Source organism: Streptomyces sp. NBC_00028 (assembly GCF_045041065.1).
Classification (GTDB): domain Bacteria; phylum Actinomycetota; class Actinomycetes; order Streptomycetales; family Streptomycetaceae; genus Streptomyces.
Genome location: NZ_CP108293.1, coordinates 8,350,487 through 9,252,892 on the forward strand (window position 1 = coordinate 8,350,487; position 902,406 = coordinate 9,252,892).

General features: G+C 71.8%; 837 protein-coding genes, 1 tRNA gene, 17 pseudogenes and 3 riboswitches (2 of these 858 only partly in view). Of the genes and pseudogenes, 446 read left to right on the forward strand and 409 right to left on the reverse strand.

The features are described from left to right. A protein-coding gene (locus tag OG885_RS37670; protein WP_405739607.1) for a hypothetical protein crosses the window boundary here: on the forward strand, window positions 1–29 show its end. The gene continues 493 nt to the left of window position 1, outside the view; the window shows 29 of its 522 coding nt (coding positions 494–522); its start codon lies beyond the left edge, outside the window; it ends in the stop codon at window positions 27–29. Window positions 30–299: 270 nt separating this feature from the next. On the opposite strand, the gene OG885_RS37675 is transcribed toward OG885_RS37670, so the two are convergent. Together OG885_RS37675 and OG885_RS37680 are read right to left on the reverse strand one after the other, a co-directional pair. Continuing rightward, on the reverse strand, window positions 300–785 hold the full coding sequence (locus tag OG885_RS37675; RefSeq protein ID WP_405739609.1) for a hypothetical protein: 486 nt from the start codon (window positions 783–785) through the stop codon (window positions 300–302). 129 nt (window positions 786–914) lie between these two features. Continuing rightward, window positions 915–1,430, reverse strand: a complete 516-nt coding sequence (locus OG885_RS37680; RefSeq protein WP_405739611.1) for a DinB family protein — start codon at window positions 1,428–1,430, stop codon at window positions 915–917. A gap of 116 nt (window positions 1,431–1,546) precedes the next feature. On the opposite strand from OG885_RS37680, the pseudogene OG885_RS37685 reads away from it, so the two are divergent. Both OG885_RS37685 and OG885_RS37690 read left to right on the forward strand, forming a co-directional pair. After that, a pseudogene (locus OG885_RS37685) lies at window positions 1,547–1,833 on the forward strand (monooxygenase); the annotation flags it as partial. Between the two features lie 9 nt (window positions 1,834–1,842). Then, window positions 1,843–2,748 carry a Gfo/Idh/MocA family protein gene (locus tag OG885_RS37690; protein ID WP_405739614.1) on the forward strand — a complete coding sequence of 302 codons (906 nt, stop codon included), beginning with the start codon at window positions 1,843–1,845 and terminating at the stop codon, window positions 2,746–2,748. On the opposite strand, the gene lnt is transcribed toward OG885_RS37690, so the two are convergent. The 4 genes from lnt to OG885_RS37710 all read right to left on the reverse strand — a co-directional run bounded on the left by lnt (window position 2,672) and on the right by OG885_RS37710 (window position 6,717). Then, a complete protein-coding gene (gene lnt, locus OG885_RS37695; RefSeq protein ID WP_405739617.1) occupies window positions 2,672–4,240 on the reverse strand; it encodes an apolipoprotein N-acyltransferase in 1,569 nt (522 codons plus the stop codon). The genes OG885_RS37690 and lnt overlap by 77 nt on opposite strands. Before the next feature lie 72 nt (window positions 4,241–4,312). Continuing rightward, complete coding sequence (locus OG885_RS37700) at window positions 4,313–4,798, reverse strand: nuclear transport factor 2 family protein (RefSeq protein WP_405739620.1); 486 nt, start codon at window positions 4,796–4,798, stop codon at window positions 4,313–4,315. Between the two features lie 91 nt (window positions 4,799–4,889). Then, window positions 4,890–6,065, reverse strand: coding sequence for an FAD-dependent monooxygenase (locus OG885_RS37705; protein WP_405739623.1), 1,176 nt, complete (start codon window positions 6,063–6,065; stop codon window positions 4,890–4,892). Between the two features lie 82 nt (window positions 6,066–6,147). Beyond that, a complete protein-coding gene (locus tag OG885_RS37710) occupies window positions 6,148–6,717 on the reverse strand; it encodes a chloramphenicol phosphotransferase CPT family protein (RefSeq protein ID WP_405739626.1) in 570 nt (189 codons plus the stop codon). A gap of 59 nt (window positions 6,718–6,776) precedes the next feature. Between OG885_RS37710 and OG885_RS37715 the strand changes: the two genes are divergently transcribed. Continuing rightward, window positions 6,777–7,355, forward strand: a complete 579-nt coding sequence (locus OG885_RS37715; RefSeq protein ID WP_405739629.1) for a hypothetical protein — start codon at window positions 6,777–6,779, stop codon at window positions 7,353–7,355. Window positions 7,356–7,370: 15 nt separating this feature from the next. Here OG885_RS37715 and OG885_RS37720 read toward each other — a convergent pair whose 3' ends face one another. Together OG885_RS37720 and OG885_RS37725 are read right to left on the reverse strand one after the other, a co-directional pair. After that, the gene (locus OG885_RS37720) at window positions 7,371–7,550 is read right to left on the reverse strand and encodes a hypothetical protein (RefSeq protein ID WP_405739632.1); all 180 of its coding nucleotides are present in this window, start codon (window positions 7,548–7,550) and stop codon (window positions 7,371–7,373) included. A 138-nt stretch (window positions 7,551–7,688) separates the two neighbouring features. After that, window positions 7,689–8,564, reverse strand: coding sequence for an undecaprenyl-diphosphate phosphatase (locus tag OG885_RS37725; RefSeq protein WP_405739634.1), 876 nt, complete (start codon window positions 8,562–8,564; stop codon window positions 7,689–7,691). A 294-nt stretch (window positions 8,565–8,858) separates the two neighbouring features. On the opposite strand from OG885_RS37725, the gene OG885_RS37730 reads away from it, so the two are divergent. From OG885_RS37730 to OG885_RS37745, 4 genes are all read left to right on the forward strand, one after another. Next, window positions 8,859–10,046, forward strand: a complete 1,188-nt coding sequence (locus OG885_RS37730) for a Gfo/Idh/MocA family protein (RefSeq protein WP_405739637.1) — start codon at window positions 8,859–8,861, stop codon at window positions 10,044–10,046. Further along, window positions 10,043–10,969, forward strand: coding sequence for a PmoA family protein (locus tag OG885_RS37735; protein WP_405739640.1), 927 nt, complete (start codon window positions 10,043–10,045; stop codon window positions 10,967–10,969). The genes OG885_RS37730 and OG885_RS37735 overlap by 4 nt, the downstream gene beginning before the upstream one ends. A gap of 95 nt (window positions 10,970–11,064) precedes the next feature. Then, on the forward strand, window positions 11,065–11,670 hold the full coding sequence (locus OG885_RS37740; RefSeq protein ID WP_405743060.1) for a cupin domain-containing protein: 606 nt from the start codon (window positions 11,065–11,067) through the stop codon (window positions 11,668–11,670). A 642-nt stretch (window positions 11,671–12,312) separates the two neighbouring features. Beyond that, window positions 12,313–13,101, forward strand: a complete 789-nt coding sequence (locus OG885_RS37745) for an alpha/beta fold hydrolase (protein WP_405739643.1) — start codon at window positions 12,313–12,315, stop codon at window positions 13,099–13,101. A gap of 12 nt (window positions 13,102–13,113) precedes the next feature. On the opposite strand, the gene OG885_RS37750 is transcribed toward OG885_RS37745, so the two are convergent. Next, window positions 13,114–13,584 carry a winged helix-turn-helix transcriptional regulator gene (locus OG885_RS37750; protein WP_399960341.1) on the reverse strand — a complete coding sequence of 157 codons (471 nt, stop codon included), beginning with the start codon at window positions 13,582–13,584 and terminating at the stop codon, window positions 13,114–13,116. A 118-nt stretch (window positions 13,585–13,702) separates the two neighbouring features. Here OG885_RS37750 and OG885_RS37755 point away from each other — a divergent pair, with 118 nt between their 5' ends. Continuing rightward, a complete protein-coding gene (locus OG885_RS37755) occupies window positions 13,703–14,872 on the forward strand; it encodes a thiolase family protein (RefSeq protein WP_405739646.1) in 1,170 nt (389 codons plus the stop codon). 70 nt (window positions 14,873–14,942) lie between these two features. Here the strand turns inward: OG885_RS37755 and OG885_RS37760 are convergent, their stop codons facing one another. Continuing rightward, window positions 14,943–15,710, reverse strand: a complete 768-nt coding sequence (locus tag OG885_RS37760; protein WP_405739649.1) for a TVP38/TMEM64 family protein — start codon at window positions 15,708–15,710, stop codon at window positions 14,943–14,945. A 49-nt stretch (window positions 15,711–15,759) separates the two neighbouring features. Between OG885_RS37760 and OG885_RS37765 the strand changes: the two genes are divergently transcribed. The 3 genes from OG885_RS37765 (at window position 15,760) to OG885_RS37775 (ending at window position 18,870) form a co-directional block, all read left to right on the forward strand. After that, entirely contained in the window at window positions 15,760–16,482 is a 723-nt protein-coding gene (locus tag OG885_RS37765) for a DNA alkylation repair protein (protein WP_405739651.1), read from the forward strand. Between the two features lie 276 nt (window positions 16,483–16,758). Continuing rightward, window positions 16,759–17,928, forward strand: a complete 1,170-nt coding sequence (gene tuf, locus OG885_RS37770; RefSeq protein WP_405739654.1) for an elongation factor Tu — start codon at window positions 16,759–16,761, stop codon at window positions 17,926–17,928. Between the two features lie 96 nt (window positions 17,929–18,024). Then, the gene (locus OG885_RS37775; protein ID WP_405739657.1) at window positions 18,025–18,870 is read left to right on the forward strand and encodes a spermidine synthase; all 846 of its coding nucleotides are present in this window, start codon (window positions 18,025–18,027) and stop codon (window positions 18,868–18,870) included. Between the two features lie 133 nt (window positions 18,871–19,003). On the opposite strand, the gene OG885_RS37780 is transcribed toward OG885_RS37775, so the two are convergent. Then, window positions 19,004–20,071, reverse strand: coding sequence for a hypothetical protein (locus tag OG885_RS37780; protein WP_405739659.1), 1,068 nt, complete (start codon window positions 20,069–20,071; stop codon window positions 19,004–19,006). Window positions 20,072–20,151: 80 nt separating this feature from the next. Next, window positions 20,152–21,069, reverse strand: coding sequence for a hypothetical protein (locus OG885_RS37785; protein WP_405739661.1), 918 nt, complete (start codon window positions 21,067–21,069; stop codon window positions 20,152–20,154). An 86-nt stretch (window positions 21,070–21,155) separates the two neighbouring features. Here OG885_RS37785 and OG885_RS37790 point away from each other — a divergent pair, with 86 nt between their 5' ends. Beyond that, on the forward strand, window positions 21,156–21,593 hold the full coding sequence (locus OG885_RS37790; protein ID WP_405743062.1) for a DUF4442 domain-containing protein: 438 nt from the start codon (window positions 21,156–21,158) through the stop codon (window positions 21,591–21,593). A 12-nt stretch (window positions 21,594–21,605) separates the two neighbouring features. Here the strand turns inward: OG885_RS37790 and galU are convergent, their stop codons facing one another. After that, window positions 21,606–22,556 carry a UTP--glucose-1-phosphate uridylyltransferase GalU gene (gene galU / locus OG885_RS37795; protein ID WP_405739664.1) on the reverse strand — a complete coding sequence of 317 codons (951 nt, stop codon included), beginning with the start codon at window positions 22,554–22,556 and terminating at the stop codon, window positions 21,606–21,608. Between the two features lie 394 nt (window positions 22,557–22,950). Here galU and OG885_RS37800 point away from each other — a divergent pair, with 394 nt between their 5' ends. The 4 genes from OG885_RS37800 (at window position 22,951) to OG885_RS37815 (ending at window position 29,636) form a co-directional block, all read left to right on the forward strand. After that, window positions 22,951–24,741 carry an RICIN domain-containing protein gene (locus tag OG885_RS37800; RefSeq protein WP_405739666.1) on the forward strand — a complete coding sequence of 597 codons (1,791 nt, stop codon included), beginning with the start codon at window positions 22,951–22,953 and terminating at the stop codon, window positions 24,739–24,741. Between the two features lie 156 nt (window positions 24,742–24,897). Continuing rightward, the gene (locus OG885_RS37805; RefSeq protein ID WP_405739669.1) at window positions 24,898–27,366 is read left to right on the forward strand and encodes a beta-glucosidase; all 2,469 of its coding nucleotides are present in this window, start codon (window positions 24,898–24,900) and stop codon (window positions 27,364–27,366) included. After that, window positions 27,363–28,913: a carboxylesterase/lipase family protein gene (locus OG885_RS37810; protein ID WP_405739672.1), complete on the forward strand. Its 1,551-nt coding sequence runs from the start codon at window positions 27,363–27,365 to the stop codon at window positions 28,911–28,913. Before OG885_RS37805 ends, OG885_RS37810 begins: the two co-directional genes overlap by 4 nt. Before the next feature lie 78 nt (window positions 28,914–28,991). Further along, complete coding sequence (locus tag OG885_RS37815) at window positions 28,992–29,636, forward strand: DedA family protein (protein ID WP_405739675.1); 645 nt, start codon at window positions 28,992–28,994, stop codon at window positions 29,634–29,636. A 61-nt stretch (window positions 29,637–29,697) separates the two neighbouring features. On the opposite strand, the gene OG885_RS37820 is transcribed toward OG885_RS37815, so the two are convergent. Further along, window positions 29,698–30,225, reverse strand: coding sequence for a gamma carbonic anhydrase family protein (locus tag OG885_RS37820; RefSeq protein ID WP_405739677.1), 528 nt, complete (start codon window positions 30,223–30,225; stop codon window positions 29,698–29,700). A 114-nt stretch (window positions 30,226–30,339) separates the two neighbouring features. Here OG885_RS37820 and OG885_RS37825 point away from each other — a divergent pair, with 114 nt between their 5' ends. Beyond that, complete coding sequence (locus OG885_RS37825) at window positions 30,340–31,095, forward strand: acyltransferase (protein WP_405739680.1); 756 nt, start codon at window positions 30,340–30,342, stop codon at window positions 31,093–31,095. 9 nt (window positions 31,096–31,104) lie between these two features. On the opposite strand, the gene OG885_RS37830 is transcribed toward OG885_RS37825, so the two are convergent. Next, window positions 31,105–31,962 (reverse strand): EamA family transporter, encoded by an 858-nt coding sequence (locus tag OG885_RS37830; RefSeq protein ID WP_405739682.1) that lies wholly within the window; start codon window positions 31,960–31,962, stop codon window positions 31,105–31,107. Window positions 31,963–32,055: 93 nt separating this feature from the next. Here OG885_RS37830 and OG885_RS37835 point away from each other — a divergent pair, with 93 nt between their 5' ends. Then, a complete protein-coding gene (locus OG885_RS37835) occupies window positions 32,056–32,628 on the forward strand; it encodes a helix-turn-helix domain-containing protein (protein ID WP_399960372.1) in 573 nt (190 codons plus the stop codon). Between the two features lie 43 nt (window positions 32,629–32,671). Next, window positions 32,672–33,226 carry a YbaK/EbsC family protein gene (locus OG885_RS37840; protein WP_405739686.1) on the forward strand — a complete coding sequence of 185 codons (555 nt, stop codon included), beginning with the start codon at window positions 32,672–32,674 and terminating at the stop codon, window positions 33,224–33,226. Between the two features lie 2 nt (window positions 33,227–33,228). Here OG885_RS37840 and OG885_RS37845 read toward each other — a convergent pair whose 3' ends face one another. Then, the gene (locus OG885_RS37845; protein WP_405739689.1) at window positions 33,229–34,275 is read right to left on the reverse strand and encodes a cation diffusion facilitator family transporter; all 1,047 of its coding nucleotides are present in this window, start codon (window positions 34,273–34,275) and stop codon (window positions 33,229–33,231) included. 60 nt (window positions 34,276–34,335) lie between these two features. On the opposite strand from OG885_RS37845, the gene OG885_RS37850 reads away from it, so the two are divergent. Further along, the gene (locus OG885_RS37850; protein ID WP_405739692.1) at window positions 34,336–34,695 is read left to right on the forward strand and encodes an ArsR/SmtB family transcription factor; all 360 of its coding nucleotides are present in this window, start codon (window positions 34,336–34,338) and stop codon (window positions 34,693–34,695) included. Window positions 34,696–34,705: 10 nt separating this feature from the next. Here the strand turns inward: OG885_RS37850 and OG885_RS37855 are convergent, their stop codons facing one another. Beyond that, window positions 34,706–35,926 carry a 4-hydroxybenzoate 3-monooxygenase gene (locus OG885_RS37855; RefSeq protein WP_405739695.1) on the reverse strand — a complete coding sequence of 407 codons (1,221 nt, stop codon included), beginning with the start codon at window positions 35,924–35,926 and terminating at the stop codon, window positions 34,706–34,708. Between the two features lie 78 nt (window positions 35,927–36,004). On the opposite strand from OG885_RS37855, the gene amrS reads away from it, so the two are divergent. Together amrS and OG885_RS37865 are read left to right on the forward strand one after the other, a co-directional pair. Continuing rightward, window positions 36,005–37,039: an AmmeMemoRadiSam system radical SAM enzyme gene (gene amrS / locus OG885_RS37860; RefSeq protein WP_405739698.1), complete on the forward strand. Its 1,035-nt coding sequence runs from the start codon at window positions 36,005–36,007 to the stop codon at window positions 37,037–37,039. Continuing rightward, window positions 37,036–37,248: a radical SAM-modified peptide, FtsH ternary system-associated gene (locus OG885_RS37865; RefSeq protein ID WP_399960382.1), complete on the forward strand. Its 213-nt coding sequence runs from the start codon at window positions 37,036–37,038 to the stop codon at window positions 37,246–37,248. The genes amrS and OG885_RS37865 overlap by 4 nt, the downstream gene beginning before the upstream one ends. Before the next feature lies 1 nt (window position 37,249). On the opposite strand, the gene OG885_RS37870 is transcribed toward OG885_RS37865, so the two are convergent. The 14 genes from OG885_RS37870 to OG885_RS37935 all read right to left on the reverse strand — a co-directional run bounded on the left by OG885_RS37870 (window position 37,250) and on the right by OG885_RS37935 (window position 53,714). Beyond that, a complete protein-coding gene (locus OG885_RS37870; protein ID WP_405739701.1) occupies window positions 37,250–40,381 on the reverse strand; it encodes a hypothetical protein in 3,132 nt (1,043 codons plus the stop codon). A 76-nt stretch (window positions 40,382–40,457) separates the two neighbouring features. Beyond that, window positions 40,458–42,200, reverse strand: coding sequence for a hypothetical protein (locus OG885_RS37875; protein ID WP_405739704.1), 1,743 nt, complete (start codon window positions 42,198–42,200; stop codon window positions 40,458–40,460). After that, on the reverse strand, window positions 42,200–42,970 hold the full coding sequence (locus OG885_RS37880) for a hypothetical protein (protein ID WP_405739706.1): 771 nt from the start codon (window positions 42,968–42,970) through the stop codon (window positions 42,200–42,202). The genes OG885_RS37875 and OG885_RS37880 overlap by 1 nt, the downstream gene beginning before the upstream one ends. Next, the gene (locus OG885_RS37885; RefSeq protein WP_405739708.1) at window positions 42,967–43,248 is read right to left on the reverse strand and encodes a hypothetical protein; all 282 of its coding nucleotides are present in this window, start codon (window positions 43,246–43,248) and stop codon (window positions 42,967–42,969) included. The genes OG885_RS37880 and OG885_RS37885 overlap by 4 nt, the downstream gene beginning before the upstream one ends. A gap of 68 nt (window positions 43,249–43,316) precedes the next feature. After that, window positions 43,317–44,126 carry a hypothetical protein gene (locus OG885_RS37890; RefSeq protein ID WP_405739711.1) on the reverse strand — a complete coding sequence of 270 codons (810 nt, stop codon included), beginning with the start codon at window positions 44,124–44,126 and terminating at the stop codon, window positions 43,317–43,319. A gap of 53 nt (window positions 44,127–44,179) precedes the next feature. Further along, window positions 44,180–45,334, reverse strand: coding sequence for an AAA family ATPase (locus OG885_RS37895; RefSeq protein WP_405739714.1), 1,155 nt, complete (start codon window positions 45,332–45,334; stop codon window positions 44,180–44,182). Then, complete coding sequence (locus OG885_RS37900) at window positions 45,331–47,211, reverse strand: ATP-binding protein (protein WP_405739717.1); 1,881 nt, start codon at window positions 47,209–47,211, stop codon at window positions 45,331–45,333. Before OG885_RS37900 ends, OG885_RS37895 begins: the two co-directional genes overlap by 4 nt. Next, the gene (locus OG885_RS37905) at window positions 47,208–48,110 is read right to left on the reverse strand and encodes a hypothetical protein (RefSeq protein ID WP_405739720.1); all 903 of its coding nucleotides are present in this window, start codon (window positions 48,108–48,110) and stop codon (window positions 47,208–47,210) included. The genes OG885_RS37900 and OG885_RS37905 overlap by 4 nt, the downstream gene beginning before the upstream one ends. Beyond that, complete coding sequence (locus tag OG885_RS37910; protein WP_405739722.1) at window positions 48,058–49,134, reverse strand: JAB N-terminal domain-containing protein; 1,077 nt, start codon at window positions 49,132–49,134, stop codon at window positions 48,058–48,060. Before OG885_RS37910 ends, OG885_RS37905 begins: the two co-directional genes overlap by 53 nt. Further along, window positions 49,124–50,590, reverse strand: coding sequence for a ubiquitin-conjugating enzyme E2 (locus tag OG885_RS37915; RefSeq protein WP_405739725.1), 1,467 nt, complete (start codon window positions 50,588–50,590; stop codon window positions 49,124–49,126). Before OG885_RS37915 ends, OG885_RS37910 begins: the two co-directional genes overlap by 11 nt. Beyond that, on the reverse strand, window positions 50,587–51,678 hold the full coding sequence (locus OG885_RS37920) for a HesA/MoeB/ThiF family protein (protein WP_405739728.1): 1,092 nt from the start codon (window positions 51,676–51,678) through the stop codon (window positions 50,587–50,589). Before OG885_RS37920 ends, OG885_RS37915 begins: the two co-directional genes overlap by 4 nt. Beyond that, entirely contained in the window at window positions 51,675–52,424 is a 750-nt protein-coding gene (locus OG885_RS37925; protein WP_405739731.1) for a hypothetical protein, read from the reverse strand. Before OG885_RS37925 ends, OG885_RS37920 begins: the two co-directional genes overlap by 4 nt. Continuing rightward, on the reverse strand, window positions 52,421–52,642 hold the full coding sequence (locus OG885_RS37930) for a hypothetical protein (RefSeq protein WP_405739734.1): 222 nt from the start codon (window positions 52,640–52,642) through the stop codon (window positions 52,421–52,423). The genes OG885_RS37925 and OG885_RS37930 overlap by 4 nt, the downstream gene beginning before the upstream one ends. A gap of 196 nt (window positions 52,643–52,838) precedes the next feature. Beyond that, the gene (locus OG885_RS37935; protein ID WP_405739737.1) at window positions 52,839–53,714 is read right to left on the reverse strand and encodes an effector-associated domain EAD1-containing protein; all 876 of its coding nucleotides are present in this window, start codon (window positions 53,712–53,714) and stop codon (window positions 52,839–52,841) included. Between the two features lie 207 nt (window positions 53,715–53,921). On the opposite strand from OG885_RS37935, the gene OG885_RS37940 reads away from it, so the two are divergent. Genes OG885_RS37940 through OG885_RS37955 form a run of 4 tightly spaced genes read left to right on the forward strand, consistent with a single transcriptional unit; the run spans window position 53,922 to window position 59,791 of the window. After that, window positions 53,922–56,048 (forward strand): hypothetical protein, encoded by a 2,127-nt coding sequence (locus tag OG885_RS37940; protein WP_405739740.1) that lies wholly within the window; start codon window positions 53,922–53,924, stop codon window positions 56,046–56,048. After that, complete coding sequence (locus OG885_RS37945) at window positions 56,045–57,880, forward strand: hypothetical protein (RefSeq protein ID WP_405739743.1); 1,836 nt, start codon at window positions 56,045–56,047, stop codon at window positions 57,878–57,880. Before OG885_RS37940 ends, OG885_RS37945 begins: the two co-directional genes overlap by 4 nt. Window positions 57,881–57,890: 10 nt before the next feature. After that, entirely contained in the window at window positions 57,891–59,216 is a 1,326-nt protein-coding gene (locus tag OG885_RS37950; RefSeq protein WP_405739745.1) for a hypothetical protein, read from the forward strand. Then, the gene (locus OG885_RS37955) at window positions 59,213–59,791 is read left to right on the forward strand and encodes a hypothetical protein (protein ID WP_405739748.1); all 579 of its coding nucleotides are present in this window, start codon (window positions 59,213–59,215) and stop codon (window positions 59,789–59,791) included. The genes OG885_RS37950 and OG885_RS37955 overlap by 4 nt, the downstream gene beginning before the upstream one ends. Before the next feature lie 13 nt (window positions 59,792–59,804). Here OG885_RS37955 and OG885_RS37960 read toward each other — a convergent pair whose 3' ends face one another. Continuing rightward, window positions 59,805–60,212: a CoA-binding protein gene (locus OG885_RS37960; protein WP_405739751.1), complete on the reverse strand. Its 408-nt coding sequence runs from the start codon at window positions 60,210–60,212 to the stop codon at window positions 59,805–59,807. A gap of 193 nt (window positions 60,213–60,405) precedes the next feature. Between OG885_RS37960 and OG885_RS37965 the strand changes: the two genes are divergently transcribed. The 5 genes from OG885_RS37965 to OG885_RS37985 all read left to right on the forward strand — a co-directional run bounded on the left by OG885_RS37965 (window position 60,406) and on the right by OG885_RS37985 (window position 66,587). After that, on the forward strand, window positions 60,406–61,122 hold the full coding sequence (locus OG885_RS37965; protein WP_405739754.1) for a hypothetical protein: 717 nt from the start codon (window positions 60,406–60,408) through the stop codon (window positions 61,120–61,122). Beyond that, window positions 61,119–61,664 carry a SixA phosphatase family protein gene (locus tag OG885_RS37970; RefSeq protein ID WP_405739757.1) on the forward strand — a complete coding sequence of 182 codons (546 nt, stop codon included), beginning with the start codon at window positions 61,119–61,121 and terminating at the stop codon, window positions 61,662–61,664. Before OG885_RS37965 ends, OG885_RS37970 begins: the two co-directional genes overlap by 4 nt. Before the next feature lie 70 nt (window positions 61,665–61,734). Next, complete coding sequence (locus tag OG885_RS37975) at window positions 61,735–62,361, forward strand: YigZ family protein (protein ID WP_405739760.1); 627 nt, start codon at window positions 61,735–61,737, stop codon at window positions 62,359–62,361. A 51-nt stretch (window positions 62,362–62,412) separates the two neighbouring features. Beyond that, a complete protein-coding gene (locus OG885_RS37980; protein ID WP_405739763.1) occupies window positions 62,413–63,576 on the forward strand; it encodes an exonuclease SbcCD subunit D in 1,164 nt (387 codons plus the stop codon). Continuing rightward, entirely contained in the window at window positions 63,573–66,587 is a 3,015-nt protein-coding gene (locus tag OG885_RS37985) for an AAA family ATPase (protein ID WP_405739765.1), read from the forward strand. The genes OG885_RS37980 and OG885_RS37985 overlap by 4 nt, the downstream gene beginning before the upstream one ends. Here OG885_RS37985 and OG885_RS37990 read toward each other — a convergent pair. Then, complete coding sequence (locus OG885_RS37990) at window positions 66,555–67,001, reverse strand: Lrp/AsnC family transcriptional regulator (RefSeq protein ID WP_399960426.1); 447 nt, start codon at window positions 66,999–67,001, stop codon at window positions 66,555–66,557. The two genes, OG885_RS37985 and OG885_RS37990, sit on opposite strands and share 33 nt — an antisense overlap. Before the next feature lie 156 nt (window positions 67,002–67,157). Here OG885_RS37990 and OG885_RS37995 point away from each other — a divergent pair, with 156 nt between their 5' ends. From OG885_RS37995 to OG885_RS38005, 3 genes are all read left to right on the forward strand, one after another. Further along, a complete protein-coding gene (locus OG885_RS37995; RefSeq protein WP_405739768.1) occupies window positions 67,158–67,643 on the forward strand; it encodes a rhodanese-like domain-containing protein in 486 nt (161 codons plus the stop codon). 122 nt (window positions 67,644–67,765) lie between these two features. Next, entirely contained in the window at window positions 67,766–68,284 is a 519-nt protein-coding gene (locus tag OG885_RS38000; protein ID WP_399960430.1) for an immunity 21 family protein, read from the forward strand. 7 nt (window positions 68,285–68,291) lie between these two features. Beyond that, the gene (locus OG885_RS38005; protein ID WP_405739771.1) at window positions 68,292–68,441 is read left to right on the forward strand and encodes a hypothetical protein; all 150 of its coding nucleotides are present in this window, start codon (window positions 68,292–68,294) and stop codon (window positions 68,439–68,441) included. Here OG885_RS38005 and OG885_RS38010 read toward each other — a convergent pair. Both OG885_RS38010 and OG885_RS38015 read right to left on the reverse strand, forming a co-directional pair. Further along, window positions 68,397–70,082: a DUF885 domain-containing protein gene (locus tag OG885_RS38010; RefSeq protein ID WP_405739774.1), complete on the reverse strand. Its 1,686-nt coding sequence runs from the start codon at window positions 70,080–70,082 to the stop codon at window positions 68,397–68,399. The two genes, OG885_RS38005 and OG885_RS38010, sit on opposite strands and share 45 nt — an antisense overlap. A gap of 33 nt (window positions 70,083–70,115) precedes the next feature. Then, entirely contained in the window at window positions 70,116–70,607 is a 492-nt protein-coding gene (locus OG885_RS38015; protein WP_059198292.1) for an Lrp/AsnC family transcriptional regulator, read from the reverse strand. A 60-nt stretch (window positions 70,608–70,667) separates the two neighbouring features. Here OG885_RS38015 and OG885_RS38020 point away from each other — a divergent pair, with 60 nt between their 5' ends. Then, window positions 70,668–71,966: a trans-sulfuration enzyme family protein gene (locus OG885_RS38020; protein ID WP_405739777.1), complete on the forward strand. Its 1,299-nt coding sequence runs from the start codon at window positions 70,668–70,670 to the stop codon at window positions 71,964–71,966. Here OG885_RS38020 and OG885_RS38025 read toward each other — a convergent pair. The 5 genes from OG885_RS38025 to OG885_RS38045 form a co-directional block, all read right to left on the reverse strand. Then, a complete protein-coding gene (locus OG885_RS38025) occupies window positions 71,893–73,287 on the reverse strand; it encodes a GNAT family N-acetyltransferase (RefSeq protein ID WP_405739779.1) in 1,395 nt (464 codons plus the stop codon). The genes OG885_RS38020 and OG885_RS38025 overlap by 74 nt on opposite strands. Window positions 73,288–73,427: 140 nt before the next feature. Next, on the reverse strand, window positions 73,428–76,058 hold the full coding sequence (locus OG885_RS38030; RefSeq protein ID WP_405743064.1) for a DUF6493 family protein: 2,631 nt from the start codon (window positions 76,056–76,058) through the stop codon (window positions 73,428–73,430). An 8-nt stretch (window positions 76,059–76,066) separates the two neighbouring features. Continuing rightward, window positions 76,067–77,506, reverse strand: a complete 1,440-nt coding sequence (locus OG885_RS38035) for an SWIM zinc finger family protein (RefSeq protein WP_405739782.1) — start codon at window positions 77,504–77,506, stop codon at window positions 76,067–76,069. Window positions 77,507–77,645: 139 nt separating this feature from the next. Next, window positions 77,646–79,235 (reverse strand): alkaline phosphatase D family protein, encoded by a 1,590-nt coding sequence (locus tag OG885_RS38040; RefSeq protein WP_405739785.1) that lies wholly within the window; start codon window positions 79,233–79,235, stop codon window positions 77,646–77,648. Between the two features lie 150 nt (window positions 79,236–79,385). Then, window positions 79,386–80,918, reverse strand: a complete 1,533-nt coding sequence (locus OG885_RS38045) for a PLP-dependent aminotransferase family protein (RefSeq protein WP_405743066.1) — start codon at window positions 80,916–80,918, stop codon at window positions 79,386–79,388. A 132-nt stretch (window positions 80,919–81,050) separates the two neighbouring features. Between OG885_RS38045 and OG885_RS38050 the strand changes: the two are divergent. Continuing rightward, a pseudogene (locus OG885_RS38050) lies at window positions 81,051–81,884 on the forward strand (EamA family transporter); the annotation flags it as partial. A 69-nt stretch (window positions 81,885–81,953) separates the two neighbouring features. Here OG885_RS38050 and OG885_RS38055 read toward each other — a convergent pair. Beyond that, window positions 81,954–82,784: an alpha/beta fold hydrolase gene (locus tag OG885_RS38055; RefSeq protein ID WP_405739788.1), complete on the reverse strand. Its 831-nt coding sequence runs from the start codon at window positions 82,782–82,784 to the stop codon at window positions 81,954–81,956. 158 nt (window positions 82,785–82,942) lie between these two features. Here OG885_RS38055 and OG885_RS38060 point away from each other — a divergent pair, with 158 nt between their 5' ends. Both OG885_RS38060 and OG885_RS38065 read left to right on the forward strand, forming a co-directional pair. Beyond that, window positions 82,943–83,824 (forward strand): RNA polymerase sigma-70 factor, encoded by an 882-nt coding sequence (locus OG885_RS38060; protein ID WP_405739790.1) that lies wholly within the window; start codon window positions 82,943–82,945, stop codon window positions 83,822–83,824. Window positions 83,825–84,066: 242 nt separating this feature from the next. After that, window positions 84,067–84,828 carry a GntR family transcriptional regulator gene (locus OG885_RS38065; protein WP_405739793.1) on the forward strand — a complete coding sequence of 254 codons (762 nt, stop codon included), beginning with the start codon at window positions 84,067–84,069 and terminating at the stop codon, window positions 84,826–84,828. A gap of 64 nt (window positions 84,829–84,892) precedes the next feature. On the opposite strand, the gene OG885_RS38070 is transcribed toward OG885_RS38065, so the two are convergent. The 3 genes from OG885_RS38070 to OG885_RS38080 form a co-directional block, all read right to left on the reverse strand. Continuing rightward, window positions 84,893–86,050 carry an ROK family protein gene (locus tag OG885_RS38070; protein ID WP_405739795.1) on the reverse strand — a complete coding sequence of 386 codons (1,158 nt, stop codon included), beginning with the start codon at window positions 86,048–86,050 and terminating at the stop codon, window positions 84,893–84,895. Window positions 86,051–86,149: 99 nt separating this feature from the next. Further along, complete coding sequence (locus OG885_RS38075) at window positions 86,150–86,812, reverse strand: response regulator (protein WP_405739798.1); 663 nt, start codon at window positions 86,810–86,812, stop codon at window positions 86,150–86,152. A gap of 14 nt (window positions 86,813–86,826) precedes the next feature. Further along, window positions 86,827–87,996, reverse strand: a complete 1,170-nt coding sequence (locus OG885_RS38080; RefSeq protein ID WP_405739801.1) for a histidine kinase — start codon at window positions 87,994–87,996, stop codon at window positions 86,827–86,829. Between the two features lie 108 nt (window positions 87,997–88,104). Here OG885_RS38080 and OG885_RS38085 point away from each other — a divergent pair, with 108 nt between their 5' ends. Genes OG885_RS38085 through OG885_RS38095 form a run of 3 tightly spaced genes read left to right on the forward strand, consistent with a single transcriptional unit; the run spans window position 88,105 to window position 90,180 of the window. Next, a complete protein-coding gene (locus tag OG885_RS38085) occupies window positions 88,105–89,025 on the forward strand; it encodes an ABC transporter ATP-binding protein (RefSeq protein WP_405739803.1) in 921 nt (306 codons plus the stop codon). A 1-nt stretch (window position 89,026) separates the two neighbouring features. Further along, on the forward strand, window positions 89,027–89,752 hold the full coding sequence (locus OG885_RS38090; protein WP_405739806.1) for an ABC transporter permease: 726 nt from the start codon (window positions 89,027–89,029) through the stop codon (window positions 89,750–89,752). 41 nt (window positions 89,753–89,793) lie between these two features. Continuing rightward, window positions 89,794–90,180 (forward strand): hypothetical protein, encoded by a 387-nt coding sequence (locus OG885_RS38095; protein ID WP_405739808.1) that lies wholly within the window; start codon window positions 89,794–89,796, stop codon window positions 90,178–90,180. 4 nt (window positions 90,181–90,184) lie between these two features. Here OG885_RS38095 and mug read toward each other — a convergent pair whose 3' ends face one another. The 3 genes from mug to OG885_RS38110 form a co-directional block, all read right to left on the reverse strand. Further along, complete coding sequence (mug, locus tag OG885_RS38100; RefSeq protein ID WP_405743068.1) at window positions 90,185–90,733, reverse strand: G/U mismatch-specific DNA glycosylase; 549 nt, start codon at window positions 90,731–90,733, stop codon at window positions 90,185–90,187. After that, complete coding sequence (gene purB, locus OG885_RS38105; RefSeq protein ID WP_405739810.1) at window positions 90,730–92,172, reverse strand: adenylosuccinate lyase; 1,443 nt, start codon at window positions 92,170–92,172, stop codon at window positions 90,730–90,732. Before purB ends, mug begins: the two co-directional genes overlap by 4 nt. Window positions 92,173–92,305: 133 nt before the next feature. Further along, entirely contained in the window at window positions 92,306–92,512 is a 207-nt protein-coding gene (locus tag OG885_RS38110) for a hypothetical protein (protein ID WP_405739813.1), read from the reverse strand. Between the two features lie 7 nt (window positions 92,513–92,519). On the opposite strand from OG885_RS38110, the gene OG885_RS38115 reads away from it, so the two are divergent. After that, window positions 92,520–93,152 (forward strand): hypothetical protein, encoded by a 633-nt coding sequence (locus tag OG885_RS38115; RefSeq protein ID WP_405739816.1) that lies wholly within the window; start codon window positions 92,520–92,522, stop codon window positions 93,150–93,152. Between the two features lie 212 nt (window positions 93,153–93,364). Further along, window positions 93,365–93,862: a hypothetical protein gene (locus tag OG885_RS38120; RefSeq protein ID WP_405739819.1), complete on the forward strand. Its 498-nt coding sequence runs from the start codon at window positions 93,365–93,367 to the stop codon at window positions 93,860–93,862. 67 nt (window positions 93,863–93,929) lie between these two features. Here the strand turns inward: OG885_RS38120 and OG885_RS38125 are convergent, their stop codons facing one another. The 3 genes from OG885_RS38125 to OG885_RS38135 all read right to left on the reverse strand — a co-directional run bounded on the left by OG885_RS38125 (window position 93,930) and on the right by OG885_RS38135 (window position 95,569). Then, window positions 93,930–94,244, reverse strand: a complete 315-nt coding sequence (locus tag OG885_RS38125; RefSeq protein ID WP_405739822.1) for a hypothetical protein — start codon at window positions 94,242–94,244, stop codon at window positions 93,930–93,932. Between the two features lie 87 nt (window positions 94,245–94,331). Beyond that, window positions 94,332–94,538 (reverse strand): hypothetical protein, encoded by a 207-nt coding sequence (locus tag OG885_RS38130; RefSeq protein WP_405739824.1) that lies wholly within the window; start codon window positions 94,536–94,538, stop codon window positions 94,332–94,334. Window positions 94,539–94,630: 92 nt separating this feature from the next. Next, window positions 94,631–95,569 (reverse strand): hypothetical protein, encoded by a 939-nt coding sequence (locus OG885_RS38135; protein WP_405739827.1) that lies wholly within the window; start codon window positions 95,567–95,569, stop codon window positions 94,631–94,633. Between the two features lie 110 nt (window positions 95,570–95,679). Here OG885_RS38135 and OG885_RS38140 point away from each other — a divergent pair, with 110 nt between their 5' ends. Then, window positions 95,680–96,126, forward strand: a complete 447-nt coding sequence (locus OG885_RS38140) for a hypothetical protein (protein WP_405739829.1) — start codon at window positions 95,680–95,682, stop codon at window positions 96,124–96,126. Between the two features lie 253 nt (window positions 96,127–96,379). Beyond that, a complete protein-coding gene (locus tag OG885_RS38145; protein WP_405739831.1) occupies window positions 96,380–96,946 on the forward strand; it encodes a DUF4352 domain-containing protein in 567 nt (188 codons plus the stop codon). Between the two features lie 9 nt (window positions 96,947–96,955). On the opposite strand, the gene OG885_RS38150 is transcribed toward OG885_RS38145, so the two are convergent. Next, a complete protein-coding gene (locus OG885_RS38150) occupies window positions 96,956–97,807 on the reverse strand; it encodes a helix-turn-helix domain-containing protein (RefSeq protein ID WP_405739834.1) in 852 nt (283 codons plus the stop codon). A gap of 10 nt (window positions 97,808–97,817) precedes the next feature. Then, a pseudogene (locus OG885_RS38155) lies at window positions 97,818–98,566 on the reverse strand (DUF6879 family protein). A gap of 172 nt (window positions 98,567–98,738) precedes the next feature. On the opposite strand from OG885_RS38155, the gene OG885_RS38160 reads away from it, so the two are divergent. Genes OG885_RS38160 through OG885_RS38170 form a run of 3 tightly spaced genes read left to right on the forward strand, consistent with a single transcriptional unit; the run spans window position 98,739 to window position 99,573 of the window. Further along, window positions 98,739–98,957, forward strand: coding sequence for a hypothetical protein (locus OG885_RS38160; RefSeq protein ID WP_405739837.1), 219 nt, complete (start codon window positions 98,739–98,741; stop codon window positions 98,955–98,957). After that, window positions 98,954–99,364, forward strand: coding sequence for a DUF6415 family natural product biosynthesis protein (locus tag OG885_RS38165; RefSeq protein ID WP_405739840.1), 411 nt, complete (start codon window positions 98,954–98,956; stop codon window positions 99,362–99,364). The genes OG885_RS38160 and OG885_RS38165 overlap by 4 nt, the downstream gene beginning before the upstream one ends. Further along, complete coding sequence (locus OG885_RS38170) at window positions 99,361–99,573, forward strand: hypothetical protein (protein WP_405739843.1); 213 nt, start codon at window positions 99,361–99,363, stop codon at window positions 99,571–99,573. The genes OG885_RS38165 and OG885_RS38170 overlap by 4 nt, the downstream gene beginning before the upstream one ends. A gap of 498 nt (window positions 99,574–100,071) precedes the next feature. Here OG885_RS38170 and OG885_RS38175 read toward each other — a convergent pair whose 3' ends face one another. The 7 genes from OG885_RS38175 to OG885_RS38205 all read right to left on the reverse strand — a co-directional run bounded on the left by OG885_RS38175 (window position 100,072) and on the right by OG885_RS38205 (window position 108,246). After that, window positions 100,072–100,854 (reverse strand): SGNH/GDSL hydrolase family protein, encoded by a 783-nt coding sequence (locus OG885_RS38175; protein WP_405739845.1) that lies wholly within the window; start codon window positions 100,852–100,854, stop codon window positions 100,072–100,074. A 65-nt stretch (window positions 100,855–100,919) separates the two neighbouring features. Continuing rightward, window positions 100,920–101,933, reverse strand: a complete 1,014-nt coding sequence (locus tag OG885_RS38180) for a hemolysin family protein (RefSeq protein ID WP_405739848.1) — start codon at window positions 101,931–101,933, stop codon at window positions 100,920–100,922. Continuing rightward, complete coding sequence (locus OG885_RS38185) at window positions 101,930–103,261, reverse strand: hemolysin family protein (protein WP_405739851.1); 1,332 nt, start codon at window positions 103,259–103,261, stop codon at window positions 101,930–101,932. Before OG885_RS38185 ends, OG885_RS38180 begins: the two co-directional genes overlap by 4 nt. 98 nt (window positions 103,262–103,359) lie before the next feature. After that, window positions 103,360–103,785: a GNAT family N-acetyltransferase gene (locus tag OG885_RS38190; protein ID WP_405739854.1), complete on the reverse strand. Its 426-nt coding sequence runs from the start codon at window positions 103,783–103,785 to the stop codon at window positions 103,360–103,362. A gap of 65 nt (window positions 103,786–103,850) precedes the next feature. After that, window positions 103,851–104,708, reverse strand: coding sequence for an LLM class F420-dependent oxidoreductase (locus OG885_RS38195; RefSeq protein ID WP_405739857.1), 858 nt, complete (start codon window positions 104,706–104,708; stop codon window positions 103,851–103,853). Between the two features lie 81 nt (window positions 104,709–104,789). Further along, window positions 104,790–107,357: an ABC transporter permease gene (locus tag OG885_RS38200; RefSeq protein WP_405739860.1), complete on the reverse strand. Its 2,568-nt coding sequence runs from the start codon at window positions 107,355–107,357 to the stop codon at window positions 104,790–104,792. 4 nt (window positions 107,358–107,361) lie between these two features. Continuing rightward, window positions 107,362–108,246 carry an ABC transporter ATP-binding protein gene (locus OG885_RS38205; RefSeq protein ID WP_405739863.1) on the reverse strand — a complete coding sequence of 295 codons (885 nt, stop codon included), beginning with the start codon at window positions 108,244–108,246 and terminating at the stop codon, window positions 107,362–107,364. 190 nt (window positions 108,247–108,436) lie between these two features. Between OG885_RS38205 and OG885_RS38210 the strand changes: the two genes are divergently transcribed. Then, the gene (locus tag OG885_RS38210) at window positions 108,437–108,664 is read left to right on the forward strand and encodes an antitoxin (protein WP_109500398.1); all 228 of its coding nucleotides are present in this window, start codon (window positions 108,437–108,439) and stop codon (window positions 108,662–108,664) included. 43 nt (window positions 108,665–108,707) lie between these two features. Further along, the gene (locus tag OG885_RS38215) at window positions 108,708–109,046 is read left to right on the forward strand and encodes a fic family toxin-antitoxin system, toxin component (RefSeq protein ID WP_405743070.1); all 339 of its coding nucleotides are present in this window, start codon (window positions 108,708–108,710) and stop codon (window positions 109,044–109,046) included. 12 nt (window positions 109,047–109,058) lie between these two features. Here the strand turns inward: OG885_RS38215 and OG885_RS38220 are convergent, their stop codons facing one another. Together OG885_RS38220 and OG885_RS38225 are read right to left on the reverse strand one after the other, a co-directional pair. Continuing rightward, window positions 109,059–109,739, reverse strand: a complete 681-nt coding sequence (locus OG885_RS38220) for a class I SAM-dependent methyltransferase (RefSeq protein WP_405739866.1) — start codon at window positions 109,737–109,739, stop codon at window positions 109,059–109,061. A 73-nt stretch (window positions 109,740–109,812) separates the two neighbouring features. Beyond that, on the reverse strand, window positions 109,813–110,499 hold the full coding sequence (locus OG885_RS38225; protein ID WP_405739869.1) for an esterase/lipase family protein: 687 nt from the start codon (window positions 110,497–110,499) through the stop codon (window positions 109,813–109,815). Window positions 110,500–110,614: 115 nt separating this feature from the next. On the opposite strand from OG885_RS38225, the gene OG885_RS38230 reads away from it, so the two are divergent. After that, a complete protein-coding gene (locus tag OG885_RS38230) occupies window positions 110,615–112,930 on the forward strand; it encodes a LuxR C-terminal-related transcriptional regulator (protein WP_405739872.1) in 2,316 nt (771 codons plus the stop codon). Between the two features lie 54 nt (window positions 112,931–112,984). Here OG885_RS38230 and bioD read toward each other — a convergent pair whose 3' ends face one another. Genes bioD through bioB form a run of 3 tightly spaced genes read right to left on the reverse strand, consistent with a single transcriptional unit; the run spans window position 112,985 to window position 116,214 of the window. Further along, window positions 112,985–113,701, reverse strand: a complete 717-nt coding sequence (gene bioD / locus OG885_RS38235) for a dethiobiotin synthase (protein WP_405739874.1) — start codon at window positions 113,699–113,701, stop codon at window positions 112,985–112,987. Between the two features lies 1 nt (window position 113,702). Next, window positions 113,703–114,977 carry an adenosylmethionine--8-amino-7-oxononanoate transaminase gene (locus OG885_RS38240; RefSeq protein WP_405739877.1) on the reverse strand — a complete coding sequence of 425 codons (1,275 nt, stop codon included), beginning with the start codon at window positions 114,975–114,977 and terminating at the stop codon, window positions 113,703–113,705. Further along, window positions 114,970–116,214 carry a biotin synthase BioB gene (bioB, locus tag OG885_RS38245; protein WP_405739880.1) on the reverse strand — a complete coding sequence of 415 codons (1,245 nt, stop codon included), beginning with the start codon at window positions 116,212–116,214 and terminating at the stop codon, window positions 114,970–114,972. Before bioB ends, OG885_RS38240 begins: the two co-directional genes overlap by 8 nt. A gap of 147 nt (window positions 116,215–116,361) precedes the next feature. Here bioB and OG885_RS38250 point away from each other — a divergent pair, with 147 nt between their 5' ends. Beyond that, window positions 116,362–117,489 (forward strand): 8-amino-7-oxononanoate synthase, encoded by a 1,128-nt coding sequence (locus tag OG885_RS38250; RefSeq protein WP_405739883.1) that lies wholly within the window; start codon window positions 116,362–116,364, stop codon window positions 117,487–117,489. 35 nt (window positions 117,490–117,524) lie between these two features. Here OG885_RS38250 and OG885_RS38255 read toward each other — a convergent pair whose 3' ends face one another. Then, a complete protein-coding gene (locus OG885_RS38255; RefSeq protein ID WP_405739886.1) occupies window positions 117,525–117,746 on the reverse strand; it encodes a DUF397 domain-containing protein in 222 nt (73 codons plus the stop codon). Between the two features lie 9 nt (window positions 117,747–117,755). Continuing rightward, window positions 117,756–118,628 (reverse strand): helix-turn-helix domain-containing protein, encoded by an 873-nt coding sequence (locus OG885_RS38260; RefSeq protein ID WP_405739888.1) that lies wholly within the window; start codon window positions 118,626–118,628, stop codon window positions 117,756–117,758. A gap of 212 nt (window positions 118,629–118,840) precedes the next feature. On the opposite strand from OG885_RS38260, the gene OG885_RS38265 reads away from it, so the two are divergent. Then, the gene (locus OG885_RS38265) at window positions 118,841–119,299 is read left to right on the forward strand and encodes an ATP-binding protein (RefSeq protein WP_329341746.1); all 459 of its coding nucleotides are present in this window, start codon (window positions 118,841–118,843) and stop codon (window positions 119,297–119,299) included. On the opposite strand, the gene OG885_RS38270 is transcribed toward OG885_RS38265, so the two are convergent. Further along, a complete protein-coding gene (locus OG885_RS38270) occupies window positions 119,296–120,216 on the reverse strand; it encodes a LysR family transcriptional regulator (protein ID WP_405739891.1) in 921 nt (306 codons plus the stop codon). The two genes, OG885_RS38265 and OG885_RS38270, sit on opposite strands and share 4 nt — an antisense overlap. Before the next feature lie 88 nt (window positions 120,217–120,304). On the opposite strand from OG885_RS38270, the gene OG885_RS38275 reads away from it, so the two are divergent. Continuing rightward, complete coding sequence (locus OG885_RS38275) at window positions 120,305–120,928, forward strand: LysE family translocator (RefSeq protein WP_405739894.1); 624 nt, start codon at window positions 120,305–120,307, stop codon at window positions 120,926–120,928. Between the two features lie 75 nt (window positions 120,929–121,003). Here the strand turns inward: OG885_RS38275 and OG885_RS38280 are convergent, their stop codons facing one another. The 3 genes from OG885_RS38280 to OG885_RS38290 all read right to left on the reverse strand — a co-directional run bounded on the left by OG885_RS38280 (window position 121,004) and on the right by OG885_RS38290 (window position 122,989). Beyond that, window positions 121,004–121,477: a C40 family peptidase gene (locus tag OG885_RS38280; protein ID WP_405739897.1), complete on the reverse strand. Its 474-nt coding sequence runs from the start codon at window positions 121,475–121,477 to the stop codon at window positions 121,004–121,006. Window positions 121,478–121,480: 3 nt separating this feature from the next. After that, a riboswitch (cyclic di-AMP (ydaO/yuaA leader) is annotated at window positions 121,481–121,700 on the reverse strand. A 337-nt stretch (window positions 121,701–122,037) separates the two neighbouring features. Further along, window positions 122,038–122,346 (reverse strand): hypothetical protein, encoded by a 309-nt coding sequence (locus OG885_RS38285; protein WP_399960500.1) that lies wholly within the window; start codon window positions 122,344–122,346, stop codon window positions 122,038–122,040. Window positions 122,347–122,353: 7 nt separating this feature from the next. Continuing rightward, window positions 122,354–122,989, reverse strand: coding sequence for an ATP-dependent Clp protease proteolytic subunit (locus OG885_RS38290; protein ID WP_405739900.1), 636 nt, complete (start codon window positions 122,987–122,989; stop codon window positions 122,354–122,356). A 63-nt stretch (window positions 122,990–123,052) separates the two neighbouring features. Here OG885_RS38290 and OG885_RS38295 point away from each other — a divergent pair, with 63 nt between their 5' ends. Beyond that, window positions 123,053–123,340, forward strand: a complete 288-nt coding sequence (locus OG885_RS38295) for a type II toxin-antitoxin system Phd/YefM family antitoxin (protein WP_405739902.1) — start codon at window positions 123,053–123,055, stop codon at window positions 123,338–123,340. A gap of 117 nt (window positions 123,341–123,457) precedes the next feature. Here the strand turns inward: OG885_RS38295 and OG885_RS38300 are convergent, their stop codons facing one another. Next, window positions 123,458–124,471 carry an ABC transporter permease gene (locus tag OG885_RS38300; RefSeq protein WP_405739905.1) on the reverse strand — a complete coding sequence of 338 codons (1,014 nt, stop codon included), beginning with the start codon at window positions 124,469–124,471 and terminating at the stop codon, window positions 123,458–123,460. A 117-nt stretch (window positions 124,472–124,588) separates the two neighbouring features. On the opposite strand from OG885_RS38300, the gene OG885_RS38305 reads away from it, so the two are divergent. From OG885_RS38305 to OG885_RS38340, 8 genes are all read left to right on the forward strand, one after another. Beyond that, complete coding sequence (locus OG885_RS38305; protein ID WP_405739908.1) at window positions 124,589–125,251, forward strand: TetR/AcrR family transcriptional regulator; 663 nt, start codon at window positions 124,589–124,591, stop codon at window positions 125,249–125,251. Between the two features lie 111 nt (window positions 125,252–125,362). Beyond that, window positions 125,363–125,665 (forward strand): urease subunit gamma, encoded by a 303-nt coding sequence (locus OG885_RS38310; RefSeq protein WP_010355509.1) that lies wholly within the window; start codon window positions 125,363–125,365, stop codon window positions 125,663–125,665. Between the two features lie 12 nt (window positions 125,666–125,677). Continuing rightward, on the forward strand, window positions 125,678–125,989 hold the full coding sequence (locus OG885_RS38315; protein ID WP_399960509.1) for an urease subunit beta: 312 nt from the start codon (window positions 125,678–125,680) through the stop codon (window positions 125,987–125,989). After that, window positions 125,982–127,703, forward strand: coding sequence for an urease subunit alpha (locus OG885_RS38320; RefSeq protein ID WP_405739911.1), 1,722 nt, complete (start codon window positions 125,982–125,984; stop codon window positions 127,701–127,703). Before OG885_RS38315 ends, OG885_RS38320 begins: the two co-directional genes overlap by 8 nt. A gap of 15 nt (window positions 127,704–127,718) precedes the next feature. After that, window positions 127,719–128,393 carry an urease accessory protein UreF gene (locus OG885_RS38325; RefSeq protein ID WP_405739914.1) on the forward strand — a complete coding sequence of 225 codons (675 nt, stop codon included), beginning with the start codon at window positions 127,719–127,721 and terminating at the stop codon, window positions 128,391–128,393. A gap of 126 nt (window positions 128,394–128,519) precedes the next feature. Next, window positions 128,520–129,197, forward strand: coding sequence for an urease accessory protein UreG (gene ureG / locus OG885_RS38330; RefSeq protein WP_405739917.1), 678 nt, complete (start codon window positions 128,520–128,522; stop codon window positions 129,195–129,197). Then, window positions 129,194–129,949: an urease accessory protein UreD gene (locus tag OG885_RS38335; protein WP_405739920.1), complete on the forward strand. Its 756-nt coding sequence runs from the start codon at window positions 129,194–129,196 to the stop codon at window positions 129,947–129,949. Before ureG ends, OG885_RS38335 begins: the two co-directional genes overlap by 4 nt. 115 nt (window positions 129,950–130,064) lie before the next feature. Beyond that, window positions 130,065–131,666, forward strand: coding sequence for an alpha/beta hydrolase (locus OG885_RS38340; RefSeq protein WP_405739923.1), 1,602 nt, complete (start codon window positions 130,065–130,067; stop codon window positions 131,664–131,666). Window positions 131,667–131,703: 37 nt separating this feature from the next. Here OG885_RS38340 and OG885_RS38345 read toward each other — a convergent pair whose 3' ends face one another. Further along, entirely contained in the window at window positions 131,704–132,720 is a 1,017-nt protein-coding gene (locus OG885_RS38345; protein ID WP_405743072.1) for an NAD-dependent epimerase/dehydratase family protein, read from the reverse strand. An 84-nt stretch (window positions 132,721–132,804) separates the two neighbouring features. Next, the gene (locus OG885_RS38350; protein ID WP_405739926.1) at window positions 132,805–133,536 is read right to left on the reverse strand and encodes a lysophospholipid acyltransferase family protein; all 732 of its coding nucleotides are present in this window, start codon (window positions 133,534–133,536) and stop codon (window positions 132,805–132,807) included. Between the two features lie 287 nt (window positions 133,537–133,823). Here OG885_RS38350 and OG885_RS38355 point away from each other — a divergent pair, with 287 nt between their 5' ends. The 3 genes from OG885_RS38355 (at window position 133,824) to OG885_RS38365 (ending at window position 136,774) form a co-directional block, all read left to right on the forward strand. Beyond that, window positions 133,824–135,170: a TIR domain-containing protein gene (locus tag OG885_RS38355; RefSeq protein ID WP_405739928.1), complete on the forward strand. Its 1,347-nt coding sequence runs from the start codon at window positions 133,824–133,826 to the stop codon at window positions 135,168–135,170. A gap of 47 nt (window positions 135,171–135,217) precedes the next feature. After that, entirely contained in the window at window positions 135,218–136,369 is a 1,152-nt protein-coding gene (locus tag OG885_RS38360; RefSeq protein ID WP_405739931.1) for a TIR domain-containing protein, read from the forward strand. 75 nt (window positions 136,370–136,444) lie between these two features. Beyond that, complete coding sequence (locus OG885_RS38365) at window positions 136,445–136,774, forward strand: hypothetical protein (protein ID WP_405739933.1); 330 nt, start codon at window positions 136,445–136,447, stop codon at window positions 136,772–136,774. Window positions 136,775–136,832: 58 nt separating this feature from the next. Here the strand turns inward: OG885_RS38365 and rocD are convergent, their stop codons facing one another. From rocD to OG885_RS38380, 3 genes are all read right to left on the reverse strand, one after another. Continuing rightward, complete coding sequence (gene rocD / locus OG885_RS38370; RefSeq protein WP_405739936.1) at window positions 136,833–138,071, reverse strand: ornithine--oxo-acid transaminase; 1,239 nt, start codon at window positions 138,069–138,071, stop codon at window positions 136,833–136,835. Then, entirely contained in the window at window positions 138,068–138,892 is an 825-nt protein-coding gene (gene ddaH / locus OG885_RS38375) for a dimethylargininase (RefSeq protein ID WP_405739939.1), read from the reverse strand. Before ddaH ends, rocD begins: the two co-directional genes overlap by 4 nt. 154 nt (window positions 138,893–139,046) lie before the next feature. Continuing rightward, window positions 139,047–139,544 (reverse strand): Lrp/AsnC family transcriptional regulator, encoded by a 498-nt coding sequence (locus OG885_RS38380; RefSeq protein ID WP_405739941.1) that lies wholly within the window; start codon window positions 139,542–139,544, stop codon window positions 139,047–139,049. 87 nt (window positions 139,545–139,631) lie between these two features. Here OG885_RS38380 and OG885_RS38385 point away from each other — a divergent pair, with 87 nt between their 5' ends. From OG885_RS38385 to OG885_RS38400, 4 genes are read left to right on the forward strand one after another with little or no spacing between them, the layout of a single operon-like run. After that, window positions 139,632–140,402 carry a LytR/AlgR family response regulator transcription factor gene (locus OG885_RS38385; RefSeq protein ID WP_405739943.1) on the forward strand — a complete coding sequence of 257 codons (771 nt, stop codon included), beginning with the start codon at window positions 139,632–139,634 and terminating at the stop codon, window positions 140,400–140,402. 1 nt (window position 140,403) lies between these two features. Continuing rightward, complete coding sequence (locus OG885_RS38390) at window positions 140,404–140,766, forward strand: hypothetical protein (RefSeq protein ID WP_405739945.1); 363 nt, start codon at window positions 140,404–140,406, stop codon at window positions 140,764–140,766. 13 nt (window positions 140,767–140,779) lie between these two features. Next, window positions 140,780–142,492 carry a cation acetate symporter gene (locus tag OG885_RS38395; RefSeq protein ID WP_405739947.1) on the forward strand — a complete coding sequence of 571 codons (1,713 nt, stop codon included), beginning with the start codon at window positions 140,780–140,782 and terminating at the stop codon, window positions 142,490–142,492. Continuing rightward, a complete protein-coding gene (locus OG885_RS38400; protein ID WP_405739950.1) occupies window positions 142,489–143,670 on the forward strand; it encodes a sensor histidine kinase in 1,182 nt (393 codons plus the stop codon). The genes OG885_RS38395 and OG885_RS38400 overlap by 4 nt, the downstream gene beginning before the upstream one ends. Window positions 143,671–143,692: 22 nt before the next feature. On the opposite strand, the gene OG885_RS38405 is transcribed toward OG885_RS38400, so the two are convergent. From OG885_RS38405 to OG885_RS38435, 7 genes are all read right to left on the reverse strand, one after another. After that, window positions 143,693–143,863: a hypothetical protein gene (locus OG885_RS38405; RefSeq protein WP_399960536.1), complete on the reverse strand. Its 171-nt coding sequence runs from the start codon at window positions 143,861–143,863 to the stop codon at window positions 143,693–143,695. Window positions 143,864–143,885: 22 nt separating this feature from the next. Next, the gene (locus tag OG885_RS38410) at window positions 143,886–145,739 is read right to left on the reverse strand and encodes a protein kinase domain-containing protein (protein WP_405739954.1); all 1,854 of its coding nucleotides are present in this window, start codon (window positions 145,737–145,739) and stop codon (window positions 143,886–143,888) included. A 28-nt stretch (window positions 145,740–145,767) separates the two neighbouring features. Continuing rightward, window positions 145,768–147,147, reverse strand: a complete 1,380-nt coding sequence (locus OG885_RS38415) for a DUF6777 domain-containing protein (protein WP_405739956.1) — start codon at window positions 147,145–147,147, stop codon at window positions 145,768–145,770. Between the two features lie 67 nt (window positions 147,148–147,214). Next, the gene (locus OG885_RS38420; RefSeq protein WP_405739959.1) at window positions 147,215–148,165 is read right to left on the reverse strand and encodes a cytochrome c oxidase assembly protein; all 951 of its coding nucleotides are present in this window, start codon (window positions 148,163–148,165) and stop codon (window positions 147,215–147,217) included. A 174-nt stretch (window positions 148,166–148,339) separates the two neighbouring features. After that, entirely contained in the window at window positions 148,340–149,365 is a 1,026-nt protein-coding gene (locus tag OG885_RS38425) for a 6-phosphofructokinase (RefSeq protein WP_405739962.1), read from the reverse strand. Between the two features lie 202 nt (window positions 149,366–149,567). Beyond that, window positions 149,568–150,296: a type 1 glutamine amidotransferase gene (locus OG885_RS38430; protein WP_079309501.1), complete on the reverse strand. Its 729-nt coding sequence runs from the start codon at window positions 150,294–150,296 to the stop codon at window positions 149,568–149,570. 17 nt (window positions 150,297–150,313) lie between these two features. Next, window positions 150,314–151,552, reverse strand: coding sequence for a MurT ligase domain-containing protein (locus tag OG885_RS38435; protein ID WP_329341794.1), 1,239 nt, complete (start codon window positions 151,550–151,552; stop codon window positions 150,314–150,316). 105 nt (window positions 151,553–151,657) lie between these two features. Between OG885_RS38435 and def the strand changes: the two genes are divergently transcribed. After that, window positions 151,658–152,197, forward strand: a complete 540-nt coding sequence (def, locus tag OG885_RS38440) for a peptide deformylase (RefSeq protein WP_405739965.1) — start codon at window positions 151,658–151,660, stop codon at window positions 152,195–152,197. Window positions 152,198–152,283: 86 nt separating this feature from the next. Here the strand turns inward: def and OG885_RS38445 are convergent, their stop codons facing one another. Then, window positions 152,284–152,928, reverse strand: a complete 645-nt coding sequence (locus OG885_RS38445) for a TetR family transcriptional regulator (RefSeq protein ID WP_399960546.1) — start codon at window positions 152,926–152,928, stop codon at window positions 152,284–152,286. A gap of 171 nt (window positions 152,929–153,099) precedes the next feature. Here OG885_RS38445 and OG885_RS38450 point away from each other — a divergent pair, with 171 nt between their 5' ends. After that, window positions 153,100–154,329, forward strand: a complete 1,230-nt coding sequence (locus OG885_RS38450; protein WP_405739968.1) for an acyl-CoA dehydrogenase family protein — start codon at window positions 153,100–153,102, stop codon at window positions 154,327–154,329. On the opposite strand, the gene OG885_RS38455 is transcribed toward OG885_RS38450, so the two are convergent. The 8 genes from OG885_RS38455 to OG885_RS38490 all read right to left on the reverse strand — a co-directional run bounded on the left by OG885_RS38455 (window position 154,326) and on the right by OG885_RS38490 (window position 161,931). Beyond that, window positions 154,326–154,847 carry a cupin domain-containing protein gene (locus OG885_RS38455; protein ID WP_405739971.1) on the reverse strand — a complete coding sequence of 174 codons (522 nt, stop codon included), beginning with the start codon at window positions 154,845–154,847 and terminating at the stop codon, window positions 154,326–154,328. The two genes, OG885_RS38450 and OG885_RS38455, sit on opposite strands and share 4 nt — an antisense overlap. Continuing rightward, the gene (locus OG885_RS38460; protein WP_405739974.1) at window positions 154,844–156,058 is read right to left on the reverse strand and encodes a cytochrome P450; all 1,215 of its coding nucleotides are present in this window, start codon (window positions 156,056–156,058) and stop codon (window positions 154,844–154,846) included. Before OG885_RS38460 ends, OG885_RS38455 begins: the two co-directional genes overlap by 4 nt. Window positions 156,059–156,068: 10 nt before the next feature. Beyond that, a complete protein-coding gene (locus tag OG885_RS38465) occupies window positions 156,069–157,154 on the reverse strand; it encodes a type III polyketide synthase (RefSeq protein ID WP_405743074.1) in 1,086 nt (361 codons plus the stop codon). Between the two features lie 104 nt (window positions 157,155–157,258). Continuing rightward, window positions 157,259–157,495 carry a DUF6213 family protein gene (locus tag OG885_RS38470; RefSeq protein WP_126270496.1) on the reverse strand — a complete coding sequence of 79 codons (237 nt, stop codon included), beginning with the start codon at window positions 157,493–157,495 and terminating at the stop codon, window positions 157,259–157,261. 25 nt (window positions 157,496–157,520) lie between these two features. Then, entirely contained in the window at window positions 157,521–158,906 is a 1,386-nt protein-coding gene (locus OG885_RS38475) for an NADP-dependent succinic semialdehyde dehydrogenase (RefSeq protein ID WP_405739977.1), read from the reverse strand. Between the two features lie 68 nt (window positions 158,907–158,974). Further along, window positions 158,975–159,436, reverse strand: a complete 462-nt coding sequence (locus OG885_RS38480) for an NUDIX domain-containing protein (protein WP_405739980.1) — start codon at window positions 159,434–159,436, stop codon at window positions 158,975–158,977. Further along, a complete protein-coding gene (locus OG885_RS38485) occupies window positions 159,433–160,971 on the reverse strand; it encodes an ATP-dependent DNA ligase (protein WP_405739982.1) in 1,539 nt (512 codons plus the stop codon). The genes OG885_RS38480 and OG885_RS38485 overlap by 4 nt, the downstream gene beginning before the upstream one ends. A 30-nt stretch (window positions 160,972–161,001) precedes the next feature. Further along, complete coding sequence (locus OG885_RS38490) at window positions 161,002–161,931, reverse strand: NAD(P)/FAD-dependent oxidoreductase (protein WP_405739985.1); 930 nt, start codon at window positions 161,929–161,931, stop codon at window positions 161,002–161,004. Window positions 161,932–161,995: 64 nt separating this feature from the next. Between OG885_RS38490 and OG885_RS38495 the strand changes: the two genes are divergently transcribed. The 6 genes from OG885_RS38495 to OG885_RS38520 all read left to right on the forward strand — a co-directional run bounded on the left by OG885_RS38495 (window position 161,996) and on the right by OG885_RS38520 (window position 167,245). Then, a complete protein-coding gene (locus OG885_RS38495; protein ID WP_405739987.1) occupies window positions 161,996–162,589 on the forward strand; it encodes a helix-turn-helix domain-containing protein in 594 nt (197 codons plus the stop codon). A gap of 86 nt (window positions 162,590–162,675) precedes the next feature. Then, window positions 162,676–163,653, forward strand: coding sequence for an NADPH:quinone oxidoreductase family protein (locus OG885_RS38500; RefSeq protein ID WP_405739990.1), 978 nt, complete (start codon window positions 162,676–162,678; stop codon window positions 163,651–163,653). Next, a complete protein-coding gene (locus OG885_RS38505; protein WP_405739992.1) occupies window positions 163,650–164,834 on the forward strand; it encodes an acyl-CoA dehydrogenase family protein in 1,185 nt (394 codons plus the stop codon). The genes OG885_RS38500 and OG885_RS38505 overlap by 4 nt, the downstream gene beginning before the upstream one ends. After that, the gene (locus OG885_RS38510) at window positions 164,831–165,904 is read left to right on the forward strand and encodes an acyl-CoA dehydrogenase family protein (protein WP_405739995.1); all 1,074 of its coding nucleotides are present in this window, start codon (window positions 164,831–164,833) and stop codon (window positions 165,902–165,904) included. The genes OG885_RS38505 and OG885_RS38510 overlap by 4 nt, the downstream gene beginning before the upstream one ends. A gap of 172 nt (window positions 165,905–166,076) precedes the next feature. Further along, window positions 166,077–166,934 (forward strand): phosphatidylinositol-specific phospholipase C/glycerophosphodiester phosphodiesterase family protein, encoded by an 858-nt coding sequence (locus OG885_RS38515; RefSeq protein WP_405739998.1) that lies wholly within the window; start codon window positions 166,077–166,079, stop codon window positions 166,932–166,934. A gap of 116 nt (window positions 166,935–167,050) precedes the next feature. Further along, window positions 167,051–167,245 (forward strand): hypothetical protein, encoded by a 195-nt coding sequence (locus tag OG885_RS38520; RefSeq protein ID WP_405740001.1) that lies wholly within the window; start codon window positions 167,051–167,053, stop codon window positions 167,243–167,245. A 3-nt stretch (window positions 167,246–167,248) separates the two neighbouring features. Here the strand turns inward: OG885_RS38520 and OG885_RS38525 are convergent, their stop codons facing one another. Beyond that, a complete protein-coding gene (locus OG885_RS38525; protein ID WP_405740003.1) occupies window positions 167,249–168,490 on the reverse strand; it encodes a phosphodiester glycosidase family protein in 1,242 nt (413 codons plus the stop codon). Between the two features lie 75 nt (window positions 168,491–168,565). Then, complete coding sequence (locus OG885_RS38530) at window positions 168,566–168,928, reverse strand: DUF779 domain-containing protein (RefSeq protein WP_405740005.1); 363 nt, start codon at window positions 168,926–168,928, stop codon at window positions 168,566–168,568. 61 nt (window positions 168,929–168,989) lie between these two features. Between OG885_RS38530 and OG885_RS38535 the strand changes: the two genes are divergently transcribed. Then, window positions 168,990–169,445, forward strand: coding sequence for an SRPBCC domain-containing protein (locus tag OG885_RS38535; RefSeq protein WP_405740007.1), 456 nt, complete (start codon window positions 168,990–168,992; stop codon window positions 169,443–169,445). A gap of 3 nt (window positions 169,446–169,448) precedes the next feature. Here the strand turns inward: OG885_RS38535 and OG885_RS38540 are convergent, their stop codons facing one another. Next, window positions 169,449–170,765: a YhgE/Pip domain-containing protein gene (locus tag OG885_RS38540; protein ID WP_405740010.1), complete on the reverse strand. Its 1,317-nt coding sequence runs from the start codon at window positions 170,763–170,765 to the stop codon at window positions 169,449–169,451. 192 nt (window positions 170,766–170,957) lie between these two features. Further along, window positions 170,958–171,518: a rhodanese-like domain-containing protein gene (locus OG885_RS38545; RefSeq protein ID WP_405740013.1), complete on the reverse strand. Its 561-nt coding sequence runs from the start codon at window positions 171,516–171,518 to the stop codon at window positions 170,958–170,960. Window positions 171,519–171,591: 73 nt separating this feature from the next. Here OG885_RS38545 and OG885_RS38550 point away from each other — a divergent pair, with 73 nt between their 5' ends. Beyond that, entirely contained in the window at window positions 171,592–171,870 is a 279-nt protein-coding gene (locus OG885_RS38550) for a metal-sensitive transcriptional regulator (RefSeq protein ID WP_399960577.1), read from the forward strand. A 2-nt stretch (window positions 171,871–171,872) separates the two neighbouring features. On the opposite strand, the gene OG885_RS38555 is transcribed toward OG885_RS38550, so the two are convergent. The 3 genes from OG885_RS38555 to OG885_RS38565 are packed head-to-tail and all read right to left on the reverse strand — an operon-like array spanning window position 171,873 to window position 174,389. Continuing rightward, window positions 171,873–172,616 carry a sulfite exporter TauE/SafE family protein gene (locus OG885_RS38555; RefSeq protein ID WP_405740017.1) on the reverse strand — a complete coding sequence of 248 codons (744 nt, stop codon included), beginning with the start codon at window positions 172,614–172,616 and terminating at the stop codon, window positions 171,873–171,875. Next, entirely contained in the window at window positions 172,613–172,996 is a 384-nt protein-coding gene (locus OG885_RS38560) for a rhodanese-like domain-containing protein (RefSeq protein WP_405740020.1), read from the reverse strand. The genes OG885_RS38555 and OG885_RS38560 overlap by 4 nt, the downstream gene beginning before the upstream one ends. Window positions 172,997–173,018: 22 nt before the next feature. After that, window positions 173,019–174,389: a rhodanese-like domain-containing protein gene (locus OG885_RS38565; RefSeq protein WP_405740022.1), complete on the reverse strand. Its 1,371-nt coding sequence runs from the start codon at window positions 174,387–174,389 to the stop codon at window positions 173,019–173,021. A gap of 199 nt (window positions 174,390–174,588) precedes the next feature. Here OG885_RS38565 and OG885_RS38570 point away from each other — a divergent pair, with 199 nt between their 5' ends. Beyond that, on the forward strand, window positions 174,589–175,377 hold the full coding sequence (locus OG885_RS38570; protein WP_405740025.1) for an SAM-dependent methyltransferase: 789 nt from the start codon (window positions 174,589–174,591) through the stop codon (window positions 175,375–175,377). A 155-nt stretch (window positions 175,378–175,532) separates the two neighbouring features. Then, on the forward strand, window positions 175,533–176,639 hold the full coding sequence (locus OG885_RS38575) for an NAD(P)/FAD-dependent oxidoreductase (RefSeq protein ID WP_405740028.1): 1,107 nt from the start codon (window positions 175,533–175,535) through the stop codon (window positions 176,637–176,639). On the opposite strand, the pseudogene OG885_RS38580 reads toward OG885_RS38575, so the two are convergent. Both OG885_RS38580 and OG885_RS38585 read right to left on the reverse strand, forming a co-directional pair. Continuing rightward, window positions 176,624–176,800: pseudogene (locus OG885_RS38580) on the reverse strand (succinyl-CoA--3-ketoacid-CoA transferase); the annotation flags it as partial. The gene OG885_RS38575 and the pseudogene OG885_RS38580 overlap by 16 nt on opposite strands. Beyond that, a pseudogene (locus tag OG885_RS38585) lies at window positions 176,787–176,969 on the reverse strand (CoA-transferase); the annotation flags it as partial. The pseudogenes OG885_RS38580 and OG885_RS38585, both read right to left, overlap by 14 nt. 117 nt (window positions 176,970–177,086) lie before the next feature. On the opposite strand from OG885_RS38585, the pseudogene OG885_RS38590 reads away from it, so the two are divergent. Then, window positions 177,087–177,320 (forward strand): annotated as a pseudogene (locus OG885_RS38590) (LysR family transcriptional regulator); the annotation flags it as partial. Here the strand turns inward: OG885_RS38590 and OG885_RS38595 are convergent. Both OG885_RS38595 and OG885_RS38600 read right to left on the reverse strand, forming a co-directional pair. Further along, window positions 177,317–178,567: an MFS transporter gene (locus OG885_RS38595; protein WP_405740031.1), complete on the reverse strand. Its 1,251-nt coding sequence runs from the start codon at window positions 178,565–178,567 to the stop codon at window positions 177,317–177,319. The pseudogene OG885_RS38590 and the gene OG885_RS38595 sit on opposite strands and share 4 nt — an antisense overlap. A 242-nt stretch (window positions 178,568–178,809) precedes the next feature. Continuing rightward, window positions 178,810–180,786: a nitrate- and nitrite sensing domain-containing protein gene (locus OG885_RS38600; RefSeq protein WP_405740034.1), complete on the reverse strand. Its 1,977-nt coding sequence runs from the start codon at window positions 180,784–180,786 to the stop codon at window positions 178,810–178,812. 403 nt (window positions 180,787–181,189) lie between these two features. On the opposite strand from OG885_RS38600, the gene OG885_RS38605 reads away from it, so the two are divergent. The 5 genes from OG885_RS38605 to OG885_RS38625 all read left to right on the forward strand — a co-directional run bounded on the left by OG885_RS38605 (window position 181,190) and on the right by OG885_RS38625 (window position 189,906). Continuing rightward, a complete protein-coding gene (locus OG885_RS38605) occupies window positions 181,190–182,782 on the forward strand; it encodes an MFS transporter (protein WP_405740036.1) in 1,593 nt (530 codons plus the stop codon). A gap of 213 nt (window positions 182,783–182,995) precedes the next feature. Further along, a complete protein-coding gene (locus tag OG885_RS38610; RefSeq protein ID WP_405740039.1) occupies window positions 182,996–183,970 on the forward strand; it encodes an Lrp/AsnC family transcriptional regulator in 975 nt (324 codons plus the stop codon). A gap of 93 nt (window positions 183,971–184,063) precedes the next feature. Continuing rightward, the gene (locus tag OG885_RS38615) at window positions 184,064–185,056 is read left to right on the forward strand and encodes a hypothetical protein (protein ID WP_405740042.1); all 993 of its coding nucleotides are present in this window, start codon (window positions 184,064–184,066) and stop codon (window positions 185,054–185,056) included. A gap of 72 nt (window positions 185,057–185,128) precedes the next feature. Further along, on the forward strand, window positions 185,129–186,967 hold the full coding sequence (locus OG885_RS38620; protein WP_405740045.1) for an HSP90 family protein: 1,839 nt from the start codon (window positions 185,129–185,131) through the stop codon (window positions 186,965–186,967). 2 nt (window positions 186,968–186,969) lie between these two features. Next, window positions 186,970–189,906: a hypothetical protein gene (locus OG885_RS38625; RefSeq protein ID WP_405740048.1), complete on the forward strand. Its 2,937-nt coding sequence runs from the start codon at window positions 186,970–186,972 to the stop codon at window positions 189,904–189,906. 125 nt (window positions 189,907–190,031) lie between these two features. Here the strand turns inward: OG885_RS38625 and OG885_RS38630 are convergent, their stop codons facing one another. The 8 genes from OG885_RS38630 to xylB form a co-directional block, all read right to left on the reverse strand. Next, window positions 190,032–190,742, reverse strand: a complete 711-nt coding sequence (locus OG885_RS38630) for a hypothetical protein (RefSeq protein WP_405740050.1) — start codon at window positions 190,740–190,742, stop codon at window positions 190,032–190,034. A 7-nt stretch (window positions 190,743–190,749) separates the two neighbouring features. Beyond that, the gene (locus tag OG885_RS38635; protein ID WP_405740053.1) at window positions 190,750–191,373 is read right to left on the reverse strand and encodes a sigma-70 family RNA polymerase sigma factor; all 624 of its coding nucleotides are present in this window, start codon (window positions 191,371–191,373) and stop codon (window positions 190,750–190,752) included. Next, window positions 191,370–191,564, reverse strand: coding sequence for a hypothetical protein (locus OG885_RS38640; RefSeq protein ID WP_399960624.1), 195 nt, complete (start codon window positions 191,562–191,564; stop codon window positions 191,370–191,372). The genes OG885_RS38635 and OG885_RS38640 overlap by 4 nt, the downstream gene beginning before the upstream one ends. 433 nt (window positions 191,565–191,997) lie before the next feature. Beyond that, window positions 191,998–193,521 (reverse strand): aldehyde dehydrogenase family protein, encoded by a 1,524-nt coding sequence (locus OG885_RS38645; protein WP_405740056.1) that lies wholly within the window; start codon window positions 193,519–193,521, stop codon window positions 191,998–192,000. Window positions 193,522–193,598: 77 nt separating this feature from the next. Beyond that, window positions 193,599–194,864, reverse strand: coding sequence for a GAF domain-containing protein (locus tag OG885_RS38650; protein WP_405743076.1), 1,266 nt, complete (start codon window positions 194,862–194,864; stop codon window positions 193,599–193,601). Window positions 194,865–194,956: 92 nt separating this feature from the next. After that, the gene (locus OG885_RS38655) at window positions 194,957–195,586 is read right to left on the reverse strand and encodes an N-acetylmuramoyl-L-alanine amidase (RefSeq protein ID WP_405740059.1); all 630 of its coding nucleotides are present in this window, start codon (window positions 195,584–195,586) and stop codon (window positions 194,957–194,959) included. A gap of 159 nt (window positions 195,587–195,745) precedes the next feature. Further along, a complete protein-coding gene (locus OG885_RS38660; protein ID WP_405740061.1) occupies window positions 195,746–196,954 on the reverse strand; it encodes an ROK family protein in 1,209 nt (402 codons plus the stop codon). A gap of 86 nt (window positions 196,955–197,040) precedes the next feature. Continuing rightward, window positions 197,041–198,492 carry a xylulokinase gene (xylB, locus tag OG885_RS38665; protein WP_405740064.1) on the reverse strand — a complete coding sequence of 484 codons (1,452 nt, stop codon included), beginning with the start codon at window positions 198,490–198,492 and terminating at the stop codon, window positions 197,041–197,043. A 139-nt stretch (window positions 198,493–198,631) separates the two neighbouring features. Between xylB and xylA the strand changes: the two genes are divergently transcribed. After that, complete coding sequence (gene xylA, locus OG885_RS38670) at window positions 198,632–199,798, forward strand: xylose isomerase (protein ID WP_399960636.1); 1,167 nt, start codon at window positions 198,632–198,634, stop codon at window positions 199,796–199,798. Window positions 199,799–200,261: 463 nt separating this feature from the next. Then, window positions 200,262–200,513 (forward strand): hypothetical protein, encoded by a 252-nt coding sequence (locus OG885_RS38675; RefSeq protein ID WP_405740067.1) that lies wholly within the window; start codon window positions 200,262–200,264, stop codon window positions 200,511–200,513. A 90-nt stretch (window positions 200,514–200,603) separates the two neighbouring features. Here OG885_RS38675 and OG885_RS38680 read toward each other — a convergent pair whose 3' ends face one another. Next, window positions 200,604–201,893, reverse strand: a complete 1,290-nt coding sequence (locus OG885_RS38680) for an SWF or SNF family helicase (RefSeq protein WP_405740070.1) — start codon at window positions 201,891–201,893, stop codon at window positions 200,604–200,606. Continuing rightward, window positions 201,890–204,763, reverse strand: a complete 2,874-nt coding sequence (locus OG885_RS38685) for an SNF2-related protein (protein WP_405740073.1) — start codon at window positions 204,761–204,763, stop codon at window positions 201,890–201,892. Before OG885_RS38685 ends, OG885_RS38680 begins: the two co-directional genes overlap by 4 nt. Before the next feature lie 247 nt (window positions 204,764–205,010). Here OG885_RS38685 and OG885_RS38690 point away from each other — a divergent pair, with 247 nt between their 5' ends. Next, entirely contained in the window at window positions 205,011–205,193 is a 183-nt protein-coding gene (locus OG885_RS38690) for a hypothetical protein (RefSeq protein WP_329341869.1), read from the forward strand. A 59-nt stretch (window positions 205,194–205,252) separates the two neighbouring features. Here the strand turns inward: OG885_RS38690 and OG885_RS38695 are convergent, their stop codons facing one another. From OG885_RS38695 to OG885_RS38705, 3 genes are all read right to left on the reverse strand, one after another. Next, window positions 205,253–206,668 (reverse strand): tannase/feruloyl esterase family alpha/beta hydrolase, encoded by a 1,416-nt coding sequence (locus OG885_RS38695; RefSeq protein ID WP_405740076.1) that lies wholly within the window; start codon window positions 206,666–206,668, stop codon window positions 205,253–205,255. Window positions 206,669–206,869: 201 nt separating this feature from the next. Further along, window positions 206,870–207,748 carry a hypothetical protein gene (locus OG885_RS38700; RefSeq protein WP_405740079.1) on the reverse strand — a complete coding sequence of 293 codons (879 nt, stop codon included), beginning with the start codon at window positions 207,746–207,748 and terminating at the stop codon, window positions 206,870–206,872. A 134-nt stretch (window positions 207,749–207,882) separates the two neighbouring features. Then, entirely contained in the window at window positions 207,883–208,179 is a 297-nt protein-coding gene (locus OG885_RS38705) for a hypothetical protein (RefSeq protein WP_405740081.1), read from the reverse strand. Between the two features lie 102 nt (window positions 208,180–208,281). Between OG885_RS38705 and OG885_RS38710 the strand changes: the two genes are divergently transcribed. Next, window positions 208,282–209,193 (forward strand): oxygenase MpaB family protein, encoded by a 912-nt coding sequence (locus OG885_RS38710; RefSeq protein ID WP_405740084.1) that lies wholly within the window; start codon window positions 208,282–208,284, stop codon window positions 209,191–209,193. Between the two features lie 81 nt (window positions 209,194–209,274). Here OG885_RS38710 and OG885_RS38715 read toward each other — a convergent pair whose 3' ends face one another. Continuing rightward, the gene (locus tag OG885_RS38715) at window positions 209,275–209,874 is read right to left on the reverse strand and encodes a class I SAM-dependent methyltransferase (protein ID WP_405740087.1); all 600 of its coding nucleotides are present in this window, start codon (window positions 209,872–209,874) and stop codon (window positions 209,275–209,277) included. 152 nt (window positions 209,875–210,026) lie between these two features. Here OG885_RS38715 and OG885_RS38720 point away from each other — a divergent pair, with 152 nt between their 5' ends. The 7 genes from OG885_RS38720 (at window position 210,027) to OG885_RS38750 (ending at window position 216,582) form a co-directional block, all read left to right on the forward strand. After that, the gene (locus OG885_RS38720; protein WP_405740090.1) at window positions 210,027–210,800 is read left to right on the forward strand and encodes an MHYT domain-containing protein; all 774 of its coding nucleotides are present in this window, start codon (window positions 210,027–210,029) and stop codon (window positions 210,798–210,800) included. Between the two features lie 44 nt (window positions 210,801–210,844). Continuing rightward, the gene (locus tag OG885_RS38725) at window positions 210,845–213,394 is read left to right on the forward strand and encodes a nitrate- and nitrite sensing domain-containing protein (RefSeq protein WP_405740093.1); all 2,550 of its coding nucleotides are present in this window, start codon (window positions 210,845–210,847) and stop codon (window positions 213,392–213,394) included. Beyond that, window positions 213,391–213,825 (forward strand): roadblock/LC7 domain-containing protein, encoded by a 435-nt coding sequence (locus OG885_RS38730; protein WP_399960654.1) that lies wholly within the window; start codon window positions 213,391–213,393, stop codon window positions 213,823–213,825. Before OG885_RS38725 ends, OG885_RS38730 begins: the two co-directional genes overlap by 4 nt. A 20-nt stretch (window positions 213,826–213,845) precedes the next feature. Continuing rightward, a complete protein-coding gene (locus tag OG885_RS38735) occupies window positions 213,846–214,259 on the forward strand; it encodes a DUF742 domain-containing protein (protein WP_405740096.1) in 414 nt (137 codons plus the stop codon). A 147-nt stretch (window positions 214,260–214,406) separates the two neighbouring features. Beyond that, a complete protein-coding gene (locus OG885_RS38740; protein WP_405740099.1) occupies window positions 214,407–215,012 on the forward strand; it encodes a GTP-binding protein in 606 nt (201 codons plus the stop codon). A gap of 136 nt (window positions 215,013–215,148) precedes the next feature. Further along, on the forward strand, window positions 215,149–215,562 hold the full coding sequence (locus tag OG885_RS38745; RefSeq protein WP_399960659.1) for a roadblock/LC7 domain-containing protein: 414 nt from the start codon (window positions 215,149–215,151) through the stop codon (window positions 215,560–215,562). A 126-nt stretch (window positions 215,563–215,688) separates the two neighbouring features. Then, the gene (locus tag OG885_RS38750) at window positions 215,689–216,582 is read left to right on the forward strand and encodes a DUF6397 family protein (RefSeq protein ID WP_405740102.1); all 894 of its coding nucleotides are present in this window, start codon (window positions 215,689–215,691) and stop codon (window positions 216,580–216,582) included. A 40-nt stretch (window positions 216,583–216,622) separates the two neighbouring features. Here the strand turns inward: OG885_RS38750 and OG885_RS38755 are convergent, their stop codons facing one another. Further along, window positions 216,623–217,492, reverse strand: a complete 870-nt coding sequence (locus OG885_RS38755) for an acyl-CoA thioesterase (protein WP_399960664.1) — start codon at window positions 217,490–217,492, stop codon at window positions 216,623–216,625. 19 nt (window positions 217,493–217,511) lie between these two features. Next, the gene (locus OG885_RS38760) at window positions 217,512–220,025 is read right to left on the reverse strand and encodes a DEAD/DEAH box helicase (RefSeq protein ID WP_405740105.1); all 2,514 of its coding nucleotides are present in this window, start codon (window positions 220,023–220,025) and stop codon (window positions 217,512–217,514) included. A gap of 145 nt (window positions 220,026–220,170) precedes the next feature. Here OG885_RS38760 and OG885_RS38765 point away from each other — a divergent pair, with 145 nt between their 5' ends. Next, window positions 220,171–220,965, forward strand: coding sequence for a metal-dependent hydrolase (locus OG885_RS38765; protein WP_399960668.1), 795 nt, complete (start codon window positions 220,171–220,173; stop codon window positions 220,963–220,965). A gap of 29 nt (window positions 220,966–220,994) precedes the next feature. Here the strand turns inward: OG885_RS38765 and OG885_RS38770 are convergent, their stop codons facing one another. From OG885_RS38770 to OG885_RS38785, 4 genes are all read right to left on the reverse strand, one after another. Beyond that, window positions 220,995–221,261: a type B 50S ribosomal protein L31 gene (locus OG885_RS38770; protein ID WP_405740108.1), complete on the reverse strand. Its 267-nt coding sequence runs from the start codon at window positions 221,259–221,261 to the stop codon at window positions 220,995–220,997. A gap of 15 nt (window positions 221,262–221,276) precedes the next feature. After that, window positions 221,277–221,738, reverse strand: coding sequence for a DUF5709 domain-containing protein (locus OG885_RS38775; protein ID WP_399960672.1), 462 nt, complete (start codon window positions 221,736–221,738; stop codon window positions 221,277–221,279). A 108-nt stretch (window positions 221,739–221,846) separates the two neighbouring features. Continuing rightward, window positions 221,847–222,548 (reverse strand): hypothetical protein, encoded by a 702-nt coding sequence (locus OG885_RS38780; RefSeq protein ID WP_405740111.1) that lies wholly within the window; start codon window positions 222,546–222,548, stop codon window positions 221,847–221,849. Further along, a complete protein-coding gene (locus tag OG885_RS38785; protein ID WP_405740114.1) occupies window positions 222,538–223,137 on the reverse strand; it encodes an RNA polymerase sigma factor in 600 nt (199 codons plus the stop codon). The genes OG885_RS38780 and OG885_RS38785 overlap by 11 nt, the downstream gene beginning before the upstream one ends. A 96-nt stretch (window positions 223,138–223,233) precedes the next feature. On the opposite strand from OG885_RS38785, the gene OG885_RS38790 reads away from it, so the two are divergent. Next, on the forward strand, window positions 223,234–223,746 hold the full coding sequence (locus tag OG885_RS38790; protein ID WP_405740116.1) for a hypothetical protein: 513 nt from the start codon (window positions 223,234–223,236) through the stop codon (window positions 223,744–223,746). 25 nt (window positions 223,747–223,771) lie between these two features. On the opposite strand, the gene OG885_RS38795 is transcribed toward OG885_RS38790, so the two are convergent. Together OG885_RS38795 and OG885_RS38800 are read right to left on the reverse strand one after the other, a co-directional pair. Beyond that, window positions 223,772–225,553 carry an ABC transporter ATP-binding protein gene (locus tag OG885_RS38795; protein ID WP_405740119.1) on the reverse strand — a complete coding sequence of 594 codons (1,782 nt, stop codon included), beginning with the start codon at window positions 225,551–225,553 and terminating at the stop codon, window positions 223,772–223,774. Further along, window positions 225,550–227,334 carry an ABC transporter transmembrane domain-containing protein gene (locus OG885_RS38800; RefSeq protein WP_405740121.1) on the reverse strand — a complete coding sequence of 595 codons (1,785 nt, stop codon included), beginning with the start codon at window positions 227,332–227,334 and terminating at the stop codon, window positions 225,550–225,552. Before OG885_RS38800 ends, OG885_RS38795 begins: the two co-directional genes overlap by 4 nt. A gap of 147 nt (window positions 227,335–227,481) precedes the next feature. On the opposite strand from OG885_RS38800, the gene OG885_RS38805 reads away from it, so the two are divergent. The 3 genes from OG885_RS38805 to OG885_RS38815 all read left to right on the forward strand — a co-directional run bounded on the left by OG885_RS38805 (window position 227,482) and on the right by OG885_RS38815 (window position 231,801). After that, the gene (locus OG885_RS38805; protein WP_405740124.1) at window positions 227,482–228,186 is read left to right on the forward strand and encodes a L,D-transpeptidase family protein; all 705 of its coding nucleotides are present in this window, start codon (window positions 227,482–227,484) and stop codon (window positions 228,184–228,186) included. Between the two features lie 495 nt (window positions 228,187–228,681). Further along, window positions 228,682–230,277, forward strand: a complete 1,596-nt coding sequence (locus OG885_RS38810) for a peptide-N4-asparagine amidase (RefSeq protein WP_405740127.1) — start codon at window positions 228,682–228,684, stop codon at window positions 230,275–230,277. A gap of 171 nt (window positions 230,278–230,448) precedes the next feature. Further along, entirely contained in the window at window positions 230,449–231,801 is a 1,353-nt protein-coding gene (locus tag OG885_RS38815) for a cation:dicarboxylate symporter family transporter (protein WP_405740130.1), read from the forward strand. Between the two features lie 53 nt (window positions 231,802–231,854). Here the strand turns inward: OG885_RS38815 and OG885_RS38820 are convergent, their stop codons facing one another. After that, complete coding sequence (locus tag OG885_RS38820) at window positions 231,855–232,313, reverse strand: MarR family winged helix-turn-helix transcriptional regulator (RefSeq protein ID WP_405740132.1); 459 nt, start codon at window positions 232,311–232,313, stop codon at window positions 231,855–231,857. A gap of 93 nt (window positions 232,314–232,406) precedes the next feature. On the opposite strand from OG885_RS38820, the gene OG885_RS38825 reads away from it, so the two are divergent. Further along, window positions 232,407–234,215: an ABC transporter ATP-binding protein gene (locus tag OG885_RS38825; protein ID WP_405740135.1), complete on the forward strand. Its 1,809-nt coding sequence runs from the start codon at window positions 232,407–232,409 to the stop codon at window positions 234,213–234,215. A gap of 43 nt (window positions 234,216–234,258) precedes the next feature. Then, window positions 234,259–235,101: an endolytic transglycosylase MltG gene (gene mltG, locus OG885_RS38830; protein WP_405740138.1), complete on the forward strand. Its 843-nt coding sequence runs from the start codon at window positions 234,259–234,261 to the stop codon at window positions 235,099–235,101. A gap of 12 nt (window positions 235,102–235,113) precedes the next feature. Here mltG and OG885_RS38835 read toward each other — a convergent pair whose 3' ends face one another. The 5 genes from OG885_RS38835 to OG885_RS38855 all read right to left on the reverse strand — a co-directional run bounded on the left by OG885_RS38835 (window position 235,114) and on the right by OG885_RS38855 (window position 239,058). Continuing rightward, a complete protein-coding gene (locus OG885_RS38835) occupies window positions 235,114–236,181 on the reverse strand; it encodes an NAD(P)-binding domain-containing protein (protein WP_405740141.1) in 1,068 nt (355 codons plus the stop codon). Window positions 236,182–236,220: 39 nt separating this feature from the next. Beyond that, window positions 236,221–237,240, reverse strand: coding sequence for an ABC transporter substrate-binding protein (locus OG885_RS38840; RefSeq protein ID WP_405740144.1), 1,020 nt, complete (start codon window positions 237,238–237,240; stop codon window positions 236,221–236,223). Window positions 237,241–237,272: 32 nt separating this feature from the next. Then, the gene (locus OG885_RS38845; RefSeq protein ID WP_405740147.1) at window positions 237,273–238,022 is read right to left on the reverse strand and encodes an ABC transporter ATP-binding protein; all 750 of its coding nucleotides are present in this window, start codon (window positions 238,020–238,022) and stop codon (window positions 237,273–237,275) included. Further along, entirely contained in the window at window positions 237,995–238,870 is an 876-nt protein-coding gene (locus tag OG885_RS38850) for an ABC transporter permease (RefSeq protein WP_405740150.1), read from the reverse strand. The genes OG885_RS38845 and OG885_RS38850 overlap by 28 nt, the downstream gene beginning before the upstream one ends. A 104-nt stretch (window positions 238,871–238,974) precedes the next feature. Next, a complete protein-coding gene (locus OG885_RS38855) occupies window positions 238,975–239,058 on the reverse strand; it encodes a putative leader peptide (RefSeq protein ID WP_349817350.1) in 84 nt (27 codons plus the stop codon). Window positions 239,059–239,180: 122 nt separating this feature from the next. Here OG885_RS38855 and OG885_RS38860 point away from each other — a divergent pair, with 122 nt between their 5' ends. The 3 genes from OG885_RS38860 to infA all read left to right on the forward strand — a co-directional run bounded on the left by OG885_RS38860 (window position 239,181) and on the right by infA (window position 240,821). Next, the gene (locus tag OG885_RS38860) at window positions 239,181–239,609 is read left to right on the forward strand and encodes a secondary thiamine-phosphate synthase enzyme YjbQ (protein ID WP_405740153.1); all 429 of its coding nucleotides are present in this window, start codon (window positions 239,181–239,183) and stop codon (window positions 239,607–239,609) included. A 199-nt stretch (window positions 239,610–239,808) separates the two neighbouring features. Further along, complete coding sequence (locus OG885_RS38865; protein WP_405740156.1) at window positions 239,809–240,600, forward strand: GNAT family N-acetyltransferase; 792 nt, start codon at window positions 239,809–239,811, stop codon at window positions 240,598–240,600. Beyond that, a complete protein-coding gene (infA, locus tag OG885_RS38870; RefSeq protein WP_405740158.1) occupies window positions 240,597–240,821 on the forward strand; it encodes a translation initiation factor IF-1 in 225 nt (74 codons plus the stop codon). Before OG885_RS38865 ends, infA begins: the two co-directional genes overlap by 4 nt. A gap of 73 nt (window positions 240,822–240,894) precedes the next feature. Here infA and OG885_RS38875 read toward each other — a convergent pair whose 3' ends face one another. Together OG885_RS38875 and OG885_RS38880 are read right to left on the reverse strand one after the other, a co-directional pair. Next, on the reverse strand, window positions 240,895–241,782 hold the full coding sequence (locus tag OG885_RS38875) for a S1 family peptidase (protein WP_405740161.1): 888 nt from the start codon (window positions 241,780–241,782) through the stop codon (window positions 240,895–240,897). 155 nt (window positions 241,783–241,937) lie between these two features. Beyond that, on the reverse strand, window positions 241,938–242,747 hold the full coding sequence (locus tag OG885_RS38880) for a DUF3152 domain-containing protein (protein ID WP_405740163.1): 810 nt from the start codon (window positions 242,745–242,747) through the stop codon (window positions 241,938–241,940). Window positions 242,748–242,845: 98 nt separating this feature from the next. Between OG885_RS38880 and OG885_RS38885 the strand changes: the two genes are divergently transcribed. The 3 genes from OG885_RS38885 to OG885_RS38895 are packed head-to-tail and all read left to right on the forward strand — an operon-like array spanning window position 242,846 to window position 245,576. After that, window positions 242,846–243,538, forward strand: coding sequence for a response regulator (locus OG885_RS38885; RefSeq protein WP_405740166.1), 693 nt, complete (start codon window positions 242,846–242,848; stop codon window positions 243,536–243,538). Beyond that, the gene (locus OG885_RS38890) at window positions 243,535–245,007 is read left to right on the forward strand and encodes a sensor histidine kinase (protein ID WP_405740169.1); all 1,473 of its coding nucleotides are present in this window, start codon (window positions 243,535–243,537) and stop codon (window positions 245,005–245,007) included. Before OG885_RS38885 ends, OG885_RS38890 begins: the two co-directional genes overlap by 4 nt. After that, window positions 245,004–245,576 carry a hypothetical protein gene (locus tag OG885_RS38895; protein WP_405740171.1) on the forward strand — a complete coding sequence of 191 codons (573 nt, stop codon included), beginning with the start codon at window positions 245,004–245,006 and terminating at the stop codon, window positions 245,574–245,576. Before OG885_RS38890 ends, OG885_RS38895 begins: the two co-directional genes overlap by 4 nt. Before the next feature lies 1 nt (window position 245,577). On the opposite strand, the gene OG885_RS38900 is transcribed toward OG885_RS38895, so the two are convergent. Next, complete coding sequence (locus OG885_RS38900; RefSeq protein WP_405740174.1) at window positions 245,578–246,960, reverse strand: alpha/beta hydrolase family protein; 1,383 nt, start codon at window positions 246,958–246,960, stop codon at window positions 245,578–245,580. Further along, entirely contained in the window at window positions 246,957–248,309 is a 1,353-nt protein-coding gene (locus OG885_RS38905) for an MFS transporter (RefSeq protein WP_405740177.1), read from the reverse strand. Before OG885_RS38905 ends, OG885_RS38900 begins: the two co-directional genes overlap by 4 nt. A 261-nt stretch (window positions 248,310–248,570) precedes the next feature. On the opposite strand from OG885_RS38905, the pseudogene OG885_RS38910 reads away from it, so the two are divergent. Next, window positions 248,571–248,693 (forward strand): annotated as a pseudogene (locus OG885_RS38910) (transcriptional regulator); the annotation flags it as partial. A gap of 91 nt (window positions 248,694–248,784) precedes the next feature. Continuing rightward, the gene (locus tag OG885_RS38915; protein WP_405740180.1) at window positions 248,785–248,907 is read left to right on the forward strand and encodes a hypothetical protein; all 123 of its coding nucleotides are present in this window, start codon (window positions 248,785–248,787) and stop codon (window positions 248,905–248,907) included. Here OG885_RS38915 and OG885_RS38920 read toward each other — a convergent pair. Then, window positions 248,904–249,362: a DUF6174 domain-containing protein gene (locus OG885_RS38920; RefSeq protein WP_405740182.1), complete on the reverse strand. Its 459-nt coding sequence runs from the start codon at window positions 249,360–249,362 to the stop codon at window positions 248,904–248,906. The two genes, OG885_RS38915 and OG885_RS38920, sit on opposite strands and share 4 nt — an antisense overlap. Before the next feature lie 153 nt (window positions 249,363–249,515). Between OG885_RS38920 and OG885_RS38925 the strand changes: the two genes are divergently transcribed. Together OG885_RS38925 and OG885_RS38930 are read left to right on the forward strand one after the other, a co-directional pair. Beyond that, window positions 249,516–250,721 carry a cysteine desulfurase-like protein gene (locus OG885_RS38925; RefSeq protein ID WP_405740185.1) on the forward strand — a complete coding sequence of 402 codons (1,206 nt, stop codon included), beginning with the start codon at window positions 249,516–249,518 and terminating at the stop codon, window positions 250,719–250,721. 107 nt (window positions 250,722–250,828) lie between these two features. Next, entirely contained in the window at window positions 250,829–251,071 is a 243-nt protein-coding gene (locus tag OG885_RS38930) for a barstar family protein (protein WP_405740188.1), read from the forward strand. On the opposite strand, the gene OG885_RS38935 is transcribed toward OG885_RS38930, so the two are convergent. Continuing rightward, window positions 251,004–252,170 carry a homoserine O-acetyltransferase gene (locus OG885_RS38935; protein ID WP_405743078.1) on the reverse strand — a complete coding sequence of 389 codons (1,167 nt, stop codon included), beginning with the start codon at window positions 252,168–252,170 and terminating at the stop codon, window positions 251,004–251,006. The two genes, OG885_RS38930 and OG885_RS38935, sit on opposite strands and share 68 nt — an antisense overlap. After that, on the reverse strand, window positions 252,167–253,552 hold the full coding sequence (locus OG885_RS38940) for a bifunctional o-acetylhomoserine/o-acetylserine sulfhydrylase (protein WP_405740191.1): 1,386 nt from the start codon (window positions 253,550–253,552) through the stop codon (window positions 252,167–252,169). The genes OG885_RS38935 and OG885_RS38940 overlap by 4 nt, the downstream gene beginning before the upstream one ends. Before the next feature lie 515 nt (window positions 253,553–254,067). Here OG885_RS38940 and OG885_RS38945 point away from each other — a divergent pair. From OG885_RS38945 to OG885_RS38965, 5 genes are all read left to right on the forward strand, one after another. After that, window positions 254,068–254,898 (forward strand): TauD/TfdA dioxygenase family protein, encoded by an 831-nt coding sequence (locus OG885_RS38945; protein ID WP_405740193.1) that lies wholly within the window; start codon window positions 254,068–254,070, stop codon window positions 254,896–254,898. After that, the gene (locus OG885_RS38950) at window positions 254,899–256,365 is read left to right on the forward strand and encodes an MFS transporter (RefSeq protein ID WP_405740196.1); all 1,467 of its coding nucleotides are present in this window, start codon (window positions 254,899–254,901) and stop codon (window positions 256,363–256,365) included. 55 nt (window positions 256,366–256,420) lie between these two features. After that, window positions 256,421–257,608 (forward strand): cytochrome P450, encoded by a 1,188-nt coding sequence (locus tag OG885_RS38955; RefSeq protein ID WP_405740199.1) that lies wholly within the window; start codon window positions 256,421–256,423, stop codon window positions 257,606–257,608. Between the two features lie 92 nt (window positions 257,609–257,700). Beyond that, a complete protein-coding gene (locus OG885_RS38960) occupies window positions 257,701–261,075 on the forward strand; it encodes a pyruvate carboxylase (RefSeq protein ID WP_405740201.1) in 3,375 nt (1,124 codons plus the stop codon). Window positions 261,076–261,259: 184 nt separating this feature from the next. Continuing rightward, complete coding sequence (locus OG885_RS38965; RefSeq protein ID WP_399960855.1) at window positions 261,260–262,735, forward strand: MFS transporter; 1,476 nt, start codon at window positions 261,260–261,262, stop codon at window positions 262,733–262,735. On the opposite strand, the gene OG885_RS38970 is transcribed toward OG885_RS38965, so the two are convergent. The 4 genes and pseudogenes from OG885_RS38970 to OG885_RS38985 all read right to left on the reverse strand — a co-directional run bounded on the left by OG885_RS38970 (window position 262,724) and on the right by OG885_RS38985 (window position 268,264). Further along, on the reverse strand, window positions 262,724–263,476 hold the full coding sequence (locus OG885_RS38970; protein ID WP_405743079.1) for a LuxR C-terminal-related transcriptional regulator: 753 nt from the start codon (window positions 263,474–263,476) through the stop codon (window positions 262,724–262,726). The genes OG885_RS38965 and OG885_RS38970 overlap by 12 nt on opposite strands. Window positions 263,477–263,675: 199 nt before the next feature. Then, window positions 263,676–264,426, reverse strand: a pseudogene (locus OG885_RS38975) (SDR family NAD(P)-dependent oxidoreductase). Between the two features lie 10 nt (window positions 264,427–264,436). After that, entirely contained in the window at window positions 264,437–267,352 is a 2,916-nt protein-coding gene (locus tag OG885_RS38980; protein ID WP_405743080.1) for a glycosyl hydrolase 115 family protein, read from the reverse strand. Window positions 267,353–267,865: 513 nt separating this feature from the next. Next, window positions 267,866–268,264 (reverse strand): DUF5997 family protein, encoded by a 399-nt coding sequence (locus OG885_RS38985; protein ID WP_405740204.1) that lies wholly within the window; start codon window positions 268,262–268,264, stop codon window positions 267,866–267,868. 67 nt (window positions 268,265–268,331) lie between these two features. Between OG885_RS38985 and OG885_RS38990 the strand changes: the two genes are divergently transcribed. After that, window positions 268,332–269,099 carry a LysR family substrate-binding domain-containing protein gene (locus OG885_RS38990; RefSeq protein WP_405740207.1) on the forward strand — a complete coding sequence of 256 codons (768 nt, stop codon included), beginning with the start codon at window positions 268,332–268,334 and terminating at the stop codon, window positions 269,097–269,099. A 2-nt stretch (window positions 269,100–269,101) separates the two neighbouring features. Here OG885_RS38990 and OG885_RS38995 read toward each other — a convergent pair whose 3' ends face one another. Next, window positions 269,102–271,906 (reverse strand): beta-L-arabinofuranosidase domain-containing protein, encoded by a 2,805-nt coding sequence (locus tag OG885_RS38995; RefSeq protein WP_405740210.1) that lies wholly within the window; start codon window positions 271,904–271,906, stop codon window positions 269,102–269,104. A 255-nt stretch (window positions 271,907–272,161) separates the two neighbouring features. Between OG885_RS38995 and OG885_RS39000 the strand changes: the two genes are divergently transcribed. The 4 genes from OG885_RS39000 (at window position 272,162) to OG885_RS39015 (ending at window position 277,716) form a co-directional block, all read left to right on the forward strand. Beyond that, window positions 272,162–272,941 carry an SDR family NAD(P)-dependent oxidoreductase gene (locus tag OG885_RS39000; RefSeq protein WP_405740213.1) on the forward strand — a complete coding sequence of 260 codons (780 nt, stop codon included), beginning with the start codon at window positions 272,162–272,164 and terminating at the stop codon, window positions 272,939–272,941. Between the two features lie 17 nt (window positions 272,942–272,958). Next, window positions 272,959–273,372, forward strand: coding sequence for a cytidine deaminase (locus tag OG885_RS39005; protein WP_405740216.1), 414 nt, complete (start codon window positions 272,959–272,961; stop codon window positions 273,370–273,372). A 182-nt stretch (window positions 273,373–273,554) separates the two neighbouring features. Next, on the forward strand, window positions 273,555–276,197 hold the full coding sequence (locus OG885_RS39010; protein WP_405740219.1) for an ATP-binding protein: 2,643 nt from the start codon (window positions 273,555–273,557) through the stop codon (window positions 276,195–276,197). 103 nt (window positions 276,198–276,300) lie between these two features. Beyond that, window positions 276,301–277,716: an FAD-binding oxidoreductase gene (locus OG885_RS39015; protein WP_405740222.1), complete on the forward strand. Its 1,416-nt coding sequence runs from the start codon at window positions 276,301–276,303 to the stop codon at window positions 277,714–277,716. A 23-nt stretch (window positions 277,717–277,739) separates the two neighbouring features. On the opposite strand, the gene OG885_RS39020 is transcribed toward OG885_RS39015, so the two are convergent. The 3 genes from OG885_RS39020 to OG885_RS39030 are packed head-to-tail and all read right to left on the reverse strand — an operon-like array spanning window position 277,740 to window position 282,077. After that, window positions 277,740–280,850 carry a carboxyl transferase domain-containing protein gene (locus OG885_RS39020; protein ID WP_405740224.1) on the reverse strand — a complete coding sequence of 1,037 codons (3,111 nt, stop codon included), beginning with the start codon at window positions 280,848–280,850 and terminating at the stop codon, window positions 277,740–277,742. A 40-nt stretch (window positions 280,851–280,890) separates the two neighbouring features. Further along, window positions 280,891–281,580 carry an HAD family hydrolase gene (locus OG885_RS39025; RefSeq protein ID WP_405740227.1) on the reverse strand — a complete coding sequence of 230 codons (690 nt, stop codon included), beginning with the start codon at window positions 281,578–281,580 and terminating at the stop codon, window positions 280,891–280,893. A gap of 20 nt (window positions 281,581–281,600) precedes the next feature. Continuing rightward, window positions 281,601–282,077: an Lrp/AsnC family transcriptional regulator gene (locus tag OG885_RS39030; protein ID WP_405740230.1), complete on the reverse strand. Its 477-nt coding sequence runs from the start codon at window positions 282,075–282,077 to the stop codon at window positions 281,601–281,603. Window positions 282,078–282,275: 198 nt separating this feature from the next. Between OG885_RS39030 and OG885_RS39035 the strand changes: the two genes are divergently transcribed. Further along, window positions 282,276–283,763, forward strand: coding sequence for an FUSC family protein (locus OG885_RS39035; RefSeq protein ID WP_405743082.1), 1,488 nt, complete (start codon window positions 282,276–282,278; stop codon window positions 283,761–283,763). A gap of 144 nt (window positions 283,764–283,907) precedes the next feature. Further along, window positions 283,908–284,957 (forward strand): lactonase family protein, encoded by a 1,050-nt coding sequence (locus tag OG885_RS39040; protein WP_405743084.1) that lies wholly within the window; start codon window positions 283,908–283,910, stop codon window positions 284,955–284,957. Window positions 284,958–285,078: 121 nt separating this feature from the next. Here OG885_RS39040 and OG885_RS39045 read toward each other — a convergent pair whose 3' ends face one another. The 4 genes from OG885_RS39045 to OG885_RS39060 form a co-directional block, all read right to left on the reverse strand. Further along, entirely contained in the window at window positions 285,079–285,999 is a 921-nt protein-coding gene (locus OG885_RS39045; RefSeq protein ID WP_405740233.1) for a sirohydrochlorin chelatase, read from the reverse strand. Window positions 286,000–286,118: 119 nt separating this feature from the next. Then, on the reverse strand, window positions 286,119–287,141 hold the full coding sequence (locus OG885_RS39050; protein WP_405743086.1) for an N-acetylglucosamine kinase: 1,023 nt from the start codon (window positions 287,139–287,141) through the stop codon (window positions 286,119–286,121). A 56-nt stretch (window positions 287,142–287,197) separates the two neighbouring features. Beyond that, the gene (locus OG885_RS39055; RefSeq protein ID WP_405740235.1) at window positions 287,198–287,875 is read right to left on the reverse strand and encodes a uracil-DNA glycosylase; all 678 of its coding nucleotides are present in this window, start codon (window positions 287,873–287,875) and stop codon (window positions 287,198–287,200) included. Window positions 287,876–287,948: 73 nt separating this feature from the next. Continuing rightward, a complete protein-coding gene (locus OG885_RS39060) occupies window positions 287,949–289,034 on the reverse strand; it encodes a WD40/YVTN/BNR-like repeat-containing protein (RefSeq protein ID WP_405740237.1) in 1,086 nt (361 codons plus the stop codon). 270 nt (window positions 289,035–289,304) lie between these two features. On the opposite strand from OG885_RS39060, the gene OG885_RS39065 reads away from it, so the two are divergent. After that, a complete protein-coding gene (locus tag OG885_RS39065) occupies window positions 289,305–289,889 on the forward strand; it encodes a hypothetical protein (RefSeq protein WP_405740240.1) in 585 nt (194 codons plus the stop codon). 104 nt (window positions 289,890–289,993) lie between these two features. On the opposite strand, the gene OG885_RS39070 is transcribed toward OG885_RS39065, so the two are convergent. Both OG885_RS39070 and OG885_RS39075 read right to left on the reverse strand, forming a co-directional pair. Then, complete coding sequence (locus OG885_RS39070) at window positions 289,994–292,003, reverse strand: HEAT repeat domain-containing protein (protein WP_405740243.1); 2,010 nt, start codon at window positions 292,001–292,003, stop codon at window positions 289,994–289,996. 202 nt (window positions 292,004–292,205) lie between these two features. Next, window positions 292,206–293,861, reverse strand: coding sequence for a DNA alkylation response protein (locus OG885_RS39075; RefSeq protein ID WP_405740245.1), 1,656 nt, complete (start codon window positions 293,859–293,861; stop codon window positions 292,206–292,208). Window positions 293,862–293,926: 65 nt separating this feature from the next. Between OG885_RS39075 and OG885_RS39080 the strand changes: the two genes are divergently transcribed. Continuing rightward, window positions 293,927–294,706 (forward strand): PaaX family transcriptional regulator C-terminal domain-containing protein, encoded by a 780-nt coding sequence (locus OG885_RS39080; RefSeq protein WP_405740248.1) that lies wholly within the window; start codon window positions 293,927–293,929, stop codon window positions 294,704–294,706. A gap of 89 nt (window positions 294,707–294,795) precedes the next feature. Here OG885_RS39080 and OG885_RS39085 read toward each other — a convergent pair whose 3' ends face one another. Further along, on the reverse strand, window positions 294,796–295,599 hold the full coding sequence (locus OG885_RS39085; RefSeq protein WP_405740251.1) for a pectate lyase: 804 nt from the start codon (window positions 295,597–295,599) through the stop codon (window positions 294,796–294,798). Between the two features lie 353 nt (window positions 295,600–295,952). Between OG885_RS39085 and OG885_RS39090 the strand changes: the two genes are divergently transcribed. Beyond that, complete coding sequence (locus OG885_RS39090; protein WP_405743088.1) at window positions 295,953–297,200, forward strand: PHB depolymerase family esterase; 1,248 nt, start codon at window positions 295,953–295,955, stop codon at window positions 297,198–297,200. Between the two features lie 342 nt (window positions 297,201–297,542). On the opposite strand, the gene OG885_RS39095 is transcribed toward OG885_RS39090, so the two are convergent. Further along, window positions 297,543–298,622: an NADH:flavin oxidoreductase/NADH oxidase gene (locus OG885_RS39095; protein ID WP_405740254.1), complete on the reverse strand. Its 1,080-nt coding sequence runs from the start codon at window positions 298,620–298,622 to the stop codon at window positions 297,543–297,545. Between the two features lie 129 nt (window positions 298,623–298,751). On the opposite strand from OG885_RS39095, the gene OG885_RS39100 reads away from it, so the two are divergent. Further along, window positions 298,752–299,099 (forward strand): ArsR/SmtB family transcription factor, encoded by a 348-nt coding sequence (locus OG885_RS39100; protein WP_405740257.1) that lies wholly within the window; start codon window positions 298,752–298,754, stop codon window positions 299,097–299,099. Here the strand turns inward: OG885_RS39100 and OG885_RS39105 are convergent. After that, window positions 299,025–300,395 carry a nucleobase:cation symporter-2 family protein gene (locus OG885_RS39105; protein WP_405740260.1) on the reverse strand — a complete coding sequence of 457 codons (1,371 nt, stop codon included), beginning with the start codon at window positions 300,393–300,395 and terminating at the stop codon, window positions 299,025–299,027. The genes OG885_RS39100 and OG885_RS39105 overlap by 75 nt on opposite strands. Before the next feature lie 105 nt (window positions 300,396–300,500). Beyond that, entirely contained in the window at window positions 300,501–301,844 is a 1,344-nt protein-coding gene (locus OG885_RS39110; protein ID WP_405740263.1) for an FAD-dependent oxidoreductase, read from the reverse strand. A 199-nt stretch (window positions 301,845–302,043) separates the two neighbouring features. Here OG885_RS39110 and OG885_RS39115 point away from each other — a divergent pair, with 199 nt between their 5' ends. After that, the gene (locus OG885_RS39115) at window positions 302,044–302,505 is read left to right on the forward strand and encodes a DUF6214 family protein (RefSeq protein ID WP_405740266.1); all 462 of its coding nucleotides are present in this window, start codon (window positions 302,044–302,046) and stop codon (window positions 302,503–302,505) included. A 26-nt stretch (window positions 302,506–302,531) separates the two neighbouring features. Here OG885_RS39115 and OG885_RS39120 read toward each other — a convergent pair whose 3' ends face one another. Next, on the reverse strand, window positions 302,532–303,170 hold the full coding sequence (locus OG885_RS39120) for a DUF305 domain-containing protein (protein ID WP_405740269.1): 639 nt from the start codon (window positions 303,168–303,170) through the stop codon (window positions 302,532–302,534). A gap of 191 nt (window positions 303,171–303,361) precedes the next feature. Here OG885_RS39120 and OG885_RS39125 point away from each other — a divergent pair, with 191 nt between their 5' ends. Continuing rightward, window positions 303,362–304,864, forward strand: a complete 1,503-nt coding sequence (locus OG885_RS39125) for an LVIVD repeat-containing protein (protein WP_405740272.1) — start codon at window positions 303,362–303,364, stop codon at window positions 304,862–304,864. Here OG885_RS39125 and OG885_RS39130 read toward each other — a convergent pair. From OG885_RS39130 to OG885_RS39150, 5 genes and pseudogenes are all read right to left on the reverse strand, one after another. Continuing rightward, window positions 304,852–305,541, reverse strand: a complete 690-nt coding sequence (locus OG885_RS39130) for a TetR/AcrR family transcriptional regulator (protein ID WP_405740274.1) — start codon at window positions 305,539–305,541, stop codon at window positions 304,852–304,854. The genes OG885_RS39125 and OG885_RS39130 overlap by 13 nt on opposite strands. A gap of 172 nt (window positions 305,542–305,713) precedes the next feature. Continuing rightward, the gene (locus tag OG885_RS39135; protein WP_405740277.1) at window positions 305,714–306,430 is read right to left on the reverse strand and encodes an HAD family hydrolase; all 717 of its coding nucleotides are present in this window, start codon (window positions 306,428–306,430) and stop codon (window positions 305,714–305,716) included. Window positions 306,431–306,557: 127 nt separating this feature from the next. Continuing rightward, on the reverse strand, window positions 306,558–307,229 hold the full coding sequence (locus OG885_RS39140) for a phosphatase PAP2 family protein (RefSeq protein ID WP_405740280.1): 672 nt from the start codon (window positions 307,227–307,229) through the stop codon (window positions 306,558–306,560). Between the two features lie 90 nt (window positions 307,230–307,319). Continuing rightward, window positions 307,320–308,283: pseudogene (locus OG885_RS39145) on the reverse strand (M56 family metallopeptidase). Window positions 308,284–308,376: 93 nt separating this feature from the next. Then, window positions 308,377–308,910, reverse strand: coding sequence for a DUF5134 domain-containing protein (locus OG885_RS39150; protein ID WP_405740283.1), 534 nt, complete (start codon window positions 308,908–308,910; stop codon window positions 308,377–308,379). Window positions 308,911–309,067: 157 nt separating this feature from the next. On the opposite strand from OG885_RS39150, the gene OG885_RS39155 reads away from it, so the two are divergent. The 3 genes from OG885_RS39155 to OG885_RS39165 are packed head-to-tail and all read left to right on the forward strand — an operon-like array spanning window position 309,068 to window position 313,841. After that, entirely contained in the window at window positions 309,068–310,687 is a 1,620-nt protein-coding gene (locus OG885_RS39155; protein ID WP_405740286.1) for an FUSC family protein, read from the forward strand. Further along, the gene (locus tag OG885_RS39160; protein ID WP_405740289.1) at window positions 310,684–311,223 is read left to right on the forward strand and encodes a MarR family winged helix-turn-helix transcriptional regulator; all 540 of its coding nucleotides are present in this window, start codon (window positions 310,684–310,686) and stop codon (window positions 311,221–311,223) included. The genes OG885_RS39155 and OG885_RS39160 overlap by 4 nt, the downstream gene beginning before the upstream one ends. Before the next feature lie 41 nt (window positions 311,224–311,264). Then, window positions 311,265–313,841: a cellulosome protein gene (locus OG885_RS39165; protein WP_405740292.1), complete on the forward strand. Its 2,577-nt coding sequence runs from the start codon at window positions 311,265–311,267 to the stop codon at window positions 313,839–313,841. 2 nt (window positions 313,842–313,843) lie between these two features. On the opposite strand, the gene OG885_RS39170 is transcribed toward OG885_RS39165, so the two are convergent. The 3 genes and pseudogenes from OG885_RS39170 to OG885_RS39180 all read right to left on the reverse strand — a co-directional run bounded on the left by OG885_RS39170 (window position 313,844) and on the right by OG885_RS39180 (window position 316,033). Continuing rightward, a complete protein-coding gene (locus OG885_RS39170) occupies window positions 313,844–314,896 on the reverse strand; it encodes an aldo/keto reductase (RefSeq protein ID WP_405740294.1) in 1,053 nt (350 codons plus the stop codon). Window positions 314,897–314,980: 84 nt separating this feature from the next. Continuing rightward, window positions 314,981–315,488: pseudogene (locus OG885_RS39175) on the reverse strand (VOC family protein); the annotation flags it as partial. Between the two features lie 152 nt (window positions 315,489–315,640). Further along, entirely contained in the window at window positions 315,641–316,033 is a 393-nt protein-coding gene (locus OG885_RS39180; RefSeq protein WP_405740297.1) for a VOC family protein, read from the reverse strand. Window positions 316,034–316,102: 69 nt separating this feature from the next. On the opposite strand from OG885_RS39180, the gene OG885_RS39185 reads away from it, so the two are divergent. Further along, on the forward strand, window positions 316,103–316,633 hold the full coding sequence (locus OG885_RS39185) for a GNAT family N-acetyltransferase (protein ID WP_405740300.1): 531 nt from the start codon (window positions 316,103–316,105) through the stop codon (window positions 316,631–316,633). A 3-nt stretch (window positions 316,634–316,636) separates the two neighbouring features. Here the strand turns inward: OG885_RS39185 and OG885_RS39190 are convergent, their stop codons facing one another. Continuing rightward, complete coding sequence (locus OG885_RS39190) at window positions 316,637–317,320, reverse strand: glycerophosphodiester phosphodiesterase (RefSeq protein ID WP_405740303.1); 684 nt, start codon at window positions 317,318–317,320, stop codon at window positions 316,637–316,639. Window positions 317,321–317,674: 354 nt separating this feature from the next. Here OG885_RS39190 and OG885_RS39195 point away from each other — a divergent pair, with 354 nt between their 5' ends. The 6 genes from OG885_RS39195 to OG885_RS39220 all read left to right on the forward strand — a co-directional run bounded on the left by OG885_RS39195 (window position 317,675) and on the right by OG885_RS39220 (window position 323,564). After that, entirely contained in the window at window positions 317,675–319,072 is a 1,398-nt protein-coding gene (locus OG885_RS39195; protein ID WP_405740306.1) for a DUF6421 family protein, read from the forward strand. A 50-nt stretch (window positions 319,073–319,122) separates the two neighbouring features. Then, the gene (locus tag OG885_RS39200; RefSeq protein WP_405740309.1) at window positions 319,123–319,872 is read left to right on the forward strand and encodes an SDR family NAD(P)-dependent oxidoreductase; all 750 of its coding nucleotides are present in this window, start codon (window positions 319,123–319,125) and stop codon (window positions 319,870–319,872) included. Next, window positions 319,869–320,939 (forward strand): threonine aldolase family protein, encoded by a 1,071-nt coding sequence (locus OG885_RS39205; protein WP_405740312.1) that lies wholly within the window; start codon window positions 319,869–319,871, stop codon window positions 320,937–320,939. The genes OG885_RS39200 and OG885_RS39205 overlap by 4 nt, the downstream gene beginning before the upstream one ends. Window positions 320,940–321,039: 100 nt before the next feature. Continuing rightward, complete coding sequence (locus OG885_RS39210; protein WP_405740314.1) at window positions 321,040–321,633, forward strand: transglutaminase family protein; 594 nt, start codon at window positions 321,040–321,042, stop codon at window positions 321,631–321,633. 8 nt (window positions 321,634–321,641) lie between these two features. Then, the gene (locus OG885_RS39215; RefSeq protein ID WP_405740317.1) at window positions 321,642–322,346 is read left to right on the forward strand and encodes a B3/4 domain-containing protein; all 705 of its coding nucleotides are present in this window, start codon (window positions 321,642–321,644) and stop codon (window positions 322,344–322,346) included. A 27-nt stretch (window positions 322,347–322,373) separates the two neighbouring features. Continuing rightward, window positions 322,374–323,564 carry a hypothetical protein gene (locus OG885_RS39220; RefSeq protein ID WP_405740320.1) on the forward strand — a complete coding sequence of 397 codons (1,191 nt, stop codon included), beginning with the start codon at window positions 322,374–322,376 and terminating at the stop codon, window positions 323,562–323,564. 18 nt (window positions 323,565–323,582) lie between these two features. Here the strand turns inward: OG885_RS39220 and OG885_RS39225 are convergent, their stop codons facing one another. From OG885_RS39225 to OG885_RS39235, 3 genes are all read right to left on the reverse strand, one after another. Continuing rightward, entirely contained in the window at window positions 323,583–324,608 is a 1,026-nt protein-coding gene (locus OG885_RS39225; protein ID WP_405740322.1) for a hypothetical protein, read from the reverse strand. Between the two features lie 93 nt (window positions 324,609–324,701). Continuing rightward, a complete protein-coding gene (locus tag OG885_RS39230; RefSeq protein WP_399960823.1) occupies window positions 324,702–325,430 on the reverse strand; it encodes a lysophospholipid acyltransferase family protein in 729 nt (242 codons plus the stop codon). A gap of 193 nt (window positions 325,431–325,623) precedes the next feature. Continuing rightward, window positions 325,624–326,037 carry a DUF4395 domain-containing protein gene (locus OG885_RS39235; RefSeq protein WP_405740325.1) on the reverse strand — a complete coding sequence of 138 codons (414 nt, stop codon included), beginning with the start codon at window positions 326,035–326,037 and terminating at the stop codon, window positions 325,624–325,626. A 76-nt stretch (window positions 326,038–326,113) separates the two neighbouring features. On the opposite strand from OG885_RS39235, the gene OG885_RS39240 reads away from it, so the two are divergent. The 4 genes from OG885_RS39240 (at window position 326,114) to OG885_RS39255 (ending at window position 329,267) form a co-directional block, all read left to right on the forward strand. Further along, window positions 326,114–326,527, forward strand: a complete 414-nt coding sequence (locus OG885_RS39240; RefSeq protein ID WP_405740328.1) for a TlpA family protein disulfide reductase — start codon at window positions 326,114–326,116, stop codon at window positions 326,525–326,527. Window positions 326,528–326,720: 193 nt separating this feature from the next. After that, window positions 326,721–327,230 (forward strand): flavin reductase family protein, encoded by a 510-nt coding sequence (locus OG885_RS39245; protein ID WP_405740331.1) that lies wholly within the window; start codon window positions 326,721–326,723, stop codon window positions 327,228–327,230. Window positions 327,231–327,464: 234 nt separating this feature from the next. Beyond that, entirely contained in the window at window positions 327,465–328,253 is a 789-nt protein-coding gene (locus OG885_RS39250; RefSeq protein ID WP_405740334.1) for an electron transfer flavoprotein subunit beta/FixA family protein, read from the forward strand. A gap of 51 nt (window positions 328,254–328,304) precedes the next feature. Beyond that, window positions 328,305–329,267, forward strand: a complete 963-nt coding sequence (locus OG885_RS39255; protein ID WP_405740337.1) for an electron transfer flavoprotein subunit alpha/FixB family protein — start codon at window positions 328,305–328,307, stop codon at window positions 329,265–329,267. Window positions 329,268–329,330: 63 nt separating this feature from the next. Here OG885_RS39255 and OG885_RS39260 read toward each other — a convergent pair whose 3' ends face one another. Next, window positions 329,331–330,224 carry an endonuclease/exonuclease/phosphatase family protein gene (locus OG885_RS39260; protein ID WP_405740340.1) on the reverse strand — a complete coding sequence of 298 codons (894 nt, stop codon included), beginning with the start codon at window positions 330,222–330,224 and terminating at the stop codon, window positions 329,331–329,333. Between the two features lie 191 nt (window positions 330,225–330,415). Here OG885_RS39260 and OG885_RS39265 point away from each other — a divergent pair, with 191 nt between their 5' ends. Both OG885_RS39265 and OG885_RS39270 read left to right on the forward strand, forming a co-directional pair. Continuing rightward, on the forward strand, window positions 330,416–331,705 hold the full coding sequence (locus OG885_RS39265; RefSeq protein ID WP_405740342.1) for a DUF6986 family protein: 1,290 nt from the start codon (window positions 330,416–330,418) through the stop codon (window positions 331,703–331,705). Window positions 331,706–331,784: 79 nt separating this feature from the next. Then, window positions 331,785–333,440 carry a protein kinase domain-containing protein gene (locus OG885_RS39270; RefSeq protein WP_405740345.1) on the forward strand — a complete coding sequence of 552 codons (1,656 nt, stop codon included), beginning with the start codon at window positions 331,785–331,787 and terminating at the stop codon, window positions 333,438–333,440. Here OG885_RS39270 and OG885_RS39275 read toward each other — a convergent pair. Together OG885_RS39275 and OG885_RS39280 are read right to left on the reverse strand one after the other, a co-directional pair. After that, a complete protein-coding gene (locus OG885_RS39275) occupies window positions 333,386–334,180 on the reverse strand; it encodes a hypothetical protein (protein WP_405740348.1) in 795 nt (264 codons plus the stop codon). The two genes, OG885_RS39270 and OG885_RS39275, sit on opposite strands and share 55 nt — an antisense overlap. Window positions 334,181–334,190: 10 nt before the next feature. After that, window positions 334,191–335,240, reverse strand: a complete 1,050-nt coding sequence (locus OG885_RS39280) for a LacI family DNA-binding transcriptional regulator (RefSeq protein ID WP_405740351.1) — start codon at window positions 335,238–335,240, stop codon at window positions 334,191–334,193. A 217-nt stretch (window positions 335,241–335,457) separates the two neighbouring features. On the opposite strand from OG885_RS39280, the gene OG885_RS39285 reads away from it, so the two are divergent. After that, the gene (locus tag OG885_RS39285) at window positions 335,458–336,405 is read left to right on the forward strand and encodes an ROK family protein (RefSeq protein WP_405740354.1); all 948 of its coding nucleotides are present in this window, start codon (window positions 335,458–335,460) and stop codon (window positions 336,403–336,405) included. Between the two features lie 70 nt (window positions 336,406–336,475). On the opposite strand, the gene OG885_RS39290 is transcribed toward OG885_RS39285, so the two are convergent. Further along, window positions 336,476–338,482, reverse strand: a complete 2,007-nt coding sequence (locus tag OG885_RS39290; protein ID WP_405740357.1) for an NPCBM/NEW2 domain-containing protein — start codon at window positions 338,480–338,482, stop codon at window positions 336,476–336,478. A 311-nt stretch (window positions 338,483–338,793) separates the two neighbouring features. Between OG885_RS39290 and OG885_RS39295 the strand changes: the two genes are divergently transcribed. After that, a complete protein-coding gene (locus OG885_RS39295) occupies window positions 338,794–338,985 on the forward strand; it encodes a hypothetical protein (protein ID WP_126270356.1) in 192 nt (63 codons plus the stop codon). Window positions 338,986–339,123: 138 nt separating this feature from the next. After that, window positions 339,124–340,167, forward strand: coding sequence for an NUDIX domain-containing protein (locus OG885_RS39300; RefSeq protein ID WP_405740360.1), 1,044 nt, complete (start codon window positions 339,124–339,126; stop codon window positions 340,165–340,167). Here OG885_RS39300 and OG885_RS39305 read toward each other — a convergent pair. Both OG885_RS39305 and OG885_RS39310 read right to left on the reverse strand, forming a co-directional pair. Next, the gene (locus OG885_RS39305) at window positions 340,164–341,192 is read right to left on the reverse strand and encodes a protein kinase family protein (protein ID WP_405740363.1); all 1,029 of its coding nucleotides are present in this window, start codon (window positions 341,190–341,192) and stop codon (window positions 340,164–340,166) included. The genes OG885_RS39300 and OG885_RS39305 overlap by 4 nt on opposite strands. Next, a complete protein-coding gene (locus tag OG885_RS39310; protein WP_405740366.1) occupies window positions 341,189–342,544 on the reverse strand; it encodes a dipeptidase in 1,356 nt (451 codons plus the stop codon). Before OG885_RS39310 ends, OG885_RS39305 begins: the two co-directional genes overlap by 4 nt. A gap of 132 nt (window positions 342,545–342,676) precedes the next feature. Here OG885_RS39310 and OG885_RS39315 point away from each other — a divergent pair, with 132 nt between their 5' ends. After that, window positions 342,677–343,951 carry a geranylgeranyl reductase family protein gene (locus tag OG885_RS39315; RefSeq protein WP_405740369.1) on the forward strand — a complete coding sequence of 425 codons (1,275 nt, stop codon included), beginning with the start codon at window positions 342,677–342,679 and terminating at the stop codon, window positions 343,949–343,951. A 664-nt stretch (window positions 343,952–344,615) separates the two neighbouring features. Here OG885_RS39315 and OG885_RS39320 read toward each other — a convergent pair. Continuing rightward, complete coding sequence (locus tag OG885_RS39320; RefSeq protein ID WP_405740372.1) at window positions 344,616–345,071, reverse strand: nitroreductase family deazaflavin-dependent oxidoreductase; 456 nt, start codon at window positions 345,069–345,071, stop codon at window positions 344,616–344,618. A 169-nt stretch (window positions 345,072–345,240) separates the two neighbouring features. On the opposite strand from OG885_RS39320, the gene OG885_RS39325 reads away from it, so the two are divergent. The 3 genes from OG885_RS39325 to OG885_RS39335 all read left to right on the forward strand — a co-directional run bounded on the left by OG885_RS39325 (window position 345,241) and on the right by OG885_RS39335 (window position 348,025). After that, a complete protein-coding gene (locus OG885_RS39325; RefSeq protein WP_405740375.1) occupies window positions 345,241–345,951 on the forward strand; it encodes a TetR/AcrR family transcriptional regulator in 711 nt (236 codons plus the stop codon). Between the two features lie 173 nt (window positions 345,952–346,124). Beyond that, window positions 346,125–347,363, forward strand: a complete 1,239-nt coding sequence (locus OG885_RS39330) for a sensor histidine kinase (protein WP_405740378.1) — start codon at window positions 346,125–346,127, stop codon at window positions 347,361–347,363. Next, the gene (locus tag OG885_RS39335; RefSeq protein WP_405740381.1) at window positions 347,360–348,025 is read left to right on the forward strand and encodes a response regulator; all 666 of its coding nucleotides are present in this window, start codon (window positions 347,360–347,362) and stop codon (window positions 348,023–348,025) included. Before OG885_RS39330 ends, OG885_RS39335 begins: the two co-directional genes overlap by 4 nt. On the opposite strand, the gene OG885_RS39340 is transcribed toward OG885_RS39335, so the two are convergent. Together OG885_RS39340 and OG885_RS39345 are read right to left on the reverse strand one after the other, a co-directional pair. Beyond that, a complete protein-coding gene (locus tag OG885_RS39340; RefSeq protein ID WP_405740384.1) occupies window positions 347,986–348,273 on the reverse strand; it encodes a DUF6332 family protein in 288 nt (95 codons plus the stop codon). The genes OG885_RS39335 and OG885_RS39340 overlap by 40 nt on opposite strands. Window positions 348,274–348,341: 68 nt before the next feature. After that, window positions 348,342–349,829: an MFS transporter gene (locus OG885_RS39345; protein WP_405740386.1), complete on the reverse strand. Its 1,488-nt coding sequence runs from the start codon at window positions 349,827–349,829 to the stop codon at window positions 348,342–348,344. An 85-nt stretch (window positions 349,830–349,914) separates the two neighbouring features. Here OG885_RS39345 and OG885_RS39350 point away from each other — a divergent pair, with 85 nt between their 5' ends. Continuing rightward, window positions 349,915–350,310 (forward strand): MarR family winged helix-turn-helix transcriptional regulator, encoded by a 396-nt coding sequence (locus tag OG885_RS39350; protein WP_405740388.1) that lies wholly within the window; start codon window positions 349,915–349,917, stop codon window positions 350,308–350,310. A 38-nt stretch (window positions 350,311–350,348) separates the two neighbouring features. Here the strand turns inward: OG885_RS39350 and OG885_RS39355 are convergent, their stop codons facing one another. Then, a complete protein-coding gene (locus OG885_RS39355) occupies window positions 350,349–351,083 on the reverse strand; it encodes a maleylpyruvate isomerase family mycothiol-dependent enzyme (RefSeq protein ID WP_405743089.1) in 735 nt (244 codons plus the stop codon). A gap of 54 nt (window positions 351,084–351,137) precedes the next feature. Between OG885_RS39355 and OG885_RS39360 the strand changes: the two genes are divergently transcribed. Both OG885_RS39360 and OG885_RS39365 read left to right on the forward strand, forming a co-directional pair. Continuing rightward, the gene (locus OG885_RS39360) at window positions 351,138–351,272 is read left to right on the forward strand and encodes a hypothetical protein (RefSeq protein WP_405740391.1); all 135 of its coding nucleotides are present in this window, start codon (window positions 351,138–351,140) and stop codon (window positions 351,270–351,272) included. 57 nt (window positions 351,273–351,329) lie between these two features. Beyond that, window positions 351,330–351,809: a hypothetical protein gene (locus OG885_RS39365; RefSeq protein WP_405740394.1), complete on the forward strand. Its 480-nt coding sequence runs from the start codon at window positions 351,330–351,332 to the stop codon at window positions 351,807–351,809. Between the two features lie 97 nt (window positions 351,810–351,906). Here OG885_RS39365 and OG885_RS39370 read toward each other — a convergent pair whose 3' ends face one another. Beyond that, a complete protein-coding gene (locus OG885_RS39370) occupies window positions 351,907–352,947 on the reverse strand; it encodes a zinc-binding dehydrogenase (RefSeq protein ID WP_405740397.1) in 1,041 nt (346 codons plus the stop codon). Between the two features lie 257 nt (window positions 352,948–353,204). Here OG885_RS39370 and OG885_RS39375 point away from each other — a divergent pair, with 257 nt between their 5' ends. After that, window positions 353,205–353,714, forward strand: a complete 510-nt coding sequence (locus OG885_RS39375) for a MarR family winged helix-turn-helix transcriptional regulator (protein WP_405740400.1) — start codon at window positions 353,205–353,207, stop codon at window positions 353,712–353,714. Window positions 353,715–353,759: 45 nt separating this feature from the next. Next, window positions 353,760–354,476, forward strand: a complete 717-nt coding sequence (locus tag OG885_RS39380; protein WP_405740403.1) for a response regulator transcription factor — start codon at window positions 353,760–353,762, stop codon at window positions 354,474–354,476. Between the two features lie 18 nt (window positions 354,477–354,494). On the opposite strand, the gene OG885_RS39385 is transcribed toward OG885_RS39380, so the two are convergent. Beyond that, entirely contained in the window at window positions 354,495–355,409 is a 915-nt protein-coding gene (locus OG885_RS39385) for an EamA family transporter (protein WP_405740406.1), read from the reverse strand. Between the two features lie 68 nt (window positions 355,410–355,477). Here OG885_RS39385 and OG885_RS39390 point away from each other — a divergent pair, with 68 nt between their 5' ends. The 7 genes from OG885_RS39390 (at window position 355,478) to OG885_RS39420 (ending at window position 362,096) form a co-directional block, all read left to right on the forward strand. After that, window positions 355,478–356,332: a LysR family transcriptional regulator gene (locus tag OG885_RS39390; protein ID WP_405740409.1), complete on the forward strand. Its 855-nt coding sequence runs from the start codon at window positions 355,478–355,480 to the stop codon at window positions 356,330–356,332. 117 nt (window positions 356,333–356,449) lie between these two features. Beyond that, the gene (locus OG885_RS39395) at window positions 356,450–357,100 is read left to right on the forward strand and encodes a GntR family transcriptional regulator (protein ID WP_405740411.1); all 651 of its coding nucleotides are present in this window, start codon (window positions 356,450–356,452) and stop codon (window positions 357,098–357,100) included. A gap of 51 nt (window positions 357,101–357,151) precedes the next feature. Next, complete coding sequence (locus OG885_RS39400; protein WP_405740414.1) at window positions 357,152–357,901, forward strand: PIG-L deacetylase family protein; 750 nt, start codon at window positions 357,152–357,154, stop codon at window positions 357,899–357,901. Continuing rightward, window positions 357,898–358,602: a 4-carboxy-4-hydroxy-2-oxoadipate aldolase/oxaloacetate decarboxylase gene (locus OG885_RS39405; RefSeq protein WP_405740417.1), complete on the forward strand. Its 705-nt coding sequence runs from the start codon at window positions 357,898–357,900 to the stop codon at window positions 358,600–358,602. Before OG885_RS39400 ends, OG885_RS39405 begins: the two co-directional genes overlap by 4 nt. After that, a complete protein-coding gene (locus OG885_RS39410) occupies window positions 358,599–359,693 on the forward strand; it encodes a 4-oxalomesaconate tautomerase (protein ID WP_405740420.1) in 1,095 nt (364 codons plus the stop codon). The genes OG885_RS39405 and OG885_RS39410 overlap by 4 nt, the downstream gene beginning before the upstream one ends. Next, entirely contained in the window at window positions 359,690–360,640 is a 951-nt protein-coding gene (locus OG885_RS39415; RefSeq protein WP_405740423.1) for a catechol 2,3-dioxygenase, read from the forward strand. Before OG885_RS39410 ends, OG885_RS39415 begins: the two co-directional genes overlap by 4 nt. A 124-nt stretch (window positions 360,641–360,764) precedes the next feature. After that, window positions 360,765–362,096, forward strand: coding sequence for an MFS transporter (locus tag OG885_RS39420; protein ID WP_405740426.1), 1,332 nt, complete (start codon window positions 360,765–360,767; stop codon window positions 362,094–362,096). Between the two features lie 218 nt (window positions 362,097–362,314). On the opposite strand, the pseudogene OG885_RS39425 reads toward OG885_RS39420, so the two are convergent. Next, window positions 362,315–362,791, reverse strand: a pseudogene (locus OG885_RS39425) (MBL fold metallo-hydrolase); the annotation flags it as partial. Window positions 362,792–362,815: 24 nt separating this feature from the next. Next, a complete protein-coding gene (locus OG885_RS39430) occupies window positions 362,816–363,226 on the reverse strand; it encodes a cupin domain-containing protein (protein ID WP_405740429.1) in 411 nt (136 codons plus the stop codon). A 233-nt stretch (window positions 363,227–363,459) separates the two neighbouring features. Here OG885_RS39430 and OG885_RS39435 point away from each other — a divergent pair, with 233 nt between their 5' ends. From OG885_RS39435 to OG885_RS39490, 12 genes are all read left to right on the forward strand, one after another. Then, entirely contained in the window at window positions 363,460–364,017 is a 558-nt protein-coding gene (locus OG885_RS39435; protein ID WP_405740432.1) for a carboxymuconolactone decarboxylase family protein, read from the forward strand. After that, window positions 364,014–365,501 carry a sugar ABC transporter ATP-binding protein gene (locus OG885_RS39440; RefSeq protein ID WP_405740435.1) on the forward strand — a complete coding sequence of 496 codons (1,488 nt, stop codon included), beginning with the start codon at window positions 364,014–364,016 and terminating at the stop codon, window positions 365,499–365,501. The genes OG885_RS39435 and OG885_RS39440 overlap by 4 nt, the downstream gene beginning before the upstream one ends. Beyond that, a complete protein-coding gene (locus OG885_RS39445) occupies window positions 365,498–366,505 on the forward strand; it encodes an ABC transporter permease (protein WP_405740438.1) in 1,008 nt (335 codons plus the stop codon). Before OG885_RS39440 ends, OG885_RS39445 begins: the two co-directional genes overlap by 4 nt. An 81-nt stretch (window positions 366,506–366,586) precedes the next feature. Continuing rightward, window positions 366,587–367,549 carry a sugar ABC transporter substrate-binding protein gene (locus tag OG885_RS39450; protein ID WP_405740441.1) on the forward strand — a complete coding sequence of 321 codons (963 nt, stop codon included), beginning with the start codon at window positions 366,587–366,589 and terminating at the stop codon, window positions 367,547–367,549. Between the two features lie 10 nt (window positions 367,550–367,559). Beyond that, entirely contained in the window at window positions 367,560–368,468 is a 909-nt protein-coding gene (locus OG885_RS39455) for a LysR family transcriptional regulator (RefSeq protein WP_405740444.1), read from the forward strand. Window positions 368,469–368,576: 108 nt separating this feature from the next. Then, complete coding sequence (locus OG885_RS39460) at window positions 368,577–369,488, forward strand: VOC family protein (protein WP_405740446.1); 912 nt, start codon at window positions 368,577–368,579, stop codon at window positions 369,486–369,488. 14 nt (window positions 369,489–369,502) lie between these two features. Then, window positions 369,503–370,951 (forward strand): NAD-dependent succinate-semialdehyde dehydrogenase, encoded by a 1,449-nt coding sequence (locus tag OG885_RS39465; RefSeq protein WP_405740449.1) that lies wholly within the window; start codon window positions 369,503–369,505, stop codon window positions 370,949–370,951. Beyond that, window positions 370,948–371,718, forward strand: a complete 771-nt coding sequence (locus OG885_RS39470) for a fumarylacetoacetate hydrolase family protein (protein WP_405740452.1) — start codon at window positions 370,948–370,950, stop codon at window positions 371,716–371,718. The genes OG885_RS39465 and OG885_RS39470 overlap by 4 nt, the downstream gene beginning before the upstream one ends. Then, window positions 371,715–372,086, forward strand: a complete 372-nt coding sequence (locus tag OG885_RS39475; RefSeq protein ID WP_405740455.1) for a VOC family protein — start codon at window positions 371,715–371,717, stop codon at window positions 372,084–372,086. The genes OG885_RS39470 and OG885_RS39475 overlap by 4 nt, the downstream gene beginning before the upstream one ends. Window positions 372,087–372,112: 26 nt before the next feature. Continuing rightward, complete coding sequence (locus tag OG885_RS39480) at window positions 372,113–372,898, forward strand: alpha/beta fold hydrolase (RefSeq protein WP_405740458.1); 786 nt, start codon at window positions 372,113–372,115, stop codon at window positions 372,896–372,898. After that, window positions 372,895–373,353 carry a heme-binding protein gene (locus OG885_RS39485; protein WP_405740461.1) on the forward strand — a complete coding sequence of 153 codons (459 nt, stop codon included), beginning with the start codon at window positions 372,895–372,897 and terminating at the stop codon, window positions 373,351–373,353. Before OG885_RS39480 ends, OG885_RS39485 begins: the two co-directional genes overlap by 4 nt. Before the next feature lie 4 nt (window positions 373,354–373,357). Further along, entirely contained in the window at window positions 373,358–374,335 is a 978-nt protein-coding gene (locus OG885_RS39490) for a methionine synthase II (cobalamin-independent)-like protein (protein WP_405740464.1), read from the forward strand. A 67-nt stretch (window positions 374,336–374,402) separates the two neighbouring features. Here OG885_RS39490 and OG885_RS39495 read toward each other — a convergent pair whose 3' ends face one another. Continuing rightward, window positions 374,403–374,690 carry a putative quinol monooxygenase gene (locus OG885_RS39495; protein WP_405740467.1) on the reverse strand — a complete coding sequence of 96 codons (288 nt, stop codon included), beginning with the start codon at window positions 374,688–374,690 and terminating at the stop codon, window positions 374,403–374,405. Between the two features lie 136 nt (window positions 374,691–374,826). Here OG885_RS39495 and OG885_RS39500 point away from each other — a divergent pair, with 136 nt between their 5' ends. From OG885_RS39500 to OG885_RS39520, 5 genes are all read left to right on the forward strand, one after another. Further along, on the forward strand, window positions 374,827–376,281 hold the full coding sequence (locus OG885_RS39500; protein WP_405740469.1) for an aldehyde dehydrogenase family protein: 1,455 nt from the start codon (window positions 374,827–374,829) through the stop codon (window positions 376,279–376,281). Continuing rightward, window positions 376,274–377,470, forward strand: a complete 1,197-nt coding sequence (gene lhgO / locus OG885_RS39505) for an L-2-hydroxyglutarate oxidase (protein ID WP_405740472.1) — start codon at window positions 376,274–376,276, stop codon at window positions 377,468–377,470. The genes OG885_RS39500 and lhgO overlap by 8 nt, the downstream gene beginning before the upstream one ends. Before the next feature lie 135 nt (window positions 377,471–377,605). After that, entirely contained in the window at window positions 377,606–378,466 is an 861-nt protein-coding gene (locus OG885_RS39510; RefSeq protein ID WP_405740475.1) for an amidohydrolase family protein, read from the forward strand. Between the two features lie 13 nt (window positions 378,467–378,479). Further along, complete coding sequence (locus OG885_RS39515) at window positions 378,480–380,192, forward strand: thiamine pyrophosphate-dependent enzyme (RefSeq protein WP_405740478.1); 1,713 nt, start codon at window positions 378,480–378,482, stop codon at window positions 380,190–380,192. A gap of 9 nt (window positions 380,193–380,201) precedes the next feature. Then, on the forward strand, window positions 380,202–381,245 hold the full coding sequence (locus OG885_RS39520) for an Ldh family oxidoreductase (protein ID WP_405740481.1): 1,044 nt from the start codon (window positions 380,202–380,204) through the stop codon (window positions 381,243–381,245). Between the two features lie 70 nt (window positions 381,246–381,315). Here OG885_RS39520 and OG885_RS39525 read toward each other — a convergent pair whose 3' ends face one another. Further along, window positions 381,316–381,909, reverse strand: a complete 594-nt coding sequence (locus OG885_RS39525; RefSeq protein WP_405740484.1) for a TetR/AcrR family transcriptional regulator — start codon at window positions 381,907–381,909, stop codon at window positions 381,316–381,318. Window positions 381,910–382,088: 179 nt separating this feature from the next. Between OG885_RS39525 and OG885_RS39530 the strand changes: the two genes are divergently transcribed. Continuing rightward, window positions 382,089–383,516: an MFS transporter gene (locus tag OG885_RS39530; RefSeq protein ID WP_405740487.1), complete on the forward strand. Its 1,428-nt coding sequence runs from the start codon at window positions 382,089–382,091 to the stop codon at window positions 383,514–383,516. 81 nt (window positions 383,517–383,597) lie between these two features. After that, window positions 383,598–383,671, forward strand: a tRNA-Pro gene (locus OG885_RS39535). A gap of 66 nt (window positions 383,672–383,737) precedes the next feature. On the opposite strand, the gene OG885_RS39540 is transcribed toward OG885_RS39535, so the two are convergent. The 3 genes from OG885_RS39540 to OG885_RS39550 form a co-directional block, all read right to left on the reverse strand. Further along, a complete protein-coding gene (locus OG885_RS39540; RefSeq protein ID WP_405740490.1) occupies window positions 383,738–384,496 on the reverse strand; it encodes an NPP1 family protein in 759 nt (252 codons plus the stop codon). A 15-nt stretch (window positions 384,497–384,511) separates the two neighbouring features. Beyond that, a complete protein-coding gene (locus tag OG885_RS39545; protein WP_405740493.1) occupies window positions 384,512–385,627 on the reverse strand; it encodes a glycoside hydrolase family 19 protein in 1,116 nt (371 codons plus the stop codon). Window positions 385,628–385,767: 140 nt separating this feature from the next. Next, window positions 385,768–386,055, reverse strand: a complete 288-nt coding sequence (locus OG885_RS39550; RefSeq protein WP_405740496.1) for a DUF1905 domain-containing protein — start codon at window positions 386,053–386,055, stop codon at window positions 385,768–385,770. A gap of 118 nt (window positions 386,056–386,173) precedes the next feature. Here OG885_RS39550 and OG885_RS39555 point away from each other — a divergent pair, with 118 nt between their 5' ends. The 11 genes and pseudogenes from OG885_RS39555 to OG885_RS39605 all read left to right on the forward strand — a co-directional run bounded on the left by OG885_RS39555 (window position 386,174) and on the right by OG885_RS39605 (window position 396,382). After that, a complete protein-coding gene (locus tag OG885_RS39555) occupies window positions 386,174–386,296 on the forward strand; it encodes a putative leader peptide (RefSeq protein ID WP_399963579.1) in 123 nt (40 codons plus the stop codon). 118 nt (window positions 386,297–386,414) lie between these two features. Then, window positions 386,415–387,320, forward strand: coding sequence for a glutathione S-transferase C-terminal domain-containing protein (locus OG885_RS39560; protein ID WP_405740499.1), 906 nt, complete (start codon window positions 386,415–386,417; stop codon window positions 387,318–387,320). A 39-nt stretch (window positions 387,321–387,359) separates the two neighbouring features. After that, window positions 387,360–387,468: riboswitch (SAM riboswitch) on the forward strand. 31 nt (window positions 387,469–387,499) lie between these two features. Continuing rightward, entirely contained in the window at window positions 387,500–387,649 is a 150-nt protein-coding gene (locus tag OG885_RS39565; RefSeq protein WP_159059550.1) for a hypothetical protein, read from the forward strand. Between the two features lie 164 nt (window positions 387,650–387,813). Beyond that, window positions 387,814–388,800, forward strand: a complete 987-nt coding sequence (locus tag OG885_RS39570; RefSeq protein WP_405740503.1) for an amino acid ABC transporter permease — start codon at window positions 387,814–387,816, stop codon at window positions 388,798–388,800. Continuing rightward, complete coding sequence (locus tag OG885_RS39575) at window positions 388,797–389,582, forward strand: amino acid ABC transporter ATP-binding protein (RefSeq protein ID WP_405740506.1); 786 nt, start codon at window positions 388,797–388,799, stop codon at window positions 389,580–389,582. The genes OG885_RS39570 and OG885_RS39575 overlap by 4 nt, the downstream gene beginning before the upstream one ends. A 50-nt stretch (window positions 389,583–389,632) precedes the next feature. Then, entirely contained in the window at window positions 389,633–390,655 is a 1,023-nt protein-coding gene (locus OG885_RS39580) for an ABC transporter substrate-binding protein (protein WP_405740509.1), read from the forward strand. A gap of 24 nt (window positions 390,656–390,679) precedes the next feature. Then, window positions 390,680–391,402, forward strand: a complete 723-nt coding sequence (locus tag OG885_RS39585; protein WP_405740512.1) for a GNAT family N-acetyltransferase — start codon at window positions 390,680–390,682, stop codon at window positions 391,400–391,402. Window positions 391,403–391,593: 191 nt separating this feature from the next. After that, on the forward strand, window positions 391,594–392,796 hold the full coding sequence (locus OG885_RS39590; protein WP_405740515.1) for an LLM class flavin-dependent oxidoreductase: 1,203 nt from the start codon (window positions 391,594–391,596) through the stop codon (window positions 392,794–392,796). Window positions 392,797–392,818: 22 nt separating this feature from the next. After that, window positions 392,819–394,192: an NtaA/DmoA family FMN-dependent monooxygenase gene (locus tag OG885_RS39595; protein WP_405740518.1), complete on the forward strand. Its 1,374-nt coding sequence runs from the start codon at window positions 392,819–392,821 to the stop codon at window positions 394,190–394,192. After that, on the forward strand, window positions 394,189–395,262 hold the full coding sequence (locus tag OG885_RS39600; RefSeq protein ID WP_405740521.1) for an LLM class flavin-dependent oxidoreductase: 1,074 nt from the start codon (window positions 394,189–394,191) through the stop codon (window positions 395,260–395,262). Before OG885_RS39595 ends, OG885_RS39600 begins: the two co-directional genes overlap by 4 nt. Then, a pseudogene (locus OG885_RS39605) lies at window positions 395,255–396,382 on the forward strand (LLM class flavin-dependent oxidoreductase). The gene OG885_RS39600 and the pseudogene OG885_RS39605 overlap by 8 nt, the downstream one beginning before the upstream one ends. Window positions 396,383–396,493: 111 nt before the next feature. Here OG885_RS39605 and OG885_RS39610 read toward each other — a convergent pair. The 6 genes from OG885_RS39610 to OG885_RS39635 form a co-directional block, all read right to left on the reverse strand. Further along, window positions 396,494–396,742, reverse strand: coding sequence for a hypothetical protein (locus OG885_RS39610; RefSeq protein WP_405740524.1), 249 nt, complete (start codon window positions 396,740–396,742; stop codon window positions 396,494–396,496). Beyond that, window positions 396,688–397,803 carry a phosphotransferase enzyme family protein gene (locus OG885_RS39615; protein ID WP_405740527.1) on the reverse strand — a complete coding sequence of 372 codons (1,116 nt, stop codon included), beginning with the start codon at window positions 397,801–397,803 and terminating at the stop codon, window positions 396,688–396,690. The genes OG885_RS39610 and OG885_RS39615 overlap by 55 nt, the downstream gene beginning before the upstream one ends. Beyond that, window positions 397,800–398,561: an ABC transporter ATP-binding protein gene (locus OG885_RS39620; RefSeq protein ID WP_405740530.1), complete on the reverse strand. Its 762-nt coding sequence runs from the start codon at window positions 398,559–398,561 to the stop codon at window positions 397,800–397,802. Before OG885_RS39620 ends, OG885_RS39615 begins: the two co-directional genes overlap by 4 nt. Continuing rightward, window positions 398,558–399,307: an ABC transporter permease gene (locus tag OG885_RS39625; protein ID WP_405740533.1), complete on the reverse strand. Its 750-nt coding sequence runs from the start codon at window positions 399,305–399,307 to the stop codon at window positions 398,558–398,560. The genes OG885_RS39620 and OG885_RS39625 overlap by 4 nt, the downstream gene beginning before the upstream one ends. 8 nt (window positions 399,308–399,315) lie before the next feature. Then, window positions 399,316–400,347: an ABC transporter substrate-binding protein gene (locus OG885_RS39630; protein WP_405740536.1), complete on the reverse strand. Its 1,032-nt coding sequence runs from the start codon at window positions 400,345–400,347 to the stop codon at window positions 399,316–399,318. Window positions 400,348–400,455: 108 nt separating this feature from the next. Then, window positions 400,456–401,376 (reverse strand): ABC transporter substrate-binding protein, encoded by a 921-nt coding sequence (locus OG885_RS39635; protein WP_405740539.1) that lies wholly within the window; start codon window positions 401,374–401,376, stop codon window positions 400,456–400,458. Window positions 401,377–401,746: 370 nt separating this feature from the next. Between OG885_RS39635 and OG885_RS39640 the strand changes: the two genes are divergently transcribed. After that, window positions 401,747–402,622, forward strand: coding sequence for a sulfurtransferase (locus tag OG885_RS39640; RefSeq protein WP_405740542.1), 876 nt, complete (start codon window positions 401,747–401,749; stop codon window positions 402,620–402,622). A gap of 111 nt (window positions 402,623–402,733) precedes the next feature. Here the strand turns inward: OG885_RS39640 and OG885_RS39645 are convergent, their stop codons facing one another. Continuing rightward, window positions 402,734–403,819 (reverse strand): M12 family metallopeptidase, encoded by a 1,086-nt coding sequence (locus OG885_RS39645; protein WP_405740545.1) that lies wholly within the window; start codon window positions 403,817–403,819, stop codon window positions 402,734–402,736. A gap of 94 nt (window positions 403,820–403,913) precedes the next feature. Here OG885_RS39645 and OG885_RS39650 point away from each other — a divergent pair, with 94 nt between their 5' ends. Beyond that, the gene (locus OG885_RS39650) at window positions 403,914–405,695 is read left to right on the forward strand and encodes a LuxR C-terminal-related transcriptional regulator (RefSeq protein WP_405740548.1); all 1,782 of its coding nucleotides are present in this window, start codon (window positions 403,914–403,916) and stop codon (window positions 405,693–405,695) included. Between the two features lie 92 nt (window positions 405,696–405,787). On the opposite strand, the gene OG885_RS39655 is transcribed toward OG885_RS39650, so the two are convergent. Beyond that, window positions 405,788–408,355 carry a CHAT domain-containing protein gene (locus OG885_RS39655; protein ID WP_405743091.1) on the reverse strand — a complete coding sequence of 856 codons (2,568 nt, stop codon included), beginning with the start codon at window positions 408,353–408,355 and terminating at the stop codon, window positions 405,788–405,790. 148 nt (window positions 408,356–408,503) lie between these two features. Between OG885_RS39655 and OG885_RS39660 the strand changes: the two genes are divergently transcribed. Genes OG885_RS39660 through OG885_RS39670 form a run of 3 tightly spaced genes read left to right on the forward strand, consistent with a single transcriptional unit; the run spans window position 408,504 to window position 411,051 of the window. Next, window positions 408,504–409,934, forward strand: a complete 1,431-nt coding sequence (locus OG885_RS39660; protein WP_405740551.1) for a S8/S53 family peptidase — start codon at window positions 408,504–408,506, stop codon at window positions 409,932–409,934. 59 nt (window positions 409,935–409,993) lie between these two features. Then, window positions 409,994–410,569 (forward strand): sigma-70 family RNA polymerase sigma factor, encoded by a 576-nt coding sequence (locus OG885_RS39665; RefSeq protein ID WP_329342133.1) that lies wholly within the window; start codon window positions 409,994–409,996, stop codon window positions 410,567–410,569. Window positions 410,570–410,577: 8 nt separating this feature from the next. Further along, window positions 410,578–411,051 carry a hypothetical protein gene (locus OG885_RS39670; protein ID WP_405740554.1) on the forward strand — a complete coding sequence of 158 codons (474 nt, stop codon included), beginning with the start codon at window positions 410,578–410,580 and terminating at the stop codon, window positions 411,049–411,051. A gap of 19 nt (window positions 411,052–411,070) precedes the next feature. Here OG885_RS39670 and OG885_RS39675 read toward each other — a convergent pair whose 3' ends face one another. Both OG885_RS39675 and OG885_RS39680 read right to left on the reverse strand, forming a co-directional pair. Continuing rightward, window positions 411,071–412,288, reverse strand: a complete 1,218-nt coding sequence (locus tag OG885_RS39675) for a cytochrome P450 (RefSeq protein ID WP_405740557.1) — start codon at window positions 412,286–412,288, stop codon at window positions 411,071–411,073. A gap of 58 nt (window positions 412,289–412,346) precedes the next feature. Continuing rightward, window positions 412,347–413,135 (reverse strand): N-formylglutamate amidohydrolase, encoded by a 789-nt coding sequence (locus tag OG885_RS39680; protein WP_405740560.1) that lies wholly within the window; start codon window positions 413,133–413,135, stop codon window positions 412,347–412,349. Window positions 413,136–413,182: 47 nt separating this feature from the next. Here OG885_RS39680 and OG885_RS39685 point away from each other — a divergent pair, with 47 nt between their 5' ends. After that, a complete protein-coding gene (locus tag OG885_RS39685) occupies window positions 413,183–413,524 on the forward strand; it encodes a DUF5713 family protein (RefSeq protein ID WP_405740563.1) in 342 nt (113 codons plus the stop codon). 59 nt (window positions 413,525–413,583) lie between these two features. Here the strand turns inward: OG885_RS39685 and OG885_RS39690 are convergent, their stop codons facing one another. Further along, a complete protein-coding gene (locus tag OG885_RS39690) occupies window positions 413,584–415,803 on the reverse strand; it encodes an NADP-dependent isocitrate dehydrogenase (protein ID WP_405740566.1) in 2,220 nt (739 codons plus the stop codon). Window positions 415,804–416,010: 207 nt separating this feature from the next. Here OG885_RS39690 and OG885_RS39695 point away from each other — a divergent pair, with 207 nt between their 5' ends. The 3 genes from OG885_RS39695 (at window position 416,011) to secD (ending at window position 419,215) form a co-directional block, all read left to right on the forward strand. Beyond that, a complete protein-coding gene (locus OG885_RS39695; protein ID WP_405740569.1) occupies window positions 416,011–417,546 on the forward strand; it encodes a M1 family metallopeptidase in 1,536 nt (511 codons plus the stop codon). 101 nt (window positions 417,547–417,647) lie between these two features. After that, the gene (locus tag OG885_RS39700; protein ID WP_405740572.1) at window positions 417,648–418,337 is read left to right on the forward strand and encodes a hypothetical protein; all 690 of its coding nucleotides are present in this window, start codon (window positions 417,648–417,650) and stop codon (window positions 418,335–418,337) included. Window positions 418,338–418,636: 299 nt separating this feature from the next. Beyond that, a complete protein-coding gene (gene secD / locus OG885_RS39705) occupies window positions 418,637–419,215 on the forward strand; it encodes a preprotein translocase subunit SecD (protein WP_405740574.1) in 579 nt (192 codons plus the stop codon). A gap of 10 nt (window positions 419,216–419,225) precedes the next feature. Here secD and OG885_RS39710 read toward each other — a convergent pair whose 3' ends face one another. The 3 genes from OG885_RS39710 to OG885_RS39720 form a co-directional block, all read right to left on the reverse strand. Then, the gene (locus OG885_RS39710; RefSeq protein WP_405743093.1) at window positions 419,226–420,281 is read right to left on the reverse strand and encodes a mechanosensitive ion channel family protein; all 1,056 of its coding nucleotides are present in this window, start codon (window positions 420,279–420,281) and stop codon (window positions 419,226–419,228) included. A 160-nt stretch (window positions 420,282–420,441) separates the two neighbouring features. Beyond that, the gene (locus tag OG885_RS39715) at window positions 420,442–421,959 is read right to left on the reverse strand and encodes an amino acid permease (RefSeq protein WP_405740577.1); all 1,518 of its coding nucleotides are present in this window, start codon (window positions 421,957–421,959) and stop codon (window positions 420,442–420,444) included. 31 nt (window positions 421,960–421,990) lie between these two features. Then, complete coding sequence (locus tag OG885_RS39720; RefSeq protein WP_405740580.1) at window positions 421,991–422,968, reverse strand: hypothetical protein; 978 nt, start codon at window positions 422,966–422,968, stop codon at window positions 421,991–421,993. A 276-nt stretch (window positions 422,969–423,244) separates the two neighbouring features. Between OG885_RS39720 and OG885_RS39725 the strand changes: the two genes are divergently transcribed. The 3 genes and pseudogenes from OG885_RS39725 to OG885_RS39735 form a co-directional block, all read left to right on the forward strand. Beyond that, window positions 423,245–424,672, forward strand: coding sequence for an FGGY family carbohydrate kinase (locus tag OG885_RS39725; protein ID WP_405740583.1), 1,428 nt, complete (start codon window positions 423,245–423,247; stop codon window positions 424,670–424,672). Next, entirely contained in the window at window positions 424,669–426,060 is a 1,392-nt protein-coding gene (locus OG885_RS39730; protein ID WP_405740586.1) for an FAD-dependent oxidoreductase, read from the forward strand. The genes OG885_RS39725 and OG885_RS39730 overlap by 4 nt, the downstream gene beginning before the upstream one ends. Then, window positions 426,057–426,959 (forward strand): annotated as a pseudogene (locus OG885_RS39735) (FAD-dependent oxidoreductase); the annotation flags it as partial. The gene OG885_RS39730 and the pseudogene OG885_RS39735, both read left to right, overlap by 4 nt. Window positions 426,960–426,977: 18 nt before the next feature. Here OG885_RS39735 and OG885_RS39740 read toward each other — a convergent pair. Together OG885_RS39740 and OG885_RS39745 are read right to left on the reverse strand one after the other, a co-directional pair. Then, window positions 426,978–427,436 carry a hypothetical protein gene (locus OG885_RS39740; protein WP_405740589.1) on the reverse strand — a complete coding sequence of 153 codons (459 nt, stop codon included), beginning with the start codon at window positions 427,434–427,436 and terminating at the stop codon, window positions 426,978–426,980. A 35-nt stretch (window positions 427,437–427,471) separates the two neighbouring features. Continuing rightward, window positions 427,472–428,503: a YbhN family protein gene (locus OG885_RS39745; protein ID WP_405740592.1), complete on the reverse strand. Its 1,032-nt coding sequence runs from the start codon at window positions 428,501–428,503 to the stop codon at window positions 427,472–427,474. A gap of 93 nt (window positions 428,504–428,596) precedes the next feature. On the opposite strand from OG885_RS39745, the gene OG885_RS39750 reads away from it, so the two are divergent. The 4 genes from OG885_RS39750 to OG885_RS39765 all read left to right on the forward strand — a co-directional run bounded on the left by OG885_RS39750 (window position 428,597) and on the right by OG885_RS39765 (window position 435,415). Next, window positions 428,597–430,522, forward strand: coding sequence for an ABC transporter ATP-binding protein (locus tag OG885_RS39750; RefSeq protein WP_405743095.1), 1,926 nt, complete (start codon window positions 428,597–428,599; stop codon window positions 430,520–430,522). Between the two features lie 103 nt (window positions 430,523–430,625). Continuing rightward, complete coding sequence (locus tag OG885_RS39755; RefSeq protein WP_405740595.1) at window positions 430,626–434,498, forward strand: glycoside hydrolase family 2 TIM barrel-domain containing protein; 3,873 nt, start codon at window positions 430,626–430,628, stop codon at window positions 434,496–434,498. A gap of 120 nt (window positions 434,499–434,618) precedes the next feature. Further along, window positions 434,619–435,038, forward strand: a complete 420-nt coding sequence (gene panD, locus OG885_RS39760) for an aspartate 1-decarboxylase (protein WP_329342152.1) — start codon at window positions 434,619–434,621, stop codon at window positions 435,036–435,038. Window positions 435,039–435,070: 32 nt separating this feature from the next. After that, complete coding sequence (locus tag OG885_RS39765; RefSeq protein WP_405740598.1) at window positions 435,071–435,415, forward strand: GNAT family N-acetyltransferase; 345 nt, start codon at window positions 435,071–435,073, stop codon at window positions 435,413–435,415. Window positions 435,416–435,841: 426 nt separating this feature from the next. Here the strand turns inward: OG885_RS39765 and gndA are convergent, their stop codons facing one another. The 3 genes from gndA to OG885_RS39780 all read right to left on the reverse strand — a co-directional run bounded on the left by gndA (window position 435,842) and on the right by OG885_RS39780 (window position 439,814). After that, window positions 435,842–437,281, reverse strand: coding sequence for an NADP-dependent phosphogluconate dehydrogenase (gene gndA, locus OG885_RS39770; protein ID WP_405740600.1), 1,440 nt, complete (start codon window positions 437,279–437,281; stop codon window positions 435,842–435,844). 113 nt (window positions 437,282–437,394) lie between these two features. Continuing rightward, on the reverse strand, window positions 437,395–439,230 hold the full coding sequence (locus OG885_RS39775; RefSeq protein WP_405743097.1) for a KGGVGR-motif variant AAA ATPase: 1,836 nt from the start codon (window positions 439,228–439,230) through the stop codon (window positions 437,395–437,397). After that, complete coding sequence (locus OG885_RS39780) at window positions 439,230–439,814, reverse strand: TIR domain-containing protein (protein ID WP_405740603.1); 585 nt, start codon at window positions 439,812–439,814, stop codon at window positions 439,230–439,232. The genes OG885_RS39775 and OG885_RS39780 overlap by 1 nt, the downstream gene beginning before the upstream one ends. A 157-nt stretch (window positions 439,815–439,971) precedes the next feature. Here OG885_RS39780 and OG885_RS39785 point away from each other — a divergent pair, with 157 nt between their 5' ends. Next, window positions 439,972–441,087: a transglycosylase family protein gene (locus OG885_RS39785; protein WP_405740606.1), complete on the forward strand. Its 1,116-nt coding sequence runs from the start codon at window positions 439,972–439,974 to the stop codon at window positions 441,085–441,087. A gap of 22 nt (window positions 441,088–441,109) precedes the next feature. Here OG885_RS39785 and OG885_RS39790 read toward each other — a convergent pair whose 3' ends face one another. Then, window positions 441,110–442,246, reverse strand: a complete 1,137-nt coding sequence (locus tag OG885_RS39790; protein ID WP_405740609.1) for a DMT family transporter — start codon at window positions 442,244–442,246, stop codon at window positions 441,110–441,112. 210 nt (window positions 442,247–442,456) lie between these two features. Here OG885_RS39790 and OG885_RS39795 point away from each other — a divergent pair, with 210 nt between their 5' ends. From OG885_RS39795 to OG885_RS39820, 6 genes are all read left to right on the forward strand, one after another. Beyond that, complete coding sequence (locus tag OG885_RS39795; protein WP_405740612.1) at window positions 442,457–443,212, forward strand: (2Fe-2S)-binding protein; 756 nt, start codon at window positions 442,457–442,459, stop codon at window positions 443,210–443,212. Between the two features lie 40 nt (window positions 443,213–443,252). Continuing rightward, the gene (glgA, locus tag OG885_RS39800; protein ID WP_405743099.1) at window positions 443,253–444,404 is read left to right on the forward strand and encodes a glycogen synthase; all 1,152 of its coding nucleotides are present in this window, start codon (window positions 443,253–443,255) and stop codon (window positions 444,402–444,404) included. Between the two features lie 53 nt (window positions 444,405–444,457). Beyond that, window positions 444,458–445,678 (forward strand): glucose-1-phosphate adenylyltransferase, encoded by a 1,221-nt coding sequence (glgC, locus tag OG885_RS39805; protein ID WP_405740615.1) that lies wholly within the window; start codon window positions 444,458–444,460, stop codon window positions 445,676–445,678. 148 nt (window positions 445,679–445,826) lie between these two features. Then, a complete protein-coding gene (locus OG885_RS39810) occupies window positions 445,827–447,146 on the forward strand; it encodes a wax ester/triacylglycerol synthase family O-acyltransferase (protein WP_405740617.1) in 1,320 nt (439 codons plus the stop codon). A 104-nt stretch (window positions 447,147–447,250) separates the two neighbouring features. Further along, window positions 447,251–448,756 carry an SDR family NAD(P)-dependent oxidoreductase gene (locus OG885_RS39815; protein ID WP_405740619.1) on the forward strand — a complete coding sequence of 502 codons (1,506 nt, stop codon included), beginning with the start codon at window positions 447,251–447,253 and terminating at the stop codon, window positions 448,754–448,756. A 76-nt stretch (window positions 448,757–448,832) separates the two neighbouring features. Next, window positions 448,833–449,063 (forward strand): hypothetical protein, encoded by a 231-nt coding sequence (locus tag OG885_RS39820; protein ID WP_405740622.1) that lies wholly within the window; start codon window positions 448,833–448,835, stop codon window positions 449,061–449,063. A 9-nt stretch (window positions 449,064–449,072) separates the two neighbouring features. On the opposite strand, the gene OG885_RS39825 is transcribed toward OG885_RS39820, so the two are convergent. Continuing rightward, window positions 449,073–449,876 carry an SDR family oxidoreductase gene (locus OG885_RS39825; protein WP_405740624.1) on the reverse strand — a complete coding sequence of 268 codons (804 nt, stop codon included), beginning with the start codon at window positions 449,874–449,876 and terminating at the stop codon, window positions 449,073–449,075. Window positions 449,877–449,901: 25 nt separating this feature from the next. Next, window positions 449,902–450,297 (reverse strand): hypothetical protein, encoded by a 396-nt coding sequence (locus tag OG885_RS39830; protein WP_405740627.1) that lies wholly within the window; start codon window positions 450,295–450,297, stop codon window positions 449,902–449,904. A 480-nt stretch (window positions 450,298–450,777) separates the two neighbouring features. Between OG885_RS39830 and OG885_RS39835 the strand changes: the two genes are divergently transcribed. Further along, a complete protein-coding gene (locus OG885_RS39835; protein WP_399963674.1) occupies window positions 450,778–450,951 on the forward strand; it encodes a hypothetical protein in 174 nt (57 codons plus the stop codon). Window positions 450,952–451,051: 100 nt separating this feature from the next. Beyond that, window positions 451,052–451,615 carry an SMI1/KNR4 family protein gene (locus tag OG885_RS39840; RefSeq protein ID WP_405740630.1) on the forward strand — a complete coding sequence of 188 codons (564 nt, stop codon included), beginning with the start codon at window positions 451,052–451,054 and terminating at the stop codon, window positions 451,613–451,615. A gap of 6 nt (window positions 451,616–451,621) precedes the next feature. Here the strand turns inward: OG885_RS39840 and OG885_RS39845 are convergent, their stop codons facing one another. Then, window positions 451,622–452,965, reverse strand: a complete 1,344-nt coding sequence (locus tag OG885_RS39845) for an amidase (RefSeq protein WP_405740633.1) — start codon at window positions 452,963–452,965, stop codon at window positions 451,622–451,624. Between the two features lie 259 nt (window positions 452,966–453,224). Here OG885_RS39845 and OG885_RS39850 point away from each other — a divergent pair, with 259 nt between their 5' ends. Continuing rightward, window positions 453,225–455,066 carry a family 20 glycosylhydrolase gene (locus OG885_RS39850; RefSeq protein ID WP_405740635.1) on the forward strand — a complete coding sequence of 614 codons (1,842 nt, stop codon included), beginning with the start codon at window positions 453,225–453,227 and terminating at the stop codon, window positions 455,064–455,066. A 12-nt stretch (window positions 455,067–455,078) separates the two neighbouring features. Then, window positions 455,079–456,623 carry an alpha-L-fucosidase gene (locus OG885_RS39855; RefSeq protein WP_405740638.1) on the forward strand — a complete coding sequence of 515 codons (1,545 nt, stop codon included), beginning with the start codon at window positions 455,079–455,081 and terminating at the stop codon, window positions 456,621–456,623. A gap of 19 nt (window positions 456,624–456,642) precedes the next feature. Here the strand turns inward: OG885_RS39855 and OG885_RS39860 are convergent, their stop codons facing one another. Then, the gene (locus tag OG885_RS39860) at window positions 456,643–457,653 is read right to left on the reverse strand and encodes a LacI family DNA-binding transcriptional regulator (protein ID WP_405743101.1); all 1,011 of its coding nucleotides are present in this window, start codon (window positions 457,651–457,653) and stop codon (window positions 456,643–456,645) included. Window positions 457,654–457,898: 245 nt separating this feature from the next. Here OG885_RS39860 and OG885_RS39865 point away from each other — a divergent pair, with 245 nt between their 5' ends. From OG885_RS39865 to OG885_RS39900, 8 genes are all read left to right on the forward strand, one after another. Then, the gene (locus OG885_RS39865; RefSeq protein WP_405740641.1) at window positions 457,899–459,188 is read left to right on the forward strand and encodes an ABC transporter substrate-binding protein; all 1,290 of its coding nucleotides are present in this window, start codon (window positions 457,899–457,901) and stop codon (window positions 459,186–459,188) included. 2 nt (window positions 459,189–459,190) lie between these two features. Further along, on the forward strand, window positions 459,191–460,102 hold the full coding sequence (locus OG885_RS39870) for a carbohydrate ABC transporter permease (RefSeq protein ID WP_405740644.1): 912 nt from the start codon (window positions 459,191–459,193) through the stop codon (window positions 460,100–460,102). Next, a complete protein-coding gene (locus OG885_RS39875; RefSeq protein WP_405740647.1) occupies window positions 460,099–460,929 on the forward strand; it encodes a carbohydrate ABC transporter permease in 831 nt (276 codons plus the stop codon). The genes OG885_RS39870 and OG885_RS39875 overlap by 4 nt, the downstream gene beginning before the upstream one ends. Before the next feature lie 33 nt (window positions 460,930–460,962). Then, window positions 460,963–462,219, forward strand: a complete 1,257-nt coding sequence (locus tag OG885_RS39880; protein ID WP_405740650.1) for a glycosyl hydrolase — start codon at window positions 460,963–460,965, stop codon at window positions 462,217–462,219. Further along, the gene (locus tag OG885_RS39885; protein WP_405740653.1) at window positions 462,216–464,198 is read left to right on the forward strand and encodes an endo-beta-N-acetylglucosaminidase; all 1,983 of its coding nucleotides are present in this window, start codon (window positions 462,216–462,218) and stop codon (window positions 464,196–464,198) included. Before OG885_RS39880 ends, OG885_RS39885 begins: the two co-directional genes overlap by 4 nt. Before the next feature lie 29 nt (window positions 464,199–464,227). Next, window positions 464,228–467,251: an alpha-mannosidase gene (locus OG885_RS39890; RefSeq protein ID WP_405740656.1), complete on the forward strand. Its 3,024-nt coding sequence runs from the start codon at window positions 464,228–464,230 to the stop codon at window positions 467,249–467,251. Further along, window positions 467,248–468,393: a winged helix DNA-binding domain-containing protein gene (locus OG885_RS39895; protein ID WP_405740659.1), complete on the forward strand. Its 1,146-nt coding sequence runs from the start codon at window positions 467,248–467,250 to the stop codon at window positions 468,391–468,393. Before OG885_RS39890 ends, OG885_RS39895 begins: the two co-directional genes overlap by 4 nt. 80 nt (window positions 468,394–468,473) lie before the next feature. Next, complete coding sequence (locus OG885_RS39900; RefSeq protein WP_405740662.1) at window positions 468,474–468,950, forward strand: hypothetical protein; 477 nt, start codon at window positions 468,474–468,476, stop codon at window positions 468,948–468,950. A 10-nt stretch (window positions 468,951–468,960) separates the two neighbouring features. Here OG885_RS39900 and OG885_RS39905 read toward each other — a convergent pair whose 3' ends face one another. Continuing rightward, window positions 468,961–469,662, reverse strand: a complete 702-nt coding sequence (locus OG885_RS39905; protein WP_405740665.1) for a FadR/GntR family transcriptional regulator — start codon at window positions 469,660–469,662, stop codon at window positions 468,961–468,963. A gap of 165 nt (window positions 469,663–469,827) precedes the next feature. Between OG885_RS39905 and OG885_RS39910 the strand changes: the two genes are divergently transcribed. Genes OG885_RS39910 through OG885_RS39945 form a run of 8 tightly spaced genes read left to right on the forward strand, consistent with a single transcriptional unit; the run spans window position 469,828 to window position 477,637 of the window. Beyond that, the gene (locus tag OG885_RS39910) at window positions 469,828–470,916 is read left to right on the forward strand and encodes a sugar ABC transporter substrate-binding protein (protein WP_405740668.1); all 1,089 of its coding nucleotides are present in this window, start codon (window positions 469,828–469,830) and stop codon (window positions 470,914–470,916) included. After that, on the forward strand, window positions 470,913–472,406 hold the full coding sequence (locus OG885_RS39915; protein WP_405740671.1) for a sugar ABC transporter ATP-binding protein: 1,494 nt from the start codon (window positions 470,913–470,915) through the stop codon (window positions 472,404–472,406). Before OG885_RS39910 ends, OG885_RS39915 begins: the two co-directional genes overlap by 4 nt. Beyond that, window positions 472,399–473,424 carry an ABC transporter permease gene (locus OG885_RS39920; protein WP_405740674.1) on the forward strand — a complete coding sequence of 342 codons (1,026 nt, stop codon included), beginning with the start codon at window positions 472,399–472,401 and terminating at the stop codon, window positions 473,422–473,424. Before OG885_RS39915 ends, OG885_RS39920 begins: the two co-directional genes overlap by 8 nt. A gap of 26 nt (window positions 473,425–473,450) precedes the next feature. Further along, on the forward strand, window positions 473,451–474,809 hold the full coding sequence (locus OG885_RS39925) for an L-fuconate dehydratase (protein WP_405740677.1): 1,359 nt from the start codon (window positions 473,451–473,453) through the stop codon (window positions 474,807–474,809). Next, window positions 474,806–475,561: an SDR family NAD(P)-dependent oxidoreductase gene (locus tag OG885_RS39930; RefSeq protein ID WP_405740680.1), complete on the forward strand. Its 756-nt coding sequence runs from the start codon at window positions 474,806–474,808 to the stop codon at window positions 475,559–475,561. Before OG885_RS39925 ends, OG885_RS39930 begins: the two co-directional genes overlap by 4 nt. Continuing rightward, window positions 475,558–476,508, forward strand: coding sequence for an aldo/keto reductase (locus tag OG885_RS39935; protein WP_405740683.1), 951 nt, complete (start codon window positions 475,558–475,560; stop codon window positions 476,506–476,508). The genes OG885_RS39930 and OG885_RS39935 overlap by 4 nt, the downstream gene beginning before the upstream one ends. Further along, complete coding sequence (locus OG885_RS39940) at window positions 476,505–476,819, forward strand: L-rhamnose mutarotase (RefSeq protein ID WP_405740686.1); 315 nt, start codon at window positions 476,505–476,507, stop codon at window positions 476,817–476,819. The genes OG885_RS39935 and OG885_RS39940 overlap by 4 nt, the downstream gene beginning before the upstream one ends. Further along, a complete protein-coding gene (locus OG885_RS39945) occupies window positions 476,816–477,637 on the forward strand; it encodes an amidohydrolase family protein (protein WP_405740689.1) in 822 nt (273 codons plus the stop codon). The genes OG885_RS39940 and OG885_RS39945 overlap by 4 nt, the downstream gene beginning before the upstream one ends. Here OG885_RS39945 and OG885_RS39950 read toward each other — a convergent pair. Continuing rightward, window positions 477,625–479,046, reverse strand: a complete 1,422-nt coding sequence (locus tag OG885_RS39950; RefSeq protein ID WP_405740692.1) for a lipase maturation factor family protein — start codon at window positions 479,044–479,046, stop codon at window positions 477,625–477,627. The two genes, OG885_RS39945 and OG885_RS39950, sit on opposite strands and share 13 nt — an antisense overlap. A 136-nt stretch (window positions 479,047–479,182) precedes the next feature. On the opposite strand from OG885_RS39950, the gene OG885_RS39955 reads away from it, so the two are divergent. From OG885_RS39955 to OG885_RS39965, 3 genes are read left to right on the forward strand one after another with little or no spacing between them, the layout of a single operon-like run. Further along, window positions 479,183–480,382, forward strand: a complete 1,200-nt coding sequence (locus OG885_RS39955) for a DUF6777 domain-containing protein (protein WP_405740694.1) — start codon at window positions 479,183–479,185, stop codon at window positions 480,380–480,382. A 56-nt stretch (window positions 480,383–480,438) separates the two neighbouring features. Continuing rightward, window positions 480,439–482,526: a SpoIIE family protein phosphatase gene (locus OG885_RS39960; protein WP_405740697.1), complete on the forward strand. Its 2,088-nt coding sequence runs from the start codon at window positions 480,439–480,441 to the stop codon at window positions 482,524–482,526. A 22-nt stretch (window positions 482,527–482,548) separates the two neighbouring features. Continuing rightward, window positions 482,549–483,412, forward strand: coding sequence for an Fpg/Nei family DNA glycosylase (locus OG885_RS39965; protein WP_405740700.1), 864 nt, complete (start codon window positions 482,549–482,551; stop codon window positions 483,410–483,412). Here OG885_RS39965 and OG885_RS39970 read toward each other — a convergent pair. The 4 genes from OG885_RS39970 to OG885_RS39985 form a co-directional block, all read right to left on the reverse strand. Next, on the reverse strand, window positions 483,405–484,268 hold the full coding sequence (locus OG885_RS39970) for a hypothetical protein (RefSeq protein WP_405740702.1): 864 nt from the start codon (window positions 484,266–484,268) through the stop codon (window positions 483,405–483,407). The genes OG885_RS39965 and OG885_RS39970 overlap by 8 nt on opposite strands. A 66-nt stretch (window positions 484,269–484,334) precedes the next feature. After that, on the reverse strand, window positions 484,335–484,985 hold the full coding sequence (locus OG885_RS39975; protein ID WP_405740705.1) for a zf-HC2 domain-containing protein: 651 nt from the start codon (window positions 484,983–484,985) through the stop codon (window positions 484,335–484,337). A 183-nt stretch (window positions 484,986–485,168) separates the two neighbouring features. Continuing rightward, window positions 485,169–485,684, reverse strand: a complete 516-nt coding sequence (locus tag OG885_RS39980; protein WP_405740707.1) for a hypothetical protein — start codon at window positions 485,682–485,684, stop codon at window positions 485,169–485,171. A gap of 149 nt (window positions 485,685–485,833) precedes the next feature. Then, window positions 485,834–486,379: a sigma-70 family RNA polymerase sigma factor gene (locus OG885_RS39985; RefSeq protein WP_399963732.1), complete on the reverse strand. Its 546-nt coding sequence runs from the start codon at window positions 486,377–486,379 to the stop codon at window positions 485,834–485,836. Window positions 486,380–486,603: 224 nt separating this feature from the next. Between OG885_RS39985 and OG885_RS39990 the strand changes: the two genes are divergently transcribed. Then, a complete protein-coding gene (locus OG885_RS39990) occupies window positions 486,604–487,764 on the forward strand; it encodes a CapA family protein (protein WP_405740710.1) in 1,161 nt (386 codons plus the stop codon). 69 nt (window positions 487,765–487,833) lie between these two features. Here OG885_RS39990 and OG885_RS39995 read toward each other — a convergent pair whose 3' ends face one another. Next, window positions 487,834–488,307, reverse strand: coding sequence for a MarR family winged helix-turn-helix transcriptional regulator (locus tag OG885_RS39995; RefSeq protein ID WP_405740713.1), 474 nt, complete (start codon window positions 488,305–488,307; stop codon window positions 487,834–487,836). Between the two features lie 72 nt (window positions 488,308–488,379). Between OG885_RS39995 and OG885_RS40000 the strand changes: the two genes are divergently transcribed. Both OG885_RS40000 and OG885_RS40005 read left to right on the forward strand, forming a co-directional pair. Then, the gene (locus OG885_RS40000; RefSeq protein WP_405740716.1) at window positions 488,380–489,198 is read left to right on the forward strand and encodes an alpha/beta fold hydrolase; all 819 of its coding nucleotides are present in this window, start codon (window positions 488,380–488,382) and stop codon (window positions 489,196–489,198) included. Between the two features lie 143 nt (window positions 489,199–489,341). Then, a complete protein-coding gene (locus OG885_RS40005) occupies window positions 489,342–491,081 on the forward strand; it encodes an NAD-binding protein (protein WP_405740719.1) in 1,740 nt (579 codons plus the stop codon). 18 nt (window positions 491,082–491,099) lie between these two features. Here the strand turns inward: OG885_RS40005 and OG885_RS40010 are convergent, their stop codons facing one another. Continuing rightward, window positions 491,100–491,561 (reverse strand): universal stress protein, encoded by a 462-nt coding sequence (locus OG885_RS40010; RefSeq protein ID WP_329342220.1) that lies wholly within the window; start codon window positions 491,559–491,561, stop codon window positions 491,100–491,102. An 89-nt stretch (window positions 491,562–491,650) separates the two neighbouring features. Between OG885_RS40010 and lysX the strand changes: the two genes are divergently transcribed. Further along, complete coding sequence (gene lysX, locus OG885_RS40015; protein WP_405740723.1) at window positions 491,651–494,914, forward strand: bifunctional lysylphosphatidylglycerol synthetase/lysine--tRNA ligase LysX; 3,264 nt, start codon at window positions 491,651–491,653, stop codon at window positions 494,912–494,914. Between the two features lie 89 nt (window positions 494,915–495,003). After that, window positions 495,004–495,852 carry a polysaccharide deacetylase family protein gene (locus tag OG885_RS40020; protein ID WP_405740726.1) on the forward strand — a complete coding sequence of 283 codons (849 nt, stop codon included), beginning with the start codon at window positions 495,004–495,006 and terminating at the stop codon, window positions 495,850–495,852. A gap of 32 nt (window positions 495,853–495,884) precedes the next feature. On the opposite strand, the gene OG885_RS40025 is transcribed toward OG885_RS40020, so the two are convergent. Continuing rightward, the gene (locus tag OG885_RS40025) at window positions 495,885–496,553 is read right to left on the reverse strand and encodes a class F sortase (RefSeq protein WP_399963752.1); all 669 of its coding nucleotides are present in this window, start codon (window positions 496,551–496,553) and stop codon (window positions 495,885–495,887) included. A 332-nt stretch (window positions 496,554–496,885) separates the two neighbouring features. Here OG885_RS40025 and OG885_RS40030 point away from each other — a divergent pair, with 332 nt between their 5' ends. After that, window positions 496,886–497,371, forward strand: coding sequence for a hypothetical protein (locus tag OG885_RS40030; RefSeq protein ID WP_405740729.1), 486 nt, complete (start codon window positions 496,886–496,888; stop codon window positions 497,369–497,371). Between the two features lie 99 nt (window positions 497,372–497,470). Here the strand turns inward: OG885_RS40030 and OG885_RS40035 are convergent, their stop codons facing one another. The 3 genes from OG885_RS40035 to OG885_RS40045 form a co-directional block, all read right to left on the reverse strand. After that, window positions 497,471–498,010 carry a hypothetical protein gene (locus OG885_RS40035; RefSeq protein ID WP_405740732.1) on the reverse strand — a complete coding sequence of 180 codons (540 nt, stop codon included), beginning with the start codon at window positions 498,008–498,010 and terminating at the stop codon, window positions 497,471–497,473. A 229-nt stretch (window positions 498,011–498,239) separates the two neighbouring features. Beyond that, window positions 498,240–499,004 (reverse strand): DUF4239 domain-containing protein, encoded by a 765-nt coding sequence (locus OG885_RS40040; protein ID WP_405740735.1) that lies wholly within the window; start codon window positions 499,002–499,004, stop codon window positions 498,240–498,242. 16 nt (window positions 499,005–499,020) lie between these two features. Beyond that, window positions 499,021–499,149, reverse strand: a complete 129-nt coding sequence (locus OG885_RS40045; RefSeq protein ID WP_405740738.1) for a hypothetical protein — start codon at window positions 499,147–499,149, stop codon at window positions 499,021–499,023. Window positions 499,150–499,849: 700 nt separating this feature from the next. Here OG885_RS40045 and OG885_RS40050 point away from each other — a divergent pair. The 4 genes from OG885_RS40050 to OG885_RS40065 all read left to right on the forward strand — a co-directional run bounded on the left by OG885_RS40050 (window position 499,850) and on the right by OG885_RS40065 (window position 504,551). Then, window positions 499,850–500,812: an SCO0930 family lipoprotein gene (locus OG885_RS40050; protein WP_405740741.1), complete on the forward strand. Its 963-nt coding sequence runs from the start codon at window positions 499,850–499,852 to the stop codon at window positions 500,810–500,812. 235 nt (window positions 500,813–501,047) lie between these two features. Further along, window positions 501,048–501,869 (forward strand): SAM-dependent methyltransferase, encoded by an 822-nt coding sequence (locus OG885_RS40055; RefSeq protein ID WP_405740744.1) that lies wholly within the window; start codon window positions 501,048–501,050, stop codon window positions 501,867–501,869. Then, complete coding sequence (locus tag OG885_RS40060) at window positions 501,866–504,001, forward strand: putative bifunctional diguanylate cyclase/phosphodiesterase (RefSeq protein ID WP_405740747.1); 2,136 nt, start codon at window positions 501,866–501,868, stop codon at window positions 503,999–504,001. The genes OG885_RS40055 and OG885_RS40060 overlap by 4 nt, the downstream gene beginning before the upstream one ends. 94 nt (window positions 504,002–504,095) lie before the next feature. Beyond that, window positions 504,096–504,551: an ester cyclase gene (locus tag OG885_RS40065; RefSeq protein ID WP_405740750.1), complete on the forward strand. Its 456-nt coding sequence runs from the start codon at window positions 504,096–504,098 to the stop codon at window positions 504,549–504,551. Window positions 504,552–504,558: 7 nt separating this feature from the next. Here the strand turns inward: OG885_RS40065 and OG885_RS40070 are convergent, their stop codons facing one another. After that, window positions 504,559–505,443: a LysR family transcriptional regulator gene (locus OG885_RS40070; protein WP_399963767.1), complete on the reverse strand. Its 885-nt coding sequence runs from the start codon at window positions 505,441–505,443 to the stop codon at window positions 504,559–504,561. A 120-nt stretch (window positions 505,444–505,563) separates the two neighbouring features. On the opposite strand from OG885_RS40070, the gene OG885_RS40075 reads away from it, so the two are divergent. The 6 genes from OG885_RS40075 to OG885_RS40100 all read left to right on the forward strand — a co-directional run bounded on the left by OG885_RS40075 (window position 505,564) and on the right by OG885_RS40100 (window position 511,849). After that, window positions 505,564–506,235, forward strand: a complete 672-nt coding sequence (locus OG885_RS40075; RefSeq protein WP_405740753.1) for a succinate dehydrogenase — start codon at window positions 505,564–505,566, stop codon at window positions 506,233–506,235. Window positions 506,236–506,237: 2 nt separating this feature from the next. Next, on the forward strand, window positions 506,238–508,187 hold the full coding sequence (locus OG885_RS40080) for a fumarate reductase/succinate dehydrogenase flavoprotein subunit (RefSeq protein ID WP_405740756.1): 1,950 nt from the start codon (window positions 506,238–506,240) through the stop codon (window positions 508,185–508,187). Beyond that, a complete protein-coding gene (locus OG885_RS40085; RefSeq protein WP_399963773.1) occupies window positions 508,184–508,933 on the forward strand; it encodes a succinate dehydrogenase/fumarate reductase iron-sulfur subunit in 750 nt (249 codons plus the stop codon). Before OG885_RS40080 ends, OG885_RS40085 begins: the two co-directional genes overlap by 4 nt. Window positions 508,934–509,032: 99 nt before the next feature. Further along, window positions 509,033–510,058, forward strand: coding sequence for a hypothetical protein (locus OG885_RS40090; RefSeq protein WP_405740759.1), 1,026 nt, complete (start codon window positions 509,033–509,035; stop codon window positions 510,056–510,058). Window positions 510,059–510,215: 157 nt separating this feature from the next. Beyond that, window positions 510,216–510,983: a GNAT family N-acetyltransferase gene (locus OG885_RS40095; RefSeq protein WP_405740762.1), complete on the forward strand. Its 768-nt coding sequence runs from the start codon at window positions 510,216–510,218 to the stop codon at window positions 510,981–510,983. Continuing rightward, entirely contained in the window at window positions 510,983–511,849 is an 867-nt protein-coding gene (locus OG885_RS40100) for a lysophospholipid acyltransferase family protein (protein ID WP_405740765.1), read from the forward strand. Before OG885_RS40095 ends, OG885_RS40100 begins: the two co-directional genes overlap by 1 nt. Before the next feature lie 22 nt (window positions 511,850–511,871). Here OG885_RS40100 and OG885_RS40105 read toward each other — a convergent pair whose 3' ends face one another. The 5 genes from OG885_RS40105 to OG885_RS40125 form a co-directional block, all read right to left on the reverse strand. Further along, a complete protein-coding gene (locus tag OG885_RS40105) occupies window positions 511,872–514,202 on the reverse strand; it encodes an ATP-binding cassette domain-containing protein (RefSeq protein ID WP_405740768.1) in 2,331 nt (776 codons plus the stop codon). 11 nt (window positions 514,203–514,213) lie between these two features. Continuing rightward, window positions 514,214–515,212 carry an LLM class flavin-dependent oxidoreductase gene (locus OG885_RS40110; RefSeq protein WP_405740771.1) on the reverse strand — a complete coding sequence of 333 codons (999 nt, stop codon included), beginning with the start codon at window positions 515,210–515,212 and terminating at the stop codon, window positions 514,214–514,216. A 49-nt stretch (window positions 515,213–515,261) separates the two neighbouring features. Then, window positions 515,262–516,434 carry a GTP-binding protein gene (locus tag OG885_RS40115; protein ID WP_405740774.1) on the reverse strand — a complete coding sequence of 391 codons (1,173 nt, stop codon included), beginning with the start codon at window positions 516,432–516,434 and terminating at the stop codon, window positions 515,262–515,264. Window positions 516,435–516,441: 7 nt separating this feature from the next. Next, on the reverse strand, window positions 516,442–516,612 hold the full coding sequence (rpmF, locus tag OG885_RS40120) for a 50S ribosomal protein L32 (RefSeq protein WP_405740777.1): 171 nt from the start codon (window positions 516,610–516,612) through the stop codon (window positions 516,442–516,444). 80 nt (window positions 516,613–516,692) lie between these two features. After that, the gene (locus OG885_RS40125; protein WP_405740780.1) at window positions 516,693–517,898 is read right to left on the reverse strand and encodes a right-handed parallel beta-helix repeat-containing protein; all 1,206 of its coding nucleotides are present in this window, start codon (window positions 517,896–517,898) and stop codon (window positions 516,693–516,695) included. 86 nt (window positions 517,899–517,984) lie between these two features. Here OG885_RS40125 and OG885_RS40130 point away from each other — a divergent pair, with 86 nt between their 5' ends. Next, the gene (locus tag OG885_RS40130) at window positions 517,985–518,476 is read left to right on the forward strand and encodes a hypothetical protein (RefSeq protein WP_405740782.1); all 492 of its coding nucleotides are present in this window, start codon (window positions 517,985–517,987) and stop codon (window positions 518,474–518,476) included. Between the two features lie 211 nt (window positions 518,477–518,687). Here the strand turns inward: OG885_RS40130 and OG885_RS40135 are convergent, their stop codons facing one another. The 5 genes from OG885_RS40135 to egtA are packed head-to-tail and all read right to left on the reverse strand — an operon-like array spanning window position 518,688 to window position 523,320. Next, entirely contained in the window at window positions 518,688–518,903 is a 216-nt protein-coding gene (locus OG885_RS40135; RefSeq protein ID WP_329342254.1) for a dodecin, read from the reverse strand. A 43-nt stretch (window positions 518,904–518,946) separates the two neighbouring features. After that, a complete protein-coding gene (gene egtD / locus OG885_RS40140) occupies window positions 518,947–519,909 on the reverse strand; it encodes an L-histidine N(alpha)-methyltransferase (RefSeq protein WP_405740785.1) in 963 nt (320 codons plus the stop codon). Then, a complete protein-coding gene (gene egtC, locus OG885_RS40145) occupies window positions 519,906–520,685 on the reverse strand; it encodes an ergothioneine biosynthesis protein EgtC (RefSeq protein ID WP_405740788.1) in 780 nt (259 codons plus the stop codon). Before egtC ends, egtD begins: the two co-directional genes overlap by 4 nt. Next, a complete protein-coding gene (gene egtB / locus OG885_RS40150) occupies window positions 520,685–521,995 on the reverse strand; it encodes an ergothioneine biosynthesis protein EgtB (protein WP_405740790.1) in 1,311 nt (436 codons plus the stop codon). Before egtB ends, egtC begins: the two co-directional genes overlap by 1 nt. Further along, window positions 521,992–523,320 carry an ergothioneine biosynthesis glutamate--cysteine ligase EgtA gene (egtA, locus tag OG885_RS40155; protein ID WP_405740793.1) on the reverse strand — a complete coding sequence of 443 codons (1,329 nt, stop codon included), beginning with the start codon at window positions 523,318–523,320 and terminating at the stop codon, window positions 521,992–521,994. Before egtA ends, egtB begins: the two co-directional genes overlap by 4 nt. 277 nt (window positions 523,321–523,597) lie before the next feature. On the opposite strand from egtA, the gene OG885_RS40160 reads away from it, so the two are divergent. After that, window positions 523,598–524,413 (forward strand): TIGR02452 family protein, encoded by an 816-nt coding sequence (locus OG885_RS40160; protein ID WP_405740795.1) that lies wholly within the window; start codon window positions 523,598–523,600, stop codon window positions 524,411–524,413. Here OG885_RS40160 and OG885_RS40165 read toward each other — a convergent pair. The 4 genes from OG885_RS40165 to OG885_RS40180 form a co-directional block, all read right to left on the reverse strand. Further along, on the reverse strand, window positions 524,398–524,844 hold the full coding sequence (locus OG885_RS40165; RefSeq protein WP_405740798.1) for a type II toxin-antitoxin system PemK/MazF family toxin: 447 nt from the start codon (window positions 524,842–524,844) through the stop codon (window positions 524,398–524,400). The genes OG885_RS40160 and OG885_RS40165 overlap by 16 nt on opposite strands. Before the next feature lie 37 nt (window positions 524,845–524,881). Beyond that, complete coding sequence (locus OG885_RS40170) at window positions 524,882–526,354, reverse strand: flotillin family protein (RefSeq protein WP_405740800.1); 1,473 nt, start codon at window positions 526,352–526,354, stop codon at window positions 524,882–524,884. A 133-nt stretch (window positions 526,355–526,487) separates the two neighbouring features. Then, on the reverse strand, window positions 526,488–526,706 hold the full coding sequence (locus tag OG885_RS40175; RefSeq protein WP_258314481.1) for a hypothetical protein: 219 nt from the start codon (window positions 526,704–526,706) through the stop codon (window positions 526,488–526,490). A gap of 26 nt (window positions 526,707–526,732) precedes the next feature. Continuing rightward, complete coding sequence (locus OG885_RS40180) at window positions 526,733–528,157, reverse strand: amidase (RefSeq protein ID WP_405740803.1); 1,425 nt, start codon at window positions 528,155–528,157, stop codon at window positions 526,733–526,735. A gap of 254 nt (window positions 528,158–528,411) precedes the next feature. On the opposite strand from OG885_RS40180, the gene OG885_RS40185 reads away from it, so the two are divergent. Then, complete coding sequence (locus tag OG885_RS40185; RefSeq protein WP_405740806.1) at window positions 528,412–529,773, forward strand: glycoside hydrolase family 43 protein; 1,362 nt, start codon at window positions 528,412–528,414, stop codon at window positions 529,771–529,773. Here the strand turns inward: OG885_RS40185 and OG885_RS40190 are convergent, their stop codons facing one another. Continuing rightward, window positions 529,774–530,700, reverse strand: a complete 927-nt coding sequence (locus OG885_RS40190; RefSeq protein ID WP_405740809.1) for an NADP-dependent oxidoreductase — start codon at window positions 530,698–530,700, stop codon at window positions 529,774–529,776. A 199-nt stretch (window positions 530,701–530,899) separates the two neighbouring features. Between OG885_RS40190 and OG885_RS40195 the strand changes: the two genes are divergently transcribed. After that, a complete protein-coding gene (locus OG885_RS40195) occupies window positions 530,900–531,643 on the forward strand; it encodes a class I SAM-dependent methyltransferase (RefSeq protein WP_405740812.1) in 744 nt (247 codons plus the stop codon). A 114-nt stretch (window positions 531,644–531,757) separates the two neighbouring features. Further along, window positions 531,758–532,018, forward strand: a pseudogene (locus OG885_RS40200) (acyl-CoA dehydrogenase family protein); the annotation flags it as partial. A gap of 82 nt (window positions 532,019–532,100) precedes the next feature. Here the strand turns inward: OG885_RS40200 and OG885_RS40205 are convergent. The 3 genes from OG885_RS40205 to OG885_RS40215 all read right to left on the reverse strand — a co-directional run bounded on the left by OG885_RS40205 (window position 532,101) and on the right by OG885_RS40215 (window position 533,994). Next, window positions 532,101–532,793, reverse strand: coding sequence for a hypothetical protein (locus OG885_RS40205; RefSeq protein WP_405740814.1), 693 nt, complete (start codon window positions 532,791–532,793; stop codon window positions 532,101–532,103). 89 nt (window positions 532,794–532,882) lie between these two features. Next, on the reverse strand, window positions 532,883–533,557 hold the full coding sequence (locus OG885_RS40210) for a DUF3105 domain-containing protein (RefSeq protein ID WP_405740816.1): 675 nt from the start codon (window positions 533,555–533,557) through the stop codon (window positions 532,883–532,885). 65 nt (window positions 533,558–533,622) lie between these two features. Then, on the reverse strand, window positions 533,623–533,994 hold the full coding sequence (locus OG885_RS40215; protein ID WP_405740819.1) for a hypothetical protein: 372 nt from the start codon (window positions 533,992–533,994) through the stop codon (window positions 533,623–533,625). 169 nt (window positions 533,995–534,163) lie between these two features. Here OG885_RS40215 and OG885_RS40220 point away from each other — a divergent pair, with 169 nt between their 5' ends. Continuing rightward, a complete protein-coding gene (locus OG885_RS40220) occupies window positions 534,164–534,961 on the forward strand; it encodes a TSUP family transporter (RefSeq protein WP_405740822.1) in 798 nt (265 codons plus the stop codon). Between the two features lie 33 nt (window positions 534,962–534,994). Here OG885_RS40220 and OG885_RS40225 read toward each other — a convergent pair whose 3' ends face one another. Continuing rightward, entirely contained in the window at window positions 534,995–535,654 is a 660-nt protein-coding gene (locus OG885_RS40225) for a DUF1326 domain-containing protein (protein WP_405740825.1), read from the reverse strand. A 144-nt stretch (window positions 535,655–535,798) separates the two neighbouring features. Next, a complete protein-coding gene (locus tag OG885_RS40230) occupies window positions 535,799–536,635 on the reverse strand; it encodes a DUF2182 domain-containing protein (protein WP_405740827.1) in 837 nt (278 codons plus the stop codon). A gap of 156 nt (window positions 536,636–536,791) precedes the next feature. Here OG885_RS40230 and OG885_RS40235 point away from each other — a divergent pair, with 156 nt between their 5' ends. Together OG885_RS40235 and OG885_RS40240 are read left to right on the forward strand one after the other, a co-directional pair. Beyond that, entirely contained in the window at window positions 536,792–537,598 is an 807-nt protein-coding gene (locus OG885_RS40235) for an SGNH/GDSL hydrolase family protein (RefSeq protein ID WP_405743103.1), read from the forward strand. A 4-nt stretch (window positions 537,599–537,602) separates the two neighbouring features. Beyond that, the gene (locus OG885_RS40240; RefSeq protein WP_329342283.1) at window positions 537,603–538,178 is read left to right on the forward strand and encodes a PadR family transcriptional regulator; all 576 of its coding nucleotides are present in this window, start codon (window positions 537,603–537,605) and stop codon (window positions 538,176–538,178) included. A 27-nt stretch (window positions 538,179–538,205) separates the two neighbouring features. Here OG885_RS40240 and OG885_RS40245 read toward each other — a convergent pair whose 3' ends face one another. From OG885_RS40245 to OG885_RS40260, 4 genes are all read right to left on the reverse strand, one after another. Further along, complete coding sequence (locus tag OG885_RS40245; RefSeq protein ID WP_405740831.1) at window positions 538,206–538,850, reverse strand: TetR/AcrR family transcriptional regulator; 645 nt, start codon at window positions 538,848–538,850, stop codon at window positions 538,206–538,208. 65 nt (window positions 538,851–538,915) lie between these two features. Beyond that, on the reverse strand, window positions 538,916–540,106 hold the full coding sequence (locus OG885_RS40250) for a CaiB/BaiF CoA transferase family protein (protein ID WP_405740834.1): 1,191 nt from the start codon (window positions 540,104–540,106) through the stop codon (window positions 538,916–538,918). A gap of 132 nt (window positions 540,107–540,238) precedes the next feature. Continuing rightward, window positions 540,239–540,505: a hypothetical protein gene (locus OG885_RS40255; protein WP_405740837.1), complete on the reverse strand. Its 267-nt coding sequence runs from the start codon at window positions 540,503–540,505 to the stop codon at window positions 540,239–540,241. A gap of 260 nt (window positions 540,506–540,765) precedes the next feature. Beyond that, window positions 540,766–541,593 carry an aldo/keto reductase gene (locus OG885_RS40260; RefSeq protein ID WP_405740839.1) on the reverse strand — a complete coding sequence of 276 codons (828 nt, stop codon included), beginning with the start codon at window positions 541,591–541,593 and terminating at the stop codon, window positions 540,766–540,768. A gap of 140 nt (window positions 541,594–541,733) precedes the next feature. Between OG885_RS40260 and OG885_RS40265 the strand changes: the two genes are divergently transcribed. Continuing rightward, window positions 541,734–542,087 carry a hypothetical protein gene (locus OG885_RS40265; protein WP_405740842.1) on the forward strand — a complete coding sequence of 118 codons (354 nt, stop codon included), beginning with the start codon at window positions 541,734–541,736 and terminating at the stop codon, window positions 542,085–542,087. 8 nt (window positions 542,088–542,095) lie between these two features. On the opposite strand, the gene OG885_RS40270 is transcribed toward OG885_RS40265, so the two are convergent. The 3 genes and pseudogenes from OG885_RS40270 to OG885_RS40280 all read right to left on the reverse strand — a co-directional run bounded on the left by OG885_RS40270 (window position 542,096) and on the right by OG885_RS40280 (window position 544,994). Continuing rightward, a complete protein-coding gene (locus tag OG885_RS40270) occupies window positions 542,096–543,004 on the reverse strand; it encodes a helix-turn-helix domain-containing protein (RefSeq protein WP_405743105.1) in 909 nt (302 codons plus the stop codon). A gap of 312 nt (window positions 543,005–543,316) precedes the next feature. Further along, window positions 543,317–543,907, reverse strand: a pseudogene (locus tag OG885_RS40275) (PucR family transcriptional regulator); the annotation flags it as partial. Between the two features lie 112 nt (window positions 543,908–544,019). Continuing rightward, window positions 544,020–544,994, reverse strand: coding sequence for an alpha/beta hydrolase (locus OG885_RS40280; protein ID WP_405740844.1), 975 nt, complete (start codon window positions 544,992–544,994; stop codon window positions 544,020–544,022). 238 nt (window positions 544,995–545,232) lie between these two features. Here OG885_RS40280 and OG885_RS40285 point away from each other — a divergent pair, with 238 nt between their 5' ends. After that, window positions 545,233–546,216, forward strand: a complete 984-nt coding sequence (locus tag OG885_RS40285; RefSeq protein WP_405740847.1) for a TerC family protein — start codon at window positions 545,233–545,235, stop codon at window positions 546,214–546,216. Window positions 546,217–546,249: 33 nt separating this feature from the next. Here the strand turns inward: OG885_RS40285 and OG885_RS40290 are convergent, their stop codons facing one another. Both OG885_RS40290 and OG885_RS40295 read right to left on the reverse strand, forming a co-directional pair. After that, entirely contained in the window at window positions 546,250–547,674 is a 1,425-nt protein-coding gene (locus OG885_RS40290) for an MFS transporter (protein ID WP_405740850.1), read from the reverse strand. After that, window positions 547,671–548,903: a M20 family metallopeptidase gene (locus tag OG885_RS40295; protein WP_405740852.1), complete on the reverse strand. Its 1,233-nt coding sequence runs from the start codon at window positions 548,901–548,903 to the stop codon at window positions 547,671–547,673. Before OG885_RS40295 ends, OG885_RS40290 begins: the two co-directional genes overlap by 4 nt. Window positions 548,904–549,015: 112 nt before the next feature. Between OG885_RS40295 and OG885_RS40300 the strand changes: the two genes are divergently transcribed. Both OG885_RS40300 and OG885_RS40305 read left to right on the forward strand, forming a co-directional pair. Continuing rightward, the gene (locus OG885_RS40300; RefSeq protein WP_405740854.1) at window positions 549,016–550,104 is read left to right on the forward strand and encodes an Lrp/AsnC family transcriptional regulator; all 1,089 of its coding nucleotides are present in this window, start codon (window positions 549,016–549,018) and stop codon (window positions 550,102–550,104) included. Window positions 550,105–550,195: 91 nt separating this feature from the next. Continuing rightward, on the forward strand, window positions 550,196–551,077 hold the full coding sequence (locus OG885_RS40305) for an LLM class F420-dependent oxidoreductase (RefSeq protein WP_405740857.1): 882 nt from the start codon (window positions 550,196–550,198) through the stop codon (window positions 551,075–551,077). Between the two features lie 44 nt (window positions 551,078–551,121). Here the strand turns inward: OG885_RS40305 and OG885_RS40310 are convergent, their stop codons facing one another. Next, entirely contained in the window at window positions 551,122–551,316 is a 195-nt protein-coding gene (locus OG885_RS40310) for a hypothetical protein (RefSeq protein WP_405740860.1), read from the reverse strand. Window positions 551,317–551,448: 132 nt separating this feature from the next. On the opposite strand from OG885_RS40310, the gene OG885_RS40315 reads away from it, so the two are divergent. Continuing rightward, complete coding sequence (locus OG885_RS40315; protein WP_405740862.1) at window positions 551,449–552,354, forward strand: LysR family transcriptional regulator; 906 nt, start codon at window positions 551,449–551,451, stop codon at window positions 552,352–552,354. A 67-nt stretch (window positions 552,355–552,421) separates the two neighbouring features. On the opposite strand, the gene OG885_RS40320 is transcribed toward OG885_RS40315, so the two are convergent. Beyond that, the gene (locus tag OG885_RS40320; protein WP_405740865.1) at window positions 552,422–552,985 is read right to left on the reverse strand and encodes an NAD(P)H-dependent oxidoreductase; all 564 of its coding nucleotides are present in this window, start codon (window positions 552,983–552,985) and stop codon (window positions 552,422–552,424) included. 101 nt (window positions 552,986–553,086) lie between these two features. On the opposite strand from OG885_RS40320, the gene OG885_RS40325 reads away from it, so the two are divergent. From OG885_RS40325 to OG885_RS40335, 3 genes are read left to right on the forward strand one after another with little or no spacing between them, the layout of a single operon-like run. Further along, complete coding sequence (locus OG885_RS40325) at window positions 553,087–553,767, forward strand: TetR/AcrR family transcriptional regulator (RefSeq protein WP_405740868.1); 681 nt, start codon at window positions 553,087–553,089, stop codon at window positions 553,765–553,767. 38 nt (window positions 553,768–553,805) lie between these two features. Beyond that, window positions 553,806–554,852 carry a LacI family DNA-binding transcriptional regulator gene (locus OG885_RS40330; protein ID WP_405740871.1) on the forward strand — a complete coding sequence of 349 codons (1,047 nt, stop codon included), beginning with the start codon at window positions 553,806–553,808 and terminating at the stop codon, window positions 554,850–554,852. Between the two features lie 32 nt (window positions 554,853–554,884). After that, a complete protein-coding gene (locus OG885_RS40335; RefSeq protein ID WP_405740874.1) occupies window positions 554,885–556,063 on the forward strand; it encodes a 4-hydroxybenzoate 3-monooxygenase in 1,179 nt (392 codons plus the stop codon). A gap of 25 nt (window positions 556,064–556,088) precedes the next feature. On the opposite strand, the gene trxA is transcribed toward OG885_RS40335, so the two are convergent. Continuing rightward, the gene (gene trxA, locus OG885_RS40340) at window positions 556,089–556,475 is read right to left on the reverse strand and encodes a thioredoxin (protein ID WP_405740877.1); all 387 of its coding nucleotides are present in this window, start codon (window positions 556,473–556,475) and stop codon (window positions 556,089–556,091) included. Between the two features lie 121 nt (window positions 556,476–556,596). Here trxA and OG885_RS40345 point away from each other — a divergent pair, with 121 nt between their 5' ends. Beyond that, window positions 556,597–558,021, forward strand: a complete 1,425-nt coding sequence (locus OG885_RS40345; protein WP_405740880.1) for a dihydrolipoyl dehydrogenase family protein — start codon at window positions 556,597–556,599, stop codon at window positions 558,019–558,021. A gap of 26 nt (window positions 558,022–558,047) precedes the next feature. Here OG885_RS40345 and OG885_RS40350 read toward each other — a convergent pair whose 3' ends face one another. Next, entirely contained in the window at window positions 558,048–558,695 is a 648-nt protein-coding gene (locus OG885_RS40350) for a peptide deformylase (RefSeq protein ID WP_405740883.1), read from the reverse strand. A gap of 134 nt (window positions 558,696–558,829) precedes the next feature. Here OG885_RS40350 and OG885_RS40355 point away from each other — a divergent pair, with 134 nt between their 5' ends. Next, on the forward strand, window positions 558,830–560,215 hold the full coding sequence (locus OG885_RS40355) for a PepSY-associated TM helix domain-containing protein (protein WP_405740886.1): 1,386 nt from the start codon (window positions 558,830–558,832) through the stop codon (window positions 560,213–560,215). 71 nt (window positions 560,216–560,286) lie between these two features. Here the strand turns inward: OG885_RS40355 and OG885_RS40360 are convergent, their stop codons facing one another. Genes OG885_RS40360 through OG885_RS40370 form a run of 3 tightly spaced genes read right to left on the reverse strand, consistent with a single transcriptional unit; the run spans window position 560,287 to window position 561,621 of the window. After that, a complete protein-coding gene (locus tag OG885_RS40360) occupies window positions 560,287–560,634 on the reverse strand; it encodes a tetratricopeptide repeat protein (RefSeq protein WP_405740889.1) in 348 nt (115 codons plus the stop codon). Window positions 560,635–560,683: 49 nt separating this feature from the next. Further along, window positions 560,684–561,133 carry a MarR family transcriptional regulator gene (locus OG885_RS40365; protein WP_405740892.1) on the reverse strand — a complete coding sequence of 150 codons (450 nt, stop codon included), beginning with the start codon at window positions 561,131–561,133 and terminating at the stop codon, window positions 560,684–560,686. After that, a complete protein-coding gene (locus tag OG885_RS40370) occupies window positions 561,130–561,621 on the reverse strand; it encodes a MarR family winged helix-turn-helix transcriptional regulator (RefSeq protein ID WP_405740895.1) in 492 nt (163 codons plus the stop codon). Before OG885_RS40370 ends, OG885_RS40365 begins: the two co-directional genes overlap by 4 nt. A 101-nt stretch (window positions 561,622–561,722) precedes the next feature. On the opposite strand from OG885_RS40370, the gene OG885_RS40375 reads away from it, so the two are divergent. The 3 genes from OG885_RS40375 to OG885_RS40385 all read left to right on the forward strand — a co-directional run bounded on the left by OG885_RS40375 (window position 561,723) and on the right by OG885_RS40385 (window position 565,452). Then, entirely contained in the window at window positions 561,723–562,688 is a 966-nt protein-coding gene (locus tag OG885_RS40375; protein WP_405740898.1) for a pirin family protein, read from the forward strand. Between the two features lie 113 nt (window positions 562,689–562,801). Continuing rightward, complete coding sequence (locus tag OG885_RS40380; RefSeq protein WP_405740901.1) at window positions 562,802–563,425, forward strand: LuxR C-terminal-related transcriptional regulator; 624 nt, start codon at window positions 562,802–562,804, stop codon at window positions 563,423–563,425. Between the two features lie 131 nt (window positions 563,426–563,556). Further along, a complete protein-coding gene (locus OG885_RS40385) occupies window positions 563,557–565,452 on the forward strand; it encodes a M6 family metalloprotease domain-containing protein (protein ID WP_405740903.1) in 1,896 nt (631 codons plus the stop codon). Window positions 565,453–565,466: 14 nt separating this feature from the next. On the opposite strand, the gene OG885_RS40390 is transcribed toward OG885_RS40385, so the two are convergent. Next, window positions 565,467–566,687 (reverse strand): cytochrome P450, encoded by a 1,221-nt coding sequence (locus OG885_RS40390; RefSeq protein WP_405740906.1) that lies wholly within the window; start codon window positions 566,685–566,687, stop codon window positions 565,467–565,469. Window positions 566,688–566,908: 221 nt separating this feature from the next. Here OG885_RS40390 and OG885_RS40395 point away from each other — a divergent pair, with 221 nt between their 5' ends. The 3 genes from OG885_RS40395 to OG885_RS40405 all read left to right on the forward strand — a co-directional run bounded on the left by OG885_RS40395 (window position 566,909) and on the right by OG885_RS40405 (window position 569,009). Then, complete coding sequence (locus OG885_RS40395; RefSeq protein ID WP_405740909.1) at window positions 566,909–567,586, forward strand: transcriptional regulator; 678 nt, start codon at window positions 566,909–566,911, stop codon at window positions 567,584–567,586. Further along, the gene (locus OG885_RS40400) at window positions 567,583–568,569 is read left to right on the forward strand and encodes a threo-3-hydroxy-L-aspartate ammonia-lyase (protein ID WP_405740911.1); all 987 of its coding nucleotides are present in this window, start codon (window positions 567,583–567,585) and stop codon (window positions 568,567–568,569) included. Before OG885_RS40395 ends, OG885_RS40400 begins: the two co-directional genes overlap by 4 nt. 74 nt (window positions 568,570–568,643) lie before the next feature. Next, window positions 568,644–569,009 (forward strand): cupin domain-containing protein, encoded by a 366-nt coding sequence (locus tag OG885_RS40405; protein ID WP_405740913.1) that lies wholly within the window; start codon window positions 568,644–568,646, stop codon window positions 569,007–569,009. A gap of 31 nt (window positions 569,010–569,040) precedes the next feature. Here the strand turns inward: OG885_RS40405 and OG885_RS40410 are convergent, their stop codons facing one another. The 4 genes from OG885_RS40410 to OG885_RS40425 form a co-directional block, all read right to left on the reverse strand. Beyond that, window positions 569,041–570,390: a vWA domain-containing protein gene (locus OG885_RS40410; RefSeq protein WP_405740916.1), complete on the reverse strand. Its 1,350-nt coding sequence runs from the start codon at window positions 570,388–570,390 to the stop codon at window positions 569,041–569,043. After that, the gene (locus OG885_RS40415) at window positions 570,387–571,244 is read right to left on the reverse strand and encodes an AAA family ATPase (protein WP_405743107.1); all 858 of its coding nucleotides are present in this window, start codon (window positions 571,242–571,244) and stop codon (window positions 570,387–570,389) included. Before OG885_RS40415 ends, OG885_RS40410 begins: the two co-directional genes overlap by 4 nt. A gap of 159 nt (window positions 571,245–571,403) precedes the next feature. Then, window positions 571,404–572,714 carry an FtsX-like permease family protein gene (locus tag OG885_RS40420; RefSeq protein WP_405740919.1) on the reverse strand — a complete coding sequence of 437 codons (1,311 nt, stop codon included), beginning with the start codon at window positions 572,712–572,714 and terminating at the stop codon, window positions 571,404–571,406. A 3-nt stretch (window positions 572,715–572,717) separates the two neighbouring features. After that, a complete protein-coding gene (locus OG885_RS40425; protein ID WP_405740922.1) occupies window positions 572,718–573,503 on the reverse strand; it encodes an ABC transporter ATP-binding protein in 786 nt (261 codons plus the stop codon). A gap of 177 nt (window positions 573,504–573,680) precedes the next feature. Between OG885_RS40425 and OG885_RS40430 the strand changes: the two genes are divergently transcribed. From OG885_RS40430 to OG885_RS40445, 4 genes are all read left to right on the forward strand, one after another. Then, window positions 573,681–574,361, forward strand: a complete 681-nt coding sequence (locus OG885_RS40430) for an ABC transporter permease (RefSeq protein ID WP_405740925.1) — start codon at window positions 573,681–573,683, stop codon at window positions 574,359–574,361. Further along, a complete protein-coding gene (locus OG885_RS40435) occupies window positions 574,358–575,029 on the forward strand; it encodes an ABC transporter permease (protein ID WP_405740928.1) in 672 nt (223 codons plus the stop codon). The genes OG885_RS40430 and OG885_RS40435 overlap by 4 nt, the downstream gene beginning before the upstream one ends. A gap of 248 nt (window positions 575,030–575,277) precedes the next feature. Continuing rightward, entirely contained in the window at window positions 575,278–576,213 is a 936-nt protein-coding gene (locus OG885_RS40440; protein WP_405743109.1) for an ABC transporter substrate-binding protein, read from the forward strand. Between the two features lie 30 nt (window positions 576,214–576,243). Beyond that, window positions 576,244–576,813, forward strand: coding sequence for a hypothetical protein (locus OG885_RS40445; RefSeq protein WP_405740930.1), 570 nt, complete (start codon window positions 576,244–576,246; stop codon window positions 576,811–576,813). Window positions 576,814–576,826: 13 nt separating this feature from the next. On the opposite strand, the gene OG885_RS40450 is transcribed toward OG885_RS40445, so the two are convergent. From OG885_RS40450 to OG885_RS40460, 3 genes are all read right to left on the reverse strand, one after another. After that, window positions 576,827–577,258, reverse strand: a complete 432-nt coding sequence (locus OG885_RS40450) for a DUF3224 domain-containing protein (RefSeq protein WP_405740933.1) — start codon at window positions 577,256–577,258, stop codon at window positions 576,827–576,829. A gap of 79 nt (window positions 577,259–577,337) precedes the next feature. Beyond that, a complete protein-coding gene (locus OG885_RS40455) occupies window positions 577,338–578,573 on the reverse strand; it encodes a glycosyltransferase (protein ID WP_405740936.1) in 1,236 nt (411 codons plus the stop codon). 156 nt (window positions 578,574–578,729) lie between these two features. Beyond that, entirely contained in the window at window positions 578,730–579,884 is a 1,155-nt protein-coding gene (locus tag OG885_RS40460; RefSeq protein ID WP_405740939.1) for a betaine/proline/choline family ABC transporter ATP-binding protein, read from the reverse strand. A gap of 249 nt (window positions 579,885–580,133) precedes the next feature. Between OG885_RS40460 and OG885_RS40465 the strand changes: the two genes are divergently transcribed. Beyond that, the gene (locus OG885_RS40465) at window positions 580,134–583,187 is read left to right on the forward strand and encodes a family 78 glycoside hydrolase catalytic domain (protein WP_405740942.1); all 3,054 of its coding nucleotides are present in this window, start codon (window positions 580,134–580,136) and stop codon (window positions 583,185–583,187) included. On the opposite strand, the gene OG885_RS40470 is transcribed toward OG885_RS40465, so the two are convergent. From OG885_RS40470 to rhaI, 6 genes are all read right to left on the reverse strand, one after another. Continuing rightward, entirely contained in the window at window positions 583,160–583,816 is a 657-nt protein-coding gene (locus OG885_RS40470; protein ID WP_405740945.1) for a lactate utilization protein C, read from the reverse strand. The genes OG885_RS40465 and OG885_RS40470 overlap by 28 nt on opposite strands. A 31-nt stretch (window positions 583,817–583,847) precedes the next feature. Continuing rightward, window positions 583,848–585,332, reverse strand: coding sequence for a LutB/LldF family L-lactate oxidation iron-sulfur protein (locus OG885_RS40475; protein ID WP_405740948.1), 1,485 nt, complete (start codon window positions 585,330–585,332; stop codon window positions 583,848–583,850). After that, on the reverse strand, window positions 585,329–586,084 hold the full coding sequence (locus tag OG885_RS40480; protein WP_405740951.1) for a (Fe-S)-binding protein: 756 nt from the start codon (window positions 586,082–586,084) through the stop codon (window positions 585,329–585,331). The genes OG885_RS40475 and OG885_RS40480 overlap by 4 nt, the downstream gene beginning before the upstream one ends. Window positions 586,085–586,155: 71 nt before the next feature. Further along, complete coding sequence (locus OG885_RS40485) at window positions 586,156–587,589, reverse strand: rhamnulokinase family protein (RefSeq protein ID WP_405743111.1); 1,434 nt, start codon at window positions 587,587–587,589, stop codon at window positions 586,156–586,158. 8 nt (window positions 587,590–587,597) lie between these two features. Beyond that, a complete protein-coding gene (locus OG885_RS40490) occupies window positions 587,598–589,637 on the reverse strand; it encodes a bifunctional aldolase/short-chain dehydrogenase (RefSeq protein WP_405740954.1) in 2,040 nt (679 codons plus the stop codon). A gap of 113 nt (window positions 589,638–589,750) precedes the next feature. Beyond that, on the reverse strand, window positions 589,751–590,911 hold the full coding sequence (rhaI, locus tag OG885_RS40495) for an L-rhamnose isomerase (RefSeq protein ID WP_405740957.1): 1,161 nt from the start codon (window positions 590,909–590,911) through the stop codon (window positions 589,751–589,753). A 272-nt stretch (window positions 590,912–591,183) separates the two neighbouring features. Here rhaI and OG885_RS40500 point away from each other — a divergent pair, with 272 nt between their 5' ends. From OG885_RS40500 to sigJ (OG885_RS40545), 10 genes are all read left to right on the forward strand, one after another. Beyond that, window positions 591,184–592,701, forward strand: a complete 1,518-nt coding sequence (locus OG885_RS40500) for a sugar ABC transporter ATP-binding protein (protein WP_405740960.1) — start codon at window positions 591,184–591,186, stop codon at window positions 592,699–592,701. Window positions 592,702–592,741: 40 nt separating this feature from the next. Beyond that, window positions 592,742–593,782, forward strand: a complete 1,041-nt coding sequence (locus tag OG885_RS40505; protein ID WP_405740963.1) for an ABC transporter permease — start codon at window positions 592,742–592,744, stop codon at window positions 593,780–593,782. Further along, window positions 593,775–594,767, forward strand: coding sequence for an ABC transporter permease (locus OG885_RS40510; RefSeq protein ID WP_405740966.1), 993 nt, complete (start codon window positions 593,775–593,777; stop codon window positions 594,765–594,767). Before OG885_RS40505 ends, OG885_RS40510 begins: the two co-directional genes overlap by 8 nt. A 99-nt stretch (window positions 594,768–594,866) precedes the next feature. Further along, window positions 594,867–595,946, forward strand: coding sequence for a rhamnose ABC transporter substrate-binding protein (rhaS, locus tag OG885_RS40515; protein ID WP_405740969.1), 1,080 nt, complete (start codon window positions 594,867–594,869; stop codon window positions 595,944–595,946). Window positions 595,947–595,990: 44 nt separating this feature from the next. Further along, complete coding sequence (locus OG885_RS40520) at window positions 595,991–596,311, forward strand: L-rhamnose mutarotase (protein ID WP_329342346.1); 321 nt, start codon at window positions 595,991–595,993, stop codon at window positions 596,309–596,311. A gap of 32 nt (window positions 596,312–596,343) precedes the next feature. Beyond that, window positions 596,344–597,768, forward strand: coding sequence for a BNR repeat-containing protein (locus tag OG885_RS40525; RefSeq protein WP_405740973.1), 1,425 nt, complete (start codon window positions 596,344–596,346; stop codon window positions 597,766–597,768). 79 nt (window positions 597,769–597,847) lie between these two features. Then, window positions 597,848–598,873, forward strand: a complete 1,026-nt coding sequence (locus tag OG885_RS40530; RefSeq protein WP_399965717.1) for a LacI family DNA-binding transcriptional regulator — start codon at window positions 597,848–597,850, stop codon at window positions 598,871–598,873. Window positions 598,874–598,974: 101 nt separating this feature from the next. Continuing rightward, window positions 598,975–600,276 (forward strand): alpha/beta fold hydrolase, encoded by a 1,302-nt coding sequence (locus OG885_RS40535; RefSeq protein ID WP_405740976.1) that lies wholly within the window; start codon window positions 598,975–598,977, stop codon window positions 600,274–600,276. Window positions 600,277–600,316: 40 nt separating this feature from the next. Then, on the forward strand, window positions 600,317–601,060 hold the full coding sequence (locus tag OG885_RS40540; protein ID WP_405740979.1) for a PIG-L deacetylase family protein: 744 nt from the start codon (window positions 600,317–600,319) through the stop codon (window positions 601,058–601,060). Next, window positions 601,057–601,974, forward strand: coding sequence for an RNA polymerase sigma factor SigJ (sigJ, locus tag OG885_RS40545; RefSeq protein WP_405740982.1), 918 nt, complete (start codon window positions 601,057–601,059; stop codon window positions 601,972–601,974). The genes OG885_RS40540 and sigJ (OG885_RS40545) overlap by 4 nt, the downstream gene beginning before the upstream one ends. A 1-nt stretch (window position 601,975) precedes the next feature. On the opposite strand, the gene OG885_RS40550 is transcribed toward sigJ (OG885_RS40545), so the two are convergent. Further along, a complete protein-coding gene (locus OG885_RS40550) occupies window positions 601,976–602,176 on the reverse strand; it encodes a DUF5999 family protein (RefSeq protein WP_399965721.1) in 201 nt (66 codons plus the stop codon). 140 nt (window positions 602,177–602,316) lie between these two features. On the opposite strand from OG885_RS40550, the gene OG885_RS40555 reads away from it, so the two are divergent. After that, entirely contained in the window at window positions 602,317–603,144 is an 828-nt protein-coding gene (locus OG885_RS40555) for a pentapeptide repeat-containing protein (RefSeq protein WP_405740985.1), read from the forward strand. Between the two features lie 388 nt (window positions 603,145–603,532). Here the strand turns inward: OG885_RS40555 and OG885_RS40560 are convergent, their stop codons facing one another. Further along, the gene (locus OG885_RS40560) at window positions 603,533–605,113 is read right to left on the reverse strand and encodes a cytochrome P450 (RefSeq protein WP_405740988.1); all 1,581 of its coding nucleotides are present in this window, start codon (window positions 605,111–605,113) and stop codon (window positions 603,533–603,535) included. A gap of 129 nt (window positions 605,114–605,242) precedes the next feature. Here OG885_RS40560 and OG885_RS40565 point away from each other — a divergent pair, with 129 nt between their 5' ends. Then, the gene (locus OG885_RS40565) at window positions 605,243–605,851 is read left to right on the forward strand and encodes a TetR/AcrR family transcriptional regulator (RefSeq protein WP_405740991.1); all 609 of its coding nucleotides are present in this window, start codon (window positions 605,243–605,245) and stop codon (window positions 605,849–605,851) included. A gap of 85 nt (window positions 605,852–605,936) precedes the next feature. Next, the gene (locus OG885_RS40570; protein WP_405740994.1) at window positions 605,937–606,674 is read left to right on the forward strand and encodes a DUF2470 domain-containing protein; all 738 of its coding nucleotides are present in this window, start codon (window positions 605,937–605,939) and stop codon (window positions 606,672–606,674) included. Here the strand turns inward: OG885_RS40570 and OG885_RS40575 are convergent. Then, window positions 606,642–607,853, reverse strand: a complete 1,212-nt coding sequence (locus tag OG885_RS40575; protein ID WP_405740997.1) for a lactonase family protein — start codon at window positions 607,851–607,853, stop codon at window positions 606,642–606,644. The genes OG885_RS40570 and OG885_RS40575 overlap by 33 nt on opposite strands. A gap of 164 nt (window positions 607,854–608,017) precedes the next feature. Continuing rightward, complete coding sequence (locus tag OG885_RS40580) at window positions 608,018–609,253, reverse strand: FUSC family protein (protein WP_405741000.1); 1,236 nt, start codon at window positions 609,251–609,253, stop codon at window positions 608,018–608,020. 117 nt (window positions 609,254–609,370) lie between these two features. On the opposite strand from OG885_RS40580, the gene OG885_RS40585 reads away from it, so the two are divergent. Continuing rightward, entirely contained in the window at window positions 609,371–609,955 is a 585-nt protein-coding gene (locus OG885_RS40585) for a TIGR03086 family metal-binding protein (RefSeq protein WP_405741003.1), read from the forward strand. A gap of 10 nt (window positions 609,956–609,965) precedes the next feature. On the opposite strand, the gene OG885_RS40590 is transcribed toward OG885_RS40585, so the two are convergent. Beyond that, a complete protein-coding gene (locus tag OG885_RS40590; protein ID WP_405741006.1) occupies window positions 609,966–610,547 on the reverse strand; it encodes a CGNR zinc finger domain-containing protein in 582 nt (193 codons plus the stop codon). Between the two features lie 108 nt (window positions 610,548–610,655). Between OG885_RS40590 and OG885_RS40595 the strand changes: the two are divergent. Further along, window positions 610,656–610,841 (forward strand): annotated as a pseudogene (locus tag OG885_RS40595) (alcohol dehydrogenase catalytic domain-containing protein); the annotation flags it as partial. Between the two features lie 38 nt (window positions 610,842–610,879). Further along, window positions 610,880–611,656: a zinc-binding alcohol dehydrogenase family protein gene (locus OG885_RS40600; protein WP_405741007.1), complete on the forward strand. Its 777-nt coding sequence runs from the start codon at window positions 610,880–610,882 to the stop codon at window positions 611,654–611,656. Between the two features lies 1 nt (window position 611,657). Here the strand turns inward: OG885_RS40600 and OG885_RS40605 are convergent, their stop codons facing one another. Beyond that, entirely contained in the window at window positions 611,658–612,152 is a 495-nt protein-coding gene (locus OG885_RS40605; RefSeq protein ID WP_405741010.1) for an FBP domain-containing protein, read from the reverse strand. 216 nt (window positions 612,153–612,368) lie between these two features. Between OG885_RS40605 and OG885_RS40610 the strand changes: the two genes are divergently transcribed. Continuing rightward, window positions 612,369–613,658, forward strand: coding sequence for an ROK family protein (locus tag OG885_RS40610; protein WP_405741013.1), 1,290 nt, complete (start codon window positions 612,369–612,371; stop codon window positions 613,656–613,658). A gap of 84 nt (window positions 613,659–613,742) precedes the next feature. Further along, entirely contained in the window at window positions 613,743–613,976 is a 234-nt protein-coding gene (locus tag OG885_RS40615) for a hypothetical protein (RefSeq protein WP_399965732.1), read from the forward strand. A gap of 28 nt (window positions 613,977–614,004) precedes the next feature. Here the strand turns inward: OG885_RS40615 and OG885_RS40620 are convergent, their stop codons facing one another. Continuing rightward, window positions 614,005–615,033 carry an SDR family oxidoreductase gene (locus tag OG885_RS40620; protein ID WP_405741016.1) on the reverse strand — a complete coding sequence of 343 codons (1,029 nt, stop codon included), beginning with the start codon at window positions 615,031–615,033 and terminating at the stop codon, window positions 614,005–614,007. 127 nt (window positions 615,034–615,160) lie between these two features. On the opposite strand from OG885_RS40620, the gene OG885_RS40625 reads away from it, so the two are divergent. Further along, window positions 615,161–615,442, forward strand: a complete 282-nt coding sequence (locus tag OG885_RS40625) for a helix-turn-helix domain-containing protein (RefSeq protein ID WP_405741019.1) — start codon at window positions 615,161–615,163, stop codon at window positions 615,440–615,442. After that, window positions 615,439–617,052, forward strand: coding sequence for a helix-turn-helix domain-containing protein (locus OG885_RS40630; RefSeq protein WP_405741021.1), 1,614 nt, complete (start codon window positions 615,439–615,441; stop codon window positions 617,050–617,052). Before OG885_RS40625 ends, OG885_RS40630 begins: the two co-directional genes overlap by 4 nt. Here OG885_RS40630 and OG885_RS40635 read toward each other — a convergent pair. The 3 genes from OG885_RS40635 to OG885_RS40645 all read right to left on the reverse strand — a co-directional run bounded on the left by OG885_RS40635 (window position 617,049) and on the right by OG885_RS40645 (window position 620,059). Next, on the reverse strand, window positions 617,049–618,008 hold the full coding sequence (locus tag OG885_RS40635; RefSeq protein WP_405741024.1) for an SDR family NAD(P)-dependent oxidoreductase: 960 nt from the start codon (window positions 618,006–618,008) through the stop codon (window positions 617,049–617,051). The two genes, OG885_RS40630 and OG885_RS40635, sit on opposite strands and share 4 nt — an antisense overlap. Before the next feature lie 295 nt (window positions 618,009–618,303). Further along, a complete protein-coding gene (locus OG885_RS40640) occupies window positions 618,304–618,978 on the reverse strand; it encodes an HAD family hydrolase (protein ID WP_405741027.1) in 675 nt (224 codons plus the stop codon). Window positions 618,979–619,018: 40 nt separating this feature from the next. Next, window positions 619,019–620,059, reverse strand: coding sequence for a PHP domain-containing protein (locus OG885_RS40645; RefSeq protein WP_405741030.1), 1,041 nt, complete (start codon window positions 620,057–620,059; stop codon window positions 619,019–619,021). Between the two features lie 141 nt (window positions 620,060–620,200). Between OG885_RS40645 and OG885_RS40650 the strand changes: the two genes are divergently transcribed. Beyond that, entirely contained in the window at window positions 620,201–620,437 is a 237-nt protein-coding gene (locus tag OG885_RS40650; RefSeq protein ID WP_383479859.1) for a hypothetical protein, read from the forward strand. 23 nt (window positions 620,438–620,460) lie between these two features. Here the strand turns inward: OG885_RS40650 and OG885_RS40655 are convergent, their stop codons facing one another. After that, entirely contained in the window at window positions 620,461–621,696 is a 1,236-nt protein-coding gene (locus OG885_RS40655; RefSeq protein WP_405741032.1) for a ricin-type beta-trefoil lectin domain protein, read from the reverse strand. Between the two features lie 166 nt (window positions 621,697–621,862). On the opposite strand from OG885_RS40655, the gene OG885_RS40660 reads away from it, so the two are divergent. Beyond that, entirely contained in the window at window positions 621,863–622,636 is a 774-nt protein-coding gene (locus OG885_RS40660) for a sulfite exporter TauE/SafE family protein (RefSeq protein WP_405741035.1), read from the forward strand. A 3-nt stretch (window positions 622,637–622,639) separates the two neighbouring features. Here OG885_RS40660 and OG885_RS40665 read toward each other — a convergent pair whose 3' ends face one another. Continuing rightward, window positions 622,640–623,188 carry a VanZ family protein gene (locus tag OG885_RS40665; RefSeq protein WP_405741038.1) on the reverse strand — a complete coding sequence of 183 codons (549 nt, stop codon included), beginning with the start codon at window positions 623,186–623,188 and terminating at the stop codon, window positions 622,640–622,642. 218 nt (window positions 623,189–623,406) lie between these two features. Between OG885_RS40665 and OG885_RS40670 the strand changes: the two genes are divergently transcribed. The 6 genes from OG885_RS40670 to OG885_RS40695 are packed head-to-tail and all read left to right on the forward strand — an operon-like array spanning window position 623,407 to window position 627,135. Continuing rightward, a complete protein-coding gene (locus OG885_RS40670; RefSeq protein WP_405741040.1) occupies window positions 623,407–623,589 on the forward strand; it encodes a hypothetical protein in 183 nt (60 codons plus the stop codon). Continuing rightward, window positions 623,586–624,038 (forward strand): monovalent cation/H+ antiporter complex subunit F, encoded by a 453-nt coding sequence (locus OG885_RS40675; protein WP_405741043.1) that lies wholly within the window; start codon window positions 623,586–623,588, stop codon window positions 624,036–624,038. The genes OG885_RS40670 and OG885_RS40675 overlap by 4 nt, the downstream gene beginning before the upstream one ends. Then, window positions 624,031–624,291 (forward strand): hydrogenase subunit MbhD domain-containing protein, encoded by a 261-nt coding sequence (locus OG885_RS40680; protein ID WP_405741046.1) that lies wholly within the window; start codon window positions 624,031–624,033, stop codon window positions 624,289–624,291. Before OG885_RS40675 ends, OG885_RS40680 begins: the two co-directional genes overlap by 8 nt. Further along, complete coding sequence (gene mbhE / locus OG885_RS40685) at window positions 624,288–625,028, forward strand: hydrogen gas-evolving membrane-bound hydrogenase subunit E (protein WP_405741049.1); 741 nt, start codon at window positions 624,288–624,290, stop codon at window positions 625,026–625,028. Before OG885_RS40680 ends, mbhE begins: the two co-directional genes overlap by 4 nt. Then, the gene (locus OG885_RS40690; RefSeq protein WP_405743113.1) at window positions 625,028–625,375 is read left to right on the forward strand and encodes a sodium:proton antiporter; all 348 of its coding nucleotides are present in this window, start codon (window positions 625,028–625,030) and stop codon (window positions 625,373–625,375) included. The genes mbhE and OG885_RS40690 overlap by 1 nt, the downstream gene beginning before the upstream one ends. Next, entirely contained in the window at window positions 625,375–627,135 is a 1,761-nt protein-coding gene (locus tag OG885_RS40695; protein ID WP_405741051.1) for a complex I subunit 5 family protein, read from the forward strand. Before OG885_RS40690 ends, OG885_RS40695 begins: the two co-directional genes overlap by 1 nt. Before the next feature lie 21 nt (window positions 627,136–627,156). Here the strand turns inward: OG885_RS40695 and OG885_RS40700 are convergent, their stop codons facing one another. After that, window positions 627,157–627,798 carry a DUF4230 domain-containing protein gene (locus OG885_RS40700; protein WP_405741054.1) on the reverse strand — a complete coding sequence of 214 codons (642 nt, stop codon included), beginning with the start codon at window positions 627,796–627,798 and terminating at the stop codon, window positions 627,157–627,159. Window positions 627,799–627,998: 200 nt separating this feature from the next. On the opposite strand from OG885_RS40700, the gene OG885_RS40705 reads away from it, so the two are divergent. After that, window positions 627,999–629,189: a cytochrome P450 gene (locus tag OG885_RS40705; RefSeq protein ID WP_405741057.1), complete on the forward strand. Its 1,191-nt coding sequence runs from the start codon at window positions 627,999–628,001 to the stop codon at window positions 629,187–629,189. Window positions 629,190–629,198: 9 nt separating this feature from the next. Here OG885_RS40705 and otr(A) read toward each other — a convergent pair whose 3' ends face one another. Then, window positions 629,199–631,055 (reverse strand): tetracycline resistance ribosomal protection protein Otr(A), encoded by a 1,857-nt coding sequence (gene otr(A) / locus OG885_RS40710; RefSeq protein WP_405741059.1) that lies wholly within the window; start codon window positions 631,053–631,055, stop codon window positions 629,199–629,201. 199 nt (window positions 631,056–631,254) lie between these two features. Here otr(A) and OG885_RS40715 point away from each other — a divergent pair, with 199 nt between their 5' ends. Then, on the forward strand, window positions 631,255–632,208 hold the full coding sequence (locus tag OG885_RS40715; RefSeq protein WP_405741061.1) for a ribose-phosphate diphosphokinase: 954 nt from the start codon (window positions 631,255–631,257) through the stop codon (window positions 632,206–632,208). A gap of 55 nt (window positions 632,209–632,263) precedes the next feature. After that, window positions 632,264–633,457 carry an elongation factor Tu gene (gene tuf / locus OG885_RS40720; RefSeq protein WP_405741064.1) on the forward strand — a complete coding sequence of 398 codons (1,194 nt, stop codon included), beginning with the start codon at window positions 632,264–632,266 and terminating at the stop codon, window positions 633,455–633,457. 6 nt (window positions 633,458–633,463) lie between these two features. On the opposite strand, the gene OG885_RS40725 is transcribed toward tuf (OG885_RS40720), so the two are convergent. Continuing rightward, window positions 633,464–633,844: an anti-sigma factor antagonist gene (locus OG885_RS40725; RefSeq protein ID WP_405741067.1), complete on the reverse strand. Its 381-nt coding sequence runs from the start codon at window positions 633,842–633,844 to the stop codon at window positions 633,464–633,466. Between the two features lie 207 nt (window positions 633,845–634,051). Beyond that, the gene (locus OG885_RS40730; protein WP_405741070.1) at window positions 634,052–634,489 is read right to left on the reverse strand and encodes a MarR family winged helix-turn-helix transcriptional regulator; all 438 of its coding nucleotides are present in this window, start codon (window positions 634,487–634,489) and stop codon (window positions 634,052–634,054) included. Between the two features lie 115 nt (window positions 634,490–634,604). On the opposite strand from OG885_RS40730, the gene OG885_RS40735 reads away from it, so the two are divergent. Next, window positions 634,605–636,059: an aldehyde dehydrogenase family protein gene (locus OG885_RS40735; RefSeq protein ID WP_405741073.1), complete on the forward strand. Its 1,455-nt coding sequence runs from the start codon at window positions 634,605–634,607 to the stop codon at window positions 636,057–636,059. A 40-nt stretch (window positions 636,060–636,099) separates the two neighbouring features. Next, complete coding sequence (locus OG885_RS40740) at window positions 636,100–637,206, forward strand: NAD(P)-dependent alcohol dehydrogenase (protein ID WP_405741076.1); 1,107 nt, start codon at window positions 636,100–636,102, stop codon at window positions 637,204–637,206. Between the two features lies 1 nt (window position 637,207). Here OG885_RS40740 and OG885_RS40745 read toward each other — a convergent pair whose 3' ends face one another. Continuing rightward, window positions 637,208–638,158 carry an NADP-dependent oxidoreductase gene (locus tag OG885_RS40745; RefSeq protein ID WP_405741079.1) on the reverse strand — a complete coding sequence of 317 codons (951 nt, stop codon included), beginning with the start codon at window positions 638,156–638,158 and terminating at the stop codon, window positions 637,208–637,210. Window positions 638,159–638,229: 71 nt separating this feature from the next. Between OG885_RS40745 and OG885_RS40750 the strand changes: the two genes are divergently transcribed. Together OG885_RS40750 and OG885_RS40755 are read left to right on the forward strand one after the other, a co-directional pair. Further along, the gene (locus OG885_RS40750; RefSeq protein WP_405741082.1) at window positions 638,230–639,186 is read left to right on the forward strand and encodes a GlxA family transcriptional regulator; all 957 of its coding nucleotides are present in this window, start codon (window positions 638,230–638,232) and stop codon (window positions 639,184–639,186) included. A 60-nt stretch (window positions 639,187–639,246) separates the two neighbouring features. Then, window positions 639,247–640,101, forward strand: a complete 855-nt coding sequence (locus OG885_RS40755) for a hypothetical protein (protein ID WP_405741085.1) — start codon at window positions 639,247–639,249, stop codon at window positions 640,099–640,101. 7 nt (window positions 640,102–640,108) lie between these two features. Here OG885_RS40755 and OG885_RS40760 read toward each other — a convergent pair whose 3' ends face one another. Further along, window positions 640,109–640,666 carry a TetR/AcrR family transcriptional regulator gene (locus OG885_RS40760; RefSeq protein WP_329342425.1) on the reverse strand — a complete coding sequence of 186 codons (558 nt, stop codon included), beginning with the start codon at window positions 640,664–640,666 and terminating at the stop codon, window positions 640,109–640,111. Next, the gene (locus OG885_RS40765) at window positions 640,663–641,025 is read right to left on the reverse strand and encodes a DUF1304 domain-containing protein (protein WP_405741088.1); all 363 of its coding nucleotides are present in this window, start codon (window positions 641,023–641,025) and stop codon (window positions 640,663–640,665) included. The genes OG885_RS40760 and OG885_RS40765 overlap by 4 nt, the downstream gene beginning before the upstream one ends. Before the next feature lie 117 nt (window positions 641,026–641,142). Here OG885_RS40765 and OG885_RS40770 point away from each other — a divergent pair, with 117 nt between their 5' ends. Further along, window positions 641,143–641,619: a GNAT family N-acetyltransferase gene (locus tag OG885_RS40770; RefSeq protein ID WP_405741091.1), complete on the forward strand. Its 477-nt coding sequence runs from the start codon at window positions 641,143–641,145 to the stop codon at window positions 641,617–641,619. On the opposite strand, the gene OG885_RS40775 is transcribed toward OG885_RS40770, so the two are convergent. Continuing rightward, window positions 641,597–643,159, reverse strand: a complete 1,563-nt coding sequence (locus tag OG885_RS40775; RefSeq protein WP_405741093.1) for a helix-turn-helix domain-containing protein — start codon at window positions 643,157–643,159, stop codon at window positions 641,597–641,599. The two genes, OG885_RS40770 and OG885_RS40775, sit on opposite strands and share 23 nt — an antisense overlap. Before the next feature lie 331 nt (window positions 643,160–643,490). On the opposite strand from OG885_RS40775, the gene OG885_RS40780 reads away from it, so the two are divergent. Genes OG885_RS40780 through OG885_RS40800 form a run of 5 tightly spaced genes read left to right on the forward strand, consistent with a single transcriptional unit; the run spans window position 643,491 to window position 647,848 of the window. Beyond that, the gene (locus OG885_RS40780; RefSeq protein WP_405741096.1) at window positions 643,491–645,224 is read left to right on the forward strand and encodes an ATP-binding protein; all 1,734 of its coding nucleotides are present in this window, start codon (window positions 643,491–643,493) and stop codon (window positions 645,222–645,224) included. Window positions 645,225–645,230: 6 nt separating this feature from the next. Continuing rightward, a complete protein-coding gene (locus tag OG885_RS40785) occupies window positions 645,231–645,650 on the forward strand; it encodes a roadblock/LC7 domain-containing protein (RefSeq protein WP_405741099.1) in 420 nt (139 codons plus the stop codon). Beyond that, the gene (locus tag OG885_RS40790) at window positions 645,647–646,018 is read left to right on the forward strand and encodes a DUF742 domain-containing protein (protein ID WP_329342434.1); all 372 of its coding nucleotides are present in this window, start codon (window positions 645,647–645,649) and stop codon (window positions 646,016–646,018) included. Before OG885_RS40785 ends, OG885_RS40790 begins: the two co-directional genes overlap by 4 nt. Beyond that, entirely contained in the window at window positions 645,999–646,601 is a 603-nt protein-coding gene (locus tag OG885_RS40795) for an ATP/GTP-binding protein (protein ID WP_329342435.1), read from the forward strand. The genes OG885_RS40790 and OG885_RS40795 overlap by 20 nt, the downstream gene beginning before the upstream one ends. After that, window positions 646,598–647,848, forward strand: coding sequence for a cytochrome P450 (locus tag OG885_RS40800; protein ID WP_405741103.1), 1,251 nt, complete (start codon window positions 646,598–646,600; stop codon window positions 647,846–647,848). Before OG885_RS40795 ends, OG885_RS40800 begins: the two co-directional genes overlap by 4 nt. Window positions 647,849–647,913: 65 nt before the next feature. On the opposite strand, the gene OG885_RS40805 is transcribed toward OG885_RS40800, so the two are convergent. From OG885_RS40805 to OG885_RS40815, 3 genes are all read right to left on the reverse strand, one after another. Then, window positions 647,914–649,620 (reverse strand): hypothetical protein, encoded by a 1,707-nt coding sequence (locus tag OG885_RS40805; protein WP_405741106.1) that lies wholly within the window; start codon window positions 649,618–649,620, stop codon window positions 647,914–647,916. 181 nt (window positions 649,621–649,801) lie between these two features. Then, entirely contained in the window at window positions 649,802–651,442 is a 1,641-nt protein-coding gene (locus OG885_RS40810; RefSeq protein ID WP_405741109.1) for an amidohydrolase, read from the reverse strand. Window positions 651,443–651,452: 10 nt separating this feature from the next. Next, window positions 651,453–652,955: an APC family permease gene (locus OG885_RS40815; protein ID WP_405741112.1), complete on the reverse strand. Its 1,503-nt coding sequence runs from the start codon at window positions 652,953–652,955 to the stop codon at window positions 651,453–651,455. Window positions 652,956–653,080: 125 nt separating this feature from the next. Here OG885_RS40815 and OG885_RS40820 point away from each other — a divergent pair, with 125 nt between their 5' ends. The 3 genes from OG885_RS40820 (at window position 653,081) to OG885_RS40830 (ending at window position 654,788) form a co-directional block, all read left to right on the forward strand. Continuing rightward, on the forward strand, window positions 653,081–653,812 hold the full coding sequence (locus OG885_RS40820; RefSeq protein WP_405741115.1) for a TetR/AcrR family transcriptional regulator: 732 nt from the start codon (window positions 653,081–653,083) through the stop codon (window positions 653,810–653,812). A gap of 39 nt (window positions 653,813–653,851) precedes the next feature. Then, window positions 653,852–654,316 (forward strand): pyridoxamine 5'-phosphate oxidase family protein, encoded by a 465-nt coding sequence (locus OG885_RS40825; RefSeq protein ID WP_405741118.1) that lies wholly within the window; start codon window positions 653,852–653,854, stop codon window positions 654,314–654,316. Between the two features lie 79 nt (window positions 654,317–654,395). Further along, window positions 654,396–654,788, forward strand: coding sequence for a VOC family protein (locus OG885_RS40830; protein ID WP_405741121.1), 393 nt, complete (start codon window positions 654,396–654,398; stop codon window positions 654,786–654,788). Window positions 654,789–654,870: 82 nt separating this feature from the next. On the opposite strand, the gene OG885_RS40835 is transcribed toward OG885_RS40830, so the two are convergent. Beyond that, on the reverse strand, window positions 654,871–655,179 hold the full coding sequence (locus OG885_RS40835) for a DUF4235 domain-containing protein (RefSeq protein WP_405741123.1): 309 nt from the start codon (window positions 655,177–655,179) through the stop codon (window positions 654,871–654,873). A 23-nt stretch (window positions 655,180–655,202) separates the two neighbouring features. Continuing rightward, window positions 655,203–656,231, reverse strand: a complete 1,029-nt coding sequence (locus tag OG885_RS40840) for a glutathione S-transferase family protein (RefSeq protein ID WP_405741125.1) — start codon at window positions 656,229–656,231, stop codon at window positions 655,203–655,205. A gap of 262 nt (window positions 656,232–656,493) precedes the next feature. Here OG885_RS40840 and OG885_RS40845 point away from each other — a divergent pair, with 262 nt between their 5' ends. Then, complete coding sequence (locus tag OG885_RS40845) at window positions 656,494–657,408, forward strand: cation diffusion facilitator family transporter (protein ID WP_405741128.1); 915 nt, start codon at window positions 656,494–656,496, stop codon at window positions 657,406–657,408. Window positions 657,409–657,499: 91 nt separating this feature from the next. On the opposite strand, the gene OG885_RS40850 is transcribed toward OG885_RS40845, so the two are convergent. After that, window positions 657,500–657,949, reverse strand: a complete 450-nt coding sequence (locus OG885_RS40850; protein ID WP_405741131.1) for a nitroreductase family deazaflavin-dependent oxidoreductase — start codon at window positions 657,947–657,949, stop codon at window positions 657,500–657,502. A 186-nt stretch (window positions 657,950–658,135) separates the two neighbouring features. Between OG885_RS40850 and OG885_RS40855 the strand changes: the two genes are divergently transcribed. After that, window positions 658,136–658,582 carry a nuclear transport factor 2 family protein gene (locus OG885_RS40855; protein WP_405741134.1) on the forward strand — a complete coding sequence of 149 codons (447 nt, stop codon included), beginning with the start codon at window positions 658,136–658,138 and terminating at the stop codon, window positions 658,580–658,582. A 105-nt stretch (window positions 658,583–658,687) separates the two neighbouring features. On the opposite strand, the gene OG885_RS40860 is transcribed toward OG885_RS40855, so the two are convergent. After that, on the reverse strand, window positions 658,688–659,311 hold the full coding sequence (locus OG885_RS40860; RefSeq protein WP_405741137.1) for a LysE family transporter: 624 nt from the start codon (window positions 659,309–659,311) through the stop codon (window positions 658,688–658,690). Window positions 659,312–660,212: 901 nt separating this feature from the next. On the opposite strand from OG885_RS40860, the gene OG885_RS40865 reads away from it, so the two are divergent. Then, the gene (locus OG885_RS40865) at window positions 660,213–661,427 is read left to right on the forward strand and encodes a cytochrome P450 (protein ID WP_405741139.1); all 1,215 of its coding nucleotides are present in this window, start codon (window positions 660,213–660,215) and stop codon (window positions 661,425–661,427) included. A 13-nt stretch (window positions 661,428–661,440) separates the two neighbouring features. Continuing rightward, window positions 661,441–661,629 (forward strand): ferredoxin, encoded by a 189-nt coding sequence (locus OG885_RS40870; RefSeq protein ID WP_399965782.1) that lies wholly within the window; start codon window positions 661,441–661,443, stop codon window positions 661,627–661,629. Window positions 661,630–661,846: 217 nt separating this feature from the next. Here the strand turns inward: OG885_RS40870 and OG885_RS40875 are convergent, their stop codons facing one another. Continuing rightward, window positions 661,847–662,404, reverse strand: a complete 558-nt coding sequence (locus tag OG885_RS40875; protein ID WP_405741142.1) for a TetR/AcrR family transcriptional regulator — start codon at window positions 662,402–662,404, stop codon at window positions 661,847–661,849. A gap of 118 nt (window positions 662,405–662,522) precedes the next feature. Here OG885_RS40875 and OG885_RS40880 point away from each other — a divergent pair, with 118 nt between their 5' ends. The 3 genes from OG885_RS40880 to OG885_RS40890 all read left to right on the forward strand — a co-directional run bounded on the left by OG885_RS40880 (window position 662,523) and on the right by OG885_RS40890 (window position 664,563). After that, a complete protein-coding gene (locus OG885_RS40880; RefSeq protein ID WP_405741145.1) occupies window positions 662,523–662,981 on the forward strand; it encodes a nuclear transport factor 2 family protein in 459 nt (152 codons plus the stop codon). A 27-nt stretch (window positions 662,982–663,008) separates the two neighbouring features. Beyond that, window positions 663,009–663,524: a flavoprotein gene (locus OG885_RS40885; protein ID WP_405741148.1), complete on the forward strand. Its 516-nt coding sequence runs from the start codon at window positions 663,009–663,011 to the stop codon at window positions 663,522–663,524. Between the two features lie 70 nt (window positions 663,525–663,594). Beyond that, window positions 663,595–664,563 carry an aldo/keto reductase gene (locus tag OG885_RS40890; RefSeq protein WP_405741151.1) on the forward strand — a complete coding sequence of 323 codons (969 nt, stop codon included), beginning with the start codon at window positions 663,595–663,597 and terminating at the stop codon, window positions 664,561–664,563. Window positions 664,564–664,572: 9 nt separating this feature from the next. On the opposite strand, the gene OG885_RS40895 is transcribed toward OG885_RS40890, so the two are convergent. Continuing rightward, a complete protein-coding gene (locus OG885_RS40895; protein WP_405741153.1) occupies window positions 664,573–665,370 on the reverse strand; it encodes a phytanoyl-CoA dioxygenase family protein in 798 nt (265 codons plus the stop codon). A gap of 63 nt (window positions 665,371–665,433) precedes the next feature. Between OG885_RS40895 and OG885_RS40900 the strand changes: the two genes are divergently transcribed. Both OG885_RS40900 and OG885_RS40905 read left to right on the forward strand, forming a co-directional pair. Further along, window positions 665,434–666,312, forward strand: a complete 879-nt coding sequence (locus tag OG885_RS40900) for a helix-turn-helix domain-containing protein (protein ID WP_405741156.1) — start codon at window positions 665,434–665,436, stop codon at window positions 666,310–666,312. Window positions 666,313–666,590: 278 nt separating this feature from the next. Next, entirely contained in the window at window positions 666,591–668,498 is a 1,908-nt protein-coding gene (locus OG885_RS40905; RefSeq protein ID WP_405741159.1) for a ricin-type beta-trefoil lectin domain protein, read from the forward strand. 15 nt (window positions 668,499–668,513) lie between these two features. On the opposite strand, the gene OG885_RS40910 is transcribed toward OG885_RS40905, so the two are convergent. The 3 genes from OG885_RS40910 to OG885_RS40920 form a co-directional block, all read right to left on the reverse strand. Continuing rightward, window positions 668,514–669,770, reverse strand: a complete 1,257-nt coding sequence (locus OG885_RS40910) for an arsenic transporter (RefSeq protein ID WP_405743115.1) — start codon at window positions 669,768–669,770, stop codon at window positions 668,514–668,516. A gap of 75 nt (window positions 669,771–669,845) precedes the next feature. Beyond that, window positions 669,846–670,514 carry a DUF4232 domain-containing protein gene (locus OG885_RS40915; protein WP_405741161.1) on the reverse strand — a complete coding sequence of 223 codons (669 nt, stop codon included), beginning with the start codon at window positions 670,512–670,514 and terminating at the stop codon, window positions 669,846–669,848. 78 nt (window positions 670,515–670,592) lie between these two features. Then, a complete protein-coding gene (locus tag OG885_RS40920; RefSeq protein WP_405741164.1) occupies window positions 670,593–671,945 on the reverse strand; it encodes a serine/threonine-protein kinase in 1,353 nt (450 codons plus the stop codon). 9 nt (window positions 671,946–671,954) lie between these two features. On the opposite strand from OG885_RS40920, the gene OG885_RS40925 reads away from it, so the two are divergent. Further along, on the forward strand, window positions 671,955–672,542 hold the full coding sequence (locus OG885_RS40925; protein WP_405741167.1) for an RNA polymerase sigma factor: 588 nt from the start codon (window positions 671,955–671,957) through the stop codon (window positions 672,540–672,542). 16 nt (window positions 672,543–672,558) lie between these two features. Here the strand turns inward: OG885_RS40925 and OG885_RS40930 are convergent, their stop codons facing one another. Next, on the reverse strand, window positions 672,559–674,940 hold the full coding sequence (locus OG885_RS40930; RefSeq protein ID WP_405741170.1) for a SpoIIE family protein phosphatase: 2,382 nt from the start codon (window positions 674,938–674,940) through the stop codon (window positions 672,559–672,561). 286 nt (window positions 674,941–675,226) lie between these two features. Between OG885_RS40930 and OG885_RS40935 the strand changes: the two genes are divergently transcribed. Continuing rightward, window positions 675,227–678,322 carry a glycoside hydrolase family 2 TIM barrel-domain containing protein gene (locus tag OG885_RS40935; protein WP_405741173.1) on the forward strand — a complete coding sequence of 1,032 codons (3,096 nt, stop codon included), beginning with the start codon at window positions 675,227–675,229 and terminating at the stop codon, window positions 678,320–678,322. A gap of 154 nt (window positions 678,323–678,476) precedes the next feature. Then, window positions 678,477–680,720 carry a glycoside hydrolase family 9 protein gene (locus tag OG885_RS40940; RefSeq protein WP_405741176.1) on the forward strand — a complete coding sequence of 748 codons (2,244 nt, stop codon included), beginning with the start codon at window positions 678,477–678,479 and terminating at the stop codon, window positions 680,718–680,720. Between the two features lie 107 nt (window positions 680,721–680,827). On the opposite strand, the gene sigJ (OG885_RS40945) is transcribed toward OG885_RS40940, so the two are convergent. From sigJ (OG885_RS40945) to OG885_RS40955, 3 genes are all read right to left on the reverse strand, one after another. Next, window positions 680,828–681,751 carry an RNA polymerase sigma factor SigJ gene (gene sigJ / locus OG885_RS40945; protein ID WP_405741179.1) on the reverse strand — a complete coding sequence of 308 codons (924 nt, stop codon included), beginning with the start codon at window positions 681,749–681,751 and terminating at the stop codon, window positions 680,828–680,830. Window positions 681,752–681,862: 111 nt separating this feature from the next. After that, window positions 681,863–682,585, reverse strand: a complete 723-nt coding sequence (locus OG885_RS40950; RefSeq protein WP_405741182.1) for a 2OG-Fe(II) oxygenase — start codon at window positions 682,583–682,585, stop codon at window positions 681,863–681,865. Between the two features lie 13 nt (window positions 682,586–682,598). Then, entirely contained in the window at window positions 682,599–683,102 is a 504-nt protein-coding gene (locus OG885_RS40955) for a methylated-DNA--[protein]-cysteine S-methyltransferase (RefSeq protein WP_405741184.1), read from the reverse strand. A gap of 137 nt (window positions 683,103–683,239) precedes the next feature. On the opposite strand from OG885_RS40955, the gene OG885_RS40960 reads away from it, so the two are divergent. The 3 genes from OG885_RS40960 to OG885_RS40970 all read left to right on the forward strand — a co-directional run bounded on the left by OG885_RS40960 (window position 683,240) and on the right by OG885_RS40970 (window position 685,971). Further along, window positions 683,240–683,485: a hypothetical protein gene (locus OG885_RS40960; protein ID WP_399966694.1), complete on the forward strand. Its 246-nt coding sequence runs from the start codon at window positions 683,240–683,242 to the stop codon at window positions 683,483–683,485. Window positions 683,486–683,488: 3 nt separating this feature from the next. Beyond that, window positions 683,489–683,866: a hypothetical protein gene (locus OG885_RS40965; RefSeq protein WP_007386606.1), complete on the forward strand. Its 378-nt coding sequence runs from the start codon at window positions 683,489–683,491 to the stop codon at window positions 683,864–683,866. A 488-nt stretch (window positions 683,867–684,354) separates the two neighbouring features. Continuing rightward, window positions 684,355–685,971, forward strand: coding sequence for an RICIN domain-containing protein (locus OG885_RS40970; RefSeq protein ID WP_405741188.1), 1,617 nt, complete (start codon window positions 684,355–684,357; stop codon window positions 685,969–685,971). Here OG885_RS40970 and OG885_RS40975 read toward each other — a convergent pair. The 4 genes from OG885_RS40975 to OG885_RS40990 form a co-directional block, all read right to left on the reverse strand. After that, window positions 685,946–686,941, reverse strand: a complete 996-nt coding sequence (locus OG885_RS40975; RefSeq protein WP_405741190.1) for a 2-hydroxyacid dehydrogenase — start codon at window positions 686,939–686,941, stop codon at window positions 685,946–685,948. The two genes, OG885_RS40970 and OG885_RS40975, sit on opposite strands and share 26 nt — an antisense overlap. Next, the gene (locus tag OG885_RS40980; protein WP_405741193.1) at window positions 686,938–688,107 is read right to left on the reverse strand and encodes a lactate 2-monooxygenase; all 1,170 of its coding nucleotides are present in this window, start codon (window positions 688,105–688,107) and stop codon (window positions 686,938–686,940) included. Before OG885_RS40980 ends, OG885_RS40975 begins: the two co-directional genes overlap by 4 nt. Before the next feature lie 106 nt (window positions 688,108–688,213). After that, the gene (locus OG885_RS40985; RefSeq protein ID WP_405741196.1) at window positions 688,214–689,797 is read right to left on the reverse strand and encodes a purine-cytosine permease family protein; all 1,584 of its coding nucleotides are present in this window, start codon (window positions 689,795–689,797) and stop codon (window positions 688,214–688,216) included. Between the two features lie 200 nt (window positions 689,798–689,997). Then, on the reverse strand, window positions 689,998–690,549 hold the full coding sequence (locus tag OG885_RS40990) for a hypothetical protein (RefSeq protein WP_405741199.1): 552 nt from the start codon (window positions 690,547–690,549) through the stop codon (window positions 689,998–690,000). 324 nt (window positions 690,550–690,873) lie between these two features. Here OG885_RS40990 and OG885_RS40995 point away from each other — a divergent pair, with 324 nt between their 5' ends. Then, the gene (locus OG885_RS40995) at window positions 690,874–691,296 is read left to right on the forward strand and encodes a protease inhibitor (protein WP_405741202.1); all 423 of its coding nucleotides are present in this window, start codon (window positions 690,874–690,876) and stop codon (window positions 691,294–691,296) included. Window positions 691,297–691,467: 171 nt separating this feature from the next. Here OG885_RS40995 and OG885_RS41000 read toward each other — a convergent pair whose 3' ends face one another. The 3 genes from OG885_RS41000 to OG885_RS41010 form a co-directional block, all read right to left on the reverse strand. Then, entirely contained in the window at window positions 691,468–691,650 is a 183-nt protein-coding gene (locus OG885_RS41000; RefSeq protein ID WP_405741205.1) for a hypothetical protein, read from the reverse strand. Window positions 691,651–691,664: 14 nt separating this feature from the next. Next, window positions 691,665–692,672 (reverse strand): Ppx/GppA family phosphatase, encoded by a 1,008-nt coding sequence (locus OG885_RS41005; protein WP_405741206.1) that lies wholly within the window; start codon window positions 692,670–692,672, stop codon window positions 691,665–691,667. Window positions 692,673–692,836: 164 nt separating this feature from the next. After that, the gene (locus tag OG885_RS41010) at window positions 692,837–694,342 is read right to left on the reverse strand and encodes an MFS transporter (protein WP_405741209.1); all 1,506 of its coding nucleotides are present in this window, start codon (window positions 694,340–694,342) and stop codon (window positions 692,837–692,839) included. Window positions 694,343–694,466: 124 nt separating this feature from the next. Here OG885_RS41010 and OG885_RS41015 point away from each other — a divergent pair, with 124 nt between their 5' ends. The 3 genes from OG885_RS41015 to OG885_RS41025 are packed head-to-tail and all read left to right on the forward strand — an operon-like array spanning window position 694,467 to window position 696,177. Beyond that, the gene (locus OG885_RS41015) at window positions 694,467–695,297 is read left to right on the forward strand and encodes an alpha/beta hydrolase (protein WP_405741212.1); all 831 of its coding nucleotides are present in this window, start codon (window positions 694,467–694,469) and stop codon (window positions 695,295–695,297) included. A 32-nt stretch (window positions 695,298–695,329) separates the two neighbouring features. Continuing rightward, complete coding sequence (locus OG885_RS41020) at window positions 695,330–695,662, forward strand: ArsR/SmtB family transcription factor (protein ID WP_405741215.1); 333 nt, start codon at window positions 695,330–695,332, stop codon at window positions 695,660–695,662. A 5-nt stretch (window positions 695,663–695,667) separates the two neighbouring features. Continuing rightward, window positions 695,668–696,177, forward strand: coding sequence for an SRPBCC family protein (locus tag OG885_RS41025; protein WP_405741218.1), 510 nt, complete (start codon window positions 695,668–695,670; stop codon window positions 696,175–696,177). A 7-nt stretch (window positions 696,178–696,184) separates the two neighbouring features. On the opposite strand, the gene OG885_RS41030 is transcribed toward OG885_RS41025, so the two are convergent. From OG885_RS41030 to OG885_RS41050, 5 genes are all read right to left on the reverse strand, one after another. Continuing rightward, on the reverse strand, window positions 696,185–699,001 hold the full coding sequence (locus OG885_RS41030; protein WP_405741221.1) for an NHLP bacteriocin export ABC transporter permease/ATPase subunit: 2,817 nt from the start codon (window positions 698,999–699,001) through the stop codon (window positions 696,185–696,187). A 1-nt stretch (window position 699,002) separates the two neighbouring features. Further along, window positions 699,003–701,225 (reverse strand): NHLP family bacteriocin export ABC transporter peptidase/permease/ATPase subunit, encoded by a 2,223-nt coding sequence (locus OG885_RS41035; protein WP_405741224.1) that lies wholly within the window; start codon window positions 701,223–701,225, stop codon window positions 699,003–699,005. Beyond that, entirely contained in the window at window positions 701,222–702,028 is an 807-nt protein-coding gene (locus OG885_RS41040; protein ID WP_405741227.1) for an HlyD family efflux transporter periplasmic adaptor subunit, read from the reverse strand. The genes OG885_RS41035 and OG885_RS41040 overlap by 4 nt, the downstream gene beginning before the upstream one ends. A 117-nt stretch (window positions 702,029–702,145) precedes the next feature. Beyond that, entirely contained in the window at window positions 702,146–702,361 is a 216-nt protein-coding gene (locus OG885_RS41045) for a hypothetical protein (RefSeq protein WP_046256964.1), read from the reverse strand. Between the two features lie 458 nt (window positions 702,362–702,819). Continuing rightward, window positions 702,820–703,233 carry a PaaI family thioesterase gene (locus tag OG885_RS41050; RefSeq protein WP_405741229.1) on the reverse strand — a complete coding sequence of 138 codons (414 nt, stop codon included), beginning with the start codon at window positions 703,231–703,233 and terminating at the stop codon, window positions 702,820–702,822. Window positions 703,234–703,432: 199 nt separating this feature from the next. Here OG885_RS41050 and OG885_RS41055 point away from each other — a divergent pair, with 199 nt between their 5' ends. Next, window positions 703,433–704,791 carry a S1 family peptidase gene (locus tag OG885_RS41055; protein WP_405741232.1) on the forward strand — a complete coding sequence of 453 codons (1,359 nt, stop codon included), beginning with the start codon at window positions 703,433–703,435 and terminating at the stop codon, window positions 704,789–704,791. A gap of 68 nt (window positions 704,792–704,859) precedes the next feature. Here OG885_RS41055 and OG885_RS41060 read toward each other — a convergent pair whose 3' ends face one another. Then, window positions 704,860–707,031: a PP2C family protein-serine/threonine phosphatase gene (locus OG885_RS41060; RefSeq protein ID WP_405741234.1), complete on the reverse strand. Its 2,172-nt coding sequence runs from the start codon at window positions 707,029–707,031 to the stop codon at window positions 704,860–704,862. Between the two features lie 1,383 nt (window positions 707,032–708,414). On the opposite strand from OG885_RS41060, the pseudogene OG885_RS41065 reads away from it, so the two are divergent. Then, window positions 708,415–708,975: pseudogene (locus OG885_RS41065) on the forward strand (LuxR C-terminal-related transcriptional regulator); the annotation flags it as partial. On the opposite strand, the gene OG885_RS41070 reads toward OG885_RS41065, so the two are convergent. From OG885_RS41070 to lanKC, 4 genes are all read right to left on the reverse strand, one after another. Then, a complete protein-coding gene (locus OG885_RS41070; protein WP_405743117.1) occupies window positions 708,898–710,745 on the reverse strand; it encodes an ATP-binding cassette domain-containing protein in 1,848 nt (615 codons plus the stop codon). The pseudogene OG885_RS41065 and the gene OG885_RS41070 sit on opposite strands and share 78 nt — an antisense overlap. Next, the gene (locus OG885_RS41075; protein WP_405741237.1) at window positions 710,745–712,448 is read right to left on the reverse strand and encodes an ABC transporter ATP-binding protein; all 1,704 of its coding nucleotides are present in this window, start codon (window positions 712,446–712,448) and stop codon (window positions 710,745–710,747) included. Before OG885_RS41075 ends, OG885_RS41070 begins: the two co-directional genes overlap by 1 nt. Window positions 712,449–712,534: 86 nt before the next feature. Continuing rightward, on the reverse strand, window positions 712,535–712,651 hold the full coding sequence (locus OG885_RS41080; protein WP_329342519.1) for a SapB/AmfS family lanthipeptide: 117 nt from the start codon (window positions 712,649–712,651) through the stop codon (window positions 712,535–712,537). A 61-nt stretch (window positions 712,652–712,712) separates the two neighbouring features. Then, a complete protein-coding gene (gene lanKC / locus OG885_RS41085; protein WP_405741239.1) occupies window positions 712,713–715,310 on the reverse strand; it encodes a class III lanthionine synthetase LanKC in 2,598 nt (865 codons plus the stop codon). 208 nt (window positions 715,311–715,518) lie between these two features. Here lanKC and OG885_RS41090 point away from each other — a divergent pair, with 208 nt between their 5' ends. From OG885_RS41090 to OG885_RS41105, 4 genes are all read left to right on the forward strand, one after another. Further along, window positions 715,519–717,963: a SpoIIE family protein phosphatase gene (locus tag OG885_RS41090; RefSeq protein WP_405741242.1), complete on the forward strand. Its 2,445-nt coding sequence runs from the start codon at window positions 715,519–715,521 to the stop codon at window positions 717,961–717,963. 140 nt (window positions 717,964–718,103) lie between these two features. Then, window positions 718,104–719,171, forward strand: coding sequence for a glucose-1-phosphate thymidylyltransferase (locus OG885_RS41095; protein ID WP_405741245.1), 1,068 nt, complete (start codon window positions 718,104–718,106; stop codon window positions 719,169–719,171). After that, window positions 719,168–720,142 (forward strand): dTDP-glucose 4,6-dehydratase, encoded by a 975-nt coding sequence (gene rfbB, locus OG885_RS41100; protein ID WP_405741248.1) that lies wholly within the window; start codon window positions 719,168–719,170, stop codon window positions 720,140–720,142. Before OG885_RS41095 ends, rfbB begins: the two co-directional genes overlap by 4 nt. 42 nt (window positions 720,143–720,184) lie before the next feature. Beyond that, entirely contained in the window at window positions 720,185–721,003 is an 819-nt protein-coding gene (locus OG885_RS41105; RefSeq protein WP_399966671.1) for a hypothetical protein, read from the forward strand. A 76-nt stretch (window positions 721,004–721,079) separates the two neighbouring features. On the opposite strand, the gene OG885_RS41110 is transcribed toward OG885_RS41105, so the two are convergent. Beyond that, entirely contained in the window at window positions 721,080–723,035 is a 1,956-nt protein-coding gene (locus OG885_RS41110; protein ID WP_405741252.1) for a glycosyltransferase family 2 protein, read from the reverse strand. A 158-nt stretch (window positions 723,036–723,193) separates the two neighbouring features. Between OG885_RS41110 and OG885_RS41115 the strand changes: the two genes are divergently transcribed. The 3 genes from OG885_RS41115 to OG885_RS41125 all read left to right on the forward strand — a co-directional run bounded on the left by OG885_RS41115 (window position 723,194) and on the right by OG885_RS41125 (window position 725,133). Further along, complete coding sequence (locus OG885_RS41115) at window positions 723,194–723,694, forward strand: metallophosphoesterase family protein (protein WP_405741255.1); 501 nt, start codon at window positions 723,194–723,196, stop codon at window positions 723,692–723,694. Between the two features lie 73 nt (window positions 723,695–723,767). Further along, window positions 723,768–724,142 carry a hypothetical protein gene (locus tag OG885_RS41120; RefSeq protein WP_405741258.1) on the forward strand — a complete coding sequence of 125 codons (375 nt, stop codon included), beginning with the start codon at window positions 723,768–723,770 and terminating at the stop codon, window positions 724,140–724,142. 70 nt (window positions 724,143–724,212) lie between these two features. Next, entirely contained in the window at window positions 724,213–725,133 is a 921-nt protein-coding gene (locus tag OG885_RS41125; protein WP_405741261.1) for an aminoglycoside phosphotransferase family protein, read from the forward strand. 20 nt (window positions 725,134–725,153) lie between these two features. On the opposite strand, the gene OG885_RS41130 is transcribed toward OG885_RS41125, so the two are convergent. The 7 genes from OG885_RS41130 to OG885_RS41160 form a co-directional block, all read right to left on the reverse strand. Then, window positions 725,154–725,753, reverse strand: a complete 600-nt coding sequence (locus OG885_RS41130; protein WP_405741264.1) for an SRPBCC family protein — start codon at window positions 725,751–725,753, stop codon at window positions 725,154–725,156. A gap of 11 nt (window positions 725,754–725,764) precedes the next feature. Continuing rightward, window positions 725,765–726,868 (reverse strand): XdhC family protein, encoded by a 1,104-nt coding sequence (locus OG885_RS41135; RefSeq protein WP_405741267.1) that lies wholly within the window; start codon window positions 726,866–726,868, stop codon window positions 725,765–725,767. Beyond that, window positions 726,861–727,871: a vWA domain-containing protein gene (locus tag OG885_RS41140; RefSeq protein ID WP_405741270.1), complete on the reverse strand. Its 1,011-nt coding sequence runs from the start codon at window positions 727,869–727,871 to the stop codon at window positions 726,861–726,863. Before OG885_RS41140 ends, OG885_RS41135 begins: the two co-directional genes overlap by 8 nt. A 155-nt stretch (window positions 727,872–728,026) precedes the next feature. Next, window positions 728,027–728,890, reverse strand: coding sequence for an AAA family ATPase (locus tag OG885_RS41145; protein ID WP_405741273.1), 864 nt, complete (start codon window positions 728,888–728,890; stop codon window positions 728,027–728,029). A gap of 57 nt (window positions 728,891–728,947) precedes the next feature. Further along, window positions 728,948–729,802 carry an FAD binding domain-containing protein gene (locus OG885_RS41150; RefSeq protein ID WP_405741275.1) on the reverse strand — a complete coding sequence of 285 codons (855 nt, stop codon included), beginning with the start codon at window positions 729,800–729,802 and terminating at the stop codon, window positions 728,948–728,950. Next, window positions 729,799–732,159: a xanthine dehydrogenase family protein molybdopterin-binding subunit gene (locus tag OG885_RS41155; RefSeq protein WP_405741278.1), complete on the reverse strand. Its 2,361-nt coding sequence runs from the start codon at window positions 732,157–732,159 to the stop codon at window positions 729,799–729,801. Before OG885_RS41155 ends, OG885_RS41150 begins: the two co-directional genes overlap by 4 nt. Then, on the reverse strand, window positions 732,156–732,629 hold the full coding sequence (locus OG885_RS41160; RefSeq protein ID WP_405741281.1) for a (2Fe-2S)-binding protein: 474 nt from the start codon (window positions 732,627–732,629) through the stop codon (window positions 732,156–732,158). The genes OG885_RS41155 and OG885_RS41160 overlap by 4 nt, the downstream gene beginning before the upstream one ends. 461 nt (window positions 732,630–733,090) lie before the next feature. On the opposite strand from OG885_RS41160, the gene OG885_RS41165 reads away from it, so the two are divergent. From OG885_RS41165 to OG885_RS41180, 4 genes are all read left to right on the forward strand, one after another. Beyond that, a complete protein-coding gene (locus tag OG885_RS41165; protein WP_405741284.1) occupies window positions 733,091–735,055 on the forward strand; it encodes a GTP-binding protein in 1,965 nt (654 codons plus the stop codon). A 119-nt stretch (window positions 735,056–735,174) separates the two neighbouring features. Continuing rightward, window positions 735,175–737,037 (forward strand): endoglycosylceramidase, encoded by a 1,863-nt coding sequence (locus tag OG885_RS41170; RefSeq protein ID WP_405741287.1) that lies wholly within the window; start codon window positions 735,175–735,177, stop codon window positions 737,035–737,037. A 61-nt stretch (window positions 737,038–737,098) separates the two neighbouring features. Continuing rightward, on the forward strand, window positions 737,099–737,887 hold the full coding sequence (locus tag OG885_RS41175) for a MerR family transcriptional regulator (RefSeq protein ID WP_405741290.1): 789 nt from the start codon (window positions 737,099–737,101) through the stop codon (window positions 737,885–737,887). Then, a complete protein-coding gene (locus OG885_RS41180) occupies window positions 737,884–739,077 on the forward strand; it encodes a glycosyltransferase (protein WP_405741293.1) in 1,194 nt (397 codons plus the stop codon). Before OG885_RS41175 ends, OG885_RS41180 begins: the two co-directional genes overlap by 4 nt. Before the next feature lie 3 nt (window positions 739,078–739,080). Here the strand turns inward: OG885_RS41180 and OG885_RS41185 are convergent, their stop codons facing one another. Beyond that, window positions 739,081–740,325 (reverse strand): YncE family protein, encoded by a 1,245-nt coding sequence (locus tag OG885_RS41185; protein ID WP_405741296.1) that lies wholly within the window; start codon window positions 740,323–740,325, stop codon window positions 739,081–739,083. A 188-nt stretch (window positions 740,326–740,513) separates the two neighbouring features. Here OG885_RS41185 and OG885_RS41190 point away from each other — a divergent pair, with 188 nt between their 5' ends. Next, complete coding sequence (locus tag OG885_RS41190) at window positions 740,514–741,167, forward strand: TetR/AcrR family transcriptional regulator (protein ID WP_405741298.1); 654 nt, start codon at window positions 740,514–740,516, stop codon at window positions 741,165–741,167. A gap of 67 nt (window positions 741,168–741,234) precedes the next feature. Here OG885_RS41190 and OG885_RS41195 read toward each other — a convergent pair whose 3' ends face one another. Then, window positions 741,235–742,464 (reverse strand): glycosyltransferase, encoded by a 1,230-nt coding sequence (locus tag OG885_RS41195; RefSeq protein ID WP_405743119.1) that lies wholly within the window; start codon window positions 742,462–742,464, stop codon window positions 741,235–741,237. A gap of 205 nt (window positions 742,465–742,669) precedes the next feature. On the opposite strand from OG885_RS41195, the gene OG885_RS41200 reads away from it, so the two are divergent. Next, the gene (locus OG885_RS41200) at window positions 742,670–744,634 is read left to right on the forward strand and encodes a ricin-type beta-trefoil lectin domain protein (protein ID WP_405741301.1); all 1,965 of its coding nucleotides are present in this window, start codon (window positions 742,670–742,672) and stop codon (window positions 744,632–744,634) included. Here OG885_RS41200 and OG885_RS41205 read toward each other — a convergent pair. Both OG885_RS41205 and ctaD read right to left on the reverse strand, forming a co-directional pair. After that, the gene (locus OG885_RS41205) at window positions 744,631–744,948 is read right to left on the reverse strand and encodes a hypothetical protein (RefSeq protein ID WP_405741304.1); all 318 of its coding nucleotides are present in this window, start codon (window positions 744,946–744,948) and stop codon (window positions 744,631–744,633) included. The genes OG885_RS41200 and OG885_RS41205 overlap by 4 nt on opposite strands. Further along, entirely contained in the window at window positions 744,945–746,546 is a 1,602-nt protein-coding gene (ctaD, locus tag OG885_RS41210) for a cytochrome c oxidase subunit I (protein WP_405741307.1), read from the reverse strand. The genes OG885_RS41205 and ctaD overlap by 4 nt, the downstream gene beginning before the upstream one ends. Before the next feature lie 106 nt (window positions 746,547–746,652). Between ctaD and OG885_RS41215 the strand changes: the two genes are divergently transcribed. Next, the gene (locus tag OG885_RS41215) at window positions 746,653–747,192 is read left to right on the forward strand and encodes an RNA polymerase sigma factor (RefSeq protein WP_405741310.1); all 540 of its coding nucleotides are present in this window, start codon (window positions 746,653–746,655) and stop codon (window positions 747,190–747,192) included. Then, window positions 747,185–748,072 (forward strand): CU044_5270 family protein, encoded by an 888-nt coding sequence (locus OG885_RS41220; RefSeq protein ID WP_405741313.1) that lies wholly within the window; start codon window positions 747,185–747,187, stop codon window positions 748,070–748,072. The genes OG885_RS41215 and OG885_RS41220 overlap by 8 nt, the downstream gene beginning before the upstream one ends. Window position 748,073: 1 nt before the next feature. Here OG885_RS41220 and OG885_RS41225 read toward each other — a convergent pair whose 3' ends face one another. After that, on the reverse strand, window positions 748,074–748,922 hold the full coding sequence (locus OG885_RS41225) for a bifunctional 5,10-methylenetetrahydrofolate dehydrogenase/5,10-methenyltetrahydrofolate cyclohydrolase (protein ID WP_405741316.1): 849 nt from the start codon (window positions 748,920–748,922) through the stop codon (window positions 748,074–748,076). A gap of 22 nt (window positions 748,923–748,944) precedes the next feature. After that, window positions 748,945–749,028: riboswitch (ZMP/ZTP riboswitch) on the reverse strand. Window positions 749,029–749,415: 387 nt separating this feature from the next. After that, entirely contained in the window at window positions 749,416–749,769 is a 354-nt protein-coding gene (locus OG885_RS41230) for a nuclear transport factor 2 family protein (protein ID WP_405741319.1), read from the reverse strand. A gap of 169 nt (window positions 749,770–749,938) precedes the next feature. Here OG885_RS41230 and OG885_RS41235 point away from each other — a divergent pair, with 169 nt between their 5' ends. Then, window positions 749,939–750,229 carry a hypothetical protein gene (locus OG885_RS41235; RefSeq protein ID WP_405741321.1) on the forward strand — a complete coding sequence of 97 codons (291 nt, stop codon included), beginning with the start codon at window positions 749,939–749,941 and terminating at the stop codon, window positions 750,227–750,229. A gap of 166 nt (window positions 750,230–750,395) precedes the next feature. Beyond that, window positions 750,396–751,856, forward strand: a complete 1,461-nt coding sequence (locus tag OG885_RS41240; protein ID WP_405741323.1) for an aldehyde dehydrogenase family protein — start codon at window positions 750,396–750,398, stop codon at window positions 751,854–751,856. On the opposite strand, the gene OG885_RS41245 is transcribed toward OG885_RS41240, so the two are convergent. The 9 genes from OG885_RS41245 to OG885_RS41285 form a co-directional block, all read right to left on the reverse strand. Next, entirely contained in the window at window positions 751,853–753,052 is a 1,200-nt protein-coding gene (locus OG885_RS41245; RefSeq protein ID WP_405741326.1) for a type III PLP-dependent enzyme, read from the reverse strand. The genes OG885_RS41240 and OG885_RS41245 overlap by 4 nt on opposite strands. Continuing rightward, window positions 753,049–754,749, reverse strand: a complete 1,701-nt coding sequence (locus OG885_RS41250; protein WP_405741328.1) for an IucA/IucC family protein — start codon at window positions 754,747–754,749, stop codon at window positions 753,049–753,051. The genes OG885_RS41245 and OG885_RS41250 overlap by 4 nt, the downstream gene beginning before the upstream one ends. Beyond that, window positions 754,749–755,942, reverse strand: a complete 1,194-nt coding sequence (locus OG885_RS41255; protein WP_405741331.1) for an MFS transporter — start codon at window positions 755,940–755,942, stop codon at window positions 754,749–754,751. Before OG885_RS41255 ends, OG885_RS41250 begins: the two co-directional genes overlap by 1 nt. Beyond that, window positions 755,939–757,591 carry an IucA/IucC family protein gene (locus tag OG885_RS41260; protein ID WP_405741334.1) on the reverse strand — a complete coding sequence of 551 codons (1,653 nt, stop codon included), beginning with the start codon at window positions 757,589–757,591 and terminating at the stop codon, window positions 755,939–755,941. The genes OG885_RS41255 and OG885_RS41260 overlap by 4 nt, the downstream gene beginning before the upstream one ends. Continuing rightward, the gene (locus OG885_RS41265) at window positions 757,588–758,766 is read right to left on the reverse strand and encodes an acetyl-CoA carboxylase biotin carboxylase subunit family protein (RefSeq protein WP_405741337.1); all 1,179 of its coding nucleotides are present in this window, start codon (window positions 758,764–758,766) and stop codon (window positions 757,588–757,590) included. The genes OG885_RS41260 and OG885_RS41265 overlap by 4 nt, the downstream gene beginning before the upstream one ends. Before the next feature lie 87 nt (window positions 758,767–758,853). Next, window positions 758,854–759,873, reverse strand: a complete 1,020-nt coding sequence (locus tag OG885_RS41270; RefSeq protein ID WP_405741340.1) for an ABC transporter substrate-binding protein — start codon at window positions 759,871–759,873, stop codon at window positions 758,854–758,856. Window positions 759,874–759,905: 32 nt separating this feature from the next. Beyond that, window positions 759,906–760,739 (reverse strand): ABC transporter ATP-binding protein, encoded by an 834-nt coding sequence (locus tag OG885_RS41275; protein WP_405741343.1) that lies wholly within the window; start codon window positions 760,737–760,739, stop codon window positions 759,906–759,908. Beyond that, window positions 760,736–761,743: a FecCD family ABC transporter permease gene (locus OG885_RS41280; protein WP_405741346.1), complete on the reverse strand. Its 1,008-nt coding sequence runs from the start codon at window positions 761,741–761,743 to the stop codon at window positions 760,736–760,738. The genes OG885_RS41275 and OG885_RS41280 overlap by 4 nt, the downstream gene beginning before the upstream one ends. Further along, window positions 761,740–762,768: a FecCD family ABC transporter permease gene (locus OG885_RS41285; RefSeq protein WP_405741349.1), complete on the reverse strand. Its 1,029-nt coding sequence runs from the start codon at window positions 762,766–762,768 to the stop codon at window positions 761,740–761,742. Before OG885_RS41285 ends, OG885_RS41280 begins: the two co-directional genes overlap by 4 nt. Window positions 762,769–762,908: 140 nt before the next feature. Here OG885_RS41285 and OG885_RS41290 point away from each other — a divergent pair, with 140 nt between their 5' ends. Beyond that, complete coding sequence (locus OG885_RS41290; RefSeq protein WP_405741352.1) at window positions 762,909–763,745, forward strand: (2Fe-2S)-binding protein; 837 nt, start codon at window positions 762,909–762,911, stop codon at window positions 763,743–763,745. A 49-nt stretch (window positions 763,746–763,794) separates the two neighbouring features. Further along, window positions 763,795–764,223 carry a GerW family sporulation protein gene (locus tag OG885_RS41295; protein WP_405741355.1) on the forward strand — a complete coding sequence of 143 codons (429 nt, stop codon included), beginning with the start codon at window positions 763,795–763,797 and terminating at the stop codon, window positions 764,221–764,223. A gap of 278 nt (window positions 764,224–764,501) precedes the next feature. Here OG885_RS41295 and OG885_RS41300 read toward each other — a convergent pair whose 3' ends face one another. Genes OG885_RS41300 through OG885_RS41315 form a run of 4 tightly spaced genes read right to left on the reverse strand, consistent with a single transcriptional unit; the run spans window position 764,502 to window position 769,885 of the window. After that, window positions 764,502–766,256, reverse strand: a complete 1,755-nt coding sequence (locus OG885_RS41300; protein ID WP_405741358.1) for an ABC transporter ATP-binding protein — start codon at window positions 766,254–766,256, stop codon at window positions 764,502–764,504. Window positions 766,257–766,284: 28 nt separating this feature from the next. Beyond that, a complete protein-coding gene (locus tag OG885_RS41305) occupies window positions 766,285–767,787 on the reverse strand; it encodes a TIGR00730 family Rossman fold protein (RefSeq protein ID WP_405741361.1) in 1,503 nt (500 codons plus the stop codon). Beyond that, entirely contained in the window at window positions 767,784–769,100 is a 1,317-nt protein-coding gene (locus tag OG885_RS41310; protein ID WP_405741364.1) for an FAD-binding protein, read from the reverse strand. The genes OG885_RS41305 and OG885_RS41310 overlap by 4 nt, the downstream gene beginning before the upstream one ends. Then, on the reverse strand, window positions 769,097–769,885 hold the full coding sequence (locus tag OG885_RS41315) for an isopentenyl transferase family protein (protein WP_405741367.1): 789 nt from the start codon (window positions 769,883–769,885) through the stop codon (window positions 769,097–769,099). Before OG885_RS41315 ends, OG885_RS41310 begins: the two co-directional genes overlap by 4 nt. Window positions 769,886–770,140: 255 nt before the next feature. On the opposite strand from OG885_RS41315, the gene OG885_RS41320 reads away from it, so the two are divergent. The 7 genes from OG885_RS41320 to OG885_RS41350 all read left to right on the forward strand — a co-directional run bounded on the left by OG885_RS41320 (window position 770,141) and on the right by OG885_RS41350 (window position 776,142). Beyond that, complete coding sequence (locus tag OG885_RS41320; protein WP_405741370.1) at window positions 770,141–770,722, forward strand: transketolase; 582 nt, start codon at window positions 770,141–770,143, stop codon at window positions 770,720–770,722. 92 nt (window positions 770,723–770,814) lie between these two features. Next, entirely contained in the window at window positions 770,815–771,900 is a 1,086-nt protein-coding gene (locus OG885_RS41325; protein WP_405741373.1) for an S-(hydroxymethyl)mycothiol dehydrogenase, read from the forward strand. Then, window positions 771,900–772,532 carry an MBL fold metallo-hydrolase gene (locus tag OG885_RS41330; protein WP_405741376.1) on the forward strand — a complete coding sequence of 211 codons (633 nt, stop codon included), beginning with the start codon at window positions 771,900–771,902 and terminating at the stop codon, window positions 772,530–772,532. The genes OG885_RS41325 and OG885_RS41330 overlap by 1 nt, the downstream gene beginning before the upstream one ends. Window positions 772,533–772,576: 44 nt before the next feature. Beyond that, window positions 772,577–772,951: a DUF4180 domain-containing protein gene (locus tag OG885_RS41335; RefSeq protein ID WP_405741378.1), complete on the forward strand. Its 375-nt coding sequence runs from the start codon at window positions 772,577–772,579 to the stop codon at window positions 772,949–772,951. A 92-nt stretch (window positions 772,952–773,043) separates the two neighbouring features. After that, entirely contained in the window at window positions 773,044–773,961 is a 918-nt protein-coding gene (locus OG885_RS41340; protein WP_405741381.1) for an SDR family oxidoreductase, read from the forward strand. A 28-nt stretch (window positions 773,962–773,989) separates the two neighbouring features. After that, a complete protein-coding gene (locus OG885_RS41345) occupies window positions 773,990–774,781 on the forward strand; it encodes an SDR family NAD(P)-dependent oxidoreductase (RefSeq protein WP_405741384.1) in 792 nt (263 codons plus the stop codon). Window positions 774,782–774,846: 65 nt separating this feature from the next. Then, complete coding sequence (locus OG885_RS41350; protein ID WP_405741387.1) at window positions 774,847–776,142, forward strand: MFS transporter; 1,296 nt, start codon at window positions 774,847–774,849, stop codon at window positions 776,140–776,142. Here the strand turns inward: OG885_RS41350 and OG885_RS41355 are convergent. Continuing rightward, window positions 776,114–777,508: a pyridoxal phosphate-dependent decarboxylase family protein gene (locus tag OG885_RS41355; protein WP_405741390.1), complete on the reverse strand. Its 1,395-nt coding sequence runs from the start codon at window positions 777,506–777,508 to the stop codon at window positions 776,114–776,116. The two genes, OG885_RS41350 and OG885_RS41355, sit on opposite strands and share 29 nt — an antisense overlap. 62 nt (window positions 777,509–777,570) lie before the next feature. Here OG885_RS41355 and OG885_RS41360 point away from each other — a divergent pair, with 62 nt between their 5' ends. Next, complete coding sequence (locus tag OG885_RS41360; protein WP_405741393.1) at window positions 777,571–779,025, forward strand: PLP-dependent aminotransferase family protein; 1,455 nt, start codon at window positions 777,571–777,573, stop codon at window positions 779,023–779,025. A 91-nt stretch (window positions 779,026–779,116) separates the two neighbouring features. After that, window positions 779,117–779,815 (forward strand): L,D-transpeptidase family protein, encoded by a 699-nt coding sequence (locus OG885_RS41365; protein ID WP_405741396.1) that lies wholly within the window; start codon window positions 779,117–779,119, stop codon window positions 779,813–779,815. Window positions 779,816–779,844: 29 nt separating this feature from the next. Here OG885_RS41365 and OG885_RS41370 read toward each other — a convergent pair whose 3' ends face one another. From OG885_RS41370 to OG885_RS41385, 4 genes are read right to left on the reverse strand one after another with little or no spacing between them, the layout of a single operon-like run. After that, a complete protein-coding gene (locus tag OG885_RS41370) occupies window positions 779,845–781,044 on the reverse strand; it encodes a Gfo/Idh/MocA family protein (RefSeq protein ID WP_405741398.1) in 1,200 nt (399 codons plus the stop codon). Between the two features lie 41 nt (window positions 781,045–781,085). Next, complete coding sequence (locus OG885_RS41375) at window positions 781,086–782,429, reverse strand: ABC transporter substrate-binding protein (RefSeq protein WP_405741401.1); 1,344 nt, start codon at window positions 782,427–782,429, stop codon at window positions 781,086–781,088. A gap of 10 nt (window positions 782,430–782,439) precedes the next feature. After that, window positions 782,440–783,366 (reverse strand): carbohydrate ABC transporter permease, encoded by a 927-nt coding sequence (locus OG885_RS41380; RefSeq protein WP_405741404.1) that lies wholly within the window; start codon window positions 783,364–783,366, stop codon window positions 782,440–782,442. Window positions 783,367–783,385: 19 nt separating this feature from the next. Beyond that, complete coding sequence (locus OG885_RS41385; protein ID WP_405741407.1) at window positions 783,386–784,351, reverse strand: carbohydrate ABC transporter permease; 966 nt, start codon at window positions 784,349–784,351, stop codon at window positions 783,386–783,388. A 168-nt stretch (window positions 784,352–784,519) separates the two neighbouring features. On the opposite strand from OG885_RS41385, the gene OG885_RS41390 reads away from it, so the two are divergent. Both OG885_RS41390 and OG885_RS41395 read left to right on the forward strand, forming a co-directional pair. Beyond that, window positions 784,520–785,683, forward strand: coding sequence for an ROK family protein (locus OG885_RS41390; RefSeq protein WP_405741410.1), 1,164 nt, complete (start codon window positions 784,520–784,522; stop codon window positions 785,681–785,683). 137 nt (window positions 785,684–785,820) lie between these two features. Beyond that, window positions 785,821–785,985 (forward strand): hypothetical protein, encoded by a 165-nt coding sequence (locus OG885_RS41395; protein WP_194082231.1) that lies wholly within the window; start codon window positions 785,821–785,823, stop codon window positions 785,983–785,985. A 104-nt stretch (window positions 785,986–786,089) separates the two neighbouring features. Here OG885_RS41395 and OG885_RS41400 read toward each other — a convergent pair whose 3' ends face one another. From OG885_RS41400 to OG885_RS41410, 3 genes are all read right to left on the reverse strand, one after another. Continuing rightward, window positions 786,090–787,469: a S1 family peptidase gene (locus OG885_RS41400; protein ID WP_405741413.1), complete on the reverse strand. Its 1,380-nt coding sequence runs from the start codon at window positions 787,467–787,469 to the stop codon at window positions 786,090–786,092. A 110-nt stretch (window positions 787,470–787,579) separates the two neighbouring features. Beyond that, window positions 787,580–788,401, reverse strand: coding sequence for an SAM-dependent methyltransferase (locus OG885_RS41405; protein WP_405741416.1), 822 nt, complete (start codon window positions 788,399–788,401; stop codon window positions 787,580–787,582). A 51-nt stretch (window positions 788,402–788,452) separates the two neighbouring features. Then, window positions 788,453–789,529, reverse strand: coding sequence for a hypothetical protein (locus OG885_RS41410; RefSeq protein ID WP_405741419.1), 1,077 nt, complete (start codon window positions 789,527–789,529; stop codon window positions 788,453–788,455). 123 nt (window positions 789,530–789,652) lie between these two features. On the opposite strand from OG885_RS41410, the gene OG885_RS41415 reads away from it, so the two are divergent. After that, window positions 789,653–790,039: a PPOX class F420-dependent oxidoreductase gene (locus tag OG885_RS41415; protein WP_405741422.1), complete on the forward strand. Its 387-nt coding sequence runs from the start codon at window positions 789,653–789,655 to the stop codon at window positions 790,037–790,039. A gap of 145 nt (window positions 790,040–790,184) precedes the next feature. Here the strand turns inward: OG885_RS41415 and OG885_RS41420 are convergent, their stop codons facing one another. Together OG885_RS41420 and OG885_RS41425 are read right to left on the reverse strand one after the other, a co-directional pair. Then, a complete protein-coding gene (locus OG885_RS41420) occupies window positions 790,185–790,598 on the reverse strand; it encodes a Zn-ribbon domain-containing OB-fold protein (protein ID WP_405743121.1) in 414 nt (137 codons plus the stop codon). Between the two features lie 162 nt (window positions 790,599–790,760). Next, on the reverse strand, window positions 790,761–791,516 hold the full coding sequence (locus tag OG885_RS41425; RefSeq protein WP_405741425.1) for a TetR family transcriptional regulator: 756 nt from the start codon (window positions 791,514–791,516) through the stop codon (window positions 790,761–790,763). Window positions 791,517–791,714: 198 nt separating this feature from the next. Between OG885_RS41425 and OG885_RS41430 the strand changes: the two genes are divergently transcribed. From OG885_RS41430 to OG885_RS41460, 7 genes are all read left to right on the forward strand, one after another. Beyond that, window positions 791,715–792,809, forward strand: coding sequence for a substrate-binding domain-containing protein (locus OG885_RS41430; RefSeq protein WP_405741428.1), 1,095 nt, complete (start codon window positions 791,715–791,717; stop codon window positions 792,807–792,809). Window positions 792,810–792,956: 147 nt separating this feature from the next. Further along, window positions 792,957–794,267 carry an ABC transporter substrate-binding protein gene (locus tag OG885_RS41435; RefSeq protein ID WP_405741431.1) on the forward strand — a complete coding sequence of 437 codons (1,311 nt, stop codon included), beginning with the start codon at window positions 792,957–792,959 and terminating at the stop codon, window positions 794,265–794,267. A 342-nt stretch (window positions 794,268–794,609) separates the two neighbouring features. After that, the gene (locus OG885_RS41440; RefSeq protein ID WP_405743123.1) at window positions 794,610–795,434 is read left to right on the forward strand and encodes a carbohydrate ABC transporter permease; all 825 of its coding nucleotides are present in this window, start codon (window positions 794,610–794,612) and stop codon (window positions 795,432–795,434) included. Then, window positions 795,431–796,303 (forward strand): carbohydrate ABC transporter permease, encoded by an 873-nt coding sequence (locus tag OG885_RS41445; RefSeq protein ID WP_405741434.1) that lies wholly within the window; start codon window positions 795,431–795,433, stop codon window positions 796,301–796,303. Before OG885_RS41440 ends, OG885_RS41445 begins: the two co-directional genes overlap by 4 nt. Beyond that, window positions 796,300–797,343 (forward strand): hydroxyacid dehydrogenase, encoded by a 1,044-nt coding sequence (locus OG885_RS41450; protein WP_405741437.1) that lies wholly within the window; start codon window positions 796,300–796,302, stop codon window positions 797,341–797,343. The genes OG885_RS41445 and OG885_RS41450 overlap by 4 nt, the downstream gene beginning before the upstream one ends. Window positions 797,344–797,368: 25 nt before the next feature. After that, window positions 797,369–798,814: an HAD-IA family hydrolase gene (locus OG885_RS41455; protein ID WP_405741440.1), complete on the forward strand. Its 1,446-nt coding sequence runs from the start codon at window positions 797,369–797,371 to the stop codon at window positions 798,812–798,814. 78 nt (window positions 798,815–798,892) lie between these two features. Beyond that, complete coding sequence (locus OG885_RS41460; RefSeq protein ID WP_405741443.1) at window positions 798,893–799,711, forward strand: hypothetical protein; 819 nt, start codon at window positions 798,893–798,895, stop codon at window positions 799,709–799,711. On the opposite strand, the gene OG885_RS41465 is transcribed toward OG885_RS41460, so the two are convergent. Then, a complete protein-coding gene (locus OG885_RS41465; protein WP_405741445.1) occupies window positions 799,698–802,127 on the reverse strand; it encodes a polysaccharide lyase 8 family protein in 2,430 nt (809 codons plus the stop codon). The two genes, OG885_RS41460 and OG885_RS41465, sit on opposite strands and share 14 nt — an antisense overlap. Window positions 802,128–802,276: 149 nt before the next feature. Here OG885_RS41465 and OG885_RS41470 point away from each other — a divergent pair, with 149 nt between their 5' ends. Then, window positions 802,277–802,930 carry a peptidoglycan-binding protein gene (locus OG885_RS41470; RefSeq protein ID WP_405741448.1) on the forward strand — a complete coding sequence of 218 codons (654 nt, stop codon included), beginning with the start codon at window positions 802,277–802,279 and terminating at the stop codon, window positions 802,928–802,930. A 249-nt stretch (window positions 802,931–803,179) separates the two neighbouring features. Here the strand turns inward: OG885_RS41470 and OG885_RS41475 are convergent, their stop codons facing one another. From OG885_RS41475 to OG885_RS41500, 6 genes are all read right to left on the reverse strand, one after another. Further along, a complete protein-coding gene (locus OG885_RS41475; RefSeq protein ID WP_405741451.1) occupies window positions 803,180–805,537 on the reverse strand; it encodes a SpoIIE family protein phosphatase in 2,358 nt (785 codons plus the stop codon). A 101-nt stretch (window positions 805,538–805,638) separates the two neighbouring features. After that, the gene (locus OG885_RS41480; RefSeq protein WP_399962103.1) at window positions 805,639–806,022 is read right to left on the reverse strand and encodes a hypothetical protein; all 384 of its coding nucleotides are present in this window, start codon (window positions 806,020–806,022) and stop codon (window positions 805,639–805,641) included. A 439-nt stretch (window positions 806,023–806,461) separates the two neighbouring features. Then, window positions 806,462–807,385 carry a MurR/RpiR family transcriptional regulator gene (locus OG885_RS41485; protein WP_405741454.1) on the reverse strand — a complete coding sequence of 308 codons (924 nt, stop codon included), beginning with the start codon at window positions 807,383–807,385 and terminating at the stop codon, window positions 806,462–806,464. 124 nt (window positions 807,386–807,509) lie between these two features. Continuing rightward, window positions 807,510–809,204, reverse strand: a complete 1,695-nt coding sequence (locus tag OG885_RS41490; protein ID WP_405741457.1) for a phospholipid carrier-dependent glycosyltransferase — start codon at window positions 809,202–809,204, stop codon at window positions 807,510–807,512. 93 nt (window positions 809,205–809,297) lie between these two features. After that, window positions 809,298–811,232 carry a phosphatase PAP2 family protein gene (locus tag OG885_RS41495; RefSeq protein ID WP_405741460.1) on the reverse strand — a complete coding sequence of 645 codons (1,935 nt, stop codon included), beginning with the start codon at window positions 811,230–811,232 and terminating at the stop codon, window positions 809,298–809,300. A gap of 168 nt (window positions 811,233–811,400) precedes the next feature. Next, window positions 811,401–812,309 carry a BadF/BadG/BcrA/BcrD ATPase family protein gene (locus OG885_RS41500; protein WP_405741463.1) on the reverse strand — a complete coding sequence of 303 codons (909 nt, stop codon included), beginning with the start codon at window positions 812,307–812,309 and terminating at the stop codon, window positions 811,401–811,403. 318 nt (window positions 812,310–812,627) lie between these two features. On the opposite strand from OG885_RS41500, the gene OG885_RS41505 reads away from it, so the two are divergent. From OG885_RS41505 to OG885_RS41530, 6 genes are all read left to right on the forward strand, one after another. After that, complete coding sequence (locus OG885_RS41505; RefSeq protein ID WP_405741466.1) at window positions 812,628–813,758, forward strand: ROK family transcriptional regulator; 1,131 nt, start codon at window positions 812,628–812,630, stop codon at window positions 813,756–813,758. 277 nt (window positions 813,759–814,035) lie between these two features. After that, a complete protein-coding gene (locus OG885_RS41510) occupies window positions 814,036–815,358 on the forward strand; it encodes an ABC transporter substrate-binding protein (protein WP_405741469.1) in 1,323 nt (440 codons plus the stop codon). Window positions 815,359–815,486: 128 nt separating this feature from the next. Next, window positions 815,487–816,407 carry a carbohydrate ABC transporter permease gene (locus tag OG885_RS41515; protein ID WP_405741472.1) on the forward strand — a complete coding sequence of 307 codons (921 nt, stop codon included), beginning with the start codon at window positions 815,487–815,489 and terminating at the stop codon, window positions 816,405–816,407. Then, entirely contained in the window at window positions 816,404–817,306 is a 903-nt protein-coding gene (locus OG885_RS41520; RefSeq protein WP_405741475.1) for a carbohydrate ABC transporter permease, read from the forward strand. Before OG885_RS41515 ends, OG885_RS41520 begins: the two co-directional genes overlap by 4 nt. A gap of 2 nt (window positions 817,307–817,308) precedes the next feature. Beyond that, window positions 817,309–819,030 carry a hypothetical protein gene (locus OG885_RS41525; RefSeq protein WP_405741478.1) on the forward strand — a complete coding sequence of 574 codons (1,722 nt, stop codon included), beginning with the start codon at window positions 817,309–817,311 and terminating at the stop codon, window positions 819,028–819,030. Between the two features lie 5 nt (window positions 819,031–819,035). After that, window positions 819,036–820,868: a hypothetical protein gene (locus OG885_RS41530; protein WP_405741481.1), complete on the forward strand. Its 1,833-nt coding sequence runs from the start codon at window positions 819,036–819,038 to the stop codon at window positions 820,866–820,868. Between the two features lie 3 nt (window positions 820,869–820,871). On the opposite strand, the gene OG885_RS41535 is transcribed toward OG885_RS41530, so the two are convergent. Beyond that, window positions 820,872–821,717 carry an NAD(P)H-binding protein gene (locus tag OG885_RS41535; protein WP_405741484.1) on the reverse strand — a complete coding sequence of 282 codons (846 nt, stop codon included), beginning with the start codon at window positions 821,715–821,717 and terminating at the stop codon, window positions 820,872–820,874. A gap of 103 nt (window positions 821,718–821,820) precedes the next feature. On the opposite strand from OG885_RS41535, the gene OG885_RS41540 reads away from it, so the two are divergent. After that, window positions 821,821–822,189, forward strand: coding sequence for a winged helix-turn-helix transcriptional regulator (locus OG885_RS41540; protein WP_405741487.1), 369 nt, complete (start codon window positions 821,821–821,823; stop codon window positions 822,187–822,189). A gap of 24 nt (window positions 822,190–822,213) precedes the next feature. Here the strand turns inward: OG885_RS41540 and OG885_RS41545 are convergent, their stop codons facing one another. Beyond that, the gene (locus OG885_RS41545; RefSeq protein ID WP_405741490.1) at window positions 822,214–822,885 is read right to left on the reverse strand and encodes a nucleoside/nucleotide kinase family protein; all 672 of its coding nucleotides are present in this window, start codon (window positions 822,883–822,885) and stop codon (window positions 822,214–822,216) included. Between the two features lie 80 nt (window positions 822,886–822,965). Here OG885_RS41545 and OG885_RS41550 point away from each other — a divergent pair, with 80 nt between their 5' ends. The 5 genes from OG885_RS41550 to OG885_RS41570 all read left to right on the forward strand — a co-directional run bounded on the left by OG885_RS41550 (window position 822,966) and on the right by OG885_RS41570 (window position 828,168). Beyond that, window positions 822,966–823,361 (forward strand): YybH family protein, encoded by a 396-nt coding sequence (locus OG885_RS41550; RefSeq protein ID WP_405741493.1) that lies wholly within the window; start codon window positions 822,966–822,968, stop codon window positions 823,359–823,361. A 166-nt stretch (window positions 823,362–823,527) separates the two neighbouring features. Beyond that, window positions 823,528–825,000: a hypothetical protein gene (locus OG885_RS41555; RefSeq protein ID WP_405741496.1), complete on the forward strand. Its 1,473-nt coding sequence runs from the start codon at window positions 823,528–823,530 to the stop codon at window positions 824,998–825,000. 37 nt (window positions 825,001–825,037) lie between these two features. Continuing rightward, a complete protein-coding gene (locus OG885_RS41560) occupies window positions 825,038–825,973 on the forward strand; it encodes a YbhN family protein (protein WP_405741499.1) in 936 nt (311 codons plus the stop codon). Window positions 825,974–826,049: 76 nt separating this feature from the next. Next, window positions 826,050–826,904, forward strand: a complete 855-nt coding sequence (prcB, locus tag OG885_RS41565; protein WP_405741502.1) for a proteasome subunit beta — start codon at window positions 826,050–826,052, stop codon at window positions 826,902–826,904. A gap of 124 nt (window positions 826,905–827,028) precedes the next feature. Then, window positions 827,029–828,168 carry a HoxN/HupN/NixA family nickel/cobalt transporter gene (locus OG885_RS41570; RefSeq protein WP_405741504.1) on the forward strand — a complete coding sequence of 380 codons (1,140 nt, stop codon included), beginning with the start codon at window positions 827,029–827,031 and terminating at the stop codon, window positions 828,166–828,168. Between the two features lie 6 nt (window positions 828,169–828,174). Here the strand turns inward: OG885_RS41570 and OG885_RS41575 are convergent, their stop codons facing one another. The 3 genes from OG885_RS41575 to sthA form a co-directional block, all read right to left on the reverse strand. Further along, a complete protein-coding gene (locus OG885_RS41575; RefSeq protein WP_405741507.1) occupies window positions 828,175–829,128 on the reverse strand; it encodes a hypothetical protein in 954 nt (317 codons plus the stop codon). Window positions 829,129–829,139: 11 nt separating this feature from the next. Then, a complete protein-coding gene (locus OG885_RS41580) occupies window positions 829,140–830,612 on the reverse strand; it encodes an APC family permease (protein ID WP_405741510.1) in 1,473 nt (490 codons plus the stop codon). A gap of 288 nt (window positions 830,613–830,900) precedes the next feature. Further along, entirely contained in the window at window positions 830,901–832,310 is a 1,410-nt protein-coding gene (sthA, locus tag OG885_RS41585; RefSeq protein ID WP_399962141.1) for a Si-specific NAD(P)(+) transhydrogenase, read from the reverse strand. Window positions 832,311–832,446: 136 nt separating this feature from the next. On the opposite strand from sthA, the gene OG885_RS41590 reads away from it, so the two are divergent. After that, window positions 832,447–833,583, forward strand: a complete 1,137-nt coding sequence (locus OG885_RS41590) for a sulfite oxidase (protein WP_405741513.1) — start codon at window positions 832,447–832,449, stop codon at window positions 833,581–833,583. A 36-nt stretch (window positions 833,584–833,619) separates the two neighbouring features. Here OG885_RS41590 and OG885_RS41595 read toward each other — a convergent pair whose 3' ends face one another. Next, window positions 833,620–833,826, reverse strand: a complete 207-nt coding sequence (locus tag OG885_RS41595; RefSeq protein WP_399962146.1) for a hypothetical protein — start codon at window positions 833,824–833,826, stop codon at window positions 833,620–833,622. 141 nt (window positions 833,827–833,967) lie between these two features. Between OG885_RS41595 and OG885_RS41600 the strand changes: the two genes are divergently transcribed. Beyond that, the gene (locus tag OG885_RS41600; protein ID WP_405741516.1) at window positions 833,968–836,217 is read left to right on the forward strand and encodes an MMPL family transporter; all 2,250 of its coding nucleotides are present in this window, start codon (window positions 833,968–833,970) and stop codon (window positions 836,215–836,217) included. On the opposite strand, the gene OG885_RS41605 is transcribed toward OG885_RS41600, so the two are convergent. Next, window positions 836,204–837,280: a PP2C family protein-serine/threonine phosphatase gene (locus tag OG885_RS41605; protein ID WP_405741519.1), complete on the reverse strand. Its 1,077-nt coding sequence runs from the start codon at window positions 837,278–837,280 to the stop codon at window positions 836,204–836,206. The genes OG885_RS41600 and OG885_RS41605 overlap by 14 nt on opposite strands. A 238-nt stretch (window positions 837,281–837,518) precedes the next feature. Between OG885_RS41605 and OG885_RS41610 the strand changes: the two genes are divergently transcribed. From OG885_RS41610 to OG885_RS41620, 3 genes are read left to right on the forward strand one after another with little or no spacing between them, the layout of a single operon-like run. After that, complete coding sequence (locus OG885_RS41610) at window positions 837,519–838,409, forward strand: GNAT family N-acetyltransferase (protein ID WP_405741522.1); 891 nt, start codon at window positions 837,519–837,521, stop codon at window positions 838,407–838,409. Window positions 838,410–838,442: 33 nt separating this feature from the next. Continuing rightward, window positions 838,443–838,769, forward strand: coding sequence for a hypothetical protein (locus OG885_RS41615; RefSeq protein WP_405741525.1), 327 nt, complete (start codon window positions 838,443–838,445; stop codon window positions 838,767–838,769). 49 nt (window positions 838,770–838,818) lie between these two features. Then, window positions 838,819–839,781 (forward strand): phosphotransferase enzyme family protein, encoded by a 963-nt coding sequence (locus OG885_RS41620; protein WP_405741528.1) that lies wholly within the window; start codon window positions 838,819–838,821, stop codon window positions 839,779–839,781. Window positions 839,782–839,799: 18 nt separating this feature from the next. Here OG885_RS41620 and OG885_RS41625 read toward each other — a convergent pair whose 3' ends face one another. Next, on the reverse strand, window positions 839,800–840,687 hold the full coding sequence (locus OG885_RS41625; protein WP_405741531.1) for a Gfo/Idh/MocA family protein: 888 nt from the start codon (window positions 840,685–840,687) through the stop codon (window positions 839,800–839,802). Between the two features lie 207 nt (window positions 840,688–840,894). Here OG885_RS41625 and OG885_RS41630 point away from each other — a divergent pair, with 207 nt between their 5' ends. Both OG885_RS41630 and OG885_RS41635 read left to right on the forward strand, forming a co-directional pair. Beyond that, on the forward strand, window positions 840,895–841,752 hold the full coding sequence (locus OG885_RS41630) for an aldo/keto reductase (protein WP_405741534.1): 858 nt from the start codon (window positions 840,895–840,897) through the stop codon (window positions 841,750–841,752). A gap of 95 nt (window positions 841,753–841,847) precedes the next feature. After that, complete coding sequence (locus tag OG885_RS41635) at window positions 841,848–843,620, forward strand: ABC transporter ATP-binding protein (protein ID WP_405741537.1); 1,773 nt, start codon at window positions 841,848–841,850, stop codon at window positions 843,618–843,620. A 147-nt stretch (window positions 843,621–843,767) separates the two neighbouring features. Here the strand turns inward: OG885_RS41635 and OG885_RS41640 are convergent, their stop codons facing one another. Beyond that, entirely contained in the window at window positions 843,768–844,112 is a 345-nt protein-coding gene (locus OG885_RS41640; RefSeq protein ID WP_405741539.1) for a hypothetical protein, read from the reverse strand. 236 nt (window positions 844,113–844,348) lie between these two features. On the opposite strand from OG885_RS41640, the gene OG885_RS41645 reads away from it, so the two are divergent. After that, window positions 844,349–844,537: a DUF5133 domain-containing protein gene (locus tag OG885_RS41645; protein WP_399962165.1), complete on the forward strand. Its 189-nt coding sequence runs from the start codon at window positions 844,349–844,351 to the stop codon at window positions 844,535–844,537. Window positions 844,538–844,544: 7 nt separating this feature from the next. Here the strand turns inward: OG885_RS41645 and OG885_RS41650 are convergent, their stop codons facing one another. Then, a complete protein-coding gene (locus OG885_RS41650) occupies window positions 844,545–845,513 on the reverse strand; it encodes a GlxA family transcriptional regulator (protein WP_405741542.1) in 969 nt (322 codons plus the stop codon). A 179-nt stretch (window positions 845,514–845,692) separates the two neighbouring features. Here OG885_RS41650 and OG885_RS41655 point away from each other — a divergent pair, with 179 nt between their 5' ends. Together OG885_RS41655 and OG885_RS41660 are read left to right on the forward strand one after the other, a co-directional pair. Then, window positions 845,693–846,148 (forward strand): hypothetical protein, encoded by a 456-nt coding sequence (locus OG885_RS41655; protein WP_405741545.1) that lies wholly within the window; start codon window positions 845,693–845,695, stop codon window positions 846,146–846,148. Between the two features lie 102 nt (window positions 846,149–846,250). Beyond that, a complete protein-coding gene (locus OG885_RS41660; RefSeq protein WP_329342688.1) occupies window positions 846,251–846,469 on the forward strand; it encodes a hypothetical protein in 219 nt (72 codons plus the stop codon). A gap of 3 nt (window positions 846,470–846,472) precedes the next feature. Here the strand turns inward: OG885_RS41660 and tgmB are convergent, their stop codons facing one another. The 3 genes from tgmB to OG885_RS41675 form a co-directional block, all read right to left on the reverse strand. Then, window positions 846,473–847,450: an ATP-grasp ribosomal peptide maturase gene (gene tgmB / locus OG885_RS41665; protein ID WP_405741548.1), complete on the reverse strand. Its 978-nt coding sequence runs from the start codon at window positions 847,448–847,450 to the stop codon at window positions 846,473–846,475. Between the two features lie 16 nt (window positions 847,451–847,466). After that, on the reverse strand, window positions 847,467–847,658 hold the full coding sequence (gene tgmA, locus OG885_RS41670) for a putative ATP-grasp-modified RiPP (protein WP_329342691.1): 192 nt from the start codon (window positions 847,656–847,658) through the stop codon (window positions 847,467–847,469). Between the two features lie 190 nt (window positions 847,659–847,848). Next, on the reverse strand, window positions 847,849–848,118 hold the full coding sequence (locus OG885_RS41675; protein WP_405743125.1) for a YkvA family protein: 270 nt from the start codon (window positions 848,116–848,118) through the stop codon (window positions 847,849–847,851). A gap of 293 nt (window positions 848,119–848,411) precedes the next feature. On the opposite strand from OG885_RS41675, the gene OG885_RS41680 reads away from it, so the two are divergent. Next, a complete protein-coding gene (locus OG885_RS41680) occupies window positions 848,412–849,461 on the forward strand; it encodes a hypothetical protein (RefSeq protein ID WP_405741551.1) in 1,050 nt (349 codons plus the stop codon). A 50-nt stretch (window positions 849,462–849,511) separates the two neighbouring features. After that, complete coding sequence (locus OG885_RS41685) at window positions 849,512–850,198, forward strand: maleylpyruvate isomerase N-terminal domain-containing protein (protein WP_405741554.1); 687 nt, start codon at window positions 849,512–849,514, stop codon at window positions 850,196–850,198. Here the strand turns inward: OG885_RS41685 and OG885_RS41690 are convergent. Then, entirely contained in the window at window positions 850,191–851,264 is a 1,074-nt protein-coding gene (locus OG885_RS41690) for a hypothetical protein (RefSeq protein WP_405741557.1), read from the reverse strand. The two genes, OG885_RS41685 and OG885_RS41690, sit on opposite strands and share 8 nt — an antisense overlap. Window positions 851,265–851,549: 285 nt before the next feature. Here OG885_RS41690 and OG885_RS41695 point away from each other — a divergent pair, with 285 nt between their 5' ends. After that, a complete protein-coding gene (locus OG885_RS41695; RefSeq protein WP_405741560.1) occupies window positions 851,550–852,215 on the forward strand; it encodes an SDR family NAD(P)-dependent oxidoreductase in 666 nt (221 codons plus the stop codon). Between the two features lie 8 nt (window positions 852,216–852,223). Here the strand turns inward: OG885_RS41695 and OG885_RS41700 are convergent, their stop codons facing one another. Further along, complete coding sequence (locus OG885_RS41700; RefSeq protein ID WP_405741562.1) at window positions 852,224–852,577, reverse strand: ArsR/SmtB family transcription factor; 354 nt, start codon at window positions 852,575–852,577, stop codon at window positions 852,224–852,226. A gap of 73 nt (window positions 852,578–852,650) precedes the next feature. Then, entirely contained in the window at window positions 852,651–855,038 is a 2,388-nt protein-coding gene (locus tag OG885_RS41705) for an ATP-binding cassette domain-containing protein (RefSeq protein WP_405741565.1), read from the reverse strand. A 181-nt stretch (window positions 855,039–855,219) separates the two neighbouring features. Between OG885_RS41705 and OG885_RS41710 the strand changes: the two genes are divergently transcribed. Both OG885_RS41710 and OG885_RS41715 read left to right on the forward strand, forming a co-directional pair. Then, window positions 855,220–855,582 carry a PadR family transcriptional regulator gene (locus OG885_RS41710; RefSeq protein WP_405743127.1) on the forward strand — a complete coding sequence of 121 codons (363 nt, stop codon included), beginning with the start codon at window positions 855,220–855,222 and terminating at the stop codon, window positions 855,580–855,582. Continuing rightward, window positions 855,579–856,580, forward strand: coding sequence for a hypothetical protein (locus tag OG885_RS41715; RefSeq protein WP_405741568.1), 1,002 nt, complete (start codon window positions 855,579–855,581; stop codon window positions 856,578–856,580). The genes OG885_RS41710 and OG885_RS41715 overlap by 4 nt, the downstream gene beginning before the upstream one ends. Before the next feature lie 18 nt (window positions 856,581–856,598). Here the strand turns inward: OG885_RS41715 and OG885_RS41720 are convergent, their stop codons facing one another. Next, window positions 856,599–857,102: a lamin tail domain-containing protein gene (locus OG885_RS41720; protein ID WP_405741571.1), complete on the reverse strand. Its 504-nt coding sequence runs from the start codon at window positions 857,100–857,102 to the stop codon at window positions 856,599–856,601. Window positions 857,103–857,197: 95 nt separating this feature from the next. Beyond that, window positions 857,198–858,163, reverse strand: a complete 966-nt coding sequence (locus OG885_RS41725; RefSeq protein WP_405741574.1) for a DUF1152 domain-containing protein — start codon at window positions 858,161–858,163, stop codon at window positions 857,198–857,200. Window positions 858,164–858,254: 91 nt separating this feature from the next. On the opposite strand from OG885_RS41725, the gene OG885_RS41730 reads away from it, so the two are divergent. Further along, window positions 858,255–858,887 carry a GNAT family N-acetyltransferase gene (locus tag OG885_RS41730; protein WP_405741577.1) on the forward strand — a complete coding sequence of 211 codons (633 nt, stop codon included), beginning with the start codon at window positions 858,255–858,257 and terminating at the stop codon, window positions 858,885–858,887. Between the two features lie 78 nt (window positions 858,888–858,965). Beyond that, window positions 858,966–859,967, forward strand: a complete 1,002-nt coding sequence (locus OG885_RS41735; RefSeq protein ID WP_405741580.1) for a zinc-dependent alcohol dehydrogenase family protein — start codon at window positions 858,966–858,968, stop codon at window positions 859,965–859,967. Between the two features lie 60 nt (window positions 859,968–860,027). On the opposite strand, the gene OG885_RS41740 is transcribed toward OG885_RS41735, so the two are convergent. After that, complete coding sequence (locus OG885_RS41740) at window positions 860,028–861,392, reverse strand: FAD-dependent oxidoreductase (RefSeq protein WP_405741583.1); 1,365 nt, start codon at window positions 861,390–861,392, stop codon at window positions 860,028–860,030. 213 nt (window positions 861,393–861,605) lie between these two features. Between OG885_RS41740 and OG885_RS41745 the strand changes: the two genes are divergently transcribed. Together OG885_RS41745 and OG885_RS41750 are read left to right on the forward strand one after the other, a co-directional pair. Next, the gene (locus OG885_RS41745; RefSeq protein ID WP_405741586.1) at window positions 861,606–862,259 is read left to right on the forward strand and encodes an RNA polymerase sigma factor; all 654 of its coding nucleotides are present in this window, start codon (window positions 861,606–861,608) and stop codon (window positions 862,257–862,259) included. Then, window positions 862,252–863,175, forward strand: coding sequence for a CU044_5270 family protein (locus tag OG885_RS41750; RefSeq protein ID WP_405741589.1), 924 nt, complete (start codon window positions 862,252–862,254; stop codon window positions 863,173–863,175). Before OG885_RS41745 ends, OG885_RS41750 begins: the two co-directional genes overlap by 8 nt. Before the next feature lie 18 nt (window positions 863,176–863,193). On the opposite strand, the gene OG885_RS41755 is transcribed toward OG885_RS41750, so the two are convergent. From OG885_RS41755 to OG885_RS41770, 4 genes are all read right to left on the reverse strand, one after another. After that, window positions 863,194–864,003, reverse strand: coding sequence for a chitosanase (locus tag OG885_RS41755; RefSeq protein ID WP_405741592.1), 810 nt, complete (start codon window positions 864,001–864,003; stop codon window positions 863,194–863,196). 130 nt (window positions 864,004–864,133) lie between these two features. After that, complete coding sequence (locus tag OG885_RS41760; RefSeq protein ID WP_405741595.1) at window positions 864,134–866,809, reverse strand: SpoIIE family protein phosphatase; 2,676 nt, start codon at window positions 866,807–866,809, stop codon at window positions 864,134–864,136. A 129-nt stretch (window positions 866,810–866,938) separates the two neighbouring features. Beyond that, the gene (locus OG885_RS41765) at window positions 866,939–869,437 is read right to left on the reverse strand and encodes a SpoIIE family protein phosphatase (RefSeq protein WP_405741598.1); all 2,499 of its coding nucleotides are present in this window, start codon (window positions 869,435–869,437) and stop codon (window positions 866,939–866,941) included. A 109-nt stretch (window positions 869,438–869,546) separates the two neighbouring features. Beyond that, window positions 869,547–870,653 carry a serine hydrolase domain-containing protein gene (locus OG885_RS41770; protein WP_405741601.1) on the reverse strand — a complete coding sequence of 369 codons (1,107 nt, stop codon included), beginning with the start codon at window positions 870,651–870,653 and terminating at the stop codon, window positions 869,547–869,549. Window positions 870,654–870,799: 146 nt separating this feature from the next. Here OG885_RS41770 and OG885_RS41775 point away from each other — a divergent pair, with 146 nt between their 5' ends. Then, window positions 870,800–872,029, forward strand: coding sequence for a PP2C family protein-serine/threonine phosphatase (locus tag OG885_RS41775; RefSeq protein ID WP_405741604.1), 1,230 nt, complete (start codon window positions 870,800–870,802; stop codon window positions 872,027–872,029). Window positions 872,030–872,138: 109 nt separating this feature from the next. Next, complete coding sequence (locus OG885_RS41780; protein ID WP_405741607.1) at window positions 872,139–873,305, forward strand: serine hydrolase domain-containing protein; 1,167 nt, start codon at window positions 872,139–872,141, stop codon at window positions 873,303–873,305. 388 nt (window positions 873,306–873,693) lie between these two features. On the opposite strand, the gene OG885_RS41785 is transcribed toward OG885_RS41780, so the two are convergent. Beyond that, on the reverse strand, window positions 873,694–874,497 hold the full coding sequence (locus OG885_RS41785; protein WP_405741610.1) for a class I SAM-dependent methyltransferase: 804 nt from the start codon (window positions 874,495–874,497) through the stop codon (window positions 873,694–873,696). 19 nt (window positions 874,498–874,516) lie between these two features. Beyond that, window positions 874,517–875,407: an EamA family transporter gene (locus OG885_RS41790; RefSeq protein WP_405741613.1), complete on the reverse strand. Its 891-nt coding sequence runs from the start codon at window positions 875,405–875,407 to the stop codon at window positions 874,517–874,519. Window positions 875,408–875,447: 40 nt separating this feature from the next. Between OG885_RS41790 and OG885_RS41795 the strand changes: the two genes are divergently transcribed. Next, window positions 875,448–875,969, forward strand: a complete 522-nt coding sequence (locus OG885_RS41795; RefSeq protein WP_405741615.1) for a MarR family winged helix-turn-helix transcriptional regulator — start codon at window positions 875,448–875,450, stop codon at window positions 875,967–875,969. A gap of 9 nt (window positions 875,970–875,978) precedes the next feature. On the opposite strand, the gene OG885_RS41800 is transcribed toward OG885_RS41795, so the two are convergent. The 4 genes from OG885_RS41800 to OG885_RS41815 form a co-directional block, all read right to left on the reverse strand. Further along, on the reverse strand, window positions 875,979–876,950 hold the full coding sequence (locus OG885_RS41800; protein WP_405741618.1) for an NAD(P)-dependent alcohol dehydrogenase: 972 nt from the start codon (window positions 876,948–876,950) through the stop codon (window positions 875,979–875,981). Window positions 876,951–877,069: 119 nt separating this feature from the next. Next, window positions 877,070–877,792, reverse strand: a complete 723-nt coding sequence (locus OG885_RS41805) for a DUF1775 domain-containing protein (RefSeq protein WP_405741621.1) — start codon at window positions 877,790–877,792, stop codon at window positions 877,070–877,072. A gap of 70 nt (window positions 877,793–877,862) precedes the next feature. Next, window positions 877,863–878,489, reverse strand: a complete 627-nt coding sequence (locus tag OG885_RS41810) for a hypothetical protein (protein WP_405741623.1) — start codon at window positions 878,487–878,489, stop codon at window positions 877,863–877,865. Window positions 878,490–878,552: 63 nt separating this feature from the next. Beyond that, window positions 878,553–879,185, reverse strand: coding sequence for a DUF6629 family protein (locus tag OG885_RS41815; RefSeq protein ID WP_405741626.1), 633 nt, complete (start codon window positions 879,183–879,185; stop codon window positions 878,553–878,555). A gap of 240 nt (window positions 879,186–879,425) precedes the next feature. Here OG885_RS41815 and OG885_RS41820 point away from each other — a divergent pair, with 240 nt between their 5' ends. Further along, window positions 879,426–881,252, forward strand: a complete 1,827-nt coding sequence (locus tag OG885_RS41820) for a serine/threonine-protein kinase (protein ID WP_405741629.1) — start codon at window positions 879,426–879,428, stop codon at window positions 881,250–881,252. A gap of 29 nt (window positions 881,253–881,281) precedes the next feature. On the opposite strand, the gene OG885_RS41825 is transcribed toward OG885_RS41820, so the two are convergent. Both OG885_RS41825 and OG885_RS41830 read right to left on the reverse strand, forming a co-directional pair. Further along, window positions 881,282–881,959, reverse strand: coding sequence for a response regulator (locus OG885_RS41825; protein WP_405741632.1), 678 nt, complete (start codon window positions 881,957–881,959; stop codon window positions 881,282–881,284). 579 nt (window positions 881,960–882,538) lie between these two features. Next, window positions 882,539–883,702, reverse strand: coding sequence for a sensor histidine kinase (locus OG885_RS41830; protein WP_405741635.1), 1,164 nt, complete (start codon window positions 883,700–883,702; stop codon window positions 882,539–882,541). 292 nt (window positions 883,703–883,994) lie between these two features. Between OG885_RS41830 and OG885_RS41835 the strand changes: the two genes are divergently transcribed. After that, window positions 883,995–884,576 (forward strand): heme-binding protein, encoded by a 582-nt coding sequence (locus OG885_RS41835; RefSeq protein WP_405741638.1) that lies wholly within the window; start codon window positions 883,995–883,997, stop codon window positions 884,574–884,576. A 17-nt stretch (window positions 884,577–884,593) separates the two neighbouring features. Here the strand turns inward: OG885_RS41835 and OG885_RS41840 are convergent, their stop codons facing one another. Further along, the gene (locus tag OG885_RS41840; RefSeq protein ID WP_405741641.1) at window positions 884,594–884,986 is read right to left on the reverse strand and encodes a hypothetical protein; all 393 of its coding nucleotides are present in this window, start codon (window positions 884,984–884,986) and stop codon (window positions 884,594–884,596) included. A gap of 156 nt (window positions 884,987–885,142) precedes the next feature. On the opposite strand from OG885_RS41840, the gene OG885_RS41845 reads away from it, so the two are divergent. The 8 genes from OG885_RS41845 to OG885_RS41880 all read left to right on the forward strand — a co-directional run bounded on the left by OG885_RS41845 (window position 885,143) and on the right by OG885_RS41880 (window position 891,301). Then, the gene (locus tag OG885_RS41845; protein ID WP_405741644.1) at window positions 885,143–885,373 is read left to right on the forward strand and encodes a hypothetical protein; all 231 of its coding nucleotides are present in this window, start codon (window positions 885,143–885,145) and stop codon (window positions 885,371–885,373) included. Then, window positions 885,351–885,938, forward strand: coding sequence for an RNA polymerase sigma factor (locus OG885_RS41850; RefSeq protein WP_405741647.1), 588 nt, complete (start codon window positions 885,351–885,353; stop codon window positions 885,936–885,938). The genes OG885_RS41845 and OG885_RS41850 overlap by 23 nt, the downstream gene beginning before the upstream one ends. Next, the gene (locus OG885_RS41855) at window positions 885,938–886,924 is read left to right on the forward strand and encodes a hypothetical protein (protein ID WP_405743129.1); all 987 of its coding nucleotides are present in this window, start codon (window positions 885,938–885,940) and stop codon (window positions 886,922–886,924) included. Before OG885_RS41850 ends, OG885_RS41855 begins: the two co-directional genes overlap by 1 nt. A 126-nt stretch (window positions 886,925–887,050) precedes the next feature. Continuing rightward, complete coding sequence (locus tag OG885_RS41860) at window positions 887,051–888,196, forward strand: MFS transporter (protein WP_405743130.1); 1,146 nt, start codon at window positions 887,051–887,053, stop codon at window positions 888,194–888,196. Between the two features lie 42 nt (window positions 888,197–888,238). Continuing rightward, entirely contained in the window at window positions 888,239–889,072 is an 834-nt protein-coding gene (locus tag OG885_RS41865; protein WP_405741650.1) for a metalloregulator ArsR/SmtB family transcription factor, read from the forward strand. A gap of 12 nt (window positions 889,073–889,084) precedes the next feature. Further along, window positions 889,085–889,684: a dihydrofolate reductase family protein gene (locus OG885_RS41870; protein WP_405741653.1), complete on the forward strand. Its 600-nt coding sequence runs from the start codon at window positions 889,085–889,087 to the stop codon at window positions 889,682–889,684. A 98-nt stretch (window positions 889,685–889,782) separates the two neighbouring features. Continuing rightward, on the forward strand, window positions 889,783–890,382 hold the full coding sequence (locus tag OG885_RS41875; protein ID WP_405741656.1) for a cysteine hydrolase family protein: 600 nt from the start codon (window positions 889,783–889,785) through the stop codon (window positions 890,380–890,382). A gap of 10 nt (window positions 890,383–890,392) precedes the next feature. Further along, window positions 890,393–891,301, forward strand: coding sequence for a GlxA family transcriptional regulator (locus OG885_RS41880; protein WP_405741659.1), 909 nt, complete (start codon window positions 890,393–890,395; stop codon window positions 891,299–891,301). Between the two features lie 13 nt (window positions 891,302–891,314). On the opposite strand, the gene OG885_RS41885 is transcribed toward OG885_RS41880, so the two are convergent. Then, window positions 891,315–893,027 (reverse strand): IlvD/Edd family dehydratase, encoded by a 1,713-nt coding sequence (locus OG885_RS41885; RefSeq protein WP_405741662.1) that lies wholly within the window; start codon window positions 893,025–893,027, stop codon window positions 891,315–891,317. 51 nt (window positions 893,028–893,078) lie between these two features. Here OG885_RS41885 and OG885_RS41890 point away from each other — a divergent pair, with 51 nt between their 5' ends. Genes OG885_RS41890 through OG885_RS41900 form a run of 3 tightly spaced genes read left to right on the forward strand, consistent with a single transcriptional unit; the run spans window position 893,079 to window position 895,801 of the window. After that, the gene (locus tag OG885_RS41890; RefSeq protein WP_405741665.1) at window positions 893,079–893,906 is read left to right on the forward strand and encodes an IclR family transcriptional regulator; all 828 of its coding nucleotides are present in this window, start codon (window positions 893,079–893,081) and stop codon (window positions 893,904–893,906) included. Between the two features lie 6 nt (window positions 893,907–893,912). After that, entirely contained in the window at window positions 893,913–894,773 is an 861-nt protein-coding gene (locus OG885_RS41895; RefSeq protein WP_405741668.1) for a fumarylacetoacetate hydrolase family protein, read from the forward strand. An 11-nt stretch (window positions 894,774–894,784) separates the two neighbouring features. After that, a complete protein-coding gene (locus OG885_RS41900; RefSeq protein ID WP_405741671.1) occupies window positions 894,785–895,801 on the forward strand; it encodes a zinc-binding dehydrogenase in 1,017 nt (338 codons plus the stop codon). Window positions 895,802–896,027: 226 nt separating this feature from the next. Here OG885_RS41900 and OG885_RS41905 read toward each other — a convergent pair whose 3' ends face one another. Together OG885_RS41905 and OG885_RS41910 are read right to left on the reverse strand one after the other, a co-directional pair. Then, complete coding sequence (locus OG885_RS41905; RefSeq protein WP_405741674.1) at window positions 896,028–896,375, reverse strand: hypothetical protein; 348 nt, start codon at window positions 896,373–896,375, stop codon at window positions 896,028–896,030. Beyond that, window positions 896,372–896,860 (reverse strand): hypothetical protein, encoded by a 489-nt coding sequence (locus OG885_RS41910; protein ID WP_405741677.1) that lies wholly within the window; start codon window positions 896,858–896,860, stop codon window positions 896,372–896,374. The genes OG885_RS41905 and OG885_RS41910 overlap by 4 nt, the downstream gene beginning before the upstream one ends. Between OG885_RS41910 and OG885_RS41915 the strand changes: the two genes are divergently transcribed. Beyond that, window positions 896,834–897,043, forward strand: a complete 210-nt coding sequence (locus tag OG885_RS41915; RefSeq protein WP_405741680.1) for a hypothetical protein — start codon at window positions 896,834–896,836, stop codon at window positions 897,041–897,043. The two genes, OG885_RS41910 and OG885_RS41915, sit on opposite strands and share 27 nt — an antisense overlap. A 348-nt stretch (window positions 897,044–897,391) precedes the next feature. Beyond that, window positions 897,392–898,144, forward strand: coding sequence for a carbonic anhydrase (locus OG885_RS41920; RefSeq protein WP_405741682.1), 753 nt, complete (start codon window positions 897,392–897,394; stop codon window positions 898,142–898,144). A gap of 216 nt (window positions 898,145–898,360) precedes the next feature. On the opposite strand, the gene OG885_RS41925 is transcribed toward OG885_RS41920, so the two are convergent. Then, the gene (locus OG885_RS41925; RefSeq protein ID WP_405743132.1) at window positions 898,361–899,596 is read right to left on the reverse strand and encodes a MalY/PatB family protein; all 1,236 of its coding nucleotides are present in this window, start codon (window positions 899,594–899,596) and stop codon (window positions 898,361–898,363) included. Window positions 899,597–899,791: 195 nt separating this feature from the next. On the opposite strand from OG885_RS41925, the gene OG885_RS41930 reads away from it, so the two are divergent. After that, window positions 899,792–901,501 carry a serine/threonine-protein kinase gene (locus tag OG885_RS41930; RefSeq protein ID WP_405741685.1) on the forward strand — a complete coding sequence of 570 codons (1,710 nt, stop codon included), beginning with the start codon at window positions 899,792–899,794 and terminating at the stop codon, window positions 901,499–901,501. A 168-nt stretch (window positions 901,502–901,669) separates the two neighbouring features. Then, complete coding sequence (locus OG885_RS41935) at window positions 901,670–902,305, forward strand: DUF6461 domain-containing protein (RefSeq protein WP_405741688.1); 636 nt, start codon at window positions 901,670–901,672, stop codon at window positions 902,303–902,305. A 34-nt stretch (window positions 902,306–902,339) separates the two neighbouring features. Here the strand turns inward: OG885_RS41935 and OG885_RS41940 are convergent, their stop codons facing one another. Then, a protein-coding gene (locus OG885_RS41940) for a maleylpyruvate isomerase family mycothiol-dependent enzyme (protein WP_405741691.1) crosses the window boundary here: on the reverse strand, window positions 902,340–902,406 show its 3' end. 410 nt of this gene lie beyond the right edge of the window; the window shows 67 of its 477 coding nt (coding positions 411–477); its start codon lies beyond the right edge, outside the window; the stop codon is at window positions 902,340–902,342.

Genomic DNA, 902,406 nt, shown 5'->3' on the forward strand with positions numbered 1-902,406 from the left:
GATGGGCACCGCCGAGACAGCGCCCGTGACGCCCGCCCGGGGACTCGGGCGCCGGCCGGGCTGACAGCCGTACGCCCATGAGCCACGCTCGCGGACTTGAGTGCCGGCCGGGCTAGGGCCTGTCCGGCGGATCATGCCGCAGACGCGGGGGCTGGCACGCCGGCCTGCGGCGTTGTCGTCGGTTGCCGACGCTCCGCGTCGCCGCCCTCCTCCGCCTTGCATTCCGACGCGCCAGCCCCCGCTCACCGGCGTCGATGAGGCGCCGCGGCTTTCCTGCGACTTGATCCGCCGGACAGGCCCTAACGGCCGTACGTCTGCTCGCAGATCCGCGCCTCCGGGCTGTCCTTCCGCCACCCGCCGTACTGCTTGCCGAGGCCGCACACATCCGGGTTCTTCGGCACGGCCGTCGCCACGTCGGGGATCTCGACGCGGGGGTGCTGCGGGTGCTGGGGGTGTCGGGCCTCGGGATGGGCCGGGTGCTCGGGGTGCGTGCGCGGGGCCTGCTGCCCCGGCGCCGGCTGCCGGGCGGCGGACGGCGGGGCCGCCCGGTGAGTGGCGGGCGCGTCGGGTTTCGCCTCGCGGGACGGGCCGATGAGCGCCAGGGCCTCCCGCGCCGGTGCCTGCACGATCTGCGGCTCGGCCTCGCCGTCCGGACGGGGCGCCGCCGGGAGGGACGGCGCCGCCGGTGGGCCGGGGGCGACTGGACGCTGGACCGTCACACAGCCGGAGAGGGCCGAGACAGCCACGGTCACCAGGAGCGTTGCGGTGGTCGTCGTTCGATGCACCTGCGCAACTCTGCTGGTTCACGCCGGGTTTGGGGCGGCGCACAAGCGGAGGTTGCCCCGCACGGGTGATCTCCGGCCCCGTACGGAGGGCGCGGCCCCGCCCTGGCTGACGAGGGGGCCGACCGGCCCTCAGTCGCCGGTCGCGCCGTCGATGCGCTCGCGGATCAGGTCGGCGTGGCCGTTGTGCCGGGCGTACTCCTCGATCATGTGGGTGTAGATCCAGCGCAGGTTGAACTGCTTGCCGCTGAACCTGCTGCGCCCCTTGGAGAGGTCGTCCAGGCCGAAGGCGGCGGCATTGCGCCGGGCGATCTCGATCTCGGCCCGCCAGGTGGTGTGGGCCTCCTCCCAGGTGTCGGCCTCGCTGAGCCGGAACTCGCCGTCCGGGTCCTCGTCGCTGTAGTAGATCGGCCCGGGATCGTCGGCCATCAGCACCTTGCGGAACCAGCCCCGCTCGCACTCCGCCAGATGCCGCACCAGCCCCATGAGGGACAGCGTGGACGGCTCCACCGAGGCGGTTCTGAGCTGGGCGTCGGTCAGCCTCTCGCACTTCAGGGCCAGGGTCTCCCGGTGGTAGTCGAGCCAGCCCTCCAGCATGGTGCGTTCGTCGGCGGTCTCGGACGGTTCACTGCGTTGCGTCGTCGTCATACGGGCATCGTCGCCCGAACGGCCCGGCGCGCGCACCCAGGATTCCGTCGGCCGGGTTCACGCACCCACCCTGCCGTCGAGCAACTCCCGCAGCCCTGCCCGCACTTCGTCCAGTCCACCAGGCGATCGAGGAGGCGGTCGTCCTGGCCCACCATGCCGACGACCTCGCCGCGTACACCGCCGCCCGACTGCCCCGTACGACGTCCATCGCCCGCCAGGCCGTCCGGATCGCCCGCCTCAGCATGGCGAGCGGACGCGTCCTGACCGCCGTACGCGATGTCTCGATCGCCGCGCTGTCCCTGACCGGACCGCCCTCTTCCTGCGCGGTTTCGACGGCATCGCCGACCGGCGGCCTCCGCGGCCGCCGTATGCTTCCGTCGTGTCAGGCGCGGGCAAGCGGTAGGGAGAGCCAGTGAAGGTCGGCTGCATCGGACTCGGCGACATCGCCCAGAAGGCCTACCTGCCGGTGCTCGGCGGCCTGCCCGGCGTCGAACTCCACCTCCAGACCCGTACGCCCGCCACCCTCGCCCGGGTCGCCGACGGCCTGCGCCTGCCGGAGACACAGCGGCACCGGGACCTCGACGCGCTGCTCGCCGCGGGACTGGACGCGGCGTTCGTGCACGCGCCCACGACCGTGCACCCCGAGATCGTGACGCGGTTGCTGGAGGCGGGCGTACCGACGTACGTCGACAAGCCGCTGGCGTACGAACTCGCCGAATCCGAGCGGCTGGTGGCGCTCGCGGAGGAGCGCGGGGTGTCGATGGCCGTCGGCTTCAACCGGCGTTTCGCGCCCGGGTACACGCAGTGCGCCGACCATCCGCGCGAGCTGATCCTCATGCAGAAGAACCGGATCGGGCTGCCCGAGGAACCGCGGTCGATGATCCTCGACGACTTCATCCACGTCGTCGACACCCTGCGCTTCCTCGCCCCCGGCCCGATCGACGACGTCACCGTGCGCGCCCGCGTCCGGGACGGGCTGCTGCACCACGTCGTGCTCCAGCTCTCCGGTGACGGCTACACCGCGCTCGGCGTGATGAACCGGCTCAGCGGCTCGGCCGAGGAGATCCTGGAGGTCTCCGGGCAGGACACCAAGCGGCAGGTCGTCAACCTCGCCGAGATCGTCGACCACAAGGGCCAGCCGACCGTGCGCCGGCGCGGCGACTGGGTGCCGGTGGCCCGGCAGCGCGGCATCGAACAGGCGGTCCTCGCCTTCCTCGACGCCGTGCGCGCGGGCAAGGTGCTCAGCGCCCGGGACGCGCTGGCGACCCATGAGCTGTGCGAGCGGGTGGTACGCGCGGTGCGGGAGCGGCCCGCCTGAGCCGTACGGACCGCAGCCCCTGGGCGACGCACCAGGCGGCCAGGATCAGCAGCGCCGCGTGCGTCGGCCAGTCGCCGAAGCGGACGTACGGGGTGACGCCGGTGGCCAGCGGGACGTCGTAGACCGCGGCCGTGCTCGCGTCGGTGGGCAGCCAGGAGCCCACCCGCTGTCCCTCCGGGCCGTACACCGCCGACACCCCGGTCAGCGTCGCGTGCACCATCGGGCGGCCCGTCTCGGCGGCGCGCAGGGCGGCCAGCGAGGCGTGCTGCTCCGGCGCCCAGCTGTCCTGGAACGACGAGGTCGACGACTGGGCAATCAGCACCTCGGCGCCGGACTCGGCGAGATGGCGGCTCATGTCGGGGAACGCGGACTCGAAGCAGACCATCGGGCCGATCTTCAGCCCGTGCCCGACGTCCATGACGACCTGCCCGCTGCCGCGCCGCCGGTCCTCGCCCGCGGCCTTGCCGACCGAGGTCGCCCAGCCGAGCAGGGAGCGGGCCGGGATGTACTCGCCGAACGGCACGAGCCGCATCTTGTCGTAGCGGTCGCCGGTGAGCCCGTCCGGGCCGACCAGCACCGAACTCTTGTAGATGCCGGGCTTGTCGGAGCGGCGGGCGTCCACGTTGACCAGGATGTCGGCGCCGGTCTCGCGGGAGAGCGTCGCGAGCCGTCCGGCCAGGTCGGGCCGGTCGCCGAGGTCGAAGCCGACGCTGCTCTCGCCCCACACGACCAGGTCGACGTCCTGACCGGCGAGTTCCCGGGTCAGCCGCTCCTCGCGGGCGAAGCGCTTGTCGCCGCTGCGAAGACCGTCGATCACGCCCGGCTGGACGACCGCGATCCGGACCCGTCCGGCGGCGTCGGGGCGCGGTGACCACATCCAGGCCGCGGAGGTGACGGCGACCGTGGCGACGAGGGCCGCGACGGCGGGCACGCGGGAGCGGGGGACGACGACCAGGACGGCGAACGCGACGTTCACCGCCACGATCAGGAAGCTGATCAGCCACACCCCGCCCACCGACGCCAGCCGCAGCGCCGGCTCCACCTGCCACTGACTGGAACCGAGCACCCCCCACGGCCCGCCGAGCCCCTGCCAGGACCGGACGAGCTCCACCAGCAGCCACCCGGACGGCAGCACGAGGAAGGCGCCGACGATCCGCCGGCCGGGGCCGGCGAGGAAGTGCCGGACCAGCCACCCCCAGGGCGCCCACAGCCCGCCGAGCAGGGCGGCGATGAGGAGCGTGAAGACATGGAGGCTCGGCAGCAGCCAGTGGTGCATCGCCAGCATGAATCCGAACCCGCCCGCCCAGCCGTCGTACGCCGCCCGCTTCCCGGTCGGCGCGGAGCGGGCCAGCAGCATCCAGGGGACCAGGGCGACGTAGGCGAACCACCACAGCGACGGGGCCGGGAAGGCGAGCACGGGAAGGGCACCGGCCAGGGCGGCGACCGCGGATCTCCGCCAGGGGGTGGTGAGCCAGTGGCCGAGCGTCTTCATGCGGCGCCTCCCTACCCCGTGCGTCCCTCCAGTGTGCTTGGTGCGGAGGCCCCGGGGACAGAGGGCATCGGCTCAGTTGATCACGGGCGCGGGCCGCGGGCCGGGAAGGCGCCGCCACTTCTCGTGCACCACCACCTCGCGCAGCCGCCAGCCGTCGTCCGTGCGCAGCAGCCCGAAGGCGTAGCGTCCACCGCACACGAAGTCGGGCGCCGAGGAGCCGTCACCGTCCGATGCCAGGCGCATCGGATTGACGTAGTCCGCCTGGACCCGGGCCGTGTCGCCCGTGTCGTGGTCCAGCACACCGAAGCTGATGCGCCGGTTGACGATCAGATGCTGGCGCATGGAGAAGAGGTTCAGACTCTCCGCGAGCCAGGCGGCGACCTGCCCTGCGTCCCCCTCGACCCCGCCGGCCGACCGGTAGTCCGCACGGCCGCCGGGGGCGAACAGTCGCCGGTACGCCCCCCAGTCCCCGTCGTCCACGGACACGGCGTAGTCGGTGATCAGTTCGTCGACGGCCAACCGGTCCATCACGGTGGCGAGCTCCACACGCTGCGTCATGGGCCGAGTGTTGGGCATGGGGCGGGCCGGGCCAAGAGGTGTGCGCGGACAATCGGGCGGCGCGGGGCGCCAGTTGGGCGCGCGGTCCTCCTCATGGAGCCGGATCTTCGAGGACGTCGACGCCCCAGGCGCTCGACGCCGACCAGAACCGGTGCTCCGCCGCGTGGGCCGCCATTCGGGCATTACGCGCGCGGGCCTGCGGACCGTCCGGCAGATGGAACTCCTCGCCCGCGCTCGCGGACCGGGCCTGCATCCCGGTGGCGTCCGCCAGCCGCCGCCGCACATACCGGTCCAGCGCTTCGGGTACGTCGTCCGAGGCCGCGTCGGTGAGGCAGTCGCCGAGCACGGACGCGTCGAGGATCGCCTGGGCCGCGCCCTGCGCCTGGAAGGGCACCATGGCATGGGCGCTGTCGCCCAGCAGGGTGACCCGGCCGAGGTGCCAACGGGCCAGCGGGGCGCGGGTGTAGATGCCCCAGCGGTACATCCGCCCCGCGCGGGCGAGGACTTGGACGACCCGGTCCTCCCATCCCTCGAACGCCCGCAGCGGTTCGCCGGGTTCCGCTTGCGCGGTCCACGACTCCTGCGCGGCCTTGGTCCCGAACACGGCCACGACATTGAGGAGTTCGCCCCGGCGCAGCCGGTAGTGGACGAAGTGCCGGCCCGGCCCGAGCCAGATCCCGGTGTCGGGGAGGTCCAGATCGGCGACCTCGGTGGCCGGAAGCAGTGCCCGGTAGGCGGCCGTCGCGGAGAACACCGCCTCGTCGGCGCCGAAGAGCCACTGCCGGGCGGCGGACCGGATGCCGTCGGCGGCCACCACCAGGTCCGCGGCGAGGCGTTCGCCGTCCGCGGTCGTCACCGTGGCCGACCTGTCGTCCTGGTCGACGCCCACGACCCGGGTCCCCAGCCGCACGGACTCCGACGGCACCGCGGCGGCCAGCGCCTGCTGGAGATCGGCCCGGTGGACCTGCAGATACGGCGCCCCGAACGCGTCCTCGACCTCGCGCCCGAGGGGATAGCGGCAGATCTCGCTCCCGTCGGACCAGGTACGGAAGCTGAGCCGCCCGGGCGGCGCGGACAGCGCGGCGACCGCGTCGAGCCGCCCCAGCCGGCGCAGTACCCGCGTGGCGTTGGGCGCGAGCTGGATCCCGGCACCGGCCTCGGTGTACCGCGGAGCCTGCTCGACCAGCGTCACCTCGACCCCGGCCCGGCGCAGCGCCAGCGCCGCCGCCAGCCCGCCGATGCCCGCGCCTATGACGATCGCTCGCATGGCACGACGGTAGCGAGGACGGCTCCGGTGCGGTGCGCGGCGTTTCGGGCACTCTGAGGTGTGGGGCCGCTGATCCGAGCTGTCAGCGGCCCGCGCGCAGCCGCTCGAACGCCGTCGGGGTCGGGCGGTGGGGCAGGAACTCCTTGATGCGCAGGGCGCATTCGCGCGGGGTGGCGCGGCTGGTGTCGCATTCGAGGTCGTAGATCCCGTGGGCGTGGACCTGTGCCAGCTGGCGGGCCGCGAGCCCGGCCGGCCGGTCGCCGCGCTCGCGCTCGCGGCGCTCCAGCTCCTCGGCAGGGCAGTGCACCCCGACGAGTACGACGTCCCCGGGGGCGAACAGCGACAGACAGTCGTCGAGGCGCCAACGGGCGCTCAGGACATGGTCGACGACGATGTTGTTGCCGGCCGCGGCCATGCCGGCGACCGCCCGGTGGTAGCCCTGCCAGGTGCGGTGCAGGACGGTCCCCAGCTGGTCCGGTGGCACGGGTGCGCCCGACCGCATCGCGTGGAACGCGTCCACCGGCAGATGGAAGTACGGCTCGTCGAGCATCCGCAGCAGTTCCGCCGCGATGCTCGACTTGCCCGAACTCGACGTGCCGTTCAGGAAGATCACGAGGCCCTGGCGCGGGGGGACGCTGTCGAGGTGGTCCATGGGCGGATCTTAGGAGGGAGCGGATCTCGGGAGGGGTGGGGGTGCGCGATCATCGTGCGATGACGTACGCCGCTTCCTTCCGCCACCAGTTCTGGTCCGAGGGCTTCTACGAGCTGGCCATCGAGGTCGGCTCGACGGAAGACGCCGCGCTTCAAGCCGTCCTGGACGCGGTGTGGACCGCGGCTCGGGTGGAGGGGTGTTACGGGCACGGGGGCCGGGAGCCGGAGGAGCAGGAGGCCGTGCCGTGCACGGTCGCCGCGCTGGAGGAGTTCGGGCAGCTGCTGGGGCGGGTCCGGCTGCCCACGGGAGAGCTGGTGGCGTTCGGGGCCACGGCGGTCAGGGGCGGCGACGACAGCAGTGACTGGCTGGACTTCGGCGTGCCGCTGTCGGCCTTGCGGCAGGCGGGCGTCGCGTTCGCGGAGGGGCCGTTCGAGCGGTCCGCCGCCGCGGACGACTGGCTGGCCGCCGTCGCGACGGACGCGTTTCGCGAGGCGCCCTTCAGCCTGGGACTGGTCGGCTGGAACGTCTCCGGCCTGGCCGAAGCCGCGATGCTGGGCGGTGGGCTGCCGGAGAAGCGAGGCATGGGTTACCTCCTGCCCCACGACGGCGTCCTGCACTACGGAGCCGTCAACGACTGAGCGCCGAAGCCCTGTTCAGGCCGCCTCGATCACGCTGCCGCGGATCGCGGCCGCCCACTCGACCACCAGCAGCTCGTACTCCTCGCGCTCCTGGGGTGACAGCGAGCCGCCCGCCCGCAGCCACAGCGCGCGGATCTGCTCGTTCACTTCGGCAGCAGACCGCACGGAACCAGAGGCCATGGAATCGGGGGACATGCCGACAAGCCTAGGGGCAAGCACTGACACTGCGCTACCGAACGGCTACGCACAACGTATGTGATTGGTCACGGAGTTCACTGGGCGAACATGTTGGATTTCGCCCCCGAGGCGCCCGGAGGTGTGCCCGGCTTTCCGTCAGCCCGCCGACTCCGCCGCGTGCGGGCTCAGCGCGCCCATCGACACGAGCACGATGATCACGATGCCGAGCGCGATGCGGTACCAGACGAACGGCATGAAGCTCTTGGTGGAGATGAACTTCATGAACCACGCGATGACCGCGTAACCGACGACGAACGCGATGATCGTCGCGAAGATCGTCGGCCCCCACTCGACATGGCCGCCCTCCAGCGCGTCCTTGGTCTCGAAGAGGCCGGACGCCAGCACCGCGGGGATGGCCAGGAGGAAGGAGTAGCGGGCCGCGGCCTCGCGCTTGTACCCCATGAACAGGCCGCCGCTGATGGTGGCGCCGGAGCGGGAGACGCCCGGGATGAGGGCGCAGGCCTGGCAGAGACCGAAGATCAGGCCGTCCCGCACGCCCAGGTCCTCGAGGGACTTGCGCTGCGTCGGCGCCCGGTGCTTGCCGCCGCTCTCGTCGCGGGCGGCCATGCGGTCGGCGATGCCGATGACGATGCCGACGACGATGAGCATGGTCGCGGTGATCCGCAGATCGCGGAAGGGGCCCTCGATCTGGTCCTTGAGCGTGATGCCGAGCAGGCCGATCGGGATCGACCCGACGATCACCAGCCAGCCCATCTGGGCGTCGTGGTCGCTGCGCAGCGCCTTGTTGGTCAGCGACCGGAACCAGGCCGAGATGATCCGCCCGATGTCCTTGCGGAAGTAGATCAGCACGGCGGCCTCGGTGCCGATCTGGGTGATCGCCGTGAAGGCCGCTCCCGGGTCCTCCCACTCCGCGAAGGCCGCGGTCAGTCGCAGATGCGCGCTGGAGGAGACGGGCAGGAACTCGGTGAGCCCCTGGACGAGTCCGAGGACGAGCGATTCAAACCAAGACATGGAGGTACGGAGTCCAAGCGCTGATCGTGGGAGGAGCGACGGGCACACCGAACCGTCGGGTCACGGTGATCGCGGGTGCGGAGGGAAGCCTAGCGTCCGGTGGTGACGGGCCCGGCACAGGGGCTTCGTGGGGCACCGGTGACCAGGGTGTGAGAAGAGCCCGTGAGCTGGGCTACGACCTGTTGACCGGTCATAGTCTCGCCGCTTAGGTTGCTGCGGAGAGAAAGCGCTTGCTGGCCGGGTGGCAGGCGTCGGCGCTGTCCGCCGTTCGTTCGAGGAGTGCTGATCACGCCCATGTCCCCCCTCACTCCCTTGGACGGTCGCCGTATCCGCGCGGCCGTCATCGGCACCGGCGCCATCGCGCGCGGCTCCCATCTGCCCGCGCTGGCCACGCTCGCCGACGAGGGCGAGACCGAGGTGGTCGCCGCGGTGGACATCGACGCCGCCGCCGTCGAGGCGTTCTGCGCGGCGGGCGGGGTCCCGCACGCCTACACCGACCTCGACCGCATGCTGCGCGAACAGCGGCCCGACCTGGTCACCATCTGCACCCCGCCCACCCTGCACCGCGACCAGAGCATCGCCGCGCTGCGCGCCGGGGCCTGGGTCTGGTGCGAGAAGCCACCGGTGCCGACGCTGGCCGACTACGCCGCGGTCGAGGCGGAGGAGGGCGCGGAGAGCGGCCCGTACTCCTCCATCGTCTTCCAGCACCGCTTCGGTTCCGGCACCCGGCATGTGCGCCGGCTGCTCGCCGAGGGGGCCCTCGGCCGGCCGCTGGTCGTCCACTGCCAGACCACCTGGTACCGCGACACCGCCTACTACTCCGTGCCCTGGCGGGGCCGCTGGGCGACCGAGGGCGGCGGCCCCGCCATGGGTCACGGCATCCACCAGATGGACCTCATGCTGGACCTCCTGGGCCCGTGGAGCGAGGTCCGCGCCATGGCCGGGCGGCTGGTGCACGACGTGGAGACCGAGGACGTCTCCACCGCCCTGGTCCGCTTCGAGAACGGCGCCATGGCGACGATCGTGAACAGCGTCCTGAGCCCCGACGAGGTCAGCCGCATCCGCATCGACTGCGAGCGCGCGACCGTCGAACTCACCCATCTGTACGGCCACTCCAACGCGAACTGGCACATCACCCCGGCCGCCGACGTGCCGGGCGACGAGGCCGACGCCTGGCGGGACTTCGGCGCGGACGTGCCCAGCTCGCACCTGGAGCAGCTGCGCGAACTCGTCGCGAGCATGCGGGCCGGCGAACGCCCGCGCGGCAGCGGAGCCGACGGACGCACCAGCCTCGAACTGGTCGCCGCGCTCTACAAGTCGGCGTTCACGGACGTCACCGTCAAGGCGGGCGAGATCGGCCCGGGCGACCCGTTCCACACGGCCATGCACGGCGACGCCCCCGGCTGGGCTCCGGCCGCCGAGGTGGCCGTATCCGCCGTATCCTCCGAAAACGTCGCGTCCGGTGAGGAGGTACCCGCATGAGCGCACTGCGCATCGTCCACGCGCACGGCGACCGGATCACCGTGGCCGACCCGGTCACCGGCGTCGAGCTGCTCGCGTACGTGTACCGGCCGGAGGCGGCGTGGGAGGCCCCCAAGCCGTACATCCACCCGCTGCGGACCCTGACCGGCGACGTCGTCACCGACTACCGGCCCAACGACCACCGCTGGCACAAGGGCCTGTCCCTGACCGCCTCGCATGTATCGGGTGCCAACCTGTGGGGCGGCAACTCCTATGTGCACGGCGAGGGGTACCTCGAACTCCCCGAGCGCGTCGGCTCCATGGCCCACGTCGGCTTCGACGAGGTCGCCGCGCACGACGACCGGGCCGTCATCGCCGAGCGCCTCACCTGGCACCCCTACAGCGGCGAGCTGTGGGCCGACGAGGTGCGCCGGATCGAGATCCACGACGTCGACCAGGAGTCCCGCTCCTGGGCACTGACCTGGACGAGCGCCATCACCAACCGGCGCGACGAGCCGCTGCGCCTCGGCAGCCCGACGACCGCCGGACGCGAACTCGCCGGGTACACCGGCCTGTTCTGGCGCGGTCCGCGCGCCTTCCGCGACGGCCGGATCACCGCCCCGGACGCCGAGGGCCCGGAACTGCTCGGCGCCCAGGCGCCCTGGCTGGCCTTCTCCGGCGAGCACGACGGCACGGACGGCCACGCCACCCTCGTCTTCGAGCACGCCCCCGAGAACGACCACCTCGGCACCCGGGGCGCCCACCCGGCCCACTGGTTCGTCCGCAACGACCCCTTCGCGGGCGTCGCCCCCTCCTGGGCCTTCTACGACGAGCTCGAACTCGCCCCGGGCGCCACCCTCACCCGCCGCTACCGCGTCGTCGTGGTCGACGGCGCCTGGCAGCGGGAGGAGATCGCCAAGTACCTGGACACCCACCCGTGGTGACCCCGTCGACGGGGCTCCCCGGCGGGGTCGCCGTCTCGCACCTGTGTGTGTACGACTGGCCCGCCGCCGACGGTCTGCACGGCGGAACTCCCCATATGCACCTGACCTGTTCGGAGGCGTACGTCGTCACCGGCGGCCGGGGTGCCGTGCAGACCCTCACGACGGCCGGGTACGAGGTCACGCCCCTCGTACCCGGCACGGTCGCCCGGTTCACGCCGGGCACCATCCATCGGCTGGTCAACGAGGGTGGGCTGCGGATCACCGTCCTGATGCAGAACAGCGGACTGCCGGAGGCGGGGGACGCGGTGCTGACCCTGCCGCCGGAGTATCTGACCGACCTGGAGACGTACGCCGCCGCGACCACGATCCCGGCGGACGCGCCCGAGGCGGAACGGGAGCGGATCGCCCGGGCCCGGCGCGACCTCGCCCTGGAGGGGTACCGGCTGCTGCGGGCGGCTCCCGAAGGGCTGGCCGACTTCCATCGGGCCGCCGCCGCACTCGTCCGGCCCCGGCTCGCCGAGTGGCGGGAACGCTGGAAGAACGGTGCGGCCGCTGCCGCCGCGGCCACGGGGGAGCAGCTGGACCGCCTCGAACGGGGCGACTTCTCTCATCTCGCCGACGCGGTCGTACGGTCGGAACAGCCGTCGGAGCACGGGAAGTTCGGGATGTGCGGGCGGCTGGACGTCTACCGGGGCGACTGACCCGGGCTGGGGGCTGTCTGGCAGGGTGGCCGACCCGGGCTGCGGACAGTCTTGCAGGGCGACTGACCTGGGCTGGGGGCTGTCTGGCAGGGTGGCCGTTCCGGGCTGCGGGCTGTCTTTGAGGGTGGCCGACCCGGGCTGCGGACAGTCTTGCAGGGCGACTGACCCGGGCCGCGGGCTGGCTTCCAGGGCCGCCGACCCGGGTCGCGGACAGTCTTCCAAGGCGACTGACCTGGGCCGCGGGCTGTCTGGCAGCGTGGCCGACCCGGGCCGCGGACAGTCTTCCAAGGCGACTGACCCGGGCTGGGGGCTGTCTGGCAGGGTCGCCGACCCGGGCCGAGGACTGTCTGGCACGGCGGCCGCCCCGGGCCGCGGACAGCCTTCCAGGGTGGCCGACCCGGGCCGCGGGCTGGCTTCGAGGGTCGCCGACCCGGGCCGAGGACTGTCTGGCACGGCGGCCGCCCCGGGCCGCGGACAGCCTTCCAGGGTGCCCGACCCGGGCCGCGGGCTGGCTTCCAGGCGGCCGATCCGGGCCGGGCTGGCTTCCAGGGCGGCCGACCCGGGCCGGGCTGGCTTCGAGGGTCGCTGACCCGGGCTTGCGGACGTCGCGACACCGGTGGCCCCCGCGCCTAGCCTGGAGGCATGGCCACGGTGCAGGTGGGTGGCGTCGAGGTCGCCTACGACCGCGTCGGCCAGGGACCGCCGCTGGTCCTTGTCCACGGCGCGGGATTCAACGCCCGGATGTGGCGGCCGCAGCTCTACGCGCTGGCCGACGCGTTCACGGTCGTGGCGTGGGACGAGCCGGGTGCCGGGCGCTCCTCCGACCTGCCGCCCGGCTTCACGCTCGCGGACTACGCCCACTGCCTCGCCGCCGTGATCGAGGACGTGGGGCTCGGCCCGGCCCGTGTCGCCGGCCTCTCCTGGGGCGGGACGGTCGTACTGGAGCTGTACCGCCACCACCCCGAGCTGGTCTCGGCCCTGCTGCTCGTCGACACCTACGCCGGGTGGAAGGGTTCCCTGCCGCCCGAGGAGGTGGCGGCCCGGGTCGAGGGCACGCGGCGGATGCTCGCGGCGCCGCGCGAGGAGTTCGATCCGACGCCGCCGGGTCTGTTCGCCGGGGAGCCGCCCGCCGGGTTCGTGCCGCTGCTCGACGCGATGGCGCGGGACGTGCGCCCGGAGACCATGGGGGCGCAGCTGCTGATGATGGCCGAGGCGGACGAGCGCGACCTGCTGCCCCGGATCGCCGTGCCGACCCTGCTGGTGTGGGGCGAGCTGGACGCACGGTCACCGCTGGACGTCGCCCGCGCCTTCGAGACGGCGATCCCGGACGCCGAGCTGGTGCTGCTTCCCGGCGCCGGACATGTCAGCAACCTGGAGGCGCCGGAACACTTCAACCAGGCCGTCCGCGCGTTCTGCCGGGCGCACCGCTGAGCCGGGGCGTCGCTACGCTGCCGTCGGCCCCGTCACGGTCCAGCCCGGGACCTGCGGGTGGGCGCTCAGGTCCTCGTGGCGCACGTCCGCGCCGCAGGCCCGGCAGGTGACGACGGGGAGCAGCTCGTTGCCGCAGGAGTGCTCGACGACCATGGGCCGGTCGTCGTCCTGGTGCAGATGCCGGTCGCCCCAGGCCATGAGGGTCATGAGGACCGGCTCCAGCTCCAGGCCCGCCCGTGTGGGCCGGTACTCGAAGCGCTGCGGTCGCTCGCTGTAGGCGCGCTTCGTCAGGATCCCGGCCTCGACGAGCCGGCGCAGCCGCGTGGCGAGGATGTCGCGCGGGGCGCCGATGTTGCGCACCAGCTGGTCGAAGCGGCCGTTGCCGAGGCAGACCTCGCGCAGGACGAGCAGGGAGTACTTCTCGCCGACGAGCGCCAGGGTGTCGGCGATGGAGCAGGGGCGCGGGTGTTTGGGGGCGGCCATGGGGCCGATTCTAGGGGGCTTCCAGGAATGGGTTTGATTTTCCAACTCACAGGGCTATGGTGAGTTTGGATTTCCTACTGACCGGTAATGCCCGTGTTCCAGGCTGGAGGCCACATCCATGCGTGACGCAGTGATCGTCGAAGCCGTACGCACCCCCATAGGCAAGGGCAAGCCGAACGGCTCCCTCGCGCACGTCCATCCCGTGGAGCTCCTCGCCCACACCCTGCGCACCCTCGTCGAGCGCTCCGGCGTCGATCCGGCGCTGATCGACGACGTCATCGGCGGCACCGTCGACCAGGTCGGCGAGCAGGCCATGAACACCACCCGCTACGCCGCCCTGTCGGCGGGCTTCCCGGAGACGGTCCCGGCGACCACCGTGGACCGCCAGTGCGGCTCCTCCCAGCAGGCCGTGCACTTCGCGGCGCAGGGCGTCATCGCGGGCGCGTACGACCTCGTCGTGGCCTGTGGCGTGGAGTCGATGAGCCGGGTGCCGATGTGGTCCAACGTGCCGCCCGGCAAGGACCCGTTCGGCCCCGGTGTCGCCGAGCGCTACCCCGAGGGCCTCGTCCCGCAGGGCATCAGCGCCGAGCTCATCGCGGCCAAGTGGTCGATCACCCGGGACCAGATGGACGCCTTCGCGGTGTCCTCGCACCACAAGGCGGCCGAGGCGTGGACCGCGGGTCTCTTCGACGCGGAGGTGGCTCCGCTGGACGGGGTGGGGCGGGACGAGTGCGTACGGCCGTCCAGTACCGCTGAGATCCTCGGCGGACTCAAGCCCGCGTACTACGACCCGGCCTTCACCGAGCGCTTCCCGCAGATCGAGTGGAACGTCACGGCGGGCAACGCGAGTCCGATCAACGACGGGGCCTCGGCCGTGCTGATCACGTCCAGTGAGACGGCTGCCCGTCTGGGGCTGCGGCCGTTGGCGCGGCTGCACAGTTTCGCCGTGACCGGGTCGGATCCGCTGCTGATGCTGACGGGGGTCATCCCGGCCACGGAGAAGGTACTGCGGAGGGCCTCACTGTCGCTCGCCGACATCGATCTGTTCGAGGTCAACGAGGCGTTCTCCAGTGTGGTGTTGGCTTGGCAGCAGGAGACGGGGGCGGACTTGGCCAAGGTCAACGTGCATGGGGGTGCCATCGCGATCGGGCATCCGTTGGGGGCGAGCGGTACGCGGCTTACGACGACGCTGGTGCATGCGATGCGGGAGCGGGGCGCTCGCTATGCGTTGCAGACCATGTGTGAGGCGGGGGGACTCGCCAACGCCATGGTGCTTGAGGCTGTTTGAGCGGCTGCGGGCTGGTCGCGCCCACGCGGCGGAGCCGCAAATTGATACAGTCCCGCGCCCCTCAGGTTGCTCAGCGCGCCCGGAGATGGTGGCGCTTGCGCCAGGCCACCGCTGCCCCGACCAATGCCGGAACCGCGATCGCCGCCATCGCGATCAGGAACGCCGGGGACGTCGGCGTCGACGCGCGCGCGCCTGCCACCACGTATGCCGCCGTGTTCGGGATCGAGCCGAGTGCCGTCGCCAGCAGGAAGGGGACGTAGCCCATGCGTGAGACGGCGGCGCAGTAGTTCGCGGCGGCGAACGGCACCCCGGGGAACAGGCGCACCGCCAGCATCGAGCGGAAGCCGTGCCGGCTCAGCTGACCGTCGGCGGCCTTCAGCCAGCGGCCCCGCAGCAGCGGACGCAGGGCGTCCTGGCCGAGGATCCGCCCCAGGGTGAAGGAGATGCCGGCCCCGAGCACCGTGCCCCCGAGGGCGGCACCCAGCCCCAGCTGGGTGCCGAAGAGGGCGCCCGCGGCCAGGTTGAGCAGGGGGCGCGGGACGAAGGCCACCGTGCACAGGCCGTACGCCGCCGCGAAGACCAGGGCCGCCGCGGCTCCGCCGAGCTGCGGTGGCCAGCCGTCCGCCAGCAGCCGCTGTGGCTCGAAGAGGAGCACGGTCGCGCCCGCGCCCACGAGCAGGGCGACGAGCAGGGACAGCCGTGACCAGGGCGAGAGCAGCGCTCTGGAGCAGCGGGCGGCGAGACCGACCGGCAGGGGTGCGGTGAGCGCGAGCTCCGTGGCGGCGGTCGGGGGACGGACCGTGGCGGTGCCCCCAGAGCGGGTGGTGGCATCGAGCATCCGGTGACACTAACCGACCGATGTGTGTGATCGCCGTATGGTTCGTCTCATGAGCGTCACAGGTGTGGGATCTCCCTCACTGCCGCGCAGCGCCCTCGCCGACACGGTGCTGGAGCGGCTCACGGCCACCTACGGCGCCGCGGCCGACCCCGCGCGTGCCGAGCCCATGCGCGCGTACATGAAGGACGTCGCCCCCTTCCTCGGCCTCACCACCCCCGTCCGCCGGGCCCTGTCCCGCACCGTCGTGGAGGGCGTGCCGCGCCCCGACGAGGCCGACTGCACGGCCATCGCGCTGCGCTGCTGGCGGCTGCCCGAGCGCGAGTACCAGTACTTCGCCGTCGACTATCTGCGCCGCCACGCGCGCGTGCTCTCGTCCGGCTTCCTGCCGGTGACCCGGCACCTGGTCTCCACCGTGCCCTGGTGGGACACCGTGGACCTGCTGGCCGCGCACGTCGTCGGCACCCTCGTCGCGGCCGACCCGGCGCTCAAGGCGGACATGGACGCCTGGATCGTGGACGACGACCTGTGGATCGCCCGCACCGCGCTGCTCCACCAGCTCCGCCACAAGGAACACACCGACACCGCACGCCTCTTCACCTACTGCCTGCACCAGTCCGGACACCCCGACTTCTTCATCCGCAAGGCGATCGGCTGGGCGCTGCGCGAGTACGCCAAGACCGACCCGGAGGCCGTACGGAGCTTCCTCGCGCGCGAGAAGGGACGCTTCGCGCCGCTGTCGGTGCGGGAGGCGCTCAAGAACATCGGGGCGTGAAGCTCCCCGCCCTGAAGACGTGAACCCCCCTGCCCTGAAAAATCGTTCGACGTCGGGCAAACCGTCGGCGATGATCGACACCATGTTCCGGCACGCCTTCGTCCTCGCAGCATCCGCGGTCGCGGATGCACCGAAGGCTGCCGTGCCCGTCTTCCTGACGGCCGTCGACGGCGCCCGAAGCTGACCCTCCCCGGATCGTCCGGCGGACCCCGCAGGGGGAGGGTCGGCAAGTCCTTGGGGTCCCCATCGCCACTTACGAGGCTTCGAGGTACAGCCATGCCCAAGACGGCATACGTGCGCACCAAACCGCATCTGAACATCGGCACCATGGGCCATGTCGACCACGGCAAGACCACCCTGACCGCCGCCATCACCAAGGTCCTCGCCGACCGCGGCGCCGGTGCCTTCGTCCCGTTCGACCGCATCGACCGGGCCCCGGAGGAGGCGGCGCGCGGCATCACCATCAACATCGCGCACGTCGAGTACGAGACCGACACCCGGCACTACGCGCACGTGGACATGCCGGGCCACGCCGACTACGTCAAGAACATGGTCACCGGGGCCGCGCAGCTCGACGGGGCGATCCTCGTCGTCTCCGCGCTCGACGGGATCATGCCGCAGACCGCCGAACACGTCCTGCTCGCCCGGCAGGTGGGCGTCGACCACATCGTCGTCGCCCTCAACAAGGCCGACGCGGGCGACGAGGAGCTCATCGACCTCGTCGAGCTGGAGGTCCGCGACCTGCTCACCTCGCACGGCTACGGCGGGGACGCGGTCCCCGTCGTACGGGTCTCGGGGCTTCGCGCGCTGGAGGGCGACCCGCGGTGGACGGCGTCCGTCGAGGCGCTGCTCGACGCGGTGGACACGTACGTGCCCATGCCGGAGCGGTACGTGGACGCGCCGTTCCTGCTGCCCGTGGAGAACGTGCTCACCATCACCGGCCGGGGGACGGTGGTCACCGGTGCGGTCGAGCGGGGGACGGTGAAGGTGGGGGACCGGGTCGAAGTGCTCGGGGCCTCCGTGGACACCGTGGTCACCGGCCTGGAGACCTTCGGCAAGCCCATGGAGGAGGCGCAGGCCGGGGACAACGTGGCGCTGCTGCTGCGGGGCGTTCCGCGGGACGCGGTGCGGCGGGGGCATGTGGTCGCGGCGCCGGGTTCCGTCGAGCCGCGACGACGGTTCACGGCTCAGGTGTATGTGCTGTCCTCGCGTGAGGGCGGGCGCACGACGCCGGTCGCGACGGGGTATCGGCCGCAGTTCTACATCCGGACCGCGGATGTGGTGGGCGACGTCGACCTTGGTGAGGTGGCGGTTGCTCGGCCTGGGGAGACGGTCACCATGACTGTCGAGCTGGGGAGGGATGTGCCGCTGGAGCCCGGGCTCGGGTTCGCCATTCGTGAGGGTGGTCGGACTGTTGGTGCGGGGACGGTGACAGCCGTTGCGTGAGGGTGGCTGCGATGTGTGGGGGACTGCGGGCCGTATGTTGCTGGTCGCGCAGTTCCCCGCGCCCCCAGGCCAAGAAGGCCCAGGCACAATGGACAAGTGACCGAAGCCATCCCCGTCGCCCGTGTCGTCGATCACGGGTTCGCCAAGCTCATGCCGGACGTCGACCGCGAACGGGCCTGGCTCCTCACCGTCGACGGGGCGCCTCAGTCGTATGTCGATCTGGACGAGCCGACGCACCTCGAGTTCGAGTACGCGCGTCGGCTCGGCCATGTCCTGGACATCCTGGCCGAGCCCGGACAGCCGCTGGACGTGCTGCATCTCGGTGGAGGTGCGCTGACCCTGCCCCGGTACGTCGCCGCCACCCGGCCCGGCTCCCGGCAGGACGTCGTCGAGGCCGACCGGGGCCTGCTGGAGCTGGTGGTCGAACATCTGCCGCTCGCCGACGGCGCCGGCATATCGCTGCACGCCGCCGACGCGCGTACGTGGCTGGAAGGGGCGCCCGCCGACTCCGCGGACGTGCTCGTGGCCGATGTCTTCGGGGGGTCGCGGGTGCCGGCGCATCTGACGTCTGCGGGGTATGTGCGCGAGGCGGGGCGGGTGCTGCGGGACGGGGGCGTCTATCTGGCCAACCTCGCCGATGCCGCGCCGTTCGCGTTCCTGCGGTCCCAACTGGCCACGCTGGGGACCGTGTTCCCGGAGCTCGCGCTGATCGCCGAGCCGGGTGTGCTGCGCGGGCGGCGGTTCGGGAACGCCGTGGTCGTCGCCGCCCGGCGCCCCCTCGACACCGCCGCGCTGGCCCGGCTCATGGCCGCGGACGCCTTTCCGGCCCGGGTGGAGCACGGGGACGCCCTGCGGGCGTTCACGGGCGCTGCGCGGCCGGTGCGGGACGAGGACGCGGTTCCGTCACCCGAGCCTCCTGACGGGGCGTTCGGCATCGGCTGAGTCCGTCCGAGGGGCCGTGCCGGTCGGGCGCCGGTAACCGTAGAGGCGCCGGGAGGCCGGTGCCACGCGGGCCCGGAAAGGGTCCGTGGAGTGGGCGACCGGCCTCGACCGGGGCGGGGACCGGAGGCGAGCGTCAGCCGGTGGGCTCGCCGTGCAGCCGGACCGTGCCGAGGATCTTCATGATGGTGGAGTCCGGGAGCTCGTCCTTGACCCCCGTGGCGCCGTACAGGCTGAACGCCACATAGTCGCCCGCGGAGTTCTTGAACCCGAACGTGACCGCCTTGCCGTCGGTCGCGCACTTGCCCTTGCGGGGCGTGTTCTTGGACCGGGCCCAGGCGACGCTGCCCTCGACGCCCGAGGTCGTCGTGAACTTCTCCGCCTTCTCGTCGAACGTGATGCTCTTCTTGTCCGGCTGCGTGTAACCGCCGTACACCCACCACGGGACCTGGTTGACCGCGACCTCGTCGGTGTCCTTGGCGCCGTTCGCGCCCTTGGTGCCCGCGGTGGCCAGGGCGGTGTCCTCGGTGTCACCGTTCTTGTCGTCGTCGGACGTGCACCACGACTCCTTGAGGTAGGCCGGGGCGGACATCGTGATGATGGGCTTGTCGCCGGCCTTGGCGTCGTCCTTCTCGAAGCCGATGAGCATGCCCGGCGTCTCGACCTTCCAGTCGGCCGGTACGTCGAAGGCGGTGCCCCACTTGGGGTTGATCACGACCTTCCAGCCGGGGATCGTCGCCTTCTCCGCCTCGCCGCCGCGCGGATTGTCGTCCGAGCCGGAGGCGGAGGCGCTCGGGTCGGTGTCCGTGGACTTGGAAGGGGCCGACGTACCGCCCTTGTCCTTGCCCGAGCCGCCGTCGGCCTCGTCGTCCTTGTCGCCGCCGAGAACCAGGAACCCGGTGACACCGGCGGCCACGACGACCGCGAGGGCCGCCACGATCGCGGTCACCTTCGTCCGGTTGCCCCCGCCGCTGCCCCCGCCCTGCGCCGGCTGCGGAACACCGGGCGCGTCCCACTGCGTGGGCGGCTGCGGCGGCTGCTGGGCATAGGGGTTCGGCTGCGGGTACCCGCCCTGTTGCGGGCCGGGCTGCTGGTAGCCGGGCTGCTGGTAGGGATTGGGTTGCTGGTACCCCGGCTGCTGGTACGGGTTGTTCGGGTCCTGCGGGTTCTGCTCGCCCCCGGGCGGCTGCTGTCCTGGCCACATGGGAGGCCACCTTAGTGGCGTCCGTGCATCGGTTCGGTCACCGCCCCTTGTCAGGGACGTAGCAAATGGAACGGGCCCGCTCAGGATTCCGTCGGCGTGAACACGCGCACCGTGCTCAGCACCTTCTCGACCGTGGTCTGCGGAACCTCGCCCTCCACGCCCCGGGCGCCGACGAACGACCAGGAGGCGAAGTCGCCCGCGGAGTTCGTGAACGCGAAGGTCGTCGCCTTGCCGTCCGAGTCGCACTTGCCCTGCCGTACCGCCCCGGAGGACCGCGAGGTGGCCACGCTGCCGGTCAGACCCGACGCGGTGGTGAAGGAGGTAACCGGGCCGGTGCTGACCTTCTTCCTGTCCGGCTGGGTGTACAGGCCGTAGACCCAGGCCGCCGAGTCCGCGCGGGCGATCTCCTCGGTGCTCTTCGCCCCGTTGTTCCCGCGCGAGCCCGCACTGGCCAGCGCGGTGTCCTCCGTACGACCGTCCTTGTCGTCGTCCGACGTGCACCACTGCTTCTTCAGCACGGCGGGCGCCTTCATGGCGACGAGCGGCGCGTCCTCGGGATCGTCGTCCTCCGCGACGTACGACACCCAGTCCGGGGACTCCAGCGCCCAGTTGGCCGGCACGTCGAACGCGACCCCCAGCCCCGGATTGACCACGACCTTCCAGCCGGCCACCGTCGGCTTCTGTCCGTCCGCGCCCCGCGGGTCGGCCGACGACGAGGGCGAGGGAGTGGCCGCGGTCGAGGTGGGCGTCGGGTCCGGAGCCGCCCCGTCGTCGCTGCCGCCACCGAGGAGCACGGCCCCGGTCACCGTCGCGGCGACCACGACGGCCGCGGCCACGGCGATCGCGAGGGTTCTCGTACGACGGTCCCGACCGCTCGGTGGGGGCGGCTGCGTGGCCGCCGTGTACGGGTTGGGCTGCTGGTATCCGGGCTGCCGATAGGGGTTCGCGTGCTGCTGCGGATCCGTGCCGTCCCCCGGCGAGCGCTCTCCTGGCCACATGGGGCGCAAGGATACGACGATCATCACACCGCTCTGGCCAGCAAACGCTACTCGTGGGTAACATGCCCGGCATGAGCGCAGACCAGATGTCCATCGGCGAGATGCTTGCCGCCACCGTGCCCATGGCCCGGACGCTGAACCTCGAGTTCCAGGAGACCTCGCCTGAGAAGGCCGTGGTCGGCCTGCCGGACCAGGGTGAGTTCCACAACCACGTGGGCGGGCCGCACGCCGGGGCGATGTTCACGCTCGGCGAGTCCGCCAGCGGCGCCATCGTGCTCGCCGCGTTCGGGGACCAGCTCTCGCGCGCCGTGCCGCTGGCTGTCAGCGCCGAGATCGCCTACAAGAAGCTGGCGATGGGTGCCGTGACGGCCACCGCGACCCTCGGGCGTCCCGCCGCCGACGTCGTCGCCGAGCTGGACGCGGGCAAGCGCCCCGAGTTCCCGGTGTCGATCGAGATCCGCCGCGGCGACGGAGCGGTGACCGGTGAGATGACCGTCCTGTGGACGCTGCGTCCCAACAGCTGAGCAAGGGGTCGATCACGCCGCGAGACGGCGTCGGCCGACCGCCCCGTTCGCCTCGGCCGTCGCCACGAACTCCTTGAGCCAGGCCAGGAATTCGGGGCCCAGGTCGGGGCGGTCGCAGGCCAGCCGGACCACCGTGCGCAGGTAGTCGGCCTTGTCGCCGGTGTCGTAGCGCAGTCCGTCGAAGACGACCCCGTGCACCGTGCCGTCCGCGGCGAGTTCCTGGAGGGCGTCGGTCAGCTGGATCTCGCCGCCGCGGCCGGGTGGGGTGCGCTCCAGGGTGTCGAAGACCGCGGGATCGAGGACGTAGCGCCCGATGACCGCGTAGGTGCTCGGCGCGTCCTGCCGTGACGGCTTCTCCACCAGGCCGGTGACCCGGACGACGCCGTCCTCGTCGGTGGGTTCGACGGCCGCGCAGCCGTAGAGGTGGATCTGCTCCGGGGGAACCTCCATCAGGGCGATGACCGTGCCGTCGTGGCGGTCGCGGACGTCGAGCATGCGGCTGAGCAGGGTCTCGCGCGGGTCGATGAGGTCGTCGCCGAGGAGCACGGCGAAGGGCTGGTCGCCGACGTGCCGGCGGGCGCACAGCACCGCGTGGCCGAGGCCGAGAGGCTCGCCCTGCCGGATGTGATGGATGTTCGCGAGGCGTGCGGGGTCGCGCACGGCGTCCAGGCGGACCGTGTCGCCCTTGGCGGTGAGCGCCTGCTCCAGCTCGAAGGCGTGGTCGAAGTGGTCCTCGATGGCCCGCTTGTGGCGGCCGGTGATCATCAGTACGTCGTCGAGACCGGCGGCGGCCGCCTCCTCGACGACGTACTGGATGGCCGGCTTGTCGACGACCGGCAGCATCTCCTTCGGTGTCGCCTTGGTGGCGGGCAGGAACCGGGTGCCGAGTCCGGCGGCCGGCACGACCGCCTTGCGCACGGCGCGGGCGGCGGGGGCGGGGGAGTGGAAGTGGGGGGCGATCATGCGGCTCATGCTGGCCGACGGGAATGAGAGCATCCCGGGAGAAGCCTGGGAGCGGCCTGTGGGTCGGGGCAGGGGCGCGTGTACGTCTGGCGTGGACCGTGCCGAGGTTGGAGATTTCGTGTGCCAACCGTCTTTGCCCGCACACAACTTGGCGTCCGGCTGGTCGTGATTTCGAATGCGGGTGCGGATACCGCCGGTAACTTATCTGAATTCACAGCGTTTTGAACTTCGGTCACTCGAACTTCTTGTTTCCTGTGATTCGTATGTGCGAAAGTGAGCGCCCCCTGGTGACCGCTCAGTAGCTGACGCGGCATAGGTATGCACCAATCACGCACCTGCTTTTCCGACGTATGCGTTTTCCCCGCGCGTCCGCGGCTCGGAAGGAAATGGTTCAGTGCAATCCCCGTACCCCCCACGACCCCCCTACCCGCCACGTCCGGGAGCGAGCCCCGGGGAGCCCGACCGTCAACTCGTCGCCCAACTGGGCGGTGCCGAGGGCGGTTCCCGTGCGACCGCCCTGCTGCTGGCCCGGCACTGGCGGGCCACTCATGACTACGCGGTCATCTGTCTGGCCTCCTCGTCCGGTTCGGCCGAGCTGGTGGCCGCCGCCGCGTTCCATCGAGTGTTCGGCCGCGCGAACGGCGGCGCCGTACGTCCTCAACTCCTGGCCGCCGTAAGGGAGACGGTGAAGGAGTGGGCCGCCGAGGACCGTATTTCCGCCGCGCTGCCGGAACTGGGCAAACCGACCGGAGGGCGTGGACTGCGTGCGGCGCGCGGTGTCACACCCGAAAGGCGGCAGCTCGCCGAGCGCGCTTTCCTGGCCCTTCCCGGGGCCTCCCAATGCCTGTTGTGGCACATGGAGGTCGAGGCCGAACCCATATCCGTACCGGCCGGTCTGCTGGGCGTCGACGTGGGCCGCGCCGCGGACGCCCTGCAACAGGCCCGTGAGCAATTCCGGCAGGGCTGTGTCCGTGCGCACCGGGAACTCGCGCCCTCCAAGGAATGCGGCTTCTACAACCGCCTCCTCGACGTCCCGATCCGTCGCGGCGGCCCCCTGCTGCCGGATGTCCAACGGCATCTGACGGAGTGCCGTTTCTGCCGGCACGCCGCCGAGCAGCTCAGCCATTTCGAGGGCGGCCTGGACATCCTGCTCGCCGAGACCGTGCTCGGCTGGGGCGCCCGGCGCTATCTCGACTCCCGCCCCGGCCGCGGTGGCACCCGGCAGACACCGGACGCCCGTCCGCGCGGCGGCCGGCACCGCCCCGCTCCGGCGCGTCGCCTCGCCGCGCCTCGGCGGAACGCGAAGGCCGTCGCCGTGGTCGGCCTGACGTCCCTGGCCCTGCTCGCGACCGTGCTCGTCGCCCGGGGCCGGTCCGGTGACAACGGTGTCCCCGACCCGGACGCCACCTGGGGCGCCCCCAGCGGCAACCGCACCAGCCCCTCGGTACGGCCCACCCCCGTCGGCTCCCCGTCGGCCGCCTCCGCGACCGACCCGGTGGAGGTCGGCCACGGCAGACTCCGCAGCGCCGCCGAGAACCTCTGCCTCGACCTGCACGGGGGCACGGCCGCCGACGGTGTCGCCGCGGTCCTCGCCGCCTGCTCGACGGCCCTGTCGCAGCAGTGGTCGTACGAGGGCGACGGCCTGCTGCGCAGCCTCGTCGACCCCGGGCTCTGCCTCGCGTCCGACCCCGACAAGCACTCGGTGGTCCTGGACGGCTGCCTGGTCCACGCCGGAGAGGTGCAGTACGACCTCACGGTCGGCGGCGAGATCCTGCTCCGCTGGCACCGGGGGCTCGCCCTCGCGCCCGGCGAGGGCCGGGACGTCGTGGTCGCCGACCGGGACGGCGCCGAGGACCAGCGATGGGTGCTCGAAACGGGCGACTCCGCGGCCACGGGGGAGCCGCGGAAGAAGAGCGGGCCGGAACAGAAGGGCGAGCCGGAGGAGAAGAAGAAGGGCGAGGGATCTCTCCCCGCGGTTCCTTCACCACGGGTCCCCGTCGAGCCCCCGAGCACGGCCTCGCCGCCCGGCGGTGATCCCGATCCCTACGAGACCCGCATGGCGCAGGTCGACCACCGGGAGGAACCGGAAGCCGAGGTGATCCCCCAGGTGCCGGTGGAGGTGCCGGCCGCGGTGTCCGAGAAGGCGGCGGCCGTCGTCACGTCCCTCGGATCCGTTCTTCGCTGAGCATGAGGGCCGCCCCATCGAGGGCGGCCCTTGTTCAGTTCATTGACACGAGTCACCTGCCGTCATAGTTTTCCCGCCGCATCCCAGGCGTTTCTGACCCCGCGTCAAGTCCGTTTTGTCGCACAGTGCGTTCAGATAGCGAAGGAGTGACGGCTCATGACCGACAGCGTCTCCGTCCCCCGGCGATCCGCCCTGCGTCTGCTGGGCGGGGCGATCGCCGTCGCCGCGGCGGCCACCAGCGGCTCCGCCGCCCCCGCCCACGCCCTGAGCAGACCCGGCCACGGCGCGGGACCCCGCGTCGAAGGCCTCCTCGCCCGCCTCACCCTTGACGAGAAGATCTCGCTCCTGCACGGCGCCACCGACCCCGCCTCCCTCGGCCAGGCGGGCTACGTCCCGGGCGTCGAACGCCTCGGCATCCCCCCGCTGCGCCTCGCCGACGGCCCCGCCGGCGTCCGCGTGACCCGGCACGCCACGGCCCTGCCCGCCCCCGTGATGCTGGCCTCCGCCTTCGACCCGGAACTGGCCCGCCGCTACGGCCGCGTCATCGGCCACGAGGGCCGCGCCCTCGGCCAGGACGTCCTGCTCTCCCCGATGGTCAACCTGATCCGCACCCCGTACGCGGGCCGCAACTTCGAGACCTTCAGCGAGGATCCGCTGCTCTCCGCCGACCTGGTCGCCGCCGAGATCGAGGGCATCCAGGCCGAGGGCCTCGTCGCCACCGTCAAGCACTTCGCGATGAACAACCAGGAGAAGGACCGCATGTCCGTCGACGTGCGGGTCGACGAACAGACCCTGCACGAGGTCGAACTGCGCGGCTTCGAGGCGGCCGTCGGCAGCGGCACCGGCGCCGTGATGGGCGCGTACAACAAGGTCAACGGCATCTACGCCTGCGAGAACCGGACGCTGCTCACCGACGTCCTGCGCGAACGCTGGGGCTTCGACGGCTGGGTGATGACCGACTGGTTCGCCGCCCACAGCACCCGAGAGGCCCTCGCCGCGGGCCTCGACATGGAGATGCCGGACGGCACGTACTTCGGTACGGCGCTGAAGAAGGCCGTCGAGAACCGCAGCGTGCCCGAGCATCACGTCGACCGGTCCGTGCGCCGCGTTCTCACGATCATGGACCGCTTCGGCCTCCTCGACGGCACGGCCCCGGCCCGCCCAGAACGCGACGCGAAGGCGGGCGCGGCCGTCGCCCGGGAGGTCGCCGAGGCGGGCGCGACCCTGCTCCGCAACGAACACTCCACCCTGCCGCTGGCCGCCGGCGCCATCGCCGTGATCGGCCCGACCGGCGCCCTGCCCTTCGTCAGCGGCGGCGGCAGCGCCCACGTCGTCCCCGACCACGCCGACAGCCCCCTCGACGCCATCAGGGCACGCGCGGCGCAGGTGACCTACGCCCTCGGCGAGGACCTCTACGGCAAGGCGATCCCCGCGTCCGCCTTCAGCCCCGCCCTCGCCGGCGAGGGCCGGCAGGTCGATGCCGGTGCGACATGGACGTACGACGGGACGCTCACCGTCACCGACACCGACGAGTGGACCTTCGTCCTCCACTTCACCGGCGCGCCCGCCTCCCGGCCCAAGGTGCTCCTCGACGGCGAGGACCTCTTCCCGGTGCTGCCCGGCTACGGCGAGTACTTCGCGGGCGGCCTCGTCTCCGCCGCGCCGGACGGACTGCTCGTGCGCCGCAGGACGCTCCCCCTGACCAAGGGCGCGCACACCTTGAAGATCACCGCGCAGGGCGGCGACACCGGACAGACCTTCCGGCTGCGCCGCATCACCGCGGCGACCCGGGCCGCGGACGTCGCCGAGGCGGTGGCGGCGGCCAAGGCCGCCCGCCAGGTCGTCCTGTTCGCCTACGAGGACGCCACCGAGGGCCAGGACCGCACCACGATCGCGCTCCCCGGCCACCAGGAGCGGCTCATCGAGGCCGTCACGGCGGCCAACCCGCGCACGACCGTCGTCCTCAACACCTCGTCCGCCACGTCGATGCCGTGGCTGGAGCGCACCGGAGCCGTGCTCCAGATGTACTACCCGGGCCAGGAGGGCGCGGCCGCCACCGCCGCCGTCCTGTTCGGCGACACCGACCCCGGCGGCCGGCTCACCCAGTCCTTCCCCACCGACGACGACCACCACCCGGTCGCCGGGGACCCACGCCGCTACCCGGGTGTGGACGGCGTCGAGGAGTACGCGGAGGGCGTCCACGTCGGCTACCGCTGGTACGCCGCCGAGGGCGTACGGCCGCTGTTCCCCTTCGGCCACGGCCTGTCGTACACGACCTTCGCCTACGAGGACCTGTCCGCCGAGCCCCAGGGCCACGGTCTCTCGGTGACCTTCACCGTCCGCAACACCGGTCGCCGGGCGGGCATCGCCGTGCCGCAGGTGTACGTGGGACCCTCGCCGCACCTCCGACTCGACCAGCCGGTACGGGTGTTGGGCGGCTATCGCCGGCTCGCTCTGCGGGCGGGGGAGCGCAGGCGGGTCACCGTGCGAGTCGCCCCGCGCACGCTGTCCTCCTGGGATCCGAAACGCCATGACTGGGTGCTCGGAACCGGGCGCCGGGACGTGTGGGTCGGGGCGTCGGCCGGGGATCTGCGGCTACGGACGCGGGCGGGGGTGGCGCGGTGAGGCGCCGGATCGCCGTCGCGCTGGCGGCACTTGTGGCCACCCTGGTGCTTCCCACGTCGGCCCGGGCCGCGTCGGGCGACCCCGTGGTGCGCACCGAGGCGGGCCTGGTGCGGGGCGAAGTCACCGCCGAGGGGCGGCAGTTCCTCGGCATCCCGTACGCCGAACCGCCGGTCGGGAAGCTCCGCTGGACCGCGCCACGACCGGTCCGGCCCTGGCAGGGCGTGCGCGAGACTCGGGACTTCGGCAACAAGTGTGCCCAGACGGCGAGTTGGGACCCCGGTTACGAGCAGCCCGCTCACACCGAGGACTGTCTCGACCTCAACGTGTATGTCCCCGAGGGCGCCGGGCGACGCGCGGTCCTGGTCTGGTTCCACGGCGGCGGGCTCACTGCCGGCGCCGGCCAGGACATCGTGCCGGACACCTTCGCACGGCAGACCGGTACCGTCGTCGTGACCGTCAACTACCGCCTGGGCGCCATGGGTTTCCTCGCTACGGCGGGTCTCGACGACGAGGCCCGCGACGGCGTCTCCGGCAACTTCGGCATGCTCGACCAGCAGGCCGCGCTGCGCTGGGTGCGCGCCAACGCCGGCCGCTTCGGCGGCGACCCCGGCCGGGTGACCATCGCCGGCGAGTCGGCGGGCGGCCGCTCGGTCTGCACCCAGCTCGCCTCACCCACGGCCAAGGGCCTGTTCCGGGCGGGCGTCATCGAGAGCGGCGCGTACGACGACTGCGCCGCCCGTCCGCACGAGACGGCCGTGACCGAGGGCGCCGACTTCGCGCGGAAGCTCGACTGTGACACCGTCGCCTGTCTGCGCGGCAAGTCCGCCGCCGACATCCTCGCCGCCCAGGGCGACTTCGACTGGGGGCCGGTCACCGGCGGACGTTTCCTGCCGCGGCAGCCGGCCGCCGCGCTGGCCCGGGGAGCCGCGGCCGGGGTGCCGGTGATGAACGGCGCGAACCGGGACGAGGGCCGGCTGTTCGCCTTCGCCCGCTTCGACCTCGGCGGCAACCCGCTCACGGCCGAGCAGTACCCGACCGTCATGCGGGAGGAGTTCGGCGAGGAGGCCCTCCGGAGCTATCCGCTTGCCGCCCAGCCGTCCCCGACCATCGGCTATGCCACGGCCCTCGGCGACACGCTCTTCGCCTGCCCGGCGCTCCGTCTCGACGGGGTGCTCGCCGGACGCGGACCGGTCTACGCGTACGAGTTCGCCGACCGCACGGGTCCGCCCTTCGCCTCGCTGCGCAACCTCGGGACGGACTTCGACTTCGGGGCGACCCATGTCAACGAGGTGCAGTACCTCTTCAAGCACTTCGGTCTGGAGTCCCCGCTCAACGCGGAGCAGCGGGCGCTGTCCCGGCAGATGATCCAGTACTGGGGGTCCTTCGTCCGGGGCGGAGCGCCCCGGGCGGACGGGCAGCCTGCCATGCCGTCCGGCACCGGGGAGGTGCTCTCGCTGCGGACCGCCTCCGCGGGCGGTAACGCCGTGAGCACGACCGTCCACAGCGCGCATCGGTGCAACCTCTGGGACTCGGCCGCCGTCTCCTAACGGGTAGGCTTCCGGCGCACGCCCACGCGGGCGTGCGCCGGGATCACACGGGATCACAGGACACGGGAGGAACCGGCGGTGCACGTCCAGGAATGGCTCGAGACCGTACCCGCGGTCAGCATCTATCTGCTGGTGGGCCTGGTCATCGGCCTGGAGAGCCTGGGTATCCCGCTGCCGGGCGAGATCATCCTCGTCTCCGCCGCGCTGCTCGCCTCCCAGCACGGTGACATCAACCCCTTCGTCCTCGGTGCCTGCGCCAGCGCGGGTGCCGTCATCGGTGACTCGATCGGCTATGCCATCGGGCGCAAGGGCGGGCGACCGTTGCTGGCGTGGCTGGGGAAGAAGTTCCCCCGGCACTTCAGCGAGGGGCACATCGCGACGGCCGAGCGGTCCTTCGAGAAGTGGGGCATGTGGGCCGTCTTCTTCGGCCGCTTCGTCGCGCTGCTGCGGATCTTCGCGGGGCCGCTCGCGGGTGTGCTGCACATGCCGTACTGGAAGTTCCTGATCGCCAACGTGCTGGGCGGGATCGTCTGGGCCGGGGGTACGACCGCGGTCATCTACTACGTGGGTGTCGTCGCGGAGGACTGGCTGAAGCGGTTCTCGTGGCTGGGGCTGGTGCTGGCCGTTCTTATCGGGCTGACCTCGATGTTGGTGGTGAAGAGGAAAGCCAAGAAGGCTCAGGTTGCTTCGAGTGAGGTTGAGACCGTAGGGGTTGCTGAGTGATTTTGGGCGCGGGTCTGCTGTGGCTGGTCGCGCAGTTCCCCGCGCCCCTGACGGCGTTGCCCTAGTCGTGGATTTTGTTGTGCGCCTTGGCCAGGTCCGCGTAGAGCGTGCCGTTTAGGGTTACGCCCTGGCGCTCTTCCTCGGTCAGTTCGCGCCTGATCTTCGCCGGGACCCCTGCGACCAAGGAACCCGGCGGCACCACCATTCCCTGCGGGACCAGTGCCTGGGCTGCCACCAGTGACCCCTCGCCGATCACCGCGCCGTTGAGGACCGTCGCGCCCATGCCGATCAGGCAGTCGTCGCCGACCGTCGCCCCGTGCACCACCGCGTTGTGGCCCACCGACACACGCTCGCCGATGGTCACCGGGAAGCCGGGGTCGGCGTGGAGGGTGCAGTTGTCCTGGATGTTGCTGTGGGCGCCCACGGAGATGGTCTCGACGTCGCCGCGGACGACCGCGCCGTACCAGACGCTCGCCCCCGCAGAGAGCGTCACGTCGCCGATCACCGTCGCGTTGGGGGCCACGAAGGCCTCCCCGTCGATCTTCGGTTCCCTGCCGCCGATACCCGTGATCAACGCCTTGTGCGTCATCGCCTCGCTCCTCCTGGCCGTCCTCGGTTCCTCCGCACCGTACGCCACCCGGTAGGGCGAAGATCACAAGCCCCCGACCTCATACGGGGGCCGTCCGCTCAGTACCGTGAGCGGGTGCTGAAGCGCAAGAACACGTTCTCATCCTGGCGGCGCCGTGTGGCGCAGCGCGCCGTCCATGCCGGCTGGGCCTGGGTGCAGCGCACGGGCTCCGTGACCGCCGACCAGCCGGGTCGCTTCTGCTTCGGCGCGATGGGAACGAGTACCAGACTCGCCTTCCCGCTCGGCACGGTCTTCGGAGAGCCCTGGATCCATCTCGGCTCCCACTGCATCGTCGGCGAACAGGTCACCCTGACGGCCGGACTCATGCCCGACCTGGACCTCGGCCCCGAGCCGATCCTGCGCATCGGGGACGGGGTGGTGCTGGGCCGGGGCAGCCATGTCATCGCCGACACGACCGTCACCATCGGCAGCGACTGCTACTTCGGGCCGTACGTGTATGTGACGTCGACGAACCATTCGTACGACGATCCGCACGAGCCCATCGGCAAGCAGTGGCCGCGCATGGAGCCGGTGGAGATCGGCCCCGGGTGCTGGATCGGGACCGGTGCCGTGATCCTGCCGGGGGCGCGGATCGGGCGGAACGTGGTCGTGGCCGCCGGTGCGGTGGTCCGGGGTGTCGTGCCCGACCATGCCGTGGTGGCGGGGGCGCCCGCGCGGGTCGTACGGCGATGGACTCCCGAGGAGGGGTGGCAGCCGCCGCTCCGGACTCCCGCGCCGGTGCCGATACCCGAGGGGATCACCCCGGAGCAGCTGAACGCGCTCGCGGAGCTGGACGAGGAGACCGTGGCGAAGCTCGCGGAGCTGGACTGAGCGGAGCGGTCAGCCGGTCGCCAGGAGCAGCGTGCCGACCAGGGCCAGGCCCGCGCCCGCCGCCTGGATCGCCCTCAGGCGTTCCCTGAGGAAGCCTCGGGCGGCCAACGCCGTCACGACCGGGTAGAGCGAGGCGAGTACGGCGGCGACCGTGACCGGGCCGATCCGGGCGGCCATCGCGTATGTGCCGTTCGCCGCGACATCCGCGAGGCCGACGAAGGCCAGGGCCGGGAGCGTGGACCAGTCGAAGCCGGTCGGGGGGAGGGCCGGGTTGCCCCTGCGCACGGAGGCGTACAGGGCAGCGCCGCCCACCGCGACGTTCGTCACCCGCTGGACGAAGAGCGCGAGGAACAGGCCGGTGACGGTCGTCGACGCCTCCGCGATCAGCGCGAACACCATGCCGAAGCCGAGCGCGGAGATCAGGGTGAGGACGACCGCCTCGCGCTGGACGGGGGCGCCTCGCAGTTGCGGGCCGCCCGCGAGGGCGACGCCGAGGACCGCGACCGCGATCCCCGCGAACTGGGTCGGGCCGGGACGCTCGCCGAGGAAGAGGCCGACCCCCACGGGGACCGCGACGCTGAGGGTGGCGAGCGGCGAGACGACGCCCATCGGGCCGAGCGCGAGCGCCTTGTAGAAGCAGATCATCGCGACCGGGCCGACGAGACCGGCGGCGAACGCGAACCAGAGGCGGGGGCCCGCCTCGCTCCAGCCGCCCAGGGCGACCACGATCGCGCCCAGCACGGCGGTCGCGATGCCCTGCGAGACGACGACCACCGTCAGCGCCGGGGTGCGACGGGTCAGCAGTCCGCCGCCGAAGTCGGCCAGGCCCCACAACAGGCTCGTGGCCAGGGCGAAGAGTGCTGTCACGGAGCGCCTCGCAGTACAGTTCGATGAACGATTCGGTGCACCCCACCGTAGTTCATCATCTTGCACACTGTCATACAAAATATTGGACGTGATGTGTCGGACCTCGACCTGCTGACCCAGTCCCTGGCGCGCAACGTCAAACGCTGGCGGACCGAGCGCGGCTTCACCCTGGACGTGCTCGCCGCGCGGGCCGGGGTCAGTCGCGGCATGCTCATCCAGATCGAGCAGGCCCGCACCAACCCGAGCATCGGCACGGTGGTGAAGATCGGCGACGCGCTCGGCGTCAGTGTCACCACCCTGCTCGACTACGAACAGGGCCCCAAGGTGCGGATCGTCCCACCCGAGCAGGTCGTGCGGCTCTGGCACACCGACGCGGGCAGTTACAGCCGGCTGCTTGCGGGCACGGAGGCGCCCGGACCGCTGGAGATGTGGGAGTGGCGGCTGATGCCCGGCGAGAGCAGTTCCTCCGACCCGCACCCGGTCGGCACCGTCGAGATCGGCCATGTCACCGCCGGGGAGCTGAGCCTCACGGTCGACGGCGCCGAGCACCGCGTCCCGGCCGGCTCCAGCGTCACCTTCGACGCCAACGCCGCCCACACCTACGGCAATCAGGGCACCGAACCGACGGTGTTCGTGCTGGCCATCTCGGTCCCGCCCGCGACCTGAGACACCCGGCGGGCCGCCGCCGCAGGGCTGTTAGCGTGCGGTCATGGACGCACCCATCGGACACTTCGAGCACGCCACGCCCGCCCCCGACTGCCTCGACGAACTCACCGCCCCCGTCGCGGACGCGGTACGCCGCTGGAGCGGCAGCGTCCCCGCCGAGCAGATCGTCTACGTCGACACCGACCCGGAGTGGGCCGACACCGCGGTCTTCGTGGAGCACTACGGGCAGGAGCTGCTGGAGCGTTCCGCGAACTGTGTCGTGGTGGCGGGCAGGCGCGGCGGTGAGTCCACGCTCGCCGCGTGCGTCGTGCTGTCCACCACCCGGGTCGACGTCAACGGTGTCGTACGCCGCCAACTCGGCGCCCGCAAGGCCTCGTTCGCCTCGATGGACACGGCGACGGGGGAGACGGGCATGGAGTACGGCGGCATCACCCCCGTCGGACTCCCCGCCGACTGGCCGCTGTTGGTGGACTCGGCCGTCGTCGACCTGCCCTACGTCCTGGTCGGCAGCGGGCGCCGGCGCGGCAAACTGCTCGTGCCGGGCAAGGCGTTCGCCGAGCTGCCGGGTGCCGTGGTGCTGGACGGGCTGGGGGTCTGAACTCAGACCGCCAGGTGATGGGCGAGGGTGAGATGCGGGTCGGTCTCGCCCGGGAGCGGCGCCGGGTCGGCGTGCACCAGGGCGGCGGTCAGGCGCGGTACGGCGTGCAGCAGCGCGTGTTCCGCGTCCACGGCGATGGCGTGCGCCTGCCGTACCGTCGCGTCCCCGTCCACCACCACCGCGACCTCGCCGCGCAGCCGGTGCCCGATCCAGCGCAGCCGCAACTCGCCCACCCCGCGCACCCCTTCGACCTCCAGCAGCGCCCGCTCGGCCCGGTCCACGAGGGCCGGGTCCACGGCGTCCATCACTCGCCGGAACACCTCGCGCGCCGCGTTCCGCAGGACCAGGGCGATGGCCGCCGTGATCGCCAACCCCACGAGCGGGTCGGCGAGTTGCCAGCCCAGCGCCGAGCCCCCGGCGCCCAGCAGCACCGCGAGTGACGTGAACCCGTCCGTGCGGGCGTGCAGTCCGTCCGCGACCAGCGCGGCCGAGCCGATGTCCCGGCCCACCCGGATGCGATAGCGGGCCACCCACTCGTTGCCCGCGAAGCCCACGAGCGCGGCGACGGCGACCGCCGGGACATGCTGCACGGGCCGCGGGTCGAGGAGCCGCTCGACAGCGGTCCACCCCGCGAAGGCCGCCGACGCCGCGATCGTCAGCACGATCGCGATGCCCGCGAGATCCTCGGCCCGCCCGTAGCCGTAGGTGAACCGACGGGTCGCCGCGCGCCTGCCCAGCACGAACGCGATCCCGAGCGGCACGGCGGTCAGCGCGTCCGCCGTGTTGTGCACGGTGTCCCCGAGCAGCGCGACCGATCCCGACACGGCCACCACCACGGCCTGCGCCGCCGCCGTCGCCCCGAGGACCACCAGCGACACCCACAGGGCCCGCATGCCGCGTGCCGAGGACTCCAGGGCCGGGTCGAGCTTGTCGGCGGTCTCGTGGGAGTGGGGGGTGAGGAGGTGCTTGAGACGGTGGCCGAGGGGGTGCTTCCGCGGATGGTGATGGGTGTGCTCATGCCCGTGTCCGTGGTGGTGCCGGTCGCTCACGTGAGGCCCCTTCCGGTGCGTGCGGTGGACGTGCGCCGCCCACACCGCCATTATGTGCGTATGAGCGCACGCATGCACCTATCACCTGCGCATCATGCGCACCCGCAGACCCCGGGCGACGAACAGTTCGCCCTCGCCGCCGAACTCCTCGCCCTCCTCGGCGACCGCACCCGCCTCACCCTGTTGCATGCCCTGACCGGTGGGGAGGCGGACGTCACGACCCTCACCGAGGTGTGCGGGGCGGCCCGGCCGGCGGTCAGTCAGCATCTGGCGCGGCTGCGGCTGGCGGGCCTTGTGACCACGCGGAAGGAAGGCCGACGGGTGATCTACGCCCTCCGGGACGGGCATCTGCGACGACTGGTCGACGAGGCGCTGAACGTGGCGGACCACCGGCTCAGCGACCGGCCCGTGCACGACTAGCGCCGGCCGCTCAGTACTCCGGGTCCTTGCCCAGGTACTGCTCGGCGAACGCGAGCGCCGCCGCGGGGGAGGAGAACAGGCGGCGCAGGCGGGCCTGGGTGGTGCCCGCGAGGTACGGGTCGCCGGACGACGTGCCGTGGTAGACCTCCGACAGCCACTGGGAGAACTCCTGGTAGTCCCAGACGCGGCCCAGACAGGCGGCCGCGTAGCCGGTCAGACCGGTGGAGTCGCCCTTGGTGAGCTGGGCGACCAGCGCGTCGCCGAGCAGGAAGGCGTCGTGCAGGGCGAGGTTCATGCCCTTCGCGGCGATGGGCGCGGTGAGATGGGCGGAGTCGCCGGCGAGGAAGAGACGGCCGAACACCATCGGTTCGACCACGTAGTTGTGCATGTCGAGGACGCGCTTCTCGATGAGGCGGCCCTCGGTGAGCGGTGGGGCGCCGTTCGCACCGAGGCGCAGCCGGAGCTCCGACCACACCCGGTCGTGCGACCAGTTGTCCGGGTCGTCGCCGGGCGGGCACTCCAGGTAGTAGCGGGTCACCTCGGGGCTGCGCGCCATGTGACCCGCGAAGCCGTTGGGGTGGATGCCGAAGACCACGCAGTCGTTGGACGGCGGCGCCTCCGCGAGCAGCGCCAGCCAGCCGACGCCGTAGTCGTGCCGGGAGACCAGCGCGCGGTCCGGGGTGAGCAGGGTGCGGGTCACGCCCCGCGCCCCGTCGGCGCCCACCACGAAGTCACAGGGGATCAGCCGGTCCTCGCCGAGCTCGTCGACGTACTCCACGACGGGGTGGTCCGAGTCCAGGTCGTGCAGCCGTATGTCCCGCACGCCGAAGCGTATGTCGCCGCCGCGTATGTCCGCGTACTCGTGCACCAGGTCCGTCACCAGCAACGGCTGCGGATACACCCAGTGGTGATGACCCGTCAATTCCGTGTACCCGAACCGGTACCGCTCACCGCCGAGCCGGAACTCGCACTCCGTGTGCCGCTGCGCCCGCTCCAACAGGTTCGCCGCGAGACCCCGCTGTTCGAGGCCGCGTACCGCCCACTCCTCCAACACCCCGGCGCGGGGCCGCTGTTCGATGAACGCGCGGGTCTCCGTCTCCAGGACCACGCAGTCGACGCCGACGGCCCGCAGGATATTGCCGACGGTGAGTCCGGCCGGCCCGGCGCCGATGACGACGACCGGCTTGCGGAGCGGGAGCGCACCGCTGGGGAGGGGGGAGACCTCGGTCATCCGAGCATTATGTCCGCGCCCTGCGGCGCCGGGGAACCGAGTACCGTGGAAATCCGGGTGACGGGGTGAGGTGGCGGGGTGGTCGCGTGGGTACCGGCGGACTTCTACCGGGCGGTCGACGGCGGCCTCCAGTGCACCCTGTGCCCGTTCCGCTGCCGGCTGCGCGACGGTGACACGGGCACCTGCAAGGTGCGCCGGCGGGACGGCGACCGGGTTCTGACGGCCACGTGGGGCACCACCGTCGAGCACTGGTCCGCCGTGGAGCGCAAGCCCTTCTACCACTTCCGGCCCGGTCTGCCGCTGCTGACCCTGGCCCCGCCCGGCTGCTCGTTCCGCTGCGACTACTGCGTCAACCACCGTGTCTCCCAGTACGGCAGGGACCCCGGCAGCCAGGTCTCCGCGCAGGACGCCGACGTCGAGAAGCTGGTCACGGCCGCCGCCGAGCGGGGCGGCGGCCTCGCCCTCTCCTACTCCGAACCCTCCCTCGCCGCCGAACTCACCCTCGAACTCGGTGCCCGAGCCCGCCCGTCGGGCGTGCCGCTGGTGTGGAAGAGCAACGGCTTCCTCACGCCCGAAGCGGTGGAGCGCGTCGCCCCGGTCCTCGCCGCCGTCAACATCGACGTCAAGGCCGCCGACGAGGAGGCGCACCGCCGGCTCACCGGGGCGCCGCTCGCGCCGGTCCTGGAGACACTGCGGCTGCTGAAGGCCGCCGGGGTGTGGGTCGAGGCGAGCACGCCGCTCATCCCCGGCACCAGCGCCGAGGACGAACAGCTCGTACGCATCGCGGAGTTCGTCGCCTCGCTCGGCCCGGACACGCCCTGGCACCTGCTGCGCTTCACCCCCACGTACCGGATGCGCGACCACCGCCCCACCTCGCCGGAGCGCCTCGCGGACGCGGCGCGCATCGGGCGGGCGGCCGGACTGCGGTACGTGTACGTGGAGCGGGCCCTCGGCGCCGAGGGCCGGGCCACCCGATGCCCGGGGTGCGGGGTCGAGGTGGTGACCCGGGGGGTATGGGGGCAGACGGAGAGCCTTTTGCGTGACGGGAGTTGCCCGGCCTGCGGGGAGCGGATCGCCGGGATCTGGACCGTGGACGAGAGGGGTGGGGCATGAGTGCCGAGTACCGCTTCGTGGAGGACCTGCCGGACCTGATCGACGCGTCCGAGTACGACGACCATCCCGACGGACGGCTCGTACGGCTGCGCATCAGCTGGGACGAGACGGGGGTCGAGGTGCTCGGCGACGCCTTCCGGCCGGACATGCTGGAGGCGTTGCTGGAGAAGATGGGGCCCGACGCGGTGGAGCAGATGCTCTGCGGCTGACTCAGAGCCGCCCGAGGATCTGCACGAGCACCCGCCGCAGGTCGTCCCCGTCCGGTTCCGGTGCCAGCACCCAGGTGTCCGGCCCGTCCGGCGGGACCGGGTGCCGCGGGTAGTGGACCCGGAGGGTGAGCGCGCCCGGCACGGGCAGCGGTGGCTCGTGGACGTGCGTGAACAGCAGGGTGCGGGGCTCGCCCGAGTCGACCGCGGCCAGCCCGCGCGCCGCGTCCCGGGCCTGGGCCGCCGCACGGGCCGGGTCGGCGGGCTCCGGCAGGACCGGCGTCCACAGACGGCGCAGATCCGACGCGGACGTCAGCCGGGCGGGCGCCGCGCGGCCGTCGAGGTGCACCAACGCCACCGCACGGTCGGCCGCCAGCAGCGCCGCCGCCAGCAGATGCGCGCACAGGCGCAGACAGCTGCCCACCTGCCCCTGCGCCGCGGCCCCCGTGTCCAGGACGAGTACCGCGTCCCGCTCGGTCCACGGCAGCCGCCCGCGCCGGGTGCGGTACAGCAGCGCGTCCTGCGCCCACAGAGCGTTCAACAGGGGCGCGGGCAAAGCCATTTGGCTCGGCACCAGCCGGTCGGGCGGCCCGTGCCGGGCCCACTGCGCGGGGGCGCCCGCCGTGGTGGGGCCGGGTACGTCGTCACCGAGGAGGGCGGGCAGGCGTGAGGGCAGGTCGGGGATCCGAGCGGCGGCCTCCGCGGCCGACGCCCACGGCCCCCGCGCGAGCCGCAACGGCAGCGCCGGGTCCTCCCGGACCGCGTCCGGACCCAACAGGGCCAGTAGCGGCAGGAGTTCGCGCTCGACCCGGTCCAGGGCGGCGGTCAGTTCGGAGGCCGAGACCGAGGGGCGCTCCGGCTGCTCGCCGCTGCCGCGCAGGCCCCACTCCAGCGTGGTGCGCAGCTCCTGGAGGGAGACACCCGGTGGTGGGACGTAGCGCGCGTCCCCCGGCAGCCGCGACGCCACCAGCGCGCCGAGCGCCGGATGCGCGGAGCGCGGCCAGCCCAGGTTCCGCAGGGCGCGGGCGGCCGGGCTCTGATGGACGAGCCGCCGTCCCGGGGGCGGTGCCGGACGCAGCAGCCCCGCGATGTCCGCGAGCGCGTCCAGCGGTACGGCCGCGTCGACCGCGGCGGCCATCGTGCCCAACTCGGCCAGGTAGGCGGGTGATTCGGGCAACGGCGGGCCGGGCTCCGTCGCCTCCGGCGCGGTCCGTACCTCCCACAGGAGGGTGCGGCCGCCGCTGTATGTCACGGCCAGTCGGCGGCCGTCGGAGGACCAGCGCACCGACCACACCGGGCCTCGCTCTGGCCCCTCGTCCAGGGTCATCGCCACCGTGCCCCGGGTCACGTCCCACACCTCGACCACCCTGGTGTCCGCACCGGGGCCCGGCGCGGCGAGCAGCGAGCCGTCCGGTGACCAGGCCAGCGCCGGTGCCCAGCCGCGCCCGCCCGGCACCCCGAACTCGCGCTGCACCCGCCAGGTCAGCGTCGACCACACCACCAACGGCCCCTGTCCGGCGGGGGGCGTCGCGGCCAGCCGGCTCCCGTCCGGCGACCAGGCGACGCGGGTGGCGAACGCGCCGGAGGGCAGGGGCAGTCGCCGGGCCCGCTCCCTGCGCGGCATGTGCCAGAGCATGACCGCGCCCAGGGTCCCAGCCGCGAGGACCGCCCCGTCCGGTGACCAGGTGGGGCGGCCCGTGCCCTGTGGGAGATGCAGACTCCCGCGCTGCTGCGCCGGGGCGCCGCGGGCGTCCAGGGTGTGCACGAACAGGTGCGTGGGCGCGGGCCCCGGCTCGGGCACGGCCAGCGTCGCCGTCCCTTCGCCGGGCGCCGGGCACCACGCGGGCCCCTGGCCGCCCTCCAGTACCGCCCGGACCTCCCCGCTGCCCAGGTCGACAACGGTCAGCCCCGCCTGACCCTCGCGGGACGCGCAGGCCAGCAACTCCCCGCTTCCCGGGGCGAGTTCCAGGTCATGGGCGCCGCCGGGCCCGGTGGCCACGGTCACGCTCCGGCGTCCGTCGTCCGGACCGGGCGCCTTCAGCGGGGCGAGCGAACCCGGCGTGGTCTCCAGTACCCAACGGCCGTCCCGCGAAGGGGCGATCGCCGGAGCCCACAGGGCGTCGCTCGCGTCGTACAGCAGCGTCTGTCCGGTGATCCGCGGTGCCCGGTCCCGCAGGGCCGGCAGCGTCCGTCCCACCGAGCGGCACATCGCCGCCGCCCAGCCGCGCAGCAGTACACCGACGCGGCGCTCCGCGCGGTACGGTGCCGCGTCCGGCAGCTCCCACAGCTCCGGGCCCGCCCCGGCGGTGAACAGCACTCGCCCGGTCGCCGACACGCTCAGGTCCCGCGGTGACGTGATCCGCGCGGGCAGCCGCGCGACCCGCTCCAGCGTCCGGTCGAGGACGAGCAGGGCCTCCTGGTCGGTGGCGGCCACGAGGAACCGTCCGGTCCGGCTGAAGCCCAGTCCCACGACGGCACCGGGAAGCGGCGCGTCGGCGAGGGTCCGGCCGGTGGCGCGGTCGACCAGGTGCAGCCCCGCCGCGTCGGCGAAGGCGAGCGCGTCGCGGTCCGGTGACCAGGCGAGGGCGGTGATGCCGGTGCGGCCCGTGCACGGGGCGAAGTCCATGCGGACCGGGGCGACGCTCCACAGTTGGAGCGCGGTGGCGGTGGCCAGGCAGAGCTGGCGGCCCTGGGGATCCCAGGCCAGGGCGACCACCGGGTCCACCGTCGGCAGCGGGGACGACACGAGGGTGCCTCGGTGGTGGACCAGCACGCCGTCTCCGGCGCAGGCCACCCACAGTCCGTCGGGCGACACCGTGAGCGTGTCCGCGCCGGCCGGCACCGGGAACCCGTCGTCGGCCGGCGCCCCGCTGTCCCCGTCGTACACCTCGACCCGCCCGGCCCGCAGCACGAACACCTCACCGCCGTCGGGCCCCCAGGCCACGGCCGCCGGCCGCCCCTCCCCGGGCGCCGACCACAGCACCCGCCCGGTGTCGTCACGACAGCTGAGGGCACGCTCGGTGAGATGCACGAACGCGGTGCCGTCCCGGGAGAGACCGGTACAGGGGTCGGTCCCGGTGAGCGCGAGCAGCCGCCGGGGGCCGGTTGGGGCGGCGGCCTCGGGGCGGGTCGTCACGGGCGTCCCGAAGAGTGCGCCGTACCCGCGCCGACGGTCGCGGGCGTGCTGCCTTCAGCCGCTGTGGCGCTCGCCATCACCGCTCCTCCCTCCCTTCCAGCGCCGCGCGTTCGAACAGCCGGGCCGCCTCCAGGGGGTCGCCCGCGGAGCGGAAGGCCTCGGCGGCGCCCTCGTGGTCGCCCGTGGCGCGCAGGCGTGCGGCACGTTCGAGCGCCTCGCCGGGGTTGTGGTGGGGTGTCGCGGTGGGCCCTTGCGGGGTGCCGCTCGCCGTGGCCAGCGCGTCCAGGGCGTCGAGGAGTTCGCGGCCCGCCTTGGACAGGCCGGTGGAGACCTCGACCGGGTCCGGTGGGGCCCACAGGGTCCACAGGGGCACCATCGGTGCGAGCGGGAAGCGGTGCCGGCCGCCGTGCCAGCAGACCACCGCCGAGGTGCCGTCGAGGCCGAAGAGGTGAGCGCGGGCCGCGGGCGGCAGCGGGGGCGTGAGCGTGTGCCCGGACTCCAGGAACAGGCTGCCGGGACCGATGCGGTGCAGGGGAACGCCGAAGGGGAGGTCGCGGGCCAGGCCCGCCGGTTCGAGGAGCAGATGGTGACCGGGTCCCGGCAGCAGGAACCCCGCCTCGCCGAGCGGACGTCCCGGCAAGTACCGGCGCAGGAGCGGGAGTTCGTCGTCGTGCAGCAGGACCGCGTCGACCGCGGTGTCCGCGTGGGCGTCGGACACGACCCGCACCCGCGTCGACGGCACCCGCGCGGCCTTTGGCAACGCGTAGGCGCCGGGCGGGGGTTCGGCCGCCACACCGACCAGCTCGGTCGGCACCGGCGAGGGCGCTCCCAGCGGCTCAAGGCGCAGCGGAGGCCACTCCTCGCGGTCGCCGACCAGCCACAACTCCCCTTCGGGTACCGGGGAGTACAGCAGGGAGTCGTCGAGGGGAGGGCACAGGCGTACGTCCAGCAGCAGCCGTTCGCAGCCGGTCACCGGACGGCACACCGCCGTCCGGGGCAGCGCCGACAGGGCCACCAGCAGGGCGTGCGGCATCGCGTCCGGCGCTGTCAACGAGAAGGCCGTCAGCTCGCGTTGGGGTACGTCCGTGCTGTCCCAGGGCCGTGCCCGTACGGCGAGCGACGACACCTCGACGCCGAAGGCCAGCGCCTGCCGGACGACGGACGACAGCAGCTGCGGTGCCGTCAGGACCAGCAGGGTGCGGTGGTCGGCCCGGGCGGGCGGGGTCAGGGGGAGCCGGGAGACCAGGTCCACCAGGTCGAGCGCGGGCCAGGACAGCACCTCGCTCAACTGGTCGGGCCCGCCGCCGGGTTGGCCCGCGAGCGCCCCGTGTCCGAGGACCGGCCGAGGTGTGCCGCCGTGCAGGGTCAGCAGCTCGGTGCCGACCGTCGGGCCGATCACACTGAGCAGCCAGACCGCCCCGCCGCCCGGCTCCCCGTGGCAGCTCCACTGCGCCGCCCCCGCCCGGTGCAGCGCCTCCAGCGCGCCGAGAACCCGGTGCGGGGAGGCGAAACGGGCGGCGACGCGCCAGTCCACGGTGGGGGAGGGGGTGTACGTGACCGGCGGCGCCGGTGTCGGAGGGTCCTCCTCCGGCGGGCGTGCGGGGCGCACGCTGAAGCGGACGCCGTGGTCGTGGGAGCCGCTCGCCTGGCGGGGCGGCCTTGGCGGGGGCTGGACCGGAGGAGGCTGCGGGGTCGGCGGCGGAGCTCCGCGCGGCGCCGGGCGCGCCACGATCGGGGTCGGCGGGGTGCCGGCGGAAGGGGGCGTCTCCGGCGTGATGCGGTTCAGGAGACGCCGCAGAGGGCTCTCGCTGCGTTCCATCAGCGCCCCTCCGCCCGGCCGACGCCCGTGCCCGGACCGGTTCCGAGGGGGCTTCCGACGCCTGTCCCGGCGCCCTTCCCGACGTCCGCCTCGACGGGCGGTCCGGACGCCTCGACGGGTGGCCCGGACGGCAGCCAGGCGGTGGAGCCGAGCCGCTCGCCGGCCCACTCCCGCCAGCGGTCCAGTACGTCTGCGCCGCCCTGGGCGTCGTAGGCCGCCCGGAACAGCCGTGCCCCCCAGTCGAAGCGCTCGATCCGGTCCGCGGCCTCGACGCCCCAGTCCAGCGTCAGCCGGCGCTCGGTGCGCGCGGCCAGGGACGGCAGGCGGGCCTCGATCCGCGGGAGGAGGGCGAGGAGCGGGCCGGCCGGGCCGCCGCCGAGGCGGTCGGCGAGGGCGCGGGCGAGTTCGAGGCGGAGCTGCTGGGGTCCGTTGCCGACGGTGTCGGCGGCGGCCAGGAGCCGGCGGGCGGAGGTGATGTCACCGGCCAGGAGCAGCTCCCAGGCCGCCTCCGGTCTGCGGCCCCGCTCCTGCCAGCAACGGGCGGCGAGTTCGGGGCGGCCGAGGAGCCGGTAGCAGCGGGCCGCCTGTTCCGGGTGGCCGGCCTGCCGGTAGGTGCGCGCCGCGTGCTCCAGGTCGCCGGCCCGTTGGTAGGCGTCGGCCGCCGACCACTGCCAGCCGAGGAGGTCGTAGCAGCGGGCGGCCTCGGCGTGCGCCTGGGCCTCGGAGTAGCAGCGCGCGGCCTTGAGCAGCAGCCGGATGCGCCGGCTCATGAGGTCTCCCGCTCACCCGGCTCCGGACCCTCGACGTCCTCCTCCTGCGTGCGCCTCGGGGTCTGCGGTGTCGGATCGTGCCGTTGCAGGGGCCGCTCCTCGAACGGCGAGATCTCCTCGACGTCCGGCCGGCGCGCCAGGACCTGCCCCAGCTCGGCGCTGATCCGGTCGTGCTCGGCGTCGTGCTCGGGGCCGGAACCGGCGCCGATGTCGTCCACCTGGAACAGTTCGACCTCTCCGGTGTCCGTGTTGAACCGGAACCGCACCCGCACCCGCATCGATCAGTTCTCCCTCCCGGATCAGTTCCGCACGCCGTCGGGGCCCCACCCCCGCGCGGGCCTCGAAGTCAGTTCTCCATCCCGTCGAAGTCGATCTCGAACTCGATGTCGATGCCGCCGTCGGACTCCTGCTCCCGGATGCCGGTGGCGCCGTGCTGTCGGGCGAAGTCGAGCAGCGCCCGCTGATAGGCCGTGGCCAGCACGCCGTTCACGGCCCGCAGTCCGTCCTGCCCGAGCCGGGTGATGCGTTCGCGGTTGCGGGTCTCCAGATCGGCGCGGACCCGCTCGCGTTCCTCCGCCAGCCGGGCCCGCGCGTCGTCGTCCGCCGCCCGCTGGAGCCGGGCCTCGGCCGCGGCGGCCGCGGTGGTCGACTCCCGGTCCGCCTGCGCCCTCAGCCGTCCCGCCAGCTCGCGCGCCCGGCGCACGGCGTCGGCCTCGGCGACCACCTGCGCCTCGCGCTCGGCCACTTCACGGGTACGCCCGGCGAAACCGTCGGCGTAGTAGCGCCCTTCACCGCTGCCGGTGGCCTGCTCGCGGACCGCGCCGCGCACGGTCTCGGCGGCGTGGCCCTCCACGGTGACCTGGTCCTCCAGACGGGCGGTCACCACCAGTTCGCCGGTGGTGGGGTCGTAGCGGACCTGACCGTCCGTCAAGGTGAGCACATGGCCGCCGCCTTCGGCTCGCCAGCCGTCGGCCGTGGCGAGCGTCCGCTCGAAGACCTGCCGGGTGGCCTGCCCCAGGGTGCCGCCGAACGGATGGCGCACCTCCAGCTCGCTGACCACGGAGTCGCTGGCGCTGGCATGGCGCTCCAGGGCCAGTTCCCACGCCTCGACGACTTCTCTGGTGGCCTCGACACGGACCCTGCGCGGATTGCACATAGAGCTGGTTCCCCCTGATTCCGCAGCCGGGCGCGGGCGCCCGTAGCCGTGCGTCAGCCCTGGTCCAGCAAGGCCAGAGTGTGGTCGATGATACTCGCGAGCTCCCTCTCGCCCTCCCTGTTGCCCGGAACAGCGCGCCTCAACTCCAGCCTCAGTGCATTGAGTTGACGCAGGACGCGCTCCACGGACGCGGGCGGTGACCCGGCCCCGACCTGACGGCCGAGGACCCGCGCGTCGGAGACCAGGCGTTGTACGGTCCGGGCGGGTTCGTCGGGGTCCTCGGCGAGACCGCCGGTGCGTCGGCGTACCGCCTCCTGTACCACCGGCGCGTGCGCCGGGTCGGACCAGAAGTGTTCCAGCGGCCACAGATCGGCGGGCTCGGCCCGCACACGCTCCTGCCGCAGCGCCGCCGCGGCCACCAGCCGGAGCCCGCGGATGATCCGCCGGTCGGACAGGGTCACGCCCTGGCCGAGGAGTTCACGGATCAGCTCCGCGTAGTCCGGGGTCACCGCGCTCAGATCGGCGTGTGCCAGTTGCCGGTGCAGCCGGTCCAGGGTGGCCGCGTCGATCCACGCGTGCTCGTCACCGGCGGACGCGGCGCGGCCGAGGGCGGACCCCTTCTCCAAGAGCTCGTCCAGCCGGTTGCCGGCCACCGGCGGGATCGTCAGGCGCAGCAGGAACCGGTCGGCGAAGGCGAGCAACGAAGGGTCCTGCGGCAGGGAGTTGGCGGCGCCGACGAGGGTGATGAGCGGGACGACCTCGACGCCCTGGCCGTTGTGGAAGACACGCTCGTTCATCACCGTCAGCAGGGTGTTGAGGATCGGACTGCCGCTCTGGAAGATCTCGTCGAGGAACGCGACATGCGCCTGGGGCAGCATGCCGTCGGTGCGGAACCGGTACTCGTGGCCGCTCTGGAAGGCGGGCACGTCCACCGGCCCGAACAGCTCGGCCGGTTCGGTGAACCGGGTCAGCAGCCGTACGAAAGGACGGCTGCCGAGCCCGGCCGCGAACCGGCTGACGAGGTCCGTCTTGCCGGTGCCCGGCGGCCCCAGCAGCAGCACGTGCTCGTGCGCCAGCACCGCGACCTCCAGGAGGTCCAGGGCGAGCCGCCGCCCCACGAAGTGCTGGTCGATGCTGCGGCCGAGCGCCTTCAGACGTCGTACGGCGTTGAGGTCGTCGCCACTCCAGGTGGCCGTCGCGGTGCTCATCGGCGCTCCGAGATCATTTCCAGGCGGCCCTGCTGGAGGCGCCCCACCAGCCAGCCCAGCCGGCGTGCGTCGGGTTCGATGCCGTGCATGTGTCTGCCGACGAACGCGTCCCGCATCAGGGAGCGCAGCTCGTCGCCGTTGCGGCCCGCGGTGGCCTCCGCGATCAGTTCGAGCACCTCGTCGTCCAGGGAGATGTGATAGCGGCCCGCGTGGTGGCGCAGGATGGCCCGGCGGGCGGTGACGTCGGGCAGCGAGATGGCGATGGAGCGGAACCGGCTCGGCCGCAACAGCGCCTTGTCGATGATGTCGATGCGGTTCGTCGTGCCGATCACCAGCATCGGCACCTCGGGCCGGAAACCGTCCATCTCGGTGAGGATCTGCGCGACCACGCTGTTGCCGGCCCGGCTGCCGCCGTCGGGACGGTTGCTGCGCTCCATCGTGATCGCGTCGATCTCGTCGAAGACGATGACGGAGGGGGCGCTGCGCCGCGCGGACGCGAAGATCTCCCGCACCTTGCGCTCGCTCTCACCGACGTACATGTCGGTGACCTCGGGCCCGGACACGACCTGGATGGTGGCGTTCATGCCGTTGGCGATGGCCTTGGCGAACAGTGTCTTACCGGTGCCGGGCGGGCCGTAGAAGATGATGCCGCGCGGGACGAGTTCGGAGCGCACCTCCTCCATGTCGTCGGGCAGGCTCTGCGCGCCGCTGATGATGGCGAGCGTCTGCCGGATCTCGTCCTTGACCTCGTCGTAGCCGCCGATGTCGCCCAGCGTGACGTTGGGCACCTCGAAGTGCGAGGACTGCTGCGCCTTGAACGTCAACAGCGTCTCGCGCAGGTCCTGTTGGGTGGCCCGCTTCGGCTGCGTCCGGTGCTTCTCGTGGGCGTACCGCATGGCCTGACGCAGGCGTACGGGGTTCATGCCGGCGACGTGCTTGTAGAACTCGCGCGGCTGGAACCCCTCGAAGGTCTCGGCCTCCTCCCGCGTCACCAGGGCGGCCCCCAGGAGCGTCTCCTCGGTCTCCGGGGTCTTCACCTTCGGCGGCAGACCGCTGAGGGTGACCCGGGCGCTGAACCGCTCGGCCAGCACGTCCGGCAGCGGCAGGGTGGGGTCGGCGAAGGCGAGGACCAGCTGGTCGGGGAAGGCGTAGAGCAGCTCGACCAGTTCGCGCGCCTCGGCGTGCCGGCCGATGTCGGCGCTGCCGGCCAGCAGGTCGAGATGGGTGAGGACGATGACATCGCCCTCCTTCAACTCCTCCAGCTGGGCGCGGAGTCGGGCGAGACGGCGCTGACGCGTGCTCAGCTGCGCGCCGTTCATGTCGGCGACGGGGTCGCCGGACCCACGGCCGCCGCCGCCCTCGTCGTCCGCCGAGTCGTCGTCGAGCCGGATGCCGCGGCACTCAGCGAGCGTGACCATCTCCTCCCACAGATGGGTGACGATCAGCTTCTCGCTGATGACGAGGACGGGCAGCCGGCTGCGCAGCAGGGAGGCGACGCGTTCGATGTGCGGGTAGTAGGCGAGCCGGACGGCCTGGGCGTCGGTGATGCGGTCCGGGTGGTCGGCCGGTTCGGCCTCGGGTGCCGCTTCCACACCGCCGGTGTTCTCGGCGGGGGGCTTGGTCAGTGAGGTCGCAGTGGGCGGGGCCGGGATCCCGGGTGGCGCGAACAGCGGTGTACCGGGGTGGATCTCGGACCGCAGGCGGATGTCGGCGGCGAAGTCCGACCAGGGCCGCTCCAGCAACTCCTCGTCCAGCGGGTCCAGCAGCCACACCTCGCAGGAGGCCAGCACCTCCCGCAGCGGGCGGTCGCCCGCCGTGCCGAGCAGGTCCATCCGGTCGCCGTGGTCCGCGGTGGCCAGGCGCAGTGCTCTCGTCATCGGTCCAGCACCTCGCGCAACGCCTCGAACTCCCGGACCCGGCCGTAGATTCGGTGCAGTTCCGTGCCCCTGCGGTAGCCGCTGAGCAGCGGGCGGCGGCGCAGCTCCTCGGGATGGCGGCGGGCCAGTACGGACAGGGGCTGCCACCAGTCGAGGGTGGCCCGCGCCCACTGACCGGGCGCGTCGTCGTCGAGCAGCCGGGCCGGCGTCTCCCGCGCCAACTTCCTAACGTCGTCGGTGAGTTGGCGGTAGTGGCCGCCGTAGTGCAGCAGCGCTGTCTCGTACACCTCGTACACGACTGTTCTCTCCCCCGGGGTGAAGCGGAACCGGCGCAGCAGTGCCGCGCGGTGACGGGCGGTGGCGGGCGAGGACGGCGGTGCGGCGAGGCCCGCCACCGCCGCGCGTCTGCCCTCGGTGTGGTCGAGGAACCGGTCGAGAAGCTGCCCGCAGCGCTCCTCCGTGCCCGGTGGCGGAGCGTCAAGGAGGGCGGTGAGCGGGGAGGCGCGCAGCAGTGCCGTGCGCAGCTCGGCGTCGACCGGCGTCGCCGACAGGGCCCGCCCGACCAGGCCATGACGGGCCATCAGATCACGGACGGTGCCCGAGCCGCCCACGCCTTCCGCCATCAGGCGGGCCGTCGGCGGGTCGTCCCGCAGGGCCAGTGCCGCCGCGACCATCAGCGGCTCCAGGCCCGTCGGCCCACGGTCACCGAGGGGCGGGTCGGACAGCTGCAGCCGGGCCGCGGTGACGCGGGCCAGGCGTTCGAGGAGGACGACCGGGTCGTCGTCGCTCTCGCGCGGCGCGGCGGAGGTGGTCGGAGGCGGCAACGGGCTGCCGCCGGGCGCCGGTTCAGTGATGGCCCAGTGAAGGATGCGTACTACGGTGGCTGTCAGGGTCGTCATCGAGGTTCCGGATCGGACAGGGTGCCATCCAGTCGTCGGAGGAGGCGTAACAGGTCAGTACCCGCCGCCGCGAGGTGAGGTTGATCAGGGCCGCCACCTGCCAGGGGCGGCGGAAGGTGTCCCGGTGCAGGTCGATGTCGGTGCGGGACAGACCGATGGTGCGCTCGGTCTGGAACAGATGGGTGTGGTACCAGCCGACGAGCTGACGGTCGCCGAGCGTGCGGCTCATCGCGCGGAACGAGTCGCCGGTGAACGTGAAGTGCATCAGCGAGGCCCCCGAGTGCTCGGCGGGCAGCACCTCGTCGACGATCACCGCGTGCAGGGCGGGGTCGTCGGCCCGGCGGAAGGCCCGGCCGACCAGGAATCCGCCCTCCTCGATCTCGGTCGACAGCTCCATCTCCATCAGGCTGCGCTGCACCCCGGTGCCGAGCAGCACGGTCACCGGCGCCCCGGTGTCGCTGAGCGTCACGCCGTATTCGGTCAGGTCGAGCAGCGGGATCTCGGGCTCGGCGGCCGGGCGGATGCCGAACGGCAGCCGGGTGGAGCGCGAGACGTCGATGTCGTCCGTGCCGTCCACCACCGGGGGCAGCCGCTGCGCCGACTCCCCGTCCTCGGGCGAGGGCAGCCCGGCGATCCGGAACGCCCACCGGGGCTCCTCGGGTGCGATCTCCCGGGCGAGCCGGGCGAGTACGGGGCCGACGAGAGAGTTGACGGAGTAGGGCTTCTGGTAGACCACGCGTCCCTCCATATGGATCGCGACATGGATGTACCCGAAGTCGGCGCGGAGATTGGTGAGGTGGAGATCCCCCTCAGGGGTGTCGGTCTCGGAGGGGGCGGAGGTCGCGGGGGTCTCGGGCTCGTAGGTGTCGGGGCCGGGGTCGTTGCGCAGCATCAGCACGAAGCGGGGGCGGCCCTTGAAGGGGGCCGTCTCCGCCGCGAACGCCGGTTTCAGCAGCGCGATCAGTGGTTCGGTGCGCACCAGTTGGCGCGCTTCGCCCTGGAAGAGCTCGATGTCAAGTGCCATCGGCCACCCCGTCCGTCCGCCGTATCCGCAGCGCGCCGACGCGCAGCGCGCCGTCGTCGGGGGGTGGGGCGGGCACCGGCGGCTTGCCCCCGATGGCCTCGATCATGGCCGCACCATCCTCCGTCTGAGCCCAATATGCCGCGATTGGGTTGAAACTGTCCGAGATCTCGTAATTACGATACCCAGCCATGTCCACGAGCATCTGGCACAGTTGGCCGAAGTCCAGGGCGGGGCGCCAGGAGTGCGCCAGCACCCCCAGGCACACGGCCCCCTCGGCCTCGGGGTACTGCGGATCGGGTCCCTTGATGTTGGGGTGGAAGATCGGGCTCAGCCAGAAGACGGCCGGGGCGACCAGCGGGAAGTCCGGGCCCAGCAGGATCAGCAGATTGTGCTTGTCCTGCACCTCCGGACGCGGCAGCGCGCTCGCGCTCTGCTGGTCCGGGAGGCGTAGGCCCGGCCCTTTGAAGCGGATCTCGTAGTCGGTGGGGAACTCCGGGTCGTCGGTGTCGACGATCTCGAAGTCCTCGTGCTGGTCCGCGTAGCGATGCATCTCCTCGCGCACCCGGATGATCGCCTGCATCCTCAACTCGGCGTGCCCGGCGGTCGCTTCGGGGTACACGTTGAGCGTGTCGCCCTCGCGCACGCCCGCGTCGTGCAGGGACTGCGCCGGGTCCAGGCGGCGGAAGCTGCCGTCCGACTGCTGATGGTCGACGACGGTCCGCGGGCGCCGCCCCATCCGGCCCTCGTAGTGCGCCAGCACGGCGGCGGCGATGTCCCGCACCGGGGTGATCGACGGCACGCCCGCCAGGTCGTAGGGCTGCTGGTCGGGTCCGTTGACCCGGAGCGCCTCCAGCAGATAGGGGCGGTGGTCGTACACCTCCTGGAGGATCTCCAGGTCCGCCGGGGCGCCCGCGGCGACCAACCCGCCGCGTACGTCCTCGATCTGACCCAGGGTCAGTTCCCGCGTCAGGGACATCGCGATCTGCCCCACCTGGGCCTCCTCGCCCTGGCTGACGAAGAACAGCTCGGCGCGGGTGTCGAGGCGGCGCACCTCCTCGATGAACGCCGCGTGGTGCGTGCTGCACACGAAGACCAGGGTCGGGTAGGTCTCCGGCTCCGTCGGCGGCGCGGGCGCCGGCGTCGGCCCGGAGGGCGGCGGGCTGTGCCGCTCGGCGCGGGGCGGCTGCGGCGGCTCGGTGACCGGCTCCAACGCCTCCACGGAGGCCCGGAACACGGCGTTGCCCGGGTACTCGTTGTGCGCGGCACGGGCCAGCAGCGCCTCGCCGTCCACCAGTACGCCCGCGTCGATCAGACGGCGCACCTCCGACCAGTAGAACCGGGGGGACAGTTCCGTGGACGGCAGGCGGGCCTCGCGGAACCCGATCGACCGCAGGACGATCTCGCCCTCCTGGGGGTTGATCACCCGCTCCAGCTCGTTGTACAGCTCGTCCCTCACAGGACACCCTCCGTCGTCGCGCGCCGTGCCTCGGTCAAGTCGCCCTGTATGCCGTGCCGTTCCTCCCCGGTGGCGGCCAACTCGACGTACCGCAGCCCCGATCCGTCGCGTCGGACCACGGGCAGTACTTCACGCGGCGCCACCCCCAGTGCGCTCAGCCGCGCCGAGGCGGGCGCGGACCGCAGCCGGGAGGTGACGGCGCGCACCGCCGCCCGCCGCCGCACCGGCCTGCTGAATCCTGCCCAGGCGAGCGGCTCTTCGTGCACGTCGATGTGGCCCAACAGGTCGCCCACCGTGGCCTCGTGGTCCAGCGGCAGCACCGGGACCGCCCCGGGCAGCCGCTCGTGCAGCGGGCACTCCGGGTCGGGACGCCCGCGCGGCGGGGTGCCGGACAGCGGCACGGCGAGCCCGGCGGCGTCGACCCGCAACGGCGTGTCCGGCACCGACAGCCCCAGCAGCAGTCGTACGGCGAAATCGGCGAGCCATGCGCCGACCAGCGCGGACACCGGAGCCGAGGCGCCCACCTCGGCGGCCGGATCGGGCGCGGCGCACGACCACGGGTCGTCCTGCACCGCACGCTCGGCCGGACCGAGACCACAGGCCCGGCAGCGCCCGCCCGGCGGGTACCAGGCGACCTCGCCGCCCCACGCGTGCGTGCCGCCGTCGAGCATGCCGGTCCCGGCGAGCGTGCACCGCCCGGCAAGTGAGATCCGGGCGGCCCGGCTGTCCAGCGCGCTCACCACCAGGTCGGCCTCGCGGAGTTCGGCCAGCCCGGCCCCGGAGACATGTGGCGCCTCACGGGCGTCCACGACGGTGCCGGGCGCGAGGTCCGCCAGCGCCCCGGCAAGCACCCGCGCCTTGGGCCGGCCCACGTCCGCCGCGCGGAACAAGGGGCAGCGGCTGAGGTTGCTCACCGCGACCGTGTCCGGATCGCACACCACAAGGCGGCCCAGACCCGCAAGGGCCAGCGTCTGGGCCACCGTGTTGCCGAGGGCGCCGGCGCCCGCGAGGACGACCGTCGCCTCGGCGAGCCGCCGCTGGTCCCAGCCGGGGATCAGCGCGTGCCGCGCGAACCGGTCGCCGGTCACCTGGGGTCCCGCAGGGAGTTGAGCATCAGACACGGCACCCCGGGATGCTGGGCCTTCCAGTCGTCGTAGCAGACCAGGCCGTGGTCCGGGTCGCGGTGCACTGCGCTCGCGCAGTTCGGCGCGTCCGGCGCGCAGGTGCAGTGGATGACCACCTCGTCCGGCCGGAAGGTGTGCCCGCACACCCAGCAGCGGTGCCGGGTCGGAGCCCCGTCGCCCGGCCCCGGGTGGAGCCGCAGCAGCGGGTGGTCCCGGTGCAGCCGCACGGTGTTCAGCTCCGGCGGGGGCGGATTCGCCTCGTCCACGCCCCGGTGGAACAGCTCGGCCGCGGCGGAGGAGTGGCCGCCCGCCTCGGGGTTCAGACAGTCGAGGCGTCGGCTGCGGTGCTTGAGGACGACGCCGGGGCCGGTCTCCGCGCGCTCGATGGAGATCTGTTCGCCCAGCCGGAAGGAGTGATGGCAGACCGGGCAGGTGGTCCCGGCCGAGCCCAGCTTGCGCAGCAGCTGCGAGGTGACGACGGTGACCTCCTCGCCGGGCTCGCCGTCCGGCTGGGGCACGTCCACCGCCTCGCGGCGCCCGCCCGCCTGCCCCAGCAGGAAGTCGTACGCCGCCGGGCTCGGTCCGCCCCCGGCCGCCTGCCGTGCCTCCGCCTCGGCCTGTTCCCGGGCCTGGCTGCGCCGCCGTCGCTCGGCCACGTTCACCCCGGCGGGCACATGCACACTCACGGTGCGGGGCCGCTGCTCGCTCATCGGGCGCCGCCCTTCTGGTCGTGCCGCCCGGCTGTCCGGCGTGGCCCGACGGCCCGCCCCAGCAGGAAGTCGTACGCCGCCGGGCTCGGTCCGCCCCCGGCCGCCTGCCGTGCCTCCGCCTCGGCCTGCTCCCGGGCCTGGCTGCGCCGCCGTCGCTCGGCCACGTTCACCCCGGCGGGCACATGCACACTCACGGTGCGGGGCCGCTGCTCGCTCATCGGGCGCCGCCCTTCTGGTCGTGCCGCCCGGCTGTCCGGCGTGGCCCGACGGCCTGCCGATCGGACGGCGGGCGTGGGCGCCGGGAGGGTCGATCGCTCTTCGGGCACAGCTCCCGGTTCCGCTGCTCGGTCCTCGCATGTCGCCCCGGACCACGCCGTCCGGCCGCCCGGTGCGACCCCCGCGCTCGCCCCCGCGTCATACCGCGTCGCTCTCCCGCACCCGCACCGCGCGCCGCAGGTCCGGTAGCCCGCGGACACCCAGCCCCACGCCCGCCCGGCCAAGCCGGAAGGCCTTCTCCCAGGACTCGCCGAGGGCCAGCGCCGCGTAGTAGTCCCGGCAGAACGCCAGCGCGTCCTCGTCGTTCAGCTTCGCCGGGGCGCCGATGACCTCGCCCACGAAAGGTCTGACGACGTCCAGATACCGGCCCAGGTGACAGGCGTTGAGGACGGCGACCGTCACTCCGCCCACCGCGTCGAGGACCGCGGCGAGCGCCTTCGCGCTCACCGGGGCGACGGAGCCGTCGTCCTCCTCCAGCAGCAGATCGCCGTCGGTGGAGCCGTGCCCACCGAAGTGCAGGACGTCCGGCTTGTGTTCGATGAGCGCCGGGATCAGATCCCGGCGCCGGGTCGCCGCCGACAGCCTGATGTCGAGGACGCGGCGCCGGCCCCGGCGGGCGGCCTCCTCGATGGTGCGGTACTCGTGCCGCAGCTGGAGTCTGGACGCCTCCCGGGGGCCCGCCAGCAGACACAGCACGGTCAGCCGGTCGTCCGGCGATCCGCCCGGCGTCCGAGGGTCCACCGACCGGCTCAGCACCTCGTTCGCCGGGTAGTCCCGGTGCGCCGCCCGGACGAGGTCCTCCAGCGTGAAGCTGAACGCCCCGTGCTCGATCGTCAGACAGATCCGGAACCAGTGGCCGAGTGGCGCCTGGGAGCCCCCGAAGGGCGGCAGCCGGGTCAGATCGGCACCCAGCCCCCGCAGCAGCAGTTCCGCGCTGAGTGGGTCGGCGTACAGCTCCGCCAGTACGCGCAGCACCCCGTCCCGCTGCAGCTGCCCCGCCGTCAGTGCCGCCATGCGCGCTCCCCCCAGCCTCAGGTGATCCGACTGTACCGGGCCGGCTCGTACCCCCGACTGGCCTTTCACCAACAGGAGTTGATCATCCGTCAGGAACTGGTGAACCCCGAGTGCACTCATTTCGGTGCTCTGCCTGAAGCACCGCTCGCGTGGGCAGCGTTCTGTGATAGTTGGTGTCCGGGAGGGCTACGGGGAGGAGACACGGGGGTGGCGGAGTTCCGGGGCCGAAGGCCCGGGTCGGGGGACGGGGTGGAGGCGGTCTTCAGCCTTGAGGAGGACATCGGGGAACAGGGGCGCCTGGAGCAGCCGCCCTTCCGGACACGGAGGTACCGCAGGCTGCCCGGCCGGCATCCGGTCATGATGCAGGAGGCCGTCGGGCCCGAGGCCGAGCAGCGCATGCGGCGGCACTTCGAACTCTTCGGCAGCCTCGCCGACTTCCACGGCCCGCAGCTGCCGCGCCAGCTCACCCACGTCCTCGCCTACGACGACTCCACCCGCCCGCACCGGCTGCTCCTCGACGGCCGCGGCGTCCCCCTCTCCGGCTTCGAGACCCCGGACGTGCTGCACGGACCGGGGCTGCGCAGCGTGGTGCGGGACCTCTTCGAAGCCGTCGCCGGGCTGCACGAACCCCGGCTGGTGCACGGCCGGATCAGCCCCGAGCACCTGTGGTGGGACCCGGCCGAGGGACTCCAGCTCGGCGGTCTCGACGGAGCCGTGTACGCTACCGAGCCGCTGCCCGACCGTCCGGCGACCGCGTGGGACGCGCCCGGATTCCGGCCCGGCCTCCCCGCCTCGGCCGACCAGGACGTGCTCAGCGCCGCCCTCGTCGCGTTCTGGATGGCCACCGGCGAGACCCTGCCGCGCGGCTCCTCCCGCGAACACATCCACGCCGTCCTCGACCAGGGCCACGAGGAATGGCTCCAGGAACTCCTGCGCGCCGCCTTCCCGTTGGGCTCCGCCGTCTCCCCGCCCGCCCGTGAACTGGCCCGGCGCCTCGCCGACGGCGCCCCGCCGAGCGGCCTGTTCGAGCGGCCCCTCGCGGAACAGGCCAAACGCCGCGAGACCCTCGCCCGCGAGGAGTTCCGCGCCCTGCGCGCCCGCCAGCGCACCGGCGCCGGCCGACTGCGGGCCAACGGCTACGCCCCGCCCGCCGTACGCGCCCCGGGCCGGTGGGGACGGCTGGGGCGACGGCTGCGGATCGTCACCGACCGGCCGCTGCCCACCCTCGGCCCCGTCGAGTGCCCCATGTGCCTGCGGGCCCTGAACTGGGACACGGCCGAGCGGGTCGTCCTCGACGCCTCCGGCGGCATGCTGCCCGAGGCCGACCTGCCCACCCACTCCGCCGCCGAGCGGGACGCCCAGCTCGCCCGCACCTATGTGGTCTGCCCCGGCAACGACGACGTGCCCCAGCACGAACTCCCGTACCGCTACCCACTGTTCGGCACCGAACCGGTCCGTATCGGGCTCGTCGGCGCCTCCAGCACCGGCAAGTCCCATCTGCTGGCCGCGATGATCGACCAGGCCCGCAAGTCCACCGTCATGGCCCGCTACGGCCTGCGCGTGGAAGCCCTGGACCCCCAGCGCTACCACCTCTACCTCAACGAGGTCGTCGCCCCCTTCATCGACGGCCGCGAGGAACTCCTCGCCACCGCCGACCGCCCCGAACTGCGCTACTCCACCGGCCTGGTCGTCACCGACGAGCACTCCGGCCGCTCGCACAGCGTCGTCTTCTTCGACGTGGCCGGCGGCCGGCTGGAACGCCCCGGCCGCGAGTCCGACTTCCTCAACCGGCTCAGCGCCCTGCTCTGCGTCGTCGACCCGACCCGCGTGTACGGCCTGACCTCCCAGGGCGGTACGACCGGACGCGACCCGGCGTTCGAGCACGTCCGCCAGCGACTGCGCCAGCAACAGGCCAACCCCGCCCTGCCGTTCCTGCCGGTCCCCTGCGCCCTCGTCGTCACCAAGAGCGACCTGCTGCGCTTCCGCGGCTACCGCGAGATCGACGGCTGGCTGCACGAGAAGCCGGACGCCGAAGGCGACCTGAGCAGCGTGGAGCGGGAGAGCGAGGACGTGTACGCCTTCCTCGGCGCCCGCGGCGGCGGCGACTGGCTGCAACTCGCCGGCGAGTGCCAGGGCTCCACCCTGCACCTCGCCTCCGCGACCGGGACCGGCCCCCGCGCCCAGGCCGACCAGGCCGCGGCCCGCCGCTTCGACGAGGCGCTGTTCCGCCAACACCGGGTACTGCGACCGTTGTTGGCGCTGCTCGCCATGAAGGGCGTCATGACGGGGCCGGCCGCCGACGCCCTGCTGCTCGGACGGGGGCCCGGCACATGAGCCTGCCCGCGCGCGGCGGCCCCCGCGCCGACATCACCGTCTACCAGTGGTCCGAGCGCTCCCTCACCGGCCGCGGCGACGTCGGCCCGGTCGCCACCTCCCTCGACCGCGAGGCCCTGCTGCGCTGGAACAGCCGGATCGAGCACATGGTGTGGGCCACCCAGGAGCACCCCGGCGACACCGCACCGGGCTTCGTCTACCTCCGGCACGACCACGAGGCCGCCGTCCTGCGCAAACTTCCGGTCCGCGACCCGCACGGCCGGGCCGGGTCCACCCTCACCTACGTCCTGACCGGCCCGGCCGCCGGCATCGACCTGCACCTCGCGCTCGCCGCCTGCCGCAGCGACTGGGACGACTGGCTGCCGCCGCCCGTCCGGCAGAGCGCCCTCCTCGACGGCCAGGCGGCCCGGGGGAGCGGCGCCGAGCGGCTGGAACGGGTCCCGCTGGACCTCGTACGGCAGTTGCTGATCGACGAGCAACACCTCCTCGGTGTCCTCGACACGGCGGCCGAGGAGGTGCCCGACGACCTGCTGGTGCGGCTCGTCGAGGCGGTCATGGACGAGCCCGGGGCGCCGCTCACGGTGGTCGGTTCACCGGTCGACGGCGAGGTCGTCGTGCACGCCCTGGCCGGGCTGCTGGGCCGGGTGGTGCTGGGCAGCTGGGGCTTCGCCACCCGGGAGGAGAACGACGGGGCGAAGGACCTGCCCCAGTTCGTCTTCGTACGCGGCGACGGCACCGGGACCCGGCACTCCGGCCGGCGCCGCGTCGACGTCAAGGCCGACCCCGGCCCGCCCGGCCCCTTGCGCGACCAGGCCGCACGCCTCGTCGCCTTCCAGCGGCGCCGCGGTGCCGACGCCCTCAGCCGGCTGCTGCCGGACCAGCCGATGGCCAGCGCCTCGAAGATCCGTGAGTGGGCGTCCGGACACCAGGTGGCGCCCGGGCTCATGACCGATGTGATGAGCCTGCTGGAGGCGGCCCCGACCGGTGACCTGTCGGACCGCGAGGACGCCTATCTGCGCAGCGCCACCGCGATCCCCCGGATACAGCTGGAACTCGACCGCGCCACCGAGGGGCAGCTGGCCCGGCTCATGGCCCTGTGGCGCCCCGACACGCTCGAACTCCAGCCCTACCGGCATCTGCGGGACGAGATCCACACCTGGGCGCTGCACCGCTGCTTCGACGGCGGTGGCCCGGACCTGCTGCGCGAACTCACCGTGGCGCCACCGGGCGGGCGGGTGGTGTTCCGGGTGATGGAGGAGCGGCTGGAGAGCGCCGCGCGCAGACACGCGAGCTTCGACGTGCTGCCCCTGCTGCGGATCGCCCTGCGGATCGGCGTCGCCGACAGCGTGCTGAACGACATGGTCCGGGTGCTCGTGGCCCGCTTCAGCATGACGTTCCTGCTGGGCGAGGTCGACCGGATCAGCAGGATCGCCCCCGCCCAGGCCCGCGTCCTGCTGGAGAGCTGCACCGGGCACCGCGGCGGCAAGGAGCGGCTCAACCCCTTCGACGCCCTGCGCCGCACCCAGTTCCACGCCGAGGCCGTGGACCGGATGGCGCCGCAGAACCCCTGGCAGGCGGTGCATCTGTACCGGCTGCTGCTGCTCTGCACCCTGGGGGCGCAACTGGGGCAGCGGGACGTACTGGAGGTGCTGGACGCGGCGGGGCGCAACCCGTCGCCCGCTCTGCTCCAGGCGCTTCTCGACAGCTGCCGGCGCGGGAAGGCGCAGGACACCGTCCAGAGCGTCGTCGTCCAGCAGTACTTCCAACAGCATCTGCCCGGCCGGCCGCACGACGGGGACCACGGCCCCGACCGCCGTGGTCCCCGGTACTGAGGGAGAGGTCTTGTCCAGCAGGAAACCCGACACCCACCAGCCCGCGCCCCCGGCGCCCGAACCCTCCGTGGCGCTGCGGGCCGCCGCCGACCGGCTGACCGAGCTGGCCGGCGAGTGCCCTGAGGAGAGCACCGGGCGCTCCGTCCTCACCTGGATCGCCGACGACGCCCGGGCCGGTGGCCGGGCCCTGTCCGGCGTCAACCTGCTGCACGCCTATCCGCCCGAGGTGCTGGTGCCGGACGAGGAGCCACGCAACAGCGGGCTGATCGCCGTCGTGTCCACCGCGCGGGACGTGTCCGTGTTCCTGCCGATCGTGCTGACGTGGCTCTCCCTGTGGTTCGCCTTCCAGGACTTCCAGGACTCGGCGAAGGGCACCAACTTCCTGAAGCTGTGGGCCTCCGGCTTCGGCGGCACCGCGGTCCTGCTCGTGGTGCTGCTCATCGGCGGCGTGGTCCTCGCCACGATGTGGCTGCAACGCCTGGAATGGGCCGCCGAGCACGAGGCGTCCCGCACCCGGCTGCGCACCCGGGTCGGCGGCGAGCTGACCCTCCTCACCATGGAGCTCTCCAAGCACGCGGTCCTGGAGGCCCAGGTCGTCCCGGCCGGCCAACTCGTCGGCATCGCACGGGACATCACCCGCAGCACGGCCGAACTCTCCCGCACCCTCTCCGACAGCGCCGACCGCATGGAGCGGATCTTCGCGCCAGGACCGGAGGGCACCTTCGTCACCGCCCTCGACCAATGGACGCGTTCCGCGGGTGAGTTGGGCGAGATGGGCCGCTCCCTGACCGTGCCGCACCAACTCCTGCGCGACTTCGCAAAGATGCGCGACGACCTGCGCGGCGACGAACAGGCCACCCGCGAGTCCCTCACCCGCCTCCTCGCCGAACTGCGCCGCGCGGCCGGCAGCTCCCAGGAGGCCAACCGGGTGCACGCCACCGTCGCCGACGAGGTCACCGAGACCACCCGCAGGGTCGGCGAGGCCATGGGCGTCCTCAACGACAACAGCGAGCGGATGTACGCCTACATGGACGCCCTGGAGCGGGTGCTCGCGCTGCTGCAGAACGGGGGCGGGGCCGGCGGGTACGGTTCCGGCCCGGGTCCGATGTCGAACTCCGGCGGCCCGTCCACGGGCCCCCACGGCGGTCCCTCCCACGGCCCCTACAACGGCAACGGGCATCCCGGCGGTGGCTCCCGCGGGCCCGCCGCCGCGGCGCCGCCCCCGCCGCCCCGCCCCGACACCGGAGGCTCCGACACCACGGGCCCCGACACCGGAGCCGCGACGCCGCCGCCCCGCCGGCCCGGTGACGACTGGTACAACGGGGAACAGCGGTGAGGCGACGCCCCCAGGGCGCCGGTATCGCCCCGCGCCATCTCGCGGGCTGGCTCTTCGCGGACCTGTTCCTGGTGCTCTTCCTGGTCGTGCTCGGCATGGTCGCCTCGGACGGCACCGGTGCGGCGGGCGCGAAGAAGTCCCCGAAGCCCTCGTCCTCGCCGTCGCCCTCCGCCTCGCCGTCCCCGTCACGCACGGCGAAGGGACCGACCGGCCTCGACCCGAAACGGCACACCATCGCCGTGTCCCTGTCCTCGGGCGCGACGGGACGCGCCTCCGGCAAGGGAAACCTCAACGCCGCCGACCGCAAGAAGATCGTCGCGGCCCTCGACAAGGAGATGCGCGCGAGCGGCGACGGGCGCCGGATCGGCATGGTCATCACCTTCGGCGTCGCCCCGCAGTCGATGCTCGGCGCGGCGACCGACCTCGCGGAGGACGTCAACGCCACCCTCAAGTCCCGCCGCCCCCAGGCCTTCTGCGGCGGAAACGTGGGCACGCGCCCGTTCTGGTCCGGGGGGTCGGCGGACCGGGTGGAGATAGAGCTGTACTACATCAACGCGTGCGAGGGCGGCCGATAGGACGCCCCGCGGCTCATCCCAGGCGCGGGATCTCGATAGCGGGGCAGCGGTCCATCACCATGTCGAGTCCCGCCGCCCGCGCACGGTCGTACGCCGCCTCGTCGATCACGTCGAGCTGGAACCAGACCGCCTTGGCACCCTTGGCGATCGCCTCGTCGACGACCGGGCCGGCGAGATCGCTGTTGACGAAGACATCGACCACGTCCACGTCGAAGGGGATGTCGGCGAGCGAGGCATAGCCCTGTTCGCCGTGCACGGTCTCCGCCTTCGGATGCACGGGCACGATCCGCTTGCCGTAGCGCTGGAGCACCTCGGCCACGCCGTACGCCGCACGCCGCCGGTTCGAGGACAGGCCGACCACCGCCCAGGTGTCGCCGCTCTCGGTGAGCATCTTGCGGACCGTCGCTTCGTCTCCGTACACCGTGGGTCTCCTGGAGGGTCTCCGGTTGCTGTGACGTCCCGCACAACAGCGCACCGCGCCCGCGGATTCCCCGGTACGACGTCCCGCGCGCACCCCTGACCCACCGGCCCACGCACCCCTGCGCACCCGCCACCCTGTCCGGAATCCGCGCCACCTGCCTGCGGACGGCCGCCGTCCCGCCTACGCTCACCCCGTGCTGCGCATCATCGACGCCCGAACCGGCGACCCGGTCGAGGCCGCCCCCGCCCGCCGTGGCCTGACCCGTGTCGAGGCGCATGTGCCGGGCCTCGACGACACCGCCCGGCGGGTGCTGCTCGTCGCCGACACCCTTGTACGCGCCCTCGAACTCGGCGGCACGCCGGTGTGGGCGCTGCTCGACAGCGCGGAGCACCGGCCCGAGGTACGGGCGGCCGCCGCGGCGCTCGGCGTGCGGCCCTTCGAGGACGGCCGGGAGGCGGGCAGAGGGCCCGGCGGGGCACAGGCCGTCCATGTGGTGGCGGAGGACAGCACCGCACCGGACACGGAGGGGATCCGGCTCTCCGTCGCCGCCGTCGACGGGCCGGCGCAGGGCGTCGACCCCGACGTACTGCGGCTCGCCCTGCTGTCGACGCGCCGGGACCTGACCGCACGGCTCGACGCGACCGCCCTCCAGGACGCCCACGACACCCTCGTACGGTGGCGCCGCGCCGTCGCCGCGTGGGCGCGCGAGCCGTCCCGGCCGGTCCCCGACGAGGTGCGCGCGGAACTGCGCGCGGCCTGGGAGGACGACCTCGACGTACCCGGCGTCCTCCGGGTCCTGAGGTCGGTCGAGACCTCCGGCCTCCCGGCCGGCGCCCGCTTCGAGACGTACGCCTACGCGGACCGGCTCCTCGGTCTCGAACTCACCCGCGATCTGGGAGCGCCCGCGTGATCGCGCGCGCCGGAGCGGGCCCGCTGCGCCGTCTGGTCGTGCTGCGGCACGCGAAGTCGGCCTGGCCCGAGGGCGTGCCGGACCATCGGCGGCCGCTCGCCCCGCGGGGCCGCCGGGACGCCCCGGCCGCGGGCCGCGCGCTCGCCGAGGCCGACTGCCTGCCCGACCTCGCCCTGTGCTCCACCGCCGTACGCGCCCGTCAGACCTGGGAGCTGGCCGCCGCCCAGTGGGGCACCCCGCCCCCGGTCCGCCATGACGCCCGGCTCTACGGCGCCGACGTGCCCGAACTCCTGGAGGTCGTGCGCGAGGTGCCCGCCGAGGTCGAGACGCTGCTGCTCGTCGGCCACAACCCCGGTCTGGAGGACCTCGTCCTCCAGCTCGCCGGCGACGGCCTCGACGACACCCTCGAGACGGTCCGGGTGAAGTTCCCGACGTCGGCGATCGCGGTGCTGGCCTGGCGTGGGGCGGCTTGGGAGGGACTGGCCCCGGGGACGGCGCTGCTGACGGCGGTGACGGTGCCGCGGGGGAAGAAGGCGCGGTGAGCAGGCGGCGCGACCGGTGAGCCACATCACCCGTGCGGGCGACCCGAGCCGATGCGCATAGGCTGGCCCGATGCAGGACGAGTACCGCACAGTCGCCCACGCGGGCGTGCACGAGACCGAGGTCAACCGCTCCCGCTTTCTGTGCGCCCTCGCCCCCGCGGCCACCGAGCAGGAAGCCCAGGACTTCGTCGCGGCCGTCCGCAAGGAGCACGCCGACGCCACGCACAACTGCTTCGCCTACGTCATCGGCGCCGACGGGGCGATCCAGAAGGCGAGCGACGACGGCGAACCGGGCGGCACCGCCGGTGTCCCCATGCTCCAGATGCTGCTGCGCCGCGACATGCGCTACGTCGTCGCCGTCGTCACCCGGTACTACGGCGGCGTCAAGCTCGGCGCCGGCGGTCTCATCCGCGCCTACGGAGGCGCGGTCGGCGAGGCCCTGGACGCCCTCGGCACGATCACCCGCCGCCGCTTCCGCCTCGCCACCGTCACGGTCGACCACCAGCGCGCGGGCAAGGTCCAGAACGACCTCCGCGCCACCGGCCGCGCGGTCCGCGACGTCCGCTACGGCGAGGCGGTCACCATCGAGATCGGCCTCCCGGACGCGGACGTCCCCGCCTTCGAGGCGTGGCTCGCGGACGCGACCGCCGGGACGGCAGGGTTCGAACTGGGTGGAGAGGCATACGGAGATGCCTGAAATGCAGGTGACCGCCCGTGTTGTCAGACCCGGCCGTTAGTCTCGGGGATCATGAGACTGTTGCACACTTCCGACTGGCATCTCGGCCGGGCGTTCCACCGGGTCAACATGCTCGGCGCGCAGGCCGAGTTCATCGGCCACCTGGTCGCGACCGTGCGTGAGCGCGGCGTGGACGCCGTGGCCGTGTCGGGAGACGTGTACGACCGCGCGGTGCCGCCGCTGGCCGCGGTCGAGCTGTTCGACGACGCCCTGCACCGGCTGGCCGACCTCGGTGTGCCGACGGTGATGATCTCCGGGAACCACGACTCGGCGCGCCGACTCGGGGTGGGCGCGGGGCTCATCGACCGCGCGGGCATCCATCTGCGGACCGAGCCGTCGGCGTGCGGCACCCCGGTGGTCCTCGAGGACGCGTTCGGTGACGTGGCCTTCTACGGCCTGCCCTACCTCGAACCCGCCCTGGTGAAGGACGAGTTCGGGGTGGACAAGCCCGGCCATGAGGCGGTGCTGGCCGCCGCCATGGACCGCGTCCGCGCCGACCTCGCCACCCGCGCGCGCGGCACCCGCTCGGTCGTCCTCGCCCACGCCTTCGTCACCGGCGGCGAGGCCAGCGACAGCGAACGGGACATCACCGTCGGCGGGGTCGCCGCCGTACCGGCCGGCGTCTTCGACGGCGTCGACTACGCTGCGCTGGGTCATCTGCACGGCTGCCAGACCCTCACCGACCGCGTCCGCTACTCCGGCTCGCCGCTGCCCTACTCCTTCTCCGAGGCCGACCACCGCAAGAGCATGTGGCTCGTCGACCTCGACGCCGAGGGCGCGGTGACCGCCGAGCGCGTCGACTGCCCCGTGCCGCGCGCGCTGGCCCGCGTGCGGGGGACGCTGGAGGAGCTGCTCGCCGACCCGGAGCTCACCCGGCACGAGGAGGCGTGGGTCGAGGCGACCCTCACCGACACCGTCCGCCCCGCCGACCCCATGGCCCGCCTCACCGAGCGCTTCCCGCACACCCTCAGCCTCGTCTTCGACCCCGAGCGCGCCCCGGACGACCCCGAGGTGTCCTACGCCAGGCGGCTCGCGGGGCGCAGCGACCAGGAGATCGCCGAGGACTTCGTCTCCCATGTGCGGGGCGCGGGACCCGACGAGGACGAACAGGGAGTTCTGCGGGAGGCGTTCGACGCGGTGCGGACGGACGACGTTGTGCGGGAGGTGGCGCGGTGAGGCTGCACCGTCTCGACATCACCGCGTTCGGACCGTTCGGCGGGTCGCAGAGTGTCGACTTCGACGAGCTGTCCGTCGCCGGGCTCTTCCTGCTCCACGGGCCGACGGGCGCGGGCAAGACCTCCGTCCTGGACGCCGTCTGCTACGCGCTGTACGGCTCCGTCCCCGGCGCCCGCCAGACCGGTCAGGGCCTCACCCTGCGCAGCGACCACGCCGCGCCCGGCACGCGCACGGAGGTCCGCCTCGAACTGACCGTCGCCGGACGCAGGTTGGAGATCACCCGCCAGCCGCCCTGGGAGCGCCCGAAGAAACGCGGCTCGGGCAGCACCCTCGACAAGGCCCAGAGCTGGCTGCGCGAGTACGACGCCCGGACCGGCGCCTGGAAGGACCTCAGCCGCTCCCACCAGGAGATCGGCGAGGAGATCACCCAACTCCTCGGTATGAGTCGCGAGCAGTTCTGCCAGGTCGTCCTGTTGCCGCAGGGCGACTTCGCCCGCTTCCTGCGCGCGGACGCCGAGGCGCGCGGCCGGCTGCTGGGCCGGCTCTTCGACACCCACCGCTTCGCCGAGGTCGAGAAGCGCCTGGCCGACCGCCGCCGGGCCACCGAGGCACAGGTCCGCGACGGGGACACCGAGCTGCTGGCCGACGCGCACCGCATGCAGCAGGCGGCGGGCGACGCGATGGCACTGCCGGACGCCGCACCGGGGGACCCGGGCCTCGCCGACGCCGTCATGAGCGCCGCCGCCGTCGCCCGCAGCACCGCCCGCGAGCAGCTCACCATCGCCCACAGCCGCCTCGCGTCCGCCGAGTCCGCGCAGGCGGCCGCAGAGCGCACGCTGGGCGACGTACGCGAAGTGGCCCGGCTGCAACAGCGGTTCGGCGAGGCGCGGCAGCGGGCCGCGCTGATGGAGGAGCGGTCCGACGGCTACCGGCAGGCACTGGCGCGCATGGAGCGCGCCCGCAAGGCCGAGGCCGTGGCGCCGGCGCTGGAGCTCAGGGAGGCCGCCGACGCCGAGCACGGCCGGGCGGCCGGAGCGCAGGCACGCACGCGTGCGCTGCTGCCGGACACCTTCGCCGACGCCGGCGCGGCCGGGCTCGCCTCCGCCGCCCGCCGGGCCGCCGAGGAGCTGGGCGGGCTGGAGTCGGCCAGGCGGGCCGAGCAGCGGCTGGCCGAACTGGTCGCGGAGCGGGCCGGCCTCGACCGGCAGGAGCGTGCCGACGACGACGTCCTGCGTGAGGCGGACGACTGGCTCGCCGGGTGGGACGCGACCCGCGGCGGGCTCCAGGCCCGTATCGACTCCGCCCAGGAGGCGGCGACCCGGGCCGAGCAGCTCGGGGTGCAGCGCGAGCCCGCTCAGCGGCGGCTGGGCGCTGCGCGGCTGCGGGACCAGCTGGCCGGTGACACCGACACGGCCGCCGAACAGGTCCGGCTCGCGCAGGTGGAGGCGCTGACGCTCAAGGCCCGCTGGCTGGAGGTCAAGGAGCAGCGGCTGAACGGCATCGCCGCCGAACTCGCCGCCCAGCTGACGGACGGCGCTCCCTGCGCGGTCTGCGGGGCGACCGAGCACCCGGCCCCCGCGCGCAAGGACGCCGGGCACGTCGGCCGGGAGGCGGAGGAACGGGCGCTGGCCGCCTACCAGCAGGCGGAGGAACGGCACAGCGAGCAGGAACAGCGCCTGGGCGTCGTACGCGAGGCACTCGCCGCCGCCACCGCGGAGGCCGGTGACGCCTCCACCGAGCAACTCGCCGAAGCAGCCGAGGAGTTGGAGCGCCTCTACGCCCAGGCCCGGCACGCCGCCTCCGACCTGCACCCCGCGCACGAGGAGCTGCGACGGGCCGGGCAGGAGCACGAGCGGCGTACCGCGGTGCGCCAGGAGGCCGCGGTGCGGGCCGCGTCCCGCGTCGGGCACCGGGACCGCCTGGACCGCGAACGGGGCGTGCTGGAGGAGGAGTTGGCGCAGGCGCGCGGCACCCTCGACAGTGTCGCCGCGCGCGCCGACCAGTTGGAGCGGCAGGTCAGGCTGCTCACCGACGCCGCCGACGCGGCCCGCGTCGCCGAGGACACCGCCCAGCGGCTCAAGGACGCCGACGCCCGGCTGGCCGACGCCGCGTTCCGGGCCGGCTTCGACACCCCGCAGGCCGCCGCGGAGGCGTTCCTCGACGACGCGGCCCATCGCGACCTGCAACGGCGGCTCGACGACTGGCAGTCGCAGGAGGCCGCCGTACGGGCCGTCCTCGCCGAGCCCGACACCGCGGCCGCCGCCCAGCAGCCGCCCGCCGACCTCGCCGCCGCCGAGCGGGCCGCCGCTCTGGCCGCCCAGCGGGTGCGCGACGCGGCCTCCGCGCGCGACGCCGCCGCCCGGCGCTGCACCGACCTCGACCGGCTCTCCGCGCGCGCGACCGTGTCCGTGCGCCGTCTCGCCCCGCTGCGCGAGGAGTACGACCGGGTGGCCCGCCTCGCCTCCCTGACCGCGGGCACCTCGGCGGACAACGAACGCAAGATGCGCCTGGAGTCCTACGTGCTGGCCGCGCGCCTGGAACAGGTGGCCGCCGCCGCGACCGTGCGACTGCTGCGGATGTCCTCCGGGCGGTACACCCTCGTCCACTCCGACGACCGGGCCGGACGTGGCCGCAGCGGGCTCGGGCTGCATGTCGTCGACGCCTGGACCGGCCGGGAGCGGGACACGGCCACGCTGTCGGGCGGTGAGACGTTCTTCGCCTCGCTGGCCCTCGCCCTCGGCCTCGCGGACGTCGTCACCGACGAGGCGGGCGGGGTGCGGCTCGACACGCTCTTCATCGACGAGGGCTTCGGCAGCCTCGACGACCAGACCCTCGACGAGGTCCTCGACGTGCTCGACTCACTGCGCGAACGGGACCGCAGTGTCGGCATCGTGAGCCATGTGGCCGATCTGCGGCGGCGTATCCACGCCCAGTTGGAGGTCGTGAAGGGCAGAGCCGGATCGACGCTGAAGGTGAGGTCAGCGGCCCAGCGGTCGGCGCGGCAGGGGTGAGGAGTAGACGACGCTCGTCGTCACCGCGCCCAGTGCGCCGATCTTGCCCGACACCTCCTCCAGGTGCCGCATCGACCGCGCGGCGACCTTGATGACGAAGCAGTCGTCGCCCGTGACATGGTGGGCCTCCAGGATCTCGGGCGTCGCCTCCAGCAGGTCGTGGAACGGCTTGTAGTTGCCGTTCGGATAGCGCAGCCGCACGAACGCCAGGATCGGCAGCCCCAGCCGGTCCGGGTCGACGACCGCCGCGTACCCCTGGATCACACCCGCCTCCTCCAGCCGGCGCACCCGTTCCGTGACCGCGCTCGGGGACATGGAGACGGCACGGGCGAGCTCGGCGAAGCTGGCCCGGCCCTCCCGCTGGAGGACATCGAGGATGCGCCAGTCGGTGGCGTCCGGGGAAAACTCGGTCATGCCGGAGGGATACCAGGGGAATCACCGGCGGATCAAGCGGAACGCCGGGGATCACCACTTCAACCGCGTGATCGACCGACGTAGATTTCTGGGTGTGGGGAGGGCGACGAGGCCCGACGAGAAGCCCCGCGAGCCGTGTCAGGGAAAGGCCATCGCATGAGCAGCGTCAGCACGAACACCGTCAACCCCGTCCTGCGCGTCGCCCCCGCGGCCCCGGCCGAGGCTGCCGCCTACTTCCGTGCGAGCCTCGTCTTCCACGCCGACGTCTCCGATGTCGCCGCCGCGCTCTCGGCCGGGGGCGACCCCGGTTTCGTCGTCCTGGACTCCCGCTCCACCGAAGCCTGGGACCAGGGCCACATCCCCGGCGCCGTCCACCTGCCGACCGCCCTCATCCCCGAGCAGGCCGAGCGGCTCCTCGACAAGTCCGTGCCGGTCGTGACGTACTGCTGGGGCCCCGGCTGCAACGGCGCCACCCGTTCGGCCCTCGCCCTCGCCGAACTCGGCTACCAGGTCAAGGAGATGCTCGGCGGCTTCGAGTACTGGGCGCGCGAGGGCTTCGAGTTCGAGACCTGGGAGGGCAAGGAGCGCCGTGACGCGGACCCGCTGACGGCGCCGGTGGACGCGGAGAACTGCGGCTGCTGAGCCGGGGCCGGGAACTCGCGGCGCCACGGTGACGCGGGGGACCGGCCGTCGCTGAATCACAGATTCCGGTCTTCCTGTGAACCGGCGACGCGCACTGTCATGTACCAGGTAGATTCCGCGCCATGGTGCGATACGCGGAGCCGGGCGTGGCGGAGTGGGTGGAGTCGGGCGGTGGGCCGCTCATAGCGGTCCCGGAGACCGTGCTCCCGTTCTGGGCGGGCGCCGACGGGGACGAGACCGCCTCGGACTACGACCGGGCCTGCGAGGTCGACGGACACGTCGGCCTGCTGCCGGTGGGTGACAGCGCGGCGTTGGTGTTCGGCGACGAGCCCGCCTCCACCACCTATCTGCCGGACCGCGGCCTCTTCGTGCGGTGGTCGGCGGCCGAGTCCGAGGAGCAGCTGCTCGCGGAGGTGCCGGCCGCGCTCGACGCCGCTGTGTGGGGACCGGAGGTCGCCTGGAACGTGCCGGGCCCGGTGCTGCTGTTCGACGCCGCCTGGCCCGGGACCGACTCCCTGCGCACGGACCACGTCTGGATCGCGCTCGACCCCGGCCGCTACGCGGTGCGCGCGGCACACGTCCGGTCCGGGCCGGAGACGTGGCTGGGACTCGTACAACTGAGGCCGTTGGCACACGGATAACGGCCCGGTGAGGCCGCTGGCACACGGACAGCGGTGCGGGGCCGATGGCGCCCGCCTCGTCGCGCGACCCGCGACGGACGAGGCGGGCTGGATCACCGAGCAGGTGTGGCTGTTACAGCTGCGCCAGCTCGTCGACCAGGTCGTCGAGGCCCAGTGAGCCCTGCGACAGCGCCGCCATGTGCCAGGCCTTCAGGTCGAACGCGTCGCCGTGCCGCTGCCGGGCCTTCTCCCGGCCCAGCAGCCAGGCCCGCTCGCCGAGCTTGTAGCCGATCGCCTGGCCGGGGATCGTCAGATAGCGGGTCAGCTCGCTCTCCACGAAGTCCGCCGGACGGCTGCTGTGCGCGCCGAAGAACTCCTGCGCCAGCTCCGGCGTCCAGACCTCGCCCGGGTGGAACGGCGAGTCGGCCGGGATCTCCAGCTCCAGGTGCATACCGATGTCCACGATCACCCGCGCCGCCCGCATCATCTGCGCGTCGAGGTACCCGAGCCGCTGTTCCGCGTCCGTGAGGAAGCCCAACTCGTCCATCAGACGCTCCGCGTACAGCGCCCAGCCCTCGGCGTTGGCGCTGACGATGCCGACCGTGGCCTGGTAGCGGGAGAGGCTGTCGGCGATGTGCGCCCACTGCGCCAGCTGGAGGTGATGGCCCGGGACACCCTCGTGGTACCACGTGGAGACCAGGTCGTAGGCCGGGAAGCTGGTCTGGCCCATCGTCGGCAGCCAGGTACGGCCCGGCCGGGAGAAGTCCTCCGACGGGGCCGTGTAGTACGGCGCCGCGGCACCGCCGGGCGGGGCGATGTGCGCCTCCACCCGCCGGACCCTCTCGGCCAGTTCGAAGTGCGTGCCGTCCAGCGACTCGATCGCCTGGTCCATCAGGCCCTGAAGCCACTCCCGGACCTCCTCGACACCCTCGATACGGGTGCCGTGCTCGTCGAGGTGCCTGAGCGCCACCCAGGGTGTCTCGGCGCCCGGCAGGATCTTCTCCGCCTCCTGCTTCATCTCGCCGAGCAGCCGGTGGAACTCGGACCAGCCGTACGCGTACGCCTCGTCCAGATCCAGGTCCGTGCCGTTGAAGTAGCGGGCCCAGCGCGCGTACCGCTCCCGGCCGACCGTGTTCGAGGCGCCCTCGATCGTCGGCGCGTACACGTCCCGCATCCAGTCCCGCAGCTCCACGACCGCCGCGGTCGCGCCGCGCGCGGCCTCGTCCAGCTCGGCGCGCAGCGCCTCGGGGCCGTCCGCCGCGAAGTCCTCGAACCAGCCGCGCCCCTCCCCGGTGTCCGCCCACTCGGTGAGCTGCTCGACGAAGGTGGCGGTCGGGCGCGGCGAGGCGTACAGCTTGCGCTCCAGGCCGAGCGCGAGGGACTCGCGATACCCGGCGAACGCGGCCGGAACGGCCCGCAGCCGCTCGGCGATCGCCGCCCAGTCCTCGTCGGTCTGGTTCGGTGTCACCGTGAACACCTCGCGCACCGAATGGGCGGCCGTCGCCATGTTGCCGACCGAGCGCAGTCCCTCGTCAGCGTCGTGCACGGCGAGTTCCGCGGTGAGCCGCTCGCGCAGCAGCCGGGCGCAGCGCCGCTCGATGTCACTGTCCGCGCCGGGCCGCCGCTCCGCCTCGTCGAGCCGGGCGAGCGTGTCCCGCTGGAGCCGGGCGAGCTTGTCCTGGCCCGCCGGTGAGGTGTCGGGCAGGCGGTTCGAACTCTCCTTCACGCCGAGGTAGGTGCCGGTGACCGGGTCGAGGGCGATGAGGGCGTCGACGTAGGCGTCGGCCACCTCACGGGGCAGGCTGTTGGTCTGTGACATGCGGTCCATCCTCGTACGAGGGGACGCCGCACGTCACCCGGATTGAGCCGAGGGCGTAGGCGGGAGCAGCGGCCCGCAGTCCCACTGCTGGAAGATCAACCGGGTCTCCACCCGGGCCACTTCGCGATGGGCCGTGAACTCGTCGAGCACCAGCCGCTGCAGATCCGTCATGTCCGCGACCGCGACATGGACGAGATAGTCGTCCGGTCCGGTCAGATGGAAGACGGTCCGTGACTCCGGCAGCGCCCTGATCCGCTCCACGAACGGCCCCACCAACTCCCGCCGATGCGGCCGCACCTGTACGGACAGCAGCGCTTCAAGCCCCCGCCCCAGCTTCGCCGGGTCCAGCCGCAGCTGATGGCCGAGGATCACGCCGGCCCGGCGCAGCCGGGTCACCCGGTCCAGACAGGTCGACGCCGCGACCCCCACCTGGGCGGCGAGATCGCGATAGGTGGTCCGGGCGTCGTTCTGCAACAACCGCAGAAGATGAAGGTCCACCGGATCCAGTACGACAGATTCGGCCATGGGCCGAACGTAACACGGCACTCTCCCCCTACGACCCGGTCGGTGTTCACCCTGTCCCGCATGGAGACGACGCCTGTGCCCACCAGAGCCCTGGCCACCGAGGCCGTCCACGCCGGCCGCGACGACCTCGCCCGGCAGGGACTGCACGCCCCGCCCATCGACCTGTCGACCACCTACCCCTCGTACGACAGCCGCGGTGAGGCCGCCCGTATCGACGCCTTCGCCGCCACCGGCGCCGACCCGGACGGCCCGCCCGTCTACGGCCGCCTCGGCAACCCGACCGTCGCCCGCTTCGAGACGGCCCTGGCCCGCCTGGAGGGCACCGAGGCCGCGGTCGCCTTCGCCAGCGGCATGGCCGCGCTGAGCGCGGTCCTGTTGGTACGGGGCTCGATGGGCCTGCGCCATGTGGTCGCCGTCCGCCCCCTGTACGGCTGTAGCGACCACCTCCTGACCGCCGGGCTCCTCGGCTCCGAGGTGACGTGGACGGACCCGGCCGGCATCACCGACGCGCTGCGCCCCGACACGGGCCTGGTCATGGTCGAGTCCCCGGCGAACCCGACGCTCGCCGAGGTGGACCTGCGCGCGGTGGCCCACGCCTGCGGCACGGTCCCGCTCCTCGCCGACAACACCTTCGCCACGCCCGTGCTCCAGCGCCCGGCCGAGCAGGGCGCACGGCTGGTGCTGCACAGCGCCACCAAATACCTCGGCGGCCACGGCGACGTGATGGCGGGCGTGGTGGCCTGTGACGAGGAGTTCGCCGGCCGGCTCCGCCAGGTCCGCTTCGCCACCGGAGGCGTCCTGCACCCCCTGGCCGGCTATCTCCTTCTGCGCGGCCTGTCGACGCTGCCGGTCCGCGTCCACGCGGCCTCCGCGACCGCCGCCGAACTGGCCCGCCGCCTCGCCGCCGACCCGCGCGTCGCCCGCGTCCACTACCCGCGCATCGGCGGCGCGATGATCGCCTTCGAGGTCCACGGCGACCCGCACGAGGTGATCGCCAACGTCCGCCTGATCACCCCGGCGGTGAGCCTCGGCAGCGTCGACACCCTGATCCAGCACCCGGCGTCCATCAGCCACCGCATAGTGAACGCGGACGACCGCCGGAACGCCGGGGTGAGCGAGGGCTTGCTGCGGATGTCGGTGGGCCTGGAGGACACAGAGGACCTGTGGGCGGATCTGAACAACGCCTTGGGCCTGATGCCGGTGAGGGGCGCGGGGCTGTATCAGTCTGCGGCTACCGCCGCGTGGGCGCGACCAGCCACAACGAACCCGCACCCGCCGTCCGGCACTAACCCATACGGCGCTCAGTCACACCCGAGCCCACCTGCTCCGCAACTCCCAGCGCAGCCAACCGCGCAGTGATCACCAGGGTTCCCTCCTCGATCTGATAGTCGAGGGGGAGCCCCAGATCCCGCATCGCCGCAACCATCCCCGTGTTGGACGCCTGGGTCACCGCGTACACACTCTCGCACCCGGCCTCACCGGCCATCCCCACCAGCCTGCGCAGCAACTCGCCCCCGATCCCACGCCGCTGCCACTCGTCCTCGACGAGCAGGGCGACCTCGGTCTCGTCCCCGTCCCACAGCAGATGCCCCAGCCCGACGAGCCTGCCCGACGTCGTCTGAACGGCCAGCGTCCGCCCGAACCGCGGACTGAGCAGATGGTTCAGATACCGGTCCGCGTCATTCACCGGCCCGTGATAGCGCAGCGACAGCGTCCGCGTGCTGCACCGCTCGTGCATCGCCTTCGCGGCCTCCAGATCCCCGATGTCCGCCCGGCGCACGGTGATGTCGTTGCCCTCGGGCAGCGTCAGCACGTCCTCGCTGTGCGGCACACGCGGCCCGAGGACCGTGTCCAGCTCCACCAGCGCCCGCGCCCGCGCGAACTCGGTCGGGGTGAACGGCAGATACGGCCGCTCCACGGTGATCACTCCGCCTTCCGGTGCCCGCAGTCGCATCACGGTGTCCTCCAGCACCCCCTCCACGGGCACGCTCTCCGGGCCGCGGCCCCCACCAGCAGGTGTGCCGGGGAGGGACCTGATGGTGCACCGGCCCAGCAACTGCCGCAGCGCCAGGGGAAGTTCCGCCGCGTCGAGCGCCGTACGGGTGGCGAGACCGAGCACCCGGGTCGGCGCGTCGACCAGGTCGTGGGCGTCGGCCCGCTCGATCCATGTACCGGCGCCGCCGGCCAGCGCGACGGCCCGGGTGATCTCGGTCGCCGACAGCTCACCGGGCGCCCGCAGCAGGAACTCGTCCACCGTGCCCTCGGTCAGCGGGTGCGTCTGGAGGCTGAGGATGTCGACCCGGTGGCCGGCGAGGGCCGTGCACAGCGCGGCCAGCGACCCCGGTTCGTCCTGCACCGTCGTCCGCATCCGCCACAGCACGCTCTCCCCGGTGTCGGCGGACGGCCCGGCCTGCGTCTCCGAGGAGGGCGGCCGGGCATCGGTATCGCTCACCGGCGGCGCGTGACCGTGGCGGCGTGCCCACCAGGTGTGGAACCCCGCCGTGGCGACCAGTACGACCGCCGACACCAGCAGCAGTTGCGGACCGTCGGGCCCGTGCCCGATCACATTCGCGACGGCGTCCGCCACCGCGACCGCCGTGAACAGCGCGGCCAGTTCGATGACGTCCCGGCGCCAGTGGTGGACCGGACGTCCGTGCTTCGCACGCGTCACATCAGACATTTCTCGACTCATGCAGCCACTGTGAAGGAACGGTGTTGCGTGATCACGAACGGTTTGTGACCGGGCGGTAAAGACTGGATCTGGGGTTTTTGTCTGTTTCTTTGCGGTCCCGTCACGACCGTCCGGTCACGACCGCCCTGTCACGCCGCGACCTCCTCGACCAACGCCCCCTGCAACCGCCGGGCCTGCGTCACCAGCCGCGACGATCCGCGCCGGGCCGCGGCCGTGGCCAGATGCGGAAGTTCACCCCGCGCCCCGGACCGCTCGGCGCACTCCGCGGCCACCGCCAGCAGCTCCCCGAGCCCCCGGCTCCTGGCGGCCTGTCCGTTCGGACCGCCGGTCGCGAGGTCGCCGAGCAGCAGCGGCAGGGTGTGGCGCAGCATCCCCCAGATCGTGGCGTTCGCCCCCGTCGCGGCCGCCGTGCGCAGCGAGTCGGCCAGCCGCAACGGCTTCACCGCCCCGTCCCGCGCCAACTGCCCGAGGTCCGAGCCCAGCAGCGCCGCATCGAGCTGGCCCCGTGCGGCGAGCACCAGCAGGGCGTCCACCGCGGCGAGCCGGTCCTCCTCGTGGCGGGCGCCGAGTCCGTACGCCACGCACAGATGGACGGCGTCGCCCGCCTCGCCGCCGGACTCGGCGAGCAGGGGCAGTACCGCAGCAGGGCCGCGGAGGTCGTCCACGGCGACCGTGGAGAGATCGCGGAGCATCCGGGCCGCGACGAGCTCACGTCGCTCGGGGAGCAGCGCGAGCCAGTGCGGACGTATCGAGTCGTCCCAGTGGTAGCAGTGCCAGCGTTCCCGGTAGACGCTCACCGGCTGCCCCAGGGGCCGGAACTCGCGCGGGAAGTCGTCCTGCAGTTCCTCAAGTGCCCCGCACTCGACCAGGACGCGCGAGTGGGTCGTACGACGCCAGTCCACCGGGAGCTGCGGGCCGCCGGCGGTAAGCCAATGGGCGAGCCGCGTGCCCTGGTCGGTACCGAGGGCCGCCGCACGCTCCGCCGCCGATGCCGCCGCCGCCCGGTCCCCGCGCCGCACGCGCAGCAGAGCCTGCGCGAAGTCCGCGTCCGAGGGCCGGGCGCCCAGCCGCCGGTAGCCGACGAGGCGCTCCACCAGCTCGTCGGGCTCCAGCAGGCCCGTGCTCCAGCTTGGCGTGGAGAGCAGGAACGGCAGTGGATCCGTACGTACCCGGAACGCCACCTCGGAGATCCGTGCCTGGTAGGCGCGGTCGAGGGCGCTGTGCACACAGGTCTGCCCGGTCGTCCCGTGCTGGACCGCGGCGTGGAGCGTCTCCGTCCGGACGTTGCCGAGCACCGCCGCGAGGACGAGTTGGAGGTGCGGGTAGTTGGTGAAGGACGTGTTGCCCCGGAAGTGTTCGGTCTCGGCGGTGGCCCACCACAGGCGCGCCACCACGGGGCCGAGTGCCTCGACCAGGGCGGCCCGGTTCGTGTGGGCGTGGCGCACCAGCCCGTCCAGGGTGCGCTCGAACGACGCCACGTCACCGCCGGAGGCCAGCAACGCGCCGACCTCCTCCGCGAGTTCGACCACCGACTCGGGCGCGGGCCTCAGTCGCACCGGATCCGGCACCGGCGGCAACGTCTCCTCGTACACCACCGGCTCCATGTCCGCCGGGACCATGCCCAGCGAAGCGACCGCCCGCATCCGGAGTGCTGGAATCAACTGCCCTGCCGCTTCGGTCAGTTCGGCCCGCGTCTCGGCGCCGGCCTTCTTGATGTGCCGCTCCAACAGCTTCAGCGCCCGCTCCTGAACATCCGAGTCCTCGTGCCCGAAGGCCTGCGCGGCGACGGGCAGCAGCTCGTCGGCCTTGGCTGCATCGCGTGCCATGACCTTGCCCAGCAGGACGAGTTGGGCCCGGACGAGCTTCTTCTCGGTGCGGAACAGCACCCCGCCCGACATCTCGGTCAGCTGACGCGCGGACAACTCGCCGTCCAGGGCGAGGCCGCCCAGCACCGACTGGGCGTGCGAGGCCACCACCGAGGGGGCGTCCGAGGCCAGGGCCAGCCACTCGGCGGTGCGTTCCCGTTCTTCCTCGCGGGTGAGGTCGAGGGCCTTGAGGAGCCGCAGAAACCCTCGGTGGTCGGCGACTGTCCCGCCCCGCAGAAGCCGGGACACACACGCGTGGACCGTTGCCCCGCGATCCAGCGCGCCCTCGGCGGTGAGCTGCGCCAATGCACCGGTCCAGCTGTTGGGTCCCTCCTCGGCAGGCCACTGAAGGGTGCCACCGATGTCGTCCGTCTCGAAGAGCGCGGCCGCGAGTTGAGGGAGATGCGGGTCCTTGCGGAGCCGGGCGAGCACCGTGTCCCCACGGTGCCAGACGCTGCCGATGTGGCGCGTCCACCCCTCCACATAGGCCTGCGTCGTCGGGACCTGGCAGGCCGAGAGTCGGACCAGGCCCGCCATCAGCTCGTACGGCACCCGCGCACTCGGCGGGCGCTGGGCGAGCCGGTGCACCACGTCGGCGAGCCAGTCGGTCTCGCGATCGGCCAGGACGTCGATCAGCACCGCTGGGGGCGCCTGCCACCACCGCATGTCGGCGGCGGCCAGCCAGTTCGCGACGGCGGCGGCGCCGGTCTGGCAGGCTGCCCCGGCCACCTGGAGCGCCGGATAGGCGCGCCGGGCCTGCACACCCCACCGATCCGCCCGCAGCTCTTTGCGCAGCTCCTTCAACTCGGGGAAGACCGCCCGCCGTTCGGCATCGGTCATCCCGTCGAGCAGGCCCGTCAGCTCACTCGTCCGCCCGGCCCGCACCGCGTCCATCAGCGCGTTCACCGCGCACCCCCGTCGACTCGCACCGTCTGCCGCGCCACCGCGGCAGTCCCGTTCCCGTCCACCGTGGCCGCCACCTCGACCGCGGCACCCCGCCGCACCATCCGCACCGCCAGCGCGTGCTTGCACGGCCCGCGTCCGCCCCGGTACTTCGCCCACCACAGACAACTGCACGTGAGCACCCCCGCTGTGTCCCGCACCCGGTGCACATGGCCGTCTTCTGCCGTCACCGTGCCCCCCGTGCCGTCCAGGGCGATCGCGCCCGCGGCCACCAGCGCCCGCGCCGAACGCAGCCGCGGGTTGTGCCGCTCGACGCGCTCGGCGTCGTACGGCAGCTCTCGGTGGAAGTAGGCCGCCTCCGCCGTGTCGTACCCGACGCGGCCCGAGGTGCCGAGGCGGACCAGTGCCGCGCGGACCCGCTCGGGCGTGAGGCCCGCCGCCGCGGCGAGGTCGGCCACCTCGACACGGGGCTCCCAGGCCAGGAGCACCGCGATCAGCTCCGCGTCCTCGGCGGCCTCGTCGGTGGAGAGCGCGTCCAGGACGCCGCCCTCACCGGAGAACCCGCGTGAGGCGTCGGGCGACAGCGTCAGGGTGAGCCGCATGCCCGGCAGGACGACCTCCCAGGCACTGGCCGTCGCGTCGGCGCCGGCCGCCACCGTGGGTCCGTACACCCGCAGCGCGGTCGCGTGCCGGAGCACCCGCTGGAGAGCGATCAACCGCTCCGGGCCGGGCAGACACACCGCGCCCGGTACCGCACGCGTCGTCGGACGCAGCGCGCCGCCCGCCGGCACCACCCAGCGCGGGCCGCCCCGTGATCCGCCGCGCGGCAGCGAGCGCAGGAACCGCACGGCCTCGGCGGCGGACAGCTCAGCCCGCAGATCGAAGCCCGCCGCGATCACCTGGGCCTCCGCGAAGCCCCGCAGCCAGCGGTCCGGGAGCGGCACCTTCTTCTCCACGACCGGACCGTCCAGGGTGGTCACGGCCAACTCCTCCGGCCCGACCCGCAGATGGAGCGGATCTTCCGCGCCGATCCGCGACAGGGCCTCGCGCAGGGGGTTGTTCACATCGACGTTCGTCGTGCCGTGCCCCACCTCGCCGCCGTCGAGGCCTGCCTCCAGGATGTCCAGGCGGGCGTACACCCCGCCGCAGCCCGAGAAGGACTCGAAGCGCAGCCGGTCGCCGTTGCCCGTCACCACCGGGTCGAGCGAGGCGCGCAGCTGCCGCTGGTAGTAGCGCGCCGCCGCCACGTCGGCCACCGCGAGCAGGCCTGCGGAAGCAACCTGAGGAGACGTCAGGAAGCCGGTGAAGAACCGCGGATGGTCCGTCGGACCCGAGGGCGTCGCACCCCGTGAAGTCTCCAGTCCCAGGCGCTGCGCACCCGCCGCGGACTCCAGCACGGAGGGTCGGTGATAGGCCACGGCCTGCAAGGATCGCGTCATGGAAAAACCGTAGAGGCGACCACTGACAATCGGCTCTGACCTGGGAAAACGCCCTGCGGAAGGGGGAGTTCACAGGCCGCGCACCGGGGGATGACGCCGGTACGCGGCCCGCCTTCGAGGGTACGGGAGCCGAGGAGGGTTACTGACCCACACGACCCGGCTGGAGCACCTGCGTGAACAGCACGGTGCCGTCCTGCTCACGCAGTCGGACCGTCAGTTCGCCGCTGTCGCCGTCGATGTCGACCTCGCCGAAGAACTGGTAGCCGCCGGCGGGGGAGACGTTCGAGGCGGTCGGCGCCTTCACGAACACCCGCTCCGGGCCGAAGGTGTTGTCGAGCGCGCTCGCCGGGAAGGCACCGGCGTTCAGCGGGCCCGAGACGAACTCCCAGAACGGCTCGAAGTCCGTGAACGCGGCCCGCGACGGCTGGTAGTGCTGCGCCGAGGTGTGGTGCACGTCCGCTGTCAGCCACACCGTGCCGGTGATCCGCCGGTGCTTGATGTACCGCAGCAGCTCGGCGATCTGGAGCTCACGCCCGAGCGGCGCGCCCGGATCACCCTGCGCCACCGCCTCGATGTTGGCCTTGCCCTCGGTGGTGTCCGGCACGACGAGCCCGAGCGGCATGTCGGAGGCGATCACCTTCCACACCGCCCGTGAGCGCGCCAACTCCCGCTTGAGCCACTCCAGCTGCTCACGCCCGAGGATGCCCTGCGGGTCGACGGTCTGGTCGTCGGCCGAGTTGGCGTTGCGGTACGTCCGCATGTCCAGCACGAAAACATCCAGCAGCGGACCCTGCCGCAGCACCCGGTACACCCGGCCGTCCCGCTTCCCCGTCGGGAGCGTGGAGATCGGGAAGTACTCGCCGAACGCCCGCCGGGCCCGCGCCGCGAGCACGTCGACGCTCTTCTCGGTGTAGCGGGCGTCGGTGGACGCGATCACCTCGCCCGGATACCAGTTGTTGCGCACCTCGTGGTCGTCCCACTGGATGATCGACGGCACCTGGGCGTTGAACCGCCGCAGGTTCTCGTCCAGCAGGTTGTAGCGGAAGTTCCCGCGGAACTCCGCCAGCGTCTCGGCGACCTTCGCCTTCTCCTCGGTGGTGACGTTCCGCCAGACACTGCCGTCGGGCAGCGTGGCCGTCGCCGAGATGGGGCCGTCGGCGTAGATGTTGTCACCGCTGCACAGGAAGAAGTCCGGGTCGAGCGCGGCCATGGCCTGGTAGATCGTGTAGCCGCCGAAGTCCGGGTTGATGCCCCAGCCCTGGCCCGCCAGGTCGCCGGACCACAGGAAGCGGACGCCGTCGCGGCGCCCGGCCGAGGCCGTACGGAAGGTGCCGGTGACCGGCTCGCCGGTGCGGCGCGGGTCGTCCGGGTCGGCGAGCAGCACGCGGTAGTGGATCTGCTCGCCGGCCGGGAGGCCGTGCAGCCGGGTGGTGCCGGTGAAGTCGGTCCCCGCGCCGAGCAGCGGGCCCTGCCAGCGGTGCGCGTTGCGGAACGACCCGGTGGCGGACGTCTCGACGATCATCCGCGCGGGACGGTCGGAGCGTACCCACACCAGCCCGGAGTGCGCGGTCACGTCTCCCGTCTGCACACCCCACCCCGCCTCGGGGCGTCCGGAGAGCGCGAACGCCGGTGCCGCGGCGCCGGCCGCGGCGGGCAGGGTCAGGGCCGCCGACGCGACCAGGGAGCCGCGCAGCACGCTGCGGCGGCCGGGAAACGGACGGTGGGACATGGATGCGCCTCCAGGGACGGGATCCGGCCAGTGTGCGATGCCATGACTACTGGTGCGCCGCAGCGCACACGGAAACCACAAGTGAACAACTGACCCCATTCGCACGGGAACCGGCGTTCGAGACAGAGCGCGCGCGTGGGCAGGCGCCGATCAGCGGGAGATCGCCTCGGCCATCAGGCGTAACCCTTCGCGGACGCGCGCGGGGGAGAGATGCGCGTACCCGAGCACCAGCCGCACCTCCGCCGAGTCGCGGGCACGCGCGTGCGCCGGAACTCCCTCGCCACCACCGGCTCCGTCATTGACGCCCGTACGCGCGTGCGCCGGAACTCCCCCGCCGCCACGGACTCCGTCATCGACGCCGACACGCGCGTGCGTGCACGCCGACAGCGGACGTACGGCCACCCCGGCCGCCGTCACGCGCGCGAGGAAGCGCTCCTCGGGCCCGTACCGCTCCGGCAGCGTGGCGATGACATGCAGCCCGGCGGCGATCCCGGACACCTCCGAGCCCGGGAAGTGCTCCTCCAGCGCGGCCACGAGGGCGTCGCGTCGCTCGCGGTAGGCGTGCTGGCAGCGGCGCAGCTGACGGTCGTAGTCGCCGCGCTCCACGAAGCGGGTGAAGGCCGCCTGGTCGAGGGTGGGATGACCGAGGTCCATGGTCCGCTTGCGCTCGATCACCTCGTCGGCGAGGGCCTCCGGCACGAGCAGCCAGCCGAGCCGCAGCCCCGGGGCGAGGGACTTGCTGACCGAGCCCGCGTACGCCACGCGTTCCGGGTCGAGACCCTGGAGCGCGCCGACGGGGGCGCGGTCGTAGCGGAAGTCGCCGTCGTAGTCGTCCTCCAGGAGGAATCCGTCCACCGAGCGTGCCCAGTCGAGGAGTTCGGCCCGGCGCCGCGCGGAGCAGGCGATGCCGGTGGGGTACTGGTGGGCGGGCGTCGTCACGACCGCGCGGACGCCCGACGCCCGCAGGGGTCCGAGGGCGAGCCCTTCGTCGTCCAGCGGGACCGGCACCGGGGTGACGCCCGCCGCAGCGTAGAGGCCGTCGTGCTGGGGGCTGCCGGGGTCCTCGACGCCGACCGTGCGCAACCCGCGCGCGTGGAGCGCGAAGCCGAGCAGTGTCGTCGCCTGGGCCACGCCGGAGACCACCACGATCCGCTCCGGATCGGCGACCACACCCCGGCGGCGCGCGAGGAGTTCGGCGAGCGCGGTCCGCAGCCGGGGCAGCCCGCGCGGGTCGGGATAGCCGAGCTCGTGGTGCGGCAGCTCCGCCAGCACGCCACGCTGCGCCGCCGCCCAGGCCGGCCGCGGGAACAGGGACAGGTCCGGGGTGCCGGGCACGAAGTCGGCCCGGGCACCGGGCGGCCGGGGCGCGAGGTCACGCGCGCGTGGCCGGGCCGCCCGTACGGCACCGCCCACCCAGGTCCCCGCGCCCCGGCCGCTGCGCAGATAACCCTCGGCCGTCAACTGCTCGTACGCCTCGGTGACCAGCCCCCGGGACACCCCGAGGTCCGCCGCCAGATCCCGGCTCGACGGCAACCGCGTGCCGGGCACCAGCCGCCCCGACCGCACCGCCTCCCGCAACGCCGTCTGCAAGGCCCGCCCACGCGCGCGGGCGGGCGCCGAAACCGCCGGAAGCAGCAGCTCCCAGGCGACCGAGCCGGCACCGCCGCCCGAAGCCGACGGCAGGCCTTGTCGTCCTCCTGGTGCCGACTCCGCAGCGCCCACCCCACCCGCCTCCCCGTCACTGCCGATTGGTCCCCGATCGTGCCACGGAAATGGACCTCAATCCGGGCCGCCCCACTGCCTAGCGTCACTCCCATGAACGCCACCACCCGCGGAACGCTGCTCGCAGGGTTCGCCTGTGTCCTCGTCGGAGCGTCCTTCACCGCCAACAGCAAGCTCGGCGACTACCCGTACGCGGGCGGTCAGTTCCTCCGCTACGGACTGGCCTGTCTGCTGCTCCTGCCTCTCGCCGGCCGCGGCGCCCCGGCCCGGCTGAGGGCGCTCGGGCCCCGCGCGTGGGGCCGCCTCGCGCTGCTCGCCGCCGTCGGCATGGTCGGCTTCAACCTGGCCGTCATCGCCGCCGAACGCACTGCCGAGCCCGCCGTTCCGGGCGTCTTCGTGGGCTGCGCGCCCGTCGTGGTGGCCGTCGTCGTCCCGGCGCTCGACGGTCGCCGGCCCCAACGCGTCGTGCTCCACGGGGCGTTGCTCGTCGCCCTGGGGGCCTTCACCGTCCAGGGCTGGGGACGCACGGACGCCACCGGTCTCGCCTTCTCCGTCGGTGCGCTCGCCGGTGAGGTCGGCTTCGCGGTCCTCGCCGTGCCCGTACTGCGCCCCCTGGGCCCACGGCTGCTGTCCGCGACGGTGTGCGGGGTCGCCGCGGCCGAGTCCCTGGCGGCGGGGCTCCTCCTGGACGGCACGGAGTGGCTGCGCCGGCCGGACGGCGCCGAGGCCACCGCGCTGCTGTGGCAGGCGGCGGTCGTCACCGTCGTCGGCTTCGTGTGCTGGTACATGGGGGTGCAGCGGATCGGCGCGGAGCGCGCCACGCTGTTTTCCGGCCTCATCCCGGTCGCCGCCGCCTGCACCGCCCCGCTCGTCGGCACAGGGGCCTACGGCACCGCCCAGGCCGTCGGCAGTGGCCTCGTGGGCGCCGGAGTCGCCCTCGGCTCGGGCGCGTTCCGCAGGAACCGGAGGGCCCCGGCGCCTGCTGTCCGGGAGGCCTCAGCGGCTGCCGTCGAGGATCACCCGCGCCACGAGCGCCGGGTCGTCGTTCATCGGGCAGTGCCCGCAACCGGGCAGCCGCACGAGGCGGGCCTTGGGAATGATCTGCTTGGCGCGGACCCCTTGGCGGCGCAGCAGGATCCGGTCCTTGCTGCCCCAGGCCACGGTGACCGGGATGCCGGGGACGTCGTCCACGAACTGGACGGAGCCGCCCGCGCGGAGGGTGTCGGCGAAGCCCTCCGCGTTCACCAGCGCGAGCGTCTCGGCGACGACGGCCTCGGGTGAACGGCGGCCCGGGCGGGCGTAGATGGTGCTCGTCAGCGCGGTCCGTCCGGCAGCCGACCGCGACAGCCGCTCCACGACGGGCAGCGGCATCCGCTGGGCGATCCCCCGCATCGCGAGCAGCACGGTGAAGGCGTACCGCCGCTCGGCCTCGGACCAGAAGCCCGCGGGAGACAGCGCGGTGACGGACCGTACGAGCTTCTCCCGGCCGAGTTCCAGGGCGAGCAGGCCCCCGAGCGAGTTGCCCGCCACATGCGGCCGGTCCAGTTCCAGCGCCTCACAGAGCGCGCCGAACACAGCGGTCGTGGAGGCCAGGTCGTACGAGAGTCCGTCGGGCAGCCCCGGGGACGCGCCGAAGCCGGGCAGGTCCACGGCGATCACGTCGCGCTCGGTCGCCAGGATGTCCACGACCGGGTCCCAGGCCTGTCGGTGGTGGCCTATGCCGTGCAGCAGCAGGAGCGGTTCGCCGCTGCCCACGCGCGCGTAGTCGACCGTCACCGATCGCGGGCCGTGCGGGGAAGGGACCTTGAACGAGACGGTGCCGGCCATGGGATGTGCTCCTCGTCTGGGACGCGTGGGGGTGTCGGACTCGCTGGCGGACGCTGCGTAGACAGCTTGTCAGCAATTACTACCGGCGGGTAGCCCCTCCGGGGCCGGACTGCCGAATCCGCCTGGACAGCGCGCGGCGGGTCGGCTGGGATGGAGCCGTGACCATCGACACCGTGACCGACGTCTTCGAAGAGCACCGCCCCGTACTGCTGGGAGTCGCCTACCGCATGCTCGGGCGGGTGGCCGACGCGGAGGACGTGGTCCAGGAGGCCTGGCTGCGCTGGTCCGGCGCCGACCGCGCGGACGTGCGCGAACCGCGCGGCTACCTCGTACGGATCACGACCCGCCTGGCCATCGACCGGCTCCGCCAGATCAAGGCGCGCAACGAGGCCTACGTCGGGCCGTGGCTGCCGGAGCCCTACGTCACCGACTTCGGGGACGTCGTCCCGGACACGGCGGAGCGAGCGGTGCTCGCCGACTCCGTCTCGCTCGCCGTCCTCGTCGTGATGGAGTCCCTCTCGCCCCTGGAGCGCGCGGTGTTCGTGCTCAGGGAGGCCTTCGGATACCCGTACGCGAACATCGCCGCCCTCCTCGACCGCGAGGAACCGGCGGTGCGTCAGCTCGCCGGGCGGGCGCGCAGGCACGTCGAGGAGCGACGGCCCCGCTACGAGGTCGACCCCGCCCAGCGCCGTGACTTCACCGAGCGTTTCCTCGCCGCCGCCGCGGAGGGCGACCTGGACGCGCTCATGTCGCTGCTGGCCCCGGACGTCCGCCTCGTCGGCGACAGCGGCGGCAAGTCGAAGGCGCCGGTGCGGATCATCGAGACCGCGGACAAGGTCGGCCGTTTCCTCATCGGCGCCGCGCGCAAGGGCGTTCCGGACATGTCCTTCCGGGCCCTGGAGCTCAACGGCGGTCCGGCGGTCGTGGTCCTGTCCGGCGACGAGGTCGTCACGGTCTTCCAGGTGGACGTCGCGGACGGCCGGATCCAGTCGGTCTACCTGCTGAGCAACCCCGACAAGCTGCAATCGCTTTCCGCCTAGCGGCGCACGGTTCCAAGCCCCCGTCCTGCGCGACGGGGGCTTTGCCGTCATGTCACGAACCACCACCCCGTACGAACGCCTCGTGAACGCTCCACGGCCCGCTCCCTGTGAGTGCCGCGAGGGATCGAGGATTGGTCTTGACCAAGGGTGGGGGCCGCCCTATGGTCGCAGAGAAGTGCAACAACCTTTAATAAACAAGGGCGCTAAAACGCCGCCGGATTACGGCGATTGCGGAGGACAGGGTGGGGACCACGCAGCTGGAATCGGTGCCGGAACCGAAGTACTGGCATCTCAAGACCGTGCTCAGTGAGGCACTGGACTCCGAGTTCTCCGTGGGCGAGATCCTGCCCAACGAGCGGGACCTCGCCGCCCGGTTCGGCGTCGCCCGTGCCACGCTCCGGCAGGCCCTGGAACAGCTCGAACTGGAAGGCCGCCTCCAGCGCCGCCGAGGAGTCGGTACGACGGTCGCGCCGCCGCGCGTGGGGGTCGCGGTCGGCACCGAGCAGCAGGCCTGGCCGGGCACGGCCACCGATGCCTGGCAGCCGGCCGACAGCACGCTGGAGGTCCCGCCGGCCGCCGTCGCCGCCGCGCTGGAATCCGGCCGTGACGACAGCGTGCACATCGTGCGCCGCTCCCGGATGACGCACGGTCAGCCCGTCGCCGCGGAGCTGCTCTACGTCCCGCAGTCGTCGGTGCCCGAGCTGTCCGCCATCGACACCCCGGCGGGGGCGGCACGCGCGCGTGCCGTACTGCGTGAGTTGCAGCGCCTGGAACTGGAGGGACAGGACAGCGCCGTCGAACTCGGCTCGGCCCGCGCGGACGACGCCAAGCAACTGGACCGCCTGCCGGGCGCCCCCGTCCTGGTCGTCACCACCCGCTTCTTCGCCGGTGGCCGCACCGCCGCGCTCTCCGTCGCCACCTACCGCGCCGACACCTGCCGGCTGACGTTCGGCGACTCCGGCGGCGTGGAGATCCACCAGGACCCGGAGCGCCGGGCGTCCTGATCGTCGTGGCATCACATGGCCTGGGCCCCGGAGCAGCTCCGGGGCCCAGGCCATGGCAGGGCCCTCAGCGCCGCGCCGTCACCGTGCCCTCCACCGCGAAGAGCTGCTCCTCCACATGGTCGAGGGCCAGCCGCAGCGCGCCCGTCGCCACCGCCGCCTCGCCGAGCAGCGACAGGGTGACCTTCGGAGGCCGCAGACAGTAACGCGCCAACTCCCGTCGCAGCGGCTCCAGTACGCCGTCGAGGCCGGCCGCCCAGCCGCCGATCACGACCAGTTCGGGGTCGAGGGCCAGGGCGAGGGCCGCCACGTCGTGGACGAGCCGCTGGATGAAGCGTTCGACGGCCGCGCGGGCCCGCTGGTCGCCCTCGCGGGCCTGTGCGAAGACCGCGGCGACGGCCTGCTCGTCGAGCGGATGCAGCGGCTCGTCCGTGGTGGACAGCAGCGTCTCCGGCGTCACCCCGCGGCCCAGCAGATGCAGCGCCCCGATCTCTCCGGCCGCCCCGCCGAACCCCCGGTGCAGCCGCCCGCCGATCAGCGATCCGGCGCCGGGGCTCAGCCCGGCCAGCACGAACACCATGTCGTCGGACTCGGTGGCCGCGCCCTTCCAGTGCTCGGCGACCGCCGCCGCGTTGGCATCGTTCTCCACCAGCACCGGGCACTTGAAGGACCGGCTCAGCCGCTCGCCGAGCCGCAGCCCCGTCCACTCGGGCAGCGCGGCGCACAACCGCACCGTGCCGTCCGCCTCCACGATCCCCGGCGAGGCCACCCCCACCGCCCGCAGCGAGTCCCGGGACACCCCCGCCCGGCGCAGCAGCTCCGCGACCGCCGTACGCAGCCGCTCCAGCCGCTCGTCGGCGGAGGCCGTCTCGGTCACGTCCTTCGCGACGGCGCCGAGCACCCGGCCGTCCAGGTCGGACAGGAGCGCGGCGACCCGGTGCGGCCCGATGTCGAGGCCGAGCAGATGACCGGCCTCGGCCCGGAACCGGAACCTTCGCGCGGGCCGCCCCTGCCGCCGTACGACGCTCTCGTCCGCCGCCTTCTCGACGACGTACCCCGCCTCGATCAGCCCCTCGACCACGCCCTCGACCGTCGGCCGGGACAGGCCCGTCACCCGGGTGATCTCGGTGAGGGTCGCGCAGTCCGTGGCACGCAGCGCGTGCAGCACCACCGCGGAGTTGATCCTTCGCAACAGCGAGGGATCCCCGCCGGTCAGCCGCCCCACGGTCCGTCCTCCCAGCTCGTGCGCATGTTGGCCGGATCGTACTCGTCAGGGCGGAGCCCGGCGAGTGCCGGGATCACAGAGATCGCTTGCCGGCCCCGATCAGCCCGGTGCCACGAACCCCGACTCGTACGCCGCGATCACCGCCTGCGTGCGATCCCGCGCGCCCAGTTTCGCCAGTACGGCGCTGACGTGCGACTTCACCGTCTCGGTGCCGACGACCAGCCGGACGGCGATCTCCGCGTTCGACAGCCCCCGCGCCATCAGCCGGAGCACCTCGGCCTCCCGCTCGGTCAGCTGCGCCCGCTCCATCGCCGCGCGGGCCGCACGATTGCCGCCTTCCTCGCCGTACTCGGCGGCGAGCTGCCGCACCGAAGCCGGGAACAGCAGCGACTCGCCCTCGGCGACCAGCCGTACCGCGTGCACGATCTCGGCCGGCCGGGCCCGCTTCAGCAGGAACCCGTCGGCCCCGGCCCGCAGTGCCTCGTAGACGTACTCGTCGTTCTCGAACGTCGTCACCACGAGGATCTTCGGCGGCTCGGCCACCGTCCGCAGCACCGCGCGCGTGGCCTCGATACCGTCCAGCAGCGGCATCCGCACGTCCATGGCCACCACGTCCGGCCGCAACTGCCGGACCAGCGGAATCACGGCCGCCCCGTCCGCGGCCTCCCCGACCACCTCGATGTCGGGCTGCGCCTCCAGCACGGCCCGCAGACCCGCGCGTACGAGGGGTTCGTCGTCGACGAGGAGAACGGTGACCGGCATCCGGCCAGCGTAGATCAGCGCAGCGGCAGCTCTGCGTGCACCTGCCAGTCACCCCGGTCGGGGCCGGTGTGTGCCCGGCCGCCCAGCAGCGCCGCGCGCTCGCGTATGCCCCGCAGCCCGCTGCCCCGGCCGGGCCCTGCTATGTCGGCGGTGAGCGGATTGCGGACCTCCAGGGCGAGCACCCCGTCGGCCACCGCGACCCGGACCCGGACGGGCACGGCTCCGGCGTGCCGCAGCACATTGGTCAGCGCCTCCTGGAGGATGCGGTAGCCCTCGCGGGAGACCGGCCCGGGGACGGTGTCGAGGGGGCCGGTCATGTCGACGTCGACCTTCGCGCCGGACGCCCGCGCGGACTCCAGCAGACGGTCGGCGTCGGTCAGCGTGGGCCGGGAGCTGACCGGGCGATCCGACTCGCGCAGGATGCCGAGCACGCGCTCCAGGTCCTCCAGGGCGGCCCGGCCGGTCTCCTCGATGGCGTCCAGGGCGCGGTTCGTGAACGCGGGATCGCCCGCCGCGCGCGCGGCGCCCGCCTGGACGACAGCGACGGTCAGGGCGTGACCGATGGAGTCGTGCAGCTCACGGGCGATACGGGTGCGCTCCAGGAGTTGTTCGGTGCGCTCCTCCATGGCCGCGAGCTGGTCGGCCGGGGAAGGCCCGAGGAGGCGGTGGGCGAGTGCGGTGACGAGCTGCCCGGAGCCGACCACGGTGGCCCCCAGGACGGCCAGCGCGGGGGCCACCAGCAGCACGTGCCACCAGTGGTGGCCGTCGAGCACGAGCAGCACGCCCTCGTCGGCGTCGCCGCCGAACGGGGACAGCGCCAAGTCCACGGACGCCAGCAGCAGTTGGAAGGTGAAGAGGGAGGTAGCGCAGCCGAGCAGCAGCCGCGCCTCCAGCCAGAGCACCACCCGCCCCCGGTCGCTCCAGGACGCGGACGGCGCGACGACGATGTCGTTGCTCTCGCTGTCGGGCCGGTGACCGGTCAGCAACAGCCTTGCCTGTAACCCCTCCACGGTGCGCATCGCGGGGACCAGACCGACGGGCGCGAGCACCGCGCCCGCCACCACCCAGGTCCACCATGCCTCCTCGATGAACAGCCACATGGACGGCCACACGACCGCGATGTACAGATGCAGCAGCCGTGTGTATGTCACCGCCCGTCCGAACGGGCGCAGCGAGCGGACCATTCGGTCATCGTGCCAGCCCCCACCGACAACAGGCCTCCCCCGCCCGGGGGAGACGATCTCCACCCGCGGGGGAGGCCCGGGAGCGGCTCCGGCGGCGAGGCTGACGCCATGACCAGCATCGAAGTCCAGGCCCTCACCAAGGAGTACGGCACCCGGCGAGCCGTGGACGACCTCACCTTCACCGTCCTCCCCGGCCGTGTCACCGGCTTCCTCGGCCCCAACGGCGCCGGGAAGTCCACCACCATGCGGCTGGTGCTCGGCCTCGACCGGCCGACCTCCGGCACCGCCACGGTCGGCGGCCGTGCCTACGCGACGCTCCAGGAGCCCCTGCGGCACGTGGGTGCCCTGCTCGACGCGCAGGCCGCCCACGGCTCTCGCACCGGACGCGACCATCTGCGCACCCTGGCCGCGAGCAACCGCATCGCGGACCGGCGGGTGGACGAGGTGCTGGAGGAGACCGGGCTCGCCGCGGTGGCCCGGCGCCGGGTGCGGACGTACTCCCTGGGCATGCGGCAGCGGCTCGGTATCGCGGCCGCCCTGCTCGGTGATCCCGAGGTGGTCATGCTCGACGAGCCCTCCAACGGCCTCGACCCCGAAGGCATCATCTGGATCCGCGCGTTGCTGCGCAGGCTCGCGGGGGAGGGGCGCACGGTCCTGGTCTCCAGCCACCTCATGAACGAGACCGCGTCCTTCGCCGACCACCTCGTGGTGCTGGGCCGCGGCAGGCTCCTCGCCGACACCCCGATGCGGGAGTTCATCCACGCACGCGTGCAGCCGAGCGTACGGATCCGCACCACGGACCCCGCCGCCCTCAGGACGGTCCTCGCCGAGCACGGGCACGACGCCGCCCAACACCACGACGGCCACTGGAGCGTGCGGCACGCTCGCGTGGACGACATCGGGCGTCTCGTCTCCGCGGCGGGCGTCCCGCTCCTCGAACTGGCCGCGGAGGAGGCCACCTTGGAGCAGGCGTATCTGGACCTCACCGCCACCGAGACCGAGTTCACCGCACAGCCCCAGGAGGCCTGAGATGCCGTTCGCACCCGTCCTGCACGCCGAGTGGCTGAAGATCCGCACCCTGCGTTCGCTGCTCGGGGCGCTGCTGGCGCTGTTCGCCGCGACCACGGCGTTCTCCGCGATCGCCGGGGTCTCCGAGACCTCCGACCCCGCGTTCGACCCGCTGTTCATGGCGTTGTCCGGCGTGATGCCCGGTCAGATCGCGGCCATCTCCTTCGGCGCGATGGCCGTGTCCTCGGAGTTCCACGGTGGCGGACTCCGGCTCTCGCTCGCCGCGGTGCCGCGGCGTGGTCGGTGGTTCGCGGCCAAGCTCACCGCCATCGCCGTACCGGCCCTGGTGGTGGGGCTGGTCACCGCCTTCGCGGCCCTCGCCGTCGCCCGCGCCGGCCTCGGAGACGCGGCGCGTGGGCTCAGCGCGGGGGAGCAGGCGCGCGGCGTCGTGGGCTGCGGGATCTACCTCGTGCTGATGGCGCTGTTCGCGGCGGGCCTCGCGGCGCTGCTGCGCAGTGGGGTGGGCGCGCTGTCCCTGCTGATCCCGTTCATCCTGGTCGTGTCCTTCGTGATCGGGGACGTGCCGGGCGGCCTCACCGACTTCCTGCCCGACCGGGCGGGACAGATCGTCCTGTACGAGACGCACGACGGACCGCTCGGGCCGTGGTCCGGCCTCGCGGTGACGGCAGTGTGGACCGCCGCGGCCGTTGCCGCGGGTGCCTGGAGCGTGCGGCGCAGGGACGCCTGACGGCACGCCAGTTGTCAGTGGTACCCGGTTTACTGGATCACATGGACATCGCGAAGGACCTCGCCCTGATCGACCAGTTGTGCGCCCGGGACTTCCCCGCGGCGCACGCTCCCTACCACGCCGCGTGGTTAGGGCCGGGGGACTGGCCGGACGCGCGCGACTGCTACGCCTACGAAGCGGCGCTCGTCGAGCGGTTGACGCAGCGATGGGGAGCGTCGGACCGCTGGGGGACCGTGACGTTGGTGGAGCGCATCGCCCGGGGTGAGGCCATACCCGAACCCTGGGCGATGCTCACCGCCCTGGCCATCGACGTGCGCACGTGGGTCGTGCCCGGCACCGGCCGTCGGCTCACCGTGGCGGTGGCCGACCGGGACGAGGAGAATCAGCCGCGGCTCTGGGCCGGCGTCACGGAGACCGCGCCGCCGTGACCCGTCAGCCCTCCTCGGCCGCCAGCCGCAGCCGCGCGAACTCCTCCGCCATGGTCGCCGCTGTCCAGTGCGCGTTCAGCCCGCTCGGATTCGGCAGCACCCACACGCGCGTGTCCCCGATCATCCGCTCCTGCGGACCCACCTGGGCCTTCTTGTCGTCGAACGCCGCCCGATACGCGGTCACCCCGACCACTGCCAGCCACCGCGGCCGCAACCGCGCCACCTTCAGCGCCAGTTGCCGCCCGCCCTCGCGGTACTCCTCCGCGCTCAGCTCGTCCGCCCGCGCGGTCGCCCGCGCCACGACATTGGTGATGCCGAGCCCGTAGCCCAGCAACTCCTGCTGCTCCGCAGGCTTCAGCAGACGAGGCGTGAAGCCCGACAGATGCAGCACCGGCCAGAAGCGGTTGCCCGGACGGGCGAAGTGATGGCCTGTCGCGGCGGTCATCAGACCGGGGTTGATCCCGCAGAACAGCACGCGGAGACCGTCCGCGACGACATCCGGTACCAGACGGTCGCGGGCGGCCTCCAACTCGGCGGCGGTGAAGCGCGTCAGAGGATGGCTCCGGGGGTGTAACCGGCGGCCTCCGGGTGCTGCTTCACGATCTCCTCGATCCGGCCGACGACCACACCGACCTGGTCGGCCGCGGCGCCCGTGAAGGACAGCTTGTCGGCCATCAGCGCGTCCAGCTGGGCCCGGTCGAGCGGGATGCGCTCGTCGGCGGCCAGCTTGTCGAGCAGCTCGTTGCGCTCGGCACCCTGCTCACGCATCGCGAGCGCGGAGGCCACGGCGTTCTCCTTGATGGCCTCGTGCGCGACCTCACGGCCCACGCCCGCGCGGACCGCGCCCATCAGCACCTTGGTGGTGGCGAGGAAGGGCAGGTAGCGGTCCAGCTCACGGGCCACGACCGCCGGGAAGGCACCGAACTCGTCGAGCACGGTCAGGAACGTCTCCAGCAGACCGTCCAGCGCGAAGAACGCGTCCGGCAGCGCGACCCGGCGCACCACCGAGCAGGACACGTCGCCCTCGTTCCACTGGTCCCCCGCCAGCTCGCCGGTCATCGACGCGTAGCCGCGCAGGATGACCATCAGGCCGTTGACGCGCTCGCAGGACCGGGTGTTCATCTTGTGCGGCATCGCCGAGGAGCCCACCTGGCCCGGCTTGAAGCCCTCGGTCACCAGCTCGTGCCCGGCCATCAGACGGATCGTCTTGGCGAGGGAGGACGGCGCCGCCGCCAGCTGCACCAGCGCGGTGACGACCTCGTAGTCCAGCGAGCGCGGGTAGACCTGGCCGACCGACGTGAACGCCTGCGAGAAGCCCAGGTGCCGCGCGATCCGGTTCTCCAGGTCGGCCAGCTTGGCCGCGTCGCCGCCGAGCAGGTCGAGCATGTCCTGCGCGGTGCCGACCGGGCCCTTGATGCCGCGCAGCGGGTAGCGGCCCAGCAGCTCCTCGACCCGGCCGTAGGCCACGAGCAGCTCGTCGGCGGCGGTCGCGAACCGCTTGCCCAGCGTCGTGGCCTGCGCGGCCACGTTGTGGGAGCGGCCGGCCATGACGAGCTCGGCGTACTCGCCGGACAGCTTGCCGAGCCGCGCCAGCACGGCCACCGTACGGTCGCGCACCAGCTCCAGGGAGAGCCGGATCTGGAGCTGCTCGACGTTCTCGGTGAGGTCGCGCGAGGTCATGCCCTTGTGGACGTGCTCATGCCCGGCGAGGTCGTTGAACTCCTCGATCCGCGCCTTCACATCGTGCCGGGTGACCTTCTCGCGCTCGGCGATGGAGGCCAGGTCGACGGTGTCGAGGACACGCTCGTAGTCGGCGATCGCCGCGTCCGGGACCTCGATGCCGAGGTCCTTCTGGGCCCGCAGCACGGCGAGCCAGAGCTGCCGCTCGAGCTTCACCTTCTGCTCGGGCGACCAGAGCGTGGCGAGCTCGGCGGAGGCGTAGCGTCCGGCGAGGACGTTCGGGATGCGGGGCTTGGCGGGAGCGGAAGTCACGTGTCCAGAGTTTACCCGGCGTCCATGGGGGCTCTGGCCCGTCCATGGAGGTGGGGCGCCGCTGGTCAGAGGCGCCCCGGATACCGTCCGTCGTCCGGTCTGTGAGACGAGTGTGAGACGGACGCTGCTGTCGTCAGGACTCGGCGTCCGTCTCGGCCTCGCCGGCCAGCACGATGCGCCGGACTTGCTGGCGGGTGTAGCCGGTCGCCTCGCTGATGTCCTTCTGCGGGACCTGATCGGCCGTCGCCTGCCTGATCGCTGCCGCCAACTCCTGCCGCAAAATCTCCGTCCGCTGCTCGGAGTCCCGGAACCGCTGCGCGGAGGCCGCCGAGCTGGCCATCAAGGTGATGAAGAAGGCCCGTAAGACGGCCATCACCCTGGTGTGGGTCACCGTCTCTCCGACCGCGGACAGCCTGCCGCGCGACGTCACCCGCAACACCTCCCACCGGGTGGCGTTCGCGGTCGGCGACCACGTGGCGAACGACGGCTTGCTCGGCTCGGGCAAGCACAAGGCCGGCGTCACCGCGACCACCCTGATCCCCGGCGAGGACGTCGGCACGGCCGTGACCGTCGGGTTCAGCGCCAAGCCGTTCGAGGTGGTGCGCGCCCACTACGTGGCCCGCGACCCAGACAAGGGCATCTACGAGGTGACACCGGTCGTCGAGAGGGCGATGACGGTGTACGAGGGCGGTGTCGAGATCCCCGTGACGGCTACGTTCACGCCCGTTGACGAGCTCGCAGACATCCTCGCCGTCCTCGGCGACGATCCCCGTGTCCGCGCCCAGGACGTCCTCTACCGCCTCCAGGACCGCAACGCCGTCCACTACGGCGACTGGACCTTCGGCGACCTCAAGAGCGCCCTGGAGCCGTATGGGGCGGCCCCGTACAAGTCCAACGGCATCCAGGTCGTCGCCCGCGACCGTCCAGGACGCCGTTCTGGAGCGCCTGCGGAGGACGAGGAGGACTTCGACGACGAGTAGGGAGGCGCCCGGGTCTCGGGGAGTTCTCCCTGACCGCCTCCCTGCTGTGCCTCCCTGTACATGACCTGCATAAATGGCCATTCAGGGAGGCCAGGGAGGACGGGGAGGCGCACCCCAGGGAAACGGGAAATGGGCACTTCAGCCTCCCCCGCTGTGCCTCCCTCCCCTGGGCTCCGCATGCGGGCACAGGCTGGCGGACGCACTCTGAAGCCATGGACAGCCGGACCCCGCCCGGCCCTCCGGACGGGCCGCTACAGCCCCAGGGCCACAACGACACAACTCGGCCCGCGCGCTCCTGGCGCAGCGTCCTCACTCATGCGGGCGCGGCACTCCTCGGTCTCCTCCTCGGGGTGCTGATCGGTCTCACGGGCAATCTCAACGCCGACAAGGCCGCGCCTTCGGCAGCGACCGGCACGGAGATGGCCATCGCTAGCGACCAGCCTTCAGCCGACAAGGTCCCATCGGACGGGATCCCCGGTGATGGCACGTACGTCGTCGGTAGCGACATCAAGCCCGGCACCTACCGCAGCGACGGCCCGCAAGGCGGTCAGACCACCAGCTGCTACTGGGCCCGGCTCTCCGGTACCTCCGGTGAGGCAAAGGACATCATCGCCAACGAAGGCACCAGCGGCCAGACGACCGTGACGATCGCCGCCACCGACAAGGCGTTCACAACCATGGGCTGCAAACCGTGGAAGAAGATCGGTTAGCGCTTCCGTTCCCTGCAAAGGCAGACCAGCGCACAAAGCCAGGCGCCGGGGGCGATGTGCGCGCAGCCTAACGTCCGGGCTTCCAATCGGTATCCAGAATTGCGGCATGCACGGCTGCCACGATCATCGTGATGGCGAGTACGCCGCCCATCCAGTTCTTCGGATTGCCGAGCAACGAGCCCAGGAATGCCGCGCCGTAGATGATGACCGCGTAGGCCGCAGGCACCAGCATGGTGACGACACGCTTCTTCGCCGCCACGAAGAACAGCGGCGGTGCGAGCAGGCCAGCGGACAGCACCACTACGAGGACCCAGATCACCTTGTGCTGCGTCGAGTTGTACATGTGGGCGCGGATGGGCGCGTTGACGTACGGGTTGCTCATGATCCCCCCTCGGATCAGCCAGAGCAGACAGTGTGACGCGCACCACAGGACGTCGGCAGCAACTTCGGGAAACTGCTCGACGCAGTCTCAGTGCTCCCACGTGTCCGGACCGCCGCCGCGCCACTCGATCCAGCCCGCGCCCGCGACGTCGAGCTCGTCGACACCTTGCAGGCCGGCCGTCTCCAGGAACGCCACCACGTCCCGCAGCCGGAACGCCCGGCCGAGGATGGTCCCGTCGACACGGACACGACGGCCGCCTTCTTCGTCGGGCGGGTACACGATCACAGCGGGCATGAGGCCAGAGTGACGCACGGCACCGACAGCGGGACCCCGGGACGGCCGCGCGCCACGATCACAAGCTCCGGTTGCAGCACCCGGCCCTGCCTCTACTGGCCGTGAGCGATCCCGATCGCCTCGTACAGGAACGCCTTCCGCTCCTCCTCCATCGTCCGCAGTCCCTCGCTCACGTCCACCGCGAAGTACTCCCCGAAGACGCGGACGACGGTCTCGACTGCCCCCATAGAGATCATCACAGCGGCCATCACCGTGGCCGCCTCCCCGACGAGACCTTCCCCGCCCGCCAAGTCCTTGGCCTTGCCGATCATCCACGGCCGGTTGTGCGCCGCCCCCGAAGTCAGCCTGTAGGGCGCCGGCAGCCAGACGGGCATGGCCTTGGCGACTCGCTCAGTGATGTTGATGTCCAAGGGCGCGGACTCGCTGCCAAAGCTGTAGCCGCCCAGCTTCCCCTTGGCGTTGTGCCGCTCCACCGCCTGACACCTCCGCAGGGCATTCTCGACGTAGGCCAGCATCTGGCCCGCTTCAGCCGGCTCATGCCCGTGTGCTTCGCCCTGCTTCTGTGCGTAGACGGCATCCGTCCTCCACATGCCGGCCACACGAGCCAGACGCCGGTTCAGGGGGATCGCAGGGTCGAGGAGGTACTCGGAGAAGACCACTCCCTCCATGGCCACGCGGCTGAGCGTCAGCGGCGACCAGACAGGGGGCGGCTGCATGAGGAGGTCGTGCTCCAGCGCCCGAACGTGGTCAAGCGCGTTGTCCTTCGTCAGCTCTGCAGTTTCCAGCAGCAGAGCATGCAGGTTGTGTCGCTCGCCGCGGAGCGGCTCACTGAGCTGATTGAGCTCAGCATTCTCCTTGCGGAACAGCGAGTCGGTGATCTGCGCGAAAGCTTCCGGGTCCACCACCCTCAGACATTCGTCAGCGAGTTCACGGAACCGCTTGAGGATTGCGGCGGCCGCCGTAGCGAGTTCCGGCGTGATCGGGACGGTGAAGAGGCGTACAGCCTCACCCTCGGGTATGACGTCGTTCATGTACGAAACGGTAGGCGTCCGCCTTGTGCCGCGTCGTGCCGATTTATGAGGTCCACACGGCGGAGCGGTGAGCCAAGGAGGTTGTCAGTGAGGCCACTTAGCCTGATGGGATGACCATCAGAGGCGCCCTCACTGTCGAACTGTCCGGACCGTACGAAGCTCGCACAGCACTCCTCGATGCCTTCGCCGCAGAGTCCATCGCTGCCCGGTACATCACCCCCCAAGCTGTGGGCCCTGACGAGGAAGGGAAAGGCTGGGTGCGCGCCGAGTTCCATGAGGGCACCGACAGTCCCAGCGCGGACTTCGGACAGGACTGTCTCAGCAGGTGCACGTCCATCGGCCAGCAGTTCGGCTACGTGCTGCGCAGCCACGGGGTCGTCATTGGCGGCGCAGCCCAGATGCGGCACATCGTCGATACCCGGACGGGGGAGCTCGTCATCAAGGGTTTCAACGTGGGCCCGGAGTTCCTGGCCATCATCTCGGAAGAGACGGGCATCCCCGTGAAGTACCTCGACGTGCGGGAGCCGCCGGGTATGTGGGATGTACCCGAGGCCTGACGTCGTCGAGGTAGAGCGCCCTACCCCGAGAACGAGGTGACCGCCTAGAACAGTGAGGCGCTAGGCGCCACCACGAGACGTGTGCCAAGAGCGTGCCATCTACCGGGTAAATCCGCATGTCAAGGCCAACACACCGCATCATCTGTGCGGTTGGAGGTCACTCTCTCGGGGTCACAGCACGGACACACCACTCACGCGCCGTCTTCACGCGGCGCATGATGCCCTCTCTGACCCGCACGACCCTGGGGGGACCATGCGCACCCGCACCACCACCACCGTCACGGCTGCCCTGCTGCTCGCCACCCTCGTCAGCTGCTCATCGGGCACCTCGAAGAAGCCGACCGTGGCCAAAGCCTCTGACACCGCGTCGGCCAGCAGCTCGCCGAGTCCGTCACCGTCGCCCAGCTCCAAGACGTACAAGCTCGGCGACACCGTCGACATCAGCTCCGAATACGACTTCTCAGCCGTCGTACTCGCCTTCAAGGACGACGGGATCTCCGGCGGCCCTGGTCTGCTGTCCGCTGGCCAGAAGTGGGCCGTGGCGGAGGTGAAGGTGTGCAACAAGGACACGGAGCCGTTCGGTGTGAGCCCGTTCGTGTGGACACTCGCCTATGAGGACGGGGCCCGCGTCGAGCCGACGCACATCAGCGGGAGTGAGTTGCCGCAGCCGCTGTACCCGCTGGAGGCGAAGGTGCGCGGTGGTGACTGCGTGCGGGGCAACGTCACTTTCCAGGTGCCGGAGCAGGGGCGGGCAAAGCGGGTGCTGTACAGCCCTGGGGACTTGGATGAGCCGGTGGAGTGGGCGGTCCCGAAGGCGTAGCCCGAGCCCTCAGCGCGGCCGCATGGTCCGCTGCACCCGGCTGATCACGTTCTGCGCGTCGGCCCCGTAGACCGCGGACTCCCCCAGGGTGTGCCACACCTTCGAGTAGGTGGCCACGCTGTCGGCGTCGTCCAGCCAGACCTCCGCATGCCAGTCCTCGGCGATCACGAGCCGGTCGTCGAGGATCCAGAATCCGTTCGCCGCCGGGATCTTCAGCGACGCCCCGAGCGGGACGACGCCCAACTCCACCGTGTCCATCCCGACCAGGCCCGCGAGCCGGTCGAGCTGCGAGGCGAGGACCGACGGCGAGCAGATCAGGGCATGGAGCGCCGCCTCCCACACCAGCGCGTGGAACGTGTGGCCGCCCTGATGCAGCCACTGCTGGCGCAGGATGCGGGTACGGACGGCTTCCTCGGTGTCCCTCACGGAGCCATAGAGGTCGGCGTAGCGCAGGAACATCGCGCGGGCGTAGTCGGCGGTCTGGAGCATGCCGGGGATGACGGACTCTTCCCAGGCGTAGATGGTGCGGGAGCGGTCGACCTCGAGGTTCCACACGTCCTGCACGGGGCGGTGGCCGGCGGCAAGCTGGCGACGCCAGGACCGGATGTGGGACTCGAACCCCTTCAGGCGGGCGTCGAGTTCGGCGAAGACGTCGGGCTGCCCGACAGCCTCGGCCCACGCCCGCAGGTCGTCCGAGGTGGCGGTCTGGCGGCCGTTCTCCAGCTTGTAGACCTTCGAGTGGGGCCAGCCGAGGCGGGCGGCGAGTCGGGGGCCGGTGAGCCGTCCTGCGGGCCCGGTCAGTCTCAGGTCGCGAAGGCGCGCGCCGAGGGCTTCCCGGGCCTGCTGGTAGTCCGTGCTCACCGGCGGCTCGTCAGGTCGTGCGCAGGCTGGCGGCGAACTCACCGCACGGGATGGCCCCGTGCGTGGCGATGTCCCGCAGTTGGCAGTAGCGCAGCACCTTCGCGGGCTCGGTGATGATCTCGACGTCGTGGAATACGTCCTCGTCGTCGAAGTTGAGGTGGGCGACGATCCGGCTGTCGAAGATCCAGAAGTCCTCGGCGGGCAGCAGACGCGCCTCGGCTTGGCTGCGGGGCAGGACGCGGATGTCCTCGCCGGCCGCGGTGTTGCGCGGGGAGTCGGCGAGGAGGAACAGCTGGCCTTCGGTGGACGGCTGGTCGACGATCCGGACGCGGCCGATGGTCTTCCCGGCGAGGACTTGGCGGCGGATGTTCTGGGACCAGTCGTCGTCTTAGTCCAGGGTGATGGCGCCTGTCTCGACGAACTCGGAGTACGTGGAGTCCTCGCGGTCCGAGGCGTAGCCGCGGCGGGTCTCCAGCCGCCAGGCAGTGTGCTCGAAGGTGTGGAAGAGCTGGCCGAACTCGTCGAGGTCGATGATGTCCGGCACGCGGTGCAGCTCCTTGGGGCCGTGGTTCACGAGCAGTTCGGCCGGGAGGACGACTGCCACGTCGTCGGGTCCGAGGTGTTTGAGGCGGGCGAGATCGTCGGGGTCGGTGACCGGCGGTCCCTGGACGATGATTTCGCCGGTTTCGGTGTCGGTGTGGAGTCTGGGCAGCCGCCGTTCTTGCTGTCCGTGCCGGTGAAGATGAGCCGTCGTGTCACGGTGCCTCCCTCGGTGCGGGACTCGTCGCCATCAGCATCGCCACAGCAGCCGTGTGGAACTACGGTCGCCGAGCGGCCGTTTGCGACCAAGCGAGAACATCTCAGCAGACGACGAGAACATTCGAGAACATTGCCTGGAGGCTGTCAACAGGCGCTCCCTACCGTCCCGTTCATGACCTCTGCACTCGAACTGCAAGACGCGGCCAGCGTCGACCCGTTCACGGCGGTGGAGTCCCTGCGCGCCGCGCTCGACCGTGCCGGCATCGTCTTTCCGTCGCTCGCCGTCGACCCTCAAGGCACCCCTCGGGTTCGCCTCGTCGAACTCGGCCGCGTCCGCCCGGACGTCGCCATGCGCCTGGCCGACGCCCTTCAACGGGGGCAGGCAGCATGAGCGGCACCAGGGGGAACGCGTCCGTCGCGTCAACAGCCGCGACCTGCCCGGAGGATCGGGATCCCCTGGACATCGACACGATGCGCGCGGCCGTGGACCGGCTCCTCGACCCCGACGCCGTACCCGAGACGCTCCCGCCGGACCCCGCCGAGATCGAGATCCTCACCCTCCAGCTGCGCGGACACCTCGAACTCCTCCTCCCCGAGGTCGAGGACACGGCGAAGCGCCTCCCGCGATCGAGCATCCCCCGGTACTGCGCCCTCGCGTGCGCCGGCGAGGCCCGCGAGAGACTCCGTACCGGACCGAGCTCTCGGTTCGGCGGCCCCACCGGGCACGCACGGCGCCTCGCCCGCACCCTCAACGCCCTGCTCGACCACTGGGAAGCCCTCACGGGGGGCGCGCCATGACCGCGCCCCCGCCCGTGTGCCGCCACTGCGACGAGCCGATCACCGACCCGGACGAGGCCATCTACATCGGACACGAGCCGGGCAACTCCGGCCCCGGCTGGGACATCTGGGCACACCGCGCGCAGGCCGATCTGCTCCGCCCCGACCCCGTCGCCATCCACGCGCTTGCCCGCGTCCTGATCGCACGAGCCCTGCGCTCCGATGCTTGATCTCCCGCCCGCCCTCTCAGCACCCCAGGCGTTACGAGAGGGCGGGCGGGTTCCGATGCGGCACCATCACCATCATGACGTTCACCGTGCACGACACCGTCCGCGCCCGGACCGCCGCCCTCCTCGCTGCTACGCCCCATCCCCTCACCGCCGCGTACATGGCCGACCACCTCGGAACCACTACGACCCAAGTTGGCCGAGCCCTGCGGCAGCTCGAAGCCGGGGGCCTGGCCATGCGGCAGAACGGACGCGGCGCGCTGCCCGGAGGGGGCGGAGCGCCAGACGTTTGGCGGACATCAACGTGATCGCGCCGGACCATCTGCAGGCAGCACACCAGCAGCACGCAGATGGCCCGTGATCTCGTGCGCGACCTCCCGCCTCACCACCGCGTACGCCTTCTCCAACGCCGCGAACTCACGCTCCCGACCCTCGGCCAACATCTTCGCCATCACCCGCCGCAAGAGCCACGTCACCACCGGCCGTCCCGACGACCTGCGACTACGCCCCGGGCCCGTCGTACGGCAGCAGATCGGGCCGCTTCGGCGGCAGCCCGTCCCCGGACGACCGGCCGGTGAGGCGCCGCCCGATCCAGGGCATCAGGTGCTGCCTGGCGAAGCGGGCGTCGGCGACCCGGCGGGCGGCCCACCCGGGCGGCAGGGTCGCCGGCAGCGGGGTACGCCACTCCGTGTCCTCGGGGTCGTAGCCGAGCGTCTGCCACACCGCCTCCGCGACCCGGCGGTGCCCCTCGGGCGTCAGATGCAGCCGGTCCACGTCCCACATGCGCGGGTCGCTCAGCGACGCCGCCCCGTACAGGTCGACGACCAGGGCGCCGTGCCGCTCGGCCAGCTCGTCGACGCAGTCGAACAGCTCCTCCATGCGCGGCCGGAACCGCTCCAGGACCGGCCCCTGGCGGCCGGGGCTGCGCATCAGGACCAGCTGCTTGCAGGACGGGGCGAGCCGCTCCACGGCCTCCGTGAGCAGATCCCGTACCCGGACCATGTCGCACTTGGGGCGCAGGGTGTCGTTGAGCCCGCCGACCAGCGTGATCACGTCCGGCTGCATGGCCGCCGCCACGTCGACCTGCTCGTCGACGATCTGCTTGATCAGCTTGCCGCGCACCGCGAGGTTCGCGTAGCGGAAACCGGGGGTGTGGGCGGCCATCCGGCCGGCCAGGACATCGGCCCAGCCGCGGTAGGAGCCGTCCGGCAGCAGGTCCGACATGCCCTCGGTGAAGGAGTCGCCGACCGCGACCAGGCTGGTGTGTGTGGGGTTCTTCTGCATGGCGGAGGAAATGGTATCCCGTGCACATACCCGACGGTCGGTCGCCCTGTGCGCGTACGAAGCACTCAGGCCCGCTGCCCGAACAGCCGCCGCAGCACGTCCTCCATCGTCACCAGCCCCGCCAGCCGACCGTCGTCCCCGACCGCCGCCGCCAGATGCGTACGGCCGCCCCGCATGGCCGTCAGCACGTCGTCCAGCGGTGTGCCCTCCCGCACGCGCGCGATGGGCCGCATGTCGCGCACCGGGAACGGCACGTCCCGCGGCGAGGCGTCCAAGGCGTCCTTGACGTGGAGATAGCCGACGATCCTGCGGGTCTCGTCGACCACCGGGAACCGCGAGAACCCGGACTCCGCCGACAGTCGCTCCAGCTCCTCCGGGGTGACGCCCACGCGCGCGTAGACGACGCGTTCGAGCGGGAGCACCACCTCGCCCACCGGACGGCGGCCCAGTTCCAGCGCGTCGTGCAGCCGCTCCCGGGTGCGGTCGTCGATCAGCCCCGCCTCGTCGGAGTCCTTCACCAGCCGGGCCAGCTCCGCGTTCGAGAAGGTCGCCGTGACCTCGTCCTTGGTCTCGACCCGCAGGAGCCGCAGCAGGCCGTTCGCGAAGGCGTTGACCGTGAAGATCACCGGGCGCAGCCCGCGGGACAGGGCGACGAGGGGCGGGCCGAGCAGGAGCGCGCTGCGCACCGGTTCCGCCAGCGCGATGTTCTTCGGCACCATCTCGCCGAGCAGCATGTGCAGATAGGTCGCCGCGGTCAGCGCGATCACGAAGGAGACCGCGTGCCCCGCGCCCTTCGGCACGCCCAGCGCGTGGAACACCGGCTCCAGCAGATGTGCGATCGCCGGCTCGGCGACGACACCGAGGACCAGGGTGCACAGGGTGATGCCGAGCTGGGCCGCCGCCATCAGCGCCGAGACGTGCCGCAGGCCCCACAGCACGCTCCTGGCGCGCCGGTCGCCGTCATCGGCGTACGGCTCGATCTGGCTGCGGCGCACGGAGATCAGGGCGAACTCTGCGCCCACGAAGAAGGCGTTGACCACGAGGGTCGCGAAGCCGATCAGCAGCTGGACGGCGGTCATGCCTCGGCCCCCTCGTCGGACACGTCCCGAGGTGCGTGCAGCAGCACCCGCGCGGCCCGGCGCCCCGAGGCGTCCACGACGTCCAGCCGCCACCCGGTGACCTCGACCGTGTCGCCGACGAGGGGGATGCGGCCGAGCTCGGTCGCCACGAGCCCCGCCAGCGTCTCGTACGGCCCCTCGGGCGCCCGCAGCCCCACGCGCGCGAGCTGGTCGACACGGGCCGAGCCGTCGGCCGAGTAGAGCGCGCGGCCCTCGTCGTCACTCCCGGCCGGGGCCAGGTCGGGAGTCTCGTGCGGGTCGTGCTCGTCGCGGACCTCGCCCACGACCTCCTCGACGATGTCCTCCAGCGTCGCCACCCCGGCCGTGCCGCCGTACTCGTCGATGACCACGGCCATCGTGCGCTTCCCGGACAGCCGGTCAAGGAGCCGGTCCACGGTGAGCGACTCCGGGACGAGCAGCGGCTCGCGCATCAGTTCGGAGACGGGCATCCGGGGCCGACGCTCGGCCGGGACCGTCAGGACGTCCTTGATGTGCGCGGTGCCCACGACCGAGTCGAGGCTGCCGCGGTAGACCGGGAAACGGGACAGGCCGGTCGCGCGCGTGGCGTTCGCGACGTCCTCGCAGGTCGCCTGCACATCAAGGGCGATGACCTGCACCCGCGGTGTCATGACGTTCTCCGCGGTGAGATCCGCGAGATTCAGGGTCCGGACGAAGAGTTCGGCGGTGTCGGCCTCCAGCGCGCCCTGCTTGGCGGAGTACCGGGCCAGCGCCGCCAGCTCCTGCGGTCCGCGCGCGGCGGCCAGCTCCTCGGTGGGCTCCACGCCGAGCCGGCGTACGACACGGTTCGCGGTGTTGTTGAGATGCGTGATGAAGGGCCGGAACGCGGCGCTGAACCAGCGCTGCGCGTTGCCCACCCGCCGGGCCACGGCCAGCGGCGAGGAGATCGCCCAGTTCTTCGGCACCAGCTCGCCGACGACCATCAGGAACACCGTCGACAGCGCCGTACCCAGCACCAGCGCGAGCGAGGAGGCCGTCGAGGCGGAGACCCCGAGCGACTCCAACGGGCCGGCGATGAGCTTGGCGATCGACGGCTCGGCGAGCATGCCGACGACCAGGTTGGTCACGGTGATGCCGAGCTGCGCCCCTGAGAGCTGGAAGGTCAGGTTCCGTACGGCCTTCAGGGCGCCCGGCGCGCCCCGCTCGCCGCGCTCCACGGCCCGCTCCAGGGCGCCGCGATCGACCGTGGTCAGCGAGAACTCCGCGGCCACGAAGGCACCGCAGGCCACGGAGAGCAGGATCGCCACGAGCAGCAGGAGCACTTCGGTCATCGGGTCACCTCCGTCCCATGATCGGACAGGGCGTGGCAGCCCACACCTTTCACGGGAGGCCGGGTGACCCACCCATGGCAAAGGAAAAGTAAAACCGCCTAAACCGTGAGGTGCTTCACCCAGCGCCGCCACTTCTCCTCGGGCTCGTATCCGGCCGCCCGCCAGGCCGCCTGCCCCGTCTCGTTGCGCACCAGCACCATCGCGTCCCCGCGACGCCCGCCGAGCGCCACGAACCGCTCCTCCGCGGCGGCCAGCAACGCCGAGCCGATGCCCTGGCGGCGGCGCTCCGGATGCACCGCGAGCCGGTACAGATGGCAGCGCCAGCCGTCGAAGCCCGCGATCACCGTGCCGACCAGCTCGCCATCCCGCTCGGCCAGGATCAGCGCCTCGGGATCGCGGGCGACGAGCCGCTCGACGCCGTCCCGGTCGTCGCTGATGCTCGTGCCCTCGGCGGCCGTCTTCCAGAAGGCCAGCACCCGGTCGAGGTCCTCGGGCCCGGCGGCCCTGATGTGCGGATCAGTCATACGGCGATCCCATCACGCACCCCACGACGAGACCCGGAATTCCAGCATCCGGACAGCGGCGGAGGTCACGTGCCGTCCAGCTCCGCGACGACCGGCGCGAACGCCTCCATGTGCGGCTCCAGCACGGTCAGATAGCTGAAGCCGTACGTCTCGCGCAGCGCGAGCACCTTCGCGGTGACCTCCGCCCGACTGCCGACCAACAGAATGGGCAGCTCCAGCGCCTGCTCCACGGTCAATGCCGGAACCCGGTCGACGAGGGGCCGTACGGCGGCCTCGGGATCGTCCGTGACGACCACCATCTGGATGAGCAGGTTCAGTTCCGCCGGTTCCGCGCGGTCCGCCGTCAGCTCCCGGTACCGGGCGAACCGCGTGTCGAACTCCGCGGGGGTCGTCGGCACCAGCTTGCCCTCCGTGCTCCCCGGGACCAGATACGCGCCCGTGAACGCGGCGATGTCCGCGTGCTCGGCGGTGAGCCGCAGCATCCGCTCGCCGTTGCCGCCGAGCAGCAGGGGCACCCGCGCGTCGAGGAGCCGCCCCAACTCCTCGACCGTGTGCCGGAGATGGTCCACGCGCGCGCGTGGCGACCCGAAGGGCAGACCCGCCCGGTCGTGCTCCGCCTGTACATACCCGGTGCCCAGGCCGAGTTCGAGACGTCCGTCCGTCAGCGCGTCCGTCGTCGCCACCTCGCGGGCGAGCAACGCCGGGTTCCAGAAACCCGCGTTGAGCACGAACGTGCCGAGCCGCGGCCGCTCCGTCGCCGCGCCCGCCGCCACCAGCGCCGGGAACGGCGCGGGCATGCCCAGATGGTCCGGGACGAGGAGCACGTCGTACCCGATCTCCTCGGCCCGGCGGCACTTGGCCCGCCACGCCCCGGCGGGCGCGGGGTCGATCAGGCTGACGCCGAAGCGGAACGGGCGCGGCATGAACTCTCCTCGAACGCCTACGACTTGAGGCAACGTCTACCACCTGGTGGGCGCCTGTGACGTGAGGTCACGCCGATTGCCTCACTCGTGCGCGATGGCCGCCAGCACGTTCATGCGCGAGGCGCGCAACGCGGGCAGCAGTGCCGCCACGATGCCGACGACCGCCGAGCCGATCACCACCGCGACGATCGTCGTCCATGGGATCGCGAGCGCGTTCATGCCCTGCAACTCCAGCACCTGCTGGACGCACACCCCCCACACCAGCCCGAGTGCCAGCCCCAGGACCGCGCCGAAGACGGCGATCACCACCGACTCCAGGCGGATCATCCGGCGCAGCTGGCGACGGGCGAGCCCGATCGCGCGCAGCAGGCCGATCTCCCGGGTGCGCTCCACCACCGACAGGGCAAGGGTGTTGACGACACCGAGCACCGCGATGACGATCGCGAGGCCGAGCAGCGCGTACACCAGGTAGAGCAGGACGGCGATCTGATCGTGGACCAGCTTCTTGTAGTCGGCCAGGTCACGGACCTGGACCTGGGGATAGGGGTCGAGGGACTTGTCCAGCCGGGCCCGCAACTGGTCGGCGTTGGTGCCGGAGGCGGCGTTGACGTAGAGCGCGGAGTCCTGGCCGCCCGGCACGTACTTCTCCGCCGTGGCGATGCCGAAGAACAGCCCGCCCTGCATGCCGAAGCCGTCGGAGCCGTCCTGGTCGGTGAGGGCGGCGACCTTCATCCGCGTGCGCTGCCCGCCCGGGAACTCCACGGGGATCGTGTCGCCGATCCGCACGTCGTGGTCCTTGGCGAAGTCCACGTCCATGCCGAGACTGCCGGGCGCCAGCGCCGCCGCCGAGTCCCCGTCCGCGTACGTGACACGGGCGACGTCGTCCACCTTGTCGTCGTAGCCCGCGGCGGTCGTCTCGACGCGCTTGCCGTCCGGCAGCCGTACCGCGAGCGGCGCGAATCGCTGCCGTACGACGAGTCCGACGCCCTCGGTGTCGCGCACGGCGTCCGTGACGGTCTGCGAGAACGGCACGAAGTTGCTGTTCTGGACGACGAAGTCGGCGCCCAGCGTCTTGTCGATCTGCTGGTCGAAGGACTTCGACATCGACGCGCTCGCCACCGACATGCCACCGACCAGCGCGAGGCCCACCATCAGGGCCGCCGCGGTGGCGCCCGTACGGCGGGGATTGCGCAGGGCGTTGCGCTGGCTCATCCGGCCGATCGAGCCGAAGAGGGCCGGGAAGGCGGCGCCCAGGACCCGGATCACCGGGCGGACCAGCAGCGGGCCCGCGATCACCGTCGCGATGAGCGTGAGGACGACGCCGAGGCCCAGCAGGGAGGCCGACGAGGACGTCTTGGTCGCCGTCGCACAGCCCACCAGTGCCGCCGCGCCGAGCGCGCCCACGATCGAGCCCACGACCGCCCGTGTCCTGAGCGGCTTGCCGATGCCCGCGATCTCGGCGTCCGCGAGCGCCGCCATCGGCGAGACACCCGCTGCCCGCCGCGCCGGCAGATACGCCGCCACGAAGGTGACGCCGACCCCGACGACGTACGCCGCCACGGGAGTTCCCCAACCGACCACCATCTCGGTGGTCTTGAGGTTCATCCCGAAGACACCCATCAGCTTGATGAGGCCGGCCGCGAGCCCGATGCCCGCCGCCAGGCCCAGCGTCGAGCCGACCAGGCCGAGCAGGATCGCCTCGGTCAGCACCGACCGGCGCACCTGCCGGCGGTCCGCGCCGAGCGCGCGGAGCAGGCCCAACTCCCGGGTGCGCTGGGCGATCAGCATGGAGAACGTGTTGACGATCAGGAACACGCCGACCAGTACCGCGATCCCGGCGAAGCCGAGCATCACGTACTTGATGACGTCCAGGAATCCGCCGAGGTCCTCCGAGGCGGACTTGGCCTGCTCGTCGGCGGTCTTCACGTCATAGGCGCCCGTGTCCAGCACCGCGGCGATCCGCTTCTTGAGCTGGGCGTCGTTCACCCCGGGGGCCGCGTCCACCGAGACGCTCGTCGCCTTGTCCGGCGAGCCGAGCAGCTGGTCCGGAGCGGTGGCCGGGTCGAGGAAGAGGAGGGCCGCGCCCGGGTTGGTGGTGGTGAAGGTCGCGATGCCGACGATCCGGACCTTGAACGTGCCCGGCTGGGCCAGCACGGTCAGGGTGTCACCGATCTTCACGTGCTTCTTGTCGGCGGTGTCCGCGTCAAGGAGGGCCTCGGCGGCGCCGCGCGGGGCATGGCCGGAGGTGAGCTTCAAGGGGCTGCGGTCGGTGACGTACCAGTCGGAGGCGATGGTGGGGGCGCCGGTGGTCGGGCCGACCGACTCGTTGTCACGGTCGACGACCGTGATGTTCTCGACGCTCACGTCCGGATGGGTCGAGGCGACGCCGTCGACCTTCGCGACCTGGGCCGCGAGGGAGCCGGGCAGGGTGCGGGCCTCGCCGGTCGGCACCTGGGAGTCGAGGTCGTCCTTCGGCTCCACCGTCACATCGGCGGAGGTGGAGGCGAAGAGCCGGTCGAAGGTGCGGGTCACCGTGTCGGAGAAGATCAGGCTGCCCGCGACGAACGCCACGGACAGGACGATGGCCAGCGCGGACAGCAACAGCCGTCCCTTGTGCGCGAGGAAGCTGCGGAGCGTCGCCTTCAGCACCGGTTCAGTCCTTGTCGGGGGAGACGTCGGGGGAGGCGTCCGAGGAGGCGTCCGAGGAGGTGTCTGAGGAGGTGTCTGAGGAGGCTTCGGCGGGAGCGCCGCTGTCGGCCTGGCCTCGGATCACATCGAATCGCTTCATCCGCTCCAGCACCGCCTCGGCCGTCGGCCGCTCCATCCGGTCGACGATCCGTCCGTCCCCGAGGAAGAGCACCAGGTCGGAGTGGGCGGCGGCGCCCGGGTCGTGGGTGACCATGACGACGGTCTGCCCGAGGTCGTCCACGGCGTCGCGCAGAAAGCCGAGCACCTCAAGACCGGCCCGCGAGTCGAGGTTGCCGGTCGGCTCGTCGGCGAAGATCAGCTCGGGCCGGGAGGCCAGCGCCCGCGCGCACGCCACCCGCTGCTGCTGACCGCCGGACAGCTGGGCGGGCCGGTGCTTGAGGCGGTCCCGCAGCCCGAGCGTGTCGATGACCTGGTCCAGCCACTTCTCGTCGGGCTTCTTGCCCGCGATGTCCATGGGCAGGGTGATGTTCTCGGCCGCGTTCAGTGTCGGGATCAGGTTGAACGACTGGAACATGAACCCGATCCGGTCCCGTCGCAGCCGCGTCAGCTCGCGCTCCTTCAGGCCCGTGATCTCGGTGTCGCCGAGCCAGACCTGACCGGCGGACACGTTGTCGAGCCCGGCCAGGCAGTGCATCAGGGTCGACTTCCCGGAGCCGGAGGGCCCCATGACCGCGGTGAAGCGACCGCGCGCGATCTCCACGTCCACCGAGTCGAGGGCCAGCACCGTGGTCTCGCCCGAGCCGTACGCCTTGGTCAGTCCGCGGGCGCGGGCCGCTACCCCGTCGGCCGACGCATGGCCGGGGGCGTGCTCCGCAGCAGATGTGGACAAGACTGCCTCCTCGCTCGGACGTACGGACTCCCGGCCGAGCGTAGTGTGACCCCGCCCACACCCGGTATCCCCCTGGAGTGCAGGGCCGTCTCCACCCCAGGTCGGGCCCCTGATACCGATGTAGGGGGCAATCTCCACCCGCGGGCGGACCCTCTTGCCGGTGCTAGCGGTCCGGCGCTAGCGTCGAGGTATGGCGAAGACCCAGCTGAACGTACGGGTGGACGAGGGCACCGCCCGCGCGGCTCGCGAACGCGCCCTGGCCCGCGGCATGAGCGTCAACCGCTACATCGAAGAGCTGGTCAGGCAGGATGCCGGGGAGGTCGGACAGACCTTCGTCGAGGCCGCCGCCGACTTCATGAAGCAGTACGAGAACGTGTTCGCCGAGGAGTTCGGCGCCGAGCGCGAGGGACGTCGCTGACCCCTTGAGCGACAACCTGAGAATCGACCTCGCCTGGCTCCTCATGCTCGCCGAACAGAAGACCCCGGGTGACCCGCAGGTCGTCGACTGGGGCGCCCTCGTCGCGGCCGTCGCGCGGCACGAGGCCGAGATATTCGACGTGCCCGTCTACGACAGCGCGCACGCCCGCGCCGCCGCCCTGCTCCAACTCCTGATCCATGTACCGGCGTTGGAGCGCTCCAACGCCCTGTACGCGTCCTCCGTCGCCTACGCCTACCTCGTCGCGAGCGGCCTCAAGGTCGTCACCTCGCCCGAGCAGGTCCGTGACCTGGCCCGGCTGGTCAAGAACGGGGACGCCTCGGTGCACGACATCGCGGAGGAACTGCGGCAGTGGAGCCAGTGAACGCCGGGCCGCTCACTCGGCCGGACGCCAGGCGGTGCCCAGCACACAGAACGACGCCGGCGTCCTCGGCCCCTTCTCCGGCATGAACACCCGCCGGTAGGGCCCGAGTTCGAACCCCGCCTCCCGCAGCGCGGCGACCGGCTCCCGGGACAGATGGCAGCCCCCGGCGAGCGGCGGCCACACCGTCCGGTCCAGCGCCCGCTGGGCGAACCGCATCGCCGGTCCGCCGCCCCGGCCGTGCTCGAAGAACCGCACCACGCCACCGGGCCGCAGCACCCGCCGTATCTCCGCGAGGGCCCGCGGCACATCGCGCACGCTGCACAGCACCAGCGAGACCACGGCCGCGTCGAAGGCCTCGCTCTTGACCGGCAGCGCCTCCGCGGCACCCGGCACCACGTCGACGGGCACCTCCGAGCGCAGGGCGGACTCGACCGCCAACTGCCGCAGCGCGCGCTCTGGTTCGATCGCCACGACCTCCGCGACGGCGGCCGGATAGTGGCCGAAGTTCAGTCCGTTGCCCGCGCCGATCTCGATCACCCGCCCGGACAGCCCGGACAGCAGCCGGTCACGCACCCCGGCCATGCCCCAGCGGGTCTCGGCGGTGACACTCGCGCGGGCGTAGTAACGGGCGAAACGCGGGTGGTGCACGGGATCGCTCGGCAACCTGCCCGAGCCGGCGGACCGTAGCGGCATGGCGACCTCCCGAAAGGACGGGCCCTACCGTGATTGTCCCCCGGTGCGCGATCCGTGCACCTCCCGCCGCGCCTTACGCGACGAAGTCGCGCACCTGCTGGTAGACGCCGTAGTCGTTGTTCATGTCGGTGTGGGAGACGCAGCCGACCTCGACATTGGTGGCGCCACTGAGGATCGCCGTGGTGTCCGGGGTGAGCGCGTCGTCGCAGTTCGACCAGTAACTGGCGTACGAGACGCTGCCCGGGGTCTCGTCGCCGGAGTTGAGCGAGGTCAGGAACGAACTGCCCGTGTACATCTCGGCACACGACGTGTACAGCCAGGAGCACCAGGAAGCGGTCGTCGTGCCGTGGTTGACGCCGGCCACCGACACGAAGTCGTCCACGTACGATGTCCCGCTCAGGTTCTTCAGGTAGTAGCGGGAGTTCAGCGCGCCCATGGAGTGCACGACCAGATCCACCTTCGAGGCGCCGGTCTGCGACAGCACGGTCTTCACGTAACTGGAGAGCTGGCTCGCGGTGGTGACGTTCGACTTGGACCAGTCGTACGAGAACGCGTACAGCTGCGAGGACGTGTAGCCGTCGGCCTTGAAGTCGGCGATCCAGTCGTCCCAACTGCTCGCGTCACTGCTCAAACCATGGACGAAGACGATCGGATTGTGGGTCGCGGCCTGAGCGGGGGCCGCGGACAGGGAGAGTGACACAAGGAGCGAGGTGACGACGGCCGAGACGGCCGCTGACATGCGGCGCATGCGGGGTTGCATGGTGCCTCCTGATACGGGTGGGGTTGTCAGGAGGGTGCGGCCGGGTCTACGCGCGCCGCATCGGTGAAATCGCCGGTCTTTACGTGTCAATTAACTCGCCAGTAACGTCGATGGCGTGGTGACTCCGGTGAACCCCCCGCCCCTTGCCCCCACTTCGCCACCGCCCCCCACGGACGCGTGGCAGGGCCTGGTCTCCGCCCTGCCCGAGGGCGTCCGCGTACGGCTCCTGCACGCCGTGCACGGCGATCCTCGCGCGGCGGCCGAGGCCGTACGGCTGCTCGACGACCGCCGCTCGACCGGCCTCGACCCCCTTCCCGCCGAACCCGCCGCACTGGCCCCGTCGCTGCTGCGCGCCCACCGCGCGGAGATCCGCGCCCTGCCCGACGACACCCGCCTCCTGCTGCTCCTGGCCGCGGCCGACCAGTACCCGGTCGCCACCCACGCCTTCCTGCGCGCGGTCGCCGCCGCCCGCCTCGACACCCGCCCCCTGGAAGCCGCCGAGACCGCCGGGCTCGCCCACGCGAGCGCCGACGGGGTCGTCTTCCGTGACGCCTGGACGAGGATCGCCGCCTACGAGACCGGCTCCCCGGCGGACCGGCGCGACGTCCACCGGCTGCTGGCCCGCGTGCTGCGCGCGGAGGGCGAGACCCCGCTGCGCTCCTGGCACCGCGGCGCGGGCGCCCTCGGCCCCAGTTCCCGACTGGCCGGGGAACTCGCCACGGCCGCCGCCAAGGCCCGTGACGAGGGCCGCCTCCCGCTGGCCCGCGCCCTCGCCGAACGCGCGGCGGCCCTCTGTCCCGACCGGGGCGGGCAAACGCTGCTGTTGACACGTGCCGCCGTGTACGCCTGGCAGTCGGGTGCGGGTGACCGCGCCCGCGCCCTGACCGCCCGCACCGAGGACGACGCGCTGACCGGCGTACTCGCCCTGCGCGCCGGCAACGCGGCGGAGGCGTTCGACGCCCTGCTGACCGCTGTGGTGCGGGAACCGGGGGAGGAGGGGGACGCGACGTCCGAGGCCGATGGCGCGGCTCCGGAAGCGGCCTCCGCGCCCGACGGCCGGAACGTTTCCGCAACACTGGACACACCGCGCCCCACCCTCACCACCCTCGACGTCCCCGACCCCGCCCTCCACCTCCTCGCCCGTGCCACCGAAGCCGCCATCTACACCGGTGACCTGCGGCGATGTCGGGAGGCCGACCGGGTGGCCCGCAGGCTCGGAATCGAGCCCCCCGGGACGCTCGGCGGGCTCGCGGCGGCCTTCGAGGGACGGTACGAGGACGCGCGTGACCTGCTCGGCGCGACGGCCGGCCGCTGCGGCCCCGGTGGCGACCCGACCCTCCTGATCCACGCCGGCATCGCCGCCCTCATGCTCGGCGACCACACCAGGGCCACCGCGGCGACCGTCCGCGCGGCCGCCTCCGCCCGGGTGCGCGGCGTGACGGTCGCCGCGGCGCAGGCGATGGAGTTCCGGGCCTACGCCGACTTCTGGACCGGGCGCCCGCGCGCCGGGGAGGCCGCCGCGGCCGACGCCCTCTGGCAGGCGTACGCCACCGGCCAGGACAACGGCGCCTGCCATCTCCAGGCGGCCCTGGCCATGTTCGCGGCGCTCACGGGCGACGCCGACGTGTGCCGGGAACGCGCGGCGACGGCCCGCTCGTACGCTCTCGCCCGCGGCCTCGGTCTGCCCGCCGCGCTCGCCCAGTGGGCGCTCGCCTATCTCGACCTGAGCAGCGGCCGGTTCGCCGCGGCGGCGGCCCGGCTGCGTGCCCTCGCCGGCTTCGGCCCCGGCCACGGCCACCGGGCCATCCGGCACCTGGCCACCCCGCACTACGTGGAGGCGGCCGTCCGCACCGACGACACCCGGGTCGCACGGGTCGCGCACGCCGACTACCACCGCTGGGCGAGCGCCGTCCGCAGCCCCGACGACCTTGCGCTGAGCGCCCGTTGCCGGGCCCTGCTGGCCCCGGGCGCCGAGGCCGTCGACCACTACCGCACCGCACTCGACCTGCACGCCCGAGGCACCCGCGACTTCGAACGGGCCCGCACCGAGCTGCTGTTCGGCAGCGCGCTGCGTCGGCTGCGGCACCGCACCGAGGCCCGCGACCGTCTCCACAGCGCCCTGGAAGCCTTCGAACACTTCGGCGCCCCGCACGGCGCCGCCCAGGCCCGGGCGGAACTCCGCGCCCTGGGCACCCCGGCGACTCCCGCCGCAACGGCCCCGGACGACCTGACCACCCGGCTCACCGCCCAGCAGCTCATGGTCGCCCGGATGGCCGCCGACGGCGCCACCAACCGAGAGATCGCCACCAGGCTGGCCCTCAGCCCCCGCACGATCGACCACCATCTGCGGGGTGTCTTCACCCGGTTGGGGATCCGCTCACGGATCGAACTGGTACGGCTGCTGGCTGAAGGGGAGGGGGCGGAGATGTGATGACGCAGGCCCCCGTCCTGATCGGCCACTCCATCGACGCGGACCGCATCCGACTCAGGCGGCTTCCCGGTCCCGGAACGCCTCCGCGTCCCATACCCCGTCCAGCCGCGGCGCCAGCCAACTCGGCGCCCCCGCACGGAAGTCGGCGGGGGCCAAGGCGCCCGCGCCCATCGGCAGCGCCCCCAGCAGCGGCGCTCCGGCGACCTCCGGCAGGTCGGCCACGTTGCACCGCATCGCCAGATCGGGGGCGTCGGGCCAGCCGCCGATGACGACGCCCGCCAACTCCAGGCCCCTGAAGCGCAGTTCACGGGCCGTCAGTTCCGTGGTGTTCAGCGTGCCGAGGCCGGCCGTGGCCACGACCAGAACCGGCGCGCCGAGGAGCCGCGCCGCGTCGGCCAGCGTCCCGCCCGCCTCGTCGAACCGTACGAGCAGGCCGCCCGCGCCCTCGACCAGCACCAGGTCGTGCTCGGTGGCCAGCTTGGCAGCCGCCTCGGCGATCTCCGGCGGGCGAACCGGGGCACGGCCCGCCCGGCGCGCTGCCGTCGCCGGCGCCAACGGGTCGGGGTAGCGGGCGAGTTCGGCCGTCGTGACCGGGCCCGCGAGGCGCGCGACCTCCTGGGCGTCGCCCGGCTCGTCCGGCCGTACGCCCGTCTGGGCCGCCTTGAGCACGGCCACCGAACGGCCCGCGGCGACCGCGGCGGCGGCGACCGCCGCGGTCGTGATCGTCTTGCCGACCTCCGTGCCGGTGCCCGTGATCACCAGTACAGACATCTCAACCCTCTCCCGCCGCCGCGCACACCGCACGCGCGATCCGTGCCACGTCCGCGTCACCCGTGACGTACGGCGGCATGGTGTAGACGAGGTCGCGGAACGGCCGCAGCCACACGCCCTCGCGCACCGCCGCCTCCGTGGCCGCCTTCATGTCCACCTCGTGATCCAGCTGGACCACGCCGATCGCCCCGAGGACGCGGACGTCCCGGACGCCCGGCAGCTCACGCGCCGGCGTCAGCCCCTCCGTCAGCCCCGCCTCGATCCGCTTGACCTCGGCCTGCCAGTCCTGGCCCAGCAGCAGCTCGATCGAGGCGCAGGCCACCGCGGCGGCGAGCGGGTTGCCCATGAACGTCGGGCCGTGCGCCAGCACCGGGACCTCGCCCCGCGAGATCCCGTCGGCCACGCGTGCCGTGCACAAGGTGGCCGCCATCGTCATATAGCCGCCGGTCAGCGCCTTGCCCACACACATCACGTCCGGCGTCACCGCCGCGTGCTCCGCCGCGAACAGGGCGCCGGTGCGACCGAAGCCGGTCGCGATCTCGTCGAACACCAGCAGCACGTCGTGCGCGTCGCACGCCTCGCGCAGCACCCGCAGATACGCGGGGGAGTGGAAGCGCATCCCGCCCGCGCCCTGCACCACCGGCTCCACGATCACCGCGGCCAGTTCGTCAGCGTGCCGCTCGATCAGCGCGCGCAGCTGGTCGGCGTACGACTCCTCGTACTCCGTCGGCGGGGCCTCCGCGAAGATCTGGCGCGGCAGTACGCCGGTCCACAGGTCGTGCATGCCGCCGTCGGGGTCGCACACCGACATCGGCTGCCAGGTGTCCCCGTGATAGCCGCCCCGCCAGGTCAGCAGCCGCTGCTTGCCCGGGCGGCCCAGCGAACGCCAGTACTGAAGACACATCTTCGCCGCGACCTCGACCGACACCGACCCGGAGTCGGCGAGGAAGACATGCTCCAGGCCCTCGGGCGACATGTCGACAAGGTGCTTCGCGAGGCGTACGGCGGGCTCGTGCGTGAGTCCGCCGAACATCACATGGCTCATCCGGCCGAGCTGCGTGGTGGCGGCCTCGTTGAGCACCGGGTGGTTGTAGCCGTGGATGGCCGACCACCAGGACGACATGCCGTCGACCAGCTCCCCGGCGCACGTGCGCAGGCGCACCCCGCTCGCCGACTCCACGACGAGCGGTTCCGCCCGGCCGGGCATCGGGCCGTACGGATGCCACACATGCCGCCGGTCGAGCTCCAGCAGCTCGGACACGGGCAGCTCAGGCATTGGGCGCGAGATCCGTTCCGGCCCCACGACGGCGTACGGCGACCAGGTCGGTGCGCGGCTCGTTGACCTCGGGCGCGGCGGCGGCCTCATGGGAACCGCACACGGAACCACAGCCGGTCCCGCACCCGGCACTCTCGTGCGACCCGCACCCGCCGACGCTCTCGTGCGACCCGCACCCGCCGGCGCTCTCGTGCGACCCGCACCCGCCTCCCGCAGCCGCGGCCGCCACGTCCGCCCGGTGCTGCGGCAGCGTGATCTCGCCCGCGCCCTCCACCTCGAAGCCGGCGTCCGCGATCATCTCCAGGTCGGCCCTGCCCGCCTGGCCCTCGGAGGTGAGGTAGTCGCCGAGGAAGATCGAGTTGGCGAGGTTCAGGGCGAGCGGCTGCATCGTGCGCAGATGGACCTCACGGCCGCCCGCGATCCGGACCTCGACGTCGGGGCAGACGAACCGGACCATCGCCAGGATGCGCAGACAGCGCTGCGGGGTGAGGTTCCACTCCTTGGCCAGCGGGGTGCCCTCGAAGGGGATCAGGAAGTTGACCGGAACCGAGTCCGGGTCCAGCTCGCGCAGCGAGAAGACCACGTCGATCAGGTCCTCGTCCGACTCGCCCATGCCCGCGATCAGACCCGAGCAGGCCGACAGACCCGCCGCGTGCGCCTTCTGCACGGTGTCGACGCGGTCGGCGTAGGTGTGCGTCGTCGTGATGTCCCCGTACGTCGCCTCGGACGTGTTGAGGTTGTGGTTGTAGGCGTCCGCGCCCGCCTCGCGCAGCCGCTCGGCCTGGCCGTCGGAGAGCAGACCCAGACAGGCGCAGACCTCGACGTTCTCGTTCTGGTCCTTGATCGCCTTGATGGTGCCCGCGACCCGGTCCACGTCCCGGTCCGTCGGACCGCGTCCGGAGGCCACCAGGCAGACCCGCTTCGCGCCACCGGCGAGACCCGCGGCGGCGGCCTTGGAGGCCTCGTCGGGCTTGAGCCAGGTGTACTTCAGGATCCCGGCCTCGGAGCCGAGCCGCTGCGAGCAGTAGGAGCAGTCCTCCGGGCACAAGCCGGACTTGAGGTTGACGAGGTAGTTCAGTTTCACCCGTCGGCCGAACCAGTGCCGGCGCACCTTTCCGGCCGCGGCCACCACGTCGAGCAGGTCGTCGTCGGAAGTGGCGAGGACGGCGAGCGCCTCCTCGCGGGTCGGCAGCTCGCGCCGAAGCCCCTTGTCCACCAGCGTGTTCAGCAGGTCCATGAAAGCTGATCCTGTCCTAAGGAGCCGTCTCCGGCCAAGGAGAGTTCGTACAACAGCGGCCATTCACTGTGTGGGTATTGCCACACAGTGGGAGGCTGCTTGTCCCACTAGTGTCTGTTCGCTGCCTACAAAACCCCCGGAGGACCCATGGCGTTCGGCTGGATCGACGAGCAGGCGCGGCTGCGCCGCCACGCCGGACTCGTACGGACCCTGCGCCCGCGCCCCGCCGACTCCCCGCTCCTGGACCTCGCGAGCAACGACTACCTGGGTCTGGCCCACCATCCCGACGTGGTGGAAGGCGCTGCGCGGGCCGCGCGGACCTGGGGCGGAGGGGCCACCGGCTCGCGGCTCGTCACCGGCACGACCGAGCTGCACACCGAGCTGGAACGCGAGCTGGCCGAATTCAGCGGTTCTGAAGCGGCTCTCGTCTTCTCCTCCGGCTACGCGGCCAATCTCGCCGCCGTCACCGCGCTCGCCCCGCACGGCTCGCTGATCGTCTCCGACGCCGGGAACCACGCGTCGCTGATCGACGGCTGCCGGCTGGCCCGCGGCACCACCCAGGTGGTCGGGCACGCCGATCCGGACGCCGTGCGCAAGGCGCTCCAGACGCATGACGGGCCGGCCGTCGTCGTCTCCGACACGGTGTTCTCCGTCGACGGCGACGCCGCTCCGCTGGCCGCGCTCGCCGGGGCATGCCGGGAGCACGGCGCGGGTCTGGTGGTCGACGACGCTCATGGCCTCGGCGTGCTCGGCGACGGCGGCCGGGGCGCTCCGCACGCGGCGGGGCTCGCGGGCGCCGACGACGTCGTCGTGACGGTCACGCTGTCCAAGTCGCTGGGCAGCCAGGGCGGCGCCGTCCTCGGCCCGGCCCGGGTGATCGACCACCTGGTCAACGCGGCCCGCACGTTCATCTTCGACACGGGCCTCGCCCCCGCGGCGGCCGGAGCCGCCCTGTCGGCGCTGCGCCTGCTGCGCCGCGAGCCGCAGCGGGCGGCCCGGGCGCGTGAGGTGGCCGCCGAACTGCACGCACGGCTGACCGCCGCGGGGCACGAGGCGGTACGTCCGGACGCCGCGGTGGTCTCCGTGCGCGCGCCGTCCCCGGAGGAGGCCGTGCAGTGGGCGGCCGACTGCCGTACGGCAGGCCTGTCCGTGGGCTGTTTCCGTCCTCCTTCCGTGCCCGACGGCATCTCACGGCTGCGGTTGACCGCCCGCGCGGACCTCTCCGAGGCGCAGATCGAACGCGCTGTACAGGTGATCGGTGAGACACGACCATGAGTCGGCGTGACACGGCCGTGTGCGGACAGAACTGATCAGAACGCGGCCGTGAATCCCGCCCAGCTCTCGGGGGAGAAGAGCAGCGCGGGTCCGGACGGGTCCTTCGAATCGCGTACGGCGACGAGTCCGGCCTGCGGGCCGGGCCCGGGCCGGGCGGTCTCCACACAGTTGTTGGCTCCCGTGCTGTAGCTGCTGCGCAGCCAGCGCACGTCGTGCAGATCGGTACTGGTAGGTACGTTCCGAGGCAGTGCAGACATGGTGCCTCCTTACGCGCCGTCACCTATCCCGGCGATGTAATCCAACGAGTCCTCGGGCGAAAGGGCGTGGATCTGAAGGGTGTTGAAGGCCTCGGTGTAGGCCCGGAGGTCTTCTTTCCGCTCCAGGTAGAGGCTACTCGTCAAGTGGTCGAGAACAACCACGTCCAGATCAGAAGTGCGCGAAAACGAGAAGATAACGAAAGGGCCGGTGATGCCGATGTGTGCTCCCGCGGCGAAGGGCAGCACCTGAAGCCTGACTTGGGGAAGCCGGGCCGCCTCGATGAGCCGCCGCAGCTGCCGGGCCATCACCTCGGGGCCGCCGACCTCCCGGCGCAGCACTCCCTCGTCGAGCACCGCGGCCAGCTCCAGCGGGGGGTCGGCCCGCAACACGTCCTGCCGGGCCAGCCGTACCTCGACCAGCGCGTCGAGCCGTTCGTCCCGCTCGTCGTCGAGTCCGCCGACCGCGGCCCGGGTGACCGCACGGGCGTACTCGGGCGTCTGCAGCAGCCCCGGCACGACGGAGATCTCGAGCGTACGCATCGCGCTCGCCTGCGACTCCAGGCTGATGAAGTCCCGGTACGTCGGCGGCAGCACCCCGCGATAGGCGTGCCACCAGTGATGGCGTCCTGCCCCGGCCTCGTCGGAGCCGGCCAACACGAGAAGCAACTCCCGCAGTTGGCTGTCGTGCACCTCGTAGGCGTCCAGGAGTAACCGCACATCGGCCGGTTTCACGCCGCTCGCGCCGGTCTCGATCCGGCTCACCTTGGACTGGTGCCAGCCCACCAGCCGGGCCGCCTCACCACTGGTGAGCCCCGCACCGGTGCGCAACGCACGCAGTTCGGCGCCCAGTTTCCGGCGGCGTACCGCGGGACCGTGCTGCATGGGCTACTCCTTACTCCTTCCGGGCCGCCCAAATACGGTCTTCCGTCGGAGAGTTCACCGCTTCGAGCGACAGATATATGCATATCTTGGTGGATCGGCACCGTGACCGGCCTGGTAATGGCAGTCTGGCGAAGAAGCACCAGTCCGGGACCGTACTCGAACCATCCGCTCCGTGTCGGACTGCGGTCCCGTGGGAAAGGGACGACGTCGCCATGGCAGACCATCTGGAAGCATCCGTCACTCTGCCGAGCGATCCCGCCTCGGTCTCCGCGGCCCGCGCCTATGTCCTGAGCACCCTGGCGGAATGGGGTCTGCCGGCGGACACGGAAGCGGCGGAGACGATCCGGCTGATCGTCTCCGAACTCGCCACCAACGCCGTACAGCACACTTTCGGGCAGTCACCCACCTTCACGGTGGACCTCCACCTCGACCGTGACGAACATCTGCGCATCGGGGTCACCGACAGCCACCCCCGCTTCCCGAAGCGGCTGCCGGCCGCCGTCCAACAGGACAACGGCCGCGGCATGGTGATCATCCGTTGGCTCACCGCGGAGTACGGCGGCAAGCTCAGAGTCCGCCCGACCCGCGAGGGCGGCAAGACCGTCTCCATCGAACTCCCGTGGACGGTACCGGCCGAGCCGGTATCGGCGGCGGGACAGCAGGAACCCTAGACACCACCTTGTCTCGCGCGGCCGAAGGCACCGCGCAGCAGTGCCCGGAACGCGTCCGCCGCGGGGGCCGGCCCGTCGGCCCGGTGGGCGACCGAGATCGTACGGCGCAGTTCTCCCGTCCCCAGCGGCCGCGTCCCCACCGGAGTGACCGCCGTCCGCGCCACCATCTCCGGGACCACCGCGATCCCGAGCCCCGCACTGACCAGCGCGCACACCAGCGCGTACACCGGCGTCGCCACCAGGACGGACGGCGTGGCCCCGGCCCGGGCGAGGAGCGCCTCCACGCCGCGCCGGGCGGGATGGTCAGGGGCCATGCTGATCAGCGGCTGCCCGGCGAGTGCGGCGAGAGGAAGCCGCGAGCTGTCGCTCGTGAGGACATGCCCCGGGGCGGTCACCAGCACCAGTTCCTCCACCAGGACCGGCTCCGCCCTGACGGACGCGGGGAGCTGCACCGGGTCCGCGGGTGCGTAGGAATGCGTCAGCGCCAGGTCCACGTCACCGGCGGCCACCGCCTCCACCCCGGCCGGCGGTTCGAGGTGGGCGACCGTCAGCTCCACGTCCGGATGCGCCCGGCGGAACGCGCTCAGCACGGACGGCAGCAGATGGATACCCGCGGTCTGGAAGGTGCCGAGCCGCAGCGTGCCGCCGGACAGCCCGGTCAGCCGGGCCAGTTCATGCCGGGCCTGCTCCAGTTCGTCCAGCACCCGGCGCGCCCGCGCCGCGAGCAGCTCACCGGCGCCCGTGAGCCGTGCGCCGCGATGATGCCGTACGAGAAGCGCCGTGCCGGCCTCCCGCTCCAGCTTGGCCAGTTGCTGGGAGAGCGCGGGGGTGGTGTACCCGAGGCGCTCGGCCGCCCGGGTGATCGAGCCGGCCTCGGCGACCGCGACCAGGGCGGCGAGGCGGTTCGGGTCGTACATACAGGCCCCCAGGCTAAAGGGATGCTTAAGGCAGACCCAGAATATTCGACATACCTGCTGAAGGCTCCGGCACGGCACGCTGGACGGCATGGACGGACAGCTCATCGCCTTCACCGGGGTCGCCGCCGGCATGGTCGCCATGCCCGGCGCCGACTTCACCGTCGTCGTACGCAATGCCCTCGTCTCCCGCCGGGCCGGTGTCGCGAGTGCTCTCGGCGTCGCGGGCGGGCTGCTGCTGCACACGGCGCTCGCGGTGGCCGGGGTCGCCGCGGTCCTGGCGGCCGTACCGGCGCTGTTCCGTGCGCTCCAACTGCTGGGCGGCGCCTATGTGCTCTACCTGGGCGTACGGACGCTGCGCTCACTGAGCCGTCCGTACAGTGCGGTCGAGGAGTCCGGGGGCGGCGGCGTGCGGCCGGTGCGGCAGGGGTTCGTCACCAATGCCCTGAACCCGAAGGCGCCCATCACCTTCCTGAGCCTGTTGCCGCAGTTCGTGCCGGCCGGCGAGCCCGCGCTGCCCCGGACGCTGCTGCTGGCGCTGATCGTGGTCGTGCTCGCCCTGGTGTGGTTCCCAGCGGTGGCGCTGCTGGTGGACCGGCTGGGCCGGTGGTTGCGGCGCCCGCGAGCCGCACGGCTTGTCGCGGGGGGTACCGGGGCCGCGCTGAGCGTGCTGGGCGTCGTGCTGCTGCTGGAACCGCTGGTGGCCCTCGGCTGAGAGCCCCGCGGGGGTGATGGCCGGTCAGGTGGCCGTCACCCCCACGGGAGAGTCACCGGTCCGCTCGGCGGGGGGCTACTTGACCCGGCCGTACCAGACGCTGCTCGACCAGATCTTCTCGAGCTTCACGACCTCCCCGCTCTTCGGGGAGTGCCAGATCTTTCCCTTCCCGGCGTAGATGCCGACGTGGTACACGTTCGACCCCGAGTGGAAGAACACGAGGTCTCCGGCCTTGCGGCTGCCGGAAGAGATGTGGCGGGTCTTGTTGTACTGCTGGGCCGCCGTGCGCGGCAGGCTCTTGCCCGCCTTCTTGTACGAGTACAGCGTGAGCCCTGAGCAGTCGAACCTGTGCGGTCCCGTGGCGCCCCACTTGTAGGGCGAGCCCTTCTTTGAGGCAGCCACCTGAAGTGCCTTCGTCGCCGGTGTCGCGGCCTCCGCGTCGGAGGCGATGCCCGGGACCACGATGGAGCCGCCCACTGCGGCGATGGTGAGGGCCGAGGCCGTACCGGCTCGGGCCATCAGCGACGGGACACGATTGAGCGCAGACATGCGCAACCCTTCGTCAGCCGCCTGTGAAGGATGACCTGTCGGATTCGGGCTGGCGAAGTTGCCCGGCCGCTTGTCGCGGCTTCACCCCAAGGGCTGCTCGGACCGGCCTCTCCGAAGAGAGCGACCTTCCCGGCGACCCGTCTTGCCTGGGTCCTCCACTCCTGCCGATCCACTCCTGTCGACCGGTCATCCGGGCGGCGGCAGGACTCGGCGTCCGCCCGGACCGCCCCGCCGCTGCGGCGGGGGCTTGTCGTCAGACAGGGATCTTCACGCACCCAATGCCGAAAAACCCAATGGAATCGGGGATTTGTGTTGTTACTCACCACTCACCCGTTCGGGTGGACACTCCTCTGTTCGAGCGACCGTCGAGGGGTCCGAGGAGCCCCGGACCAGCGACGGAACACCTCATTCCGGCCCTGGGCTACGCGCGTTGCGCAAGCCTGACGGGCCCGCAAAACTACTGCTGGCTACGCCATATGGGGGTACGTCTTTTGGTCCGTTTGAAGGCCGGTCCGGACGCCTCGTGTCGCGGCACCCGGCCCGGACCGGGTGCCGGTGCGTCAACTGTCGGAGTGCGGCGGCACCATGACCCGCGCCGTGCGTCGCTCACCGTCCAGGACGCGCAGCGCCCGGGTCAGGGTCGCCGCGTGCAGCTCGGCCTCGCCCCGCTGGTGCATCGTCGCCAGCGCGTCGCGCAGCTCGGCCGCCTTGGCGACCAACGCCTGGGCGGCCCGCAGCCCGCGGTAGGTGTCACCGGGGTGCGCGGGGTTGATCCGGCCCAGCAGATCGACCACGTCCAGATAACGGTCGATCAACTCGCCCTCGGCGCGGGTCAGCGCGGGCAGTGGAGGCAGTTCGGGCGGCAGCATCGCCCGCTCACCGGGCGTCGGACGAGGGGCGCGACGCCCGGCGGCCGGGGACGATCCGGTCCACCAGGCCGTATTCCAGGGCCTCTTGGGCGGTGAGGATCTTGTCCCGCTCGATGTCCTCGGTGACTTGCTCCCGCGTCCGCCCGGTGTGGCGTACGAGCATCTCCTCCAGCCGGTCGCGGACGCGCCCCAACTCCTCGGCCTGGATGGCCAGATCGCTGGCCTGCCCCGCCACCGGCTCGGACAGGGAGGGCTGGTGGAGCACCATCCGCGCACCCGGCAGCGCGGACCGCTTGCCCGGGGTCCCTGCCGCCAGCAGCACGGCCGCGGACGACCCGGCCTGTCCCAGGCAGATCGTCTCCACGTCGCAGGAGACGTACCGCATCGTGTCGTAGATCGCCGACATGGCACTGAAGGAGCCGCCGGGGGAGTTGATGTACAGCGAGATGTCCCGGTCGGGGTTCTGGTACTCGAGGTGCATGAGCTGCGCCATCACGTCGTTGGCCGAGGTGGCGTCGATCTGCGTGCCGAGGAAGACGATCCGCTCCTCCAGCAGCTTCGAGTACGGGTCCATCGTCTTGCTGCCGAAGCTCGTGCGCTCGGTGAACTCAGGCAGTACGTGGCGGGCTGTAGGTCGGGTCATGGGTCCCCCTCCTTCTGCGTCTGTAAAAAATGTACAGGACGTACGTGACGTTATGATGGGGGTATGGCCTACGAGATTCCGGTGACGCAAGCCAGGGCTGAGCTCGCCGACCTGATCAACCGAGTGGTGTACGGCGGTGAGCGCGTCGTCGTCACGCGGCACGGCAAGCCGTTGGTCGCCCTGGTCTCCGCCGCCGACCTCGAACGGCTGGAGGCGCTCCAGGACCTCCCCGAGCCCGCCGAGGAGCAGGTGATCAGCGCGGTGTCGACGGTGCGCGAGATCGCCTCGACGCCGCGTGAGCCACAGCGGTTCGGCATCGCGGCCCATCATCAAGGCACCGGCGCTTCGTAGGGCACCCGGCGCTTCGTAGGGCGAGGGGGCGGCGCAGGGCGAGGGGGCGGCGCAAAAGGACCGCACACCCCCGTCCGCTACAGCGGAGGTGCGCGGTCCGTTCCAGGGTGCCCCGGGTCAGCCGGTCGGAACCAACTCCCGTTCCACCGTGGGCGCGACGCTCTTCCTGCGCGTCCTGAGCGCGTTGCCCAGCAGCACGGCGCCCAGGCCCAGCGCGGCCCACCAGGTCAGGGTCAGGACGGGTCCGGCCGCCGCCGCGCCGTCGAAGTACGCCACCGACCGCAGCAGGGTCGCGCTCGCGCCCGGCGGCAGCCACTGGCCGATCACGCCGGCCGGCGCGGGGAGCATCTGAGGTGCCGAGGCGGCTCCCGAGAACGGGTTGCCGAGCAGCATGATCACGCCGGAGGCGATCCCGATCCCGGCGGTGCCCAGAAGGGCGGCGAGACCCGCGACGGCACCGCTCACGGCCAGCGCCGCCAGCCCGAACACCCCGGCCTCCGCCCACCAGTCGCCGGTCACCACACCGAGCCAGCTGTGCGCGATCCCGGCGGCGGCCGCGCCCACCAGGGCCGAGGCGCCCACCAGGCCGACCACGGCACGTGTCCCGCGCAGCCCGCTCAACGTCACCACCGCGCCCGCGGCGATCCCCGCCAGGGCCAGCGGCAGCACGCTCGCGTTCAGGGCCGCGCCCCGCGGGTCCTTCACGGGCGCCGCCACCACGTCGACCGTCCTGACCTGGGCGCCCTCGGCCGCCGCCGGTGCCGCCACGGCCTGCTGGAGCAGTTGCGCCACCACCGGGCTCGCGGCCGACGCGGTCAGCAGCTCGGGCCCCTCGGCGGTGACGACGACCGCCCCGTAGACGGTCCGGTCCTCGATCGCCTCCCGGGCGGCGGCCTCGTCCGCGTAGTGGTGGATCTCGAACGCGCCCTTGTGCGCGGCCAGTTGTTCCTCCACCTGGGCGGTGGCGGAGGCGGGGTCGGCCACCCCGAGCGGCAGGTCGCGCGGTGCGGTGCGGGCGGCGGGCCAGGCGAAGGCCCACAGGGCGAGCGCCGCGATCAACGGCACGAGGACGATGACCGCGATCAGTCGGCGGGGGCCGTCGGTGGGCGCCGTAGCGGAGGCGGTGGACATGGGGGTCCCTCCCGTACTGGACTCTCAAAGAGAATGATCGTTCGTTTTATTTCCTCCCCACGGTCTCGCCGACGGTCGACCTTGTCAAGAAGGAACGTTCGTTTTAGATTGGTGACCATGGCTCGTGTATCCCAAGAACACCTGGACGCCCGCCGTCGGCAGATCCTCGACGGCGCCGCGGTCTGCTTCGCGCGGGGCGGCTTCCACGCCACGTCGATGCAGGACGTGCTGAAGGAGGTCGATCTGTCGGCCGGGGCCGTGTACCGCTACTTCAGCGGCAAGGACGAGCTCATCGCCGCGATCGTCGAGGAGGTGCTCGGCCAGGTCCGTGACGGTTTCGAGGAGGCGGCCCACAGCAGCCCGCCCCCGCCGCCCGACCTCCTGGTGGCGTCCGTGCTCGGCCGCGTCCTCGCCACCAAGGAGTCGGTGACCGTGGACGGGCGGCCCGCGTTCCCGCGACTGGTCGTCCAGGTGTGGGCGGAGACCCTCCGCAACGACCAGCTCGCGGCCGTACTGCGGGACGGCTACGGCGCCGTGCGCGCGGCCTGGGGGCGGATCGTCGAGGCCTACCAGGACGCCGGGATGATGCGCTCGGACGTACCCCCGGACGACGTGGCCCGCACGATGATGGCCGCGGCGATGGGCTTCATCGCCCAGCAGGCGCTCTTCGGACCGGCCCCGAGCGACATCCTCCGGGACGGACTGCGGGCGTTGATGAGCGTGCGGGACGTACCGGATGGCGACCGCGGCGACACGACCGGTGGATCACAGCTCGGTTAACTTGCCTGAAACCCGGTCCAACTAGCCTTCCGGCACGCCACCAGGGACTTTGCCCGGCGGCTGAGGCAACCGGACCCCGCACGGTCCGGAGCGAGGACTGTGAGGTGGGACGTGCAACTGACCCCGCACGAGCAAGAGAGGCTGCTGATCCATGTGGCGGCCGACGTCGCCGAGAAGCGCCGGGCCCGCGGGCTCAAGCTGAACCACCCCGAGGCCGTCGCCCTCATCACGTCGCACATCCTCGAAGGCGCGCGTGACGGCCGTACGGTCGCCGAACTCATGGCCTCCGGACGCAAGCTGCTCACTCGCGACGACGTCATGGAGGGCATCCCCGAGATGATCCACGACGTCCAGGTCGAGGCCACCTTCCCGGACGGCACCAAGCTCGTCACCGTCCACGACCCGATCGTCTGACGGGGGGCCGCCGTGATTCCCGGAGAGATCCTCTTCGCCGAGGACCCGATCGTCTACAACGAGGGCCGTGAGGTCACCCGTCTGACCGTCCTCAACGCCGCCGACCGGCCCGTCCAGGTCGGCTCCCACTACCACTTCGCCGAGGCCAATCCCGGCCTGGACTTCGACCGCGCGGCAGCGCGCGGCAAGCGGCTGAACGTCGCCGCCGGCACCGCCGTGCGATTCGAGCCCGGCATTCCCGTCGACGTCGAACTCGTCCCGCTGGCCGGCGCCCGGATCGTGCCCGGACTGCGCGGGGAGACCGGAGGTGCCCTCGATGCCTGAGATCTCGCGTGCCGCGTACGCCGACCTGTTCGGCCCCACGACCGGTGACCGCATCCGGCTCGCCGACACCGACCTGATCGTCGAGATCGAGGAGGACCGTTCCGGCGGCCCCGGACTCGCCGGTGACGAGGCCGTGTTCGGCGGCGGCAAGGTGATCCGTGAGTCCATGGGCCAGGCACGCGCTACGCGCGCAGACGGCACCCCGGACACCGTCATCACCGGCGCGGTGATCATCGACCACTGGGGGATCGTCAAGGCCGACGTCGGTATCCGCGACGGCCGGATCACCGCCATCGGCAAGGCCGGCAACCCCGACACCATGGACGGCGTCCACCCCGACCTGGTCCTCGGTCCCGAGACCGAGATCATCGCGGGCAACGGACGCATCCTGACGGCCGGCGCGGTCGACGCGCACGTCCACTTCATCTGCCCGCAGATCGCCGACGAGGCGCTCGCCGCGGGCGTGACGACACTGGTCGGCGGCGGTACCGGTCCGGCCGAGGGCTCCAAGGCCACGACCGTGACGCCCGGTCCGTGGCACCTCGCCCGGATGCTGGAGGCGATGGAGCAGTACCCGCTCAACATCGGCTTCCTCGGCAAGGGCAACACCGTCTCGCACGAGGCGATGCTGTCCCAGATCCGGGGCGGGGCACTGGGGTTGAAGCTCCACGAGGACTGGGGCTCGACGCCCGCGGTCATCGACGCCTCGCTGACGGTGGCGGAGCAGACCGGCGTCCAGGTCGCCATCCACACCGACACGTTGAACGAGGCCGGGTTCGTCGGTGACACCCTCGCCGCGATCGCCGGACGCGGGATCCACGCGTACCACACCGAGGGCGCGGGCGGCGGACACGCGCCGGACATCATGACCGTGGTCTCCGAGCCGCACGTGCTGCCCAGCTCGACCAACCCGACCCGGCCCTTCACCGTCAACACCGCCGAGGAACACCTCGACATGCTGATGGTCTGCCACCACCTCAACCCGGCGGTGCCGGAGGACCTCGCCTTCGCCGAGTCCCGGATCCGGCCGACGACGATCGGCGCGGAGGACATCCTCCACGACCTCGGCGCGATCTCGATCATCTCCTCCGACGCCCAGGCCATGGGACGGGTCGGCGAGGTCATCATGCGGACCTGGCAGACCGCGCATGTGATGAAGCGGAAGCGGGGCGCGCTGCCGGGGGACGGCCGGGCCGACAACCAGCGGGTGCGGCGGTACGTCGCCAAGTACACGATCAACCCGGCGATCGCGCAGGGCCTCGCGCGGGAGGTCGGCTCGGTGGAGACCGGCAAGCTCGCCGACCTCGTGCTGTGGGAGCCCGCGTTCTTCGGCGTCAAGCCGCATCTCGTGGTCAAGGGCGGACAGATCGCCTACGCGCAGATGGGCGACGCCAACGCGTCGATCCCGACCCCGCAGCCCATCCTGCCGCGTCCGATGTACGGCGCGATCGGCCGGGCGCCGGCGAACAACTCGTTCAACTTCGTGGCACCGCTGGCGATCGAGGACGGACTGCCGGAGCGGCTCCAGTTGGGCAAGCGGTTCGTCGCCATCGACTCGACGCGCGGGGTGACCAAGGCGGACATGCGGGAGAACGACGCGCGTCCCCGGGTGCAGGTCGATCCCGACAGCTTCGCGGTGCACATCGACGGGGAGCTGGTCGAGGCGACTCCGGCGGCCGAACTACCGCTGGCCCAGCGTTACTTCCTGTTCTGATGGGGCGAGGTACCGATGTCTAGGGCAACACTTCTGGTCCTGGCCGACGGCCGCTTCCCCGCTGGGGGCCATGCGCACTCCGGCGGGGCGGAGGCGGCCGTCAAGTCCGGGCGGATCACCGGGGCGTCGAGCCTGGAGGAGTTCTGCCGGGGGCGGCTGCACACGGCGGGGCTGGTATCGGCTTCGCTGGCCGCGGCCGCCGTACTCGGTGTGAATCCGGTGGAGTTGGACGAGGCGGCGGATGCCCGAACGCCGTCGCCCGCGTTGCGGATCGCCGCGCGAAAGCTGGGGCGCCAGCTGATGCGGGCGGCGCGGGCGACCTGGCCCTCTGCGGAACTCGATGCGCTCGCACGGGAGTTCCCCAAGGGCGCCCACCAGCCAGTGGTGTTGGGGGTCACGGCCAGGGCGGCCGGGCTCGACGCCATCGACGCCGCGTACTGCGCGGCGTACGAGAGTGTGAGTGGCCCGGCTTCGGCGACGGTCCGGTTGTTGAGCCTTGATCCGTTCGACGCGACAGCGGTGTTGGCTCGGCTGGCGCCGGAGCTGGATCGCGTGGCGGACCAGGCGGTCGAAGCAGCCGGGAGGGTCGTAGATCACGGAGTCGACGCGCTGCCGTCAGCCTCGGCGCCGCTGCTGGAGATCGGCGCGGAACTGCACGCGGCGTGGCCAGTGAGGCTGTTCGCTTCATAGGAAGGCCCAGGTCACCGACCTTCTTTAGGGGCGCGGGGCTGCAATCGATTTGCGGCTCCGCCGCGTGGGCGCGCCCAGCCCCCACGCACCCGCACCCGACAACGAGAAACCCATCCGGAGCCGCACATGCACCTCGACCACGACCACAACGCCCCCTCCGCCATCAGCGCTGACGCCCGCCGACCCGACGGCTCCCGCAGAGCCCTCCGCATCGGCCTCGGCGGCCCCGTAGGCTCCGGCAAGACCGCCACCGTCGCCGCACTCTGCCGCGCCCTGCGCGACGAACTGTCCCTCGCCGTCGTCACCAACGACATCTACACCCGCGAGGACGCCGAGTTCCTGCTGCGCGAGGCCGTGCTACCGCCCGAGCGGATCACCGCCGTGGAGACGGGGGCCTGCCCGCACACCGCGATCCGGGACGACATCTCCGCCAACCTCGAAGCCGTCGAGGACCTGGAGGACGAGGTCGGTCCACTGGATCTCGTGCTCGTCGAGAGCGGCGGCGACAACCTCACCGCGACCTTCTCCAAAGGGCTCGTCGACGCCCAGATCTTCGTGATCGATGTCGCCGGTGGCGATGACATCCCGCGCAAGGGCGGTCCCGGCGTCACCACCGCGGACCTCCTCATCGTCAACAAGACCGACCTCGCCCCGTACGTCGGCTCCGACCTCGCGCGGATGGCCGCCGACGCCAAGGCGCAGCGGGCCGAACTGCCGGTCGTGTTCCAGTCGTTGCGGAGCGAGGCCGGAGTGGCCGACGTCGCCGCGTGGGTGCGGGCGCAGCTCGCCGCGTGGACGGCATGAGCGGCGGGGTCAAGGCGACCGCGCGGATCCTCGCCCGCGGCGACGGGCGCGGCGGCACCTCGCTCCCCGTGCTGGAGGGTGACGGCCCGCTGGCGCTGCGTCGGACGCGGGGGAGCGGTGCCGAGACGCGGGTCATGCTCGTCGGCGCGATGAGCGGGCCGCTCGGCGGCGACCACTTCACCGTCGAGGCTGAGGCGGCGGAGGGGGCCCGGCTGCACGTCGGGTCGGCCGCCGCCACCATCGCCCTGCCGGGCCAGACCAAGGCGGAGGCGCGGTACGACGTCCGGCTCACCGTCGCCGACGGTGCCGAACTGCGGTGGCTGCCGGAACAGTTGATCTCGGCGAACGGCAGTGAGCTGTACGTCTCGACACGCGTCGACATCGGTGCGTACGGTCGGCTCGTGCTGCGCGAGGAGCAGGTGCTGGGACGGGCCGCCGAGGAGCCGGGACGGCTGACCAGCCGGCTGGTGCTGCGGGTCGGCGGGCGTACCGTCCTCGACCAGGAGCTGGCCTGCGGGCCAGGAGCGCCGGGCGGGTGGGACGGTCCGGCCGTGCTGGCGGGACATCGTGCCGTAGGGCAACTCGTCGTCGTACGGCCGGAGTTCGCCGCGGAACCGGTGGTCGCTCGGGTGCTTGGCGACGGCGCCGTGGTCATGCCGCTCGCCGGACCCGCCGCGCTCGTGAGCGCCATGGCGCCGGACGCGCTGCGGCTGAGAAGGTTGCTGGACGAGGCCCTGGCCTCGCTCGGCTAGCGAACGGGCCTCTCCGTTTATCGGATTGGCAAAGAAGGGTCACCACCCCTGTTCTCAGGGAACCCACAGCCGAGAGGATCCCCGTACTCATCAATGACGTACGGGGAGGTCGCACTTGAAGCACCACAGACCGACAAGGCGGGCCACGGCGTTCGGCTCCGCCGGAGTGCTCGTCACGGCGACCCTGATAGCCGGGGCCGTGGCGGCGCCCACCGCGAACGCGAGCGCGGGCGCACGGCACGGCCAGGACCGTGAGGCCCGCGGCACCGCCATCGCCGCCGCCCGGGCCGAGAAGGCCGGCATCAACTGGCAGGACTGTCCCGCCGACTGGGGGCTGGAGAAGCCCATCCAGTGCGGCTGGGTCACCGTGCCGCTCGACTACGCCAAGCCCAACGGCAAGCAGATCAAGATCGCCGTCGACCGTATCGGCAACACCGGGACCCCCGCCGAGCGCCAGGGCGCGCTCGTCTACAACCCCGGCGGTCCGGGCGGCTCGGGCCTGCGCTTCCCGCGCCGTGTCACGACCAAGGCGCCGGTGTGGGTCAACACCTCGAAGGCGTACGACTTCGTGGGCTTCGACCCGCGGGGCGTGGGCCACTCCGCGCCCATCTCCTGCATCGACCCGCAGGAGTTCGTGAAGGCGCCCAAGATGGACCCAGTGCCGGACTCCGAGGCCGACAAGCTCGCCCAGCGCAAGCTGGCCCGCGAGTACGCCGAGGGCTGCTACAAGCGCAGCGGCGAGATGCTGCCGCACATGACCACGCCGAACAGCGCACGTGACCTGGACGTCATCCGGGCCGCGCTCGGCGAGAAGAAGCTCAACTTCCTCGGCGTCTCCTACGGCACCTACTTCGGCGCCGTCTACGGCACGCTCTTCCCGGGCCATGTCCGCCGGATGGTCGTCGACAGTGTCGTCAACCCGTCGCGGGAGAAGATCTGGTACGAGGCCAACCTCGACCAGGACGTCGCCTTCGAGAAGCGCTGGAACGACTGGCAGGACTGGGTCGCCGCCAACGACGCCGCCTTCCACCTCGGTACCACCCGCGCCGAAGTCCAGGCGAAGTACCTGGAGTTGAGGGCCACCGCGAAGAAGAACCCCATCGGTGGCGTGGTCGGTCCGGCCGAGCTGATCGGCTTCTTCCAGAGCGCCCCGTACTACGACTCCGCGTGGGTCTCCACGGCGACCGTGCTCAGCAAGTACTTCGCCGGTGACACCCAGGCGGTCGTCGACGCGGCAGCCCCCGACATGACCGACATCGCGGGCAACATCTCCTCGGAGAACGGCAACGCCGTCTACACGGCCGTCGAGTGCACCGACGCCAAGTGGCCCACCAGCTGGAAGAAGTGGGACCGGGACAACACCCGGCTCCACAAGGACTACCCCTTCCTGACCTGGGCCAACGCCTGGATGAACCTGCCGTGCGCGACCTGGCCGGTCAAGCAGCAGACCCCGGTGGACGTGAAGACGGGCAAGGGCCTGCCCGGTGTGCTGATCGTCCAGTCCGAGCGGGACGCCGCCACCCCGTACGAGGGCGCGGTCGAACTGCACAAGCGGTTCAAGGGCTCCCGTCTGATCACCGAGAAGGACGCGGGCTCGCACGGTGTGACCAGCCTGGTCAACCCGTGCATCAACGAGCGGGTGGACGCCTATCTGCTCAGCGGCAAGCTGGACGCCGCCGACGTGACGTGCGGTCCGCACGCCACGCCGAAGCCGTAACACCGAAGGGGCGGCCCGCAGTCGGGCCGCCCCTTCGTCATGCCGTCAGCCAGGCGTCCTCGGCCGCGTAGTCGAAGAGGTCGCCGTAGGCCTGGAGCATCTTCGGGTACGCCTCCCGCCAGTCCCGCCCGGCCAGTTGCGCCTCGATCGAGGCGATGGTCTCGGCCAGCCCTTCCGCGTACCGGACGACCGCCCGATACCCCAACTCCCTCTCGGCGGCGGACATGTCGCACACGACGGGCACGGGGACGGACCACGGAGTGTCCCCGACGGTGGGCGCGGGCGGCGGCCCGTCCACGAGCACGTCCTCCCGCCCCTCGACGCCCATCACGGCGTCGACGGCTCGCGCGATCTCCGCCACCGTGGGCGTGTCCGGGTCGACCGCGTTGAGGACACGGCTGCCCGGCCGGCCGGCGGCCAGCCGGATCAACTCGGCGATGTTGTGCACACTCGCGGGATGGAACCGGCTCTCCCCGCCGTACGCGAGGACCCGCCGGGTCCGCCCGTCGAGGTTGCGCTTGACGAAGTACAGCTCGCGCGGCGTCCGGCAGTACGCCCCATGCACGGCCCCGGCCCGCAACAGCGTCGTCGGCAACCGCTCACCGGCGGCCAGCAGTTCACGTTCGAGGACGACCTTGCGCGTGCTGTACGAGGTGTCGCCGGCCTGGACCGTACGCTGCCGCTCGGTCATCGGCACGGGGTACTCGGGAAATCCGTCCGGCTCTGCCTGCGTGTCGAAGTTCCGCCCCTTGTCGTCCTCGTACACCGACACACTGGAGATGACGACGGCGGACCCGATCCGATCGGCGAGGGAGACCAACTGCCGTGCGTGGCCGCCTCCGTAGGCGACCACGTCCACGACCACATCACAACCGTCCCCGACCGTACCGGCGAGCACGGCGTCGTCCTCCCGGTCGCCCCGCACGACCCGCACCCCCTCGGGCCAGCCGTCGTCACGGCCGCCACCCCGCGACAGGGCGGTGACCTCCCACCCGCCCCGCGCCAGCGCACCCACCGCCACCCGGCCGATCTGCCCGGCCGCCCCGATCACCACAGCACGTCGTGTCATACGGCGACGCTACGACGGCCGGGCCGACCCGCGTGAGGATCTCTGCCGAGAGCAGAGCCGGTGCCGGACTCACCCCAGCGGCATGCGCGGGAACCGCCGCTCCTTCTCCGCCTTGGCCTTGGCCTCGGCCTCCTGCGCCTTGGCGACGGCCGCGTACTCGTCGACGTACTCCTGCCCCGAGAGGTTGAGGATGGCGTAGATGATCTCGTCGGTGATGGCGCGCAGGATCGCCTTCTCGTTCTCCATGCCTTCGTAGCGGGAGAAGTCGAGGGGCTCGCCGAAGCGGATGACGACGGGGTGGATGTTGGGAATGACCTTCCCGGGCGGCTGCGCCTCGAAGGTGCCGATCATCGCGCAGGGAATGACGGGCACCCCGGCCTTCAGCGCCATCACCGCGACGCCGACCTTGCCCTTGTAGAGCCGCCCGTCGTGCGACCGCGTGCCCTCCGGATAGATCCCCAGCAGCTCGTCCTTGGCGAGCACCCCGAGCCCCTCACGGATCGCGGCCTGCCCCGCCTCCTTGCCGGTACGGTCGACGGGGATCTGCCCGGCGCTGCGGAAGAAGAACGCCGTGAGCCGACCCTTCACACCCGGCCCCGTGAAGTACTCCTTCTTCGCCAGGAACGTGATGCGCCGCTTGAGGATCGCCGGCATCAGGAAGTGGTCCGAGAAGGACAGATGATTCCCGGCGACGATGGCCGCACCAGTCGCCGGCACATGCTCAAGACCCTCGATCCGAGGCCGGAAGACCAGTCTCAACAGTGGTCCCAGCAACACGTACTTGAGCAGGTAGTAGAACAAGGGGACGCTCCTCACTCCGGCAATTCGGCTCAACCGCCGCGTTCCAGCAGGTCAACCGGCGTGACGTGGGGGTGCCAGTGTAAGTGCATGCGGGAGCGCGCGGAACGGGGCGCGGGTGGGGAAGGCCGCGGAAACAGCTTTGCGCTACTGGCTAGTAAGTATCAACCGGGTTGGAGATCCTGGCCGAATCGGCGTGGGTGGGAAGCCGTAGGAGCGATGACCTGACGGGATCTCAACCGGTGCTGCATCATGAGGCGTTGGGAAGCGGGTGTGGCAGGGAGCTGCTAATGGCGGTTCAACCGTTCGAGATTCTTCTGGAAGAAGTCCTCCGGCAGGACGACATCCGGGCGGGCATCGACCGACTGGCGGCAGGCAGGGTCACTGACAGAGAGGCTCTGGCACAGTCGCTGCGCTTCGACATGCTGGCGTCCGGCGGGATTCTGTCGGCGATCGTGGACGGTCGAGAGGTTCCGACGATCGATGCCGTCACATCCGTTCAGGATCTTGTGCGTCAGCTCATGGCGGTGCCCTACGGAGATTATCAACGCCTGATCCGACGTGAAGAGGAAGCATTTGCCGAGGCGCGCCGGATTCAACGGGATACGGACGAGTTTCATCGGCGAATGAAAATCGCCGAGTTCGATGAGAAGTATGGCGACCATGAAACAAAAAGGTCGGGGTGGGGGCGGTTCGCCGACGGAGTACTTCGACGGAAGTCACCTGGTGAGCTCCGGCGGCTGGAATATGCACGACAATTGGAGGAAGGGCAGCAATTCCGTCAGAAGGTGGCTGACGCGGCAACCCTTCGCAAGCGGGTGGAGATTGACCTCGTTCGACAGTTGGGCGGTCTGTCGCAGTTCAGCACCCGGCTCGAGACGTTGATGTCCCGGATCGGACCTTCCCTCCGGGATCAAGTGATTGTTCCGTACGTGCTGGACTGGCTTGAGAACACTGGGCCGCGCATGGTCGTGGACATGGCGGAGGACGGCGAGGAGAAGGAGACTGACATGGCGGAGCAGCATGCGGGGGAATCGATTCTCTCCGTCTCACGGCGGCCGCTGGCAGAAGTGGCCGGAGCGGCGCGGCCAGAGGACCGACACGGTGTCTTCCTGGTGCACGGCCGCGACGACGCGGCGGCCGGCGCACTGCGCGACCTGCTCCGGGCACTGGGGCTGAAGGTGATCGAGTGGGAGAACGCGGTGCGGGCTACCGGTGAGGCCTCCCCGTACGTCGGTGATGTGGTGCTCGCCGGCCTGCGTCTGGCTCAGGCTGTGGTCATCCTGGCGACCCCCGACGACTTGGTGCGCATCCGCCCTGACCTCGCTGGCAAGGACGAGGCGATGCACGAGATCAAGGAGTCGGGCCAGGCGAGGGCCAACGTCATCTACGAAGCGGGCATCGCCGACGCTCTCGCCCGCCGCAGGACCGTCCTCGTGGAGGTGGGGCGAGTGAAGTCCTTCTCGGATGTCGCGGGCCGGCTCGTCATCCGTCTCGACGGAACGGCCGCGTCACGGCACGAGCTCGCCAAACGGCTGAGCTACACCGGACTCGAGGTGGACCAGCGGGGGGACGACTGGCTCCGGGCCGGTGACTTCACCCGTGCCATCGGGATGGCTCGAAAGCATCTGCCATAGCCGTTTGACTCGTTGTCCCGAGCACCGGCGCGGTTCTGGAGGATCGTATGCACTTCCATGTGCTCATCGAAATGCGTGGTGCTGCTCGGCCCGAAGTCGAACTGGACCTCGACGAAGAGGGGTTGGAAAGCAGATTCGTGCGTCCGCGAAAGCGGGGGAAGGCTGTCGTGATCAATGGCAGAGTGGTAGAGAACGAGGACCTCGTGCGGATCAGAATTGGGCGAAGCGACCAGAAATCCGCCGAGATCCTGGAAGAGATCCAACTCGAGAACGCAGTGCGCCAGACCCCTGTCTTCGATCGGTCGCGGCTGTACCGCCAGGTCGTGGAGCGCTCGGTCGACGTGACGAACTCTTTCCTGCGGACGGCGCCACCGGCACCCGACCGGCGCACTGTCCTTCTGATCTCCGGAGAATGGGGGGCAGCGGCACGGGCCATGGGCGAGTTCTTGCGGGCGCTCGGCCTGGACGTCCGGGGCCGCTCCCACGCTCGGTTGTCGGGCCGCGAAGGACAACACCACGCCGATGTCCTCGACTCGGCCTTCGACGCCTGTCATGCGGTGGTCGTCCTCATGACGCCGGACGATGTCGCCACTCGCCATCCCGCCTTCGCCGGAGTCGAGGACGCCGAGGTCCAGCTCGCCACGCAGGCGTCGCCGAGCGTCCTCTTCCAGGCGGGTTATGCCTGGCATGCGGCCAGGGAGCGCACCCTGTTGGTGGAATTCGGCAGTGACCTGCGCTACCCCCGAGATCTGTCCGGGGTCGACCGGGTGTGCTTCGACGGTTCACCCGCGTCAAGGAACGAGGTGGCCCAAAGACTCAGAGCCATCCGTTCGGCGGTTCGGACCGAGGATCCGTTCTACCTGGAAGCCGGCGCCTTCCCGAGCGCCCCAGGCCCGGTCACCGGTGACGACCTCGGGCCGAGTCCCGCAGCGGAGCTGCTACGCAGAATCCCCCTGCGTTGGGTCCTGCTCGGGGCTCTGGCGGAAGGCAAGGGGGTGGACGTCAGCGCGATAGCCGCCCGCAGGGGAACGCCGCCGGAGGAAGTGCGCGCAGGCCTGTCACGGCTGATGACGGACGGCCTGGCCGCGCCGATGGAGAAGCACTCGAAGAGCCAGGCCGCGAACAACGGCGCCTGCCGACTCACCGGTCCTGGATTGGATCAGCTGCACTCCGAGATGTGGCGTCCGCAAGGCCGATGAGTGCCGGGCGACGCGGACCACGCCAGATACATCGCGGGGTGCTTGCGTGACTGGGCCTACCACCTTCAGGAGCGCATGCCTGTCGCACCTGACGAAGAGCTCGACGAGACCGACGAGTCCCGCTTTTTGATCACCGATGACCTACGGTCCGCGCAGGGGCTGCTTTCGCCGGAGCACAAGCTGTACCCGTTCGTCGACCGCTACTGCGCGAAGCCGTACTGGAAGGTCAGGGAACTGCCCGGACTGCTCGGACGCGTGAAGAACGCCCTGTGCGATTCCTATGGAATTGATCTCGACGACCCAGGACGAGGAGGTCGCGCCTCGCCGCTACGGGCGCCGACTCGTTCCGTGGTGTCGAGGAACATCCTCGAGGGACCGCAGGAGTCACACGGCCCGGAGCGTTGACCGCGCGGCATGGAACACACACGACGGCCGCCCCTTCTTGAGACGGCCGTCATGGGAGTCACGGTGCTTGCGTGAGCACCCTCTCCAACGCCCCCAACGCCCCCGCGAGTTCATCTCCCGTGATGGTCAGAGGCGGTGCCAGGCGGATCGTCGAGCCGTGGGTGTCCTTCGCCAGCACCCCTTCCCGCAGCAGCCGTTCGCCGATCTGCCGGCCCGTGCCGAAGGTGGGGTCGATGTCGACGCCCGCCCACAGGCCGCGGGAGCGGAAGCCGAGGACGCCCTTGCCGACGAGGGCGGTCAGGCCGTCCCGCAGCTGGGTGCCCAACTCTGCGGCGCGGTGCTGGAATTCGCCCGTTTCCAGGAGTTCCACCACCGCCGTGCCGACCGCCGCCGCGAGCGGGTTCCCACCGAACGTCGAGCCGTGCTCGCCGGGACGCAGGACGCCGAGGACGTCGCGGCGGGCCACCACCGCGGAGACCGGGACGATGCCGCCGCCCAGCGCCTTGCCGAGGAGCAGGACGTCCGGGACGACCGACTCGTGGTCCACGGCGAGCGTGCGGCCCGTGCGGCCGAGACCCGACTGGATCTCGTCGGCGATGAAGAGGCAGCCCTTGCGGCGGGTCACCTCACGGACGCCCGTGAGATAGCCGTCGTCGGGGATCACCACGCCCGCCTCGCCCTGGATCGGCTCCAGGAGCACCGCCGCCGTCGTCTCGTCGATCGCCGCTTCCAGCGCCGCGAGGTCGTTGTACGGCACGATCCGGAAGCCCGGGGTGAAGGGGCCGAAGCCCTGCCGTGCCGTCTCGTCCGTGGAGAACGACACGATCGTCGTCGTACGGCCGTGGAAGTTCTCCGCCGCGACCACGATCGTCGCCTGATCGGCGGGGACGCCCTTCACCTCGTACGCCCATTTGCGGGCCACCTTGATGCCGGACTCGACCGCCTCGGCGCCCGTGTTCATCGGCAGGACCATGTCCAGGCCGGTCAACTCGGCCAGGCGCTCGGCGAATTCGGCCAGCTTGTCGTTGTGGAAGGCGCGGGAGGTGAGGGTGAGGCGGTCGAGCTGGCGGTGGGCCGCCTCGATCAGTGCCGGATGGCGGTGGCCGAAGTTGAGGGCCGAGTAGCCGGCCAGCATGTCCAGGTAGCGGCGCCCCTCCACGTCCTCGACCCAGGCGCCCTCGGCGTGGGCGACGACCACCGGAAGGGGGTGGTAGTTGTGCGCCAGGACCGGTTCCTCGGCGCGGATCAGGTCGGCGGACGAGCGCGTGGTCACGGGTACTCGGGTGGGCGCTGTCATGAGCGGATCTCCTGAGTGCAGCACTTGATGCCGCCGCCTGCCTTGCGGAACTCGGACAGGTCGACGGGCACGGGGACATAGCCGCGGTCGGCGAGGGCGGAGGCCAGGGACTCGGCCTGGGGCGCGATGAAGACGTTGCGGCCGTCGGACACGGAGTTCAGACCGAAGGCCAGCGCGTCGTCCAGGGTGGCGAGCACCGCGTTCGGGTACAGGCGCGCCAGCACCTCCCGGCTGCCCGGCGAGAACGCCTCCGGGTAGTAGGAGATGTTGTTGCCGTCGGCGGAGTCGTCCAGGACGAACAGCGCCGTGTCCAGGTGGTAGAAGCGCGGGTCCACCAGCGTCAGGCTGATCACCGGGTGCCCGAAGAACTCCTGCACCTCGCGGTGCGCCTCCCGGGTGGTACGGAAACCGGTACCGGCCAGGACGTACCGGCCCGTCCAGACCAGGTCGCCCTCGCCCTCGCAGACCGACTCGGGGCGGTGGACGGCGAAGCCCGCCGTCTTGAACCACGTGTCGTACAACGAGGACTCGGGGCGCCGCTCGGGCGCGTGGAAGAGGGAGCCGAAGACGCGGCCGTCCACGACGACCGCCGAGTTCGCGGCGAACACCATGTCCGGGAGACCGGGGGCCGGCTCCACGGAGTCCACGGTGTGGCCATGGGCCCGGTAGGCGCCGATCAGCGCATGCCACTGCGCCCGGGCCAGGTCCGCGTCGACGCGGACGTCGGGTTGCATCCAGGGATTGATCGCGTACTGCACGCCGAAATGTCTGGGTTCGCAGACGAGGAATCGCCGTCGGCGCGGCACACGGGAGTCGGACACAGAGGGGTTCCTCCGCTTCCTGCGGTGTCGACTTGGGGTTGACACCAAGGTAGGAAGTGACGGTCGCGCCCGACAAGCAACGAGAATTGCGTGTCTGCGCAGGAATGCTGCGTCTTCAGCCATGTACGCGCAGGTTCACTGCGTACTCGGATGTTTATTCGGGCGATGCCGCGGGTGCGGGCTGTGTGGCGCCCGCCTCGGGGCTGTCCGGCAGCAGATGGGACAGCACCATCACGCTGATCGTCTTGCGGATGAACGGCTCCACCCGGATCCGCTCCAGCACCTCCTCGAAGTGCTCCACGTCCCGCGCCCGCACATGCAGCAACGCGTCCGCGCCGCCGGTCACCGTCATCGCCGCCGTGATCTCCGGATGGTTGCGCACCACCTCCGCGAGCCGCCGCGGCGGCGCCGCGCCCTCGCAGTACACCTCGACATACGCCTCCGTACGCCAGCCCAGCGCCGACGGCTCCACCGTGGCCGTGAACCCGGTGATCACCCCGGTCTCCCGTAGCCGGTCCACCCGTCGCTTGACCGCCGTGGACGACAGCCCCACGGCCGTGCCGATCTCGGCGAAGCTCGTCCTGGCGTTCGCCATCAGAGCGGTGATGATCTTCCGGTCGAGCTCGTCGAACGGTGCGGGCGCGCTGTGCATGTCGGCACTGTATCCAGCGGAAACCCAGCGGGAACGTCCATGCCTCGGCACGTGTGCAGACGTACGGATTACTCCTACACTCCGGGCATGCTGCGCGCCCTGGCTGTCGACGACGAACGCCCCTCGCTGGAGGAGCTGCTCTACCTCCTCAACGCCGACCCCCGGATCAGCAGCGCGGAGGGCGCAGGCGACGCGACCGAGGCGCTGCGCCGCATCAACCGCGCGCTGGAGTCGGGGCCGCACGGCCCGGAGGCGATCGACGTCGTCTTCCTCGACATCAACATGCCCGGCCTCGACGGCCTGGACCTGGCCCGGCTGCTCACCGGCTTCGCCAAACCCCCACTGGTCGTGTTCGTCACCGCCCACGAGGACTTCGCCGTCCAGGCCTTCGACCTCAAGGCCGTCGACTACGTCCTCAAGCCCGTCCGCAAGGAGCGCCTCGCCGAGGCCGTGCGCCGCGCCGCCGAACTCGTACGACGCCCCGCCGAACCCGGCGACCCCGCGCCCCGCATCCCCGTGCACGAACCCGACCCCGACCACATACCCGTCGAACTCGGCGGTGTGACCCGCTTCGTCTCCGTCGAGGACATCACCCACGTCGAGGCGCAAGGGGACTACGCCCGGCTGCACACCACCAAGGGCAGCCATCTCGTCCGCATCCCCGTGTCCACCCTGGAGGAGCGCTGGCGCTCCCGCGGCTTCGTCCGCATCCACCGCCGCCATCTGGTCGCCCTGCGCCACATCGGCGAACTCCGCCTCGACGCCGGGACGGTGAGCGTCCTGGTCGGCACCGAGGAACTCCAGGTCAGCCGGCGCCACACCCGCGAACTGCGCGACCTGCTGATGCGGAGGTCCTGACATGCCGCACCAGGACCCCGTCGAACGCCGCGTCGTCGTCACCGGACCGCCCCGCCGCACCCGCCGCGCCTCCGGCTACTACCGCCCCCGCACCGAGATCGACGAACAGACCACCCTCGGTGACACCTACGTCCGTTCCCTCATGCGCAGCCAACTCCGCGCCGGACTCACCGTGTTCGCCGTCCTCGGCCTCCTCATCGGCCCGCTCCCGCTGCTGTTCGCCGCGATGCCCGACGCCCGCCGCGTGGAATGGGCGGTCCTCGGCTTCGGCGTCTACGCCCCGCTGGTGCTGCTCGCCCGCTGGTACGTGCGGCGGGCGGAACGCAATGAGCGCGACTTCGTCCGCCTCGTAGAAGACCGCTGAGCCACCCGATCCGATGAACTCCGGTTACGCCGTCCCCGCCGTCGCCCTCGTCGTCGTCGCCACCGTCCTCGTCGGCGCCTTCGGCCTGCGCATCTCCCGTACGACATCCGACTTCTACGTCGCCTCCCGCACCGTGGGCCCCCGCCTGAACGCGGCGGCCATAAGCGGCGAGTACCTCTCCGCGGCCTCCTTCCTCGGCATCGCGGGCCTCGTCCTGGTGCAAGGCCCCGACATGCTCTGGTACCCGGTCGGCTACACCGCCGGGTACCTCGTCCTCCTGCTCTTCGTGGCCGCCCCGCTGCGCCGCTCCGGGGCGTACACGCTCCCGGACTTCGCCGAGGCCCGGCTCGCCTCCCAGGCGGTACGACGGCTCGCCGGGGCGTTCGTCGTCGGCGTCGGCTGGCTGTACCTGCTGCCCCAACTCCAGGGCGCCGGACTGACCTTGCAGGTCCTCACCGGGGCGCCGGACTCGCTCGGCGGCGTCATCGTCGCCGTCGTGGTCGTCGCGACCGTCGCCGCGGGCGGCATGCGCAGCATCACCTTCGTGCAGGCCTTCCAGTACTGGCTCAAGCTCACCGCCCTCCTCGTCCCCGCCCTCTTCCTGATCCTCGCCTGGCAGGGCGACGGCGCCCCCAGCCACGCCTTCGAGGAACCGGCCACCTTCCGCGAACAGCGCGTGGTCCGCGTCGACGAGGGCCTCGACCTGAAACTGGACCGCCCGCTGACGGTCACCGTCGACGGCACGGTGGACGGCCGCACCCACGAGGACACCCGGCTCCACCTCCGCGCCGGCACCCATCACATCGACGCCGGCACCCGCCTCACCTTCGCCGCGGGCGACCCCGTCCCCGAGGCCGACCGGCGCAGCGACGCCGGTCTGTCGCCCTCGCAGGCCGAGAGCCGCGGCGAACGCCCCCTGTACGCCACCTACGGACTGATCCTCGCGACCTTCCTCGGCACGATGGGCCTGCCGCACGTCGTCGTCCGCTTCTACACCAGCCCGCACGGCGTCGCCGCCCGCCGCACCACGGTCGCCGTCCTCGGTCTGATCGGCGCCTTCTATCTGCTGCCGCCCGTCTACGGCGCCCTCGGCCGCCTCTACGCCCCCGAACTCACCCTCACCTCAGACGCGGACGCCGCCGTCCTGCTGCTGCCCGACCGGGTGATCGGCGGCCTCGGCGGCGACCTGCTCGGCGCGCTGGTCGCCGGGGGCGCCTTCGCCGCGTTCCTCTCCACCGCCTCCGGGCTGACCATGGCCGTGGCGGGCGTGCTCACCCAGGACGTGCTTCCGTCGCGCGGCGTACGGCACTTCAGGCTGGGCACGGTCATCGCCATGGCCGTACCGCTGGCGGCGAGCGCCCTGGTCGGCGGGCTGCCGGTCGCCGACGCGGTCGGCCTCGCCTTCGCCGTGTCCGCGTCCTCCTTCTGCCCGCTGCTCGTCCTCGGCATCTGGTGGCGCCGGCTCACCCCGCCGGGCGCCGCCGCCGGGATGCTGGTGGGCGGCGGCTCCGCGCTGGTGGCGGTGGCGGCGACCATGGCAGGTTTCCCCGGGTCCGGCGCGCTGCACGCCGTGCTCGCCTGGCCGGCCCTCTGGTCGGTGCCGCTGGGGTTCCTCACCATGGTGCTGGTGTCCCTGGCGACCCCGGGCAGGGTCCCGGCCGGTACGGGGGCGATCCTGGCGCGGTTCCATCTGCCGGAGGAGCTGCGGGCGGAGGTGAAGGCGTGAGCGGATTCCTCGCCGGGCTCTGCGTGGCCATCCTCCCCCTCCTCGCCGCGGGCTTCTGGCTCGGCCGCCGTACCGCACGCCCCGAGAACCTCGGCGGCCTCGGCACGCCAGTCGAGCACGCCACCTTCGAGACCCTGCACACCGCGTCCCTCGCCGCGCCCCCGCTCCGCGCGGGTCTGACCGAGGAGACGGCCCGCAAGTCGGCCCGCAGACTACGGACGTTGCTCGGCACGGACGCCCTGTGCCTGACCGACCAGAAGCGGGTCCTCGTCTGGGACGGCGTCGGCGGCCATCACCGCGACGAGATCATGAAACGCCTCGCCGGCCCCCTGGAGACCGGCCGTGGCGAGGCCTTCCCACTGACCTGCGACGCCCTCGACTGCACGGTCAGCTGGGCCGTGGTCGCCCCGCTCACCGTCGACGACCGGGTCCACGGCGCCCTGGTGGCCTGCGCGCCCCGTGAGTCCGCCGTGCTCGTGCGGGCCGCCGGAGAGGTCGCCCGCTGGGTCTCCGTCCAGCTGGAACTGGCCGACCTCGACCAGTCCCGCACCCGGCTCATCGAGGCCGAGATCAAGGCCCTGCGCGCCCAGATCTCCCCGCACTTCATCTTCAACTCGCTCGCGGTGATCGCGTCGTTCGTCCGCACCGACCCCGAGCGCGCCCGCGAACTGCTCCTGGAGTTCGCCGACTTCACCCGCTACAGCTTCCGCCGACACGGCGACTTCACCACCCTCGCCGACGAACTCCACGCCATCGACCACTACTTGGCGCTCGTACGGGCCCGCTTCGGCGACCGCCTCTCCGTCACCCTGCAGATCGCCCCCGAGGTGCTGCCGGTCACCCTGCCCTTCCTGTGCCTCCAGCCGCTCGTCGAGAACGCCGTCAAGCACGGCCTGGAGGGCAAGCCGGACACCTGCCACATCCAGATCACGGCGCAGGACACGGGCGCCGAAGCCCTCGTCGTCATCGAGGACGACGGCGCGGGCATGGACCCCGCCGTGCTGCGCCGCATCCTCGCCGGCGAGGTCAGCCCGTCGGGCGGCATCGGGCTGTCCAACGTCGACGACCGGCTGCGCCAGGTGTACGGCGACGACTACGGCCTCGTCATCGAGACCGCCGTGGGCGCCGGCATGCGCATCACCGCCCGGCTGCCGAAATACCAGCCGGGCGTCCACTAGGGCCTGCCCTGGTACGACCGCCTCAGGTACTGCGCGTGACGACCATCCCGAGGGTGATCAGGCCCAGCACGACCCAGCCGAACCACAGCCAGCCGTTGCTGCCGAGCGCCACCGTGTAGGCGGTCACCACGACGAGTCCGCCGAGGGTGAGCACCCCCATCGTTCTGGTCGAGCCGTCCGTGGAACCGGGCATCGCAACACCCTCCTCGGGATCCTCATGATGCGTCATCCTCCATGGTGCCCCCGTTCTGCTTCCTGACGGTGCAGACGACGAAATGAGTTCCGGCCTTCCACGGGCCCTCGCTCGTCCAGGATCCCGCCCGGTACACCGACGGATCGAAGCCGTAGTCACCCGGCGCCACCTCCCGACCGCAGGCCAGGTCCGCCGCCTCGGCGCGCGCCTCGTCCAGCGTCACGTCCTCGCCCAGTCGGGTGAATCCGAGCACCTCCTCGTCGTGCGGCCCCGCGCAGGACACCAGCCGCGCGTCCCGGTTGGACCGCACGTCCAGACAGTCCCGCTTCTGCATCGAGGAGACGTCGAGGAACTTCGTCCCCGGCTCGCGATGCCCGCCGAGCGGCCCGTACACCGGCCCGTGCGCACCCACCACCAGACAGGCCGTGCGCCGTCCCGCGGCGGCGAAGCCCGTCGGCGTCGGTACGAGGGCCAGATCGCGCACATCGGCGAGCTTCCCGCGGATCTCCTGGGTCAGCTCCGCACAGCGCGCCGGCCCCTGCTCCAGCGCCTCGGCCGCGGACGCGGCGGGGACGAAGGCCATCACCTGCCCGTCCGGCGGACCACCGCACGCCGCGTCCAGGGCCACCCGGGGCGTACCCGTGAAGGGCGTCCCGCCCGGCCAGTCCACGGTCACACAGTCACCGTCCCGCAGCGCCTTGCCGAGCCCGATGTCCGTCCCGTACGGCGCGGCGTTCCCGCCACCCCCGCCTTCCCCGGGCGGCTGCTGCGCCACGGCGTACCAGACCCCGCCCCCGGCGAGCACCAGGCCCAGCAGCCCGGCGAGGGCGGAGTGCAGCGCCCGCGGACGGGTACGGCGCCGACTCCCGCCACCGTTGGTGACCAGCGGCCCGAGCCCCTCCGGCACGGGCTGCGGCACGGGCTGCGGCACCGGCGCCACCGGCCCCGGCTGCGCCCACTGCGGCTGCGAGCCCAGGTCGGTCCGGGTCCGCGCGTACGGGTCCGCCTGCGAGGCGACGATCCGCGACAGCGCCGCCTCCGCCTGCGCTGCCGAGATCCGCAGCCCCGGATCCTTGACCAGCATCGCCTCCAGTACGGGGGCCAGGGCTCCGGCGCGCACCGGTGACCGCGGCTCCTCCGTCACCACCGCGCTGATCTCCGCGAAGTGCGACTCGCGGGCGAAGGGACCGCAGCCCTCCACCGCGTGGTAGAGCGTGCACCCCAGCGAGAACAGGTCGGCGGCCGCGGTGGGCGACCCGCCGGTGGCCCGCTCCGGCGCCAGATAGCCCGCCGTACCGACCAGCACGGACGTCAGCGTGTAGCGCGTCTCCCCGGCGTCCGGCTGCACGGAGATGCCGTAGTCGGTGAGCAGGGCGCGCCCGTACGGCGCCCCGGTGCGGTCCGGCGCGAGCAGGATGTTCGCCGGCTTCACGTCCCGGTGCATGATCCCCCGCTCGTGCCCGGCGGTCAGCGCGTCGAGGACGGCGAGGCCGATCCGCGCGGATTCCGCGGGCGCCAGCGGGCCGCGCCGGGCGATCAGCTCACGCAGGTCGACGGCGCCGGGCACGTACTCCATGACGATCCAGGGGAGCCCGTCGTGCTCCAGCACGTCGTGCACGGTCACCACATGCGGATGACCGCGCAGTCCGGCCGCGTGCCGGGCCTCCGCACGGGCCCGGGCGACCCGGGCCTCCCGCTCGTGACCGGCCTCGGACGGGTCACGGAAGACGATCTCCTTGAGCGCGACCTCGCAGGCGAGTCTCTGGTCGTGGGCGAGCCACACATGGCCCATACCGCCGCTGCCCAGCTGGTGCAGCAGCAGATAGCGGCCGGCGATGACCCGGCCCACTCCCGATGTCGATGGTCCTGAAGGCATCCGGTGACTCCCGGGTTCTGCGGAGGCGCTACGTGGCGACGCTCGCGGTGGGCTCCTCTGGCGCGGACCCACTGCTGGGCGGGGGCGCGCCGGTCGTGGTCGCCGGTGGCGGTGCGCTGGTGGTCACCGGCGGCGGGGAGGGTGGCGGTGCGCTCGTCGTCAGCGGAGGCGAGCTGGTCACGGCAGGCGGCGCGCTCGTCACCGAGGTCGGCGAGGAGGGCGGTGGTGAGGTCGGGGGCGACGGCGAGGGCGAGGGCGACGTGGACGGGCCGGGCGGGGTGCCTACTGAGGCACTGGTGGGCGGCGGCGAGGTACCCGGCGTGGACGGTCCCGGCGTGGACGGTCCGGGCTTCGACGGTCCCGACGTCGACGGTCCGGGCTTGGACGGTCCGGACGCAGAGGGTGCCGAGGGCGGGGATGCCGAGGGCGGGGGAGAGGTGAGACCGCCCTCGGACGACGATCCCTCCGCCACGCTCACCGTCACGTACTGCCCGAACCGCAGCTCGGCCCCGGCCGGCGGATCGGTCGCGGTGACCCGTGCGCCGTCGGCGGGCGCCGACCCGGTGTCGTACCCGGTCGCGAGCCCCTTGTCGGCCAGCGCCTGACGCGCCTCGCCGAAGGTCTTCCCCGTCAGCCGGGGGACGGCCTGAGTCCTGCGGGTGTCGAAGGTGTCGTCCTTGGCGCCCGTCGTGCCGACCGGCCGGCTGATCCCGCGATCGGGGTCCGCCACGTCGACCAGGGCGATCTTCTCCAGTGGACGGGACGCGGGACGCACGGCCACGACCGAGGAACGGTCGTACCCCTTCCACTCCTTGTTCCCGTCCCCGAACTCGACCGAGATACGGTTCGTGTCACCCGCGAAGGGACGCAGTGGATTTCCACAGCTGCACTTCGCGGCCGGCTGCCCCTGCCGATCGACGAGAATCGCGATTCCGGCCTGCAACAGCGAGTCGTAGGGAACTGCCTTTCCCTTTTTGTAGTCGTGATTCTGCACGAGAGTGTCGTGACGCAGCAGAACAGGAGTGAGTCGATCCAGATATTCCGGTATCTCAGCGGTGGTGATTCCCAGGGCGCGTGCCCACGCCTGTGCTTTCTGGTCGTTCATGGGATCGGTGAGGAATTTCTCGAGCTTGTCGACATCGCAGATCGTCGGTTGCTTCGAACCCCCGTACAGACCAGGGGTGTCGCCCTGCTGAAGACTTCCCCGAACGGGCTGCGACGTCACCGGCTGATCCCGGCCCAGGTCACTGCCCTCGTCGAAGAACGGCGCGAGCGAGGGCACACCGGCCGCGACCGCCTTCACCGCCAGCAGGGGCGTGGCTCTGTCGCACCCACTCACCGCGAGAACGAGAACCAGCAGACACGCAGTCTTTGTCGCGAGCCTCTGCATAAATGCGCGAAATGTCATCACCGCTCCCCCTGGCGGTTCCCCCAACGCGCTTCATGCTACTGAACGACCGGCCCCAAAAAGCCTTTCAGCGCCCACGTGCGTTCAATGAGGCCAAATAGGCGTTGTATGCCTCGAGTTCCTTGTCGCCGTCCCGGTCGGCGGCCCGGTCCTTCCGCCTGGCCTGCCGCTGCTCCGAGCCGTACCACTGGAACAGCAGCGCCAGCAGCACCAGCACGGACGGGATCTCACTGAACGCCCAGGCGATACCGCCCGCGGCGTTCTGGTCGGAGAGCGCGTCGATACCGAGCGAGGCGGGCGGGTTCTTGAACGTCTCGACCATTGGGGTGGACGCCATCATCAACGCGATCCCGAAGAACGCGTGGAACGGCATGCCCGCGAACAGCTCCAGCATCCGCATCAGATAGCCGGGCCGCTGCGGCCCCGGGTCGACGCCGATGATCGGCCAGAAGAACACGACACCCACCGCGAGGAAGTGCACCATCATCGCGAGGTGACCGGTCCTCGACCCCATCAGGAAGTCGAAGATCGGCGTGAAGTAGAGCGCGTACAGGCTCGCGATGAACAGCGGGATGGTGAACGCCGGATGCGTGATGATCCGCATGTACCGGCTGTGCAGCAGCGCCAGCAGCAGCTCGCGCGGCCCCTTCCGCCCCCGGCCGGCGGCGGGCAGCACCCGCAGGGCCAGTGTCACCGGAGCGCCGAGCAGGATCAGGATCGGCGACAGCATGCTGATGACCATGTGCTGCACCATGTGCACGCTGAACATCACCATGCCGTAGTCGTTCAGCCTGGTGCACATCACGAGCATGATCGTCAGCACCCCGACGGCGAACGAGACGGTCCGCCCCGCCGACCAGGCGTCCCCACGCCGCCGCAGCCGCACGACCCCGTACGCGTACAGCCCCAGCCCCACCACACAGGCGACGAGGAAGAACGGATCGGCCGACCACTGAAGCCCCCGCCCCAGCGTGAACGGCGGCAGATCCATGGTCATGCCGTGCCCGCTGTGATCCATTGCGGCGGCTCCTGATTCGTGGGGGGTTGTGCGAAGTGTCCGCCTCACAGACTAGAACCGCCCCCGGCGCCTGATGACACCGGGGGCAGTCAACGCCCTAGGGGCGCGGGGAACTGCGCGACCAGCCACAACGAGCCCGCAGCCTGCAACCCTCCCGCAGGCCCACGGCGAAACTCAGAGAACGCACTCGGCCTCTTCGTACCGCTCAGCCGGCACCGTCTTCAACGTCTCCACGGCCTCAGCCAACGGCACCATCACGATGTCCGTCCCACGAAGAGCCGTCATGTGACCGAACTCGCCCCGGTGCACCGCCTCCACCGCATGCCACCCGAACCGGGTCGCGAGAACACGGTCGTACGCCGTAGGCGTCCCGCCCCGCTGCACATGCCCCAGGATCACCGGCCGCGCTTCCTTCCCCAGCCGCTGCTCCAGCTCGATGGACAACTGCCGCGCGATCCCGGCGAAGCGCTCATGCCCGTAGATGTCCTTGCCGCCCTCATCGAACGACATGGACCCCGGCGCCGGCTTCGCCCCCTCCGCCGCGACGACGATCGCGAACCGCTTGCCCGCCTGGAACCGCTCGCCGACCCGCCGCGCCAACTCCTCGATGTCGAAGGGCCGTTCCGGTACGACGATGGCGTGCGCGCCGGCCGCCATGCCGGAGTGCAGCGCGATCCAGCCGGTGTGCCGCCCCATGACCTCGACGACGAGCACGCGCTGATGCGACTCGGCGGTGGTCTTGAGCCGGTCCAGCGCCTCCGTGGCCACGCCCACGGCCGTGTCGAAGCCGAAGGTGACGTCCGTGACCGCGATGTCGTTGTCGATGGTCTTCGGCACGCCGACGATCGGCAGACCGGCGTCGGACATCAGCCGGGCCGCCTTCAGCGTGCCCTCGCCGCCGATCGGGATGATCGCGTCGAGGCCGAGCTCGGCGACATGGCCCTTGGCCCGCTCCACCCCGTCACGCAGATGGGAGGGCTGGACCCGGGAGGAGCCGAGGATAGTGCCGCCGCGGGCGAGGATGCCGCCCACCGCGTCGAGGTCGAGCTTGAGGTAGTCGCACTCCAGGAGGCCCTTCCAGCCGTCCCGGAAGCCGATGACCTCGTCGCCGTGGTCGGCGACGGCACGGTGCACGACGGACCGGATGACGGCGTTCAGGCCGGGGCAGTCGCCGCCGGACGTGAGGACACCTATGCGCATAGCCCGAAACAACCTTCTCAACGTGGGCCGGGGACCGGACCACGCTGTCCGGCTCGATCCCCGCCACCCTAGCGGCAGGAGGGGGCGGGGCCCTACCGTGCGTCCGCCTGCTGGACGACCCCGCTCAGGTGTGCGGACACATCGTCAGACGGGCTGGTAAAACGCGGCTGGAGCGCGGATGAACTCCCAGCTCAAGCAGGCTCTACGCCGGCTGCTGCGCCGCCGCGATGCGCTCGTTGCGAAGCGCCTCGTACCAGCGGTCGTCGGTCGGCGGCAGCGCGTTCACATCGAGCGCCAGCTTCAGCAGCAGGTCGGCGATGAGGGGGTTTCGCGCCAGGACGGGACCGTGCATGTACGTACCGAAGACGGTGTCGTTGTACGCGCCCTCCGTGCCGTCGCCCGTGCCGTTGCCGTTGCCCAGGCGGACGTTGGCGAGCGGGCGGGCGGTGGGGCCGAGGTGGGTGACGCCCTGGTGGTTCTCGAAGCCGGTCAGCGGGGGCAGCCCGAGGCGCGGGTCGATGTCGGCGAGGACGTCACCGACGCACCGCGCACCCTCACCGCGCACGGACACGACGTCGAGCAGCCCGAGACCGGGCTCACGCTGGCCGAGGTCGTTGATGAACTCATGCCCGAGGATCTGGTACCCGGCACACACCGAGAACACGATCGCGCCGTTCTCCACGGCCCGGTGCAGTCCGCCGTCCCGGCGCAGCCGCTCGGCCGCGAGCCGCTGCGGACGGTCCTCGCCGCCGCCGATGAGGTAGATGTCCCCGGAGGTCGGGATCGGCTGGTCGCTGCGCACGTCGAGCCGGGCCACGTCGAGGCCCCGCTGCCGCGCCCGGCGCTCCACGACCAGGACGTTGCCCTGGTCGCCGTAGGTGCTGAGCAGGTCGGGATAGATCCAGACGACCCGCAGCTGGTTGTCGCTCACAAAAGTCCCCTGAAGTGTCAGTTGCCGACGCGGCGGCGCAGGTCCTGGAAGGCGGTGTAGTTCGCGATGACCTCGATGCGGCCCGGCGGGCACAGCTGCACGGCCTGGTCGAGGTTCTCGCAGACCTGGAAGTGCTGGTTGGCGACCTCCAGGCGGACCGCGAGGTCGAGCTTGCGGTCGCCGACGACACAGATCGGGTGGCCGGTCAACCGCGTGTAGTCGACGTCCCACAGCCACGAGGTGTCGGTGCCGTCGGCGCCGCGCGCGTTCACGGAGAGGATCACCGGGGTGGGTGGCGGATCGATGAGACTAAACGTTTCGAGCCACCCGGCCGGGTTCTTGGCGAGCAGCAGCCGCAGATCCCGCTGCTGGAACTGCACCACGTCATACCGTCCGGCCACGGCCTGCACCTGGTACATGCGCTCCAGCGCGACCTGCGGCGGTACGCCGAACACGGCGGCGACGGCGGCCGAGGAGGCGGCGTTGGCCTTGTTGGCACGGCCCGGCAGCTGGAGATGAATGGGCCAGGCGGAACCGTGCGGGTCGAGGACGTGATCCCCGGACAGCGCCCAGCTCGGCGTCGGCCGACGGAACCCGCACTCCCCGCAGAACCAGTCGTCGCCCGGCCGCTGCATCACACCGCCGCAGGACGGGCAGGACCAGGCGTCGTCCTTCCACATCTGCCCGGCGGCGACCCAGACGACGTTGGGGGAGGAGGAGGCGGCCCAGACGACCAGCGGGTCGTCGGCGTTGGCGATGATGACGGCCTTGCTGCCCGCGAGCCCCTCACGCCAGTTCTCGGCGAGCATCCGGGTCTCGGCGGCCCGGTCGAGCTGGTCGCGGGAGAGGTTGAGCAGCGCGATGCACTTGGGGTCGGTGTCCCGGGCGACGCCGGCGAGGTACTTCTCGTCGACCTCGATCACGCCGTAGCGCGCCTCCGAGCTGCCGGCCAGCGCCGAGGTGATGCCCGCGGGCATGTTGGCGCCGAGCGCGTTGGAGACGACGGGACCGGCGGCGCGCAGCGCCTCCGCGATGAGCCGCGTGGTCGTGGTCTTGCCGTTGGTGGCCGACACCAGAACCACGTCCAGGTTCTGGGCGAGCCGGGCGAGGAGGTCGGGGTCGAGCTTGAGTGCCACCCGGCCGCCGATCACCGAACCGCTGCCGCGCCCTGCGGCGCGCGATGCCGCTGCGACCGCCTTACCGGCGGTCACGGCGATCTTGGCCCGCGGCGTGAGCGGGTCCGAGTTGCCTGCCATCAGTTCTCGATCCTCCTTGCGTACGCGCCGCGCCTGACGGCAACGTGGTGGTGGTCAGCCTATCGAGATCCATTCGCAGTCCCGAATCGCCGTACCCTTGCGGCCATGCGAAACAGCTCCATTCCGGGCACCCGCGGCCGTGTCCGGCCCCTCACGCTGCTCGGTGACCCCGTCCTGCACGCCCCGTGCGAGGACGTCACGGACTTCGGCCCGGAACTGGCGACGCTCGTGGAGGACTTGTTCGCGACGATGTACGCGGCCCAGGGCGTGGGCCTCGCCGCGAACCAGGTGGGGGAGTCGCTGCGGGTGTTCGTGTACGACTGCCCGGACGACGAGGACGTCCGGCACCTCGGCCATGTGGTGAACCCGAGGCTGGTGGAGGCCGACGGAGTGGTTCTGCGAGGCCCGGAGGGCTGCCTGTCCCTGCCGGGTCTGGAGGCGGGAACGGAGCGCTACGACCACGCGGTGGTGGAGGGTTTGACGATGACGGGCGAGCCGGTGACGGTGCATGGCACGGGGTGGTTCGCGAGGTGCTTGCAGCACGAGTGCGACCACGTGGAGGGCCGCGTCTATGTCGATCACCTCACGGGATGGCGTAAGCGACGGGTGTTGCGGCAGGCCGCCAAATCGCCGTGGGGGCGCTGAGTTCGCGCGACCGCGGGCCGTCTGTGGCTGGTCGCGCGCACGCGGCGGAGCCGCACATTGATACCGCCCCGCGCCCCTAGGGGGTTTCAGAACCCGGGGCCACCAACCTTGTCCCCCGCCGCAGCCAGCCGCCCCCACAACAGGTCGGTCAGACTCTGCACCAACTCCGCACGCGAACAAGGCCGTTCACCCAGCCACCAGTCACCGGCCGCATGCATCATCCCGACGATCCCATGCCCCCACACCCGAGCCAGCTGCTGCCCCCCGGGCCCCAGATCCAGCCGGTCCTCGATGACCTGGGCCAACTCCTCGCCCATCCGCCGCAGCAGCGGAGCGGAGTGCTTCCCGACGTCGAAGCCCTGGTCCCCGACCTGGCCTCCCTCCGCGGGATGCATCAGGAACCGGTACACCTGAGGCCGCGCCTCGATCGCCGCGAGGTAGGTGTCGAGCGTGGCCGCGACCCGCTCCCGCCGATCCGCGGGCGCGTCCAGCGCGGCCCGCAGAGAATCCAGCAGCGCATCGGTATGCCGCGTGGCCAACGCCGCGTAAAGTCCCCCCTTGTCACCGAAGTGACGGTAGAGGATCGGCTTGGTGATGCCCGCTTCCGCGGCGATCGCGTTCATGGAGGCGTGGGGTCCGTCACGCAGGACCACCCTGTCCGCGGCCTCCAGCAGCTCGCGCCGACGGCGGTCGGCGGACCGCTGCTGATCGGTCCGCTGCGTGGTGTCCATGAGCTCTCCCCACCCGTGCTGATTCGGTGACGCCTGCGCAAACTAACACCCACCATGCACCATGCATCGAACGGGCTGCCGAGGGTCATCGGGAGTTGACTTTTCCTACCGGTCGGTAACAGACTCGGGTTACCGCTAGTAACATGCATTTGCGCCGCCGCTGGAGGGGACATGGCCGAGTTCACCATGGAGCTCAACGACGAACAGAAGGAGGTCCAGGACTGGCTGCACGGCTTCGCGGCCGATGTGATCCGCCCCGCGGCCGCCGAATGGGACGAGCGTGAGGAGACTCCCTGGCCGGTCATCCAGGAGGCCGCCAAGGTCGGCATCTACTCGCTCGACTTCTACGCCCAGCAGTACTTCGACTCCACCGGTCTCGGCATCCCCATGGCGATGGAGGAGCTGTTCTGGGGCGACGCGGGCATCGCGCTGTCGATCGTCGGTACCGGCCTGGCCGCTGTCGGTGTCCTCGCCAACGGCACCGAGGAGCAGATCGGCACCTGGATCCCGCAGATGTACGGCGACGCCAACGACGTCAAGGTCGCGGCGTTCTGCTCCTCCGAGCCCGACGCCGGCTCCGACGTGGCCTCGATGCGCACCCGCGCGGTGTACGACGAGGCCAAGGACGAGTGGGTGCTGAACGGCACCAAGACCTGGGCGACGAACGGCGGCATCGCCAACGTCCATGTCGTCGTCGCGGTCGTCGACTCCGAGCTGGGCTCCAAGGGCCACGCGTCCTTCATCATCCCGCCGAACACGCCCGGCCTGTCCCAGGGCCAGAAGTTCAAGAAGCACGGCATCCGAGCCTCGCACACCGCCGAGGTCGTCCTGGAGAACGTGCGTGTCCCCGGCTCCTGCCTCCTCGGCGGCAAGGAGAAGCTCGACGAGCGCCTCGCCCGGGCCCGGGAGCGGGCGAAGGCGGGCGGCGGCGAGCGCGTGAAGAACGCGGCGATGGCCACGTTCGAGGCCTCCCGCCCGGCCGTCGGCGCGATGGCGGTCGGTACCGCCCGGGCCGCCTACGAGGTCGCCCTCGACTACGCCAAGACCCGCGAGCAGTTCGGCCGCCCGATCATCGACAACCAGGGCGTCGCCTTCCAGCTCGCCGACATGCGGACGTCCATCGACGCCGCCCGCCTCCTGGTCTGGCGCGCCTCGTGGATGGCGATCAACGGCAAGCAGTTCACCGCCGCCGAGGGCTCGATGTCGAAGCTCTTCGCCAGCGAGACGGCCAAGAAGGTCACCGCCCAGGCGGTTCAGATCCTCGGCGGCAACGGCTACACCAGGGAGTACCCGGTGGAGCGGATGCACCGCGACGCGGCGATCTACACGATCTTCGAAGGGACGAGCGAGATCCAGCGCCTGGTGATCGCCCGCACCCTCTCGGGGATGCCGATCCGCTAACGGTGCCGGAGCGGCGTGAGCTGCTCGATGTCGTACCGGGCCCGCAGCTCCTCGATGGCCGTGTGGTCCGGTGGGCCCCCGTCGCCCAGGATCTCGAGCAGCTCCTCGAAGTACCGCTCGTGGTCCGGCGGCGGACTCGCCTGGAAGAACATCTTCGCGGGGGAGTCCGTCGGGTTGGCGAACGCGTGCGGGCAGCCCGGGGGCACGACGATCACCGTGCCCGGTGTCGCCCGTACCGCCCGGTTGCCCGAACTCGACTCCCAGCGCTGCCAGTTGTCCGGCGTCCGTACCCGGGGCTCGAAGGCCAGCACGTCCAGTTCACCCTCAAGGACGTAGAACAACTCCTCGCTGCGGGTGTGCACATGGGCGCCCACGTCGAAGCCGGGCGGGACGATCACCTCGAAGGTGGACGCCATGCGCGAGTGCGTGCCGGTCACCTTGAAGGTGACGTGCTGGGCCGGGGTCTGGACGACCCGGCCGTGCCCCGGCGGGACCAGCAGCCCTTCCTGAGCCGTCACCACGTCACCGGGAGCGCCTCGGGACCGCGGATCAACGCACCCTTCCTGAAGGGCACTTGGTCCGCGGGGACCGCCAGCCTCAGGTCCGGCAGCCGGTCCAGGAGCGCGTCCACCAGCAGTTCCGACTCCAGCCTGGCCAGCATGCCGCCCGGGCAGTAGTGCGGGCCGAAGCCGAAGGAGACGTGCGGGTTGGGGCTGCGGGTGAAGTCGATCGTCTCCGGGAACGGGAAGACGTCCGGGTCGCGGTTGGCGGCCAGGTACGACACATAGACCGGGTCGCCGGCCCGGATGCGTACGCCTCTGATGCCCACGTCCTCCAGGGCGATCCGCGACAGGCCCACCGCGTTGCGGTGCGGGATGTAGCGCAGCAGCTCGTCGATGGCCTGGGGGCGGATCGACGGTTCCGTGCGCAGCCGGTCGGCCAGGTCCGGACGGGTCAGCAGCAGATAGAACATCTGGCCGCTGTTGTTCGTCACCGCCTCGCCGCCGATCTGGAGCAGGACGGCGAGCCCCACGGCCTCCTCCAGGGTCACCTCGTCCCGGCCGACCGCGGCGCCGAGCAGCGAGGTGACGTCCTCGCCCGTACTGCCCTCCCGCAGCCCGATGAGATCGCCGAAGTAGGCGCCCATCTCCTTCTTGGCCTTCTCGCTGACCTCCTTGCCGTGCGAGGACGACAGGATCAGCTGGGTCCAGGTGTGCATGACCTGCCGGTCGGCCGCCGGGACCCCCATCAGCTCGCAGATCACCGCGATGGGGAAGGGGCTCAGCACGGTGGCGGTGAGATCGGCGGGCGGACCGTCCTGGAGCAGCTCGTCGACCAGCTCGTCCAGCATCCGGCGGGACTTCTCCCGTACCCGCTCCACGCCCTTGGAGGTCAGCGCGGCGGCCACCGTGCGGCGCAGCCGGGTGTGGTCCGGCGGGTCCAGGAAGCCCACGGCACCCCGCTCCGGGATGAAGTGCGGGGCGAGCCGGGTGACCGGCTGGTCCATGACGGCCTCCCGGCCGAACCGGGGGTCGTTGGTCACCATCCGTACGTCGTCGTACCGGGTGACCAGCCAGGCCCAGCCCTCACCGTTGGGCAGCTGGATCCGGGTGACCGGGCCCTCGCGCATCAGCTCGGTGAGGACCGGGTCGAAGTCCGTCCCGCTCAGATCGAGGGCCGGCCAGTGCCGGATCGGGGGCAGGATCTCGGTGATCGTCTCTTCGCTCATCTCGGTCCGTTCAGTGCGTCTCGTCCGTGCGCTGCCAGCGGCCCAGGGTCATTTCCGCGGTGATGCCGGGCCCGAACCCGGCGAGCAGCCCGCGCGCCCGGTGGTGCGCCCCGCCCGCGTCGAACAGTCGTCGCAGCGCGTCCAGTACGACGGCGCTGGCGATGTTCCCGTACTCGGTGAGCGTGGCCCGGCTGAACCGGAAGGCGTGCGGGTCGACCTGGAGGAACTTGCTGAGGTCGTCGAGGATGCGGGGCCCGCCCGCGTGGACTATGTAGAAGTCCAGGTCGGCGGCGTCCCAGCCGTGCAGTCCCGCGAGGTCCTGGAGGGCCGGGGCGAGCGGCTCCATGGTGGCGGGCACCCGCTTGTCCAGCTGGAAGTGGAAGCCCGTGGCCCGGACGTCGTACATGATCCACTCCTCGGTCTTGGGGATCAGATACGAGCCGTTGCGCTCCAGCGCGATGCCCTCGCCGCCCCGGCCGCGCACCACGGCGGCCGCGATGCCGTCGCCGAACAGGCCGTTGGACAGCAGGTTCCCGATGCCCAGGTCGGTGGGCTGGTAGCACAGGGAGCAGAACTCGCAGGCCACGATGAGGGCGTTGGCGTCGGGGTAGGCGGTGCAGAAGTCGTGCGCCCGGTTGATCGCCGCGCCGCCGGCCGCACAGCCCAGCTGGGCTATGGGGATCTGCCGCGTGGTGCAGTCGAAGTCCATCTCGTTGATCAGCCAGGCGGTCAGCGACGGCATCATGAAACCCGTGCAGGAGACATAGATGATGACATCGATGTCGCGGGCCAGTACCTCGGCGTCGTCGAGTGCTCGCCGCACGACCGCGGGGACACGGGCCTTCGCCTCGGCCACATAGACCTTGTTGCGCTCCTCGAAGCCGGGGTGCTTCAGGGTCTCCTCGATGGGCTGCACGATGTGCCGGGTGCGGACCCCGGTGTTCTCGATCAAGCGGAGCGCCAGCGGCAGTTGGGGATGGTCCGCGTGGCGGGAGCGCGCCAGTTCGAGCGTCTCCTCCATCGTGATCACATGCTCTGGAACGGACACCGAGGGTCTGCACAAAGTCGCCATGAACCGTGCCTGCTTTCGCCTCAGAGGGTGGTCCAGTCCACGATCACCCGAGGGGCAGACGACTTCGCGCGGGGCTACTCCGTTTCAGGGACGGGTGGAGTTCCAAACAGGTCCTGGAACAACGGTCCTCAGGACGCGCCGCCGCTACTGTGCGCAATGCAGGCCACGTCGATGCGATCGGCGAGCTTGGCCAACTCGATGGTCAACGCGGCCACCGTGTCCTCGTCGAGGCCCTCCTCGCCCGCCTCGACAAGATGCAGCCACCGCCCCCCGACCGTGCGCAACAACTTGCTCACATCGGCCGCGGACACCTGCAGGGTGCCCCGGTCGTCGACGATCAGCGGCAGAGTCACTTCACGGTTCACACCGGGGATGGTAGCCGCGCGGACGTCACGCTCCGTGCCAAACCGTAGTGATGTTGCAGAACTCGCGGATTCCGTGCCCGGACAGCTCACGCCCGTACCCGGACCGCTTCACGCCGCCGAACGGGAACGCCGGATGGGACGCGGTCATCCCGTTGACATACACGGCACCGGCTTCGAGATCCCGTACGAAACGATCGACCTCGGCCTCGTCCCGCGTCCACACGTTCGAACTCAGTCCGAACGGTGAGTCGTTGGCGAGCAGCACCGCCTCGTCGAGGTCGCTCACGCGGTAGAGCGTGGCCACCGGGCCGAACGCCTCCTCGCGGTGGATACGCATCTCGCGGCTGATGTCGGTGAGGACGGTCGGCCGGTAGTACCAGCCGTCCCCGTCCGGCCGCTCGCCCCCGCAGAGCACCCGGGCACCGCTGCGCGTCGCGTCGTCGACGAGCTCCTCCAGGTCCGCGCGCCCCTGCTCGGTGGCGAGCGGGCCGACGTCCGTGGCCTCGTCCAGCGGGTCGCCGACCGTCAGCCGCTGCATGCCCCGCACGAACTTCTCGGCGAAGGCGTCGTACACGTCGGCGTGCACGATGAACCGCTTGGCGGCGATGCACGACTGCCCGTTGTTCTGCACCCGTGCCGTCACGGCGATCTCGGCCGCGCGGTCGATGTCCGCGGACGGCATCACGACGTACGGGTCGCTGCCGCCGAGTTCGAGGACCGTCTTCTTCACCATGTCGCCGCAGGTGGCGGCGACCGAGCGCCCGGCGGGCTCACTGCCCGTGAGCGTGGCCGCCTTGACGCGCTCGTCGCGCAGGATCTCCTCGACCGCGCCGGAGCCGATGAGCAGGGTCTGGAAGACGCCCTCCGGGTAGCCCGCCTGGTGGAACAGGTCCTCCAGGAACAGGGCTGTCTGGGGGACGTTCGAGGCGTGCTTGAGCAGTCCGACGTTGCCCGCCATCAGCGCGGGGGCGGCGAACCGGACGACCTGCCACAGGGGGAAGTTCCACGGCATCACGGCGAGCACCGGACCCAGGGGCCGGTAGCGCACCAGGGCCCGGGAGGCGCCGGAGTCCTTCACATCGGCGTCGGCGGGCTCCTCGTCGGCCAGCAGCGCCTCGGCGTGCTCGGCGTACCAGTGCATCGCCTTGGCGCACTTGGCGGCCTCGGCGCGGGCCTGCTTGACCGGCTTGCCCATCTCGGTCGTCATGACCTTGCCGATGTCCTGCTGGAGTCCGTCGAGCAGATCGGCCGCCCGGCTGAGCAGCTGGGCGCGTTCGGCGAACGGTGTCGTCCGGTAGGTGCGGAAGGTGGCCTCCGCGAGCTGGAGCCGGCGCTCGATCTCCTCGGCGCCCATGGCTTCGTACGTCTTGAGCGTCTCGCCGTTCGCCGGGTTCACCGTCGCGATGGGCATGACCGACCTCCTGGGGGAGCGGACCTGTGTTCTCGACCTTCCCGCGCGGCGGGCCCCGCCGCAACGTGTCAGGGCGAGTGCTCCGCCAGCCGGTCGAGAAACGTGGCCTGCGCCTTCACGATCACCTCGCGAGCACGCGCGAGGGAGAACCAGGCCACCCGGTCCAGCTCCGGGAACTCCTGCTCCCGCCCGGATCTCGGCGGCCACTCCATGCGGAACGTGCCCGGGACGACGCTCGCCGGATCGAGGTCGGCCTCGACCGCCCAGACGGTGACGAGCTTGCCGCCCGACTGCTTCACCTCGCCGAGGGGTACGGCGTCCCCGTCGGGCGGCGGCAGCCCCAGCTCCTCCTGGAACTCGCGCCGGGCGGCGTCCCAGGCCTGCTCCTCGTCGGGCTCGTACTCGCCCTTCGGCACGGTCCAGGCCCCGGCGTCACGGCGCGCGAAGAACGGGCCGCCCATGTGGCCGAGCAGCACCTCGACGCCGTCGCCGGTGTGCCGGAAGAGCAGCAGGCCCGCGCTGGTCCTCATGGGCTGACCTCGGGATGCGCGGCCAGCAGCGTTTCCACCGTGTCCGCCTCCTCCGGCCGCTTGTCCTCGCGATAGCGCACCACACGGGCGAAACGGAGGGTGACGCCGGCCGGGTAACGGGTGGAGCGCTGAAGACCGTCGTAGGCGATCTCGACGACGAGCTCGGGGCGTACGGTCACCACGTACCCGTCGGTTCCGGTGGCCAGCTCCTGGAGCCGCTCGGTCTGCCAGGCCAGCATCGCGTCGGTCATGCCCTTGAACGTCTTGCCGAGCATCGCGTACGAGCCGTCCTCCCGCCGTGCCCCCAGGTGCAGGTTGGAGAGCTTGCCGGTGCGGCGGCCGTGGCCCCACTCGGCGGCCAGGACGACCAGGTCGAGGGTGTGGACGGGCTTGACCTTCAACCAGGACGCGCCGCGCCGGCCCGCGCTGTAGGGGGCGTCGAGGGACTTCACCACCACGCCCTCGTGACCGCGCTCCAGCGTGTCGGCGAGGAAGGACTCCGCGGCGGTGACGTCCTCCGGGCCGGACACCAGCGTCCGGCGCACCCGCATCGGTTCGGGGACGAGGCGGGCCAGCTCCGCGTGCCGTTCGGCGAACGGGAGGTCGAGTAGGTCGTGGTCGTCGACGGACAGGGTGTCGAAGAAGACGGGGGAGACGGGGACCTGTTCGGCGGCCGTGGCCACGTCCACCCGCGAGCCGACCCGCCCCGCCGTCTCCTGGAACGAGCGGGGCCGCCCGGCGGCGTCGAAGGAGATGACCTCACCGTCGAGGATGAACCGCTCACCCTTCAACTGCTGTGCGGCGGCTGTCACTTCGGGCAGACGGTCGGTGATGTCGTCGAGGGTGCGGGTGTAGACGCGGACGGTGTCGCCGTCCCGGTGCACCTGGACGCGGATGCCGTCGAGCTTCTCCTCGACCGCGCACCCGCCCAGCTTCTCGACCGCCTCGGCGACCGAGGAGGCGCTGTGCGCCAGCATCGGCAGGACCGGGCGGCCGACGGTGAGCCGGAAACGGTCGAGGGCCTCGGGGCCGTCCGCGAGCAGCGCCTCGGCGACGGTCTGGAGGGAGCCGGCGAGCATGACCGCGCGGCGGACGTCGGCGGGTGGCGCCTCGGTGGCCTGGGCGAGACCCTCGGTGGCGACCGCGTCCAGGGCGCCCTGGCGTACCTCACCGCTGAGCAGGCCGAGCAGGAAGCGTTGTTCGGGCTCGGTGGCCGCGCCCATCAACTCACCTACGAGACGGGTCCGTTCGGCCTGGGACCCGGTGCCCGACACCATGCCCAGCTCGGTGAGCAGCGCATCCACCGCGGCGACGGTGAGGCTCGGCTCGGCTGCCGGGGGGACCGGACGACTCAGCACCTTCCAGCCCACCCCCAGCCGACCCTGGGGCAGCCGTCCCGCCAGATACGGGATGACGATCGGCACGTCGTCCGGTTCGGCCTCGCGGAACAGGTCGGCGAGCAGCGCGGTCTTCTTCGAGCGCGCCGAGGTCGCGGCGACCTGCTGGGACACCTGGGCCAGCCGGGCTAGAAGCATGCAGCCCATGGTGCACCGGAGGCGGTGGGTCTACACCTGGACGGCCTTGTCGAGATCGGTCATGAGCAGATCCCCGTTGATCGTGGCCCCGGCCCGGTAGCCGCCCCCCGCCGCGTTGATCACCTGTTCGCCGAAGCCCATCGCGTTGCCCACCGCCCACACGCCGGGAACGGTCGTCTGTCCGGTCGCGTCGACCACGGGGTACGCACCGAACGGAGTCTCGTTCAGCTCCGCGCCGAGCTGAGCCAGGAGGCCGTTCTGCGGGACGGCGCGGGGCGCGACGAACAGCACCTCGCGGGCGTGGACCGAGCCGTCGCCCAGACGTACTCCCGTCAGTCGGTCGTTCTCGATCCGCAGCCTCTCGACCTCACCCGGCACTACCTTCACGCCCGCCGCGGCGAGCCTGCGCAGGTCGTCGTCCGACAGGTCGGCCTCCGCGACTGTGTGCAGGAAGAGCGTCACGTCCTTCGACCACTGGGACACCATCAGTGCCTGGTGCACGCTCAGTGGGGTCGTGGCCAGGACGCCGAAGGCCTGGTCGCGGACCTCCCAGCCGTGGCAGTACGGGCAGTGCAGAACGTCCTTGCCGAAGCGCTCGGCTACGCCGGGGACGGCGGGGAGCTCGTCCTTGAGGCCGGTGGCGACGACCAGGCGGCGGGCCTGGAGCGTGCGACCGCTCTCCAGGGTCACGGCGAAGCCCTCGGCCAGCCCGACCACCCGGTCCCGGACCAGCTCGACGCCGTACCGGGCGATCTCCTCGCGGCCGATCGCCAGGAACTCGGCGGGCGGCATGCCGTCCCGGGTCAGAAAGCCCTGCATGTGTGCCGCGGGCGCGTTGCGGGGCTCGCCCGCGTCGACGACCAGGGTGCGGCGCCTGGCCCGGCCCAGGACGAGGGCCGCCGACAGGCCGGCCGCGCCGCCGCCGATCACGATCACTTCGTATGCGTGGGTGTCCGTCATGCCGCCACGGTCGCTCCGCCGGTGCGGGATTGACAAACGTCTTTGCTGATTCTGCAATACAGGCATGAGTACCGAAGAAAACGTCGAGGGTGTTCTCGCGGATGTGGGGCCCCGGCTGCGCCGGATCCGGAAGGAGCGCGAGGTGACCCTCGCCGGGCTGTCGGAGGCCACCGGCATCTCCGTCAGCACGCTGTCCCGGCTGGAGTCGGGGCTGCGCAAGCCCAGCCTGGAGTTGCTGCTGCCGATCGCGCAGGCCCATCAGGTGCCGCTGGACGAGCTGGTCGGGACGCCGCCGGTGGGGGATCCGCGGGTGCGGACCGCTCCGCTGGTGCGGCACGGGCGCACCTACTGGCCGCTGACCCGGCAGCCGGGCGGTCTCCAGGCCTACAAGGTGCTGGTGCCGCAGCGGAACGAGGAGCCCGAACCCCGTACCCATGAGGGCTACGAGTGGTTGTACGTGCTGGCGGGGCGGCTGCGGGTCGTGCTCGGAGATCACGACGTGGTGATGAGCGCCGGGGAGGCCGCCGAGTTCGACACCCGCGTGCCGCACTGGTTCGGGTCGACGGGGGAAGGCCCGGCGGAGTTCCTGAGTCTGTTCGGGCCGCAGGGGGAGCGGATGCATGTACGGGCGAAGCCGAAGCGGTCGGCGCAGTCGTGACGCACGCTACTGTTCCCTGATCGGCAAGCGACCGCTTAGTATGCGACTACCCCAGGTCGTACGACGTAGTCGCGTGGAGGCATCGCATGCAGGCATGGCAAGTGCACGAGAACGGTGAGCCGGGTGAGGTGATGCGGCTCGCGGACATCGAGACGCCCACGCCCGGCGACGGCCAGGTCCTGCTGAAGGTGCGTGCCGCGAACATCAACTTCCCGGACGTGCTGATGTGCCGCGGCCACTACCAGGTCAGGCCCCCGCTGCCCTTCACGCCGGGCGTGGAGATCTGCGGCGAGACCGAGGACGGGCGCCGGGTGCTCGCCAACCCCGCGCTGCCGTACGGCGGTTTCGCCGAGTACGCCGTCGTGGACGCCGCCGCTCTGCTGCCCGCGCCCGACTCGCTGGACGACGCCGAGGCCGCCGCGCTGCACATCGGCTACCAGACGGGATGGTTCGGTCTGCACCGGCGGGCCCACCTGGAGGCCGGGGAGACGCTGCTCGTCCACGCCGCCGCCGGTGGGGTCGGCAGCGCGGCCGTGCAGCTCGGAAAGGCCGCCGGCGCCAAGGTGATCGGTGTCGTCGGCGGGGCCGACAAGGCCGCCGTGGCCCGGGAGCTGGGCTGTGACGTCGTGATCGACCGGCGTGCCGAGGACGTCGTCGCCGCGGTCAAGGAGGCCACCGGCGGGCGGGGCGCCGACGTGATCTACGACCCGGTCGGCGGCGACGCCTACACCCAGTCCACCAAGGTCGTCGCCTTCGAGGGACGGATCGTGGTCGTCGGCTTCGCCAGCGGGACCATCCCCAGCCCCGGCCTCAACCACGCCCTGGTGAAGAACTACTCGATCCAGGGCCTGCACTGGGGCCTGTACAACACCAAGAACCCGAAGCTGGTCCGGCACTGCCACGAGCAGCTCACCGAACTCGCCGCCCGGGGTGCCATCAAGCCGCTGGTGAGCGAGCGGGTGTCGCTGGCGGAGGCCGCGGCCGCCGTGCAGCGCGTCGGTGACGGCGTGACCACCGGCCGGGTCGCCGTCGTCCCCGCCCTCAGCAAGGGAGCCACCGCATGATCGACGCAGCCGAACTCAAGCGCCGGGCGGCGGAGTTGCTGGCCGCCCATCCGCCCGCCACGACCGACCGCCTGGACTTCCTGCGGGCCCGCTTCGACGCCGGCCTGGCGTGGGTGCACTACCCCGAGGGCCTCGGCGGACTCGGCACCGCACGCTCCCTCCAGGCCGTCGTGGACGCCGAACTGGAGGCCGCGGGCGCCCCCGACAACGACCCCCGGCGCAACGGCATCGGCCTCGGCATGGCCGCGCCGACCATCCTCAAGTACGGCACGGACGAGCAGAAGCAGCGCTTTCTGCGGCCCCTGTGGACCGGTGAGGAGGTCTGGTGCCAGCTCTTCAGCGAGCCCGGCGCCGGCTCCGACCTGGCCGGGCTCGGCACCCGGGCCGTGCGCGAGGGTGACGGCGACTGGGTGGTGAACGGCCAGAAGGTGTGGACGTCCAGCGCGCACAACGCCCGCTGGGCCATCCTCATCGCCCGCACCGACCCGGACGTGCCCAAGCACGCGGGCATCACCTACTTCCTGTGCGACATGACCGACCCCGGTGTCGACGTCCGGCCGCTGCGCCAGATCACCGGCGAGGCCGAGTTCAACGAGGTCTTCCTCACCGACGTCCGCATCCCCGACTCCCGCCGCCTCGGCGCGATCGGCGACGGCTGGAAGGTCGCGCAGACCACGCTCAACAACGAACGCGTCGCCATCGGCGGCATGCGCCTGCCCCGCGAGGGCGGCATGATCGGGCCGGTCGCCAAGACCTGGCGCGAGCGCCCCGAGCTGCGCACCCACGACCTCCACCAGCGGCTGCTCACGCTCTGGGTCGACGCCGAGGTCGCCCGCCTCACCGGCGAACGCCTGCGCCAGCAGCTCGCGTTGGGCCAGCCGGGCCCCGAGGGCGCCGGCATGAAGCTCGCCTTCGCCCGCCTCAACCAGGAGATCAGCGGCCTGGAGGTCGAACTCCGCGGCGAGGAAGGCCTGTTGTACGACGACTGGACCATGCGCCGGCCCGAACTGGTGGACTTCGTCGGCCGGGACGCCGGCTACCGCTACCTCCGCTCCAAGGGCAACAGCATCGAGGGCGGGACCAGCGAGGTCCTGCTGAACATCGTCGCCGAGCGCGTTCTGGGCCTGCCGTCCGAGCCGCGCACCGACAAGGACGTCGCATGGAAGGACCTGGCCCGATGAGCGACCTGCTGTACTCGGAGGAGGAAGAGGCCCTGCGGTCCGCCGTACGGGATCTGCTCGCCGACCACTGCGACGCCCCCGGCGTCATCGCCCGCACCGAGTCGGACGCCCCGCACGACCTCGCCGCCTGGAAGGCGCTCACCGACGGCATGGGCCTCGCGGGCCTGCTGGTGCCGGAGGCGCAGGGCGGCCAGGGTGCCACGCACCGAGAAGCCGCAGTGGTCCTGGAGGAGTTGGGGCGTGCCGTGGCTCCGGTGCCCTACCTCACCAGCGCCGTCGTCGCCACCGAGGCCCTGCTGGAGGTCGGCCACGAGGGGCTGCTCGCCGAACTGGCGGCGGGCCGGAGGATCGGCGCCCTCACCGTCGCCCTGAACGTCGCCGCGGGCGGCGCCTACAAGGTCGTACGGCATGAAGGCGGGGCCCTGCACGGGGAGTTGACCGGCGTCGCGGACGCGGCGGTCGCCGATGTGCTGCTCGTACCGGCGGACGACGGCGGGCTGTACGCGGTGGACGCCGCCGACGCGACCGTCACCCCGCAGGTGTCCTTCGACCTCACCAGGCCGCTCGCCACCGTGACCCTGGACGGCGCCCCCGGACGGCTCCTCGGGGACGCCGAGCCCGCCGTGCGCCGCGCCTTGCGGGCCGGGGCCGGGCTGCTCGCCTCCGAGCAACTCGGTGTCGCGGACTGGGTGTTGACCGAGACCGTGCGCTACCTCAAGGAGCGCAAGCAGTTCAACCGGCCGGTCGGTGGCTTCCAGGCGCTCAAGCACCGGCTCGCCCAGGTGTGGCTGGAGGTCGTCAACCTCCGGGCCGCCGCCCGCAACGCCGCCGACGCGCTCACCACCGGGACGGACGCCAACGTCGCGGTCGCCGTAGCGCAGGCCTACGCGGCGCCGGTCGCGGTGCGCGCCGCCGAGGAGGCGCTCCAGCTGCACGCCGGTATCGGCATGACGTGGGAGCACCCGATCCACCTCTATCTGAAGCGGGCCAAGTCCGACTCGATCGCGTACGGCACCGCGGGCGTCCACCGCGCGGCGCTGGCCGAACTGGTGGACCTGCAAGCCCCCTGACGTTCACCGGACAAAGCCCGCCCCACCTGGGGCGGGCTTTTTCGTGTGCCCCGCGCGGGCCCGGTGAACGCACAGCGGCAGTCCGGCCAACTCCTGTCACGGGCATGCCTATCGACGGCCCCGCGACCGCATACTCGCCCATGTCTCGTACCGCCCCAAAGGGAGGCAGAGCATGGCCCTCACCACCCGTCGCAGAGCCCTCACCACCATCGGCGCCGCCCTCGCGGGCGCGGTCGCCCTGCCCGCCGCACCGGCGCTCGCGGGCGAACAGAAGCACCGGCCACGGCCGTTGTGGCGGGCCCACGCCCACAACGACTACGAGCATCCCCGGCCGCTGTCCGACGCCCTCGACCACCGCTTCGGCAGCGTCGAGGCGGACATCTTCCTCGTCGGCGACCAGCTCCTCATCGGCCACACCGTCGACGACCTCGACCCGACCCGCACCCTGGAGTCCCTCTACCTCGACCCGCTCACCGCCCGGGTGAAGGCCAACCACGGCTCGGTGTACCGCGGTTGGCGCAGACCGCTCCAACTGCTCGTCGACATCAAGACCGAGGGCTCGTCCACGTACCTGGAGCTGGACCGCCATCTGCGGCGGTACAGGCACCTGTTCACGACCTACGCCCACGGCCGGGTGTTCCCCGGGCCCGTCACCGCCGTCATCTCCGGTGACCGTGCCGCCCGTACGCCCATGGAGGCACAGACCGTACGACGCGCCTTCTACGACGGTCGCCTCACCGACCTCGGCAGCGCGGCCCCCGCCTCCTTCATCTTGCTGATCAGCGACAACTGGACGCTCAACTTCACCTGGCAGGGCGTCGGCGCCTTCCCCGACGCCGAGCGGCAGAGGCTGCACGGCATCGTCGACACCGCCCATGCGCGCGGCCAGCAGGTGCGCTTCTGGGCCACCCCCGACCTGGCCGGACCCGCCCGCGACGTGCTGTGGGGTGAACTCCTCGACGCAGGCGTCGACTACCTCAACACCGACGACCTGGCAGGCCTGGAGGCCTTCCTCGACGCCCGTCGCTAGGCCGGGAAACCACACGTTCGGCGGACAGGTCAGCCGCCCGGACGAACCCTCCGCTACGCCACACTTACGGCCGAACGCCGTGAACCGGACGGACGGCGTGGCGGAGGAGGTTGACGATGGCGATTTCCATCTCGGTGGTGCTGCTGCTTCTGGTCCTGGCGGTGATCTTCCTGCGCAACGGCGGGCTGAAGGTCTCCCACGCCCTGGTGTGCGTGCTGCTCGGGTTCTTTCTGGCCGGCACGAGCATCGCGCCCACCATCAGCAGCGGTCTGACGGCGACCGCCGACATCGTGAGCAGCCTCCGCCCCTGAGGCTCAGTTCGTCGAGAAGACCCCGATGCCGTTCGGGACGGGGCGTTCCGCGCCGCCCGTGGGGTGGTTGCGTACCGTCACGGCGGTCGCGCCGGGGGCACGGGCGACCAGCGTCGACGAGCCACCGCCGTCCAGGCTGAAGCCGTCGGCCGCGCCCAAGTCGCGCAGGGCGTCCGCCACTTCGGCGATCGTCAGACCGGTGCGGTAAGGCGCCGCCCCGTCCACCGCGAGCAGCAGCACCCGCCGGCCGCCGTCCGAGACGCCCACGGCGGTCCGCACCGCCGAGGTCGTCGCGTCCAGCCCGGGCAACGGCGCCCCGTCCGTCAGGACCGGATAGCCGCCGACGGCGAAGCGGTACGGAACCCGGCTCGCGGTCGCCACCAGCCGTTGCCGTACCCGTACGAGTGCGCCCACGGACAGTTTCCGCAACTGCTGCGCGCCGCCCTCCCGGCCGACGAGGACGGTCGTCCCGTCGGCGATGGGCCCGCTGCCCGGGGTGTCGGCCGTCGCCACCACCTTGCCCCGGCGGAGCGTCACCTCGTAGGTGTCCGTGCTGCACGGGGCGGCCCGGTCGGTGTCCGTGCCGCAGGTGGCGCGCAGCCGGGAGGCTCCGCCCCAGGCGCTGGTGTAGGCGCCGACCGAACCCACCGGCAGGGCGTACTGGTTGAGCCCGCCCAGCGGCAGCCGGTTCTCCCAGGTGCCGATGGTCCCGGTCAGGGTCAGGGCGTCGAGCCGGACCCGGCGGTCCACGCCCATGCCGAGCACGTCCCGGGTCGAGGTGCCGGGCGGCAGCGCGGGGCCGAACCGCTGGCCGTCCGGTACCGCCGCCTTGAGGGGGTGCCCGCTCGCGATCGCCGGCCCCACACTCGCCCCGGTCGCCTCGACGCCGGGGTGCTGGGTCTCGGTGATGTTGAAGAAGTCGCCGTTGACCCCGGCCACCGCGCCCTGGGTGTCGGCCAGTTGGGAGACCGGCGCCCGCGCGGCCACCGCACCGGGATACAGCAGGTCCAGGCGCACCTTCGGATCGCGCAGGTCGGCCCGGATCACATGGATGCGCGTCGGCCCCTTGGCCGCCTGGAGGTCGTACTCCTGGTACGTGACACCCGAAGCGACCGGCACGGCGGCGTCCTGCACGGCGCCGGCCGGTGCCGCCCCCGTCAGGGCCGCACCGGCCAGCGCGCCGAACGCCGTGAGAAGTGTCAGTACCCGTCTGCCCGCGCGGAACCCGGTTCGACGATGCGTCACAGTCCCCCCTGAGGTCCCGTCAACTGTGCCAGGGGCCAAGGGGGGTGCACCAGACGGCGAGGGCCGTACGGGGGACTACTGGGGGGCGACCAGGCGTGAGCGGATCAGGAAACGCACGCCCTCGGGCGCCTCAAGGGAGAAGCCGCTGCCGCGGCCCTCGACGACGTCCACGATGAGCCGGGTGTGGCTCCAGACCGCGTACTGGCTGCGGGACATCCAGAACGTCACCGGTTCCTCGACGCCCTCGACCTCCAGCTCCGCGAGCAGCACGTCCGAGCCGCCGGTGCGGAACTCGCCCTCGGGGTAGCACATCGGGGCGCTGCCGTCGCAGCAGCCGCCGGACTGGTGGAACATCAGCGGACCGTGCGCCTCGCGCAGCCGGCGCAGCAGGTCGGCGGCGGCGGGGGTGAGCTCGACGCGCGGAATCTCCTCATCCATACGCCCCAGCGCACCACAGGGGAGGTTGCGACAAGGTTGCAGCCGGGAGCAGGGTGGGTGGATGTACGCGACGCGGATGTCATGGCACATGAAGGCGCCCCGCGCGGCCGTCTACCGGATGCTCGTGGACGCCGACGCGCTCGCGCGATGGCGCGTGCCCGACGGGATGAGCAGCGAGGTCCACACCTTCGAGGCCCGCGAGGGAGGTGCGTTCCGGATCTCGCTCACCTATGACGTGCCGACCGGCACCGGCAAGTCCGGCTCGCACACCGACACGTACCACGGCAGGTTCCTCCGGCTGGTACCGGACGAACTGGTCGTCGAAGAGTTCGAGTTCGAGACCGGGGACCCCGGCCTGCGCGGCACGATGACCATGACGACCACGCTCACCGAGGTGGACGGCGGCACGGAGGTCGTCGTCCTGCACGAGGGGGTTCCCGACGCCGTGCCCGCCGACCAGAACGAGGAGGGCACGCGGATGGCGCTGGCCAACCTCGCCCGGCTGGTCGAGGGCTGAGCCTCACGCGGGCTGGGGCGTGAGGCGGCGGTGGCCCTTGCGGTCGTAGTAGAGGGTCATCGCGTAGCCGAACAGCAGTCCCACCGCGGTGCCGATCGCGATCATCAGCCAGGAGCGGCTCAGGCCCGCGTCGCCGCGGGCGTCGAAGTAGAGGATCGCGCGGACGCCGTCGCTGAGCTGGCGCATGGGCTCGAAATGGGACAGGAACCGGTAGAAGCCCGGGACCGCCTGGAGCGGGACGGTGGCGCCCGAGGACGGCAGGCCGAGGACGATGAACACGAACATGGACACCAGCTGGCCGATGCCGCCGAACGCCGCGTTGATGGCCTGCACACCGATGCCGACGGCCAGTGACGCGCAGTACGAGTAGATCCACAGCAGCGGCAGATGGGTCGCGTCCATGCCGAGGAGGGTGACGCAGGCCAGCATCACCAGGGAGACGGTGACGAGGGTGATGCCCGCGGTCATCGCCATCTTCAGCAGCAGCGTCTGGGTGCGGCTGATCGGCACGGTGGGCAGCCGGGTGTGCCAGGGGCCGATCTCGTTGTCGGCGTAGCCGAGCGAGGTGTCGACGCCGTTGCTGATGACGTTGGCGCCCATGAAGCCGGCCAGCACCAGCAGCAGCGTGTAGTAGAACGCGGTCAGGCCGAGCCCGCTGTGGTCGCCGAGGGGGTGGCCGACCTGGGGAGTGACGTTCACCGGGTCGGCGAGCAGCAGCTTGTCCGTCGCGGTGGCCCGCGGGGCGGCCTGGACGAGCTGCTCGCCGATGCTCTGCGAGGCCTGATGCGCCGCCTGGGTGCTGATCTGGCTGGCGAGGGACGAACCGAGGCTGCCCTTGCCGGGGTTGGTGAGCACGGTGATCGTCGGCCGTTCGGCGGCGCCGGTGGTGGTGAGCGCGGCGACCGAGTCGGTGAAGTCGGCCGGGATGACGAGGGCGCCGTAGACCTTGCCGGTGTCCAGCTCGTCCTGGGCCTCGGCCCGGCTCAGCCGCCGCCACTCGGCCTTGTCGCTGGACGTGTCCGCGAGGATCGACCGGGTGATCTGCGTGCCCAGGTTCTGCTCCTGGCCGGGCAGCGGCTTGCCGGTGTCGCCGTTGACCAGCGCGATCGGCAGATCCTTCAGGTCGCCCTGCGGGTTGACGATGCCGCCCATGTAGAGCAGCGAGAGCAGCAGGGCGAGGAGTCCGCTGAGGACGGTGGGGACCACCCAGAGCTTGGGGCGGCGCAGCAGGGTGGCGGCCCGGGCCAGAGGAGCGGCGGGGGCGGGCGAGGGGTCCGGGGGATCGGCCGGGGCGGGGGCCTGGGGGTCGGCGTCGGTCATGGCTCTCCGTCGGGTCGCGGCGACGCGGTGCCCTCCATAGGTACGCGACCACGGCCCCGCCCGCACCCACACCGCGCAGTACGGCGCCGGAATCACCCGTCGCACCCGGACCGCGCGGGACGGCGCCGGACCCACCCGTCGCACCCGGACCGCGGAGGACGGGGCCGGAATCGCCCCGTTCTCTCCGGCACGTCACCCGGCCAGGCGCAGCAGCGTCTCCTCGAAGGGGACCGCGTCCGCGCCCGGCCGGTTGTGCGGAAGCCTGGCCAGGAGCGTCGCCATGGCGCAGGTGTTGGTCACGGCGGAGAACACCAGCCCGGCGCCGACCAGGCCGGACAGCCGGTGTGCGGGCGGCCGGGCCAGCCCCGCGACGAAGCCCGCCACGACCAGCGCACCGGCGGTGAGCCGGACCTGGCGGTCCATCGGCCAGGGCGTACGGGCCCCGGCCGGGCGCTCGACCGGGTGGCCCGCGGCGGCCCAGCCGGCGGTGCCGCCGTCCAGGGAGAGCGCCTCGATGCCGAGGGTCCCGAGCCGGTCGCAGCCCTTGGCGGAGCGGGCCCCGGAGGCACAGACGATCAGCAGCGGCCCGCGTGTCGCGGCCGTCCGCAGCGCGCTCGCCGCCTCGTCGAGCCGGTCCAGCGGGATGTTGTGCGCGCCGGGGACATGGCCGCCGGCGAACTCGCCGGGCGTGCGCACGTCCACGACGGTGAACTCGGCGAGCCGGGCGGGGGCCACGGTGACGGGGGTGGTCATGGAACAGAACCCTTCGGTGAGGTGTTGCCCCCCACGGGTAGGATACCCGCGGGGGTATATACGAGGAGGAAACGTGCAGCTCGACATGGACGCCGACGAACTGAGGTCGGCGCTCAACCGGCTCCGCCGCGCTCAGGGCCAGCTGGGCGGGGTCATCCGCATGCTTGAGGAGGGGCGGGACTGCGAGGACGTCATCACCCAGCTCGCGGCGGTCTCCCGGGCCTTGGACCGGGCCGGGTTCTCGATCATCGCGACCGGCCTGGAGCAGTGCATGACCAGCGAGGACCCCGAGGTGCGGAACTCCGCGCAGATGCGGTCCCGGCTGGAGAAGCTCTTCCTCTCCCTGGCCTGAGGTCACCGCACCACGCCGACGCCCATGGCCAGCGCGATCGTCAGCAGTACGGTCCCGAAGGCCCGTTGGAGCGCCGCGGGGGACACCTTCGCGGCCAGCCGTCTGCCGTCCCACGCCCCGAGGACGGCGGTCGCCAGGAACGGCATGACCAGCGCCCAGTCCAGCTGGACCGCCGACTGGGCCCGGGCCGCGAGCGCCACCAGCGCGTTGGCGACGATGACCAGCAGACTGGTCCCCACCGCCGCGCGCATCGGCACCGCCAGCACGGTCACCAGCGCCGGCACGGCGAGAAAGCCGCCGCCGACCCCGAGGAACCCGGTCACCGCGCCGAGTGCGGCACCGGCGGTCGCGGCCCGGCCGGTCGACACCGTCGCGGCCTGCTGGGGCGTACGACGACGCAGCATGCGTACGGCGGCCAGGGCGGCCAGCGCCGCGAACATCAGCGTGAGCAGGGCCGCGGGCAGCCGCGCGGCGAGGACCCCGGCCACCGCGGCGGGCAGCAGACCGGCCGCCGCGAACAGCAGCCCGGCCCGCCAGCGCACCGCCCCCGCCCGGGCGTGCGCCACCAGAGCGGTGACCGACGTGACGATCACGATGACCAGGCTGCCCGTGGCCGCCGCGGCGGGGGTGAAACCGAGCAGGTAGATCAGCGCCGGTACGGTCAGGATGCTCCCGCCCGCGCCCAGCGCGCCGAGAGCGAGACCGACCAGGGCGCCGGCGAGCAGGGCCAGGACGAGGGCGGTCATATGACGGTTCCAGGGGTGCCTTCGCCGGGGAGTCCCGTGTCCTCGCCGGGGAGTCCCGTGCCTTCGACGGGCAGCCCCCGCGCTGCCCAGTCACGCATACCGCCGATCACGTCGACCGCCTCCACGCCGCGTGCGGCGAGCAGGGCGGCGGCCTGCCGGGAACGGTTGCCCGAGCGGCAGATCAGCACCAGGGGGCGGGCGGTGTCGGGGAGAGGCGCGGTCGCGATCCGCGACAGCGGCACATGGTGGGCGCCGGGGGCGTGACCGGCCCGGAACTCGTCCGTCTCGCGGACGTCGATCAGGGCGGCGGTGCGGTCGCGCAACAGCCGCTGCGCCTCGGTGACGGTGACACGGGGGGTGCCGGGGGAGTCGTACCTCATGCGTGTTTCCTGATCCCCGGCGTCAGGCGGTGGTACAGAGCGTGAGCCCCGCCTCGGCCGCCGCCGCGTAGCCGTCGTCCACCGCCACCACCTCGCGTCCGGCCGCGTCGAGCACGGACGCGGCGATGGCCGCGCGCATACCGCCCGCGCAGTGCACCCACACGGTGCCCTCGGGCACCTCGTGCAGACGGTGGTTGAGCTGGTGGACGGGGAGGTGGACGCTGCCCTCGATCCAGCCGGCGGCGGCGCGTTCGCCGTCCCGGCGGACGTCGACGATCACCATGTCCTCGCCGCGCGCGCGGGCGGCGGCCAGATCGGCGAACGTGGCCCGGCGGAAGGACGCGGGCGCGGTGCCGTCGGCGATCCAGTCGGCAGGAGTGCCGACGGCCGCGGTGGCCGGGCGGTCGATGCCGACACGGGTCAGTTCGCGCTGGGCGCGCGCCAGGTCCGCGGCGCTCTCCGCGAGCAGGGTCACCGGCTTGCCCCACGGGATCATCCAGGCGAGATAGGTAGCCAGCTGTCCGTCGACCTCGAAGTTGAACGCACCGGCCACATGCCCGGCGGCGAACGCCACCCGGCCGCGCAGGTCCACGACCCACTCTCCGGCCGCGAGCCGGCGGGCGATCTCCCCGGCGTCGGCGATGCCCGGTGCCGTCAGGTCCACGGGGGTCGGGCCACCGGAGTTGGCCGGGCCCATGTGGGCGTAGTAGGCGGGTATGTCGTCGAGCCCGGCCAGCAGCTCCTTCACGAAGGTGTCCACGTCCTGGAGGAGCCCCGGGTTGGACGTCTTCTCGCCGCCGATCGTGCTGTCCGCGCCGCCCGCGGCGGTGGAGGAGCAGAAGCTGCCGAAGCCGTGCGTGGGCAGGACGGTGACCTCGTCGGCGAGCTCCGCCGCGAGCCGGTGCACGGAGGCGTGCTGCGCCCGGGCCAGCCGCTCGGTCAGCCGGGGTTCGACCAGGTCGGGGCGGCCGACACCGCCGATCAGCAGCGACCCGCCGGTGAAGGCGGCCACCGCGCGCCCCGCCTCCGCGAGGACGTACGAGGTGTGGTGCGGGGTGTGTCCGGGCGTGGCCACCGCCCGCAGCGTCAGGTCCTCGCCGACCGGCTGCACGTCCCCGTCGCCGACCGGGACCCGGGTGTAGGCCACCTCCGCCCCGGCCGGCACCAGATAGCGGGCGCCGGTCAGCCGGGCCAGCTCCAGGCCGCCGGTGACGTAGTCGTTGTGCACATGGGTCTCGGCGACGGCAACGATCCGCACGCCGCGGAGCGCCGCCCGGGTGAGGACGCGGTCGATGTCACGGGGCGGGTCCACGGCCACCGCGGTCCGGGCGCCGCCCGCCAGATAGCTGCGGTTGCCCAGCCCTTCGGTCTCCAGGGTGTCGACAAAGAACACGAGGTTCCTCCTTCACGAAATTACCCCCGGGGGTATCTGTCTCCCAAGGTAACAGATACCCCCAGGGGTATTAACGCGGCGGTTCGGGGCCGCTGTCGTGACGGGCGTGGCCGGCCGGGCGAACTCCGGCTGCCCGCCCAGAAGTTGATGTGTGAAACTGTCGTCAGTCGATCACGCAGGTCATCAAGGGGAGTGGAACGTGACGCAGGACGGCATCGTCGGGGAGATCGACACCAGCAGGCCGCACCCCGCCCGGATCTACGACTATCTGCTGGGCGGCAAGGACCACTACGAGGTGGACGAGGAGGCGGGCGAGCGGCTCGTCGCCGTCGCGCCCGAGGCGCGGGTCAGCGTGCGGGCCAACCGGGACTTCCTGCGGCGGGCCGTCCGGCACGTCGTCGGCCAGGGCGTCCGGCAGATCCTCGACGTCGGCACCGGGCTGCCCACCTCGCCGAACGTGCACGAGATCGCCCACGAGGCGGCGGCCGACGTACGGGTGGCCTACGTCGACAACGACCCGATCGTGAAACGGCACGCCGACGCGCTGCTCAGCCGGACGGGGGAGACGAGCATCGTCCTCGCCGACCTGCGCGATCCGCGGAGCATCGTGGACCATCCCGAGGTGCGTCGGGTCATCGACTTCGACGAGCCGGTCGCCCTGCTGCTCGTCGCGATCCTGCACTTCGTGACCGACGCGGAGAAGCCGGGGGAGATCGTCTCCACCCTGCGTGACGCCCTCCCGGACGGGAGCTTCCTCGTCCTCTCGCACGCCACGGGCGACCTCTTCGAGCGCAGCGACGCACAGGCCGTCTACAAGAACGCGACGGCCAGCATGAACCTGCGCAGCCATGCCGAGGTCGAGCGCTACTTCGACGGCTTCGACCTCCTGGAACCCGGACTGACCCAGGTCCCGTTCTGGCGCCCCGACGGGCCGCTGCCGGCCGGCGCCGCCTCGATCGGCTTCTACGGGGGCGTCGGCCGGAAGTAGCGGAACGGAACGCGCGGCGCGCCGGACCTGCGTACGGGTCCGGCGCGCTTTGGTCTCGACTCTCTTCACGGGACTCGCACACGGCCCGCCCATTGCTTGAGGTTTCAAGTGTTACTGTCGCGCTCATTCCCCCCACCAGGCACAGGAGATCCGTTGTGCACGACGGCAACGTAGTGGTGATCGGCGGCGGTTACGCGGGTGTCCGCCTCGCGAAACGACTGGACGCGACGGCGCGGGTCACGCTCGTCGACCGCAAAGAGGTCTTCTTCCACCGCATCGCCTCGCTGCGGGCGGGAGTGCGCCCGGAGTGGACGGTGACCCCCTTCATCCCGTACGACCGCCTGCTCACGCACGGCCGGGTGGTCACCGGCAAGGCGGTCCGCATCGACACCGCCGGTCGCGAGGTCCGACTGGCCACGGGGGAACGCCTGCCGTACGACGTGCTGGTCATCGCCACCGGGGCCGACTACCCCGAACCCGCGCGGTTCGCCGGCGCCACCGCCGAGGAGGCCGCCAAGTCGTTCGGCGAGCACCAGCGCAAGGTCGCCACCGCCCAGCACGTCCTCGTCGTCGGCGGCGGCCCCTCGGGTGTCGAACTCGGCGCCGAGATACGCCTGGCCCGCCCCGACGCCCGGGTCACCCTCGCCCACTCCGGCCCCGAGCTGCTGCACTCCACGGGCAGCGCCCGCGCCGGACAGAAGGCCCGCGCCTGGCTGGAGGCGCACGACGTGGAGGTGCGCCTCGGCTCCTTCATGTCGCCCGGCAACGACTTCGGCACCTACCGCGACGCCCACGGCACCGTCATCGAGGCGGACACCTCCTTCTGGGCGACCGGCACCACGCCCAACACGCTGTGGCTGCGGCTGGCCGGGCACGGCGCCTGGCTGAACGGGACCGGGCACGTCAAGGTCGACACCATGCTCCAGGTCGAGGGGTACCCCGAGGTGTTCGCGGTCGGCGACGTCAACGACGTGGGCGAACTCAAGGTCACCCCTGCGGCCCTCGCCCAGGCCGAGGTCGCCGCCCACAACATCCGTGCCTACCTGCGCAGTTCGGGCCGACACGGCAAGAAGCCCCGCACCTACCGCGCGGTCCACCGCACCCCGCTCATCGTGCCCTTCGGCCCGGCCGACGGCGTGACCATGCTGCCGGTGCCGGGCGGCGAGAGCGCGGTCCTCGGCGGCCGTACCACCACCCTTGCCAAGGCGAAGACCCTCATGACCCCCTTCATGAGACGGCAGTTGGGCTACACCGCGGCGTGAAGGCCGGCCCGGGCGAGCGGCGCGTCCGTCCGCCCGGCGATGTCCTCGGCGCTCACGCCCGGCGCGCACTCCACGAGGACGAGCCCCTCGGGCGTGACGTCTAGGACGCCCAGGTCGGTGATGATCCGGTGCACACAGCGCTCGCCCGCCGGGGACATGCACCTCGTCGGGGCTCAACTCGCCCGGCTCCAGCAGCTCTTCGACCTCGGCGACGGTGATCCCGCCGACCATGGCCGCCAGCGGGTTGAAGTTCGCGGCGGCCTTGCGGAACACCAGGTTGCCGTGACGGTCGCCGCGCCAGGCTCGTACGAGGGCGAAGTCGGTGGTGATGCTCACCCCCCGGCGGACCAGGGCGGCCCCCTCGCGCCGCTTGGGGTGCCGAGGACGTCGTCCGCACCCCAACGCCCCCAGTTCGAGAACTGCCTGATCGCCGACGACCACCCCGCCTTCCAGCTGCTCCCGCACATGGTCGAGGGCACCCGCAGGATCGCGATGATCCAGGAACGCCTGGCCCGCAGGGCGGTCCGCTCCGCGGCGGTGCGCGTCCTGCCCTGTCCCTTCGAGGCGGTCCCGGTGGGCCAGGCGATGTGGTGGCACCCGGTGCACGCGCAGGACGCGGCGCACATCTGGCTCCGGCGCAAGGCCGAGGAGGTCGGAGAGACGCTGACCGCGACTCCCTAGGGGCGCGGGGAACTGCGCGACCAGCCACAACGGCCCGCAGCCGGACGGCGACCCATGAGCCCCACAGCGACACCGCCCGCGGCGACCCCCAACACCCCCACCGCCCCCGTCAGACTCCCCACCACGGCCTCCCCGCCCAACAGCACCAGCGGACAGACGAACTCCCCGCCGAAGAACGCCGCCATCCACAGCCCCGTCCCGCGCCCGCGGTCCTCGAAGCCCAGCCGGGACATCGCACTCGTCAGCAGGGCCGGCAGCAGCATGCCCGTGCCGACGCAGTTGATCACCGCCCCGACCACCAGCACCGGAGTGTTCCCCGCCACGGACATCACCCCGAAGCCGACCGCGCACACCGCCAGCGCCCCGGGCAGAAGTGGCTCGGGCGCACGCTTCAGCCGCGCGAAGGCCACCGCCCCACCCACCGTCGCGGCGCTGGCGACCGCGGTGGCCAGGCCGATCACACCGGAGTTCTCGACGCCGAGATCGTCGAGCAGGTACGACATCTCGACCGGCACGGTGTAGAAGACCATCGCCCCGAAGAAGGTGAGCGCGCAGATGCCGCCCAACTGCCGCCAGGGGAAAGGGCGTCGGTCGTCCTGGACGACGCTCACCGCCTCGCCGCCCGTCGAAGGCAGCGCCGAGGCCATCAGGGGCGCCAGCACCAGGCTCACCGCGTAGACCCAGAACGGCACCCGCCACCCCGCTGACCCGGCGGCCCCGCCGAGCACGAAGAAGACGGTGGCCGACGCGGAGGCGCACATGGTCTGCAGGGCGAGGTACTTCACCCGCCGCTGCCCGCTGTAGTAGTCGCCGATGAGCGTGGTGCAGCACGTCATGATCGCGGCCTCGGCGACCCCGACCAGCGCCCGGCTCGCGATGATCGCGCCGAGGGACTCCAGCCACAGCGGCGCCGTACCGAACACGGCGTACAGGACGGTCGCCACGATCAGCAGCCGTCTGCGGCCCAGCCGGTCCACGATCACCCCGGCGAACGGGGCGAGCAGCGCGAGCGCCAGCGCCGGGACGGTCAGCGCCAGCGGCACCAGCGCCTTCGCGCCGGGCACGGACGCGAAGTGGTCCTGCATCTTCGGCAGCACCGGGGCGATCAGCACCGCCCCCAGGATCGGCAGACAGCTGCCCGCCATGAGCAGCGTCACGCGCAGCAGATGGGCCGGGCCCGAGACGGCGACGGGCGACACGGCGGTGTCGTCCGCCACGGTGGGGGACGGGGGCAGGGGACCGGGCATGGCGACTCCGAGGGAGGGACGCGGGAGCGGGCATGCCGGGTGACGCGCCGACGGCGCACGGCATGCGGGTGGCGTCCGCACACGTACCGGCCGTGGTGGCCGGCCGCTGCCGGAACGGACAGCGGGGTGCGGGTAGCGACGACTATGGGCGGCCGGGCCCGCTCACCGCCATCCCTCCCGCGATCCGAATCCCGTATCCGGCGCATCCACCCCGTGGATGGGCCGGCGTGGTCGCGGCCGCCTCAGAAGGTGCTGTACGCGGGCGCCCCCTGGTCCGCCAGCGTGGTGTACGGCAGCATGACCAGCGCGATGGCGCCGTACTCCGCCCGGGCGGGGCGCAACTGGACGCGGATGCCGTGCCGTTCGGCGAGGCGGCCGACCACGAAGAGCCCCATGCGCTGGGAGATCGCCGCGTCCACGGTGGGCGGGTCGGCGAGCTTGCGGTTGAGGTCGGCGAAGTCCTGCGGGGTGAGGCCGACGCCCTCGTCGTGGATCTCCACCATGGCACGGCCGTCCGGGAGCTGGGCGGCGGTGACGCGTACCGGACTGCGTGGGGAGGAGAACGTGGTCGCGTTCTCCAGCAGTTCGGCCAGCAGATGCACGAGATCGCTCGCGGCGCGCGCGTGGACCAGGGTCTCCGGGATGCCGGAGAGCTGGATCCGCTCGTACTGCTCGACCTCGGACGCCGCGGCCCGCACCGTGTCGATCAGCGGCATCGGCTGGTCCCAGCGGTGCCGGGGCTCCTCCCCGGCGAGCACGAGCAGGTTCTCGCCGTTGCGGCGCATGCGCGTCGCCAGATGGTCCAGACGGAACAGGTTCTCCAGCTGTTCGGGGTCGGCCTCGTGCTTCTCCAGGTCGGTCAGCAGATGCAGCTGGCCCTCCACCAGCGCCTCGGACCGGCGCGAGAGGCTGGTGAAGATGGTGCTGATGTTGCCGCGCAACAGGGCCTGCTCGGCGGCGAGTTGGACGGCCTCGCGATGGACCTGGTCGAAGGCCCGGGCGACCTCGCCGATCTCGTCCCGGGTGGCGATGGGGATGGGGGCGACCCGGGTGTCCACCGGATGCGGGCGGGGCTGGGACAACTTGTCCACCAGCGCGGGCAGTTGCGTCTGGGCGATGTCCAGGGCGGCGCCGCGCAGCCGGCGCATGCTGCCGGTCATCGAGCGCGCGACCCAGGCGGCCAGTACGAAGGCCAGCACGACGGCGGCGACGACGACCGAGGAGTTGACGACCGCGTCGCGCCGGGCGTCGTCGGAGATCCCCTCGGCCTTGGTGAGCGCGGTGTCCGTCAGCTGCACCTCGACGCTGCGGTAGGCGTCGAAGGCGAGCGTCGAGGCGGTGAAGTAGGACTCCGCGGTGATGCCGTCGGCGGCCAGTCGCTCGGCGGTGGCGCCGGACGAGATCTCGTCGATCATCTCCGCCAGCGTCGGCGGGGCGACGAACGGCTTCCCGGCGTCCTCGGCCTGCTGCGCCGCCCGGGCCGTGAGCGACCGGCCCTTCTCCCGCGCGGAGGCCATGGCCCGGTCGAGCCGCTTCAGGTCCTCGGTGGTCCCGGCGCCGGCGAACTCCTGGAGCGCGACCTGCTGGAGGTAGGCGTAGGACCGGAACGTGGCCAGTTGTAGGGCCAGTTCACCGTCCTTGAGCCGGTCGCGGTCCTCGACCAGGATGCGCTGGCCGATCGCCCGGGTCAGCGACTCGGCGGCCTGGGTCAGCGACATGGCGTACAGGGTGCGGCCGAAGCTGGCCTGGTTGCTGCTGCCGAAGCCCAGTTCGTTCGAGAGCTCCATCAGGGGATGCTGGATCAGGTGGTACTTCTCCTCCGTCTGGACGCCGGGGAGCTTGTCCGTGAAGGCGTCCTCGCGCAGCTCCGTCAGCGCCTTCTCGCCGGTGCGGACCGCCGAGACCCGCTGGAGCAGACGGGCCGAGCGCGGCATGTTCGCCACGGCCGCGTCGAAGTCCTCGCGGTCCTGGTCGGTGATCGCCCGGGCCTTGGTGATCGCGGGGTCCGACCGCTTCCCCTGGAGCAGCGGGACCACCGACACGTCCCGTTCGTCGATGACGTCACTGGCGTACTTGTTGGCCGTCTGCACCAGTTGGGCGACCCGCACGGCGTCCTCGGCGTCCTGGAGCGTGTCCACGGAGCGCTTCACCCGGAAGGCCCCGAGGGACAGCGCGACGAGCACCGGGATGAGGAGGACGACGTACAGGCGCTTCGCCATGCGCCAGTTCCGCATGGACAACCGGGCCCGGCTTGCTGAGCTCACGTGCGTGAAGGCCTTTCGTGGTGGGGTCAGGCGAACCGGCGCAGGATCCGGTCCACAGGGGCTGTCGTCTCTGCCACGCCCCCTTCTACGACGGCGACGGCCGCAGGGTTCAGCGTCGGCGCAGCCACTCGGCGTCAGCGGCGGACCGGCTGCTGTCTGTCGTCCTGGGCGCGGTCGGCGGGAGGCTCGCGGCGAACCGGGTCTGACGTCGGGGATCCGCGCCTGAGGGGCACCTGATGTCGGATTTCCGGGGATCGGCGGCCGCTGGCTAGGTGGGCGCGGTGAGCGGCACCCAAGGTGGTCGCCGTCAGCCACCCCGCGCCCGGTAACCCCCGCGCGCCCTCAGGAAGAGTCCCTCGTGAACGCCACGACCACGGCACACGCACCGCAGGAACGACGGGCCGCCACGCTCGTCATGGCCTGCGTCGGTGTGTTCGTCGCCTATCTGCCGGTGACCACCGTCTCCGTCAGCCTGCCCGCCATCCAGCGGGCCCTCGACGCCTCCACCGCCCAGCTCTCCTGGGTCTCCGACGCGTTCGTCCTGCCCATGGCCGCGCTCATCCTGACCGCCGGGGTCTTCGGTGACGCCCACGGCCGCAAGAAGGTCTACCAGGCGGGCCTCGCCCTCAGCGGCCTCGGCGCCCTGGTCGCGCTGTGCGCACAGAACATCGAGCTCGTCTGGGCCGGACAGGCCCTGGCAGGCCTGGGCTCGGCGGCCCTGCTGCCCACCACCCTCGCCCTCATCAGCCACGCGGTGCCCGATCCGCGCGAACGTGGCAAGTTCATCGGCCTGTGGGCCACCGCGCTCACCGCAGCCCTCGCCATGGGCCCGCTCATCGCCGGTGTCGTCCTCGACCACTTCGGCTGGCGCTGGATCTATCTGCTGCCCGTACCGGCCTCGCTCCTCGCGGCCGTCTGCGCGGCCCGGCTGCTGACCGACTCCCGCGCACCGGGCTCGCGCCGACTGGACTGGCCGGGCCAGACCACCGCCGCACTGGCCATCACCGCCCTCGTCTACGGGATCATCGAAGGCGGCGCCACGTCCTTCACCGCCCCCAAGGTGATGGTCGCCCTGTCGACCGCCGCGGTCGGAGCCGTCGCCTTCGTCCTGGTGGAACGCTCCAGCGCCGACCCCATGCTCGACCTCTCCCTGTTCCGCAGCCCGGCCTTCACCGCCACCACGCTGATCGCCATGATCAGCTTCCTCGGCCTGATCGGGTTCTTCTTCGCCCTGAGCCTCTACTTCGGCATGGTCCAGCAGCTGTCCACCCTCGACGCGGCCTGGCGGCTGCTGACGGTCACGGTGGTCCCGCTCGCGCTCGGCGCCCCCGTCGGCCGCCTGGTCCACCGGGTCTCGCCGCGGCTCCTCATCCCCGGCGGCCTCCTCGTCACCTCCGCCGCCCTGCTCTCCCTCACCGACATCGACGTTCACACCTCCTTCGGATCACTGGCCTGGCGGCTGGCCCTGCTCGGCCTCGGACTGGCCTTCGTCATCACCCCGATGACCGCCACCGCGGTCAGCTCGGTGCCGTTCCACAAGGCGGGCATGGCCGCCGCCGGCAACAACGCCTTCCGCCAGGTCGGCGGCGCGCTCGGCCCCGCGATCCTCGGCGCGCTGCTGTCGGCCAAGGCCGTCGACGCCCTGCCCGGCCACCTCACCGACGCCGGCCTCACCGGAGCGACCGCACGGCAGGTCGTCGAGGTCGCCGACCACGACGGCATAGGCGCCGTCGCCGGAATGAACCTCGGCGCGGACACGCCCCGCGCCCTGGCCGCCCTGTCCGACGCCTTCCTCGACGGCCTCCAGCTCTGCCTCGCCGTCGCCGCGATCCTGACGCTGCTCGCAGCCGTCGTAGGAATGCTGCTGCTACGACGCCCAGGCCACACGACGACGACCAAGGTGGCCGGACACAGCCCGGAGACGGCCGAGACCCCGTCGCTGACGGGGTGACGGGCTAGTCCCCGAACCCGGGCGACGCCGTCTCGTTCGGCGGGATGGTGCCCGGCGTACCGGGCCGTGCGCGTCGAGCGGACGTCGGTTCGGTAGTGGTGCGGCATCCGTGGGGACGGGTACGGCGCGCCGCAGGGGCCCGGGATCGCGCAGGATGATCCCGGGCCCCGCGACCGGGTGGAAGCCCGCACCGCAACCGATCGGAAGGACGCCGTGGACGCTCAGCTTCCCGATGCACTCGACCTGAAGCTGATGCAGGCCCTGCAACTCGACGGGCGGGCGCCGTTCAGCCGGATCGGTGAGGTGCTCGGGGTGTCCGACCAGACCGTCGCCCGCCGCTTCCGACGGCTGCGTACCACCGCCGGGCTTCGGGTGATCGGCATGCTCGACGAGGGCCGGCTCGGCCGCACCGGCTGGATCGTCCGGCTGCGCTGCACACCCGACGCGGCTGAACAACTCGCGGGCGCCCTGGCCCGCCGCTCCGACACCACCTACATCGACCTCATCTCCGGCGGCACCGAGGTCCTGTGCGCGATGAAGCCGCGCAGTCGGCAGGAACGCGACGAACTCCTCTTCGGCCGCCTCCACCGCACCCCGCGCGTCACCTCCGTCAGCGCCCACTGTCTGCTCCACATGTTCTACGGCGGCCCGTTCGGCCTGCTCAACAAGGCCGGGGCGCTCACCACGGACGAGGAGGCGGCGCTGTGTCCGCCGCGTCCCGAGGCGGCCGAGTCCGCCGTACAACTCGACGCGGAGGACGAGGCGTTGGTGGTCCTGCTGCGGCGCGACGGACGCGCCGGCCTCAACGAACTCCAGGCCGCCACCGGCCAGTCGGAGTCCGTCGTCAAGCGCCGCGTGGAACGGCTGCGTTCCTCGGGCACCCTCTACTTCGACGTGCAGTACGACAGCGCCGCCCTCGGCCTCGGCACCGGCGCGATGCTCTGGCTGACCGTCGCCCCCTCCGCCCTCGCCGACGTCGGAGAGGCGCTCGCCGCGCACCGCGAGGTCGGCTTCGCCGCCGCGACCACCGGCCAGGCCAACCTGGTCGCCTCCGTCGTCACCCGCGACGGCGGCGAGCTCTACCGCTACCTCAGCGAACGCATCGGAGCCCTCAAGGGCGTCCAGACCGTCGAGACGACCCTGACGCTGCGCCGGGTCAAGGAGTTGACGTACGAACCGACCCGGTGACGTGCGGCGCGGGTGAAAACCCTGTGGAAGCGCTGTCGGTGGTGCCGTTTATGCTGCACCGAACGATCACGCGGGGCCAGGGGAGGGCGCGGCATGTTGGGCAGGCTGTTGGGCAGGGGCGCGGAGAGACCAGGGGCGGACACGCACGCCCTGCCCGCCCCGCGTCGGCGCAAGGGCGGGGTCTACGCGCTGCGCGCGCTGGGCGACACACGGGTGCTCGCGCTCGTGGAGGCGGCCGAGTCGGGTGACTGGGCGGCCGTCAAGACGGCCCTCGGCCCGTTCGACCTCGGCCGCGAGCAGTCGGTCCTGGGGCAACTGTCCGGGGTGGACGGCGTGGAGGAGTGGATCGTCCGGGCCGCCGACGAGGACAAGGCCGACAAGGAGCTTCGGGCGACCGCCCTGCTGATCTCGGGCGCGCGCCACATCTCCTGGGGCTGGGACGCCCGTACGTCCGCCCGGGCGGCGGACGTCACCCGCGAGCAGTGGCAGACGTTCTACGAGCGACTGCGCATCGCCGAGGAGCACCTCCTCGAAGCCGTCGAGCTGCGCCCCGACTGGGTCACTCCGTGGCGCCAACTGCTCACCTCCGGACGCGGCATGTCCCTCGACGACAACGTCCAGGAGGCCCGGCTCGCGGCGGGACTCCGCCGCGACCCGCTGGACGTGGACATCCACCTGGAATGGGTGTCGCACCTCCAGCCCCGCTGGGGCGGAGAGCCGGGCCAGGCCCTGGAGTTCGCCCAGAAGGCCTTCGCCGCCGCACCCGACGGGCACCGGCTCGGCTGTGCCGTCGCCATGGCACGCATCGAGGAGTGGGTGGAGTCCGACAACCGGGACTGCCTCCAGCACCCGCGGATCCGGACCGAGTTGAGAGAGGCAGCGGAGCGCAGCATCCTGCACCACGCGTATGAACGGCGCCTGGGCTGGCAGGGCGACTACAACATCTTCGCCATGGCCCTCGCGCTGGCGGGCAGCAGCACGGCTTCCAATGTCTTCCGCGAGCTGGAGGGCGTGTACACCGAGTGGCCCTGGGTCTTCATGTCGGACCCGCAGAAGGCGTACACACGCCTCCGCAAGGCCTTCTGAGCCGACGGCCCCACGGCCCACGGCCCGCGGCCGCCGTCCACCTCCGTCGTTCCCCTCACCCCGGACTGATCCATGCCCCTGCGTGACAACACCGCCGACCACGCCGCCACCGACCGCACCTTCCAGGTCGACCTGCGCGGCCTGGTGGACCTCCTCTCCCACCACCTCTACTCCAGCCCCCGCGTCTATCTGCGCGAACTCCTGCAGAACGCGGTCGACGCGCTCACCGCGCGGCACGCCGTCGAGCCCGGCGGCGACTTCGGCATCCGTCTGTACGCGGACGGCGCGACCGTACGCGTCGAGGACGACGGCGTCGGTCTCACCGAGGCCGACGTGCACACCTTCCTCGCCACGATCGGCCGCAGCAGCAAGCGCGCCGAGCAGGTCGCCGAGCAACGCGCGGACTTCATCGGCCAGTTCGGCATCGGCCTGCTCTCCTGCTTCCTGGTCGCCGACGAGATCCACGTCGTCAGCCGCTCAGCCCGCACCCCCGACGCCCCCGCCGTCGAATGGCGCGGACGCGGCGACGGCAGCTACACCGTCCGTACGCTGCCCGCCGCCGCCCGCCCCCGGCCGGGTACGACGGTCACGCTGACGCCGCGCGCCGACGCGGGCGAATGGACCCGCCCCGCCCAAGTGCACGCGCTGGCCCGCCACTTCGGCTCCCTGCTGCGGCACCCGGTGACGTTCGACGACGGCTCGGCGGGCGGGGGCGTGCCGGTGAACTCCGAGCCCGCGCCCTGGTCGCGCACGTACCCCACCCCGGGCGCCCGCTCCCGCGCGCTGGCCGCGTACGGCGAGGAGGTCTTCGGGTTCGCACCGCTGGACACCATCGAACTCGACCTGCCCGCCGTCGGTCTCAAGGGCATCGCCTGCGTGCTGCCCGAAGCGGTGCCCGCCGGGCGGCGTCATGGCCACCGGGTGCACGTCAAGGGCATGCTGCTGTCCGAGCAGGCCGAGGAGATCCTGCCCGAGTGGGCGTTCTTCGTGCGCTGTGTCGTCGACGCCGAGAGCCTGCGGCCCACCGCGTCCCGCGAGGCGCTCTACGAGGACGACACCCTCGCCGCCGTCCGCGACGCCCTCGCCGAGCGGCTGCGCGCCTGGATCGCCCGGGCCGCCGCCAGCGACCCCGAACTGCTGGGCCGCTTCCTCCAGGCCCACCACCTGGCCGTGAAGTCGCTCGCCGTGCACGACGACGAGATCCTGCGGATGCTGCTGCCCTGGCTGCCCTTCGAGACCACCGCAGGCCACTGCACCCTCGACGAGTTCGCCCGCACCCACCGCACCGTCCTCGTGACGTCCAGCGTCGAGGAGTTCCGCCAGGTCGCGGCCATCGCCTCCGCCGCCGGACTCGGTGTCGTCAACGGCGGCTACACCTACGACCGCCAACTGGTCCACCGGCTCCCCGAGATCAGGCCCGAGGTCACCGTCGCCGACCTCGACCCGGCGACCCTCACCGCCCACCTCGACCCCGTCGACCGGGAGACGGAACTCGCCGCCGCGGCCTATCTCGCCCAGGCCCGCGACGCCCTCGCGGTCTTCGACTGCGACGTCGCCCTGCGCACCTTCCAGCCCGCCTCCGCCCCCGCCCTGCTCGTCGACAGCCGCGAGGCCCGGCACGAACGCACCCGCTCCCAGCTCGCCCGCGAGCAGGAGGGCGGCCTGTGGGGCGACATCCTCGGCGCCCTGCGCCAGGAGGCACCCCGGGCCCAGCTGATCCTCAACCAGCTCAACCCGCTGGTCCGCACCGCCGTCACCATCGACGAGCCCGAACTGGCCCGCACCAGCGCCGAAGCCCTCTACGGCCAGGCCGCCATGCTGTCCCGGCGCCCGCTCAGGCCCGCCGAGTCGAGCCTCATCAACCGCTCCTTCCTCGACCTCCTCGCCCACGCCCTCCGCAAGGACAGCTGACGATGACGACACCTCACCCCCAGAGCACCGACGAGCTGTACCAGGCGCTCAAGGAGAACGACCGGCGCCCCTACGGCCGCACCCGCACCGTCACCGCAGAGGAACTCGTCGACGCCGCCGAGCAGTTCGCGGAGCCCGTCCCGCTCATCGACGCCCTCCTCGAACTCCACGAGGCGTACACCTACGGCTCCGAACCCCGCAAGTCCCCGGTCGTCTTCGCGCGCCTGCTCACCCTCTTCGACGAGCAGCCCGACGTCTTCGACGAGCGCCTGCGCCACCAGCTGTTCTGGCGGTTCAAATGGGTGGCCCACGCCCTGCGCCAGCTGCCCGAGATACCACTGGCCAGCCTGCGCCAGTGGCTGACGGAGATGCGCGACCGGTACGAGAAGGCCGACCTCGGCCTCCAGCCGTACTACGGACAGGCGTACCAACTCGCGGCGCACGTCGGCGAGGACACCGCCCTCGCCTACGACCTGTGGGCGGCCCGCACCCGCACCCGGCTCAGCGACTGCGAGGCCTGCGAGACCTGCCAGCGCGCCCGGCACCACCTCAGGGCGGGCGACGACGAGGGGGCCCTGCGCGTCTTCGAGCCGGTCCTCGCCGGCAAGGAGTCCTGCAAGGAGGAGCCCGCCCGCTCCGCCTCGTACGCGCTGCTTCCGTTGCTGCGCACCGGCGACATCGACCGGGCCCGCGATCTGCACCTCACCGGCTATCGCGCCTGCCGCCGCAACCCCTCGATGTCCGAAGAGGTCGGCCGGCACCTGGAGTTCTGCGCCCTCACCGGCAACGAGGCCCGCGGCCTCGAACTGCTCGCCGAGAACCGGAACCTCTTCGACGAGGTCGACTCCCCGCTGGACCAGCTCGGCTTCCTCACCGGCGTGGAGGTCCTGCTCCAGCGCGTCGAGGCCCTCGGCCACGGCGAGTTGCCCGCCGCCGGATACACGGGACGCACCTGGACCGTGGCCGCGCTGCGCGCCGAGGTGCAGGGCCGCGCCGACGACCTCGCCGCCCGCTTCGACGCCCGCAACGCCACCACGACCCACGCCGACCGCCGCAGGGCCCGCCTCGACCGGGCTCCGCTGCTGGAGAAGCTCGAACTGACCCTGCGTACGCGGGAGCTGGACGAGGTGGCCCAGTCCGCCCCGGTCGCGGCGCCCACCGCCCCCGTGGCGCCCGCCGTCCCCGAGTCGCTGCCCGAACTCATCCTCCGGGCGCGGGAGTTGGACGAGGTGGGACACCCGGACGCCCAGGCCTGCTGGGCCCGGCTGCGCACGCTCGTCGCCGCCCGCGACTACACCCATCCCGAGGACCCGGCCGTCGGCCCGCTCGTCCGACTGCGCGCGGACCTGCTGTCCGACGAGGCCAACCGGGCCGGCATCAAGGACCGGTTCGCCGACGCCGCCGCCCTCCACGAGGAGGCCGCGGGCCTGTACGACGACGCCGGTGAGCCGGCCGACGCCGCGGTCTCCCGTGCCTGCGCGCTGCTGGCCACCGCCGAGATCCCCCCGGAGGGCGAGGCCGCCGCCGAGGCGAGGACCACCGCGCTCACCGAGGCCCACGCCGCCATGGTCCGGCTGCACGAGGAGACGCCCGACCTCCCTCCGTACCAGGAGGCACGTCTCCTGCGGCTGCGGGCCACCGCGCTCGCCGTACGGTTGCAGACGTCCGGGGACGAGGAGCACATCGCGCCGGTCCTCGCCGAGGTGGACCTCCTGCACACGTTCGCGATCCGGCACGACCTCGCCGGACAGATCTCCGGCGCGCGGGTGCTGCGGGTCAGCACCCACGCCCTCTCCGGTGACCTGCCCACCGCGGTCGCCGAGATCGACGCCGTCCTGGACCGGCTGCGCACGGACGGCCCCGCCTGGCATCTGCCGCGCACGCTCGGGCTGCGCGGACGCCTCCAACTCGGCCTCCACGACGCGCAGTCGGCGTACACGGACCTCACCGAAGGGCTGCGGCTGGCCGCCGACTGGCCGGCCGACGTCGTCGACACCACCCGGATCCTCGGCGACCTGGCCGAGGCCTGTATGCACCTGGGCCGACCCGACGAGGCACTGCGGCATCTGACGCGCTCGGCGGAGGTGGACCTGCGGCGCGGCAACCGGATCGACGCGTTCTGCACCTACAGCAACGCGGCCCAGCTCAGCCTCGACCTCGGCCGCGTGGAGGACTGCATCGCCCTGCTCGACTCGCTGCTGGCCGAACCGGACGTCGCCGCCGGTGAGCTGGACGACCGGCTCGCCGCCCAGCTGCGGCTGACCCGCGCCCGCGCGCTGCACACGGGGGAGGACCTGAAGGCCGCCACCGCCGAGTTCGTCGCCCTCGCGGCCGAGTCGGCGGGCTGGGAGGACGACCCGGGCAGCCACGCCATGATCGCCGCGGAGACGGCCGTACTCCTGGGCGAGTCCGGCGAGTTCGAGCGGGCCCGCGAGGCCGCCGACCAGGCACTCGCCGCGCATGCCAAGGCGCCGCGCTTCGAGATGCTCAGCAACAGTCTGCGGGAACTCGCCCGGCTCCAGGCCCAGCAGCAGGGCCCCGACGGTCTGGCCGACGCCCGCGCCTTCCTCGCCGACGCCGGCCGGGTCGCCGACGAGGCCCGCGCCGCCGGGTTCGAGGCCCACGGCCGCTCCCTGGACCCGGCGCTGGCCTACGAGCACGGCCGGGTCAACGCCTACGCCGGCGAGTACGAGGACGCCCTGACCGCCCTCGACAAGGCGCTCGCCCTGCTCGGCGAGCCGGGACAGGGAGACGGCCACGTGGGCGAGTGGGCGGAGTGCGTCCGCCTCGCGGGCGCGGTGGAGGGCATCTACCTGGAACGCCCCGCCCCCGCCCTCACCCGCCTCGACGCGGCGATCGCCCGCCTGACCGCCCTGGGCCACACCGAGGAGACGGAGTCCCTGACCTCTCTGACGGCCCGCCTCCGCGACGAGGCGTGACACCGCGGTGCCGGGGCGAACGACTGCCCCGGCACCGGGCTCAAGGACAGCCGGCGGATCCGGCCCTCGGCAGCGTCACGAAGCGTCGCCGACTCGGCCGACTGCCGGGGACGTTGATCCTTCTCCTAACAGGTGACCAGGTCCGCCCAGTGGGCGGCGAGGGCGGGGATCGGCTGGGGCACCGGGCCGAGCGCCCCGGCGCAGGGCGTGCGCAGATCGTCGAGCGCGTCCTTGAGGGCGTCCTCGCACACCCTCGGCCCGGAGGCCGGCAGCCGGTAGCGGACGGCCGCGGCCGACACGGGCGGGGGCGCGGGCAGGGCGGCGTGATGGTCGACGGGCGTGTAGGTGTCCCAGCCCAGGATGTTGAGGCAGTGGATCTGTCCGGCCCAGTGGGTGGCGTCGCGCATCTCTCCCCGGCGCAGATGCAGCAGGTAGACGCACAGGGCCGCGGTGACACTGCCGGATCCGGCGGCGTAGTGCCACCAGAACTGCGCCCCCTCCTCCTCGTCGGCCAGGTAGAGCAGGCTGGCGAAGGTCAGGGCGCCGTCCGGAGCGCGGTCGTTCTCGAAGGCCAGGATGTGTCCGGACGCCTCACGGTGCTGGACGGTGCCGCGGCACAGCAGACGCAGATCGTGGGCGGCCTGCTCGGGCAGCGCGGCCGCAGGCGTGTGCGCGCAACCGGCCGGAACGGTGCTCAGGAACTGCACCCAGCGCAGCTCGTGCAACTGCCCGGCCAGCGTGCGCCGGGATCGTTCGAGGTCGGCGTCGGTGTACTCGCCCTCGAAGACGCGGGCACGGCGCAAGGCCTCATCGATGCTGCGCGGGGTGCGGTTCACAGGCCCCTCACTCCTTGTCTGCCTCGGGGGCGTCGTCGGTGCGGTACCCCATGGCCGACGCCATGCGGATCTTTGCCGTCCGATGGGTGGAGCGGACCGTGGCCTCGCTGATCCCCATGATCAGGGCGGTGTCCCTGGTGGTGAACGCGAGCGCGTCCCGCAGCACCAGGACATCGAACTGCCGCTCGCTCAGGCGTGCCATGTGGCGGTAGATGCCCAGCCCTTCCTCGAGTTCGGCGAACTCGTCACCGTGCTCGGCGTGGAAGGAGGTCCTGAACGACTCCAGCAGCGGTTCGGTGGCCGCCCTGATGGCACGGGCGAAGGCCAGGTTCTCGGTGAGGGCGGGGCTGCGGCCCTGCGCGTCCAACTCGCCGTGCACGCGTTGCTTGAACAGGGCCCAGGCGTACGCGCCGCGGTCGGCCATGACCCGCAGCCGGGGCCAGATGACGGCCAGGTAGAGGAACGTGGCGTCCACGAGTCGCCGAGCCGCGGCCGGGTCTCCGAGATGGATCCGGCTGTACTCCAGGAACGCCCGGTCGTACCGGGCCTGGAACGCCTCGAAGTCCGGTGGTACCCAGGGCATGTCGCAGTCGATGGCGGGTCCTGCGGGGTCGGGGTGAGGAATGCTCACCGGTGGCCTCCTTCGTCAAGGGCGGCCGCGGTGGGGGGTGTGGGGGAAACGGGCTGCTGTTCGGCCAGCACCAGGGCACCGAGCCGGACTCCGGCGCCGAGCAGGCGCCGCACTAAGAACCACACGTCGGGCGCGAATGAGCGCGCCGCGGCGGCGAGGGCCAGCACGAAGCCGGCGTCGACGTAGTTCACAGTGGCTGTCTTCCTTCGTTTCAGGCGGTGTTGTGACCGCACCGTCCCCCGTCGGGCGGGCAGGCACCTAGAGCACCGTTGCTCTGCGAAACAGATAAGCCTATGAGCACAGCGATTCGTGCAGGCCTCTCAGCACATCGTTCTAACGGAAGGTAACTTTCCGCACGCGGGGCGCGGACGGCGCTTTTCGCAGTCGCACAGCGCTACACTTCGCCACCCCGCGCGCCCCCTGGCGCCACCCTGACGAGCTGCTGGTTTCACAGAAACGGGAGGAAAAGGGTCAGGTTTGCGCGAACACGAAATTGCATGCTCAATTTCAACCTGTGGCGCAGATCACGTTTCGTCCGGTCGCTCGGCCACGAGCACAGCGGAAGGGCGCCCCACCGGTAACGGTCCCGGTGGGGCGCCCTTCTGTCGTGCCCTTCTGCTCCGCTCAGAAGAAGCCGAGCTTCCTGGGCGAGTAGCTCACCAGCAGGTTCTTGGTCTGCTGGTAGTGCTCCAGCATCATCTTGTGTGTCTCGCGGCCGATCCCGGACTGCTTGTAGCCGCCGAAGGCGGCATGCGCCGGGTAGGCGTGGTAGCAGTTGGTCCAGACGCGGCCCGCCTGGATCGCGCGGCCCGCGCGGTAGGCGGTGTTGATGTCCCGGGTCCACACGCCCGCCCCGAGGCCGTACAGCGTGTCGTTCGCGATCTTGATGGCGTCGTCGAAGTCGTCGAAGGACGCCACCGAGACGACCGGGCCGAAGATCTCCTCCTGGAAGATCCGCATCCGGTTGTCGCCCTCGAAGATCGTCGGCTGGACGTAGTAGCCGCCCTTCAACTCGCCGTCGTACTCGATGCGCTGGCCGCCCGTGAGGACCTTCGCCCCCTCCTGACGGCCGATGTCGAGGTAGGAGAGGATCTTCTCCAGCTGGTCGTTGGAGGCCTGCGCGCCGATCATCGTGTCGGTGTCGAGGGGGTGGCCGGGCTTGATGAGTTCGGTGCGGGCGACCGCGGCCTGAAGGAACTCGGCGTAGTTGCCCCGCTGGACGAGCGCACGGGACGGGCACGTGCACACCTCGCCCTGGTTGAGAGCGAACATGGTGAAGCCTTCGAGGGCCTTGTCGCGGAAGTCGTCGTCCCGCGCCCATACGTCGTCGAAGAAGATGTTGGGCGACTTGCCGCCGAGCTCCAGCGTGACCGGCTTGATGTTCTCCGAGGCGTACTGCATGATCAGCCGCCCCGTCGTGGTCTCACCGGTGAACGCCACCTTCGCCACCCGCGGACTGGACGCGAGCGGCTTGCCCGCCTCGACGCCGAATCCGTTGACGATGTTGACCACGCCCGGCGGCAGCAGATCCGAGATCAGGCTCATCCAGTAGTGGAGGGAGGCGGGCGTCTGCTCGGCCGGCTTGATGACGACCGCGTTGCCCGCGGCGAGCGCCGGGGCCAGCTTCCAGACCGCCATCAGGATCGGGAAGTTCCACGGGATGATCTGCGCGACCACGCCCAGCGGCTCGTGGAAGTGGTAGGCCACCGTGTCGTCGTCGACCTCGCCGAGCGAGCCCTCCTGCGCGCGGATCGCCCCCGCGAAGTACCGGAAGTGGTCGATGGCGAGCGGGATGTCGGCCGCCAGCGTCTCGCGCACCGGCTTGCCGTTCTCCCAGCTCTCCGCGACCGCCAGCGGTTCGAGATACGCCTCCATGCGGTCGGCGATCTTCAGCAGGATGTCGGACCGCTCGGTCACCGACGTACGGCCCCAGGCCGGAGCGGCCGCGTGCGCCGCGTCGAGCGCCCGCTCCACGTCCTCCGCCGTACCGCGCGCGACCTCGGTGAAGGGCTGCCCGTTCACCGGCGACGGGTTCTCGAAGTACTGCCCGCGGGCCGGCGGCACGTACTCGCCGCCGATGAAGTGGTCGTAGCGCGCCTGGTAGGAGACGATCGCGCCCTCGGTGCCGGGCGCCGCGTAACGGGTCATGCTGGTCTGCCTCCCTGCGAAGCGCTGCCCGCCGTTGGGCAGCTCTCGGCGCGAGGCTAGGGAAACGGACGTTGCAACTACGTTGCCACCGGCCGCCGCCAGCCGAGCTCCGACTCCAAGGCCGCGAGCCGGGCCCGCACCGCCGCCGTCGGCCGCGCCGCCGCCAGCGCCCGCCATACGTCGAAGTCGTCCTCGCCCCACGGCGTGTGCACCCAGTCCGCCAGCAGGTCGGGGTCGCGGCGGGCGATCAGCGCGGTACGGAGTCCGTCCGCGAGCCGCTGCCGCAGCCGCACCACGGCCGGCGCCTGCGAGGAGGGCAGCAGCGGTCCGGCGTACGCCGACACCGCCGCCGTCACCGCGCCGGTCTCCAGCCGCCGCTCCACCACGGCGACGTCCGACCCGACAGGCACCGTGAGCCGGTAGGGGCGCGAGGCCAGCAGCCCGGGACCCAGCACCCGGCGCAGCCGCGCCAGTTCGGCCCGGAGCGTTACCGGGGTCACCGACTCGTCCTCGTACAGCGCGCACAACAGCTCGTCGCCGGTCAGCCCCTCCGGATGGCGGGACAGCAGCACCACCAGCTCGCTGTGCCGACGGCTGAGCCGGATCCTGCGCCCGCCGACCAGCACCTGTGCCTCGTCACGGCCCAGTGCCGAGAGCTCGGGCACGCCGGTGGCGGGCGTCTCCGGCGCGAGCAGCGCCAGTTGGGACTCCGCCGCCCGTGCCACCGCCTGCACGAACCCCAGGCTGTGCGGATGCGCGAGCCCGTCCCCACCGGTGATGTCCACGGCGCCGAGCACCCGGCCCGTACGCGGATCGTGCACCGGAGCCGCCGCGCAGGTCCACGGCTGCACCTGCCGGATGAAGTGCTCCGCGGCGAACACCTGCACCGGCCGGTCCACGGCGACCGCCGTACCCGGCGCGTTCGTCCCGACCGCGGTCTCCGCCCAGCGCGCCCCCGGCACGAAGTTCATCCCGTCCGCCCGCCGCCGGGTCGACGCATGCCCCTCCACCCACAGCAGCCGTCCGTGCGCGTCGCACACCGCGAGCAGATGCTCGCCGTCCGCCGCGAAGGTGCCCAGCAGTTCACGGAAGAGCGGCATCACCCGCGCCAGCGGATGCTCGGCCCGGTACGCGCCGAGGTCGCCGTCCATGAGTTCCACGCTCGCCGTGCCGTCCGGACCGACCCCGGCCCGCGCGGAACGCCGCCACGAGTCCGCCACCACGGGGCGCACCGGCCGTGGCACGGTACCCCCCTCGGTGAACGTCTCATGCGCCCGGCGCAGCATGCGCGCCTGCTCGGCGGGGTCGGCCCCCGGCTCCAGGGCCACCCACGGATCGGTCAACTCGGCCTCCCCGGAAGGCGATGCGGCTGATGCCATCGTCACTCCCGGTACGCGCCCGGACAACCTTTTCGACCGCAGTCACCCGAACGACGTCACCGCGCGGCCCGTTCGACCCGTCTCAGATAGCCCGCCCAGTCCCAGTGCGGCCCCGGGTCGGTGTGGTCCGTGCCCGGAACCTCGTGGTGCCCGATGATGTGCGCCCGGTCGATCGGGATGCCGTGGCGAGTGCAGATGTCCGCCGTGAGCGACGCCGACTGCTCGTACAGGGCGTCGGTGAAGTACGCCGGCTGGTCCACCCACCCTTCGTGCTCGATGCCGATGCTGCGGGTGTTGTAGTCCCAGTTCCCCGCGTGCCAGGCGACATCGGCCTCACGGACGCACTGCGCGATGTTGCCGTCCCACGAGCGGACCATGTAGTGCGCGGAGACCTTCTTCGCGGGGCTCCGGAAGACGCCCAGCGTCTTGCGGTAACTGGTCTGTGTGACATGGATGATCACGAGATCGACGGGACGGGGCGCGGCGCGGTCCGCCGGCGTGTAGTTGGCGCGGGTCGCGGGCTGCCATTCGGCGGTGGCGTGGTCCACGGCGTGTGTCTCCGCGCCCGCGCGGGCGTCGGGGAGCAGTGCGTAGGGGACGGCCGCGAGGGCGGCGCCCTTGAGTACCCGGCGCCGGCTGAGCATGGAAGCGACGTGCCGCAGCTCCGTGACCGTTTCCCCCGACATACGCATCCCCTTGTCTCCCGACCGCTGTCATGGCGGTGTGCCTCGCGTGCATCACGGTACGGCGAGGGCGGGTCGGGCAGGAGGGCGCGGCGGGTATCGGTGGACGGCGCCGCAGCTGTGGACATCCCGGTCACCCACAGGGGTGAAGTGACCCTGCGATCAGGCCCGTTCGGCCACCGCGGCCGGGTCGTCGAGGACACCGCGGACCACCGAGTGCGCGGCACCCAGCAGCGGCCCCTCGGGCCCGAAGCGCGAGACGGACACCGGACAGGCGGGGCCCGCGGTACGCCGGTCCAGCTCGGCTTCCAGCGAGGGCAGCAGCCAGGGCGCGAGCCCGGACAGCGCGCCGCCGAGCACGACACTCTCGGGGTCCAGCAGGTTCACCGCCCCCGTCAGCGCCACGCCGAGCGCGGCCCCCGCCTCGCGCAGCGCACTGCGCACCCGCTCGTCCCCGTCGGCGGCCCGGCCGGCGAGGAGCCCGACACGGTCCTCGCCCGGCTCAAGACCCGCGGCCCGCAGCACCGCCTCCTCACCCGCGTACTGCTCCAGGCATCCGCGACCACCGCACGCGCACGGCGGACCCTCCGGCTGCACCGGCACATGCCCCAGCTCGCCCGCGAAGCCACGGGTCCCGCGCAGCAGCCCACCGGCGACGACGACCGCCGCGCCGATACCGATCTCCGCCGAGACGTGCAGAAAGTCGTGCGGAGTCTCGTCCCCGAGCCACAGTTCCGCGAGCGCCCCGAAGTTCGCCTCGTTGTCCACGGTCAACGGATAGGCCGAGGGCAGGAGGGCCCCGAGGTCCGTGTCGTGCCAGTCCAGGTTCGGGGCGCGGACGACGGTACGGGCGTCACGGGCCACCAGGCCCGGCACGGCCACCGCCAGCCCCGCCGGCCACAGCCCCTCGCCGTGTGCCTCGGTGACGACCTGGTCGATCAGTGTCGTGAGTTCTTCGATCACGGGCCCGGGACGCCGGCCGCGGTTCGCGCCGTGCCGCTCCGCTCGGGCGCGCACCCGGCCGCGCAGGTCGACCGCGCAGACCGCGAGGTGGTCGACGCCGACCTCGGCGCCGACCCCGGCCGGACCGTGCCCGCTGACGGCGAGGGCCGAACCCGGACGGCCCACCCGGCCCGGCCGCTCAGGCCCCAGCTCCTCCAGCAGGCCGGAGCGTATGAGCTCGTCGACGAGGGTCGACACGGCCGCCCTCGTCAGCCCGATCCGGGAGGCGACCGCGGCCCGGGACAGCGGCCCCTCGGCGCTGACCGCGTGCATGACCCGGGCCAGGTTGCGCCGGCGCATGCCCTGCTGGGTGTCGGGCAGCGCGCGCCCGGGGCCGGCCGGGTGGGTGTCGTGCAGCGGTGCGGTCATGCCTGCGTCAGTCCCTCAGTGCCTGTGGCCCGCAGTCGTCGGCCCTCGGTCATGGGTCATCGGTTCTCGGTCATCGGTGCGGGTGCTCAACGACCCCCCGTCGGCTGCTCCAGCAGCGGAGCCGCGTCGGAGAGTACCCCGGAGATCCTCGCCATCGTCGCCTCGTCCCGCTCCACGGCTTCCAGCACGGGACCGGCGGTCGTGTTCCAGCGCCGGGCGACCGCGGCCGGGTCCTCGCCGGTCAGCAGGCCGGCGGCCTGGGCGGCGGCGCCGAGCGCGACCAGCTCCTTGGCCTCCGGGATCTGGACGGGACGCCCCGACAGCCGTCGTACGGTCTCCTGCCAGGCCCGGCCCCGGGCGCCGCCGCCGATCAGCAGCAGCGGGGCGGAACGGTCCGCGTCCGCGTCCGCGTCCAGGACCAGGTCGAGCGCGCCGAGGAGGGCGTGGACGGCACCGTCGTAGGCGGCCTGGAGCAGCTGGCCACCGGTGGTGTCGTGGCGCAGGCCGTGCAGCAGGCCCGAGGCGTGCGGCAGGTTCGGGGTGCGTTCGCCGTCCAGGTACGGCAGGAGCGTGACGCCGGACGTGGGCTCCACGGCCTCGCGGTCCAGGCCGAGGAGGGCGGCGACGCGGTCGACGGCGAGGGTGCAGTTCAGGGTGCAGGCCAGCGGCAGCCAGTCGCCGTGCGCGTCGGCGAAGCCCGCCACCGTGCCGGTCGGGTCGGCGGGGCGTCGCTGGGACACCGCGTACACCGTGCCGGAGGTGCCGAGGCTCAGCACCGGGGTGCCGGGGCGCAGACCGAGGCCCAGCGCCGCGGCGGCGTTGTCACCGGTGCCGGGGGCGACCAGGGTGCCCTTGGAGAACGGCAGGTCGTGGCTGTCCCGCACGGTGCCCGCCACCTCGCCGGGGCGGACCACGCGCGGCAGGAGGGCCGGGTCCAGGCCCACGTGGGCGAGGATCTCGTCGTCGTACGACTCGGTCGCCGACGCCCACCAGCCGGTGCCGGAGACGTCACCGCGATCCGTCGTGCCCTGACCGGTGAGGCGCTCGGTGAGGTAGTCGTGGGGGAGTCGCACCGACTTCGTCGCGCGGATCGCGTCCGGCTCGTGCTCGGCCAGCCAGGCCCACTTCGTGACCGTGAAGGAGGCGCCCGGCACGCTGCCGGTGCGCTCCGCCCAGGCCTTCGGGCCGCCCAGCTCCTCGATCAGCCGCGCGGCCTGCGGCGCCGAGCGCACGTCGTTCCACAGCAGGGCCGGGCGCACCGGCTCGCCCCGCTCGTCCAGCGTGACCAGGCCGTGCTGCTGGCCGCCGATCGACACCGCCGCGGCCTCGTGCGCGGCGTCGCCGCACTGGCGCAGGGCCTCGCCCAGGGCGTCCCACCACTGACGCGGGTCGCTCTCGCGGCCGGCGCCGGTCGACACGGTGTGCGGCGCCTGACCGCTCGCGACCACCCGGCCGGTCGACGCGTCGACGACCAGGGCCTTGGTGGACTGCGTGGACGTGTCCACGCCGACGACGAGCGGACCCTCGGCAGCTGACATCGGGTTTCTCCCTCATGTGCGGCGTGTCTCCCTCTGGAGACATCTTGTCTCTTCCCTGAGACGCGTGTGCATACTAATTTGTAAACCGCCATGACGAAATAGTCGTGGAGGACAGTCGTCAGCGAGTAGGAGCCGCGGCATGAACTACCAGCCCACCCCCGAGGACAGGTTCACCTTCGGCCTGTGGACCGTCGGCTGGCAGGGAAGGGACCCGTTCGGCGACGCCACACGGCGGGCCCTCGACCCCGTCGAGACGGTGCAGCGCCTGGCCGAGCTCGGCGCCCACGGTGTGACCTTCCACGACGACGACCTGATCCCCTTCGGGTCCTCGGACAGCGAGCGCGAGGGGCACATCAAGCGCTTCCGGGAGGCCCTCGACGCCACCGGCATGAAGGTGCCGATGGCCACCACCAACCTCTTCACGCACCCGGTCTTCAAGGACGGCGGGTTCACCGCGAACGACCGTGACGTGCGTCGTTACGCGCTGCGCAAGGTCATCCGCAACATCGACCTGGCGGTCGAGCTCGGCGCCGAGACCTACGTCGCCTGGGGCGGCCGCGAGGGTGCCGAGTCCGGCGGCGCCAAGGACGTACGCGTCGCCCTGGACCGCATGAAGGAGGCCTTCGACCTCCTGGGCGAGTACGTGACCGAGCAGGGCTACAACCTGAAGTTCGCCATCGAGCCCAAGCCGAACGAGCCCCGCGGCGACATCCTGCTCCCGACCGTCGGCCACGCGCTGGCCTTCATCGAGCGCCTGGAGCGCCCGGAGCTGTACGGCGTCAACCCCGAGGTCGGCCACGAGCAGATGGCGGGGCTGAACTTCCCGCACGGCATCGCGCAGGCGCTGTGGGCGGGCAAGCTCTTCCACATCGACCTCAACGGCCAGTCCGGCATCAAGTACGACCAGGACCTCCGCTTCGGCGCGGGCGACCTGCGTGCCGCCTTCTGGCTGGTCGACCTGCTGGAGAGCGCCGGTTACGCGGGCCCGAAACACTTCGACTTCAAGCCGCCGCGCACCGAGGACCTCGACGGCGTGTGGGCGTCGGCCGCCGGCTGCATGCGCAACTACCTCATCCTCAAGGAGCGTGCGGCCGCCTTCCGTGCCGACCCCGCGGTCCAGGAGGCGCTGCGCGCCGCGCGTCTGGACGAGCTGGCGCAGCCCACGGCGGCGGACGGTCTGAAGGCGCTGCTCGCGGACCGTACGGCCTTCGAGGAGTTCGACGTGGAGGCGGCCGCCGCGCGCGGTATGGCCTTCGAGCAGCTCGACCAGCTCGCGATGGACCACCTGCTGGGCGCGCGCGGCTGACCCGTGCGCGTGCGCACGTAGTGGACGCACGTGCGCGTGGGCCCGTCGCGCCTCTTGTACGGCGGGTTTTGTCAGGCACGCGCGCGTGTCGGGGCGGCCGGCCTCCGTACGGAATGCTCCGGAATCATGCGGTCCATTGCATGAGTCCGTATCAACTTCCGTGCGGGGGTCGCGCCGTGCCCGCTTCACGGCGACTCTGGACGGTATGGCCATGCCGCCCGTACCGCCTCAGCCGCCCGGGCCGCCGGGTGGCACTCCGCCGCCCGGCGGCGGATTCGGACCGCCTCCCGAGGGCTTCGGTCCCGGCTCCGGCTCAGCAGGGGGCCATGGGTCGCCTGGTGGGTACGGTCCGCCTCCCGAGGGCAACGGCCCGCCCTCCCACGGGGGTTGGGAACCGCCTCCGCCTCCTCCGCCGCCTTCGGGCCCGCGACGCAACCCGCTGTATCTCCTGCTCGCCGTTCTCGTGGTCGGCGCGGCCGTAGCCGTCGTCGTCCTCATGGGGTCCGGCGGCGACGACTCACCCGGCGACAAGCCCAGCGCGAGCGCGAGCAGTTCGCCCCGCCCTTCCGCGAGTCTGCCGAGCGAACTGCCGACCAAGCTCCCCAGCGAGGTGCCGACACGGTTGCCTTCGCAGTTCCCGACCGATCTGCCGAGCGAGTTCCCGAGCGGTCTGGAGTCGCTCATCCCGTCCTTGGAGGCCGGTGAACTGCCGTGACGCGGACGTGATCGGATTCCCACGGGGGAGCCGCACGTAGGGCCACGGTGGATGCCTCACCGCTCTCGGGTAGCCCGCCCGTGCCGTCGGTCATCCCGACTCGGAACCGCCCGTAGGGGCTTCCTCCACGGCCGCCAACGCGGTCGCGGGGTCCTGGGCCGGGGCGCCCGCGGGCACCCAGCGTCCCCGTTCCTCGCGGTAGGGCCACCAACGGCCGTCGCGCCCGAGGCGCAGCTGGTTCCCGGTGCCGGTGACGGTCCAGCGGTCGCCCCGCGCGGTCAGCGACGGTCGTTCGTCCTCGTCCCACGCCGCGTCGAGCACGGCACGCGCGCGTGCGAGCTCCTCGCCCTCGACCGTGCGCTCCTCCTCCAGCACGGACAACGCGGCCACTCCGCCGTACCGCCACGCGCGCACGGCCGACGCGAGGCCCTCCCTGTCCCGTCCCGACCCCGCGGCCAGCCGCTCGGCCATGGCCGGGCCGGGGCCACCGAGAGCCAGCCGGACCGCGTCCTGTCCGACCGTCAATTCTTCCTCCCCGGCTCCCTGTTCGCCCAGCGCCTCGATCAGCAGGCGTTGCGCCTCCGCCGCGGTCCGGGCGGCCAGGAACTCCAGGGCGGCCGGGTCGACGTCGGACGGGGGTGGTGTCTCGGTGTCCAGGGACGGCGGTATGCCCGGCCCGTCGGGAAGCTCCGGCGGCTCCGGGAGCGGCGGCAGAATGTCCCCGGCGGCGAACGCCTCCGCCGCGTCCACACCCTCCCGAGGGTCAGCCGCCTCGACCGGCACAGGGGCGGCGGTGCGGGCCTGGAGGGCGTCCAGCAGGGCGCGTTCGGCGCGCCCCCGCATCAGGAGCAGGACAAACGGGTCCTGGTCCAGCAGCCGTGCCACCTGGTAGCAGAGCGCCGCCGTGTGCCCGCAGTGGTCCCAGGCACCGCAGTCGCACCGCGGCTCCAGATCGCCCAGCCCCGGCAGGAGTTCGACGCCCGCCGCCGCCGCGTCCTCGACCAGGTGCGGCGGCATCTCGCGGTCCAGGAGCGCCGCGATGTGCCCGGCACGCTCCACGGCCATCTCCAGGAAACGGTCCCACTGCTCGCCGGACAGCTCCTCCAGCAACACGTCCGCCCGGTGCGGGGTGCGGTCCCGGTCCTGGACGACGGCGGTGATCCTCCCCGGCCGCACCGACACCGCGCCGACGGCCCCCGCGCGCGCGAGCCTGCGGCCGGTCTTCACCTGCTGCGAGTCGAGCGCGGTGTCCTCCAGCGCCTTCAACCAGGCCTGCCCCCACCAGGTCTGCGCGAAGCCACGCCCCTGCGCGGGCGGGAACGCGGCGAAGGTCCGCTCCGTTGTCTCCTCGTAAGGCCCGGTCTCGTCGTACGTGCTCATCGCGCGCCCCCTCGCAGCTCGACCAGGTCGGCCAGTTCCGCGTCCGTCAGCTCGGTGAGCGCCGCCTCCCCGGTGCCGAGCACCGCGTCGGCCAACTCCCGTTTGCGGCTGAGCATGTCGGCGATGCGGTCCTCGATCGTGCCCTCGGCGATCAACCGGTGCACCTGTACGGGCCGGTCCTGGCCGATGCGGTACGCCCGGTCGGTGGCCTGCGCCTCGACGGCGGGGTTCCACCAGCGGTCGTAATGCACGACGTGCTCGGCCCGGGTCAGGTTCAGCCCGGTGCCCGCCGCCTTCAACGACAGCAGGAAGACCGGCACCTCACCGTCCTGGAAGCGCTGCACCATCGCCTCGCGCGCGGCGATCGGCGTACCGCCGTGCAGAAACTGCGAGGGCACCCCGCGCGCGGCCAGATGCCCCTCGATGAGGCGGGCCATCTGCACGTACTGGGTGAAGACCAGCACACCCGCGCCCTCGGCCAGGATCGTGTCGAGCAGCTCGTCGAGGAGCTCCAGCTTGCCGGAACGTCCGGCGATCGTCGGCCGGTCCTCCTTGAGGAACTGCGCGGGGTGATTGCAGATCTGCTTCAGGCCGGTGAGCAGCTTCACGATCAGCCCGCGACGCGCCATGGCGTCGGCGCCGGAGATCTCCGCGAGCGTCTCGCGCACCACCGCCTCGTACAGCCCCGCCTGTTCCGTGGTGAGGGAGACGGCACGGTCGGTCTCCGTCTTCGGCGGCAGCTCCGGGGCGATCCCCGGATCGGACTTGCGGCGACGCAGCAGGAAGGGCCGTACGAGCCGGGAGAGCCGCTCGGCGGCCGCCGGGTCCTGGCCGCCCTCGACGGGCTGCGCGTACCGGCTGCGGAAGGTGCCGAGACGCCCCAGGAGGCCCGGGGTCGTCCAGTCGAGAATGGCCCACAGCTCCGACAGGTTGTTCTCCACCGGGGTGCCGGTGAGCGCCACGCGCGCGCGTGCGTCGAGGGAACGCAGTTGCCGTGCCGTCGCCGAGTACGGGTTCTTCACGTGCTGGGCCTCGTCCGCCACGACCATGCCCCAGGACACCTCGGCCAGCCGGCCCGCGTCGAGCCGCATCGTGCCGTAGGTGGTGAGGACGAACTCCCCGTCGGCCAGGGCGCCCAGGTCGCGGCGCGGCCCGTGGAAGCGGCGCACGGGCGTACCCGGGGCGAACTTCTCGATCTCGCGCTGCCAGTTGCCCATCAGGGACGTCGGACACACCACGAGCGTGGGCCCGGCGGCCGAGGGCTCCGTCTGCCGGTGCAGATGCAGGGCGATGAGGGTGACGGTCTTGCCGAGTCCCATGTCGTCGGCGAGGCAGCAGCCCAGCCCCAGGGAGGTCATCCGGGCCAGCCAGTCGAGGCCGCGCCGCTGGTAGTCGCGCAGGGTCGCCGCGAGCCCCGCGGGTTGTCCGACGGGCTCCTGCGCCTCCGGGTCCGCGAGCCGCTCCCGCAGGCCCGCCAGCCACCCCGTGGGCTCCACGTCGACCCGGCGGCCGTCGACCTCCGTGGAACCGGTGAGGGCGGCGGCGAGCGCGTCGATCGGGGTGACCTTGCGGTCCTGCTGGGCGCGGGCCCGGTGCACTTCCCGCGGGTCGACGAGGACCCACTGGTCACGCAGTCGCACGACGGGGCGGTTGGCCTCGGCGAGCCGGTCCAGTTCCGCGCGGGTGAGCCGCTGATCGCCCAGCGCGAACGACCAGTTGAACGCCAGCAGCGCGTCGGCGGACAGGAACGACGGCCCGTCCGCGACGGTCCTTGTGGGACCGGACTCCTCGTCCGGCGGGCCGACCACCGCGCGGGCCGTCAGCTTGCGGGCCAGTGCCTTGGGCCAGTGCACGTCGACCCCGACGGCGCCGAGTGCCCGGGCTCCGTCCGTGAGGAGGTCGGTGATCTCGTCGTCGGCGAGTGCGACGGCGTCCGGCACGGTCGCCGACAGCAGGGGCGTCAGCGGGGGCCAGGCGCGTGCCGCGCGGCGCAGCGCGAGCAGGGCGTCCATCCGCGCGCGCGGGCCGAACGCCTGCTGGGCGCCGGCCCACACCGCGGACGTGTCCGCGACCAGGCCCGGTTCGCTCACGCTGTGCACCTGCGGTACGGCGCGGAAGGCAAGCCCCTCCTGGTCCTGCGCCGCCGCCTCAAGACCGGGCACCTCGATCCGCAGCGACAGCCGTACTCCGGCGTCGTGGCCCGCGGCGACATCGGCGGCCCAGGCGCGGTACTCGGGGACGCGCTGAGGCTCGCGTGCCGCGTAGGCGGGGCCTCCCGTCACGAGAGAGGCGGCGGGGGAGCGGGGCAGGGCGTCGGCCACCGCGTCCAGGAAGGCGCGCAGCAACCGCTCCGGATCGGGCAGGCGCAGGTCGGCGGCGCCGCCTGACGGCTCGTGATCGCCGAGAGGCGTGGCGTGTGCCTCGGGTGGCATCGCGGCGGCGAGTGCGCGCAGGCGCTCCACGTCCTCGGCGCGCAGCGGACCCGCCCGCCAGGCGTCGTGGTCGCCCTCGGACAGGCCCGGCAACAGCAGACCGCGGGCCGCCAGCTGGAGGGCGTGCACGGCGGCCGTGCCCCAGAACACGGCCGCCCGGTGACCGTCGGCCACGGCACGCGCACGCGTGAGCACGGGCAGCGCCGAAGGCACCGGCAACAACACGGCCGGCACGGTCACCGCCTCGACGCCCTCCTCGCCGGGCACGACGACGGTCAGGTCCGCCTCGGTCCCCGACGCGACGCCGGGAGGGGCATCGCCCTCGGGGTCCCAGAAGGCGACGCGGCCGGTGCGGGCCGGGTCGCCGGGCACGAACACGGCACAGCAGCGGGCCAGTCGGGAGATCTCGGACGGTGTGGCCGCGGGAATCCTCGGCACAGGAATGCGACACTCCTCAAGTTTGACTACTCGATGTGCGGTGGCCGAGAGTACAGGAACGTCCGGAAGAACCCGGCGTGACCCGGCTGTGAGCCGGGTCACTTCGACAGGAGGATGGGTATCCCCCGTCTCAGGGACGTGTAGGGGTCGCTCCTCAGGGACGTCTCAGGGTCGTGGTGCGGAACCGCGGGAGGCGCGGGCCCGTTTTCAGGACAGAGAGCGGCAGTGGCCGCGAAGGAGGCGACACATGTCGAAGAACGCGAAGATCGCCGTCGGTGGTGTGGCGGTCGGCATCATCCTGCTGTTCTGGCTGCCGTGGTGGGCCGCGCTCCTGATAGTCCTGGGAGTCCCGGCCGCCGCGTACCTCACGCTGGACCCCTCGCAGCGGCGCAGGCTGCGCCGTGTCACACGCAAGGAGCTCGGTCGCTGAGACCCGTGGGTCACCGGGCCGCCGCGGCCCGGTGACCCACGGGCTAGCGGGCTAGCGGGCTAGCGGGCCGCGGCGGCCCCGTGCGGCGCCCGGTCGTCCAGGGCGCAGGAGTCGACCACGTCGCCGCTCACGGGCCGGTCGATGACCTGGTCCGCGGGCGGCGGGGTGCCTCGCTCCACCCAGGCCACCAGCGCGTCGAAGGCCGTCCGGTAGCAGGGCAGGATCGGACGCAGCCGGTCCGGATAGGTGTCGTACAGCCCGTCGACGTGCGTGCCGCCCTGGACGGTGTAGTACCGGTGCAGGCGGCCCCGTCCCCTCGCGTCGATCATGCGGTCGTACACATCCGAGTCCGCCGCCTTGGGCAGCAGCGCGTCCAGATCACCGTGCAGCGTGATCAGCGGTCGTCCGACGCGGCCGGTCAGCGCGACCTCGGCCACCGCGCGACGGACCGACGCGGGACGTGACGCGTAGTCGTAGGCCGCGTCGGTGGCGCAGGGCGCCAGGATCTGCTCCGTGGTGGTCCCGGCGGTCGGGCCAGGGCACTCGGGGTCGTAGGCCGGGTCGAACTCCGCGCGGTAGATCTTCTGTGTGATGCCCCAGTAGGCCTTCTCGTGGTACGGCCACAGGAACTCGGAGCCCCGCGCGAAGCCCGCCGCGTACATGTCCTCGTCCGTCGCCGCGCCGGTCATCCGGGCAACGGCCGTGGGGAGCGAGGTGAGCAGGCTGGGACCGTCCTTCGTCCACAGGGCGCCTTCCCAGTCCACCCCGCCGTCGTACAGCTCCGGATGGTTCTCCAGCTGCCAGCGCGTCAGATAACCGCCGTTGGAGATCCCGGTCATGTACGTCCGCCGCGGCGCCTGCCCGTAGCGCTGGGCGACGACGCTCTTGGCCGCGCGCGTGAGCTGAGTGGTGCGCGCGTTCCACTCGGCGACCGCGTCGCCCGGGCGGGTGCCGTCGCGGTAGAAATCGGCACCGTTGTTGCCCTTGTCGGTCGCGGCATACGCGTAGCCCTGGGCGAGCACCCGGTCGGAGATCGCCGTGTCCGTCGCGTACTGTCTGCGCGTCCCCGGGGCGCCCGTGACGACCAGCCCGCCGTTCCAGTGGTCCGGCAGCCGGATCACGAACTGTGCGTCGTGCTGCCAGCCGTGGGTGGCGTTGGAGTGCGAGGAGTCCGGGAAGTAGCCGTCGATCTGCATCCCGGGCACCCCGGACGGCGTCCGTGTCGCCCGGGCCGTGAGGCCTGCCTGGTCGGCCAGGTCGGTGTACGGAGTGCCGGCCAGGCCGGTCGTGGTCAGGTCCGCGAGGCAGGCGCTCTGCTGGAAGGCGGCGCCCGGCACGCGGGTCCCCTCACGGCGCGTGCAGTCACCGGCCGTGATGTCCGTGGCCGCGGCGGGACCCGGCACGGCAAGGGCTGTCGTCAGAGCCGTCGTCACCAAGATGGTGGCGATGAGGGGAACACCTCGGGACACACGCATGAGCGGCCTCCAGGACGGGACGGGGAGTCGAGAGCTGCCCCATGGTGCGAGGGCGCCGCCGCGTCATCCATGGGTTGGGGCCACATGGAATGACCCCGCGGCATGGGTGTCCCGCGGTGAGCCGCTGTTCAGTTGATCAACCGCTCCGCGCTCGACGTGCGGAACGTCGAGAGGGAGGCCCGATGGGTGCTGCCGCCCCGCTCAGAGCGGCCGTACGGCCATCTTGTCGAGTGCCTCCAGCAGCCCCGGCAGTTCCGGGCCGCGGCCGACCGGGAGGACCTCGCCGGGTTCGTCGTCCAGCAGGACGAAGGCGATGTCGTCGGTCCTGGCCACCAGCGACCAGCCGGGGCCGTCCGCGCGCAGCGTGCGGGCGTCCCCGGGCGCGAACGACGACCGGACCCGGCCCAGCGGCGGCGGTGTGTCCACGTACCCGCGGGCCTCCGCGAGCACGCGCCGGATGCCCTGGTGGCCACCGTTGCCCTCGGCCTTCCGGACCGGCTCGGTGCCCTCCGCGGTCTCCGCCGTCTCCTCGGCGTCCCCGGCCTCCTCGGCGTCCTTGGCCGCCCCCGGCAGGGGGAACTCGGAGTCGTCGATCTGCTCCCGCCACAGCGACCACTGCACGGCGATCTCGTCCGCGCCCAGGCGCCGCTGAGCCGGCCCCCACGTGGAGGCGTCCGGCGGCGTCAGCGGCGGACGGTCGGCGACCTCCGGGCCGGGATCGTGCGGCGCCGGTACACCCGGCGCCGCGACGGCCACGGCGAGTGGCCAGCCCGGCAGGGCGGCGACGACCGTGTGCTCCTCAGGAGACAGGTCGTACTCCATGCCGCAGTCCCACGACGCGATGGCCACGGCGACCAGCGAGACGTCGTCGATGACGACCGTCCAACGGGAACCGTCGCCGTCCTGGCCGAGCACCAGGCCGTATCCGTCGGCGAGCGGCGCGAGACCGAGCGCCGCACAGGCCTCCGGATAGTCGTCGCCCAGCACGCTCGGAAACTTCGCCGGCGTCAGCAGCACCGCCGTGAGCACATAGAGCGCATCGTCCGCGGCGGCGACGGCGTCCTCGTCCGTCCCGGCCATCCCAGCCTCCCCATCGGTTCGTCCAACGGCGCGCACCCTAGTGCGAGCGGAAGCAGCTTGTCACGACTCCCATGCACCCCGGAGCTGCAGTTTTCCGACCGGACGGGGCGAATCGACCTCGGTTGCCCCGTCCTTCAGGCCGCCGGAAGCCCCAGCAGGGCACGCGCCACGGTCTGCGGCGACTCGTCGCGCTCCCGCGCCAGCGCGATGACGGCCCGGCAGGCCAGCTCGCTCACTCCGAACGACAAGGCCTCCGGTGAGACCCAGCCCGCGGCCTCGTCGATCTGGTCCTGATCGTCCTCCGCACAGGCCGACACATAGGCGGCCGCTGCCTCGAACAGATTGTGGCCGCGCCTGTCCCGGTCATGGTCGTTCTCGGAGCGCGCGGTGTTGACGAGCCCGGCGAACGACTTGCGCATCCTGCCCCACATGCTGACCACCTTCCCCCTGCGTGGTTGCCGCCTCGACCGATCGTTCATCTTCTGCTGCCCAACGTAGAGTTGGAGCTTCGACGGCAGAAGGGGGACGCTGCGGTGAAGCGGTTCGAGCGGCTCGAGCGGATACGGCGGATGGACCCGTACGAGGACGCCTCGGAGATCTACCGGCTCATGACCGCGTACGAGTTCCCCTGGGACTTCACCCGATCCCTGGAACTGGCCCTCTACCGCACCTACGCCGTCCCGAGCATCGGGCGGCTGCTCGCCGAGACGGCGGAGCTCACGGACCGGTCGCAGAAACGGTACGACGACACCTCGCTGCTCCTGGACGCCGTCGTCGAGCACGGCTTCGGCAGCGAAGAGGGCCGTACGGCGATCCGCCGCATCAACCAGATGCACCGCAGCTACGACATCACCAACGACGACATGCGCTACGTCCTGTGCACGTTCGTCGTGATGCCCAGACGGTGGATCGACGCCTACGCATGGCGTCGACTCTCGCGTCACGAGATCGTCGCCTCGGTCGTCCACTACCGCACCCTGGGGCGGCACATGGGCATCACGGACATCCCCGAGACCTACGAGGAGTTCGAGGCCTGCCTCGACGCCTACGAGGAGGCCCACTTCGGCTGGGACGAGGGCGCCCGGCGCGTCTCGGACGCCACGATCGACCTGATGGCGTCCTGGTACCCGAGCCCGCTGGCACCCCTGCTGAAGGCCTCGACGCGCGCGCTCCTCGACGAGTCGCTGCTGCGCGCCTTCCGCTACCCGGCGCCCGGCGCGGCGACCCGCACCCTCGTGCGAGGGGCGGTACGGCTGCGCGGCCGTGCGGTCCGGCTGCTCCCACCGCGCCGCGCACCGCACTTCGCCCGGCAGAACTGGGAGATCAAGGGCTACCCGGGCGGCTACCGGCTGGCGGACCTGGGCACCCGCCCCACCCCGGGCGCAGGAGGGTGCCCCGTACGGCACCTGGACAGATCGGCCGCGGACGGATCAGCCGTCGAGTGAGGCCAGGGTGTCGCGCGGCCAGGTGAGTCCGGCGCGGGAGGCGGCGCACGCAATGGGGGCGCCGGGCGAGCGTGAGGGTGGTCAGTCCTCGCGTACGGCCAGGGCCAGGAACCGGGCGTCCTCGTCGGTGTAAGACGTCATGCGCCACCCGGAACCGGCCAGGAGGGGCCGAAGGTTGGGCTCCGCGCGCAGGTCGTCCGGAGTGATCCGCCGGCCCTGCCGCGCCGCGAGCGCCGCCCTGCCGATCGGGTGGAACAGCGCCAGGACGCCGCCCGGCCGCACCACGCGCGCCAACTCCCGCAGATTCACCGCCGGATCGGGCAGGTGGGAGATCAACCCCGCCCCGAACACCGCGTCCAGGGCCCCGGAGCGCACCGGCAGCGCGGCCACGTCGGCGAGCAGCAGCTGCCCGTCCCGGTCCCGTCCCGCCCGTACGGCGGCCTGGAGCATGGCCGGGGTGAGATCGGCCCCGAGGACCGCTCCCGAGGGCCCCACGGCCGCGCGCAGGGGCGTCAGGGCGCGTCCGGTGCCGCAGCCGGCGTCGAGCACGCGGTCGCCCGCGCGCAGCCCGAGCTCGGCGACCGCGGCGGCGTAGGCGGGGCCGTCGTCGGGGAACCGGGTGTCCCAGTCGGCCGCCCGGGCGCCGAAGAACTCCTGGACATGTGTGTGGTCGTCGCTCATGTTCCGCATGATCTCTCACCGACAAGGGTGACGCTTCTGCGTGCACGTTCGAGCGGGACGCGATCGTTCAGGTGCATCGCTGCGTCATATTCCAACACCTTTCGAAATGCGCCCCCTTTGTGCTCCCGTGCCCCGACTAGCGTCCCGGGGCCATGGGACACCTGGACCACGCAGCCCTCGGCTGGCTGACCCCCGTGCTGTCGTACGTGATGGCCTGTATCGGCGCCGCACTCGGCCTGCGCTGCACCATGCGCGCGCTCGGCGCCACCGGACGCTCGCGCCGCAACTGGCTCATCACCGCCGCCTCGGCGCTCGGTACCGGCATCTGGACCATGCACTTCGTGGCCATGCTCGGCTTCAGCGTCAGCGGCACCGACATCCGCTACGACGTGCCGCTCACCATCGTGAGCCTGCTCGTCGCCATGATCGTCGTCTGTGCCGGCGTCTTCGCCGTCGGCTACAGCCGCGACCGGGGCCGCGCGCTCCTCCTCGGCGGGCTCACCACCGGACTCGGCGTCGCCAGCATGCACTACCTGGGCATGGCCGCCGTACGTCTGCACGGGCAGGTGCGCTACGACCCGATGCTCGTCGGACTCTCCGTGCTCATCGCCGTCGTGGCCGCGACAGCCGCGCTGTGGGCGGCGCTCAACATCAAGTCGCCCGTCGCCGTCACCATCGCCTCCCTGATCATGGGAGCCGCGGTGAGCAGCATGCACTACACCGGGATGTTCGCGGTGAGCGTGCGCGTCACGCCGTCCGACGCCGCACTGCCCGGGGCCACGGCGATGCAGTTCATCTTCCCGCTCGCCGTGGGCCTCGGGTCCTATCTGTTCCTGACCTCGGCCTTCGTCGCGCTGTCGCCCTCCACGGGCGAGCGCGAGGCATCCGCCTCGGCCCAGCGGGCGGTCGAGCGCGCCGCCCACTGAGGGCCCCTTTGGGCAAGCCGAACCACTCTCCGAGGCAGGAGGCCATGCGAACTCCCCGTAGGACCCCCACGACCGGCTCCGAGACACCGTCCGCCGCCCCGACCCGCGGCCGCCGCGCCCACGCCGGGCCACCGGCGGACGAGGGCCAGGACGAACCCGCGGGCGCCGTCCCCGACGACCCGCCCACACGCGCGGGAGGCTGGCGGATACGCCCGCGCACCGTACGCGCCAAGATCGTCTGCTTGTTGATGGTGCCGGTCGTCTCCCTGCTGGCCCTGTGGGCGTACGCCACCGTCAGCACCGCCCAGGACGTCTCCCGGCTGCGGCAGTTGCAGCGCGTCGACGCCGAGATCCGTACGCCCGTCGCGGCGGCCGTCGCCGCCCTCCAGGCCGAGCGCGCGGCCGCGGTCGGCTACGCCACCGAGCCGACCGGCAACCGCGGCAGCGACCTCAAGACCCTCGCGGAACGCACCGACAAGGCCGTGGCCGAGCTGCGGCTCGGCGAGGGCAACACCGTCGCCGACAGCGAGGAACTGCCCGCCGGAGTGGCCCAGCGCCTCGAGACCTTCGTCAGCGGCGCCGAGGATCTGCGCTCCCTCAGGACCGCGGTCCTCGACCGCCGGGCCGGCTGGGACGAGACCTACGGCCGCTACACGCGCACCATCACGAAGGCCTTCGCCGTCGGCGGCGCCCTCACCGGCATCCAGGACGCCCAACTCGGCTCCGACGCACGCGTGCTGCTGGAGTTCTCCCGCGCGGGCGAGGCCCTCGCCCAGGAGGACGTGGTGCTCTCCAGCGCCCGCCTCGCCGGACGTCTGGACGGACAGCGGCTGCGCCTGTTCACCGGCGCCGTCGACACCCGCCGCGCGCTCACCGAGTCCGCCGTCGCCGATCTGCGCGGCTCCGAACGCGCCGCCTGGCAGGACCTCGCCCACGGCGGCGACTACGGCGCCGTCGCCGCCGTCGAGGACAGGGTCCTCGCGAGCCGCGCCGGCACCTCGGCGATCGCCTCCGCGCCCGAGGCCATCTGGACCAAGGCACACGTGCGCGTGCAGGGCGGGATGCGGACCATCGAGGCGGACGCGGGACGCGGGGTCGCGGACCGGGCCGACCCGTTCACCCGGGGGCTGCTCACCCCGGCCGGCGCCGCCGTGCTGTTCGGCCTCGCCGCCGTCGCCGCCTCCCTGGTCATCTCCGTCCGCATCGGACGCGGGCTCGTCGTCGAGCTGGTGAGCCTGCGCAACAGCGCCCTGGAGATCGCCCGGCGCAAACTCCCCGAGGCCATGCGGAGACTGCGCGCCGGTGAGGAGATCGACGTCCGGGCGGAGGCGCCTTCGGGGCCGCCCGCCGAGGACGAGACGGGTCAGGTCGCCGAGGCGCTCGGCACCGTGCACCGCGCCGCGCTGCGGGCCGCCGTGGAGCGCGCCGAACTCGCCAGCGGAATCTCCGGGGTGTTCGTCAACCTCGCCCGGCGCAGCCAGGTGCTGGTCCACCGTCAACTCAGCCTCCTGGACAGCATGGAACGCCGCTCCGAGGACCCGGGCGAGCTGAGCGACCTCTTCCGCCTCGACCACCTCACCACCCGCATGCGGCGCCATGCCGAGAGCCTGATCATCCTCTCCGGGGCCGCACCCGGGCGCGCCTGGCGCATGCCCGTCTCCCTGACCAACGTGGTCCGCGCGGCCGTCTCCGAGGTCGAGGACTACGCGCGCGTGGAGGTACGGCAGCTCCCCGAGGCCTCCGTCGTGGGCGGTGCCGTCGCCGACCTCACCCACCTCCTCGCGGAGATCGTCGAGAACGCCGCACAGTTCTCACCCCCGCACACGCGCGTACGCGTCACCGGCGAACCCGTCGGCAACGGCTACGCGATCGAGGTCGAGGACCGCGGACTCGGCATGGGCAAGGAGACTCTCACCGAGGCCAACCGGCGCATCGAACAGTCCGAGGCGCTCGACCTCTTCGACAGCGACCGGCTCGGTCTGTTCGTGGTCAGCAGGCTCGCGGCCCGCCACGGCATCAAGGTGCATCTGCGCACCTCGCCCTACGGCGGCACCACCGCGGTCGTCCTGCTGCCCACCGCTCTGCTGCACAGCGGTGCGGAGGAACGTTCCCCTCGCCGGACCGCCGATCCCGAACGCGAGTACGCGCGCGTGCCCGGCGCCGTCCGCCTCCAGGAGTCCGTCCACGCGTCGGCCGACCGCCCCGCCCTGGTGGCGCCCGCGCCGGCCGTGGCGGAGAGCGCCGCGACGGCGAGGGCGGAGGTGGCGAGCGACACCCCGCCCCCTGGTGTGGCCACCCTGCGTCTGCACCGCCCCCCGGAGGACACCCCGGCTCCGGAGGCGGACACCTCGGACGACCTCCCGCGCCGGGTCCGGCAGGCGAACCTGGCTCCTCAGCTGCGTGCGCCGCGCACCGAGGAATCCGAGCCGCAACCCGGCCCCCGGGGCGAGGACCGGCGCACCCCCGAGCTCGTACGGGACCGTATGGCGGCCTACCGCGACGGCTGGACACGCGGCGGCGGCCGACAGCCCGGCCGCGGCGCCGCCCCGGAGCCCCGCGCGGCAAGAGACAGCAGCGAAGGAGACCCCGCATGATCCAGGACCCGGGCATGAGGGCCGCACAGCGGTCCGGCGAACTCGACTGGCTGCTGGACGACCTGGTGCTGCGCGTCAGCGAGGTACGGCACGCCGTGGTGCTGTCCAACGACGGTCTCGCCGTCGGCTCGTCGACCGACCTGCGCCGCGAGGACGCGGAACACCTCGCCGCGGTCGCCTCCGGCTTCCACAGTCTGGCCAAGGGCGCCGGGCGCCACTTCGGCGCGGGCGGGGTCCGGCAGACGATGGTCGAGATGGACGACGGCTTCCTGTTCGTCGCCGCCGCGGGCGACGGCTCCTGTCTCGCCCTCCTCACCGCGGTCACGGCCGACATCGGGCTCGTGGCCTACGAGATGGCCCGGCTGGTCAAGCGCGTGGGTGAGCACCTGTACACCGCGCCGCGGGTGGCCGCGAGGCCACCGGCCGGATGAGACGAGAAGGCGGTCCGCTCATGACGGAGGACATGACGGGCGCCCCGCGCGAGCAGGGCAGCCAGTGGTACGACGGCGAGGCCGGACCCCTCGTCCGCCCGTACGCCATGACGGGCGGCCGGACCAAGCCCGGCCCCACCGGGGTGCGTTTCGACCTCATCGCGCTCGTCACCCTGGACACGGCGGCGCCCGCGCCCGACGAGGACACCTCGCTGGGGCCGGAGCACCGGGCACTGATCGAACTGTGCCGCCTCGAGACCCAGTCGGTCGCCGAACTCGCCGCCGGCGCGGATCTGCCCTTGGGCGTGGTGCGCGTGCTGCTCGGCGACCTCCTGGAACTCGGCTGTGTCACCGTCAGCCGTCCCGTGCCCCCCGCACAGCTTCCTGACGAACGGATTCTGCGCGAGGTGATCGAGGGACTGCGAGCTCTGTAGATGAAACTTCGAAAGCTCATGCGCACGACTCGGTCACATCGGTCAAATAGCGGTCCAACCCCCCGAAGGGGTACCGCAGTTGTCATCATGCTGACTTCACGCACCTGCACCGCCGACCGTTGCCGGCACTCCCGAGAGAAGTGATCGATGGTCTCCGAGCACTCCGATGCCCAGGGCGGCGAGCCGACCGCGCTGGCGTTGAAGATACTGGTCGCCGGTGGGTTCGGCGTGGGCAAGACCACCCTGGTGGGCGCGGTCAGCGAGATCAGGCCGCTGCGGACCGAGGAACTGCTCAGCGAGGCCGGTCAGTTGGTGGACGACACGGACGGTGTGGACCAGAAGGTCACGACGACGGTCGCCATGGACTTCGGCCGCATCACCATCCGCTCCGGTCTCTCCCTCTATCTCTTCGGCACCCCCGGGCAGGACCGTTTCTGGTTCCTGTGGGACGAGCTTTCGCAGGGCGCCCTCGGCGCCGTCGTCCTCGCGGACACCCGGCGCCTTGAGGACTGCTTCCCCGCGGTCGACTACTTCGAGCACCGCCACATCCCGTTCGTGGTCGCCGTCAACTGCTTCTCGGGCGCCCGCACCTACGGCGCCCAGGACGTCTCGCGCGCCCTCGACCTGGACCGCGGGACGCCGGTGGTGCTGTGCGACGCCCGGGACCGCGACTCGGGGAAGGAGGTGCTGATCCGGCTCGTCGAGTACGCCGGGCGGATGCACACCGCCCGGCTCCTCGACTCGGTGGGCTGAACGCGGTCGAGTGACCGAAGGCCGCCGTTCCTTACCCGTGCTGCCCTGTCCTCCTTGCCCCCGGCACGGGTCGTCCGGAAGGGTGGCGAGAAGCTTCTCCGGCCAGGGGGAGACGTCACACGGGGAGACGGAAAACATGGCGCAGAACCAGGGACTCGGCTGGCTGCTGGACGATCTGACCGAGCGCGTCGACCACGTCCGGCACGCGTTGGTGCTGTCCAACGACGGCCTGGTCGCGGGGGCCAGCACGGGCCTGCGACGCGAGGACGCCGAGCACCTCGCGGCCGTCGCCTCCGGACTGCACAGCCTGGCCAAGGGTTCCGGCCGGCACTTCGGCGCGGGCAGAGTCCGTCAGACGATGGTCGAGTTCGACGACGCGGTGCTGTTCGTCACCGCCGCGGGCACCGGCAGCTGCCTGTGCGTGCTGAGCGGCGCGCAGGCCGACATCGGCCAGATCGCCTACGAGATGACTCTGCTCGTCAACCGGGTCGGCGAGCACCTCGGCGTGGATGTCCGCCAGCCCGAGCGCAGCCCGGCCGGAGACCTCTGACCTGCTGCTTTGTCGTACCCCGTGGAGTTATCCACAGGCTCGCACCGAGATTCGCCGGACCGGATACGGTTTTTGTCACGGCGAACGCACACAGCGTGAGCACCGACTCCACGGGGGAGTACGACCATGGCAGGCAACACCCTCACCAGGCCCCAGCAGCTCCCGTTCACTCCGGGCCGCGCGGCCCGCGAACTGGGCCTCAAGCGGAACGAGTTCGACCTGGCGGTCCATCTCGGCCATATCCGGACCGTCCCCGACGACGGCGGAGGGGGTCGTAGGGTCACCCGCTTGGAGACCGACCGGGTGCGTGCCGCGGACGGCTTCCCCGAAGCGCTCCTCAAACGCGTGCGGGCCGTCGGTACCACTGAGGGCGCGGAGGTCATGGACATCCCCGCCGGCCGGTTCACCCGACTCGCGCGCCTCGGTGTGGTGGCACCGGTGCGCTTCTACCTGAACAGGTATCGGGCCGTCGTCTGGCTCTATCTCGCCGAGGAACTCGAGCAGTTCGCCGCCGACGAGCAGAACACCGCGCTCCTGCACGCCCGTCGCATGCCCGAGGGAATGCGGGCACTGCTGGACGAGGGCGTGGACCTGCGTCCGCGCAACTGGCGTACCCGGCACCGGGAGTTCCTGCTGCGGTCGGCCGACGGCCCATGGGAGAGCGCCGGAGCCCTCGCCGCCTTCCTCGACCCCGTCGAGGTCGCGGAGCTCGTCCGCGACCCGTACGAGCGCTCCTACCTGAACCGCTTCCGGCCGATGCCGCCGCACCAGGGCACACCGGGCACGCCCGCGGCGCTGCTCACGCAGCGGATCATGACGGCCGACGACCCCGACGAGATCAGCCGGCTGCGACGGCAACTCACCCGGGCTCTGGAGGACGCCCGGATGGTGCGGCTCGCGCCTCGCCCCTCGGGGGAGCACCGGCCGACCGCGCCACTGTCACCACCCCCGCCCGACGAGCCCGCGCCCCAGGAGGCACCCCGAGGCCTCCTGGGCTGGCTGCGCCGCAGAAGCGCGTGACGCGGGCGCGCGAAGCGCGGAACCGCGGGTGCACCCGGCTCTACAGCGCCCGGAACAGCCCTTCCTGGACGACGGACACCAGAAGGTGCCCCTCCCGGTCGTAGATCCGCCCACGGGCCAGACCCCGCCCACCGGTCGCGATCGGGGACTCCTGGTCGTACAGGAACCACTCGTCCGCGCGGAACGGCCGGTGGAACCACATGGCGTGATCCAGCGAGGCGATGTCGAAGCTGCGCGGACCCCACAGGGGTTCGACCGGGATGCGTACGGCGTCCAGGAGCGTCATGTCGCTGGCGTACGTCAAAGCGCAGGTGTGCACGACAGGGTCGTCCCCGAGCGGCCCCACCGCGCGCATCCACACCGCACTGCGCGGCTCGGCGTCCTTGACCTCCTCGGGCGTCCAGCGCAGCCGGTCCACATAGCGGATGTCGAAGGGCTGACGACGCGCCATCCGCTCCAACTGCTCCGGCAGCGCCCCCAGATGCTCACGGATCTCCTCCGTGACCGTCGGCAGGGACTCGGGATCCGGTACCTCGCGCGCCGGCGGCAGCTGGTGGTCGAACGACCCTTGTTCAGGCTGGTGAAAGGAGGCGGTGAGATTGAAGATCGTGCGGCCCTGCTGGACGGCGGTGACCCGGCGGGTGGTGAACGACCGGCCGTCCCGCACCCGCTCGACCTGGTACACGATCGGCACGCCCGGCCGGCCGGGACGCAGGAAGTACGCGTGCAGCGAGTGCACCGGCCGGTCGCCCTCGGTGGTGCGGGCGGCGGCGACCAGCGCCTGCCCGGCGACCTGCCCGCCGAAGACCCGTTGCAGGGACTCGTGCGGGCTGCGGCCGCGGAAGATGTTGACCTCGATCTGCTCCAGGTCGAGGAGGTCGACCAGGCGCTCGGCCGGGTTCGTCGTCATGAGTGCGTTTCTCCTGTGCTCACAGCTGGCCGACGGCGGTGACACGGACGACCGCGCGGCCTTCGGCGTCGGAGGCCGTCAGGTCGACCTCCGCGCTGATGCCCCAGTCGTGGTCGTCGTTCGGGTCGTCGAAGATCTGCCGGACGCGCCACAGACGGTTCTCCGGTTCCTCCTCGATGATGAGCAGCTTGGGGCCGCGGGCGTCGGGGCCGGTGCCGAGGTCGTCGTACTCGTCCCAGTACTTGTCCATGGCCTCGCCCCACGCGTCGGCGTCCCAGCCGGCCTCGCCGTCCAGCTCGCCGAGCTCCTCGACCTGGTCCAGGGCGGCGAGCTCGACGCGGCGGAACATGGCGTTGCGCACCAGGACCCGGAAGGCACGCGTGTTGGTGGTGACCGGCTTGACCTCGTCGGCCCGCTCCTGTGCCTCCTCGGCGGTCATCTCCTCCGGGTTGGCGAGCTGCTCCCACTCGTCGAGCAGACTGGAGTCGACCTGGCGGACCATCTCGCCGAGCCACTCGATCAGGTCCTGGAGGTCCTCCGACTTGAGGTCGTCCGGGATGTTGTGGTCGAGGGTCTTGAAGGCACTGGCGAGGTAGCGCAGCACGATGCCCTCGGTCCGGGCGAGCTCGTAGTACGACACCAACTCCGTGAAGGACATCGCCCGTTCGTACATGTCACGGATGACGGACTTCGGCGAGAGCGGATGGTCGCCGACCCAGGGGTGGCTCTTGCGGTAGGTGTCGTACGCGTGGAAGAGCAGCTCCTCCAGCGGCTTCGGGTACGAGATGTCCTGGAGACGCTCCATGCGCTCCTCGTACTCGATGCCGTCGGCCTTCATCGCGGCGACGGCCTCGCCCTTCGCCTTGTTCAGCTGGGCGACGAGGATCTGGCGCGGGTCGTCCAGCGTGGACTCGACGACGGAGACCATGTCCAGGGCGTAGGACGGCGATTCGGGGTCGAGGAGTTCGAACGCGGCGAGCGCGAAGGTGGACAGCGGCTGGTTCAGCGCGAAGTCCTGCTGGAGATCGACCGTGAGGCGGACGATACGACCGCTGGCGTCCGGCTCGTCGAGCTTCTCGACGATGCCGCCGTCCAGCAGCGAGCGGTAGATGGCGATCGCCCGGCGGATGTGCTTGAGCTGCTGCTTGCGCGGCTCGTGGTTGTCCTCCAGCAGATGCCGCATCGCGTCGAAGGCGTTGCCCGGACGGGCGATCACCGACAGCAGCATCGTGTGCGTGACCCGGAAGCGGGACGTCAGCGGCTCCGGGTCGGAGGCGATGAGCTTGTCGAAGGTGTTCTCCGTCCAGGCGACGAAACCCTCCGGCGCCTTCTTGCGGACCACCTTGCGGCGCTTCTTCGGATCGTCGCCCGCCTTGGCGAGCGCCTTCTCGTTCTCGACGACATGCTCGGGCGCCTGCGCGACGACGAAGCCCGCCGTGTCGAACCCGGCCCGCCCGGCGCGGCCGGCGATCTGATGGAACTCGCGGTTGCGCAGGGTGCGGACACGGTTGCCGTCGTACTTGGTCAGAGCCGTGAACAGCACTGTACGGATGGGGACGTTGACACCCACGCCGAGCGTGTCGGTACCGCAGATGACCTTCAGCAGACCGGCCTGCGCGAGCTTCTCCACCAGGCGCCGGTACTTGGGCAGCATGCCGGCGTGATGGACCCCGATGCCGTGTCGTACGTAACGGGAGAGGTTGCGGCCGAACTTGGTGGTGAAGCGGAAGTTGCCGATGAGGTCGGCGATCTGCTCCTTCTCCTCCTTCGAGCACATGTTGATGCTCATCAGCGCCTGCGCCCGCTCCACCGCCTGCGCCTGCGTGAAGTGCACGATGTAGACCGGCGCCTGCCTGGTCTGGAGGAGCTCGGTGAGCGTCTCGGTGAGCGGGGTGAACCTGTACTCGTAGGAGAGCGGTACCGGGCGGGTCGCCGAGCGGACCACCGACGTCGGACGCCCGGTGCGCCGGGTGAGGTCCTGCTCGAACATCGAGACGTCGCCGAGCGTGGCCGACATCAGGATGAACTGCGCCTGCGGCAGCTCCAGGATCGGGATCTGCCAGGCCCAGCCGCGGTCGCCCTCCGCGTAGAAGTGGAACTCGTCCATGACCACCTGGCCGACGTCCGCCTGCTTGCCGTCGCGCAGCGCGATGGACGCGAGCACCTCGGCGGTGCAGCAGATGACGGGGGCGTCGGCGTTGACGGAGGCGTCGCCGGTGAGCATGCCGACGTTCTCGGTACCGAAGATCTTGCACAGCTCGAAGAACTTCTCCGAGACCAGTGCCTTGATCGGAGCCGTGTAGAAGGTGACCTCGTCCCGGGCGAGCGCGGCGAAGTGCGCGGCCGCCGCGATCATGCTCTTGCCGGAGCCGGTGGGCGTCGACACGATCACGTTCGCCCCGGAGACCACCTCGATCAGCGCCTCCTCCTGATGGGGGTAGAGCGTGAGCCCGCGCTCCTCGGCCCACGACTCGAAGGCTTCGTAGAGGGCGTCGGGGTCTGCGGTCTGCGGCAGTCGATCGATGAGGGTCACCCACCCATCTTGCCTGCCCTTGCCCACTACAGGGGAATCGGATGCGGGTACGAAGATCACGAGCAGTACGCTGTGTCGCCGACGAGGCGTCAGGGCATCCGGTCAACTGCGCAGCGGTACACGAGGAATGGGGCGGGCAACGCCGATGATGGGACCAGCACACTCACTGTCGGGGGCCGCGGCCTGGCTCGGGGTCGGAGCGGCGGCCGCCGCGGCGGGGCACGCGATGCCCTGGCCGGTCCTGCTGGCCGGCGCGCTGATCTGCGCGGGAGCCGCGCTCGCTCCCGACCTCGACCACAAGGCGGCCACCATCTCGCGCGCCTTCGGGCCCATCTCACGAGGGCTCTGCGAGATCGTCGACAAGCTCTCCTACGCCGTCTACAAGGCCACCAAGAAGCAGGGCGACCCGCGGCGCTCCGGCGGACACCGCACCCTGACCCACACCTGGCTGTGGGCCGTCCTGATCGGCGCGGGCGCCTCGGTCGCGGCGATCACCGGGGGCCGCTGGGCCGTCCTCGCGATCCTCTTCGTGCACATGGTGCTCGCCATCGAGGGCCTGCTGTGGCGGGCGACCCGCGGCTCCAGCGCCGACGTCCTGGTCTGGCTGCTGGCCGCGACCAGCGCGTGGATCATCGCCGGGGTCCTGGACAAGCCGGGCAACGGCTCGGACTGGCTCTTCACGGACCCGGGGCAGGAGTACCTGTGGCTGGGCCTGCCGATCGTGCTCGGCGCGCTGGTCCACGACATCGGGGACGCCCTGACCGTGTCGGGCTGCCCGATCCTGTGGCCGATCCCGGTGGGCCGCAAGCGCTGGTACCCGATCGGGCCGCCCAAGGCCATGCGGTTCCGGGCCGGCAGCTGGGTCGAGCTGAAGGTGCTGATGCCGGCGTTCATGCTGCTCGGCGGGGTGGGCTGCGCGGCGGCCCTGAACTTCATCTGAGGGCGGGGCCGCGTCGGCGGCCCCGGTGCTCAGCGTTCGGAGCCCGCCTCGGCTCCGCCCCCGTAGCGCCGCTCGAAGCGGGCGACCCGCCCTTCCGTGTCCACGGTCCGGGCCTGGCCGGTGTAGAACGGGTGGCTCTCGGAGGAGATCTCCACGTCCACCACGGGATAGGTCTCGCCGTCGTCCCACTCGATGGTCCGGTCGCTCGTGGCGGTCGACCGGGTCAGGAAGGCGTATCCGGCGGCCCGGTCGCGGAAGACGACCGAGTGGTAGTCGGGGTGCTTGTCCTGCTGCATCTGCGCTCCTCGGGGTCAGCCGGACAGGGCGTCCTCGTCGACGATGTGCATCGCGGCCTCCTCGGCGGAGGCGGCGGCGCCGTCGATGCCCACGTCCGTGGCGATCAAGGCGCTCTCCTCGTCCTCGTGGGCACCTTCGTCGGGTGCGACGAGACGGCCGGAGCGACGGGCGCCGACCTCGTTGTCCAGGAGTTCGCCGTCGGTGCCGTCACAGTCGCCGATGCCGTCGTCGTCGGGGGTGGCGAGATCGGGCAGTTCCTCGGCGAGCCGCTGGTCCAGACTCTCGCGCTCGGCCGCCGTCACACCGGTGTGCTCCACCGCCCATGGTCGGTCCGGAGGGGACCAGCCCCGGTCGAGAGGGTCGTCGACACCGTCGTTCTCCAGGGTGTCCTCCGCGTCGAGCAGCCCGGAGTCGTCCTGGATCTCGGATCCGTCAGGCTGGTAGACGTCGTCTCCCCATCCGTCGGCGCTGTTCACGGGTACCTCCAGGTGGTGGGGACGGGGCGCTCCCCGAGCCGGTGCCGTTATCCAGCCTTCCACCCCTTTTCGGGAGCGCGCAACGGCACGGACGCCTGGCTTCCGGTGTCACAAGTCCAACCGCGCCGACGACCACACGTGCCCCCCACCCGTGACCAGCTCCACCCGGTCCACGGAGTCGGCGGCCCCGTACGCGATCCAGGTGGCCCGGCCGGAGGAGGGGAGCCGCCAGTGGCCCGCGTCGCGGGTGGTGCCGTCCTTGAGGAGAAGCCGGCAGGTGTAGTGCGTGCCGGGCGGGCCGTCCGTGATGTCCATGACGAGCACGGGCTCGGTGCCGTAGCGGCTGGGCTCGACCGTGCCGACGGTCGCACCCGAACCGGTGACCAACAGCGCCCCGCGGTCGCTCACGGCCACCTGGGAGGCGGACGGCGATCCCGGATCGACGAGCACCGCACCGGCCGTCCCCAGGCAGATCCCGGCCGCGGCGGCAGCGGCGACCAGCAGCGGCGTCCGGTACGACCGCCGCCGCCTCGTGCGCCGCTCCGGGCGCGACGCGGTGCGCCCCTCCGGCGCGGGCAGCTCCAGCCGTTCGAGGACCCGCGCGTCGAACCCGGCGGGAGGCGCCACCGAGGGCGCGGCGGGCAGCACGGAGTCGACGCCCGCCGAGAGATCGTCGTACGTGGCGCGGCAGGCCGGGCAGGCGGTGAGGTGGCGCAGCAGCTCGGCCGGCTCCCCCGGGAGCGTGCCGAGGGCCAGGGCGAGCAGCTCGTCCTCGTCGGGGTGGACGTCGGGACCGGGCTCACGTGCCATCTCGGCCTCCCTCCTTCAGCGCCTCGCGCAGCCTGCGCAGGCCGGTGCGGATGCGGGTCTTGGCGGTGCCGAGCGGGATGCCCTCGTGCCGGCCCACCTCCGCCGCCGTACAGCCGCCGATCACGGCGAGGGCCACGGCGCGCGCCTGTTCCTCCGGCAGGGAGCGCAGCCGGGCGAGGGCACGCTCGCTCTCCAGGGCGACCAGGGCCAGCCGCTCCGTGTCGTCGGGCTCCTGTGCGTCGGCCCGCAAGGTGACGTCGATGAGCCGTTCGAGGGTCTCGGCCAGCACCGGCGTGGGCCGGCGGGCGCGGACGGCGTCGATGGCGGCGTTGCGTGTGATGGTCAGCAGCCAGGTGAGGGCCGAGGCGCGGCGGGGGTCGTAACTGCCCGCCGCCCGCCAGGCCCGCACGAACACCTCCTGGCTCACGTCCTCGGCGAGGCCCGGTTCGCGGGTCACCGACAGGGCGAGGCCGAACACGGCGTTCTGGAAGCGGCGGACGAAGGCGGTCGCGGCCTGCTCGTCGCCCAGCGCGAAGCCGGCGACGAGCGAGGCGTCGTCGACCCGGTCCGCGCGGGGAAACAGTTCCACGCTTCTGTATACGTCCGATCCGGGCGGAGGGATTGCGCTGCAATCCGTACGCCGACGCCGGCCGTACAACCTCCGTCGGAAGGAACGGAGACGATCATGAACCGAATCAGGATCACCCTGACCGGGGTCGCATGCGTGGCGGCACTGGGGCTGGCCGGTTGCGGCGGCGGTGGGTCGTACGGCGGCGGATCCGACAGCACGGCGTCCACCGCGACGGACACGTCCACCGTGAAGGTGAGCGACTCGCCGCTCGGCGGCATCCTCGTCGACGGCGGCGGCCGCACGCTCTACCTGTTCACCGCGGACGGCAAGAACACCAACTCCATGAAGTGCGACACCTCGTGCCTCAAGCTGTGGCCGCCGATGGAGGGCAAGCCGAAGGCCGGTTCCGGGGCCGATGCCGGTCTCATCGGGACCACGAAGGGCAGCAAGCCGCAGGCGACGTACGCGGGACACCCGCTCTACTACTACGCCAAGGACAAGGCGCCGGGTGACAGCAAGGGGCAGGGCATCGACGGGATCTGGTACGTGCTCGGCGCCGAGGGGAAGGCGAACAAGGCCTCCCTCCCCTCGGCGGACGACGATGGCACCGGCGGCTACGGCTACTGACCGCCCCACCGCGCGGTGCGCCCCGTCACCCGTGCCACGACCTCCACAGCGCCGCGTACGCCCCGTCCGCCGCGACCAGCTCGTCATGGCTGCCCAGCTCGCTGATGCGGCCGTTCTCGACGACGGCGATCACGTCCGCGTCATGGGCGGTGTGCAGCCGGTGGGCGATGGCGACGACGGTGCGGCCGTCGAGGACGCGGGCCAGGGACCGCTCCAGATGACGGGCCGCGCGCGGGTCGAGCAGGGACGTCGCCTCGTCCAGGACCAGCGTGTGCGGGTCGGCCAGCACCAGGCGGGCCAGCGCGATCTGCTGGGCCTGCGCCGGGGTGAGGGAGAACCCGCCCGAGCCGACCTCGGTGTCGAGGCCCTCGTCGAGCGCCCGCGCCCAGCCGTCCGCGTCGACCGCGCCCAGCGCCGCCCACAGTTCGGCGTCCTCGGCGCCGGTGCGGGCGAGGAGGAGGTTGTCGCGCAGGGAGCCCACGAAGACGTGGTGCTCCTGGTTGACCAGGGCGACGTGTGAGCGCACGCCCTCCGCCGTCATCCGGGACAGTTCCGCGCCGCCCAGGGTGATCCGGCCGTCCCGCGGCGCGTAGATGCCCGCGAGCAGCCGGCCAAGGGTCGACTTGCCCGCGCCGGACGGGCCGACCAGCGCCATCCGGGTGCCGGGGGCGACCTCCAGGGACACCTTGCGCAGCACGTCCACGCCCTCCAGGTAGCCGAAGTGCACCCCGTCCGCCCGCACCTGGCGTCCGTCGGGGGCCACGGCGGCGTCACCGGCGTCCGGTTCGACCTCGCGGACGCCGACGAGGCGGGCCAGCGACACCTGGGCGACCTGCAACTCGTCGTACCAGCGCAGGATCAGCCCGACCGGGTCGACGAGCATCTGCGCGATCAGCGCACCGGTCGTCAACTGGCCGACGTCGATCCAGCCGTGCAGCACCATCGCCCCGCCGACCATCAGGACCGAGCCGAGGATCATCACGTGGGTGATGTTGATGAACGGGAACAGCACCGACCGCAGCCAGAGCGTGTACCGCTCCCACGCCGTCCACTCCTTGATCCGCCGCTCCGACAGCTCGACGCGACGCTCCCCGAGCCGGTGCGCCTCGACGGTGCGTCCGGCGTCCACGGTCTCGGCGAGCGCGGCGGCGACGGCGGCGTACCCGGCGGCCTCCGACCGGTAGGCGGACGGCGCCCGCCTGAAGTACCAGCGGCAGCCGATCACCAGCAGCGGCAGGGCGAGCAGCACGGCCGCGGCCAGCGGCGGCGCGGTGACCACGAGCCCGCCGAGCAGCAGCGCCACCCACACCACGCCGATCGCCAGCTGCGGAACGGCCTCGCGCATGGCGTTGGCCAGCCGGTCGATGTCGGTGGTGATCCGGGACAGCAGGTCGCCGGTGCCGGCCCGCTCCAGGACGCCCGGCGGCAGACCGACCGAGCGCACGAGGAAGTCCTCGCGCAGATCGGCCAGCATCCGCTCGCCGAGCATCGCGCCGCGCAGCCGCACCTGCCGTACGAACATGGCCTGGACGGCGAGCGCGGCCACGAACAGCCCCGCGGTCAGCTCCAGATGAACCTCCCTGGCCCCTTCCGAGACCCGGTCCACGAGCCCGCCCAGCAGCCACGGCCCCACCATCGACGCCATCACCGACACCGTGTTGACGGCGACGAGGACGAGGAAGGCACGGCGGTGCCGGCGGAACAGTTCGGCCACGTAGGCACGTACGGTGGCGGGGCCCCCGACGGGCAGGGTGTTCGCCGTCGTCGGGGCCGCCGGGTCGTACGCCGGTGGCGCCACGCCGATCATGCTGTCTCCTCGATCTCTTCCAGCTCTTCGAGCTCTTCCCGTTCGTTCTCGGTCTCGCGGGTGACCACCGCGCGGTACCGGGGTTCCTTGTGCACGAGTTCGCGGTGCACGCCCACGGCCACGACCTCGCCCTCGTGGACCAGGACGACCCGGTCCGCGCGGTCCAGCAGCAGCGGCGAGGAGGTGAACACCACGGTGGTGCGGCCCGCCCGCAACTCCCGTACGCCCTCGGCGATCCGGGCCTCGGTGTGCGAGTCGACGGCCGAGGTCGGCTCGTCCAGGACGAGTACCTCCGGGTCGGTGAACAGCGACCGGGCCAGCGCGAGCCGCTGGCGCTGACCGCCCGACAGGGAGCGCCCGCGTTCGGTGATCCGGGCGTCCAGCGGGTCCTCGACGCCGAGCGAACCCTGCACCAGGGCGGCCAGGACGTCGTCGCACTGCGCGGCCGTCAGCGCCTCGCGGGGGTCGACATCGCCCGACGCGGGCACGTCGAGCAGTTCGCGCAGCGTGCCGGAGAGCAGGACCGGGTCCTTGTCCTGGACGAGGACGGCCGTGCGCGCGGCGGAGAGCGGCAGCTCGTCCAGCGGCACGCCGCCCAGCAGCACCGACGGGTCCTCCCCGGCCGAGGAGGGGTGGCCGCCCAGCCGGTCCGCCAGCAGCCCCGCCGCGTCCGGGTCGCCGCACACCACGGCGGTGAGCCGTCCCGTGGGCGCGAGCATTCCGGTCGCCGGGTCGTACAGGTCACCGGACGGCGCCTCAGCGGCCAGCGCGCCCTCGGCGGACGTGGTCCGCTCCAGCGACAGCACGCGCGCGGCCCGGCGGGCCGACGGACGGGAGAAGGAGTACGCCATGGCGATCTCCTCGAAGTGCCGCAGTGGATAGCTCATGATCATGACCGAGCTGTAGACGGTGACGAGTTCGCCGACGGTGATGCGGCCCTCGCGGGCCAGGCCGACACCGTGCCAGACGACCGCGATCAGCAGCAGCCCCGGCAGCAGCACCTGGATCGCGGAGATCAGGGCCCACATCCGGGCGCTGCGCACGGCGGCGTGCCGCACTTCCTGGGAGGCGTTGCGGTAGCGGTCGAGGAACAGTTCCTCGCCGCCGATCCCGCGCAGCACCCGCAGTCCGGCGACGGTGTCCGAGGCCAGCTCGGTGGCGCGGCCGGCCTTCTCGCGCTGGAAGTCGGCCCGCCGGGTCGCCCGGGGCAGCAGTGGCAGCACCGCGAGCGCCAGTACGGGCAGACCGACGGCCACGACCACACCGAGCGCGGGCTGGTAGACCAGCAGGCCCACGCAGACGAGCACGATGGTGAGCGCGGCGGCGGTGAACCGGGAGACGGCCTCCACGAACCAGCCGATCTTCTCGACGTCGCCGGTGGAGACGGCCACGACCTCACCGGCCGCCACCCGCCGGGTCAGTGCCGAGCCCAGCGTGGCCGCCTTGCGGGCGAGCAGCTGCTGGACGCGGGCGGCGGCCGTGATCCAGTTGGTGATGGCGGTGCGGTGCAGAAAGGTGTCGCCGAGCGCGATGGCGCCACCGGCCAGCGCCAGCAGCCCGCCCGCGAGGGCGAGCCGGGTACCGGAGCGGTCGACGACGGCCTGGACGGCGAGGCCCACACAGAACGGCAGCGCGGACACGGAGACGAAGTGCAGCAGTCCCCAGGACAGGGATCTGAGCTGGCCGCCCAGTTGATTCCGGAAGAGCCACCACAGGAATCGGGGACCGGAGCGCGCGTCCGGCACACCCGGGTCGGGATACGGAAGGTCTTGGATCTGCATGACGGATGACGTCCCAGTGGCTCGTGTCAGGGGGGTGGTTGGGCCCGCGGGCGGCGATAGCAAACCGTGAAAGGTTCGCGTCATTCCGTGGTCGGGGGCAACCGGTTTTCCGCGTGTCGGGGTGTGCCCCGGTGCGACCATGGCGCGGTGTCGATCGATGTGCGGTGTGCGGTGCTCTGCGGCTCCCTGATCCTGGCCCTGGCCGCCTGTGCGGGATCACCGGACGCCGGTCCACCGACGAAACCCCGGGCCGGCGCTGCGACCATCGCCCCGAGCGGCATCCCCGACGTCGGTGACCGCCTCCAGCGCCGCATTCCCGCCGACGCGCGCCAGGTCGTCGCGGTCTACGGCGTTGGCGAGGACTCGCCGGACTCCACGGTCGTGCTCTACACGAAGCGGGGCTCCGCATGGCACCGCGTCCGTGACTGGCCCGCGCACAACGGCAAGAAGGGCTGGACGACCGACCACCACGAGGGCGACAAGCGCAGCCCCGTGGGCGTGTTCACGCTCACCGACGCGGGCGGCGTCCTGAAGGACCCCGGTTCGCGACTCCCGTACACGCGGTCCGCCGCCTTCGCGGCCCCACGCTGGTGGGCGAAGTCGCACTGGCACGACTTCGACTACGTCATCGCCATCGACTACAACCGCGTCAGGGGCACGCCGCCGAACGACCCGACCCGCCCCGAGGGCGAGCACAAGGGCGGCGGGATCTGGCTGCACATGGACCACGGCAGCGGTACGTCGGCCTGCGTCAGCCTGTCCAAGTCCGCGATGGAGTACCTCCTGCGCACGCTCGACCCGGACCGGCACCCTGTGGTGGTGATGGGGGACAGGGCCGACCTGGCGGGCTAGGGTCTGTCCGGCGGATCATGCCGCAGACGCGGGGTCTGGCACGTCGGCCTGCGGCGTTGTCGTCGGTTGCCGACTCCCCCACTCTCGGCTTCGCTAGAGCGGGAGGGGCCCCCATCGCGTCGCCGCCCTCCTCCGCCTTGCAGTCCGACGCTCCCCCACGCTCGAACAACCTCGCGCGGGGGCACCCCCATCGCCCCCGCTCACCTGCGTCGATGAGGCGCCGCGGCTTTCCTGCGACTTGATCCGCCGGACAGGCCCTAGGTCGTGTCCGCAAAGTCCCGCCTGCCGGGAGCCGCCATGCACGCCCTCTCGCCGCACCGGGCACAAACCCACGTACAACCAGTACGCGGGTTCGTGCCCGGCACGCCGAGAGCACGCACCTGACGCCGCCCGGCCCGCCCTCCGGGCGGACGACGGGACTTTGCGGACACGACCTAGTACGCGCGGCGGAGGCGTCATTGCGCCGGGCGCCCGACTCGCCGTAGAACACCGGCCATGAAGAGACGGCTCATCATGTCCATGCTCGCCGGAGCGACCCTCCTCGCGGGCACCCTCCTGGGCACCGCGCCGGTCCAAGCCGCGGACGTACCCGCCGAGTTCGGCAGCGACTGGCACGACCCGGTCACCGCCGCGCCCCCCGTCGCCAAGCCTTCCGGCAGGTCCTGCCAAGTCACCCTCGCCGAAGCCCAGTTCCGCGACTTCACCCCGTACAAGGGGAGTTACACGCCGCCCGACGGCTGCGGCGACCGCTGGAGCAAGGTGGTCCTGCGGATGGACGGCAAGGTGAAGGGACGTCAGTACGACCGGCTCGGGTATCTGCGGGTCGGCGGGGTCGAGATCTTCCGTACGTCGACTCCGGAGCCGTCGCCCGACGGGATCGAGTGGGCGGTCGAGAAGGACGTCACGCGCTACAGCGACACCCTGCGCTCCGGGCAGGACGTCGAGATGCTCATCGGCAACGTCGTCGACAACACGTACACCGGTGTCATCGACGTCAAGGTCACGCTGACGTTCTACGCCGGCAGGCCGGACGCGGCGAACACCCCCGACCGGGTCCTGCCCCTCACCGACGGCACCGTCACCACCCCGCGCAACAGCGAACGCATCGTCGCCGAGGTGTACGCCACCGGCTCAGGCGGCGGTTGTGAGGAGTACTGGTATCTGACGGTGCCCGACGAGGCGCCGTACTCCTGCAAGGCGACGGGCGGCCCCTACCGTGAGGTGCAGATCAAGGTCGACGGCCAACTCGCCGGAATCGCCGCCCCGTTCCCGCACGTGTGGACCGGCGGCTGGTCCAACCCCTTCCTCTGGTACGTGATTCCGGGACCGCGCGCCTTCGACGTCAAGCCGATCGAATACGACCTGACCCCGTTCGCGGGTCTCCTCAACGACGGCGAACCGCACCGCGTACAGGTCGATGTCGTCGGCGTCCCCGAGGGACAGAGCGGCTGGAGCGCGCCCGTGAACGTCGCCGTGTGGCAGGACGCGAAGAGCGCCCACGTCACCGGGAAGCTCACCGCGCACACTGTCGGCGACCTCACCAACTCCTCGGTGTACACGCCCGGTTCGGAGCACCGGCTCGACACCGAGGGCGCCCATCGGCTCACCGTCGCCGGATACGTCGACACCTCGCACGGCCGCGTGAGCACCACCGTCCGCCGGTCGCTGGCGAACACCTCCACGCACCGCTGGACCGAGGGCGAGAACCTCGACGGTCTCCAAGCGACCTGGACGGACGCCGAGGCGGTCACCGTCGACGGACGCGGCCCGGCGCACACGACGCGCACGCAGCGGACGTACACGATGGACGGCACCACGACGATCGGCGCGGACGACCGGCTGCGGACCGTGCTGACGCTCGGGGACCGGGCCTCGGTCGCCACCGACGGACGCCTGCGGCACCGCCTCGACGACACCTACACCGGCGACGCCACCTGGACCCTCAACGTCCCGCGTGACCAGCGGCACGCGGTCGCCACCACGAGTGAGCGCTACCGGCTGTACGGCGTCTCAAAAGATTCGGGCGGCTGCTACGGCCGTTCCCTGACCACCGTTCAGGGGGTGCTCACCGAGGATCGCGCGGGCTGCTGACGGGAGTTGTGTGCGATGCGTCACTCACGGCGTGATTTACCCGGCTGAAACGCGGCGGTCTCGTGGGAGATCAACGGCGCGGTCAGAGTGATCGACACGGAAGCCGCTTTCCGTATCGCAGAAGTTCTCCCCAGGGCTTCTGCGCGCCACCGTCCCCCACAAGGAGTGCCCGTGCCGCCGTCCGTCCCGTCCCTGCCGCGACGCGTCGCACGCATACTGCGTACCTCTCTCTTCGCACAGGTCCTCTGTGCGCTGGTTCTTGGCATCGTTGTCGGAAAGCTCTGGCCCGGCTTCGCCGCGGACCTCCAGCCGCTCGGCGACGGCTTCACCCGGCTCATCAAGACGATCATCTCCCCGCTCGTGTTCTGCGTGGTCGTCGTCGGGATCGCCAAGGCCGGTGACCTCAAGGCGTTCGGTCGGATCGGGCTCAAGGCCCTGATCTGGTTCGAGGTGGCGAGCACGCTCGCGCTGATCATCGGCCTGCTCGCCGCCAACGTCGTCCAGCCCGGCTCCGGCATGCACGTCGACCCCTCGACGCTGGACGCCTCGGCGGTCGACGCGAAGACCGGCGGCGGCTCGCTGCCCTCGACGACCGAGTTCGTCGTCAACGCGATCCCGACCAGTTTCATCGGGGCCTTCGCCGAGAACGAGCTCCTCCAAGTGCTCATCCTGGCCTGCCTGGTGGGCGCCGCGCTGCTCCACCTCGGCCACACCAAGGTGCCCCAGGTACTGCCCGCCATCGAGCAGGCCCAGGAGATCATCTTCGCGGTCGTCGGCTTCATCATGCGGCTCGCCCCGATCGCGGTGTTCGGCGCGATGGCCGTCCTGATCGGCCAGTACGGGCTCGGCGTCATCGAGACCTACGCCAAGCTGATCGTCCTGTGCTACGTGGCCGCCGCGCTCTTCATCGCGCTCCTCGCCGTCGCCCTGCGCCTGGTCACCGGGCTCAGCCTCTGGAAGTTCCTGCGCTACATCCGCGCCGAGATGCTGCTCGCGCTCGGCACCGCGTCCACCGAGTCCGTCATGCCGCGTGTGATGCAGAAGCTGCGCAAGGCGGGCGCACGCGACGACGCCGTGGGCCTGGTGCTGCCGACCGGCTACTCCTTCAACCTCGACGGCGCCTCGCTCTATCTGTCCATCGGCACGCTCTTCATCGCCCAGGCGGTCGGCGTCGACCTCGGCCTGGGCCAGCAGATCACCGTGGTCCTGGTGCTGATGCTCACCAGCAAGGGCATGGCCGGCATCCCCGGCTCGGCCTTCCTCGCCCTGTCGGCGACCGCGTCCTCGCTGGGTGCGATCCCGGCCGGCGCGGTGGCGCTGCTGCTCGGCGTGGACCGGATCATGGACTCGATGCGCGTGGTGACGAACCTGCTCGGCAACTGCGTCGCCGTCTTCGCCGTGTCCCGGTGGGAAGGGGCGCTGGATCTGGAGAAGGCCAGGAAGGCGCTGGACGGCGAGATCGAGGACGCCACTGCTGAGATTCCCGCCCGGCAGACCAAGGAGACGGTGACCGAGGCCAGTTGACATCAGCCAACCGAAGAGGGCCGCGGCGACCAGCCGCGGCCCTCTTCATGCTGTCAGCAGCGCTTGCCCGGCTCGGGCGGGTCCCCGTCCACCAAGGTGTCCAGCAGGTCGCCCAGCACTCGCCGCTGCTCCTCCGTCAGCGGCGCCAGGATCTCCGCCGCCGCCGACCGCCGCGCCCCCCGCAGCTCGCGCAGCGCCTTGCGCCCGTCGTCCGTGAGCTCGATCCGGATGACCCGCCGGTTCGTTGGATCCGGCATGCGCCGCACCTTTCCGCCCGCCTCCAGACCGTCGACCAGCGTCGTCACCGCGCGCGGGACCACCTCAAGGCGCTCGGCGAGATCGGCCATGCGCGGCGGTGAGCCGTAGTGCGCGAGGGTGCGCAGCAAACGGGACTGGGCCGGGGTGACTCCCATACCGCTCTGCTCGATGTGCCGCTTCTGGATGCGATGCACACGCCGCGTGAAGCGGAGCAACTGCTCGGCGAGCAGACCGTCGGAATCGGGGGTCGTCATACGGGAACAATAACAGGACTATGTGCATTGTGAGTATAGGTAACTATGAGCTAAGGTCCGTGAATCCGCTTCGACCAGCCTCCGAAGGAGCCCATGCACCCCGACAACGCATCCAGATGGACGCCGCCCGCTGACTCCGACACCCCGGAGCAGCCCCGGCAGGTCCGCCGCATCCTGAAGCTCTTCCGCCCCTACCGCAGCCGTCTCGCCGTCGTCGGCCTGCTCGTCGGCGCCGCCTCGCTGGTCTCCGTCGCCACCCCCTTCATGCTGAAGGAGACGCTGGACGTCGCGATCCCCGAGGGCCGCACCGGACTGCTCAGCCTGCTGGCGCTCGGCATGATCCTCAGCGCGGTGCTGACCAGCGTCTTCGGCGTCCTGCAGACCCTGATCTCCACGACGGTCGGCCAGCGCGTCATGCACGACCTGCGCACCGCCGTCTACGACCGCCTCCAGCGCATGTCGCTGGCGTTCTTCACCCGCACCCGGACCGGCGAGGTCCAGTCCCGCATCGCCAACGACATCGGCGGCATGCAGGCCACCGTCACCTCCACCGCGACCTCCCTGGTCTCCAACGTCACCAGCGTCGTCGCCACGATCGTCGCGATGATCGCCCTCGACTGGCGCCTCACCGTCGTCTCGCTGCTCCTGCTCCCCGTCTTCGTGTGGATCAGCCGCCGGGTCGGCAACGAACGCAAGAAGATCACCACCCAGCGCCAGAAGCAGATGGCCGCGATGGCCGCCACGGTCACCGAGTCGCTCTCCGTCAGCGGCATCCTCCTGGGCCGCACGATGGGCCGCTCCGACTCGCTCACGCAGTCCTTCTCCGAGGAGTCCGAGCGCCTGGTCGACCTGGAAGTGAAGTCGAACATGGCGGGGCGCTGGCGCATGGCCGTCATCACGATCGTCATGGCGGCCATGCCCGCCGTCATCTACTGGACCGCCGGCCTCGCCCTCCAGATGGGCGGCCCGGACGTCTCGATCGGCACCATCGTCGCCTTCGTCTCGCTCCAGCAGGGCCTGTTCCGCCCGGCCGTCAGCCTGCTCGGCACCGGCGTCCAGATACAGGCCTCCCTCGCCCTCTTCCAGCGCATCTTCGAGTACCTCGACCTGCCGATAGACATCACCGAGCGGGAGGACCCCGTCCACCTGGACACCGTCAAGGGCGAGGTCCGGTTCGAGAACGTCGAGTTCCGGTACGACGAGAAGGGCGCCGCCACGCTCGACGGCGTCGACATCACCGTCCCGGCCGGCAGCAGCCTCGCGGTCGTCGGCCCGACCGGCGCCGGCAAGTCCACGCTGGGCCATCTCGTGCCGCGTCTGTACGACGTGACCGGCGGCCGGGTGACCCTCGACGGCGTCGACGTCCGCGACCTCGACTTCGACACGCTCGCGCGCGCGGTCGGCGTCGTCTCCCAGGAGACGTACCTCTTCCATGCCTCGGTCGCCGACAACCTGCGCTTCGCCAAGCCCGACGCCACCGACGGGGAACTGCACGCGGCGGCGAAGGCGGCCCAGATCCACGACCACATCGCGCACCTGCCCGACGGATACGACACCGTCGTCGGCGAGCGCGGTCACCGTTTCTCCGGCGGCGAGAAGCAGCGGCTGGCCATCGCCCGCACGATCCTGCGCGATCCGCCGGTCCTGATCCTCGACGAGGCGACCAGCGCGCTGGACAACCGCACCGAGCGGGCCGTCCAGGAAGCCATCGACGCGCTGTCCGCCAACCGCACCACGCTCACCATCGCGCACCGGCTGTCCACCGTCCGGGGTGCCGACCAGATCGTGGTCCTGGACTCCGGCCGCCCCGCCGAACGCGGCACCCACGAGGAACTGCTGGAACTGGACGGACGGTACGCCGCCCTCCTACGCCGGGATGCTCAACTGGAACCGACAAGCTGAAGATATGCCGGGTTTGTGACGATATGACCGTTACCGTGCCCGCATGTACCAGAACACTCCGCCACGGAGCACGATTCGACTGACGCGCCGGGGCCGACTCGCCCTCATCGCGACCGGGGCCGTCGTGGCCGGCACCGCCGTGGCGGTGCCGCTGCTGAGTCTGCAGAGCGACGAGGACGCCAAGCCCACCTCGCTGGTCATCCCGGAGGGCTGGCGCTCCAGCCAGGTGTACGACGCCGTCGACAAGGCCCTCGCCCGCCCGGCCGGCACCACCAGGAAGGCCCTGACCAAGGCCGGCCTGAAACTTCCGACCGACGCCGAGGGCAACCCCGAGGGCTGGCTCTTCCCGGCGACGTATCCGCTGGACGAGAAGTCCACGCCGGAGTCGCTGCTGTCGTTCATGGTCGACACCGCGAACAAGAAGTTCAACGGCGCGCCCATCGCCGCCGGCGCCCAGCGCAACGCGATGAACGTGTACCAGGCGGTGACCATCGCGAGCATCGTCCAGGCCGAGGCCGCCACCAAGGCCGACATGGGGAAGGTGGCCCGGGTCGTCTTCAACCGGCTGGAGCGCGGGATGCCGCTCCAGATGGACTCCACCATCAACTACGCGCTGAACCGCGCCACGCTGAAGACGTCCGACGCCGACACCCGGATCGACAGCCCCTACAACTCGTACCAGCGCATGGGGCTTCCCCCGACCCCGATCGACAACCCGGGCGAGGACGCGATGCGTGCCGCGATCACGCCGGCGCCGGGCGACTGGCTGTACTTCGTCACGGTCAAGCCGGGGGACACCCGCTTCACGGCCGACTACGAGGAACACCTGCGCAACGTGGCCGAGTTCAACGCCAACCAGAAGAAGAGCGCCCAGCCCACGAAGTGACGTCCGGGGGTGTCAGGCGGCGACCGGCTCCCCGGCCAGCAGCCGTCTGATGTCCCGCACGGCCGCCCGCCCCGCCCGGTTGGCGCCGATGGTGCTGGCCGAGGGGCCGTAGCCGACCAGGTGGATCCGAGGGTCGGCGACCGCGCGTGTGCCCTCGACGCGGATGCCGCCGCCGGGCTCACGCAGCTTCAACGGCGCCAGATGGTCGATGGAGGCCCGGAAGCCGGTCGCCCACAGGATGACGTCGGCGTCGACATGCCGTCCGTCGTTCCAGGCCACCCCCTCCGGGGTGATCCGGTCGAACATCGGCTGCCGGTCGAGGACGCCGTCGGCGAGGGCCTGACGGATCGCGTCGTTGAGCGGCAGTCCGGTCACCGAGACCACGCTCTTCGGCGGCAGCCCCTGGCGCACCCGCTCCTCGACCAGCGCCACGGCCTCCCGGCCGACGTCCTCGGTGAACGGGCCCTCGCGGAAGACGGGCGGCCGACGGGTCACCCAGGTGGTGCCGGCCGCGTACGGGGCGATCTCCATCAGGTGCTGGGTACCGGACGCGCCGCCGCCCACCACCACGACCCGCTGCCCCGCGAACTCCTCGGGTCCCGGGTACTGCGCGGTGTGCAACTGCCGCCCCCGGAAGGTCTCCTGCCCGGGATAGCGCGGCCAGAAGGGCCGGTCCCAGGTGCCGGTCGCGTTGATCAGCGCCCGGGTCGCCCAGCTCCCGGCCGAGGTCTCGACGAGCAGCCGCCCGCCCTCGCCCTCCCGGACCGTGTGCACATCCACGGGCCGCAGTACCCGCAGGCCGAAGGTCCGCTCGTAGGTGTCGAAGTACTCGGTGATCACCTCGGAGGACGGGCGCGCGGGGTCGGCGCCGGTCAGCTCCATCCCCGGCAGCGCGTGCATCCCGTGCACCTTGCCGTACGTCAGCGAGGGCCACCGGAACCGCCAGGCACCGCCCGGCCCGGGGGAGTGGTCCAGCACGACGAAGTCGCGCCCGGGCTCGAAACCGGTTCGGCGTAGGTGATAGGCGCTGGAGAGACCTGCCTGACCAGCGCCTATGACCACGACCTCAGTGTTGTTCACCTTTCTACCAACAGCCCCGGGGCCGTGGATCTTCCCTGCCTAGCCCTCGCCGCGCGCCGCCGTGGTGGACGGCGGCAGATCGCCGTTGAAGCGTGTGTCCACGAAGGCGCCGAAGTCGACCTTGTGCGGGATGAGCTTCAGCTCGGTGAAGGTGTCCGCGATCTCCTGCTCCGAGGCCACCAGCGGCTTGTCGACCGCGACCGAGATCCGGGTGGCGTTCGTCCGCCGTACCGAGGCCAGCGCGACCTCGTAGGGCAGCCCGGTGTCCTTCGCCCAGACCTCGGCCCACTCCTCCTGGTGGTCGTGCACCCAGGCCGTGGCCCGCCGCAGCCGCTCCAGATAGTCCTTGACGGCGGCGGCCTTCTCCTTGTCCCGGAGCGCGGAGGGCGCCGCCACCTGGAAGGTCAGCCCGTTGGTGATCCCGTCACCGGTGGTCAGGATCCGCCCCTGCTTCGCCTGGAGCACCTGCGAGGTGTACGGGTCCCAGACCGCCCACGCGTCGACCTTGCCGGAGGTGAACGCGGCGAGCGCGTCGGCCGGCTGAAGGTACTTGACCTTCACGTCGCTCAGGCTCAGCCCTGCCGCCTTCAGCGAGGCGACCAGCTGGTAGTTGGCGGACGAACCCTGCGCCACGGCAATGGACCTGCCCTTCAGCTGCGCGGGCTTCGTCAGCTTCGAGCCGTTCGGTACGAGGATCGCGTCGCCCTTGGACGTGCCGTGGAACGCCGACACGACCGTGATCTTCGAACCCGCGCCGGCGGCGAACACCGGCGGGGTGTTGCCGACCCCGCCGATGTCGACGGCCTTGGCGTTGACGGCTTCCAGCAGGGGCGGGCCGGAGGTGAACGTGGACCACTTGATCTTGTAGTCGAGGCCCTTGAGCTCGCCGGCGGCCCGCAGGATCGCCTCCGAACCGCCCTTCTGGTCACCGACGTTGAGGGTGAGGGAGCCCTCGCCGTCGGTGTCGGAGCCGGTGCCGGCGGTCGCGCTGCCGCCGCAGGCGGTGAGCAGGAGGGCGAGGGGAAGGAGCAGGGCGGCGGGGGCGAGGCGTCGTCGCATGACGGTTCCGTTCATGGGGTGGGGGCGGTGGTTCAGGCGGCTTCGGCGGCGGTGTCGACACCGAGCCGTTCCAGCAGGCCGGCGCGAAGCTCGGCGAAGCGCGGGTCGGTGATGTCGCGGGGACGGGCGAGATCGATGTGCTGCTCATGGGCGATGACCCCGTCGTCCATCACCAGGACGCGGTCGGCGAGCAGGACGGCCTCCTCGACGTCGTGCGTCACGAGCAGGACCGCGCAGCCGCGCCGCTGCCACAACTCGCCGACCAGACGCTGGGCCTTGATCCGGGTGAGGGCGTCGAGGGCACCGAACGGCTCGTCCAGCAGCAGGAGATCGGGCTCGCGGACCAACGCCCGCGCGAGGGAAGCCCGTTGGGCCTCGCCGCCGGAGAGGGTCTTGGGCCAGGCGTCCGCCCGATGGCCGAGCCCGACCTCCTCCAGTGCCTGGTCGGCGACACCCCGTCCGGGCTTGCCGGGCAGACCCAGTACGACGTTGCGCCACACCTTCTTCCACGGCATCAGCCGGGGCGCCTGGAACGCGACCGCCTTGCGGCGCGGCACCAGGACAGTGCCCTCGATGTCCCGGTCGAGTCCGGCGAGGATGCGCAGCAGGGTGGACTTGCCGCAGCCGCTGCGGCCGAGCAGCGCCACGAACTCGCCCTGCCGGACGTCGAGTCGCAGGTCGTCGATCACGGCGCGGCCGTCGAAGGAGCGGGTGAGCCTCGCCACGCGGACCGCCTGGGTGGTGCCTTGCGTGCTCACCGGCCGGTGAATGTCGGTCGCCATTGCAGCAGCAGCCTTTCGAGGGAGCGGACGACGAAGTCGGCCAGCAGGCCGAGGAAGGCGTAGACGATCAGGCAGACCACGATCACGTCGGTCCGCAGGAAGTCCCGTGCCTGCACCATGAGGAACCCGATCCCGGAGTCCGCGTTGACCTGCTCGGCGAAGACCAGCGCCAGCCAGGCGATGCCGAGGGAGTAGCGCAGGCCGGTCAGTGCGCCGGGGAGCGCGCCCGGCAGCACGACATGACGCACCAGGCCCCACCGGGACAGCCCCAACGACTCACCGGCCTCGATGAGTTGGGAGTCCACGCCACGAATACCGGCGTAGACGTTGAGGTAGAGCGGGAAGGTCACGCCGAGCGTGATGATGGCGATCTTCGGTGTCTCGCCGATGCCGAACCAGATGATGAACAGCGGGATCAGACCGACGAACGGCACGGTCCGCAGCATCTGGACGGGGGCGTCCACCAGATCCTCGCCGATCCTGAACAGGCCCGAGACCAGGGCGAGTCCGGTCCCGACGAGCGTGCCGAACAGCAGCCCCGCCGCGACGCGCTGGAGCGAGGTGCCCATGGCGGAGGCCAGCGAACCGTCGGCGATCAGATCGCTGCCGACCTGGGCGATACGGCCCGGCGAGGCCAGCACGTCGGAGGTCAGCACGCCGGTGGCGCTGAGGATCTGCCACAGCAGGAGCAGCACCACCGGTCCGGTCGTGCGGCGCAGCCAACGGGGCACGCGGGTGCGGCGGGAGGAGGTGGGGACGAGAGGTTCGAGGTCGAGCGCGGGCTTCTTGCCGGGTATACCGGAAATATCCGGCCCGGAAGCGCTGGGTGGGGCATGGCTGATGCTCATGGGTGCTCCGCGGAGGGGAAGAGCGGGATGCGCCGGGACGCCGCCGCGTCAGGGACGCGGAAGGGCAGGGGGCGGCGCGGGGGTGAGGAGAGCGGGTAAGGGCGTCAGCAGCCGCGGCGACACGCGGCGGAGGCCACCCGCAGCAGGTCGATGTGACCGCGCGTGGTGAGCAGGGCTGAACGCAACATGCGGCCGAACGTAGCCAGATGGCGTGGCCATGGTCAATGGTGTCTCGCGGAATGGACCCGCCGTATCGAAGCGCGGGCAGCGGGTCACCCGCGCGGCCCGCCGCATGGGCGAGGATGGACGCATGTCAGCTGCGTTCACCACCCGAGTTCTGAACATCTCCTCCGGATCGGCCGAGCGCGTCGTCGACCTCACCGGCGACTGCCAGGCCTTCCTGCGCGAGGCCGCCGACGGCCGCGACGGCCTCCTCAATGTCTTCGTCCCGCACGCCACCGCGGGCATCGCGATCATCGAGACGGGCGCCGGCAGCGACGACGACCTCCTCGCCGCCCTGCACACCCTCCTCCCCGCCGACGACCGCTGGCAGCACCGCCACGGCAGCCCCGGCCACGGCCGCGACCACGTCCTCCCGGCCTTCGTACCGCCGCACGCGACGCTGCCGGTCATCGACGGCAGGCTGGAACTGGGGACCTGGCAGTCGGTGTGCCTGGTCGACACGAACAAGGACAACCCGCGGCGCACGGTGCGCCTCACCTTCCTCGCGGGAGCGTGACGTGCGTTCGCGAAAAAGGCTTTGAGCGCGACGACGGCACGCTGCTAGGTTCGCGGTGGACCGTGAAGACGTCATCTGGAGGTGAGCCCCGTGAACACAGTTACCCGTGGGTGCTCCCTCGATCCGTCACGGTCCGGCGGCTGACGTTCGGTGTCGCCAGGAGCGCCTGAGATCGAGGCACTCCTGGAGGGAGACTCCGATGAACACACAACCTTCTGCACTTGGTTCGAGTGAGAACGCGGTGACGGTCACGCGCGTCGTGTACGGCGAGTGGCACGCACTCGACGACGACCTGGTGGTCGGTCGCGGACATGCCCATCACCGGCCCGACGGCCGCCTGTTCGTCAGTATCGACGCCTGGCACGGACCCGTCTTCGACCGTCTCGCCGAGGCGCTCCTGGCAGCCCTGCCGGCACCGGTGCACACCGTGGTCGACGAAGCCGACGTCGAACTGACGGCCGCCTGGCAGCGCGCCGGGTTCACCGTCCGGCGCCGCGAGTGGGAGTACGCCGTACCGACCGACCCGCGGGTCACCGGACTGGACGCCGTCCTGCCGCCACCCGGCGTGACGATCGTGCCCGCCGGTCAGGCGGACGAGGATCTGCTGCGGGCGGTGGACCGGGCGATCCGGGCCGAGGTCGAGGCGAGCGTCGGCTGGCAGTCCATGCCGGCGGAGGTGATCCCGTTCCCGGACGGGGACACCGTCGTCGACCCGTCGAAGTACGCGGTGGCCGCGACGCCGGAGCGCTACCTGGGGCTCATCCGGGTCGTGGTGCCGATCCGGCCGCGCATCGGACTGCTCGCGGTCCGGGCCGGCGAGCAGCGCCGCGGCATCGCCCGGGCGCTGCTGGCCCACGCGTTGGAGACACAGCACCTGGCCGGGCACGCCACGGCCTTCACCGAGGTCCAGGAGTCAAACCGGGCGGCCTCGGCGCTGTTCGAGGGCGTCGGCGCCCGGCGGCTGAGCAGCAACCTGGAGCTGGTGCGATGACGAAGCACAAGAACGTCATCGAGGTCGAGGGCCGGGTCGTGGATTGTCTGCGCAGCGCCATGTTCACCGTGGAGCTGGAGAACGGCCACCAGGTGCTCGCACACATCAGCGGGAAGATCCGCAAGCACTACATCAAGATCATGCTGGAGGACCGGGTGCTGGTGGAACTCCCGCCGTACGACCTGAACCGCGGCCGGATCGTGTTCCGCTACCGGAACTAGCGGCGCCCGGTACTCACCGCGCCGGCTGATCCCGGGCCCCGGTCACGGCATGTCCGTGGCCGGGGCGTTCGGTTCAGTAGACGGACAGCCCGTAGGCGTTCAGGGCCTCCTGGATCGGCTGGTAGTAGGTGGTCCCGCCCGAGGTGCAGTTGCCGGAGCCGCCGGAGAGGATGCCGATGACCTTGTCGCCGGCGTAGAGCGGGCCGCCGCTGTCGCCGGGCTCGGCGCAGATGTTCGTCTGGATCAGGCCGTAGACGACCTCACCGCTCCCGTAGTTGACGGTCGCGTTGAGGCCCGTGACCCGGCCGCAGTGGACGCCGGTGGTGGCTCCCCGGCGGCACACGCTCTGGCCGACGTACGCGGTCGTGGTGCGGGTGATGTCGACGGTGCCGATGGTGCCGGGGTGCGGCACGGCCGTGTTGGAGTAGCGGACGATGCCGAAGTCGTCGCTCGGGAAGCTGGTGGCGACGGTCGAGCCGATCGGTGTGGTCAGGGCGGCGCTGGTGTACCAGGTGGACGCGCCGTCGGTGCAGTGGCCCGCGGTGATGAAGTAGTAGGCGGTGCCGCTCTGCACGTTGACCCCGGCCGAGCAGCGCCACGCGGAGGTGTAGATGCCGTCACCGCCGGACACGAGCGTGCGCAGGTGGCCGTCGAGCCGGTCGAGGGTGGCGGCGCCGGTGAACCGGCCGGTGGCGGCGCGCAGTCTGGCCAGGTCCGCGTCCGAGACCGTGGCGTCCGCGAGCACCCGCAGCCCTCCGGTGTGCTCGTCCACCGCCCAGGTCGTCCCGGCGACGTCCAGGGACGCGACCGCCGAGGCCGCGCCGGTCACCGAAGCGGCGGACGGCTCGGCGACCGCCGTCGTCGTGGTGCCGGACGCTCCCAGGGCGGCCAGGACCAGCAGGCCCAGCGCCGAGGCGGACCAGCGTGAGCGTCTGAGGGTGGTACGGCGAGCTCTGGACACCGAAGTCTCCCCGGGGACGATGGGGCAGGGCGGGAACAGGTGGGCCGACGCCCCAGTCTGCCCGGGCTTGTCAGAGGGGGGTAGGTCGGCTTCGGCCGAAGGTGGGACGGCCCGGCGCTGCCGCCTGGTCCGCCGTGCACGCGACCACGGCCACGTCAGGGGACGGCGGGGCCGGTGATGAGCCGGCCCTCGGTGTCGTACGGCCAGACGTTGGGGACGCAGCCGTGCATACCCTTGATCTGCTGCATCATCGCCGGGGCCGGCTCGCCCTCGCCCGGGCAGGTGACATGGCCGTGGTGGAGGAAGTGGCCCACCTCGTGGTTGATGATCAGCGCGCGGTACGCGGTGACGTCCTTGGCGTAGACGGGGGTTGCCAGGACCCAGCGGTCCAGGTTGACCATGACGTCGTCGCCGGCCGAGCAGTTGTAGCGGCCGCCGGTGTCCAGGCCGCTTCGGCCGCAGACCGCGTCGACGGTCGCGGGCGTGGCGAGGCGGACGACGAAGTCGGCGGGGCCGTCGGCGACCCGCTGGAACGCCGAGTGCCCGTCGGCCGTCCAGCCGCGGGGGTCGCCGAGGATGCGGTCCACCGCCCGGGCGGTCTCCTCGGCGGACAGGTCGATGTTCGACTCGACCTCGACCCGATAGCGAAACGCCGTACCCTTGCCCGCCTTCGTGCTCCCGCCCGGTGCGGTGACATAGGTTCCGGGGCCCTTCCGGGGGAGGGTGGGCGACTTCGTGGGGCTCGGGGACGTCCGGGGGCCGGGCGTCTCGCTGGGAGTTCTGGTCGGCGTGGGGGACGGGCGCGAGGTCGCTTCCGTCAGCGCGCTGTTCGCCGACGTCCCCTTGTCGTCCGACGGCGGCCACGCCACCACCGTGCAGCCGACGGCCCCGAGGATGGTCAACGCGGCGAGGCCGACGGTCAGTTTGCTCCTGCTGCCCCGGGGTTCTCGTTTGTGCTTGGTCACGATCACTCACGTTGTGATCGCCATGTGATCGGACCTGGCCCGGCCGGTAACGAAAGGGTAACTCCCGTGCTGGTGTTGCCCCTGTGGATACTGAGCCCATGCCACGAGTGCTGCTGATCGAAGACGACCGTGCCGTCCGTGAGGGCGTCGCCCTCGCGCTGCGTCGCCAGAACCATGACGTCTCCGCCGCCGCGACGGGGGAGGAGGGACTGGCGCAACTGCGTTCGTTCCGGCCGGACATCGTGGTCCTCGACCTGATGCTGCCCGGCATGCCCGGGCTTGAGGTCTGCCGCGGCATCCGGGCCGTCGACCAGGCGCTGCCGGTCATCATGGCCACGGCCCGCGGCGACGAGGTCGACATCGTCATCGGCCTGGAGGCGGGAGCCGACGACTACGTCGTCAAACCCGTGACCGCCAGGGTCCTCGACGCCCGCATCCGTGCCGTCCTGCGCCGTGCCGGCGGCCCGCCCGTCGGCGAGGGGCTGCCGAAGATCGACACCTACGGTGAACTGACCGTCGACCGGGCCGGGTTGACCGTCAGCCTCGGCGGCGACCCGATCTCGCTCGCCCCCTCCGAACTGCGGCTGCTGCTCACCCTCTCCGCCTCGCCGGGCCAGGTGTTCAGCCGGCAGCAACTGCTGGAGGCGGTCTGGGAGCACGACTTCCACGGCGACGCCCGCCTGGTCGACGCCTGCGTCAAGCGGCTGCGCACGAAGATGGCCGAACCGCCCCGCGCCCCCCGGTACATCCACACCGTCCGCGGTTTCGGCTACCGTTTCGCGGCCCCGTGAAGCGCCGCAGGCTCCGCGGCCTGCGCGCCCGGCTCGTCGTCGCCTTCGGGCTCGTCGCCGGTGTCGCCGCCGCCACGACCGGCGCGCTGACCTTCCGGGAGGCCCGGATCGGGGTCCTCCAGCAGAGCCAGGACGCCGTGATCGGCCAGCTGCGGGCCCGGTTGAGCGAGCGGGCCCCCGAACTCCCGTACCCTCCGGGCGAGTCGACGCTCCGGCGGTTCGCCACGGACGTCGCGGCGGCCGACGCGTCCGGGAGCTGGCGGGTGCTGGTGACGTACCGGGAGCTGAGCGCCTCCTCCGTGCCCGGGGACACCTTCGCCGAGCTGACGCCCGCCGTCCGTACGGCTGTGGCGTCCAGCCGGGCCACCGTCTTCCAACGGGTGAGCGAAGGCGGCCGTACCTCCCTCGTCGTCGGCATGTCGGTCACCTTCGGTGAGCCGGACGTATCCCGGCTGGCCTCCGGCGTGCGGGTGTTCCTGGTCGTCCCGCAGACCACGGAACAGGCCTATGTCGACGCCCTGGTGACCGCCGTCGAGCGGGCCATGGTGCCGGCCCTGGCCCTCGCCGTGGTGCTCGCGCTGTTCGCCGCCCGCGGCGTGCTCGTGCCGGTGCGGGCGCTCCGGCACGCCACCCGGCGGATGGCCGAGGGCCGCCTCGACACCCGGCTCGACGTCAACGGCTCCGACGAACTCGCCGACCTCTCCCACGCGTTCAACGAGACGGCCGCCGCGCTGGAGACCTCGGTGGCGGAGCTGCGCGAGATGGAGGCGCGAGCTCGCCGCTTCGCCGCGGACGTCTCGCACGAGCTGCGCACCCCGCTCGCCGCGATGTCGGCCGTCACCGACGTGCTGGACGAGGACGCCGCCCGGCTGGACCCCGACACGGCCACCGCCGTCCGGCTGATCAGCGAGGAGACCGTCAAACTCGCCCGGCTCGTCGACGACTTGATGGAGATGTCCCGGTTCGACGCCGGGGCCGCGGTGCTGCATCTGGACGAGATCGACCTCGCCGAGTCCGTACGGCGCACGCTCGGCGCCCGGGGCTGGTCGGGCACGGTGAGCGCGGAGCTGCCGTCACCCGACGCGGCCCGCGGACGCGTGGACCCGCGCCGTCTCGACGTGGTCGTCGCCAACCTGGTCGGCAACGCGCTCAAACACGGCGGGGAGCCGGTGCGCGTACGCCTGGACGTGCTGCACGGCTCCGACGGACGCCGGGCCGTCATCGAGGTGTGCGACAGCGGTCCCGGCATCCCGGACGACGTCCTGCCGCATGTCTTCGAGCGGTTCTACAAGTCCGACACCGCCAGAAGCCGCTCCGAGGGCAGCGGCCTCGGCCTGGCGATCACCGCCGAGAACGTCCGCCTCCACGGCGGCACCGTCCGCGCGGCGAACCATCCGGCGGGCGGCGCCCTCTTCACCGTGGAACTCCCGTTGCGGCGGGACGAGTCGACCGAGGAGCACCCGTCATGAAGGCCCTCGCACTGGTCGCGCTGCCGGTGTTGCTCGCCCTCGCCTCCTGCGACATCCCCACGACCGGTGTGGTGGAGGCCGGCGGTCCGGCGAGCGGGATCGCGCCCGTCACGCCGGTCTACTTCGTCCACGACGGCACACTGGTCGCGGTCCCGCGCACGACCGCGATGCCCGGGAACGCCGGGGACGCGGTGCGGCTGCTGCTGCGGGGGCCGACGCCCGGGGAGCAGGGGAAGCGGCTGACCACCGCGATCCGGGTGCGACCGGCCCTGCCGTCGCCGTCCGACGCGCCGACGGAGAGGGTGACGCCTTCGCCCGGCGAACCGCTGTGGCAGACACCGACGGACGGGCCCACCGCCGAGGTGCGGGGCGACCGGATCACCCTCCGACTGCCCCCCGGCACCGGGCCGTTGAGCGGCATGGCGGCCCGGCAGCTGATCTGCACGGCCGCGGGCGCCCACCGGGTCACCGCTCCGTCCACCGCGCCGGTCACCGTCGCGGTGACCGACGGCAGTGGACGGAGGGCCGGTGGGACCGACGAGGGGTGCCCCGCCCTCGCCGCCGGTTGACCTACCGGCCGTCGGCCGGGTGCGCGAGGTCGTACGGGCGCGGGTAGGGCGCGGGGCGGTACGTCACATAGCGGGCCGGGGTGGTGGAATCGGCCTCTGTGGCGCGGGAGTTGAGGGAGGCGGCGTCCGTGGCGGGCCACTTGCCGGTGCCGATGCGGTCCTCCAGCGTGTGCAGGGCGCCGAGCTGCTCGGCCGGACTGAACGTGCAGTGCCCGGCATTGTCGACGTATGCCTGACGCAGCAGACGGGAGGACCCCGCGGCGGTGACCGCGCGCTTCAGGGCACTCTCCGTCTGGACCGGGACCAGGGCGTCGCCGATGGTGTGGATGTCCAGCTGCGGCTTGGTCAGCTTGCCGGTGAAGGCGCTCGTGCCGCTCATCCAGGCGACGGCGGACGGATCGGCGCCGATGCGCGGAGCCTTGTTGAGCGTGGCGAGGTCCTTGCGCAGGGACAGCCCCGCCTTCTTGTACAGCTCGGTGACCTCCTTGCGGACGGAGGACTGCCCGAGGAGCCTCGCGTAGTCCACGCCGGTGTTCCAGGACATGTTGCCGCCTGCCCGGGTCTCTGCCTCCAACCGCCAGCTGAACGCGGGGAGTTGGACCAGCCCCTTGAGGGCGGTGTACTGATTGGCCTCCTGGCCGGCCCAGTCGGTCTCGGCAGGCCGGCTCTGGGAGGGGTCGTTCCAGCCCGGGATGTTGTGCAGGGCGGCGGCCAGTGCGATGCGGGCCCGCCCCTCGGCCGTGCTCTGCGCCGAATCCACCGCTGCTGTCAGGGTGTTGGCGGCATCGGTGGCGGCCGTCCGGTCCGGGATGTCGACGAGGGGGATCGCGGAGTCGGGGGCGAGCAGCGTCTTGAGGGCGAAGACCGGGTCGAGGGTGTTGTTCCAGTTGGCGACGCCGCCGTGGACGAGGCCACACATCGACAGGGAGCCGTCGAAGTGCTGCGGCGCGCGCTCGGCGAGGGCGGTGGTGACGAGCCCGCCGTACGACTGCCCCCAGGCGATGGTGCGGCGTGCCGTCCCGAAGCGGTCCTTGAAGACGGAGAGGGTGGCGAGCTGGTCCGGCACCGCGTCCGTCACCGCCCAGCCGTTGCTCGCGTAGGACGAGCCGATCAGGGCGTAACCCCGTTGCAGCAGCAGGGACTTGGTGGCGTTGTCCGATGCGTTCTGGGCGGGGTTGGGGGCGCCCTGGGGGCGGTAGCCGTGGCTGAAGAGGAGGACGGTGCCGTTCCAGTCGGCGGGCACGTCCATCATGTAGGCGGCGCCCGAGGGCAGTTGGCCCTCGATGTGGCTGCTGTCCGCGGCGGTCGCCGTCGCCGGGGCGGGCAGCGCGGCGACGGCGAGCAGGACGGCCACGGCGCAGGTGGTGCGGGTGCCGTTCGTCATGCGGAGATCTCCTGCGTGTGGGGGACGTTGGGCTGTGCGGTGGGCTCGGTGAGGGTCGTGCGGTGGGTCTCGCGGACGAAGCACACGGTGATCGCGGTGATGGCGGCGCCGCCGCAGAGCAGCAGGGCGACCGGCGTGCTGCTGTCGCTGCCCGCGACCAGGCTGCCGGCGATCATGGGGGAGAAGCCGGCGCCGATGAGGGTGGCGCCCTGGTAGCCGAGCGAGGCGCCGGTGTAGCGGACCTTGGTGCCGAACATCTCGGTCAGCAGGGCGCCCAGCGGGCCGTACATCGTGGACTGGGCGATGCCGTGACCGAGGACCACGGCCAGGATCAGCAGCCCCGGCGACTTGGAGTCGACCAGTGCCATGACAGGGAAGGCGAGCGCCGCCGAGGTGACGGCGCCGGCGAGGACCACCGGGCGGCGGCCGACGCGGTCGGAGAGCGCGGAGGCGCACGGCAGCACCACGAGGGCGACACAGGCGGAGACGGTGAGGGCGTCCAGCACCTGCGGACGGGCGTACCCGATGCCGGTGGCGTACGCGATCATGTAGCTGGTCAGCAGCGACTGGGCGGTGAAGGCGCCGATGCCGACGCAGCAGGCCAGCAGCACGGGACGCGGGTTGCGCAGGACGTCGAGGATGGGCAGCCGCGACTCGGCGCTGTCCTTCTTCACCTCGGCGAACAGCGGGCTCTCCACCACCTTCAGCCGGACGAACATGCCGACGCCGAGCAGGACGACGCTCAGCAGGAACGGCAGCCGCCAGCCCCAGGCCGCGAACTCGTCCTTCGGGAGCGTCACGACGTACGCCACGACGGCCGTCGACAGCAGGGAACCGAACGGGGCTCCCATCTGCGTGAAGCTCGACCACAGCCCGCGGCGCCGTTCGCCCGCGTGCTCGACGACCATCAGGGTGGCGCCGCCCCACTCGCCACCGATCGCGATGCCCTGGATCACGCGCAGGGCGATCAGCAGCACCGGCGCCCACACGCCGATGGTCTCGTACGTGGGCAGCAGACCGATGAGGAAACTGGCGCCGCCCATCAGGCCCATGGTGAGCAGCAGCATCGACTTGCGGCCCAGCCGGTCGCCGAAGTGGCCGAAGAGGACGCCGCCGAGCGGTCGGGCGACATAACCGGCGGCGAAGGTGCCGAAGGCGGCGATCGTGCCCACGGCGGGATCGGCGCCCGGGAAGAACAGTTCGCCGAAGACGAGCGCGGCGACGGTTCCGTACACGAGGAAGTCGTAGAACTCCACGGCGGTGCCGAGCAGCCCGGAGAGGGCCACTCGGCGCAGCTGGCGAGTCCGTTCGGAGGCCGTGGGCGGTGCGGCGGCGGGGGACGAGGGCATCGCGGTCTCCCTTGGGGGCGTCGCTCATGAGAGGGGTCTCCCATGAGGGGGAAGGACACCGCGAAATTAGGCCCTCATCTGACTGCCGTCAATAAAGTGCACAACATTGAGTCGAGGTCTCCGACGGCCGGCACGGTGGCGCTCAGCTCGCCTGGCCGGTCGGCATCACCGTGACCTGCTGGACGTTCACCCGCGGCGGCAGCGAGGCGATGAAGCCGACGATCGCGGCCATGCCCTGCGGGACTTCGGGCCCAGTTCCGTGCGCGGATGCGGTACCCGCAGGACCGGCAGCCGGCCGACCTCGTCGGCGAACTCACCCTGAAGTGCCCGGAGTTCAGCGGCTGGTGGAACGACCCCCAGGTGCCGCACCGCACCCATGGCACCAAGCACTACCACCCCCATGAGCATCCGCTGAACGGCCCCGGCGACCTTCCCCGAGGAGCGGCTCAAGCTGACCTGGCTGGACGCGGCCTCCGTGTACGGCGGCACGTACCTCGTCGGCACCCGCTGGGCCCTCAGCGCCAGGGAACCGCTCCTGAAGGAGGCCCGCCCCAGGATCGGCGGCACCATCCAGCAGCTCACCGGCACGAGCGGCTAGGCCGGTTCGTACGCCTTGACGACGTACTGGGCCTCGTCGTCCAGGGCGTTGTCGTCCCAGTCCAGGTAGATCCGCTCGGGGTGCCCGTCGGTCGCGTACTCGGCCTCCGCGGTGTCCGCGTCGTCGCGCCGGGCCTGCGCCAGTTCGTCCAACAGGGTTCCCAGGGTGGGTACTTGGTCCGGCGTTCGGGTCACGAACCGGCGCGCGCTGTCGTCGAGGCCGACCGCCTCGGTGACCTTGCCGTCCCGGACCGTGATCCGGAAGGTGCCGATGAGGGACCGTTCCCCCTCGCTGGACGTGAGGGTGTAGGTGTACGACGCGGGCTCCTCCCACACCGGCTGCCCCTCGGCGGAGCTCGCGGTGTCCTCCGTGCCGCAGGCGCCCGCCGTGCAGATCAGTCCTGCGGCCAGCGCGGCCGCGGCGAGCAGCCGCGCAGGCGTGCGTACGACAGTCATGCCGATCCCTTCTTCCGCACGCCCCGGCGGGGCATGTCACTCCTGGGACGCCGGCCGGCCCTCGGACGTTCGGGCCACGGGCACGGGGCGATGTCGCCGTGGCGCGGGCGATGAGGTTGACTCGTGCACCGGCCACCCTCGAAGGAGCTGCACGTGACGTACGACATCGCCGCCCTCCGCTCCCGGTTCCCCGCCCTCGCGGCCAAAACGGCCCACTTCGACGGCCCCGGCGGCACCCAGACGCCCCGGCCCGTCATCGACGCCATCGCCGACGCCCTGGCCCACCCCCTGTCGAACCGGGGGCACGGCGTGCCGGGGGAGCGGAACGCCGAGGCGATCGTCACCGAGACCCGCGCGGCCCTCGCCGACCTGCTGGGCGCCGAGGCGTCCGGGATCGTCTTCGGCCGCAGCGCCACCCAGCTCACCTACGAGTTCTCCCGCACCCTCGCCAAGACCTGGTCACCCGGTGACGAGGTGGTCGTCACCCGCCTCGACCACGACGCCAACATCCGCCCGTGGACGCAGGCCGCCGAACGGGCCGGAGCCACCGTGCGCTGGGCCGACTTCGACCCCGCCACCGGTGAGCTGACCGTCGACGACATCCGCGCGGTACTGTCCGAACGGACCCGTCTGGTCGCCGTCACCGCCGCGTCCAACCTCATCGGCACCCGCCCCGACATCCCCGCGATCTCCCGACTGGCCCACGAGGCGGGCGCGTTGGCCTACGTCGACGGGGTCCACCACGCCGCGCACACCCTGCTCGACCTGGAACGGCTCGGCGCCGACTTCTACATCTGCTCCCCGTACAAGTTCCTCGGCCCGCACCACGGAGTCCTCGCCGCCCGCCCGCAGTTGCTGGAGACGCTGCACCCCGACAAGCTCGTGCCGTCCACCGACGCCGTCCCGGAACGCTTCGAACTGGGCACGCTGCCCTACGAGTTCCTCGCCGGGACCAGGGCGGCCGTCGACTTCCTCGCGGGCATGGACACCCGGGCGACCGGGACCCGGCGCCAGCGCCTGGAGGCGTCCTACGCGGGACTCGAAGCGCACGAGCACGCGCTGCGCACCCAGTTGGACAAGGGCCTCGCGGCGCTGGACGGGATCACGATCCACTCCCGCGCGGCGGACCGCACGCCCACCCTGCTGCTGACCTTCGCGGCCCACGGCACGGTGGACGCCTACCGCTTCCTCGCCGAGCGCGGAGTCCACGCCCCGTCCGGTTCCTTCTACGCGATCGAGGCCTCCCGCCGCCTCGGCCTCGGCGATACCGGCGGCCTGCGCATCGGCCTCGCGCCGTACAACGACGCTGAGGACGTCGACCGACTGCTGACGGGCCTGGCCGACTTCCTGGGGCGCTGAGGTCATGAGCGCCCCCTTCGCCGAGCACCGCCCGTCATGGGTCGTCTTCACCCGCCGCGACCACCGATGGGCGGCGGTCGAGACCTCCGCGCTACAGGCGCGAGGCAGTGTTCGCCGCCTTCGCCCGTGAGCTGTCCTGCCCGGGCTGCTTCGGTCACACCTGGGACGCGCTGGCCGACTGTCTGCACGATCGCCCGGCCGCCCGGCAGGCCAACCTGCGGCTCGACGCCGACGGCATGGACGTTCGTGTGTCCCGCGACGGGAATCGTCTGACGGCGACGCTCACCGGTGCGGAGTGGCCGGTCCCAGGAGTTCGGTCACCAGGGCCGCCACCTGTTCCGTCTCGATGAGGAAGCCGTCGTGGCCGTACGGCGACTCGATCAGGCGGTGTCGGTCCGCGCCGGCGATGGCCGTCGCCAACTCCGCCTGCTGGGACGGCGGATAGAGGCGGTCGGAGTCGACACCGGCCACGAGGGCAGGTGCGGTCACCCGGCTCAGGGCGCTGCGCAGGCCGCCGCGCCCCCGGCCGACGTCGTGGCTGTTCATGGCCTCGGACAGGACGACGTAGCTGCCCGCGTCGAAGCGGCGCGTCAGCTTCGTCGCGTGGTGGTCGAGGTAGGACTCGATCCGGTAGCGGCCGCCGTTCCACGGGTCCTCACCCTCCTGAGCCGCGCGGCCGAAGCGGACGGCGAGTTCCGGCTCGCTGCGGTAGGTGACATGGGCGAGCCGGCGGGCCAGGCCGAGTCCGGTGTGCGGGCCCCGTCCGGTGTCGTGGTAGTTGCCGCCGTGCCAGTACGGGTCCCCGCGGATGGCCTGGAGCTGGATGGTCGCCCAGGCGATCTGCTCCGCGCTCGCCGCGGCCGTCGTGGCGAGCAGCAGCAACGCCCGCGTCCGCTCCGGATACGTCACCGCCCACTCCAACGCCCGCATCCCGCCCATCGACCCGCCGACCACCAGCGCCCAACTGTCGATACCGAGCGCGTCGGCCAGGTCGGCCTCCACGGCGATCTGGTCGCGCTGGGTCAGGAACGGGAAGTCGCCGCCCCAGCGCCGCCCCGCCGGGGTGAGCGACGAGGGCCCGGTGCTGCCCTGGCAGCCGCCCAGGACGTTGGGCGCCACGACGAACCAACGGTCCGTGTCCAGGGCGCGCCCCGGCCCGATGAGCCCGTCCCACCACCCGGGGCTGGGGTGACCGGGCTCGGCCGGGCCGACGACATGACTGTCCCCGGTGAGCGCGTGCAGCACGAGCACCGCGTTGGACGCGTCCGGCGCCAGCCACCCCCAGGTCTCGAACGCCAGCCGCACGCCCGGCAGTTCACCCCCCGCCTCCAACGGCAGCGGCTGCTCCCGGGCGTACCACTGGCGACGGCCGGGCGGGTCCCCCTCCCGCCAGGCCCCGGAGGCCGACGGCGGGAGGGGAACCTCGGAGGGCGTCAGTACGGTGTTCAGGACCCGGCCTCGTTCGCGCCCTCGGCGACACCCTTCGCCGCGCGGAAGCCGGCCTCCAGGTCCGCCTTGAGGTCGGCGAGGTTCTCGATGCCGACCGACAGCCGTACCAGGCCAGGCGACGTGCCGGTCGCCGCCAACTGCTCCTCGTCCAGCTGGCTGTGCGTGGTGGAGGCGGGGTGGATGATCAGGCTGCGGACATCACCGATGTTCGCGAGGTGGCTGAACAGCTCGACCGCGTCCACGAACCGCTTGCCCGCCTCGACCCCGTCCCGCAGTTCGAACGCCAGCACCGCGCCCGCGCCGCGCGGCAGGTACGTCCGCCCCGCCTCGTACCAGCGGCTGGACGGCAGTCCCGCGTAGTGGACGGCGGCCACCTCGTCGCGCTGCTCCAGCCACTCGGCCAGGGCCTGGGCGTTGGCCGAGTGCCGTTCGATGCGCAGGCTCAGCGTCTCCACGCCCTGCAACAGCAGGAACGCCGAGTGCGGGGAGAGCGCCGGGCCGAGGTCGCGCAGCAGCTGGACGCGGAGCTTGATGGCGTACGCGCCCGGGCCGAGCGCGGGCCAGTACTGGAGCCCGTGGTAGCTCGGGTCGGGCTCGGTGAAGTCGGGGAACCGCTCGGCGTGCGCGCCGAAGTCGAAGGTGCCGCCGTCGACGACCACACCCGCGATCGTCGTGCCGTGCCCGCCGAGGAACTTGGTCGCCGAGTGCACGACAACGTCCGCGCCGTGCTCAAGCGGCCGCAGGAGATAGGGAGTCGGGACCGTGTTGTCCACGATCAGCGGCACCCCCGCCGCGTGCGCCACGTCCGCCACCGCGCGTACGTCGAGGACGTTGCCGCGCGGGTTGCCCAGCGTCTCCGCGAACAATGCCTTGGTGTTCGGCCGGATCGCCGCCCGCCACGCCTCGGCGTCGTCCGGGTCGTCGACGAAGGACACCTCGATGCCGAACTTGGGCAGCGTGTGCCGGAACAAATTGTAGGTACCGCCGTACAGGGAGGTGCTGGAGACGATGTGGTCGCCCGCGCTCGCCAGCGTCAGGATCGCGAGGGTCTCCGCAGCCTGCCCGGAGGAGAGCGCCACCGCCGCGACACCGCCCTCCAGCGCGGCGATCCGCTGCTCGAACACGTCCTGGGTGGGGTTGTGGATACGGGTGTAGATGTTGCCGGGCTCGGCCAGCGAGAACAGGTCGGCGGCGTGCTGGGTGTCGCGGAACACGAACGACGTCGTCTGGTAGATCGGCGTCGCGCGCGCCCCGGTCGTCGGGTCGGGCGCGGCACCGGCGTGGAGCTGCTTGGTCTCGAACGACCAGGCGGGGATGTCGATGCCCCCGGACGCTTCCTCGGGGGTGTGACCGGCGGTGACGGAGTCGATGGGCTGGCTCATGGTGCTGCTCCCTGTGCGGAGTGCGGAGGAGGGTAGGCGTGCGGGACCGCGCCCCGCACAAAGCAGGGGGCAGCGGTCAGCGCACAGCGATGAGAAAGAGAAACGTGCTGTTCAGAAGCCGGAGCGAGGCGTCAGCTGGCGGCGGAACAACCCGTGGTGGTGACACGCACGTAGTCGACGTGGCGGCGGGTCACGAGCACGGTCATGCCGCCAGATAACCACAGCACGCGCGATCCGCGCCAGCATGCAGACGACGTCTCACCCCGCGGGACGCGTGGTGGACGCACCTTCCGGCGTGTGCTTTGATCCGGGCCATGGAGACCACTGGCCAGGCACACACGGTGCTGCTCGACCCGTTCTGGGTGAGCCGCCGCGCCGACCAGTTCGACGAGGTCTGTCGCTGACCGCCGTTCACCGGTTCGCGACCAACTCCCCTTCCTCAGCGCTTTTCTGATCCGCCGTCAACCAGCCCTGTCATGGGGCCGGTTGCGCTGCGCACCCGCAGAGAGGACGTCATGACCACCACCGCCGTCACTCCCCTCACCGTCCACCGCGCCGGCCCCCGCTTCGGCGCCGAGATCACCGGCGTCGACCTGACCGCCCCCGTCGACGAGGCCACCGCCGCCGCGCTGCGGCAGGCCTTCCTGGACCACAAGGTGCTGGTCTTCCGGGGTCAGCACCTCACCCCCGACCAACACGTCGCCGCCGTAAGCCTGTTCGCGGAGCCCTTCGACCACCCGACCGCCGTCAAGGACCCGGCCCACCCGCTGGTCTACCCGTACGACGTGCGGCACACCGGCAAAGCCAGCACCTGGCACATCGGCGGACTGTGGCGCGACCCCGTCTTCGCCATCGAGTCCCTCACCTACGAGGTGGTCCCCGAACTCGGCGGCCACACCCTCTGGGCGGACCTCCAGGCGGCCTACGACGATCTGTCCGAGCCGTTCAAGGTGCTCCTGGAGTCGGTGAGCGCGGTCTACGACGGCAACGCGGAGAACTACGCGCAGGGCAGCAGGAAGACCGCGACCGGCACGATCACCGAGCACCCCGTCGTCCTCACGCACCCGGACACCGGCCGCAAGGGACTCTTCATCAGCACCTCGGCGACCCGGCTCACCGGCGTGACCCCGGCGGAGGGCAAGGTGCTGCTCGACCATCTGCTCCGGCACGCCTCCTCGCCCGACTACACCATCCGCTTCGGCTGGCGGCCCGGCGACTTCGTCCTCTGGGACAACCGCGCGACCTGGCACTACGCCGTGGACGACTACGGCGACGGCGCACGCGTCTACCGCAAGGTCATCGGCGTGGCGCCCGAGACGGGTCCGCTCCCGGAGCGGCGTTCCTGAATGCTTCCCGGCAAGGACCGAGCCGCCCGGCGGGTGCTGCTGGTGTGCATGGCCGCCGGTGCGACGACCCTGCTGGACCAGGCGGTGCTGAACATCGCCGTGCCCGGCATGCGGGAGTCGCTCGGGGCGGGGACGGCGGACGTCCAGTGGATCGTCGCCGGTTACTCGCTGGCCTTCGGGCTGGCCCTGATCCCCGGCGGCAGCCTCGGTGACCTGCACGGGCGCAAGCGGTTCTTCCTCGTCGGCGTGGCCGTCTTCCTCCTCGCGGGGGTGACGGCCGCGACCGGCGACGGACCGGGGACCCTGATCGCCGCCCGGCTGGTGCAGGGCGCCGCGGCCGGGCTGGTCAACTCCCAGGTGATCGGCACCCTTCAGGACGTCTTCCAGGGGCAGGACCGTGGTCGCGCGCTGGGCTGCTACGCGGTGACGGCCGGGGTGGCGTCGGCGCTCGGCCCGCCGCTCGGCGGTGCGCTCGTCGCCGCACTCGGCCCCGCCACCGGCTGGCGGTACTGCCTCCTGCTGAGCACCCCGTGCGCCCTCGTCACCCTGGCCCTGGCCGCCCGCTGGCTGCCCCCGCCCCGGCGCACCGCCCGCGACTCCCGCCTCGACGTCCTCGGCCTGACCCTGATCTGCGCGGGCACCCTCGCCCTGATGGTGCCGTTCATCCGCACCCCGGAGAGCGCGGGAGCTGCCCTGGGGTGGGCGGCGCTGGTCGCCACCCTCACCGCCGCCTTCACCGCACACCAGCGCCTCCGCATCCGCGGGGGCCGACGGCCACTGCTCCACCCGGCGCTGACCTCGTCCCGGCCGTACGTGCTGGGCACGGCCGTCGCCATGGCCCAGTTCGGCGCCTCGCTGTCGTCCTACCTCGTGCTCACCGTCTTCCTCCAGGACGGGCTCGGACTGTCCGCCCTGGTGACGGCGGCGGTCGCGCTGCCGTCGGCGATCGCCATGGGCGTCTCCTCCGGGCTCGCCTGGCGACTGGTCCGGCGGATCGGGCCGCGCACGGTGTCCGTCGGGCTCGCCCTCGGCATCTTCGCCACGCTCGCGGGGGCGGCGCTCGCGCTGCGGGCACCGGTCACGGCCCTGCCGCTCGCGTTCGCCGTCACCCAGGCGCTGGGCGGGGTCGCCGGGGGACTCACCGTCTCGCCGAACCAGACCCAGGTGCTCCAGCACGCGCCCGCCGAGGCAGCGGGCGTGGGCGGCGGCCTCCTGCAGATGGCCCAGCGCATCGCCGCCGCGGTGTGCCTGAGCGCGGTCTCGGCGGTCTACCTCCACATCGCGCCGGCGTCCCCGAGGACCGCGTACGCCCTGGCCTCCTGCGTCTGCGCGGGCCTGCTCGCCGTAGCCCTGGCCCTCTCGCTCCTGCGCCACCCCGGCACCCGGCCGACAGGGACGGCGTCGAGGCCCGTGGAACCGGTACCGGCGGTCGGGCCCGGCCCGGATGCGACGTGCGGGGAGAGATAGCTTTGACCTCCACCTCGACTGCCACCGCCCCAAGTCCCCCTGCCCTGGACGCCTCATGCCCCTCGCCGCCGCCCCCTTCCCCCTCGGTGCCGCCACCACCCTCGCCGAGCTCGCCGGCAACCCCCACCCCCGTCTCGCCCTGCTCCGCGCCCAGGAGCCCGTGTCCTGGCTGCCCGAACTGAACGGCTGGCTCGTGACCCGGCGGGATCTCGCCGTCGCCGTGATGCGGGACGCCGGGACCTTCACCGTCGACGACCCCCGCTTCTCCACCGCCCAGGTCGTCGGCCCGAGCATGCTGTCCCTCGACGGCCCCGAGCACGCCCGGCACCGCGAGCCCTTCGCCGCGCCCTTCAAACCGCGGCAGACGTACGACCGGTTCGCCGCGTTCATCGAGGAGGAGACCGACCGGCTCGTCACCGGCCTCGAACCGGCCGGCGCCGCCGAACTGCGCCGCGCCTTCGCCGGCCCCCTCGCGGTCGCCGTCGTCACCGAGGCGCTCGGTCTCTCCGGCGTCGGCACCGACACCGTCCTGGCCTGGTACGAGGCGATCGTGGCGTCGGTCTCCGACATCACCGCCGGACACCGGCCCAGCCCGCACGGCGCCGCCGCCTACGCCCAGCTGCGGGCGGCCGTCGACGCCACCGTCGCCGCGCACGGCACGTCCTCCCTGCTCGGCTCCGCCGCCGACCGGCTGCCCCTGCCCGAGGTCGCCTCCAACGCCGCGGTCCTGATGTTCGGCGGCATCGAGACCACCGAGGCGATGATCACCAACGCGCTGCTGCAGCTGCTCCGCCACCCCGACCAACTCGCCCTGGTCCAGGCCGAACCCGACCTCGTCGACGGCGCGATCGAGGAGTCCCTGCGCCTCGAACCCGGCGCCGCCGTCGTCGACCGCTACGCCACCCGCGACACCGACCTCGGCCCGGCCACGATCCGCCGCGGCGACCTCGTCACCGTCTCCCTCACCGGCGCCAACCGCGATCCGGCCGTCTTCCCCGACCCCGACCGCTTCGACGTGCGCCGCGAGAACGCCCGCCTCCAACTGGCCTTCGCCCACGGCCCCCACCACTGCATCGCCGCGCACCTCGCCCGCCTGGAGACCCGCATCGCCCTGCGGACCCTTCTCGCCCGGCTGCCGGACCTGCGTCTCGACGAGGAGCACCCGGCGGCGCCGTACGGTCTGGTCTTCCGGAAGCCGGCCACCCTCCACACCCGATGGGGGCGGAACGGGCAAACGGGCTAAATCTCCGTTTCCGAGTGACCTGCCTCTCATGGCACCCGGCGGCCATAGCCGCGACCATGGTGTCCGTCACCGGCAGGCCGAAGGGATCGGGAATGCTCCGCAAGGTACTGGTAGCCAACCGAGGCGAGATCGCGATTCGCGCCTTCCGCGCCGGCTATGAACTGGGCGCGAGGACCGTCGCGGTCTTCCCCCACGAGGACCGCAACTCACTGCACCGGCTCAAGGCCGACGAGGCGTACGAGATCGGCGAGCCGGGGCATCCGGTGCGGGCCTACCTCTCCGTCGAGGAGATCATCCGGGCCGCGCAGCAGGCCGGCGCCGACGCCGTCTACCCCGGCTACGGGTTCCTCTCCGAGAACCCCGAGCTGGCCCGTGCCTGCGAGGAAGCCGGGATCACCTTCGTCGGGCCGAGCGCGGACATCCTCGAACTCACCGGCAACAAGGCGAGGGCGGTGGCCGCCGCCCGCGCGGCCGGAGTGCCTGTTCTCGGTTCCTCCGAGCCCTCCAGCGACGTGGACGAGCTGGTGCGGGCCGCCGAGGACATCGGCTTCCCGGTGTTCGTGAAGGCCGTCGCCGGTGGCGGTGGACGAGGTATGCGGCGTGTCGAGGACCCGGCCACGCTGCGGGAGTCCATCGAGGCGGCGGCCCGTGAGGCGGCCTCCGCGTTCGGCGACCCGACCGTCTTCCTGGAGAAGGCCGTCGTCGACCCGCGCCACATCGAGGTGCAGATCCTCGCCGACGGCCAGGGCAACGTCATCCACCTCTTCGAGCGCGACTGTTCCGTCCAGCGTCGCCACCAGAAGGTCATCGAGCTGGCCCCGGCGCCCAACCTCGACCCCGAGCTGCGCGACCGGATCTGCGCGGACGCCGTGCGCTTCGCCCGCGAGATCGGCTACCGCAACGCCGGCACCGTCGAGTTCCTCCTCGACCCGGCCGGCAACCATGTCTTCATCGAGATGAACCCGCGCATCCAGGTCGAGCACACGGTCACCGAGGAGGTCACCGACGTCGACCTCGTCCAGTCCCAGCTCCGCATCGCCGCCGGTGAGTCCCTCGCAGACCTCGGGCTCTCCCAGGAGACGGTCACCCTGCACGGCGCCGCCCTCCAGTGCCGGATCACCACCGAGGACCCCGCCAACGGCTTCCGCCCGGACACCGGCCGCATCAGCGCCTACCGCTCGCCCGGCGGCTCCGGCATCCGTCTCGACGGCGGAACCACCCACGCCGGTACGGAGATCAGCGCCCACTTCGACTCGATGCTGGTCAAACTCACCTGCCGGGGCCGGGACTTCGGTACCGCGGTCAAGCGGGCCCGGCGCGCGGTCGCCGAGTTCCGCATCCGCGGCGTGGCCACCAACATCCCGTTCCTCCAAGCCGTGTTGGACGACGCGGACTTCCAGGCGGGCCGCGTCACCACGTCGTTCATCGAGCAGCGCCCGCACCTGCTCACCTCCCGCACCTCCGCGGACCGCGGCACCAAGCTGCTCACCTATCTCGCCGACGTCACGGTCAACAAGCCGCACGGCGAGCGCCCCCAGCTGATCGACCCGACGACCAAGCTGCCGCGGCACACGAGCGAGGTGCCGCCCGCCGGTTCGAAGCAGCAGCTCACCGAGCTCGGCCCGGAGGGCTTCGCCCGCCGGCTGCGCGAGTCCCCGACCATCGGCGTCACCGACACCACGTTCCGCGACGCCCACCAGTCCCTGCTCGCGACCCGCGTGCGCACCAAGGACCTCCTCGCCGTCGCCCCGGTCGTCGCCCGCACCCTGCCCGAACTCCTCTCCCTCGAGTGCTGGGGCGGCGCCACCTACGACGTCGCCCTGCGCTTCCTCGCCGAGGACCCGTGGGAGCGGCTCGCCGCCCTGCGCGAGGCCGTCCCCAACATCTGCCTCCAGATGCTGCTGCGCGGCCGCAACACCGTCGGCTACACCCCGTACCCGACCGAGGTGACCGACGCCTTCGTGCAGGAGGCCGCCGCCACCGGCATCGACATCTTCCGCATCTTCGACGCGCTCAACGACGTCGGCCAGATGCGGCCCGCCATCGAGGCCGTACGCGAGACCGGCACCGCGATCGCCGAGGTCGCCCTCTGCTACACCTCCGACCTGTCGAACCCGAACGAGCGGCTCTACACCCTCGACTACTACCTGCGGCTCGCCGAGCAGATCGTCGAGGCCGGCGCGCACATCCTGGCCGTCAAGGACATGGCCGGTCTGCTGCGGGCACCGGCCGCCGCCACCCTCGTATCGGCGCTGCGGCGGGAGTTCGACCTGCCGGTGCACCTCCACACCCACGACACCGCGGGCGGTCAGCTCGGCACCTACCTGGCCGCGATCCAGGCCGGCGCGGACGCCGTGGACGGGGCGGTGGCCTCCATGGCCGGTACGACGTCCCAGCCCTCGCTGTCGGCGATCGTCGCCGCCACCGACCACTCCGCCCGGCCCACCGGCCTCGACCTGCTCGCGGTCGGCGACCTGGAGCCGTACTGGGAGAGCGTCCGCCGGATCTACGCCCCCTTCGAGGCGGGCCTCGCCTCGCCGACCGGCCGGGTCTACGACCACGAGATCCCCGGCGGCCAGCTCTCCAACCTGCGCACCCAGGCCGTCGCCCTCGGTCTCGGCGACCGCTTCGAGGACATCGAGGCGATGTACGCCGCCGCCGACCGGATCCTCGGCCATCTGGTGAAGGTCACCCCGTCGTCCAAGGTGGTCGGCGACCTCGCCCTGCACCTGGTCGGCGCCGGGGTGTCGCCGGAGGAATTCGAGGCGACGCCCGAGCGGTTCGACATCCCCGACTCGGTCATCGGCTTTCTCCGCGGCGAGCTGGGCACCCCGCCCGGCGGCTGGCCGGAGCCGTTCCGCAGCCGGGCCCTGAAGGGCCGCGCCGCCGCCAAGCCCGCACCGCAGCTGACGGCCGAGGACCGCGACGGGCTGGAGAAGGACCGGCGTGCCACCCTCAACCGGCTCCTCTTCCCCGGCCCCACGCGGGAGTTCGAGACCCACCGCCAGACCTACGGCGACACCAGCGTCCTCGACAGCAAGGACTTCTTCTACGGCCTGCGCCCGGGCCAGGAGTACGCCGTCGACCTGGAGCCCGGCGTCCGGCTCCTGATGGGTCTGGAGGCCGTCGGTGAGGCCGACGAGCGCGGGATGCGGACCGTGATGTCCACGCTCAACGGCCAGTTGCGGCCCATCCAGGTCCGTGACGTGGCCGCCGCCTCCGACCTCCCCGTCACCGAGAAGGCCGACCGCTCCAACCCCGGCCATGTCGCGGCCCCGTTCGCCGGCGTGGTGACCCTCGCGGTCGCCGAGGGCGACGAGGTCACGGCCGGCGGCACGGTCGCCACCATCGAGGCGATGAAGATGGAGGCCGCGATCACCGCCCCGAAGGCGGGGAAGGTGTCCCGGCTCGCCATCAACAAGATCCAGCAGGTGGAGGGCGGCGATCTGCTGTTCGTGATCGGCTGAGCCGGTCGGGCGGATTTCCCGATCGAGTGGTGACGGGCGTCACACCGGCGTACGGTCGTCTAGTGGACGGCGCCGTTCACTGACCCGTGGTGACGGTGCCACTCCCGAGAGTGCGACGCCCATGACCAGCTCCCGTTCCGCCGCGAAGACGGCCACCCCCGGCACCGGGGGTGGCGGAAACGCCATGGCACTGCTGGTCATCGCCTCGTGTCAGCTGATGGTGGTCCTCGACATCACCATCGTGAACATCGCCCTGCCGGACATCCAGCGCTCGCTCGACTTCTCCACCACGAGCCTGTCCTGGGTGGTCAACGCCTACACGCTCACCTTCGGCGGGCTGCTGCTGCTCGGCGGACGCACCGGCGACATCCTCGGGCGGCGGCGGATGTTCATCGTGGGCGTGCTGCTCTTCGTGCTCGCGTCCCTGCTCGGCGGCCTCTCCCAGAACGAGGCCCAACTCCTCGCCGCCCGCGCCTTCCAGGGCGTCGGCGGCGCCATCGCCTCCCCGACCTCCCTCGCCCTGATCAGCACCACGTTCCGTGAAGGCCCCGAGCGCAACCGGGCGTTCGGGGTGTTCGCCGCGGTCTCGGCGGGTGGTGGCGCGATCGGACTGCTGGCCGGCGGCATCCTCGTCGAGTACCTCAACTGGCGCTGGGTGCTGTTCGTCAACGTCCCCATCGGACTGCTCATCGCGGCCGCCGCACCCCGCTGGATCAGGGAGTCCGAGCGCCATCCAGGGCACTTCGACATCGCCGGCGCCCTCACCTCCACCGTCGGCATGGTCCTGCTGGTGTACGGGTTCATCAGAGCCGCCCAGGAGGGCTGGCGGGACGCCTACACGCTGGGCTCGTTCGCCGCGGCGATCGTCGTCCTCACGGCGTTCGTCCTCATCGAGCGGCGCTCCCGGCAACCGATCACGCCGCTGCACATGTTCGCCGACCGCAACCGGGCGGGGACGTACGGCATCATGCTCTGCCTCGCGGCGGCGATCTTCGGGATGTTCTTCTTCCTCACGCTGTTCGTGCAGAACGTCCTGGACTTCAGCCCGTTGCAGGCCGGGTTCGCGTTCCTGCCGGTCAGCGCGGTCATCGCGGTCGGCGCCGGACTGGCCTCGCGGTTCCTGCCCGTCTACGGGCCGAAGCCCTTCATGGTGGTGGGCGCGATCCTCGCCGCGGCCGGCCTCGCCTGGCTGACGCTGACCGACATCCACTCCACCTACGCGGGCAGTGTCCTCGGCCCGATGCTGGTGTTCAGCCTCGGCATGGGCATGGAGTTCGTGTCGCTGACGCTGATGGCGCTCTCCGACGTGCCCGTGCAGGAGACCGGCGCGGCCTCCGGGCTGCTCAACGCCACCCAGCAGGTGGGCGGTTCGCTCGGCCTGTCCATCCTGGTCACGACGTTCGGCACGGCCAGCAGCAACGAGACCGAGAAGTTCTTCGCGCAGGCCACCCCGGCCGAGCAGCTCTTCTTCAAGCGCACGGGACAACTGCCCGGGAAATGGGCCGACCAGGTCCTCACCGCCGGTGTCTCGGCCGCGTTCATCGTCGCGGCGATCTTCACCGCGGTCGCCGCGCTGATCGCCGTACTCGCCATTCAGGTACGGCCGTCCGACCTGGAGCGACTCCAGGGCAACGGCGGCGGGACACCCTCACCGCAGTGAGACGGGCGCCGGCACCAGCCCCAACCGCTGGGCGCGCAGTACGGTGCCCAGCCGGTCGTGGGTGTCGAGCTTGCGGTAGATGTTCGCGACGTGCTTGTGCACCGTCCGCTCCGAGATACCGAGCCTGCGGGCCATGGCGGCGGCGGTCAGCGCGTCGGTGAGCAGGAGCAGCACGGTCGTCTCCCGCGGCGTCAGCCCTACCTCGGTCGTACCGGCGTCCGGCGAGGCGGTGCGCCGCAGGCGTTCCAGGAGCTGCCGCTGCTGCTCGATCCCGGCGAGCAGCGGCTGGAGCAGGCCCGCGACCCGCACCTCGTCCTCGGTGAAGTCCCGGCCCGAGCGGTAGACGAGACAACCGGTGACGGGCGCACCGGACCCCGGCAGCGGTATCCCCAGCACCTGGTCGACGTCCATGAGGTCGTCGAGCAGCCGGGCCGTCCGGCTCGCGCCCCACGCCCGCCCCGCGGCCGTCCGCGCCGTGACCGGTGTCCGGTCCGGCGCGGCGGCGTAGTGCCCCGCGAAGGGGTAGCCCGCGCGCAGCAGCCCCATCGCCTCGGCCCCGAGACCGCCGAACTCCGCGGCGACCTCGGAGGACAGGCCCAGCGTGCCGCCGTCCTCGCTCCAGTCGTCCAGCTTGTAGATCAGTGTCTCGCCGCCGCACAGCTCCGGCAGAGCGGCCGCGACCGACGGCCAGAGCAGGTCGGGATCGCGTTGGTGAAGTGCCGCCACGGCCACCGACAGCATGCGTTCATAGGCCCCGCCAAGCCCCTGTGCCACGTCCCGCTCCGCCCGCTCGCGTACGCAGTTGTACCCATACCTGCGTGTCACCTTGCTGTTCCAGAATGCAACAACTGGGGGAGAACAGGCCCGGAGGGGGTGCCTGGTTCTCTCCCTCTTCCGTGCGGGCCGCCGGAACGGGGGACCGGCGGCCCGCACGGCACTCTCAGCCGGGGTCGGGGCGCGCCGCGTCCGAGAGGGACTTGACGCCTCCGTGGGCAGTGAGGCCCCCGTCCACCGGAATGTCCGCGCCGGTGATGAAGGACGACTCGTCGGAGATCAGGAACAGCACGAGCGGGGCGATGTCGTCGACCGTTCCGCTGCGCCCGAGCGGCGTCTCCCGCAGGGTCGCCGCCCGGAAGGCGTCCGTGGCGGCGGTGGTCATCTGCATCTCGATGAAGCCGGGATGGATCGTGTTGACCCGGATGCCGCGCGGCCCGAACTCCGTCGCCGCGATCTTCGACAGCCCGCGCAGCGCCCACTTGCCGGCCGTGTAGGCGACCGGGTAGTAGCCGGTCAGGGCGGCGGACGAACCGACGTTGACGATGGAGGAGCCCGCCGCCATCAGCGGGGCGAGGTACTGGATGCCGAGCAGCGGCCCGGTGGTGTTGACCGCCTGCGCCCGCGCCATGTCCGCGGCCGTCACCTCCCCGCGCCCGCGCGCTGGATGATCCCCGCGTTGTTGACCAGGCCATGGACCTGCCCGTACAACTCCTTGATCTCGGCCGCCAGTTCGGCCCGGTCCGTCTCCTTGCTCACGTCGAGGCGACGGCAGCCCTCGCCCTCCGGACGTACGTCGGTGGCGACCACCTCGGCCCCGGCGGGGCCAGGGCGGCCGCCTCGGCGGCACCCTGACCACGGGCCGCGCCCGTGACGACGACGACCTTCCCGGCCAGCCGGGTCGTCCTCTCGCCCATGCCGGACAACCTACTGTCCTGGCACGTCAAGACCCGGCTCGTAGGACGGCTCGGGGTTGAACACCGGGTGATAGCTCTCGGGCGCGGCCAGGTAACTGACGGGCAGCCCGCCGGTGTCGACCACGATCTGGTCGACGGCGATCGCCGCGTCCACCATGAAGATCCGCAGCACATGCTCACCGGGCTCGGCGACGCTCACGGTCGTGGTCAGCCTCTCCACGCCGTCCTCGACGTTACGTGCCCACGCGTCCCCGCGGTTGCCGGTGGCGACGGCCTGCCCGGTGAGCACGACGGCCGGCTGGTCGTCCAGCGCCACGGCCACCCGCCGATACCCGCGCTCGTCGAGCGAGGGCAGCCGGAACACGGTCACGGGGAAGGCGCCGGTCGACGAGAACCGCACCCGGTACCTCAACTCCGGTGCCCGAGAGGCGAAGTCACCGGTGACCGAGGCCGCCGTCGACGGCACCGCCTCCACGGCTCCGGTACGACGCCCGAGACCCCGTACGACCCGCCAGCGGGCCCCGCCCCGTGCCACCCGCTGCTCGAAGTGCGCCGCGTCGATCGACACATATCCGCCCGCCTCGACGAACCCCCGGGCCCGCCGCCGCGCCCGCGCACCGTCGTTGACCACCCGCACCGGCACCTCGACGCTCCGTCCGCCGCCGGTGACGACGACCGAGGTGTCGAGCGTGCCCTCCGGCGCCCGCTCCCAGTCGACCTCGACCCACACCCGCGTCTGCTCGGTCAGCGATCCGCCCGAGGTGTTGAGCCGCAGCCACGAGGCACCCGGCTCCGCCGTCCAGTCCAGCGCCAGGAAGCCGGTGTTGAAGACGTCCACGAACCGCCGGTCACGGGAGTAGGCGGAGAAGAGCAGCGGCCGGGCCGCCCCCGTCTCGTTCCCCTCCGCCGCCACCCCGAGCCCCGACGTCTCCGTCCGGGTGACCCGGGTGACGGTCGGACGCCCCGGCGCCTTGGGGATCTGGGAGGGGTACGGGTTGATGTAGCCGTCCCATTTCCCGCCCGCCACCTGGGTGTTGTACCGCAGCGTGAGCGCCTGTTCGTCCGAGTGCGCGGCCAGGGCCAGGTCCGCGAAACGGTTCGCGCCGACCCCGCGCCCCTGCCGCACGGCGAGCGCGTTGCGGTCCGCCCAGTAGTACTTGAGGTTCATCAAGTACGCCCCGTGCACCGGGTATTCGACCAGCTCGTAGAAGGCATCCGCGCACTCCGCGGGCACCTCGGCCGCCACCGCCCGCACCCGCGCCAGCAACGCCTCGTACGCGGCCAGTCGCCGTCCCGCCTCGTCGCCGTGATGGATCACGGACAGGATGCCGGGCGCGATGAACTCGGGGCGCAGCTCCGCCGCGAGCCGGTAGTACTCGGTGCGGATCGCGGCGATCTCCCGGCCGTACCGGCGCCCGAACTGCCGCCCCTCCCAATCGGCGAGAAAGTCCTCCACCTCGTCCGGACCCCAACGGTCCACGTCCCAGGCCATGTCCATCGAGAAGGACAGCCCCGTCTCGATCGACTTCAGATCACCCACGTTGAAGATCCACATGCGATCCACGCCGTGTTCGTACACGCGGCGCAACTCCTGCCAGACCTTCGCCAGTTGGGTGGTGTCCAGCCACAGATAGCTCTTCGGGCGGCCCCAGTAGGACAGGTGGTAGTAGATGCCGTTGCCGCCGGAACGGGCGCGCTCGCTGTCGTTCGGCAGCTGGCGCATGTTGCCGTGGTTGTCGTCCGGCCAGATCAGCGTCACGTCGTCGGGGACCTGGACACCGGCGTTGTACAGCTCCAGGACTTCCTTGTACGGGATGAAGATCTGCGGCTCGACCACGGCCCCGACCTCTTCGGTGAGGATGCGGCGCTGGTCGGCGATGATGTCGTTCATCACGACGACCTTCTCGGGGATCGTCGTCGCGTACTTGGTCTCCAGCGCGCTGTCGTGCAGCCCGCGCATGCCCAGCGTCCAGCTGCTCTCGTAGGCGGCGTTCTGTCTCGCGCGGGCTCGCCAGTAGTCGGAGATCACGGCCGGGTTCACCGTGTAGTCGTACACCGGCAGGCTGCCGTCGGCGTTCGGGTGCTCGCCGGCCCACGGCTCCCACTCGTGGACGCCGTTGCGCAGCAGGGCCTCGGGGTGACTCGACCCGACGACCAGCCCGTATTCGTCGGCGAGTTCGGGGTTCTCGCGGTACTTGTTGAAGAAGTCGGAGTACGGATGCATCGCGGGCCACAGGTAGTTGGCCTTGAGGCGGAGCAGCAGCTCGAAGATCCGCTTGTACGTCTCCGGGCCGATGTTCTTGTCCGGCTCCTGGGTGCGGTGGGACCAAGTGGTCAGGTTCTGCTCGTCGTTGATGAAGACGCCGCGGTAGCGGACGGAGGGCTCACGGCGCAGGAACCGGCCCGCGGGGACCGTCACCGTGTCCCGGCGTTCCACCGGGACGTCGGCCCACCAGTACCAGGGTGAGACACCGATGCGCTCCGAGATGTCGTAGACGCCGTAGACGGTGCCTCGGCGGTCGCTTCCCGCGATCACCAGTGCGCGTTCCACGCCGGGCGCGGGGTGCTCGACGACCTGGGTCACGGAGGCTTCCCAGCGTCCGCGCACCTGTGCGACGTCGAGGCGTCCGTCGTCCACGAGCCGGTCGATGACGGGACTCGATCCGAGGGTGCCGACGAGGACGAGGCCGACTGCCCGGTCCGGCAGGGTGTGCAGCAGCTCCGGGCGGACCCCGCCGACCCGCTCGACGTCCGCCCGCAGATCGCCGGCCGCGCGGATCACGGCGGCGTCGTCGGCCGCGTCCACGAAGACGGCGACGGCGGTGCCCGCGTCGACCAGCGGGAAGTCGGGGCGGCCCCCGGACGCGGCCTGCGCGCTCGTGGGCAACAGCCCGGGGAGCAACGGGGCCGCTCCCACGGCGGCCATTCCCTTCAGGAACGACTTGCGCGACCAGGACGATGACTCGCGGTGCGGCACGAGATGCTGCCTTTCCGTTGGCATGGCATGGCATGGCCAGGCTAGAAAGCGCTTTCTCGCGCAGCGTAGGTCAGGGCTTCGGGGGGCGTCCAGAGTGGTGCAGCGGGGGAATGGAGGGGCGTGAGGGGTCAGGGCCGGGCGGTTGGCGGCCCCGCGCCGCTGTGGTGGCGCCGGAACGGGTGGATGCGCGTCGGTCAGCGGAGGGAGGCCGGTCGGCTGGACGATCAGCCGCAGCCCGGGCTGTCGAGGCCGATCACCAGGTCGAAGATGCCGTGCGGAATGCGGAGAGACGCCGGTGGACGCGAGCGTGGTCCCGGCGCGCAGGACGAGCAGCCCGGTCAGCGCACGCGGGCGAGCCCCGCCGGGCGGCTGGGTTCCTGCCCTGAAGCGACCGCCGGGCGGGCAGCCGGGGCGCAGCCCTGAAAGGGCCCCAGCGTCCGCAGGCGCCCCCGGCGCCCTCCGTCAGTCGCGGTCCGCGCGTGCCGCCTTCTCGGCGTGCAGCTTCTTGACGCGGGCGCCCTCCTTGCGGACCTCGGCCTGCGTGGCGCGCTCCTTGACCAGCCACTCGGGCTGCTCCTGCTTCAGCGTCTCGATCTGTTCCGTGGTGAGCGGCTCGGTGACACCGCCGCGCGCGAGGCCGGCGATGGACACGCCGAGCTTGGCCGCGACCACGGGGCGGGGGTGCGGGCCGTTGGCGCGCAGGTCCTGGAGCCACTGGGGCGGATCGGCCTGGAGTTCGGTGAGCTGGGCCCGCGAGACGACACCCTCACGGAACTCGGCGGGGGTGGCCTCGAGGTACACACCCAGCTTCTTCGCCGCGGTCGCGGGCTTCATCGTCTGGGTGCTCTGGTGCTGCGTCATGGGGTCAAGGGTATCGACTGGGTGAACCTTCGCCGACCACGGCGGGTAACCTGGCCAGGTGACAGGCGTGGACGAACCCCCGAAGACAGGCCCGGAAGAACCCCCGGCGTTCCGGCTCGCCTACGTCCCGGGAGCGACCCCCGCGAAGTGGGTGCGGATCTGGCACGAGCGGCTGGCGGACGTTCCGCTCACCCTCCTCCAGCTCTCCGGCGCGGAGGCGGTCGACGCGCTGCGGGACGGCTCCGCGGACGCCGGTCTCGTACGGCTGCCGGTCGACCGTACGTTCTTCAGCGCCATCCCCCTCTACACCGAGACCACGGTCGTCGTCGTCCCCAAGGACCACGTCATCGCCGCCGTGGAGCAGGTGACTCTCGACGATCTGGCCGACGAGACCGTGCTGCACCCCCTTGACGACGTCTTCGACTGGGAGCGGCCGCCGGGGGAGCCGGCCTTCGAGCGGCCCGCGACCACGGAGGACGCGATCGAGTTGGTCGCGGCCGGTATCGGGGTGCTCGTCGTCCCGCAGTCGCTGGCCCGGCTGCACCACCGCAAGGACCTCACCTACCGGCCGGTCACGGACGCCCCCGAGTCCTCCGTCGCCCTGTCGTGGCCGGAGGAGGCGACCACGGACCTGGTCGAGGACTTCATCGGCATCGTCCGTGGCCGCACGGTCAACAGCACGCGGGGCCGGGCCAAGGAGCAGGCCGAGGCGAAGCCGGCGAAGGCCAAGGCGCCCGCTCAGCCCAGGAAGCCGCAGCAGAAGCGGGCGGCCCCGGCGGGCGGACGGCGCAAGCCGCCCGCCGCCAAGCGGGGCAAGCCCAAGCGCAGGTCCTAGACCTAGGACACGTAGGTCGCCTGCCCCGCCGTGTTGATCACCGTCTGGCCGTTGGCCTGGGTGAGCAGCCCGGCGGACACCCACGCGTTCACGGTGGACGTCACCTTGGCCACCAGCGCGCTCTTGCTCGTGAAGGGTGCCCCCGCCCAGATCTCGTCGAGCAGCGTGGTGCCGTCGGACCTCGCCGGGTTGGCGACGCCCGAGTCGAGCTTCCCGAAGACGACCTTGGGCTCGGAACGCCGGAAGTAGGCGTGGGTCGCGGCCTCCGTTCCCTCCATGAAGGGCGCGAACTCGGTGCCGCTCAGGGTGTAGTGGAGGGGCGTGCCGCTCACCGGGGTGAGGGTGGGCAGCAGGTCGCCGGAGAGGGCGGCGTTGGCGTACAGCCCGAACGACAGGTAGCCGGTGGCCGAGTTGCGGGCGACCAGGTTGACGGGGCCGTAGAACAGGGTCTGCAACGACGGGTCGTCCAGGGCCTTTTCGACCCGCAGCCGGAAGGGGACGGTGACGTGGACGACATCACCCGCCGTCCAGGTCCGCGACACCGTGAAGTAGCTCCCGGCGGCCGGAGTCCCGCTCACCGCGGCGCCGTTGACGGTCACCTGGAACCCGGCCGTCGCCCATGACGGCACCCGCAGCTTCAGGGCGAAGGCCGCGCTGCTCCCGCCGAAGGTGAGGGTGGTGCCCTGCTCGCGCGGATAGGTGGTGGTCTGAGTGATCGTCACCCCCTTGGCGGCCCAGGTCAGTTGGGAGGGGCTGTAGAGGTTGACGTACAGCGCGCTGCCGTCGGCCGCCTTGAAGTACACCGAGTCCTGGTACTTGGTGGCACTCTCCATGCCCGTGCCCTCGCAGCAGGTGGTGCCCTGCTTGGGCGTGTAGTCCCGGACATGACCGGGCGTCAGCCCGATGAAGTACGTGACGAGCGGCTTCTCCGCGTCGGCCTTGTCCTGCTTGGAACCGAGGACCTGGTTGTAGAGGGCCCGCTCGTAGTAGTCCATGTACTTCGGGCTCTGCTCGTGGAAGAACAGGGTCCGGCTGAGCTTGAGCAGGTTGTACGCGCAGCACGTCTCGGCGTCGGTGTCGCTGATGGTGCCCGCGATCAGCCCGGACGCCTTCCAGAACTCGCCGGTGCTGGTGCCGCCGATGCCGTACATACGGTTCGGCACGACCATGCCCCAGAAGTTCTTCGCGGCGGTGAGGTAGCGCGTCTCACCCGTCGCGTCGTACAGCCGCAGCAGCCCCGTGAAGATCGGTATGTGCTGGTTGGCGTGCAGGCCGTTGAGGGTGTCCGTGTTCGCGGCGCAGGCGTCGATGAGCGAGTCGAGGTCGAACAGCTTGGCCAGTGCGAGGTGTTCGGCCTTCCCGGTGACGGCGTACAGGTCGACGATCGCCTCGACGATGCCGCCGAACTCCCCGCTGGAGAACAGGCCCCACATCCGCTGGAGGGTCGCCTCGGGCAGCACCGACAGCCGGGAGTGCATCCAGTCGCCCATGCCGGAGGCGAGGTCGAGGGCGCGGGCGTCGCCGGTGGCGGTGTACGCGTCCAGCAGACCGCGCAGGATCTTGTGCGCGGTGTAGTACGGCGCCCACACCTTGGTGTAGTCGCTCGCGGTCATCGACTCCAGGGTGATGAACTGCGTCTCCGGGTAGGCCGCCAGGAACCCGGGATGGCTCGGCCCGCCCCAGGTGCGGCGCAGGGTCGCGGTCAGACCGCGGCCGGACGCGTCGGAGAAGGTGCCGCCGCTCGTGGTCTGGAACCAGTACGAGGCGAGGTTGCCGAGTCCGGCCGTGGAGAGCTTGGCCTCGTTGGTCTGGAGTGAGGTGATCTCGGCCTGGGTCAGCGCCCGCGACCAGACGTTGAACTCGTCGAAGCCGCCCGCGTAGACAGGGTCGCCCGAGTAGTTCGAGCGGCCGAGCCAGTTGTTGGTGAGGGTGCCGAGCGTCGCCGGGTTGAGCGTCATCGCGGTGTTCGTGGCGACGGCGGTGCCGTTGACGTACAGCGTGCCGGTGCTGCCGGAGATCGTGACCGCGAGGTGGCTCCACTGGTTCAGCGGCAGCGCGGCCGTGCCGTTGAGGCCCTGTTCACCGCCGGCCCCGCTGGTGGTGATGGCGAACCGGGGCACACCGCTCGCGTTGCGGCCGGCCAGATACATGTACCGGGTGGTGTTGTTGCCGAAGTCGAAGATCCGCTGCCAGTTGGCGTCGTGCGTGGGCTTCACCCACACCGACAGCGTGATCGCGGAGGCCCCGCCGAGCACCGCGGCGGGCAGGTCGACGTACTGGTAGGAGCCGCGCACGTTCTCCAGCGCGCTGCCCCATTTCCCGGTGACGGACAGCATCTTGGGGTCGGTGCGCAGGGCGGCGCGCGCGTCGGTCAGCGCCCCCACGACGGTCGCGATCTTGTCGGCGAAGACCTGCTCACCGGTGCTCGCGTACGCCTGGGACAGCATGGTCAGGAAGTGGCCGGTGTAGTGCCCGCGCAGATTGCCGTTGGCCTCGCCGTCCAGTCCCTCCCAGCCGCCGGGCGCGACCGCGCCGCCGGTGGAGAGCCCGGCGTTGGCGCGGAAGACCTGGACGAGCCGGTTCACGTCGTAGCCGCGCGCATGGTCGAGCATCAACTGCCGTTTGTCGGCGAACACGCCCGCCTTCAGGGCCACTTCGTCGAGGGAGAAAGGCTGTACGGACCAGGCGGCGGGTGCGACGGAGGCCGCCGCGACGGCCCTCCCGCTCGCGGCGTACGAGATCGCGGGCGCGACCGCGGCGAACGCGGCGGCCTGGAAGAGGTGTCGTCTGGAGAGGGGCGGGGCCATGTGTGCTCCTCTGGTGCATCCTCGGGAGGGGAGTCCGAAGGGTTCGAAATAACGAACGCCATTCGAATGGTCGACCAGACGATAGGGAGGGGGCGCGTGAGCGTCAACGGGTCGGGAGCGCCCAGTTCCGGTCGGACGCGTCGCGACGGCGTGGTCGAACAGCCGAGGACGCGGTCGCCGAACGTGCCGAGCGCAACGTGACTGGGACGGGCCCTGGGTGACAGCGCGTCCGACGTCGCCTTCTAGGGTGCGGACATGACCACGCAGCCGTATCTCTCCGCACTGTTCTCCCTCGAAGACCGTGTCGCCCTCGTCACCGGTGGCAGCTCCGGCATCGGCCGGGCCGTCGCGGGAGCGCTCGCCCGGGCCGGAGCGAGCGTGGTGGTGGTAGCCCGCAAGGAAGCGGAACTGAGGTCCACCGTGGACGAGTTGAAGGGCGAAGGCTGCCGTGCCGCGTGGGTCAGCGCCGACCTCGGCACCCGCGACGGCGTGCGCGCGGCGGCCGAGGAGGCGGTGAAGGTCTTCGGGGAGCCGGACATCCTCGTCAACTCCGCCGGCGTCAACGTGCGGCCCCCCATGGGCGAGCTGGCCGAGGACGTGTGGGACACCACCATGGCCGTCAACCTGGAGGCACCCTTTCTGCTGGGGCAGCGGTTCGGCCCCGGCATGGCCGAGCGCGGCTTCGGGCGGATCATCCACATCACCTCCCAGCAGGCCCACCGTGCCTTCGTCCAGAGCGGCGCCTACGGCGTCTCCAAGGGCGGCCTGGAATCCCTCGCCCGTTCCCAGGCGGAGGCATGGTCGCCGTACGGCGTCACCTGCAACACGCTCGTGCCGGGCTTCGTGATGACCCCCCTCAACGCCCGCCTCGCGAACGACCCCGAGAAGGTCGCGGCGCTCGCCGCCCGCACGATGGTCGGACGCAACGGGCTGGCCGAGGACTTCGAAGGCGCCGCGGTCTTCCTCGCGAGCCACGCCTCCGCGTACGTCACCGGCCAGTCGATCTTCGTCGACGGCGGCCTCTCGGTGCACTAACAGAAATTGTGGAGAAGATGACCAGGCAGACCCGCCCCGTCGACCACGACCTCATCGAGGCCGCGGCGCACGTCGCCCGCACCCGTTGCCGGGGTGACAACCACACCATGGCCGCCGCCGCCCGCGCCCGGGACGGCCGGATCATCACCGCGGTCAACGCCTACCACTTCACCGGAGGACCCTGCGCCGAACTGGTCCTCATCGGCACGGCGGCCGCCCAGGGCGCCTACGAACTGGACACGATCGTCGCCGTGGGCGACCGCGACCGGGGCGTCGTCCCGCCGTGCGGCCGATGCCGGCAGGTCCTTCTCGACTACTTCCCTGCGATCGAGGTCATCGTCGGCACGGGCGACCACATCCGGACCGTCCCTGTCACAGACCTGCTGCCGGAGACCTACGTCTGGGCGGACCACCAGCTCGACGCGAAGTAGTGCGAGCAGGCCAGGACGGGAGGAAGGCGCGAAGCGGCCTTCAAGGGGCGCGGGGCTGTGTCGATGTGCGGCTCCGCCGCGTGGGCGCGACCAGCCACAACGGCGCCGCACCCGCCAATTCACGGCACCCGGCACCTCCCTGACCCGGCTCAACCAGCGGAGCGCCTGGCAGAATCGGCCCCGTGGATCGATGGATCCTCGAACGCGAGCGCGAGTTGACGCGACTGGCCGCGGCCGCCCGGGAGGCGGCAGCCGGTGCCGGTTCGGTGGCGCTCGTCTTCGGTGAGGCCGGCATCGGCAAGTCGAGCCTGGTGAAGGCCATGCCGGAGCGGCTGCCCGGCCAGGCCCGGATGCTCGTCGGCCAGTGCGACGACCTCGCCACCCGGCGTCCCCTCGGCCCGTTCCGCGACCTCGTCGGCAGCGTGGGCGCCGATCTCGCCCGCGCCGTCATGGAGGGCGGCGACCGCCATCGCGTCTACGAGGCCCTGCACGCCGAACTCGCCGGCACCCCGCACCCCGCGGTCCTGGTCGTCGAGGACGTCCACTGGGCCGACGAGGGCTCCCTGGACGCCCTGCGCTTCCTGGTCCGGCGGATGGAAGGGCTGCCCGCCCTGCTCGTCCTCACCTACCGCGACGACGAGTTGAGCCGCGAACACCCCCTGCGTCACCTCCTCGGCCAGGTCTCCCGCACATCCCGGGTGCACCGGCTGCCCCTCGCCCGGCTCTCCCTCGACGCGGTGCGCGCGCTGAGCGCCGCCCGCAGACTCGACGCCGCCCAGGTGTACGAGGTGACGTCCGGCAACCCCTTCTTCGTCGCCGAGATCGTGGCCGCCGGCGGCACCGGGGGAGTGCCCCCGACGGTCGTCGACGCCGTCATGGCCCGGCTGCGGGGCCTGGACCCGGCGACGGTGGACGCGCTGGAACAGCTCACGGTCGTACCCTCCGCAGTCGAACGTCCGCTGGTCGACGCCCTGTTCAAGGACGGCGTGGCCGTGCTGGCCGCGGCCGAGCAGCGCGGACTGCTCACCGTCGCGCCGGAACGGGTCGCGTTCCGGCACGAGCTGATCCGGCGGGCCGTCGTCGACTCGCTGCCCGCCGCCCGCCGCATCGACCTCAACCGCCGCGTCCTCGCCGCGCTCATCGCCCGGCCCGGCTCCGACGCCGCCCGCATCGTCCACCACGCCGACCAGGCCGGCGACCAGGACGCCATCGCCCGCTACGGCCCCGACGCCGCCAAGGACGCCGCCTGCGCCGGCGCCCACCGCGAGGCCGCCGCCCAACTCCGGCTCGTCCTGCGCGGGCGCCACCGCTACGGCCCGGCCGACCTCGCCGACCTGCTGGAACGCTACGCCGTGGAGAGCTACACCATCGCCGACTCGGCCGCCGCCGTCACCGCCCAGCGCGAGGCCGTCGCGCTGCGCCGCTCCCTCGGCGACACCCTCGGGCTCGGCGCCGACCTGCGCTGGCTGTCCCGCATCCACTGGTGGGCCGGCGACGCCGACCAGGCCCAGGACGCCGCCCGCGAGGCCGTCGCCGTCCTCGAACACGCCGGCGACGACCGGCTCCTCGCCCTCGCCGTCAGCAACACCGCCCAGCTGCGCATGCTCTCCGACCGCTACACCGAGGCCGTCGAACACGGCGAACGCGCCATCTCGCTGGCCCGCAAGGCCGACGACGCCGCGATCCTCTCCCACGCCCTGAACAACGTCGGTACGGCCCGCTGGCGCGGCGGCGACCCCGGCGGGCGGCGACAGCTGGAGGAAAGCCTGGAGGTGGCGCTCGCCGCGGGCGAGGTCGAACACGCCTGCCGCTCCTACGCCAACCTGATCTGGACCCTCCTCGACAACCTCCGGTACGACGAGGCCGACCTCTTCCTGCCCCCGGCGATGGACCTCGCCGACCGCGCCGAACACCTCGGCTTCCTCAACTACCTCCACGTCGAGCTGGCTGTACGGCGCCTGGCCGCCGCCGACTGGGAGGACGCCGAGAAGCACGCCGAGTACGGCATGCACGACTTCGTGCCCGCCCGCTGCCCCGCCCTCACCGTCCTCGCCCGGGTCCGGATCCGCTGCGGCCGGCCCGGCGCCGCCGAACTCCTCGCCGAGGCCCGCGAGATCGCCGTACGCACCAGGGAACTCCAGCGCACCGGGCCGGTCGCGGCGGCACTCGCCGAGGCGGCCTGGCTGCGCGGCGACCTCGCCGCCGTCACCGCCGCAGCGGGGCCCGTCCACGCCCAGGCCGACCGACTGCCCGGCGTCCCCTACCGCGCCGAGCTCGGCTACTGGCTCACCCGGGCCGGCCACACCGTCCGACTCGACGACTCGGAGCATCCGTACGCGCTCCAGGCCCGCGGCCTCTCGCACGAGGCCGCCACCCGCTGGCTGGAGGCGGGCTGCCCCTACGAACACGCCGTCGCCCTCGCGGAGAGCCCCGACCCCGCCGACAAACTCACCGCCCTCGCCACCCTCGACGCGCTCGGCGCCGAACCGCGCGCCCGGCTGCTCCGCACCGAACTGCGCGGGATCGGCGTACGGCACATCCCGCGCGGCCCGCTCGCCGCGACCCGGGAGAACCCGGCGGGCCTCACCCGGCGCCAGCTCCAGGTCATGCGGCTGCTCGCGGACGGACTGACCAACGCGGAGATCGCGGCGCGGCTCGTGGTGTCGGTGCGGACGGTCGACAACCACGTGCGGGCCGTCCTCGACAAGCTCGACGCCCCCACGCGCCGCCACGCGGCCGCCCGCGCGGCGCGGCTCGGACTGCTGGCGGAAGGGGAAGGAACGCTCCCGGAGGCCGAGGGGCCGCTTCCGCTCTCCGAAACGTAGGTATCCGGCGGCGCCGAGCTGGGTGACGCACACGGATGTCCGTTCGGTGGTGACGCGAGTAGAACGGGCGAATCGATCCGAATTTCACGAAACGGGGGATCGCATGTCCAGCTCCATCGCCCGCGCGGCGCGCAGTGAACTCACCGAATTCACCGGCGAGTTGATCGGCCCCGACGACGCCTCCTACGAGGAGGCCCGCAGCGTCTACAACGCGATGATCGACCGGCGCCCCGCCCTGATCGCCCGCTGCGCCGACGCGGACGCCGTCGCCCGCGTGATCGGCTTCGCCCGCGCCCACGACCTGCCGCTCGCCGTGCGGGGCGGCGGCCACCACGGCGCCGGCCTCGGCACCGTCGACGGCGGTGTGGTCGCCGACCTGTCACCGCTGAAGCACATCGAGGTCGACGCCGAGGCGCGCAACGTCCGGGTCGGCGGTGGCTGCGTCTGGGGCGAGGTCGACCGCGCCACCAACACCCACGGCCTCGCCACCCCCAGCGGCATCATCTCCACCACCGGCGTCGGCGGCATCACCACCGGCGGCGGCCTCGGTCACCTCACCCGCAGGTGCGGGCTGACCATCGACAACCTGCTGGAGGCCGAGGTCGTCCTCGCCGACGGGCGGAAGGTGGTCGCCAGCGGCTACGAGAACAGCGACCTGTTCTGGGCGATCCGGGGCGGCGGCGGCAACTTCGGTGTCGTCACCTCGTTCCTCTTCCGGCTGCACGAGATCAGCACGGTCGTCGCCGGACCCACCTTCTGGGCGGTGGAGGACAGCGCCGAAGTCCTCGCCGCCTACCGGGACTTCCTGCCGACCGCGCCCCGCGAACTCAATGGCTTCTTCCTGCACGGCACGGTCCCGCCCGCCCCGCCGTTCCCCGAGGAGATCCAGCTGCGCAAGACCGCCGGCATCGTCTGGTGCTACACCGGCGCCGACACCGAGGCCGCCGCCCGCGAGATGGCCCCGCTGCTCGACGCGCTGCCCGCGCCGCTGCTGCACGCCCCCATGGTGCTGCAACACCCCGAACTCCAGGCCATGTTCGACGGGCTCTACCCACCCGGCCACCAGTGGTACTGGCGCGCCGACTTCGTGGAGTCCATCCCCGACGACGCCGTCGCTCTGCACGCCAAGTTCGGGGCCGAGGTCCCCACGATGCAGTCGACCATGCACCTCTACCCGATCGACGGCGCCGCCCACGACGTCGGCCAGGACGAGACCCCCTGGGCCTATCGGCACGCCAACTGGGCGTCCGTGTACGCCGGTGTCGACCCCGACCCGGCCAACGCCGAGCTGATCAAACGCTGGACGGTCGACTACTTCGACGCCCTGCACCCGTACTCGGCGGGCGGCGCCTACGTGAACATGATGATGGACGAGGGTCAGGAGCGTGTCCGGTCCAGCTATCGCGGCAACTACGACCGGCTGGCCCGTATCAAGGCCGACCGCGACCCGGACAACGTCTTCCGCCTCAACCAGAACATCCAGCCGGCCGCGAAGCCGACGCACGAGTCGCGGCCGTAGTCCGCGCCTCACAGGGGGGGCGCTCACCAGGCGTCCACGTACGAACGGTGCCTCGGCTGCGGGGCGGGGCACCGTTCCAGGGCCGCCAGGATCCAGGCCCGCGACCCGGCCGGGTCGATCACCGCGTCGATCTCCAGCGCGGCCGCCGCGTTGACCGCCTTCCCGTGTTCGTACAACTCGGCGACCCGCGCCTCGAAGGCGCGCGCACGCTCGGCCGGGTCCGCGATCGACTCCAGCTCCCTGCGGTAGCCGAGCCGGACCGCGCCCTCCAGCCCCATCCCGCCGAACTCCCCGCTGGGCCAGGCGGCGGTGGCCAGCGGAGCACGGGTCGAACCGCCCATCATGGCCATCGCGCCGAGCCCGTACGCCTTGCGCAGCACCAGACTCACCAACGGCACCCGCAGGTTGGCGCCGATGACGAACAGCCGCGCGAAGTGCCGTACCGTGGCGGTCCGTTCGGCGTCCGGGCCGACCATGAAACCCGGGGTGTCGCACAGCGAGACGACCGGCAGCCCGAACGCGTCGCACAGCTGGAGGAATCGCGCGGTCTTGTCGGCCGCGTCCCGGTCGATCGCCCCGCCCAGATGCGCCGGACTGCTCGCGATCACCCCCAAAGGCCGCCCCTCGACGCGCGCCAGACAGGTCAGCACCCCCACCCCGAACTCCGCCCGCAGCTCCAGCACGGACCCGACGTCCGCCAGCCCGCGCACCACCGCCCGCATGTCGTACGCCCGCCGCCGGTTCTCCGGCACCGCGTGCCGCAGCAGCCGCTGGTCCGGCGCCTCCCAACTCCCTTGCGCGCCTTGGAAGTAGCCCAGGTACCGACGCGCGACCCGCACGGCCTCCGCCTCGTCGGCTACCGCGATGTCGACGACCCCGTTGGGCACCTGCACCGACAGCGGCCCGACCTCCTCCGGCCGGTACACCCCGAGCCCGCCGCCCTCGATCATCGCGGGCCCGCCCATCCCGATGCTCGCCTCGGGCGTGGCGATCACCACGTCACAGCATCCGAGCAGCGCCGCGTTCCCCGCGAAACACCGCCCCGAGGCGATGCCGACCAGCGGCACCAGACCGCTCAGCCGCCCCATCCGCTGGAAGGTCGTCACGTCCAGGCCCGCCACCGCGGTCGTGTCGGTGTCCCCGGGCCGGCCCCCGCCGCCCTCCGCGAACAGCACGACCGGCAGCCGCCGTTCCGCCGCGATCTCCAGCATCCGGTCGGTCTTGCGATGGTTCTGCAACCCCTGGGTCCCGGCCAGGACGGTGTAGTCGTACGACATCGCCACGCACGGTCCGCCGTTGACCCGCCCGGTGCCGCTGACCAGACCATCCGCCGGCGTCGACCGGATCAGGTCGTCCAGCGAGCGCCGCCGGCGCTGGGCGGCGATCGCGAGGGCGCCGAACTCGGTGAACGTGCCGTCGTCGCACAGGTCGTCGATGTTCTCGCGGGCCGTACGACGACCGAGCGCACGCCGTTTCGCGACCGCCTCGGGCCGGTTCTCGTCCAGCCCGAAGGCATGCCGGCGCCGGACCTCCGCCAGGTCCGCCCTGACGGAGTCCAAGTCGATGGCCTCGTCGGTGAGTTCCTCCGCCCCGCCGCCGTCGAACCCCTCCAGCTCGATCAGCGCCTGTCCTTCGCCGACCGACGCGCCCACCCGGGCATGCACGGCGCGCACGACACCCGCACCGGGCGCACGCACCACGTGCTCCATCTTCATCGCCTCGATCACCGCCAACTGCTGTCCCGCACGCACCGGTTCACCGGGGGAGACATCGACGGAGACGACGGTCCCGCTCATCGGGGCGGTGGCCGATCCATCGACCAAAGCGGCATCCGGGATCACGACGGAGTGTTCCCAGAAGCCCGGCCACGCCAGCACTTCCCGCAACAGCGGGATGCCGGTCCGCACCCCCTCGACGGCGAACTCGCCCAACGCCCGCCGCACCCGCGCACAGGCAGCCTCGACGCCCCCACCCGGCACATGCGCGACCACCTTCGCGAGCAACGGGTCGTACCGCGAACCGACCTCCACCCCCGCCCGCACCGCGGTGTCGACCCGCACCCCGGGCCCGGTCGGCACGTCGAACCGAGTGATCCGCCCCACCGACTCGGCGCTCACCCGCGCCTGCACGGCGAACCCGCGAGGCGGCGCGGGCGGCCCGGCGAGCCCCAGCCCGGCGAGCGTCTCCCCGGCCGCGAGCCGCAGTTGTACGGCGACCAGGTCGCACCCCGTCACCTCCTCGGTGACCGTGTGCTCCACCTGGAGGCGCGGGTTGGCCTCGATGAAGTGGAACCGGTCGGCCAGGACGAGGAACTCGAAGGTCACCAGGCTCGAACAGCGGGCGGCGGCCGCCATCCGCAGCGCGCTGTCGAGGATCTTCTCCCGTACCGCGTCCGGGAGTCCGGGCGCGGGCGCGATCTCGATCAGCTTCTGATGACGCCGTTGGACGCTGCAGTCCCGGTCCCACAGATGCGTGACGGCACCGGTCGCGTCCCCGGCCACCTGCACCTCGATGTGCCGGGCACCCTCCAGCAGCCGCTCCACGTACAACTCGCCGCGCCCGAAGCCCTGCACGGCCTCCGAACGGCACCGCTCCCACGCCTCGTCCAGCTCCTCGACCCGCCGCACCACTCGCAGACCACGTCCGCCGCCCCCGCCGACGGCCTTCACCATGACCGGCCCGTCCGCCAGGAAGGCCCGGGCCTCCTCAAGGCCGCCGTCGCTCGCCGGGAGGACCGGAACCCCTGTCCGGACGGCTAGTTCACGCGCCCGCACCTTGTCCCCGAAGACCTCCAGCACCTCGGGCGCGGTCCCGACGAAGACCACGCCCGCCTCGGCGCAGCGCCGGGCGAGGTCGGCGCTCTCGCTCAGGAACCCGTAACCGGGGTGCAGATAACGGCAGTCGGCCCGTACGGCAGCGTCGACCAGGGAGTCCGCGTCCAGGTAGTCGCCCAACGGCACGGCCTCGTCGGCCAGTCGGACATGAGCGTCGTCGCCCTCGACGTACACCGCGACCGTGCGCAGCCCGCACTCGGCCGCGGACCGCAGCACCCGTACCGCGATCTCCCCGCGGTTGGCGACCAGTACGGCACCCATGCGTGAGCCCTCCGGAGCGTCGGCGACCAGCCCCGTCATGCTGGTCGACGTCGGCGTCGAGGTCCAGGGTGCGCAGGTGTCAGGGGGCCGAGCGTGCCAGCCAGTCGTACGCGTCCCGTGCCGTGAACTCCTCCTGACCGCCGCGCAGCAGGAGCGAGGCGGTGGCGAACTCCGGGGCGTCGGCCTGCGCGGTGACGTACGGGATCGCGATGCAGCGCATGCCGGCCGCGTGCGCGGCGGCGGCGCCCGGGGCGGCGTCCTCCAGGACCACACAGTCGGCCGGAGTCGCGCCGAGCCGGCGGGCGGCCTCCAGGAAGACGTCCGGGGCGGGTTTGCCGCGCTCGACCTCGTCGGCGGAGACGACGGTGGGCAGGAAGGCGTCCAGACCGGTGCCGGCCAGGATCGCCTCGATGGCCTCCGGGGAGGACCCCGAGGCGACGGCCATCGGAACGTCCTCGGTCGCCAGCAGTTCCACGAACTTGCGCATCTCGGGGTACGCGCGCGTGGAGACACGCGCCAGCTCCAGGTAGCGGCGGTTCTTGGCCTCGAAGACCTCCTCCACGGAGGCCGCGAGACCGTACTCCCGCTTCCAGATCCCGACCGTCTCCAGGGTGCTGATCCCGACGTACCGCTCGTGGTCCGCCCAGGTGTAGTCGGGGACGCCGTACTGGGCGAGCACCTGACGGCCGGCCTCGTAGTAGTTCGGCTCGCTGTCCACGAGCGTTCCGTCGAGATCGAAGATGACCGAGGTGGGCCCCAGAGTGCTCATGTCGTCCAGGATGTCAAAGATCAGTTCCGGGCCGTGCGGCCGATCGACTCCACGAGCGGCAGGAGCCGGTGCGGCACGCGCTCGCGCAGCGCCACCTCGGTGCGGGTGCGGACCACGCCCGGCAGGCTGATCACCTTCTGGATCACGTCCTCCAGATGCGCGTTGTCCCGCGCCACCACCCGCGTGAGCAGATCACCGCCGCCCGCGATCGAGAAGGCCTCGACGATCTCCGGCACGGCCGCCAGCGCCTCGCCCACGTCGTCGAGGCGGCCCTGGGTGACCTCGATGTGCACGAACGCCAGCACCGGATGTCCGAGGGCGGCGGGGGAGAGCGACGGACCGGTGCCGGTGATCACGCCGTCCCGCTCCAGGCGGTCAAGGCGGGCCTGCAACGTGCCGCGGGCGACCCCGAGGATGCGGGCGTACTCGCGCACGCTCGTGCGCGGCTGCTCCAGCAGCAGCCGCAGGATGCGGGTGTCCAGCTCGTCCACGGCCATCGCGCAGCCGCCTTTCCACGGTGATGGTCCGTTGGCCCGCTGATGGACGGGGTGAGACCGTTTTGTCTGTGCCAATGGCTCAGCGTATTCGACGCCACTTGAGCCAGTCGCCACGGCGATGCTGCAATGAGCCTGTCGATGGCGCTGCGGACCCCGCGGCGCCTTTTGCATGTCGAGACACAGCAGGGGCGGTCGGTAGTGCTGAAGAGGGTGTTCGTGGCTCCGGACCCGGGGCGGACGCGGCTGCGGTTCGCGGCCCGGGCCGTCCTCGGTATCGGGCTCGGCGTGGTCGTGTGCGCGCTCGCCGGGCACTCCCTCGTCGGCGCCGTCACCGGCGGGCTCGCCGCGCTGCTCGCCCTGTTCACCGTCACCGACGCCACCGTGCGCGGACAGGCGGTCACCACCGCGCTGCTGCCCGCCGTGGGCCTGCCCGTGCTGGCCGCCGCGGCCGAACTGCACGACCACCCCGTCGCCCGCGACCTCACCTTCCTCGCCGTCATCGGCGCGGGCGTGTACGCACGCCGCTGGGGACCGCGCGGACACAGCCTCGGCGTGTTCGCGTTCATGACCTTCTTCGTGGCGCAGTTCCTGCACGCCACCACCGACCGGCTGCCCGAGCTCTACGCCGCCGTCCTGCTCTCCGTGGCCACCGCGGCGGCCGTGCGCTTCGGCCTGTGGTGCTACGAGCGCCGGCTGCCCCTGCCCGCCGTGCCCGCCCCGCCCGCCGGTACCGGCCTCGCCCGGGTGACCACCCGACAGGCCGTCCAGGCGACCGTCGGCGCGGGCTTCGCGCTCGTCGTGGGCCAGCTGGTGTCCGACGAGCGCTGGTACTGGGCCGTCGGCGCCACCTGGTGGGTCTTCGTCAACACCGCCTCGCGCGGCGAGACCCTGGTCCGCGGCTTCCGCCGTGTCCTCGGCACCGTCATCGGCATCGGCCTCGGACTGCTCGTCGCCGTACCGCTGGACGGCGCCGGGCTCCCCACGGCCGCGCTCCTCGCCGCCTGTGTCTTCGGGATCTTCTACACGGCCGCGGTCTCGTACACCTGGATGATGCTCTGCGTCACCGTCCTCGCCGAGCTGCTCTACGGCCTGCTCGGCGTCCTCACCCCCGACCTGCTCGCGCTGCGCCTGGCGGAGACCGGCATCGGGGCGCTCGGCGCGGCCCTCGCCGTGCTGTTCGTGCTGCCCGTGACCACCCACACCACCACCGACGCCTGGATCCAGCGCGCCCTGCGCTGTGTCCACGCCTGCACCGCCGAGGCCGCCGCCCGACTCGCCGGCACCCCGGACGCCGACCCGGCCCCGCGCGTGGCCGAACTGGAGCAGTTGCTGGCCAGGGTCCGGCTCTCCGTCGCCCCGCTGGTGCACCCGCTGAACCCGATGCTCGGCCGCAAGCGGCGCGCCCGCCGGGTGCTCGCCCTGCTCGACGACTGCGCCCGCGAGATCCGCGGCCTGGTCGCCGTCGCCGCCGACCCCGAGGCCTCGCACGACGCCCGCCTGGCCGCCGCGTGCTGGCGCGTGGAGACGGCGGTCGAGGCCCTCACCGGAGGAAAGCAGCCGACGGTTCCGGACCAGCCGTCCGCCGAGGAACCCGCCCTGGCCCATCTGCACGGCCTGGAGCGGGCACTCGCCGACCTGGCGGCCCCACTGCGGGCACCGTCCGGCTCGCCGCTGGTGGGGGCCTGACGACTCCACGGGACGTGAGCGACGTGGCCGCCGGACGGCTGTCGTCGTCCGTCGCGGGCGGATGAAATCCTCGTCGTACGGTCCTTATGGTCTAGACCGCTGCTACCGTCACCCCCAATGGCGCAGGACCGAGAGGGGACAGCGGTGGCAGACGGCGGCGGGTGGCAGCGGAGGGCCTTCATCGGGTCGTTCACGGCGGCCGGAGGCCCCGGCATCGTGACGGCGGCCGTGGCCCCGGACACCGGCGCGCTCACGCTCCTGAGCAGCCTCGACGGCCTGTCCGACCCCTCGTACCTGGCCCTGGCGCCGGACGGGGACACGCTCTACGCGGTCAGCGAGACCGCCGAGGGCACGGTGGCCGCCTACCGGGTCACCGGCGACCGGCCCGAGCCCGTCGGCCGCCCGGTGCGCGTCGGCGGCGGGCCCACCCACCTCGGCCTGTACGACGGCCACGTCCTGACCGCCGACTACGGCTCCGGCAGTGTCACCGCCGTCCCGCTCCGCCCCGACGGCGGCCTCGCGGGCCCCGCCTCCGGCGCACTGCGCCACACCGGCGCGGGCCCGCACACCCGGCGCCAGCAGGGCCCGCACGCCCACCAGGTGCAGGCCGACCCGAGCGGTCGGTGGGTCGTCAGCGTCGACCTCGGCACCGACTCCGTCCGCGTGTGCACGCTGACCGGCGGGACCCCGGTCCCGCACCGTGAGATCGCCCTGCGCCCCGGTTCCGGGCCGCGGCACCTCGCCTTCCACCCGGACGGCACCCACGCCTACGTCGTGAACGAACTCGCCCCGACCGTCACCGTCTGCCGCTGGGACGCCTCCGACGGCCTGCTGAAGCCGCTGACGGAGGTGCAGGTGCTGGCGGACGCCCCGGCCGGCGACGCCTACCCCTCCGGCATCGTCGTCTCGCCCGACGGCCGCTTCGTGTGGACCGCCACCCGCGGCGAGGACGTCCTGTCCACGTTCGCCGTCGACGGCGACGAGCTGCGCCTCCTCGCCACCGTGCCGTGCGGCGGCCACTGGCCGCGGGCCATCGCCGAGTCGGGTGGGTACCTGTACGTCGCCAACGAGCGCTCCGGCGACGTGACCTGGTTCGCCCTCGACGCGGAGACGGGGCTGCCGCGCCGGGGCGGCGGGGGCCCGGGCCCGGCTTCGGTCAAGGTCGCGGCGGCGTCCTGCGTGGTGTTCGGCTGACTCCCGAGCACGCCGCCGTATGCCGAAGGGCCCGCCTCCCGTACCGGGAGCGGGCCCTTCGGCGGTGCCTGCGGTCGCGCGTGCGGCGGTGCCTGCGGTCGTGCCTGAGGCGGTGCCTGCCTCAGCGCGTCGGAGCGCCCTGCGGCTGCTGCGGCGCGATGCCCAGCGCCGTCGTGTACTTCGCCAGCGCGAGCTTGCCGATCGCCGGGTAGGGGCCGAGCGCCTCGGCGGCGGAGCAGCCCGCCTCCTTGGCCGCCGCCTCGATCAGACCCGGGTCGATCTCCGGCCCTATCAGGTACGGCGCCAGGGCCAGGTTCTGCGAGCCCGAGCCGCGCAGCTGCTCGGCCACGGAGGAGATCGAGCCCTCCTGGTCGAGGGCGGCCGCCATCACCGGCACGGCGAGGCGCGCGGCCAGCAGCATGCCGGTGATCCCGGCCGCCTGCACGGCCTCGTCACCGCCCACGGAGGCCAGGATGATGCCGTCCGCGGCGGTCGCCACGGTGAACAGCCGGGCGCGGTCGGCGCGGGCCAGACCGGCCTCGGACAGCCGCACGTGCAGCGCCTCGGCGAGCAGCGGGTGCGGGCCGAGCACATCGGTGAGGTCGGCCGCGACACGGCTGTCCATCACGGCCTGGCGGACCACCCGCAGCAGCGCGCTGTCCGGACCGGCCAGCAGCGGCACGACGACGGCGACGGGGCCCTCGGGCTCCTTGACCTCGAGGCCCGCGGCCCTGGACTGCTCGTACCGGGCCGTGCGCTCCTCGCCGGCGTGCGCGAGCACGGACTGGAGCGTGGGGAACTCCACGTCGTCCCCGTCGAGGTAGCCGATCCGCGCGTCGAGGCCGGGGAGCTCGGAGCGGGCGATGCTCACGACCTCCTCGGCGAGGCTGCGCGTGGCAGCGCTGGGCGTTCCCGGCACGGCGAGAACAAGCGCGGGCGCGCCCTCGGGAGCCGCCAGCGGCTCGGGACGGCGGTGCCGTCCGGGCTGGCGGGGGCGCGGCATTCGTACTGGCAGGCCGGCGGGCCCAGTGGGGGAGCTCATGGCGCCGCATGTTACTGGCTTACTGGGCTTCCCTGTTCGGGGAGGGTGCAGGTGAGCGGTATCCGTCCGGTTTTGTCTGATGAGTTACGTAGGGATCGGACGCGGGCGCCGTGTCGGGATCAGTCGCCCGTTCCGGTCATCACGTGCACCATCGACGCATCACTCGGCAGAGTGAGCGCCCCGGTCGCCAGGTCGGTCGCGATCCGCACGGCCCCGTGCAACGGATCCCCGGCGGCCGCGACCCGGCGCGCGTGCGGCAGCCGTTTCGCCAACTCCTCCTCCAGGGGTACGAGGAGCGGGGCACCCATCCTGAACAGCCCGCCGGTGACGGCCACGTGGGGTTCTCCACCGGGCGGACAGACGGCCGCCGCCGACTCGGCCATGTGCCGGGCCGCCTCGCGCAGGATGCCGGCGGCCACCGGGTCGTCGTCCGCGCAGGCGGCGACCTGGGGCGCGAAGGCGGCGAGGACGGCGGGCCGGTCCGGGCGCGGATAGAGCCGGCCCGGCAGCCCGGCCACCGGACCGAACTCGCCCTCGGCGCGGGCCAGCAGCCCGGCGGAACCCCCGGGGCGCCCGTCGTACGCCCGCAGAGCCGCCTCCAGCCCCGCCCGGCCGATCCAGGCACCGCTGCCGCAGTCGCCGAGGAGATGCCCCCAGCCGTCGGCGCGACGCCAGCCGGTCAGATCCGTGCCGATGGCGATGAGCCCCGTACCGCCCGCGACCACGGCACCCGGCGTCGGCCCGAGGGCACCCACATAGGCGGTGACGGCGTCGGCGACGAGCGCGATCGGCCCGACCCCGAACTCCCGCCGCAGGGCGCCCGGGAGTTCGGCGCGCAGGGCGTCGCCGAGCGTGGTCAGCCCGGCGGCCCCGACGACGGCGGCACCGAGCCGCGTCACCTGTGTCTCGGCGGCCAACTCCCGGACCATCGGCACCAGTTGTTCCATCAGGTGCGCCGGGTCGATACCCCGCGCCCCCGTACGCACCGGCACGCGCGACTCCCGCAGCCCCAACGCGCCGCGCCACGCCGTGCCGACGGCGACGCGGAGACCGGAGCCGCCGGAGTCGACCGCGAGGATTCCAGGGTCGGCCGGGCCCGCGAGGCCTCTGTCGTCACCCCTCGGCTCGGCCGGGATCGGCAGGACCCCGTCACGATTCGCGCCGCTCTCAAGTCCCCCGTCGCCCGCGCCCGTTGCGGTCACGGCAGACGCCAGTCCACCGGTTGCCCTCCCTGTCGGACCAGCAGGTCGTTGGCCCGGCTGAACGGACGGGAGCCGAAGAAGCCGCGGTCCGCCGACATGGGGGAGGGATGGGCCGACTCCACGGAGGGCAGATCGCCGAGGAGCGGACGCAGATTGCGGGCGTCGCGGCCCCACAGGATCGACACCAGCGGCTTGCCGCGTGCGGCCAGCGCCCCTATCGCCTGCTCGGTGACCTCCTCCCAGCCCTTGCCGCGGTGCGCGGCCGGCTTGCGCGGGGCCGTGGTGAGCGCCCTGTTGAGCAGCAGCACGCCCTGCTGGGTCCACGGCGTCAGATCACCGTTGGAGGGCTGCGGCAGCCCCAGGTCGGTGTTGAGCTCGCGGTAGATGTTGATCAGGCTGCCGGGCAGCGGACGCACCTCCGGCGCGACCGAGAACGACAGGCCCACCGCGTGCCCGGGCGTCGGATAGGGGTCCTGGCCGACGATCAGGACGCGGACCTCGTCGAAGGGCTGCTGGAAGGCCCGTAGGACATTGGATCCGGCCGGGAGGTAGGTGCGTCCCGCGGCGATCTCCGTCCGCAGGAAGTCGCCCATCTCGGCGATCCGTCCGGCGACGGGTTCCAGGGCCTTCGCCCAGCCCGGTTCGACGATCTCATGCAAGGGTCGTGGTGCCACGGGCGTCACCCTACTGCCGTACGGGCAGCGGCGATCAACCGGTGGCCAAGGCCCGGTGGTCCCCCCTCGTGGCTCATCCCACCACCGCGGCCCGCACGCACAGCACGTCCGGCAGATGCGAGGCGAGCTGCTGCCAGCTGTCGCCGTCGTCGCCCGAGGCGAACACCTCGCCGTTGCGGTTGCCGAAGTACACCCCGGCCGGATCCGCGTCGTCGGTGCAGAGCGCGTCACGCAGCACCGTGCCGTAGTGGTCGCCCTGCGGCAGCCCCGCGGACAGCGGCTCCCAGCTCTTGCCCGCGTCCGTCGTACGGAAGACCCGGCAGCGGTGGTCGGCGGGGACACGGTCCGCGTCGGCGTTGATCGGGAACACGTACGCCGTGTCACCGCGGCGCGGGTGGGTGGCCATCGCGAAGCCGAAGGTGGACGGCAGCCCCTCGCCGATGTCGGTCCAGTGCGCTCCCGCGTCGTCACTGCGGTAGACGCCCCAGTGGTTCTGGAGATACAGCCGGTCCGGGGTCACCGGGTCCTGGGCGACCTTGTGCACGCACTGCCCGAACTCCGGGTCGGGATCGGGCAGGAACACCGCGGAGACACCGGAGTTGGAGGGTGCCCAGCTCGCGCCGCCGTCGGACGTCCTGAAGACCCCGGCCGTCGACACGGCGACCGTCACCGACTGTGGATCGCGCTTGTCCGTCACGACCGTGTGCAGCCCCTCGCCACCGCCGCCCGGGACCCACTTCGCCCGGGTCGGGTGCTCCCACAGCGGGCGGACCAGCGTGAACGTCTCCCCGCGGTCCTCGGAGCGGTACAGCGCCGCCGGTTCCGTGCCCGCGTAGACCACGTCCGGCTCCGCGGCCGCCGGATGCAGCTGCCACACGCGCTCCAGCGAAGCACCCGTGTCCTTAGGGAACTTGACGGCGGGCCGGGCCGGTTCGGTCCAGGTCCGGCCGAGGTCGTCGGAGTGGAACACCGACGGCCCCCAGTGCGCGCTGTCGCCGCCCGCCAGCAGGCGTGGCCGCTCACCCCGGGTGTCGATCGCGACCGAGTACACGGCCTGCGCGTTGAAATACGGACTCTCGTCGAACTCCCAGGCGCCACCCCGCCCACGCCCGATGAACAGGCCCTTGCGGGTCCCTACGGCGAGCAATACCTCGGTCATGCCGATCACCTCCGCGACGTCCTTGTCTCAGATATCGGCCAGTCTGCACCCAGCCACTGACAGTCACCCCTGGAAAAGGCTCCGCCGCAGGTCAGGGCGGTGATGGTAGCTCGTGTCGGCGATCCGCGGGCGGCTTTCGCGAAGACGGGCGGGGGCGGGGAGCCTTGTGCGACGGTCGAGCCGTGGGGACTCGCGTGAGCACCTCGGCGACGTCCCCCGTATGGAAGGGCGGCCCGGCATGTTCATGCGCTCATGAGGAGGAAGCCTTCGATGGCGTTCCGTAATTCGAAGGTGTGGTTGTGGCGCTGGCGGCGCAATCCGCTCAGGCGGCGCGCCGACAAGGTGGAGGCGTGGGTCGTCCTCGGCGCCTGGCTGCTCACCGTCCTCGCGGGGGTGTGCGCCGGTCTGGTGGCGAGCCGGTCCGTCGAGGGCACCCTCGCCCGGGAGCGCGTCGAGTGGCGGCAGGTCGAGGCACGGCTCGTGGCGAAGGCGCCCGGCACCTTCGCCGGGCAGACCGGGACCAGCAGCGGCGACCAGGTGTGGGCGGAGGTCCGCTGGGCTGCCCCCGACGGCTCCTCGCACACCGGCCAGGTCCGCGTCCGTCCGGGCAGCGCCGGCGGCACCCCGGTCTCCGTCTGGACCGACCGGGAGGGCCGTCTGGTCACCCGCCCCGCCACCCCCGCGCAGGCCCAGCTCCGCGCGGCCCTGATCGGTGCCCTGCTGGGCGTGAGCGCGGCGATCGTGCCGTTCGTCACCGGACGTATGCTGTGCGGCCGCCTGGAACGCCGACGGATCGACCAATGGGACGCGGAGTGGGCACGGTTCGGCCAGCAACGGGGACGGACGGCAGGCTGAGGGAGGGGGCGGGTGGCACATTCGGCCGCCCTGCGCCCCGCCCTCCCCGCTCTCTCCCCGCGGGGGCGCGAGGGCGTGAGGGCGTGAGGGCGTGAGGGCGCGATTCACCCCGCCCCGAGCGCCGACCGGCAGATCTCCAGCAACCGCTCGTCGGAGAAGACCGCCAGCGGTGCGTATCCCCCGCAGGGGGCCATGTACCGCTGGGGAGCGGCCAGCTCCGCCCGGAGCAGGTCGTGCAGTGGCGCCCCGGCGGGGCCCATGGCCGCGACGCACTCGGCGACGGGCCGCCGCAGCTCGGGCGTCCGCGCCCACGTGCTGCGCAGCAGCGGCAGCACCAGCTCGGATTCCGCTTCGCCGCCGATCCGCCACAGCGCGCACGCCGCCGGCGTCCGCACCCACGCGTGCGCTGCCTCGGCCTCTCGCCGCAGCCCGACCACCGCGGGCGCGGCCTCCGGTCCCAGGCGGGCCAGGACCTCGGTCGCACCCCGGTGCGCGACGATCTCCCCGTCAGGTGTCAGCAGCACGGGCAGTACGGCCGCGGCGTCCCCGGTCAGCGTCCAGAGCGCGTCCGCCGCATCGATGGCGTTCTCCCCGTCCAAGAGCCCCCGCACCACCGGGATCGCCTCGCGCGCCGCCCCGCCGAACGCCCCGAGCGTGCGCAGGGCCGCGCCGACGACGAGGGAGCGCAACCTGTGGTCCGGCAGATCGGTCAGCAACCGCAGGACCAGCGGCAGGCTCTCCGTGTCGTGCAGCTCGCCGAGCGCCGTGAGCAGCACCGTCGCACGGTTGTGGACGTCGGGGTCGTCGAGGGACAGGCCCGCGAGTCCGGCCCGCAGCGCGGGTGCGAGAGGCTGGGCGGCCGGTCCCAGATGGGCGACGACCTGCCCCAGGTCGTAGGGCGCGTCGGGGGCGGCGAGGAGCTGTTCCAGCACCGGCACCGCGCGTGGGTCCCCGCTCCTGGCCAGCGCTCTGAGCGGCTCGCCCAGCGTGGGCGGGCCGTGTTCCCAGTGCCGCACCCACAGCTCGGGGCGGGAGGTCACCAGGGCGTGCAGGTCGTCGGCGGCGGGTGCGGCCAGCTGGTAGAGGTCCTCCAGGACGGAGGTCGCGGCGTCGCGCAACTGGTCCTCTTCGGCGGCCAGGTGGGCGCCGATCAGGGCGACGGGCGTGCTGTAGTCGGCGCGCCAGTCGCGGAAGAGTCCGGCGGACATCCACATCGCGTTGCACCGGTCGGTCGGGTCCGGGCTCGTCAACTGCCCGTTCAGCAGGGCGATCCGGTCGGCCACCCGGCCGTCGAGCCCGGTGTGCAGGGTCCGCAGCAGCTGGGAGCCCTCCTCGTCCGAGGGGCGCAGCCGCCGCAACCGCCCGACCAGCGTGTTCGTGTCCGGACGATCGGGTTCGCACGCCGGGTCCGGGCGCTGTCCGGACCGCTCCCGGAGCAGTCCCACGACCGTGGGGACCAGGTCGGCGGGGAGCCGGTCGGGCGCGCTGCCCGCCAACTGGCCGAGCGCGGCCAGCCGTTGACCTGGGCCGTAGGGCGCCAGGCTGAGGGCGGTGAGGAGATCCACGACCTCGCGCGCGTGCCCGGGATGTCGACGGGCCAGGAAGCCGAGCCCCTCGGTCAGCGCGAGCAGGACCCGGTCGTCCCGCTCCACCGCGATCCGCTCGCGCAGCAGGCCCAGGACCCGCTCCGGTCGGTCCAGGAACCGCACGACGGCATTCGCGGCGGTCCTGCGCACTCCCCAGTCCGGGTCCGCGGCCAGCCGGGCGAAGACCTCCGCCCCGGACCGGACCGCCGCGTGCGCCATGGCGTACCCCGCGTCCACGCCCTCGGGCACCTCCCCGTCGCCGCCGATGCTGACCAGGAGCTCCACGATCTCGCCCCGGTCCCGCACCTCCTCGCGGGCGGCGAGCCTGAACAGGTAGGGAACGCAGGCGAGCGTCGAGTCGTACACGTCTCCCTGGTGGTGCACGGCGCCGTACATCCCGTCGAGCGCGATCTCCCGCTCGGCGGGGTCTGCGGAGGCCAGGCCCCGCAGTAGGCCGGGAACGTCCTGCGCGCTCCCGTACGCATGCCGCATCGAAGCCCAGTCGACCTCGTCGATCCCCGTGAACACGCTGCCCTCCCCAGGCGTAGTGCCAAGTGATCCCGAGTCTGCACCACGGCACTGACAACCAAGCGGAATCGCGGGGTGACGGTCTGTCGGCCAAACGACGTCGGCCACAGGACGACCTCCGACGGCCGGCTACAGGACGACCCCCGACGGCCGGCCGGAGGGCGACGTCCGACGGCCGGTTTCGCGGCGGCGCGGCCTCCGATCAGCCGCTCCCCGGCAACGCCCGCCCCAGGATCGCGCCCACGTCGGCCGAGTCCGGCAGCGTGCCGAAGGAGTACCCCCAGTCGCCGCCGAGCCGGGTCGCGCAGAACGCGTCGGCGACCGCGGACGGGGCGTGCCGGACCAGGAGGGAGGCCTGGAGGGTGAGGGCCATCTGCTCCACCAGGCGTCGCGCCCCGGCCTCGGAACCGCCGCTCAGCAGCCCCTTCAACCGGTTCACCGAGGCGTCCAGCCGCGCGTCCGCCCCCTGCGCCAGGGCCAGTTCGCCGAACAGGGCCTCCGCGGTCCCCGCCTCCCGCGTCAACGCCCGCAGCACGTCGAGGGCGTTGACGTTTCCCGAGCCCTCCCAGATCGAGAGCAGGGGCGCCTCGCGGTAGTGGCGGGGCATGCCCGAGTCCTCCACGTAGCCGTTGCCGCCGAGGCACTCCAGGGCCTCCGCGGTGAAGGCCGGGCCCCGCTTGGTGACCCAGTACTTGCCGACGGCGGTGGCGATCCGCCGGAACGCCTGCTCCCCGGCGTCCCCGCGCACGGCCCGGTCGGCCGCGCCCGCCAGCCGCAGGGTGAGGGTCGTGGCCGCCTCGGACTCCAGGGCGAGGTCGGCGAGCACGTTGCGCATCAGCGGCTGGTCGACCAGCCGGGCGCCGAACGCGCTGCGGTGCCCGGCGTGATGGCCCGCCTCGACGAGCGTCTTGCGCATCAGCGTGGCCGACATCATCACGCAGTCGAGCCGGGTGCAGTTGACCATCTCGATGATCGTCTTCACCCCCCGCCCCTCGGGCCCGACGAGCCAGGCCACGGTCCCGTCGAACTCCGGCTCGGAGGACGCGTTCGAGCGGTTGCCGAGCTTGTCCTTCAGCCGCTGGATGCGGAAGGTGTTGCGGCTGCCGTCGGGCAGGACGCGCGGCACCAGGAAGCAGGACAGCCCCTCCGGCGCCTGCGCCAGCACCAGGAACACGTCGCACATCGGCGCCGAGGTGAACCACTTGTGGCCCCGCAGCGTGTAGACGCCCGGCTCCGAGGTCGGCGCGGCCACCGTCGTGTTCGTGCGGACGTCGGAGCCGCCCTGCTTCTCGGTCATCCCCATGCCCGCCAGCAGACCGCGCTTCTCCGCGGGCACCCGCAGCCCCAGCTCGTACTCCCTGCTGGTCAGCAGGGGTTCGTAGACCTTCGCGAGGTCCGGCTGGTGACGCAGCGCGGGGACGGCGGCGTACGTCATCGAGGTCGGGCAGCCGTGCCCGGCGTCGGTGTGTCCCCACGCCAACCCGCCCGCCGTGCGCGCCACATGGGCCCCGGACCGGTCGTCCGCCCAGGGCGCTCCGGCCAGCCCCTCGGTGACCGCGGCCCGCATCAGATGGTGCCAGCTCGGATGGAACTCGACCTCGTCGACCCGGTGGCCGTACCGGTCGTGCGTGCGCAGCTCCGGCTCGTGCCGGTTGGCGAGCTCGGCCCACTCCTGCGCCTCCGCGCTGCCCGCGAGCCGGCCGATCCGCCGTACGTCGTCCTCGGCCCAGCCCGCGCCCTCCCGGCGCAGCCCCTCCAGCAGGGCCACGTCCTCGGACGCGTCGTAGGGGGCCAGGGGAGGGGGCTGGTTGGTGACGTCGTGCGTCGCGCTGCCCTCGTGCGTCGGTGAGAAGACCATACGGCGAGTGTTGCATTTTCACTGCGACTGTAGCAATGGTGCAATACGACCTACAGTACGTGACCATGCGGACGAACCCGGCCGACCGGCCCGACCAGCCCGATCGGCTCGATGCCTCCGGCCGGACGGGGCGGCCCGACGAGCTGGAACTGCGTCCGCTGTCCGCGCGCTCGGTCGTCCTGAGCCTGCTTCTGGGCGCGCATCCGCCCGAGCTGCCGGTGAAGGAGCTGGTGCGCCAGGTGGAGGCCTTCGGCGTAGGCGGGTCCACCGCGCGGGCCGCGCTCAGCCGCATGGTCGCCGCCGGGGACCTGCGCCGCACCGACACCGTCCACCGGCTGAGCGACCGACTCCTGGAACGTCAGCGCCGCCAGGACGACGCCGTGCATCCCCGCACGCGCGCGTGGGACGGCGATTGGGAGATGCTCGTGATCACGGCGACGGGCCGCGGCCCCGCCGAACGGGCCGATCTGCGCACCCGGCTGACCGCGCTGCGGCTGGCCGAACTCCGCGAGGGCGTCTGGCTGCGCCCCGCCAATCTGAGCCGCCCGCTGCCGGCCGACCTGGCCCAGGTGGGGGAGCGGTGCACGACCCGTCCTGACCGCCCCGCGGCCGAACTGGCCGCGCAGCTCTGGCCGTTGGGCGCCTGGGCCGCTAAGGGCCGGGCCCTTCTCGCCCACACCGCGCGCGTGGACGGCCCCGCCGACCGCTTCACCGCCTTCGCGGCGGTCGTACGCCATCTGCTCGCGGACCCGGTCCTGCCCACCGGCCTCCTGCCCGCCGACTGGCCGGGAACCGCCCTGCGTACCGCGTACGCCGACTACCGGCGTGAACTCGGAACGCGGTGAGCCGCACATGATGCGGCGGCCGTACGAAGCGCCGTGCGGGGACGCTTCGGACGGCCGCCTTCACCGTGGGGGGATACGGGCTGACGTGACTACTTGTACGTGATGTCCGAGGACGAGTACTTGCAGTACGTCCCGTCCGGACCCGAGCCGTTGGTGGTCGGCTCCTTGCCGCTGTTGTTGCCGATGTACTTCTGGCAGGGGACGATCTTCTTGCTGGAGTCGCCGACGATCGTGATGCCCTTGAGGGTCGCGCTGTCGCCGTAGTTGGTGTTGATGCCGACGAGCTTGTTGCCCGTGTAGGTCGCCTCGATGGTGTTGAGGTTGATCGTCCGCTTGTACTGCGTCGAGCAGTTGCCGCAGGAGCGGACGAACGTGCCGAAGTTCTTCACCGCGAAGTTGGAGATGTTGAGCGTCCCGGCGCCGTTGAACTGGAACACCTTGTCGCTGGCTTCCTTCGCGCCACCACCGGAGATGGTGTACACGTTCGACGACGAGGAGCCCCTGAACGTCGCCGCGTCCTCGCCGACGTCCTCCCACCAGACGTTCTGCAGCGTGCAGCTGCCCTCGCAGTGGATGCCGTCCGCGGCGGGCGCGCCGATGATGACGTTCTTCAGGACCGCGCCGGCGGCGAGCTTCAGGATCGGGCCCTGGTCCTCGTCCTGGCTGCCGCTGCCCAGGTCACCTGAGCCGTACAGGCGCTGCATCCCGTAGTCCTTGGTGCCGGACACGGAGATGGTGGAGGTGACCGCCTTGCTGCTGGTGGGGGTGGGCCAGGTGGCGGCGCTCGCGGTCGGCGTGTTGATTGCCATGATCATGCCAACCGAAAGGCCGAGTGCGGCCGTCGCGCCGGTCAGTGCGCGGCGGTGTGTGCGGGGAGGTGGAGAAGAAGTCATGTCCCGATTCCTTCTGTGTGCGGGGGGTTGGTCGTTGATCGCGTACGTGAACGATGTGTGCCATTACGAACGACACGTGCAGATCCATGCGGCTCTTCCCGGGGAGTGTCGTGCCGTTCGGTCACCCTGCTGAACGGAACGTAGAGGGTAAGCGCTTTCTGGTCAACGCTTCGCGCAGAAGGTTTCTATGGCGTGGGAGCGCTTCCATGGCAGCCATGTGCATGCCACCATTCCTGTTGCTCCCCTCAGCGATGCCCCCACGAGCCGCCATCACGAAGGGACCCACCGTGTCCGCCACTGTCGGCACCCTCGCGAGGAGACCGCTGCGCGCGGTCCTTGTCGCACTCCACGGAATGCTGGTGGCGTTACTCGCCGCCGCACTCCTCACCGCACCCCCGGCCGCCGCCGAGGAGGCCGCCCCGACCGCCACCCTCACCGAGATCACGAACTTCGGCGCCAACCCCAGCAACCTGCAGATGTACCTGTACGTCCCCGAGACCGTCACCGCCCGTCCGGCGGTCCTGGTGGCCGTCCACTACTGCACCGGCTCCGGCCCGGCGATGTACTCCGGCACCGAGTACGCCTCGCTCGCCGACCAGTACGGGTTCATCGTCGTGTACCCGTCCGTCACCCGCTCCAGCAAGTGCTTCGACGTCTCCTCGCCGCAGGCGCTCAAGCGCGGCGGCGGCAGTGACCCGGTCGGCATCAAGTCGATGGTCGACTGGACGGTCGACGCCTACGACGCCGACACCAGCCGTATCTTCGCCACCGGCATCTCCTCCGGCGCGATGATGACCAACGTCCTGCTCGGCGACTACCCGGACGTCTTCGCCGCGGGCGCCGCCTTCTCGGGCGTGCCGTTCGGCTGCTTCGCGACCACCGACGGCTCGGAGTGGAACAGCGCGTGCGCGCAGGGCACGATCACCCACACCGCCCAGGAGTGGGGCGACATCGCCCGCGCCGCCTACCCCGGGTACACCGGCTCCCGCCCGCGCATGCAGCTGTGGCACGGCACCGAGGACGACGTGCTGCGCTACCCCAACTTCGGGGAGGAGATCAAGCAGTGGACGAACGTCCAGGGGGTGAGCCAGACCCCGGCCGCCACCGACTCGCCCCAGTCGGGCTGGACCCGCACCCGCTACGGCGGTACCGGTGACCGCGCCCAGGTCGAGGCGATCAGCCTCCAGGGCGTCGGACACAACCTGTACGCCTGGGGGATGGCCGCCCGCGTGCTCACGTTCTTCGGCCTCGACAGCGGCGGCACCGTGCCCCAACCCCCGGCCGGGCCCTGCAAGGTGACCGTGACCACCAATGCCTGGAACACCGGCCTGACCGCCTCGGTGACCCTCACCAACACCGGCACGACCACGGTCAACGGCTGGCAGCTCGCCTTCACCCTGCCCGCCGGGCAGACCATCACCAACGGCTGGAACGCCATGTACGCGCCGAGTTCCGGCGCGGTGACGGCGACGAACGCCTCGTACAACGCGACGCTCGCGCCGAACGCGAGCGTCAGTATCGGTTACCAGGCGACGCACACCGGGAACAGCGCGGCACCGGGCGCCTTCAGTCTCAACGGGACCGCCTGCACGGTCGGTTGATGTGAATCAGTCCCAACGGAACCGCCTGCACCGTCGGTTGACCTGATCCGGCCGCAGGCGCCGTCAGTACGGCAGCAGTCGTCCCGACGGTGTCCTGCGGTCGATCGTCTCGTCCCGGCGCGGGGCGGGTCGGCGGATGACTCGGATACGGGTCTGACCCTTCATGACGCCCTCCTCATGCCTGATACCAACAGCCTCGCTGTCGCGGGCGCCTGGCACATCGTGCCTGGGGAGGCATTACCCCTGACCTGGGGGGAGCAACCGCCGGGGCCGCCCTGCTTCTACGGGAGGACCGGGACCTACTACTGAGGTACCAGTCCTCCGCGGGCGCTTCCCGTCGGCTCAGACCGACCGGTGGTACTGGTCCGGCACGTGCACGTCGCCGCCCAGCTCGCGCGCGGCCTGCCGCGCCCAGGACGGGTTGCGCAGCAGCTCACGGCCGAGGAGCACGGCGTCCGCCTCGCCGTTGACCAGGATCTTCTCGGCCTGCTCGGGCTCGGTGATCAGACCGACCGCGGCGACCGGCAGCTTGGTCTCGGCCTTGACCCGGGCCGCGAACGGCACCTGGTAGCCGGGGCCGATCGGCATCCGCACGCCGGAGGCGTTGCCGCCGGTGGAGACGTCCAGGAGGTCGATGCCGTGGGCCTGGAGATCGGCGGCGAACCGGACCGTGTCGTCCGGCGTCCAGCCGCCCTCCTCCAGCCAGTCGGTCGCCGAGATACGGAAGAACAGTGGCTTGTCCTGCGGCCACACCTCCCGTACGGCGTCCACGACTTCGAGCGCGAAGCGGGTGCGGTTCTCGTACGAGCCGCCGTAGGCGTCGGTGCGGTGGTTGGAGTGCGGGGAGAGGAAGTTGCCGATCAAGTAGCCGTGCGCGCCATGGATCTCGGCGATCTCGAAGCCGGCGGCGAGGGCGCGGCGGGCCGCGTCCGCGAACTGACCGACGACCTCCTGGATCTGAGCGAGTGTCAGTTCGGTCGGTGTCGGGTGCCGCTCGTCGAACGCCACCGGGCTCGGTCCGAGCGGCTGCCAGCCGCCGCCCTCGGCGCCGATCGGTGCGCCGCCCTTCCAGGGCCGCTCCGTCGAGGCCTTGCGCCCGGCGTGGGCGAGCTGGATGCCCGGGACCGTGCCCTGGCTCACCAGGAAGCGGGTGATCCGCCGGAAGGCCTCGACCTGGATGTCGTTCCAGATGCCGAGGTCGTACGGCGAGATCCGGCCCTCGGGGCTCACACCGGTGGCCTCGACGATGACCAGGCCCGTGCCGCCGGCCGCGCGCGCCGCGTAGTGCGCGAAGTGCCAGTCGTTGGGTGCCCCGGCCTCGGGGCCCTCGGGTGCCGCGGAGTACTGGCACATCGGCGGCATCCACACCCGGTTCGGGATCGTCAGGTCGCGCAGGGTGTAGGGCTCGAAGAGTGCGCTCACGGCGGGCTCCATTCGTCACGGGACCGGTGGTCGACTCGTACGATAGGCATCGTAGTACGGTAGATGTCAAACTACGAAGGGTTTCGTACAATGAGCGTCCCGAAGCCTTCCCGAAGAGGTGGAGCCGCCGTGACCTCGCCCGCTGTCAGCAGCCGCGACCTGCCGCATCCGGCCCGGGACGAGATCCGGCTGGAGTCGATTCTGCACGCGCTCTCCGACCCGATGCGCCTCGCGATCGTGCGTGAGCTCGCCACCGCCGGTGACGAGCTCACGTGTTCGCAGTTCGAGCTGCCCGTCACCAAGTCCACCACCACGCACCACTTCCGGGTGCTGCGCGAGGCGGGTGTGATCCGGCAGATCTACCGGGGCACGGCCAAGATGAACGGCCTGCGCCGGGATGACCTAGACGACCTCTTCCCGGGGCTGCTCGACGCCCTGCTCGGCGCCGCCGGGCGGCAGGCCGTCCGGCTCGGCTGAACCCGTCTTCGAGGGAAGGTGGTTGAAGAGCAGGTTCAGCACGATCGCCGTCAGGCAGCCCGCGCTGATGCCGCTGTTCATCACTGTCTGGAACCAGTCCGGGAACTTCTCGTACACCGTCGGCACCCCGACCGGCAGCATGCCCATGGCCACCGAGACGGCCACCACCGTGAGGTTGTTGTTGCCCTTGAAGTCGACGGTGGAGAGGGTCCTGAGGCCGCTCGCGGCCACCGTCCCGAACATCACCAGCCCCGCACCGCCGAGCACCGGCGCCGGTATCGCAGCGACCACCGCGCCCAGCTTGGGCAGCAGACCGAGCAGTACGAGGATGCCGCCCGCCGCGGCCACGACCCAGCGGCTGCGGACGCGGGTCATGCCGACGAGGCCGACGTTCTGGGCGTACGCCGTGTAGGGGAAGGTGTTGAAGACACCGCCGAGGACGGTCGACAGGCCGTCGGCGCGCAGGCCGTCCGCGAGGGTGCGCGGCTCGACCTTGCGGTCGGTCATCTCGCCGACCGCGATCAGGTCACCGGTCGTCTCGGTCATCGTCACCAGCGCCACCACCAGCATCGACGCGATCGCCGAGGCCTCGAAGGTGGGCGCCCCGAAGTGGAACGGCGTACTGATCCCGAGCCAGTCGGCGTCGCCGACACCGTCGAAGTCCGTGAACCCGAACGGAACGGCCACGGCGAGACCCACCACGATGCCGATCAGCACCGCGATCCGGCTCAGGAACGCGGGCGCGAACCGCTGCACACCCAGCACCACGAGGAGCACGAAGAGGGCCAGGCCCAGGTTCTTCGGCTCCCCGAAGTCCGCCGAACCGACCCCGCCCGCGGCCCAGTTGCCCGCGACGGGCAGCAGTGAGAGGCCGATGATCAGGATCACGGTGCCCGTGACGAGCGGTGGGAAGAAGCGCAGCAGTCTGCCGAAGACCGGCGCGAGCAGCATGATGGCGAGCCCCGCGACGATCACCGAGCCGTAGATCGCGGGGAGGCCGCCGCCGGTCGTGCCGATCAGCACCATCGGGGAGACGGCGGCGAACGTACAGCCCTGCATGATCGGCAGGCGCACGCCGAAGCGCCAGAAGCCGACACACTGGATCAGGGTGGCGATACCGCACACCAGGAGGTCGGCGGTGATCAGGTAGGCGAGATCCGCGGGCGACAGTTTCATCGCGCTGCCGACGATCAGGGGGACGGCCACGGCGCCGGCGTACATGGCGAGTACGTGTTGGAGGCCGAAGGCGAGGAGGTGGCGGATGGGTGGGACTTCGTCGACAGGGTGCGTGGTCATGGGTGGGACCGTAGGCTCCTTGAACAGATTGTTGATTTCTGGGGTGTTGCTGGTTCGTTTCCTGGTGCGGGTTGTGTGTGGTCGCTCGCGCAGTTCCCCGCGCCTCTAAAGGCCTTTGCCGCGTGCGGCGGTCAAAAGGGACTCCCAATCAGGGAGTTTCGCCACCGTCCGGCCCAGAGATGCGCCCAGTGCCGCCTCTGCCCGCTCGATCGACTGCCAGCCCGACCACTCGATCGGCTCTTGCCCCTCGGCCCGCAACGCCTCCAGCGGATCGCCCCGCCTCTCCTCTCGTACGACGATGTCGGCGTCCTCCAGCAATGACGTCACCGTCTCCTTCGCGCACGGCCTGTTCGTGCCGATGACTCCTGTCGGGCCCCGCTTGATCCAGCCGGCCACGTACTCGCCCGGCGCCACCGCGCCCTCGCGCAGGACGCGGCCGGCGAGATGGGGGACCGTGCCGGTGCGCGCGTCGAACGGCAGGCCCTCCAGGGGGATTCCGCGGTAACCCACCGAGCGCAGCACCAACTGGGCCTCGATCTCCTCGTACCGGCCCGTGCCGGTCACCCCGCCCTGGCCGTCCGGCACCGTCCGTTCGAAGCGCACCGCGCCCACGCGCCCCGCCTCGGCGAGGAGTTCGACCGGGCGGAGGAAGAAGCGCACATGGATGCGGCGCGGACTCCGCGTCGGTGGCGACTGGGCCCAACCCCGCAACACCTCCACGTTGCGGCGCTGGGCGGCGGCCAGGGCCGCGGGGTCCGCGTAGGCAGGGTCGAGCGCCAACTCCTGCGGATCCACGGCGACCTGCGCCTCCGGCAGGCCGCCCAGCTCACGCAGTTCCTTGGTGGTGAAGCGGGCCTGGGAGGGGCCGCGGCGGCCCACCATATGGACGTCCGTCACCCGGCTCGCGGCCAGTGCGGTGAGCGCCGGCTGGGGCATGTCCGTGGGGCTCAGCTCCGCGGCGCCGCGGGCCAGCATCCGTGCCACGTCGACCGCGACGTTCCCGACGCCGATCACCACCGCCGAGCGAGCGGCGCGGACGAAGCCGTCGTCGACGGCGTCCGGATGGGCGCTGTACCAGGACACGAACTGGGTGGCCGAGAAGCTGCCCGGCAGGTCCTCGCCGGGGATGCCGAGGTGCCGGTCGGTGGCGGCGCCCACGCAGTACACGACGGCGTGGTAGAGCTCCCGCAGCCGGGTGGTCGGCACTCCGTCGGTGCCGATCCGGACACCGCCGAGGAAGCGGACCCGCTCGTGCTCCAGGATGGTGCGGAGGTTGTGCTGGAGGGACTTGATCTTCTCGTGGTCGGGTGCCACGCCGTAGCGGACTAGCCCGTAGGGGCACGGCAGACGGTCCAGGACGTCGACGTACACCGAGGGGTCCAGCTGGACGAGGCTCTGGGCGGTGTAGCACCCGCTCGGCCCGGAGCCGACGACGGCGACACGAAGCACGGCGGTACTCCTTACCCGTGGGATCAGAGCAGATCGCTGATGTCTCCAGCATCGCACCGTCGCTGCTGCGCTGACAGGGTGCTGTACGGAGCGGGGGACGCGTGTCCGTTGGTATGGAAAGTGATCATGCGGTTACGTTGCGTGTGTGCTAGAAGCATCGTTTCTTAATCTTTCTGATCGTTGTCCGACGGACGGTGCGGTGTCCGTGTGGCCCGCGTGGGAAGTGCAGGAGGACGAGAACGCGACCTCGTGGTTCCACGTCCGGCTGGCGTTCACCGACGGCGCCCGGGTCGATCTGCTGGCCGTGGTGTCCGACGGATGCGCCTCCCTGGAGGACGTACGGGCCCAGCCGGCGCTCTCCCTCGACGACCTCGGGGTCCTCGCCGACTGGATCGAGGGCCCGCTCTTCGAGGCGTGCGGCCTCGGGCCGGTGCCGGAGCAGGGCGAGCCGGGCGTCTCGCGGCGGGCCCGGCCGGCGTGGCCGCGGGGTGTCGAGGGGCGGTGGCTCGTCGCGCAGGAATACCGCGCCGCACAGGAGGACGGGGTCGACCCGGTGCTCGCGGTGATGTGCGCGACCGGGCACAGCCGTCGCAAGTCGCTGAGGATGATCGCGCAGGCGCGTGACGCGGGATACCTGACGCCACGTCACGCGCGGCGCTGAGCAACGCCGTTACCGCGACGGGGGCGTCACAGCATGTCCCGCATCCGGGAGATCTCGCTCGTCTGCTGGGCGACCACGTCGTCGGCCATCTCCTCGACGCGGATGTTGTTGCCCTGCCCCTTCACGTCCGTGGCCATGGTGAGCGCACCTTCGTGATGCGTGATCATCAGGGTGAGGAAGAGCTGGTCGAAGGCCTTGCCCTTGGCCGCCTTGAGCTTCTTCATCTGGGCCTCGCTGGCCATGCCCGGCATCGCCGCGTGCTCGTGCGTCGCGTCCTTCGTGTCCTTGCCGTACGACGTCAGCCAGCTCTCCATCGCGTCGATCTCCGGCCCCTGGGCGGCCGCGATACGCTCGGCGAGCTTCTTGACCTTCGTGGACTCGGCGCGCTCCGGGGCGAGTTCCGTCATCTCCAGGGCCTGGGTGTGGTGCACGATCATCATCCGGGCGTACGAGACGTCCGCCGCGTTGGGTGAGTCGTCCTCGGCGCGCTGATCCGTGGCCTCCTCGGCGGACAGGGTGCGGTTCGCCTCGCCGGGGGCGCCGGGCGCGAGCACCGAAGGGCCGGTCGCCGCGGCCGACTTGGGGTCCGCGTCCGAGTCGCAGGCCCCGAGGCCGAGTGTCACCAGAACGGTCACCGTGGCGAGGGACGCGCGGCGGATGAGCACAACGACCTCCTGTGGCAGGCGTGGTGAGGGGCACCTCGTGAGTGCCGTGACTGTCCTAGCACGCTTCCGCGGATTACCGAGCAGAAAACTTCATTGCGGTTCTGTTGCCCCCTGTTGGTGTGTGCATGGTCAAGACCATACTTCGGTGGTGTGTGAACCGTTCCGAGGCGAACGGAACCAGGGAGGAAGCAGTGATCCTGAAAGATCCCCGAACCCGACACAGACGTCTGGGAGTTGTGGCCGCCGCGGCCGGACTCCTCGCCGCCCTGCTGACGGCCGTCCCGGCCGCGGCGACCCCCGACCCCGGGGACGGCACGGCGGCGTCCGGCACGGAGGTGTCCCGGAGCACCGAGGCCCAGGTGCGGGCCGCGATGGCCGACGGTGAGATACCCGGCCAGAACGAGGTCGTCCACTCCGACAACATCGAGCACCTGACCAACATCCCCAAGGACGCGCTGGCCGGCACCAATTCGGACCTCGCCTTCCAGGGCAGATACGCCTTCGCCGGCAACTACGACGGCTTCCGCATCCTCGACATCAGCAACCCGAAGGCGCCGAAGACGGTCGCCCAGGTGCTGTGCCCCGGCTCGCAGAACGACATCTCCGTCTCCGGCAACCTGCTCTTCCTCTCCACCGACTCCTCGCGCAGCGACAGCAGTTGCAACAGCACCACGCAGCCCGCGACCGAGAAGTCCTCCTGGGAGGGCATGAAGGTCTTCGACATCAGCGACAAGACCAACCCCAAGTACGTCGCCGCCGTCGAGACCGCCTGCGGCTCGCACACCCACACGCTGGTGCCCGAGCGCAAGAACGTCTACATCTACGTCTCCTCGTACTCGCCGAACGCCTCCTACCCCGACTGTCAGCCCCCGCACGACGGCATCTCCGTCATCAAGGTGCCGCGGAGCGCTCCCGAGAAGGCGGCGGTCGTCGGCTTCCCGGTGCTGTTCCCCGGTGAGGGGCCGGACGGCGGCGGCAACCCGGGCGGGCCCACCAACCCGGGCGTCTCCAAGACCACCGGCTGCCACGACATCACGGTCCTGCCCTCGAAGGACCTCGCCGCGGGCGCCTGCATGGGTGACGGCATCCTGTTCTCCATCGCGGACCCGGAGCACCCGAAGGTCATCGACCAGGTGCAGGACAACGTGAACTTCGCGTTCTGGCACTCGGCGACCTTCAACCAGAAGGCCAACAAGGTGGTCTTCACCGACGAGTTGGGCGGCGGCGGCGCCGCCACCTGCAACGCGACGGTCGGCGCCAACCGCGGTGCCGACGGTATCTACGACATCGTCGGCAAGGGCGACAAGCGTCAGCTCGTCTTCCGCAGCTACTTCAAGATCCCGCGCCACCAGGCCGACACCGAGAACTGCGTCGCCCACAACGGCTCGCTGATCCCGGTCAAGGGCAAGGACATCATGGTCCAGGCCTGGTACCAGGGCGGCGTCTCCGTCTGGGAGTTCACCGACTCCTCGAAGCCCAGGGAGATCGGCTACTTCGAGCGCGGCCCGCTGACCACCGACACGCTCACCGTCGGCGGTTCCTGGTCGGCGTACTACTACAACGGCTACATCTACTCGAACGACATCGCCAAGGGCTTCGACGTCCTGAAGCTGAGCGACCGGCGCACGGACCCCGCCAAGTGGGTCCGGCTGAAGGAGCTCAACACCCAGACGCAGCCCGACTACTTCGACTGATCGTCGCCGCCGTGGTCCGCCACGGCACCGGTCGCGAAGAAGCGTGACAGATCCGTGTCACCGGTCCCGTCGGACGCCTTCTCGGTGTCCGGCGGGACGCCCAACTCCCAGTCCAGCCGGTAGCGTTTGAACAGCTCGGCGCGGAGCACCGGCAGCGGCATCGGTACGCCCGGCACGAGGGCGGCGTAGACCGATCCCATCAACAGGGCGCGCAGCATGGGGTAGTCGGCGTCGGGGTCCGGTGAGCCGTGGCGTGCGACGGTGTCCCGCAGCAGTTCGGCAAGTCGCCGCTGTTCCGGGCACGGCATGAACCCTTCGGCCTGCAACAGCCCCGCCATGTGCTGGCGCATCAGGACGGGCCGGTCCCGGGCCAGGCCCAGGATCGCGTCGATGGCCCGCGCCATCCGCTCCCGGCCGTCCTCGGTGCGTGGCTCCCGCTCCAGCGCCTCCTCCAGTGTGCGGTGCATCAGCCGGTGTACCGCGGACTGCACCAGCTGGCGTTTTCCGGGGAAGTAGTACGACACCAGTCCACGTGCGGAACCGGCCCGGTCGGTGATGTCACCGAGGGTCGTCGCCTCGTATCCGTGCTCGCTGACCACCTCGACCGCCGCCTGAAGCAACCGCTCGCGGGATCGCCGCCGCAATTCTTCATTGACCGAGGCGCTGCGCGGGGACATGCTTGACTCCTGCGTTGACTGGCTGCCAGCCAACTATACTCAACGCGTCCGCACCGGCCGGTGAAACGGCTGGTCAGGGCTGCCGTCCGTCTCGGGCGACGCGGGGGATCGTCCGAGACGGACGGTTCTTCTCACCCCACTGGTGGCCTGAGGCTACTTACTGGCCCGTCGTTCAGCCGGCCGCTGGGCCCGCCCCGGCCCCGTCCACCAGATCCAGCACCGGCAGCAGCCCGTTCGGCCGCTCGCCTGCCGGCAGATGGTCCACGAAGTGCACCGCGCACCCCAGAGCCGCGGCCCCGCCGTCGGCCCGCCGGTCGTCGCCGACCATGAGCGTGCGGCGCGGGTCCGCCCCGAGATGGGCGCAGGCGGCGGCGAAGAGCCGGGGGTCCGGCTTCTGGACGCCGTGCTCGTACGACAGGACATACGCGTCGACGTACGGATCGAGCCCGTGCTCACGGAAGACCGGCCGCAGATCCCAGCCGATGTTGCTGACGACCCCGATGGCGATCCCGCGCTCGCGCAGCGCCCGCAGCACCTTTCCGGCGTCGGGGTAGGGCTGCCAGGCCGCCGGGGACATGTGCCGCTCGTAGAGCCGGTCGTGCAGCGCCGGATCCGGCAGCGTGACATGGCGCGACAGCCCGGTGTACGCGGCCCGGTGCAGCTCGGCGCTCTCGTCCCGCACCGCCCACACCCCGGCCAGGTCCTCGGGCAACCGCACCGGCGCCGCCCCGCCGGGCAACGCTCCAGCCATCTCCAGCGCCCGAGCCGTCCCGGCGACCTCCCCGTCGTCCAGCACGATCCCGGCCTCGGCGAGGCCGCCCCGCAGCCATGACTCGGTGGACTCGATACGGAAGAGGGTCCCGGAGAAGTCGAACAGCACGGCGATCATGCGGAGATCCTACGAGTCGACGTTCCCGAAGAGGCTCCGGTCGAGGTCTGCGGCGGACCGGCTGACGCGGCCTGCGGAGCCCCCGGTCCCGATGCCTTGATCTTGGGGCGGCCCATCCAGCGGTACGTCATGCCTCACGCCGTCGGTGGGCCAGCACCGCCACCGCCACCACCAGGGCGCCCAGCAGCCAGCCCCCGAGGACGTCCGAGGGCCAGTGGACGCCGAGCCAGACGCGGGTCAGGCCGACGCCGAGGACGGAGATGACACAGACGGTGAGGGCGGTGCGCCAGAGGGCGCGGCCGGCGCCGTGGTGGTGCAGGAGCCACAGGAGGAGGCCCAGAACGACCGTGGCCGTCAGGGCATGGCCCGAGGGGTAGGCCGCGTAGTGGGCCGTGTCGACCGGGTCACGCCAGACCGGTCGGGGGCGGTCCACCGCGGCCTTGAGGGACTGCTGGACGACCGTGCCCACCGCACACGTGACGGCCAGCCAGCCCGCGGTCCACCACGCCGACCGCCGCCACACCAGCCACACCACGACCACCGCGCACAGCAACCGCATCGTCCACGGGTCCCACACCCAGTCCGTGAGGATCCGGAAGGCGTGAGTCAGCCCGGGTTCGTCGACCGCCCACCGGTGGGTCGTGTCCGCGATGTCGCCGTCGAGGCTCATCAGCGGGTGCCAGCGGACCGCGACCAGAGTGATCAGCAGCACGGAGCAGACGGCGAGGACTCCGGCCGCGCGGACGGCGAGGCGCTGGTCCGGCGGGCTGGGCGGGGCGTCGACGGGCGGGGTGCGCATCCTTCGATCCTCGCCGACCGGTGGGGTCGGAGGCCAATCCCGGCGGGGAGCGCAGGCCGGGGGGAGGTGCGGCCCGGGGGTCCGGCCGGCTCAGCCGTCCCAGCCGAGCGCGCGCAACCCCGGTACGAACGCCACCAACAGCGGCACCATCGGCACCAGCGCCGCCGTGGCCGTCAGCCCCAGGCGCCGGGTGACCGGCAGGCGGTCCGGGGGAGTGAGGAGGCGGTGTACCCGCTGCGGGACATGGGCCTGCGGGGTCGGGGCGGGGCCGAACACACCCCGGTCCTCGTTGAGTTCCACCAGCGCGAGCGCCGTGGTCAGCCGTCCGAAGCGGCGGGAGGCCGTGTCGTCCGCGGCGAGTTCGACGAGCCGGTGCATCTCGGCGCGGAACGCGGCGAACACCGGCACCTGCGGAAACCCGCCCGCGAGCGCCGAGGAACAGTGCAGCAGCCAGTCGTGCCGGGCCTGCGCGTGCCCTTCCTCGTGAGCCAGCAGGGCATCCAGCTGCCGACCCTTCAGGCGCTGCAACGCGGCCGTGGTGACGACCAGTTGAGGGGCCGAACCGGGCAGCCACCAGGCGTCGGGGCGCTCGCCCTCAAGCACCACGAGACGTCCGGTGCTCCCCTCCTCGCCGGGCAACAGCGGGGCGCGTACCAGGAGTTCGGTCCTGCGCAGTCGACGCCGCGCCCGCGCCCGTACGACCTCCCGTATCAGCATCGCCGCGGTCCACACCCCGCCCAGCGCCAGGGTCACCGCGAGGGTCGCCGCCCAGACGCCACCGGCACCGAGCGCGTAGGCCTCCACCACCGAACGCGGCGCGGGCGCGAAGACATGACCGCGTACCGCCTGCCAGGCGGCCGCCGCGCTGAGCGTCATCGACAGGGCGCAGCACAGGAGTACGGCCGCCACCACGCTCCCCCAGAGGGGGTACCCCCAGCCACACCCACAACGCGACCACCGGTTCACGGTCCGGCCATCGGGCCCGGGCGAGCAGCCGGGGAGCGGCCACGGCGGCCAGGGCGCCGAGCAGCAACAGTGCCGCGGGGACCATCATGGGAGCACCCTATGAGCGGCGGACGGGCACCGGTACGGCATCCCGCACCAAGTGACGCAGGACACGGCGGGCACTTGGCGGGACGGAGAACACTCAGAGCGTCGCCAGCATCGCGACCATCGCGATCCCCATCGACAGCCGGCACGCCCGCGCCACCTCCGGCCGGTCGCCCCAGCACACCGCCCCGCCCCCCGCCGTGACCGGCACCAGACGGACGCCGGAGAGCAGCACATAGCCCGCGAAGTACAGCAGCAGCACGCCCGTCAGCACGGGGATCCCGGAGCCGCCGCCGTGGTGTGCGGGGGCCGCCGCCATCACGACCGCCATGTAGACCATCGCCGAGGCCCCCACCAGGTGATGCAGATGATGGGCGCTGGTCCGTGCCGCCCACAGGGCACGCAGGGCCGCCGCGCCGAACACGGCCGCGTATCCCGTCCAGGCCCAGGGCGGTGGGGTGAACACCGCGGCGGGGACGGCCATCGCGGCCATCCCGAAGCCCATGAGTGCCTCGCCGCCCGCCGCGCGGCGCTGTTCCTCGACGTCGCTGCGCATCCGCAGCAGGCAGTAGGCGCCGGTCGCCGCGCACAGCGCGACCAGCAGCCAGCCGGGCGAAGCCGGTCCGTGCACACGCGCCTCCCCGCTCGACGGTCGGACGGGGAGGGGATGCCCCGGCCACGCGGCGCGCACGCGAGCGCAAGGATGTACACGGGGAGCATTCGGGGGAGCACAGCAGGTCACCGACGGGCGGTGAATATCGTTTACAGGTAAAACACCTGCTAAGGTTATGGGTATGAACCGCATGAACCGCCTCCCTCTCGCCGGTGTGCTCCGTCTCGGGCGACCCTCGGACATCTGGTTCAAGCCCGCCCTGAGCGTGGTCGCCGCGGTCGCCCCGCCGAACCTCACCCTGCTCGCGCTCGGCCGCCTCGACCTGGCGATGTACACGATGGCCGGGTCCCTGTGCGCGCTGTACGCCCACAACCGCCCCTACGCCGCCCGGGCCCGCACCCTGGCCTGGGTCGTACTCGGCATGGTCGGCGGCCTCGCCGTCTCCCTGGTCACCGCCTCGCTCACCGGCAGCGCCGTCCTCCTGGTCGCCGTCGGCGCACTGCTGGCAGCCGTGCAGAAGGCGCTGTGCGACGCGACCCGCGTCGGCCCGCCCGGCAACGTGGTCCTCACCTTCATCACCTCGGCCTCCCTGTTCGCACCGCAGACCCTCGCCCAGGTCCCCGGCCACCTCGCCCTCGCGCTCGCGGCGGGCGCCTGGGCCTGGATCGTCGGCATGGCGCCGGGTCTGATCCGGCCGCACGGCCCGGAACGGCGGGCCACCGCACACGCCCTGAACGCCACGGCCGCATACGTCGAACAGGACGACCCCCGGAGCAGGGCCGCCGCGGCCGCCGCGATCCAGGCCGCCTGGCAGTCCCTGCTGTCCGCCGGCGCCCGCACCCCGGCCCGCCGCGCCCTGGACCGGCTCGTCGTCCGCGCCGAGGTCGCCCTCGCCGCCCCCGCCGACGCCGACCCGCGGCGACTGCGCGCCTGGGCCCGCGACCTGCGCGGCAACGGCCCCGTCCCGCACACCGAGGACCACGGCGAACTCCTCGGCGTCGACGCCGAACTCGCCGTCCCCGCAGCCCCGTTGTGGCGCAGGCTCGGACCGCTCACCCCGCTCGCCGTGCGCACCGCCACCGGCTGCGCCCTCGCCGGATACGCCTCCCTCGCGCTCGGCGTCGGCCGCCCGTACTGGGCCCTGGTCACCGCCGCCTCGCTCTACCAGGCCAACCTCACCCTCACCTGGAGCCGCGGCGTCCAGCGCGTCGTCGGCAACCTCGCCGGAGTGCTCCTCTTCGCCGCCGTGGTCCCGCTCGCCCACCTCGGCCCGGCCGCCCTCGTTCTGATCTGCCTCGCCTTCAACTTCGGCGCCGAGGCGCTCATCGGCCGCAACTACTGGCTCGGCAGCGTCTGCGTCACCCCGATGGCCCTGCTCATCACCGAGTTCGCCGGATTCCAGGAGCCCGGGCGACTGATCACCGAGCGGGTCATCGACACCCTCGTCGGCGCGCTGGTCGGCTTCGTCGCCGCGATCGCCGTCACCAACCGCCGCGCCGGCAACCGCATCGAACAGACGCTGACCTCCGTGGAGCGCACCCGCGAACACACCGCCCGCCTGCTCGCCGAACCGCACCCCGACCCGCGCGCCCTGGACTGCGCCCGCCGCGCCCTCGCCGCCCACCTCGTGGAGCTGCGCGCCGCTGTGGACGCCGCGTCCGGGGAGTGGTGGCAGCGGGCCCTGCCCCAGGAGCGGGTCGTGCGCGCCGAGCAGGCCGGACACCGTACGCTCGCGGCGACGGTACGGCACCAGGAGGTGCACCGGAGCGCGACGGCGGAGGGCATACGGCCATGACGGCACCGAACGGACGGCAGGCGGGCGCGAGCGGGGGCGACACCGTCTCCGCGGTCGTCCGGCAGTGGCAGGCCGTCCACCCCGGTCTCGACACCGGCCCGATGGAGATCATCGGCCGCGTCAACCGCTGCGCCGCCCTCCTCCAGCAGGCCGAGGACGCCCCGCTGCGCCGGGCCGGGCTCAGCCGAGCCGAGTTCGACCTGCTCGGCGCGCTGCGCCGCACCGGCCACGAGCTGACGCCGGGCGACCTGGCCCGGGAGACCTTCTCCTCGGGAGCCGCGGTCACCAAGCGCCTCAAGCAGCTGACCGAGCGCGGCCTCGTCGAACGCCGCGGGGACACCCGCGACCGCCGCGTCGCCCACCTCCGCCTGACGGACGCGGGCCGCGAGATCGTCGACGGCATCCTGCCCGAGCAGCTCGCCTACGAGACCGCCGTGCTGTCCGTCCTCGATCCGCTGCGGCAGGGTGAACTGGCGGGGCTGCTCGGCGAGTTGCTGGGCCAGCTGGAAGGGCGTCCGAGCGCGCTGCGGTCCTGAGTCATTGACGTGATCCACGCGATGTCCCTACCGTCGGTTCGATGCGCCGACAGACGTGCGGCATACCGAACGCGCTGAACGAAAGTGGGAACGCCGTGGCAGCCGAAACGCTCACCGTCGATCTCGGCACCGAGACGGGTCCCTTCCACGGCGGCGCCAGCGGAACGCTGTACGGCCTCTACGGCGACGGCGTCCCCAGCCGTGCGGTGGTCGAGGGCATGTACGTCCGCACGGTCGCGACCAAGGCCCAGGACGGCGTCCAGCACCCCGGCGCGGACGGCCTGGAGATCCTCCCCTCCTTCGTCGCGGCGGGCGGCCGGGACGTCTACCTCTACATGACCGACATCCTGCGCGGCTTCCCCTACGAATGGCCCGGCGCGACGGGCGAGGAACGGCTCGCGGGCTTCGTCGCCAGCGTCCGCAAGCAGGTCGAACAGGTCCTGACCATGGGTGAGTTGGCGACCCACGTCGTGTACGTGCCGTTCAACGAACCCGAGGGCAACATGTTCGGCGAGGGGGAGTGGAGCTACGACCGCACCTCCTGGCACACCGACCCCCGGCACTACTTCGCCGCCTGGCGGGACGTGTACCGCATGATCAAGGACCTGCACCCGGACGCCCGGATCGCCGGCCCCAACACCTGCGTCCTGTACCCCGAGGTCAAGGGATTCCTGCGGTTCGCCCGGGACAACGACGTCCTGCCCGACGTCATCACCTGGCACGAGCTGTCCTCACCCGCCGAGGTGCGCACCAACGTCGCCGTGTACCGGTCCTGGGAACGGGAGTTGGGCATCGGCCCGCTCCCCCTCAACCTCAACGAGTACGCGCACAACTACCACCTCTCCGTCCCCGGCCAGATGATCCAGTGGATCTCCGCGATCGAGGAGTCCAAGGTCGACGCCGACATGGCGTACTGGAACATCGCCGGCAACCTCAACGACTCGGTGGTGGAGGCCAACAAGGCCAACGGCCAGTGGTGGCTGTTCAACGCCTACGGCCGGTTGACGGGGAACACGGTCGCGGTCACCGCTCCCCACCCGAACGTCCAGTACACCCTCCAGGGCGTCGCCACGCTCGACCGGGACAAGCGGCAGGCGCGGGTCCTGTTCGGGGGTTCCGGGGGTGCCGCCGAGGTCGTCGTCGAGCACCTCGACCCGGAGACCTTCGGCACCACCGTCCACGTACGACTCCAGGAGATCCCCTGGACGGGCCAACTCGGCTCGTCGGGCGCCCCCTTGACGCTGCGGGAGGACGAACTGCCGGTAGTGGACGGCAGACTGGCCCTGCCTCTCACCGACCTGGACGCGATGTCCGCCTACCAGCTGATCCTGTCGCCCGCCGGCGCTCCCGTCTCGTCCCTGGCGGGTCCCCGACGGACGTACGAGGCCGAGGACGCCGCGTACACCGGGAGCGGATACGTGAAGAACGGTCCCGAGGGGTCCCCGACGGACGTCGACAGGTTCGCCACCTCCGGCGGCCATCACGTCGGCGGTCTGCGCACCGGCTCCGACCTCGTCCTCGCCTTCGACGTCGAGGTCCCGCGGGACGGGACGTACGACATCCGCGTGTACGCCAACTCCCACAACCAGGCCGACCTCGTACGCGAACACGGCCCCACCAACGTCTTCCTGCGCGTCGACGGCGAGGACCCGCGCGAACTGCTCCTGCCCCTCGGCTACAAGTGGGCCGTATGGGGCCACACCGACACCACCGTCCACCTCACCGCGGGACCGCACCGCATCACCCTCGCCGCCCAGGACCCCGAACTCGGCGCGACCCGCGGCGACGCGGTCGTCGACCGGATCGAACTCGCCCCGCGCGACACGGAATCCCTCGTGACCTACGACGCCGTGTACGCGGCCCTCGGCGACGGAGCACGCGTCCACGGCCCGTCGGCCCTGCTCCCGCGCGGCGGCACCGTCACCTTCTGGGTGCACGCGGAGCACGACGGAGAGGCCGCGGTGACCCTCACGGGGGAGGGCGAGGGCGTGCTGACGGTCAACGGCGAGGAGATCGACGCCGACCCGCACAGGGAGATCCCGCTCTTCCTCGCCGGAGGCGTCAACAAGGTGACGGTGACGGCGACTTCGGACCAGCTGGTCGTGGACCGGCTCAGCGTGGGACCGTCGCGGGGCCTGCTGCCGACCAGGACGTACCGGGCCGGGGACGGCGAACTGACCGGCACCGCGAGGGTGAGCGCCTTCTCGTACGCCACCGGCGGCAAGGCCGTCGACGGCGTGGGCCGCGGCCCCGGCAACGCGCTCACCCTGACGGTGACGGCGGACCGCCCCGGACGCCACGCCCTGACGATCCGCTACGCCAACGGCGAGCAGCCGGCCGGCACCCACTACAACCCCGACCCGGTCTGCCGCCACGCCGACCTCACCGTCAACGGCGACAGCACCCGGCGCGTGCTCTTCCCCACGACCTTCCACTTCAACAACTTCTGGCAGCTCGCCGTCCCCGTCACCCTCCAACAGGGCGCCAACACCGTCACGTTCACCGCCGACGAGCTCCCCGACTTCGACGGCACCACGAAGAACACCCACGGCCAGCGCTCCGCCCATGCCCCGGTCATCGACACGGTGACGGTGACACCACTGGCCGGACGGCCCTAGCGCTAGAGGACTTCCGTCGCCGTCCGCCGGTAGCCCGAGCGGCGGTCGTCGATGTCCTCCCAGCGGTCGCCGTAGATGTTCCGTACGACGGCCGGCTCCCGTACGAAGTCGTGTGGGAAGCCGAGTTCGACCGCGCTCACCTCGTCGAGGCGGGCGACCGCGTCGGCGTCGAGGCGGACCTCGGCACAGCCGAGGTTGTCGGCGAGCTGGTGCTCCTTGGTGGCCGCGATGATCGGCACGATGTTCCCGGGGCGCCCGAGGAGCCAGGCCAGGGCCACCTGGGCCGGGCTCCAGCCGCCCTGCTCGGCGATGTCCAGGACGGCGGTGATGACGTCCTCCTGCCGCGGGTTCGGTCGGTCGCCCCACGTGTCGAGCCGGCCCGTCTCGCCCCGCCGGTACTTACCGGTGAGTTTCCCGGCCGCGAGCGGCGCCCAAGCGAACACCGCCTGGCCGAACGCCCGCGCCTGCGGCAGGAGTTCGCGCTCCGGGGTTCGCTCCAGCAGGTTGTAGCGCAGCTGCGAACCGGCGAACGCGGTCCAACCCCGCAGCTCCGCGAGCGTGTTGGCCTGCGAGATCTCCCACGCGGGCCAGTCCGAGACCCCGACGTACAGCACCTTGCCGGTCCGTACGAGGTCGTCCAGCGCCCGCATCACCTCGTCGACCGGGGTGAAGTTGTCCCGCGCGTGCACCCACAGCACGTCCAGGCGGTCGGTGCGCAGCCGCTCCAGACTCGCCTCCACCGACTGCACGAGGTTCTTGCGGTGGTTGCCGGCCGCGTTGACGTCTCCGTCGCGGGTCCCGCACGTGTACTTGCTGGCCACGACGAACTCCTCGCGCCGCCCTTGGAGAAGCTCGCCGAGAATCCGCTCCGAGTGCCCGCCCGAGTAGATGTCCGCGGTGTCGAGGAAGTTGCCGCCCGCGTCGGCGTAGGCGTCCAGAAGCCGGGCGCTGGTGTCCTTGTCGGAGCCGTAGGCGGGTTCGCCGCCCATGACCATGGTGCCGAGAGCGAGTTCGCTCACGCGCAGACCGGTCTTGCCGAACAGTGTGTACCGCACGATCAGTTCCCCTCCGAGCAGGTCGTTGTGCGTCCGACGCTACGAGGTGGAGCGCGCTCCAGGGCAAGCCGTACCGCTCAGCCCCGAGGTGGGCTCCATGAGGACGGTGCCGCCCGCCTCGGTCGCGGTGGCGGCGGCGGTGGTGTCGACGTCCTCGACCGCGAAGTACGGCAGCCAGCGCGGCGGCACCTCGGGCGGGAACTTGTCGTCCATCGTGACCGTGCCGCCGAAGTCGGCGTCGTCGAGGCCCCACTGCGTGTAGCGCTCGGAGGCGTTGACGCTCCAGCCGAACACCGCGGTGTAGAACTCCATGGCCCGCTCCGGCTCCCGGCACAGCAGTTCCACCCAGCCCAGCGAACCGGGGGCGTTGATCAGTTCGCCGCGGCGGCGTCGAGGTCCGTCACCGCGAAGGTCACGAACCACGAGCACGGCCGCCCCTCCGCGCCGAGCGGCACCATCCCCGCAACCGGGAGATGGCCGTCTCCGTCCGCCAGCCGAAGAGTTCGCCGTAGAACCGCCCGCCCGCCTCCAGGTCCGGCGTTCCCACCGCGGCCCAGCAGGGCCCACCGGCCACCGGCTTGTCGAGCCTCATGCCGCCACGCCCCTTGTGCCGACGCGAGCACCCCTCTCGCACGCCAGCGCCACGCCCCTTCTGCCGACGCGAGCACCCCTCTCGCACGCTAGCCCCGGCCGCCGCCCCCTGCCATCCGGCGCATCAGCACGCCGCAGTGGCCGCGCCGGTCACTAGATACCCGGTCGGTAGCGGATCGGATGGTCCGCCGGTACCTCCACCAGCACGATCCGGGTCCCGTCCGGGTCGGTGAGCCACATCTCGATGAGGCCCCAGGGTTCCCGCACCGGTGGCCGCGCGATCTCGACGCCCTTCGCCAGCAGCTCCTCGTGTGCGGCCGTCACGTCCTCGACCTGCATCCACAGCCGCACCGCCGGGGACGGTGGCGTCTCGGAGCGGCCGGAGAGCTCCAGGAAGCCGCCGCCGAGGAAGTAGACGGTGCCGCGTTCCGGTCCTGTGCCGAACTCGCGGTAGACGGCGAGGCCGAGCTGTTCGCCGTAGAAGACACGGGATCGCTCGGGGTCGAGGGGGTGGATGAGGGTCCGGCCGCTCAGTACGTGCACCATGCGGCGGAGCCTAGTGCGGGCGTTAGGCTCGTCGGTGCCTGTGCCGTGCCCGAGAGTGGAGAGACGCCCATGACCGCTGGACTCACCTTCCGTGACGCCACCGACGCCGACGTGGACGCGCTGGTCGCGCTGATCGAGTCGGCGTACCGCGGGGACTCGAGCCGGGCCGGTTGGACCACCGAGGCGGACATCCTGGAGGGGCAGCGGACCGACCCGGACGGCGTGCTCCAGGTCATCAAGTCGCCCGACAGCCGCCTGCTCACCGTGGAGCGCGAGGGCGAGGTCGTCGCCTGCTGCCAGCTCGAACACCGCGGCGACCACGCCTACTTCGGGATGTTCGCGGTCAGCCCGCGGCTCCAGGGCGGCGGCCTCGGCAAGGTGATCATCGCGGAGGCGGAGCGGACGGCCCGGGAGACCTGGGGTGCCACGGAGATGCACATGACGGTGATCTCCGTACGCAACGACCTCATCGCCTGGTACGAGCGCCGCGGCTACCGCCGTACGGGCCGGATGACCCCGTTCCCGTACGGCGACGAGCGCTTCGGCGTCCCGCAGCGCGAGGACCTGCAGTTCGAGCTGCTGGTCAAGCCGCTCGGATAATCGTTACGCCGTGAAGCGGGCGGTGCGTTTGATCTCCGAGTAGTCGGTGGTCGCACCGTCCAGCTGGAGCGCCCGGACGAGCCGCAGATGGTCCTGTGTGTTCACCACCCAGCCGATGATCCTCAGGTCCGCCTTGCGGGCGTGCTCGACGATCTCCAGGGTGATCCGGCGGATGTTGAGGCAGACGGTCGCCGCCCCGGCCTCCACGGCGCGCTCCACGATGTCGGTGCCGTACCGGCTGCCGATCAGCGCGGTCCGCACGCCCGGCACCAGACGGGAGACCTCGGCGATCGCCTCGTCATGGAACGAGGACACCTCGACCCGGCCCACCAGGTCCCGCCTGAGCATGACCTCGGCCAGGGCCCGCGCTGCCGCGAGATCCTTGATCTCGGCCTGGAGCGGTGCTTGTACCGCCTCCAGGACCTCCTCGAAGACGGGGACGCGTTCGCCGCGGCCCGCGTCCAGGGTGCGCAGCTCGGCGAGGGTCTTCTCGGCGATCGGACCGGTCCCGTCGGTCGTGCGGTCCACGTCCGTGTCGTGCATGACGACGAGGGCCCCGTCCTTGCTGAGATGCAGGTCGAGTTCGATGGCGTCGAAGCCGACCTGCTGGGCGGCCACGAAGGAACGGAGGGTGTTCTCGGGTTCGAGACCCATGACTCCGCGATGACCGATGGTAAGGAAGTTCAAGGTTCAACTCGCTTCCGTCGACGGCGGCTCGGCTTCCGCAGCCTAATGGCCTCGGCCGGTGATGAACCCCTGCGTACACGGGGGATCGGGTGACACGAGGGGCGGACCTGGCCGGGACCGTTCTGGCTGGTCACCCTGGGGTGGGCGAGTCCTGCGGGCATTGACCGCCGACGCCGGCCGGAGACCCCCAAGAGGATCACGTATACCCACCGAGAGCGCCGTCATGGCATCCGACAGGAAAAAGTTCCGTGACCATGCGACTGCGCAGGATAATTTACGGAGCCCCCACTTGCTGGCAGGAACCTCATATGCCTACGGTGTCCTCACGCGAGGTTCTCCCGTGGAGGATGGGACATGACGGAAATTCTTGTGCAGGCGGCTACGGGGGAGCGGGTTGCTCCCGGGACCAGGGTGGTGGACCACCCTGCGTGGCCCGTGCTCAAGGGTGCCGTGGAACGGATCAGGCCCTGGCAGTCCAAGGACGGGTCGATCGACCTCACGGCTGAGGGTGCCCCGGACCGCGCCGCCGCCGAGGCCGCCGTACGCGAGGTCACAGGCGCCGTCGAGGAGCTGTCCCCGCTGCTCCCGCACGACCGCGCCTACCACGAGGCCCTGGTCAAGGACCTGAAGCGGTGGGCCGAGGGCGGCTTCGAGGTGCCGGACTTCCTGGACTCGCTGCTGGCCTTCCAGCCCGCCAAGGGGCGCGCGGACGGCCTCCAGCACCTGGTCGTCTTCCCGATGTACACGCAGAACGGCAACCCCGACCGCAACCTCGAGGCGGTCGTCCTGCGCATGGTGTGGCCGGACTGGCTGGCCGAGCTGGAGCGCACCCGCTACGACAACCCGCTGTTCTGCGGCATCAAGTTCGAGGACTTCACGGCCGGTTACGACACCAACTCCGCCGTGCTCTTCCCCGAGACGATCGCCGTGCGCGAGGCGCCGGAACGATTCTCCTGGGGTGGCATCTTCTGCGACCGCGAGGCCGCCCGCTTCCGTGCCGTCACCGACGCCGCCGTCGACATCCTGGGCCTCGACCTGCCCGAGGACATCGCCGCGATGGTCCACGACCAGAAGCGCTGCGAGGAGGCGTTCGTCCTGTGGGACATGGTCCACGACCGCACCCACAGCCATGGCGACCTGCCCTTCGACCCCTTCATGATCAAGCAGCGCCAGCCGTTCTGGATGTACGGCCTGGAGGAGCTGCGCTGCGACCTCACCGCCTTCAAGGAGGCCGTGAAGCTGGAGGCCGACGGCGTCCCGCAGGCCCGTGACGTGCAGTACGCCGTGCTGTTCGACCGTATGTTCCGCTTCCCGGTCACCGGCGAGCGGGTGCGCAACTACGACGGCCTCGGCGGCCAGCTGCTCTTCGCCTACCTGCACAAGCACGACGTCGTCCGCTGGACCGACAACAAGCTGCACATCGACTGGCAGCGCGCCCCGCAGGTCACCAACCAGCTGTGCGCCGAGATCGAGGACCTCTACCGGGCGGGCATCGACCGCCCCAAGCTCGTCCACTGGTTCGCCGCGTACGACCTGGTCGCGCAGTACCTCGCCCCGCACCCGGGATCCCGCTGGGCCAAGGGCCCGGACGCCCTGGACCTGACGCAGCCGCCGCGCAAGCTCGTCGATGACGTGCTTCCGGACGAGTTTCCGCTCAGCATGTTCTATGAGGCACTCTCCAAGAAGCTCAAGAACGTGATCGCGTCGACGCGCGGCATCACGGCGGAGAACGCCGAGCGAGTGGCCGCGTGAGCGACCACGGCACCGAGAACGCTGCGCGGCAAGCTCAGGAGGCGAAGAACATGGCGGGGAACGGAGCTCTCAGCGGTGCGGTGATCGCGGTGGCCGGCGCGGGTGGACCCGCCGGACGCGCGACCCTGCTGCGACTTGCCGAGGCCGGGGCGACCGTCGTCGGCGCCGACAACGACCCCGAGCGGCTCGCGGAGGCGGTGAGCGCGGCCCGGGACGCGGGCGGCGGCGCCACCGTCACCGGAGAGCCGGTCGACCTGCTCGACCTGGACTCCACGCGCGACTGGGCCCGCGGCATCGAGAAGGACTTCGGCCGGGTCGACGGCGTCGTCCATCTCGTCGGCGGCTGGCGCGGCAGCGAGACCTTCATCAAGACCAGCCTCGACGACTGGGACTTCCTGGAGCTGCTGCTCATCCGCACCGTGCAGCACACCTCCCTCGCCTTCTCCGAGGCGCTCCAGCGCAGCGACCGCGGCCGCTACGTCCTGATCAGCGCGGCCGGCGCGAGCAACCCCACCGCGGGCAACGCCGCGTACGCCGCCGCCAAGGCCGCCGCCGAGGCGTGGACGCTCGCCATGGCCGACTTCTTCCGCAAGGCGGGGGCCGGTGAGGAGCTCACCTCGGCGGCCACCATCCTGGTGGTGAAGGCGTTGGTGCACGACGCGATGCGCGCCGAGCGCCCCAACGCGAAGTTCGCGGGCTTCACGGACGTCAAGGACCTGGCCACGGCCATCGCCGAGGTCTGGGAGAAGCCCGCCGGAGAAGTGAACGGAAACCGTCTGTGGCTCACCGAGAAGCCGTGAACCCTCCGAAGACCGACGCCCGGCGTCACCACGACCCGGACAGCAGGGGCTTCGCGAGCGACAACTACGCCGGCGTCCACCCGGAGGTGCTCGCCGCCCTGGCTCTGGCCAACGGTGGGCACCAGGTCGCCTACGGCGAGGACGACTACACCGAGAACCTCCAGGCGATCATCCGCAGCCACTTCGGGCCCACGGCGGAGGCCTTCCCGGTCTTCAACGGCACCGGCGCCAACGTCGTGGCGCTCCAGGCGGTCACCGACCGCTGGGGCGCGGTGATCTGCGCCGAGAGCGCCCACATCAACGTCGACGAGGGCGGCGCGCCGGAGCGGATGGGCGGCCTGAAGCTGCTGACCGTCCCCACCCCCGACGGCAAGCTCACCCCCGAGCTGATCGACCGGCAGGCGTACGGCTGGGACGACGAGCACCGCGCGATGCCGCAGGTCGTCTCGATCACCCAGAGCACGGAGCTGGGCACCCTCTACACCCCGGACGAGATCCGCGCGATCTGCGACCACGCCCACGCCCACGGCATGAAGGTGCACCTCGACGGCTCCCGCATAGCCAATGCGGCCGCGTCCCTCGACGTCCCCATGCGGACGTTCACCAACGCGGTCGGCGTCGACATCCTCTCCCTCGGCGGGACGAAGAACGGCGCGCTGTTCGGCGAGGCGGTCGTGGTGATCAACCAGGACGCGGTCTCCCACATGAAGCATCTGCGCAAGCTGTCCATGCAGCTCGCGTCCAAGATGCGTTTCGTGTCGGTGCAGTTGGAGGCGCTGCTCGCCAAGGACCTGTGGCTGCGCAACGCCCGCCACTCCAACGAGATGGCCCAGCGCCTGGCCGAGGGCGTGCGCGCCGTGCACGGCGTCGAGATCCTCTACCCGGTCCAGGCCAACGGCGTCTTCGCCAAGCTCCCGCACGACGTGAGCCTGCGCCTCCAGAAGCGGTTCCGCTTCTACTTCTGGGACGAGAACGCGGGCGTTGTCCGCTGGATGTGCGCCTTCGACACGACCGAGGACGACGTGGACGCCTTCGTGGCGGCCCTCAAGGAGGAGATGGCGCACTAGGGCACCACCAGCACCAGGGCATCACCTATCGCTGCATAGTTATACGGTCATCTGGAAAAGAATTGACGGCCGGGTGATCGTATTCCTATGCTCTGCGGGCATGGAGCTGATCCAGAACACCCCTGACCTGTCCGCATATCTCGCCGCCGACGAAGTCATCGACCATGTCCACCCGCTCGTCCGGGACACGGCTGCCCGCCTCGCCCGGCAGGCCGAGGACTCGTATGCCTATGCACGGCTGGCCTTCGAGTTCGTGCGGGACACGATTCCCCACTCCGCCGACAGCGGGGACCCGCGCGTCGCCTGGCGGGCCTCCGATGTCCTGGAGCAGGGCACCGGCATCTGCTATGCCAAGTCCCACGCGCTCGCGGCGCTGCTGCGGGCCGAGGACATTCCGACGGCCTTGTGCTATCAGCGGCTGGCGCATGACGACGGCGGTGGGCATGCCGTGCACGGGCTGGTCGCGGTGCGGTTCAACGGGGCCTGGCATCGGCAGGATCCGCGCGGCAACAAGCCGGGCGTGGACGCGCAGTTCTCCCTAGAGAGCGAGCGACTGGCATGGGTGCCCGACCTCAGGTCCAATGAGGTGGACTATCCAGTCCTGTATGCTGAACCTCACCCGGCCGTCCTGAGCGCCCTCAAGGCCGCCCCCGACCGGCTCCATCTGTGGAAGACGCTCCCCACCGAACTCTGAGGCAGGCGATGACCTTCTCCCTCACCGTGTCCGACGAGGTCCGCGCCCTCGCGCCCGGCTTCACCCACGTCGCCGTCGAGGCGTACGACCTGCTCAACGGGCCGAGCACCGAGGCCAGTTCGGCGCTCCTCGACGACGCGGCCCGCCGGCTCGCCGTACGCCTGGACGGGCGCGCCCCGCACGAGGACCCGCACATGGCGGCATGGCGCGAGGTTTACACGGCGTTCGGGTCGAAGCCGTCGCGGACCCGTAACTCGGCGGAGGCGCTGGCGAAGAGGGCACTGGCGGACGGCGGTCTGCCCCGGATCAACCTGCTCGTCGACCTCTACAACGCCATCAGCGTCGCCCATCTCATCCCGGTCGGCGGCGAGGACATCGACCGCATCCAGGGCGGGATGCGGCTCGTGCGGGCGGGCGGTGACGAGGACTTCGTGACCGTCGCCGGCGGCGAGGAGGTCATCGAGCACCCCGACGCCGGCGAGGTGGTGTGGCGCGACGAGCTGGGGGTGACCTGCCGCCGCTGGAACTGGCGCCAGGGTCCGCGCACCCGGCTCACCGAGCAGACCGTCTCGGGCATCTTCCTCCTGGAGAGCCTCGCGCCGATGCCGGTCGCCGAGGTCGAGCGGGCCGGCGCCGAACTCGCCGAGCTGCTGGAGAAGTTCAGCCCGGGCGCCCGTATCGAGGTGCACGCGGCCGACCCGGTGCGCGGCTGAGCCGTCGCGGTCGTTAACCTCCCGGGTATGTATGACGGGGGAACAGAAGAGAACACCACCAGCACCGAAGAGCAGCCCGAGCGGCCCCTCGCCCGGCTGAGGAAGCACTGGCTGCTCACCTCGGCCGTGGCGCTGGCCCTGCTGACGACCGCCACGGCCGTGCCGATCGTCCTCGCCGACTCCGGCGACGACGCTCCCTGCCAGGAGATTCCCGCCTCGACCCGCGCCCTCGCGAAGGACCCGGCCGCCGCCACCCGCGCGCTCGACCCCGGCGACGACCTGTCCCGGTACGACGCCGTGCGCGCGCTGCTGATCCACGAGAACCCGTGCGGCGACGGGGGCGAGGTGCTCGGGCAGGTCGCCGACGCCGCCACCCGGGCCACGGCCGAGGGCAAGCCGCACACCCTCGCCCAGGCCCGTGCCGCGTACGCCGTGGTCGCCGCGTTCGACGACGATCCCGTGCCCGACGGGGCGGCACCCGGCGTGGCCCGCGTCCTCGCCGAGTACGTGGTGGACGCCAACCGCTTCCTGAGCCCCGACCGCGACGCGTACAGCCCGGCCGTGGACGCCGTGGGGGCCGCACCGGACGACACCGGCTGGACGTCCTACGGCCGCTTCCTGGCCCCGGACGAGGCGCACGCCGACTTCGAGCTCACCGACCCCTCGGGCGTACGGGCGGACCCGGAGTACCTGGTCGGCGAACTGGCCAGGGATCCGGAGGCGTTCGCGATCATCTACGACGCCGAACGCGCGTACTTCGCCCACTACCTCGAACGGCTCACCCGCGAGGGCGCCGACCCCGACTACCACCCCGGCAAGGAGAAGGACGGCAGCCCGAAGTCGACCACGACCTGGGCCGACATCGACCTGGAACACCTCACCGACCGCATCGGCAGCCTCATGAACCACCGGGCGCGGTACGTCAGGGACGGCACGATCCCCGACCTCGCGGCCTTCGACATGGCCGTACGGCAGCACACGCGCGGCGCCTACCGGGCGGCCCCACGGCAGGTGAGCAGCCGGCCGGTCATGGGGGACATCGCCGAGCGGCCGGTCTCCGGCCCCCTGAGCGGGGACCTGACGGACGGGCGGCACCAGCTGTTCACCGTCCTCGACGCCTGGGCGAAGGCGCGCAAGGTGCCGACGGAACGCGCGGCACAGCTACGGCAGTTGATCGACGACCGGTACGTCAGGGCGCTCTGGCTGACCTCGTACTGAATCGGAGGCGGCTCCGGTTCAGCCGCCGAGGCTCAGTTCCGTGCAGCCCCGCTGCCCGGCCTGGGCCTCGGCGAAGGCGGCGAGCAGCTTCCGCTTCTCGGTCTTCCCGACACCGGGGACGTCCTTGTCGGCGCTGAGGGCGTAGTTGGCGGCCTCGCCGTCACAACGGGCCGTCGCCGTACGGGCGTCGGGCTCGCGGCGCCGCTGCTCGGCGAGCAGACGGTTGCTCCAGTCGCCGTACCAGGCGGCGAACCACATGCGGGGTTCCCACTCGCCGGAGTCGGCGTCCCGCGCGTACAGATCGCAACGGCCCACCGGGCCCGCGTCGTTCATGAGCACCGCCACCCGCCACTGCGTGGTCTTGAGCCCTCCCGCCTTGAGCGCCCAGCCGCACGCGGTGTCGCCCGCGTCGGCGAGCGGCACCGTCCTGGGGTCCTCCTGCGGGTCCGTCGGCGCGGCGTCCCCGCCGGGCGCCCTGAGCGGTTCGGCGCCGCAACCGAGGCGGTCGGACGCGGAGTTGGTGAGCGCCACCGCCGTCTCGTAGGCGGCGGGCGTGCCGCGCAGGGCGTCCCGGCCGAGCCAGGTGCGGACCAGCAGCTTGCGTTGGCGGCCCTCGTCGTCCTTCCCCAACTCGGGGCAGGGGACGAGGAACTGCAGGGCGCCGTACTTGTCGACATAGCCGGGCAGCCCGTCGGCCATCGGCCCCACGCGGTCGAACCCGGACTCGGACAGGACCGTCATGAACTCCCGGTCCACGTCGTCCCGCCGGGTGTACGCCTCCGTCTCCAGCAGCCGGTCGTCGCGCACGTCGTCGCCGTCGAAGCCGACGGAGCAGCCGTAGTCGCCCAGTCCCTCGTGGGTCGCGGACGACGCGTCCTTGAAGTGGTCGCCGTCGCGCCCCAGTTCACGCACCGCGTCGACGGGCAGCGCCCCGTCGCAGGCCGTACGCAGCAGCCACCAGTCCTGCGCGTACGGGGTGGCGATCCAGCCGCCCACCCCCAGCACGACCGCGGCCGACACCGACACCTTGACCCAGCGCCGCATTCCTTGCCCCCGTTGCACGTCCACCCGTTTACGGGCGGGACCCTATCGGTCGGGCGGTGGAGGGAACGGCGCGGGTCCGTGAACCCCGAGTGCTCAGCGGGCCTCGGCGGCCTTGACCTCTTCCGGGGTGGGGGCCGTGCCGCCGAGGTGGGCCGGCATCCACCAGGTGTCGTCGGCGTCCTTGGGGCGGACCGGGTAGGCACGCTGGGCGGCCTCCAGCAACTCCTGGACGCGCTCGCGCAGTTGGCGGGTGATCGCGCCCGCGTACTTGTCCTTGGGCGCCTCGACCGGCTCGCCCACCCGGATCGTGATCGGGGTGTGGCTGCGCTTGAAGTTGCGCGGGTGGCCCTTGGTCCACAGCCGCTGCGTGCCCCACAGTGCCATCGGGACCAGCGGCACGCCCGCCTCCTGCGCCAGGCGCGCGGCACCCGACTTGAAGGACTTGAGCGTGAACGACTGCGAGATCGTGGCCTCCGGGAAGACGCCGACGATCTCACCGGAGCGCAGCGACTCCAGCGCGTGCTGGTAGGCCGCCTCACCCTGCTTGCGGTCCACGGGGATGTGCTTCATCCCGCGCATCAGCGGACCGGAGACCTTGTGCCGGAACACCGACTCCTTCGCCATGAAGCGCACGAGACGCTTCTGGGGGAGCGCCGCCAGCCCGTCGAAGATGAAGTCCAGGTAGCTGATGTGATTGCTCACCAGCACGGCGCCGCCAGAGCGGGGGATGTTCTCCGAACCCTTGCAGTCGATCTTCAGGTCCCACGCCTTGAACAGCGTGCGGGCGAGGCCGACGACGGGGCGGTAGACAAGCTCTGCCATGGACGGGGTGGGCCCTTCCTTCTCTGCCTGGGAAAGGGGGGTTCCCGGCGGGAAAGTTACGACACCGTAGGTTTACGGCATCTCGCAGATCGTGCCCCAAGAACGGGCGGGGGGCCAGCCCTGGTGCCCGCGAAGGGCGAGATCCTTGTCACGTCGGCTGCTTGATCCACCTCGGGCTTTTACGCCACCTTTACTACGCGCGTACGGTCACGCGCCGTACGAGCAGGTACATCTCGCACCCCAGGCAGTACCCGAACGCGGAGTTCAGGAAGGCGGCCGCGAGCGCGGCCCCGGTCGCCGCGAGTCCCAGCCAGGCCGGTCCGACGCCGTACCCGATCAGACCGACGACCGCGAAGGCCAGGCCCACCGCCTGCGCGAACCGCGGCGGTTCGGGCGCCTCGAACTCCGTCGGCGGACCGATGCGGGGCCGCACGGCCTTCCTGAACAGCCAGCCGTACGGCGAACGTCCCACGCCGCCCGCCGCGCCCAGCGCGAACGCCAGCGTCTGCCAGGCCAGCAGCCACACACTGCCGGTGATCAGCACGACCGCCAGTACTAGGGTCGTCACGGCCGCCCCGAAGCGCGGTCCCCTCACATCGATGTCCATGAATCAAGCATTCCGCACGGAATGCCGTGCGTGGAGTCGGGAATCTTTGCAGTCATGTGAACGCTGGAGCTGGGTGATGGCCGGACTTGTGGTGTGTGCGCTGGTGCTCGCCGCGGCGAGCGTCTACGGAGTGCTGCACAGGCAGCGGAGCGGGAGAGTGCGGGTGCGCGGGCGCGACGACGACAAGCGGCTCGGCGCCACCGAACTGGGCGTCGAGTTGGGGGAGCGGGCCACCCTCGTCCAGTTCTCCAGCGCCTTCTGCGCGCCCTGCCGGGCCACCCGCAGAGTCCTCGGTGAGGTGGTCGACCTGGTCCCCGGGGTCGCCCATGTCGAGATCGACGCCGAGGCCCACCTGGACCTCGTCCGCGAACTGGACATCCTCAAGACGCCGACCGTGCTGGTGCTCGACGCCGACGGCCGCGTGGTGCGGCGGGCCACCGGGCAGCCGCGCAAGGCGGATGTCATCGCGGCCCTCGGTGAGGCCGTGTGACGGTGAGGCAGCTCCCATATGCCGGGACGTACTTGACTGGGCGCACCACCTATCGTCAGCCTGACCGTATGCCTTCGGAACTCCTTCTCTTCGGGCGGGTCCATGTCGACCTGGCCCGCACCGCGAGCGCGCGCTGTCCGGGCTGTTGAGCAGCCACGGACCAGCTCGCCCCGCCTCGCAGAAGGACGATCCCATGACGGCCACGCCGGACCTCCACACCCCTCAGCTCGCCTCCCCCGATCTGCTGCGCTCCGTCTTCCGGCGGCACGCGGCAGGTGTCGCCGTGATCACCGCGCGTGGTGAGGGCGGCCCGGTCGGTTTCACCGCCACCTCGCTCACCTCGGTCTCCGCCGAGCCCCCGATGCTGTCCTTCGGTATCGGTACCGGTGCCTCCAGCTGGCCCGCGATCTCCCGGGCCGAGCATGTCGGCGTCCACATACTCGGCGAGCACCAGCAGGAGCTGGCCGCCACCTTCGCCCGCAGCGGCGCCGACCGTTTCGGGGCGCCCACCGGCTGGCGCGAGGGGCCCGAGGGTGTTCCCGTCCTCGACGACGTCCTGGCCTGGCTGGTGTGCCGCGTCGTCGCGCGCGTGCCCGCCGGCGACCACCGGATCGTCCTCGCCGAGGTGCTGCTCGGCGACCCCGCAGGACCCGGCCGTCCGCTCCTCTACCACCAGGGCACGTTCAGCGGTCTGCGCGACTGACGGCCCGTGCCGCACGCCGGGGTCTCCTGCTGCGGGACCGTCGAGTTCCGATTACGCTGCGTTGCGAAGGTCACAGTTCAAAGCGCTTGCTTAGCGGGAACGAACTGGGTGTACTGACGAGTAATATTTCGTTCGGAGCGCGGGCCGCCCCGATCGGGATCGGCCGCTTGGGGCGCCTATGCTGCCTGCAAGTAGGCAGCACAGAAATGTCGACGCAGCAGTAGGAGAGCCGGCGTGAGCTTGAGGATCGTTGTCACCGTTAAGTACGTGCCCGACGCCACTGGCGACCGGCACTTCGCCGATGACCTGACCGTCGACCGTGAGGACGTGGACGGTCTGCTCTCCGAGCTGGACGAGTACGCGGTCGAGCAGGCGCTGCAGATCTCGGAGAACTCCGACGACGACGTGGAGATCACCGTCCTGACGGTGGGCCCGGAGGACGCCAAGGACGCGCTGCGCAAGGCGCTGTCCATGGGCGCCGACAAGGCCATCCACGTCGAAGACGACGACCTGCACGGCACCGACGCGATCGGCACCTCGCTGGTGCTCGCGAAGGCGATCGAGAAGGCCGGCTACGACCTGGTGATCTCCGGTATGGCCTCCACCGACGGCACCGCGGGCATCGTCCCGGCGCTGGTCGCCGAGCGTCTCGGTGTCCCGCAGGTGACCCTGCTCTCCGAGGTCTCCGTCGAGGACGGCACCGTCAAGGGCCGCCGTGACGGCGACGCCGCGAGCGAGCAGCTGGAGGCGTCCCTGCCGGCCGTCGTGTCCGTCACCGACCAGTCGGGCGAGGCGCGTTACCCGTCCTTCAAGGGCATCATGGCGGCCAAGAAGAAGCCGGTTGAGTCCTGGGACCTGGAGGACCTGGAGATCGACGCCGAAGAGGTCGGTCTCGAGGGTGCCTGGACCAAGGTCGAGGACGCGGCGGCGCGTCCGGCGCGCACCGCCGGCACGATCGTCAAGGACGAGGGCGAGGGCGGCAAGCAGCTCGCCGAGTTCCTCGCGGGCCAGAAGTTCATCTGAGCCCGAGTTCGCCGACCGCCCCTCATCTGATCCAAGCAGGAGAGCATTCCCATGGCTGAAGTTCTCGTCTACGTCGACCACGTGGACGGTGCCGTCCGCAAGCCCACCCTGGAGCTGCTGACCCTGGCCCGTCGCATCGGCGAGCCGGTCGCCGTGGCGCTGGGCAACGGCGCCGCCGACACCGCCGCCGCCCTCGCCGAGCACGGCGCGGTCAAGGTCCTCACCCACGAGGCCGCCGAGTACGCCGACTACCTGGTCGTCCCCAAGGTCGACGCCCTCCAGGCCGCCGTCGAGGCCGTCTCCCCGGCCGCCGTACTCGTCCCGTCCTCCGCGGAGGGCAAGGAGATCGCCGCGCGTCTGGCGCTGCGCATCGGTTCCGGCATCATCACCGACGCCGTCGACCTGGAGGCCGGTGACGAGGGTCCGGTGGCCACCCAGTCGGTGTTCGCCGCCTCCTTCACCACCAAGTCCCGTGTCTCCAAGGGCACCCCGGTCATCACGGTCAAGCCGAACTCGGCCGCCGTGGAGGCCGCCCCGGCCGCCGGCAGCGTCGAGGCGCTGGCCGTGACCTTCTCCGCCGCCGCGACCGGCACCAAGGTCACCGCGCGCACCCCGCGTGAGTCGACCGGGCGCCCGGAGCTGACCGAGGCCGCGATCGTCGTCTCCGGCGGCCGTGGCGTCAACGGCGCCGAGAACTTCGCGATCATCGAGGCGCTCGCCGACTCCCTCGGTGCTGCTGTGGGTGCCTCCCGTGCCGCGGTGGACGCCGGCTGGTACCCGCACACCAACCAGGTCGGCCAGACCGGCAAGTCCGTCTCGCCGCAGCTGTACATCGCCTCCGGCATCTCCGGCGCGATCCAGCACCGCGCGGGCATGCAGACCTCGAAGACGATCGTGGCGATCAACAAGGACGCCGAGGCCCCGATCTTCGACCTCGTCGACTACGGCGTGGTCGGCGACCTCTTCGACGTCGTCCCCGCCCTCACCGAGGAGGTCAAGGCCCGCAAGGGCTGATCTCCGCAGGCGCCTGTACGAGGCCCTCGCGACCGCTTTCCCGGCGGTCGCGAGGGCCTCGTCTCATCCCAGGGTCAACGTCGCCTGGACCGGCAGATGGTCGCTGGGGAACTGCCCGTCGACGGCGAAGGTGTTGATCGAGGCCCGGTGGACCCGCACCCCCGGTGTGGCGAGGATCCAGTCGATGCGCTCGCCGTCGGGCGTCAGCGGCTCGTAGCCGTGGAACGTCCCGTACGCATCGCTGCGCTCGGCGGCGGCGTCCCAGGTGTCCACGAGTCCGGACTCGATCAGGTTGAGGTAGGCCTGGTTGTTGTGGGCCGCCGCGTTGAAGTCGCCGGTGACGACGACAGGTAAGGCGCGGTCGAACGTGGCGATGCCGTCGGCGATCTGCAGTGCGGCGCGCTCGCGCGCGTACTGGCTCACATGGTCGAGGTGGGTGTTGAGGACGTAGAACTCCCGTCCGTCGTCGGCGCGGTCGCGGAAGCGGACCCAGGTGGCGATCCGGGGGAGCGCGGCGCCCCAGGTGTTGGAGCCGATGGTCCGGGGAGTGTCGGAGAGCCAGTAGGTGTCGTGTTCGAGCGGGGCCAGGCGCCGGGTGTCGTAGAAGACCGCCGTGGACTCGTCGTGGCTGCCGCCCTCGCGGCCGGTGCCGATCCAGGCGTAGTGCGGGCCGAGGTCGGCGTGGATGTCCAGCAGCTGCTGGTAGAGGCCCTCCTGGGTGCCGATGAACGTGGGGGCCTCACGCCGCAGCAGGGCGCCCATCACCGGGCGGCGGACGGCCCAGCTGTTGGGTTCGACGGCACTGGCGAAGCGCAGGTTGAAGGTCATGGCGTCGAGCCGGCGGCCCACCGGACGGGCGGCGGAGGCGGGCATCGTGGCCATCAGGGGCAAGGTGAGCGCGGTGGCCACCAGGGTTCTCAGTCCCATGCGACGCGTCATCCTGTCGGTGTCCGGCATGTGAATCCCCTCCCGACGGATCAGGATGAAGGGGCGAACCGGTGTGCGAAAGGGGGCGTGGTGAGGCCGGGGTGCCGGAAGGGGCGCGGCGGCTCACGCTGTGGACGGGGTGTTGACCTGCGGGAAGATCGACGGATAACTTCGCTCTACGGATTGTTGATTCCGTAGTGCGGAAAACAGGAGGGTGTGGCATGGGTCAGCAGGAGCAGGTGGCGACAAGCCTCGCGGGTGCCGTCAGCGAGGAGATCAGCGCCTCCCTCGCGCCGGTCGACGCCGAGCTGGAGCGCCGCTACCCCGGTGACCCGGGCACTCGCCAGCCCGTCCACACCGTCTACGTTCCCGGCAACCTCTTCGCCGCCGACACCCTCCGCTCCTGGGGCGACCAGGCCCTCGCGGCCCTCGACGCGCACGCCCCGGACGCCGCGTCCTTCGCCGCCGTCCTCGGACTCGCCGACGACCTCGCCGAACCGGTCCACGCGCGCGTGCGCGCCAAGCTGGAGCGCGAGCCCGTCGAGGACCTCAGGGTCGACTTCGAGGACGGCTACAAGGGGGCCGACGAGGACCAGGACGCCGCCCGCGCGGCCCGTCTCGTCGCGGACGCGTACGAGAACGGCACGGCCGCCCCGTACATGGGCATCCGTATGAAGTGCATGGAGTCCCCGGTCCGCGACCGCGGCATCCGCACCCTCGACATCTTCCTGACCGGCCTGATGGAGGCCGGCGGCCTGCCCGACGGGCTGGTCCTGACGCTGCCCAAGGTGACCTATCCCGAGCAGGTCACCGCGATGGTCCGGCTCCTGGAGCAGTTCGAGAAGGCCCGGGGGCTGAACCCCGGCCGCATCGGCTTCGAGATCCAGATCGAGACCAGCCAGTCCATCCTCGCCGCCGACGGCACCGCCACCGTCGCCCGCATGATCGACGCCGCCGAGGGCCGCGCGACCGGTCTGCACTACGGCACCTTCGACTACAGCGCCTGCCTCGGCGTCTCCGCCGCCTACCAGGCCAGCGACCACCCGGCCGCCGACCACGCCAAGGCGATCATGCAGGTCGCCGCCGCGGGCACCGGCGTACGCGTCTCGGACGGCTCCACCAACGTCCTGCCGGTCGGCACCACCGAGAACGTCCACGAGGCCTGGAAGCTGCACTACGGCCTCACCCGCCGCGCCCTGGCCCGCGCCTACTACCAGGGCTGGGACATGCACCCCGGCCACCTCCCCACCCGGTACGCGGCCGTGTTCGCCTTCTACCGCGAGGGCTTCGAAGCGGCCGCCAAGCGCCTCGCCGCCTACGCCAACCACGTCGACGGCGCCGTCATGGACGAGCCCGCCACCGCCAAGGCCCTCGCCGGCTACCTCCTGCGCGGCCTGGACTGCGGCGCCCTCGACTCCGGCGAGGTCTCCCGCCTCACCGGACTGACCCTGGCGCGCCTCCAGTCGTACGCCGGCCCGCGCCGCGCGGACCTGACGGCCTCGGCGAAGTAGCAGCCGTAAAGGGTTGTCACAGCCGCCCCGTAGTCTGTACGGCACGCACAAGACGTGTCACAAGAACGGGGCGGCCGCGGTGTCTTCGGGGGACGACGGACGGACGGAGGGGACCGGCAGGCTGCTGGCCGGGCGCTATCGCGTCGTGGCGCAGCTCGGGCGCGGCGGCATGGGCATGGTCTGGCGCGCGGTGGACGAGGTCCTCGGCCGTGAGGTCGCCGTCAAGGAACTGCGCACCTACACCGACGCCGACGGGCCGGAACTGGCCGATCTGCGGCTGCGCATGCAGCGCGAGGCCCGCGCGGCGGCCCGGGTGCGCCACCCCGGCGTGATCGCCGTGCACGACGTGGCGGAGGTCGACGGCCGCCCCCTGATCGTCATGGAGCTGGTCGACGGACCGTCCCTGGACGACGTCCTGCGCGACCGCGGCACCCTCGGCTCCCACGAGGCCGCGGGCATCGGCGCCAAGGTCATGGACGCCCTCGCCGCCGCCCACCGCGCCGGCGTCCTGCACCGCGACGTGAAGCCCGGCAACATCCTGCTCGACCGGTCGGGCCGCGTGGTCCTCACCGACTTCGGCATCGCCACGATGGACGACCCGGGAGACGGCTCGGCCACCCACCTGACCCGCAGCGGCGAACTCGTCGGCTCCCTGGACTACTTGGCGCCCGAACGCGCACAGGGCGCCGATCCCGGCCCCGCCTCGGACGTCTGGGCCCTGGGCGCCACCCTGTACGCGGCGGTCGAGGGCTCCTCGCCCTTCCGGCGCACGTCGACCTTCTCCACGCTCACCGCCATCGTCTCCGAGCCTCTGCCCGAGCCCACGCGCGCGGGGGCGCTCGGTCCCGTCCTCCAGCGGCTCCTGGACAAGCGCCCCGAGGCGCGCCCGGAGGCGGAGGAGGCCCGGCAACTGCTCCAGGGCGTCGCGGATTCGGGGGCGGCCGACGCCGCCACGACACGGCTGCGGGGTACGGCGGTGGAGGCGCCGCCCGTGGTGACGGAGCACAGCGTGCCGTCGGTGCCGCCGGGGTTCGGGCCGCCGCCCGACCAGGGGACACCGGTCGTCACCGGTCCCATGGACGCCGCCCGCCCCGCCCGTCGTAGGCGCCCCGTCCTGCTCGTGGCCGCGGCCGTCGCCGTCCTGCTCGCGTCGGCCGGGGCGACGGTGGCCCTCCTGAACGACTCGCGCGACAAGGACACCGACGCGCGCCCCACGTCCTCCGTCACCGACGCCGAGGTCACGAGGGCGGCGAGCGGCCGTGGGGACGCCGTGCGCACGGACGAGCCCGAGCCCACCGAGAAGGGCGGCAAGCGGACACCGACGCCAACTCCGTCCGCGACGCGTACGGCGGAGAGCAAGCCCACCGCGCGGGCCACCAGCCCTGCCCCGACCAGGACTTCGGGCGGCACTCCCACGTCCGGCGACGACGGCCCCGGCGAGACGACCCCCGCCGCGTCCTGCGTCTCCGCGGGCGGCGGCAAGTACGACTGCCAGGTCTGGAGGACCACCGACTCCTACACCGCCTCCGGCGCCAAGGCCGGCGTCCTCAACGCGGGCACCAACTATTTCTACTGCCAGCAGAACCTGGGCCGCCGCGAGACCTACGGCGAGTGGACCAACGTCTGGTGGGCGAAGACGGACGACGACAGCGGCAACACCGGCGTCTTCGTCAGCGACGTCTACCTCAGGGGCGGCGACAACGACGAGCCGGTGCCGGGCCTGCCCGTCTGCTGATCCCCGGTGTACCGCTCCAGGCCGGAGTCGGTCACCCGCTTCTCGCTCCGGAAGAGCCGCGTGCCCTCCTGGCACAGCCGGCGGTCGGCGCGCGCCCGGGCGCAGAACTCCTCGGGCGTGACACCGAACAGTTCCCTCAACCGGGCCGACCCGACGAGGAGTTCGGTGAGCAGCGGTCGCTGGCCCGGATGGCCGCGGGGGGCGCCGGTGCCGTCGTGCAGCACGCCGTGCGTGTTGACGTACGCGTACGCGCCCGGCAGGGCGGTGCCGTCCGCGAGCTCGAACCGCACCTCGGTGGCGGGCAGCCAGGCCCGCCGGTAGTTCCCGGCCGCCAGATGCGCGCCCTCGCTGGCGTCGACGACCGCGAGTTGCTCGGCGTCGAGCCAGATGACGAACAACTCCCGTACCGTTCCCGGTGCTTCGACGGGGGAGGCGGACACATAGCCCAGGCGGCTGACATGGGCGGAGACGCCGATGTCGATGCCCGTGACGCGGGTGCGCACCATCGGGACCGGGGAGACGATCCCGTGTTCGGCCATCTTGTGCCGCAGTTGGGCCGGACTGGCGTTGGAGCCGACGGCGAGGACGGGGACACGGTCCTCGTGCACGAGGCGGTCGAGGGGCAACAGCCGGTCCCCGTCGAGGAGTCCGGAGTCCGGGGGCCACGCGCCCGGGTAGAGCAGCGGGTGATCGCGCGGCGCCTCGGCCAGCCCCAGCGCCTCCAACGTGCGGTCGTTCAAGGGCACTGCCTCAGTCCGTCGGCGGCAGCTCGCCCGAGCCGCGGGTGATCAGCCGGGTCGGCAGCTCGATCCGCTCCGGGGTGATCAGCGTGCCGTCCAACTGGCGGAACAGCCGCTCGGCGGCGGTACGGCCGAGGGCGGCGGCGTCCTGGGCGACGACGGTGACGCCCGGCTGGAGGAGATCGGCGAGCTCGATGTCGTCGAAGCCGACCAGGGCCACCCGGCGCGACTGTTCGGCGAGCACGCGGACCACGGTCACCGTCACCCGGTTGTTGCCCGCGAAGACCGCGGTCACCGGGTCGGGCCCGGACAGCATCCCCTCGGCGGCCCGGCGCACCCGCTCCGGGTCGGTGACCCCGAGGGACATCCACTTCTCCTCGACCTCTATCCCCGCGTCCTCCATGGCGGCCCGGTAGCCGCGCAGGCGCTCGGCGGCGGTGTGGATGCGGGGCATGTCGCCGATGAAGCCGATCCGGCGGTGTCCGTGCGCGATCAGGTGGGCGACACCGTCGCGGGCACCGCCGTAATTGTCGGACAGGACCACGTCGGCGTCGATCTGGCCGGCCGGCCGGTCCACGAACACCGTGGCCACGCCCGCCTTCAACTCCGGCTCCAGATAGCGGTGGTCGTCGCCGGCCGGGATCACCACCAGGCCGTCCACCCGGCGGGCGCACAGCGCCAGCACCAACTCCTGCTCACGGTCCGGGTCCTCGGCGCTGGAGCCGTTGATCAGCAGGGCGCCGTTGGCGCGGGCGACCTCCTCGACCGCGCGGCTCAGCGGGCCGTAGAACGGGTCCGCGAGATCTTCGAGGACCAGGCCGATGCTGGCGGTTCGGCCCTTGCGCAGCACGCGCGCGCTGTCGTTGCGCCGGAAGCCGAGCGCGTCGATGGCCTCCTGGACCCGGCGCTCGGTCTCCGGGGTGACGCCCGGCTCGCCGTTGACCACGCGGGACACCGTCTTGAGGCCCACTCCGGCGCGTGCTGCCACGTCCTTCATCGTCGGACGGTTGCCGTAACGCGTGGCGGCGATTCGGTCTGCGCGGCGGGTGGTCTCGGGCACGATACGGCGTCCTGTCCTGTCGTCCACGGGTTGTCCAGGGGCCATCCCCGGGGAGGGATGCGGCGTCCATGATTTTGTATGAGGATGTGGCGTCGAGCATAGAGCCTGGACAACGTTGTCAGATGCGGGGGACACTGTCCACCGCAATTGCCGTCTCCGTGCCCCCACTCCGGAACGGCCCGCTCTTTCTCATGGTTGACGGGGAGATCTGACACTGATGCACACCGACCTCGTGGCAGCGCTCGACATCGGCGGCACCAAGATCGCCGGCGCGCTGGTCGACGACCGCGGCCACATCCAGGTCCGCGCGCAGCGCGCCACGCCCGCCCGGGAGGACGGGGAGACCGTCATGCGGGCCGTCGAGGAGGTGCTCGGCGAACTCACCGTGTCGCCGCTGTGGGGACGCGCCTCGGCTCTCGGGATCGGCAGCGCGGGCCCCGTGGACGCCTCCGCCGGCACCGTGAGCCCGGTCAACGTGCCGGGCTGGCGCGACTATCCGCTGGTCCGGCGGGTCCGGGAGGCGACGGGCGGACTCCCGGTCGAGCTGATCGGCGACGGCGTGGCGATCACGGCGGCCGAGCACTGGCAGGGCGCCGCGCGCGGCCACGACAACGCGCTGTGCATGGTGGTGTCGACGGGCGTCGGCGGCGGCCTGGTCCTGGGCGGCCGACTGCACCCGGGCCCCACCGGGAACGCCGGACACATCGGCCACATCAGCGTGGACATGGACGGCGACCCGTGCGCGTGCGGCTCGCGCGGCTGTGTGGAGCGCATCGCGAGCGGCCCGAACATCGCCCGGCGGGCCTTCGAGAACGGCTGGCGGCCCGGACCGGACGGCGACACCTCCGCCGCCGCGGTGGCCGCCGCGGCGGGGGCCGGCGATCCGATCGCCGTGGCCTCCTTCGAGCGGGCCGCGCAGGCGCTGGCCGCCGGGATCGCCGCCACGGCCACCCTCGTCGAGATCGACATCGCGGTGATCGGCGGAGGCGTGGGCAAGGCAGGCGAGGTGCTCCTCACCCCGCTCCGCAAGGCCCTGACCGACTACGCCACCCTCTCCTTCGTCCAGCGCCTGGCCGTCGTACCGGCCCAGATGGGCACGGACGCGGGGCTGGTGGGGGCGGCCGCGGCGGCGCTCGCCAAGGGGGCGGACCGGGCGACGGTCTGACACAGTCGCGCAGGAACGTTCAGGCCGGCGGCCGGGCCCGCCGTTCGGCGCACCCGGCCGCCGGCGGACCTCAGCAGCTCAACCGGGCGTCCGCCCAGTCCGCGTGGTCCGAGTCGAGGCCGTCGCCGCCGTCGGTGACGACGAGCCGGACCACCTGGGCGCCGGTGACGTCCGCGGTGAGCGGCTGGGCCGGCATCGCGTTGGTGAGGACCCCGGTCGAGGCGACCTTGGTGCCGTCCGCCCAGATCTCGAAGGCGACCGTCCCGGCGGCACCCTTCTCGTCGTCGACGCCGACGTTCGCGCTGACCGTCTCGCACGTCTTGCCCGTGTAGTACTCGATGATGCTCTGGGCGTGCACACCGAGGCCCTTGGCGTACACCACGCCGCCGATGGTGATCGGATGTCCGTCGCCCGCGGCGTTCTCCCCATTGCTGGTGTCGCGCTCCACCGGCCCCCATCCGCTGAGGGCCGACAGCCACGGAAGGTCACTCAGCTCGGAGGTACCCGAGGGCGGCGGCACCACCACGGACACCGCCACGGTCAGGGCGGTGGTGACGCGGACACCGGCCGGTGAGCGGTAACTCGCCTTGAGCGTCAGGTCGTACGACCCCGCAGGCGTCCCGGCGGGTGCGGTCACCGTCCATCCGGTACGCAGGGAACGGCTCGTCGGCAGGACGGCCGCCGTGGTCGCCGAGGTGGCGCGCACCGACCAGCCCGCGGGGCCGGTGAGGGCGACGGAGACCTGCCGGGCCGGGGTGCGGCCCAGGTCGGTGACCGAGCTCGTCAGCGCGGCCTGGGTGCCGGCCTCGATCAACGGGCTGCCATCCAGACCGAGTTCCACGGCCGGCGGGTGCTTGGCCCACGCGGGGTCGGCGGAGACCCGTACGAGGACCGTGCCGTGCGCCGGGACGGTCGCCGCGATGGTGCCCGCGGTGTTGTAACTCCGGTGTTGCCACAGGTCGCGCAGCGTGTAGGCGTCGGCGGCGGGCAGGCCGACGGCCGCGGCGGTCGTGGCGACGCGCTGCGGGGTGCCGGACTCGTTGAACAGGGCCACCGCGCGGCTGCCGTCCCGCATCTGCTTGGCGATGACCCACCGGCCGCCCTCCGAGGAGACGACGGTGCCCTGCTTGCCGAGCGGGTCCTGGTCGACCGCGACGACCTCCTTGTTGCCGAGGATCTCGTAGGTGGCGTCGCTCGCGTTGCGCAGGTCGGAGCCGATGAGGAGAGGCGCGGCCATGATCGACCACAGGGAGAAGTGTGAGCGGTACTCGGTGTCCGTCATGCCGCCGTTGCCGACCTCCAGCATGTCCGGGTCGTTCCAGTGCCCGGGGCCGGCGTGCTCGGCGAGGGGGAGGTTCTGCCTCAGGATCGAGAGCATCGAGCCCCAGTTGTCGCTGATGTCGCCGGTCGTGCGCCACAGATGGCCCACGTCGGACGCCCACTCCCAGGGTTTGTTCTCACCCCACTCGCAGATGCTGTAGACGATGGGCCGGCCGGTCGCTCGCAGGGCGTCGCGCATGGTCGTGTAGCGCGTTCTGGCGTCCACGCCCTGGTTGTTGCAGTTGTCGTACTTGAGGTAATCCACGCCCCAGTCCGCGAACTGCTGGGCGTCGCTGTACTCATGGCCCAACGCACCGGGAAATCCCGCGGTGTTGCACGTCTTGGTGCCCGCGCTCGTGTAGATGCCGAACTTCAAGCCCTTGGAGTGGACGTAGTCCGCGACCGCCTTGATCCCGTTGGGGAAGCGGGCGGGGTCCGGTACGAGCTTGCCGTTCGCGTCCCGGTCGGGCAGGGCCCAGCAGTCGTCGAGGTTGACGTACTGGTATCCGACGTCCTTGAGGCCCTTGTCCACGAAGATGTCCGCGATCGACTTGACCATGGCCTCGTTGAACTCGGCACGGCAGTGCGTGGAGTTCCAGTTGTTGAAGCCCATGGGCGGGGTGAGGGCGAGACCGTCGTCCAGGGCGGGGGCGGCGGCCTGCGCCGGGGGCGCGGCGAGTCCTGCGGCGGCGAGCAGTGCGGCGGTGAGTGCTCCGACCACTCGGCCACGGGTTGTGCGGGTGTGAAGGTGACGCATCGTTACGTTCCTCCGTACCGGCGAAAGATGGGATGACTACATGTACGCGCCGCGGTGTGATCCCGGTAGACCGCCTGTCGCGCGGGGCGGCGGAAGCCCTGCGTTTTGAACACGGTCTACTTTGTGAAATGCGCTGGGACGTGGCCGGCCGCAGCGTCAGTTGCCGCTCCACGTCGGCCGACCTGAAGGCCATGGCGGACTCACGGGGCGACGTCGCCCGCGAGCTCGTGCTCCGCGCTCGTGCCGGAGCCGGCCGGGTGCCCGTGCGGAGCGGGGCGTGACCCCTGACCGGTTTCGCAGTTGAACCGGGCATGAAGAAGCGCACCATGGCTGCCATCGCCTCCCTGGCCACCGGTTTCGTCGTCGCCGCGATCACCCCGTCCCACGCCGTCGGCGACAATCTCACCGACCTCGACGTCGACAAGACCCTCAGCACCCTCGACCACACCATCGCCAGCGACAGCCTGGCCGTCGACAAGAACGCCCTCGGCCAGAACGACTGACGAGAGCTGGACCACGGTGCCGGCGCCCCTCGCCGCAGGGGGCGCCGGCACCGTCGTACGTGGGCCCTCAACTGGGGCTGGTTTCCGTGGCAGGGTGGAGCGGGCAAGCCTCAGGGGGCCAACAGAAGAGGGGGAACCGTGACCGTCGTTTGGATCAACGGCGCGTTCGGTGCGGGGAAGACCACCGCCGCACGGGAACTGATCGAACTGCTCCCGAACAGCACACTCTTCGACCCCGAGGTGATCGGCGGAGCGCTCGCGCACCTGCTCCCGCCCAAACACCTCGCCGAGGTCGGCGACCACCAGGACCTGCCGATCTGGCGCCGCCTCGTGATCGACACGGCGGCAGCCATGCTCGCCGAGCTCGGCGGGACCCTCGTGGTCCCCATGACCCTGCTGCGCCAGGAGTACCGCGACGAGATCTTCGGCGGCCTCGCGGCCCGCCGCATCAGCGTCCAGCATCTCCTCCTCGCCCCGGCGGAAACGATCCTGCGCGAGCGAATAGCCGGGCGGGACATCCCGCCCGACCTCCCGGACGGCGAGATACGCGTACGGCAGTGGTCGTACGACCACATCGAGCCGTACCGCACCGCCCTCGCCTCCTGGCTCACCGCCGACGCCCATCTGGTCGACACCAGCGCCCTCACCCCGTACGAGACGGCCGCCCGGATCGCCGAGGCGGTCGGATCCGGCACCGTGCCCGTCTGCGACATCGTGCAGACCCCCGAGCCGACCGCCGAGACCGTCGCCGCCGGCGTTCTCCTCTTCGACGAGCGGGACCGGGTGCTCCTCGTCGACCCCACCTACAAGGCCGGCTGGGAGTTTCCCGGCGGCGTCGTCGAACCCGGCGAGGCTCCCGCGCGCGCGGGCATGCGCGAGGTCGCCGAGGAGACCGGGATCGAGCTGGACGACGTACCACGTCTGCTGGTCGTCGACTGGGAACAACCCGCGCCACCCGGATACGGCGGTCTGCGCCTCCTCTTCGACGGCGGCCGGCTCGACTCGGCCGAGGCCGGACGGTTGCTGCTGCCGGGGCCCGAACTGCGCGCGTGGCGCTTCGCCGACGAGGAGGAGGCCGCCGACCTGCTGCCTCCCGTCCGCTACGAGCGGCTGCGCTGGGCGCTGCGGGCGCGGGAACGCGGGGCGGCGCTGTACCTGGAGGCCGGGATTCCGGTGGGTTAGGCGCTCGCCAGTCTCAGTTCGTCCGTCGGATACGGCGTCGTCCTGCTCTCCCGCTGGAACCGGCGGTCGAAGTCGCCCATGAGCGAGGCCACGCGCGCGTGGCGGACGAGGATGCTCGCGGCGGCCCGGGGGATGCCCCTGGGCCGCATGCCCTCGGCACACGCTTCGATGAACGACCGCCGGTCGTCGGGGCCGTAGCCGTGCAGCGCGACGGTGAGCCAGTTCACCAGGTAGCTCGCCGTGTAGGCGCGGTCGTAATGGCGATGCCGCGCGAAGAAGTCCCGCTCGTGCGGGGCCAGTTGGAAGCGGGCGGAGAGGGAGAGGCCGTAGTCGGCGAGGTAGAGCTGCCGGCCGTCGGTGAGGATGTTCTTGAAGTGGGCGTCGAAATGCAGGAGTTCGCGCGCGTGGAGGAAGTCGGTGACGGACCGCAGGCCCCGCTCCACCAGGGAGCAGGCGCGGTCGGCGTGGCTGGTGCGCACCTGCACGTCCAACCAGTCGTGCAGGGTGTACGGCACGTACTCCAGGAACAGCGCCAGGCTCGCGGACGCCGTCCGCAGCCCCTCGACGCGCTCACGCACACCCGGACCCCAGTACGCCACCGTCCGCTCCACGTCGGCCAGTTCGGCCGGAAGCGGCTGGGGCGAGTCGGGCAGCACCCGCCAGTGGTGCAGCAGCGGAAAGCCCGTGTACCGGCCGGACAGCACCCAGTCGGTCGTCATCGTGTGGACCGAGAGTTCACGCCACGCCCCGAAGCCCGGCCCGCCGATCGCTCCGATGCCGTAGTGGCAGTAGGTCGGCACGCCGAAGACGTTCGCCGTGGACCGCACATGGTCCGGGTGCCGCTCGATGTCGGTGAGCGGCACCCGTTTCACGAACACCGGTCGGCCGGCCGCCTCGACGAGCGTGGCCCGGCCGCCGATTCCGGTGCCCAGTGCCCGCCCCGACGCCACGAGCCCGGCGAGGTCGTGGTCGTCGAGACGAGCCAGGGATATACCGATGTCGGAATGTGCGGTCAGGCGGTTCACATCGCCGCGTAGTTGCGCAGGAACAGGGCCTCGGCCACCGACAGCCGCTCCAACTCCTCCGGGGAGACGCTCTCGTTGACCGCGTGGATCTGCGCCTCGGGCTCGCTCAGGCCGATCAGCAGGATCTCCGCGCCCGGGTAGAGGGCGGCGAGGGTGTTGCAGAGCGGGATGGAGCCGCCCTGACCCGCGTACTGCATCTCCTGACCCGGGTACGCCACCGACATCGCCTCGGCCATCGCCGTGTACGCCGGGCTCGTCGGGTCGGCGCTGAAGGGCTGGCCCTGACCGACCTGCTCGGTGCGCACCCGCGCCCCCCACGGCGTACGCGTCTCCAGGTGGGCCTGGAGCAGCTTCGTCGCCTCGGCGGCGTCCGTACCCGGCGGCACCCGCAGGCTCACCAGAGCCCGGGCGCCCGCCTGCACGGACGGGGTGGCGCCGACGACCGGCGGGCAGTCGATGCCGAGGACCGTCACGGCCGGACGCGCCCAGATACGGTCCGCGACCGTGCCGGAACCGATGAGCTCCACTCCGTCCAGCACCTTGGCGTCCTGCCGGAACTGCTCCTCGTCGTACTGAAGACCGTCCCACGCCGTCTCGGGGGCCAGCCCGTCGACCGTCGTCGAACCGTCCTCGGCGCGCAGCGAGTCCAGTACGCGGATCAGCGCGGCCAGCGCGTCGGGCGCCGCGCCGCCGAACTGGCCGGAGTGCAGGTTGCCCGCGAGGGTGTCGACCTGGACACGGACCAGGGTCATGCCGCGCAGGGTGGTCGTCACCGTCGGCAGGCCGACGCGGAAGTTGCCCGCGTCGCCGATCACGATGGTGTCGGCCTCAAGGAGCTCCGGGTGGGCCTCGGCGTAGCGCTCCAGACCGCCCGTGCCCATTTCCTCCGAGCCTTCGGCGATCACCTTGACGTGCACCGGCACACCGCCGTTCGCCTTCAGGGCGCGCAGCGCGAGCAGGTGCATGATCACGCCGCCCTTGCAGTCGGCGGCACCGCGCCCGTACCAGCGGCCGTCCCGCTCGGTGAGCTCGAACGGCGGAGTCGTCCAGGCGCTCTCGTCCAGCGGCGGCTGCACGTCGTAGTGCGCGTACAGCAGGACCGTTCTCGCGCCCTCGGGGCCGGGCAGGTAGCCGTACACCGACTGGGTGCCGTCCGGGGTGTCGAGCAGCGCCACGTCCTGGAAACCCTCGGCGGTGAGCGCGTCCGCGACCCAGCGGGCCGCGCCCTCGCTCTCGCTCCTGGGGAACTGGTCGAAGTCCGCCACCGACTTGAACGCCACCAGTTCGGTGAGCTCCGCCTTCGCCCGGGGCATCAGCGAGGCGACGGTCTCGGCGACCGGATTCGACGACATGGGCACGCTCCTTGTAGGTGCGACGTTGTACGTGTGGGTGGAGAGATCCTCCCACAGTGGCCTGCGGCGATGGCGGTCGTAGGATGCACAAGGCAGCAGCGGCAAGCGGCTTGATCGGAGCGGCAGACCATCGTGACCAGCGAGAACTCTTCGGCGGACGACGCGCAGCAGGTGTGGGACGTCGTCGTGGTGGGCGCGGGACCCGCGGGGGCCTCGGCCGCCTATGCGGCGGCTGTGGCCGGGCGGCGTGTGCTGTTGCTGGAGAAGGCGGAGCTGCCCCGCTACAAAACGTGCGGCGGCGGCATCATCGGCCCCTCGCGCGACGCCCTGCCACCGGGCTTCGAACTGCCCTTCAGGGACCGGGTGCACGCGGTGACGTTCTCGCACAACGGCCGCTTCACCCGCACCCGCCGCTCCAAGCAGATGCTGTTCGGGCTGATCAACCGGCCCGAGTTCGACCAGCAGCTCGTCGAGCACGCCCAGAAGGCGGGCGCCGAGCTGCGTACGGGCGTCACCGTCCAGCGCGTCGAGCAGCACGGCTCGGCGGTCCCGGACCGGCGCACGGTCGCCGTCGTCCTCCAGGGCGGCGAGACGGTGCTGGCGCACGCCGTGGTCGGCGCGGACGGCAGCGCCAGCCGCATAGGAGCACATGTCGGGGTGAAGCTCGACCAGGTCGATCTCGGCCTGGAGGCGGAGATCCCGGTGCCGGAGACGGTCGCGGAGGACTGGCAGGGGCGGGTGCTCATCGACTGGGGGCCCATGCCGGGCAGTTACGGCTGGGTGTTCCCCAAGGGCGACACGCTGACGGTCGGGGTCATCTCCGCGCGCGGTGAAGGCGCCGCCACCAAGCGGTACTTGGAGGACTTCATCGCCCGGCTCGGCCTCGCCGGCTTCGAACCGAGCATCTCCTCCGGGCACTTGACCCGCTGCCGCGCCGATGACTCGCCCCTGTCGCGGGGCCGGGTGCTGGTGTGCGGGGACGCGGCGGGGCTCCTTGAGCCGTGGACCCGCGAGGGGATCTCGTTCGCGCTGCGTTCGGGGCGGCTCGCGGGGGAGTGGGCGGTGCGGATCGCCGAGGCGCACGACGCCGTGGACACCCGGCGCCAGGCCCTGAACTACGCCTTCGCGATCAAGGCGGGGCTGGGCGTGGAGATGAGCGTCGGCAGGCGTCTGCTGCTGGCGTTCGAGCGTCGCCCGGGGCTGTTCCACGCCGCGCTGACCGGGTTCCGGCCGGCCTGGCGGGCGTTCATGGAGATCACCCGCGGGTCGACGTCGCTCGGGGAGATGGTGCGGGGGCGTCCGATGGCGCAACGGGCGCTGGCGGCGCTGGACCGGCGGATCGGTCTTCCGACACCGGCCGAGCCGACCGCGCCGACTGCTCCCGCCGACGGCGAGGCGGGCTCCTGACGTAGGGGCCGCCGGTGACGTACGGGGTTCGCCGGTGACGTACGGGGTCCGCCGGTGAGGTGCGGGCTCCGCCGGTGGGGTGGCGCCGCGCCGGTGAGTGAGGCGGGCGTCGGGTGGGGGGCGGCGGGCAGGCGTGGTGCCGGTGATTTCACGTGGCGTCGGTGGTGAGACGTGGTGTCGGCGGCAAAGGTCGTGCCAGCGGGGAAGCGGGACGTCGGCCTGTCGTGCGTGGCGTCGGCCGGGGAGTGCGCGGCGTCGGCGTGGGGTGCGCGGCGTCGGCCGGGGAGTGGCGGCGGTCGTGGTGTCTGGCGGCGGCCGTGGGAGCGGCGTAAGTGGCGGAGTGCGGTCCTGGCCGCCTGAGGGAGCTCGCCCGGTGGCTGGTGTTGAAGATGCCGGATGCCGGATGCCGCAGCCCGGCCGGTGGGTGACGCCGCCGCGGTGGGTGACGCCGCCGTGGCACTCGTCCCCGGCTTCTCGGCCTGTCGTAGTGCGGGGCGTCGGCTCGTTGTGGTGCGGCGGGCGTCGGCCCGTAGCGCGGGGGCGTCGGCCTGGCGTGCCGGACGTCCGCCTGTGTGGCGCGCAGGCGTCCGCCTGTGGTGCGTACGCGTCCGCCGTGGAGGGTGTCGGCACCGGCGGAGCGCGGTGGCGGTCGTGGTGAGCGGGGTCAGCTCGTGATCGTGATGCGGAAGACCGGGTGGTCGGGGGCGATGCGGCGCAGGTCGGCGTCGGGGGAGTCAGGGCCGACTCCGTCGAAGAAGACGCCGACCTCGGCCTTCCAGCGCTTGAGATAGGCGCGCAGCAGCGCGACCTTGTCGTCGTCGGCGACCTCGACGGCGGTGAACACGTCGACGTTCTTGCCAAGGTGCAGCTCTCCGCCGCCGGCGGCGCGCATGTTGTGCGTCCACTGGACGTGACCGCGCGGGGCGAGGAGGTAGTGCTGCCCGTCGACGGTCAGCAGGTTCACGGGTGTGGTCCGCCATTCGCCGCTCTTGCGGCCGCGGACGGCGAGCACCCGGGAGCCCCAGACGCTGAGGCCGCGGCGGGTCAGCCAGGCCACGAGGCGGTTGAAGACGTTGATGGTGAACCAGCCGGGCTTCTTGACGTGCGTGGACGCGGCCATGAGGTCCCCCAGGGGATTGTGTGGAGCGCTGCTCTCTTTTGTGAGCGGTGCTCTCGCTTCGCCTTCAGTCTGCACCGGATCGGTGCTCCAAAGCAAGAGCAGTGCTCTCGATTTATATCGGCGCTCTCGTTTGTGTGCACTGCTCTCCTTTCATGGGACACTGGCTCTCATGAGCCCCGCAGACGACAGCACCCCCCGCGGCGCCCGAGCGCGCGCCCGTATCGAAGTCACCGCGGCCATCAAGGACGAGGCGCGCAGACAGCTCGCGGTCGACGGCGCCGCCAAGCTCTCACTGCGCGCCGTGGCACGTGAGCTCGGCATGGTCTCCTCCGCGCTCTACCGCTACTTCCCCAGCCGTGACGACCTGCTCACCGCGCTCATCATCGACGCCTACAACTCCCTCGGCGAGAGCGCCGAAGCCGCGCACCACAAAGCCGCGGGCGCCGCGCCCGCACAGCGCTGGGTCGCGGTCTGCGAGGCGGTACGCGGCTGGGCTCTGGGGAATCCGCACGAGTACGCGCTGATCTACGGTTCCCCGGTGCCCGGATACAGCGCCCCTCAGGCGACGGTCCCGGCCGCCTCCCGGGTCGGGCTGCTCCTCATCGGCATCACCCGTGAGGCGTATCAGGGCCGCGGCCTCGCCAAGCCCCGACTGCCCGCCGAACTGCGCCCCGAGGCCGAGCGCATGACCGCCGACCTCGCCCCCGACCTCCCCCCGGAGACGGTCACCGCGCTCGTGGCGGCCTGGGCCCAGCTCTACGGGCTGATCGGGTTCGAGCTGTTCGGGCAGTTCAACCGGGTGGTCGAGGACCGGGCGACCTTCTTCCGGCACGCGGTGGGCGAACTCGCCCACGGGGTCGGGCTGGTGTACGGGGGATAGGGGACGCCCGGGCTCGATCGGTGCGGGCATCCGAGAGGGCGGGGCCCGGTGGACGTACTTCTCGGAGCGGGACGTGTACGTCGTGGTCAGGCCCCCGTACTTCCCGGGGAGTACCCGTGATGACCTCGCCCGGCTGACGCCCCGCGCGGCCGGTGGCGTCTAGCGTGGCGGACATGGACGAGCAGCGCGTGCGCGGAGGCGGTCCGCCGCTGTGGTGGTGGCACGGGCCGCCGTGGTGGAACCGGTGGGGCGACGAGGGCGGCGCCTCCCGGTTGCCCTGGCCCTCCACCGTGCTGATCACGGCCTTCGTGCTCGGTGGTTCCCGCTTCGCGGCGCAGGAGCAGGTGGCGGACCGGGCGCCGCTCGACACCTTCGCGCGCGTGCTTCTCGTCCTCGCGGCCGGGCTGCTGCTGTGGCGCCACCGGTACCCGGTGGTCGTCGTGTTCGGCACGGCGGCCGCCACGATGCTCTATCTCGGTGCCGGATATCCCTATGGGCCCGTCTTCGTGGCCGTCGCGGTGGCCTGCTTCAGCGCCGTCGTCGCCGGACACCGTACGGCCGCCTGGACCGCGCTCGGCGGGCTCTGGGTCGGACATCTGCTGGTGGCCCACTGGCTCTACCGGTGGCTGCCGCCGTCCGGGGACGCGGCCGCCTCCTGGGGGTCGCAGGGCGTGGTCGCGGCGTGGGCCGTCGCGATCGTGGCCGTGGCGGAGCTGGCCCGGACCCGGCGGGAGCAGTGGGCGCGGGAGCGGGCCGAGCGGGCCCAGGCGGCGCGACGGCGGGCCGACGAGGAGCGGCTGCGGATCGCCCGCGAACTGCACGACGTCCTCGCCCACAGCATCTCCGTGATCAATGTGCAGGCCGGCGTCGGCCTCGCCCTCCTGGACAGCGACCCCGAACAGGCCCGCACCGCGCTCACCACCATCAAGGCCGCCAGCAAGGAGGCGCTCGGCGAGGTCCGCCAGGTCCTCGACACCCTGCGCGCCCCCGGAGACGCGCCCCGCGCTCCCGCCCCCGGCCTCGGCCGCCTGCCCGAGCTGGTGGAGCAGGCCGCGCGCACCGGCCTGACCGTGGCGGTCGAGGGCGCGGCGCCCAGGCTGCCGCCCGGCACGGACCTCGCCGCGTTCCGCATCGTCCAGGAGGCCCTGACCAACGTCGTACGGCACTCGGGATCGCGGCACGCGCGGGTGCGCCTCGATTCCGGGGACGGTACGGCGCTGCGACTGCGCATCGACGACGACGGCCCCGCGACCGGCGCCGACGCGGGCGGCAGCGGCAACGGGCTGGCCGGAATGCGGGAGCGGGCCGCCGCACTGGGTGGCACGATCGAGGCGGGACCGCGGTCCGACGGGGGCTTCCGGGTGCTCGCCGTACTGCCGTTGCAGGTCAACCCCAAGGAGGACGACCGGTGATCCGCGTACTGCTCGCCGACGACCAGTCACTGGTACGGGCCGGATTCCGTGCGCTGCTCGACGCGCAGCCGGACATCGAGGTGGCCGGGGAGGCGTCCGACGGCGCGGAGGCGCTGCGCATGGTCCGCGAACTCCGCCCCGATGTCGTCCTGATGGACATCCGCATGCCGGTGCTCGACGGGCTCGCCGCGACCCGCGGTATCACCGGTGACGGTGAGCTGGCGGACGTGAAGGTGGTCATGCTGACGACCTTCGAACTCGACGAGTACGTCTTCGAGGCGATCCGGTCGGGCGCCTCCGGCTTTCTGGTCAAGGACACCGAGCCGGAGGAACTCCTGCGCGCCGTACGGGCGGTGGTCGAGGGCGACGCGTTGCTGTCGCCGGGTGTGACGCGCCGGTTGATCGCCGAGTTCGCGGCCCGTTCCAAGGAGCCGGCGGCCGAGGGCGCCCTCGCGGGGCTCACGGAACGCGAGCGTGAGGTGATGGCCCTGGTCGGCATCGGACTGTCCAACGAGGAGATCGCCCGCCGGCTGGTGGTCAGCCCGCTCACCGCGAAGACCCACGTCAGCCGCACGATGGTGAAGCTGGGCGCCCGTGACCGGGCCCAACTCGTGGTGCTGGCCTATGAGTCGGGGTTGGTGCGGCCGGGCTGGCTGGGCTGAGCGGCGTCCCGGCGGAAGCGGAGCAGCACGCTGATGACTCGGGCCGCGAACAGCACGGGGGCGATCCAGAGTCCGACGCGGATCAGCACCTTCTCCAGCGTGTCCGGCAGTTCGAAGAGCAACGCCGGTCCCGCGACCGCCCCGAACACGACGGCCGCCGCGAACGCCGCGCTGAACAGCGCGTATCCGATCTCGACGGTGATCGCGTCCCGCCTGGCCTGATCCGGTCGTCCCCCGTGTGTGGTCATACGACGAGTCTCACAGCCGGGTGCCCGGCGGAGCAAGCAGGCTCCGCCGGGCACCGGGAAGGACACGGTCAGTCGCGTACGACGACGCGCTCCGCCTCCTCCTGGGAGGTGGACTTGGCGACCACCACGGACGGCTGCCGGGGGCGGCGGACACGCAGACCGGTGAGGGAGATCAGCAGGCCCGCGACCGCGATGCCGGTGACGACGACGAGGCCGGGCAGATAGCCGTCGAGGACGGCCTGTTTCGAGGCGGCGGGGTCCTGCGGGGCGTTGGCGGTCATGACCGCGGTCACCACGGCCAGGAACAGCGCGCCGCCCACCTGCACGGAGGTGTTGAGCAGGCCCGACACCATGCCCTGCTCGTGTTCGCCGACTCCGTTGGTGGCCTGGACGTTGAGGGAGGGGAAGGTCAGGGCGAAGGCCGCGCCGACCAGGAGCATGGTCGGCAGGATCACCGCGGCGTAGGCGGGGTCGAGGTCGATGCGCAGGAAGAGCAGATAGCCGACGACCATCAGGGCGAAGCCGACCACGATCAGCCGGGGAGTGCCGACACGGTCGATGACGGTGCCCACCTTCGTCGCGGAGAGCGCCACGAGTGCGCCCGCGGGCAGGAAGGCCAGGGCGGTGTGCAGCGCCGACCAGCCGAGCAGTTGCTGCATGTACAGCGTGACCAGGAACTGGAAGCCGATGTAGCTGCCGAGGAACGTCAACGCGCCCAGCTGAGCCCGGACTTGGGGGCCGGAGCGCAGGACGCCGAGCCGGATGAGCGGACTCGGGCTGCGCCGTTCGACGGCCACGAACGCGGTGAGGAGGGCGGCGACCGCGAGGAAGGAAAGGACGGTCCGGGCGGAGCCCCAGCCGACTTCGGCCGCTTCCACGACGGTGAAGACCAGCAACAGCATCGAGGCGGTGCCGAGAACGGCGCCCGGGATGTCGTAGCCGCCGCTGTTCTTCTCGCGCGCGGTGCGCGGCAGCAGCTTCATGCCGACGACGAGGGCGATGAGCGCGACGGGTGCGGGCAGCAGCATCGTGTACCGCCAACTGGCCTCCGTCAGTAGGCCGGAGAAGACGAGGCCCATCGAGTAGCCGGTGGCGCCGCAGGTGGTGTAGATCGACAGGGCGCGGTTGCGCAGCGGGCCCTCGGCGAAGGTCGTGGTGATGATGGAGAGGCCGGCGGGTGCGGTGAACGCGGCGCTCAGGCCCTTGACGAAACGGCTGGCGATCAGCAGCGGCCCGGAGTCGACGAGTCCGCCGAGCAGGGAGGCGAGGGCGAAGACGGCGAGGGCGACCAGGAAGACCTGGCGGCGGCCCAACAGGTCGGCGGCGCGTCCGCCGAGCAGCAGCAGCCCGCCGTAGCCCAGGATGTAGCCGCTGACGATCCATTGCAGGGTCGAGGTGGACAGGCCGAGTTCGGCACCGATGGACGGCAGGGCGACGCCGACCATCGACACGTCCAGCGCGTCCAGGAACATCGCGGCGCAGAGCACCAGCAGGGTGCCCCACAGCCGGGGGGTCCAACGCCCGTCGGGCGTAGGGGTGGTGAGCGGAGAGGTCATGCCGGAGACACTACATGCGCATGCATCGAATGCAAGCGCATTTAATTACGGTGCAATAATTCTTGCTCTCTGCTACGGTGCGCCCATGGCGGCGAAGAAGGCCGAGCAGGCGCTCGCGGAGCAGTGGCGGGACATCCTGGCGCTGCATGCGCGCACCCAGTGCGAACTCGACCGCGCACTCCATCAACACGGCCTGTGCGCAAGCGACTTCGAGGTCCTCGATGTCCTCGCCGACGGGCGCGCGAAGGACAGCGCCTGCTTCTACCGCGTCCAGGAGATCTCCGACCGGGTCCATCTCAGCCAGAGCGCGCTGTCGCGGCTGATCGCCCGCCTGGAGAAGGACGGGCTCGTCGAGCGTGGCATGTGTGCCGAGGACCGGCGCGGCGTCCGGGTGGGCCTCACGGACAAGGGGCGCACGCTGCACGGCGAGGTGCTGCCGGTGCAGCGTGCGGTGTTGACGCGGATGTTGAACTCGGGCTGAGCCCAGGCTGGTTGAGGGCAGGCAGACCTGCGCCTGGCTCAGCCGATGGCGGACCGGTCGCGCCAGAGGTCGGCGAGCGAGCCGTCACCGCTCACGTTCGGGAACGGCACCCGGTTCCACAGCGACAGGTACAACTCCGCCGCGGGCCCGGCGATCTCACACTCCGCGTCCCCCGCCTCGCCCCGCTCGGCGACGGGCGGCTCCTGAGTCAGCCGTACGGTCCACACGGCGTCGTCCACATCCGTCGCCCGCACCCGCAGCACCCGGGGCTCCTCGCTGCGCACCCTGCTCTTGGGTCGGGCGTGGAAGCCGCGCAGCAGTTCGTCGACGCCGTCGGCGGCGAAGCGGGGGCTGAGCTCGCTGGGCGTACCGCCGCGGGCGCTCTGCGCGTCGAACCGGTGCACGGCCGTCTCGTGCGCCTGCCTGCGCGCCCAGAACGCGAGCGGGGACGGGGCGGGCAGGAAGTGCCAGCACCTCAGGTCGGCGGGCGCGGCGGTCAGGGTGCGCACGAGGTTCGCGTGCCCCTCCCGGAACCAGGTCACGAGGTCGGCGCCGTCGAGGTCGGGCTCGTCACCGGGCGGGCGGGGCGACGGGTACGCCTCGGCGACGAACGCGGTCGCCCAGCGGTGCACCGCGCCGGTGTGCCGTACGAGATCCCGCACCTGCCACTCCGGGCAGGTCGGCACCTTGGCGTCGCTGCCGGCCTCCTCCGCGGCGTCGGCGAGCAGGCGGCCCTCCCGGTCGAGGATCCGGATGAACTCGGCGGTGCCCAACGGGGCGTCGTCCGAGAGGGAGTCCGAGGGGGTGTCCGTGGAGATGTCCATGGGGTGAGTCTGCCGTATAGGTACGTCGACCAGCTCGGCCTCGTGCCGGGCGCCGTCTTCCCGGTCGGTGGCGATGGGGTGCCCTCCGCGGGCACGCCCCCGGAGAACGTTTCCACCGCGGCGCCGGCCATCGCCTGATCACGAGGGCTGGGCAACCCGCCGGCCTGTCCGAGGCGGCCAGTAGCCTCACGCGGTATGGGCATTGAGGTCGATGTAGTGGTGGGGCAACCGGTCGACGACGAGATGGAGAGGGTGCTCGGGCTGGCCGAGGCGGTCGGTGAGCCCGTCACGGTCACGTTCCTGTGGGAGGGGCGGGAGAAGGCGGAACGCGCGATGCTGGTGCCCGCGGCGACGCTGGCGCTCTGGGAGCACTGGGCGCCTGCCGCCTACCCGGGCAGTGACACGGGGGAGGAGCATCCCGCCGAGACCACGACGGAGGAGCCTGAACTGGCCCACCCGTTGGAATACGGCGCGTTCACGTTGTTCCGGCGCCGCGTGGGAGGACGTACGGCGGTTGCTCGCCAGGGAGTGGTGGTCGCCGAGCTGCTGGATCCCGAGGAGGCGTACTGGCTCAGGCAACAGGCCGACCGGGTCCGCCACGGCTTCATGGATCCGAGGCAACGGGCGGCGTTCGAGGAGTTCCTGGCCCGGCAGGAGGCTCTTGACGATCAGTGACGCCCTTCACCGCCACGGGACACGGAGGTGTGCACGGGCGTGACCGCCCGCCCGGTCGGCCGCTCGAAGGCCGGGGTCGGCGGGCGGTCGGCGCCGGTCATGCCGGGTCGTCGAAGGTGACCACGACCTTCTCGGCGGCGCCCGGGGTGAGGGCGAGTTCGAAGGCGTGGGCGACGTCGGTGAACGGGACGCGGTGGCTGATGAGGCGGGCGAAGCGTTCGTGGTGCTCGACGAGTTCGGGCGTCACCTCGAAGATCTCGGTGGGGTAGCCCTGCGAGGCGATCAGCGTGAGTTCGCTGCGCAGCATGCCGCCGAGGTCGATCGCGTCGGACCTCTTCTGTACAGCGACCATGACCAGCTTGGCGTGCCACTTCGCGTTGTCGACGACGGCCTGGAAGACGGCGGGGGCGCCGGCGGCGTCGATGTAGACGTCGGTGCCGGGGCGGGGCTGGCCGAGGGCGTTGGCGGCCTGGCCGTGGAGTGCGGTGAGATGCTCGGTGATGTCCTCGGTCGCCGAGTTGATGACGGCGTCGGCGCCGACGGCCAGCGCGGTCTCCAGCCGCTCGGGGAGGACATCGGCGACGACCACATGCTCGACGCCGCGCAGCTTCAGCCAGATCGTCGCGCCCAGCCCGATGGGCCCGGCACCGAAGACCACCACCTTGTCGGCGGGCTGGGCTTCCGAGCGGTTGACGCAGTGCCGGGCCACCGCCATCGGCTCGTTGAGGGAGGCGACCTCGAAGGGCACGGTGCCGGGGAAGACAGCGACGTTCTTGCCGGTCTCGACGCCCTCGATCAGCAGATACTCGCTCATCGCCCCGTGCGCGCCGCCGCAGCCGATGATGCCCGAGGGCACGCCCTGCGGATTGACGACGACCCGGTCACCGACCGCGACGTCGGTGACCTCGGCGCCCACCTCGATGATCTCGCCGGCCGGCTCGTGGCCCAGCGGGATGGCCCGCATGGACCCGTCGGCGCCGGCGGGCATGCCGCCCAGATGGAGGAAGAAGGTGTCGGTGCCGCAGATGCCGCAGGCGCGGATGCGTACGAGCGCGTCCTTGGGACCGGGTACAGGGCGCTCCACGTCCTGGACGTCGACCTTGTCCTTGGCGGTCAGGACGGACTTCATGGTGGCCATGGGCGGGGCTCGCTCTCTGGAGTGCCGGGACCTCTGGAAGTCCCGCGACGAATGTCACCGGGCCCGGCGGCGGACGGGGGAGTGTCCCGCCGCCGGCCCGGTGACCGCGCCGTACCCCGTCCCCACGGGCTGGGCGCGAAGGGCCGCATCCGCTCAATGCGACCCCGTTACTTGAGTTAGGCAAGCGTACATGTGTTACTTAAGTCAAGCAATCAAATGCGTTGCTTAAGTTAGGCAAGCACCTTTAGGCTGGGGTCATGACCGCAGAGCCGCCCGCCACGGCGCCCGTGCCCGCGTCCGCCACACTGACCGAGATCGAGCGCGTGCTGACCCGCGCCGCCTATCTGGTCGGCCGGTCCCGGCGGCACGAGCGGCTGATGGCGGTGGCCGGCCTGCGCCTCGACCGGGCGGCCGTGGCGATCCTGCGGCACATCGCCGAGAGCGAGCCGATGCGCCCCGGCGTGCTGGCCGTCCGGCTCTCCGTGGAGGCCTCCCATGTCACCCGCCAACTCCGGCAGTTGGAACGAGGAGGGTATGTGATCCGGGTCGCCGACCCCGACGACCGGCGCGCCCAGCGCGTCCAGATCACCGACGAGGGACTCGCCGCGGTCACCCGTATACGCGAGGTCGGCCGCCGCACGCTCGAAGTGGCCCTGGCCGACTGGTCCGACGACGACCTGCGCCGGCTGGCCGCGCTCTTCCACCGGCTCGTCGACGACTTCGTCGGCCATGCCGAGGTCCGTGTCGATCCCACGCACTCCGCCTGACCGCACCGGCGTCAAGGCATCCGCCCCCCCACGATTGGTCATGCCATGTACGCGGATCTCATGGAGAAACCGTCGCCGCACCGCGGCAGCGGACAGCATGTCCTGGTCGTCGCCGACGACCCCGGCGACACCGAACTGCTCACCACTACACTGGAGTTGGCCGGCTACCAGGTCGGCACCGCGGCCAGTGGCACCGAGGGCATGGTCCGCCTCACCCGGCAGCGGTTCGACCTAATCGTCCTGGACGCCGCGCTGCCGGACCTCAGACACCTCGCCCGGGGCCGCCGTATCGCCCCCGCCGACCGCCCTCCGCTCCTCTACCTCGCCTCCTGCGACTCCCTCCACCGTCTGCTGCCCGAACTCGGTCTGGGCGGGGAGGACTACGTCATCAAACCGGTGCGTGTCGCCGAGGTCCTGGCCAGGGCGCAGGTGCTGCTGCGCCGCCGGGTCCCTGGATCACGCGACGCCATGCGGGGCCACGGCGACCTGGTTCTGGACGACATCACGTGCCGTGCGCGCCGCGGGCCCCGGCCGCTCGACCTCACCCCCGCCGAGTACCGGCTGCTGCGTCACCTGCTCGCCAACGCGGGACGGGTGCTGTCGAAGGAGCAGATCAGCCGGCATGTGTGGGGGGAGTTCCGAGGGCACCAGGCGATCGAGAAGCTCGTCTCACGGCTGCGGCAGAAGGTGGACCTGGAGGAGCCCGCGCTGATCCACACCCGGCGGGGATTCGGTTACTGGCTGGGGAGTTGGTCCCTGTGAGGGGCGGTCACGCGGCCGTCACCCGGAGGGCCGCGCAGTCGGTCGCGCCGTGAGAATCCCGATCGCGTTCGCCCCGACCACCGCCGTGATGCCCGTCCACTCGGGCCACCCCAGCCCTTCCCCGAGGACCACCCACCCGACCACGGCCGCCAGGACCGGGTTGACGCTCATGAACAGGCCGAACACCGGCGCCGGCACCCGCCGCAGCGTGAACAGGTCGGCGAGGTAGGGGACCGCCGAGGACAGGAGACCGGCGGCCACCGCGCACCCCGCCGCCCCCAGGGTGGGCGGATGGCGCACGGCGACCACGATGCCGACCGACAGGAACATCAGGGCCGACACCGCCGCCGCGGCCGCCGGGCCCTGCGCGCCGGGCAGGCGGCCGCCGACGGTGCGGTTGAGCAGGATGTACGACGCCCAGCAGGCCGCGGCCAGCAGACCGAGCCCCATCCCGGGGTAGTCCGTGGAGGGCTGCGGTCGCATCAGCGTCACCACCCCCGCGGTCGCGAGCAGGGCGCAGAACGCGTCCACGCGCCGCCGGGTCGCCGCGAGGGCGATGCCCAGCGGGCCCAGGAACTCCAGGGTCACCGCCAGCCCCAGACCGACGCGGTCGACGGCCGTGTAGAGCGACAGGTTCATCGTCCCGAACACCACGGCCAGCAGCAGCACCGGCCACCACTGCCGCCAGGTGAACGACCGCAGCCTCGGCCTGCCGACCGTCAACAGCACGGCTGCGGCGACATATTGACGTACCGTCACCACCCCAATGGGGCCGATGACGGGGAAGGCGAGCGAGCCGATCGCGGCACCGACCTGGTTCGACAGACCGCTGCCGGCCATCGTGGCCACCCCGGCGACGGAGACACCCGAGCGCTCCCGGGCAGCGGCGGGCAGGGGAGGGGCTGCGGTGGGGCGGGCGGGGGCTCCTTGCATACGCCGATCGTGGGTGTTCGCATCGCTTGCGCAAAATGCATTCGCCGGGGCATCTATACGCTTCGGTCATGGATGTGGAGCTCCGGCAGCTGCGCTGTCTCGTCGCCATCGTCGACGAGGGCACCTTCACCGACGCCGCCCTCGCCCTCGGCGTCTCCCAGGCGGCCGTCTCCCGCACCCTGGCCTCCCTAGAACGAGCCCTGGGTGTACGGCTGTTGCGGCGCACCTCGCGCGCGGTCACCCCGACCGGGACCGGCGTACGGGTCGTCGCGCACGCCCGCCGGGTGCTCGCCGAGGTGGACGACCTGGTCCGTGACGCCACCTCGGGCCACGCCCAGCTGCGGATCGGCTACGCCTGGGCGGCGCTCGGCCGGCACACGCTCGACTTCCAGCGCCGCTGGGGGCGCGAGCGTCCGGAGACCGAGCTGCACCTGGTGCGCCTCAACTCGACGACCGCCGGCCTCGCGGAGGGTGCGTGCGATCTGGCCGTCGTACGCCGTGCCCTGGACGACCGGCGGTTCGAGTCGGCCATCGTCGGCCTCGAGCGGCGGCTGTGTGCGATGGCCGCCGATGATCCGCTGGCCCGGCGCAGGTCGGTGCGGATGGCGGACCTCGCGGGGCGGAGGCTCCTGGTGGACCGGCGTACCGGCACCACCACCCCGGACCTCTGGCCGCCCGAGGCCCGGCCGGCCACCGAGGAGACGCATGACGTCGACGACTGGCTGAACGTGATCTCCACCGGCCGGTGTGTCGGGATGACGGCCGAGTCCACCGCCAACCAGTACCCGAGGCCCGGCGTCGTCTACCGGCCGGTGCGCGACGGGGAGCCGATCGCCGTACGGCTCGCCTGGTGGCGGGACGATCCGCATCCGGCGACGCAGGCGGTGATGGAGCTGCTCACCGCGCTGTACCGCGAGGGCTGAACACGGCCGTGTCCGGGTATTCACGTGATCAATGCAAGCAATACGGCAGACAAAATTGTTGACAATCTTGTTTGGCTAGATTTAGGTTCGACAGGCACTCACTCAGGGAGGGCAACGATGCCGAAAGAAGCCCGTCCGAGCACCGGGGAGCAGGCCAAACAGCATGCGCTCGCGCAGCTGCGGCAGGCGATCCTGCACGGCGAGATGGCACCGGCACAGCGGCTGGTGGAGAACGAGCTCGCCGAGCAGTTCGGTGTGACACGGGCCAGCATCCGGGCCGCACTCATCGATCTGGAGGCCCAGGGCCTCGTCGAGCGGATCCGCAACCGGGGTTCCCGGGTGCGGGTGGTGACCGTGGAAGAAGCGGTCGCCATCACCGAGTGCCGGATGGTCCTCGAGGGGCTCTGCGCGGCCAAGGCCGCCGTCGCCGCCAGCGACGAGCAGCTCGCCGAGCTGACCGAGCTGGGCACGGCGATGACCAAGGCCGTGGCCGACGGCGAGCCGGTGACCTACTCCGAGCTCAACCAGGAGCTCCACGCCAAGGTCCGGGAGTTCTCCGGCCAGCAGACGGCGCTGGACCTGCTGGAGCGGCTCAACGCCCAACTGGTGCGCCACCGGTTCCAGTTGGCGCTGCGGCCCGGGCGTCCCCAGCACTCCCTGAACGAGCACCTGGCGATGATCGAGGCGATCAGGGCCAGGGACCCGCAGGCGGCCGAGGAGGCCGTCCGCGCCCACCTCACCAGCGTGATCGAGGCGCTGCGCGACTGATCGCGACGGACCGGGGCGGGCGCTCACCTGTTACCAAGGGAGATTGCAGCAATGACCCAGGCCAACGCGCCCGCCCCCCCACGCTCCACCCTCGTGGTCACCGCGCACGCCGGTGACTTCGTGTGGCGGGCCGGCGGGGCCATCGCCCTGGCGGCCTCGCGCGGCGAGAAGGTCACCATCGCCTGTCTGACCTTCGGTGAACGCGGCGAGTCCGCCAAGGCATGGCGCGAGGGGAAGAAACTCGAGGAGATCAAGGCGATACGCCGGGACGAGGCCGAGCGCGCCGCCGCCACCCTGGGCGCCGAGGTCCGCTTCTTCGACGCCGGCGACTACCCGCTGCTGGTCACCCCCGAGCTGACCGACCAGCTCGTGGAGGTGTACCGCGACACCCAGCCCGACGTCGTGCTCACCCACCCCGTCGAGGACCCGTACAACGGCGACCACCCCGCCGCCAACCGTATGGCCCTGGAGGCCCGGGTCCTCGCCCAGGCCATCGGCTACCCCGGCCCCGGCGAGATCATCGGCGCCCCGCCGGTGTTCTTCTTCGAACCGCACCAGCCCGAGATGAGCGGCTTCAAGCCCGAGGTCCTCCTCGACATCACCGAGGTGTGGGACACCAAGCGCAAGGCCATGGAGTGCCTCGGCGCCCAGCAGCACCTGTGGGACTACTACACCGACCTCGCCGTCCGCCGTGGCGTCCAGCTCAAGCGCAACGCAGGGCCGAACCTGGGCCTGGCCCACAAGACCATGGCCGAGGCGTACATGCGCCCCTACCCGCAGATCGCGAAGGAGCTGGCATGAGCGGCGTGATCGTCACCGACCCGCCCAAGGCGGAGCTGAAGGACGTCGACGCGCTGGCCGGCTACGGAGTGGCGACGGTGAGCGAGGCGATGGGGCGAACGGGCCTGCTGGGCCCGGCGATCCGCCCCGTGCAGCAGGGCGTACGGGTCGCGGGCACGGCGGTGACCGTGCTCAGCTGGCCCGGCGACAACCTCATGATCCACGCCGCAGTCGAGCAATGCGGCGAGGGCGACATCCTGGTCGTCACGACCACCTCCCCGTGCACGGACGGCCTGTTCGGCGAGCTGTTCGCGACCGCTCTTCAGCAGCGCGGCGTTCGTGGCGTCGTGATGAACACCGGCATCCGCGACACCCAGGAGCTGCGCGACATGGGCTTCGCCGCCTGGTCGCGTGCCGTCTCCTCGCAGGGCACCGTCAAGGCCACCGGCGGCTCGGTCAACGTACCGATCGCCGTCGACGGCCAGCTGATCCGCCCCGGCGACGCGATCCTCGCTGACGACGACGGTGTCGTGGTCGTCCCGCGCGAGCGCGTCCGCGAGACGGTCGAGAAGTCGGAGGCCCGCGAGGCCAAGGAGGCCGCCACCCGGGCCGCGTTCCTGGACGGCCAACTCGGCCTGGACCGCTACGGGTTGCGGGAGACGCTCAAGCGGCTCGGTGTGGAGTACCGGACGTACGAGGAGTACGAAGGGGAGCGGCCGTGACCTCCGTGCCCGAGGAGGTGCCCTGTCTGCTGATGCGCGGCGGCACCTCCAAGGGCGCCTACTTCCTGGCCGACGACCTCCCCGGCGACCCCGCCGTCCGTGACGAGCTGCTCCTGCGCATCATGGGCAGCCCCGACGAACGGCAGATCGACGGCCTCGGCGGGGCACACCCGCTCACCAGCAAGGTGGCGGTGGTGTCACCCTCGTCCGCACCGGACGTCGACGTCGACTACCTCTTCCTCCAAGTGGCCGTCGACCGCCCCGAGGTGAGCGACCGTCAGAACTGCGGGAACATCCTCGCCGGCGTCGGCCCGTTCGCCGTCGAACGCGGACTGGTCCCGGCGGGGGAGGAGCGCACCTCCGTCCGTATCCGCATGGTCAACTCCGGTGACCGCGCCACCGCCACCTTCCCCACACCGGGCGGCCGGGTCGACTACACCGGCGAGGCACGGATCTCCGGGGTGCCCGGCACGGCCGCCGCGGTGGTCATCGAATTCCCGCCGGGGGCGGGGGAGTTGCTGCCCACCGGCAACGCCCGTGACGTCATCGCCGGGGTCCCGGTCACCTGTGTGGACAACGGCATGCCCACCGTGCTGATCGCCGCCACCGAACTGAAGGTGACCGGGTACGAGACGCCCAAGGACCTGGAGGAGGATCTGACGCTCGCCGACCGGCTGCGGGAGATCCGCCTGGCGGCCGGACGGCTGATGGGACTCGGTGACGTGACGGACACGACCGTCCCCAAGCTCACCCTGCTCGCCCGGCCCCGCGAGGGCGGCGCGGTCTGCACCCGCACCTTCATACCCGTGCGCTGCCACACCTCGATCGGGGTGCTCGGCGCCGCCAGTGTGGCCGCCGGGCTGCGGATCGCCGGCGGGGTGGGCGCGGAGCTGGCGGCGCTTTCCGAGGAAAGTGACCGAATTCGCATAGAACATCCCACCGGATTCCTGGATATCGAAAGTAGCCTCGGCACCACCCCCGACGGCCTGCCCTCCGCCCGCCGCACCGCCGTGGTGCGCACGGCCCGCAAGATCTTCGACGGCACCGTCTTCCCCCGGGCCGCCGCACGACCCCAAGGAGGTCACCGATGACTCCGCCCCTCGGCGACATCGCGCACATCGGCCACGCCCAGCTGTTCACCCCCGACCTGGACGCCAGCGTCGCCTTCTTCACCGACTATCTGGGCCTCACGGTCAACGGCCAGGACGGTGACACGGTCTATCTGCGGACCTTCGACGACTACGAGCATCACAGCCTCGTCCTCACCGCCCGCGAGCAGCCCGGCCTCGGTCGGCTCGCCCTGCGCACCTCCAGCGAGGAGGCCCTCCACCGCCGTATCGAAGCCAACGAGGCGGCGGGCGGCACCGGGAAGTGGGTCGAGGACGAACCCGGCCTCGGGAAGCTCTACGTCACCACCGACCCGGACGGGCACGAACACGCCCTCTACTGGGAGAGCGAGCACTACCGCGCGCCCGAGGAGCTCAGGCCCGCGCTGAAGAACCAGCCGCAGGCCAAACCCAACCGAGGTGTGGGCGTGCGGCGCCTCGACCACATCAACTTCCTCGCCGCCGACGTCCTCGCAAACGCCGAGTTCCAGCAGAACGTCCTCGGCGCCCGGCCCACCGAGCAGATCCGGCTCGACAGCGGGAAGATCGCGGCGCGCTGGCTGACGTACACGAACAAGTCGTACGACGTCGTCTACACCTCGGACTGGACCGGCAGCGAGGGGCGGCTGCACCACATCGCCTTCGCGACCGACACCCGCGAGGACGTCCTGCGCGCGGCCGATCTCGCCATCGACAGCGGGGTGTTCATCGAGACCGGGCCGCACAAGCACGCCATCCAGCAGACGTTCTTCCTCTACGTCTACGAGCCGGGCGGCAACCGGATCGAGCTGTGCAACCCGCTCACCCGGCTGGTGCTCGCGCCCGACTGGCCGCTGATCACCTGGACCGAGGAGGAGCGGAAGAAGGGGCAGGCCTGGGGCCTGAAGACCATCGAGTCGTTCCACACGCACGGGACACCGCCGGTCGCCTGAGCTGGGCAAAAGGGCGTCCGCCAAGGGTCGCCAGCGATTGTCGATGAGATTGTTGACAAAAACGTTGACTCTTGGCGGGTCGCTCCTTAGCGTCTAGCGCACCAAGTACGAGAGGTAACCAACGATGTCTTCCTCCCCCTCCCTCGTCGCATCCGCTCGCGGCGCGAGACTGGCCAAGCTGGTCGTCGGACTGTGCTGGCTGGCCGTTCTCTTCGACGGCCTCGACATGTTCATCTACGGCTCCGTGCTGCCGCACCTGCTCGCCACCAAGACCTTCGGCCTCACCGCCGACCAGGCCGGCGACCTCGGCTCCTACGCCACCTTCGGCATGCTGGTCGGCGCGCTGACCGCGGGCACCGTGGCCGACCGGATCGGCCGCAAGAAGCTGATGGTCGTCTGCGTGACCCTCTTCTCGCTCGCCTCCGGCCTGTGCGCCGTCTCCGGCAGCGTCGAGGTCTTCGGCCTCGGCCGCACCCTCGCCGGCGTCGGCCTCGGCGGTCTGCTGCCCACCGCGATCAGCATGGTCTCGGACTACGCCCCGCGCGGCCGCGGCGCCATCATCATCGGCGTCCTGATGACCGCCCACCACGCGGGCGGCATCCTCTCCGCCTACGTCGCCAAGTGGCTCATCGACCCCGTCGGCTGGCGCGCGGCGTTCTGGGTCTGCGTGCTGCCGCTGCTGTTCGCGCCGGTGCTCGCCAAGTTCCTGCCCGAGTCGCTGAGCTTCCTGGTGGCCAAGGGCCGCACCGACGAAGCCGCGGCGCTGGCCGCGAAGTACGACGTCGAACTGCCCGCCGCGGCCGGCAAGAAGTCCGCGGCCGACCGCTGGGACGCGCTGGTCGGCCTCTTCCGCGGCGGCGAGTGGCTGCAGACCCTGCTGTACTGGTTCGCCTCCTTCGGCGGTCTGCTGCTGGTCTACGGCGTCGCCACCTGGCTGCCGACCCTGATGCGCACCGAGGGCTACGCGCTCGCCGACGCCCTGACCTTCGTGGTCGTCTTCAACATCGGCGGCATCGTGGGCATGCTGGTCGCCGGACGGGCCGCCGACAAGTTCGGTGCCCCGCGCATCTCGGCCCTGTGGTTCGCGCTGACCGCGGTGGGTGTCTTCCTGCTCGGCACGCACATGAACCAGACGCTGACCATGGTCGTCGTCTTCCTCACCGGCGTCTTCCTCAACAGCGCCCAGACGATGATCTACGCGACGGTCTCCATCCGCTCCAACCCTGCCAACCGCGCCACCGCCGTGGGCTGGACCTCCGGCATGGGCCGCTTCGGCGCCGTCTTCGGCCCGTGGCTCGGCGGCCAGCTCCTCGCGAGCGGCAACGGCGACTGGGGCTTCACCGCCTTCGCGATCACCGGCGTCTGGTCGATGTGCTTCATCGGCTTCGCCGCACTGCGCAGCGCCAAGCAGAGCACGCCGACAGGCAACGAGCAGGAACTGGTCGGCTCACACTGACCTGAGCCACCACAGGGGGAGCAGGCCGAAGCCGGCCACCGCGAAGTCAGGGGCGGTGGCCGGCTTCCTGCGTGAGGTCGGGCGCGGCGATCGATGGGTCCTGAGGAGGCTCCGGCGGCGGTCCGGAGTGCGGCTTCGGGGTCCGTGCCGGGCCACAGGTGAGTGAGCAACAGGCGTCCGGAACCGACCTGTTGGGCGTACTCGCCCAGGAGGCGCGCGGTGAGCAGATACGGCGCGTCGGTGTCCGGATCCTTGTCCACATGCGTCGCCTCCGACAGGAACAGATCCGCGCCCTTCGCCAGCCGGGGGATGCCGGGGCTCGGGCCGGTGTCACCGGTGTAGGCGAGCATGGCATCCGCGGTGGCCAGGCGGATGCCCGCGTGGGGCACGAAGTGCGGCAGCAGGCATGTCTCGGCCGTGAACGGGCCGAAGCGCAGGCCCTCACCCGGCCGTAACGCGCGGAGGTCGTACGCCGTCGCCGGCATGCCCGCCCGGTCGAGCGCGAGTACGGCGTCCAGCGCCCCGTGCGGGGCGTACACCGGCAGCGCAGGGGGCGGAACGTCACGCAACCCCCGTGCACGCGGCAGGGGGTTGAGATCGGCGCAGTGGTGCGGGTGCCCGTGGCTGGCTGACCAGCACGGCGTCGACGGCGTCGACTTGGATGTGCCGGAGCAGCCGGGGCATCGTCGCGTCACCGGGCCACAGCAGCCTGGTTGACGTCAGTCCTTGCCCATCTGGTCCTCGGCCGACAGGTGTTCCACCGTTCTGCCCGTCTCGGTGAACGTGCGGGTGACGTGGCCCGAGGAGTACACCCACAGGATGCGCAGCGGGGTGTTCCCGACGTTGCGGAACAGGTGGGGGATGGGCGAGGGGATGTACGTGGTGTCGAACTGCTCCAGCTTGGTCACCTCGCCGTCGACCCACACCTCCGCCTCGCCGTCGAGGATCGTCACGTGCTCGTCGCAGTTGTGCGAGTGCAGCGGCGCCCCGGAGCCGACCGGGTACACGCTCATGCCGCTGGTGATCAGGTTCTCCCCGCCCGCCGACGGCGTGGTGATCAGCGGTGTCGTCACCACGGCCCCGCCCCGGTCGAGCAAAGGTACCGACGCGGCCTTGATGATCGTGGTCATCCGGAGTTCCTCTCCACTGCACGGTGCTGTGTCGACCGACGTTAGGTCGCCCGCGCTCCGACCGGTGCCCTCTGGCGTGCACCTTTACCTTGCATTTCGGGAGGGGTGAGCTTCGCGAACCCGGCTGTACGGTCGGCTCGCATCGCACGGCTTTCGGATCCGTGCCGGAAACGCGCCGGAAAGAAAAGGCAGGTATCGGCCACATGAGGCTCCCCGTTCTCAGCCAAGAGGAAATGGACCAGCGGCAGCAGGAGCTGGCCGCGCGCATCGCCGGCCGCCGAGGTGCCGTCCGTGGGCCGTTCCGCGTCTGGCTGCACAGCCCGGAGATGTGCGAGCGGGCCGAGTCGCTCGGCGCGTTCGCCCGGTTCGACTGCAGCCTGCCCAAGCGTCTGCGTGAACTGACGCTGCTGATGGCCGCCCGCAACTGGGACGCCCAGTACTCCTGGAACGCGCACGTCCACCAGGCGATCGAGGCCGGTATCCCGGAGGCGGCGGTGAAGGCCATCGCCGAGAAGCGCGAGGCGGTCCTCGACAGCGAGGCCGACCAGGCCTTCTACCAGTTCTGCCGGGAGATCCTGGAGGAGCACTTCGTCAGCGACGAGACCTTCGCCCGGGCACTTGAGCACTTCGGTTCCAAGGGGCTGGTCGACGCCATCGGCGCGCTCGGCAACTTCACGATGCTCGGCATGTGTCTGAACACCTTCCAGGTGGACCTCCAGGCCGACAAGGAGCCCCCGTTCCCGGACGTCCGCGGCTACGGACGCGTGACCCCCGAGGGTGACCGGCCGTGACAGCGGTACTCCGGGTCCGGGGAGTCACCAAGAGCTTCGGCGGGGCCGCCGCCCTCAAAGGAGTCGACCTCGACCTGTACCCCGGTGAGATCCACGCCCTGATGGGCATGAACGGCGCCGGCAAGTCGACCCTGGTGCAGATCCTCTCCGGCGCCCACCCGGCCGACGGCGGCACGATCGAGGTCGGCGGCGAACGGCACTCCGCGCTCACCGTCCGCAAGGCGCGCAGGCTCGGCATCGCCTGCGTCCCACAGCGCCGCGAGCTGGCCATGGGGCTGACCGTCGCCGAGAACGTCCTCCTCGGCGACCTGCCCACCCGGGGCCGTACCGTCCACTGGAAGGCGGTGAAGGGCGCGGCCCGCACGGCCCTTTCCGGGCTCGGCATCGACATCGACGTGGAACGCGTCGCCGGCACCCTCACCGTCGCCGAGCAGACCATGGTCGAGGTGGCCCGCGAGGTCCGCCGCGGTGGACGCATCCTCATCCTCGACGAGCCGACCGCCTGTCTGAGCGCCAAGGACGCCGACCGGATACGGGAGTTGGTGCGGACGCTGCGGGACGACGGGGTCGCCGTCGTCTACATCTCGCACTACATCGACGAGGTCATGGCCGTCGCCGACCGGCTCACCGTGCTGCGCGACGGCGCGGTGGTGACCAGCGCGCCGGCCGCCGACATGGACCAGGCCTCGCTGGTGCGCAGCATGGTCGGGCGGGACGTCGTCTCGCAGCGCCCTGAGCGGCCCACGCCGAAGCCGGAGAGCGGGCTCACCGTCCGCGGGCTCAGCCACGGCCGGGCCGTCGAGGACTTCACCGTCGACGTCCGCAAGGGCGAGATCGTCGCCGTCCTCGGACCCGCGGGCGACGCCCAGTCCCGGCTGTTCGACCTGCTGTCGGGACGGCAGCGTCCCGACGCCGGTGAACTGCGGGTCGACGGGCGGGCCGTGCCCTTCGGGCGGGTGCCGGCCTCGCTGGCCAGCGGGCTGCGCTGTGTCACCGGCGACCGCCGCACCCTCGGCCTGGTCCAGGGCATGACGGTCGACGAGAACCTGATGCTGGCCGGTGACCGTTTCGCGAGACGCCGGCTTCACCGCCGTGGCGAACTCGCCCGCAGGGCCGCCCCGTTGCGGGGCAGCTACGGAGTGGTCGCCCTCACCGGCAACCCGCCCGTCGGCACCCTGTCCGGCGGCAACCAGCAGAAGGTGCTGCTCGGCAAGTGGCTGGAGACCGAGCCGGTCGCCTGCTTCCTGGAGGACCCCACCAACGGGGTCGACGTCGCGGCCATGGCCGACATCCACACCCTCGTCGACGAACTCGCCTCGCGCGGCGTCGCCGTACTGCTCGCCTCCTCCTCCGCCGAGGAGGTCATGCGCCTCGCCGACCGGGTCGTCGTCGTCAGCGCCGGACGCACCGTCGCCGAACACGACATCACCGCCATCACCCGCGACGAGCTCGTCGCCACCGCACTCGGAGGTCAGCCGAAGTGAGCCTCAAGACCCCCTCGGCCGCCCCGGACACCACGGTCGAACCCACCGCACCCCGCAGGTCCCCCCGGGCGTTGCTGCACATCCCGCACGGCGGACTCGTCCTCGTCCTCGTCCTGGTCGCCGTGTTCACCGCCGTCCAGGCCGACTCCTTCACCACCTCGCAGAACCTGCTCAACGTGCTCCGCCAGATCAGCGTGAACGCCGTCATCGCGGCCGGACTCACCCTGCTGATGACGTCCGGCGGCATGGACTTCTCCATGGGCAGCAACGCCGCCGTCACCCTGTCCGTCGCCGCCCAACTCCTGCACGACGGCTGGTCCACGCCCGCGGCCGTGGTGGTGAGCCTGCTCCTTGCGACCCTGATAGGCCTGGTCAACGGCCTTGTCGTGACCTTCACCCGGGTCGCGCCCTTCGTCGCCACCCTCGCCTCCGCCATGCTGCTCGACGGCGTCGCCCTGCTCGTCCTCGACGGCATGAGCGTCACCATCGGGGACAAGCTGACGTCCCTCGGCAACGACAAGCTGCTCGGCATCCCCTATCTGACGGTCGTGGCGGTCCTGGTGCTCGCCGGCGTCGGCGTGTCGATGCGGTTCACCACCTTCGGCCGTGACGCCTACGCCATGGGCGGCAACGAACACGTCGCCCGGCTCAGCGGCATCAACGTCCCCGGCCGCAAACTCGCGTTGTACGCCCTCGCCGGGGCACTCGCCGGTCTGGCCGGACTGATGCTGCTGTCGCGGCTGGGCGCCGCCGCCCCCAACACGGCAGGGCTGATGACCCAGTTGACGGCTGTCGCCGCGGTCGTCATCGGCGGCACGTCGCTCGCGGGCGGGCACGGCAGCATCGTCGGCACGGTGCTCGGCGTGGTGCTGCTGGGAGTTGTCGCCAACGCTCTCAATCTCCTTCAGGTCGACGGCAATTACCAGTACGTCGTGACCGGTGGCGTGCTGCTCGTGGCGGCCATCATCAACGAGTTCCAGCGCAAGTCCTCCCCGGGGCACTGAAGCCCCGGCGCTGCCTGAACTCCCTCTGATTTCCCCCCACGTGTTGCACCTTCTCTTCAACGTTGCAGGAAAGGCGTACCCATGATCCGCACTCCCCGCAGGCGCCGTGCCGCCGCGGTCTCCCTCCTCGGCGCCGCCGCGCTGATGCTCTCCGGCTGTGGCAGCGAGGACGACGCCTCGGGCGCTGCCGACGGGGCGGTCACCCTCGGCTTCGTCAACGGCGCCGCCACCCACTTCCACACCTGTCTGCTGAAGTCCGTGGAACAGACGGCCAAGGCCGAGGACGCCAAGCTCTACTCGGCCAACTCCAAGCAGGACGCCGGGACCGAGCTGTCCAACATCGAGGACATGATCTCCCGCAACGTGGACGCCCTCATCGTCCAGACCGTCAACGTCGATGCCCTCGAAGGTGACATAGCCAAGGCCAAGAGCGCCGGCATCCCGGTCTTCCTCACCTCCGTCGCCACCGACGACATGTCCGACGTCCTCGGGGTCGCCAAGGTCGACCTCAAGCAGGTCGGCGCGCTGGACGCCGGCTGGATCGAGAAGGACGCCGCCGGCAAGGACGTCAAGGTCGGGATCGTCGCCGGTGCGCCCGGTGCCGCGTCCGACCTGCTGGTGGGCGGCTTCAAGGGCGCTCTGCCGGACACAGCGAAGGTGGTCGCCAACCAGCCGGGCATGTTCAACCCGGCGAAGGCCCAGGACGTCGCCGAGAACATGATCCAGGCGCACCCGGACCTCGACTACGCCTTCGTCGCCAACGAGGAGATGGCCTTCGCGGTCCGCAAGGCCTTCGACGCGGCCGGCGCCAAGGACGTGAAGATCGTCAGCGTCAACGGCACCGAGGACGGCGTCGCCGCGGTGAAGAGCGGCGAGCTCTCCGCGACCGTCGCGAACTCGGCGATGACCATCGGGCAGACAGCGGTCAAGAACACGATCGCCCTGCTCAACAAGGACAAGACCGTTGACAAGATTGCCAACATTCCTCTTGTCTTGGTCACCAAGGACAACGTGGACGCAGCTCCGCAGTACTGCCCCAAGTAAGGAGCCATCCATGGACCGCCTGCTTCTCATGCACAGCTTCGTCACCGTGGCACAGGTGGGCAGCTTCAGCGGAGCCGCCAAGAAGCTGGGCTCCTCCGGCTCGCTGGTGTCCCGGCACGTCGCCGAGCTGGAACGGCAGGTGGGCGTCCGACTGGTCAACCGTACGGCCCGCTCGGTGAGCCTCACCGAGCCGGGCCAGCGGTACGCCGAGTTCGCCGCCCGCATCCTCGACGAGATCGAGGCCGAGGACGCGGGAATCGCGCAGTCGCACGACCGCGCCGAGGGAACGCTCAGCATCATCTGTCCGAAATGGATAGGCAGCCTGGATCTCGGCGATGCCATAGCGGCGTTCTCCGCCGCTTATCCCAAAATCCAGGTGCGTTTCGAACTCGGCGGTATGTCGGACCGGACGTACGACTTTCTGGACAGTGGATTCGACATCGCATTCCACACCCGGGATCTCCGGGATTCGAGCGTCCGTCTGAAGAAGATCTCGTCCCTGCCGTTCGTCCTGTGCGCCTCCGAGGCGTACATCGAGCGGCACGGGGCGCTCACCCACCCCAACGACCTCGCCGGCCACGACTGTCTGGTCCACGTCAACGACCCGGTCTGGCGCATCGGACACGGCCACGCGAGCACCCTGCACAAGATCCGCAACATCGCGTTCTCGTCCAACTCCTACATCGCCCTGCAGAAGGCCGCCGTCCACGGCCGCGGCATCGCCCTGCTGCCGCAGCGCCCGGCCTACGACGACCTCGTCTCCGGCGCCCTCCAGGTGCTGCTGCCGGAGCTGGCGGTCCCGGACCGCCCGCTGTACGCGATCTACGGCCCCGGGCAGGACACACCCCGCAAGGTCAGCGTCTTCCTGGACTTCCTCGCCGAGTGGTTCTCACAGAACCCCATTCCAGCCCTGAATTAACCCGGCGCCGACTGCAAGAAACGATTGCGCACCTCGTGCGGCTCGGCCCATTGAGGCTGCCCAGCGGCGAAATCTACGCTCACGAGGCGACCCGGAAACGAGGAATCCATGGGAATCCAGAGAATCGAATCGGTCACCTACAGCATCGACGACCTGGAGGAATGCGTCCGGTTCTACGACGATTTCGGGCTGTTCCTGGTGGAGCGGACCGACGACCACGCGGTGTTCGAGACGCTCACCGGACAGACCCTCCACCTCGACGCCTGGCCGAGCCCGCTGCTGCCGCCCCCGGTGGAGGACGGGCCGACCCTGCGCGAGGTCGTGTGGGGCGTCGACACCCAGGAGGAGCTGGACCGGATCGTCGCCGCGGCCGGCAAGGACCGCGAGGTCCGCGCGAGCGCCGACGGCGTCCACCACACCGTCGACGAGACGGGCTTCGGCGTCGGACTGACCTTGGCCCGCCCGAAACCGGCGCCGGTCACCCCGCGCCCCGCCAACGCCCTGGGCAGCGTCAACCGCTGGAACACGGCCCTGGAGCCGATCGAACGGGTCCGCCCGCTGCGGATGTGCCACGTGGCGCTCAACATCCCGAAGCCCGGCAAGGACGAGGCCGTCGCCTTCTACACCGACCGCCTCGGCTTCCGGCCCACGGACGTCGTCGAGCCCATGGGCGTCTTCATGCAGGCCCCCGGCGACGACGACCAGCACACCGCGCTGCTGTGCCACCGCCCCGACCGCGCCGGGATCAACCACATCGCCTACGAGGTGCCCGGCTTCGACGACGTGATCGAGGGCGGCAACTACATGATCGAGCACGGCTGGCGCGAGGCCCGCAGGCTCGGTCGGCACACCGTCGGCTCCAACGTCTTCCGCTTCCTGCACGCCCCGAGCGGGGGCCGCGTCGAGTACGCCGCCGACATGGACCGGGTCGACGACTCCTACGAGACCCGCGTCCACGCCACCACCCCGCCCCACCACATCTGGGCCCTGCGCACCAACCGCGACAACGAAGCCTCTTGAGAGGGCACCCACCCATGACGACCGACCACGGCTACCCCGCCGTCCGCATGTACATAGCGGGCGAGTGGTGCCAGGGCGGCACCGGACGTACCGCCCCGATCGTGAACCCGGCCACCGAGGAGGTCATCGGCGACGTACCCCTCGCCACCACCGCCGACCTGGACCGGGCACTTGCCGCCGCCGACGAGGGCTTCCGCGTCTGGCGGGCCACGCCGATCGCGCGGCGTACCGCGATCCTGCACGCCGCCGCCGACCTGATCGCCGAGCGCGCCCCCGAGATCGGCCGCGTCAGCACCCTGGAGCAGGGCAAGCCGCTCGCCGAGTCCACCGGCGAGGCCCGCCGCACCGCCGACACCCTGCGCTGGCACGCCGACGACGCCCGCCGCGCCTACGGCCGCATCATCCCGACCGAGCCCGGCACCATACTGACCGTACGGCGCGAGCCCATCGGCCCGGTCGCCGCCTTCGTACCGTGGAACTTCCCCGTCGGCGGCCCCAACCGCAAGATCTCCTCGGCCCTCTCCGCGGGCTGCTCGATCATCATCAAGGGCTCCGAGGAGACGCCCGCCACCGCCGCCGCGCTGGTCAAGTGCTACGAGGACGCGGGCCTGCCCGCCGGGGTCCTCAACCTCGTCTTCGGTGAGCCCGCCGAGGTCTCCGCGCACCTCATCGCCTCCCCCGTCACCCGGCTGATCGCCTTCACCGGCTCGGTCCCGGTCGGCAAGCTGCTGGCGGCCCAGGCAGGCCAGGTCATGAAGCCCTCCCTGATGGAGCTGGGCGGCCACGCCCCGGTGATCGTCTGCGCCGACGCCGACCCCGTGAAGGCCGCCCGCAAGGCCGCGCAGGCGAAGTTCGCCAACGCGGGCCAGGTGTGCACCTCGCCGAGCCGCTTCTACGTCCACGAGAGCCTCGTCGACGAGTTCACCGCCGAGTTCGTGCGGGCCGCCGAGGAGGTGACCGTGGGCGACGGACTGGCCGAGGGCACGAAGATGGGGCCGCTGGCCAACGAGCGCCGGCTGAAGGCGCTGGAGCGGCTCGTTACCGACGCCGTCGCGCGCGGCGCCAAGGTCCTCACCGGCGGCGCCGCCCCAGACCGCCCCGGCTACTTCTACGCGCCGACCGTCCTCACCGACGTGCCCGAGGACGCCGAGCTGCTGCACGAGGAACCGTTCGCACCGGTCGCCCCGATCGTCCCCTTCAGCGACCTGGACGAGGTGCTCGCCCGGGCGAACGCGCTGCCGTACGGCCTCGCCGCCTACGGCTTCACCCGCTCCGCCGCCACCGCCGAGAAGCTCTCCGCGGAGCTGGAGGCCGGCATCCTCTCGATCAACCACTGCGGCGGCTCCGTGCACGAGGCGCCGTCCGGCGGGGTCAAGGAGAGCGGCTACGGCCGAGAGGGCGGCCCGGAGGCCCTCGACGCCTACCTGGTCACCAAGCGCGTCTCCCACCTGCTGGTGCCATGAGGTACGCACGCCTCTCGATCGGCGGACGGCCGGTCTGGGGCCGGGTCGGGGAGACGGACGTCGAGCTGCTGTCCGGCTCCCCGCTGGAGGACGATCCCGACGTCATCGGCACGGTGTCACGGGCGGCGGCCGTCTGGCTGCCGCCGGTAGTCCCCGGCGTCTTCTACGCGGTCGGCATGAACTATCCCCGGCACATCGCGCACGCCAAGGTCGCCACCCCGGAACGCCCCGAGGTCGGCTACCGCGCCAACAGCGCGCTCACCGGGCACCTCTCGCCGATCGTCAAGCCGCGCGAGGTCGAGGGCCGTTTCGAGGCCGAGCCCGAACTCGTCGCCGTCATCGGCCGCACACTGCGTCACGCGACCTACGACGAGGCCCGCAAGTCCGTCTTCGGCTGGACCATCGGCAACGACATCAGCGCCCGCACCTGGCAGCACCAGGACCGCACCTTCTGGCGCAGCAAGAACAGCGACACGTTCAAGCCGATGGGCCCGTGGATCGAGACGGACGTCGACGCGCTCGCCCAGACGACGACTATGCGGGTCAACGGGGAGACGCGCGCGTCCTTCCCCACCGGTGACATGGTGTTCGACCCCTTCGACTACCTGGTCGAGATGACCAAGCACGTCACCGTCCATCCCGGCGACGTGCTCTGGATGGGCGCCGAGTCCACCTGCCAGCTGGAGCCGGGCGACACCGTGGACGTCGAGATCAGCGGCATCGGCGTGCTCTCCAACCCCGTACTCCTCGAAGGGAATCAGCAATGACCGCAGCACCTCGCTACATCCACCACGTCAACTTCCCCACCACCGACCCCGACCGCACCGCCGAGTGGTACGCGAAGGTCTTCGGGATGAAGCGGATCATGCCCAAGTCCAACACCCGCGTGGTGCTGATGACTCGGGGCAACTTCGACCTCCACTTCACGCCCGTCGAGGAGATGGAGCGCATGGCGCCCTATCACTTCGCCGTCGAGGTCGACGACTGGGACGAATTCCTGGAGCACCTCAAGGAGCTGGGCATCCGGCACACCCGCCCGATTCAGCGCCCCGAGAACCAGTCCAAGTTCTGCTACATCCACGACCCCGACCACACCATGATCGAGCTCGTCTACCACGCCAAGCGCCCCAACTAAGCCTGCGCACACGGGAGTTGACCCCCATGCCCATTGCCGACTCCGACGGCACCTCCATCTACTACGAGCGCCACGGCAGCGGTCCGGCGATCCTGTTCGTGCACGGCAGCGGCGGCCACCACGCCGCCTGGTGGCAGCAAGTGGCCGCACTGCGGGACGAGTTCACGGTCGTCACGATCGACCTGCGAGGCTTCGGCAAGTCCGACTCCTCCATGCCGGAGTTCGACGGCCAGGACTTCCCCGGCGATGTGGTCGCCGTCCTGGACCAGGAAGACCTCACCGACGCGATGCTGGTCGGCCAGTCCATCGGCTCCGTCGCCGCCCTGCGCGCCGGCCTCCTGCGCCCGGAGCGCGTCTCCTCGGTCGTCCTCGGCCACTCCCTGGGCGGCATCAGCCACCCCGAGCTGAAGGAGCTGGCCGCGGCGGACCGCGCCGAGGCGGTGAAGCTGCCCGTCATCGACCGGCTGCTCACCAAAGAGTTCCAGACCGGCCGCGCCGATCTCACCTTCCTCTTCCAGCAGATGGGCACCTTCAACGTCGCCCGGATGCAGGACCTGCGCAACCTCGACACCAACGGTCCCTCCCTGGAGGACATCCAGGCCTCCGGCGTCAAGGTCGCCTTCCTCGCCGGCGAGAAGGACGCGGTGCTCAGCGTCAAGACCGTCACCCGCGCCCATGAACTGCTGCCCGGTTCGCACCTGGAGATCGTCGAGGGCGCCCCGCACTCCATGTACTGGGAGACGCCGGGACCGTACAACAACGCGATCGCCCACCTGCGCCGCACCCTCACCGCACCGAAGGACTCCGCATGACCACCCTGACCCTGGACGCCGCCGAGAAGATCCTCGACGCCGCCCACCAGCGCGCCCAGGCGATCGGCAAGGCGGTGAGCGTGGCCGTGGTCGACGCGGGCGGCTTCCCCATTGCCATCCGCCGCCCCGACGGCGCCCGCCCCCTCACCCCCGACATCGCCCGCGCCAAGGCCTACACCGCGGCGATCATGCAGCGCCCCGGCACGATGCTGAAGAAGTGGCAGGAGAGCCAGCCCGTCTTCTTCTCCCAGCTCTCCCAACTCCCCGGCGCCGCGATGCCGATCATGGCCACCGAGGGCAGTGTCACCATCAAGAAGGACGGCGAGATCATCGGCGGCCTCGGTATCGCCGGCGGTACCGCGGCCGAGGACCAGCAGATCGCCGAGGACGTCCTCAAGTCCCTCGGCTACGAGCTGGAGTTCGCCGCGTGGGGCGTCGCGGGCGGAAGGAACTGACATCATGGCCGACACTTTCAACTACCGCATCGACCACCACGGCAGCCTCGTCCGGCCCGCCGACCTCGACGCGATCGGCGCCGACCAGGCGGTCCAGGACGCGGTGGTCTTCCAGCGCAAACTGCGTTCCACGGTCGTCACCGACGGCGACTTCCCACGAGAGGACTTCCGCAGCGCGGTCCTTGACGGGGTATCAGGCTTCCGCCGCACGGACGAGACCGACGCCGACGGTCTGACCCGCTGGGTGGCCGAGTCCCTCCCGAAGGCCAACGGCCCGCTGGTGGCGGACTGGGCGACCCGGCTCGGCGAACTGACGGTGATCGCCCCGAAGGTCTCGCTGCCGTCCCCGGCCTACCTGGCCGCCACCACCTTCCAGCCCGGCCTCGGCACAGGCTCCGCACGCGAGTTGGGGGAGGCGCTGGCCGAGATCATCGCGACGGAGATCGCACTGCTGGTCTCGAAGGGCGTACGCCTGATCCAGCTCAACAACCCGCTGCTGCTCGACGCCGATCCGGGGGCGCTGTCCTATGAGGACGCGCTGGCGGTCGACGCGCTCGCGGCCCGGCTCGACGAGCGCCCCGAGGGCGTACGCATCGGCGTCTGCCCCGGCTGGACGGCCCCGGCGGAAGTGGACCGGGCGCGCCTGGAGAAGCTGTACGCGGGCATCCCGGCCGACCGCTGGATCCTGCCCCTCCTGGAGGGCACCGAGGCCGAGCTGGACCTCATCAGGGCCCTGCCGGAGGACCGGGACGTCTGCCTGGGCGTGGTCGACGCGACGGTCCCCGACCTGGAGGACCTGGACACCGTACTGACCCGCATCGACGCGGTAGGCGAGTTGAAGGACCTGGAGGACGCGGCCCTGTCCCCGTCGAGGGGCTTCGCGGACGTGGCAAGCAGGCCGCTCCTCACGACAGAGGAACAGCGCAAGAAGCTGGTTCTGGTCGAGACACTGGCCCGGTACGTCTGGGGCAACGAGTTCTGAAAAGGGCCTTTAGGGGCGCGGGGAACTGCGCGATCAGCCACAGACAACCCGCGCCCCTGGACGAAAGCTAAAGCACTTCAGCAAAAGTCACCGAGCGATCGACAAGCAACGGCCAGACCGTCTCCACGATCAGCTCCTTGAAGTGGCTCGCCGCCTTGTGCGCCTCGAAGCCCGCCTGGTCGGCGTACTGCTCGTACAACACGAAACTTCCGGTCTCGCCCACCTCCGTGTGCACCTCGTACGCCAGGTTCGCGGGCTCGGCGCGGGTGTGCTCGCGCACCTTCAGCAACGCACCCCGCACAGTCGCCTCGTCGTCGGCGGCGCAGTGGTAACGGGCGATGACTGCGTAGGCCATCGGGTTCCTCCTCATGGATCGTCCGGCCCACCGATCCCACCATGAATGCCCTGATGAGCGGCTCGCACGGAGTGCAAGCAATGTCTGCCGCCCCGGAGCTGGTCCCATCACCGTCCCGTGAGGTGTCGTGAACGACATGCGTACTCTCGAAACCCTCTCGGGCGGGGAGTGGGTGACGACCGGCGAGTGGATCGACGTCCACGACCCGGCCGACGTCCGCACCCCGTTCGCCCGCGTCCCCGCCCTCTCCGCCAAGGACGTCACCCGCGCCTACGACCACGCCGAGCGCGCCTTCGCCCGCTGGAAGCGCACCAGCCCCTTCGAGCGGGCGCGGATCTTCACCGACGCGGCCCGCCTCATCCGGGAGCGCGTGGAGGAGATCGCCGCGGACGTCACCGCCGAGAACGGCAAGACCCTGGGCGAGGCGACGGGCGAGACCCTCAAGGCCGCCGACTTCCTGGAGTACTACGCCGGCCTCGCCCGCCAGGGCTACGGCACCCTGCTGCACGACGTACGCCCGAACCACCGTACGCACACCCAGCGCGAGCCCATCGGCGTGATCCTGGTGATCAGCCCGTGGAACGACCCGCTGATCACCCCGGCCCGCAAGCTCGCCCCGCTGCTCGCGGCCGGCAACGCGGCGGTGTTCAAGCCGGCCACCGAAACCCCGGTCTCCGGCCTGCACTTCGCCCGCGCCCTGCACGACGCGGGCCTGCCGCCCGGTGTCCTGAACGTCATCACGGGCCGCACCGCCGAGCTGGAGGAAGCGCTCCTCGACGACCCGCGGATCACCGGCATCACCTTCACCGGCTCCAACGCCGTGGGCAACCGCATCCGCCGCCGCCTCGCCGACCGCAACGTCCGCTTCCAGGGCGAACTCGGCGGCAAGAACGCCTCGGTGGTGCTCGCGGACGCCGATCTGCCGGCCGCCGCGAAGGCCGTCGTGGCCGCCTCCTTCGGCCAGGCCGGACAGCGCTGCACCGCCACCAGCCGGGTCGTCGTCGAGCGGCCGGTGTACGACGAATTCGCCCGCCTGCTGCTCGCCGAGGTCGAGGCGCTGACGGTCGGCCCGGGCAGCGACCCGGCGACGACGCTGTGCCCGCTGTCGAGCCCGAGGCAGCGCGACAGCGTCCTCGCCGACATCGACAAGGCGATCGCGGAAGGAGCGACGCTTTTCACGGGCGGCACGGCGGACATCGACCGTCCGCACGGCTGCTACGTCCGGCCGACCGTCCTGGCCGACGTCACCCCGGACATGGCGATCTGGCGCGAGGAGGTCTTCGGGCCCGTCCTCGCCCTGCGCGCGGTGGACGACTTCGGCGCCGCCGTCGACGCGGTCAACGACTCCGACTTCGGGCTCGCCGCGGCCGTGTTCACACGCGACCTGGGCAACGCGTACCGGTTCGCCGACGAGGCCGAGTGCGGTCAGGTCGCGGTCAACACGACCACCACCGGCTGGGACGTCCACCTTCCCTTCGGCGGCTTCCGCGACTCCGGTACGGCGTACAAGGAGCAGGGGGACGAGGTGCTGCGCTTCTCAACTCGCGTCAAGACGGTGGCCGTTCACTTCGGGGAGCCGTCGCGTGGCTGACGAGACCATCGGCATCGTCGGTGCAGGCATCGTCGGCCTCGCCACCGCCCGCGAGATCGCCCTGCGCCGCCCCGGCACCCGGGTCGTGGTGCTGGAGAAGGAACAGGAAGTCGCCGTCCACCAGACCGGCCACAACTCCGGCGTCGTGCACGCCGGCATCTACTACGCGCCGGGCAGCCTCAAGGCCGACCTGTGCGTACGGGGCGTGGCGATGCTCCGCGAGTACTGTCAGGAACGAGCGCTGCCGTACGAGGAGATCGGCAAGCTCGTCATGGCGGTCCGCGAGGACGAACTCGGCCGTATGGAGAACCTCTACGAGCGGGCGAAGAACAACCACGTGCCCGAGCTGCGCAAGGTCTCCAAGGACGAGATCAAGGAGATCGAGCCGAACGCCGGCGGTATCGCGGCCCTGCACTCGCCGCGCACCGCGATCACCGACTACAAGGCGATCGCCCGGGAGTTCGCCAGGGACATCGAGGACTCCGGCGGCGAGGTACGACTGGGCTTCCCCGTCACCTCGATCACCCAGGTCCCGGGCGGCATCGAGGTCGCCTCCGGCCAGGAACGCATCAAGGTCGACCGGCTGATCCTGTGCGCGGGCCTCCAGTCGGACGCGGTGGCGAAACTTGCCCAGGACAAGCAGGAACCGAAGATCATCCCGTTCCGCGGCGAGTACATGCTCCTCAAGCCGGACCGCACGCACCTCGTACGCGGCCTCGTCTACCCGGTCCCCGACCCGCGCTACCCCTTCCTCGGCGTGCACTTCACCCCACGCGTCGACGGCTCGGTCGAGGTCGGCCCGAACGCCGTCCTGGCCCTGGCCAAGGAGGGCTACACGCTCGGCAGCATCTCCCCGAAGGACCTCCTGGGCATAGCCGCCTACCCCGGCACCTGGCGGATGGCGGCCCAGCACTGGCGTACCGGCGTCAAGGAGTACCGCGGCGCCCTGTCCGCGGCGGCCTTCATGAAGGACGCGGGGCTCTACGTCCCCGGCGTCGGCGTAGGGGACGTCGTACGCGGCGGAGCGGGCGTACGGGCCCAGGCGCTGGACCGCGACGGCACCCTCGTCGACGACTTCCGTATCCACGGCGCCGGCCGGATCACCGCCGTACGCAACGCGCCCTCGCCCGCCGCGACCGCCTCGATGGCGATCGCGGAACACATCGCGGATGCAGTCTTCGCACACTGAAAGTGCCCTGCTGAGAGGGCACTTGGACGCAACAAGTGCTTGCGCTCCCAGGGGCTCCGCAAGGCCTCGGAACCCGCCTAGCGTTCCACCCGCACCACAGCGTCACCCCCTCCTTCGAAGAGAAAGAGTCGAACGATGTTCGTTGTCGACACACAGATCCACATCTGGCTGGAAGAGTCCGCGGACCGCCCCTGGGTGCCCGGCGCGCGGGAGCGCATCCGCCTCAACGGCCACCGCGAGGACCCCTTCTCCTACGAGGAGGCCCTGGAGCTGATGGACGAGGCCGGCGTCAACCGCGCGCTGATCCTGCCGCCGTCCTGGGAGGGCGACCGCATCGACTACGCCCTGGAGGCGTGCGAGGCGCACCCGGACCGTTTCGGCATCATGGCCCGCGTCCCGCAGAACAAGCCCGAAGAGGGCAAGGCGATGCTGAAGGACTTCGCGCAGAACCCGCACGTCAAGGGCACGCGGCTCACCTTCCACCGGCCGCAGGACCGCAACTGGATGATCGACGGCACCAACGACTGGTACTGGCCGATCGCCGAGGAGCTCGGCATCCCGACGATGGTCCACGCGCCCATCTGGAAGCGGGAGCTGGGCGAGATCGCCGCCAAGCACCCCGAGCTGAAGATCATCATCGACCACATGGGCATCATGGCCCGCTGTGTGGACGACGCGATCGGCTACTGGGTCGCGGAGACCGCCGACCTGGCCGCCCACCCCAACATCTACGTCAAGGTCTCGGCGCTGCCCGGCTACTCCACCCAGCCCTTCCCGAACAACAACATCCAGAAGTACGTGCGCGAGATGGTCGACAAGATGGGCCCGCAGCGCTGCTTCTACGGCACCGACATCACCCGCCTGCTCGGCCACGGCATCACCTACACCGACACGATCGAGCAGTTCACCAAGCACTGGGACTTCACGCCCGAGGAGCTTGAATGGATCATGGGCCGCGGTATCTCCGAGGTCCTGAACTGGCCGATCGAGGGCTGAGGAAACACGAGAGATGACCGACACCACCACATCCCCCGGCGCCGACGGCGGCGACGCTCTCGTCACCGCCTTCAACGCCGTCGGCGCCGACTACCTCTTCTGCTCCTCGGGGTCCGAATGGGCCCCGGTGTGGGAGTCCCTGGCCCGCCGCCACCGGGACGGGCTGCCCTGCCCCGAGTACCTCGACCTCACCCACGAGACGGTCGCGGTCGGCATGGCCACCGGCTACGGCCTGCTCAGGCGCCGCCCCCAGGGGGTGCTGCTGCATGCGGCACCCGGACTCCTCCAGGGCTCGATGGCGGTCCACGGGGCGCTGCTCGCCGGGGTCCCGATGGTGGTCAGCTCCTCGGAGTCGACCACGTACGGCGACGGCCCCGGTCAGGACCCAGGCGGCCAGTGGTACCGCAACCTGTCCATCGTGGGCGGCCCGCACTCCGTGGCCCAGCCGTTCACCAAGTGGTCCACCGAGGCGGCGAGCGTCCACACGCTGCCCACGATGGTCACCCGGGCTGCGGAACTGTCCTGGCGGGCCCCGGCGGGACCGGCGTACCTCAACATCCCGCTGGAGATCCTGCTGGAGGACTGGGACGGCCGCGAGGCCAAGCCCCTGGTCGCCCCCGGCTCCACGCACAGCTCCCCTGAAGAGGTCGACCCGGTCGCGCAGCTGATCAGGGAGGCGAGGAACCCGGTCGTCGTCACCGAGACGGCCGGCCGTGAGGCGGGCGGCTTCGAGGCCCTCGTCGCCTTCGCCGAGGCCTGGAACATCCCGGTCGTCGAGCCCGACTCGGCGGTCTGCGGCAACTTCCCGCGCACCCACCCGCTGCACGCCGGCAGCGACATCGGCCCCTGGATGGACGAGGCGGACCTCATCCTCCTGGTCAACTGCCGCGCCCCGTTCTACCCGCCGTCGCGCCGCCCCTCGAAGGCGACGATCGTGGTGATCGACGAGGTGCCGCAACGCCCGCACGTCGTCTACCAAGTCCTCTTCGCGGACCGCTACTTGGAGGGCAACGTCGCCAACACCCTGCGCCAGCTGACGAAGCGGGCGAAGGATCTGGACGAGAGCGCGGTGGCGGTCCGCCGGGCGGCGCAGGAGGAACGGCACACCGCCGAGCAGCGGGCGATCGCGGCGGCCGAGTTGAAGGCCGCCTCTCAAGCCGGGGGCATCGAACCCGTGTTGGTCGCGGCGACCCTGCGCAGACTCCTCGACGGCCAGGACGCGATCGTCGTCGACGAGACCATCACCCACAGCCGCGTGGTGAAGCGGCACGTCCGGACCGTCGACCCGGACTCGTACTTCTATGTCCAGGGCGGACTGGGTCAGGGCATCGCGGTGGCGCTGGGAGTCAAACTCGCCGCGCGCGAACGCCCGGTGGTCCTCACGATCGGCGACGGTGCCTTCACCTACAACCCGGTCATCCCGTCGTACGACGCGTCCAAGGCGTACGAACTTCCGCTGCTGATCGTGGTGTTCAACAACCGTGTCTACAAGTCGATGAATCTCAACCACCGTCGCTTCTACCCCGAGGGCGCCGCCGCCGACACGGGGGAGTGGCTCGGCACCGATCTGCACCGCCTGCCCCGACTGGCCGCGTTCGCAGAGCCGTTCGGCCTGCACACCGAGACCGTCGACACCCCGGACGCGCTCACCCCCGCGCTGGAGCGCGCCCTCAAGTCCGTGGCCGAGGGCACGACCGCGGTCGTCGACGTCCTCGTCACTCGCTAGGAGACCTTCATGTCCACCACCCCCCAGAAGGTGCTCGTCCCCGCCGATGAGCTGCGCACCTTCGCCGCCGCCCTCCTGGAGAAGGGCGGCCTGGGTCCCGAGCACGCCCGGACCACCGCCGACGTGTTCGTCTGGGCCGCCCGGCGCGGCGTCGACTCCCATGGCACCGCCCGCGTCCCGGCCTATCTGGACCTGCTCGCCAAGGGCGTCGCGAACGCCACCCCCGAGATCAGGGTCGAGTCGACCACGCCCGCCGCCGCGGTCCTGCACGCCGACCGCGCCCCGGGCCCGGTGGCCCTGAGCGCGGCGGCGGAAGAGGCGGTACGACGGGCCCGTACGACCGGCATCGCCACCGTGGGGGTACGCGAGACCGTCCACACCGGTGCCATCGGCTACTACGTCTCCAAGATCGCCGAACAGGGCCTGGTCGGCCTCGGCTTCGTGGCCGGGATGCCCAACATGGGCTACACGGGCGTCAAGGGCGCGGCGGTGGCCACGAGCCCGCTCGCCATCGCCGTACCGGCCCGGACCCACGCCCCGCTGGTCCTCGACATGGCCACCGCCACCATCGCCCTCGGCAAGATCCACCAGGCGAAGGCGAGCGGCACGCCGCTCCCGGAGGGCGCCGCCGCCACGGCGGACGGCACCCCGACGACCGACCCCGAGCTGGCCGTCATGCCCCTGCCGCTGGGCGGCGCGAAGGGCTCCGGCATGTCCCTCGCCTTCGAACTCCTCACCAGCGTCCTGGTCGGTGCCCCGATCTTCGCGTCCTTCCACTCGGACGACCCGAAGGGCCGCAAGCACCGCCAGAACGCGCTGCTGATCGCGATCGATCCGGTGGCTTTCGGTGGAGCGGAGTCCTTCACAGCGGCGGTCGACGAAACCCTGACCACGCTGAAGGGATTGCCGAGCGAGGACGGCGTGTACTACCCGGGAGAGCGCAGCGCAGCGGTCGCTGAGGAGCGGGGAGCGAAGGGCATCCCCGTGGCGCCGAAGGTGTGGAAGGACTTGACCGACCGAGCAGAACAACTCGGAGTGCCGATGCCCACCTAAGGGGCGCGGGGAACTGCGCGATCAGCCCCCACCAACCCGCACCCGCAAACGACGCGAAGGACCCGAGCTCTCAGGCGCCCGGGTCCATTCGCGTTTTTCGGACCCCGTCCAGGGCAATCCCCAACACCCGGTCCCTCTGACCGTCGTCCTCGAACGCCGTCGCCATGATCCCCGCAACCATCCGAAGCAGATCCCCGAACTCCATATCAGCCCGCACGACCCCCGCCTCCTGAGCCCGCTCGAACAACGGCCCCCCACCCGCGTACATCGACTCCCGGCACGCCACGAAGACCTCCGACTCACCGTCGAGAGCCTCCCGCACCGCCCGCTTGGTCACCATGTACCCCGCGAACCGGTCGAGCCAGACCGTCAGCGCCTCCCACGGCTCCCGGTCCGCCACCTCCACCGCCAGCCGGCACAGCGCGTTGACCTCGTCCGCGTAGACCGTCTCGAAGAGCTGGCGCCGGGTCGGGAAGTTCCGGTACAGCGTGCCGATGCCGACCCCCGCGCGCCGCGCGATGTCCTCCAGCGAGGCCTCGGCGCCATGCTCGGCGAACGCCTCCCGTGCGGCGGCCAGCAGCGCGTCGTAGTTGCGGGCGGCGTCCTTGCGGGTGGGGCGGCGCGCCGCGACGAGCTCGGTGACGGGGAAGGACTGGGTGGTCACGGACGCCTCCCGGAGGGTGAAGCGGAGGTATGCCTCCGATACGGGTTGAAGCGGAGGGTTGCCTCCGATAGAGTGGAGGCGTACCTCCACTTTAGCAGTCGAGGTGCCTCCTTCATCCTTCCCGCGACCGCTCCCAAGAGGCTCCGGCCGCACACCCCCGTGCTCGGAGAGGCTTCTCCATGCCCCGCAACTCCACCCGCCTCACCTTCGCGGTCCTCGCGACCGGTGCGGGCGTGTTCGCCATGCTCCAGTCGCTGATCGCGCCGGCCCTGCCGACCGTCCAGCACGCCCTGCACACCTCGCAGTCCACCGCGACCTGGGTGATGACGGCGTACCTGCTCTCCGCGTCGATCTTCACCCCGATCCTCGGCCGCGTCGGCGACCTGATCGGCAAGAAGCGCACCCTCGTCGCCGTCCTGGTGACCGTGGCGGTCGGCTGCCTGCTGGCCGCGCTGGCGCCGACCATCGGCGTCCTGATCGTGGCCCGGGTCGTCCAGGGCGTCGGCGGCGCCCTGTTCCCGCTCTCCTTCGGCATCATCCGGGACGAGTTCGCCCCGTCGCAGGTGAGCAGGAGCATCAGCAACCTGTCCGCCGTGATCGCCGCCGGCGGTGGCGTCGGCATCGTCGCCGCCGGACCCATCGTCTCCGCGCTCGACTACCGCTGGCTGTTCTGGATCCCGGTCGGCGTCGTCGCGGTCGCCACGCTGATCGCCGTACGGTATGTGCCCGAGTCGCCCAACAGGGCCGAAGGCAGCGTCAATTGGCTCGGCGCCGGGCTGCTGTCGGCCTGGCTGGTCGCGCTGCTGCTGCCGCTCAGCCAGGCCGCCGTCTGGGGATGGGGATCGGCGCGGGTGATCGGCCTGTTCGCCCTGGCCGTCGTCCTGTTCGCGCTGTGGCTGTACTCGGAGGCCCGTTCCCGCACGCCGCTGATCGATCTGCGGGTGATGCGCCTGCCCGCCGTGTGGACCACCAACACCGTGGCGCTGCTGTTCGGCGCGGGCATGTACGCGCTGTGGTCCTTCCTGCCGGGCTTCGTCCAGACGCCGACGGCCGCCGGGTACGGCTTCGGCGCGAGTGTCACGGCGGCCGGGCTGCTCATGCTGCCGATGCTGGTGGCGATGTTCCTCGCCGGTGTGGTCGGCGGCCGGCTGGAGCCGGTGCTCGGCGCGAAGGCGCTGCTGGTGACGGGCGCCGCGCTGGGTGCGGGGGCCGTCGGTCTCCTTGCCCTGTGGCACGACGAGCAGTGGCAGGTCGCTCTCGTCTCGGCTCTCTTCGGCCTCGGCGTCGGGCTCGCCTTCGCCTCCATGGCCAACCTGATCGTGGGCAGCGTCCCGGCCGACCAGACGGGCGCCGCGACCGGCATGAACGCCAACATCCGCACCATCGGCGGCTCCATCGGCGCCGCCGTCACCAGCGTCCTGGTGACCGGGCACCTCCAGCCCTCCGGACTGCCGTACGAGTCCGGATACACCCATGGCTTCACGCTGCTGGCGCTGCTGCTGCTCGGGGCGGCCCTGGCCGCGCTGCTCGTCCCCGTCGGGCGGGCCGTACGCAGGGTCACCGTGGACACCCCGGCCCGCCCGGAGGCCGTCTCCACCCGGGGCTGACGTCCCGCCAGTCGGATCGGCCGCGCGCGTGCGGTAGGGTTTACCTGCGCGTTCACACGGAACACCCGTGGCGATCGCGGCCGGGACGTGGCGCAGCTTGGTAGCGCACTTGACTGGGGGTCAAGGGGTCGCAGGTTCAAATCCTGTCGTCCCGACGGCAGAAGAGGGGCCCCGCGGGCGAAAGCCCGCGGGGCCCCTCTTCTCGTCTGCCGGTGCCTGTCTCAGGCGTTCGGGTCGAAGGGGATGCCGGAGGGCTTCGCGAGCCCGAGGGCGTACTGGAAGTCGCCGTCGTCGATCTTGATGGTGGCCGAGCCGAAGTCGGCGCTCAGGAGCTTGTCGCGATAGCCGGACGGGTAGCCGTTCCAGCCGACGAGGCGCGGGAAGAACCAGCCGCCGGTGGCGTTCTCGGGTGGTTCGTCGTTGGTGTTGGCGAAGCGGAAGCAGTGCGTGGACACACCGTCCTTGTGGTAGACGATCTTCGGATGTGTGCCGTCGAAGCGGACCGAGCCGCGGGCGGCCACCTGGTAGCCGCTGTGCTGGGACACGGACACGTACTGCACCTGGTCGCCGCTGATCCACACCACGACGTGCTCCCAGTCGTGCCGGTGCCCGATGGCCGCCGGGCCGAGGGTGGCCTGGTCCTTCTCGAAGTAGCTCGCGTACATCACCGCGCACCAGCCGTTGTTGCACTTCGCACGCGAGTAGGTGTTGGCGTTGGCGAGCTGGGCGTAGTCGTGGCAGTGGCCGTTGACGTCGCCGCCCAGTTTCAGACCGGGGTTGAGGGTGCCGTCGGCGCCGATCGCGGCGGTCGCGTAGCAGCCGTCGCCGTCGTAGTCGTAGGCCGGGGAGTAGGTCTGCTCCAGGCCGTCGGCGTTCTGCGGGAGCAGGGTCAGCACGTTGGCGTGGGCGGACGTGGGGACGGCGACGACGAGGGCCAGTGCGCCGAGGAGTGCCGAGGCGAACGATCTCAACTTGGGCATGACAGCGGCTCCTTGTCAGCAGTAGAGGTTGCCGCCCGGCGCGACGCCGAGGATCGAGGTGAACCGGTTGTAGGCGTCGACGCGGCTCTGCACCTGCGCCGGGTTCCTGCCGTCGCACTCCAGGGAGCCGTTGATGGAGCGGATCGTCTGGCCGAAACCGGCCTGGTTGACCATGGCGTTGTGCGGGGTCATGGTGCCGGGTCCCGTCTGGGTGTTCCAGTACCACAGGCCGGTGCGCCAGGCCACGGACGCGTCGTTCTGCACCAGCCAGGGGTTGCCCAGCAGATCCAGCCCCAACGCGTCCCCGGCCGCCTTGTAGTTGAAGTTCCAGCTGAGCTGGATGGGCCCGCGACCGTAGTAGGCGGCCTGGCCGGCCGGGCAGCCGTACGACTGGCTCCAGTCGCAGTAGTGGGGGTAGTTGGCGGTGTTCTGCTCGACGACGTACACCAGGCCGCCGGTCTCGTGGTTGACGTTGGCGAGGAAGGCGGCGGCCTCCTGCTTCTTCACCGTGTCACTGCCGGTGTTCGCGAAGCCGGGGTACGAGCTGAGGGCCGCGACGAGCCCGCTGTAGGTGTAGAACGAGTTCCGGCTCGGGAACATCTGGTTGAACTGCGCCTCGGAGACCACGAACCCGGACGGGGTGCCGCCACCGCCGCCCGCGGGCGCGTTCCACTTCTGGTTGGCCGTGCCGGCACAGGTCCAGATCTGCAGCCGGGTGCCGTTGGCGCTGTTGTTGTCGCGGACGTCCAGGCACTTGTTCGCGGCCGGGTTGACGATGTCACGCGCCGCGCTCACCACCCACTGCTGGTTGGCGCCGCCCGAGCAGTCCCACAGCTGGACCGCGGCCCCGTCGGCGGTGCTGCGCTCGACGACGTCCAGACACTTGCCGAGTGCCCGGAGCGTGCCGTCACCGGAGTTGGACCAGATCTGGGCGCCGGTTCCGTTGCAGTCGTAGAGCTGTACCGGAGTGCCGTTGGCGTTGCTCGCGCCCGCCACGTCGACGCACTTGCCGGCGAGCCCGGATATCGACCCACTGGCGGCGTGCGCCGGGGTCACGGTCAACAGGGCGGTGAGGACGGCCAACAGCGCGGCGAGGACCGGGAGTCTGCCGACGCGAAGGGAAAAGGGCATGGTGGGGACGCTCCTGAGGGGGGTGTCGTGGGGTGAGCGGGCGTCACACAGGGCGTTGCTGACCGGGAACCTAAAGGTATGGACCATTTCCGTCAAGGGGTGAAGTAAGCCTTGAGGGAAGGGAGTTGCCGACGTCGGCGTCAGAGCAGGACGGTCAGCCGGACGGTCACGTCGTCATCGGTCGTCAGGCTTCGCGGACTGCGCACGGCGGCCTTGAGCGGCAGCAGATAGCGGCCGTCCTTGGGGAAGAGCGACGTGGTGAACGTGATCCCGCCGATGCTCGCCTCGACCGGGATCACCCCCCAGCCGTACGAGGCCGCCGTCGCCACCTCACGGATGTCGGCGGACTCGTCGTCCGGTACGGGGACGAAGTAGTAGGGGGCCGGGCCGCGCCATTCGATCACCTGACCGGTGAAGACCAGTTCCATGAGGGGTGAGCGTACGGCGCCCGCCCCGGTCGGTGACCGGCCTGTGGACGCCCTCTTGACGTCCACCGCGACTCGATCGACACTCCAGATGGGAATCCTAGTGAACAGGTAGGGAAACATGAGGCGCCTTGAACCGGCCGTCGGCCGAGTGAGCCGTACGTCTCGGCCGTCGCCTCTTCTCACCTCCCGCCGGCACATCGACCTCCAGCGGGTCTGCAGCGCCATCCGCGCCCGCGGCTGACCCGGTCGCCGTTCCCTGTCGCGTCCGCCGTGCCGCCGGGCACGGGCACGCCCCCTCCTTCCGGCCCGACGTCGCTACCGCCGCGCGTACGTCCGCGCGCCCACACCCAGGGAGACCCATGTCCGTCACTCCGCTCGCCCCCGTCACGATCGCGCAGCCCCTCCCCGCCTTCCGGGGCCGCATCGGCCGGGACGCGCGCAGCGGGCACTACGCCGTGCCGCGCCGCTACCGGCTCCATCTGTCGACGTCATGTCCCGACGGCCTGCGCATCGCCGTCGTGCACAGCCTGCTCGGCCTCGCCGAAGCCTGTCCCGTGACCTTCCTGGACGCCGTCCCCGACTGTCCCGACGGCGGATACTCCGCGCTGCGCCCGCTGTACGAGGCGAGCGCCCACCACTACACCGGTGCCGCCTCCGGACCCGTCCTCAGCGACGACTGGTCGGGGCGCATCGTCAGCACCCATGCCCCGGACATCACCCGTGACCTGGCCGAGCGCAGCGAGTTGGGGGTCCGCCCGGCCGAAGGCTGGGGGAGCTTCGGCGGCGACCGGCCCGTGCTGTACCCGTGCGGCTCGGAGTCGGAGACCGAGGCCGTCGAGCGGCTCTGTGCCGACGGCATCGAGCGGGCCGCCCAGCTCGCCGGATCGGCCGGCGGCGACCCGGCCGCGCTCGACAAGCTGCTGGAGACCCTCGGCTCGCTGGAGCGCTGGCTCGTCGGACGCGAATACCTGATCCGCGATCAGATCACCGCGGCCGACGTCGAGTTGTGGGTCACCCTGGTGCAGCTCGACACCGTACACCGTCATCACCTGGACGCCTCCGCCGTCCAGCGGATCGCCGACCACCCCGAACTCTGGTCCTACGCACGCCGGTTGGCCGCCCACCCCGCCTTCGGCGCCCACCTCGACCTCGACGGCATCGCCCGCCGCCACCACGCCCGCTGTCGTGGCCTGGAAGCCGCCGGGTCGGCCGTACAGATCCTGGACTGGGCCGCGCACACCGCCCACGTGGTGGAACGGCGTTGACATCCGTTCGGGTGCATGTCTTAACTTACGCCCCAGAACGGTCATGAGTGTCAGCGACAAGCCCTGGCTTGCTGACCGGCAACCCTCGCTCCGCGGTGGGGTGCCCCAGGTGACGACCGGACCGACGACATATCGGTAAGCGCGAGGGCCCGACGGGCCGGAAGAACACGGTGACGGACATGTACGCAGCCCCCAGGACGGCCCCGCGCCGCTCCCACGGCTGCGTACTGCCGTACGTGGACCTCCTCGTCGCCGACCGGGCCGTCGATCTGCTCCGCGTGAACAGCGCACTGTGTACCGCACCGGGCCGCGCCCGCTGTCGGGGCTGACTCTCCACCTCCGCAGCCCCGCCCCGAAGACGAACACCGCCCTCGCGGTGTGCCGTTGTCCACCAAGCCCCGGTGCCCGTGCGTCCTCGTGTGTCACGCCCCTCAGGTCGTAGCACGCCTCGTTCGCCGTACCCGGGGAATCCGACTCCCGCCGGAGCCCCTCCATGAGCGAACCCCCAGGCGCCGCAGTGTCCCTCACCGAGGCACCGCCGACCGCCACTGACACACCGTCAAAGTCCTTTGCCGCCCAGCGCGTTCTGCCCCTGCGCCGCCCCGGCCGGTGGATCGCCACCGCCGTCGTCCTGGTCCTCGCGGCCCAGTTCGCGCACGGCCTGGTAACCAATCCGTTCTACCAGTGGGACCGGTTCGGCTACTGGTTCCTGCGGCCGACGATCCTCGACGGACTGCTCGTCACGCTCGAAGTCACCGCCTACAGCGCGGTGCTGGGTCTCCTCGGCGGCATCCTGCTCGCCCTGGCCCGGCTCTCCCGGAGTCCCGTCCTGCGGGCGGTCAGCTGGATCTACATCTGGACGTTCCGCTCCATCCCGCTGATCGTCATCCTGCTCTTCCTCTACAACTTCAGCGCCCTCTACCAGACGCTCAGCGTGGGTGTCCCCTTCGGACCGGCGTTCTTCAGCTTCGACGAGTCCCGGCTCGCCACCGACATCGTCGTCGCCGTCGTCGGCCTGAGCCTCAACCAGGCGGCGTACGCGGCCGAGGCGGTCCGCGGCGGCATCCTCTCCGTCGACCAGGGCCAGCACGAAGCCGCCGCCGCCCTCGGACTGCCCAAGGGCTACCAGTTCCGCAAGGTCGTCTTCCCGCAGGCGCTGCGCTCCATCACACCGAACTACGTCAACCAGCTGATCGACCTGGTCAAGGCCACCTCGCTGGTGTTCTACGTGTCGCTGCTCGACCTGTTCGGCGCCGCCCAGACCATGGGCGCCACCTACCCCGGCGACATCGTGCCGCTGCTGCTGGTCGTCACCGTCTGGTACCTGATCCTCACCACCGTCGTCTCCGTCGTCCAGTTCTATGTCGAGCGGTACTTCGCCCGGGGCGCCACCCGCGCCCTGCCGCCGACCCCGCTGCAGAAGCTGCGCACCTCGGTGAGCGACCTGCGCGCCCGTATCCGCAGGGAGGCCGCCGTATGACCACCGAGACCCTCCAGATCGTGCCCGCCGCCGTAGAGGTCCACGACGTGCACAAGTGGTACGGCACCCACCGGGTCCTGGACGGTGTCGACCTGACCGTCCGGGCCGGCGAGGTCACCGTCATCCTCGGCCCGTCCGGCTCCGGCAAGTCCACCCTGCTCCGGGTCGTCAACCACCTGGAGAAGCCCGAGATCGGGTACGTCAGCGTCAACGGCGAACTCATCGGCGTACGAAAGCAGGGCGAACACCTCAAGGAGCTGAGCGAGCGGGCGATCCTGGCCCAGCGCAGCAACATCGGGTTCGTCTTCCAGAACTTCAACCTCTTCCCGCATCTGACCGTGCTGGAGAACGTCGCCGCGGCCCCGGTGGCGACCGGGAAGCTGGACCGGGACGCGGCCCACCGGCTAGCCCGTGAACTCCTGGACCGGGTCGGCCTCGCCGACAAGGAATCCGCCTACCCGCGCCAGCTGTCCGGCGGACAGCAGCAGCGCGTCGCCATCGCCCGCGCCCTCGCGCTACGGCCCGGCGTCATCCTCTTCGACGAGCCCACCTCCGCCCTCGACCCGGAACTGGTGGGTGAAGTCCTGGCCGTCATCAAGGACTTGGCGAAGAGCGGCACCACCCTGGTGATCGTCACCCATGAGATCGGGTTCGCCCGCGAGATCGCCGACCGGGTCGTCTTCATCGACGGCGGAAAGATCGTCGAACAGGGCCCGCCGTCCGAAGTGCTGGACAAGCCGCAGCACGAACGGACCCGGGACTTCCTCAGCAAGGTCCTCTGAACTTCCTTTTCCTTTCCCTGCTTTCCCATCACAAACGACAAAGGACAGCCATGCGCACGCACCTCACCCGACGCAGCCTGATACGGGGCATCACCGCGGCCACCGCCGTCGCCACCCTCGCCACCGGGCTCGCCGCCTGCGGGGGCGACAGCGACGCCGCCACCCAGACCAACGACGCCGCCGGCACGGTGACCGTGGGTCGGCTGTCCAACGGCGCGGCCACCGAGACCGCCCTCAAGGTCGGCGAGGTGAAGTCCATCAGCGCCCTGCTGCCGGCCGACATCAAGAAGAGCGGCAAGCTGGTCATCGGCTCGGGCACCCTGCCCTCCGGCGCCCCGCCGCTCGGCTTCATCGGCAGCGACCAGAAGACGCTCACCGGCTCCGAGATCGACCTCGCCCGGCTGGTCTCCGCGGTGCTCGGCCTCAAGCCCGAGGTGCAGCGCTCCACTTGGGAGAACCTCTTCATCGGCCTCGACAGCGGCAAGGTCGACGTGGCGTTCTCCAACGTCACCGACACCGAGGAGCGCAAGCAGAAGTACGAGTTCGCCTCCTACCGCAAGGACGACCTCGCGTTCGAGGTGAAGAAGGACAACACCTGGAACTTCGACAACAACTACGAGAACCTCGCCGGCAAGACCGTCTCCGTCGGCAACGGCACCAACCAGGAGAAGATCCTCCTGGAGTGGAAGGCCAAGCTGGAGAAGGAGGGCAAGAAGCTCACGGTCAAGTACTTCCAGGAGACCAACAGCCTCTACCTGGCCCTGAACAGCGGCAAGATCGACGCCTACTTCGGCCCCAGCCCCAACCTCTCGTACCACACCACCCAGACCGCGAAGACGCCCCAGGCGACCCGTGTCGCGGGCCAGTTCTCGGGTGCGGGCGAGACCCTCCAGGGCCTGATCGCCGCGACCGCCAAGAAGGACAGCGGCCTCGCCAAGCCGCTCGCCGCCGCGATCAACCACTTGATCGACAACGGGCAGTACGAGAAGTGGCTCAAGGCCTGGAACCTCTCCGGCGAGGCCGTCGCCAAGTCCGAGGTCAACCCGCCCGGGCTGCCGCTCACCAACTCCTGATCACCCACTGAGAGAAAGGTCATCGTGGTCCACCAGACCGCCCTGGGCACCCGCCTGTTGGACAACCCCGTGTGGGCCGCGCTCGACGGCCCGCACGCCGGGTTCGCCGAACGGGTCGGCCGGGCGGCGCGCTACCCGGCGGACGTGTACGCGTTCGCCGCGCTCGCCGACCCGGCGGACCCGGCCGCCTGGGCCGACCTGCACGCTCTGCTCGGCCCGGGGGCGACCGCCAAGGTCAAGGGAGCCGAGACCGTGCCCGACGGGTGGGACGTCATCGGCGGTGGCCAGGGCGTCCAGCTCGTCGCCACCGGGCTGCTGCGGACCGAGCCCGCTCCGGAGGCCGTACGGCTCGGGGCGGGCGACGTCCCGGAGATCCTCGACCTGATCGCCCGCACCCGGCCGGGACCCTTCCTCGCCCGCACCGTTCACCTCGGCACCTACCTCGGCATCCGCCACCAAGGCCGGCTGATCGCCCTGGCCGGGGAGCGGCTCCACCTCCCCGGCTGGACCGAGATCAGCGCCGTCTGCACCGACCCCGCCCACCGGGGCCGGGGCCTCGGCACCCGGCTGGTGCGCGCGGTCGCCGCCGGGATCGTGGAGCGCGGCGAGACCCCGTTCCTGCACGCCGCCGCCCACAACTCCACCGCGATCCGGCTGTACGAGTCGCTCGGCTTCACCCTCCGCCGCCGATCGACCATCCTTCAAGTGCGCAGCCCAGGAACAGACGCCGGGGCGGAGGCGTTGTGAGGTGCGACGAGGCGCGCGCCGGCAGAACGGGAGGCAGGGACATGTGTATCCCTTACCTCCGCCTGCACATCGACCTCCAGCGCGTCGCCGGCGCGCTCTGTCGCCCCTGACCCGTTTGTTCTCCGCCGTGCCCTGAGTGCCGTGTGCCCGGGCCGGTGTTCTCGTACGGATCTCCAGGAAGGCACCCTCTCGTGTCCCCTTCTTCTGCCCTGCACCTGGCCGTCGCCCTCGACGGCACCGGCTGGCACCCGGCCTCCTGGCGCGAGCCGGTGGCCCGCCCCGGTGACCTGTTCAGCGCCCGCTACTGGGCCGACCTGGTCACCGAGGCCGAGCGCGGACTGCTCGACTTCGTGACCATCGAGGACGGACTCGGCCTGCAGTCCTCGGTCTTCGGCGGGCTCGACGGCCGCACCGACCAGGTCCGCGGCCGCCTGGACGCCGTACTGATCGCGTCCCGCGTCGCACCTCTGACCCGGCACATCGGCCTGGTGCCGACCGTGATCGCCACCCACACCGAGCCGTTCCACATCTCCAAGGCGATCGCCACCCTCGACTACGTCAGCACCGGCCGCGCCGGTCTGCGGGTGCAGATCTCGCCCCGCCCGGACGAGGCCGCGCACTTCGGGCGCCGCACCGTCCCGCAGCTGACCCTGGACGAACTCCAGAGCCCGGCCGGACAAGAACTCGTCAGCGAGTACTTCGACGAGGCCGCCGACTACGTCGAGGCCGTGCGCAGGCTCTGGGACAGCTGGGAGGACGACGCCGAGATCAGGGACGTCGCCACCGGCCGCTTCATCGACCGCGACAAGCTGCACTACATCGACTTCGAGGGCCGCCACTTCAGCGTCAAGGGCCCCTCCATCACCCCGCGCCCGCCGCAGGGCCAGCCCCTCGTCACCGCCCTCGCCCATCAGACCGTCCCGTACCGGCTGGTGGCCCGCCAGGCCGACGTCGGATACGTCACCCCGTTCGACACCGAGGGGGCCAGGGCGATCGTCGCCGAGATCCACGCCGAGCAGGAGACGGCGGGCCGCGCCGACCAGCCCGTCCATGTCTTCGGGGACCTGGTGGTCTTCCTCGACGACGACCCGGCGGCCGCACTCGCGCGCCGCGAGCGGCTCGACGCCGTGGCGGGGGAGCCGTACGAGAGCGACGCCCGCGTCTTCGCCGGAAGCCCCGCCCAACTCGCCGACCTGCTTCAGGAGTTCCAGTCGGCCGGACTCACCGGCTTCCGCCTCCGCCCCGCCGTCCTCGGCCACGACCTCCCGGCCATCACCCAGGGCCTGGTTCCCGAACTCCAGCGCCGCGGCGCCTTCCGCACCGCCTACGAAGCCGACACCCTGCGCGGTCTGCTGGGCCTCACCCGGCCCGCCAACCGCTACGCCGCCGCCTGAGACGGGAAGGAACCGCACAGCCATGACCAAGCCGCTGAAGCAGATCCATCTGGCCGCCCACTTCCCGGGCGTCAACAACACCACCGTGTGGAGCGACCCCGAGGCCGGCAGCCACATCGAGTTCAGCTCCTTCGCCCACTTCGCCCGCACGGCCGAACGGGCCAAGTTCGACTTCCTGTTCCTCGCCGAGGGCCTACGGCTCCGCGAACAGGGCGGGCACATATACGACTTGGACGTCGTCGGCCGTCCCGACACCTTCACGATCCTCGCCGCGCTTGCCGCCGTCACCGAACACCTCGGGCTGACCGGCACCATCAACTCCACCTTCAACGAGCCCTACGAGGTGGCCCGCCAGTTCGCCAGCCTCGACCACCTCTCCGGCGGCCGCTCCGCCTGGAACGTGGTCACCTCCTGGGACGCCTTCACCGGCGAGAACTTCCGCCGCGGCGGCTTCCTCCCGCAGGACGAGCGCTACTCACGGGCCAAGGAGTTCCTCGCCACGGCCGGCGAGCTCTTCGACTCCTGGCACGGTGACGAGATCCTGGCCGACCAGGAGACCGGTGTCTTCCTGCGCGACGCGAAGGCCGGAGCCTTCGTCCACACCGGGCAACACTTCGACATCCACGGCCAGTTCAACGTCCCGCGCTCCCCGCAGGGCCGTCCCGTGATCTTCCAGGCAGGTGACTCCGAGGAGGGCCGGGAGTTCGCCGCCTCGTCCGCCGACGCCATCTTCAGCCGGTACGCCGCCCTCAAGGAGGGCCAGGCCTTCTACACGGACGTCAAGAACCGCCTCGCAAAGTACGGCCGCGGCCACCGCGACCTGCTCATCCTGCCCGCCGCCACCTTCGCGCTCGGCGACACCGACGCCGAGGCCGAGGAGCTCGCGAGGGAGGTGCGCCGGCAGCAGGTCAGCGGGGCCACCGCCCTCAAGCACCTGGAGTTCGTCTGGAACCGGGACCTGTCCTCGTACGACCCGGAGGGCCCGCTCCCGGACATCGACCCGGATGTCAGCGACAACCACATCTCCAAGGGCCGCGCCCAGGTCCGTATGTACCGCGACCCGCTCGCCACCGCCCGCGAGTGGCGCGAACTGGCCGCCGCCAACAAGTGGTCCATCCGCGACCTGGTCATCAACACCGGAAACCGGCAGACCTTCGTCGGCTCCCCGGAGACGGTCGCCAGGACCATCAACGAGTACGTCCAGGCCGACGCGAGCGACGGCTTCATCCTCGTCCCGCACATCACCCCCACCGGCCTCGACGTCTTCGCCGACAAGGTCGTCCCGCTCCTCCAGGAACAGGGCGTCTTCCGCACCGAGTACGAGGGCACGACCCTGCGCGACCACCTTGGCCTCGCCCACCCGGACGAGGCACGCGGCGAACGGGCCGCGTCGTGAAGTTCCTGGCGATCACGCTGATCGTGCACCGACCGGACCCGGTCACCGGGGTGCTGAAGTCGACGCACGAGCGGTTCCGCGAGGTGCTCGACAACGCCGTTCTGGCCGAGGAACTGGGCTTCGACGGCTTCGGGGTGGGGGAGCGGCACGAGCGGCCGTTCCTCTCCTCCTCGCCGACCGTCGTCCTCGGTCACATCGCCGCCCTGACCCGCCGCATCCGCCTGTTCACCGCGGTCACCACCCTCAGCCTGCTCGACCCGGTCCGCGCGTACGAGGACTACGCCACCCTCGACCACCTCTCCGAGGGCCGCCTCGACCTGATCATCGGCAAGGGCAACGGCACGGCCCAGCGCGAGCTGTTCCACGTCACCCCAGAGGACCAGTGGGACCGCAACGCCGAGAGCTACGAGGTCTTCCGGCAGATCTGGCGGCAGGACAAGGTCACCGCCGACACCCGCTTCCGGCCGCCGCTCAAGGAGGCGGAGGTGTGGCCCAGGCCCTACCAGCGGCCGGTGCGGGTCTGGCACGGCAGCGCCACCAGCAAGGAGTCGGTCGACCTGGCCGCCCGCTACGGCGATCCGCTCTTCTCGGCCAACGTCACCAACCCCATAGAGCCCTATGCCGAGTTGATCCGCTACTACCGCGAGCGGTGGGAGTACTACGGGCACGATCCGGCGGACATAGCGGTGGGTGCCGGGACGGCCGGGCTCCTGGTGACCCGCACCTCCCAGGAGGCCCTCGACATCTACCGGCCGCTCTTCGAGGCCAACCTCGCGTTCTACGAGAAGGCGGGTCTCCCCGTGGTCTTCGAATCCCTGGAGGACTTCGTCGAGCGCAGTTCCGCCCTGATCGGCAGCCCCGAGCAGATCATCGACAAGGTGCACCGCTACCACGAGCAGTTCGGGCACACGGTCCTCCATCTGCACGCGGATGCCAGTGGATTGACGGACCGTCAGCACCGGGACTCGTTGGAGCTGTTCCAGGCGAGGGTCGCCCCGGTGCTGCGGCGTGACATCCCGGACCCGCCGTTCGCGTGGGAACCCGTACGGGAGGAGCCCGTCCATGCCTGACATCCCCCTCGGCGTCCTCGACCTGGTACCGATCTCCAGCGGCTCCACGGCGGCCGACGCCCTGCGCAACTCCATCGACCCAGCGCGCCGAGCAACTGGGCTACGCCCGCTACTGGTTCGCCGAGCACCACCTCAACCCCGGGGTGGCGGGCACCTCCCCGGCGGTCGTGCTCGCGCTGACGGCCGCCGCGACCTCCACGATCCGGCTCGGCTCCGGAGCCGTACAGCTCGGCCACCGCACCGCGCTGAACACCGTCGAGGAGTTCGGCCTGATCGACGCCCTGCACCCGGGCCGCCTCGACCTGGGCCTCGGCCGCTCCGGCGGACGCCCACCGGGACAGCCGGCCGTGGAGCCGCCGCCTCCGGGCCACGCCCCGAACGGCCTCGTCATACCGCCCCGCTTCTCCTTCGAACGCCTCCTGGGCTCGCCCCGCATAGCCCTCCAGCGCAAGCTGCTCCTGCTCCCGGGCGCCGAGTCGCAGGAGTACGCCGAACAGATCGACGACCTCCTCGCCCTGCTGGCCGGCACCTACCGCACCGACGACGGCGTGGAGGCGCACGTGGTGCCGGGCGAGGGCGCCGACGTCGAGGTGTGGATCCTCGGCAGCAGCGGCGGGACCAGCGCGGAGGTCGCGGGCGCGCGAGGCCTGCGCTTCGCCGCGAACTACCACGTCAGTCCGGCCACGGTCCTGGAGGCGGTGGACGGCTACCGGTCCTTCTTCCAGCCCTCCGACGTCCTCGACAAGCCGTACGTCAGCGTCTCCGCCGACGTCGTGGTCGCAGAGACGACGCCACCGCGCGCGAACTCGCCACCGGTTACGGCCCATGGGTGCGCAGCATCCGTACCGCGGAGGGCGCCATCGAGTTCCCGACCCCGGACGAGGCGCGCGCCCACCCCTGGACCGAGGCGGACCAGGAGCTGGTCCAGGACCGCCTCGACACCCAGTTCGTCGGCTCCCCGGCCACGGTCGCGGACCGCCTGGAACAGCTCCAGGAGGCCACGGACGCCGACGAGTTGCTCCTCACCACCATCACCCACGACCACGCGGACCGGATCCGCTCCTACGAGCTGCTCGCCGCCGAGTGGCGCAGACGAGGTCACTCGCTCCAGTCGAGCTGATCTTGTCGCGCAGTTCCCTGTGCCCCCGACAGCACGACACCTGGTCCGACCTTCAGGGGCGCGGGGAACTGCGCGAACGGCCACGACGCGCCCCCACGGGGCCGACGCCCGCTACTGAAACAGCAGGGCGGCGCCGCCCCAGCACGCCGCCAGGAACGCGGCGAGCAGCGCGGTCGCCAGCGCGTTGCGCCCCTTGGCCGTGGCGACCTGGGCCTCACCGGCGGCCCTGGAGCGACGCATCGCGCCGAGGAACGACGCACAGAACGCGGCACACAGCACCGCGGTGATCGGCAACAGCCAGAGCATCAGCCGGACGTACCGCTCCAGGTCCGGGACCGTGCTGCCCTCCGTCGCAAGCATGAGCGGATCGTAGACCGCAGCCGTCGCCCCGCGCGACCCCCGAACCACTCCGCGTGCCCGACGTAGTACTCGTACGCCAGCCGGGTGTTCTCCGCCGAGCGGGTCACCCCGTGGAAGTAGCCCAGTTCGGAGAGCGCGAACTCCGCGTGGACCAGCGGCAACAGTTCCGGCAGCGCCGCCGACTCGGCCGCGCTCAGCGGTCGTACGGACTGGTAACCGTCGAGGAGGGCCAGCGCGTCGCCCTCGCGCACGGGGAAACCGGGGCGGAGCCACTGGACGGCGTTGCGCTCGATCGCCGTCGCCAGATCGTGCACGGCGGTCGTGCGGTCACTCATGCCGACGTCGAGGACGGTCGCGACCTGCCCGGAGGTGTCCCACAGGAGGTTGGAGGCGTGCCAGTCGTTGTGCGTCCACAGGGGCGTGAGGTGGGGGAGATGCGGGGCCAGGTCCTCGTACAGCGGGATCAGCACGCGGGCGGTGTCCTCGCGCCAGGGGAAGTGCCTCAGCCCGTCGGCGACTTGGGGGCGTAGGGCGGTGTACTCCGCCAGGGCCGTCCACGGGTCGTCGGACGCGAACACCGTGAACGACGCGACCAGCGGGCGCACTTGACGCGGAGGGGCGTCGAAACCCTCCGCCGCCAGATGCAGCCGGGCCAGCGCCTCACCGGCCGCCCGGGCGTGGGTCGCCGAGCGGAACGGGGACCAGGACAGGGCGTCCCGGTACAGGTCGATGCCGTCACCGGCGGAGTGCACCTCGTATGTCCACTCGCCGCGCGCCGCGACGTCCAGCACCTCCACCACCGGCGCCCCCCGCTCCCGCAGATGACGCAGGAACGCGTGCTCCTCGGCCAGGGCTTCGAGGGTTCGTACGGTGACATGGTGCCGTTTCACGAACAGGCGCCGGCCGCCCCGCTCGACCACGGCCGCCGCCGACAGCGGGCGCGGGCTGCGCCACACCACCCGCGCCGGTCCGACGACCTGCGTCACCTCGGCTTCCGTGAGGGGCGGCCAGTCGGGTTCGGCGGGTTCGGTGCCGAGGCCGTGTGCCTTGAGCGAACTCACGCCGCACCCACCGTCCGTGTGCCCTTCAACGCCTCCAGGATCCGGCGTTCGGTCGCCGCGAACTCCGGCGCCGTGAAGTCGTCCGCGCCGCGCGGGCGGGCCAGCGGCACCTGGAAGCGCTCGACGACCGTGGCGGGGCGCGGCGACAGGACGTGCACGGTGTCGGCGAGCAGGACGGCCTCGCGGATGTCGTGCGTGACCAGGACGACCGTCCAGCGGTGGCGCTGCCACATGTCCGCGAGCCACAGCTGCATCTCGGTCCGGGTCAGCGAGTCCAGCGCGCCGAACGGCTCGTCCAGCAGCAGCACCGGCCGCTCCAGGACGACCGTGCGCAGCAGCGCGGCCCGCTGCCGCATCCCGCCGCTGAGCTGGGACGGATACGCCTTCTGGAAGCCGTCGAGCCCGAAGTCCGCAAACAGGGCGTCGGCCCGGGCCCGTGCCTCCTTTTTCCGCACGCCCTGTGCCTCAAGGCCGAGGGCCGTGTTGTCGAGCACGGTCCGCCAGGGGAACAGCAGGTCCTTCTGCGGCATGTAGGCGACCTTGCCGGACGCCACCCCGGCGGGCTCGCCCTCCACCAGCACCCGCCCGGACGTGGGCCGGTCCAGGCCGGAGACCAGATTGAACAGCGTGCTCTTGCCGCTGCCGCTCGGGCCGATCACGGCCGCGAACTCACCCGGTTCCACGGAGAGTTCGAGGTCCCGGAGCACCTCCAGATCACCGAAGGACCTGCCGACGCCCTCGATGCGCAGCGAGCTCATTTGCCCACCTTCCGTTCCCAGGGCAGCACCAGCCGCTGCAACAGATACGTGGCCCCGAACAGGGCGATGCTCAGCGCCGCCGTCACGCCCACCGCCGCGAACACCAGGTCCGTGCGGAACGCGCTCTTCTGCGCCTGCATATAGATCCCGAGGCCCGCCTCCGCGCCCGCGTACTCGGCGAAGACCGCGCCGACGACGGCGTAGGTGATGCTCACCCGCAGCCCGGCGAAGAAGTACGGCATCGCGCTCGGCACCCGGACCAGGCGGAACGTCCGCCACCGGCCCGCGCCCAGCGAGCGCAGCAGCCGCGTCGCCTCACGGTCGGTCGCCGCGAACCCGGCGGCCAGGTTGGCGGCCAGCGGGAAGAACGTCGTCAACGTCACCACCAGCATCTTCGGCAACAGCCCGAAGCCGAACCAGATGATGAGCAGGGGCGCGACCGCGACGATCGGGATCGTCTGCGAGGCGACCAGCAGCGGATACAGGCCGCGCCGCGCCGCCGCGGAGAAGTCCAGCAGCACGGCAACCAGCCAGGCCGCCGTGAAGGACAGCGCGAAACCGAGCAGGGTCTCCTGGAGGGTGGGCAGGGTCTGCGCCCACAGGTCCGCGCGGTTCGCCCAGCCCTGCTCCAGCACCCGTGCGGGAGACGGCAGGGTCGTCGGATCGACCCCGGCGGCACTCACGTACAGCTGCCAGCCGCCGACCACGACGGCCAGCACCAGCAGTGGCGGCCACAACGACCGCAACAGCGCCCTCACTTGGCGGCCGGGAGATAGTCGTTGGTGAAGAACTCGGACGCGTCCGGCGCCTTCGTCAGCTTCTTGCCGTCTCCGTCGACCAGCAGCCCCGCCTGGTACTCGAAGTCGGCGAACGCCTGCCAGCGCTCGGCGCTCTGCGTCCCGATCCCGCCGTCCGCCCCCTTGTAGTACTCCTTCGCCAGTAACCGCTCGCTCTTCTTCACCAGTTCGGTGTTGGTGAGCACGCTCTTGTTCTGGGCGATGAGGAGGTCGGCGGCCTGGTCGGGGTGGTCGGCCGCGTACCGGTAGCCCTTGTCGAGGGCGGCGAGGAACTTCTTCGCGACCGCCGGACTCTTCTTCAGGAACTGGTCGGAGGACGCGACGAGCGTCGAGTAGATCGCCGGGAAGCCGTAGTCGGACAGCTGGAAGTTCTTCAGCGGCTTGCCGCTCAGCTCCGCCTCCAGCCCCTCCCACGTCGGCATCGGCATCGCGAAGTCGGCCTTGTCGGCGTAGAGCGCCGCGTACGCCGAGGTGTTGAGGGTGACCTGCTTGAAGTCGCCCTCGCCGCCCGCGTTCTGGATGACCTTCTGGAGCAGCGGCTTCTCGTAGGGGGCGCCGAAACCGGCGTACGTCCTGCCGTCGAGGTCCTTGGGTGAGCTGATGTCGTCGCGGCCGGCGCGCACGGCGATGGTGACGTTCGTCTTCTGCGTGACCGCGTAGACGGAGGTGATGTCGGCGCCCGCGGCCCGCGCGGTCGTCACGCCCTCCTGGTAGGAGATGCCGAAGTCGGCCTTGTGGGCGGCGAGCAGTGTCTCGGGAGCGGTCGAACCGTAGGGCACGATCCTCAGGTCGATGCCGGCGTCCTTGAACCAGCCCTTGGCCTGGGCGACGTAGATGCCCGTGTGGTTGGTGTTGGGCGTCCAGTCCAGGGCGAGCGTGACGGTCGTGGTGCCGTCCTTGGCGGCGGCCGAGGAGTCGGCCTGGCATCCCGTGGTGACGGCGAGCAGGGAGGTCGCGGCGATCGCGGACAGCAGGGTGCGGCGGTGCATGGCGGGTCCTTCGTACGGAGGAGAGGCGAGCGGTGCGGGGCGGTCAGGCCCGACACAGCGCGCTCGCCACCCGCTTGAAGTCGACGGCGAGCCGCCGGGTCAGCAGCGTCACGCGGTCACGTCCAGCAGGCCGTTGGTGAAGGAGCGGTCCCAGTCGCGGTCGTGCGCGATCGCGCCGTTCTCCGCGAGCCAGTGGGCGTACGGGCCCATCCGGCTCTCGTCGATGACACCCCAACGGCCGTCCCGGTCCGTCCAGGTGGGCGCGATCAGTGCGAGCGAACGGGCGATGAGCGGACGCGGGAAGTAGGGGATCACGGCTTCCAGCAACTCCAGGGTGCCGTCCTGTTCCTGGGCGGCGGCTGCGTAGCCACGAGCCGTCACGGCCAGGAAGTCCCGCACCAGGGTGGGCTGTTCGGCGAGCAGCCGTTCGCTCGTACCGAGCAGGTAGCTGTGGTAGCGAGGTGCGCCGATCTCGTCCACCGGCCAGGTCAGCCGTCGCTCCTCGGGCAGGTCGCCGCGCAGGGCGTCCCAGGACCAGTAGTTGCCGAAGGTGGCGTCGGCCTCGCCCGCCTCGATGTCGTCCACGGTCAGTTCGCGGGCGCCCGCGTCGAGGAGGAGCACGGCGTCGGGGTCGCCGCCGTCGGCCGCGACCAGATGGCGGACCATGGCACGGCCGCGTGGGGTCGGGTTGAGGGCGAGCCGCCGGCCGGCGAGGTCGCGTGGGCGGGTGATGCCGGTGGAGGTGGTGGTCTGGATCGCCTCCAGGCCACGGTGGTTGACCGCGGCGACGGCGATCAGCGGCTGGCCGTGGGCGGCGCGGCGGGCCAGCAGCCGGTTCGGCGGGAAGATCCCGAAGTCGACCTCGCCCCGTGCCAGGTACTCCAGCGTGTCTCCGCGTCCCGGATCCTGGACGGCCAGTTCCACGTCGAGGCCCGCCTCGGCGAACCAGCCACGGGCACGGGACAGATACAGACCGGCTGAATTCGGCCAAGGATGGAAATAGTCCAGCATGACCCGGATGTGCGGCATGGGGGTACTCCGAAGGAGACGCGCGAAGGCGTGGTGAACGGTGAGGGAGGCGAGGGTGTGTCAGTGGCGACAACAGGAGCAGCGCACCGGGGTGGGGGACACCGGTCGCTTCGGCTCGACTGCTGTGAACACGTGTACTCCTACGCGGGACGCCTGGCTGGCGTGGTTGGTGCGGTCGGCGTCCCCATGGGGATCGCGTTCTCACGAACGGATCCCAGACGCCCTCTCAGCCCAGCCGGGTAGGGGCTCCCGCGTAGATGGCCGAAACCATAACGGCATGCCCGGGAGGCTGTGCAAGCGCGGTCCGGAATATGGGACGACCTTGCTCGACGAGTAAGACGCCCAGCTCACGGGCGTACCATCGGCCGCCATGACTTCCCTGCTGCCCGGCCCCCTGGTCGACGACACCTGGCTCGCCGCCCGCCTCGACGACCCGCGGGTGGTCGTCCTCGACGCCACCGCCCTGCTGCCCTCGCCCCGGCACGACGGCGACTACCGGTGTGCGAGCGGCCGGGCCGCCTGGGCCGAGCGGCACCTCCCGGGCTCCCGGCACGCCGACCTGACCGGCGACTTCTCCGACCACGACGCGCCCTACCACTTCGCCGTACCGTCCCCCGAGGCCCTGGCCGCCGCGCTCGCCCGGCTCGGCGTGGGGGAGGGGGACGCGGTCGTGGCGTACGACAACGGCGGGGGCATCTGGGCGGCCCGGCTGTGGTGGATGCTGCGGGCGATCTCCGTCCCCGCGGCCGTGCTCGACGGCGGGCTGGCGGCATGGGAGGCGGCCGGCCGGCCGCTCGCCTCCGGTGCGGAGCCGGTGCCGGTGCCCGCGGTCACGCCCGTGACCCCGGTACCGCGTCCCGGACTCTGGACCGACGTGGACGAGGTGGCCGCCGTCAGCCGCGGCGAACGTCCCGGTGTGCTCGTCTGCGCGCTGCCGACCGGCGGTTTCGACGGCACCGCCCCCACCCGCTACACCCGCCGGGGCCACATCCCGGCCAGCCGCAGCCTGCCGGGCCGTGAACTCCTCGATTCCGCGGGCCGGTTGCTGCCCGCGCCCGAACTCGCCGCCCGCGTCGGCGCGGTGCTCACCACCACCGACTCCCCGGTCGTCCTGTACTGCGGCGGCGGCATCTCGGCGGCCGGCGCGGCCCTCGCGCTCACCCTGCTGGGACGCGGGGACGTGTCGCTGTACGACGGTTCGCTGGAGGAGTGGTCGAAGGACCCGGCGCTGCCGCTGGAGCTGTGAACGCCGCCTGGCCGGCCGATCGTCTCCCTCCCCCGAAGGTGACGATCGACCGGCCATTCCCCCGGCGCCGGACAGTGGTCCAGCCTCGCCCGTGTGCGGCCGTACGTGCTGTCACCAGCACATGACCGCGGTTTCCCCCGAACCCCACGCGGAGTACAGGCGCACACGGACGAAGTAGCGGCGGCCCTTGACGAGACGGGCCCTGACGGTGGCGTTGTGCGGTGTTCCCCCGTCGTCCTGGCCGCCGAGATAGCGGGGTTCCCCGTCCCGCTCCTCGAAGACCACGACCACGGTGTCGCTGTCGCCGAAGGTGCCCACGCTGTACTCGCGGGTCTCCGGCGGCTCGACGGTGAAGTCCGCCTGTTCGCCCGGGCCGAGCCCGAGCGGCGCCGAGCGGAACGGCATCAGCACGGGCGGCAGTGTGGGACCGACCGACGGATACCAGCGCTGGACGTACTCCTTGTCGGAGGGTGAGAGCGTCCCGGGCGGGGTCAGACCCGCACGGAACTGCTCCGGCTCCAGGATCAGCCCCGCAGAGAACGGATACTCCATGATCGACTGGTGGTCCCAGGCGGAGCCGCTCACCTCGCTGGGGTCGAGCTTGCGCAGGATGTTGAAGAACGTCTTGTCCCGGGTCCAGAAGTTCGGCGGGCCTGCCAGCTCGGCATAGACGGCCTCGTCGTCCCAGTGGATCCCGGCGAACGGGTTCTGGTGCTCGTGGTGCATGCCGAGCGCGTGCCCGATCTCGTGCAGGGCCGTCCCGCGCTCCCCCGGCGCGGTCAGGTCCCACCCGAAGTTCATGGTGCGCTCGTGCAGGCCGACCCGGAGCGCGTCCTTGCCCACCGTCGACCAGGAGCCGTCACCGAGCTGGAACCCGATCCGCAGCTCCGCCTCGGAACGGTCGCCGACCTCGGTGAACGTGACCCCGATGCCGAGGTCCTGCCACTGGAGGAAGCACTCCCGTACGACGTCCCGCTGCTTCTCCGCGCCGACCCACGACACCCGGCGGGTCGCCCCGCTGCCGGGTATCGCGATCACCGAGGCGTCCGAGTCGCCGTCGAAGAAGTAGTAGTGCAGGACGGTGTTGTTGACCCACATCCGGCCCCCGCCGACCAGCGCGCTCAGCCGCTCGGCGGTCAACCCCGGTGTGAAGACGGGGGCCGACTGCTGCGCGAGGGAGCAGTAGCGGGAAGCCATGCGCCAAGAGTGCCGTCGGCCGTCCCCGGGCGCCTGAGTCGAGGGCTACTCAAGTCCCCGTGTATCAGGCCTGAGTACTCGCGCTCTTGTAGGTGTGACGACTTTCGAACGGGACGCGAAAACCCTGGAGCTGCCCTGGCCGTTCACCGGCCGGGAGGACGAACTCGAGCTGATCCGCCGCTCGTCGGCCGCAGGTCACCACGGCATCGTGGTCACCGGCCCGGCGGGCTGCGGCAAGACCCGGCTCGTGACGGAGGCCGTCCGCGGCACCGACTGCGCCAGGGTGGCCGGGACGCCCGAGACCCGGCACATCCCGTTCGCCGCGTTCGCCCATCTGCTGCCCGAGACGGTGAACCTGCACCGGGCGGTCCAACTGCTCTCCGCCGTCCGCCTGTTGCTGGTCGATGACGCCCAGCTGCTCGACGACGCCTCGGCCGCCCTCGTCCACCAGCTCGCCGTGCACGGCCGCACCCGGCTGCTGGTCGTCGCCACCGACGGCACCCCCGTCCCGGGCGCCGTCTCCCGGCTGTGGACCGGCGAGCTGCTGCCGCGGCTCGTCCTGGAACCGCTGCCCCACGAGGAGACGGCCCAGCTGGCCGCGGCAGGCGTCGGCGGCGGTCTGGAACCGCTCACCGTCAACCGGCTGCACCGGCTGTGCCGCGGCGATCTGCGACTGCTGCGCGAGCTGATCGGCGCGGTCCGCGAGAGCGGGCTGCTCACCCGGCTGCCCGGCTCGCAGGACCGGGCGTGGCGGGGCCCGATGCCGGTCACCACGACCGTGCGGGAACGGACGGCGCGGGTCCTGGAGTGCGCGGACCGCGAAACGCTCGAACTCCTCGCGTTCGCCGAGCCATTGCCGCACTCCATGGACGACCTCGACCTGCCCGCCCTCGAACGCCTCGAAGCCGACGGCCTGGTGCACGTCGACGACGACGGCGCCGTACGTCTCGCCCACCCCCTGCACGGCCCGGTGCTGCGGGCCGCGGCCGGCCGGCTGCGGGCCAGGCGGCTGGCCCACAGGCCGGAGCAGTGCACGGCGGCCCTCGCGGCGGAGGCCGCCGCCCTCGCGGACCGGATCGAGCGCGCCGACGTACGGGAGACGGACGCGCCCGTGGGGGAGTGGCTCGTCGCGCAGGGGCAGCCGGTCCCGGCGCGGTACGCGGCCGTACGGGCGCGGTTCGCCCGGCTGCGCGGAGAGCTGCGGGAGGCGGCGGCCTGGGCGAGGGAGGGACTGCGGGAGACGGCGGGCGACCCGGCCTGCCGTACCGAACTCGCCCTGGCGGCCACGCAGTCAGGAGAGACGACCGGCCTCGACGGGGAGACCGACGGACCGGTCACGGCATGGCTCGCGGCGGCGCGCGGCGACGTCGACACCGCTCTGGAAACCGTCACCGACGCCTACGACGCCGTACGCCTCGGGGCTCCCCACGCACGGCCGGGCACCGGCGTGTTCGCCCTGCACGCCGACGCGCTCGCCCGCAACGACGGGCCGGCGCTGGACCGGGCCGCCGAGGGGCTGGAGGAGCGCGGGTTCCTGCTGTTCGCCGCCGAGGCGCACGCGCAGGCCGTCCGCGCCCACCGCGACCCGCGCGCCGCCCGCACCTCACGCACCCGCGCCGTAGCCCTCGCCCGCCGCTGCCAAGGCGCCCGCACCCCGGCCCTGTCCGGACTGGTCCTCGGCGAACTCACCGCACGTCAGCGGCAGATCGTCACCCTCGCCGCCGCCGGCCTCAGCAACCGGCAGATCGCGGAGAAGCTGACGCTGTCCATCCGCACCGTCGGCAACCACCTCTACAGCGCGTACGCCCGCCTCGGCGCGAACGACCGCGGAGCGCTGCCGTGGCTGGTGGAACTGCCCGCCGCACAGCCGGCCTGAGCCGGCCCACCGACCGGCGGTCTGACCCCCGTAATCGGGGGAGGGGTCAGGCCGCCGCCCTCTTCAGGCCGCCGCCCTCGTCAGACACGCCCTCACGCCGCGCCGAACGCCGAGAACGCCCAGCCCGTCGCCTGGTGCGTCGCATCCCCCGGCAGTGCCGCCCGCGCGTCGCGCAGCGCCTCGGCCAGGGACAGACCGGTGCTCAGCGCCTGGTGCAGGGCGAGCATCAGCGGGACCACCGCCGCGTCGTTGACCGGCGCGGTGCATGCCACCACGCCCGCCGTGCCCAGCGGCAGCAGCGCGGTGACCAGGCCCAGCAGCTCGTCCGCGCCGACCGAGGCGAACCGGGCGGTGTCGCAGCAGGACAGGATGATCCGGTACGGGCTGCGGGCGAGGCGCTCGAAGTCGTGCACGACGATCGGCCCGTCGGCCATCCGCAGCGAGGAGAACAGCGGGCTGTCGGCGCGGAAGGTGCCGTGCGCGGCGATGTGCGCGAGCGCGGCCCCGTCGAGCTCCGTCAACACCCGTGGCACCCGTGCCTCGTCCTCCTCCAGGACGGTCGATCCGCCGTACCGGCCCGCCAGTTCGGACACCTCGGCGCCCTCGGTCGCCAACCCCGGCCCACGGACCAGCACATGGCGGCCACCGGGCGGCGGTTCGGTCTCGCGGGCCCGCAGCCAGCTGCTCGCCGACGGCGACACACTGAGCACCCGCTCCCGCAGCGACGGCAACAGCGCCCACGGCACCCGGTGCAGCCGGCCCGGCGGTACGACGACGACCGGCCCGGAGCCGAGGTGGGCCGCGGCCGGACCGAGCAGCAGCTTCTCCAGCCGCCGCCCCGCCGCCTCCACCACCGGCAGCCGCGCCTCCGCCCCGGGATGCGCCAGCCGGCGCAGCCCGGCCTGCACATGCTCCGCCTCGGTCTCCGCCTCGTGCAGCAGCCCGGCCTCGAACCGCCGCACCCGCCCCTGCCCGCACAGCAGCACCTGGACACGCCCGTCCAGCACGGCCAGTTCGACCAGGCGTACGTCGTCACCCAGCCGTTCCAGCAACCGGCTGGGGTCGAAGCGGATGCCGTCGCCGGGGTGGTCCCCGCGGATGTGCAGCGTGCGGGCCCGGATCTCCCGTTCCAGGCGCCGCTGTTCACGCTCGAGGACCGGCAGCGGGCGGGCCTCCCGGCGGGCCGCCTCCGCACGGGCCGCGATCTCCCGGAACGCCGTCAGATCGCTCAGCAGCGCCGGGTCGGCCGGCGGGCGGGTCGGCGGCGCGGACAGCGCGGTGGCCCGCCAGCGCTCGCTCCACACCAGCAGCCGGCGCGGGTTGCCGGAGTCCAGGCTCGCCCGCTGGGCCAACGCGGCCAGTTCCGCGCCCTGTTCGGTGGCCCGGGCCCTGAGCTCCGAGGCGCCGAGTGTCATCCGATGGTCGTCGAGGACGTCGAGGCCACGTCGGCAGGCCTCCAGGATGCCCCGCCCCGACCCGGCCGCCCGGGCCCGCAGCGCCTGCGCCGCCCAGCCCGTCATCCGCGCCAGCGGAGGACCGCTGTGCCGGCTGCGGGCGGCGATCGCCAGATGCCGTTCGGCATCCTCGGTCCAGCCCAGCCCCAGCGCGATCCGCCCCGCCAGCAGCGAGGCCTCAGGGGCGGCCGGCGCCCCGAACCCGGCCAGGCGCTCGGCGACCTCGGCCGCGTCGGCCACCAGCCGCCCCGAGCCGCGTCCGGCGGCCAGGCGCGCCTCGACCAGCACCAGCCGGGCATGCGTCTCCCACCAGGACCGCCGCTGCGCGGCGAACAGCCGCACCGCGAGCGCCGCCCGCGCGATCGCGGTGTGCGGATCGCCCGCCCGCCGGGCCGCCCGCGCCGCGGCCAGCAGCAGCTCCGCCTTCAGGGTGGACTGCCCGCCGATCCCGTCCAGCACGGCGATCGCCGCGTCCGCCTCCGCCAGCGCCTCAGGCGCCAGCCCGGCCGCCATCAGCACCTCACAGCGCCGGATGTACAGCATGAACGACGGCGTACCGAGCTTGGCGTAACGCTCCCCGGCCTCGTCGAACAGCCGCAGCGCCGCCGGGACGTCACCCGACCGGAACGCGGCGAGCCCCCGGCTCTCCACCCCGTCCGCCTTGTCGTGCTCCTGGCCCGTGGTGTCGAACAGCGTCTCGGCCGCCGCGAAGTCCGCCTCGGCCCGCTCCACCGCACCGACCGCCAGATGCACGGTCGCCCGCAGCGTCAGCGCCCGCGCCGTCCAGATCACGTCGTCCACCTGTCGCAGCACGGGAATCGCCCGGCGTACGTCCTCCAGCGCCTCCCGGTGCCGGCCGAGCACCCAGGAGGCGTAGGCCCGTCGGTACAGCACCCGGGCGCGGGTGTGGCCGCTGCTCACCGCGACCCCGCGCTCCAGCGCGTCCAGACCCTGCCGGGTGCGCCCCGCGGTCACGAGCGCCACACCGAGCGCGGCCAGCACATCGGCCTCGCGGTCGGCGGACTCGGCGCGCACGGCGAGGTCGCGGGCGCGGCGCAGATGGCGCAGCGCGATCTTCATGTCGCCCCAGTCGCGCTGCCAGATACCGATCACCTGGTGGGCGACGGAGGCATGCAGCGGTGAGGGGTCGGAGCCGATTACTTCCTCTGCCCTCGCCAACGCCTGTTTGGGGGCGGCGAACACCATGGGCAGCAGTTCGAGAACCGTGTCGCTTCCCGCCGTCACCCAACGGATGGTAGTGCTCCGGGTCGTACGGCACACAGGGGTGGCGCTGTATCAATCGGCGGACCCGAGACTCTGACTGACGACCACCGCTCAAGTGGGAGGACACGCCATGGCACCTCAGCGATTCCCGGAGCAGTTCGACCAGATCCAGCGATCGATGCCCGACGTCTCCCTCGCGATGGGACCGGACGACGCGGCCGAGTTCATCTACGAGAAGGGTGTGGTCCTCGCGCGGGACGGTGAGGAGGCGGCGCTCGTCGAGAACACCGTCCGCGACCACTTCACCGCGGCGACCGGTCTCAGCGGCGACCAGGTGCGCCGCGCGGGGCCGCAGACCAACCGCTCGGGCATCACCCGTATCCAGGTCGGCGACCCCGGCCACGGCGACCGCCGCGCCGACCGGGCCGTGGCGAACGCCCTGCGCGCCATGCGGGAACCGGAGGGACGCGCGGGACGCCGGCTGGTCAGCCGCAACCACGTGGTGTCCATCGCGGTCAACTCCTGCCCCGGCGATGAACCCGTACCCGCCCCGCTCACCGGCGGCACCAACCCGGCCCCCGCGGAGGCCGGTTACGACGCCGACACCGCGGTCGGCGTCCTCGTGATCGACAACGGTCTCACCCACGACCACACCCTGGTCCCGCTCCTGTCGCACGTCCAGGGCGACCTGCACGGCACCGAGACCGACGACCAGGGCAACCTGAAGATCTACGTCGGTCACGGCACGTTCATCGCGGGCATCGTCGCGTCCGTCGCGCCCAACACGAACATCACCGTGCGCAACACCCTCAACGACGCCGGCGCCATCCTCGAATCCGACTTCGGCGAGGCCCTGTTCGCCGCCGTCGACCGCGACGGCTGGCCCGACATCATCAGCCTCTCCGCCGGCACCTCCAACGGCCGCACCGACGGCCTGCTCGGCGTGGACGCCTTCATGCAGGAACTGCGGCAGCAGCGCACCCTGTTGGTGGCGGCGGCAGGCAACAACTCCAGCGCGACACCCTTCTGGCCCGCCGCCTACGCCTCCCTGCCCGACTACGCGAGCAGCGTCCTGTCGATCGGTGCCCTGCGCACCGACGGCGACCACGGCGCCTGCTTCAGCAACCACGGCTCCTGGGTCAACGCCTACGCCCCCGGCGAGCGCCTCACCAGCACCCTCACCGGCTTCGACGCACCCATTCCGTACGTCTACCAGCACTCCACCTACGACGCCTGCCGCTTCAACTTCACCTACCTCTGCACCTGCCAACACCCCCGTCATACCGGAGTGTTGAGCGACGACGGCACCTCCGCCAAGCCGGACCAGGTGATGTTCGACGGCTACGCCCACTGGAGCGGCACCTCCTTCGCCACCCCGGCCGCCGCCGCCCTGGTCGCCGCCCACATGACCGCCCACAAGGAGACCGACCCGCGCGCCGCTCGCCAGCAACTGCTGGCCGCCAACACCGAGTTCGCGGAAGTGCGCGGGGCGCACGTGCCGGCGCTCATACCGCCCACCTGGCGCCAGGGGACGGTCGTACAGCTCTCTCCTGGGGCATGAGGGCCGAACTCGCCCCCTCCACGGCGTACGATGACTTGCCGTACACGAGGGGTGGGGCCGTGGACCGAGCAGATGTCGGCGCGCTGGTCCAGTCCGCCGTCGACGGTGACGCGGCGGCCTGGAAGGCGCTCGTGGAAGGGCTGAGCCCACTGGTGTGGTCCGTCGTGCGCGCACACCGGCTGAGCGACGCCGACGCGCACGAGGTGTACCAGACCGTGTGGTTCCGCTTCGCCCAGCACCTCGGCCGGATCCGAGAACCGCAGAAGGCCGGATCGTGGCTCGCCAGCACCGCGCGGCACGAATGTCTGAAGGTGCTCAAGAGCTTAAGGCGACTGACACCCACCGACGATCCGCAACTGCTGGACCGCGTCAGCGAGGACCGTACGCCGGAGCAGTCCCTCCTCGACTCCGAGGAGGCGGCCGTACAGAGCGAACGCATCCGCCATCTGTGGCAGGAGTTCGAGGAACTCGGCGACCGGTGCAGGCAGTTGCTGCGCATCCTGATGGCCTCGCCGCCGCCCAGTTACCAGGAGGTGTCCGCCGCGCTGGGCATCGCCGTGGGCAGCATCGGCCCTCTTCGCCAGCGCTGTCTGCGCCGGCTGCGGGCCCGACTCGAAGCGCGGGGGGCGGTATGAGGGACGAGATGAACGACGACACGTTCGACGAGGACTACGCCGGCCTGGACGCCGACGCGGACCTGCTGGAGGAGGAACTCCGCAGGGCCGCCGGCATCCTCGACCCGGTGCCGGCCCAGCTGCGGCAGATCGCCGTGGAGGCCTACGCCCTGCACGACCTCGACTCCCGGATCGCCGAACTGACCTTCGACTCGGTGGTGGACGCCATCCCCGTCAGGGGAGCCACGGACGTACCGCGGATGCTGACCTTCCGCGCGGGAGAGGTCACCGTGGACGTGGAGGTCACCGGGGAGGGCCTGCTGGGGCAGGTGCTGCCGCCCCAGGAGGCGTTGATCGAGGTGCTCAGCGGGCCGCAGACCGGCACCCCGTTGACCACCGACGACATGGGGCGCTTCACCTACGGCCAACCCCCCGCCGGTCCTTTCGCGCTGCGGCTGCGGACCGGCAGGGAGGCGATCGTCACCGACTGGCTCACTGTCTGAGCCGGAAGCGTCCTCCGCGTCAGTCCCAGATGACGGGCAGGGACTGCGGCCCGCGGATCATCGTCTTCCGGCGCCAGACCACCTGGTCGGCCGGGACCGCGAGCCGCAGCCCCGGCAGCCGGTCGACCAGCGCGCCCACCATGAGCTCGATCTGGAGCCGCGCCAGCACCGCGCCCGTGCAGTAGTGCGGACCGTTGCCGAAGGACAGGTGCGGGTTGGGGTCCCGGTCGAGGTCGATGCGGTCCGGGTCGGGGAAGACGTCCGGATCGCGGTTGGCGGCCAGATAGGAGACGTACACCGGATCGCCCGCGAGGATCCGCTGCCCGCCCAGTTCGACGTCCTCCAGGGCGATCCGGGCGAGCCCGACCGCGGTGCGGTGCGGGACGTAGCGCATCAGCTCGTCCAGGGCGCTCGCGCGGTCCTCGGGCCGGTTCCGCAGCCGCTCCATCAGCTCGGGGCGGGTCAGCAACAGGTACAGCGTCTGACCGCAATTGTGGGTGACCGCCTCGCCGCCGATCTGCAGGGGTGCGGCCAGCCCGACCGCCTCCGCCTCGCTGATCTCACCCCGCCGCAGCGCCGCCCCGATCAGCGAGTACACGTCGTCGCCGTCGCTGTGGGCGCGGGCCCGGACGGTCTCCGCGATCCAGCCGAACATGCCCTTCTTGGCCTCGGCGGCGGCCTCGGCCCCGCCCTTCGTGGAGACGATCTGCGCCGCCCAGGCGTGCATCCGGGGCCGGTCGGCGGCGGGCACCCCCATGACCTCGCAGATCAGGGCCACCGGGAAGGGTTCGAGCACGCGCTCGACGAGATCGGCGGGCGGGCCGTCCCGCACGATCCCCGCCACCAGCGGGTCGAGGAGCTCCTGCGCGCGAGGGCGCAGCCGTTTCATCGCGCTCACCGTGAACGCGCTCGCCACGGCCTTGCGCAGCCGGTTGTGGTCGGGCTGGTCGGCCCACGCGGGGGAGCCCGGCCGCGGCGCGAAGTGCGGGGCGAGCCGGGTGACTTGGCGGTCCATTCCCGCGGTACGGCTGAACCGCGGATCGTTGGTGATCTGCCTGACGTCCTCGTAGCGGGTGGCCAGCCATGCCCACCCCTCCCCGAACGGCAGCCGGATCCGGGTCAGCGGCCCCTCCCGCATCAGCTCCGCCAGCACCGGGTCGAACTCCGTCCCGGCCAGGTCGTGGGCGGGCCAGTCCCGTACGGGAGGGCCGGTGAGCGTGGTGGTCTCCTCGGTCATGCCCTCCACCCTCGCCGCGTACGGGCCGGGTGTCGCGCGGGAGTGCTCCAGGCGGAGGTCAGCGGGACACGGCGTCGACGAGCGTCGCGAGCGCGGAGGCGAGCCGCCCCAGCCCCGCGTCGGCGGCCCCACCCGGCTCGCTCATGTAGGTGTCCCGCCGGATCTCCACCATCAGCGCGGTGACCCGGGGCTCCCGGCCGTAGAACTCCAACGGCACGTACGTCCCGCTGAACGGACTGTCCAGCCCGACCTCCCCGAACGCCTCACGCGCGGCGGCGACCAGCTCCGCCGGGGTGTGAAAGGAATCGGTGCCGAGACAGACAGCCGGCCGCGGCCCGTCGCCATGCATCTCATAGGGCAGCGCCGCACTGGGATACGAGTGCACATCGACGATCACGACCCGCCCCGCCGCGGCCAGCCGCTCGGCGACAGCCTCGCTCATGGCCCGCGCGTACGGCCGGAAGTACCGCGCGAGCAGCGGCTCGGGGTCGGTGTCCGCGGGCCGCAGCACCCCCCGGTGCGCGGTCCGCGTGTATACGGCGCCCATCCCGACGGCGAGCATCTCCTCCCGCTCGTCCGGAAACCGCTCCGGATCGACGACCAACCGCGACAGCCGATTGACGAACCGCCACGGCGTCACCCCCGACAGCCCGGCGGCCCGCGCGGCCAGCTCCGCGGTGTGCGCGTCGACCATGTGGTCCAGCTCCCGCTCCAGCGCGGCATCGCCCAGCACGATCCCCGCGCGCACCTCGTCCGGTATCTCCCGCGAGGAATGCGGCACATGCAGGATCACGGGCGACTCCACGGCCCCGGCCACCAGCTCGAAGGACGGTACGACGGAGGTCATGCGGCGGCTCCCGGGGCGTTGTCAGTGGGGTGGTGCACGATCACAGCATGACGATCAGCAACGAGCTCGTGGCCGCCCACCCGTTCCTCAAGGCGCTCTACGAGGACGACTACTACCCCGACCGGGTGCTGGACCGGGGTCGAGAGATCCTGCTGCGCCTGTGCGAGCGGATCGAGGCGGAGCGGCCGGCTGATCTCGCCGCGCTGTACGTGCTGACGCACGCGGCCACCGAGGAGTTCAACGACCTCGAGGCGGCCTTCGACGAGGCGGGCAGTGAGATCGAGACCGTCGCCCGGGAGGAGATAGGCGAGCAGTTCTGGTTCATCGCCCACGCCTACGGCTTCGCGGACGCGGACTCGGAGGAGCTGATCTCCGGCCGGAACTGGTGAAACGCGCCCGCCCCGGCCGGGCAACTGCCGACCGGGGCGGGGCGCCTACGGGGTGGGCGTCAGCTCAGGGACGCCAGGGCCTCGTTCCACGTGGTGGACGGGCGCATGACCGCGGCGGCCTTGGCCGGGTCGGGCTGGTAGTAGCCGCCGATGTCGGCCGGCTTGCCCTGGACGGCGTTCAGCTCGTCGACGATCTTCTGCTCGTTCGCGGCGAGGGTCTCGGCGAGCGGGGCGAAGGCCTTCGCCAGGTCGGCGTCCTCGGTCTGCGCGGCCAGCTCCTGCGCCCAGTACAGGGACAGGAAGAAGTGGCTGCCGCGGTTGTCGATGCCGCCGACGCGACGGGTCGGGGACTTGTCCTCGTTGAGGAAGGTCGCCGTGGCGCGGTCCAGGGTGTCGGCGAGGACCTTGGCCTTGGGGTTGTTCGTGGCCGTGGCGTACTGCTCCAGGGACGGGACCAGCGCGAAGAACTCGCCCAGCGAGTCCCAGCGCAGGTAGTCCTCCTTGACCAGCTGCTGGACGTGCTTCGGCGCGGAGCCGCCGGCGCCCGTCTCGAACAGGCCGCCGCCCGCCATCAGCGGGACGACCGACAGCATCTTGGCGCTGGTGCCCAGCTCCAGGATCGGGAAGAGGTCGGTGAGGTAGTCACGCAGCACGTTGCCGGTCACCGAGATGGTGTTCTCGCCGCGGCGGATGCGCTCCACCGACAGCTTGGTGGCCTCGACCGGAGCCAGGATGCGGATGTCCAGGCCCTCGGTGTCGTGCTCCGGCAGGTACGCGTTGACCTTGGCGATCAGGTTGGCGTCGTGCGCGCGGGTCTCGTCCAGCCAGAACACGGCCGGGTCGCCGGTGGCGCGGGCACGGGTGACGGCGAGCTTCACCCAGTCCTTGATCGGCGCGTCCTTGGTCTGGCAGGCGCGGAAGATGTCGCCCGCGGCGACCGGCTGCTCGATGAGGACGTTGCCGGCCTGGTCGACCAGACGGACCGTACCGGCCGTCGCGATCTCGAAGGTCTTGTCGTGGGAGCCGTACTCCTCGGCCTTCTGCGCCATCAGACCGACGTTCGGGACGGAGCCCATGGTCGACGGGTCGTAGGCGCCGTTGGCGCGGCAGTCGTCGACGACGACCTGGTAGACACCGGCGTACGAGGAGTCCGGGAGCACCGCGAGGGTGTCGGCCTCGGCGCCGTCCGGGCCCCACATGTGGCCGGAGGTGCGGATCATGGCCGGCATCGAGGCGTCGACGATGACGTCGGACGGCACGTGCAGGTTGGTGATGCCCTTGTCGGAGTCGACCATCGCCAGAGCCGGGCCCTCGGCGAGCTCGGCGTCGAAGGAGGCCTTGATCGCGTCACCCTCGGGAAGGGCGTCGAGGCCCTTGAGGATGCCGCCCAGACCGTCGTTCGGGGACAGGCCGGCGGCGGCGAGCGTGGCGCCGTACTGCTCGAAGGTCTTCGGGAAGAAGGCGCGGACCACGTGACCGAAGATGATCGGGTCGGAGACCTTCATCATCGTGGCCTTGAGGTGCACGGAGAACAGCACGCCCTGGGCCTTGGCCTCGGCGATCTGCGCGGTGAGGAACTCACGCAGCGCGGCCACGTGCAGCACGGACGCGTCGACGACCTCGCCCTCGAGGACCGGTACGGACTCGCGCAGGACCTTGGTCGTGCCGTCCTCGCCGACCAGCTCGATCTTCAGCGCGCCGGCCTCGGAGATCACGACGGACTTCTCGGTGGAGCGGAAGTCGTTCTGCCCCATGGTCGCGACGTTGGTCTTCGAGTCCGAGGACCAGGCGCCCATGCGGTGCGGGTGGGTCTTGGCGTAGTTCTTGACCGAGGCGGGGGCGCGACGGTCGGAGTTGCCCTCACGCAGGACCGGGTTGACCGCGGAGCCCTTGATCTTGTCGTAGCGGGCCTGGACGTCCCGCTCCTCGTCGGTCTTCGGGTCGTCGGGGTAGGCCGGCAGCGCGTAGCCCTGCGCCTGCAGCTCGGCGATGGCGGCCTTGAGCTGCGGGATCGACGCCGAGATGTTCGGCAGCTTGATGATGTTGGCCTCGGGCGTCTTCGCCAGCTCGCCCAGCTCGTGCAGGGCGTCCGGGATGCGCTGGTCCTCGGTCAGGTACTCCGGGAACACCGCGATGATGCGCCCGGCCAGCGAGATGTCCCGCGTCTCCACGGCGACCCCCGCCTGCGAGGCGTACGCCTGGACCACCGGCAGGAAGGAATACGTCGCCAGGGCCGGGGCCTCGTCAGTGTGCGTATAGATGATGGTCGAGTCAGTCACCGGGTGCTCCGCTCCACGTCTGCAACATTGCTCGACATCAAGATATCTCGTGATCGAGCCCGGCTCGACAGGGGTCCTCGCACACGCTCTCGGATTTTGTGTGCTCTCGCGTGCAACCCCAGCACCCGATCTTGGAGTGAAGGAGGGTGATCACACTCATCCGACGGCCGGAACCGACCACCCCGGCCGCCCGAGCGAAAGCGGACCATGAGATATCGCACCAGAGTGACGGCGCCCGCCGCCCTGATCGGTACGGCCGCGGCACTGACCATCGGGGGAGTCCCGGCGCAGGCCGCCGTCGCGAGCGGCGTCCCCGGCGCGGAGACCCTGGGGGACCCCGTATACCCGGACCTCGGCAACGACGGCTACCGCGTGTCGGCCTACCACCTGGATCTCGCCTACGACGCCACGACGAAGCTCGTCGACGCCACCGCCACCCTGCGGATCACCACCACCGAGGCCCTGACCCGCTTCTCCCTGGACGCGCTCGGCCTCGACATACGCACCGTGACCGTGGCCGGCAAGACGGCGGCCTTCGAGCAGGTCGGCGAGAAGCTGCGGATCACGCCCGCCCGCTGTCTGCCCGCCCGGCGCCGGGTCACCGTCACCGTGACGTACTCCGCCGACCCGCGCCGCACCCTCGCCCACACCGCCTGGGTGCCCACGCCGGACGGCTTCGCGGTCTGCCCCCAGCCGAACTCGGCGCACACCGTCTTCCCGTGCAACGACCACCCGGTGGACAAGGCGGACTTCACCTTCCGGATCACCGTCCCCACGGGTCTGAAGGGCGTCGCGAGCGGCTCCCTGACCGGCACCGAGGACCTCGGCGACGGGCGGACCGCGTACAGCTACCGCTCCCGTGAGCCGATAGCCACCGAGCTGGTCCAGATCACGGTCGGCGACTACGTCGTCAAGGACCGCCAGGGCCCGAACGGACTGCCCCTGCGTGATGTCGTCCCCACCGCCCGCGCCGCGGCCCTGGAGCCGGCCCTCGCGCTCACCCCGAACCTGGTGAGCTGGATCGAGCAGCGCCTCGGCGCCTATCCGTTCGAGACGTACGGCCTGCTGCCGTGCAACAACGACTCCTCGACGGCCTTCGACTTCACGGGCCTGGAGACCCAGACCCTGACCCTCTACAAGCCGAACTACCTGCTCCAGGCCGAGCCGAAGATCGGCTCGCACATGATGCACGAGCTGGTCCACTCCTACTTCGGCAACAGCGTCAGCCCCGCCACCTGGGCCGACCTGTGGATCAACGAGGGCCACGCCGACTTCTACGGGCTGCTCTACCGCTACGAGCGCGGCTGGGCCGACTCGATCGGCCTGACCACCATGGAAGCCCGGATGAAGGACACCTACGCCAAGGGCGACCAGTGGCGTCAGAGCTCCGGCCCGGTCGCCGCCCCGAACGAGGCCAACCTCTTCGACAACCAGCGCTACCTCGGCGGCGTCCTCGTCCTGTACGCGCTGCGCCAGCAGGTCGGCGAGACGGTCTTCGCCACCATCGAGCGCACCTTCCTGGACCGCTTCCGCAACTCCTCGGCGTCGACCGCCGACTACATCGCCGTCGCCTCCGAGATCTCCGGCGCGGACCAGTCCGGCTTCCTGCGGGACTGGCTCTACGGCACGAAGACCCCGCGCATGCCCGGCCACCCGGACTGGACGGTGACGCCGGTCAGTTCGTCTCTGCGCCGGCCGCAGAGCCGGCCGAGCGGCCACCACGACAACTCGGCCACGCTCTGAGGCGCGTATAGCACAAGGCGTCCCGGTTGGGTCGGATTCGTGTCAACTTAAGGGTCCCGGGGGCGAGTTGGTGCCACGATGAGGCATCGATCGGGGGACCCATGGAAGACGACACGACGGTCGGCCCGCCCGGACAGCCACCGGCCCCGCCCAGGGACCGCACGGTCCACGGGGCGGTCATCGGCGGCGCGTGCACCATCGTCGCCGCGCTGATCGGATACCTCGGCCTGCCCGCGGTGGCGACACCTCCGACGGCGAGCGTGCCGACGCGGACGGAGACGGTGACGACCCGGGTGACGGTCACGGCGACCGTCACCCGGGAACCGGACCGGAAGGGGGCGGCCACGACCCCCGCGGTGACCTCGGGCGGTGGGGAGCCGACCTCGCTCCCGTCCTCGGAGGGCTGGACGCCCGAGCTCAGCGACTCGCTGACGCTGGAGGCCACCTGGACCAACTTCGACCGGTTCCCGCCGGCCCAGGGGAGCGGGACCGACGTCCAGGTCGTCGGCTTCGTGGGCGGCGTCTACCTCAAGGCGTGGCAGGCGCACACCATGGCGGTGGTCCCGGCGGGCGCGGCCCCTCCCACACCGGTGGCCTGCGGCGACCTCGTCGACGCGAGCGATCCCGACACCAACCACCTCACGGTCTCGCCCGGCGACCGCGTCTGTCTGCGCACCGACCGCTCCCGCATCGTCCTGCTCACCCTCACATCGACCTCGCCCAGGGGCCGCGACACCAGCAGCGCGGCGGCGGACGTGGTCGTCTGGGCGGGCCCTGACACACCCGCCTGAGCGGCGGGGCGACGGAACGGGGGAATCGGATGACCATGGAGAGCGGTGGAGCATGGCGCGCACTCGTCGTGGGGTGCGCTGGTCGTGGCGCTCGGCGGCTGCGGCGGACCGGACGGGGCCGCCGGAACCGGTGTCGGCAGCAGTGCTTCGCCGACGTCCGCGTCCCCGGATCCGCCGGAGAAGGTCTACGTCGTGTTCAGCCCGGTGGATCCGCAGAACCCGCATGTGCTGGCGGAGACCGCCGCCCTGATGCGGCGGCGGGCGGTGGCGCGGGTCTGGCGGGGGCCGAGGTGCGGGTCATGGGGGAGGGATCGGACGCGACGATCACCGTCTCGGGCCGGGGGAGCCAGCAGGACGGGCTCAGGACGCTGGGCCGGACGGCACGGCTGGACTTCCGGCCCGTACTGGCCACCGAGGCGCTCGGGGAATCGGCCTGTCCGCGTGCCGATGAGACGGCCTCGCCGGAACAGCCGCTCACCGCCTGCGAGAAGAAGCAGGACGGCAGCCACTACACATACGCCCTCGACACCGTCGCGGTCCCCGGCACCGACGTGGCCGACGCGGAGGCGGTCGCCGACGAGCAGACAGGGCAGGGCTGGCTCGTACGGCTCCGGTTCACCGCCGCCGGAGCCAAGAAGTTCACCGACGTCACCGGACGGCTCGCCCAACAGCAGAGCCCCGCCAACCAGTTCGCGATCGTTCTCGACGGGACCGTGCTGTCCGCCCCGTCCGTCAGCCAGGCGATCACCGGCGGAGAGGCGGAGATCTACGGCTCCTTCACCGAGGCGTCGGCACGCGAACTCGCCGCAGACCTTCGCACCGGCGCCCTCCCGGCCCGGCTGTCGGAGCAGAGCGTCACCCGGCTGCCGCCGGGCTGAACACCACCCGCTACGGCGTCATGTCCACCGCGTCCCGCTGCTGCGGGATCACCACCGCGCCCTGCTGGAGGGAGACCGTGCGCGTCGGCGCCGGCACCCTGATGCCCTCCTGGCGGTAGCGCTTGTGGAGCTGCTTGATGAACTCGTGCTTGATCCGGAACTGGTCGCTGAACTCGCCGACCCCGAGGATCACGGTGAAGCCGATCCGGGAGTCGCCGAAGGTGTGGAAGCGCACCAGCGGTTCGTGCTCCGGGACGGCGCCCTCGATCCGCGTCATCACCTCGGTGACGACCTCGCAGGTGACCCGCTCGACGTGCTCCAGATCGCTGTCGTAGGCCACACCGACCTGGACCAGGATGGTCAACTGCTGCTCGGGGCGCATGAAGTTGGTCATGTTCGACTTGGCGAGCTCGCCGTTGGGGATCACGATCAGGTTGTTGGAGAGCGCGCGCACGGTCGTCTGACGCCAGTTGATGTCCTCGACGTAGCCCTCCTCGCCGCTGCTCAGCCGGATGTAGTCGCCGGGCTGGACGGTCTTGGAGGCGAGGATGTGGATGCCCGCGAAGAGGTTGGCGAGGGTGTCCTGGAGCGCGAGGGCGACCGCCAGACCGCCGACGCCGAGGGCGGTGAGCATCGGCGCTATGGAGATGCCCAGCGTCTGGAGCACCACCAGGAAGCCGATCGCGAGGACCAGCACGCGGGTGATGTTCACGAAGATCGTCGCCGAGCCCGCGACCCCGGAGCGGGACTGGGTGACCGTCCGCACCAGACCGGCCACCAGGCGGGCCGCCGCCACCGTGACCACGAAGATCATCAGCACGGTCAGCACCTGGTTGGTGTTGCGCTGGTACCCCGAGCGCAGCGGCAGGGCCGCCGCCGCGATGGCGACACCGCCCACCACCGCACCCCACGGCACCACCGTCCGCAGCGCGGCGACGATGACGTCGTCACCGGTCCACTTGGTGCGGTCGGCGTGCTTGCCCAGCCACTTGAGCAGCATGCGCAGCAGGAACGCCGCCAGCACGCCCGCGACCACGGGGATGCCGGCGACGACCAGGTCGTCCATGGTCAGATCCCGTTGAAATGCCGTCACGTCGCCACCTGTTCGAGTTGCTGCTGGATGTGCGCCCGCGCCGACCGCGCGGGTGCGGTGGTCGACGCGACCGCTCATCCTGCCGTATCCGGCGCAGGAGTTCGTACCCGGTCCGGGGCCGGACGGCGGGGTTTCAGACGATGCCCTCCGCCAGTTCGGCCTGTTCCTGGTCGGAGTAGGCGGCCGCCGTGGGCGTTCCGTACGAACGACGGGCGGCGTACCACCACACGGTGGCGAGGAGCAGTACGACGGCCAGCGCAACGGACGCGTAGTTCATCGTGTCGACCGTCACCGGCGACGACTGCGGCAGACAGAACAGCACCGTCACGAACGCCACCCACACCACGGCCGTCCAGCCGATCGGCTTGCTCCACCGGCCGAGGCTCCACGGACCCGGCTGGAAACGGTCCCCCGCGCGCAGCCGCAGCAGCACCGGGATGGCGTACGCCGGGGTGATGCCGATGACGTTGATGGCGGTCACCGCCCCGTACGCCGTCGCCGAGTACAGCGAGGGCAGCGCGAGCAGTCCCGCGACCACCACCGACAACCACACCGCGGCGACCGGCGTCTGGGTGCGGGCGCTGACCTTGCGCCAGAGCCCGGAGCCCGGCAGCGCCCCGTCCCTGCTGAACGCGAACACCATGCGGCTGGCGGCGGCCACCTCGGCGTTGCCGCAGAACAGCTGGGCGACGATCACCACGACGAGCAGCGCGCTCGCCCCGTCCGTGCCGAGGCCGTCGAGGAGGATCTGCGCGGGCGGCACCCCGGTGTCGGTGGCCCGGGTGGCGTCGTAGTCCTGGATGGCGAAGGTCAGTCCCGTCAGCAGCACGAAACCGGCGATCCAGGAGACCCAGATGGAGCGGACGATGCCGCGCGCCGCCGACACCGACGCGTTGGAGGTCTCCTCGGACAGATGCGCCGAGGCGTCGTAGCCGGAGAACGTGTACTGGGCGAGGAGAAGGCCGATCGCCGCCACGTACAAGGGACTTGACCAGCCGGTGTCGTTGACGAACTCGGTGAAGACGAACGACGGCGACTGGTGGTGGTCGGGGACGATCGCCAGGGCGCCGACGATCAGCGCCACGCCGGCCAGGTGCCACCAGACGCTGATGGAGTTGAGAAGGCTGACCAGACGGACGCCGAACAGGTTCAGCACGGCGTGCAGCAGCAGGATCACCACGAAGATCAGCATCGTCTTCTCCGGTGTCGGCTCGAAGCCCCACTGGAGGTTCATGAGCGCGCCGGTGAACAGGGCGGCGCCGTAGTCGATACCGGCGATCGCGCCCAGCAGCCCCAGCAGATTGAGCCAGCCGGTGTACCAGCCCCAGCGGCGGCCGCCGAGCCGGTCGGCCATGTAGTACAGGGCGCCCGAGGTCGGATAGGCGCTGGTGACCTCCGCCAGTGCGAGGCCCACGCACAGCACGAACAGGCCGACGCCCGCCCAGCCCCACAGCATCACCGCGGGGCCGCCCGCGCCGAGGCCGAAGCCGTACAGGGTCATGCAGCCGGACAGGATCGAGATCACCGAGAAGCTGATCGCGAAGTTGCCGAAGCCGCCCATTCGGCGGGCGAGGACGGGCCGGTAGCCGAGTTCCCGCAGGCGTTGTTCCTCGTCGTGCGGTTTCGACGGACCGTGGGTGGTACGGGACATGCGGAAACCTCCGGAAGGGCGGGATGGTGGGTCACGCGGGGCGGCAGCGCGCCCGGGCCTGGAGGAACACCTCCACGGCCTGGCCGCGTTCGCCGGTGTCGGGGATGCGGTACGCCCAGGGCAGGGGCGTCCAGTACGGGCCGAGCGCGTCGAACACCCGGGCCGCCTCCGGGAACCGGAGGGCGCCCCACAGGGCGTGCGCGAGGTGGTTGAGGTCCAGCGGGGTGCGCTCGGCGGCGAAGGTCTGCTCGAACCAGGCGTACAGCGTCCGCTGTGCCTCCCGGGTGGCGTCCTCGGCGACCCAGTGCAGATCGAGGGCGGCGTCCCGGCCGCCGGCGCGGCGGTACCGCTCGACCCGGACGTACAGCGGCAGGACATGGAGGGCGGAGCCGGGTGGCGCGGTGTCGGCCGCCCAGTGGGCATAGCCGACCGCCTCGGCGAGCCGGCCCGAGGTGCCGTGCTCGTACAGGAACTGGAGCATCCGGTGGTGCGCCTCGCGGTTGTACGGGTCGCGCTTGTCGGCCTCGGCCAGCAGCCCCCACGGCCCCGGCGGCAGCATCGGCCCGGGCGGGGCCACCCGGTGCTCCTCCCAGCGCCGCTCCCGGTCGAGCCGTGCCAGCGCCAGCAGACACACCCACGGGACGGGGTCCAAGGGCGCCGCCTGGGTCGCCGCGTGACTCGCCTGCCAGGCCTCCCGCCACAGGTCGAGGGTGCGGGAGTGCTGCTCGCGGTGGGCCCGTAACGCCCGCTCGACGGCGACCCTGGCGTGCATGACCGTGGCCGGGACGCTGTGCGGCTCCTCCGTCAGCCAGGCCCGCACCACGTCGGTGCCGGCGGCAGCGGCGGCGAGTACCTGGGTGCGCTGCGTCCACTGCCACCAGGCCGTCGTCTCCCCGAGCAGCCGGCGCATCGACATCCAGCGTCCGGTGCGTACCTCCTGGAGGGTGGCCCGCAGGGCGGCGTCATGGCCCGCGGGATCGTAGACGGGGCGTGCTCCTTCTCTGGCCATCAGCCGTCCGTCCCGGTCGGCGGGCGGGGCGGGACGGCAGGGTGGAGTAACAACAGCCCTCCTCAGGGCGGCGGTCGGGGAGCTCGTGCCGGTCGGCGGTCACTATAGAGGCGCAGGTTCCGCATCTCCTGCGGTTTCCCGATCTTTTCGAACTCCGTTGCGGGACACGGGTGTTGAGGGCGGCGGTGATTGAAGATTCACCGACGCCGGGGTCGCTTGACGTGACGTGGCGGGCGGCGGCAGGCTGGCGCCCAGTTGATCGCCGAGGAGGGCTCGATGACCGGTCCGGTGCTGGCCGTGGACCAGGGCACGTCCGGCACCAAGGCACTCGTCGTCTGCCCCCAACGCGGTGTCATCGGCGCCGGGTTCGCCGAGGTACGGCCGCGGCATCTGCCCGGAGGGCTGGTCGAGGTCGACCCCGAGGAGCTGTACACCTCCGTCGTCGAGGCAGGCCGCCGCGCCCTCGCCGAGGCAAGCGAACCGGTGGTGGCCCTCGGTCTGGCCAACCAGGGCGAGACCGTGCTCGCCTGGGACCCCGCCACCGGCCGCCCGCTCACCGACGCCCTCGTCTGGCAGGACCGCCGCGCCGAGAGCGTCTGCGAGGAACTCGCCCCGTACGCCGACGAGTTGCGCGAACTGACCGGCCTGCCCCTGGACCCGTACTTCGCCGCCCCCAAGATGGCCTGGATACGCTGCCACCTCACTCGCGAGGGCGTCGTCACCACCACCGACGCCTGGATCGTCCACCGCCTCACCGGTGCCTATGTCACCGACGCGGCGACCGCGAGCCGGACCCAGCTCCTCGACCTCGATCGCGCGCAGTGGTCACCCCGCGCCCTCGACCTGTACGGACTCGCCGACGAACGTCTGCCCAGGATCGTCGGCAACGCCCAACCAGTGGGCACGACAAAGGAGTTCGGCCAGGAGATCCCGGTCACCGGGCTGGCCGTCGACCAGCAGGCGGCCCTGCTCGCCCAGCGCGTCACCGAGCCCGGCGGCGCCAAGTGCACCTACGGCACCGGCGCGTTCCTGCTCGCCCACACGGGGGACACCCCCAGACGGGGCGGCTCGGGCCTGGTCAGCTGCATAGCCTGGAACCTCGCCGGCCGAACCAGCTACTGCCTCGACGGCCAGGTGTACACGGCCGCGTCCGCCGTCTCCTGGCTCACCGACCTCGGTGTGATCAAGGGCGCCGCGGACCTCGACGGGGTGGGCGGCTCCGTGCCCGACAGCGGTGGGGTGACCTTCGTCCCCGCGCTGGCCGGACTCGCCGCCCCCTGGTGGCGGGGCGACCTGCGTGGCTCGCTGACCGGGCTCGGCCTCGACACGACCGCCGGACATCTGGTCCGCGCGCTGTGCGAGGGGATCGCCGCGCAGGTCGCCGAGCTCGTGGACGCCCTGGAGTCCCCGTTGGAGACCCTGCGCGTCGACGGCGGCCTGACCCGCTCCGCCCTCCTCATGCAGACCCAGGCCGATCTGCTGCAACGCCCCGTCGAAGTCTCCGCCCTGCCCGACGCGACCGCCCTCGGCGTCGCCGCCCTGGCCAGCCTCGGCGCGGAGCCCGGAGGGACCCTCGGCACGGCCCTGCCGGACCGGAAGCCGGCCGCCCGCTACGAGCCGCGGATCTCCGCCGCCGAGGCCGCGGACCGCCGCGCCCGCTTCCGCGGCGACGTCACCGCCCTCCTCGCCCGGACCCCCGCATGACGGTCACCACGCACGGACCCCTGCCCAGCACGCCGTACGACGTGATCGTCATCGGCGCAGGAGTCGTCGGCGGGGCCATCGCCCGCGCGTTGGCCCACCATGCCCATCTGCGCACAGCCGTCGTCGAGGCGCAGGACGACGTCGGTCAGGGCAGCTCCAAGGCCAACACCGCCATCCTCCACACCGGCTTCGACGCCGCCCCCGGCTCCCTGGAGGCCCGGCTCGTCCGCGAGGGCTCCCGCCAACTCGCCGCGTACGCTGCCGAGTCGGGCATCCCCGTCGAACCGGTCGGCGCCCTCCTCGTCGCCTGGGACGAGGAGCAGCTCGCCGCACTGCCCCGCCTCGCGGAGAAGGCCGAGCGCAACGACTACAAGGAGACCCGCCTGCTGGAGGCGGCCGAACTGTACGAACGTGAGCCGCATCTCGGCCCCGGCGCGCTCGGCGCTCTCCTCGTCCCCGGCGAGAGCGTCATCTGCTCCTGGACGACGACCCTGGCCTACGCCACCCAGGCCGTCCGCAACGGCGTGGACCTGCACCTCAACTGCCGGGTGGAGAAGCTGAGCCACGGGCTGCTGTCGACCAACCGCGGTGCCCTGTACACCCGTTGGATCATCAACGCGGCGGGCCTCGACGCCGACACCCTCGACCGTGACCTCGGCCACCACGACTTCACCGTCACCCCGCGCCGCGGCCAGCTCATCGTCTTCGACAAGTTCGCCCGCCCCCTCGTCCGGCACATCCTGCTGCCCGTCCCGACCGCGCTCGGCAAGGGAGTCCTGGTCGCGCCCACCGTGTACGGCAACGTCCTGCTCGGCCCCACCGCCGAGGACCTCGACGACAAAGGGGCCACGCACTCGACCGCCGACGGCCTGGCGAGCCTGCGCGAGAAGGGCCGCCGCATCCTGCCCGAACTCCTCGACGAGGAGGTCACCGCCGTCTACGCGGGACTGCGCGCCGCCACCGAGCACGACGACTACCGCATCACGCCCCACCCCGAGCAGGCGTACCTCACGGTGGGTGGCATCCGCTCGACGGGGCTGACGGCGTCGCTCGCCATCGCCGAGTACGTCCTTGAGCAACTGGCCGCGAGCGGGCTGGAGTTGGGGCCGTCACGCGAGCTGGAGCCGATGCGCATGCCCAACCTGGGCGAGGCGTTCCCGCGCCCGTACCAACGCCCCGACCTCATCACCGCCGACCCGGAGTACGGCACCCTCGTCTGCCACTGTGAACGCGTCTCCCGCGGGGAGATCCGGGACGCCCTCGCCAGTACGGTGCCGCCGGGCAGCCTGGACGGACTGCGCCGCCGGACCAGGGCACGCGGGGGGCGCTGCCAGGGGTTCTACTGCGGGGCGGCGGTGCGACAGCTGTTCGAGGAGGCGCGCGGGTGACACGGCAGGTCGACGTGCTCGTCATCGGCGCGGGCCCCGCCGGGCTCACCGCCGCCGCCCGTCTCGCCGCCGCGGGGGACGGCCGGGTCGAGGTCCTCGACCGTGAGCAGCGGGCCGGGGGAGTGCCGCGGTACTGCGCCCACGGCGGCTTCGGCACCTGGCACCGCCCCCTGACCGGCCCCGCGTACGCCCGCCGGCTCCTCGCCGCCGCACTGGACGCCGGGGCGGTCGTACGGACCGGCGTGACCGCCCTCGACTGGGCGGGCCCCCTCGAACTGGACACCGTGGGCCCGGGCGGGCCGGAGGCGATCGCGGCCCGCGCGATCGTCCTGGCCACCGGCGCCCGCGAACGCCCCCGCACCGCCCGCCTGGTGCCGGGCACCCGCCCGGTCGGCGTGTACACCACCGGTGAACTCCAGCAGGCGGTGCATCTGTTCGGGCAGCGGATCGGTACGCGCGCGGTGATCGTGGGCGCGGAGCCCGTGTCGTACCGGGCCGCCGACACCGTACGGGTGGCGGGAGCCGAGGTCGTCGCCATGGTCACGGAGAGGGAGCGCGCGCAGGTGCACCCCGGCCGTGCCCAGGACGCCCGTCTGCGTCGCCGTGTCCCTCTGCTCACGGGTACCGCCGTCGCCGAACTCCTCGGCCATGGACGGCTGTCGGGCGTGCGCGTCCGGCGCCGGGACGGTCGTACGACCGAACTCGCCTGTGACACCGTCGTGTTCACCGGTGACTTCGTTCCCGAACAGGAGCTGATGCGGCGGGGTGGGCTGACGCTCGGCACCGGGACGCCGACGACGTCACGGCCCGGCGTGTTCGCCGTCGGAGGTCTGGCGCGCCCGGGGGAGAGCGCGGCCGCGGCCGCACGTGCGGGTGCGCGGGTCGCCGCCGCCGTCATGCGCCCTTGAACGACCCGGCTACTTCTGCCAGTCGGCCGGCAGTTCGGTGATCTCCAGCTCGGAGAAGACCAGGCTGAGGTCGTGCACCTGCGTCTCGATACGGACCGCGTGGAAGTCGATCCCCAGCTCGCCGGCCCACCGGCGTGTGGCGTCCGACTCGGGCAGCACCCGCGCCTTGTCCAGGTTGGCCCACTTCGTACCCCAGACCCAGCCGTCGAGGCCGTCCGCCGTCTCGTGGTCGATGAGACGGTCGTCCAGCGACTTCTGCCACAGCCAGGGGAAGAGGCCCGTCTCGCAGTGCGCCGCCACGCAGTACCGGAACAGATAGCGCAGATGAGCCGGTGGGATGCCCGTGCGCGGATCGGCCGTCATGTGGACGACGACCTCGTAGTCCCGCTGGTAGTCGGTGTAGCCGTGGTGCACGACAGCGTGATCCTCGATCTGGTCGAGCGCCTCGGCGAGAGCGGTGGTGTCCATAGGGCCGTTCTACCGCAGACGATCTTCAAGTGCCGTCAGATGACCTTCAGCCGCACCAGGGCCCCCAAGGTCAGCGCCCCGGGCAGCAGCGGCAGCCACACGGTGATGATCCGGTAGGCCAGCACCACCGCCGTCGCCACCGCCGCGGGGCCGCCCGCCGCCACCAGCGCCATGACGAGCGCCGCCTCCACCGAGCCGATCCCGCCCGGTGTCGGCACCAGTGCGACCGCGACGGTCGCCGCCAGATACGCCACCGCCATGTGCAGCGGCGGCACCGGCAGCCCCAACGCCTGCCCCACCGCGGCCAGCCCGGCCGCCTGGAGCGCGGGAAAGGCCAGGGACCCGCCCCACAGCGCCAGCGCGCGGGACGGCCGGGTGTGCACCTCGCGCAGCTCGCCGAGCGCGGTCCGCACGAACGCCGTCACGGCCGTACGCACCCGTCGTACGAGGACCAGCACACCGGCCGCCACGAGCAGCACCGCCCCCAGGGCGGGCAGCAGCGCGCCCACGGCCGCCTCGGGCAGGAGCGAACCGAGACTCAGCGCGTCGGGGAACGCGAGCAGCAGGACCGCCAGCAGGCCCAGCCTGCCCACCGACTCCGCCAGCAGATACAGCGCGAGGGCGGCCGAGGAGCGGGCGAGCGGAACCCCGCACACCGTCATGAACCGCAGATTGACCGCGCTCGCGCCGAGACCCGTCGGCAGCAGATGGTTCGCCGCGCCGGCCGCGAACTGCGTGGCCAGCAGCCGCCGCTTCGGCAGCCGCTCCACGACCGCGCCCTGCCGGGTACAGGCCGCGGCGACCCAGGTCAGACAGGTGGCGCAGACCGCGACCAGCAGCCATGGCCACTTGGCGGACTCCAGATGACCGAAGCCCTCGGCGAGCACCGAGCGGTGCCGCACGGCGACCACGGAGACGAGCAGCAGCGGCAGCAGACACAGGATCTGCCGGATCCTGCGGCCGGGGAGGGGGACGGACAGACGGCGGGGGCTCACGTCCAAAGAGGTTTTCCCCAGCGCGCCAACTGCGGGTTGCGCAGGGGCGGACGGGGCATGGCGTACGGTCATCGGATCCTTCGGGGAGGGGGACGTATGGGGAGTGATTGTTATCCGAACGTTGACCTCAACAACGCTTGAGGTCCTAGGTTCGCTCCCATGAGCATGGAAACCACAGCCTGGACACAGCTGCACAGCGTGATGAACGCGCAGACGGAGACCCGCCCCTTCGCCCGCGCCACGCTGCGCCGCATCGGCGCCTTCGCCCGCCCGCACCGCACGCGCATCGCCCAGTTCGTGGTGCTCGGGGTGGCCACCGCCCTGCTCGCCGTCGCCACCCCGGTGCTCGCCGGGCATGTGGTGGACGCGATCGTGACGGGCGACGACGAGGGCACGGTCGTACGGCTGGCCCTGCTCATCGCGCTGATCGCGGTCGCCGAAGCGGCGCTGGGCATCCTCGGACGACGGCTCTCGGCCACGCTCGGGGAGGGACTCATCCTCGATCTGCGGACGGCTGTGTTCGATCATGTGCAGCGCATGCCGGTCGCGTTCTTCACACGGACACGTACGGGAGCGCTGGTCTCCCGACTCAACAACGACGTCATCGGGGCGCAGCGGGCGTTCAGCAACACCCTCTCCGGCGTGGTCAGCAACTTCGTCACCCTGCTGCTGACGCTCGCCGTCATGCTCACCCTGTCCTGGCAGATCACCCTGCTCGCGCTCGCCCTGCTCCCGGTCTTCGTGATCCCGGCCCGCCGGATGGGCAGCCGGATGGCCCGGATGCAGCGGGAGGCGGCGGCCCTGAACGCGGCGATGGGCACCCGGATGACCGAGCGCTTCTCCGCGCCCGGCGCCACCCTGGTCAAGCTGTTCGGCCGCCCGGAGCAGGAGTCCGAGGAGTTCGCGGCCCGCGCCCGGCGGGTGGCCGACATCGGCGTCCGCACGGCCACCGCCCAGTCCGTCTTCATCACCGCCCTGACCCTGGTCTCCGCCCTGGCCCTCGCCCTCGTCTACGGTCTCGGCGGCTGGTTCGCCCTGCGCGGCACCCTGGAACCGGGCGCCGTCGTCTCCCTCGCCCTGCTCCTGACCCGGCTCTACGCCCCGCTCACCGCGCTCGCGGGCGCCCGCGTCGAGGTGATGAGCGCCCTGGTCAGCTTCGAGCGCGTCTTCGAGGTGCTCGACCTGAAGCCCCTCATCGAGGACAAGCGGGACGCCCGCGAGATCGGCGGCGGCCCGGTCGCGGTCGAGTTCGACGACGTCCGCTTCGGCTACCCGTCCGCCGACAAGGTCTCCCTGGCCTCCCTGGAGGAGGTCGCCTCCCTCGACACCCGGGGCGGCGAAGAGGTCCTCAAGGGCATCTCCTTCCGCGCCGAACCCGGTCAGACCGTCGCCCTCGTCGGCTCCTCCGGCGCCGGCAAGTCGACGATCGCGCAGCTGCTGCCGCGGCTGTACGACGTCGACGAGGGGGCCGTCCGGGTCGGGGACGAGGACCTCCGGGACCTCACCGCCCGCTCCCTGCGAGAGACGATCGGCATGGTCACCCAGGACGGCCACCTCTTCCACGACTCGGTCCGCGCCAACCTGCTGCTCGCCCGTCCCGCGGCGACCGAGGACGACCTGTGGGACGCCCTGCGCCGCTCCCGCCTGGACGATCTCGTACGGTCCCTGCCCGACGGCCTGGACACCGTGGTCGGCGAGCGCGGCTACCGTCTCTCCGGCGGCGAACGCCAACGGATGACCATCGCCCGGCTGTTGCTGGCCCGCCAGCGTGTCGTCATCCTCGACGAGGCCACCGCCCACCTCGACAACACCTCGGAGGCGGCGGTGCAGGAGGCGTTGACGGAGGCGCTGGAGGGCAGGACCGCGATCGTCATCGCCCACCGGCTCTCCACGATCCGCGCGGCCGACCAGATCCTGGTCGTCGAGGCCGGACAGATCGTCGAACGCGGCACCCACGACGAGCTGTTGGCGGCCGGCGGGCGCTACGCCGAACTGCACCGGACCCAGTTCGAGGAGCGGGATCCGGCCAAGGTCGGCCAGGACATCGATCAGAAGGACACAAAGCTCGACAACATCATTGCCTCCATCTGAGGCAGAACTTAGTGTGCGTTCGGTTTCCCAACATCACCGAACAAGATCTGACGCTCCCTCAAAGCCGCACGGTCACCCGGCCGTACCGAGGAAGGCAACGGTCATGTCGCACACTTCGGAGTCCCCCGCCCACCCCGCCTGGGCGCCCGTCAGCCGCCGCCGACTCCTGGAGGGTGGGGCCGCCCTCGTCGGCGCCCTCGCCCTCCCCGGACGGGCGGCCGGCCAGGCCCGCGCCGCCGCCGAGTCCCCCGAGTGGAACGGCCGCATCGACGTCTTCCGGCTCGGCACCGAGCCGCCCCACAGCACCCTGATGCCGTACGCCGACCTCCGCCAGGCGCTCAGGGCCGACCGCACCGACTCGCCGTACCGGCTCAGCCTGGACGGCAGGTGGAGGTTCGCCCACGCGGACCGCCCGGCCGACCGCGACCCCGACTTCTACGGCACGGACGTGGACGACAGCGACTGGGACACCATCCCGGTCCCGTCCGTCTGGCAGAAACACGGCTACGACCGCCCGATCTACGTCAACATCACCTACCCCTACTGGGGCCCCAACGGCCTGGGCGAGGAGCCGCAGCCGCCCGCCGCGCCGACCCGCTACAACCCCGTCGGCCAGTACCGAAGGACCTTCACCGTCCCCCGCGCCTGGTCCGGGCGACGCACCTTCCTGCACTTCGAGGGCGTGAAGTCGGCCCACTACGTGTGGATCAACGGCACGCTCGTCGGCTACCACGAGGACTCCTTCGCCCCCGCCGAGTACGACATCACCGACCACCTCAAGCCCGGCACCAACCAGATCGCCGTCGAGGTCTACCGCTACTCCGACGGCGACTGGCTGGAGGACCAGGACATGATCCGGCTGAGCGGCATCTTCCGCTCGGTCCACCTCTACTCCACCCCGGCCGTCCACCTGCGCGACTTCAAGCTCGACACCCCCCTCGGCGACGACCACACCTCCGCCGAGCTGGCGGTGACCGCGAGCGTCCGCGCCTACGCGGCGGGGCACGCCGGTGCGTACACCGTCGAGACGCAGCTGTACGACGCCCACGGCCACCCCGTCTGGGCCCGTCCGCTCCAGCAGACCGCCGACGTGACGACGACCGGCGAGGACACGACCGTACGGAGTGCGCGAGCCGTGCCCGAGCCACGCCTGTGGTCGGCGGAGCACCCGTACCTCTACACGGCCGTGCTGCGGCTGCGGGACCCGGCCGGGAAGGTGATCGAGACGCTGTCCCACCGGGTCGGCCTGCGCGAGTTCGCGCTCAATGACGGCCTGATGCGGATCAACGGCCGGCCGGTGACCTTCCGCGGCACCAACCGCCACGAGATGCACCCCGACCGCGGCACCGCCCTCACCCGCGCCGACATGGTCCAGGACATCAGGATCATCAAGCGGATGAACATGAACTCGGTCCGCACCTCGCACTACCCCAACAACCCGCAGTGGCTCGAACTCGCCGACGCGTACGGCCTCTACCTCGTCGACGAGACCAACCTCGAGACCCATGGCATCCGCGGCGAGTACCCCGGCAACCACACCGACTGGGCCGCCGCCTGCGTCGCCCGCGCCCAGAACATGGTCCACCGCGACAAGAACCACGCCTCGGTCGTCATCTGGTCCCTCGGCAACGAGGCGGGCGCGGGCAGCACGTTCGTCGCCATGCACGACTGGATCAAGTCCTACGACACCACCCGCGTCGTGCAGTACGAGGGCGACGACCGCCCGGGCGTCAGCGACATCCGCTCCGAGATGTACGAGAGCCCCGCCCGCGTCGAGGCACGCGCCAAGGACACGGCGGACACCCGGCCGTACGTCATGATCGAGTACTGCCACGCGATGGGGAACTCCAACGGCAACTTCAAGAAGTACTGGGACCTGGTCCGCAGCCACGACGTCCTCCAGGGCGGCTGGATCTGGGACTTCGTGGACCAGTCCCTGAACTGGCCGACGCCGCCGCGCCGCCGGTTCACCGAGGAGGGACCCGGCGCCCTGCGCGGCGAACTCATCGCCCCCGGCGGCTCGTTCGACCGCGAGAAGGGCGTCTTCGGCGGCACGGTCTTCGCCCGCGACGACCGCCTCGACCTCACCGGCTCCCTGACCCTGGAAGCCTGGATCACCCCGCACGTCCTCGGCTACCACCAGCCGATCATCGCCAAGGGCGACACCCAGTACGCCCTCAAACAGAGCGACGACAACCTGGAGTTCTTCATCCACGGCGGCGGACAGTGGGTCTCCGCCAGTTGGGCCCTGCCGAGCGACTGGACCGGCACCGAACACCACATCGCCGGCGTCTTCGACGCGGCGGCCGGCACCCTCACCCTCCATGTCGACGGCACGCCCCGGGCCACCCGCACCACCACCCGGCGGCCCGGCAGCAACACCGCGCCCCTCTCCCTCGCCACCGACGTCGACAACATCACCCGCGAGTTCAGCGGCACCATCCGCAGGGCGCGCGTGTACGACCGTGCCCTGAGCGCGGCCGAGCTGGCCTCCGACAGCAGAGACCCCGGCGACGAGGGCGTGCGGTTCTGGTTCGACGCGGCGAGCGTCGGCCGCACGGATCTCCGCCCCCGCGAGAAGACCTTCCTCGCCTACGGCGGCGACTGGGGCGACAACCCCAACGACGGCAACTTCGTCGCCGACGGCATCATCACGGCCGACCGCGGTCACACCGGCAAGGCGGCCGAGATCAAGCGGATCTACCAGGAGATCAACGCCACCGGCGACACGGACTCGGTGACCCTCACCAACGAGTTCCTCTTCACCAACCTCCGCGCGTTCGACGGAAGATGGACCCTGGTGGCCGACGGGGAACCAGTCCGGCGCGGCAGACTGACGCGTGACCAGCTGGACGTGGCCCCGCTGTCCAGCAAGAAGATCACCGTCCCCGTACGGCTGCCGAGCGACCCGGCGCCCGGCACGGAGTACTTCCTGGAACTGTCCTTCACCACCAAGGAACGCACGAAATGGGCCGAGCCCGGCTTCGAGCTGGCCAAGGTCCAACTCCCGCTTGACGCGGGCGCTCCCGCCGTCGCCCCGCGGCCACTGGACGACGTACCGGCCCTCTCGTACGACGACGGCTCCTCGCACGTCACCGTCACCGGCGAGGACTTCACCGTCACCGTCGACAAGGGCAGCGGCGTCATCACCTCCTACGTGGCGTCCGGCGTCCCGCTGATCGCCTCCGGCCCCGCCCCCAACTTCTGGCGGGCGCCCACCGACAACGACCACGGCAACGGCCAGCACACCCGCAACCAGACCTGGCGCGACGCGGGCGCCCGCCGCGAGGTCACCGACGTCACGGTGAGCGCGGTCCGCGACAGAGCCGTCGAGATCAAGGTCGCCGGCACGCTCCCGACGACCACGGAATCGACGTACACCACCACCTACACCGTCTTCGGCAACGGCGAGATCAAGGTCGACAACACCCTGCACCCGGGGGCGAGTTCACTGCCGTACATTCCCGAGGTCGGCACCCTCCTCTTCCTCCCCGGCCGCCTGGACCGCATCCACTACTACGGCCGGGGCCCCGAGGAGAACCACTGGGACCGCAACAACGGCACCGACGTCGGCCTGTACTCCGGCACGGTCGCCGACCAGTGGACCTCCTACATCCGCCCGCAGGAGAACGGCAACAAGACCGACGTCCGCTGGGCCGCCCTCACCGACCGCCACGGCAACGGCCTGCTGGTGAGCGGCGAACCCCTCCTGGAGATCAACGCCTCGCACCTCACCCCCGAGGATCTGTCCGTCGGCGCCCGCCACGACTACCAGCTCACCCCGCGCAAGGAGGTCGTCCTGCGGGTGAACCACCGGCAGATGGGCGTCGGCGGCGACAACAGCTGGGGCGCCCACACGCACGACGAGTACAAACTCTTCGCCGACCGCGACTACGCCTACACCTACCGGCTGCGCCCGATCACGGACGTGCCGTCGGCGACGAGGCTGTCCCGGAGGCCGACGTCGGCGGAGTGACTCCAACGTGAGCGGGGTCTCGGTGCACCGCCGGGACCCCGTGCGTACCCTGGAGGCGCCCGTGCACACAGAGCCCTTGACCTGGACCTCAGGCAGGGAGCCGACCACTCGGAGCCTTCGATGCTGCGCACCATGTTCAAGTCCAAGATCCACCGCGCCACCGTCACCCAGGCCGACCTGCACTACGTGGGATCGGTGACCATCGACGCGGACCTGCTCGACGCCGCCGACCTGCTGCCCGGTGAGCTGGTCCACATCGTGGACATCACCAATGGCGCCCGCCTGGAGACGTACGTCATCGAGGGCGAGCGGGGCTCCGGTGTGATCGGGATCAACGGGGCCGCCGCCCATCTCGTCCACCCCGATGATCTGGTGATCATCATCAGTTACGCTCAGGTGACCGACGCCGAGGCGCGGGCACTCGTACCCCGGGTCGTGCACGTGGACCGCGACAACCGTGTCGTGGCCCTGGGCGCGGACCCGTCGGAGCCGGTGCCGGGGTCGGACCAGGAGCGCAGCCCGCAGGCCGTACCGGCCTGAGTTCACAGACGGTCGAGACCAGGAGTGTGCCCGTGAGCGACATCGAGATCCGCGACGACCGGGCGGCCGGCCGCCTGGAGGCCGTCGGCGCCGGCGAAGTCGTCGGCCACATCGAGTACTTCGTCCTCGACTCGCCCGGGCCCGCCCTGGTCCCCGTCCACACGATCGTGGAACCGGCCCACGAGGGCAAGGGCATCGCGGGCTCCCTGGCCCGCGAGCTCTACACCATCGCCGCACGTGAGGGCATCGTCGTGGCCCCGCTCTGCCCCTACGTCGTCAAGTGGGCCGAACGCCACCCCGACGAGGCCCCGGCCGCCGACCCCGAGCTGCTGCGTGCGGCGAAGGAGTGGCTGGTGGCGCACCCGGGCCGGTTCTGACCCGGCCAAGCGGGTGACTGGCCCGACGCGCACCGGGTAGGCGGGGGAGAAGTCCAGAGCCGACGTTCACCACAGGCTGGAGGACACGATGACCAACCCCCCGACCCCCTACCCGGATCCGGTCCACCCGGACCCGGTCCATCCCGACCCGACCCCGGGCCCGATGCCGGAACCCCCACAGCCCCCGGCTCCGGCCCCGACGCCTCCGCAGCCCCCGGGCCCGGCTCCGACGCCTCCGCAGCCTCCGGGCCCGGCTCCTGTTCCCCCGGCCCCGGAGCCGGTCCCGAACCCAGAACCGGGACCTCCGCTCACCTGACATCGAGGCCGGGCTGACGTGCCTCTTTTTTGGGGGCGCGGGGAACTGCGCGACCAGCCCCCACGCCCCCGCACTCGCCCTACGACCGAACCGACCGCCCCACCAGGCGTCTAGGCGTCGATCTCCGACCGGTCTCCGCCCCACAGCGTGTGGAACGACCCGTCCCGGTCCACCCTCCGATACGTGTGCGCCCCGAAGAAGTCCCGCTGCCCCTGCGTGAGCGCCGCGGGCAGCCGCTCGGCCCGCAGCGCGTCGTAGTACGCGAGCGCCGCCGAGAAGCCCGGCGTGGGCACCCCCTGGCGCGTCGCCGCGACGATCACCTCACGCCAGTCGTCCTGCGCGTCGGCGATCTCCCGGGCGAACGTCTCGTCGGACAGCAGGCTCGGCAGATCGGCGCGGGCGTCGTACGCGGCGCGGATCCGGTCCAGGAACGCGGCCCGGATGATGCAGCCGCCGCGCCAGATCGCGGAGACGGCACCCAGGTCGATGTCCCAGTCGTACTCGTCGCGCGCGGCCGCGATCTCGTGGAAGCCCTGCGTGTACGAGACGATCTTGGAGGCGTACAGCGCCTGCTCGACCCGGTCGGCGAACGCGCCCGCCTCGGCCTCGCTCAGCGGCGTGGCCGAGGGCCCGGCGAGGCCTCGGGAGGCGTCTCGGAGGGCCGCGTGGCCGGACAGCGAGCGGGCGAAGACGGCCTCGGCGATGCCGGACACCGGGACACCGAGGTCGAGGGCGATCTGGACCGTCCACCGCCCCGTGCCCTTCTGCTCGGCCTGGTCCACGACCACGTCCACGAAGGGCTTGCCGGTGGCCGCGTCCACGTGCGACAGCACCTCGGCGGTGATCTCGATCAGATAGGAGTCGAGCCGGCCGGTGTTCCAGGTCCGGAAGATCTCCGCGATCTGCGCGGGCGAGTAGCCGGCGACATCGCGCAGCAGCTGGTAGGCCTCGCCGATCAGCTGCATGTCGGCGTACTCGATGCCGTTGTGCACCATCTTCACGAAGTGCCCGGCACCGTCGGCGCCGACGTGCGTCACACAGGGCGCGCCGTCCTTCGCCTTCGCGGAGATCTTCTCCAGCATCGGGCCGAGCGAGTCGTACGACTCCTTCGAACCGCCCGGCATGATGCTGGGGCCGTTGAGCGCGCCCTCCTCGCCGCCGGAGATGCCGGTGCCGACGAAGTGGATGCCCTGCTCGCGCAGTTCGCGCTCACGGCGCCGGGTGTCGGCGAAGTGCGCGTTGCCACCGTCGATGATCATGTCGCCGGGCTCCAGCAGCGGGGCGAACTCCTGGATCACCGCGTCGGTCGGGTCGCCGGCCTTCACCATGATGACGAGGCGCCGGGGGCGCTCCAGCGCGGCGACGAACTCCTTGGCGGTCTCGGCGGCGATGAAGTCGCCCTCGCTCCCGTGCTCCTCCACCAGGGCGTGGGTACGGGACGCCGTCCGGTTGTGCACCGCGACCGTATAGCCGTTGCGGGCGAAGTTGCGGGCGAGGTTACTGCCCATGACCGCGAGGCCCGTGACGCCGATCTGCGCTGTAGTGCTCATACCGTCTGCTCCCAAGGATCCGGTGGATCGGGTAGGTCGTTTCTCGGTGGTGCCGTTCGTGCTCGTCAGCAGCCTACGCAGATACGGTTCGCGGGCCCTGTTGCGTTCAGCACCTAGAACAGGGTGTCCGGCAGGACGACGGATGCGCTGCGGGGGAGCGGCGCGTCCTCGGGCAGATGGAGGATGGCCCGGGCCAGCTGCCGGACCTGCTCCACGTACGCCCTCGGCGTCAGGGCGTCGCGGAAGTCGACGTAGTTCCGTTCGGCCACGTGCGGCGGCGGGACGACGTCGCCGATCAGGACCGGGATCAACTGCTGGCGCTCCGCCCGCTGGGCGGCCAGGGCGTACTCCTGCAAGGTGTAGTCCGACCGCGCCCAGTCCGTGCTCACCACCGCCACCACAGCGTCGGCGCTGCTGAGACCGGCCTCCAGCCGGGAGGGCCAGTGGTCCCCCGGTTGCATCTCCCATTCGTCCACGAACACGTCGAGCCCGAGCCGCTTGAGGTTCTCCGCCAGCACCAGAGTCCAGTTCGAGTCGGCGTGGGCGTAGGACAGATAGACGTCGTAACGGCCGCTTCGGGAGGAGTGCGGGCGCAGGCTGGGGGAGTCCCGGCGAATACGGGCGGCGATGGCGCGGGCGGCCTGCGCCGGGGTGCCGTCCTCCAGGTTGAACACCTGCAGGGACTGGGCAAGACGCGGCAGTTCGCGGATGGCCGCCGACGAGGTGACCACGGGGAACGTGAGCCGTTCAGTCGTCGTGTGGACCGAGCGGCGCAGGAAGAGGGCGGTGTCGTGGTTCTGGAACAAGTCCTCGCCCGTCTCGTCCACGATCATGACGAGGTGACGGCACCTGTCCGCGAACTGTGCCCGATGCCGGGGGTTCTCGCCCGCGACCCAGCTCGTCACGCCGTTCTCCAGGAACAGCCGTTGCAGGGTCCGCGCCAGCGGCTCCTGCACCCTGGTGTGACTGATGAACACGTCGACCTCGAAGTCCTGCCGCGCCGCCTGCTCGGCCGTCTCCACATAGGAGTCACGGTTCTCGATGAGCAGGCCCACGTCCTCCAGCCGACGCGCCAGCAGCGCGGCGAGGCTCGCGATGCTGTACGTGACCTGCTCGGAGTTGCGGGGACTCTCGGTGAGCGCGGGCAGGAGCTCGCCGAAGGACCAGACGGGGAAGTAGGGGATCGTCACCCGCTGGAGCAGTTCCCCGGCGGAGCTGCCGCGCGGCGCCCAGTCCCGCAGCCGCGGCTCCATCATCTCGGCCAGCCTGCGCCGCCAGACCTCGCCCTGCTCGTACTCGGTCTGCGCGTCGAACCGGCTCAGCAGCGGCACGGTCAGCAGCCGGGGCCGGTCGTACGGCAGTCCGTCCCGCGCTTTCATGGCGCGGTCGACGATGTCCAGCACACCGTCCACGTTCTGCTGGTTGGCGGTGTAGGCGAAGACCAGCACGTCGGGGACCTGGGCGGTACAGATGCCGCCGGCGTCGGTGATGCCCGTGCGGCTGTCGACCAGGACGAGGTCGTAGTTGCTCATCCATTCGTCCCGCCAGGCCTCCAGCGTCGCGCCGAAGTCGTGCTCCTCGTACAGCTCCTCCCAGTCGACCTGCTGGAGGCGGGAGATGTACGTCTCGTCGCCCACCCCGCCGGCCGTGATCAGATCCAGGTGGGCACCCTCCGGGAGCCGGACCGGGGTGCGGTGCCGCAGGGCCGTCAGCTCGCCCGTGCCGGGTGTCGCACGGGCCTCCTCGATCATCTCCAGCAGACCCGCGTTCGCCGGCGAGGCCAGGTGCTCGTCGAAGTAGTACGACAGCCCCGGCGCCTCCAGGTCCCAGTCGACGCACAGCACGCGATAGCCCCAACGCGCCAGCACCACGGCCGTGTTGGCGAGCGCGAAACTACGGCCCACCCCACCCTTGTAGGAGTAGAACGTAATGATCTGTCCGGTTTCCATCACGCTCCAAAGCGTGGAAGTCGGCCGGGAGCCGGCGTGGCAGCGGGGGGTGGTCTGAGGGCCGGCCAGTCGGCGCACCAGTCCGGTACCTCGGCGAGGCGCGTGGCGATGAGCTGGGCGAGGCGCTGCACCTCCTGATGGAAGTACGGATACGCCTCGGATTCCTGGTACTTGGGATAGGGGACGTTGTAGTTCTTGAATTCCTGGTGCAGTTGGCGTCGGCGTACCGGCTCCGGAAAGCTGGTCCCGTCCGCGAACACCACCGGAAAGATCAGCCCCTCGGCCTGTGCCTGTTCCTCACGCTCCTCCATCGTGGCCCATTCCGCGGTGCACCACGGGGAGCGGAAATAGGGCGCGGACAGCACGGGAACGAGAAGTCGGCTCCGGCCCAGGGACGTGGCGAGCTGATCCGGCCAGGGCACACCGAAGCGTTCGTCCAGCTGCTGGTCGAGGAATATCTCGGCCTTCCCGGTCTCGTCCTCCAGGCAGCCTTTGAGTGCCGGGTAGAAGTGGTTCCGCACCCACGCGCTGACGTGCCCCGCGCTTCTGCTGTAACTGACGAACACGTCGAACTCGTAATCCACCGCCGCCCCGTTCACCCTCCAGCGCGCCCCGGGCACTGGTGCGAGGGAGTGTATCCGTCGTGCCGAGAGGCGGCTGATTGCCGTCTTGTCATGGCCTGTTCGGGGCGCTTACTTTTGGCCCTCCTGACGTATGCACGTATGTCGAGGGGGACGCTCCATGGCCGTACGCGGCCGGCACCGCCGGTATCAGCCGAACAGGATCAACCGCGCCTCGCTCACCGTCACGGCGGGCGGTGCCGGAATGGCGATCCCGCTCATCGGCGCCGGCACGGCACAGGCCGCCGACGTGGACACCTGGAACAAGGTCGCCGCGTGCGAGTCGACCAACAACTGGAGCATCAACACCGGCAACGGCTACTACGGCGGGCTGCAGTTCACCCAGTCCACCTGGGAGGCCTACGGCGGCACCCGGTACGCGCCGCGGGCCGATCTCGCCACCAAGGACCAGCAGATCGCCGTCGCCGAGAAGGTGCTGGACGGACAGGGCCCCGGAGCCTGGCCGGTGTGTTCGGTGCGGGCGGGGCTCACCCGGGGCGGGGACACCCCCGACATCCACCCGGCCGGGGGCACCAAGGCCGCCGTCCCGGACGTGCAGCCGCAGACCACGCCCCAGTCCAGGGCGGGCTCGGCCGAGATGTACACCGTGGTGCACGGCGACACCCTCTCCGGTATCGCCGAGCGCGAGGACGTCAAGGGCGGGTGGCGGGGTCTGTACGCCGCCAACCGGAAGGCCATCGGGGCCGATCCCGACCTCATCCTGCCGGGGCAGCGGCTGAGCCTGCGCGGCAAGGCGGCCACGGTCACGACGCAGACGTCCACGGCGCCGGCCAAGGAGAAGAAGGAGAAGCCGGCCGCCGAGGAGACCGGGCACTCGCTCGTCGCCCCGGTGGACGCGCCGACCGGCACGCCGTACCACAAGGCGGGTTCCTCCTGGTCGAAGGGCTATCACACGGGCGTCGACTTCGCCGTCCCCACGGGAACGACCGTGAAGGCGGTCGCCGCCGGGCGGGTGGTGGCCTCCGGGTGGGCCGGGTCGTTCGGCTACCAGGTGGTGATCCGGCACTCCGACGGGCGCTACACCCAGTACGCCCATCTCTCCGCGATCTCGGTGAAGAGCGGGCAGAGCGTCGGTGCCGGACAGCGGATCGGCCGCTCGGGGTCCACGGGCAACAGCACGGGCCCGCATCTGCACTTCGAGGTGCGGACGGGGCCCGGCTTCGGTACGGACGTCGACCCGGTCGCCTATCTCCGGGCCGGAGGGGTCAGGGTCTGACCTCGTGGTCAGGACCTGCCCCTCAGGATTTGACCCTCATGCGGTGCCGGTCGAGCACGGGCATCGGGATGTAGGAGGCGCCGTAGAGGGGGCCGACGTAGAAGATCGGCTGTTCCTCGGACTCGGCCGGGTCGGCGGGGTCCTCCAGGACCGCCGACTCGGCCACCGCGACCAGCGCCTCTTCGCGAGGCGTCGTCTGCCCGGGCAGGACCGCGAGCAGTTCCTCGGCCGAGGAGGGGACGCGTACCTGCACGTCCCCGACCCGCACCGGCTCCTCGGCCTGGGCCGGCAGCTGGACCGGCTCCGGCGTGGGCTCCGGCATGGACTCCGTGCGGGCGATCCGCTCCGACGTCAGCAGGATCAGGCCACCTGCCGCCACCACACCGCAGCTCAGGGCGAGCGCGGTGCCGGTCGTGCCGTAGCGGAAGGTCTCGCCGAACATCGTGATGCCGACGACGGCCGCCACCACCGGGTTCACGACGGTCAGCGTGGCCAGCGGGGCCGCGAGCCCGGCGCCGCGGTAGGAGGCCTGGGAGAGCAGCATGCCGGCCGTGGCCAGGACGCCGATCACCGCGAGGGAGGGCACGTCGCCCGCCGAGACGCCGCCGGTCCAGTCGACCGCGACGGTCTTGGTGAACACCGAGGACATGCCGAAGGCGATACCGGACGCGGTGGCGAGCAGGATGCTGCGCACCGCCGGGTGCCGGTGGGCCGCCCGGCCCGCGATCATCAGGGCGACGACCGCGACGCCGGTGACCGTGGCGACGGCCACCCGCTGGGCGGTGTCCAGGGACTGCGCGTCGGAGGCGCCGACCAGCGACAGCAGACCGGCGAGGCCCACGGTCGCCATGATCGCGCCGCGCCACGCGGTCGCCCCGGCCCTGCGGCCGACGAAGAGGGCGGCCATGGGGAGGGCGAACACGATGGTCAGGGCGCCCAGCGGCTGGACCAGGCTGAGAGGGCCGAAGGCCAGCGCCACCACGTGCAGCAGCCCGCCGAGGCCGTTCAGCGCGACCGCCGCCCACCAGCTCGGCCGACGGAACGGCGCGAACTGCTGCTCGGGGGAGGACACCGCGACCTGCTCCTGGACGATCGCCCCGCCCGCGTACGCGACGGCGGAGACGAGCGACAGGACGACGGACAACGCGAGGGCGCTCATCAGCAGCTCCTCTGCGTGAAGCAGGGGTGGTTACCCCGGCGCGGCGAACGGTCGGCTTCCATGTCCAACACGATGCCGTGAAAAGACATTCCCGTCGTCGTACCTGAGCAGGCAATGGGTCCTACTGCCGATGGAGTACTACGGAGGGTCAGTCCTCCCCAAGGTGGGTGACACTGCCCCGCGACCCCCTGATGGCCTCCCCTAGGGGCCTTGGTACTACTGCTCTTCGTGGACCTCGACGCCGATCTCGCCGCGCTCCGCCCGCTCGGCGGCTACTTCCTACTACGCACGGGTGCGCCGCCCCGTTCAACGCTGCCCACCCTCGCACGGGCGTACGACATCGAAAAGTCGGACGTTTACGAAGAATCCGTGACTTTTCGTGTCCGCAAAGTGGCCGACTCGCTCCGCGCCCCGGAGTTGCGGATCGCTGCCTCCATCGCCCAGCAGGGCCTCGCCGCCCGGCTCTGGTCGGCGGCCCTCGGCTGCGCCGTGCTGTACGGCCACGTCCCCGACCTCGACGCCCGGCTGCTGCGCTGGGACGCCGACGGCAGCGCCCCCGACGACCTGTGGCTGACCGAGGTGCGGGCGCTGCCCGGCGACGCGGGCACCCTCGCCGCGGCCGTACTGGAAGGACACCTGGAGCCGCTGGCGGCGGCGCTGCGGTCCCGGTACCGCCTCGCCCCCGGCCTGCTGCGTGGCAACGCCGCCTCCGCCCTCGCCGGAGCCGCCCGGCAGCTGTCGCTCTGGGCCCGCGCGCACGACCGCCCCGAGGCGGCCGCCCGCACCCGCTCCCTCACCGCGGACCTCCTCGCCCACCCCCTCCTCGCCGGCACCGGAACCCTCACCGGCACCGCCTTCCGGCGCCGCAGCTGCTGCCTCTACTACCGCGTCCCCGGCGGCGGCGTGTGCGGGGACTGCTGCTTCACCCGGCCCCCGCGGTCTTCCCCGCGCGCCGCATCTGGGTGACCATGAAGGGCAACCAGCCGTGGAGAACAGGGGGTTCCGGGTGCGAGTGGGACTGCTGACCCGGGAGTACCCGCCGGACGTGTACGGCGGCGCGGGCGTCCATGTCGAGTTCCTCGCCCGGGAGTTGGCCTCCCTGGTCGATGTCGAGGTGCACTGCTGGGGCGAGGGCCGCGGCGTGGGCGTGGTGCGCCACCGCCCCTGGCCCGTCCTCGACACCGCCAACGACGCGCTGCGCACCTTCTCCGTGGACCTCGCGATGACCGCCGGCCTCGAAGGCCGCGAACTCGTCCACTCCCACACCTGGTACGCCAACCTCGCCGGCCACCTCGGCAAGCTCCTGTACGGCATCCCGCATGTGATGACCGCCCACTCCCTGGAGCCGCTGCGCCCCTGGAAGGCCGAGCAACTCGGCGGCGGATACGCCCTGTCGAGCTGGGCCGAGCGCACCGCGATCGAGGCCGCCGACGCGGTGATCGCCGTGTCGGGAGCCATGCGCGAGGACATCCTCGCCTGCTACCCGGCCCTCGACCCGGCCCGGGTGCACATCGTGCACAACGGCATCGACACCGCTCTCTACCGTCCCGACCACGGCACCGACGCCCTCACCCGCGTCGGCCTCGACCCGGACCGCCCCTTCGTGCTCTTCGTCGGCCGCATCACCCGCCAGAAGGGCGTGCCTCATCTGCTGCGCGCGGTACGGGACATCGACCCCGCCGCCCAGGTCGTGCTGTGCGCCGGAGCGCCGGACACCCCGGAGATCGACCGGGAATTCCGGGAGCTGTACGAGGAGTTGAGCCGGGTCCGCGAGGGCGTGCACTGGATCCCGCAGATGCTGCCGCGCCCGGACGTGATCCAACTCCTCACCCACGCCGCCGTGTTCGTCTGCCCCTCGGTGTACGAGCCCCTCGGGATCGTCAACCTCGAAGCCATGGCGTGCGGAACTCCCGTCGTGGCCTCGAAGGTCGGCGGTATCCCGGAGGTCGTCGACGACGGCAAGACGGGTCTGCTCGTCCCGGTGGACGACGACTTCGAGCCCGCCCTGGCCCGCGCGCTGGACTCGGTCCTCGGCGACCCGGAGGGCGCCCGGCGGATGGGTGAGGCCGGGCGGGAGCGCGCGGTGGGGGAGTTCGGCTGGGACGCGGTCGCCCGCCGCACGGTGCGGCTCTACGAGGAGATCCTCAAACAGGCGTAGTGCGCCCCGGGCAGGGGCAGGCATGGGTCACAACCAGGGTGAGGGGAGCGACCATGCGTCGTGGCGGACCTTCGGTGCTCGGGATCGTACTGGCGGGCGGAGAGGGCAAGCGCCTGATGCCCCTGACCGGTGACCGCGCGAAACCCGCGGTCACCTTCGGCGGAACGTACCGCCTGGTGGACTTCGTGCTGTCCAACCTCGTCAACGCGGACATCCTGCGCATCTGCGTCCTCACGCAGTACAAGTCGCACTCGCTGGACCGCCACATCACCACGACGTGGCGGATGTCCAGCCTGCTCGGCAACTACGTCACCCCCGTCCCCGCCCAGCAGCGGCTCGGCCCCCGCTGGTACCTGGGCAGCGCCGACGCGATCCTGCAGTCCCTCAACCTCGTCTACGACGAACGGCCCGAGTACGTCGCGGTGTTCGGCGCCGACCACGTGTACCGCATGGACCCGCGCCAGATGCTCGCCCAGCACATCGAGGCCGGCGCGGGCGTGACCGTGGCCGGGATCCGCGTCCCGCGCTCCGAGTCCTCGCAGTTCGGGGTGATCACGCCCGGCTCGGACGGGCTCACGGTGGACCGCTTCCTGGAGAAGCCCGCCGACCCGCCCGGCCTCGCGGACGACCCGGAGTGCGTGTTCGCCTCCATGGGCAACTACATCTTCACCACCAAGGCGCTGATAGAGGCCCTCCAGCGGGACGCCGAGGACGAACGCTCCGTCCACGACATGGGCGGCTCGATCCTTCCCCAGCTCACCGAGCGCGGCGAGGCCCAGCTGTACGACTTCAGCGCCAACCACGTCCCCGGCGAGACCAACCGAGACCGCGGCTACTGGCGGGACGTCGGCACCCTGGACGCGTACTACGACGCCCACATGGACCTCATCGCCGAACGTCCCGCGTTCAACCTCTACAACCGGCAGTGGCCCATCTACACCCACTCGGGCCAACTGTCCCCGGCCCGCTTCAACGCGGGCGGCATCGCCAGCGAGTCCATCATCAGCGCGGGCTGCCTCATTCGGGGGCAGGTCACCCGGTCGGTGCTGTCGCCGGGGGTGGTCGTCGACCCGGGAGCGGTCGTGCAGGGGTCGGTGCTGCACGACAACGTCAAGATCGGGCGGGGTGCGGTGGTGCGGGGCGCGGTCCTGGACAAGAACGTGGAGGTACCACCCGGCGCCACGATAGGGGTGAATCCGGAGCGGGACGCCGAGCTCTACACCGTCTCCAAGGGCGGGGTGATCGGGCTCGGAAAGGGCCAGCGGGTGTCCTGAGACACACCAACGGCACCCCTGTGCCCCCTGGGGTGCGAACGACCGGACTTAATCTGCTGTTAACTGTGCGTAGCTTGATCGTACTTGACCGTAATCGCCAGAGGGCGATTGACTGCTTGCCCACCCGTCGTCGACGCGAGGCAAGCCATTGACTTCCGACCCGCTCGCCCCTCTCGACCTGGCGTTCTGGAACATCGAGTCCGCCGAGCACCCCATGCACCTGGGCGCCCTCGGCGTCTTCGAGGCGCACTCGCCCACCGCGGGCGCCCACGCGGCCGACCTGCTCGCCGCGCGGGCCGCCGCGGTGCCCGGCCTCAGGATGCGGATCCGGGACGTATGGCAGCCGCTGTCCTTCGGCGGGGCGACCCGCGAGCCCGCCCCCGACTTCGACCCCCTGGACCACGTCCGGCTGCACGCGCCGACCGCCGACTTCCACGCCGAGGCCGGCCGGCTCATGGAACGCCCGCTGGAGCGCGGCCGCCCGCCGTGGGAGGCGCACGTCCTGCCGGGGGAGGACGGCGTCTCCTTCGCCGTGCTCTTCAAGTTCCACCACGCCCTCGCCGACGGTCTGCGCGCCCTGACGCTCGCCGCGGCGATCCTGGACCCGATGGACCTGCCCGAGCGCAGGCCGCGCCGCGAGGAGCCGTCCCCGGGCTTCCTGCCGGACGTGCGCAAGCTGCCCGGGCTGGTCCGCGGCGCCGTCTCCGACGTGGGCCGGGCCCTCGACATCGGCGCCTCCGTCGCCCTGTCCGGCGTCGGGGTGCGTTCCTCGTCGGCTCTGACCGCCGAACCGAGCGGGACCCGCCGCACGGCGGGCGTGGTCATCGACCTCGACGACGTGCACCGCGTGCGCAAGGCCCAGGGCGGCACCGTCAACGACGTGCTCATCGCGGTCGTCGCGGGCGCCCTGCGCCGCTGGCTCGACGAGCGCGGCGACGGCAGCGACGGCGTCGCCCCCCGCGCCCTGATCCCCGTCTCCAAGCGCCGCCCGCGCACCGCGCACCCACAGGGCAACCGGCTCTCCGGGTACCTGATGAGGCTCCCGGTCGGCGACCCCGACCCCCTCGCCCGCCTCGACACGGTCCGCACCGCCATGGACCGCAACAAGGACGCCGGACCCAACCGCGGCGCCGGTGCCGTCGCCCTGCTCGCCGACCACGTCCCCCCACTCGGCCACCGGCTCGGCGGGCCCCTGGTCAGCCAGGCCGCCCGGCTCTGGTTCGACATCCTCGTCACCAGCGTCCCGCTGCCCAGCCTCGGCCTGAAGCTCGGCGGCAACCCGGTCACCCAGGTCTTCCCGCTCGCCCCGCTGGCCCGCGGCCAGTCCCTGGCGGTCGCCGTCTCGACGTACCGCGGCCACGTCCACTACGGCCTCGTCGCCGACGCGGAAGCAGTGCCCGACCTGGACGTCCTGGCCAGGGCCCTCACCGCGGAGGTGGAGACGCTCATCACCGCCTGTGAGGCTTGACCCCCTCCGTTTTTGGAGGACGGGCCCGGCGCTCCGTAGAATTCCCTGTTCGAAAGCGGACGCGGTCGGAGCGCCGCACGGGGCAGCAGGGAAACGGCAGCGCGATGACGGTGACAGAGGACGGCTCGGCGATCACGGACGAGGCCGTGGACGAGGTCGTGTACGGCCCCGGGATCGACCCGGAGCGGCTGGCCGTCTGCCTCGCCGTGCTCGACGAGCTCGACCAGCTGGAGGTCGACCACCCCGACGCGATCGCCGTGCGCCGGGCCACCGCCGGCGTCTACCGCACGGTCAAGCAGCGGCGCCGCCAGGAGCGCAGGGCCGCCAAGACCGCCCACGACAAGGCGGTCACCGAGGCCACCGCGACCGGTTCCGCCCAGCGCATCGACGACGAGACCGAGGGCATCCTCCCCTCGTCGGTCACCGAGGAGGGGAGGATCGCCGGGATACTCCAGCGCCCCCGCTCCTGCTACACCTGCAAGACCCGGTACGTGGAAGTCGACTACTTCTACCACCAGCTCTGTCCGGACTGCGCCCGGCTGAACCGCGACCGGCGCGACGCCCGCGCCGACCTCACCGGCAAGCGCGCCCTGCTCACCGGCGGCCGCGCCAAGATCGGCATGTACATCGCGCTCAGGCTGCTGCGCGACGGCGCCCACACCACCATCACCACGCGCTTCCCCAAGGACGCCATCCGCCGCTTCAAGGCCATGGACGACTCCGGGGACTGGATGCACCGCCTGGAGGTCGTCGGCATCGACCTGCGCGACCCGGCCCAGGCCGTCGCCCTCGCCGAGCAGGTCACCGAGGCAGGCCCGCTCGACATCCTGGTCAACAACGCGACCCAGACCGTACGCCGCCTGCCCTCCGCCTACGCCGCCCTGGTCGACGGCGAGAGCGCCCCGCTGCCCGCCGGGGAGCTGCCCGCCCACCACGTCATCGGCGCCTTCGGCTCCGGCGCCGTCGACGGCCTGGCCTCCCTGCCCGCCGGGATCTCCGGCATCGACGCCCAGCAGGTCGCCGACCTCGCCCTCGTCGCGGGCAACGCGAGCGTCGCCAAGCACCTCGACGGCACCGCCATCGACGCGGGCGGCCTCGTCCCCGATGTCGTCGACACCAACACCTGGGTGCAGACCATCGAGCAGATCTCCCCGGTCGAGCTGCTCGAGACCCAGCTGTGCAACTACACGGCGCCCTTCATCCTGATCAGCGCCCTGCGCCCGAGCATGGCCGAGGCCGCGAAGAAGGCCGCGAGCGGACGTGCCTACGTCGTGAACGTCTCCGCGATGGAGGGCGTCTTCGGCCGCGGCTACAAGGGCGCGGGACACCCCAACACCAACGCCGCCAAGGCCGCCATGAACATGGTGACGCGGACCAGCGGCCAGGAGATGTTCCAGACCGACGGCATCCTGATGACCTCCGTCGACACCGGCTGGATCACCGACGAACGCCCCCACTTCGACAAGCTGCGCCTCGCCGAGGAGGGCTTCCACGCCCCGCTCGACCTGGTCGACGGAGCGGCCCGGGTCTACGATCCGATTGTGCGCGGTGAACAGGGCGAGGACCTGTACGGCGTCTTCCTCAAGGACTACGCGCCCGGCAAGTGGTGACGCGCCGGCCGTGACGTGTGCCCCGGCGTTCGTAGGGGAACCCGGACCCTCCTGAGTACCGCGCCAGGAGTGAGTCATGGCCAGTCCGCACAACATCGATCCGCGCGCTCTCGGTGACCCGCGCAACCACTACCCCACCGACGAGCAGTTCTACGCGAGCGACCGCCCGGCGCATCCCGTCCTCCCCGAGGACCGGCCCCGCGGCGGCGCCCACGACCCCTACAAGCACCCGTGGACGTGGGGCACGATCGCGTTCGTCGCCTTCGTGGTGCTGATCGTCCTGATGGGGATCGCGCTCTTCCCGTAAGGGAAACCCTCAGGGCTGCGGCGGCGCGTACGACCGCAGCCGGTCATGGACGGCGTATCCGCCCGGCTGCGCCGCCCTGACCCGCGTTCCGCCGTCCACGAGCAGATCCGCACCGGTGATCCACTCGGCCGCGTCGGAGGCCAGCCACACGACGGCCCGCGCCACGTCCGCCGGTTCCCCGATCCGCCCGAGCGGCAGCCCCGCCGCGAGCTCCGCCTCGCCCGGCTCCCACACGAACCGGGCCATCTCGGTACGTACGAGACCGGGGGAGACGGAGTTGACGCGGACCCGCGGCGCCAGCTCCCCCGCGAGCTGCCGGGTGAGATGGAGCAGGGCCGCCTTGCTGGTGCCGTAGGCGCCGATGCGCGGCCCGACATGCGTGGCACCCTCCGTGCAGACGTTGATCACGGAGCCGCCGTGCTCCCGCATCCACGCCCGCCACGCGCAGCGCACCAGCCGCAGCGGTGCCTCGACGTTGACCGTGAACGCCTCGCGCCAGGCGTCCGGGTCGACGTCCATCAGCGGGCCGTACGGCTGGTTGGTCGCGGCGTTGTTGACGAGGACGTCGAGCCGCCCGAACGCGCGGAGGGTGAGCGCGGTGACCTCCGCGAGATGGGCGGGGTCGGCGACGCTGCCCGCCACTCCGATGCCGCCCAGCTCGGCGGCGGTCCGCCGGACGTCCGCGGCGTCCCGGGCCGTCACGCACACCAGCGCCCCGGCGTCCGCCAGCTGCCGGGCGACCTCGCGCCCGATCCCGCGCGTCCCGCCGGTGACGACGGCGGCCTTACCACTCAGCCCGTACGGCGACGTCATCGGCGTACCGTCTCATGACGGGCCGTCAGTCAACAGCCCCGAGACGTGAGTTCCGCGCCGCCAGCAGCTCCAGCACGGTCCGCCAGTCCTCCAGGACCCCCGCGTCGAAGGCGGCGGCCCGGCTCTCCTCCTGAGCGAGGCGCAGCCGCAGCAGGTCGTCGTCGCCGGCGGGGCCTTCGCGTCGTACGAGACGGTGGACGCGTTCGCCGAGCAGGGGTCGTACGGCTTCCGCCGCCCGCTCGTGGCGGTGGGCCTCGTCGCCCGGGCACAGGACCTGCCCGATGTCCTGCACGAGCCCCGCCACTTGGAGCTCCTTGTCGGCGGGGCGGCCGCGGCGCAGCAGCGCGGCGGTCCGCAGGCCGTGCGGGTCCCGGCAGGCGTACAGCAGATCCATCAGCTCCTCGACACTGCGCAGCTCCACGCGTAGTCCTCTCGCCGGACAGGCCGTTGCCGCCCGTCAGCAGACCATGGCCGCCTTGCGAACCGGCCAACGGGACCTGAACTGCGCGACCGGGACCGGATTTCCTCGGATTTCCGCGAAGGCGCGACCGGGCGTGTAGGCCGAACGGGTGAGCTTGCTGGCAGGGCATTTATGGACAAATGCCTTGTTAAGGGACCCAATGAACACGGGGGACTTGTGATAGTTACCCCTTGTTTTCAGCCCCATCGAGCGGGCCCCTGCTCATTTGGTTAATCTGTAGCGGACGGACAGCAGTACGGGGTCCTACCCACACCCACGGTCCGTCCTGGGGCAAACCGATCACCACGGTCTGTTCTCACCAGAGTTACCGGCGCCACCGCGTCCGAACTGTTCTCGACTCAGACCCGAGCGGGCGTCCGGTGCCAGGCCGCATCCTGGCTGGTACGCCCCGAGGGTGACCCGACACATAAGGAGTGCGCGGTGACACCGGAGAAGACGAATCGCGAGCAACGCCCCAAGGAACGCCAGGAGCAGGCCGGCCACAGGCCCGGACAGCTCGGCAGCCTCGACGTGTGGGCGCGGTCCGCCCCCATCCGCCTCGCGGGCTACGAGGACGACCTCGCCGAGCCCCACATCCTGCCCAGCGTGGACTGACGCCGACAGTCCCCTTCGCGATCGCCGACGGCATGGGCGTGCGAGACTCACGCCCATGCCGATGCACCCCGCAGAGCACATGACGCACCGGGCGCCGTAGGTGGCGCCGATACCGCCGCCCCTCTCCGAGGCCGAGGTCGCCGAGGCCGAACGGGAGCTGGGGGTCACCTTTCCCGCCGAGTACCGCGCATACCTGCTGGACGTGAGCGCCGGCGGCGCCGTGTCACGGCTGGCCCGGACGGAGCGCGGCTGGTGGTGGGAGAACAACGGCGCCACCTCGCGCGAGTCGCTCTCCTCCCCGTTTCCGCACCCCGGCTCCTACGCCGTCGAGGACGACGAGCTGGGCGAGCGTGAGCCGCGCGTCGAGGACTTCGCCGATCAGCGCGCCCACGCGGCTGCCTGGCAGGCATGGGACGAGGAGTGCGCGGCGTTCGAGGAGCGCAGGACGGCCGGTGCCGTCGTCGCCCAGGAACACGGCTGCGGCTTCGCCACTCTGCTGGCGCTGACCGGCCCGCTCGCCGGCACCCTGTGGTGGGATGGGCGGGCCACCTGCGGCCTGATCCTCCCGCTCTCCCTCGACCGGCTCCGGGGAACGCCGCCGATCACCTTCGCCGCATGGCTCGGCCGCAGCTCCTGGGACCTTCTGCCGCCCGGCTGGGGCTGACCGGCCTCAGTCCAGCGGTGCCGTTCGTTGCCACGGGTGCAGTTTCTCCAGTTGCTCCGCCGTCTCCAGCAGCAGGGCCTCCGAACCCGGGCGGCCGACCAGCTGTACGGCGGTGGGGGCGCCCGAGGGGAGGGTGCCGAAGGGGACGGACATCGCGGGCCAGCCGGTCAGGTTCCAGGGCGGGGTCATGGGCGAGTAGTTGGTGTTGGCCAGGACGTTGCGGAGCCAGCCGCGCTCGTGCCAGGGCGCCGAGGCGGGGGAGCGGCGGGCCAGCGCCGGGGTGAGCAGGACGTCGTACTCCTCGAAGAACGGCTCCAGGCGACGGCGGAGTTCCTCGCGGCTCCTGCCGGTGCCGGCCCGCTTCACGAAGCGGCGGCCCACCGCGGCGTGGACCCGGGTGCGCCGGGTCAGCAGGGCGGGGTCGAGACCCTGGGCGTCCTCGGACGTGCCGGCCGTCCAGTGGGCGAGCGAGGTGAAGCTCAGCGACATCGGGTACGCCGGGTCCGCGCGGCGCACCTGATGGCCGGCCTTCATCAGCACCTCGGCGGCGTCCCGGGCGGCGGTCTTGTAGGGCGCGGTGATCGCGATGCCGGCGATCGGGCTGCGCAGCGAGACGGCCACCTTGCGCATACCGGACTCGGGCGGCCGTACGAACTCCGCGTCGGCCAGGATGCCCAGCATCAGCCGCGCGTCCTCGACCGTGGTCGCCAGCGGACCGTTCTCGGACATGCCGAACCAGTCGCCGTCGCTGACGCCCGCCGGGACCACGCCGTGACCGGGCTTGATGGTGACGAGGCCGCAGTTGGCCGCCGGGATGCGCAGCGAGCCCATGCCGTCGTTGCCGAGGGCGATCGGGACGAGCCCCGCGGCGACCGCGGCCGCGCTGCCGCCGGAGGAGCCGCCCGCCGTGCGCGAGGTGTCCCAGGGGTTGCGGGCGGTGCCGTGGACGCCCTCGGTGGTGCCGAAGACGCACAGCTCGGGCACGTTCGTCAGGCCCACGACCACCGCCCCCGCGGCGCGCAGCCGGGCGACCGTCACATGGTCCTCCGCCGACGGCGTGTCCGGCGTGGCCGCCGAGCCGACGCGCTTGGACTCGCCGCGTACCGCGAGGTTGTCCTTGACGGCCACCGGCACCCCGGCGAGGGGCAGTTCGGCGAGGTCGGCACGGGCGCCCACCTCGTCGGCCTCGGCGAGCGCCGCCTCGGCCCGTACCGTCCGGAAGGCGCCGACGCGGCCGTCGAGCCGCTCGATCCTGGCGAGGTGCTCGGCCACCACCTCGCGGGGCGTCGCCCGCTTCTCCCGCACGGCGGCGGCGATCTCGGCGGCGGTCCGGCCGATCCAGCTGGTCACGGGTCTCTCCTCGTACTGGCGAGTATGTAGGGAGAACTGTGCCCCGGCTCGGTCGTGGAGTCGAGAGGGGGGGCCTGCCCGGGCACCCGCACGGACGCCTTCTTGGACAATCGCGCCGGTGTTGTTGGACTTTTCGCGAAGCGGCTTCTGGAGACGCGCAGGTCATCCGATCAATGAGCCAACTCGGCTGGTTTCCGGTCCCATTGACAGCTCCTGAGGGCCGTCCAATGATCAGCCATCCGATGAATTGGAGTGGCGTGTGAGTACGTTTCCCAGACGCCGGTTCGTGGGTGTCGTCGCGGCCCTGGCCCTGCTCCTGTCGCCCGTCCCCGCGGTCGCCGGGCAGCGGGCCGCCGAGCCGCCGCCGGTCACCGTCCCGGCCCTCACCGACTGGACCCCGGAGTCCGGCAGCTACGCCTTCGGGTCCGGCGCCCGGCTCGTCGCGGACACCCCCGCCGAGGCCCGGGTCGCCGGCACCCTCGCCGACGATCTGCGGGCGGCCGGTCATGGCAGCGTTCCGGTGGTCGGCGGCACGGCTCGCGGCGGGGACATCGTTGTCGACATCCAGCCGGCCAGGAAGTCGCTCGGCGCCGAGGGCTACGAACTCCGCGTCGGCAAGCGGCTGTCGGTGACCGGCGCGACCGAGACCGGCGCCTTCTACGGCACCCGTACCCTCCTGCAACTCCTCGCGCAGGGCGACCGGGTCCCCGCCGGGCGGACCGTCGACGTCCCGCGCTACAAGGAGCGGGGCGTCGGAGTCTGCGCCTGCTACATCCACATCTCCGTGCCCTGGCTGGAGAACCTCGTCCGCGAGATGGCGAACCACAAGCTCAACCAGCTGCTCCTGGAGCTGAAGGTGAAGAGCGACGCCCATCCCGAGGCCAACACCTGGGGCTACTACACCAAGGACGAGATACGCCGACTCGTCGCCCTCGGCGAGAAGTACCACGTCGAGATCATCCCGGAGATCAACTCCCCGGGGCACATGGACCCGTGGATCGAGAACCGCCCGGATCTCCAACTCACCGACTCCGACGGCGACAAGCAGCCCTCCCGGCTCGACATCACCCAACCGGCCGCCTTCGACTACTACACGAGCCTGATCGACGAGTACGCCGAGGTCTTCAAGGCCCCGGCCTGGCACATGGGCGCCGACGAGTACATGCTCGGCTCCGACTTCGCCAAGTACCCGCAGATCCTCAAGTACGCCCAGGACAGATACGGTTCCGGCGCCACTCCGCAGGACGCCTTCATCGACTTCGTCAACCGCGTCGGCGCCTACGCCGCCGCCAAGGGCAGGAAGCTGCGCATCTGGAACGACGGGCTCACCGGCGCCAACACCGTCCCGGTGACAGCGGGCACCATCGTCGAGCACTGGCTGAACGTGACGACGAAGCCCAGCCAACTCATCGCCCAGGGCTACCCGTTGATGAACGCCTCGTACTCGCTCTACCTCATCCGCGGCGGCTTCCACAGCGACACCGAGGGCCTGTACGACCAGAGTTGGGACCCGCGCAGCTTCGAGGGTGAGAAGCTGGCCTCCGCCCGGGGCGTCACCGGCGCGAAGATCAGCCTGTGGCCGGACAACGGACGCGGCGAGACCGAGAACGAGGTCGCCGTACGGCTCTGGTCGGCCCTGCGCCACATCGCCCAGGCCACCTGGGGCGACTCTCACCCCGACGCCACCTATGCCGGATTCACCGCGCGCGGCGCGGCCGTCGGGCACGCGCCCGGATGGCGGGACCTGACCTCGGTGCCGGTGCCGGACGGGTCGTACTCCTTCCAGGCCGACGGCGTCACGTTCGACGCGGACCTGGCGCGCACCGCGGACGGCTATGTCACCCTGCGCGGCCCGTTGGGCTGCCTCGCGGTGAGCGGCGGCAGGCTCACCCTCAACGTGCCGCTCCAGCCGGGCGTCCAGGCCACCTGGGACGGCTGCTCCGCCACGAACACCTTGCAGCGCTGGCAGTTGCAGCCGGCGGAGGGCGGATACCGCCTCGTCAACGTCATCACGCGGATGGCGCTGAGCGTGACGGCCGACGGCCGCATCGTGCAGTACCCGCCCGACCAGCACCCGCCCGCCGTATGGCAGTTGAGCTGAGGAGCCACAACCATGACCGTCTCCAGACGCACCTTCGTGGCCGGCTCGGTCTCCGCGCTCATCGCGACCGGTCTCACCACGACCTCCGCGCTCGGCTCACCGCTGCCTGCCGACCCCGCGTACCGCATCCCCGTCAGCCCCGACGACACCCCCGACGACGTCGTCCGCAAGGCCTCCCAAGTCCGGCCCACCGCACGGCAGATCGCCTGGCAGGCGCTGGAACGCACCGCCTTCCTGCACTTCGGCGTCAACACCTTCACCGGCCTGGAGTGGGGCACCGGGGACGAGGACCCGGATGTCTTCCAGCCCACCGGCCTGGACACCGACCAGTGGGCCAGGGCCCTGCGGGACGGCGGCTTCAGGCTCGCCATCCTCACCGTCAAGCACCACGACGGCTTCGTCCTCTACCCCTCCCGCTACACCGACCACTCCGTGGCGTCGAGCAGTTGGCGCGACGGACACGGCGACGTGCTGCGGTCGTTCGCCGACTCGATGCGCCGGTACGGCCTGAAGGTCGGCGTCTACATCTCGCCCGCCGACGAGAACCAGTACCTCGACGGCGTCTACGCCAACGGCAGCGCCCGCTCGACCCGCACCGTCCCCACCCTCGTCGCGGGCGACGACCGCACCCCGCCGCAGACCTACACACTGGACGCCACCGACTACGGCGCCCACATGCTCAACCAGCTCTACGAAGTCCTCACCGAGTACGGCCCGATCGACGAGGTGTGGTTCGACGGCGCCCAGGGACGCATCCCGTCGGACAAGGTGGAGAGCTACGACTGGGACAGCTGGTACACCCTGGTCCGCGCCCTCGCCCCGGACGCGGCCATCGCCGTCACCGGACCCGACCTGCGCTGGGTCGGCAACGAGAGCGGGCTCGCGCGCGAGGACGAGTGGAGCGTCGTCCCGGTCAAGGAGAACCAGTACGGGCGCACCGACTGGGCCCTGTCCTACGACACCCCCGACGAGGGCAGCCGCGCCGCCCTGGTCGCCGCCCAGCCGAAGACGGATTACCTCCAGTGGTGGCCCGCGGAGTGCGATGTGTCCATCCGGGACGGCTGGTTCTACCACGCCGATCAACAACCCAAGAGCGTCGACCAGTTGACCGACATCTACTTCGGGTCCGTCGGACGCAACGCGGTGCTGCTGCTCAACGTCCCGCCGGACACGGATGGCTTGCTGGCCGCCGCGGACGTGACGCGGTTGCGGGAGTTCCGGGAGCGCGTGGACCGGGAACTGCCCGAGGATCTGGCCCGTGGCGCCCGTACGGTCACCTCCCAGGGCACGGTGACCGTCGACCTCGGGGCGGTGCGCGCGGTGGACCGGGTCCGGCTGGCGGAGGACATCCGGCACGGTCAGCAGATCGAGGGCTTCGTGGTGGAGGCGCATCTCGACGGGGCCTGGCGGCAGGTGGTGACGGCCGGAACGGTCGGCGCGAGCCGGATTCTGCTGCTGCCGACGGCGGTTCGGGCACGGCGCTGGCGGCTGAGGGTCACCGCGGCCCGGAGCGCGGTGCACGTCGCGGAGTTCGGGCTGTACAAGTCGCAGGTCTGAGGAGGGACTTGGGCGGGCGTCAGGCACCCCGAGCCGCGCCCGTACTGCCCCGCTCGATCAGCCGCGGCACCGGCACCCGTACGGTCCGCGCCGGGCCGCCGTCCAGCAGGGCCGTCAGCTCCCTGGCCGCCGTACGCCCGAACTCGACGCTGTCCCGGGACAGGGCGGACAGCCATGGCCTGACCATGCGGCACAGCGCCGAGTCCTCCCAGGAGACCACCGACACGTCCCCGGGCACGGACCGGCCCAGCTCGGTCGCGGCGGCGGCACCGGCGACGGCCATCACGTCGTTGTCGTAGATCAGCGCGGTCGGCGGGTCGGCGGCCTCCAGGACCCGGCGGGTGACGGCGGCGCCCTCGGCGTCGGAGTAGTCGGTGGTCACCGACCGCACCCCGCTGAGGCCGCGCCGCTCGGCCTCGGCGCGCAGGGTGCGGATACGGCGTTCGGTGTGGGCGAGCCCCGGCAGGCCCGCGATGTGCACGATCCGGCGGTGGCCGAGGGCGTACAGCCCGTCCACCACCGAGGCCATCGCGCCCGCGTCGTCCGCCCACACCGTCGACAGACCGGGGTGGCGTTCGTCGGGCGCGCCGCCGATCACCACGGCGGGCAGGCCGAGTTCGTCGAGGACGTCGGGCCGTGGGTCGGCGGTGCGCGGGTCGACCACCAGCACTCCGTCCACCCGGTGCTCGGCCCACCAGCGCCGGTACACCGCGCACTCGTCGGCCACGTCCTCCACCACCTGGAAGAGCAGCCCGAGATGGCGCTCCGCGAGTACCTCCTGGATACCGGAGACGAGTTGGAGGAAGAAGGAGTCCACGCCCAAGGTGTCCGCCGGGCGGGCGAGCACGAAGCCGACCGTCGCCGCGCCCTCGCCCGACAGGGCACGCGCCGCCGTACTGGGCCGCCAGCCCAGTTCCTCGGCGACCTGCCGCACCCGGTCCCGGGTGTCCTCGGAGACGCCGGGCCGGCCGTTGAGGGCGAAGGAGACCGCGCTCTGGGAGACGCCCGCATGTCGCGCGATGTCCTTCATCGTGGGCCGTCGGGCCGGTGAGCGCTTGCCTGACACGTGCTTCCCCATTCCTGCGAAGATTCCGCGCCAGCATGCACTAATGCGGTTCAGCGCTCAAGTGGCTAAACCGCATTAGTCACTAATTCGATTAGCCCTGCGAGAGTTATTGACGGGCCCTCGGCGAGGCGTGCAGGGTCTGCGTCGTCGGCCAACCCGCCGCACCCGCCCCGCCGCACCCACCCGCCGCACAAGGAGGCCGTTTCGCCGTGCCTGTTTCCCGTAGAGCCCTGGTCGCCGCCGCCGTCTGTCTCGTCCTGCCGCTGAGCGCCTGCGGCTCCGGGGACGACGGCGGAGGCTCGACCGACGCCTCCGGCAAGGTCGAGGGCGACATCACCTTCCAGACCTGGAACCTCAGGGCCAACTTCAAGCCGTATTTCGAAGGCCTGATCGCCGACTTCGAGAAGAAGTACCCCGGGACCAAGGTCAAATGGATCGACCAGCCCGCCGAGGGCTACGCCGACAAGATCAGCGCCGACGCCGCCGGCGGCACCCTGCCCGACGTCGTCAACGTCTCCCCGGACCTCGTCGCCCCGCTCGCCAAGGCCGGTCTCGCGCTCGACCTCGACAAGGCGGCGGCGCAGTACAAGAAGGAGTACCTGGAAGGCGCCTGGGCCAGCCACCAGATACCTGGCATGACCGGCACCTACGCCTTCCCCTGGTACCTCAACACCGGGCCGCTGTTCTACAACAAGTCCCTGTTCAAGAAGGCCGGCCTCGACCCCGACCAGCCGCCGAGGACGTACGACGAACTCTTCACGGACGCCCTCCAGATCGCGAGGAACAGCGACGGCGAGGTCTCCACCCTCGCCAACGTCCCCACCATCGAGGACTTCGGCCGCTACGGCGTCGAGCTCATGAACCCGGCCGGCACCGCCTTCGCCTTCAACGACGCCAAGGGCGTCGAACTCCTCGCCAAGTACAAGGAGCTGTACGACGCCAAGGCCCTCGACCCGCAGGCGCTCACCGCCACCCCCGAGTCGTCCGGCAAGAAGTTCCTCACCGAGGCCGTCGCCATGAACCCGGGCAGCGCCCTCGACCTCGGCAACTTCAAGAAGCAGGCGCCGAACCTCTACAAGAACATCGGCATCACCGACCAGATCACCAGCACCGGCCACGCCAACATGTACGTGATGGGCGTCATGGTCAACGCGCAGAGCAAGAGGAAGCCCGCCGCGGTCGCCTTCGCGCACTACGTCACCGACGCCACGCACCAGATGTCCTTCGCCCGGCAGGTCGCCATCTTCCCCAGCACCGCCGGTTCCCTCGACGACCCGTACTTCACCAAGGAGGACGGGACGGACGAGACCCGGGTGCGGATCGCGGCCGCCAAGTCGCTGAAGACCGCGGTCAACTACACGCCGGTGCTGTTCAGCGAACAGATGAAGACGGCGCTGCGCAACGAGGTCGCCAAGGCGCTGCAGGGCAAGGAGAGCCCCAAGGAAGCCCTCGACAACGCTGTCAAGGCCTGCGACACGCTGCTCCAGCAGCAGGGTTAGCCATGCTGATGTCGTCGACCGGGCCCCGGACACGTCCGGTACGTGTCCGGCGCCACCTGCCCACCAGCCCCTGGGTGTTCGCCGCGCCCGGCCTGCTGATCATCGGCGCGTTCATCCTGTACCCGTTCGTGTCGACCCTGGTGAACGCCTTCACCGACCGCCGCACCCTGATCCCGGGCGAGTTCGTCGGACTCGCCAACTTCCGCGAGCTGCTGCACGACGACATGTTCTGGATCGGACTGCGCAACAGTGTGCTGTACGTCCTCGGAGTCGTCCCCGCCCTCGTGATCCTGCCGCTGCTGCTCGCGCTGCTCGTACAGAAGAACATCCCCGGCATCACCTTCTTCCGGTCCGCCTTCTACACCCCGGTCGTCGCCTCGATCGTCGTGGTCGGCCTGATCTGGGTATGGCTCCTCGACGAACGCGGCCTCATCAACGCCCTGTTGGAGGCCGTCGGGGTGGGCCGGGTCGGCTTCCTGAGCGACCAGTGGCTGCTCCTGATGAGCGCGATGGCCGTCACGGTCTGGAAGGGCCTCGGCTACTACATGATCATTTACCTGGCGGCGCTGGCGAACGTCCCGCGGGAACTGCACGAGGCGGCGGCCGTGGACGGAGCGGGTGCCGTACGGCGCTTCTTCGCCGTGACCGTGCCCGCCGTCCGCTCGACCATGGCACTGGTCGGGGCACTGTCCTCGGTCGCCGCCTTCAAGGTGTTCTCCGAGGTGTACCTGATGGCGGGCCCGAGCGGCGGCCCGGCGGGCGAGGACACCACCCTCGTGATGCTCGTCCAGCGCACCGGCACCGGACTGACCGGCCGCGTCGGCTACGCGTCCGCGATCTCCGTCGTCGTCTTCGTCGTCACCGTCGCACTGATGCTGCTCGTGCTGCGGGCCGACCGCAGGAGTGAGTCATGACCCGAGTACGCGCGGGGGAGTTGGCGCTCCGGTACGTGCTGCTGCTCGCCGTCCTCGCCCTGACCGTGGGCCCGTTCCTCTGGCAGCTGTCGACCTCCCTGAAGGGCCCCACCGAGGACATCTACAGCTCACCGCCGACCTTCCTGCCCCAACACCCCACCCTGCACAACTACGAACGCGTCGCGGACACCATCCCCGTCTGGGACTACGCGTTCAACTCCCTGAAGGTCGCCACCGCCAACGTCGTCACCAACTGCGTCGGCTCCGCCCTCGCCGGATACGCCCTGGCCCGGCTCCGCTACCGGGGCCGCCGGATCGCCACCCTCGCCTTCATCCTGGCGATGCTCGTGCCGGTGGAGGGCATCATCATCGCCCAGTTCACGACCATGCGGGAGCTCGGCCTCAACAACACCCTGATCGGCGTCGTCCTGCCGGGCTGCATCGGCGCCATGAACGTCCTGCTGATGCGCAACGCCTTCCTCAACCTGCCGTACGAGATCGAGGAGGCGGCCTACGTCGACGGCGCCAACGTCTGGCAGCGGTTCCTGCGGATCGCGGTCCCCTCGGTCAGGGGCACCCTCGCCGTCGTCGCGATCTTCGCCTTCATGGGCGCCTGGGACGACTTCCTGTGGCCGCTCATCGTGCTGAGCGACCCGTCCAGGTTCACGCTCACCATCGGCCTCAACTATCTGCACGGCACCTTCGCGGGCGACGAACGCCTCGTCGCCGCGGGCACGGTCATCGCCGTGGCCCCGCTGATCGCCCTCTTCGCCTGCCTCCAGCGGTACTTCTTCCGCGGGGTGGGGGAGGGCGCGGTCAAGGGCTGACCCGACCCCGGTACCTCCGTCACAAGGACACGCATGCCTGCTGCCGTGCGCTTCGGCGTCAACTACACCCCCAGCGAAGGGTGGTTCCACCACTGGCTCGACTTCGACCTCGACTCCGTCCGGGCCGACCTCGACTCGATCGCCGCCCTGGGCCTCGACCACATCCGGGTCTTCCCGCTGTGGCCGTACTTCCAGCCCAACCGCACCCTCATCCGCCCCGCCGCCGTGGACCAGCTCGTGCGGTTGACGGACGCCGCCGCCGAACGCGGCCTCGACGTCAACGTCGACGGTCTGCAAGGGCACTTGAGCAGCTTCGACTTCCTGCCGGCGTGGACCAGGACCTGGCACCGGCGCAACCTGTTCACCGACCCGGACGTCGTCGAGGGCCAGGCGACCTACCTGCGGACGCTCGCCGCGGCGCTGGCCGACCGGCCCAACTTCCTCGGCATGACCCTCGGCAACGAGGTCAACCAGTTCTCGGCGGGCCCCCACCCCGACCCCGACCGGGCCACGTCCGACCAGATCGACGCGTGGCTGACGCGTCTGCTGGCCGCGTGCGAGGAGGGCGCCCCCGGACGGCTGCATCTGCACGCCGAGTACGACGCCACCTGGTACCAGGACGACCAGCCCTTCACCCCGGCCCAGGCCGCCCGGCTCGGCGGGGTCACGGCCGTGCACTCCTGGGTGTTCAACGGCACCGCCCAGCGGCACGGCCGCCCCTCCGTGCCGACCGAGCACCACGCCGCCTACCTCGTCGAGCTGAGCAAGGCATGGGCCGCCGAGCCGCACCGCCCCGTCTGGCTCCAGGAGGTCGGCGCCCCCGCGCCCCTCGTCCCGCCCGAGCACGCCGCCGCCTTCACCGAGGCCACCGTCGCCAACGCCCTGGACTGCCCCGACCTGTGGGGCATCACCTGGTGGTGCTCCCACGACGTGTCCCGGGAGCTGGCCGACTTCCCCTCGCTCGAATACGGGCTCGGCCTGCTGACCAACGACCGCCGACCCAAGGACATCGCCCACGTGCTGGCGAAGGCGGCCCGCGCCCACACCTACGCCCCGGCCGCCCGCACCACCGCCCTCGTCGTCCCCGCGCACCCGTCGCGGCGCTCACAGTGCGCACCCGGCGGGCCCGTCTACGACGCCTTCTTCCGGCTGGTCGCCGACGGGGCCCGCCCCACCACCGTGCTCGACACGCACGCCGCCGACCCCGCCCACCTCACCGCGCGCGGCATCACCGAAGTCATCACGTCCGACCAGGTACTCCCCACCCCACAAGGAGGCACCCGCTCGTGAACCCCACCAGACGCACCGTGCTGATCGCAGGAGCCGCGGCGGCCCTGCTCAGAGCGCAGCCCGCGGGGGCCGCCCCCGAAGCGAAGGCCGCCGCCCTCCAGCCGTACGCCTCCTACTGGTACCCGGACTCCCTGCCCTCCGGCACCCCCGGCACCGGTATCACCTGGCGCAGCCTGAAGTCCTGGCGCGCTGCCGACGACCCCGACCTGGCCTTCAACGCGGCGTCCGTGCCGCTCGCCGCCCGCTTCACCCCCACCCCGGCGAACGGGACCGCCCGCGCCGGACAGGCCCGCATCCAGTCCCTGGTGTCCTTCGGGCCGACGTCGAGCAACCCCTCACAGGGCGCGCCGACAGCCGACTACTACGCCTTCGGGCACTGGGCCTACGTCGACGAACTCGTCTTCTGGGGCGGCTCCTCCGGTGAGGGCCTGATCCTGGCGCCCAACGCGCCGATCGTGGACGCCGCCCACCGGCACGGCGTGCCCGTCCTCGGCAACATCTTCCTGCCGCCGGTCGCCTACGGCGGGCAGTTGCGGTGGACACGGGATCTGGTGCAGAAGGACGCGGCCGGACGGTATCCGCTCGCCGCTCAACTCGTCGCGGTGGCCGAGTCGTACGGCTTCGACGGGTGGTTCGTGAACGCGGAGACCGGGGGTGGGGACAGCACCCTCGGGGCCGCCATGCTCGGCTTCCTACGGGAGCTGAAGTCCCTCGCCGCCGCCCGGGGGCAGCGGGTGACCTGGTACGACTCGATGACCGTGAACGGGTCGGTGAGCTGGCAGGGCGCCCTCAACAGCAGCAACCAGCCCTTCTTCGAGACCGCCGACGACATGTTCGTGGACTTCCGCTGGACGGCGAGCGGTCTCGCCTCCTCGGGTACGCGCGCCGATCAACTGGGGCGCAGCCGCTATGAGTTGTGGGTCGGTGTGGACGTGGAGGCGAACGGCTCGGACAAGTCCGTGAACTGGGACGCGATCGTGCCGAGCGGACGCGCCCACATCGCCTCGATCGGCCTGTACCGCCCCGAGTGGACCCGCAACCACCTGCCCGCGACCCGCACCCCCGAGGACTTCCACGCCGCCGACGACCGCTTCTGGAGCGGCCGTTCACTCGACCCGTCCCGGCCGGACGCCACGGACACCTGGCGGGCGCCGGCCGTGTCCGTCGCCGACCGGTCGACGGTGACGTCGCTTCCCTTCGCGAGCGTGTTCAACACCGGGCACGGGCTGCGCTGGTACGAGCAGGGCGCGGTCACCTCGGAAACGCCCTGGAACCACCTGGGCCTCCAGGACCGGCTGCCGTCGCGGCAGTGGGTGGTGCGCACGGAAGGGCAACGCCCCGCTGTCGGCTTCGACTTCGCGGACGCGTGGCGCGGCGGGAGCAGCGTGCTGGTGGACGGCGCCCTGGACGCGCCGACGGTGCTGGAGGTGTACGCCACACGCCTGCCGATCACCGCTGACACGGTCGTCGAGGTGACGCACCGGACGGACGCGGGCGCGGTCCGGATCGAGCTCGCGGTGGCCACCGGCGAGCCGAGCGCGTATGCCTATCTGCCCGTGGACTCGGGCGACACCTGGCAGACATCGACCGTACGACTCCGAGGCCTGACCGGGACCGTTCACGCGCTCGGGGTGCGGCTCACCGCGACCGACGGGCCCGTGACCTGGCGGCTGGGCGGCATCGCGGTCCGGGACACGGTCCTGAGCCCCGCTGCACCCACCGCGTTCCGCGTGACCGCCGCGTCCGGCGGCGACCTCCGCCTCGCCTGGAACCCTGCCCCCGGCGACGTACGCCACTACACCCTGCACCGCCTGCTCCCGGACGGCACCCGGCGCTTCCTCGGCGGCACCTGTCAGCAGGCCTACTTCCTCGGGGGCCTCCAGCCCGAACAGGGCGAGCGGGCCGCGCGGTTCGAACTGCGTGCCGTGGGGGAGCTGTACACGTCGTCGGCACCCGTCTCCGTCACCCACCCCTGGTAACCCACCCCCCTCAGCTTGGAGTACCCCGCATGCATGACGACCGCCGTCTGGTCGAGGCCCGGCTCAAGCGCGTCCTCGACGAGCGCATCCGCCCCGCCGTGTACCCCGAGTCCGTGCCGCTGGACGTGGCGGTGTGGCACGCCCCCGGTGAACCGGTGCCGGTCGCCGAGGGGCTGGCGTCCGAGCCCGAGCCGATCGAGGTCGGCGCCCGCTGGGGCGCCCCGTGGGGGACCAGTTGGTTCCGGGTCACCGGGACCGTCCCCGAGGCATGGGCCGGGAAGACCGTCGAGGCGCTCCTCGATCTCGGCTTCGACGAGAACATGCCCGGCTTCCAGTGCGAGGGCCTCGTCTACCGCCCCGACGGCACCCCGGTGAAGGGCCTCAACCCGCGCAACCAGTGGGTCAGGATCGGTGCGCCGGTCGAGGGCGGCGAGGAGGTGCGGCTGCACATCGAGGCCGCCTCCAACCCCGTCATCCTCGACTACCACCCCTTCCTGCCCACGCAGTTGGGCGACAAGGAGACCGCGGGCGACGAACCGCAGTACACGCTCACCCGCATGGACCTCGCCGTCTTCGACGAGACCGTCTGGCAGCTCGTCCTCGACCTGGAGGTGCTCGGCGAGCTGATGCACGAGCTGCCGGCGGACTCGGCGCGCCGCTGGGACCTCGTGCGGGCCGTGGACCGGGCCCTGGACGCCGTCGACCTCCAGGACGTGAACGGCAGCGCCGCCCAGGCGCGGGCACGCCTGGAGACCGTCCTGTCCGAGCCCGCCGCGCCCTCCGCGCACCGCATCAGCGCGGTCGGCCACGCGCACATCGACTCGGCGTGGCTGTGGCCGCTGCGCGAGACGGTGCGCAAGGTGGCCCGTACGACCTCCAACATGACCGCACTCCTGGAGGACGAGCCGGAGTTCGTCTTCGCCATGTCCCAGGCGCAGCAGTGGGCGTGGGTGAAGGAACACCGGCCCGAGGTGTGGGCGCGGGTGAAGAAGGCGGTGGCGGACGGCCGGTTCGTGCCGGCGGGCGGGATGTGGGTGGAGTCGGACACCAACATGCCTGGTTCGGAGGCCATGGCCCGGCAGTTCGTGCACGGCAAGCGGTTCTTCCTCGACGAGTTCGGCATCGAGAACGACGAGGCGTGGCTGCCCGACACCTTCGGTTTCGCGGCCGGGCTGCCGCAGATCATCAAGGCGGCGGGCTCCAAGTGGCTGCTGACCCAGAAGATCTCCTGGTCGCAGACGAACAAGTTCCCGCACCACACCTTCCGTTGGGAGGGCATCGACGGCACCCGGATCTTCACGCACTTCCCGCCCGTCGACACCTACAACTGCTCCATGAAGGGCAGCGAGATCGCCCACGCGGCCCGCAACTTCAAGGACAAGGGCGTCGCCCGGCACTCCCTCGCCCCGACCGGCTGGGGCGACGGAGGCGGCGGCACGACCCGGGAGATGATCGCCAAGGCGGCCCGTCTGCGCGACCTCGAAGGATCTGCGACCGTGGTGTGGGAGACGCCGACGGAGTTCTTCCAGAAGGCCGAGTCCGAGTACCCGGAACCGCCCGTGTGGGTGGGCGAGTTGTATCTCGAACTCCACCGCGCCACCCTCACCAGCCAGGCGAAGACCAAGCAGGGCAACCGCCGCAGCGAACATCTCCTGCGCGAGGCCGAACTGTGGGCGGCGACGGCGGCCGTCAGAACCGGATTCCCCTACCCCTACGAGGACTTGGACCGCATCTGGAAGACGGTCCTGCTCCACCAGTTCCACGACATCCTGCCCGGCTCGTCCATCGCGTGGGTGCACCGCGAGGCGCGGAGGACGTACGAGCGGGTCGCCGAGGAGCTGACCGGCATCATCGAGTCCGCACAGCGCGCCCTCGCGGGGGAGGGGGACCGGGAGCTGGTCTTCAACTCCGCCCCACACACCCGCGCCGCCGTCCCGGCGGGCGGCGCCGCCACACCGGTCGTCGAAGGCCGCACACGGATCACCGACCGCCCCTCCGGAGGGCACATCCTCGACAACGGCCTCCTGCGCGTGGAGATCGACGGCGACGGACTGGTGGTCTCGGCCCACGACATCGCGGCCGACCGCGAGACGATCGCGCCGGGCACGGCCGCCAACCTCCTCCAACTCCACCCCGACTTCCCGAACATGTGGGACGCCTGGGACGTGGACGAGTTCTACCGCAACACGGTCACCGACCTCACGGCGGCGGACGAGGTCGTCTCCGACGGCGAGAGCGGCGTGCGGATCGTCCGCACCTTCGGCTCCTCCCGCGTCACCCAACTGCTCTCCCTCGCACCGGGGGAGCGGCGGCTGCTGCTGGACACGGAGGTCGACTGGCACGAGACGGAGAAGTTCCTGAAGCTGGCGTTCCCGCTCGACGTGCACGCCGAACGGTACGCGTCGGAGACCCAGTTCGGGCACTTCCACCGGCCCACCCACACCAACACCAGCTGGGAGGCGGCCAAGTTCGAGGCCTGCAACCACCGCTTCGTCCACCTGGAGGAGCCCGGCTGGGGCGTCGCCGTCGCCAACGACTCGACGTACGGCCACGACGTGACCCGGACGGTGCGCACGGACGGCGACGGCGGTACCACGACCTCCGTCCGGGTCTCCCTGCTCCGTGCCCCGCGCTTCCCCGACCCCGAGACCGACCAGGGCGTCCACCGCTTCCGGCACGCGCTGATCCCCGGCGCGGGCATCGGCGACGCGGTCCGCGAGGGCTGGCGGATCAACCTCCCGGAACGCCGGACCACCGGTGCCGGCGAGGTGACCCCGCTGGTCACGGCCGACCAGGACGCGGTCGTGATCACGGCGGTGAAGCTGGCCGACGACGCCAGCGGCGACGTGATCGTACGGCTGCACGAGGCGCACGGCGGACGAGCCAGGGCCACCCTGACGGCCGGGTTCGAGGTGGCGGACGTGACGGCGACCGACCTCCTGGAGCGGCCACTGCCGGAAACGGTGACCCGGGACGGCAACCGCGTGCCGCTGCGCCTGCGTCCCTTCCAGCTCGTCACCCTGCGCCTGAGGAGGGCAGAATCCGGGGTGTGACGAGCACTTCGACGACGATCAGCGCGCGGGAACTCAACCGGGCCACACTCGCCCGTCAGCTGCTGCTGCGCCGGGAGCCACTGGGAGTCGCCGCCGCGGTCCGGCGCCTCCTCGCCCTCCAGGCGCAGCAGCCCGCGTCGCCGTATCTCGCGCTGTGGAACCGGCTCGACGGCTTCGACCCGGCCGAACTGGACGCGGCCTTCGCCGACCGCACGCTGGTGAAGGCGACCCTGCTGCGGATCACCCTGCACGCGGTCCACCGCGACGACTACGGCACGGTCCGGGAGGCGATGCAGCCGACGCTGCACGCCTCCCGGCTCGGCCACCGCTTCGCCGCCGCGGGTCTCACCCCGGCGGACGCGGCCGAACTGGAGCCGGGGTTCCTGGAGTTCGCGTCCCGGCCCCGGTCGAACGGCGACCTGGCGGGCTGGTTGGCGGAGCGGGTGGGCGCGGAGAAGAAGGAGGGGGCGTGGTGGGGACTGCGGTCGTACGCCCCGCTGGTGCACGTACCGACCGGCGGGCCCTGGTCCTTCGAGTACTCCCCGTCGTACGTCGCCGCACCCGAGGGCCGCTTCACCGGCGACCCCGGAGCGGCACTGCGCACCCTCGTCCTGCGCTACCTGGAAGGCTTCGGACCCGCGTCGGTGGCGGACATCGCCCAGTTCGCGATGGTCCAACGGGCTCGCGTCCGGGCCGTGTTGGGGACGCTCGGCGAGACGCTGGAGGTGTGGGCCGGCCCCGAGGGGAGGACGCTGTACGACGTCCGGGACGCCCCGCGCCCACCCGCCGACACCCCCGCCCCACCCCGCCTCCTCCCCATGTGGGACAGCGTTCTGCTGGCGTACGACGACCGCAGCCGGATGATCCCGCCCGACCACCGCAAGCTGGTGACCCGGGTCAACGGAGACGTCCTGCCGACGCTGCTGGTCGACGGGTACGTGGCCGGGGTGTGGCGCCCCGTGGAGGGCGGCATCGAGGCGACGGCCTTCCACGACCTCCCGGACGCGGCATGGGACGGGCTGGCGGAGGAGGCACGCGCACTGCTCGCCCTCCTGGCGGACCGGGACCCGCGGGTCTACAGCCGGTACGCCCACTGGTGGAGCAAGCTCCCCACGGGACAGACCCGGGTACTCCCTGACTGACCGCTCACGCCCCGCGTTGTCAGTGGCTGTCCGTAAGGTGGCATCGATCTTGCGGATGCGGCATCGGGAGACGGGGACACATGGGTGCCAGCGGTTGGGAGTACGTCGCCCCGTTCAAGGGGACCGTCGAGGAGTCACTGGAGGCGCTGCACGCGCAGGTCTTCCAGGACGAGTACGGCGACGACGACACGTACGAGAGCCTTGAGGAGCTCTGGGCGGACGAGGAGTTCATGGGCGAGGAGGGGACCCACTCGATCCTGGACATCGACCGCGTCGTCCACACGACCACCGCCCCCTCGGACCACGACGTCCGGGACTACGGCACCCTGCGCCCGCTCGCGCCCGAGCGCGTCAGACACCATTTCGGCACCGAGCACCCCACGCCCGACCGGTTCCGGGAGGTGCTGGCCCGGTCGTATGCGTCCATGGGACCCCGCTCCGGCCCCGGTGAGACGCTCCTCGACGAGTGCCGTATGCGGTGGACCGGCCTGTACGTCGTCCTGCACACCGGCGATGAGCCGACCCACCTGGGGATATTCGGCTTCTCGGGCGACTGAGCCGCTGTGGTCAGGCCTCGCTGATCTGCGATCGCAGCCACTGCTCCACCTCACCCACATGAGCCGCCGCCGCGGCCCGTGCCGCCTCCGGGTCATGGGCCACCAACGCCCGATGGATCGCGGCATGTTCCCGCCGCGTCCGCTCGAAGGCACCCTCTTCCTGGTAGCCGCGCCACACCCGGGCCCGGAAGGTGCGTGAGGACAGGCCCTCCAGGATCGCGGCCATGGTGTCGTTGCCGGCGGCCAGGGCGATCTCGCGGTGGAAGGCGAGGTCGTGGGCGAGGATCTCCTCGGGGTCGTCGGTGGCGTTCATCGCCGTGAGGTGCTTCTCCACCTCGGCCAGCTGGTCCGGGGTGATCCGGGCCGCCGCCAGCGCGGTCGCCGTCGACTCCAGGATGCGGCGCACCTCCAGCAGCTCCACCAGACGCGGGCCGCGGGACAGATCGGCGACCACGCCGAACGTCTCCAGCAGGTCACCGGCCTCCAACTGCGTCACGTAGATGCCCGAACCGTGCCGGGCCTCCAGCACCCCCAGCACCGTCAGCGCGCGGATCGCCTCCCGCATCGAGCTGCGCGAGATCCCCAGCTGCACGGCCAGATCCCGTTCCGTGGGCAGCCGCTGCCCGGGCTCCAGGCTGCCCTGGGCGATCATCGCCTTGATCTGCTCGATCGCCCGCTGGGTCACCGTGCCCTTCTGCGGGGTCTCCTCCACGCCACCACTCCTCCACTCGCCGTGCGCCGCAGTCTAACCACCGAGGTGGTCTGACCACTATGGCCCGAGCGCACGGAAAATCGGCTCCACAGGGTGTTGTGGAGGCGAAGTGGTCTGATAAATATGCGGGCATCTGCTCGATCACGCTCGACGAGGAGCTGAGAGATGGCCGGCTGGACAGTGCGGAACGGACGTCGTAACAGGGGCATATCGGTGTGGGCGGTGCGTACGACGGCTGCGGCCGCCTGCGCGGGGCTCGCGCTCACGGCATGCGGCAGCACCAAGGACACCGGCGGTTCCACCACCGCCGCGGGCGACGGGAACGGCAAGGTCGGGGTGGTCCTGCCCCTGCTCACCTCGCCGTTCTGGCAGTCGTACAACGACTATGTCCCGAAGATGGCGAAATCCGAGGGCGTCGACGCGCTCAAGACGGTCAACTCCAACAGCGATCCCTCCCAGCAGATCACCGACATCAACACCGAACTCAACCAGGGCGTCGAGGGCCTGGTCGTCGCCCCGCTGGACAGCGCCGCCATCGAAGCCGGCCTGGACCAGGCGGAACGCAAGGGCGTACCCGTGGTCGCCGTCGACGTGGCCCCCGACAAGGGCAAGGTCGCCATGGTCGTGCGCGCGAACAACGTCGCGTACGGCGAGAAGGCCTGCCAGTACCTCGGCAAGCAGATCCCCTCCGGCAAGGTCGTGCAGATCATGGGCGACCTCGCCTCGGTCAACGGCCGGGACCGTTCGGAGGCGTTCCGGGCCTGCGTGAAGAAGAACTTCCCGAAGCTGAAGGTGCTGGAGATCCCCGCCAAGTGGGAGTCCGACGCGGCCGCCTCGAAACTCGACACCCTGCTGAACTCCAACCCCGACATCAAGGGCATCTACATGCAGGCCGGCGGCGTCTATCTCGCGCCGACCCTCCAGACCCTGAAGTCCAAGGGCATGCTGAAGACCGCCGGACAGTCCGGGCACATCACCATCGTCTCCAACGACGGCATCCCGCAGGAGTACGAGGCCATCCGCAAGGGCGAGATCGACGCCACCGTCTCCCAGCCCGCGGACCTGTACGCCAAGTACGGCATGTACTACATCAAGGCGGCGATGAAGGGGGAGACCTTCAAGCCCGGCCCCACGGACCACGACTCGACGATCGTCAAGCTGCCCAGCGGCATCCTGGAGGACCAGCTCCCCGCGCCCCTGGTCACCAAGGACAACGTCGACGACCCCGACCTGTGGGGCAACACCGTCAAATGACCACGGCACTCGTAGAAGCCCAGAGCATCGTCAAGCGGTACGGCCCGACCACCGCCCTCGCCGACGGCCGCCTCACCGTGCTGCCGCGCGAGTCCCACGCCCTCGTCGGCCGCAACGGCGCCGGCAAGTCCACGCTGGTGAACATCCTCAGCGGCCTCCAGTCCCCGGACGAGGGAACGGTCCGCTTCGACGGCGAACCCGCCCCCGCGCTCGCCGACCGGGACGCCTGGCGGCGCAAGGTCGCCTGCGTCTACCAGAAGCCGACCGTCGTCCCCGAACTCACCGTCGCCGAGAACCTGTTCATCAACCGCCAGCCCCTGCACCGCGGATTCATCAGCTGGCGAAGACTCCGCCGCGACGCCGCCGAGCTCCTCGGCACCTGGGGCGTCCACGTCGACCCGGAGGCCCGCACCGCCGACCTCAAGGTCGAGGACCGCCAAATGGTGGAGATCGCCCGGGCCTTGAGCTTCGGCGCCCGCTTCATCGTCCTCGACGAACCGACCGCCCAGCTCGACAACCGGGAGATCGAACGCCTCTTCACCCGGATGCGGGCCCTCCAGGAGTCCGGCGTCACCTTCCTCTTCATCTCCCACCACCTCCAGGAGGTCTACGAGGTCTGCCAGACCGTCACCGTCCTGCGCGACGCCCGCTGGATCACCACGGCACCCGTGGCGGACCTGCCACGGGCCGCGCTGGTGGAGGCCATGGCGGGGGAGACGGTCGCCGAACACGCCGTACGAGGGCGCTCTGTCGATGCCGGGGCTCCCGTCCTGCTCGACGCACGCGGGCTCACCTCCGACGCCTACCGGGACATCGACCTGACCGTCCGCCGCGGCGAGGTCGTCGGGCTCGCCGGTATCAGCGGCAGCGGGAAGATCGAGCTCGCCGAGTCGTTCACGGGGCTGCACACACCGACGAGCGGCACCGCCCGACTCGACGGTACACAGCTGCCGTTCGGCGATGTACAGGCCGCCCTGAAGGCCGGCGTCGGCTGCGTGCCGCGCGACCGGCACGGACAGGGCCTCGTGTTCGGCATGAGTATCGGTGACAACGCCACCATGAGCGTCCTGGACCGGCTCGGCCGCTTCGGCTTCGTCGGCAGCGACCGCAGACGGGGCTTCGCCACCGAACTGATCGACCGCCTCGACATCCACACCGAAGGCCCCGACCAGCCCGTCTCCGACCTGTCCGGCGGCAACGCGCAGAAGGTCGTCATGGCCCGCGCCCTCGCCTCCGATCCCCGTCTCCTCGTCCTCATCAACCCCACCGCGGGCGTCGACGTGAAGTCCAAGGAGTCACTGCTCGCCCATGTGGACAGCGCCCGCGACGACGGCACCGCCGTACTCGTCGTCTCCGACGAACTCGACGACCTGCGCCGCTGCGACCGCGTCCTCGTCCTCTTCCACGGCCGCGTGGTCGCCGAGCACGCGGCCGGCTGGCGCGACCACGAGCTGATCGCCTCCATCGAAGGAGTGGACCACCATGGCTGACACCAAGGCTCCGCCGGTGAAGCAGCAGCGCGTGCCCGAGGCGGGGGCGGCTCGTGCGGTGCTGCTGCGCAGGGCGCGCGAACTGGCTCTCGTCCCCGCGCTGTTGCTGCTCCTCGTGCTCGGCGGCGTACTCAACGACTCCTTCCTCACCGAAGCCACCCTGGTCTCCATCCTGGCCTCGTCCGCCGCGCTCGCGATGGTCGTGCTCGCCGAGTCGCTGGTACTCATCACCGGCAAGTTCGACCTGTCACTGGAGTCGGTGGTCGGCATCGCTCCGGCGGTGGCGGCGCTCCTGGTGCTGCCCGCGGCACAGGCCGGCTGGGGCACGGAACTGCCCGCCGCGGTCGCCCTGCTGGCCATCCCCCTGGTGGGAGCGGTCATCGGGGCGTTCAACGGCATCCTCGTGGTGAAGGTGAAGCTCAACGCCTTCATCGTCACCCTGGCCATGCTGATCATCCTGCGGGGGTTGCTGGTCGGCGCCACCAAGGGCAAGACGCTGTTCGGCATGCCGGACGCGTTCTTCTCGCTCGCCACCACCACGTTCCTGCGGATCCCGATGTCGGTGTGGGTGGCCGCCGTGGCCTTCGCGGTGGCCGGGCTCGTCCTCAAGTACCACCGGATCGGCCGCGCGCTGTACGCGATCGGCGGCAACCTGGAGGCGGCCCGCGCGGCCGGTATCCGGGTCGACCGCGTCCGGCTCGGGGTGTACGTCGTCGCCGGGGTGCTCGCCTCGATCGGCGGCCTCATGTACACCGGCTACGTCGGTGCCATCGGCGCCAACCAGGGCCAGAACATGATCTTCACGGTGTTCGCCGCGGCCGTCATCGGAGGCATCAGCCTCGACGGCGGCCGGGGGACCATGTTCGGCGCCCTGACCGGCGTACTCCTGCTGGGTGTCGTCAAGACCATGCTCACCATGGCCCAGGTGCCGTCCTTCTGGATCGACGCCATCTACGGCGGAATCATCCTCCTCGCCCTCATGATCGCCCGCGTCACCACCGGCCGCGCCCAGGACTGACCCCGTCCCCTACTGAAAGGCCCTCCGTGTCACCGACCCCCGCCGGCGTCGCCCGCATCACCGCGGTCGACACCCACGACATCCGCTTCCCCACCTCGCGCGAGCTCGACGGCTCCGACGCGATGAACCCGGACCCCGACTACTCGGCCGCGTACGTCGTCCTGCGCACCGACGCCGGTGACGGACACGAGGGGCACGGCTTCAGCTTCACCATCGGGCGGGGCAACGAGGTCCAGGTGGCCGCCATCCACGCACTGCGGCACCACGTGGTCGGCCGGTCCGTCGAGGAGCTGTGCGCCGACCCCGCAACCCTGAACCGCGACCTGATCGGCGACAGCCAACTGCGCTGGCTCGGCCCGGAGAAGGGCGTGATGCACATGGCGATCGGCGCGGTCGTCAACGCCGTGTGGGACCTCGCCGCCAAGCGCGCCGACAAGCCCCTGTGGCGGCTGCTCGCCGACGCCGAGCCCGAATGGCTGGTCCGCCAGATCGACTTCCGGTACCTCACGGACGCGCTGACGCCGGACGAGGCACTCCAGATCCTGCGCCGGGGGAGGGCGGGCGCGGCGGAACGTATCAGCACGCTGTCGGAACGCGGCTACCCCGCCTACACCACCTCCCCGGGCTGGCTCGGCTACGACGACGCCAAACTCACCCGCCTCGCCACCGAGGCCGTCGCCGACGGCTTCCGGCAGATCAAGCTGAAGGTCGGCGCGGACCTGGACGACGACATACGGCGCTGCCGGGTCGCCCGCCACGTGGTCGGCCCCGACATCCGTGTCGCGATCGACGCCAACCAGCGCTGGGACGTCGACGAGGCGGTCCGCTGGACCAAGGCCCTCGCCGAGTTCGACCCGTACTGGATCGAGGAGCCCACCAGCCCCGACGACATCCTCGGCCACGCCGCGATCCGCGAGGCCGTCGCCCCGGTGAAGGTCGCCACCGGCGAGCACGTCCAGAACCGGGTCGTCTTCAAGCAGCTCCTCCAGGCCGGCGCCGTCGACGTCGTCCAGATCGACGCGGCCCGGGTCGGCGGCGTCCACGAGAACCTCGCGATCCTGCTGCTCGCCGCCAAGTTCGGTGTCCCGGTCTGCCCGCACGCGGGAGGTGTGGGGCTGTGCGAACTCGTCCAGCACCTGTCGATGTTCGACTACGTCGCGATCACCGGCACCACCGAGGACCGTGTCATCGAGTACGTCGATCATCTGCACGACCACTTCCTCGACCCGGTGGTGATCAGGGAAGGTCACTACACGGCACCCACCGCGCCGGGCTTCTCGGCCACCATGCGGCCCGAGTCGATCGCCCGCTACACGTTCCCGGACGGCGCCTTCTGGGCAGAAGATCTCGCCGACGCAGCGCACAAGAAGGGACACGCGGCATGACCGACTTCGAGGGCCTCAAGGCCCTGGTGACCGGCGGCGCCTCCGGCATCGGCCGGGCCACCGCGGAACTCCTGGCCGCCCGCGGCGCCCAGGTCGCCGTCCTCGACCTCGACCCGTCGTCCGTGACCGAGCCCCTGCTCGGACACAAGGCCGACGTCACCGACGACGCCTCCGTGCGCCAGGCGGTCGCCGCCGCCGTCGCCGAACTGGGCGGCCTCGACGTCCTGGTCAACAACGCGGGGATCGGCGCCCAGGGCACCGTCGAGGACAACGACGACGCCGAATGGCACCGCGTCCTGGACGTCAACGTCATCGGTATGGTCCGCACCGCCCGCGCCGCCCTCCCACACCTGCGCCGGTCGTCCCACGCGGCGATCGTCAACACCTGCTCCATCGCCGCCACCGCGGGCCTTCCCCAACGCGCCCTCTACAGCGCGACCAAGGGCGCGGTGTACTCGCTGACCCTCGCCATGGCCGCCGACCACGTCCGCGAGGGCATCCGCGTCAACTGCGTCAACCCCGGTACGGCGGACACCCCGTGGATCGGCCGCCTCCTGGACAAGGCCCCCGACCCCGCCGCCGAACGCGCCGCCCTGGAGGCCCGCCAGCCCACCGGCCGCCTTGTCTCGGCCGACGAGGTCGCGGGCGCCATCGCCTACTTGGCGAGCCCGCTCTCCGGCGCCACCACCGGCACCTCCCTCGCCGTGGACGGCGGCATGCAGGGCCTGCGACTGCGCCCGGCGGGCCAGTGAGCACGCCCCCCACGCCATCGGGGCTGGGCTTCGGAGCCGCCGTCATCGCCAACCTCTACACCGAGGTCCCCGAGCAGCAGGCGCACGAGGCGGTGTCCGCCGCCTGGGAGCGCGGCATCCGCTACTACGACACCGCGCCCCACTACGGCCTCGGCCTGTCCGAACGCCGCCTGGGCGCGGCCCTGCGCGAGCACCCGCGCGAGGAGTATCTGATCTCGACCAAGGTAGGCCGCCGCCTGGAGCCCTCGGCCGCCGGCGGTGACGACCTGGCCCACGGCTTCGCCGTCCCCGCCACGCACCGCCGCGTCTGGGACTTCACCGAGGACGGCGTACGACGCACCCTCGACGCCAGCCTCGAACGCCTCGGCCTCGACCGCGTCGACATGGTCTATCTGCACGACCCCGACGACCACGCCGAGCAGGCCTTCCGCGAGGGCTACCCGGCCCTGGAGAAGCTCCGGGCGGAGGGCGTCGTCGGCGCGATCGGCGCCGGGATGAACCAGGCCGGGATGCTCACCCGCTTCGTCCGTGACACGGACGTGGACGTGGTGCTGTGCGCCGGCCGCTACACCCTGCTCGACCAGAGCGCGGCCACCGAGCTGCTCCCCGCCGCCCTCGCCAAGGGCACCTCCGTCGTCGTCGGCGGCGCCTTCAACTCCGGGCTGCTCGCGGACCCGAAGCCCGGCGCGACGTACAACTACACCGAGGCGCCGACCGAGTTGCTGGACCGGGCCCTGCGCATGAAGGCGGTCGCCGAGCGGCACGGCATCGGCCTGCGCGCCGCCGCCCTGGCCTTCTGCGCCGCCCATCCGGCCGTCACGAGCGTCCTGGTGGGAGCCCGCTCGGCGACCGAGGTCCACGACAGCGCCGACCAGTTCGCGACGCCGGTACCGGAGGCCTTCTGGCAGGAGCTGCGGGAGACCGGCCTGCTGAAGGAGCCCGCATGAGGATCGCCCTGCACACCAAGGTGCGCGCGGATCGCGTCACGGAGTACGAGGCGGCCCACCGCGAGGTCCCGAAGGAGCTGACGGACGCCATCCGCGCCGCGGGCGCGAGCTCCTGGACGATCTGGCGCAGCGGCACCGATCTCTTCCACGTCCTGGAGTGCGAGGACTACGGACGGCTCCTCGCCGAGCTGGAGCGGCTGCCGGTCAACATCGCCTGGCAGGCGAGAATGGCCGAACTGCTGGACGTCGTCCACGACTACACGGCCGAAGGCGCGGACGCCGGCCTGCCCGTGGTCTGGGAACTGCCATGACCGTCGTCGACGCGCACCACCACCTGTGGGACCTGTCGGTGCGCGACCAGGACTGGATCGCCGAGGGCAGCCCGATCCGCCGGGACTTCACGGTCGACGACCTCGCCGCGGAGGCCCGGTCCGCCGGAGTCGACCGGACGGTGCTCGTGCAGACCGTCACCGTCGCCGAGGAGACCCCCGAGTTCCTCGCGCTCGCGGCGGAACACGACCTGATCGCAGGCGTCGTCGGCTGGACCGACCTCACGAGCCCTGCGGTGGCCGACGCACTGGCGGGACTGCGCGAACTCCCGGGCGGGCGCTTCCTCAAGGGTGTCCGGCACCAGGTCCAGGGCGAGCCCGACCCGGAGTGGCTGCTGCGGACCGACGTACAGCGGGGGCTCGCGGCGGTCGCGGAGGCGGGGCTGGTGTACGACCTGGTGGTCCTGCCGCATCAGCTGCCGGCCTGCGCGAAGGCGGCCGTACTCCTGCCGCAACTGACCTTCGTCCTGGACCACTTGGGCAAGCCGCCGATCGCCTCGGGTGACCTGGACGCCTGGGCCGCCGACCTCCGGGCCCTCGCGGCGCTGCCCAACACGGTCGCCAAGCTCTCGGGGCTGGTCACCGAGGCGGACCCCGGCTCCTGGACCGCCGACGACCTGCGCCCGTGCACGGAGACGGCGTTGGACGCCTTCGGCCCGGACCGGCTCATGTGGGGCTCGGACTGGCCGGTGTGCCGACTGGCGGCGACCTACGGTCAAGTGCTGGACGTCACCCGCCGGTTGGTAGGCACGGACCCCCGAATCCTCGGGGCGACCGCCACCCGGGTCTACGACCTCTGAGCCACCCCCGCCAGCCGCGTCGGCGGCAGATACTCGCGCACATACGTCCGCTCCCAGCACGCGCCCGTCTCCCGCAGTTCACGCCAGGTCGTGTACCGGTAGCGGAAGAGACGGGCACGGACGTAGCGCGGCGGGGCGTCCGGCGGGAACGGGGAGCGGCGGAGCAGTCTGAGGGTGTCGCGGTCGTTCTCCAGCAGCCGTTCCACGAACGTGCCGAACCACGACCCCGCGTACGCGGGCGACAGCGCCGCGAACCACATCAACCAGTCGAGCCGCAGATGGTACGGGGCGAACTGGCGCGGCCAGCGCCGGGGATCGCCGGGCTTGCCCTTGAACTCGTACTCCCGCCAGTCCGAGTCCTCGCGCGGCACGTCCTCGGCCGTGCCCTCGACGACGACCTCGTAGCGGATCCGGCTGACGCTGCCGAACGCGCCGTAGGAGTTGACCAGATGGAGCGGGTCGAAGGAGCGGTTCATGATCTGGCGGCGGGAGACCATGTTGGTCACCGGGTGGTAGCTGAGACAGACCAGCACCGCGGCGACGGCCAGGACGACGATCTCGTACCAGAGCGGGGCGTCGGGCGTCGACGGGGCGTCGTACGGGAACTCGACCGCCGACAGGGCCAGCACGACGGTGATCCAGTTCAGCCAGGAGAAGTTGCCCGACAGGACCAGCCACAGCTGGGTGACGATCATCAGTGCGGCGGCTGCCGTGGCGAGCGGCTGGGGAGTGAACAGCAGGATGGGCACGACGAGTTGGGTGAAGTGGTTCGCGGCCACCTCGACCCGGTGCAGCGGCCGGGGGAGATGGTGGAAGAACCAGCTCAGCGGGCCCGGCATCGGCTGGGTCTCGTGATGGTGGTCCAGACAGGTCAGCTTCCGCCAGCACGCGTCCCCGCGCATCTTGATCAGACCGGCCCCGAACTCCACCCGGAAGAGGATCCAGCGCAGCAGGAACAGCACCACGACCGGCGGGGCCACGTCGTCGTTGCCCAGGAAGACGGCCAGGAAGCCGACTTCGAGCAGCAGGGACTCCCAGCCGAACGCGTACCAGGTCTGGCCCACGTTGACGATCGACAGATACAGCAGCCAGGGCACCAGCCACAGCGCCATCCCCGCCGCCAGCGGCAGCCGGGAGTCGAGGCCCGCGAGCAGCGCCGCCGACACCGCGCAGCCCGCCCAGGCGCAGCCGGCGAAGAAGCGGTCGGAGTAGTGGAGATGGAACAGGCTGGGGGCGGCCTTGAAGGGCAGCCGTTCGACGTAGCGGGGGATGGGAAGCATGCCGCGCGAGCCGAGGAGGGCCTTGAACTGCAGGGCCGCCGTCAGGAAGGCCACGAGGTACACACCGGCCAGCGCCCGCTGGAAGACCAGTCGGCTGAGCCAGTAGTCGGGTGCGGTGAACCAGTTCACGGCCAGGTGCTCCTTCCTGCCATTGTCGCGCGAAAACCCCGTGTCACTCTCCGTCTACCACTCCTCCGCTTGCGTAACCCAAGTGAGTGAAGCAGACAATAGTGACGAATTACCCGTCATGAGGTGGGAGAGCACGGTGCGCACCGGAACCTTCGTCACTGTCTGCGCGCTCTCGGCGGCGCTGATCGTCGTCGGCTGCGCGGCATCCAATGACATCGCGAACGGCACGAGGGCGAGCGTGGAGGTCTTCCTCCAGCCCGTCGCGGCACAGGGGCCGGACCCCTTCACCGCGTCCACGGCGACCGCGACGGCCACGGCCGCACCCGTCACCCGAACGCAGCAACCGCACCAGTCCGGCGACCGCTCGATCTCGGGCGGCACGCCCGGCCTCTACGGCGGCACCGCGGGCACCGGCAGCTGTGACGTGAACCGGCAGATCGACCAGCTGACCGCCGACCCGGCCAAGGGGGGCGCCTTCGCCCAGGTCGCCGGCGTCCCGCGGGCCTCGGTCCCCGCCTACCTGCGCTCCCTCACCTCGGTCGTGCTGCGTGCCGACACCCGTGTCACCAACCACGGATACCGGGGCGGGCGGGCCACCGACTTCCCGTCCGTCCTTCAGGCCGGCACCGCCGTCCTCGTCGACGACCGGGGCGTCCCCCGCGTCCGCTGTGCCTGCGGCAACCCGCTGACGGCCGCGCCGCCGCAGCACGGCAACCCCGGGACGAAGGGGCGGGCGTGGTCCGGTTACGGGCACGACCAGGTGATCGTCGTGACCCCGGCGCCCCAGGTCATCACCCGCATCACGATCATCGACGTCGTCGACAACACCTGGATCGAGCGGCGCTGCGGACACGACGTACGCCACGACCACGTCGTACCCCGGCCGGAGCCGCTGATCCCGACGCCCGCCCCGACCGCCACGCCGACACCCACGCCCCGCCCGTCGGGGACCGGGTCCGGTGCCGGTGTGACGCCCGGCGAGAGCGAGAACTCCGCCTCTCCGTCGGACGGGCAGGGGCTGGCGACCGACTGCGCCACCCCGACCGTCACCGTCACCGCGGGCGTCCCCCTCCCCGCGACGCCCGGCACACAGAACCCGGCCTGCCCGGCCGAAACCGCCACCGCGTCGCCTCCGACGACCGCGCCGCAGACCCAGACCGCCCCCGGCACGCCCTCCACTGCACGGCCCACGGACACCGGGCAGGACATCGGCCCCGAGACAGTCCCGGACACCCCCGATCTGCCCGACGGCGGCGGGCTCGTCCCCGACAGCCCTGACGAGCCGGTCTCCACCGACAGCATCTTCGACAGCCCCACGGACGTCTTCGGAAGTTGATGCCCCCGGCGACCGCCCCAGTCGAAGAATCGGACAAATCCTGGCAAGGTGGCCCCATGGTTGATCGGGGAGCGAGCGCCCTGTCACTCCCGGACGACTGGCCCGCCCACCCGGACCCGATTCTGGCGCTCAACCGCATGGGCAGCTTCGACTGGGACCTGGACACCGGTCTGTTCCACATGGACGCCCAGGCCCACGAGGTCTTCGACCTGCGTCCCGACGAATACGACGGCCACCCGGAGACCCTCGCGATCCGGGTCCCGGCCCCGGAGGGCTACCGGCTCGACGCCCTGGTCTCCCAGGCCATGAAGGACGGCAGCGAGAACTACGGCACCTACTTCCGCATCCGCTGCCGCAACGGCTCCCTGCGCTGGACCCACACCCAGGGCTACATCCGCCGTGACGAGACCGGCCGCCCGCGCCGGATCGTCGGCATCGTCCGCGACGCCACCCAGGAGCTCGACGACCTCGCCGCCCGGCGCGAACAGGCCAGCCTGGACGCCGCCCGGCAGGAACAGACCAACGTCGTCCAGCTGACCACCGCCGCCCTCGCCTACGCCCGCTCGGTCGACGACGTCATCGACGTCCTCAAGGACACCCACGGCCTCACCCACCTCGGCGCCACCAGCCTGGTCATGGGCCTGGTCGAGGCGGGCCGCATCAGGCTGATCGCCGAGGGCCCCGTGGGCAGCTTCGTGCCCGGCACCGACGTCACCGGCATCGACGAGCAGTACCCGATGAGCGAGGTCGTCCGCACCCTGACCCCGCGCTTCATCGAGTCGCCGGAGGAGTTCGCCGAGCGCTACCCGCTCCTGTGGCCGCACATCACCGGCCTGAACATCACCGCGGCCGCCTATCTGCCGCTGATCGCCCAGGCCCGGCCCATCGGCGCCATGGGCCTGCTCTACAGCGACCGGGACGGCTTCTCACCCGAGGACCGCAACGTCCTCGTCGCCCTCGGCAGCAGCATCGCGCAGAGCCTCCAGCGCGCCATGTTCTACGAGCAGGAGAAGGACCTCGCATCCGGCCTCCAGCAGGCCATGCTGCCGCGCACCATCCCCAGCGTGCGCGGCGCCGACGTCGCCGTCCGCTACCGCGCCGGCTCCGCCGCGGGCTCCCTCGGCCGGGACATCGGCGGCGACTGGTACGACCTCATCCCGCTGCCCGGCGGCCGGGTCGGCGCGGTCATCGGCGACGTCCAGGGGCACGACACCCACGCCGCCGCCGTCATGGGCCAGCTGCGGATCGTGCTGCGCGCCTACGCCGCCGAGGGCCACACCCCGGCCACCGTCATGGCCCGTGCCTCCGTCTTCCTCCACGAACTCGACACCGACCGCTTCGCGACCTGCCTCTACGCCGAGGCCGACCTCGCCACCGGAGTCGTCCAGGTCGTCCGGGCCGGGCACATCGACCCCCTGGTGCGGCAGACCGACGGGAGCTGCCGCCGGGTCCCCGTCGAGGGCGGGCTGCCGCTCGGTCTGTCCGCCGAGTTCGGCAGCCTCGAATACCCCGTCGCCACCCTCGAACTCGACCCCGGCAACACCCTGCTGCTCTGCACCGACGGCCTGGTCGAACAGCCCGGCGCTGACCTCGACGACGGCATGCAGACCCTCACCGCGCTCATCGGCTCCGGCCCCGCCGATGTGCGCGACCTCGCCGACCAGCTCATCGACGTGGCCGAGGAACGCGGCGGGGACGACGACGTCGCCCTGCTCCTGCTGCGCCGCCGGGGCCTGGACGCCCCGCAGTCCGGCGGGCGGCTCCAGCAGCACGTCGCCCCGGGCGACCCGGAGGCGCTGGCCGAGGCCCGGCACATGATCCGCGCCGCCGTCCGGGCCTGGGGCTCGGGCGAGCGGGCCGACGAGATCGAGCTGGTCGCCGACGAGATGATCACCAACGCCCTGATGCACACCGAGGGCTCCGCCATCGTCACCCTCAGGGTCCTGGCCGGCCCCGAACGCCGACTGCGCGTCGAGGTCGAGGACTCCTCCAGCGCCCTGCCGCGCCGCCGGGAGGCGGGGGAGTCGGGGGTCTCCGGCCGCGGCCTGCTCCTCGTCGACCTGCTCACGGACGTGTGGGGCGTGGAGGCGCGGGGCGGCGGCAAGTGCGTGTGGTGCGAGTTCGTCGTCCCGGGACGCGCGTGACAGGGGATGGCACCCTGGACGTATGCCGGAACTCCCCGAGGTGGAAGCGCTCAAGGACTTCCTCACCGAACACCTGGTCGGCCATGAGATCGTCCGGGTGCTGCCCGTCGCGATCAGCGTCCTGAAGACGTACGACCCTCCGCTCGCCGCCCTCGAAGGCCGCGAGGTCACCGCCGTGCACCGGCACGGCAAGTTCCTCGACCTGGTCACGGACGGCGGCCCGCATCTCGTGACCCATCTGGCCCGCGCGGGCTGGCTGCACTGGAAGGACGAGCTGCCCAGCGGCATGCCCCGCCCCGGCAAGGGCCCCCTCGCCCTGCGCGTGGCCCTGGAGACCGGCGCCGGCTTCGACCTGACGGAGGCCGGTACGCAGAAACGACTCGCGGTGTACGTGGTCCAGGACCCCCAGGAGGTCGCGGGGGTGGCCCGCCTCGGCCCCGACCCGCTCGCGGACGACTTCGATCAGGCGCGCCTCGCCGCACTGCTTGCGGACGAACGCCGTCAGCTCAAGGGCGCCCTGCGCGACCAGAGCCTCATCGCCGGCGTCGGCAACGCCTACAGCGACGAGATCCTGCACGCGGCGAAGATGTCCCCCTTCAAACTCGCCGCGTCCCTCACCCCCGAGGAGACGACACGCCTCTACGCGGCCCTGCGCGACACCCTCACCGAGGCCGTCGAACGCTCGCGCGGAGTGGCGGCCGGGCGGCTCAAGGCGGAGAAGAAGAGCGGCCTGCGGGTCCACGGCCGCACCGGCGAGCCCTGCCCGGTCTGCGGAGACACCATCCGCGAGGTCTCCTTCAGCGACTCCTCGCTCCAGTACTGCCCGACCTGCCAGACGGGCGGCAAACCGCTGGCGGACCGCAGGATGTCGCGGCTGCTCAAGTAGGGATGCGGCGCTGAGCGACCGGCGCTCCCGTGAAGGCGTCCAGGAGGACCCGGTCGCCGAGTTCCCGCTTCAACTTCACCGTGACCTTCTGGAACAGAAGTTGAGCCGTGCAGTCGCCGTCGGTCGCCCCGAGGATCGACGCCGACAGCACCACGCTGCCGGCCGTCTCCCGCACCCGTACGCCGGCTCCGTCGTCGCAGGCGCCATGCCCCGCGAGGACCGTGACGGTCCGGCCGTCTCGGCCGACGGCGACGAGTTGCTGGAGTTCCATCAGGTCGTCCGTCGTGTTTTCGAGCGGTTCGATCGGCGAGCCGGGCAGGACCGACGGTTCCAGGGCGACCCGCTTGAGCGGGGTGTCGTACCCGTCCAGGGTGAACAGCCACGCCGGTACGGTGGCCGGCCCGCGGCTGGTGACGAGGGTGGTCTTGCCGAGCTTCACCGCGGTCACGGTCAGATGCGGTCCGTCGTTGCCGCCGCGGGCGACACTGTCGTACGCCTTCCGCGCGTCCATCAAGGGCAGGCTGAGCGAACTCCCGCTCTCCCACTCGACCTTGCCCTTCTTCGGTGAGACGGGAGGCAGTTCGGCGTCCAGGACGTAGTTCTCGGCGGCGTAGGCACTCTTGTCCCCGTCGTTCCGGAAGGCGTGCTCCGGGAGTTGGATCACGTCGGCCAGCGGGTAGTAGCCCGCGCGCCACACCTCCGCGGCCCGTGAACCGTCCCACGCGGCGGCCACCTCGCGGGCCCGGTCCTTCGGCGTGGTGGACCCGGCGCCGCCGGCCTTCTCACTGCCGCAGCCGACCGTGAACAGGGCAATGGGTATGAGAACGGCGACAGTTCGTGCGATGTGTGCCCGCATGTGTTCCCCCAGGACCGAAGGTGTCGCTCCTGAGACGCGGGAGGCGGGTCCCGCGTTCGACCGGGTTCAGGGGGACTTGAGCGTCACCAGGTGTTCGTTGTCCGAGGAGCGCACCTCGTAGCGGGCGATCTGGTCGGGGTGGAGTGACGAGGAGCCCTGCATGGTGAGTTCGCGGGCGTCGTGGCGGGGGACGTTCCAGGTGGTGACCGTCTCCTCGGAGCCGTCCGTGCCGATGATGACCAGGCGACAGGTGCGGGGACCCGCCCCGTCCTTCACCTTGAGCTCCAGCTGGCTGCCCGAGGTGTAGTCCTCGGCGGTGACCTGCGCCCAGACGCCGGACCGTGCGTCGGTCGCGTCGATCCGCAGGGTGCCCTCGCCGCCGCCCGCGAGGACCACGAGTCCGGGCCCCGCCACCGCGAAGGCGACGGTCGCCGCCACCGCGCAGAGAAAGCGCCGGCGCCCGGCCCGGTGCCGCGCCCCGACCTCGGAGAGCAGCCGGTCGAGCAGCCGGGGGCCCGGCTTGGTCATCGGGTGCACGAACTGCGGCGTGGAACGCCGGTACAGCAGCAGCTGCCGGGTGATCGGGCCGAATTCGGTGACATGCGCGGCGCACCTCGGGCATTCCATGAGGTGGTCCTCAAAACGGAACGCGTCCGCCTCGTCCAGCACGCCGAGCGCGTACGCGGCGACGTCGCGATGCCTCTCCTGGGACCTCATGGGGAATCCTCGTGCCGTTGGGTGCGGGTGGGGTTACTCCTTGCTCCCACCGGTACGCACCGGACCGCCGAATCACTCAAGCCCCACACAGAATCGCAACCAAGGGATTCGGAGCGGTCGGGCACGAGGATTGGTCCCGTTCGAAAAAAGTTCGGGACCAGGTCTCCGCGGGCCGGCGACGCGCTAGAAGAGGTGAATGGCCAGGTGCCCCAGTGGCAGGCCGAGTTGCCAGGCCGGGGTCCATACCTTGGGGCCCTCGTCCTCGCCGATCACCGGGCCGCCGCCCGGCACCGCGTTGAGGTCGGGGGCGAGGAGTTCGGTCTCCTGGAGCCAGCGCCAGGCCGCCTCCGCGAGGTCCAGGTCGGGTGCGGGCCCGCCGGCGTCGGCGGCTTCGGTGGTGAGCCGCGCCATACGCTCACGGACCCAGTCCTGCCAGGGCTGGTCGTACGCCGTCAGTGACAGCCAGGTCTCCAGCTGGGAGACGACCCGGATGCCGGACAGCTCCCCGTCGGTGTCGGACAGGAAGATGGTCAGCGCCAGGGCGTCGCGCCCGGCGCGGAACTCGAAGGACGTCGGCGGCATGAGATCGCCGGTCCGCAGCAGCTCGTCGGCGATGTACTCGGCGTACAACCAGGCCATGGGAACGGTGAGTTCACCGCCACCGGCGCCGTCCGTGCTCTCTTGACCTCTGTGCAGCATCCCTTCCTGCCTTCCTCCGGTGCGTGCGCGTCGCCCGTCGCCGGGCCTGGGGGCCTGGCGCCCACCCGGGAACACGGATGAAGACAGCCGATTACTCAACCATGGTCCTCAGCAAGGCGCTTTGCGAAGGCTTTGCTTCACCATGAGTTTCATCGCAGGTCGGCCGCATAACCGGGAAGGACCCGGCGCAGGGCGCGCAGCGCGTAGTACGCGCGGGACTTCACGGTACCGGGAGGGATGCCGAGGGTTTCCGCGGCTTCCGCCACACTCGCCCCCTGGAAGTACACGAGCACCAGGACTTCACGGTGCTCCGGAGTGAGTGTCTTCACAGCCTCGCGCACATCGAGGGTCGCGGCGGCCCGCTCGGCGTGGTCGGCGCACACCCGTGCGTTCTCCAGGATCGCGTCCCCGACCTCCGCCGGCCGCGCCTGCCGGGCCCGCCGCGCGTCGATCGCGAGGCGCCGACCCACGGTCAGCAGCCAGGGCCGTACGGAGTCGAAGTCGTCGGCGCGCAGCGCCTCGGGGTGCTGCCAGGCCCGTACGAGGGTCTCCTGGACGAGATCCTCCGCCCGCTGCCGGTCCCCGTCGCACAGCCGGAGGAGCAGCGCGAAGAGAGGCCGGCCGTGCTCCCGCTGCAGTGCGGCGAGCTCGTGCTCGGCGGTCGTCCCGTTCGTGAGCGTGATTCCGGCCGTCATGGCCGTATGGCATCGCAGGGCGTGGGCGAGGGACAGGGCGTGCGCGCGGATCTGCGGCGGGCGGTCGATCGCGTCGGCGAACGGTACGACGAACGGTTCGTTCCGCCTCGCTCATCGGGCGAATGCCCAAGCCCATCGGGCGAATGAAGGCGCCCGGACCGTTTGCGGGCGTGGTCATCTTCGTACCTATTCGTACGTAAATATGATCACAGTGGGGTGAACTGATGATTGCACGCAGTCGCCAAGTGGCCCTGGCCATGACCGCACTCCTGGCCGCGGGCGCCGCCTGTCAGGCCCAGGACCACGAGAAACCCGACCGACCCGCCCGCAGCGGCCACCCGGCCCCGGCCGCCGCCCGCGGGTTCACGCTCGTCGCCTCCGGCGACGTCCTCCCGCACAGTTCCATCATCGACCGCGCCCAGTTCGACGCGGGCGGCGCCGGCTACGACTTCCGCCCGATGCTCTCCGGGGTCCGACCGGTCGTCTCCCGCGCCGATCTGGCGCTGTGTCACATGGAGACCGTCTACGGGGCGAACGGCGACTACACCGGCTATCCCGCCTTCAAGTCCCCGCCCGAAGTCGCCCAGGGCCTCGCCGCCACCGGCTACGACGGCTGCTCCACCGCCTCCAACCACAGCCTCGACGACGGCGCCGACGGGATCCGCCGCACCCTCGACGCGCTCGACCGTGAGGGCGTACGGCACGCCGGCACCGCCCGCACCGAGGGCGAGGCGCGCACCGTCACGCTCCTGCGCGCGGGCGCCGCGAAGGTCGCCCACCTCTCCTACACCTACGACACCAACGGCTACCCGCTGCCCGCCGGTGAGCCGTGGGCCGTCAACCTCATCGACGAGAACAGGATCATCGGCGACGCCCGGGCCGCCCGGAAGGCGGGCGCCGACGTCGTCGTGGTCTCCGTGCACTGGGGCACGGAATGGCAGGACGCCCCCGACGACCGCCAGCTCGCCCTGGCCGGCTCGCTCACCGCCGCCCGCACCGGTGACCGCCCCGACATCGACCTGATCCTGGGCACCCACGCCCACATCCCGCAGGCGTACGAGAAGGTCAACGGCACCTGGGTGATCTACGGCATGGGCGACCAGGTCGCCGGAGAGATGTTCAACTACGAGGGCGCCCAGGACCCGCGCGGCAACCAGTCCACGATCGGCCGCTTCACCTTCGCCCCGCCCGCGAGACCCGGGGGCCGCTGGGAGGTGCGGAAGGCCGAGTTCGTTCCGCAGCTGTTCGACATCGACGCCGGACGGGTGGTGAACCTCAACCAGGCGATCGCGGAGGGCGCCGAGCTGGCCGGCGTACGCGACCGCATCCGGGACGTGGTGCTGAGCCGGGGTGCGGCGAAGGACGGTCTGGTCATGGGGAAGTAGGTCAGACCAGAGGTAGGTCGGACCAGAAGTAGGTCGGCCCCCGAGCGATGCCCTCGCCGATCCTCACCGTCAGTCGACGTCCACCTCGTCGAACGTCCGCAGCATCTCCTTGAGAACGCGTCGGCACGCCCGCAGCTCGGCGTCGGTCAGCTCCCCGCCGACCTGCCGGTTCAGGGCGTGTTCGCGCGCGAGGATCGCGTCGATCACCGCCTCGCCCCCGGTCGTGATCCGGATCAGCGAGGACCGCTGATGCGCGGGGTTCGGCGTGACCTCGACCCAGTCCCCGGCCGCCGCGTCGTTCACCATGCGCTGCACGAACTGCCGGGTCAGCGCCATGATCCGGGCCATCTGAGGCACGGTCATGGGCCCGTAGCGACGCAGCAGGACGAGGACGGAGCGCACGCCGACGGAGACTCCCTCCTCCTTCTCGGCCTGTTCGAGCTTGCGCAGTCCGCGCCGGTAGAGCGCGCCGATCAGGTCGAAGACCTCGGAGACGCGGTCGCCGAGTTCGTCGGGGGGCAGCGGGGCGTCGTTGTCGTTCACGAGGCAATCATGCACCCGCCCAACATGACAACCCAGTTGTCAAAGTCGCCAGAAGATGACACCTTGGTTGTCATGACAGTCACCTCGGAACTGAGCTACTTCCCGTCCACCGACGGCGACCTCGCCTACCGCGACACCGGCCGCGGCGAGCTCGTGGTCCTCCTCCACTCCGGCTACGTCGACCACCGGCTCTTCGAGGACCAGACACCGTCCCTCGTCGCCGCGGGGTACCGGGTGATCGCCCCGGACACCCGCGGTCACGGCTGGTCCGCCAACGCGAGCGAGTCCTTCCGCTGGGCCGACGACCTCGCCCTCCTGCTCCGGCACCTGGACGCCGGCCCGGCGGTCCTCGCCGGGGTGTCGATGGGCGGCGCCATCGCCGGGGACACCGCGATCGAATACCCGGAACTGGTCCGCGGGATCGTCCTGAGCGGGGCCTCGGTCAGCGACTTCCAGTACACCTACGACAAGACCCGCGAGATCGTCGCCGAGTCGGCCCGCACCCTGCACTCCGGCGACATCGAGGGCTGGCTCAAGGTGTTCCTGCGGGCCATGGCGGGCCCGTTCCGTACTGCCGACGACATCGAACCGGCCATCCTGGACCGGCTGCGTGAGATGGCCCTGCACACCATCGCCAAGCACACACCCGGCGAACACAACTGGCACGTCCCCATGGCCGACACCTGGCCGCGGGTGCCGAAAATCGACGTCCCGGTCCTCATGGTCAACGGCGCCCTCGACTCACCTGACCTGATCGCCGACGCGGAACTCTTCGCCCACACCGCCCGCAAGGGCCGCTCGGTCCTCGTGGAAGGCGCCGCGCACTTCCCCAACCTGGAGAAGCCCGAGGAGTTCAACACCCTCCTGCTGGACTTCCTCCGCGATCTGTAGGGCGCCGGGCGCCGCGGCCCGATCGCTCAACAGTCCAGCGGGGAAAGGGGATTGACGCCCCGTGCGCAGGGCTCGACCATGAGTGCCCTGTGGCGCCGCTGTCACCAGGGGGGTCGGTGTCACGCTGACGCACGGGGTGGGGCATGACCACGCAACGAAGCCGGCTCGTCCGCCGGTACCCGGTTCTCCAGCTCGTCTCCGTCGTCCTCGCCTTGACGGGGCTCGTGCTGGGGTACGCCGGATTCCACGAGTATCTGGAGAAAGACCCGGAGTTCGGGCACGGCTTCTTCGATCTGCTCTATTACTCCTGCCAGTTGTTCGTCCTCGACGCCGACCCCCTGAACGGGGCCGGGTCCCTGCCCTGGGCCCTGGAATGGGCCCGCTTCCTCGCGCCGCTCGCCACCCTCTCCGCCCTCGTCGAGGCGGTCCGGCTGCTGGGCGCCGACGAACTGCGCCGACTGCGGCTGGCCCGGCTGCGCGGTCACAGCGTGGTCTGCGGTGCCGGGAACACGGCGCAGATGCTCACGGCCCGGCTGCGCGAGGCGGGCCGGACCGTGGTGGCCGTGTCCGCCGTCGGGGCCGACGACGACGGAGTCCTGTCCGTGGTCGGCGATCCCAGCAGCCTTGAGGCGCTCCGGGCGGCGGGCGTGGCCCGCGCGAGCGCCGTCTACGCCTGCGCGGACGACAGCGGCGACAACGTCCTGATCGCCGCGACGGTCCGCGAACTGGCCCAGGACCCCGACCGCCCGCTGCACGTCCACGCCGCGATCGCCGACCAGGATCTGTGCTGTGCCCTCCAGGCTCGCCACCTCATGGGCGCGTCACGGGGACGGGTGCGCCTCGACTTCTTCAACGTGGACGTACTGGCGGCACGGCGACTCGCCGCGACGGAACGGATCGAGGAGCATGACGCGGCCACCCCGCCGCCGCACTGTCTGATCGTCGGCGTCTCTCCGTTCGCCCGTGCCCTGCTCGTCGAACTCGCCCGCCGCTGGCGGCTGCGCCCCGGCACGGACAAGCTGCCGATCACCTGGGCCGGCACCTCGGCCACGGCGGAACTGCGCCGCTTGACCGACCAGTACGGCTTCCTCTCGGAGGTCTGCCGGATCGAGCCGAAGGAGATCGAGGAGACCGGCCCGGCGGTCAACGCGCTGCTGTCCGCGATGGGTTCGCAGGCCCAGCGCGTCTACGTCGCCGGCCCCTCCGACGACACGTCCCTCTCCATAGCGCTGTCGGCCTTCGCGGCATGGCGCGTTCCGCCCGGCGGCCTCGTCCTCCAGTTGCGGGAGCACGGTCCCTTCGGAGTGTCCCTGGGCCACGACGACTCCGCCCTGCTGGACGACCTGGACGGGCGGCTGAGCACCTTCGGCGTCCTGGACGCAGCCTGCCGTCCCGAACTCCTCGGGGACGACCTGGTGGAACACCTCGCACGGGTCATGCACGAGCACTACGAACAGGCGGCGCGCAGCAACCGAGGGGAATCGGAACAGACCAACGCCTCGGTGGTTCCGTGGGACCGGCTGCCCCCCGGGAAACGGGAGGACAACCGGAAGGCGGTCGTGGCCATCGGCGAGAAACTGCGGGAGATCGACTGCGCGATCGCTCCCCGCGTGGACCCCGCGCCTCCCTTCGTGCTGGCGGACACCGAGGTCGAACGGCTCGCCCAAATGGAGCACAGGCGCTGGCTGCGGGCACACCGCGCGGAAGGCTACGTCTACGGTCCGGACCGCGATGACGACGCGAGGACCCACCCCGACATGAAGGACTGGGCCGAACTCACGGAGATCGCGCGCGAGAAGGACCGCGAGTCCGTACGCGCCCTGCCCGTCGTCCTCGCCACCGCCGGCTTCCAGATCATCCGTCTGGTTCCCGCAGGCTCATGACGTCGGTGGTGCGGCGGCTCACGGCACCACCGTCACCGGCCACCGCCCCGCCTTCACCAACCGCACCGCCACCGAGCCCACGATCCGGTGCCCGGCCTGCTCCGAGGCCCCCACCACCACCGCGTCCGCCTTGAGCTCGTCCGCCGCCTTCACCAGGCCGCCGTACGGGTCACCGCGGAAGGTGTGGAACTCCCAGCGCACGTCGAATATCCCCTTCGTGCGCTCGGTGGCCTCCCTGATCTGCGCGACCAGGTCCTCGGCGATCTCGTCGGTCGTCTCGGCGACCGGCGCGCCCATGGCGGCTCCCGCCGCCATCACCGGCTGCACATAGACGACGGCGAGGAGGGCGCGCTGACGGCGGGCCAGACCACCGGCATATGCCGCCGCTCTGAGGGAGGAGTCGGAGCCGTCCACTCCCACGACGATGACCTTCGGCCCGTCCGTGCCCCGCTCGAACTGGTGCGAGTGCTGTTCCGTCACGGCACGGAGGCTATCGGAAAGCCCAGGTCCCGCCGTGATGCGGGACCTCCCGACGGGCGAGGTCGGCGGGCAGTTCCTACAGTCGGAACATGAGTGCCACCGTCGAGGCCGCCCCGGCGAAGGACAGCAAGGGCCCGATACGACGGCCCGGCAGCGGCCTCCTCAGCCGGGTGCCCGAAGGCTTCGCCGCCTTCTTCGGCGCCCTCGGACTGCTCTGTCTGCTGCTGGCCTTCATCCCGCCGCTGCGCGGACCGCTGCGTCCCGTCGTGCGCTTCCTCGACGTGCTCATCGTCCCGGTCAGCGCCAACCTCGCCTACGCCGTCTTCCTCTTCCTCCTCGCCGGCGCGACAGCGGCCCGCAAACGGGTCGCCTGGTGGCTCGTGGTCGTCTACCTCGGCCTGCTGGTCCTCGTCGACGCGCTGGGCGTGGTGGTCGGCCTGTACGCCGACTCCATCCCGTCCCTGGTGGTGTGCAGCCTCGCCCTGGCCCTCCTCGTCGTCGCCCGCGGCGAGTTCTACGCCGACTCCCGACGCGGCGCGGTGCGCCGGGCCGTCGGCGTGCTGATCCTCGGCCTGTTCCTCGGCATCCTCGTGGGCTGGGGCCTGGTCGAGCTGTTCCCCGGCACGCTGCCGCGCGGCCAGCGGCTGCTCTGGGCGGCCAACCGGGTCTGCGGCGGCCTGGTCTCCGGCCGCTCCTTCGACGGCGCCCCACCGCGCGCCCTGTTCTTCCTGCTCGGCCTGTTCGGCGCCCTCGCGCTGCTCAACGCCGCCGCCACCCTCTTCCGCTCCCAGCGCATGGAAGCCGCCCTGCACGGCGACGAGGAGGCCCGTATCCGCGCCCTCCTCAAGGCCTACGGCGACCGCGACTCCCTCGGCTACTTCGCCACCCGACGCGACAAGGCCGTCGTCTTCTCCACCAGTGGCAAGGCCGCCGTCACCTACCGCGTCGAAGCCGGCGTCTGCCTCGCCAGCGGCGACCCCGTGGGCGACCGCGAGGCCTGGCCGCACGCCATCGCCGCCTGGCTCGACGCGGCCCGCCGGCACGGCTGGGCGCCCGCCGCGATGGGCGCCTCCGAGGACGGCGCCAAGGCCTTCGCCCGCGCCGGACTCGGCGCCCTCCAACTCGGCGACGAGGCGATCCTCAACGTCGCCGGCTTCGACCTCAACGGCCGCGACATGCGCGTCACCCGGCAGGCCGTGCACCGGGTGCGCCGCACCGGCGCCCACTGCCGCGTCCGGCGCCACTTGGCCCTCACCGACACCGAGATGGAAGAGGTCGTCGACAAGGCCGACGCCTGGCGCGACACCGAGACCGAACGCGGCTTCTCCATGGCCCTGGACCGCCTCGGCGACCCGGCCGACGGCGACTGCCTCCTCGTGGAGGCCCTCGGCGAGGACGGCAAGCTGCTCGCCCTGCTCTCCTTCGTGCCCTGGGGCGGCGACGGCGTCTCCCTGGACCTGATGCGCCGTGACCGCAGCGCCCCCAACGGCGTCATGGAGTTCATGGTCGCCGAACTCTGCGCGGTCGCACCGAAACTCGGCGTCCGCCGGATCTCCCTCAACTTCGCCGTCTTCCGCTCGGTCTTCGAGGAGGGCGCCCGCATCGGCGCCGGACCCGTGCTCCGCCTCTGGCGCCGACTGCTGCTGTTCTTCTCCAAGTGGTGGCAACTGGAGGCCCTCTACCGCTCCAACGCCAAGTACCGGCCCGAGTGGTACCCCCGCTTCATCTGCTACGGCGAGACCGGCGCCCTCGCCCGCATCGGCCTCGCCTCCGGGATCGCCGAGGGGTTCGTCTCCGTACCGTCGCTGCGCAAACTCTGGGGAAAGGGGCACCCGAAGGCCGGGCCGCGGCCGGCCACCACCGAAGGCCTGCCGTCGCTGTCGGTGCTCGGCCTCGCCGGAGGGGACGAGACCGCCGCCGAGCCGGATGCGGGCCTGCCCGAACAGGCCCGCATCCGGCACCGCACACTGGCCCGGCTCAGGGCCGAGGGCATCGACCCCTACCCGGTGGGAATCCCCGCCCGCACCCACGCCCTCGCCGACGTCCGAAGCGGCGAGGAGGTCACCGTCGCGGGCCGGATCATGCGCGTGCGCGACTTCGGCGGCATCGTCTTCGTCACCCTGCGCGACTGGTCAGGCGACCACCAACTGGCGCTCACCCATGACGGCGTGGACCGCTTCCGGGCGGACACCGACATCGGCGACCACATCACCGCCACCGGCACGGCCGGGCTCAGCGACAAGGGCGAACCCACCGTCTTCGTCACCTCCTGGCAGCTCGTCGGCAAGTGTCTGCGCCCCCTGCCCGACAAACGCCGCGGCCTCACCGACCCCGAAGCCAAGGTGCGCATGCGCTACCTCGACCTCGTCGCCAGCCCCGAGGCCCGCGACGTGGTCCGCGCCCGCTCCACCGCCGTACAGGCCCTGCGCCAGGGCCTTCTGGAGCGCGGCTACCTGGAGGTCGAGACCCCGATGCTCCACCAGATCCACGGCGGCGCCAACGCCCGCCCCTTCACCACCCACATCAACGCCTACGACCTCGACCTCTATCTGCGCATCGCCCCCGAGCTGTACCTCAAGCGACTGTGCGTCGGCGGCCTGGAGAAGGTCTTCGAGATGGGCCGCACCTTCCGCAACGAAGGCGTCTCCTACAAGCACAACCCCGAGTTCACGATGCTGGAGGCCTACCAGGCGTTCGCCGACTACGACGTGATGCTCGACCTCACCCGCGAGCTGATCCAGGGCGCCGCCACCGCCGCGTTCGGCACGCCCGTCGCCCGCAAGGACGGGCAGGAGTACGACATCTCGGGCGTCTGGCCGGTCAAGACCGTCCACGGCGCGATCTCCGAGGCGCTGGGGGAGGAGGTCTCCGCCGACACCGAACTCGCCCGGCTGCACCGGCTGTGCGACCGGGCCGGAGTGCCGTACACCCCCGACGACGGCCGCGGCGACGTCGTCCTCGAAATGTACGAACGCCTCGTCGAGGAGAAGACCCAGCCGCCCACCTTCTACAAGGACTTCCCGACCGACGTCTCCCCGCTCACCCGCCAGCACCGGGTCGACCCACGGCTCGCCGAACGCTGGGACCTCGTCGCCTTCGGCACCGAACTCGGCACCGCCTACTCCGAACTCACCGACCCCGTCGAACAGCGCCGCCGCCTCACCGCGCAGTCGCTGCTCGCCGCCGGGGGAGACCCGGAGGCCATGGAACTCGACGAGGACTTCCTCGACGCCCTCGAGTACGCCATGCCGCCCACCGGAGGCCTCGGCATCGGCGTCGACCGACTGGTCATGTTCCTCACCGGGCTGACGATCCGGGAAACCCTGCCCTTCCCGCTCGTACGCCGCCACTGACGGCCCGTCATAGGCCGGGCGGGTGCTTTCCTGCCGCCGCACCGGTGCTGTCCTGGTGCGTCGGCCGTCGAGCGGGCGACTGATGAGTCATGACGAAGGATCAGTTGCTCACCCGGCTGCTCACGCGACGCCGGGCCCTGCTCGCCGGCGCCGCCGCCGTCGGGGCCGCCGGCACCGCCGGGCTGTTCGCGGCACTCGGCGGCGAGGACCCGGTCAAGCCCCCGCTGCCCGCCGCGGGACCCCCGGCCCGCCGCCCCCTCAAACCCTCCGCCTACCGGCTCCAGCCCCTGACCGGATACGGCCCGCCCCGCGCCGCCCCCGGCCGGACCCCGGTGCGCCGCGAACCGCTGCTGCGCGTGAACGGGCGCGGCCGCACCATGGTGCTGACCTTCGACGACGGTCCGGACCCCCGCTACACCCCTGCCATCCTGGACACCCTCGCCGAGTACGACGTCCGCGCCATGTTCTTCGTGTGCGGCGAGATGGCCGTCGACAACAAGGACCTGCTGGCGCGCATGTCCGACGAGGGCCACATCGTCGGCAACCACACCTGGTCCCACCCGCTGCTGACCCGCCTCAGCCGCGGGCGCATCCGCTCCGAGATGGAACGCACCAGCGACGTCATCGAGGAGGCCTACGGCGAACGCCCCCAGTGGTTCCGCGCGCCCTACGGCGCCTGGAACCGCACCGCCTTCCAGCTCGGCTCCGAACTCGGCATGGAACCCCTCGCCTGGACCGTCGACACCCTCGACTGGACCACCCCGGGCGCCGGCACCATCGAACGGCGGGTGGAGAACGGCGCCGCCCCCGGCGTCGTGGTGCTCTCGCACGACGCCGGGGGCGACCGCTCCCAGAGTGTCCGGGCGCTGCGCGACTATCTGCCGCGGCTTCTCGACTCCGGATATCACATCACCGTCCCAAGACGGCATTACGTGTAAATGCCGGTCACCCCCGCCCGGTCGGGGTTCGCTCAGCGGACCTCGACCAGGCGGGCGAAGGCGACGACGTTCCCGGCGTAACCGCTCTGTTTCGAGAAACCGCCCCCGCAGGTGATGACCCGCAATTCCGGGGTGCCCTTGGAACCGTAGACACGGTCGCCCGGGAAGTTGTTCTTCTCGAAGACCTCGATGCCGTAGATCTCGAAGATCGCCGTTTTCCCGTCCTTACGGCTGACTTCGACGCGATTTCCCTTCTTCAGGGCGCCGAGTCCGTAGAACACCGCGGGCCCCATCTTGTTGTCCACATGGCCCACGACGACGGCCGTGCCCTTCTCGCCGGGCGAGACGGCACCGGTGAACCAGCCGGCCAGGTTCGGGTCCTCCGGCGGCGGCGCGCCCACCCAGCCCTCGGTGTCGAGGCCGACCGGCATGACCGGCGCGTCCACCTGGATCGCCGGAATCCGCACCCGCTCGGGCTCGGCGAACGACAGCGGCGCCGCCGACCCGGAGAAGGCGCCGGGCACACGGCTGTCCGCCGCAGCCGCCGTCGCCGGCTGCGGCGGACCCACGTCGAACTCTCCCGAACCATTCCGAATGAGAGCGAGGCCGGTCAGCAGAACAAGCGCTATCACGCCCCAAGGAGCGCGCCGTTTCCGCTGCTCCTCCTCTTCGGCCAGATCGGCCAGCTCGGACGCAGACATTCGACTTCCCCTCTCGACGCGGCCGTCGCCACGTCATTCGCGCATACGAGCACGCTAAGTGCCGGGCACGAAACCGGCGACGGGGCAAAGGCGAACGGGTGGCCGCCAGGCGTGGGGGTGCGCCATCCGAGTTGACGCTCACAGGAAATTTCTGACGGTCCGTGACCTGCGACTATTTGTGATTGTGCGCTTTTCGCCCGGCGTGTCCGCTCACCAGGACGGACCATCGCCGAAATGCGCCCGCGCGCACGGCATCTGAGGGTCTTTCTGGGAGGCGCTTTCTCGCCGATCCACCGGGGACCGTTCCCGGGGCGTCTTCCGCGGAGGATCACATGCGTACCACCCGTGCCCTGGCGGCCTCTGCCGCCGCGGTCGCCGCTCTGGGCCTCGCCGCCCCCGCCGCCGTCGCCGACGGCATGAACACCCCGTCCAACGTCACCGCCCTGCCGAGCGCCATCGCCCGCGGCGGGCAGCTGACCATCACCGTCAACAACTGCTCCACGCCCGCGACCGCGAGCTCCGACGCCTTCCAGACGGTCAACCTGACCTCGGCGGGCGGCAACCTGGCGAGCGGTACCGCCAGGGTCAGCAACAACGCCCGACAGGGAACGCACAGCATCACGGTCACCTGCGCGAACGGGGTCATGACGAACCCGAACGCCTTCACCGTCATCGGCGCCGTCCGCGGCGGTCTCGGCGGCAGCAACTCCACCGGGGCCACCCCGACCGACGTGGCCATCGGCGGTGGGCTCGTCGCCGCCGCGGTCATCGGTGGCGGGGTGTTCTGGATGCGCCGCAGATCCGAGAAGCGCATCTGATCGGCCTCCTCGGAGTATCCGTTCGCACGTGACAGGCCTTCGCCCCGGAACCTCTTCCAAGGTCCGGGGCGAAGGCCTGTGCGGTGGGGCGCGGCGGGGTCAGGCGCCGTCGTCTCCGGTGCGGCGCCGGGAGAAGTGGTACGCCGCCCCGACCGAGCCGGCGATGAGCGCCGCGCCCAGACCGATCTCCTTGAGGTCGAAACCGGCGAGACTGCCACCCTCACCGGCGTGCACCCCGCGGTCGGGGTACAGCGTCGGGTTGAGCGGGGTGGTCGGGGTGGTGCGGCCGGTGGCGATGGTCAGTTCCGTCGAGCCGCTCACACCGTTGCAGGAGAACGTCACCTTGTAGACCGCGCCCGGTTTGGCGTCCCAGTCGACCACCGCCGCCGCCGACGACCGGTTGCCCGGGATGGTGATCGTGTCGAACACCCCCGAGCTGACGGTCGCGGACCCGGTGCAGCCACCGCTGTCCCGGTCCAGTTGCAGGGTGACCTGGCCGCCCGCGGCGATCGTGGAGGGCATGACGCTGAAGCCGAACGGCGTGATGTTGCTTTCGACGGCCGCCACGGCGGCCGGAGCGGAGAAGGCGAGGGCGCCTACGCCCAGCAGTGCGGCCGAAGCTACGCGTATCGCGCGCATGGTGAGTCCTCCGGGTCCCCGAGGAGCAGCCGCGGACCTTTTCCGCGTTGTGCCGGAAATGCACCTCGATGATCGGAACGCTAGGAAGGTACGCACATGTGCGCGAACGCTGTCGGGCGAATGGGGCACGGTTGTGGGCCGCTCGGGGGACGCCGACGGCGTGGCGCCGGGTTGCGGCGGTGGCCCTGGTGGTGGCGTCCCCTCCGGATGCCCGGCAGATGAGGGCCTGTCAGCCCCTGATGCTCGGGAACAGGTTCAGGAACGGTTCCGCCGACGCCGTGATGCCCCGGCTGTAGGGCGCGTCGAAGTCCCAGATCAGGAAGAGCAGGAAGGCGATCAGGGCGGAGAACAGCCCCGCGAGGATCAGCTCACGTGGCGTTCTGCGGATCTGGAGGGCCAGGACCATGCCGATGGTGATCACGGCCCCGGCGATCAGCCCGAACCACACCACCCCCGGCATCGTCGCCCCCATCGCGTTGGTCCGGGAGGTGCGCGCCGCGTCGGCCGCGGCCACCTGGTCGACCAGCGGCTGGTAGGCCTGGGCCTCGAAGTCGTTCGCCGGCTCGTAGTCGGTGACGTCCTGACGGAGCTTCTCCATCAGTTGGGTGCCGCGCTCGGTGACCTCGCCCGTGTCGGCCATCGTCTGCCACTCGGTGTTCACGACGTGTCCGACATAGGCGTTGACATCCTGCCGAATACGGTCACGGGCGTCGGCCGGATAGACCCGGACGCGCTCCGAGACCTCGTGCAGGGCGACGGCCTCCGCCTGGACGTGGTCCTGGGCCGCGCTGCGCCCCTCCCACACCCCGGCGATGGCCAGGCCCAGGACGATGGCGTACACCACGCCGATCCACATCGTCATGTACTCGATGACGTCCGGGGTCTCGTCGGGGTCCTCGTCTTCGGACGCCGCGCCATGGCGGACGACGACGATGACGACCACCACGGCACAGGCGGCCAGCATCGCGAGGGTGAGAACAAGCCATTCCGGCAAGGGGTGCCTCCAGGGATCAGCGCGGACGCAGCGCCGCGACGGCGGCGATCGCGGGCACGGCGATGAGCAGGACGAAGGTGAGCGGCGAGGTGCCGTGGTGCGGGGACCGCCGGGAGACGGGCGCGTGGTACGCCGGATAGCTCACCGGAGACGGGGTCGCGGACGGGCGGGGGGTCGGCTTCGGTGGCGGCTCGGGCTTCGGCTTCGGGGGCGGGGTCGGGGTGGGCGTCGGTGTGGGGGTCGGACGCGGTGCGGGGGCCGCCGGCTGCGTGGCGGGGGGTGGTGGGGTCGGTTTCGGCGTGGGCTTCGGGGTGGGACTCGCCTTGGTCGGCGTCGGCGTCGGCGTCGGGGTGGGTTTCGGGGTGGGTGTGGGGGTGGGCGTAGGTGTGGGCGTGGGGCACGGCGGCGGCGGAGTCGGGGTGGGGCACCCCGGAGGAACGGGCCAGGTCAGGCCGCTTCCGGCGACCGCCACCGCGACCGTGCCGTCCGGACCGGTCGACGCGGAGGCGCAGGCGTCGGCCCGCGCGGTGCCTGCCGGTACGCCGACGCACAGCCATGCCAAGGCCAGGGCGGTCAACACCCGTATGGCAGGGGCGTATTGGGTCGGTTCGGGTCGATGCACGACGCAGATCATGAACCCAGAACGCGCTTCGGTGCGTCCTGGTGGCGGGGGATTGCCCCGAAGGAGTGAGCGGGCCGTTTCGGGGTTTGAGTTCACCCGTGTCACAGCTTCCGAAAATAAATCTGTGCCCTGGTTGAACACAACAGCCACTTCCGTCCGTACTCATGGCCGTGCGGCGGCGCATAGGGCGCTGCAACACCCGTACCAATATGGGGAGTTGACGATGAAGACCTCCTGGCGGAGTGCATCGCTCGTGGCGAGCGCTGCGGCGGTGCTGGCGCTGACGACGGCGTGCGGCCAGGAAGCAGCCCCGTCCGCGAGCAGTCAGAACGTGGGAGCGACCGCCGCGGCCGGCGACTACGGCAACGCGGGCGCGGGTGCCGGCGTCGGCTCCGGTTATGGCAACGGGACCGGCGCGAGCCCTTCGGCGAGCAGCCCCGGGGCGAAGGCTGCCTCCGCCGGCAAGCTGGCCGTCGTCACCAACCCCGAGCTCGGCAAGGTGCTGACGGACAACGCCGGCCTCACCCTCTACCGCTTCGACACGGACACGGCCGAGCCGCCGAAGTCCAACTGTGACGGCGACTGCGCCACGACCTGGCCCCCGGTGCCGGCCGACGACGCCACGGCCGGCGAGGGTATCGACAAGTCGCTGCTCGGCGAGGTCACCCGCACCGACGGCAGCAAGCAGCTGACGATCGGCGGCTGGCCGGCGTACCGCTACGCGAAGGACGTCAACGCGGGGGACGTCAACGGTCAGGGCGTGGGCGGCAAGTGGTACGCTCTCGCCCCCACCGGCAAGAAGGCCTCGCTCGCCTCGCTGCCCGGACTGTCCACCCGTGAGGACCCCAACCTCGGTGAGATCGTCGTCGACAAGAACGGCATGACGGTCTACCGCTTCCTGAAGGACACCGCCTGGCCCGACCCGATCTCGCGGTGCACCGGAGCCTGCCTGGAGAAGTGGCCGGCGGTCGGCCCCGTGGAGGCCAACGACACCAAGGGCGTCGTGAAGAAGGGCCTGATGAGCTTCACCCGGCCCGACGGGGTCAAGCAGCAGACCATCAACTGCTGGCCCATCTACACCTTCGCCCAGGACAAGGAGCCGGGCGACACCAACGGCCAGGGCGTCGGCGGCACGTGGTATGCCGTCGCACCCGACGGAAAGCCGATCGGCGCGCCGAAGAAGTAGGGGCCGCCCTCCCGGCCTCCCCCCTCCGAAGGTGACCCGTCCGCCCCCTGCGCACCGCGCGCAGGGGGCGGACCGGTTTGCCGTGATTCACCGCTTCTATGGCAAGGTCAACTCGGCACGTGCCGCAGGCAGTGACCGGGAACGGACGGTCAATTTCCGTTTCAGCTCGCTCCTTTGGCAGGCGATCAGTAGCCTCAGCTCGAACACCGGATCGCCTGAAGCCTTGGAGAGCTAGATGGAGCGTCCCGCCTGGGCCCCACGGAGCATCGACATCTCGGTGCCCAGTGTCTCGCGGATCTACGACTACTACCTGGGCGGTTCGCACAACTTCGAGGTCGACCGGGAAGCCGCTCGCAAGGCGATGGAGTTCATGCCGGGGCTGCCCAAGATCATGCAGGCGAACCGGGCGTTCATGCGCCGTGCGGTCCGCTTCGCCGTCGACCAGGGCATCTCCCAGTTCCTGGACATCGGTTCGGGCATCCCGACCTTCGGCAACGTCCACGAGGTCGCCCAGTCCGCCGACCCCGACGCCCGCGTCGTCTACGTCGACCACGACCCGGTGGCCGTCGCCCACAGCCAGGCCGTCCTTGCCGGGAACGAGGGGACGGGGGTCGTCGCCGCGGATCTGCGCAAGCCGCAGGAGATCGTCACGAGCGCCGAAGTACAGCAACTGATCGACCTGAAGCGGCCGGTGGCCCTGCTTCTCGTTGCCATACTGCACTTCGTGGAAGACGAGGACGACCCGTACGGGGCGGTGGCCGAACTGCGCGACGCGCTCGCGCCCGGCAGCCTGCTGGTGCTCACGCATGCCTCGTACGAGGGAATCCCGCTGTCGGCGGAGCGGGCCGGGGGTGCGGTGGACGTGTACAAGGACATCCGCAACCCGCTGATCATGCGCTCGCGCGACGAGATCGCGCGGTTCTTCGAGGGGTACGACATGGTGGAACCGGGACTGGTGCCGATGCCGCGCTGGCGGCCGGAGACGGAGACCTGGGACCCTGACGACGAGGATCCCTGGGCGTTCTCCGGGTTCGCCGGCGTGGGGCGCAGCGCGTGAGCGCCGAGCCGGACGGGCCGGAGGACAGACTGCGCCGGTTCGCGACGATCTGGAGCCGGGCGGTGTTCCCGGTGACCACGACGTCCTCGACCCGGCCCGAGTTCGAGGCACAACTCCTGCCGCTGGCCCGCCGGTTGAGCGAGGCGCTGCGGACCAGGACCTTCGACGCCGACGCGGGCAGGTCCGTCGGGGCCGCCCTCGTCACGGTGCACTGCACCGACCCGGAGGCGCTGAGCCGGACGCTGGACTGCGTCGACGCCTACCTGGTGCTGTACTGCGGCGGCGGCGGCGACCAGGAGGACCTGCGGGTGCGCGCCTCCCGGCTGCAGCACGCCATGGCCGCCGGGTTCGCGCAGGCCCTGCGGGAGCGGACGCTGGCCGAGCAGGAGGCGATCTCGGCGGCCGCCCTGAAGGCGCAGGGTGTGGTCGCACAGGCGCTGCACGCGAGCGAGGCCCGCTTCCGCGCGGTCTTCGAGGGCGCGGCCATAGGAATCGGCATGGCCGACCTGGAGGGCAACATCCTCCAGGTGAACGAAGCACTGCTGCGGATGTTCGGCATCACCGAGCAGAGGATGCTCGGCCGGAACGTGGCGGAGTGGACCCACCCCGAGGACGCGCCCCAGACCTGGACCCTCTACGACGAGCTGGTCCGCGGCGAGCGCGAGCACTACCACGTCGAGAAGGCGTTCTCCCGCCCCGACGGAACGGCCCTGTGGACCAACCTGACGGTCTCCCTGCTGCGCGACGCGGACGGCGCCCCGCAGTACCAGCTGGCGCTGATGGAGGACACCACCGAGCGCCGGCTGCTCAACCTCAGGCTGCGCTACGAGGCCACCCATGACGCGCTCACCGGCCTGCCCAACCGCACGTTCTTCTTCGAACGCCTGGAGAAGGCGCTCGGCGCGGGCGAGGGCCAGCGGTTCGGCCTGTGCTATCTCGACCTCGACGGCTTCAAGACCATCAACGACAGCCTCGGCCACGCGGCCGGCGACCGGCTGCTCGTCGAGGTGGCCGACCGGCTCCAGTCGTGCACGACCGCGCCCGGCGAGATGGTCGCCCGTCTGGGCGGTGACGAGTTCGTGGCGCTGACGACGGGGACCGACACCGAGCGCGAGGTCGACGAGCTGGCCTCCCGGATCATGCACGCGCTCATCGCCCCGATCAGCGTCGACGGCCGTGACCTGACCGTGCGCGGCAGCATCGGCATCGTCGAGGGCCCGGCGGGAGAGCGCAGCGCGGCGGAGGTGCTGCGCAGCGCCGACATCACGATGTACCGGGCCAAGGCCTCGGGCGGCAACCGCTTCGAGCTGGCGGACGCGGAGGCGGACGCCCGCGCCATCACCCGGCACGGCCTGACCACCGCCCTGCCGACCGCTCTGGAGCGGGGCGAGTTCTTCATCGAGTACCAGCCGCTGGTCCATCTCGGCGACGGCAGTGTCCGCGGTGCCGAGGCACTGGTCCGCTGGCTGCATCCGCAGCACGGCGTGCTCGGCCCCGACCGCTTCATCCCGCTCGCCGAGCACACGGGCCTGATCGTCCCGCTGGGCCGCTGGGTCCTGGAGCAGTCCGTCCGCCAGGCCCGCGACTGGCGGGAACGCCACACGGACGCCGGCCCCCTGCGCATCAACGTCAACCTGTCGCCCTGCCAGCTCACCCACCCCGGCCTGGTGCAGGACACGGTGGACATCCTGGAGCGCACCGGTGTCGACCCGGACGCGCTGTGCCTGGAGGTCACCGAGTCGGCGCTGATCGGCGCGGACGACGACCTCCTCAAGCCCCTGCGCCGGCTGGCGGAGATGGGCGTCGACATCGCCCTGGACGACTTCGGCACCGGCTACTCGAACCTGGCGAACCTGCGCCGCCTGCCGGTGAGCATCCTCAAGCTGGACCGCTCCTTCACCCAGAGCATGCAGCAGTTCCCGGCCGACCCCGTCGACCTCAAGATCGTCGAGGGCATCGTCTCCCTCGCCCACAGCCTGGACCTCGCGGTCACGGTCGAGGGCGTGGAGACCGGCGCCCAGGCCGAGCAGCTCCGCATACTGGGCTGCGACACGGCCCAGGGCTGGTACTACGCCCGCCCGGGCCCACCGGACCGACTGCACGAACTGGCGCTGGTGGACGCGACGGGGTGAGGGCCGCGCGCCGGCCGGAGCGGTGGCTGTCCGGTGCCCCCCTTCCTACGATCGAAGAGGGGCCACCGGCACCCTGAGCGGAGGGAGCGCGGACATGGACATCACCAACATGCGTCGGCTCTTCGAGGCCCACCGCGAGGCCGAGGCGGCGCGCGACATCGACTCGGTCCTGCAGACCTTCGCCGACGACTGCTTCCTGGAGACCCAGGCCCTGGGGCTGCGCAGTCAGGGACGGGCCGCGGTGCGGGCCGCGTACGAACAGCAGTACTTCATCGCCTTCCCGGACCTCTCCCCGCGGGACGAGGGCATCGCCTTCGGCGACGACACCATCGCCGTGTGGGGAACCCTGCGCGGCACCAGCCTGGGCGACTGGCTCGGTGTGCCGCCCGGCGGAGGTGCCTTCGAGGTGCCCTTCGCCAACGTCGTCCCCTTCAGCCAGGGCCTCATGGCCGGCGAGACGATCTACTTCGACCTGGCCACCCTGTGCGAACAGGCGGGGATCCCGCTGGACGCCGTACGAGAGGCCGCGGCGGAGCGCAGGGCGGGGTAGGGGGCCGTCACCTTTCGAGCAGCATCCGCTGCAACTCCCGGGCGGCTCGCGGCGGGGCCACGTCGCTGCGGTGGGCCAGGGCGATGGTGCGGTGCAGGCCGGGGCGGGTGAGGGGGGTGACCCGCAGGCCCCGTCCGGAACGTGCCGCCACCATCCGGGGGACGACGGCCACGCCCAGTCCCGCCCGCACGAACCCGAGCACCGCGTCCATCTCGCCGCCCTCGACCGCGAAGTCCGGCTCGAAGCCCTCCGCGCGGCAGGCGGCCACCGTCAGCTCGCGCAGGTCGTAGCCGTGCCGGAACATCACCAGGCGTTCGCCCTCCAGGTCGGCGACGCGTACGGTGCGGCGCCCGGCGCCCGGCTTGGGGGCCTCCGGGGACGACACCACCACCAGGTCCTCCCGCAGCAACTCCACCGTGGTCAGCGCCGGGGACGGGGTCGGGAGCGGGAGGACGACCAGCGCGAGGTCCAGGGCGCCGCGGGCCAGTTCACGGACCAGGTCGTGGGAGCCGCCCTCCTCGATGAGCAGGCGGATGCCGGGATAGCGGTCGTGGAAGGCGCGGAGCACGTCCGGGAGCAGCCCGGTGCACAGGCTCGGGGTCGCGCCCAGGCGGACCCGGCCGCTGCGCAGCTGGACCAGTTCCTGCACCTCGTGCCGGGCCGTGTCCGCGTCGGCCAGGATGCGGCGGGCCAGCGGGAGCAGGGCCTCGCCGGCGTCCGTGAGGGTGATGTTGCCCCGGGCCCGGAGGAACAGATCCGCCCCCAGCTCCCGCTCCAGCGCCTTGATCTGCTGCGAGAGCGACGGCTGGGCGACATGGACCAGGTCCGCGGCCCGGGTGAAGTGCCGGGTCTCGGCGACGGCCACGAAGTACTGGAGCTGCGTGAACTGCATCCTCGTACGATAGCCGCAGTCTATGGAATCAAGCTGTTCCATGTCTTGGACCGATCGGGCCCTTCGGGCCTAGCGTCTTGAGCCATGGCACTGGCAACGCGGACGGACCGACGACCGTCCATGGCACGCACCGTGTGGGACAGCTCCGTCGGCAAGAAGACCGTGATGGCGGTCAGCGGGCTGATCATGCTGCTGTACCTGGTCGTCCACATGATCGGCAACCTGAAGATCTTCTTCGGGGCGGGGGAGTTCAACCATTACGCGCACTGGCTGCGCACGGTGGGTGAGCCCTTCATGCACTACGAGTGGACGCTGTGGCTGATCCGCGTGGTGCTGGTGGTCGCGGTCGTCGCCCATGCCGCCTCGGCGTACCAGCTCAGCCGCCGCGACATCAAGGCTCGCCCCACCAAGTACGTGCACAAGAAGCCGCGGGCGAGCTACGCGACCCGCACCATGCGCTGGGGCGGCATCATCCTCGGCCTCTTCATCGTCTGGCACCTCCTCGACCTGACGACCGGCACCGTGCACACGGGCGGTTTCCAGGAGGGCCACCCGTACCAGAACGTGGTGGACACCTTCTCCACCTGGTACGGCAACGTCATCTACATCGTCGCGATGCTGGCTCTGGGCCTGCACGTCCGGCACGGCTTCTGGAGCGCGGCACAGACCCTCGGCGCCGGCAGCCGCACCCGCGACCGCGCCCTGAAGGCCACGGCGAACGTCCTCGCGCTGCTGCTCACGGCCGGCTTCATCGCCGTACCCGTGGGCGTCATGACCGGAGTGGTGAGCTGAACATGACCTCTTACGCGGAGTACGCGACCGGCGCGCCGGTCGTCGACACCAAGGCGCCCTCGGGGCCCGTCAACGAGCGCTGGGACACGCGCCGTTTCGAGGCCAAGCTGGTCAACCCGGCCAACCGGCGCAAGCACACCGTGATCGTGGTGGGAACGGGACTGGCGGGCGGCTCGGCCGGTGCCACGCTCGCCGAACAGGGCTATCGCGTCGTCCAGTTCTGCTACCAGGACTCCCCGCGCCGCGCCCACTCCATCGCCGCGCAGGGCGGCATCAACGCGGCCAAGAACTACCGCAACGACGGCGACTCCGTGCACCGGCTGTTCTACGACACCGTCAAGGGCGGCGACTTCCGGGCCCGCGAGTCCAACGTCCACCGGCTCGCGCAGATCTCCGTCGAGATCATCGACCAGTGCGTCGCCCAGGGCGTGCCGTTCGCCCGCGAGTACGGCGGGCTGCTCGACACCCGGTCGTTCGGCGGGGTGCAGGTCTCGCGGACCTTCTACGCCCGCGGCCAGACCGGTCAGCAGCTGCTGCTCGGTGCCTATCAGGCGCTCAGCCGGCAGATCGCCGCGGGGAACATCGAGATGCACCCGCGGACCGAGATGCTCGACCTGATCGTCGTCGACGGGCGGGCGCGCGGGATCGTGGCGCGGGACCTGATCACCGGGAAGATCGACACCTACTTCGCGGACGCCGTCGTCCTCGCCAGCGGCGGCTACGGCAACGTCTTCTACCTGTCGACCAACGCGATGAACTCCAACGCCACCGCCGTCTGGCGGGCCCACCGGCGCGGCGCGTACTTCGCCAACCCCTGCTTCACCCAGATCCACCCCACCTGCATCCCGCGCACCGGCGACCACCAGTCCAAGCTGACGCTGATGAGCGAGTCGCTGCGCAACGACGGCCGGATCTGGGTGCCGAAGGCCAAGGGCGACGACCGGCCGCCGAACAGGATCCCCGAGGACGAGCGCGACTACTACCTGGAGCGCATCTACCCGTCCTTCGGCAACCTCGTCCCCCGTGACATCGCCTCCCGCGCCGCGAAGAACGTCTGCGACGAGGGCAGGGGAGTCGGGCCTGGTGGGCAGGGTGTCTACCTCGACTTCGCCGACGCCATCCAGCGCATGGGACGCAAGGCCGTCGAGGCCAAGTACGGCAACCTCTTCGACATGTACGCGCGGATCACCGACGAGGACCCGTACACGGTCCCGATGCGGATCTACCCCGCCGTGCACTACACGATGGGCGGTCTGTGGGTCGACTACGACCTCCAGACCACCGTCCCCGGCCTGTTCGCGATCGGCGAGGCCAACTTCTCCGACCACGGGGCGAACCGGCTCGGCGCTTCCGCACTGATGCAGGGGCTCGCCGACGGCTACTTCGTCCTCCCCGCGACCATCAACGACTACCTCGCCCGCAACCCGCACCAGGACGAGGTGAGCGCCGAACACCCCGCCGTGCAGGAGGTGTTGGCCGAGACGGAGGACCGGCTCCACCTGCTCCTGTCCGTCGACGGCGACCGCACCCCCGACTCCTTCCACCGCGAAGTCGGCGAACTCATGTGGGAGTTCTGCGGCATGGCCCGCACCGACGCCGGACTGCGCAAGGCGCTCGAGCGCATCCCGCAGATCCGCGAGGAGTTCTGGCGCCGCATCAAGGTCCCCGGCACCGGCGAGGAGTTCAACCAGTCGCTGGAGAAGGCCAACCGGATCGTCGACTACCTGGAACTCGCCGAGCTGATGTGCCTCGACGCGCTGCACCGCGCCGAGTCCTGCGGCGGCCACTTCCGCGAGGAATCGCAGACCCCGGACGGCGAAGCGGCCCGCCGGGACGAGGAGTTCGCCTACGCGGCCGCCTGGGAGTTCACCGCCACCGGCGAGGCTCCCACCCTGCACAAGGAAGACCTGGTCTTCGAGTACGTCCACCCCACCCAGCGGAGCTACGCATGAAGCTCACCCTGCGCGTCTGGCGGCAGAAGAACGCCGACGCCGACGGCGCCATGTCCACGTACGAGGTGGACGGCATCTCCTCCGACATGTCCTTCCTGGAGATGCTCGACACCCTCAACGAGGAGCTCATCCTGCGCGGTGAGGACCCCGTGGCCTTCGACCACGACTGCCGCGAGGGCATCTGCGGCGCGTGCAGCCTGGTCATCAACGGCGACGCGCACGGACCCGAGCGCACCACCACCTGCCAGCTGCACATGCGGTCCTTCGAGGACGGCGACACGATCGACATCGAGCCGTGGCGGGCCTCGGCGTTCCCCGTGATCAAGGACCTGGTCGTGGACCGGTCGGCCTTCGACCGGATCATCCAGGCCGGCGGCTACATCACCGCCCCGACGGGCGCCGCGCCCGAGGCCCACGCGACGCCAGTGCCCAAGCCGGACGCCGACTTCGCCTTCGAGCACGCCGAGTGCATCGGCTGCGGGGCGTGCGTCGCCGCGTGTCCCAACGGAGCGGCGATGCTGTTCACCTCGGCCAAGGTCAACCACCTCAACGTCCTGCCGCAGGGCGCGCCCGAGCGCGAGACACGGGTGCTCGACATGGTGGCGCAGATGGACGAGGAGGGCTTCGGCGGCTGCACCCTCACCGGCGAGTGCGCCACGGCCTGCCCGAAGGGCATCCCCCTGGTGTCGATCACGGGCATGAACAAGGAGTGGCTGCGGGCCACGCGGAAGGCCGCCAAGAGGTAGACCGCACAACGACGTTCGCCGACAGAGCGCGGACGGGCGGGGCCGGGAGTGGTGCTCCCCGGCCCCGTCTCGCTTTTCCGGCCTCGATAGCCTGTGCGCATGATCTTCGGAAGTCAGACGCGGGAGCGGTTCCTCGGCGCCGTCGCCGGATTCGAGACCGCGGTGCGCGGCCAGGACCCGGACGGGGCCGAGCGCGCGTTCCAGGAGATGCACGCAAGCCTCGGCGAAGCGAGCCCGCACGAGATCGCGCAGGCCGCCCCGCGGCTCGCGGCGCTGCTGCCCGAGGTGCCGCCGGGACCCCGGGGCATCGTGGCGGTGATCGTCGGCGCCTGCGTGGAGCGCGGTGCGGGCCCCCGGCCCTGCGCACCGTACGTCTTCGTGGAACTGGCCGAAACCCTCGCCGAGGTGGGGGAGTTCTGCGAACGCTGGCAGGAGACCGGTGGCGGCGACCACCCGCACCCGGACGACAGCGACGCCCATCCGGTCCTCTTCGAGCGGGTGGGACCCGAAGCGGCCCTCGCCTGGCTGTCGTTGCCGCAGTTCGAGATGGCCTGCCTCGCCCTGCTCAACCACTCCCAGGTGCGCAGCGCGCTGGACGGCTCGCTGCGCGCCCGACTGGTGCGGGCGATCACGACGGTCGAGGAGACGACCGGGCACCAGTTCAAGTGCCTGAAGTACGCGCTGCTCGTCCTCGACGACGAACCGCTGGTCGTCCTGCACCGCCCCTCCGGCACCGGGTACCGGATGCGCATGGGCGGCATAGGGGACAACTTCCAGCTGCACACCCTCCTCGCGGACGTCCTGGTCGGCGGCGGCCATGTGCCGGGCCGGGCCCCGTCGCCGCAGGAGGCCGCCGTCTGCCGCGACGCACCCGGACAGGTGCACACCGTCGGCTCGTTCAACCTCATGACGCCCGGCGGGGAATGGGTGTGGAACGAGGGCACGCCCGCCGACATCCCCGTTGTCGACGGTGTACGCCTGCTCGTCCTTGACCCGCCCGCCTACGAGCGCAGCTGGCCCTCGGGCCGCTTCTTCCCGAACATGACCGGGGACCTCGTCCTGGAGCGCGTCCTCGACGAGGCGGAGACGCGCTACTGGCTGGGAGGTTGCGTCCCGGCCACGTGACGGCCACGGACCACGGCGTTCAACAACCCCACATCCCGGCTCCCGCCACCGGTCATGTACCGGCCAGACGGCATCGGAAGAACAGGTACGCGCAGGCCGTACCCGCCGGCCTGCTCTTCCCCCTCAGGCCGAACCGGCCCGCGACCTGGAGTGAGCCATGACCGCCGTATCCGCTCTGGACTCCCCGCCCCTCTCCGCCGCCCCCACCCGGTACACCGTCACCCTCGCCCGCGACGAGGCCGACGTCCGGGCCGCCCAGCGGCTGCGGCACGACGTCTTCGCCCGCGAGATGGGCGCCCTGCTGACCAGTCCCCAGCCGGGGTACGACGTCGACGCCTTCGACGCCTACTGCGACCATCTGCTCGTCACCGACACCCTGACCGGACAGGTCGTCGGCACCTACCGGCTGCTGCCGCCCGAGCGGGCCGCCGTCGCCGGACGGCTCTACTCGGAGGGCGAGTTCGACCTGACCCCGCTCGACGCCCTGCGCCCGGGCCTCGTCGAGGTCGGCCGCTCCTGTGTGCACCCCGACCACCGGGACGGCGCCGTCATCGGGCTCATCTGGGCCGGGATCGCCCGTTACATGATCGACCGGGGCCACGAGTGGCTGGCCGGCTGCTGCTCGATCCCGCTCGCCGACGGGGGCGCCGTCGCCTCCGCGACCTGGGACCGGGTGCGGGCCAGGCACCTGGCACCGGAGGAGTACCGCGTGCGGCCGCTGCTGCCGTGGGTCCCCGGTGAGACAGCCGCCGTACCGGGTGAGCTGCCCGCACTGCTGCGCGGCTACCTCCGCCTCGGTGCCTGGGTCTGTGGGGAGCCCGCCCACGACCCGGACTTCGGGGTCGCCGACCTGTATGTGCTGCTGTCGATGCGCCGGGTCAACCCGCGCTATCTGCGGCACTTCCTCTCCCTCGTACCGGCCTGATGAGCGGCTGGCTGCCCAGCGCGCCCTGCACTCCGGGGGCGTGCGTGGAGCCGACCGGGTCCGCGATCGCCGTACCGCGTGCCGTACTGCGGCTGGTGGCGGTCGTGGCCCTGGTGGGTGCCGGAGTCGTGCTCTCGCCGCTCGGCGGACGCATTCCCGCCGGTGCGGTGCGGCGGTGGTGCCGGTGGATCGTACGGGCCGCCGGGGTCCGGGTCCGGGTCACCGGCGCCGCCGCTCCCGTCGGCGGCACGCTGCTGGTCGCCAACCACATCTCCTGGCTGGACATCCCGCTGCTCGCGGCCGTGCGCCCGGCGCGGATGGTCGCCAAGGCCGAGATCCGGCGGTGGCCGGTGGCGGGGGCGCTGGCCGCCAGGGGCGGGGTGCTGTTCATCGACCGGGACCGGCTGCGGGCCCTGCCGGACACGGTCGCCCGTATCGCCGGGGCGCTGCGTGCGGGGCAGGCGGTCGTGGTCTTCCCCGAGGGCAGCACCTGGTGCGGACGTGCCCAGGGCCCCTTCCGCCGGGCCGCCTTCCAGGCCGCCCTCGACGCACGGGCCCCCGTCCAACCGGTGCGGCTGCGCTACCGGTCGGCGGGCGGTACGGCCACCACCGCGCCCGCCTTTGTCGGCGAGGACACGCTGCTCGCCTCGCTGTGGCGGGTGGTGTCGGCGCGGGGGCTGGTGGCGGAGGTGGAGGTACGGGACGCCATTCCGGCCGGGGTCCACCTCGACCGACGTTCGCTCGCCCGCGCCGCGCAGCCGGAGGCGTCCGGCCACCGACCGGGCTGGATCCACTCGACGGCGGTGGCCGTGGGGCGGCTGCCGGAAGATTCCCCCCGCGTCTCGGAGGAGGTCGGCGTGGCGTGACCGCCGGGTGTGCGCGGGGACTTCAGCCCAGGGCCCGCGCCAGATAGGCCGCGGTGGTGCTCCCGCTCGCGCGGGCCACCTCCGCCGGAGGCCCCGCCGCCACGATCCGGCCGCCCGCGTCACCGCCGCCCGGGCCCAGGTCGATCACCCAGTCCGCGCCCGCGACGACCGACATGTCGTGCTCCACGACGACGACCGTGTGCCCGGCGTCGACGAGGCCGTGCAACTGGCGCATCAGGACGTCGACGTCGGCCGGGTGCAGGCCCGTGGTCGGCTCGTCGAGCAGATAGAGGGTGTGGCCGCGGCGGCCGCGCTGGAGTTCGCTCGCCAGCTTGATGCGCTGTGCCTCGCCGCCGGAGAGTTCGGTGGCGGGCTGGCCGAGGCCCAGATAACCGAGGCCCACGTCGAGCAGCGTCCCCAGGCTGCGCGCCACGGCGGGCGTGGCCGCGAAGAACTCCGCCGCGGACTCCACCGTCAGGTCCAGCACCTGCGCGATGTTCCGCCCCCGGTACGTCACTTCCAGCGTCTCGGGGTTGTAGCGGGCCCCGCCGCAGTCCGGGCACGGGGCGTAGGTGCTCGGCAGGAACAGCAGCTCGACGCTGACGAACCCCTCGCCCTGACAGGTCTCGCAGCGCCCGCCGCTGACGTTGAACGAGAACCGCCCCACCCCGAAGCCGCGCCGACGGGCCTCCTCGGTGCCCGCGAACTCCTTGCGGACGACGTCGAACAGGCCGGTGTAGGTGGCGAGGTTGGAGCGCGGAGTGCGCCCGATGGGCCGCTGGTCGACCGAGACCAGCCGGCCCACGCCCGCGAGATCCTCGGTGATCTCACCGATGAGCGTGGACTTCCCGGAACCGGAGACGCCGGTCACGGCGGTGAGGACGCCGAGCGGGAACTCGGCCGAGACGGCCCGCAGGTTGTGCCGGGTGACCGGACCGACCTTCAACTGCCCGCTGGGGGCGCGCACTTCGCGTACGGGCGCGGGCGAGCGGTCGAAGAGGTACCGGGCCGTGGCCGACCCCTCGACCGAGGCCAGCTCCGCCACCGGGCCGCTGTGCAGCACCCGGCCGCCGTGCTCACCGGCGAGCGGACCCACCTCCACCAGCCAGTCCGCCCCCCGGACGACATCGAGATGGTGCTCCACCACGAACACGGAGTTGCCCGCGGCCTTCAGCCGCTCCAGGACGGCTCGCAGCGCCTCCGTGTCGGCCGGGTGCAGTCCGGCGGAGGGCTCGTCGAGGACGTAGACCACACCGAACAGACCCGAGCGCAACTGGGTGGCGAGGCGCAGGCGTTGCAACTCGCCCGCTGACAGGGTCGGGGTCGCGCGGTCCAGGCTGAGATAGCCGAGACCGAGTTCGAGGACGGGCGCGACACGGGACTTGAGGTCCTCGGTGAGGACGCGGGCGGTCTCGTCGACCGCGTCGAGATGCCCGGCCAGGTCGGCGAGCGGCAGGGCGGCCAGCTCGGCGATCGTGTGCCCCGCGAAGGTCACGGCCAGGGCCTCGGGGCGCAGCCGGCTGCCCCCGCAGCCCGGACAGGGCGCACTGCTGAGGAACCGCTCGGCCTTCGCGCGCAGGGTCGCGCTCTTGGAGTCCGAGAAGGTCTTCATGACATACCGGTGGGCGCTCATGTACGTGCCCTGGTAAGGCCGTTGGATGCGTTCGGCGTCCCGTACCGGGTGCACGGTGACGACCGGCTGCTCCTCGGTGAACAGGATCCACTGCCGCTGCTCGGCGGGGAGTTCACGCCAGGGCCGGTCCACGTCGTACCCGAGGGCGTCGAGGATGTCCCGCAGGTTCTTGCCCTGCCAGGCGCCCGGCCACGCGGCGATCGCGCCGTCACGGACGGACAGGGACGGGTCGGGTACGAGCAACTCCTCGCTGGTCCGGTGCACTTGGCCAAGACCGTGGCACTCCGGGCAGGCCCCGGCGGCCGTGTTGGGCGAGAAGGCGTCCGAATCGAGCCGCTCGGCCCCCGGCGGATAGTCGCCGGCCCGGGAGAACAGCATCCGCAGTGAGTTCGAGAGGTTCGTGACCGTACCGACCGAGGAGCGCGAGGTCGGCGCCGCCCGCCGCTGCTGGAGCGAGACGGCCGGCGGCAGTCCGGTGATCTCCCCGACCTTCGGCGCGCCGACCTGATGGATCAGCCGGCGCGCGTACGGTGCCACGGACTCGAAGTACCGCCGTTGGGCCTCCGCGTACACCGTCCCGAACGCCAGGGACGACTTCCCGGACCCCGACACCCCGGTGAACACGACCAGCACGTCCCGTGGGATGTCGACGTCCACACCTTGGAGGTTGTGCTCTCGGGCGCCTCGGACACGGACAAACGGGTCATGTGGGGTGTGCATGAGGGGGAACTCTAGTCGGAGACGATCGTGGCCAGCCGTCGGTAGGAGTCCAGCAGCGCGTCACGGTCGTAGGTGCTGGTGGTGACCAGGACCTCCTGGGCCTCGGTCTGCTTGAGCAGTGTCTCCAGCTCGTCGGCGACCTGCTCCTCGGTGCCGGCCAGGTGGCCGGTGAGGCCGGAATCGTAGAAGGTCCGTTCCCTGGGGGAGAGGGGGAGCGTCTGCACGCGGTCGGCCGGCGGCAGGGGCGGGAAGGTGCCGTGGGTGCGGGAGTGGGCCATCGACCAGGCCTCGGGGACCAGGATGCGGCGGGCCTCCTCGGGGGTGGCGGCCACCGCGATCGTGCCGGAGACGACGACGTACGGTTCGCTCGCCCAGGGGGAGGGCCGGAAGTGGGTGCGGTAGTCGTCGATGCCCCGCTGCATCCTCTCGCGGTTCCTGAGGTCGCCGATGACCATCGGCAGGCCCGCGCGAGCGGCGATGCCGGCACCCTCGCCCATCGCGAGGACGAAGGGCGGGACGGTCAGGCCCTCGGCGGGGCGGGCGTGCACCCCCGTGGGGGACGTACCGGCGAACCACCCCAGCAGCTCGTCGAGTTGGGCGGCGAAGTCGTCGGCGTCGTCCTTGTCTCGGCCCAGCGCCCTGCGGACACCGTCGGTGAAGCCGACCGAACGGCCCAGGCCCATGTCGATGCGGCCCGGGAAGAGGGACTCCAGGACGCCGAACTGCTCGGCCACGACCAGCGGCCGGTGGTTCGGCAGCATCACCCCGCCCGTGCCGACCCGGATGCGCCGCGTCGCCCCCGCCACGGCCGCCGCCAGCACCGTCGGCGCGGAACCGGCGACGCCGGGCACGCCATGGTGTTCCGAGACCCAGAACCGGTGATAGCCCAGCTCCTCCACCTGTCGCGCGAAACGCACGGTGTCGCGCAGCGCCGCCGCGTTCGAGTGCCCCTCCCGGGTGCGGGAGCGGTCGAGCACGGAGAAGCGGGTGGCGGCGATCACGGAACTCACACGGAGTGCAACGCCGGGCGCGGTCCCGTATTCCCGGCGTCACCCGGCGTCAGTGACCGGCCACGGCGTGTTCCTCCTGGTCGCAGGCGTCGTCGATGCCGTAGGTGTCCCAGGCCGGGAAGGGGTCCTCGGACGGGGCGCCCTCGCCCGGCGCCAGCAGACAGGCCGCGAGCGCCTCGCGCAGCCGCTCCCGCTCCAACCGCGTGCCGATGAAGACCAGTTCCTGCGCGTACGGCGCCTCGTCGTCCCGCGCGGCCGACGGCTCGAAGCGGGCCACCGAACCGGCCTGGGACCACAGGCCCGTCACCAGCGGGCGGGTGGCGAGGGTGAAGAAGCCCTTCGAACGCAGGACGCGGCCATAGGCACCGCTGTCCAGGCCGTCCGTCACGAACGTCCACAACCGGCCCGGGTGGAAGGGGAGTTCGGAACGGAAGACGGTGGAGGAGACGCCGTACTCCTCGGTCTCGGGAACATGGTCGCCGTTCAGCTCCCGCACCCAGCCCGGCGCCTGCTGCGCGCGGTCCAGGTCGAACAGGCCCGTGCCCAGGACCTGCCCGAGGGGTACGCGCGCGTGCCGGGCCTCGACGATCCGGGCGACCGGGTTGAGACGGCGCAGGGCCGCGCGGAGCCGGGCCGCGGCGTCCGTGTCGACCAGGTCGAGCTTGTTGAGGACCAGGACGTCCGCGAACTCGATCTGGTCCACGAGCAGATCGCTCACCGTGCGCTCGTCGTCCTCGAACGGGGCGAGGCCGCGCGCGGCGAGCTCGTCGCCGCTGTCCAGCTCGGTCAGGAAGTTGGCGGCGTCCACGACGGTGACCATGGTGTCGAGGAGGGCGACGTCCCCGAGGGTGGCGCCGTCGTCGCGGGCGAAGGAGAACGTGGCCGCCACCGGCAGCGGTTCCGAGATTCCCGAGCTCTCGATGAGGAGGTGGTCGAACCGGCCCTCGCGGGCCAGCCGGTCCACCTCGTCGAGCAGGTCGTCGCGCAGGGTGCAGCAGATGCAGCCGTTGGTCATCTCGACCAGGCGTTCCTCGGTCCGCGACAGCGCGGCCTCGCCGCCCCGCACCAGCGCGGCGTCGATGTTGACCTCGCTCATGTCGTTGACGATCACTGCGACCCGCAGGCCCTCGCGGTTGGCCAGCACATGGTTGAGCAGCGTGGTCTTGCCGGCCCCGAGGAACCCGGACAGGACGGTGACCGGCAGCCGGTCGTGCGGAGACATGAGGCGCTCAGCCCTCGGGACGCAGCAGGCCGCGCTCGTACGCCCGGACGAGGTTCTGCGGTACGAGGTGACGCACGCCGTCGATCGTGACGGGCACCAGCGACGGGGTGACCGCCTTCCACTGGGCGCGGCGGTGGCGGGTGTTGCTGCGGGACATCTTCCGCTTGGGGACAGCCATGACAGGGACCTCCTCGGTGGGACGGCGAGCACCGAGGACGCTACATGAAAATGGATCCCATTAACAATTGGGGGTGTGCGTCAGAAGCGGGCCCCGATGCTCGCTCCGGTGCGCGGCACCAGGAACGACGGTGCCGACGGGAGTGAACCGTCGGCGGCCCGCGCGCCCGTGAGCGGTGCGGGGTCCGTGCTCAGGACCGCCGCGGCGTTCCACGTGCCGCCCAGGTTCCAGGAGTTGCCGTCGGCGGCCGTCTTCGACCCGACCGCCGCCGCGCGGGCGTCGGCGACCGAGAGGTTCGCGGTGAGCGTGGCCGTCCCGCCCGAGACATCGGCGTCGAAGCCGGTGCCGGCGTTGGCCCACGTCGTGTCGCGGGTCAGCGACAGCGCCCCCGGATTGCCGTTGTCCGTGAACCCGTGCGCCGCGTTCTTGAAGGCCACGCTGCCCCGCACGGTGTGGCCCACCGCCGGGGCCGGGCTGCCGCCGCCCAGCTTGAAGCCGTTGCCGTCGCCCGCGAAGTCCGGGAAGTTCCAGCGGTTGTAGCCGTTGCCGTACGCGACCGTGTTCTCGATCGTGATCGGCGAGGTGAACTTCCAGGCGTCGAAGCCGTCGTCGACGTTGTTCCACAGCCGGGCCCCGCGCACCACGTTGCCCGTGCCGCTGCCCTCCTTCACCGCCAGCCCGTCGGCGCTCTCGCCGTTCTTGCGCGGATCACGGTTGCCGTAGCTGTCCAGGTTCAGGATCTGGTTGTCGGCGGACGCGCCCTGGAGCTGGAAGCCGGACTCGTAGTTGTCGTGGGTCCTCAGCCGGGAGAAGACGTTGCCGTTGCAGCCGTCGCAGTAGACCCCGTACGGGCCGTTGACGATCTCCAGGTCCGAGATCCGCCAGTACGACGCCTCCTGGTGGACCGCACCGCGCTCGGCCCGCGGGATGCTGCCCCCGACGGGCGTGTGGCTCGCGGGCAGCTGCTCGCCGTCGACCACCACACGCTCCCCCTGGTAGGCGCCCAGGGAGATGGGCTGGGACGCGGTGCCCGAACGGGTGATCGTGATGTTGTCGGTGAGGGCGTAGGTGCCGCCGCGCACGGCGATGGTGTCACCGGGGGCGGCCAGGTCCACCGCCTTCTGGATGGTCCGCAGCGGCTGGGTGAGCGTGCCCGCGGCGGAGTCGTTCCCGTCCGTGGCGACCACCAGTGTTCTCGGTGCGGCGGACGCCTCGCCCGCCAGCCCCAGTGCCGTCGCCGCCATCGCGCCCACGATCGCCGCCGTCCAGATCGACGCGTTCCGCATGGAACCCTCCCGCCTCCGCTGCCTGCCCTGCCGCGGAGAAGTGGCCGCACGGCGCCGGAAGGTTGCCGGGTCCTAAGGTGGGCCGTGTGACCGACAGCAGCGAGCGCCCCCTGGCCGTGTTCGACCTCGACAACACCCTCGCGGACACCGCCCACCGGCAGCACTTCCTGGAGCGCAAGCCGCGGGACTGGGACGGCTTCTTCGCCGCCGCCCCCGCGGACCCGCCCCTCCCGCAGGGCGTCGCGCTGGTCCTGGAGCACGCCGAGGAGTGCGAGGTCGTCTACCTCACCGGCCGGCCCGAGCGCTGTCGGAAGGACACGCTGGACTGGATCGCCGCCCAGGGACTGCCCGCGGGGCGGATCCACATGCGGCGCGACAACGACCGCAGGCCCGCCCGGCGCACCAAGCTGGAGATCCTGCGCCGCCTTGAGCGCACCCGGGAGATCAGGATGCTGGTGGACGACGACGAACTCGTCTGCGCGGACGCCGAACAGGCCGGTTTCACCGTGGTACGGGCGCGCTGGACCGCCCCCTCCACCACGCTGGAGAACGCGCAGGAGCGGGAGGGGCGGACCTAGGGCCTGTCCGGCGGATCAAGTCGCAGGAAAGCTGCGGCGCCTCATCGACGCAGGTGAGCGGGGTCTGGTGCGTTGGACTGCAAGGCGGAGGAGGGCGGCGACGCGGAGCGTCGGCAACCGACGACAACGCCGCAGGCCGGCGTGCCAGCCCCCGCGTCTGCGGCATGATCCGCCGGACAGGCCCTGGGGCCTGTCCTGCTGGGGCGGACGGTCAGTCCGACTCCTCCAGGCGGAAGCCGACCTTCAGGCCCACTTGCCAGTGCGCGACCTGACCGTTCTCGATCTGGCCCCGTACCTGGGTGACCTCGAACCAGTCGAGGTTGCGCAGGGTCTGGGAGGCGCGGCTGATGCCGTTGTTGATCGCCTGGTCGACGCCGTCGGGCGAGGTGCCGACGATCTCGGTCACCCGATAGGTGTGATTCGTCATGGATCCACCGTGCCCCAGGCGACGGCCGAGCGCGAGCCGTCCGTCATCGCACCCGGCTCAGCGACAACGCGAAGCGGCCCTCGTCGTCCGTCCACCAGTGGGACAACTCCAGTCCCGCGGCGGCCAGTTCGGACCGCACTCCCTCCTTCCGGAACTTCGCCGAGATCTCCGTGTGCAGTTCCTCGCCCGCCGCGAAGTCGACGGCGAGGTCCAGGGCGGGAATCTTCACTGACTGCGCGGTACGGGAGCGCAGCCGCATCTCGATCCACTCGTTCTCCGCGTCCCACAGCGCCACATGGTCGAAGGCGGCCGGATCGAAGTCGGCGTCCAGCTCCCGGTCGACGACCGTGAGGACGTTCTTGTTGAACGCGGCCGTCACGCCCGCCGCGTCGTCGTAGGCCCTGACCAGCACCTTCTCGTCCTTGACGAGATCCGTGCCGAGCAGCAGGGCGTCGCCGGGGGAGAGCAGGGCGCGGACCGAGGCCAGGAACACCTTCCGCTCGGCCGGCAGCAGATTGCCGATCGTGCCGCCGAGGAAGGCGACCAGGCGGGGGCCCGGCGTCTCGGGCAGGACCAGCTCGGCCGTGAAGTCGGCGATGAGCGCGTGCACGCTCAGCGACGGCCGCTCGGCGATGAGGGCGTGACCGGCCTGGGCGAGCGCGCTCTCACTGACGTCGACCGGGACGTACGTGTGCAGCCCTGTGAGCGCGTCGATGAGGTACCGCGTCTTCTCCGAGGAGCCGGAGCCCAGTTCGACGAGGGTGCGGGCCTCGGTCGCCGCCGCGATCTCGGCGGCGCGGGCGACGAGGATCTCCCGTTCCGCGCGGGTCGGGTAGTACTCCGGCAACTCGGTGATCCGATCGAAGAGTTCGCTGCCATGGGCGTCGTAGAACCACTTCGGCGGGAGCGTCTTCGGGGTGCGGGTCAGGCCGCTCAGGACATCGGCGCGCAGGGCGGCCTCGGTGGCGTCCTCGGGCAGGGTGCGGGTCAGGCGGAACGGGCTCACGTGCGGGGCTCCTTCAGCGATTCCACGGAGGGCTCCTTGAGCGGCGTCAGCAGCACGTCCGTGCCGTCGGCCGCGAGCAGTGTGCGGTCGGGGACCTCCTGCCAGTGCGGATCGTCGTCGTAGGGCTCGGAGGCAACTACGGTGCCGCGGCCGGGGCCCGCCAGATACCAGAGGGTGTCGCCCCAGGTGGTCGCGACGACGGACTCGCCGTTGGTGAGGAGGAGGTTGAGGCGGGACCCGGGGGCCGCCTCGGCGACCTCCAGGACCGTCTCGGCCAGCGCCTGCCCCTCCTCGTCACCGGCCCGGAGCCGGGCGAGGATCAGGGCCCACACGAACGCCGAGTCGTTGCGGGCCTCCATCGCCAGCAGATCCGCTGCCGGAAGGGTCTGCGTCAAGGGCGCCAGGGAGCGGGGCCAGCCCTTGACGGCGCCGTTGTGGCTGAACAGCCACGGCCCGCTCGCGAAGGGCGCCGCCGCGGCCTCGGCGTCGGCGCCGGACAGGGTCGCGTCCCGGACGGCGGCGAGGAGGGCGCCGGTGCGGACCACCCTCGCCAGGTCGGCGAAGGACTGGTCCGCCCAGATCGGGCCCGCCCGGCGGTAGCGCGCCGGCACCGGGTCGCCCGGCGCGTACCAACCGACCCCGAAGCCGTCGGCGTTGACGGTGCCGTACCGCTGGCGCCGGGGCGCCCACGACTGCCGGTACAGACCGTGCGGCGGCGCCACCAAGAGGCTGCCGAGCGGCTCCTCGGGGCCCAGATAGGCCAGGTGACGGCACATCAGACGCCCTCCGCGGACCGGGCGGTGCGGAAGCCGGAGAAGATCTGCCGCCGGATCGGGTAGTCCCAGTTGCGGAACGTCCCCCGGCAGGCCACCGCGTCCACGGCGAACGAACCGCCGCGCAGCACCTTGTACTCGGGGCCGAAGAACACCTCGGAGTACTCCTTGTACGGGAACGCCTGGAATCCCGGGTACGGCAGGAAGTCGCTCGCCGTCCACTCCCACACGTCGCCGATCAACTGGCGCACGCCCAGCGGGGACTCGCCCTCCGGGTAGCTGCCCGCCGGGGCCGGGCGCAGATGCCGCTGGCCGAGGTTGGCGTGCTCGGGCGCGGGGTCGGCGTCGCCCCACGGGTAGCGCATCGAGCGGTCGCTGGTGGGGTCGTGGCGGGCCGCCTTCTCCCACTCGGCCTCCGTGGGCAGCCGCCGCCCGGCCCAGCGGGCGTACGCGTCGGCCTCGTACCAACTCACGTGCACCACCGGCTCGTCGGGTGGGACGACCTCGGTGACGCCGAACCTGCGGCGCAGCCACTGGTCACCGTCGCGGCGCCAGAACAGCGGGGCGTCGATCGAGTGCTCCCGGATGTGTGCCCAGCCTGCCGGTGACCACCACTTGTCGAGCCAGTAGCCGCCGTCCTCGATGAACTCCTGGTAGGCCTCGTTGGTGACCGGAGCGGTGTCGATCCAGTACGGCGCCACCTCTCGCCGGTGCGCGGGACGTTCGTTGTCCAGCGCCCAGGGCTCGTCGGAGGTGCCCATCGTGAACGGGCCGCCGGGGACGAGGACTTCGGCCGGGCCGGTGTACAGGGGCGCCGGCTTCGGGTCGGGCGCGGTGAGAGCCTGTGGGCCGGTGCGGAGCTGATGGGTGATCAGCATCGTCTCGTCGTGCTGCTGTTCGTGCTGGGCGATCATCCCGAAGGCGAAGCCGGCCTCGGTGAGCCGGGTGCCGTGGAAGGCGGTCGACTCCAGCAGGTCGAGGACCCTGCCGCGCACCTCCGCCGCGTACCGCCGGGCCTCGGCGGGCGGCAGCAGCGGCAGCTTCGGCCGTTCCGCGCGCGGGTGCTCGAAGGCGTCGTACAGGCCGTCGATCTCCGGGCGCATCGCCTCCCGGCCCGCGACCCCCCGCAGCAGCCACAGTTCCTCCTGGTTGCCGATGTGGGCGAGGTCCCACACCAGCGGGGACATCAGCGGCGAGTGCTGGGCGGTGAGGTCGGGGTCGTCGACGCAGCTGGTCAGCAGCGTCGTGCGGTCGCGGGCCGTGGTGAGGGTGGTCAGAGCCCGTACGCGGAGCGTCTCGGCGTCGTCGGTCATGTGCGGAGGTCCTTCCCGTGCAACAGGGCCAGTGGATCGTCGGCGAGGTCCCTGCCGTGCAGCCGGTCCAGCAGGTCGTCGGCGGGGCAGCGGCCCCGGCGGACGTAGCGCTCCAGATACGCGGCGACCGCGTCCTGGACCTCGTCGGTCGCGCCGAGCCTCGGCAGGGCGTCCACGGCGGCCGTGAAGCACTGGACGGCCACGTCGTGCAGTTCCGGGTCGGCGAGGCCGGTGCGCGCCGCGTCCAGCCACAGCGGGTTGTGCGGGGCCGGCAGCCCCAGCGACCGCTCCGCCAGCGGCTTCACCGCGCGGTAGGCGGTCTCGGCCGCCTCCGGGTCGTCGAACAGCGCCGTCGTCACCGCGAGCGGCACGATCCAGCCGTCCTCGCCGGGCTGGGCGTCCATCATGCGCAGTTCGATGTGGCCGCGCGGTCGGATCGGCGGGAAGAGGGTGGTGAGGTGGTAGTCGAGATCCTCGCGGGTCGGCGGCCTCGGCACGCCGGAGCGGGTCCAGTCACGGAAGGTCATGCCGTCCGGGACGTCCCAGGCCCCGCCGTCCTGCCGTATGCACATCACCGGCGCGTCGAGCACATGCCGCGCCCAGGCGGCCCGGGGGTCGCCCTCCAGCGGGGGAGCGCCCGCGCGGCCCGCGCCGATCTCCATCCACAGCAGCTGCCGGGTGGAGAGCCAGCCGGTGGGCTCCCGGCCGACCAGCGGGGAGTTGGCGAACGCGGCGACCAGGACCGCGCCCAGCTGATGCGCCAGCCACCAGCGCCGGCCGTGCCCGAGCGGGCCCGGTTCCTCGTAGCCGGCGTCCAGGCAGACCTGCACGGACGCGGAGGTGCACATCATCGCGCGACCGGCCGGGCCGGTGCGGTCGAGGCACGCCTCCATGGCGTCGTAGCGGGGTTCGTGGAGATATCTGCGGGGCGAGTGCCAGGGGTCGTGGCCGACGCCGACGAGGCCGAGACCGTGCCCGGCGAGCGCCGTACGGACGGCGTCGAGGTCGGCGGAGACGGTGCCGACGCACTCCATCAGGGAGGCGGCGGGCGGCGAGCTGAGTTCCAGCTGGCCGCCGGGCTCGACGGTGAGTGCCGAGCTCAGGGGCACGGTCCGCAGTGCGGCGTAGGCCGCTTCGAGTCGTTCGGGTGTGACGGGGAGCTGCGGTGTGCGCAGCTCGTGGACGAGCCATTCCACCTCTACCCCGACGGTGCGGGGCGGTCCGGTCTTGAAGCAGATGCCCCTGACCAGGGCCTCCACCTCGGCGGCGGACAGAGCGGTGCGGGGCTCCGTACAGTCGCTACAGTCGGTAACCGAATCGGACATGTCGGGATCCTCCTGAGATTCCACCATGCCGCCGGCCCGGATGATGTTGGCCGGACCGGCATCGCTCGTCCCACCCAAAACCCTCGAAGCGATTCGCACAAGGGTGCACATTGCCGCAATCGGGGCTGACGATCTCCGTTTCCTGCGCGTTTCCTGGGTGTTCTCGAGGCCGGGAAACTCCGTTGCACCGTAGGACCAGCATCGCCCACGATGCCTGTATGAGCACGACGGGGGAGCGCGCACGGCGCGCGAGCGTGGCGCCCACGGGGGTGGCGCCATGAGCGCGCGCCTGCGCGGGATCGCCCAGCAGACGGAACAGATCGTCGAGGCCGGTTTCTACCGCCTCCCGGACGGCCGCGAGGTGCCCGTCGGGGCGCGGACCGAGGCCGCCCGGGCCGGTACGCGGATGTACGGGCCGGAGCCGGTGGCCGTGCCGTCCTGGACACCGGCGGAGCTGTCCGTCGAGGTCACCGGCGAGAGCAGCCTGGAGGCCGCGCGCCGGCTCGGCGGCGCCCCGGCCGTCCTGAACTTCGCCTCGGCCCGCAACCCCGGCGGCGGCTACCTCAACGGCGCCCAGGCCCAGGAGGAGGCCCTGTGCCGGGCCTCCGCGCTGTACGCGTGCGTGCGGGAGACCCGGGACTTCTACGACCACCACCGGGCCCATCGAGACCCGTTCTACACGGACCGTGTCATCCACTCACCGGCCGTGCCCGTCTTCCGCGACGACCGCGGCCGGCTCCTGGACGAGCCGTACCTCAGCGGCTTCCTCACCGCCGCCGCGCCCAACGCGGGCGTCGTCCGGCGTACGGCGCCGGAGCGGGCCGGCGAGCTGCCGCGGGCCCTGGCCGTCCGCGCCGAGCGGGTGCTGGAGGTCGCGGTGTCCGAGGGGTACCGGCAGCTGGTGCTCGGGGCGTGGGGGTGCGGGGTGTTCCAGAACGACCCGGCGCAGGTGGCGGGGGCCTTCCACGCGCTGTTGCGGCCCGGCGGGAGATTCGCGACGGCCTTCGAGCACGTGGTGTTCGGCGTCCTCGACCGAACGCAGGGCCATGTGGTGCGGGCGGCCTTCGAGAAGACCTTTCAGGTCCAGCCGTAGCGCTCGTGCAGCCGCTGCCTGACCAGGTTGAACCGGCCGCGGTCCAGCGCGCACGCCTCCCGGCGCATGCCGTCGTCGTGCAACCGCAGGACGCGGTCCACGGCCACCCAGGAGTCGCGGCCCGACCTGTCCCAGGGGCCGCTGCCGATCGGCACCCACTCGCGGTCGCCGTCGTGCCGCTTGCTGGACAGCTGCACGGCGAGGACGGTCCCGGCCGCCTCCCTGGCCACCACCAGCACGGGCCGGTCCTTGCCCCGCCCGTCGTTCTCCTCGAAGGGCACCCAGGTCCACACGATCTCCCCGGGGTCCGGATCGCCGTCGTGCGCGGGCGCGTACTCGGTGCGCACCCGGCCCACCTCGCGGGGGTCGGCCTCGGTGGTGGCGGTGGCGCCGAAGCGGCCGGGGACGTTCTCATCGGTAAACGCAGTCACGGGGGCACCTTAGAGGGTGCCCCCGTGAACCGTTGCGTCAGTCCTCCTGGACCGGCACCTTCTGGGGCGCGACCCCGTTCAGGGCCGAAGTTCCGGCCGGTGCCTGCCCGTTCTGGTTCATGGACGCGAGCAGCTGGCGCGCGAGGCCGAGTCCGGTGCCGCCCATGGTGAGCGCCTTGGCGAACATGTCCGCCATGCCGTCGGCACCGTTGAGCACCACCATGTTGTCGACGTTCCCGAACGCGGACGCGCCCGCCTGCACGATCTCCGGCCAGTTCTCGGCCAGTTGCTGGGCGACCACGGCCTCCTGGTTCTCGGCGAGGGCGGCGGCCCGCGCCTTGATGGCCTCCGCCTCCGCGAGCCCCTTGGCCCTCGTCGCCTCGGCCTGGGCAAGGCCCTTGGCCTGGGCCGCGGCGGCCTCGGCCTCACCGGTGGCCCGGGTGGACGCGGCCGTCGCCGTACCGCGCGCCTTGGTCGCCTCGGCCTCGGCACCCGCGGCCGCCTTGACCCGGGTGGCCTCGGCCGCGGCGGCCAACTCGGTCTCCTTCGCCTTGGCCTGGGCGGCGGAGATACGCGCGTCGCGCTCGGCCTCGGCCAGCGTGCGCTTCTCGTACGCCCTCGCGTCCGCGGGCTTGCGCACATCCGCCTGGAGCTGCTGCTCGGTCCGCTGCGCCTCCAGTTCGGCGACCCGGGTCATCTGCACGACGACCTCCTGCCGGGCGGCGGCGTCGGCGAGCGGTCCCGCCTGCTGGGCCTTGGCGGCAGCCTTGTCGCGCTCCGCCTGGTAGCCGGCCTGGAGGATCTCGCTGTCCCGGGTGGCCTCCGCCATCCGCGCGAAAGACTGCTGCTCGGCCTCGGTGGCCAGCCGGTTCGCCTCGGCCTGCGCGATCCGCGCGTCCCGCTGGACGGCCGCGGCGTGCGGCATCGCGAGGTTCTGGATGTACCCGGTCGGGTCCTCGATCTCATGGATCTGGAGCGAGTCCACGATCAGACCGAGCTTCTCCATCTCCGTGCCGCACGCGGCCCGCGTCTGCCCGGTCAGCTTCTCCCGGTCGCGGATCATGTCCTCGACCGTCAACCCGCCGACGATGGACCGCAGATGGCCGGCGAAGACGTTGTGCACCCGCTCCGACATCAGCTTCTGCTGGTCGAGGAAGCGGCGCCCCGCGTTGGCGATCGACACGAAGTCGTCGCCCACCTTGAAGATGACCACGCCCCGCACCTTCAGCGGAATGCCCTGATGGGTCACGCAGTCCACGTGCAGCTCGGTCTCGTTGAGGTCGAGGGACAGTTTGCGCACCGCCTGCACGCCGGGCAGCACCAGCGTGCCGCGGCCCGTGACGATCCGGAATCCCATGCCCTCCTCGAGGCCCTCGGTCTTGTGCTTGGAACCCGAGATGATGAGCGCCTCGTTGGGCTCGGCGACCCGCCACATCATCTTGAACACACCGATCAGAACGAGGACAGCACCTACCGCGATCCCCGCAACGACGCCGATGACCATCGGCATTCGCCCCCTTTGCATGGTGCCCTTTCGGCACCGAACGAAGGGAGTGTGCGCCTCGGCGCAGCCCGGGTACAGACCCTGACGAACTCTTGTCGCAACCTTGACGCAAACGGCTCTCACCTGCGACAAGGCATGCTCAACTGTCGTACGCCGCCTGCACGTAGACCGTTCTCGGCGCCTGGTACTCCACCACCATGACGACCGTGCCCCGCTCGATGCGGTCGCTGCCCGTGGCCGGATAGGCGAGGAAGTGTTCGGCGCCGCCGCGCACCCGGACGATCACCTCGCCGACGAGCCCGGGCCCGACCGTTCCGGTGACCCGCCCCATGAGCCCGACCATCGACGCATCGTCCATGGTCACAGGGTACGGGCCCAACGCGGTTACGCCGCCGGGGAGTCGACGGCGGCCCTCGGCGGCGGCCACGCCTCGTGCCAGCGCAGCTCCGCCTCCAGCTGCGCCGCGAGGGAGATCAGAAGCGGCTCGCTGTAGGCCGGACCGAGCAACTGCGCCCCGACCGGCAGGCCACCGTCCACGAATCCCGCGGGGACGTTGACACCGGGCCAGCCCAGCACGTTCCACGGCCAGGCGTAGGGGCAGGCGGCGATCATCGCCCGGTCCGTGGCGAAGCCGCTGAGCTGGAGCATCGCGCCGATGCGGGGCGGGGGCGCGGCGGTGGTGGGCGCGAGGACGACGTCGTACGAGGTGAAGAAGGCGCCGATACGGCGGTGCAGGACCGCCTCCGCGCGCCGCGCCGCCCGCAGTGGGGCCCCGCCGAGCAGCCGGCCCAGGCGGGCGGCGTCGCGGGTGCGCCGGTCGAGCAGCGCGGGGAAGGGCGCCTCGCCGACCCGCTCGGCGAGACCGACGGTGGCACGCGGGACGAAGGTCAGGCCGATCCGGCCGTACGGCGGGTCGGCCTCCTCGACCGTGTGCCCCAACCCGGCGAGCCGCTCGGCGAGTTGGACGACCTTCGCCCGTACCGCGGGTTGCAGTCGGGCGGGCAGTGCGGTGAACGGCGGTTTCAGGGCGAGGGCGATGCGCAGACGGCCGGGGTCGCGGCGGGCGGCCCCGGAGGCGTCCATGGACGGCGGGCGATGCGGGTCCAGGGCGTGGTTTCCGCTCGCCGCGTCGAGCAGAAGGGCGGCGTCGGCGACGGTGCGGGCCAGGGTGCCGTTGACGGTGATGCCCTGGAAGGACTCGCCGCGCGGCCAGGTGGAGATGCGGCCGCGCTGCGGTTTGATGCCGATGAGATGGGTCCAGGAGGCCGGGATGCGCACCGATCCGGCGCCGTCCGAGCCGAGCGCGGCCGGTACGAGCCCCGCGGCGACGGCGGCGGCCGAACCGCCCGAGGACCCGCCCGACGTGTGGTCCGCGCTCCACGGATTGCGGGTGGCCCCGAAGGCGGGTCCCTCGGTGAAGGGCCACTGCCCGAACTCACAGGTGTTGGTCTTGCCGACGACTATGGCTCCGGCGGCCCGCAGCCGTCGTACGGCCTCACCGTCCTCGGTGACGGGCGGGAACTCCCCTTGGCAGCCGAACGCGGTGGGCTCGCCCGCCACGTCCATGTCGTCCTTCACGGCCACCGGGACCCCGAGCAGCGGCCTGCGCACCCCGGCCGCGAGTTCCTTGTCGGCGGCGTCGGCCTCGGCGAGCGCGGCCTCGGCCCGCACGATCCGGAAGGCGTTGAGCGAGCCCTGGTCGGCCTCGATCCGGGCGAGGGTCTGTTCGACGAGCGCCCGCGAGGTGATCGCCCCGTCCGCGAGCGCACGTGCGGTCTCGACCAGGCCTGCGGAACGGTCGTGCGTCATAGAGGACACCTCCGGAGACGTTGCCTACCGAACGGTAACGTCGGAAAGCGCTTCGCCGGAACGCCCGTGCCGGGTGCGTCGGTTGAACGGGTGCCACAGCCGTCTCGCCGTGCTCATGAGGTCGTGCGCAAACCATTGACGCACCCGGATCCCACCCCTACCTTCTGATCGACTTTCCGAACCTTGTTCGGTATGCCGGACGTCTGAGCCGCGTCCTGTCCGAGAGAGAGCCGCCCGTGACCACACAGCCCCCCATGCCGTCACGTCGTACCCTGCTGCGCGTCATGGCGGCCCTGCCCGCCTCGGCCGTCCTGATGGGCGAACTGCCCGGCGCGGCCTACGCCGCCGCCCCGGCCGGCGGCTCCGCCACCCGCTACACGATCGTGCCGTTCCTCAACAGCAACGACGGCACGGTGAACGTCTACCAGTCGGACGACGCCCTCGACTTCCGCCTGGTGCAGGCCTCCGCGTACACGCCGCCCAGCAACCGGATCCGCGACGCCAGCGTCTTCAAGCACACCGACGGCTACTACTACATCACCTACACCACGCACACCTGGCAGGACGTCAGCACCACCATCGGCTTCGCCCGCAGCTCCGACCGGGTCAACTGGACCTTCCTGTACGACTACACGGTCCCGATCGCCAACCTGTCCCGGGCGTGGGCGCCGGAGTGGTTCGTCGACAGTGACGGCAGTGTCAACGTCATCGTGTCCTGCTCGCTCACCAGCGACGAGTGGATCTTCACGCCCTATCGCCTCAAGGCGACCAACTCCGCGCTCACCGCGTGGAGTTCACCGGTGGCGCTGTCCGGGATCGGCTCCAACCACATCGACACCTTCATCGTGAAGATCGGCTCGACCTACCACGCCTTCACCAAGAACGAGACGACCAAGTACATCGAGTACGCCACCGCGACCTCCCTGAACGGCCCCTACACGATCTCCAGGACGGGCGACTGGGCCGGCTGGGGCAGCTACCGCGAGGGCCCCGCGCTGGTCCAACTCGACAACGGCGCCTGGCGCCTGTTCTTCGACGGCTACGGCGACGGCAACTACTACTACAGCGACAGCTACGACACCTTCGCCACCTGGTCCGCCCCGACGGCCCTGCCCGCGATCTCCGGTACGGCGCGGCACTTCACGGTCATCAAGGAGACCGTCTCGGGCGGGCCCACGCTGGCGAAGAACGTCACCCGCTCCTTCCAGTCGGCCAACTACACCACCCGCTACTGGCAGACCCAGTCCTCGCTGCTCAACCTGCCGGTGGTGACCAGCTCCAGCACCTCCGCGGAGAAGACGGCCTCCACCTTCACCGTCGTCGCGGGCCTGGCCGACTCCAACGGCTACTCGTTCCGTGACTCCTCCGGCAACTACCTGCGCCACTGGGACTTCCGGGGCCGCTTCGACGCCAACGACGGCACCTCGACCTTCGCCAAGGACGCCACGTTCATCGCCCGCACGGGCTCGACGACCGGCTCGATCCGCTTCGAGTCGTACAACTACCCGGGCTACTACCTGCGCCACTACAACTACCAGCTGCGCGTGGAGCGTTCGGACGGCACGGCGCTGTTCCGGCAGGACAGCTCGTTCACCCCGGTGACGGCCTGGGCCTGATCACCGAGGGCCGGGGCGCAGCACGATCTTGCCGTGGGTGTGCCCCAACTCCAGTTCGCGGTACGCGTCCCGCACCTGCTCCAACGGGTAGGTGCGGGCGACCGTCACCTCCAGCTCCCCACGGGCGGCGAGCCGGGCCAGTTCACCGAGGACGACCGCGCAGGCCGCCGAGCCCTCGCCGTAGGTGCGCGCGCCGACCCGGCCCGCCGCCTGCCAGTCGCGGATCGTGTTGATCCGCCCGGGCCGTACGCCCAACTCCACGGCCAGGTCCACATAGCCGTCGCCGAACGTGTCGATGAACGCGTCGACCCGACCGCCGGCCGCCTCCCGGACCCGGTCGGCCACGCCCTCCCCGTACGCCACCGGGACGATCCCGCGCTCCTTCAGCCAGGCGTGGTTGCGCTCGCTCGCCAGCCCGATCACCGAGGCGCCCCGACGCCGCGCCAACTGCACGGCCAGCGACCCGACACCGCCCGCCGCGCCGGACACCACGACCGTGTCCCCGGGGACGGGGTCCACGGCAAACACGGTGGCGTACGCCGTCGTACCGGCCACGTACAGCGACCCGGCCACCTCCCAGGGCAGGTCCCGCGGCCGGGAGACCAGGTTCACGTCGTCGACCACCACGAACTCCGCGTGGCTCGCCCGGTGGTGGGTGAAGCCCAGTACCTCGTCGCCCACCGCGAACCCGCGTGCCTCGGGGCCGAGTTCCACCACCACGCCGGCCAGATCGCTGCCCTGCCCGGAGGGGAAGACGGCCGGCCAGCGGCCGTGCCGGGCGCCCCTGCGAATCATCACCTCGCCGGGCTGGATCCCGGCCGCGCGCACCTCGACGAGGACCTGGCCGGGGCCGGGTGACGGACGCGGCACGTCTTCGACGCGCAGCACGTCGATCTCGCCGTACTCGTGGAAACGTACCGCCTGCATCGCTTGATCACCGCGCCTCGGAGCCGGGACAGGACCTCGCCTTCAACGGTTCGAGGACCGAGGTCTGTTCCCGGACGTGTTGGGTGATACGAGCATCGCCGTCCGCCTTCTTCGTGCCATCTGCCAGTACGGACGCCGGACGGGACGGGGGCAGACTCGCTGCCGCGTACAGACGAAGCGCGACGGAACGGGGAGACACATGAGCGTGCAGCAGTACGACGCGATCGGTGAGGCGTTCGAGGGGTTCAAGGCCCTGCCGATGATCCGGTTCGGTGAAGTGCCCAGCTTTCTGGGGCTGGTCGGGGATGTGCGGGGCAAGTCGGTGCTGGACCTGGCCTGCGGAACCGGCTTCTACAGCCGGGAGTTCAAGCGGCGCGGCGCCACCGATGTCCTCGGGGTCGACATCTCGGGCGAGATGATCGCCGTGGCGCGGGACATCGAGCGTGCCGAACCGCTCGGCGTGCGCTACGAGGTAGGGGACGTGGCCCAACTGCGGCCCCTCGGCGGGCGCTTCGACATCGCCCTCGGTGTGCAGTGCCTCAACTACGCTGAGGACATCGCGGAGTTGGAGCGGATGTGCCGCAACGTCCACCGCGGCCTGGTGCCGGGCGGTGAGTTCTTCGTGCTCTGCCAGCGGCCCGACTACCGGTTCGACTGCGCGTCCCTCGACACGTACGGCTTCCGCTGCGAGCCCACCGGCGAGGAGGCGGAGGCCGGTCCGCGATGCCGGGTCACCGCCCTCCTCGAACCACAGCCGATCAGCATCCTCGGCACGGTTCCGCGCCGCGAGGTCTACGAGGCCTCGCTGCGGGCCGCCGGGTTCGGTGAGCTGGAGTGGGTGCCGCTGAGCGTGTCCGAGGCGGGCGTCCGCGAGTTCGGCGAGGAGTTCTGGGCCGACCTGCTCGCGCACCCGCCGCTGGTGATGCTGCGCTGCCGGGCCTGAACGCACCTGCGGCGAGCAGGGCAGGCTCAGGTGAGAACCACCTCGGCCGTGGCGTGCCGGGGTTCGCGGTGGGTGGCGACGCGCAGCGCGGCGTGAGCGTCGCCGAAGGTGCCGAAACGGCTCGGCGTCTTTGCCGTCCCCGAGGAGTACGGCGGCGCCCCCGTCTCCACCCCCGCCTACGTGCTGATCACCGAGGAACTGGCCCGCGGCTGGATGAGCCTGGCCGGCGCGATGGGCGGACACACGGTCGTCGCCAAGCTGCTCCTGCACTTCGGCACGGACGAGCAGAGGCGGCGCTGTCTGCCCGGCATGGCCACCGGCGAGATCCGCGCGACGATGGCGCTCACCGAGCCCGGCGGCGGCTCCGACCTCCGCTGATGATCGTCGGCGACGGCACCAGCGCGATCCAACGGAACGTCATCGTGAGCCAGTTGGTGAAGCGTGGGGGACTCGACGCCTAAGGCGCGTCCGGCGGGACCGCGGCCTGGATCTCCACCCGGTGGCGCAGATACGCGTCGGGATGGCCGCGGGCTATGCGCACCGCCTCCGCCACCAGGTCGTGGAGCGCGGCGGGTTGACCGTGCGGACCGAGCGCGAGGCCCGGCAGGATGCATCGGCGTACGTCGAGGTCCTCGTTGGCGACGAACTCCCTCAGCGCGGCCTCCTGCCACTCGGCCCCGAGGTCGGCGACGGCGTCGACCGCGGCCTGGCTCTCGGGCGTCAGGACGCGGTTCTCCCAGTCCAGGAACCGCACGGACACGCCCGTCCAGTACCAGGCGCGGGCCGCTCCCGCTCGCTCCGGATCGCTGCCGGTGCGCAGATATCCGATCAGCGCGCTCTTCACCCGGCGGCGCCCGTAGATGCGCACGGCGGGCTCGATGAACTGCCGGTTGAAGCTGGGGTCGGGGTCGTGCACCCCGGCGCGGACCAGGTGCTCGAAGAGACCCTCGGGACGTACGTCCGTGTCACGCAGGGTGTCCCGGACGATCGTTCGAGCCCGGTGCGCCCACTCCCGGTCCGAATCGGCCGGGGCGGGGGGCTCGCCGCCGAGCAGCTCCACGAGAGCCGCCAAGTGCCCGTGGAACACGGCATGGCGGTGGCTCGGCCGGTCGGGAAGCGGCAGATACGTGCGGGGTGTCTCGTCGCCCACTGGTGGTCATCCCCCTGGCTCGTGGTCGTAGCGGTGTGCGGACAACAATGCCCGGACGGCCGGGTGCGGCGGCACCCGGCCACCGGTCGTCAGGCCTTGCCGCCCGTGCAGGCCGCTCCCGGCTCGGGTGTCTGCCTGCCCTGCACGTACTTCTCCAGGAACTCGCCCACCCGCGGATCGGACCCCTTCGTCACGTTCAGCTGGTGGCCCCATGCGGAGAGCGTGATCGGCGAGGACTGGTCGGGGTACGGGCTCATCAGGGTGTACGGGGTCTTGGCGACCTTGCCGGACAGGGACTTGACGTCGGTGTCCGCGGCCTTGTCGTTGTACGTGATCCAGACCGCGCCGTGTTCCAGGGCGTGCACGGCGTTCTCGTTCTGTATCGGCTCGGAGTAGACGTCGCCGTTGCAGTTCTGCCAGACGGGGGCGTGGTCGCCGCCGACGGGCGGCGTCATCGGGTAGCCAACCGAGGTGTCGACGTGGGTCTGGCTCAGCTTCGCCCATGTCTTCTCGCCGGAGACCGGCGCGGCCTGGGCCTCCTCCTTGGCGTCGGCGGCGTCGAGCAGGTACCAGCAGCCCCCGATCAGACCGGCGAGGATCGCGGTGGAGACGGCGAGGGTGATGATCCGGTTGCGGCGTTCACGGGCCTGCTCGGCGCGGCGCTGTTCCTCGACGCGGGCGCGCCGTGCCTCGGCCTTGGAGGCGTTGGTGTTCCTGTTCTTCTTCGTACTGGTTCTGGTGTTCTTGGAGTTGGCGGAAGCCATGGTGAAGTCCCTTGTGGGCAGCGGAGATCGACGGATGCCGGTGGATCGGGGGAACGGCGTCCGGTCTAGGTCCGCAGCACTTGCAGGGCATGGAGGTCGGGGGCCCGGGGTTCCGCGGTGAAGGGCGTGCGGGTGGTGGCGGCCACCGCCGGCCGGGTGTCCACGCGGGTGGGCGCGGCGAGCGGCTGGGGATGCGGGCCCGGTCCGGTGCTGGGCTTGCCCGCGACGGCCTTTCCACCGCACCGGTCGTGGCCGGACGAGACGCAGACGTGCTCGCGCTCCTGCTGATCCGGCACGTCATGGAAGGCCGCGGCCACGGTGGTGTGCGTCGGCGGCAGTTGCAGCCCGCGGGCGCACAGACAGGCCACGCCGAGCAGCGTGGCCAGGGCCACCACCAGGCCCAGCACCACGGCTCCGGTCCGCCGCCCCGTACGCATTGTCGATTCCCCGCCCTTCGAGGACTCAGGGTAGGCGAGGGTGTGGCGGGGGAGGCGGGCGGGGGAAGATCTCTCGTCAAGACCGGGGAAGATCTCTCGCAAGACCGGCGAGGATCTCTCGTCAAGGTCGGGAGAGGATCTCTTGTCCCGACGAGCATGAGGAGACGGCGTGACGATCCCCGCGGAGTGGGGCGGGCTGGCCGCGGGGCTGCTGATCGCGACGGTCACCGCGCCGGTGGGAGTGTCCGGCGCGGTCTTCCTGCTGCCGGTGCAGCTGAGCGTGTTCGGCGTGCCGAGCCCCGCCGTCACGCCGACGAACCTGCTGTTCAACGTGGTGGCCGGGCCGGGGGCGCTGGCGCGCTTCCACCGGGACGGGAGACTGTGGGGTCCGCTGACGCCGCTGCTGGTGGCGGGCACGCTGCCGGGCGTGGTGATCGGCGCGGTCGTACGGGTCTTCGCCGTGCCCGGGCCGACCGTGTTCCGTCTCCTGGTGGCGCTGTTGCTGCTGCCGCTCGGCCTCTGGCTGATCGCGAGGACCCTGCGACCGGCCGCACGGCCCGCACCGGGGGGCGCCGCGGCGCATCCGCCGTCCCCGCGCACTCTCACGGGCCTGGCCCTGCTGGTCGGCATCGTCGGCGGTGTCTACGGCATCGGAGGCGGCTCCCTGCTCGGCCCGCTCCTGGTGGGCCGCGGTCTGCCGATCGCCCAGGTCGCGCCGGCCGCCCTGGCGTCCACCTTCGTCACCTCGCTGGCCGGTGCCGGTACCTTCGCCCTGCTGTCCCTCACGGGCTCCGAGGACGTCGCCCCCGACTGGTCCCTCGGCCTGGCCTGCGGCATCGGCGGACTCATCGGCGGCTACCTGGGCGCCCGACTCCAGCCCCGCGTTCCGGAAACCGCACTCCGCGTCCTGCTCGGCGTACTCGCCACCGCCCTCGGCGCGGCCTACGGCGCCGCGGCCCTGACCTGAGCCGATCGTTACGGCAACAGCGAACCGGTCGGGTCAGTCGGGGCCGCTCCAGTCGAAGGGGAAGTGCTTGCTCGACTTGCCGGAGCGCTCCCAGGAGAAGCCGAACGCGTTCGCCTCGTCGACGGTGGCCCGCCCCCAGGTGGCGACCTGACCCGGCCCCACCTCGGCACCCGGCGCGTTGTGGACCTGGACGCGCCCGCCGTCGGGAGTCGTCGGCCCGGTGAGCGCCTCGGCCACCGCCCTGACCCGGCCGGGCACCTCGGCCCGCCAGCCCGCGAGATCCTCGTCGATCTCCACATGGATCGGAGCGATGTCCATCCCGCGCATCTCGGGGTGGAACATCTCCCCGAACCGCGCCGGCCAGCCGCCCGCCTCACCGCCGAACACGGCACCGAGCGCGGCCCGCTGCTGGTCGTCGGCCCGTTCGTCGAGGAAGACCGCGGCGTACGGGGCGCTGTGCTCGCCGGCCCAGACATCGCCCGTGAAGGAGGCGAGCATCAGCACGTTGAGGTCGTCGAGCCGTACGTCGCCGTAGGTGCCCTCCCGGATGTGCCAGGCCAGGACGCCTTCGCAGTCGCCGTAGGTCGGAGGCTGGGCGAACGTGCACGGGCAGGGGATGGCGCACTTGCACACATCGAACCAGTCGCCGGTCAGATGCCAGCGCGTCCGGGTGGTGGTGGCCTGCTCAGTCATCTCGCTTCCCTCCTGCCGAGCCCCAGGGAGCTCTCTCGGAGTGGCGAGACCGCGGTGCCGAGCCCGGCCCCGGGATCGGGAGCGGTCTCCCTTCCAGCTTGCACCTCCTGTCCCGGTGGGGGAACCCCGGTCACGCGGGCCGGGTCACATGTCGTCCATCGACGGCATGGAACCCTGCAATCCCGGCAGCAGCCAGTCCTGGAAGGGCGCGAGCACGGCCAGGACGAGGAACGCCACGCCGACGACGCGGCCCAGCAGCACACCTCGGGGTGACAGTTTCTCCAGGAAGATCACCACGGCCAGCCCGGCCATCGCCGCCACGTTCATCACGCCCAGCGGAACGAGGACGACCATCAGCCCGGCGCAGCAGCCGACGCAGTAGGCCCCGTGGTGCAGACCCACCCGCAGGTCGCGCAGCGGCCCGCGGAAGCCGGAGTAGTGCACGAGATGGCCGAGCGGGTCGCGGCAGTGCCGCAGGCAGACGTACTTCAGCGGGCCCAGCTGGTAGAGGCCCGCGAGCAGGAAGGCCACCGAGCCGATCCAGCGGCCGGCGGTGGGGTGGTCGTCGACGAGGCCGCCGGTGAGGGCCAGGGCCGCGTAGGCGAGGAGTCCGAACGCCGTCCAGACCAGCAGATACCCGGCGACGAACGCGGCGGTACGGCCGGTGCGGGCCCAGCCGGAGGACTGCCGGCCGATCCCCCGGACCCAGGTGATCGCCACCGGCGCCATGGACGGCAGCATCATGGCCGCCATCATCGTGACCCACAGCAGCAGGAACAGCGGCAGCGCCATCCCCATCGTGCCGGGCTCGACGCCCATGTCCCGGGCCTGGCCGACGGTCAGCACCCAGGCGGGCACCGCGATCAGCACCACGAGGAACCAGGCGGCCGCGAGATCCCGCGCCGGCAGCAGCCCGCCACCCGCTCCGGTCGGGGCGACCACCGGGGCGGATGCGGCGACGGAACTCCGGCTACGACGCATCGGCGTGCTCTCCTGCGACTGCCTCCAGCACAGCACAGGACACCCCGCGAGGCGACCCGGTCGGGACAGCGGCCTGTGCGTACAGTGCGGCGCACGCTATATTCAAAAATGCGAGTAGGTGTGTAGTTGTCTGACTCAGTGGCGGACGGGGCGATCATGGTGGACAGCGGATACGCGCGGTACGTCGCCCTCGGCGACAGCCAGACCGAGGGGCTCGGCGACGGTGACGACGTACAGGGGCTGAGGGGGTGGGCCGACCGGCTCGCCGAGCAGCTCGTCCGTGCGTCACCGGACCTGCGCTACGCCAACCTCGCCGTCCGCGGGCGCCTCGCGGGACAGGTGCGGGCCGAACAGCTGGCGCCCGCCCTGGCGTTGAAGCCCGACCTCGCCACGGTGGTCGCGGGGGTCAACGACCTGCTGCGGCCCCGCTTCGACGCCGACGAGGTGGCCGCACACCTGGAGGCGATGTTCGCCGCGCTCACCGCACAGGGCGCCCGCGTGGCCACGCTGACCTTCCCCGACGTCTCCCGGATCACCCCGCTGGCCCGCCCTCTCGGCGCCCGCGTCGCCGCCCTCAACGCCCGCATCCGCGAGGCGGGGGCCCGGCACGGCGTGCTGGTCGCCGAGACCGCCGACCACCCGGTCGTGACCGACCCCCGCCTGTGGAGCCCCGACCGGCTGCACGCCGGTCCCCTCGGCCACGCCCGGATCGCCGCCGCCGTCGCCCAGGCGCTCGCCCTGCCGGGCAGCGACGACAGCTGGACCCGGCCGCTGCCCCTCGACCCGCGCGCGGCCTCGGGGCTGCGGGCCCTCGGCGGTGAACTGCGCTGGGCCGGTTCCTTCCTGGGGCCGTGGCTGGTACGGCGGGTGCGGGGCCGCTCGTCCGGCGACGGACGGCAGGCCAAGCGCCCGGAACTGCTCCCGGTCCTCGCCCTGGACGGATCAAACCGGCTGTTAGGTTGAGTGCATGGCTCTGCGCAACGCGGTGATGGCGGCCCTTCTGGAGGGCGAGGCCTCCGGATACGACCTCGCCAAGGGCTTCGAGGCATCCGTGGCCAACTTCTGGATGGCCACACCGCAGCAGCTCTACCGCGAGCTGGAGCGCATGGAGAGCGAGGGGCTCGTCTCCGCGCGCGTGGTCCAGCAGGAGCGCCGCCCCAACAAACGGCTCTTCTCGCTGACCGACGCCGGGCTCGACGTCCTGCGGTCCTACGTCGCCCATGCGCCCGCCAAGCCGACGGCCATCCGCGACGAGCTCATGGTCAAGGTCCAGTGCCTCGACATCGCCGACCGCGACGACATCCACGCCGTACGGGAAGCGGTCGCCGAGCGCAGGGAACGCTCCGCGACGAAGCTGGCCCGCTACGAGCGCATGCGGGAACGCATGCTGGCCGGGCGGACCGAGGACGAGTACTTCGCCGGCGCCGACCGCATCGGCCCCTACCTCACCCTCCTCGGCGGCATGGCCTTCGAGCGCGGGAACCTGCGGTGGGCCGAGACCGTCCTGGAGCGCCTCGCACAGCGGACCGCCACCCGCGGCTGAACCCCACTCGCGACGCCCGGACAGGCCCTAGCTGAGCGTCAAGCCCTTCGCGCAGAAGTTCCAGATCTCGTCGGCCGTGATCGGGTGGGCGCCCGCCTGGCCGCTGGACTGCGCGTTGAACATGACGGTCTGCATGGTCACGGCCGCTACCCGGCGCGGCTCGAAGTCGGGACGCAGCAGACCCGCCTCCTTCAACTCCGTCATCAGGTCGGTGAGCAGGGCGAGCAGCGGGGCGTTCGCGACCCGCAGCTCCGCGGGGTGTGAGAGCAGCAGGCGAAGGGCGAAGTCCGGGAACAGCGGGCGCTGGGCGGCGGGGTCCGGACGGGAGGTGTCGAACAGGGTCTGCACGGCGGTCTTCAGCCGCTCCAGCGGCGTCGACTTCTCGGCCGCGGCGATCCGCAGTTGGTCGGCACACTTGCTCATGGCGTCCTCGAACAGGGCGAGGAGCAGTTCGTGCTTGCCGTCGAAGTGCTGGTAGAAGCTGCGCAGCGACTGCCCGGAGCGGTCGACGACCTCCTGCACGGTGAAGTCGGTCGTGCCCTTCTCCCTCATGATCGCCTGCGCCGCGTCGAGGAACCGCTCCACCCGCTGCTCGGCCCGGCGCTTCGCCGCCTGGGTGGAACGTTCGACCGCGCGCTGTTTCCAGGCCGGCTCTTCGGCGGGGGTGCTCACGGCCTGACCTGCCCTCTGTGTCGTGCGGAAGAACTTCATCGCAGCGTAGCGAAAACGGCCCTCCCTCAGACCACCCCGTCGGCGCGCAGCGCCTTGATGTCGTCGCCGGTACGGCCCAGCTGCCGGAGAATCGCGTCCGTGTGCTCACCGACGGCCGGTACGGGGCCCATGCGCGCGGGCAGCCCCGCGAGGTCGGCCGGCGGGAGCAGGGCCTGGACGGTGGCCCCTGGCACGCCCACCTCTCGCCAACGGCCTCGGGCCGTCAGCACCGGATGGTCGAGGAACGCGGCCACGTCGTTGACCCCGGCGCACGCGATCCCGATGTCCTCCAGGTCCTTGAGGATCTCCTCGGCGCCGGAGCGCGCGCAGCGCTCGGCGACGATCGCGTTGATCTCGTCGCGGTGGGCGACCCGATCGGAACCGGTGGCGAAGCGCGGGTCGTCGGTCAGGCCGGGGTTCCCGAGGAACTCCGCGCACAGGACGGCCCATTCGCGCTCGTTCTGGATGGAGAACAGCACGTCCCTGCCGTCGGCGGCCGTGAAGGCGCCGTACGGGGCGATGGTGGCGTGCTGGGTGCCCAGGCGCGGGGGCTGGGCACCGCCGTAGCGCGTGTAGTTGGCCGGCTGGCCCATCCACTCGGCCAGGGCCTCGAAGAGCGAGACCTCCACCGCGTGCGCCGTCCCGGTGGTGGCGCGGGTGTAGAGGGCGGTGAGGACGCCGGTGTAGGCGTACATCCCGGCGGCGATGTCGGCGACGGAGATACCGACCCGCGCCGACTCCTCGGGCGTTCCGGTCAGCGACACCAGCCCGGTCTGGCACTGCACCAGCAGGTCGTACGACTTGCGGTCCGCCCAGGGGCCGTCGGTGCCGTATCCGGAGATCGTGCACGGGATCAGCCGCGGATACCGCTCGGTGAGCGCGTCCGTGCCGAGGCCGAGCCGGTCGGTCGCTCCGGGAGCGAGGTTTTGTACGAAGACGTCGGCGTTGTCGAGGAGTTGACGCAGGATCTCCAGTCCCCGGGGGGCCTTGAGGTCCAGGGTGAGGGATTCCTTGGAGCGGTTCAGCCAGACGAAATAACTGGAGTGGCCGTGCACCGTCGTGTCGTACCGGCGCGCGAAGTCGCCGTCGCCCGGGCGCTCCACCTTGATGACCCTGGCCCCGAGGTCGGCCAGCTGCCGGGTCGCGTAGGGAGCGGCCACGGCCTGCTCCAGGCTGACGACCGTGACCCCGTCGAGGGGAAGCTTCGGAACGCTCATGAGGCCCATGTGTACGGCCATGTTTCCGCCGCTGACAACCCGGACCCGCTGAGGCACGCACCACACACCGGCCGTGGCGGATCCGGAGGAAGGACGCGCAGTCCCGTGCGCGTCCCCTCTCTTCTCACGTGCTCAGGACTGGCGGCTCGGATGGCAGAGCACCATGACCGCGCGGGCGACGAGTTCTCCGGCCCCGCCCAGTTCCTGGCGGTAGCGGTCCGTGATCTCCTTGACGGTCTCGACGAACTCGGGGTCCATGGCGCGGGCGCGCGCGGGAAGGGGGAGCTGCTGGACCATGGCACGGCGGCGGGCCAGCAAGGCGATGATCTCCTCGTCCAGCCGCTCTATGCCTGCCAGTGACAGGGCCGCCGACAGGTCGGCGGTGGAGTGGGTCGTCACAGTGGTTCTCCGTTCTCCCGCGGTGGCGCGACGAACCTCGTCGGTGGCGCGACGAACCTCATCGCAATTCGTCCTTCAACACCTTGCCCGGGGCGGTCAGCGGCAACTCCTCCCGGGACTCCCCGGTTCGGGGCACCGCGGGGCAGTGACCGCCGGGGAGAACCCGGGAGAAGCCTGGAGAACGGGGGCGGTCGCTACTGCCGTCCGGTGTTCGCGACGTACGCCGACCCGATCGCGCGCTGAAGCCCCTGGGGGAGGGCTCAGTTGAGGGTGTCGGGATCCGGACCCGTCCGCAGGCCCCGGTCCAGCCCGGCGATCGCCGTCAGCTCCTCGTCGGTGAGGGCGAAGTCGAAGACGTCCGCGTTCTCCCGGATGCGGGCCGGGGTGACGGACTTGGGGATCACGACGTTGCCGAGCTGGAGGTGCCAGCGCAGCACCACCTGCGCGGGCGACTTGCCGTAGCGCCCGGCGATCGAGGTCAGCACCGGTTCGCTCAGCACCGCACCCTGCGCAAGCGGGCTCCACGCCTCGGTGGCGATGCCCGACTCGGCGTGCAGGTCGCGCAGTTCACGCTGCTGGAGACCGGGGTGCAGTTCGATCTGGTTGACGGCCGGTACGAGCGAGCTGTCGTCCAGCAGCCGGCGCAGATGGGCGGGCTGGAAGTTGGAGACGCCGGCGGCGCGGACGCGTCCCTCGTCGGCCAGCTTCTCGATGGCCCGCCAGGACTCGCGGTACAGGTCACGGGCCGGGGTCGGCCAGTGGATCAGATAGAGATCGACGAAGTCGAGACCGAGCTTGGCGAGGCTGGCGTCGAAGGCCTTGAGGGTGGCGTCGTAGCCCTGGTCGGCGTTCCACAGCTTGGTGGTGACGAACAGTTCGTCGCGGGCGATGCCGGACGCGGCGAGCGCCTGGCCGACGCCCTTCTCGTTGCCGTAGATCGCCGCCGTGTCGATGCTGCGGTAGCCGGCCTCCAGGGCCGAGGTGACGGCCGCGGCCGTCTCGGGGTCGGGGACCTGGAAGACACCGAAGCCGAGCTGCGGGATCTCGATGCCGTTGTTGAGGGTGACGGTGGGGATGGGCGTACTCATGCAGACGACTGTAGTTGCAGGCGCGGGTTAATTGCAAACGCGGGTATGGGTCTGCGGAAATGATGTGGCCAGGGCTCCTGACCGCTGGATATCGTCTCGAGGCCGCCACCCACCCGATCCGACCGAAAGTCATCGATCCCATGACCAGCCCCCGCCTCACGACGACTCTCTGGCGCCCGACCGGCCCCGAGGAGCTGGACCTGGTGCGCGAGCTGAACTGGCGCGCCTGGCCGCCACGGCTGTCCGAGCAGCCGATCTTCTACCCCGTCCTGAACGAGGACTACGCGGTGAAGATCGCCCGGGACTGGAACGTCAGGCACAGCGGCGTCGGGTACGTGACCCGCTTCGAGGTCGACTCGGAGTTCCTGCGCCGCTACCCCGTCCAGCAGGCGGGCGGGCGGACGATCCTGGAGCTGTGGGTACCGGCGGAGGAGCTCGACGAGTTCAACGCCCACATCGTGGGCGAGATCGAGGTCGTCCACGAGTTCCGCTGACCGTCCCTCTAGGAGCGGGCCAAGTGGCGCATCGTCAGCGCCAGTTGCAGCCGGAACCGGCCCTGCGGGGTGCGCACCGGCCAGCCCAGCAGATGCTCCGCTTGGGCCAGCCGGTCCTGGAGCGTGGAGTGATGGACGTTGATCTCGGCGGCGGCCGCCCGCAGGCTCGTCGTCGAGGCGACGGCGTCCAGCGTCGCGAGCAGCCACGGCGCCGTCGCGGCGGCCACGTCCAGCGCGATGACGTCGGCCGGGGGTTCCGTCCCCGGCCCGACGAGATCGGCGAGCAGCGCCAGACTCCCCAACTCGTCGGCACGCACGACCCGCCGCCCGGGTTCCTCCGCGGTGAACCGCAACGCGGTACGGGCAGCGGCCCAGGACTCATGCAGCCGCAACACGGGGACAGCGGGCCCGACACCCACCCTTCCCGGGGGCAGGGCGGCGGGTCCGGCGCCGGTTCTCGCTGAGGGTGGTACGGCGGCCCCGGCACTGGCCCTCGCTGAGAGTCGTGCGGCTACTCCGGCACTCGTCCTCCCCGCGGCCAGTACGGCAGCCCCGGTCCCAGGTCTGCCCGACCCGGGGAGGGCTGGGTCGGCGCCCGCCGCTGGCTCTGCGGTCGGGACGGCGTGCCCGGCACCCGATGTGTCCGCGGTCGGGACCGATGGCCTGGCGCCGGTCGCCGGCTCTGCGGTTGGGCCGGTATGCCCGGCTCCTGCTCCCTCTTTGGCCGGGACGGCTGGCCCCGCGCCCGCTACCTCTGCGGTCGGGACCAATGGCCCGGCACCAACTCTGCTCGCGGCAAGGGCGGTTGGACCGACGTCGACTCCCTCCGTGGGCGGGAGGTCCGGGCCGGCGCCCGGCCTTTCCGTGGGCGGGAGTGCTGAGCTTGCGTCGCCTGCCGCTGCGGGCGAAACGGGCAGAGCCGGGTCGGCTCCCCCTGCGGGCGGTGCTGCGGGAGCCGCGCCTTCTCTCTCTGCGGGCGGTGCTGACGGAGCTGTGCTCTGCCTGCTGGCGGGCGGTGCTGACGGAGCTGTGCTCTGCCTGCTGGCGGGCGGTGCTGACGGACCCGTGCCCGCCCTCCCCGTGGGCGATACCGCCGCTGCCACGCCCGCTCTCCCCGCTGGAGAAGCGCCCGGGGTCGCGCCCGCTCTCCCCGCGGCCGGCGCTGCTGGAAGCGTGCCCGCTCTCCCCACCGCCGGTGCTGCCGGAGGCGTGCCCGTTCTCCCCGTGGGGGATGCGGTCGGAGTGGGTCCGGTCCTTCCTGTGGGTGGTTCGTTGGCCGGTTCGGCGGCGATGATGCGGGGTGGGCCGTCGGCCGGGGCCAGTGCTCGGGCGAGGGCCGTCGGGTCCAGGCCCAGTCGGCGGGCCGCGTGCAGCCGTGCCGACTCGGGGGCCGTGGCGTCGAGAAGGGTCTCCACCAGGGCGGGATCATCCGCCGGGGCCCGTCCTCGGGTGCGGTCGAGCACGCGTCGTACCGCACCGGCGGCGCGCTCCAGAATCACCGCGTCCACCACGCTGGGCTCCGCCCCTGCCCGCTCCAGCCACAGCGCGGGCACGCCGTCCGGCGACAGCGCGGCGGACGGCCACGCAGGATCCGGCGGCACCTCGGAGTCCCGCCGGGTGCCGTCGACCTCGACCCGCACCCGCACCCGCCGCTCCTCGTCGACGAGCCGCGCCGGCACCCCGGCCAGCACGGCGGCGCCCCGCACCAGCGCCTCCAGCCCGGCCCGCGACTCGGCCAGCCGATCGAAGTAGGCGATCACCTGGACCGCGGCCCCGGCATCGGGGTCCAGCGCGGTCAGCCGCCCGGCCAGCTCTTTCATGGGTCCATGGTGCGGGATGCGAGAGGGGAACGGGGAGGGGTGGGAGGGGAGGGCACATCGCCCCGTCGTCCCTCACCCCCGCCGCTCACCTCCGCCCCTCGCCCTCCATCTCTCAGTTCGCCAGCAACCGTCGCAGCCAGCGCAGCTGAGCCGCCCGCGCCCCCTGGGACAGGGCCGACTGCGGGGCGAAGCCGTCGAAGCCGTGGAAGCCGCCCGGCCAGACGTGCAGCTCCGCCACTCCGCCCGCCTGCCAGATACGGGAGGCGTAGGCGACGACCTCGTCCCGGAAGGTCTCCGCGGAGCCCACGTCGAGGAAGGCGGGCGGCAGGCCGGACAGATCCTCGGCGCGGGCCGGGGCGGCGTACGCGGGGACGTCGGGCCCGCCGCGCAGCTCGCCGAGCAGGGCGGTCCAGCCGGTCTCGTTGGCCGTACGGTCCCAGACCCCGACGCCCGCCATCTGGTGGGCGGACGGGGTGTCGTTGCGGTCGTCGAGCATCGGGCACATCAGGACCTGCCCGATCACCTGCGGACCCTTGCGGTCCCGGGAGAGAAGGGCCAGCGCCGCGCACAGGCCGCCGCCCGCGCTGGCGCCCGCGATGACGATCCGCTCCGGATCGGCACCCAGCTCCGCCGCGTGCTCGGCCGTCCAGACCAGCCCGGCGTACACGTCCTCCACGGGCGCGGGATACGGATGCTCGGGAGCCAGCCGGTACTCGACCGACACCACGACCGCGTCCATCTCCTTCGCCCAGGCCAGCGGGACGTCCACGCCCACCCTGTTGTTGCCGATGACCATGCCGCCGCCGTGGACGTGATAGACGACGGGCCGCGGACCCGCGGTCGGCGGAGCGGCGGGGCGGCAGATCAGGAGTGAGATCTCGGGAGCGTCCTCGGGCCCCGGCACCGTGCGGTCCTCGACCTCGAAGAAGCCGTCGAGGGTGAGGTCCAGCTCGGCCAGCAGCGCGATCCCCGGTCCCTGACGTATCTCGTCGATCTGGTCGAGCGTGAGACCGGGGGAGATCACGTCCTTGATCAGCTCCAGGGCGGCGGCCAGCTCGGGGTCGAACGGCGGCGGGACCAGGCTCATGGCATCTTCTCCTCGAGGGAACACGGCGGCTCGAGTGCCCATCATTCGCCCGTGCCCCTCACCCCGGACGCCGCCGTCCGGCGGAACCTGCCCGCCGAACGGCGGGTGGCACCGGCGTGAACGCCGACCTTGCCAGGTCGTGACCCGTTGTTCACCCTCCGGTGGTGGAAGGCATCAGAACCTGAGACAACGCTGTCAACGCCCCACCGGCGGCCCCACCCGCACCAGGAGTAAGTACGTGAACGTCTCCCTCACCACCTGGCTGGTGACCGTAGCCGCCCTGTGCGCGCTCATCGCGGTCGACTTCTTCATCGGCCGCAAACCGCACGACGTGTCCCTCAAGGAAGCCGGCGTCTGGACCGTCGTATGGGTGCTGCTCGCCTGTCTCTTCGGGATCGGGCTGCTCGTCTTCAGCGGGGGAGGACCGGGCGGGGAGTTCTTCGCGGGCTTCATCACCGAGAAGTCGCTGAGCGTCGACAACCTCTTCGTCTTCGTCCTGATCATGTCCAAGTTCGCGGTGCCCTCGCAGTACCAGCAGCGCGTGCTCATGGTCGGCGTCCTGCTCGCCCTGGTGCTGCGCACCGCCTTCATCGCGGCCGGCGCGGCCATCATCTCCACGTTCTCCTGGGTGTTCTACCTGTTCGGCGCCTTCCTGATCTGGACCGCCTGGAAGCTCGTCCAGGACGCCCGCAAGGGGGGCCACGAGGAGGAGTACGAGGAGAACAAGATGCTCAAGATGGTCGAGGAGCGCTTCGGCGTCGCCGACCGCTATCACGGCACCAAGCTGTGGATCGAGGAGAACGGCAAGCGGGTCATGACCCCGATGCTGGTCGTGATGCTGGCCATCGGCTCCACGGACCTCCTCTTCGCCCTCGACTCCATCCCCGCGATCTACGGGCTCACCGAGGAGCCGTACATCGTCTTCACGGCGAACGCCTTCGCCCTGATGGGCCTGCGCCAGCTGTACTTCCTCATCGGCGGCCTCCTCAAGCGGCTCGTCCACCTCAGCTACGGCCTGTCGATCATCCTCGGCTTCATCGGCGTCAAGCTGCTGCTGCACGCGCTCCACGAGTCCGGCGTGCACGTCCCCGAGATCAGCATCCCCTTCTCGCTCGGCTTCATCGTCCTCGTCCTCGCGGTGACCACGTTCACCAGCCTGCGCGCCTCGAAGAAGCAGGAGAAGCAGGAGGAGCAGTCGCAGCCGGAGGAGACCATCTCCTGACCGCTGTCACCCCTGTCACTGCTGCCACCCCTGTCACCGCTTCCGCGCCGTCGCCGTCGCCGTCACCGCAGCCGCGCCGAACGCCAGCACCGCGCACAGCAGCCAGACCGCCACATAACCCGACTCCGCCGGTCTCCCGTCGCCCCGGCCCCCGCTCGCCGACGCGGCCAGCACGGAGGCCATCACGCCGCCCGCGACCGCACCGCCGAGCGTCTTGACGTTGTTGTACAGGGCGGTCGTCACACCGGTGCGGGAGCGGTCGCTCCCCTCCGCGATCACCGTCGGGATCGCGCCGAGCGCCACCCCCGTGCCGAGCCCCGCGAGCACCTTCGCCGCCGCCAACTGCCACAGCGACTCGTGCAGCAGGGCCGTCACCAGGAAACTCACGCCGATCAGGACGAAGGCGAGGGCCACCGCCGCGACGTAGCCGAGACGGCCCGCGATGCGCGCGGTGAGCGAGGAGGCGATCACCGCCGTCACCGCCGCCGGGAGGGCCACCAGCGAGATCGACAGCGCGGAGAGCCCGAAGCCGTACCCCGTGCGCTCCGGGTGGGCGGCGAGAAACGTGGCCTCGGGCGACTGGCTGCCGAAGTACACGACGCCGAAGGCGAACGCTCCCAGGAAGAACGGCGCCACCCTGCGGTCGGTCAGCGCCCGCACGTCCACCAGCGGCTCCGGCGTCCGCAGTTCGACCACCGTCCACACCCCGCCGAGCAGCACCGCGAGGAGCAGCAGGCCGAGCACCCCGCCGGAGAGCCGGCCGGCGTCCTGCGCGGCGGAGATCCCGGACAGGAGCAGCACCATGGTCAGGCTCAGCAGCGCCGCGCCCGGCCAGTCGAGCCGGCCGCCGGCGGCGCGCGCCGACTCGGGGACGGCGAGGAAGGACACGGGTACACAGGCCACGGCGAGGACGGCGGGGACCAGGAGCGTGGTGCGTACGTCTCCCGTGGCCTCCTGGACCGCCCCCATGACGACGCCGCCGAGCAGGGTGCCGAGGGCCAGCGACCCGACCAGCCGGGCGATCGCGGACCGGGCCGCGTCCATCGGCAGCCGGTCGCGGACCAGGGCGATCTCCAGGGGCAGCAGGGCGGCCAGCGGCCCCATCAGCACCCGGCCCGCCAGCAGTACCGGCCAGGACGGGGCGAACGCCACGAGCAGCGTCCCGGCGGCGACACAGCCGAGGGCGCCGCGCAGCACCCGCCGGTGGCCGTGGAGGTCGCCGAGCCGGCCGAGGACCGGAACGGACACGGCGGCGGCGAGCAGCTGGGCGGAGAGCACCCAGGACAACTGGGCGTCGGGGATGCCGAGTTCACGCCCGATCTCGGGGAGCAGCGGTGCGATGCCGCCCTGGAGGAAGCCGCTGGTCAGCTCGAAGAGGACCAGCAGGCCGACGACGGCGCGCACGGACGCGGACCGCTCGGCCGCAGCGGCGGGAGCCGTGACCTCGGCCGGCTTCACGCGCCCTCCTCGGTGACGGGCTCGGTGACGAACTCGCCGGCGAACTGGAGGCGGCGGGCAGCGAGTTCGGCGAGCAGCACGGCCGCGTCGAGGACGGCGCGATCGTCGAAGACGGCCCGGGGCGAGTGGTTCATCGGGGCGGTCGCCGGGTCGGCGTCCGGCGGACAGGCGCCTACGCCGACGTACGCGCCCGGCACCTCGCGCAGCACGAAGGAGAAGTCCTCCGAACCGGTCAGCGGGCGGGGCGCCTCGAAGGCGCGGTCCGTGCCGAGGAGATCCTGGGCGGTCCGCAGCGCGAACGCGGCCTCGCGCGGGTCGTTGACGGTGACCGGGTAGTTCTCCCGGTAGTCGACGTCGACGTCCACACCGTGCGCGGCGGCGACCCCGCGGACCGTCCGCTCGATCCCGGCCCTGACCCTGGCCTGGGTCTCGGGGGAGAAGGTCCGTACGGTCGCCTCGAACTCGGCGTGTTCGGGGATGACGTTGCCCGCGGAGCCGGCGTGCAGCGAGCCGACGGTCACCACGGCCGGGTCGAAGACGTCGACCGTGCGGGTCACCATCGTCTGCAGGGCCGTCACCATCGCGCACACGGCGGGAACCGGATCCTGCGCGGAGTGCGGGGTCGAGCCGTGGCCTCCCGCGCCGCCGACCCGGACCGTCACCGCGTCGGAGGCCGCGAGCATCGGACCCGGCCGGACGGCCGCGAAACCGGTGGGCAGCAGGGTCGAGGTCACGTGCAGCGCGTACGCCGCCACCACCCGGCCACCGGCCGCGTCGAGGACCCCCTCCTCGATCATCAGGTGGGCACCCCGCATGCCCTCCTCGCCCGGCTGGAACATGAGGACGACATCGCCCGCGAGCTCCTCCCGCCGCGCGGCGAGCAGCTGTGCCGCGCCGACCAGGCCCGCCGTCTGCAGATCGTGCCCGCAGGCATGCATCCGGCCGGGGAACCGCGAGGCGTACGGCAGACCGCTGTCCTCCTGCACGGGCAGGGCGTCCATGTCCCCGCGCAGCAGCACCGCGGGCCCCGGCCGGCCGCCGCGCAGTACGGCCGTCACCGAACTGAGCCCCTTCCCCGGCGTGATCTCCAGAGGGAGACCGGCGAGAGCGTCGAGGACCCTGCGCTGGGTGAGCGGCAGGTCGAGCCCGAGTTCGGGCTCGCGGTGCAGCGCGTGGCGCAGCCGGACGAGGGAGTCTTCGAGAGGGAGGGCGTCGCTGTGCTGGAACATGGCAGGTATGGTGTCGATACCCTCGATCACCGCCGCTCGTGTGCAGGAATCCGCCGTAGGCCGCAGATCGTTTGCAGGAAACAGCCGAACCGGTCAGGTTGAGGAGCGGCCCGTGCTCGACGAACTCGACTACCTTCTCGTCACCGCGCTCCAGATCGCGCCCCGCGCCGACTGGCAGACGATCGGTGACGCCCTCGGCCTCGATGCCTCGACCGTCTCACGCCGGTGGGCGCGGCTGACCCGGGCCGGGCACGCCTGGATCAGCGTGCATCCCGCGGCCCATGCGCACGCACCCTCCGTCGTCGCGTTCATCGAGGTCGACTGCGTGGCCGGCCGGCTCCACGAGGTGGCCGCGCAGATCGCCGAGGAGCCGCACGTGTTCAACCTCGAACACGTCAGCGGCGGCCGGGACCTGCTCGTCACGGCCGTCTTCTCCGACCAGGCCGAACTCGCCCGCTACGTCGGCTTCCGGCTCGGCGCCCTCGACGGGGTGGCTGCCTCCCGCACCCAGGTCGCCACCACCCTGCACACCGAGGGCAGCCGCTGGCGTCTGGACCGGCTCACCGAGGAACAGCGCCGCAGGCTCGCGCCGACGGCGACCGCGGGGGCCCGGCCGCGGGGCGGCGCCCTGCTCCAGGGGCGTGACCTGGAACTCGTACAGGCGCTGAGCGACGATCCCCGGCAGTCCGCCGCCCGGCTCGCCGAACGCACCGGCCTGAGCCCCACCACCGTCCGACGCCGCCTGGACCGACTGGATGCCGAGCACGCCCTCGTCTACCGCTGCGAAGTCGCCCGTACGCTGTCCGGCTGGCCGGTCTCGGTGTCACTGTGGGCCGCCGTACCGCAGAGCCGGGCCCCGCAGCTCGCCGAGCGGATCAGCGGCCTGCGCGAGATCCGGCTCTGCGCCTCCCTGTCCGGGCCGCACAACCTGCTGCTCGCCGCCTGGCTGCGCTCGGTCGACGACATCGCCCCCTTCGAGTCACGGCTCACCGAACGCTTCCCCGAACTCGACGTGGCCGACCGGGCGTTGACCCTGTGGCCGATGAAACTGGGCGGCCACCTCCTCGACCCCAAGGGCCGCCATCTGCGCGCCGTCACCCTCGGTCCCTGGCACGACCCGCACTCCGAAGCGGCCGAAGCGGCCCTCCTGGACCGCCTGCGCACGCCACCCGGGCGGCCACCGGCCGGCCGCAATCCTTGACTTCGAGAACGCTCCAAGTTCTAGCGTCGGCAGGGTCGGGACGGCGAAGGCCGACGAAGGTCGGCGAGAGTCCAGCGGAACGGAGACGCACATGCGGGTCGGCGTGCACATCAACCGGTTCGACCATCCCGGAGGCGGCCCGGCGCTCGCCGCCGAACTGGCCGCGGCGGGCGACGCCGCCGAGGCCGCGGGCCTGAGCTGGCTGTCGGTCATGGACCACTACTTCCAGATGGAGTTCAACGACGGCGCCGAGGACCCGATGCTGGAGGCGTACACGACCCTCGGCTACCTCGCCGCCCGTACCTCCACCGTGCAGCTCGGCGCCCTGGTGACGGGGGTGACGTACCGCCATCCCGGACTGCTCGCCAAGATCGCCACCACCCTGGACGTGCTGTCCGGCGGCCGGGCCACGCTCGGGATCGGCGCGGCCTGGTACGACCGGGAGCACGCGGGTCTCGGCGTGCCGTTCCCGCCCCTCGCCGAGCGCTTCGAGCGGCTGGAGGAGACCCTGCGGATCTGCCTCCAGATGTGGGACCCGGAGGCCAACGGGCCCTTCGAGGGCAAGCACTACCGGCTGTCCGAGACGCTGTGCGTACCGGCTCCGGTCAGCAGCCCGCGCCCCGAGATCATGATCGGCGGTGGCGGTGAGAAGAAGACCCTCCGGCTGGTCGCCCGCCACGGCGACGCCTGCAACCTGTTCACCACCACCCCGGAGGAGGTCGCCCACAAGCTGGAGGTCCTGCGGGGTCACTGCGAGGCCGAGGGCCGCGACTACGACACGATCCGCAAGACCGTCGCCTACTCCGGCGAGCCGCTCGCCACCGGCGACCTCGACGCCTTCACCCGGGACATCACGGGCTACACCAAGCTCGGCATCGAGACGGTGATCCTCTCCCCGCGCACCGGCGAACCGGCGGCGTTCATCGAACGCTTCGCGGCCCCGGCCGTCCAGCGCCTGGCCGGGCTCGACTGAACCTGACGGACTACTACGGGACTGCTACGGACTACTACGGAGTGCTACTGGGCCGGCCCGCTGCGGGAGACGATGCGCGTGCCGCGGTCGTCGACCGTGCGGACCTGCAGGGAACCGCAGCCGCACCGGGTCCACAGGGTCTGGCCCGCGGCGGTCGCGTGCCGGGACACCACCTGGAACGGCTCGGCGTCGTCCGGCCATCCGCAGTGCGGGCAGCCGGTGCGGGTCGTGCTGGTCATGAGAACTCCTCGTACGTCGTGGCCGGTTGGCCGGCGCGGCTGGTGGACCGTCGCGACACGATCCAGGGTGCGGCATCGCTTTCGTACACGTCCAGGTTGACTTTCCGGACGACACCTTGAAGCGTGGGCTTCATGATTGACCTGCGCCGGCTTCACGTCCTGCGGGCGGTCGCCCACTACGGCACGGTCACCGCCGCCGCCCGCGCCCTGCACTTCACCCCGTCCGCGGCCTCCCAGCAGATCCGTCAGCTCGCCCGTGACCTGGGCGTCGACCTCCTGGAACCGCAGGGCCGGGGGGTCCGTCTCACCCCGGCCGCCGAGAGCCTGCTCGCGCACGCCGACGCCATCCAGGCCCGCTGGGAACTAGCCGAGCTCGACCTGCGCGCCCAACGGGACGCCCCGGCGGGACCGTTGCGGGTGAGCGGGTATCCGGTGGCGATCTCGGTGCTGCTGGCGCCGATGGCGGTGCGCCTCCAGGAGCGGTATCCCCGGCTGGCCGTACGCATCCAGGAGGCGGCCGTACCGGAGAGCTTCGACCTGCTCTTCGAGGGCGCCACCGATCTGGCGATCGTCGAGGCGACTCCGCACAACCCGCCGCTGAGCGACGTCCGCTTCGATCAACGACCCCTCCTGGACGACCCGTTCGACCTCGTCGTGCCCGCCGGTCACCCGCTGGCCGACCGGGAGCGCGTCGACCTCGCGGAGGCGGCGCACGAGGACTGGATCGCGCCCATGCCGGAGAGCCCCTGCCACACCCATGTCATCTCGGCCTGCGGCGAGGCCGGGTTCAGCCCCTCGGTGGTCCACCAGGCCGTGGACTGGAACGTCACCGCCCAGCTCGTCGCCCACCGGCTGGGCGTCGCGCTCATCCCACGGTTGGCCCAGCTCACCGCGGACCTGCCGGTCACCCGGGTACCCTGCGCGGGCGATCCGCACCGCAAACTGCTCACCTGCACCCGGCGCGGCGGCCATGAACGACCCGCGGTGGCGGCCGCGTTGGCGGAACTGCGGGACCTGGCCCCGACCGCGGTGGCCTGACCCGCGGAGCGCCGAGGCATACGAAAGGGGCCGGAGCTCCAAGAGCTCCGGCCCCTTTCGAAGACAATCAGGCGGCGACGGTGTCGCCCACGTGCCCGTGCAGACGGGCGATGACCTCGGTCAGCTGCGTGGCGACCTCGGCGTCGTCGGCCGGGTGGGTCTCGGCGAAACGGACCACGGAACCGGGGATGGAGAGCTTGACGTCCTCCAGCACCTTGGCGCCGGCGATGCCCAGGGCCTTGCGGGTCTCGTCCTGCGCCCACACGCCACCGAACTGGCCGAACGCGGTACCGACCACGGCGGCCGGCTTGCCGCCGAAGGCGCCGGCGCCGTAGGGGCGCGACAGCCAGTCGATGGCGTTCTTCAGGACGGCCGGGATGGTGCCGTTGTACTCGGGGACGAAGAGCAGGAAGCCGTCGGCGCCCTGGGCGGTCTCACGCAGCTTCGCGGCGGCGGCCGGGACGCTGCCCTCGACGTCGATGTCCTCGTTGTAGAAGGGGATGTCGGCCAGGCCCTCGTACAGTTCGACCGACGCACCCTCGGGAGCGAACTTGACGGCCGCCTCCGCGAGCTGGCGGTTGTGCGAACCGGCGCGAAGGCTGCCGACGAGCGCAAGGATACGAACAGACATGCTAACTCCAGGGGTGCTGAAACACTGCCGTCACAAATCCGGACCGGGGTCCGTTTAAGGTTCTATCACCCTAACCGGACCGCGGTCCAGTTTCATTCCCGATGCTTTACGCTGGGTTCATGTCCGCCGCCCTGCCGCCCTTCCCGCGGCCTCAAGGTCCCCTGGGTGAGACCGAGTTGTTCCAGCTCGGCCCTCGCGAGGAGGAGCCGTGCCTGCGCGCCGACGCCGCGCGCAACCGCGCCCGGCTGCTGGAGGCCGCCGCCCGGCTGATCGCCGAGCACGGCGCGGCCGGGGTCACCATGGAGGCCGTGGCCGCCGCCGCCCAGGTGGGCAAGGGCACCGTCTTCCGCCGCTTCGGCGACCGGACCGGGCTGCTGATGGCGCTGCTCGACCACTCGGCACAGCAGTTCCAGGCGGACTTCATGAGCGGCCCGCCCCCGCTGGGCCCCGGCGCCCCGCCCCTGGAGCGGTTGCGCGCCTTCGGCGTGGCACTGCTGTACCGCTCGGTGGAGCAGCTGGACCTCCAGCTCGCCGCCGAGCCGGAGCCCACCCGCCGGTTCTCCCACCCGTCCTACCGGGCCCTGGCCATGCACGTCACGATCCTGCTGCGGCAGATCGTCCCGGACGCCGACTGCGAGCTGCTGGCCCGGACGCTCCTCGCGTACCTCGACGCGGCGCAGATCCACCATCTGACCAGGGAGTGCGGGATGCCGATGGAGCGCCTCGAGGCCGGCTGGACCGACCTGGTCGCCCGGGTCACGGGGGCCGCGCCGGCCGCCTGAGCGCCCCGCCGGGAGCCGTCTGCACAGGTTCTGCAAAGATGCCGTACGTCATGGTGCAGATACCGAAAACGCCCGCCCCCGGGGTTCCCGCACCGCGCTCCGTGCCCACGAGCGCCGATGTGGCCCGCCTGGCAGGCGTCTCGCGCGCGACCGTCTCCTACGTCCTGAACAACACCAGCGCCGTCCGGATCAGCGAGCCCACCCGCCGCCGGGTCCACGAGGCCGCCAAGGAGCTGGGGTACGTACCGCACGCGGCCGCCCGCAGCCTGCGCGCCGGACACAGCCGCCTGGTCCTGATGCCCGCCCCGACCATCCCGGTCGGCCAGCTGTACGGCCAGTTCATCAACGAGCTCCAGTGGGCCCTCAGCCGCCTCGACTACACCGTCGTCCAGCACGGCAGCGTCGGACTCCACGGCGACGAGGCCGCCCGTGCCTGGGCCGAGCTGCGGCCTGTCGCCGTGCTGGTGCCCGGCGCCGGACTCGGCCCGAAAGGCGTCGCCGTGCTCAAGCGCTCCGGCGCCCGGGCCGTCGTCACCCTCGGCCCCGAGACCGTCGAGGGCGCCCACGCCCTCCTCATGGACCACGAGGCCGTCGGCCACCGCGCCGGACGCCATCTGTACGAGCGCGGCAGGCGCCGCATCGGTGTCGTCGTCCCCGAGGAGGCGGGCCTGGAGGCCTTCTCCCTGCCCCGCCTCAGCGGGGTGCGCGCCGCCCTGCGCGACACCGACGCCACCGTCACCGACCTGCCCCTGGCCTACACCGAGGAGGCCGGCGCCCGGCTCGCCGCCCGCTGGCGGGAGCTCGGCCTCGACGCGGTGTTCGCGTACAACGACGAGTACGCGATGCTGCTGACGCGCGCCCTGCTCGACGAGGGGATCGACATCCCCGGCGAGACGGCCGTGATCGGCGCCGACGACCTCATGCTCGGCCGGCTCCTGCGGCCCCGGCTCAGCACGGTCCGCCTGGAGCTGCCCTCCGGTCGCGACCTCGCCGAACTCGTCGACCGCGCGGTGCGCGACCCCGCCGCCGCACCCGAGACCCACAAAGTGCTGGAAGCCACGGTGGTGCACCGCGAGTCGAGCTGACAACCTGGGTCGCAGCGACGGGAGGTGGGCCCATGCGCACGACGGTCGGCATCATCGGCGGCGGCCCCGCCGGACTGCTCCTGGCCCGCCTGCTGCACCGCGCGGGCGTCGACTGCGTCGTCCTGGAGGCGCGCACCCGGGACTACGTCGAGCAGCGCCAGCGTGCCGGAATGCTGGAGCAGGGCACGGTCGACGCCCTGCGCGAGTGCGGCGCGGTCGAGCGGCTGACCGCGCAGGGCCTGGTCCACCAGGGCATCGAGCTGCGCTTCGACCGGGAACGCCACCACCTCGACTTCCCGGTCCTCACCGGCGGCCGTACGGTCACGATCTACGCCCAGACCGAGATCGTCAAAGACCTCGTCGCCCTTCAACTGGCTGATGGGCCACCGCTGTTGTTCGAGGCGGAGGCGCTCGCCATCGAGAGGCCGGAGACCGAGGCGCCCGTCGTACGGTTCCTGCACGAGGGGAGCGAGCAGACCCTGGACTGCGACTGGGTCGTGGGCTGCGACGGCTTCCACGGCATCGCCCGCGACACCTTCCCGGCCGGGACCGGACGGACGTACGCCCACGACTACCCGTACTCCTGGCTCGGGATCCTCGCCGATGTCGCCCCGTCCTGCGACGAGTTGATCTACGCGCGCGGCGAGGGCGGCTTCGCCCTGCACAGCATGCGCTCACCGCAGGTGTCCCGGCTCTACCTCCAGGTGCCCAACGGCACCGACCCCGGCGACTGGTCGGACGACCGCGTCTGGGACGAACTCGCCGCCCGCTTCGCCATCGACGCCGACTGGACGTTGAACCGCGGCCCGATCACCGCCAAGTCCGTGACGCCGATGCGCAGTCACGTCCACGAGCCGATGCGCCACGGGCGCCTCCTGCTCGCCGGTGACGCCGCGCACATCGTCCCGCCGACCGGCGCCAAGGGCCTCAACCTCGCGGTCTCCGACGTCCGTCTGCTCGCCCGCGCCTTCGCCGGGCTGCGCCGCACCGGCTCCGAGCAACTCCTCGACCGCTACTCCGCGTCATGCCTCGCCCGGGTCTGGCAGGCCACCCGGTTCTCCTACGACATGACGACGATGCTGCACACCCGCCCCGACGCCGACCCCTTCGACCACCGGCTCCAGCTCGCCCGGCTGCGACGGATCACGTCCTCCCGCCACGCGGCCGCCGAACTGGCCGCGCACTACACGGGACTTCCCCTGGAGTGGTGAGCACCCCAGGGCAAGTCCCCTGGCATTACTGGCCGTTCTGCTCCGCGCTCGCCTGCTGCTCCTCGACCGCCTTGCGGACCTCGTCCATGTCCAGCCTGCGGGCCTGCCCGATCACATCCGTCAGCGCGGCCTCCGGGAGGGCGCCCGGCTGCGCGAACACGGCCACCCGGTCACGGACGATCATCAGCGTCGGAATCGACTGGATACCGAAGGCGGCGGCCAGCTCCGGCTGCGCCTCGGTGTCGACCTTGCCGAAGACAAGGTCCGGGTTCTCCTCGGCCGCCTTGTCGTAGACCGGCGCGAACTGACGGCACGGCCCGCACCAGGACGCCCAGAAGTCGATCAGGACGAAGTCGTTGTCCGTGACCGTCTGGTCGAAGTTCTCCTTGGTGAGCTCCACGGTCTTGCTCATGGCGTGCATCCCTCTTCCTGGTGTGGGGGCCTAGCCATGCGCACAAACACGGCCTGCCGAGTAGGTATTCCGCGCGCGTACCCATGTGGCCCGAGCGCACACCACCCAGCAGACTGACCCCATGACGGAAACGGAATCCACTGTGAACAGCACCTATGACGTAGTGGTGCTCGGGGCCGGGCCCGTGGGGGAGAACGTCGCCGACCGCACCCGTGCGGCCGGCCTCTCCACCGCGGTCGTGGAGAGCGAACTGGTCGGCGGCGAGTGTTCGTACTGGGCCTGTATGCCCAGCAAGGCCCTGCTGCGCCCGGTCATCGCCCAGGCCGACGCCCGCCGGCTGCCCGGACTCGCCCCGGCCGTACAAGGCCCCCTCGACGCCGCCGCGGTCCTCGCCCGCCGCGACGAGTACACCTCCCACTGGCACGACGACGGTCAGGTGAGCTGGCTGGAGGGAGTCGGCGCCGACCTCTACCGCGGCCACGGCCGCCTCACCGGCCCCCGCACCGTGACGGTCGGCGACCAGGTCCTCACCGCCCGGCACGCCGTCGCCGTCTGCACCGGCACCCGCGCCGTCCTGCCGGGCCTGCCCGGACTCGACGCGGTCAAGCCCTGGACCAGCCGCGAGGCGACCAGTGCCCAGGCCGCGCCGGGGCGGCTCATCGTCGTCGGCGGGGGAGTCGTCGCCACCGAGATGGCCACCGCCTGGCAGGCCCTCGGCTCGCGGGTCACCCTCCTGGTCCGCGGCAAGGGCCTGCTGAACCGTATGGAACCCTTCGCCGGCGAACTGGTCGCCGAGGCGCTCACCGAGGCCGGCGTCGACGTCCGCACCGGGACCTCCCTCGCGTCGGTGACCCGCGAGGACGGCACCGTCGTCGCCGTCACCGACAGCGGCGACCGGATCGAGGCCGACGAGATCCTCTTCGCCACCGGCCGCGCCCCGCGCACCGACGACATCGGCCTGGACACCGTCGGCCTGGAAGGCGGCTCCTGGCTGGACGTGGACGACAGCCTCCGCGTCACCGGCACCGACTGGCTCTACGCCGTCGGCGACGTCAATCACCGCGCCCTCCTCACCCACCAGGGCAAGTACCAGGCCCGCATCGCCGGCGCCGCCATCGCGGCGCGGGCGTCCGGGACCGACGTCCAGTCCGACCCGTGGGGCGCGCACGCCGCCACCGCCGACCACGCCGCCGTACCGCAGGTCGTCTTCACCGACCCGGAGGCCGCCGCCGTCGGCCTCTCCCTCGCCGAGGCCGAACAGGCGGGCCACCGGGTCCGCGCGGTCGACTACGACCTCGCCAACGTCTCCGGGGCGAGCCTGTACGGCGAGGGCTACCGGGGCCGCGCCCGCATGGTGGTCGACCTGGAGCGAGAGGTCCTGCTCGGCGTCACCTTCGTGGGCCCCGGAGTCGGCGAGCTCATCCACTCGGCGACCGTCGCGGTGGCTGGCGAGGTGCCCCTCAGCCGCCTCTGGCACGCGGTGCCGTCCTACCCGACGATCAGCGAGGTGTGGCTGCGCCTGCTGGAGACGTTCCGCGACAGCTGACGGCCGGTACGGCCCCCGGGTGGCCGTCAGCCCGGCAGCCCGAACCCCAGGGAGGCGGCCGCCTCCCTGGGCGTCGGCTGGGCCCAGCGCTCCACCATCGCCTGGTTCGAGGAGAGCGAGCGCAGCTCCGCCCGGTCCAGGTACAGCGTGCCGTCCAGGTGGTCCGTCTCGTGCTGCACGATCCGCGCGGGCCAACCGGAGAACACCTCGTCCACGGTGCGCCCGTGCTCGTCCTCGCCCGTCAGCCGCACCCGGTCGTGCCGGTCCACGACCGCCTGCCAGCCCGGGACGCTCAGACAGCCCTCGAAGAACGCGGCCCGCTCGGGGCCGACCCCGTCGTACGACGGATTGACCAGGACCCGGAACGGCTGCGGCACCCGTCCCCGCGCGAGGCGCACCTCGTCCGGCACCGGCGCCGGGTCCTCGATCACCGCGATGCGCAGCGGCACGCCCACTTGCGGCGCCGCGAGGCCCACGCCGGGAGCCGCGTGCATGGTGACGCGCAGCGCCTCGACGAACCGGGCCAGCAGCGCGGAGTCCAGCTGCCCCTCGAAACGCTCGGTGCCGCGCCGCAGCACCGGATCGCCGGCCGCCACGATGGGCAGCGGGCCGTCGGCGGCGAGGAGTTCCTCGACCAGCTCGGCAAGGGGCGCGTGATCACGGGGAGTTGCCATCGCGCCAGGATGCCATGCCCTCGGCTCGTGTGACGCAGGACACTTCAACCCCCGGGAACTCAGGGCGCGTTTCTCCCGACTACTGGACCGACCGACCAGCCGCGCTCGTCCCCACCCTCCGGAGTTAGCCGCCGATGACCTCCGCTCCCCCGACGACCACCGACGAGGCCCCGAAAGCCGCCGACACGCCGCCCAGACCCGGCAGTTGGGCGCCGCTGCGCCCGCTGATACTGCGTCTCCACTTCTACGCCGGGGTGTTCGTCGCGCCCTTCCTGCTGGTGGCGGCCGTCACCGGGTTCCTGTACGCCGCCTCGTTCCAGGCCGAGAAGCTCCTGTACGCCGACCAGATGACGGTCTCCGCCGTCGGCGACGCCAAGCTGCCGATCTCCGAACAGGTCACCGCCGCCCGCGAGGCCCACCCCGAGGGCGCCGTCGCCGCCGTACGTCCCTCCCCGGCGGACGACGCGACCACCAGGGTGCTGCTGTCCGGCGTCAAGGGTGTCGACCCCGACCACACCCTCGCCGTCTTCGTCGACCCCTACACCGGCAAGGTCGAGGGCTCCCTCGAACAGTACGGATCCACGGGCGCGTTGCCGCTGCGCACCTGGATCTCGGAGCTGCACCGCAATCTGCACCTCGGTGAGACCGGCCGCCTCTACAGCGAGTTCGCCGCGAGCTGGCTGTGGGTGATCGCCGGGGCCGGCCTGGTGCTGTGGTTCACCCGGCGCCGGGGCCAGCGCAAGGTGCGCGGCACCGAGGGGCGGCGCCGCACGCTCGGGCTGCACGCCACGGTCGGCGTCTGGGCCGCGCTCGGCTTCTTCTTCCTGTCGGTGACCGGTCTGACCTGGTCCACCTATGCCGGCGCGAGCATCGACGATCTGCGCGGCTCGCTGAACCAGACCACGCCCTCGGTGTCGGCGACCGCGGGCGGCGACCACTCCGGGCACGGCGCCTCCGCCTCGGCCGGGGACGCCGAGCACGGCGTCGGCCTCGACAAGGTCCTCGCCGCGGCGCGCGCCGAAGGGCTCGGCGACCCCGTCGAGATCGTGCCGCCGGCCGACGCCACCTCGGCGTACGTGGTGAAGCAGATCCAGCGCAGCTGGCCGGAGAAGCAGGACGCGGTCGCGATCGACCCGACCACCGGCGAGGTCACCGACGTGCTGCGGTTCGACGACTTCCCGGTGCTCGCGAAGCTGACCCGCTGGGGCATCGACCTGCACACCGGCACCCTCTTCGGGCTCGTCAACCAGATCGTCCTGATGGTCGTGGCGCTCTGCCTGATCCTGCTGATCGTGTGGGGTTACCGCATGTGGTGGATGCGCGGCCGCGGCAACGCCTTCGGGCGTCCGATCCCGCGCGGCGCCTGGCAGAAGGTGCCCCCGCAGATCCTGCTGCCGGGCGTGGCGCTGATCGCCGCCCTCGGCTACTTCGTCCCGCTGCTCGGCATCCCGCTGGCCGCGTTCGTCGTCGCCGACGTGGTGCTCGGCGAGATCGCGCACCGGCGCACGAGCCGCGTCTGACACTCGTCGTACGACGACCGGGGCCCGGTTCCGCGAAGGAACCGGGCCCCGGTCATGTCGTACGGCCTCGCCTACAGCTTGTCGAAGTCGCCGGCCAGCGCGGACGCGAGGCGCAGATGCGGCTCGGCCTCCTCGTGCCGCCTCTGCCGCTCCAGCGTGCGGCCCAGCATCAGACGAGCGTAGTGCTCCACCGGGTCACGCTCCACGATGATGCGCAACTCCGTCTCGGCGCGGCTCAGTTGGGCCGAGTGGTAGTAGGAGCGGGCCAGCAGCAGCCGCGGCCCGGTCTGCTCCGGCACCTCCTCGACCAGCTTGCCCAGGACGCGCGCCGCGGCGGCGTAGTCCTTGGCCTCGAAGAACATCTGCGCGCGCTCCCAGCGCTCCGCCGGCGTTCCGTGGTCGTAGTACGTCATGTCCACTCTGACCTCCTTCGACGCCGTCAACAGAGGCCGTTGGTTCAATATTCCACTAACCGTTCAGGGTGGCGAGCTCGGCGTTCGCCCGCTCGGTGATGAGCGTCAGCACCCGTCCGGCGACAGCGAGATCCTCCTCGGGGATGCCGGCGTAGACCCGGGCGGTGAGGGGGGCGGTCGCGGCGGACGTCGTGTCGTACAGCTCTCGTCCGGCCTCCGTGATCCGCACCAGCGGCGGCTCCTCGGGAGCCAGCAGCCGTGCGGCGACCAGCTCGTCGACGACGGCGGAGGCCTCCTCGGCATCGATCTTCAGTGAACCGACGACACCGTCGACGAGGTGCTCCCGGTCCACCGGCCCGTCGGCGACGGCGGCCAGGCGGAGGGTGACGGACTGCTGGAACGTCATGCCGTGGCGGGCCAGGACCCGCTCCAGGACCGCGCGGGCCGCGTAGTGCGCCAGGGCTATGACGCGCGGGTTGAGCAGGGGAGGTGTGGTGGTGGTCATGACGGCTCCTTGTCGGACTCACGGTCGGGGGCGAGTGGATCGAGAGGGGCGTCGAGCAGGGTCGCGAGTTCGGCGCTGAACTCCCGGGTGCGTGGGCTGTCGAGCCCGCCGAGCGGTGCGAGGAGCTGCTCCAGTAGCCCCTGGACGACCTGGATGGCCCGCCGGGTGGTGTCCCTGCCCTGCTCGGTGAGGGCCAGCTGGACGGCGCGCGGATCACGTGGGTCGCGGGTGCGCTCGATCAGACCCGCCGACTCCAGGGCGCGCGCCAGCTTGGACACATAGAGCGGTTCGAGGCCGGTGTGGTCGGCGAGCCGTCGCTGGCTCGGCCGCTCGCCGTCGCGCTGCATGCCGTACAGGGACGCCACCAGCGAGTACTGCGCGTGGGTGAGACCCAGTGGGGTCATCGCGCGGTCCACCGCGGTCCGCCACTTCATCGACAGGCGCCACACCAGGAAGCCAGGCGTCACCTTCTCGTAGCCCTTGCTCATAAGAAATACAGTACATGGCTACTATGTACATGGCTACTGTATTTCGGGACTCCCCGGCGACGGACTGACGGGACCCCGTCCACGGGGCTAGGTTGGGCGCCATGAGCAATCTTGATCGCGATGCGGCCCCCGCCCTGTGCGGCGGCCGCGGCTTCGTGGTGGCGGAGCCCGTTCGCGAACTCCTCAGCCCGCGCACCGTCAAACTCGGGGAGGCCACCGAGGTCCGCCGTCTGCTGCCCAACCTGGGCCGGCGCATGGTGGGCGCGTGGTGCTTCGTCGACCACTACGGCCCCGACGACATCGCCGACGAGCCCGGCATGCAGGTCCCCCCGCATCCGCACATGGGCCTGCAGACCGTCAGCTGGCTGCACCAGGGCGAGGTGCTGCACCGCGACTCCACCGGCAGCCTCCAGACGATCCGCCCGCGCGAGCTGGGCCTCATGACCTCCGGGCGGGCCATCAGCCACTCCGAGGAGAGCCCGAAGTCACACGCCCGCTTCCTGCACGGCGCCCAGCTCTGGGTCGCCCTCCCGGACGGCCACCGGCACACCGAACCGCACTTCGAGCACCACGCCGAACTGCCACGGGTCACCGCGCCGGGCCTGACCGCCACGCTCATCCTCGGCGACCTCGACGGTGCCACCTCGCCCGGGACGACGTACACCCCGATCGTCGGCGCCGACCTCACGCTGACCGCCGGCGCGGACCTGCGCCTCCCGCTGGAGCCGGACTTCGAGTACGCCGTGCTGTCCATGTCCGGTGAGGCCCACGTGGACGGCGTCCCGGTCCTGCCGGGCTCCATGCTCTACCTCGGCTGCGGCCGCACCGAACTGCCGCTGCGCGCCGCGTCGGACGCGAGCCTGATGCTCCTGGGCGGTGAGCCCTTCGAGGAGGAGCTGATCATGTTCTGGAACTGGATCGGGCGGTCCCAGGAGGAGATCGTGCAGGCGCGCGAGGACTGGATGACCGGGTCCCGGTTCGGCGAGGTCAAGGGCTACGACGGGGCGCCCCTGCCGGCCCCGGAGCTGCCGCCGCTGCCCCTGAAGCCGCGGGGGAGGACCCGCTGACCGGTCGGCCCCGACCCCGGCGCCTCGGCATGCCGGACCGCCGCGAAGGACCAAGACTGGAGCTGTGAGACAGGCCCGCGCGCGGGCGCCGGCCCGGCCGGAGTGAGGCGCCCATGCGTACGGAGGCACGACGAGTCGCCGTCGTCGGTGACTGCCCGCTGCTGTGCGGCGGTGTCGCCCACGCCGTCGAGGGCGCCGAGGGCCTGGTCTTCGCCCTCGCCACCCGGTCGGCCGACGAGGCACTGCGCGCGCTCCGGCCGGGTGACGTCGCGCTGGTGGATCTCCAGGTGCGGCCGGTGTGCCTGGCCGACGTGGTGGCACGGCTGGCCGCCCAGGACGCCGCGGTGCTGGTCTTCTCCTCCGGCCTGGACCACCACGCCGTACCCGCCCTGCGCGCCGGCGCCCGTGGCTGCCTCAGCCGGCGGGCCGACGAGCGGGAGCTGCTGGCCGCGATCCGGCTGGTCGCCGACGGCTGCTCCTACGTCTCCGCGGATCTCGCCGTGCGTCCCGACACCGAGCCCTCCTGCCATGTCACCGACCGCGAGCGCCAGATCCTGGAGCTGGTCGTCCACGGCGAGACCGACCACGACATCGCCGTCCGGCTCGGCATCAGCGAGCACACCGTGCACTCCCACCTGGACCGGCTCCGCGACAAGACCGGCTCCCGGCGCCGGGCCGACCTGACACGCTTCGCGATCATGCACGACATCGTCCCCGCCGCCTTCTGGCAGGGGTGACACCGGGGTGGACACAGGGGTAACACTGCCCCTGCCGGGCGTGGGCTTTTCTACCCTGTGACGCTTCTCCCGCTGCTCGCACACTGAGGGACGAAAGCCCTCAGTGTGCGAGCAGCGGGAGGCGTTTCACGATGAGCGGCATCTTCGGTAGCACCCTCACGTTCAGCCAGGAGGAGGGCGAGGATGTCCGCCTCGTCGTCTTCGGCGACGACAAATACGCCCGGTACGAGACCCTCGACGGCTACTCCGTCGTGTACGACCCCGACCGCGGCACCTACTGCTACGCGCGGACCGACGGCGCCGGCGGCACCCGCCGGTTCGTCTCCACCGGCACGCCCGTCTCCGTACCGCCGCCGGAGGGCCTGCGCCGGCATCTGCGGGAAGGGCAGCTCTATCGCAGAGAGGTCTTCCAGGACCGGATGATGAAAGGGGTCCCGGACGAGGACCGGGCCGAGATCGACCCCGACGCGCTGTTCACCCGCGGCCCGGTGAAGGGGCTGCTCCCCGGCACGGCCCTGACGGAGGGCGAGGTCCAGGGCCTGACGATCCTGGTCGACTTCCCGTCCAAGCAGACCGAGGTGACCGAGGACGACGTCTCCGCCCTGCTCAACAGCCCGCACTTCACGGCGAACGGCAACCACTGCTCCGTCAAGGAGTTCTTCCGCACGATGTCGACGGGCCGGCTCGTCTTCTCCAACACCGTCGTCGGCCCGTTCCGGATGAGCCGGCCGCGGCTCGCGTACTCGCTCGACGAACACGAGGGCGAACTCGTCCCCGAGGCACTGCAGGCCGCCGCGGACGCCGGGGTGGACTTCAGCCGCTTCGACTCCCTCGGCCGCGGCGTCGTCGACTCCGTCTGCATCATGTACGCGGGCAACACCGTGTTCAAGGGCGACCTGTGGCCGCACAACTCCCGCTTCCCCGCCCAGATCGGCGGCGTACGCACGGACTTCTACACCGTCACCAGCATGGGCGAGCGGGCGAGCGACCTCAGCATCGGCACCTTCTGCCACGAGAGCGGGCACCTGCTGTGCCGCTGGCCGGACCTGTACGACTACGGCACCCTCGAACGCGAGGGCGACGACTTCACGAGCGCGGGCCTCGGCACCTACTGCGCGATGTCGAGCGGGAACAACCTGGGCGACGGCTTCCTGCCGTCCGCCGTCTCCGTGTATCTGCGCCGGCTGGTGGGCTGGACCGAGGACGTGGACATCTCGGTGCCGGGTGCGTACGAGGCCAGACAGGGTGAGTACGACAAGGCGCTCGTCTACCAGAACCCGGACCGCCCGGACGTCGAGTACTACCTCGTCGAGAACCGCAGCAAGCTCGGCTTCGACACCGCGTTGACCTCCAGTGGCCTGGCCGTTTACCACTGCGACATCCAGGGGTCGAACGAGTTCCAGCAGGGCACGCTGGTACGTCACTACCAGTGCGCCCTGTTGCAGGCGGACGGCCATATGGACCTGGAGCACAACCAGAACGACGGCGACGGCGGGGACCTCTACGGACCCACCGCGGGCACCGCGGTCTCGCACAGCAGCCGCCCCCCGTCCCTGTGGTGGGACGGCAGCGAGTCGGGGCTCACCCTCTCGAACGTCGGCGCCCCGGGCGAGGTCATCACCTTCCGCACCGGCGAGCAGGGCGTGGCGGGCACGAAGATCACCGGCCGGTCGGCGCCGAACGAGGCCATCCCCGAGGGCGTCGGCGGGCTCACCGACGCGATCTCCCTCGTGGGCGCCGGCACGGTCCGGGACCTGACCGTGTCGATCGACATCGAGCACGGTCACATCGGCGATCTGCGCGTCGTCCTGCTGGCACCGTCGGGCCGCCGCGCCGTGATCCACAACCGCACCGGCGGCGCCACCAAGAACCTGCGCCTGACGCTCACGTCCGACCCGCCGTCCCTGCTGGCACCGCTGGTCGGCGACGCGGTGGCCGGCGCCTGGAAGCTCAAGATCACGGACGCGGCCCAGCCCGTCGCCGGGACCCTGCTCAGCTGGGAGATCACCCTCCACACCGGCACCTGAGGCCGACCGGCGGCCTACCAGGTCACCGGCAGTTCATGGACGCCGTACACCACCCCGTCGTCCTTGAAGGGGATCTTCTCCAGGTCGACGGCCCGACGCAGGGTGGGGATGCGGCGGAAGAGGGTGCCGTAGACGACCTGGAGTTCCAGGCGGGCCAGCGGCTGGCCCAGGCACTGGTGGATGCCGAAGCCGAAGGCCATGTGCCGGCGGGCGTCGCGACGGACGTCGAGGCGGTCGGGGTCGGGGAAGCGGTCGGCCTGCCAGTTGCCGGTGGCGCCGGGGATGATGACGCCCTCCCCGGCGCGGATCTGCTCCCCGCCGATCTCGATGTCCGAGAGGGCGAGGCGGCGCTGGCCGTTGTGGACGACGGTGAGGTAGCGCAGCATCTCCTCGACGGCGCCCGCGAGCACCTCGGGATCGTCGGTGTCCCGGACGATCGCGAGCTGGTCAGGATGTTCGAGGAGGGCCAGGACGCCGAGCGCGATCATGTTGGCGGTGGTCTCGTGTCCCGCGCCGAGCAGCAGCAGGCCGAGCATCGCGGCGTCGTGGCGGGCGAGTTCGCCGGCCCGCATCCGGGCGGCCAGGGCGGAGAGCAGGTCGTCGGTGGGGTCGGCGAGCTTCGCCTGGAGCTGTGCGTCGAGGTACTGGAGCAGTTCGGCCGAGGCGGTCCTGGACTCCTCGACCGACGCGTCCCGGCGGACCCCCACCTCGCTGCGGCTCTGGAAGAACTCGTGGTCGTCGTACGGCACTCCCAGCAGCTCGCAGATGACCAGTGAGGGCAGCGGCAGCGCCAGGGCCTCCACGAGGTCGACGGGCTGCGGCCCGGCCGGCATCGCGTCGACGAACTCGTCGGTCATGCGCTGCACCGCGGGCCGCATCGCCTCGATGCGCTTGATGGTGAAGGGGGCGGTGACCATGCGCCGGATCCGGGCGTGCTCGGGGTCGTCCATGTTGAGGAACGACGGCGGCATGTGTGAGTAGGCCTCCTGGAAGGCCGCGCTGAAGTGGGGGAAGCCCGGCTGCCGTGGGTCGACGCTGAGTCGCTCGTCGCCGTACAGCGCCCGCTGGTCCTCGTACCGCGTCACCAGCCACGGCGTGCTGCCGTCCCACAGCCGCACCCGGGTCACCGGCCGCTCGGCGTGCAGCCGCAGCATCCCGGGCGGCGGATCGAACGGACAGCCGGCCGCGCCGCGCGGCATCGGGAACAGGGGGAGGTCCTCGGTGGTGCTGGTCATCTCACTCCTCGGTGTGGGGGAACAGGGAGTGATGCTCATCGAAGTCCCCGAAGCTGACGGAAGGCGGACAGGGAACGGACAGCGGGGGGATGTGGCCGAATCCCGCGGCACAGGCGTGGCGATTCCGCCAGCGACACGAGAATCTGGACTGTACGTCCAGGACTTGGATGTGTAGTCTAGATGTGCTGATCTCACTCGCACTGGAGAATTCGGAGTACGTCATGACGTCCGAGCGGGCGTTGGAAGCCGAGCGGGACGCGATCGTCGCCGCGTTGACGCCGGTCGTCGACGGTCTGGTGGCGACGTTCGGGCCCATGTGTGAAGTCGTGCTGCACGACTACCGGGACCCGGAGACGTCCGTCGTCGCCCTCGCCGGATCGGTGACCGGGCGCGCGGTCGGCGGGGCGATGAGCGAGATCGGCCTGCGGATCGTGGCCCGCGGCGACGAGGCGCGCGACGAGCTGAACTACCTCACGCGCACGGGAACGGGCAGAACCGTCAAGTCGTCCACGATGGTGCTGCGCGACTCCACGGGCACGGTGTTCGGCGCCCTGTGCGTCAACCTCGACGTGACCGTCGTCAGCGAGGCCCACACCCTGCTGGGCGCCCTCGCCGGAGTCGGCGCGGCCCCCGCCGAACTGCCGGTGACCACCTTCGGCGACGACATCGACTCCGTGGTCGACGTCATCCTCGACACCCACCGGCAGGAGCCGTGGGGTGCACTCGACCGTCCCGGGCGCCTGGCGCTGTTCCGCAGCCTCGACGAGCGCGGCGTCTTCGCCGTGCGCCGCGCGATCGAGCAGGTCGCCGCCCGGCTCGGCATCTCCCGCGCCTCCGCCTACAGCTATCTCTCCCAGGCCCGCGCCACGACTTCCACCACCCCTGGAGGACCCGCGTGACCAGCACACCCCCGCCCGTCACCCTCACCCTCGACGACATCCGCTCGGCCGCCGACCGCCTCAAGGGCGTCGCCCACCGCACCCCGGTGCTGCGCTCGCGCACACTGGACGCGCGCGTGGGTGCCGAGGTCTTCCTCAAGTGCGAGAACTTCCAGCGGGTGGGCGCCTTCAAGTTCCGCGGAGCCTACAACGCGGCCTCCCGGCTGACGCCCGAGCAACTGGCCCGCGGGATCGCCGCCTACTCCTCCGGGAACCACGCCCAGGCGGTCGCCCTCGCCGCCCGTGAGCTCGGCAGCACCGCGGTGATCGTCATGCCCGAGGACGCCCCGCCCGCCAAGCGGGCCGCCACCGCCGGCTACGGCGCCGAGATCGTGTCGTACGACCGCTACACCGGCGACCGGGCGGCGATCGCCGAAGCCCTGGCCGCCGAGCGGGGACTCGCCCTGATCCCGCCCTACGACCACCCGCACGTCATGGCCGGACAGGGCACGGCGGCCCTGGAACTGCTGGAGGAGACAGGGGAGTTGGACGCCCTGCTGGTCCCCGTCGGCGGGGGCGGACTCATCGCGGGCAGTGCCACCGCGGCGAAGGGGCTCCACCCCGCCGTCCGGATCGTCGGCGTCGAGCCGGAAGCCGGGGACGACACCAGGAGGTCGCTGGAGGCCGGTCGGCGGATCGCGATCCCGGTGCCCCGCACCATCGCCGACGGGCAGGCCCTGGACATCCCCGGCGAGCTGACGTTCGCCGTCAACCAGCGGCTCGTCGACGGGATCTCCCTGGTCACCGACGACGAGATCCGCGACGCGATGCGCTTCGCCTTCGAGCGTCTGAAGATCGTGGTCGAGCCGAGCGGGGCGACGCCGCTGGCCGCGTTGCTGGCCGGCCGGGTGGAGGGGCTGCCGCGCCGCGTCGGCGTGATCGTCTCCGGCGGGAACGTCGACGCGGCACGCTTCGCCGAGCTCTGCGGCCCCGAGGAGAACTGAGGCCTCACCCGAATGGCGGCGCCGAGTGGACAGGCGGACGATGGAGTGGGGCGTGTGGTGAAGGGAGAGCCGACATGCTGGAGACGAAGACCCTCGACAAGCCGGACGAGCGGCGGGACTTCCCCCGAGGGCACCTGGAAGCGGTCCACCTCAGCGGCCTCGACTTCGCCGTGGGGACCTTCGAACCCGGATGGCGTTGGTCCGAGTCCGTGGGGCCCATCGTCGGGACCAGCAGCTGCGAAGTGCACCACAACGGTTATGTCGTCCAGGGCCGCATGCACATCACCATGGACGGCGGTGGCGAGACCGAGGTGGGGCCCGGCGACGTCTTCGTGATCTCGCCCGGCCACGACGCCTGGGTGGTGGGCGACGAACAGTGCGTGGTCTACGACTTCGCGGGGACCATGGCCAACGAGTACGCCAAACCCGCCGACGGGTGACAGCGCGGCGGCGACGCCCGCGGCCGCCTGCCTAGATCGGCAGCAGCCGGCCGACCAGGGCGCCCAACTGCCGGACGTTGCGGCACTCGTGCATCTCCACGAGCTCGGCGTACTCGGGTGCCGCCGAGTCGCCCGTGCCCCACTGGGTGCGCTGCTCGGGGTTCAACCAGTAGACGCGGCGCGCCCGTTCGGTGATCTGCCGGACGGCGGCGAGGTTCGGGTCGCTCATGTTCGTACGGGCGTCACCGAGGACGAACACCGTCGTACGGGGCCCGATCGCCTCGCCGTGCCGCTCCGCGAACTCCCCGAGGGCGACGCCGTAGTCACTGCTGCCGTGCCAGCCGGTGAGCGTCGCCTCCGCCTGAATGCGCGCGCCGAGGCCCGCCGCGTCGGCCGCCCCGTGCTCCAGGAGCCCGGTCACCTCGTCGATCCGGTTGACGAAGGCGAACACCCGCACCTTGCTGAACTGGTCGTGCAGCGCCTGCACCAGCAGCATCGTGAAGTCGGAGAACCCCGACACCGAACCCGACACATCGCACAGCAGCACCAGCTCGGGCCGCGCCGGACGGCGCCTGCGCAGCACCGGCCGCATCGGCACCCCACCCGTGGACAGCGACCCGCGCAGGGTGCGCCGCAGATCGATACTGCCCCGCGCCGCCCGGCGCCGGCGCGCCGCGAGGCGGGTCGCCAGTTTCCGGGCGAGCGGCTGCACCGTCCTGCGCAGCTCGGCCAGCTGGGACTTCCCGGCGAACAGGAAGTCGACCCGGTCCGCCGTCGGCGCCACCGCGCGGCGGGCGATCTGGTCCCGGTCCCGCTGCTCGGCGACCCGCCGTCGCGCTTCCGTCGCCACCAGCCCTCGGAAGGCCTCGATCCGGCGCCGGATCTCGTCGTCGAGCAGCCGGTCCGCGAACCCCGAACCGCCGCTGCGCCCCTGGACGTCGGCGCGCACCCGCGCGAGCAGCGTCTGGGGGCGGATCCGGTCGAGCGTCTGGTACGACGACCAGCCGTCCGACCCCGGAGAGCCGTAGCCGCCGAAGCCGTCGACCGCCTCGGCCGCGAGCCGCGCCAGCAACGCCTCGTCGTTCGCGGCGAGGGCCGCCGCCAGCCGCTCGCGGAGGTCCTCACGGTCCGCCGTCCCCGCCTCGGGCGCGCCGACCCGGCGCGGGAAGTAGAGGTCGAAGACCGGGTCGAACACCGGCCGTTGGGCGCTGCCGTGCAGCAGCGTCGCGGCCAGCCCCTCGCGCAGCAGCTCCCGGTCCCCGAACCCGAGCGCTTCCATCGCCCGGGCCGCGTCCACGGTCTCGCCCGTGCCGACCCGGATGCCGTGCGCCCGCAGAGCGGCGACGAGCGAGGTGAGGCGCTCGGCGACGGGCGTGGTCACAGGGCGTCCAGATCGAGCTTCGCCGCGGCCTTCAGGACGTCGTCCTGGTGCTTGAGGAGCACGCCCAGGGTGTCCCGTACGACGGTCTCGTCGAGCGTGTTCGCACCGAGCGCGAGTAGCGTGCGGGCCCAGTCGATGGTCTCGGCGACCGACGGCACCTTCCGCAGGTCCATCGCCCGCAGCGCGCCCACCACCCGGACCACCGACTCCGTCAGCGCCGCGTCGAGGCCGGGCACCTTCAGCCGGACGATCCGGCGCTCCAGCTCCTCCTCGGGGAAGCCGATGTGCAGGAACAGACAGCGGCGGCGCAGCGCCTCGGACAGCTCACGGCTCGCGTTGGAGGTGAGGACGACGAAGGGGCGGCGGGTGGCGGTGATCGTGCCCAGTTCGGGCACCGTCACCTGGAAGTCGCTGAGGACCTCCAGGAGCAGGCCCTCCACCTCGACGTCCGCCTTGTCGGTCTCGTCGATCAGCAGGACCTTGGGCTCGTCGCCGCGGATCGCCGTCAGCAGCGGGCGGGTGAGCAGGAACTCCTCACTGAAGATGTCGGTACGGGCCTCGTCCCAGCTCTCGTCGCGGCCCGCGCTGATGCGCAGCAGCTGCTTGGCATGGTTCCACTCGTACAGTGCGCGGGACTCGTCGACGCCCTCGTAGCACTGCAGTCGCACCAGTTCGGCCCCCGCGATCTCGGCGACGGCCTTGGCGAGCTCGGTCTTTCCCACCCCGGCGGGGCCCTCGACCAGGAGCGGCTTGCCGAGCCGGTCGGCCAGGAAGACGGTGGTGGCGACCGAGGGCGAGGCGAGGTAGCCGGTCTCGGCGAGGCGTGCGGAGACGTCGTCGACGGAAGTGAACAACGGGGCCTCCAGGGCGGTGGCGGTGTACAGGCCGAGCGGATGGTCCACCTATCTAAGCGCTTGTTCAGGGGCGCTGTCACTCCAGTAGCCCGATCCATGGGCACGGCGTGGGAGGAGGAGCGGCCGCCCGGGCAGCCGCCCCTCCTCCCACGCCGGCGGTCACGCCGCCAGTGCCACCGCCTCCGTCGCCGGGGTCCGCAGGACCTTCCGGGCCGTCGCCAGGCTCGTCCCCACCGTCACCGCCGTGGCCACGGACACGACCGCGAGCCAGACACCGAACGTCTGCCCCGGCAGCACCGCGTCGCCGCGGACCACCGTGAACGGGACGATTCCCGCCAGCGCCGCGACCGTGCCGAAGAGGACACCGGTGACCGTGAGCACCGCGGCCTCGGCGCCCACCATGCCGAGCACCTGCCCGGGCGTCGCACCGGCCAGCCGCTGCTGGCCGAACTCCCGGCCGCGGTAGGTGGTCGCCGCGTACAGCGAGTTGACCAGCATCACGCAGACGAAGACCACGATGATCCCGACGACCGTGAAGTTCAGCGTCTGAAGGTTCTTCGCGTCCACGGACTTCACCAGCCCCGAGGCCGCGACCGCGTCGGTCTCCACCGCCTGCACGGTCAGCGTGGTCGTCGCCACCGCCGTGAACAGGATCAGCGACATCAGGATCCCGGCGAGATCCCCGGCCCGCTGCCGCAGATTCCGCACCGCGAGCCAGCCGCTCGCCCCGGAGAGCGCGAGCCGGTCCAGCAGCCCCTTCAGCAGCCGCGGCGCCAGCAGCGCGAAGCCGACCGACAGCAGGATCGCCCCGTACGCGGGCGGCGCCATCAGCGCCTCGTCCGTCGCCTTCATCAAGAAGGTGCAGCAGACCGCCAGGGCACCGGTGGCGAGGGCGGCGTAGGCGAAGAACTTTCGTGCCCCGCCCCGCTGTCGCCGTCCCCGCGTCGCCCGCCGCACGGCGAGGAACGCGGCGCCGACCGCGGCCACCAGCGTGATGCCGACGCCCGTGAACAGCGCGATCGGACCGAACGTGTAGTCCACCGAGTCCGCCACCTGACCGCTGTCCTTGAACACCCCCAGCAGCGCCCGCCCGCCGAGCATCGCGGGCCCGATCGCCAGCGCCGCACCCACCAGGGCGACGGCCAGCGCCTCACCGACGACCAGCCGTTTGAGCTGTGCCGGAGTCGCCCCCGAGCAGCGCAGCAACTCCAGCTCGGTGGCCCGCTGACGGACGTTCACCGTCAGGGTGGAGGCGACCGCGAAGAACACCAGCAGGCTGCCGTAACCGCCCACCACGCTCGCCGCCGTCGTCAGCGTGTTCGAGCTGACCGAGTCGACGCCGCTCCCGGCCGCCGTGTCGTGCATCGAGTGGAACGTCATGATGATCGCCGCGCCCAGGAAGGCGGAGAGCAGCGTCGCGAGGAACCGTCCGGGGCGTCGCCGGATCGACCGTAGAGCCAGTACGAACATCGCTCACACCCCCGCCGTCACGTCGTCGCCCAGGTGCGCGAGGCGTTCGGCGACCGCGTCCGCGGTGGGCGCCTGCAACTGGCCGGCCAGCCTGCCGTCCGCGAGGAACAGCACCGAGTCGGCGTACGAGGCGGCGACCGGATCGTGCGTCACCATCACCACGGTCCGCCCGTGCACCCGCACCGCCTCCTGGAGCAGCCGCAGCACCGTGCGCGCGCTGCGGGTGTCCAGGGCCCCCGTCGGCTCGTCGGCGAAGATCACCCGGGGTTCGCAGACCAGCGCCCTCGCGATCGCGACCCGCTGCCGCTGACCGCCGGACAACTGGTCGGGGCGGTGCCCCAGCCGGTCGCCGAGCCCGACCTGGGTCAGGACGTCCGTGGCCCGTCCACGGTCCACCCGTCGCCCGGCCAGTTTCAGCGGCAGCACGGTGTTCTGCGCGACGGTCAGCGTGTCCAGCAGGTTGTACTGCTGGAACACGAAGCCGACCCGCCCCCGCCGGAACCTCGTCAGCTCCGCCTCGGTGCCGCCCGTCAGCTCGGTGCCGTCCACCACCACGATGCCGTGATCGGGCCGGTCCAGGCCGGCCGCGCACTGGAGCAGCGTGGACTTCCCCGACCCTGACGGCCCCATAACGGCGGTGAAGGTGCCCCGGCCCAGTCCGAGCGTGACCCCGTCCAGGGCGGTCACGGCGCTGTCGTCACTGCCGTAGGTCTTGGTGACCTTGACCAGCCGCAGCGCCTCCGCGGCGGGTCCCGTGTCGTGCCGGCGTCGCGAGCCTGTGCGAAACATCGTCATCACCTCTCGGTCGGGCACCCCCTGTGCCCTGCCAAAGAAGTTACGGAGCCGACGGGCCGACCACATGGGGCGCAGAACCCGTATCCGAGGGTGTACTCAGCACCACCGTGCTCACCCCGGACGGGTCACCACAACGCGCCGACCCCTTGGCCCGCCCGGTGCAATGGACCCGTGACCGTGCCCCCGGACGACTGTCTCGCGCGCAACGAGTGGATCTGCGGCGAGTACTTGAGCACCCGCCGCCAGATCCTTCTGGACGCCGTCGCCCAGCACCTCCAACTGACCGCGGTCTCGGTGCTCATCGGCCTCGTGATCGCGCTACCGCTCGCCGTCCTGGCCCGCCGCTGGGGCTGGGCCGCCGGACCCGTCCTCGCTCTCACGACGATCCTCTACACGATCCCGTCCCTGGCGATGTTCTCCCTGCTCCTGCCCCTGTACGGGCTCTCCGCGACCCTCGTCGTCGCGGGCCTCGTCCTCTACTCGCTCACCCTGCTGGTCCGGAACATCCTCGCGGGCCTGCGGGCCGTCCCCGAGGAGACCCGGCAGGCCGCGCGCGGCATGGGCTACGGCCCGATCAGGCTCCTGCTCACCGTCGAGCTGCCCCTCGCCCTGCCCGCCGCGATGGCCGGCCTCCGTATCGCCGTGGTGTCCGCGGTGTCCCTGGTGACGGTGGGCGCGATCGTCGGCCACGGCGGCCTCGGCAACCTCATCTACGCCGGTATGAACACCTACTTCAAGGCCCAGGTCCTGACCGCCTCCGCCCTGTGCGTCGTCATCGCGATCGCCGCGGACGTCCTGCTCCTCGGAGTGCAACGGCTGCTCACCCCCTGGACGAGGTCGACGCGCGGATGACGACCCTCACCGACGCCTGGGACTGGCTCACCGACCCCGCGCACTGGACGGGCGACGACGGCATCTGGCACCGGCTGCTGCAACACCTCGTCCTCACCGTCGTCTGTCTGCTGATCAGCTGTATCATCGCGTTGCCGATCGCCCTGGTGCTGGGTCACCTCGGCAAGGGCGGCGCGCTCGCGGTGAACATCTCCAACATCGGCCGCGCGGTGCCGACGTTCGCCGTGCTGGTCCTTCTCCTCCTGACACCCATCGGCGACTGGGGAGAAGGCCCCACGGTGGTCGCGCTCGTCCTGTTCGCCCTGCCGCCCCTGCTCACCAACGCCTACGTCGGTATGCGCGAGGTCGACCGGAGCATCGTCCAGGCGGCGCGCGGGATGGGCATGACGGGGCGGCAGATGCTGTTCCGCGTGGAGCTGCCCCTTGCGCTCCCGATGGTCCTGAACGGCGTCCGGATCGCCGCCGTCCAGCTCGTCGCGACCGCCACCATCGCCGCACTGGCGGGCGGCGGAGGGCTGGGCCGGATCATCACCGCCGGGTTCAACCTGGCGAGCACGCCTCAGGTGGTGGCGGGCGCGGTGCTGGTCGCCGTGTTCGCGCTGCTCGTCGAGGGGATCTTCGAGATCGCGGAACGACTGGGGCCGCGCTGGGCGCGTGGGGTGCGATGAGGCGGTGGCCGGCTTCGGGGGAGAGGGGTGTGATGAGGCGGTGGCCGGCTTTGGGGGAGAGGGGTGTGATGAGGCGGTGGCCGGCCTTGGGCGAGAGAGGTGTGATGAGGCGGCGGCCGGCCTTGGGCGAGAGGACTGCGATGGGGGAGCGGCCGGCCTTGCGGGAGGTGGGTGCGATGTGGCGGTGGCCGGCTTTGGGGGAGAGGGGTGTGATGAGGCGGTGGCCGGCCTTGGGCGAGCGGGCTCCGATGCGGCGGTGGCTCGCCCTGAGCTCGGTGCTGCTGGTGGCGGGCTGCGCGACGGGGCCCTCCCTGGAGAACCAGAACGCGGTCACCGCGGCACCCGGCGACAGCCACCATCTGACCATCGGCTCCGCCGGCTTCACCGAGAGCGACCTGTTGGCCCAGATGTACGCGCTGCTGCTGGACCGGGCCGGCTACAAGACGTCCTTCCTGACCGTCGCCAACCGCGAGCTGTACGAACCCGCCCTGGAGTCCGGCCAGATCGACGTCGTCCCCGAGTACGCGGCCACCTTCGCCGACTGGCTGAACGCCAAGACCAACGGCGCCGACGCGGCCCCGGTCGGCTCCCCGGACCTCGACGCCACGATGACGGCCCTGCGCCGCCTGGCCGCGCCACGCGGTCTGAGCGTCCTCGACGCCGGGCGGGCGGTGGACCAGAACGCCTTCGCGGTCAGCGTCGCGTACGCCCGCGCACACGACCTGAAGACGCTGAGCGACCTCGGCGCCTCGGGACTGGAGGTGCGGCTCGCGGCGGGCGACGAGTGCGTGCAACGGCCGTACTGCGAACCCGGGTTGCGGAAGACGTACGGCATCGACATCACCGGCGTCGATCCGAAGGGCGTCGGCACCACCCAGGCCAAGCGTGCCGTGCAGAGCGGCCAGGACCAGCTGATGCTGACGACCACGACGGACGCCACGCTGGACGACTTCGGGCTGGTCCTCCTGGCCGACGACAAGCATCTCCAGAACGCCGACTACGTGGTGCCCGTCGTCAACCGCTCCCGCGCCGGCAGCGAGGGCGTCACGAAGGCACTGGACAAGCTCAACGACGTCCTGACGACGGCCGACCTCGCGTCGATGAACCAACAGGTGGACAGCTGGCGGCGGTTGGCGAGGGATGTGGCGCGGGCGTATTTGGAGGAGAAGGGGCTGCTGAGGTGAATTGTCAGTGGCGCCTCGTAGATTGCCGCCATGGGTGTCTATCTGGTGGATGTCGGCGCAGCGGACTGGCGCGCCGAGGACGAGGGCGGGTACGGCGAGATCGCCTCCGCCCTCGACGCGGAGCTGAGCGGGCGAGGCCTGCCGCGCTACGAGGTTCCGGCGCAGTGCCGCGGGCTGGAGTTCGAGGAGAAGCTCAGCCCCTCCATGGACGGCTTCGTCGAGCTCTGCCGCGCGCAGTTGACCCGCGACGAGGAGGAGACGCTCTGCGGCTGGTCGGTGCTGGTGCCGATTCCGCTCGACGAGACGGTCGAACTGCCCGTGGGGTCCGCCTACACCGATACGACCGTGGTCGCCGGAGCGCCCCAAGTACTCGACCTCGCACAGCGGTTGGCGGCGGCGATCGGGCTGCCGCCGATGCTGCCCGTCTCGCACATGAACCTCGACCTGACCAACTGGTTCCTCGACGGCCGGGCCGAGCGGACCGCCGCCGCCCGACCCGGCCCCTGGGCGGACGACCTGGACGCCGCCTTCTACGTGGCCCTCTACGTCCGCGCGGCCCAGCACTCCCTGCGCCGCGGCTGCCCCATACTCTTCAGCTGACGTGCCGGTGCCCTCACGCCGCCGCGTGGGGGCCGGAAGGAGCGTCCACCTCGTACTCGAACCACACCCGGTGCGTGCCGTCCGCGTCGATCTCGATGCCGCCCGTACCGGTGATCCCCGCCAGCTCAGCCGTGCCACTGCCCGGGACGATCACGAAGAACTCGCTGCCTCTGAACTCGCCCAGGGTGGTCGCCGAGTGCGCGAAGTTGAACGCGCCCGCCCGGCCCCGCAGCGAGCCCTCGAAGGACTCCATCGCGACATACGTACCGACCTCGGTCCCCTGGTCGTACGCGGCCGTGAACAGGGTCGCCGAACGCCCGGTGACCTCACCCTCGTAACTCTTCTCCATCGTGGCGACACCGACCGGCACGGCCGTCTCGATGCCCGGGGCCGGCACCGGGGCCGGTGTGAAGTCCGCGACCTTGAACGTTCCCGAAGCTCTCATGCCCCGAGCGTAGGACGCGCCACTGACAACGGCACCGGCACCGGCACCGGCACCTGCACCGGCCCCTCGTCGCCCCGGGTCAGGCCGGTACGGGCGGCCTCTCCCGGCCGATCTCGTCGATCAGCAGTTTCGCGGCGACCGTCGCCCCGTCGGTGCGCATCGTGCCGGCCACGGCCTCGGCCCGCTCGCGCGTCTCGGGGGACAGCGCCGTCTCCAGGGCGGCCGTCAGGGACGCGAGGGTCGGCGCCGGACCGTCGTGCGCCACGCCGATGCCCAGGTCCGCCACCCGGGCCGCCCAGAGCGGCTGGTCCGCGACCTGCGGCACGATCACCTGGGGCGCGCCCGCCCGCGCGGCCGTCGTCGTCGTACCCGCGCCGCCGTGATGGACGACCGCGGCGACCCGGGGGAACAGCGCCTGATGGTTGACGTCGCCGACGGCGAAGCAGTCGTCCTGGCCGTCGACCAGCGCCAGGTCGGCCCAGCCACGCCCCAGCAGCACCCGGCGGCCGTGCGCACGCACCGCCTCGATCGCCACCGGCCCGACATCGCTCGCGGCATGCATGGCCATGCTGCCGAACCCGACGTACACCGGTGGCGCGCCGGCCGCCAGGAACGCCTCCAGCTCGGCCGGGAGCGACCGGTCGTCCGGCCGGATCCACGCGCCGGTCGGCACGAGTTCGAGGTCCGTCATCTCCTGCCACGGGCCCAGCGCCGGGTCCGCCGCCAGCCACGGCCGCTCGGTGAGGACGTGGTCGCGGACATTGTCGACCGGCGGCATGCCGAGGGCGGCGCGATGGGTGTTGAGGGGCTCGCCGTACAGCGCGTTCACGCGCTCGGCGTCGAGGCGCCACAGCTCCTTGAGGTCGGTCACGCCGGGCGGGTTCGGCTTGCCCGGCCGGGTCAGCGGCGGGTAGTGCGACGACGGCAGCCCGCACGGGTGGAAGCAGGCGAGCACGTAGGGGATGCCCAGATGCTCGGCCACCGACCGTGCCCCGGCCGGCATCAGACCGGTCGCCAGCAGCGCGTCGCACCCTTCGGCCGCCGCCGCGACCTCACCGAAGTGCCCTGCGACCAGCTCGGCCGCGACCTTGAACGCGAGGTCGGGGGACGGGCCCCGCGCCCCCGTCACCAGCGCCCGCACCGACGAGCCGAACGACACCACCTCCGCACCGACGCGGGTCAGCAGCGCCGCGAGCTCCTCGTCCGGCGGCACACACGCCCGTACCTCCACCCCGAGCTCCCGCAGAGCCGCGGCCAGCCCCGCAAGCGGTTCCACGTCTCCGCGCGATCCGTACGACATCAGCAACACACGCACTTCAAGACTCCCGTTTCCGCTGGTCCAGGCGGTCAGGTCGGAGATTCTGCGGCATGAGGGGGGCCTTGCCACAAGCCCCCCGGTGCGCTATAGGTTGATAGTGGCGGGGAGTTGAAGAACTCTTCGCCCTTCGTATGTCGGCACCCGGCAGGGCGCCTACGCGTCCGCCACCGAGTCGAACCGCACCTGATCCCGCGCCACCCCCAGCGCGTCCGCGTCCACCGACCGCCGCAGCGCCTCATGCAGCTTCGCCGGGGTGAGCACCCCCAGGAAGCGGGCCCCGTCCAGCACCGCGACCCATCCGGCGTCGTGCTGGAGCATCACCCCGAACGCCTGCTTGAGGGGCGCCCCGACCGGTACCCAGGCGTTCATCCGGTGCGCGTGGTCGCCGACCGTGCCGCCCGCCGCGAGATCCTCGACCCCGACCCAGCCGTGCAGGGTGCCGCCGTCGTCGAGCACGACCGCCCAGCGTGCGCCCTCCGCCCCGAGCCGGTCCGCCGCCGCCCCGGTCGGCTCGTCCGGGCGGGCCAGCGGCGGCTGCTCCAGGTCGTCGACCTCGATCTCGGTCACCGACAGCCGCTTCAGCCCACGGTCGGCGCCCACGAACTCGGCCACGTACGGCGTCGCCGGCGCCCCCAGCACCGCGCCGGGCGTGTCGAACTGCTCGATGCGGCCCTGTCCGTACACGGCGATACGGTCGCCCAGCCGCACCGCCTCCTCGATGTCGTGCGTGACCAGCAGCACCGTCTTGCGCACGGCGGCCTGCATCCGCAGGAACTCGTCCTGCAACTGCTCGCGCACCACGGGGTCGACGGCCCCGAACGGCTCGTCCATCAGCAGCACCGGCGGATCGGCGGCCAGCGCCCGTGCCACGCCGACCCGTTGGCGCTGACCGCCGGACAACTGCTCGGGATAGCGCGACCCGTACCGCTTCGGGTCGAGGCCCACCAGGTCGAGCAGTTCGGCGGCGCGTGCGCGTGCCCTGGCCTTCTTCCAGCCGACCAGCGCCGGCACGGTCGCCGTGTTGTCGAGGATCGTGCGGTGCGGGAAGAGGCCGACCTGCTGGATGACGTACCCGATACGGCGCCGCAGGCGGACCGGGTCGACCGTGGCGATGTCGTCGCCGTTCACGAGGATCCGCCCCGAGGTCGGCTCGATCAGCCGGTTGACCATCATCATGGTCGTCGTCTTGCCACAGCCGGACGGGCCCACGAGCGTGACGAGTTCACCCTCGGACACCTCGAAACTGAGGTCGTCCACGGCCGTCGTACCGTCCGGGTACCGCTTGCTGACCTGCTCGAACCGGATCATGACCTCACGCTAAGGGCGCGCACCCCGACCCGCCCTCCGGCAGGGTCCCACCGGCTGGTGAAGGCGCGGTTCCGATTTTGAACGGTTTCAAAAACCGACTTCGCGCCATAGGGCACCGCTGAGGGGTTCTGTTGGAATCTGGCGGTAATTCACCCTGCTGAAGCGGTGGACACCCGTCACATACGCCACTAGCTTCAACCGCCGAACGAGCTGAATCGATACAACTCCGAACGCCGAAGGGACCACGGCATGACAGACGGAGTCGACAGCACGAACGGCAGGAACGTGCGCCGCAGGACGGTGCTCACCACGGCGCTGGGCGCCGTACCGGTGGCCATGGCGGGCGGGATCGGCGGCGCGGCAGCGGCCTTTGCCGCACCGGCCGGGGACCGTGGCGCCGTCGAGGGCCTCACGGTCGAGCACCGCACGAACCCGCTCGGCGTGGACGCCACCCGGCCGAGGTTCGGCTGGCGCACGGCCTCGGCCACCCGGGGTCGGCGCCAGACGGCGTATCAGATCCTGGTGGCGTCCACACCCGAGCGGCTGAGCCCGGCACGCGCCGACGTGTGGAACAGCGGCCGGGTCGCCTCCGCCGACTCGGTGGCGGTGCCCTACGCGGGCCGGGAACTGCGGCCCTCGACCCGCTACCACTGGACGGTCCGGGTCTGGGACGAGAACGGCCGCATCGTCCCCGGCACCCCCGCCGCCCACTTCGAGACCGCCCTCCTCAGTACCGACGGCGTCACCGGCTGGGACGGAGCCCGCTGGATCAGCATGTCCGGCAAGGCGCCGAACACCGCCGGTGCGCCCCTGCTCAGACGGCAGACGGAGCTGACGGGGCGCCGGGTGCGCGCGGCCCGGCTGTACGTGTCCGCGCTCGGCGTGTACGACGCCTACGTCAACGGCCACCGGGTCGCGGTGCCGCACGGCCGCGGCACGACCCACGAACTGCTCACGCCCGGCTGGACCAACTACGACGCCCGCGTCAGCTACCTGACCTACGACGTCACCGCCCTGGTCGCGGCGGAGCGGCAGGTCACCCTCGCCGCCGTACTGGGCAACGGCTGGTACAACAGCCGTGTGTCCGAGGGGAGTTCGTACTACTCCCCGGACGGCAACCGGCTCGCCCTCAAGGCCAGGCTGCTCATCCGCTACACCGACGGATCGACACAGACCGTCGTGACCGAGCCTGGCGCGGACTGGAAGGCCACGGACACCGGCCCCTACCGCGCCGACGACATCTACGACGGCCAGACCTACGACGCCCGCAAGGAGCTGCCCGGCTGGACGGCGAACGGCTTCGACACCGCCGGCTGGTCAGGCGTGGAGGAGCACGGCTTCACCACGAAGTTCCCGGACTCCCGACTCGTGGCCTATCCCGGCGAGAGCGCCCGCCTCATCCCCGAGTGGGACCGCGCACCACGGTCGATCACCGTGTACTCCGGCGGTTCCTCCGGCAAGGCGGCGACCCTGCCCCTGATCCTCCGCTCCGGGGAGACCGCCGTGATCGACCTCGGCCAGAACATGGTCGGCGTGCCCCGCTACTCCCTCCGCGGCCCCGAAGGCGCCCAAGTCACCCTCGCGCCCGGCGAGATGCTCAACGACGACAGCGCGGGCGCCGACGGCCCGGTCGGCTCCGTCTACCGCGCCAACCTCCGCTCGGCCAAGGCCACCAGCACCTACCTCCTCAAGGGCGACCCGGGCGGCGAGACCCACCAGGACTCCCTGACCTTCTACGGCTTCCGCTACGTCTCCGTCACCGCGACCGACACCGTCACCCTGACCGGCTTCACCGGCCGCGTCGCCACCTCCGCCGTCCGCGACATCGGCACGGTCACCACGGACGACGCGGACGTCAACCAGCTGATCAGCAACGTCCGTTGGGGCCAGCGCGGCAACTACCTGTGGGTGCCGACCGACTGCCCCCAGCGCGACGAACGCCTCGGCTGGACCGGTGACACCCAGCTGTTCTCCAACACCGGGCTCTACAACGCCGACGCGGTGAACTTCCTCAGCCACTTCGAGGAGTCGCTGATCGACTCCCAGCGGATCTACGGTCAGGACAGCGCCCAGTTCACCTGGGTCGCCCCAGGCAACCGCTACAACCACCCCGTTCCGGCCAGCGGTTGGGCGGACTGCGGGGTCGTCGTGCCGTGGACGGTGTGGCAGATGTCAGGCGATCCGGCCGTCATCGACCGCAGCTGGGCGGCGATGACCAAGTACCTGGACTGGATCCACCGGCGGACCGGCGACACCTACGCCGGACAAGGCGCCGTCTTCGGCGACTGGCTCGCCTTCCAGAACACCGGCACCCAGCTCATGAGCGACGTCTACTACGGCTACAGCGCCCGCCTCATGGCGGACATGGCCCGCGCCACCGGGCGCACCGCCGAGGGCCGCGCCTACGACGACCTCTTCGCCCGCATCAAACGGGCCTTCATCGCCAACTACCTCAGCACCGACAACGGCACCCTCACCGTCCGCTCCAGCCTCGGCGACCCACCGCCCACCCCCGGCGACACCCCCACCAAGACCGAGGACAACACCCAGACCGCGCTGCTGTGGATCCTCAAACTCGGCTTCCACGAAACGCAGGCCCAGCGCCGCCAACTGGTCACCATGCTGGCCGAGAACATCGGCAACGACGCCGCCTACAAGGCCGCCCACCCCGACAGCACCCGGGTCGACTACGCCGAGAACACCCTCTCCGTCGGCTTCCTCGGCGTGAACGTCCTCGCGCCGGTGCTCACCGACGTCGGCCACGCCGACCTCGCCTACCGGCTGCTCCACCAGGACGCGATGCCGTCCTGGCTGTTCTCGGTGAAGAACGGCGCCACCACGGTCTGGGAGCGCTGGAACTCCTACTCCAAGGACGACGGCTTCGGGCCGGTCGCGATGAACTCGTTCAACCACTACTCCTACGGCGCGATCATGGAGTGGATGTACGAGAGCATGGCCGGCATCGCCAAGGACCCCGCCCACCCGGGCTTCCGGCACTTCTTCCTCAGGCCGCACCTCGACCCGACGGGCAGGATCACCCGGGTGGCGGGCTCGCACCTGTCGCCGTACGGCGAGATCGCCAGCCAATGGGCGGTCGAGGGGCGGGAGTTGACCTACCGGGCCACGGTTCCCGCCAACAGCACCGCGACCCTGCGCCTTCCCACGTCCGATCCGGACACCGTCCGCGAGGGCCGTACACCCCTGTCACGCGTCCGGGGTGTGGAGCATCTGGACTTCGCGGACGGTATCGCTTCCTACCGACTGCCCTCCGGACGCTACGAGTTGACCTCCGCGCTGGGCTGAGCACCGACCAGCACCACCTCCAGGGTGCGCGGGCCGTGCACCCCCTCGACCCGGTCCAGCTCGATGTCACTGGTCGCCGACGGACCGGAGATCCAGGTCAACGGGCGGACCGGGTCGAGACGTTCGAGGGCCTGCGGCACCGACGAGACGACCTGCTCCGGGACCTGTACGACACAGATGTGGTGGTCGGGGACGAGCGTGATCCGGCGACGGCCCTGGTCGGGGCCGCCGTCCAGCACGATCGTGCCGGTCTCGGCGACCGCCACCGCGCAGGCCGTGACGACGCTGTCGATCCGGTCCAGTTCGTGCGGGGTGCTCTCCGGCCGGTCGGGGACCTGCTCGGCGTCGGCCTCCGCGAGCCACGACGGGTCGAGGCCCGGCGGCACGAGCACGGTCTTCGTGCCGCGCGCGGCGAGCATCCCGGCGAGCGTCGCCGCGAGGTCGTCGGGGGCGCAACGGTGCACGATCGCCCGGTAGTCGGCGAGGTTCTCGGCGAGGAGTTCGGTGGTCTCCTCGACGGTGCGGTCACCGTGCTCGCGCAGATACGTGCGCTCGATCGGGGTGTCCTCGCCCGAGGCGTCGGCCAGCGCGCGCCGCACCCGGCCCAGAATCCGTTCCCTGCTGCTCACTCGGCACCGCCCGGAATCTGTTCCCTGCTGCTCACTTGGCACCGCCCTTTCCGCCCTGAGTCCGCTGCCACCAGTCACGGAACGGCTCCGCGGGCACGGGGGGCAGATCCCGTGTCGCGCTCCACGCCTTGCCGGGACCCGGCAGCGGCAGGCTGCGCGGGTGCAGGCGCCGGCTGCGGGAGGCCAGGCGCTGGCCGGTGCGCAGGGCGCCGGGGCGGGCGAACGCCCAGCGGGCCGCCCGCATCGCCGCCCGCTCCGCGGCATGCCCCCTGGCGGGCTTGAGCACCACCTTGTTGCCCTCGCGGGTCACCTCACCGCCCTGCACGACCCGTTCGCGCAGATGGACCAGCACCTCGGGGATGTCGATGGCGACCGGGCACACCTCGTAGCAGGCCCCGCACAGCGAGGACGCGTACGGCAGCGACGCGTCGATGTCGCTTGCGGTACCCCGGAGTTGGGGGCTGAGGATGGCGCCGATCGGACCCGGGTACACCGAGCCGTAGGCGTGGCCGCCGGCCCGCTCGTAGACCGGGCACACGTTCAGACAGGCCGAGCAGCGGATGCAGCGCAGGGCCTGGCGGCCGACCTCGTCGGCGAGCGTGTCGGTGCGGCCGTTGTCCAGCAGCACCAGGTGGAAGGTCTTCGGACCGTCCCCGTCGGTGGTGCCGGTCCAGGTCGAGGTGTACGGGTTCATGCGCTCGGCGGTGGAGGAGCGGGGGAGCGTCTGGAGGAAGACCTCCAGGTCCTGCCAGGTCGGCACGATCTTCTCGATGCCGACGACCGAGATCAGCGTCTCGGGCAGGGTCAGACACATCCGCCCGTTGCCCTCGGACTCCACGACCACCAGGGTGCCGGTCTCGGCGACCATGAAGTTGGCGCCGGAGACGCCGACCTTGGCGCGCAGGAACTTCTCACGGAGATGGAGACGGGCCGCCTCGGCGAGTTCTGCGGGCGTGTCGGTGAGGCCCTCGGGGGCCGGGCGCCCCCACTCGCTCATCTCGCGCGCGAAGATGTCCCGGATCTCACCCCTGTTGCGGTGGATGGCGGGGACCAGGATGTGCGAGGGCCGGTCCTTGCCCAACTGCACGATCAGCTCGGCGAGATCGGTCTCGTAGGCATGGATGCCCGCCTCCTCCAGCGCCTCGTTGAGCCCGATCTCCTGCGTGGCCATCGACTTGACCTTGACGACCTCCGACTCCCCGGTGGCCTTGACCAGTTCGGTGACGATCCGGTTGGCCTCCTCGGCGTCGGCCGCCCAGTGGACGATGCCGCCCGCCGCCGTCACCGACTCCTCCAACTGGACGAGGTAGTCGTCGAGACGGCGGAGCGTGTGGTCCTTGATCCGCTTGCCGGCCTCGCGCAGCTCGGCCCAGTCGGAGACCTCGGCGACGGCCTTCTCGCGCTTGGCGCGGATCGTGTGTGTGGCGTGCCGCAGATTCCCGCGCAGCGTCGGGTTGTTGACCGCCTCGTGTGCGGCCTTCGGGAAGGCCGGCATCCCTACGAACGTGCCGCTCATACCGCCGGCTCCTCCTCCGTGCTCGCCAGGATCTCCGCGATGTGGACGGGCCGCATCTCCGTGCTCAGCCGGGCCATCGTCCCGCCGATGTGCATCAGACAGGAGTTGTCGGCCGCGCACAGCACGTCGGCACCGGTCGACTCGGCGTTGCGCACCTTGTCGGCGCCCATCGCCGCCGAGACATCGGAGTTCTTCAGGGAGAAGGTGCCGCCGAACCCGCAGCACTCCTCCGCCCCCGGAAGCTCCACCAACTCCAGCCCCTTCACGGCCTGGAGCAGCCGCCGGGGCCGGTCGCCGAGACCCAGCCCGCGCAGCCCGTGACAGGTCGGGTGGTAGGTCACCTTCCGCGGGTAGTAGGCACCCACGTCCGTCACCCCCAGCACGTCCACCAGGAACTCCGTGAGCTCGTACGTCTTCGGCACCACGGGCGCCAGCGCGGTGGCGAGGCCGTCCCCGCGCCCCTCCGCCCGCGCCCGCTCACCCAGCCGCGGATACAGCTCCCGCACCATCGCCCCGCACGAACCGGACGGCGTGACGATCGCCTCGTACTCCCCGAAGACATCGGAGAAATGTCGGGCCATCGGCTCCGTCTCATGCCGGTAACCGGTGTTGTAGTGCGCCTGCCCGCAGCAGGTCTGGGCCATCGGGAAGTCGACCTCGACGCCTAGCCTGGTCAGCAGTTTCACCACGGCGCGCCCGGTGTCCGGATAGAGCGTGTCGTTGACACAGGTCAGGAACAGGGCGACACGCATCGCGGCTCCTTGTGATCGATCATCGGATGAGTGCAGGGTAGTGCGGACCCGCGGCCGGGGGGAGACCCCGCTCACCGCGCGGCGAGCCGGGCCTCCGCCTCGTGCCACGGCGCGGTGTCCCCCTGGGGCTCGTACCGGGTCAGCGGCTGGGTACGGGTGAGGAGCCCTCTGGCGGCGGTCAGGTCGCCGACCAGCCCGTGCGTCCGGGCCTGCACCAGCACGTTCCCGAGGGCCGCCGCCTCCGTCGGGCCCGCCACCACCGGCAGCCCGCAGGCGTCGGCGGTCAGCTGGCACAGCAGCGCGTTGCGGGTACCGCCGCCGACCACGTACACGACGTCCACGGGACGGTCGGCGAGCCGCTGCGCCTCCTCGACCGCTTTGCGGTGCGCGAGGGCGAGCGAGTCGAGGATGCAGCGCGTGATCTCGCCGGGCGTCTCGGGCACCGGCTGCCCCGAGGCGCGGCACGCCTCGGCGATCCGCTCCGGCATCCGCCCCGGCGCGAGGAACACGGGGTCGGAGGCATCCACCACCGACCGCAACGCCGGCGCCTTCGCCGCGTCGAGGAGCAGCGCCCCCAACTCCGGCCCGCCCCAGGCCCGTACACACTCCTGGAGCAGCCACAGACCCATGATGTTGCGCAGATACCGGACCGTGCCGTCCAGCCCCAGCTCGTTGGTGAAGTTGGCGGCCCGGCTCTCCTCGGTCAGCACGGGGGCGTCGAGTTCGAGCCCCGCCAGCGACCAGGTGCCGGTGCAGATGTACGCGAACCGCTCACCGGCCGCGGCCGGCACGGCGGCCACCGCGGACGCGGTGTCGTGCGAACCGACCGTCGTCACCGGCACGGGCCCGCGCAGCCCCGTCTCCTCCAGCACCTCGGCCCGCAGCACCCCGGCCGGATCACCGGGCTGCCGCAGCGGCGCGAACAGATCGAGGTCGATGCCCAGCCGGGAGGCGAGGTCGTACGACCACTCGCGCGTCCGGGGATCGATCAACTGCGTCGTCGAGGCGTTGGTCAGCTCGGTGCCCTGCTCGCCGGTGAGCCAGTACGTCAGCAGATCGGGGATGAGCAACAGCCGCTGAGCAGACCCGAGTTGTTCCTTGGCGGCGGTCAGCTGGTAGAGGGTGTTGAAGGGCGCGTACTGCAACCCCGTGGCCGCGTACAGCTCTTCGGCCGGGACGGTCGCCCACACCTTCTCCGCGACGCCCTCGGTGCGGGAGTCCCGGTAGTGCACCGGGTTGCCGAGCAGCGCCCCGTCGGCGTCCAGCAGGCCGTAGTCCACGGCCCAGCTGTCGATGCCGACCGAGTCGACCTGCCCGGCCGCCTTGAGCCCGTCCAACACCCCGGCGTACAGCGAGAGTACGTCCCACCGAAGCCCCTCCGGCACCCGCACCGGCCGGTTCACGAACCGGTGCGCCTCGGCCAGCTCCAGGCTGTCGGGGCCGACGCGGCCGACCATGACGCGTCCGCTGGACGCGCCGAGGTCGACCGCGGCGTACGACTTCACGAGCGCGCTCACCGAAGGAAGGCGGCCGCGACGCCGGCGTCGACGGGGACATGCAGACCGGTGGTGTGGGTCAACTCCCCACCGGTCAGCGCGAAGACCGCGCCCGCGACGTGCTCGGGCAGCACCTCGCGCTTCAGGATGGTCCGCTGGGCGTAGAACTCGCCCAGCTTCTCCTCCTCCACGCCGTACACGGCGGCCCGCTGGGCGCCCCAGCCGGCGGCGAAGATCCCGGAACCGCGCACCACGCCGTCCGGGTTGACACCGTTGACGCGGATGCCGTGCTCGCCCAGCTCGGCGGCCAGCAACCGCACCTGGTGGGCCTGGTCGGCCTTGGTGGCGGAGTAGGCGATGTTGTTGGGTCCGGCGAACACGGCGTTCTTCGAGGCGATGTAGACGATGTCGCCGCCCAGCCCCTGCGCGATCATCACCCGGGCCGCCTCACGCGAGACGAGGAACGAGCCACGGGCCATGATGTCGTGCTGGAGGTCCCAGTCCTTGCTCGACGTCTCCAGCAGCGGCTTGGAGATGGAGATGCCCGCGTTGTTGACGACGAGGTCCACCCCGCCGAAGGCGAGTACGGCGGCCTTGAAGGCCTCGGCGATCTGCTCCTCCGAGGTGACGTCGACGGTCACGGCGACCGCCTTGTCGGCGCCCCCGAGCTCCTCGGCGACCGCGGCGGCGTTCTCGGCGTTCAGATCGGCGACGACGACACACGCGCCCTCGGCGACCAGCCGGCGCGCGATGGCCTTGCCGATCCCGCTGCCCGCACCGGTCACCAGCGCGACCCGGGTGGCGAGCGGCTTCGCCTTCGGCATCCGCTGAAGCTTGGCCTCCTCCAGCGCCCAGTACTCGATCCGGAACTTCTCGGACTCCTCGATCGGCGCGTAGGTGGAGACGGCCTCCGCGCCTCGCATCACGTTGATCGCGTTGACGTAGAACTCACCGGCCACCCGGGCGGTCTGCTTGTCCTTGCCGAAGGAGAACATGCCCACGCCGGGGATCAGCACGATCGCCGGGTCCGCGCCGCGCATCGCGGGGGAGTCGGGCAGGGCGTGCCGCTGGTAGTAGGCGGCGTACTCCTCGCGGTAGGCGCCGTGCAGCTCCTTGAGCCGGGCCACGGCCTCCTCCAGCGGGGCGGCCGGCGGCAGGTCGAGGACGAGCGGCGCCACCTTGGTCCGCAGGAAGTGGTCCGGGCACGAGGTGCCCAGCGCGGCGAGCCGCGGGTGCTCGGCGCAGGCCAGGAAGTCGAGGACGACCTCCGAGTCGTTGAAGTGCCCGACCTGCGGCCGGTCCTGCGAGGCGATGGCCCGTACATAAGGAGCCAGCGCGGCGGCCCGCTCACGCCGCTCGGCCTCACCCAGCGCCTCGTACCCCTCAAGGACCGGCCCGAACGGCTCGGCCTTGCCCCGTTCCTCCAAAAACTGCTCGGCGGTACGGATGATGTGCAGCGAGTTCCGCTCGCACTCCTCCGCGGTCGCGCCCCAGGCCGTGATGCCGTGCCCGCCCAGGACGACACCGATGGCCTGCGGGTTGGCCTCCTTGATCGCGGCGATGTCCAGACCGAGCTGGAACCCGGGCCGCCGCCACGGCACCCAGGCCACGGTGTCCCCGAAGCACTCCGCGGTCAGCTTCTCGCCGTCCGCGGCACAGGCCAGCGCGATCCCGGAGTCGGGGTGCAGGTGGTCCACATGGGCGGCGTCGACGAGCCCGTGCATCGCGGTGTCGATGGACGGCGCCGCCCCACCCTTGCCGTGCAGGCAGTAGTCGAACGCGGCGACCATCTCGTCCTCGCGCTCGACGCCCGGGTAGACATCGACGAGCGCCCGCAGCCGGTCCAGCCGCAGCACGGCGAGCCCCGCCTCAGTGAGCGTCCCGAGATCCCCACCGGACCCCTTGACCCACATCAGCTCCACATCACCCCCGGTGACGGGATCACTATCGATACCTTTCGCCGACGCGTTGCCACCGGCGTAGTTGGTGTTACGGGGGTCGGCACCGAGCCGATGGGAGCGAGCGAGCAGGGCAGCAGCTTCGGGATGTGTAGCCATGACTTCCGGTTCCTTCTAAAGAAAGGGGGATGGATTTACCGAGGGGCGCGGGGAACTGCGCGACCAGCCACAACGGGCCCGCACCCCGCAACGAAACAGAACCCGGCAGCCGCTTACGCCCCCCACCCGGCCTGCTGCCCACCAACCCGCTCAGCCACGATCTTCTCGGCCCACCCGGACCGCCGGTACGCAGCGATAGGATCGGCGTCCAACTCCATCTCCTCCCGCACGTCACGAAGCAACGGCCGCACATCCGTGTTGTACGCATCCATGATCACGGCGTTCGCCTCCAGCACATCCCCAGAAGCCTGCGCAGCAGAAAGCGCACCCCGGTCCACCAGCAGCGCCTTCGCCGTGGCCTCCTGCACGTTCATCACCGACCGGATGATCGCCGGAATCTTCGCCTCGATGTTGTGGCACTGGTCGAGCATGAAGGCGACCTCGGGAGAGAACCCACCCCCACGGACCACCTCGTACATGATCCGGAACAGCTGGAACGGGTCGGCGGCCCCGACCATCAGGTCGTCGTCCGCGTAGAACCGCGAGTTGAAGTCGAACCCGCCGAGCTTCCCCTCCCGCAGCAGCGTCGCGACGATGAACTCGATGTTGGTCCCGGGCGCGTGGTGGCCCGTGTCGACCACGACCTGCGCCTTCTCGCCGAGCTTGAGGCAGTGGGCGTACGCCGTGCCCCAGTCCGGCACGTCCGTCGAGTAGAAGGCCGGCTCGAAGAACTTGTACTCCAGCAGCATCCGCTGCCCGTCGCCGAGCCGCTCGTACACCTCGGCGAGGCCCTCGGCGAGCCGGTCCTGGCGGGCCCGGAGGTCGTCCTGACCGGGATAGTTCGTGCCGTCGGCGAACCACAGCTTCAGGTCCTGGGAGCCGGTCGCGTCCATGATGTCGACGCACTCCAGCAGGTGATCGACGGCCTTGCGGCGGATCGCCGCGTCCGGGTGGCAGATGCTGCCCAGCTTGTAGTCGTCGTCCTGGAAGGTGTTGGAATTGATCGCGCCGAGCTTCACCCCGTGTTCCTCGGCGTGCTTCGCCAGCGCGGCGTAGTCCTCGACCTTGTCCCAGGGAATGTGCAGCGCGACCGTGGGCGCCACACCGGTGACGGCGTGCACCTGCGCGGCGTCCGCCAGCTTCTCCTGCGGTGTCCGGGGCACCCCTTGCTGGGCGAACACCTTGAAGCGGGTCCCCGAGTTCCCGTACGCCCACGACGGCGTTTCGACTGCCTGTGTCTTGAGCGCGGCCTTCACCGCGGCGAGCTCGGTCACTGAGGGCTCCTGTGACGTCGGGTCCGAAGGGTTTCCGAACGGCTTCACTGTGAAACGATTCAACACGGGAAAGTATGAGCCGTTCGGTGGGGTGTCAAGCCCTGCGACCAAGCCTGTTGCTCGTGACCCGGCCGTGACCTATGAGTCTCGAAATTTTTTCGACACGAACCCATTGACGTGACATGGGCGCCGTGCCTAACGTCCCGGCAACCAAGTTGAAACCTTTCACGACGCCGTGAGGGCAGTCCCCGGGCGTCGTCGAGGAGCCCTCCATGACCCACCCGTCCGACGCGGGACCGGCCCCGGTGCTGGCGCTCAAGGACATCTCGAAGTCCTTCGGAGCCGTACGCGCCCTGCGGGACGTCTCCCTGGAGCTGTTTCCCGGTGAGGTCCACGCCCTCGCCGGCGAGAACGGCGCGGGCAAGTCGACTCTCATCAAGACCCTTGCGGGGGTGCACCGACCGGACACCGGCCAGGTGCTCCTCGACGGCGAGCCCGTCGTCTTCCACGGCCCCGGTGACGCCCGCGACGCCGGCATCGCCGTGATCTACCAGGAGCCCACGCTCTTCCCCGACCTCTCGATCGCCGAGAACATCTTCATGGGACGTCAGCCCCACAAGGCGCTCGGCCGCATCGACCACAAGGCCACCCACGCGGCCACCGCCGCCCTGATGCAGCGCCTGGGCGTCGAGCTCGACCCCGACCGCCCCGCGCGCGGCCTGTCCATCGCGGACCAGCAGATCGTCGAGATCGCCAAGGCGCTCTCCTTCGAGGCCCGCGTCCTGATCATGGACGAGCCGACCGCCGCCCTGACCGGCAGCGAGGTCGCCCGCCTCTTCGGCGTCGTGCGCACCCTGCGCGAGCAGGGCGCGGCCGTCCTCTTCATCTCCCACCGCCTGGAGGAGATCTTCCAGATCTGCCGACGGGTCACCACGCTCCGCGACGGCGCCTGGATCTCCAGCGAGCCCATCGACGGCATGACCGAGGACGACCTCGTACGCCGTATGGTCGGCCGCGACCTGGAGGAGCTCTACCCCAAGCAGGACGTCGAGGCGGGCGAGGTGGCGCTCAGTGTGCGCCGGCTGACCCGCGAGGGCGTCTTCACCGACGTCTCCTTCGAGGTGCGGCGCGGCGAGATCGTCGGTCTCGCCGGACTGGTCGGCGCCGGACGCACCGAGGTCGCCCGGGCCGTCTTCGGCATCGACCGCTGGGACGCGGGCGAGGTCGAGCTCGACGGGAAGAAGCTCACCAACGGGGCCCCGTCGGTCGCGATGTCCTCCGGGCTGGCCCTCGTCCCCGAGGACCGGCGCGCCCAGGGCCTGGTGATGGACATGTCCATCGAGCGCAACATCGGCCTCACGGGACTTCGTACGACCGTGAAGGCCGGCCTGATGGACCGCGGTGCCGAACGCAGCCGGTCCCTCGACTGGGCCGTCAAGCTCCAGGTCAAGTACGCCCGCATCGCCGACACGGTCAACACCCTGTCCGGCGGCAACCAGCAGAAGGTCGTCCTCGCCAAGTGGCTCGCCACCGGCCCCAAGGTACTGATCGTCGACGAGCCCACCCGCGGCATCGACGTCGGCACCAAGGCCGAGGTGCACCGGCTCCTGAGCGAGCTGGCCGCCGACGGCGTGGCGGTCCTGATGATCTCCTCCGACCTGCCCGAGATCCTCGGCATGGCCGACCGCGTGCTCGTGATGCACGAGGGCCGGCTCACCGCCGAGATCCCGCGCTCCGAAGCAACCGAGGAATCCGTGATGGCAGCAGCCACCGGGAGGGCCGCCGCATGAGGCCCACCACGACGTCCCCTGTCCTCCGGAGGGCCGCGGCATGACGGTCACCACCCCCGACAAGGCGCCCGTCGCCGAGGTGCCCACATCCAGCGGCACCCGGCTGGTCGACCGTGTCTTCAAGATGCGCGAACTCGCCATCCTGGTCGTCTTCCTGGTGATGATCGGCATCACCCAGGCCGGCAACAGCGAGTTCCTGTCCGAACAGGGCATCAAGGACCTGCTGCTCAACGCGACCATCCTGGTGCTGGTCGCCACCGGCCAGTCCCTGGTCGTGATCACCCGCAACGTCGACCTGTCGGTCGGCTCGACCCTCGGCATCAGCGCCTTCGCAGCCGGCAACTACCTCCAGGGCGGGGGCAACGCGGTCGTAGCGATCGTGCTCGCGGTCCTGCTCGGCATCGGCTTCGGTCTGCTCAACGGCCTGCTGGTCAGCCTCGGCCAGGTGCCCGCCCTCGTCGTCACCCTCGGCACGCTCTACATCATCCGCGGCATCGACTCCATCTGGGTCGGCTCCCGGCAGATCACCGCGGCCGGACTCCCGGACGGATTCATCGACTTCGGCTCCGGCGGCATCTCCGCGGTGCCCTACCTGGCGCTCATCGCCCTCGCGGTGCTGGTCGCCACGGCGTACTACCTCAAGCACTTCGGCAGCGGCCGTGAGCTGTACGCCCTCGGCTCCAACCCCGAGGCCGCCCGACTCGCCGGCATCCCGGTCCGCAAGCGGATCCTGACGGCGTACATCTTCTGCGGCGCCCTCGCCGGACTCGCCGGCGCCATGTACCTGGCCCGGTTCGGCAACGTCGACTCCGGGACCGGCAACGGCTACGAACTCACCGTCGTCAGCGCGGTCGTCGTCGGCGGTGTCGTCTTCACCGGCGGCTCCGGCAGCGTCTACGGCGCGGCCCTCGGCGCACTCCTGCTGACCTCCATCAACAGCGTGCTGCCCGCCCTCGGCGTCAGCTCCGTGTGGGTGCTCGCCATCAACGGCATCCTGCTCATCCTCGCCATCGCGGTCGACCGGGTCGTCGCGCTGCGCGTGGCCTCGGCCCTGAAGAAGAGGAACGCCCGCCATGCCTGAGTCACTCGAGCGAGCGAGCCGCTGGTCCGGCGCGGTGCGGTGGGACACGATCGTCGGCGCCCTTCTGATCGTCGTGCTCCTGCTGTCCTTCGGAACGGTCGACGGCTTCGGAAACGCCCTCAACCTGTCCTTCCTGATCGGAAACACCCTTCCGATCGCCTTGATCGCCCTGCCGATGACCCTTCTGGTCGTCTCGGGCGAGATCGATCTCTCGGTCGCCTCCACCGCCGGTCTCTCCGGCGCCGTGATGGGCGCCCTGTGGAACCAGGGCATGACGATCGAGACGATCATTCCGATCTGCCTCACGCTCGGTGTGGTCTGCGGACTGATCAACGGTCTGCTCGTCACCCGGCTCGGACTGCCCTCCCTCGCCGTCACCATCGGCACCCTCGCCGCCTACCGGGGCATCGCACAGATCGTGCTCGGTTCCGACGCGGTGACCGACTTCCCGACCCAGTACCTGGACTTCGCGGCCGGGCGGATCGGCGACACGTTCATCCCGTACGCCTTCCTGCCCTTCCTGGTGCTCCTCGCGATCGCCGTGATCGTGCTGCACGCCACCCCGTTCGGCCGGTCGGTCTTCGCGACCGGCGCGAGCGAGGAGGCGGCGCGGTTCGCCGGCATCCGGGTCAAGCGACAGAAGCTGATCCTGTTCACGGTGACGGGCCTGATGGCCTCGCTCACCGGCATCTTCTGGGCCCTGCACTACGCGTCCGCTCGGTATGACAACGCGACGGGGCTCGAACTGTCCGTCATCGCCGCGGTGTTGCTCGGTGGTATCGACTTCGACGGCGGCAAGGGGACGCTCGGTGGGGCCATCGCCGGGGTGTTCCTGCTGGGGGCGCTGCAGAACGTGATGAGCCTTCAGGATGTGTCCGCGCAGTCGCAGATCGTTGTCACCGGTGTGTTGCTGGTGCTGTCTGTGCTGGGGCCGCGAGTCGCCAAGCAAGTTGCAGTGGCCAGGGCACGAAGGCTCACGTCTTAGCGCCGTTTGAAGCTGCCGGTCCGATGTGGCTGGTCGCGCAGTTCCCCGCGCCCCTTTGGGGCGCGTCCACTTCACCCTCGTATCAAAGGACTCCACGCCATGCGCAAGTCATCCCTCCGCCGTAGCTGCGCGGCCCTCGCCGCCGGAACCTCTCTCGCCCTCGCCCTCACCGCCTGTGGCGGCACCACCAAGAAGGACGTCGCCGACGAAGGGGCCTCCGCTGCCTCCACCGCCAAGGCCGACCCGAACGCGGCCACCAAGAAGGGGCTGACCGTCGGGTTCCTGCCCAAGCAGGTCAACAACCCGTACTTCACCTCCGCCGACAAGGGCGGTGAGGCCGCCCTGAAGGAGCTGGGCTCCAGCTACAAGGAGGTCGGGCCCTCCAACGCGACCGACACCGCCGGCCAGGTGTCGTACGTCAACACGCTCACCCAGCAGCAGGTCGACGCGATGGCCATCTCCGCGCAGGACCCGGGCGCCCTGTGCACCGCGACCAAGCAGGCCATGAAGAACGACATCAAGGTCGTCACCTACGACTCCGACACCAAGCCGGACTGCCGCAACGCCTTCGTCTCGCAGGCCTCCGCCGAGGACCTCGGCCGCACCGAGGTGCAGCTGCTCGCCGAACAGATCGGCTACAAGGGCGAGATCGCGATCCTGTCCGCCGCGCAGACCGCGACGAACCAGAACACCTGGATCGACTTCATGAAGGACGAGCTGAAGGACGCCAAGTACAAGGACATCAAGCTCGTCAAGGTCGCGTACGGCAACGACGACGCCCAGCAGTCCTTCCAGCAGACTCAGGGCCTGCTCCAGGAGTACCCGAACCTGAAGGGGATCATCTCCCCGACCACGGTCGGCATCAAGGCCGCCGCCCAGTACCTGTCGGGCTCCAAGTACAAGGGCAAGGTCAAGCTGACCGGCCTCGGCACCCCCAACGACATGCGCAAGTACGTCAAGAACGGCACCGTCGAGGGCTTCGAGCTGTGGGACCCGTCGAAGCTCGGCGCGCTGGCCGCGCAGACGGCCGTCGCCCTGGTCTCCGGCCAGATCACCGGCGCCGAGGGGGAGACCTTCAAGGCCGGCGGCACCACGTACACCATCGGCAAGGACGGCGTCATCAACCTCGGCAAGCCGACCGTCTTCAACGCCAAGAACATCGACCAGTTCAACTTCTGATCGACCGGTTCACGTCTCAACTCCCCGTCAAGGAGCGGTACTTCATGCAGCGCGTCTGTTTCCTGCTCAAGGTCCGTCAGGACAAGCTCGACGAGTACCGCGAACGACACGCCGCCGTGTGGCCCGAGATGCTCGACGCGCTCTCGGCCACCGGCTGGCACAACTACTCGCTCTTCCTCAGGGAAGACGGCCTGCTGGTCGGCTACCTGGAGACCGAGGACTTCGCCGCCGCCCAGGCCGGCATGGAGGCCGCCGAGGTCAACGCCCGCTGGCAGAAGGAGATGGCGCCGTTCTTCGAGTCGCTGGACGGCGCCCGGCCCGACGAGGCCATGAAACCCCTCACCGAAGTGTTCCACCTCGCCTGACGTCCCCACTCAGGATCATCTGGAGCCGCTCCATGAGAAGACGCACCCTGCTCACCGGTGCCATCGTGACCGCCATGTCCACCTCCGCGCTCACCGGCGGTACCGCCCGTGCCGCCGACCCCGGCCCCTCCGTCACCAAGACCGGCAGCACGACCCTCGACAGCTCGGCTGTCTTCTTCGTGTCCTACGACGGCCTGGTCAACAACAACTCGTTCCAGAAGAACGGCCTGCTCACCTACAAGGGCTACCAGTACGCCGTCTGGTACACGGCCGACAAGAACGCCGTCGTCGGCCGCCGTGTCCTGGGCGGCAGCACCTGGTCCACGGTCCAGGTCGGCCACACCCTCAAGGCCAGCGACTCGCACAACGTCATCTCCATGGGCGTCTCCAAGGTCGACGGCCGGCTCCACCTCAACATGGACTCGCACAGCGACGGCTTCACCTACGTCAAGTCGGTGGCCGGGCTGATGGACAACCCGTCAGGGCTGAGCTGGACCGCCGCCCGCTTCGGCGCTCCCCAGTCCACGCTGGACGGCCTGGCCCTCACCGCGCAGTTCACCTACCCCCAGTTCGTCTCCACCCCCGACGGCAAGCTCCAGCTCAGCTACCGGGTCGCGATCTCCGGCAACGGCCGCAACGCGCTTGCGGAGTACGACGGTTCGACCTGGACCAACCTCGGGGAGTGGTCCAGCTCCACCGGCACCTACACCAGCGAGCACGGCTCCTCGACGGCCCGCAACATGTATCTGCACGGCATCGACTACGACAAGAACGGCCGACTGCACTCGTTCTTCACCTGGCGTGAGCAGAACGGCGCCGTGATGTGCAACAGCGGCGGCATCACCAACCACGACACCGGCTACGTCTACTCCGACGACCGCGGGCGCACCTGGCGCAACAACGCGGGCACGGTCGTCGGCACGACGGGAGGCTCCGACAAGGTCGCCGTCACCGACAGCGGGCTGGTGATCGACTCGCTCAACCCCGATCACTCCCTGATGAACCAGGAGAGCCAGTTCACCGACTCGAGCGGTCTGCCGCACGCGATCATCTCGTACGTCCCCGGCCGCTTCGGTCAGTGCACCACCAACTACGTCACCGACCGCACCGCCAACGGCCGCGCCTTCCACGTCCGCAAGAACTCCTCGGGCACCTGGCAGAAGACGGAGATTCCGGTCCCGCTCAACTCCAGCCAGCGCACCAAGCTGGTCCTGGACAAGTACGACAACGCCTACGCGATCTTCCCGTTCGGCCGGATCGCCGGCGCCTCCAAGGCGTCCGGCTACACCGACTGGACGCTCCTGTACGACGGCAGCGGCCTCAACGCCTTCGGCGAGGTCGTCATCGACGAGACACGCATCGCCCAGGACAACGTCCTGTCGGTGCTGTACCAGGAGAAGTCCAGCGGTACGACGCCGTCGGCGCTCCACGTCGTCGACTTCGCGCTGCCCGCCTGATCGGGGTCGCTTCGGGGCGGCGTGCCGGTAATGTGATGGCCTGCCCGCCGCCCCTCTTTCACCTGGAGGTTCCTGCCCGATGTCGCAGTCGGTGGGTATCAAGGACGTCGCCCGCGCCGCCGGAGTGTCGGTGGGCACGGTCTCCAACGTCATCAACCGACCGGACTCGGTGGCGACCGAGACACGCGCGCGCGTGCTCTCCGCGATCGACCGGCTCGGCTACGTCCGCAGCGAGTCCGCCCGCCAGCTGCGCGCCGGACGCAGCCGGATCATGGGACTGCTCGTCCTCGACATGGGCAACCCCTTCTTCGTCGACGTCGCGCGCGGCGCCGAGCGGGCCGCGCGGGACGCCGGGCTCGGCGTGATGGTCTGCAACAGCGCGGAGAGCGCCGGCGAGGAGGCCGAGTACCTCTCGCTCTTCGCCGAGCAGCGGGTCCGCGGCGTGCTGCTGACCCCCGCCGACGCGACCGGCCGCAACATACAGAGTTTCCGGCGCCACGGCATCCCCTTCGTCCTCGTCGACCGCGTCGCCGAGGGCACCACGGAGTGCTCGGTCTCCGTCGACGACGTGGCGGGCGGCGCCCTCGCCGTCCGGCACCTCATCGACGCCGGACACCGCTCCATCGCGTACGTCAGCGGCCCGCCCGGCTTCAACCAGGTCCGCGACCGTCGCACCGGCGCCCTCAACGCGATCGCCGAGGCCGGCCTCGCCCCGAGCGTGCTGCGCGAACTGCCCACCGAACGCCTCGACGTCGCCGCCGGCCGCGACGCGGGCGCCCGTCTCCTCGGGCTCGCCGACCGGCCCACCGCCGTCTTCTGCGCCAACGACCTGCTCGCCCTCGGCGTCCTCCAGGCCATGTACGCGGCCGGGATAAACGTCCCTGATGACCTCGCCATCGTCGGCTACGACGACATCGAGTTCGCCGCCGCCGCGGCCGTCCCGCTGACCTCGGTCCGCCAGCCCGCCGTCACCATGGGCGCCCTGGCCGCCGAGCTGCTGCTGGAGGAGACGGAGACGGAGTCCGGCCCGCGACGGCACGAACACCGCCGGGTGGTACTCCAGCCCGAGCTGGTGGTCCGGCGCTCCAGCCTGTCCGCCCGCTGATCCGGGGTTCAGTACGATTTCATGATCCCGGGGATCGGATATCGGACGGACATGTGCTGAACTGGGACGCGTCCGCACCTCAGTCCGTCCCGGGAGCCCCGTTGACCGCGACCTACCGCCAGCCCGGCGTCGTCCTCACCGACCACCACTTCACCGTGCCCCTCGACCACGACGCCCCTTCGGGCGAGACGATCGAGCTCTACGCCCGTGAGGTGGTCGCCGGTGACAAGGCGCGGCAGGACCTGCCCTGGCTGGTCTACCTCCAGGGCGGCCCCGGCTTCGGCGCGAACCGTTTCGTCGGCAGACCGGCCTGGCTCGGCCGCGCTCTCAAGGAGTACCGAGTCCTCCTGCTCGACCAGCGCGGCACCGGCCGCTCCACGCCCGCCAACCGCCAGACCCTTCCACTGCGCGGCGGCCCCGCGGAACAGGCCGACTACCTCACGCACTTCCGCGCCGACTCGATCGTCCGGGACTGCGAGACCATCCGCCCCGCGCTCACCGGCGGCGCCCCCTGGACCGTCCTCGGCCAGAGCTTCGGCGGCTTCTGCGCCGTCAGCTACCTCTCCGTCGCTCCGGAGGGCCTCAGCGCCGCCGTGATCACCGGCGGCCTGCCCTCCCTCGACGCCCACGCAGACGACGTCTACCGGGCCGCCTACCCGCGCATCGAACGCAAGGTCGCCGCCCACTACGCCCGCTACCCGCAGGACGTCGAGCGCGCCCGCCGGATCGCCGACCACCTCCTGCACCACGAGGTCGTCCTGCCCAACGGCTACCGTCTGACCGTCGAGGCCTTCCAGTCCCTCGGTATCGTCCTCGGCGGCGGCGAGGGCAGCCACCGGCTGCACTTCCTCCTGGAGCACGCCTTCGTCCGCACCCCCCAGGGCCCGGCCCTCTCCGACGCCTTCCAGGAAGAGGTCCAGGGCCTCCTGTCGTACGCGGGCCACCCGCTCTACGCGCTCGTCCACGAGGCGATCTACGGCCAGGACCACCGCCCCACCGCATGGTCCGCCGAACGCGTCCGCGCCGAGTTCCCGCAGTTCGACGCCGCCAAGACGCTCACCGGCGACGGACCGCTGCTGTTCACCGGCGAGTCGATCCACCCCTGGATGTTCGAGTCGGACCCGGCGCTGCGCCCCCTGCGGGAGACCGCCGAACTCCTCGCCGCCCGCACCGACTGGCGGCCCCTCTACGACGCCGACCGCCTCGCCGCCAACGAGGTCCCGGTCGCCGCGGCGGTCTACCACGACGACATGTACGTCGACACCGCCCACTCCCTCCGGACCGCCCGCGCCATCCGTGGCCTGCGCACCTGGGTCACCGACGAGTTCGAGCACGACGGCGTCCGGGCCGGCGGCCCGCGCGTCCTGGACCGGCTGCTGGCCCTCACCCGCGACGAGGCGTAATCCCGGTGGCGATGTCGGCGGCGCGGATTAGTCTGCACCCATGACAGAGCCGACGATCAGTCAACTCCAGCCCATGCCAGAGGACTGGCGGCGCGCACTCGCGGTCGTGGCCCACCCGGACGACCTCGAGTACGGCTGCTCCGCGGCCGTCGCCGCCTGGACCGACGCGGGCCGCGAGGTCGCCTACGTCCTGGCGAGCCGCGGCGAGGCCGGCATCGACACCCTGGAGCCGGCCAAGTGCGCCCCGCTGCGCGAACGGGAGCAGCGGGCCAGCGCCGCGGTCGTCGGGGTGTCGACCGTGGAGTTCCTGGACCACCGGGACGGGGTGATCGAGTACGGCACCGCGCTGCGCCGCGACATCGCCGCCGCGATCCGCCGGCACAAGCCGGAACTGGTCATCACCCTCAACCACGAGGACACCTGGGGCGGTTTCGCCTGGAACACGCCGGACCATGTGGCGGTGGGCCGGGCCACGCTGGACGCGGCCGGGGACGCGGGCAACCGCTGGATCTTCCCGGAGCTGGTGGAACAGGGCCTGGGGCCCTGGAACGGCGTGCGCTGGGTGGCCGTGGCCGGATCGTCCTCGCCCACCCACGCCGTGGACGCGACGCCCGGCCTGGAGCGCGCGGTGCGCTCGCTGCTCGAACACCGGGCGTACATCGAGGCGTTGACGGACGAGGACCCGGAGACCTACGTCCGGGGATTCCTCACCGGAGTGGCGGAGCGCACCGCGGAGCGCTTCGGCGGCACACCCGCCGTGGCCTTCCAGGTTTTCAGCAGATGACGAAGACAACGGGGGAGAACATGACGGGCGCCGACGTCCTGGCGGGCCGCTTCGAGGAGCACCGGGAGCATCTCAAGGCGGTCGCCTACCGCATGCTCGGCTCGTTCACCGAGGCCGAGGACGCCGTCCAGGAGGCCTGGCTGAAGCTGGGCCGCACCGACGCGGACGACATCCGCAACCTCGGCGGCTGGCTCACCACGGTCGTCGGCCGGGTCTGCCTCGACATGCTGCGCTCCCGCACCACGCGCCGCGAGGACCCGCTGGACGACACCTACGTCCCGGACCCGGTGATCACCCCGCTCTCGCGGATCGACCCCGAGCAGGAGGTGCTCCAGGCGGACTCCGTCGGCCTCGCCCTTCTCGTGGTCCTGGAGACCCTGGAGCCCGCCGAACGGCTCGCGTTCGTGCTGCACGACATGTTCGCCGTGCCCTTCGACGACATCGCCGCGATCGTGGAGAAGAGTCCGGCCGCCACCCGGCAGCTGGCCAGCCGCGCCCGGCGCCGGGTCAAGGGCGCCACCCCGTCCGCCGAGCCCGACCTCGGCCAGCAGCGGCAGGTCGTCGACGCCTTCCTGAGCGCCGCCCGCGGCGGGGACTTCGAGGCCCTGCTCGCGGTCCTGCACCCGGACGTCCTGCTGCGGACCGACTCCGGTGCACTGGTAGGCGGGGCGGCGGCGTCCAAGCTGGTGCGCGGCGCGAAGCCGGTCGCCGAACAGGCCCTGCTGTTCCGCCAGTTCGCCCAGTTCGCGGAGCTCGTGCTGGTCAACGGCACGGTCGGGATGGTCAACGTGTCCGAGGGGCAGCTGCTTTCGGTCATGGGCATCACCATCGTGGACGGCCGGATCACCGAGATGCAGATCCTGGCCGACCCCGAGCGGCTCGCCCGCCTCGGCCTGCCGGGTGCGCAGGGCTGAGTCAGACGGCCACCAGCACCGCGCCGACCGGGCGGTGCGGGCTCACCGCCCGCCCGTCCGGGAGGAGTTCACCGGTGTCGTCGAAGACGATGGTGCCGTTGCACAGCAGACTCCAGCCCTGTTCGGGGTGGGCCGAGACGATCACCGCGGTGTGGTGGTCGGGGCGCTCGGCGGCGGGGCACGCGGGCTGGTGACTGCACATGACGTCTCTCCTCGTTGTGGCGGGCTCCTGCCTGGGTCGGCTCATGTCTCTGTGGTAGCCGAACTTGTTTTCCGTTGGATGAGGGGACCCCCACAACGCCGGAAACTCATCGGTGAGTTTCCGTTCCGTATCCTGGCCATATGCAAGATCAGACAGCCCTCCCCTCCGACCTGCGCGGCGACTGCGCCCAATGCTTCGGGCTGTGCTGTGTCGCCCTGCCCTTCACGGCCTCGGCGGACTTCGCCCGCGACAAGCCGGCCGGCAAGCCCTGCCCCAACCTCCAGGGCGACCACCGGTGCGGCATCCACACACGGCTGCGGCAGGAGGGCTACACCGGGTGCACGGTCTACGACTGTTTCGGCGCCGGGCAGAAGGTCTCGCAGGTCACGTTCGGCGGCGAGGACTGGCGCGGCGCCGGGCGTGACCACGCGCGCCGTATGGTCGACGTCTTCCCGGTCGTGCGCCAGCTGCACGAGCTGCTCTGGTACCTCACCGAAGCGCTCGCCCTTCCGGCCGCCGCCCCGGTGCACGCCGAGGCGCGCCGTCTGCTGGAGGAGACGGACGCACTCACCCGCGGCACCCCCGACGAACTCACCGAGCTGGACGTCGCCGCACACCGCCAGAAGGTCAACGCGGTCCTGCTGCGAACCAGCGAACTGGTCCGGGCCGGCACCCGCGGCAAGAAGAAGGACCGCCGGGGCGCGGACCTGATGGGCGCCCGCCTCAGGAACGCCGACCTGCGCGGCGCGAACCTCCGCGGCGCCTACCTCATCGCCGCCGACCTCACCGGCGCCGACCTGCGCGGCGCGGACCTGATCGGCGCCGACCTGCGCGACACGAACCTCACGGACGCCGACCTCACCGACGCCTTCTTCCTCACCCAGCCGCAGATCAACGCGGCGCGGGGCAGCGAGGGCACCCGGCTGCCGGGGTCGGTCACACGACCGGGCCACTGGACACAGGCCTGACAGCCGCAGCGCGACGACGACAGGCCTCGTCGGCGCGGAGCTGCGCAGGTGCGGAATACCGGAGTGCCCGAGGCACGGAGGCGCGGCGGGCGACCGGCGACGGCGGCGAGGTCCGGAGGTCTGGGCGCGCCGGGTGACAGGGCAGGTCGCCCGGCTCGCGGTCTGCCGGGTCTTGGCAGGGCAACGTGTGCCCGTCGCACAGCGCCCGTGCCACGGGCCGGAGACCTCGCAGCCGTCCCGGGCGCGAGGCCCATCAGCGCGCCGCTGCCCGCCGCCGGAGACGCCGCGGCTGCTGAGTCGCCGCGCCCGTGTGTCCTGCGGCCCCGTTCAGCTTCTGCCGTGCGTCCGGCTCAGCCCGCACCGCCGGATCGGCAGTACCGCCCGCGGATCAATCACCCGTCCCGCTCACAGGGCACCGCACCTCCGCGCCCGGCGCCTCGCCCGCGACTCCGGGCACCGGACACCGCGGCTCCGCCTCTGGCATCCGCGCCCCTGACACCTGCGCCGCTGACGCATCCCCCGTCACGCCCTGCGGCACCCGTCGCCGCTCCAGCCCCAGCCGCAACCCCTCCGGCATCAGCGTGAGCCGCTCGGTCACACGCAGGCGGTAGGCGGGGTCGCCGCGCAGCTCGTAGCGGCGGAGCAGCAGCCCGAGCACCAGCGTGGCCTCGTGCAGGGCGAACTGCCGGCCGATGCAGGCCCGCGCCCCCGTGCCGAAGGGCTTGAAGGTGTGCGGGGCGCGGTTGCGTACGGCCTTCGGGTCGAAGCGGTCCGGGTCGAAGCGTTCGGCGTCCGCGCCCCAGACCTCGGGGTCGCGGTGCAGCATCGGGGTGAGGACGAGCGTCCACGCGCCTCGCCGCATCGGATGCTCCCCGGCCAGCACCGTGTCCTCGACGGCCTCCCGGGCGAACGCGGGCGCCGTCGGCCACAGGCGCAGCGACTCGTCCAGGACCCGGCGTACATAACGCAGCTTGGCCACCTGGTCGTAGCCGGGCGTCTCCGTGTCGCCCCACACCCGGTCGACCTCCGCGCGGGCGCGGGCCGCGGCCTCCGGATGGCGGGAGAGGTAGTGCAGGGCGAAGGAGAGCGCGCCCGAGGTGGTCTCGTGCCCGGCGACCAGGAAGGTGATCACCTGTCGTCGGACGTTCTCCGAGGACAGTCGCTCACCGGTCTGGGGGTGGGCGGTCTCCAGCATGCGGTCCAGGAGATCCCCGTCGCCGCCGCCGGCCTTCCGGCGCTCCCGCACCAGGTCGTCGACCGTGCGGTTGAGATAGGAGATGTCGGCGTCGTTCTGGCGCGCGGCCTGGCGCAGCAACGCGGGCCACGGCACGGAGTTGAGCCGTTGGGCGTAGGTCAGCGTGCCCACCATCGCGGTGATGAAGGGATGCGGACGGGAGCGCTGGAAGGAGCCGAAGTCATGGCCGAAACCGGTCCGCGCGATCGTCTCCAGCGTCAGCTTGGTCATGTCGCCGGGGACGTCCACCGTGCGGCCCGCCGCGAGCTCGGCGTCCCAGTGGTCCGTGAGCTGCGCCGCCACGGCCAGCATCATCGGGTGGTAGCCCTCCATCGCCTCCCGGCTGAAGCCCGGGGCGAGCACGTCGTGCGCCAGCTGCCAGTTCGGCTCGTGGTTGTACGCCGTGAACAGCCCGTCCCCGGCGACCGGCCGCAGGTTGGCCACCCCGAGCCCCACATGCTTCGCGAACCGCGTCTCGTCCGCGAGGTCGGCCGCGAGCCGGGCACCCCAGACGAACACGAACTCCCGGTTGAAGGCCTTGCGCCGGTAGATCGGCCCCAGCTGCCGGGCGTAGCGCAGGGAGTCCTGGAGCGGGGTGCGCCGGTTCGCCCCGAGCACATCGCCGAGCAGCGGGAGCCGTCGGGGCGGATGCGGGATCCGGTGCAGCTCGGGCCAGCCCTGTTCGGCACTGCGGAACCCCTTGGGCAGCGCGGTCCGGTTGCTCGACTCCGCCATGACGCGATCTCCCTTGATACGGGGGCGGGTTGGGGCGTGTTGTACGTGGGTTCAATAAGGCGCACAAGTCTGGTCCCCTTGTTGAACCGGCGTCAAGTAAAGGAACCGGGGTCGGGATAAGGTGCGGGCATGGCCGCCAACCAGGGGGAGCGCACCCGTCGCCGGCTCAGCACCGAGGAGCGCCGGGAACAGCTCCTCGTCGTCGGCGCGCGGCTGTTCTCGGAGAGCCCGTACGACGACGTGTGGATCGAGCGGGTCGCCGAGATCGCGGGCGTCTCGCGTGGGTTGCTCTACCACTACTTCCCGACCAAGCGGGACTTCTTCGCGGCGGTCGTCGAGCGCGAGAGCGCGCGGATGCTGCGGATGACCGCGGCGGTTCCCGGCATCCCGGTGCGGGAGCAACTGGCCGCGGGGCTCGACACGTTCCTGGAGTACGTCGAGGCCCACGCGCACGGCTTTCGTGCCTTCCACCGTGCCGACGCGGCCGGGGACCAGACCGTACGCAAGGTCTATCAGCAGGCCCTGGCCGCGCAGGAGCGGCAGATCCTCGCGGCGCTGGCCGCGGATCCCGAGTTCGGCGCCGGATTCGAGGCGCGGCCCGAGACCACCCTCGCCGTGCGCGGCTGGCTGGCCTTCGTCACGGCCGTGTGTCTGGAGTGGCTGAGAGGCTCGGAACTGTCCCGGGAGCAGGTGCGTGACCTGTGCGCCCGTGCGCTGCTGGGAGTCCTCGGCGTCTGAACCTCCGCAAAGGTTCGGGGGTGCTGGTTGGCGTGCGTCCCGATCTCCGATAGGTTAGGCAAGGCTTACCTAAGGAGGTTCTGGGATGGGTGCTGGGACGGATGACAGCCCGAGCTGGACGGCCGCGCCTTCCGCGGCGGAACGGGCGCGTTCGGTGCTCGCCACCGCGTGGTCGTGCGCGGTGACCGCGGACGGCGGTCGCGAAGAGCTCGTCGGCGCGCACACCGTCGCCGAGGACGGCCGGGTGCTCCTCGACGTACCCGACGACAGCGCCCTGCTCGCGGCGGCGATCTGCGCACCGCGCGGAGAGCCGTCCGCCGTGCTGGAGTTCGCCGACGTCTCGCCCGTTCCCGTGCGCAACCGTATCCGGGCCCGTATGTGGCTCGCCGGCTGGTTCGCCCCCGAGGACGACCGGCTGGCGTTCACCACCACGCGGATCGTGCTGCGGCAGCCGTCCGGTGCCGTGGTCGTGGACCTCGACGAGTTCGCCGCCGCCGCGCCCGACCCGCTGGCCGGCGCCGAGGCGCGGCTGCTGACGCACCTCGCCGACTGCCACGCCGACGCGGTCGAGCGGCTCACCCGGCTCGTCGAACCCGACAGCCTGCACGGCGCGGTGAAGGTCCCGCCCATCGCGGTCGACCGGCACGGGCTGACCCTGCGCATCGAACGCGTCCGAGCGCACGGCGACGTGCGCCTGGCCTTCCACCGGCCCGCCGACGACGTCGCTCAGCTCACCGAGCGCATGCACGTCCTGCTCGGCCAGGCCGCCTCGGCGTCCTGCCCCCGCGCGCTACAGCGGCAGCGCACAGACGGCGACGGGTGACGCGAACGGCCTGCCCACGAGCCGCAGCCGGCCGCTGTCGGCGTCCACCCGGAACACGCTCACCGTGCCCGACCGCTGATTCGCCGCGAACAGCAGCGTCCCGTCGGGCGACAGGGCGATCTGCCGCGGGAAGTCACCGGCGACCGGCACGGTGTCGAGGAGCCTGAGCCGGGCGCCGTCCGCCTCCACCGCGTAGCGCGTGAGGCTGTTGTGGCCCCGGTTGGCGAGGTAGGCGTACGCCCCGTCCGGCGTCACCACGAGCTGCGCCGGATAGCTGGTGCCCGTGCCGGTACCCGTGGACTGCGCCTCGCCGATGGTCAGGCGCCCGGTGCCGGGGTCGTAGGCGCAGACGGCGACGGTGTTGTCGACCTCGTTGGCCAGATAGGCGTACCGCCCGCCGGGATGGAACGTGAGATGCCGCGGCCCGGCCCCCGGCCGGGTGTGGGCCTGCGCGACCTCGGTGAGCTTCCCGGTCCGCTCGTCGAGGCGGTACGTGTACACCGTGTCCGTGCCCAGGTCGACGGCGAGGAGATGGCCGCCGTCCGGGCTCGTGGCGAACTGGTGGGCGTGCGGGCCCTCCTGCCCCGGCCCCGGCTTCGGCGCGGAATGCGTGACGAGGTCGGCGCGCTCCCCGATCGCCCCCGAGGCGTCGAGGGGATGCACGGCCACACTGCCGTCGCCGTAGTTCGCGCTCAGCAGCCAGCGCCCGCCCGGATGCACCGACAGATGGCAGGGGGCGCCGCCGCCGGTGCTCCGGCTGCCGAGGACCTCGCGGTCGGCGAGCCGTACGGCGGTCACGGCACCCTGCTCACGCTCGTTCACCGTGTACAGCGTGCGGCCGTCGGGGTGCAGGGCGAGATACGAGGGGTCGCCCACCCCGGTGAGCGTGCGGCCGGCGGTCACCCGGCCCGTCTCGGTGTCGTACGTGGCGAAGCCGATGCCGGTGCCACCGTCCTCGGCGGAGGTGTAGGTGCCGAGAGCGAGGGGGCGCGGGCCGGAGGGCGCGGGCGTGGGTGAGGGGGACACGGCGGCGGTGCTCTCCGGGGCGGCGGCCTGGGGTTCCCGAGGCGACTCAGACGCCTCGGGACCGGCCTCGTCGCACGAGGACAGCGCCGCCACCGCCCCCGCTCCCGCGAGCGCGCCGACGAACCGACGCCTGCTCCAGTCACCCCTGCCCATGCACGCACCTCAGGTCGGTCGGTTGCCCGGTCGCCAGCCACCATGACCCGGACCGCGCCCCGCGTGCAACACGCGCCCCTACCCGTCGCCGACCGGCCTGGCGGCCACCAGCGGCTCCGCCGGTGCGAGATCCTCGGCTTCCCTTTCGAGCCGTGGTGGCCCAGTCACCTGGAGCGTCGGGCGAGGGCGGGGCGGTTCCTGCGTACGCGTTCCTGGAACCTGGTGAGCCGGGGCAGGCGTCCGCGCTGCTCGCCGGAGATGCGGTCCAGTTCCTCGAACAGCCGGCGCGAGCGGTGCTCGGTGTCCAGCTCGTCGAGGATGCGGTTGACCTCTGTCAGCACCGCGCCGTGCAGCTGCCACTGCCGGGCGTCGCGCTGCACCTCCTCCAGGAGCAGCTGGGCGAGCTTGTCGCGGGTGGCCGCGGCCTGGCGCAGCTCGGAGGCGAGCCGTTCCTCGGCCGACTCGGCGCTCTGGCTGACGTGCGCGGTGACCAGGACGGCGAAGCTGACCACCGCGTCCGCGATCTCGGACAGCAGCCGTTCGACCGCGGCACCCGTCTCCGATGCGAACAGCCGTTCGGGTTCGCGTTCCTTGGCGAGGTCCGCGAGCGTGCGCGCGAGCACCCGCAGGACGACCGTGCAGATCTCCAGCGTGTCCAGGCCGGTGCGCAGCACCACCCGGTGCAGCAGGCCCTCACGGACGCGCGGGTTGAGCCGCAGACTGTCCTCGGCCTGCCGCAGGGCGGCGTCCACCTCGACGATGTCGTGGTCCAGGCGCCGCGCCTCGTGCAGCCGCTCCCTCGCGTGCTCGACGGGCGTGCGGCCCGCGGCCTCCTCACCCATACGCAGCATCAACTGCCGTACCCGGCGGGCCAGTCCCTCGATGGACTCGCCCGCCTCGTCCACCCACACGGGCGGTGCGAACAGCAGGTTGAAGCCCAGCCCCACGACGGCCCCGATCAGCGTCTCCAGCACCCGCGCCCACGCGGTGTCCCCGACGGTCGTCACCCCGAGGACGAGCATCGCGCTGATCGCCACCTCGGGCACGTACTCGTCGACCTTGACCAGATGCCCCACCGCCAGTGAGGCCAGGATCAGCAGGGCGAGACTCCACCAGGTCAGCCCGACCAGCAGGCTGAAGGCGATGGCGACCAGCACCCCGGCCACCACGGCGTTGACCCGGCGGATGCCGTTGGTCAGCGTGGCGTAGAGGGTGACCTGGACGACCAGCAGCGCCGTCAGGGGCGCGGTGAGCGGGGCCGCCTCGGGACTCATCCGCAGCGCGATGACGTAGGCGATCGTCGCCGCGGCCGCGGACCGCAGCGCATGGACGACCGCAGGGTCCCTGCGGCGCTTCAGGGAGCGTACGAGGGACGCCGTCCACTCACGTACATCTCGCATCCTCAGGCTGTCCCACTTTCACATGTGCGTTGTCGTACTCCTTGCGGACCGTAGCTGTCCGCAAGGATGCCTAGATTGTTGGCAACAGCAGGTCGGCGGCAAGAAGGGGGAACAGTGATGGCGAACACCCGGGACTTCGAGGTTCTCACAGGTGCGCACGACTATCTGCGCGAGGTGGTCGCGGCGGTCCCCGCGGGGGCCTGGGGAGCGGCGACGCCGTGCAGCGCGTGGACGGCACGGCAGGTCCTCAACCACGCGCGGATCGACCAGCAGGGGTACGGCCTCGCGATCACCGGCGGGCGCCCGGACTCCGACCCGTTCCACCCCGAGGACGCCCTCGCCGGGGACCCGTCGGCGGAGCTCGACGAGGCGCTGCGCGCGGTGGCGCAGGCCTACGCGGGGCTGCCCGCCGGCGCCGAGGCGGTGCCGACGCCGCTGGGCCCGCTGCCCCTGCCGCTCGCCGCCGCGGCGGCCGCGATGGACGCTGCGGTGCACGCCTGGGACATCGCGGTCGCGACCGGACAGGATCTACCGCTCACGGAGGAGCTCGCCGAGGGGATCTGGCCGGTCGCGGAGCACTTGGTGGACCATCTGCGCGACGCCTACCAGGTGTTCGCCCCCGCGCGTCCGCTGCCCGAGGGGGCGGGCCGGGCGGAGGCACTGCTCGCCTTCCTCGGACGCGACCCGCACTGGAAGCCCTGACCCCACGCGGTCACGCGGTGCCGGCGGCCCGACTCCTGGACCGGTAACCGGCGATCTTCGCGAGGTTGCCGCACCGCTCCATCGAGCACCAACGGCGGCGCCGGGCCTGGGAGTCGTCGAGGAACAGCAGGGAGCACTCCGGGCTCTCGCACTCCTTGACCCGCGCCATCAGCGGCCCGCCCGCCAGCAGTACGGCGTCCCGCGCGACGGTGGCCAGGGCCGCCCGCGCGGGATGCCTCGCCGTCCAGCGCACCGCGCCCCACTGGGGTGCCAGATCGGGGCGGGCGGCCGTGGCGTTGATCAGTTCCACGTCGGCCGCCTCCGGAGCCCGCCGGGCCATCGCGGCCCGCACGAAGCGGTGCAGGGCCTCGCGCAGCAGCCGGGCGTCCGCGAGGTCCCGGGCGGTGACCCGGACCGGTTCCCCGCCCGCGGCCAGCTCCGCCTGGCTCAGCCAGCGGGCCAGCGCGTCGGTGTCCGGCAGCCGCTCCTTGGGCGTGGCGTGCCGTTTGCCGAGCGTGGCGACGAAGTTCAGACACGGCCTGCCCCCGATGAAGGGGAAGGCGAGCTCGGGATCGGTGCTGGTCGCGGTCACGAGGTCGAGCCTACCCGCAACCGAACCGTCCTTGACACCTCTTGAACTGGTGTCGCAAGGTGACACCAGTTCAAACGGTGTCAGTCGCGACAGGGAAGTGGGTGGGGCATGCGCGCGGTACGGATCGACGCGTTCGGTGGGCCCGAGGTGCTGGTCGAGGTCGAGGTGCCGGATCCGGTGCCGGGCCCGGGGGAGGTGCTGGTCCGGGTCGCCGCGGCCGGGGTGAACCGGGTCGACGCCCTCGTCAGGGCCGGTGTCTACCACCGCGCCGGACGTCCCCCGCTGATCCCGGGCGCCGAGGCGTCCGGCGTGATCGCCGGGGTGGGGGGGGGGTGGCGGACCTCGCGGTCGGGCAGCGGGTCATCGCCCTGGACGGGGGGAAGTCCCCTGGCTTCTATGCCCAGTTGGCTGTGGTGCCGGCCAACCAGGTGGTCGCGCTGCCCGACGGCGTGGCCCTGACCGAGGCGGCGACCCTGCCCATCGCGTGGCTCTCCGCCTGGTACTGCGTACGGCACCTCGCCCGGGTCGGCAAGGACGACACCGTGGTGGTGAAGGCCGCCGCGAGCGGGGTCGGCACGGCCGCCGTGCAGATCGCCGCCGAGACGGGGGCACGGGTGATCGCGCTCGCCGGATCGGCCGACAGGGCCGCCTGGGCGGGGGAGTTCGGGGCCGACGTCGTCGTCGACACCTCAGCGCACCCCGGTGACGCAGAGGTCGAGGAGGTGCTGCGGCTGACCGGCGGGCGCGGTGCCGAGGTCGTCCTCGACACCGTCGGCGGCGCGGCCTTCGGGCGGAGCCTGCGCGAGGCGGGGCCGGGCGGCCGGGTCGTCGCGCTCGCCAACGTCGCCCTGGAACCCAGCACGATCGACACCCGCGACTTCTATCCGAAGAACGTGACGATCCACGGCTTCCAGCTCACCAACCTGCAGTTGCAGGGCTACGACCCCCGCGCCGACCTGCGTGAACTGGCCGACCGGGTGGCCGCGGGCGCTTACCGGGTGCCGGTCGAGACGGTGCTGCCGCTCGCGCAGGCGCGGGCCGCGCACGAGCGGCTGGAGGACAGGGCGAACCGCGGCAAGATCGTGCTGGCCGTGGGTGCCCTGGACTGAGTCAGGCGTCCAGCTTGTCGAGGAAGGCGGACAGATTGCCCGTGGTGCGGGCGATCTGCTGCTCCACGGTGAGGCTCTCCTCGATCCGCAGCATGCTGTTGAGCTGCTTCTTCCCGCGGACATAGAGGGAACAGGCCAGGTCGGTGCAGATGTACAGCCCGACCGAATTGCCCTCGCGCCCCGCGATGCCGGCCTTGCGGGCCGTCATCAGTGAGACGCCGCCGCCGGGATGGGTCGTCAGGCACAGCGAGCACATGCTGCGGTGCAGGAAGCCGCGGTGCGCGGACGCGAGGCGCATCGACAGGCCGACGAGCCGCCCCTCCCGTTCGGCGATCAGATACGTCCGGTCGGGCGCGCCCGGATCTCGCCAGCCGAAGAAGTCCAGGTCGTCCCAGGGACGTTCGTCGAGATCATGCGGGACGGCGGCCCGTTTGGCCTCGCCCTTCGAGCAGTTCACGAAGGAGTCGCGGATGTCGTGCTCGGTCAGTGACCTCATGGGGGAGCCTCCTTGGGAGTCTTGCTTATGGCGAAATATAAGAGCGAATAACCTAATGCCCCTAGGTTCTGTCAGGGTAGTCGACCGCGTCGAGGCGGTGCCAGTGAATTACGTGAGTGCCGATTTCACATCGTGAATTAAGAGGGTGGGGAAAGTCGCCCTCGGTGCCCCCGGAGCGGTATGTTGCAGGTCGGACAGGGTTCGGAGGGGAGCCACATGGCGGGGCGGAACGGGCGCACGGTACGCGATCTGAGGCGGGCCAACCGGACGGCCGTGCTGCAACGGCTCTACTTCGACGGACCCCTCAGCCGCTTCGAACTCGGCCCGGCGACCGGCCTCAGCTCCGGCTCCGTCAGCAACGTGGTCGCCGACCTGGTCGCCGACGGCCTGCTGGAGGAGGCAGGCAGTGTCGACTCCGACGGCGGCCGTCCCCGCACCCTGCTGAGGGTGTCACCCGGCAGCGGCCACATGATCGGAGTCGACGTCGGCGAGACCCGGGTCCGGGTCGAGCTGTTCGACCTGACCCTCACCGAACTCGCCCGCGCCGAACGGCCGTTGACCGAGCAGCGCTATGCAGTCGAGGACATCGTCGGTCACATCCGCGACGGCGTCGCCGAGGTCCTCGCCGACGCGCACATCGCCCCCGAACAACTCCTCGGAGTCGGCATCGGCGTCCCCGGCATCGTCGAGCGCACCGCGGAGCGCGGCGCGGTGGTGCACGGCCAGACCATCGGCTGGGACGCCGTCCCGCTGGAAGCCCTGCTCCGCTCGACCTCCCGGCTCCCCGACACCGTCCGGTACTTCATCGACAACGGCGCCAAGACCCTCGGCCAGGCCGAGATGTGGTTCGGCGGCGGACGCGGCGCGCACAACGCGGTCGTCGTCCTCTTCGGCTCCGGCGTCGGCGCCTGCCTCGTCACACCCGAGGTGGAGAACGGCCGGGCGGTCGAATGGGGGCATCTGACCGTACGGGTGCGGGGCCGCCGCTGCCGGTGCGGCGCGCTCGGCTGTCTGGAGGCGTACGCGGGCGCCGAGTCACTGCTCGACCGCTGGCGCGAGGAGGGCGGGCGGCCGCCCGAGGGTACCGACGAGGAGACCGCGCTGACCGCGATGCTGGCCGCCGCCTACCCGGCCGACGGCGGCACGGCCGACCCGGTGGCGCTGTCCGTGCTGGAGGAGACCGCCGAGTACCTGGGTGCCGGGCTCTCCGACCTGATCAACCTCTTCCAGCCCGAACGCATCCTCATCGGCGGCTGGGCCGGGCTCCAGCTGGGCACCCGGTTCCTGCCCGCCGTACGCCGCCATGCCGCCTCGTACGCCCTGCGCCACCCGGCCGAGAAGGTCACCATCGACCTCGGCCGGCTGGGCCCCGACGCGGTCACGGTCGGCGCGGCGATCCTGCCGCTCGCCGACTTCTTCGCCCGCGGCGGCCGCCGCCCCGAGCCCGCCCCCGAAGGACCGCACCCGGCCTGGCGGACGGCGCTGGAGGAGCGGGCCCCGCACTGAGTTTCCGGGGACCGGTCGTTGGGTTTCGCCGGTGACGGGCGGAGGTACTCGCGTGTCTCCCGTACGACGTGAAGGGAGGACGCCGTGGCCGACAAGCACCGCACGGGCCCGGACGGCGAGCCCGTCCCGAGGGACCTGCCGGACCAGCAGGCCGGGCAGGGGGAGGACCGCTGGGACGCGGCTCCCGAGCTGTCCGAGGAGGACGAGGCCGGCGCCGACGTCCCCGACACGGACGAGGCGGGCACGGGCCGCCAGGGCGCACCGCGCTCCGCCAACGTCCACCCGGAGCATCCGGAACCGCAGGAGCCGGCCGACTGACGCAGGCCGTCAGGGGGGCGGAGCGGGCTCAGCCCGCCTTCCGCCCCCGCATCGGTTCCGTGCTCGCCCCGGCTCCCTGCTGGAGCCCGTCGAGGAACTCCTCCAGCACCTCGTTCGCCGTGTGCTCCGGACGCCAGCGCAGCTCGGTCCGGGCGCGGGTGCAGTCCATCAGGGGCAGGCGCAGCACCGCGTCGAAGAGATGCGGCGAGGCGGGCAGCAGATGCAGGCCCCAGGCGGCGGCGATCGCCGAGCGGGCCGCGGTGCGCGGCAGCCGGACCGGGCGGGCACCGAGCAGCTCGCCCAGCAGCTCCGCGTCCACCGGCGGCTCGGCGGCCAGGTTGAACGCGCCCCGCACCGTCGAGTGCACCGCCAGCCGGTAGGCCTCGGCCGCGTCGTCCGTGTGCAGCGCCTGCACCCGCAGTCCCGGGATGTCCGGCAGGAACGGCAGCAGCTCAGGGCGGACCAGCGGCCCGGGCAGGAAACGACCGCCGAAGATACGGCGCTGCTCGCTCGCCGACTCCCGCTTGAACAGGAACGCCGGCCGCATCCGCACCACCCGCACCTCCGGATGGTCGCGCTCGAAGGTGTCCAGGGCCCGCTCCAGATAGGCCTTCTCCCGGCAGTACGCGGCGTCCGGCCAGCCGTGGGTGGGCCAGGACTCGTCCACGGCCTCGTCCTTCGGACCCGGCGAGTACGCCCCGACCGACGAGGCGTGCACCAGCGCCGGCACCTTGGCCGCGGCCACCGCCTCGAACACCCGGAGCGAACCGAGGACATTGGTACGCCAGGTCGCCACCGGATCGTGCGTCGGCTGGAACGCCCAGGCCAGATGCACCACGGCGGACGCGCCGGCGAACTCGGCCGCCAGATCCGTCTCCTCGGCGGACAGGTCGACCGTGACCCAGTCCGTCTTCGGCGGCGACCACTGCGGAGCCCGGCGGGCCAGCCCCACCACGGAGCCGACCTCCGGATCCTCCGACAGGAGCCGCACCACACTGGTACCGACGTTGCCGGTGGCGCCCGTGACGACGATCCTGCTGCCCGTTGTGCTGCTCACGTTCGGCTCCTCTCGGGCCTGCGCTGCGGGGGAGCCCCCCGAGTACCCGGGCGGCGACACGCGACGCGCCCTTGCGCCGAAGGCATGGCTCATACGGCAGACGCATGAGGCCGGGTAGGGTGGCGGGGTGGGACTGTCCTTGGGAGAACGAGTGAGGTCGTCGGTGGCTGCGTTGATGCACGCGACGGGTGAGTCACAAGCGGACGTCGCCCTCGCGCTCGGCGTGAGCCAGGCGCAGGTGAGCCGCCGTCAGTCCGGCAGCGCCGCCTGGAGCCTGGCCGACTGCGACGCGCTGGCCGCGCACTTCGGCATCGACGTCCTCGACCTCCTCGCCGGACCGACCCGGGCCTGCGAGACCCTGCCCGTGCGGCGCCGCCGCTCCGGTGGGCCGACGGCGGTGACCCGATGACGGACTTCGACGCGATCGACGCCCTGCTGGCCGAGGCCCGCCAGGAGGTGCCGCTGCCCCCGGTCGACGTGCGGCGCAGCCTGCGCGAGGGGCTCAACCTGTCCCGCGCCCAGGTGGCGCAGGCGCTCGGCGTGAGCCCCTCCACCGTCGGCGGCTGGGAGTCGGGGCGGGACCCGGGCGGGGAGGTGCGCGAGAAGTACGCGTACTTCCTGGAAGGCGCCCGCACGAAGCTGGCGGCGCGGACGGCGGAGACGGCCCAGGGGGCGCCGGACGCCGCCGACGCCGTAGAACCGCGGGACGGTGCCGACGAGGCCGACGCGCCCCGGGAGGGGACCGGCGACACGGGGGAGGCCGACGAGGTCGAGGCTCTGCCGACCCCCGAGCCCTGCGTCCTGTGCGGTAGCCCCGCCCGGCATCAGGTCGCGGGCTTCCCACAGCACCTGGACCCCGCCGACTGCGGTACGGCGGCGCCCGTACCACCGGAACCGGAGGCTGCCCCGGCCGCGCCCGGGCCGGCCGAGCGGACGGCGCCGGTGACTGCCGAGGGCGCCCGCGCCGGGCGCCGCGAGCAGGCCCCCGCCTCACGCGACCGCGCCCCCAAGCCCGTACGGGTCGTCCCCGTCGGCCGCCGTATGCAGACCGCGGACCAGAGCCCCGACCTGATCGGCGCCGCGGTGGCCGCCGCGCTCGAGAAGCACAGCGGCGACCTGGAGGCCGCCACCGCGGCGCTGGTCAAGAAGGCCATCCCGGACGCCATGGCGCTGCTGGACGAGACCCGCAAGGGCGGCCGGTACGACGTCGTCGCGCACCCCTGGATCCCGGACGTCCTGCGCAAGCAGACCGCCCGCGGCGCCGACCGGATCTGGGAGGCGCGCCCCAAGTGGGCCCGCACCGAACTCCCGCCCGGAGCGCACGAGGTGACCGCGCTCGACATCAACGGCGCGTATCTGTCGGCGCTCAAGACGCATCTGCCGATCGGCCAGCTGGAGCACTCCACCGGCTTCGACCACGACCGCCGCCGCGCCGGCGTCCATCTGATCACCCCGCCGGCCTGGGACCACGAGGCCGAGCTGCCGAACCCGATCGGCAACCGCGACGAGCCCGGCCCGCTCTGGGTCACCGAACCGACCCTGCGGCTGCTGCTGCGGCTGTCGGGGCCGAAGTACGGGCTGTGCGACCCGCCGGAGATCCATGAGTCGTTCACCTCGGGCGCCACCGAGGGCCTGCTGGAGAAGTTCCGGGTCGCGCTGAAGGAGGCCCGGGACCGGGCGATCGTCGAGGACGACGACGTGACGCTGGAGTACGTGAAGGCGATGTACTCCAAGTTCGTCTCCACGATGGGGGAGTCGAACTACAACCGGGAGCTGTACCGCCCCGACTGGATGCACCTCATCCGCTCGCAGGCCTTCGCCAACCTCTGGATGAAGGCGCTCAAGGCCCATGAGGAGGGCCTGACGGTCGTCCGCGCCATGGGCACCGACGAACTTCATGTGATCGGCGACTGGCGGCGGGTCTTCCCGGAGGGCCGCGGGGTCTCCGAGGTGAAGGTCAAGGACACGTACACCGTCGGCGAGGAACCCGACCCCGCGGCCGCGGGGGAGGACGACTAGCCGACGAAGGCGTTCACGCCGGTCAGTTCCGCCGACAGCTCCCACAGGCGGGCCGCCTGCTCGGGGTCGGTCGCCCAGGACTTGACGCCCCCGCTCACATCGCCGTCGACGGCGGGCTCGGCGATGTCGCAGTCCTCCAGGTAGACGCCGCCCATACCGGCCAGCTGCGGCGAGGTCGCCGCCCACACCTGGGTGGCCGCGCCCTGCTCCGGGGTCTTGAAGGAGCCCGGGTTGAGAAGGGTGCCGTCCTCGTCGATCCAGCCGCGCTCGATCATCTCCTCCTTGGGGATGTGGCGCTGGAGCGGGGTGTGGATGCCGCCCGGGTGGAGGGAGAAGGCACGGACGCCGCGCTCGGCGCCGAGCCGGTCGAGGTGGACGGCGAACAGGACGTTCGCGGTCTTCGCCTGCCCGTACGCCTCCCACTTGTGGTACCCCTGTGCCCAGTGGACGTCGTCCCAGCGCATCCCGGAGAAGTGGTGGGCGCGCGAGGACACGGAGACCACGCGGGCGCCGGGGGCGATCGCCGGCCACAGCCGGTTGACCAGGGCGAAGTGACCGAGGTGGTTGGTGGCGAACTGGGCTTCCCAGCCCGGGCCGACCCGAGTCTCGGGGCAGGCCATGATCCCGGCGTTGTCGATCATCAGGTCGATCGAGCGGCCCGAGGCGAGGAAGCGCTCGGCGAAGGCCCGGACACTCTCCAGGTCGCCGAGGTCGAGCGTGTCCACCTCGACGCCGTCGATGCCCGCCAGCGCCTCACGGGCGGCGTCGGGGCGGCGGGCCGGGACGACCACCCGGGCGCCCGCCTTGGTGAGCGCACGGGTCGTCTCCAGGCCGAGTCCCGAGTAGCCGCCGGTGACGACGGCGAGCTTCCCGGACAGGTCGATGCCGGCGAGGACCTCGTCGGCGGTGCTCTGGGCGTCGTATCCCGAACCGATCTTGTGCTGTGCAGTGCTCATGCCCGGAACGCTACGAATTGGAGTGCGCTCGAAGTCAAGCGCGGGCGGCCCGCGCGTGGATCGGGGCAAGAGAAAGCCCCGACCGGACGGGGGAATCACGGTCGGGGCGGTCCAGTGGTGGGCACGGACGGCGGTCGCCTCTCGGCGAAAGGCTCCACAGGGCTTCAGCCGAACGATCGTCCCTGTGGGCAAAAGGTGAGGCCCGGGGACACTGTCCCGTCCGTACCCACGTGTGGTTCAACGGGCAACCACCCTGGGGTGTTCCCCGGCCTGTCGCGTTATGGCGTGAGGTGCGTCACTGGCCGGACGGGAGCCTCGCGAACGGGCTGTCCGTGAGCGAGGCGAGCAGGGCGGCGGGATCGTCGTAGACCGCCTCGGCCCCGGCCTCGACGAGATCGGCGCGCGGGATGCCGCCGCACAGCACGGCCACGCAGCGCACCCCGGCCCGGCTGCCCGCCTTCATGTCCCACACCGTGTCGCCCACGAACACCGCCCGCTCGGCCGGGACGCCCGCCAGCTCCAGCGCGTGCTCCACGGGCTCCGGGGCGGGCTTGCCCTCGGAGACGTCGTCGGCACTCGCCGTCGCCTTGATCGCGTCGTCCGCGCCGATCGCGCGCCGCAGCGCCGACAGCTCCGCGCCGCCCGCCGAGGTCGCGAGCACCACCGTCCAGCCCTCGTGGTCCAGGCGGCGCAGCAGTCGTCCGGCGTCCCGCAGCGGGGGCAGCCGGTCGAAGTACTGCCCGTAGAGGGCCTTGTGCGCGGCGCTGAGCTGCTCGTCCTGGTCCTTGTCCCGGTCCTCGCCGAGCAGATGCGCGACGAGGTCGTCGGAGCCGAGCCCCACCGCCCGGTGGACAGCGTGCATGGGCACGTGGTGGCCCGCCTGGCGGAACGCCTCCCACCAGGTGGTCACATGCAGATGGTTGGTGTCGACGAGGGTGCCGTCGACATCGAACACGGCCGCCCGTTCCATACGCCCGTCCTTCCGTCGTCCCTCTCGCACGGGTACCACCTCAGGAGCCGATCACTCGGGACGGCGTGCTCCGGTCCCGGGTCCAGGCCAGCAGTTCCTCCCGGGACCAGGTGGTGATCACCCGCTCGGCGGGCACCTCGCACTCCTCGGCCCGGGCGCAGCCGAGGATCTGCCAGTCGAGCTGGCCGGGCGCGTGCGCGTCGGTGTCGATCGAGAAGAGCGTGCCGGCCGCCACGGCCCGGCGCAGCAGCCGCCGGGGCGGGTCGAGCCGTTCGGGCCGGCTGTTGATCTCCACGGCCGTGCCCGACTCCGCGCACGCGGCGAAGACCTCGTCCGCGTCGAACTCCGACTCGGGCCGCCCGCGCCCGGTGACCAGCCGCCCGGTGCAGTGCCCGAGGACGTCCGCGTGCGGATTGCGTACGGCGGCCACCATGCGGCGGGTCATGGAGCGGGCGTCCATGCGCAGCTTGGAGTGCACGGAGACGACCACGACGTCGAGCTGCTCCAGAAGCTCCTCCTCCTGGTCGAGCGAGCCGTCGTCGAGGATGTCGCACTCGATGCCGGTGAGCAGCCGGAACGGCGCCCAGGTCGTGTTCAGCTCCGCCACCACGTCCAGCTGTTCGCGCAGCCGCGCGGGGGAGAGGCCGCGGGCCACGGTGAGGCGCGGGGAGTGGTCGGTGAGCACGGCCCACTCGTGCCCCAGCTCCGCTGCGGTCCGGCCCATCTCCTCGATCGGGCTGCCCCCGTCCGACCAGTCCGAGTGCAGATGGCAGTCGCCGCGCAGCAGGTCCCGCAGCCCCTCGCCGCCGCCGACGTCGGGCCGCTTCGCCGCCTCGCCCTCCAGCTTCTCCAGATATCCGGGCACCCGCCCCGCCAGTGCCTCGACCGCCACCTGCGCGGTCTTCGGGCCGACGCCCTTCAGCGCCTCCAGCGTCCCGGCGGCGGCCCGCTCGCGCAGCTCCGCCTCCGGGAGCTGGGCCAGCACCCGGGCGGCCGTACGGAAGGCGCGCACCCGGTACGTGGGCGCGAGGGACCGCTCCAGCAGGAAGGCGATCCGGTCCAGTGCCGCCACGGGCTCCATCGCCACCTCCTAGGCCGGCGTCCCTTCCAGGGTTCCCCGGCCCGGAGGAGAGCGCACGGCGAGCCCGCCGGGTACATCCCGGACAACTCGTACGGTTCTCGTACGGTTCGCCGATCCGGAATGCGTTCTACGCTCTATTGCATGACCGAAGTCGCGAGCCCGCACATCTCCCATCCGCGGATCATGGTGCTCGGGGTGCAGCCCGGTACGCCGCCGTTCCGCATCGTGGAGATCGACGGAGAAGTGGTCGGTGAGGCGAAGACCGTCACCGACGTCCTGGAGGCCGCCGCCGCGTTCGGCATCACGGTCCACGACCTGGACGACCCGGACGTGGTCCGCTGGGTGGGCGGCGACAAGTTCACCTGGACCCGCCACTAGGGCTTGTCCGGCGGAGTGGACGGTCAGCCGATCGTCCATTTCTGGTTGGCGCCGCCGGTGCAGGTCCAGATCTGGAGCCGGGTGCCGTTGGCCGAGTTGTTGCCGGTCACGTCGAGGCACTTGTCGGCCTGCGGGTTGACGATGTCGTGCGCGGCGGTGACGGTCCACCGCTGGGCCGCGGTGCCGTTGCAGTCGTAGAGCTGTACGGCGGTCCCGTCCGCGGTGCCGCCGCCCGTCACGTCCAGGCACTTGCCGAGCGCGCGCAGGGTGCCGTCCGTGCCGACGGTCCACTGCTGGGCTGCGGTGCCGTTGCAGTCGTAGAGCTGTACGGGCGTGCCGTTCGCCGGGTTCGCGCCGGCGACGTCGACGCACTTGCCGGCGAGTCCCCTGATCGCGCCGCCCGTGGCGGTGTCGCCGGTCGTCACCGAGACATGGTCCACGACCAGCTGCTGCGGGAAGGCCGTGGAGCCGTCGGGGTCGCCCGGCCAGTAGCCGCCGACCGCGAGGTTCAGGATGAGGAAGAACGGCTTGTTGAACACCCAGGTGCGGCCGCCCAGGTCGGCCGGGGTGCGCCGCTGGTAGACGGTGCCGTCCACGGACCAGGTGATCGAGTCGGGCGCCCAGTCGACGGCGAAGGTGTGGAAGGCGTCCGCGAAGGCCTGGCCGCCAGGGAGGGAGTAGCCCGCGCCGATGCCGCCCGAGCCGGAGTAGCCGGGGCCGTGGATCGTGCCGTGCACGGTGGAGGGTTCGAAGCCGACGTTCTCCATGACGTCGATCTCGCCCGAGTCCGGCCAGTTCACCGGGGTGCCGAGCATCCAGAACGCCGGCCACATGCCCTGCCCGCGCGGGATCTTCATCCGCGCCTCGACGTGCCCGTACTGCGCGGTGAACTTCCCCGAGGTGTTCAGCCGGGCCGAGGTGTACTGGCAGGTGCCGTACCAGCACTGGTAATTCGCGGGGTTCTCGCGGCGGGCCGTGATGACCAGATGGCCCTGGCCGTCCAGGGCCGCGTTGCGGTTGCCCGCCGTGTAGTACTGCCGTTCATGGTTGTTGACGTTGTCGCCGGTCTCGATCTGCCACTTGGAGGTGTCGACGGAGGCACCGGCGGGGCCGTCGAAGGTGTCGGAGAAGGCCACGGCCGCGGCGGCCGAGGCCGGCTGCTCCGCCCGCGCTTGTGCGGAACCCGTCGCGGCGGTGGCCACGAGCGCGGCGGACAGGACGGCGAAGAGGCATTTCCGGAGCAGGCGTGGGGCTGCCACGGCTCTCCCTTCCTGAGGTGGGGGGTGAAGGCGTCGCCTCTTGATTTAAGAAGTGAGATAAGCGTCCGTCAATACCTTGGTACGGACCAGGAGTTGAGGAGGGTGATGCCGGTGGTGCCGGGACACTTCGGTCGGTGCCGAAGCCTCCGGTTCCTAGGATCACCTCATGGAAGGCCTCGGAGAGATACTCGCCGTCCTCGCCGCTGGCGTGGGCGCCGGTGCGGTCAACGCCGCCGTCGGGTCCGGGACGCTGATCAGCTTCCCCGTGCTGCTCGCGACCGGGCTCCCGCCCGTGACCGCCACCGTCTCCAACGCGCTCGGTCTGGTCCCCGGCTCGATCAGTGCGGCCATCGGCTACCGCAGGGAACTCGCGGGACAGCGCCGCCGCATCCTCAAGTGGAGCGCCGGCGCCGTGCTGGGCGGGCTGACGGGGGCCACGCTGCTGCTGGTCCTGCCGGCCGCCGCGTTCGAGACGATCGTCCCCGTCCTGGTGGGCCTCGCCCTCGCGCTGGTCGCCCTCCAGCCCCTGACCGGCCGATGGCTCCGCGCGCGCCGTGCCCGCACCGGACGGACCCCGGGCCACGCCGACGGCGGCCCGCCGCTGCTCGTCGGACTCGCCCTGGCGAGCGTCTACGGCGGCTACTTCTCCGCCGCCCAGGGAATCATCTACGTCTCCCTGATGGGTCTGCGCCTCGACGACAACCTGCAACGCCTCAACGCCGTCAAGAACGTCCTCGTCGCCGTCGTGAACAGCGTCGCCGCGCTCTTCTTCCTCGTCGCCGCCGACTTCGACTGGACGGCCGTCGGTCTGCTCGCGGCCGGCTCCGCCGTCGGCGGACAGCTCGGGGCCGCGGCGGGCCGAAGACTGCCCGCCGCGGTCCTGCGCACGCTCATCGTGATCGTCGGCACCGTGGCCATCGTCCAGCTGTCGACGCGCTGAGCCTCAGCGGTGCACGGCCCGGCTCAGCCGCCGTCCCAGCAGCAGATAACCGATCAGCGCCCCCGAGGTGTTGAGGATGACGTCGTCGATGTCAAACGCCCGCCCCGTGATCAGCGCGCCCTGCGCGAACTCCACCAGCAGCATCACCACGGCCGTCAGCAGCAGCACCCGCAGCACCCCGCGGGTCCGCGGCGCCAGCACCGGGACCAGGACACCGAAGGGCACGCCCAGCAGCACATTGCCGCCGATCTGCTTGACGGCGTCCCGCAGTTCGGGCTGGTCGAGATAGGCCCGCAGGGAGCGGCCCGGGTGGAGGTTGGTGTGCGTCAGCGCCTCGGACGCGGGCGACGGCTCCAGCGTCAGCCGGGCCAGCACCACCGCGAACGCCACCATGAAGGCGAACGCGGCGACCATCCCCACCATGCGGCGGAGGGCGGCGAGCGGACTGCGCCGCTGCTTCGGAGCGGGGGCGGGCGGCTCCGGCCCGGCCTTGTCGGACCTGGCGGGGCGCAGGCGGAACGGGGATCGCGGACGTAAGGCAACACGGGCCATGCGGTCCTCCAGTCTTCAACTTCCCTGCGTCGTAAGGCGATTACCCGCGAACCCGCCGACAATGCGGCGCCGCCGGGCCTGGTTGCGCGCACCCGCGGTTTCCCTTCGTACGGGTGGGGCACTCCGGGCTGAGACCCGCGCGCGCCGCCGCCACCCGCCCCCGGGACGGTGTTTGGATGGCGCGAAAGCCGTGCCGGCAGGCCGTGAGGAGGTGGCGCATGAACCCGCGTACGACCCTTCTCACCCTGGCCGAGGCGCTTGCCTGGTGGATCGCGCTCGCGGCGCTGTGGCTGGTCCTGATCAGCACGGTGGACACCCTGGAACGCGTGGTCGGGGCGAGCGCCGCGGCCGTCGCCGCGGTCGCGGCCACCGCCGCCCGGCGGGTGGTGACCGCACGGTGAACGGCTGGATCCTCGGGGCGACCCTCGCCCTCGGCGCAGGAATCGGCGCGGCCCTGTGGGGCGTCGCCACCGGCCCGCTGCGGCGCCGGGTGGTGGCCCAGAACATGTCGACCGCGCTGGCCTGTCCGGCCCTTCTGCTGCTGTCACAGGGCTACACCCGTCCGTCGTACGTCGACCTCGCCCTGGTGCTCGCCCTGCTCGGCCCGGTCGGCACCCTCGTCTTCGCCCGGCTGCTCGCCGACGAACTGGCCGACGACCCGCCCCGCGCTTGGGGCGTGACCTGGGTGGCCGCCGGGTTCGGTGCCGCGGTCGTCGGCGTCCTGTGCGTGGTCACCGGGCCGAGCCGGGCCCTGGTGAAACTCCTCGTGGTCGGGGCGCTGCTGATCGGCGGCAACGTCGTCGCCTCGCGCGCCCTGTCCGGCGGATTCCGCGGGGTCCGCCGTGGCTGACGCCGTGATCGTCGTCGTCCTGCTGCTGGTCGCCGCGACCGCCACCACCGCCGTCGCGGTCCGCGACCCGGTACGCCAGGCACTCGTCCTGTCCGTCCTCGGTGTCGTCCTCGCCGTGCTGTTCACCGTGCTCCAGGCACCGGACGTGGGCCTGTCCCAGCTCGCCGTGGGATCCGCGCTCACCCCGCTGTTGCTGCTGCTCGCCGTCCGCAAGGTCAGACGGCGCGCCCGGGGGAGAGAGGACCCGGAGTGAGCCGGCGCGTCCGGCTGTGGCTCGTGGCCGTCGGCGGGGCCGGCCTCGCCGCGCTGCTCGTGGCCGCCTGCCTGGACCTGCCGGCCTTCGGCGGCGACCGGCACCCCTACGGCGACCGCGCCGTGCGCGAGTCCCTCGCCCGGCACACCGCCAACACCATCTCCTCCGTCAACTTCGACCAGCGCGCCTTCGACACCCTCGGCGAGATGACCATCCTGTTCGCGGCCGTCCTCGGCTGCGTGGTGCTGCTGCGCCAGACCCGCGACGAACACCGCGCCCGCCCCGAGGCCGAACCCGTGGCCCTCCCGGTACGCCGCTACGCCCTCGTCGTCCTGCCCGTCGCCCTGCTCACCGGCCTCTACGTCGTCGCCCACGGCCAGCTCAGCCCCGGCGGCGGCTTCCAGGGCGGCGTCGTCGCCGCGACCTCCCTGCACCTGCTCTACCTGGGCGCCGACTACCGTGCCCTGGAACGCATCCGGCCGATCGGCCTGTACGAGGTCGGTGACGCCCTCGCCGTCTCCGCCTACCTCGTCACCGGCATCGCGGGCCTCATCGGCTCCGTCGCCTTCCTCGCCAACACGCTGCTGCCGTACGGCACCTTCAACACGCTCTCCTCCGCCGGCACCGTCCCGCTGCTGAACGCGGCCGTCGGGATGGAGGTCGCCTGTGCGGTGGTGGTGCTGCTGGCCCGCTTCCTGGACCAGGCCGTCGAGATCGAGGAGGGGAACGGGACGTGATGGACGTGCTGCCGTACCTCGTCGCCGCATGGATCTTCCTGGTGGGCTGTTACGGCCTCGCCACCAGCCGGAACCTCATCCATGCCGTCGGCTGTCTGTCCGTGTGCCAGTGCGCCACCTATGTGCTGCTGCTGGCCGTCGGCTACCGCGACGACGGGACCGCGCCCGTCTTCTCCGATCTGAAGCCCGGCTCGCGGCCGGTGGTCGACCCCGTCGTCCAGGCGCTGACCCTGACCGACGTCGTGGTCGGCGCCACCGTCACCGCGCTGCTGCTCGCACTCGTCGTCCAGATCTCCAAGCGGCACGGCACCGTCGACCCCGACGAACTCTCCGAGCTGCGCGGCTGATGAACGACCTGCTGCCGCTCCTCGTCGCCGTCCCCCTCCTCGGTGCCGCCCTGCTGGTCGCCGGGGGCCGCCGCGTGCCCCGGGTCGCCGCCGAGTCGGTGGGCTGCGTGGTGTCGGCGGGCACGGCCGCCCTCGCGATCGTGCTGCTGCTCGACTCCTCACCGCCCATGGTCGAGTGGGTCGGCGGCTGGGTTCCCGTGAACGGCGAGAGCGTCGGGATCGTCCTCGTCGGCGACGGCCCGGGCCTCGGCATGGCCGCGCTCGCCTCGCTGCTGACCCTCGCGGCGCTCGCCTACTCCTGGCACTACTTCGACGAACCCCCGCGCCGGCACGCCGGCTCCTTCCCCGCCCTGATGCTGCTCTTCCAGGCGGGCATGTGCGGCTTCGCGCTCGCGGGCGACCTGTTCAACGCCTTCGTGTGGTTCGAGCTGATGAGCGTGTGCGCCTACGCCCTCACCGGCCACCGGGTCGAGGAGGCCAGGGCGGTGCAGGGTGCCCTCACCTTCGCCGTCGTCACCTCCCTCGGCGCCTACGCCCTGCTCATGGGCATCGCCCTGCTCTACGCCCGCACCGGCGAGCTGGCGATGACACAGATCGGACGGGGCCTCGACGCGCACGGACCGCCCGACGCGCTCGTCCTCACCGCGTTCGTCCTCGTCCTGACCGGGCTGCTGGTCAAGGCCGCCGCCGTGCCCTTCCACTTCTGGCTGCCCGACGCGCATGCCGTCGCCCCCACCCCGGTGTGCATGATGCTCTCCGGCGTCATGGTCGAACTCGGCACGTACGGTGTCTGGCGGGTGTACAGCACCGTGTTCTCCGGGCCCGGCGGCATCCCGGCCGGCGACCTGGAACGCCTCCTCGTCGTGCTCGGCGTGCTGACGGCCGCGATCGGCGCCGTCATGTGCTGGTACCAGCGCCACATCAAGCGCCTGCTCGCCTACTCCACCGTCGCCCACACCGGTCTGTTCCTCATCGGCATCGGCGTCCTCACACCCGAGGCCGACGACGGGGTCGCTCTGTATCTGCTCGGCCACGCCGGGGTGAAGGCCGCCCTCTTCGCCTGCACCGGCATCCTCCTCGACCGCTACGGCAGCGTCGACGAACACGCCCTGCACGGCAAGGCACGGCAACTGCGCGGAGTCGCCGTGCTGTTCACCCTGGGCGCCCTCGGTCTCGCCGGACTGCCGCCCTTCGGCACGGCACTCGGCAAGTCCGTCACCGAGGAGGCCGCGGGCGGCCCGCTCACCGTGTTGTACGTCGCCGTCAGCGCCGTCACGGCCGGTGCCGTGCTGCGCGTCGCCGCCCGGGTGTTCCTCGGCCTCGGGCCCAGGCCCTCGGACGACGGCGGCTACGAGACGACCGGCTCCGGGGAGGAGCCCGAGACCGGGCAACGGCTGCGCCGGGTCCCCGGCACGATGACGGCGGTCCCCGCGCTGCTGCTCGCCGGGTCGCTCGCGGTCGGCGTGGCACCCGGCTTCGCCGACGTGGTCGCCCACGCCGTGAACGAAGCCGGGTCCGGCGGGATCGTGGTGGCCCCGCTGCACTGGACCGCGCTCGGCGTCCTGCTGGGGATCACCTCGACCCTGCTCGCCGCGGGCCTCGCCGCCGTGGCGGTCACCCGCCCGAAGCTGCTCGCCCCGGGCTGGGCGCTGCCGCTGCGCCGGCTCCAGTCCGGGCACATCGGGGATTACGTGGCGTGGCTGCTGGTCGGCGCCGCCCTGCTCGGGGCGTTGGCCCTGCCGGGCGTCCCGGCCTTCTGAGCAGCCACGCGGACGACATGATCAGGCCTGGTAGGTGACCTTCACCTCCTTGAAGCCGAGGGAGCGCAGCAGGCCTTCGAGCATGTCCGTGGTGTTCTTCTCGGCGCGGCCGGTCAGCGCGCTGTCCTTCGCCGCCTCGCGGATGTGCTTCACCGCGAGCTTCTGCACGGCCTGTTCGCTGTTGGGGTTGTCCGAGAACAGGTCGCCCAGGCGGTCCAGGAGGCCCCGCTGCTTGGACACCGCGTAGGAGCGGTCGGCGTCCAGGGCGGGCTTGCCGAGCTGGGCGTGCGGCAGCACCAGCGTGGCGGACGTACGGTCCTCGTTGACCTTGACGTCGTTGTCACCCACCTTGCCGAGATCCACGAACGCGTCGACGGTGCCGGCCCCGACGTACAGGGTGCGGGTGCCGCGGACGGCGTCGGGCAGGTACTTCGCGTCCTTCTCCAGGTCCACGACGACCTGGAAGTTGCCGGAGGCGGCGTCGTAACGGCTGATGTCCTGGATGGACTGGAGCAGGGCGGGCCCCGAACGGTCATGGGTCTCGGTGCCGAACAGGTCCTTGAGGCCCGGGAGCACGCTCAGCCGGATACCGGCGAAGAACACGACGAGCACCAGAACGACGGCACTCACGAGCTTCGCCCAGCCGGGCATGCGCTTGGACATGCGCCTGATGGGAGCCGTGGGCCTGGTGGGAGTCGTGCGCCTAGTGGGAGTCGTCATGCGACGGCCCTCCTTCCTTGTTCAACGAATGCCCCCCAAAGCCCTTGGCAGACCGGGGCGTTGGCCGATTGACACCGCTGACGGAAGCGTGGGCGGCGCACTAGCGTGGAAAGCCGTCCCGAACGGCGCTTCTGGAGAACCGGATGAGTGCAGAGAGCGCGTCCCGGCCTTTACGTCCCATGCATCGCATCAGCCTTCCCGAGCCCGGGCCGCCCCGGCCCACCACCCTCGCCACCGGCACCCCGGTGTGGCTCGTGACCCGGTACGCCGAGGTGCGGCAGGTGCTCATGGACCCGCGGTTCGACCGCAGGTCGCTGCATGCCGAGAACGCCCCGCCGCTGCTCGTCGTACCGAATCTGCTCGATGATCCCAACGGGCTGCTGAACCAGGACGGCCCCGCCCACCAGCGGCTGCGCTCCACCGTGCAGCGGGCGTTCACCCCGCGGGCCGTCGCGCGCTGGCGGCCCTGGGTGGCGTCCGTGGTCACGGCGCTGCTCGACGACTTCGCGGTCCTGCCCCGGCCCGCCGACATCGTGGAGGGGTTCACGCGTCCGCTGCCCGTGTCCGTGATCTGCCGGCTCATGGGCCTGGACCGTCTCGACCGTGACCGCATCCGGCACTGGGCCGACCACGCCCTGTCCGGCGGCGCCCACACGGCCGAGGAGGTCATGGCGGCGATGACCGAGTTCGGCGCGTTCGCCGCCGCGCTGATCGCCGAGCGGCGCAAGGAGCCGGGGGACGACCTGGTCAGCGGGCTGATCGCCGCCGGTGATGAACTCGGTATCGAGGAAGGGCAGTTGATCGCCCTGACCCTGGGGCTGGTCGTCGCCGGGCACGAGACCACCATGAGCGCCCTCGGCAACGCCGTCGTCTACCTCCTGACCGACGGGCGCGACGGCTGGCCGCTGCTCGCCCGTGACGAGGAGGCGGCGGCGACCGCGGCCGAGCAGTTGCTGCGTACCGTGCCGCTCAGCGAGGGCCGGGTGCTGCCCGGCCTGATCCGGCGCGCGGTCGCCGACGTGGAGGTCGGCGGGGTGCTGATCCCGGCGGGGAGTGTGGTCGCCGTCCAGACCAACTCCGCCGGCCGCGACCCCGACGTCTTCCCGCCGGGCCCGCCCGACCTGTCCGCGCCCCTCACCGCGCCCAGCATCGCCTTCGGCGCCGGACCCCACCACTGCCTCGGCGCCTGGCTGGCCCGCCTCGAACTCGAACTCGCCCTGCACCACCTCGCCGCCCGATTCCCGCGGCTACGGGCCGAGTTCACACCCGGGGCCATCGAGTGGCGGGTGGGACAGATGACCCGCAGTCCGCTGCGTCTGCCGGTGTCGTGGTGACAACACCGGTCAGTGCGGGCGGAGTTCACGGTCGCCAGACGTACGGGACCACCACATCCCCTCCCCGCGGGTGAGCCCCGGCAGCCGCAGCTCCATCTCACGCACCCGCCGGGCCGGAAGCTCGCCGGTGATCACCCACCCCGTGCTGCCGCCCGTGGTTCCCGTGAACTCGGCTCCCAGGGAGGCGAGGTGGGCGCTCACCGGGGCCAGCGCGTCCAGTGGGACCTCGGTCTCGAAGGTGTGGTACGGCTCGTAGAGCCGCGTCCGTGCCCGCTCCAGGGCGCGGCGCAGCACGTACGGGGTGAGCCCGCGGAAGTCCCCGGCCGTGCTGAGCGGGGCGACGAAGCCGGAGCGGATCAGAGTGACCCGGTAGTCCGTCACGGCCGCGCCGCACAGCCCGGTCCGCATGGTGGCGTGCACGGTGTCCTCGATGGCCTGGTGGAAGGCCCGGGGCAGCGCGCCGAGTTCGGTCTCGTAGGTGAACACCCCGCCGGAGCCGCGCTCTCCCGGCGTCACCCGCAGCCCGATCGTCGCCCAGTACCGGGTGCCGTCGAGCCAGGGCCGCTCCTCCCAGGCCTCACCGACACCGCGTGGCCGCTCCAGAAGGCGGACGCGGCCCGGTGCGAAGTCCGCCTCGATGCCGAAGTCCTGGGCGAGGGTCGCCGCCAGCACCTCCAGCTGGACCTCGCCGTAGAGAAGCAGCGCGGTGGTGCCGTCGGGTACGGGGCGGGCGTGGATCAGCGGGTCCTGGTCGGCCAGGGCGAGCAGCGCGGAGCGGAGGCGGGCGGCCTGTTCCGGACGCCGGGCGGCGACGACGGTTTCCAGGGTCGGGGGCGCGAACTGGGCGTTCCGCTCCGCGAGTTCGCCGATCCGGTCACCCACGCGGACTCCGGCGAGGCCCGTGACGGCCGCGATGTTGCCCGCGGTGAGCGGACCGCTCCCGCCGATCACGTCGAGGCGGGTCACCCGCCCCGCGACCTCCAGGGTCCGCCCGTCGGCGTCGCGCCGCAGCAGCGTAAGACGCTGACGCTCCGTCACCTCCCCGTCGTACAACCGGAGATACGCAGTGCGTTCGCCGCCGGGTCCGGGCCGGACGGCGAACACCGTGCCGCGCGGCGTGCCCGCCACGGCCGTCGGGGCCGGCGGGACGAGCCGGACCACGCTGTCGACGAGCCCGGCGACCCCCTGGCCACCGAGGGCGGAGCCGAAGTGGACGGGGTGGAACGAACCGTCGGCCGTGCGCGCGGCGAGAGCCTTGTGCAGGTCGGACGGGGTGGGCGCGGGGCCGTCCACGACCGCCGCAAGGATGTCCGGGTCGACGTCGGCCAGCGGTTCGGCCAGGTCGGCGAGGGTCGCGGCGAGCACACGGGCGCGCGGGGTGCCGATGTCCTGGACCGTGCTGAGCGGCGCGACATGCGGCGTCAGCAGCCGTCGGACATCGTCCAGCAGGCCCTTTGCGCGGGCGCCCGCGCGGTCGACCTTGTTGACGAAGACGAGCGTGGGCAGCCGCAGCCGGCGCAGGGTGCGCATGAGCACGCGGGTCTGTGCCTGGACGCCCTCCACGGCGGAGAGCACCAGGATCGCGCCGTCCAGGATCTCCAGGGCGCGCTCGACCTCGGCGATGAAGTCGGAATGGCCTGGGGTGTCGATGAGGTTGACCTGGGTGTCGCCGACGGTGAAGGAGGCGACCGCCGAGCGGATGGTGATGCCGCGCTGCCGCTCGATCGCCCCGTCGTCCGTACGGGTGTCACCGGCGTCGACGCTGCCGAGCCGGTCGATCGCGCCGTGGTCGAACAGCAGCCGCTCGGTGAGGCTGGTCTTACCGGCGTCGACGTGGGCCAGAATGCCGATGTTCAGGGTGTGCATGCTTGGTTGAGTCCTCGAGAACCGTGGGCCTGTGGAAGGGCTGGGGGATTCCGAGGAGTCGGCGCATGCGGGTCATCCTGACGTGAGGGAACACGGACGCCGCCATCATGGCCTGCCGGTGTGGGCCGTGCGCAAGCGAATTTCGCAGGTCAGTAGCATGAGGGGCGGCAGCCCGAGATGATCATGCGAGGAGCGGATCGTGCGAGACATCGCCGTGTTCAGCGGTAGTGCCCACCCCGAGCTGGCGGCGGAGGTCTGCGCGCATCTCGGTGTGCCGCTCAGCCCCACCCGGGTCAGCCGGTTCGCCAACGACTGCCTGGAGGTGCAGCTTCAGGCCAACTGCCGGGAGCGGGACGTCTTCCTGGTCCAGCCGCTGGTCAAGCCCGTCCAGGAGCATCTCGTCGAGCTGCTGCTGATGTGCGACGCGGCCCGCGGCGCCTCCGCGCGGCGGATCACCGTCGTCATGCCGCACTATTCCTACGCCCGCTCCGACAAGAAGGACGCGCCCCGCATCTCGCTCGGCGGGCGCCTCGTCGCCGACCTGATGGTGTCGGCCGGCGCGAGCCGGGTCCTCGCCATGACCCTGCACTCGCCGCAGGTGCACGGCTTCTTCTCGGTGCCCGTCGACCATCTGCACGCACTGCGTGAACTGGCCGCGCACTTCCGGCAGTACGACCTCTCGCGCACCACCGTCGTCTCCCCGGACCTCGGCAACGCCAAGGAGGCCGCCGCGTTCGCCCGGCTCATCGGCGCCCAGGTGGCGGCCGGGGCCAAGCAGCGGTACGCGGACGACCGGGTCAGCATCAGCGACGTCATCGGCGAGGTGACGGACCGGGACGTCATCGTCCTGGACGACGAGATCGCCAAGGGCAGCACCGTCCTCGAACTCCTTGACCGGCTGCGCGAGTTGAAGCCCCGCTCGATCCGCGTGGCGTGCACGCACGGGCTGTTCGCGGCCGGTGCGCTCAAGCGGATCGGCGAACAGCCCGACGTCCTGGAGATCGTCTGCACCAACACGGTGCCGGTCCCGGAGGAGGAGCGCACCGACAAGCTGCGCATCCTGTCCATCGCCCCGGCGCTCGCCGAGGCCGTGCGGCGCATTCACAACGGCGAGTCCGTCAGCGCCCTGTTCGACGCGCGGCCGAGCGAATAGACAGGAGGGAGAGCCGGGTTCGGCCCGGCGTCCCTCAGGTGACCTGGAGGCCCTCGTGGCGAAGGCGAAGTTCGAGCGGACCAAGCCGCATGTGAACATCGGCACCATCGGGCACATCGACCACGGCAAGACCACGCTCACCGCGGCCATCACGAAGGTGCTGCACGACAGGTATCCCGACCTGAACCCGTTCACGCCCTTCGACCAGATCGACAAGGCGCCCGAGGAGCGGCAGCGCGGCATCACCATCTCGATCGCCCACGTCGAGTACCAGACGGAAGCCCGGCACTACGCGCACGTCGACTGCCCGGGCCACGCCGACTACATCAAGAACATGATCACCGGCGCGGCCCAGATGGACGGCGCGATCCTCGTCGTCGCCGCCACCGACGGGCCGATGCCGCAGACCAAGGAGCATGTCCTGCTCGCCCGGCAGGTGGGTGTGCCGTACATCGTCGTCGCCCTCAACAAGACGGACATGGTGGACGACGAGGAGATCCTGGAGCTCGTCGAGCTGGAGGTGCGCGAGCTGCTCAGCGAGTACGAGTTCCCCGGCGACGACGTGCCGGTCGTCCAGGTCTCCGCGCTCCGGGCGCTGGAGGGTGACGAGCGGTGGACGCGGTCGGTGCTCGATCTGCTGGACGCGGTCGACACGGCGGTGCCGGAGCCGCAGCGGGACGTGGACAAGCCGTTCCTGATGCCGATCGAGGACGTCTTCACGATCACCGGCCGCGGCACGGTGGTCACCGGCCGGATCGAGCGCGGCATCCTGCACGTCAACAGGGAGGTCGAGATCATCGGCATCCACGAGACGAAGACGAGGACGACCGTCACCGGCATCGAGATGTTCCGCAAGCTCCTCGACGAGGGCCGGGCGGGGGAGAACGTGGGACTGCTGCTGCGCGGCGTCAAGCGCGAGGACGTCGAGCGCGGGCAGGTCGTCATCCAGCCGGGCTCGGTCACCCCGCACCAGGACTTCGAGGCGCGCGCGTACATCCTGTCGAAGGACGAGGGCGGCCGGCACACGCCGTTCTTCGACAACTACCGCCCGCAGTTCTACTTCCGCACCACCGACGTCACCGGGGTGGTGACGCTGCCCAAGGGCACCGAGATGGTCATGCCGGGCGACAACACGACCATGAACGTGCGGCTGATCCAGCCCGTCGCCATGGAGGAAGGGCTGAAGTTCGCCATCCGCGAGGGCGGACGGACCGTCGGCGCCGGTCAGGTCACCAAGATCCTCGAATAGCCGCGGTCACACGGACCCGGACGCGGCCTCGGGCTGTCCCAGGGCCGCGTCCAGCGTCTCGTGCGGCGGCAGTAACCGGTGCAGCCCGGTGACCCTCATGATCCGCAGGGTGAGGGGGTGGGCGCAGACCAGGCGCAGCTGTCCGTCGTGGTCGAGGACCCGGGTGCGGGCGCGGTAGAGCAGCCGCAGACCGGAGCAGTCGAAGAACTCCACCTGCCGCAGGTCGATCACGACCCGGGAGCGGTCACGCCCGGTCTCCCGGTCCAGATGGGGGACGATCTCCACGGCGGCCACGATGTCGATCTCGCCGCGGAACTCCAGCACCGTGTGTCCCCGGTCCTGGTGGATGTGCAGGTGCCGACCGATCGGTGCAGGTTCCTGCTGCACGACGACATCGCCTCCATCCGGGCCCTTCGCATGGCGGGGTGCAGGTCACCGGGGGCTGGGGTGACAACGTGCGGCGAGCGTACGAGCAGCCGCCGTGTCACCGTGCCCGGAGTACGTGCAAGTCCTTTCCCCGCCCTGCAAGTTACCCTCGATGGAGTGAATTTGAGCATGTTCGATTGACATATGTCTGTGAATTACAGCCCAGTCTCAGGACAGGGCGTGCCAGGCCCGGGAGAGGGCCTGCCGGAACTGCTCGGTCTGGTGTGCGGTGAGCTCCCGGACCATCCGCTCCTCCAGCTCGCGGACCGGCTCCTCGTGTCGGGCGAGCAGCTCGCGACCCGCGTCGGTGAGCAGGATCAGCAGCTCCCGGCGATTGCGCGGATTGCGTTCCCGGCGCACCAGCTCGCGGTTCTCCAGCGACCGTACGAGATCGGCGATCGACTGTGCCGTGACGAACGAGTCCCGCGCGAGCTGTGCGGCCGACAGTCCGTCGTGCCGCTCCAGGACGGTCAGTGCGGTGTACTGGAGCGCGGTGATCCCGGACGGCCTGACCAGCTCGTCCAGGTGGGAACGGACCACGAGCTCCACTTGTTTGACCATGTAGAGCAGGGACGGAGGCGCCTTGGTCGCCTGGGTGTCGAGCATGAGTTCAGCCTAGAGCATTGACAGGAATCCTGTCTGTAATGAGACTGCGGACCATGACGCGGACCAACAGGAATCCTGTTGGTTGAAAACTTGGCAATGAGGCTGAGGAGTGGCGATGACCACCTTCGAGATCGAACCCGGGCGGCTGTTCATCGGGGGACAGTGGCGGGAGGCCGCCGACGGAGCCCGCACCGAGGTGGTCGACCCGTCCCGGGGCACGGTCGTCACCACCGTCGCCGAGGCCGGCGCCGCCGACGTGGACGCGGCCGTGCGCGCCGCGCGCGAGGCGTACGACGACGGCTCCTGGTCCGGGCTCAGCGGCCGTGAGCGCGGCCGGGTGCTGCACCGCGTGGCCGAGCTCATCCGCGAGAACGCCGACGACATCGCCCGCCTGGAGAGCCTCGACGTCGGCAAGCCGATCACGCTCGCCCACGCCGTCGACGTCACCAACGCGGCGAACGACTACGAGCACTTCGCCGCCCTCGCCCACTCCCTGCACGGCGCCCACCGCGACACCCCCATGAACGCCCTGGCCTACACCCGGCGCGACCCGCTCGGCGTGGTCGCCGCGATCACCCCGTTCAACTTCCCGTTGATCCTCGCCGGCTCGAAGATCGCCCCGGCGCTCGCGGCGGGCAACACGGTCGTGCACAAGCCCGCCGACGAGACCCCGCTCAGCGCGCTCTACATGGCCGAGCTGTTCCAGCGGGCCGGTGTCCCCGACGGGGTGGTCAACGTCGTCACCGGTGCCGGACCGGTCGCCGGCGAGGCGCTGCTGCGGCACAGCGGCGTCGACAAGATCGCCTTCACCGGCTCCACCGCGGTCGGCCGGCACGCCGCGAGCGTCGCGGGCGGGAACCTCAAGCCCGTCACCATGGAGCTGGGCGGCAACGCGGCCCACATCGTCTTCGAGGACGCCGACCTGGAGCAGGCGGTCGGCGCGATCATCAAGGCCTTCGTCTTCAACTCCGGCCAGTTCTGCATGGGCGGTCCGCGCCTGCTGGTGGCCCGGTCGGTCCACAGCACCCTGCTCGGCATCCTCCAACAGGCCGTACCCGGCGTGCCGTTGGGCGACCCGCGGCGACCGGAGACCGTCATCGGCCCGATGGCGGGGGAGAAGCACCTCAAGAAGGTCGAGGAATACGTCGAACTCGCCCGCAAGGAAGGCGGGCGCATCGTCTGCGGCGGTGAACGCCTCGACCTGGACGGCGGCTACTACTACAAGCCCACCGTCATCGCCGACCTCCCGAACGACTCCCGCGTGATCCAGGAGGAGATCTTCGGCCCGGTCCTGACCGTGCAGCCCTTCGACTCCGAGGACGAGGCCGTCGCCCTCGCCAACTCCACGCCGTACGGCCTCGCTTCGGGTGTCCAGACCACCAACCTCGCCCGCGCGCACCGCGTCGCCGACCGGCTCCAGGCGGGCATCGTCTGGGTCAACGACTGGGCGATGCTCGACCCCGCGGTCCCCTTCGGTGGCGTCAAGGACTCCGGCTTCGGCCGCGAGTACGGCCCGGAGGCGCTCGCCGCCTACACCAAGGTCAAGTCCGTCGTCGTCTCGCTCGGCTGAACCGTCCCGAACGGGCAGGAAGAACAAGGGAGTTCGTACGATGTCCATCCCCACCCGCGCCGCGGTCGTCGAGTCCGGCGGAGCGCCCTTCACCCTCGCCGACGTCGAACTCGACGAGCCGGGGCCCGGCGAGGCGGTCGTCCGCATGGTGGCCACCGGGCTGTGTCACACCGACCTCGGGGTCGCGAGCGGCGGTCTGCCCTTCCCGCTGCCCGGCGTGCTCGGTCACGAGGGCGCCGGAGTGGTCGAGGCCGTCGGTCCGGCGGTCACCGGTGTCGCGCCGGGCGACCACGTGGTGCTGTCGTTCACGTCCTGCGGCGCGTGCCGCAACTGCGACGGCGGCCACCCGGCCTACTGCGCCACCTGGCTGCCGCTCAACCTCATCGGCGGTCGGCGGGCCGACGGCAGCGCCACCATCAGCCGGGACGGCGAGACACTGGGCGGCCACTTCTTCGGCCAGTCCTCGTTCGCCGAACGGGCGTTGGTGGACGAGCGCAGCCTCGTCAAGGTCGACCCCGAGGTGCCGCTGACCTCGATCGCCCCGCTGGGCTGCGGAGTGCAGACCGGCGTCGGCGCGGTGTGGAACGTACTGAAGCCGGAAACCGGCAGCACGATCGTCGTCCTCGGCGCCGGAGCCGTCGGTCTGTCCGCGGTCATGGCCGCCGCCCTCACCCCCGCCACGACGATCGTCGCCGTCGACCGGGTGGCCGAACGTCTCGCGCTGGCCCGGGAGTTGGGGGCGACGCATGTGGTGCACGCCGGTGACGAGGACCTCGGCGAGGCCCTCGCGGCGATCACCGGCGGCCAGGGCGCGGACGGCGTCGTCGAGACCACGGGCAACGTCGGTGTGCTGCGCCAGGGCGTCGACGCGCTCGGCGCCCGCGGCACCCTGGTCGTCGTCGGCGCCCCGCCGTTCGGTACCGAGGTCGCCCTGGACGTCAACGGGTTGCTCGGCGGCAAGCGGGTCGTCGGCCTCACCCTCGGTGACGCCGAGACACAGTCCTTCATTCCCGCCCTGGTCCGGCTGGTGAAGGAGGGGCGGCTCCCGCTGCACCGCCTGGTCAGCACGTACGCGTTCGCGGACATCGACCAGGCGGTGCGGGACATGGGGGCGGGCAAGGCGATCAAGCCCGTACTGACCTTCTGAATCAGTCCGTCACCAGGACCAGCTTCCCCGTGGTGCGGCCGGTGTCGCCGAGGGCGTGAGCCTCGGCGGCGTCGGCCAGCGGGAAGGTACCGGCGATCGTCGGGCGCAGCTTCCCCGCCTCGACCAGTTCGGCGATCGCCGTCATTCCGCTGTGGGAGGCGTCGACCAGCATGCGCAGCGCCCGGACGCCGAGCCGCTCGGCCTCCTCGTGGAACTCGTCCGAGCCGACCGGCAGGATCGACACCACGAGCCCGCCGGGCCGCAGCACCCGCAGCGAGCGCACGGAGGTGTCGCCGCCGAGGGTGTCCAGGACGACGTCGACGTCCTTGACCGCCTCGGCGAAGTCCGTCTCCCGGTAGTCGATCGCCTCGTCCACGCCGAGACCGCGCAGGAACTCGTGCTTGCCCGCGCTCGCGGTACCGATCACATACGCGCCTCGCGCCTTGGCGATCTGCGCCGCCACATGCCCGACACCGCCGGCCGCCGCGTGGATCAGCACCCGCTGCCCCGGCTGTACGTCGGCGTACTCCACCAGCGCCTGCCAGGCGGTCAGCGAGACCAGCGGCAGCGCGCCCGCCTCGGTGTGGCCGATCGAGGCCGGCTTGTGCGCGAAGGTACGGGCCGGGGCGGTGACGTACTCGGCGTGCGAACCGTGGCCGTACGGGTAGGACAGCATGCCGAAGACCTCGTCGCCGGGCTTGAAGCGGGCGACGCCGATCCCGACGGCCTCGACCACGCCGGACACGTCCCAGCCCAGGACGAAGGGCGGCTCGCCCAGGAAGCCGCCGGTGGCGCGGTGCTTCCAGTCGGTGGGGTTGACCCCGGCGGCCCGGACCCGGACCAGTACCTCGTTCGTGCGCGGCTCCGGCCGCTCCACCTCGGTCTCCTTCAGGACCTCGGGGCCGCCGAGAACGTCCTGGCTGATGACTCGCATCGTCTTCACAGTGCTCATGGTCATCCAGCCTGCCGGGGCCCGCCTCCCCGGGAAATGGCATGATTGCCAACCTTCGATAGAATCGTGCCATGCATGCGAAACGACGGGTCGAACGAGTCGTGGTCCTGGCCCTGGAGGGCGTCTACCCCTTCGAGCTGGGTATCCCCAGCCGGATCTTCGGCGCCGCCGACGGGCACTACGAGGTGCTGACGTGCAGCGTCGACGGCCTGCCGGTGCGCAGCAACGCGGACTTCACGATCGGGGTCGAGCACGGCCCGGAGATCCTCGCCACGGCCGACACCGTGGTGGTCGCCTCGATGGCCCAGCCGCACATCCCCGTCGAACTGCCGACCGAGGTCGCCGCCGCCCTCGCGCTGATCCGCCCGGACGCCCGCGTGGTGTCGATCTGCACCGCCGCCTTCGTGCTCGCCGCGGCGGGCCTTCTCGAAGGGCGCAGGGCCACCACGCACTGGCAGGTGACCGATGCCTTCCGGCGGCTCCACCCGGACGTCGACCTGGACCCGGACGTCCTGTTCGTCCACGACGGCCGCATCCTCACCTCGGCCGGCGCGGCCTCCGGCGTGGACGTCTGCCTGCACATCGTCCGCACCGACCACGGAAGCGAGTTGGCCAACGCGGTGGCCCGGCGCTGCGTCGTGCCGCCCTTCCGGGACGGCGGTCAGGCCCAGTACATCGAGCAGCCGGTCCCGCAGAGCGGCGCCGCGAGCACCGCCGCCACCCGCGCCTGGGCGCTGGAGCGCCTCGACGAGCCCCTCGCCCTGACCGACCTCGCCGCCCACGCCCGGATGAGCCTGCGCACCTTCGCCCGCCGCTTCCACGACGAGGTGGGCCTCAGTCCCGGCCGCTGGCTGATCCAGCAGCGCGTGGCGCGCGCCCGCCACCTGCTGGAATCCAGCGACCTGTCGGTGGACCAGATCGCCGGCGAGGTCGGCTTCGCCACCGGCGCCTCACTGCGCCAGCATCTGCACGCGGCGATCGGGGTGTCGCCGCAGACGTACCGGCGCACCTTCCAGGCGGCCCGCTGAACGTTTCACCGCACTGCCGCGTCGGAGGATCGCAACGACAGGCGGGGAACAGGGGTGGGGATGCGCAGAGGCATCGTGGCAGTGACGGCACTGGTGGGGCTGGCGGCCGTGGGGTGCGGGACCGAGAAGGGGGACATGGTCGTCGCCGGCACGGCTCCGCCCACGCCCTACAGCGGGCCGCTGCACATCGCCGCCAAGGACTGGGACGAGGAGAAGGACGACCGGTCCGACCTCGTGAACACGGGCGCCGCGGCCCGTGCCCTGGAGTGCGACTGGCCGATCGACACCGCCGGCGGCGGCGAGCCGTGGAGCGAGGGCGACGGGGGCGAGACACCGGAGGAGGGGCTCAAGGCCTACTTCGACATCGAGCAGCCCGGCGTGCCGCAGGAGGGCTACCGGGTGGAGCGGAAGGAGGGCGGACGCGTCCTGTTCTCCTACGACGTCGACGGCCGCACGAAAGTGGCGGTGATCGTCGCCAAGGACCAGAAGAACAGGCCCGGTTGGGGACCGGAGACCAGCGCCTCCTGCGATCCGGCGGAGTTCGAGGCGAGCTACACCGACGGGCAGGAGTACGAGGTCTGGAAGGACCGGGACGGCAGGCGGGTGCCGCTCACCGTCATCAGCAGCTCGGCCGGCGCCGCCCACTGCGACTGGCAGGACGCGCACTTCCTGGGCACCGGCGAGGGCAGGGACAGCAAGCTGTACGCCCGCGATCCGCACGGGGTGCTCGGCGGTGAGATGCTCCTGGGCGAGTACGACGGCGGCGTCCGGATGCCCGCCGACGCGCGCGACACCGGATACCGGCTGCGCGACTGGCAGTTGTGGCTCACCGACGACGAGATGACGGCGTACGTGCGCACGCCGAACGGCGTGGAGGCCTGGCCCCGGGTGAAGGACGGCATGGGCTGCGTGTGAACCGCCGTCACCGGCTGGCGTGCAGCGCGACCAGCAACTGCCAGACCTGGTCGGCGATGTCACCGGCGTCTCCGGCCAGCAGTCCGTGCAGCCAGTCGGCCAGCACCCCGGCGAAGGTGGCGGCGACCGCCGAGGCCACCAGCGGGGCGTCCGCCGCGCCCGCCAGCTCCCGCTCGCGCAGACTGTAGGCCCGCAGATCCCGGTGCAGGACCCGGCCCAGCGGACCGCCCCCGCCCGGACTCAACAGGGCCCGGTAGAGACCGGCGTGTGGGGCGAGCGAGGCGAAGAACGCCGGGAGCGCGGGCGGCGCGTGCACCGGGTCGGGCCGTCCGCGCCACGCGTGCAGCGCCTCCACGGCCTCGCGTACGACATCGGCGCAGGCGTCGACCGCCAGGGCCTCCAGGTCGGCGTAGTGGACGTAGAAGGTGGCCCGGCCGACCCCGGCCCGTCGCGTCAGCGCCGCCACCCCGACCTCCGCCAGCGGACGCTCGGCGCACTCCGCGAGCAGCGCGGCGCGCAGCTTCTCGCGGGTGCGGGCCGCGCGCGGGTCCTCGGCGGCCGTCACCGCGCCAGCAGGACCGCGCCCAGCGCGAGGGCACCGGGCAGGGCCTGCGCGACGAGGATGCGGACGTTGGCGGTGATCGCGCCGTACACGCCCGCGACGATCACGCACGACAGGAAGAAGACCTGGGCGCGGAAGCCGGTCGGGTCGGCGGCGACGAGGCCCCAGACCAGGCCGGCCGCGAGAAAGCCGTTGTAGAGGCCCTGGTTGGCGGCCATCGCGGCGGTCGCCTTGGCCATGTCACGGTCGAAACCGTGGAAGCGCATCCCGGGCTTCTTCTGCCACAGGAACATCTCCATCACCAGGATGTACGCGTGCAGCGCGGCCACCAGGCCCACCAGAACGTTCGCGACGGCTTCCATGATCTCCCTCGGTGTATGGGGTTGTGCGGGGCAGCGCCAGGACCCATTTCCTGGACAGGTGTCCACTATAGCTGGACACCTGTCCAGGATGTCACCGGGACCCGCTAGCCTGCGGGCATGACTGATGAGGACGTGATCGTGCGACGGGCGCGCGCCGAGGACATACCGGGGCTCGTCGCCTCCAGTGCGGGCCTTTTCGCGGAGGACGGCGGTACGCGGGACGCGACCATCAACGTCGACTGGCCGCGCGAGCACGGGGCGGAGTCGTTCGCGGCGGCGCTGGCGGACCCGGCGCGGCTCGTGCTCGTGGTGGACCGCGCGGGTCAGGTGGTCGGCCATCTGACGGGTTCCGTCACCGGCCCCACGGACAAGCGGCTGGTCACCTCGGCCACGCTGATCAGCATGTACGTCCGTCCGGCCCACCGGCGCTCCCGCGCGGGAACCCGCCTGATGGAGAAGTTCCTCGCCTGGGCCGAGGACTCGGGCGCCGAACAGGCGGAGGTGACCGCGTACTCGGCCAACGCGGACGCGATCCGCTTCTACGAACGCAGCGGTTTCGGACCGCAGTTGCTCACCCTGCGCCGGGCCCTCTAGCCCCGCGACGCAGTTGCAGCGCCCGCAGCGCCAGCTGCATCTCGAACTGGGCCACGGGGTCCTGGAGTTCCGCCCCGAACAGGTCGTCCAGCTGGCGCATGCGGTACCGCACCGTCTGCGGGTGCACGGCCAGCCGGACGGCGACCTCGCTGGCGTTGTGGCCGGCGCTCAGCCAACTGAGCAGCGTCTCCGCGAGCCGCTCGCGCTGCGGTGGCCGTACCTGCTCCAGCGGACGCAGTCGGCGCTCGGCCATCGCGTCGACCAGGGCGTCGTCGCGCAGCAGCAGAAGGGTGGCCAAGTGGTCCTGGCAGCGGACCATTTCGGCGTCCGGGAGCACGCCCCGGCGCACCAGCTCCAACGCCTCGGACGCCCAGCGCAGCGACCGCGCGCCCTCCTGGAGGGACACCGTCGGCCCCATCGCCGCGCGCAGCCCCTGCAACGCCCCGGCCACCGCCCGCGCCCGCCCGGGCCCCTCGGGATCCGGCACCACCAGCACAGCGGGCTGCACATCGAACCGCGCGAGAAACTCCGGCGGCACGATGGGCCCGCGTGCCGGGGGAGAGGGTGGTACGAGGGGTCCGCGGGAGGGCGACGAAGGCTGCGTGGAGGGACCGCGCGGCACACCCGGGGACGGCGTCCCGGGCCCGGGTTGCACTCCGGGGCCGCGGGAGGGCGGCGAAGGTTGCGTGGAGGGACCGCGCGTCGGAGGCGGGGATGGCGTCCCGGGTCCGCGCCCCGGCGCTGCATGCTGGGGTCCGGGTCCCCGCGTCGGCGAGGAAGGCCGCGCCGCGGATTCGCCCGTCGACGGCGACGGATGCGCGGCCGGTCCACCCGCCGCCGGTCCGCCCACCGGCGGCAACGGCCTTGCGGCCTGCCCGGCAGGGCCCGGCGGCGGTGGGCCGTAGTCGATCGCGATCACCGCGAGCGTCTTCGGTACCGGCCAACGCGCGCTGTGGGCGAGGTCCGCGATGGCCTCCGGCGACGCCGGTGGGTCTGCGGTCAGGAGGTCCACGAGGCGCATGCGGCGCTGCTGGAGCTCCCCGGCGGCGTGCAGCCGGGCCTCGGTGTAGCCGGCGGTCGTCGCGGCGGCCATCTCGTCGAGGTGCAGGAACAGCGCCTCCCCGAACGCACCCAGAACGTTGCGCGGCAGCAGATCGGCGTCCACCAGGGCGTTCACCCGCCGCCAGGTCACCCGCGCGCCGAGCCGGAGCGCCGACTGGAAGGAGTCAAGGCTGCGCCCCTCCTCGGCCTCGCCCCGCCCGATGCGCTGGTAGGTCTCCTGTACCGGCCCCCAGTCGCTCTCCGGCTTCGCCATCCGCTCGAGGAACCCTCGCAGCGCATGGTCCACGCCCCGGTGGACCCCCTGCATATAGGTGTCGTCCGCGGGGCGCGCGTACTCGGGGATCTCGGTTCTGATCGCCCGTACGACCTCCTCGGTGAGGTCGGTGAGGAACGGTCTGAGGTGATGGTGCAGATCCGGGGGCAACGCCGCGAACGGACCGCCCCCGTCGTCGGTCACCATGGCGGCTCTCTTCGACACGATGGCGACGATACCCATCAGTAATACGTCAGGGCTTATCAGCGACGGACAGGTGCCGGGTGGTGATTTGTCATCCGATGACAAGGTCCGTTTTCACAACTGTGCTGGTCAGTATGGGCATTTGTCGACTGTTCGATCCTGGCTGAGCGTGACGGAACCCTCACCTCCGGCGGGCCCTGAGGTTGATCCTTTCGGGTCCAAACCCGATAAGCTCCCCTGCGGCGCTGCGAGTTGACTCGGTCGTGATCGGTCGTCTTGCCGTGCGCATTGGTCAGTGCGCTTCCCCCCTTGCACACCCCCCTGTTCGATCGTGTTGCTTCGAAGGATGCAGATGGAACTCGCCACTCCGCCGCCGGCGGCGCGGGCCCCTGTCGCCTGGTACAGCTGGTGGCTGATGCCCCTGGCCTTAGGAGGCGGGACAGTTGCCGCCACGTTCATGAGCTCGGAGCGAATAACCGCGGCCGTCGCCGGTGCCGCCGCCACGGCGGCCAGCACGGTGTGCGTCCGGCTCCTGGTCCGCACGCGCAAGCAGCTGCACCGCGCCGAGGCCGGCTTCCGCACCTCGCAGGCCGAGCACTCCCAGCAGTGGCAGCAGCATGTCGCGGGCCTGGAACGGAAGTTCTCCGCGGAACACGCGGCCCAGGACGCCCGCCTCGCCGACCAGGCCGCAGGCTACGAGGAACGGCTCGCCGAGCAGGTCGCCGGTTATGAGGAGCGGCTCGCCGAGCAGGCCCGCGCCTACGAGGGACGGTTGACCGAGCAGGCCTCGTCGTACGAGGCACAGCTCGCCGACCAGGCCGAGGTCTGGCAGGAGCAGCTGGCCCACCAGCTGTCCGCCGTGGCCCGGCTCGCCGACGAGCAGCTGCCCGAGGCGCTGGAGCAGCTGCGCGCCGGTGACGCCGTCGACGACCTGCTGCCGGCCAGCAATCAGTGCGCCAAGGTGAGTTCCGAACTCCAGGCCGAGCTGCGCAAGGTGCTACGGACCTCACTGATCGGCGTCGAGCGCGAGTTCGACCGGTCCACCGCCGCCGAGCAGGCCGTCATCGGCATCGGCAACCGCATCCATGTGCTGACCAGCAAGCTTCGCGGCCGGCTGCACGAGATGCAGGGTGAGCACGGCCGGCTGCCCGCCGTGGCGCGCGGGCTCATGGAGCTCGACCAGGAGATCGGCCCCGCCGACTGTCTCGCCGCCAGCATCGGCGTGCTGGGCGGCTCGGACCGTCCCGGCCGGCAGTGGCAGGAACCGCAGCGGCTGCTCAGCGTGGTCCGCGGCGGCATCGGCCGGATCAAGGACTTCCACCGGGTCGACGTACGCCAGCTGCCCGAACTCGGCGTCGACGGCGGTCTGGTGGACCACCTCACGCTGATCTTCGCCCACCTCCTGGACAACGCGGCCCGCTACTCGCCGCCCACCGAGCCGGTGCTCGTCTCCGGCAAGGAGGTGCCGAACGGTGTCGGCATCGAGATCCAGGACTCCGGCAAGGGTCTGAGCGAGGAGAAGAAGCGCGAGGCCGAGCAGGCCCTGGCCGGCACCGGATCCGGTCCCGGACTCGGCGGTGTCTCGGAGGACGCGACGATCGGTCTCAGGGTCGTCGGCATCCTCGCCCGTCGCTACGGCATCCGCGTCACCTACGCGGACTCGCCCTGGCTCGGCACCTCGGTGGTCGTGGTGGTCCCGCACAAGTACTTCAGCCCGCTGCCCGCGGCCGCACCCGTGGTGCAGGCCTCCGCCCCGGCACCCGCCAGGGAGGAGACCCCGCCACCCGCCGCCGCGGCGATCGAGACGACCGAGGTGACCGACACGACGGGGGCCGCGGACACCACGCCCGGCGGACTGCCCCGGCGCCGGAGCAGGCGGAGCGAGGAGGTCCGGTACACCCCGGCCGCGCGCCCGGAGCCGGGCGAGGAGACGACGTCAGCCGTCTCCGCCGTCCCGCCGGACGCGTCCTTCGCCGGCCTGGCCGCCTTCGCCACCGCCGGACGCGAGTCCGGTCCGGTCCAGGGCGGCGACGGCACGGCCGACGGCCGCGAGTCCACCGAGCACAGCACTGAAGAGAGCGACTGAGTCGACATGACGCAACAGGGAACCGACGTGAGCTGGGCGCTCCGCGATCTCGTGGAGTCCATCCCGGAGATCCGTTTCGCCCTCGTGGCCTCCAGCGACGGCAAGGCCATCACCTCCTTCGGCGCCGAGGACCCCGACGACGTGGACCGCTTCGCGGCGGTGGTGGCCGGCCTGCAGGCGCTGGCCCAGCCGGTCGCGGAGCAGTTCGCCCGGCCCGGCGGCCCGCTGGGCCAGTTGCGGCTGGCGATGATCGAGGTCGACGGCGGGCACCTCTTCGTCGTACGCGCGGGTGTGGAGACGTATCTCGGTGTGCTCGCCCGAGAGGGCCTCGACCAGGGGCTGCTCGGGCATCAGATGAGGGACCTGGCCCGCCGGATGGGTGAGCTCCTCGGCACCACTCCGCGCCTGGAGGAGCACTCTGGATGAGTGCTCCCCGCCGGCCCACGGATCCGTCCGGTCTCGAGCGCTACTACGTCCTCACCGGGGGACGTAGCGGACCGGGCGGTTCGGCATCGAGTCTCGACGTGGCGACCCTCATCGTCTCCCGATCCACCCCGGGCACGGGGATGCAGCACGAGCACGAGGAGATCGTCCGGCGCTGCCGCGATCCGCTGTCGGTGGCCGAACTCTGCGCCCACCTCGGATTGCCCTTCAACATTCTCGCGGTGCTGCTGGCGGACCTGCTGGAGGCAGACCGCGTCGAAGCCCGTGACCCCATCCCGGCGCACGGTGCCGGCCGCGGGCCCGACCTCGCGCTCCTTGAGGAGGTACTCAGTGGACTTCAAAGGCTTTGACCATCCCGGGCCGGACGCCGGCGGGACCCGCTCGGTGAAGGTGATGATCGCCGGCGGCTTCGGCACCGGGAAGACCACGATGGTCCGCTCGGTCAGCGACATCAAGCCGCTGACCACCGAGGAGACCCTCACCCAGGCCAGCGCCGACGTCGACCACCTGATCGGCGTCGCGGACAAGACGGAGACCACCGTCAGCCTGGACTTCGGCAAGATCAGCCTCAACGACAGCCTGATGCTGTACCTGTTCGGCACCCCCGGCCAGGAGCGGTTCTGGTTCCTGTGGAACGGGCTGTTCAAGGGCGCCCTCGGCGCGGTCGTGCTGGTGGACACCCGTCGGCTCGCCTCCAGCTTCCGGGCGATCGAGGAGATGGAGCGGCAGAACGTCCCCTTCGTCGTCGCCCTGAACGTCTTCCCGGACTCCAAGGACTACCCCGTCGAGGAGATCCGGGACGCCCTGGACATCCCCGAGCACATCCCGGTCGTGGCCTGCGACGCCCGCGACCGGGCTTCCAGCCGTGACGTACTGGTCGCCCTCATACGTCACTTGAAGGACCGATCCGCCGTCGCCCTGGAGTCCCGATGACCGATCAGCCCTTAAACGGCACCGACGCCCCGCGCGGCTGCCCCGTCGCCCACGGCGGAGTCGATCTCGCCCGGCTCTACGGGCCGGAGGCGGCGACCGACCCGCAGGCGATCTACGAGCGGCTGCGCAAGGAGCACGGTTCGGTCGCGCCGGTGCTGCTGGAGGGTGACGTGCCCGCCTGGCTGGTCCTGGGCTACCGGGACAACCGGCGGGTGCTCGACAACCCCCGCCAGTTCAGCCGGGACGCACGCATCTGGCGGGACTGGCGGGAGGGGCACATCCCGGAGACGCACCCGCTGATCCCGATGGTCGGCTGGCGGCCCGACTGCGTCTCCCAGGACGGCGAGCCGCACCGACGGCTGCGCGGCGCGGTCACCGACGGGCTGCTCGCGGCGTCCAGCCGCGGGGTGCGACGGCATGCCACGTACTTCGCCAACAAGCAGATCGACGCGTTCGCCGACTCGGGGAACGCCGACCTGGTGGCCGACTACGCCGAGCTCCTGCCGATGCTCGTGCTCACCCGGATCCTGGGCCTGCGCACGGAGGACGGGGTCCGTCTGGTCGAGTCGTGTGCCCAGGTCTTCAAGGGCGGCGAGGGAGCCCTGGAGCACAACGGCCGGATCATGCAGATCCTCTCGGACCTCACCGACCGCAAGCGCGCCGAGCCCGGCTCCGACTTCGCCACGGCCCTGCTGGAGCACCCGGCCGGGCTCGACCACGACGAGGTCGTCAGCCATCTGCGTCTGGTGCTGATCGCCGCGCACACCACCACCAGCAACCTGCTGGCCCGGGTGCTGCAGCTGGTCCTCACCGACTCCGCCCGGCTGTCCGGTCTGGTCAGCGGGCAGCTGAACATCTCCTCGGTGGTGGAGGAGGTCATGTGGGACACCCCGCCGCTGGCCGTGCTGCCGGGCCGCTTCGCCGCCGCCGACCTGGAACTGGGCGGCCATCACATCCAGGAGGGCGAGCTCCTGATACTCGGCCTGGCCGCAGGCAACGTCGACCCGGAGGTACGGCCCGACGCGGACGTGGCCGTGCAGGGCAACCAGTCGCACCTGGCGTTCAGCGCCGGACCGCACGAGTGCCCGGGGCAGAGCATCGGTCAGTCCATCATCGAGATCGGCGTGGACGTCCTGCTGCACCGGCTGCCGGGCCTGCGTCTGGCGGTGCCGTCGGAGGAACTCTCCTCGACCGCCTCCACCTGGGAGTTCCGACTCGACAGCCTGCCCGTCGAGTTCTCCGTCTGACACCATCCCCGTCCGACACCACGCTGCCCGGCCGGAACCCCGGCTGGGCAGCGTGGTGTTCGCTGTCAGCCGTCGAGCCAGTCGCCCGCCACGTCTGTCGGGACGTACCCCGTGGCGTTCCAGAGGAAGTGCGGGTGGGCGCAGGCGAACATGTAGGCCAGCAGCGTGATGTCCTCCCTGCCGGTCCGAGGGTCGTGCAGGGCGTGGAACCTCTCGGCACCGACCACGCCGGCGTCCACCTGGACCGCACGGGCGCGGTCCGGGGACGGTGCGGCCATGGACGCCTCCACGCCGGCTATGTAGGTGCGGCGCAGTATCTCCCACGCGTTGTCGATGTCACCGGACCAGGGGCCGTGCACCGCCTCGAAGGCATGCAGCTCGGCGTCGAACAGGGGCCATGCCCGGGGGTGTTGGACCTTGCAGCGGGCGGACAGCTCGGCGGTCCGGGCGCTCAGCGCCGGTACGGTGGCCCGCGGGGCGACGGTGAGGGTGGTGCCCTCGGTGAGGATGCCGGTGCAGGGGTTGGGCTGCAGGTCGCACAGCGGGCACGCCTCGGCCGCGGGGAGGCCCTGGGTGATGCCGTCGAACCACAGGGCGTGGCGGCCCGTGAGCCCCATCCAGACGATGGTCGTCGTCATCAGCCAGGTGTTCCACATCGGTTCGTGCGCCTCGGGCGTGCAGCCGTACTTGACGATGGCTATGGCACAGGCGGCGTAGAACGCCTTGGTGTGGGTGGGCAGGTCGGCGAGCCAGAAGTTGCTGATCTCGCCGGTGAGGGCGTCGGCCCGGACGTCGGCCATGTCGTCGATGACGCGGCACAGCAGCAGCGAGGCGAGGTTCTCCTCCTGCCAGAGCTCGGAGTCGGGCGCGACATGCCAGAACAGACAGTCCATCATCTGCAGGGCCGAGTAGGTGCTGTGGCTGAGCGGGTTGGTCTGGGGGAGCGTGACGGTGCCCGCGCCGTGCTGCTGGAGCCAGTACTCGTCGACGGCTCGCTTGTGGGCGGCGAAGAGCCCGGCGACCAGGGCCCGCGCCGTGTTGGTGCTGAAGTTCTCGGCCAGGCGGTCTTCGATGAGCTGGGTGAGGCCGGCCGTGTCGATGGTGTCGACCACGCGTTTGTACTCGTGGAAGACGAGGATGTCGTCCTCGAAGCGGTGGCGGTGGCCGAGGTCGTGCTCCAGGTCGTTCATCTGCCGGGTCCAGGACCAGCCGCCCGTCAGCACGCTGTCGAGTTCCCGGCGGTACGGCCAGGTCTTGACGGCGAGGGGGCGCCCGGCGCTCTGCCGCCAGCCGTAGTCGTCCAGCGTGCGGGCGGGGGGTATGGGCAGTCGGCGGCAGAGCACGCAGGCGCAGGGGGGCGTCTGCTCCCGCGCCTGGGGCGGGGCGAGCGCGCGGCTGCGCCAGGCCCCTTCCAGCATCGAGCAGGTGAGCCGGCAGATCTCGGCATCGGTGGCGACCTGGGGGAAGGCCGCCTCTATCACGCGCAGCCCGGCGTCGAGGCGGCTCAGCCGCGCCTGGCCCTCCTCGTCGGGAGGGAGGAAGGCGGGCCGCGCCAGGTGGAGGGCTCCTTCCACCCGCAGCGTGGTACCGGCGCCGGGGGAGCGGAGTGCGTCCAGCCGTTGCTGAACGGCGCTCTGGGAACTGCGGTGTTGCTCGGTGATCCCCTTGATGTGTTCGGCCAGGAGGCGGGTCAGGGCGTCCCCCGCCTCAGTGGGACGGTGCCGTCCGGTGGGGATGTCGGAGGGGAGGTCGGACGTGACGGCCTGAGGCATGTGGATCCTTTCGGAGACGGCGCGCAGAACCCCCCCACCCCTGGGAAGGGCGGTCCAGGGGGAGACCGCCCATGCACTCGAACTCAGCTTCGTGACACGAAAGTTGAAACGAGAAGCGGAACGAGGCTTCCCAGAGCGTAAATGATCTACACCGTGACCCGACCGTGATCTCCGTTACTGCTCAAGCCCCTTGAGCTGCGTACACTCGCGCGCCCCCCACGTACGTCAGCGCCACCCGCGTGTCCGCGATCCCCTCGGGCGCGGCGGCGAACGGGTCGCGGTCCAGCACGACCAGGTCCGCCAGCGCCCCCACCCGCACCCGGCCGGTGTCGTCGAGGTGGTTCACATACGCCGAACCCGCCGTGTACGCGGTCAACGCCTCGGCGAGTCCCAGGCGTTCGGCGGGCAGGAAGACGGGCGCGCCGTCCGCTCCCGGCGTCACCCGGTTGACCGCGACATGGATGCCCTCCAGCGGATCGGGGCTGCTCACCGGCCAGTCGCTGCCCGCCGCGAGCGTGGCTCCGGAGCGCAGCAGCGCGCCGAACGGGTACTGCCACGCGGCCCGTTCGGCCCCGAGGAAGGGAATGGTGAGCTCGTCCATCTGCGGTTCGTGCGCAGCCCACAGTGGCTGGATGTTGGCGGTGGCGCCGAGTCGGGCGAACCGCGGTATGTCATCGGGGTGCACCACCTGAAGATGTGCCAGGTGGGGTCGCGTGTCGCTCCGTCCGTTCGCGGTGCGGGCGGCCTCGATGGCGTCCAGCGCGTCACGTACGGCACGGTCGCCCAGCGCGTGGAAGTGGCACTGGAAGCCGAGCGCGTCCAACTCCGTCACGTACTTGGGAAGTTGACCGGGGTCGATGAAGCTGGTGCCCCGGTTGGCGGTGGCGCAGCCGCACTTGTCCAGGTACGGGTCGAGCAGCGCCGCCGTCCCGGTCTCGGCGACCCCGTCCAGCATCAGCTTGACGGTGCCCGCCCGGAACCGTCCGTGAGTCAACGCGGCCCGCTTCTCCACGAGTTCGGGGATCTGCTCGGCCCCGCGCTCCCGGTCCCACCACAGGGCGCCGACGACCCGCGCGGTCAGCGAGCCGTCCCGGGCGGCCGTCAGATACGCCTCGGCGGGGTTGTCCATGCCGAGGAAGTCCCCGACGAGCGCGTCCTGCCAGGCCGTGACACCGAGCGCGTGCAGATGGCGCTGGGCGTGCAGCAGGGCGGCCAGCCGGTCGGCCGGTGTGGCCGGGGGAGCGAGGCGTCCGACGAGCTGCATCGCCCCTTCCTGGAGGGTGCCGCTCGGCTCGCCCGAACCCGAGGGGTCCCGTTCGATCCGCCCGTCGGCGGGGTCGGGCGTGTCGCGTGTGATGCCGGCCAGCGCGAGGGCGCGGCTGTTGACCCAGGCACCGTGGTGGTCGCGGTTGGGCAGATAGACGGGCCGGTCGGGGACGACGGCGTCCAGCAGCTCCTTCGTCGGGGTGCCGCCCTCGAACGCCTCCATGGACCAGCCGCCGCCGGTGATCCACTCCCGCTCGGGATGCGCGTCGGCGTACGCGCGCACGGCGGCGACCGTCTCCGCCGCCGTCCTCGTGCCGGTCAGATCGCACTGGGTCAGTTCCAGGCCGGCCGGCACGGGATGCACATGCGCGTCCTGGAAGCCCGGCAGCAGCAACCGCCCGGCGAGGTCGACCACTTCGGTCCGCGGCCCGCGGAGTTCCAGGACCTCGTCCCCTCCTACGGCGGTGATGCGGTCGCCGGTGACGGCCACGGCGGTCGCGCCGCGGCCTTCGGTGGTGAGGACGGGGCCGCCGGTGAAGAGCAGATCTGCGTACATGGTCCGTTTCCTAGTGGGAGGTGGGGATCAGGCGAGGCGCGTCCGCGTCGGTGCCCTCGCCGGTGCGGAAGTAGGCCGACCTGCGTACCCACTTGGCCCACGCCGCGGCCACGAAGCCGGACGCGATCATCGCCAGGGGAGTGCTGAGCAGGAACCAGCCGTTGTCCGCGCGGAGTGCGAAGTGATCGGTGGAGGTGTAGAAGGACCAGCCGAGATACCCGCCGAGACCGAGCAGGGCCAGCGCGCTGAGCGTGGGCAGCACCACGGCCCGTACGCCCTCCCGCCAGTCCTCGCGCAGCAGCGAACGGAAGCGCACGGCGGCCGCGAGGGCGGTCAGTGCGTACGACAGGGCCACCACGATGCCGATGGCGCTCACCGTCGCCATGATCATGTCCGCGAGCCGGGGAATGACCAGGGCGAGGAGCGCGACCCCGGCCGCCAGCGCGCCGATCAGCACGGTCCCGGCGGCGGGAGTGCCGTACCGGCTGCTGACCTTCGACCAGACCGGTCCGAGGGTACGGTCCCGGCTCATCGCGAACATGCCCCGGGCCGTCGGGATCACCCCCGCCTGGAGCGAGGCGACCGCCGAGAACATCAGCGCCACCAGCGGGAGCGCGGCCAGCGGCTGCGAGGCCAGCCGGTCCCCGAAGAACGCCAGACCCTCGGCGCCGTGCCCGGCCAACTCCTGCTCGGACAGGACGCGTTGGAAGGCGATCGAGCCGAGGAGGAACAGTCCGAGCATCGTGAACAGTGTCGTCAGACCCGCCCGGGAGGCGTCCCGGGGATCGCGGACCTCCTCGGAGACGCTGAACGCGGCCTCGAAGCCCCAGTAGCAGAACACCGACAGCAGCAGCCCCTGGGCCAGCGCGGTCGCGGACGGGATCGCGAACGGGTCGAACCAGCTCCAACTGAAGGCGTGCGGGCCGGTGACGATGCCGTATCCACAGAAGCCCAGCAGGACGACGTACTCGAAGACCAGCAGCCCGGCCTGAAGCCGTGCCGCGGTCCGTACGCCCGTCACGGCGGTCAGCGTGACCGCGGCGAGGACCACGACACCGAGGAGTGTCGTCTGGGCTGTCGAGCCCGGGTCCAGGGTGAGGCCGGCCAACCGGTGCACTCCGGCGTCCCCGGCCAGCTGGATCAGGGCCGACCCGGTGACGGCGGTGGTGTACGCGAGGAACGCCACCGTCGCCACGATGTTCACCCAGCCGACCAGGAAACCCAGCCAGGGAGTGAGCGAACGGCCCACCCACACATAGCCGTTGCCGGCGTTCGGCTCGACGCGGTTGAGGCGGGCGTAGGCGCCGGCGATGCCGAGGACCGGCAGGAACGCCAGGAGCATGATCGCCGGCAGATGCAGTCCGACGACGCCGGCCGTGACACCGAGGCCGATGCCGATGCTGGTGGTCGCGGCCGTGCTGGAGGCGGCGATGGCGACGCCGTCCAGGACGCCGAGGGACTTGCGCAGCCCCGACGGCGCGGGAGACGCCTGGGGTGGTGGTGTGTCGGGCATGGCCGGTTCTCCGCTCGCACCGGGGGGCCTGGTCGGCCCCGGTGAGGCGACATGAAACTGTCCGCGGGGTTAACAGGTCAACGGTGTTGTCGTAAGGTCGCGACATCAGCCCCACGGAGGCATGCATGAGCGAACGTGTCGTCCCGCCCGACGCCCGGCGGCGCAGACGCCCCACCAAGCAGGGTGTCGTCCTGTCCGAGGAGCTGATCGTCGCCACCGCCCTCAGGCTGATCGAGGAGCACGGCGCCGAGGCCCTCTCCGTGCGCCGCCTCGGCCGTGCCCTCGGCGCCGACCCCAGCTCCCTGTACCGGTACTTCCGGCACACCGACGACCTCATGCTCGCCGTCGCCGACGAGCTGATCGGCCACACCCTGCGCACCTGGCGGCCCACCGGGGACTGGCGGGCCGACCTGCGGGACCTGGGCCTGCGCATGCACGCCGGCGCGCTCGCCCACCCCCGGGCCGCGGTCCTCAGCTCGCACCGGGTCACCGGGCGCGACCACGAGATCCAGGCCGTGGAGACCATCATCGGCGTGCTGCGCGACGCCGGGTTCCCCGACGCCGAGGCGGTACGGATCTACCACGCCTTCGTCGACCAGGCGCTCGCCTTCGCCGCCCTCGACTCGGCGAGCACCGCGCTGCCGAAACCGGCCCGGGAGGCGGAGACGGCCGTATGGCGGGCCACGTACGCCCGACTCCCCGCCACCACCCACCCGCACATCGCCGCGACCGCCCGCCATCTCGTCACGGACATGCCGCGCAGCTCCTATCCGACGGCGCTCGACCTGCTCCTCGGCGCGGCGGCGGCCCGGCTCGCGGAGATCCAGGACACGGCACGGGTCCGGCCGCGAGACTGATCCCGTCCGTTTCAGACGAGTCCAGGAGGCCGACCGGCGATGGCGAACCCGCCCGCACGTCCCGCGAAACAGCGGAAGCTTGACACCCTGCACCGCCTTGAGCACGACGAGGACGTCTGGGTCGCGACGGCCGCCGCGGACGGCGGAGTGCCGTTCCTCGTCCCGCTCTCCTTCCTCTGGGACGGCGCCACCCTGCTCCTCGCGACGCCGGCCAAGAGCCCCACCGGACGCAATCTGCGCACCACCGGCCGCACCCGGCTCGGCATCGGACCGACCAGGGACGTCACGATGATCGAGGGCGCCGTCGAGACGATCACCCTCGCCGAACTGTCCCAGGAGGACGGCGACCGCTTCGCGGCCAAGACCGGCTTCGACCCGCGTCAACTGTCCACCCCCTACGAGTACTTCAGGGTCCGCCCGGTGCGGATCCAGGCCTGGCGCGAGGCCGATGAACTCGTCGGGCGGGAACTGATGCGGCACGGGGAGTGGCTGGTCGCCGACTGAACGGGGCGGAGCGGGATATCCGTGGGATACAGGGCCGCGGGGCACGAACGCCCCGCGCCCCGGACCGTACGGAGGAGACATGGCACTGGTGAAAGCGGGCGTCGTGGTGCTCGACTGCGCCGAGCCGGAGAAGCTCGCCGGGTTCTACAAGGAGCTGCTGGAGGGCGAGGAGACGGACGCGACGGCCAACCGCGTGGAGATCAGGGGCTCGGAGGGTATGCGGATGGCGTTCCGCCGGGACATGAACGCCACTCCGCCGAGCTGGCCGCGCCCCGAGAACGCCCTCCAGGCCCACCTCGACTTCGTCGTCGACGACCTGGACGAGGCGGAGCGCAGGATCATCGGACTCGGCGGGCGTCCACTGGAGACCAAGGACGCCTCGGGCCCGTTCGAGGAGCGCGGCTACGCCGACCCGGCCGGCCACTCCTTCACCCTGCGCCGGGTCACCCCGACGGCGCCCAAGCAGGGCTGACGTCGGGGTGACCGGGCAGGGCTGACGTTGGGGTGACCGGGCAGGGCCGACGGCGGTGCGCCGGCCTGAAATTGACGTGGCGTCAGTCCCGGCCGCCGTCGTCGTCCGTCGGCCAGACCCCGGTGGACCGCTCGATGGCCTTCGCGCCCGTGCGGTCCACCGCGCTGCGCACCACCGCGAAGATCGCGCCCTGTACCGCCGCCGCCAACAGGATCTCGCCCCAACCCCGGTTGCGGTCCAGGGCGTCGGGCGCGTCGTCCTCGTGCCGGATCACCTTCCACGTCTTGCGGAACGCGGCCCCGGCCAGCGCCCCGCTCGACCAACCCAGCGCGAAACCCAGGGGCTTGTAGGCCAGCGGGAGCTTCATCTTCTTCTTGTTCTTCTTGGCCATCCGTCTCTCCTTCGTCCGTTTCGTTACGCCGGTGTGGGCCGGCCCTGTGCTGACACCTGCTCGTCGGGCGGCGGTGGACCCGGCGGCGTCCCGTCGCCGAACGGCCGGCCGACCAGCTCCTCGCGGTGGTGCGGGGTCAGCCACTGCGACAGATCCGGCCCGAGCGGCACGATCCGCGTGGGGTTGATGCCGGTGTGCACCTGGTAGTAGTGGCGCTTGATGTGGTCGAAGTCGACCGTGTCACCGAAGCCCGGCGTCTGGTAGAGGTCCCGGACGTACCCCCACAGCACCTCGTTCTCCGCCAGCTTCCAGCGGTTGCACTTGAAGTGGCCGTGATAGACCGCGTCGAAGCGCACCAGCGTGGTGAACAGCCGGATGTCGGCCTCGGTGATCGTGTCCCCGACCAGATAGCGCTGCCGGGCGAGCCTCGGGGTCAGCAGCTCGAGCCGCTGGAACACCGCCGAGCAGGCGGCCTCGTACTCCGCCTGCTCGGTGGCGAACCCCGCCCGGTACACACCGTTGTTGACGTCCTCGTAGACGTCCGCCATCACCGCGTCGATCTCCTCGCGCAGCGCCCGCGGATACAGGTCCGGGGCGCCGTCCCGGTGCAGGGCACGCCACTCGGTGGCGAGGTCCAGGGTGAGCTGCTGGTAGTCGTTGGTGACCAGCTTTCCGCTGGGCACGTCCACGAGCGCGGGCACGCTCACCCCGCCCGGATAGTCCCCCTCCCGCCGGTCGTAGGCCTCGCTGAGGTAGCGGATGCCGAGGACCGGGTCCCGGCCGTCCGGGTCGAGGGTGAAGCGCCAACTGCGGTCGTCCTGGATGGGATCGGCCACCGCGAGCGACAGAACGCCCTCCAGGCCCAGCAGCCGCCGGGAGACCAGGGCCCGGCTCGCCCAGGGGCAGGCCCGGCTGACCACCAGACGGTAGCGGCCGGGCTCCACCGGCCAGCCGTCCCGGCCGTCCGCGGTGACCCGGTCCGTGAAGTGGGCCTTGGAGCGCTGGAACGTCCGGTTCCCGTACGCGCTGTTGCCTCCGTCCGAGCCACTCATGCCGCCTCCCTGCCTGTCCTGTGCCGTGCCGTGCCGTGCCGTGTGCCGCCGTGCGGGTGTCTGGTGACCGCGTTCCCCGATTTCGGCGTGTGAGCCCCGCCAGTCGGGGCAGTCGGCGAAGGTGAGCGGGACACCTTCGAACACAACATCGAACGCACCTCTGAACCCACCACAACAGGCGTCGCCGGAACATGCGGGGAAGGCGTCCTCGGCCCAGAAGGAGGCTCGGAAAGCGGACCGCAGAACGCGGGTCACCGTCCTCGTGGCGCTCGTCGCCAATCTGGTCATCGCGGTCGCCAAGGCGATCGGCGGGCTGATCGCACACTCCCCGGCCCTGCTGTCGGAGGCCGCCCACTCGGTCGCCGACAGCCTCAACGAGGTCTTCCTCCTGGCCGCGCTGCGCCGCAGCCGCCGCCCCGCCGACACCCGTCACCCCTTCGGCTACGGCAAGGAGCGGTTCTTCTGGTCGCTCCTCGCCGCGGTGGGGATCTTCGTCATGGGCGGCTGCTTCTCCTTCTTCCAGGGCTTCGAGGCACTGCGCAACGGAGCCGAGGAGAAGCTGAGCGGATACGTCGCCGGGCTCGTCGTCCTCGGTGTCGCCCTCCTCGCCGAGGGCGCGTCGCTGGTCCGGGCGCTGTACCAGACGCACCGGCAGGGCGGCACCGGTGAGGGTCTGCGCGACCCGGCGCTGCGCACGGTCGTCGCCGAGGACGGCACGGCGGTGCTGGGCGTCACCCTGGCCATGGCCGGCATGGCTCTGCACATGGTCACGGGGCAGGTCGTGTGGGAGGCGTCCGCGTCGCTGGCGATCGGGGCGCTGCTCGTCTACGTCGCCTACCGGCTCGGGCGGGAGGCCCGTGACCAGCTCATCGGGGAGGCCGTCGACGCGGAGACCGGCGGGCGGATCCGGGCGCTGCTCCAGGAGCAGCCCGAGATCGACAGTGTGGAGGCGCTGTTCACCATGAAGACGGGGCTGGAGTCGGTCCTGGTGGCCGCACGCGTCGACCTCGTGCCGGGCCTGGACAGCGAGCGGGTCGAGGAGGTGGCCGTACGCATCAAGCGGTCCGTCGCCGACACCTTCGCCGAGACGGACCAGATCTTCCTCGACATCACCGACCGGCCCGCGGGCGAGGCACAAGAAAGCCCCGCCGCGACGGGGGAGCGCGGCGGGGCCTGACGCACAGGTGCCCGGCGGACGGGGCTTCATGCGCCCCGTCCCAAGATTTCTCGCAAGATCTTTACGGGGCCGACCGCGCGGCGCTCCGCGGTCAGTGCTCCGCGGTCGGCTCCAGCACGAAGACCGGGATCTCGCGGTCCGTCTTCTCCTGGTACTCCGCGTACGGGGGATAGGCCGCCACGGCCCGCTCCCACCACTCGGCCTTCTCCGCGCCGGTCACCTCACGCGCGGACACGTCCCGCTTCTCGGGTCCGTCCTGGAGTTCCGCGCGGGGGTCGGCCTTGAGGTTGTGGTACCAGACCGGGTGCTTGGGGGCTCCGCCCTGCGAGGCGACGACGGCGTACCGGCCCCCGTGCTCGACCCGCATCAACGGGGTCTTGCGGATCTTCCCGCTCCTGGCACCCACGGTGGTCAGCAGGATCACGGGCATCCCGGTCTCCAGCAGGGTCGTCCCCTCGGTGCCGCCCGAGCTCTCGTACAACTCCACCTGCTCGCGCACCCACCCGGTCGGACTCGGCTCGTACTCGCCCTCGAGAGGCATGACATCCCATCCCATCGTCGTCGTGTCCTACGGCTTACGGCTTACGGCTTGCGGGTTACGGCTCACCGCACGGTCCACAACACCGGAACCCCGCGGATTCATCCGCTCCGCGATGACCTCGGAGGTAATCGCCTCGCTCGGCCCCCGCGGGGCACAGTGGCAGCCGTCGAAAGGGGAGGAGTACCCATGACCGTACCCATGACCACCACCGTCGAGACGAAGACCCGTTCCGTGGTCGCGGAACTGCTGCGGCGCATCGGGCAGGGAGACCCGGAGCGGATCGCCGAGCTGTACGCCGAACACGGCGACTGGAAGCTCGACTGGCCCGAGGACGAGCACGGCCGCGCCGCCACCCCGTGGATCCGCCACCGCGCCACCCGCGCGGACGCCGCGGCCCACTTCCGGGAACTGGCCGCACACCACGTCCCCGGGCAGGCGGACACGCGGATCGAGCGCGTCCTCGTGGACGGCGCCGACGCGGTGGTCCTCGGCGAGATCCGGCAGACGGCGAGGTCGACCGGGCGCCCCTATCGCGCCAGGTTCGCCCTGCATCTGACCGTCGAGGACGGTCTGATCGTCCGCCACCACGTGTACGAGGACAGCCTCGCGGTGGCCCAGGCGTTCACCCCGTGACGAGCAGCGGCGGACCCGATCGGCCCACGCCTCTCTTGCGCGGGTGACCGCGCGGACCACCCGGTCCGCCATGCCCGCCGCGACCGGCTGTGCGCGGGACCCCGCTCACCACATCATCCGTACCGCGAGAGCCATGATCACCGCGCTCGACACCAGTGCCGTCACCAGCCGCCCGCGCCGCCCGGTCAGTGCCCGGCCGAGCAGTGCCCCGCCGCCGGCCAGCAGGACCTGCCAGCTCGCGGACGCGACGAAGGCGGCCAGGACGAACACGCCCTGTTCCAGGGGCTGCACCGCGTCTGCGGTACGGCTACCGAGCACCAGGGCCGCGAAGTAGATCACGGTGGTCGGGTTGAGCAGGGTGATCCCGAGCAGGGTCAGGTAGGCGCGGGCGGGGCTCGGGGGAGGCGGGTCGGCGCGGGTGGCGAGTCGACGGCCGCGGTACTGGCGTACGGCGGTGACCGCGCCCCGGACCGCGAGTGCGAGCAGCAGCAGGGCCGAGGCCCAGCGCAGCGGCCCGAGCACCGGACGCAGTGCGGCGGCGAGGGCGGTGCCGCCGAGCGCGGCGACCAGTGCGTACAGTCCGTCGGCGGTGGCGACGCCCAGGGCGGCACAGACGCCGGTGCGCAGGGAGGTGCGGGCGGTGAGCGAGACGAGGTAGGTCGCGACCGCGCCGACGGGCATGGCGATGCCATAGCCCGCGAGCAGCCCCGCGACGAGCGCCCCGGTCACGACGTGAGCGGTGTCGGCCCCTCCGGACGGCCGGACTGCTGCTGGAACCGCACCGGCATGGCGGCGGCGGTCAGCGGCAGAAGGGCGTAGGTCGTAGGCATGGCGGGATTCTGCGACCGCCGGCCCTCCGCCCACAACCGTTTTTCGCCCAAACCCCGCGCACCCCTCACCGAAGACCGGCCCACCCCAGCCCGCACCGAGGACCACCGCTTGGCCTCCGGGGCCAGCCCGGCCCACACCGGCGCTCCGGCCCACACTGGCGCTCCGGCCCACACCGGGGCCAGCCCGGCCGTCGACGAAGGCCTGTCGGGGCCCCAGCGGAGGCTGGCAGCCGTTTCGTCCCCGATGGGCACGTCCGGTCCGCACTGAGGGTCGGCCCGTTCGGCGAGCCCGGTCCGGCCGCACCGGGGCCGTTCCGGCCGTCTGCGAAGGCCTGTCGGGGCTCCACCGGGGCCGGCCCGGCCCGCACTGAGACCAGCCCGGCCCGCACCAGGGCTCGCCCGGCCGTCGCCGGAGGTCCCTCGAAGCCCCACCGGGCGCCGGCCCCTCTCGTTCCCGAGGGGCGCATCCTGTCCGCCCGGGGACCCGCCCCCCTCGTCCCGGAGGCCCGCCCGGTCCCCGACGGATGCCCGTTCGGTCGTCGTCCCCAGCAGCCCGCCCGGCTCCCCGGCAGTCCGTCCCGTGCTCGGCCCGCCCGGCCCCCGCCGCCCGCCCCCTCTCCGCCGCAAGCCCGCCCCGCACCTCGCCACCCCCCGTTTTCGATTCCCGAGCGAGCATCCCCGGCCAACCTGCCGCCGCCACCGATCTGGCCGAACTTGTCGTCGCCCATTAGATGCCCCGGGCATCTAATGAAGATCTGCACGCCGCTGCACGACGCACACCTTCGTCTGCGAGGTCTTCCATGACGGCAACCCCCCGCACGCAAACGGAACCCGTCGCCTTCCCTCAGGACCGGACCTGCCCCTACCATCCGCCCACCGCCTACGACCCCCTGCGCGACGGCCGTCCGCTGGCCCGCATCACGCTCTACGACGGCCGGCCGGCCTGGCTGGTCACGGGGCACGCGGTCGCCCGTACCCTCCTCACCGACCCCCGGCTGTCGAGCGACCGCACCCGCCCCGACTTCCCCGCGCCCACCGAACGCTTCGCCGGGACCCAGAACCGGAGGGTGGCGCTGCTCGGTTTCGACGATCCGCAGCATCACGCGCAACGGCGGATGATGGTGCCCAGCTTCACCCTGCGCAGGGCCGTGGAACTGCGTCCGGAGATCCAGCGGATCGTGGACGAGCGGCTCGACGCGATGATCGCGCAGGGCCCGCCCGCCGAGCTCGTGAACGCCTTCGCGCTGCCGGTGCCCTCGATGGTGATCTGCGCCCTGCTCGGCGTCCCGTACACCGACCACGACTTCTTCGAGGCGCAGTCACGCCGGTTGCTGCGCGGACCCAAGGCGTCCGACACCCAGGATGCGCGCGACCAACTGGACGCCTACTTCGGGGAGTTGATCGACCGGAAACTGAAGGAGGAGCGGCCCGGCGACGGGGTGCTGGACGAACTCGTCCACGACCGGCTGCGCTCCGGCGAGCTGAGCCGCGTCGACGTCATCGCCTTCGCCACCATCCTGCTGGTCGCCGGCCATGAGACGACCGCCAACATGATCTCGCTCGGTACCTTCACCCTGCTCCAACACCCCGAAAGGCTGGCCGAGTTGCGGGCCGATCCGGCACTGCTGCCGACCGCGGTCGAGGAGCTGATGCGCATGCTGTCGATCGCCGACGGCCTGCTGCGGGTGGCCACCGAGGACGTCGAGGCGGGCGGCGAGACCATCCGGGCCGGCGAGGGGGTGGTCTTCTCGACCTCCGTCATCAACCGCGACGAGGACGTCTACCCCGACGCCGACACCCTGGACTGGCACCGCTCCGCCCGCCACCACGTCGGCTTCGGCTTCGGCATCCACCAGTGCCTCGGCCAGAACCTGGCCCGCGCCGAGATGGAGATCGCCCTGCGCACCCTCTTCACCCGGCTGCCTGGGCTGCGCCTCGCCGCTCCCGCGGACGAGATCCCCTTCAAGCCCGGCGACACGATCCAGGGGATGCTGGAACTCCCCGTGACCTGGTAAGAGGCTCAAGGCCATGCACATCGACATCGACAAGGACGTCTGCATCGGCGCCGGCCAGTGCGCCCTGTCCGCCCCCTCCGTGTTCACCCAGGACGACGACGGATTCAGCGCGCTGCTGCCCGGCCGGGAGGACGGCGCCGGCGACCCGATGGTCCGCGAGGCGGCGCGGGCCTGCCCCGTGGCCGCCATCACCGTGACCTAGGTCGTGTCCGCGAAATCCCGCCTGCCGGGAGCCGCCATGCACGCTCCCCCACTGCCTTGAGGGCGTGGGAGGTGCCCCCACTCGCCGCACCGGGCACGAACCCACGGACAACCAGTACGCGGGTTCGTGCCCGGCACGCCGAGAGCACGCACCTGACGCCGCCCGGCCCGCCCTCCGGGCGGACGACGGGACTTCGCGGACACGACCTGGCGGGAGCTCAGCGGGCCGCGGCCCGCACCAGGACCTGTGCCGCCCCGCGTGCCTCCCGCGCGGGCGCGGCGCTCCCGGTGATCCCCGCCGTCACCATCGCCCCCTCGGCGAGCAGGAACAGCTGCCCGGCCACCGTGCCGGGCAGTCCCGCGTCCGCCACCAGGGCGGCGAGATACTCCCGGAACGCCCCCTTGTGGGCCCGCACCTGGGACGCGACCGGGGCCGACCTCGCGCCCAGTTCGCCGTACGAGTTGATCCATGCGCATCCGCGGAATCCGTCCTCGCCGAACCAGGACTCCAGCCAGTCGAAGACGGCGAGGATCCGCTCCTCGGGGTCCGGGTGGCGCTCCACGTGCGCGGCCAGCCGTCCGCGCCAGCGCACGTCCCGGCGTTCCAGGTAGGCCACCACCAACTGCTCTTTCGCGGGGAAGAGTTGGTAGAGGCGCTTGAGCGAGACTCCGGAGGCGCCACGGATGTCGTCCATGCCGACGGACTGGATGCCGCGGCCGTAGAACAGCTCCTCCGCGGCGTCCAGGGCCCGCTCCCGTGCGGTCTCGCTGTCCATGAGGGCCACTCCACTCCTTGACGGTCCTTGACGTTCCTTGACGAGAGAACGTGCGTTCTCATACGGTAGCAGCAGTCCGGAGAACGCACGTTCTCCCTTTCTGGTCACGGAGGATGACATGACCGACCGTCCGCCCCTGCCGCCCTTCACCCGCGAGACCGCCGCCCGGAAGGTGCAGGCCGCCGAGGATGCCTGGAACACCCGCGACCCGCACAAGGTGGCGCTCGCGTACTCACAGGACTCGGTGTGGCGCAACCGCGACACCTTCGTCACCGGCCGCGACGAGATCGTCGCGTTCCTCACCGCGAAGTGGGCACGCGAGCGGGAGTACGCCCTGCGCAAGGACCTGTGGGCCTTCGACGGCAACCGCATCGCCGTCCGCTTCCAGTACGAGTGCCTCGACGCCGACGGACAGTGGTGGCGCTCGTACGGCAACGAACTCTGGGAGTTCGACGAGCACGGCCTGATGACCCGCCGTGAGGCCAGCATCAACGACCTGCCCATCGAGGAGAAGGAGCGTCGTATCGTCGGCCCGCGCCCCGAAGGCGAGCAGGGCTCGTCCTTCCCGCTCCAATAGATCCAACAGCTTCAGTAGGGTTCCGAGGTGACCCAACAGGCCGAGAAACCCTTCCTGTACGTCGTCGTCTGCGCCGCCGGGATCGCCGCCGACGTCAGCAAACTCATCACCGCCGCCCAGGAACGGGGTTGGGAGGTCGGCGTCATCGCCACGCCCGTCGCGATGAACGGCTTCTTCGACACCGCCGCCGTCGAGACCCTGACCGGCCGCCCGATCCGCTCCGCCTGGCGCACCCCGGGCGACCCGCGCCCCTTCCCGTCACCGGATGCCGTCGTGGTCGCGCCCGCCACCTTCAACACCGTCAACAAGTGGGCGGCCGGACTGGCCGACACCCTCGCCGTGGCCACCCTCTGCGAGGCCTACGGCCTGGGCGTCCCCATAGCCGTACTGCCGTGCGTGTCCGACGCGTTGGCCGCCCACCCCGCCTACCAGGACAGCCTGATACGGCTGCGGGGAATGGGCGTGCGGTTCGGGCCGCCCTTCGCGGGCGAGCCGGGGGCCGAGTTCGGCTGGGAGCAGGCGCTGGAGCTGCTCGTGCGGTGACCTGCTGAGGCTCCGGGGCGGACGCCGTACGCTCCCTTTCGTAACCACTCGGAAGGCAGGAGCAGCAACGATGCAGTACGTGAAGCTCGGTTCGACGGGCCTGGACGTGTCGCGGATCTGTCTGGGGTGCATGACCTACGGCCTGCCCGACCGCGGGGTGCACGAGTGGACGCTCGACGCGGAGGCGTCCCGGCCGCTGATCCGGCAGGCGCTGGACGCGGGCATCAACTTCTTCGACACGGCGAACGTCTACTCCGACGGCACCAGCGAGGAGATCGTCGGCAAGGCGCTGCGCGACTTCGCCGACCGGGACGAGATCGTCCTCGCCACCAAGGTGCACGGCCGGATGCGCTCAGGACCCAACGGCGGTGGACTGTCCCGCAAGGCGATCATGACGGAGATCGACCACAGCCTGACCCGCCTCGGCACCGACTACGTCGACCTCTACCAGATCCACCGCTTCGATGCGCACACCCCGGTCGAGGAGACGATGGAGGCCCTGCACGACCTGGTGAAGGCCGGCAAGGTCCGCTATCTCGGGGCGAGTTCGATGTACGCCTGGCAGTTCTCCAAGATGCAGTACACGGCGGAGAGGCACGGCTGGACGAAGTTCGTCTCCATGCAGAACCACTACAACCTCCTCTACCGCGAGGAGGAGCGCGAGATGCTCCCGCTCTGCGCCGACCAGGGCGTCAGCGCGCTGCCCTGGAGCCCGCTGGCCCGGGGCCGGCTGACCCGGGACTGGGGCACGGTCACCGAGCGCAGCGCGGGCGACAACTTCGGCAACCGCCTCTACCAGGACGGCGATCGCACCATCGTCGAGGCGGTCACCCGTATCGCCGGCGAGCGCGGGGTGCCCCGCGCCCAGGTGGCCCTGGCCTGGCTGCTCCACCAGGACACGGTGGTGGCCCCCATCGTCGGCGCCGCCAAGCCGCACCACATCGAGGACGCGGTGGCGGCGGTGGAACTGGAGCTGAGCGGCAAGGAGATCGAGGAGTTGGAGAGCTCCTACACGGCCCGTCCGATCGTCGGCCACTGACGTCGTTTCTCAGTGCGGTCCCTGCGGTGCGAACTCCGTGCCGCAGGGGCCCGCGCCTTCACTCTCCGCCAGGGCGACGCGGTCACCCCGCATCGACATCGTCCGGTAGTACGCCCCGATCCGTTCGGTCGAGCGCCCCACGTAATGCCCGATGAACGACCGCCGGAAGCGGTCATCGCTCCGGTTCGGCTGCGAGCCGTGCACCAGGCTCCCGTTGAAGAACAGGACGTCCCCGGGCGCCATGTCCACCGGGACCGCCTCCAGGCCCGCGGGCGGCGCCACGTACTCCCGGGCGAACGACACCCCTTCGTCCGCCTCCTCCGGGCAGAACAGGTCCATCCGGTGCGTACCGGGAACGACCTCCAGGCCCCCGTTCTCCCGGTCGATCACATCGCACGCCACCCACGCCGCGACACACGTCCCCGGCTCGACCCGCAGATAGAAGTTGTCCTGGTGCAGTGCCTGGCCCCGCGCCCCCGGCGGCTTGAAGTAGAACATGCTCTGCGCGGCCAGCGCCTCCTCGTCCAGCAGAGCCTCCAGGACCACCCGCAGGCGTGTGTCGAGCAGCGTCCGGCGGGCGAGCGTGTTGATCTCGTGCGGCTGCATCACCCGCGGCCACACCGCCAACGGGTCGTCCCCGGGCCGCGGCGCGAAGTGCCCGGGCACCGGCCCGGCCGCGTGCAGTGCCGCGAACTCCGCGCACAGTTGGTCGATCTCCTCCTGGGCGAACAGTCCTCGTACGACGGTGAATCCGTCCTCCTCGAACTCGCTCACCCAGCTCGCGGTGTCCTTGTCCATGACGGTCATGCGGGCCCTCCTCGGCAGCTGTGTGGACGCATGTCAAGCTAGGTCGCACCGGAGTTCGGGAGGATGCTCGTGACCGCTGACGGACTGCCTGGGACTGCTGCCCCGGGCGTGCCCGCGCCGCCCGCGGGCCTGGTGGTGCTCGGCCGCTACGACGAGTCGCCGGGCTACTTCATCAACCGGCCGCAGGGCTCCGACAGCTGGCTGTTCACCTGGACCGTGGCCGGCACCGGGCAACTGCGCCACGGCTCGGCCACCACGCGGGCCGGCGCCGGAGACCTCGTCGCCCTCGCCCCCGGCTCCCCGCACGGTTACGGCGTCGCGCCGGACGCCCCGCACTGGCGGTTCTGGTGGGTGCACTGCCAGGCCCGGCCCTCCTGGCTGCCCTGGCTGCGCCCGTACGACCGCGGCGCGGGCCTGTACGTCGTCACCCCGACCCCGACCGGCCTGCGCGACCGCGTCGAGGCGGCGTTCCACCGGATGCACGCGTCCCCGGACGGCCGGATCGCCGTCGCGCACGACACCGTGGCCCGTGAACTCGCCCTGTGCGCCCTGGAGGAGGTCGTGCTGCTCACCGCGGGCGGGGCCCGTCGCCGGCCCCCGACACCGGGCCTCGACCCCCGCGTCGCCCGGGTCCAGGAACTCCTCGCCGCCGACCCCGGCGCGCCGCACACCGTCGACTCCCTCGCCGCGCACGTCTCCCTGTCGCCCTCCCGGCTGGCGCACCTGTTCACCCGCCAGGTGGGCCAGTCGCCGATGCGCGCCCTGCGGGAGGCGCGGCTGCGGCATGCGGCGCGGCTGCTGGAGGCCACCGACCTGCCCGTGGAACGGGTGGCCACGGCGTCGGGGTTCGTGAGCCCCTTCCATTTCCACCGGGTCTTCCGCGAGCGTTTCGGCATGCCGCCCGGCGCGTACCGGTCCGGCGGGCCAATGGTTGAGGCATGAGCGGTCCGGACCCGGCGTATACGCGATGGAGTGGCGGTTCAATGGTTCACCGAAGGAAAGCCATTCACTAACGCCCGCGCTATTGACCCATCGTCAAAAACACCTGGTGCGCACGTAATGCACAAAACCACGGGCTCTCTTGTTACATCTCGCTAACCTGTGGAAAGGTGGGGCCTCCCTTCCGTACGCCCCCCACGCTTCACAAGAGCTGTCGTCGGCGGGATCACATACCCATTGGTATGGACTTTCTTGTGCAAGCCCCCGAGAGGAATGCCGCCGTGAATGACGCAGGCCTGCCGAATTCCCCTGCCCCGGCCCGCCTGTTCGACGTGACGGACGCGCAACTCAGCGCCGAACTGAAGAAGTGGACGGGCGCGGCACCGGCCCTGCATCCCGTCGGTGAACTTCTCGACCGGCACTGGGAAGCGGCCTACGCCTATGCCCGGCTGTGCACCGACGGACCGCGTTCCGCGGGAATGCTCACCACGGCCGCATTCACCCGGCTCTTCGGCGAATCCCTGCGGCACAACGGACCGACGGCCGCCTGGCGCCCGCAGATCCTCGTCACCGTGCGACGGATCGCCGCCGAATGGGACACCGACCGCCGCCGCGAACAGCTCCACCCCGAACTGCGCTCCGAGACCGACGGGGAGCGGGCCGCGGCCCGGCTGCTGCCGCCCGCCGACCGTCGCCTGCTGTCCGGCGCGTTCCAGCGGCTGCCGCAGTCCGCCCGCGCGTTGCTGTGGCACAGCGAGGTCGAGGGCGAGCCGCTGGAGATACCGGGCGCCCTGCTGGGCCTGGACGTGGAGGACGTCCGGGTCGAACTGGGCCGGGCCCGTGAGCGGCTGCGCGAGGAGTGCCTCCAGGTCCACCGCGAACTCGCCCCCGAACAGGAGTGCCGCAGCTTCCTGCGGATGCTGGACGTCACCTACCGGCGCGGGGGCGTCGACGTCGACCCCGACCTCCGCGCCCACCTCGACCGCTGCAAGCACTGCCGGCACACCGCCGACCAGCTGAACCAGTTCAACGACGACCTCGGCGTCGCCCTCGCCGAGGCGGTCCTCGGTTGGGGCGGACGCGCCTACGCGGAGACCCGGGCCGCCCAGGAGGCGGCGGACGCGCCGGTGGCACCGGAGGCGGCCATGGCGCACCAGGCCATCGCCGGCGAGCCCTTCTTCGACCTTCCCCCGATGCCCCGTACCAGCCCCTCCGTCCCCGGCACCCCGGTCCCCGACGGGCCCCCCGCTCCCCGCACCGGAGCCCCCGCGGCGGCCCGAAGAACCCGCAGACGGCACTCGGCGAAGAAGGCCGCCCGCCGGCGCAACCTCACCGCGGCCGTCCTGACCGTCAGCACCCTGGTCGCCCTCCCGCTGGTCCTGTGGGCCGTCCAGGGCGGTGACGACCCCGCCCCGACCGCGGGCTCCCGGGCCTCCGACGCACCCGACACCGGGGCGGACCGCTCCACCACCGACCCGACCTGGGTCGGCGCCGGCAAGGCGGGCCAGGGCACGCTGAGCGGCCGGATCCACAACGTCGACTCCGGGCTCTGCGTGGCCGTGGTCGGCAAGAAGGCCGTCAAGGGCGCCGAGACCGAGGTCACCGACTGCACCTCGGACAGCACCCAGCAGTGGACGTACGAGACCGACGGACTGCTGCGCAGCTCCGCCGACCCCGAGCTCTGCCTCGACTCCCACCTCGGCTACTCGGTGCAGCTGGGCCCGTGCACCGGCCTCGGGAAGACCGAGACCAAGGACGTCCGCTACGACTTCACGACGCGCGGCAACCTGGTGCCGCGCCGGGACCAGGACCTGGCCCTGACCCCGGCCGCCACGGACGGCACCGGCGCCCTGGTCCTGAAGGCACGCGCCGACGACACCGCCGTCCAGCGCTGGGTCTTCGACACCTCGAAGGCCGACCTCCAGATGGAGTGGGTCAACTGGGACGCCGTGGCCGAGCCCACGCCGACCCCCACCCCCACGCCGACTCCCACGCCCACCCCGAAGAAGGCGACCCCCACGCCGGCACCGTCCGCGACTCCGTCGACCGCGGCGCCGACCCCCGGCGGCGCCTATCCGAGCGACGTCCCCTGCTACTACACGTACTCCTGCGACTGGGACGGCCAGTACGGCTCCGGGTACGGGGGCTACGGCGGGTACGGGGGCTACGGAGGCGGCGGCCGACGCTGACCCCCGCGCGGCTCCTCAGGCCCCGATCAGCTGGATCGAGCCCCACAGGGCGAGGGTGGCCGGCACCAGTGCGGCCGGGACGGCGAGCAGGCCGAGGCGGGTGAACTCGCCGAGTTCGACGGTCTGTCCGTCGCGCTGCACGATCCGCCGCCACAGCAGCGTGGCCAGCGAACCGGCGTAGGTGAGGTTGGGGCCGATGTTGACGCCGATCAGCACCGCGAGGACCGCGCCCGGCCCGGCGCTCGCGGTGAGCGGCAGCAGGACCAGCACCGCGGGCAGGTTGTTGATCAGGTTCGCCAGTACGGCGGCGAGCGCGGCGATCCCGAGCAGCGCCACCACACCGGACCCCTCGGGGATCGCATGGCGCAGCGCGTCGGCGAGTCCGTTGTCGACGACCGCCCGGACGACCACGCCGAGCGCGAGCACGAACGCCAGGAAGCCCGGCGCCGCGGCCCTCACCACGGTCAGCGGCGTGGCCCGGCGCCGGACCAGCGCTCGCCCGGCCAGCACCAGCGCGCCCGCGAGGGCCACCCACGCCGGGTCGACACCGACCGCGGACGCCACCACGAACCCGGCCAGGGTGCAGCCGACGGTGATGAGCGCGAACCGCGGCAGCTCGGGCGGCTCGGCCGTGTCGGGAGCGGCGACGGCGGCCCCCAGGTCGTCCGCGAAGAAGCGCCGGAACACCAGGTACTCGGCGCTGATGGCGACGAGCCAGGGCAGGGCCATCAGTGCCGCGAACCGGGTGAAGCTCAGCCCGCTCGCCTCGAAGGCGAGGAGGTTGGTCAGGTTGGACACCGGAAGCAGCAGCGACGCCGTGTTCGACAGATGCGCGCAGGCGTACAGGTGCGGCCGGGCCCGGACCCCGCTGCGAGCCGCGGTGGCCAGCACGACCGGGGTGAGCAGGACGACCGTGGCGTCCAGGCTGAGCACCGCGGTGATCGCCGACGCGAGCACGAACACCGATGTCAGCAGGGTGCGGGGACGGCCCGCGGCCCGGCGCGACATCCACGCCCCGCAGGCCCGGAAGAGCCCCTCGACATCACAGAAGTGGGCGAGCACGAGGACCGCGGCGAGGAACCCGACCACCGGTCCGAGCCGTTCGGCCTCGGCCCACGCGTGCTCCGGCGAGATCGCGCCGGTCGCGATCGCGAGGCCCGCCGCCGGAACGGCCACCACCGCCTCGGGCAGCCCGCGCGGGCGCACCACGGCCCAGGCGAGTACGGCGACGAGCAGCGCTATGGACAAGACTTCGGCGAGCGGGGTGTTCAGGGGGGATCCTTCGGAGCGTGTTCCAGCCGTACCCACCCATGAAAACAGGTGAAAGTAAGAGACCTCGAAGGCGGGTCAGGCGCCGGGGCCCTTGTCGAACACCGTCAGGAACACCGAGGACTCGTTGCCGGAGACCGGCACCTCGCCCGCCGACCAGGACACCTTCAGCGGATCCCGCTCGTCCGGCGGCGTCACCAGCAGGGCATCGGGATTGGCGGTACGGGCCCCGCTGATCTCCGGGTTGGAGAAGGTGATCCCCGACCAGGCGCTGTGTCCCGGCGCGAGCCGCACGGTGGTGGCTGTACCGGGGGACCGCTTGGGGTCGGGGCCCAGTTGCTTGCCGGCGGCGTCGACGAAGGCGGCGCCCGGATAGCCGTGGATCGTGCAGGTGCGCTGGGAGGTGTTCGTCAGGATCACGGGGAAGTTCTCCTGCCCGGCCCCCGGGTCGTTCCGGCCGAGGACGGCCTCCAGTTCGGAGGTGTGGCAGCGGCTGCTCGCGGCCGGACTCGTGGTGGGCGAGGGCGACGGCGGGAGGGACGTCGGGCCGGCGCTCGGGGGCACCGAGGGTGTCGCCGATGTCACGTCGCTGGTGGCCGGCGCGGCCGTGCCCGGCAGCGTCGACGGCGCGGTCGCCGCGTCACCCTCGCCGCCGCCACCGCCTCCGCAGGCGGTCAGCAGGCTCAGCGCGGCGGCGGCGCTCGCGAGCAGCGCCGCCCGGTGCACGGACCGGTACATGTTCGCCATGTCTTCTCACTCCTCGTACGGCGCGTTGTGCCCCGTCACGAGAGTCCGATGCACCGATCGCCGGAAAAGTTCGCGCGGTCAGCCCCCGACCCGCACCGAGCCGAGGACCCCCTGCGCCGCCGCGGCGCCGCCGTCCGTCCTGATCTGCACGTACACCTGCGGCTGCCCGCCGCCGTCCGGAGGCGTGAGCCCGGCCTCGACGACGGAGCCGCCGCCGGGACAGTCGCTCCAGCTGCGCACCCGGGCGAACCAGAGAGCCAGGGTGCGGTCGCGGGCGCCGTCGTAGCGGCACTGCGGATGGGCGAGGCCGTCGACCACGGCCGTGACGTCACCGTGCTCCAGCACCCCGGCGAAGACGCCGTTGACATCCGCGCCGAGGTCCTGCCAGCGGTCCAGGTCGTCGGCGACGGCGAACCCCGGCTGGTGCCCGGCGCGCAGGCCGAGGATGCCCGGGTCCCAGCCCGCCGCGCGTACCTGACCGGCCCACGCGGCGGGTACGGCGGCCGACACCCGCCCCGCCGCGTCCTCGATCCGCCGGTCGGCGGGCGCGGTGCCCTGCGGCCACAGCGCGAGGGCCGTGCCGGTCACGGCCGCCGTCACCACCAGCCCGGCGAGCAGGGCGGGTCGGCGGCGGGGACGACGGCCCGCCGCCAGGCGTTCCAGCTCCGCCGCGAACGACCGCGCGTCGGGCCAGCGCCGCGCACGGTCCGGACGCAGGGCGCGCAGCAGGGCACGCCGGACACCGGGGTCCAGACCCGGACGCAGCCGGTCGGGCCGTACGACCTTGCCGGGCGCACCCGGCACCGTCCCGGTGAGCAGGTGGTAGCCGACCGCGCCCAGGCTGTAGACGTCGGCACGCGCGTCGATGCCGGTCCCGGGCTCGGCCTGCTCGGGCGGCCGGTATCCCGCCGACCCGGCGGCCAGGGTCAGCCCGGACGCCTCCGCGAGGATCTTGGCCAGTCCGAGGTCGGCCAGCAGCACCTGCCGGGTGCCGTCCGGGCCGGTGCGCAGGAGCAGGTTGGACGGCTTGATGTCCCGGTGCACGATCCCCGCCTCGTGCAGCGCGGCCGCCCCGAGCGCCGCCGACGCCGTCAGCCGCAGCGCCTCCCCGACGGGCAGCGGGCCGTCCTGGAGCAGATCGGCGAGGGTGCCGCCGTCGGCGTACTCCATCACGAAGTACGGTCTGCCGTCCGGGAGTTCGCCGATGTCGTGAACCTGCACCACCCGCCGCGACGCGGCCCGGCGCAGCAACCGAGCCTCGGACAGGAAGCGTTCGCGGACGTCGAGTCGGTGCGACCAGTTGTCGGCGAGCACCTTCACGGCCACCGGGGCATCCAGCGTGTCGTCGTGGGCGAGCCACACCGTCCCGAACGCGCCGGTGCCCAGGCGTCGTTCGACCCGGTAGCGGCCGATGCGCTCGAGGGAGTGCATACGACTATCATGCCTGCCGCACCGACCATGGCGAGGGGAGCAGTCGTGCCGGACCGGCCCCCGACCGAGGACCTCGCCCGGCGCGCCGCAGACGGCGACCGGGCGGCGCTCGACGCGCTGCTCGCGGAGATCCGCCCCGAGGTCGTCCGGCGCTGCGGGCGGTTCCTGCCCTGCCGCGAGGACGCCGAGGAGGCGGCCCAGGACGTGCTGCTCCAAGTCGCCCGGAGGATCGGCACGTTCGAGGGGCGCAGCCGCTTCGGCACCTGGCTGTACACCGTGGTGGCCAACTGCTGCCGGCAGAAGTACCGCGAACTCAGGCGGCGCTCCGCCGAACAGCCCGCCCCGACGCTCGACGACCTTCGCGCGGACCCCCGCACCACCAGCGTCATCGCCGGTTCCCGGATCGACCTGCTGGAGGCGCTGGAACGCCTGGAGCGCGAACACCCGCTGCTGGTCGAGCCGTTGGTGTACCGGGACATCTGCCGACTGGAGTATGCCGAGGCCGCGGACCGCCTCGGCATCGCGCTGGGCACCTTCAAGTCCCGTCTGCACGAGGCACGCCGGCAGGTCAGGCCCTGGCTGGCCGAGTCGCCGTAGGACAGGCCCTGGCGGCTCACTCCTCGTCGAGCAGGGTGATCTCCGCCCAGATCGTCTTGCCGTCGGCCGTGTGCCGGCTGCCCCAGCGCTGGGTGAGCTGGGCGACCAGGAGGAGACCGCGGCCGCCCTCGTCCCAGGTCTTGGCGCGGCGCAGATGCGGGGCGGTGTGGCTGGTGTCGGAGACCTCGCAGATGAGCGTGGTCGCGTCGTGGATCAGCCGTAGCCGGATGGGGTGCGCGCCGTACCGGATGGCGTTGGTGACCAGCTCGCTCACCACCAGTTCCGCGGTGAACGACGCCTCCGACAGACCCCAGGTGCCCAGCTGCTCGACGACCTGCTTGCGGATGGGGGCGACGAGGGAGGGATCGGCGGGGATGTGCCAGGTCGCGACCTGGGAGGCGGGCAGGCCCCGGGTGCGGGCCAGCAGCAGGGCCACGTCGTCGGTGGAGCCGCCGGGCGGCAGCAGGGTGTTGAGGACCCGGTCGCAGGTCTCGTCGAGGGAGTCGGAGAAGGCCGCCAACGCCTCGCCCAGCAGTCGGTTGCCCGCGTCCGTGTCGCGTTCCGCGGACTCCACCAGGCCGTCCGTGTAGAACGCCAGGACCGAACCCTCGCGCAGGTCCAGTTCGGCCGACTCGAAGGGCAGTCCGCCCACGCCCAGCGGCGGCCCCGACGGCAGGTCGACCTGCTCGGGCGCGCCGCCCGGCGGGATCAGCATCGGCGCGGGGTGTCCGGCCCGGGCCAGTGTGCAGCGTCGCGACACCGGGTCGTACACCGCGTACACACAGGTCGCCCCGACCTCGCCCGGGCTGCCGTCGGCGCCGGCCTCGGCGGACAGCCGGACCACGAGGTCGTCGAGGTGGGTGAGGAGCTCGTCGGGGGCCAGGTCGATGTCGGCGAGGGTGCGTACGGCGGTGCGCAGCCGGCCCATGGTGGCCGAGGCCTGGATGCCGTGACCGACGACGTCCCCGACGACCATCGCGACCCGCATCCCGGACAGCGGGATCACGTCGAACCAGTCGCCGCCCACCCCGGCCCGGGCCGCGGGCAGATACCGGGAGGTCGCCAGCACGGCCGCGGTGTGCGGCAGCGAGCGGGGCAGCAGGCTGCGCTGGAGCGCGAGCGCGGTCTCTCGCTCGCGGGAGAAGCGGCGGGCGTTGTCGATGCAGACGGCCGCGCGGGCCGTCACCTCCTCGGCCAGCAGCACGTCGTCCGGCGTGAACGGATCGGGCCGCCTGAACCGGGTCAGCACCGCGACCCCGAGGGTCAGCCCGCGGGCCTGGATCGGCACCGACATCGTGGAGTGGATGCCGAACTGCCGGACGGCCTCGCCCCGCGCCTGGTTCCAGGTCAGCCACTCGTCCAGCTGTCCGGAGGCCACGGTGGCGACGATGGTCCGGCCCGCGACCAGTGAGTCGGCCTGGGGCGAGGAGGCCGGGTAGACCTCGACCTGTCCCGGCTTGGCCACGGCCTCCGGGGTGCCCGGGTTGACCGACTGGTGCGCGGCCCGGCGCAGCCCGATCGGTGTGGTGAGGGACGGGGGAGGGTCGCCGTTCTCCTGCGGGTCCAGCAGGTCGACGCTGACGAAGTCGGCGAGCGCGGGCACACAGACGTCCGCGAGTTCCTGTGCCGTCCGGGTGACGTCGAGCGTGGAACCGATGCGCACGCTCGCCTCGTTGACCAGTTGCAGCCGCTCACGGGCCAGGTAGTTCTCGGTGAAGTCGTGCGCCGCCAGACACACGCCCCGCACCCGGCCCTCGCGGTCGGTGACCGGGGCCATTCTGGCCAGCCAGGCGTGCGCCAGCGTCTCGCCGCCGGTGCGCATGTACGTCTGGACGTCCTCCGGCCGGCCCGAGGTGAGCACCCGCAGCAGATGCGCCTCCAGCTCCGCGCTCTGCGGTTTGCCGCCGATCTCCGACAGCCTGAGGCCCCGGATGCGTGCCTCGGGCAGTCCGATCACGTCGGCCATGGCGTCGTTGAGCCGGCTCAGCCGCAGCCGCTCGTCGTAGACCGCGACAGCGCACGGCGACTGCACGAGCGCCGCCGTGGCGAGCGGGTCGTCGCCGGAGCGCGGCTCGCCGTCCTCCAGCGGGGTCACGACGAGCCACCGTCCCGGGGCGCCGTCCTCGGAGCGGTGGTGATGGGCGAGCAGCCACACGGACACCGTGCCGCCGTCGCGGTGCCGGAGCGTGACCGTGCCGTCCCAGCGCGGACCGGCCGGGGCGAAGGCTGCCCGGAGACCATCGCTGACCAGCAGGTTCTCGGCCCGACTCCCCACGACCTCGGCGGCCGGACGGCCCAGCAGGCGCTCCGCGCCGGCGTTCCACTCGACGACCGTGCCGTGGTCGTCGATGACAGCCCGTGCCGTCGCGGCATCGTCGAACGGATAGTCCGGGCTCATCGTGGCCACTCCATTGCGCACACTCACAGTGAACAGACACGTCACTTGAGTTCCAGCCTAGTGCGTCACGCTCGTGCGCGGACCGGAACCCCCCGCGTACCGCGCGGTCCGCTGCCGGACGGGGTCAAGGCGGAAATCCGGCCGATGTGACGGCTGAGGCAGCTGCGGTGTTCCGCACCCTTGACGGTCCCGAGTGGCATCACGTCAGAATCTGTGTGTTCACGATCAGTTGTGAGTACTTCTGGGCCCTGATGAGAAAGAGCCGGATGAGGGAGAGCCGCACGTCATGACGGTCACTCGCAGATCTGTTCTGATCGCCTCCGCCGCCGCCCCCACGGCCGGAGCGCTGCTCGGCACCCCGGCGGCCCTGGCCGCCGAGGCCGTGGGCGGCACCGCGGGCCGCAGCACGGTCGCCCTGCGCGACGGCTGGCGCTTCGCCCTGGTCAACCCGGGCGGTATCACCGACCCCACCGGCGCCTACGCCGGCGCCGCCGACCCCGCCTACGACGACTCGGCGTGGCGCGAGGTGGCCGTGCCGCACGACTGGAGCATCGAGCTCGCCCCGACCACCCAGAACGGCACCACCAGCGGCACCGGCTTCTTCCCCGGCGGCCTCGGCTGGTACCGCCTCGCCTTCACCCTGCCGCCCGGCTACGCGGGCAAGCGCGTCGCGGTGGAGTTCGACGGCGTCTACATGGACTCGTACCTCTACTGCAACGGCACCGAGGTCGGACGCCACCCCTACGGCTACACCGGCTTCGCCTTCGACCTCACCGATCTGCTGCACACCGACGGCACCACCGAGAACGTCATCGCGGTCAAGGTGCAGAACCGGCTGCCCAGCAGCCGCTGGTACTCGGGCAGCGGCATCTACCGCGAGGCCCGCCTCGTCGTCACCGAGCCGGTGCGCGTGGAGCGCTGGGGCACCCACGTCACCACCCCGGACATCACCGAGGAGCGGGCCCTCGTCCGGGTGGCGACCTCCGTGGTGAACGCGTCCGGCACCCCGAGCCAGGTCGAGATCCGCTCGACGGTGAAGGACGCCAGGGGTTGGACGGTCACCCGCACGGCGACCACGGTCGACCTCACCGACGAGGCGACCGAGACCCACGAACTCACCGTCCCCGAACCCAGGTTGTGGGACTTCGCCGACCCCCACCGTTACACCCTGCTGACCGAACTGCGCGTCGGCGGACGGACCGTCGACACCTACCGCACCCCGTTCGGCATCCGCACCGTCCGCATCGACCCGGACGAGGGGTTCCATCTCAACGGCCACCACGCGAAGTTGAAGGGCGTCGACCTGCACCACGACCTCGGCGCGCTCGGCGCGGCCGTCAGCGTCGACGCGATCCGTCGCCAGATGTCGATCATGAAGTCGATGGGCGTCAACGCCTTCCGCACCTCGCACAACCCGCCCTCGCCGGAGATGATCCGGGTCTGCGAGGAGCTCGGCATCGTCATGATGGTGGAGGCCTTCGACTGCTGGCGCAGCCCCAAGACCCGTTACGACTACGGCCGGTTCTTCGACGAGTGGTCCGACCGGGACATCGCGGAGATGGTGCTGGCCGCCCGGAACTCACCCGCCGTCATCATGTGGTCGATCGGCAACGAGATCTCCGAGTTCACCTCCACCGCCGGCCTCACCATCGCGGACCGCCTCATCGCCGGCATCAAGACCCACGACGACACCCGCCCCGTCGTCATCGGCTCCCACCGTCACCGCAGCGTGCCCGTCCCCGGCACCCCCGCCGACCTGATCCTCGCCAAACTGGACGGACTCGGCCTCAACTACAACACCGCCAAGTCGGTGGACGCGCTGCACGCCCGCTATCCGCACCTGTTCCTCTTCGAGTCCGAGTCGTCCTCCGAGACCTCGACCAGGGGCGCCTACCAGGAGCCGGAGCACCTCAACACCGGCGAGAACCACACCCCGGGCAAGCGGGCCGTCTCCTCCTACGACAACAACCTCGCCTCCTGGACCATGAGCGGCGAGTACGGCCACAAGAAGGACCGCGACCGGAAGTGGTTCACCGGCCAGTTCCTGTGGTCCGGCATCGACTACATCGGCGAACCCACGCCGTACGACGTCTTCCCGGTGAAGGCGTCCTTCTTCGGCGCCGTCGACACGGCCGGCTTCCCGAAGGACATGTACCACCTGTTCCGGAGCCAGTGGATCGACGAACCAATGGTCCATCTGGTGCCGATGACCTGGAACCACGAGGAGGGCGACACGGTCGAGGTGTGGGCGTACTCCAACGTCGACACCGTCGAGCTGTTCCTCGACGGAAAGTCCCTGGGCGTAAGGAAGTTCGACACGAAGACGACCGTCGACGGGCGCGGCTACCTGGAGACCACCGAGGCGACCGGCGACGACAAGACCTTCACCGACGGCCCCTACCCCGGCAGCTACACCAGCCCGAACGGCAGCGCAGGCAAGCTGCACCTGACGTGGCAGGTCCCCTACCGGCCTGGTGAGTTGAAGGCCGTGGCCCGGCGGGGCGGGAAGACCGTCGCCACCGATGTGCTGCGCACCGCCGGCGCGGCGCACGCCGTGCGGCTGACCGCCGACCGCAAGTCGGTGGCCGCGGACGGGCGTTCGCTGGTGTTCGTCACCGCGGAGATCGTCGACGCCCGGGGGGTGGTCGTGCCCGACGCCGAGGATCTGATCGCGTTCGAGGTGAAGGGTGGCTCGCTCGCCGGGCTGGACAACGGCCGTCAGGAGAGCGCCGAGCGCTATCAGGCCGCCACCCGCACCGCGTTCCACGGCAAGGCGCTCGCCGTCGTGCGCGCGGGCACCGAGCCGGGGCGCCTGAAGGTGACCGCACGGGCGGAGGGGCTGCGCGCGGACACCACGACCGTGCACGCCAAGCCCGCCCGCTCGGCCGCGGCCACCCCTGCGGCCGACTTCCGGCCCGACCACCCTGTCCCGCCGAACTACCCCTACGCGGACGCCAGTTACTCCGGCCGCACCGACACGCTGCCCGCAGCGATGCTCGACGGCGATCCGGCGACCGGCTGGTCCAACGCCTTCAGCAAGGCCGCCACCGCGCTGTTGCCGGTGTTCAACGGGGCCAGGGCCGAGGACTGGGTCTCCGTGGACTTCGGGCGGACGCGGACCTTCGACCGGGTGGAGGTCTCGTTCACCCTGAGCGCGGCCCACAGCCTGCCCGCCGCCGTCGAGGCGGAGGCGTGGGACGGAAAGCGCTGGGCGAAGGCGGAGGGCGCGGCTGTGGAGTGGGCGGGAGAGTCCGACGCGCCGACCGTCGTCACCTTCGACGCGCTCGCCGGATCCCGGCTGCGGCTGCTTCTGACCAGCGGCCATCCCGGTGAAGTCCGAGGCGCGGTGAGGATCAGCAGGCTGGCGGTGCCGGCCGCCTGACCCGCCTTCGCGTACGGTCCGGACGGGATCGGACCAATCAGTCACGTCCGGACCGTTGACGAGGTGTCATGCCTGCAACAAGCATGGCACCGACCGCCACTTGGGAGCGCTCCCATCATGAGCGCCGCCCGCAGCTCACCTAGGAGCCCCGGACGTGAAAAGACGCAGTACCACCCTGTTGTCCCTGACGGCCCTGCTGGGTGCGGTACTTGTCGCCGCGCCGACCTCCCCGGCAGCGGCCGACGAGGTCGAGCAGCTGAAGAACGGCACCTTCGACACCACCACCGACCCCTGGTGGGCGACCAGCAACGTCACCGCGGGCCTGTCCGACGGGCGGCTGTGCGCGGACGTGCCGGGCGGCACCACCAACCGCTGGGACGCCGCCGTCGGCCAGAACGACGTCACCCTGGTCAAGGGGGAGTCGTACAAGTTCGCCTTCACGGCGGACGGTGTGCCCGACGGGCATGTCGTGCGCGCGATCGTGGGGCTCCAAGTGGCCCCGTACGACACCTACTTCGAGGTCAGTCCGCAGCTCAGTGTCTCCGGCAACAGTTACTCCTACACCTTCACCTCACCCGTCGACGCCACCCAGGCGCAGGTCGGCTTCCAGCTCGGCGGCAGCGCGGACGCCTGGAAGTTCTGCATGGACGACGTGTCCCTGCTCGGCGGGGTGCCGCCGGAGGTGTACGAGCCCGACACCGGGCCGCGGGTGCGGGTCAACCAGGTCGCCTATCTGCCGTCGGGACCGAAGAACGCCACGCTGGTCACGGACGCGACGGAGAGGCTGCCCTGGCAGCTGAAGAACGCCTCCGGGACCGTGGTGGCGCGGGGTTCGACCACGCCGCGCGGCGTCGACGCGTCCTCCGCGCAGAACGTCCACTCGATCGACTTCGGGGCGTACAAGAAAGCGGGCACCGGCTACACGCTGGTCGCCGACGGGGAGACCAGCCGCCCGTTCGACATCGGCACCGGCGCCTACGAGCAACTGCGCCTGGACGCCCTGAAGTACTACTACACCCAGCGCAGCGGCACCCCGATCCGCGACGATCTCCGGCCCGGCTACGGCCGCGCCGCCGGTCATGTCGACGTGACCCCCAACCAGGGTGACTCCGCCGTGCCCTGCCAGCCGGGCGTCTGCGACTACAAGCTCGACGTCACCGGCGGCTGGTACGACGCCGGCGACCACGGCAAGTACGTCGTCAACGGCGGCATCTCCACCTGGGAGCTGCTCAGCACCTACGAGCGTGCCCTGCACGCCCGCACCGGCCGGCCCGCGAAGCTCGGCGACGGCACCCTCGCGATCCCGGAGAGCGGCAACAAGGTGCCGGACATCCTCGACGAGAGCCGCTGGGAGCTGGAGTTCCTGCTGAAGATGCAGGTGCCCGCCGGACAGCCACTGGCCGGCATGGCCCACCACAAGATCCACGACGAGGCGTGGACCGGCCTCCCGCTGCTGCCCAGCGAGGACCCGCAGAAGCGTGAACTGCACCCCGCGACCACCGAGGCGACCCTGAACCTCGCGGCCACCGCGGCGCAGGCGGCCCGCCTCTACAAGCCCTACGACAAGGCGTTCGCGGCGAAGACCCTGGCCGCCGCCCGTACGGCCTGGACCGCGGCCCTCGCGCACCCCGCCCTGCATGCCGACCCCAACGACGGGACCGGCGGCGGCGCCTACCCGGACACCGACGCCACCGACGAGTTCTACTGGGCGGCGGCGGAGCTGTATCTCACCACGGGGGAGAAGCAGTTCGCGGACTACGTCCTCAACTCGCCCGTCCACACCGCCGACATCTTCGGCCCGCTCGGCTACGACTGGGCCCGCACGGGCGCCGCGGCCCGCCTGGACCTCGCGACCGTGCCGAGCAAGCTGCCCGGCCGCGACAAGGTGCGCCAGTCGGTCGTCAAGGGCGCCGACCGCTACCTCGCCACGCTGAAGTCACAGCCGTACGGCATGCCGTACGCGCCCACCGACAACCTCTACGACTGGGGCTCCAACCACCAGATCCTGCACAACGGCATCGTCATCGCCACCGCGTACGACATCACGGGCGCCACGAAGTACCGGGACGGCGCCCTGCAGAGCGTCGACTACCTCTTCGGCCGCAACGCCCTGAACATGTCGTACGTCACCGGCTACGGCGAGGTGAACTCCCACAACCAGCACAGCCGTTGGTACGCCCACCAGCTCGACCCGAACCTCCCGAACCCGCCGAAGGGCACCCTGTCGGGCGGGCCGAACTCGAGCATCCAGGACCCCTACGCACAGAGCAAACTCCAGGGCTGCGTCGGCCAGTTCTGCTACATCGACGACATCCAGTCCTGGTCGACCAACGAGCACACCATCAACTGGAACTCCGCCCTGAGCCGGATGGCCTCCTTCGTGGCGGACCAGACGTAGGCGGAAAACGGCGGTGCACGGAAGTACGGCGACGAGCGGAGCTGGAAGGGCTGGTTCGTACCGGTCCCCAGCTCCCTCGGCGTCGGCACGATGTACCGTCCCGCTGCTCACCGGTCTTCCCGTCGGACGTGCGTGAGCTTGTCGGGGTTGGTGACGATGTACACGTCGGACACGCGGTCGCCCTCCGGCGTGAGGTCCATGACCATCACCGCGTAGGGCGAGTCCCCCTCGAACAGCACCGCCGACGGGTCCCCGTTGGCCTGCTCGTAGCGCAGCTCCAGGTCGAGGGCGGCGCCGCGGGAGCGGAACCCGTCGATGAAGCGGACCACCTTGTCCCGGCCGCGCACCGGACGCAGCCCCGCCGTCCTGCGGTTGCCGCCGGCGTCCGTCCAGATCGTCACGTCGGGCGCGAGGATCTCCATCAGCGCGCCGATGTCCCCACCGAGCGCGGCCTCCACGAACCGCTCGGTCGCCTCCTGCCGCACCCTCGGATGCGCGTCGTACAGCGGCCGGCGCGCGTGGACGTGCTCCCGGGCCCGGTGCGCGACCTGCCGTACGGCCGCCGCGGTGCGGTCGAGGATGTCCGCGATCTCGGTGTGCGGATATCCGAACACCTCGTTGAGCACGAACACCGCGCGCTCCAGCGGCGTCAGGGACTCAAGGACCACCAGCATCGCCATCGAGACCGACTCGCCGCGCAACGCCGTGTCCTCGGCGGCCGCGTCGGTGAGCAGGGGCTCGGGCAGCCAGGGGCCGACGTAGGTCTCGCGCCGTCTGCTGATCGCGGCGCGGCGGGCGAGGGCGTGGTTCACGGCGATACGGACCAGGTAGGCGCGGGGGTTGGCGATCCCGGCCAGCGACGAGTTGTCGGCCCGGGCCCGGGCCGTCCAGGACAGCCAGGTCTCCTGGACCACGTCCTCGGTGTCCGCGACGCTGCCCAGCATGTTGTAGACGATGCCGAACAGCAGCTCACGGTGGTCGACGAAGACGTCCGTCGCCTCGTCGGTCTCCGGATCACGGATCTCGGTCATGCGTGGCCTCCCCGGTGTGCGCTCACAACTGCGAGGGTCCTCGGGGGCGGGAACGTGACATCGGGGGGCGGAAATGTGACGTGCGCCTCACGGGGAGGATCCGCAGCATGGCTAGGTCGCGTCGTGGAAGACCAGGCCCAGGGCGTGGCGCCGGCCCGAGCGGACGGTGCTCACGCCGTGCCGCATCGCACCGGCGGACCAGCCGCGGCGGGTGCGCACCGGGTGGTCGCGGGTGGTGAAGACCAGGCCGTGGCCCTGCCGCAGCACGGTCGAGGTGCCCCGGGACTGGGCCCTGGGCCGCTGCTCCACCATCAGGAACTCACCGCCCGTGTAGTCCGTGCCGTACTCGTCGAGCCCGACCACGACCTGGAGCGGGAAGACCAGCTCGCCGAAGACGTCCCGGTGCAGGGCGTTCCAGTCGCCCGCCCCGTAGCGCAACAGGATCTGCGCCGACCGGTCCTGCCCGGCCGCGTGGCAGCGTTCCAGCCACTCGGTGAGGGAGTCGGGCCAGGGCGCGGGGCGGCCGAGGCGGGCCGCCCAGTCCCGGGCGACCGGCAGGAGGCGCGGGTAGAGCGCGGCGCGCAGGGCGGCCACCGGGGCGGGCAGGTCGTGGGTGAAGTAGCGGTACTCGCCCGAGCCGAAACGGTGCCGGGCCAGGTCGACGGTCGTGCGGAACAGCTCGGGCTTCTCGTACAACGCCGCCAGGTCACGGCACTCGGCGGGCGTCAGCAACTGCCCCGTGGGCGCGCTGCCGTGCTCGTCCAGCTCCGCGGCGAGGGCGTTCCAGTCCGTGCCGGTGACGCGGCGGTGGGCCTGCTTGAGGGTGAGGGTCATGAGGTGCCTCCCGTCAGACGAGCGTCGGCTGAAGCGCGCCCTCGTGCGTGAGCAGCCGTACCTTGCGCTCCACTCCGCCCGCGTACCCGCGCATCGAACCGTCGGCGCCGATCACCCGATGGCAGGGCCGCACGATCAGCAGGGGGTTGGCGGCGAGGGCCGCGCCGACGGCCGGGGTGTCGGCCCGCGCCACACCGAGTCGCGCGGCGAGTGCGCCGTACGTGGTCGTGGTGCCGTACGGGACGGCGTCCACCGCCTGCCAGACGCGTTGCTGGAACTCCGTGCCGGCGGCGGCGAACGGCAGCTCGAACCGGGTGAGCCGGCCCGCGAAGTACGCGGCGAGCTGAGCGGCGGCCTCGGTGAAGGCCGCGTCGTCGCGGCGCCGGTCGGCGCGGACGGCGGGGGCGGTGCGCTGTCCCGGCATCGACAGCGAGGCGAGCATCCCTTCCCGGCCCACGAGCAGCAGTTCGCCGAGCGGGCTCTCGATGGTGGTGTAAGTCGTCATGCAGGTCGTCATGGCTACGAGTCTGCTGCGCCGGGCGGCCCGTCACCGGCGGGAATCGGACATCACGCTGAGCGGGCCGCGGTACCCGTGGTGGACAGCTCTGACCTGGTGGTATTTACGGTCGAGTACCTCAGCGGTACCGTAAGGGCATGCCAGCTCTCAACGTCGAGTTCAGTGATCGTGAGCTAGAGGACCTGCGGCAGATCGCCAAGGAGCGCGGTACGTCGATGAAGGCCCTCGTCCGGGAGGCCGCCGCCGCCGACATCGCGCGGCATCGCGCCCTCCAGGAAGGCGCGGAGGCCTTCCGGCGCTTCTTCGCCGCCCACGCCGACGAGTTCGCGGCGGCCTTCCCCGACGACGAACCCGGCGTCCGGCGCGAAGAGCGGGTCGTCTGACCGATGGCCTCCGTGGTCCACATCGACGTGCCCTGGCTGCTCCAGCGTCACGAAGAGGTCCTGCCGGACCAGCCCACCATCAACGACTTCTCCGCGCTGGTGGCCGCCGTCGCCCGCCACCGCGTCGACCCGCCCCGCCTCGGAGTGGACTCCGACCCGGCCTGGCGGGCCGCCGCCCTGCTGCACACCCTCGCCCTGCTCAAGCCGCTGCCCTCGGCCAACGCCCGTTTCGCCTGCGCGACGGCCGTGGCCTACATGTTCGTCAGCGGCGTCGGCATCGACCCGCCCTACGGCGCCCTCGTCGACCTCGCCCGCGACCTGATCTCCGGCAAGACCGACGTCTACGGCGCCGCCGACCGACTGCGCTCCTGGCAGATCTGAGACCCGGCCGGTCCCGACCCGCCCTCGGGGCCGCCGACCGAGGGCGGGAGGATCGGGGTCGGCGGCCGGTTTCGCGCGGGAGAGCCGCCGTCCTGCGCGTGGCCTCCGAGGGGCCGGTACCAGTGCACTACGCGGTGGTGCGCGCCGGGAGCGTGCGCGGTGCTCCGGCGCGTGCGCGTGTTTCACACGGGGCGTGTGGAATACCGAAAGCAGGATGGGGAGAGCTGCGCCGACCGTGTTTCTGACTTTCTTTCAATGATGCTGATGTTGCCCAAGTGCCTTGTTGGCCATGACTCCCTTGTGCAAGGGTGAACCACCCGTGCGGGGGGTAAAGTCCGGGCTTCATTCGTCCCGTGGGGAACCGGGCCGGACGAGCCGTCGGTGAATTTCACGCTCCTCGCGCAGCGCCAAAGAGGACGCACACGTCCCCGCTCCTTTTCGGCGAGTTGAAGCCCAGAGTCACCTGCGTGTGGGAAGGAACCCGCTCAGTGCCCACCCCCCACCCCCCTCGTCCGCCGTACCCGCCCCCCGGCGGCGTTCCGGGGGAATCCGACGACGACCTCGGTGCCGGTCTCAGAGGCCGTCCGGACGGCGAGGCGGCCCAGTCGGCCGCGCTGTTGATGGCGCGTCACTGGCAGCCGGTCCACGAGTACGCCGTGATCTGCCTCGCCTCCCGGTCGGAGGTGGCCTCGATGGTCACCGCCGCCGCCTTCCACCAAGTCCTCGACCGCCTCGCGCTCGGCGAACCCGCCACCGCGCTGCGCCCCCGGCTGCTCGTGCGCGCGCGGGACACCGTCCGGGAGTGGTCGGCCGAGGACCGAATATCCGGCGTTCTCCCCGACCTCGCGAAACCCGCCGGCGGTCGCGGTATGCGGGCGGCGAAGTCCATGACGCCGGAAAACCGCAAACTCGCCGAGCGTTCATTCCTCGCCCTGCCCGGACTCGCCCGCTGTCTGCTGTGGCACACCGAGGTCGAGGCCGAGCCGATTGCCGTCCCCGCCGGTCTGCTCGGCATGGATACCGACGCCGCGTCGGCCGCTCTCGAACAGGCGCGTGACAAATTCCGCGAGGGTTGTGTACATGCCCATCGGGAACTCGCGCCGACCAAGGATTGCCGGTTCTACAACCGACTCCTCGACGTCCCCATTCGGCGCGGCGGAGCCCTGTTGCCGGATGTCCAGCAGCATCTGGACGAGTGCCGCTACTGCCGTTTCGCCGCCGAACAACTCAGCCATTTCGAGGGCGGGTTGGGTGTGCTGCTCGCCGAGTCCGTGCTCGGCTGGGGAGCCCGCCGCTACCTCGATACCCGGCGCGGGAACGACCGGCAGGGCCCGCGCGCCCAGGGCGGCGCCCGGCACGGCGGCGGACGCCGACGGTTGCTGTCCCGCATCCCGTCTCCCGGCCGCCGTCCCCCCGAGGGCCCCCGACCCTCCCGGGTACTGCTCACCGGAGTGGGCCTCGCCTCGGTGGGCCTGATCGCCAGTGTGCTCGCCGCGAGCCTCTGGTCGGACGACGGCGGTGCCGACCCGGCCGCCTCCACCAGCGCCACCGGCAGTGAGTCGGCTCCGGACGGCGTCTCCGCCTCCCCGCCGGGCACCGCCCAACTGCCCCTCGCGCCCAGCCGGTCCAGGCTGCGCAACGTCGGCGCCGACCTCTGCCTCGACATCCGCGGCGAGGTGAAGAAGGGCGCCGGGACCGAACTGGAGGCCTGCTCGGACGACGACACCCAGAAGTGGACCTACGACGAGGAGGACGGGCTGCTGCGCAGCGCCGCGGACCCCGACCTGTGCCTCGACTCACGGGCCGACGCCGGTGTGGTCATCCTCGGCAGCTGCGCGGACGAGAAGAGCAAGCGGTCCGCCGACGTGCGCTACGACATCACCGTGCAGGGCGAGTTGCTCACCCGCTGGGACGACCAGCTCGCCGTCACCTCCACCAGCGGGGAGCCGGACTCCGACATCGTGGTCAAGGTGCGGGACGGTTCCGACCAGCAGCGCTGGGTGACGGACGCCGTCTCGCCCAGCGCCGGCGCGCTGTCGGTGCCCGACTCGGACGCCCCGTCCGTGCGGGCCGTCGACCTCACCGAGCGGGGGGCGCCCCGTTGACCACGTCCCGGGGCGGGTCGCCCGCCAGATAGCCCGTCACGTTCCGCACGGCGGCCAGGGCGATCCGCACCAGCGTCTCGCGGGTGACGCCCCCGACGTGCGGCGACAGCACCACGCCCGGGGCGCGTAGCAACCGCAGGGCCGGGGTGGGCGGTTCGGGGTCGAAGACGTCGATGCCCGCCCCGGCGAGGGCGCCCTTGTGCAGGGCGTCGGCGAGGGCGTCCTGGTCGATCAGGGCGCCCCGCGCGGTGTTGACGACGAACGCGGTCGGCTTGAGCAGCGCGAGCCGGGCCGCGTCGAGGAGGTGGCGCGTCTCCTCGGTCAGGGGCGTGTGCAGGGAGACGTAGTCGCTGGTGCGCAGCAGTTCGTCGAGCGGCACATGGCGGGCCCCGCCCGACCGTGCCTCCGTCTCCTGCGCCACCCGGCGCCGTCCGGCGTAGAGGACGGTCATGTCGAACGCGACGGCGCGCCGGGCGACTTCACGTCCGATCCGGCCCAGTCCGACGATGCCCAGCGTCTTGCCCGACAGTTCGGTCAGGGACCGTTGGAGGCGGGGGAGCGCCCAGTCGGCCTCGACGAGCGCGGTGTGGGCCGGGACCACCCGCTTGGCCAGCGCCAGCATCAGGGCGAAGGTCTGCTCGGCCACGTTCTGCGCCTCGGCGCCGGTGGAGCCGATGGTGCACACGGGCACCCCGAGGTCGCGCGCGGCCTCGACGTCGACGTGGTCGAAGCCGTGACTCGCGCACTGCACCAGCTCCAACTCGGGTGCGGCGGCGAGGTGTTCGGCGGTGAGGGGGGCCAGCGCCGTGATGACGACGTGGGCCGTGCAGAGGGCCGTCGGGTCCTCGTCGGCGCGCTCGACCACGGTGACCTCGGCGTCGTCGGGGAAGAGCGTGGCGAGCCCGGCTCCGGCGCCGCGCCCGCCGACGTGCGGGGCGATGACGGCGAGTACGTTCTTCGACGCGGTCATACGGGGTCCTCGGTGAGGTCGGCGGGGCCCACGGTGGCGGGGGAGGCGTGGCCTGACAGGGCGAGGGTGAGGTCGAGTTCGGCGAGCAGACAGCGGATCACGTGCTCGACGCCGGCCTGTCCGTCGAGGCCGAGGCCGTAGACGTACGGCCGTCCGACGAGCACCGCCCGCGCGCCGAGCGCGAGCGCCTTGAAGACGTCGTCGCCGGTGCGGACGCCGCTGTCGAACAGGACGGTGAGCCGGTCGCCGACCGCCTCGGCGACCAGGGGCAGTGCGTCGGCCGCGCCGATCGCCCCGGCGACCTGCCGGCCGCCGTGATTGGAGACGACGACGCCGTCCATCCCCGCGTCGGCGGCCAGTCGGGCGTCGTCCGGGTGCTGGATGCCCTTCAGCACGATCGGGCCGTCCCAGTTCTCCCGCAGGAACGCCAGGTCCGGCCAGGTCTTGGCGGGGTCGGCGAACATGCCGACGAAGTGCAGCACCGCCGCGTTCGGGTCCTCGTGCACCGGCTTGGCCAGGGCCGCCTGGAACGCCGGGTCGGAGAAGTAGTTGGCGGTGCCGACCCCGTGCAGGAACGGCAGATACGCCTGGTCCAGGTCACGGGGCCGCCAGGCCAGGAGGGGAGTGTCGAGTGTGACGACGAGGACGGTGAACCCGGCCGCCCTCGCGCGGCCCAGGAAGCTCCTGGCGACCTCCGGGTCCTTGGGCCAGTACAGCTGGAACCAGCGCTCGGCGTCCCCCATCGCCTCGGCGACCTGCTCCATCGGCGTGCTGGAGGCGGAGGACAGGATGTACGGGACGCCCTGCGCGGCGGCGGCCCGGGCGGCGGCGCACTCGGCGTCCGGGTGCATGATCGACAGCACGCCGACCGGTGCCAGGGCCAGCGGGGCGGGCAGCGAGCGGCCGAGGACCTCGACGGCGAGGTCCCGCTCGTGCACGTCCCGCAGCATGCGCGGCACGATCCGCCGGCGCTCCAGCGCCGCCCGGTTGGCCCGGGCCGTACTGCCGTCACCCGCGCTGCCCGCCACATAACCGACCGGCCCCGGCCCGAGCCGCTGCTCGGTGAGCTCCTCCAGGCGGGTCAGATCGGTCGGGAGCCGCGGCACGGCCCCCGACATCCCGTTGAGATAGATCTCGTACTGGAAGTCCGCCCAGTGCCTGGCCATCCGCGGGTCCCGCCTCTCGTCGCTGAGAACGCGTTGCGCTCCGACGATACTGGCGAGTAAGGGCCGGTCAGAACACCGGGGTCGGCGGCCGTTCAACAGGCCGGGGTCAGCCGCCGTTCGCCGCCGCCACGGGCTCCGGCTCGCCGGGCACCGCGCCCGGTCCGGTGATGGCCGGCACCGGTACGTCGACGGTCCGCGCCAGCCGCGCGCCCTCGGGCCCGTACACCGCGCGGGGCTCGGGGAAGACCCGCAGCAGGGTCAGGAACAGCACCGCGGAGACCACCAGCGACAGCGGCAGGCTGATGTCGATGCCGTTGGCCAGATCACCCAGCGGGCCGACGAACTGGCCCGGGATGTTGGTGAACAGCACACCCAGCAGCGCGGAGACCCACCAGGCGGTCATGCCGCGCCAGTTCCAGCCGTGCGCGAACCAGTAACGGCCGCCGCGCTGGCGGCGGTTGAAGACCTGGAGGGCGTCCGGGTCGTACCAGCCGCGTCGGGTCCAGAAGCCCAGGATCATCACGACCATCCACGGCGTGGTGCAGGTGATGATCATCGTGGCGAACGTCGAGATCGACTGGACGAGGTTCAGGCCGAACCGTCCGATGAAGATGAACGCGATCGACGCGACACCGACCAGCAGGGTCGCCTGTACCCGGGACAGCCGCGGGAACACCGAGGAGAAGTCGAGGCCGGTGCCGTACAGGGCGGTCGTGCCCGTCGACATGCCGCCGATCAGGGCCAGCAGACACACCGGCAGGAAGAACCAGCTCGGCGAGATGGCGAGCAGTCCGCCCACGAAGTCGGGGGCCGCGGGGTCGACGTAGTCCGGGGCCTTGGTCGCGATGATGCTGGCGGTGCCCAGGCCGAACAGGAACGGCAGCAGCGTGGCGATCTGCGACAGGAACGCCGCGCCGACCACCCGACGGCGCGGGGTGCTCGCCGGGATGTAGCGCGACCAGTCGCCGAGGAACGCGCCGAACGACACCGGGTTCGACAGCACGATCAGCGCGGCGCCGATGAAGGACGGCCAGAACAGGGACTGCGTCGCCGCGTCCGCCGAGTCCGTGAAGACGCCCGCGTACGACGGGTCGAAGTCCCCGGCGAAGGCGATCGCACCGACCACGAACAGCACGCTCGCCGAAGTCACCGCGACCTTGTTGACGAACAGCATGAACCGGAAGCCGTACACGCACACCGCGAGGACCAGACAGGCGAACAGCGCGTACGCCACGACGTAGCTCAGATCGCCGCGCGGCAGCCCGAACAGCCGGTGGGCGCCGCCGACCAGGGCGTCGCCGGAGCTCCACACCGAGATGGAGAAGAACGCGATCGCCGTCAGCAGGGAGAGGAACGAGCCGACCACCCGGCCGTGCACACCGAGGTGGGCGGACGAGGAGACGGCGTTGTTGGTGCCGTTGACCGGCCCGAACACCGCCATCGGACACAGGATCAGCGCACCCGCGACCACACCGAGGAGGGTGGCCGCCAGGCCCTGCCAGAAGGAGAGCCCGAACAGGATCGGGAAGGCGCCCAGCACACAGGTGGAGAAGGTGTTGGCGCCACCGAAGGCGAGCCGGAACAGGTCCAGTGGCGTGGCGGTGCGGTCCGCGTCGGGGATGCGGTCGACACCGTGGGTCTCGACCTCGGTCAGGGACGGCGCGGACGAGGGGTCGGGCTGCGGGGACAAGGGGGCTCCAGCGAGGGGGATCGGCGGTGGAGCGCGTCGTGGCGCGGGGAGGGGCGGGGGAGGGCCGGGCGCCGTCGCTGGGGTGTGCGGCGGGAGAGGGGCCGTCCTCTCGGGGGTCTGCCGACGGTAAGGCCGGGGTCAAGGGCCGCACCAGAGGAAGTTTCATCCATTCCTCGCGTCACGAATGTACGAACCCTCCATCACTCGGTGTCCGTGGGCGCCTCCTCCGGCTCGGCGTCGGGCCCCTGTGCCCGTACCCGCTGGACGTGTTCGAGGGAGTCGCGCAGTTCGGTGAGCCAGTCGTCGGTGTGCCGCTGGACGAGGCGGACGCACCAGGCGAGCGCGTCGCTGCGGCTGCGCGCGACCCCGCCCGCGATGAGCGTGTCCAGGACCTGGCGCTCGGGCTGGCGCAGCCGGGTCATCACGGGCGCGGCCACATGCGTGAACAGGGCGCGTTCCCCGGCGCACTCCACGCCCCAGGACACCTTGCGGCGGAACCGGTGCTCGGCCTCGCGGGCCACTTCGATCCGGGTGTCGCGGGTGCGCTCGCGGAACTCCTGGACGCGGCTGCGCACGGCCGCCTCCCGCTCGGTGGCCGGGGCGCCCTCGGCGAGCCGCGGCGCGGGGATGCGGCCGATGACGGTGATCTCCTCGCGGTCGACCGTCAGCTCGGCCAGTTCTTCGAAGAGGTCGTCCGGCAGCCGCCCGGCGAACCAGCCGCGCAGTTTCTCCTGCTGCTCTGTCGTAATCATGTAATGACGATTACTCCGCCGGAGCATGAACGCAAGGGGGCGGAGAGGGGTCAGCCGAGAGCTCAACCGGAATGTTTCAGGCCGATTGCGGAGCCGGTGTGAACCGGCCATTCGGTCGGGCGGGACGATCAAGAACCGCGTGGTTACTGGGCTCCGGTGTTCGAATTCCGTGACTTCGCGCCACTGATTCAACACGCAAGGTTACTGAATCACGTGGGGTCGATGTGTGTTCCGGCCGCCGACTCGGCAGACTCGCGCTCGCCGCCCCGACGCCGATCGTGCCGGGTGCGGCACCACCCTCGTCTCAGCGGAAGGATGCTCATCATGCGGAACACCGCGCGCTGGGCGGCGACCCTCGCTCTCACGGCCACCGCCGTCTGCGGCCCCCTCACCGGGACCGCGCTCGCCGCCACGGACTCGCTCTACGCCCCCTCGGCCCTGGTCCTCACCACGGGCCACGGCGACAGCGCCGCCACCGTCACGCCGGCCCGCGCGGTCACCCTCTCCTGCGCCCCGACGCCGTCCGGCACCCACCCGGCGGCTGCCCTCGCCTGTGCCGAACTGCGCGGCGTGGGCGGGGACTTCGACGCGCTGGAGGCCCGTGACGACGTGATGTGCACCAAGGAGTACGACCCCGTGGTCGTCACCGTCGACGGTGTCTGGCAGGGCCGACGTGTCTCCTATGAGCGCACTTTCGCCAACGAGTGCGTGAAGAGCTCCCTCGGGTCGAGTCTCTTCAGCTTCTGACAGTCTCTTCACCCCCTGAGGACCGAGGTCGCACGGTCCCCGTGGAACCGGACGGCCGCCCGTGGCTGGGGAGCGCGGGCGCCGTCACGGGGACCGGTGCGATCTCGCACCGAGGGCCGGTCGGGCGGAGTGGGGCCGCCCGGCCGGCCTTCGTAATGTGTGTTCACGGGCTCATGGAGCCTGCCCGTCGCCCTCCGACTCCTCCTGGGCCCGCACGTTCGGGGTGATGGCCTCGCCCGCCTCGCCCCGGCGCCGGCGCTGGGCCTCGGAGTCGTGGGTGCGGCGTACCGTCTCCTCGAACTCCCGCAGGACTTCCTCCACCGCGGTCTCGGGAGGCTTCTTGTCGTGGGTCATCACGGTGTCCTTTCTCAGTTCGTCGCCGCCGCGATGCGCAGCGGCACGAGGTCCTGGTCCCCGGGTTCCTCGGCGCGGCGGCTGACACCCGCCCACCAGGAGGGGCCGTCCTCGATATGGCGCAGCAGGACGCCCTCGCGGATCGCCCACGGGCAGATGCCGACGGTCCTGATGCCGGTGAGCTTCAGTGCCGTGTGCGCGACCACCGCGCCGGCCAGGCTCTGTGCGGCGCGGGGCGCCGAGATGCCGGGGAGCCGGGCGCGTTCGGCGGTGGGCAGGGCGGAGAGGCGGGTGATCGCGGCCTTCAGGTCCGAGCGGTGCAACTGCCGCTCCACGAACGGCCCGTGCCGTCCCGGCGGTGCCCCGCACAACCGGCCCAGCTGCTGGAACGTACGGGAGGTGACCACCGCCGTGTGCGGTCCCTCCCAGCGGATCCGGGCCGCCACGTCCCGCAGTTGATGCCGGACCCGGCGCCGCAACGCCCGCAGCAGTTCCGGGGAGGGCGGATCCTCGCCGGAGAGGAACTCATGGGTGAGCCGGCCCGCGCCCAGTGGCAGCGAGGCCACGAAATCCGGTAACCGTCCCCGCCCGAAGGCCACTTCGAGGGAACCGCCACCGATGTCCAGCAGGGCCAGCGGCCCCGACCGCCACCCCATCCAGCGCCGCGCCCCCAGGAAGGTGAGCTCCGCCTCCAGCTCGCCCGGCATCGTGCACAGTTCGACCCCCGTGCGGGTCCGTACCGCACGCAGCACCGCCCGGCGGTTGGGCGCACTGCGCACCACCGCCGTGGCGAAGGCCAGCGGCGGCGCGGAACCCCACTCGGTCGCCGTCCGGTCCGCCTCGGCCACGGCGGTGACGAGTCTGTCGACCGCCTCCGCCGGCACCGGGCCGCCCGGCTTGACCTGTTCCGACAGGCGTAGCCGCCACTTCGCGGTGTGCACCGGCAGCGGAACCCCGCCCTCGGCGTCCGCGACCACCAGCCGGACCGTGTTCGACCCCACATCCACCACGCTCATTCGCATGGACCGGTGAGTACCCGCTTCGGGGCCCTCCGTCACCGCGGCCGGGTGTGATGCGCGGCAACCGGCCAGGAATCGGCCCGCCGATGTACGCGTACCGGCGGCACGGGCAGCGCAGAGGGGCCGCCGTCTCCCTGATGACGGCGGCCCCTCGGTCCTGGGGGGAACTACATGTGGACGACGGGTGCGGCGTCCGGGTCCTGCTCCGGCACCCCGCGGCGGTAGAGCAGGAAGGCGATCAGCGTGCCGGCGGCGAAGAGGCCCGCCGACCACCAGAAGGCGGTGGTGTAGCTCTCGATGGTGGCCTGGGCCTGCACGAGCTTGTTGCTCGGGTCCTTGCCTGCCAGGTAGTCGGTCGCGGCGCTCGCGGCCAGGGTGTTCAGCAGCGCCGTACCGATCGAACCGCCCACCTGCTGCATGGCGTTGACCGTGGCGGAGGCGACACCGGCGTCCTCGGCCGCGACCCCCGCCGTGGCCAGCTGCATCGCGGGCGGCATGACCAGACCGAGGCCGAAACCGACCACGATCAGCTGCGGCAGCACGGCGCTCGTGTAGGACGAGGCGACCCCGATGCCGGTCAGCCAGGCCATACCGACGGCGGCGATGCCGAAGCCCAGCGGGATGACGGCCTTCGGGCCCATCCGTGGCACCAGCTTGGTCGTGCCGAGCTGGGCGCCCACCATCAGCGCGGCGACCATCGGCAGGAACGCGACACCGGTCTTCGTCGGGCTGAAGCCCAGGTTGAGCTGGAGGTAGTAGGTGAGGAAGAGGAACACACCGAACATGCCGCCGCCGGAGATCAGTACGGCGAGGAAGGAGGCGGCGCGGTTGCGGTCGAGCAGGATGCGCAGCGGCAGCAGCGGGTGCGCGGCCTTGGTCTGCCACCAGGCGAAGGCCACGAGCAGCACACCGCCGACGATCAGGAAGCCCCAGGTGGCGGGCGAGTCCCAGTCGTGGGTCTCGGCGTTGGAGAAGCCGTAGACCAGGGAGAACAGACCGGCGGCGACCAGGACCGTGCCCGGCACGTCCAGCTTGGAGTTTCCGGCGTCACGATGGTTGTGCAGCAGCATCCAGCCGCCGGCGAAGGCGACCACGGCGATGACGACGTTGACGTAGAGGGTCCAGCGCCAGTCGAGTGCGTCGGTCAGGACGCCGCCGAGCAGCAGACCCACCGCACCGCCGGCGCCGGCGATGGCGCCGTAGACGCTGAAGGCCTTGGCGCGCTCCTTGGCGTCGGTGAACGTCGTGTTGAGAAGCGAGAGCGCGGCGGGCGCGAGGAGTGCGCCGAAGGCACCCTGGAGAGCACGGGCGGTGACCAGCATCTCGAAGTTGGTCGCGGCGCCGCCGAGCGCGGAGACCGCGGCGAAGCCGACGACACCGATCAGGAAGGCCGTCTTGCGGCCGAAGAGGTCGGCGATCCGGCCGCCCAGCAGCAGGAGGGAGGCGAAGGCCAGGGCGTAGGCGGTGACGATCCACTGCCGGTTGCCGTCGGAGAACCCGAGGTCGGCCTGGGCCGAGGGAAGGGCGATGTTCACGATGGTGGCGTCCAGGACCACCATCAGCTGCGCGAGGGCGATGACGCCGAGGATCCACCACCGCTTGGTGGAGGCAGCCTCGGGCGACGCCTCGACCGCGCCCGCCTGGGCGCTGTCGGTCAGGGTCTTCTGGGACATGGCGGAACCACTCCAGGGAAGTCGTTCGGAATTTACAAAGCCGTAAACGAAACTGTTTCGTACACATCGAGGCTAGAGCACTTCCAGCGAAACGGCAACGTTTCGCTGGGGAGGGAGGTCGAGTGTGATCAGCGGCACGTTCGGGGTCGAGGGTGCGGAGCTGTACTACGAGCTACGAGGGAGCGGTCCACCGCTGCTGATGATCAGCGGCGCGGGCGGCGACGCCGGCTACTACACGGAGGTCGCCGCGGACCTCGCCGACGCGTTCACCGTGATCACCTACGACCGGCGCGGCAACTCCCGTAGCACCGGCCGTTCCGGGGCGCCGACGGACCTCGCCGAGCAGGCGGCCGACGCCCACGCCCTCGTCGCGGGTCTCGCGGGCGGCCGGGCGCTGGTCTTCGGCAACAGCGGGGGCGCGATCATCGGGCTGACGCTGGCCGCGCTGCATCCCGCGTCCCTGGCGGGCCTGATCGCCCACGAACCGCCCGCCGTGAACGTCCTGCCCGCCGACGACCCTGCGCGCGGCTTCTTCGCCGACGTGGCCGACCGGTACGCGCGCGGCGGCGCCCCGGCCGCGGGGCGCCGGTTCGCCGAGACTGTCCGCGGCGAGGGGACGTATCGCTGGCCGGACGACCTGTGGCGACGGTTCCTGGGCAATCAGGCCCATCTCTTCGGCACCGAGTGGGCGGCCTTCGCCGGCTTCCGGCCCGACGAGGGCGCGCTGAAGTCGGCCCCGTTCCCGATCGTCCTGGGCGCCGGCGCGGAAGACCGCGACACCTACTACGCCCGCCCCTCCGTCGAGATCGCCCGGCGGACCGGCGCGTCCTGGGTCGAGTTCCCCGGCATCCACATGGAGTTCCTGCGCCGGCCCGGCCGGTTCGCGGCAGCGCTGCGGGCGCTGGCGACCTGGGTGTACGCGGATGACCGACCACCGGAGCCTCGTATGCCTTGACCGGTATATAACCGCAGAGGCATATTGGAGGCATGTCCGACGCCGCGCTCTGGACCGCCCTCGCCGATCCCCACCGGCGGGCCATCGTCGCGCTGCTCCTGGAGCGGTCGAGGCCCGTCGGGGAGATCGTGGAGGCATGCGGCCTGAGCCAGCCGAGCACCTCCAAGCATCTGAGAGTGCTCAAAGACGCCGGTCTGGTCCGGGTCAGACAGGACGCGCAACGCCGCGTCTACGCCCTCGAACCGGCCCCGATCGCCGCCCTCGACGCCTGGCTGGCCCCCTACCGCAGGCTGTGGAACGACAGCCTGGACGCCCTGGGCCGGCGCCTGGACGACGCTGAGGAACCGCCCCTCTCGAAGGACTGATCCCCATGTCCGCAGACCTCACCGGCACCTGTCTGACCCTGGACGACGGCCGCCCCGCCGTCCGCTTCAGCCGCACCTACGACCATCCGATCGACCGCGTCTGGCAGTTCGTGACCGACGTCGACGAACTCGCCCACTGGTTCCCGTCCCGCGCCGAGATCGACCTGCGCCCCGGCGGCGAGGTGAGGTTCAGCGGCGACCCCAACATGCCGGAATCCACGGGCCGGGTCCTCGCCGTCGACGCGCCCCACCACCTCTCCTTCGCGTGGGGCGACGACGAACTGCGCTTCGACCTGGAGGAGTTGGGCGACAAGAGCACCCGCTTCACACTCACCAACGTGCTCAGCGAGGCGAACACCGCCGCCCGCAACGGCGCCAGCTGGGAGGTCTGCCTGGCCGCCCTGGAACGACATGCCGACGGCTCATCCGGGAGCCAGGTGCCCTGGAAGGAGTTCTACGACGGCTATCTCGCCGCCGGTGTTCCCTCCGGCGCCCCCGTCCCGGGCCTCGACTGAACCCGCGCTACGCCATCTGCCGCCGCACCAGCTCGTGCAGCCGCCCGTTCGTGTCCGCGAGCAGCTGCGCGGGCGGGCCCTGCTGGGCGACCTTGCCGTCCTCCATCACGATCACCCGGTCGGCGTCCAGCACCGTCGACAGGCGGTGCGCGATGACGATACGGGTGGCGTTGAGGGCCTTGGTGGACTCGATGACCGTGCGCTGTGTCTCGTTGTCCAGGGCGCTGGTCGCCTCGTCGAAGAACAGGATGCGCGGGCGACGGATCAACGCCTGGGCGATCATGAGCCGTTGACGCTGGCCGCCGGAGACGGCACCGCTGCCGGAGACGATGGTGTGCAGGCCCATCGGCATCCGCTGGATGTCCTCCGCGAGGCCCGCCATCTGCGCCGCCGCCATCACCTCCTCCGGGGTGTAGGGCTCGGTGCCGCAGATGACGTCCATGATCGAGCCGGTGAACGGCTGGGCGTGCTGGAGCACCACCCCGCACTGCCGGCGCACCGCCGACTGGTCGAGGGCCGCCAGGTCCTGGCCGTCGTACAGCACGCTCCCCGAGACCGGCGGGTCGAAGCCGATCAGCAGCCGGAGCAGCGTGGACTTGCCGCAGCCGCTCGGGCCGACGATCGCCACGAACTCGCCGGGACGGATGTCGAAGGACACGTCGTCGAGGATGAGCGGGCCGTCGTCGGAGTAGCGGAAGGACAGCCGGCGTGCCTCGATCCCGCCGGACAGCGGGCCCGGCCGGGTGCTCGCGGTGCGGACCTCCGGGGTGGCCTCCAGGACCGGCTTGATCTCCTCGAAGAGCGGCAGCGCGCCCACCGCCGACACGAACGCGCCGGTCAGCTGGGTCACCGAGGTCAGCACCATCGTCACCGAGGTGTTGAAGGTGAGGAACGCCGCCGCCGACATCGAGCCGCGCGCCGGGCCCGCCAGCAGCATGAACATCAGCAGCGTGCAGATCGGCAGATAGACCGCGCCCAGCACCGTGGTGAGGTTCTTGATCCGGCCCACCTTCTGCTGGAGCTCACGGCTGCGGGCGAACTCCGAGGCCCAGGCCGCGTACGCGTAGTTCTCGGCCGCCGCGACCCGCAGCTTGGGCAGTCCGCGCAGGGTCTGGAAGGCCTGGTTGTTGAGCTTGTTGCCGAGCACCACCAGGCGTCGCTGCCAGCGCACCTGCCACAGGCCGAGCCCCAGGAACACCCCGGCGATCACGACGAGCATGCCGATCGCCGCGAACGCCATCGGCACGCTGTACCAGAACAGCAGCCCCAGGTTCATCGCACCGACCGTCACCGACTGCGCGACCACGGGCCCGACTCCGGCCAGCAGGCGGCGGATCGAGCTGATGCCCATCGCCGCGCTCGCCAGCTCACCCGTCGAACGCTCGGTGAAGAACTTCGTCGGCAGCCGCAACAGCCGGTCCCACACGGCCGGTTGGAGGGTCGCCTCGATACGGCCCTCCAGACGCAGGATCGTCAGGTTCTGCAACAGCATGAAGGTCGCGGCGACGAGACTGCTGACCATCACCGCGAGACAGACCTGGACGATCAGATGCGTCTGGGCCTTCGGCACGAACTCGCCGAGCACCCGGCCGGTGGCGATCGGCACGATCGCGCCGATCGCGACAGTCACGAGGCCGCTGAGCAGCAGGTTCGTCAGGTCGCCGCCCATGTGCTGCATGCTGAACCGCAGCAGCCGGAGCGGGCTGAGCGCACGGTCGGGCAGCGGGCGGTAGAACATCACCGCGCGCGGCTCGAACTCCTCCGCGTTGGCCTTCTCGATCGGCGTCTCCCGGCCCGTCGCCGGATGCACCGCCACATAGCCGCCGCGCCGCCACAGCAGCGCGACCGGCGCCCCGGACAGCGCCCGATGCCCCACCAGCGGACCGACGTTGTCCCGCCACCAGGTGCCGTCGAGCCGTACGGCCCGGGCGCGCACCCGGGAGGCGAGCGCGATCTGCTCGACCGGATCGAGCCGGTCGCTGCCCGTGCCGGACTGCGCCGGATCGGCCAGCGTGATCCCGGCCGCCCGGGCGACCAGCTTGCACGCCGCGTACGAGGCGTCCGCGTCGGCGGCCGTGGCCCGCTTGCCCGACGACTTGCCGATGGACGCGAGGAGCGTCCGGTCGGCCTGCGCGCGGACCGCCTCACCGGCCTTGATGCCTTCGGCCGTGCGGTGCTCGTGGGTGCGCTCCACCTGCTCGATCCAGCGGTCCAGCGTGGTGAGCAGCCGGTACTGCTGGTCGACCATGCTCTGCCACACCGCCGGGTCCATCAGCAGATCGGCGGCGGCCTCCGCCCCGTACAGCGAGCCGTACTGCACACTGCCCGGCGGCACCTGCATCCAGAAGACGTCGTCGTCGGTGATCTCGGCGGCGCGTTCGCTGGCCATCGGCGCCTGGAAGAGGATGGAGAGGCTGCGGCCGACGCCGAGGGCGAGGGCGTACTCCAGCGGGCTCGTCGTCGGTGGGACGTACTGCGGGTTGCCGTACTCGTCGTAGGACCAGGTCTGGGTGTTCGCGGGCTGGTACAGCTCGCGCAGGCCGATGCGGTGCACCACGCAGTCCCGCAACGGGCGGGCCACGAGCGTGTGTTGGGGGCCGGGCGTCGGGCCCAGCAGCAGCGAGCCCGCCTCCAGGCGGCCCAGGTGATGCCAGTGGCCCTGCTGGTCGGCGTCCACCGCGAACAGGTCCACCGCGCCGGATGCCACCAGCCACAGCACCTGCGGCCCTTCGAGGTCCAGCCGGTTGTGTCCGGCGAGGTCGAACGGCGTGCCCATGGCGCCGAGGGCCTGGAGAACCAGGTCCCCTTCGGGTGCGGTCGTCATCTCAGCGCTCCCTGACCAGAGCCGCGTACGCGCCACCGCGCGCCACCAGCTCCTCGTGCCGTCCGCGTTCCACGATCGTGCCGTGCTGGAGTACGACGATCTCGTCGCTGTCGCGCACGGTGCTGAGCCGGTGCGCGATCACCACACAGGCACAGCCGCGTCTGCGGAGGTTGTCCATCACCATCTGTTCGGTCTCGGCGTCCAGCGCGCTCGTGACCTCGTCGAGGACGAGGATGCTCGGCCGCCGCACCAACGCCCTCGCGATCTCCAGGCGTTGACGCTGGCCGCCGGAGAAGTTCCGGCCGTCCTGCTCGACCCGGCTGTTGATGCCGCCGGGGCGGCGCATCACCACGTCGTAGAGCGCCGCGTCGCGCAGCGCGTCCACCACCGCGTCGTCCGGGATCGAGGGGTCCCACAGCGCCACGTTGTCGCGCACCGAGCCCTCGAAGAGGAAGACGTCCTGGTCGACGAAGGAGACGGAGGAGGCGAGGGCGCCGCGCGGAATGTCCTCCAGGCGCCGGCCGTCGATGCGGATGACGCCCTCCCAGGGCGCGTACAGGCCGGATATCAGCCGGGAGACCGTCGACTTGCCGCTGCCCGAGCCGCCGACCAGGGCCACCTGCTGTCCCGGGCCGACGGTGAGGTCGAAGCCGGTCAACAGGGGCTTGTCGAGTGGGTTGTAGCCGAAGGAGATGTTCTGCAGCTCGACATGTCCCTGCAGTCGCCGGGTCGAGTCACCGGCGCCCGGCCGGCCGTAGAGCGGGTCGGCCTGGAAGTTCTCCACGTCCTTCAGCCGGGCCACGTCGGCCGCGAAGTCCTGGATGCGCCCGGCGACGCCGTTGAGGCGGGTGATGGGCGCGGTGAAGCGGGTGACCAGGGACTGGAAGGCGACCAGGAGGCCGACCGAGATACCGCCCTCGACCGCCCGCATACCGCCGACCCACAGGATCACCGCGCTGTTGAGCGAGGCGAGCGTCGGCGCGACCACGCCCAGCCAGGCGGAGGGCACCCCGAGCCGCTGCTGTTCCTCCAGGGTGGTGGCGTGCTGCCCGGCCCACTTGCGGAAATAGCCGTCCTCGCCGCCCGTCGCCTTCATCGTCTCGATCAACTGCAGGCCCGTGTAGGCGGTGTTGGTCAACCGGGCACTGTCGGCCCGCAGTTTCGCGGTGCGGGTGGCGCGCAGACGGATGACCACCCGCATGGCGACGATGTTCAGCAGCGCGACGCCGATGCCGACGAACGTCAACTGCGGGTCGTAGGTGTAGAGGAGGACGGCGTACAGGACGACGACCACCGCGTCCACGCCCGCCGCCGCGAGGTCACGGGCCAGCGTCTCGGCCACGGCGTCGTTGGACTGGAGGCGCTGCACCAGGTCCGCCGGGCTGCGCTGGGAGAAGAACGTCACCGGCAGCCGCAGCAGATGGCGCAGGAAGCGGGCGCTGGAGAGGGTGGAGGAGATGATGCGGCCGCGCAGCAGGTTCGCCTGTTGCAGCCAGGTCAGGACGAGCGTGAGCGCCACGCAGGTGCCCATCGACGCGAACAGCACGCCCAGCAGGGACGTCTGGCCCCCGATGAGGAACATGTCGATGTAGGTACGGCTCAGCGCGGGCACCGCCGCGCCCACCAGCACCAGCAGCAGGCTCGCCAGCACCGCGGCCGGCATGGTGCCCGCCGTACCCCGCAGCCGGGCCGGCATCGCGCCGAGGACACCGGGCTTGCGGCCGCCCTTGGTGAAGCCGTCACCCGGCTCCATGATCAGGACGACACCGGTGAAGCTGGAGTCGAAGTCCTCCATCGGCACGAACCTGCGGCCCTTGCCGGGGTCGTTGATGTAGACCCCGCGGCGGCCGAAGCGGCGGCCCATGCCGTCGAAGACGACGTAGTGGTTGAACTCCCAGAAGAGGACCGCCGGCGCCTTGACCTCGGCGAGAGCGGCCGTGTCCATCTGCATGCCCTTGGCGGTCAGACCGTAACTGCGGGCCGCCTTCAGCAGGTTGCTGGCGCGCGAGCCGTCCCGCGAGACACCGCACGCGATGCGCAGCTCCTCCAGCGGGACGTGCTTGCCGAAATGGCCGAGGACCATCGCGAGGGAGGCGGCGCCGCACTCGACGGCCTCCATCTGGAGCACGGTGGGCGTGCGGATCGTGCTGCCCCTGCCCTTCGGCACCGGGCGCTTGGGCGGGGCGGACCGGCGGCGGCCGCGGGTCTCCTGTGCGGTGGTCACGGCAGCAGCCAATCGACGGGACGCTGGTCGGCGAGGCGGATGGAACCCTGGGCCACGGTCATGGAGGTGAGGGAGAACGGTGGCCCGTCCGCGGACGACCACTCGTAGCCGCTCTTGGTGCCGGACGCCTTGTCCAGCTTCACCGTCACGGCCACCGGCCTGCCGTCCTTGGTGAACTGCTCGCCGAGCTGGCTGTCCCCGAGGAACGCGGAGATCTGCTGGGCCGACTGCGCCGAACGGTCCACCGACTTCACATGGCCGCGCAGCACGCCGTACTCCTGGGTGGGCACGGAGGACACCGTCAGGTCCACGGCGGCGTTCGCGGGGATCGAGGCGGCGTTCTCGGCCGGGACGTACACGGTGGCGTACAGCGGATCGGAGGTGTGCGCGACCTTCTCCACGGCGGCCACATTGGCGCCGGTCTGGATGATCTGGCCGATCGTGGCGGCGAGCGCGGTGACGCGGCCGGCGGCGACCGAGCGGACGACGGTGTCGCCCTCGGCGGTACGGACCTTCAGCACCGGGGAGTTGGCGGGCAGCCGCTCGCCCTGCTTCGCGATTACGGCGGTGACCTGGCCCGCGACCGGGCTCTGGAGGATGTAACTGCCCTGTCCGTGGGTGAGGATGGCGGGCGCGCCCACGGTGGAGGCGACCGAACCGGTCACCGCCCACACCGACGCGGCGGCCATCACGACCACCGTCGCCAAGAGCGCGAGCCAGCCCTGGGGGCGGGCGAAACGCACGGGGAGGTCGAGCTCCTCCGGCGACTGGAGCTTGGCGAGGGCCTGTTGGCGGAACTGCACGGAACTTTCCCTCACCTGAAAACGAGGAAGGACCGGCTGCGGGCAGCCGGCTGTGTCATGACGTCCGAGAGTCCCGGAGCCGGGAAGCGGCTCCGGGACTCAGGGCACAAGGTGCGATCAGAGACCGGCGACCAGGTTCGTGACCGGGGCCACGGAGAGGCCGGTGACACCCTCGACGGTGCCGACGGCCGTGTCGACCAGGCCGGAGACCGGGGCGATGCCGTCCACCAGGCCGGTGACGGTGCCGAGGGCGTTCAGCTGCAGGCCGCCGGAGACGTTGTCGAGCTCCGCGTCGGAGATCTCGACGGTCTCAACCTGGGGGGTGGAGTTCATGGTGGAACTTCCCTTCATATGGATATTCACAAGGGGGAGCGGACCCCTGGCAGGGGCGGCCGCGTGCCGCAGGCGCCAGACACCCGTTTCCGGGAGCCGTTCGCGGCTGCCGCGGTGCGATGGATAAAAGCACGCGGCGGGCACGGGCTTCCAATCAACCAACGGCCTCACCTGGGCACTTGGGTCCCGGAGGTACCGAAGCGTGCAGGCGTGCGCACGTCTCGCCGCCGAGTTCTTCACACCCGGCACGTCTTCGGTTCACACGAGGACTTGCGGCCCGGGAGGCGAATCCGACACTCCCGCCCCAATGACGTACGCGGCGGAACGCGCTTGTGCAGATCCGCCGCGCACGGTGACTTGGTTGAGTATTGGATGTGCAGATTCCCTGAAGCCGGGATTCCGGGGGAACTTCGAGACGGACCGTCGCTGACCGATCGCGGACCGTGTCTGTCCGGTCGTCAGCCGAGAAGTGCGTAGACCGTGCTCGCGCGGGCCGCGAGTTCACCTGACTCCGCGTCGGTCATCGTGATGTCGGCGAACGCCATGCGCCGGCCCAGCTTGGTGATCACCGCCTGGATCAGGACATCCGAACCGGACACAGCGCGCTGGAACGAGGTCGACTGCTGCACGGTCGTCATCGGTCCGTAGGCCCCCCGCGCCGCCGACACGGCGATCACCGTGGCCGTGTCCGCGGCGGCCATCAGGGCCTGGCCCGACAGCGCCCCGCCCTCCCGCGACAGGCGGTCCGACCAGGGAAGTCGCAGGGTCGCCCGGTCCTCGCCCAGGGCCTCGACGGTCAGCCCCAGATCGAGCACCCAAGGGGCGAAGTTGGCGGAGAGGATCTTGTCGGCTTCGGCGGTGGTCATCGTCATATGGGGGATTGTTCCCGCTGCTGGGCCGCCGGACGCGGAGCCCGGCCGATCCCTTGGCCGATTCGGCACTGCAAAGGGACTGCCAACAAACGGAATTGAACGCCCCAGGTGCCTCCTGCGTACCCACTGCCATCCAGGCGCCCCGAACAGCCGCCGACGAACGGTGGCACTGACCCCGTCCTTCAGGAGGTCGAGAAGTTTGAGTCACAAGCGAATCCCCAAGCGCAAGGCCGCGATCGCGGCAGGCGGCGTGGTGGCGCTCGGAGCGGCCGCAATTCTCCTGCCCAACGCGAACGCGTCCCAGGACGGCTCGTCGTCGAACGGAGCCGCGGCCGCCCCGAAGACCCTCAAGGCGTCGGACGCCTCGGATCTCGCCTCACAGCTTCAGGAACTGCTCGGCGACGCCTTCGCCGGTTCGTACTACGACACGGACCAGCAGCAGCTCGTCGTGAACGTCATCTCGGGCGACAACAACAACGTGATCGTCCAGGCCAAGAAGGCCGGCGCGAAGATACGCGAGGTCGACAACAGCCTCACCGAACTCGCCGCGGGCGCCGCGACGTTGAAGGCCGACGCGACCATCCCGGGCACCTCCTGGGCCGTCGACCCCAGGACGAACAAGATCCTGGTCACCGCCGACAGCACGGTCACCGGCGCCAAGTGGGACCAGCTGGAGTCGACGGTCGACACCCTCGGCTCGGGCATGGCGACCATCAAGAAGTCGGCCGGCACCTTCAAGACCTTCCTCTCCGGCGGCGACGCCATCTTCGGCGGCGGCGCCCGCTGCTCGGCCGGGTTCAACGTCACCGCGGGCGACGGCAGCCCGGCCTTCCTGACCGCCGGTCACTGCGGTGTCGCGGCGGCCCAGTGGTCGGACGCGCAGGACGGCCAGCCGATCGCCACCGTCGACCAGGCCACCTTCCCCGGCGACGGTGACTTCGCCCTCGTGAAGTACGACGACCCGGCCACGGTCGCGCCGAGCGAGGTCAACGTCGGCGACGGCCAGACCGTGCAGATCTCCCAGGCCGCCGATGCCGAGGTCGGCCTCCAGGTCTTCAGAATGGGCAGCACCACCGGGCTCAACGACGGCCAGGTCCTCGGACTCGACGCGACCGTCAACTACCCGGAGGGCACGGTCACCGGGCTCATCCAGACCAACGTCTGCGCCGAGCCCGGCGACAGCGGCGGCTCGCTGTTCACGCAGGACGGGCTGGCCATCGGCCTGACCTCCGGCGGCAGCGGCGACTGCACGGTGGGTGGCGAGACCTTCTTCCAGCCGGTCACCACCGCCCTGACGGCGGTCGGCGCGACGCTCGGCGCGGGCGACGCGGCGGGCGGCGGCCAGGAGGCGGGCGCCGGCGACGAAGCGGGCGCGGGTGACGAGGCCGGTGCCGGCCAGGAGGTCGGCGGCGAGGAAGCCGGCGCCGGTCAGGAAGTCGGCGGCCAGGAGGCCGGTCAGGAAGTCGGTGGCCAGGACGCCGGTGGCCAGGACGTCGGCGGTGAAGAGGCCGGCGCGGGCGCGGACAACGGTGACTCCGGGCTGACCGAGACCCACTGACCCACGCCCCACCACCAGTTCACGGACTCGGTCCGGCCCTCCGGCGGGAGGGCCGGACCGAGTCCGTGTCAGCGCGCCCGCAGCAGCAGCAACGCCACGTCGTCGATCCGCTCCTCCCCCGCCCCGCCGTACGCCACCAGTTCGTCCGCCAACGCGTCCAGCGGCAGGTCCCCGGCCTGCGCGAGCCGCTGCCCCAGATCGGCGAGGGCGTCCTCGATGTCGACACCGGGCGACTCGATCAGGCCGTCGGTGTAGAGGGCGAGCACGCTGCCCGGCGCCAGGTCGACCTCCGTCGTCGGATACGTCGCCGAGCCGTCGATACCGAGGAGCGGACCGCCGGCCAGGTCCAGGACGCGTACCTTTCCGTCCGGCCGGCGCAGCAGGGGCGGGGGATGACCGGCCCGCGCCATCACGGCGCGTCCGTGGGCGGGGTCGAGGCGGAGGTACAGACAGCTCGCGAAGAGGTCGGAGCCGAGGTCGATGAGCAGCCGGTTGGTGCTGCTCATGACGTCCTGCGGGGCCTGCCCGACGGTCGTGTACGCCCGTACCGCGGTCCGGATCTGCCCCATCAGCCCGGCCGCGGTGACGTTGTGCCCCTGTACGTCGCCGATCACCGCCGAGGCCGCTCCGTGCGAGGGCACCAGGTCGTAGAAGTCGCCGCCGATGTCCATGCCCTGGGTGGCGGGCAGATAGCGGGCGGCCGCGTCTACGCCGGGCAGCGCGGGCAGCGAGTGGGGGAGCAGCGCCTCCTGGAGGCCGTGGGCGAGCCGGTGCTTGGCGTCGTACAGCATCGCGCGTTCCAGGGCCTGCGCGATCAGTCCGCCGAGGCTCGTCAGGACGGCCCGTTCGTCGGCCGGGAAGGGGTGCGGTTCGGCGTAGGCCAGCACACAGGTGCCGACCGGCCGGCCGGAGGCGATCAGGGGCAGATACGCCCAGGCCTCGAAGCCGTCGGGGGTGGTGTGCCGGACCGGATACAGGTGCTCCAGCTGCCGGCGCGAGTCGAAGAACGCGGGTACTCCACTGCTCAGGGCCTGTGCGCCGGGCGTCGGCTCGCTCAGCGGCAGCCCGTCGAAGCGCTCCACGACATGCGGGTCGGGATAGCCGCGATGGCCCAGCACGTGCAGCCGTCCCGCCCGGGAGCCGAGCATGACGAGGGCCTGGCCGCCCACCGCCGGCACGATCTCGTCGGCGACGAGCTGGACCACGTCCTCCACACCGGCCGCCTCGGTCAGCGCCCCGGCCAGGCTCAGCACCTGCGAGATGGTGACGAGCCGGGACTGGGCGCCGCTCGGCTGCGGCGCGGCCCGGCTCATCTCCGCCACCGCCCGCGCCCTGCTTACGCGCACGCTCAGGCCGGTGGTGCTCGGGTACAGCCGGAACGACAGCCAGTCGCCGGGCGGTCGCAGTGCCACGAACGACGTCGTCTGCTGACTGAGCAGCGCGGCGCGGTAGCGGTCCTCGTAGACCGGGTCGTTGAGCCAGGGCACCGACGCCCACAGCTGGGTGCCGAGCAGGCTGCTGACCGGGACGCCGATCAGCTCGGCCGCGGCGGCGTTGGCGAAGGCGATCCGCCCGTGCAGATCGAGCGAGCACAGCCCGTACGGCAGCCGGGACACCATCCGGGCCGCCTCCACCGTGCCCAGCGTGCCCGCCGCGCCGGCCACCGGGGTGCCGGTCAGCAGATCGGGCTCCGGGAAGACCGGGCGGCTGTCCGCGGCGGCCCGCTCCAGACGCACCGCGAGCCGTCCGCAGGCCGCGCCCAGATGGTCCCGCTCCCGGTCGGAGAGTTCCGGCGGATGCGAGCCGGGCCAGGTCACGAAGATCGCGCCGTACTCCTTGGTGTCCGTCGCCACGGGCAGCGCGGCGAGCGCGAACGGGTAGGGAAGCACCACGGCGATCCGCGGATAACGGCGGGCCATCTCCTCCTCACCGCCCACCCACACCAGCCGCCGCTCCCGGACCGCCTCGGCGACCGGGATCGGGGCGCTGAGCCCCACGCGTTCCCAGGGCGCCGCGAAGGCCCGGGGCAGCCCGGCCATCACCGCCATCTCCAGGACCGGCTCGCCGGACGCCAGCAGATACACCGCGCCGGAGTGGGCGTGCACCTCGTCCATCATCGAGGCCAGCGCCAGCGACAGCAGCGGCCGCCCGACCCGCGTCCGCGCGGCAGCCGGCGCCTGCGCGCCCCTACCCCCATCACCCACGCCGCCCACCTCCTCACACACCCCACAGCCCGGCATACAACGGGCTCCGGGATCAAATCTCCCCCTTGCCGCAGGCACGCGCACGGCGAGCCCACGGGGCCCGGCCGACGAGGGCGTCAGGTCAGGCTGGGGAGAGGGGGAGAGGGGGGCGAAGGGGCGAAGGGGCCGAGGGGGCCGAGGGGCGAGGGGGGGAGGGGGCCGAGGGAGGCGAGCAACCGGTACGCGGCTGGCGGGGGCCAGCGACTGGCCCACGCGATCGCGGCGAGCGGGCCGTAGCCGAGCGACGGAGGCAAACACCCTGAACCCGGTCGACGAAGGTGAGCGGCCCGACCCCTGTGGGCGTGGTGCCGGGGCGTGGCGAGGTGGTGGAGGTGTGTGCCCCGGGCCCGGTCGATGAGGGCGAGTGGCCCGGGCCCTGTGGCCGTGGCGATCGGGCCGTGGCCGAGTGATGGAGGCGAGCTCCACGAAGCCGGGCGGTGAAGGTGAGCGGCCCGGCTCCTGTGGGTTTGGTGCTGGGGCGTGGCGAGGTGGTGGAGGTGTGTGCCCCGGGCCCGGTCGATGAGGGCGAGTGGCCCGGGCCCTGTGGCCGTGGCGATCGGGCCGTGGCCGAGTGATGGAGGCGAGCTCCACGAAGCCGGGCGGTGAAGGTGAGCGGCCCGGCTCCTGTGGGTTTGGTGCTGGGGCGTGGCGAGGTGGTGGAGGTGTGTGCCCCGGGCCCGGTCGATGAGGGCGAGTGGCCCGGGCCCTGTGGCCGTGGCGATCGGGCCGTGGCCGAGTGATGGAGGCGAGCTCCACGAAGCCGGGCGGTGAAGGTGAGCGGCCCGGCTCCTGTGGGTTTGGTGCTGGGGCGTGGCGAGGTGGTGGAGGTGTGTGCCCCGGGCCCGGTCGATGAGGGCGAGTGGCCCGGGCCCTGTGGCCGTGGCGATCGGGCCGTGGCCGAGTGATGGAGGCGAGCTCCACGAAGCCGGGCGGTGAAGGTGAGCGGCCCGGCTCCTGTGGGTTTGGTGCTGGGGCGTGGCGAGGTGGTGGAGGTGTGTGCCCCGAGCCCGGTCGATGAGGGCGAGCGGCCCGGGCCCTGTGGCCGTGGCGATCGGGCCGTGGCCGAGCGACAGAGGTGAGTGCCCCGACCCGGCCGATGAAGGCGAGGCGTGGTGCCGGGGCGCCGCCAGGTCACTGCGGCGAGCCCCCGGCCCCCGCCCGGCCTGCCGAGGGCGGCTGGCCCCTCCCGCGCGCCGGCCCGCAGTCAGCCCAATAACGGCCGGCCCGCCTATACCCCGTCCCCCTCACCCCATGCCCCTCCATTCGAAGCGCGGCACGGCGTACGGGAGCCGTCAGTGCGCCCCCGCGCAACCTGATGGCCGGTTCTTCGCGCCCGGGGAAGGTGCGGGACGCGAACAATGGGGCAGTCGCTTCTCACCCATGGAACCGGCGAACGGCAACGCGAGGGGACGGGCAGTGATCCGGGTTCTTCTGGTGCACGACGAGTGTCTGGTCAGGTCGGTTCTGGCGGAGTGGTTACGCAGGGAACCGGACCTGGGGGTGGAGGACGCCCCGTGGCGCAGCGCGCCGGGCCGGCTGCGAACCCTGCGGCCGGACGTCTGCGCGGCCGACCTGGAGTGCTCGGACAGTTACGGCATCCCACCGCTCGGTGAGCTGGACGCCAGATCGGGCGGGGCGGCACCGCCACGGCTCCTCGTGCTCGCCAGCGCGAACCGCCCCGGCCTGCTGAAACGGGCCGTGGAGGCGGGGGCGCTCGGCTACGTCGACAAGGAGGGCTCGCCGGAACGCCTGGTCCACGGAATCCGCCGCGTCGCCGAAGGAAAACGTTTCGTCGATGACTCGCTCGGCTTCGGTTTCCTGAAGGCCGCCGAGATGCCGCTGACCCGTCGCGAGCTGAGCGTGTTATCCCTCGCCGCCGAGGGGGCCTCCGTCGCGGAGATCGCCGGAAGCCTGCACCTGTCCCACGGGACGGTGCGCAACTACATGGCGGCCATCACCCGCAAGACCGGCGCCCGCAACCGCATCGACGCGATCCGGATCTCCCAGGGAGAGGGCTGGCTGTGACGGCTCCGGCGACCAGCTCCCGACGAGGTCGCGGTAGAGCGCCGAGCGCTCCAGCAGCGCGTCATGTGTTCCGTACTCCGTCGTCCGGCCGTCCATCACCAGGATCCGGTCGGCCCGTCGCGCCGAGCTGATCCGGTGCGCGACGACCACCAGCGTGCCCCCGGGCCGGGCCGCGAAGGCCCGCTCCGCGCGTTCCTCGGCACGCGGGTCGAGATGACAGGTCGCCTCGTCCAGGAGGACGAGCGGGGCGTACGACAGATGGGCCCGGGTGAGGGCGATCAGCTGCCGCTCGCCCGCGGAGAGCGCCGCCGGGTCGACCGTGGCGGCGGGGCCGCCGAGCGCCTCCAGCAGCGGCAGAAGACCCACCGCCTCGGCCGCCGCGAGCAACTCCGCCTCGGGCACCGGGTCGGGGCGCAGCAGCCCGAGGTTCTCGGCGAGGGTGCCGGAGTGCACGTAGGCCTCCTGCGGGACCAGGACCCGGCGGGCCGCGGCCTCGGCCCCGGGCACCGGGTACCCGCACACCCGGATCACGCCACTGCCGGGCTCCAGCACCCCGGCGACGAGCGCGGTGAGGGTGGACTTGCCGATGCCGCTCGGGCCGACGACGGCGAGATGGGCACCGGGGCGGAGTTCGAGGTCGAGGCCGTCGACGACGGGGGCCGCGGCGGGGCCGTAGGCGAAGGTGACCGACCTGAGGGTGAGGGCGGGGACGCCGGGCGGCGGATCTTCGGCGGGGCGCCGCAGTCGGCCCGTCGGGGTGGCGGACGCCGTCCCGTCCTGGTGGACCAGCCGGCGCAGCACCACCGCCAGCCGTGAGCCGCTGGTGCCCAGACCGTGGACGAGGTTGCGCAGGGCGGGCAGGAGCGACTGGGTGACGTAGGACAGCGCGCCGACCAGGGCGCCCGGCGTGACGCCGTGCCCGAGCAGCGCAGGTGCGGCCAACAGCAGGAGCACGATGGGGAGTTCGCCGCCGATGGTCAGTGCGGCCACCCGCAGGACGCCCCAGCGGGCCAGCGAGGTCGCGGCCCGCCGCTCGGAGTCGATGTGATGCCCGGTGTCGGCGGCGACCCGGTCCTCCGCCCCGGCCGCGGTGATGTCCCGCAGGCCGGGGCAGACGGCGCCGTAGCGTGCGGCGAGCGCCTCGTCGGCGACCAGGAACGCCTCCTGGCGGCGGGCCAGCGGACGCAGCGTCGTCAGGAAGAGGGCCACTCCGGCGAGCAGCGGGAGCCCGACGACCAGGAGGAGGGGCGGGGCGAGCGAGAACAGGCCGATCAGCGCTCCGGCCGCGGTGAACACGAACGAGCGCGACACCATCACCAGCCCCGCGAACGTGTCCCGGGCGATCTCGGTCTGCTGGGTGAGCCCGGACAGCGCCCTGGGGTCGCCCTCCCGTACGCCGTGCGCCACGACCCGGGTCACCAAGCCATCCCTGAGCGGCTCGACCAGTTCGGCCACCGCGCCGTAGACCCGGGCCGTGCCGAACGCCCCGACCAGGACCCCGATCCCGGCGACGCCGAGCCAGGCCAGTCCGACGCCCGCCCGTCCCGCCAGGAACCCGTCGTCCAGGGCACGGGCGGGGGCGTAGCCGGTGAGGAACGTCTGCCCGGTCTCCAGCACCGACCAGGCGGCCAGTCGCACGACCACCCGCCACCGGTCCCGCAGGAAGCGCAGCCCTCGCCGGGTGATCACGGCTGCTCCCCGTCCATGAACACGGCGCGGTAGTCCGGCAGTTGCCACAACTCGGCGTGCGGGCCCACCGCCCGCACCCGTCCCCCGTCCAGCCACGCCACCGCGTCCGCCCGGGCCGCGGTCGCCGCCCGGTGGGCGACCAGCAGCCGGGTGCCGTGCGTGCCGGAGCCCGCCAGGGACGCGGTGATCTGGGCCTCCGTCACGGTGTCGAGGCTGGAGAGCGCGTCGTCCAGGACGAGGAGCCGGCCGCCGTGGGCGAACGCCCGGGCCAGGCCCAGGCGTTGGGCCTCGCCGCCGGAGCGCGGGGCGTCGGCGCAGAGCGTGGCGTACCCGGCGGGCAGCCGGTTGACGAAGTCGTCCGCGTGCGCGGTGCGGGCCGCTTCCCGCACGCGCGCGGGGGAGAGGGGCGTGGGCCCGAGGCCGATCTCCTGCTCCAGGGTGCCGCCCAGCAGTGCGGGCCGGTCGAAGGCGTGCCCGATCGCCCCGCGCAGCTCGTCATGGGTCAACTCCCGCAGCGGGACGCCGTCCAGGAGGACCTCCCCGGCGTCCGGGTCGGCGAGTCGTCCGGCGAGCGCGGCCAGCAGTGACTTGCCGGCGCCGGATCGGCCGACCACGGCGAGGGTCGTCCCGCCGGGCACGACGAGGTCGACACCGTCGAGGACCATCCGTGCGCCGCGTCGGGCGGTGACCCCGCGCAGTTCCAACCGGCCGGGTCCGGGCGGCAGTCGCCGGTCTCCGTACAGCTGAGCGGGTTCGGCCAGCACCTCGGTGAGGCGGCCGGTGGCGGCGCGGGCGCGGGCGAGGCTGGCGAGCTGTCCGACGAGCATGCCCACGCCGCCGGCGAGCACCGCGTACCGCGAGGCCGCGAGCAACTCGCCGACGGTGAGCCGGTGATGGGCGAGCAGCAGCCCGGCGACGGCGACGACACCGAGCTGGAGCAGCGGGGCGAGGGCGACGGACTGGCCCGCGGCCCGCCCCTGCACCCGCCACATGCGATGCCCGGCCCGCGACAGCTCGGGCAACGGCCGCAGGACGCGCGCGGCTTCCCGCTGCGCGGTACCGGCCGCCTGGATGGTGCGGTGGCCGCCGACGGCCTCCGAGAGCGCCGCCGCGATGCGCCCCTGCTCCTGTTGGTAGTGGGCGACACACTCCCGGGTGTCGCGGGCGAAGGCGCGCAGCAGCAGCGCGAGTACGGGTGCCCCGGCCAGCAGTACGGCGGCGAGCCACGGGTCGATGAGGGCGAGGGCGACGAGTCCGCCTACCGGTCCGGCGAGGGCGGCCAGCAGGGCGGCGCGGGCGGTGGGCGCGGTGCCGGCCTGCGCGGCGTTGCCGACGAGGCGGGCGACGAGGTCGCCGGGTCCGAAGCGTTCGGCGGCGCGTGGGCCGACGGCCAGGACATGTCCGGTCAGGCGCCTGCGCAGCCAGGAGGTGGTGCGGGCGTCGAGGGTTCCGCCGAGCACGGTCTCGGCCGCGTCGAGCAGGGCGAGCAGCAGGACGAGCGCGGCGCAGTACGCCACCCAGCGGGTCGCCGGGGCTCCGGCGAGCAGCAGGTCGAGGGCGCGGCCCAGCGCGGCGGGCAGCAGCAGCCCGGCGCCGGTGGCGGCCGTGCTCACCAGGCACAGGGCCAGACACCGGACGGGGGCCGGGCCCAGGGGCCCGAACACCGTCGTGGTGGTACGCGCTGCCGGTGCGGTCGTCATGGGGCCCTCCCCGGTACGTGCGGGACCCCGGGCGGCCCTTCCCTCGCGGGAGCGGGCCGCCCGGAGCCTTGGAGGCACGAGGTGTGTCAGAGACAGAGCGTGATGCTCGCGGCGCTGACGCAGGAGAGCAGGCTGAGGCTGCTGACGCCGCCGCCACCCGTCGTCTCGTCGGACTCCATGGTCTGCAGGTCGAGAAGTGCCATGTCGGTTTCCTCTCTTCGGGGTTGCCGTCACCTGTGGGGACGGGGTCGGATCACGATTCCGTCAGTTCACGGAACCGCGCTGTGGGGGCCGCCGGAGCGGCGGGAAGAAGGGCAGATGTGGGTCCGCCCCGGCGTCGAGGGCCGCGCCGAGCGCGAGCAGGCAACCGGCCGTGCCGGTGCCCAGATCCATCGACAGCCGCATCATCTGGTGTCCGGGGAAGGCCAGTTGGCCCTGGTAGGACATGGAGAACCAGCCGAGTCCGTCGATCTGCTCGGCGAGCCGTGCCCTGGCGCCGGGCGTGGAGGTGCGGGCGAGGTGCAGGATCAGCCCGGCCCGGCCCTGGAAGAGGCCCGGCTGTACGTAGAAGCGGAAGGTGGCGGCGGTCAGGATGCCGGCCCGGACGTCGGCCAACTCGCCGCCGGTGTGGGCGAGATAGTCGTCCAGGACCATCCCGACGCCCGCGCTCCCCTCGCCGAGGTAGGGCAGCGTCCGCCAGCCCTCGTCGACCTCGAGCGAGCCGCTCGGGTGCGTCACACAGACGTCGAGGTCCCGTTGCAGGGCGGTCCCTGCCGCCTTCAACAGCCGCTCCTCACCGGTGCGTTCGTACTCCCGCAGCAGGAACAGCGCGGGCCCGCTCGCCCCCCGCATCAGCCCGGCCCGGCGCCGCCGGGGGCTGTCCGGAAGGGGCTCCTCAAGACGTCGTACGAGGATGTCGGCGGCCTCGGCGGCACGGTCCCGCAGCTCCGACTCGCCGCTCGTGCGGGCGAGTTCGGCGAGGACCAAGCCGAGGCCGGCCAGACCGCCGTGCAGGTCGGAGGAGAGGTTCTGCCAGCGCTCGGCGAGGATCGAGCCGACCAGATCGAGGGCGCGTTGTCGGTGACCGAGCCGGTCCAGCACATGGGCGACGCCCGCGAGTCCGTCGTACAGCCCGAGCGGGGTGCCGGTGGGCGGTGGCGCGGTGCGGGCCAGCAGCCAGCGCTCGCCCTCCTCGTACCGCTCGGCGCCCACCGAATCCAGGGCGTACAGGACGCCGGCCGCGCCGTGTGCGAGGCCGAGGCCGCCGCCGTCGTTGAACTGCGTGATGTCGCCCGGGAAGAGCCGGTCGTCGCGTTCCGGGGTGGCCGAGGCGAGGAGCGCCTTGACCATGGAGTCACGGCTGTGGGGCCAGTCGGCGGGTTCCACGAAGGGCTTCACCAGGGCGGGGACCGCCGTTCCGGTCTCCCGGGTGATCTCCGCGACCGCGTCGTCGAGGAACTCCTTCGGTACGTCCGGGAACTGACGCAGAATCACCTCGGCCAGATGGGCCGCCTTGCCGCGGTCGACCACGAACAGCGTGGTGACCGGCAGGAACAGCGCGATCCGCAGACAGGCCAGCGCGTAGCGGTCGACGTCGACGCCCGTGCGGTCCGGCGGGGCGAAGAAGCCGGGGTGCGCGACCACCTGGCGGCCCTGTTCGCCGACCGGCGCCGCCGCCTCGAAGTCGAGCAGCGACACCGACTCCCCGTCGGGCCCGATCATGATGTTGAAGACATGCAGATCGTTGAAGACGATCCCGCGCGCGTGGAGCGCCTCCACGGCCCGCTCGACGCCGTCGTACACGCGCAGCGCCCACGCCGTGTAGTCGGCGACGGCCGTCGGATCGGGATCCGGGGTGAGCAGCGGGTGGCGCTCGGCGAAGAACGAGTTCAGCGGGCGTCCCTCAAGGAAGTCCATGACCAGGAACCGGTGGTCGCCGAGCGTGAACCAGTCCCGCACCCGCGGCACCACACCCGTCCCCGCCACCTGCTCAAGGGCGTCCTTCTCGCGTTCCAAGCGGGCGATGGCGTCCGCCCCGTCGGCGGCCAGTCCCGCATGCGGCCGGCCCTCCTTGAGGACGACTCTGCTGCCGTCCCGGGTGTCGGTGCCCGAGTAGACCCCGCCGCCGTTGGAGAAGTGCAGCGCCTTCTCGATCCGGTACGGCAGCTCGCCCACCGTCGTGGTGTTCCGCGCCGCCAGATGCGGGGCCAGGAACGCCGGGAGCGTCACCCATTCGGGCACCTGGAAGGACGGCGCCCTGCGGTCCGGCACCAGGGTTCCCTCACCGTCGCGCACCGCCGGCACCAGCGAACCCCGCTCGTCGACGACGAACTGACGTGCGAACGCCCCGTAGCGGACGTACAGCGGCCCCTCGCCCCAGCGCAGATCGGTCAGGATGTACGGCCCCTCGAACCCCTCGAGGAGCTTCCCCAGCTCGCGCAGCACCACATGCAGCTGCTCCTCGTCGGCCGGGTAGAGGGTGACGAACTTGCCGCTGCTGTCGCGGGCCGCGTACTTGGTGTTGCGCAGATGCAGCAGATGCGGTCCCGGCACGAACTTGAACGGGATGCGCCGCGGCACGCAGTAGTCCCACACGATCGCCGCGATCCGCTCCGCGTTCGCCCGAGTGGCCGAGGCATGGACCTTCCAGCCCTGCGCCGGGCCGGACACCCGCTCGCCGTCCGTCCCCAGCGGCGTCAGCGTCAGCCAGTCGCCGATCCGTGTCGCGTCCCAGCCCTCCGGCACCTCGCGCCGCGCCGGCTCGTACAGGGGCGCGGCCTGCCGTGCTCCCGCGGACAGCCGGTCCGGCGTGTCGTAGAAATGCCGGTCGGCGAGCGCGTACACCTCGTACCGCTTGTCCATGCCTCCCCTTCCCTGGCCCGGCAACGAGCTTCCAGCGGTGGCACGGGGTGCGGACAGTCGCCGCTGTCACGAGATCACCGTGCGGAACGCATGCGTAAAGACTTGTTCGGCGACTTTCGAGCCTCGCCCCCCGCACCACCGCCGCAGAGACCCCACGGAACGGTCACAGGGGCTGCGCGGGTGCCGCATAAGCGCTGTAATGGCGGACGTGGTCAGTGAGGGAGCTGCGGGACGCAGAACGAGAACGCTGCGTGCCGAAGTTGCCCTCAAAGCGCTCACGGCCGGTCCCGGCGCACCCGAACGACTACGGAGCGTCCTCGAACAGGTACTCGTCTTCGCCAGGGCGTCCTTCGCCGCCGTGTACGCCCCCAGCGACGACGGTGAGCTGCTCTGCCTCATGGAGGCCGTCGGCGTACCACGGACCCTGTACGGGCTGCGGGACGGCTATCCCAGGGCCGGCGGATCCCCCGTGGCCGACGTGCACCGCACCGGACGGGCGGTTTGGCTCGGCCCGCAGGACCTCGCCGAGTCCGCCGAGGCGCGGCGCGTGCCGTCCCGGGACTTCCATCTGGCGGTCCTGCCCGCCCACGGCGACGGGGGCGGCGGCTGTCTCGTCGCCGTGAGCGAGCGCCTCGACGGCTTCGACACCGACGACCGCAAATGCCTGGAACTGCTCGCCGACGCCGTGTCCTGCCCCGTCCCGGCCGCCGAGGCCGCCGAGGGCGGGGAACTGCCCGCCGGCGCATTCAGCCTCGCCATGGACACCGGGCGCGTCGAGGTCGGCGACGACATCCTCGACCTGTTCGCACTGGGCCGGGACGACTTCGACGGCCGGGTGGAGACCCTGCTGGCGCTGACCGTGCCCGAGGACCTGCCCGCCCTGATGTCCGTCACCGAGGCGGACCACATGTCCCTGGGCGACCGCGAGCTGGAGTTCCGGGCCCTGCAGCCCACCGGACCACCCAAGTGGCTCAGACTGCGCGGACGGCTGCTGCCCGGCGGCGAGGGCCAGCCCGCCCGCCTCGTCGGCACCGTCGACGACGCCTCCACCCTGCGCTCCGACGTCACCGACGTGGCCCGCGTCCAGCGCCTGGCCGCGGCCCTCGCCACCGCGGGCACCGTCCGCGACGTCAGCCAGGCCGTCGTCTCCGCGCTGCGCAAGCCCCTGCGGGCCGACCGCATCGCCCTGGCCGAGCTGGAGAACGACCGGCTCGTCGTCACCGTCCTCGACCCGCCCGACCCGGAGTCCTGGCCCGAGCTGTGGCGCCTGGAGTGGCGCACCGAGTGGCCCGACGCCCCCGTGCGCGCCATGCCCACCCTCGCCACCGCCCTCAGCGAGGGCCGCGCCCAGATCTGGCCCGCCGGCACCGCCCTGGAGCCCGCCCTCGCCGAGGTCGGCCCCGGCGGCCTCGCCGTCCTGCCGCTGCCCGCCGCCGGACGCATGGCCGGCGCCTGCCTCATCGGCTGGGACACCCCGCACGACTTCGGCCCCGACGAACGCGCCCTGCTCACCGCCTCCGCCGGGCTCGCCGGACAGGCCCTGATGCGCGCCCACGCCTTCGACGCCGAACACGAACTCGTCGGCATGCTCCAGCGCCAGCTGCTGCCCCGCCGGCTGCCCAAACTCCCCGGCGCGACCGCCGTCGCCCGGTATCTGCCGAGCACGGCGGGCCTGGAGCTCGGCGGCGACTGGTACGACGTGATCCCGCTGCCCGACAACCACGTCGCCCTAGTCATCGGCGACGTCCAGGGCCACAGCGCCGGCGCCGCCACTCTCATGGGCCAGATGCGCACCGCCCTGCGCGCCTACGCCGTCGAGGGCCACCCCCCGGACGTCGTCGTCTCGCACGCCAACCGGCTCCTGACGGACATGGAGACCGACCTCTTCGCCACCTGCGCCTATGTCGACCTCGACATGGAGGAGGGCTCCGCCTGGTGCGTCCGGGCCGGCCACCTCCCGCCGGTGCTGCGGCACCCGGACGGCAGCACCGACATCGCCGAGGCCGAGGGCGGCCCGCCGCTCGGGGTCGTCGCCCAGGCGGACTTCCCGATGACCCCGCTGCGGCTGCGGCCCGGCACCCTGATCGCGCTGACCACCGACGGGCTGGTGGAGTCCGCCGACTCCGACATCGACGAGGGCATGGACCGCTTCGCCCACGAGCTGTCCGTCTCCGACCCCACCCACCTCGGCCTGGTCGCCGACGCCCTGCTCGGCAACGCCCGCCGCAGCGACGACGTCGCCCTGCTCCTGGTCCGCTACGACGGCATGGCCTCGCACCCGCTGCGCGAGAGCTGGACGGTGTGGCGGGTCCCGCAGGCCGTCGGCCACGCCCGCCGCTTCACCCGGCGCACCCTGCGCTCCTGGAACGTCACCGGCGACGCCCAGGACGCCGTCCTGCTCATCGTCTCCGAACTCGTCACCAACGCCCTCGTGCACACCGACGGCCGGGTCCGCCTCGACCTCACCCTGGTGAACCACCGGCTGCGCGTCGCCGTCGCCGACTCCTCGCCCCGCACCCCGATCAAGCCCACCAGCATCGGCTGGGAGGCCACCGGCGGGCGCGGCATCCTGCTGGTCGAGGCCATGTCGGCGGCCTGGGGGAGCCTGCCGGTCAGCGGCGGCAAGCAGGTGTGGAGCGAGGTGACGCTGTGACCACTCGTACGAGTGCACCGTGAACCGATCGCGCACGACGCCAGTTGATCGAATCCACCCCGCGCCACCTCGGCCTTTCGTAGCATGCAAGCCACACCGCACACGGTCGGTAACGGGTGAACGGGTCTAAGGTGAACCAAATGAAGGCTCTTGTCCTCTCTGGTGGTGCCGGAACCCGCTTGCGGCCGATCACCCACACCTCGGCCAAACAGCTCGTTCCCGTGGCCAACAAACCCGTGCTGTTCTACGGCCTGGAGTCCATCGCGGCCGCCGGCATCACCGAAGTCGGCGTGATCGTCGGGGACACCGCCGCCGAGATCGAGGAAGCGGTCGGCGACGGCTCCAAGTTCGGCCTGGAGGTCACCTACATCCCCCAGGAGCGCCCCCTCGGCCTCGCCCACGCGGTGCTGATCGCCCGGGAGTTCCTCGGCGACGACGACTTCGTGATGTACCTCGGCGACAACTTCATCGTCGGCGGTATCGCCGCCCTCGTCGACGAGTTCCGCACCCACCGCCCCGACGCACAGATCCTCCTCACCCAGGTCCCCGACCCACGAGCATTCGGCGTCGCCGAACTCGACGCCGCGGGCCAGGTGATCGGCCTGGAGGAGAAACCCGAGACCCCGAAGAGCGATCTCGCTCTGGTCGGCGTCTACCTGTTCACGCCCGTGATCCACGACGCGGTCCGCGCCATCACCCCCTCCTGGCGCGGCGAACTGGAGATCACCCACGCCATCCAGCACCTGATCGACGAACGCGCCGACGTCCGCTCCACGGAGATCAAGGGTTACTGGAAGGACACCGGCAACGTCACGGACATGCTGGAGGTCAACCGCACCGTCCTGGAGACCGTCGAGCACCGCCTCGACGGCGAGGTGGACGAGCGCTCCGAGCTTGTCGGCCGCGTGGTCCTGGAGGAGGGCGCGCGGATCGTCAACTCCCGCATCGTCGGACCCGTGATCATCGGCGCCGGCAGCGTCGTCGAGGACTCCTACATCGGCCCCTTCACCTCCCTCGCCGAGAACTGCCGCATCACCGACAGCGAGTTGGAGTTCTCGATCGTGCTGCGGGACTCCTCGATCCGGGGCGTGGGACGTATAGAGTCCTCCCTCATCGGCCGTCACGTGGAAGTGACCCCGACGACCGGTATGCCCGCTGCCCATCGTCTGGTGCTCGGAGACCACAGCAAGGTGCAGATCCGTTCATGAAGCTTCTCGTCACCGGCGCCGCCGGCTTCATCGGCTCCCAGTACGTGCGCAGGCTCCTCGCCTCGGAGTCCTCGGACGCGCCGCGGATCACCGTGCTGGACAAGCTCACCTACGCCGGCACCCTGGACAACCTCGAACTCGACCACCCCCGCCTGGAGTTCGTGCAGGGTGACATCCGGGACGCGGAGCTGGTCGACGAGCTGACGGCCGACGCGGACCAGATCGTGCACTTCGCCGCCGAGTCCCATGTCGACCGGTCGATCACCGGGGCCGGTGACTTCGTGCTCACCAACGTGGTCGGCACCCAGACCCTGCTGGACGCCGCCCTGCGGCACGGCACCGGACCGTTCGTGCACGTCTCCACCGACGAGGTCTACGGCTCGATCGACGAGGGCTCCTGGCCCGAGACCCACCCCCTCGCGCCCAACTCGCCCTACTCCGCCTCCAAGGCCTCCTCCGACCTGCTCGCCCTCGCCTACCACCGCACCCACGGCCTGGACGTCCGCGTCACCCGCTGCTCCAACAACTACGGGCCGCGCCAGTTCCCGGAGAAGGTGATCCCGCTCTTCATCACCCACCTCCTCGACGGCAGGAACGTCCCGCTGTACGGCGACGGCCGCCACGTCCGTGACTGGCTGCACGTGGACGACCACTGCCAGGGCGTCGACCTCGTCCGCACCGGCGGCCGGGCCGGCGAGGTGTACAACATCGGCGGCGGCACCGAGCTCAGCAACAAGGAACTGACCGGCCTGCTCCTCGAAGCGTGCGGCGCGGGCTGGGACAGGGTCAGTCACGTCGAGGACCGCAAGGGCCACGACCTGCGCTACTCCGTCGACTGGACGAAGATCCGCACCGAGCTCGGCTACGAGCCCCAGCACGACTTCGCGACGGGCCTCGCCGACACCGTCGCCTGGTACCGGGACCACCGCACCTGGTGGGAGCCGCTCAAGCGACGCACCACCCCGCACTGAGAACCATCCGACCGTTCACCTGTGAAAGGACCCCGTCGAACCATGTCGATCAGAACAACTGTGAAGAACGTGTTGGGTGAGAAGAACGTGCGTGTGGTGCGCCAGTTGAAGCGACGTATCTCCGGCCAGCCCCCGCAGCCGGTCAAGAAGAAGCCCACCGGACTGGCCGCGATCTCCCACGATCTCAACAAGCTCGCCGTGCACTTCAAGACGGACAAGTGGGGGGCCCACCGCTACACCCAGCACTACCAGCGGCACCTCCAGCACCTGAAGAACGAGGAGTTCAACCTGCTGGAGATCGGCATCGGCGGCTACAACCGGCCCGGTCAGGGCGGCGCCTCACTGCGCATGTGGAAGGCGTTCTTCCCGAAGGCGCAGATCTTCGGCATGGACATCCAGGACAAGTCCCATGTCGACGAGGACCGCATCACGACGTTCATCGGCGACCAGTCCGACCCCTCGTCCCTGAACGCCGTGGCCGACAAGATCGGTGACCTGGACGTCATCATCGACGACGGCAGCCACCGTCCCCCGCACGTGCTCACCACGTTCGCGACGCTCTTCCCGCGCCTCAAGGACGGCGGCATCTACGTCGTCGAGGACACGCAGTCGTCGTACTGGCCGGAGTGGATGGGCAGCGAGGACCTCGACGACCCGAACACCAGCATGGCGATGCTCAAGCGGCTGACCGACGGGCTGAACTACGAGGAGTTCGTGGACGAGCACTACCAGCCCAGCTACACGGACCTCAACATCGTGGGCGTGCACTTCTACCACAACCTCGTGATCATCGAGAAGGGCAAGAACGCCGAGGGCACCAACAAGCGCAGTGCCCTGAAGGCGCGTTACGCCAAGAAGTGATCGGCGTCCCCGTCCGGGAGAACAACTGAGCGCGGCCCCCGTGGAGTTCACGGGGGCCGCGCTCGGTCGCTGTCGGCTACCGGTCGCGGTTTCTGATGCGGTGCGCCGCCCCGCGCAGCACCCTGCCGAGCGTGCGCCTGACTTTGCGGGCCAGCCGCCGCGCACCGCCGTGGCCGGGCGCGGCCACCGGACGGACGGTCTCGCCGGAGACCCGCAGGGCGAGCGGCAGGACGAGGAAACGCGGCTCGTGCGCGTTCGGCACGGGGCTCAGCGCCACCCGCCACCTCGCGCCGCTCAACTCGGCCAGCGGCAGATCGGCTTCCAGGACCGAGCCGAGGCTCTCGTCGTCGGCGGGGGAGAGGGTGCCCGGCACATCGACGATCTCGGCCGCGCCGAGCCGCAGCACCACCTTGGTCTCCCCGGCCACCTGGAACGGCACGGCCGTGCTGATCCGGGGCCCGTCGACCGCGACGGTGCCCGGCGTGACCCGGTCGAGACCGAGCCGCTTGGTCGCCCGGTCCACGTCGAGGGCGAGATTGCCGTGCGGATGGGTCCAGTACGGCAGGACCACCCGCCCGCCCGCCACTGCTGCCTGCGGTGTGGGCCGGTCCTCGGCCGGGGCGGGACCGAGCCGGCACTCCTTGGTCCAGCCACCCAGCCGGACCCGCACGAACGCGTCCCACAGGCCGTCGTCCGGCGCCGTCCCGCCCGCCGCCGTGGCGGGGTCGACGGAGGCCGACGCCCGCAGCACGAGGCGCACCCGGTCGCCGCCCTTGTCGGGCACCTTCTCCCGGACGACCCGCACGGGCTGGAAGTGCTGGGCGGAGCTGGCCCGTTCACGCAGCAGCAGGTCGCCCGCGGCCTGGTCGAAACGGGCGACGGAGTCGGCGCACACCCAGGCGATCGCCTCGGCGGCGTCCAGCGGCGGAGCGTCCTTCGCCAGGGCGCCCTGCGCGGGGAACCGCATCGGCTCGCCGCCCGAGGTGAACTCGGCGCTCAGCGACACCTCCAGCACCCCGTCCTGCCACTCGACGCCCTCGGGAACGGCCGTCAGGGCGATCCCGGCCTCCCACTCGGCGAACGCCACGATGTCGTCGAGGCGGTCCGCCGTGATCAGCGCGGCCACCACCCGCTGGGCGGGCGGGAGTCCGGCGGCGACACCGGGGCCGAAGCGGTCCACGACGGTCGAGTGGATCTCCGCGAACAGCGCCCGCCGGTAGTCCTCGGGGAGCCCGAGCAGCCGCCTGCCGCGCATCCGCTCGACCATCTCGTTGCGTAGCCAGCGACGGAAGAGCCGGTCGCGCAGGTCACCCGGCTTCGTGTACGTCTCGACGACGTCGAGGGCCTCGCGCAGGTTCTTGAAGTACCCGGCCGGCTCGAACTGCTGGAAGCCGGCGTTGGAGGCGTCGTCCCGGCGTACGTGGTAGTAGCAGACGTAGTCGCTGAGCACGGAGACGTTGTCCGCGCGCAGATACGCCTCGGCGATGAAGACATGGTCCTCGAGGCGCCGCCTGCCCTCCGGGAAGCGCAGACCGATGTCGTCGAGGAAGGCCCGGCGGAACATCTTGTGCGGGGTGAGGCTGTCGATCAGCGGCGCGTTCTCGACCGTGGCCTGCGGGCGGTTGCGGCGGAACAGTTCGACCGGCACGGGGCGTCCCTTGCCGGCCATCTTGCCGACGATCACATCGGCGCCGTTGGCCACGCCGTAGTCGTACATCCGCTCCAGGGCCTCGTCGCCGAGGTAGTCGTCGTTGTCGACGAACATCACGAACTCGCCCCGGGCGGCCTCGATCCCGACGTTGCGGGGCTTGCCGGACCAGCCGGAGTTCTCCTGGTGGATGACACGGACGCGTGGGTCCTCGGCAGCGAGCTCATCGAGCCGGCCGGGCGTTGAGTCGGTGGAACCGTCGTCGACGAAGATCATTTCGTACTCGTCGGGAGGCAGCGACTGCCTCTTCAGAGACGCGATGCAGTCCTCGATGTAGACCCCGGGGTTGTACACGGGGACGACGACGCTGACCTTGACCGGCATGAGCTCGGTCCCCCTTGGGTCGCTTGTCGTTTCTGTCATGGTGCGGTGCTTGTGGCCAGATGCTAACCCGCCGCCGGGGCGGTTGATGTTTCGACCACCGCTCGGAACACATACCGATCGTGTCAAGGTTGACGATCTTGTACGGATAGTCTGACCACGTGCGACTGCTCCTGATGTCCGACACACATCTGCCCAAGCGCGCCAAAGAGCTTCCGGCGCCGCTCCTGGCCGAACTCCCGCGCGCCGACGTGGTGTTCCACGCGGGGGACTGGGTGGACACCGCCACCCTCGATCTGTTGGAGCGCCTGAGCCGGCGTCTCGTCGCCGTGTACGGCAACAACGACGGACCGCCGCTGCGCGCCCGGCTGCCCGAGGTCGCGTACGCCGAACTCGGCGGCCTGCGCTTCGCGGTGGTCCACGAGACCGGTCCCGCGCAGGGCCGCGAGACACGCTGCGCCGCCCGCTTCCCCGAGACCGACGTGCTGGTCTTCGGGCACAGCCACATCCCCTGGGACACCACCGCCCCGACCGGGCTGCGGCTGCTCAACCCCGGTTCCCCGACGGACCGGCGGCGTCAGCCGCGGTGCAGCTACCTGACGTGCGAAGTGGCCGACGGCCGGCTGAGCGACGTAGAACTGCACCTGCTCCCGCTCCGTTGACCACGACCGCCGCACTTCCGGGCGTCTAGAGTCACTTGAGCCGAAGGACCTTCCGACGATCAAGGGGAACCACTTGAAGCGCAAGCTCATCACCGTGCTCGGTCTGGTCGCCGCCGGTATATTCGCCGGCGCCGGAACGTCCCAGGCGGCGGACGCCGTCGTCTACACCACCACGGGCGGAGGCCGGGCCGGGTGGACGGAGAACGGGGACACCCTGACCGTCTGCGACATCAGCTCGGACGGTTACGGCGTGCGGGGCTACGTCTACACGCCGTACTCCGACGCACCGCAGAACGGCACCGTCCTCATCAAGGGCAACGACCCGAGCAACGACGGCAACTGCGCCGGCTTCCCCGGGGACCTGAGCGAGAGCATCCACATCTCGTTGAAGGTGTGCGAGTACGCGGGTGACGTCGTGACGTACTGCGACTACGTGAAGATCCGCTGACCTGCTTCCGGGCTGCGAGGGGGGCTCCACCCCCTAATTCGTTGGACGCTGACGCCGTCACCCCGTTGAGATGGGGTACGTGCTGATCGACACCACGCTCGTACGCCGTCTGCTGACCGCGCAGTTCCCGCAATGGGCCCACCTTCCGCTCGCCCCGGTGCCGCAGTCCGGCATGGACAACGCGACCTTCCGGCTCGGCGACGAGCTGTCCGTACGGCTGCCGCGGTACGCCCAATGGGCGGGTCAGGTGACCCGCGAGCACCGCTGGCTGCCGAAGCTCGCCCCGCACCTGCCGCTGACCGTGTCCGAGCCGCTGGAGATCGGCGACCCGGGCGAGGGCTACCCCTGGTCGTGGTCCGTGTACCGCTGGCTGGACGGGGAGACGGCGACCACCGAGGCGCTCGCCGACCCGGTGCGGGCCGCCCTCGACCTCGCCGGGTTCGTCACCGCGTTGCAGGACATCGACGCGAGCGGCGGTCCGGGCCCCGAGCAGAGCAACGCCTTCCGTGGCGTCCCCATGGGCGACCCGCGGGACTCGCTGGCCGCCGAGGCGCGGGTGCGGCCCAAGCTGGAGGCGCTGCGGGGGACGGGGATGGTCGACATCGACGCCGTGACGGAGGTGTGGGAGGCGGCTCTCGCCGCGCCGGCCTGGCACAAGCCGCCGGTGTGGATCCACGGCGACCTCGCGACCGGCAATCTGCTGATGAGGGACGGCCGGTTGAGCGCCGTCATCGACTTCGGGACTCTGGCGGTCGCCGATCCGGCGGTCGACCTGCAACCGGCGTGGATGTTCCTGCCCGCGCGGGCCCGCGACGCCTTCCGCGCGGCGGTCGACGCCGACGACGCCACCTGGGCACGGGCCCGAGGCTGGGCCCTCGCCGGGTCGCTGCCGGTACCCGACGACCCGTTCTTCCAGCAGGACCCGGCGCGGGTGACGGCGGCCCTCGACCATCTGGCGCAGGTCGTCGAGGACCACCGACGGTACGGGTGAACCGGCGGGCGGCGGGCGGTTCAGCGCCGCCACCGCCGCCGTATCCGCGACACGACCAGCACCGTCGCCACGGCCGCCACGACCACCGGCGCGAGGCGCCTGGCGAGCGGGACCCCGGCCGTGCGCAGCAGGTCGAGCGACTCCTCCTCCGCGGGTGACGCCGTGTCGTCCGGCGCCGCGGCCAGCTGTTCCGCGAGGCACGCGGCGAACTGGCCGATGATCCGGTCGCCCACCTCCGCCATCACCCCCCGCCCGAACTGCGCCGGGCGCCCGGTCACCGTCAGATCGGTCCGCACCGACACGGCCGTACCGCCGCCGTCCTGCGCGGTGAGCGTGCCGGTGACGGTGGCGCGGGCGGTGCCCTGACCCCGGGTCTCCCGGCCACTGGCGATGAGCACCATGCGGTGGGCGGCGTCGTCCTGCTCCTCGAAGACGGCCGTGCCCCGGTACGTCACGGTGATCGGGCCGACCCTGACCTTCACGGAGCCGGTCACGGTCTTGCCGTCGTAGTCCTCGACGCTCGCCCCCGGCATACAGGGCGCCACCCGCTCGATGTCGAGGAGCGCCCGCCAGGCGTCGTCGACCGGGACGGGCACGGTGAACTGGTGGTGCAGTTCCATGACTTCCTCCGTCAGGTTCCCTGGGGATGGATGGCCCCGGCGGTCGCCGTCAGCGGCGTGCCCGTGCCGCCCCAGCGCAGCGCGACGATCTCCGCGGCGACGGAGACGGCCACCTCCTCGGGGGTACGGGCGCCCAGGTCGAGCCCGACCGGCGAGCGCAGCCGGGACAGCTCACGGTCGGTCAGCCCGCCTTCGACCAGCCGTTTCATCCGGTCGTCGTGGGTGCGCCGGCTGCCCATCGCGCCGACGTACGCGGCGGGCCGGCGCAGCGCCTCCTGGAGCAGCGGGACGTCGAACTTGGGGTCGTGGGTCAGGACGCAGACCACCGTGCGCTCGTCGGTGTCGGTCCGCTGGAGGTAGCGGTGCGGCCAGTCCACGACGACCTCCACGCCCGGCGGGAAGCGCTTGGGGGTGGCGAAGACGGGGCGGGCGTCGCAGACCGTGACCCGGTAGCCGAGGAAGTCGCCGATCCGGGCGACCGCGGCGGCGTAGTCGATGGCGCCGAAGACCAGCATCCGCGGGGGCGGCGCGAAGGAGTGCAGGAAGACGCTCACCGCGTCCTCGCGCCGCTCACCGTGCGGGCCGTAGTGCCTCAACCCGGTCGCCCCGAGGGCCAGTTCACCGCGCGCGTCGGCTGTGACGGCCACCTCGAGACCGGCCGCCCCGAGGGTGCCGGCGACCCGGTCCGGCCACACGGCGAGCGTCGCGCCGCGTGGCGCCGGACCGTCGGTGACCGTGGCCACGGTCACCGGCCGCCCCGCGGCCACGGACTCGGCGAACTCGCCGAACGAGGGGTCCAGCGCCGCGGTGACGGGCCGCACCAACAGCGTGATCTCGCCGCCGCAGGTGAGACCGACCGCGAAGGCGTCCTCGTCGCTGTACCCGAAGGTCTCCAACCGCGCCTCGCCGCTCGCCACCACCTCCTGCGCCAGCTCGAACACCGCTCCCTCCACACACCCCCCGGACACGCTTCCGACCACCTCGTCACCGGGCCCGACCGCCATCGCGGCCCCCGGATCCCGCGGCGCGCTACGGCTCACGGCGACGACGGTCGCCAGCCCGAACGGCGATCCCGCCGCGTACCAGGCGCTCAGCGCCGGGAGAATCTCACGCACGATCCGCTCCTCTCACGACCGCCGCCAGGCTCCCCAGAGCGGCCAGGCTGTGCCCCTCGACGAACGCGTCCACGCTCGGCAGCGCCGCCGCCATCCCGGCCGCCAGGGGCGCGTACCCGGGGCGAGCCTTGCGGGGGTTCGCCCAGATCACCCGGTGCGCCAGCCGCCGCAAGCGTCGCATCTGGGCAGCCAGCAGCTCCGGATCGCCACGCTCCCACCCGTCGGACAGCAGCACGACGACCGCACCGCGAGCCATCCCACGCTGCCCCCACCGGTCCAGGAACTCACGCAGCAGCACCCCCAAGCGGGTACCGCCCCGCCAGTCGGGCACGGCCGCCGACACCGCCGCCATCGCCAGATCCGGATCACGTTGCGAGAGCTCCCGCGTGACCCGCGTCAGCCGGGTCCCGACCGTGAACACCTCGGTACGCGGCCCCCGAACGGCGGCATGGGCGAACCGCAGCAGCGCGTCGGCGTAGGGCGCCATGGATCCGCTGACGTCCACCAGCAGCACGACCCGCCGGGGGCGATCGGCCTGGGTGTGCCGTAGCAGCCGAGAGGGCTCACCGCCGCGCCGCAACAGCTCCCGCACGGTCCGACGCGGATCGACGTCGCCGCGCCGGGCCGGCCGCCGTCGCGCGCTGCGCCGCGTCTCGCCGCGCAGCGTGAACGCGGCGAGCATCCGGTGCAGTTGAGCCTTCTCATCGGCGTTGAGCTGGGCGAAGTCCCGGTGGCGCAGCACTTCGGCGGAACCGGCGAGGGCGGCCATGGGGGGTGCTTCGGCTTCGCGTTGGGTGGTGGTACGAGACCCCGTGGCATCCCGCGCGACGACCCGCAGCCTTGTGACGGGAGCGGCGGGCATCGCCCGCGCCGCCGGCTCGCCGGAGCCGAAGTAGGCGGCGAACACCCGCTCATACCGCTCCAGGTCGTCCCGCTCCCCACAGAGAGTCAGCCGCCCGGCCCAGTACAGGTCCGTCCGCCGAGTGGGCCCCAGCAAATCCACGGCCCGCAAGAAGGCATGCAGCCGCTCAGCACTGGCGTTGACACCCACTACGCGAAGGGCCCGAGCAAATCCAAGAAGGGCCGCGTCAACGCCCTTAAGGGGCGCGGGGAACTGCGCGACCAGCCACGACGGCGCATCAGACGACGAACCACCCATCACGGCACTTCCATCGCACCACTCAGAACCGCCGCAAAGTCCAGCCCCCGCCCCCGCTCCACATCCTCCCGATACTTGAGAACCGACCCCAACGTGGACACCGCCAACTCCGCATCCACCTCACTCGCCCCCAGCGCGTCCAACGCCCGCACCCAGTCGATGGTCTCCGCAACCCCGGGCGGCTTGACGAGATCCTCAGCCCGCAGCGCCTGCACAAGCCCAGTCACCTGCTCAGCCAACCGCACCGACACACCCGGCAACCGCCGCCGCACAATGGCCAGTTCACGACCGAAGCCGGGATGGTCGAACCAGTGATACAGACACCGCCGCTTCAACGCGTCGTGCACCTCACGTGTGCGGTTGGACGTCAGGACGACCACGGGCGGCGACTCGGCCCGCAGGGTGCCGAGCTCCGGAACCGTCACCGCGTAGTCGGAGAGCAGCTCCAGCAGGAACGCCTCGAACTCGTCGTCGGCCCGGTCGATCTCGTCGACCAGCAGCACCGACGGCTGTGTCTCGAGCGCCCGCAGCAGCGGCCGAGCGACCAGGAAGCGCCGGTCGTACAGTTCGCTCTCCAGGCGGTCGGCATCCGTGATCCCGGCCGCCTCGGCGGCTCGCAGATGCAGCAGCTGACGGGGGAAGTCCCAGTCGTACAGGGCCTGCGACGCGTCGATGCCCTCATGGCACTGGAGCCGGATCAGCGGGGCGCCGAGCGCCTCGGCGAGGGCGGCGGCGAGCGCGGTCTTGCCGACGCCCGCGTCGCCCTCGCAGAAGATCGGCCGGGCCAGCCGCAGGGCCAGGAAGCAGGCGATGGCCAGCCCCTCGTCGACGAGGTACCCGGTCGCCTCCAGACCGGCCCGCACCTGGTCCGGGCCATCGAACGAGCCGTGGAACGGGCCGTCGATCTCCGCGATCGCCGCTCACCCCATCCCGGCGGCGGCCAGCACCGCGCGCTTGGTCAGCACCCGCGCCAGATGCGCCCGGTACTCCGGCGAGGCCGAGGTGTCCCGGGACGGCTGGGTGGCCACCGCCGCCGACTCCGCCGCCCGCGCCACCGCCTCGGCGTCCTCGGCGCCGGTGAGGGCCTCCTCGGTGGCCGCGGCGCGCAGCGGGGTCGTGCCCATGTTGGTCAGCCCGACGCGTGCCTCGGCGATCCGGCCGTTGTCCCGGCGTACCAGCGCGGCCACGCCGACAATCGCCCAGGCTTGGGCGACCCGGTGGAACTTCTCGTAGTGGAAGCCCCAGCCGTCGGTCTTCGGCAGCCGCACCTCCACCAGCAACTCATCCGGCTCCAGGGCGGATTGGAGGTAGTCGACGAAGAACTGCCGGGCGGGGATCGTGCGCCGCCCGCCCGGGCCCTGCACCACCAGCCGCCCGTCCAGTGCCAGCACCACCGCGGGCAGGTCGCCGGCCGGGTCGGCGTGCGCGAGGGAGCCACCGAGGGTGCCGCGATGCCGTACGGCGGGGTCGGCGACGGTCGCCGTGGCGGCGGCCAGCAGACCGGCGTGGCGGCGGACCAACGGGTCGCGGATCACGTCGTGGTGGGTGGTCATCGCGCCGACGACGAGCGTGTCGCCGTCCTCGCGCACGCCGCGCAACGCGGCGATACGGCCGACGTCCACGACCAGTTCGGGGAAGGCCAGCCGGAGCCGCAGCAGCGGCAACAGGCTCTGCCCGCCGGCCAGCACCTTGGCGTCCTCGCCCGCGTCGGCGAGCGCGCGCACCGCCTCGTCGACGTCGGCCGGGCGGGTGTACTCGAATGCCGGGGGAATCATCGCGAGGCCTCCCTCACCGCTTGCCAGACCCGCTCGGGTGTACAGGGCATGCGCACGTCGCGCACGCCCAGTGGACGCAGCGCGTCCACGATCGCGATGACGACGGCGGGTGTGGACGCGATCGTGCCCGCTTCTCCAACTCCCTTGACGCCCAGGGGGTTCGAGGTGGCAGGTGTCTCCGTCCGGTCCGTCGTGAACTCCGGAAGGTCCGCCGCCGACGGCACGAGGTAGTCGGCCATCGTCCCGGACACGAGGTTGCCCTGGTCGTCGTAGACCGCCTCCTCGAACAGCGCCTGCGCGATGCCCTGCGCGAGGCCGCCGTGCACCTGCCCCTCCACGATCATCGGGTTGACGACCCGGCCGACGTCGTCGACGCAGACGTACGACCTGATGCGGGTCTGCCCGGTCTCGGTGTCGACCTCGACCGCGCACAGATGGGTGCCGTGCGGGTAGGAGAAGTTGTCCGGGTCGACCAGGTGCTCGGCGTTGATGGTGGGCACCAGGCCGTCGGGCAGGTCGTGCGAGGTGAAGGTCTCGAAGGCGACCTCCTGTATGGTTTTGCGGGCGTCCGGTGAGCCCTTCACCGAGAAGACGCCGTCCGTGAACTCCAGGTCCCGCTCGCTCGCTTCGAGCAGATGCGCGGCGATCCTGCGGGCCTTCTCCACGACCTTCACCGCCGCGTGATGGACCGCCGTGCCGCCCACGACGAGCGAGCGCGAGCCGTAGGTGTCCATGCCCTGCGGGGCGGCCCGGGTGTCGCCGTGGACGACCTCGACATCCTCGAACGGCACGCCCAGCACGTCGGCGGCGATCTGGCTCCAGCAGGTCACATGCCCCTGCCCGTGCGGGCTGGTGCCGGTGACCACCTCGACCTTGCCGGTGGGCAGCATGCGGATGCTCGCCGCCTCCCAGCCGCCGGCGGCGTACCGCAGATCCCGCAGCACCCGGCTCGGCGCCAGCCCGCACATCTCCGTGTACGTCGACACCCCGATGCCCAACCGCACGCTGTCGCCCCGGTGGTTGCGGTCGGCCTGCTCGGCGCGCAGCTTGTCGTAGTCGAACAGGGCAAGGGCCTTGTCGGTGGCGGCCTCGTAGTTGCCGCTGTCGTACGTCAGGCCCGCGACCGTCGTGTACGGGAACTCCTCGTGGCCGATCCAGTTGCGGCGGCGCAACTCCACCGGATCCAGGCCGAGTTCGGCCGCCAGCTCGTCCATGATCCGTTCGATGGCGTACGTCGCCTCCGGGCGCCCGGCGCCCCGGTAGGCGTCCGTCGGGGTCCTGGTCGTGAAGACGCCGGTGACGTTGAGCTCGTAGGAAACCATCTTGTAGATCCCCGGGTACATGAACGCGCCCAGGATCGGGATGCCCGGGGTGACGAGCATCAGGTAGGCGCCCATGTCGACCAGCAGGTCGGCCTTGAGGCCGAGCAGGGTGCCGTCGCGGTGCGCGGCGATCTCGATGTCCTGGATCATGCCGCGCCCGTGATGGGTGGCCAGATAGCCCTCGCTGCGGGACTCCGTCCACTTCACCGGCCGGCCGGTGCGGCGGGCCACCGCGAGGGCGATGGCCTCCTCGCCGTACACCTGGAGCTTGGAGCCGAAGCCGCCGCCCACGTCCGGGGCGATCACCCGCAGTTTGTGCTCGGGTATGCCGGTGACCACGGCGAGCATGATCCGCAGGATGTGCGGGATCTGCGTGGAGGAGTACAGGGTGTACTCGCCGGACGCGGTGAGCGGGGTGACCACGACCGCGCGCGGCTCCATCGCGTTGGGGATGAGGCGCTGCTGGTGGTAGCGGCGCTTCAGCGTCACCTCGGCGCGCTGTCGTACGGCCTCGAAGTCCTCGCCGGCCTTCAGGGGCCAGTCGTAGCAGCGGTTGGTGCCCTTGTCGGAGTGGACCAGGGCCGCGCCCTCGGCCAGTGCGGCCTCCAGGTCGAGGACCGGGGGCAGCGGTGTGTACTCGACGTCGATCGCCTCCAGGGCGTCGGCCGCCGCGTACCGGTCGCGAGCCACCACGACCGCCACCGGGTCACCGGCGTGGCGCACCTCGGTGGTGGCGATGGGGGGATGGTCGGGCAGCACTATGTCCTCGGTCACCGGCCAGGCGCAGGGGAGTGATCCGAGGCCCTCCGCGAGGTCGGCGCCGCTGAACGCCGCGACCACGCCGGGGCGTTCGAGGGCGGGGCTCACATCGACGCGGTCGATGCGGGCGTGGGCCATGGGGCTGCGCAGGATGGCGAGGTGGAGCAGGCCGCCCACGGCGATGTTGTCGGTCCAGTGGGTCTGTCCGGTGACGAGCCGTGCGTCCTCCTTGCGGGGCCGGGCCCGGCCGACCTCCCGCTCGACGGTGTCGCTCATGTGCCGACCTCCTGCCCGGAGGCGGCGAGCACCGCCCGCACGATGTTCTGGTAACCCGTGCAGCGGCACAGGTTCCCTTCGAGGGCGTGGCGTACTTCGTCCGAGGTAGGGGCGGGGTTGTCCCGCAGCAGGTCGCGCGCGGCCATGATCATTCCCGGGGTGCAGTAGCCGCACTGGAGGGCGTGCCGCTCGTGGAACGCCCGCTGGAGGCCGGTCCACTCCCCGTTCTCGTCGGCGAGCCCCTGGACGGTGGTCACCTCGCCGCCGTCCGCCTGGACGGCCAGCACCGAGCAGCTCTTGACGCTCTCGCCGTCCAGGTCGACCGTGCAGGCCCCGCAGTTGGAGGTGTCGCAGCCGATCGGGGTGCCGGTCAGGCCGAGACGGTCACGCAGATAGTGGATCAGGAGGAGACGGGGTTCCACCTCGTCCTCGTAGTTCGTTCCGTCCACCTTCACCGAGACACGGGTCATGTGCCCTCCCAGGAAACACCGGACGTGATGGGCGTCACTCTAGGACTGGCAGGGGGAGGCGGCGAGGGCCGTGACGCGGCTTTGTTGAGCGTTAGGGCCTGTCCGGCGGATCATGCCGCAGACGCGGGGGCTGGCACGCCGGCCTGCGGCGTTGTCGTCGGTTACCGACGCTCCGCGTCGCCGCCCTCCTCCGCCTTGCAGCCTGGGGGTACCTCCCACGCCCTTAAGGCAGTGGGGGAGCGCCAGCCCCCGCTCACCGGCGTCAATGCGGTGCCGCCGCTTTCCTGCGACCTGATCCGCCGGACAGGCCCTAATCCGTTGGCGTCCCGAGCGGGGGTCTGCTGCACTGCAAGGGACCCGCCGGCGACCGATCGGCGATCGATGAAGGAGAGCAGTAGTGCGCACTGCACGCATGTCCACCCAAGAAGGAATGACCCCCTCTTCGAAGGACATGACGCTTCGTGCACTTGCTCAACCTCGGGATTCTCGCCCATGTCGACGCCGGTAAGACCAGCCTGACCGAGCGGCTGCTGCACTCGGTCGGGGTGATCGACGAGATCGGCAGCGTGGACGCCGGCAGTACCCGGACCGACACCCTCGCGCTGGAGCGCCGGCGCGGCATCACCATCAAGTCCGCCGTCGTCTCGTTCGCGGTCGACGACGTCACCGTCAACCTCATCGACACCCCCGGCCACCCGGACTTCATCGCCGAGGTGGAGCGGGTCCTCGGAGTGCTGGACGGCGCCGTCCTGGTCGTCTCGGCCGTCGAGGGCGTGCAGGCGCAGACGCGTGTGCTGATGCGGACGCTTCAGCGGCTGCGCATCCCCACGCTGATCTTCGTCAACAAGATCGACCGACGCGGGGCACGGTACGAGGGTGTCCTCGACGCCCTCGCCGAGCGGCTCACGCCCGCGGTCGTGCCGATGGGGCGTGCCGTCGGACTCGGCACGCGCGAGGCGCGGTTCGTGCCGCGTGCGGTGGCACCCGATGTCCTCGCCGACCATGACGACGAGCTGCTCGCCGCGTACGTCGACGGGTCCCTCGCGGACGATCGTGTGCGGGCGGCTCTTGTCGCCCAGACCCGGCAGGCACTCGCCCACCCCGTGTACTTCGGCTCCGCCGCCACCGGTGCGGGGGTGCCCGAACTGATCGCCGGGATCAAGGAGTTGCTGCCCGCCGCCGACGGTGATCCCGAAGGGCCCGTCTCCGGCAGCGTGTTCAAGGTAGAGAGGGGACCGGCGGGGGAGAAGGTCGCGTACGCCCGGATGTACTCCGGGACGCTGCGCACCCGTGACCGCGTCCCCTTCGGTCCCGGGCGGGAGGAGGGCAGGGTCACCGCCGTCAGCGTCTTCGACCACGGCACGGACCTCCGCGCGGACGCCGTCCCGGCGGGCCGCATCGCGCGACTGTGGGGGCTGGGGAACATCCGCATCGGCGACACGATCGGCGAACCCCGCAAGCGGCACGGCCACTTCTTCTCCCCGCCCACCCTGGAGACCGTCGTCGTTCCCGGCCCCGGCACCGACCGCAGGGCGCTGCACCTCGCCCTCACCCAGCTCGCCGAGCAGGACCCGCTGATCGACCTGCGCCACGACGAGGTACGCCAGGAACTCTCCGTCTCCCTCTACGGCGAGGTCCAGAAGGAGGTCATCGAGGCCACCCTCGCCGAGGAGTTCGCACTCGCCGTCGGCTTCCGGGAGACCACACCCCTGTGCGTGGAACGCCCCCTGGGGACGGGCGCCGCCGCCGAGTTCATCAAGAAGGACGCGAACCCGTTCCTCGCCACGGTCGGCCTGCGCGTCGACCCAGGCCCGCCCGGCAGCGGTGTCACCTTCGGCCTGGAGGTGGAGCTGGGCGCGATGCCGTACGCCTTCTTCCGGGCCGTCGAGGACACCGTCCGCGAGACCCTCACCCAGGGGCTGCACGGCTGGCAGGTCGCCGACTGCGCCGTCACCATGACCCACTCCGGCTACTGGCCCCGGCAGAGCCACGCCCACCAGGGCTTCGACAAGAGCATGTCCACCACCGGCGCCGACTTCCGCGGCCTGACCCCGCTGGTCCTCGCCGAGGCGCTGCGCCGGGCGGGCACCCGGGTGTACGAGCCGATGCACCGCTTCCGCCTGGAGGCACCGGCGGACACGCTGGGCGCGCTGCTCCCGGTGCTCTCCGCGGCGCGGGCGGTGCCGGAGACGACCGAGACCCGGGGCGCGCTGTGTGTGCTGGAAGGCGTGGTCCCGGCCGCCCGGGTGCACGGCCTCGAACAGCGGCTGCCGGGTCTGACGCGCGGTGAGACCGAGTGGGAGAGCGCCTTCGAGGACTACGCGCCGGTCGCGGGCGGCGAGGACGTTCCCGAGCGCCCGCGCACCGATCACAACCCGCTCAACCGCAAGGAGTACCTGCTGAACGTAACGGGCCGAAGGGGTTAGGGGTGCCGAAGAGGCGCGGTGTCGGAGGGCCGTGGGGTCAAAGGGTCGAGAAAACCTGAGACTTACTCATGAGTCAGAAAGTATTGACGGTGTCCTGATCTCCCCGGACTGTAGTGAACATGCCGAATATCCGGGCCCGTCTGCTGGTTGTTCTGGTTGTCCTCTGCGGACTCTGCGGTTTCCTGACGGTGGCGGGCTCCCCGCCCGCCACCGCGGCCACCGTCCCCGACTCCCTCTCCTTCGACGGCACGGCGCTCACGGTGTCCGGCGGTCGCTTCATCGACGGACACGGCCGTGAGGTCGTGCTGCGCGGCTACAACGTCTCCGGCGAGACCAAGCTCGCCGAGAACCACGGCCTGCCCTTCGCCTCCGTCGCCGACGCCCAGAAGTCCGCGAAGGCCCTGCGCGCCCTCGGCGGTGGCAACTCCGTGCGCTTCCTGCTCTCCTGGGCCTACGCCGAACCCGTGCAGGGCCAGGTCGACACCGCCTATCTGGCCGCCGCCACCGCCCAGATGCGCGCCTTCCTGGACGCCGGCATCCGCGTCTACCCCGACTTCCACCAGGACCTGTACTCCCGGTACCTCTTCGACGACGACAGCTGGTACACCGGCGACGGCGCCCCCAAGTGGGCCGTGGACCTGGGCAATTACCCCGACGAATCGTGCGGGATCTGCATCATGTGGGGCCAGAACATCACCCAGAACGGGGCGGTGAAGGCCGGCCAGTACGACTTCTGGCACAACGCCCACGGCCTCCAGGACGCCTTCCTCACCACGGCCCAGAAGGTCATGACGTACATCAAGCAGAACGTCTCCACCGAGGAGTTCGCCGGCGTCCTCGGCTTCGACCCCTACAACGAGCCGTACGCAGGCACCTACGACTCCGGCCAGGCCAGCCGCACCTGGGAACAGAACGTGCTGTGGCCCTTCTACGTGAAGTTCCGGGCCCGCATGGACGCGGCGGGCTGGCAGGACAAGCCCGCCCTCGTCGAGCCCAACCTCTTCTGGAACGGCAACGTCAGCAAGGAGGAGGGCGGCCTCCTCGACGCGGGCAGTATCGGCTCCCGGTACGTCTTCAACACCCACTTCTACGACCAGAAGGCCATCTCCGGCATCCTGATGTGGGGCAACGCCTCCGACGGCCAGTACGTCACCGACTTCGGCACCGTCCGCGACCGCGCCTCGGCGCTCGGCACCACGGCCGTCGTCAGCGAGTTCGGCCACCCCCTGAACGGCTCCACCGCCGGAAAGGCGCCGACCGTCCTCAAGGCGATGTACCAGGCCCTCGACTCCCGGGTGAAGGGCGCCAACTGGTGGGCCTCGCCCGCCGGTTCGGGCCCGGTGCTGTCCGGTTCGCAGTGGCAGTGGGACATCTACAACGGCCGCCACAGCGAGCTCATGAACGGCAACCCCGACAAGGTGCAGACCAACGGGGACGCCTGGAACGACGAGGATCTGTCGGCCGTACGCCTGGACGACAACGGTGTGGTGACGCTCCGTCAGGACGCCAGGCTCCTCGACCGCCTGTACCCGAGCGCGACCTCGGGCAGCACCGTCGCCTTCACCTACGAGGACCGCTCCCGTGACGGCTCCACAACCCTGACCTGGAACCCGGTGCCGAGCTCGCTGCCCAACGTGTCCTCACTGGTGGGCTCCGGACAGTACGGGCTGCTGGTGTGGCGCTCGGGCAGCGGCACGACCCCCACCGAACTCCATCTGCCCGCCTCGTTCCCGACGGCGACCACCACGGTCGTCTCCGACCTGGGCACGGCGTACGCTCCGTCGGCCTATACGTCGTCCACCCCCATCGGCACGGCCGCCGAGCCGGGCGGCACCGGCAGCCGCCGCCTTCTCCTCACCGACGCGGACTCCGGCACCCTGCACTACGCCCTCGTCACCAACGGAGCCGCCTCGCCCTCGGCGTCCGCGCTGAGCGCGGCCAAGTCCGAACTGGCGACTTGGATGGCGTCGAAGTTCAGCTGAGCGGGCTTGACCCTCTCCTTACGTCAGGGTTGAGGCTGGACCCCGACGAAAGGGCAGGTGAATGAGCTACTCCGTGCGGCAGGTCGCGTCCTGGGCCGGAGTGACGGTGCGCACGCTCCATCACTACGACCGGACCGGCCTGCTCACGCCCGGCGCCCGCAGCCGGGCCGGATACCGCCTCTACGACGAGACGGACCTGGCCCGGCTCCAGCAGATCCTCTTCTACCGCGAGTTCGGCTTCTCCCTCGACGAGATCGGCACCATCCTCGAGGACCCGCAGGCGAACGTCCTGGACCATCTCCGGGCCCGGCAAAGGCGGTTGAGCGATGAGATCGAGCGGCTCCAGCGGCTCTCCGAGGTCGCCGAGCGGGCCATCGAGGTCCAGCAGACCGGCGTGAGGCTCACCCCGCAGGAACGCTTCGAGGTCTTCGGCGAGATCGGCTTCGACCTCAGCTACGCCACCGAACGGCAGGTGAGATGGGCCGACTCGCCGGGACATCGCGAGGCCATGGCGCGGGCAGCCGCCCTCACCAAGGAGGACTGGCGGCGCGCGATGGGCGAGGCCGCGGAGTGGCGCGAACGGCTGCTCGCCGCATTCGACGCCGGGGAACCGAGCGACGGGGTGGCGGCCATGGGCCTCGCCGAGGAGCACCGCCGGCACATCACCCGCTGGTTCACCACCTGTCCGCCCGCCATGCACCGGCGGATCGCGGACGACGTCGCGGCCGACCCGCGCGCCTTCGCCCTCGTCGTCCCCCCGTCGCAGCAACGGACCGGCCTCGCCGCCTACTTGGCCAAGGCCGTCCACGCCAACGCGGCCCGCACCGGCTCCCCGGAGGACGAAGAATGAGGATCCTGATCGCCGCCGCCGGATCACGCGGCGACGTCGCCCCCTACACGGGCCTGGGCGCCGCACTGCGCCGGGCCGGACACGAGGTGACCCTCGCTGCCCCGGACGGCTTCGCCGCCCTGGTGAAGGAGGCGGGACTGGAGTTCCACGGGCTTCCGGGTGCCAGGGGAGGAGAGCGTCAACTGCTGCGTGCCGCTGCCGAGTACGTCACGGAGCTCGGCCGGGCTTTCGTGGACCTACCGGCATCGTCCGCGGACCTGCTCCTGCTGTCGACGACCACGGCACCCCTCGGCCGGCACCTGGCCGAGGCCACCGGAACACCGACCATGGGCGCCTATGTCGTACCTGCCGCCCCGACCGGCGACTTCCCGCCGGTGATCACCGGAGCCCGCTCACTGGGCCGGCTCGGCAACCGCACGGCCGGCCGCTTCGCGCTCCGCATGGCCGACCGGTTGTATGCCGGGGCGGTCGCGGACCTCCGTCGCGGCCTGGACCTCTCCCCGCTCACACCCCACGCGACGCGGCGCCGGCAGGAACGGGAGGGGTGGCCGGTCCTGCACGGTTTCAGCACGGTGCTGCTGCCGCGCCCCGCCGACTGGCGGCCAGGCCTGGACGTCGTCGGGACCTGGTGGCCGTACGTCGACGAAGCGCGGCGGCTGCCCGCCGCACTGGAGGACTTCCTCGCCGCCGGACCGCGACCGGTGTTCATCGGCTTCGGCAGCATGGCGGCGGGACAGGGGGAGCGGCTGGGTGAGCTCGCCGTGAGGGCGTTGCGGCATGCCGGGCTGCGCGGGGTCCTCCAGACGGGCGCCGCCGGGCTCGCGGCCGACGGCGACGACGTCCTGACCGTCGGGGACGTACCGCACGAGCTGCTGTTCCCGCGCGTCGCCGCGGTCGTCCACCACGCCGGTGCGGGCACCTCGGCCGCCGCACTGCGGGCCGGGGTGCCCGCAGTCCCCGTGCCGGTCACGGCGGACCAGCCGTTCTGGGCGGGGCGGCTGGCCGCCCTCGGTGCCGCGCCCGGTCCGATTCCCTTCCGGTCGCTCACGGCCGAGACGCTCGCCGAAGCGCTCGGCCGCGTTGTACGGCGGCAGACCTACAGCCGTGCCGCCGCGAGCGCCGCGCGGCTCATGGCCGCCGAGGACGGGGCGGGCACGGCGGTGAAGGCAGTCGAACGACTGGCGGGCTGAACCTCAGGACGTCGGGCTCGTCCAGTTCGCCGCGACATGACCGAGCCGCACCCGCTGGGGGTGGTCGCCGACCGGGACGGACACCGTCTTCTGGCCCGTGGCGAAGTCGATCGCCGTGACCTGGTCGGCGCCGCTCTCCGAGATGACGCAGCTCTTGCCGTCGCCGCTGACCGTCGCCCAGTACGGCTTGGAGGCGGTGACCAGCGGGCCTTCCTGGAGGGTGGTGCGGTTGACGACGGTCGCGTAGTCGTCCATGGTCCCGGCGACACACAACTTGCTGCCGTCGGGGCTCATCGACAGGCCGTGGTGGCGCGAGTCGTTGACGTACGTGGTGCGGTCGTCGCTGGTCGCCGGGTTCTTCGGCAGGGTCTTCATCCGGGTGATCTTGTCCGTGGCGAGGTCGTACTCGAAGAAGCCGTTGAAGAACGACACCTGGAAGTACAGCTTCGACTCGTCCGGGGAGAACACGGCCGGGCGGACCGCGTCGGAGTAGTCGGTGAGACCGAGCGCGTCCAGCTTCGGCCGCATGTCGATGGTCTTGACCTGCTGGTACGTCGTCGCGTCGACGACCGTGATGTGCCGGTCGCCCTTCGTCCAGTCCAGCCACGGGGCGTCGGTGTCCGTGTTCACGTCACCGATCGCCATGTTGTAGATGTACTTGCCGTCCTTGGTGAAGATGTTCTCGTGCGGCTTGTCACCGGTGGCGAACTTGCCGACCTGCTTGCCGGTGTTGATGTCGAGCACGTGCACGGTGTTCGCGGTCGACGCGGACACCGCGACCCGGGTGCCGTCGGGGGAGACCGCCATGTGGTCCGAGCGGTAACCCGACACCGGGAAGCGCCAGTTGATGGCCCCGGTGGCCAGGTTGATCGACACGACATCGGCGAAGCTCGGCCGGGAAACGACCACCGAGGCGCCGTCCGGCGTGGTGTACATGTCGTCGACGAACTGGTCGTGGCCCTCGCCGACGCCGTTGCGGATCGCCATGAAGTAGATCCACTTGATCGGGTCGGCGTTGATCGCCGCCATCCGCGCGTCCTTGTCGGGGATGACGTTGATCCGTCCGACCTTGGCCAGATTGCCGCTGGACTGCAGGACGTCGGCGGTGCCGTCCCAGTTGTTGCCGACGAACAGCACCTCGCGCAGGGCGGCGGCGTCCGCGGCGGAGGCCGCGGTCGCCGGGGCGGTGGCGGTCAGGACGACGGCTGCGGCCAGGGCACACAGGTGACGGGGTCTGAAGGCAGGCATGACGGCTCTCTTCTCTGCGTGGGGTTCATGAGTGGGACATGCCAAGGCGGGGTCGGAAAGGCGGCTCGGAAACTGAACACGGATGCTTTCAGAGTCAACTTACTGAAAAGTAAGGAAGAGGCGCCCTGTCCACAAGACTGCGTGCACGACAAAATTGGCGAGCCACTGGACGATCAACGGAGGTGACCGTGGCGGGCAGGCTCAAGGCGCCGACCGGCCGCTACGGCGGCAAGACCGCCGAGGAGCGGCAGGCGGAACGGCGCCGGCGTTTCCTGGACGCCGCGTTCCAGCTGTTCGGCGACACGCCGGGCTACCGCAACACGACCGTCGCCGCGCTCAGCGAGGCCGCCGGGCTGTCCACGCGGCAGTTCTACGAGGAGTTCCGCACGCTGGAGGACGTCCTTGCCGCGCTGCATCTCCAGGTCAACGGCTGGGCGGAGGAGGCGGTGGTGGCGGCGGTGACCGACGCGCAGGCGCTGCCGCTGGCCGAGCGGGTCGCGGCGATCTTCCGTGCGTACGCCGCGAATGTCACCGGTGATCCGCGCCGGGTCCGGATCACGTTTGTCGAGATCATCGGGGTCAGTCCGCAGTTGGAGGAGCAGCGGCTGGCTCGGCGGGCGCGGTGGGTGGAACTGGTGTGCGCGGAAGCGGGCGCCGCCGTGGCTCGGGGGGAGGCTGCGCCTCGGGACTATCGGCTGCCGGCCACGGCGTTCATCGGGGCCGTCAATGGGTTGCTCCATGACTGGAGCTCGGGGTGGGTGGACGCTTCCTTGGATGAGGTGGTGGAGGAGTTGGTGCGGCAGTTGTTGGCGATTCTGCGGCCGGTGGGGTGGGAGGCCTGATTTCTTGTCTGCGGCGCCGCTGTGGCTGGTCGCGCAGTTCCCCGCGCCCCTTTACGGCGTCACGCGCTCATCCGCTTAGACAGTTCACTGCCTCCAGTACGGGAGCTACCCCGTCCTCCTTGCGAATGCGCGCCCCGAGTTCCCGTGCCCGCTCCCGGTACCCGTCGTCGCGCGTGATCCTCATCAGTGCCGACGCCAGTCTGTCCGTGGTCAGGCGGCGCAGCGGTACCGCGCGAGGAGCCACCCCAAGTCTGACCAGGCGTTCCGACCAGAAGCCCGCGTCGAATTGGATCGGTACCGGCACCGCGGGCACCCCTGCCCGCAGGCCCGCTCCCGTCGTGCCCGCGCCCGCGTGATGGACGACCGCCGCCATGTGCGGGAAGAGCGCCGAGTGGGCGAGCTCGCCGACGGTCAGCATGTCGTCGCCGTCGGCCGCGAGGCCGGCCCAGCCCTGCTGGAACACCCCGCGTAGCCCTGCTCGGCGCAAGGCCCGCACGATCGCTCCGCTGAGCCGTTCGGGGTCGGGGACCGTGGCGCTGCCGAGGCCGACGAAGACGGGTGGTGGGCCGGCGTCGAGGAAGTCCCGTACCTCCGGGGGGAGTTGGGTGGAGACGTCGTACGGCCACCAGTAGCCCGCCACGTCAAGGCCGGGCCGCCAGTCGCGCGGGCGGGCCACCACCAGGGGGCTGAAGCCGTGCTGGACGGGCCAGTTGTGGCGCTCCCGGCGGCGTAGTGCCGTGGTGCTCCCGATCCGGCCGAGACCGAGGCGGGTGCGCACCTCGGGGACGACCGACGAGAAGACGTACTCGATGGCGAGGCCCACGCCATGTCCGGCCGCGCGGTTGCCGAGGGTGCCCCAGGAGCCGCCGCCGAGCATGGGAGGGGCGAACTCCTGTGTCGTGGCGACCGGTTGCAGACTGAGGCCGAGGGTCGGCAGGGACAGGCCCTCGCCGATGGTGTGGCCGAGCGGGGCGAGGGAGGCCGAGAGGAGGAGGATGTCGGCGGCGCGGGCAGCCGTCACCAGGTCGTCGGCTATCGTGCCCGCCAGCGCCCGCGCCATCGTGACCGCGCGCAGCAGTTTGCCCGGGCCGGTGGCGCTGCGGTGCAGGCCCTTGCCGCGCTCGGACTCCAGTACGGTCCGCGGGTCCACGGGGAGGGCGTGGAAGCCGAGGCCCGAGCCCGCCACCAGCGGCTCGAAGGAGCCGTGGGTGACCAGGGTGACCTCGTGTCCGGCCCGGAGCAGGCCGTGCCCCAGTCCGGTGAAGGGGGCGACATCGCCCCGGGAACCCGCCGTCATGATTGCTACGCGCACGAGCGCCAGTATGTCGGGACGGCGGCACGAGCGGGGCGAACGACCCGTGCGAAGCGGCGAGTTCACGCCTGTCACAGCCGTTGACTTCCACCTCCCGGAGCTCTACTTTCGGCGCGCGATACGTTCGGTTATTCGATCCTCGTTCGAGATATCGACCCTGCCGTGCGTTCTTCCCCTCCGAAGGAGCCGCATGTTTCCCCCACCCCCCTCGCCCCGCGGGTTCGTACGCCGCGCCAGAGCCGCCGCCGTGCGGGCCCTCGTCCTCGCCCTGACCGCCACCGCCGCCCTGCTCTTCGCCCAGCCCACCCCGGCCCAGGCGGCGACGAGCCGGCAGATTGCCGTGCCGACCGCACCGATGGGCTGGGCCTCCTGGAACAGCTTCGCCGCCGCCATCGACTACGACGTGATCAAGCAGCAGGTCGACGCGTTCGTGGCGGCGGGCCTGCCGGACGCGGGCTACAAGTACATCAACATCGACGAGGGTTGGTGGCAGGGCACCCGGGACAGCGCCGGGAACATCACCGTCGACGAGTCCGAGTGGCCCGGCGGCATGAAGGCCATCGCCGACTACATCCACAGCAAGGGCCTCAAGGCGGGCATCTACACCGACGCCGGCAAGGACGGCTGCGGCTACTACTTCCCGACCGGCCGCCCCGCCGCCCCCGGCTCCGGCAGCGAGGGCCACTACGACCAGGACATGCTCCAGTTCTCCCAGTGGGGCTTCGACTTCGTGAAGGTCGACTGGTGCGGCGGTGACGCGGAAGGGCTCGACGCGGCTACGACGTACAAGTCGATCAGCAACGCCGTGGCCGCGGCGACGGCCACCACCGGACGCCCGCTGACCCTGTCCCTCTGCAACTGGGGCTACCAGAACACCTGGAACTGGGCCCCCGGGCTCGCGCCGATGTTCCGGACCAGCACCGACATCGTCTACTGGGGCAACAACCCGTCCCAGACGAACATGCTGTCCAATTTCGACCAGGGCCTGCACCCGCTCGCGCAGCACACCGGGTACTACAACGACCCCGACATGCTGATGGTCGGCATGACCGGCTTCACCGCCGCCCAGAACCGCACCCACATGAACCTGTGGGCCATCTCCGGCGCTCCGCTCCTCGCCGGGAACAACCTCGCCTCCATGAGCACCGAGACGGCGAACATCCTCAAGAACCCGGAGGTCATCGCCGTCGACCAGGACGCCCGCGGCCTTCAGGGCGTCAAGGTCGCCGAGGACGGCACCGGACTCCAGGTGTACGGCAAGGTCCTGTCCGGCCAGGGCAACCGCGCCGTCGTGCTGATGAACCGCACGTCCTCCGCGCAGAACATCACCGTCCGCTGGTCCGACCTGGGCCTGACCAACGCGAGCGCGACCGTGCGTGACCTGTGGGCCCGCTCCAACGTCGGCTCCTACGGCACGAGTTACACCACCAGCGTCCCCGCGGGCGGGTCGGTCATGCTGAGCGTCACCGGCGGCACCGAGCAGTCGGCGAGCACCTACACCGGCACGGCGGGCTTCTCCGGCGTGGTCGCCGGCAACACCGGCGTGAAGGTCGTCGACGTCGCCTACACCAACAACACCTCCAGCGCCCGGACGGCGACCCTCAAGGTCAACGGCCAGGGCTCGACCACCGTCTCCTTCCCGCCCACCGGCTCCTCCCAGGGCACGGTCTCGGTGATGGTCGGCCTCTCGAAGGGCTCCGCGAACACGCTGACGTTCACGAACGCCCCCACCCTCGCCGACATGACGGTCCGCCCGCTGCCCGGCGCCAACAGCACCCTGGTGGTCGGCACCCAGTCCAGCCGCTGCCTCGATCTCTACAACAACACGATCACCAACGGCACCCAGGCCGAACTGTGGGACTGCAACGGCGGCCAGAACCAGCAGTGGACGTACACCTCGCGCAAGGAACTCGTGGTGTACGGCAACAAGTGCCTGGACGCCTACAACCTCGGCACCACCAACGGCACCAAGGTCGTCATCTGGGACTGCAACGGCCAGAACAACCAGAAGTGGAACGTCAACAGCGACGGCACGATCACCAATGTCAACGCCGGTCTCTGTCTGGACGCCAACAGCGCGGGCACGGCCAACGGCACGCTGATGGTGCTGTGGACGTGCAACGGTCAGAACAACCAGAAGTGGACGCAGAGCTAGGCCAGACAGAGGACGAGGACGCCGACGGCCGCCGCACAGCCGAGGAGCAGGCAGGCGAGCAGCCGTCGGCGCAGCTCTCGGTACCTCGCCTCGTACTCGTCCCGCAGTCTCCCGGCCCGCACCGCGGTGCGTTGCCAGGAGGCGCGGGCGAGTTCGAGGTACTCCGCCTCGAAACGCCGCTCCACCTCGGCCCGTTGCGCCTCGGTCAGCCAGTGCAGCGGCGCGCTGAAGCGCTCGGCGGCGGTACGGCCCTCCTGGCGCGTCGCGCTGAGCAGCAGATGGCCCTCGATGTCGTTGAGAAAGGTGTCGTTCATCGCGAGGTCAACTCCCTTGCCGACGCCGGGCCGTGGTGCAGGTCGTACGCCGGGGACTCGCTGCGGATGCGCGGCAGGGCGAGGAAGTTGTGCCGCGGCGGGGGACAGGTCGTCGCCCACTCCAGGGAGCGGCCGTAGCCCCACGGGTCGTCGGCCTCGACCGGCTTGCCGTACTTGGCGGTCTTCCAGACGTTGTAGAGGAACGGCAGGAGCGAGGCGCCGAGCACGAGCGAGAAGATGCTCGACAGGGTGTTGAGGGTGGTGAGGCCCTCCACCGCGAGATAGTCGGGGATCCGTCGCTGCATGCCGTTCACGCCCAGCCAGTGCTGGACGAGGAAGGTGCCGTGGAAGCCGATGAACAGCGTCCAGAACGTGATCTTGCCGAGGCGCTCGTCGAGCATCCTGCCGGTGAACTTCGGCCACCAGAAGTGGAAGCCGGAGAACATCGCGAAGACCACGGTGCCGAAGACGACGTAGTGGAAGTGGGCGACGACGAAGTACGAGTCGGAGACCGCGAAGTCGATGGGCGGCGAGGCCAGCATCACGCCCGTCAGACCGCCGAAGACGAAGGTGACAAGGAAGCCCGTGGCCCACAGCATCGGGGTCTCGAAACTCAAGGACCCCTTCCACATCGTTCCGATCCAGTTGAAGAACTTCACGCCCGTTGGCACGGCGATGAGGAACGTCATGAAGGAGAAGAACGGGAGCAGGACTCCGCCGGTGACGTACATGTGGTGGGCCCACACGGTCACGGACAGGCCGGCGATGGCGATGGTGGCGCCGATCAGGCCCATGTAGCCGAACATCGGCTTGCGGGAGAAGACCGGGATGACCTCGGAGATGATGCCGAAGAACGGTAGCGCGATGATGTACACCTCTGGATGGCCGAAGAACCAGAAGAGGTGTTGCCATAGCAGCGCCCCGCCGTTGGCGGAGTCGAAGACATGGGCGCCGAACTTGCGGTCCGCCTCCAGGGCGAACAGCGCGGCCGCCAGGACCGGGAAGGCGAGCAGGACCAGGACGGCGGTCAGCAGCACGTTCCACACGAAGATCGGCATGCGGAACATGGTCATGCCCGGCGCGCGCATGCAGATGATGGTGGTGATGAAGTTGACCGAGCCGAGGATGGTGCCGAAGCCGGAGAAGGCCAGACCCATGATCCACATGTCGGCGCCGATGCCCGGCGAGCGGACCGCGTCCGAGAGCGGGCTGTAGGCGAACCAGCCGAAGTCGGCCGCGCCCTGCGGGGTGAGGAAGCCGCCGACCGCGATCAGCGAGCCGAACAGGTACAGCCAGTAGGCGAACATGTTCAGCCGCGGGAAGGCGACGTCGGGGGCGCCGATCTGGAGCGGCATGATCCAGTTCGCGAAGCCGGCGAACAGCGGTGTCGCGAACATCAGCAGCATGATCGTGCCGTGCATCGTGAACGCCTGGTTGAACTGCTCGTTCGACATGATCTGCAGACCAGGCCGGGCGAGCTCGGCGCGCATGAGCAGCGCCATCACGCCACCGATGCAGAAGAACGCGAACGACGTGATCAGATAGAGCGTTCCGATCGTCTTGTGATCCGTGGTCGTCAACCACTTCAGATGCCTCATGCCCCGCCTGTGTCCGCGCCCCGCCCGGACGTCACACTGCGGGGACGCGACGAGAATCACGGGAGACGGCTGTGACGATCCCGAGGGTGCCGGACACGAACGGAACATGAGCAACGACGACGACTTCGCCGCTGCCTATCGCGAGCACTACTGGGCGGTCAGCCGCTATGTCGCGCGGCGACTGGACGGGCGGACCGGTGAGGTGGAGGAAGTGGTGGCGGAGGTCTTCACGGTCGCCTGGCGCCGCCGCGCCGACCTTCCGCCGGTCCCGCTGCCCTGGTTGTACGCCGTGGCACGCAACTGCCTGGCCAACGCGGTTCGCGGTCAGGGGCGGCGACGGCGCCTGGTGGACCGGATGGGCAACGACGACACGGCGCACGGGCGGCACATCGAGGCGGGGCCCGACGCGGAGACCCCGGGTGCCTGGGTGCACGACGCGCTCGGCCGGCTCTCCCCGGCCGACCAGGAGGTGCTGCGGCTGACCGCGTGGGAGGAACTCGGCATCGACGAGGTCGCCGTCGTCCTCGGCTGCGGCCGGCGCGCGGCGTCGATGCGGCTGCACCGGGCCCGGCGCCGGCTGAGAGCCGAGATCGACCGGATGCGCCCCACGACCACCGCCGCCCTGAAGGAGAACGGCCATGGCTGACGAACTCGACCTCCTGCGCCGCGCCAATCCGGTGCCCACCGACGGCCCCCACTTCGGCGACGGCCCCCTCGACCACCACGCCGAGCGGCAGCTCGACCGGCTGCTGCGGCAACGGACCTCACACCGCCCCCGGCTGTACTGGGGCCTGGCGGCCACCGGAATCGTCGCCGCACTCGTGTCGGCGCTCCTCTTCACCGGCCAGACCACCGCGCCGGCGGCCGCGGCACCCCGCCCGCTGGTCGTGCTGGCCGACTCCACCCCCGTACCCCTCAAAACCCTGGCCGAGCGGGCGCGGGCGGCCGACGGGCCCGCGCTCCGCAAGGGCACGCACGTGCGGACCTGGAGCCTGGGCATGAGCGAGGACAAGCCGCCGATCACCTACCCGGAGGAGCGCGTCGTGCGCTGGAACGCCGACGACAGCCACACGGAGATCGTCGACGACGGCCACGAGCGCACCGAGCAGACGTACCCGCCCAGTTGGAGCGACGCCCCGCCGCAGTCGCCCCCGCCGGCCGACGTCGCCCGGCTGCACGCCTATCTTCAGGAGGCCGCGTACAGCAGGACCCCGCTGGACACCGGCGAGCTCCTCGACGCAGTCGACTACGTGCTCGACACCTGGCAGTTCGGCGCCCGCGAGTCGGCGGCGCTCGCCCAACTGCTCGCGGACACCGACGCGTTGAAGCCCGTCGGGCAGGTCACCGACCGGCTGGGGCGGCGGGGGCAGGCGTATGTGTACGAGCGGTCCGGGACCCGGAAGATGCTGATCATGGACCCGGCCACCGGTGCCGTACTCGGCCTGGAGACCACCTTCACCGAGGCGGAGCCCGAGTACGGCGTCAAGGCCGGGGACGTCATGGACTACAGCGCCTGGACGCGCTGACTCACGCCCCGAGCTGCCGGGCCGCGGCGTCCACCGTCTGCTCCAGCAGCGTGGCGATCGTCATCGGACCGACGCCGCCCGGCACCGGGGTGATCAGCGAGGCGCGCTCCACGGCCGAGTCGAAGTCGACGTCTCCGATGTTCCCCTCGTTGTACCCGGCGTCGATCACGACCGCGCCGGGCTTGATGTCCTGGCCCTTGATGAGCTTCGGCCGGCCCACGGCGGCGACCACGATGTCCGCCTCCCGTACGGCCGCCGACAGGTCCGTCGTTCGCGAGTGGCAGTACGTCACCGTCGCGTCCCGGGCGAGCAGCAGCATGCCGGCCGGCTTGCCGAGGATCGCGCTGCGGCCGACGACCACCGCCCGCTTGCCGGAGGGGTCGACGTCGTACGCGTCGAGCAGCCGCATGATCCCGCCGGGGGTGCAGGACACGAAGCCCGGCAGCGCGAAGCTCATCGTCGCGAAGGAGGCGAAGGTGACGCCGTCGACGTCCTTCTCGGGCGCGATCGCCTCGAACGCGGCCCGCTCGTCGATGTGGTCGCCCATGGGGTGCTGGAGCAGGATGCCGTGCACGGCGGGGTCGGCGGAGAGCGCCCGGAGCGTGTCCACCAGCTCCTCGGTGGTGGTCGCCGCGGGCAGCTCCACGTGCCGGGAGTCGATCCCGGCCTTGCGGCAGCGGTTCTGCTTCATCCGGACGTACGTCACGGAGGCGGGGTCGGCGCCGACCAGTACGGTCGCGAGACAGGGCGTCGTGCCGGTGCGTCCGGTGAGGTCGGCGGCGCGCTCGGCGGTGTCCTCGACGATGCGCCGGGCGAGCGCGGTGCCGTCCATGAGCCGGGCCTGAGACATGATCCACTCCTGGGCTGGTAGTCGGTTTCGCCCAGGCGCACGGCTTCATGTCGTACGGGCCGCTCCCCGGTGGTGCTCCACCTCAGCGCCAGTCACGGCCCGCCCCCAGCCTAACGCCGCGCCGTCGGGGCGGTGGGGTCGGCCCCGGCGAGGACATGGGCTGCGCCGATCGCCTCGGCCCAGCGGACGATCTCCGTCGCCAGGGCGCGGGTTGATCGGCCGTGCTCATGAGAAGGACGATCGGCGCCCGTTGACGGTCCGGCTCACCGCGGACGGGCGCGCCGCCTTCGAAGTGGGCGCCGCGTCGGAGGAAGCGGGCGAGGTCGCGCTCCTCGCAGCAGTGAGCGCAGCAGTGCAGCGGACGCCAGCCGACCTGCCGCGGAAACCGGTCGTAGCGGTCGAGACCGGACCGGATACGACCGACCGAGGCCCGCACGCGCCGAGAAGGTCCAGGTCAACCGGGACGTGATCTGGACCTTCGGCAGACTTCTCCCTACTCGTCCCATGCCTGGAGCATGATCTGTTCGGCGATCTTGCCGTCGCGCAGCGTGATCATGGACTCGGCGAAGACCCGCATCCCGTCCGAGTACTCGCAGGACTCGGTGTACGCGACCTGGTCACCCTCGACGATGCACTTCTCCAGCTTGTGCGCCTTGATGTCACGGCTGTAGACGTCCTCCAGGAGCTCGCCGATCTCGCCCCGGCCGTGCAGGATCCTCGGATTGCTGGGCTGGGTGTTGCGGTCCACGATGCGCAGCTCCGCGTCGTCCGCGTAGAGCGAGAGCAGGTTCGCCGCCTTGTCGCCTTCGATGCCCTGACGCAGGGTCTCCGTGTTGAAAGCACCCATGATGACCTCCGGTGAGGCCCGCGGCCCGAGGGGAGGGGTCGCCCGGGTCTCACCTTCGAGGCTCCTCCGCCCCGCCGGTCTCGGCAAGCGCAACGGAGGTACTGCGCCTGACGGGTGAGAGGCGCCCCGCACCCGTGTCCCCGCCCGGCGCGCCGACGTTGCTGACAACATGATCTCCACTCGACGTATCGTCGCCGTCGTCGGCCTCGCCGCCGGCGTCACCGGCCTGGTCGCCCCGATGGCAAGCGCGGCCCCCGCGGACGCCGACGCCGCCCAGCTGAGCCCGATCGCCATGCTCGACTCGCTGGCCTTGAGCGACATCCCCGCGGAGCGCCAGGCCGAGATCCCGCGCCCGTCCGAGCAGCTGGCCGGCCTCAACCGGGTCAACGACCTCAACCAGCTGACCCAGATCACCGACCTGGCCGCCCCCGTCACCGGGCTGCTGCCGGCCATCCAGTAGTCGTCCGATCCGCGTACGGCCTCGTACGCGACGTTCACACCAAGGGCCGTCCGGGCAACCGGGCGGCCCTTGACATTGCCCGCGGCCCCACGGAGCATGCGCTTAGCAAGTGAATCTTGGTTCACATAGCGAACAAATTCACGTGGCGAACGAAGAGGTCCGCATCATGCCCATCACTCGCGAACTCCTCATCGGCGGCAAGGACGTGCCCGCCGCCTCCGGCCGGACGGCCGAGGACCTCAACCCCTACACCGGGGAGGTGTACGCGACCGTCGCGGCGGCGGGCCCCGAGGACGTGCGGCGGGCCGTGGACGCGGCGGACGCGGCGTTCGAGGAGTGGGCGGCGCTGGCCCCCTTCGCCCGGCGCGCGATCCTGCTCAAGGCCGCCGACCTGCTGGAGGGCAAGGGCGACCAGGTCGCCGAGCTGATGGCGGGCGAGGCGGGCGGCACCCGGCCGTGGGCGTACTTCAACGTGGCGCTCGCCTCCAACATGCTGCGCGAGGCGGCGGCCGCCGTGACCGCCCCGCGCGGTGAGGTGCTCGCCGCCCAGGAACAGGGCGCGCTCGGCCTCGCCGTGCGCGAACCCGTCGGCGTGGTCGCCGCGTTCGCGCCCTGGAACGCGCCGGTCATCCTCGGCGTCCGGGCGGTCGCGGCGCCGCTGGCCGCGGGCAACACGGTCGTCGTCAAGGCGAGCGAGGACGCGCCGCTGGCCTGCGGCCTGTTCGTGGCCGACGTGCTGCGCGAGGCCGGGCTGCCGGACGGCGTGCTCAACGTCATCACCAACGACCGGGCGGACGCCGCCGAGATCGCCGAGGTGCTGATAGCCGACGAGCGGGTACGGGCCGTGAACTTCACCGGTTCCACCAACGTGGGCCGCATCATCGGCGAGCACGCGGCCCGCCATCTCAAGCCCGCCGTCCTGGAGTTGGGCGGCAAGAACGCGGTGATCGTGCTGGCCGACGCGGACGTGGACTACGCCGTCGACGCCGTCACCTTCAGCGTGTTCATGAACGCCGGGCAGATCTGCATGTCCGGCGACCGCATCCTCGTCCACGAGTCCCTCGCCGAGGAGTTCACCCGCAAGTTCGCCGCCAAGGCCGCAGCCCTCCCGTCCGGCGACCCCGCCGACCCGCACACCGTGGTCGGCCCGCTGGTCGCCGCCTCCGCCGCGCAGCGCGTGGCCCGACTGGTCGAGGACGCGGTCGCCAAGGGCGCGAAGGTCCTCACCGGCGGCGGCGAGCCGGACGGCGCGGTCCACCCGGCGACCGTGCTCACCGACGTGCCGAAGGACGCCGAGATCTATCACGCGGAGGCGTTCGGGCCGGTGTGCGTGGTGGAGACGTTCGCCGACGACGCCGCCGCCGTGGCCGTCGCCAACGACACCGACAACGGTCTGACCTGCGGCATCATCACCGAGAACGCCACCCACGGCCTGGCCGTCGCACGCCGGGTCCGCACCGGCATCGTGCACATCAACGACCAGTCGGTGGCCGACGAACCGCAGGCCCCGTTCGGCGGGTTCAAGTCCTCCGGGTACGGCCGCTTCGGTGGCCGCTGGGGCATCGAGGCCTTCTCCAACACCCGCTGGGTGACCATCGCCACCCAGCAGGCGCACTACCCCTTCTAGACTCCAGGTTCCGGCCCGGCGTCCAGGAAGTGGAAGCCGGGCCGCGGGTGCATCAGGAAGTCGTGGTGGGAGATGTTCCACGCGTAGGCCCCCGCAAGCGAGAACAGCACCCGGTCGCCCGCCCGTAGCCCGGCGACGGGCACCCGGCGGGCGAGCGTGTCCTTCGGCGTGCACAACTGCCCGGCGAGGGTGATGTGTTCGCCCTCGGCGCCGGGCCGCGGCCAGGGGTGCGGCCATCCGTCGACGGGGAGGACCGAGCAGGGCTGGTCGTGTCCCTTCGTCGCCGGGGTCCGCAGGTGGTGGGTGCCGCCCCGGACCACCGCGAACTCCTCGCCGTGGCTGCGCTTCACGTCCAGCACCTCCGTGGCGTACCAGCCGCAGTACGCCGTCAGCGCCCGCCCCGGTTCGATCCGCAGCGTCAACTCCGGGTGTTCCTCGGTGAGTCGGGCGAGGCCGCTGCCGTAGGCGGGCCAGTCGAAGCGACGCTCCGGTGCGGTGTAGTCGACGTGCATGCCGCCGCCGACGTTGACCTCGGCCAGCGGAAGTCCGAGGCCGACCGCCCACCGCACCACGGCCTCCGCCGCCGCGAGAAGCTCGGGCGCTTCCAGGCCGCTCGCCAAGTGGGCGTGGACGCCTCGGAGTTCGAGATGGGGGTAGGTGCCGTCGGCGAGGGCGCGTACGACCTCGGCGGCCTGGTCCGGGTCCATGCCGAACGGGGTCGGCCGGCCGCCCATCGCGAGCGCACCGCCCGCCAACGAGCCGTCGTCGAGCGACAGGTTGACGCGCGGCAGCACCGCGACGCGTCGCCCGGTCCGTCGCGCCAGCTCGCCCAGCATGCGCAGCTCGTACACGCTCTCGACGTGGAAGCGCGCAACTCCCCCTTCCAGCGCGGCCGTCACCTCGTCCGGGGTCTTGCCTGGTCCGCCGAAGGCCAGCGGGCGGCCCGGTACGGCCTGGGCGACATGGGCGAGTTCACCGCCCGAGGAGACCTCGTAGCCGTCGACGTACGGACCGAGCGCGGCGAGGATCTCCGGCTCGGGGTTGGCCTTGGCGGCGTAGTAGAGCTCGACGCGCTCGGGGAGCGCGCCCCTGACGGCGGCGGCGTGAGCGCGAAGGGACGCCAAGTCATAGACATAGGCAGGCAGTTCGTCGGCGGACAGGGAACGGACGTGGTCATGGACGGTCGTGGTCGTCATCGGGTGCTCCCGGTCAGGATGTCCTCGGCGAGCGGGGACGGCAGGCGGACGTAGCCGGCCTCGCGGTCGGCCTTGCGCTCCCAGCGGGTGAGCAGATTGGCCTTCGCGGGCAGCGGCACACCGGCGAGGAGGGCGGCGAGCCGCGGCGGGCAGCCGTGGTGGTCGGCGTACCGCTGGAGCGTCGCCCGCACCCGGCCCCACAGTGCGGCCTCCGCCCCGGGGTGCAGGTCGGCGAGGGCGGCGAGCAGTTCGGCGACATGGTTGACCAGCAGGCAGTACACGACCCGGTCCCAGCCGCGTCGCGCGTCGTACGTCATCGGGCCCGCCACCTCGGGCGGCAGCGCGGCCAGGGTGGCGGTGTGGTGCTCGGGGAGCAGCTTGGTGCCCTCCAGGTCGCGGAAGAGGACCTGGGCGGGCATGCCGTCGCGGTCCACGCAGACCAGGACGTTCTGCAGATGGGGTTCCAGGACCAGTCCGTGGTCGAAGTAGGCGGCCAGGACCGGCGGGATCAGCAGGTCGAGATAGGCCGACCACCAGTCGAGGGCCGCTCGGGCGTCCGGGGTGCCGAGGAGGCGGGAGATCTGTGCGTCGCTGCTCGGGTACTCGTCGGCCACCGCGGCCGCCAGCAGGGGAGTGGTGCCCGGCGCGAGCCGTGCGGGCAGGCCCTCACGGACGATGACACCGAAACCCTCGAACAGCGCCTGGTCCGGCGTGCCGTCGGGGCCGGGCAGGGCGAGGGTGCGGTAGGCGGGTTCGCGGAGCACCGCACTGCCCGGGAAACGGTGGGCGAGGTCGGCCAGGGCCGGGGCGAGGGCGCGGGTCAGGGCGACGGCACCGGAGAGCTCGTAACTGCTGTTCTTGCGCAGGCAGTTGGTGATCCGCACGTTCAGGCTGAACTTGAGGAAGGTCTTCCCGTCGTACAGCGTGCGCACCGACGCCGTGGCGGCGAAGGGCCGCCCGCCCGGGCCGAGATCGAGGACGTCGCCGCGCGCGAGGGCCGCGCGCAGGGCCGGATGGTCGCGGAGGGTGTCGTACTGCCAGGGGTGGGCGGGCAGCAGCCGGTAGCCGTCCGGGAGGCCGGTGCGCGCACGGTCCAGCGGTGCGACGGCCGACGGCTCGGCGGCCTCCTCTGCGATCAGCTCGTCGAGTACGGCGAGGTGCCGCAGCGGGAAGACGGCCCCGGCCTCCGGGGCGTACGCGGACCAGGCCCGCGGGTCGCCGGTGCGGGCCTTGGGGGTGGGGTGGAAGCGGTGTCCGAACAGCAGGGACTGCTCGGAGACGAGGTAGGCGTCGGCCGTCGCCGAGGCGCCCGGGGCGGCGAGCGCGCTGGTCACGGACTCGTGGCTGGAGGCGACCTGCTCCAGGAACTCCTCGTTGCGCACACCGGTGCGTAGCGACAGTTCGTCGTGTGTGTACGTGGCGAGGCGCTGCCAGTCCACCGCCGCCCAGCCACCGTCGCGCTGTTCGTGCACCGGCCCGGCGAAACGGTGGGCGCCGATCAGCGAGGTGCGGCGCAGGGCGACGTGCAACAGGACCCCGCGGCGCGGGAGCCGCAGCAGGAGGGTGCCGTCGGTGACGACACTCTGGTGTTCCGGCCCGGACACCTCGCGCAGCAGGCAGTTGAGGAGGGTGTGGGCCACCACCTCGTCGGCCGAGGGCAGCGCGGTGCGCGCGGGTGTGGGGGTGAGCGAGGGCATCAGCGGCTCCAGCGAGGGGTCATGGAGGGGAGGAGGGTCGCCACGGCGGTGACGGCGGCAGCGGCGGCGCCGGTCAGCACGGGCGCGGCGGGGCCGAAGCGGGCGCTGCCGGCCGCGGCGACGAGGCCCGCGGCGACCGCGCCGGCCTTGGAGAAGAACTCCAGCGCCCCGAACATGCCGCCGGGCGCCCGCCCTTGGGCGCATGCGGCGGCCAGCACCTGAAGGCACACCAGGCCGAGGGTGAGACCGGCGCCCAGCACCAGCCGTACGGCGATCAGCGCGGCCAGGTTCGTGGCGACGCCGTGGCCGGCGAGTCCCAGGGCGATGAGGACGAAGCCGAGCACGATCCCGGCCCGGGGACGGTTCCGGAAGGCCGAGTGCACGACCAGCGCGGCCACCAGGTAGCACAGGTGGGGAAGGGCGAAGAGCACCCCGGACAGGGTGGGTGAGGTGCCCGGGAGCCGGTCGTCGACCAGGGCGATGAGGTACGGGAAGGAGATGACGGTGGAGAACACGAATGCGAACTCCAGTGTGTACAGGGCCCGGAGTGAGATCACGGGCGCCGTCGCTGGAGGAGCGGGGGTGTCGTTCTTCCGCTGTTCGACCGGACCAGGTTCCGGCAGGGCCGCGAGCAGCAGCGCGGCCGTCAGCGGCAGTACGGCGAGCAGCGCGTACTGGCGGTGCGGGGACAGCCAGCCGGACAGCGTGCCGACCACGATCGGCGCCACCACCAGCGCCGCCCGGGCGCTGCCCTGCATCAGGGTGAGCGCCCTGGACAGGGCCGGGCCCTCCAGGGACGCACCCAGATAGCCGTTGGAGGCGGCGAACGTCCCGCCCAGCACGCCCTGGAGGACGAGCGCCACGGTGAAGGTCGCCAGCGAGTCGGCCCAGCCCGCGAGCAGGAACGCGACCGTGAGCCCCAACTGGGCCCGCAGCAGCAGCCGTTTGCGGCCGTAGCGGTCGGCGAGCCGCCCCCACAGCGGGGCCGCGAGCGCGCCGAACACGGTCGGCACGACATACAGCACCCCCGCCCAGCGGGCCTGGCGGTCGCCCAACTCCGGGAGGATCGCGGTGAGATAAGGCGGCAGACCCAGGGCAGCGAAGGACGCCACGAAGTAGCAGCCCGCCACCGCGTGCACCTGGCCGCGTCCGAACGTCGAGCGGGGCATCCGCACGGCCTGCGCGGCGCTCATGACGGACCTCCGCCCGGTCGGTTCGGCAGCAGGTAGTTGGGTCCTGTGGTGTAGTGCTTGTTGATGTCGGCCGCGCCCGAACGCTCCTTGGACAGCAGCGTCCCGGCCGTGACCATCGCCTTCACCGGCAGCCGCGCAGCCAGCAGCACCCGGGTCCGCAGCTCGTCCCCGGCGTCACCGCCGAGCCGGTCCACCGCCTCCGTCAACCGGTTCCGTACGAGATCCAGCACGGCCCTGCGCCGCCGGGGCAGCCCGAACGCGTAGGCGCCCGCGCACAGATGGACGGTGATGGTGGTGAACACGTCGGCCACCGGACCGTCACCCGTGACATAGGTCCGGGCGTCGTCGAACCCCCACGGGCCGGGCAGGACCGCACCCAGCCGCCTCGGGTTGATCCGCGGCCCGTCGTCGTCCTTGAACAGCAGCCGCAGACCGCCGGGCCGTAGTACCAGCGACACGTTCTGCTGGTGCGACTCCAGGGCGATGCCGTACCCGAACAGCGTGGTCTGCCAGTCGAAGAGCAGCGTGAGGAAGGCGTCGAGGAGGGCGAGCGGGTCACCGCCGTAGAAGCGGTCGGCGAGGTGGTCCAGGACCGGTCGCCCGTCCGGGGCCTCGGCGAGGAGGGCGGCCAGTGGTACGACCTCGTCGCCCTCCGCGAAGGCCGGGAGGCGACGGCACAGGACGGCCAGCAGTTCGTGTCCGGCGTGGGCGTACGTGCTCTCGTCGGCGTGCAGGATCCTGTCCCGGAACCGGGGTTCACGGGCGAGCACGGCCTCGAACAGCCGTTGGCCCGCCGCGCCGTCGACGAGGGTGCCGGGCTTGATGGACCGCTTGTTGCGCAGGCCCAACGTGGCGGTGGCCAGGGGGAGTTTGAGGTGGCAGGTCGCGTCCACGGCCACCGTGCGCATCGACAGGGTCGGTACGACGTCGAGGTGGGGGCGGTCGGCGAACACGGCACCCTCGGGGAGGTCGCCCTCGCGCAGGGCGCCCACGGTCAACGGGTGTACCGGCAGCGGGAGATGGGTTCCCTCGGCTGCGGGCAGCCCGAGTTCGGCGCAACTGGGCCAGAACCTCGGGAGCGTGCCGGTGAGGGTGACGGCCCCGCGGGGCAGGGCCAGCCAGCGCAGGGCGAACCTGGGGTGGAACTCAGGTGCGTACGCGCGCAGTTGGGATGCGGAGAGGCCGGAGCGTCCGCGTCCCGTCGGGTACACGGGATGGTCGAGTCGGGCCGCGAGCGCGTCGTACGCGAGCGGTGGCCACTGGGCGGAGTCCGCGCCGAAGCCGACCGGTGTGGCCTCGTGCAGTCGCATCGTCTCCAGCGTCTGTCGGCACTCCTCGGCGAAGGCGTCGTAGCCCGCGCGGTCGACGGGGTCGGCGAGTGCGCGCAGAGCGGTGAGGACAGCGTCGTACGAGGTCAGCTCGGCGCCGCCCGACTCGCGGACGAGCAAGGGCAGTCGGGCGGCGTACTCGCACTGGAAGCCGTCCTCGGTGACGGGCAGGAGGAGTGCGTCGTCGTCGGTGGGCAGTCGTAGCCAGCGGCCGTCCGGACGGTCGGCGAGGGTGCTGCGGGTGCGCAGGCCCACGACGTCCTCGCGGAGGAGGGCGCTGAGGACGCGGGTCAGCAGCTCTGCTTCGCAGGTCGCCGTCATGGCTGGATCTCCCAGCGCAGGCCCGCCAGGAAGTCGGCTGCCACCCGGTCGACCGTCGGCTGGTCGGTGCCGGTCGCGCGCAGGACGCCGAGGTAGTCGCGGTTGGTGCGGTACAGCTCGTGCCGCTCGCCCGTGGCCCGCAGCGGACGGTACGTCAGATGGACGCCCTCCACGGTGAGTTCCGCGGCGGGCGGGGCTTCGGCGAGGAGGCCCGCGCGGTCGGCGCACGGGTACTCCAGGCGGGCGGCCCCGTCGGGGCGGGCACCGAGGTCCGCGGGGAGCGGTTCGCCGAGGTGGGTGCGGAGGATGTGCTCGAAGAGCGGGATCTCCAGGAGCCGCGCCAGCAGCAGGTCGCACTGGTCGCCGATGGCACGGTAGTTGACCTCGATGATCCGCGCTCGCCCCTCGTGCACCACGAACTCGGTGTGGCAGGCGCCGAAGCCGACACCGAGGGCGTCCAGTTGGGCGAGCACCTGGGTGACGACGGGTTCGGGGTGGGCGGCGACGAAGGTGAGGCGCTCCTCGACGAAGTACGGCGGGGGCGACAGCTCGGTGTGGAAGCCGCCCAGGACATGCCGGACCCGCCCGTCGCCGAGGGTCTCCAGGGTGTGGAGCTCACCGGGCAGGTACTCCTCCACGACCAGGACGGTGCCCGGGCGGCGGTCGAAGATCGCCTTGGAGTGGACGGCCAGCTCCTCCGGGCCGTGGACGAGGACGACGTCCTCGCTGGCCACGCCCTCGCGCGGCTTCACCACACAGGGATAGGGGGCGTCGGTGAGGGCGGTGGTCGGTTCGGTGATCTCGGTCGACCAGACCGTGTCCAGGCCCGCGTCGGCGAGCCTGCGCCGCATCTCCGCCTTGTCCTTGCACCGCAGGGTGGCCCGCCAGTCCTTGCCGGGCAGCCCGAAGTAGGCGGCGGCCAGGGCGGCCTGGGTCTGGAGGTGGTCGCTGTTGGTGAAGACCGCGTCGGGGCGGTGGTGGGTGGAGATACGGGTGACCACGGCCCGGAAGTCACGGACGTCGCACGCCAGGACCTCGACGTTCGGATACGTGGCACGGTGGGCTTCGGGCTGGTCGGTGAGGACGGTGACGTCCAGGCCCAGCCGGCCGGCGGCGGGCAGAAAGCCCTCGGTGACGGAGTCGGTCGGATTGAGGGCGAGCAGGTACAGGCGCATGGGTGCGAGGCAACTTCCGCTAGCGGGTGGGGGGTTGCGGGGGCGGGTCGGTCCAGGTGGACTCGGCCCGCCCCGTTTCAGCGGGAGTTACTTGGCGGGGAGCTCGACGCCGGTGGCCTTCGCGACGTCCGCGAGCATCTGCTCCGCGGCCTGCACACCGATGCCGGACATCCAGGTCTCGTCCGGCACCTCGAAGACCTTGCCGTCCTTGACGGCCGTGAGGTCCTTCCACACCGGGTTGGAAGTGACCTGCTTCTTCTGGGTCTTGTCGTCGACGTCCGCGGAGGTGACGAAGATCAGGTCGGCGTCCGCCTGGTCGATCTCCTCGGGGCTGACGTCCTTCATCGTGACCTCGGGGTCGTTCGAGACCTGCGAGGCGGGCCGCTCGAAGCCGATGTCGTTCAGGACGACACCGCTGTAGGAGTTGGACTGGTAGAGACGGGTCGGACCGGCGATGAAGCGGACCACGGACGCGGTCGGCATGGTGCCGCCGTCCTTCTTCCTGATGGCCGCACCGAGCGCCTTGGCCCGGGTCTCGTACTCCTTGAGCTTGGCCGCGGCCTCCTTCTCCAGGCCCAGTGCCTCGGCGTGGACCTTGAGGTTCTCCTTCCAGACACCGCCGGTGGTCTCGGTGAAGACGGTCGGGGCGATCGCGCTGAGCTTGTCGTAGACCTTCTCGTGGCGGACCTTCGAGGACAGGATCAGATCGGGCTTGAGCGAGGCGATCTTCTCCAGGTCGGGCTCCAGGAGCGGGCCGACGTCGGCGGTGTCCTTCAACTCGCCCTTCAGATAGGTCGGGAAGCCGCCCTCGGTCTTGAAGTGCGGGGCGACCGCGCCGACCGGGTCGATGCCGAGCAGGGTCACGTCGTCCAGCTCACCGGTGTCGAGGACGACCACCCGCCTGGGCCGGGAGGGGATCTTCACCTCGCCCATGGCGGTCTTGAGGGTGCGCGGGAAGGCACCCGAGTCCGCGGCGGGCCTGGCGGCGGTGGAGTCGTCGGAGTCCGAGTCGCTGCCGCAGGCCGCCAGGGCGGCCGTTCCGACTATCACGGCGAGCAGGGTGGCCAGAATCTTTCTGATTCCGGGCAGGGCGAAGCGCTGGAACATGGGGGGGTTGGTTCTTTCTTCGTAGGTGATGGTCAGGCGGTGGCGGCTGATCGCCGTGCCGCGCTGCTTCTCGGGACGACCAGCGGGGTGCCGGTCTCCGGGTCGGGGACGACCCGGCAGTCCACGTCGAACACGGACCTGACCAGTTCCGCGTCGAGGACGTCCGCCGGGGCTCCGGCGGCGGCGAGCCGGCCGTCCTTGAGGACCACCATGTGGTTCGCGTAGCGGGCGGCCTGTCCGAGGTCGTGCAGCACCATCACCACGGTGCGGCCCGCCTCGGCGTGCAGTTCGGCGACCAGGTCGAGCACGTCGAGCTGGTGCCTGAGGTCGAGGAAGGTGGTGGGCTCGTCGAGCAGGAGCAGCTCGGTGTCCTGCGCCAACGCCAGGGCGATCCAGGCGCGTTGACGCTGGCCGCCGGAGAGCCGGTCCACGGGCTGCTCGCGCAGCGACGCGGTGCCGGTGCGCTCCAGCGCCTCGTCCACCGCCTTCTGGTCGGCGGCCGACCAGGGGCTGAGCAGCCGCTGGTGCGGATAGCGGCCCAGGCGCACGAGCGCCTCGACGGTGATCGCCTCCGGTGTGACCGGCTGCTGCGGCAGCAGCCCCATGCGCAGGGCCAGGCTCCGCGCCGGCATGCGGTGGATGTCGGAGCCGTCGAGGGTGACGGTCCCGGCGGCCGGTGCGAGCAGGCGGCTCAGCCCGCGCAGCAGCGTGGACTTGCCGCAGGCGTTGGGGCCGACGATCGCGGTGACCGCCCCGCCGGGGAGGGTGAGGTCGAGTCCGCCCACGACGAGACGGTCGCCGTAGCGCAGGTCGAGGGACTCGGTGGCGAGCTGGTTGGGCGTGTTCACGGGCGTCTCCGCGGTCATGCGTGGGTCCTTCGTACGGGCGAGCTCTGGCGGAACATCAGCACCAGCAGCCAGGGCGCGCCGAGCGTGGCCGTGACCGCGCCGACCGGCAGCCCCTCGATCGGGAGCAGATGCTGGACCACCAGGTCGGAGGCGAGCAGCAGCACCGCCCCCGTGAGACCGGCCAGCGCGAGGGACACGACCGTCGGCGGTCCGGTGAGGAAGCGGACGATGTGCGGTACGGCGAGCGCGACGAACGTCACCGGACCGGCGAGCGAGGCGGCGAGGGAGGCCAGTACGACGGCGAGGACGAGGAGTTGGAGGCGTGCCGTCGCCGTGTCGAGGCCGAGGGCGCCCGCGGAGTCGTCGCCGAGGTCCAGCACGGCGAGGCGGCGGTGCAGGACGAGGGCGGCGGCGAGCGCGAGGAGCATGGCGCCGCCCGCTCCCCACACCTCCGTCCAGGTCCGCCCGTACACCGAACCGGTGGTCCATTGGAGTGCCGACCCGGCGAGCTCGGCCGGGAAGCGCACGATCATCAGGTTCACGGCCGCGGCGAGGCCCGCCTGGACCGCGAGGCCGGTGAGGACGAGCCGGGTGACGGAGAGCCCGGAACCCCAGGCGAACACGCCGAGCAGCAGGGCCGAGAGGAGTCCGCCGGCCAGCGCGCCCAGGGGGATGAGGGTCTGCGAGGCTCCGGCCGCGATCAGCGCGACCGCGCCGAGCGAGGCTCCGCCGGTGACACCCATGACGTCCGGTGAGGCCAGCGGATTGCGGAACAGCCGTTGCAGCACACAGCCCGCCACGCCGAGCCCGGCACCCCCGACGATCGCCGCCACGGACCGGGGCGCCCGGAACTGCTGCACCACCAGGACGTCGCCGCTGTCGCCGAGCCCGACCAGGGCGCGCAGCGCGGTGCCGGCGGGGATGCGCATCTCACCGGTCGTCAGGGAGAGGGTGAGCAGCACGAACAGGGCGACCAGGGCGCCTCCCGCGAAGAGAGCGACCCGGGTACGGATGCCGCTCATCGGGCCACCTTCCGGGCCAGCAGCGCCAGCAGCGGCGCGCCCAGGAACGCGGTCACGATGCCGACCTCCAGCTCCGAGGGGCGCAGCACCATCCGGCCGAGCACATCGGCCGACAGCAGGAGCAGCGGACCCGCGATCAGACAGCCGGGCAGCAGCAGCCGGTGGTCGCCGCCGAGCAACGGCCGTACGAGATGCGGGGCGGCCAGGCCGATGAAGGCGACCGGCCCCGCCACCGCGACCGCCGACCCGGCGAGCAGGACGACCGCGAGGCCGCCCGCGAGCCGGATCCGGGCCACCGGCACGCCGAGGGACTGGGCCGAATCGTCGCCCAGCGCCAGGGCGTTGAGGGCGGGGGAGACGGCGAGGGCGACGACGATCCCGAGCAGCAGTGTCGGCAGGACCGGCCACAGGGTGTCCAGGGGGCGGCCGGACAGGGAGCCGGCGAGCCAGAAGCGGGCCTCGTCGAGCGTGCGCTGGTTCAGCAGCATCACCGCGGACGTCCAGGAGATCAGGACGAGTTGGAGCACCGTGCCGCCGAGCGCGAGCCGCACGGGATCGATGTCCCCGGCGCGCCGGGCCAGCGCCTGGGCGAACAGGGCCGCTCCGGCGGCACCGGCGAACGCGAACCACACATACTCGACCGGGTCGTTGAGCTTCAGTGCGAAGATCGCGACGACGACCGCGAACGACGCGCCCGCGTTGATGCCGAGGGTCGTCGGCGAGGCGAGCGGGTTGCGGGTGATTGCCTGCGCAACGGCACCGGCGGCACCCAGGGCGGCGCCGACCACGAGGCCGATGACGGTCCGCGGCAGGCGCAGTCCCGTCACCACGAGCGCGTCCCGTCCGTGGCCGTCGCCGAACAGGGCGTCGAGCACCGTTGGCAGTGGCACGGAGCGGGCTCCGAGCGCGAGGCTGAGCGCGGTGCACAGGGTCAGGGCGGCGAGGCCGGTGAGGAAGAGCGGTATGTGCCGGAGGGCACGAAAGGGCACACCTGTGGGGGGTGCGCCCTGTGGGGTCGCAGTCACGAGCGGTGAGCTTAGGTGAGGCTTGCTTTACTTTTCAACTGACTGTGCGAATGCTTTGACGGGCCTTGACGTGGCACTCCCTTGATCAAGCTAAGGTAAGGCTTGCCTATTAAGTCACTCTGCCTCGCTGGAGCACGCCCATGTCCGTGGCCCTGAAGACCTCTCCGGACGGTGCCGTCGCCCAAGCCCTCGGCGATGTCTACCGACGGCTCGCCCACGTCTGCGAGGCGCTGGACGTGCGGGTCGGGAAAGCCGGGCAAGCGGGCGTGACGGCAGCCGACTTGGTGTCCGACTGCACACCGCTCCTCGATGCCTTCGTCGACGCGGAGGCCGCACGCGTTCACGACCGCTACGGTCTGCGTCCGCGTCCGGACGTCGCCGCCTCCCGCGCCCTGCACGACTACGCCTGGACCGTCGGCATGCTCATGGGCGGCGCCTGGTACCTCGAACGCCGCGTCCCCCGCATCCGACCCGAGGACCTCCGTCTCGACCTGGCCTCAGGGGCGTACACCATCACCCCCGGCAGCGAACTCGCCTGCCTCGCCGGAGATCCGATGGCCGCGCACCCAGGCGTCATGACGCTGCCTCAGGAGGACCAACTGCGCGCCCAGTTGCGGATGAGCCTCGCCGACCACATGCGTCCCCTCCTCGCCGCGATCGCCCCCGTCGCGCGCCGCCGCTCCCGCGCCCTGTGGGGCATGGTCTCCGACGACCTCGTCTCCGCCCTGTGGTACCTGGGTCGCATGCTCGGCCAGGAAAGCGCCGCGATCACAGCCGCCACCGAGGTGCTGCCGATCGCGGTGCCGCCGTACCCCAGCGGCGCCGACTTCCGCTACCTCACCGGCGCCGACGGCCGCCGTCACGCCACCCGCACCCGCACCGGCTGCTGCATGTTCTACGCGATCCGCCCCGCCGAGGCCTGCTCCACCTGCCCCCGCACCGGGGACGCGGAACGGCTGCGCCGACTGGAGGGCTAGGCCTCCTCGGGCCCTGTCGGAGCGGGAGCCTCCGGCCTACGGTGAGGCGATGACCATCGACCAAGAGCCCTCCGCCCAGGCGCCGTTGACCGAACTCGGCGCGGCCCAGGCCTCCACCACCCTCCTCGAACGCCTCGCCGAGAAGCTCGGCGGCAAGGCCACCGTCGGTGCCGTGTACGGCGAACCGATCACCCGGGACGGCGTCACGGTCGTCCCCGTCGCCCGCGTCAGCTTCGGATTCGGCGGCGGCGCGGGCCACGAGAGCGGCGCCGCGCGGAGTGCGGACGGCGGCGGTGGGGGAGGCGGGGTCGACGCCAGGCCGCTGGGATACATCGAGATCAGGAACGGGACGGCCGTCTACAAGCCCATCCGGGACCCGTGGGTGGACATCGCGCTTCCGCTCGCGGCGATGGTGGTCGGCATCGTCGGTTCGAAGTCGGCGCGCGCCCTGGCGCGGAGGCGCAACCGCAGCCACTGAGCCCGCAGCCCCGCTCTGCCGCAAGCGCCGTCATCCGAGCCCGCAGGCTCTGCTCTGCCGCAAGCGCCGTCATCCGAGCCTTCAGGCTCCGCTCAGCCGCAAGCGCCGTCACCCGAGCCCGCAGGCTCCGCTCTGCCGGCCACCGCCGTCACCCGACCCCGCAGCCCCCGCTCAGTGGCAAGCGCCGTCACTGAGCCCGCCGTCTCCACTCGGCCGCAACCGCACTCAGTGAGCCCGCGGCTCCACTCGGCCGCAACCGCCCTCACCGCGACCGGAGTTCACTCCGCCGTGGCGAGGAACTGCGTCGCCGCCAGCTCCGCGTACAGCGGGTCGGACGCCACCAACTCCCCGTGTGTGCCCACCGCGCGCACCCGGCCCGCGTCCATCACCACGATCCGGTCGGCCATGGTGACCGTGGACAACCGGTGCGCGACGACGAGGACGGTGGTCGTACGGGCCACGTCGGCGACCGTGTCCCGCAGCGCCGCCTCGTTGACCGCGTCCAGCTGCGAGGTCGCCTCGTCCAGGAGCAGCAGGCGCGGGCGGCGCAGCAACGCCCGGGCGATGGCGACGCGTTGACGCTCGCCGCCCGAGAGCTTGGTGCCTCGATGTCCCACGAGTGTGTCCAGCCCGCCGGGCAACCGGGCCACCAGCCCGTCGAGGCGGGTCGTCTTCACCACGCGCGTCAGCGCGTCGTCGGGCGCCTCGGGGTTGCCCAGCAGCAGGTTGTCCCGCAGGGAGCCGGACAGGACGGGCGCGTCCTGTTCGACGTACCCGATCGCCGAACGCAGCCGCGGCAGCGGCCAGTCGGCGAGGTCGCGGCCGTCCAGGGTGATCGTTCCGGATTCGGGGTCGTAGAAGCGCTCGATCAGTGAGAAGACGGTGGTCTTGCCGGCGCCGGACGGGCCGACGAACGCCGTCATGCCCTGGGCCGGCACCGTGAACGTCACCCCGTGGTGGACGTACGGCAGGTCGTCGGCGTAGCGGAAGCGGACGTCGGTGAAGGAGACCGTGGCGGGTTCGGCGCCGGGGGTGGGCAACGGGGCGGGCAGGTCGGCCGGTTCGGCGGGCAGTCGCAACGCCTCCTGGATCCGGGCGAGGGCCGCGGCGCCCGTCTGGTACTGCGTGATCGCGCCGACGACCTGCTGGATCGGCGACATCAGATAGAAGACGTAGAGCAGGAACGCCACCAGCGTGCCCACGTCGATCGCCCCGGTCGCCACCCGCGCCCCGCCGACCGCGAGCACCGTGATGAAGGCGATCTGCATCGCCAGGCCCGCCGTGTTGCCCGCCGCCGCCGACCACTTGGCGGCGCGCACGCTCTGCCGCCAGGACTCCTCGGCGGCCTCGTGCAGCGTGCGTTCCTCGCGGTGCTCCGCGCCGGACGCCTTCACCGTGCGCAGCGCGCCCAGGATCCGCTCCAGCGAGGCCCCCATCACACCGATCGCGTCCTGCGCCTGCCGGCTGGCCCTGTTGATGCGCGGCACGATCACGCCGAGGACGGTGCCCGCGGCGGCGATGACGACCAGGGTGACGCCCAGCAGCACCGGGTCGACCAGGCCCATCATGACGATCGTGGCGACGAGCGTGAGGCCGCCCGTGCCGAGGCCGACCAGGGAGTCGGTGGTGACCTCGCGCAGCAGCGTGGTGTCGGAGGTGACGCGGGCCATCAGGTCGCCGGGTTCGGTGCGGTCCACGGCCGTGATGCGCAGCCGCAGCAGATACGACGACAGCGCGCGCCGCGCGCCGAGCACCACCGACTCGGCGGTACGCCGCAGCACGTACGAACCCAGGGCTCCCAGCGCCGCGTTGGTCACCACCAGCGCCGACATGACGAGCAACGCGCCGGTGATGGTGCGGTCGTGGGACAGGTCGTCGATCAACTCCCTTGCGACCAGGGGCAGCAGCAGTCCGGTGGCGCCGGTGACCAGCGAGAGCACGGCGCCCAGCAGCAGCGTCCATCGATGCGGCCGTACGTATCCCAGCAGCAGCCGCCAGGTGGGAGTGGCCTGCTCGGGCTCTGCGATGCTCACGGCGCTCCCTCGGAGTCGGTCGGAGCATTCAGGCTACGTCGGCCGCCGTGTGCAGAGCGCGCCAGTTCCGGGTCATGGAGAGCATCAGCGGCCGGTCGGCGCCGCGGGGCAGACACGAGTCGAGCATGCCGGTGAGGACCTCGCCGGGACCGAGTTCGAGATACGTGGTCGTGCCGTCGGCGCGCAGCCGGGTCACCGCGTCCGCGAACCGCACCGGTCGACGCAACGCCCGTACCCAGTAGCCCGGTTCGATGGCCTCGCGGGTGAGGGGCCGGGCCGTCGTGTCCGACAGCAGGGGGATGCGCGGGACGTGCAGCTCCATCGTGCGCAGGGTGCGGTGGTAGTCGGCGAGGATCGGGTCGAAGCGGGGTGAGTGGGGAGCCGCGTCGACGCGCAGGACGTGGGTGCGGCGGCCCCGGGCGGTCCATTTCTCGCACTCGGCGATCACCGTGTCGCGGTCCCCGGAGACGACGACGGACCGGGGCCCGTTGACCGCGGCGAGCACCGCGCCCGGGCCGGGGCGCAGTTCCTGCGGAGAGGCCTCCACCGCGGCCATGCAGCCGCCCGGCGGCAGCGTGCGCATCAGCTGGGACAGCGCGCCGACCGCACGGCAGGCGTCCGGCAGGGAGAACACCCCGGCCGCGTGGGCCGCCGCGAGATGCCCGGCCGAGTAGCCGAACAGCACGTCTGGGCGCACCCCCTGGCTCTCCAGGAGCCGGTACTGGGCGACCTGTAGCGCGAAGATCGCGGGCAGCCCGAAGGCCACCCGGTCCAGGAGCGCCGCCCGGGGCGTCCCGGCGGGCGCGAACATCACGTCCCGCAGCGGCAGGTCGAGGTACGGGTCGAGCCGCCCGCAGACCGCGTCGAGGGCCTCGGCGAACACCGTGGAGGTGGCGTGGAGTTCGCGCCCCATGCCCGGTTGCTGGGACCCGGCCGCCGAGAACAGGAACGCGGTCCGGCCGTGCGGCACCCACGCCGGCGCGTCCTGCGCCCGCGCCTCGGCGAGTCGCGCCGGCACCTCCTCGGCCGAGGCGCACACCACGATCCGGTCCAGGTCCCCGGGATGAACGAAGCCCTCGTCCCGGGCGTGCTCCAGAAACGCCAGCAGCGGGCGGTAGAAGCCGTCCGGGTCGAGCAGCAGACACGGCTTGCGGTGCAGCCCCAACTGGCCCCACGACAGCACCTCGAGGAGTTCCTCCGCGGTGCCCAGCCCGCCCGGCAGCGCCACGAAGGCGTCCCCCGACTCGGCCATCCGCGCCTTGCGCGCGTGCAGGTCCGCGACCACCTCCAGCTCGGTGAGCCCCGTGTGCGTGATCTCGTACGGCAGCATGGCCCGCGGCACCACACCGGTCACCGCGCCCCCGGCGGCCAGGGCCGCGTCCGCGAGGGCGCCCATGAGGCCGGTGCGGGCCCCGCCGTAGACGATCCGGGTGCCCGCCCCGGCGAGGATCCGGCCGAGGCGGGCCGCGGTGCGCAGATGGCCGGGCCGACGGCCCGGGGAGGCGCCGCAGAAGACGGTCACCGTGGTCACGCCCACAGCCCGTACCCCCTGGTCAGGAGGGAGTTGGGGTCGTAGCGCCCCTTGGCGTGGGCGAGGTCGGCCCAGGTCGGGCCGAAGTGGCTCCGCCAGTCCTCGGGCGTCATCGCCAGCGCGCTCACGGGGTGCAGGACGCCGCCGACGGCACGGGCCCGCTCGTACAGGGCGCGGTTGGCGGCGACCATGCGGCGGACCGCCTCCGGGTCGGCGTGCGGCGCGGTGCGCATCAGGGTGAGCAGGCACAGGAGTTCACCGGCCGGCCTGCGCAGCAGCGGCGCGCGGAGCGCCCGGGCGGTGAGCGGGCGCAACTGCACCGCTCCGCAGGCGCGCAGGCCCCGCTGCTCGGGCTCGGCGAGGATGCCCGGGACGAACGACTCGGCCACCTCCTCGGGGAGCAGCAGTGCGAGCCACGGGTGGGGGCGGTCCCACTCGCCGGTGGCACGCAGGAGCCGTTCGTCGCGGTCCGGGCGGTGCAGATACTCCGCGTACGACAGGTCCTCGATCTCCTCGCAGTCCCGGTCGTGGCCGAGGTCGCCGATCAACAGGTCGTCCACGCAGGGGAGTTCGCCGCCGTGCGGGGCCACGGCCTCGATCATGTAGCGCCAGCCGCCGCCGAGGGCCGGGCGGGCCCGGCCGACGACATGGGTGAACCGGCTGTCGCGGGCGAGGCGCCGCTGGTCGGAGAAGTAGGTGCCGGGATCGTCGTGGTAGAGGCGGTAGCGGCGGACCAGCCCGGGGGCGGGCTCCAGCCGGAGGGTGGCCCGCAGGATCAGCGCGCACTGGCCAAGCCCGGCGAGGACCGCGCGGAACAGGTCGGCGCGCTGACCCTGCGAGCAGACCAGCCGCTCGCCGCCACCGGTGACGACCTCCACCTCCGTCACCCAGTCGGCGACGAGCCCGCACCGATGGCTGGAGGCGCCGAGACCGCCGGTGCTGAGCACCCCGCCGACGCTGGCGCCGAGATGGTCGGGGAGGACCGGGGGAACGAGCCCCACGGCGAGCGCGGCGCGCACGACCTGGTCCCATGTCGCGCCCGCCCCGGCGACCAGCGTCCGCTCGCCCGGTACGCAGCGCACCTGGTCGAGGGCGCCCATGTCGACGACGTATCCACCGTCGGCCCGGCCCTGCCCGTACGGGGCGAGTCCGCAGCCGCGGGCCGAGACCGGCAGCCGGTGCCGGTCGGCGAAGGAGACGAGGTCCCGGACCTCGGCACCGGAACGCGGCGCAAGGACGTCGAGCGGCCGTGACGCGACGATGTGGCCGAAATCGTGCACGGCGAACGCCTCGCCGGCGCGGATCGTATTCATGCCGCACGCTCCACCGTGGCTGTCGCGACTGCCGCTGCGATCCCTGGTCCGGAATCCGCTGTTCGGCTTTCGAAGATTTCGGAGAACACGCGGTGCTGGAGAAATCCGTGCTCGGCGTGCCGTTCGGCGATCAGCGCGGCCATCCGGTCCAGAACGTGCGGGGAGGGCGGCCGTTCGCCGATGTCCGAGACATTGATGCCGTACTTGGCGCAGCATTCGAGGACCGCTTCGAAACCGTTGACGGACGCCGCGAGCCACCGCTGCCGTGGCTCGCGCCACAGGGTGGCGAGTTCGTCGAGGAGACTGCGGCCGGGCGCCTCGGGGGCGAGCATCTCCTGCGCCCGGCGGGTCAGGGCGGCGATGTACTCGGCCCGGTCGGGCGGGGCGAGGAGGCGGACCGTCAGCCGCCAGTCCAGCCCCGCCCGCCGCGCGGCCAGCTCCCGCAGCAGCGAGATGGAACCGCCCTCGACGATCACCCGCCGATGCCGGCCGCCGAGCCGCTCCACCAGCGCGACCAGCGCGTCCGCCGCCGCCGTCGCGCACAGGTCTCCGTCGGCGAAGGTGCGGTCCCCGAGCCAGTAGCGGCGCACTCCCGGGACGTCGGCACCCGCGCGGGCGCTGGTGGTGGCCAGGTCGGTGAAGCACTGCAGGCGGTCGGCGACCACCACCGGGGCGCCGCTCTGCCGGGCCAGTGCGGTGGCCGCCGCGCTCTTGCCGACTCCGGTCGGCCCGGCGATGAGATGAACGAACGGACGTGCCGTGGGACGTGTGTCGCTCGGGATCATGGCGGATGTTCCCTTTCACTCCGGGGCTGAGGAGGGACGGCTCCAGCACATCGCGAAAGAACGCGGCGCAGAACCAGGCGGACATCTGGACCGGGCAAAGAGACATCCACCTTCCTGTGAGGTTGTTAAAGGTTGAATTTCGCGGGGTGGAAGGGCCCAAGGACGGGGAATCCAGGGCCATATGAGAGACCGTCGAGTTGTTTCCTAACGAATTCTTGACGCGTCGACAGGAAATTCTCACCAGGAGGTCCGCCCGTGCAGTCCGACATGCTTGTCGCCGCCACCGAGTCCCTCCCCGAGCAGCGGCCGGGAGGCGGCACCCTGCTCGTGGGATACGGCGCCGTGGAGGAGCTGACCCGGTTCGCCGCCACCCCCGGCTGGACCGTGTACGCGCCCGGGCACCCCGCCGAGGTGCGCAGGATCATGTTGACCGCGGTACGGCGCGGACAGCGGGCGTACGTACATGTCTCCGCCGAGTCCAACGCCGAGCCGCGCTGCGCCGGGGACGGTTTCGAACGCGTACGGGAAGGACTGGGCGGCGTGGTCCTCGCGGTCGGGGCCACGCTCGACCCAGTACTTCGCGCCACCACCGGGCTCGACGTGACCGTGCTCTACACGACCGCCGTCCGTCCCTTCGACGAGATCGGTCTGCGGACGGCCGCGCTGGCCGCCGACCGGGCGGACGTCGTCCTGGTCGAACCCGGCCTGCCGGGGACCTCGGCCCGGCACGTCGCCGAGACACTGGTCCATGTACCGCACCGGCTGCTCGCCCTGGGCGGCGCGGACGCCCGGGACGAGCCGGCCCTCGGGAGGGCCGTACGGGACTTCCTCGGATGAGCCCGCAGAGCAGTGCTCCCGTCCCGTTACTGATCGGTTACACGTAGGGTCGAGGGGAGAACGGACAGGGCCGACGGAAGGGTTTCACCACCATGGCGCAGGAAGTACGCGGCGTGATCGCACCGGGCAAGGACGAGCCGGTCCGGGTGGAGACCATCGTGGTGCCCGACCCGGGCCCCGGCGAGGCCGTGGTGCGGATCCAGGCCTGCGGGGTCTGCCACACCGACCTGCACTACAAGCAGGGCGGCATCAGCGACGACTTCCCCTTCCTGCTGGGCCACGAGGCCGCGGGCGTGGTGGAGTCGGTGGGGGAGGGTGTCACCGACGTGGCCCCCGGTGACTTCGTGATCCTCAACTGGCGTGCGGTGTGCGGGCAGTGTCGTGCGTGTCTGCGCGGGCGGCCCCAGTACTGCTTCAACACGCACAACGCCAAGCAGAGGATGATGTTGACGGACGGCACCGAGCTGTCGCCCGCCCTCGGTATCGGCGCGTTCGCCGAGAAGACACTGGTCGCGGCCGGCCAGTGCACCAAGGTCGACCCCTCGGTCTCCCCGCAGGTCGCCGGCCTGCTCGGGTGCGGGGTGATGGCCGGGATCGGCGCCGCGATCAACACCGGCAACGTCGGCCGCGGTGACACGGTCGCCGTCATCGGCTGCGGCGGCGTCGGCGACGCGGCGATCGCCGGGTCGAACCTCGCGGGCGCGGCGCGGATCATCGCGGTGGACATCGACGACCGCAAGCTGGAGAAGGCCCGCACCATGGGCGTCACCCACACCGTCAACTCGCGCGAGACCGACGCGGTGGAGGCGATCCGCGAGCTGACCGGTGGCTTCGGCGCCGACGTCGTCATCGAGGCGGTGGGCCGCCCGGAGACCTACAAGCAGGCCTTCTACGCCCGTGACCTCGCCGGCACCGTCGTCCTCGTCGGCGTACCCACCCCGGAGATGAAGCTGGAACTGCCGCTGCTCGACGTCTTCGGCCGTGGCGGCGCCCTGAAGTCCTCCTGGTACGGCGACTGCCTGCCCAGCCGCGACTTCCCCATGCTGATCGACCTGCATCTGCAAGGCCGCCTGGACCTGGAGGCGTTCGTGACCGAGACCATTGAACTCACCGACGTGGAGAAGGCGTTCGAGCGCATGCACCACGGCGATGTCCTGCGCTCGGTGGTGGTGCTCTGATGCCCGGTGCCCGCATCGAACGCCTCGTCACCTCCGGCCAGTTCAGCCTGGACGGCGGCACCTGGGACGTCGACAACAACGTGTGGATCGTCGGCGACGACCAGGAGGTGATCGTCATCGACGCCGCGCACGACGCCCAGGCGATCGCCGAAGCCGTCGGCGACCGGCGCCTGACGGCCATCGTGTGCACCCACGCCCACAACGACCACATCGACGCCGCGCCCGCCCTGGCGGACCTCACCGGCGCCACGATCTGGCTGCACCCCGACGACCTGCCGCTGTGGAAGCAGACCCACCCCGACCGCGACCCCGACGCCCACCTCCTGGACGGCCAGGTCATCGAGGCGGCGGGCGCGGATCTGCGGGTCCTGCACACGCCGGGGCACGCTCCCGGCGCGGTCTGCCTCTACGACCCCGGGCTCGCCACCGTCTTCACCGGCGACACGCTGTTCGCGGGCGGACCGGGGGCCACGGGGCGGTCGTACAGCCACTTCCCGACGATCATCGACTCGATCCGCGACCGGCTCCTTGAGCTGCCGCCGGAGACGAAGGTCCTGACCGGTCACGGCGACTCCACGACCATCGGCGCGGAGGCCCCGCACCTTCAGGAGTGGATCGCCCGCGGCCACTGAAATTCCCCGGGACCCAGGGCACGTCACGGCTAGGCTCGCCTGTCATGACCACCGATGAGCTCGCGAACCTCCATGGCGTCACCGTCCTGCGCTGCACCCCTGACGGCCCTCCGCTCGACGGCGAGCGTGCCGCGCTGGATCTGATCGGTGACGCCATGGGACGGGGCGCAGACGTGGTCGCCGTGCCCGTGGAGCGCGTCGCGGAGGAGTTCTTCCGGCTGCGGTCCGGCGTCGCCGGGGCGGTCATGCTGAAGTTCGTGAACTACCGGGTGCGCCTCGCCGTCGTGGGGGACGTCTCCCGCCACCTGGGCGAGAGCGCGGCCCTGCGTGACTTCGTCCGCGAGACCAACCAGGGCGGGCATGTCTGGATCGTCGCGGACGACGACGAGCTGGGTGAGAGGTTGCGCGCGGCCGGGTGACCCGGCACGGAAAGCTTTGAAAGGCGACAGAAGATGTCCGGCTTACCCGGCACCGTTGAGTGGACAGCAACGGTCGTACGGGAGGTTCGGACATGGCAGCACAGCCACTGAAGGGCAAGGTCGCGCTGGTCGCCGGGGCGACACGGGGAGCCGGACGGGGCATCGCCGTGGAACTCGGGGCGGCCGGCGCCACCGTGTACGTGACGGGGCGCAGCACACGCGAGGGCCGCTCCGAGTACGACCGCCCCGAGACGATCGAGGACACCGCGGACCTGGTGACCGAGGCCGGCGGTGACGGGATCGCCGTCCCCACCGACCACCTCGAATCCGCACAGGTCCGCGCCCTGGTCGACCGTGTCGCCGACGAACAGGGACGCCTCGACGTCCTCGTCAACGACGTCTGGGGCGGCGAGCGGCTCTTCGAGTGGGACAGTCCCGTATGGGAGCACGACCTCGACAACGGGCTGCGGCTGCTCAGGCTCGGCGTCGAGACCCACGCGATCACCAACCACCACGCCCTGCCCCTCCTCCTGAGGCACCCCGGCGGCCTGGTCGTCGAGATGACCGACGGCACCGCCGAGTACAACGGCGTCAACTACCGCAACTCCTTCTTCTACGACCTGGCCAAGTCCTCCGTCCTGCGGATGGCCTTCGCGCTCGGCCATGAAGTGGGCCCGCGCGGGGCCACCGCCGTCGCCCTGACGCCGGGCTGGCTGCGCTCGGAGATGATGCTCGACGGTTTCGGCGTACGCGAGGACAACTGGCGCGACGCCCTCACCCAGGTCCCGCACTTCGCCATCTCCGAGACCCCCCGCTACGTCGGCCGCGCCGTCACCGCCCTCGCCGCCGACCCGGACGTGTCCCGCTTCAACGCTCGCTCCCTCTCCAGCGGCGGCCTCGCGCAGGTCTACGGCTTCACCGACCTCGACGGCAGCCGCCCCGACGCCTGGCGCTACCTCGTCGAGGTCCAGGACGCGGACAAGCCGGCCGACGTCACCGGGTACCGCTGACGCGCGACGCCGCCTACGGTTCGGCCGCATGACACGTTTCGAGGGGTACGGAGTGCTCGTCACCGGCGCCGCCCGCGGCATCGGCGCCGCCACCGCCCGGCGGTTCGCCGCGGAGGGCGCACGCGTGCTGGTGACCGACAGGGACACCGAGGCGGCGGAGAAGACCGCGGCGAGTCTGCGGGAGGCGGGCCTGGCTGCGGAGGCGTACGGCTGCGATGTGGGCGACCGGGCGGCGGTCGAGGCGGCCGTCGCCCACGCGGCCGATGCCTTCGGAACGCTCGACGTCCTGGTCAACAACGCCTTCCACTGCACCCCGGACGCCCCGCTGTTCGAGGACGAACCCGACGAGGTGTGGTCGGCCGACCTCGACATCACCCTCACCGGCGCCTACCGCTGCTGCCGGGCCGCCCTTCCGCATCTGGCCGCCTCCGGTCGCGGCGCGATCGTCACCGTGGGCTCCGTCAACGGCCTCGCGGACTTCGGCAACCACGCCTACAGCGCCGCCAAGGCGGGCCTCGGCTCCCTCACCCGCACCGTCGCCGCGCACGCCGCCGAGCGGGGCGTCCGCGTGAACCTCGTCGCACCCGGCACGGTACGCACCACCGCCTGGCAGGGCCGCGACGACGAACTCGCCCTCCTCAGCCCGCTGTACCCCCTCGGCCGCGTCGGCGAGCCCGAGGACATCGCCGCCGCCATCACCTTCCTCGCCTCCCGCGACGCCTCCTGGATCACCGGCACGACCCTCGTGGTGGACGGAGGTCTCACCGTGGGCGACTCCGGGTTCCGGCTCGCCCGGCGCACGCCCCCCACCGCGAAGTAGCGCTAAACATTCGCTGTAGATCTTTTCACTTGTCCTGCGCGGACGGCGTCGGGCAGCGTTCTCGTGTGCCCGACCTCCAGCCCGACGCCGACGTCCCCGCACGGTCCGACTCGCCCTGGCGTACCGCCGACTTCCGCACCCTCTTCGCCGCGAGCGCCCTCAGCCAGCTCGCCACGAACGTCAGCTACGTCGCCGTCCCCCTGATCGCCGTCGCCGCCCTCGACGCCGGCCCTGGACAGGTCGGCGCGCTGGCCACCCTCGGCACGCTGGCGTTCCTGCTGATCGGGCTGCCCGCCGGCGCCTGGGTGGACCGCATGCGCCACCGCCGGGTGCTGATCCTGGCGGACCTGGCCCGTGCCGTCCTCTACGCCTCCGTCCCGCTCGCCTGGTGGACGGACACGCTCACCCTCGGCCAGCTCTACGCCGTCGTCCTGCTCAACGGCGCCGCGACCGTCTTCTTCGACGTGACCTCCCAGAGCACGCTGCCCCGGCTGGTCGGCGGCGAGGTCCTCGTACCCGCCAACGCGGCCATGGTCGGTCTCCAGGCCGTGGGCAACGTCGCCGGGCGCGGCGCGGGCGGCGCCCTGGTCCAGTTCCTCACCGCCCCCGTGGCCGTGCTGTGCACCGCGGTGACCTACCTGGCCTCCGCGCTCCAGCTCACCCGGATCCGGCATTCGCGGGAACCCGCGGGACGGGAACGGCGGGCGACCTTGCGGGCGCAGATCGCCGAAGGCCTGCGGCACGTCTTCGGCAACCCGGAACTGCGCGCCCTCGCCCTCACCGCCGCCCTCACCAACCTGGGCATGCAGATCGTGAACACCATGCTGCCCCTCGTGTTCGTCCGTGAACTCGGCCTGCCCGCTGTCGCGTTGGGTCTGTTCTGGGCGGCGGGCGGCCTCGGCCTGCTGCTCGGGGCCCGCTGCGCCCGCCCCCTCGCCGGACGGCTGGGCTACGGCCGGTCCCTCGGGCTGGTCGGTGTCGCCCTGGCGCCCGTCGCGCTGCTGGTGCCCCTGGTCGACCGGGGCCCGTGGCTGTGGGTCGCCGGCGCGGGCTGGACGCTGGCGCTGTTCAAGACCGGCACGGACAACGTCCTCGGTGTCAGCCTGCGCCAGCGGATGACCTCGGACGAGCTGCTCGGCCGCATGAACGCGACTTTCCGCTTCGTGCTGACCGGTGCGCTCGCCCTCGGCGCCGCCGTCTCGGGCGTACTCGGTGAACTGGCGGGAGTGCGCGTGACGTTGTGGGCCGGCGGGGCCCTGCTGGCGACGGCCTTTCTGCCGGTCTACCTCTCGCCGGTCCGTGCGCGCCATGAACTCCCGGACCGCGCCCCGGTCACAGCACGCGCGCCACAGCCCCGATGATCCGGTCCACGTCCTCCGCCGACGTACGCCAGTTGCTGAACGCCGCCCGCAGCCCCGGAGTGCCGTCGTAGACGGTCGGGGTCACGAAGACCTCGCCCGTCTCGGCGAGCGCGTGGGCCAGCGCGGCGACCCGTTCGCGCGTCGGCGGCGTCGGCTCCTCGGCCAGGGTGAAGCAGACGACGTTGAGCCGGACCGGCGCGAGCAGCCGCAGCCCGTCGAGAGCGGCCACACGCTCTCCGAGATCGCGGGCCAGTGCCACGTTCCGCTCGACGATCTCGCGGTGCCCCTGGCGGCCGTAGGCGACCAGGGAGAACCAGGCCGGCAGAGCGCGCAGCCGCCGGGAGTTCTCCGGCGTCAGATGCACGAAGTCGGGCTCGCCGACCGGCAGTCCGAGATACGGCGACGCGTTGTGGAACACCGCCACCTGAAGATCCCGGCGCCGGGTGAACTGCACGGCCGCGTCGTACGGCACGTTCAGCCACTTGTGCAGATCGACACAGACGGAGTCGGCGGCGTCGAGACCGTCGACGAGAGCGGCATGCGAGGGGGAGAGCGCGGCGAAGCCGCCGAACGCGGCGTCCACGTGCAGCCAGAAGTCGTGCCGTTCCTTGAGCGCGGCGATGGCCCGCAGGTCGTCGAAGTCGACGGTGTTCACCGTGCCGGCGTTCGCCACCACGATCGCCGGGCGGCCGTCCAGCTCGGACAGCGCCCGGTCGAGGGCGGCGACGTCCACGGCCTCCCGGTTGCCGGCCAGCACGGGCACCGACCGCAGCCGGTCGCGGCCGATGCCGAGTACGGACAGGGCTTTGCCGATGCTGGAGTGCGGGCTGCCGGACAGTACGTCGACCGGGCCGAGGGCGGCGGCGCCGTCCCGGGACACGGACACGCCGAGCCGCTCGCCCAGCCACTCACGGGCGATCGCCAGACCCACGGTGTTGGACGTGGTCGCCCCGGTGACGAAGGCCCCGCTGTGCGCCTCGCCCAGCCCGAACAGCTCCCGCAGCCAGCCGACCGTCTCGCGCTCCAGCGCCGTCGCCCAGGAACCGGCTGCCCCCGAACCGTTCTGGTCGTAAGCGCCGGTCAGCCAGTCCCCGGCGACCGAGGCGGGCGTCGCGCCACCCGTGACGAAGCCGAGGTAGCGCGGGCCCGCGGAACCGGAGAAACCCGGCGCCCACCGCTCGGCGAACCGCGCCAGAGCCGCCTCGCCCCCGGCACCGGCGCCGGGCAGCGCCTCGGGCACGGGTGCCTTGTCGAGCTGTACGACCGGCCGGTCGGCCAGTCCGGCCAGCTCCTGTACGGCCAGGTCGCGGGCGGAGGAGAGGAGTTCGGGGAGCCGGGAGAGGTCGTCGGCGAGAGTGCGGTGCATGCAGGGGAGCGTAGGGGAGGGGCGGTGACGGAAGTCTGGTCCACTTGGGCGAAACTGGACCGATGACGACCGGACCGGCCCCGCGGCAGAGCGGCCCACCCGTTGACGACCGGGCCGTGCCCATGACCCCGGGTTTCGCCGCCACCCTCGGACCCTGGCGTGAGCGGCCCGGACCGCTCGCGCGTTCCCTCTCGACCGCCGTCCGCGAGGCCGTCGTCGACGGGCGGCTGCCCGCCGGTACCCGGCTGCCCTCCGAGCGGGAACTCTCGCGGGTCCTGAGTGTCAGCCGCGGCACCGTCGTCGCCGCCCTCACCCTGCTCCGTGACGACGGCTGGCTGCACACCCGGCACGGCAGCGGCAGCCAGGTCCGTCTCCCGGCCCGGCTCACCGAGCGCACCACCCCCTGGTCCCTGGACCGTGGGGGAGCGGGCGACGCGGACCTCGACCTCACCCTCGCCCTGACGTCCGCACCCCACGAGGCCTACCTCGCCGCCCTCGGCCGGGCCGCCGAGCGCAGCGCCGCCCTGCTCGTCGACTCGGGCGCCGCCACGGCGGGCCTGCCGCGCCTGCGGGAACTGCTGGCCGACCGGTACACCCGGGACGGCCTCGCGACCCGCCCGGAGCAGATCCTCGTCACCTCCGGCGCCCAGGCCGCGCTCACCCTGCTCCTCGATCATCTGCACACCGACCGTCGTCGTCCCGTCGCCGTGGAGAGCCCGTCGTACCCGGGTGCCCTGGCGGTCCTCCGCGGCCGCCGGGCGCGTCTGCTGCCGGTGCCGGTGACCTCGCAGGGGGGCTGGGACACCGGTCATCTCGCCACCGCCGTACGCACCCAGAGCCCCCGGCTCGCCTATCTCGTCCCCGACTTCCAGAACCCCACCGGCGCCCACATGGACGCCGCGACCCGCGCGGAGATCGCCCGTCTGCCCCTGACCGTCATCGCCGACGAGACCATGCGCGACCTCGACCTCCGCACCCCGCCCGGCACCGAGCCCCACCTGTCCGGACCGCGCGTGATCCAGATCGGCTCGGCGAGCAAGACCCTGTGGACCGGCCTGCGGATCGGCTGGATCCGGGGCACCGCCGATCTCGTACGACAGCTGCGGCGCAACCCGCTCCAGCCGCAGCTGTCGCCACCACCCCTGGAGCAGCTCATCGCGGCCGAGATGCTGGGCGAGGGGCTGCCCGCGGTCCTCGCGGACCGCCGGTCCAGGCTGCGCGCCCAGCGCGACCACCTGGCCGAACTCCTCGACGGGACCGGATGGACGTACACCGTCCCGGACGGCGGGCTGTCGCTGTGGCTGCATCTCGGCACCACGCCCGCGACGGCGCTCGCCGCCCGCGCCGCCCGGCAGGGACTGGCGGTGACACCCGGGCCGCACTTCGCCGCCGACCGCACGACGCTCACCCACCATCTGCGCCTGCCGTTCACGGCGACACCGGACGTCCTCACCCGGGCGGTGGGGCTGCTGCGGCGCTGTCACGAGCAGGAAGTTCACCGTTTCGTCACAGCCTGAACCGGCATACAACCGCCGCGCCCGTACACCGGTCAAACAGGGAGATCGCACCGGACACGCACCGCGTCGTACAGGAAAGGCAAGGCCCACCATGGGGGACATACGCAGACGAGGGGCCGTCGCCCTCGCTCTCACCGGACTGGCCGCACCGCTCACCCTCGCGCTGGGCACCGCGCCCGCGCAGGCGGCCACGAGCTGCACCACCCAGACCGGCCCGTACCAGAAGCAGGTCGAGAAGTTCCTCGGGCTCACGGTCGACGGCAAGCAGTCGACGACCGACTGCAAGGCCATCCAGGCCTTCCAGAACAAGCACGGCATCACGCCGAACGCCGGCTACGCGGGTCCCGTCACCTGGGGGGTGATGGACCTGATGAAGAAGCAGAAGGCGGTGGGGAACAACCCCAACAAGGACGGCAAGTGCCCGACCAACAAGGGCCGTATCGCCTGCGTCAACCTCACCCTCCAGCTGAGCTGGATCCAGGACGGCAACAGGCTCGTCTACGGGCCCGTCCCGGTGCGCACCGGCCGCAACGGCTACGAGACCCGCACCGGTCTGAAGAAGATCTACTGGCGGGACATCGACCACGTCTCGAACATCTACAACGTGCCCATGCCGTACAGCCAGTTCTTCGACGGCGGCCAGGCCTTCCACTCGGTGAACCTCAGCATGTGGAACCCGCCGGGCTCGCACGGCTGCGTCAACATGACGAAGACGACCGCCAAGAAGTACTGGTCGTTGCTGAAGACGGGCGACGACGTCTTCGTGTACGGCCGCAAGCCGGGCACCTGATCGGCCGCCCGGCCCACGGCGTAGGCGTGTTACCGCGGCGCGTCCCCGAAGTCCGGGATCTCCAGCCGTACCCCGCCCTGCCGCGCGGACTCGTGCGCGACGATCCCCGGCAGGGTGTAGCGGGCCGCCACCCAGGCGTTCACGGACGGCAGGGTGCGGGAGTTGACCGCGGTGACGAAGTCGTCCACCAGGAAGTGGTGGCTGCCCTCATGGCCGTTGTGCAGGTGGTCGAACTCCCGCGGCAGCCGGGAGCGGTCGTGCACCGGGGCCGAACCGGAGGTGAAGGCGGCCCGGAGGTCCGGCGCGATGTGCTGGAGTGACGGGTCGTCAGGAGCCATGGTGGGCTTGGGCTCCAGGAGTTCGCTGATGTCCTGCACGCCCTTCTTGTCCTGCCACAGCGCGAACGTGGCGAGCTGCTCCATGCTCGCCTCCGTGCCGAAGAACCGGAAACGGGACTCACGGATGTGGGACGGGTAGCCCACCCGCCGGAACTCGTTCGTACGGAACGAACCGCCGCCCGCGACCTCGAACAGCGCGGTGGCGTTGGAGAAGTCGTTGCCGAACTGACTGACCTCCTTGTCGAAGACCCCGTCCCCGCGGTCGTCCACGACCCCGATCGCCGACACGCTCACCGCGTGCGTCTGCCAGGCGCCGAGCACCCCGCCCACCGCGTGCGTCGGGTACAGCAGCGGGGGATAGCTGGCCGTCGCCTTCCAGTTGTCGCCGCCGCTGTACTGGTACGCCTCGTAGAAGCCGAGATCCATGTCGTGGACGTAGTCGCCCTCGGCGTAGAAGAGCCGCCCGAAGGCGCCCTCGGCGATCTGGTTGCGGGCGTGCACGGTCGCCGGGTTGTACTGGCTGGTCTCGCCCATCATGTACGTCAGCCCGGTCGCCCTGACCGCGTCGATGATCGCCGCGATCTCCTCGGTGGTGATCGCCATGGGGACCGCCGAGTAGACGTGCTTGCCCGCGTTCAGGCCCTGGAGGACCAGCGGGCCGTGCGTCCAGCGCTGGGTGAAGATCGCGACCGCGTCGACCGCCTCCGACTCCAGCATGGCCTGGTACGAGGGGAAGGTGCCCGACAGGCCCTCGGTGGCGGCGAGTTGCTGCGCGCGCTCGGGGAGGAGGTCGGTGACGTAGACGTCGCTGACGCCCGGGTGGGCCAGGAAGAGCTTGGCGAACTGGCCCGAGAACTGCCCGGCGCCGACGATGCCGAGGGAGAACGTCATGGAGGAGATGCCTTTCACTACTGAGGTCACTACCGGCCTCACTACTGGCCGAGGATGAAGTTGATCTGGTCGTTGGTCTTGGTCAGGCCGCTCACCGGGGCGTCGTTGGCGAAGACGTCCTGCATGGCCGGGCGCATCAGCGCGTACACGTCCGCCGCGTAGTCGGTGACCGGGAAGGCGAACGTCCTGGCGTGCCGCTTGTCGGTGACCGGCTCGGTGAAGGCGGACACGTCGATGCCCTTCTTCCGGTACGCCGCGACGGCCGCGGCGGTGCCGTCAGGGGTGGCCGGGAAGACGATGCCGTAGCGGCCGACGGTCTTCTGGCACTCGTTCGAGGCCAGGTACTTCACCCACTTCTTCGCGCCCTCCTTGTTGCGGGCGTTCTTGGTGACCGAGTCGGCGAGGCCGTTCATCATGGTGGCCCGCTTGCCGCTCGGGCCGGTGGGGGTGACGGCGGTGCCGACGTCGAGGCCCTTGGTGCCGTAGTACGTCGAGATCATCCAGGCGCCGTCGAAGGCGGTCGCCGCCCGGCCGGAGGCCACCTGGGCGTTGGCCGGGTTCGCGCCGTCGGTGTAGTCGGTGAAGGGCGCGAGATAGCCCTTCTTCGCCAGCCCGAAGTACCAGTCGATCACCGACTGGAAGGTCCTGCTGTCGTACTCGTAGGCGTCGCCCCAGCGGGCCTTGTCCGTGTAGTTCCAGCCCGCCGAGCCGGTGAACGGGCTCCAGGTGGTCTGCCCGTCGGCGTCGCCCGCGCCGCCCGTGGCGAGGCCGTACACCTCGACGTGGTGCTTGTCGAAGCCCGGTTCGTCGCCGCGCCTGCCGTTGCGGTCGACGGTCAGATGCGCGATGGCCTTCTCGAAGGTGCCGCCGTCCTTGGGGTTCCAGGACAGGGAGTTGAGCTGGTCGGCGGTGAGGCCGGCGGCTCCGGTCAGCTTCTTGTTGTAGAAGAGGGCGACCGTGTCCCAGTCCTTGGGGGCGCCGTAGCGGTGCCCGTCCTGGCCGACCCAGTTCGCGCCGAGCCCGGTCTGGTAGGTGGAGTCGTCGATGCCCAGGTCGTCCAGTGGTTCGAGCACGTTGAGGTCGGCGAACTGGCCGAACTTCTGGATGTGGTCGGTGAAGACGTCCGGCTCGGTCCCCGCGATGAAGCTCGCGGTGAGCTTGGTCCAGTAGTCGGCCCAGCCCATCTGCGTGATCTTGACGTTCAGGCCCGGGTTCTCCTTCTCGAAGCCCTTGGCGCAGGCCTGGTAGGCGGGCAGCTGGTTGGCGTCCCACAGCCAGTACGTCACGGAGTTCGCGCCCGAGCCGGCGGCGCCGCCCTGCGCGCAGCCGGAGACCAGGGACAGCGTCAGCGCTCCGGTGAGCGCCATCACGGTTCGAATTCGCATGCCTGGCCCCTTACTTGACGCCGGTGAAGCTGATGGTGCTGACGATGCGGCGCGCGAAGACACCGAAGAGCAGCAGCATGGGAAGGGCCGCGATGAGAGTTGCGGCCATCAGGCCGGACCAGTCGTAACCGGTCTGCGGGGTCTGCGCCCGGAAGATGGCGAGCGCCACGGTCAGCACCCGCGAACTGTCGCTGTACGACACCATCAGCGGCCAGAAGTAGTCGTTCCAGGAGGTGATGTACGTCAGCACGCCGAGCGTGAGGATCGGTGTGGACGCCATCGGCAGCATCACCCGGAAGAAGATCCTGATCTTCCCGGCGCCGTCCAGCAGCGCGGCCTCCTCGACCTCGCGGGGCACGTTCATGAAGAACTGCCGCAGGAAGAACACCGCGAACGGCGTCATGAACATCGTCGGCAGTGCGATGCCCAACAGGTTGTCGATCAGGCCGAGTTGCTTGATGAGCACGAAGTTCGGCAGCAGCGTGAAGATGGTGGGGACCATCAGGCCCGCCAGGAACAGCCCGAACATCTTGTCCCGGCCACGCCAGCGCAGCCGGGCGAACGCGTAGGCGGCCATCGCGGAGAAGAAGATCTGGCAGACGGTGATCAGGGTCGAGACGACGACCGAGTTGATCAGATAGCGCCAGAACTTCAGCCCGCCGCCCGATCCGCCCTGGGCGATCGCCTCCTCCGTGGACTGGAGTCCGAGCGCCCGCTCGAAGCCGCCGGTGGTGAAGTCGACGGGCAGCGGGTCGCCGGGGTGGGCGGCGAGCGCGGTGTTGGAGGACAGCGCGGTGCGCAGGATCCAGTAGAACGGCAGCAGCGTCACGAGCACGATCGCGGCCATCACCACCCAGGCCGCGATCCGGCCCACTGAGGGGCGGCGCCTGAGCGGTCGTACGGACACAGGACTCGTCGTTGCGGTCACAGCGGCCATGTCGGTGTCTCCCCTCTCCTCAGCCCAGGTCCGTCTGGCCGGCGCGCGTGATCCGATACTGGAGCACCGTGATCGCGCTGAGCACCACCAGTAGCGCCACCGACATCGCGGAGGCGTAGCCGAACTGGAAGCGGCCGAACGCGGAGCCGTAGATGTAGAACTGCAGGACGTTGGTGGCGTTCGCAGGACCGCCGTTGGTCGTCACGGCGACCGTGTCGAACACCTGGAACGATCCGATCACCGTCATGATCAGCACGACCGCCAGGACCGGTCGCAGCAGCGGCAGCGTGATCCGCCAGAACATGCGCCCCTCGCTCGCGCCGTCCACCTTCGCGGCCTCGTACATGTCGTTGGGGATGGCCTGGAGGCCCGCGAACAGCAGCAGCGCGGTGTAGCCGACGTGCCGCCACACATTGATCAGGGCGATCGTCGGGATCGCCCAGGTCTCGTCGTTGAGGAACGGGATGCGGTCGAAGCCGAGCCCGGCGATGATCTCGTTGCCTATGCCGAGCTGGGTGTCCAGGATCCAGAGCCAGACGATGCCCGCGACGACGTTCGACATCAGATACGGCGTGAGCACGACGCCGCGCAGCACCGCCGACTGGGTCAGCCGCTGGAGCAGTACGGCGATGGCGAGCGCCGACACCGTCTGCACCCCGATGTTGATGACCACGTAGACCACGGTGACCCGCAGCGAGTCCCAGAAGATCGGGTCGTGGACCATGCGGTCGTAGTTGTCGAGGCCCACCCACTCCGCGGGCGTCAGCAGGTTGAAGCGGGTGAAGCTCAGATAGATGCCCCGCAGCGTGGGCCAGAGCAGGAAGACCACGAAGCCCAGCAGCGCCGGGGCGAGGAACACCGCGGCGAGCCGGCCGTCCCCGCCGCCCTCCCGGGCTTTCGCCCTCCCCGTTCTCGGTGTCGTCCGTACGCCCTCGGCGCCCCCCACGGGGAGGCGCGACGGAGGGCTGCTGGAGGCGATGGTCATCGGGAGACTCCCTCGTCTGCGGCGGCTCATCCTCGGGCACTTACTTTTGCGGCGAAAGAATAAGGGCGTCAAGAGGCGCGCAAACATCTTTTCCAAGCCATCGTCGGTCGCCTAGAGTGGTCATATTGCTTCCATCACGAAAGAAACGGACGGGGGATACTGACCGTCATGACCGCACTAGCCGCCAGCTGGCACCCCCTGAGCCCCGGTGAGCGTTCGGTGGCGATCGAGGTGCTCGTCCACGGACCCCTGTCGCGCACCGAGCTCGCGCACCGCCTCGACCTGTCCGCGGGCAGCCTCACCCGGCTGACCAAGCCGCTCATCGAGTCCGGACTGCTGATCGAGGTGCCCGAAGCGGGCGCGTCCGCCGAGGTGCGCCAGGGCCGCCCCTCGCAGCCGCTCGACGTGGTCGCCGACTCCCGCTCCTTCATCGGCTTCAAGGTCACGGGCGACATGGCCTACGGCGTCGTCACCACGCTGCGCAGCGAGATCGTCGCCCGCCACGACCGGCCCCTCACCACCCACGACCCCGCCGAAGTCGCCGACCTGCTCGCCGAGATGGCCGACGACCTGGCCCGCGCCCACCCCTCGCGGGTCGCGGGCATCGGCATCGGCGTGGGCGGTCTGGTCCAGGAGCGCTCCGTCGTCGGGGAGTCACCGTTCCTGCACTGGCGGGACGTCCCGCTCGCCGAACTCGTCGAGGACCGCACGGGATTGCCGGTCGTCATAGAGAACGACGTCGCCGCGCTCGTCGAGGCGGAGACCTGGTTCGGCGCGGGACGCGGCCTCGACCGCTTCGTCGTGCTCACCATCGGCGCCGGCCTCGGCTACGGACTGGTGCTGGGCGGTCGCCGGGTCCCCTACGCCGAGGAGGACCGCGGCTTCGGGCGGCACTGGATCGTCAACCCGAACGGTCCGCTCACGCCCGAGGGCGAACGCGGCAGCGCCGTCTCCCTGTTGACCATCCCCAACATCCGCTATCAGGTGCGGGCCGCCACCGGCCGCGACCACACCTACGAGGAGATCCTCACCCTCGCCGCCGCGGGCGAGCCCATGCCGGCCCGGGTCATCGACGAGGCCGCGCGGGCGCTGGGCGTCCTCATCGCCCAGATCGCCAACTTCGCGATGCCGCAGAAGATCCTGCTCGCCGGTGAGGGCGTCGGTCTGATGGACGTGGCGGGCAAGGCGGTGGACGACACCATCCGCTTCCACCGGCATCCGCTGGCCGCGCCGATCGACCTGGAGACCAAGGTGTCCGACTTCCATGACTGGGCGCGCGGCGCGGCCGTCCTGGCGATCCAGGTACTGGTCCTCGGGACGGCGGAATCGTGAGTTCCACCACGGTTGACCTGGGTGAACTCCCGAAACATGGGGGCCAGATGGACGTGATCAGCAACACGGTCTGAAATGTCCGTATTGCTCGTACTTACTCACGGCGCCTTCACCTGCGGCCCCGTATGCTTCACATCATGTCCACCACTGTTGAACCGGCTTCCGATAGGTCGGCTGACGAGGTCAACGAGGAGATCCGGGCCCTGTGGTTCCGGTCGGGCGGGACACTGAGCGGCGAGCAGCGCGAGGAATACCGGCGGCTCGTCCTGGAGTGGGCCGCCGCGGCCCCGCAGCCGGCCTGACGTCCCTCCTCGAAAGACCCACAAGCACGCAAGGCCACTGGAGGCACCCGTTCTCACGGGTGCCTTTTCGCACGTCGGGCCTCAGCCCCACGTCACGTCGTGCCTCAGCCCCACGTCGCCGAGTAGTACCGCTGATACGCCTTGCGGTCCTGCTCCGCCCGGATGTACCGGGTCGCCACCAGCGCGATCATGCTGCCCCCGACCACCAGCAGCCCCGGACCGACGTTCCGGGTGTCCGTGAGCCGGGCCAGCAGCGTCTCGCCCTCCGCGCCCCCGCCCGTCACGGGCGCCGACGACCCCGGCGTGGCCGCACCGGGAGCGCTCGCGCCCTGCGGGGCGGAGGCGGAGGGGGCCGGCGAGGCGCCCTGCTGTGCGCCACCCGCGGGGGCCGCCACGAGAAGCTGCACCCCGAGCTGGTTCAGTGCCGCCGTCACCGGCTGGAAGAACGTCGTACCGCCCGCCGTGCAGTCACCGCTGCCGCCCGACGTGATGCCGAGCGCGATCCCCTCGGAGAACAACGGCCCGCCGCTGTCCCCGGGTTCGGCGCACACGTTCGTCTCGATCAGACCGGTCACCGTGCCCTCGGGGTAGTTGACCGTCGCGTTCAGCGCCGTCACCTGCCCGTCGCGCAGACCGCTCGTGCTGCCGCTGCGGAACACCCGCTGCCCCACGGACGGATCGGCCACCCCCGTGATCTGCACCCCCTTGCCGCCGCCCACGGCCACGACCGCCGCACCGTCGCCCGCCTTGCCGCTGTCGTACTGGACCAGGGAGAAGTCGGCACCCGGGAAGTTCTGCACGGTCGTCTTGCCGAGCTGAGTCCGGCCCCGGTTGTCCGCGAACCAGACCGAACCGGTGGGACCGCAGTGCCCGGCGGTGAGGATGAAGTCCTGCGTTCCGTTCGTCACGTTGAAGCCGGCCGAGCAGCGCCCGCCGGTCGACAGGATCGGCTGCGCCCCGTTGACGCGGGGCGTGAACGTGCCCTCGGCGCGCTCCATGCGCACGAAGCCGCCGATGCCCTCGGCGACCTCGGTGAGCCGCTTCCAGTCGCCGGCGGAGACGGTGCTGTCGGCCCGTACCACCACCTCGTTGGTCCGGTAGTCCAGGGCCCACGCCGTGCCGGCCACCCGGGGCGCCGAACGCAGCGTGCCGGTCGCCGACTTGAGCTCGTCCATGCTGTGCGGGACGACCTTCGCCGTGGCGCCCGCCCGGCGCACCTCGGCGGCGGACTTCTGGTCGGTGACGGCGACGACCGGCCGCCCGTCCGTACCGATCCAGCTGCCCGCCGTACGCGAAGTGCCCAGCCGGGCCACCAGATCGGTGCCCGTCTGCGCCGCCGACGCGGCGGTCGTACGAGGAAGGGCGGGGGTTCCCTCGGGTTCGCTCGCGACGGCACGGGTCACCATCGTTCCGCCCAACAGGAGTCCGCCGACGGCGGCCAGCCGTGTCGCTCGCCGGACCATCCGTCGTCGTGCGTGCCTCATGCATGGCTCCCGAACCCCGAACGTGCGGCGACAACACCGCGGGGCCGCGCGGAAGTCGAGTGCCCTCCCCTCATACGCGCACCGGGGCCGCAGTGTTCAAGCGGTCGGCGTCAGTTCTTGCGACCGACCCCGCAGTAGAGGGCCACCTCGGGCGGCTCCGTCCCATCCACGCACTCGGCGCGCCAGCGTGAGCACGACACGACTCCCGGCGCCAGCACGTCCAGACCGTCGAAGAAGCGGGCGACGGCCTCCGGGGCGCGCTGGGTCAGCCGGGGCGTGCCGTGCTCGTTCCAGAACCGGACGGCCTCGTCCACGTCCGGCATGCCCGGGTGCACGACGGTGTGCGACAGCACGAGATGGCTGCCGGCCGGCAACGCGTCCATGAGCCGGCGCACGAGGCCGTACGGGTCCTCGTCGTCGCCGATGAAGATGACCACACCGAGCAGCATCAGGGCGACCGGGCGGGTGAAGTCCAGGGTGGCGGAGGCCCGTTGGAGGATGGCGTCGACATTGCGCAGATCCTCGTCGAGATGGTCGGTGCGGCCCTCGGGCGTACCGGTGAGCAGGGCGCGGGCGTGGGTGAGGACGAGCGGGTCGTTGTCGACGTAGACGACCCGCGCGTCGGCGGCGAGGCGCTGGGCGACCTCGTGCGTGTTCTCCGCGGTGGGCAGCCCGGTTCCTATGTCGAGGAACTGCCGGACGCCCGCCTCGCCGACGAGATGACGCACCGCACGGCCCAGGAAGCGGCGGTCGGCGCGGGCGTACTCGTCGATGGCCGGATGGAGTTCCCGGATCCGGTCGCCCGCCACCCGGTCCACCTCGTAGTAGTCCCCGCCGCCCAGCCAGTAGTTCCAGATCCGGGCCGTGTGCGGTTGCAGCGTGTTGATCCGGCTGCGCAGGGACGCGGCGGTGGCCGGCGAGTGGTCCGTCACGGGGCTCTGTTCTCCTGGAGTGCCTGCTCGGATACGACGACAACGCGCAATCTAGACCGCGAGGTTGGCCTCTGCCGAGGGTGCGGAGGCAACTCCGTTCAGCGCGTTCGGCGAGAGCACGGCCCAGCTGCGTTCGTCGCCCCACACGGACGTCGGCCCGACATAGGGGCGCAGCAGCGCCACGAGCGCCGGATCGCCACGCCCGTTGAGCACGTCGGAGGCGATCTTGCGGGCGATCCCCGCGAGGAAGTCGGCCAGCTGGATCCGGGGATCCCACCGCGCCTGGACCAGCTCCATGCCGTCGAAGCCGACGCCCGCCCGACCGGCCGTCTCCTCGATCCAGGCGATACGGTCCGGCGTCAGCATGTTCTGCCGGTCGTGGACCAGCCGGACCGTACGGCGGCCTCCCGCGCTCCAGTGCGCGGCCGTGTGGACGATCGCGGGCAGCAGCGGATTGAGCGCGGGGATCAGCGGATAGTGCTCCCCGACCCGGGCCCGGTAGGCGTCGGCCCGCGTCCGCGTCGCGGCCAGCCGCTCCAGGGTCCGCGCCACCTCCGGCCGGGGCGCGGCGCGGCGCAGGGCGGCGAGCGTACGGAAGAACGCGGCCACGGGCTCGTCCGGTTCGCCGTTGCCGCGTACGCGCAGCAGGTGGTTCGCCGCCTCCAGAAAGCTCCGCCATCGGTCCGGGCCGAAGTCCGCCGGGCCCTGCCGGTAGAGGGCGAGGACCCCCGAAGCGTCACCGTCGGCGCCGACGGCGCTGTCGGCGCTGTCGTCCAGCAGGAGGGCGACCGCCCGGTCCACGACGAAGTACGTCTTCTCGGTCAGATGCACATGGGCGTGCCCGTACAGCGGCCCCGAGGCCGAGAGCAGGGACTCCAGCGCCGCCCGGTGCTTCTCCCGCAGCAGATGGTTCGCCTTGTACTCCTCGGCGGGCGACCGGATCCGCTCCCGCAGCTCCAGGAGGTACGCGGCGGCGGTCTCCACGGGCAGCTCCACACTGCCGTGCGCGAACACGTCCGTGTTGCCGCCGGTGAGGTTCTCGCCGTCCGACCCCGACTCGTCGCAGGCCACCTCGACGAGCGTCCCCGCGACCGCTCCTCGTACGCCCTCCTCGGGATTCCCTGTCACGCGAAGCTCCCTGTCCGTCCGCCACCCCCAGCATCCCTCGTGCGCTCCGCGAGGTGAACCGAATTGTTCCCGTGCACCCACCCGAGGCGGGCGCGCCGAGGGGCCGCTGCCTAGACTCCGGGCATGAGTGACACGACGCTGGACCGGCTCGCGGCCGGCAGCTATCTGCTGATCACGAGCTTCCGCAAGAACGGCACCGGGGTACCCACCCCGGTATGGGTGGTCCGGGACGGGGACATGCTCGGGGTGTGGTCCGCCGCGGACTCCTGGAAGGTGAAGCGGATCAGGGCCCGCGCCGATGTCCTCGTCGGGCCGTGCGATCTGCGCGGCAATCCCACCGGTGAGTCGGTCCCCGGCACCGCGGAGATCTGCGACGCGGACACGACCGCCCGCTATCGCAAGCTCATCGCCCGCAAGTACGGCATCCTCGGACGTCTGACCCTGCTCGGCAGCCGACTGCGCCGGGGGACGAAGGGCACGGTGGGGATCCGGGTGACGCTGACGGACTGAACGGGGGAGCGAGCAGGGGCGCTCCGCTCCAGGGGAAGGCGTCCCCAGGGGGATGGGGGCTGAGCGGTGGGACGGCATGCCGCGGTCGGGCGTCGGCTGGCCCGGCTGGTCGAGCTCGCGGCGGGTGCGCTCGCCGCTCCTGCCGTCAGGTCCAGGCGCGGTAGGGCTCGTCGAGCAGTTGGAAGACGGGCTCGCCGCGGACGGGGTCCTTGGCGGTGGAGAGGCGGACCCGGTCGCCGCTGTGGATGCCGATGGGCGGGCCCATGACCCGGCCGCGGACGACGAAGCCCTCGGCCATCTCGATCATCGACACGTTGCGCGCGGCGGGCGTGTTGCGGTGCACGACCGTGGAGTGCCGGACCGTCCCCGTGCCCTCGCTGCGTTCCGTGCGCAGATCGCTGCCCTGGCAGACCGGACACAGCAGCCGGTGGTACATGGCGGTGCCGCACCAGTTGCAGCGCTGGAAGACCATGGCGTTCTGATCGGGGGCCGCGGGTTCGAGGACCGCCGCCGCGGAACCGGATGCCTGATGAGCAACGCTTCCTGAGAAGTGGTACACGCTGGTCAACTCCCTGCGCTCGACCGGAATCCCCCGTGCGCGGGTCACCCGGGCACGGATGTGCGCGGCGCTCTGTGCCACCGTGCACATCCGCAGCGTATGGCACTCAGTGTCATCCGTAAAGGCACTCGGTACCCTGAATTTGCGTCGCCCTGCCAGGCGTCAGTGCTGTCCCGGATCCCGTTCCAGCGTGGCCTCGATCTCCTGGACGACCCGCCACAGCGGCGCCCCGCGGCGGGACACCAGCACCACCACGTCCTCGGAGTCCTCGGCGTCCCCGGGGCCGGTGGGCGCGGGCGACGGGCCGAAGGCCGACTGGACGTAGCCGAGCGCGTGGTCCATCTCCGTGCCGACGTCGCCCTTGCCGTCCGAGCGCAGCCAGGACCGCAGCGCGTTGTTGTGCGCCGCGGCGACGGCCGCCGCGATCACGTCGGCCCGCAGGGACCCGTCGCGCCGTCCGGCGAGGCGGCGGCGGAGATACTCCGCGAACGCGCGCTCGTAGCGCCACACCACGGACAGCTCGTACGCGCGAAGGCCCGGAACCTTCTTGGTGAGCCGGTAGCGCTGCACGGAGAAGGTCGGGTTCTCGGTGTACATGCGCAGCACCAGCCGGACCGCCTCGCAGACCCGCAGCACCGGGTCGTCCGCGTCGTCGCCGGCGGCGAGGTAGTCGGTCACGTCGGCCAGGGAGCGCTCGTGGTCGGGGAAGACCACGTCCTCCTTGGAGGGGAAGTAGCGGAAGAACGACCGCCGGCCCACCCCGGCGAGCGTCACGATGTCGTCGACCGTGGTCTGCTCGTACCCCCGCTCCAGGAACAGCTGGAACGCCGCCGCGACCAGGGCGTCGCGCATGGGCGGCTTGGTGGCCGCCGTTTCCGTCTTCTCGCCGCGCCGGGGCGCCGCGCTGCTGGAGCTCATGGACGGGAACGTAGCACCGGTACGTCCGGTATGGCACTCAGTGCTCTCCAGCTGGGGGACTCAGTGCACTAGAGCGCTTGCGCGATCGTATTGATCGGAAGTGATCGATACGCTTGAAGGCGTAGAGTGAGCGGCCCGGGATCACGCTCCGCGTCGGCCCGGGGAACGTTCGTCCAGGCCTCGCACCAGGGGGATTCCATGCGACTGCATGTCGACCAGCGTCATGAGCGGGTGCTCGAACTAGTCCGGCAGCGCGGCAGCCTCCGGGTCGCCGAACTCGCCGCCGAACTCGGGGTCTCCGCGGTGACCCTGCGGCGCGATGTGGAGGCCCTGGCCGCGCAGGGGAGGGTGCAACGGTTGCACGGTGCGGTGGTGTGGCCGGCGGACACCGCGGTCGAGACCCCGGTGCGGCCGGCGACGGCCGAGGGCGCGGTGATCGGGATGATCGTGCCGAACACCCAGAATCTGTTCGCGGACATCGTGCACGGCGCGCGGGAGGCCGCGGCCGCGCAGGGTGCCCGGCTCGTCCTGGGGGTGACCGGCTACGTCGAGGCCGAGGACGCGGTACAGGCCGAGCACCTGGTCGCGGGCGGGGCGCAGGGGCTGATCGTCGCCCCGAGCTGGTTCGACGGCGTCCCCGTGGACGGTCAGGAGAAGTGGCTGCTGGAGCACGGTGTCCCCGCCGTCCTCGTCGAGCGGCTGGCCCCGCCCACCAACCCGGCGGCGGCACTGGACCGGGTCCGCACCGACCGGGCGCACGGCGCGGCGGTGGCGGTGAGTCACTTCGCCGCGCTCGGCCACCGCAAGGTGACGGCGGTGCTGCAGGAAGGCCCGCACGCCGCGCAGATCACGGCGGGCTACCGGGCCGCCGTGGAGTCCCTGGGCCTCGACGTCGCGACCGGCGCGCCGACCGTGCGGGAGCACGGCGACTACGAGGCGAGCGTCGACTACCTGGTCGAGGCGGTGAAGAAGCGCGGTGTCACCGCCGCGCTGGTGCACAGCGACGCCGACGCCATCGTGCTGGTGCCCCGCCTCCAGGCCTGCGGCATCCGGGTGCCCGACGACCTCGCGCTGATCGTGTACGAGGACGAGGTGGCCGGCCTCGCCGACGTGCCCCTCACCGCCGTCGCGCCGCCCAAGCGCGCGGTCGGGGAGCTGGCAACCAAGCTGCTGCTCCAGCGGCTCGCGGAGCGGGGGAGCGGGGCGGCGGACCCCGCGCCGCGTCAACACCTCGACCTGCTCCCGGAGTTGAGGATCCGCGCGTCCTGCGGAGGCCGCCGTTCCGCCAACTGAGCCCGACTCGGAGCGAAGTGATCGATATCTGAGCATTGAGCGATCGTTTTGATTGTCTTGCGCGAACGCTCTTGACTCTGATCGTCCGCGCACAAAAGATGTCCTGCGTCCGCCTCTTCCCGTACGAGGTCTCGTAGGAGACGTGCAATGACGCGCACTTCACGTTCGTTCCGTACCGCTTCCCTCGCCGCCGTCGCAGCCCTGGGGCTGCTGGCCACCGTCACCGCGTGCGGCGGCGACGGCTCCTCGGACGCCGCGTCCGACGGCAAGCCGGTCACCCTGACCTACTGGACCTGGACCCTCGGCGCCAAGTCGACCGTCGAGGAGTTCAACCGGACGCACAAGGACATCAAGGTCAAGTTCACCGAGATACCCGGCGGCACCGAGGGCTACAGCAAGCTCGCCAACGCGGTGAAGGCGGACAACGCGCCCGACGTGGCCACGATCGAGTACCAGATGGTCCCCGAGTTCGCGAGCCAGGGAAACCTGATCGATTTGACCAAGTACGCCGGTGAAACGGTCAAGTCGAAGTTCCCGGAGTCCGTGCAGAGCCTGGTGACCTTCGGCGGCAAGACCTGGACCGTGCCCTACGACGTCGCCCCGCAGCTGTACTACTACCGCACCGACCTGTTCAAGAAGTACGGCATCGAGGTCCCCAAGACCTGGGACGAGTTCAAGGCCGCCGCGGAGAAGGTCAAGAAGCAGGACAAGAACGTCCGCCTCGCCTCGATGCCGAAGAGCGACCCGGCGCTGCTGGCCGCGCTGTCCTGGCAGGCCGGCGGCAAGTGGTTCGCGACCGAGGGCGACGCCTGGAAGCCCGGGGTGAACGACGCCGCCACCAAGAAGGTCGCCGCCTACTGGGACGGCCTTGTCGACGACGGCCTCGTGCAGTCCTTCGCCGGCTGGAGCCCCGAGGAGACCAAGGCCCGCACCGACGGCAAGACCCTCTCCTACCTCGGCGCCTCCTGGTCCGCGGGCGGCATGAAGACGTCCATGCCCGACCTCGCCGGCAAGTGGGCCGCGGCCCCCATCCCCAACTGGGGCACCGCCGCGAGCGGCAACTACGGTGGCACCTCCTACGGCGTCCTCAAGGGCAGCGACCAGGCCGAGGCCGCGACCGAGTTCATCACCTGGCTCACCACGAACAAGGCCGGCGTCGAGGCCCGCCTCGCCGACCTGGAGTCGCCCAGCAGCGCGCTGCCGGCCAACCCCGAGATGCGTGAGGTGGCCGCCGCCAGGTTCGACACCGCGTACCTGAACGGCCAGGACCTCTACGCCCTCGCCTCCGAGCAGGTCGACACGATCGTGCCCGGCTGGACGTGGGGCCCCAACCAGATGGACGTCTACACCGCCGTCCAGGACACCACCGCCAAGTCCGGCTTCACGGCAGGAGTCGAAGCGGGCCAGCAGAAGGCGGAGTCGGGCATAGCGGACCGGGGCCTGAAGCTCGCGAAGTAGCAGCACCGCGAGCCAGCCACAGGTGTGGCCCTTCCCCGATTGGACGGGCCCGGCTCACTTCAGATCCAGGCCCGGCCGACGCACTTGAGGGGCGCGGGGAACTGCGCGACAAGCCCCCACGCCCCCGCAGCCACACGACAAGCCCGAATCACCCCCACCCCCGTAGCCCTTCACCCCGCCCGCCAAGGAGCCCCCGTGGCCCTCACCTCCACCCGCCCCACAAGCCGACAGGTCAAGCACAGGCCTCCAGACCTGTCACGGGGCACCTCACAACTCCAGCGCAACCAACGCCGCACCGCCGCCCTCTTCATCGCCCCCTTCTTCATCCTGTTCGCCGTGGTCATGGTCGCCCCCATCGCCTACGCACTGTGGATGAGCCTCTTCCAGGAGCGCTCCTCAGGACTCGGCTTCGGCGGCGCCGAACGCGTCTTCTCCGGCTTCGACAACTACGCCAACGCCCTGGCCGACGACGGCTTCCGCTCCTCCTTCGCACACATCGCCGCGTACTGCGCCCTCTACATCCCGGTCATGATCGGCGGCTCGCTGGCCCTCGCGCTCCTCGTCGACTCTGCGCTGGCCCGCGCCAAACGCTTCTTCCAACTCGCCCTGTTCCTGCCGCACGCGATTCCCGGACTGATCGCCTCGATCATCTGGATCTATCTCTACACACCCGGCCTGAGCCCGGTGCTCGACTGGATCGGCGCGCTCGGCGGGTCCTGGGACTTCTACCGCGACGACCATGTGCTCGCCTCGATGGTCAACCTGTGCGCCTGGCAGTGGACGGGCTACAACATGGTCATCTTCTACGCCGCGTTGCAGGCCGTCCCGCGCGAAGTGATCGAAGCGGCCGTCGTGGACGGCGCCGGAGCCGTGCGCACCGCCCTGCGGATCAAGGTCCCGATGATCGCCTCCGCGGTCGTCATGACCGTTCTGTTCACCTGTGTCGGCGCGATCCAGATCTTCACCGAGCCGAAACTCCTCAACCAGCGGGGCGCGCCCTCCATCGACACCGAGTGGTCGCCCACGCTCTTCATCTGGAAGGCCGGGTTCGTGCAGCACGACTACGGTCTGGCCGCCGCCGCGTCCCTGATGCTCGCCCTGCTCGGCATCGCCCTCTCCTACCTCGTCACCCGGCTCGGCAACCGGTGGAAGGCGGCCACGTCATGAGCACCCCCACCACCACCCGGCGCCGCGCCTCGACCAGCGCCCTGCTCTCCAGGGGAGCCGTCAACGGCATCCTCATCGTCGCCGCGTTCTACACGCTCATGCCGGTCAGCTGGCTGCTGTTCGCCGCCACCAAGAACCACCGCGACCTGTTCGCCACCTCGGGCTTCGCCTTCGGCGACTTCAACCTCTTCGCGAACCTGGAACGGGTCCTGACCTTCGACGACGGCATATACCTGCGTTGGTTCGGCAACAGCATCCTCTACTCCGTCGTGGGCTCCGCCGCCTCCACCCTTCTGTGCGTGGCCACGGGCTACGCCTTCGACAAGTACGCGTTCCGCGGCAAGGAGAAGCTGTTCGGCCTGGTGCTGGGCGGCGTCCTCGTCCCCACCACCGTCATCCAGCTCCCGATGTACCTGCTCGCCAGCAAGGCGGGCATCGTCGACACCTACTGGGCGCTGCTGCTGCCGGCCCTGGTCAACCCGTTCGGCGTCTACCTCGCCCGCGTCTTCTCGGAGGGCTATGTGCCGAACGAGGTCCTGGAGGCCGCCCGCGTGGACGGGGCCGGTGAACTGCGCCTGTTCTCCCGGATCTCCCTGCCCATGCTGGCACCCGGCTTCATGACGATCTTCCTGTTCTCGTTCACCGCCAGCTGGAACAACTTCTTCGGCGCCCTCGTCATGCTCAACGACGACTCGCTCTACCCGGTCAACCTGGGCCTGTTCATGTGGAACAGCGTCACCCAGCAGCAGCCCGAGTACTACTCGCTCGTCATCACCGGCTCCCTCGTCGCCGTCGTCCCGCTGGTCGTCGCCTTCGTGTGCCTCCAGCGCTTCTGGCGCTCCGGCCTGACCGCGGGCGCCGTCAAATGACCCTGTCCGTCCAGGAAGGCACCCTCCTGAACACCAGCCGGCCGCCCACCGTCCTGCTCGCCATGGACTCCCCCCTCCACCAACGGCTCCTGGTGGAAGGCTCACTGGACCGACTCCGTTCCGTCGCGCGAGTCGACCTCGCCAGGGTCGTCACCGACCTCGCCACCGCGGACGCCGGTCGACTCGCCGAGGCCGAGGTGCTCTTCACCCACTGGGGCGCACCGGAACTCACCGAGGAGACACTGCGCCGTCTGCCCCGGCTGCGGGCGGTCGTCCACGCGGCCGGCTCGGTCAAGCACCATGTCACCGACGCCGTCTGGCGACGCGGCATCGCGGTCTCCTCCGCGGCCGCCGCCAACGCCCTGCCGGTCGCCGAATTCACCCTGGCCGCCATCCTGTTCGCGAACAAGCGCGTGCTCGACGTCGCCCGCGACTACGCCGCCGTCCGTACCCGACCCGACCTGCTCCCGTACTTCAGCGGCCACGGCAACTACCACCGCACGGTCGGAATCGTCGGCGCGTCCCGCATCGGACGCCGACTCCTCGACCTGCTGCGCCCGCACGACCTCGACGTGCTCCTGCACGACCCGTACGTCGACGACCGGCAGGCCCGCGACCTGGGAGTGGAGCCGGTCGGACTCGACGAACTGGCCCGGCGCAGCGACGTGGTCTCCATCCACGCCCCCCAACTCCCCGAGACCCACCACATGTTCGACGCCCGCCGCATCGCACTCCTCAGGGACGGTGCCACCCTGATCAACACCGCGCGCGGCTCCCTCGTCGACACGGACGCCCTCACCGCGCACCTCGTGACCGGCCGCCTCCACGCCGTCCTCGACGTCACGGAACCGGACGTGCCGCCCGCCGACTCACCGCTGTACACGCTTCCCAACGTCCTGCTGACCCCGCACATCGCGGGCTCCCTCGGCAACGAGCTGCACCGGATGACCGATTGGGCCATCGACGAGGTCTCCCGGTACGCGCGAGGCCTGCCCTTCGCCCACCCGGTCGGCTCCGAGGAACTGTCCCGCTCGGCCTGAACACCCCACGACCGAAAGGAAGAACGTGCGCAACCGTGTCCTTGTCGTCGGTATCGACGGCGTACGTCTCGACGTACTGCGCCGGCTGCCCACCCCGCACCTCGACGCCCTGGCCGCCGACGGCTTCCTCACCCCCGTCGAGGTGGACGCGGACACCCCCACCATGTCGGGTCCGTGCTGGGCGACGATCGTCACCGGCGTCACCGCGGCCCGACATGGGGTGTGGAGCAACGACTTCACCGGGCACCGCCTCGACGTCTTCCCCGACTTCGCCACCCGGCTCGCCGAACAGGACGGCCGTCGCACCTTCGTCGGGGCAGGCTGGCGCCCGCTGATGCAGGTCCGTGACGGCGGCCCCCTGTTCCGGGCCCCGTCCAGGACCGTCTTCATCGAGCCGACCGCGGACACCCCGGAAGCCTGGGAACGCTGCGACGACCAGATCACCGACGCGGCCGTACGGGTCCTGGCCGAGGACGAGATCGATGCGGCGTTCGTCTACCTCGGCGCCCCCGACGAGACCGCGCACTTCCTCGGCTGCGGCGAACCGTACGAGGCGTCGATACGACAGGCCGACCTCCGCCTCGGCCGCCTGCTCGCCGCGCTGCGCTCCCGCCCCTCCCACGCCGACGAACACTGGACCGTCCTCGTCGTGACCGACCACGGCCACGTCGACGCGGGTGGCCATGGCGGCCGTAGCCCCGAGGAGCGCACGGCGTGGCTGGCCGCGGCGGGCCCCGGTATCGGCGCCGCACCACCAACAGTGCGGCACGCGGACGTCGCCGCCCAGGCGTTCGCGGCCCTCGGCCGCCACCCCGACCGGCACTGGACCCTGGACGGCCGTCCCTTCGCCGCCGCCCCGCACGCCGTGCTCCTCGACATGGACGGCACCCTCGTCGACACCGAGTCGCTGTGGCTGCGCACCGTCCGCGCGAGCGCACCCGACGTCGAGGTGACCCATGTCCTCGGCCGCTCCGTCTCCGACACCGCCGCCCACCTGCACGCCCGCACCGGCGGAGACCCGCGGGAACTGGCCGCCGAACTGGAGGAACGGTTCCTGACAGCAGTCCGGCAGGAGGCCACCCCGCTGCCCGGCGCGCTCGAACTCCTCGACCTCCTCCAGGAGTTGGACGTCCCCGCGGCTCTGGTCTCGGCCTCCTCACGGCCCGTCGTGGACACCGTCCTCGCGCTCCTCGGCCCCGACCGGTTCCGTACGACGGTCGCCGACGGCGAGACGCCCCGCACCAAACCCGCCGCGGACCCCTATCTCGCCGCCGCCCGGAACCTCGGCGTCGACCCCGCGGCCTGTCTCGCCGTCGAGGACTCGCCCACCGGCGTCACGGCCGCCGAGGCCGCCGGCTGCCGGATCCTCGCCGTCCCGTCGTACGCCCCCATCGCGCCGGCACCACGCCGCACGGTGGTGGCCGACCTGAAGGGGATCGGCCGGCGCGAGCTGTGGGCGGCGGGGCTGTGACCTGGTGATCCGGCATTTTGTTCGACGTACTTCCGCCGCATACGATCGCCTCCCGCCGCCGTCGAGGAGAAGACCCGCATGCCGCGCATCCTGTATGTCACCGACCTCGCCTACGAGGCACGCGGGCGGCGCTACTGCGACGAGGACATCTTCCTGACCGCACGGCTGCGCGAGGACTTCGACCTCGCCCTGTGCAACCCGAGGGACGCGGCGGCGCTGATGGACGCCTTCGACGCGGTGGTCATCCGCAACAGCGGTCCCGTGCTGACCCACCAGGAGGCCTACGACGCCTTCCGCGAGCGCGCGCTCGCGACGGGAACGCGGGTGTACAACCCCCTCTCCGGCAAGGCCGACATGGCCGGCAAGCAGTACCTGCTCGACCTCCATGCCGCGAGGTTCCCGGTCATCCCCACCGTCGACCGCGCCGACGACCTGCACCGCCTCCCGGACACGGACCGGTACGTCGTCAAGCCCAAGCTGGGCGCCGACTCCATGGGTCTGGAGATCGTGCCCGCCGCCGAGGTGCGCGCCCACGCGACCGGTGACGTCCTGGTCCAGCCCTGCGTCGACTTCACCTACGAGGTGTCCTTCTACTTCGTCGACCACGACTTCCAGTACGCCCTGTACGCGCCGCACCCCGACCGGCGCTGGCAGCTGGAGCCGTACGAACCCACCGCGGACGACCTGGACTTCGCGCGCCGGTTCATCGACTGGAACTCCCTCGACCACGGCATCCAGCGCGTCGACGCCTGCCGCGCCCCCGGCGGGGAACTGCTGCTGGTCGAGCTGGAGGACCTGAACCCCTATCTGTCGCTCGACGTGCTCGACGACGCGGCGCGGGACGCCTTCGTGACCGCGATGAAGACGTCCCTGCGCCGGTTCCTCAGCCGAGTGTGACGGTGATCTTCTGGGTGACTCCGGCCAGGCCGGTCATGTCCCCGAAGGTCAGCCGCAGCGCGGATCCCGTCGTGGCCGAGGTGACCGAGGACGGCTTCGACACCACCGAGGACACGGCCCGGTTCCAGGTGAGCGTGAGGCCCGTGTTCATCCGCTTCGGATCGCTGACGCAGAGCACCGCCGTACCGTCGCTCTTCTCGCTGATCATCACGCAGCACGGGTCGCTCGCGACGAGGTCGCCGACCGTGCCGCCGAACCAGAAGTTGACGCCGGTGAATCCCAACGAGGGGACGGCCACGCCCTGTTGGTCGTCGGTGTTGGCGAGGACGGTCAGCCAGCCGGTGGCGGTGGCCCGCGCCTGGGTCTGTGCGGCCGTGGCGCCCGGCATGAGCAGATAGGCGTAGGTGCCGCCGGTCGGGTCGGTGCCGTGGTCGACGTACAGGGCCAGGTACTTGCGGTTGAGGACCGTCGTGGCGCCGCCCTTGTTGATGTCGCTCCACTTCCCGTCGCGCGAGTCCCTGAGCGCGGTGAAGCCCTGGCCGCCGGGGAAGACGTAGCCGCCCATGCCGCCGATGTGCGCCCAGCCCGCCCCGGTGAACGTCTGTGACCAGGGGTAGGCGGCGGAGTAGGCGGTGCCGTCGACGGTGAGGGCGTGGCTTCCGGTGGGGCCGAGGTTGCGGTTCTCGATCGTCGACTCGACCGTCGTGCCGTCGGTGCACCTGATGCCGGCGCCCAGGCAGACGATCGAGTCGTCCAGACAGAACCACGACTTCTTCGCCAGGAGCGTGGACTGGAGTCCCTTGAGGTACTGGCCGATCGCGGCCCGCTGTCCGTCCGTGGCCCCGCCCACCCAGTTCACGTCCGGCAGGGATGCGCCCCAGTCGCCGCCGGCAGCGTCCGCCAGGACCTTGCGGGAGGCCGTGGTGCCAGGCAGGCGGTAGGGGTCGACGGTGGGCCAGAAGGCGTCGCTGTACTGGCCGTTGGCGTAGGTGTCGCCCCACCAGTAGAGCATTCCGGAGCCCGTGTGCCAGCCGCGCAGGTTCTCGCCGTTGCCGGTCTCGTAGTAGGTGATCCTGCGGTCGGCCATGCTGAGCGACGCGGCCCAGCCGGGTCGGCGGTGGGTGGCCCGCGCCATGCCGGTGAAGAGCCGGTGGCCGGTCGGCTCGGCGATCGCGGTGACCGTCGTGTCGTCCGCGACGCTCTGGAGACGGGCGAGCCCCGTCAGCCCGAGGGCGGGGTCGCTCAACGGCGGGCTGTAGTAGTCACGCTGGATCCACCCCTTCACCAGACCGCGCCAGCGCGCGTTCTCGCCGGCGCTCGCGCTCTGGCCCAGCAGGACGATGGACGCGAGGATCGGATGACCGCGCAGATGGTCGTTCTGCTGGATCTGCTTGGTGTCGGTGGCCGAGAGGCCCCGGCTGACCGCCCGCCCCGAGACGCCGTCCATCACCAGCCCGTTGTAGAGGAAGGGCGCCCAGGCGTTCTCCACGGCGTCGAACACGATCTGCCGGTTCGCGTCGGTGACCTGCCACGTCGACTCGGAGAGCAGCGCGAACAGCATCGCCAGCCCGCCGAGCAGGACGGAACCGTACGAGCCCGTGTACGGCACGGTCGTGTGCTGGACGAACGACCCGTCGGCGTAGAGACCGTCGCCGCTCGTGACGTACGGGAAGACGGGGGACAGGGCGTCCCGGGCCAGCGCGACCTTCGCGGAACTCGCGCCGACGATCCCCCGCAGCGCCAGCACCCGGCACAGGTCGACCCGGTTGGCCCCGGTGCTGGTGCCGCTGTAGCTCGCGACGGCGGAGTCGGGGACGAAGTGGTCGACGGCCGCGACGTAGTTCGCGAGTTGGGTCGCCGACAGGGCGTCGTACATCAGCACGCACACGTCCAGCAGGGCCTGCGGGGCGCCGATCTGCCAGCTGTACCAGTTGCCGTACCGGGTCTGCCCGGCGTTGTAGACCTCCGTGTGCAGATGGTCGAGGCCGGTGAGGATCGCGGTCCTGAGGGCCGCGTCGCCGGTCAGGCCCGTGCCCTGCTGGCAGTAGGCCTGGGCGAGCGTGCTGAGCCGGTTGTAGCTGGTGTTGAGGTTGCCGGAGTAGCCGTACGACTCCTGGTCGGTGTCGGGTTCCGGGTCGGCGTACACCAGGTCCGGCCACAGCGAGCCGGACGCCGGCGCCATCGAGGACTGCCACTGGGACGCGGTGGCGCCCAGTTCGGTGAGCCGGCTCTTGAAGGGCTCGGCGGTGGGGCTGAAGCCCTCGCCGAGGATCAGCGTGCGCCACTTCGCCCGCAGGGTTGTGAACTCGTCCGACGTGGACGCGGCGTTCGCCTGCGTTTGGACGCCCAGCGCGAGGGCGGTACCGGTGCTTGCGGCTGCGGCCAGCAGGCCGCGACGTGACCAACGAGTCGTCATGACGGCGGTTTCTAGCACGGTATCGCTCAAACGCTCAATAGATCAGGCCATGTTGAACGTATCGATCGTTTCAGTCGGAGGGTGAGGATGAACACTCCGGCTGTCCGCCCCGTATCCCTACCCGAAGGACGGGACGGAAGGAGAACGACGTGTCGACATCGCCCGAGCCCGGGCAACCGGACGACCGCCCGGTCCTCGAACCGATCCGCGTCCTGCGCCCGCGCCGCACCGACGCCCTCGCCGAACTGATGAAGGACATGCCCCCACGCACCACGGGCTTCGAGTCCGTGGTGATGCCGCGACGGCTGTCCGGCGAGGACTTCGGCGTCGAGGACGCGACCCAGGAGCTGCCACCGGTTCGCGCAGCCCGCCTCCGCCCCCGCCCCGGCTCCGGTCTGCGTCGCGCCGCCGTCGTGGTCGCCGTGGGCGCGGCGGCCCTGGTCGGCTTCGGCTGCGCGCTGCTGCTCCCGGGCCGGGCCGACGGCACCGCCGCGCCCGCGCCGTCCCCCACGCCCTCGACCCCGTCGACCGCACCGGCCGCCCCCGCCCCGGACCCCGACCCCGACGGCGCCGACACCCTTCGGCAGGGCGACAGCGGCCCCGAGGTGACCGACCTCCAGGAACGCCTGCTGCGCATCCCCGACGTCTACGCGAACGGCTCCACCGACGGCACCTACGACACCGTCCTCACCGAGGCCGTGGCCCGCTTCCAGCTCTGGTACGGCATCCGGGGCGACGAGACCGGCGTCTACGGCGACGACACCCGCCGCGACCTGGAATCCCGGACGAGCGCCGACGGCTGACCCGGCCACGGCACCTGTCGAACACCGGGCAACGCGAAGGGAAAAGAGCACGGGGCACACGCCGACAGGCGTCACCATGGGCGGCACCGCACACCTTGCCACCGAAGGCCACGCCGATGACCCTCTCCCGTATCCCCGGCCTCGTCCTGCCCGCCGTCTTCCTGCTGGCCCTCGTCATCGGCGCGTTCTGGTACTGGCGCCACCGCCACGACGACACGCCCTGACCGGCGTCGCCGTCGGCACCCGGGATCAGATCTCGTCGTACGGCACCCGGATGTCCAGCACACACACGTCGTCGCGGCGCTCGCCCTCCAGGAGCTCGGCCAGCAGCGGACGCAGCGATCCGGGGCCGTCGGCCTGGTGGCTCACGACGGCCTCGGCGAGCCGTTTCAGGCCCCGGTCGATGCCCTCGGACGGGCGCTCCACCAGTCCGTCCGTGTAGAGCATGAGCCGGTCGCCGGGTTCGAGCCGGCACTCGGCCTCCTCGAAGGCCGGGGAGCCGCTCGCCCCGAGGAGCATCCCGCTCGGCCGGCCCAGGTAGCGCACCTCACCCGCGCGCTGGAGCAGGGGTGGCGGGTGTCCCGCCTGCGCCCACACCAGACGGTGTTCGGCCGGGGAGTAGCGGGCCAGGACCATGGTGGCCGTGCCGTGCGAGTCGCGGGAGTGCAGCAGCAGGGTGTTGAGCCGGGCGAGGGCGCCGGTCAGCGAGGAGCCGGTGATGACCATGCCCTTGGCGGTGAACCGGAGCTGGGCCATGGTGGCGACGGCGTCGACGCCGTGACCCGCGACGTCGCCGACCACGAACAGGGCGTCGCCGTCGGGCAGTTCGATGGCGCTGAACCAGTCGCCGCCGACGTGGACCCCTGACTGGGCGGGCAGATAGGCCACTTCGACGCGCAGTCCGGCCAGACTCAGGGGATGGGTGGGCAGCGGAAGCAGCGCGTGCTGGAGCCGGGCGGCGAGGGTGCGCTCGGTGCGCAGCACGTCGTGCTGCGTGAGGATGGCCTGTTCGCTCTCGACGAGGGCGAGTTCGGCTCGGCGCTGCGCGGTGAGGTCCTGGAGGAAGCCGTGCACCTCGACGGGGACGCCCTGTGCGTCCGTGACCGCCTCGGCGACCACCCGCAGATGCCGGACGCCGTCGGCGGCCCTGATCCGGAAGGGCACCGCGAGTGGCCGGCCGCGGCGCACGAGGTCCCCGACGGCACGGGTCAGCGCGGGCACGTCCTCGGCCAGGGCGAGCTCGGGCAGTGCGGTGATCCGCAGCGGGCCGTCCGCGGGATCACGGTCGAGGACTGCGTAGACCTGGGAGGACCAGCCGACCTCGTGCGTGAGCAGGTTCCAGTTCGCCCAGCCGAGGTTGCCGAGCCGCTGTACGTCCGCGAGCCGCTGTTCCTGGAGGTCGGAGGAGTCGTGCCGGATCCAGGTGAGGGCGAGCGAGCCGCCCAGCTTCGCCACCCGCACCGTGTAGGTGGACAGTTCGGAGATCCCGGCCACCATCGCCTGCTGGGCGAAGGGCTCTCCGTCGTACGGCTCCCCGCTGGTGAGGGTGTGCAGACAGCCCTGCCACAGCGGCTCGTCGGCGAGGTTCGGGAAGCACTCGAGGAGCCGTAGCCCGACCAGTTCACGGCCGGTGCGGCCGAGGGCGTCGAACGCCTCCTCGGTCGCGGCGGCGACGCGGTAGTCCTCGACCTCGCCGGACGCGGCACGCAGCGGGGTGAGCAGCAGACTGGCGCCGGGCAGTGCGTCGAACACCGTCTGGACGGCGTCGTCGGCGGCCGGTTCGGTCCGCGAGTCGAAGGCGCGCAGCCGGCCGGCGCAGAGCTGGGCGACGGCCACCAGGTGTTCCCGGTGGTGCGGGGCGAACGCTCCACCCTGGGCGCGCAGGAAGCCGATGCAGACCTCGGCGGTGTCCTGGGTGACCACCGGCACCCAGGCGCGGGACAGCCAGCGCTCGGGAGGGTTGCCGATCAGCAGGTGCCGCTCGCTGTCCGAGCGGATGTCCTCCAGCCACCGCGGCTCGCGGGTCCGCAGCGACTCCAGGGCGGCGATGCCGCTGAGCGGTGGCACATGGCGCCACTGGGCGGCCAGCGTCTCGTCGATGCCGGCGTGCCCGATCAGCGCCAGGCCTCCGGAGGGCAGGAGGGTGTAGATCATGATGGCGTCGGCCTCGGCGCCCGGCGACAGATGTTCCAGCAGACACCGGGCCAGGTCCTGGGGTGTGCCCACGCGCACCAGGGCCTTGCCGAGCCGGCTCAGGTCGGTGGTGTCGTGCTGGACGAGCGTCGTCTCGGGCCGGGCGGCGTGGAGGTCCGGCCCGGGCGCGCCGGCCGACAAGGGTGGAACCAGGTCGCCGAGGGTGAGCCAGCACTCCTCCAGCAGTGTGCGGTGGGCCGCCTTGGCGCGCTTGACCAGTTCCTCTCCGGCCGCGTCCGGAGAACAGCCGGTCAGCGCCATCACGGCGCCCTTCGCCCGCTCCACGACGGTCGAGGTCGCAGCCTGGTCCCGCAACCGGTCCATCTCGGCACGCTGCCGGGCGACGATCTTGGCCAGCGCGGCCGTGTCGGGGGCGGTACCGGAATCCGAGGGGATGGCGGGCTCGCTCGTCACGCCCCGAGCATTGCACACGTGGACCGCCCCGAGGGGAGTCTTGTGGGGACCGACTTCACTCGAAAGTGCCGGGTCAGGTCACCTGGTCCGGGGAGCCTTCGTCAGCGTCCGGCGTTCTGGTCGATCAAGGCCCGGGTCACCGCGCGGACGCTGCGCGCGATGTGCTGGAGTTGCAGTACCTCCGCCGCGTACAGCTTGATCGTGTGCTCGATGACCGACTCGGGCAGTCCGAGCCCGGGCAGGTCCGCGCGGGCCGTCTGGAGGGCGGTGCGGGCGACCCGGATCTCGTGCTGGACCTGGATCTGCGCGTGCCGGGCGAGGAGGACGGGGTGGCGGATGAGGGCCGGGTAGCTGGCGTAGCGCGCCGGCACCAGCTCGCGCAGCCACTTGGCGGCCGAGCGCTCCCAGTCGTAGCTGCCGGGCGGCTTGACCTGACAGGGCCAGTCCTGGGTGATGCGCGTCGTCGTCGTGACAGTCATGGTCATCGCTTCCCGGTGTGCGGCGTCGTGCGGGGTGGTCCGACGGTTGTGGGCGGCCCCGGCCTAGGGGATGACCGGGGCCGCAGCGGGCGCTCGCGCAGGCGATGCCCGATCGAACATCCGCGGCGCCGACGCGGGTAGGAGACGGCGGCTTCGGATGTCCGTGCAGGAGCCCGGGACGGCAGACGGTGCCCACGCGGAGGATCGTGCGGGGTGCGCATGGGCGGACCGTCGGCTTTCTACGGGCGACTCTGGGTGAGGGTTGGGCGGGTGGGGACGGGGGTGCGGAACGAGTTCCGGGAGCGGCCCGGTCGCGATCCGTGAGCAGTATTTATATATGCCGTCCGCTTTGCAAGACGTATGAAAACATTCATGTGTGATGTGGGCAGGATGATCCCTTTGTGAGTTGCTTCGTCGGGAGTGGCCGAAGAGGCCGGAAGCGGGGTCAGTCCCGCAGGAAGAACTGGTGCTGCTCGGAGATCTGCTCGTACTCCTCGAGCCGCGCCTGGGTGCGCTCGGGATCCGCGTCCGTCATGGCCTGGAGCAGTGCGGCGGCCATCACGCCGGGGGCGGCGTAGGAGTCGAACACCAGGCGGGAGCCGGTGCCGGTGGCGAAGACCACGTCCGCCTCGTCGGCCATCGGGCCGAGCGCCAGGTCGGTGATCAGGGCGACCTTCAGCCCCGCGCTGCGGGCCACCCGCACCGCCGTGAGCGTCTCCTGCGCGTGCCGGGGCATCGAGAACGCCAGCACCCAGGTGCCACCGGCCTCACGGGACTGAAGCAGCGCGTCGTAGGCGACGCTCCCGCCCAGCGTCACCAGCCGCACGTCGGGATGGACGCGCCGCGCCGCGTAGGCGAAGTACTCGGCCAGCGACACCGAGATGCGCACGCCGAGGACGGTCAGCGGCGTTGACGCCGACAGCTTGCGGCCGATGTCGATGACCTGGTCGGGGTCGGCGAAGTCGCGGCGCAGGTTCTCCAGGTTCTCGATCTCGGCGTCCACCGCGGCCTGCAGTTCGTTGCCCTGGTTCTCCTCGGCCGCGACGGGTCCGCCGGCCAGGGTGCCCAGCGCGATGGACTGGAGTTTCTCGCGCAGGGCGGGGTAGCCGCTGAAGCCGACCGCCGCCGCGAACCGGGTCACCGACGGCTGGCTGACCCCGACGCGCTCGGCGAGGTCGGTGATCGAGAGGAAGGCCGCCTCGGTGATGTGCTCGATCAGGTACTGGGCGATCCGGCGCTGTCCCGGAGACAGTCGCGGCCGGTCGAAGAGGGTCCTGAGCTGGGAAGTCGGTGCGGCCTCAGCCTCCGGTCCCGACCTGCCCGAAGTGATGGCGGATGCCTGCGCACGTGCCTGCTGAAGCGAGGTCACGGGTGCGTCTCCTTTGTCTTCCACAGTGCCTCAACATAGCTCACACACCCCCGTGACCAGGGGTTGTGGACGGGCCTCGGGAACTCGGCGGACGCATGCTCAAGTTGCTCACGAGGGACGGATGTCACCGTCGATAGACGGTGATCGAATGACCAATATGGTCGATCGAACGCGCGCTGTCGATCAGTTCGGCCAGTCGTCCGGTGGCCTTCGCGGCCGCCGAGTCCGACACCACGAGCAGCCCGCGCACCGCGTCCGGCTCCGCCTTGCGCGGATCGGCCGCCTCGATGCCGTAGTACGACGGCACTCCGGCGCCCTTGTACACGAGCCAGACCCGCTCACCCGGATACCGCTCCCGCAGCCGGTCGGCGAGGCGCCCCAGGTCCTGCCCCCAGTCCACATTGGAGTCGTGCAGCCGCAGATGCGTCTTGTCCGGACCGCCGAACGATTCGTTGGCATAGGGCAGATAGAACGGATAGGTACGCACCGAGCTGACCGCGACGAACAGCACCAGCGCCCCGGCGGCGGCACCGGCCCACCGCCATCGCACCGCGAGGAACCCGGACGCCGCCACCGCGAGGAACATCGGCACGAAGATCGCGTACCGGGTGCCGAAGTCCCGCGACCCGGTCATCGCCGCACCGAGCAGCACGGCGGTGGGCACCAGCAGATAGGGCGCCGCGGGCCGCAGCCGCCGCACCGCCACCACCGCGACGGCACCCGCGAGCCACAGCGCCAGCATCCCGAGCGGCGTCTTCACCAGCAGCGCGGCCGGCAGGTAGTACCAGAGGGACCCGGTGTAGAGCCGCCCGAACAGAAAGCCCTGCCACGGATAGTCCTCGAAGCCGAACTGCACCCGCATCCCGTCCCGGTACGCCTCCGGGAACGGCAGCAGATCGACGAGCAGCGCCCGCGCCCCGTGCACGGCCGGCACCTGCTCCTGTGGCGCCCAGCGCAACCGCGGATCGACCACGAGATACGACGCCCATACGACGACCAGGGCGCCCAGCGCGACGACGGCGGCGCCGCCGAGCGCGCGCACCACCGCCCGGTGCCGGTTCCTCGCTCCCGGCGCCAGGTCACCCGCGCCTGGTTCCCCGGCGCGCCACACCGACCAGGCCGCGAGCGCCAGCAGCACCGGAACCGCCGCCAGCGTGCTCATCTTGGTGGCCAGCGCGGCCCCGGCGGCCAGTCCGGCGAGCGGCACGTACAGCCGCGGCCGGCGCCGGGCCCGCCACAGCAGCCACACCGACGTCAGCAGGAACCCGGCCGCGGGTACGTCGAGCGTGGCGAGGGAGCCATGGGTGATGAGGTCGGGGGAGAAGGCGTACAGGGCCAGGGCCAGCAGACCGCCGGTGGAGCCCATCAGGTCGCGGGCGAAGGCGAACACCACCAGTCCGAACGCCAGCGTCAGCACGATCACCGGCAGCCGGGCCCACAGCATCACCCGCCAGGGGTCGTTGCCCGACTCGTACAGCAGATGCCGCCCCACCTGACCCTGGTCACCCGTGAAGGACGCGTCGTAGTGCGGGTCGGCGAACGCGATGCCGACCTCGACGATCAGCTTGCCCAGGGGCGGGTGTTCGGGGTTGTAGCGGACGCGGTGCTCATGGAGGTAGTCGGTGGCCGTGGCCACGTACACGGGCTCGTCGATGGTCGGCGTCTGCTGCACCGCCGTCGTCACCATCGCGACGGTCATCTGGGCGAGCAGCAGACCCACCAGGAGCGGCACGAGCCAGGGCCGCCGTCGCGGCGGGCGCGCGGGGGCGGTGGGGAGGGGTTCCCGGTCCAGGACCGAGTGCAGTTCGCGCGCCATCATCCGCCCCGCGATGACAGGGACCGCGCGGGAGCGGGAGCGATGCCGGGACGCCTCATGCGCCCACTCTGCACCAGCTCCCGCCCCCGGGGGAGGTCACCGCTTCAGGAGTCGTACCGACAGACCTTCCGCCGTGTAGACGGGTACGGCCCGCAGCGTGTCGGAGTTCAGCTCCACGCGGTCGAACCGGCCGCGCAGCCCCGCCGCGCTCAGCACCCGGACCACGCTGCCGGCCGTCGGCGGCTTCTCGGCGTCCAGGTGCAGCCTCAGCACGCTGCCGATGCCGAGCACCGCACGGCGCGTGACCTCGAGCGCGGGACCGCGGCCCGAGCGCAGGGTGACGTCGAGCGCGGCGGACTCCTGGGCGTAACTGCCGTGTATCTGCACCGACTTGGTCGTCGTCACCGTCAGCGCGCCGCCGGAGACACGGACGTCGCCGTGGCCGAGGGCGTGGGCGGAGGCGGCGGCCAGCACGCCCTCCTTGACGACGGTGCCGCCCGTGTACCGGTTGTGGCCGGTCAGGGTGAGCGTGCCGGTGCCCCGCTTGGTGAGGCCACCGCAGCCGTCGATGTCGTTGCGCCAGCTGTCGGCGGCCTGGAAGCCGCCGGCCGACGCGTCGAGGGTGACGGTGACGTCGGAGTCGAAGGAGCCGTAACCGTCCGCCGCGGCGAACAGGTTGAGGCGGCCCCACTGCTCCCAGCCGTCCAGCAGGACGTACCCCGAGGGCAGCGCGGTCGTGCGCAGCACCTCGCGCCGCTGCTCCGCGTCCAGGTAGGGCAGCCGCGTCTCAAGGAGCACCTCCGCGCCCTTGGGCACGGTCAGCGGCTCGCTCCGACCGTGCCGGGTGAGGACGTACGTCAACTTGGGCGCGACCAGGCGGGCGTTGGCGTCGCGGTCGGCGTAGGCGTCGCCGGTGTCCGGGTGGGCGTAGGCGAACAGGGTGTCGGCGGTCGTGCCGGTCTGCTGCTGGAAGTAGGCGAGGGCCTGGGCGCGGGCGGCGGCCTTGAGGTCGGCGTTCGCGGAGTCGGCCAGCGCGGCGGCGGCGAGGGCGGTGGCCATGACCCGGCCGCCGAGCACGTCGACGGTGGAGTGCATGCCGGACATGATCCGGGTGTGGCTGAGTTCGAAGGCGCGGGTCACCAGCTCCTGGAACCGCTCCGGCACCGCGTACGCGAACGCCAGTGCCGCCAGGTGGAAGGCGTTGGTGTGACCGCTCGGGAAGCCGCCGTCCTCGGCCGCGTTGGTGCCGCGCTGACGCAGCAGCTGCGTCACGACGACCACGTCCGAGTCGTACACCGGGAAGCCGAGCGCGTCGGTCTTCCCGGTGTCGACGACCTCGCTGTCCTCGTTCATGCGCCACGGACGCGGGTACTGGAAGGCGAACTTGGCCGGGTTGCCGGAGGCGAACGGACCGCGCACGGTGTCCACCAGCTTGGCCACCTGGCCGAGGTCGGAGGTGTACGAGCCGGCGCCGAGCGCGGATCCGGCGGGCGCGTCGGCGGGGACGGCGTCGCTGATCGTGGTCGCGGGCGTGGTGTCCGGCGCGCTGGTGATCGAAGTGACCGCCTTGGCGCCCGACTTGTACAGGTCGGCGAGCGGACCGAGCGCGCCGATCATGGCGTAGCTCTGGTGCTGGCGGTCGTAGACGAACGCCTCCCTCGCCTGCGCCTCGGTGCGTGCCTGGGTGAGACGGGCGCAGTAGCGCATGTTGGCGCGCAGGATCTCCGGCAGCAGCGGGGTGCCGGTGTTCCAGGCGCCGCCGGTCTTCCAGATCTCGGCGAAGCCGCCGAGGGCGCGGATGACCGCGTTGGTCTCGGGCGTCTGGTTCGCGACGACGTTCGTCCTGTAGTCGTCGACGAACGCGAGGGCGGCGGTGGCGGCCTTGGCGTCGGCGGCGCCCAGCCAGGAGGCGAAGGTGGGCGCGGCCAGTACACCGGCCGAGACGCCCAGGGACGTCCGGAGGAACCCCCTTCTGCTCGGGGCGAGTTCACTGACCGGCGAGTGCGAGCGGGGCCCGGCGGTTGACGGCATGCGGCTGCCTCTCTTGAGTTCTTCGGCCGTGACGGCCGGGGGAGTCGTGCGAAGGACCGCCGTGGGGCGCGGGGGACCGAACGGGCCGTATGCGCTTTCTGCGGCGTACGAGCGAAGATCTACGGGCGAGTCGTGTCGGACCGGTGTGGGCCCGGCGTACGGCAGGTGTCACAGGAGTGAACGCGCCAGCGCCACCGCCCCCTCGACCGGCGGCACCCGCAGCGGCTGTGGCCGCGCTGTCGCAACCCTGTCGGCGAGGGCGGTGGTGAAGGCGTCGTACAAGAGGGGTTGGGCGAGGATCGTGCCGCCCGCCACCACCACGTCGTCGACCGCGACGCCGCGTGCGGCGAGGCGTTCGACCAGGGCGGCGAGGTCCCGGCCGCCTTCGGCGATCACCGTGCGGGCGAGTGCCGAGCCCGCGTCGGCGGCGGCGAACACGGCGGGGGCGTGCCGGCCCCATTCCGCGGAGACGTCCTGGGCGCGTTCGAGTGCCGCGCCGAGGGCGGGCACTTCGGGCACCTCGAAGGCGGCGATCAGACCGGCGGCAAGGGCGTCGGGCTCCTCCCCGCGGTCGTGGGCGGCCCATACGGCGCGTGCGGCCTCGCGGACGAGACCGGCCGAGCCGCCCTCGTCACCGAGGACCGCGCCCCAGCCGCCGACCTGGACGAGGGAGCCGTCGGCGGTCCTGCCGACGGCGACCGAACCGGTGCCGGCCACCAGGCCGACACCCTTGTCCAGGCCCGCCGCGGGGGCGAGCAGTTCGGCGTCGCCCACGACCAGCGCGGGCACGTCGAAGTGGAGTTGCAGTGCGGTGCGGATCTGGGCGCACTGACGAGGGGTCTCGCAGGCGTGCCCGCCGACGGCGAGGGCGGTCGGGCGCACGCCGGTCGGCAGGGCTTCGGCGACCAGCGCGGCCAGCCAGCCGACGGCGGCCACGGGGTCGTGGGGCCGCCAGCCGAGACTGAGGCGGACGTGGTCGGTCACCGGGGTGTCTCCCGCGAGCGCACGCAGGTGCGTCTTGGTGCCACCCACGTCGATGCCCAGCACGAGCGGGCCGGAAAACGAGGCTTCCCGCACGGATCCTCTTTCGTCGTTGCGTAGTGCTGCGACGGCGGGCGAACCGTGCCTGGAAGAAGGGCAGTTCAGGAGCTAGCGAAGCCCCGGGACGGGCTTCTGACGGACCACGGCAGGCGAGTACCGTGACGTTCGTTAGGAAGTTAACTAACGAAGTACAGTGCGTCAAGAGAAATCGCGTACTCGGCCTCCGGGCGGGCCCCAGCGGGCCCCGTGGGGCGGGAACGCGTGACGTCATGGCATTCCATCGCCGCACCCCGATCAGACGCTTCGAGCCGGGGCACGGCGCTCGACCTGTGTGGGAGAACTGTGGAACACGACGTGGCGGAAGCCCCCCGTCTGACCGAGAGCGCCAGCGCTGTCTTCGCCGTGCTCGCGCGGGCCGGCACGGCGACCCGCCCGCAGCTCGCGAGCCTGGCGGGCCTGTCGAAGCCGACGGTGTCCTCCGCCGTCGCGGAACTCGAGAGCGCCGGTCTCGCCGCCCACTCCGGCACCGCCTCCGGGGCCACCGGCCGCTCCGCCGCCGTGTACGGCCTGGGGCCCGCCGCCGGCGCGGTGCTCGCCGTCGACCTCGGTCCCGCCCTGACCCGGGTGCGTGGCTGCGCCCTGGACGGAACCCTGCTGGCCCAGGCCACCGGCTCCCGGGACGAGGCCGCCGACGTGGTCCGCGAGGCCGTCTTCGCGCTGCCCGACGGGGCCCCGGTGCGCTCCATCGTCGTCGCCGTCGGTGATGTCACCGCGGGGGAGGACGGCCGGGGCCAGCGCCCGGCCACCGCGAAGGCGGGGCCCGTCTTCGACGCCGTCACCGTCGCCCTGCCCCGGGGCGTGCCGGTCCACCTGGAGAACAACGTCAACTGCGCCGCGCTCGCCGAACTGCACGAGGGCGCCGCCCGCGGCCGGGCCTCCTTCGGCTATCTGCGGATCGGCGTCGGTATCGGTCTCGGCATCGTCGTGGGCGGCCAGGTGCTGCGCGGGGCGAACGGGGCCGCAGGTGAGCTGGCCCGGCTGCCCTACCCCTGGGACGACGGCGTGGAGCCGCGCCAGGAGGCCCTGGAGGAGTACATCGGCGCCCGCTCGCTGGTCCGCCGGGCCGCCGAGGCCTGGCCTGAGGGTGACGGGCCCTGTCCGCGTACCGCCGACGAGCTCTTCGCGCACGCCCGGGAGGGCCGTGCGACGGCCCGTACGGTCGTGGACCGCCATGCCGCCGACATCGGCCGCCTCGCCGCCGCCGTCACCGCCGTACTGGACCCCGGGCTGATCGTTCTCGGTGGCAGTACGGGCGCCGATCCGCAGCTCCTGGACGGGGTGCGGGCGGAGATGGCGCGGCTGAGCTGGCCGACCGAGGTGGTCAGCAGCACGGTCGGTGATCTCGGCACCGTCGTGGGTGCCTCGCGGCTCGCCGTCGCCCGGGGAGTCCAAACCGTGACCGATGTGGCGCGGGCCAAGGATTGACGGTTTCCGGCTCGGTCTGCCAATGTCCGGACAAGCGCTTTCTAAGTCGGCCGGGACGCCGGCTTGGAGCGAGCGTCCCGCCCGTACGCGACGTACGGCAACCGCACGAGGGCGTGCCCGTGCGGTGACGGCCAGGACGGCCGGGGATCCTCGCCCGCAAGGAAGACGCGGCCGGGCGAGGCCGCGCCCCCCAGAAAGTGACTTTTCCTGCAAAATGCACCCGTGCCGCCCAGGTCGGCGCCGTGCTCCGTCCCCTGCGACGAAAAAGGGATCGAAGATGACCAATGTAGGTGCGCGGCGCTCTCGCCGGCTCGGCCGTGGCGGTATGCGCCGCGTTGTCCCCCTCGCTGCCGTTGCCTCGGCAGGTGCCCTGCTGCTGACCGCCTGTGGCGGGGGCGGCGACTCGGGCGGTACCTCCAAGTCGCTGACGTTCTGGATCTCCACGGTTCCGGGGCAGGACGCGGGCTGGAAGAAGATGGTGGCGCAGTACAAGAAGGAAACCGGCGTCGCCGTCAAGCTCGTCAACATCCCCTACGACGGCTACACGACGAAGCTGCACAACGCCGCCCAGGCGAACTCGCTGCCGGACGTCGCGGCCGTGCCGGCGCTGGACCCGATCTGGTCGAACAAGCTGATCGACCTCAGCTCGATCGCCAACAACAAGACCAACAAGATCAACGGCAACTTCGTCGCCAAGGACTCGTCCGGGAAGGTGCTGTCCATCCCCTCGGACGTCACCGCGTCCGGCATGTTCATCAACAAGTCGCTGTTCGAGAAGGCCGGCGTCGCCTACCCGACCTCGCCCGACAAGACCTGGACCTGGGACGAGTTCATCAAGGCGGCCAACAAGGTCCGTGAGAAGACCGACGCCAAGTACTCGCTGACCTTCGACCAGTCGCCGTCGCGACTGCGCGCCATGGTGTACGAGATGGGCGGCAAGTACGTCCACGCCGACGACTCCGGCAAGTTCTCGGTGGACGACGCCACCAAGAAGGCCGTGAACACCTTCGTCGGCTGGAACGACGACAAGACCATGCCGAAGTCGGTGTGGACGAGCGGCGCCGACCCGTCCGCCATGTTCCAGAGCGGTGACGTCGTCGCCTACTGGTCCGGTGTGTGGCAGGTGCCCGCGTTCGCGGACAGCATCAAGAAGTTCGAGTGGGCGAGCGTCCCGACCCCGGCCCAGCCGGTGCAGGCCAGTGACGTCAACAGCGGCGGCATGACGGTCGGCTTCAACAACAACGCCGACGCCTCCAAGGCCGCGACGAAGTTCCTGTCCTGGCTGTACGAGCCGGCCCACTACAAGGCGCTGTGCGAGGCGTCCGGCTTCCTGCCGGTCGAGAGCGGTCTGAACCCGGAGTACCCCTTCAAGTCCGAGGCGGCGCAGGCGGCGTTCAAGCTCTACAACGAGGAGATCCCGCTCTACGACCCGATCTCCGGCTACTTCAACAGCGCGCAGACCAACTGGGTGCTGAAGGGCAAGAGCCTCACCGAGGACCCGACCAAGACGGAGCTCGGCAAGGCGATCAACGGCCAGCAGTCGGCCGACAAGGCCCTGCAGAACATCGTGGACGGCTACAACCAGCAGGTCGGCGGCTGAACGTAGGCCGGCAGGCCCGGGCGGCGGGGTCGAGACACCGCCGCCGCCCGGCCCCGGGACCTCCACTTGATGCCGGGCCCATGGTCTGAGCCCAGCGCAATCCATTCCCCCAGCACGGAGTCAGGAAGATGACAAAACGCGCCTCGGACGTGTCAGCGAGCCCGCCGAGCCGGACCAGGAGACGCAGCAAGTACACCCTCGCGCCGCTCGTCCTCATCGCGGCCAACGTCGTGCTCTTCTCGCTGTTCTTCGTGTGGCCCGCGGTGATCGGGCTCGTCTACTCGTTCACGAACTACACGGGTGTGGGGGCGTTCCAGTTCGTCGGACTGGACAACTACCAGAACCTGTTCGGCGACTCCACGTTCTACGACGCGCTGTCCCGGACGCTGCTGTACACCGTGCTCGTGGTGCCGCTGAACTTCGTGCTCTCGCTGCTCATCGCCAACCTGGTGGTGAGCAAGCAGGCCAAGGGCGCCTCGCTCGCCCGTGTCGTCTTCTTCGTGCCGTGGCTCATCTCGCCCATCGTCGTGGGCGTCCTGTGGCGGTGGCTGTTCGGTGAGAACTTCGGACTGATCAACTACGTCATCGAGAAGCTCGGCGGGAGCCCGATCGCGTGGCAGTCCAACGCCGACCTGTCGCTGGGCGTCGTGGTCATGGCCGGCGCCTGGTGGGGAACGGCCTTCTCGATGCTGCTGTTCATCGCCGCGATCAAGAACGTGCCCACCTCGTACTACGAGGCGGCCTCCCTCGACGGGGCGGGCCCCTGGCGCCAGTTCATGAGCATCACGCTGCCGAGCATCGCGCCCACCTCCTTCATCGTCATCCTGCTCAACACGATCAACGCGATGAAGGAATACCCGCTCTTCCTCGCCCTCAACAACGGCGGACCGGGCACGTCGAACAACCTGCTCGTCCAGTACATCTACCAAACCGGCTTCAAAACCGGCCAGATCGGCTACGCGAGCGCCGCGTCGTTCGTGCTCATGCTCATCCTGATGGCCGTCGCGATCATCCAGCTGATCGTCAACCGGCGGATGGAGAACCGATGACCACCACCGACACCCCGCGCAAGGTCGACACCGGTTCTGTCCGGGCCCTGTCCAAGAGACAGTCCCGCAACGGGCGCAGCGGTGGACTGCGGGCCGCGGTGCCCGCGACGACCCTGCTGTGGATCCTGGCCGCCCTCTACGGGCTCCCGGTGCTGTGGTTCGTCCTCAGCTCCTTCAAGCCGGCCGGAGACCTGTTCTCCCTGCCGCTGACCGTGCTCCCGCACAACCCCACCCTGTCGGGGTACAAGGCGGCCTGGGACAGCGCCAACTTCTCCCAGTACTTCATCAACACGGCCCTCGTGTGTGTGATCACCACGGTCCTCACCGTCGGCGCCAGTTGCTGCACCGGCTACGCCCTGGCCAAGTACGACAACAAGTGGCTCAAGTTCTTCTTCGTCTGCATCCTGGCCACCACGATGCTGCCGTCCGAGGTCATGCTCGCCCCGGAGTTCCTGGTCGTCCGCGACCTCGGCCTCTACAACTCCTTCGGCGGCATCATCCTCCCGGCGGTGCTCACCGCGACCGGCTGCTTCATGTTCCGCCAGTTCTTCCTGACGGTCCCCGACGAGCTCATCGAGGCCGCCCGTATCGACGGCGCCCGCGAACTGTCGATCTTCCTGCGGATCATGGTGCCGATCTCCCGGCCCATCATGCTGACGCTCGCCATCCTGTCCTTCCAGTGGCGCTGGAACGACTACATCTGGCCGCTGCTGATGCTCAACGACCCCGACAAGTTCACCGTGCAGATCGGCATCCAGAGCCTCGTCGGCGCGCAGAACATCAACTGGTCGGTGCTGCTGGGCGGTTCGGTCATCTCGATGATCCCGCTGATCGCCGTCTTCCTGGTGTTCCAGCGGTACGTCATGAACGCCGACATCAACGCAGGCCTGAAGGACTGATCTTGCCCACCTCGCTCGACCACGAGTTCGTCCGCGCGGCGGCGCTCGCCGCCGACGGGTCGGCCGCCCCGCTCGCGGCCGACCCGGACGCGGAACCCACCGGCGTGCCGCACCGTGGTCTGGCGCGGCGGGTGAAGACGCTGATCGCGGCGTACCGTTCGCCGGACTCCGCGCTGCACGGCAGCGAGCGGGCCGTCGCCGCCGCGCTGACCCACCTCCGCGCCCTGCGGGCCGTGCAGACGCCCTCCGGTCTCTTCGCGGGCGGCGACAACGTGCAGTCGCCGCCGGACTCCGCGTTCACCGTCAACGACGTGTGCGACGCCTACGTCCTCGCCGCCGACGCGGGACCGGAACCGGACGAGGTGAAGGCCGCGCTCGCCGAGATCGCCGGCGCCGCCGCCGAGAGCCTCCTGACCGGTGGTGTGCACACCCCGAACCACCGCTGGGAGCTGAGCGCGGCGCTCGCCCGCCTGCACCGGTCCTTCCCCGACGACCGGCTGCGCGCCCGCGCCGAGGAGTGGCTCGCCGAGGGCGTCGACATCGACGCGGAGGGCCTGTACTCGGAACGCAGCGCCGTCTACGCGTCCATCGTGACCAACCCGGCGCTGCTGTTGCTGGCCGAGGTGCTCGGCCGCGGCGACCTGCTGGACGCCGTCGCACGCAACCTCACCGCGACCCTGGACCTGATCAGGCCGGACAGCACGGTGGAGACGGTCCACTCGCGCCGCCAGGACCAGCGGCTGTCCTTCGCGCTGTGGCCCTACCTGCCGCACTACCGGCTCCTCGCGATCCGCACCGGCCGGGGCGACTTCGCCCGCGCGGCCCGCCTGGCGGCCGCCGACGGCATCGCGGATCCCGACCTGCTCGCCCAGACCTTCCTCACCCCGGAGCTGTGCCGGGTCCTGCCGGCCCCGGACGCGGAGCAACTCCCGCGCGACCGGTACCTCCCCACCGCACGTCTCGCCGTACACGCCTCGGCCACCGCGCACACCGTGGTGTACGGCGGCTCCGACGTGCCCGAGCACCGGCGCATCCGCTCGGGCCTCGCCTGCAACCCCACCTTCCTGCGCCTGTTCGCCGGGGCCGCCGTCCTCGACGCGGTCCGCCTCTCGCGGGCGTTCTTCGACCTGGGCCCCTTCCGCGCCGCCGACATGGAACGGCTCGCCGACCACCGCTACCGGCTCACCCAGGCCCTCACCACCGCCTACTACCAGCCGCTCCCGAAGGACCAGAGGCGCGAGGACGGCGCCTACCGCCTGGTGGACGAGGGCCGCTTCTCCGCCGCGATGGCCTTCCCCGACCGCCCTCAGGACGAGGTCTCCCACATGACCCGGGTCGAGGTCGACCTGCGGGAGGACGGGGCCGACCTGCGGATCGACATCAGCGGCCCGTCGGTGCCCTGGGCCCTCGAACTGACCTTCCGGCCGGGCGGCGAGCCGCAGGGCGCCGAACCGCTCGGCGACGGACGCTGGTGCCTGACGACCGAGCCGTTGACCTACCGCGTCGGCGACGACGAGATCCGGGTCGAGGCCACCGTCGAGTCGGGCGAACCCCTCGTCGGACCGGACCGCGGCGACGTACTGCGCTACGACCCGGGGCAGGACCACACCGTGGTCGGCGGCACCGACGCGACGACCGGGAACCGCGTCTACCTCGGCGGGTACGGACCGCAGACACTGACCCTCACACTGCGCGCCAAGGCCGTCTCCGGCACGAAGGACTGATTTCCGTGTACCTCCCTCGCCAGCTCGGCCCGCTGCACGACCTGCCGGACACCCCCGAGGCGTACGACGCCGTCCTCACCGACGTGACCGAGCAGGCCCTCGCGCGCCTCACCCCCGAGGGCAACCTCGAACACCCCGGCTGCGTCGACGACATCGGCGACACCTCGCTCGGCATCACCTCCCTGCTCGCCTTCGCCTGGCAGCGCACCAAGGACGACCGGCTGCCCGAGGCGGTCCGCCGCAGCCTCGCCTTCCATCTGCGCGAGCGGGTGTACACCGACGACAACCCCGGCTACCCGAACCTCAGGGTCCGCAACTCCGGGCTGGCGTACGCCCGTTACACCCTCGCGCCCGGCGCGCACCCCATCGGCGACTGGCCGAGCACGGTGTGGGCGCTGCTCCAGGCGGTGAACCTCCTCGACGCGGCCGACGGCCTGGTCGGGGACGCGCAGCGCGCCGAACTCCTCGACGTGGCCCACGGATACTGGCGCTGGCTCACCGAGGCGACCTTCTTCAACCCACAGGAAGCGGGCAACCAGGCGATCGGCTGCGTCGTCGGCGGCCTGATGCTCGCCCGCCATCTCCCGCCGGAGGAAGGGGAGTCGGTCCGCGCCCGCGCCATCGAGCTGTACGTCGAGAAGATCCGCGCCCACCGCGTCGCCGACCGCGGCGCGCTCCTGCCGCCCGAGCACGGCGGCGCCTACGACAACAACTACGGGCCGATCTCCCTGTCCTTCCTCGCCCAGGCCCACCGGGTCAGCGACGCGGAGATCTTCGCCGAGGACGGCGAGGCGCTGGCCCGCTACCTCGACGCCCGGCTGACGAACGGCGGCTTCGACAACGGCGGCCCGCGCTACAGCGAGCAGCACTCCGCCTTCGAATCGGTCCTGGGCCTCAGGTACTTCGGCGCCCGCATCGGCGCCGACCTCGGCCGCTACCGGGCCGACAGCCGCTGGGCGCGGCACGCGGTCAAGGAGGACGGCGGCGTCGACGGCCACTTCGCGTGGATGCTGGTGTGGCAGATCCAGGACACGACGCGCTGGCACCGCGAGGCGTCACCGGCGCCCGCCCGCCACCAACTGCGCGCCGGGACCGTCTCGGTGGCCTTCGACGGCCGGATGACCCCGGCGGTGGTCGAGGCCGCCGGCACCTACTATCTGCCCGCGGCCGTGAACCGCCAGCACGGCTTCGGCCCGGTGGTCGACGGCTTCCTGCTCTGCCGCCCCATGGGTGAGGTCCGCGTCCGCGATCTGCGCACCGACGGCCTCACGGCCAAGCTGGTCACCAAGCCGGCTGTCGGCCGCGATCACGTCCTGCGGCATGTGCGGTCCCTGTACGTCACCGACGGCACGACCCTGTGGACGACGGTCGCGGTGGAGCGGCTCCCCGGGGCTCCCTATCTGCTCGCCGGCATGCCGTACGCCACGGACGAGGGCGACCGCGTTCGCCGTACCGCCGACGCCGCCGAGGTCGTCGCCGCCGGTGCGCTGCGTCTGACCCACCCCGAGGCGCAGGGCGTCGAGCACTTCGACGCCCGCTCGGAGCAGACACAGGAGCAGGCGGCGTTCGCGCTCGCCGCCGACCCCCGCGGCTACGGCAACCCCGACGAGGGCTGGCTGCACCTGGTGTCGTCCACGGCCCTGGAGGCCGAGCCGGTGCCGGACGCGCCCGCGGACCTGCACGTCTTCGCCGTGCGCTACGGACCCGGCGGCGCGTTCACGCCCACGTTCGAGCACGGCAGCGAAGGCCTGACCGTCCGCACCGAGGCCTTCACCGCCGTCATCGGCGATCCGGCCGGAGACGCCCACGGCGAGCCGGAGTTGACGCTGCGCGCGTGAGGCCTATCGGAACGCGGCGGCGTTACGGCGCGCCCACTCCCCGAACGTGCCCGGCGCCCGGCCGGTGACCCGCTCGACGTCGGGGCTGACCCGCTGCTCGGCCGGGGTGGGTGCGCCGAGGACGGCGAGGGTGGTGTCGGCCACCGGCTCGGGCATGAACCGCAGCAGCCGCGCCCGCGCCTCGTCCCGGTCCAGCTCGACGAACCGCACCGGCTCACCCACCGCCTCCCCGAGGGCCACGGCCTGCTGACGGGGCGTCACCACGGCGGGGCCCGTCAACTCGTAGGCCTGTCCGGCGTGTCCGTCCTCGCGCAGGGCCACCGCGGCCACCGCCGCGATGTCGGCCGGGTCGACCGTGGGCAGACCGATGTCCCCGAACGGCGCGGCCACGGTGCGCTGTCCACGCACCGACTCCACCCACTGGAACGCGTTGGAGTGGAAGCCGCCCGGTCGCAACAGTGTCCAGTCCAGCCCCGAGCGCCGTACGGCCTCCTCGATGGCGCGGCCCGTGCCACCGTGCGAGGCCGACTCCGGCCTGGTCACCACACCCAGCGAGGACAGCAGCACGACCCGCCGCACTCCGCCCGCCGCAGCCACCTCCAGCAGCCGCGGGACATCGAGCAGATGCGCGACCGGACCGCCGTCGTGCAGGAACAGTGCCTCCGCGCCGTCGAACACGGGCTTGAGGCTGTCGGGATCCGTCAACTCCGCCCGCCGCGGCAGAACACCGTCCGGGACATCCTCCTCGGCGATCCGTCGGGACGTCGCCGTCACCTGGGCCCCGGACGCGGCCAGCGTCCGGACGAGCTCCCGGCCGACGTTCCCCGTCGCCCCCGTCACCACGATCATGAGCAACTCCCTTGTGAAACCGGCCTTGTTGCCGATGAAGGGACGCTAACACCGTGGATATAGTAGGTACCTAGAGGAAAGTGACTACCCCGGAGGGACGCGGATGCAAGGCACGGACACCACCACGGAACCCGAACTCGCCTGCCCCATAGCCCCGGTGGTGGACATCGTGTTCAGCCGCTGGACCACCCCGATCCTGTGGAGCCTGCACGCGCACGGCCGGCAGCGGTTCGTGGAACTGGAGCGGCGCATCGCGAGGATCACGCCGAAGGTGCTGACACAGCGGCTGCGCCAGCTGGAGCGGGACGGCCTGGTCGTACGGACGTACCACCCCGAGGTGCCGCCGCGCGTCGAGTACGAGATCAGCGAACTCGGCCGTAGTCTCGCCCCGCTCTTCGCCCATCTCGCCGACTGGTCGGCCGATCACCTCGGCGAGGTCGAGAAGGCCAGGCAGACCTACGACGAGGCCTGACGCGGCACCGGGCCGTCCGCGCGCCTACGACGCCGCCTGCCGCCCCGGGGCTTCGAGCGCGGCGGCCGGCACGATCAGATCGGCCCGGTCCCGGGTCGCCGCGACCAGTTCGGCGTTGCGCTGATCCGTGCGCATCACCCAGGCCACGGCCTCCTCGTGCCCCTTGCCGAACTCCTCGTGCCGGGCCACCAGGCGCCGGATCCGCTCCGCCTCGGCCAGCTCGCAGAACCACACCTCGTCCAGCTGCTCCCGCACCCGCGTCCAGGCACCCGTGCCCAGCAGCAGGTAGTTCCCCTCGGTCACCACCAGACGGGCCGACGGCGGCACCGGGACCGCACCCGCGATCGGCTGCTCCAGCACCCGCTCGAAGCCGGGCGCGTACACGATGTCGTCACCGTCCTCCTCGCCGCGCAACCGACGCAGCAGCGCCGCATAGCCCGCCGCGTCGAAGGTGGGCGGCGCGCCCTTGCGGTCCCGCAGGCCCAGCCGGTCCAGTTCGACGTCGGCGAGATGGAAGCCGTCCATCGGGACATGCGCCACCCATGGCTCCCCGCCCGCGTTCAGCTCCCGCACCAGCGCCTCGGCGAGCGTCGTCTTGCCCGCGCCGGGACTGCCCGCGACACCCAGGAGCGCGCGCCGCCCGCCCTGGACCAGGGAACGGGCGCGAAGAAGCAGGTCGTCGAATGTCAGCGGCACACTGGAGAGTGTGCCACCCGGCCACCCGGCCGCCCGACGAAGGAGAACGCGGGGAGGGGATGCAGGAAGGAGCCGCCACCGTGCCCGACGACGACGCTCAGATCCGGGCCCTGATCACGAAGTGGGCCGACGCCGTCCACCGCGGCGACCTCGACGGCGTCGTCGCCGACCATGCCGAGGACATCGTCATGTACGACGTACCGCCGCCCCACCACGGCATCCACGGGCTCGCCGCCTACAGCGCCGCCTGGCCGCCGTTCTTCGCCTGGCAGGCACAGGGCGCCTGCTTCGACATCGAGTCCCTCGACGTCACCGCGGGCTCCGACGTCGCCTACGCCCACGCGCTGCTGCGCTGCGCGAGCCCCGAGGAGCTCGCCGAACACCCCGACCTGCGGCTACGGCTGACGTTCGGTCTGCGCAAGGAGGACGGCCGTTGGCTCGTGGCGCACGAGCATCACTCGTTCCCTCACGACTGACCCGCCCCATCCGGAACCAGCCGATATGACCGATCGTCATACAACTGGGCGAACATCGCGCTGCGCACGGCACGGCTGCGGGTTAATTTGTCCCTGTTTCGTGGTTTTCGCGGCCCCTGACCAGGGCTGAGCACCTCCATGGCAGTAACGGGGTAAGGGGTGGACGATGGCGCACGGCATGAATGCCCTGCTCGCCGAAGCACGACGGAGTGACAGGGCGATCGTGCCCGTCATGTCCCGGCACTGGCGGGGGGACGTACTTCTCGCCGCCGTAGCGGGAGTCTTCGTACTCGCGCAGCTGCTGCTCGTACGGCCGGGGATGGGCCTCGGCTGGGACGAGGCGGTGTACGTCAGCCAGGTCGGCTCCGGCGCTCCGCCCGCCTTCTTCAGCGCACCGCGTGCCCGCGGGGTCTCCCTGCTGGTGGCGCCCGTCGCGTCCTGGTCGACGTCCACGGAGCTGCTGCGCGTCTACCTCGCCGTGCTCTCGGGCCTCGGCCTCTACCTCGCCCTGCGCGTGTGGCGCGGGCTGTTCCGGGTGCGCGTCCTGGCCGGTGCGGGGGCGCTGTTCGCCTCTTTGTGGGTGACCCTCTTCTACGGCCCGCAGGCCATGCCCAACTACTGGGTCGCCCTCGGCGGCCTGATCGTCGTGGGCAGCTACCTCAAGGGCCAGGTCTGGGGGCTCCTGGCGGGCGCCGCCCTCATGGCGTGGATGCGGCCCACCGACGCGGTCTGGGTGACCGTGCCGCTGCTCGTGCTCATGGTGGCCGCCCGGCGGTGGCGACTGCTGACCGCGCTCCTCGCGGGGCTCGCGCTCGGCGCCGTGGAGTGGGTCGTCGAGGCGTACGTCGCGTTCGGCGGCCTGGGCGAGCGGCTCCACGAGGCCTCGCGCATCCAGGGCGGGCTCGGCTGGAACATGGCCGTCGACGACCAGCTGCGCAGTCTGGTGGGGCGTGCGCTGTGCCGGCCGTGCACCGGATCGATGCCGAACCCGCTGATCACCGCATGGTGGTACGTCCTTCCGGTGCTCGCCGCGGTCGGTGTCGTCGTCGCCGTCCGCGCCGGCCGTGCCGAGCGCACGCTGGTACCGCTCGCCTGCGCCGTCACGGCCGCCGTCCCCTACCTGTTCATGATCGGATACGCCGCGCCGCGCTTCCTGCTCCCCGCCTACGCGCTGCTCGCCCTCCCGGTCGCCGACGCGCTGCTCCACCTGGCCACACGCCCGAACGGCACCTGGCGGCCCGTGGCCGCGAGCCTGCTCGCGCTCGGCCTCGCCGCGCATCTGGCCGTCCAGCTGAACGTCCTGGACCGCACGGTCTCCAACGCCACCGCCGCCCGGCAGGGCTGGGAGCGGACCGCCGCCGAACTGCACCGCCTCGGCGTCCGCCCGCCCTGTCTGCTCACCGGCCACGAGGCCATCCCGGTCGCCTACTACACCGGCTGCTCCTCGGCGGCGACCGGCGGCCACAACGCCAACTCCACCGCGGCCGAGATCCGGGACACGGCCCGCCGCGTCCCGGTCGCCTACCTCACCCCGCCGGAGGGCGGCACGGCCCGGTACGCGCGGGACTGGACGCCGTACCGGGCGGGTGGGGTGCTGGTGCGGCTGGCGCCGCCGGGCCCGGCGGGCGGCGGGCGATGACATCCGAACCGGTCGCCCCCGGCTCGGGTTGTGGCGAATGACATCCGAACCGGTGGCCCTGAGCCCCTCGCGAAGACGCGTCTACTGGCACACCGCGGTGACCCTCGCCGTGCTGGTGGGCGCGGGCTGTCTGGCCCGGCGGCACTGGCCGGTGCTGGAGCGCGGGGCCGTGGGGCTCACCGTCGCCGACCAGGGGTGGCTGCTGGTCGGCGGCGCGGCGGCCGCCGCGACCTGGGCGTGCGCCGCGCTGGCCCAACAGGGCGCGGTCGTACCACGGTTGCCCCAAGGGCGCCTGGTGGCTGCCCAGTTCGCCGCCGGTGCCGCCAACCACTTGCTGCCCGCCGGGCTCGGGGCAGGTGCGGTGAACCTGCGTTTCCTCATGCGCTGCGGACTGCCCGCGGGGCGTGCCGCGAGCGCCCTCGCGGTCAAGGGCACCGCCGCCGCGGTGGTCCGGGCCGTGCTGATCGTCGCCCTCGCGGTGGCCTGCCCCGGCGTCCTGCGGGTGCCCCGGCCGAACCTCGTCGTCCTGGCCGTCGGGTGCGCCGCCGTCACCGGCGTCGCCGTCCTCCTGGCCGTGCCCCGGTGCCGGCGTGCCCTCGCCGTCGTCCTCGCGGACATCAGGGCCGTGCACGCCAACCCGCCCCGGGCGGCGGCCCTCTGGGGCGGCCAGCTGGCCTTCGTCGCCCTGCACGCCCTCGTCCTGATCGCCGTCACCCAGGCCGTCGCGCTCTCCCTGCCCCCGGCCCGGGTGGCGCTCCTGTACGTCGCCGCCAGCAGCGCCGCCGCCCTGCTGCCCACGCCCGGCGGCCTCGGCTCCCTCGACGCGGCCCTCGCCTTCGCCCTCACCGCGAGCGGCGCCCCGGCCACGGCCGCCGCCTCAGCCGTCCTCGGCTACCGCCTGCTGACGGTGTGGCTGCCCCTGCTCCCGGGCCTGATGGTCCTGGCCGTCCTCGTGCGCCGCAGGTCCCTCTGACCCGGACCGTGTTTCCCCTCCGCGCAGTTCAGGTAGGACTCGGGTGCCGGCCCGGAGACGACCAGGGGGGAACGCGATGACGGCGAGTGAGCAAGGAGGGCGTCTGGGGGAGGAGTTCTTCACTCCCGGGACCTCGTCCTTCACCGAGTTCCTGACCGCCCACCGCCCGGCCCTGCTGCCCACGCGCCGGCCCTTCCCCGACGGTGTGCGCGCCGCCCCCGACCGCTTCCCGCACGGCACGACCGTGCTGGCCCTCGCCTACCGCGACGGCGTGCTGATCGCCGGCGACCGCAGGGCCACGATGGGCAACCTCATTGCCCAGCGCGACCTGGAGAAGGTGCACCCCGCCGACGACTACACCGCCGTCGCCTTCGCGGGCACCGTCGGCCTCGCGCTCGACATGGTGAAGCTGTACCAGGTCGAGCTCACGCACTTCGAGAAGATCGAGGGCATCCCGATGACCCTCAACGCCAAGGCGCGGCGCCTGGCCGGCATGATCCGGCAGAACCTCGGCCAGGCCATGCAGGGTCTCGCGGTCGTGCCGCTGCTCACCGGGTACGACGACACGGCGCCCGAGGGCGAGCGGGGCCGCTTCTTCAGCTTCGACGTCGCCGGCGGCCTGTACGAGAAGCGGGACTTCCATGCCGAGGGGTCCGGATCGCCCTATGCCCGGGGCGCGTTGAAGAAGCTGTTCCACCGGGGCATGTCCCGGCGCGATGCCGCGCTCGCCGCCCTCCAGGCGCTGTACGACGCGGCGGACGACGACTCCGCGACCGGCGGCCCTGACATCAACCGCCGGATCTTCCCGATCGTCTCGGTCATCACCGGGGACGGCTTCGAGCGGCTGCCGGAACAGGAGACGGAGGAGCTGAGCCGCGAGATGGTGGAGCAGCGCCGCACCCGCCCGGACGGCCCGAACGCGACGCCCTGAGCTCCCGCTTTCCCCTCCCGTGGGGAAGATCTGCCACGGCCTTTACTGCGCATGAGTTGCAGTTACCGGAGGATGGCACAAGGCTGCCTGCAGCGGCCGCTTCACCGAACGAAAGATCCTCCCGATGCCGGTCGCCCCTGACTCCGCTCCGCCCCTCCCCGCCTCGGCCTCGACAAACGCCGGGCTCTGGCAGCGCGTCCGCGGCTCCATGACGCGTGAGGAGTGGATCAGGGTCGGGGGGATGGCCGGGTTCATCCTCGCCCTGCACCTCATCGGCTGGTTCACCCTGGTCGCCCTCGTCGTGCCCGAGCACTACGACGTCGGTACGAAGTCCTTCGGCGTCGGCATCGGCGTCACCGCGTACACGCTCGGCATGCGGCACGCCTTCGACGCCGATCACATCGCGGCGATCGACAACACCACCCGCAAGCTGATGGGGGAGGGGCAGCGGCCCCTGTCGGTGGGTTTCTGGTTCTCGCTCGGCCACTCCAGCGTCGTCTTCGGCCTGACGTTCCTGCTCTCCCTGGGCGTGAAGGCCCTCGCGGGCCCGGTCCGCGACGACGGCTCCTCGCTCCACGACATCACCGGTCTCATCGGTACGACGGTCTCCGGAACCTTCCTGTACGTCATCGCCGGCATCAACCTGGTGATCCTGGCCGGGATCTGGAAGGTGTTCCGCCGGATGCGCGCGGGAACCTTCGACGAGGCCACCCTTGAAGAGCATCTGAACAACCGCGGTTTCATGAACCGCCTCCTGGGCCGGGTCATGGGGTCGATCACCAAGCCCTGGCAGATGTACCCCCTCGGCCTCCTCTTCGGCCTGGGCTTCGACACCGCCACCGAGGTCGCGCTGCTCGTCCTGGCGGGTTCGGGCGCGGCGTCCGGCCTGCCCTGGTACGCGATCCTGTGCCTGCCCGTCCTCTTCGCCGCCGGTATGTCCCTCCTGGACACGATCGACGGCACGTTCATGAACTTCGCCTACGACTGGGCGTTCTCCAAGCCGGTCCGCAAGGTCTACTACAACCTCACCATCACCGGCCTGTCGGTCGCCGTGGCCCTCCTGATCGGCACGGTCGAACTCCTCGGCCTGCTCGCCGAGAAGCTCGACCTGCACGGTCCGTTCTGGACCTGGATCTCCGGCCTCGACCTCAACACCCTCGGCTTCGCGGTCGTGGCCCTGTTCGTGCTGACCTGGGCCGTCGCCCTGGTGGTGTGGAAGGTGGGCCGGATCGAGGAGAAGTGGACGACGGACCTCGCGGACTGACCCCGCTCACAACCGAAGGTCCTTGCGCCACTTCAGGATCTGCTTCTCCGGATCTCCCGTGTACGACCAGGGCGTTCGTGTGGCGCGCGGGCCCTGGACGCGCAGGAGCGTGCCCGCGATGTCCGTCAGGCCCGCGTGACAGGCCGCGTGGGTCAGGTAGTTGAGGTCGCGCAGTTCGCCGGGAGCGATCGTGGTGCCCGGCCGGTCGGCGAACCAGCGTTGCCAGGTGCGGCGTACGTCGCTGACGGCGCCGTCGTGGGTCCAGTGCTCGGCGAGGCCGACCGCCGACTGCCGTCCCTTGGCCGCGTCCAGGGCGTAGCGGTACTCCTCGACGCGGGCGTACTGGACCAGCACCGGCAGCGCGCATCCCGGCGGTGCCACCCCGGCGGCGTCGCGGGCGAAGTCGTACATCAGGCCGTGCGTGCCGTGCCAGCGGGAGGAGTAGTAGTGGAGTATCTGGAGATGGCCCTCCACGCTGTAGGGGTCACGTCGGTGCAACTCGTCCCACCAGCGCGCCAGTTCCTGTCTGCGGACCCCCGAGGGGTACAGCCGGGCGACGGAGATGAGGGAGATCCAGGGCGTGGGATCGTCCGGATACGCGTCGGCGGCCTGGAGGCAGGACAGCACGGCGGTGTCGATGCGGTGCTGGTCGATCGGCACGCCACGGCCCGCGGCGATCGCCACGTTGAACGCCCGCGCCGTCTCCGTCGCCGCCCGCAGCACCAGCGCGTCACCGCTGTGCGGCTCGGCGGCCAGCCATGACTCGGCCGTCGAACTGCCCGCGCAGGCCTGGGCGAGCAGCCGGACGCGGTGGCCGCGGCTGAGCCACTCGGGGCCGGTCGCGCGCAGCAGTTCCCGCAGCCCCTGCCAGCGGCCGATGACGATGTCGTGGCGGGCGTCGGTGAGGGCCGTGTCACCGCAGTCGGGATCGAAGTCGAGGGAGAAGCGGTCTCGCGCCATGGCGGGCTCCCTCAGAAGTCGGTGGGGAGACCCTGGTGGACACGGGACTGCGCGACCACGACACCGTCGGGGACGTAGTCCGCCTCCACGGTGTGCGTGGCGTCGAGTTTGGCGGGGCGGTAGTAGTCGCTGCCCTGTCGCCAGTACCAGAGCATCGGCAGCACTCCGACGGCCAGACCGCCGATGCCGATGGTGATCGCGGCGGCGCTCAGTTCGCTCAGCGACTCGACGAAGATCCAGAACATGAACACGGCGCCGAGCAGCGGCCACAGGCCGCCGAGCAGGAAGTTGGCCGCCGACTTCAGCAGCATCTTGCGGTAGGCGACGACCACCGCGAGGCCCGCGAGCCCGTAGTACACGGCGATCTGGAGGCCGATCGCCGAGATCGCGTCGGAGAGGATGTCGCCCACCGTGCCCAGCAGGTTGGAGGCGATCAGCATCACCAGCGCCACCACTCCGACCACGCCGATGGCCACCCACGGCGTGTTCCACCGGCGGTGCACCTTGCCGAGCGCCGACGGCATCGTACGGTCGCGGCCCATCGCGAACAGCGAACGCGTGACCTGGATGAGGGTGGTCTCCAGCGTGGCGATGGTCGACAGCATCACCGCGACGACGAGCAGCTTGCCGCCCCAGCCCGGCCAGAGCTCCTCACCCAGCACCGCCAGCACGTTGGCGTCGTTCTCCTCGATCTGCCGCGAGGAGAGCACCACGTTCACCGCGATGGTGAACGCCTCGAAGAGCAGGAAGACGATGCCCACGCCGATCAGGCCCGCGAGTCCGGTCGTACGACGGCTGTTGCGGGTCTCCTCGGAGAGGTTGCTGGTGACGTCCCAACCCCAGTAGTAGAACGCCGCGATGAGCGCCCCCGACGCGAAGCCCGAGACGCCGTCGAACTGGCCGAAGCCGAGCCAGGACCAGTCGAAGGCGCGGGCGTGGTCCGAGTGGAAGAGGGCCAGCACCGCGAACAGGGCGAGTATGGCGAGTTCGATGCCGGACATGAGCAACTGGGCGCGGACGGTGAGCCGGGCGCCGCCGAGCACCACCAGCAGCATCACCACGAACCAGGCCGCGCCGACCAGCGTCGACAGGGCCGTGTTCTCGGCGAGTTCCTCGTCGAACAGGGCCAGTGTCATCGACCCGGCGGGCAGCGAACCGGCCACCATGAAGATGGTCGCCGACACCACCAGGGCCCAGCCGCTGAGGAAGCCGAGGAACGGGTGGAGCGTGCGGCCCACCCAGGAGTAACTGGCGCCCGCGTTCACGTCGATGCGGCTGAGATAGCTGAACGCGAGGGCGATGCCCAGCATGGGGATCGCGCAGTACAGCAGGGCGGCCGGGCTGGCCAGGCCCACCGCGCCGACGAGGACGGCGGTGGTCGCGGCGATCGAGTACGCCGGGGCGCTGCCCGCGACGGCCATCACCACCGTGTCGAAGGTACCGAGGGCGTTGGCCTGCAGCCCTCTGCCCCTGTTGTTGCTCATGACTTGCTGCTTTCCGTCGTGCACGACGCAGGGACGACCAGGCCCCGACGGCGTTGGGGGGTGGGGGGTGGAACCCGCCTCCCACGACGAGGGATGGCCTCGGGCAAGGGGCGGCACAAAGGGGGGCGGCAGACACCGTTCAGCATTGCGTCGGCAGACGGTCACACCGTGTGTGCGAGTGATGATAGCCCTACCCGTCGGCCTTTCAAGATTGGGCGGAGGGCAATCTCCCGTTTCCAACTCCGCCGCAGGTCAGGGGCGTTGCCCGGGGCGGAGTCGGGGGGAGGCTCAGTCGCCGATGCGGTCGATCTGGCGGAGCTTGTTGGTGGCGTCGAGAGCGGCGACCTTGTACGACTCCGCGAGCGTCGGGTAGTTGAACACCGCGTCGACGAGATAGTCGACCGTGCCGCCGCAGCCCATGACGGACTGGCCGATGTGGATGAGCTCGGTGGCGCCGGTACCGAAGCAGTGCACACCGAGCAGGGTGCGGTCCTCGGGGGACACCAGCAGCTTCAGCATGCCGTGCGAGTCACCGATGATCTGTCCGCGGGCCAGCTCCCGATAACGGGAGATACCGACCTCGAACGGGACGCTCTCCTCGGTGAGTTGGTCCTCGGTCCGGCCCACGAAGCTGATCTCGGGAATGGTGTAGATACCGATGGGCTGGAGGTGGTGCATCCGCCCGACCGGCTCCCCGAACGCGTGGTACGCGGCCGAGCGCCCCTGTTCCATCGAGGTGGCGGCCAGCGCCGGGAAGCCGATGACATCTCCCACCGCGTAGATGTGCGGCACCTCGGTGCGGTAGAACTCGTCGACCGTGATCCGCCCGCGCCGGTCCGCCGACAGCCCCGCCTTGTCGAGGTCGAGATCGTCGGTGAGGCCCTGGCGGCCCGCCGAGTACATCACGGCGTCGGCCGGGATCTTCTTGCCGCTCTCCAGGACGGTCAGCGTGCCCCGCGGATGCCGCTCCACCGCGGCCACCGTCTCCCCGAACCGGAAGGTCACGGCCAGGTCCCGCAGGTGGTACTTGAGCGACTCGATCACCTCGACGTCGCACAGGTCGAGCATCCCGGCCCGCCGCTCCACCACGGTGACCTTGCTGCCGAGCGCGGCGAACATGGACGCGTACTCCATGCCGATGACCCCGGCGCCGACGATGACCATCGAGCGCGGAACATGCTCCAGGGCGAGGACGTTGTCGGAGTCCATGATGGTGCGCCCGTCGAACTCGACACTGTCCGGGCGGGCCGGCCGGGTGCCGGTGGCGATGACGACGTGCTCGGCGCTCAGCAGCCGTTCATGACCGGTCACCTCGCGCAGGGCGACGGTGTGGGGGTCGACGAAATGGCCGGTTCCGGCGTAGAGGGGGATGTGGTTGCGGGACAGCTGGCTGCGGATGACGTCCACCTCACGGCTGACCACGTGCTGGGTGCGCGCGGTCAGATCGGAGACGGTGATGTCCTCCTTCAGCCGGTAGCTCTGCCCGTACAGATCGCGCTGGGTCAGACCGGTGAGGTACAGCACCGCCTCGCGCAGGGTCTTGGAGGGGATGGTGCCGGTGTGGATGGAGACCCCGCCGACCATGTCGGGGCGGTCGATGATGGCCGCCCGGCGGCCCAGTTTGGCCGCGGCGATGGCGGCCTTCTGGCCGCCCGGACCGGATCCGATGACGAGCAGGTCGAAGTCGAAGTCAGGCACCCTCCGGAGTCTGGCAGCCCGAGGGTGCGCTGCGGAAGACCGAGCAACTCACCGACGCCGATGATCAGTTGGACCGCCGCAGTCGAGCAGGTGCCGAGCGGGTGCCGAACCCGGCCCTCGGCGTGACAATGCCGTCATGGGTCATCGAATCGGCGATGCGAGCGCCCCCGCCCGGCTGGCCGCCCCCGACGAGGGCATCGGCCGCGACGAGCTGGCCCTCGCCACCCGCAACCACGGTCTGCCCCTGGAAGCCCTGCGCTACGACGTCACCCCGCCGGGCCTGCACTACGTACTGACGCACTACGACATCCCGTACGTCCCCGACGACACCGACTGGGCGCTCACCGTCGGCGGCCTGGTCCGCCGCCCGGTCCGCCTCACCCCGGCCGATCTGCGGGCGTTCCCCCAGGTCACCACCCGGGTGACACTGGAGTGCGCGGGCAACGGCCGGGCCCTGCTCGCGCCCCGCCCGGTGAGCCAGCCCTGGCTCGTCGAGGCGGTCGGCACCGCCGACTGGACCGGCGTACCGCTGCGGCTGCTGCTGGAGCGGGCGGGCGTCCAACCCGGCGCCGTGGACGTGGTGTTCACCGGCGCGGACCATGGCGTGGAGCGGGGTGTCGAGCAGGACTACCGGCGCGCCCTCCCGATCGGGGCCGCCACCGGCACCGAGCCTGAGGTGCTGGTGGCGTACGCGATGAACGGCGCCCCGCTGCCGCCGCAGCACGGCCGCCCCCTGCGGCTGGTGGTGCCCGGCTGGTACGGCATGGCGCATGTGAAGTGGCTGCGCGAGGTGACCGTCGTCGACACGGAGTTCACGGGTTTCCAGCAGTCCGTCGCCTACCGGCTGCGCCAGGACCCGGGCGACGCGGGCGAGCCCGTCACCCGGATCGTGCCGCGCGCCCTGCTGGTCCCGCCGGGATTCCCGGACTTCATGTCGCGGACCCGAGTGGTCAGGCCCGGCCCGGTGCCGCTGGAGGGGCGCGCCTGGTCGGGACGGGCGCCCGTGACCCGGGTCGAGGTCAGCACCGACGCCGGGCGGACCTGGCGGGAGGCCGAACTGACGCCCGACGGCGGACATCGCTGGGCGTGGCGCCGCTGGCACGCCACCTGGACGGCGACACCCGGAGCGCACACGCTGAGCGCGCGGGCCACCGACGCCGACGGCCACACCCAGCCCCTGGAACCGCCCTGGAACCGGGGCGGCTTCGCCGTCAACCTCGTCCAGCGGGTGCCGGTGCTCTGCGTCGACGAGGAGGCGGCCACGGGGGAGTGAGGGCCCGGCGCGTGCCGGGCCCGGAAGGCCTTACGTCTACGGAAGCAGCTTCTCCAGCGCGGCGGGCCCCTCCGCCTCCAGCTTGCGCCTGGCCCATTCCAGGTTGCGCGGGGTCAGGTCCCGGCCGGCGGCGAGGACCACGTCCTCGGGCGACACCTCGGTGCCGGTCCGGGTGTGGAGCAGCTCGTCGGGGGTGGCGCGGTCCTCGGCGGGCCCGGACGCGCCGGGCTGTGACGTCGGCATGATGGGTGCTCCTCGGGTCGTCATCGGGTCCGATATCACCATTAACCCGGCGGGCGCCGTGTGCATCCGGAGAGACCGGGCCCGGGGTGCCGACCGGATCGGGCGGGCGTCTAATGGGGGTAGCGAGCAAAGGTCGATGCCATGTCACCCACCCGCAGCACGCCAGGGGACGGGGGGCCCGCCGCCACCGGGGGACTGCGGCGGCTGGGGCAGTGGTGCGCCCGCCATTTCGTGATCGTCCTCGTGGCCTGGCTGGTCGCCATCGTCGCCCTCCAGATCCTCAACCGGTCCGTCGGGGGCGAGTACGAGGACAACTTCTCCCTGCCGGACGTGCAGTCCCAGCAGGGTCTGGACGTCCTGAAGAAGCATGATCCGGCGGCCGGCGGCTACAGCAGCCAGATCGTCGTGCACGACGGGCAGAAGGCGCTGACCTCGCTGGACTCCCAGATGTCGACGACGGTCGGCGACCTCCAGAAGCTGCCGCACGTCCTGGCCGTCCAGAACCCGCTGACCGCCTCCACCTCGCCGGTCGGACCGCTGTCCAAGGACGCGAAGACGGCGTACGTCACCGTCCGCTTCGACGTCCAGCCCTCGACGCTCGGCGACGACTACCTGCACGGCGTGGACAGCTCGGTGCAGCCGCTGCGGGCGGCCGGCGCCGATGTCGAGTACGGCGGACCGCTCGGCGAGCTGGCGCGGCCCGCCGCCGACGACCGGGTGAGCGAACTGATCGGCTTCGCGGTCGCGATCGTCGTCCTCCTGATCGGCTTCGGCAGTGTGATCGCCGCGGGCCTGCCCCTGGTGACCGCCCTGCTCAGCGTCCTCGGCGGGCTGGCCTGTCTGGGACTGCTCGCCGCCGCGTTCACCTTCGCCACCGTCTCGCCCACCCTGGCCACGATGATCGGTCTGGGCGTCGGCATCGACTACGCCCTGTTCCAGATCACCCGGCACCGGCAGAACCTCATGGACGGCGCCGACCCGGTGGTCTCCGCGGGCCGCGCCAACGCCACCAGCGGCCGGGCCGTCCTCGTCTCCGGCTGCACGGTCATCGTCGCGCTCGGCGGTCTGTCCGCGTCCGGCGTGACCTTCATCAGCAAACTCGGCCTGGCCGCGGCCGTGACGGTCGTGTCCGCCGTGCTCGGCGCACTCACCCTGGTGCCCGCCCTGTTCGGCCTCATCGGGACCCGCATCGACCGCTACCGGGTGCGCCGCCCCGTCGCCGAGACCGACGCCGCCCCGGGGGAGACCCCGCAGGGCACCTGGCACCGCTACGCCCAGCGCGTCGAACACCACCCCCTGCGCTATCTCGCCGCGGGCGTGGTGACGGTGGTCGTCCTCGCCATCCCCGTCTTCTCCATCCAGCTCGGCCACATCGGCGACGGCGCCGACCCCACCTCCTTCACCGACCGGCGCGCCTACGACCTGATGACGGACGCCTTCGGACCCGGCTCCAACGGCCCGCTCACCGTCGTCATCGACCAGACCGCCGCCTCGTCCTCGCAGCGCTCCACCCTCGCCACGCAGGTCCCGAAGACCCTTGACGCCGTGTCCGGCGCGGCCTTCGTCACTCCGCTGTCCACCACCAAGGACGGCGACGTCCTGATCGGCACCGTCTACTCCAAGCAGTCCCCGCAGAGCGCCGACACCACGGACCTGACGAACCGCCTGGTCGACGACACCCTGCCCGCCGCGGTCTCCGGCACCGACGCCCAGGGCTACGTCACCGGGACCACGGCCGCGCAGGTCGACTTCCGCGACATCGTGTCCAGCCGGCTGCCGCTCATCATCGGCGTGGTGGTCGCCCTGGCCTTCCTGATCATCCTCGCCGTCTTCCGGGGCCTGCTCGTCGCCGTGAAGGCGGCCGTCCTCAACGTGCTGTCGATCGCGGCCTCGTACGGGGTCGTCGTCGCCGTCTTCCAGTGGGGCTGGGGCGGGCCCGCGCTCGGTGTCTCGGGCAAGGTGCCCATCGAGAGCTATGTGCCGATGATGATGTTCGCGATCATCTTCGGGCTGAGCATGGACTACGAGATCTTCCTGCTGTCCCGCGTCCACGAGGCCTGGCTGCGCACCGGGGACGCCAAGGCGTCGGTCGCCCACGCGCTGGAGATCACCGCGCGGGTCATCACCTGCGCGGCACTGATCATGGTGAGTGTGTTCGCCGCGTTCATCGTCAGCGACAACATCGTGGTCAAGATGCTCGGACTGGGCCTCGCGGTGAGCGTGTTGATCGACGCGACCGTGGTGCGGCTGCTGATGGTGCCCGCCGTGATGACCCTGCTCGGCCGGCACGCCTGGTGGACACCGCGGTGGCTGGACCGGATCCTGCCGCACATCGACGCCGAGGGGGACCAGCAGGCGATGGCCGAGCGGCCGAAGGTCATGCAGGGCTGAGGACGAGCATCGTCACGTCGTCGACGGCGGTTCCGCAGTGGCCGAGCAGGTCACGCCACACCCGCTCCACCAGGACCGCCGGTTCGAGGTCCGTGAAGCCGGTGAGCCGCTCCGTGAGCGGATAGAACACCCCGCTCGCCCCTCTGGCCTCGCTGACCCCGTCGGACGCCAGGAACAGCCGGTCACCGCCCCGCAACGGCACCGTGAGCCCGGTCGGAATCCCGGCCTCGACGAGGCCCAGCCCCAGCGGCGCACCGGCCGCCACCTCCAGCTCCACGGCCCGCCCCCCGCGCAGCAGCACCGGCGCCGGATGCCCGCACACCACGATCCGCACGGCCCGGGCGTCGGCGGCGAAGTCCAGCAGCACGGCGGTCGCGAACAACTCGGCGTGCTCCACGTCCGCCGAGTCCACCACCAGCCGGCGGTCGAGCCGCGCCGCCACCGACTCCGGGTCCGGCTCGTCCAGCACCGCCTCCCGGAAGGCGCCCAGCAGCGAGGCGACCGTGGCGACGGCCGCAAGACCGTGCCCCTGCACGTCCCCCATCACCGCCCGCACACCGTGCGGCCCCTGGCGTACGTCGAAGAAGTCGCCGCCGACCAGCGTCCCGCGCTGCGCCGCCCGGTACAGCCCCACGCACCGCACGGGCCCGACCCGCTCGGGCAACGGCGGCACGACGGCCCGCTGCGCGGCCTCGGCGACCGCCCGCTCGGTGACCAGCTGGGCGTCCCGGCGGCTGCGCACGTACGACACGACCACGCTCAGCGCCGAGACGAAGGCGACGGTGAGCAGGTCGGCGCTGCCGGGGTCGTCGAGCCGGAACGCCGGGACGACCAGGACGGTCACCACGAGGGCGCCGAGCACGGCGGTCGCCCGGGGGCCGTACGACAGCACGGCAAGCGGCGGGATGGCGCCCAGCAGGAAGCCGATGTCCAACGGCTCCGGGCTCACCAGGGTCGCCGCGCACACCCCGCCCAGCAGCGCGGCGGGCAGCACCCGCACCCACCCGGGCGGCGGCGCCCCGCCCAGCCAGGTTCGCCGCTCCGGCTCCCACTCCTTGCCCACGCCTCCACGGTCCACCGCCCAGGGGTGGGGCGCACGCCGAGGGCAGTGCTCACCCCGTTAATTCGCTGGACCTTCGGCCGACCGGTCTCCTAACGTGTCCCCGTCACGCCCCAGGACCGACGGAAGGAGGCGAGTGCCGTGCAGTTCACCCCTATCCAGCGCTCCCTTCCCGTTGCCCCGGGCGTGCGTGTCTGACTTCCCGGGAGCGCTTACCGCAGCTTGCATCCCGGAGGAATCCATGACCGGTCTGGTCATCCGCCCGCTCGACGAGAGCACCGCTCACGACTTCGACGCCCTGCCCGACCCGCTCGGTGTGCGCGCCGCGCACCCGCTGACCCGGCACCGCCCCGACTGGCAGCGCGTCGCCCTGCGCGACGGCCGGATCGTCGCCCGCGCCGCCTGGTGGGGCGGCCCCGACGACACCGAGCCCCTCTGCGTCGACCGCCTCGACATGGCCGAGGGCGAGACCGAGGCAGCGGCGGAACTGCTGCGCACGGCGCCCTGGCGCGTCGACCTCGACTTCAGCCTGCCGCCCGGCTGGCGCGAGGACCCGGGCCTGCGCCCCGAGGTCGAGGCCCGCTTCGAGGCCGCGCGAGCGGCCGGGTACGAGCTCCTCGTCGAGCGCTTTCAGTACCGCTGGACGCCCGAGTGCGGCCTGCCCGAGCGCCCCGGCCGCCTCGTCTACGGCCCCGAGCCCGACGACGCGGTCTTCTTCGACGCCCTGCGCCGCATCCACTCCGTCACCCTCGACGCGCACGGCGCGAAGGCCGCCGAGGAAGGGGGCCTGGACCGGGCCGCCCAGGAGGAACTCGACTTCTTCCGCTGGTGCCCCTCCTCGCGCGAGTGGTGGCAGGTCGCCCGCACGCCGGACGGCGAACTGGCCGGCATCCACATCCCCGCCCGCAACCATCAGGCCCCGATCGTCGCCTTCATCGGCGTCGTACCGGAGCAGCGCGGACACGGCTACGCCTACGACCTGTTGACCGAGTGCACCCACCACCTCGTCGAGCAGGGCGCCGAGTACATCGTCGCGGCCACCGACCAGGGCAACTTCCCCATGGCCGCGCACTTCGCGAAGGCCGGCTATCCGGTGACCCGGGAGCGGGTCAACTTCCATCTGGCAAGGTGAGCGAGACCATCGGTACCGGGTGACGGAGGCGTAGTGGGGTTCGAGGGCCAGGTCTGGCAGGTACGCGGCGGCGAGGAGCCGGTGGGGGAGATCCTCATCGACGACGCCGACTTCCCCTGGCTCTCGGGCCGCTTCACGGCGGGGCCCGGCTACGACTCCGTACGCGAACTGTTCGCGCGGGAACTCGCCCTGGCCGAACGGGACGAGGACGGTCACTGGGCGGAGTGGGAGCGGGCCTACGACGAGATCCGGCGACGTGTGTCGCTGCTCTCGCCGGACGGCCCGGTCCCCGAGTTCCTGCTGCACATCGACGGCGACCGGGCGTGGTTCCGGTGGAGCGACAAACCGTTCGACGCGTAGTCGTCCCACCTGGGATCCTGGACGGTCGAGAACCGTGGAGAGGACCCCTGTGCAGCGAGCAGCCGACGCCGTCGCCGACCACTACGCACTCGGCGACGGGCCGTGGACCATGTCCCCCGTCGCCCGTGGCGCGCTGGGGCAGATCTGGAAGCTGTCGGGCGGCGGCACCGCGTGGGCGGTGAAGGAACTGCTCTTCGGCTGCGACGAGGAACAGGTGCGGCGGGAGGCCGCGCTGCGGGACGCCGCCGAGGAGTTGGGGATCTCCGCGCCCCGGCTGATGGCCAACCGCGCGGGCGCCCATGTCACGCGACTCGACGGGTCCTACGTCAAGGTGTACGACTGGGTCGGCGGCGGCGAGGCGGATCCCGCCGATCCGGAGATCCTGAGCTGGTGCGGGCGGACGCTGGCGATCCTGCACCGGGCCGGCGAGGGGACGACCGAGACGCCGGACGCCTGGTACGAGGAGTGCCCCCAGGAGTCCGACTGGACCAGGCTGTCCAAGGAGGTGCGCCAGGCCGGGGTGCCGTGGTCGGACGCGCTGGGCCGGTTCCTCGACACGCGGATGCCGGAACTGGCGCGGCACGTCGCCCCGTCGGAGCCGAAGGGCGTGGTGACGTCCCATCTCGACCTCCAGCCCCAGAACGTCCTCGTCGGCCCGGCCGGACCGACCCTCATCGACTGGGACAACGCGGGGCCCGTCGCGGCGGACCGTGAACTCGCCCGCGTCCTGTACAGGTGGGCGGGCGGCAACGCCTTCTCCGCCGACGCCGCACGCCGGCTCACCCGGGCCTACCGGGACGCCGGCGGCCCCGCCGGGATCACCGGCCTCGACTCCTTCTCGATGCTTTTTGCCACGGACCTGAACTTCGTGTACGTCCAGGCCGAGTGCGCCATCGACCCGAAAGCGACCGCCGAGCAACGGGAGTTCGCGAGCGGCAGGGTCGTCGACACCCTGGCGACCCTGCCGGACGTGGCCGCCGTGACCCGCCTCGCGGAGACCGTCGCGGCCTGATCATCAGCAGCCCGAGCGTCAGTCGCGGTCGGCGCTCAGGAGTGTCTCGGCGGTGGCGAGGATCTCGGTGACGCGCAGTCCGAACGCCGCGTCGCACGGGTGCGGTCGGCCGGTGCTGGCCGCGTCGAGGAGGGCGTCCGCGGCGCGGACGAGGGCGGGGACCGCGCCTTCCGGGCTTCGCGGCAGGAGCACCGCTCCGGCCTCGCCCCGCAGTTCCACGGCCGCGCCCGCCGCGGCGGGGGGAGCCGTCAGGCTCAGGGTGAGGGTGCTCGACGCGCCGCCGGTGTGCTCCAGGACGAGATGCACGGTGTCCGCCGGGCCGTGCGCGGCCGCCGCCACCCGCTGTACGTCGCCGAGGACCGGCAGCAGCACCGACAGGGCGTGCGGGCCCACGTCCCACAGCGCGCCCTTCTCCCGCCGCCACGGCGACGCCCCGAACGGGCTGTCCGTGGTGAACACCGCGCCCAGCCACTCCGCCCGCGCGGTGAACCAGCCGTCCACCGCGGCCTGTTCGATGATCCACGCCTCGGTCACGCTCTGGAAACGCGTCGTGAAGAAGACGACCGAGGCGACCCCGGCCTCCCGTACCGCCTCCACCACGGCCCGGCCCTGCTCGACGGTCGGCGCGAGCGGCTTGTCCAGCAGCAGATGGCAGCCCGCCCGCGCGGCCCGCACCGCCAGACCGGCCTGCACCTGGGGCGGCAGCGCGATCGCGACGGCGTCCACGTCGGCGAACAGCGCGTCGACGTCGTCGTAGGCCCGGGTGCCGAACCGGCCCGCCAACTCCTTCGCGGCCTCCGGGCGACGACCCCACACCCCGGCGAAGTACAGTTCCGTGTGCTCGCTCAGGGCGGGCGCGTGCGCCCCTTCGGCCCACGGGCCGGTACCGAGCAGTCCGATGCGCATGCCGCCGCCTCTCGCCGTTCTTGCTGGTCGAGGGCGAGCGTGCCACATCGACCTGAGGTCCGGTCGACACACCCGGCAATTCAGTCCCCGCGGTGCTGAATCCGTTCGCTTTCTTCTATTGGACCTGTCGGCCAGGACCCGTTCAGGCTGAGACGAGTGTCCGGCAGGCAGCCGGAGCCACTTCGGCAGGAAAGAGGTCACGATCCCATGCACACGCGACGCATCGGTGACGTCGAGGTCAGCGCCATCGGCCTGGGCGGAATGCCCATGTCCATCGAGGGGCGCCCGGACGAGGACCGCTCCCTCGCCACCCTGCACGCCGCCCTCGACGCGGGCGTGACGCTCATCGACACCGCGGACGCCTACCACCTGGGCGCCGACGAGGTCGGCCACAACGAGACCCTGATCGCCAAGGCGCTCGCCTCCCACGACCGGGGCGCGGAGGTCCTCGTCGCCACCAAGGGCGGCCATCTGCGCCCCGGCGACGGCAGTTGGACCCTCGACGGCAGCCCGCGCCATCTGAAGCAGGCCTGCGAGGCGTCGCTGCGCCGGCTCGGTGTCGAGGCCATCGGGCTCTACCAGTTCCACCGCCCCGACCCCCGGGTGCCGTACGCCGACTCCGTCGGTGCCGTACGGGAGTTGCTGGACGAGGGCAAGATCCGGATGGCGGGGATCTCCAACGCGAACCCGGAGCAGATCCGGCAGGCGAACGAGATCCTCGGGGGACGCCTGGTCTCCGTGCAGAACCAGTTCTCCCCGGCCTTCCGTTCCAGCGAGCCGGAGCTGGAGCTGTGCGACGAACTCGGTGTCGCCTTCCTGCCCTGGAGCCCTCTCGGTGGCATCTCCCGGGCCGGCGAACTCGGCTCCGCCTACGCGCCGTTCGCCCGGATCGCCGAGGCGCACGGGGTCAGCCCGCAGCGGGTGTGCCTGGCCTGGATGCTCGCCAAGTCGCCGGTCGTCGTACCGATCCCGGGGTCCAGCCGGCCGGAGACCATCCTCGACTCCCTCGCCGCGGCCGAACTCGTCCTGAGCGCCGAGGAGATCGACACGCTCGACCAGGTGTAGCCCCGGGAAGCCCGGGCAGAAAGCGCTTGCCCAGCCGGGCGGGTCCTGATGGAGTGCTCGCCCGACCACCCGAACCCTGGGAAGGACCACCGCCAATGGCCTCGCCGTTGGAGAGACCGCTCGACCACCGCTACCGGGGCGAGCACCCCATCCGCACCCTCGCCTATCTGTTCCGCGCCGACCGTCGCCGCCTCGCCGCGGCGGTCGGCATCTTCACGGTCAAGCACAGCCCCATCTGGCTGCTCCCGCTGATCACCGCGTCCATCATCGACACCGTCGTCCAGCACGGCCCGATCACCGACCTCTGGCTCAGCACCGGGATCATCCTGTTCATCCTGCTGGTCAACTACCCCCTGCACGTCCTCTACGTCCGTCTCCTGTACGGCAGCGTGCGCCGCATGGGCACCTCGCTGCGCTCCGCCCTGTGCACCCGCATGCAGCAGCTCTCCATCGGCTACCACTCCCGGGTCAGCGCGGGCGTGCTCCAGGCCAAGGTCGTACGGGACGTGGAGACCGTCGAGCAGATGGTCCAGCAGACCGCGGAGACCGGCCTCGGCGCGGGCACCGTGCTCATCGGCGGCCTGGTCATCATCGGCATCCGCACGCCGGAGTTCCTGCCGGTGTTCCTCGTCGTCGTCCCCGCCGCGGCCCTCGTCGTGGCCCGCCTCAGGGCCCGGCTGCGCACCCACAACGAGCACTTCCGGCACGAGGTCGAGACCCTGTCGTCGCGGGTGACCGAGATGACCCGGCTGATCCCCGTGACCCGCGCCCACGGCCTGGAGCGCAAGGCGCTGCGCCGGATGGACGGCACCCTGGACCGGCTGCTCACCTCGGGCAACCGCCTCGACCTCGTCAACGGCCGCTTCGGCTCGCTGGCCTGGGTGGTGCTCAACGTCGTCGGCGTGCTCGTCCTCGCGGGCGCGGCGCTGGTGTCGTACTACGACGTCTGGGGTGTCACCCCCGGCGACGTGGTGATGCTCAGCGCGTTCCTCACCACCCTCACCAACTCCACGACCACGTTGGCGGGTCTCGCACCGGTCATCACCAAGGGCCTGGAGTCGGTGCGTTCGGTGGGCGAGGTCCTCCAGGCGCCCGAACTGGAGGACAACGCGGGCAAGTCCGAGGTCGGCGAGGTCCGCGGCGCCGTCGCCTTCGAGCGGGTCGGCCACACCTACGGGGAGGGCGAGCGGCCCGCCGTGCACGACTTCACCCTCTCGGTGCGGCCCGGCGAGACCGTCGCCCTCGTGGGTGCCTCCGGGGCGGGCAAGTCCACCGTCCTCAACCTCGTCATCGGCTTCATCCGCCCGACCTCGGGCCGGCTGCTGCTCGACGGCACCGACATGAACGACCTCGACCTGCGCACGTACCGGCGGTTCGTGTCGGTGGTGCCGCAGGAGTCGATCCTGTTCGACGGCACGATCCGGGAGAACGTCGCCTACGGCATGGAGGACGAGGCCGACGAGGACACCGTGCGCGCCGCGCTGCGCGACGCCAACGCGCTGGAGTTCGTGGACCGGCTGCCGCAGGGCCTGGACACGGTGGTCGGTGAGCGCGGGGCCCGGCTGTCCGGCGGCCAGCGGCAGCGGCTCGCCATCGCCCGCGCCCTGATCCGGGACCCCCGGGTCCTCGTCCTCGACGAGGCGACCTCGGCGCTGGACACCCGCTCGGAGGCGCTCGTCCAGGAGGCCCTGGCCCGGCTCCTGCACGGGCGCACCACCTTCGTGGTGGCCCACCGGCTGTCCACCGTGCGGGGCGCGGACCGGATCGTCGTGATGGGCGAGGGCCGTATCCAGGAGATCGGCACACACGAGGAACTGCTGCGCAGGGGCGGTGCGTACACGGCGCTGCACAGCGGGCAGGTCGCCTGAGGCCCGTCGGTCGAGGCCGGGTCGAGGTCCCGCCCAAGCGGAGCGGGGCCTCGACCGGCGGGCGGCGGAGGGAAACGGTCTGCGGGCGACGCCGGTGCGCCGCCTCGGACCGCGGTTCTGCGGCCGTGCGGTGGCGCTGTCCCGGTCTCAGGCCGCGCTGCTGCGCGGGACGCGGTGTGGGCAGCGCGTGTCGTGGTCGGTGCCGCAACTCGTCCACCAGCGTTCGCAGCACGCGGCGTCGAGTTCGGCCTGTACGACGTCGTCGGCGGCCTCGGCGAGGTCGAGCCCGGTCACCGAACCGGCGGGGCCGGCCTTCGTGAGCTCGTGCCATTCGGCCTCGCGGACGACGGCGATGACCGGGACGAGGCTCGCGGCGGCGCAGAGGTACACGGCCCAGACGGGGCCGTGCCGGTACTGCAGGACCGCGGTCCAGGAGAGTCCGGCGCTCGTGGCGACGTAGAGCGCGCAGAGCAGGCGGGTGAGGCAGTTCATGGCGTACACCGTTCGTGCGAGGGTCTGCGCCCTGTTCAACTGCCGACGGCCCGTGGGGAAGCGGGTCGGTTCCAGGGTCGCCGGAACGTCACTCCTGTGGGTCTCCCGCAGGCCGGAATCGAGCGGTACTCGGGCACGGACAGCCAGGATTCCGTCAATTGCGGGCCGGGAGGCGGGAGATATGACCGCTTCGCCGCCGGTTCCCGCCCAACGGATCGTGGAGAGAGGGGCCTTTCGTGCTCGTGCCGGACCCTAAGGTCGTCAGGAAGCTGCTCACGCGGTACGCGTCACTCCGGATCGCCCACGCGGAGCGAGGGGACGTCATGGTCGCGAGGGAGCTGGAGGACGTGAGCTACACCCTGTGCGTCCTGATGGGCGCCACCGCCGTCCACGACGCCCTCGACAAGGCGGACGCCCTGTTGTAGCCCGGGTTCAGCGGGGCGCCGGGGTCTGCGGCGCCCCGTGGAACGCCGCGCGGTATGCCTGCGGGGTGGTTCCGGCCACGCGTCTGAACCGTTCGCGGAACGCGGTCGGGGAACCGAATCCGGCCTGCCGCGCGATGCGTTCGATCGGATGGTCGCTGTTCTCCAGCAGGTACTGGGCGCGCCGCACCCGCGCCCGCAGCAGCCACTGCAGCGGTGTGGTGCCGGTCTGCTCACGGAACCGGCGGCTGAAGGTGCGTTCGCTCATCCCCGACCGGGACGCCATCCGGCCCAGGGTGATCTCCTGGGCCAGGTGGTCCTCGATCCACTCCAGGACCGGTTCGAGGGTCGAGCCGCGCGGCACGGGCGGATGGTCGTGCACGATGAACTGGGCCTGCCCGCCCTCCCGTTCGAGAGGCATGACGGACATCCGCGCGGCGTCGGCGGCCACGGCCGACCCGAAGTCGCGCCGGATCATGTGCAGACACAGGTCGAGGCCCGCGGCGGCACCCGCCGAGGTGAGGACCCGTCCGTTGTCGACATAGAGCACGTCCGGCTCCACCCGCACCCGGGGGAAGCGGCGGGCCAGTTCGCCCGCGGCCACCCAGTGGGTGGTGGCGCGCAGCCCGTCCAGCAGCCCGGCCTCCGCGAGGACGAACGCGCCCGCGCAGACCGAGGCGATCCGGGTGCCGGCCTCGGCCGCCTGCCGCAGGGCGGCGAGGACGGGAGCGGGGGTCGGCCCCGCCTCGGGGGAGCAGCCGGGCACGATGATCGTGTCCGCGTCCGCCAGCGCCTCCAGGCCGCGCTCCACGCGGAGCGAGAAGCCCCCGTCGGCCCGTACCTCCGAAGTACTGGCGCAGAGCCGGGCCCGGTAGGGACTTCGGCCGTCGGGCAGCCGCGTCCAGTCGAAGACCTGCATCGGCGCCGCCATGTCGAACGGCACGACGAGATCGAGAGCCAGGATCGCCACGGTGTGCATGACGGCCACGATAGGCAGGTTCCCGCCAGCCCTGTGACCCCGGGTCAGGGTGAGAAGTGCTGGCGAGGCGCCTTGGCGGGAATCCGTTGGTTCCTGTCGTTCCAGCCCCTGTGCGCCGCACACGAAGATCCCTAACGTGGGCCGCCGACCCTGCTCGACCGACCCTGGACCTCACCTCGATGACCAAGCTCCTGCTGTCCCTGCATGTCCTCGCCGCCATCGTCGCCGTCGGCCCCGTCACCGTCGCGGCCAGCATGTTCCCGCCCGCGGTGCGCCGGGCGGGCGGGAACCCGGTGGGCGCGGGCACCGCCGCCCTGTTGCACCGCATCTGCCGCGTCTACGCCGCTCTCGGCCTCGCCGTGCCTCTCCTCGGCTTCGCCACCGCCGCCGCGATGGGCGTGCTGGGCAGCGGCTGGCTGATCACGTCCATGGCGCTGACCGCCGCGGCGGCCGGAGTCCTCGTCGCCTTCGTCCTGCCCCGGCAGGAGGAACTCCTGGAGGAACTCGACGCGGGCCGCTCCGTCGAGCGGGTCGGCACGGTCCAACTCGCCATGTTCACCGGCGTCTTCAACCTCCTGTGGGCCACCGTCACCGTCCTCATGATCATCCGGCCCGGCTCCACGACGGGCGCCTGAGTCAAGCCGAACGGTGGAATTCACCCCGCAGTGTGCACGGGCGCCTAGACTCGACAGCCGTGCCCATACCTGTGGGCCGTGACACGAAAGGCACGTTGACGGGTGTTCCAGGATTCCCCCATCTATGACCGACTCATCGCGGAGCGCGGCGACATACCCACTCAGGTTCGCAGGGAGGCCGAGCGAGTCAGCAGGGAACTGGAGTTCGTCATGCAGCCCCTCCAGTCCATGAGCCGCGCCCATCTCGGCGAACTGCCCTCGCCGCCCCCGCCCCCGGGATGGCAGCGCAACGCGCTCATGCCCGGCCCCGGACAGCTGTGACAGTCAGGTCAGCGCGGTGTTCACGCCGTTGACCCGAGCCCCTTCGTCGGGCGCCGGACGGGCCAGCCACTCGGCGATGGTGCGCGCGATCGGCTGACCCGTCTCCACCTCCACGAAGCCGAACTGCCCCGACTGGTTGCACTCCAGGAACCACCACGTCCCGTCGGCGTCCTCGGCGAAATCGAAGGCGCCGTAGGCCAGTTCGGCGCCCTTCAGATAGGCGTGCACCGCGTCGGCGACCCGCGGCGGGACATCCGTGGCGCGCCACGGACGGTCCGGGGAGGCGAAGCGGACGTCCACCTCGCTCTCGTCCGCCGCCGTCGGCTTGCGCGCGGCCAGCATCCGCTCACCCACCACCGTGAGCCGGATGTCCGCCCGCTTGGCTATCCGGCGCTGGAGCAGCGTCGGGCCGAACGCCACCGCGCCGAAGTCCGCGTCCGGCGCCACCCTGCTGGTCGGCACCGCCCTCGGCGGGTCCTGCGGATGCGCCCCCGACACCGGCTTGACCACCAGATCCGGGTACCGCTCGGCGAACTCGCGGGCGGCCTGCGGGAACGTCGTGATCAGCGTGGCGGGAACGGGCAGCCCGGAGTGCTGGGCCAGCCGTAGCTGCCAGGGCTTGTGCCGGGCCCGGCGGGCCGCGTCGGGATGGTTCATCCACCGTGCTCCCGAGCTGCGCAGCATGCCGTAGAGGGCCTGCGAGGACTCCTCCGTCAGCCAGTCGGACGGCTCGGCCGCCCGGGTCGCCGCCGTGCCCGGCCTGCGCACCCACACGGACCGCAGCCCGCCGATGCTCACCAGCCGGCCCCCCGACGACAGATGGCCCCGGAAGGAGCCGTGCACGTACTCCCCGGACAGCGCCACGTTCCCGGTCAGGTCGGCGGGGTCCAGCCGGACCACCGGCACCCCGGTCGCGTGGAGCTGGACGACCACCATGTCGGCCGTCACGTCCTCTTCACAGGTCAGGATCAACACAGTCATGTGCGCCGGTCCGTGTTCAGTCGTCGAAGTGCGTCTTCGAACCGGCTGTGGAGGTCGTCGTGCCCAACTCTCTCAGCAACGCCAGGTCGTGGGCGGCTATCCGCCCGTCCGAAAGCACGTTCAACTGCCGCCCGGAGTCGTACACATACGGAGCGGTGGCCTCCGACTGTGCTGCCGGACGGGCGTAGTTGAGCGCGAACGGTTGCATCGTCTCTCCCTCGTGGGTCCTGCGCCGAACCAGCGATGGTCACTTGCACCGTCGCTCGGGGAGCCGACTGCCGTCGGCCTCCTGAGACTTATACGAATCGAACGAGTGATTGGTTTCCTTACTCTGTGTCACCAGAGGCCGTTGGGGGTTCGGGGACGGGGGAGGCGGGTGACGTGCTTGGGGCGTGTGATCAGGTGGTATCGCCGAAACGGTCACGCTCCGCATACGCGCGCATGCTGCGCAGAGCGAGCAACAGCACGCCGATGTCGTCGAGATAGACCGGGTCGACCAGCAGATCGGTCGGCAGCAGGAAGTAGGCGAGGGCGCCCCAGAACACCCAGCGCGGACCGGTCGGCAACCCCGCGCGCCTCAAGTCCCGCCGGGCGCGCAGCAGTCGTGCGAAGACCGCCACGGCCACGGCCAGCAGAACCGCCGCGAGCACCGCTGCGGCGACGACCATGGTGGAGGTCGTGTCCACGGGCCCTCCTCATATCGGGTGCACGGCATCGGGTTGTGTACACGTCTTCACGGATTCCCGCTCCGGCCGCGGGTATGGCCGACCGGATCCGAACCGGTGTCATCGACCACCAGTGGGGGTGCGGAGGTGTGGGCATCAGGCGGCCGTCATACCCGTGGCCCGTCCGAGTGGCACGGGCGGCCGCGGGCCCCTACTAATGGTCACCGTAATGTTGCGTTTCGCGCCTCGGGGGCGCAGTAGCGGCGGCCGCATCCCACTCCTTTGGAGAGCCGCGCATGACCAGTCGCCCGTCCACACCCCAGTCGAACGACCCCGCCATATCCCCCACCCAGCCGATCAGCCCCTTCACACCGGCCGGGGAGCGAGGGGACGGGAGCGTTGCGGCGTACGGCGATCCGGTCGACGGCCTCGTACGTGCCGCCGTGGCCGACCGCCCCCTGGAGGAGGTGGCCCAGCTCATCACTCTGCTGGAGCAGTCCCCGCAGTACGCGCGGGCCACGGCCGACGCCCTCCGCGCGGTCGGCGTGCACCGCTCCGTGGACGACGTCACCCGGCTCGTGGTCCTGCTGACTCGGCCGCCCCGGGACGCCTCCGGAGCCGACGAGACGATCCGCGCCGCGGCCGAGTCCCGCCCCGTCGAGGAGGTGACCCGGCTGATGGCCCTCCTCCAACAGGCCCCGCTGGAACCCCACTGCGGCCGGGAAGCGGTCCGGGCCGCCGCCACCGGCCGGCCCGTCGAGGAACTCGTCGAACTGATCGGCCGCCTGGCCGAGGAACGCGGCGGAGCCCACCCACCGCACCCCGCCGACGTGGCCGAACCCTACGGACCGCCGGAGACGGCCGACACCGGGGCGGCCGACGAGACGCCGGTGCCGCGCACCGCACGGCCGCGCCTTCGCGGCGCCCCGCCCCTCTGGCCCGCACGACTGGCCGCGTTGGCCCTGTTCCTGTGCGCCGTCGCGTACTTCCCGCTCCACCGGGACGGCGTCTCCCTGCGCCGCTACGGCCTCGTCCTCGCTCTCGCCGGGCTGTGCCTGCTCCTCGGCCTGCTCGTGACGATGCGCCCCTCGGCCCCGGTGCTCACCGGCGCGGTCCTGCTGCCGGCGGCCCTGGCCGCGGCCCAGCTGTACGCGGCCCGCTTCGACGCGGGCAGGCTCTCCCGGACGCTCGACCTCACCCTCGTCCCGGCCTGGGCCGCCGGACTGGCCGCCGTGTGCGCCGCCCTCGCCGCGCTCACCGCCCTGGTCGTACGGCTGGCCACCGCGCCCGCGGTCCCGAAGAGGACCGAACGGCTGCTGACGGAGGCGCAGCGCACGGCGAACTGACGACCCGTACGCCCGCTCACCGTCATGGTCATGGCGCCTACGCTGGCGCCATGACCATCGCACCAGCCGACACCAGGCCACCGGCCGACGTGCTGCGCGCCGCCTACACGGCCTTCGCGGACGTCGTGCGTCCCCTGGGGGACGAGGAATCGTGGCGGTCCACCGGGTGCACGGGATGGGCGGTGCGGGATCTGATCCTGCACTGCGTCACCGACTGCCAACGCGCCCTGGTCGCCCTGCACACGCCGGCCACCGGACCCCCCGACCGCGACGCCGTCACCTACTGGCGGGACTGGCGGCCCGACCCCGTCGGTGCGGCCAACGGACGGCGCTGGATCCGGGTGGGCGCCAGCATGTTCCTGGACTTCGGCCAGCTGCGCGAGCTGTACCTGGAGACCGCGGCGGCGACCGTCACGGCCGCCGCCGCGACGGCGCCGGACCGCCTCGTCGCCACCCAGGGCCATGTGCTGACCGCCGGGGACCTCATGACGACCCTGGCCGTCGAGGCCGCGATCCACCACCTCGACCTCGTCGTGGAGCTCCCCGACGCTCCGGGACCGTCACCCGCGGGCCTGGCCGCGGTACGCGCCACCCTCGACGGACTCCTCGGCCGCCCCGTTCCCCTGGCGTGGAGCGACGAGCACTACGCCCGCGCGGCCACCGGGCGCGTGCCCCTGACGGAAGCCGAACGCCGGTCGCTGGGTGCCGACGCGGAGCGTGTCCCGCTGTTCAGCTGACGCCGTCGCCGTCCTTCGAGGGCTTGCGCTTGAGGCGTTCGAAGGTGCGGGTCAGCTGCTGAAGCGGGGAGGCGGGCTGCTGCTCGGCGGTGGCGGCGGGCGGCTCGGGGACGCCCGCCGCGCGGTAGGCGGCCAGCGCCTCGTTGGCCCGTTCGGCGGCCTCCCGGTACAGATCCCGGGACTTGGTCATGGCATCGAGCGCGTCCGCGTACATCGCGACGAGCTCACGCTGCCGGGCGAGCTCCTCCTCGACGGTCAGCAGCCCCCACCGCTCACGCAGGGCGGTCACCGCGCCCTCGGCGTCGCCGGGCAACCGCCTCGGCAGCGCGGCGAACCGGGTCAGGACGTCGATCAGCTCCGTGGGCGGCGTTCCGTCGAGGAAGACGCTGCGGACGGTGAACTCATCGGCCTCGTGACCGTCGGGCAGCGGGGGCAGGACGACGGCACCGCCGCGCGGCACCTGCACGTCGAGGGCCTTCAGCGCCCAGTTGACGGCCCGCAACTGATGGGGCGCGGCGCGGTGCTCCACCACGCGATGCTCCAGGCCCGGCGGCAGCAGCCCGGCCAGCGGACGCAGGCCCCGCTCGTCCGGGGTCATGGCCTCGTGGACGACGACATGGACCGCCCAGGACTCACGCGCACAGCTCTTGAGCAGGCGCCGCATCTCCTGGTCGTCCTCGGGGAGCCGGTTCACGTGCCGCAGGCGCAGACCGACGACCGTGTCGTGGTCCCACTCCGCCTCCGGGCCGAGCGGCCAGAACTTGCCGGCGGGGGAGGGCCAGGCCGGGTTCCACGCCCGTTCCGCCTCCGCGACCAGCACCCACTCCTCGTCGGTGAGGGTCAGCCGGGCCCGCACGGTCACCTCGCCCTCGACCCGCCAGCGGGCCTCGAAGACACGTTCCTCGGGCAGCTCCTGGAAGTCGTCGACGACGCCTTCCTCCTTGAGCTGCCGCAGATGGGAGGCGCGCAGGACGTCCGCCGCGGCGGAGTCGACATGGCGGCCACGGGCCTGCCACACGGTGGAGGGGATCGAGGTGGGCGACGGGGCGGTGGAGGAGATCGGCATGAGTCCATCTGAGGGCGGGGGCGCGTGCGACTCCCAGTATCGTCTTCGCGAGCGGCTGGAGATCGGGCGGGGTCGACAGGTGAGACACACGCCCGGCGGCACGGATCACCCGGGGTGTGCGGAACGTACGTCGGGTGGGCGTCCTTCACCCGTGTCGCGCGGCGGTCGGGGCCACCACAATGACCTGCACGAACAGGGCCCGCCCACCATCCGCATCGGGGCGGGTCCTGTTCGGGGGAGGGTTGTACGGCGCGCTTCGGCCCCCGCGGGGGAAGGATGGTCCCCATGACCACCATCGCCATCATCGGCGCCGGCCCCGGACTGGGCGCCGCCGTGGCCCATCGTTTCGGCCGCGAGGGTTTCGACGTCGCCCTCGTCGCCCGCACCCCCGAGCGCACCGGCGCCCTCGCCGCCGGCCTGACCGGCCAGGGCGTCACCGCCCGCGCCTTCACCGCCGACGTACGCGACCCGAAGACCCTGGCGGCCGCCCTCGACGAGGCGCGGGCGGCACTGGGCCCGATCGAGGTCCTCCAGTACAGCCCGGTCCCGCAGCCCGATTTCATGCGGCCCGTCCTGGAGACCACCCACGCCGACCTCACCGGGCCGGTCGAGTTCTCCGTCTACGGCCCCGTCACCGCCGTCCAGCAGGTCCTGCCCGGCATGCGCGAACTCGGCCGCGGCACCATCCTGTTCGTCAACGGCGGCACCGCCGTCGTCCCCCACCCCGACCGCGCCGGTACGTCGATCGCGTTCGCCGCGCAGAGCGCGTACGGCCATCTGCTGCACGACAGCCTCGCGGGCGAGGGCATCCATGTCGCCCAGCTGGTCATTCCCGGCGCGATCGTCCCCGGGCACCGCCGCAAGGACCCGGAGGTGCTGGCGGACACCCTGTGGCAACTCCACCAGGACCGGCACGGCTTCCGGCACTTCGCCGACGACCTGGACTCCTGAGCCCGTCCTCACCGGGTGGCGGTGTGCCGGGCCTCCCGGGCCGAGGCGTCCACCAGGGCCGACAGCAGCCCGGGAAAGCGCTCCTGCATCTCCTGTGCGCGCAGCGCGTTCATCTTGGTGGTGCCGACGTAGTACTGCCGGATCAGACCGGCCTCCCGCAACACGTTGAAGTGGTGCGTCAGCGTCGACCGGGACACCGCCACGTCGAACGTGCCGCAGCTCAGCTCCGTACCGGCGCCCGCGAGTTGGGAGACGACGGCCCGCCGTACCGGGTCCACCAGGGCCTCCAGCACCTGCTGGAGCGACACCTCCGCCACGGCGGGGTGCTCCACCGTCCGTGGGGCGGTGCGGGGGCGGGCCATGGGGACTCCCTCGGGGCGACTGCGGTGCCGCCATGGTACGGCGGTCGCCCCGAGGGTCCGGCGGTGCTCCGGGTCAGGCGCCGACGTAGTCCGCGAGGTGCTCGCCGGTGAGCGTGGAGCGGGCCGCGACCAGGTCGGCCGGGGTGCCCTCGAAGACCACGCGTCCGCCGTCGTGACCGGCGCCGGGGCCGAGGTCGATGATCCAGTCGGCGTGGGCCATGACCGCCTGGTGGTGCTCGACGACGATGACGGACTTGCCGGCGTCCACCAACCGGTCCAGCAGACCGAGGAGTTGCTCCACGTCGGCGAGGTGCAGACCGGTCGTCGGCTCGTCGAGGACGTAGACGCCGCCCTTGTCGCCCATGTGTGTGGCGAGCTTCAGGCGCTGGCGCTCACCGCCGGACAGCGTGGTCAGCGGCTGGCCGATGGTCAGATAGCCGAGGCCGACGTCGACGAGCCGCTCCAGGATCCTGTGCGCGGCAGGGGTGTGCGCCTCGCCGGCGCCGAAGAAGTCCTCCGCGTCCGTGACCGACATCCCGAGCACCTCGCTGATGTCCCGGCCGCCGAGCCGGTACTCCAGCACGGACGCGTCGAACCGCTTGCCGTCGCAGTCCTCGCAGGTGGTGGAGACACCGGCCATCATCCCGAGGTCGGTGTAGACGACGCCCGCACCGTTGCAGGTGGGGCAGGCGCCCTCGGAGTTGGCGCTGAACAGGGCCGGCTTGACGCCGTTGGCCTTCGCGAAGGCCTTGCGGATCGGTTCGAGCAGTCCGGTGTAGGTGGCCGGGTTGCTGCGGCGCGAGCCCTTGATCGGACTCTGGTCCACCGACACGACGCCCGCGTCGAGCGGGACCGAGCCGTGCACGAGCGAGCTCTTGCCGGAGCCGGCGACACCGGTGATGACGGTGAGCACCCCGAGCGGGATGTCGACGTCGACGCCCTTGAGGTTGTTGGCCGTCGCGCCCCGGATCTCCAGCGCGCCCGAGGGACTGCGCACGCTCTCCTTGACGGTGGCCCGGTCGTCGAGATGCCGGCCGGTGATGGTGCCGGAGGCCCGCAGGCCCTCCAGGGTGCCCTCGTAACAGACGGCGCCGCCCGCGACACCGGCGCCGGGGCCGAGGTCGACGACATGGTCGGCGATCGCGATCATCTCCGGCTTGTGCTCCACGACGAGCACGGTGTTGCCCTTGTCGCGCAGGCGCAGCAGCAGGTCGTTCATCCGCTGGATGTCGTGCGGGTGCAGGCCCGCGGTCGGCTCGTCGAAGACATAGGTGACGTCGGTGAGCGAGGAGCCGAGGTGGCGGATCATCTTCACGCGCTGCGCCTCGCCGCCCGACAGGGTGCCGGCGGGCCGGTCCAGGGCGAGATAGCCGAGGCCGATCTCGACGAACGAGTCCAGGGTGTGCTGGAGCGCGGTGAGCAGCGGGGCCACCGACGGCTCCTTGAGCCCGCGCGCCCAGTCGGCCAGGTCCCTGATCTCCATCGCGCAGGCGTCGGCGATGCTGATCCCCTCGATCTTCGAGGAGCGGGCGCCCTCGGTGAGCCGGGTGCCGTCGCAGTCGGGACAGCGGGCGAAGGTGACCGCGCGTTCCACGAAGGCCCGGATGTGCGGCTGCATCGCCTCGGGGTCCTTGGACAGCATCGACTTCTGGAGCTTGGGGATCAGGCCCTCGTAGGTGAGGTTGACGCCGTTGATCTTCACCTTGACGGGCTCGCGGTACAGGAAGTCGTGCCGCTCCTTCTTCGTGTACTTGCGGATCGGCTTGTCCGCGTCGAAGAAGCCGGACTCCCTGATGACCCGCACCACCCAGCCGTCCCCGGTGTAGGTGGGGATGGTGAACGGGTCCTCGTTCAGCGACTTGGAGTCGTCGAAGAGCTGGGCGAGGTCGATGTCGGTGACCGTGCCGCGGCCCTCGCAGCGGACGCACATGCCGCCAGTGCGGTTGAAGGTGACCTTCTCGGTCCTGGTCTTCTCACTGCCCCGGTCGACGGTGAGGCCGCCCTGCGCCGAGACCGAGGCGACGTTGAAGGAGTACGCGCTCGGCGGGCCGATGTGCGGGGTGCCGAGCCGGCTGAACAGGATGCGCAGCATCGCGTTGGCGTCGGTGGCGGTGCCGACGGTGGAGCGGGGATCGGCGCCCATCCGGCTCTGGTCGACGCTGATCGCCGTCGTCAGACCGTCGAGGACGTCCACCTCGGGCCGTGCGAGCGTGGGCATGAACCCCTGGACGAAGGCGCTGTACGTCTCGTTGATCAGACGCTGCGACTCGGCGGCGATGGTGTCGAAGACGAGTGAGCTCTTGCCGGAACCGGACACCCCGGTGAACACCGTCAGCCGGCGTTTCGGGATCTCGATGCTGACGTCCTTGAGGTTGTTCTCGCGCGCCCCGTGCACGCGGATCAGATCGTGGCTGTCGGCGAGGTGCGGCGCGGCGGCCTGCGGATCCGTCTTCCTGGCCATGTGTGTCGTCTCTCCTCCGTCGGACCGGGGTGCTCGGCGGAGCCGAGGCGGCGTGGCTCTCAGGCTAGATCCGGACGCGGGGCCGGCGCTTCTCCATTCCTGACCGCCCGGACGGAAGGGCGGGTTCGGCTCGCAGAATATATCGGGAGCCGATATATTCAGTTCCATGGCATCGAGGAACATGACTCAGGCGGCGTTCTTCGTCCTGACCGCCCTGGCCGACGAGCCGCGACACGGCTACGGCATCCTGCGCGAGGTCGAGGAGCTGTCCGACGGCGCGGTGCAGCTGCGCGTCGGCACGCTGTACGGCGTACTGGACCGGCTCACCGCGGACGGACTGATCGTGCTGGACCGCGAAGAGGTGCAGCAGGGCCGGCTCCGGCGCTACTACCGCCTCACCGACGAGGGCATGCGGGCCCTCTCCGCCGAGGCGGAGCGGATGGCCGCGGGCGCCAGCGCCGCCAAGCAGCGCATCGCCGAGGGCCGCAAGGCCGGCGGCACCCCGCCCGTCACCGGACCCGGACTCGCCGGAGGACTCGCATGACGACCCTGCTCGAAGCGCGCTACCGCACCGTGCTGCGCCTGCTCCCCGCCTACTACCGCCGGGACCGGGAGGAGGAGATGGTCGAGGTCTACCTCTGGGACGTCGACCAGGAGACCCAGGACCAGAGCAGGCCCACCTTCGGCGAGGTGGCGAGCATCGCCGCCCTCGCCGTACGCAGCCGACTGGCCGCCGCCGGCGCCCCCCGGCGCTACGCCCTGCTCGGCTCGGCCGCCCGGAACTTCGCGCTGTACGCCGTTCTGCTCCAGGCGGCGGCGATCGTCTCCGACGAGGTCCTGCGGGTCACCTGGTCGGCCACCCGGGGCCCCCGGGAATGGGACGTCTTCCTGACCGGCTTCACCGGCAGCGGCCCGCTGCCGACCGTCGTCGCGATCGCCGGATGGGTGCTGCCGCTGCTGTGGACGGTCGGGTTCTTCGCCCTCGTCCACGACCGCCGGCGCCTGGCCCGCGCCGCCGTGCTGTTGGCCGCGCTGCCCTCGCTGTGGCCGCTGATCGAGCCGCTGGTGACCGAATGGCCGCTGTCCGCGCCCTACTTCGTCACCGCCAACGCACTGTTCGCCTGGCTGCCGACCCTCGCCCTGTGCGCCGCCTACCACCGCGACGCCCCGCCCGCCGTACTGCCCGTCGGCACTCCCGGCCTCGCGTTCCTCGCCTGCTGTGTGGTCACCGGCGGCTCCGTCGCGCTCCTGCCCACCATGGCCGACCTCGCGTGGGCGCCCGCGACCTGCTTCGTCCTCGCGGCCCTCGGCTGGCTGCTGCTGCGCACCCGCCGCGCGGAATCCGGTGCCGGAAGCGGCGCTCTGGCCCTCGCGTCGCTGGGCCTGCTGGTCCTCGCGGTCCGGACGGCGTCGCTGATCCTGTGGCTCGGCCTCCCGCTGCCCGCCGTCTACCTCGCCGGCGCGCTCGCCCAGGCGGGCGCGCTCACCCTCCTCGTCGTGGCACTGGCGGTGGTGGCCAGGCGCGACCTCGCCCCCCGCTGACGGGGCCGCGCCGCGCGCTCAGCTGTGGAACTTGACGTAACCGTCGCGGTCCGGGTCCGACCCGCTCTTGGTGTAGGAGTGGACGTCGGCCCGGCTGCCGGCGGGCTTGAACAGGTAGATCGTGTCCTTGTCGTTGTTCCAGATGAAGTTGCAGTTGTCGCGGTAGACGACGTTCTTCGCGTCCGAGTCGCTGCCGTTGCCGCCGCGCAGCTTCACGTAGTCGCCGGGCTGGAGGTAGTGGTTCGCGGTGAACTCGAAGTAGTTACCGGCCGCGTCCTCGACCCAGTACCCCTTGAGGTTCACGGTCTTGGTCGAGGAGTAGTTCTTGATCGTCACGTACTCGTCTTTGGTGTTCCCGGTGGAACAGTTGTTGGAGTCGCTCCCGGGCGCGTCGTACTGGACCCCGCGGATCTTCAGCGCGGACGTGTACTCGGCGGCCTGCGCGGGCACCGCGGTGAGCGCTATGAGCGTGCCCGCGGCAGCGGCGGCGGCGGCCGTGGTGGTGGCAAGGCGTATACGCATGACAAAGCCCCCCTGTGAAGGTTCAGTGAAGAAGAACCTGGAGCGTATACAACCTTCTTGTGTGATCATCACCGGGTTCCCGAAATGTGACCACGTCAGTGCGGGTAGGCGCGCGGAGGCCGCTGCCGGGGCAGTGTGTCGCGGAACTCCGCGATGACGGAGTGGATCTGACGCATCAGCGCGGTGTTCTCGAGACGGTCGAGGTAGAGGTTGCGGCCGGCGAGGGCGAGGGCGTCCACGCAGAAGTACAGGGCCATCAGCGGATTGATGAACAGCTCGCTGTCGCGGGTTCGTTCGGTGAAGCGCACGTCCCCGAAATCGCCGCGCACGGCCGCGGCGACGGAGCCGTTGACGATGCTCGGATGGTCCGGGGTGCACTCCTGGGCGTGGGCCACCGCGTCCAGGTACAGGGCACCCTCCCGGCTCTCGCGGGGCAGCGAGAACGCGCCCAGGTAACCGCCCTCGCGCTCCAGCGCGGCAAGATTCTCCAGGACCAGGGAGTGGTTCACCCCGTGATGGGCGTCCACCCCGAACCCCAGGCAGGCCACGAGCCGTTCGGGTACGTCGTCCAGCCCGGCCACCGCTGCCAGGCTCGCCATGTCCTCCTCGGGGGTGCCGAGTCCGTGCTCGTCGCCACGCAGAAGGATGTCGGTCCCGCCGTCCACCAGCACGATCGCGTCCACCGGACCCAGGTGGTCGAGGAGCGTGCGATAGGCGGCCCGCAGCGGACGCACCCCGGTGAGCGGGAAGGCGTACACCGTCGAGGGCAGGCCCTGCCGGTCCAGCCAGCGGGCGAGGGTGCGCTCGGGGAAGTAGTCGCCGCGGGCCGTGGTGTCGGGGCGGACGGCGGCGACGTCCTGGTCCAGCCATACGTCCAGATCCAGGCCATAGAGGTCGGCGAACGACAGGTTGGCCAGGTGCACTTCCTTCCCGGCGGCCTGGAGGGCGAGGGCCAGGGGAAGGCCGGCGTAGACGTCGAAACCGCCGCCCGCGCCGGCGACGAGTATCCGCCGCGCGTCGCGCAGGCGGGTGAAGAAGGCGGGCTCTTGGAGGGAGAACACCGCAGGACGCTAACAGGCGATCTTTCGCTCATGCCGCGCGCGTAGGAGCGTCAGGCTTGTGGGAGCGCTCCCAACCGGTCAGGATGCTGCGATGACTTCGCCACCCGCGATCCGCCGCTACCGCCCCGACGACCGGGCCGCCCTCGACGACATCTGCATCCGTACCGCGCACAACGGCCTGGACGCCAGGCCGGTCTATGCCGACCCCGGCATCCTTCCGGTGATCTTCGCGCAACCGTACGCCGCGTTGGAGCCCGACCTCGCCTTCGTGCTCGACGACGGCCGAGGGCAGGCCGTCGGATACATCCTCGGCGTCGCCGACACCCCCCGCTTCGTCGCCGAGTTCCGCACCAAGTGGCTCCCGCTGGTCGCCGACCGGTATCCGGAGGGCAGTGCCGCCCCCGGCAGTCCGGACGAGCTGATGATCCGGCTCCTGCACGACCCCGAGCGGATGATCGTCCCCGAACTCGCTCCGTACCCCGCCCACTTGCACATCGACCTGCTCCCCGAGTGGCAGGGGCGCGGCTACGGCCGGGAGTTGATGCGGACCCTGCTGCGCGCCCTCGCCGAGCGCGGGGTCCCGGCCGTCCACCTGGTGATGGCGACGGCCAACGTCCCCGCCCGCGCCTTCTACGACCGCCTCGGCTTCCGTGAGATCCCGGTACCGGACCCGGGGTCGATCGCCTGCCTCGGGCGTACCACGGGGGAACGCGAGCGGCTCTAGGCTCCGGCATACTACGATGGCTGTCGAAGTTCGACAGTCGTCGAAATCTGAACGCCGGATCGGAAACGGGGAGACGAGATGGCCAGGACCGTGCGATTCCATGAGGTCGGCGGACCCGAGGTGCTGCGGCTGGAGGACGTGCCGGTGGGCGAACCGGGGCCGGGCGAACTGCTCATCCGTGTGGACGCGATCGGCCTCAACCGGGCCGAGGTCCTGTTCCGCAGCGGTCAGTACATCGAACCCGTCAAGGAGTTCCCCGCCCGGCTCGGCACCGAGGCCGCGGGTGTCGTGGAGGCCGTCGGCGCCGGGGTGACAGGCTTTACGGCCGGGCAACCGGTCAGCGTGGTGCCCGCGTTCTCGATGAACGAGTACGGCGTCTACGCCGAGCGCGCCGTCGTCCCCGCCCGGGCCGTGCTCCACCGCCCCGAAGGGCTCGACGCCGTGGCGGGCGCGGCCATCTGGATGCCGTACGTGACGGCCTACGGGGCGCTCGTCGAGGTCGCCGGGATGCGTGCCGGGGACACGGTCGTCCTGACCGCCGCCTCCAGCAGCGTCGGCCTGGCCGCGATCCAGGTCGCCCGCAGCGTCGGCGCCGTCCCCGTCGCCACCACACGCACCCGCGCCAAGGCCGAGGCGCTGCGGAAGGCGGGCGCCGCCGACGTGATCGTGACGCAGGAGGAGGACGTCGCCGAGCGGATCCTCGACCGCACCGCCGGGCGGGGCGCCGAGTTCGTCTTCGACGCCGTCGCGGGACCCGGAGTGGTCGACCTGGCCCGGGCGGTCGCCCCCGGCGGCACACTGCTGCTGTACGGGGCGCTGAGCGGGCAACCGACCCCGTACCCGGGCTTCGAACTGGGCATGCCCGCGCTCAACATGCGTACGTACACGCTCCACGAGACGACCCGCGACCCCGAACGCCTGCGCCGCGCCGAGGCGTTCGTCGCGTCCGGACTGCGCACGGGAGTGTTCGCCCCGGTCGTCGACCGGACCTTCGCCCTGGCGGACATCGCCGAGGCGCACCGTTACCTGGAGGCGGGCGCACAGGTCGGGAAGATCGTCGTCACCGTGGCGCACCACTGAACGCGCGAAGGGGCCGGGAGTACGATCCCCGGCCCCTTCGCTCTGCCTACGGCAACTCGCTTACGCGCCGCTCGCCTTGAGCATGTCCTCGCGTTCGACGATCTTCACGCGCTCCCGGCCCTGCGGCTCACCCAGCGCCTGCTCGGCGGCGTCCAGCTTGTACCAGCCCTCCCAGGTGGTGAAGCGGATCTCGCGCTCGGCGAGGAACTCCTCCACGGCCTCGGGGGCGGGCGAAGCCGGCGTCTGGAGACGGTCGTTCGCGTAGTCGTCCAGCAGGTTGGCGACCGTCTCGTTGGCGTCGCCCTTGGTGTGGCCGATGAGACCCACCGGGCCGCGCCGGATCCAGCCGGTGACGTACGTGGACGTCAGGTGCTCGCCGCCCTCCTGGAGGACCCGGCCGCCGGCGTCCGGGACGGTGCCCGAGTCGATGTCCCAGGGCAGCTTGGGCAGCTTGTCGGAGAGGTAACCGACCGCGCGGTAGACCGCGTTGACGTCCCAGTCGGTGAACTTGCCGGTGCCCTTGACGTTCCCGGTGCCGTCCAGCTCCGTGCGCTCGGTGCGCAGACCGACGACCTTGCCGTCCTCGCCGAGGATCTCGGTCGGGGACTCGAAGAAGTGCAGGAAGAGCTTGTGCGGGCGCTCGCCGATGTCGCGGATCGCCCAGTTCTCCAGGGTCTTGGCGACCATGTCGACCTGCTTGTTGCCCCGGCGCTCGGCGATCGAGCCCTCGTCGTAGTCGATGTCCTCGGGGTTGACGATGACCTCGATGTTGGGGGAGTGGTCCAGCTCGCGCAGCTCCATCGGGCTGAACTTCGCCTGCGCCGGGCCGCGGCGGCCGAAGACGTGGATCTCGACGGCCTTGTTGGCCTTGAGGCCCTCGTAGACGTTCGGCGGGATCTCGGTCGGCAGCAGCTCGTCCGCCGTCTTGGCGAGGATGCGGGAGATGTCCAGGGCCACGTTGCCCACGCCCAGGACGGCGACCTTCTCCGCCTCCAGCGGCCAGGTGCGCGGCACGTCGGGGTGGCCGTCGTACCAGGACGCGAAGTCGGCGGCGCCGTAGGAGCCGTCGAGCTCGACGCCCGGTATGCGCAGCTCGCGGTCGGCCATCGCGCCGGTCGAGAAGATGACACCGTCGTAGAAGGCGCGCAGGTCGTCCAGGTGGACGTCGGTGCCGTAGTCCACGTTGCCGAAGAGGCGCACCTGCGGCTTGTCGAGGACCTGGTGGAGGGCCTTGACGATGCCCTTGATGCGGGGGTGGTCGGGAGCGACGCCGTACCGGATCAGCCCGAACGGGGCGGGCATCCGCTCGAAGATGTCGATGGACACACCGGGCTCGGTGGCCACGTCGGACTTGAGCAGAGCGTCGGCGGCGTAGATGCCGGCCGGGCCGGCGCCGACGATGGCTACCCGCAGGGGGCGGGGCATGATCAGGTTCCCTTCGAGAGGCGACAAGCGATCTCGTCGGGAAGCCTAAGCTAAGGCAAGCCTAACCCGGTACGCGGGTCCGATCTATGGGCTCATAAGGCTACTTTATGAGCGGGCGCGGGCCGCGCGAGCACCTTCTCACACCCTTCGGGAACCGGATCGCGGGGATCGGCCAACAGTGGTCGACCATGCCCGTGACTTCGAGGGAACCGCATGAAATCCACCGGCGATCCGTGCGTCGGAGACCGCCCCGCCGTCGCCCGCCACGACGACGCCCCCTCCGACGCCTCGGTCGTCGAGCGGTCCTGGGCGGAGCCCGACGCCTTCGAGCTCCTCTTCCACCGGTACGCCGACGACATCCACCGGTACGTCGCCCGCCGGCTCGGCCCCGAGGCCGCCGACGACCTCATGGCCGAGACCTTCGTCGTCGCGTTCCAGCAGCGCCGCCGCTACGACCTGACGCGACCGCACGCCCGCCCGTGGCTGTACGGAATCGTCTCCAACCTCGTCGGCCAGCACCGGCGTGCCGAGGCGCGGCGGCTCAGAGCGCTCTCGCGGGTCGCCGCGACAGGGAGCGGTGACGGCGGTGAGGCGCTCGCGGACCGGGTGGCGGCGCGGGTGAGCGCCGAGCGGACGCGCGCCGAACTGGCGGGCGCGCTGGCGAAGTTGCCCGCCCGGTACCGGGACGTGCTGCTGGTGATCGCCTGGGGCGACCTCGACTACGCGGAGGCGGCGGAGGCGCTCGGCATCCCCGTGGGCACCGTGCGCTCCCGGCTGCACCGTGCGCGGACCAGGCTGCGCGAGGCGCTGGGCGGGTCGGATCCCACAGCCCTGCACGAGGAGACAGAGGAGACCGGACGTGGATGACCTCACCGCCGTACGTGAACTGGAGGCCGACGTGGCCCCGCTCACCGACGAGGCCCGTTTCGCCGCCCGCGCCCGGCTGCGGCGCGCCGTCATTCAGGAGAGCCGTCCGGGGGCGCTGTCGCGGCGGCTGATGCTGCGCGTAGCCGTCGCCGGAACGGCCGCGGCGGCGGTCGCGGGCGGGGTGGTCGTCGCCACCCGGGGCGAGCGTGACGCCGGCACTCCGCGGATGGCCACCTTGAGTGCGGCGGAACTGCTGCACAAGGCCGCGGCGCGGACGCGGGCCGACGGGGCGGGGCTGCCGGTCCCGCGCGGCGACCAGTACCTGTACACCAAGACGTTCATCAGCCGGACCTATGTGAAGGACGGCCGGACGAAGACCTGGACGGACGAGAGCTGGACCTCCGTGGACGGCTCCAGGCCCTCCAGGCGCCAGGAGTACGGCAAGGTCCACAACGACCCCCCGCTGGGCGAACACGAGGTGATGTGGCCGCCGACCGAGTACACCGCACTGGCGAAGTGGCCGACGGACCCGGATGACCTTCTCGAACGACTGCGGATGGGCCAGGACGGGGACGACCGGACGGCGTTCGTGAACGCCATCCAGTTCTTCGCGGTGCCGCGCGTCATGCCGCCCGGACTGGAGGCGGCCTCCTTCGAGGCGGTCGCGCGGATCCCCGGCATCCGGATCGACCGCGGGGCCGTCGACGCGCTCGGCCGTCAGGGGATCGCGGTCTCCTACCCGGAGTACGACTTCGCGTTCCTTTTCGACACGAAGACCTACGCCTACCTCGGGCTGAACGTGGACGGAGGCACCGGGGAGCCGGTGGACGGCCGGATGAAGCTGCACGACCGCTATCACGAGCTGCGGGCCCGGCAGGAGACGGGCGTTGTCGATCGCGTCGGACAACGCCCGTAGGCAGCCTCCCGCCGCCGGTCAGCCGATGTGGTAACTGTCCCCGTACACCTTCCAGTCCAGCGGCGGGTCGAGGTTCAGGTTGCCCTTGCGCAGGAACACCCGCTGGGCCGTGTCGACGCGGCTGGTGTCGCTGTGGGCCTCCTCCTGCTTCATGGCCCACACCCGGGCGTCCAGGAAGGCGTTGAGGTAGGTGACCTCGTCGCCGCCCTGGGCCGGCGTCCGGGCCCGGTTCAGCGCCCGCCCCCGGATGTTGCGGAAGCTGGTCGGGTCGGTGCCGTCGCCGTGCATGACGATGGCGTCGTAGTACGCGAACTGCCCGAGCACGCGCAGCCCGTCGGCCTTGCCCTGCCGCACGGCCGGGTTGAAGTACACGCGGTCGCGCTCGTCGTCCTGGGCCCGCCTAAACTCCGCGTCCTGCGCGGCCCGGCGCCAGTCACCGGGGAAGTTCGGGTCCAGGCCCGCGTGCGAGTCGCTGCCGTCGACCTGGCGCAGCGCCGGGAGGTAGCGGGCGAGGACGTTGCCGGGCTTGCGGTCGGTGTACAGCTCGACGAGGTCGAGCATGTCGCCGGTGCCGGAGCAGAAGCCGATGATGCCCGCGGTGTAGCCGCGGCCGTCGCCGATGTCCTCGATGTACTTGTACTGCGCCTTCCAGTCGAGCGAGGAGTTCTCCGCGCTCGACACCAACTGCATGGCGATCTCCTTCTTCGCCGGGTCGTCGAGTCCGACCGCGGTGGCGCAGACCGCGGCCGCCTCGGAGGTGAGCAGGGGGACGGTGACCGCGGACGCGCCGATCAGGCCGAGCAGGGCGCGACGGGACAGGTGTTTCACGGCGGCTCCAAGTGGAGGTGGGGGGTGGCGAGTTGGCCGTACGTGAACTGATAGGAAGGTTTACTATCAGAGTTGGGGCGCAAGGAACACCCATCGCGTCAAAGGTTCGTACCTATGAACAACGCGCCGGTTACGGCAGCGGCTGCTCCGCCCAGATGACCTTGCCCTCGGGCGTGTACCGCGTGCCCCAGCGCTCGGCGAGCTGGGCGACCAGGAACAGTCCGCGACCGCCCTCGTCCGTCATCGCCGCGTAGCGCAGATGCGGCGAGGTGCTGCTGCTGTCGAAGACCTCGCAGATCAGGGTGCGGTCGTACAGCACCCGGACGCGGATGGGCTCACCGCCGTAGCGGATCGCGTTCGTCACGAGCTCGCTCAGGATCAGCTCGGTGGTGAACTCCAGGTCCTCCAGGCCCCATTGAGTCAACCGCCGGGTGACCTCGGCCCGTACCCGCCCGACCGCCGCCGGGTCGGCCGGCACCTGCCACTCGGCCACCCGGCCGGGGTCGAGCGCACGGGTGCGGGCCACGATCAGGGCGATGTCGTCACTGGGGCGGGCCGTGAGCTTGGAGTCGAGCACGACCTGGCAGGTCTCCTCGGGCGACTCGCCGGCCCGCTCCAGGGCGGCGGCCAGCAGCTCCAGACCCACGTCGATGTCCCGCTCCCGGTCCTCGACCAGTCCGTCCGTGTAGAGCACCAGCCTGCTGCCCTCGGCGAGTTCGAGGTCGGCGGTCTCGAACGGCAGGCCGCCAAGACCCAGTGGGGGCCCGGCGGGCACGTCCGGGAACTCCACACCGCCGTCGGGACGGATCAGCGCGGGCGGCGGATGTCCGGCGCGCGCGACCGTGCAGCGCCCGGACACCGGGTCGTAGACGGCGTACAGACAGGTCGCGCCGGTGACGGGGGCGCCGTCGCCCTCCTGGGTCTCGTCCTGGTCGATGCGGCCGACCAACTCGTCCAGCAGGGCCAGCAGTTCGTCGGGCGGCAGGTCGAGGGCGGAGAAGTTGTGGACCGCGGTGCGCAGCCGCCCCATCGTCGCCGCCGCGTGCAGACCGTGACCGACGACGTCGCCGACCACCAGGGCCACCCGGGCGCCGGACAGGGGCAGTACGTCGAACCAGTCGCCGCCGACGCCGGCCTGCGCGGGCAGATAGCGGTAGGCGATGTCCAGGGCGTTCTGCTCGGGCAGACTCCGTGGCAGCAGGCTGCGCTGGAGCGTGACCGCCATGGTGTGCTCGCGGGTGTAGCGGCGGGCGTTGTCGATGGAGACCGCCGCCCGGGTCACCAGCTCCTCCGCCAGGGCGAGTTCGTCGGTGTCGAAGGGCTCCGGCTTCTGCGAACGCCAGAAGTTGACCACGCCGAGGACCAGGGCCCCGGCCCGCAGCGGCACGGTGATCAGCGAGTGGATGCCGAACTCCAGGACCTGCGCGGTGCGTTCCAGATCCTGGGCCCGCCACCCCGGCGACTCGGCCAGCCGGGCCTCCAGGACCGCCTGACCCGAACGCAGGGCGCGGGCCTGCGGCGCCGACGCCACCAGCCGCATCCGCTCGCCCACCGGGTACAGCGGCGCGTCCTTGCGGATCCCGCTGAACGCCGTGCGCCGCAGTTCGGTCCCCGCCTCCGGCTGACCGCCGCCGAGCACCGCGTCGAACAGGTCCACGGTCGCGAAGTCCGCGAATCGCGGCACGACCAGCTCCGCCAGCTCCTCGGCGGTCCGCGTCACGTCCAGGCTGGTGCCGATGCCCACCCCGGCGTCGTAGAGCATGTTCAGCCGCTCCCGCGCCGTCTCCGCCCGGCCCGACAGAGCCCGCAGCTCCGTGGAGTCGCGCAGGGTCGCCACCGTGCCCGCCGGGCCGCCCTCCAGCTCGGTGGCCCGCTGGTTGACCGCCAGCAGCCGGTCGCCGACCAGGTGCACCTCGTCCGTCGCGACCCGCCCGGAGGCCAGCAGATCGGCCGTGTCCGGCGGCAGACCCAGGTCGAGGACGAGCCGCCCCTCGGCGTCCGCCGGCAGATGCAGCAGCCGCTGCGCCTCGTCGTTGGCGAGCAGGAGCCTGCCCTCCCCGTCCGCGATGAGCACGCCCTCGCGCACGGCGTGCAGCACCGCGTCGTGGTGTTCGTACATGCGGGTCATCTCGTGCGGACCCAGACCGTGCGTCTGGCGCTGCAACCGTCTGCTGACCAGGGCCGTGCCCGCCGTGGCCACCGCGAGACCGACGGCCGCCATCGCGATCAGCAGCGGCAGCTGCTGGTCCGCCGTCCCGCCCACGTGTTCCGTGGTGATCCCGGCCGACACCGCTCCGACGACCTTGCCGTCCGGGTCCTTGATCGGCACGACGGCCTGCACCAGCGGCCCGATCGTCCCGTCGATCTGCTCGGTCACCACGTGCCCGGCCAGCGCGGGCGCGAGATTGCCGACGAACTTCTTGCCGATGCGGTCCGGCTTGGGATGCGTGTAACGGATCCCGTCGGTGTTGAGCACGACGATGAAGTCCACGCCGGTCGCCTTGCGCGCCGCCTCGGCCCGGGGCTGGAGCACCGCGGTGGGATCCGGGGCGCTGAGCGCCTCGCGGGTGCCCGGGGCGTTGGCGAAGGCCTCGGCGACGGCGACCGAGCGGTTGCGGGCCTCGGTCGTGCTGTCGTGCCGCACCTGGAGCACCAGGGCCACCACCGCGGCCACGACCAGCAGCAGCACGATCACGACCTGGAGCACGAACACCTGCCAGGCGACACTGCGCCCGCCCAGCGCCGACCGCGCCTCCGCCCGCCCGCGCCGCGACCGGCCTGCGTCACGCTGCGAGAGTCGGGCCATGTGCCATGTCTACACTGCACGGCCCCAGGAGGCGAGGGGCGTCACGGACTGTGACACGTCCTGCACGACACCTCGGCATCGCCCTCGCACCTCCCGGCGCCCCAGGCGTGGCAGGTCGCTGACGGCGGCTCATCGCTGCCGCCGCCGTCGCTCCGGTCGCCGCGTCGCCAGCAGCAGGGCGATGTCGTCCGGCCGCTCCGCGGTGTGCTGGGCCGCCGTGGTGAGACGGTCAGCCAGGTCCGCGAGGCGGGTCGAGGGGTTGCCGGCCCGGGTCAGGGCCAGCCGCAGGGCGCTGATGCCGTCGTCGATGTCGACGCCGGGCCGTTCGACGAGACCGTCGGTGTAGAGCGCGAGGACGGCGCCGGGCTCCACCTGCAACTCGGTGACCGGGTAGCGGGCCCCGGCGTCGACGCCGAGGACGACGCCGCCGGGCAGGTCGAGGACGCGGGTGGAGCCGTCGGGGTTGCGCAGCAGGGGCGGGGGATGGCCGGCCCGGGCCGCGCGGGCGAGCCCGGTCGCCGGGTCGAGCCGGATGTAGCAGCAACTGGCGAACTGACCGGGATCGAGGTCGATGAGGAGATGGTTCGTCCCGCTCATGACCTCGTCCGGCGGCCGGTCGCCGAGCGCGAACGCCCGGACCGCGCTGCGCAGTTGCCCCATGGTCGCGGCGGCCTGCACACCGTGTCCCTGGACGTCCCCGATCACCAGGGCCAGGCCGTCCCCCGACTCGACGACGTCGTACCAGTCGCCGCCCACCTCCATGCCCTGGGTGCCCGGCAGATAGCGCCCGGCGGTCTCCACCAGCGGATGGTCCGTCAGCCGCCGGGGCAGCAGCGCCTGCTGGAGCCCGCGGGCGAGCGCGGCCTCGCTCTCGTAGCGCTGGGCCTTCTCCATGGCGTGCGCGATCAGCCCGGCGAGCGCGGTCAGCACCGAGCGCTCCTCGCCGCTGAAGCTGTGCGGCCGGTCGAAGCCGAGGATGCAGGAGCCGACCGGGCGCCCCGAGGCGATCAGCGGCAGGAAGGCGCGAGCACCCTCCGTGGCGTCCAGCGCGATGCCGGGGTAGGCGGCGGAGAGCTGTTCCATGGAGTCGAAGAAGAGCGGCCGGCCGGTGGTGAGCGTCTCGACGCCGGGCAACTGCGCGTCGAGGCCCACGCCGTCGAACGGGGCGAGGAACCCCGGCGGGAAGCCGGACTCCCAGGCCAGGAAGAGATGCCGGTCCTGAAGGAGGTAGAGGGCGAGCCGCCGGCCGCCGAACGCCGGGAGCAGCTCCCGCATGACCACGGCGGAGACCTGGCGGGCGGTGACGGCCTCGGTCAGGGCGATGGCGAGGACGATCGGCCGGTACAGCGGGGCCAGCGAGGACGCGCCGGACGTACCGCCCCCGCCGCCGCCCGCGGCCGCCGCCTCTGCCTCGGTCGCGTCGGACATCCGGCTGCTCGGCTGGACGGTGCAGGTCAGCACGTCCGGGCCGGGATAGACCGACAGCGCCAGCCAGTCGCCCTCGAAGGAGTCCTGCGCCGGATCGGGAGGCCGCCGCACATGCAGGTGCACGGGGGCCGGCGACAGCAGGGCGCTGCGCAGATGGTCCTCGAAGTCGGGCTGGCTCAGCCACGGCACGCTGTCCCACAGCGGGCGCCCGAGGAGCAGGTCGCGCGGCTGGTGCAGCAGCTGGGCGGCGCGCGGGTTCGCGTAGGCGACGAGCCCGAGCCGGTCCAGGCAGAACACGCCCTCCGGCAGCAGGTCGGCGGCGGCGTCGCCCGCCGCCGAGGGGCCGGGGTCGAGGACGAACCCGCGCACGTGCCGCGCGCCGGACCCGGTGGCCGAGGCGTCCGGCGTCCAGAACTCCATCAGCCGCAGTCCGCCGTCCGGGGCCCGCACATACAGCGGCAGCGACGGAGGCGGCCGGTTCGCGGCGGTCTCGTGGAGCGCGGCCAGCACCCGCTCCGCGTCCACGGGGGAGACCGCGTCCGCGAGGGCCCGCACGGTGCCGGCGAACTCCGTCGGCGCCACCCCCAGCAGGGCGTGCAGCGGCGCGTCGGCGGTGACCACGCCGGTCGCCGGGTCCCAGGCGAACCGGCCGAGCCGCCCCACGGACGGGTGCACCGCCGGCGGCCGCACGCACAGGGGCTCGCCGTCCCAGACGACCGTCTCCTGATGGTTCTCCAGCTGGGCGGCCAGGTCCTCGGCGACCCGCGTCAGCCGCTCCCGCGCGCTCAGCACGTCGGCCGCGTCGGCTGCCGCGGGCCGCAGCACGGTCAGGACGCCGTACGTCGACGAGGCGCCCACGACCGGCACGTACAGCGAACCGAACTGGAACGGCAGCCCCGCCGCGAACTGGGGATAGTGGCGCATCGTCTCCGTGGCGTTCGGCAGCACCACGTGCACCCCGAGCCGGTAGGCGTCGGCGACGGGGAACGGCCGGTCGGCGTGCAGCCGCCACCAGGGCCGGAACAGCGGCCCCGGCAGCCCGGCGAGAACGGCCAGCCGCAGCATCCCCGGGGTGTGCGAGCGCAGGTAGATACCGCCGGCGTGTCCCCCGGCCGCGCCGATCGCCTCCGTCGAGGCGTCGATCAGCAGTGCGGCCAGCGGTCCCGGCGTCCGGTGCGTGTCCTCACCGCTCCCAGTCATCGGCCCTGCCTCGTCGCTGTGCCGCCGCTCGGGCGACACAGCAAGAATGCGCCACGGGACGTGTGCGGCGCACCCGGACGGCGGCCAGGGACGAGAGTGGCACGCGGTGTCAGGGGCGCAGTCCCTGGAGCCCCTCGTAGGCCGCCGACACGATCTCCAGGCCCCGCTGGTCGTCCGCGGGCTCCCGCATCTGGTGGGTCACGTAGGCCACCGCCATCCGGGCCTCGGGATCGACCATGACGAGGGAGCCGCCCCACCCGCCCCAGCCGTACGCCGTGCCGAACAGGCCGTAGCCCAGGCCCCAGCGCATCGGCATGCCGAGCGTGCGGTCCGCGCCGTCGAACTGCTCCTCCCACGCCCGTGCGCACCCCGCCGGGGACAGCAGCCGAACCCCGCCGACCGTGCCCCCGCACGCCATCGCCGACTGCACGAGGGCGACGGACCGGGCGTTTCCGTAGCCGTTCGCCGCCGGGATCTCGGCCCGGCGCCAGGCCAGGCTGTTGGCGTCCCGGACCCGCAGCGCGGTCGCGGTGGCGGGCTTCGGTTCCGCGTTCGGAGCGCTCGCCGTGTAGTCCTCGTCGTGCGAGGGCGGCGGGACGGCGAGCGCCACGCGGTGGTCGTCCCGCGGGCCCAGACCGATCCGGAAGTCGGCGCCGAGGGGCCCGGCCACCTCCTCGGCGAAGAACGTGCCCAGGGTGCGGCCCGTGATCCGGCGGACCACCTCGCCCACCAGGAAGCCCTGGGTGAGGGAGTGGTAGCCGGCCGCGGTTCCCGGCTCCCACTGCGGGGCCAGCGCCGCGAGCCGGGCCGTGACGGCGGGCCAGTCGTAGATCTCGGCGACGGGCCCGTCGTAGTCGGGCAGGCCCGCGGTGTGCGACAGCAGATGCCGTACGAGCACCTTGTCCTTGCCCGCGGCGGCGAACTCGGGCCAGTACCGGGCCACGGGCGCGTCCAGGTCGAGCTCGCCCCGGTCCACCAGGACCAGGGCGGCGAGGGCCGTCATCGTCTTGGTCACCGAGAAGACGTTCACGACGGTGTCGCGCTCCCACGGCCTGGTCCGGGCGGCATCCGCGTACCCGCCCCACACGTCCACCACGGCCTCGCCGTCCACGAAGACCGCGGCCGAGCCGCCGGCGTCCCCCTCGTCGAGGAAAGCGGCCAGCGCGCCCGGCACGGCCGTGAACAGATCGTCGTACGAGCCCTGGATGTCTGCCATGGGCGGAATCTAGCGCCGGGCGAGGGGCCGCGGGCAACCGAATTTCCGGGCGAAGGCGGGGGCGGGGCGCGCGGTCGGCGGGGAAACGGCGGCCGTGGCTCATATCGTGGGATGTGATGCGATAACGGCAGTGAGGCGGCAGAGCCATGGCGGACGCTGGGATCGACTACGCAGCGGTGTTCCAGGCGCTGCCCGGCATGGTGGCGGTGCTGACCCCCGAGCTGGTGTACGTGGACGCCAATGAGGAGTTCATCCGTATGTCCGGACGCAGCCGGGAACAGCTCGTCGGCCGCTACCTCTTCGACGTCTTCCCCGACAACCCCGGCGACCCGGCCGCCTCCGGCATGCGTAACCTCGCGGCCTCCCTCCAGCGCGTCCTGGCCACCGGTGAGCGCGACACCATGGCCGTACAGCGCTACGACGTGCACTCCCTGGAGGAGCCGGGACAGTGGGAGGAACGCTACTGGAGCCCCATCAACGCCCCCGTGCTCGGCCCGGACGGCGAGGTCGTCCTGCTCGTGCACCGGGTCGAGGAGGTCACCGAGTTCATCCGAGACCGCGGCGGCCCCGTCGGGACCCGGGCCCGGGCGCTGGAGGCCGAACTGTACATCCGCGCCAGGGAGTTGCAGGAGGTCAACGAGCGGCTGAGAAAGGCCCACGCGCGCGAGCGCGAGGTCGCCCTCGCCCTCCAGGAGGCGATGCTCCCGGCGCCGCGCCAGGTGCGCGACCACCGGGCGGCCGTACGCTACCGGCCCGCCGTCGGCGCGTTGAACGTCTGCGGCGACTGGTACGACCTCGTGGACCGGATCGGCGGCGACCGCATCTGCGTGGCGGTCGGCGACGTGGTGGGGCACGGGCTGGCCGCGTCCTGCGTGATGGGCCAGCTGCGCAGCGCGCTGAGTGCCGCCTCCCGGGTCGCCGACGGGCCCGCGCAGGCCCTCGACGTCCTCGGCCGGTACGCCAACGTCGTCCCCGGCGCCGAGTCCGCGACGGTGGTCACCACCTTCGTCGACTTCGACGCCCGCACGATCACCTACAGCAGCGCCGGCCATCTCCCGCCGGCCCTCGTCCACGCCGACGGCCGGGTGGAGTTCCTCGACGGGGCCACCGATCCGCCGCTGGACGCCAGCCCCGACCCCGTTTCGCGCCCCGAGGCGACGGTCGGCTTCGGCGCGGGCGACACGCTGGTCCTCTACACCGACGGACTGGTGGAGCGCCGCCGCGAGGACATCGACACTGGCCTCGGCCGGCTCGCGGACTCCCTGACCCGGCACCGCAAGGCCGAACCCGAACCGATGGCGGACGCGGTGCTGCTGGAGCTGCTGCCGCCGGAAGGGGCGACGGACGACACGGCGTTGATCGTCGTACGGCTGTGAGGCGGCGGGGCGGAGACCGACTGGGCCGGATGCAGCAGCACAAGGGGCAGGTCACAGGTGGGGCCGGACAGGCTGGACCGCAGCCCAGCCCACCCCCCGGGAGCCCTTGATGCATCTGTCCTCCGCCCTGCGCGCCGCCTCCGTCGCCGCGCTCTGCGTGGCCGTACTGACCCCCGTCACCGCCGCCGGCCCCGCGTCCGCCGCCCCGCGAGGCGGCGACGACCACCGACTCCAGGAGCAGCTCGACCGGTTCGTCCGCAGCCCCGGCGGCCCACCCGCCGTCATCGCCGTCCTCCACTACGGCAGGAAGACCCGCGTCCTCACCGCCGGCGCCGCCGACCTCCGCACCGGCCGCCCGCCCCGCCCCGACGACCACATGCGCATCGCCAGTACCGCGAAGGCCTACAGCGGGGTCGTGGCCCTGGCACTGGCCGACCGCGGCGCCCTCGACCTGGACGACACCCTGGCCCGGCGCCTGCCCCGACTGCCCGCCGCCTGGGGCGCGGTGACACTGCGCCAGCTGCTCCAGCACACCAGCGGGCTGCCGGACTACTCGGAGAGCACCGTGTTCCGGGACGAGATCCGCGCCGACCCGCGGCACCACTTCGACTCCCGCCGCCTGCTCGACTACGTGGCCGACAAGCCGCTCCGCTTCGCCCCCGGCAGCCGCTACCAGTACTCCAACTCGGACAACATCGCCGTGGCGCTGATGGCGGAGGCGGCGACCGGGACCCGGTACGAAAGCCTCCTGCGTGAACTCGTCTACCGGCCGCTCGGCCTCCACCGCACCAGCCTGCCGCAGGGCTACCGGATGCCGAAGCCGTACATGCACGGCTACGCCGTGGACCCGCCGGCCGCGCCGGAGGACGTCAGCGAGGTCCTGGGCATGTCCGGCGTGTGGGCCTCCGGAGGCATCGTCTCCACACCGGCCGACATGAACCGCTTCGTCCGCGGCTACGTCGGCGGCGCGCTCTTCGGAGGACGCATGATCCACGCGCAGCGCCGGTGGATCGAGGGCTCCTCCGAGCCCGCCGGGCCCGGACACAACCGGGCGGGCCTCGCGCTCTTCCGGTACGACACCCGGTGCGGTGCCGTGTACGGCCACACCGGCAACACCCTCGGCTACACCCAGCTCGTCGCGGCCAGCCCGGACGGCCGCCGCTCGCTGACGTTCTCCGCCACCACGCAGATCAACAAGGCGACCGACCCCGCCCAGGTGGAGCGGATGCGCGAGCTGGAGGAGAACCTCGTCTGCGCACTGCTGCGGCATCCCTGACGGTCAGCGCGGAGCGGACGGGCAGGGCGGAAAGGCACATGCGAGTCGGAGCTCTTCGAGCGTGAGGTCGAGCGGGCGGCCAGGGACCTGCGCGCCCGGCTCCGCCGGCACCCCTGCGCCATGAGTTCGTCCACCGTCAGCCCGACAACCCCCGTGAGGTGGCGGGGCTGGTGCGGATGGTCCGGTAGCGGCACTGGACGCCGCGGGCGGTGCGCGAGTGGTGGGCCGGACGCGCACAGGTCCACGCCTGGATCGAGTCCGAACTCGCGGGGTATCTCTTCTGGCTGACGGAGCGGCGTGAGCCGCGTCGTGGTGAGCCACTCCCTCCGCTGTGCGGGTGCCGGCCTCTCGACGGCGGGTGCGTCACCGACGCGTCCGGCCGACGCGCTTACTCCGTGGCCCTGCGCCCCTGTACCGCCCAGGCGCGAGCCGTCAGCGGGATCGTCCCGTCGGCCTGCGTGGGCACCCGTTCGCGCAGTGCCCGGCGCTGCTGCTCGCGGCGGTCGGGGGAGAGGGCGGCGACATAGCCGGGGGCCGGGCCCTGGCCGGACAGGAACGGGGTCCACAGATCGTCGAAGTGGGCGAACAAGGTCGGGATCTCGATCGGTGCGACCGTGACGTCGGTCAGCCCTGCCTCGCGCCACAGGGCACGCAGTGCGGACGGCCGGCAGAGCGGGAAGCGCCGGCTCTCGTCGTGGGCCCCGGCCGACGGGTCGACTGCCGTGGCGGCGGCCCAGAAGTGGCGCAGGAAACCCATGCCCTCGGCGTAGTCCCACACATAGGCGGCCACCACGCCGCCCGGCCGCACCCCACGCACCGCCTGCGCCAGCGCGACGCCGGGCGCGGGCAGGAAGTTCAGCACCAGTCCGCTGACGGCCACGTCGAACACCGCGTCCCGTACCGGCAGCGCCTGGGCGTCCGCCACGGCGACCCACGTCGGCGGGGGAGTGGACGCGCGCGCCGTCGCCGCGAACCCGGCGGACCGCTCCACGCCCAGCAGGGCGCCGGGCCGGCACCGTGCGGCCACCGTCGAGGTGAGCGCCCCCGACCCGCAGCCGATGTCCAGCCACCGGTCCCCGGGCGGACGGTCCAGGCGACGGACGAACTCGTCGGCGACCAGCCGGCTCCACCGGCCCATGTACCGCTCGTAGGCGTCGCCGGTGGTCCACACGTCGAAGCGTCGTTCGCTCACCCCTCCACCTTGCCCCGTCTCAAGGGGCGTTGCAGGCGGCCGGCACGGGCCGAGCGGCCGGGCGCGCGCGTCGCGGGCGGCCGAGCAGGACGCCGAGCAGCACCAGCGGCAGCCCGCACACCTGCCGGACGGTCAGCGCGTCGCCCGCGAGCGCCGTGCCGAGCAGCACCCCGGTCACGGGGTTGAGCAGCCCGATCAGACCGACCGTCCCCGCCGGTAGTCGCCGCAGGCCGGCGAACCACACGGTGAAGGCCAGTGCCGTGGCGACGACGGAGACATAGGCGAAGGCGAGCAGCGCCGAAGTGGACAGGGCGGGCGGCGGACCCTCCACGGCCGCGGCGACCGGCAGCAGGAACAGCGCCCCGGCGGTCAGCTGCCAGGCGGTCGAGGCGAGCACCGCGCCGCCCGCGTTCCACCTCTTGGTCAGGATGTGGCCGAAGGCCGACACCAGCATCGCCCCGCCGGACGCGAGCATCCCCGGCACACTCGCCCCGTCCGCGCCGGTGAACAGCATCAGACAGACCCCGGCGAGTCCGACGGCGGCGCCGGTGAGAGGGGCGGCGCCGGGCCGCTCGGCGACCAGGGGCCAGGCGATGAGCATCATCGTCAGCGGGGACACGGCCATGACGGTCGAGGCCACGCTCGTCGGGAGCAGTTGCGAGGCGGCGTAGACGAGGACGAAGAACACGCTCACGTTGAGCAGCCCGAGCACCGCCGACCGCCACCACCACACCCCGCGTGGTCGCCGCCGGGCGAGGGCCAGTAGCACCAGGCCGGCCGGCAGCGCCCGCAGGGCGGCCCCGTACAGCGGCCGGTCCGTCGGCAGGAACTCATGGGTGACGTAGTAGTTGGTGCCCCAGGCCACCGGCGCCACGGCGGTCAGTGCCACCCACCGCGCATTAGCTTCCATGGAAGCCAATATAACTTCTCGGGAAGCTAAAGTGGGGTGCATGTCCACGGAAGACCGGCAGCCGCCGGACCGCGTAGCCCGTATCCAGGCCGACTGGCGCCGCGAGCGGCCCGATCTCGACGTCGGTCCGCAAGGCGTGATCGGCCGACTGCACCGGCTCGCCGACCGGCTCACCGAGGAACTCGTGCTCGTCTACGGCCGCTACGGCCTCGGCGAAGGGGAGTTCGACGTCCTGTGCGCCCTGCGCCGGGCCGGTGAGCCCTACGAGCGGGCGCCCGGCGAACTCGCCGCGCACACCATGGTCACCACCGGCGCGATGACGAAGCGCATCGACCGGCTGGAGCGGGCCGGCCTCGTCACCCGCCGCCGCTCCGCCGACGACCAGCGCGGCCGGATCGTGGCCCTCACCGACCCCGGCCGCGCCCTGGTCGACCAGGCCTTCACCGACCACATGCACAACGAACGCCGGCTCCTGGACCTGCTGACACCCACCGAGGCCGAGACCCTGGAGCAGCTGCTCACCACCTGGCTCTCCCGCCTGGAACCCCCGACGCCGGGCTGACCCAGCCGTTCAGACGGTGACGACGAGCTTGCCGCGCGGATGCCCGCTCTCCAGATGCCGTACGGCGGCCACGGCGTCCTCCAGGGGGTAGGTCCGGTCGATCACCGGGGCGATCGCCGCCGTCTCCGCCAGGGCCTTGAGCCTCAGCAGATCCGGTTGCCGGGTACGGGCGAAGACCGGGCGCAGGCGCTGGCCCACGAAGAGGGACAGCACCAGACCGCGCACCTGGCGGTCCAGACCGCCCAGCACCGGCCCCCCGTCCTCGCCGCCGACGAAGAGGACCGTGCCGCGCGGGGCGAGGACCCGGCGCAACCGGGACAGGGAACGGTTGCCGGCGGCGTCGACGACGAGGTCGTAGCGGACGGCGCGGGCGGTGATGTCCTCCCGGGTGTAGTCGATGACGTCGGTGGCGCCCAGCGACCCGACCAGATCGGCCGCGCCGGGACCGCACACCCCGGTGACCTCGGCACCGTAGTGCGCGGCGAGCTGTACGGCGAAAGTGCCCACGCCGCCCGAGGCGCCGATCACCAGGACCCTCTGGCCGGGGCCCGGGAGCGCCTGGTCCAGGGCCTGGAGCGCGGTGATGCCGGAGACCGGCAGGGCGGCGGCCTGGACGAAGGACAGGCCCGCGGGCATCGCGGCGAGCTGTTCGGGCTTGGCACGCGCGTACTCGGCGAAGGAGCCGTCGCACTGCCCGAACACCTCGTCCCCCGGCCTGAACCCGGTCACCTTCTCCCCGACCGCCGCCACCCGGCCGGCCGCGTCCCAGCCGCGCACGACATGGGCGGGGCGGCGCAGCCCCAGTTCGGGACTGAGCCGGGCGATGTAGGGCCGGCCCGTCATCAGATGCCACACGCTCGGGTCGACGCCCGCGGCCCGTACCTCCACGAGCACCTCGTCGTCGCGGGGCACGGGACGCTCGACGTCCCGCAGTTGCAGTGAATCGGTGGAGCCGTACGCGTACTGGACGATGGCCTTCATCGGGGGCACTCCTCCGCGCCGGTTCGACGGTGTCCTCCCGGATGGTCCCGACGAACCGCGCGACTGACCAGCCCCCGCGACGCCCGCGTCCCCCGGCTTCTGCCGGGCGCCGCGCCTGCTTACTGCCGGGCGCCACTCCTGCGGCGTACGGCGAACACGACGGCCACCGCCACGACCAGCACCACCGCGACGGCGACCCACGCCCCGGCCGACAGACCGCCGTCGTCGTCCTGCTCGGAGTCGGCCGCCTGCGGGGTCGGCGAGGCGTCGGTCTTCTCTGCGGTCGGTGTCGCCGACGCGCTCTCGGAGACGCTGGGCGACGGGCCGACCGGCGTCGCGCCCGGCGCGGCGGCCTTCAGTTTCAGCACCGGAGCGGGGTTGCCCTCCGCGTGGCCGTGCCCGTCGTCGTCGCCGGACTCGTCCAGCTCGATCCAGCGGTCGACCTTGCCGTCGCCGTACGTCTGGAGCGTCTTGAACGCCAGCTCCTTCGCGTCCGGCAACTGCCGTACGACGACGGAGTACTCGGCGTCGGCGCCCACCTTCAGCGCCGCGCCCTTCACGGTGTAGCCGTCGTCGGTCGCGCTGAACTTCCAGCCCTCGGGGCCGTCTTCGTAGGTCACGTCGGACGGGGCGATGCCCTTCGGCAGGACCACCCGGATCCGGGCGATCCCGGCGGTGGTGGACTCCGACTCGGCGGTGAAGGTGAGTTCGGCGTTCTGGGCGAGCGCCTGCGCGGCGTCCGACTCGACCTCCACATGGGCGGTGGCCGGAACGGCGGTGCACAGTACGGCGGTTGCCGCCGCGGCCACGGCGACGGTCAGACGGCGGGTGATGCGGGACATGGGTGTCTCCAGGCATGGGGGTATGACGGGGCCGCCGTACGGCGAGAGCCGAACAGGCACCCCGATCGGGTCAGGTGACGAGAGCTGCCCGACCCGGCGGCGGCCCCCGCCGCACCACCGCGTACGCGAGAACGGTCCCCATGGGCGCCGTCCGCACATCCTCCGCCGCCCGCGGAACCGGTACACCGAGCCGCCCGGTCGGCTGCGGCCAAGTGAACAGCGCCCGCGCGGCGGCCACATGGGCCCGCACCGAGCCCAGCACCCTGCCCACACCCCGGGCGAGCGTCCAACAGGCCACGTCCGCACGGTGCAGCAGCACCGCGACGAGTACGGCGACCAGGGCGTGGGCCGCCGTCATGGCCACGGAGCCGTGCAGCGGCTGCTCCCGCATCGTCGTGTGGCCGTGGTGGTGGACGTGCGCCCGCGGCGTGTGCGCGGTGAGCGTCAGCCACAGATGCAGCCCCGACTGCCCCGCCACGCTGCACACGACGACCGTGCCCACATGACGTGGCCGGCGCACGCCGACCAGCCCCAGGCCGAAGAGCCCGGCGGCCACGGTCGCCGCCCGCGCCCACGGCACGGACTCCGCACCGAGCAGATGGTGGGCGCTCACCCCGAGCACGGAGCCGACGACGGCGAACACCGCGGCCCGCAGGACGGGCAGCGGTGCTCGGCGGTTCGCGACGTGCGGGTTCATGACCCGCTCATCCTGGCCCACGGGGGGCGCGCGGCGCAGGCCGCTCGGGAAAGATCGACGGCGTCAGAGGGAAACCTCCACCGCCCCTCGAGACCGGGAACGCACCCAGCCGAGCAGCACCACCGAGCACAGGGCGGCCAGCGCGCACCAGGTCGAGACGAACTCCAGCCGCCACAGCGCCGAGCAGACCAGCGCACCCCCGCCCATCAGCAGCCCCAGCACGAACAGCCGCCGGTCGCCGGAGAGCAGCAGCGAGCCCACGGTCGCCAGCAGATACCCGGCGATGAGCAGCGGGGTGTGGGGCAGCCCGATCGAATAGCCCATGGTGTGCCCGCGGATCTCCGCCGTCACCGGCCCGGAGACCAGGGCCTGCGCGAGCGCCGCGGCCGTCACCGCCCCGGCCACCAGCGGCACCGCCAACCGGCGCCGGGCCCGCGGCACGGCCGCGCACCACACGGCCACCGGCACGCCTAAAGCCAGCACGGGCAGCGCGATGACGGCCCACACCACCGTCGCCGTCCCGCTGCCGCCACCGGAGTTCCACACCAGCGCCTCGACGATCTGATGCGCCCCGAGCAGCAACGGAAGCCCGGCCAGCGGGACATCGCGCGGATGGCGCACCCGCGCCAGGCAGGCGACGCCGACCGCCGAGACCGCCGTACCGGCCACCAGGTCGGCCGTCGCACTCCAACACATCACGCCACCCGGGGCTTTGGACCGCGGCCACCCGTCGTGACCGCCCACCACGTTACGTCGGCGCCGGCCGACGTCCGGGAGGACACGGGGCCGGGCAGCCGGAGCGGGGGCGGGGCGGGCGCAGGGGGAAGGGTCCTGATCAGAACGCCCCGGACACCCCTTAGGCTTCTGCCGTTGGTCAAACCGTCAAACAGACGTCGGCCGACACGACAACCAGGGGAGCAGGGGGGACGGGGGCCGATGAACGACGCGTCCGAGGCGTTCCAGCCACTACAGGGGGACGATCCGCTTCAGGTGGCCGGCTACCGGCTGGCCGCGCGGCTCGGCGCGGGCGGCATGGGGCGCGTCTACCTGTCGCACACCCAGGGCGGCCGGCCGGTCGCCATCAAGGTCGTACGGCCGGAACTCGCCGACAATCCGGACTTCCGCCGTCGCTTCCGCCGGGAGATCAACGCGGCCCGGCAGGTCAGGGGCGCCTACACCGCGGAACTCCTCGACGCCGACGCCGACGGCACACCGCCCTGGCTGGCCACGCTCTACGTCCCCGGGCCCTCCCTCGCGGAGGCCGTCCACCGGCGCGGGCCGCTGCCGGTCCCGGCGGTGCTGTGGCTGATGGCGGGCGTCGCCGAGGCGCTCCAGGCGATCCACGGGGCCGGCATCGTGCACCGGGACCTCAAACCGTCGAACGTGCTACTGGCCGCCGACGGTCCGCGCGTCATCGACTTCGGTATCTCCCTGGCCGCCGATCTGACCGCGCACACCACCACGGGCGCCGCCATCGGCACACCCCAGTTCATGGCCCCCGAACAGGCGCTCGCCACCGAGATCACGGCGGCCACCGACATCTTCGCGCTCGGCCAGACGGCGGCCTTCGCCGCCCTCGGCGCGCCGCTGTACGGCAACGGCCCCTCCGCCACCGTCCTGTACCGCATCGTGCACGCGGCGCCCGACCTGTCCGGTCTGCCGGAACCGATCCGGCCGCTGATCGCGCGGTGTCTCGCCGCCGATCCGAAGGACCGCGTCACCGCGGCCGAGGTCGTCGAGTGGTGCCGGCAGCGGCTGGGCCGCGACGCCGACGCGGGCGGCGGACCGGCGGTGTGGCGGGAGATCACGGGCCCGGAGGTGCCGGCCCCGGCGCCGGTCCCCGACCCCACGGCGGTACAGGCGCCGGTCGCCGACGCGACTGTGGTCCAGGCTCCGGTTCCCGACCCCCGGTCGGCCGCGGCTGCGGAGGGAGATGAGGGTGCGGACGCCGCGCAGATCTCGGCACCGGAGCCGACCCTGGCGCCGGCCTTCGGGCCCGGCTCGGCGCCCGCCGCCGGGTCCCTGGCACAGCAGCAGCCGCTGATCGCCCCGGTGCGGACGTCCACGCCGACGGTGCCGGACCAGGGGCGGGTCCGGCGCAGACGTACGGCACTGATCGCGGCGGCCGTCGTGACCGCGTCGGCGCTGCTGGTGACGGGCCTGGTGTGGCGGGCCAAGAGCGGCGACGACGAGGCTCGCGACGGGGGCACGAGCACGTCCTCGACACCGGAACCCACCGGATCCCGACGGTCGTCGGCGTCCTCGTCGACGGCCGCGGACGTGGCCGACGCGGCAGTCGGTGACGGCGGTGACGCAACCGGGGAGGCGGCGGGCGCTGAGGCGAGTGCGGACCAGCAGCCGCAGGCGATCCCGGGGTTCTCGCCCATGAACCTGGACGAGCAGAACTCCCTGTACCTCCACAGCGGCGAGCGGCCGGAGATCCGCGACGACCGCAAGGGCGACATCCGCTTCACCTGCGAGGAGATCGGCTGCGCGCTGGAGAGCGACAAGAGCTTGATCGTCCAGATGTTCGGTAACCCGGGCAACACCTACGAAGACTGCAAGTTCATGCTCAGCGGCGCCAAGGGCAAGGAGTTCCACAACTTCTCGCTGGCCGCGTCGGCGGCGGGCAGCGAGTTCTGCATCCAGCACCCCTCCGGTGACATCGCGCTGATGGTGATCCAGGTGAAGTCGACCGCGCTGTGGGACAAGCCGGGGTTGAGCTTCGTCCAGGTGGACACGACGGTCTGGCGCAAGGAGTGAAGGAGTAGCGAGGTCACGGGCGCGGACCCTCACGGCAGCAGTCGGCGCTCTTTGGCGACCGCCACCGCTCCCGCACGGGTGTCCACGCCGAGCTTGTCGTAGACGCGGCGCAGATGGGTCTTGACCGTGGCCTCGCTGATGTAGAGGGCGCGGGCGATGTCCCGGTTGCCGATGCCCAGGGCCAGCTGGGCCAGGATGTCGCGTTCCCGGTCGGTGAGGGTGGGCGGCGGCTTGCGCAGGTTGGCCATCACGCGGCCGGCGACCGGCGCCGACAGGGTGGTGCGGCCCTCGGCGGCGGCGTGGATCGCCGCGAACAGCTCTTCGGGGCGCTCGGCCTTGAGCAGGTAGCCGGTGGCGCCCGCCTCGATGGCGCGGGTGATGTCGGCGTCGGTGTCGTACGTCGTCAGCACCAGGACGTGCGGGGAGGCGCCGGGCGCGGAGGTGAGACGGCGCGTGGTCTCGACGCCGTCGATGCCCTCGCCCAGCTGGAGGTCCATCAGCACGACGTCCGGCGTGAGCTTCCCGGCCAGCGCGAGCGCCTCCTCACCGGTGCCGGCCTCCCCGACGACCTCGATGTCCGGGGCACTGTCGAGCAGCGCGAGCAGCCCGGCCCGTACGACGGCGTGGTCGTCACAGACGAGGATGCGGACGGGGGCGGACGCGGGGCCCGGGGCCATCGCGGACGCGGGGTCGGGGTCGGTGGTCATCGGGGCGCCTTCCTGGGGGCGGCTGCGGTCATCGGGTCGGGGTCCGGGGGACGGCGGTGGTCATCGGGGCGCCTTCCTGGGGGCGGCTGCGGTCATCGGGTCGGGGTCCGGGGGACGGCGGTGGTCATCGGGTCGGGTCCGGGGGGGGCGGCGGTGGTCATCGGGGCGTCTGCCGGGGGTGGTGGTCATCTCGGTCGTCTTCGGGGGGTGGCGGCGGTGCTTGTCCGGGGCGTGGCGGCGGGCGGTCGGGTCGGGGTGCGGGGAAGCAGCGGTGGTCGTCGGGGCGTCTGCCGGGGTGGTGGCGGTGTTTGTCGGGGGCGTGGCGGCGGGCGGTCGGGTCGGGGTGCGGGGAAGCAGCGGTGGTCGTCGGGGCGTCTGCCGGGGTGGCGGCGGTGTTTGTCGGGGGCGTGGCGGCAGGCCGTCGGGTCGGGGTCCGGGGGAGCGGGGGTCATCGAGGGCGCCTTCGGGGGGCGTGGCGGTGCTCGCCGGGGCGTCCTTTTGGGGGTTGTGGCGGCAGGCCATCGGGCCGGCGTCCGGGGGCAGCGGCGCTCCTCGGGGCGCCCCAGGCGGACAGCGTGGTCATCGGAGCGCCCCCAATGGGACGGCGGCGGACACGACGGTGCCCTCGCCGGGGCGGGACTCGACGGTCAGTGTGCCGCCGAGCGCGCGCAGTCGGGCGCGCATCGCGGGGAGTCCGTGTCCGCGTTCGACGGGGGAGTCGGGGAGCGCGGCGGGGTCGAAGCCGTGGCCGTCGTCGGAGACGTCCAGGACGACCTCGTCGTCGAGGAGGGTGAGGGTGAGCGCGGCTCCGCTCGCCCCCGCGTGCTCGCGGACGTTGGCGAGAGCGCCCTGGGCGATCCGCAGGAGGGCGGACTGAACGCGGTCGGGCAGCCTGGCGAGCCGTTCGTCGTCGGCGTCCACATGGACGCGTACGGTCCACTGCGCGCCGGACTCCCGGACGGCCAGCGCGCGCAGCGCCTCGGCGAGGCCGCCGCCGCGGGCGAGGTCGGCGGGGGCGAGGTCGTGGACGAAACGGCGGGCCTCGGCGAGGTTGTGCTCGGCGACGGAGGCGGCGGTGCGTACATGGGCGCGGGCCTTGTCCGGTTCGCCGTCCCACACCCGGTCCGCCGCCTGGAGCAGCATCCGCTGGCTGGACAGGCCCTGGGCGAGCGTGTCGTGGATCTCCATGGCGAGCCGCTCCCGCTCGGCGAGGGTGCCCTCGCGGCGTTCCGACGCGGCGAGTTCACGGCGGGTGCGGAGCAGGTCGTCGATGAGGGCGCGCTGGCGGTCGGTCTGCCGTTCCATCTGTAGGAAGACGGCCGTGGCGAGCGCGGCGACCGCGGGCGGCGCGAGCACCAGGTTCGGGTCGAAGCGCCCGCCGAGCTGCACCTGGGCGGCCACCACGAACACCGTCAGCACCGCCACGAGGACGAGGGCCGCGTGGGGCGGCAGGGTGCGCAGTCCGGTGTAGAAGAGGGGCACCGCGCACCAGGCGAAGCTGGGCGCGAGCACGACCAGCACCATCCACACCACGACGACCAGCGCCAGCCAGGCCGAGTGCCGCGGACCCGGGCGGCCCGCCTTCGGCCCCAGCAGATGCAGGACGACGAGCACGACGCACAGCGCGATGATCCACGGGGTGCGTGGCTCGCCGGGATGACGCAGCAGGAACCGGGCGAGCGCGCCGCCGAGCAGCAGGAAGAACGCGGCGTGCAGCACGAGACCGAGCCACCTGGTGTCCACGGTTCGTCCGGGTGGCCCGGCGTGCGGTCCGGTGTGCGGTGCTGCGTGCGGTCCGGCTTCAGGGGGCTCGTCTCCCTTCCTCACTGTGGGCGCTGAACTGGGCAAACACCTCCATTGTCACCGGCGACGCGGGCCACGCAGGTCAACCGATCGGATGACCCCCGTGTCATCCGTCCGCGCTCCCGAGCGAGCCGGAACGTCGACCGTCCGGGCCCGGTTCCGGGCCGAGGCTGGAGAGCAGGAAACGGGACGGCAACCGGGCCGCCCGCCCACCGAAGGAGTCGACCGACCCATGAACGCCGTGCAGCCCCAGCACAAGAAGGTCTCCCGCCGTGCCCGTGTCGCCCTCGGCGGTGCCGTGCTCGGCGCCGTCGCCCTCGCGGGCTTCGGCGCGGTCTCCGCCAACGCCTCCGCCCCGGCCGCGGCGCCCGCCGCTGCCGCCGCGGTCTCCGCCCCGGCCAAGGCGACCACCACGTCCACCCACCTGACGATCGACGCCGCCACCCGCGCCGCCCAGGCCGCGCTGGACGCCGCCGAGAAGGAGCACCAGCGCGTCACGGTCGCCGTGGTCGACCGCAACGGCAACACGCTCGTCACCCTGCGCGGCGACGGCGCCGGCCCCCAGTCCTACGAGTCCGCCGAGCGCAAGGCCTACACCGCGGTCTCCTGGAACGCCCCCACCTCGGAGCTGGCCGAGCGGCTGAAGCAGACCCCGAACCTGAAGGACATCCCCGGCACGCTGTTCCTGGCCGGCGGCGTCCCCGTCACCGCCCAGAACGCGCCGATCGCCGGAATCGGCGTCGCGGGCGCCCCGTCCGGCGCGCTGGACGAGAAGTTCGCGCAGGCGGGCGCGGAGGCGATGGCGGGCCGCTGACCTGAGTACCGGGCGGCTCAGCGCCTCGGCATGCCCCCGTGCGGGCTGTTGACCACCAGCGGCAGGGATCCCTCGGCCAGATAGGGGTGGTCGGGGAAGTGGTCGACGTGGAGGTGACCGCCGTCCTCCGCGTCGGCCATGTCGTGCAGGTTGGCCGCGAGGAGGGCCCGGGCGTCGCCGTCGCCGCCGATGAGCAGGACACGCCGGGCGGGGTCCAGGCCGATACGGACGCCGGGGCCCGACGCGTCACTGATCTCGACGCCCGCCAGCGACTCGCCGTCCGGCCCGGCCGTCGTCCACAGCAGCCCCTCGCCCTCGGCGACGGCCCGCGCCAGCCGGTGCAGCTCGGCGGCCGAGGCGCTGAGGTCCACCTCACCGGACACCGGGTCGTGAAGAACCCTCGGTGACATTCCGCCCGTCCCCCTCCCGATCATGGGTACAGCCTGCCCCGTACGCACCCCTGTGACCAGCCGAATGTCACAACTCCCGGAGAAATCAGCACTGTTGTGGTGCGTTCGATGCCCGGGTGGTGCCTGGGCGATACCTCCGGAAGGGGCAGGTACGGCATGGATCCTGTGATCGTCGGTGCGGTGGTGACCGTGGCCGTCAGCGTCGTCAACGGCATGGTGAAGGTCGCGCAACGGCGGCTGAGCGCCGGCGTGGAGCGGGCGCGCATCGCCGAGGACGGGCAGACCGACCGGATCCGCAGCGCCGGCGGATGGACGGCGCAGCATCCTCTCCCAGCCCGTGTCGGCCGGAACGGGGGGAGCGGCCATGGAGGACGCGCTCAGCACTGACATCGACACCGCCGTCGATCGCGCCGACCACGTCGAGACCAGTACGGTCCCGCTCCCCGGCATCGAACTCGCCGAGGCGCTCCACCACGAGCAGTACCCGGCGCTGGTCCGCTTCCTGCTGTTCCAGGGCGCCTCCTGGGTGGAGGCACAGGACGCCGCGCAGGACGCCTTTACCCAGATGTGCGCGCCGGATCTGTCGATCACCCACCCGCGCGCCTGGCTGCGCAGGGTGGCCTGGCGGTCCTGGGTGAGCCAGCAGGTCAAACCCGAGGACGCCTGCGCGGAGATGCCCGAGCCCGAGACCCATCTGCGCTGGCAGACCCCGGCGCACGCCGCCGAGCTCGAAGAGGAGGAACGCCGGGTGATGTCCCTGCTGCTCCAGCTTCCGGCCAAGCAACGGGCCGCCCTGGCCTGGCACTTGGACGGCTTCACCACCGAGGAGAGCGCCCGCGCGATGGGTACGACACAGGCGGCCGTACGCCAGAACCTGGCCCGGGCCAGGGCGGCCCTCAGGGAAGGGCTGCGCCTGGAAGGCCGCTTCGACGACGAGAGGAGGGCGACGTGATGGACCGCGACCCGCGCACATCCGACCTCGACGGTCCCGACCGGCTCGACGCGCTGCTCATGAGGGCTCACCGGCGGCTCGGCACCGCCGTCACCGACCGCCTCGCCGCACAGGGCGGCCCACCCGAACTGCGCACTCCGGACCTGGCGTTGGACCGGTTGCTGGCCGCCACCCACCGCGCCGTCGGTGCCGCCGTCAGCCGGCGCCGCTCCCGCGAGGCCCGTGCCGCCCTCGCCCGGCGCGACCTGGCGCACGAGGCTCGTCTCGCCGAGCGCGGTCCGCTCTCCAACCGCCCCTCGCCGGTGCGGGTGAAATACCGTCAGCAGGCCCTCTGCCTCGCCCACCGCTACTGGCCCGCCGATCTGGCCGAGGGCATGCGGGTCGCCGTACGCCTCGTGCAGAACCTGAGCGACCTCCTGGAGGACACCGCGCGAACGGTCGTCGACGCGGCATCGGTGGTGGAGCAACTCCGTGAGCATCTGCGGGAGTTGTCCCGGATGCCGAAGCCGCAGCGCTCCCCGGTCACGCTCACCGGTCTGGACTATCTGGTGGCCGTCGAATCGGCCCTCGCCGAGCCCGCCGAACGGCTGCTGCACGACCTGCACCGCATCCGCCAACTGCTCGACGAGGAGCTGGCGCCGGCCGTCGCCACCCTCGAACCGGCCACGCCCGCCTACCAGTTCGGGGTCGACGCCATCGCGCAGGACCTGATCGACGACCTGACCCAGGGCTGCGACCAGGCCGACGCCCTCGCCAAGGCGGTCGCCGAAGTCGAGCGGGCCAGCAGCGACTTCGTCGGCGCTGATCTGAGCACCGCCAAGCTGGACGGCGTACGCCTCGAAGGCATCCTGTGGGACGACACCACGCAATGGCCCAGGGAGTGGGAGGACCTGATCCGGCGTGCCTCCCTGCCCTCGGGCGAGGAACGGGGGGTCCTCATCGTCGCCGCCGAACCCTCGGACACGGTCATCCACGCCCAGGCGTGAGCGGGTTCGTTCGTCCAAGGGGCGACGGGCTTTGTCCATGGACCCGCCCGCCGTCCCGGGCGAGGGTGGATCATGAGCCGATTCGGGGTCGAGGTACGGACGTTCCACCGCAAGCCCGCCGGACGGCTGCCGCCCGGCCTCGTCGCGCTGGCGCTGGGGGGCTTCGGGATCGGCCTGACCGAGTTCCTGATCGCCGGACTGCTGCCGCAGGTGGCCTCGGACCTCGCGGTGTCCGAGGCGGTGGCGGGGCGGCTGATCTCCGGGTACGCGCTGAGTGTCGCGGTCGGCGCGATCGTCCTCACGGCGGCGACGGCACGCCTGTCCCGCAAGCGGGTCCTGGTCGCTCTGGTGACGCTGTTCGTCGTCGGCAACCTGCTGTCGGCCGTCGCGCCGGACTACCGCGTGATGATGCTCGGGCGGATCGTCGCGGCCCTGTGCCACGGCTCGTTCTTCGGCATCGGCTCCCTGGTCGCCCGTAGCCTCGTCGCGCCGGAGCGCAAGTCCCGCGCGGTGGCGGTCATGTTCGCCGGACTGACCCTGGCGAACGTGCTGGGCGTGCCGTTCGGCGCGCTGGTCGGCGAACGCTGGGGCTGGCGGTCGGCGTTCTGGGCGGTGACGGCGATCGGCGTGCTGGCACTGGCGGGGATCGTCGCCCTGGTGCCCGCGTGGGCGGGGCAGGTCCCGCCCACCGACCTGCGCACCCAGCTCCGCGCCTTCCGCTCCTGGCAGGTCTGGCTGACCCTGACGGCCACCGCGCTCGGCTACGGCGGGATGTTCGGCGCGTTCAGCTATCTCGCCTACACGTTCACCGAGGTCGGCGGCTTCTCGGCGGCGGACGTCGCCTGGCTGCTGATGGTGTACGGCGTCGGCCTCGTCGTCGGCAATGTGATCGGCGGGCGAGCGGCCGACCGTGATCGCGACCGCGCCCTGCTGCTCGCCCTCCTCGGACTGACCGTCACCCTGGCCGCGTTCGGCCTGCTGGCCGCCAACGCCCCCGCCTCCGTCGCCCTGGTCTTCCTGCTGGGGCTGACCGGGTTCGCCGCCGTCCCCGGCATGATCACCCGCGTCACCGACCATGCCCACGGCGCGGCCCTCGCGGCCGGCGCCAACGTGTCCGCGTCCAACGTCGGCAACGCCCTTGGTGCCTGGCTCGGCGGGCTCGCCCTCTCGGCGGGCCTGGGGTACCGGGCACCGCTCTTCGTAGGCGCCGGGATCGTCGCGGTCTCCGTCGTGGTGATGGCGGTCGCGGCGTACACGAATCGCTCTCGTTGAATTCCTTGACGAGAATATTCGTCATGGGGAATACTTCAGGGCATGGAACGGATCGCAGCAGCACTGGGAGACGGAGCGCGGTGGCGCATCGTCGAACTCCTCGTCGAGCGCCCCCGGTCCGTCGGTGAACTGGCGGAGCTGACCGGGTTGCGCCAGCCCCAGACCACCAAGCATCTGCAGACCCTCGCCCGGGCCGGCCTCGTGACGGTCTTCCCGCTGGGGCAACGCCGGGTCTACGCCGTCGAGACCGCACCCCTGGCGGGTCTGGAGCACCGACTGCGAGAGCTGGTCGAGACCGCCGGAGCACACGCGGGCGAGCGGGATGTCATCGCGCGCTACCGCGCCGCCATCGAGGCGGAGACCGCGGCGGCGGACCGGGAACGGTGGGCGGACGGACGCACGTTCTCCTTCGAGCGCGTACTCCCCGCGCCCCGGGACCTCGTGTGGCGGCACTGGACCGACGCGGACCTGCTCGGGTCCTGGTGGGCCCCGCCGCCGATGACGATCACCGAGTGCGTCCTGGAGGCACGGCCCGGCGGGGCGGCCGTCCTCGAGTACCGGGACGCCGAAGGGCGCTACCGCTCCGAGGGCCGGGTCCACACCGCGACGGACCGCGAGCACCTCGTGTTCGACCTCTCGGTGCTGGACGCCGCGGGTGGGGTCTCGTTCACCGGCCACTACGACCTGAGCCTCGCCGACGCCCCCGACGGGACACGGCTCCGGCTCGACCTCCGCATCACCGACACGACCGTCGAAGCGGCCCCCTACATCGCCGGGATCGGAACCGGCTGGGAGCGGGTGCTCGACAACCTCGCCGACACCCTCGGCGCGGCGCACACCACCAAGGGCACGACCGACGCACGGACCAACGGATAAGGAAGCGCAGCCATGAGCGACTCGACCGGCCGCAAGGTCACCGCGAACATCAGCCTCACCCTCGACGGACGGTTCAACGGCCCCGGCGGTCCCGGCGACCTCGGCGCGATCGTCCCGTACGCGATCACCGAGGTCGCGCGGAACCACCTCACCCGTATCCACGTGAACGCGACGACGGTGCTGCTCGGCCGCCGCAACGCCGAGGGCTTCCTCGGCTTCTGGCCTTCGGTCGCCGAGGACGACAACGCCGACCCGCGCGACCGCGGATACGCGAAGTGGCTGGTCGACACCGAGAAGGTGGTCCTGTCGACCACGCTGACCGAAGCACCCTGGAACCGCGCCCGCGTGGTGAACGCCCCGACCGCGGACGTCCTCGCCGACCTCAAGGCCGACGGCGAAGGCGACATCCTCATCAACAGCAGCGCGAGCGTCATCAAGGCCGCCCTCGCTGCCGACCTGCTCGACCGGCTCTATCTGATCGTCTGCCCCGAGATCGCCGGGGGCGGGGAGCGGCTGTTCGACGACGGCCTGCCCGCCTCGAAGTGGACGCTCACCCACCGGGACATCGGCGAGTCGGGCGAGATGGCACTGATCTACGACCGGGTGCGCTGACCACCGCGCGGGTAACGAGGCACCGATGACCGGATCGGTCCGCCCCCGGACCCGATCCGGCCTGTCACCGCCCGGCCCGCAGGGGCCACGCTGGGGACATGACCCGAGCCCTGATCGTCATCGATGTCCAGGAGTCCTTCCGCGCCCGCCCGCTGTGGGAGACCATCTCCGACCCGAAGATCACCGACAAGGTGAACCGGCTGGTCCGGCTGGCCCGCGAGGCGGGGGAGCCGGTGGTGTGGGTGCTGCACTCGGAGCCCGGCAGCGCCGACGTCTTCGACCCCGCCCTCGGCCATGTCCGGCTGATGGAGGAGCTGGAGCGGCGGGACGGCGAGCCGCTCCTCCACAAGACCTCGCACAACGCGTTCACCACCACCAACCTCCAGCAGCTGCTGACCGAGCGGGGCATCCGCGAGCTCACCGTCTGCGGCATCCGCACCGAGCAGTGCGTGGAGACCACCGCGCGCGTCGCGAGCGACCTCGGCTACGACGTCACGTTCGTGGTCGACGCGACGGCGACCAACCCCATCCCGCACCGCGACGCCCCCGCCGACCTGAGCGTCGCCGAACTGCTCGCCGACCCGCGCACCCTGCCCGCCGACGAGGTGGTCCGCCGTACCGAGTACGCGCTCGCCGGACGCTTCGCCACCATCGCCACCGTCGAGGGCCTTGAGGCCGCGGCCCGGCGTCCGGCATGATGACCGGATCGTGAGCCACGTCGTCTTCTTCCTGGTGCCCGGAGTCCACCTGCTGGACCTGGCGGGACCCGCGCAGGTCTTCTCCACGGCCGCCGACTTCGGGCACCCCTACACCCTCACCTACGTCGCCGAGCGACCGCAGGTCCCCACCGCGCAGGGCCTGCCGCTGGTCGCCGGAGTCGACTGGCCCGAGCTCGGGACCGATGACCTCGTGATCGTCCCCGGCTGGCGCGCGGTCACCCTGGCCGACTCGCCGCCGATCGGCGCCCCCGTACTGCGGGCCCTGCGCGAGCACCACGCCCGCGGCGGAACGGTGGCCAGCGTCTGCGCCGGAGCCGAGGCGCTCGGCCAGGCAGGCCTGCTCAAGGGCCGCCACTGCACCACGCACCACGACGTCCAGGACGAACTCGCCGCCCGGCACCCGGGGGCGATGGTCGTCCGCGACGTCCTGTTCACCGCCGACGACCGCGTCATCACCTCGGCGGGCATCGCCAGCGGTATCGACCTCGCCCTGCACCTGGTCGCCGGCCGGCACGGACCGGCCGTGGCCGCCAAGGTCGCCCGGGACATGGTCGTCTACGCCCGCCGCAACGGCCACGAGTCCCAGTCCAGCGCGATGTTCCGGCACCGCTCCCACCTCGACGACACCGTGCACCGCGTCCAGGACCTCATCGACACCCGCTTCGACCGGCCGCTGCCCCTGCCCGCCCTCGCCTCGGCCGCCGGCGTCAGCGAACGCACCCTCACCCGGCTGTTCACCCGCGCCACCGGCCTGACCCCGCTGCGCTACCAGCAGACCCTCCGCCTCGAACGCGCCCAGCACCTCATCAGCCACGGCGCCACCCTCGACGCGGCGGCCCGCTCGGTCGGCTTCGAGGACGCCCGCATGCTGCGCCGGTTGCGGGCCCGGGCCGCGTAGGAACTCCCGTGCCCTAGTGGGACTCCCGGGTCACCTCCGAGCCGCTGGACCCCACCAGGAAGTCCAGGTCGGCCCCGGTGTCGGCCTGGAGCACATGGTCGACGTAGAGGCGCTCCCAGCCGCGCCGCGGGCTGGCGAAACCGGCGACGGTGGCCTTGTTGGGGGTTCTGCGGGCGAGTTCGTCGTCCGGTACGTCGACGTCGATCCGGCGGGCCTCGACGTCGAGGACGACGAAGTCCCCGGTGCGCACGAGGGCCAGCGGTCCGCCCGCGGCGGCCTCCGGTGTCACGTGCAGCACGACCGTCCCGTACGCCGTACCGCTCATCCGGCCGTCGCAGACCCGCACCATGTCCCGGACCCCCTGCTCCAGAAGCTTCTTCGGCAGCGGCATGTTCGACACCTCCGGCATGCCCGGATACCCCTTGGGCCCGCAGCCGCGCAGCACGAGGACCGAGTCGGCGTCCACCTCCAGGTCCGGGTCGTCGATACGGGCGTGGAAGTCCTCGATGCTGTCGAAGACCACCGCCCGCCCGCGGTGCCGCAGCAGATGCGGGGAGGCCGCCGCGGGTTTGACGAGCGCTCCGCGCGGGGCGAGGTTGCCGCGCAGCACCGCGATGCCGCCCTCGGCGACGAGGGGTTCGGAGCGGGTGCGGATGACCTCGGGATCCCAGATGGGGGCGTCGTCGAGGTACTGCACGAGGGGCTCTCCGGTGACGGTCAGCGCCTGCGGGTCGAGCAGGTCGCGGACCTCGCGCAGCACCGCGAGCAGTCCTCCGGCGCGGTGGAAGTCCTCCATGAGGAAGCGTCCGGCCGGCTGGAGGTCCACGAGGACCGGCACACGCGAGCCGACGCGGTCGAAGTCGTCCAGGCCCAACTCGATGCCCAACCGCCCGGCGATGGCGAGCAGATGGACGACCGCGTTGGTGGAGCCGCCGATCGCGGCCAGCGCCACGATCGCGTTGTGGAAGCTCGCCCGGGTCAGGAAGGCGCCCGGCCGTCGGTCGGCGGCGACCATGTCCACGGCCAGCCGGCCCGTACCGTGCGCGGCCTGGAGCAGTCGGCTGTCGGGCGCGGGCGTCCCGGCGACGCCCGGTACGACCGTGCCGAGCGCCTCCGCCACCAGTGCCATCGTCGAGGCGGTGCCCATGGTGTTGCAGTGCCCACGGCTGCGGATCATCGCCGACTCGGAGCGGGTGAACTGCTCCTGGGTGAGCGTGCCGGCCCGCACCTCCTCCGACAGCCGCCACACATCGGTTCCGCAGCCCAGCGGGGTACCGCGGAAGGTCCCGTTCAGCATCGGGCCGCCCGGTACGACGACCGCGGGCAGATCCACCGACGCGGCGGCCATGAGCAGCGACGGGATCGTCTTGTCGCAGCCGCCCAAGAGCACCACGCCGTCGATGGGGTTGGCGCGGAGCATCTCCTCGGTGGCCATCGCCGCCATGTTGCGCCACAGCATGGCCGTGGGCCGTACGTTCGTCTCGCCGAGCGACACCACGGGCAGGTCCAGCGGGATGCCGCCCGCCTCGTACACACCGTCGCGGACCGAGGCGGCGACCTCGTTCAGATGCGCGTTGCAAGGGGTCAGGTCCGAGGCGGTGTTGGCGATCGCGATCTGCGGACGCCCGCTGAAGGCGTCGTCCGGGACACCGCGGCGCATCCACGCCCGGTGGATGTAGGCGTTGCGGTCCTGTCCGCCGTACCACTGCGCGCTGCGGAGCGTCACTCCGGAGCTCCCTTCCAACAATCGACACCCAGGTCTAATCTGTGGAACGCCATGGAGCATACGCAGACGTACGACGGCCCGACAGACCCCGGTGACGACGACTCCCCACGCCTGGTGGGCTCGGACCGTGTGCTCGCCGTCCTCAAACAACTCGCCCACTACCCCGACGGCGTGGGCCTCGAAGAGCTGACCCGGGTGATCGGCAGCCCGAAACCGACCGTGCACCGGGCGCTGGGCGCCTTGCGCCGGGCCGGCCTCGCGGACCAAGACGTCCGAGGCCGTTATGTGCTCGGCGACGAGTTCCTGCGCATGGCCTTCGCCCATCACGAGGCCCGCCCGGACCACGTCCGCGTCGGCCCGCTGCTCCGGACGCTCGCCGCGCGCTTCGGCGAGACCGCCCACTACGCGGTCCTCGACGGACGCGAGGTCGTCTACCGCGCCAAGGTCGACCCGCCCACCGGCGCAGCCCGCCTCACCTCCACCGTGGGCGGCCGCAACCCGGCCCACGCGACCGGCGTCGGAAAGCTGCTGCTCGCCCACGAGTTGGACACGCTCGACGCCGTACGACACTGGATCGGCCGCACGCCACTGGAGCGCCGAACCCCGCGGACCCGGTGCACGGCCGAGGAGTTGCACCACGACCTGGAAGCCGTCCGGCAGCGCGGCTACGCCGTGGACGACGAGGAGAACGAGACCGGCGTCAACTGCCTCGCCGTACCCCTCTACGCCACCTCACCGGCCGTGCCGTCCGGAGCCGTCAGCGTCAGCGCCCTCACCTACCGGACCCCCGTGCAGACCCTGGTCGACGCGGTGGACGAGATCCGCGCCACGCTCGGGTCCCTCGGCGATCCGCACCGCCCGCTCACCCCTGGAGACTGAAACCCCATGTACCTCATGCGTATAGGCGCGCCCGGCGCCGAGAAGCCCGTCGCCCGAATCGACGCCGACACCTACGTCGATCTCTCCGACACCGTCACCGACTTCGACGAGGCGTTCTTCGGCTCGGGCGGCATCGACCGCGTCCGCCCCGTCGTCGCCGGACGGGTGGCCGCCGGGCAGGTGTCCCGCTTCGCCGGGGAACGGATCGGCGCTCCGATCGCCCGCCCGCACCAGATCCTGTGCATCGGCCTCAACTACCGCGACCACGCGGCCGAGAGCGGCATGGCCGTGCCCGACGAGCCCATCCTGTTCACCAAGTCGCCCAACACGCTGATCGGCCCGAACGACGACGTGCGCATCCCGCGCGGGTCCGCCAAGACCGACTGGGAGGTCGAACTCGGCATCGTCATCGGCCGCCGGACCGCCTACCTGGACTCCGTGGCCGACGCCCGCGACGCCATCGCCGGGTACGTCGTCGTCAACGACGTCAGCGAACGCGCCTTCCAACTGGAGCGCGGCGGACAGTGGGCCAAGGGCAAGTCGGCCGAGACCTTCAACCCCGCGGGGCCCTGGCTCGCCACCGCCGACGAGATCGACGACGTCCTCGCGCTCGACATGTGGCTGGACGTCAACGGCGTACGCCGCCAGACCGGCAGCACCAAGACCATGATCTTCGACCCGTACTTCATCGTGCACTACCTCAGCCAGTTCCTCGTCCTGGAACCCGGTGACCTCATCAACACCGGCACCCCGCCCGGCGTCGGCATGGGCCTCACCCCGCCGGTGTACCTCCAGCCGGGAGACGTCATGGAACTCGGCATCCACCACCTCGGCACCCAGCGCCAGCACGTGCTCGCCCCGCGGTGAGCCGCCCGCCCATGCGCGCCTTCGTCCTCACCGCACCGGGGGAGTACGCGGTCCAGGAGGTCCCGGCCCCGAAGCCGGGCCCCGGCGAGGCCGTCGTCGACGTCGAACGCGTCGGCGTCTGCGGCACCGACGTCGAGTTCTTCACCGGCGCGATGACCTACCTCCACCAGGGCCACGCCGCCTATCCGATGCGGCTCGGCCACGAGTGGGCGGGGCGCGTCGTGTCGGTCGGCGACGGTGTGGACCCCGCGTGGCTCGGCCGGCGCGTCATGGGGGACACCATGCTCGGCTGCGGCGGCTGCCGCCGCTGCCGACGCGGCCATCAGCATGTGTGCGACACACGGCAGGAGGTCGGCGTGCGAGGCGGCCGCCCCGGCGCCCTCGCCGAGCAACTGGCCGTCCCCGCCTCGTCGTTGCACGCCCTGCCCGACGCCGTCGACGCCGAACTCGGCGCCCTGGTCGAACCCGGCGGCAACGCCCTGCGCGCGGCGCGGGCCACGGCCTGCGGTCCCGGTGACCGGGTGCTGATCCTCGGCCCGGGCACGATCGGCCTGCTCACCGCGATGTTCGTCCGGGCCGCCGGGGCCGAGGTCCACCTGATGGGCGCGACCGACGCCTCCCTCGCCTTCGCCCACGCACTCGGCTTCGCGCACGTCTGGCGGGAGGACACCGTCCCCGACCTCCCCTACGACGCGGTCGTCGACGCCTCCAACGCCGCCCATCTGCCGGGCCTGGCCCTGCGGTTGGTCGAGCCGGCGGGACGTCTCGTGTACGTGGGCCTGTCCGGCGAACCCAGCCGCGTCGACACCCGCACCCTGGCCCTCAAGGACGTCACCGCGGTAGGGGTGTTGTCCGCGTCTCCCGGTCTGGACGCGGCGATCCGGGCGTACGCGGAGGGCCGGGTCGATCCCCGCCCCCTCGTCGCCGCGACGGTCGCCCTGACCGATGTCGGCGCCGTACTCGCCGACAAGCGCCCGGCGGACGCGGGCCTCGGCCCCAAGATCCTCGTCGATCCCCGCCGCGGCTGACACGGTCGGGACCACCGCCGCACATACGATATGCTTGATCTTGAGCCGGTCACCGCAACTGCGGCAAACCGGCACTGCGTTGGTGGTCCAAGGAAAGACGCCCCGCTTCCTGCGGGGAAATGCAGGTGCAAGGCCTGCCCGGCGCTCAAGGACTGGGGCCCGTTCCGCACAACTCGCGGAACGGGCCCTTTGTCGTGCTGCCTGCGCCGCCGCCGGCCCGCCCCCTTCAGTTCACCGAACCGAGCAGAAGGAGATAGGGCAGCACTACGGCAGGCAGGGTCAACAGCCAGGGCTTGACCGGCCGTTCGCGACGCAGGGGGAGCAGGACGTCGGCGATCAGGACCAGCAGCAGCACGAACAGGCCCGTCACGACGAGGAACACCAGCACGGGGCCGCTGTGGTCGATCTCCGGGTAGGTGCATCCGTCCAGGTCGGGCCGGTCGAGGTCATCGAGGCCGCAGTGCCCGTGGGCGGCGTACCAACGGGCCGACTCCCACACGGCGATCGCCGGGACACCGATCAACAGGTTGACGAGGAGCGGCACGCCGTACCGCCCCACGGAACGCACCGTCACCACAGCACGCCGAAGACCATCACCGCGCCGATGACCACCCAGAACGCGCCTCCGACGACCTTGACGAAGACCCGGCCCACCACGAAGGGAAGCCAGTCCGCGTGGGCGGCCTGCACGCGTCGGGCGGGGTCGTAGGCGAGCTGGATGCGCTGGAGCGTGCGCTTGCAGGTGTAGCGATGGGTGGCGCCGTCGGCGTCGGTGTACCCGTACACCGTCTTCTTGCCGTCCTTGCCGATCGCCTTGGCGAGGACGGTGATCCCGCGTCGGCTCAGCACGGCCCGGCGGACCGTCTCCGCCAGCCCGGCCCCGAGCATGGTCAGACCGCCCAGCAGCGGCACGAGGCCGAGGACGACCCCGAGGACGCGCGAACCATGGGCGAAGGCGACCCACCCGGCGTACCCGAGATAGGCGAGGGCCAGCACCGCGCCCAGCGCCATGATCGCGTACAGACCCCAGTCGTGCGACGACTCCGTGTCGGTGACCACGGCACCGGCCCCGGGGACCCGCTCGGCGGGCAGCAGCGGGACGAGCGCGGCGACGAAGGCGGCGGTGCCGTCGGGTTGCCGCCCTCCACCCGGTGGGCCGTGCCGTCGGTGAGCAGGATCTCCACGCTCCGTGCCTGCGCGGCACGGACGTCCTGGATCGCCGAGAGCGGGATGTCGACCTGATGGTCTGAGCGCGTGATGTGGACTCCGTCGGAGTCGAACCGGGCGCTGACACCTCGGCCGTTGAGAATCTGGGACATGATCGTTTCGACTGCCGAGATGGCCGAAAGGTTGTCCTGGACCAAGGAGTCGGCCGGGCTCGCGTGACTGGTCCGTCCGATCGTTCTTCCTCCGCCATGCGGAAAATCATCCTTTCCCGTTCGTCACCCTCCGCGTTTTGGATCATTCCTTCCCCTGCCCTGCACGACCGCTGCATCTGCGCTTCCCCGCCGCTGGCGAGAGTGGCAACAGCCGCTCCACCAAGGAGAAGCGGCCTTCAGCACAGCACCGCAAGCCGGAGGGGAACAGCTCATGGGCATCACCGCACACCCACAGCGCAGGACCATCGTCACCGGAGGCCTCGCGGCCACCGCCGCCCTGCTGACCGGCTGTTCGTCGGCCGCGGGCACCCCGCAGGTCACCCAGGTCGGAGCCGCGGGCGCGACCGCGACCCCCTCCACTCCCTCGGCAGCCTTCACGCGGCTCATGGAGGGCAACCGGCGCTGGGTGAAGGGCGCACTGCTCCACCCCGACCAGGACCCTCGCCGGCGCGAGGCGGTCGCCGAGGAGCAGAAGCCGTACGCGGTCGTCCTGTCCTGCATCGACTCGCGGGTGCCGCCGGAGCTGGTCTTCGACACCGGCATCGGCGACCTGTTCGTCATACGCACCGGCGGCCAGGTGGTCGCGCCGGTCGTCACCGGCTCCGTCGAGTACGGCCCCGTCACGGCGGGCACCCCGCTGATCGTGGTCCTCGGCCACCAGCGCTGCGGCGCGATCAAGGCGGCGTACAAGGCGCTGCACGACCGGACGACCCTGCCCGGCAACCTCCAGTCGATCGCAGACTCCCTCCGCACCGCCTACGCGGCGACGCTCAAGCAGAAGACCGACGACCCCGTCGACACCATGATCCGCGTCCACGCCCGGCAGACCGCCGCGGCCCTGCGCACCAACACCTCCCTCGCCCCGCTGGCGAAGCAGGGCGGCCTGGCCGTGGTCAGCGCCTACTACTCCCTGGACACGGGCCGGGTCGAGGTCCTGAACGGAGCGCCCACGACGGGACGGTGACGGGGATCGTCCTGAGGGGCGTCGAAGAGGCCTTCGGCCCTAGGTCGTGTCCGCAAAGTCCCGCCTGCCGGGAGCCGCCATGCACGCCCTCTCGCCGCACCGGGCACAAACCCACGTACAACCAGTACGCGGGTTCGTGCCCGGCACGCCGAGAGCACGCACCTGACGCCGCCCGGCCCGCCCTCCGGGCGGACGACGGGACTTTGCGGACACGACCTAGAGGTCCTCGTCCAGCGCGCGTCCCATCCTGAGGACCGCCTCGCGCAGTACGGCGGGCGGTGTCGCGAAGTTGAGGCGTACGTGTCCCTCGCCGCCGGAGCCGAAGACGTGCCCCGAGCTGAGCGCGACCCGGGCCCTGTCGAGGAAGAACTTCGCGGGCCCGGCCAGGTCGCTGACCAGGCCGGGTCCGTCGCCGCCCTGGTCGGTGTGCAGCCCGAGCCGAGTGCAGTCCAGCCACGCCAGATACGTCCCCTCGGGGCGATGACATCGCACGCCGGGGAGGTGTCGCTCGGCGAGGCGCCCGAGCAGGGTCCGGTTGGCGTCGAGCCCGCGCAGCAGGTCGTCCAGCCAGTCACCGCCCTTGCGGAAGGCCGCGGTGTGGGCGATGACGCCGAGATGACTCGGCCCGTGGCTGACCTCCTCGGGCAGCAGCCTCAGTTCGTCGGCGGCCTCGGGGCCCGCGACGGCCAGGGCCGCCTTCAGACCCGCCAGGTTCCACGCCTTGGAGGCGGAGGCCAGCACGAACGCGTTCTCGGCACCGGCCACACCGAGGAACGGAGTGAACGTCGCGCCCGGCAGCACCAGGGGCGCGTGGATCTCGTCGGACACGACCCGTACGCCGTGCCGACGAGCGAGGTCTGCGACGGCCTCCAACTCCTCGCGCGTGTGGACGACACCGGTGGGATTGTGCGGGTTGCACAGCAGGAACACCGCGCGTCGCCGCCCCTTGCCCCGGGCCCGCACGAAGGCGTCCTCCAGCGCGCCCAGGTCGATCCGCAGATCTACGCCGAGGCGCGCCTCGACGACCTGCCGGGCGTCGTGCGAGACGAACGCGTAGAACGGCGGGTACACCGGCGAACACACCACGACCGCATCGCCCGGATCGGTCAGCAGCCGCAGCACCTCGACGATCCCCAGCATCACGTCCGGCACGATCGCGGTCCGTTCCACCCGCAGCCCGTCCCACCCCCACCGCTCCGCCGCGAACGCGGCGAGAGCCTCGGCGTACGCGGTGCCGTACGGGTAGCCGGTGTCGCCCAGTTCGATCGCCGACTGAAGAGCCTCGGCGACAGCGGGGGCGAGCGGCACGTCCATCTCGGCGACCCAGAGCGGAAGCACGTCCTCGGGGTGTGTGCGCCACTTCATGCTGGTCCGCTGCCGCAGCTGCTCCAGGGTGAGGTGGGTGAGCGGGTCCGTCCGCCGCAGCTCCGTGCTGTCGGGGGCCTGATCCATGGGTCCGGGTCCGGGTCCGGTCATTCTGCGCTCCCTGGGAGGGGACGGGCGGGGCTGCCCCGCACCATCGAGCCGGCCGGGGCACTGGCGGGGTACTGCTGTGCACCACCGAGCCAGCCGGGACCACCGAAGTCAAGCGTCGTCGCAGCCAGGGGGCGGCGCGGTGTGTCGGTGCGGGCCGCTAGGCTCCGGCCCATGAGTGAGGCAGACAGACGCGCCGAACGACGCGTCGTCGACGGGCGCTTCGAGCTTGAGGCCCGTCTCGGTGGCGGTGGGATGGGCACGGTCTGGCGCGCCAGGGACCTGGTGCTGCACAGGCTGGTGGCGGTCAAGGAGGTCCGCCCGCCCGACCGCGACCTAGCCGAGTACGACCCCGAGGGCGCTCGGCTGCTGCGCGAGCGGGTGCTGCGCGAGGCGAGGGCGCTGGCCCGGATCGACCACCCGAACGTCGTGACCATCCACCACATCGTCGACGGCGGCGAGGGCACGTACCCCTGGCTGGTCATGGAACTGGTCAGCGGCGGCTCCCTGGCCGACCGCCTCGCCCAGGGCCCGATGCCACCGGCCGAGGCGGCACGGATCGGCCGCGGGGTGCTGGCCGCGTTGACCGCCGCGCACGACGCCGGTATCCAACACCGGGACGTCAAGCCCGCCAACGTGCTGCTGCGACCGGACGGTCGCCCGGTCCTCACCGACTTCGGCATCGCGGCGATCCGTGAATCGACCACCCTCACCGCCACCGGCTCCATCATCGGCACGGCCGACTTCATGGCCCCCGAGCGCATCACCGGCCAGGAAGGCGGCGCCGCCTCCGACCTGTGGTCACTGGCGATGATGCTGTACACCGCCGTGGAGGCCCGACACCCCCTGCGCCGAGGCGCCACCCTGGCCACTCTCGCCGCGGTCCTGCACGAGGACGTACCACCGCCCACGCGGGCCGGTGCCCTGGGCGACATCCTGATGAGCGTGCTGGTACGGGACCCGGCGGCACGACCGTCCGCGGCCGAACTGGATCGTGCACTGGCCGAGATCGAGTCCCGGCCGACGAGTCCGGTGGCGGTCGGGGACGAGCCGACGTCGTACCCCCTCACCCCGCCGCACGCACCCCCGTCGACCTCGACGGGCTTCGGACCGCCGCCGGTCCTGCCCGGCCCACCGGTGCAGATATCCCCCCAGCCGCCGACAGCACCGGTGACGACGACCCGCGGACGCGGCGCCGGCACGTCGGTCCTGAGGGCTGTCTCGGGCGTCGCCGTCGTGGGCGCGGTGGGCCTGGCGTGGTGGCTGCTGCCCCTGGACGACAACGACCAGACGGGCGGCAACCTGGGCGCCGGCCCCTCGACATCCACATCGACGTCGTCGACTCCCAAGCCGAAGGCGTCGCGGACGACTTCCGCTCCGTCGAGTCAGGAGTCGGAGGCGGCCGACGAGTCGGACGGAGGCGTCGCCAGTGGCTCGATGCTGACACCGGCCAACATCCGCATCGCCATCAAGGCGTTGAAGGAGAAGACGGGGCGAGACAGGTTCGGGGACTTCACGGTCTACGACGACTATGTGTCGGCCCAGGTGATGGTGAAGGGCAGCGACACCAAGTACGACTCCTACTCGTACTACCCGGACAGGGGTGTGGTGGAGGGGATCATCAAGAACTCCTTGTCCGGCGGCAAGCAGCCGTTCACCCTCGACGGCTACGCATGGGACAAGGTCCCCGCGCTGCTGAAGGAGGCGGACAAGAAGTTGAACGTCCCCGATCCGAAACTGCGTTATGTGGTCGCGGAGTCGGCGAACACCATCTTCGACGAGCCGGCCTCGATGTCCGTGTATCTGTCCGACGACTACGGGTCCGGCTACCTTCAGACGACCCCTCAGGGCAAGGTGACCGACGTCTACCCGGCCGAGAAGTGACGAGGGCCGCTCAGGCCGCGAAGTCCGCCCGGTGGTCCGCCCATGCCGCGAAGGACTAAGGTGGGCTCAGGTGAACAGTGCGGATCCATGCACCCAGTTGAGGTCGGAGCAGAGTTCACAAGCCATTCCCCACCCCGCTAAAGCGGGGCGTCCCCTGGCTGGGTCCTGATGGTTCGGGGACGTGAGCGGAACGGTCTGCGTTGGATTGCGGACGTCTACGACGTCAGCTTCACCCTCACACTCAGCGAGGGTCTCTCACCGCACGAACTGCTGCGCAGCGTAGGTGCCGAGGAACCGCACATCGTCCCGCTGACCCGCTCCGCTGCGTACGAGTTGCTGGTCAGGGACCGGGACGACCACATCAGCGACCTCGACTTCCTGGACTGGGAAGACGAAGCGGCGGTCGCCCGTCTGACGAGCGGAGGCTTTCTGCCCGATCCGCCGGGCACCGTCGTGCGAGCGGGTGCGGTGCCGGGGTGGGCGTATGCGCTGGAGGAGTTCCAGTGCCACACAGGGAGTTACCTCGCCGCGCTGTCCCGGCGGGGGAGGGCGTTCACCGTCCACCGCAACGCCAGGGGCTTCAGCCGTGTCGACTATGCCCTGGAAGGGGAACCGGTGACCTCCTTCGAGCCCGGCCTGCCCCACCTCACGAACGGTGCCCCGGCGGAAGTGGCGCTCCTCTTCGTCCCGCGCGGAGACGAGCTGGGTGACGTCGCGTTCCTACGATTTCTGGAGGACGAGCTGGGCCTCTGGATCCCCTGGGAAGAGACCGAGGCAGAGCTGCCGGCAGCCGCGTTTTCATGATGGCGGCCGAGACGCCCGAGCCGTACGAGGCCGGCTACTCCTCGGGCTCCCAGGCGATCAGCTGCTCGAACACCCGCGGGTCGCCCTCGGTCTTCAGGTCG

Excerpts from the sequence above, each read along its gene's own strand:
- OG885_RS41080 (WP_329342519.1), bottom strand. The coding sequence starts at position 712,651 with ATGGCACTTCTCGACCTGCAGACCATGGAGTCCGACGAGACGACGGGT.
- OG885_RS38055 (WP_405739788.1), bottom strand. The coding sequence starts at position 82,784 with ATGGCCGGCACCGTCTCGTTCAAGGTCCCTTCCCCGCACGGCCCGCGA.
- rpmF (WP_405740777.1), bottom strand. The coding sequence starts at position 516,612 with ATGGCTGTCCCCAAGCGGAAGATGTCCCGCAGCAACACCCGCCACCGC.
- OG885_RS38010 (WP_405739774.1), bottom strand. The coding sequence starts at position 70,082 with ATGTCACAGACCAACAGCCTGCCCCGTGAGGTGGCCGACGCCTACGTC.
- OG885_RS38135 (WP_405739827.1), bottom strand. The coding sequence starts at position 95,569 with ATGAACGACGTCATACCCGAGGGTGAGGCTGTACGCCTCTTCACCGTC.
- OG885_RS39860 (WP_405743101.1), bottom strand. The coding sequence starts at position 457,653 with ATGAAGGACATCGCGCGACATGCGGGCGTCTCCCAGAGCGCGGTCTCC.
- OG885_RS41215 (WP_405741310.1), top strand. The coding sequence starts at position 746,653 with ATGAGCAACGACGACGACTTCGCCGCTGCCTATCGCGAGCACTACTGG.
- OG885_RS37930 (WP_405739734.1), bottom strand. The coding sequence starts at position 52,642 with ATGAGCGAGCAGCGGCCCCGCACCGTGAGTGTGCATGTGCCCGCCGGG.
- OG885_RS38530 (WP_405740005.1), bottom strand. The coding sequence starts at position 168,928 with ATGGATGAGGAGATTCCGCGCGTCGAGCTCACCCCCGCCGCCGCCGAC.
- OG885_RS39965 (WP_405740700.1), top strand. The coding sequence starts at position 482,549 with ATGCCGGAACTCCCCGAGGTGGAAGCGCTCAAGGACTTCCTCACCGAA.
- OG885_RS41205 (WP_405741304.1), bottom strand. The coding sequence starts at position 744,948 with ATGAACGACACCTTTCTCAACGACATCGAGGGCCATCTGCTGCTCAGC.
- OG885_RS40355 (WP_405740886.1), top strand. The coding sequence starts at position 558,830 with ATGACCTCCGCTCCCCCGACGACCACCGACGAGGCCCCGAAAGCCGCC.
- OG885_RS40665 (WP_405741038.1), bottom strand. The coding sequence starts at position 623,188 with ATGGCCCGTGTTGCCTTACGTCCGCGATCCCCGTTCCGCCTGCGCCCC.
- secD (WP_405740574.1), top strand. The coding sequence starts at position 418,637 with ATGGGGGAGGGATCGGACGCGACGATCACCGTCTCGGGCCGGGGGAGC.
- OG885_RS41560 (WP_405741499.1), top strand. The coding sequence starts at position 825,038 with ATGACATCCGAACCGGTGGCCCTGAGCCCCTCGCGAAGACGCGTCTAC.
- OG885_RS39320 (WP_405740372.1), bottom strand. The coding sequence starts at position 345,071 with ATGGCCGCGTCCACGCACGTCAAGAAGCCCGGCTGGTTCACCATCAAC.
- OG885_RS39310 (WP_405740366.1), bottom strand. The coding sequence starts at position 342,544 with ATGTCGTCGAATCCGGTCGCCGAGACCGTCGCCTCGCTGATGCCCCGG.
- OG885_RS41815 (WP_405741626.1), bottom strand. The coding sequence starts at position 879,185 with ATGTGTTGGAGTGCGACGGCCGACCTGGTGGCCGGTACGGCGGTCTCG.
- mltG (WP_405740138.1), top strand. The coding sequence starts at position 234,259 with ATGTACCAGAACACTCCGCCACGGAGCACGATTCGACTGACGCGCCGG.
- OG885_RS41770 (WP_405741601.1), bottom strand. The coding sequence starts at position 870,653 with ATGGCAGACATCCAGGGCTCGTACGACGATCTGTTCACGGCCGTGCCG.
- xylB (WP_405740064.1), bottom strand. The coding sequence starts at position 198,492 with ATGTCAGCTGCCGAGGGTCCGCTCGTCGTCGGCGTGGACACGTCCACG.
- OG885_RS38855 (WP_349817350.1), bottom strand. The coding sequence starts at position 239,058 with ATGTTGCGTTCAGCCCTGCTCACCACGCGCGGTCACATCGACCTGCTG.
- OG885_RS40225 (WP_405740825.1), bottom strand. The coding sequence starts at position 535,654 with ATGACTGAGCAGGCCACCACCACCCGGACGCGCTGGCATCTGACCGGC.
- OG885_RS40805 (WP_405741106.1), bottom strand. The coding sequence starts at position 649,620 with ATGCCTCAGGCCGTCACGTCCGACCTCCCCTCCGACATCCCCACCGGA.
- OG885_RS39775 (WP_405743097.1), bottom strand. The coding sequence starts at position 439,230 with ATGGAAACCGGACAGATCATTACGTTCTACTCCTACAAGGGTGGGGTG.
- OG885_RS39420 (WP_405740426.1), top strand. The coding sequence starts at position 360,765 with ATGTCTTCCTCCCCCTCCCTCGTCGCATCCGCTCGCGGCGCGAGACTG.
- OG885_RS38165 (WP_405739840.1), top strand. The coding sequence starts at position 98,954 with ATGAGCGGCACCAGGGGGAACGCGTCCGTCGCGTCAACAGCCGCGACC.
- OG885_RS41170 (WP_405741287.1), top strand. The coding sequence starts at position 735,175 with ATGCCGAATATCCGGGCCCGTCTGCTGGTTGTTCTGGTTGTCCTCTGC.
- OG885_RS39330 (WP_405740378.1), top strand. The coding sequence starts at position 346,125 with ATGGACGAGCAGCGCGTGCGCGGAGGCGGTCCGCCGCTGTGGTGGTGG.
- OG885_RS41275 (WP_405741343.1), bottom strand. The coding sequence starts at position 760,739 with ATGACCGCGGAGACGCCCGTGAACACGCCCAACCAGCTCGCCACCGAG.
- OG885_RS38995 (WP_405740210.1), bottom strand. The coding sequence starts at position 271,906 with ATGGCCCCGCCCCTCTCCAGACGACACCTCTTCCAGGCCGCCGCGTTC.
- OG885_RS41630 (WP_405741534.1), top strand. The coding sequence starts at position 840,895 with ATGCACACGCGACGCATCGGTGACGTCGAGGTCAGCGCCATCGGCCTG.
- OG885_RS41110 (WP_405741252.1), bottom strand. The coding sequence starts at position 723,035 with ATGCCGGTCAAGGTCAGCGTCGTCGTCCCCGTGTACAACCCCGGGGTC.
- OG885_RS39750 (WP_405743095.1), top strand. The coding sequence starts at position 428,597 with ATGGAAACCACAGCCTGGACACAGCTGCACAGCGTGATGAACGCGCAG.
- OG885_RS41250 (WP_405741328.1), bottom strand. The coding sequence starts at position 754,749 with ATGCCCTCGCTCACCCCCACACCCGCGCGCACCGCGCTGCCCTCGGCC.
- OG885_RS40075 (WP_405740753.1), top strand. The coding sequence starts at position 505,564 with ATGGCACGCACCGTGTGGGACAGCTCCGTCGGCAAGAAGACCGTGATG.
- xylA (WP_399960636.1), top strand. The coding sequence starts at position 198,632 with ATGAACTACCAGCCCACCCCCGAGGACAGGTTCACCTTCGGCCTGTGG.
- OG885_RS40445 (WP_405740930.1), top strand. The coding sequence starts at position 576,244 with ATGGGTGTCTATCTGGTGGATGTCGGCGCAGCGGACTGGCGCGCCGAG.
- OG885_RS39165 (WP_405740292.1), top strand. The coding sequence starts at position 311,265 with ATGCGCCGACAGACGTGCGGCATACCGAACGCGCTGAACGAAAGTGGG.
- OG885_RS37680 (WP_405739611.1), bottom strand. The coding sequence starts at position 1,430 with ATGACGACGACGCAACGCAGTGAACCGTCCGAGACCGCCGACGAACGC.
- OG885_RS40125 (WP_405740780.1), bottom strand. The coding sequence starts at position 517,898 with ATGCGGAACGCGTCGATCTGGACGGCGGCGATCGTGGGCGCGATGGCG.
- galU (WP_405739664.1), bottom strand. The coding sequence starts at position 22,556 with ATGATCGCCCCCCACTTCCACTCCCCCGCCCCCGCCGCCCGCGCCGTG.
- OG885_RS38085 (WP_405739803.1), top strand. The coding sequence starts at position 88,105 with ATGACCAGCATCGAAGTCCAGGCCCTCACCAAGGAGTACGGCACCCGG.
- OG885_RS39080 (WP_405740248.1), top strand. The coding sequence starts at position 293,927 with ATGCGGACGAACCCGGCCGACCGGCCCGACCAGCCCGATCGGCTCGAT.
- OG885_RS39090 (WP_405743088.1), top strand. The coding sequence starts at position 295,953 with ATGCTGGTGGCGTTACTCGCCGCCGCACTCCTCACCGCACCCCCGGCC.
- OG885_RS38810 (WP_405740127.1), top strand. The coding sequence starts at position 228,682 with ATGAAGAGACGGCTCATCATGTCCATGCTCGCCGGAGCGACCCTCCTC.
- OG885_RS41575 (WP_405741507.1), bottom strand. The coding sequence starts at position 829,128 with ATGGCGCGAGACCGCTTCTCCCTCGACTTCGATCCCGACTGCGGTGAC.
- OG885_RS41840 (WP_405741641.1), bottom strand. The coding sequence starts at position 884,986 with ATGTCACCGAGGGTTCTTCACGACCCGGTGTCCGGTGAGGTGGACCTC.
- OG885_RS41315 (WP_405741367.1), bottom strand. The coding sequence starts at position 769,885 with ATGATCCCGAGCGACACACGTCCCACGGCACGTCCGTTCGTTCATCTC.
- OG885_RS41920 (WP_405741682.1), top strand. The coding sequence starts at position 897,392 with ATGGGCATCACCGCACACCCACAGCGCAGGACCATCGTCACCGGAGGC.
- OG885_RS40135 (WP_329342254.1), bottom strand. The coding sequence starts at position 518,903 with ATGACGAATCACACCTATCGGGTGACCGAGATCGTCGGCACCTCGCCC.
- OG885_RS39435 (WP_405740432.1), top strand. The coding sequence starts at position 363,460 with ATGGACCAGCGGCAGCAGGAGCTGGCCGCGCGCATCGCCGGCCGCCGA.
- OG885_RS39245 (WP_405740331.1), top strand. The coding sequence starts at position 326,721 with ATGACGGCCACGCCGGACCTCCACACCCCTCAGCTCGCCTCCCCCGAT.
- OG885_RS41850 (WP_405741647.1), top strand. The coding sequence starts at position 885,351 with ATGGAGGACGCGCTCAGCACTGACATCGACACCGCCGTCGATCGCGCC.
- OG885_RS41175 (WP_405741290.1), top strand. The coding sequence starts at position 737,099 with ATGAGCTACTCCGTGCGGCAGGTCGCGTCCTGGGCCGGAGTGACGGTG.
- OG885_RS39610 (WP_405740524.1), bottom strand. The coding sequence starts at position 396,742 with ATGCTTGCGACGGAGGGCAGCACGGTCCCGGACCTGGAGCGGTACGTC.
- OG885_RS37725 (WP_405739634.1), bottom strand. The coding sequence starts at position 8,564 with ATGTCTTGGTTTGAATCGCTCGTCCTCGGACTCGTCCAGGGGCTCACC.
- OG885_RS40785 (WP_405741099.1), top strand. The coding sequence starts at position 645,231 with ATGACGCAACAGGGAACCGACGTGAGCTGGGCGCTCCGCGATCTCGTG.
- OG885_RS38395 (WP_405739947.1), top strand. The coding sequence starts at position 140,780 with ATGAACTCCGGTTACGCCGTCCCCGCCGTCGCCCTCGTCGTCGTCGCC.
- OG885_RS38480 (WP_405739980.1), bottom strand. The coding sequence starts at position 159,436 with ATGAGGACCAGCGCGGGCCTGCTGCTCTTCCGGCACACCGGCGACGGC.
- OG885_RS41730 (WP_405741577.1), top strand. The coding sequence starts at position 858,255 with ATGACTTCGCCACCCGCGATCCGCCGCTACCGCCCCGACGACCGGGCC.
- OG885_RS38695 (WP_405740076.1), bottom strand. The coding sequence starts at position 206,668 with ATGCGTGTGTCCCGAGGTGTTCCCCTCATCGCCACCATCTTGGTGACG.
- OG885_RS41345 (WP_405741384.1), top strand. The coding sequence starts at position 773,990 with ATGACACGTTTCGAGGGGTACGGAGTGCTCGTCACCGGCGCCGCCCGC.
- OG885_RS41380 (WP_405741404.1), bottom strand. The coding sequence starts at position 783,366 with ATGGCCGCTGTGACCGCAACGACGAGTCCTGTGTCCGTACGACCGCTC.
- OG885_RS40525 (WP_405740973.1), top strand. The coding sequence starts at position 596,344 with ATGAGAAGACGCACCCTGCTCACCGGTGCCATCGTGACCGCCATGTCC.
- OG885_RS37900 (WP_405739717.1), bottom strand. The coding sequence starts at position 47,211 with ATGACGAGAGCACTGCGCCTGGCCACCGCGGACCACGGCGACCGGATG.
- OG885_RS40215 (WP_405740819.1), bottom strand. The coding sequence starts at position 533,994 with ATGCGTACGGGGCGGCGGACCGGAGCCGTGGTGCTGGGCCTGGTGGTG.
- OG885_RS39230 (WP_399960823.1), bottom strand. The coding sequence starts at position 325,430 with ATGGCAGAGCTTGTCTACCGCCCCGTCGTCGGCCTCGCCCGCACGCTG.
- OG885_RS40550 (WP_399965721.1), bottom strand. The coding sequence starts at position 602,176 with ATGTGCAGTCACCAGCCCGCGTGCCCCGCCGCCGAGCGCCCCGACCAC.
- OG885_RS38095 (WP_405739808.1), top strand. The coding sequence starts at position 89,794 with ATGGACATCGCGAAGGACCTCGCCCTGATCGACCAGTTGTGCGCCCGG.
- OG885_RS41160 (WP_405741281.1), bottom strand. The coding sequence starts at position 732,629 with ATGACCCGTGTCTCGGTGAAGGTGGACGGAACGAACTACGAGGACGAG.
- OG885_RS37750 (WP_399960341.1), bottom strand. The coding sequence starts at position 13,584 with ATGGCCGCCCCCAAACACCCGCGCCCCTGCTCCATCGCCGACACCCTG.
- OG885_RS37720 (WP_405739632.1), bottom strand. The coding sequence starts at position 7,550 with ATGTCCCCCGATTCCATGGCCTCTGGTTCCGTGCGGTCTGCTGCCGAA.
- OG885_RS38435 (WP_329341794.1), bottom strand. The coding sequence starts at position 151,552 with ATGGCAGGCAACTCGGACCCGCTCACGCCGCGGGCCAAGATCGCCGTG.
- OG885_RS40070 (WP_399963767.1), bottom strand. The coding sequence starts at position 505,443 with ATGCAGTTCACGCAGCTCCAGTACTTCGTGGCCGTCGCCGAGACCCGG.
- OG885_RS38300 (WP_405739905.1), bottom strand. The coding sequence starts at position 124,471 with ATGTCCACCGCCTCCGCTACGGCGCCCACCGACGGCCCCCGCCGACTG.
- OG885_RS37855 (WP_405739695.1), bottom strand. The coding sequence starts at position 35,926 with ATGACCGAGGTCTCCCCCCTCCCCAGCGGTGCGCTCCCGCTCCGCAAG.
- OG885_RS38495 (WP_405739987.1), top strand. The coding sequence starts at position 161,996 with ATGAGTACCGAAGAAAACGTCGAGGGTGTTCTCGCGGATGTGGGGCCC.
- OG885_RS41465 (WP_405741445.1), bottom strand. The coding sequence starts at position 802,127 with ATGACGACTCGTTGGTCACGTCGCGGCCTGCTGGCCGCAGCCGCAAGC.
- OG885_RS38305 (WP_405739908.1), top strand. The coding sequence starts at position 124,589 with ATGGCTCGTGTATCCCAAGAACACCTGGACGCCCGCCGTCGGCAGATC.
- OG885_RS40035 (WP_405740732.1), bottom strand. The coding sequence starts at position 498,010 with ATGCGCGCGATACGCGTAGCTTCGGCCGCACTGCTGGGCGTAGGCGCC.
- OG885_RS37745 (WP_405739643.1), top strand. The coding sequence starts at position 12,313 with ATGGCCACGGTGCAGGTGGGTGGCGTCGAGGTCGCCTACGACCGCGTC.
- OG885_RS40645 (WP_405741030.1), bottom strand. The coding sequence starts at position 620,059 with ATGGAGCCCGTGGCGGCACTGGACCGGATCGCCTTCCTGCTGGAGCGG.
- OG885_RS41020 (WP_405741215.1), top strand. The coding sequence starts at position 695,330 with ATGTCCGACGCCGCGCTCTGGACCGCCCTCGCCGATCCCCACCGGCGG.
- OG885_RS40195 (WP_405740812.1), top strand. The coding sequence starts at position 530,900 with ATGAGCGTGCAGCAGTACGACGCGATCGGTGAGGCGTTCGAGGGGTTC.
- OG885_RS40030 (WP_405740729.1), top strand. The coding sequence starts at position 496,886 with ATGCGTACCACCCGTGCCCTGGCGGCCTCTGCCGCCGCGGTCGCCGCT.
- OG885_RS39030 (WP_405740230.1), bottom strand. The coding sequence starts at position 282,077 with ATGGCCGTGGACGAGCTGGACACCCGCATCCTGCGGCTGCTGCTGGAG.
- OG885_RS40790 (WP_329342434.1), top strand. The coding sequence starts at position 645,647 with ATGAGTGCTCCCCGCCGGCCCACGGATCCGTCCGGTCTCGAGCGCTAC.
- OG885_RS40460 (WP_405740939.1), bottom strand. The coding sequence starts at position 579,884 with ATGATCCGGTTCGAGCAGGTCAGCAAGCGGTACCCGGACGGTACGACG.
- OG885_RS38125 (WP_405739822.1), bottom strand. The coding sequence starts at position 94,244 with ATGAGCAACCCGTACGTCAACGCGCCCATCCGCGCCCACATGTACAAC.
- OG885_RS39945 (WP_405740689.1), top strand. The coding sequence starts at position 476,816 with ATGACCGTCGTCGACGCGCACCACCACCTGTGGGACCTGTCGGTGCGC.
- OG885_RS38620 (WP_405740045.1), top strand. The coding sequence starts at position 185,129 with ATGCCCCTGCGTGACAACACCGCCGACCACGCCGCCACCGACCGCACC.
- OG885_RS39720 (WP_405740580.1), bottom strand. The coding sequence starts at position 422,968 with ATGGCCAGAGAAGGAGCACGCCCCGTCTACGATCCCGCGGGCCATGAC.
- tuf (WP_405739654.1), top strand. The coding sequence starts at position 16,759 with ATGCCCAAGACGGCATACGTGCGCACCAAACCGCATCTGAACATCGGC.
- OG885_RS38145 (WP_405739831.1), top strand. The coding sequence starts at position 96,380 with ATGCGCACCCGCACCACCACCACCGTCACGGCTGCCCTGCTGCTCGCC.
- bioD (WP_405739874.1), bottom strand. The coding sequence starts at position 113,701 with ATGTCTGTACTGGTGATCACGGGCACCGGCACGGAGGTCGGCAAGACG.
- OG885_RS40210 (WP_405740816.1), bottom strand. The coding sequence starts at position 533,557 with ATGGCTTCCGCCAACTCCAAGAACACCAGAACCAGTACGAAGAAGAAC.
- OG885_RS38845 (WP_405740147.1), bottom strand. The coding sequence starts at position 238,022 with ATGGCGACCGACATTCACCGGCCGGTGAGCACGCAAGGCACCACCCAG.
- OG885_RS39210 (WP_405740314.1), top strand. The coding sequence starts at position 321,040 with ATGGAGCTGATCCAGAACACCCCTGACCTGTCCGCATATCTCGCCGCC.
- OG885_RS40780 (WP_405741096.1), top strand. The coding sequence starts at position 643,491 with ATGGAACTCGCCACTCCGCCGCCGGCGGCGCGGGCCCCTGTCGCCTGG.
- OG885_RS41200 (WP_405741301.1), top strand. The coding sequence starts at position 742,670 with ATGTTTCCCCCACCCCCCTCGCCCCGCGGGTTCGTACGCCGCGCCAGA.
- OG885_RS39655 (WP_405743091.1), bottom strand. The coding sequence starts at position 408,355 with ATGGTGTTCGCCGCCCCCAAACAGGCGTTGGCGAGGGCAGAGGAAGTA.
- OG885_RS39985 (WP_399963732.1), bottom strand. The coding sequence starts at position 486,379 with ATGACGGCCGGAATCACGCTCACGAACGGGACGACCGCCGAGCACGAG.
- OG885_RS38790 (WP_405740116.1), top strand. The coding sequence starts at position 223,234 with ATGAACCGAATCAGGATCACCCTGACCGGGGTCGCATGCGTGGCGGCA.
- OG885_RS38355 (WP_405739928.1), top strand. The coding sequence starts at position 133,824 with ATGGCGGTTCAACCGTTCGAGATTCTTCTGGAAGAAGTCCTCCGGCAG.
- OG885_RS39695 (WP_405740569.1), top strand. The coding sequence starts at position 416,011 with ATGAGATATCGCACCAGAGTGACGGCGCCCGCCGCCCTGATCGGTACG.
- OG885_RS41655 (WP_405741545.1), top strand. The coding sequence starts at position 845,693 with ATGACCAAGCTCCTGCTGTCCCTGCATGTCCTCGCCGCCATCGTCGCC.
- OG885_RS41430 (WP_405741428.1), top strand. The coding sequence starts at position 791,715 with ATGCGACTGCATGTCGACCAGCGTCATGAGCGGGTGCTCGAACTAGTC.
- OG885_RS38295 (WP_405739902.1), top strand. The coding sequence starts at position 123,053 with ATGGCCTACGAGATTCCGGTGACGCAAGCCAGGGCTGAGCTCGCCGAC.
- OG885_RS41710 (WP_405743127.1), top strand. The coding sequence starts at position 855,220 with ATGACTCAGGCGGCGTTCTTCGTCCTGACCGCCCTGGCCGACGAGCCG.
- OG885_RS38090 (WP_405739806.1), top strand. The coding sequence starts at position 89,027 with ATGCCGTTCGCACCCGTCCTGCACGCCGAGTGGCTGAAGATCCGCACC.
- OG885_RS40465 (WP_405740942.1), top strand. The coding sequence starts at position 580,134 with ATGACAGACGGAGTCGACAGCACGAACGGCAGGAACGTGCGCCGCAGG.
- OG885_RS41355 (WP_405741390.1), bottom strand. The coding sequence starts at position 777,508 with ATGCACCGCACTCTCGCCGACGACCTCTCCCGGCTCCCCGAACTCCTC.
- OG885_RS38900 (WP_405740174.1), bottom strand. The coding sequence starts at position 246,960 with ATGACGAACGGCACCCGCACCACCTGCGCCGTGGCCGTCCTGCTCGCC.
- OG885_RS39220 (WP_405740320.1), top strand. The coding sequence starts at position 322,374 with ATGTATGACGGGGGAACAGAAGAGAACACCACCAGCACCGAAGAGCAG.
- OG885_RS39565 (WP_159059550.1), top strand. The coding sequence starts at position 387,500 with ATGTACGCAGCCCCCAGGACGGCCCCGCGCCGCTCCCACGGCTGCGTA.
- OG885_RS41330 (WP_405741376.1), top strand. The coding sequence starts at position 771,900 with ATGCCCGGTGCCCGCATCGAACGCCTCGTCACCTCCGGCCAGTTCAGC.
- OG885_RS37820 (WP_405739677.1), bottom strand. The coding sequence starts at position 30,225 with ATGACGCACAAGGCGTTGATCACGGGTATCGGCGGCAGGGAACCGAAG.
- OG885_RS41370 (WP_405741398.1), bottom strand. The coding sequence starts at position 781,044 with ATGACGTTCTCCCTCGGCATCGTCGGCGCCGGGCAGTTCTCGGGCCAG.
- OG885_RS41835 (WP_405741638.1), top strand. The coding sequence starts at position 883,995 with ATGAACGCCGTGCAGCCCCAGCACAAGAAGGTCTCCCGCCGTGCCCGT.
- OG885_RS41805 (WP_405741621.1), bottom strand. The coding sequence starts at position 877,792 with ATGTCCCGCATCACCCGCCGTCTGACCGTCGCCGTGGCCGCGGCGGCA.
- OG885_RS40670 (WP_405741040.1), top strand. The coding sequence starts at position 623,407 with ATGAACCCGCGTACGACCCTTCTCACCCTGGCCGAGGCGCTTGCCTGG.
- OG885_RS38980 (WP_405743080.1), bottom strand. The coding sequence starts at position 267,352 with ATGGCCGCCGTGGGAGCGGCCCCGTTGCTCCCCGGGCTGTTGCCCACG.
- OG885_RS39480 (WP_405740458.1), top strand. The coding sequence starts at position 372,113 with ATGCCCATTGCCGACTCCGACGGCACCTCCATCTACTACGAGCGCCAC.
- OG885_RS39755 (WP_405740595.1), top strand. The coding sequence starts at position 430,626 with ATGTCGCACACTTCGGAGTCCCCCGCCCACCCCGCCTGGGCGCCCGTC.
- OG885_RS38950 (WP_405740196.1), top strand. The coding sequence starts at position 254,899 with ATGCTTCCCGGCAAGGACCGAGCCGCCCGGCGGGTGCTGCTGGTGTGC.
- OG885_RS41390 (WP_405741410.1), top strand. The coding sequence starts at position 784,520 with ATGACCGCACTAGCCGCCAGCTGGCACCCCCTGAGCCCCGGTGAGCGT.
- tgmA (WP_329342691.1), bottom strand. The coding sequence starts at position 847,658 with ATGCAACCGTTCGCGCTCAACTACGCCCGTCCGGCAGCACAGTCGGAG.
- OG885_RS40380 (WP_405740901.1), top strand. The coding sequence starts at position 562,802 with ATGCGTACGGAGGCACGACGAGTCGCCGTCGTCGGTGACTGCCCGCTG.
- OG885_RS39630 (WP_405740536.1), bottom strand. The coding sequence starts at position 400,347 with ATGCACCGCCGCACCCTGCTGTCCGCGATCGCCGCGACCTCCCTGCTC.
- OG885_RS39570 (WP_405740503.1), top strand. The coding sequence starts at position 387,814 with ATGAGCGAACCCCCAGGCGCCGCAGTGTCCCTCACCGAGGCACCGCCG.
- OG885_RS39715 (WP_405740577.1), bottom strand. The coding sequence starts at position 421,959 with ATGTCCCGTACCACCCACGGTCCGTCGAAACCGCACGACGAGGAACAA.
- OG885_RS40975 (WP_405741190.1), bottom strand. The coding sequence starts at position 686,941 with ATGACCGCGTCGAAGAACGTACTCGCCGTCATCGCCCCGCACGTCGGC.
- OG885_RS41765 (WP_405741598.1), bottom strand. The coding sequence starts at position 869,437 with ATGACTGGGAGCGGTGAGGACACGCACCGGACGCCGGGACCGCTGGCC.
- OG885_RS40895 (WP_405741153.1), bottom strand. The coding sequence starts at position 665,370 with ATGACCGTCATGGACAAGGACACCGCGAGCTGGGTGAGCGAGTTCGAG.
- OG885_RS38615 (WP_405740042.1), top strand. The coding sequence starts at position 184,064 with ATGTTGGGCAGGCTGTTGGGCAGGGGCGCGGAGAGACCAGGGGCGGAC.
- OG885_RS37700 (WP_405739620.1), bottom strand. The coding sequence starts at position 4,798 with ATGACGCAGCGTGTGGAGCTCGCCACCGTGATGGACCGGTTGGCCGTC.
- OG885_RS38755 (WP_399960664.1), bottom strand. The coding sequence starts at position 217,492 with ATGACGACGAACCCGGCCGAGCGCCTGGTCGACCTCCTCGACCTGGAG.
- OG885_RS38780 (WP_405740111.1), bottom strand. The coding sequence starts at position 222,548 with ATGGCACGTGAGCCCGGTCCCGACGTCCACCCCGACGAGGACGAGCTG.
- OG885_RS40330 (WP_405740871.1), top strand. The coding sequence starts at position 553,806 with ATGCCGTACGTCATGGTGCAGATACCGAAAACGCCCGCCCCCGGGGTT.
- OG885_RS38075 (WP_405739798.1), bottom strand. The coding sequence starts at position 86,812 with ATGCCGGTCACCGTTCTCCTCGTCGACGACGAACCCCTCGTACGCGCG.
- OG885_RS38335 (WP_405739920.1), top strand. The coding sequence starts at position 129,194 with ATGAGCGGCGGGGTCAAGGCGACCGCGCGGATCCTCGCCCGCGGCGAC.
- OG885_RS40900 (WP_405741156.1), top strand. The coding sequence starts at position 665,434 with ATGCTCGTGACCGCTGACGGACTGCCTGGGACTGCTGCCCCGGGCGTG.
- def (WP_405739965.1), top strand. The coding sequence starts at position 151,658 with ATGCGAAACAGCTCCATTCCGGGCACCCGCGGCCGTGTCCGGCCCCTC.
- OG885_RS41895 (WP_405741668.1), top strand. The coding sequence starts at position 893,913 with ATGTACCTCATGCGTATAGGCGCGCCCGGCGCCGAGAAGCCCGTCGCC.
- OG885_RS41825 (WP_405741632.1), bottom strand. The coding sequence starts at position 881,959 with ATGACCACCGACCCCGACCCCGCGTCCGCGATGGCCCCGGGCCCCGCG.
- OG885_RS37715 (WP_405739629.1), top strand. The coding sequence starts at position 6,777 with ATGACGTACGCCGCTTCCTTCCGCCACCAGTTCTGGTCCGAGGGCTTC.
- OG885_RS41325 (WP_405741373.1), top strand. The coding sequence starts at position 770,815 with ATGGCGCAGGAAGTACGCGGCGTGATCGCACCGGGCAAGGACGAGCCG.
- OG885_RS37705 (WP_405739623.1), bottom strand. The coding sequence starts at position 6,065 with ATGCGAGCGATCGTCATAGGCGCGGGCATCGGCGGGCTGGCGGCGGCG.
- OG885_RS41570 (WP_405741504.1), top strand. The coding sequence starts at position 827,029 with ATGCCGGTCGCCCCTGACTCCGCTCCGCCCCTCCCCGCCTCGGCCTCG.
- OG885_RS40735 (WP_405741073.1), top strand. The coding sequence starts at position 634,605 with ATGACCACCTTCGAGATCGAACCCGGGCGGCTGTTCATCGGGGGACAG.
- OG885_RS38460 (WP_405739974.1), bottom strand. The coding sequence starts at position 156,058 with ATGAGCGAAGAGACGATCACCGAGATCCTGCCCCCGATCCGGCACTGG.
- OG885_RS38410 (WP_405739954.1), bottom strand. The coding sequence starts at position 145,739 with ATGCCTTCAGGACCATCGACATCGGGAGTGGGCCGGGTCATCGCCGGC.
- OG885_RS41740 (WP_405741583.1), bottom strand. The coding sequence starts at position 861,392 with ATGCCCCGCCCCCTGCGGGTAGCCATCGTCGGCGCCGGCCCGGCCGGC.
- OG885_RS39515 (WP_405740478.1), top strand. The coding sequence starts at position 378,480 with ATGACCGACACCACCACATCCCCCGGCGCCGACGGCGGCGACGCTCTC.
- rocD (WP_405739936.1), bottom strand. The coding sequence starts at position 138,071 with ATGACAGCGCCCACCCGAGTACCCGTGACCACGCGCTCGTCCGCCGAC.
- OG885_RS38705 (WP_405740081.1), bottom strand. The coding sequence starts at position 208,179 with ATGTGGGGCAGGATGCGCAAGTCGTTCGCCGGGCTCGTCAACACCGCG.
- OG885_RS40365 (WP_405740892.1), bottom strand. The coding sequence starts at position 561,133 with ATGACCACCACCACACCTCCCCTGCTCAACCCGCGCGTCATAGCCCTG.
- OG885_RS40180 (WP_405740803.1), bottom strand. The coding sequence starts at position 528,157 with ATGACGCACGACCGTTCCGCAGGCCTGGTCGAGACCGCACGTGCGCTC.
- OG885_RS41045 (WP_046256964.1), bottom strand. The coding sequence starts at position 702,361 with ATGAACTCCACCCCCCAGGTTGAGACCGTCGAGATCTCCGACGCGGAG.
- OG885_RS40700 (WP_405741054.1), bottom strand. The coding sequence starts at position 627,798 with ATGTCCAAGCGCATGCCCGGCTGGGCGAAGCTCGTGAGTGCCGTCGTT.
- OG885_RS40090 (WP_405740759.1), top strand. The coding sequence starts at position 509,033 with ATGATCTTCGGAAGTCAGACGCGGGAGCGGTTCCTCGGCGCCGTCGCC.
- OG885_RS39225 (WP_405740322.1), bottom strand. The coding sequence starts at position 324,608 with ATGCGGCGCTGGGTCAAGGTGTCGGTGTCGGCCGCGGTCGTGCTGGGG.
- OG885_RS40935 (WP_405741173.1), top strand. The coding sequence starts at position 675,227 with ATGACGGTCACTCGCAGATCTGTTCTGATCGCCTCCGCCGCCGCCCCC.
- OG885_RS40115 (WP_405740774.1), bottom strand. The coding sequence starts at position 516,434 with ATGTCTCCGCACGACCGGCTGCCGGTCACCGTCCTGTCCGGGTTCCTC.
- OG885_RS41290 (WP_405741352.1), top strand. The coding sequence starts at position 762,909 with ATGTCCGTGGCCCTGAAGACCTCTCCGGACGGTGCCGTCGCCCAAGCC.
- OG885_RS39395 (WP_405740411.1), top strand. The coding sequence starts at position 356,450 with ATGCCGAAAGAAGCCCGTCCGAGCACCGGGGAGCAGGCCAAACAGCAT.
- OG885_RS40635 (WP_405741024.1), bottom strand. The coding sequence starts at position 618,008 with ATGAGCACTGCACAGCACAAGATCGGTTCGGGATACGACGCCCAGAGC.
- OG885_RS38015 (WP_059198292.1), bottom strand. The coding sequence starts at position 70,607 with ATGGCCGAATCTGTCGTACTGGATCCGGTGGACCTTCATCTTCTGCGG.
- OG885_RS39675 (WP_405740557.1), bottom strand. The coding sequence starts at position 412,288 with ATGACCGAGGAGACCACCACGCTCACCGGCCCTCCCGTACGGGACTGG.
- OG885_RS41195 (WP_405743119.1), bottom strand. The coding sequence starts at position 742,464 with ATGACGGCGGGTTCCCGGGGCGATGTCGCCCCCTTCACCGGACTGGGG.
- OG885_RS38965 (WP_399960855.1), top strand. The coding sequence starts at position 261,260 with ATGGCACTGCTGGTCATCGCCTCGTGTCAGCTGATGGTGGTCCTCGAC.
- OG885_RS41600 (WP_405741516.1), top strand. The coding sequence starts at position 833,968 with ATGTCACCCACCCGCAGCACGCCAGGGGACGGGGGGCCCGCCGCCACC.
- OG885_RS40065 (WP_405740750.1), top strand. The coding sequence starts at position 504,096 with ATGGACATCACCAACATGCGTCGGCTCTTCGAGGCCCACCGCGAGGCC.
- OG885_RS39215 (WP_405740317.1), top strand. The coding sequence starts at position 321,642 with ATGACCTTCTCCCTCACCGTGTCCGACGAGGTCCGCGCCCTCGCGCCC.
- OG885_RS39670 (WP_405740554.1), top strand. The coding sequence starts at position 410,578 with ATGAACGACGACACGTTCGACGAGGACTACGCCGGCCTGGACGCCGAC.
- OG885_RS40690 (WP_405743113.1), top strand. The coding sequence starts at position 625,028 with ATGGACGTGCTGCCGTACCTCGTCGCCGCATGGATCTTCCTGGTGGGC.
- OG885_RS39015 (WP_405740222.1), top strand. The coding sequence starts at position 276,301 with ATGTCCAGCTCCATCGCCCGCGCGGCGCGCAGTGAACTCACCGAATTC.
- OG885_RS40695 (WP_405741051.1), top strand. The coding sequence starts at position 625,375 with ATGAACGACCTGCTGCCGCTCCTCGTCGCCGTCCCCCTCCTCGGTGCC.
- OG885_RS40175 (WP_258314481.1), bottom strand. The coding sequence starts at position 526,706 with ATGGACGATGCGTCGATGGTCGGGCTCATGGGGCGGGTCACCGGAACG.
- OG885_RS39020 (WP_405740224.1), bottom strand. The coding sequence starts at position 280,850 with ATGACGGGGCTGGTCGCCGACGCTCCGGAGGGCTCACGCATGGGTGCC.
- OG885_RS38025 (WP_405739779.1), bottom strand. The coding sequence starts at position 73,287 with ATGTCTGATGTGACGCGTGCGAAGCACGGACGTCCGGTCCACCACTGG.
- OG885_RS38720 (WP_405740090.1), top strand. The coding sequence starts at position 210,027 with ATGGGACACCTGGACCACGCAGCCCTCGGCTGGCTGACCCCCGTGCTG.
- OG885_RS41580 (WP_405741510.1), bottom strand. The coding sequence starts at position 830,612 with ATGAGCAACAACAGGGGCAGAGGGCTGCAGGCCAACGCCCTCGGTACC.
- OG885_RS39005 (WP_405740216.1), top strand. The coding sequence starts at position 272,959 with ATGACCAGGCAGACCCGCCCCGTCGACCACGACCTCATCGAGGCCGCG.
- OG885_RS41230 (WP_405741319.1), bottom strand. The coding sequence starts at position 749,769 with ATGGGTGCTTTCAACACGGAGACCCTGCGTCAGGGCATCGAAGGCGAC.
- OG885_RS38115 (WP_405739816.1), top strand. The coding sequence starts at position 92,520 with ATGAAGAAGGCCCGTAAGACGGCCATCACCCTGGTGTGGGTCACCGTC.
- OG885_RS39530 (WP_405740487.1), top strand. The coding sequence starts at position 382,089 with ATGCCCCGCAACTCCACCCGCCTCACCTTCGCGGTCCTCGCGACCGGT.
- OG885_RS40325 (WP_405740868.1), top strand. The coding sequence starts at position 553,087 with ATGCTTTACGCTGGGTTCATGTCCGCCGCCCTGCCGCCCTTCCCGCGG.
- OG885_RS41255 (WP_405741331.1), bottom strand. The coding sequence starts at position 755,942 with ATGAGCGCCGCGCAGGCCGTGCGGATGCCCCGCTCGACGTTCGGACGC.
- OG885_RS40530 (WP_399965717.1), top strand. The coding sequence starts at position 597,848 with ATGTCGCAGTCGGTGGGTATCAAGGACGTCGCCCGCGCCGCCGGAGTG.
- OG885_RS40315 (WP_405740862.1), top strand. The coding sequence starts at position 551,449 with ATGATTGACCTGCGCCGGCTTCACGTCCTGCGGGCGGTCGCCCACTAC.
- OG885_RS37880 (WP_405739706.1), bottom strand. The coding sequence starts at position 42,970 with ATGAGCCGGCGCATCCGGCTGCTGCTCAAGGCCGCGCGCTGCTACTCC.
- OG885_RS41260 (WP_405741334.1), bottom strand. The coding sequence starts at position 757,591 with ATGACGGCGACCTGCGAAGCAGAGCTGCTGACCCGCGTCCTCAGCGCC.
- OG885_RS38690 (WP_329341869.1), top strand. The coding sequence starts at position 205,011 with ATGTCGAAGAACGCGAAGATCGCCGTCGGTGGTGTGGCGGTCGGCATC.
- OG885_RS41270 (WP_405741340.1), bottom strand. The coding sequence starts at position 759,873 with ATGTTCCAGCGCTTCGCCCTGCCCGGAATCAGAAAGATTCTGGCCACC.
- OG885_RS39465 (WP_405740449.1), top strand. The coding sequence starts at position 369,503 with ATGACGACCGACCACGGCTACCCCGCCGTCCGCATGTACATAGCGGGC.
- OG885_RS39460 (WP_405740446.1), top strand. The coding sequence starts at position 368,577 with ATGGGAATCCAGAGAATCGAATCGGTCACCTACAGCATCGACGACCTG.
- OG885_RS38240 (WP_405739877.1), bottom strand. The coding sequence starts at position 114,977 with ATGCCTGAGCTGCCCGTGTCCGAGCTGCTGGAGCTCGACCGGCGGCAT.
- OG885_RS41900 (WP_405741671.1), top strand. The coding sequence starts at position 894,785 with ATGCGCGCCTTCGTCCTCACCGCACCGGGGGAGTACGCGGTCCAGGAG.
- OG885_RS39815 (WP_405740619.1), top strand. The coding sequence starts at position 447,251 with ATGACGGTGACAGAGGACGGCTCGGCGATCACGGACGAGGCCGTGGAC.
- OG885_RS41280 (WP_405741346.1), bottom strand. The coding sequence starts at position 761,743 with ATGAGCGGCATCCGTACCCGGGTCGCTCTCTTCGCGGGAGGCGCCCTG.
- OG885_RS39400 (WP_405740414.1), top strand. The coding sequence starts at position 357,152 with ATGACCCAGGCCAACGCGCCCGCCCCCCCACGCTCCACCCTCGTGGTC.
- OG885_RS39450 (WP_405740441.1), top strand. The coding sequence starts at position 366,587 with ATGATCCGCACTCCCCGCAGGCGCCGTGCCGCCGCGGTCTCCCTCCTC.
- OG885_RS39140 (WP_405740280.1), bottom strand. The coding sequence starts at position 307,229 with ATGCGCACCCCGCCCGTCGACGCCCCGCCCAGCCCGCCGGACCAGCGC.
- OG885_RS41395 (WP_194082231.1), top strand. The coding sequence starts at position 785,821 with ATGTCCACCACTGTTGAACCGGCTTCCGATAGGTCGGCTGACGAGGTC.
- OG885_RS38715 (WP_405740087.1), bottom strand. The coding sequence starts at position 209,874 with ATGAGCGACGACCACACACATGTCCAGGAGTTCTTCGGCGCCCGGGCG.
- OG885_RS41875 (WP_405741656.1), top strand. The coding sequence starts at position 889,783 with ATGACCCGAGCCCTGATCGTCATCGATGTCCAGGAGTCCTTCCGCGCC.
- OG885_RS39575 (WP_405740506.1), top strand. The coding sequence starts at position 388,797 with ATGACCACCGAGACCCTCCAGATCGTGCCCGCCGCCGTAGAGGTCCAC.
- OG885_RS38510 (WP_405739995.1), top strand. The coding sequence starts at position 164,831 with ATGAGCGACCTGCTGTACTCGGAGGAGGAAGAGGCCCTGCGGTCCGCC.
- OG885_RS41010 (WP_405741209.1), bottom strand. The coding sequence starts at position 694,342 with ATGTCCCAGAAGACCCTGACCGACAGCGCCCAGGCGGGCGCGGTCGAG.
- OG885_RS40420 (WP_405740919.1), bottom strand. The coding sequence starts at position 572,714 with ATGTTCGTACTGGCTCTACGGTCGATCCGGCGACGCCCCGGACGGTTC.
- OG885_RS39645 (WP_405740545.1), bottom strand. The coding sequence starts at position 403,819 with ATGGCTTCCCGCTACTGCTCCCTCGCGCAGCAGTCGGCCCCCGTCTTC.
- OG885_RS40490 (WP_405740954.1), bottom strand. The coding sequence starts at position 589,637 with ATGGCTACACATCCCGAAGCTGCTGCCCTGCTCGCTCGCTCCCATCGG.
- OG885_RS41025 (WP_405741218.1), top strand. The coding sequence starts at position 695,668 with ATGTCCGCAGACCTCACCGGCACCTGTCTGACCCTGGACGACGGCCGC.
- OG885_RS39135 (WP_405740277.1), bottom strand. The coding sequence starts at position 306,430 with ATGATCGCCGTGCTGTTCGACTTCTCCGGGACCCTCTTCCGTATCGAG.
- OG885_RS41590 (WP_405741513.1), top strand. The coding sequence starts at position 832,447 with ATGGGTCATCGAATCGGCGATGCGAGCGCCCCCGCCCGGCTGGCCGCC.
- OG885_RS41495 (WP_405741460.1), bottom strand. The coding sequence starts at position 811,232 with ATGCCGTCAACCGCCGGGCCCCGCTCGCACTCGCCGGTCAGTGAACTC.
- OG885_RS38175 (WP_405739845.1), bottom strand. The coding sequence starts at position 100,854 with ATGCAGAAGAACCCCACACACACCAGCCTGGTCGCGGTCGGCGACTCC.
- OG885_RS37980 (WP_405739763.1), top strand. The coding sequence starts at position 62,413 with ATGAGACTGTTGCACACTTCCGACTGGCATCTCGGCCGGGCGTTCCAC.
- OG885_RS41520 (WP_405741475.1), top strand. The coding sequence starts at position 816,404 with ATGACCACCACCGACACCCCGCGCAAGGTCGACACCGGTTCTGTCCGG.
- OG885_RS39045 (WP_405740233.1), bottom strand. The coding sequence starts at position 285,999 with ATGAGCTCCCCCACTGGGCCCGCCGGCCTGCCAGTACGAATGCCGCGC.
- OG885_RS40610 (WP_405741013.1), top strand. The coding sequence starts at position 612,369 with ATGGCGGGGCGGAACGGGCGCACGGTACGCGATCTGAGGCGGGCCAAC.
- OG885_RS40580 (WP_405741000.1), bottom strand. The coding sequence starts at position 609,253 with ATGCGAGATGTACGTGAGTGGACGGCGTCCCTCGTACGCTCCCTGAAG.
- OG885_RS41375 (WP_405741401.1), bottom strand. The coding sequence starts at position 782,429 with ATGCGAATTCGAACCGTGATGGCGCTCACCGGAGCGCTGACGCTGTCC.
- OG885_RS38130 (WP_405739824.1), bottom strand. The coding sequence starts at position 94,538 with ATGCCCGCTGTGATCGTGTACCCGCCCGACGAAGAAGGCGGCCGTCGT.
- OG885_RS40875 (WP_405741142.1), bottom strand. The coding sequence starts at position 662,404 with ATGGACAGCGAGACCGCACGGGAGCGGGCCCTGGACGCCGCGGAGGAG.
- OG885_RS38895 (WP_405740171.1), top strand. The coding sequence starts at position 245,004 with ATGAAGGCCCTCGCACTGGTCGCGCTGCCGGTGTTGCTCGCCCTCGCC.
- OG885_RS38500 (WP_405739990.1), top strand. The coding sequence starts at position 162,676 with ATGCAGGCATGGCAAGTGCACGAGAACGGTGAGCCGGGTGAGGTGATG.
- OG885_RS38680 (WP_405740070.1), bottom strand. The coding sequence starts at position 201,893 with ATGAGCACGTACGACGAGACCGGGCCTTACGAGGAGACAACGGAGCGG.
- OG885_RS39640 (WP_405740542.1), top strand. The coding sequence starts at position 401,747 with ATGACTTCCCTGCTGCCCGGCCCCCTGGTCGACGACACCTGGCTCGCC.
- OG885_RS41690 (WP_405741557.1), bottom strand. The coding sequence starts at position 851,264 with ATGCCGATCTCCTCCACCGCCCCGTCGCCCACCTCGATCCCCTCCACC.
- OG885_RS40190 (WP_405740809.1), bottom strand. The coding sequence starts at position 530,700 with ATGCAGGCGGTACGTTTCCACGAGTACGGCGAGATCGACGTGCTGCGC.
- OG885_RS40480 (WP_405740951.1), bottom strand. The coding sequence starts at position 586,084 with ATGCGTGTCGCCCTGTTCCTGACCTGTGTCAACGACACGCTCTATCCG.
- OG885_RS39255 (WP_405740337.1), top strand. The coding sequence starts at position 328,305 with ATGGCTGAAGTTCTCGTCTACGTCGACCACGTGGACGGTGCCGTCCGC.
- OG885_RS40660 (WP_405741035.1), top strand. The coding sequence starts at position 621,863 with ATGGAAGGCCTCGGAGAGATACTCGCCGTCCTCGCCGCTGGCGTGGGC.
- OG885_RS38745 (WP_399960659.1), top strand. The coding sequence starts at position 215,149 with ATGGCGCAGAACCAGGGACTCGGCTGGCTGCTGGACGATCTGACCGAG.
- OG885_RS38255 (WP_405739886.1), bottom strand. The coding sequence starts at position 117,746 with ATGTCTGCACTGCCTCGGAACGTACCTACCAGTACCGATCTGCACGAC.
- OG885_RS38545 (WP_405740013.1), bottom strand. The coding sequence starts at position 171,518 with ATGACCACCCCCGTCACCGTGGCCCCCGCCCGGCTCGCCGAGTTCACC.
- OG885_RS41460 (WP_405741443.1), top strand. The coding sequence starts at position 798,893 with ATGCCGCGCATCCTGTATGTCACCGACCTCGCCTACGAGGCACGCGGG.
- OG885_RS39550 (WP_405740496.1), bottom strand. The coding sequence starts at position 386,055 with ATGGAACTGGTCTTCACCGGTCAGGTGATCGAATGGCGCGGCCCGGCC.
- OG885_RS40080 (WP_405740756.1), top strand. The coding sequence starts at position 506,238 with ATGACCTCTTACGCGGAGTACGCGACCGGCGCGCCGGTCGTCGACACC.
- OG885_RS40345 (WP_405740880.1), top strand. The coding sequence starts at position 556,597 with ATGACGGAAACGGAATCCACTGTGAACAGCACCTATGACGTAGTGGTG.
- OG885_RS41185 (WP_405741296.1), bottom strand. The coding sequence starts at position 740,325 with ATGCCTGCCTTCAGACCCCGTCACCTGTGTGCCCTGGCCGCAGCCGTC.
- OG885_RS40640 (WP_405741027.1), bottom strand. The coding sequence starts at position 618,978 with ATGGAACGGGCGGCCGTGTTCGATGTCGACGGCACCCTCGTCGACACC.
- OG885_RS41150 (WP_405741275.1), bottom strand. The coding sequence starts at position 729,802 with ATGATTCCCCCGGCATTCGAGTACACCCGCCCGGCCGACGTCGACGAG.
- OG885_RS41310 (WP_405741364.1), bottom strand. The coding sequence starts at position 769,100 with ATGAATACGATCCGCGCCGGCGAGGCGTTCGCCGTGCACGATTTCGGC.
- OG885_RS39970 (WP_405740702.1), bottom strand. The coding sequence starts at position 484,268 with ATGCGGGCACACATCGCACGAACTGTCGCCGTTCTCATACCCATTGCC.
- OG885_RS41180 (WP_405741293.1), top strand. The coding sequence starts at position 737,884 with ATGAGGATCCTGATCGCCGCCGCCGGATCACGCGGCGACGTCGCCCCC.
- OG885_RS41855 (WP_405743129.1), top strand. The coding sequence starts at position 885,938 with ATGGACCGCGACCCGCGCACATCCGACCTCGACGGTCCCGACCGGCTC.
- OG885_RS40310 (WP_405740860.1), bottom strand. The coding sequence starts at position 551,316 with ATGACCAGCACGACCCGCACCGGCTGCCCGCACTGCGGATGGCCGGAC.
- OG885_RS40920 (WP_405741164.1), bottom strand. The coding sequence starts at position 671,945 with ATGCACTCCCTCGAGCGCATCGGCCGCTACCGGGTCGAACGACGCCTG.
- OG885_RS39260 (WP_405740340.1), bottom strand. The coding sequence starts at position 330,224 with ATGCCGGACACCGACAGGATGACGCGTCGCATGGGACTGAGAACCCTG.
- OG885_RS38865 (WP_405740156.1), top strand. The coding sequence starts at position 239,809 with ATGAACACACAACCTTCTGCACTTGGTTCGAGTGAGAACGCGGTGACG.
- OG885_RS41000 (WP_405741205.1), bottom strand. The coding sequence starts at position 691,650 with ATGACCCACGACAAGAAGCCTCCCGAGACCGCGGTGGAGGAAGTCCTG.
- OG885_RS38225 (WP_405739869.1), bottom strand. The coding sequence starts at position 110,499 with ATGCAACCCCGCATGCGCCGCATGTCAGCGGCCGTCTCGGCCGTCGTC.
- OG885_RS40765 (WP_405741088.1), bottom strand. The coding sequence starts at position 641,025 with ATGGAAGCCGTCGCGAACGTTCTGGTGGGCCTGGTGGCCGCGCTGCAC.
- lanKC (WP_405741239.1), bottom strand. The coding sequence starts at position 715,310 with ATGGACAAGCGGTACGAGGTGTACGCGCTCGCCGACCGGCATTTCTAC.
- OG885_RS38555 (WP_405740017.1), bottom strand. The coding sequence starts at position 172,616 with ATGACCGCCCTCGTCCTGGCCCTGCTCGCCGGCGCCCTGGTCGGTCTC.
- OG885_RS41385 (WP_405741407.1), bottom strand. The coding sequence starts at position 784,351 with ATGACCATCGCCTCCAGCAGCCCTCCGTCGCGCCTCCCCGTGGGGGGC.
- OG885_RS39130 (WP_405740274.1), bottom strand. The coding sequence starts at position 305,541 with ATGTCCCCGCGCAGCGCCTCGGTCAATGAAGAATTGCGGCGGCGATCC.
- OG885_RS39680 (WP_405740560.1), bottom strand. The coding sequence starts at position 413,135 with ATGACCTCCGTCGTACCGTCCTTCGAGCTGGTGGCCGGGGCCGTGGAG.
- OG885_RS41540 (WP_405741487.1), top strand. The coding sequence starts at position 821,821 with ATGCAAGGCACGGACACCACCACGGAACCCGAACTCGCCTGCCCCATA.
- OG885_RS39940 (WP_405740686.1), top strand. The coding sequence starts at position 476,505 with ATGAGGATCGCCCTGCACACCAAGGTGCGCGCGGATCGCGTCACGGAG.
- OG885_RS37910 (WP_405739722.1), bottom strand. The coding sequence starts at position 49,134 with ATGGCACTTGACATCGAGCTCTTCCAGGGCGAAGCGCGCCAACTGGTG.
- OG885_RS40585 (WP_405741003.1), top strand. The coding sequence starts at position 609,371 with ATGGCGAACACCCGGGACTTCGAGGTTCTCACAGGTGCGCACGACTAT.
- OG885_RS41625 (WP_405741531.1), bottom strand. The coding sequence starts at position 840,687 with ATGCGCATCGGACTGCTCGGTACCGGCCCGTGGGCCGAAGGGGCGCAC.
- glgC (WP_405740615.1), top strand. The coding sequence starts at position 444,458 with ATGCGTCGTGGCGGACCTTCGGTGCTCGGGATCGTACTGGCGGGCGGA.
- OG885_RS38215 (WP_405743070.1), top strand. The coding sequence starts at position 108,708 with ATGCTCGCCGAACAGAAGACCCCGGGTGACCCGCAGGTCGTCGACTGG.
- OG885_RS39350 (WP_405740388.1), top strand. The coding sequence starts at position 349,915 with ATGGCGGCGAAGAAGGCCGAGCAGGCGCTCGCGGAGCAGTGGCGGGAC.
- OG885_RS38770 (WP_405740108.1), bottom strand. The coding sequence starts at position 221,261 with ATGCAGCAGGACAAGCACCCCGACTACCACTCGGTCGTCTTCCGCGAC.
- OG885_RS38920 (WP_405740182.1), bottom strand. The coding sequence starts at position 249,362 with ATGACTGTCGTACGCACGCCTGCGCGGCTGCTCGCCGCGGCCGCGCTG.
- OG885_RS39595 (WP_405740518.1), top strand. The coding sequence starts at position 392,819 with ATGACCAAGCCGCTGAAGCAGATCCATCTGGCCGCCCACTTCCCGGGC.
- OG885_RS40100 (WP_405740765.1), top strand. The coding sequence starts at position 510,983 with ATGAGCGGCTGGCTGCCCAGCGCGCCCTGCACTCCGGGGGCGTGCGTG.
- OG885_RS40605 (WP_405741010.1), bottom strand. The coding sequence starts at position 612,152 with ATGAGGTCACTGACCGAGCACGACATCCGCGACTCCTTCGTGAACTGC.
- OG885_RS40260 (WP_405740839.1), bottom strand. The coding sequence starts at position 541,593 with ATGAGTACGCCCATCCCCACCGTCACCCTCAACAACGGCATCGAGATC.
- OG885_RS39620 (WP_405740530.1), bottom strand. The coding sequence starts at position 398,561 with ATGAGCTCGCTGCGCATCGAGGGCGTCGGCAGGTCCTTCGGTGATCTG.
- OG885_RS38985 (WP_405740204.1), bottom strand. The coding sequence starts at position 268,264 with ATGACGCAGCACCAGAGCACCCAGACGATGAAGCCCGCGACCGCGGCG.
- OG885_RS39875 (WP_405740647.1), top strand. The coding sequence starts at position 460,099 with ATGACCCGAGTACGCGCGGGGGAGTTGGCGCTCCGGTACGTGCTGCTG.
- OG885_RS39325 (WP_405740375.1), top strand. The coding sequence starts at position 345,241 with ATGAGCCCCGCAGACGACAGCACCCCCCGCGGCGCCCGAGCGCGCGCC.
- OG885_RS40705 (WP_405741057.1), top strand. The coding sequence starts at position 627,999 with ATGAGTGCAGAGAGCGCGTCCCGGCCTTTACGTCCCATGCATCGCATC.
- OG885_RS40825 (WP_405741118.1), top strand. The coding sequence starts at position 653,852 with ATGGCGAACCCGCCCGCACGTCCCGCGAAACAGCGGAAGCTTGACACC.
- OG885_RS37780 (WP_405739659.1), bottom strand. The coding sequence starts at position 20,071 with ATGTGGCCAGGACAGCAGCCGCCCGGGGGCGAGCAGAACCCGCAGGAC.
- OG885_RS37765 (WP_405739651.1), top strand. The coding sequence starts at position 15,760 with ATGAGCGTCACAGGTGTGGGATCTCCCTCACTGCCGCGCAGCGCCCTC.
- OG885_RS40055 (WP_405740744.1), top strand. The coding sequence starts at position 501,048 with ATGGAGCGTCCCGCCTGGGCCCCACGGAGCATCGACATCTCGGTGCCC.
- OG885_RS38000 (WP_399960430.1), top strand. The coding sequence starts at position 67,766 with ATGGTGCGATACGCGGAGCCGGGCGTGGCGGAGTGGGTGGAGTCGGGC.
- OG885_RS38270 (WP_405739891.1), bottom strand. The coding sequence starts at position 120,216 with ATGTACGACCCGAACCGCCTCGCCGCCCTGGTCGCGGTCGCCGAGGCC.
- OG885_RS38520 (WP_405740001.1), top strand. The coding sequence starts at position 167,051 with ATGGCGATTTCCATCTCGGTGGTGCTGCTGCTTCTGGTCCTGGCGGTG.
- OG885_RS41450 (WP_405741437.1), top strand. The coding sequence starts at position 796,300 with ATGACCCTGTCCGTCCAGGAAGGCACCCTCCTGAACACCAGCCGGCCG.
- OG885_RS41640 (WP_405741539.1), bottom strand. The coding sequence starts at position 844,112 with ATGAACTGCCTCACCCGCCTGCTCTGCGCGCTCTACGTCGCCACGAGC.
- tgmB (WP_405741548.1), bottom strand. The coding sequence starts at position 847,450 with ATGACTGTGTTGATCCTGACCTGTGAAGAGGACGTGACGGCCGACATG.
- OG885_RS40105 (WP_405740768.1), bottom strand. The coding sequence starts at position 514,202 with ATGCACACCCCACATGACCCGTTTGTCCGTGTCCGAGGCGCCCGAGAG.
- OG885_RS41340 (WP_405741381.1), top strand. The coding sequence starts at position 773,044 with ATGGCAGCACAGCCACTGAAGGGCAAGGTCGCGCTGGTCGCCGGGGCG.
- OG885_RS38515 (WP_405739998.1), top strand. The coding sequence starts at position 166,077 with ATGGCCCTCACCACCCGTCGCAGAGCCCTCACCACCATCGGCGCCGCC.
- OG885_RS40000 (WP_405740716.1), top strand. The coding sequence starts at position 488,380 with ATGACAGTCACCTCGGAACTGAGCTACTTCCCGTCCACCGACGGCGAC.
- OG885_RS40770 (WP_405741091.1), top strand. The coding sequence starts at position 641,143 with ATGACTGATGAGGACGTGATCGTGCGACGGGCGCGCGCCGAGGACATA.
- OG885_RS39385 (WP_405740406.1), bottom strand. The coding sequence starts at position 355,409 with ATGCAAGGAGCCCCCGCCCGCCCCACCGCAGCCCCTCCCCTGCCCGCC.
- sigJ (WP_405741179.1), bottom strand. The coding sequence starts at position 681,751 with ATGACCGAGATCCGTGATCCGGAGACCGACGAGGCGACGGACGTCTTC.
- OG885_RS37890 (WP_405739711.1), bottom strand. The coding sequence starts at position 44,126 with ATGTGCAATCCGCGCAGGGTCCGTGTCGAGGCCACCAGAGAAGTCGTC.
- OG885_RS37925 (WP_405739731.1), bottom strand. The coding sequence starts at position 52,424 with ATGAGCGAGCAGCGGCCCCGCACCGTGAGTGTGCATGTGCCCGCCGGG.
- OG885_RS40240 (WP_329342283.1), top strand. The coding sequence starts at position 537,603 with ATGGCTCTGCGCAACGCGGTGATGGCGGCCCTTCTGGAGGGCGAGGCC.
- egtB (WP_405740790.1), bottom strand. The coding sequence starts at position 521,995 with ATGACCGACGACGCCGAGACGCTCCGCGTACGGGCTCTGACCACCCTC.
- OG885_RS39390 (WP_405740409.1), top strand. The coding sequence starts at position 355,478 with ATGGATGTGGAGCTCCGGCAGCTGCGCTGTCTCGTCGCCATCGTCGAC.
- OG885_RS41130 (WP_405741264.1), bottom strand. The coding sequence starts at position 725,753 with ATGGAACTGCACCACCAGTTCACCGTGCCCGTCCCGGTCGACGACGCC.
- OG885_RS40730 (WP_405741070.1), bottom strand. The coding sequence starts at position 634,489 with ATGCTCGACACCCAGGCGACCAAGGCGCCTCCGTCCCTGCTCTACATG.
- OG885_RS38505 (WP_405739992.1), top strand. The coding sequence starts at position 163,650 with ATGATCGACGCAGCCGAACTCAAGCGCCGGGCGGCGGAGTTGCTGGCC.
- OG885_RS40305 (WP_405740857.1), top strand. The coding sequence starts at position 550,196 with ATGCGGGTCGGCGTGCACATCAACCGGTTCGACCATCCCGGAGGCGGC.
- OG885_RS38360 (WP_405739931.1), top strand. The coding sequence starts at position 135,218 with ATGCACTTCCATGTGCTCATCGAAATGCGTGGTGCTGCTCGGCCCGAA.
- OG885_RS40505 (WP_405740963.1), top strand. The coding sequence starts at position 592,742 with ATGACGGTCACCACCCCCGACAAGGCGCCCGTCGCCGAGGTGCCCACA.
- OG885_RS41295 (WP_405741355.1), top strand. The coding sequence starts at position 763,795 with ATGACCATCGACCAAGAGCCCTCCGCCCAGGCGCCGTTGACCGAACTC.
- OG885_RS40950 (WP_405741182.1), bottom strand. The coding sequence starts at position 682,585 with ATGACCCTCACCCTCAAGCAGGCCCACCGCCGCGTCACCGGCACGGAC.
- OG885_RS41555 (WP_405741496.1), top strand. The coding sequence starts at position 823,528 with ATGGCGCACGGCATGAATGCCCTGCTCGCCGAAGCACGACGGAGTGAC.
- OG885_RS39710 (WP_405743093.1), bottom strand. The coding sequence starts at position 420,281 with ATGGACGACCTGGTCGTCGCCGGCATCCCCGTGGTCGCGGGCGTGCTG.
- OG885_RS40450 (WP_405740933.1), bottom strand. The coding sequence starts at position 577,258 with ATGAGAGCTTCGGGAACGTTCAAGGTCGCGGACTTCACACCGGCCCCG.
- OG885_RS41515 (WP_405741472.1), top strand. The coding sequence starts at position 815,487 with ATGACAAAACGCGCCTCGGACGTGTCAGCGAGCCCGCCGAGCCGGACC.
- OG885_RS41745 (WP_405741586.1), top strand. The coding sequence starts at position 861,606 with ATGAAATCCACCGGCGATCCGTGCGTCGGAGACCGCCCCGCCGTCGCC.
- OG885_RS41700 (WP_405741562.1), bottom strand. The coding sequence starts at position 852,577 with ATGGCCCGCCCCCGCACCGCCCCACGGACGGTGGAGCACCCCGCCGTG.
- OG885_RS38385 (WP_405739943.1), top strand. The coding sequence starts at position 139,632 with ATGCTGCGCGCCCTGGCTGTCGACGACGAACGCCCCTCGCTGGAGGAG.
- OG885_RS40540 (WP_405740979.1), top strand. The coding sequence starts at position 600,317 with ATGACAGAGCCGACGATCAGTCAACTCCAGCCCATGCCAGAGGACTGG.
- OG885_RS40865 (WP_405741139.1), top strand. The coding sequence starts at position 660,213 with ATGACGGCAACCCCCCGCACGCAAACGGAACCCGTCGCCTTCCCTCAG.
- OG885_RS37885 (WP_405739708.1), bottom strand. The coding sequence starts at position 43,248 with ATGCGGGTGCGGGTGCGGTTCCGGTTCAACACGGACACCGGAGAGGTC.
- OG885_RS39635 (WP_405740539.1), bottom strand. The coding sequence starts at position 401,376 with ATGCCGCACATCCGGGTCATGCTGGACTATTTCCATCCTTGGCCGAAT.
- OG885_RS40810 (WP_405741109.1), bottom strand. The coding sequence starts at position 651,442 with ATGTACGCAGATCTGCTCTTCACCGGCGGCCCCGTCCTCACCACCGAA.
- OG885_RS38260 (WP_405739888.1), bottom strand. The coding sequence starts at position 118,628 with ATGCAGCACGGTCCCGCGGTACGCCGCCGGAAACTGGGCGCCGAACTG.
- OG885_RS39285 (WP_405740354.1), top strand. The coding sequence starts at position 335,458 with ATGCACACCGACCTCGTGGCAGCGCTCGACATCGGCGGCACCAAGATC.
- OG885_RS40265 (WP_405740842.1), top strand. The coding sequence starts at position 541,734 with ATGACCAGCCCCCGCCTCACGACGACTCTCTGGCGCCCGACCGGCCCC.
- OG885_RS41675 (WP_405743125.1), bottom strand. The coding sequence starts at position 848,118 with ATGGTCGTCGCCGCAGCGGTGCTCGCGGCGGTTCTGCTGGCCGTGGCC.
- OG885_RS40295 (WP_405740852.1), bottom strand. The coding sequence starts at position 548,903 with ATGTTCCAGCACAGCGACGCCCTCCCTCTCGAAGACTCCCTCGTCCGG.
- OG885_RS39825 (WP_405740624.1), bottom strand. The coding sequence starts at position 449,876 with ATGACGTCGCCGTACGGGCTGAGTGGTAAGGCCGCCGTCGTCACCGGC.
- OG885_RS39000 (WP_405740213.1), top strand. The coding sequence starts at position 272,162 with ATGACCACGCAGCCGTATCTCTCCGCACTGTTCTCCCTCGAAGACCGT.
- OG885_RS39990 (WP_405740710.1), top strand. The coding sequence starts at position 486,604 with ATGATTGCACGCAGTCGCCAAGTGGCCCTGGCCATGACCGCACTCCTG.
- OG885_RS39200 (WP_405740309.1), top strand. The coding sequence starts at position 319,123 with ATGGCGGGGAACGGAGCTCTCAGCGGTGCGGTGATCGCGGTGGCCGGC.
- OG885_RS37945 (WP_405739743.1), top strand. The coding sequence starts at position 56,045 with ATGAGCCTGCCCGCGCGCGGCGGCCCCCGCGCCGACATCACCGTCTAC.
- OG885_RS37840 (WP_405739686.1), top strand. The coding sequence starts at position 32,672 with ATGGACGCACCCATCGGACACTTCGAGCACGCCACGCCCGCCCCCGAC.
- OG885_RS41930 (WP_405741685.1), top strand. The coding sequence starts at position 899,792 with ATGAGTGAGGCAGACAGACGCGCCGAACGACGCGTCGTCGACGGGCGC.
- OG885_RS40980 (WP_405741193.1), bottom strand. The coding sequence starts at position 688,107 with ATGGCCAGGCACTGGGCGGACTTCCAGTACGAGATCTATCTCAACGGG.
- OG885_RS37975 (WP_405739760.1), top strand. The coding sequence starts at position 61,735 with ATGCAGGACGAGTACCGCACAGTCGCCCACGCGGGCGTGCACGAGACC.
- OG885_RS39980 (WP_405740707.1), bottom strand. The coding sequence starts at position 485,684 with ATGCTGCACAGAGGTCAAGAGAGCACGGACGGCGCCGGTGGCGGTGAA.
- OG885_RS38415 (WP_405739956.1), bottom strand. The coding sequence starts at position 147,147 with ATGACATTTCGCGCATTTATGCAGAGGCTCGCGACAAAGACTGCGTGT.
- OG885_RS40840 (WP_405741125.1), bottom strand. The coding sequence starts at position 656,231 with ATGAGTGGCTCGGACGGAGGCAACAGCGCGTACGGGAACCGGACGTTC.
- OG885_RS37805 (WP_405739669.1), top strand. The coding sequence starts at position 24,898 with ATGACCGACAGCGTCTCCGTCCCCCGGCGATCCGCCCTGCGTCTGCTG.
- OG885_RS40800 (WP_405741103.1), top strand. The coding sequence starts at position 646,598 with ATGACCGATCAGCCCTTAAACGGCACCGACGCCCCGCGCGGCTGCCCC.
- OG885_RS41760 (WP_405741595.1), bottom strand. The coding sequence starts at position 866,809 with ATGGCCCGACTCTCGCAGCGTGACGCAGGCCGGTCGCGGCGCGGGCGG.
- OG885_RS38955 (WP_405740199.1), top strand. The coding sequence starts at position 256,421 with ATGCCCCTCGCCGCCGCCCCCTTCCCCCTCGGTGCCGCCACCACCCTC.
- OG885_RS38170 (WP_405739843.1), top strand. The coding sequence starts at position 99,361 with ATGACCGCGCCCCCGCCCGTGTGCCGCCACTGCGACGAGCCGATCACC.
- OG885_RS41440 (WP_405743123.1), top strand. The coding sequence starts at position 794,610 with ATGGTCGCCCCCATCGCCTACGCACTGTGGATGAGCCTCTTCCAGGAG.
- lysX (WP_405740723.1), top strand. The coding sequence starts at position 491,651 with ATGAGTGCCACCGTCGAGGCCGCCCCGGCGAAGGACAGCAAGGGCCCG.
- OG885_RS38425 (WP_405739962.1), bottom strand. The coding sequence starts at position 149,365 with ATGCGCATAGGTGTCCTCACGTCCGGCGGCGACTGCCCCGGCCTGAAC.
- OG885_RS41810 (WP_405741623.1), bottom strand. The coding sequence starts at position 878,489 with ATGAACCCGCACGTCGCGAACCGCCGAGCACCGCTGCCCGTCCTGCGG.
- OG885_RS38945 (WP_405740193.1), top strand. The coding sequence starts at position 254,068 with ATGACCACCACCGCCGTCACTCCCCTCACCGTCCACCGCGCCGGCCCC.
- OG885_RS40835 (WP_405741123.1), bottom strand. The coding sequence starts at position 655,179 with ATGGCCAAGAAGAACAAGAAGAAGATGAAGCTCCCGCTGGCCTACAAG.
- OG885_RS41610 (WP_405741522.1), top strand. The coding sequence starts at position 837,519 with ATGACCGGTCTGGTCATCCGCCCGCTCGACGAGAGCACCGCTCACGAC.
- OG885_RS41060 (WP_405741234.1), bottom strand. The coding sequence starts at position 707,031 with ATGCCGGGCTGTGGGGTGTGTGAGGAGGTGGGCGGCGTGGGTGATGGG.
- OG885_RS40085 (WP_399963773.1), top strand. The coding sequence starts at position 508,184 with ATGAAGCTCACCCTGCGCGTCTGGCGGCAGAAGAACGCCGACGCCGAC.
- OG885_RS40820 (WP_405741115.1), top strand. The coding sequence starts at position 653,081 with ATGAGCGAACGTGTCGTCCCGCCCGACGCCCGGCGGCGCAGACGCCCC.
- OG885_RS41820 (WP_405741629.1), top strand. The coding sequence starts at position 879,426 with ATGAACGACGCGTCCGAGGCGTTCCAGCCACTACAGGGGGACGATCCG.
- OG885_RS40855 (WP_405741134.1), top strand. The coding sequence starts at position 658,136 with ATGACCGTACCCATGACCACCACCGTCGAGACGAAGACCCGTTCCGTG.
- OG885_RS38850 (WP_405740150.1), bottom strand. The coding sequence starts at position 238,870 with ATGAGCATCAGCCATGCCCCACCCAGCGCTTCCGGGCCGGATATTTCC.
- OG885_RS41650 (WP_405741542.1), bottom strand. The coding sequence starts at position 845,513 with ATGCACACCGTGGCGATCCTGGCTCTCGATCTCGTCGTGCCGTTCGAC.
- ureG (WP_405739917.1), top strand. The coding sequence starts at position 128,520 with ATGCACCTCGACCACGACCACAACGCCCCCTCCGCCATCAGCGCTGAC.
- OG885_RS40650 (WP_383479859.1), top strand. The coding sequence starts at position 620,201 with ATGACCGAAGTCGCGAGCCCGCACATCTCCCATCCGCGGATCATGGTG.
- OG885_RS40320 (WP_405740865.1), bottom strand. The coding sequence starts at position 552,985 with ATGTCTGTTCGTATCCTTGCGCTCGTCGGCAGCCTTCGCGCCGGTTCG.
- OG885_RS38625 (WP_405740048.1), top strand. The coding sequence starts at position 186,970 with ATGACGACACCTCACCCCCAGAGCACCGACGAGCTGTACCAGGCGCTC.
- OG885_RS41400 (WP_405741413.1), bottom strand. The coding sequence starts at position 787,469 with ATGAGGCACGCACGACGACGGATGGTCCGGCGAGCGACACGGCTGGCC.
- OG885_RS39730 (WP_405740586.1), top strand. The coding sequence starts at position 424,669 with ATGACGGTCACCACGCACGGACCCCTGCCCAGCACGCCGTACGACGTG.
- OG885_RS38560 (WP_405740020.1), bottom strand. The coding sequence starts at position 172,996 with ATGAGGTACGACTCCCCCGGCACCCCCCGTGTCACCGTCACCGAGGCG.
- OG885_RS40890 (WP_405741151.1), top strand. The coding sequence starts at position 663,595 with ATGCAGTACGTGAAGCTCGGTTCGACGGGCCTGGACGTGTCGCGGATC.
- OG885_RS38250 (WP_405739883.1), top strand. The coding sequence starts at position 116,362 with ATGGCGTTCGGCTGGATCGACGAGCAGGCGCGGCTGCGCCGCCACGCC.
- OG885_RS38645 (WP_405740056.1), bottom strand. The coding sequence starts at position 193,521 with ATGACCCGTTACGCGGCGCCCGGCACCGAGGGCGCGATCGTCTCCTAC.
- OG885_RS38970 (WP_405743079.1), bottom strand. The coding sequence starts at position 263,476 with ATGCTGTCGGTGGCCGTGGCGGCACTTCACCAACGCGATCCCGACCTG.
- OG885_RS40160 (WP_405740795.1), top strand. The coding sequence starts at position 523,598 with ATGAGCGCGCGCCTGCGCGGGATCGCCCAGCAGACGGAACAGATCGTC.
- OG885_RS41490 (WP_405741457.1), bottom strand. The coding sequence starts at position 809,204 with ATGATGGCGCGCGAACTGCACTCGGTCCTGGACCGGGAACCCCTCCCC.
- OG885_RS38660 (WP_405740061.1), bottom strand. The coding sequence starts at position 196,954 with ATGACCGCACCGCTGCACGACACCCACCCGGCCGGCCCCGGGCGCGCG.
- OG885_RS41685 (WP_405741554.1), top strand. The coding sequence starts at position 849,512 with ATGACCATCGCACCAGCCGACACCAGGCCACCGGCCGACGTGCTGCGC.
- OG885_RS38795 (WP_405740119.1), bottom strand. The coding sequence starts at position 225,553 with ATGATCGGCGTGGCGCCACCGGCGTACGACCCGGCGGCCCCGACGACG.
- OG885_RS39910 (WP_405740668.1), top strand. The coding sequence starts at position 469,828 with ATGGCCGGCTGGACAGTGCGGAACGGACGTCGTAACAGGGGCATATCG.
- OG885_RS39105 (WP_405740260.1), bottom strand. The coding sequence starts at position 300,395 with ATGACCACGCACCCTGTCGACGAAGTCCCACCCATCCGCCACCTCCTC.
- OG885_RS39375 (WP_405740400.1), top strand. The coding sequence starts at position 353,205 with ATGACCGCAGAGCCGCCCGCCACGGCGCCCGTGCCCGCGTCCGCCACA.
- rhaS (WP_405740969.1), top strand. The coding sequence starts at position 594,867 with ATGCGCAAGTCATCCCTCCGCCGTAGCTGCGCGGCCCTCGCCGCCGGA.
- OG885_RS38035 (WP_405739782.1), bottom strand. The coding sequence starts at position 77,506 with ATGACGCGATCCTTGCAGGCCGTGGCCTATCACCGACCCTCCGTGCTG.
- sigJ (WP_405740982.1), top strand. The coding sequence starts at position 601,057 with ATGACGAAGACAACGGGGGAGAACATGACGGGCGCCGACGTCCTGGCG.
- OG885_RS40170 (WP_405740800.1), bottom strand. The coding sequence starts at position 526,354 with ATGCCGATGGTCATCGGCGTCGTTGCGGGGATCGCGGTAGGTGCTGTC.
- OG885_RS38885 (WP_405740166.1), top strand. The coding sequence starts at position 242,846 with ATGCCACGAGTGCTGCTGATCGAAGACGACCGTGCCGTCCGTGAGGGC.
- OG885_RS38840 (WP_405740144.1), bottom strand. The coding sequence starts at position 237,240 with ATGCGACGACGCCTCGCCCCCGCCGCCCTGCTCCTTCCCCTCGCCCTC.
- OG885_RS40995 (WP_405741202.1), top strand. The coding sequence starts at position 690,874 with ATGCGGAACACCGCGCGCTGGGCGGCGACCCTCGCTCTCACGGCCACC.
- OG885_RS37935 (WP_405739737.1), bottom strand. The coding sequence starts at position 53,714 with ATGGCGGCACTGACGGCGGGGCAGCTGCAGCGGGACGGGGTGCTGCGC.
- OG885_RS41095 (WP_405741245.1), top strand. The coding sequence starts at position 718,104 with ATGAAGGCTCTTGTCCTCTCTGGTGGTGCCGGAACCCGCTTGCGGCCG.
- OG885_RS40005 (WP_405740719.1), top strand. The coding sequence starts at position 489,342 with ATGACCACGCAACGAAGCCGGCTCGTCCGCCGGTACCCGGTTCTCCAG.
- OG885_RS37735 (WP_405739640.1), top strand. The coding sequence starts at position 10,043 with ATGAGCGCACTGCGCATCGTCCACGCGCACGGCGACCGGATCACCGTG.
- OG885_RS40745 (WP_405741079.1), bottom strand. The coding sequence starts at position 638,158 with ATGAGCACTGTGAAGACGATGCGAGTCATCAGCCAGGACGTTCTCGGC.
- OG885_RS38110 (WP_405739813.1), bottom strand. The coding sequence starts at position 92,512 with ATGGCCAGCTCGGCGGCCTCCGCGCAGCGGTTCCGGGACTCCGAGCAG.
- OG885_RS40235 (WP_405743103.1), top strand. The coding sequence starts at position 536,792 with ATGGTGGACAGCGGATACGCGCGGTACGTCGCCCTCGGCGACAGCCAG.
- OG885_RS39475 (WP_405740455.1), top strand. The coding sequence starts at position 371,715 with ATGACCGCAGCACCTCGCTACATCCACCACGTCAACTTCCCCACCACC.
- OG885_RS41240 (WP_405741323.1), top strand. The coding sequence starts at position 750,396 with ATGCCCATCACTCGCGAACTCCTCATCGGCGGCAAGGACGTGCCCGCC.
- OG885_RS39405 (WP_405740417.1), top strand. The coding sequence starts at position 357,898 with ATGAGCGGCGTGATCGTCACCGACCCGCCCAAGGCGGAGCTGAAGGAC.
- OG885_RS39580 (WP_405740509.1), top strand. The coding sequence starts at position 389,633 with ATGCGCACGCACCTCACCCGACGCAGCCTGATACGGGGCATCACCGCG.
- OG885_RS38285 (WP_399960500.1), bottom strand. The coding sequence starts at position 122,346 with ATGCTGCCGCCCGAACTGCCTCCACTGCCCGCGCTGACCCGCGCCGAG.
- OG885_RS39555 (WP_399963579.1), top strand. The coding sequence starts at position 386,174 with ATGAGGCGCCTTGAACCGGCCGTCGGCCGAGTGAGCCGTACGTCTCGG.
- OG885_RS39725 (WP_405740583.1), top strand. The coding sequence starts at position 423,245 with ATGACCGGTCCGGTGCTGGCCGTGGACCAGGGCACGTCCGGCACCAAG.
- OG885_RS38380 (WP_405739941.1), bottom strand. The coding sequence starts at position 139,544 with ATGCACAGCGCGCCCGCACCGTTCGACGAGCTCGACCGGAAGATCATC.
- OG885_RS38180 (WP_405739848.1), bottom strand. The coding sequence starts at position 101,933 with ATGACCGCCGTCCAGCTGCTGATCGGCTTCGCGACCCTCGTGGTCAAC.
- OG885_RS39790 (WP_405740609.1), bottom strand. The coding sequence starts at position 442,246 with ATGAGCGCCCTCGCGTTGTCCGTCGTCCTGTCGCTCGTCTCCGCCGTC.
- OG885_RS38405 (WP_399960536.1), bottom strand. The coding sequence starts at position 143,863 with ATGCCCGGTTCCACGGACGGCTCGACCAGAACGATGGGGGTGCTCACC.
- OG885_RS40915 (WP_405741161.1), bottom strand. The coding sequence starts at position 670,514 with ATGGCGAACATGTACCGGTCCGTGCACCGGGCGGCGCTGCTCGCGAGC.
- OG885_RS41695 (WP_405741560.1), top strand. The coding sequence starts at position 851,550 with ATGACCACCATCGCCATCATCGGCGCCGGCCCCGGACTGGGCGCCGCC.
- OG885_RS39740 (WP_405740589.1), bottom strand. The coding sequence starts at position 427,436 with ATGGACACCACCGCTCTCGCCGAGGCGCTCGACCAGATCGAGGATCAC.
- OG885_RS41720 (WP_405741571.1), bottom strand. The coding sequence starts at position 857,102 with ATGCGTATACGCCTTGCCACCACCACGGCCGCCGCCGCCGCTGCCGCG.
- OG885_RS38655 (WP_405740059.1), bottom strand. The coding sequence starts at position 195,586 with ATGTCGGGGGAAACGGTCACGGAGCTGCGGCACGTCGCTTCCATGCTC.
- OG885_RS39380 (WP_405740403.1), top strand. The coding sequence starts at position 353,760 with ATGTACGCGGATCTCATGGAGAAACCGTCGCCGCACCGCGGCAGCGGA.
- OG885_RS39495 (WP_405740467.1), bottom strand. The coding sequence starts at position 374,690 with ATGGCCTACGCAGTCATCGCCCGTTACCACTGCGCCGCCGACGACGAG.
- OG885_RS37790 (WP_405743062.1), top strand. The coding sequence starts at position 21,156 with ATGTCCATCGGCGAGATGCTTGCCGCCACCGTGCCCATGGCCCGGACG.
- OG885_RS40830 (WP_405741121.1), top strand. The coding sequence starts at position 654,396 with ATGGCACTGGTGAAAGCGGGCGTCGTGGTGCTCGACTGCGCCGAGCCG.
- OG885_RS38160 (WP_405739837.1), top strand. The coding sequence starts at position 98,739 with ATGACCTCTGCACTCGAACTGCAAGACGCGGCCAGCGTCGACCCGTTC.
- OG885_RS39870 (WP_405740644.1), top strand. The coding sequence starts at position 459,191 with ATGCTGATGTCGTCGACCGGGCCCCGGACACGTCCGGTACGTGTCCGG.
- OG885_RS38445 (WP_399960546.1), bottom strand. The coding sequence starts at position 152,928 with ATGGACACCACGCAGCGGACCGATCAGCAGCGGTCCGCCGACCGCCGT.
- OG885_RS37740 (WP_405743060.1), top strand. The coding sequence starts at position 11,065 with ATGCACCTGACCTGTTCGGAGGCGTACGTCGTCACCGGCGGCCGGGGT.
- OG885_RS40750 (WP_405741082.1), top strand. The coding sequence starts at position 638,230 with ATGCATGCGAAACGACGGGTCGAACGAGTCGTGGTCCTGGCCCTGGAG.
- OG885_RS39195 (WP_405740306.1), top strand. The coding sequence starts at position 317,675 with ATGACGGAAATTCTTGTGCAGGCGGCTACGGGGGAGCGGGTTGCTCCC.
- OG885_RS40475 (WP_405740948.1), bottom strand. The coding sequence starts at position 585,332 with ATGAGCGGCACGTTCGTAGGGATGCCGGCCTTCCCGAAGGCCGCACAC.
- OG885_RS37760 (WP_405739649.1), bottom strand. The coding sequence starts at position 15,710 with ATGCTCGATGCCACCACCCGCTCTGGGGGCACCGCCACGGTCCGTCCC.
- OG885_RS38210 (WP_109500398.1), top strand. The coding sequence starts at position 108,437 with ATGGCGAAGACCCAGCTGAACGTACGGGTGGACGAGGGCACCGCCCGC.
- OG885_RS40955 (WP_405741184.1), bottom strand. The coding sequence starts at position 683,102 with ATGACGACCTGCATGACGACTTACACCACCATCGAGAGCCCGCTCGGC.
- OG885_RS40350 (WP_405740883.1), bottom strand. The coding sequence starts at position 558,695 with ATGGCAACTCCCCGTGATCACGCGCCCCTTGCCGAGCTGGTCGAGGAA.
- OG885_RS40395 (WP_405740909.1), top strand. The coding sequence starts at position 566,909 with ATGACGTCCGAGCGGGCGTTGGAAGCCGAGCGGGACGCGATCGTCGCC.
- OG885_RS41935 (WP_405741688.1), top strand. The coding sequence starts at position 901,670 with ATGGTTCGGGGACGTGAGCGGAACGGTCTGCGTTGGATTGCGGACGTC.
- panD (WP_329342152.1), top strand. The coding sequence starts at position 434,619 with ATGCTGCGCACCATGTTCAAGTCCAAGATCCACCGCGCCACCGTCACC.
- OG885_RS41245 (WP_405741326.1), bottom strand. The coding sequence starts at position 753,052 with ATGACGACCACGACCGTCCATGACCACGTCCGTTCCCTGTCCGCCGAC.
- egtA (WP_405740793.1), bottom strand. The coding sequence starts at position 523,320 with ATGTCCGATTCGGTTACCGACTGTAGCGACTGTACGGAGCCCCGCACC.
- OG885_RS40815 (WP_405741112.1), bottom strand. The coding sequence starts at position 652,955 with ATGCCCGACACACCACCACCCCAGGCGTCTCCCGCGCCGTCGGGGCTG.
- OG885_RS41435 (WP_405741431.1), top strand. The coding sequence starts at position 792,957 with ATGACGCGCACTTCACGTTCGTTCCGTACCGCTTCCCTCGCCGCCGTC.
- OG885_RS41050 (WP_405741229.1), bottom strand. The coding sequence starts at position 703,233 with ATGACGATGACCACCGCCGAAGCCGACAAGATCCTCTCCGCCAACTTC.
- OG885_RS38535 (WP_405740007.1), top strand. The coding sequence starts at position 168,990 with ATGTACGCGACGCGGATGTCATGGCACATGAAGGCGCCCCGCGCGGCC.
- OG885_RS39265 (WP_405740342.1), top strand. The coding sequence starts at position 330,416 with ATGGGTCAGCAGGAGCAGGTGGCGACAAGCCTCGCGGGTGCCGTCAGC.
- OG885_RS39855 (WP_405740638.1), top strand. The coding sequence starts at position 455,079 with ATGACCGTCTCCAGACGCACCTTCGTGGCCGGCTCGGTCTCCGCGCTC.
- OG885_RS37875 (WP_405739704.1), bottom strand. The coding sequence starts at position 42,200 with ATGGAACGCAGCGAGAGCCCTCTGCGGCGTCTCCTGAACCGCATCACG.
- OG885_RS41225 (WP_405741316.1), bottom strand. The coding sequence starts at position 748,922 with ATGTCTCAGGCCCGGCTCATGGACGGCACCGCGCTCGCCCGGCGCATC.
- OG885_RS39785 (WP_405740606.1), top strand. The coding sequence starts at position 439,972 with ATGGCCGTACGCGGCCGGCACCGCCGGTATCAGCCGAACAGGATCAAC.
- OG885_RS39900 (WP_405740662.1), top strand. The coding sequence starts at position 468,474 with ATGGGTGCCAGCGGTTGGGAGTACGTCGCCCCGTTCAAGGGGACCGTC.
- OG885_RS38735 (WP_405740096.1), top strand. The coding sequence starts at position 213,846 with ATGACGGAGGACATGACGGGCGCCCCGCGCGAGCAGGGCAGCCAGTGG.
- OG885_RS39060 (WP_405740237.1), bottom strand. The coding sequence starts at position 289,034 with ATGACCGAGGTATTGCTCGCCGTAGGGACCCGCAAGGGCCTGTTCATC.
- OG885_RS40425 (WP_405740922.1), bottom strand. The coding sequence starts at position 573,503 with ATGTTTCGCACAGGCTCGCGACGCCGGCACGACACGGGACCCGCCGCG.
- OG885_RS38800 (WP_405740121.1), bottom strand. The coding sequence starts at position 227,334 with ATGCAGATCCAAGACCTTCCGTATCCCGACCCGGGTGTGCCGGACGCG.
- OG885_RS37895 (WP_405739714.1), bottom strand. The coding sequence starts at position 45,334 with ATGAGCACCGCGACGGCCACCTGGAGTGGCGACGACCTCAACGCCGTA.
- OG885_RS40925 (WP_405741167.1), top strand. The coding sequence starts at position 671,955 with ATGCCTGCCGCACCGACCATGGCGAGGGGAGCAGTCGTGCCGGACCGG.
- OG885_RS39510 (WP_405740475.1), top strand. The coding sequence starts at position 377,606 with ATGTTCGTTGTCGACACACAGATCCACATCTGGCTGGAAGAGTCCGCG.
- OG885_RS40870 (WP_399965782.1), top strand. The coding sequence starts at position 661,441 with ATGCACATCGACATCGACAAGGACGTCTGCATCGGCGCCGGCCAGTGC.
- OG885_RS37755 (WP_405739646.1), top strand. The coding sequence starts at position 13,703 with ATGCGTGACGCAGTGATCGTCGAAGCCGTACGCACCCCCATAGGCAAG.
- OG885_RS40185 (WP_405740806.1), top strand. The coding sequence starts at position 528,412 with ATGCCGTCACGTCGTACCCTGCTGCGCGTCATGGCGGCCCTGCCCGCC.
- OG885_RS38390 (WP_405739945.1), top strand. The coding sequence starts at position 140,404 with ATGCCGCACCAGGACCCCGTCGAACGCCGCGTCGTCGTCACCGGACCG.
- OG885_RS38765 (WP_399960668.1), top strand. The coding sequence starts at position 220,171 with ATGATGGGACCAGCACACTCACTGTCGGGGGCCGCGGCCTGGCTCGGG.
- OG885_RS38190 (WP_405739854.1), bottom strand. The coding sequence starts at position 103,785 with ATGACTGATCCGCACATCAGGGCCGCCGGGCCCGAGGACCTCGACCGG.
- OG885_RS41125 (WP_405741261.1), top strand. The coding sequence starts at position 724,213 with ATGGGGTACGTGCTGATCGACACCACGCTCGTACGCCGTCTGCTGACC.
- OG885_RS38600 (WP_405740034.1), bottom strand. The coding sequence starts at position 180,786 with ATGGCGAAGCGCCTGTACGTCGTCCTCCTCATCCCGGTGCTCGTCGCG.
- OG885_RS39485 (WP_405740461.1), top strand. The coding sequence starts at position 372,895 with ATGACCACCCTGACCCTGGACGCCGCCGAGAAGATCCTCGACGCCGCC.
- OG885_RS40095 (WP_405740762.1), top strand. The coding sequence starts at position 510,216 with ATGACCGCCGTATCCGCTCTGGACTCCCCGCCCCTCTCCGCCGCCCCC.
- OG885_RS38320 (WP_405739911.1), top strand. The coding sequence starts at position 125,982 with ATGCCTGAGATCTCGCGTGCCGCGTACGCCGACCTGTTCGGCCCCACG.
- gndA (WP_405740600.1), bottom strand. The coding sequence starts at position 437,281 with ATGAGCACTACAGCGCAGATCGGCGTCACGGGCCTCGCGGTCATGGGC.
- OG885_RS39890 (WP_405740656.1), top strand. The coding sequence starts at position 464,228 with ATGCATGACGACCGCCGTCTGGTCGAGGCCCGGCTCAAGCGCGTCCTC.
- OG885_RS41445 (WP_405741434.1), top strand. The coding sequence starts at position 795,431 with ATGAGCACCCCCACCACCACCCGGCGCCGCGCCTCGACCAGCGCCCTG.
- OG885_RS39295 (WP_126270356.1), top strand. The coding sequence starts at position 338,794 with ATGAAGAAGCGCACCATGGCTGCCATCGCCTCCCTGGCCACCGGTTTC.
- OG885_RS38730 (WP_399960654.1), top strand. The coding sequence starts at position 213,391 with ATGATCCAGGACCCGGGCATGAGGGCCGCACAGCGGTCCGGCGAACTC.
- OG885_RS39455 (WP_405740444.1), top strand. The coding sequence starts at position 367,560 with ATGGACCGCCTGCTTCTCATGCACAGCTTCGTCACCGTGGCACAGGTG.
- OG885_RS38080 (WP_405739801.1), bottom strand. The coding sequence starts at position 87,996 with ATGGTCCGCTCGCTGCGCCCGTTCGGACGGGCGGTGACATACACACGG.
- OG885_RS38820 (WP_405740132.1), bottom strand. The coding sequence starts at position 232,313 with ATGACGACCCCCGATTCCGACGGTCTGCTCGCCGAGCAGTTGCTCCGC.
- OG885_RS38700 (WP_405740079.1), bottom strand. The coding sequence starts at position 207,748 with ATGGCCGGGACGGACGAGGACGCCGTCGCCGCCGCGGACGATGCGCTC.
- OG885_RS40520 (WP_329342346.1), top strand. The coding sequence starts at position 595,991 with ATGCAGCGCGTCTGTTTCCTGCTCAAGGTCCGTCAGGACAAGCTCGAC.
- OG885_RS40405 (WP_405740913.1), top strand. The coding sequence starts at position 568,644 with ATGCTGGAGACGAAGACCCTCGACAAGCCGGACGAGCGGCGGGACTTC.
- OG885_RS41790 (WP_405741613.1), bottom strand. The coding sequence starts at position 875,407 with ATGGAAGCTAATGCGCGGTGGGTGGCACTGACCGCCGTGGCGCCGGTG.
- OG885_RS40050 (WP_405740741.1), top strand. The coding sequence starts at position 499,850 with ATGAAGACCTCCTGGCGGAGTGCATCGCTCGTGGCGAGCGCTGCGGCG.
- OG885_RS41595 (WP_399962146.1), bottom strand. The coding sequence starts at position 833,826 with ATGCCGACGTCACAGCCCGGCGCGTCCGGGCCCGCCGAGGACCGCGCC.
- OG885_RS41865 (WP_405741650.1), top strand. The coding sequence starts at position 888,239 with ATGGAACGGATCGCAGCAGCACTGGGAGACGGAGCGCGGTGGCGCATC.
- OG885_RS39290 (WP_405740357.1), bottom strand. The coding sequence starts at position 338,482 with ATGCGTCACCTTCACACCCGCACAACCCGTGGCCGAGTGGTCGGAGCA.
- OG885_RS40555 (WP_405740985.1), top strand. The coding sequence starts at position 602,317 with ATGCAAGATCAGACAGCCCTCCCCTCCGACCTGCGCGGCGACTGCGCC.
- lnt (WP_405739617.1), bottom strand. The coding sequence starts at position 4,240 with ATGAAGACGCTCGGCCACTGGCTCACCACCCCCTGGCGGAGATCCGCG.
- OG885_RS39500 (WP_405740469.1), top strand. The coding sequence starts at position 374,827 with ATGCGTACTCTCGAAACCCTCTCGGGCGGGGAGTGGGTGACGACCGGC.
- OG885_RS39660 (WP_405740551.1), top strand. The coding sequence starts at position 408,504 with ATGGCACCTCAGCGATTCCCGGAGCAGTTCGACCAGATCCAGCGATCG.
- OG885_RS40990 (WP_405741199.1), bottom strand. The coding sequence starts at position 690,549 with ATGATTACGACAGAGCAGCAGGAGAAACTGCGCGGCTGGTTCGCCGGG.
- OG885_RS37710 (WP_405739626.1), bottom strand. The coding sequence starts at position 6,717 with ATGGACCACCTCGACAGCGTCCCCCCGCGCCAGGGCCTCGTGATCTTC.
- OG885_RS37730 (WP_405739637.1), top strand. The coding sequence starts at position 8,859 with ATGTCCCCCCTCACTCCCTTGGACGGTCGCCGTATCCGCGCGGCCGTC.
- OG885_RS41235 (WP_405741321.1), top strand. The coding sequence starts at position 749,939 with ATGATCTCCACTCGACGTATCGTCGCCGTCGTCGGCCTCGCCGCCGGC.
- OG885_RS40575 (WP_405740997.1), bottom strand. The coding sequence starts at position 607,853 with ATGGGCAGGGGTGACTGGAGCAGGCGTCGGTTCGTCGGCGCGCTCGCG.
- OG885_RS39540 (WP_405740490.1), bottom strand. The coding sequence starts at position 384,496 with ATGCCCAAGTTGAGATCGTTCGCCTCGGCACTCCTCGGCGCACTGGCC.
- OG885_RS40280 (WP_405740844.1), bottom strand. The coding sequence starts at position 544,994 with ATGAGCCTGGTCCCGCCGCCGTTCGACCCCGAGCTGGCCGCCGCCCTG.
- OG885_RS39560 (WP_405740499.1), top strand. The coding sequence starts at position 386,415 with ATGTCCGTCACTCCGCTCGCCCCCGTCACGATCGCGCAGCCCCTCCCC.
- OG885_RS38275 (WP_405739894.1), top strand. The coding sequence starts at position 120,305 with ATGGACGGACAGCTCATCGCCTTCACCGGGGTCGCCGCCGGCATGGTC.
- OG885_RS38940 (WP_405740191.1), bottom strand. The coding sequence starts at position 253,552 with ATGAGCCAGCCCATCGACTCCGTCACCGCCGGTCACACCCCCGAGGAA.
- OG885_RS40435 (WP_405740928.1), top strand. The coding sequence starts at position 574,358 with ATGACGACCCTCACCGACGCCTGGGACTGGCTCACCGACCCCGCGCAC.
- OG885_RS39365 (WP_405740394.1), top strand. The coding sequence starts at position 351,330 with ATGGGCATTGAGGTCGATGTAGTGGTGGGGCAACCGGTCGACGACGAG.
- OG885_RS39370 (WP_405740397.1), bottom strand. The coding sequence starts at position 352,947 with ATGGCCACCATGAAGTCCGTCCTGACCGCCAAGGACAAGGTCGACGTC.
- OG885_RS37865 (WP_399960382.1), top strand. The coding sequence starts at position 37,036 with ATGAGTGCCGAGTACCGCTTCGTGGAGGACCTGCCGGACCTGATCGAC.
- OG885_RS40965 (WP_007386606.1), top strand. The coding sequence starts at position 683,489 with ATGGCCTCCGTGGTCCACATCGACGTGCCCTGGCTGCTCCAGCGTCAC.
- OG885_RS40570 (WP_405740994.1), top strand. The coding sequence starts at position 605,937 with ATGGGTGCTGGGACGGATGACAGCCCGAGCTGGACGGCCGCGCCTTCC.
- OG885_RS39240 (WP_405740328.1), top strand. The coding sequence starts at position 326,114 with ATGGCCGGACTTGTGGTGTGTGCGCTGGTGCTCGCCGCGGCGAGCGTC.
- OG885_RS38825 (WP_405740135.1), top strand. The coding sequence starts at position 232,407 with ATGCACCCCGACAACGCATCCAGATGGACGCCGCCCGCTGACTCCGAC.
- OG885_RS38020 (WP_405739777.1), top strand. The coding sequence starts at position 70,668 with ATGGAGACGACGCCTGTGCCCACCAGAGCCCTGGCCACCGAGGCCGTC.
- OG885_RS39700 (WP_405740572.1), top strand. The coding sequence starts at position 417,648 with ATGGAAGACGACACGACGGTCGGCCCGCCCGGACAGCCACCGGCCCCG.
- OG885_RS38490 (WP_405739985.1), bottom strand. The coding sequence starts at position 161,931 with ATGACGGACACCCACGCATACGAAGTGATCGTGATCGGCGGCGGCGCG.
- OG885_RS39075 (WP_405740245.1), bottom strand. The coding sequence starts at position 293,861 with ATGGTCTTCTCACCGACGCACGAGGGCAGCGCGACGCACGACGTCACC.
- OG885_RS38325 (WP_405739914.1), top strand. The coding sequence starts at position 127,719 with ATGTCTAGGGCAACACTTCTGGTCCTGGCCGACGGCCGCTTCCCCGCT.
- OG885_RS38195 (WP_405739857.1), bottom strand. The coding sequence starts at position 104,708 with ATGCCGCGCCCGTTCCGCTTCGGCGTCAGCCTGATCGACCCCGCGCCC.
- OG885_RS37995 (WP_405739768.1), top strand. The coding sequence starts at position 67,158 with ATGAGCAGCGTCAGCACGAACACCGTCAACCCCGTCCTGCGCGTCGCC.
- OG885_RS39915 (WP_405740671.1), top strand. The coding sequence starts at position 470,913 with ATGACCACGGCACTCGTAGAAGCCCAGAGCATCGTCAAGCGGTACGGC.
- OG885_RS38290 (WP_405739900.1), bottom strand. The coding sequence starts at position 122,989 with ATGACCCGACCTACAGCCCGCCACGTACTGCCTGAGTTCACCGAGCGC.
- OG885_RS38485 (WP_405739982.1), bottom strand. The coding sequence starts at position 160,971 with ATGCTTCTAGCCCGGCTGGCCCAGGTGTCCCAGCAGGTCGCCGCGACC.
- OG885_RS40755 (WP_405741085.1), top strand. The coding sequence starts at position 639,247 with ATGCGCAGAGGCATCGTGGCAGTGACGGCACTGGTGGGGCTGGCGGCC.
- OG885_RS40335 (WP_405740874.1), top strand. The coding sequence starts at position 554,885 with ATGCGCACGACGGTCGGCATCATCGGCGGCGGCCCCGCCGGACTGCTC.
- OG885_RS40565 (WP_405740991.1), top strand. The coding sequence starts at position 605,243 with ATGGCCGCCAACCAGGGGGAGCGCACCCGTCGCCGGCTCAGCACCGAG.
- rfbB (WP_405741248.1), top strand. The coding sequence starts at position 719,168 with ATGAAGCTTCTCGTCACCGGCGCCGCCGGCTTCATCGGCTCCCAGTAC.
- OG885_RS41635 (WP_405741537.1), top strand. The coding sequence starts at position 841,848 with ATGGCCTCGCCGTTGGAGAGACCGCTCGACCACCGCTACCGGGGCGAG.
- OG885_RS39085 (WP_405740251.1), bottom strand. The coding sequence starts at position 295,599 with ATGACTTCTTCTCCACCTCCCCGCACACACCGCCGCGCACTGACCGGC.
- prcB (WP_405741502.1), top strand. The coding sequence starts at position 826,050 with ATGACGGCGAGTGAGCAAGGAGGGCGTCTGGGGGAGGAGTTCTTCACT.
- OG885_RS38220 (WP_405739866.1), bottom strand. The coding sequence starts at position 109,739 with ATGCCGCTACGGTCCGCCGGCTCGGGCAGGTTGCCGAGCGATCCCGTG.
- OG885_RS41680 (WP_405741551.1), top strand. The coding sequence starts at position 848,412 with ATGACCAGTCGCCCGTCCACACCCCAGTCGAACGACCCCGCCATATCC.
- OG885_RS39745 (WP_405740592.1), bottom strand. The coding sequence starts at position 428,503 with ATGACCGTACGCCATGCCCCGTCCGCCCCTGCGCAACCCGCAGTTGGC.
- OG885_RS39065 (WP_405740240.1), top strand. The coding sequence starts at position 289,305 with ATGGCGTTCCGTAATTCGAAGGTGTGGTTGTGGCGCTGGCGGCGCAAT.
- OG885_RS39880 (WP_405740650.1), top strand. The coding sequence starts at position 460,963 with ATGCCTGCTGCCGTGCGCTTCGGCGTCAACTACACCCCCAGCGAAGGG.
- OG885_RS38860 (WP_405740153.1), top strand. The coding sequence starts at position 239,181 with ATGTCAGCTGCGTTCACCACCCGAGTTCTGAACATCTCCTCCGGATCG.
- bioB (WP_405739880.1), bottom strand. The coding sequence starts at position 116,214 with ATGGACCTGCTGAACACGCTGGTGGACAAGGGGCTTCGGCGCGAGCTG.
- OG885_RS39490 (WP_405740464.1), top strand. The coding sequence starts at position 373,358 with ATGGCCGACACTTTCAACTACCGCATCGACCACCACGGCAGCCTCGTC.
- OG885_RS41715 (WP_405741568.1), top strand. The coding sequence starts at position 855,579 with ATGACGACCCTGCTCGAAGCGCGCTACCGCACCGTGCTGCGCCTGCTC.
- OG885_RS40500 (WP_405740960.1), top strand. The coding sequence starts at position 591,184 with ATGACCCACCCGTCCGACGCGGGACCGGCCCCGGTGCTGGCGCTCAAG.
- OG885_RS39430 (WP_405740429.1), bottom strand. The coding sequence starts at position 363,226 with ATGACCACGATCATCAAGGCCGCGTCGGTACCTTTGCTCGACCGGGGC.
- OG885_RS41845 (WP_405741644.1), top strand. The coding sequence starts at position 885,143 with ATGGATCCTGTGATCGTCGGTGCGGTGGTGACCGTGGCCGTCAGCGTC.
- OG885_RS40390 (WP_405740906.1), bottom strand. The coding sequence starts at position 566,687 with ATGACCAGCACCACCGAGGACCTCCCCCTGTTCCCGATGCCGCGCGGC.
- egtC (WP_405740788.1), bottom strand. The coding sequence starts at position 520,685 with ATGTGCCGTCACCTGGCCTATCTGGGCCCCGAGGAGCCGCTCGGCAGC.
- OG885_RS38040 (WP_405739785.1), bottom strand. The coding sequence starts at position 79,235 with ATGTCCCACCGTCCGTTTCCCGGCCGCCGCAGCGTGCTGCGCGGCTCC.
- OG885_RS40440 (WP_405743109.1), top strand. The coding sequence starts at position 575,278 with ATGCGGCGGTGGCTCGCCCTGAGCTCGGTGCTGCTGGTGGCGGGCTGC.
- OG885_RS41265 (WP_405741337.1), bottom strand. The coding sequence starts at position 758,766 with ATGCGCCTGTACCTGCTCGCCCTCAATCCGACCGACTCCGTCACCGAG.
- OG885_RS38120 (WP_405739819.1), top strand. The coding sequence starts at position 93,365 with ATGGACAGCCGGACCCCGCCCGGCCCTCCGGACGGGCCGCTACAGCCC.
- OG885_RS40510 (WP_405740966.1), top strand. The coding sequence starts at position 593,775 with ATGCCTGAGTCACTCGAGCGAGCGAGCCGCTGGTCCGGCGCGGTGCGG.
- OG885_RS37850 (WP_405739692.1), top strand. The coding sequence starts at position 34,336 with ATGAGCGCACGCATGCACCTATCACCTGCGCATCATGCGCACCCGCAG.
- OG885_RS38595 (WP_405740031.1), bottom strand. The coding sequence starts at position 178,567 with ATGCCCGGTCCCCTGCCCCCGTCCCCCACCGTGGCGGACGACACCGCC.
- OG885_RS41535 (WP_405741484.1), bottom strand. The coding sequence starts at position 821,717 with ATGATCGTGGTGACGGGGGCGACGGGGAACGTCGGCCGGGAGCTCGTC.
- OG885_RS39155 (WP_405740286.1), top strand. The coding sequence starts at position 309,068 with ATGGGTATGAACCGCATGAACCGCCTCCCTCTCGCCGGTGTGCTCCGT.
- OG885_RS40960 (WP_399966694.1), top strand. The coding sequence starts at position 683,240 with ATGCCAGCTCTCAACGTCGAGTTCAGTGATCGTGAGCTAGAGGACCTG.
- OG885_RS39975 (WP_405740705.1), bottom strand. The coding sequence starts at position 484,985 with ATGAGGTCCCAGGAGAGGCATCGCGACGTCGCCGCGTACGCGCTCGGC.
- OG885_RS39930 (WP_405740680.1), top strand. The coding sequence starts at position 474,806 with ATGACCGACTTCGAGGGCCTCAAGGCCCTGGTGACCGGCGGCGCCTCC.
- OG885_RS38905 (WP_405740177.1), bottom strand. The coding sequence starts at position 248,309 with ATGCCCTCGTCCCCCGCCGCCGCACCGCCCACGGCCTCCGAACGGACT.
- OG885_RS39960 (WP_405740697.1), top strand. The coding sequence starts at position 480,439 with ATGGTTGATCGGGGAGCGAGCGCCCTGTCACTCCCGGACGACTGGCCC.
- OG885_RS38185 (WP_405739851.1), bottom strand. The coding sequence starts at position 103,261 with ATGACCGAAGTGCTCCTGCTGCTCGTGGCGATCCTGCTCTCCGTGGCC.
- OG885_RS41005 (WP_405741206.1), bottom strand. The coding sequence starts at position 692,672 with ATGCGAATGAGCGTGGTGGATGTGGGGTCGAACACGGTCCGGCTGGTG.
- OG885_RS41925 (WP_405743132.1), bottom strand. The coding sequence starts at position 899,596 with ATGGATCAGGCCCCCGACAGCACGGAGCTGCGGCGGACGGACCCGCTC.
- OG885_RS41155 (WP_405741278.1), bottom strand. The coding sequence starts at position 732,159 with ATGAGCGACACCGTCGAGCGGGAGGTCGGCCGGGCCCGGCCCCGCAAG.
- OG885_RS41775 (WP_405741604.1), top strand. The coding sequence starts at position 870,800 with ATGGCGGACGCTGGGATCGACTACGCAGCGGTGTTCCAGGCGCTGCCC.
- OG885_RS39415 (WP_405740423.1), top strand. The coding sequence starts at position 359,690 with ATGACTCCGCCCCTCGGCGACATCGCGCACATCGGCCACGCCCAGCTG.
- OG885_RS39025 (WP_405740227.1), bottom strand. The coding sequence starts at position 281,580 with ATGAGCACTCTGGGGCCCACCTCGGTCATCTTCGATCTCGACGGAACG.
- OG885_RS40020 (WP_405740726.1), top strand. The coding sequence starts at position 495,004 with ATGACGAAGGATCAGTTGCTCACCCGGCTGCTCACGCGACGCCGGGCC.
- OG885_RS40880 (WP_405741145.1), top strand. The coding sequence starts at position 662,523 with ATGACCGACCGTCCGCCCCTGCCGCCCTTCACCCGCGAGACCGCCGCC.
- OG885_RS41780 (WP_405741607.1), top strand. The coding sequence starts at position 872,139 with ATGCATCTGTCCTCCGCCCTGCGCGCCGCCTCCGTCGCCGCGCTCTGC.
- OG885_RS39820 (WP_405740622.1), top strand. The coding sequence starts at position 448,833 with ATGGCCAGTCCGCACAACATCGATCCGCGCGCTCTCGGTGACCCGCGC.
- OG885_RS41075 (WP_405741237.1), bottom strand. The coding sequence starts at position 712,448 with ATGACGACCGCACCGGCAGCGCGTACCACCACGACGGTGTTCGGGCCC.
- OG885_RS38725 (WP_405740093.1), top strand. The coding sequence starts at position 210,845 with ATGCGAACTCCCCGTAGGACCCCCACGACCGGCTCCGAGACACCGTCC.
- OG885_RS40560 (WP_405740988.1), bottom strand. The coding sequence starts at position 605,113 with ATGGCGGAGTCGAGCAACCGGACCGCGCTGCCCAAGGGGTTCCGCAGT.
- OG885_RS41105 (WP_399966671.1), top strand. The coding sequence starts at position 720,185 with ATGTCGATCAGAACAACTGTGAAGAACGTGTTGGGTGAGAAGAACGTG.
- trxA (WP_405740877.1), bottom strand. The coding sequence starts at position 556,475 with ATGAGCAAGACCGTGGAGCTCACCAAGGAGAACTTCGACCAGACGGTC.
- OG885_RS39185 (WP_405740300.1), top strand. The coding sequence starts at position 316,103 with ATGACCGCTGGACTCACCTTCCGTGACGCCACCGACGCCGACGTGGAC.
- OG885_RS41705 (WP_405741565.1), bottom strand. The coding sequence starts at position 855,038 with ATGGCCAGGAAGACGGATCCGCAGGCCGCCGCGCCGCACCTCGCCGAC.
- OG885_RS41795 (WP_405741615.1), top strand. The coding sequence starts at position 875,448 with ATGTCCACGGAAGACCGGCAGCCGCCGGACCGCGTAGCCCGTATCCAG.
- OG885_RS39520 (WP_405740481.1), top strand. The coding sequence starts at position 380,202 with ATGTCCACCACCCCCCAGAAGGTGCTCGTCCCCGCCGATGAGCTGCGC.
- ctaD (WP_405741307.1), bottom strand. The coding sequence starts at position 746,546 with ATGAGGCATCTGAAGTGGTTGACGACCACGGATCACAAGACGATCGGA.
- OG885_RS41480 (WP_399962103.1), bottom strand. The coding sequence starts at position 806,022 with ATGACCATGACTGTCACGACGACGACGCGCATCACCCAGGACTGGCCC.
- OG885_RS41365 (WP_405741396.1), top strand. The coding sequence starts at position 779,117 with ATGGGGGACATACGCAGACGAGGGGCCGTCGCCCTCGCTCTCACCGGA.
- OG885_RS40375 (WP_405740898.1), top strand. The coding sequence starts at position 561,723 with ATGAGCAATCTTGATCGCGATGCGGCCCCCGCCCTGTGCGGCGGCCGC.
- OG885_RS38265 (WP_329341746.1), top strand. The coding sequence starts at position 118,841 with ATGGCAGACCATCTGGAAGCATCCGTCACTCTGCCGAGCGATCCCGCC.
- OG885_RS38450 (WP_405739968.1), top strand. The coding sequence starts at position 153,100 with ATGGCCGAGTTCACCATGGAGCTCAACGACGAACAGAAGGAGGTCCAG.
- OG885_RS41030 (WP_405741221.1), bottom strand. The coding sequence starts at position 699,001 with ATGACGACCGCACCCGAAGGGGACCTGGTTCTCCAGGCCCTCGGCGCC.
- OG885_RS38960 (WP_405740201.1), top strand. The coding sequence starts at position 257,701 with ATGCTCCGCAAGGTACTGGTAGCCAACCGAGGCGAGATCGCGATTCGC.
- OG885_RS38280 (WP_405739897.1), bottom strand. The coding sequence starts at position 121,477 with ATGTCTGCGCTCAATCGTGTCCCGTCGCTGATGGCCCGAGCCGGTACG.
- OG885_RS38475 (WP_405739977.1), bottom strand. The coding sequence starts at position 158,906 with ATGCCCATCGCGACGGTGAACCCGGCGAACGGCGAGACGCTCAAGACG.
- OG885_RS41735 (WP_405741580.1), top strand. The coding sequence starts at position 858,966 with ATGGCCAGGACCGTGCGATTCCATGAGGTCGGCGGACCCGAGGTGCTG.
- OG885_RS40025 (WP_399963752.1), bottom strand. The coding sequence starts at position 496,553 with ATGTCTGCGTCCGAGCTGGCCGATCTGGCCGAAGAGGAGGAGCAGCGG.
- OG885_RS40850 (WP_405741131.1), bottom strand. The coding sequence starts at position 657,949 with ATGCCTCTCGAGGGCGAGTACGAGCCGAGTCCGACCGGGTGGGTGCGC.
- infA (WP_405740158.1), top strand. The coding sequence starts at position 240,597 with ATGACGAAGCACAAGAACGTCATCGAGGTCGAGGGCCGGGTCGTGGAT.
- OG885_RS39920 (WP_405740674.1), top strand. The coding sequence starts at position 472,399 with ATGGCTGACACCAAGGCTCCGCCGGTGAAGCAGCAGCGCGTGCCCGAG.
- OG885_RS40630 (WP_405741021.1), top strand. The coding sequence starts at position 615,439 with ATGACGGACTTCGACGCGATCGACGCCCTGCTGGCCGAGGCCCGCCAG.
- OG885_RS37905 (WP_405739720.1), bottom strand. The coding sequence starts at position 48,110 with ATGACGACCCTGACAGCCACCGTAGTACGCATCCTTCACTGGGCCATC.
- OG885_RS41510 (WP_405741469.1), top strand. The coding sequence starts at position 814,036 with ATGACCAATGTAGGTGCGCGGCGCTCTCGCCGGCTCGGCCGTGGCGGT.
- OG885_RS38365 (WP_405739933.1), top strand. The coding sequence starts at position 136,445 with ATGCCTGTCGCACCTGACGAAGAGCTCGACGAGACCGACGAGTCCCGC.
- OG885_RS41800 (WP_405741618.1), bottom strand. The coding sequence starts at position 876,950 with ATGAAGGCCATCGTCCAGTACGCGTACGGCTCCACCGATTCACTGCAA.
- OG885_RS41425 (WP_405741425.1), bottom strand. The coding sequence starts at position 791,516 with ATGAGCTCCAGCAGCGCGGCGCCCCGGCGCGGCGAGAAGACGGAAACG.
- OG885_RS38030 (WP_405743064.1), bottom strand. The coding sequence starts at position 76,058 with ATGGACGCGGTGCGGGCCGGGCGGACGAGTGAGCTGACGGGCCTGCTC.
- OG885_RS37990 (WP_399960426.1), bottom strand. The coding sequence starts at position 67,001 with ATGACCGAGTTTTCCCCGGACGCCACCGACTGGCGCATCCTCGATGTC.
- OG885_RS41870 (WP_405741653.1), top strand. The coding sequence starts at position 889,085 with ATGAGCGACTCGACCGGCCGCAAGGTCACCGCGAACATCAGCCTCACC.
- OG885_RS38740 (WP_405740099.1), top strand. The coding sequence starts at position 214,407 with ATGGTCTCCGAGCACTCCGATGCCCAGGGCGGCGAGCCGACCGCGCTG.
- OG885_RS41220 (WP_405741313.1), top strand. The coding sequence starts at position 747,185 with ATGGCTGACGAACTCGACCTCCTGCGCCGCGCCAATCCGGTGCCCACC.
- OG885_RS41335 (WP_405741378.1), top strand. The coding sequence starts at position 772,577 with ATGACCACCGATGAGCTCGCGAACCTCCATGGCGTCACCGTCCTGCGC.
- OG885_RS39340 (WP_405740384.1), bottom strand. The coding sequence starts at position 348,273 with ATGACCACACACGGGGGACGACCGGATCAGGCCAGGCGGGACGCGATC.
- OG885_RS39685 (WP_405740563.1), top strand. The coding sequence starts at position 413,183 with ATGACGATCAGCAACGAGCTCGTGGCCGCCCACCCGTTCCTCAAGGCG.
- OG885_RS41890 (WP_405741665.1), top strand. The coding sequence starts at position 893,079 with ATGGAGCATACGCAGACGTACGACGGCCCGACAGACCCCGGTGACGAC.
- OG885_RS40930 (WP_405741170.1), bottom strand. The coding sequence starts at position 674,940 with ATGAGCCCGGACTATCCGTTCGACGATGCCGCGACGGCACGGGCTGTC.
- OG885_RS41415 (WP_405741422.1), top strand. The coding sequence starts at position 789,653 with ATGAGTGACACGACGCTGGACCGGCTCGCGGCCGGCAGCTATCTGCTG.
- OG885_RS40740 (WP_405741076.1), top strand. The coding sequence starts at position 636,100 with ATGTCCATCCCCACCCGCGCCGCGGTCGTCGAGTCCGGCGGAGCGCCC.
- OG885_RS39180 (WP_405740297.1), bottom strand. The coding sequence starts at position 316,033 with ATGGTGCACGTACTGAGCGGCCGGACCCTCATCCACCCCCTCGACCCC.
- OG885_RS38420 (WP_405739959.1), bottom strand. The coding sequence starts at position 148,165 with ATGGATCACAGCGGGCACGGCATGACCATGGATCTGCCGCCGTTCACG.
- OG885_RS39545 (WP_405740493.1), bottom strand. The coding sequence starts at position 385,627 with ATGCCCTTTTCCCTTCGCGTCGGCAGACTCCCGGTCCTCGCCGCGCTG.
- OG885_RS38750 (WP_405740102.1), top strand. The coding sequence starts at position 215,689 with ATGGCAGGCAACACCCTCACCAGGCCCCAGCAGCTCCCGTTCACTCCG.
- OG885_RS40250 (WP_405740834.1), bottom strand. The coding sequence starts at position 540,106 with ATGAGCGTTCCGAAGCTTCCCCTCGACGGGGTCACGGTCGTCAGCCTG.
- OG885_RS39345 (WP_405740386.1), bottom strand. The coding sequence starts at position 349,829 with ATGACCTCTCCGCTCACCACCCCTACGCCCGACGGGCGTTGGACCCCC.
- OG885_RS39160 (WP_405740289.1), top strand. The coding sequence starts at position 310,684 with ATGACGGCACCGAACGGACGGCAGGCGGGCGCGAGCGGGGGCGACACC.
- OG885_RS40385 (WP_405740903.1), top strand. The coding sequence starts at position 563,557 with ATGAGCGGCATCTTCGGTAGCACCCTCACGTTCAGCCAGGAGGAGGGC.
- OG885_RS38140 (WP_405739829.1), top strand. The coding sequence starts at position 95,680 with ATGACCATCAGAGGCGCCCTCACTGTCGAACTGTCCGGACCGTACGAA.
- OG885_RS39235 (WP_405740325.1), bottom strand. The coding sequence starts at position 326,037 with ATGGACATCGATGTGAGGGGACCGCGCTTCGGGGCGGCCGTGACGACC.
- OG885_RS37785 (WP_405739661.1), bottom strand. The coding sequence starts at position 21,069 with ATGTGGCCAGGAGAGCGCTCGCCGGGGGACGGCACGGATCCGCAGCAG.
- OG885_RS40370 (WP_405740895.1), bottom strand. The coding sequence starts at position 561,621 with ATGAGCAAGGGCTACGAGAAGGTGACGCCTGGCTTCCTGGTGTGGCGC.
- OG885_RS41360 (WP_405741393.1), top strand. The coding sequence starts at position 777,571 with ATGACGACCGGACCGGCCCCGCGGCAGAGCGGCCCACCCGTTGACGAC.
- OG885_RS39470 (WP_405740452.1), top strand. The coding sequence starts at position 370,948 with ATGAGGTACGCACGCCTCTCGATCGGCGGACGGCCGGTCTGGGGCCGG.
- OG885_RS40230 (WP_405740827.1), bottom strand. The coding sequence starts at position 536,635 with ATGCGTCGTAGCCGGAGTTCCGTCGCCGCATCCGCCCCGGTGGTCGCC.
- OG885_RS38540 (WP_405740010.1), bottom strand. The coding sequence starts at position 170,765 with ATGACCGACGCCGACCCCCAGGCCCCCGCCCCGGCCGATCCCCCGGAC.